Source organism: Chryseobacterium daecheongense, from assembly GCA_027920525.1.
In the GTDB taxonomy this organism is placed as follows: Bacteria; Bacteroidota; Bacteroidia; order Flavobacteriales; family Weeksellaceae; genus Chryseobacterium; species Chryseobacterium proteolyticum.
Genome location: CP115858.1, coordinates 4,210,016 through 4,858,345, shown reverse-complemented (window position 1 = coordinate 4,858,345; position 648,330 = coordinate 4,210,016). Strand labels below are relative to the sequence as shown.

The 648,330-nt window shown below is 35.3% G+C and carries 575 protein-coding genes, 1 tRNA gene, 8 pseudogenes and 2 riboswitches (1 of these 586 running past the window's edge); of the genes and pseudogenes, 255 read left to right on the top strand and 329 right to left on the bottom strand.

Going from position 1 to position 648,330, the window contains the following annotated elements:
• Positions 1 to 137 precede the first annotated feature (137 nt).
• From PFY10_21805 to PFY10_21785, 5 genes are all read left to right on the top strand, one after another.
• Complete coding sequence (locus PFY10_21805) at positions 138 to 566, top strand: thioesterase family protein (GenBank protein ID WBV56819.1); 429 nt, start codon at positions 138 to 140, stop codon at positions 564 to 566.
• A gap of 83 nt (positions 567 to 649) precedes the next feature.
• Positions 650 to 1,498, top strand: coding sequence for a prephenate dehydratase (pheA, locus tag PFY10_21800; GenBank protein WBV56818.1), 849 nt, complete (start codon positions 650 to 652; stop codon positions 1,496 to 1,498).
• Between the two features lie 340 nt (positions 1,499 to 1,838).
• A complete protein-coding gene (locus PFY10_21795; GenBank protein WBV56817.1) occupies positions 1,839 to 2,555 on the top strand; it encodes a hypothetical protein in 717 nt (238 codons plus the stop codon).
• Positions 2,556 to 2,677: 122 nt separating this feature from the next.
• Positions 2,678 to 4,927 (top strand): DUF2339 domain-containing protein, encoded by a 2,250-nt coding sequence (locus PFY10_21790; GenBank protein ID WBV56816.1) that lies wholly within the window; start codon positions 2,678 to 2,680, stop codon positions 4,925 to 4,927.
• Between the two features lie 110 nt (positions 4,928 to 5,037).
• Positions 5,038 to 5,475: a hypothetical protein gene (locus tag PFY10_21785; protein WBV56815.1), complete on the top strand. Its 438-nt coding sequence runs from the start codon at positions 5,038 to 5,040 to the stop codon at positions 5,473 to 5,475.
• A 47-nt stretch (positions 5,476 to 5,522) separates the two neighbouring features.
• Here the strand turns inward: PFY10_21785 and PFY10_21780 are convergent, their stop codons facing one another.
• Positions 5,523 to 6,800, bottom strand: coding sequence for a replication-associated recombination protein A (locus PFY10_21780; protein ID WBV56814.1), 1,278 nt, complete (start codon positions 6,798 to 6,800; stop codon positions 5,523 to 5,525).
• A gap of 101 nt (positions 6,801 to 6,901) precedes the next feature.
• Between PFY10_21780 and yidD the strand changes: the two genes are divergently transcribed.
• Together yidD and lgt are read left to right on the top strand one after the other, a co-directional pair.
• A complete protein-coding gene (gene yidD, locus PFY10_21775; GenBank protein WBV56813.1) occupies positions 6,902 to 7,144 on the top strand; it encodes a membrane protein insertion efficiency factor YidD in 243 nt (80 codons plus the stop codon).
• Positions 7,145 to 7,656: 512 nt separating this feature from the next.
• The gene (gene lgt / locus PFY10_21770) at positions 7,657 to 8,445 is read left to right on the top strand and encodes a prolipoprotein diacylglyceryl transferase (protein ID WBV58975.1); all 789 of its coding nucleotides are present in this window, start codon (positions 7,657 to 7,659) and stop codon (positions 8,443 to 8,445) included.
• A 78-nt stretch (positions 8,446 to 8,523) separates the two neighbouring features.
• Here lgt and PFY10_21765 read toward each other — a convergent pair whose 3' ends face one another.
• On the bottom strand, positions 8,524 to 10,041 hold the full coding sequence (locus PFY10_21765; protein WBV56812.1) for an NAD(P)H-hydrate dehydratase: 1,518 nt from the start codon (positions 10,039 to 10,041) through the stop codon (positions 8,524 to 8,526).
• A 165-nt stretch (positions 10,042 to 10,206) separates the two neighbouring features.
• Here PFY10_21765 and mscL point away from each other — a divergent pair, with 165 nt between their 5' ends.
• Entirely contained in the window at positions 10,207 to 10,587 is a 381-nt protein-coding gene (gene mscL / locus PFY10_21760; GenBank protein ID WBV56811.1) for a large conductance mechanosensitive channel protein MscL, read from the top strand.
• A 53-nt stretch (positions 10,588 to 10,640) separates the two neighbouring features.
• On the opposite strand, the gene PFY10_21755 is transcribed toward mscL, so the two are convergent.
• The 3 genes from PFY10_21755 to PFY10_21745 all read right to left on the bottom strand — a co-directional run bounded on the left by PFY10_21755 (position 10,641) and on the right by PFY10_21745 (position 12,776).
• Positions 10,641 to 11,600, bottom strand: a complete 960-nt coding sequence (locus PFY10_21755; protein WBV56810.1) for a D-2-hydroxyacid dehydrogenase — start codon at positions 11,598 to 11,600, stop codon at positions 10,641 to 10,643.
• A gap of 89 nt (positions 11,601 to 11,689) precedes the next feature.
• The gene (locus tag PFY10_21750) at positions 11,690 to 12,094 is read right to left on the bottom strand and encodes a phosphoheptose isomerase (GenBank protein ID WBV58974.1); all 405 of its coding nucleotides are present in this window, start codon (positions 12,092 to 12,094) and stop codon (positions 11,690 to 11,692) included.
• Between the two features lie 265 nt (positions 12,095 to 12,359).
• Complete coding sequence (locus tag PFY10_21745; protein ID WBV56809.1) at positions 12,360 to 12,776, bottom strand: carboxymuconolactone decarboxylase family protein; 417 nt, start codon at positions 12,774 to 12,776, stop codon at positions 12,360 to 12,362.
• A 107-nt stretch (positions 12,777 to 12,883) separates the two neighbouring features.
• Here PFY10_21745 and PFY10_21740 point away from each other — a divergent pair, with 107 nt between their 5' ends.
• The 4 genes from PFY10_21740 to gcvT all read left to right on the top strand — a co-directional run bounded on the left by PFY10_21740 (position 12,884) and on the right by gcvT (position 15,893).
• Positions 12,884 to 13,723 carry a helix-turn-helix transcriptional regulator gene (locus PFY10_21740; GenBank protein WBV56808.1) on the top strand — a complete coding sequence of 280 codons (840 nt, stop codon included), beginning with the start codon at positions 12,884 to 12,886 and terminating at the stop codon, positions 13,721 to 13,723.
• A gap of 101 nt (positions 13,724 to 13,824) precedes the next feature.
• Entirely contained in the window at positions 13,825 to 14,334 is a 510-nt protein-coding gene (gene idi / locus PFY10_21735) for an isopentenyl-diphosphate Delta-isomerase (GenBank protein WBV56807.1), read from the top strand.
• Positions 14,335 to 14,805, top strand: coding sequence for a hypothetical protein (locus tag PFY10_21730; GenBank protein WBV56806.1), 471 nt, complete (start codon positions 14,335 to 14,337; stop codon positions 14,803 to 14,805).
• An 11-nt stretch (positions 14,806 to 14,816) separates the two neighbouring features.
• Positions 14,817 to 15,893, top strand: coding sequence for a glycine cleavage system aminomethyltransferase GcvT (gene gcvT, locus PFY10_21725; GenBank protein ID WBV56805.1), 1,077 nt, complete (start codon positions 14,817 to 14,819; stop codon positions 15,891 to 15,893).
• Between the two features lie 69 nt (positions 15,894 to 15,962).
• On the opposite strand, the gene PFY10_21720 is transcribed toward gcvT, so the two are convergent.
• The 4 genes from PFY10_21720 to PFY10_21705 form a co-directional block, all read right to left on the bottom strand.
• On the bottom strand, positions 15,963 to 16,397 hold the full coding sequence (locus PFY10_21720) for a hypothetical protein (protein WBV56804.1): 435 nt from the start codon (positions 16,395 to 16,397) through the stop codon (positions 15,963 to 15,965).
• 91 nt (positions 16,398 to 16,488) lie between these two features.
• Positions 16,489 to 16,674, bottom strand: a complete 186-nt coding sequence (locus PFY10_21715; GenBank protein ID WBV56803.1) for a hypothetical protein — start codon at positions 16,672 to 16,674, stop codon at positions 16,489 to 16,491.
• Positions 16,675 to 16,825: 151 nt separating this feature from the next.
• The gene (locus PFY10_21710; GenBank protein ID WBV56802.1) at positions 16,826 to 17,530 is read right to left on the bottom strand and encodes a hypothetical protein; all 705 of its coding nucleotides are present in this window, start codon (positions 17,528 to 17,530) and stop codon (positions 16,826 to 16,828) included.
• Positions 17,531 to 17,817: 287 nt separating this feature from the next.
• On the bottom strand, positions 17,818 to 18,171 hold the full coding sequence (locus tag PFY10_21705) for an arsenate reductase family protein (GenBank protein ID WBV56801.1): 354 nt from the start codon (positions 18,169 to 18,171) through the stop codon (positions 17,818 to 17,820).
• 116 nt (positions 18,172 to 18,287) lie between these two features.
• Here PFY10_21705 and PFY10_21700 point away from each other — a divergent pair, with 116 nt between their 5' ends.
• From PFY10_21700 to PFY10_21680, 5 genes are all read left to right on the top strand, one after another.
• A complete protein-coding gene (locus tag PFY10_21700; protein WBV56800.1) occupies positions 18,288 to 18,755 on the top strand; it encodes an acyl-CoA thioesterase in 468 nt (155 codons plus the stop codon).
• Positions 18,756 to 18,828: 73 nt separating this feature from the next.
• The gene (locus PFY10_21695) at positions 18,829 to 19,671 is read left to right on the top strand and encodes a GLPGLI family protein (GenBank protein WBV56799.1); all 843 of its coding nucleotides are present in this window, start codon (positions 18,829 to 18,831) and stop codon (positions 19,669 to 19,671) included.
• Positions 19,672 to 19,684: 13 nt separating this feature from the next.
• A riboswitch (Fluoride riboswitch) is annotated at positions 19,685 to 19,752 on the top strand.
• Positions 19,753 to 19,782: 30 nt separating this feature from the next.
• Positions 19,783 to 21,087, top strand: a complete 1,305-nt coding sequence (locus tag PFY10_21690; GenBank protein ID WBV56798.1) for a voltage-gated chloride channel family protein — start codon at positions 19,783 to 19,785, stop codon at positions 21,085 to 21,087.
• Positions 21,088 to 21,146: 59 nt separating this feature from the next.
• A complete protein-coding gene (locus tag PFY10_21685; protein WBV56797.1) occupies positions 21,147 to 22,028 on the top strand; it encodes a LysR family transcriptional regulator in 882 nt (293 codons plus the stop codon).
• 62 nt (positions 22,029 to 22,090) lie between these two features.
• A complete protein-coding gene (locus tag PFY10_21680; GenBank protein WBV56796.1) occupies positions 22,091 to 23,047 on the top strand; it encodes a putative sulfate exporter family transporter in 957 nt (318 codons plus the stop codon).
• An 83-nt stretch (positions 23,048 to 23,130) separates the two neighbouring features.
• Here the strand turns inward: PFY10_21680 and PFY10_21675 are convergent, their stop codons facing one another.
• The 8 genes from PFY10_21675 to PFY10_21640 form a co-directional block, all read right to left on the bottom strand.
• Positions 23,131 to 23,325: a hypothetical protein gene (locus PFY10_21675; protein ID WBV56795.1), complete on the bottom strand. Its 195-nt coding sequence runs from the start codon at positions 23,323 to 23,325 to the stop codon at positions 23,131 to 23,133.
• Between the two features lie 168 nt (positions 23,326 to 23,493).
• The gene (locus PFY10_21670; GenBank protein WBV56794.1) at positions 23,494 to 24,738 is read right to left on the bottom strand and encodes an MFS transporter; all 1,245 of its coding nucleotides are present in this window, start codon (positions 24,736 to 24,738) and stop codon (positions 23,494 to 23,496) included.
• 73 nt (positions 24,739 to 24,811) lie between these two features.
• Complete coding sequence (gene rny, locus PFY10_21665) at positions 24,812 to 26,380, bottom strand: ribonuclease Y (GenBank protein WBV56793.1); 1,569 nt, start codon at positions 26,378 to 26,380, stop codon at positions 24,812 to 24,814.
• Positions 26,381 to 26,606: 226 nt separating this feature from the next.
• Positions 26,607 to 26,894: a cell division protein ZapA gene (locus PFY10_21660; protein WBV56792.1), complete on the bottom strand. Its 288-nt coding sequence runs from the start codon at positions 26,892 to 26,894 to the stop codon at positions 26,607 to 26,609.
• Positions 26,894 to 27,196, bottom strand: coding sequence for a hypothetical protein (locus PFY10_21655; GenBank protein ID WBV56791.1), 303 nt, complete (start codon positions 27,194 to 27,196; stop codon positions 26,894 to 26,896). The genes PFY10_21660 and PFY10_21655 overlap by 1 nt, the downstream gene beginning before the upstream one ends.
• Positions 27,197 to 27,334: 138 nt before the next feature.
• Positions 27,335 to 28,117: a porin family protein gene (locus PFY10_21650; GenBank protein ID WBV56790.1), complete on the bottom strand. Its 783-nt coding sequence runs from the start codon at positions 28,115 to 28,117 to the stop codon at positions 27,335 to 27,337.
• 3 nt (positions 28,118 to 28,120) lie between these two features.
• The gene (ubiE, locus tag PFY10_21645; protein ID WBV58973.1) at positions 28,121 to 28,783 is read right to left on the bottom strand and encodes a bifunctional demethylmenaquinone methyltransferase/2-methoxy-6-polyprenyl-1,4-benzoquinol methylase UbiE; all 663 of its coding nucleotides are present in this window, start codon (positions 28,781 to 28,783) and stop codon (positions 28,121 to 28,123) included.
• A gap of 65 nt (positions 28,784 to 28,848) precedes the next feature.
• Complete coding sequence (locus PFY10_21640; protein ID WBV56789.1) at positions 28,849 to 29,418, bottom strand: hypothetical protein; 570 nt, start codon at positions 29,416 to 29,418, stop codon at positions 28,849 to 28,851.
• A gap of 100 nt (positions 29,419 to 29,518) precedes the next feature.
• On the opposite strand from PFY10_21640, the gene PFY10_21635 reads away from it, so the two are divergent.
• Together PFY10_21635 and PFY10_21630 are read left to right on the top strand one after the other, a co-directional pair.
• Positions 29,519 to 30,586: a ketoacyl-ACP synthase III gene (locus PFY10_21635; protein WBV56788.1), complete on the top strand. Its 1,068-nt coding sequence runs from the start codon at positions 29,519 to 29,521 to the stop codon at positions 30,584 to 30,586.
• Between the two features lie 67 nt (positions 30,587 to 30,653).
• Positions 30,654 to 31,859, top strand: a complete 1,206-nt coding sequence (locus PFY10_21630; protein ID WBV56787.1) for a metallophosphoesterase — start codon at positions 30,654 to 30,656, stop codon at positions 31,857 to 31,859.
• A gap of 94 nt (positions 31,860 to 31,953) precedes the next feature.
• On the opposite strand, the gene PFY10_21625 is transcribed toward PFY10_21630, so the two are convergent.
• The 3 genes from PFY10_21625 to PFY10_21615 all read right to left on the bottom strand — a co-directional run bounded on the left by PFY10_21625 (position 31,954) and on the right by PFY10_21615 (position 36,709).
• Complete coding sequence (locus PFY10_21625; protein WBV56786.1) at positions 31,954 to 32,706, bottom strand: polysaccharide deacetylase family protein; 753 nt, start codon at positions 32,704 to 32,706, stop codon at positions 31,954 to 31,956.
• Between the two features lie 84 nt (positions 32,707 to 32,790).
• Positions 32,791 to 33,756 (bottom strand): NAD-dependent epimerase/dehydratase family protein, encoded by a 966-nt coding sequence (locus PFY10_21620; GenBank protein ID WBV56785.1) that lies wholly within the window; start codon positions 33,754 to 33,756, stop codon positions 32,791 to 32,793.
• Between the two features lie 106 nt (positions 33,757 to 33,862).
• A complete protein-coding gene (locus PFY10_21615) occupies positions 33,863 to 36,709 on the bottom strand; it encodes a TonB-dependent receptor (protein WBV56784.1) in 2,847 nt (948 codons plus the stop codon).
• A 253-nt stretch (positions 36,710 to 36,962) separates the two neighbouring features.
• Here PFY10_21615 and ggt point away from each other — a divergent pair, with 253 nt between their 5' ends.
• Positions 36,963 to 38,651 (top strand): gamma-glutamyltransferase, encoded by a 1,689-nt coding sequence (gene ggt, locus PFY10_21610; GenBank protein WBV56783.1) that lies wholly within the window; start codon positions 36,963 to 36,965, stop codon positions 38,649 to 38,651.
• A 136-nt stretch (positions 38,652 to 38,787) separates the two neighbouring features.
• Positions 38,788 to 40,068 (top strand): dicarboxylate/amino acid:cation symporter, encoded by a 1,281-nt coding sequence (locus PFY10_21605; GenBank protein WBV56782.1) that lies wholly within the window; start codon positions 38,788 to 38,790, stop codon positions 40,066 to 40,068.
• Here PFY10_21605 and PFY10_21600 read toward each other — a convergent pair.
• The 6 genes from PFY10_21600 to gyrB form a co-directional block, all read right to left on the bottom strand.
• On the bottom strand, positions 40,065 to 40,916 hold the full coding sequence (locus tag PFY10_21600) for a YegS/Rv2252/BmrU family lipid kinase (protein ID WBV58972.1): 852 nt from the start codon (positions 40,914 to 40,916) through the stop codon (positions 40,065 to 40,067). The two genes, PFY10_21605 and PFY10_21600, sit on opposite strands and share 4 nt — an antisense overlap.
• A 44-nt stretch (positions 40,917 to 40,960) precedes the next feature.
• The gene (locus PFY10_21595; GenBank protein ID WBV56781.1) at positions 40,961 to 41,782 is read right to left on the bottom strand and encodes an RsiV family protein; all 822 of its coding nucleotides are present in this window, start codon (positions 41,780 to 41,782) and stop codon (positions 40,961 to 40,963) included.
• A 72-nt stretch (positions 41,783 to 41,854) separates the two neighbouring features.
• Complete coding sequence (locus PFY10_21590) at positions 41,855 to 42,268, bottom strand: DUF5684 domain-containing protein (GenBank protein ID WBV56780.1); 414 nt, start codon at positions 42,266 to 42,268, stop codon at positions 41,855 to 41,857.
• Between the two features lie 65 nt (positions 42,269 to 42,333).
• Positions 42,334 to 44,262: a DUF3857 domain-containing protein gene (locus tag PFY10_21585; protein ID WBV56779.1), complete on the bottom strand. Its 1,929-nt coding sequence runs from the start codon at positions 44,260 to 44,262 to the stop codon at positions 42,334 to 42,336.
• Positions 44,263 to 44,264: 2 nt separating this feature from the next.
• The gene (locus tag PFY10_21580; GenBank protein ID WBV56778.1) at positions 44,265 to 46,157 is read right to left on the bottom strand and encodes a DUF3857 domain-containing protein; all 1,893 of its coding nucleotides are present in this window, start codon (positions 46,155 to 46,157) and stop codon (positions 44,265 to 44,267) included.
• Positions 46,158 to 46,275: 118 nt separating this feature from the next.
• Entirely contained in the window at positions 46,276 to 48,210 is a 1,935-nt protein-coding gene (gene gyrB, locus PFY10_21575; GenBank protein ID WBV56777.1) for a DNA topoisomerase (ATP-hydrolyzing) subunit B, read from the bottom strand.
• A gap of 227 nt (positions 48,211 to 48,437) precedes the next feature.
• Between gyrB and PFY10_21570 the strand changes: the two genes are divergently transcribed.
• Together PFY10_21570 and PFY10_21565 are read left to right on the top strand one after the other, a co-directional pair.
• A complete protein-coding gene (locus PFY10_21570) occupies positions 48,438 to 49,781 on the top strand; it encodes a cytochrome ubiquinol oxidase subunit I (protein WBV56776.1) in 1,344 nt (447 codons plus the stop codon).
• Positions 49,778 to 50,782, top strand: coding sequence for a cytochrome d ubiquinol oxidase subunit II (locus PFY10_21565; GenBank protein WBV56775.1), 1,005 nt, complete (start codon positions 49,778 to 49,780; stop codon positions 50,780 to 50,782). The genes PFY10_21570 and PFY10_21565 overlap by 4 nt, the downstream gene beginning before the upstream one ends.
• 3 nt (positions 50,783 to 50,785) lie before the next feature.
• On the opposite strand, the gene PFY10_21560 is transcribed toward PFY10_21565, so the two are convergent.
• The 5 genes from PFY10_21560 to PFY10_21540 form a co-directional block, all read right to left on the bottom strand.
• Entirely contained in the window at positions 50,786 to 51,607 is an 822-nt protein-coding gene (locus PFY10_21560) for an OmpA family protein (protein WBV56774.1), read from the bottom strand.
• Positions 51,608 to 51,710: 103 nt separating this feature from the next.
• The gene (lysS, locus tag PFY10_21555; protein WBV56773.1) at positions 51,711 to 53,408 is read right to left on the bottom strand and encodes a lysine--tRNA ligase; all 1,698 of its coding nucleotides are present in this window, start codon (positions 53,406 to 53,408) and stop codon (positions 51,711 to 51,713) included.
• A 110-nt stretch (positions 53,409 to 53,518) separates the two neighbouring features.
• Positions 53,519 to 54,454 carry a 23S rRNA (adenine(1618)-N(6))-methyltransferase RlmF gene (gene rlmF / locus PFY10_21550; GenBank protein WBV56772.1) on the bottom strand — a complete coding sequence of 312 codons (936 nt, stop codon included), beginning with the start codon at positions 54,452 to 54,454 and terminating at the stop codon, positions 53,519 to 53,521.
• A 3-nt stretch (positions 54,455 to 54,457) separates the two neighbouring features.
• The gene (locus tag PFY10_21545; GenBank protein WBV56771.1) at positions 54,458 to 54,832 is read right to left on the bottom strand and encodes a c-type cytochrome; all 375 of its coding nucleotides are present in this window, start codon (positions 54,830 to 54,832) and stop codon (positions 54,458 to 54,460) included.
• A complete protein-coding gene (locus PFY10_21540) occupies positions 54,832 to 55,056 on the bottom strand; it encodes a hypothetical protein (GenBank protein ID WBV56770.1) in 225 nt (74 codons plus the stop codon). Before PFY10_21540 ends, PFY10_21545 begins: the two co-directional genes overlap by 1 nt.
• 138 nt (positions 55,057 to 55,194) lie before the next feature.
• Here PFY10_21540 and PFY10_21535 point away from each other — a divergent pair, with 138 nt between their 5' ends.
• The 14 genes from PFY10_21535 (at position 55,195) to PFY10_21470 (ending at position 67,470) form a co-directional block, all read left to right on the top strand.
• Positions 55,195 to 55,839, top strand: a complete 645-nt coding sequence (locus PFY10_21535) for a hypothetical protein (protein WBV56769.1) — start codon at positions 55,195 to 55,197, stop codon at positions 55,837 to 55,839.
• Positions 55,840 to 56,103: 264 nt separating this feature from the next.
• Entirely contained in the window at positions 56,104 to 57,525 is a 1,422-nt protein-coding gene (locus PFY10_21530) for an anthranilate synthase component I family protein (GenBank protein ID WBV56768.1), read from the top strand.
• 10 nt (positions 57,526 to 57,535) lie between these two features.
• Positions 57,536 to 58,135: an aminodeoxychorismate/anthranilate synthase component II gene (locus tag PFY10_21525; GenBank protein ID WBV56767.1), complete on the top strand. Its 600-nt coding sequence runs from the start codon at positions 57,536 to 57,538 to the stop codon at positions 58,133 to 58,135.
• A gap of 38 nt (positions 58,136 to 58,173) precedes the next feature.
• A complete protein-coding gene (gene trpD / locus PFY10_21520; protein ID WBV58971.1) occupies positions 58,174 to 59,160 on the top strand; it encodes an anthranilate phosphoribosyltransferase in 987 nt (328 codons plus the stop codon).
• A gap of 60 nt (positions 59,161 to 59,220) precedes the next feature.
• The gene (gene trpC / locus PFY10_21515; GenBank protein ID WBV56766.1) at positions 59,221 to 60,003 is read left to right on the top strand and encodes an indole-3-glycerol phosphate synthase TrpC; all 783 of its coding nucleotides are present in this window, start codon (positions 59,221 to 59,223) and stop codon (positions 60,001 to 60,003) included.
• Complete coding sequence (locus tag PFY10_21510; protein WBV56765.1) at positions 60,003 to 60,656, top strand: phosphoribosylanthranilate isomerase; 654 nt, start codon at positions 60,003 to 60,005, stop codon at positions 60,654 to 60,656. The genes trpC and PFY10_21510 overlap by 1 nt, the downstream gene beginning before the upstream one ends.
• Positions 60,653 to 61,174, top strand: a complete 522-nt coding sequence (locus tag PFY10_21505) for a hypothetical protein (protein WBV56764.1) — start codon at positions 60,653 to 60,655, stop codon at positions 61,172 to 61,174. The genes PFY10_21510 and PFY10_21505 overlap by 4 nt, the downstream gene beginning before the upstream one ends.
• Positions 61,158 to 61,697 carry a hypothetical protein gene (locus tag PFY10_21500; GenBank protein ID WBV56763.1) on the top strand — a complete coding sequence of 180 codons (540 nt, stop codon included), beginning with the start codon at positions 61,158 to 61,160 and terminating at the stop codon, positions 61,695 to 61,697. Before PFY10_21505 ends, PFY10_21500 begins: the two co-directional genes overlap by 17 nt.
• Before the next feature lie 11 nt (positions 61,698 to 61,708).
• Entirely contained in the window at positions 61,709 to 62,887 is a 1,179-nt protein-coding gene (trpB, locus tag PFY10_21495; GenBank protein WBV56762.1) for a tryptophan synthase subunit beta, read from the top strand.
• Between the two features lie 122 nt (positions 62,888 to 63,009).
• Positions 63,010 to 63,744 carry a tryptophan synthase subunit alpha gene (gene trpA, locus PFY10_21490; protein ID WBV56761.1) on the top strand — a complete coding sequence of 245 codons (735 nt, stop codon included), beginning with the start codon at positions 63,010 to 63,012 and terminating at the stop codon, positions 63,742 to 63,744.
• Between the two features lie 75 nt (positions 63,745 to 63,819).
• On the top strand, positions 63,820 to 64,572 hold the full coding sequence (lipB, locus tag PFY10_21485; GenBank protein WBV58970.1) for a lipoyl(octanoyl) transferase LipB: 753 nt from the start codon (positions 63,820 to 63,822) through the stop codon (positions 64,570 to 64,572).
• A gap of 248 nt (positions 64,573 to 64,820) precedes the next feature.
• The gene (locus tag PFY10_21480; protein ID WBV56760.1) at positions 64,821 to 65,855 is read left to right on the top strand and encodes a serine hydrolase; all 1,035 of its coding nucleotides are present in this window, start codon (positions 64,821 to 64,823) and stop codon (positions 65,853 to 65,855) included.
• A 274-nt stretch (positions 65,856 to 66,129) separates the two neighbouring features.
• The gene (locus PFY10_21475; GenBank protein WBV56759.1) at positions 66,130 to 67,092 is read left to right on the top strand and encodes a protein-glutamine glutaminase; all 963 of its coding nucleotides are present in this window, start codon (positions 66,130 to 66,132) and stop codon (positions 67,090 to 67,092) included.
• Positions 67,093 to 67,197: 105 nt separating this feature from the next.
• A complete protein-coding gene (locus PFY10_21470; protein ID WBV56758.1) occupies positions 67,198 to 67,470 on the top strand; it encodes a hypothetical protein in 273 nt (90 codons plus the stop codon).
• Positions 67,471 to 67,480: 10 nt separating this feature from the next.
• Here PFY10_21470 and PFY10_21465 read toward each other — a convergent pair whose 3' ends face one another.
• Complete coding sequence (locus tag PFY10_21465) at positions 67,481 to 68,236, bottom strand: SDR family oxidoreductase (protein ID WBV56757.1); 756 nt, start codon at positions 68,234 to 68,236, stop codon at positions 67,481 to 67,483.
• Positions 68,237 to 68,415: 179 nt separating this feature from the next.
• On the opposite strand from PFY10_21465, the gene PFY10_21460 reads away from it, so the two are divergent.
• Both PFY10_21460 and PFY10_21455 read left to right on the top strand, forming a co-directional pair.
• Positions 68,416 to 69,048, top strand: a complete 633-nt coding sequence (locus tag PFY10_21460; protein WBV56756.1) for an NAD(P)H-dependent oxidoreductase — start codon at positions 68,416 to 68,418, stop codon at positions 69,046 to 69,048.
• Positions 69,049 to 69,077: 29 nt separating this feature from the next.
• On the top strand, positions 69,078 to 69,512 hold the full coding sequence (locus PFY10_21455) for a MarR family transcriptional regulator (GenBank protein ID WBV56755.1): 435 nt from the start codon (positions 69,078 to 69,080) through the stop codon (positions 69,510 to 69,512).
• Between the two features lie 35 nt (positions 69,513 to 69,547).
• On the opposite strand, the gene def is transcribed toward PFY10_21455, so the two are convergent.
• The 9 genes from def to PFY10_21410 all read right to left on the bottom strand — a co-directional run bounded on the left by def (position 69,548) and on the right by PFY10_21410 (position 79,095).
• Positions 69,548 to 70,165 carry a peptide deformylase gene (gene def / locus PFY10_21450; protein WBV56754.1) on the bottom strand — a complete coding sequence of 206 codons (618 nt, stop codon included), beginning with the start codon at positions 70,163 to 70,165 and terminating at the stop codon, positions 69,548 to 69,550.
• 248 nt (positions 70,166 to 70,413) lie between these two features.
• Positions 70,414 to 71,286: a ChaN family lipoprotein gene (locus tag PFY10_21445; GenBank protein WBV56753.1), complete on the bottom strand. Its 873-nt coding sequence runs from the start codon at positions 71,284 to 71,286 to the stop codon at positions 70,414 to 70,416.
• Between the two features lie 194 nt (positions 71,287 to 71,480).
• Positions 71,481 to 72,509 (bottom strand): hemin-degrading factor, encoded by a 1,029-nt coding sequence (locus PFY10_21440; GenBank protein WBV56752.1) that lies wholly within the window; start codon positions 72,507 to 72,509, stop codon positions 71,481 to 71,483.
• A 5-nt stretch (positions 72,510 to 72,514) separates the two neighbouring features.
• Positions 72,515 to 73,165, bottom strand: a complete 651-nt coding sequence (locus PFY10_21435) for a class I SAM-dependent methyltransferase (protein ID WBV56751.1) — start codon at positions 73,163 to 73,165, stop codon at positions 72,515 to 72,517.
• Between the two features lie 2 nt (positions 73,166 to 73,167).
• Positions 73,168 to 73,941 (bottom strand): heme ABC transporter ATP-binding protein, encoded by a 774-nt coding sequence (locus PFY10_21430; GenBank protein WBV56750.1) that lies wholly within the window; start codon positions 73,939 to 73,941, stop codon positions 73,168 to 73,170.
• Entirely contained in the window at positions 73,941 to 74,981 is a 1,041-nt protein-coding gene (locus tag PFY10_21425) for an iron ABC transporter permease (protein WBV56749.1), read from the bottom strand. Before PFY10_21425 ends, PFY10_21430 begins: the two co-directional genes overlap by 1 nt.
• Positions 74,965 to 75,846 carry an ABC transporter substrate-binding protein gene (locus tag PFY10_21420; GenBank protein WBV56748.1) on the bottom strand — a complete coding sequence of 294 codons (882 nt, stop codon included), beginning with the start codon at positions 75,844 to 75,846 and terminating at the stop codon, positions 74,965 to 74,967. Before PFY10_21420 ends, PFY10_21425 begins: the two co-directional genes overlap by 17 nt.
• Before the next feature lie 21 nt (positions 75,847 to 75,867).
• On the bottom strand, positions 75,868 to 76,980 hold the full coding sequence (locus PFY10_21415; protein ID WBV56747.1) for an HmuY family protein: 1,113 nt from the start codon (positions 76,978 to 76,980) through the stop codon (positions 75,868 to 75,870).
• Positions 76,981 to 76,992: 12 nt separating this feature from the next.
• Positions 76,993 to 79,095 carry a TonB-dependent receptor gene (locus tag PFY10_21410; protein WBV56746.1) on the bottom strand — a complete coding sequence of 701 codons (2,103 nt, stop codon included), beginning with the start codon at positions 79,093 to 79,095 and terminating at the stop codon, positions 76,993 to 76,995.
• Between the two features lie 93 nt (positions 79,096 to 79,188).
• Here PFY10_21410 and PFY10_21405 point away from each other — a divergent pair, with 93 nt between their 5' ends.
• Positions 79,189 to 79,992 (top strand): choice-of-anchor J domain-containing protein, encoded by an 804-nt coding sequence (locus tag PFY10_21405; protein WBV56745.1) that lies wholly within the window; start codon positions 79,189 to 79,191, stop codon positions 79,990 to 79,992.
• Positions 79,993 to 80,199: 207 nt separating this feature from the next.
• Entirely contained in the window at positions 80,200 to 81,471 is a 1,272-nt protein-coding gene (locus PFY10_21400; protein WBV56744.1) for a T9SS type A sorting domain-containing protein, read from the top strand.
• 81 nt (positions 81,472 to 81,552) lie between these two features.
• Here PFY10_21400 and PFY10_21395 read toward each other — a convergent pair whose 3' ends face one another.
• The 3 genes from PFY10_21395 to PFY10_21385 form a co-directional block, all read right to left on the bottom strand.
• Complete coding sequence (locus PFY10_21395; protein ID WBV56743.1) at positions 81,553 to 81,843, bottom strand: putative quinol monooxygenase; 291 nt, start codon at positions 81,841 to 81,843, stop codon at positions 81,553 to 81,555.
• Between the two features lie 83 nt (positions 81,844 to 81,926).
• Positions 81,927 to 82,814, bottom strand: coding sequence for a sulfite exporter TauE/SafE family protein (locus tag PFY10_21390; GenBank protein WBV56742.1), 888 nt, complete (start codon positions 82,812 to 82,814; stop codon positions 81,927 to 81,929).
• Between the two features lie 205 nt (positions 82,815 to 83,019).
• Positions 83,020 to 83,427, bottom strand: coding sequence for an Rrf2 family transcriptional regulator (locus PFY10_21385; protein WBV56741.1), 408 nt, complete (start codon positions 83,425 to 83,427; stop codon positions 83,020 to 83,022).
• Positions 83,428 to 83,742: 315 nt separating this feature from the next.
• Between PFY10_21385 and PFY10_21380 the strand changes: the two genes are divergently transcribed.
• Entirely contained in the window at positions 83,743 to 84,171 is a 429-nt protein-coding gene (locus PFY10_21380; GenBank protein ID WBV56740.1) for a DUF4268 domain-containing protein, read from the top strand.
• A 172-nt stretch (positions 84,172 to 84,343) separates the two neighbouring features.
• Here the strand turns inward: PFY10_21380 and PFY10_21375 are convergent, their stop codons facing one another.
• Complete coding sequence (locus PFY10_21375; protein ID WBV56739.1) at positions 84,344 to 84,862, bottom strand: thermonuclease family protein; 519 nt, start codon at positions 84,860 to 84,862, stop codon at positions 84,344 to 84,346.
• Positions 84,863 to 85,092: 230 nt separating this feature from the next.
• Between PFY10_21375 and PFY10_21370 the strand changes: the two genes are divergently transcribed.
• From PFY10_21370 to PFY10_21355, 4 genes are all read left to right on the top strand, one after another.
• Positions 85,093 to 85,662, top strand: coding sequence for a Crp/Fnr family transcriptional regulator (locus PFY10_21370; protein ID WBV56738.1), 570 nt, complete (start codon positions 85,093 to 85,095; stop codon positions 85,660 to 85,662).
• 75 nt (positions 85,663 to 85,737) lie between these two features.
• Positions 85,738 to 86,475: an SDR family oxidoreductase gene (locus PFY10_21365; GenBank protein WBV56737.1), complete on the top strand. Its 738-nt coding sequence runs from the start codon at positions 85,738 to 85,740 to the stop codon at positions 86,473 to 86,475.
• Between the two features lie 116 nt (positions 86,476 to 86,591).
• Positions 86,592 to 87,083: a hypothetical protein gene (locus PFY10_21360; GenBank protein WBV56736.1), complete on the top strand. Its 492-nt coding sequence runs from the start codon at positions 86,592 to 86,594 to the stop codon at positions 87,081 to 87,083.
• 133 nt (positions 87,084 to 87,216) lie between these two features.
• On the top strand, positions 87,217 to 87,585 hold the full coding sequence (locus PFY10_21355) for a DUF1801 domain-containing protein (GenBank protein WBV56735.1): 369 nt from the start codon (positions 87,217 to 87,219) through the stop codon (positions 87,583 to 87,585).
• A gap of 62 nt (positions 87,586 to 87,647) precedes the next feature.
• On the opposite strand, the gene gldG is transcribed toward PFY10_21355, so the two are convergent.
• The 4 genes from gldG to kbl all read right to left on the bottom strand — a co-directional run bounded on the left by gldG (position 87,648) and on the right by kbl (position 91,997).
• Positions 87,648 to 89,315, bottom strand: a complete 1,668-nt coding sequence (gldG, locus tag PFY10_21350; protein ID WBV56734.1) for a gliding motility-associated ABC transporter substrate-binding protein GldG — start codon at positions 89,313 to 89,315, stop codon at positions 87,648 to 87,650.
• Between the two features lie 4 nt (positions 89,316 to 89,319).
• Positions 89,320 to 90,048 carry an ABC transporter permease subunit gene (locus PFY10_21345; protein WBV56733.1) on the bottom strand — a complete coding sequence of 243 codons (729 nt, stop codon included), beginning with the start codon at positions 90,046 to 90,048 and terminating at the stop codon, positions 89,320 to 89,322.
• A gap of 56 nt (positions 90,049 to 90,104) precedes the next feature.
• Complete coding sequence (locus PFY10_21340; GenBank protein WBV56732.1) at positions 90,105 to 90,659, bottom strand: CopD family protein; 555 nt, start codon at positions 90,657 to 90,659, stop codon at positions 90,105 to 90,107.
• Positions 90,660 to 90,800: 141 nt separating this feature from the next.
• Positions 90,801 to 91,997 carry a glycine C-acetyltransferase gene (kbl, locus tag PFY10_21335; protein ID WBV56731.1) on the bottom strand — a complete coding sequence of 399 codons (1,197 nt, stop codon included), beginning with the start codon at positions 91,995 to 91,997 and terminating at the stop codon, positions 90,801 to 90,803.
• A 160-nt stretch (positions 91,998 to 92,157) separates the two neighbouring features.
• Here kbl and PFY10_21330 point away from each other — a divergent pair, with 160 nt between their 5' ends.
• A complete protein-coding gene (locus PFY10_21330) occupies positions 92,158 to 93,027 on the top strand; it encodes a cupin-like domain-containing protein (GenBank protein ID WBV56730.1) in 870 nt (289 codons plus the stop codon).
• 168 nt (positions 93,028 to 93,195) lie between these two features.
• On the opposite strand, the gene PFY10_21325 is transcribed toward PFY10_21330, so the two are convergent.
• From PFY10_21325 to priA, 4 genes are all read right to left on the bottom strand, one after another.
• Positions 93,196 to 93,771: a dihydrofolate reductase family protein gene (locus PFY10_21325; GenBank protein WBV56729.1), complete on the bottom strand. Its 576-nt coding sequence runs from the start codon at positions 93,769 to 93,771 to the stop codon at positions 93,196 to 93,198.
• Positions 93,772 to 93,993: 222 nt separating this feature from the next.
• Positions 93,994 to 95,922 (bottom strand): M1 family aminopeptidase, encoded by a 1,929-nt coding sequence (locus PFY10_21320; GenBank protein ID WBV56728.1) that lies wholly within the window; start codon positions 95,920 to 95,922, stop codon positions 93,994 to 93,996.
• A gap of 84 nt (positions 95,923 to 96,006) precedes the next feature.
• Positions 96,007 to 97,479 (bottom strand): D-alanyl-D-alanine carboxypeptidase/D-alanyl-D-alanine-endopeptidase, encoded by a 1,473-nt coding sequence (dacB, locus tag PFY10_21315; protein WBV56727.1) that lies wholly within the window; start codon positions 97,477 to 97,479, stop codon positions 96,007 to 96,009.
• Positions 97,480 to 97,641: 162 nt separating this feature from the next.
• Positions 97,642 to 100,089, bottom strand: coding sequence for a primosomal protein N' (gene priA / locus PFY10_21310; protein ID WBV56726.1), 2,448 nt, complete (start codon positions 100,087 to 100,089; stop codon positions 97,642 to 97,644).
• A gap of 104 nt (positions 100,090 to 100,193) precedes the next feature.
• Between priA and PFY10_21305 the strand changes: the two genes are divergently transcribed.
• Positions 100,194 to 100,943 (top strand): sulfite exporter TauE/SafE family protein, encoded by a 750-nt coding sequence (locus PFY10_21305; GenBank protein ID WBV56725.1) that lies wholly within the window; start codon positions 100,194 to 100,196, stop codon positions 100,941 to 100,943.
• Here the strand turns inward: PFY10_21305 and PFY10_21300 are convergent.
• From PFY10_21300 to PFY10_21285, 4 genes are all read right to left on the bottom strand, one after another.
• Complete coding sequence (locus PFY10_21300; protein WBV56724.1) at positions 100,940 to 101,851, bottom strand: AEC family transporter; 912 nt, start codon at positions 101,849 to 101,851, stop codon at positions 100,940 to 100,942. The two genes, PFY10_21305 and PFY10_21300, sit on opposite strands and share 4 nt — an antisense overlap.
• A gap of 118 nt (positions 101,852 to 101,969) precedes the next feature.
• Positions 101,970 to 104,450 (bottom strand): glycoside hydrolase family 2 protein, encoded by a 2,481-nt coding sequence (locus PFY10_21295; GenBank protein WBV56723.1) that lies wholly within the window; start codon positions 104,448 to 104,450, stop codon positions 101,970 to 101,972.
• A 164-nt stretch (positions 104,451 to 104,614) separates the two neighbouring features.
• Positions 104,615 to 105,277 carry a copper homeostasis protein CutC gene (locus PFY10_21290; GenBank protein ID WBV56722.1) on the bottom strand — a complete coding sequence of 221 codons (663 nt, stop codon included), beginning with the start codon at positions 105,275 to 105,277 and terminating at the stop codon, positions 104,615 to 104,617.
• 55 nt (positions 105,278 to 105,332) lie between these two features.
• Positions 105,333 to 106,325, bottom strand: a complete 993-nt coding sequence (locus PFY10_21285) for a N(4)-(beta-N-acetylglucosaminyl)-L-asparaginase (GenBank protein ID WBV56721.1) — start codon at positions 106,323 to 106,325, stop codon at positions 105,333 to 105,335.
• 229 nt (positions 106,326 to 106,554) lie between these two features.
• Here PFY10_21285 and PFY10_21280 point away from each other — a divergent pair, with 229 nt between their 5' ends.
• A complete protein-coding gene (locus tag PFY10_21280) occupies positions 106,555 to 107,577 on the top strand; it encodes a serine hydrolase (GenBank protein ID WBV56720.1) in 1,023 nt (340 codons plus the stop codon).
• 6 nt (positions 107,578 to 107,583) lie between these two features.
• Here the strand turns inward: PFY10_21280 and PFY10_21275 are convergent, their stop codons facing one another.
• Complete coding sequence (locus PFY10_21275) at positions 107,584 to 109,848, bottom strand: family 20 glycosylhydrolase (GenBank protein WBV56719.1); 2,265 nt, start codon at positions 109,846 to 109,848, stop codon at positions 107,584 to 107,586.
• Positions 109,849 to 109,955: 107 nt separating this feature from the next.
• Here PFY10_21275 and PFY10_21270 point away from each other — a divergent pair, with 107 nt between their 5' ends.
• From PFY10_21270 to PFY10_21260, 3 genes are all read left to right on the top strand, one after another.
• The gene (locus tag PFY10_21270; protein ID WBV56718.1) at positions 109,956 to 110,771 is read left to right on the top strand and encodes a DUF4197 domain-containing protein; all 816 of its coding nucleotides are present in this window, start codon (positions 109,956 to 109,958) and stop codon (positions 110,769 to 110,771) included.
• 234 nt (positions 110,772 to 111,005) lie between these two features.
• A complete protein-coding gene (locus PFY10_21265) occupies positions 111,006 to 111,383 on the top strand; it encodes a hypothetical protein (GenBank protein WBV56717.1) in 378 nt (125 codons plus the stop codon).
• Between the two features lie 4 nt (positions 111,384 to 111,387).
• Positions 111,388 to 112,275 (top strand): hypothetical protein, encoded by an 888-nt coding sequence (locus PFY10_21260; protein ID WBV56716.1) that lies wholly within the window; start codon positions 111,388 to 111,390, stop codon positions 112,273 to 112,275.
• Positions 112,276 to 112,324: 49 nt separating this feature from the next.
• On the opposite strand, the gene PFY10_21255 is transcribed toward PFY10_21260, so the two are convergent.
• The gene (locus PFY10_21255) at positions 112,325 to 112,978 is read right to left on the bottom strand and encodes a CoA transferase subunit B (GenBank protein ID WBV56715.1); all 654 of its coding nucleotides are present in this window, start codon (positions 112,976 to 112,978) and stop codon (positions 112,325 to 112,327) included.
• A 121-nt stretch (positions 112,979 to 113,099) separates the two neighbouring features.
• Between PFY10_21255 and PFY10_21250 the strand changes: the two genes are divergently transcribed.
• Entirely contained in the window at positions 113,100 to 114,905 is a 1,806-nt protein-coding gene (locus PFY10_21250) for an ABC transporter ATP-binding protein (protein ID WBV56714.1), read from the top strand.
• Between the two features lie 76 nt (positions 114,906 to 114,981).
• Here the strand turns inward: PFY10_21250 and PFY10_21245 are convergent, their stop codons facing one another.
• Both PFY10_21245 and PFY10_21240 read right to left on the bottom strand, forming a co-directional pair.
• A complete protein-coding gene (locus PFY10_21245) occupies positions 114,982 to 115,683 on the bottom strand; it encodes a CoA transferase subunit A (protein ID WBV56713.1) in 702 nt (233 codons plus the stop codon).
• A gap of 108 nt (positions 115,684 to 115,791) precedes the next feature.
• Complete coding sequence (locus PFY10_21240; GenBank protein ID WBV56712.1) at positions 115,792 to 116,400, bottom strand: hypothetical protein; 609 nt, start codon at positions 116,398 to 116,400, stop codon at positions 115,792 to 115,794.
• 236 nt (positions 116,401 to 116,636) lie between these two features.
• On the opposite strand from PFY10_21240, the gene PFY10_21235 reads away from it, so the two are divergent.
• Positions 116,637 to 117,011 carry a hypothetical protein gene (locus PFY10_21235; GenBank protein WBV56711.1) on the top strand — a complete coding sequence of 125 codons (375 nt, stop codon included), beginning with the start codon at positions 116,637 to 116,639 and terminating at the stop codon, positions 117,009 to 117,011.
• 83 nt (positions 117,012 to 117,094) lie between these two features.
• On the opposite strand, the gene PFY10_21230 is transcribed toward PFY10_21235, so the two are convergent.
• Positions 117,095 to 119,833: a fibronectin type III domain-containing protein gene (locus PFY10_21230; protein ID WBV56710.1), complete on the bottom strand. Its 2,739-nt coding sequence runs from the start codon at positions 119,831 to 119,833 to the stop codon at positions 117,095 to 117,097.
• Between the two features lie 297 nt (positions 119,834 to 120,130).
• Between PFY10_21230 and rplS the strand changes: the two genes are divergently transcribed.
• Positions 120,131 to 120,487, top strand: coding sequence for a 50S ribosomal protein L19 (gene rplS, locus PFY10_21225; protein WBV56709.1), 357 nt, complete (start codon positions 120,131 to 120,133; stop codon positions 120,485 to 120,487).
• Between the two features lie 89 nt (positions 120,488 to 120,576).
• Here the strand turns inward: rplS and PFY10_21220 are convergent, their stop codons facing one another.
• The 5 genes from PFY10_21220 to rpsA form a co-directional block, all read right to left on the bottom strand.
• Positions 120,577 to 121,020 carry an SRPBCC domain-containing protein gene (locus PFY10_21220; GenBank protein WBV56708.1) on the bottom strand — a complete coding sequence of 148 codons (444 nt, stop codon included), beginning with the start codon at positions 121,018 to 121,020 and terminating at the stop codon, positions 120,577 to 120,579.
• 147 nt (positions 121,021 to 121,167) lie between these two features.
• Positions 121,168 to 122,163, bottom strand: coding sequence for an alpha/beta hydrolase (locus tag PFY10_21215; protein WBV56707.1), 996 nt, complete (start codon positions 122,161 to 122,163; stop codon positions 121,168 to 121,170).
• 82 nt (positions 122,164 to 122,245) lie between these two features.
• A complete protein-coding gene (locus PFY10_21210; GenBank protein ID WBV56706.1) occupies positions 122,246 to 123,229 on the bottom strand; it encodes a DMT family transporter in 984 nt (327 codons plus the stop codon).
• Positions 123,230 to 123,354: 125 nt separating this feature from the next.
• On the bottom strand, positions 123,355 to 125,964 hold the full coding sequence (locus PFY10_21205; GenBank protein ID WBV56705.1) for a T9SS-dependent M36 family metallopeptidase: 2,610 nt from the start codon (positions 125,962 to 125,964) through the stop codon (positions 123,355 to 123,357).
• 416 nt (positions 125,965 to 126,380) lie between these two features.
• Positions 126,381 to 128,177: a 30S ribosomal protein S1 gene (gene rpsA, locus PFY10_21200; protein WBV56704.1), complete on the bottom strand. Its 1,797-nt coding sequence runs from the start codon at positions 128,175 to 128,177 to the stop codon at positions 126,381 to 126,383.
• Between the two features lie 304 nt (positions 128,178 to 128,481).
• Here rpsA and PFY10_21195 point away from each other — a divergent pair, with 304 nt between their 5' ends.
• Positions 128,482 to 129,789, top strand: coding sequence for a DEAD/DEAH box helicase (locus PFY10_21195; protein WBV56703.1), 1,308 nt, complete (start codon positions 128,482 to 128,484; stop codon positions 129,787 to 129,789).
• Positions 129,790 to 129,867: 78 nt separating this feature from the next.
• Here PFY10_21195 and PFY10_21190 read toward each other — a convergent pair whose 3' ends face one another.
• Positions 129,868 to 132,552 carry a M12 family metallo-peptidase gene (locus PFY10_21190; GenBank protein ID WBV56702.1) on the bottom strand — a complete coding sequence of 895 codons (2,685 nt, stop codon included), beginning with the start codon at positions 132,550 to 132,552 and terminating at the stop codon, positions 129,868 to 129,870.
• Positions 132,553 to 132,933: 381 nt separating this feature from the next.
• Entirely contained in the window at positions 132,934 to 133,827 is an 894-nt protein-coding gene (locus PFY10_21185) for an SMP-30/gluconolactonase/LRE family protein (protein WBV56701.1), read from the bottom strand.
• A gap of 243 nt (positions 133,828 to 134,070) precedes the next feature.
• Here PFY10_21185 and ccoG point away from each other — a divergent pair, with 243 nt between their 5' ends.
• Positions 134,071 to 135,513 (top strand): cytochrome c oxidase accessory protein CcoG, encoded by a 1,443-nt coding sequence (gene ccoG / locus PFY10_21180; protein ID WBV56700.1) that lies wholly within the window; start codon positions 134,071 to 134,073, stop codon positions 135,511 to 135,513.
• 9 nt (positions 135,514 to 135,522) lie between these two features.
• On the opposite strand, the gene PFY10_21175 is transcribed toward ccoG, so the two are convergent.
• The gene (locus PFY10_21175) at positions 135,523 to 136,404 is read right to left on the bottom strand and encodes an AraC family transcriptional regulator (protein ID WBV56699.1); all 882 of its coding nucleotides are present in this window, start codon (positions 136,402 to 136,404) and stop codon (positions 135,523 to 135,525) included.
• Between the two features lie 166 nt (positions 136,405 to 136,570).
• Here PFY10_21175 and PFY10_21170 point away from each other — a divergent pair, with 166 nt between their 5' ends.
• The 3 genes from PFY10_21170 to PFY10_21160 all read left to right on the top strand — a co-directional run bounded on the left by PFY10_21170 (position 136,571) and on the right by PFY10_21160 (position 139,064).
• Positions 136,571 to 136,915, top strand: a complete 345-nt coding sequence (locus PFY10_21170) for a MerR family transcriptional regulator (GenBank protein WBV56698.1) — start codon at positions 136,571 to 136,573, stop codon at positions 136,913 to 136,915.
• A 209-nt stretch (positions 136,916 to 137,124) separates the two neighbouring features.
• The gene (locus tag PFY10_21165; protein WBV56697.1) at positions 137,125 to 137,538 is read left to right on the top strand and encodes a copper resistance protein NlpE N-terminal domain-containing protein; all 414 of its coding nucleotides are present in this window, start codon (positions 137,125 to 137,127) and stop codon (positions 137,536 to 137,538) included.
• A 239-nt stretch (positions 137,539 to 137,777) separates the two neighbouring features.
• Positions 137,778 to 139,064: a helix-hairpin-helix domain-containing protein gene (locus PFY10_21160; protein WBV56696.1), complete on the top strand. Its 1,287-nt coding sequence runs from the start codon at positions 137,778 to 137,780 to the stop codon at positions 139,062 to 139,064.
• A 23-nt stretch (positions 139,065 to 139,087) separates the two neighbouring features.
• Here the strand turns inward: PFY10_21160 and rluF are convergent, their stop codons facing one another.
• From rluF to PFY10_21130, 6 genes are all read right to left on the bottom strand, one after another.
• Positions 139,088 to 139,810, bottom strand: coding sequence for a 23S rRNA pseudouridine(2604) synthase RluF (gene rluF / locus PFY10_21155; GenBank protein WBV56695.1), 723 nt, complete (start codon positions 139,808 to 139,810; stop codon positions 139,088 to 139,090).
• The gene (locus PFY10_21150) at positions 139,810 to 140,319 is read right to left on the bottom strand and encodes a hypothetical protein (protein ID WBV56694.1); all 510 of its coding nucleotides are present in this window, start codon (positions 140,317 to 140,319) and stop codon (positions 139,810 to 139,812) included. Before PFY10_21150 ends, rluF begins: the two co-directional genes overlap by 1 nt.
• A gap of 80 nt (positions 140,320 to 140,399) precedes the next feature.
• Complete coding sequence (truB, locus tag PFY10_21145; GenBank protein WBV56693.1) at positions 140,400 to 141,098, bottom strand: tRNA pseudouridine(55) synthase TruB; 699 nt, start codon at positions 141,096 to 141,098, stop codon at positions 140,400 to 140,402.
• Between the two features lie 30 nt (positions 141,099 to 141,128).
• Positions 141,129 to 141,947 (bottom strand): undecaprenyl-diphosphate phosphatase, encoded by an 819-nt coding sequence (locus tag PFY10_21140; GenBank protein ID WBV56692.1) that lies wholly within the window; start codon positions 141,945 to 141,947, stop codon positions 141,129 to 141,131.
• Positions 141,948 to 142,027: 80 nt separating this feature from the next.
• On the bottom strand, positions 142,028 to 142,324 hold the full coding sequence (locus PFY10_21135) for a DUF3098 domain-containing protein (protein ID WBV56691.1): 297 nt from the start codon (positions 142,322 to 142,324) through the stop codon (positions 142,028 to 142,030).
• A 4-nt stretch (positions 142,325 to 142,328) separates the two neighbouring features.
• Entirely contained in the window at positions 142,329 to 143,228 is a 900-nt protein-coding gene (locus PFY10_21130; GenBank protein ID WBV56690.1) for a permease-like cell division protein FtsX, read from the bottom strand.
• 91 nt (positions 143,229 to 143,319) lie between these two features.
• Here PFY10_21130 and rsmA point away from each other — a divergent pair, with 91 nt between their 5' ends.
• Positions 143,320 to 144,090: a 16S rRNA (adenine(1518)-N(6)/adenine(1519)-N(6))-dimethyltransferase RsmA gene (rsmA, locus tag PFY10_21125; protein WBV56689.1), complete on the top strand. Its 771-nt coding sequence runs from the start codon at positions 143,320 to 143,322 to the stop codon at positions 144,088 to 144,090.
• A gap of 81 nt (positions 144,091 to 144,171) precedes the next feature.
• Here the strand turns inward: rsmA and PFY10_21120 are convergent, their stop codons facing one another.
• The 8 genes from PFY10_21120 to PFY10_21085 all read right to left on the bottom strand — a co-directional run bounded on the left by PFY10_21120 (position 144,172) and on the right by PFY10_21085 (position 156,808).
• Complete coding sequence (locus tag PFY10_21120; protein ID WBV56688.1) at positions 144,172 to 146,544, bottom strand: choice-of-anchor L domain-containing protein; 2,373 nt, start codon at positions 146,542 to 146,544, stop codon at positions 144,172 to 144,174.
• Between the two features lie 127 nt (positions 146,545 to 146,671).
• Entirely contained in the window at positions 146,672 to 150,244 is a 3,573-nt protein-coding gene (locus tag PFY10_21115) for a choice-of-anchor L domain-containing protein (GenBank protein ID WBV56687.1), read from the bottom strand.
• Between the two features lie 183 nt (positions 150,245 to 150,427).
• Positions 150,428 to 152,809, bottom strand: coding sequence for a choice-of-anchor L domain-containing protein (locus PFY10_21110; GenBank protein ID WBV56686.1), 2,382 nt, complete (start codon positions 152,807 to 152,809; stop codon positions 150,428 to 150,430).
• A 240-nt stretch (positions 152,810 to 153,049) separates the two neighbouring features.
• Positions 153,050 to 153,610 carry a DUF1003 domain-containing protein gene (locus PFY10_21105; GenBank protein ID WBV56685.1) on the bottom strand — a complete coding sequence of 187 codons (561 nt, stop codon included), beginning with the start codon at positions 153,608 to 153,610 and terminating at the stop codon, positions 153,050 to 153,052.
• A gap of 10 nt (positions 153,611 to 153,620) precedes the next feature.
• The gene (locus PFY10_21100) at positions 153,621 to 154,388 is read right to left on the bottom strand and encodes a TIGR02757 family protein (protein ID WBV56684.1); all 768 of its coding nucleotides are present in this window, start codon (positions 154,386 to 154,388) and stop codon (positions 153,621 to 153,623) included.
• Between the two features lie 8 nt (positions 154,389 to 154,396).
• Positions 154,397 to 155,311, bottom strand: coding sequence for a ribonuclease Z (locus tag PFY10_21095; GenBank protein ID WBV56683.1), 915 nt, complete (start codon positions 155,309 to 155,311; stop codon positions 154,397 to 154,399).
• Between the two features lie 62 nt (positions 155,312 to 155,373).
• Positions 155,374 to 155,958, bottom strand: coding sequence for an RdgB/HAM1 family non-canonical purine NTP pyrophosphatase (rdgB, locus tag PFY10_21090; protein ID WBV56682.1), 585 nt, complete (start codon positions 155,956 to 155,958; stop codon positions 155,374 to 155,376).
• Positions 155,959 to 155,977: 19 nt separating this feature from the next.
• The gene (locus tag PFY10_21085; GenBank protein WBV56681.1) at positions 155,978 to 156,808 is read right to left on the bottom strand and encodes a type II CAAX endopeptidase family protein; all 831 of its coding nucleotides are present in this window, start codon (positions 156,806 to 156,808) and stop codon (positions 155,978 to 155,980) included.
• 222 nt (positions 156,809 to 157,030) lie between these two features.
• Here PFY10_21085 and PFY10_21080 point away from each other — a divergent pair, with 222 nt between their 5' ends.
• Both PFY10_21080 and PFY10_21075 read left to right on the top strand, forming a co-directional pair.
• Positions 157,031 to 158,626, top strand: a complete 1,596-nt coding sequence (locus PFY10_21080; GenBank protein WBV56680.1) for a peptide chain release factor 3 — start codon at positions 157,031 to 157,033, stop codon at positions 158,624 to 158,626.
• A 223-nt stretch (positions 158,627 to 158,849) separates the two neighbouring features.
• A complete protein-coding gene (locus PFY10_21075; GenBank protein WBV56679.1) occupies positions 158,850 to 159,782 on the top strand; it encodes a DUF4349 domain-containing protein in 933 nt (310 codons plus the stop codon).
• Between the two features lie 280 nt (positions 159,783 to 160,062).
• Here the strand turns inward: PFY10_21075 and PFY10_21070 are convergent, their stop codons facing one another.
• Positions 160,063 to 160,428, bottom strand: a complete 366-nt coding sequence (locus tag PFY10_21070; protein ID WBV56678.1) for a hypothetical protein — start codon at positions 160,426 to 160,428, stop codon at positions 160,063 to 160,065.
• Positions 160,429 to 160,454: 26 nt separating this feature from the next.
• Positions 160,455 to 161,594, bottom strand: a complete 1,140-nt coding sequence (locus tag PFY10_21065; protein ID WBV56677.1) for an acyl-CoA dehydrogenase — start codon at positions 161,592 to 161,594, stop codon at positions 160,455 to 160,457.
• A 145-nt stretch (positions 161,595 to 161,739) separates the two neighbouring features.
• On the opposite strand from PFY10_21065, the gene PFY10_21060 reads away from it, so the two are divergent.
• Together PFY10_21060 and PFY10_21055 are read left to right on the top strand one after the other, a co-directional pair.
• Positions 161,740 to 163,518 carry a long-chain fatty acid--CoA ligase gene (locus tag PFY10_21060; protein WBV56676.1) on the top strand — a complete coding sequence of 593 codons (1,779 nt, stop codon included), beginning with the start codon at positions 161,740 to 161,742 and terminating at the stop codon, positions 163,516 to 163,518.
• A 242-nt stretch (positions 163,519 to 163,760) separates the two neighbouring features.
• Positions 163,761 to 163,979 carry a cytochrome C551 gene (locus tag PFY10_21055; protein WBV56675.1) on the top strand — a complete coding sequence of 73 codons (219 nt, stop codon included), beginning with the start codon at positions 163,761 to 163,763 and terminating at the stop codon, positions 163,977 to 163,979.
• 211 nt (positions 163,980 to 164,190) lie between these two features.
• Here the strand turns inward: PFY10_21055 and PFY10_21050 are convergent, their stop codons facing one another.
• The gene (locus PFY10_21050; GenBank protein WBV56674.1) at positions 164,191 to 164,988 is read right to left on the bottom strand and encodes a helix-turn-helix domain-containing protein; all 798 of its coding nucleotides are present in this window, start codon (positions 164,986 to 164,988) and stop codon (positions 164,191 to 164,193) included.
• A 166-nt stretch (positions 164,989 to 165,154) separates the two neighbouring features.
• Between PFY10_21050 and PFY10_21045 the strand changes: the two genes are divergently transcribed.
• Positions 165,155 to 165,367 carry a hypothetical protein gene (locus PFY10_21045; protein ID WBV56673.1) on the top strand — a complete coding sequence of 71 codons (213 nt, stop codon included), beginning with the start codon at positions 165,155 to 165,157 and terminating at the stop codon, positions 165,365 to 165,367.
• 169 nt (positions 165,368 to 165,536) lie between these two features.
• Positions 165,537 to 166,697 carry a thioredoxin family protein gene (locus PFY10_21040; protein ID WBV56672.1) on the top strand — a complete coding sequence of 387 codons (1,161 nt, stop codon included), beginning with the start codon at positions 165,537 to 165,539 and terminating at the stop codon, positions 166,695 to 166,697.
• Positions 166,698 to 166,767: 70 nt separating this feature from the next.
• Here the strand turns inward: PFY10_21040 and PFY10_21035 are convergent, their stop codons facing one another.
• Positions 166,768 to 167,790, bottom strand: a complete 1,023-nt coding sequence (locus tag PFY10_21035; GenBank protein WBV56671.1) for a ketoacyl-ACP synthase III — start codon at positions 167,788 to 167,790, stop codon at positions 166,768 to 166,770.
• Between the two features lie 72 nt (positions 167,791 to 167,862).
• On the opposite strand from PFY10_21035, the gene PFY10_21030 reads away from it, so the two are divergent.
• The 3 genes from PFY10_21030 (at position 167,863) to PFY10_21020 (ending at position 171,165) form a co-directional block, all read left to right on the top strand.
• Positions 167,863 to 168,762, top strand: a complete 900-nt coding sequence (locus tag PFY10_21030) for a magnesium transporter CorA (protein ID WBV56670.1) — start codon at positions 167,863 to 167,865, stop codon at positions 168,760 to 168,762.
• A 277-nt stretch (positions 168,763 to 169,039) separates the two neighbouring features.
• Positions 169,040 to 170,626, top strand: coding sequence for a patatin-like phospholipase family protein (locus PFY10_21025; GenBank protein WBV56669.1), 1,587 nt, complete (start codon positions 169,040 to 169,042; stop codon positions 170,624 to 170,626).
• Between the two features lie 32 nt (positions 170,627 to 170,658).
• Positions 170,659 to 171,165: a DUF2199 domain-containing protein gene (locus PFY10_21020; GenBank protein WBV56668.1), complete on the top strand. Its 507-nt coding sequence runs from the start codon at positions 170,659 to 170,661 to the stop codon at positions 171,163 to 171,165.
• 53 nt (positions 171,166 to 171,218) lie between these two features.
• Here PFY10_21020 and PFY10_21015 read toward each other — a convergent pair whose 3' ends face one another.
• Positions 171,219 to 171,749 (bottom strand): NAD(P)H-dependent oxidoreductase, encoded by a 531-nt coding sequence (locus PFY10_21015; protein WBV56667.1) that lies wholly within the window; start codon positions 171,747 to 171,749, stop codon positions 171,219 to 171,221.
• 92 nt (positions 171,750 to 171,841) lie between these two features.
• On the opposite strand from PFY10_21015, the gene PFY10_21010 reads away from it, so the two are divergent.
• Complete coding sequence (locus tag PFY10_21010; protein ID WBV56666.1) at positions 171,842 to 172,216, top strand: helix-turn-helix domain-containing protein; 375 nt, start codon at positions 171,842 to 171,844, stop codon at positions 172,214 to 172,216.
• Between the two features lie 91 nt (positions 172,217 to 172,307).
• Here PFY10_21010 and PFY10_21005 read toward each other — a convergent pair whose 3' ends face one another.
• The 4 genes from PFY10_21005 to PFY10_20990 form a co-directional block, all read right to left on the bottom strand.
• Entirely contained in the window at positions 172,308 to 172,859 is a 552-nt protein-coding gene (locus tag PFY10_21005; protein ID WBV56665.1) for a DNA-3-methyladenine glycosylase I, read from the bottom strand.
• Entirely contained in the window at positions 172,859 to 173,176 is a 318-nt protein-coding gene (locus PFY10_21000) for a MazG-like protein (protein ID WBV56664.1), read from the bottom strand. Before PFY10_21000 ends, PFY10_21005 begins: the two co-directional genes overlap by 1 nt.
• Entirely contained in the window at positions 173,176 to 174,096 is a 921-nt protein-coding gene (locus tag PFY10_20995) for a helix-turn-helix transcriptional regulator (GenBank protein ID WBV56663.1), read from the bottom strand. The genes PFY10_21000 and PFY10_20995 overlap by 1 nt, the downstream gene beginning before the upstream one ends.
• 283 nt (positions 174,097 to 174,379) lie before the next feature.
• Positions 174,380 to 175,216: an SDR family oxidoreductase gene (locus PFY10_20990; GenBank protein ID WBV56662.1), complete on the bottom strand. Its 837-nt coding sequence runs from the start codon at positions 175,214 to 175,216 to the stop codon at positions 174,380 to 174,382.
• Positions 175,217 to 175,405: 189 nt separating this feature from the next.
• Here PFY10_20990 and PFY10_20985 point away from each other — a divergent pair, with 189 nt between their 5' ends.
• Genes PFY10_20985 through PFY10_20975 form a run of 3 tightly spaced genes read left to right on the top strand, consistent with a single transcriptional unit; the run spans position 175,406 to position 177,804 of the window.
• Positions 175,406 to 176,320 carry an alpha/beta hydrolase gene (locus PFY10_20985; protein ID WBV56661.1) on the top strand — a complete coding sequence of 305 codons (915 nt, stop codon included), beginning with the start codon at positions 175,406 to 175,408 and terminating at the stop codon, positions 176,318 to 176,320.
• A gap of 39 nt (positions 176,321 to 176,359) precedes the next feature.
• Positions 176,360 to 176,764: a hypothetical protein gene (locus PFY10_20980; protein ID WBV56660.1), complete on the top strand. Its 405-nt coding sequence runs from the start codon at positions 176,360 to 176,362 to the stop codon at positions 176,762 to 176,764.
• Between the two features lie 29 nt (positions 176,765 to 176,793).
• On the top strand, positions 176,794 to 177,804 hold the full coding sequence (locus PFY10_20975; GenBank protein ID WBV56659.1) for a quinol oxidase: 1,011 nt from the start codon (positions 176,794 to 176,796) through the stop codon (positions 177,802 to 177,804).
• Between the two features lie 54 nt (positions 177,805 to 177,858).
• Here PFY10_20975 and PFY10_20970 read toward each other — a convergent pair whose 3' ends face one another.
• From PFY10_20970 to PFY10_20950, 5 genes are all read right to left on the bottom strand, one after another.
• Complete coding sequence (locus tag PFY10_20970) at positions 177,859 to 179,436, bottom strand: DHA2 family efflux MFS transporter permease subunit (protein WBV56658.1); 1,578 nt, start codon at positions 179,434 to 179,436, stop codon at positions 177,859 to 177,861.
• 163 nt (positions 179,437 to 179,599) lie between these two features.
• Positions 179,600 to 180,712 (bottom strand): HlyD family secretion protein, encoded by a 1,113-nt coding sequence (locus tag PFY10_20965; protein WBV56657.1) that lies wholly within the window; start codon positions 180,710 to 180,712, stop codon positions 179,600 to 179,602.
• Positions 180,713 to 180,727: 15 nt separating this feature from the next.
• Positions 180,728 to 182,044 (bottom strand): TolC family protein, encoded by a 1,317-nt coding sequence (locus PFY10_20960; GenBank protein ID WBV56656.1) that lies wholly within the window; start codon positions 182,042 to 182,044, stop codon positions 180,728 to 180,730.
• Positions 182,028 to 182,654 (bottom strand): TetR/AcrR family transcriptional regulator, encoded by a 627-nt coding sequence (locus PFY10_20955; GenBank protein ID WBV56655.1) that lies wholly within the window; start codon positions 182,652 to 182,654, stop codon positions 182,028 to 182,030. The genes PFY10_20960 and PFY10_20955 overlap by 17 nt, the downstream gene beginning before the upstream one ends.
• Before the next feature lie 415 nt (positions 182,655 to 183,069).
• Complete coding sequence (locus tag PFY10_20950) at positions 183,070 to 184,188, bottom strand: DNA polymerase III subunit delta' (protein ID WBV56654.1); 1,119 nt, start codon at positions 184,186 to 184,188, stop codon at positions 183,070 to 183,072.
• 205 nt (positions 184,189 to 184,393) lie between these two features.
• Here PFY10_20950 and PFY10_20945 point away from each other — a divergent pair, with 205 nt between their 5' ends.
• The 5 genes from PFY10_20945 to PFY10_20925 all read left to right on the top strand — a co-directional run bounded on the left by PFY10_20945 (position 184,394) and on the right by PFY10_20925 (position 189,492).
• Complete coding sequence (locus PFY10_20945; GenBank protein ID WBV56653.1) at positions 184,394 to 184,822, top strand: organic hydroperoxide resistance protein; 429 nt, start codon at positions 184,394 to 184,396, stop codon at positions 184,820 to 184,822.
• A 93-nt stretch (positions 184,823 to 184,915) separates the two neighbouring features.
• Positions 184,916 to 186,235: an aldehyde dehydrogenase family protein gene (locus PFY10_20940; protein WBV56652.1), complete on the top strand. Its 1,320-nt coding sequence runs from the start codon at positions 184,916 to 184,918 to the stop codon at positions 186,233 to 186,235.
• Positions 186,236 to 186,576: 341 nt separating this feature from the next.
• On the top strand, positions 186,577 to 187,851 hold the full coding sequence (locus PFY10_20935; GenBank protein ID WBV56651.1) for a hypothetical protein: 1,275 nt from the start codon (positions 186,577 to 186,579) through the stop codon (positions 187,849 to 187,851).
• A gap of 1 nt (position 187,852) precedes the next feature.
• Positions 187,853 to 188,443 carry an LPS export ABC transporter periplasmic protein LptC gene (lptC, locus tag PFY10_20930; GenBank protein ID WBV56650.1) on the top strand — a complete coding sequence of 197 codons (591 nt, stop codon included), beginning with the start codon at positions 187,853 to 187,855 and terminating at the stop codon, positions 188,441 to 188,443.
• A gap of 5 nt (positions 188,444 to 188,448) precedes the next feature.
• Positions 188,449 to 189,492 (top strand): anhydro-N-acetylmuramic acid kinase, encoded by a 1,044-nt coding sequence (locus PFY10_20925; protein ID WBV56649.1) that lies wholly within the window; start codon positions 188,449 to 188,451, stop codon positions 189,490 to 189,492.
• Between the two features lie 29 nt (positions 189,493 to 189,521).
• Here PFY10_20925 and PFY10_20920 read toward each other — a convergent pair whose 3' ends face one another.
• Positions 189,522 to 189,911: an SRPBCC family protein gene (locus PFY10_20920; GenBank protein WBV56648.1), complete on the bottom strand. Its 390-nt coding sequence runs from the start codon at positions 189,909 to 189,911 to the stop codon at positions 189,522 to 189,524.
• A gap of 570 nt (positions 189,912 to 190,481) precedes the next feature.
• On the opposite strand from PFY10_20920, the gene PFY10_20915 reads away from it, so the two are divergent.
• The 3 genes from PFY10_20915 to PFY10_20905 all read left to right on the top strand — a co-directional run bounded on the left by PFY10_20915 (position 190,482) and on the right by PFY10_20905 (position 194,096).
• Positions 190,482 to 191,843, top strand: a complete 1,362-nt coding sequence (locus PFY10_20915; protein WBV56647.1) for a hypothetical protein — start codon at positions 190,482 to 190,484, stop codon at positions 191,841 to 191,843.
• Between the two features lie 19 nt (positions 191,844 to 191,862).
• Positions 191,863 to 192,444 (top strand): hypothetical protein, encoded by a 582-nt coding sequence (locus PFY10_20910; GenBank protein WBV56646.1) that lies wholly within the window; start codon positions 191,863 to 191,865, stop codon positions 192,442 to 192,444.
• 1,040 nt (positions 192,445 to 193,484) lie between these two features.
• On the top strand, positions 193,485 to 194,096 hold the full coding sequence (locus PFY10_20905; protein ID WBV56645.1) for an NUDIX domain-containing protein: 612 nt from the start codon (positions 193,485 to 193,487) through the stop codon (positions 194,094 to 194,096).
• Here the strand turns inward: PFY10_20905 and murF are convergent.
• The gene (gene murF / locus PFY10_20900) at positions 194,089 to 195,360 is read right to left on the bottom strand and encodes a UDP-N-acetylmuramoyl-tripeptide--D-alanyl-D-alanine ligase (protein WBV56644.1); all 1,272 of its coding nucleotides are present in this window, start codon (positions 195,358 to 195,360) and stop codon (positions 194,089 to 194,091) included. The two genes, PFY10_20905 and murF, sit on opposite strands and share 8 nt — an antisense overlap.
• A gap of 65 nt (positions 195,361 to 195,425) precedes the next feature.
• Entirely contained in the window at positions 195,426 to 197,027 is a 1,602-nt protein-coding gene (gene gldJ, locus PFY10_20895) for a gliding motility lipoprotein GldJ (protein ID WBV56643.1), read from the bottom strand.
• Between the two features lie 164 nt (positions 197,028 to 197,191).
• Here gldJ and porU point away from each other — a divergent pair, with 164 nt between their 5' ends.
• From porU to PFY10_20880, 3 genes are all read left to right on the top strand, one after another.
• Positions 197,192 to 201,079: a type IX secretion system sortase PorU gene (gene porU / locus PFY10_20890; protein WBV56642.1), complete on the top strand. Its 3,888-nt coding sequence runs from the start codon at positions 197,192 to 197,194 to the stop codon at positions 201,077 to 201,079.
• A gap of 59 nt (positions 201,080 to 201,138) precedes the next feature.
• Complete coding sequence (gene porV / locus PFY10_20885) at positions 201,139 to 202,302, top strand: type IX secretion system outer membrane channel protein PorV (GenBank protein WBV56641.1); 1,164 nt, start codon at positions 201,139 to 201,141, stop codon at positions 202,300 to 202,302.
• Between the two features lie 76 nt (positions 202,303 to 202,378).
• Positions 202,379 to 204,646 carry an FUSC family protein gene (locus tag PFY10_20880; protein ID WBV56640.1) on the top strand — a complete coding sequence of 756 codons (2,268 nt, stop codon included), beginning with the start codon at positions 202,379 to 202,381 and terminating at the stop codon, positions 204,644 to 204,646.
• Here PFY10_20880 and PFY10_20875 read toward each other — a convergent pair.
• Together PFY10_20875 and PFY10_20870 are read right to left on the bottom strand one after the other, a co-directional pair.
• Positions 204,627 to 205,241, bottom strand: coding sequence for a 4'-phosphopantetheinyl transferase superfamily protein (locus PFY10_20875; GenBank protein WBV56639.1), 615 nt, complete (start codon positions 205,239 to 205,241; stop codon positions 204,627 to 204,629). The genes PFY10_20880 and PFY10_20875 overlap by 20 nt on opposite strands.
• A 109-nt stretch (positions 205,242 to 205,350) precedes the next feature.
• Complete coding sequence (locus PFY10_20870; GenBank protein ID WBV56638.1) at positions 205,351 to 205,881, bottom strand: pyridoxamine 5'-phosphate oxidase family protein; 531 nt, start codon at positions 205,879 to 205,881, stop codon at positions 205,351 to 205,353.
• A 169-nt stretch (positions 205,882 to 206,050) separates the two neighbouring features.
• Here PFY10_20870 and ahcY point away from each other — a divergent pair, with 169 nt between their 5' ends.
• The 5 genes from ahcY (at position 206,051) to PFY10_20845 (ending at position 214,444) form a co-directional block, all read left to right on the top strand.
• Positions 206,051 to 207,367, top strand: a complete 1,317-nt coding sequence (gene ahcY, locus PFY10_20865) for an adenosylhomocysteinase (GenBank protein ID WBV56637.1) — start codon at positions 206,051 to 206,053, stop codon at positions 207,365 to 207,367.
• Between the two features lie 189 nt (positions 207,368 to 207,556).
• Positions 207,557 to 209,143, top strand: coding sequence for a sphingomyelin phosphodiesterase (sph, locus tag PFY10_20860; GenBank protein ID WBV56636.1), 1,587 nt, complete (start codon positions 207,557 to 207,559; stop codon positions 209,141 to 209,143).
• A 329-nt stretch (positions 209,144 to 209,472) separates the two neighbouring features.
• Positions 209,473 to 211,110 (top strand): BspA family leucine-rich repeat surface protein, encoded by a 1,638-nt coding sequence (locus PFY10_20855; GenBank protein WBV56635.1) that lies wholly within the window; start codon positions 209,473 to 209,475, stop codon positions 211,108 to 211,110.
• Positions 211,111 to 211,115: 5 nt separating this feature from the next.
• Entirely contained in the window at positions 211,116 to 212,867 is a 1,752-nt protein-coding gene (locus PFY10_20850) for a BspA family leucine-rich repeat surface protein (GenBank protein ID WBV56634.1), read from the top strand.
• Between the two features lie 17 nt (positions 212,868 to 212,884).
• Positions 212,885 to 214,444, top strand: coding sequence for a BspA family leucine-rich repeat surface protein (locus tag PFY10_20845; GenBank protein ID WBV56633.1), 1,560 nt, complete (start codon positions 212,885 to 212,887; stop codon positions 214,442 to 214,444).
• A gap of 48 nt (positions 214,445 to 214,492) precedes the next feature.
• Here the strand turns inward: PFY10_20845 and purE are convergent, their stop codons facing one another.
• Positions 214,493 to 214,996, bottom strand: coding sequence for a 5-(carboxyamino)imidazole ribonucleotide mutase (gene purE / locus PFY10_20840; protein WBV56632.1), 504 nt, complete (start codon positions 214,994 to 214,996; stop codon positions 214,493 to 214,495).
• A 195-nt stretch (positions 214,997 to 215,191) separates the two neighbouring features.
• On the opposite strand from purE, the gene PFY10_20835 reads away from it, so the two are divergent.
• From PFY10_20835 to PFY10_20820, 4 genes are all read left to right on the top strand, one after another.
• Entirely contained in the window at positions 215,192 to 216,097 is a 906-nt protein-coding gene (locus PFY10_20835) for an EamA family transporter (GenBank protein ID WBV56631.1), read from the top strand.
• Positions 216,098 to 216,267: 170 nt separating this feature from the next.
• Positions 216,268 to 216,834, top strand: a complete 567-nt coding sequence (locus PFY10_20830) for a hypothetical protein (protein WBV56630.1) — start codon at positions 216,268 to 216,270, stop codon at positions 216,832 to 216,834.
• A 9-nt stretch (positions 216,835 to 216,843) separates the two neighbouring features.
• Positions 216,844 to 218,967 carry a cation:proton antiporter gene (locus tag PFY10_20825; GenBank protein ID WBV56629.1) on the top strand — a complete coding sequence of 708 codons (2,124 nt, stop codon included), beginning with the start codon at positions 216,844 to 216,846 and terminating at the stop codon, positions 218,965 to 218,967.
• A gap of 163 nt (positions 218,968 to 219,130) precedes the next feature.
• Positions 219,131 to 219,763, top strand: a complete 633-nt coding sequence (locus tag PFY10_20820) for a DUF308 domain-containing protein (GenBank protein WBV56628.1) — start codon at positions 219,131 to 219,133, stop codon at positions 219,761 to 219,763.
• A 44-nt stretch (positions 219,764 to 219,807) separates the two neighbouring features.
• Here PFY10_20820 and PFY10_20815 read toward each other — a convergent pair whose 3' ends face one another.
• The gene (locus PFY10_20815) at positions 219,808 to 220,917 is read right to left on the bottom strand and encodes a 5-(carboxyamino)imidazole ribonucleotide synthase (GenBank protein ID WBV56627.1); all 1,110 of its coding nucleotides are present in this window, start codon (positions 220,915 to 220,917) and stop codon (positions 219,808 to 219,810) included.
• Positions 220,918 to 221,137: 220 nt separating this feature from the next.
• Positions 221,138 to 221,686 (bottom strand): DUF1543 domain-containing protein, encoded by a 549-nt coding sequence (locus tag PFY10_20810; protein ID WBV56626.1) that lies wholly within the window; start codon positions 221,684 to 221,686, stop codon positions 221,138 to 221,140.
• A gap of 87 nt (positions 221,687 to 221,773) precedes the next feature.
• Here PFY10_20810 and PFY10_20805 point away from each other — a divergent pair, with 87 nt between their 5' ends.
• Positions 221,774 to 222,604 carry a sulfite exporter TauE/SafE family protein gene (locus tag PFY10_20805; GenBank protein ID WBV56625.1) on the top strand — a complete coding sequence of 277 codons (831 nt, stop codon included), beginning with the start codon at positions 221,774 to 221,776 and terminating at the stop codon, positions 222,602 to 222,604.
• A complete protein-coding gene (locus PFY10_20800; protein ID WBV56624.1) occupies positions 222,601 to 222,984 on the top strand; it encodes a DUF1634 domain-containing protein in 384 nt (127 codons plus the stop codon). The genes PFY10_20805 and PFY10_20800 overlap by 4 nt, the downstream gene beginning before the upstream one ends.
• A gap of 5 nt (positions 222,985 to 222,989) precedes the next feature.
• Here PFY10_20800 and PFY10_20795 read toward each other — a convergent pair whose 3' ends face one another.
• Together PFY10_20795 and PFY10_20790 are read right to left on the bottom strand one after the other, a co-directional pair.
• Positions 222,990 to 223,367 carry a VOC family protein gene (locus PFY10_20795; protein WBV56623.1) on the bottom strand — a complete coding sequence of 126 codons (378 nt, stop codon included), beginning with the start codon at positions 223,365 to 223,367 and terminating at the stop codon, positions 222,990 to 222,992.
• Between the two features lie 6 nt (positions 223,368 to 223,373).
• Entirely contained in the window at positions 223,374 to 223,820 is a 447-nt protein-coding gene (locus tag PFY10_20790; GenBank protein WBV56622.1) for a nuclear transport factor 2 family protein, read from the bottom strand.
• 86 nt (positions 223,821 to 223,906) lie between these two features.
• Here PFY10_20790 and PFY10_20785 point away from each other — a divergent pair, with 86 nt between their 5' ends.
• On the top strand, positions 223,907 to 225,034 hold the full coding sequence (locus tag PFY10_20785; protein WBV56621.1) for an endonuclease/exonuclease/phosphatase family protein: 1,128 nt from the start codon (positions 223,907 to 223,909) through the stop codon (positions 225,032 to 225,034).
• Positions 225,035 to 225,127: 93 nt separating this feature from the next.
• Here PFY10_20785 and PFY10_20780 read toward each other — a convergent pair whose 3' ends face one another.
• Together PFY10_20780 and PFY10_20775 are read right to left on the bottom strand one after the other, a co-directional pair.
• Positions 225,128 to 225,904 carry a hypothetical protein gene (locus PFY10_20780; GenBank protein WBV56620.1) on the bottom strand — a complete coding sequence of 259 codons (777 nt, stop codon included), beginning with the start codon at positions 225,902 to 225,904 and terminating at the stop codon, positions 225,128 to 225,130.
• 2 nt (positions 225,905 to 225,906) lie between these two features.
• Entirely contained in the window at positions 225,907 to 227,004 is a 1,098-nt protein-coding gene (locus tag PFY10_20775; GenBank protein WBV56619.1) for a Nif3-like dinuclear metal center hexameric protein, read from the bottom strand.
• 61 nt (positions 227,005 to 227,065) lie between these two features.
• Between PFY10_20775 and PFY10_20770 the strand changes: the two genes are divergently transcribed.
• Both PFY10_20770 and PFY10_20765 read left to right on the top strand, forming a co-directional pair.
• The gene (locus PFY10_20770) at positions 227,066 to 227,893 is read left to right on the top strand and encodes an ion transporter (protein ID WBV56618.1); all 828 of its coding nucleotides are present in this window, start codon (positions 227,066 to 227,068) and stop codon (positions 227,891 to 227,893) included.
• Between the two features lie 43 nt (positions 227,894 to 227,936).
• Positions 227,937 to 228,095 carry a hypothetical protein gene (locus PFY10_20765; GenBank protein WBV56617.1) on the top strand — a complete coding sequence of 53 codons (159 nt, stop codon included), beginning with the start codon at positions 227,937 to 227,939 and terminating at the stop codon, positions 228,093 to 228,095.
• A 42-nt stretch (positions 228,096 to 228,137) separates the two neighbouring features.
• Here PFY10_20765 and PFY10_20760 read toward each other — a convergent pair whose 3' ends face one another.
• The 4 genes from PFY10_20760 to dnaE form a co-directional block, all read right to left on the bottom strand.
• Positions 228,138 to 230,114, bottom strand: coding sequence for a T9SS type A sorting domain-containing protein (locus tag PFY10_20760; GenBank protein WBV56616.1), 1,977 nt, complete (start codon positions 230,112 to 230,114; stop codon positions 228,138 to 228,140).
• A gap of 111 nt (positions 230,115 to 230,225) precedes the next feature.
• Complete coding sequence (locus PFY10_20755) at positions 230,226 to 232,184, bottom strand: T9SS type A sorting domain-containing protein (GenBank protein ID WBV56615.1); 1,959 nt, start codon at positions 232,182 to 232,184, stop codon at positions 230,226 to 230,228.
• A gap of 114 nt (positions 232,185 to 232,298) precedes the next feature.
• Positions 232,299 to 234,968: a T9SS type A sorting domain-containing protein gene (locus PFY10_20750; protein WBV56614.1), complete on the bottom strand. Its 2,670-nt coding sequence runs from the start codon at positions 234,966 to 234,968 to the stop codon at positions 232,299 to 232,301.
• A 341-nt stretch (positions 234,969 to 235,309) separates the two neighbouring features.
• Entirely contained in the window at positions 235,310 to 239,974 is a 4,665-nt protein-coding gene (gene dnaE, locus PFY10_20745; protein ID WBV56613.1) for a DNA polymerase III subunit alpha, read from the bottom strand.
• 236 nt (positions 239,975 to 240,210) lie between these two features.
• Here dnaE and PFY10_20740 point away from each other — a divergent pair, with 236 nt between their 5' ends.
• Positions 240,211 to 242,283 (top strand): thiamine pyrophosphate-dependent enzyme, encoded by a 2,073-nt coding sequence (locus PFY10_20740; GenBank protein ID WBV56612.1) that lies wholly within the window; start codon positions 240,211 to 240,213, stop codon positions 242,281 to 242,283.
• Between the two features lie 223 nt (positions 242,284 to 242,506).
• The gene (locus tag PFY10_20735) at positions 242,507 to 243,529 is read left to right on the top strand and encodes a bestrophin family ion channel (protein WBV56611.1); all 1,023 of its coding nucleotides are present in this window, start codon (positions 242,507 to 242,509) and stop codon (positions 243,527 to 243,529) included.
• An 8-nt stretch (positions 243,530 to 243,537) separates the two neighbouring features.
• Here the strand turns inward: PFY10_20735 and PFY10_20730 are convergent, their stop codons facing one another.
• Complete coding sequence (locus tag PFY10_20730) at positions 243,538 to 243,996, bottom strand: Lrp/AsnC family transcriptional regulator (GenBank protein ID WBV56610.1); 459 nt, start codon at positions 243,994 to 243,996, stop codon at positions 243,538 to 243,540.
• Between the two features lie 145 nt (positions 243,997 to 244,141).
• Here PFY10_20730 and PFY10_20725 point away from each other — a divergent pair, with 145 nt between their 5' ends.
• Positions 244,142 to 245,368, top strand: a complete 1,227-nt coding sequence (locus PFY10_20725; protein WBV56609.1) for an aminotransferase class I/II-fold pyridoxal phosphate-dependent enzyme — start codon at positions 244,142 to 244,144, stop codon at positions 245,366 to 245,368.
• Between the two features lie 39 nt (positions 245,369 to 245,407).
• On the opposite strand, the gene PFY10_20720 is transcribed toward PFY10_20725, so the two are convergent.
• The gene (locus PFY10_20720; protein WBV56608.1) at positions 245,408 to 246,412 is read right to left on the bottom strand and encodes a glycosyltransferase; all 1,005 of its coding nucleotides are present in this window, start codon (positions 246,410 to 246,412) and stop codon (positions 245,408 to 245,410) included.
• A 234-nt stretch (positions 246,413 to 246,646) separates the two neighbouring features.
• Between PFY10_20720 and PFY10_20715 the strand changes: the two genes are divergently transcribed.
• Both PFY10_20715 and PFY10_20710 read left to right on the top strand, forming a co-directional pair.
• Positions 246,647 to 247,657 (top strand): SDR family NAD(P)-dependent oxidoreductase, encoded by a 1,011-nt coding sequence (locus tag PFY10_20715; protein ID WBV56607.1) that lies wholly within the window; start codon positions 246,647 to 246,649, stop codon positions 247,655 to 247,657.
• Between the two features lie 45 nt (positions 247,658 to 247,702).
• Positions 247,703 to 248,509 (top strand): helix-turn-helix domain-containing protein, encoded by an 807-nt coding sequence (locus PFY10_20710; GenBank protein WBV56606.1) that lies wholly within the window; start codon positions 247,703 to 247,705, stop codon positions 248,507 to 248,509.
• A gap of 57 nt (positions 248,510 to 248,566) precedes the next feature.
• Here the strand turns inward: PFY10_20710 and PFY10_20705 are convergent, their stop codons facing one another.
• Both PFY10_20705 and PFY10_20700 read right to left on the bottom strand, forming a co-directional pair.
• Complete coding sequence (locus tag PFY10_20705) at positions 248,567 to 249,604, bottom strand: RICIN domain-containing protein (GenBank protein WBV56605.1); 1,038 nt, start codon at positions 249,602 to 249,604, stop codon at positions 248,567 to 248,569.
• A gap of 29 nt (positions 249,605 to 249,633) precedes the next feature.
• Entirely contained in the window at positions 249,634 to 249,996 is a 363-nt protein-coding gene (locus PFY10_20700; protein WBV56604.1) for a hypothetical protein, read from the bottom strand.
• A 206-nt stretch (positions 249,997 to 250,202) separates the two neighbouring features.
• On the opposite strand from PFY10_20700, the gene PFY10_20695 reads away from it, so the two are divergent.
• Positions 250,203 to 250,976: a nuclear transport factor 2 family protein gene (locus PFY10_20695; protein WBV56603.1), complete on the top strand. Its 774-nt coding sequence runs from the start codon at positions 250,203 to 250,205 to the stop codon at positions 250,974 to 250,976.
• Between the two features lie 37 nt (positions 250,977 to 251,013).
• Here PFY10_20695 and PFY10_20690 read toward each other — a convergent pair whose 3' ends face one another.
• Positions 251,014 to 252,177, bottom strand: coding sequence for a class I SAM-dependent RNA methyltransferase (locus PFY10_20690; protein ID WBV56602.1), 1,164 nt, complete (start codon positions 252,175 to 252,177; stop codon positions 251,014 to 251,016).
• Positions 252,178 to 252,312: 135 nt separating this feature from the next.
• Here PFY10_20690 and PFY10_20685 point away from each other — a divergent pair, with 135 nt between their 5' ends.
• From PFY10_20685 to PFY10_20670, 4 genes are all read left to right on the top strand, one after another.
• A complete protein-coding gene (locus PFY10_20685) occupies positions 252,313 to 253,041 on the top strand; it encodes a methyltransferase domain-containing protein (protein WBV56601.1) in 729 nt (242 codons plus the stop codon).
• Positions 253,041 to 253,763 (top strand): ZIP family metal transporter, encoded by a 723-nt coding sequence (locus PFY10_20680; GenBank protein WBV58969.1) that lies wholly within the window; start codon positions 253,041 to 253,043, stop codon positions 253,761 to 253,763. Before PFY10_20685 ends, PFY10_20680 begins: the two co-directional genes overlap by 1 nt.
• A 262-nt stretch (positions 253,764 to 254,025) precedes the next feature.
• Positions 254,026 to 256,767, top strand: coding sequence for a SusC/RagA family TonB-linked outer membrane protein (locus tag PFY10_20675; GenBank protein WBV56600.1), 2,742 nt, complete (start codon positions 254,026 to 254,028; stop codon positions 256,765 to 256,767).
• A 12-nt stretch (positions 256,768 to 256,779) separates the two neighbouring features.
• Positions 256,780 to 258,432 carry a RagB/SusD family nutrient uptake outer membrane protein gene (locus tag PFY10_20670; protein ID WBV56599.1) on the top strand — a complete coding sequence of 551 codons (1,653 nt, stop codon included), beginning with the start codon at positions 256,780 to 256,782 and terminating at the stop codon, positions 258,430 to 258,432.
• An 88-nt stretch (positions 258,433 to 258,520) separates the two neighbouring features.
• On the opposite strand, the gene PFY10_20665 is transcribed toward PFY10_20670, so the two are convergent.
• On the bottom strand, positions 258,521 to 259,945 hold the full coding sequence (locus tag PFY10_20665) for a hemin receptor (protein ID WBV56598.1): 1,425 nt from the start codon (positions 259,943 to 259,945) through the stop codon (positions 258,521 to 258,523).
• 34 nt (positions 259,946 to 259,979) lie between these two features.
• On the bottom strand, positions 259,980 to 261,053 hold the full coding sequence (locus PFY10_20660; GenBank protein WBV56597.1) for a prolyl-tRNA synthetase: 1,074 nt from the start codon (positions 261,051 to 261,053) through the stop codon (positions 259,980 to 259,982).
• Between the two features lie 177 nt (positions 261,054 to 261,230).
• On the opposite strand from PFY10_20660, the gene proS reads away from it, so the two are divergent.
• The 5 genes from proS to dnaJ all read left to right on the top strand — a co-directional run bounded on the left by proS (position 261,231) and on the right by dnaJ (position 267,397).
• Positions 261,231 to 262,706, top strand: coding sequence for a proline--tRNA ligase (proS, locus tag PFY10_20655; GenBank protein WBV56596.1), 1,476 nt, complete (start codon positions 261,231 to 261,233; stop codon positions 262,704 to 262,706).
• Positions 262,707 to 262,822: 116 nt separating this feature from the next.
• On the top strand, positions 262,823 to 264,124 hold the full coding sequence (locus PFY10_20650) for an OmpA family protein (GenBank protein WBV56595.1): 1,302 nt from the start codon (positions 262,823 to 262,825) through the stop codon (positions 264,122 to 264,124).
• A gap of 113 nt (positions 264,125 to 264,237) precedes the next feature.
• Complete coding sequence (locus PFY10_20645) at positions 264,238 to 265,569, top strand: Nramp family divalent metal transporter (GenBank protein ID WBV56594.1); 1,332 nt, start codon at positions 264,238 to 264,240, stop codon at positions 265,567 to 265,569.
• A gap of 75 nt (positions 265,570 to 265,644) precedes the next feature.
• A complete protein-coding gene (locus PFY10_20640) occupies positions 265,645 to 266,181 on the top strand; it encodes a nucleotide exchange factor GrpE (protein WBV56593.1) in 537 nt (178 codons plus the stop codon).
• Positions 266,182 to 266,281: 100 nt separating this feature from the next.
• Entirely contained in the window at positions 266,282 to 267,397 is a 1,116-nt protein-coding gene (gene dnaJ, locus PFY10_20635; GenBank protein ID WBV56592.1) for a molecular chaperone DnaJ, read from the top strand.
• A 110-nt stretch (positions 267,398 to 267,507) separates the two neighbouring features.
• On the opposite strand, the gene PFY10_20630 is transcribed toward dnaJ, so the two are convergent.
• Positions 267,508 to 268,353: a hypothetical protein gene (locus tag PFY10_20630; GenBank protein ID WBV56591.1), complete on the bottom strand. Its 846-nt coding sequence runs from the start codon at positions 268,351 to 268,353 to the stop codon at positions 267,508 to 267,510.
• 146 nt (positions 268,354 to 268,499) lie between these two features.
• Positions 268,500 to 269,381 carry a DUF808 domain-containing protein gene (locus PFY10_20625; protein ID WBV56590.1) on the bottom strand — a complete coding sequence of 294 codons (882 nt, stop codon included), beginning with the start codon at positions 269,379 to 269,381 and terminating at the stop codon, positions 268,500 to 268,502.
• A 206-nt stretch (positions 269,382 to 269,587) separates the two neighbouring features.
• On the opposite strand from PFY10_20625, the pseudogene PFY10_20620 reads away from it, so the two are divergent.
• Together PFY10_20620 and PFY10_20615 are read left to right on the top strand one after the other, a co-directional pair.
• Positions 269,588 to 269,839: pseudogene (locus PFY10_20620) on the top strand (tetratricopeptide repeat protein).
• 51 nt (positions 269,840 to 269,890) lie between these two features.
• On the top strand, positions 269,891 to 270,760 hold the full coding sequence (locus PFY10_20615) for an alpha/beta hydrolase (GenBank protein WBV56589.1): 870 nt from the start codon (positions 269,891 to 269,893) through the stop codon (positions 270,758 to 270,760).
• Positions 270,761 to 270,802: 42 nt separating this feature from the next.
• On the opposite strand, the gene PFY10_20610 is transcribed toward PFY10_20615, so the two are convergent.
• The 5 genes from PFY10_20610 to PFY10_20590 all read right to left on the bottom strand — a co-directional run bounded on the left by PFY10_20610 (position 270,803) and on the right by PFY10_20590 (position 275,634).
• On the bottom strand, positions 270,803 to 271,498 hold the full coding sequence (locus tag PFY10_20610; GenBank protein WBV56588.1) for a VTT domain-containing protein: 696 nt from the start codon (positions 271,496 to 271,498) through the stop codon (positions 270,803 to 270,805).
• 86 nt (positions 271,499 to 271,584) lie between these two features.
• Positions 271,585 to 272,697, bottom strand: a complete 1,113-nt coding sequence (gene prfB, locus PFY10_20605) for a peptide chain release factor 2 (protein WBV56587.1) — start codon at positions 272,695 to 272,697, stop codon at positions 271,585 to 271,587.
• A gap of 133 nt (positions 272,698 to 272,830) precedes the next feature.
• Entirely contained in the window at positions 272,831 to 273,139 is a 309-nt protein-coding gene (locus PFY10_20600; protein WBV56586.1) for a hypothetical protein, read from the bottom strand.
• Positions 273,140 to 273,146: 7 nt separating this feature from the next.
• Positions 273,147 to 274,304 (bottom strand): FAD-dependent oxidoreductase, encoded by a 1,158-nt coding sequence (locus tag PFY10_20595; protein WBV56585.1) that lies wholly within the window; start codon positions 274,302 to 274,304, stop codon positions 273,147 to 273,149.
• Positions 274,270 to 275,634, bottom strand: coding sequence for an AAA family ATPase (locus PFY10_20590; GenBank protein WBV56584.1), 1,365 nt, complete (start codon positions 275,632 to 275,634; stop codon positions 274,270 to 274,272). The genes PFY10_20595 and PFY10_20590 overlap by 35 nt, the downstream gene beginning before the upstream one ends.
• Positions 275,635 to 275,751: 117 nt before the next feature.
• Between PFY10_20590 and PFY10_20585 the strand changes: the two genes are divergently transcribed.
• The 3 genes from PFY10_20585 (at position 275,752) to PFY10_20575 (ending at position 278,275) form a co-directional block, all read left to right on the top strand.
• Positions 275,752 to 276,663 (top strand): ATP-binding cassette domain-containing protein, encoded by a 912-nt coding sequence (locus tag PFY10_20585; GenBank protein ID WBV56583.1) that lies wholly within the window; start codon positions 275,752 to 275,754, stop codon positions 276,661 to 276,663.
• On the top strand, positions 276,656 to 277,501 hold the full coding sequence (locus PFY10_20580; protein WBV56582.1) for an ABC transporter permease: 846 nt from the start codon (positions 276,656 to 276,658) through the stop codon (positions 277,499 to 277,501). Before PFY10_20585 ends, PFY10_20580 begins: the two co-directional genes overlap by 8 nt.
• A 108-nt stretch (positions 277,502 to 277,609) precedes the next feature.
• The gene (locus tag PFY10_20575; protein WBV56581.1) at positions 277,610 to 278,275 is read left to right on the top strand and encodes a hypothetical protein; all 666 of its coding nucleotides are present in this window, start codon (positions 277,610 to 277,612) and stop codon (positions 278,273 to 278,275) included.
• Positions 278,276 to 278,466: 191 nt separating this feature from the next.
• On the opposite strand, the gene msrB is transcribed toward PFY10_20575, so the two are convergent.
• From msrB to PFY10_20555, 4 genes are all read right to left on the bottom strand, one after another.
• A complete protein-coding gene (gene msrB, locus PFY10_20570) occupies positions 278,467 to 279,552 on the bottom strand; it encodes a peptide-methionine (R)-S-oxide reductase MsrB (GenBank protein WBV56580.1) in 1,086 nt (361 codons plus the stop codon).
• Between the two features lie 10 nt (positions 279,553 to 279,562).
• Positions 279,563 to 280,015 (bottom strand): DUF417 family protein, encoded by a 453-nt coding sequence (locus tag PFY10_20565; protein ID WBV56579.1) that lies wholly within the window; start codon positions 280,013 to 280,015, stop codon positions 279,563 to 279,565.
• Positions 280,016 to 280,096: 81 nt separating this feature from the next.
• Positions 280,097 to 280,369 carry a hypothetical protein gene (locus tag PFY10_20560; GenBank protein ID WBV56578.1) on the bottom strand — a complete coding sequence of 91 codons (273 nt, stop codon included), beginning with the start codon at positions 280,367 to 280,369 and terminating at the stop codon, positions 280,097 to 280,099.
• Positions 280,370 to 280,378: 9 nt separating this feature from the next.
• The gene (locus PFY10_20555) at positions 280,379 to 280,933 is read right to left on the bottom strand and encodes a sigma-70 family RNA polymerase sigma factor (protein WBV56577.1); all 555 of its coding nucleotides are present in this window, start codon (positions 280,931 to 280,933) and stop codon (positions 280,379 to 280,381) included.
• Between the two features lie 344 nt (positions 280,934 to 281,277).
• Between PFY10_20555 and alaS the strand changes: the two genes are divergently transcribed.
• From alaS to PFY10_20535, 4 genes are all read left to right on the top strand, one after another.
• A complete protein-coding gene (gene alaS / locus PFY10_20550; GenBank protein ID WBV56576.1) occupies positions 281,278 to 283,881 on the top strand; it encodes an alanine--tRNA ligase in 2,604 nt (867 codons plus the stop codon).
• Between the two features lie 197 nt (positions 283,882 to 284,078).
• Positions 284,079 to 286,493, top strand: coding sequence for a hypothetical protein (locus tag PFY10_20545; GenBank protein ID WBV56575.1), 2,415 nt, complete (start codon positions 284,079 to 284,081; stop codon positions 286,491 to 286,493).
• A 10-nt stretch (positions 286,494 to 286,503) separates the two neighbouring features.
• Entirely contained in the window at positions 286,504 to 286,740 is a 237-nt protein-coding gene (locus PFY10_20540; GenBank protein ID WBV56574.1) for a hypothetical protein, read from the top strand.
• Between the two features lie 12 nt (positions 286,741 to 286,752).
• Entirely contained in the window at positions 286,753 to 288,222 is a 1,470-nt protein-coding gene (locus tag PFY10_20535) for a M20/M25/M40 family metallo-hydrolase (GenBank protein WBV56573.1), read from the top strand.
• A 70-nt stretch (positions 288,223 to 288,292) separates the two neighbouring features.
• Here the strand turns inward: PFY10_20535 and folP are convergent, their stop codons facing one another.
• Positions 288,293 to 289,063 (bottom strand): dihydropteroate synthase, encoded by a 771-nt coding sequence (gene folP, locus PFY10_20530; protein WBV58968.1) that lies wholly within the window; start codon positions 289,061 to 289,063, stop codon positions 288,293 to 288,295.
• 407 nt (positions 289,064 to 289,470) lie between these two features.
• On the opposite strand from folP, the gene PFY10_20525 reads away from it, so the two are divergent.
• From PFY10_20525 to tpiA, 6 genes are read left to right on the top strand one after another with little or no spacing between them, the layout of a single operon-like run.
• A complete protein-coding gene (locus PFY10_20525; protein WBV56572.1) occupies positions 289,471 to 290,037 on the top strand; it encodes a DUF1599 domain-containing protein in 567 nt (188 codons plus the stop codon).
• Position 290,038: 1 nt separating this feature from the next.
• Positions 290,039 to 291,148, top strand: coding sequence for a DoxX family protein (locus tag PFY10_20520; GenBank protein WBV56571.1), 1,110 nt, complete (start codon positions 290,039 to 290,041; stop codon positions 291,146 to 291,148).
• Positions 291,149 to 291,208: 60 nt separating this feature from the next.
• Positions 291,209 to 291,559: a TerB family tellurite resistance protein gene (locus PFY10_20515; protein WBV56570.1), complete on the top strand. Its 351-nt coding sequence runs from the start codon at positions 291,209 to 291,211 to the stop codon at positions 291,557 to 291,559.
• Between the two features lie 27 nt (positions 291,560 to 291,586).
• Positions 291,587 to 293,713, top strand: a complete 2,127-nt coding sequence (locus PFY10_20510; protein ID WBV56569.1) for a S9 family peptidase — start codon at positions 291,587 to 291,589, stop codon at positions 293,711 to 293,713.
• 4 nt (positions 293,714 to 293,717) lie between these two features.
• Entirely contained in the window at positions 293,718 to 294,122 is a 405-nt protein-coding gene (locus PFY10_20505) for a hypothetical protein (GenBank protein ID WBV56568.1), read from the top strand.
• 14 nt (positions 294,123 to 294,136) lie between these two features.
• Positions 294,137 to 294,895 carry a triose-phosphate isomerase gene (tpiA, locus tag PFY10_20500; protein ID WBV56567.1) on the top strand — a complete coding sequence of 253 codons (759 nt, stop codon included), beginning with the start codon at positions 294,137 to 294,139 and terminating at the stop codon, positions 294,893 to 294,895.
• 108 nt (positions 294,896 to 295,003) lie between these two features.
• Here tpiA and PFY10_20495 read toward each other — a convergent pair whose 3' ends face one another.
• From PFY10_20495 to dnaG, 3 genes are all read right to left on the bottom strand, one after another.
• The gene (locus PFY10_20495) at positions 295,004 to 296,266 is read right to left on the bottom strand and encodes an esterase-like activity of phytase family protein (protein WBV56566.1); all 1,263 of its coding nucleotides are present in this window, start codon (positions 296,264 to 296,266) and stop codon (positions 295,004 to 295,006) included.
• A gap of 452 nt (positions 296,267 to 296,718) precedes the next feature.
• Positions 296,719 to 297,405, bottom strand: coding sequence for an ATP-dependent Clp endopeptidase proteolytic subunit ClpP (gene clpP, locus PFY10_20490; protein ID WBV56565.1), 687 nt, complete (start codon positions 297,403 to 297,405; stop codon positions 296,719 to 296,721).
• Between the two features lie 118 nt (positions 297,406 to 297,523).
• Entirely contained in the window at positions 297,524 to 299,506 is a 1,983-nt protein-coding gene (gene dnaG, locus PFY10_20485) for a DNA primase (GenBank protein ID WBV56564.1), read from the bottom strand.
• Between the two features lie 183 nt (positions 299,507 to 299,689).
• Between dnaG and PFY10_20480 the strand changes: the two genes are divergently transcribed.
• The 8 genes from PFY10_20480 to PFY10_20445 all read left to right on the top strand — a co-directional run bounded on the left by PFY10_20480 (position 299,690) and on the right by PFY10_20445 (position 306,663).
• The gene (locus tag PFY10_20480; GenBank protein WBV56563.1) at positions 299,690 to 300,259 is read left to right on the top strand and encodes a hypothetical protein; all 570 of its coding nucleotides are present in this window, start codon (positions 299,690 to 299,692) and stop codon (positions 300,257 to 300,259) included.
• Positions 300,260 to 300,667, top strand: a complete 408-nt coding sequence (gene tsaE / locus PFY10_20475; GenBank protein ID WBV56562.1) for a tRNA (adenosine(37)-N6)-threonylcarbamoyltransferase complex ATPase subunit type 1 TsaE — start codon at positions 300,260 to 300,262, stop codon at positions 300,665 to 300,667.
• Positions 300,668 to 300,738: 71 nt separating this feature from the next.
• Positions 300,739 to 301,932 (top strand): alanine dehydrogenase, encoded by a 1,194-nt coding sequence (locus tag PFY10_20470; GenBank protein WBV56561.1) that lies wholly within the window; start codon positions 300,739 to 300,741, stop codon positions 301,930 to 301,932.
• Positions 301,932 to 302,303, top strand: a complete 372-nt coding sequence (locus PFY10_20465) for a hypothetical protein (protein ID WBV56560.1) — start codon at positions 301,932 to 301,934, stop codon at positions 302,301 to 302,303. Before PFY10_20470 ends, PFY10_20465 begins: the two co-directional genes overlap by 1 nt.
• A 26-nt stretch (positions 302,304 to 302,329) precedes the next feature.
• Positions 302,330 to 303,100, top strand: coding sequence for a histidine kinase (locus PFY10_20460; GenBank protein ID WBV56559.1), 771 nt, complete (start codon positions 302,330 to 302,332; stop codon positions 303,098 to 303,100).
• Complete coding sequence (locus PFY10_20455) at positions 303,078 to 303,788, top strand: response regulator transcription factor (protein WBV56558.1); 711 nt, start codon at positions 303,078 to 303,080, stop codon at positions 303,786 to 303,788. The genes PFY10_20460 and PFY10_20455 overlap by 23 nt, the downstream gene beginning before the upstream one ends.
• A gap of 107 nt (positions 303,789 to 303,895) precedes the next feature.
• On the top strand, positions 303,896 to 304,285 hold the full coding sequence (locus PFY10_20450; protein WBV56557.1) for a hypothetical protein: 390 nt from the start codon (positions 303,896 to 303,898) through the stop codon (positions 304,283 to 304,285).
• Between the two features lie 104 nt (positions 304,286 to 304,389).
• Positions 304,390 to 306,663: a cation:proton antiporter gene (locus tag PFY10_20445; GenBank protein ID WBV58967.1), complete on the top strand. Its 2,274-nt coding sequence runs from the start codon at positions 304,390 to 304,392 to the stop codon at positions 306,661 to 306,663.
• 85 nt (positions 306,664 to 306,748) lie between these two features.
• Here PFY10_20445 and PFY10_20440 read toward each other — a convergent pair whose 3' ends face one another.
• The 8 genes and pseudogenes from PFY10_20440 to PFY10_20405 form a co-directional block, all read right to left on the bottom strand.
• Entirely contained in the window at positions 306,749 to 307,081 is a 333-nt protein-coding gene (locus PFY10_20440) for a hypothetical protein (protein WBV56556.1), read from the bottom strand.
• Positions 307,082 to 307,167: 86 nt separating this feature from the next.
• Positions 307,168 to 307,635: a CPCC family cysteine-rich protein gene (locus PFY10_20435; GenBank protein WBV56555.1), complete on the bottom strand. Its 468-nt coding sequence runs from the start codon at positions 307,633 to 307,635 to the stop codon at positions 307,168 to 307,170.
• Between the two features lie 163 nt (positions 307,636 to 307,798).
• Positions 307,799 to 308,081: pseudogene (locus PFY10_20430) on the bottom strand (hypothetical protein).
• Between the two features lie 131 nt (positions 308,082 to 308,212).
• Positions 308,213 to 308,650 (bottom strand): hypothetical protein, encoded by a 438-nt coding sequence (locus PFY10_20425; GenBank protein WBV56554.1) that lies wholly within the window; start codon positions 308,648 to 308,650, stop codon positions 308,213 to 308,215.
• A 546-nt stretch (positions 308,651 to 309,196) separates the two neighbouring features.
• Positions 309,197 to 309,526: a hypothetical protein gene (locus PFY10_20420; GenBank protein WBV56553.1), complete on the bottom strand. Its 330-nt coding sequence runs from the start codon at positions 309,524 to 309,526 to the stop codon at positions 309,197 to 309,199.
• Between the two features lies 1 nt (position 309,527).
• The gene (locus PFY10_20415) at positions 309,528 to 313,166 is read right to left on the bottom strand and encodes a DUF6443 domain-containing protein (GenBank protein WBV56552.1); all 3,639 of its coding nucleotides are present in this window, start codon (positions 313,164 to 313,166) and stop codon (positions 309,528 to 309,530) included.
• A gap of 77 nt (positions 313,167 to 313,243) precedes the next feature.
• Positions 313,244 to 316,063, bottom strand: coding sequence for a hypothetical protein (locus PFY10_20410; GenBank protein ID WBV56551.1), 2,820 nt, complete (start codon positions 316,061 to 316,063; stop codon positions 313,244 to 313,246).
• A 6-nt stretch (positions 316,064 to 316,069) separates the two neighbouring features.
• Positions 316,070 to 317,695: a T9SS type A sorting domain-containing protein gene (locus PFY10_20405; GenBank protein ID WBV56550.1), complete on the bottom strand. Its 1,626-nt coding sequence runs from the start codon at positions 317,693 to 317,695 to the stop codon at positions 316,070 to 316,072.
• Positions 317,696 to 318,054: 359 nt separating this feature from the next.
• Here PFY10_20405 and PFY10_20400 point away from each other — a divergent pair, with 359 nt between their 5' ends.
• Positions 318,055 to 318,900 (top strand): prephenate dehydrogenase, encoded by an 846-nt coding sequence (locus tag PFY10_20400; GenBank protein ID WBV56549.1) that lies wholly within the window; start codon positions 318,055 to 318,057, stop codon positions 318,898 to 318,900.
• 359 nt (positions 318,901 to 319,259) lie between these two features.
• Here the strand turns inward: PFY10_20400 and PFY10_20395 are convergent, their stop codons facing one another.
• The 10 genes from PFY10_20395 to PFY10_20350 all read right to left on the bottom strand — a co-directional run bounded on the left by PFY10_20395 (position 319,260) and on the right by PFY10_20350 (position 328,141).
• On the bottom strand, positions 319,260 to 320,678 hold the full coding sequence (locus PFY10_20395) for an L-serine ammonia-lyase (protein ID WBV56548.1): 1,419 nt from the start codon (positions 320,676 to 320,678) through the stop codon (positions 319,260 to 319,262).
• Positions 320,679 to 320,774: 96 nt separating this feature from the next.
• Positions 320,775 to 322,121, bottom strand: coding sequence for an ammonium transporter (locus PFY10_20390; protein WBV56547.1), 1,347 nt, complete (start codon positions 322,119 to 322,121; stop codon positions 320,775 to 320,777).
• 100 nt (positions 322,122 to 322,221) lie between these two features.
• On the bottom strand, positions 322,222 to 322,869 hold the full coding sequence (locus PFY10_20385) for an alpha/beta hydrolase (GenBank protein ID WBV56546.1): 648 nt from the start codon (positions 322,867 to 322,869) through the stop codon (positions 322,222 to 322,224).
• 72 nt (positions 322,870 to 322,941) lie between these two features.
• Positions 322,942 to 323,568, bottom strand: a complete 627-nt coding sequence (locus PFY10_20380) for a YceI family protein (protein WBV56545.1) — start codon at positions 323,566 to 323,568, stop codon at positions 322,942 to 322,944.
• 78 nt (positions 323,569 to 323,646) lie between these two features.
• Positions 323,647 to 324,213: a YceI family protein gene (locus tag PFY10_20375; GenBank protein WBV56544.1), complete on the bottom strand. Its 567-nt coding sequence runs from the start codon at positions 324,211 to 324,213 to the stop codon at positions 323,647 to 323,649.
• Positions 324,214 to 324,376: 163 nt separating this feature from the next.
• Positions 324,377 to 325,423, bottom strand: a complete 1,047-nt coding sequence (locus tag PFY10_20370; GenBank protein ID WBV56543.1) for a glucokinase — start codon at positions 325,421 to 325,423, stop codon at positions 324,377 to 324,379.
• Positions 325,424 to 325,538: 115 nt separating this feature from the next.
• Positions 325,539 to 326,102 (bottom strand): hypothetical protein, encoded by a 564-nt coding sequence (locus tag PFY10_20365; protein ID WBV56542.1) that lies wholly within the window; start codon positions 326,100 to 326,102, stop codon positions 325,539 to 325,541.
• 310 nt (positions 326,103 to 326,412) lie between these two features.
• A complete protein-coding gene (locus tag PFY10_20360) occupies positions 326,413 to 326,538 on the bottom strand; it encodes a hypothetical protein (GenBank protein ID WBV56541.1) in 126 nt (41 codons plus the stop codon).
• A 53-nt stretch (positions 326,539 to 326,591) separates the two neighbouring features.
• Complete coding sequence (locus PFY10_20355; protein ID WBV56540.1) at positions 326,592 to 327,605, bottom strand: WYL domain-containing protein; 1,014 nt, start codon at positions 327,603 to 327,605, stop codon at positions 326,592 to 326,594.
• Positions 327,606 to 327,808: 203 nt separating this feature from the next.
• Complete coding sequence (locus PFY10_20350) at positions 327,809 to 328,141, bottom strand: HopJ type III effector protein (GenBank protein WBV56539.1); 333 nt, start codon at positions 328,139 to 328,141, stop codon at positions 327,809 to 327,811.
• 198 nt (positions 328,142 to 328,339) lie between these two features.
• Here PFY10_20350 and PFY10_20345 point away from each other — a divergent pair, with 198 nt between their 5' ends.
• Positions 328,340 to 329,731: an RtcB family protein gene (locus PFY10_20345; protein WBV56538.1), complete on the top strand. Its 1,392-nt coding sequence runs from the start codon at positions 328,340 to 328,342 to the stop codon at positions 329,729 to 329,731.
• Positions 329,732 to 329,842: 111 nt separating this feature from the next.
• On the opposite strand, the gene PFY10_20340 is transcribed toward PFY10_20345, so the two are convergent.
• From PFY10_20340 to PFY10_20330, 3 genes are all read right to left on the bottom strand, one after another.
• Positions 329,843 to 332,257: a TonB-dependent receptor gene (locus PFY10_20340; protein ID WBV56537.1), complete on the bottom strand. Its 2,415-nt coding sequence runs from the start codon at positions 332,255 to 332,257 to the stop codon at positions 329,843 to 329,845.
• A gap of 51 nt (positions 332,258 to 332,308) precedes the next feature.
• On the bottom strand, positions 332,309 to 333,958 hold the full coding sequence (locus PFY10_20335; protein WBV56536.1) for a serine hydrolase: 1,650 nt from the start codon (positions 333,956 to 333,958) through the stop codon (positions 332,309 to 332,311).
• 119 nt (positions 333,959 to 334,077) lie between these two features.
• Positions 334,078 to 335,115, bottom strand: coding sequence for a helix-turn-helix domain-containing protein (locus PFY10_20330; GenBank protein ID WBV56535.1), 1,038 nt, complete (start codon positions 335,113 to 335,115; stop codon positions 334,078 to 334,080).
• Positions 335,116 to 335,311: 196 nt separating this feature from the next.
• On the opposite strand from PFY10_20330, the gene PFY10_20325 reads away from it, so the two are divergent.
• The 7 genes from PFY10_20325 to PFY10_20295 all read left to right on the top strand — a co-directional run bounded on the left by PFY10_20325 (position 335,312) and on the right by PFY10_20295 (position 343,734).
• Positions 335,312 to 336,058 carry a nucleotidyltransferase domain-containing protein gene (locus PFY10_20325; protein WBV56534.1) on the top strand — a complete coding sequence of 249 codons (747 nt, stop codon included), beginning with the start codon at positions 335,312 to 335,314 and terminating at the stop codon, positions 336,056 to 336,058.
• 70 nt (positions 336,059 to 336,128) lie between these two features.
• Complete coding sequence (locus tag PFY10_20320) at positions 336,129 to 337,214, top strand: nucleotidyltransferase domain-containing protein (protein WBV56533.1); 1,086 nt, start codon at positions 336,129 to 336,131, stop codon at positions 337,212 to 337,214.
• A 159-nt stretch (positions 337,215 to 337,373) separates the two neighbouring features.
• Positions 337,374 to 338,573, top strand: a complete 1,200-nt coding sequence (locus PFY10_20315) for a hypothetical protein (protein WBV56532.1) — start codon at positions 337,374 to 337,376, stop codon at positions 338,571 to 338,573.
• Positions 338,574 to 338,765: 192 nt separating this feature from the next.
• A complete protein-coding gene (locus PFY10_20310) occupies positions 338,766 to 339,281 on the top strand; it encodes a DUF2975 domain-containing protein (GenBank protein WBV56531.1) in 516 nt (171 codons plus the stop codon).
• Between the two features lies 1 nt (position 339,282).
• Positions 339,283 to 339,486 carry a helix-turn-helix transcriptional regulator gene (locus PFY10_20305; protein ID WBV56530.1) on the top strand — a complete coding sequence of 68 codons (204 nt, stop codon included), beginning with the start codon at positions 339,283 to 339,285 and terminating at the stop codon, positions 339,484 to 339,486.
• A gap of 205 nt (positions 339,487 to 339,691) precedes the next feature.
• Positions 339,692 to 340,564 (top strand): ABC transporter ATP-binding protein, encoded by an 873-nt coding sequence (locus PFY10_20300; protein ID WBV56529.1) that lies wholly within the window; start codon positions 339,692 to 339,694, stop codon positions 340,562 to 340,564.
• Between the two features lie 2 nt (positions 340,565 to 340,566).
• Complete coding sequence (locus PFY10_20295; protein WBV56528.1) at positions 340,567 to 343,734, top strand: M1 family aminopeptidase; 3,168 nt, start codon at positions 340,567 to 340,569, stop codon at positions 343,732 to 343,734.
• Between the two features lie 70 nt (positions 343,735 to 343,804).
• On the opposite strand, the gene PFY10_20290 is transcribed toward PFY10_20295, so the two are convergent.
• On the bottom strand, positions 343,805 to 346,018 hold the full coding sequence (locus PFY10_20290) for a polyribonucleotide nucleotidyltransferase (protein WBV56527.1): 2,214 nt from the start codon (positions 346,016 to 346,018) through the stop codon (positions 343,805 to 343,807).
• 490 nt (positions 346,019 to 346,508) lie between these two features.
• On the opposite strand from PFY10_20290, the gene PFY10_20285 reads away from it, so the two are divergent.
• Positions 346,509 to 347,930, top strand: a complete 1,422-nt coding sequence (locus PFY10_20285) for a sugar MFS transporter (protein WBV56526.1) — start codon at positions 346,509 to 346,511, stop codon at positions 347,928 to 347,930.
• Between the two features lie 103 nt (positions 347,931 to 348,033).
• On the opposite strand, the gene PFY10_20280 is transcribed toward PFY10_20285, so the two are convergent.
• A complete protein-coding gene (locus PFY10_20280; GenBank protein ID WBV56525.1) occupies positions 348,034 to 349,206 on the bottom strand; it encodes an acyloxyacyl hydrolase in 1,173 nt (390 codons plus the stop codon).
• A 139-nt stretch (positions 349,207 to 349,345) separates the two neighbouring features.
• Positions 349,346 to 349,615 carry a 30S ribosomal protein S15 gene (rpsO, locus tag PFY10_20275; GenBank protein ID WBV56524.1) on the bottom strand — a complete coding sequence of 90 codons (270 nt, stop codon included), beginning with the start codon at positions 349,613 to 349,615 and terminating at the stop codon, positions 349,346 to 349,348.
• A gap of 173 nt (positions 349,616 to 349,788) precedes the next feature.
• Between rpsO and PFY10_20270 the strand changes: the two genes are divergently transcribed.
• The 4 genes from PFY10_20270 (at position 349,789) to PFY10_20255 (ending at position 353,540) form a co-directional block, all read left to right on the top strand.
• Complete coding sequence (locus tag PFY10_20270) at positions 349,789 to 350,346, top strand: pyruvate decarboxylase (GenBank protein ID WBV56523.1); 558 nt, start codon at positions 349,789 to 349,791, stop codon at positions 350,344 to 350,346.
• Between the two features lie 608 nt (positions 350,347 to 350,954).
• Positions 350,955 to 351,098, top strand: a complete 144-nt coding sequence (locus tag PFY10_20265) for a protein with bacteriocin-type signal sequence (protein ID WBV56522.1) — start codon at positions 350,955 to 350,957, stop codon at positions 351,096 to 351,098.
• 371 nt (positions 351,099 to 351,469) lie between these two features.
• The gene (gene mgtE, locus PFY10_20260) at positions 351,470 to 352,792 is read left to right on the top strand and encodes a magnesium transporter (GenBank protein ID WBV56521.1); all 1,323 of its coding nucleotides are present in this window, start codon (positions 351,470 to 351,472) and stop codon (positions 352,790 to 352,792) included.
• A gap of 19 nt (positions 352,793 to 352,811) precedes the next feature.
• Positions 352,812 to 353,540, top strand: coding sequence for a helical backbone metal receptor (locus PFY10_20255; protein WBV56520.1), 729 nt, complete (start codon positions 352,812 to 352,814; stop codon positions 353,538 to 353,540).
• A 100-nt stretch (positions 353,541 to 353,640) separates the two neighbouring features.
• On the opposite strand, the gene PFY10_20250 is transcribed toward PFY10_20255, so the two are convergent.
• Both PFY10_20250 and PFY10_20245 read right to left on the bottom strand, forming a co-directional pair.
• A complete protein-coding gene (locus tag PFY10_20250; protein ID WBV56519.1) occupies positions 353,641 to 354,090 on the bottom strand; it encodes a GAF domain-containing protein in 450 nt (149 codons plus the stop codon).
• A gap of 12 nt (positions 354,091 to 354,102) precedes the next feature.
• Positions 354,103 to 355,530, bottom strand: a complete 1,428-nt coding sequence (locus PFY10_20245; GenBank protein WBV56518.1) for a TonB-dependent receptor — start codon at positions 355,528 to 355,530, stop codon at positions 354,103 to 354,105.
• A 55-nt stretch (positions 355,531 to 355,585) separates the two neighbouring features.
• Here PFY10_20245 and PFY10_20240 point away from each other — a divergent pair, with 55 nt between their 5' ends.
• Together PFY10_20240 and PFY10_20235 are read left to right on the top strand one after the other, a co-directional pair.
• A complete protein-coding gene (locus PFY10_20240) occupies positions 355,586 to 356,353 on the top strand; it encodes an MBL fold metallo-hydrolase (protein WBV56517.1) in 768 nt (255 codons plus the stop codon).
• Positions 356,354 to 356,421: 68 nt separating this feature from the next.
• A tRNA-Leu gene (locus PFY10_20235) sits at positions 356,422 to 356,501 on the top strand.
• On the opposite strand, the gene PFY10_20230 is transcribed toward PFY10_20235, so the two are convergent.
• Positions 356,455 to 358,029: a recombinase family protein gene (locus PFY10_20230; GenBank protein ID WBV58966.1), complete on the bottom strand. Its 1,575-nt coding sequence runs from the start codon at positions 358,027 to 358,029 to the stop codon at positions 356,455 to 356,457. The two genes, PFY10_20235 and PFY10_20230, sit on opposite strands and share 47 nt — an antisense overlap.
• A gap of 19 nt (positions 358,030 to 358,048) precedes the next feature.
• Positions 358,049 to 358,210: a hypothetical protein gene (locus PFY10_20225; protein ID WBV56516.1), complete on the bottom strand. Its 162-nt coding sequence runs from the start codon at positions 358,208 to 358,210 to the stop codon at positions 358,049 to 358,051.
• Positions 358,211 to 358,923: 713 nt separating this feature from the next.
• Between PFY10_20225 and PFY10_20220 the strand changes: the two genes are divergently transcribed.
• Entirely contained in the window at positions 358,924 to 359,367 is a 444-nt protein-coding gene (locus PFY10_20220) for a JAB domain-containing protein (GenBank protein WBV56515.1), read from the top strand.
• Positions 359,368 to 359,554: 187 nt separating this feature from the next.
• On the opposite strand, the gene PFY10_20215 is transcribed toward PFY10_20220, so the two are convergent.
• The 11 genes from PFY10_20215 to PFY10_20165 are packed head-to-tail and all read right to left on the bottom strand — an operon-like array spanning position 359,555 to position 368,512.
• Positions 359,555 to 360,001, bottom strand: coding sequence for a DUF3872 domain-containing protein (locus PFY10_20215; protein ID WBV56514.1), 447 nt, complete (start codon positions 359,999 to 360,001; stop codon positions 359,555 to 359,557).
• Between the two features lie 12 nt (positions 360,002 to 360,013).
• Positions 360,014 to 360,574 carry a conjugal transfer protein TraO gene (locus PFY10_20210; protein ID WBV56513.1) on the bottom strand — a complete coding sequence of 187 codons (561 nt, stop codon included), beginning with the start codon at positions 360,572 to 360,574 and terminating at the stop codon, positions 360,014 to 360,016.
• A 1-nt stretch (position 360,575) separates the two neighbouring features.
• Positions 360,576 to 361,475 (bottom strand): conjugative transposon protein TraN, encoded by a 900-nt coding sequence (gene traN / locus PFY10_20205; protein WBV56512.1) that lies wholly within the window; start codon positions 361,473 to 361,475, stop codon positions 360,576 to 360,578.
• Between the two features lie 15 nt (positions 361,476 to 361,490).
• Entirely contained in the window at positions 361,491 to 362,789 is a 1,299-nt protein-coding gene (gene traM / locus PFY10_20200; protein WBV56511.1) for a conjugative transposon protein TraM, read from the bottom strand.
• Positions 362,790 to 362,792: 3 nt separating this feature from the next.
• Complete coding sequence (locus PFY10_20195; protein ID WBV56510.1) at positions 362,793 to 363,062, bottom strand: hypothetical protein; 270 nt, start codon at positions 363,060 to 363,062, stop codon at positions 362,793 to 362,795.
• Between the two features lie 10 nt (positions 363,063 to 363,072).
• Positions 363,073 to 363,696 (bottom strand): conjugative transposon protein TraK, encoded by a 624-nt coding sequence (traK, locus tag PFY10_20190; GenBank protein ID WBV56509.1) that lies wholly within the window; start codon positions 363,694 to 363,696, stop codon positions 363,073 to 363,075.
• Between the two features lie 13 nt (positions 363,697 to 363,709).
• Complete coding sequence (gene traJ, locus PFY10_20185; protein WBV56508.1) at positions 363,710 to 364,702, bottom strand: conjugative transposon protein TraJ; 993 nt, start codon at positions 364,700 to 364,702, stop codon at positions 363,710 to 363,712.
• A gap of 1 nt (position 364,703) precedes the next feature.
• Positions 364,704 to 365,309 (bottom strand): DUF4141 domain-containing protein, encoded by a 606-nt coding sequence (locus PFY10_20180; GenBank protein WBV58965.1) that lies wholly within the window; start codon positions 365,307 to 365,309, stop codon positions 364,704 to 364,706.
• A gap of 48 nt (positions 365,310 to 365,357) precedes the next feature.
• Positions 365,358 to 367,868, bottom strand: coding sequence for a TraG family conjugative transposon ATPase (locus PFY10_20175; protein ID WBV56507.1), 2,511 nt, complete (start codon positions 367,866 to 367,868; stop codon positions 365,358 to 365,360).
• Positions 367,865 to 368,197: a DUF4133 domain-containing protein gene (locus PFY10_20170; GenBank protein ID WBV56506.1), complete on the bottom strand. Its 333-nt coding sequence runs from the start codon at positions 368,195 to 368,197 to the stop codon at positions 367,865 to 367,867. Before PFY10_20170 ends, PFY10_20175 begins: the two co-directional genes overlap by 4 nt.
• A 9-nt stretch (positions 368,198 to 368,206) precedes the next feature.
• Positions 368,207 to 368,512 carry a DUF4134 domain-containing protein gene (locus tag PFY10_20165; GenBank protein ID WBV56505.1) on the bottom strand — a complete coding sequence of 102 codons (306 nt, stop codon included), beginning with the start codon at positions 368,510 to 368,512 and terminating at the stop codon, positions 368,207 to 368,209.
• 186 nt (positions 368,513 to 368,698) lie between these two features.
• On the opposite strand from PFY10_20165, the gene PFY10_20160 reads away from it, so the two are divergent.
• Positions 368,699 to 369,673 carry a PDDEXK nuclease domain-containing protein gene (locus PFY10_20160; GenBank protein WBV56504.1) on the top strand — a complete coding sequence of 325 codons (975 nt, stop codon included), beginning with the start codon at positions 368,699 to 368,701 and terminating at the stop codon, positions 369,671 to 369,673.
• 33 nt (positions 369,674 to 369,706) lie between these two features.
• Here the strand turns inward: PFY10_20160 and PFY10_20155 are convergent, their stop codons facing one another.
• The 4 genes from PFY10_20155 to PFY10_20140 all read right to left on the bottom strand — a co-directional run bounded on the left by PFY10_20155 (position 369,707) and on the right by PFY10_20140 (position 371,772).
• Complete coding sequence (locus tag PFY10_20155) at positions 369,707 to 370,204, bottom strand: hypothetical protein (protein ID WBV56503.1); 498 nt, start codon at positions 370,202 to 370,204, stop codon at positions 369,707 to 369,709.
• A gap of 132 nt (positions 370,205 to 370,336) precedes the next feature.
• Positions 370,337 to 370,729, bottom strand: a complete 393-nt coding sequence (locus tag PFY10_20150; GenBank protein ID WBV56502.1) for a DUF3408 domain-containing protein — start codon at positions 370,727 to 370,729, stop codon at positions 370,337 to 370,339.
• Positions 370,730 to 370,732: 3 nt separating this feature from the next.
• Positions 370,733 to 371,500 carry a ParA family protein gene (locus tag PFY10_20145; protein WBV56501.1) on the bottom strand — a complete coding sequence of 256 codons (768 nt, stop codon included), beginning with the start codon at positions 371,498 to 371,500 and terminating at the stop codon, positions 370,733 to 370,735.
• Positions 371,501 to 371,628: 128 nt separating this feature from the next.
• Positions 371,629 to 371,772, bottom strand: a complete 144-nt coding sequence (locus PFY10_20140; protein WBV56500.1) for a hypothetical protein — start codon at positions 371,770 to 371,772, stop codon at positions 371,629 to 371,631.
• 363 nt (positions 371,773 to 372,135) lie between these two features.
• Between PFY10_20140 and mobA the strand changes: the two genes are divergently transcribed.
• The 3 genes from mobA (at position 372,136) to mobC (ending at position 375,941) form a co-directional block, all read left to right on the top strand.
• Positions 372,136 to 372,570: a conjugal transfer protein MobA gene (gene mobA, locus PFY10_20135; GenBank protein ID WBV56499.1), complete on the top strand. Its 435-nt coding sequence runs from the start codon at positions 372,136 to 372,138 to the stop codon at positions 372,568 to 372,570.
• Positions 372,567 to 373,820: a conjugal transfer protein MobB gene (gene mobB, locus PFY10_20130; GenBank protein ID WBV56498.1), complete on the top strand. Its 1,254-nt coding sequence runs from the start codon at positions 372,567 to 372,569 to the stop codon at positions 373,818 to 373,820. The genes mobA and mobB overlap by 4 nt, the downstream gene beginning before the upstream one ends.
• Before the next feature lie 120 nt (positions 373,821 to 373,940).
• Positions 373,941 to 375,941 carry a conjugal transfer protein MobC gene (gene mobC / locus PFY10_20125; protein ID WBV58964.1) on the top strand — a complete coding sequence of 667 codons (2,001 nt, stop codon included), beginning with the start codon at positions 373,941 to 373,943 and terminating at the stop codon, positions 375,939 to 375,941.
• Positions 375,942 to 375,992: 51 nt separating this feature from the next.
• On the opposite strand, the gene PFY10_20120 is transcribed toward mobC, so the two are convergent.
• Together PFY10_20120 and PFY10_20115 are read right to left on the bottom strand one after the other, a co-directional pair.
• Positions 375,993 to 376,838, bottom strand: a complete 846-nt coding sequence (locus PFY10_20120) for an RteC domain-containing protein (protein WBV56497.1) — start codon at positions 376,836 to 376,838, stop codon at positions 375,993 to 375,995.
• Between the two features lie 46 nt (positions 376,839 to 376,884).
• Positions 376,885 to 378,588 carry an AraC family transcriptional regulator gene (locus PFY10_20115; protein ID WBV56496.1) on the bottom strand — a complete coding sequence of 568 codons (1,704 nt, stop codon included), beginning with the start codon at positions 378,586 to 378,588 and terminating at the stop codon, positions 376,885 to 376,887.
• 277 nt (positions 378,589 to 378,865) lie between these two features.
• On the opposite strand from PFY10_20115, the gene PFY10_20110 reads away from it, so the two are divergent.
• Genes PFY10_20110 through PFY10_20095 form a run of 4 tightly spaced genes read left to right on the top strand, consistent with a single transcriptional unit; the run spans position 378,866 to position 381,109 of the window.
• Entirely contained in the window at positions 378,866 to 379,102 is a 237-nt protein-coding gene (locus tag PFY10_20110) for a hypothetical protein (protein ID WBV56495.1), read from the top strand.
• Positions 379,103 to 379,120: 18 nt separating this feature from the next.
• Positions 379,121 to 379,288 (top strand): hypothetical protein, encoded by a 168-nt coding sequence (locus tag PFY10_20105; protein WBV56494.1) that lies wholly within the window; start codon positions 379,121 to 379,123, stop codon positions 379,286 to 379,288.
• Between the two features lie 18 nt (positions 379,289 to 379,306).
• Positions 379,307 to 380,827, top strand: coding sequence for a tellurium resistance protein TerC (locus PFY10_20100; protein WBV56493.1), 1,521 nt, complete (start codon positions 379,307 to 379,309; stop codon positions 380,825 to 380,827).
• A 12-nt stretch (positions 380,828 to 380,839) separates the two neighbouring features.
• A complete protein-coding gene (locus PFY10_20095) occupies positions 380,840 to 381,109 on the top strand; it encodes a DUF6520 family protein (GenBank protein ID WBV56492.1) in 270 nt (89 codons plus the stop codon).
• Between the two features lie 15 nt (positions 381,110 to 381,124).
• Here PFY10_20095 and PFY10_20090 read toward each other — a convergent pair whose 3' ends face one another.
• The 3 genes from PFY10_20090 to PFY10_20080 are packed head-to-tail and all read right to left on the bottom strand — an operon-like array spanning position 381,125 to position 387,981.
• The gene (locus tag PFY10_20090) at positions 381,125 to 383,620 is read right to left on the bottom strand and encodes a prolyl oligopeptidase family serine peptidase (GenBank protein ID WBV56491.1); all 2,496 of its coding nucleotides are present in this window, start codon (positions 383,618 to 383,620) and stop codon (positions 381,125 to 381,127) included.
• Entirely contained in the window at positions 383,607 to 384,980 is a 1,374-nt protein-coding gene (locus PFY10_20085) for a RagB/SusD family nutrient uptake outer membrane protein (GenBank protein ID WBV56490.1), read from the bottom strand. The genes PFY10_20090 and PFY10_20085 overlap by 14 nt, the downstream gene beginning before the upstream one ends.
• A gap of 10 nt (positions 384,981 to 384,990) precedes the next feature.
• Positions 384,991 to 387,981, bottom strand: coding sequence for a SusC/RagA family TonB-linked outer membrane protein (locus tag PFY10_20080; GenBank protein WBV56489.1), 2,991 nt, complete (start codon positions 387,979 to 387,981; stop codon positions 384,991 to 384,993).
• Between the two features lie 674 nt (positions 387,982 to 388,655).
• On the opposite strand from PFY10_20080, the gene PFY10_20075 reads away from it, so the two are divergent.
• A complete protein-coding gene (locus tag PFY10_20075; GenBank protein WBV56488.1) occupies positions 388,656 to 388,943 on the top strand; it encodes a hypothetical protein in 288 nt (95 codons plus the stop codon).
• 194 nt (positions 388,944 to 389,137) lie between these two features.
• On the opposite strand, the gene PFY10_20070 is transcribed toward PFY10_20075, so the two are convergent.
• From PFY10_20070 to PFY10_20055, 4 genes are all read right to left on the bottom strand, one after another.
• Positions 389,138 to 389,476 (bottom strand): hypothetical protein, encoded by a 339-nt coding sequence (locus PFY10_20070; protein ID WBV56487.1) that lies wholly within the window; start codon positions 389,474 to 389,476, stop codon positions 389,138 to 389,140.
• 127 nt (positions 389,477 to 389,603) lie between these two features.
• Complete coding sequence (locus tag PFY10_20065; GenBank protein WBV56486.1) at positions 389,604 to 390,170, bottom strand: hypothetical protein; 567 nt, start codon at positions 390,168 to 390,170, stop codon at positions 389,604 to 389,606.
• Between the two features lie 18 nt (positions 390,171 to 390,188).
• Positions 390,189 to 391,487 (bottom strand): hypothetical protein, encoded by a 1,299-nt coding sequence (locus PFY10_20060; GenBank protein WBV56485.1) that lies wholly within the window; start codon positions 391,485 to 391,487, stop codon positions 390,189 to 390,191.
• Between the two features lie 456 nt (positions 391,488 to 391,943).
• Positions 391,944 to 392,237: a hypothetical protein gene (locus PFY10_20055; protein WBV56484.1), complete on the bottom strand. Its 294-nt coding sequence runs from the start codon at positions 392,235 to 392,237 to the stop codon at positions 391,944 to 391,946.
• 582 nt (positions 392,238 to 392,819) lie between these two features.
• Here PFY10_20055 and PFY10_20050 point away from each other — a divergent pair.
• On the top strand, positions 392,820 to 393,134 hold the full coding sequence (locus tag PFY10_20050) for a hypothetical protein (GenBank protein ID WBV56483.1): 315 nt from the start codon (positions 392,820 to 392,822) through the stop codon (positions 393,132 to 393,134).
• 143 nt (positions 393,135 to 393,277) lie between these two features.
• Here the strand turns inward: PFY10_20050 and PFY10_20045 are convergent, their stop codons facing one another.
• The 9 genes from PFY10_20045 to PFY10_20005 all read right to left on the bottom strand — a co-directional run bounded on the left by PFY10_20045 (position 393,278) and on the right by PFY10_20005 (position 406,027).
• A complete protein-coding gene (locus PFY10_20045; GenBank protein ID WBV56482.1) occupies positions 393,278 to 393,925 on the bottom strand; it encodes a methyltransferase in 648 nt (215 codons plus the stop codon).
• A gap of 759 nt (positions 393,926 to 394,684) precedes the next feature.
• Entirely contained in the window at positions 394,685 to 395,854 is a 1,170-nt protein-coding gene (locus PFY10_20040) for an NUMOD4 domain-containing protein (protein ID WBV56481.1), read from the bottom strand.
• 69 nt (positions 395,855 to 395,923) lie between these two features.
• A complete protein-coding gene (locus PFY10_20035) occupies positions 395,924 to 396,886 on the bottom strand; it encodes a PDDEXK nuclease domain-containing protein (protein ID WBV56480.1) in 963 nt (320 codons plus the stop codon).
• A 55-nt stretch (positions 396,887 to 396,941) separates the two neighbouring features.
• Positions 396,942 to 397,220, bottom strand: coding sequence for a hypothetical protein (locus PFY10_20030; GenBank protein ID WBV56479.1), 279 nt, complete (start codon positions 397,218 to 397,220; stop codon positions 396,942 to 396,944).
• 60 nt (positions 397,221 to 397,280) lie between these two features.
• Entirely contained in the window at positions 397,281 to 397,682 is a 402-nt protein-coding gene (locus PFY10_20025) for a hypothetical protein (GenBank protein WBV56478.1), read from the bottom strand.
• Positions 397,683 to 397,760: 78 nt separating this feature from the next.
• Positions 397,761 to 398,447: a porin family protein gene (locus PFY10_20020; GenBank protein ID WBV56477.1), complete on the bottom strand. Its 687-nt coding sequence runs from the start codon at positions 398,445 to 398,447 to the stop codon at positions 397,761 to 397,763.
• Between the two features lie 11 nt (positions 398,448 to 398,458).
• Positions 398,459 to 399,100, bottom strand: coding sequence for a hypothetical protein (locus PFY10_20015; GenBank protein ID WBV56476.1), 642 nt, complete (start codon positions 399,098 to 399,100; stop codon positions 398,459 to 398,461).
• Entirely contained in the window at positions 399,097 to 405,555 is a 6,459-nt protein-coding gene (locus PFY10_20010; GenBank protein ID WBV56475.1) for an FG-GAP-like repeat-containing protein, read from the bottom strand. The genes PFY10_20015 and PFY10_20010 overlap by 4 nt, the downstream gene beginning before the upstream one ends.
• A gap of 10 nt (positions 405,556 to 405,565) precedes the next feature.
• Positions 405,566 to 406,027 (bottom strand): hypothetical protein, encoded by a 462-nt coding sequence (locus tag PFY10_20005; GenBank protein WBV56474.1) that lies wholly within the window; start codon positions 406,025 to 406,027, stop codon positions 405,566 to 405,568.
• A gap of 625 nt (positions 406,028 to 406,652) precedes the next feature.
• On the opposite strand from PFY10_20005, the gene PFY10_20000 reads away from it, so the two are divergent.
• Positions 406,653 to 406,874 (top strand): nucleotidyl transferase AbiEii/AbiGii toxin family protein, encoded by a 222-nt coding sequence (locus PFY10_20000; GenBank protein ID WBV56473.1) that lies wholly within the window; start codon positions 406,653 to 406,655, stop codon positions 406,872 to 406,874.
• A 186-nt stretch (positions 406,875 to 407,060) separates the two neighbouring features.
• Here PFY10_20000 and PFY10_19995 read toward each other — a convergent pair whose 3' ends face one another.
• The 6 genes from PFY10_19995 to PFY10_19970 all read right to left on the bottom strand — a co-directional run bounded on the left by PFY10_19995 (position 407,061) and on the right by PFY10_19970 (position 411,471).
• Positions 407,061 to 407,198: a hypothetical protein gene (locus tag PFY10_19995; GenBank protein ID WBV56472.1), complete on the bottom strand. Its 138-nt coding sequence runs from the start codon at positions 407,196 to 407,198 to the stop codon at positions 407,061 to 407,063.
• 20 nt (positions 407,199 to 407,218) lie between these two features.
• The gene (locus tag PFY10_19990) at positions 407,219 to 408,100 is read right to left on the bottom strand and encodes a tyrosine-protein phosphatase (GenBank protein ID WBV56471.1); all 882 of its coding nucleotides are present in this window, start codon (positions 408,098 to 408,100) and stop codon (positions 407,219 to 407,221) included.
• Positions 408,101 to 408,114: 14 nt separating this feature from the next.
• On the bottom strand, positions 408,115 to 409,215 hold the full coding sequence (gene gwsS, locus PFY10_19985; GenBank protein WBV56470.1) for a grasp-with-spasm system SPASM domain peptide maturase: 1,101 nt from the start codon (positions 409,213 to 409,215) through the stop codon (positions 408,115 to 408,117).
• 172 nt (positions 409,216 to 409,387) lie between these two features.
• The gene (gene gwsG, locus PFY10_19980; protein ID WBV56469.1) at positions 409,388 to 410,308 is read right to left on the bottom strand and encodes a grasp-with-spasm system ATP-grasp peptide maturase; all 921 of its coding nucleotides are present in this window, start codon (positions 410,306 to 410,308) and stop codon (positions 409,388 to 409,390) included.
• Positions 410,309 to 410,317: 9 nt separating this feature from the next.
• Positions 410,318 to 410,542 carry a hypothetical protein gene (locus tag PFY10_19975; protein WBV56468.1) on the bottom strand — a complete coding sequence of 75 codons (225 nt, stop codon included), beginning with the start codon at positions 410,540 to 410,542 and terminating at the stop codon, positions 410,318 to 410,320.
• A gap of 56 nt (positions 410,543 to 410,598) precedes the next feature.
• Positions 410,599 to 411,471 carry a GLPGLI family protein gene (locus tag PFY10_19970; protein ID WBV56467.1) on the bottom strand — a complete coding sequence of 291 codons (873 nt, stop codon included), beginning with the start codon at positions 411,469 to 411,471 and terminating at the stop codon, positions 410,599 to 410,601.
• Positions 411,472 to 411,533: 62 nt separating this feature from the next.
• Between PFY10_19970 and PFY10_19965 the strand changes: the two genes are divergently transcribed.
• A complete protein-coding gene (locus tag PFY10_19965) occupies positions 411,534 to 412,028 on the top strand; it encodes a TlpA disulfide reductase family protein (GenBank protein WBV56466.1) in 495 nt (164 codons plus the stop codon).
• A 202-nt stretch (positions 412,029 to 412,230) separates the two neighbouring features.
• Here the strand turns inward: PFY10_19965 and PFY10_19960 are convergent, their stop codons facing one another.
• The 5 genes from PFY10_19960 to PFY10_19940 form a co-directional block, all read right to left on the bottom strand.
• Positions 412,231 to 412,560: a hypothetical protein gene (locus PFY10_19960; GenBank protein ID WBV56465.1), complete on the bottom strand. Its 330-nt coding sequence runs from the start codon at positions 412,558 to 412,560 to the stop codon at positions 412,231 to 412,233.
• Positions 412,561 to 412,627: 67 nt separating this feature from the next.
• The gene (locus PFY10_19955) at positions 412,628 to 413,035 is read right to left on the bottom strand and encodes an SMI1/KNR4 family protein (GenBank protein WBV56464.1); all 408 of its coding nucleotides are present in this window, start codon (positions 413,033 to 413,035) and stop codon (positions 412,628 to 412,630) included.
• Positions 413,036 to 413,173: 138 nt separating this feature from the next.
• Positions 413,174 to 413,356, bottom strand: a complete 183-nt coding sequence (locus PFY10_19950; GenBank protein ID WBV56463.1) for a hypothetical protein — start codon at positions 413,354 to 413,356, stop codon at positions 413,174 to 413,176.
• A gap of 127 nt (positions 413,357 to 413,483) precedes the next feature.
• Positions 413,484 to 413,816, bottom strand: coding sequence for a LuxR C-terminal-related transcriptional regulator (locus tag PFY10_19945; GenBank protein ID WBV56462.1), 333 nt, complete (start codon positions 413,814 to 413,816; stop codon positions 413,484 to 413,486).
• A gap of 3 nt (positions 413,817 to 413,819) precedes the next feature.
• The gene (locus PFY10_19940) at positions 413,820 to 414,479 is read right to left on the bottom strand and encodes a tetratricopeptide repeat protein (protein ID WBV56461.1); all 660 of its coding nucleotides are present in this window, start codon (positions 414,477 to 414,479) and stop codon (positions 413,820 to 413,822) included.
• Positions 414,480 to 414,538: 59 nt separating this feature from the next.
• On the opposite strand from PFY10_19940, the gene PFY10_19935 reads away from it, so the two are divergent.
• The 3 genes from PFY10_19935 (at position 414,539) to PFY10_19925 (ending at position 416,496) form a co-directional block, all read left to right on the top strand.
• A complete protein-coding gene (locus PFY10_19935) occupies positions 414,539 to 415,168 on the top strand; it encodes a hypothetical protein (protein ID WBV56460.1) in 630 nt (209 codons plus the stop codon).
• A 14-nt stretch (positions 415,169 to 415,182) separates the two neighbouring features.
• Positions 415,183 to 415,980: a hypothetical protein gene (locus PFY10_19930; protein WBV56459.1), complete on the top strand. Its 798-nt coding sequence runs from the start codon at positions 415,183 to 415,185 to the stop codon at positions 415,978 to 415,980.
• Between the two features lie 288 nt (positions 415,981 to 416,268).
• A complete protein-coding gene (locus PFY10_19925) occupies positions 416,269 to 416,496 on the top strand; it encodes a hypothetical protein (protein ID WBV56458.1) in 228 nt (75 codons plus the stop codon).
• A 464-nt stretch (positions 416,497 to 416,960) separates the two neighbouring features.
• On the opposite strand, the gene PFY10_19920 is transcribed toward PFY10_19925, so the two are convergent.
• From PFY10_19920 to PFY10_19895, 6 genes are all read right to left on the bottom strand, one after another.
• On the bottom strand, positions 416,961 to 417,560 hold the full coding sequence (locus PFY10_19920; GenBank protein WBV56457.1) for a hypothetical protein: 600 nt from the start codon (positions 417,558 to 417,560) through the stop codon (positions 416,961 to 416,963).
• A 134-nt stretch (positions 417,561 to 417,694) separates the two neighbouring features.
• On the bottom strand, positions 417,695 to 418,030 hold the full coding sequence (locus PFY10_19915; protein ID WBV56456.1) for a hypothetical protein: 336 nt from the start codon (positions 418,028 to 418,030) through the stop codon (positions 417,695 to 417,697).
• 108 nt (positions 418,031 to 418,138) lie between these two features.
• On the bottom strand, positions 418,139 to 419,266 hold the full coding sequence (locus PFY10_19910; GenBank protein ID WBV56455.1) for a hypothetical protein: 1,128 nt from the start codon (positions 419,264 to 419,266) through the stop codon (positions 418,139 to 418,141).
• Positions 419,267 to 419,326: 60 nt separating this feature from the next.
• Positions 419,327 to 421,000, bottom strand: a complete 1,674-nt coding sequence (locus PFY10_19905) for a restriction system-associated AAA family ATPase (protein WBV56454.1) — start codon at positions 420,998 to 421,000, stop codon at positions 419,327 to 419,329.
• Positions 420,972 to 422,693, bottom strand: a complete 1,722-nt coding sequence (locus PFY10_19900; GenBank protein WBV56453.1) for a restriction endonuclease subunit S — start codon at positions 422,691 to 422,693, stop codon at positions 420,972 to 420,974. Before PFY10_19900 ends, PFY10_19905 begins: the two co-directional genes overlap by 29 nt.
• Positions 422,694 to 422,698: 5 nt before the next feature.
• Entirely contained in the window at positions 422,699 to 424,066 is a 1,368-nt protein-coding gene (locus PFY10_19895; GenBank protein WBV56452.1) for an N-6 DNA methylase, read from the bottom strand.
• A gap of 162 nt (positions 424,067 to 424,228) precedes the next feature.
• On the opposite strand from PFY10_19895, the gene PFY10_19890 reads away from it, so the two are divergent.
• Complete coding sequence (locus tag PFY10_19890) at positions 424,229 to 425,050, top strand: DUF2971 domain-containing protein (protein WBV56451.1); 822 nt, start codon at positions 424,229 to 424,231, stop codon at positions 425,048 to 425,050.
• Here PFY10_19890 and PFY10_19885 read toward each other — a convergent pair.
• Positions 425,045 to 426,004 (bottom strand): hypothetical protein, encoded by a 960-nt coding sequence (locus PFY10_19885; protein ID WBV56450.1) that lies wholly within the window; start codon positions 426,002 to 426,004, stop codon positions 425,045 to 425,047. The two genes, PFY10_19890 and PFY10_19885, sit on opposite strands and share 6 nt — an antisense overlap.
• A 22-nt stretch (positions 426,005 to 426,026) precedes the next feature.
• Entirely contained in the window at positions 426,027 to 426,620 is a 594-nt protein-coding gene (locus PFY10_19880; protein WBV56449.1) for a recombinase family protein, read from the bottom strand.
• A gap of 22 nt (positions 426,621 to 426,642) precedes the next feature.
• Here PFY10_19880 and PFY10_19875 point away from each other — a divergent pair, with 22 nt between their 5' ends.
• Positions 426,643 to 427,137 carry a hypothetical protein gene (locus PFY10_19875; GenBank protein ID WBV56448.1) on the top strand — a complete coding sequence of 165 codons (495 nt, stop codon included), beginning with the start codon at positions 426,643 to 426,645 and terminating at the stop codon, positions 427,135 to 427,137.
• 40 nt (positions 427,138 to 427,177) lie between these two features.
• Here PFY10_19875 and gwsS (PFY10_19870) read toward each other — a convergent pair whose 3' ends face one another.
• The 15 genes from gwsS (PFY10_19870) to PFY10_19800 all read right to left on the bottom strand — a co-directional run bounded on the left by gwsS (PFY10_19870) (position 427,178) and on the right by PFY10_19800 (position 443,657).
• The gene (gwsS, locus tag PFY10_19870; protein WBV56447.1) at positions 427,178 to 428,245 is read right to left on the bottom strand and encodes a grasp-with-spasm system SPASM domain peptide maturase; all 1,068 of its coding nucleotides are present in this window, start codon (positions 428,243 to 428,245) and stop codon (positions 427,178 to 427,180) included.
• A gap of 175 nt (positions 428,246 to 428,420) precedes the next feature.
• A complete protein-coding gene (gene gwsG / locus PFY10_19865; protein ID WBV56446.1) occupies positions 428,421 to 429,317 on the bottom strand; it encodes a grasp-with-spasm system ATP-grasp peptide maturase in 897 nt (298 codons plus the stop codon).
• A 2-nt stretch (positions 429,318 to 429,319) separates the two neighbouring features.
• Complete coding sequence (locus PFY10_19860; GenBank protein ID WBV56445.1) at positions 429,320 to 430,198, bottom strand: hypothetical protein; 879 nt, start codon at positions 430,196 to 430,198, stop codon at positions 429,320 to 429,322.
• A gap of 147 nt (positions 430,199 to 430,345) precedes the next feature.
• Positions 430,346 to 430,579: a grasp-with-spasm system A modified peptide gene (locus PFY10_19855; GenBank protein WBV56444.1), complete on the bottom strand. Its 234-nt coding sequence runs from the start codon at positions 430,577 to 430,579 to the stop codon at positions 430,346 to 430,348.
• A gap of 336 nt (positions 430,580 to 430,915) precedes the next feature.
• Positions 430,916 to 433,015, bottom strand: coding sequence for a DNA topoisomerase 3 (locus PFY10_19850; protein WBV56443.1), 2,100 nt, complete (start codon positions 433,013 to 433,015; stop codon positions 430,916 to 430,918).
• Between the two features lie 20 nt (positions 433,016 to 433,035).
• On the bottom strand, positions 433,036 to 434,490 hold the full coding sequence (locus tag PFY10_19845) for a DUF3945 domain-containing protein (protein ID WBV56442.1): 1,455 nt from the start codon (positions 434,488 to 434,490) through the stop codon (positions 433,036 to 433,038).
• Between the two features lie 99 nt (positions 434,491 to 434,589).
• Positions 434,590 to 434,871: a helix-turn-helix domain-containing protein gene (locus PFY10_19840; GenBank protein ID WBV56441.1), complete on the bottom strand. Its 282-nt coding sequence runs from the start codon at positions 434,869 to 434,871 to the stop codon at positions 434,590 to 434,592.
• Positions 434,872 to 435,207: 336 nt separating this feature from the next.
• Complete coding sequence (locus tag PFY10_19835; protein WBV58963.1) at positions 435,208 to 435,405, bottom strand: alpha-ketoglutarate-dependent dioxygenase AlkB; 198 nt, start codon at positions 435,403 to 435,405, stop codon at positions 435,208 to 435,210.
• Between the two features lie 684 nt (positions 435,406 to 436,089).
• Positions 436,090 to 436,509, bottom strand: a complete 420-nt coding sequence (locus PFY10_19830) for a hypothetical protein (GenBank protein WBV56440.1) — start codon at positions 436,507 to 436,509, stop codon at positions 436,090 to 436,092.
• A gap of 348 nt (positions 436,510 to 436,857) precedes the next feature.
• A complete protein-coding gene (locus PFY10_19825; protein ID WBV56439.1) occupies positions 436,858 to 437,607 on the bottom strand; it encodes a hypothetical protein in 750 nt (249 codons plus the stop codon).
• Positions 437,608 to 438,049: 442 nt separating this feature from the next.
• Positions 438,050 to 440,038 carry a hypothetical protein gene (locus tag PFY10_19820; GenBank protein WBV56438.1) on the bottom strand — a complete coding sequence of 663 codons (1,989 nt, stop codon included), beginning with the start codon at positions 440,036 to 440,038 and terminating at the stop codon, positions 438,050 to 438,052.
• A gap of 862 nt (positions 440,039 to 440,900) precedes the next feature.
• Positions 440,901 to 441,434, bottom strand: coding sequence for a PH domain-containing protein (locus PFY10_19815; GenBank protein ID WBV56437.1), 534 nt, complete (start codon positions 441,432 to 441,434; stop codon positions 440,901 to 440,903).
• A complete protein-coding gene (locus PFY10_19810; protein WBV56436.1) occupies positions 441,412 to 442,326 on the bottom strand; it encodes a hypothetical protein in 915 nt (304 codons plus the stop codon). Before PFY10_19810 ends, PFY10_19815 begins: the two co-directional genes overlap by 23 nt.
• Positions 442,323 to 442,892 carry an SdpA family antimicrobial peptide system protein gene (locus PFY10_19805; GenBank protein WBV56435.1) on the bottom strand — a complete coding sequence of 190 codons (570 nt, stop codon included), beginning with the start codon at positions 442,890 to 442,892 and terminating at the stop codon, positions 442,323 to 442,325. Before PFY10_19805 ends, PFY10_19810 begins: the two co-directional genes overlap by 4 nt.
• A gap of 9 nt (positions 442,893 to 442,901) precedes the next feature.
• Complete coding sequence (locus tag PFY10_19800) at positions 442,902 to 443,657, bottom strand: hypothetical protein (protein ID WBV56434.1); 756 nt, start codon at positions 443,655 to 443,657, stop codon at positions 442,902 to 442,904.
• A gap of 157 nt (positions 443,658 to 443,814) precedes the next feature.
• Here PFY10_19800 and PFY10_19795 point away from each other — a divergent pair, with 157 nt between their 5' ends.
• Together PFY10_19795 and PFY10_19790 are read left to right on the top strand one after the other, a co-directional pair.
• Positions 443,815 to 444,138, top strand: coding sequence for a helix-turn-helix transcriptional regulator (locus PFY10_19795; GenBank protein ID WBV56433.1), 324 nt, complete (start codon positions 443,815 to 443,817; stop codon positions 444,136 to 444,138).
• A gap of 634 nt (positions 444,139 to 444,772) precedes the next feature.
• A complete protein-coding gene (locus tag PFY10_19790) occupies positions 444,773 to 445,396 on the top strand; it encodes a hypothetical protein (GenBank protein ID WBV56432.1) in 624 nt (207 codons plus the stop codon).
• 316 nt (positions 445,397 to 445,712) lie between these two features.
• Here PFY10_19790 and PFY10_19785 read toward each other — a convergent pair whose 3' ends face one another.
• Positions 445,713 to 446,438: a GNAT family N-acetyltransferase gene (locus PFY10_19785; GenBank protein WBV56431.1), complete on the bottom strand. Its 726-nt coding sequence runs from the start codon at positions 446,436 to 446,438 to the stop codon at positions 445,713 to 445,715.
• An 82-nt stretch (positions 446,439 to 446,520) separates the two neighbouring features.
• On the opposite strand from PFY10_19785, the gene traM (PFY10_19780) reads away from it, so the two are divergent.
• On the top strand, positions 446,521 to 446,985 hold the full coding sequence (traM, locus tag PFY10_19780; protein ID WBV56430.1) for a conjugative transposon protein TraM: 465 nt from the start codon (positions 446,521 to 446,523) through the stop codon (positions 446,983 to 446,985).
• A gap of 195 nt (positions 446,986 to 447,180) precedes the next feature.
• On the opposite strand, the gene PFY10_19775 is transcribed toward traM (PFY10_19780), so the two are convergent.
• The 3 genes from PFY10_19775 to PFY10_19765 are packed head-to-tail and all read right to left on the bottom strand — an operon-like array spanning position 447,181 to position 450,242.
• Entirely contained in the window at positions 447,181 to 447,723 is a 543-nt protein-coding gene (locus PFY10_19775) for a GIY-YIG nuclease family protein (protein WBV56429.1), read from the bottom strand.
• Positions 447,724 to 447,726: 3 nt separating this feature from the next.
• Positions 447,727 to 449,646, bottom strand: coding sequence for a type IV secretory system conjugative DNA transfer family protein (locus PFY10_19770; protein ID WBV56428.1), 1,920 nt, complete (start codon positions 449,644 to 449,646; stop codon positions 447,727 to 447,729).
• Positions 449,646 to 450,242, bottom strand: a complete 597-nt coding sequence (locus PFY10_19765) for a DUF5712 family protein (GenBank protein ID WBV58962.1) — start codon at positions 450,240 to 450,242, stop codon at positions 449,646 to 449,648. The genes PFY10_19770 and PFY10_19765 overlap by 1 nt, the downstream gene beginning before the upstream one ends.
• A gap of 38 nt (positions 450,243 to 450,280) precedes the next feature.
• Here PFY10_19765 and PFY10_19760 point away from each other — a divergent pair, with 38 nt between their 5' ends.
• From PFY10_19760 to PFY10_19730, 7 genes are all read left to right on the top strand, one after another.
• Entirely contained in the window at positions 450,281 to 450,568 is a 288-nt protein-coding gene (locus PFY10_19760) for a hypothetical protein (GenBank protein WBV56427.1), read from the top strand.
• Between the two features lie 34 nt (positions 450,569 to 450,602).
• Positions 450,603 to 451,805 carry a phospholipase D family protein gene (locus tag PFY10_19755; GenBank protein WBV56426.1) on the top strand — a complete coding sequence of 401 codons (1,203 nt, stop codon included), beginning with the start codon at positions 450,603 to 450,605 and terminating at the stop codon, positions 451,803 to 451,805.
• Between the two features lie 42 nt (positions 451,806 to 451,847).
• Complete coding sequence (locus PFY10_19750; GenBank protein ID WBV56425.1) at positions 451,848 to 452,969, top strand: hypothetical protein; 1,122 nt, start codon at positions 451,848 to 451,850, stop codon at positions 452,967 to 452,969.
• 131 nt (positions 452,970 to 453,100) lie between these two features.
• The gene (locus tag PFY10_19745; GenBank protein ID WBV56424.1) at positions 453,101 to 453,634 is read left to right on the top strand and encodes a hypothetical protein; all 534 of its coding nucleotides are present in this window, start codon (positions 453,101 to 453,103) and stop codon (positions 453,632 to 453,634) included.
• Positions 453,594 to 454,109, top strand: a complete 516-nt coding sequence (locus PFY10_19740) for a hypothetical protein (protein ID WBV56423.1) — start codon at positions 453,594 to 453,596, stop codon at positions 454,107 to 454,109. Before PFY10_19745 ends, PFY10_19740 begins: the two co-directional genes overlap by 41 nt.
• A gap of 28 nt (positions 454,110 to 454,137) precedes the next feature.
• Positions 454,138 to 455,469, top strand: coding sequence for a hypothetical protein (locus tag PFY10_19735; GenBank protein WBV56422.1), 1,332 nt, complete (start codon positions 454,138 to 454,140; stop codon positions 455,467 to 455,469).
• 29 nt (positions 455,470 to 455,498) lie between these two features.
• A complete protein-coding gene (locus tag PFY10_19730) occupies positions 455,499 to 456,458 on the top strand; it encodes a restriction endonuclease (protein ID WBV56421.1) in 960 nt (319 codons plus the stop codon).
• 95 nt (positions 456,459 to 456,553) lie between these two features.
• Here the strand turns inward: PFY10_19730 and PFY10_19725 are convergent, their stop codons facing one another.
• The 5 genes from PFY10_19725 to PFY10_19705 form a co-directional block, all read right to left on the bottom strand.
• Positions 456,554 to 457,264, bottom strand: coding sequence for a CBS domain-containing protein (locus PFY10_19725; protein WBV56420.1), 711 nt, complete (start codon positions 457,262 to 457,264; stop codon positions 456,554 to 456,556).
• A gap of 4 nt (positions 457,265 to 457,268) precedes the next feature.
• Positions 457,269 to 458,177, bottom strand: coding sequence for a hypothetical protein (locus PFY10_19720; protein ID WBV56419.1), 909 nt, complete (start codon positions 458,175 to 458,177; stop codon positions 457,269 to 457,271).
• 310 nt (positions 458,178 to 458,487) lie between these two features.
• Positions 458,488 to 460,563: a DNA topoisomerase 3 gene (locus PFY10_19715; GenBank protein WBV56418.1), complete on the bottom strand. Its 2,076-nt coding sequence runs from the start codon at positions 460,561 to 460,563 to the stop codon at positions 458,488 to 458,490.
• Between the two features lie 20 nt (positions 460,564 to 460,583).
• The gene (locus PFY10_19710; protein ID WBV56417.1) at positions 460,584 to 462,038 is read right to left on the bottom strand and encodes a DUF3945 domain-containing protein; all 1,455 of its coding nucleotides are present in this window, start codon (positions 462,036 to 462,038) and stop codon (positions 460,584 to 460,586) included.
• 98 nt (positions 462,039 to 462,136) lie between these two features.
• A complete protein-coding gene (locus PFY10_19705; protein WBV56416.1) occupies positions 462,137 to 462,418 on the bottom strand; it encodes a helix-turn-helix domain-containing protein in 282 nt (93 codons plus the stop codon).
• 564 nt (positions 462,419 to 462,982) lie between these two features.
• Between PFY10_19705 and PFY10_19700 the strand changes: the two genes are divergently transcribed.
• Positions 462,983 to 463,132, top strand: coding sequence for a hypothetical protein (locus tag PFY10_19700; GenBank protein WBV56415.1), 150 nt, complete (start codon positions 462,983 to 462,985; stop codon positions 463,130 to 463,132).
• Positions 463,133 to 464,613: 1,481 nt separating this feature from the next.
• On the opposite strand, the gene PFY10_19695 is transcribed toward PFY10_19700, so the two are convergent.
• Both PFY10_19695 and PFY10_19690 read right to left on the bottom strand, forming a co-directional pair.
• Positions 464,614 to 465,699 carry a hypothetical protein gene (locus tag PFY10_19695; GenBank protein WBV56414.1) on the bottom strand — a complete coding sequence of 362 codons (1,086 nt, stop codon included), beginning with the start codon at positions 465,697 to 465,699 and terminating at the stop codon, positions 464,614 to 464,616.
• Between the two features lie 421 nt (positions 465,700 to 466,120).
• The gene (locus tag PFY10_19690; protein ID WBV56413.1) at positions 466,121 to 466,966 is read right to left on the bottom strand and encodes an SMP-30/gluconolactonase/LRE family protein; all 846 of its coding nucleotides are present in this window, start codon (positions 466,964 to 466,966) and stop codon (positions 466,121 to 466,123) included.
• A gap of 347 nt (positions 466,967 to 467,313) precedes the next feature.
• On the opposite strand from PFY10_19690, the gene PFY10_19685 reads away from it, so the two are divergent.
• The 3 genes and pseudogenes from PFY10_19685 (at position 467,314) to PFY10_19675 (ending at position 469,747) form a co-directional block, all read left to right on the top strand.
• Positions 467,314 to 468,822 carry a LuxR C-terminal-related transcriptional regulator gene (locus PFY10_19685; GenBank protein ID WBV56412.1) on the top strand — a complete coding sequence of 503 codons (1,509 nt, stop codon included), beginning with the start codon at positions 467,314 to 467,316 and terminating at the stop codon, positions 468,820 to 468,822.
• Positions 468,823 to 468,958: 136 nt separating this feature from the next.
• Positions 468,959 to 469,407 (top strand): annotated as a pseudogene (locus PFY10_19680) (helix-turn-helix domain-containing protein).
• Positions 469,408 to 469,417: 10 nt separating this feature from the next.
• Positions 469,418 to 469,747, top strand: coding sequence for a helix-turn-helix domain containing protein (locus PFY10_19675; GenBank protein ID WBV56411.1), 330 nt, complete (start codon positions 469,418 to 469,420; stop codon positions 469,745 to 469,747).
• A 503-nt stretch (positions 469,748 to 470,250) separates the two neighbouring features.
• On the opposite strand, the gene PFY10_19670 is transcribed toward PFY10_19675, so the two are convergent.
• The 6 genes from PFY10_19670 to PFY10_19645 all read right to left on the bottom strand — a co-directional run bounded on the left by PFY10_19670 (position 470,251) and on the right by PFY10_19645 (position 478,466).
• Positions 470,251 to 471,474 (bottom strand): hypothetical protein, encoded by a 1,224-nt coding sequence (locus PFY10_19670; GenBank protein WBV56410.1) that lies wholly within the window; start codon positions 471,472 to 471,474, stop codon positions 470,251 to 470,253.
• Positions 471,475 to 471,951: 477 nt separating this feature from the next.
• The gene (locus PFY10_19665; protein WBV56409.1) at positions 471,952 to 473,505 is read right to left on the bottom strand and encodes a GMC family oxidoreductase; all 1,554 of its coding nucleotides are present in this window, start codon (positions 473,503 to 473,505) and stop codon (positions 471,952 to 471,954) included.
• Positions 473,506 to 474,048: 543 nt separating this feature from the next.
• Positions 474,049 to 474,555, bottom strand: a complete 507-nt coding sequence (locus tag PFY10_19660; GenBank protein ID WBV56408.1) for a hypothetical protein — start codon at positions 474,553 to 474,555, stop codon at positions 474,049 to 474,051.
• 102 nt (positions 474,556 to 474,657) lie between these two features.
• A complete protein-coding gene (locus tag PFY10_19655; GenBank protein ID WBV56407.1) occupies positions 474,658 to 474,888 on the bottom strand; it encodes a hypothetical protein in 231 nt (76 codons plus the stop codon).
• Positions 474,889 to 474,945: 57 nt separating this feature from the next.
• A complete protein-coding gene (locus PFY10_19650; GenBank protein WBV56406.1) occupies positions 474,946 to 476,280 on the bottom strand; it encodes a redoxin domain-containing protein in 1,335 nt (444 codons plus the stop codon).
• Between the two features lie 203 nt (positions 476,281 to 476,483).
• A complete protein-coding gene (locus PFY10_19645) occupies positions 476,484 to 478,466 on the bottom strand; it encodes an FISUMP domain-containing protein (GenBank protein ID WBV56405.1) in 1,983 nt (660 codons plus the stop codon).
• A 1,208-nt stretch (positions 478,467 to 479,674) separates the two neighbouring features.
• Between PFY10_19645 and PFY10_19640 the strand changes: the two genes are divergently transcribed.
• A complete protein-coding gene (locus PFY10_19640) occupies positions 479,675 to 480,280 on the top strand; it encodes a Crp/Fnr family transcriptional regulator (protein ID WBV56404.1) in 606 nt (201 codons plus the stop codon).
• 212 nt (positions 480,281 to 480,492) lie between these two features.
• Here the strand turns inward: PFY10_19640 and PFY10_19635 are convergent, their stop codons facing one another.
• From PFY10_19635 to PFY10_19625, 3 genes are all read right to left on the bottom strand, one after another.
• Positions 480,493 to 481,059 carry an NAD(P)H-dependent oxidoreductase gene (locus PFY10_19635; protein WBV56403.1) on the bottom strand — a complete coding sequence of 189 codons (567 nt, stop codon included), beginning with the start codon at positions 481,057 to 481,059 and terminating at the stop codon, positions 480,493 to 480,495.
• Positions 481,060 to 481,154: 95 nt separating this feature from the next.
• Complete coding sequence (locus tag PFY10_19630) at positions 481,155 to 482,135, bottom strand: alpha/beta hydrolase (protein ID WBV56402.1); 981 nt, start codon at positions 482,133 to 482,135, stop codon at positions 481,155 to 481,157.
• A 214-nt stretch (positions 482,136 to 482,349) separates the two neighbouring features.
• A complete protein-coding gene (locus PFY10_19625) occupies positions 482,350 to 484,020 on the bottom strand; it encodes a GMC family oxidoreductase N-terminal domain-containing protein (GenBank protein ID WBV56401.1) in 1,671 nt (556 codons plus the stop codon).
• A 158-nt stretch (positions 484,021 to 484,178) separates the two neighbouring features.
• Here PFY10_19625 and PFY10_19620 point away from each other — a divergent pair, with 158 nt between their 5' ends.
• Positions 484,179 to 484,751 carry a Crp/Fnr family transcriptional regulator gene (locus PFY10_19620; protein ID WBV56400.1) on the top strand — a complete coding sequence of 191 codons (573 nt, stop codon included), beginning with the start codon at positions 484,179 to 484,181 and terminating at the stop codon, positions 484,749 to 484,751.
• Between the two features lie 416 nt (positions 484,752 to 485,167).
• On the opposite strand, the gene PFY10_19615 is transcribed toward PFY10_19620, so the two are convergent.
• The 8 genes from PFY10_19615 to PFY10_19580 all read right to left on the bottom strand — a co-directional run bounded on the left by PFY10_19615 (position 485,168) and on the right by PFY10_19580 (position 494,407).
• A complete protein-coding gene (locus PFY10_19615) occupies positions 485,168 to 485,587 on the bottom strand; it encodes a hypothetical protein (GenBank protein ID WBV56399.1) in 420 nt (139 codons plus the stop codon).
• A 643-nt stretch (positions 485,588 to 486,230) separates the two neighbouring features.
• Complete coding sequence (locus PFY10_19610) at positions 486,231 to 486,662, bottom strand: transposase (protein ID WBV56398.1); 432 nt, start codon at positions 486,660 to 486,662, stop codon at positions 486,231 to 486,233.
• Positions 486,663 to 487,212: 550 nt separating this feature from the next.
• Complete coding sequence (locus PFY10_19605; protein ID WBV56397.1) at positions 487,213 to 488,775, bottom strand: AraC family transcriptional regulator; 1,563 nt, start codon at positions 488,773 to 488,775, stop codon at positions 487,213 to 487,215.
• Positions 488,776 to 489,027: 252 nt separating this feature from the next.
• Positions 489,028 to 489,633 carry a hypothetical protein gene (locus PFY10_19600; protein ID WBV56396.1) on the bottom strand — a complete coding sequence of 202 codons (606 nt, stop codon included), beginning with the start codon at positions 489,631 to 489,633 and terminating at the stop codon, positions 489,028 to 489,030.
• Positions 489,634 to 489,990: 357 nt separating this feature from the next.
• The gene (locus PFY10_19595; protein WBV56395.1) at positions 489,991 to 490,497 is read right to left on the bottom strand and encodes a hypothetical protein; all 507 of its coding nucleotides are present in this window, start codon (positions 490,495 to 490,497) and stop codon (positions 489,991 to 489,993) included.
• Between the two features lie 102 nt (positions 490,498 to 490,599).
• Positions 490,600 to 490,830, bottom strand: a complete 231-nt coding sequence (locus PFY10_19590) for a hypothetical protein (GenBank protein ID WBV56394.1) — start codon at positions 490,828 to 490,830, stop codon at positions 490,600 to 490,602.
• A 57-nt stretch (positions 490,831 to 490,887) separates the two neighbouring features.
• Positions 490,888 to 492,222 carry a redoxin domain-containing protein gene (locus PFY10_19585; protein WBV56393.1) on the bottom strand — a complete coding sequence of 445 codons (1,335 nt, stop codon included), beginning with the start codon at positions 492,220 to 492,222 and terminating at the stop codon, positions 490,888 to 490,890.
• Between the two features lie 202 nt (positions 492,223 to 492,424).
• Positions 492,425 to 494,407 carry an FISUMP domain-containing protein gene (locus PFY10_19580; GenBank protein ID WBV56392.1) on the bottom strand — a complete coding sequence of 661 codons (1,983 nt, stop codon included), beginning with the start codon at positions 494,405 to 494,407 and terminating at the stop codon, positions 492,425 to 492,427.
• 725 nt (positions 494,408 to 495,132) lie between these two features.
• Between PFY10_19580 and PFY10_19575 the strand changes: the two genes are divergently transcribed.
• The 4 genes from PFY10_19575 (at position 495,133) to PFY10_19560 (ending at position 499,013) form a co-directional block, all read left to right on the top strand.
• Positions 495,133 to 495,351 carry a hypothetical protein gene (locus tag PFY10_19575; GenBank protein WBV56391.1) on the top strand — a complete coding sequence of 73 codons (219 nt, stop codon included), beginning with the start codon at positions 495,133 to 495,135 and terminating at the stop codon, positions 495,349 to 495,351.
• Entirely contained in the window at positions 495,339 to 495,635 is a 297-nt protein-coding gene (locus tag PFY10_19570) for a type II toxin-antitoxin system RelE/ParE family toxin (protein ID WBV56390.1), read from the top strand. Before PFY10_19575 ends, PFY10_19570 begins: the two co-directional genes overlap by 13 nt.
• Positions 495,636 to 495,645: 10 nt before the next feature.
• Complete coding sequence (locus PFY10_19565) at positions 495,646 to 496,197, top strand: recombinase family protein (protein ID WBV56389.1); 552 nt, start codon at positions 495,646 to 495,648, stop codon at positions 496,195 to 496,197.
• A gap of 1,640 nt (positions 496,198 to 497,837) precedes the next feature.
• Positions 497,838 to 499,013 (top strand): acyltransferase, encoded by a 1,176-nt coding sequence (locus PFY10_19560; GenBank protein ID WBV56388.1) that lies wholly within the window; start codon positions 497,838 to 497,840, stop codon positions 499,011 to 499,013.
• 513 nt (positions 499,014 to 499,526) lie between these two features.
• Here the strand turns inward: PFY10_19560 and PFY10_19555 are convergent.
• A complete protein-coding gene (locus tag PFY10_19555; GenBank protein ID WBV56387.1) occupies positions 499,527 to 500,624 on the bottom strand; it encodes an NAD(P)-dependent alcohol dehydrogenase in 1,098 nt (365 codons plus the stop codon).
• Between the two features lie 787 nt (positions 500,625 to 501,411).
• Between PFY10_19555 and PFY10_19550 the strand changes: the two genes are divergently transcribed.
• The 3 genes from PFY10_19550 to PFY10_19540 are packed head-to-tail and all read left to right on the top strand — an operon-like array spanning position 501,412 to position 501,896.
• Positions 501,412 to 501,534 (top strand): hypothetical protein, encoded by a 123-nt coding sequence (locus tag PFY10_19550; GenBank protein ID WBV56386.1) that lies wholly within the window; start codon positions 501,412 to 501,414, stop codon positions 501,532 to 501,534.
• A 48-nt stretch (positions 501,535 to 501,582) separates the two neighbouring features.
• Positions 501,583 to 501,729 carry a hypothetical protein gene (locus tag PFY10_19545; protein ID WBV56385.1) on the top strand — a complete coding sequence of 49 codons (147 nt, stop codon included), beginning with the start codon at positions 501,583 to 501,585 and terminating at the stop codon, positions 501,727 to 501,729.
• Positions 501,730 to 501,731: 2 nt separating this feature from the next.
• On the top strand, positions 501,732 to 501,896 hold the full coding sequence (locus PFY10_19540; protein WBV56384.1) for a hypothetical protein: 165 nt from the start codon (positions 501,732 to 501,734) through the stop codon (positions 501,894 to 501,896).
• A gap of 825 nt (positions 501,897 to 502,721) precedes the next feature.
• Here the strand turns inward: PFY10_19540 and PFY10_19535 are convergent.
• Entirely contained in the window at positions 502,722 to 503,807 is a 1,086-nt protein-coding gene (locus PFY10_19535) for a hypothetical protein (GenBank protein ID WBV56383.1), read from the bottom strand.
• A 421-nt stretch (positions 503,808 to 504,228) separates the two neighbouring features.
• Complete coding sequence (locus tag PFY10_19530; protein ID WBV56382.1) at positions 504,229 to 505,074, bottom strand: SMP-30/gluconolactonase/LRE family protein; 846 nt, start codon at positions 505,072 to 505,074, stop codon at positions 504,229 to 504,231.
• A gap of 347 nt (positions 505,075 to 505,421) precedes the next feature.
• Here PFY10_19530 and PFY10_19525 point away from each other — a divergent pair, with 347 nt between their 5' ends.
• From PFY10_19525 to PFY10_19515, 3 genes are all read left to right on the top strand, one after another.
• Complete coding sequence (locus PFY10_19525; protein WBV56381.1) at positions 505,422 to 506,930, top strand: LuxR C-terminal-related transcriptional regulator; 1,509 nt, start codon at positions 505,422 to 505,424, stop codon at positions 506,928 to 506,930.
• A 136-nt stretch (positions 506,931 to 507,066) separates the two neighbouring features.
• Positions 507,067 to 507,516 (top strand): helix-turn-helix domain-containing protein, encoded by a 450-nt coding sequence (locus PFY10_19520; GenBank protein WBV56380.1) that lies wholly within the window; start codon positions 507,067 to 507,069, stop codon positions 507,514 to 507,516.
• 10 nt (positions 507,517 to 507,526) lie between these two features.
• Complete coding sequence (locus PFY10_19515; protein WBV56379.1) at positions 507,527 to 507,856, top strand: helix-turn-helix domain containing protein; 330 nt, start codon at positions 507,527 to 507,529, stop codon at positions 507,854 to 507,856.
• Between the two features lie 502 nt (positions 507,857 to 508,358).
• Here the strand turns inward: PFY10_19515 and PFY10_19510 are convergent.
• The 7 genes from PFY10_19510 to PFY10_19480 all read right to left on the bottom strand — a co-directional run bounded on the left by PFY10_19510 (position 508,359) and on the right by PFY10_19480 (position 516,572).
• Positions 508,359 to 509,057: a hypothetical protein gene (locus PFY10_19510; GenBank protein WBV56378.1), complete on the bottom strand. Its 699-nt coding sequence runs from the start codon at positions 509,055 to 509,057 to the stop codon at positions 508,359 to 508,361.
• Positions 509,058 to 509,158: 101 nt separating this feature from the next.
• Positions 509,159 to 509,374 carry a hypothetical protein gene (locus tag PFY10_19505; protein WBV56377.1) on the bottom strand — a complete coding sequence of 72 codons (216 nt, stop codon included), beginning with the start codon at positions 509,372 to 509,374 and terminating at the stop codon, positions 509,159 to 509,161.
• A 683-nt stretch (positions 509,375 to 510,057) separates the two neighbouring features.
• Positions 510,058 to 511,611 (bottom strand): GMC family oxidoreductase, encoded by a 1,554-nt coding sequence (locus tag PFY10_19500; protein ID WBV56376.1) that lies wholly within the window; start codon positions 511,609 to 511,611, stop codon positions 510,058 to 510,060.
• A 543-nt stretch (positions 511,612 to 512,154) separates the two neighbouring features.
• Positions 512,155 to 512,661 (bottom strand): hypothetical protein, encoded by a 507-nt coding sequence (locus PFY10_19495; protein WBV56375.1) that lies wholly within the window; start codon positions 512,659 to 512,661, stop codon positions 512,155 to 512,157.
• A gap of 102 nt (positions 512,662 to 512,763) precedes the next feature.
• The gene (locus tag PFY10_19490) at positions 512,764 to 512,994 is read right to left on the bottom strand and encodes a hypothetical protein (GenBank protein WBV56374.1); all 231 of its coding nucleotides are present in this window, start codon (positions 512,992 to 512,994) and stop codon (positions 512,764 to 512,766) included.
• Positions 512,995 to 513,051: 57 nt separating this feature from the next.
• On the bottom strand, positions 513,052 to 514,386 hold the full coding sequence (locus tag PFY10_19485) for a redoxin domain-containing protein (protein ID WBV56373.1): 1,335 nt from the start codon (positions 514,384 to 514,386) through the stop codon (positions 513,052 to 513,054).
• 203 nt (positions 514,387 to 514,589) lie between these two features.
• Complete coding sequence (locus tag PFY10_19480; protein WBV56372.1) at positions 514,590 to 516,572, bottom strand: FISUMP domain-containing protein; 1,983 nt, start codon at positions 516,570 to 516,572, stop codon at positions 514,590 to 514,592.
• A 1,208-nt stretch (positions 516,573 to 517,780) separates the two neighbouring features.
• Between PFY10_19480 and PFY10_19475 the strand changes: the two genes are divergently transcribed.
• Positions 517,781 to 518,386: a Crp/Fnr family transcriptional regulator gene (locus PFY10_19475; GenBank protein ID WBV56371.1), complete on the top strand. Its 606-nt coding sequence runs from the start codon at positions 517,781 to 517,783 to the stop codon at positions 518,384 to 518,386.
• 212 nt (positions 518,387 to 518,598) lie between these two features.
• Here PFY10_19475 and PFY10_19470 read toward each other — a convergent pair whose 3' ends face one another.
• The 3 genes from PFY10_19470 to PFY10_19460 form a co-directional block, all read right to left on the bottom strand.
• On the bottom strand, positions 518,599 to 519,165 hold the full coding sequence (locus PFY10_19470) for an NAD(P)H-dependent oxidoreductase (GenBank protein ID WBV56370.1): 567 nt from the start codon (positions 519,163 to 519,165) through the stop codon (positions 518,599 to 518,601).
• 95 nt (positions 519,166 to 519,260) lie between these two features.
• On the bottom strand, positions 519,261 to 520,241 hold the full coding sequence (locus tag PFY10_19465) for an alpha/beta hydrolase (GenBank protein WBV56369.1): 981 nt from the start codon (positions 520,239 to 520,241) through the stop codon (positions 519,261 to 519,263).
• Positions 520,242 to 520,455: 214 nt separating this feature from the next.
• Entirely contained in the window at positions 520,456 to 522,126 is a 1,671-nt protein-coding gene (locus PFY10_19460; GenBank protein ID WBV56368.1) for a GMC family oxidoreductase N-terminal domain-containing protein, read from the bottom strand.
• Positions 522,127 to 522,284: 158 nt separating this feature from the next.
• On the opposite strand from PFY10_19460, the gene PFY10_19455 reads away from it, so the two are divergent.
• Positions 522,285 to 522,857 (top strand): Crp/Fnr family transcriptional regulator, encoded by a 573-nt coding sequence (locus PFY10_19455; protein WBV56367.1) that lies wholly within the window; start codon positions 522,285 to 522,287, stop codon positions 522,855 to 522,857.
• 350 nt (positions 522,858 to 523,207) lie between these two features.
• Here PFY10_19455 and PFY10_19450 read toward each other — a convergent pair whose 3' ends face one another.
• The 4 genes from PFY10_19450 to PFY10_19435 all read right to left on the bottom strand — a co-directional run bounded on the left by PFY10_19450 (position 523,208) and on the right by PFY10_19435 (position 528,208).
• Positions 523,208 to 523,495 (bottom strand): hypothetical protein, encoded by a 288-nt coding sequence (locus tag PFY10_19450; GenBank protein WBV56366.1) that lies wholly within the window; start codon positions 523,493 to 523,495, stop codon positions 523,208 to 523,210.
• 1,064 nt (positions 523,496 to 524,559) lie between these two features.
• Positions 524,560 to 526,734: a peptidase domain-containing ABC transporter gene (locus PFY10_19445; GenBank protein ID WBV56365.1), complete on the bottom strand. Its 2,175-nt coding sequence runs from the start codon at positions 526,732 to 526,734 to the stop codon at positions 524,560 to 524,562.
• A complete protein-coding gene (locus PFY10_19440; GenBank protein ID WBV56364.1) occupies positions 526,721 to 527,893 on the bottom strand; it encodes a hypothetical protein in 1,173 nt (390 codons plus the stop codon). The genes PFY10_19445 and PFY10_19440 overlap by 14 nt, the downstream gene beginning before the upstream one ends.
• Positions 527,894 to 528,037: 144 nt before the next feature.
• A complete protein-coding gene (locus tag PFY10_19435; GenBank protein WBV56363.1) occupies positions 528,038 to 528,208 on the bottom strand; it encodes a hypothetical protein in 171 nt (56 codons plus the stop codon).
• A 1,090-nt stretch (positions 528,209 to 529,298) separates the two neighbouring features.
• On the opposite strand from PFY10_19435, the gene PFY10_19430 reads away from it, so the two are divergent.
• On the top strand, positions 529,299 to 530,753 hold the full coding sequence (locus tag PFY10_19430) for a catalase (GenBank protein WBV56362.1): 1,455 nt from the start codon (positions 529,299 to 529,301) through the stop codon (positions 530,751 to 530,753).
• Positions 530,754 to 531,155: 402 nt separating this feature from the next.
• On the opposite strand, the gene PFY10_19425 is transcribed toward PFY10_19430, so the two are convergent.
• Complete coding sequence (locus tag PFY10_19425) at positions 531,156 to 531,491, bottom strand: helix-turn-helix domain-containing protein (GenBank protein WBV56361.1); 336 nt, start codon at positions 531,489 to 531,491, stop codon at positions 531,156 to 531,158.
• 43 nt (positions 531,492 to 531,534) lie between these two features.
• Entirely contained in the window at positions 531,535 to 531,966 is a 432-nt protein-coding gene (locus PFY10_19420) for a transposase (GenBank protein WBV56360.1), read from the bottom strand.
• Between the two features lie 1,366 nt (positions 531,967 to 533,332).
• On the opposite strand from PFY10_19420, the pseudogene PFY10_19415 reads away from it, so the two are divergent.
• The 3 genes and pseudogenes from PFY10_19415 to PFY10_19405 all read left to right on the top strand — a co-directional run bounded on the left by PFY10_19415 (position 533,333) and on the right by PFY10_19405 (position 537,763).
• A pseudogene (locus PFY10_19415) lies at positions 533,333 to 533,676 on the top strand (PDDEXK nuclease domain-containing protein).
• Positions 533,677 to 534,097: 421 nt separating this feature from the next.
• Complete coding sequence (locus tag PFY10_19410; protein ID WBV56359.1) at positions 534,098 to 536,749, top strand: T9SS-dependent M36 family metallopeptidase; 2,652 nt, start codon at positions 534,098 to 534,100, stop codon at positions 536,747 to 536,749.
• A 678-nt stretch (positions 536,750 to 537,427) separates the two neighbouring features.
• On the top strand, positions 537,428 to 537,763 hold the full coding sequence (locus PFY10_19405; protein WBV56358.1) for a hypothetical protein: 336 nt from the start codon (positions 537,428 to 537,430) through the stop codon (positions 537,761 to 537,763).
• Positions 537,764 to 539,707: 1,944 nt separating this feature from the next.
• Here PFY10_19405 and PFY10_19400 read toward each other — a convergent pair.
• Entirely contained in the window at positions 539,708 to 541,066 is a 1,359-nt protein-coding gene (locus PFY10_19400; protein ID WBV56357.1) for a formylglycine-generating enzyme family protein, read from the bottom strand.
• A 1,136-nt stretch (positions 541,067 to 542,202) separates the two neighbouring features.
• Here PFY10_19400 and PFY10_19395 point away from each other — a divergent pair.
• The 16 genes from PFY10_19395 (at position 542,203) to PFY10_19320 (ending at position 557,143) form a co-directional block, all read left to right on the top strand.
• Complete coding sequence (locus PFY10_19395) at positions 542,203 to 543,495, top strand: hypothetical protein (GenBank protein WBV56356.1); 1,293 nt, start codon at positions 542,203 to 542,205, stop codon at positions 543,493 to 543,495.
• Positions 543,488 to 544,177 (top strand): hypothetical protein, encoded by a 690-nt coding sequence (locus tag PFY10_19390; GenBank protein WBV56355.1) that lies wholly within the window; start codon positions 543,488 to 543,490, stop codon positions 544,175 to 544,177. Before PFY10_19395 ends, PFY10_19390 begins: the two co-directional genes overlap by 8 nt.
• Complete coding sequence (locus tag PFY10_19385; protein ID WBV56354.1) at positions 544,158 to 546,458, top strand: AAA family ATPase; 2,301 nt, start codon at positions 544,158 to 544,160, stop codon at positions 546,456 to 546,458. The genes PFY10_19390 and PFY10_19385 overlap by 20 nt, the downstream gene beginning before the upstream one ends.
• 34 nt (positions 546,459 to 546,492) lie before the next feature.
• Positions 546,493 to 546,912 carry a hypothetical protein gene (locus PFY10_19380; GenBank protein WBV56353.1) on the top strand — a complete coding sequence of 140 codons (420 nt, stop codon included), beginning with the start codon at positions 546,493 to 546,495 and terminating at the stop codon, positions 546,910 to 546,912.
• Positions 546,909 to 547,139 (top strand): hypothetical protein, encoded by a 231-nt coding sequence (locus tag PFY10_19375; protein WBV56352.1) that lies wholly within the window; start codon positions 546,909 to 546,911, stop codon positions 547,137 to 547,139. The genes PFY10_19380 and PFY10_19375 overlap by 4 nt, the downstream gene beginning before the upstream one ends.
• 3 nt (positions 547,140 to 547,142) lie before the next feature.
• Complete coding sequence (locus PFY10_19370) at positions 547,143 to 547,721, top strand: hypothetical protein (GenBank protein WBV56351.1); 579 nt, start codon at positions 547,143 to 547,145, stop codon at positions 547,719 to 547,721.
• A gap of 214 nt (positions 547,722 to 547,935) precedes the next feature.
• A complete protein-coding gene (locus PFY10_19365) occupies positions 547,936 to 548,466 on the top strand; it encodes a hypothetical protein (protein WBV56350.1) in 531 nt (176 codons plus the stop codon).
• Positions 548,459 to 550,159 carry a hypothetical protein gene (locus PFY10_19360; GenBank protein ID WBV56349.1) on the top strand — a complete coding sequence of 567 codons (1,701 nt, stop codon included), beginning with the start codon at positions 548,459 to 548,461 and terminating at the stop codon, positions 550,157 to 550,159. The genes PFY10_19365 and PFY10_19360 overlap by 8 nt, the downstream gene beginning before the upstream one ends.
• A complete protein-coding gene (locus PFY10_19355; GenBank protein ID WBV56348.1) occupies positions 550,071 to 551,210 on the top strand; it encodes a hypothetical protein in 1,140 nt (379 codons plus the stop codon). The genes PFY10_19360 and PFY10_19355 overlap by 89 nt, the downstream gene beginning before the upstream one ends.
• 189 nt (positions 551,211 to 551,399) lie before the next feature.
• Positions 551,400 to 551,564: a hypothetical protein gene (locus PFY10_19350; protein ID WBV56347.1), complete on the top strand. Its 165-nt coding sequence runs from the start codon at positions 551,400 to 551,402 to the stop codon at positions 551,562 to 551,564.
• A complete protein-coding gene (locus PFY10_19345) occupies positions 551,539 to 551,934 on the top strand; it encodes a hypothetical protein (GenBank protein ID WBV56346.1) in 396 nt (131 codons plus the stop codon). The genes PFY10_19350 and PFY10_19345 overlap by 26 nt, the downstream gene beginning before the upstream one ends.
• Positions 551,925 to 552,161, top strand: coding sequence for a hypothetical protein (locus PFY10_19340; protein WBV56345.1), 237 nt, complete (start codon positions 551,925 to 551,927; stop codon positions 552,159 to 552,161). The genes PFY10_19345 and PFY10_19340 overlap by 10 nt, the downstream gene beginning before the upstream one ends.
• 94 nt (positions 552,162 to 552,255) lie before the next feature.
• A complete protein-coding gene (locus PFY10_19335) occupies positions 552,256 to 553,014 on the top strand; it encodes a glucose 1-dehydrogenase (GenBank protein WBV56344.1) in 759 nt (252 codons plus the stop codon).
• A gap of 270 nt (positions 553,015 to 553,284) precedes the next feature.
• Positions 553,285 to 553,449 (top strand): nuclear transport factor 2 family protein, encoded by a 165-nt coding sequence (locus PFY10_19330; GenBank protein ID WBV56343.1) that lies wholly within the window; start codon positions 553,285 to 553,287, stop codon positions 553,447 to 553,449.
• A gap of 403 nt (positions 553,450 to 553,852) precedes the next feature.
• Entirely contained in the window at positions 553,853 to 555,343 is a 1,491-nt protein-coding gene (locus PFY10_19325; protein ID WBV56342.1) for an amidohydrolase family protein, read from the top strand.
• 852 nt (positions 555,344 to 556,195) lie between these two features.
• Positions 556,196 to 557,143: a hypothetical protein gene (locus tag PFY10_19320; GenBank protein WBV56341.1), complete on the top strand. Its 948-nt coding sequence runs from the start codon at positions 556,196 to 556,198 to the stop codon at positions 557,141 to 557,143.
• A gap of 756 nt (positions 557,144 to 557,899) precedes the next feature.
• Here PFY10_19320 and PFY10_19315 read toward each other — a convergent pair.
• Positions 557,900 to 558,166 (bottom strand): T9SS type A sorting domain-containing protein, encoded by a 267-nt coding sequence (locus tag PFY10_19315; protein WBV56340.1) that lies wholly within the window; start codon positions 558,164 to 558,166, stop codon positions 557,900 to 557,902.
• A 967-nt stretch (positions 558,167 to 559,133) separates the two neighbouring features.
• Here PFY10_19315 and PFY10_19310 point away from each other — a divergent pair.
• The 3 genes from PFY10_19310 (at position 559,134) to PFY10_19300 (ending at position 560,890) form a co-directional block, all read left to right on the top strand.
• The gene (locus tag PFY10_19310; protein ID WBV56339.1) at positions 559,134 to 559,892 is read left to right on the top strand and encodes a glucose 1-dehydrogenase; all 759 of its coding nucleotides are present in this window, start codon (positions 559,134 to 559,136) and stop codon (positions 559,890 to 559,892) included.
• 56 nt (positions 559,893 to 559,948) lie between these two features.
• Entirely contained in the window at positions 559,949 to 560,329 is a 381-nt protein-coding gene (locus tag PFY10_19305; GenBank protein ID WBV56338.1) for a nuclear transport factor 2 family protein, read from the top strand.
• Positions 560,330 to 560,410: 81 nt separating this feature from the next.
• Complete coding sequence (locus PFY10_19300) at positions 560,411 to 560,890, top strand: nuclear transport factor 2 family protein (GenBank protein WBV56337.1); 480 nt, start codon at positions 560,411 to 560,413, stop codon at positions 560,888 to 560,890.
• A 1,519-nt stretch (positions 560,891 to 562,409) separates the two neighbouring features.
• Here the strand turns inward: PFY10_19300 and PFY10_19295 are convergent.
• From PFY10_19295 to PFY10_19265, 7 genes and pseudogenes are all read right to left on the bottom strand, one after another.
• Entirely contained in the window at positions 562,410 to 562,760 is a 351-nt protein-coding gene (locus PFY10_19295; GenBank protein ID WBV56336.1) for a hypothetical protein, read from the bottom strand.
• A gap of 135 nt (positions 562,761 to 562,895) precedes the next feature.
• Positions 562,896 to 563,174 (bottom strand): GMC family oxidoreductase, encoded by a 279-nt coding sequence (locus PFY10_19290; protein WBV56335.1) that lies wholly within the window; start codon positions 563,172 to 563,174, stop codon positions 562,896 to 562,898.
• A 30-nt stretch (positions 563,175 to 563,204) separates the two neighbouring features.
• Positions 563,205 to 564,355, bottom strand: a pseudogene (locus PFY10_19285) (GMC family oxidoreductase N-terminal domain-containing protein).
• A 1,473-nt stretch (positions 564,356 to 565,828) separates the two neighbouring features.
• Positions 565,829 to 566,011 (bottom strand): hypothetical protein, encoded by a 183-nt coding sequence (locus tag PFY10_19280; GenBank protein WBV56334.1) that lies wholly within the window; start codon positions 566,009 to 566,011, stop codon positions 565,829 to 565,831.
• A 32-nt stretch (positions 566,012 to 566,043) separates the two neighbouring features.
• Entirely contained in the window at positions 566,044 to 566,235 is a 192-nt protein-coding gene (locus tag PFY10_19275) for a hypothetical protein (GenBank protein ID WBV56333.1), read from the bottom strand.
• A 200-nt stretch (positions 566,236 to 566,435) separates the two neighbouring features.
• On the bottom strand, positions 566,436 to 566,969 hold the full coding sequence (locus PFY10_19270; GenBank protein ID WBV56332.1) for a hypothetical protein: 534 nt from the start codon (positions 566,967 to 566,969) through the stop codon (positions 566,436 to 566,438).
• A 710-nt stretch (positions 566,970 to 567,679) separates the two neighbouring features.
• On the bottom strand, positions 567,680 to 567,913 hold the full coding sequence (locus PFY10_19265; GenBank protein ID WBV56331.1) for a hypothetical protein: 234 nt from the start codon (positions 567,911 to 567,913) through the stop codon (positions 567,680 to 567,682).
• Between the two features lie 514 nt (positions 567,914 to 568,427).
• Between PFY10_19265 and PFY10_19260 the strand changes: the two are divergent.
• A pseudogene (locus PFY10_19260) lies at positions 568,428 to 568,691 on the top strand (transposase).
• Between the two features lie 143 nt (positions 568,692 to 568,834).
• On the opposite strand, the gene PFY10_19255 reads toward PFY10_19260, so the two are convergent.
• Complete coding sequence (locus PFY10_19255) at positions 568,835 to 569,014, bottom strand: hypothetical protein (GenBank protein WBV56330.1); 180 nt, start codon at positions 569,012 to 569,014, stop codon at positions 568,835 to 568,837.
• A 730-nt stretch (positions 569,015 to 569,744) separates the two neighbouring features.
• Between PFY10_19255 and PFY10_19250 the strand changes: the two genes are divergently transcribed.
• The 3 genes from PFY10_19250 to PFY10_19240 all read left to right on the top strand — a co-directional run bounded on the left by PFY10_19250 (position 569,745) and on the right by PFY10_19240 (position 573,270).
• Positions 569,745 to 570,341 carry a Crp/Fnr family transcriptional regulator gene (locus PFY10_19250; GenBank protein ID WBV56329.1) on the top strand — a complete coding sequence of 199 codons (597 nt, stop codon included), beginning with the start codon at positions 569,745 to 569,747 and terminating at the stop codon, positions 570,339 to 570,341.
• A gap of 1,016 nt (positions 570,342 to 571,357) precedes the next feature.
• Positions 571,358 to 571,489 (top strand): hypothetical protein, encoded by a 132-nt coding sequence (locus tag PFY10_19245; GenBank protein WBV56328.1) that lies wholly within the window; start codon positions 571,358 to 571,360, stop codon positions 571,487 to 571,489.
• Positions 571,490 to 572,568: 1,079 nt separating this feature from the next.
• Positions 572,569 to 573,270: a hypothetical protein gene (locus tag PFY10_19240; GenBank protein ID WBV56327.1), complete on the top strand. Its 702-nt coding sequence runs from the start codon at positions 572,569 to 572,571 to the stop codon at positions 573,268 to 573,270.
• Between the two features lie 390 nt (positions 573,271 to 573,660).
• Here PFY10_19240 and PFY10_19235 read toward each other — a convergent pair whose 3' ends face one another.
• From PFY10_19235 to PFY10_19220, 4 genes are all read right to left on the bottom strand, one after another.
• Positions 573,661 to 574,002 (bottom strand): hypothetical protein, encoded by a 342-nt coding sequence (locus PFY10_19235; GenBank protein ID WBV56326.1) that lies wholly within the window; start codon positions 574,000 to 574,002, stop codon positions 573,661 to 573,663.
• A gap of 96 nt (positions 574,003 to 574,098) precedes the next feature.
• On the bottom strand, positions 574,099 to 575,196 hold the full coding sequence (locus tag PFY10_19230; protein ID WBV56325.1) for an ionic transporter y4hA: 1,098 nt from the start codon (positions 575,194 to 575,196) through the stop codon (positions 574,099 to 574,101).
• A gap of 118 nt (positions 575,197 to 575,314) precedes the next feature.
• Complete coding sequence (locus PFY10_19225; protein WBV56324.1) at positions 575,315 to 575,773, bottom strand: MaoC family dehydratase; 459 nt, start codon at positions 575,771 to 575,773, stop codon at positions 575,315 to 575,317.
• A 121-nt stretch (positions 575,774 to 575,894) separates the two neighbouring features.
• Positions 575,895 to 576,089, bottom strand: coding sequence for a cold shock domain-containing protein (locus PFY10_19220; GenBank protein ID WBV56323.1), 195 nt, complete (start codon positions 576,087 to 576,089; stop codon positions 575,895 to 575,897).
• Positions 576,090 to 576,532: 443 nt separating this feature from the next.
• Here PFY10_19220 and PFY10_19215 point away from each other — a divergent pair, with 443 nt between their 5' ends.
• Together PFY10_19215 and PFY10_19210 are read left to right on the top strand one after the other, a co-directional pair.
• Complete coding sequence (locus PFY10_19215) at positions 576,533 to 577,192, top strand: hypothetical protein (GenBank protein ID WBV56322.1); 660 nt, start codon at positions 576,533 to 576,535, stop codon at positions 577,190 to 577,192.
• Positions 577,193 to 577,681: 489 nt separating this feature from the next.
• Positions 577,682 to 578,413, top strand: a complete 732-nt coding sequence (locus tag PFY10_19210) for a hypothetical protein (GenBank protein WBV56321.1) — start codon at positions 577,682 to 577,684, stop codon at positions 578,411 to 578,413.
• A 212-nt stretch (positions 578,414 to 578,625) separates the two neighbouring features.
• Here PFY10_19210 and PFY10_19205 read toward each other — a convergent pair.
• Together PFY10_19205 and PFY10_19200 are read right to left on the bottom strand one after the other, a co-directional pair.
• Positions 578,626 to 578,862, bottom strand: a pseudogene (locus tag PFY10_19205) (transposase).
• 23 nt (positions 578,863 to 578,885) lie between these two features.
• Positions 578,886 to 579,493: pseudogene (locus tag PFY10_19200) on the bottom strand (recombinase family protein).
• A gap of 499 nt (positions 579,494 to 579,992) precedes the next feature.
• On the opposite strand from PFY10_19200, the gene PFY10_19195 reads away from it, so the two are divergent.
• A complete protein-coding gene (locus PFY10_19195) occupies positions 579,993 to 581,051 on the top strand; it encodes a ketoacyl-ACP synthase III (GenBank protein ID WBV56320.1) in 1,059 nt (352 codons plus the stop codon).
• A 1,065-nt stretch (positions 581,052 to 582,116) separates the two neighbouring features.
• Here PFY10_19195 and PFY10_19190 read toward each other — a convergent pair.
• From PFY10_19190 to PFY10_19175, 4 genes are all read right to left on the bottom strand, one after another.
• Positions 582,117 to 583,010, bottom strand: coding sequence for a cation diffusion facilitator family transporter (locus PFY10_19190; protein WBV56319.1), 894 nt, complete (start codon positions 583,008 to 583,010; stop codon positions 582,117 to 582,119).
• Between the two features lie 150 nt (positions 583,011 to 583,160).
• On the bottom strand, positions 583,161 to 583,346 hold the full coding sequence (locus PFY10_19185; GenBank protein ID WBV56318.1) for a hypothetical protein: 186 nt from the start codon (positions 583,344 to 583,346) through the stop codon (positions 583,161 to 583,163).
• 54 nt (positions 583,347 to 583,400) lie between these two features.
• Positions 583,401 to 586,097, bottom strand: a complete 2,697-nt coding sequence (gene ligD, locus PFY10_19180; GenBank protein ID WBV56317.1) for a DNA ligase D — start codon at positions 586,095 to 586,097, stop codon at positions 583,401 to 583,403.
• 93 nt (positions 586,098 to 586,190) lie between these two features.
• Positions 586,191 to 586,382, bottom strand: a complete 192-nt coding sequence (locus PFY10_19175) for a DUF3606 domain-containing protein (protein WBV56316.1) — start codon at positions 586,380 to 586,382, stop codon at positions 586,191 to 586,193.
• Positions 586,383 to 586,736: 354 nt separating this feature from the next.
• On the opposite strand from PFY10_19175, the gene PFY10_19170 reads away from it, so the two are divergent.
• Together PFY10_19170 and PFY10_19165 are read left to right on the top strand one after the other, a co-directional pair.
• Positions 586,737 to 587,993, top strand: coding sequence for a divalent metal cation transporter (locus PFY10_19170; GenBank protein WBV56315.1), 1,257 nt, complete (start codon positions 586,737 to 586,739; stop codon positions 587,991 to 587,993).
• 771 nt (positions 587,994 to 588,764) lie between these two features.
• Positions 588,765 to 589,544, top strand: coding sequence for a nucleotidyltransferase domain-containing protein (locus tag PFY10_19165; GenBank protein ID WBV56314.1), 780 nt, complete (start codon positions 588,765 to 588,767; stop codon positions 589,542 to 589,544).
• A 45-nt stretch (positions 589,545 to 589,589) separates the two neighbouring features.
• On the opposite strand, the gene PFY10_19160 is transcribed toward PFY10_19165, so the two are convergent.
• The 4 genes from PFY10_19160 to PFY10_19145 are packed head-to-tail and all read right to left on the bottom strand — an operon-like array spanning position 589,590 to position 592,756.
• The gene (locus tag PFY10_19160) at positions 589,590 to 590,240 is read right to left on the bottom strand and encodes a DNA-3-methyladenine glycosylase (GenBank protein ID WBV56313.1); all 651 of its coding nucleotides are present in this window, start codon (positions 590,238 to 590,240) and stop codon (positions 589,590 to 589,592) included.
• A 25-nt stretch (positions 590,241 to 590,265) separates the two neighbouring features.
• Complete coding sequence (locus tag PFY10_19155) at positions 590,266 to 590,775, bottom strand: methylated-DNA--[protein]-cysteine S-methyltransferase (protein ID WBV56312.1); 510 nt, start codon at positions 590,773 to 590,775, stop codon at positions 590,266 to 590,268.
• Positions 590,776 to 590,778: 3 nt separating this feature from the next.
• Complete coding sequence (locus PFY10_19150) at positions 590,779 to 592,191, bottom strand: MFS transporter (protein WBV56311.1); 1,413 nt, start codon at positions 592,189 to 592,191, stop codon at positions 590,779 to 590,781.
• Position 592,192: 1 nt separating this feature from the next.
• On the bottom strand, positions 592,193 to 592,756 hold the full coding sequence (locus PFY10_19145; protein ID WBV56310.1) for a TetR/AcrR family transcriptional regulator: 564 nt from the start codon (positions 592,754 to 592,756) through the stop codon (positions 592,193 to 592,195).
• Between the two features lie 153 nt (positions 592,757 to 592,909).
• On the opposite strand from PFY10_19145, the gene PFY10_19140 reads away from it, so the two are divergent.
• The 5 genes from PFY10_19140 (at position 592,910) to PFY10_19120 (ending at position 595,638) form a co-directional block, all read left to right on the top strand.
• Complete coding sequence (locus PFY10_19140) at positions 592,910 to 593,323, top strand: hypothetical protein (GenBank protein ID WBV56309.1); 414 nt, start codon at positions 592,910 to 592,912, stop codon at positions 593,321 to 593,323.
• 235 nt (positions 593,324 to 593,558) lie between these two features.
• Entirely contained in the window at positions 593,559 to 594,149 is a 591-nt protein-coding gene (locus PFY10_19135; protein WBV56308.1) for a hypothetical protein, read from the top strand.
• A gap of 119 nt (positions 594,150 to 594,268) precedes the next feature.
• Entirely contained in the window at positions 594,269 to 594,844 is a 576-nt protein-coding gene (locus PFY10_19130) for a Crp/Fnr family transcriptional regulator (protein WBV56307.1), read from the top strand.
• 69 nt (positions 594,845 to 594,913) lie between these two features.
• On the top strand, positions 594,914 to 595,312 hold the full coding sequence (locus PFY10_19125) for a DUF4267 domain-containing protein (protein ID WBV56306.1): 399 nt from the start codon (positions 594,914 to 594,916) through the stop codon (positions 595,310 to 595,312).
• A complete protein-coding gene (locus PFY10_19120; protein ID WBV56305.1) occupies positions 595,309 to 595,638 on the top strand; it encodes a hypothetical protein in 330 nt (109 codons plus the stop codon). Before PFY10_19125 ends, PFY10_19120 begins: the two co-directional genes overlap by 4 nt.
• Positions 595,639 to 595,809: 171 nt before the next feature.
• On the opposite strand, the gene PFY10_19115 is transcribed toward PFY10_19120, so the two are convergent.
• The 4 genes from PFY10_19115 to PFY10_19100 form a co-directional block, all read right to left on the bottom strand.
• Positions 595,810 to 597,261 carry a bifunctional 2-methylcitrate dehydratase/aconitate hydratase gene (locus tag PFY10_19115; protein ID WBV56304.1) on the bottom strand — a complete coding sequence of 484 codons (1,452 nt, stop codon included), beginning with the start codon at positions 597,259 to 597,261 and terminating at the stop codon, positions 595,810 to 595,812.
• A gap of 45 nt (positions 597,262 to 597,306) precedes the next feature.
• Entirely contained in the window at positions 597,307 to 598,452 is a 1,146-nt protein-coding gene (gene prpC, locus PFY10_19110; protein WBV56303.1) for a 2-methylcitrate synthase, read from the bottom strand.
• Entirely contained in the window at positions 598,445 to 599,353 is a 909-nt protein-coding gene (gene prpB / locus PFY10_19105; GenBank protein ID WBV56302.1) for a methylisocitrate lyase, read from the bottom strand. Before prpB ends, prpC begins: the two co-directional genes overlap by 8 nt.
• Positions 599,354 to 599,757: 404 nt before the next feature.
• Positions 599,758 to 599,951: riboswitch (cobalamin riboswitch) on the bottom strand.
• A 265-nt stretch (positions 599,952 to 600,216) separates the two neighbouring features.
• Entirely contained in the window at positions 600,217 to 601,629 is a 1,413-nt protein-coding gene (locus tag PFY10_19100; GenBank protein WBV56301.1) for a PLP-dependent aminotransferase family protein, read from the bottom strand.
• 140 nt (positions 601,630 to 601,769) lie between these two features.
• Between PFY10_19100 and PFY10_19095 the strand changes: the two genes are divergently transcribed.
• From PFY10_19095 to PFY10_19070, 6 genes are all read left to right on the top strand, one after another.
• Entirely contained in the window at positions 601,770 to 602,282 is a 513-nt protein-coding gene (locus PFY10_19095) for a hypothetical protein (protein WBV56300.1), read from the top strand.
• A gap of 419 nt (positions 602,283 to 602,701) precedes the next feature.
• Positions 602,702 to 602,857, top strand: a complete 156-nt coding sequence (locus PFY10_19090) for a hypothetical protein (protein ID WBV56299.1) — start codon at positions 602,702 to 602,704, stop codon at positions 602,855 to 602,857.
• Between the two features lie 180 nt (positions 602,858 to 603,037).
• On the top strand, positions 603,038 to 603,772 hold the full coding sequence (locus tag PFY10_19085) for a DEAD/DEAH box helicase (GenBank protein ID WBV56298.1): 735 nt from the start codon (positions 603,038 to 603,040) through the stop codon (positions 603,770 to 603,772).
• A gap of 12 nt (positions 603,773 to 603,784) precedes the next feature.
• On the top strand, positions 603,785 to 604,213 hold the full coding sequence (locus PFY10_19080) for a cold shock domain-containing protein (GenBank protein ID WBV56297.1): 429 nt from the start codon (positions 603,785 to 603,787) through the stop codon (positions 604,211 to 604,213).
• Between the two features lie 31 nt (positions 604,214 to 604,244).
• Entirely contained in the window at positions 604,245 to 604,439 is a 195-nt protein-coding gene (locus tag PFY10_19075) for a cold shock domain-containing protein (protein ID WBV56296.1), read from the top strand.
• A gap of 236 nt (positions 604,440 to 604,675) precedes the next feature.
• Positions 604,676 to 605,806, top strand: a complete 1,131-nt coding sequence (locus PFY10_19070; protein ID WBV56295.1) for an MBL fold metallo-hydrolase — start codon at positions 604,676 to 604,678, stop codon at positions 605,804 to 605,806.
• Positions 605,807 to 605,841: 35 nt separating this feature from the next.
• Here PFY10_19070 and PFY10_19065 read toward each other — a convergent pair whose 3' ends face one another.
• Both PFY10_19065 and PFY10_19060 read right to left on the bottom strand, forming a co-directional pair.
• The gene (locus PFY10_19065; protein ID WBV56294.1) at positions 605,842 to 606,300 is read right to left on the bottom strand and encodes a hypothetical protein; all 459 of its coding nucleotides are present in this window, start codon (positions 606,298 to 606,300) and stop codon (positions 605,842 to 605,844) included.
• A 33-nt stretch (positions 606,301 to 606,333) separates the two neighbouring features.
• Positions 606,334 to 607,011 (bottom strand): TIGR02117 family protein, encoded by a 678-nt coding sequence (locus PFY10_19060; GenBank protein ID WBV56293.1) that lies wholly within the window; start codon positions 607,009 to 607,011, stop codon positions 606,334 to 606,336.
• A gap of 596 nt (positions 607,012 to 607,607) precedes the next feature.
• On the opposite strand from PFY10_19060, the gene PFY10_19055 reads away from it, so the two are divergent.
• From PFY10_19055 to PFY10_19040, 4 genes are all read left to right on the top strand, one after another.
• On the top strand, positions 607,608 to 608,036 hold the full coding sequence (locus PFY10_19055) for a hypothetical protein (protein WBV56292.1): 429 nt from the start codon (positions 607,608 to 607,610) through the stop codon (positions 608,034 to 608,036).
• A gap of 96 nt (positions 608,037 to 608,132) precedes the next feature.
• The gene (locus PFY10_19050; GenBank protein ID WBV56291.1) at positions 608,133 to 609,218 is read left to right on the top strand and encodes an efflux RND transporter periplasmic adaptor subunit; all 1,086 of its coding nucleotides are present in this window, start codon (positions 608,133 to 608,135) and stop codon (positions 609,216 to 609,218) included.
• A gap of 15 nt (positions 609,219 to 609,233) precedes the next feature.
• Complete coding sequence (locus PFY10_19045) at positions 609,234 to 612,395, top strand: efflux RND transporter permease subunit (protein WBV56290.1); 3,162 nt, start codon at positions 609,234 to 609,236, stop codon at positions 612,393 to 612,395.
• Positions 612,388 to 613,857: a TolC family protein gene (locus PFY10_19040; GenBank protein ID WBV56289.1), complete on the top strand. Its 1,470-nt coding sequence runs from the start codon at positions 612,388 to 612,390 to the stop codon at positions 613,855 to 613,857. The genes PFY10_19045 and PFY10_19040 overlap by 8 nt, the downstream gene beginning before the upstream one ends.
• Before the next feature lie 55 nt (positions 613,858 to 613,912).
• Here the strand turns inward: PFY10_19040 and queG are convergent, their stop codons facing one another.
• The gene (queG, locus tag PFY10_19035) at positions 613,913 to 614,860 is read right to left on the bottom strand and encodes a tRNA epoxyqueuosine(34) reductase QueG (GenBank protein ID WBV56288.1); all 948 of its coding nucleotides are present in this window, start codon (positions 614,858 to 614,860) and stop codon (positions 613,913 to 613,915) included.
• Between the two features lie 107 nt (positions 614,861 to 614,967).
• Here queG and PFY10_19030 point away from each other — a divergent pair, with 107 nt between their 5' ends.
• Entirely contained in the window at positions 614,968 to 615,267 is a 300-nt protein-coding gene (locus PFY10_19030) for a rhodanese-like domain-containing protein (GenBank protein WBV56287.1), read from the top strand.
• Between the two features lie 27 nt (positions 615,268 to 615,294).
• Positions 615,295 to 615,912, top strand: a complete 618-nt coding sequence (locus PFY10_19025; GenBank protein WBV56286.1) for a hypothetical protein — start codon at positions 615,295 to 615,297, stop codon at positions 615,910 to 615,912.
• A gap of 10 nt (positions 615,913 to 615,922) precedes the next feature.
• On the opposite strand, the gene PFY10_19020 is transcribed toward PFY10_19025, so the two are convergent.
• The 9 genes from PFY10_19020 to PFY10_18980 form a co-directional block, all read right to left on the bottom strand.
• Positions 615,923 to 616,693 (bottom strand): alpha/beta hydrolase, encoded by a 771-nt coding sequence (locus tag PFY10_19020; protein ID WBV56285.1) that lies wholly within the window; start codon positions 616,691 to 616,693, stop codon positions 615,923 to 615,925.
• Positions 616,694 to 616,709: 16 nt separating this feature from the next.
• Entirely contained in the window at positions 616,710 to 617,654 is a 945-nt protein-coding gene (locus PFY10_19015; GenBank protein WBV56284.1) for a nitronate monooxygenase, read from the bottom strand.
• 180 nt (positions 617,655 to 617,834) lie between these two features.
• Positions 617,835 to 619,202, bottom strand: coding sequence for a peptidylprolyl isomerase (locus tag PFY10_19010; protein WBV56283.1), 1,368 nt, complete (start codon positions 619,200 to 619,202; stop codon positions 617,835 to 617,837).
• Positions 619,203 to 619,289: 87 nt separating this feature from the next.
• A complete protein-coding gene (locus PFY10_19005) occupies positions 619,290 to 620,213 on the bottom strand; it encodes a PfkB family carbohydrate kinase (protein ID WBV56282.1) in 924 nt (307 codons plus the stop codon).
• A 27-nt stretch (positions 620,214 to 620,240) separates the two neighbouring features.
• The gene (gene gldD, locus PFY10_19000; protein ID WBV56281.1) at positions 620,241 to 620,798 is read right to left on the bottom strand and encodes a gliding motility lipoprotein GldD; all 558 of its coding nucleotides are present in this window, start codon (positions 620,796 to 620,798) and stop codon (positions 620,241 to 620,243) included.
• Between the two features lie 44 nt (positions 620,799 to 620,842).
• Positions 620,843 to 621,877, bottom strand: a complete 1,035-nt coding sequence (gene mutY / locus PFY10_18995) for an A/G-specific adenine glycosylase (protein ID WBV56280.1) — start codon at positions 621,875 to 621,877, stop codon at positions 620,843 to 620,845.
• A gap of 90 nt (positions 621,878 to 621,967) precedes the next feature.
• Complete coding sequence (locus PFY10_18990; protein ID WBV56279.1) at positions 621,968 to 622,441, bottom strand: hypothetical protein; 474 nt, start codon at positions 622,439 to 622,441, stop codon at positions 621,968 to 621,970.
• 64 nt (positions 622,442 to 622,505) lie between these two features.
• On the bottom strand, positions 622,506 to 623,867 hold the full coding sequence (locus tag PFY10_18985) for a DUF5458 family protein (GenBank protein ID WBV56278.1): 1,362 nt from the start codon (positions 623,865 to 623,867) through the stop codon (positions 622,506 to 622,508).
• Positions 623,868 to 623,889: 22 nt separating this feature from the next.
• Positions 623,890 to 624,336, bottom strand: a complete 447-nt coding sequence (locus PFY10_18980; GenBank protein ID WBV56277.1) for a type VI secretion system contractile sheath small subunit — start codon at positions 624,334 to 624,336, stop codon at positions 623,890 to 623,892.
• Positions 624,337 to 624,690: 354 nt separating this feature from the next.
• Here PFY10_18980 and PFY10_18975 point away from each other — a divergent pair, with 354 nt between their 5' ends.
• Positions 624,691 to 625,737, top strand: coding sequence for a hypothetical protein (locus PFY10_18975; GenBank protein WBV56276.1), 1,047 nt, complete (start codon positions 624,691 to 624,693; stop codon positions 625,735 to 625,737).
• Positions 625,738 to 625,800: 63 nt separating this feature from the next.
• Here the strand turns inward: PFY10_18975 and PFY10_18970 are convergent, their stop codons facing one another.
• From PFY10_18970 to PFY10_18940, 7 genes are all read right to left on the bottom strand, one after another.
• Entirely contained in the window at positions 625,801 to 627,897 is a 2,097-nt protein-coding gene (locus PFY10_18970) for a M13 family metallopeptidase (GenBank protein WBV56275.1), read from the bottom strand.
• 271 nt (positions 627,898 to 628,168) lie between these two features.
• Complete coding sequence (locus PFY10_18965) at positions 628,169 to 630,226, bottom strand: M13 family metallopeptidase (protein WBV56274.1); 2,058 nt, start codon at positions 630,224 to 630,226, stop codon at positions 628,169 to 628,171.
• Between the two features lie 75 nt (positions 630,227 to 630,301).
• Positions 630,302 to 633,700 (bottom strand): glycosyltransferase, encoded by a 3,399-nt coding sequence (locus PFY10_18960; GenBank protein ID WBV56273.1) that lies wholly within the window; start codon positions 633,698 to 633,700, stop codon positions 630,302 to 630,304.
• An 88-nt stretch (positions 633,701 to 633,788) separates the two neighbouring features.
• The gene (locus PFY10_18955; GenBank protein ID WBV56272.1) at positions 633,789 to 635,039 is read right to left on the bottom strand and encodes a CinA family nicotinamide mononucleotide deamidase-related protein; all 1,251 of its coding nucleotides are present in this window, start codon (positions 635,037 to 635,039) and stop codon (positions 633,789 to 633,791) included.
• Between the two features lie 101 nt (positions 635,040 to 635,140).
• Entirely contained in the window at positions 635,141 to 635,680 is a 540-nt protein-coding gene (locus PFY10_18950; GenBank protein ID WBV56271.1) for a lipocalin family protein, read from the bottom strand.
• A 67-nt stretch (positions 635,681 to 635,747) separates the two neighbouring features.
• A complete protein-coding gene (locus PFY10_18945) occupies positions 635,748 to 636,482 on the bottom strand; it encodes a LytTR family DNA-binding domain-containing protein (protein ID WBV56270.1) in 735 nt (244 codons plus the stop codon).
• Positions 636,483 to 636,575: 93 nt separating this feature from the next.
• A complete protein-coding gene (locus PFY10_18940) occupies positions 636,576 to 638,357 on the bottom strand; it encodes a histidine kinase (GenBank protein ID WBV56269.1) in 1,782 nt (593 codons plus the stop codon).
• A 157-nt stretch (positions 638,358 to 638,514) separates the two neighbouring features.
• On the opposite strand from PFY10_18940, the gene PFY10_18935 reads away from it, so the two are divergent.
• The 3 genes from PFY10_18935 to PFY10_18925 all read left to right on the top strand — a co-directional run bounded on the left by PFY10_18935 (position 638,515) and on the right by PFY10_18925 (position 642,419).
• The gene (locus PFY10_18935; protein ID WBV56268.1) at positions 638,515 to 640,269 is read left to right on the top strand and encodes an amidohydrolase family protein; all 1,755 of its coding nucleotides are present in this window, start codon (positions 638,515 to 638,517) and stop codon (positions 640,267 to 640,269) included.
• Positions 640,270 to 640,415: 146 nt separating this feature from the next.
• The gene (locus tag PFY10_18930; protein WBV56267.1) at positions 640,416 to 641,090 is read left to right on the top strand and encodes an SIMPL domain-containing protein; all 675 of its coding nucleotides are present in this window, start codon (positions 640,416 to 640,418) and stop codon (positions 641,088 to 641,090) included.
• A gap of 129 nt (positions 641,091 to 641,219) precedes the next feature.
• On the top strand, positions 641,220 to 642,419 hold the full coding sequence (locus tag PFY10_18925; GenBank protein WBV56266.1) for a VWA domain-containing protein: 1,200 nt from the start codon (positions 641,220 to 641,222) through the stop codon (positions 642,417 to 642,419).
• A gap of 72 nt (positions 642,420 to 642,491) precedes the next feature.
• Here PFY10_18925 and PFY10_18920 read toward each other — a convergent pair whose 3' ends face one another.
• Positions 642,492 to 643,697 (bottom strand): FAD-dependent oxidoreductase, encoded by a 1,206-nt coding sequence (locus PFY10_18920; protein ID WBV56265.1) that lies wholly within the window; start codon positions 643,695 to 643,697, stop codon positions 642,492 to 642,494.
• Between the two features lie 111 nt (positions 643,698 to 643,808).
• Here PFY10_18920 and PFY10_18915 point away from each other — a divergent pair, with 111 nt between their 5' ends.
• The gene (locus PFY10_18915; protein ID WBV56264.1) at positions 643,809 to 644,189 is read left to right on the top strand and encodes an STAS/SEC14 domain-containing protein; all 381 of its coding nucleotides are present in this window, start codon (positions 643,809 to 643,811) and stop codon (positions 644,187 to 644,189) included.
• A 33-nt stretch (positions 644,190 to 644,222) separates the two neighbouring features.
• Here the strand turns inward: PFY10_18915 and PFY10_18910 are convergent, their stop codons facing one another.
• A complete protein-coding gene (locus tag PFY10_18910) occupies positions 644,223 to 645,428 on the bottom strand; it encodes an MFS transporter (GenBank protein WBV56263.1) in 1,206 nt (401 codons plus the stop codon).
• 179 nt (positions 645,429 to 645,607) lie between these two features.
• Between PFY10_18910 and PFY10_18905 the strand changes: the two genes are divergently transcribed.
• Complete coding sequence (locus tag PFY10_18905; protein WBV56262.1) at positions 645,608 to 646,462, top strand: AraC family transcriptional regulator; 855 nt, start codon at positions 645,608 to 645,610, stop codon at positions 646,460 to 646,462.
• A 94-nt stretch (positions 646,463 to 646,556) separates the two neighbouring features.
• Here PFY10_18905 and lipA read toward each other — a convergent pair whose 3' ends face one another.
• The gene (gene lipA, locus PFY10_18900) at positions 646,557 to 647,423 is read right to left on the bottom strand and encodes a lipoyl synthase (GenBank protein ID WBV56261.1); all 867 of its coding nucleotides are present in this window, start codon (positions 647,421 to 647,423) and stop codon (positions 646,557 to 646,559) included.
• A 114-nt stretch (positions 647,424 to 647,537) separates the two neighbouring features.
• On the opposite strand from lipA, the gene PFY10_18895 reads away from it, so the two are divergent.
• The gene (locus PFY10_18895; GenBank protein WBV56260.1) at positions 647,538 to 648,173 is read left to right on the top strand and encodes a hypothetical protein; all 636 of its coding nucleotides are present in this window, start codon (positions 647,538 to 647,540) and stop codon (positions 648,171 to 648,173) included.
• 45 nt (positions 648,174 to 648,218) lie between these two features.
• On the opposite strand, the gene PFY10_18890 is transcribed toward PFY10_18895, so the two are convergent.
• A protein-coding gene (locus PFY10_18890; protein WBV56259.1) for a sigma-70 family RNA polymerase sigma factor crosses the window boundary here: on the bottom strand, positions 648,219 to 648,330 show its end. 449 nt of this gene lie beyond the right edge of the window; the window shows 112 of its 561 coding nt (coding positions 450-561); its start codon lies beyond the right edge, outside the window — the gene reads right to left on this strand; its stop codon occupies positions 648,219 to 648,221.

The following is a 648,330-nucleotide window of genomic DNA, read 5'->3' as shown; positions in this document are numbered from 1 at the left end:
ATTTATGCCCCGATTAATTCTTTAGTTAGTACTGTGTTTAGAAGGAAGACAAAGGTCTAATTTTTTATTTTCAAAAAAAAATTTTGCAGGTATTGATTATTTAAAAATATATTTGTATGTATAATTTGAGACCCAAAATGATACACACAATCCACTCAATACGAGTACGTTACGCCGAAACCGACCCTATGAAATATGTCTATTATGGCAACTATGCAACGTACTTTGAAATTGGCAGAGTTGAGCTATTTCGATCCATCGGAATGTCATATAATGAAATTGAAAACCAGGGAATTTGGTTACCCGTTTCCGATTATAAAATTAAGTATTTAAAACCAGCTTTATACGATCAAAAATTAGAAATCCACACCTATATAAAAAAAATACCCGGAGTACGGATTGAATTTGAATATGAAATCTACAACGAAGACGGAGTAAAAATTACCGAAGCTTCTACCACCCTGTTCTTTCTGGATTCATCAACCAACAAAATCATCAGATGCCCGGAGCATTTATTGAATCTTTTTAAAGCAAACTGGAAGGTTGAAGAAAATACCCCTGAATAATTACGTTATATAATTTTTTTAAGTATCAACTATTTCATTCCTTTGTTGAAGTTTAATTTACATTTAACAATTACGCAGAATATATGAAGATTGCATTTCTTGGCCCACATGCAAGTTTTACTCAACTTGCCACCACACAACTTTTTCCTGAGGAAGACCTAATACCACAGGCAAATATCCTGGATTGTTTTGAAGCAGTAGAAAAAGGAGAAGTTGCTAAAGCTGTTGTCCCATTGGAAAACTCCATTGAAGGTACCGTTTCCATGACATTAGATTATCTGTATAAAACCCCTGCAATAAAAATCGAAGCTGAAGCTGTAATGCCCATTGCACATCACTTAATGATTCATCCCAACAATTCTATTGAGGAAATCGAGAAGATTTATTCCCATCCGCAGGCATTGGCTCAAAGTTTTCATTTTTTAGATGAAAATTACAAGAATGTTCAAAGGCAGGATTTTTCTTCTACGGCCGCCGCAGCCAAATATGTATCCGAGAACCCTGATCAAAAGATCGCAGCTGTCGCCAATCAATTTGCTGCCAACCTTTATGGTTTAAAAATCATTAACCGGAATATTCAGGACTTTGAGCAGAACCACACCCGATTTATCGTGATCTCTAAAGAAGGAAATCCTTACAAAAACGAAAAATTAGAGGTTCTTGGGGAAAAATCCGGGATGCTCATTACATTACCTGAAGATCATGCCGGAGGATTACACCAGGTACTATCAGTATTCGCCTGGAGAAAGATGAATCTTAGCAAAATAGAATCCCGGACCTTAAAAACGGGACTTGGAAACTACTTTTTCTATATCAATGTGGTAGGTGAATGGCATCCGATCCTGCATGGAAATGCAATACAGGAGCTTGAATCCATCCGCGCAGATGTTGATTTCCTTGGAAATTACAAAGAGTATTTATTAGAAAGTTAAATCTTATTAAAAAAACAGGATAGTTATAATATTATCTAAGAAATATAATCTACTAAAAAGCTGTCAGAACGTCTGACAGCTTTATTTTTACATTAAATAAAAATTATTCAATAAAAAGGGATTTATTTAAATTATTTTATTTATCTTTATTCTCAAAAAATTTAAGTATATTTACTTATAGTATAAATACGTAACGTTATATTGAATATAAATTGTAAATTGTTAAAATATTTAAACATAATTTACAATAACTTTATATAAAATATAACCTACAGGCATAATTTTTGCTGTATTTTTACGAAACTAAAACTAGAACCATAACAATTTAAACTTTTATAACATGAAAACTAAAATTTCCATTCTGATCTTATTTTTGATCTCATTTCAAGCCTTTTCACAGGTAGGAATAAACACCACAACACCAGCAGCTACTCTTGACGTAAACGGAGATGTGAAAGTACGCCAGGTTCCAACAACGACAACATTAACCGGATTTGATGTTATGATGTATAATATTGCTACCGGTGAGTTACAACAAGCAGATCCTGCATTAGTAGCGAGTGCCGGAAGTGGTGGTGCAACAAACCCTACCCTGTTTGCTGCTAAAAAAACAGCAGGAATCAGTTTATTAAGCTTAGGATTGTTTCCTTCCGGATTTAGAGGAGTTAACTTCCTGACAGCAGAAAGAACAATCGGTAGTGCTGCATTATTCTCTGATACCGACAATACGTATGTTGTTCCATCTGACGGAGTATACGCTATTGGATTTACTTTCCGTTACGGAACAGGATTACAAGCTTCTATCCTTGCCAACAGCCCGGGAGTAGGAATCGTTAGAACAAGAGCAGGGGTAGCTACTACAATAGATAGCCGTGCATTTAGCGGAGCAAACCTAATTCTGTTAAGCTTAACAATTTCAGAATCCAGCTTGAACTCAATCTATAGCCTACAGGCAGGAGATAAGATTTCATTCGGTCTTGTAGGGTCTTCTGCGCTTGACGTAGGTTTACTTGGATCAAGTGTTGCTTCATTCTATATTTACAAAGTATCTAACTAGGACTTTTATTTAATTTAATCACTATACACCGTTAATCCATCATATCCCAATATGATGGATTAATTGTTTTTACGAGTAGCTTAACAAACATTTATTTATATTTGATCAAACAAATGAAAATTATGACGGCAAATTTCCTGGTTATTCTACTTATTGTATTGATTATTATTGTTTATAGTAATTTAAATAGCAGAATACAAAAGCTTGAAAAGAAAATTTCAGACTTACAGGAAAATACTCCTAAAGACATTCCGGTTGCAGGGCTAAAAAAAGAATCTACAAGTCCATCTCAGCTATCTCCTGAAGCTTCACCTATCAATACTCATCACGAAAAAGAATCTGCACCGGAGATCTATCCCAACACTCCGGAACAGGTACCATCAGATCAACAGACAGACTGGCTTTCCCCTATTACGGGGTTTCTTAAACAAAACATTCTGGCAGTTATTGGTATTTTCACTCTGGTTTTAGGTATCGGTTACTTTGTAAAATATGCCATTGATAAAAACTGGATTGGAGAAGCAGCAAGGGCGACAATAGGATTCTTCATCGGTTCAGCTATTATAATTACAGGTCATTTTCTAAGAAAAAATTATGCAACATTTTCATCTATAATATTGGGAGGTGGTATTGCAATCTTATATTTTACCACTACCATAGCGTTTCGGGAATATCATCTGTTCGCACAGAATACCGCTTTTATTATTACATGCTGTATAACATTATTATCTATCATTCTTTCTTATCGCTATAATAGCGAGGTCCTGGTTATTTTTTCATTATTTGGCGGATTTCTAGCTCCTTTAATGATCAGTTCCGGCCAGAATAATTACTTATTTTTATTCACCTATATATCTGTTTTAAATATCGGAATGTTTATCATTACCTTTTTGAAACAATGGAAAAGTGTTGGAGGAATTGCATTTTTCTTTACTCATCTCTATTTGTTATATTGGATTGTAGAAAAACCTGAAATATTAAGTATTTATTTTTATCTGATCAATTATGTTATATTTTATGCTTTCGCATTGCTTAACTATAGTAAGAAAAACATACTTTTTGCTTTTGATACAATATTATTAGTCCTGGTCAACTTCTTTAGTACTCTAAGTTTAATTTACCTTTTTAACAAATTGGGATATGAGCCGGTCATCATATTTCCTCTAATCTTTGCAGCTATTAACGGTTGTCTCGTTTTCAGGGAATATAAAAAGAAAGGTTTTAACAGCACCTATTCCATATTTACAGGTATTACTGTAAGCCTTCTAACCATTGCTGTCGCATTACAGTTCAAAACGCATTTGATCACAAGTATCTGGGCAATTGAAGCAACCTTACTTCTTTTTATCTGGAAAAAAACAAATCTTAGTATTTTTAAAGTTTTCTTTTATATTCTTTTTCCTTTGGTCCTGTTAGCTCAAATCATTACATGGGCACAATATTTCGACGCAAAAGATCTTAACGTAATAATCAACCCTATCTTTTTAACAAGTTTGGTGACAATTATTACCATCCTTTTTAATCTTGCCCTACTCAAAAGATTACAGGGAAATAACACTTCCGGAAATAGCTTCTTTGAAAATGCGTTTAAAATCCTTAATTACTCTATCATTTATTTCGCGATATTATTTGAGTTGATTTATCAGATTTCTGAACAGCCTTTTGCTATTATTTTAGTATCGGGGCTTTTACTGAGTCTATTCTACATCTTCATCCTTTTACTACTCGGCAGAAAACTGGAAATAAACAGACAGATCGAAAACGGATTGATTTATTTTTTCTTTTGCCTGACTATCATTCACGTTACTTTCTGTGCTTCCGAGCTTATACATGATATCGTATTAAAGAAAACTTCATGGTCTTTCTATGGAATTTACTTACTATACCTCATTCCTTTTATATATGTATATTATTATAAGGTAATAAACACACCGGATTTTTTGAAAATAAAAATTTCGTATTGGCTCGGTGCCTTTACATTGGTTACTGTTGTAAGCTGTGAATTGTATCACTTATATTTATTGGGAAATTCAGTAAACCTTACAAACCTGCCTGCACTGCAAAAACATTTTAGCATTCTGTATCTTCCAATCATTTGGGCTATCCTTTCAATTATCTTTATTTATACCGGGCTTAAAAGAGAGAATAATGAATTAAGCAGAATCGGATTCACCCTTATAGGGATCGTTATTGTGAAACTGTATGCCTATGATGTATGGCAAATGGATAATATCTCCAGAATTATAGCTTTTATATTACTTGGAGTGATTTTATTGCTAAGCTCATTTATGTTCCAGAGATTGAAAAATATCATTAAAAATCTTGTGGATAAAAAGGATGAAACTGATAAAAATGAAAATTCAGAATTTTAATAAAACCCATTATTTATACATAATTTTTAATTTATCTTGAAATCACATTCAAATTCTACAAAAAAAACTTATATTTAACCTGTTTTTAATCGTTACTTATTCTTTAGATTATGAAAAAAATAATTTATTCTTTTTTATTAGTATCTTCTGTATGTTTGTTTGGACAGAAGAATCCTTCAGCGAAATTTGCTGTTGCTAATGATATTGTTGGAACAGTTGATATGTTCAAGGACAAATCAGATTTCATACAAAGCATGCATGTTTATAAAACGCCTGCTACTTTGCCACAGAATCTAAAAAAATTCAGTTATCTGGCAGACAATGGGATTACAGAGTTCAAAATCAAAAAAGGATATGAAAACCTTGACAGGTTAACATTAGCTCAGCTTAATGTACAAAACAACCTACCCAAAGAAACACCTGTAATCATCGAAGGTTATGAATTTTCTAATCCTGAAACCAGTATTTATGCTGATATTTTAGCTAAAACTGAAGTAAAGGATTACAATGGCAAAAAGTCCCTTTTTATTACAACAACCCAGAAATAATCATTAATTTTTGATCATAAAAAAGGATGCTCACTGAGCATCCTTTTCTAATATTTATTATTCCATTTTTTTCTGAGTTCTTCATAGATCTTTTTCTCAGTGGCATTATCTCCCGGCTCATAAAGCCTGGTGTCTTTAATTTCTTCAGGAAGGAAATCCTGGTCTACAAAGTTTCCTTCATAAGAATGTGCATATTTGTAGTCTTTGCCATAATTAAGATCCTTCATTAGTTTTGTCGGAGCGTTTCTGAGATGAAGGGGTACAGGAAGATTACCTGTTTGTTTTACTAATGCCAATGCATTATTAATAGCCATATAAGTAGAATTACTTTTAGGAGATACTGCCAGATACACTGCAGTTTCACTTAAAATAATCCGGGCTTCGGGATTACCGATTACGTTGACAGCCTGAAAACAATTATTAGCAATAACCAAAGCATTCGGATTTGCCAATCCAATATCCTCAGCCGCAAGAATAAGCATCCTTCTCGCAATAAATTTAATATCTTCTCCCCCAGCGATCATTCTTGCCAGCCAATATACCGCACCATTGGGGTCACCTCCCCGCATGGATTTAATAAATGCAGAAATAATATCGTAGTGCTGTTCTCCGTTTTTATCATATAAAGCCATTGTTTCCTGAAGGACGGCAAGAACATCTTCATTGGAAACCTCAGTTGTCTCTGTATTTTTATATTGATTGAGAACCAACTCAACAGAATTGATAAGTTTTCTGGCATCACCACCCGAATATTGTATAAATGCACCTTTTTCTCCAATTTTTAAATGGGTATTCTCGTCTTTATTGTACCTGTCGAGAGCAATGTCCACCAGTTCTTCCAGTTTTTCATAGCTTAAAGCTTTCAGGATATACACCTGACTCCTTGAAAGCAAGGCTGAAACTACCTCGAAACTTGGATTTTCCGTGGTTGCACCTATCAGAACGATCCATCCTTTTTCTACTGCGTGAAGCAATGAATCTTGCTGCGACTTATTAAAGCGGTGAATTTCATCAATAAATAGGATTGGCGATTTTCCTGAAAATAGATTCTGTTTTTTTGCTTCATCAATGACATCGCGAACATCTTTTACACCCGAAGAAACCGCAGAAAGTTTATAGAACTTTCTTCCGGATTTTTCAGAAATAATTTCTGCCAATGTTGTCTTCCCCGTTCCTGGAGGCCCCCATAAAATAAGAGAATTGAGCGTATCGTTCTCAATCATCTTCCGTATTGTTCCCTTCTCACCCGTAAGATGCTCCTGCCCCAGAACATCATCCAGGGTTTTGGGTCTTAATTTTTCAGCTAATGGAATATTTTGATTCAAGATATTTTAGGATTTTTGAGTGAATATTTCAGATTTATGTCTCTGAAACTTATAACAAATTTAAACTAATTTTCATTTTTTTACCCTATTTTTGCATTGTTTTGAAATTAACAGTCAACAAGATCATTACTTTTCCTTTGGTAATTTTAGTTAAATTTTACCAATGGTTTATCTCGCCCTTACTCCCTAAAAACTGTCGTTATGAACCTACATGCTCCCATTATATGGTAGAATCACTGCAGGTGCATGGTATTTTTAAAGGATTGTGGCTGGGTATCAGGAGAATTTCAAAATGTCATCCATGGGGAGGTAGCGGATATGATCCTGTTCCTCCAAAGAAATAAAAATTCAGTAATAAACTATCAAAAAAATAGAAATGAGTAATATTTTTTTCAGAATGTACCTCGTAGTATTTGCCTTCGTTACCCAGTGTATTTTTGCACAGGCATACCCTGGCGGTCTATCGGACGGAAGCTTACAAGTAAATGCTACGGAAATCCCCGTTAAAATCTATTCAACAACTGAAATCAGAGATCTGGACTCTTTTGTGGAAAGACCTATCAATAGTAATGTTCTGGTAATTCTGAATAAGTCTAATTTTGAGCCTGCTTACTTCAATTTCAGCGCTGCAACATTAAGTAAATACAAAGAAGCAAAATACCAGTTTTTTGATAAACACTTTAAGCTGATAGAAACTCCGGCTACTCAGGAAAATATTGAAACTTTCAAATATGCTGTAAAAGCAGACAAACCCATTACAGCTGCAGACCATGTTGAACTGGAAACTCCTTTTAAAATATGGGATCCTTCCAATGGGATCAAACTGGGGCCTGTTACACTTCATTTTTATAGCCTGATGTTCATTTTTGCCTTTGGATTTGGTTATCTCCTGATGGCAAGAATCTTCAAAACTGATAATGTCAATTTAAAATATCTGGAACCATTATTTACATGGACGCTGATCGGAACTATTTTGGGTGCAAGGCTAGGCCACGTTATCTTTTATCAGCCTGAATTATTCAAGGAAGATTTCTGGAGTGTCTTTTTGCCAATAAGCACAAAAAACGGCCTGAAATTCACAGGTTTTTCAGGATTGGCAAGCCATGGAGCTACTATTGCTTTAATTCTTACAACTCTTTATTACTCGTTTAAGATCATCAGAAAAAACCCTTTCTGGGTATACGATAGATTAGGAATAGTGGTTTCTTTGGGAGGTGCCTTTGTAAGAATGGGGAACTTTTTCAATTCTGAAATTGTGGGAAAACCTGTAGACCCGAATTCCCCGTTTGCTTTACTTTTCCCACAGCAAAGCAGTGAATATGGTCTTACCGTACCTCGTTATCCTACCCAGCTTTTTGAAGCCTTCGGATATATTTGCCTGTTTATCCTGCTGTGGATCTTATACAAAAAGACAGATAAGAAATATCAGCAAGGCTGGTTATTTGGATTATTTTTCATTATTCTTTGGGCTATCAGATTCTTTGTAGAATTTTTAAAAGAGCCTCAGGGAGATGAATTTATCCAGATCGGAGGCTTGAATACCGGACAGGTACTTTCTATTCCTTTCATGCTTGCAGGAGTAGTGATCATGATTATGTCTAAAAAATTCAAAATTACTCAGGAACAAAACGCAAAACCTGAATAATTATATTCCTTAAAATAAATATAAAAGCCACAATTGAATTGTGGCTTTTATATTTTTACGACCTCCTTTAGAAGTACTTTATAGCTTAACTGCCGTTTTTTTATTGATTTTCTCAAATACTGTTCCCAGTTCATTAATGAGATCAGTAGGAAGCATAGATTCTTTAGAATATCTTTCTGCCGCATAATCTGCTGCTTTTCCATGAAGCCACACCCCGAAAACAGCGGCATCTTCTTCGGAATATCCTTGTGCCAGTAATGAGGTAAGAATTCCTGTAAGAACATCTCCGCTTCCTCCCTTGGCCAGTCCCGAATTTCCTGTTGTATTATAATACACTTTTCCATCAGGAGTAATAATTTGTGTATGATGATCCTTCAGGACAATATATATCTGATGCTCATCCGCTTTCTGACGTGCCAGTTTCAGTCTTTCAAAAGAGTCTGCGGATTTACCAAATAGCCGTTCAAACTCCTTGGGATGAGGAGTAATGATTGAATTCTTCGGGATCAGTTTCAGATTTTTTTCATTTTCCGAAATTATATTCAAAGCATCCGCATCCAGGATCAGTGGTTTCGCATATTCTTTTAAAAATTGCAGAAGGACTTTTTGCGTTTCCTTATCTGCTCCTATACCCGGCCCTATACCAAATACAGAATTATCTTCAATCTCTATCTTACTTGTAACCTGATCACCACTTTTTATAAACATGGCTTCCGGACAAGATATTTGTAAAATATTATATCCACATTCGGGAGCAACCGTAAACGTCAAACCGGCTCCGGTTTTTAAGGCAGCTTTTGTGGATAGCACAGCAGCTCCCATTTTACCGAAGCTTCCTGCAACAATATATACTTTACCATACAATCCTTTATGAGAAAAGTCCGGTCTCGGTCTAAAAATTCTTTTGATCCATTCTTCATCAACTGAAAAATCAGCTGTTTCAGTATTTGAAATATACTCTCTGCTAAGATTTATATCCAAAATCTCTACCTTACCTGTAAATATACCACTTTCAGGATGTAAAAAGCTCTTCTTCCAGAATTGAAAACTCAGAGTATAATCAGCCTTGAAAATAGTAGAGCCTGCAACAGAAGTGGTATCTGCAAAAAGTCCGGAAGGAATATCAATAGAAATTTTAACAACCTTCAGAGTGTTTAAATAATCAACTATTTCTTTGTATGCTCCTTCAAGTTCTCTCGATAATCCGGTTCCGAAAAGGGCATCAATAATAACAGTATCATCATCCAGCGGGTCCTTATCCAGCTCACTGAATCTTTTAACAGGAATTTCCGAAACCCCTTGTACCCTTTCAAAATTGATCTCTGCATCATCAGAAAGTTTCGATTTGGGATCCTCTACAAATACCTCTACATCAAAACCTTCGGTATGGAGCAGCCGTGCAATAGCAAATCCATCTCCTCCGTTATTTCCAACGCCACAGAAAACAAAAAACTTCTTATGATTTTTACAATGTTCAGATATCCAGTTTACACATGATTGTGCTGCGCGCTCCATTAGTTTAATTGAAGAAATTTGATCGTTCGATATCGTAAACTGATCACACGCCCTTATTTGCTCCTTCGTAAATATTTTCATTTCATATTAGTATCCGACTAATTTATAATATTTTTTATTAACGCAAAGTTGATTACTCCACATTCACATTATTTAAAAAGAATACAAATAAATATCCCATAAACGCGAAAAAAATAACAATTTTAGCTATATTTGTGTCATACACAACATAAAAAAAATTAAATTATGGGATTTTTAAAGGAATTTAAAGAATTTGCAGTCAAAGGCAATGTCATTGATCTTGCAGTAGGGGTTATCATTGGTGCAGCTTTTGGTAAAATTGTTTCATCATTTGTAGAAGATGTTATTACTCCTCTTTTACTTAATCCGGCTCTAAAAGCTGCAGGGGCAGAAAATATCAAAACCCTGGTATGGAACGGCGTTACCTATGGTAATTTCCTGGCGGCAGTTATTAACTTCCTTTGTATAGCAATGGTTCTTTTTATAATGATTAAAGGAATTAACAAAGTATCAAAGGCAAAAGAGGTTGCTCCGGCTGGTCCTACAGATGATCAGAAATTATTGATGGAAATCAGAGATTTACTAAAAAACAAGAACAACATATAACATAAAAACACCTCAAATGAGGTGTTTTTTATTTCAATACGAACTTCATTCGATTAGTGAATCTGTAGTATACTTGAAATCTGCTCCGCTAAAGAAAGACCAATTCTATCCTGTGCTTCCAATGTTGAAGCTCCTGTATGAGGGGTGAGGGAAATTTTAGAATGAGTGAGAATGTCTTTTGAAGGAGTAGGCTCATTAATGAAAACATCCAGTCCTGCAAACTTCACTTTTCCGGAATCCAGGGCTTCAATTAAAGCCACCTCATCAATAACACCTCCGCGCGAGCAGTTCACTATTGCTACTCCGTCTTTCATAATTTCAAACTCATTTTTTCCGATCATATATCCGTCTTTCTGTGCCGGTACGTGAAGGGTAATAAAATCCGAATGCTTCAGAACATCCTGTAACGGTTCCGTTTCAATATCCACATTAATAAACTGGTTGTTATAGAACCTGACTTTTATACTTGCCCTGCCTACATTATTATCAGCCGCAACTACTCTCATTCCAAGACCTAAAGCAATCCTTGCAACCTCTTGTCCTATTCTTCCCATTCCAACGATACCGATGGTTTTCCCTCGCAATTCTATTCCTTTAGCATATGCTTTTTTAAGTCCTGCAAATTCAGTATCTCCAACTACAGGCATCTTTCTGTTCGAATCCTGTAAAAATCGTGCTCCTGAAAATAAGTGGGCAAATACCAATTCCGCAACCGACTCCGAAGAGGCAGATGGTGTATTGATTACATGAATTCCCTTTTCCCTTGCATAATCTACATCAATATTATCCATACCAACTCCTCCTCTTCCGATAATCTCAATGGATGGACAGTTATCAATAATATCCTTTCTTACCTGTGTCGCACTACGTACCAGTAAAGTACGGATCTTATGCTCATTAATGTAATCTACTAAAAATTCCTGTGGTACTTTTGTTGTGATTACTTCAAACCCTTTTTCAGTTAATGCATCAATTCCAGATTGATCCAGACCGTCATTTGCTAAAACTTTCATAAATACAATGTCTATTTAAATTTAAAAAGATTTAAAAATTAAAATTCGGCGTGCTGCTTTATCATTAATCTTTAAATCTTTGATTATTTTTAATCTTCTTTGAAAACTTCGATTGTCACTTGCTTTTCGACCAGATCAGTAAATTTCCCTTTGTATCTTGTCGCTCTCACCAGGTGGTTATCAATCCAGTGATAGTTCCCTCCTCTTGGTTTTCCACACAAAACACTATGGTATTTGAATCCGTGTTTATCCAGCCAGTCAATTGTAATTTGTTTTAAATTTTCAGTGCGGGAAGTAAAAAAGCATATCTGATGTCCTTCATCATACCATTTATTTATGGTTTCTAAAGCATCGGGATAAGGCTCACAGGTAACCATTCTCTCCGGTTCTTCGTTCGGAACATCATCCGTAATTGTTCCGTCAATATCTATTAAGTAATTTTTTACTCCGTCCTTTAGTACTGGACTCACGTGTTCGATATAATCTAGCTCCATCATAAAAATTTGAATTACAAAGTTACGGTTTTTACAATGAAAAGAGGTGTTAAACTTTGTTTATGTTAAAAATTTACTACTATAACGTAAATTAGATTAATAAATTAAATATTAAATCAACCAATTTTACATTTATGATTTAAAATTTTCAGTTTCACTTGAGTTTAATCACCAGAAGTTCACTAAAAATAATATCAGATTTCAACAAATAACCACAAGATTTACATTATTGATAATCTGAAATATCATGATTAAACCGAAAATTTTAAAATTTTTCTCCAAGGCTAATACGCAACCGGTTCAAGGCATTCATAAGGGAAATACTTGATGTAAGTTCTACAATCTCTCTTTCAGAGAATTCAGTTTGAAGTTCTACAAGTAAATTACTGATATCTCCATTGATGAAGGTTACAGCGTCAGCCCACTGTAAAACTAAGAGCTGTTTTTTACTGAATGATGCCGAGTGCTTATATCCGGGGATCTTATCAATTATAGATTGATCGATACCCATATCTCTGAGTTCTCCGGCATGGAAACTGCAACAATAGGCACAGCCGTTTAACTGGGATATCCTCAGCTCGGCCAGAGCAATAAGCTTATTATCAATTCCTGAATTTCTGATACTTGAATGAGCCTGGTATAAATATCCAACAGTTTGCCTGGCTATACTTTTATAATCCATCTTTTTTTTCACAAAGCTACAGCAGGCATACATTCTTAAAAGAGTACAAAAAACAGAAAATTGAGTATAAATAAAAGATTAATTTTGTACTAATCATTGATGCTGCGATGGACCATATACATGAGCTTATTGAAATCGAAATAACTGAATTATCTGAATGGAAAGACCGTTTCCGTAAAAACAGTTTTTTTGAACTCGTCTTCATTCTTTCGGGAAAAGGAGTACAAAGTATAGAATACAAAACCCGGAATTATCAACCTCAGGATTTCTTTTTGCTTCCCTATTCAAAGTGTCATGCCTATGACATCATCCAGCCTACTCAGTTTTTATTCGTCCGGTTTACAGAGCATTATTTTAAAAACCTTAAAAGTACGGATATCAATTACTCACAATGGTACAGCAAACTCAATTATATCATAGGATTCTATGATTTCAGCACAGGACTTGTTTTTCATGATGATAAAGACAAGGAACAGATTAGAAGATTATTGGATATTATAGTCCATGAAAAGGATCAGAACGCGGCGTATTCTGAAACGTTAATCGCCAATTCCCTGTCTTCAATACTTACAATTATCAGTTCAAGACTAGCCGATACGAAAGAGAAAGGCGATACTAAATTTTCTGAAATCATCCGGCATATCAATCAAAACATCATTAATGAGGATCAATTGTCTATCGATTATTTATCCAAAAAATTTAATCTTTCCGGAAAGTATTTCAGCGAATATTTTAAAAGAAATGCCGGCGAAACATTAAAGGAATATACTCAGAAAACCAAACTGCAGATAGCGATCAACAGGATTACATATACAACAGCTCCATTACAGGAAATTGCATGGAGCCTGGGTTTTACCGACGGAAGCCACCTTAATAAGACCTTAAAAAAGCATTTCGGTATATCTTCATCCATATTGAGAAAAGAAAAACGAATTGCAGATCATTAAAAAGTTCCGAAAATTTCAGGGATTCCATTCGCGATCTGGCATTGATATGATGTTTCCCCAAAAATTTCCAAAATACATTTATTAGACTTACATTTGTAGGAATGGAAGAATTGGTAGTCTTAGTAAATCCGCAGGACAATGTTATAGGTTTGATGGAAAAACAGCAGGCACACATTAATGGCTTGCTACACCGGGCTTTTTCCGTATTTCTATTTAATGAAAAGGGAGAAATGCTCTTGCAAAAAAGAGCTTCGGAAAAATATCATTCTCCTAACCAATGGACCAATGCAGTATGCTCGCATCCCAGAAATGGTGAAAGCTATCTGGCAGGTGCAAAGCGTAGGGTGAAAGAAGAACTGGGAATAGAAGTAGAACTTGCGGAAAAATTCAGTTTTATTTATAAAGCTGATGTTGGCGGTGGACTTTGGGAGCATGAGCTTGACCATGTGTTCGTCGGAAATTACGATGCTGATTTCAGTTTAAATAAAAAAGAGGTTGAAGAGGTAAGATACATCTCCATTGCTGATCTGGATAAAGAGATCTCTGAGAACCCAGAAAATTTTACAGAATGGTTCAAAATCATTCTGGAAGAATACAAACACCATTTTTAGATGAGAAAAAATTTGATCGCAGGATTAATATTGATGTTAGGCTGTTTTACCTTTGCACAGAAAACGGCAGTTTATGAAAGTACCAATTACACGATTAACGTTCCTGAAGGGTGGAAATCGACAAATGACGATGATATTGTAAATATATTTCCTTCGAATGAAATTGGTGCCATTACAATTTCAGAATACCATGACCTGAATATTCCTAAAGAGGAAACAAAAAAATTCATCCTTGCCCTTTACAAATCCAATGATGAAGAAAGCAAGGTAAAATCCGGTAAAGGAAAGAAAGGATACACAGAATATACGTATGAATATTTTGATGATCACGATAAGCTTTTCTGGATTACCAAAGTTTTTCAAAAAGAGAAAAACCTGTTCATTATTTCCATCAATTGTGGCCAGAAATACTGGAATGGCAATTATATGAATCTTTTCAATGATACTTTTAACAGCTTTAAAATAAAGTAATAAAAATAAATATGAAGAAAACAGCCTTGTACGACAAACACGTTTCTTTAGGAGCGAAAATAGTACCTTTCGCAGGCTTCGAAATGCCTGTACAATATTCCGGAGTTACGGAAGAACATTTTGCAGTGAGAGAAAACGCGGGAATATTCGATGTTTCTCACATGGGACAATTTTTCATTGAGGGTCCTGGTTCTAAAGAGCTTTTGCAATTCGTTACGACAAATAATGTAAATGCACTGGAAAAAGGAAAAGCCCAATATTCTTGTCTTCCTAATGAGAATGGCGGTATCGTAGATGACCTTATCGTGTATCAGATGGATGATGAAAAATATTTTGTAGTAGTTAATGCTTCAAATATTGAAAAGGACTGGAATCATATTTCAAAATACAACACTTTCGGAGCTAAAATGACCAACGCTTCCGATGAAATGTCACTTTTGGCAATTCAGGGACCGAATGCAACAGCAATCCTTCAAAAGCTTACTGACGTTAACTTGTCTGAAATTCCTTACTATCACTTCACAGTAGGGGCTGTAGCAGGAGTAAACGATGTCATTATTTCAAATACGGGTTATACTGGCAGCGGAGGATTTGAAATTTATTTTAAAAATGAAGATGCCGTAAAACTATGGGATGAGATCATAAAAGCAGGAGAAACAGAGGGTATTATTCCTTGTGGACTTGCTGCCAGAGATACTTTGCGACTTGAAAAAGGATTCTGTCTTTACGGAAATGATATCGATGATACAACTTCTCCTATTGAAGCCGGTTTAGGATGGATCACAAAATTCGATAAAGATTTCCTTTCTAAAGAAACCTTTGCCAAACAAAAAGAAGAAGGAGTAACAAGAAAACTGGTTGCTTTTGAACTTCAGGACAAAGGGGTTCCTAGACATGATTATCCTGTAGTGGATGCGGAAGGAAATGTAATCGGAAAAGTAACTTCAGGAACACAATCTCCTATGAAAAAGATTGGTTTAGGACTGGGTTATGTTGCTAAACCTCATTTTAAATTAGGATCGGATATCTTCATCCAGGTAAGAAATAAAAATATCCCTGCAAAAGTTGTGAAGGCACCTTTTGTATAGAAAGGAATATTTTATTAAAATAAAAACCGTAGGAGTTCCTACGGTTTTATTTTTTTATTGGGGTTTTTGTTATCGGTAAACCAAAATATCCTTGATGATCATACTTCCATACAATTTCTTTTCCGCATTGGTAAAGTAATATTTATTTCTTCTGCTATAAGCGTCAGTAGTTCTGTAAGAAAATCCTGTTTGCCAGATAATGAGCATTTTGGTTTCATTTAAAATCGGATAATTGATATCATAAAACCGAAACAAAGACCGCTCAACAATGGTACTATCTTTTATATCCGGGGTGTTCCAAACAGTTCGTGGGTATATTCTGGTCATTTTGCTCAATAAATAAGAAAAGGGTTTTCCTCTATATTCGGATTTCTTAAGTTCAAAATTTGTTTTAAGATAATGTAAAGTATCCAGTTCTTTGGTAATCTTTTTATCTAAATCAATCTTATGCTGAGCATGAAGATGACAAAAAACGCAACTTAACAGAACGAAAATATATTTCATGATACAAAGGTAAAACAGAATACAAATATTGTTAAAATAATTTGCTTTTCCACAATAAAAAAAGACTGTGTAGGATACAGTCTCTTTTAGTTTAATAGCAGATACAGCATAATTTCCGATCCGGGGTACATACATCACCCATTCCCGGATTATTGGAAACTACTCCACCGGCACCACCGCATAAAAAATTGCAATTTACAACAGGTCCGATTCCTCCTTTGATTTCTCTAAGGTCTCCCCTGTTTAGGCTTTTGATTTTGTGAACATTTTTTAACATAATAATATTTTTGGTATCATCAAATATAGAATTTTTCCGACATATAGAAACGATATCTGAAGAAAAATAAATCACATAAATACCTGAAGTAAAATCACATAGAACAAAACCACGCCTTAATTTTGGCTATATTAAACCAATCACTCAACATTTATCTTTTAATTGACAAGCGATGTGCTGATGTCTCGTCCATACCACCAGCCAAAACACTAAGAACTTTATTCCATACATTCTTTTTCTCAGACAGGGATTGATTTAATTCATCGTAAGCCTCCGCATATTGTCTTTCATAATTTTGATCTTCCGAATCCGGGTAACTCCATGGAATATATTTCAGGATATCTAATGTTAAAGCATCAATTTCATCCGGTTCAAGGTTTTCCATGAGGGTTAGTTTTAATTTATAAGATTCAGATGTGGAAAGAATCCGGTTCAGATTCTTTGAAATAATCTCCCAGATGCTGTCCCATTTTTGAAGGTTTTCTGCTGTAAAAATACTGTTTCCTACATTTTGCATTTCTATCAGAATGTTAATTACAACATCTTTATAATGGTTGTAAGCTTGTCTTATTTCAAGCAGGTTGGAGCGGTCCTTATTTATGAATTTGTCTTCGATACTCCTAAGTATTCCAAGCAATACAATGATATTTTCAAGCAGCTTAGCTTTTTCGTTCAGCCATAAATTGATAATGATGCAATCATTAAACAAAACAATAAGTTCTCCAGCTTCATCAATCTTTTTTATGATGCCATCATTGCCCTCCACAATCTCCTTATGGGTAAGGGTAATATCAGTGCTTAATTTTCTTAGGTTCTGGACAGCTTTTATTACAGGATTAAAATCTTTTTCCATCATAATTTGTTTTATTTTTTGTGTTTATAAATTATAGATGAAAAATTTCACAGATCCTGTTTAGGGAATTTGGGAATTAAGAGAATCAGGGAGTTTTTTCATCACCAGCTAACATACAAAAAAATCTAAAAATCATTTTTTTATCAAATTCTACTGAGAAGCAAATATCCGGTAAACAATACCGGATATTCAAAATCGTACATGTATTTAATTGAGTGAAATATTTCGAATCAGAAAAATAATCCTTTACAAATCGAAGTTTTAAATTTGTATGATCTTATTTTCAGAAATTAATCGGCATCAAAGAACGTTTTTAAATTCTCAATATTGTTTTTATCATTTCCCACAAAAATTTCCTTATCCGTTACGAAAACAGGTCGTTTCAAAAAGGTATAATGATCCAGTAATAAATTTTTAAAATCCTTTTCTTTTAATGATTTTACATCCAGTCCCCGTAATTTAATCTGTGTAGACTTTTTGCTAAACAATGCTTCGTACGATTGAGTCCTTTTGTACATCTCAGCAAGCTCTTCTTCTGTAACCGGCTCTTTCTTAATTTCTCGGAGTTCCCAGTCTGTAAGATCAAACTGTGCCAATATCTTTCTGCAGGTATCGCAGGTATTCAGGTGGAATACTTTTTTCATCTCTATTATGATTTTTATGATCCTAAAAAAGCTTATGATAAGCTTTAACCCTTCAAAATTATGATTTAATTCAGGATTTTGAAAATTATTAAATATCTTTATTCAAATTTTATACAATGCAGAACAAGCCAATTACGTTTCAGTTTATCTCGGAACCATCGGATGTTAATTATGGAGGAAATGTTCACGGGGGAAGCGTGATGAAATGGATAGACCAGGCCGGCTATGCCTGTGCCACTACCTGGAGCGGAAATTATTCTGTAACGGTTTACGTAGGGGGAATTCGTTTTTATGAACCCATTAAAATCGGGGAAATTGTGAAGGTTGAAGCTCAGGTTATTTATACCGGAACCTCCAGCATGCACATTTCGATCAATGTATTTTCGAGAAACCTCAAGCAACCTAATTTTGACAAAAAGACACATTGCATCATTGTTTTTGTAGCCGTGGATGAAAATGGCAAAAAGCTGCCTGTTCCTAAATGGGTTCCTGAGACTGAAGAAGAAAAGCAGCAGGAGCAGTATGCAAAAAGACTTATGGAATTAAGGACCCAGATTGAGGATGAAATGAAGCCTTTTTTATAAGAGAAGGCAGCAATTCATTAATCATAAAGAGGACCAACAATTTATAGTTAAGGAATAGAAATTTATAGATATCATGAAAATTATTTTTACATTATCTGCCCTGTTAATTATTACTTTTGTTCAGTCCCAGACCCATAGGTTCATTTATGAGCTCAAATATAAAATGGACTCCACTGAATCCGGTTATGAAAAGCAGAATATGATCCTGGATATTACCCCAAAAGAAGTTAAGTTCTACGGACAAAACCTAATGTCTACTGATTCTTTAAATAAAAAGTTCGGAATGAACTCCAGCTATACGGATATGTCCGGACAGGTTGTAAAAAGAAAAGTCAACTCCTTTGATCATGAAAATTTCATTAATATAAAAGCAGGATATTATTCATTCAGGACTACGGACAAAATCAACTGGATGATCTCTGACGAAGTGAAAAAAGTAGAACATTACACCTTGCAAAAAGCAACTGCCGATTTTGGAGGAAGAAGCTGGACTGCATGGTTTTGTAAGGATATTCCATTTAATGAAGGACCTTTTAAATTTCGTGGTCTACCGGGGTTAATTTTTGAATTATCCGATTCAAATAAAAATTTCATCTATCATCTTCTAAAAAGCGAAACATTAACCGTAACACCATCCACTGAAGATTTTCTGGAGTCTAATTTTGGCAACAAAGCAATCCCCATCAATGAAAAGCAAAAGCAAAAATTATTGCTGGAGTTTTATAATGACCCTTTTGCTTTTGAAAGAAATACCATCAGCAAAACAGCAACTGATCTTAATATCAATATCAACGGAAAGGAAATCCGCAATGTAGATGAGCTGAATACACAAACCAAAAGCATGCAGGAGGTAATAAGAAAGTATAATAATCCTATTGAGATTGATAAAGCAATGCATTATAAAATTAATAAATAATATTTATCTTTGTAGCTCAAAAGGAAATGGTGTTCTTCCTTACCCAACCGCTTTACGTAAGCTGATGACGCCTGATTAATAGATTATCAACCAAAATTAATCAGGATTATTATGTCTAAAAATTCCCGAACAGTAAGTAAAAAAATAGTATTTCATTCAAGATTTTTCTTTAGAAAATTCCCTGCTTTCCCATATATTGTAAAATGGCTTTGCATCAGCTCGATCATCGGGATTCTGGTCGGAAGTGCCTCAGCCGGGTTTTTGCAGTCCCTTGAATGGGCTACCCGTTTCAGAGAGAACCATATCTGGTTGATTACTCTTCTTCCGGTGGCCGGTTTTTTAATAGGGCTGCTATATCATTACTATGGAAAGGACATCGAAGCCGGTAATAATTTACTGATCGATACCATTCATGAGCCTCAGGAAACCATTCCTTTTAAAATGGCTCCTTTTGTTTATCTGGGTACTATAGTTACTCATTTTTTCGGAGGTTCTGCAGGCCGGGAAGGAACAGCAATACAAATGGCAGGAGCAATTTCAGACCAAATCAGTAAACCATTCAGACTGGATAAAACCGAAAGGAAAATTTTAATTATTGCTGCCATAGCTGCTGGTTTCGGTTCTGTTTTTGGAACACCGCTAGCCGGAGCGGTATTCGGTCTTGAAGTTTTTCTCATCGGAAGGATCCGTTATAATGCCATTTTTCCTGCATTTGCGTCTGCTATTATTGCAAACTGGGCAACCGATCTGTGGAATGTAAAACATACCCATTATCATATTGATTTCGTCCCAAAACCTGAGTTTTTACCTATTCTTTACAGTATTCTGGCCGGTGTTGCTTTTGGTCTGTGTGCAGCAGCATTCAGTAAAATGATACATTGGGCAGGAAGAATATTCAAATCTAAGATCACGTTTCCCCCATTCCGGCCTATTGTGGGTGGTGGTATTGTTGCTATTGCTGTATTTACAATGGGAACGACACGGTATGTCGGTCTGGGAATCCCCACAATTGTGGAATCATTCGAAAATCAGCTGCCTTTTTATGATTTTGCCTTAAAAATGATTTTTACGATCATAACATTATCCGCAGGATTCAAAGGCGGTGAAGTAACTCCGTTATTTTTTATCGGAGCAACATTGGGAAGTGCTTTATCCCTGTTTATCCCTCTTCCTTTCGGGCTTTTGGCAGGAATGGGTTTTGTGGCAGTTTTTGCGGGAGCAACCAATACTCCCCTTGCGTGTATGTTGATGGGGATCGAGCTTTTTGGAGCTGAATCCGGAATTTATGTTGCCATAGCTTGTGTTGTTTCTTATTTATTATCGGGCAGAAACAGCATTTACAAGCGACAAAGAATAGGACAAGCTAAACATCGCAGATACGAGAGCGACCAGGATAAAAGTTTTTCAGATCTCTGAATTTTAAGGTATTCTTACATACAATTTAACTAAGTTTGTGTCTTAATTGTTTTTACAACATGTTTGACTACAGACTTAAAGTTTTTCACACGGTTGCTTCAAGACTGAGCTTTACAAAAGCCTCTGAGGAGTTGAATATCTCTCAACCGGCGGTCACCAAACATATCAAGGAAGTAGAGAGCCAGCTTAACACCAGGCTGTTTAACAGGAAAGGTACATCTATCCAGCTTACTGGTAGTGGAGTCATACTTTACGAATATGCAGAAAAGATCCGCAATATGTACAGGGATCTGGAGTTTGAAATTTATCAGCTGAATTCTGAACACAGGGGCAAACTGATTATTGGCGCAAGTACTACTGTTGCACAATATATCCTTCCTGAGATCCTCGCAAAATTTCACTCGTATTACCGGGATATTAAGATTGAACTGCTTACTTACAATACAGAAGCTATATCAACATTATTAAAAGAGGGTAAAATTGACTTGGGAATCATTGAAGGCGAATCCCAATCTTCTTATTTTGATTATAAAATTTTTAAACCCGATGAAATTGTACTTGTTGCAAAATCCGACCACCCTCTTATGAACAAGACACTGCAATTGAAAGATTTATACAATACAGACCTGATCTTCCGGGAGCAAGGCTCGGGAACACAGGAGTTTATCCAGAGTCGATTAAAAGAGAAAGGCATTGACCTAGGAAATCTCAATATTGTTATGCAATTGGGAAGCAGCGAAAGTATAAAAAACTACCTCCTTCATTCCGAATGTCTGGCATTTCTTTCCGTGAGCACTGTCTTAAATGAGCTGAAAAATAATACTCTGACGATTATTGATATTAAAAATTTCAGTATTGAACGAAACTTCCATTATATCCTTCCGAAAGGAGAGCAATCTGCCCTTATTCAACTTTTCTTAAAATTTATAAATTATAACTAAAAGTTATCCGGTATAACAAAATACAATTTACATTGTAATAATTAATTGTAGAATTTTGAAGAATGAATTCAAGAATCTATAATATGAATCGTTTTATCCACAACGAAAAAACAAAGAAAATCATTTTCCTTACATTAGCAGTCATTACGCTTACACCGTGGATTTCATCTCCCATCGCTCTTGCTTTAGGATTTCTACTCGCTGTCCTTTTAGGAAATCCTTTTGAGAAATATCTCCATCGGTATATTCACTTACTGCTTCAGATATCCATTGTAGGGTTGGGTTTCGGATTAAAACTTAACGAAGCTTTACAGGCTGGTAAAACGGGTTTTATATTAACCGTTGTGAGCATTGCAACAGTAATGATCCTGGGGTATTTTTTAGGTAAAGTATGTAAGCTGGAAAAAAAATTGTCATATCTGGTTTCTGTTGGTACCGCTATCTGTGGAGGCAGTGCCATAGCGGCCACCTCTCCCATCATTAAACCCAGCACCAAACAGATTTCTCTTGCTCTTGCAATCATTTTTACTTTAAACTCCATTGCATTATTTGTTTACCCTGTTATTGGTCATGCATTACACCTTTCCCAGGAGCAATTCGGGTTATGGTGTGCGATCGGTATTCATGATACCAGTTCCGTTGTGGGAGCTGCAGGCAAGTTTGGGGATGAAGCATTAAAAACAGCCACTACTGTGAAGCTTGCCCGTGCTTTATGGATTATTCCGGTTTCTCTTATTACCATGTTGATCTTTAAAAATAAAGAATCGAAGATTAAAGTTCCGTGGTTTATCGGATATTTTGTTTTTGCAATCTTATTAAATACCTATATACCCTTGTTTGCTCATTTCAGCGAGATCATTACCGCAGTTTCAAAATCAGGATTAAACTTAACTTTATTCCTTATTGGATCCACCCTTTCTCTGCAAACCTTAAAAACAATTGGTTTTAGGCCACTGGCTATAGCGGTCATCCTATGGATTTCTATAAGTACGGGAGCTTTGTTGTATATTATCCATTAAAAAGACAAAAGCCCTTTGGATCCCCAAAAGGCTTTTGCGTATTAAATGTGGAAATGTTTATTTCTAACTGAAATAATTCGTAATTAAATTGCCGACTGGTCACAAGTATATACCTGTGGGCAAGCAATGTACTGAATGCAGTATTTAGGACCAGTTACAGAACCTGAACAGCTGCATCCGCATAGAGATAAATCAGGATTCACGTTTACACCCCCTACGATGTTTTTAAGTTCTCCTTTGTTTAATTTCTTAGCGTTTTTAAAAATGTTGTTTACCATGTGATTTGATTTTGAGATTGAACAATATAGTTTAATGATTTCAAATTTAAACAAATAATTAATATTCAAAGCATAGTTTACGAAAAAAATTCATAATTTATTTATATAAAAACAGTTATTAATTTTTTAAAGCAAAAAATACTTTTACAATTTATTAAACACCTGCTGTTATTCTGTAAATTCAAGGTCTTTGTTATGAGTTTCGGAAATCGTAATTGATGAATAAAATGCCAGTCCGAAAACGATTACTCCAACAATAGCGGCACTTATGATAACGGTAAAATTATGCTTAAGTAAGTCAAAAGCCAGAATCATTACAGGCACCAATCCCCTTACCATATTAGGAACAGTAGTCGTTGCCGTATTCCTAATATTGGTCCCGAACTGTTCGGCAGCCAGGGTAACGAACATGGCCCAATATCCTGTTCCCAGCCCTAGCCAGACACAGAAAATGTAATATTTGGTTTCGGTATTGGTATTACCGAAAAGCATAATTGCAACACCTACCAGCGTAAATGCCAGCATATAAAAAATAGCCATTTTCCTGGATTTTAAAAGATGCGAAATAAATCCACTCATCAAATCCCCGATAGATATTCCAACGTATCCCCACATAATAGCTTTTCCGGGATTGATCTCCTTAATACCCATTTCCGGAGCAAACTGATTGGCTAACACAGCAAGAATACCTATACAATACCAGGTTGGAAGTCCGACAGCTATACATTTCATATACCTGATGAAACGATCTTTATTGGTAAAAAAGGAAAGAAAATTGCCTTTTGAAACATTCGTCTGATGCTCAATATTCTTATAAATTCCCGATTCTGAAACGCTTATCCTTAAAAATAGCAGCATAATACCCAGAACACCTCCGATAATGTAAGAAATATTCCAGCTTCCGGCGAGTTCAACAGTTAGCTGAGCCACTACCGCACCCATTAATCCAAAACCTGCCACTACCGATGTCCCTATTGCCCGTAAACTTTTTGGGAGGCTTTCAGAAACAAGGGTTATTCCGGCTCCAAGCTCTCCGGCTAACCCAATACCTGCTATAAACCTTAAACCCGCATATTGGTACACCAAATGCTCTTTAGGAAAGTAAGGAAGGAATCCACAGGCTATGTTTGCGAGGGAATATACAAGAATAGAACCGAATAATACGGATAGCCGGCCTTTTTTATCTCCAAAAATACCCCAGAAAACCCCACCAATCAATAAGCCGGTCATCTGGCAATTCAAAATGAAGGTACCATCCACATCAGGATTGAGGCCTAAAGCTTTTAAACTGGGAATCCTTACAATACCGAATAAAAGAAGGTCATAAATATCTACGAAATAACCGAGAGCAGAAATAATTACCGGAATGGAGAAAATGTACTTCAGCTTTGAAGACATGGATAGTTCTTGCATTTTTAAATTTTGATAAAAATAAAAAACCTTTCAATTTCTTGAAAGGTTTTTACAGAATATCTTTGTTAAATTATTATCTCGCAATATTCACAGCTCTCGTCTCTCTGATTACTGTTACTTTTACCTGTCCGGGATATGTTAATTCGTTCTGGATCTTTTCAGAGATATCGTAAGACAACTGAGAAGCAATTTCGTCATTCACTTTTCCGCTTTCTACCATTACTCTCAACTCTCTACCTGCCTGAATCGCGTAAGCACTTGATACTCCATCAAAGCTTAATGCTGCCGATTCAAGATCTTTCAGTCTCTGAATATAAGACTCCAATACCTGACGTCTTGCCCCCGGTCTTGCTCCGGAAATAGCATCGGCAACCTGGATAATTGGAGACAACAGGGAAGTCATTTCAACTTCGTCGTGGTGAGCTCCAATAGCATTGATTACCTCAGGATTTTCTCCATATTTCTCAGCCCATTGCATACCTAACAATGCGTGAGGAAGTTCAGATTCCTGTTCAGGAACCTTACCGATATCATGTAAAAGACCTGCTCTTTTTGCCAGTTTCACATTTAATCCAAGTTCAGCAGCCATGGTTGCAGCAATATTGGCTACTTCTCTGGAGTGCTGTAATAAGTTTTGTCCGTAAGAAGAACGGTATTTCATTCTACCTACGATCTTAATCAATTCAGGGTGTAATCCGTGAATTCCTAAATCTATGATGGTTCTTTTACCAACCTCAATGATTTCTTCTTCGATTTGTTTTCTCGTTTTTTCAACAACTTCTTCAATTCTTGCAGGGTGGATTCTTCCATCTGTAACCAATCTGTGAAGTGATAATCTTGCAATCTCTCTTCTTACAGGGTCAAAACATGAAAGAAGAATAGCTTCCGGGGTATCATCTACGATAATCTCTACTCCTGTTACCGCTTCCAGTGCACGGATATTTCTACCCTCTCTACCAATAATTCTACCTTTTACTTCATCAGATTCGATATTGAAAACCGATACTGAGTTTTCGATAGCCTGCTCTGTCCCGATTCTTTGAATCGTTTGAATTACGATTTTTCTGGCTTCACTCTTGGCATTAAGCTGGGCTTCTTCCATGATGCTCTGAACATGCGCCTGAGCTCTGGTTTTAGCTTCTGCTTTCATGGATTCTACCAATTCAGCTTTTGCTTCTTCTGCCGTATAGTTAGATATCTTTTCAAGAATTTCAACTTTTTTAGAAGTCACAGAATCCAATTCCTGTTGTTTTCTTTCTAAAATTTCGTTCTTCTTTGCATAATCTGCAATCTGCTTATCCAGATCCTTTTCAAGCTTTCCGGTCTTACTAAGCTCATCATTCAGCTTATGTTCCTTATCTTTTGTTCTTTTCTCAATCTCCTGTATTTTCTTTTCACGGGCCTGGATATCGGCATCGTGCTGAGATTTTAATTCAAGGAATTTCTCTTTAGCTTGAAGGTTCTTTTCTTTTTTTATGGATTCGGCTTGTACGTTAGCTTTTTCTATAAGGTTTTCAGCATTTTTCTTTGCATCATCTATAATAAATTTTGCCTTGGCATTGAGTGAGCTCTTAGAGAAAAGAATCCCTATAACCGCACCAACTACCAAGCAAATAACGCCGACTATAATGGCTGTTGTCATATATATTGAGTTTTAATTGTCTTTAATCATTTAAATAAAAAAAGCCTACAATAATCCAGTGATATAGAGTAAACTCCTAATCAACACGATTTGAACTGATTTCCACTGTCTGTAATCCGGAGAACCGGCACGCCATTCGATGGACATTTGTTCGGTAATTGTTTAGCGTTGAGTTTACCTTTAATGTGTTAGAACTATTGTAGGCAGTTGTTTCAGGAAAAAAAATCTATTTCCCAATTTCATTCAACGTCTGATTAATCTTTACTAATCTTTCGTTGGTTGAATTTATGTTTTTTTCGTAGTTAAGTGATACTACTTCAGCATTGGTTCCTAATTTAAGGGCACACATGGCCAAAGCATCCTGTTTATCTCTTACATCGAAGTTTTGTTCAAAATCTTTAATCATACTTTCAATCTGCTTCCCTACTTTACGCAAAGTCTCTTCCTCTGCGGCCGGTACGTTCAGCGGATACACTCTTCCTGCAATGTTGATGGTTATTCTCCTTACCTCCATTATAATCCACTGTTTTGAAGCTGAGCAATACAGAAATCAATTTCCTTTACTAATCGATTGATATGGTTTTTCATTAATCTATTATGTTCGGGATTTCCTGATATTGCTGAATAAAGTTTTATCTTTTTTTGTTCTTCTGCTAATACCTGACTTTTTTTTCTTTCCTCATCATATTTCTTCTTCAATTCTTCATGCTCTGTATTCAATTCCGTAAATTTCTCAGTAAGATTCTGATAGTTTTTATGTAAATTCAAAATCTTTTTTTCCAGCTCTGAAAAATTATTCTCTAAATCTTGAAGCATTCCAGGTTTTATATATTCTAACTGTTAGCAAAAATATAAAAATATTGACATTAACAAAAATAAAAGTCTCTATATTTTGATATGATGAACAAAAAAGGAGATGCTTTCGCATCTCCTTTTTATATTTTAAGTCTTTTCTTATTCAAATTTCAATACAAACATGATGGCTCTTGTCTGTAAAGTAGACATTGCAGCTGCCCAGTAAGGAGGAGTGTTTGCGTTATCCGCAACAACTTCGTTGTTCATAATGAACGTACCTCTGATGGCCGGAGTCAGTTTAAACTTATTAAAGTAAAACTGGATTCCCATCTCCGCAGACCACGCAAAGTTATGTGTAGTGGATCTGAAAACCTGCTGAAGGTTATCATCAGTGGAAGTAGAGTTGGATTGAAGATTCACGATATAATTTACCCCTGCAGCGACATAGGGTCTGGAATTGTACCATCTCTGTCCGTGAAGCTCAAGCATGACCGGAATATCCACCAATGTTGATTTTACCTGTCTTACTTTATCTTTTTCCGTTAAAGGAAATGGAGTAAAAGGAGCGTTTGTTAAAGTACCAGCTGCATACTGGTCATTAGACTGCGTGTTGAAAGTAAGTTCCCTTTGAGCAAATTGCAAGCCTGGTTCTGCTCTTAAATCTAAATAGTCATTCAATCTCCATTTACCGATTAATCCGGCTCCGAAGCTTGTACTGCTCTTAGATGTAACAAGATTTTGATTCCCATTCATACCATATCTTGGGTTTAATACGATACGGTAGTCCAGTATATTGCCATTCAGATAAAAACCCCAACTGAAGACTTGTTGATCAAATTCCTCCAACTTATCCATTCTGTTTCGGGTTCTAAATTGCGCATCCGCAAAGATTGCAATATTTACTGAGGCTAACACCAGTGCTTTTAATAAAAATTTATTCATAGGTTACTTTGTTGCTTTATAAATTGTGGCTATACCTAAACTTAGTTTTTTATATTCTACTTTCTTAAATCCTGTATCTAAAAGAATTTGTCTCATCTTCTCCCCGTAAGGAAAAGCATTTACAGAATCCGGAAGGTATGTGTATGCCCTATTATCTTTAGAAACCAATTTCCCTATGGCAGGTAATATATTTTTAAAATAAAACATATAAAATGGCCCCAAGAACCCCTCAACCTTTGAAAACTCAAGTATAAAAACACTTTTGTTATCTTTTACTACTCTTCTTAACTCTGCTAAACCTTTTGTAAGGTTTTCAAAATTCCTCACTCCAAATGCAACGGAAACAGAGTCGAATCTATTGTCCTCGAAGGGTAAATTTTCTGCATCCCCCTTCTGCATGGAAATTTTGCCGTCTAATTTAAGTTTTTTTATTTTAATAACGCCAACATTTAACATTTGTTGCGATAAATCCAAACCAACTACTTTTGCATTGGTTCCTTTTTCAATTGTAATGGCCAGATCCCCCGTTCCTGTAGCCACATCCAGCACTTCCTGAGGGTTGTCATTTTTCATCCATTTGACCAATTTATTTCTCCATATGATATCAATCTTCATTGATAAAACACGGTTTAAAAGATCATACTTGGGTGCAATATTGTCGAACATATCCTCTACCTGGCTTTTTTTTGTAGCATCAGAATTGTAGGGAGTTACTTGGTTGATATCTTTTGTCAAAACTTGTAATATTCTTTATAGTAATTAAGGTAATCTTGCTTTCTGAAAATCTTTGAACGGGATTCTACTTTGTCAATATTTTTAATGATCTTATCATAATCCTCATCTACATTATAATAAAAATCATCAGTAAACAGTTTATTGAAATGCTTTGCCCCGCCCAGATATTCTTTTCCGTCTATTACGGTTTTATTAAGCTCCAAAAGTAATGAATCTTTTTTAAGATTGTATCCATAATATTGGCGGTTAATATAATAATCCTGGTGAGCGATGTTCAATAACCCGCGAATTTTATTTACTTCAAAGGCAGAATCGTAAAGTATTTTTTTATTCTGATCGAAAACTTTAATAGAATTTTTTCCTTTATTCAAATCAACCTTCACCGACTGTCCTGCTGAAATAATTCCTTCAGAACCGTTATTAATTCTATAGTAATAGGTATTGGGAGTGGGGTTGTCTACTAAGTAATAATTTTTCTTAGCTAAAAAAAGGAAATAAATCCCAAAGGCAATGATAAACGCCACAACAGCAATAAGTAAGCCTTTTAAGGATGGATTATTTTTCATAGACTGTAAAGTACAATTTTTGCAAATTTAATAATATTTTTAATTCTTTCTTATTAAGATTAATTATTAACTTTGCGTTTTTAAAAAATCATTTAAACGAATGCCGAATACGATCATTATTGGTTCTGGATCTTACCTTCCTAAAAGGATTATCGGGAGAGACTTTTTTCTAGGTTCAGAATTCTATACAGAAGACGGGGTAAAGATTGACAAGCCTACTGAAGAAACGATTGCCAAGTTTGTAGAAATTACAGAAATAGAAAACAGAAGATTCATTGACGAAGATCTTTCAAACTCACAAATAGGTTACGAAGCTGCAAAGCTAGCCATTGCAGATGCTAAAATTGACGGTGAAGAACTGGATTATATTATTTACGCCAGTAATTTTGGAGAAGTTACTGTAAACGGATACGCTGATTTCATGCCTACAATGGCTGCCAGAGTAAAGAATAAACTGGGTATTACGAACAGAAAATGTGTAACCTATGACATGCTTTTCGGATGTCCTGGATGGGTGGAAGCAATGATCTTAGCAGATAATCTGATCAAAGCCAAAGCAGCAAAAACTATTTTAGTAATCGGTGCGGAAACTTTAAGCCGTGTTACAGATCCACACGACCGAAACAGAATGATTTTTGCAGACGGAGCCGGAGCTGTAGTAGTAAGAGCTACAGATGAGGAAAATGTAGGAATTATTGCACACAATACAATTTGCGATAATGGAATTGAATTGAACTACCTTGCCAACGGACCTTCGATCAATAAAGACTCTGATCAAACCCGTTTATTTGTAAGAATGCAAGGCAGAAAGATCTATGAGTACGCATTAAAAAATGTTCCGACAGCCATCAAAGAAACTATTGATGACGCTGGGCTTTCTATTGAGGATATCGACAAAATATTAATCCACCAGGCTAATGCAAAAATGGATTATGCTATGATCGAAAGACTTCACAAGCTTTATGATGTAAAAGATTATGATCATACTATCTCTCCGATGACCATTCAGGAGTTTGGAAATTCGTCTGTAGCAACCATTCCTACCATGTATGATTTAATAATTAAAGGAAAAATGGCTGGTCATTCGTTTAAAGAAAAAGGTAACGTTGTTATGACTTCGGTAGGTGCCGGAATGAACATCAATGCTATCGTTTATAAATTTCCTTAAGAATAAATAATTTAAAAATATTAAAAGCACAAAGGGAAATTTTCTTTTGTGCTTTTTTAATCTGATTATGCAAAAAAATTTTTTAATTATTGCCGCCATATTTCTGTTTTTGGAAATATACATTTATCAGGCGATAAGGACATTGACGGATAATTCCTGGGTGAAAATCGGTTACTGTGTATTATCATTAGCCATTTACGGGCTTTTCGCCTATGAGCTTGCCCATTTTCAGAAAGCAGACCGGAGTTCTGTAAGAATTCAATGGATGATGTCCCTATTTCTCATTTTCATCCTTCCCAAAATTTTCATTGTTCTGTTTTTATTGATCGATGATATTTTCAGGACCGGTACCTATATCCTTGGATTCCGGAACCCTGCGGAAAACTTTTTCCCGGAAAGAAGAAAGTTTTTAAGCTTAATGGGACTCGGTCTGGGAGGTGTACTTTCGGCACTTTTTATTGATGGAATTACATTTGGTAAGTACAGGCATAAAGTGAGAAAGGTTAAAGTAAAAATTGCTAATCTTCCTAAAAACTTCAAAGGTTATAAGGTCATACAGATCTCCGATGTCCACAGCGGAAGTTTCGCCGATCCAAGTAAATTAGAGCACGCCATTGAGCTGATTAATGAGCAAAAACCTGATCTGGTCTTATTTACTGGAGACATGGTCAATAATGTTTCTGAAGAGTTCAAACCATTTATACCCTTATTTTCAAAAATAACAGCCAAGGATGGCAAATTTGCAGTACTGGGAAACCATGATTACGGTGATTATGTTACCTGGACTTCTCTGGATGCCAAGAAAAAGAACCTGGAAACGCTTATTGACTATGAAAAACAGGCCGGATTTGACATGCTGAGAAATGAACACAGAATCATCGAAAAAGATGGTGAAAAGCTTTATATTCTGGGTGTAGAAAACTGGGGGCTTAAACCGTTCCCTCAATTCGGAGATCTTGATAGGGCGATTGCAGGAGTACCGGAATCAGCCGCAAAAATATTAATGAGCCACGACCCTACTCACTTTGATTCCATTGTAAAACAACACCCCGGAAATGTCCAGTTGACGTTATCAGGCCATACCCACGGAATGCAGTTCGGTCTTGATCTTAAAAACATCAAATGGTCACCGGTACAATACCGTTATCCAAAATGGGCGGATATCTATGAGAGCGAAGGTAAATTCCTGTATGTAAACAGAGGGTTTGGAGTGCTTGGATATCCAGGGAGGGTTGGAGTTTTACCTGAAATCACACTTTTTGAGTTGAGCTAGAAGTTAGAAGTTAGAAGACAAATTAGATCTTAGGTATCATTTCAATAAACTACTTAAGACATTTTCAATTCGTCCGTTACTGTAAACTTTCTTATTAAAAAATATAATCTTTCATGCGGGAAGTAGCCATTTCTTTCTCGTTGATCCAGGTAAGGAGGGCATTTAATTTGTCCTCCATTTTTTTTCCTGATGAAAAGCTTCTGTAAAAGGGAATATCAAAGGGATATGTCTTAAAATCCGTAAACTGCCAGGAGTTAAGATAGATCAAAACAAATTCATCATTCTTTAATGTTTCAAAAACCATATTCTGGTAATATTTCATGGGCAATATCTGAAATACAAAATCATTATAGGGTAATTGACTGTACGGCGAAATACTTTCCGGAATAATACTTAACCCATCTTCTTCTGTAATCTCAGTATCTCTTTTCAGCCTTTTGAACGGAAAAAGAATATTGGCATTATCGATATTGGAAACATAATTAAACTCAAGTAATTTCAAATTCTCCTGCGGAAGTTTTACGTCTTTCTGGCGAATTCCCCGTATCTGTTTTCCAAAACATTCTTCTATATTTTTCTTAACTGCTTCGATTTCCTGAAGGGAAGAATTTTTATTATAAAAAGCAATTTCATGCCCACGGGTTGAAATTGCTTTTATAAGATGATGAAGTTTTTCAACGATGGAGACCTCAATAAAAAATGTGGCTTTCGTATCGTGAATATCCAAAATTCTGAGAATAGCTTTTGTATTATCAACTGTTATTTTTAACCGGTCATCGCCTGTAATCTGAGCATTAGTTTTAGTCTTTGCTTCAATATCAAGGATGTTAAAAGTTAATAATACCATTTAAACTTAATTTTATATAAATTTTATAATACATTAAAAATGAGACGTTAAAAACATTTTTAATTAAAGCTATACTTTAAGTAACTAATTTTTACCTAATTTTACTTTAAGATTCTTGATCATGTCTTTTGTCATTTCAGAAATTCCAAAATCATACGTCAGTCCCCAATCTTTTTTGGCGATTGAATCATCAATTGAAGCTGGCCATGAATCTGCAATTTCTTGTCTGAAATCAGGTTTATAATCGATCTCAAAATCCGGAATTTCTTTCTTGATTTCTTCTGCCAATTCTTTTGGAGTAAATGACATTCCACCTAAATTATAAGAAGAACGAACCGTTAAACTTTCTTTTGGAGCCTCCATTAATTTCAATGTCGCATTGATAGCATCATCCATATACAACATAGGCATCCCTGTATTTTCAGAAATAAAACTCGTGTACTTCCCCTCCTCTATCGCTTCGTAAAAAATCTCTACCGCATAATCCGTAGTTCCTCCCCCTGCCGGAGTCTTCCATGAAATTAACCCCGGATAACGGATACTTCTTACATCCACTCCGTGTTTGTCAAAGTAATACTCACACCATTTTTCACCTGCCATTTTAGAAATACCATAAACGGTAGTAGGATTCAGGACTACATCCTGCTCAACATTTTCTTTTGGAATTCCTTTTCCGAATACTGCAATTGAACTTGGCCAAAAGATCTTTTTAAGCAATCCTTCTCTTGCCATTTCACAAAAATGAAGGAGAGGCTCCAGGTTTAGCTTCCATGCAAAAATAGGCTGCTTTTCTGAGGTTCCGGACAATAAAGAAGCTAAGTGATAGACAGTCGTGATATCATAATCTTTAATGATTTGTCTCACAAGCTGGGTGTTGGTAACATCCATTCTCTCATAATAGCCGGCTGATGTAATTCCCTTCTGCCATCTGTCGAGGCCTGAGGCTACAACATTTTCCGCTCCGTGGATCTCAACAAGTCTGTTGGTAAGTTCAGTTCCGATTTGCCCTAAAGCACCGGTAATCAGTATTTTTTCCGTATAGGATTCCATTTTTATTTCTTTTAGGTTTTGAATTTTACAAAAGTAAAAAAATCATGCTTATCATAATAAAAAAAGGTGCGTAAAAACACACCTTCAGAACATTGTCAGAAGTTCTCTAAAAACTAAAATTCAGCCTTGTAAAAAGAAATCTTCCATTCATCCCAAACTGCGAGACATTTCTGGAATATACAAACTGATTTTGATTAGAGAGATCAATTGTAGCGGGTGTATAAACAATATTTCCTGCAGTATCCACAGATGGCCTCTGCACCGGCGTTGGCCCATAATTTTTATCCGGATAGATATCGAACAGGTTATTGGCACCAATCGTCAGGATAAAGCTCTTATTGAATTTAAAACCAACGGAAAGATCGGTTATTACCTTAGCACCCCAAACCGGATGTTCATTTTCAACAACACTGCCATTGATTATTTCATAGCCAATTTTACCATCTCCATTAACATCCATTGTATTAGGATCGGTCACCTTTCCAAAATATACATTTCTTAGTAAAACATTAAATCTACCAATCTCCAGGCCGTTATTAAGAGATGCTTTAAACCTCGGAACGGCTTCTTCTACATAAATGCGACTGGTCTCGGAATAATAACGATTGATCTGCCCTGCATTAATTAAAACATCAGAGCCGTGGATATTCCCTACCCTATTTGTTTTGGAAATAGTGACAGCCAGATCGGAATTTAATGAAATGTTTGATGAGAATTTAGCACGGTGGGAAATAACACCCTCCAATCCTTTTGTCTGAGTATCAATAGCATTGGCGAAAAAAGTTGCCGCATTGGCATTAGCCTTATCAAACTCCCTTTGAAGGTTAAACAAAGGACTTCCGCCTGGATACGTCCCGCTTGGCCTCAAAAACTGGTCCGTTAAAACAACTCTGTTTTTAATTTTAATATAATATCCATCCACCGTAAATGTAAGGTTCGCATTAGGTATTTTAGCAGTAAAGCCGGCGGAATAGCTTACAGATTCCTCCTGTTTCAATTGTGGAATTCCTAAATTTTTTGCTATTTCAGAATCATTAGAGAATGTACCAACTTCATACGCTATACCACCCACAAATTGTGTAGATGTTGCGTTATAATAAATCTGCTGCAAAGAAGGTGCACGAAATCCAGTAGAATGTGCTGCCCTGACGTTAATCTGATCTGTAAGCTTATATCTTGTAGCAATTTTATAATTAAATGTGGATCCAAAGTCAGAATAATTCTCATATCTCACGGCACCGCTTATCAGCCATTTATCCGTAACATCAAGTTCAGTGTCTATATATCCGGCTACAGAGCTCCTTCCTTTATTTAGACTATTCGCTGGTCTGAATCCCGGAAATACCTGAGCTCCACCTGGTCTCACCGCACCAAAAAAATCAGTCGGTTTAAGATTAGCAGGTGTTGAAACATCCTGAATATTACCATTAATATCGTAGAGTGCCCAGGAATCCTGTTCTCCACTTTGAATTTTATACCTCTCAAATCTGGCCTCTCCCCCAAATGCAATATTAAACCCCTGAAGCCAGTCAACTTTTGTGTCAAAATCCGCATTAACGGTATTCTGTGAAAAATTGAGTCCTCCAGCTTTAAATTCTGTTTTACTCGGATAAAGCATAGAAGCATTCGCCGTATTTTTAATGGTATAATCGAAAGTATTCCGACCGTATGTGTTGCTTATATCATAATTAATATTCCCTATTTTACCTTTAAAACCTGTTGCCAGGGAAAGATCTATAACATCAGAAGCGATTTCAGGCAGGAAACCATTGGGATAAATAGAAGTAGAAGCCCTACTCTCATAAGGCCTGCGGAAAAAACCTCCCGCATTGCCACTTCTATAGGAAATCCCCCCAAAAGCATATCCTTTTACGGAAGAAGCAAGATCAAATTCAGAATTCATGAAAAACTGCCCCGATGTCAACCTGGACTGTCCTACTCTCATATTAAAATCGTTTCTCGCAAGCCCTCTGTATGCCATTTCATTTTCTGAAACATCAGTTTTTAAAAGTGTTTGAAGCTGAGAAATACTATTGGCATTCTGAATCTCAGTTTGAAAAGCGGGACTAAAATAATTTACATTTTGAGCATATTGATGAATATAATCAATAATCTGTTGGGAATTGGGAGTGTTCCCGATATTTCCGAAAAGGGAGGAAATATTGACACCGTTCTCCAGCGCCCTTTGTTCGATAGCATTATAGGCATTAAAAATCTGCCCGGTAGCAGCATTGGCTCTTCGTGTCTCTTCCCGCTTCATTAAACTTGCCGTAAAATTGATGAATCCATTCTTTCCTATAGCTGTACCATAATTAAGGTCTAATTGATATTTACCTCCATCCCAGCCTCCGCTGTGGTCATTGGATCCTTTGGAATTAAATCCCCCTGCTGTAATTGCCGAAGTAAATGCATTGGTATTCTTCTTCATGATAACATTAATCACCCCCGCAATAGCATCGGAACCATATTGTGCAGAAGCTCCATCTCTCAAGACTTCCAGACGTTCTATAGCAAATGCAGGCAATGCATTCAGATCGGTTCCCACAGAACCTCTTCCGGGAGAACCATTTACATTAACCAGCGAAGAGGTATGTCTTCTTTTACCATTAAGCAAAACCAATACCTGGTCGGGACCCAACCCTCTCAACTGAGCCGGATCAATATGATCCGTACCGTCTGCAACTGTGGTTGAATTTGAGGTAAACGAAGGAGCTGCATAATTCAGAATCTGGTTGAGATCCATCTGCGGAGTGATAACAGACTGTGAACTGATATTGATAACATCCACAGGTACAGGCGTATCCGTTGCTACTCTTGCTTTGTTTCTGGACCCTAAGGTAATTTTGATTTCTTCTATATTCTTTGTTTTTGTAGAATCGGTTTGCGCATGGGCATAAACGGAAACAAAAAATAATGCAGCAAGAGAAGCTGCCTTCTGGTAATTTTTAATCATACGGTTGTTTTTTTTCCAAAAGTAATGAATTATCTTTTAAAAACAATTTAAACGCAAACAAAAACCAATTTTATTAAATTATAATTATTTAAAACGAGTAAAAATTATACAAAATAAACATCATCTGTCGTTTTAATAAAAATAACATAATACGCAATTAATCCTTCAGCTGATCAATTATACATATAGACCTGAAAAAGAAATTTTTCATTTAAAAATATATAATTTTGCTATCAATAAAAAGCAAAATGGTATGAAGAACCTATTATTCGCCGCCGTGTTTTTAAGCACAAACCTGTACTGGAGTCAGTATACAGATTTTAATATCGTAAAAGAAGTTAAGGTAAAAAACAAAGGAGTTGTTGTTTCTGCCCATCCGCTAGCAAGTGAAGCAGGAGCAAAAATCATGAAGCAAGGAGGAAATGCTTATGATGCTGTTATAGCCACTCAATATGCATTAGCTGTGGTTTATCCTCAGGCAGGAAATATAGGCGGTGGCGGATTTTTAGTGGGTGTAAAAAATAATGGTGAAAAATTTACGATCGATTATAGAGAAACAGCCCCAAGGAATGCATCGAGAGATATGTACGTCGACAAAACAGGAAAAGCCAGTACAGACCTTTCGCAGAACGGCAGATTAGCTGTAGGAATCCCTGGTAGTATTGCAGGCTTTTTTGCTACCCTAAAATATTGCAACCTTCCCATGGAAAAAATCATTCAGCCAGCCATAGATCTCGCTGAGAAAGGGTTTGCTATTACAGAAAAAGAAGCTGATATGCTTAACACCCACAAGGTAAATTTCCAAAAACACAATCAATCACCAATTCCTTTTGTAAAAGACACCCCGTGGAAAGCGGGTGATATTTTGGTTCAGAAAGAATTAGCTGAAACTTTAAAACTTATACAGAAAGAAGGAGCAAAAGGATTTTATGAAGGTAAAACCGCAGCCCTTATTGTTTCTGAAATGAAAAGAGGAAACGGAATTATCACTTCTGAAGATTTAAAAAACTATAAGGTTGCCCAGAGAAAAGCTCTTGAATTTGATTACAAAGGGAATAATGTTGTTTCCATGCCCTTACCGTCTAGTGGTGGAGTTCTTTTAGCCCAGATGCTGAGAATGGCAAGTTTTGAAAATTTAGAAAAATATCAGCTGAATTCTACTCCTGCCGTACAGATTATGGTAGAAGCCGAAAGAAGAGCCTATGCTGACCGTGCAGAATATATGGGGGATCCGGATTTTATAGGAGATAAGACCTCTTATCTTATCTCTGATGATTATTTGAAAAAGAGATGGAAAAGCTTTAGTTTTTCTAAGGCCACGCCTAGCTCTGAGGTTGGAAAGATCATAAAGCAACCTAAAGAATCAACACAAACGACCCACATTTCAGTAATTGATAAGGATGGAAATGCTGCATCTGTAACCACTACCCTTAACGGGTATTACGGAAGTAAAGTGGTTGTGTCCGGAGCAGGATTCTTTTTAAATAATGAAATGGATGACTTTTCTATCAAACCGGGAGTTCCGAATATGTTTGGGGCTGTAGGCGGGGAAGCCAATTCTATTCAACCGAATAAGAGGATGCTCTCATCCATGACTCCTACCATACTCTTAAAAAACGGAAGACCTTTTATGGTAGTTGGAACACCCGGCGGAACAACAATTCCGACATCAGTATATCAATCCATCGTAGATGTTGTTGATTTTAAATTGAACGCCAATATTTCCGTAAACGCACCTAAATTCCATCACCAATGGCTTCCAGAAACCGTATCTGTGGAAAACAATTTTCCGGAATCAACAATTTCTGAATTAAAGGCTAAAAATTATGTTATCGAAAAAGTAAAACAGATCGGAAAAACAGAAATGATCGTTATTGATGAGAATGGAAACATACATGCAGTAGCGGACGGACGTGGTGACGACTCTGTCGCAACAGAATAACTTCTGTTTACCTATTTGTAATTTTCAACTAAATATTTAAAGGACGAAACAAGGAAAAGATCATTTTTTCATGACATCTATCATGATTCCTGATATTTTTTCTTACTTTTCGTCCTTTAAATTAAAAAACACCCCATTGAAAGCAAAAAAAATCTATCAGCAGCTCTATTTTCAGGTAATCATCGCCATCATTGCAGGTATACTTCTGGGAAGGTTCTATCCCGAACTGGGAGAGAAAATGAAGCCTTTAGGCGATGGCTTTATCAAACTTGTAAAAATGATTATTGCTCCGGTAATTTTTATTACGCTTACATTAGGAATTGCCCATATGACCGACCTAAAAAAGGTAGGGAGAATTGCAGTAAAGGCAATGATCTATTTTTTTACTTTTTCAACATTAGCTTTAATCATCGGATTAATCGTCGGTAACATCCTTCAACCCGGCACAGGCTTGAATATTGATCCGGCCTCGCTTTCTGGAGATATTTCCCAGTATCAGCAAAAAGCCCACGAATCCACACTTACGGGCTTTATGATGAATATTATTCCCGAAACCCTTTTCAGTCCCCTGGTCGGTGAAAATATTCTTCAGGTCTTATTGGTCGCTATTTTAATGGGAGTTGCACTTGTATTGACAAAAGAAAAAAGCCAAAGGATAACCAACTTTCTGCAGGATCTTTCAACACCTGTTTTTAAAATCGTGCATATGCTTATGAAACTTGCTCCCATCGGAGCTTTCGGGGCAATGGCTTTTACCATCGGAAAATATGGTCTTCATTCAGTTCTCAATCTTCTGTTCCTGGTAGGGACATTTTATATCACCTCATTACTATTTGTTGTTTTGATACTGGGTGCTGTTGCCTGGTATAATGGTTTCAGCATTTTTAAGCTGATGTTTTATCTTAAAGAGGAGCTTCTTTTAGTTCTGGGAACCAGCTCTTCAGAATCCGCATTACCGGGAATTATGGAAAAGCTTGAAAAAGCAGGATGCTCCAAAGCTATCGTAGGATTGGTGGTTCCCACCGGCTATTCTTTCAACCTCGATGGCACTAATATTTACATGACACTGGCTTCATTGTTCATAGCACAAGCCCTGAATATTCATCTGCCACTGGAAAAACAATTAATGCTACTCCTTGTCGCTATGCTAAGTTCTAAAGGTGCAGCGGGCGTAACAGGAGCCGGATTTGTAACTTTAGCAGCTACATTGGCTGTAGTTCCGGAGATTCCGATTGCAGGAATGACACTGATCCTGGGAATCGATAAATTCATGAGCGAGTGCCGGGCATTGACCAACGTTATAGGAAATTCCGTAGCCACTGTAGTGGTTGCAAATTGGGAAAAACAACTGGATAAAGAACAGCTCCATTACTCCCTGAACCATCCACAAGAAGTAGAAAAGAAGTTAGAGGCTTAAATTAGAATCGTCAGACTGGCAGGAAGCACCTTAATATGGATCGGGGATTTTATTTTATTAAATTCACCATCCAGGTGCCAGTTTTTGGTATTGACACTGAACTCGATTTCTGAAACCGGAAGATAGGTCACATAATCATCATCTTTCAGTTTTTTGGTAAACATCCTGTATGCAAATAATGCAGAATAGGTTAATGGAAACTTCTTAACCAAAACCATATCGACCAATCCGTCACTTTTACTCGCGTGCGGAGCAATATATGCATTATTTCCAAACTGACGGGTATTAGCAATATTCAGCATCAGATATCTGCCGTTATATTGCTGGTAAGCTTCATCAACAAATTTAACCTTAATGGGTTTATAATTAAAAAAGGTTTTAAGGGAAACCTTGATGTAATTTTTGAAACCCCTGTCCGTCTTTTCAAATTCTTTTACCACCTTGCCATCAAATCCTGTTCCTGAAACATTGATGGAAAGTCTTTCATTTACGGTAAAAGTGTCAATTTTTCTGGATTTTTTCGCCTTTAGCTTATCCAGTAGTTCATCTAGATTTTTGCTGAATTGGGTTTCGTTCGAGAATCCGTTTCCTGAACCTGCCGGAAAAATAGCTAAAATTTTAGGTGTATTAATCAACTTCCTTGCTACTGTAGAAATAGTGCCATCCCCTCCTATTGCAACAAAAATTTCTATTTCATTGAAGTGCTCTTCAATAAAATCATCTGTTCCCTGAATGGATTCTGAAATATAGTAAAGGGGATTTTCCACCTTTTTTTTCAACTCATTGAGAAATGGCTGATAATTCCTTTTGGCAGAAAACGGGTTGATGATAAAAGCTACTTTTTCCATTACAGCAAAAATAAAAAATGCTTCCTGATTTGGAAGCATTATTCTTATTTAATTTTCATTCTTTCTTTAAACTCGGGCTTAAGCGTCCCTTTAAGATCCTCCCATGATACGGGGATTGTGATGTCTCCAGCTGCGAAAGCTGCAATTTCGTATGGACTATAATGGAAATACAGGTTCTTATCATCAAAGTAGAAATTGCTACTTGCAGGAATTACTTCTACCAGGAGCATATCAGAATTTTTCACCTCTCCTTTCTCATCGGTCGTTCCACTATTCATCTTATTGATATTCTTCATCAGAATTCCCTCAATTTGTTTTTTAGGCATGGTGGTAATATCCGCCAACTGTACTTTCTTATTGTTTTTCAGGTCAAACACCCGCTCGGAAAACCCGTAATTATCGTGGGCTCCCCCTTCATACGCACTGTAAACATATTCAATGTGCATATAATCATTGGTTGTGGATTTCAGATTCATATAGTTACTGGTATACCATTCCTGAGGAAATGATACTCCAAGATCCTTCGCCTCCTTCTTGATAGAATTGAAATATTCTGCCTTTTCTCTTTCCAGGTAGGACTGAATCCCGTTTTTAGAAAAATCTGTTGCCCCTTTATTGATAAAATAGATGCTGTCCAGGAGCTTTTGGTCTTTCAAAGAAGGAAATACTAAAAGTTTCGAAGTATATTTTACAGTTAAAGAATCATTGACCTTCGTAGAGTCGCTAACTTTTACTGAATCGACTACAAATTTTTCGGACTGATTCACTTCTGTTTTTTCTGTCGATGAATCCTTTTTTTCATTCTTTTTACACGCTGCCAGAGCAAAGAACGAGGAAAGCAAAATAGCTGCAATTGTATTTTTCATATTCTATATTTGTGATGTCAATACAAAAACCATTCACAAAATGAATGGTTTTGTAAATTATAATGAATTTTTTTAGTTCGCCGGTATTTTCTGGCTTTCAAATTGATCATTCCCAAAAGCTAAAACAGGAATGAATATAAATCCTAAGAAGAATAAAAGAATCGTGTATAAAGGCGTTTCTTTGCTAAATCCTTTGGCAAGACCATCATTAACCATCCATGATGCAAACAGGTTAACAAACGGAATAAAAAATAAAATAATCCACCAAGCCGGTTTCTTTACAATATCAAGCAAAACGATGATGTTATAAATAGGAATGAAAGCCGCCCATGCATCTTGGCGCCCAGCTTTCTGAAATATTTTATACATACAATATCCATAGAACAGATATATAATCAGATAAAAGAATAACATTCCGATTCCAATTCCGGCCGCTGCCGCAGAATCCATCCCATCGTAAGGATCTGTTTGTAAAAGAGTTAACATATTATTAATTTTTATTGGTTTGCTCAAATATAACGAAAAAGCTTCTATAAATAGAAGCTTTTAATTTATTTTTTAATTAAACTTATCACCTGATTTTCACTTTTTGAAGCTACTCCCCAAATCTGCTTAAATGCGGGATAATAATCTTTAGGATAATCCGGACTGCTTACTTTGGTCTTTGAGGTGACCTCCAGTTTATTTCCTTTTTGCTCTGCAACATAGCTGTATTCAATCTCCTTATCATCCGTTATTATCTTTTTATTTTTTGGCATTTCTTCAATAACATAACCTTCGGGAATTTCGAAAATGATTTTTTTCGTTCTTGTGTAGGCTGATATAAAATCTATGGGGTATTTTCTTTCATCGGTCTGATCAAATTCATTGGAGTTTTTATTAAGAAACAGCATAGGATTAATGATCATTTTTTTCCCTATTCTATCGATCAGGTTTTCTGATGTAAATTTCATTGTACTTTCAAAATCACCATTTTCTAGAACTTTTGAGTTAATATCCGTAAAATCAATAGCAAAGTTTTCCTTGTACTGCTTTTTGTATTTATCCATATTCTCGTCATAGCTTTCTTTGGCAAACATCGCATAGCTACCTGTATCTTTGTCGGAATAAGTTCCGGAAATGCTTCCATCTTCATTGATCTTAGCCTCAGCCGTAAGGTAAGTAAAACTTGGTTGTGCATTGGTCATAGATAATTCCTGTACTTTTTCCTTTGGAGCCAGGATCCCAAATTGATTCCAATCTCTTGGAGGCAGCATATCCCTTGAAGATTGCTTGGATGTAGCATCATATAAATGATATTGGTCTTTAATTTTAACGGCTGCCAGGACAAAGTTTAAATTCGAGACATTCGGAGATGCAATATTGATCATTCCGTTACTAACAGTAGAGATCAATAACGGATCTGCCTTTAATCCTGCTTCTCTAAGCATCATGATTAAAAAAAGATTGATCTCCGCAGCGTTTCCGGTTTTTGTTTCGAGAAGTTTTTTTATTCCATCTTCTGTCCTTACTCCCGAATATTTATTCCAGGTAAAGGCCTTTTGGACATATTTAAAAATAGCATCCGCCTTGTCCATATCTGTAAGCCCCGAAATTCCTGAAGGCATATTTTCTTTCGCCAATTTTGTTCTTTTCAGTTCTCCCCCAAAATCTTCATTCTCATATAACCTTTCTTTGATCTTCTCCCAGGATGATGAATACAACTTCAGTTCTTTAAAATTGGTGGAATGCAATTCCGCACTGATCTTCGTTCTGTAATTTCTATCATTTTTTATGAATTTCTCCGTTTTAAAACCTTTCAGGTTTTCATACCCGAAACGATACGTTCTGTAATTGGAGCCATACAGAATCTTTTCCTCAACCTGCTTGTATTTCGGACTTAGTGATCCTGTATAATTGATATTATATGCAATATTGGAAGGAGTATCCAGAATATATTCAGTATATAATGATGGCGTATCAGATTCTATTAATATTTCCGGAATGGAATACAGGAACGGAGACGTGATCTCATACTGGTATTCAATAACAGAACCGTTTTTTACATTAGGAAAAGCAAATTTGGTAACCGATATATACTTATTTTCTTTACTCTTGTACTTTGAACTTTTATCTACTTTAGTCGTGACCACATTTCCGTTTTCAAGATTATAGGTATAAGCTTTCATTTTAGATAAGCTTTCCTGGCTGCTGCCATCCTGATAAAGGGGCACTTCAAGATTAAGCCAGTCTTCGGCTTTTTCTTTATCATAAATCTTCACCCTGTAAAAGGCCCTTTTCTCCAAAGTACCATTATTGGAATCTATATTAAAAGACACTGATTTATACAAAATTTCCGCTGGAGCATTTTCTTCCAGCAATGATTTTTGCTTTGATAAATCGGTATCATTAAATTTAGGCGGGTTGAGAAATTCCTGTTTTTGGGCTTTGAGGCAAACAACACTGATTGAACTCAAAATGACGAATATAATTTTTTTCATGCTTAGATTTTAGTTATTAGAATTTTAGAATTGTCCATGTTTATGGTTTTCTTTCTGAATTTGATGTAATCATTGTATTTTTCTTTAGGATACATTCCTTTATTCACATGAATAGTCCTGGTAACGGTAAGCTCTTGTCCGTTCTTTATAAAGTTAAGCTGATAGGTTCCAAACTCAGACGGAAGTTTTACATCCTCAGGAACCTCATCGATCTTATAATTTTTAGGAATTTCAAATGTAACCTTATATTCATCTTCAAAAGACTGCATGATCTCAAACGGCAATTCCCTTTTATCATCTGCTTTATAATTATTATCAGAAAAGATAGGTACCGCTCGGAATACCATACTGCTTCCGGCATTCTTGGAATAGTTATTAGCCTTAAAATCAAGATTATATTTTATAACTGCATTATCCCTGTCATTAATAAAATCTTTCATTTCAATATTTTCAAAATGTAAAATATTTAAAAGGCTTTTTACTGATTCATTTTTCTCCTTAGGAGATAATGTGGCAAATCTTAAGTTATAATCATATTGACTGCCTGTAAAAGCAAACTCTCCTTTTCCTGCAATACTATTATCTTCATTAAGCTTAATTTTAAGGATTTGCTTTTCTTTATTTTGTTCTGCAGAATATGAAGGCGTATCCATCACTTCAATTCCATCCTTTTTAACCAAAAGAACATTTCGGTCTGTTGTACTGTAGCTCAAATGGTTAAAAGCAATTTGCTGGGATGTATTTTCCAGCCATATGTTTCCCTTTTCAGTAGGTACCATTAAAATAACATGGTTCCCTCCCATTTTTGGAAAATCTTTATCGAAGGACACCGGTGAAGAGCCTGAATTGATAGTACAATAGTATGATGGAATTCCTGCTTCATCAAGTAAGGTCTTCATATAATTGGATAACCCTTTACAGTCGCCATATCCTTTTTTCTGTACTTCATCCGGCATCATAGGCTGCCATCCCCCAATTCCCAGCGCAACAAATATATATCGGGTTTTACCCTGCATATACTGATACAGTTTTCTCACCTTTTCTTCTGTGGACCCTTGTAAATTAAGTGCTGCAACATCAGCTTTTATAGAGGGCGTGGAAACAGATACAGGTTGCAAAATGCTATTATAATACCAGGATCCGAAATCTTTCCAGCTCGTAATACTTCCCTGCTTTCCTTCCAGATTGAATTTTGCCAGTGAAAAACTGACTTTAGGTAAGATCTTAAGTGGTGAAGGAAGTAAAGAAACATCTTCTATTGCAGGAACATTTTTATATGAATATACTTTTTCTGCCCCATTACTGCTTTCTGCAACCGTAGTATAATTGTACTTCGAAGGATAAGTTTTTGTACGGAGCTCAATACCTGAATTATTAAGAATCTTAAACTGGCTTTCCTCCAATGCTACATTGGTGCCTGAAAAAGGTACAAAATCCGGTATGAAAATAGTGTTTTCATTAGTGATCTGGTACGAAAACTCGAGTGTATAAGGATATTGGGTCGGAGTATAAGCCAATGATAAATATCTGCTATCCGAATAAAAGACTCCCTGGGAATTGTTAGCAAAGTCTCCGAAATCCGATTTGGAATAAGACTTTATTTTTTTACCGGATTCGTCATACACTGTAACTTTTACGTCAGAAATATGATCTCCTTTGTCATATGGAATATAAGCATGAGCCTGGGAATCCCCGTCTTTATTTAAAACCGTAGTTACGGTATTTATCTGATATTTTACCTCATCTATCTTGTTGATTTGGATCGTGGTAAAATCTTTTCGGATCACCGCATTGGCATCCTTCTTTAAATTCTCCGGGATTGCTGACACCGGATAGCTTTGGGCGTAGTAAAGAGAAGCAATACAAACGGCACCAACTGTTAAGATTTTCATCATTGTTTTAAAAAATTTAACAAAAGTAATGAAATCTTAATAAATGTTAAAATTTAATTTTCGAAGACAAAAAAAGGCTCCATAACGGAGCCTTTTTCATTATATTTTTTAGAAAAATAAATTATGCATCAATTTTAGCATATTTTGCATTTTTCTCAATAAACTCTCTTCTTGGCGGAACTTCATCTCCCATCAACATAGAGAAAACACTATCTGCTTCTACAGCATTATCAATAGTTACCTGTTTCAATATTCTATGCTCAGGATTTAAGGTCGTTTCCCAAAGCTGCTCAGGATTCATTTCCCCAAGACCTTTGTAACGTTGTACCTCTACTCCTTTTCCATCCGGAGACATATCCAGAGTAAATTCCTCACGCTCTTTTTCATTATAGGCATACACTTTTTTGTTACCTTTCTTCAATAAATATAAAGGCGGTTGAGCGATATAGATATAACCATTTTCAATCAATTCTTTCATATATCTGAAGAAGAATGTCAGAATCAATGTAGAAATGTGGGAACCGTCAATATCGGCATCGGTCATGATGACAATCTTATGATATCTCAGTTTCGCCATATTCAACGCCTTGCTGTCTTCTTCCGTTCCTACAGAAACCCCAAGAGCTGTGTAAATATTTTTAATTTCCTCATTATCATAAACTTTATGAAGCATAGACTTTTCAACGTTCAAAATTTTACCTCTTAATGGAAGGATAGCCTGGAAATGTCTGTCACGTCCTTGTTTTGCAGTACCTCCTGCGGAATCTCCCTCAACAAGGAATATTTCAGATTCTTCAGGACTTTTAGAAGAACAGTCGGACAATTTCCCAGGAAGTCCGGAACCTCCCATCGGAGATTTTCTCTGAACCATTTCACGGGCTTTTTTCGCAGCCTGTCTTGCTTTTGCTGCTAAAACAACCTTCTGAACGATAATTTTAGCTTCGTTAGGATTTTCTTCTAAGAAGTTCGTAAGCATTTCCCCCACAATTTTATCAACTGCTCCGGAAACTTCGGAATTACCCAATTTTGTTTTAGTTTGCCCTTCAAACTGCGGTTCCATTACTTTTACGGAAACCACGGCTGTAAGACCTTCACGGAAGTCATCTCCCGTAATTTCTACCTTTTCTTTCTGAGGGATCCCCAGATCATCGGCATATTTCTTTAAGGTCCTCGTTAATGCACGTCTGAAACCCGCAAGGTGTGTTCCCCCTTCATGGGTATTGATATTATTAACGTAAGAGTGAAGATTCTCATTAAATGAAGTATTGTAACGCATTGCCACTTCAACCGGAATATCATCTCTTTCGCCCTCCATGAAGATTACATTCTCCATAATGGCCTCACGGCTTCCGTCAATGTAGGCAACAAATTCCTTTAAACCGCCTTCGGAATGAAAGACTTCTGATTTGAAAGAACCATCTTCCAGAGTCTCTCTTTCATCGGTAAGGGTAATGGTAATACCTTTATTAAGATAAGAAAGCTCTCGTAAACGGCTTGCTAACGTATCATAGTTATATACTAATTCAGTGAAAATGGTATCATCAGGCTGGAAGAACTGCTTAGTTCCTCTTTTGTCACTATTCCCTATTTCTTCAACTCCCGTTTGTGCTTTTCCTTTGGAATATACCTGCTGGTAAACGTTTCCGTCTCTGTATACGGTTGTAATCATTTCATTGGAAAGTGCATTCACACAAGATACCCCAACACCATGAAGACCTCCGGAAACCTTATAGGAATCTTTATCGAACTTACCTCCTGCTCCGATCTTCGTCATTACAACTTCAAGAGCAGATTTTTGTTCTTTTTCGTGGAAGTCAACCGGAATACCTCTACCGTTATCCATTACTTCGATTCCGTTTCCTTCTTTAATGCTAACGAAAATGGTATCGCAGTATCCTGCTAACGCTTCGTCAATAGAGTTATCTACTACTTCATAAACCAAATGATGGAGACCTCTTACTCCTACATCACCAATGTACATTGAAGGACGCATACGAACGTGCTCCATTCCTTCCAATGCCTGAATACTACTAGCTGTATATTGTTTCTGACTCATATCAAATTATTAAACTTTGCCAATTGCAAAGACCTACAAATATCGTGATTTTTTTCGAGATATGAAAGTTAAAATATGTCAAAAAAGATGGAGTTTTCAACACTAATCAAAGGCATTTTTATCTTAAAAAAATACAAAGTTATATTGCCTTTCAATAATATCAACTGTTTTAAATCATGTATTCTTCTATAATTAATGCTTAAATTTATATACTCAAAATTGATATTATGGACGATTTCATTGCAGCCCGTGCCCAGATGGCCATGTCCCTCGGCTTCCACATTATATTTTCGTGTGTAGGTATGGTTATGCCATTTTTAATGGCCTTTGCCCACTGGAAATACCTTAAAACAAAAAACGAAGTATATAAGGGACTTACAAAAGCATGGAGCAAAGGAGTCGCCATTCTTTTTGCAACAGGAGCTGTTTCCGGAACTATGCTTTCTTTTGAATTGGGACTTCTTTGGCCACAGTTCATGAAACACGCCGGCCCCATCTTCGGAATGCCTTTTTCTCTTGAAGGAACAGCATTTTTTATCGAAGCAATTGCTATCGGTTTTTTTCTTTACGGATGGGATAAGTTCAACAAATGGTTTCACTGGTTCTGTGGATTTTTAGTCGGACTCAGTGGATTGGCTTCCGGCATCCTTGTCGTTGCAGCCAATGCATGGATGAACTCTCCCGCAGGATTTGATTATATCAACGGACAATATGTAAATATAGATCCTATCAAAGCGATGTTTAATGAAGCCTGGTTTCCACAGGCATTGCATATGACGGTAGCTGCCTTTTGTGCAACCGGTTTTGCCGTTGCAGGAGTTCATGCTTTTTTAATCATGCGAAAAAGAAATGTGGAATTTCACACCAAAGCATTTAGAATTGCCGCAGGTTTTGCCCTCATAGGAGCTTTCGGAGCTCCCTTAAGTGGTGATATCGCTGCTAAATCGGTTGCAGAAAGACAGCCTATAAAATTAGCTGCAATGGAAGCTCATTTTAAAACAGAAAAGGGAGCCTCTTTTGTGATCGGAGGAATTCCGGATGAAAAGAAAGGCGAAATCAAATATGCATTAAAGATCCCTAAATTATTAAGTTTTCTCGTCAGTAATGATTTTAATGCCGAAGTAAAGGGATTGAATGATTTCAGCAGAGATGAATGGCCTCCTGTTGCCGTTGTCCACTACTCTTTCCAGATCATGATCTTCTTTGGTGTCATAATGATCTGCATAGGTTCTCTATATGTCTATTCACTATTCTTTAAAAAAGAATGGCTGAGCAAGAACTGGCTGCTGAAAACATTTCTGATCGCCACTCCTTTTGGATATATAGCATTGGAAGCAGGCTGGACTGTAACAGAAGTAGGCCGCCAGCCCTGGATTATTTATGGTATTATGCGAACTGTAGATGCCGTAACACCTATGCCGGGCATCCAGTATTCCTTCTATTTCTTCACCGCAATTTTTGTTTCGCTGTCATTGATTTTAATATTTCTTCTCAAAAGGCAAATTCAAATGGTTCCGAAATTATATGACCCTACCGATATTCAGTTTAACGCTAAAAATACAAAATCATGATCTACGTTGTTATAGGCTTTCTTTGGCTGTCAATTTGCCTGTATGTAATCTTGGGAGGAGCTGATTTTGGCGCAGGGATCGTAGAGTTATTTACCAATAAAAAATCCCGTCATAAAACAGAGGAGATTATGTATGAATCAATCGCTCCGGTTTGGGAAGCGAATCATATGTGGGTGATTATTGCTATTGTGATCCTGTTTGTAGGATTTCCTGAAATTTACACAACGATGTCCACTTACCTGCATATTCCGTTAGTTCTTATGCTTGTAGGAATTATTGCAAGAGGTACCGCTTTTACATTCAGGCATTATGATGCGGTGAAAGATGACTGGCAGTTTTTATATACTCACATTTTTTATTATGCAAGCCTTCTCACTCCTTTTTTCTTAGGGCTGATTGCGGCAGCTACAGTTTCCCAATCCATTAATCCGGACGCCACCACTTTTCTGGATCTCTATATTTTCAGCTGGCTGAATTGGTTCGGAGTGACCGTTGGTTTATTTACAGTGGCCCTCTGTGCCTATCTTGCTTCAATATTTTCTCTTAGGGAAACCAAGGATCGTGTGCAACTTAATCTGATGATCAGAAAATCCAAACAAACGATGATCTTTGTAGTGATCACCGGAGCTCTGGTTTTTCTTTCAGCGTATCTTTCGGGCATTCCTCTAGTTACCTGGGTTTTCTCCAAACCTTTGGGAATTATGGCAATTGCCTTTGCAACGATAGCACTGTTATTGATTTTCCGGGCTATGAAACAACGGAAGCTCCTTCCCGTTCGTGCCTTAGCAGGATTCCAGGTTATTATGATCCTGGTGGCCGCAACGTATCAGCATAACCCTGATATCATATTATTAGGGAATGGGCAGCATCTTTCATTATTAGAACATGTAGCAGCTCCGAAAACAATTTCTGCTTTAGCGTGGGCATTAATGTTAGGATCTTTATTTATTCTGCCGTTTTTATTTTACCTGATGGCTTCATTTAGTAAACTAAGGAAGTAAGGATTATTTTTTAAGTAAAACAATTTCAACCCTCCTATTCATAATCCGGTCCGCTTCCGTTTGTTCGGGATAAGCAACCGGATTAAGATGTCCTTGTCCGCTTGCTTTTATACGGCTGGAATCTATACCTTGCATCTGGAGGAATTCCTTTATAGAATCAGCCCTTGTGTGTGAAAGATTAAAAGTACCAAAATCAAGATCTTCACCATCAAAATTATTATAATCACAGCAAATATGCCCCTGTAATTCTACCTGTATAGCCGGATTATCTCTTAGTATTTTAAGCAGCTTAAGAATTGTTTCATTCCCACCCGGGAGCCAGACATGACGGCCGCCAATAAAATTAACATTAGGAAGAGAATATGTATTTTGAACTTTCAGCTCAGCAACACTCAGATCTACAAAACTTGGAGGAACTTTTCGTAGAATTTTTTCTCCCTTAGCCCATTCTCTGTCTATAAAAATATCTACTCTTCTGTTTTTCTTCCGTAATTCTTCTGAACTATTATCATTGATCTGTTTTCCCTCACCAAGACCTACAACATTTTCAATTGTAATATGAGTTTTAATTTTCTCCTGCAGGTATTTTTTAACTGCATTTGCACGGTTTTCAGACAATACTTTATTGTAATGTATGCTTCCCGTAGAATCACAATTTCCAAAAATCCTGAATCTTAAATTGCCTTTTAACTGAGCCAAACTATCTAATTTCTTTTGGGATTGCTTATCAAGTTTATAGTCATCATGCACAAAGTAAACAGATTCAATCATTTGCGACTTAATGACAAGACATTGTAACAGAAAAAATAAAACAAAAATTTTCATCGAAATTGAGTTTTTATACACAACGGGAAATAGCAATTTATAGTTTATCGCAAAAAAAAATCCTGAAATATTTCAGGATTTTTTTTAGTATTGTTGTGAACTTTTAAACCAATTTCATCAAAACATTTTCGTCAATCTTTTCAACTTTCACCAAATTATTTTTAGTTAGAGTCTTAGATGCTTTATCCCATTTTTTACCGGATAACTGACTTCTTTGTTTAACTTCTGCTAAAGAGAATGCTTCTTCCTGAGAGTTTAAAATTTCAAGAATTACTTTCTCATCTTCTCCCAATTCAATCTGAGGAACTGTTTTTTCAGGTCTCATCTGAGGGAAGAATAATACTTCCTGGATGGATGCATTATCCGTTAAGAACATGATCAATCTGTCCATACCAATTCCTAATCCGGAAGTTGGAGGCATTCCGTATTCCAAAGCTCTAAGGAAATCCTGGTCGATAAACATCGCTTCATCATCACCTCTTTCAGAAAGAGCCATCTGCGCTTCGAAACGTTCTCTCTGATCAATAGGGTCATTTAACTCAGAATAAGCATTAGCTATTTCCTTTCCGCAAACCATCAACTCAAAACGCTCTGTTAAGCCTTCTTTGCTTCTGTGTTTTTTAGTTAAAGGAGACATTTCGATCGGATAATCGGTAATGAAAGTTGGCTGAATGAAATTTCCTTCACATTTTTCTCCGAAGATCTCATCAATTAATTTTCCTTTACCCATTGTTTCATTAACCTCAATCCCAATAGATTTAGCAAAATCAAACAATTCCTTTTCAGTTTTTCCTGTGATATCGAATCCTGTATATTTTTGGATCGCTTCAGTCATTGAAACTCTAGGATAAGGTGCTTTCCAATTTATCTTATGCTCTCCGAAAGTAGATTCGGCATTTCCATTAACCTGAGTAGCACAGAATTCCAATAGTTTTTCTGTGAAATCCATCATCCAGTTGTAATCCTTGTAAGCCACATAAATTTCCATCGCTGTAAATTCCGGATTATGTGTTCTGTCCATTCCCTCATTTCTGAAGTTTTTGGAAAACTCATATACCCCATCAAATCCTCCAACGATCAATCTTTTAAGATAAAGCTCGTTTGCAATTCTTAAATATAATGGAATATCCAAGGCGTTATGGTGTGTAATGAACGGTTTTGCCGCAGCTCCTCCCGGAATAGATTGAAGAATCGGAGTTTCAACTTCAAAATATCCTGCATCATTAAAGAAGGTTCTCATGGCATTGAACAATTTTGTTCTCTTCACAAAAATTTCTTTAATATGCGGGTTGACGGTTAAATCAACATAACGTTGTCTGTATCTTAGTTCAGGATCATTAAATCCATCATGTATTACTCCATTCTCATCCGTTTTGGATTGTGGTAGCGGACGTAAAGATTTCGTAAGGAGAGTAAAATTCTTTACCAGTACAGTTTTCTCCCCTACTTGTGTGGTAAAAAGCTCCCCTTCGATACCGATAATATCCCCGATATCTAAAAGGTGTTTGTATACTTCATTATACAAAGTTTTATCTTCTCCTGTACAGATCTCATCTCTGTTGAAATATACCTGAATTTTACCTGTAGAATCCTGCAATTCAGCAAAAGAAGCTTTCCCTTGAATTCTTCGGGACATCAATCTACCAGCAATCTTCACCTGTTTACTCTCAGAAAAATCCTGTTTTATAGATTCTGTTGTATCTGTAATTTTGTATTCATCTGCCGGGAACGCGTTGATCCCCATTTCAACAAGCTTATTAAGCTTTTCTCTTCTAATGATTTCTTGTTCTGATAATTGCATTTCTTATTTTTCTAAAAGCCTACAAATTTAGGTATTTTTGAGTTGACTGTCAATGACTTTTCCCAGAAATATATTTATTTCTGTAAAAATGCGGTTAAAGAGAGGTTTGCTTACGGGAACCAGCCTTTTCTGTCTTGTTGAGGGATAAATGTCCAGGCCAGAATTCTGCTTATTTTTTGGCCCTGAGCCATATCGATGGTTTTGAACTCTACTGTCTTACTCTTTTTCAGGAGTGTGGTAAGTGGATACAGATTATCTTTTTTAGAAACCAGACAGGTAAACCACAGGACCTGCGAAGCGAATAAACTGCTTTCATGTATCATCCTGGTAATAAAAGCAAGCTCCCCACCTTCGCACCATAATTCCGATTGTTGTCCCCCAAAATTGAGTACTGGCTTCTTAACTTTGGATTGACGGAGATTTTTAGTCTTTCTGAGATTTCCTTTTATGGCAGATTCCTCAGAGTCATGAAAAGGAGGATTACACATTGAAAACATAAATCTGTCTCCTTCTAGAAGCATATTCCTGAATATACATTCAGAAGCCGGCTGATGCTTCAAATGAATAAAAGATGACAGATCCGGGTTATTGTCCAGAATACGTTGTGCATTTTGTAACGAGTCTTTATTAATATCTGTTCCCGTCATTGTCCATCCGTAAGACCTGTGAGCAATTAAAGGATACACGAGATTAGCTCCAACACCTATATCCAGGCCACTTATTGAAGAGCCCTTAGGGATTTCACCGGATTCAGATTCGAGAGCGAGTAAATCAGCAATGTAATGGATATAATCTGCTCTTCCGGGAATCGGAGGGCATAAATTATTTTCAGGAATATCCCAGTTCCGGATATGGTAAAAATGTTGTAAAAGGGCTTTGTTGAGTAGTTTTACCGCCTTTGGAAGGCTGAAGTTGATCGTTAATGTTTGGTGTGCATTAACAAAAACATAGTGCTTCAGTTCTGGCACACAAGAAATGAGCTGATCAAAATCATAGGGATCACGATGAAGATTTCTTGTGTGCAGACTGGATTTTTCAGCAGACATATTTTACTTCTTCTGACTTAAAATATATTCCACCATTTTTTTTGCATCGTCTTTAGATACCTGAGGATGGGGCTGCATAGGAACACTTCCCCAAACTCCGCTTCCGCCTTCTATAATCTTGGAGGCCAGCATTTCAATATCTTTTTCAGAATATTTGTCAGCTATTTCCTGATAAGAAGGTCCTATCATTCTCTCATTAACCGTGTGACATCCTGTACAATCCAATGTTTCTATGATCTGGCTCCCGGAAAGATTGGTTTTTGCCGGTTCAGAAGCAACAGTTGTTTCTGATGAAGGAGTATCAACAGGTGTATTTTCTTTTTTGGAACAGGAAAGAATAAAAAATCCTATGCATCCTGTCAAAAACAGTTTTTTCATTATTTAGTCAATGTATCTGCTTTTGCGTCCTTTGCAGGTACGGATACTGCTGCATTTACATCTGCTTCTGGTTTGTTGCGGGCTGTTGCGGTAGTGTCTACAACTGTAGTTGCTTCAGGCTCTTCAAGCATTGTGTTGCTATCTTGTAGTGAATGATCTGGTTTCTTTTTGCAGTTTACAACTAATAAACCTCCGATAAATGCAAGTGCTAATACTTTTTTCATTATTTTTTCTATAAAATTTAAGCAAAAGTATAAAAAATAAATTTTTAAAGTGATGATAAATATCCGTTTCAACAATAATTTATCTGGAATAAGATTACTAATGTTCTTTTATCTAAATAAAAATTTTAATTTTAAAGTATGATATTCATTTCTAAAATTCTGTTTTTCACCAGTCATCATGGTTTTTACACCGTGGTCCTCCTGATTGTTTTCTTCAGCTTAGTATCATTCCTTACTAAAAAATGGTGGTTATTACTGCCGATTATCCCTTTAGGAATAGCCAATGCCTTTGCGGGACAGTTTTTGAATGCCTGGTTTTTAAACAAATACGGAACTGAAAGTACTGCAATCATTACCTCCGATGTGGAGACAAGTTCTACATTAAACGATATGTATATCCATGATTATGAAGCAATTGTCAAAAAGCAGGACGGTAAATATATTACAACTTTTTTCTCTACAACTTCGGCTTCTATACACCCTATTGAAAATGCAATCCGTATTCCACAGGTAAACAGTCCATTTCCCGTAAAATATATTCCGGGATACGAGAAAAATATCGTGATTTTATATGATCAGTCCGAAGAAGGCAGACGTCTTCGCCAATATAAAATGCTGGCTCCTATCAATACAGCAAAAATAAAATATGAGGCAGATCCCACCAATAAAGAATTCATCAAAGAATACCTAACTGCATTAGAAAATTATGTAGAAGTTTATAAAGATGATAACTACAATATTCAAATTGAAAAGCTGAAGAAAGAATTGGAAGAGAGCCGATAGTTAATTTTATCTTAAGTTTTTTTAATTTTATTCTTTTTTGGTTTTGATATTAAAAAAAATTTTTACATTTGTGCCATGTTTAATACGAGCAATAATTTTTGGTGGTGGCTTTCAAACTCTTCGTCGGGTCTGAAAGGATTATCGTATTGCTAATTGTTAAGCTGCTTTGCAATAAAATAAGATAAACAAAATATCAAGACTTTGACGGATTCCGTTGAAGTCTTTTTTTTATTATTTAATCTCAAACAAAAATAAAAACATCAAATGTTTAATAAGAATATAAAGGTAAAAACCGTATCAAAGAAAACACTGGGAGATCTTCAGACTCCCATGAATATTTATCTGCAGATCCGTGACAAGTTCAGGGACACCATTCTTTTAGAAAGCTCGGATTCTAAAAACATAGATAATAATTTTTCATTTATCGCCATAAATGCCATAGCAGGAATTGAGGTTAAGAACCTTAATGAATTCGAGGTTAAGTTTCCCAATTCAGAACCTGTAAAACAGTTTATCATTGATCATAAGATCGCAGATATCTTGCATGACTTTTCTTCTGTTTTTGAATGTGAAAAAACAACGGATCCCATTGAAGAAACAGCACAAAACCTTTTCGGATACACCAGCTTTGAGGCGGTTCAGTTTTTCGAAAATATCAATTTTAAAGCACAAAGCCCGGAGGTTGAAATTCCCCTTGTGAGATACAGATTATACCAGTACGTTATTGCAATCAATCATTACAATGATGAAATGCATTTTATCGAAAATCAAATCGAGGGGATCAAATCAGAACTTTATACTTTAGAAAATTTAATAAAAAATAAAAGCTCAGTAGTCTACCCTTTTGAGAAAACGGGTGAAGAAACCTCAAATATTTCTGATGAAGAATATCTGGAACTGGTTAAAACGGCTCAAAAACACTGCATGCGGGGAGACGTTTTTCAATTGGTATTGAGCAGAAGATTCGAACAAAAGTTTCTGGGTGACGAATTCAATGTATACCGTGCTTTAAGAAATATCAATCCTTCTCCTTATCTGTTCTTTTTCGATTACGGAGATTACAAATTATTCGGATCGAGCCCCGAGAGCCAACTGATTATTAAAGATCATAAGGCCATCATCCATCCTATTGCGGGAACTTTTAAAAGAACCGGAAACTTTGATGTAGATCTTCAATCTATAGAAGAATTAAAAAATGATCCCAAGGAAAATGCTGAACATACTATGCTGGTAGACCTGGCAAGAAATGATCTGGGAAAAATGGGAAGAAATGTAACGGTAACAAAGTTAAAGGAAATCCAACTTTTTTCTCACGTTATTCATATGGTAAGTGAAGTAACATCGGAATTACCGGAAAATACCAATCCTTTTGAAGTGGTTGCTTCTACCTTTCCTCAGGGGACTTTAAGTGGTGCCCCTAAGCATAAAGCCCTTCAATTGATCAATCAATACGAGAAGGATTCCCGGGGTTACTATGGAGGCTGTATCGGAATGGTAGGTCTGAACGGAAGCTGCAACCAGGCTATTATGATCAGAACCTTTTTAAGTAAAAACAATACTCTTTTTTATCAGGCCGGTGCAGGACTGGTGGCCAAATCCAATCCTGAAAGTGAACTTCAGGAAGTCAACAATAAGCTTAACGCACTCAAGAAAGCTGTAGAAAAGGCAGATAAACTCAAATACTAATTTAAATAAGATGAACGAAAATATAAAAACCCAATTAACAGCTAAAGTTTTAGTATTTGATAATTACGATAGCTTTACCTATAATCTGGTTCAGATTATTGAAAGAATTCTAAACCAGAAAGTGGATATCTATCGGAATGATGAAATCAGCCTGGAAGAAGTGGAAAAGTATGATAAGATCATTTTGTCTCCAGGTCCCGGAATACCTGAGGAGTCCGGTATATTACTTGATCTGATCAGGAAATATGCTCCTACTAAAAGCATTCTCGGAGTTTGTCTGGGGCAGCAGGCCATTGCTGAGGCTTTCGGAGGAAGACTGATTAATCTTTCAGAAATTTTTCATGGTGTGGCAACCACCACAGAGCTGGTGAAAGAAAAAACCAAACTTTTCCAAAACCTGTCATCAGGAATGGAAGTAGGAAGATACCACAGCTGGGCTGTGGATCCCGATCAGTTCCCCGAAGAACTGGAGATCACTGCCGTAGATAAAGATGGAATGATCATGGCCCTGCAACATAAAACCTATGATGTACATGGTGTCCAGTTTCATCCTGAAAGTATTTTAACTCCGGACGGAGAAGTTATCATTAAAAATTTCTTATTACATTGAAAACACAAGATATTCCCTCAACAATAAAAACACCTCAAATGAAAGAGATCCTGCAATATTTATTCAATCATCATACCTTATCTAAATCTGAGGCCAAAGCGATCATGATTGAAATTGCCCAGAATAAATTCAATTCAACGGAAGTCACTGCTTTTATGAGCGTTTTCCTGATGCGCAATATTACATTGAGAGAGCTGGAAGGCTTCAGGGAAGCATTATTGCAAATGGCAGTTCCTGTAAACCTTGATGCCAGTGATGCTTTAGATATCGTAGGAACGGGAGGTGATGGCAAAAACACGATCAATATTTCAACGCTGGCCGGTTTTGTCATTGCCGGAGCAGGACAAAGCGTAACAAAACATGGAAATTATGGAGCCTCAGCTGTTACCGGTTCTTCAAATGTTTTGGAAGAGCTGGGTTATCAGATGAATAATGATTCTGATAAGCTGAACAGAGATCTGGAGAAAGCGAATATCTGCTTTTTACATGCTCCTTACTTCCATCCTGCCCTTCAGTCTGTTGGAGCATTGAGGAAATCACTGGGGCTAAGAACCTTTTTCAACCTATTAGGTCCATTGGTAAATCCGGCAAAACCAAAATTTTCTGTGATCGGAGTATACAACCTGGAAATCGCAAGGATTTATCAATATCTTTTACAAAAAGAACCTCAGGAGTTCGTCCTGGTTCATGGCCTGGATGGATATGATGAGATCAGCCTTACCCATGACAGTAAAATTATAACCAAAAAAGGTGAAAATATTTATTCTTCTGAAGATCTGGGATTCGATCCGGTAAGTCCTGAAAGTATCCAGGCAGGTAAAACCATTCAGGAAGCAGCAAGAATCTTCAGGAATATTTTGGAAGGAAAGGGAACAGATTCTCAAAATGCCGTTGTTTTAGCGAATGCTGCGGTAGCACTTTATCATACGGAAAAATTCGGTTCCTATGATGATTGCCTCCTTTTGGCACAGGAAAGTTTACATGGCGGAAAAGCATTGAGAAGCCTGGAACTGTTATTAGAATAATGCATTTTGAGGTTTTGAATAGAATTAATTAGTTTCAGGAAATATAAAAACACACAATAAATGACCATATTAGATAAAATTATATCGAGAAAAAAAGAAGAAGTTAATTTTTCAAAAGCAAATGTTTCTGTAGAAGAATTAAAGGATTCTGCTTTTTTTGAAAGAAAAACCGCTTCTTTAAAATCTTCCCTTAAAGAGAAAAGCGGAATAATCGCTGAATTTAAAAGACAATCTCCTTCAAAGGGAGTAATTAATGATAAGGTTTCTCCTTTTGAAGTAGTGTCTGCTTATGAGAATTTTGGAGCAAGCGGAATTTCAATACTTACCGACACCGATTTTTTTGGTGGTAGTTTTAAAGATATTATGGATCTCAGAAGTCAAATTAAAACGCCCGTTCTCAGGAAAGATTTCATGATCGACGAATATCAGTTCTATGAGGCTAAAAATATGGGTGCGGATGTTATTTTACTGATTGCCGCCTGTCTTTCACCATCACAGGTTCTGGAGTTCACCCATTTATCACACGAACTGGGATTGGAAGTTTTACTGGAAATCCATACAGAAGAAGAATTGCAACACTTCCATCCAGATATTGATCTGGTAGGAATTAATAACAGAAACCTAAAAGATTTTAAAGTAGATCTTCAACATTCTGTCCGATTAAAAAATCAACTGCCTGAACAAACTTTATCTGTTGCTGAAAGTGGAATTTACAGTATTGAGGATTTCAGTTACCTGAAAGAAAAGGGTTTCGACGGATTCTTAATGGGTGAATATTTTATGAAGAATGAAGATCCTGCCAAAGCCTTTAAAGAATTCATCAACCATATAAACCTATCGTGATGAACCAGCAGCTACAAATAAAAGTATGTGGTCTTACACTGCCTGATCAAATTCTGGAATTAATTTCCATGAATATTGATTTTATAGGATTTATATTCTACAAAAAATCGCCGCGGTATGCACTTAATCGTTTAAGTTTAGATGATATTTCGAAAATCATTCACAAAGGAAAGGTAGGAGTTTTCGTGAACGAGGATATAGAAAATGTAGTGGATATTACTCAAAAAGCTGAGCTTAATTTTATTCAGCTGCACGGTGATGAAAGTGATGAATATATTAAGGTATTAAAACAAAAAACAGATCCGGAAGTAAAAATAATCAAAGCCTTAAGGATTGGTGAAACAATGGGACATCTTTCTTCTAAAATTGACCGGATACAATCCGTTATTGATTATTTGTTATTTGATACGGATAGTCAATCATTTGGAGGAACTGGGAAACAGTTTGACTGGTCGCTGTTAAATGATATCAAAATAAATGTTCCCTACCTGCTGAGCGGAGGCATTTCAGAACAGAATATAAAAGGTATCAAAATATTGGATCAGAAACCTTTTGCCTTGGATATCAATTCAAAATTTGAAACCGGACCAGGAATTAAAGATGTAGAGAAAATTAAAGTATTTAAGTCAAACCCATTAATCTCATCCTTATGAATATACAATCATTGAAAAAACAGTTCTATAAAACTTTATTCCCACCGAGGTTTGAGAATGAAAGGGTAAAAAAACTGCATGATTTCATATGTGAAAATGACAGCACCACAGACTTCTGGGAAATGGGTGGTTTATTATCCATATTTATAAGTATCATTAAGGATTTTAATGAAGATGATATTGAGTATTTTTTTGAAACCATTCATTTATGGGATGGATATCATTTGGTAATAATTGCGGATAAACTGATGGAAAATACGGTCAAAGCTAATGTTAATTATGACCTGGGAAAAATCTATTTTAAGATATTCTTATCTTATGAAAAACTGGATTCTTATTATTTGCTGGATAACCTGGAACTGATCTTTAAAATGTATCGTTCAAAGCTAGATATCGAAACCCTGATCAGCATTTCAAGTAAAATAAAATACCTGTACCAGAATAAACAAATAACAAGACAGCAATTCGATCATAATCTGTCCTATCTAAATACCCTGAACCATGACGTACCACATTAAAAATTCGGAACAGCTTACCATACAGGAAATAGGAGTAATAATAAAGCTTTGGGAAAACAAGGAATGGACAGGTATGAAAGCTGATGATTTCAGACAGCTATTTAAAAATTCTGAATTTCATTTATTACTGGACACTGATGGAAATATCAAATCTGTATTGCGTCTGAATTTCGATTTTACATTAAAGATATCGGGAAATCTACATTCTTATACAGAAATGGTGGGCTTTGTTTCTGCACAAAAAGGACATGGCTATGGCAGCCAATTGCTGAAGCTTTCAGCAGAAAATGTTACTGAGAGGGACCTGCAGGTTATTGGATTCTGTATTTCCGATTTGCGCCCCTTTTATGAAAAGTGCAAAATTGATATATTATACGATAAAGCAAAAAAAATTCTGGAGCAGGAAGATGATCACTGGATCAGTTCTGAAGATGATGACATCCTGATCATCCATTTGTCTGAAGAAAATAGAAATCTTTTCAAGCAGCTTGATTCAGAAAAAACTGCTTATTTAATACAATAACAACAATGAAAATGAATTATAAAAACCCTGATCAAAATGGATATTATGGAGAATTCGGAGGAGCTTTTATCCCTGAAATGCTTTATCCAAATGTAGAAGAGCTTCAAAAAAACTATCTTGAAATTATAGAATCTGAGGAGTTTCAGGCAGAATATCAGGATTTACTGAAAAATTATGTAGGGCGTGCTACTCCTCTTTATTTTGCCAAAAATCTGAGCAACCAGTACAAAACGAACATTTATCTGAAAAGAGAAGATCTTAACCATACCGGTGCACACAAGATCAATAACGCACTGGGCCAGGTTTTACTGGCAAAACGATTGGGAAAAACCAGAATTATTGCAGAAACCGGAGCCGGACAACACGGCGTTGCTACTGCTACCGCCTGCGCATTGCTTGGTTTGAAATGTATCGTTTATATGGGTGAAGTTGACATTCAGAGGCAGGCTCCGAATGTAGCAAGAATGAAAATGCTGGGTGCAGAAGTAGTTCCGGCAACTTCGGGATCAAAAACATTAAAAGACGCAGTAAATGAAGCCTTAAGAGATTGGATCAATAATCCAGTGACAACTCATTATGTTATAGGCAGCGTTGTGGGACCTCATCCCTTTCCCGATTTGGTTGCAAGATTTCAAAGCGTCATATCAAAAGAGATCAGGGAACAGCTTCATGAACAAACAGGAAGAGAGAATCCTGACTATGTGATTGCCTGCGTAGGAGGTGGTAGTAACGCAGCAGGAACTTTTTACCATTTTGTGGAAGAAGAAAATGTAAAAATTATTGCGGCAGAAGCAGGAGGCTTCGGTGTGGAATCCGGAAAATCTGCGGCCACCACTTTTCTTGGAACTTTAGGCGTTTTACACGGAAGCAAAAGCCTTGTCATGCAGACCCGCGACGGTCAGGTAATCGAACCCCATTCAATTTCTGCCGGTTTGGATTATCCCGGGATCGGGCCTTTCCATGCTCATTTATTTAAGGAAAAGCGTGCGGAATTTTTCAGCATCAACGATGATGAAGCCTTGAAATCAGCTTTTGAGCTCACAAAACTGGAAGGAATTATTCCTGCCCTTGAAAGCTCACATGCCCTGGCCGTCCTGGATAAAAAGAAATTCGACGAAAATGACATCGTGGTGATCTGCCTGAGCGGACGTGGTGATAAGGATATGGAAACTTATTTAGCTAATCTTTAAATTTTTAATCTGTAAAATGTAAAAAGTATTCATGTAAAATGATTCTGACAGTTGTTAAAGAAAATTATGCGTCTTTTTATCATAAATACATTTTACATGAATACATAAATACAATAAACCCAATGAAAAAACTCAATATATACTTCACAGCAGGGATTCCTAAATTGGAAGATACTGCAGATATTATAAAACTCATACAGGATGCCGGTGCGGACATGATGGAAATCGGAATGCCTTATTCGGATCCGGTTGCTGACGGTCCCATTATACAGAAAGCACATGAACTTGCATTGGAAAATGGAATGACCATTGAGAAATTACTATCACAACTGAAATCCATTAAAACTGAAATTAAAATTCCTATTATTTTAATGGGATATATCAATCCGGTTTTAAGTTTTGGTTTTGAAAATTTCTGCAAAGAATGCTCGGAAAGTGGTGTTACCGGACTCATTATCCCTGATCTTCCTCCTATTGAATTTGAAAAGAATTATCAGCAAATCCTGAAGAAATATCATCTCAACTTCACATTTCTGATCACACCTGAAACCTCAGACGAAAGGATCTTATATCTTGATTCTTTAAGCTCAGGGTTTCTGTATGCGGTAAGTTCTTCATCCACAACAGGAAATGAAAATGCCGTATTAAAAAATGAAGATTATCTTTCCCGGATATCTCTTCTTCAGTTAAAAAATCCGGTAATGATCGGTTTTGGTATAAAATCGAAAAAAGATTTTGAAAGTGTAACGGAAAAAGCAGACGGCGGAATCATAGGAACAGCATTCGTTAATGTTCTATTACAGGATAAAGATTGGAAAAATAATGCCATAGATTTTATAAATTCAATAAAGAATTAAAAATCACTAAATTTGTATGTCTAAAAAATGGTACAAGTCTTTCCACAGGACCATAAAAAAAGACAGACGCTCATTATGAATACACATCAAAATAAAGTAGTAGAATTCGAAGATCTGGGTACAAGAGATTATCAGTCCTCATGGGACTATCAGGAAAAACTGATGAAAGATATCATTGATACCAAAATAAAAAACCGCGATTTACCTGCTGAAGAACATATTACCACACCCAATCATTTGCTTTTGGTGGAGCATCCCCATGTTTATACTTTAGGAAAAAGCGGACATGAAGAAAATATGCTGGCGGGAATTGATAAACTCAAAGAGATTGATGCTACTTTTGTAAAAGTAAACCGTGGCGGAGATATTACCTATCACGGATACGGGCAGATTGTAGGTTATCCGATCTTAGATCTTGAAAATTTCTTTACAGATATTCATTTATACATGAGAAACCTGGAAGAAGTGATCATCAGAACCATTGGCGAATATGGCCTTAAGGGCGAGCGTTCCCAGGGAGAGACCGGGGTCTGGCTGGATGTGGGAAAACCGTATGCCCGAAAAATTTGTGCAATGGGTGTGAAAGCGTCCCGTTGGGTAACTTTACATGGTTTTGCCCTTAATGTAAACACCGATATGCGCTATTTTGAATATATCATTCCTTGTGGTATCAAAGATAAACAGGTGACCTCTCTGAAAAGAGAACTTGAAAGAGAACTTTCCCCTCAGGAAATGGAAGATATCAAATCTAAAATTACAAAACATTTTGCAGATGTTTTTGGAGCTGAGATTTCTAATAAAAAATCTGCAACTACTACCAATTTCTAAAAATTACTTTTCTTATTATTCCTTAGGAGTCTAATCTTATAAAGTTGAGATTCCTAAGGAAAAACATATTAATCTTTTATCATTCGGCTATTCCACAGAGTCTTTGATCATATATGATTTGTCCTTATTAAAAATAGTATTTAAATATACTTTTGGCTGAATCATATGGATAAAAAATCGAAAAATCTCCTACATATTTAGTATTTTGCATTGTGTTTTTAGCGCAATTAATAAAATCTGAAAGTCCAATGAAACTATTAACCCGGTTCTTTTGCTATCTGTTATTATCCATTTCTTCTATATGTTTTGCACAAAAGGATAAATACAAACAAAAGATCGATAGCCTAATTCAGGTTAAGAGCCCTAGAACTTTCAATGGGGTTGTTCTCGTTACCAGAAACGGAAAGGTTGAATACTCCAGGGCTTACGGTATAAAAAATGCTAAGACACGAATTCCTTTAAAACCAAATGATCAGTTTGAAATCATGTCCAACACCAAACAGATCACCGCCGTTTTATTATTAAAAGAGGTTGAAAAAGGAAAAGTTGATTTACATTCTCCTATAAAAAAGTACCTTCCATCACTATCTCAGCCCTGGGCTGATTCAGTAACGGTTCATCAGTTGCTTAACCATACCCATGGGATTGTTGATCTCGAGAAACCTTTGGCATTTAGACCGGGCTCTGATTTCAAATACGGTAACCTTTCCTATATCTTGTTAGGGAAAATCATCGAAAATGTCAGCCATCAATCTTACTCTCAATTGGCTAATGAACTGTTCAAGCAGCTTAAAATGAAAGATACTTTCTGCTATGCGAAATCGGATCTGAAGAAGCTGGTTTCGGGGCATATAAGTAATGAAAAAGGATTAACTGTTTCCAATGACTCTTTTATCAATGATGAAAATATGCCAGCCGACGGAGTAATAAGCACAGCAAAGGACTTATCTGTCTGGAATGATTTTCTTCATAAAGGCAAAATCCTAAACGCAGATACCTATCAATTATTAATAAGTCCATCCGTATTTTCCGAACATGATGTATTCGGAACCGGTAAGATGGGTTACGGATATGCTATTCGTATTGTAAAGGATCACAGAGTCAGCTATTTTGGTCATACCGGTCTCGGAGATGGCTTTACTTCATTGAATGTTTATGTGCCCTCTTCTGATGTGAGTATTGTTATCATGGAAAATCAGATGAGCGAGATAAATACGCTGTACTATTATTTTGAAAAATTAATCAGAGATATTGTATTGCAAAGCAGCTTAATTAAGAAATAACCAATCCGCTGGCAACCTGCACGGATAAAATAGGTAAACCTGATTTTTTTTCATCGTAAAATTCACAGAGCCATTATTAACACTTATTAAAACGGTAGTTTTTAATGAACAAAACACTTTAATTATTACTAAAAATTTTGGTTTTTATAAAAATAACTTGCTTATGTTATTTTTTTTATTAATTTTATTTTCACCAAAAAGTGAAGTAAATAAGAGTTAAAATAACCAACCAACTTAACAAAAACTCACCATTAAACTACAAATTACAATTATTATGAAAAATCTTTTTTTATCAATGATGGCCTTTGTGACCGTCTTAACTTTTAATTCCTGTGCCGATTCCAACGGGAATCAGGAAATCAACGGAAAGGAAAAACTAAGTGTAAATGATTCTAAGCTGAAAGATTTCGGAAAGACTGTACCGGTAGGGATAGACGAAGAAAACGGAATGATAAAGGTGTCATTTATGTTAACTGCGCAATTCTATGAAATTAAGCCGACCAAAGAAAATGAGCAGTATATCGGAATGCTTAGACAGGCTGTTAAGAATGAATCTCCTGTACACATTTTCTTAAAGCCTAATAGCAATGAAATAGGAAAAGTGGAGTCTGCAAGCCCGGAAGACGTAAGATATTTTAAAACGATCCTGACAAAAGAAGTAAAAGGACAAACCAATAAATTGGCGAGTGTAATTCCTGATGTAGCTACATTAAATTCTTTATTCAATCAAATAAAGAATCAGTCTTGCGGTACCTCTACGGCGTCCTCACCATGCATCACATTCAGATATCCTGTAGACGGATGTTATGCAAGAGCCCATAAGATGAGACAAATCTTAATGAACAACGGCTATGACTGTGAAAAACAATTTGTATACGGAAACCTAAAGGCATCAACAGGAACTTGCTGTGTGGCGTGGAGCTACCACGTTGCAATATTGGTAAGCTATAAAAATGCTTCCGGAGTAACGGAAAAAAGAATTATTGATCCTTCACTATTTTCAAGCGGTCCTGTAACAGATACAGCATGGAGAAACGCTTGCGTTAACACCTCTTGCGGATCTGCATCCGTTTCCTCTTATGCTAATACTGCAGGAAATGTTTATTACAGAAGTCCTAGTAATTCTTATCTGTATGACAACAATCTGATCAATACCAATTGTGTACTGACTAAATTTTCACTGCTTTCCGGATGTTCTCCTTCACCTGCACCGGATGTATCCAGCTGTGGATTTTAATTAATTGATAATTTTACAGCACCTGCTGATTCTGTAAATGGGCAGGTGCTGTTATATAATAACACTATTTTTATGAAAGTATGGACATTACTATTATTTTTTTGTATGATAACATCCTGCTCCGGTAGTTCGGGTTCACAGAATTTAACCTGGTACAAAAATGCAACAATCAGTCAGATTACGGAAGACCCCGATCATCCCGGGGATTTTATGCGTATCTCTATTGGAATTAGCGCACAGGTTTTTTATGTGTCAAAAAAAGATTCTTCCTATAAAACTCTTCTAGAAAAGTTAAACCAAAGCCTGAAAAAAGGTAAGGCCTATAATATCGGTATTGAGAACAAAACCAATATTATTAAACAGGTTAATGACATCTAATAACTTTTTCCTAGGATCTTATCACAGAAATTCCGGCATCTACTTTTATTTCGGCTCCATGGATATAAGACGCTTCCCTTGAAGCAAGGAAAAGCACTGTATTTGCTATTTCCGATGGATCTCCCTGCCGTTTAAACGGGATTGTAGGAATAATATGCTGAACGGCATCCTCAATCTGCTCTTTATTCAATCCGGTATTATTGAAGATATTGGTTTTAATATGTCCGGGACTAATAGCGTTTACCCGGATTCCCCTTTCCAACAGCTCAGTGGCAAAAGTCTTCACAAAAGATTGCACAGCTGATTTTGCAGCCGAGTAAACAGAGAAATTAGGCATTGAAATCTCTGTAGCTACTGAAGTATTAAAAATAACCGAACTTCCCTTTTTCATTAATGGTAACATTTGTTGAACGGTAAAGAAAGGTCCTTTTACCAGAATATTAAACAGTTCATCGAAATCCTCAGGGTCCACATTTTCAATCGGCTTAAATTTCCCGTACCCTGCATTGGCAAAAACGAGATCAATATTTTCAGTGTATTGTTTTATTTCGTTTTGTAAATGCATCAGGTCTTTCATATTACCTGCATCGGACACTATCCCTACTGCTTTTCTTCCTAACTTTTCAGTTGCTTTAAGCACGGTTTCTTCGGATCTTCCGGTAATTATAGCAGTTCCGCCTTCTCCGATAAACTGCTCAGCAACTGCATACCCCATTCCATTCGTTCCTCCCGTTATCAGCGCATACTGATTGATAAATCTTTGCATTGTATTTTGTTTTAAAATTATACAGCAAAGATTGGAATATGGTCTATTTTACGAAATCCGAAACTTGTGATATTTCTATTATCGATTTTATCTAAAATATATTATTTAAAATTAAATTGCAAGCAATTTAATTTTGTTATAACTTTGTCCCATAAAATTATTTCACAAAAAATAAAACAATGTCATTAATAGAAAATTTAAACTGGAGACATGCCGTGAAAGCATATGATCCAACAAAAAAAGTATCGGAAAAAGATTTAAATACGATTTTGGAAGCTGCAAGGTTGGCTCCTACTTCATCCGGCTTACAGCCTTTCCGTATCATTGTAGTAGAGAATCAGGAATTAAAGGAAAAAATGGTTCAGGGTGCTTTAAACCCTGAAGTGATGAGAGATTCTTCTCATGTGCTTGTATTTGCAGCGTGGGATAATTATTCCAATGAGAAAATTGATAAAGTGTATGACTACCATACTGATGTAAGAGATCTTCCGAAAGGCCGTTTCAACAGCTATACAGATAAATTGAAAGAAATTTACGGTGCGCAGACTCCTGAACAGCATTTTTTACATACCGCCCGTCAGACTTACATCTCCTTAGGCTTAGCTTTGGCTCAGGCAGCAGAATTAAAAATCGACAGTACACCGGCAGAAGGATTCAGTAATGAGGTGGTAGATGAAATTCTTGGTTTGAAAGAATTAGGATTAAAAAGTGTAAGTTTGCTGTACTTGGGATACCGTGATGAAGAAAAAGACTGGCTGGCTTCTATGAAAAAAGTACGTATTCCTATGGATGAATTTATCATCAGAAAATAATATCAATTCCCAATTCATATTCTATTGTTATGGAAAATTCGGAAAACCTAAAACTGGAAAATCAGATCTGCTTTCCTTTATATGCAATCGCAAAGGAAATCACAGGTTTGTACCGTCCTTTTCTTGATGAACTGGACATTACCTATCCTCAATATCTCGTGATGATGGTCTTGTGGGAACAGGATGGCCTTCCAGTTACTCAGATCGGTGAAAAACTCCTGCTGGATAGTGGTACATTAACGCCTTTACTCAAAAGATTAGAAGGCAAAGGCTTTATTTCGAGAAACCGTAAAAAAGAAGATGAAAGAGTGGTACAGGTATTTCTGACTGAACAGGGGAAAAATTTAAAGGAAAATGCGTGTGGTGTCCCTGAAAAGATTATGAAAAAGATCAATGTTCAACCTGAAGATCTGTTGCAACTTAAAAATTCCATCAATATTATTTTAAGTAAAATTGAAAAATAAAAAAAACCGGCAGCCAATTTTTGGCTGCCGGTTTTTTATTTAACTTTCTGAAAAGCATCTACTTTCAGATAAGCATCATTTTTTTCTTTTTCTTTTTTATCAGAAATCAAAATTCCAAAAAGGTGGTCTATCTCATGCTGAAAAATAACGGCTGTAAAACCTTCTACAATCTCAGAGTATTTCTGACCTTTCAAATCAACATATTCGAGTTGTATAACTTTGCTCCTGTAAAACTGATCCCTGAATTCAGGAATGGACAGATCTCCTTCGGGTCCCAGGTTTTGAAGCTCGGATCTCCAGATGATCACAGGATTTATAAAATACTCCAAAGGATTATCCTTTTTATCAAAACGCTGAACCCAGATTATTTTCCTGTTAATACCCACCTGCGGAGCTGCTATTCCTACTCCTCCATCGGTAGAAAGAAGAGATTCTTTCATCCTTTTAACCAGTGTCGCCGTATTAGGATCAACAGGATCAGCCTCACTGGAAATACTCAGTAATGTTTTGTGCTGATCAGCATTTGTTGTCTGATAAATCGGAAGCGGAGAACCAATATCTCCCTGATTAATTATTGTAATTTCATTTGAGGTCAGCTTTTGCGCATTAGCCAGGCTAACGAAGCAAAGCAGCAGGAAAGATAATTTTTTCATTTTTTAATTATTAATGTATTCATGTATTGATGTAAAATGTATTCATGATTATCTAAGCTGCCTTTTTTATTGTTGTCATTTCGAATGAAACAAAGTGTAATGAGAAATCTTTTTAAATAATTATATTAATGTATATTAAATTACATATTCCTCCTGCATTTATTAAAAGAATACAATTTCTCAGCTGACCTCCAAAATCATTATACATGAATACTTTTTACATTGTACAACCTTTTTAACATTCAAAATTAAAAAGTTTTCGTCATATCGGCTGGAATAATCAAATTAAAATCTGTTGGGATATAGTCTTTCCCGGGAACTTTCAATTCAGGATCGTCCGATTCAAAAACTGAGATCACCGCCATTTTAAGATTGGGGTTCTTTTGTTTAACATACCAATAGGTTCCACCGAATTCCTTGCTATGATAATTACCATTATAATGAATAAAAGTTTTACCGGGCTGGATATTTTTGAGGATGGATTCTGCCATCGTAGCATCTTTGGTTGCCTGAGCTGAAATGAAGTTCATTACTTTTGTTCCTTCTGCATGGTCTCCCATCATTTTTTTCATTTCAGGATATCCTGGTGTGTCTAAACTCACTTTGATAGGCAACTGGGCAATGTATATTTTTTCTTTGGCAGACAATCTATTCAAAGATTCCAGACCTTCTTTTGCCGTCTGGGAAGCGTACCTTCTGGGAATATTTGTTGCAATGAAACCTAGCTTTTTTTCTTTAGCAAAGTCAACCAGTGGCTTATAGTCCGTTGCATAATTATTCCACAAGCGTGCAGAGTCCTTTAGTGTTTTGGCATCGAATTTCCCATTTAAATAATCATTTAACTGAGCTTGATTATCTCTCTCGAACATTTCCGCTCCTAAAATAATCTGTCCGTTTTTCTTCTGGTATAATGCTTCGGTCACTTTCAGCTGAAGCCAATGATTGATGGAGCTGTTGTGATTCTCACCAAAAAAAATAACATCATAACTGGCAAGTTCTTTCACCAAACGCTCTGTTTCTATTTCTTTTCCTTCTTTATCATAAAACCGATAAGCTCTGAAATTTTGGGCATTTAATGCACAAAACATAATCAGTAATATTGATACGAAAATATTTTTCATTGTAATTATTTTTGGTTAAGGGTGAAAGGACTTAAAGGCTGGATCGCTGAACTATTTAATAGCAAATGAGCCTTTTTACTGTCATCTTTTTGCCTTTCAATCCTTTTGCAATTTAGTCTTTTTGCGATTTAACACCTAAAAAAAGACCGCTCTGATCTTAAAAACAAAACGGTCCAAATCAAATCATCTAACTATTACTTTTCTAATTCTGCTACAAGGTCTTTCCACTCTTGCAGTTCAGGAATGCCAGGTTTTCTTTTTCCAAAAAACTGAACGATAAAATCACCTTCCTTATTGAAAATTTCAATAGCCGTTACTTCACCGTCTTCAGTTGGCTTTTTTACGATCCATGCTTCTTCAATCTTGGTAACATCCAGATGCAGGTTAAAATCAGGATCCATTACGTTGAACCACTGCTGGTGCCAAAGCGTCTTTTTCACATGACCGGTATGGATCTGAATAATTCCTCTGTTTCCAACGAAAACCATAATCGGAACATTCTTCTCGGAAGCATCCTCCAGAACGTTTACCACTTTAGCATTATCTATTTTCTTCGCATAACCTTCCGGAGCCAGTCTTAGAGCCTGAGTTCTGCTCACTCCGAATTTTCTTGTCATCATGAAAAAATCATGGGTATCTTTCAATTCAACCCATGCTTTTTTGAAAGCTTCGGCATCAATTTCAGAATCCGGTTTTTCTGCCGGTTTCGGAGCAATAGCCTCAAAAGAGAACACTCCGTTCTGATCTTCGGCCTTATATTTTTCAACGATTGCATCAAAAGCCTTTTCGTCGCTATCTTTTGTCAGGTAGATCTTGTGAAGAGCTAAACCGTCTTTTCCGAAAAACTGAAGGCTTTTTTTATCTCCTTCCACAACTGCAAAAGCAAACTTCCAGGAGTTCAGGAAGATCCTGAGATCAATATCTTCTCCCACGAAAAGCTGTGCATGAGGGCTGCTGAAGTCACCGTTCTGGTAAATTCCTTTTCTCTCGTGTACACATTCGTCATTACGGGTAAGAGCCATCACCTTACCCAATTGCTCAACATCAGTTAAAATATTTTGAAATTCCGGTTTCAGAACGGTTACCCCTTCACCGATATTAGTCACTAATAGATCAGCTTCGCTTACACCTAACTGTAAAGCCGCATTTCTTATTCTTAAATGTGGATTTTCTTCTTTTAGAGCGTCCCACTTTTCTCTTAATTCGTTAACTAATGTGCTCATTTTATTTATTTTTTTATGGTTAAAACTGTATAAATTCTATGTATGGTTTCAGCTCCGGATTTACTTGGGATATCCTCCTCTTTCTCCGAAATTTTCATTCTTTTGAAATGGCTCCTTGAGATAAGTTCTTCCATTTCATTATTGCTGTACATGGTAAAGTTGTATTCTGTAAACGGTAGGGTTTCCATGAATCTTCGCTGCCCGAAGGTGAGTACGAAAGTCCCGTCATCCTTCAAAACCCTGTAAATTTCATTCAGGAATGCCACCGGCTCTTCCCAGAAATAAACCGTATTAACAGTGAAAACCTTATCAAAAACCCTATCTTCAAAAGGGAGCTTTTGTCCCTCGTACAATATAAAATCCGCCTGACCTTCAAAGTCTTTATTCATTTTCCGGGCCTCATTATACATTGTTTCGGAAATGTCAACCCCTGTATATTTCAGATTTTGAGCTCTGCTCAGGATATTTTTCAGATGCCCCGCATTTCCGTGTCCTATTTCAAGGATAGATTCATTATCTTCTATCAAAAGTGTTTTGATGCTTTCCAAGGTCATGCTGATATTGGTTGCATTCATCATCTCGCCTATCTCAATGCCTTTTTCTCCCTGTGGATTGGCTAAGTTTTGAGCGAGTATTTTAAGTTCATCTTTTTGCATGGTTATCCAAAAATGATCATTGGGTTATTAGTAATAGGATGCTCGCAGATGGTACAGGGAAAGTTGTATGCCTTAGTTATATTTTCGGCAGTAAAAACTTCCTGTGGTGTTCCATAAGCTGAAACCCTTCCCGATTTCATGAGTAATATCTTATCGGCGTACTGAGCGGCCAGATTTAAATCATGTAAAACCACAACAGCACTGTTTGCTTGTTTTGTAAAACTCTTCATGATCTCCAATGCCTTGTATTGATGTTTAACATCAAGGTTATTGAGTGGTTCATCAAGGAACAGTAGTTTGTGGGCAATATCATTCTGTAGCTGTGCCAGTACCCGTGAAAGATGTACTCTCTGCTTTTCCCCTCCGGACAGGGTATTGTATTCACGGTCTTTCAGATGAAAAACATCTGTTTCATACATCATATTGTTCATGGCTTCCAGATCCTCTTTTCTCGGCTGCGCATCAAAATAGGGATAACGCCCCATCATCACAACATCTTTTACTTCCAAAGGAATATCATTGCTGTTGTGCTGGGAGAATTTAGCCTTATGCCTGGAAAGCTCAACCACATTCCATTCGTTAACAGGTTTGTTTTTAAACAAAACTTTTTGCTTTGCGGATTTCACCTCGTTGGCCAGAACACTTAATAAACTTGATTTTCCAGCTCCATTGGGTCCTACAATAGCTAAAAACTCACCATATTCCAATGATACGTCCACTCCATCCAGAATATGAAATTCTTTGTGTTTATAGCTGATCTGATGCGCCTTTATCATTAGAGTGATTTTTTAAATTTAATTAAAATGGCTATAAAAATCGGCCCTCCCATTAATGCCGTGAGGATACCGATTGGCAATTCCGAAGGCTCCACAATACTTCTGCTGAATGTATCGCCGGTCAACAGCAAAATACTTCCGCAAACAGCTGACAACGGTAATATAAAGGTATAATCCGATTTGAACAAAAGCCTTAAAATATAAGGTACAATAAGACCTACAAAACCAATCGTTCCAGAAAATGCCACCGAAGTTCCCACCATTAACGCTACGACAATAATGATTTCTTTTTTAAGTTTTTCTACATTGATCCCTAAGTGCTGTGCATCTTTTTCACCCAACATCATGGCATTTAATGCTTTTCCTTTTGGGATTAAAACGATATATGAGATAATCAAAACAATGACTAAAACAATATTTTTTGTCCAGGTGGCTGCAGCCAAGCTCCCAAGATTCCAGAAAGTAAGATCTCTCAATTGTTCATCTTTTGAAATGTAGATCAGAAACCCGGTAATTGAAAAACCAATTGCCGTAATAGCTACACCGGTTAGCAACATCATTACCACGTTTGTTTTACCTCCGCTGGTAGAAATCCTGTATACCAGCATCATGGATAGAAAAGCCCCGATAAAAGCAGAAATACCCACCAGTGAAAATTGTACTACCTCAGGAAGATACTGTTTGAAATGTCCTCCTAAAACAATAGCAATGGCTGCAAGTAATGTTGCTCCCGAAGTAAGTCCTATTAGATCCCCCGTCGCCAAAGGATTCTTAAAAAGTCCCTGCAATCCTGTTCCGGACACCGCCAGCATGCTTCCAATTAAGATTGCCATAACGATTCTCGCAGCACGGACATCCCATATCACGTATGTATCGCTAGGCGATATATTTTCATTTCCTTTTACAACCTCCCACAAAACTTTATACGGAGAAGCTCCGTTAAAATTATAAACTCCTGTACTAAGCGACCATACTGCTATGATAGCAAGCAGTATGGCACTTATAGATAGATAAAAGTATAGTTTACTTTGTGTTTTCAATTAATAACTTATTTAATCCTACTGCAGCCTCTCCTAATCTTGGTCCGAATCCTGAAACAAGTCCTCCGTCCATAGCAATGATCTTTTTATTCTTGCCGGCATTTGTTTGAGAAACACCTGGCATTTTAAGCGCTCCTTCGTTTCCTCCTGCACCCTGTAAACCTGATGAGAAAAAGAATAATACATCCGGATTAGCTTTTACTACAGCCTCAGGGGTCAGCGGTTTGAAATCTTCAAATTCCGTAACTGCATTTTGTCCGCCTGCAAGACCGATCAAAGCATCCATTGGTGTCTTCGTACCGGAAACCATCAGCATATTTCCTCTTGCATAAATAAACAGTACTTTAGGTTTTTTAGCAATCGGCTGAACCTGTTTCAGATCCGCATCGATTTTATCATTCAGTTTCTGATAATCTGTGTTGCCAATAGCTTTTGCTACCTGCTCAATTAATTTTTTAGTTCCTTCCACTGAATATTCCTGTTTGAAGATTTCAGTTTTTATACCTGAAGACTTTATTTTTCCTAATAGCTCAGGGTTTATATCTTTATCAGACGCTAAAATTAATGTAGGATTTACGGCCATAATCGGCTCAATGGTCATTGATCTTACATGTCCCAGATCTTTAGCTGTTGCTTTTAAAGTTTCAGGATAGGTACTGGTAACATCAGTTCCTACAATTTCTTTTTCATGACCTAAAGCACTCACTATTTCTGTGATGCCTCCATTTAAGGTCACAATTTTATTATTTGTTTTCGGCGTTTGTGAGGCATTTGTTTCTGCTGTATTTTCCTGTTTTGCGCTTTCGGCTTTTTTGCAGGAAGCTACTGCTAGAAGGATTGATGCTACTAAAATTATCTTTTTCATGATATATTATTTATTGATTTATTATAAAGGTTCAAATTCAAAACTGGCATGCCCCCGATTTCCCTGAGGATCTTTCATTTTATTAAATCTAAGCTTGAAGTAAAAGCCCTCAGCATCTTTTAATACAAAGAAACGGTCAGCGTACACGAATGCTCCCGGCACTTCGCTTGTTCCGGTAGTCGTTCTCCATTTATCCCCAATTGCTCTTTGATCAGTAGATACAAGCTTCGCCTGATCTACATTGCTTAACTTAAATGAGTTATAGGCCTGATCCAGGTTTCCGGAAGCCGTTACCTGATACGCACCCACTCCACTGGCCGTATTGGTGATTATGAAATCAGCATAAAAATAGCTTCCTGCGCTATTTCCCGGGCCCATAAAAACTTCATTGGTAAATGTGGTAAAGGCTAAATCCCAATTCTTTTTCTTTGGCTGGATTGTAGCTGGAGCACCCGTTTTAAGATTGAAGAAATTAAAATTGTATTCTGTATCTTTTGTTATCATATACTCCTGGTAGGTAGTTGCATTGATGTCGGCATATCTTAGTTTATATCCGTTAGGAGCTCTTAAAATCTGAATTTTTTTCCATCCTCTGGGATCGGATGATAATGAAACAGATCCTGCAGCAATATTAGAGTTTGGATCTGCTAAATTTCGCCCCAGGTTAACCAAATAAACAGGATTGTCAGCATCGTTCTCTTTGATAGGCTCTATCGCTGAAGACTGGTTTAAAAAATTACCATCAGGATTATCCACATACTTCATATTAGCAGCATCAAATGTACCTACCTGAACTTTTTCTTTCAGATCGGCTACATCAGATTCTTTTACAGTATTGATGTTCGTAGCATTAGGAATTTTCGCAACAGCCATTGCAATAGACCCGTTTAAAATTACCCTATATTCATCTCCTGTATAAAATCCAAGATCCCAGTCTGTCCTTTTATTGATCGTATGATTTTTTGCATCACTTAAGTCGATCCAAACCTGATTGGCTTCTGTGGGTCCGCCTACATCGGCGCTTACTTCAGAACCTGTCATCTTGGGAACCTGAACAGGATCTTCATCAGCTGAAAGACAAGACTGTACAGCAGCAATAATGAATAGAAATGAAAATATCTTTAAATACTTCATGATATATTTTTTTTAGAATTGATACATTAATCTTGCGAAATAGCTTCTTCCATAGTACAAATTCAAACGATCAGATCCTGCAGTATGTGCATTTCCTCCGTTTGCAGTGGAATTAATGGTAGTAACATCAAAAATGTTTTTAACTCCTGCAGAAAGCTCAAGCTGATTTTTCCAGAATGGCTGGCTTACAATAAAATCCATCATGTGGAATCCATCATTTTTCCCTAAGCGGAATGCATTACCTTCTAATACATACAGCCTTGACGGCCCCGTATACTTATAATAAAGATTAAAAGCAGTTCCTGCATTTTTTAGTTTATAGGAAACATTAGCTCCTGTCTGGAAATTATACTGAAAGTCCGTTGGTGAGGCAATATCCATATCTTGTTTTGACACAGAAATACCATTTAGGGAAGTCCTTACTCCTAAAGTAAACTGGTCTTTGACAATATTGGCATTGGCACCAAACAAAAGACTTCTGTACGTATCTATGTTCATGTACTTATAAGTGGAAGGTCTTTTAATCATAACCATTTCAATTTTATCTTTCAGATCAACGTACAGAGCTTCCAGGTTATAATTGAATTTCCATCCATTTCCTATGGTGAAGCCCTGATCCCAGAATGCACCGACAGAATATCCTTTTTCAGGAGTAAGATCAGGATTTCCCTGAATGTCGTGATTTACGTTAACGAAATAAGTGAACATTTCATCATAGGTAGGATAGCGATTGGCTGTTCCGAAAATACCTCTTAGATTGGAATTTTCAGATGTTTTCAGCCTTGCAGACACCGAATAGTTGAATTGATTATCAAATTTATTGCTAAGGGATAATCTTGCTCCGGGTCTTACTGAGAATTTATCCGAAACATTCCACTCTGCAGAAATAAAGTTGCCATAGGTAAAAATCTTTCTTCTGATATTTTGCCCGTCAAAATCCCCTGCAATTAATGCAGCATACCCATTGGTATGGTCTAATTCGTAGCCTAACTGGAAGTCAAATTTCTTGTTATCGAGAAAATTACTGAACATTCCTCTTGAATAAAATACATCGGTCTTGTAATAAGATCTTTCATCATAATGGGTATCTTTAGCTCTGTTGGGTATATCATATACATAATCAAAGTACTTCCGATCCTGATTCTGATAAGAGAAATCTCCCGTGTAGCGGATCTGGCCCAGGTTGGTCTGAATATTCAACTGATGAAGCCAACGCTCCGTATTATATTCCCTGTCTGTACTTGTATAGGTTACACCACCTTGTCCGTCATTAAGTGAAATTCTGTCAACTTTAGGATTATAAAAATTAAATTTTTCGCTTAAGTAAGATATTTTATAGAAAACTGAAGTTTTATTCTTGGTGTACTTGATCAATCCTGTTGCTTCATACTGATCTTTTGGATTCCATTCATAACCCCGTTTATTATCTTGTCCGAAATACTTATATCCTTCACTATTTCCCTGATATCCCATAAACTGATTATGGTTAAAACTTATATTGGTAAACCAGTGATCGTTAAAGTTGTAACCTACATTCACATTCTGAATATGTCTGCCTTTCCCTCTTTTCCTTAAATCATAGCCATCCCTCACCGTTTCCTCCTGTAGTGCCGCTCTTATACTTAATTTTTTATGACTGCTTTTTTTAGTGATGATATTAATAACGCCTGCCAGTGCACCATTACCATATTCCACGCCCATGCTTCCTTTTACAACTTCAATCCTCTCAATATTACTTAAACTGATCTTCGTAAGGTCTATATTACTTCCTAAACCCGTATCTCCTACAACCGGAATATTATCTATCAAAATTTTGACATAGCTCCCGCCTAATCCCATGATATTAGCAGTTGAATTTCCGGAATTGGTATCTGGAGTGATTTGTATGTTAAGTGTTTGGTTAAGAACGTCAGCAGCGTTGGTCGCCGCCATATTTTTTATTTGTTCAGCATCAATAACTTCAACTTTATAAATCGATTTATTGATCGATTGTTGCATATACTGTCCTGTGATAACAACTTCTTCAATTTTTTTCTGATTAAGAGAATCTTTTTCCTGTGCATTCATCCAAAAGACTATGGATAATGAGAGTATAGAAAGCACCTTCTTCTTCATAGACACAAATTTTCGACAAATATAATGCTTTATTTAGAACAGATAAAAATAATTTATTACTTTTGTCGAATAATTCTAAATAAAAATAATATTATGAATCTAAAATTACTTTCTGGAGTTTTAATGTTTTCTGCGATTGCAATTAATGCTCAGTTACCAACAATAAATGAGAATTTTGATAATTTCACTTCAGGCAGCACAACTTTCCCCCAAAACGGATGGACTGCTAAACTAGCGCCCAATCCGATGCCCTTTCCCCCAGCGCCGTTAATGATCGTTACAACTGATGCAAACAAGGCTGTTCAGGCTTACTCGGGAAACAATACAAGCGAGCCTTCGTATTTAATTACCCCTCAGATTGTTGCTCCTGCAGGAGATAAATCGTTATCATTTACTACCAGCTTAGTATCTCCTTCGCCTGGTCCGGGCAGTATTCAAATTGGGCTGGCTTCCAATCCAACAGATATGTCTACATTTACACCTGTTGGAAATCCTGTAACGTTATCAACCGTAGGTACTAATGTGAATGTGAATGTAAATATTCCTGCATCCACTTCTACCTACATTGTTTTCAAATTTACACCAACAGCAAGCCACGTGGCGATCCAAATTGATAATGTGGTCTATAATACTACATCAAGTCTGGCTGTATCTGACCCTATCAAATCAAAAGATGCTATCCAATTTGCTGTTAACCCAGAAAACACAGCATTGCAATTTGTAACAAAAAAAGATCTTAAAAATATTGAGGTTTATTCTTCAGCGGGTCAAAAAGTAGCTGAAGGAAAGTTAAATAATCAAAGATTCGATATCAGCACATTACAAACAGGTATCTATTACATTGTTATTGAAACAAAAGACGGCTCAGTCACAAAATCAAAATTCATCAAAAAATAAGATCTATTAGATATTAACTTATGTTTTGTTAAGGCTGGCTTTTTGAAGTCAGCCTTTTATGTTCAAAATCCATGAAAGGGTCTACTGTCACGCTAAAGTTTAAAAAAAATTAATCTTAAAACACGACAAAAGTCATGTTTTTATTTAGAATCATTAAAAATAAATATATAATTTTGTAGAATAATTCTAAATAACTAACAATAAGAGATGAGAACAAAACTACTTTTGACTTCAATGCTTGCACTGGCTGTACATCAAACAGTATTAGCCCAAACAGATGTTAATGGGTATACAACGGTCAATTTAACCACTGGTCCCAACTATCAAAACCGGGTATTCTTTGACTTCAGTACAAATAATATTATTTCACAACCTGCAGATTCATGGGATATTGCATTTTTTAGAAATTCAAGTATGAGTTTTGGAACAAGAATCAATGACGCCCAAAATATAGAGGTTTACCAGGCCTCTGCAGTACCAGCGGATTGGGATAATATTAACATCGCCAATATAGCATCATGGGGATCTCCATTATATAATCCGGACCAGACGACTTCTCTTCAGGAAGGAGCATTTGAGCAAGGTTCAGCTACGTACGGATGGGGAGACTATAACGGAGGGACCCATCATATCGATGGAAAAGTAATTTTTGTTTTAAAATACCTTTCTAGCAATACTTATGTAAAATTTATGATTACCGATTACTTCGGTGGTTATACTTTTAAGTATTCTAAATGGAACGGATCATCGTGGGAAGCAACGCAAACCAAAACAATTGCGAACGGAACAGATGATGCCTACTTTAATTATTTCTCATTTACTACGGGAGACAAAGTAGCTAATCTTGAACCACCAAAGGCAAACTGGGATTTGATGTTTACAAGATATTGGACATTCTATATGAATATTATGATGTACAGAATGTCTGGAGTTATTCAGAGTCCTACTACTAAGGTTGCAAAAGTTCAACCGGAAACACAGGAAGTTGCAACTTCAAACATTCCAGTATCCACCGCTTTTTCCTCGAATATTACATCAATCGGCCATTCATGGAAGCCAACATCCGGGATTTATAATGATGTTGTTTACTATGTAAAACAAGGTTCGGAATATTACAGAATGTATTTTACTTCTAACGGTGGAGCGTCTACAGGAAATATGTATTTTAAATATAAAAATATCAGCTCAACTTTAGGAATCAAAGAGGTTGGCACCAAAGCTTCCTTTGGATTGTATCCTAATCCTACAACAGCTGATAAAAAAGTGACCGTACTTTTTGATGTAAAAGAAAAGGCAAACAATAAAGGAAGTGTAGAAGTATATGATCTTTCAGGAAAACAGGTCTACAAATCAGAGCTTACCAATCAAACCGGTTTCTATAAGCAAGACCTTAATTTATCAATGCTTACTTCAGGAACCTATCTTGTTAAAATAACTTATGGTGGAAATAGTGAAACCAAAAAGTTAATCGTAAAATAAAAATCTTAAATTTTAATACTTTCTATTTTTTCTAATAAAAGGCTGTCTACAATGGTAAACAGCCTTTTAACATTGGGTTTGTTAATAGATTTTAAATCCTTTGTATACTTCCGTTGAGCTTTCCATCATTCTGGAAGAATCCGTACGGAAATTGAGAAGATGATCCTGCCCCAGATGATTATTATGGTGTTCTGATGTTTCCCATAATTCTATCAGAAAAAAAGTTCCTTTATTATCCTTATCTTCAATAAGGTCGTACTGCAGGCAGCCTTCTTCTTTTCTTGTTTCTCTTACCAGGGTCTGAAACAATTCTACCGCTTCCATCAAGTAATTTTCATTAAACTTAAAAAGCGCAACAATATGTAAATTCATATGCTATTTATTATGCTGTAAAAGTAAAATATTTTCAAAACTGAAAATCGTTTTGACCCTTTTATTTTTCCACAATAATCGTACTATTTGAAAATGGATTTGTATATGGTTATCAGACTCATTACAATAACCAGACTTCCTATGAATAAAAACATTTTTTTCACCGGTAATCTGGCAGTGAGCATTGCTGAAAAAGGTGCTGTTATAATTCCTCCGATCAAAAGACCCAGAATAATATTCCAATGCTGAATTCCCAGGGTAAAAAAGAAGGTTATTGCAGCAGTTATGGTTAAAATAAACTTGGCTACAGTAGAACTTCCTACTGCAAATCTGGGAGTAAAAGCATTCTTAATTAAAGTCCCTGTAACCAAAGGGCCCCATCCTCCCCCTGCAAAAGAATCTATGAACCCTCCGATCAGCCCCAGGCTGGTGAGATTCGTTTTTCTTTTCAGGGCTTTATTTTGTTTAGGCTTAAAAGCATTGGATAAGATTTGAAAACCAAGATATAAAGTATAAAATGCAATAATGGTTTTGGTAATTTTAGAGTAGTATTCTCCAAGATACGTAAGGGATAATGCACCGATGATGGCTCCTATAATCGCCGGAATAGCTAGTTTTCTAACCAAGGTCTTGCTTACATTCTTCAATTTGATATGACTGATGCTTCCCGCAGCAGTTGTAAAGCTTTCAGCAGAATGAATACTTGCACTTACAATATGGGGCGGAATATTAAGAAAAAGCAGTGTTGTTGTACAAATCACACCATAACCCATTCCCATTGATCCGGCAACAATTTCTGCAAAAACCCCCACCAGCAACATCCAATAAAATATATAATTGTCTTTTGCGAGGATATGGGTCAGTTCATCAAGATACCCCAGGCTGTACATGGAAAAAACAACAATAACCAATATAGCAACCGTTACCAGTAATACATTCAACCTTACCTGCATTTTTCTTGAGATGACCATTCTATACAAGTATTAGTTTAACAACACTTTCAGGTAAGAACATATTTTTGATAAGCTGGCCTCTGCATTCCTTCTGCAAAAGCCACATTAGTGTATCTGCAACATTTTTTGAAATCATAGTTTGTTCATTTGGCATCCTGCAAATATCAAACAAAATAATTATCCTACCAAAAAAGTAGACTAACAATTCAAAAAAAGGACCCGATCAGTCGATCAGATCCATTAATGTTTTTTCTTCTAAAATTTTAAGTGAAGCATCCCGAACCTCAATGAGGACATCGTGCAAACCACAATGATCTTCGTTGCAATCGTCACATTTTTCATAAAAATTAAGACTTACACACGGAAGCATTGCAATAGGACCATTAACCAGGCGAATGATCTTCGCCAGTTTTACATCGGCAGGATTTTCTTTAAAGAAGTATCCACCACCCTTGCCTTTCTTGCTATCAAGGATATCAGATTTCTTGAGTTCAAGCAGAATATTTTCCAGAAATTTAAGCGGAATCTTCTTATGTTCCGCAATTTCAGAAATAAGGGTTGGCCCTTCATTTCTCTTTTCTACAAGATATGAAAGTGCCTTAAAAGCATATTGAGATTTTTTTGACAGCATTACAGCAAATTTAAGAAAATAGTTTCATATGTGGGAAGTTGCGAAATTGCTAATTTACCGAATGGTGAAATAATCTAATTGTGAAGCTGTTGGAATAGAAAATAGCAAAATCACTGAGGTGCAAGATTGCTTTTAAATAGCTCTTTTTTTCTTTTATCAAACTCTAAGATTTCAATCTTTACTATATATTTCTCCAGCCTTAAGGCGTTTTTATCGATTAAGCGATTTTCACAATTTTACCAATAAGTAAGTCCGCTTTTTCGCCTTTTTCGCTCTCCCCCCTCCCTTTTCCTCATAATTCATTAAATTTGCGGTATGTTCAGTAAACAAGAAGCACAGCAACTAAAGAAAGAATTTTGGACCGCCTTTGGGAAATCTTTTCCAAGAAAATGGATGTTGTACGATACCAAGATCAAAGATTTTTCTTTCAAATTCCATGCGGATAATAAAAAAGCCGAAGTATCCCTGGATATTGAAATGAAGGATGAGATTTTCAGAAATGCGTATTATGAAAAGATATGGTCTTTGGAGGACATTCTAAAAGATTATGTGGGAGATTTTAATAAAGATGAGTTTTTTACACTGGAAAACGGAAAAGTTATCAGTAAGATCTGGATTGAAAAGCATCATGTTTCAATTTTCAATAAAAATACGTGGAGCGAAATATTTGAATTTTTTGTCGAAAAAATGGATGGCTTTGAAAGGTTCTACTATGAATATGAAGATTTTATCAAAGACGTGTAAATAATGACCATCATTCTTGAGTTATTTATCCGGTTATTTCTTGGAATACTCCATATTCTTGTGGAGATATTCTTTCAACAAATAATTTATGGCGTTATAAAATATCTATATCGAAAGATTAAGAATATTCTTAAACTATTCTGATGAGCAACCCTGACAGCTGGTAAAGTATTTACCTTGCTATTTCTCTTAGAGAATTTCCTGATAATTTAGCTTTTGCTCTAAGTTGGGAAGCTTCTCTTTTTTTCTTCCTCCATTCCCATGGAGAAATTGTTTCACTTCCGGACCATAATCCTAATTTAAGACTTCTGGCTTTTGATTCAAGTACTCCAAGGTTTTCATTATTGGAGTATTGGTAATACCACCATCCCAATCCTTTTTTTATAATCTCTTCGGACAGGTACTGATCTTTATCGAAATATACTTTGGCAATGATGCGTCCGTAACGGTCAGAAGTGGTTTTATAGTATAGGATCTCTTTTCCATACACCAGATCACTTGTCAGTTGTTTGGCATTTTTTCCAAATGGCTGACCTTTCTCAGGGCAATCTACCTCAGCAAGACGTAATGTGGTCTGGTTATTATTTTTATCAAGAACCAGGATCGTATCACCATCCTTAATACCGATTACTTTTGCTTTGATTTGCGCCAAAACTAACTCTGAAGTCCCTATCAATAGTACAAAAAACATCTTCCCCAGCCTTTTCATGTATTTTTCTTCTTTAGTATAAACAAAATTCGCGAGGCAATTTTAGCTATTTTAAACATAATATCGCTTACTTTTCTCTGAATATTATCCACAAATTGTTTATTGTTCAGGAAACTCCCCTATAATAATTGTACGGCAAACCATAATAGCTTTAAAAGTATTTTTTGCCAAAAGGCAAATACGGTATCATTTTCTTTAGCTAAATTTCGGGCATGAAAGAATTATTCAATTTCGTTTTAAGGTTTGGGAATCTCAATGAACAGCAGATCGAATTTATAAAAAGTAAATCCACCGAACTTCATCTTTCCAGAGATGAATATTTTTCCGAAGCCGGAAAAATTGCCAGACAGGTAGGATTTATCGTTGATGGTATTCTACGGGTCTGCTATTATGATAATAAAGGAGAAGAAATTACCAAATACTTTATCGAGGAAAATAACCTGGTCGTGGATCTGGAAAGTTTTGATAACGAAATTCATTCCAGCACATACGTTCAGGCAGTTACGGATTGTACGATGATCGTTTTTTCACGCAAAGACTGGCTAGAACTGTTGCAGACCATTGTCGGATGGGAAGCTATTGTTCATAAAATTATTTCAAGAGCACTGATCCAGAAGGTAGAAAGAAGAAGCCCTCTGGTTTCAGAAGATGCGACCACCCGTTATCTCAAATTTCTTGAAATCTACCCTACTGTGGTCAATCGCATTCCTCTTTCCTATATCGCCTCATATCTTGGTATCACACAGTCTTCCCTGAGCAGGATAAGAAAAAATATACGCTAAAATCACTTTTTGCCAAATGACAAAAGATCTCATTTTTTAATACCTCACCTTTACATCACTAAATAAAACAAGAAAATGAAATCAGTATTAATCACAGGTGCCAACAGAAGCATTGGCCTGGAAACTGCAAAACAACTCTCATCAAAAGGACTATTGGTCTACCTTGGAAGCCGCAGTCTTGAAAAAGGAGAAGCTGTAGTAAAAGAACTTCAGGATAAAGGATATCAGAATATCAAAGCAATTGAAATAGATGTTACCAACCCCGATTCTATTTCGGAAGCGAGGAATACTATTGAAAGGGAACAGGGCAAACTGGATGTTCTCATCAATAACGCAGGAATTCTGGGTATCAATCCGCAAACGGCTTCAGAAACTTCTATTAAGGACATCCAGCAAGTCTTCGATACCAACTTCTTCGGAGTGATCAGCGTTACACAGGCTTTCTTAGATCTTCTTAAAAAGTCAGACAGCCCGAGAATCAGCAATATCACATCCGGGCTCGGTTCTCTGACTTTACATAGCGATCCCAGCTGGAAGTATTATCATGTAAAGGGAGCCGCTTACGGGCCATCAAAATCAGCGTTGAATGCATACACCATTGTTTTGGCGTATGAATTAAGGGAACTTCCCTTTAAGGTCAATGTAATAGATCCCGGTTATACAGCAACAGACTTCAATGCCCACAGCGGACCGGGATCCGTAGAAAGCGCTGCTTCTTTTATCATTAAGCACACTCTGACTGATGAAAACGGGCCAACAGGTCAGTATTTCAGTAATGATATTGAAGATGAGATTGGAATTAGTCCTTGGTAGGTTTGTACAATTTGATTTTTTGTACAATGTAAAAAGTAAAAAATGTATCAATGATTTTAGAGAGACCTTAAGGTTTCTCTTTTTTGTTTTCCTATTTTTGTTACTTACATACTAGCATGAATATTTTTAATAAAACAGAAATCAAATACATCGTCATCCAGATTATTGCTTTTAACTTTATTCTTATTCCGCCAAGGTTATTTTCCTATTTAACGGATATACACCTTTCGCAGTTGTTTTTAAATTCGGCTAAAAACTCTGGTAGTTTAGTTGAACTGTTTGAGAAAAACAATATTGATTCCATACAATTCAATGACCTTATCAGTACGATCAGAAATTACCAGACTGTAGGGTTTATTATTGGCAGCCTGATCTGTATATGGATCACCTCAAAACGAAAATTAAGCTGGATCAATTCTTTAATTGTTATTGTGATCAGCTTTTTACTTATATTTTTAAAACAGGCATCATTTCCCTTTAAAGCTTTGTATCTGGAACATTGGTTTAATCAATTTGAAATCTATGTCTATTTCAGTGGTTGCTTATTTTTGGTAATAAGTCTATCTTTATTTTATTTAAGTTATAAGATGAGACTCAGCAAAACTTAGAATTATCATATAAGTTTACTCTTCAAGCTTATAACCATTTCTGTACGAAGAAAATATATACTTTACCACGATGACCATACAAAAACAAATCAACCATTACATTTCAACTCAATCAGACACGAAACGCCGAGATATGGAAACCCTGCATCAGTACATTCTGCAAGTGATGCCAGAATGTAAATTATGGTTTCTGGATGGTAAAAATGAAGAAGGAAAAACGGTTTCCAATCCCAATATCGGATATGGTTTCCGGATCATGAAATATGCTGATGGAAGTACCCGGGATTTTTACCAGATTGGCCTCAGCGCTAATACAACAGGTATTTCAATTTACATTCTTGGTATTGATGATAAAAACTATTTATCCCAAACCTATGGTGAAAAAATAGGAAAAGCCAGTGTGACCGGTTATTGTATTAAGTTCAAAGCATTGAAAGATATCGATATTGAAGTGCTTGGAGAAGCGATACGAGACGGTATTAGTAAGAGCCTGACACAGTAAAGTATATTCTGATCAATAAAAAAGAGAAACCGTAAAGTTTCTCTTTTTCAATTCATTATCGTTTAATTGAATTTTCTTTTTCTCAACCAGAAGAACAATCCTCCGAGTAACCCAATAATGACTAGCGGAAGCAGCAAATTAAACCATTGCCAGTTGGTCTTTTCTTCTGTAATTCTCTGTCTGTCCAATAGCCTTTCTTCGATATTCCTGTTTCTTAATTTCATCAGGTTGCTGTCATCTAAAAGGTAATCCAAAGCGTTTCGCAGGAACTGTTCATTTCCAAATTGTTCATTGGTTAATAAATCTACTCCTAACGGCAAAGGTTCTCCCTTGATCACTTTATTTCTTCCTACATCACCATCTGCAATCACAATCATTTTATTTTCCGGACTCTGACCTTTAAAACCAGGATAGGATTTTCTTTCAATTCTCGAAGTATAAGCGGAAGTAAATTTCCCTTCCAATGCTACAGCAAAGATTTTCGGAGTACTTGGCTTTTCCATTTGCCCAAGACTATCTACGCTGGAAATTTCTTTCAGATCCACATAATTCGGAACCTGTTTCAATAAAGTCCTTTCACTCGATTCAAAAAGAACTTTGGTTTTAATATTCTTTCTGCCTAAAGTATCAATTGATGTGGGAAATTCAAATTTTACCGGATTGATATTCTTGGTGATCGGGTCGTTCTTTTCAGCAATACCCAAAGGAAAATAGGGCCATGGAAGACTTGTATACTGCGGATTGCCACTCACCTCTCCCGTTACCAGCCTTAACAAAGCGAATTTCTTTACATCTTTAACCAAAGCAGGATTGATCCTGATTCCATAGTTGAAGAAGAAATCAGTCATGTTGATATCCACCGGGAATGGCATTACCTTTTTAGATCGGGTTAAGGTATCCATTTCAGCATTTACGGCATCAATCATCCATAATGTTTTTCCTCCGTTCATAATATACTGGTCCAGGATCACTTTTTCACCATCTGTAAATGCTTTTCTAGGCTTTGCAATAACCAGAGCGCTCATTTGTTTCAGCAACGGAACATCCGCAGCCGTTAGCTCAACCTGGTTTTTAGGAATCACAGGACCGGCATCATAGTTTTCTAATGCCAAATGCATAAAACCCTGGAATTCTCCCGGACTTAATTCATCCTGGTTAACCAAAACTCCTATTTTCTTTCTCTTATCAGTGGCAATATTCTTGATGTTCGATACAAGATTATATTCTAAATTTTCAATGGATTTCGTCAGCTGTTCATCGGCATTGATATTGGCCTGCTGTACCACCAGCGGGATAGAAACGCCGCCCTTGTTGTATTTAAGAACCGCATACGGAAATAATACGATCTGGGAGACTTTACCGTCTTTTACATCCGGAAGAACGGAAGGCTGCATTCCCATCGCCATCAAAGTATCCTGGGACATTTTGGTTTTGATGGGATCAATAAATTTAAAATCAATTTTCGGATTAATCTTTCTGAATTCCTCCAGCATAAACTTCGTTTCACTTTGCAACTGTTTGAAGCTGGCCGGAAAATCTCCTTCCAGATATACCTCCACAGTCAGAGGCTTTTTAACCGATTCCAATACTTTGATGGTATTATCGGAAAGGGTATATCTTTTTTCTTTCGTTAAATCCAATCTAATCCCAGAAACGGCAAGAATAATCACTAAAGGCAGGATCACAAACAATAAAATCCCTAATGGAGATTTAAAAGGTATCTTCTTCATAATTCTACTTCTTTTTATTGATAAAATGATTGGACAACACTAATGAAACACCGATGATCAGAACAAAATAGGCTACATCTTTGAAATCGATCAACCCTCTTGTAAATCCAAGGAAATGCTGATAAAAACCTATATTCTGTAAGATAAAATCTGCTCCACCCAACAATTTATAGCTTGCTAACTGCTCGATTCCGAAATACATGATAAAACACATGAAAACACCTAACAGATAAGCCATGATCTGATTCTGAGACAACGATGACGCTAAAATCCCGACACCCGAAAAAGCAGCGATAAGCATTATCAATCCGATATAACTCCCAAAGGTCATTCCCAGGTCAATATTCCCCGCAGGAACTCCCAAAACATAAACGGTATACAGATAGATCAACGAAGGAATGAGGCATAAGATGCCGACTACCCAAACGGAAAGAAACTTTCCTAATACTAGGTCCGATATTTTTAAAGGCTGGGAAAACAACCAGTACAAAGTTCCCGTTTGCTGCTCCTCTGCAAAAGTTTTCATGGAAAGCGCCGGAATAATGAACATCAGTAGCCATGGGACCAAAACAAAATAGCTTTGTAATGAGGCCATTCCGATCTCAAAGATATTAGAGTCGTTGTCGAAAAAAAACAAAAAAAGAGTCGCTATCAGACTGAAAGCTGCGATAATGATCCACGCACTCCAGTTCCCGAAGTAACTCCAAAGTTCTTTTTTTAAAATTGCAATCATAGTTTTTTAGTAAAATGTAAAAGGGATTGTATTGATGTACACACGATACCCTTTTTCTATTGTTTCTTTTTTTTGTTTTTATTGACCAGTTTCACGGTCATCATGATTAAAAATACAAGAACGAAAAATCCGGCAATTAATTGCCACCAGTAATCAATTACTGAAGATTTCAGAATAACGGTAAAAACAACCAGGAATAAAATGAATGTGGCAATCTCATTCGCCTGTCTCAGTTTTATGTTCGCTGTCTGTAATGTATTTCCGTGAAGTGCTTTTAATTGAAGAACTTTTTTCCAGCACCAGTAATGGTAGATCGCCAGACCGACAAGGAATGTTAGTTTTAAATGAAACCAAGGCATTTTCATCAATCCTGTATTAAGAAAGATCATAACCAGTCCGCAAACCGCCATGATCACTCCTGCAGGAACTGTAATGATATTCCAAAGCCTTCTTGCCATGAAGGTATACTGTTCTCTTAGGATACTTTTCTTTTCTTCAGAGAATTCATCGGTATCTTTATAGTAAACAAATATCCTGACAAGGTAAAAAATCCCTGCAAAATAACTGACCATAAAAATAATGTGCAGCGCTTTGATTATTGTGTAAAGCATTTTAAAAACTTTCTATTTTTTATAAAACAATACGATACCATACTCCCGTCTCTCACTTCAACCTTTGAAATAACTTTGGGATCATCAGCCACAAAAACAGCCGAACAATCCCAAGTTTTCAATTTTTATTTTTTAATATTTTTAAGAGATCACACTAAGCTCTTTCCCCACTTTTTCAAAAGCAGCAATAGCTTTATCCAGATGTTCTCTGGTGTGGGCAGCAGAAAGCTGAACCCTGATTCTTGCCTTTCCTTTAGGAACTACAGGATAGAAGAAACCAATTACGTAAATTCCCTCGTCCATAAGTTTCTCTGCCATTTTCTGAGCCAATGGCGCATCATAAAGCATTACCGGAACGATCGCAGCATCTCCGTCAGGAATATCGAAACCTTTAGCTTTCATTCCTCTTCTGAAGTATTCTGCATTTTCCATCACCTGATCACGAAGTGACGTGTCAGCAGAGATCATATCCAACACCTTCAATGCTGCACCTACAATACCCGGAGCTAATGAATTGGAAAACAGATAAGGGCGGGAACGTTGTCTCAGCATATCGATAATCTCTTTTTTACCCGAAGTGAATCCTCCTAAAGCTCCACCCAGTGCCTTTCCTAAGGTAGAGGTGATAATATCTACCCGACCCATTACTTCATTCGCTTCATGTGTTCCACGACCTGTTTTTCCAATAAAACCAGTGGCGTGAGAGTCATCTACCATTACCAAGGCGCCATATTTATCCGCAAGATCACATACCCCTTTCAGGTTAGCTACAATTCCATCCATAGAGAAAACCCCATCGGTAACAATGATCGTAAAGCGGTGATTTTTTTCAGAAGCTGCTTTCAGTTGAGCTTCCAGATCCTCCATATTATTGTTTTTATAACGGTATCTTGCCGCTTTACAAAGACGAACCCCGTCAATAATCGATGCGTGGTTCAGTTCATCTGAAATAATAGCATCCTCCTCGGTGAATAGCGGTTCAAAAACACCACCGTTAGCATCAAAACATGCTGCATACAAGATCGTATCTTCCAATCCTAAAAACTGAGCGATCTTCTCTTCCAGCTGCTTATGAATATCCTGGGTTCCACAGATAAAACGAACGGATGACATTCCATATCCGTGAGAAGCGATCATATCCTGGGATGCTTTCATCACTTCAGGATTATTGGAAAGTCCCAGATAATTATTAGCACAGAAGTTCAGCAACTTTTTACCGTTAGCTTCTATTTCGGCACTCTGTTGGGAAGTAATGATTCTTTCTCTCTTATAAAGCCCGTCGTTTTCAATATTTTTAAGCTCGTTCTGTAAATTTTGAAGATATTTTTCAGAGATCATTTTTAGTAATTTTTTAGATGCGCTAATTTAGTAAAAAGGCGGTAAACTATCCTCTTTTATGATTCTTATTCTAAAAAATTGAGCAGAAACATTCATTTTAACAATTAGTCTACTAATTTAGTAGGATAATAATTTTATATTTGTCCTTTAAATTCTAAAAATGAAGTTATCATCTGTACAAAAAGTTAGGAATATACCATCAATAAATTTTCTGAATCTCTACATGAAACCTCGTCTTCCGGTTATAATCGAAGATTTTGCAGATCCAGAAAGCCCGGCTTTTAAAAAGTGGAGCTATGATTATTTTAAAGAAATAGCAGGTAATCATAAGGTCAATATTTATGGCAGTGACCTTGAATCTTTGGATAGGGTTGCAAGTAAACCTATTGCTCAGAGCCATTTTTCTGAATATCTGGACCTGATCAGCACAAAACCAACAGAACACAGGCTTTTTCTTTTTAACCTGCTCACTATAAAACCTGAAATGAAAAGTGATATCCACTATAATGATGTTACCAATGGAAAAATTCTAAAGTGGCTTCCTTTTATGTTTTTTGGTGGTAAAGGCTCCATTACCAGAAGCCACGTTGATATTGATATGTCCCATGTTTTCATCACACAGTTTCAAGGCATTAAAAAGATATGGCTATTTCCCTGGGAACAATCCAGTCTGATGTACAAATTACCTTATAATTTTCACGGTTTAGCTAATATTAAGGAACCCGACTATCAAGAATTTCCTGCTTTAAAGTATCTAAATGGTTACGAAGCCGTTATCCATCCCGGAGAAACACTTTACATCCCTTCCGGATGGTGGCACTATATCCAATATGAAACAGAAGGATATTCCGTCTCTGTCAGAGCTCTTCCTTCCAGCTGGCTCGAAAAATGGAGAGGATTTAAAAATCTGGTCATGATCAGGCATTTCGATAACGCTATGCGAAATTTATTTAAAGAAAAATGGTTCGAATTTAAAGTAAGGAAAGCCCACAGGAAAGCAAAAAGAGCAGTTGCAAGGATTCTGAAATAACAAAAAAAGACTGTCTCAAAATATCATTTTGAGCGAATATATGATGAAGGATATAAAATATTTGTTCTTATGATATTTTCCGTCACGCTTAAATTGAGAAAAGATAATTATCTGAATTTTGAGACAGTTTCATTATTTCCATACCCAACTTCTCTATTTTTCAATAAATTATTGATTTTCCCTAACCGGAAGGTATTTATTAAGTATTTTTCCACTTTTAAGAGCAAGAGAGCTTTCCAGTTTTAAAACTTTCCGGCCATTAAAAATAGGAAGACCTTTTCCGATTGCCACCGGATTCACAACAATATAATATTCATCAACAAGATCCTGATCGATCAGCGAGCTTACAAAATCAGCACCTCCATACACAAGGATATCTTTTCCCTCCTCCTTTTTAAGAGCTTCTACTGAAGTTATAAGATCATTATTATCTACTTCCAGATTTCTACCGGCTATATTGTTTTCTGTCCGGCTAAAAGCAATTTTACGCATATCAACGATCAGTTTTGCTAAATGGTTGGTAGGATGATCAGGCATATTATCTGCCACATTTTCCCAATGATCTATGAATGGTCGTGTCATTTTCCTTCCCAGTAAAAGTGTGTCACTGCTCTCAGCAAGATCAACGATTTTCTGAAAACCTACCTCATCCGGCGGGCTTAACCATACCCAGTCCTGTTCACCTTCCGGACCGGCTACAAAACCATCGATGGTCATCTGCATCTGTAATTTTAATTTTCTCATAGTAATTGTTTTTGGTGATAGTGTTAGTGTAAGTTGTTATTCAATGTATTACAAATTTAGTGTTTTTCTAAAGTAAGAGAGTTGTCCTTTATACAAAGTTATCTTTGAGCTGGGACAAAACTCGTCGCTTAAAAAAGTTTATAATCTGATTCCACATAAAAAACCGGTTTATTCCAAGTATTTTAGAATAAACCGGTTTCTTGATAATGCTGATATAAAAAATTACTCTTTCACAAATTTCACATTTCTATCATCGATTTTAAAGATATATACTCCGGGAATAAGCTCAGCAATATGGATAGACTTTCCGGGTTGATATTTTCCGGATCTTACCAACTTACCGTCTATGGAATAGATGACAAATTCTGCTGATTTTTCCATTCCTTTGAGATAAAGTTCATTTTTAGCCGGATTTGGATATAGTGCAAACTGATCTTTCTCAATATTTTCAACGCTCAGGCTATTATCTTTTGCTACAGTAGAATTTCTTTCCAAAATCTGGTATTCATAATTGAACTGAACATTGGCAATCGGGAACGGTACCGCTTCTACAAAATATTGATTATTTGAGGTATTGTTTAAAGTAAGATAAGCGACCTGTCCTGCTGTTCCGTTTACCTTTATCGGAAGAGGCATTTCATAAAAGCTTACGGAAGAATTACTTTGAGTCTGGCTAACTTTAATCGTAATGGTTTGATTAGAAGACTCCCTCCATCTGATATCATAGGTAGGATACCCTTCACCATACACCCAATCACTGAAAAATCCCGAAAAATCCTTACCGGTAGATTGTAGTAAAGAAGCCGTAAGATCTGCTGTTTTTGCGTAGCTGTAGGCTAAGTTGGGTCTGGAATGATATTCCTGAATTGCCTGATAAAAAGCAGCGTCTCCTAAGATCCATTTTAGCATTCTCAGAATATAGCCTCCTTTCGCATAAGATAATCTTCCACTGAAAATAGCCCCCTGATTCCCTAGGTTAGCATCAGCAACATAAGTGCTTCCTCCTGGCGAACTGGTAATATAATCTTTCTGACCTGATAAGTAATTCATAAATTCAGGTTGGGTCATCAGTAACTTTTCATTGGCAAGATGCTCCCCGAATGTGGCAAATCCTTCATTCAGCCAGATATCATTCCACGAACCACACGTTACTTTATCCCCAAACCATTGGTGAGCCAGCTCATGAGCTATTACACTTTTTCCCCAGGAACTCATTGAAGACATCGTCTGATGCTCCATACACACTCCTCCGTACTGAAACTCCATATGTCCATACTTCTCATTACGGAAAGGATAAAGACCGAAATAAGTTTCAAAAGTGTTCATGATCTGTTTGGTCCATTCTATATTGGACATTACTGCCGTATTATTTACAGTTGTAGGATATACATAATTTACAAAAGGGAAAGGTGGATTTCCCATAGTATCATTAAGCTTAACAAAATTAGTGATAGCAAGGGCTACTAAATATGCACTGGTTGGGTACATTGTTCTCCAGAATGTCAGCTTTTTATTATTCGGAAGTGCTGTCTCAGACATTAGCTTTCCATTGGCAGCTACGTTATACTGATTTGGTGTTGTAATTTTAAAATCAAAACGGTCAATTTTATCATTTAAACTTTGTTTTGTCGGAAACCAATCCTGCGCGCCATAAGGTTCACTAAGGGTTGAGAGAATAAGCTCCCCGTTTTGGGAACCGGTGGAAAAAGCATTATTTGCCGTATCCGGTGGGCCTGCATACTGTATCGTTAATGAATCAAGCACATTCGCAGGAAGGGAGGAAGGGAAGTCAATTTTTACCTCTTTCGTGGATAATTGCTGAAAGGTCAAATTATTTCCATGGTATTTCACTTGGGAAACCGTTAATGTATTGGCCAAATCAAAATAGATACTGCTCATGCTTTGATTGGGCTTAAAATGTGATGTTACCGAACCAGAGATATTGTAAACTGCAGGATCCAGGCTTACATCCATCCTCTGGTACTGCAGATCATAGTTTAATGTGTGGGGATTAATATTGGGTGCCGTCATCTTTTGGGCAAAAGTTTTCATCTCTTTTGCTATTAATCCCTTCATTTCAATATTTTGATTCTGACTATGCAATAATCCAAATGAAATAATGCATAAAACTACAAGATAAAGTTTTTCCATTTTTATTTTTATAATAATGACCAAAGATAAAAAAAACCTTCTAATCATTGATTAAAAGGTTCTTATGATATTAAATAAATATTTTTAAAGGTCTAATGCCGGTTCCAGCAGCCTTTCCATTCTTTTCTTCACCATATCTACGGATCCTGCATAGTTGTTAACCATCAGTGAGAACACAAGGGTCTTCCCGGAATTGGTTTTCATATACCCTGCCAGAGTTTTTACTTTATTTAAAGTTCCTGTCTTAGCAAATATCTGTCCGTTTCCTGTTCCGATAAACATTCTCTTTAATGTTCCCGATTGTCCTCCTACAGGAAGTGAAGTCAGGTAAGCTTTATAATACTTTTCATCCATTAATGAAGTTAAAAACTTCGCCTGTGAAATAGGAGTAACGGTATTGCTTCTTGAAAGCCCACTTCCGTCCATATAGTTTAAACCATTAATATCAAAGGCATTTTCTTTCAAATGGGTTGTTACAACAATTCTTCCCGATTCTGAAGTCTGATCTCCCAGTTTCTGGAATCCTACTGTTTTTAACAGTGCTTCTGCTAAAGAATTATCACTATGCTGGTTGGTGTAATAAATAATATCGCTCAAAGTCGGAGATTTGTATGCTGAAATCAGCTTTCTGCTCTCCGGCATAGGATCTGTCATTTTTGGAGTAACTTTTCCACTAACTGCAATTCCACTTTTCACCATGGTCGCTCTTAAAGTATTGGCAAGATATGCCGGGGCGTCAGGTAGCTTAGTGGTAAGAACACCATCTCCTTCATATTTATCCGCATATACCATCTGATTGGCATAAGGAGATACATAAAAATACTTTTTCTCAGTAGAGAAATTACCTGATTTCTTTACAATCAGTTTTTCATTAGCCGGATTAATCTCACGGGTGGTTCCAACCGGTAAATAATAGTTGTTATTTTCCAACCAAACAACATTTTCCGGAAGTCTTGAAATATTACCTTTGAAAAGTGCTGTCTGGATGATAATATCACCATTTACCCTTTTGATTCCTTCGTGAGAGATTCCACTAAGAAAGTCTGAAACAATCTCTCTATAGGATAACGCTCCGCCTTTGTTTGTTCCAAGCGATGGATCCCCGCTTCCTACGACGTAAAGATTACCATTTAAAACCCCATTTTCATCTATACTTCCTGAGTATTCCAGCTGAGTCATCCAACGATAGTTCTCTCCCAACAGATTCAAAGCTGTTTCTGTGGTCAAAAGTTTTGTTGTAGAAGCAGGAACCAAAGGAGTGTTTTCATTGTATGAAGAAATTACTTTCTTTGTTTTCGGGTCGTACACTACAAATCCCCATGATGCATTTTTCAGCACAGGATCGGAAACCAGAGTGTTTACATTAATATCTACGAGTTCTTTAGCCGACAGAATTGTTTTCTCCACAACAGAAGTTATAGGAGAAGGTAAGTTTAAATTCGTTTTCTGATTGTCATAAGCCTGAGAGTAAAGAACGGTAGAAACGGTAGATTGAGCAAGGAAAAACCCAGAAGCCAGTACCGCTACGCTTGAAATATATTTTCTGAAATTTACCATCTATCTTAGTTTTGTTTCTATGTCTGGAAACCATAAAAAACGATTCATAATAATCATCCAATAAAGGCACCAAACAATTAATCAACGACCAAAAGTAGAAAATATTGTTAGAAATCAGACCATTATAGTCTGATAAAAGGCTATAAAATTTGTTAAAAATTGTTAAAAATCCACGAAAACATCTTTTTTGATGCTCTGATAAGCAGTTATTTCATCAAAATCTTTTAAACTTAGCAAAACCTGCTCTTTGTATTTTTCATAGTTTTTTCCACGGGGAAGTTTGAGTAATATCTGGAACTGATACAGATTATTAATCCTTGCAATCTGAGACCTTTCCGGACCTAAAACACATTCTTCGGGAAGGTATTTTCTTAGAACAGAACCCAGAAACTGGGAAGCCCTGTTTACTTTATCTTCTCTCCTGTGTTTCAGCTCAATCATAATAAGCTTTGTGAAAGGCGGATAATGGAATTTCTGGCGCTCTTTTAAAAAATAGTAGTAGATCTTGGAAACCTTATTCATTTTGATCAGCTGAAAGACTGAATGCTCAGGATTAAATGTTTGAATATAGATTTTTCCTTTTCCAGACACCCGTCCTGCCCTTCCCGCAACCTGGGTAATCAGCTGGAAGGCCCTTTCTTCAGCTCTGAAGTCCTGTACATATAATAAAGAATCCGCTTTAGGAATAGCGACCAGTTCAATATGATCGAAATCCAATCCTTTTGAAATCATCTGTGTGCCCACTACAATATCAGTTTCCCTGTCTTCAATCTTTTCATAAAGTTTTTCATAGGCAAATTTTTTCCGCATGGAATCGACATCCATACGATCTACCTCGTTTTCAGGAAATAATTTGGAAACTTCTTCATGGATCTGTTCAACACCAACTCCTCTTTCATTCAGATTCTCTGAATGGCATTTCGGACATACTTTAGGCCTGGAAGCCCGTTGTCCGCAATAATGGCATTTCATTTCATTCGCAGCCTTATGATATGTCATTACCACATCACAATTGGAACAATAATTAACATATCCACAGGATTCACATTCCAGAACATTGGCATAACCACGGCGGTTATGAAGTATAATAGCCTGATTCCGCTCTTCCAGTACTTTTTTTATTTCATCGATCAGTTGTAACGAGAAATTTCCTGAAACTTTTTTAGAATCCTGAGCTTCTTTAAAATTTATAAGTTCAAATTCCGGCAACTGAACATTTCCGAATCTTTCATTAAGGAAAACATATTTCATTTTCTCCTTACGGGCTAGATAATAGCTTTCCACGGAAGGAGTGGCAGAACCTAAGATCACACGGGCATCATAAAAATTACCAAATACCAAGGCAGAATCTTTTGCATTAAAATAAGGGGAAACCTCCCTTGCTTTATAAGCAGAATCATGCTCTTCATCTACAATGACCAACCCAAGATTCTGGTAAGGCAGAAACAGTGCATTTCTTGTTCCTATAAGGATTTGGATATCATTATTTTTGATTCTTCTCCAAACCTCTACTTTTTCAAAATCCGTTAGCTTCTGGTGATAGAAGCCCAATTTCCGACCGTATTTTTTTTCAAGCCTCTGCGTAATTTGTTTGGTAAGAGAAATTTCAGGAAGCAAAAACAAAACATTTTTGCCCTGCTGAACACACTCCTCTATCTTCTCTAAATAAATATGGGTTTTTCCCGATGAAGTCACCCCATGAAGCAGTACATTTCTTCTTTCTTCAAAAGCTTCATCAACTGCCTCTTTTGCTTCTTTCTGAGCCTCGGAAAGCGCTTCTATTTCTTCTATTTCCCCATCATAACTTTCCAGCCTGTCTTTTTGCAGATAATATTCTTCGATGAAGTTTTTATCTACCAGAGGCTTTAAATGGGAATGCCCAAAAACTCCATCTTCAAAAAGATCTGACTTTTTAATAAAAGTATCCGGATTCTCAGTCTGATGTGATAAAATGAGAAGAAAAAGATCCTTTTGCTTAGGTGCTTTGTTCAGTTTTCCGAGAATTACAGTAAGACTTTCATTGTTTAAAAGTTCTTCGTTGATCCTGACGTAAGCAACTTCTTTCGCTTTGTATTTTTCGCCAATCTTTTCATCGATTTCAATGTATTGCAGATCAATCAACGAATTGATTGTTTTTATAATATCTTTTTTAGGAATAAAAGCTTCAAGATCTGTAAGATTGATAAGTTGCCGGACTTCAAGTGCCTGAATGAGATACATTTCATTAACATCCAGATTTTCAAAATCAACTGTTACGTTCGGCTTTAATTTCAGATATGTTTCACTTTCAAGCTTTAATGAGGAAGGAAATGCAAAACGATAGATTTCACCCAAATTACAAAGGTAATAGGCAGAAAGCCAGTTCCAGAAACCGATCTGCTCCTGGGGCAAAATAGGAGATTCGTCCAGAATGCTAATGATTTCCCTTGGAATAAACCCTTCCGGTTCTGTATCATGAATTTCAAAAACAATTCCTGTGTAGATTTTTTTTCCACGAAACGGAACTAAAACCCTCATTCCGGTTTGTAGTAACGGCATTAGCTCTTCAGGCACTTTGTAAGTAAAAGAACCTTTTAAATTTAATGGTAAAACAATTTGGGCGTATCGCAAGAGAAATGATTAAAGTGTAAAATTAAATCATTCTTCACAGAACTGCAATTTTTTATGAGTTGTTCCCCATTTTGTAACCTATATTTGTTATTCAATTTTGATTCATGGAAAATTATATCCTGCTTTTTTTTATTGGACTCCTGGCCGGAGCGATTAATGCAGCAGCTGGCGGTGGATCATTTATTACATTTCCCGCACTTGTATATGCCGGTGTTCCCCCGATTCAGGCCAATGCTTCAAGTACCGTTGCCCTGTTTCCGGGAAGCTTAGCCAGTGCATGGAAATTCAGAGAATATATTAAACCTTTCCCTGCTATTTCAATAGTAGCGATGATTATACTGACTCTGCTGGGAGGTTGTGCCGGAGGTCTGTTATTGCTATATACACCATCCAGTGGATTCAATCTTGTCGTTCCATGGTTGCTTTTGTTAGGTTCCATGGCTTTTGCATTTGGGAGGCAGGCCGGTAACTGGTTGAGAAAGAAAATGCATATCGGAGCGGGATTAGTACTGGGTGCTCAGTTTCTTTTAGGAATATATGGCGGTTACTTTGGTGGAGCCGTAGGAATAATGATGATGGCCGTTTGGGCGTTATTCGGTTTATCGGATATTAAAGTAATCAATGCCAATAAAACCCTGTTTACAGGAATTGCCAATGCGGTAGCTGTTGTACTTTTTATTTTTGCAGGGAAGGTTTACTGGCCGGAAACCTGCACCATGATGGTTGCCACAATTTCAGGAGGTTATTTTGGAGCTCATTTTACAAAAAAGCTGGATCCTGTAAAACTGCGTACAGGAATAGTTATATTAAATTTCTTTATTACTGCGGTTTTTTTCATCAAAACTTACTTTTAATTAAAAAATATCTCAATTATTCTATACCAGATAGCGGTTGTTAAGAATCCAACGATAATACTGAATCCAATGGTTAAATTCGTGAGTTTGGTATTCAGCCTGAACTGTTCGGCAATAATACTTGAAGTTACAAGAGTAGGCATTGCAGCTTCGAAGATGGTAATTTTGGCAATATCTCCCTTAATGCCTGAAAGAAAAGCCAATCCCAAAACAATCGCCGGTGCCAGTATCAGCTTATACAGCATAGATACAGACATTTGGGGAATGAGTTTTTTCCAGCCATTAAATTTCAACTGTAACCCCACGGAAAACAAAGCTAATGGACTTACTGTCGCAGCTAATTTATCAAAGAAGGGCTCAGCAGCTGTAAAATCAATAAACTGGGAGAGGATCAGCGCACTGATACATCCAATTAACGGAGGAAATGTGATCAGTCTTTTCAAAATGAATACCGCACTTACTTTCCCCGACCTGCTACCTCCTTTTACTGCGGCAATAATTCCCAAGGTAGAAAGACTGAAAAACATAGTCTGATCACAAATAATAGCAATGCTCAAAAGGCTTTCTCCATAAAAAGCACTTATTAAGGGAAAACCGATAAAGGAAGTATTGCTGTATCCGCTAATAAGCTCCATTGTACTTTGTGAACGCCTTGAATAACCTTTTTTCTTGCTATAAACCGACATAAACACAAAACTGAATACCGCAATAAGGAATGTCGCCACAATAGGAAAAAGCATTTCAAGTGTCCAGTGAACTTTAGGTAAATATTTAAATGAAACGGCAGGCAGGGCCAGATAAAGAATCCAGGTATTGATTCCTTTATGGGCATCCGGATGTATTGACTTGGTTGATCTGAATACCATTCCAGCCAAAATACATACCGCTATCAAAACAAAATTCACCATAATTGTGTCTAAATATGTTGCAAATGTAAGATTGATTTTTCAGCCGGACATAGAAATTGAATCGATTTTTAATCGAAAACTATGCATGGACTATCTTTTTCTCTGGATTTTACTATAATCAGGGATTAATGGCGTCCCATAAACTCATCACTTCTATTTTATCCAATGGCTTTGAAAGTTTAATACGTCTTGTTTTTTTGGGAAGCAAATCAAAGAAGTTATCACTGAAATGAGTATCTCCCATCAGATAAATATTTTTAGTTAAAACATCCGTAGATATTTCGATCTCTGAAGAAGATATTTTTTTGATATGTACCGCAGGTTTTGAGAGCTTCAGATCTTTAGGCTTTACAAGGAAATAAGTATTTTGTGCTACTTCTTTGTTACTTTTATCATTTAAAACCACATTTAGAAATACTTCGTTCCTAGAAAACCGGCCAAGTATCTTTTCAATTTCTATCGGATCAAAGGATATAATATCCTTTAAATTCCTGTTCCCGGAATGAATCCTTTTAATAATCTCCCCTTTAAATGTGGTTACTTCTATGGTTGCACTTACATCGTTCAAGTCCTGTATAAGATCGTTAACAGCAAATAAATTCAGTTTATTGTCCTTTTCTTCTGCCAGAATAATCTGCTGCTCAAAACTCCTTTTGACCTGGTAGTGCAAAGCTTTCCAATTTCCGGAATAATCGATAGAAGACCACGAAACCACAGGCCAACAATCGTTAAGCTGCCAATATAACGTTCCCATATTATAAGGTTTTGCTCTTCGATGTGCTTCAAAAGCGATTTGCATTCCACGTGCCTGCAGCAGTTGTGAGATGTAATTGTATTTTATAAAATCAGTAGGTACAGGATAATCCCGTTCCATATATGTATTGATGATTTCCCAACCTCTTGCATGCTTTTCATGTGCTTTTATAGTACCATTATTCAGATCGAGTTGAGGAGTTCCGGAAAACATAGTTTTCGTGGTCTCAAGACTTGGCATTCCCTGAAATCCATATTCAGACATGAAACGCCCTACTTTTTCATTATACACTTCAAAGGGCTGTTCACCCCACCACACGCCCCAGTAATGAGAGTCACCTTCTGTAAGGCTTTCCTTATGGCCCCAGCCGATCGATGGCGAGCTTGGCCAATATATATTCTTATCAGGGGCCAGCTTTTCTTTTAATGTATTGGGAATTAATTCATGAAAGACCTTTCTGTAATCTTTCCAAACCTGCAAAGAATCTTCTTTCGAATATTTAAATTGTTTCTGGTATCCCCAGTTGACAATAGCTTCGTCTACTTCATTGTTTCCACACCATAAAGCTATGGAAGGATGATTCTGCAAACGAGTGACCTGATCTTTTACCTCCTCTTTTACATTGTTCAGAAAATCCGCATCAGAGGGATAAAAACTTCCCGCAAACATAAAATCCTGCCACACGAGAATTCCATTCTCATCACATGCTTTATAAAACTCATCATCTTCATAAATCCCACCACCCCAAACGCGGATCATGTTGATATTTGCCTCTTTGCAATCTTTTATCAGTTTCTGATATTTTTCTTTCGTAATCCTTGGTGAAAAGCTATCTCCCGGAATCCAGTTCGTCCCTTTAATGTATAACGGTTGATTATTGACCTTAAAATAGAAAGACTTCCCTTTTTCATCCTTTTCCTGAACCAGTTCTATAGTTCTGAATCCCGTTCTAAGGCTTTTTGCATGAATCTCTTTTTCTCCCTTTAAAAGATTAATTTTAAAATCATAAAGATTGGCATCTCCCCAACCATTTGGCTGCCAGATTTTCAATCCATCGATTTGATAGGGAAATCTTATTTTATTTTCACCTTTTCCAAGAGAAAAGGTCTTTTGGGAATTATTGATTTTTAAGGCATAATTACCTGGTGTCTGTACTTCGATATCAACTTCAAAGCTAAAATTACCTTTAGGTTCCGCTGATACATTTTGTAAATCCTTTATGCTTTTAATCTTAGCATCATTCCAGAAGTCCAGTTTTACCTCTTTCCATATTCCTGCCGTAACCAATCTCGGCCCCCAGTCCCAACCAAACTGATACTGTGCCTTTCTTATAAAGCTTCTAGGACTTTCAGGCATCGTGAAAGGAACTTTTTGAGCCAGCTTTTTACCTTCTTCTACAGCAGACCTGAATGAAATCTTTAGAATATTGTCGCCCGGTTTCAGATAATTTTTAACAGGAATACTCCATTTTCTAAACATGTTATCCGTCTTCTGAAGAAGTTTTCCATTAAGGTAAATTTCAGAAAAGGTATCCAGGCCTTCAAATACAAGATCTATATTTTGATTTTTCAACTCGTGTGATGAAATTTTAAAATGGGTCTGATAATCCCAGTTTTCATTTTCTACCCATTGGACTTTTTTCTCATTTTCATCTTTAAATGGATCGGGGATCAATTTATTATCCATCAAATCCTGATGCACGGTTCCCGGTACTTTTGCAGAAAGCCACTGAGTTTCTTTTGAGTTTTTAAACTGCCATTTTTCGGATGATAAACTGCGCTCGGAAAATTGTGCACTAAGAAAATTGTGAATAAGAAAAAAGGTAAAAAGTATGGTTTTATTCATTGATGAGTTTATTTACAATTCTAAGAATTCCGTCTTTTATAAGGAGTTCATCAGAATGAATGGGCAGGCCTGGTTAAATGGCAGATTGTTAATTGTTTTTAAATCTTTATATTAAAAATTTAATGATCATTATCAGGAACCGTGGTTGACAGTATCAGATTCTGTTATTTATTCTTCAAAGCAATTACCTCATCTGCATCGGCAAACTGTCCGCCATCCGTAATAGCTGAAGAATGAAAATAGGCTGCGTTTGTAAATTCACGGATATCCTGGATATTGGTTGATCTTAGTCCTCCACCCACAAGAATTTCTATTCTCCCATTTGAAAGCTCTACCAATTTTTTCAGATTTTCTTTACCCTCGGAAACATTAGGTTTCTGTCCGGAAGTAAGAATCGTTTTAAAACCACAGCTGATCACTTTTTCCAATGAGCTTTCTAAACCTTTTGCCCTGTCAAAGGCTCGGTGAAAAGTGCAAGGTAACGGATGTGCCATTTCAACCAGGGTTTTATTTTGTTCCATATTAACCTCATCATTCTCATCTAAAATTCCGAAAACAAAGCCGTCGACATTAAGAGATTTAAGCTGGGTAAGCTCACTTTTCATCTGTTCAAATTCTTCATTTGTATAAGTGAAATTTCCTCCACGGGGACGGATCATGACAAAAACAGGAATGTTTATCTTTTCTCTCAGTTTTTTAGTTGTTTCAAAATCTGGTGTAGTTCCTCCTTCACTTAAACCATCACATAATTCTATTCTGTCTGCCCCATTTTCAAAAGCAACGATGGCAGAATGAGGATTAAAACATGCTATTTCTATCTTTGACATTTTTAATTTTTTTAGGAATTAGTAACAATAATTTCTGATTTCTGATTTCTGATTATTATTTCAAGGCAAACTCAGGAGTTTCCAGCCTGTTTCCTTTTTGGTCATGTACCGCAAAATTAAACCCGTCCTGTATGCAATAAGATCCATATTCCCCGTTTTTATTTAATGCAATAAAACCTACCTGAATATCTTTCAGATTTTTATTTCTTCTCTGTGCAATCTTTACAATTCTTTCAACCGCTTCTTTGCAGGCTTGCTGTGGATTTCTTCCTTGTCTCATCAGTTCCACAACCAGGTGAGTTCCAACAGTTCTTATTACTTCTTCACCATGTCCCGTTGCCGTAGCGGCACCCACTTCGTTATCTACGAATAATCCGGCTCCGATAATGGGAGAATCTCCTACCCTTCCGTGCATTTTAAAGGCCATACCGCTGGTAGTACAAGCTCCGGAAAGATTTCCCTGAGCGTCCAATGCAATCATTCCGATGGTATCATGGTTTTCAATATTTACGATAGGTTGGTACTTGCTGTTTTTAAGCCATTCCTTCCATTCTTTTTCAGATTCGGGCGTTAATAGGTTTTCCTTTTTAAATCCCTGAGACAGGGCAAACTGAAAAGCACCATCTCCTACCAGCATAACGTGCGGAGTCTTTTCCATCACGGCTCTGGCTACAGAAATTGGATTTTTAATATTTTCAATACAGGCAACCGATCCGATGTTGTAGTTTTCATCCATGATACAGGCATCAAGTGTTACTCTTCCATCTCTATCCGGGCGTCCGCCATATCCCACGCTTCTTTCCGTGGGATCCAACTCCACCAAACGTACTCCTTTTTCAACAGCATCTAACGCTCTTCCGTTTTTGCCAAGAATCGTCCATGCTTCCTCATTGGCCTTTAAACCAAAATTCCAGGTTGACAGGACGATCGGTTTGTTTATGGTTTTATGACTTTCAGGTAATGGACTGGCCATTAGATCTAGCGGATTTACGGCAAGAGCCAAAGAAGCAACTGCTGTCTTTTTGATAAAGTTTCGTCTGCTTTGCATATCAGGTTTATTAGGCTTACAAATTAGCAATTTTCCTGCTGGTACAAAAGTAAAAAAACAACAGATCCTATTTCATCGCGTTTAACAATCCTCATTACAAAAAGTCATAAAAACAATCTTCATATCATTGATCGGAATATTTCGAAATTCATATCGGCAAGATGGAAAATTCACCCCTGTAACTTTTCATTTACATTACTGACTTATTGTATGTTAAACTTTTTCAACCATGATCAGAATTTCAGTTATTTTAGGTAGTGTTTTATTCATTTTATTTTCCTGCAACAAAAAATCAGAAAAAGATATTCTTATAAATTTTTACAAGAAAGGAAAATTTAATGGTACCGTTCTCATAGTTGAAAAAGGAAAAATAATATGTGATACAGCATTGGGATATAAAAATTTTGAAGACAAAAAACTTATGACCAAGGATACGCCGTTCTGTATTGCGTCTGTAACCAAACCTTTTACTGCAACAGCGATTATGCTTTTACAGCAGCAGCACAAGTTGTCGTTTGATGATAAAGCAAGCCAATATCTAATGGACCTTCCGGAATATGCACAAAATATCAGTATCAGACAATTGCTTAACCACACTTCAGGATTAAAGGATTATGAGAATGTTTTGATCTCAGACAACAGGATCACCAATAAAGATGTCCTGGCCTTTCTAAAAAAGCAACCCGGATTAACATTTCCTTCCGGCAGTCAATTCGAATATTGTAATAGTGGATATATCATACTTGGACAAATTATAGAGGCTGTATCCGGACAGTCATATAAAAATTTTATTCAAAATAGAATTTTTGCTCCTTTGAATATGCAGCATTCATTTGTTTTTGATGCTCAAACGGTACCGCCTTCCGGTATTGCCAAAGCGTATGATATAGATAAAAACCCGGATGATTATTTTCTTTTAACATTGGGGGATGGCGGGATCTATTCTACGACATGGGATCTATATAAATTCGACCAGGCTTTAAGAAAGCATCATTTACTGACTAAGGAAAACACAAAAATTATATATGAACTGCCCGTTTTAAAAAATGGAAAAACGAGTGATTATGCATTCGGATGGTACATTTCTGACGATACCGCAATGCATACCGGTGGAATCAACGGGTTCAGAAGTATCATCTGGAGAGACCTGAGCAACAATACCTGTATTATTGCTTTGACGAATCAGGGAGATGCCTTTCCGGTGTATCAATTTCTGGAAGCTGAGAAAAAGTCGATACGGAATGCTTTCTGATATTGATTAATTCATCCCAATCTCATCTACAAAAAGCCAGGCTTTAGAATCAGCTCCCGGATTTCCGGCAGGAATAATTCCTGCATTTTCAATTTTAACTTTAATATATGCCGCGTTCTGATTACCAACATTGAGTTTTACTTTTCCTTTTACATTCTGAATTTCATCTTTTCCAATTTCTTTGATCATTTTAAAATTTACATTATCATCAGAAATAAAGATCTGTGCTCCTTTAGCCAAATGAATCCAGCTTCCTTTATTTTCAAGGGTATTAAAATAAACTTCTGAAAACTGAGTTTTTACTCCTAAGTCAATAATTGCTACAACATCTTTTCCCTGAAAGCCTAACCATGTTTTTCCCAGCTGTTTTTGATTACCCAAAATTCCATCCACCAAAGTAAACGCTCCGCCAAAAGAATAATTTTCGCTGGGCTGTTGTTCCAGAGTGATCTTCTTTCCCGTTGTTTTGGAAGGAATAAATGATTGGGAAGAAACCGCACTTTTTATCTGTCCATCTTCGAAATAGGCAGACTTTATGGTCATAGCTCTTGAAACAGGGATAGGCTCCTTATAAGATGGTGAATTTACTGTTGGATCTGTACCATCGGTTGTATATTTTATTCCCTGGGAATTTTGAGAAGTTGATAATTCATATGCAACACCTTTGGCAGAAGGTGTTACTTTTCCTGAAATATTATAAATGCTTTTCGCATAGTTAATCTTCATTTTATCTAAAACCTTAAACTGCCGGATAACCCTGTTTTCAAATTCTTTATAATTCTTAGGATCAGAAGTTCCCCATGCTACTTCTGAAAGTGCCATTATTCTTGGAAAAATCATATACTGGACATGCTTAAAATCCAATATATATTCGGTCCATAAGTTAGCCTGAACACCTAAAATATATTTAGCTTCCTCAGCAGTAAGCTCTGAAGGAACCGGATCGTAAGAATATACTTTATCTAAAGGAGTAAATCCTCCAAAAGCATTAGGTTCGGACTGGGGATCCCCCTGATAATGGTCAAAATAACAGAAAGCTCCAGGAGTCATTACAGCAAAATGTTTTGATTTTGCAGCTTCAATTCCTCCATTGACACCTGTCCAGCTCATTACCGCAGCGTTTGGTGCCAGACCTCCTTCCAGAATCTCATCCCATCCGATTATTTTCCGCCCTTTGCTATTTACATATTTTTCTATAGTCTGGATAAAATAGCTTTGTAATCCATGTTCATCTTTCAGATTGTTCTTTTTGATCAGCTCCTGACAATGCGGGCACTCTTTCCATCGTGTCTTAGGACATTCATCACCACCAATATGGATATACTGAGAAGGAAATAACTTTATCACCTCATCCAGGACATTTTCTAAAAATGTAAATGTTTCTTTTTTAGGACAAAAAACATCATCAAAGACGCCCCACTTTGTGGCAGGTTCAAAAGGTCCTTTCGTACACGCCAGCTCAGGATAGGCTGAAAGTGCTGCTAAAGCATGCCCGGGCATTTCAATTTCAGGTACAATTGTAATATGACGCTGTTCTGCATACTTAACCACATCCTTAATCTGTTCCTGAGTATAAAAATAAGGGCCATATGGTTTTCCGTCAAAGGTATTATCTACATAGGCTCCAATCATAGATTCTTTTCTCCTGGAGCCAATTTCAGTCAGCTTCGGATATTTCTTGATTTCAATTCTCCATCCCTGATCATCGGTTAAATGCCAGTGAAATGTATTTAGCTTATACATGGCCAGATAATCAATATACTGCTTTACTTCATCTACCGTAAAGAAATGACGGCAAACATCCAGATGCATTCCTCTCCATGCAAATTTTGGATTATCTTTAATCTCCATAGCGGGAATCTCTCCTTTTTCCTGATAATCATCAAACAACTGGATCAAGGTTTGAACAGCAAGAAAATAACCTTGTTTAGTGTAAGAACTTATAAAAATCCTTTTGGGAGAAATATCAATAGAATATCTTTCTTTATCACCCTGCGGGTCAATCGGCATTTTGGGTTGTGGAATCAGCATATGCATTATATGAACTTTTTCCGTACTTCCTGAGGATTGAAATGTAACGCGAGCACCAAGATGCTTTTTGAAATATTCCGTTTCCTCTTTTGGAAGTTTATCATTCAGTATCAATGTTTTGGGGATCACAAATTTACCTTCCTGAATCGTTAAACTTTGTGGGTAAGGAATTAAACTTGGTTTAGTTTGCGAAAAAAACAGATTGGAAATCATAAGGGAAAAGACCAATAATAAACGCATTATTTTGTGTAATTTAGATTTAAGCGAATATAATTAATTTCTGAAAAAAGTCAGTGAATTATTTAACCTATTATGATATAAAAGATCTAATTTTGCAAAAATATACAATGAGAAAAACAATTTTTTTAGCGGTAAGTCTGGTGTTTTCATTTTCAGCACAAGCACAACTTTTAGATATCATAAAATCTACAGTTAAGGAAAAAACAGGGGTTGACCTTAACAATACAGGAAAAATAAAGAACACTTCTACAGGAACAACTGTAATCACAACTCCATCACCCAACAGAGCCTCTTCAGTTAATCTGAATAATCTTACTTCTACCCAAATTTCGTCCGGATTAAAGGAAGCCTTAAGTATGGGAGTGAATGATGGTGTGAAGAAGCTTGCTTTAACTGATGGTTTTTTCAAAAATGAAGCCGTAAAAATTTTAATGCCCGAAAAACTAAGAAAGGTAGACACGACCTTGCGTTCTTTGGGAATGGGAAAACTAGCTGATGAGGGAGTGAAATTATTAAACAGAGCTGCTGAAGATGCCGTAACAGAAGCTGCTCCTATTTTCACCAATGCCATTACATCAATGACAATTACTGATGCCAAAAATATTTTATTGGGCTCAAATCATGCGGCGACTAATTATCTGCAAACTAAAACCCAGAACCAGCTCTTTACAGCGTTCCAGCCAAAAGTACAGGCTTCATTGGGAAAAGTGGGAGCTGACACCCTTTGGAAAAGCCTTATTTCAAAGTACAATACTTTTACAGGGCAATCTGTAACTACTGATTTGAATGAATATGTGACTACAGAAACAATTAATGGCGTTTTCAAAATGGTTGCAGATAAAGAAAACGGGATCAGAAATACTCCAGCCATGAGAACTACCAGTATTTTACAAAAAGTTTTTGGAGCTCAGGACGGTAAATAATCAATTATGAATAGTTGAAAAAACTCAATTTATAACATCTAGATACAAAATAAAAAGGCTGTTTCAGAATTTGAGCAGCCTTTCGTATTAAATTGTATTGCAAATCATGTAATTCTTCTTTTTTAAGATATAATAGTCAGGAATTCTGTAAACATAACAATTTTTTCATAACTTCAATTCCGTATATAAAATACAATCAGCGAAGTAAATCAACAAACACAAAAATAAACAACCATGAAAAAATTAATGTATGCTTTTCTTGTTTTCAGTCTGTTCGCAGCTTGTTTACCCATGTCCGGAAGTCCTATGACAGCCTTTATTGTGAAAAACACTTCAGATAAGCCCGTTAGCTTTACCTCTAGTGTTATCAAAATGTCGCAAAGTTTTGGAGCACAGGAAGTCTCTAATTCTTTTACGGTAAAACCTCATGACAGTATTATTGTGAGGCAGACTTATTTCAAAAAAGACGGTACCAATCCTCAAAAATGGTTTTCAAAGTTCGATATATCACCAGTAGATGGTGTGGAATTAAATGATCCTCAACTTGCAGAAAATTGGAAAAAGGGATCCAAAGATAATGTTCCCACATATACATTTACCATTAATAAATAAGGACATGAAGATCTTTAAAATCTTAACCATTTTCTTCTGTTCAATGTGCTTTTCTCAGGAAAATAATATCCTCACAAGACTTTCCGCGTTGAATAATAATGGCAAAATCTGGTACAATATAGATGGATATAGTGTTACAAGTGAGGTTTTCAATAATTCTTTTGATGAAAAAGGGCTTTCAAAGGTTTTAAAAAAACATAAAATTTCAGATTCTGAACTAAAAACAAGAGATGAGAAAATCAATAGTAAAAACTTCTTTCTAACCAAACAACAAAAAATTTCAGGAAACAGCTTTCAAACAAATAATTATTATTTCGTTGAAAATCCGAATAAGACAATCACTGTAGTATGGTTTATAAAAAACGGAAAAACAGATCAAGATACTGAAGAAAAGCTCGTTAATGCAATTATTGAGAATAGAATTCCGGAGGAGAATTTTGTTTCTATGAATATCAGTTCAATTAATTTTGCCGGAAGAAAAATAGAACTTGGCAGTAATTGTTACTGGACCTTCCTCAATACAGTTCAATGCCCATATGCTGGTGAGATGAACTGGTCTGTTCACAGAACATTACAGGATGCAAAAGAAGCTGTTGAAAACCAATTGAATGTAACAAAATCTAAAGGAGGGGGAAAAATTACATCCGAAGAAATGATTGATATTAATTTTCTGGATGTACCTACAAAAGCAAAAAAAATAGTGTATGACTTTACGGGCCTAACTTCTGTTCTTACAAAAATGTCCGGCGGAAAGTCTTTAACAATCTACTATATCGCAGAAAATATACGAGATCAAAATATAAGCTGCGTGATAAGTTTCTGGAACAACGATGAAATAAATCCACAAACAAAGCTTCCTGCTCTTCCTGAAAAACTAATGAAACTTAATTAATCGATGATAAAAAAGGCTGTTAATGATAACAGCCTTTCTTTTGTTTTTATTAAAATTGCATTTCGGGAATCTCTCCTTCAATGATCAGATCTGCTTCTGTAGATTGTACAATATGCTCTACGGACACTCCAGGTGCTCTTTCAACAAGCTTAAAACCAGCTGGTGTTACATCTAAAACAGCGAGTTCCGTAACTACTCTTTTCACACAATTTACTCCTGTTAAAGGAAGTGTACATTTTTTCAGGATTTTACTTTCTCCTGCTTTATTTACATGCATCATCGCAACAATGATATTTTCAGCAGAAGCTACCAAATCCATCGCTCCGCCCATTCCTTTTACCATTTTTCCAGGAATCTTCCAGTTGGCAATATCTCCGTTTTCAGAAACTTCCATTGCGCCAAGGATCGTAAGATCTACTTTCTGTCCACGGATCATCCCAAAACTAAAAGCGGAATCAAAAAATGAACCTCCTGGTAGTATCGTAATGGTCTGCTTTCCTGCATTTATGATATCAGCATCTTCTTCTCCTTCAAAAGGGAAAGGCCCCATTCCCAAAACTCCATTTTCACTCTGAAATTCTACTGAAATACCATCAGGAACGTAGTTGGCAACCAAAGTGGGAATCCCTATTCCCAGATTTACATAATAACGATCTTTTAATTCTTTTGAGATTCTTTTAGCAATTTGTTCTTTTGTGAGCATAGTAAAAACTTAGACTGCAATTTAATTATTTTCAATAGAATACAAAAGGGCTTTGTTATTGAAAATTATTAACATAATAAGTCGAAATAATATCTCTAATTTTGCAACATTATTTAACAGAATGAAAATACTTTTAAAATACCTTAAACCTTACCAGTGGTTGATTATTCTTTCATTGTTATTAGCAACCATTAATCAGGTATTCTCTTTATTTGCTCCGGCAATAACGGGTAATATTCTCGATAAACTGGTTACCCACCCTAATTTTTTTGATAAAGAAAAGCTTTTACCAAGAAACCTGAACCAATATTTATACGGAGACGGCATTTATCATGGTGTATTCTATTTCTTATCCCTCCTTATCGGAACAGCCATGGTGAGCAGGATCGCCAAAGCTTTTCAGGATTATGCAGTAAGTGTTATCACCCAAAAGTTCGGGGCAAAAATTTTCACGGACGGTTTAAAGCATTCTATGGCATTGCCATATCAGGAATTTGAAGACCAGAGAAGTGGTGAAACCCTTTCTATTTTAACGAAAGTAAGAGAAGATACTGTAAAGTTCATCAGTAATTTTATTAATATTTTCTTCGGAATTCTGGTCAGTATCATTTTCGTTGCTGTATATGCTATCCGTTTACATTGGTCAATCATGCCGGTATATATTTGTGGAATATTTCTGATTGCATTCATCACGAATTTATTAAGCAAGAGAATAAAGAGTATCCAGAAAAATATTGTTTCGGAAACCACAGCTCTGGCAGGAAGTACTACAGAAAGCCTTAGAAATATAGAAATTGTAAAAAGTCTGGGATTAACCAATCAGGAAGTCATCCGCTTAAACAATAATACCTATAAAATTCTGGGGCTTGAACTTAGAAAAGTCAAAAGCATCCGTTCTTTAAGTTTTATCCAGGGAACAATGGTTAATTTTCTTCAACAGCTGATCACCCTGACTTTATTACTTTTAATTTTTAAAAATATTGTAACTCCGGGACAATATTTATCGCTGATGTTTTATGGCTTCTTTATCTTCGGACCTATGCAGGAGATCGGAAATATTATTATTTCTTATCGAGAGGCTGAAGCTTCCCTTCTTAATTTTGACCGTTTAATGAAAAAAACAGTTGAGGAAAAACCCCTTCATCCTAAACAGATCGGTGCTATTGAAGAATTGGAGTTCAAACATGTTTCTTTCAAACATCAATCAGCTCAGTATAAAGCGTTAAACAACATATCTTTTACCGTAAAAAACGGAGAAACAATTGCTTTTGTTGGTCCCAGTGGTTCCGGAAAAAGTACCCTGGTAAAACTTTTGGTTGGGCTCTATCGTCCTCAGGAAGGAAATATTTTTTATAATAATATCAATGGGAAAGAATTTGATTTTGATGAATTGAGGAATCAAATTGGCTTTGTAACTCAGGACACCCAGCTTTTTGCAGGAACCATTAAAGAAAACCTTCTTTTCGTAAATCCAAAGGCTACTGAGGTAGAACTTCAAATAGCTTTACAAAAATCAAGCTGTACTGCTTTACTGGAAAGGGCTGAAAAAGGCATAGAAACCGTAATTGGAGAAGGTGGATTGAAATTAAGTGGCGGGGAAAAGCAAAGAATTGCGATTGCAAGGGCTTTATTACGAAGACCTCACCTGTTAATTTTTGACGAAGCCACTTCAGCTTTGGACAGTATTACGGAAGAAGAAATAACTTCCACCATCAAAAGCATATCGGAGGAAAAAGAACAAATCACAGTATTGATTGCCCATCGTCTAAGCACCATTATGCATGCCGACCGGATTTATGTACTTGAACGAGGCCAAGTCATAGAAATGGGATCCCATGATAATCTGATTGCCGAAAAAGGATTATACTATGCCATGTGGAGACAACAGATCGGAGAAAGGAAAATGGTAATTCCCGAAGAATCATAAGAAGAATGATAAATAAAGCGCCGGAAAATATTTTCCGGCGCTTTATTTATATGAATACTCTCTTTCAAACGAAGACTTAATCTTTTTTCCTTACTGTTCTTTGCTCAATTCGCTTTTCGAATTTATCACCCTGGAATATTCTCTGAATCATAATTCCTGGAATATGGACTTCATTAGGATCCAATTCTCCCGGTTCTACCAATTCTTCTACTTCTGCTATTGTAATTTTTGCAGCCCCTGCCATTGGATGATTAAAATTTCTTGCAGATCCTTTGAAGATCAGATTTCCTGCATGATCTCCTTTCCACGCTTTGACAATAGAGTAATCTGCATTATAGGCATGTTCAAGAATGTGAGGCTTACCGTTAAATTCCTTTACTTCTTTACCTGCCGCTATTTCAGTCCCATATCCTGCAGGTGTATAAAACGCAGGAATTCCGGCTTGTGCAGCTCTGCATTTTTCAGCAAGGGTCCCTTGTGGAGTAAGTTCAACATCAAGTTCACCGGAAAGCATCTGTCTTTCGAATTCTGCATTCTCCCCTACATAAGAAGAGATCATTTTTTTAATCTGTCTTTTATGCAACAATAATCCCAATCCAAAATCATCAACTCCAGCGTTGTTGGAAATGCACGTCAGATCTTTCACATCACTTTCTACCAAAGCATTAATGGAGTTTTCAGGAATACCGCAAAGGCCGAATCCCCCCAGCATTAGTGTCATCCCATCCTGAATTCCTTCTATAGCTTCCTTTGCATTTTTTACTCTTTTATCTATCATGAAATATTAGATTTTTCTGTTGGCTAAATTTAATAATTTTCTTTTAAATCAAGGCACACAGGATTTTTATTTAAATAGATAAAAGTGAAACACCATTTTAGATAATTGCTAAAAATCCAGCAAACCATCAGAAAGGGCCTTCCATTGAATTTTAGAAATTCCCATCATTCCTCCTATGCCTACCATGATATTTCTGATCTTATCAATAAAAGAAGCATTAAAATTGGGTGATTCATTCCTTCCGTAAATTGCTGCCATTATTTCTTTGCCATTATTTGAGATCATAAAAGTTGACGTAGCTTTACTGCTGTAAAAGTGTGCTATACGGTTGTTTTCGGAGTTTCCCGGAATTTTGGATGGTCTGCAGGTTATACTAATACGTTCAAATGAGCCTGTATGATGAGAGGAAATATTGACTATCTGTACCCAATCGTATCCTTTTGCTTCTTTTTCTCCGGGACCAGGTATATCAATACGGATGTAATCATCAATTTCAGGAGATCGGTCAAGAGGTTTTCCTTTTGAATCATACAATTTAAAATCGGCTGTGAGAGCGCCACTGTACTCCCTCCACTGATTCACTGAAAAAAATCTTTTTTTCAAAACAGAAAACTTTTGCTTGTTCAATTCAGGATCGTCAAATTGTTTTTTACTTTCAGTATCATGAAATCCTCCACTCTTTTGTTGGGGAACTCCCGGAATTTCTTTAGGTTTCATAATTTCATCTTTTAAAATTGAACATGTAAGGAACTCACATTTTAGCTTTATTCACTGGTAAACTAAGATTCATAAAGTTAACCGGACCGGTAAAAACTATTTTATGACCAGGCTCATAAAACCAACAATTCCAATTACTACGACAATATACAGACCAAATCCTAATGGTCTGAATTTTGGAGTTCATGTATAAAAGAATTATAAAATTCTGAGTACATACAACCAATCACATTATTATGGAAACGAAAGACATATCAAGAATAGGACTTGGTGCATTTCTGATTACTGCAGGAATCAGTCACCTTACATTTGCAAGGAAAGAATTTCAGGCTCAGGTTCCCGAATGGGTTCCTTTAAAAAAAGATGATACGGTGGTATATTCCGGAATCGTAGAAATACTCCTGGGAACAGCAACGATCGTGACTCCTAAAAAGTATCGACAAACAATGGGAAAAGTTGTTGCAGGCTTTTTTGCAGCGGTTCTTCCCGGAAATATTGCCCAATATAAAAACAGAAGGGATTCTTTCGGCCTGAACACCGATAATCAGAGATTCGCAAGACTTTTAATGCAGGCTCCTTTAATTGCATGGGCATTAAAATCCACGGATTAAAGTAAACTATTTATCTTCATTAGGTAATCTTTAATAAAAAAAGAGGGAACAAATGTTCCCTCTCTGTACTGATCAAAAAAGTGTTACTGAATAATCAGTTTTAAAGTAAATAACTTTCTTGTATGAACTTTTACAAAGTATACACCTTTAGGCAGATTTTCGTTGACTAAAGAAAAACGCTGATTGTGTACATTTTTAGATTCATACAACAGATCTCCCGTAGCAGATAATAACTCAATCTTATCAATTGGATAATCGCTCTTGATAAATGTAGGTTCACCTGGCTTGGTCGGGTTAGGATACAACACTACATTTTTCTCCGTACTTTTTGAGGTTTCAGCAGTTCCTAATGTTGAAGAAGTTACCTGGAATTGCATTCTGTTTGAAACTTCAGTATAAGAATCATTGGTAAACATTACCATATAATAATTTCCGGGAGTTGTAGGTAAGGCAGCTCCATTCAATGTTTTTGTACCCTGAGTTATCCCGTCAAAATAAGTATATGAAACAAAATTATCGTCCGGCGTCTGAATATTTTGTGGATAAATACCCAGCCAGTCTTTGATAATTCCCGGAGAATCCGTCCATGAAGCTGTAATATTTTCGCCCAACGTATAAACAGGTTTGTTAATCCATAATTCGGTAACAATATCTCCTACTTTAAAAAACACTTTCTCACCGATTGCCGTATAACCATCTTCCAGAAAATATTGCGCAAAATAGTAGCCTTTAGGGAGTCCGGTAAACTCAAGATTTCCAGCAGCGGTTGTTACATATTTATACATCGCAGAAGTATTGGTTCCCGGAGTTTGCCCCATCTTATAAATCCCGATCCAGTCTTTTACAAGATTGGGTCCGTTACTGAAATTTATTTTCACAGTTCCTCCTACCGGATAAGTATCTGAAGTGGCCTGAAGAACAACTTTAGGGCCTACATAGAAATTTTTTCTCGGTGTAATCTCTGTATATCCGTCATTGGCAAAAAATCCGGCAAAATACTGTCCTTTAGCTGCAAAACCATTGGTAAAAGTGGCTGTTCCCGCTGTTTGTCCGTTGGTATAAATATAGGCCTGCGAAGTTGATGTTCCCGGAACCTGCCCTTTTCTATAAACACCCACCCAATCTGTCTGATTACCTGGACCACCTGTATAGGTTGCAGTTACGGGGGTATTTTGTAAATATTCTGTTTTATCCAGCGTAAATGTAGGATTTGAAACTACGCTTCCCGTTATTTCAAACTGCTTTACATCACTCCAGTCACTCCATTCCAGATTTCTGTCCCTGTATCTTGTTTTTACGTAATACACACCATTGGAAATAGAATTGGCAGGAAAGCTTACTTTCGTAATATCTACACCGGCATTCAGGTTTTTAGCCTTATCAGGAGCTCCGTCCTTACCGAACCAGTTTTCATAATCACGATAGAATTCTTTTTCTATCACCGAAAAATCTGCTGCTTTACTAATGAGGAATTGTGTTGTGTTTAAAAGCTCATTGTTGGGTGACGTAAAACTGCTTCCATTCAAAGTTAAAGGTAAAGTCACAGGACCTGAAAAAGTATTGGTGATCGTAGGCTTAACAGGTTTTGGCTGGTTTTTATACCTATGGAAAGAATCAACGAGCTCATTGTATTTTTTAGTATAGATCCCTCCAATCGAATAACATTCCACATCTACCTTACCATTGTTAACATCTACCTCTACGATTTGGTATGTCCAGTCGGTAAGTGTTTTCTGAACATCATCAAAATCCTGTTCTGTAGACATTCCCCAGTACTGATCCCACGCTGTTCCTCCAGATATAATCTGGTAGGTAGGGCTATCTTTTAATTGCCCTCTGTGATACAGGTGATGGTGTGCACCTACGTGCATCAGATATTTACTCGATGACGTTAGAAGAGGAACTGCATTATTTCTTACCCATGTTGAGATATCCCCTACATATTGCTCTGCCTGATAAGGCCTGTGGCTTAAGGAAATAATCCAATCTACAGTGGGATCGTTATTCGCAGCTGTAAGAATTTGTTGTAACCAGGTTTGCTGAGCCGTTCCCGTATGTTCAGAGCTTAAGCTGATAAACAAAACGTTCCCCGCTTGTTGCGCATAGTAATTTTCATTCCCGGAGCTGATATTTTTATATTTAATTTCATCGATATAAAAATGAGCATAATAAGAATTCATCCCCAATGTTCCATACGTTTCGTGATTGCCCACAGTCGTCTGGATCGGAAGATATGGTGATAATTTAATATTCTTTTTAAAGTGGACATTTTCGTAATGATCAAGCGTCCCGACATCTACCTGATCTCCCACCATAAAAGTAAGGGCAACATTATCCGAAGGATCTGAGTTTGCTCCAAATTTTTGCTTTAATTTTTTAAATGCATTTAAGGTAAGTGTATCATATCTGGGTTCCGCTTTGATTTGATTATCTCCCATAATCAAAAAACGTATTTTACCGTCTGCCGTAGTAGGCTGTCCCGGCATGGGAAGTGTCCTGAAGTTGTAAACTGCCGACTCGCTGGTTCCTGTTTTTATTTTATAATAATACTTTGTATTCGGCTGCAGATTATTGATTTTGGCCGTGTGATAATAGTAGTTATTATTATATCCCGTATCCGAAAATATATTGGTGGTTCCTGTTACCGTAACATTCAGGTTCGTCGGAGAATTCCCGTAGAGAACAGTAGTCTCATTATTGGAAGCGGTTTTCCAATTAACGATCATTGAATTTGGAGTCGGATTTTGCAAATAAGGAAATAAAGCCTGCCCAAAGGTCATCTGGACGACGATAAAACATAAAAGGAAGAAATAATTTTTCATAGCTAATAATTTTTAAATTGGCACTCTTCAATAATTTACTGTTTATCAGTAAAATAAGAAGAGTAACGGTTAATTTTTACTTCGTGCAAAAGTAAAATTCCCATGTAAACACAGTTTCATCATAAGGTGAAGGATATGTTAAGTTTTGGGATTTCAATGCATCAAAAATCTCTGTTCAATTACATTTAAATTTATTTGGATTATTCAAAACTAATTTTGTACATTTGCAACCTGTTATTCAACCTCTGACGAAAAACGTGTAAGTTGCTTAGCCTTAACATTATATTATCATTAATAATGGATTTATTAAAGTACGTACAAGAGAAGTACATTGCAAAAAAAGAATTCCCGGAATTCAAAGCAGGTGATACAATTACAGTGTATTACGAAATTAAAGAAGGACAAAAAACAAGAACTCAGTTCTTCAAAGGGACAGTTATCCAATTAAGAGGTACAGGTTCTACAAAAACTTTCACTATCAGAAAAATGAGTGGTGATGTAGGTGTAGAAAGAGTATTCCCTATCAACATGCCAGCTCTTCAGAAGATTGAAGTTGACAGAAGAGGTAAAGTTAGAAGATCCAGAATTTACTACTTCAGAGATCTTAGAGGTAAGAAAGCAAGAATTAAAGACGCTGCTTACAAAAAGAAATAATTCAGACAACAATACATACAAAAGAAGCTGTTTACTCAATGTAAGCAGCTTCTTTTTTTATATATAAGATGTTTCATATAACTCTGATGCTATCCTGTAAACGGACTTCCCGTTCCTGTTACAAGAAATAGCTTCAAACTATTGATAAATTGCACCCAGCCATTGGAACATATATGATAACATTCGACATCAGGATGCAAGCCCCTATGCGTAAGTTTCAGCAGAATTCCATTCTCATTTTTTTCAATTTCCCAAACGATAGTCGTTCCAATCCATTCTGTTTGATTTTTCAGCTCTGGAAGACCGATCAAAGAATCCACAACATACCATACAATTCTTGATTCAGGCACAGCTTCCTTTACCCGAAATGTCTTGTGAATATTGTCACCAAATTTTATAGTAAATACATCATCGGGTTCCCGGGAAGATCCGTTAAACATTTCTGACCACCATAAAGGAATTTTCCGGGTCAAAGCTTCATATGCCTTTTCAGGTGTAGTTATTATTTCTGTTGTATTGGTATAATTTTCCATAAATCCCGTGTATTGGTAATACAATTTTATACAATTTATTTCATGAAAAACTATACATATGGCAAGAAATGTTTTTAAAGTCAAAATTCTAAATCCACCTCTGTTTTTATTTCCGTTATGAACAGGCTAATTTCAAGAGTTCATGTTTTACCTTATAAACTCATATAAGGCTTCAAAAAATCGGGGATAAACTTCAATATGAGGAAGATGCCCTACATTATCGATTTCCGTTAATCTGGAACCAGGTATCTGCTGTTGTGTCTTTTTTCCCAGTTCCTGATATTGCCCCATCCTGGATTGAAGCTCTTTAGGTGCCCTATCCTTTCCTATTGCAGTTCTATCCCTTGTTCCGATTATAAGTAAGGTTGGAGTTTTAATATTCTTAAATTCATAACAAACCGGTTGATTATAAATCATATCGGATGTGAGAGCAGCATCCCATGCCACAAGTGGATATTCTTTATGTAAAGTCCAACCAGCAATAAGATCCAGCCAGGGTTGATATTCTTTCTTCCATTGATTATCATAATAGAATTTTAGCTGATAATTTTTATAGGTTTCAGCTGTATTTTTAAGCTCCGACTGATATGCCTGATCAATAGTCTGGTATGAAGCAAAGGTCTTATAATCTTCCAGGCCAATCGGGTTTTCAAGGACAAGCTTTTGAACCCTCTCGGGGTAAAGTAATGTAAAACGGGTTGCCAGCATTCCTCCCATAGAGTGCCCCAAAACAATTGCTTTATCAATCTTTAATTCATCCAGTATTTTTTTTGTATTGTCTGCTAATTGCGAAAAAGAAAATTGATAACACTGAGGCTTGGAAGATTTACCAAATCCTATCTGATCGGGTATAATAACCCTGAAACCTTTAGCTGAAAGATCTTTCGCCGTTTGTTCCCAATACGCTCCGTTAAAGTTTTTCCCATGAAGAAGCATGATTACTTTTCCATTGGGTTCTTTAGGCTTTACATCCATATAGGCCATTTTCAGATGCTGATTCTGAGTATTCAAATCAATAAAATGAACTTCAAAAGGATATTGATAGTTCGTAAGCATGGCATCTAACGGTTTTATCTGGGAAAACGATAAAAATGGTATCATAGATAGCATTAAAATCATAATGCCTTTTTTTAAATATTTCATGAATTCTTATTTATAGATTAAAATTAAAAAAACCGTTCCAAAAGAAACGGTTTTACTTATTATTTTCAACTTAATTATCTTTTCAGGACAGTTGTTCAGCAACTTTCAATTCTTTTTTTGCCGGTAAATTCATAAGTACAATAGCAAAAAGGATTAATGCAATCCCTGCCCATTGAACTAAAATTACTTTTTCACCCAACAAAACAAAAGCCATTGTCACAGAAACCGGAAGTTCCAGTGATGAAATAATGCTTCCCAAGCCCAATCCTGTATTTGGAAATCCCAAATTAAATAAAATGGGTGGAATGATAGTTCCAAAAATAGCAAGAACAAAACCATAGGTCCAGAATATAGAATAATCAAAAGAATGAATATGTTTGGTATTGTCGGTAAAATTCAAATAAATTGATTTAAGACCATCAAAATAGAGGGGCCCGATCTGAGCAAAGAAAAGGAATGCCAGAATAACAATAGATCCTCCTGAAAGCATTACCATACTTTTACGTAGGACGGGTAAATGTGTAGCCAGTGTATTAGAGGTGAACATCGTCAGAGTATAGGAAGCCGCTGCCATTAATCCCCAAAAAACACCATGCCAGTCTAATTCTATATCCACATTAATAAGATTCGTAGCCAATACAGTTCCTACTAGTACAATAATTGTAGCGACCACTTTCCTCACGTTGGGAAATTTTCTGGTTAAGAAACTTTCTACAACCACACTAAACCATACAGACTGCATTAACAAAACAATCGCTATTGAAACATTGATATATTGAACTGCGATATAGTAAAATAAACTTGTACAACCCAGTGAAGTACCTGCCAGCATCAGCATCCTAACTTCTTTTCGGCTTGGTGATGATAATTTTGTTTTTGATGTTAAAGTCTGGATAAAGTTCAGGATCAGAAGTCCTACTAATCCTAATACAAACTGAGCAGTGGTTACTTCGGATGTGGTATACCCATCATGATAAGACATTTTAACAAATGTAGCCAACATTCCATAAACACTTGCACCAATACCCACTAGCAATACGCCTTTCAATAAATTTTTCTTCTTCATAATCTTTTTAACAGCCTGCAAAGGTACAATATAATAATTTAATTCACCAGGAGGTAAATAGCTTATAGATAAATAAAATCACCCCAGGGAAAACCTGGGGTGATTGAAACTGAATAAAAAACAGCTTATTTTTTAACGATTACTTTAGATGCAGCTTCAAAGCCAAGGCCTTTTACTTTTACCATGTAAGTTCCGTTGATCAAACGATCTGTAGAAATAGCTTTTTTAGCATCCGGAGAAATTTTATCTTCAGAAGAAACAAGCTTTCCAGACATATCATAAATTTCCACACTTACTTTACCCATTGTATTGCTTGGGAAATTGATGAAAAATTCATTTTTAGCAGGATTAGGATAGATAGAAATTGAGGTATTTTTTACAGATTTCACTTCATCAGTAGCCAATAACGGACATTCATCGGGAATTGTGAAATCCTGAATCTGATCATTGATATTTGTTTTAACTCCTGCACTTGCATTCACTCCTAAACCTCTTTTTGCAAAAGTTCTCCATATCATACATTTATCTACTCCTCCGGTAGTTGCCTGTTCTGCAGCTAATATAGCATTTCTTCCATCAATAAATGTTGGATTACAAACCTGAAGTTTTAATGCGTCCGTAACAAGTTGTAATATTCTTGAACTACCGTTCGTTGTATTTGCAGTAACATCGGCAGAATAACCATATTTTGCTACATACTGCCAATGCAGATCCCATAACATCGTAGCCCATACAAATCCGATTGAATGCACATCTGGAACTATATTTCCACTTTGATTCGTATATTCCATTCCATTGGTATCTCCATAGGTATAATCGTTGATCGTGAAGTCAGGAGAATATTTTGCAGGGCGGATTCCATCCCCATCCGGAAGCTGTCCTGCAGCATATGTTGCCATTCCTCTAGGAACAGAAGCATTATCTCCTATTTTATTGGTAAGCATTAAGGCAAAGAAATCCGACCATCCTTCACCCATTTGTTCTTTATCAGATGAAGAATTCAGACATCCATATCCGGTTCCCGTTAATCTGTTAGAAATTCCATGACCGTATTCGTGTGTTACGATTCCATTATCAAAGCTCCCATCTGGTGTAACGCTGGTTGCAGGATCATTCTTCAAAGTAACATTTACCGTTGTAGCAGCTGAAAGTTGGGTTTTAATATATTCTCCCTCTGCATTACTAATTAATACAGATGGAATAGTAACTGTCGCATCAGTTCCTGACATATTTCCTATGGTTGATCCATTCGCAGCATTATTATAGATAATGGCAGCAGTAGCTCCTGCATTCTGTAAATTCTTTGTTTTGATCACGAAAGCACAGGTTCCACGCTCAACCAAACCAATCTTCCCTGTAAGTGAACCTGCTGGTAATGCAGTACATCCATCTAATACGGATGATAATTGTACATTTCCAGTAACTCCAGTAGGGTTTAGTGCATTCCCGAATTCAGCAACACCAGCAGCGGGTTGGCGGGCTACCGCTGTACTAGGTGTATTATAGAAGAAAAGTCTATTTCTAGTCGACCATAAATACATCTGCATTCTCCCATTGTAATTATCCGGAGGACTGGAAAAGTTCGCGTTATTAGTACCTCCGCCATCTTGCGCTTCTGCATAAACTGAATCATCGTCTAATCCGCCAAGTCCAAAATTATTTTGCTGGAAATTTCTCGCAGATTCTGTAAATCCAAATTTATAAAATACATCATGAACCCTATTACTGATGTAGAACAGATTGGTAATCGCTGCACTTTGATTCGCTGCAGGAGTCCCATTGATACTAAAAGGAAAATTAAAATTTCTTGAAGCCCCTCCATCAGGCGAAAATCCAGGGTTATTTGTATTGGCTGTATCTTCGTAAGCATACACATTATTCCCTCTTGTATTGGTGTAATGAGTTGTACCATCCGAATGCCATCCTTCTGGTGAGGAAGTCAACATCCATGGATTAGAAACTACAGATCTTGATCCGAATGTAGGCGCTTCCAGTGGCGTTGGAAATATATTGTAGCTTGCAGGATCAGCCAACAAAACCAAACTTTGCTGATAGCCTTTCTCAGGACCAACAAATGTATTATTATTCTCTATTGCTAATCCATCTGAAGCATAAGAATCCGGTTTAAAATTACAAGATAATGTTAAGTTATTCTTTTCTATAATTTTTCCATCATTGGCATCTACCAGAATATTCCAGTAATTGGAAGACTTTGGCTCCATCATAATAAACTCATAGGCTAAACGCAGATCTCCAGTAGACGTATTTGCATACACTAACCTTTGTTTGGCTGATTTTGTATTATTTAAGCTTTTTTCAAAAAATCCAAGAATTGAAAAATCAGCAATCTCAGTGTTTCCAAGTTCATTTGCTATCTTCTGAAGAGCTGCTGTTTTAGTGATTTGTGCAGAAATGGGAGTAGATTCTGTATAATTTTTCACAAAATTATCCGTGTAATAAACGATCTTACGATCTTTAATTAACGCAGTTCCTCCGGAACTGTATACAGGAATTCCATTATAAGTCTGTTGAAATTTTATAACATCACCATTTAATGACTTCGATGCATCCGTATTATCAATAACAAAATTAGTGAGATCGGACTTTTTATATTCTCTGATCTTATTCTGAGAAATATAGTCTTTGATAATCTGAGTATTTTCCTGTGAAAATAATTGTAAAGATGGAATAACTGCGAAAGCAGCAACCATAAGAGGTAGTTTTATTCTTTTCATTTATACTGAACAATTTTTAATATTGAAATTTATTAGACTTTATATTTCCTGATCTTACTTTGTGAAACATAATTTTACTTAACCTTTCCTTATATATTAATATTAAGAAAACGAACAAAGATCAAATACTGCGGATACAGTAAACAAAATGGATCGGGTTATATTTTTCATATACATTAATAAAGCCGCTAATTTACAAATATTTACCAATCAAAAATCATTTTATTTAATTTTATTACATAAAAATAAAAGCATAATTAATTTTCCTTCAACCAACTCAATTTTAAACATTTACATAATTCATTTCTTATACTTGAATTCTATAAAACAGCATGGTATTTTTATTAAAAAGGCCATAATAAGAAATAAAAAAAGCCACTCTTACGAGTGGCTTCATATTCATAAATGGTTAAGGATTATTTACCTTCTTCCATTTTTCTTTTTAATTCTGCTAATGCATCAATATCTCCCAATGTAGATCTTTCTTCGTTTGAAGAAGATGAAGAAGAAGTATTAGATCTGTTGTTAGATTCTTTTACATTTTTCTTTTCCTCATCTCTGAAGATACCTGTGTGAGATACTACTACTCTCTTGAACTCCTTGTTGAATTCGATTACTTTGAACTCAGCATCTTCACCTTTTTTGATTTTAGATCCATCTTCTTTCTCTAATAATCTTGAAGGGCAGAACGCTTCAACCTCAGCATCTTCGAATTGTACAGAAGCACCTTTATCGTGTACTTCTACAGCTTTACCAGCATGGATAGTTCCTTCAGCATATTTAGTTTCGAATTTATCCCAAGGGTTTTCAGTCAATTGCTTGTGACCTAAAGATAATCTTCTTGCCTGGATATCTAATTCCAATACGATAACATCTAATTTGTCTCCTACAGCGCAGAATTCAGATGGATGCTTGATTTTCTTAGTCCAAGAAAGATCAGAAATGTAGATTAAACCGTCGATACCTTCTTCCAACTCTACGAATACACCAAAGTTTGTGAAGTTTCTTACAGTTCCTACATGCTGAGATCCAACAGGATATTTAGCTTCGATATTTTCCCAAGGATCTTTAGATAATTGTTTCATACCTAGAGAGATTTTTCTGTCCTCTCTATCTAAAGTAAGTACTTCAGCTTCAACTTCATCACCTACTTTTACAAAATCACCAGCAGATCTCAAGTGAGTAGACCAAGACATTTCAGAAACGTGGATCAATCCTTCTACACCTGGAGCGATTTCTACGAATGCACCATAGTCAGCAAGAACTACTACTTTTCCTTTTACTTTATCCCCAACTTTCAGGTCAGCAGAAAGAGCATCCCAAGGATGAGCTTCTAATTGCTTCATACCTAATTGGATTCTTGTTTTCTCATCATCGAAATCAAGGATAACAACTTTTACAGTTTGTCCATCTTCTAAGATTTCAGATGGGTGGTTCACTCTAGACCAAGAAAGGTCTGTAATGTGGATCAATCCATCTACACCTCCTAAGTCAATGAATACACCGTAAGAAGTAATGTTCTTAACAGTTCCTTCAAGAACTTGTCCTTTTTCAAGCTGAGCGATGATTTCTTTTTTCTGACCTTCGATATCTGCTTCGATCAATGCTTTGTGAGATACTACTACGTTTTTGAATTCAGGGTTGATTTTCACAACTTTGAACTCCATAGTTTTACCTACGAACTGATCGTAATCTTTAATTGGCTTAACATCAATTTGAGAACCTGGTAAGAATGCTTCGATTCCGTGTACGTCAACGATCATACCTCCTTTAGTTCTAGATTTCACAAAACCGTTAACGATTTCTCCAGTTTCGTGAAGTTCGTTTACTCTATCCCAAGCTTTAAGCGTTCTTGCTTTTCTGTGAGATAATTGTAATTGTCCAGTTTTGTCTTCTCTTCTGTCAACCATTACTTCTACCTCATCACCTACTTGTAATCCTTGGTTGTAACGGAATTCGTTAAGAGAAATAACACCTTCTGATTTGAAGTTGATGTCTACGATAGCTTCTTTATCAGTTAATCTTACAACTCTACCAACTAAAACGTCGTTATCGTTTAAGCTGTTTAAAGATCCGTTGTAGATTTCTTCTAAATCACTTTTTTCTTTTCTCGCATCTGCATCAAGACCTGATTCGAATGAATCCCAATCAAATTGTTCTGGTGCTACGTTTTGGTTTAATAAAACCTCTGCTGAATTTGTCTCTTTTGACATTTTCTAATAAAATTTGTATTCCTTCTTTTTTAACGGTTTGAACAAATGTGGATTTAAAAAATACGGAAGTAATTAATTTTTAATAATTTACCTCTTCAAACCTTGACCACAAAAAGTGGGTGCAAATATACGAATATTATTTAATATACAATATTTTAATCCGCAGAAACTTCACACCTAAATGCCTGATTGTCAAAATTAAAATCATTAAAAGATTAAAATACATCTTCACCAACAATCTTTATAACAACTTACAACTTAAGACTCTAAATTCCTAGCCACCTATTTTCACTATCTTTGCCCAATGGAACTACAATCAATTTATCAAAAACTGCAAATTCAGGATATGAATCAGATGCAGAAATCTACTTATAAAGCTTCTGAAAACAATACGGATATTGTATTGCTCTCTCCTACCGGATCAGGGAAGACGCTTGCTTTTTTATTTCCGGTTTTAAGAAATCTGAAAAAAGACGTTCAAGGAGTCCAGGCATTGATATTAGTTCCGGCCAGAGAATTGGCTCTACAAATTGAACAGGTGTTCAAGTCAATGGGAACGGATTTTAAGGTTTCTGTTTGCTATGGTGGTCATGATAAAAAGATTGAGGTTAATAATTTAATTGAAGCTCCTGCCGTATTGATTGGAACACCGGGAAGAGTTGTTTACCATCTGAGAAACAATAATTTTGATCCTAAGACAATTAAGACATTGGTTCTTGATGAGTTTGATAAAGCATTAGAGCTAGGCTTTCATGATGATATGGAATTTATTTCTAATTCTTTAAAAGGGTTATCCCAAAGAATTTTAACTTCTGCAACTGCCATGGATGAAATCCCTTCATTTACCGGGCTGAAAGATGAAAAAGTAATCAGTTTCCTTAAAGAAAACGACATAAAACCTGATTTACAACTGAGAAAAGTAATGACAATTCCGGAAGAAAAGCTGGATACACTTTTCAATCTTGTTTGTAAAATCGGAAATAAAAGAACGCTGATTTTCTGTAATCACCGTGACGCAGTAGACCGTATTTCCGAGCTTCTCCATCAAATGGGAATTGACAGGGAAACATTCCACGGGGGTATGGAACAGGACGAAAGAGAACGGGCTTTACTGAAGTTCAGAAATGACTCTGCAAGAATCCTAATCACAACCGACCTTGCCGCCCGGGGACTTGATATACCTGAAGTAGAGTCTATTGTTCATTATCAACTACCTCCCAAAGAAGATGCTTTCATTCACAGAAACGGACGTACCGCGAGGATGAATGCTAAAGGTTTTGTTTACCTTATCATGACAGAGGAAGAAAATTTTCCTTTTATCAAAAATAATACGCCTGAAGAAAGTGTTTCAGGATATGATAAAGTTCCTGAAAAGACACCTTTTCAAACAATTTATATCAGTGCAGGTAAGAAAGACAAAGTTAATAAAGTAGATATTGTGGGTTATCTCATTAAAAAAGGGGAATTACAAAAGGAGGATATCGGGCTGATTGAAGTGAAAGACACAACATCATATGTTGCCGTTTCCAGGAAGAAAGTGAGTTCATTGTTAAAGAAATTATCCAATGAAAAGCTTAAAGGAAAAAAAGTCAAAATGGAGATAGCGTATTAAACGACATCAATTTTAAGATAAAAAAGAAAGCGGCCATTATTTAATAGCCGCTTTCCTTTTACAATAATATTAAAAAACTTATTTGATGATCAGTTTTTGACTATACATTCCTTTGGAAGAATTAATATTAATAATATAAACTCCTTTTGGAATGTTCATGTTAAATTCTTTTGTAAAATCTCCATTACCTTGGTAGGAATCCGAAGTGATCAGCCTGCCACTTGAATCAAATAGAGTAACTTTTATTTCTCCTGATAAATTCCTAGATTTAACAAAGAAATTCCCATTACTCGGATTAGGGTAAATTTTGATATCATTTCCTGATACAGCGGAAGCATCCTTTGTCCCTAAATTTTGTGTTTCGCGGGTACAAACTTCAAGCGACCAAGAATTAATTGTTCCCACATCACCTGCATAATTGTCCGATGCAAACAACTTCCATTCTCCCTGAGCCTTATGCCCTTTAAAGATTCCTAATGATTCATCAGATTTCGTTTCTCCCTGAATCGGAGAAGCACAAGCTACTGCATTACCTGTATCTGTGAACGAAGCTGTAATACCTGAATATGCCGCATTTCCACATTTTCTATTCCATATGAGAGCAGAAGATCCTTGCGGACTTTCTATACCAACAGCCAAATCACTTACATAAGGGTGTGCTATAGTTGGTGTTACTTTAATTTTAGTAATGACTCCGGTATTATTTACCATTAAAGGAACAATAACTTTAGGTGAAGAAATCTTGTTCCCTCCAGGTCCATCCGTAATGCCAACAGCTGGTCCATTATAAGTATACGTTGCACATGTTTCTCCGGTCACATTATAATCAATAACAAAACTTGGACTTACCGCATAATAAACATTTCCTATAGCTTCAATCAGAATGTATGCGTTTGCCGAAGTTGATCCGGCAGGAATTGTAATCTGTTCGCTACCGTCATTAGGTGTATTTGCTGCCAGCACGGTAAATGTTTGCCCTCCGTCGGTAGATAATTTAATCGTAACATTTGCTGTATTAATCGGAGCCTGAGTGGTATTAGCAACATCCCAGGTTATAGTTGCTGAATTTCCGGAACTTAACGACTGTCCAAATGTCGGAGCTGTAATTTTGAAAGGTCCCGATGCAGCATCAACCGTTATTACCGTTTCATCTTTGCTCGTTTGCGGAGCAGTAGGATGATTATTTCTTGCCGTAACTGTAAAATTAAGTGTCCTTGCCACACTGGATAAAGACTCCCAACGGGTCGCATATACTCCTGCCAATACTTTATTAAAATCAGGGAAGTATCTTACAGGTGTACTTACCGGAGGTAAGGACCGGAAAGTAGGACCGGAAGGTTTGGCAGCATAGGTAAGAGAGTTCACCGTTCCTGTTTGTGCCGAACCGGAATCCATCTGCTCCCACGTATAAGTATAACCAGCACTATTGGCATCTGTTGTGGTTGCTTTCAATGCGAAAGGTGTAGATTTAGGAATTGTATAATCAGCTCCGGCATTTACTGCTGGTGCAGGGTTAGCAAACGGCACATTAACACCGCATGCCACGCCATTGATCACATCTTTGATCTCTTTAAGATTAAAAGCATGAAAATAATCGAATGAGTTAAACTGCACATCACTATTACCACCCATAATACCTGTATAAGCCATAATCGTAGATCCACTTCCCGGCTCTACTAAAGAAGCATCCGTATAGCTTGCATTATAAAGCGTAAATGTATGGTTCGCCCCCATCTGATGACCCATTTCATGAGCAACATAGTCTATATCGAATTTATCTCCTTCAGGAAAATTATGAGCTGTCCATCCACCTGCTTTAGCATTATCATCACAGATTACTCCGATATCTCCTGCCTGGCCGTTACCATTCTTTTTATCCAGCAAATGACCCATATCGTAGTCCTGAGCTGCAATACGCGCTGAAATCTGGGTTTGAGCTTCACCAGGTCCTCCATTGGTATAAGGATCTGCAGTAGGTTCTAAAAAAATAAGCACATCATTATTGGCAATTAAATTAAAATGTAATGACAGATCTTTTTCAAATAACTGATTAAGACGGGTTAATGTCGTATTCATAGCTGCCAGTACTACTGCTTTTTTCTGCGCTTCCGTAGCATTTGCCGGTGTTCCGGCTGCTGTTAAATGATACTGGGCATATTCCCCGGTACATGACATAGCCAGCCTGAAAGTATTGAAACCTGCGGCTTTTTTATTTTGTGCACCATTTTTACTAGATAGGGACTTCGTTGCCAGATTTTCAGCAGTACCACAAATGAAAGGTTCTGCCTCCTGATTCTTTCTTGCTTTTGAATCGAATACAGCATATACTGTTCCGTCCTGTGAATAAGGTTCAATAAATTCAGAAGTACCGGATCTTGTAATCATGGATGAAAAACCTACCGGTGAAAGACTAAATCTTAAATAAGCAGACGGGTCTTCTATTCCCCTTCCCATATAAGATTTTATGTCCGGATATTTCTCCTGTAATTCAGGAGCCATATTGGAATATTCCCATACCTGGAACCTTTCTGTTTTCCCATTGATATCAGGAATTGAAATAACAACACCTTTTCCCTCAGAAGTTTTAGAAGATGTATTTTTAAGGGTTTGTTTTAAAGCGTTTATATCTAATGTATACAAGCCTGAAAACTCCAGTTTTTCCTGTACTTTTTTTACGCTTTGTGAACGTAGTTCTGTTCTCTTCCATTGTGATGACCCCATAAAAGGAACCATCGCCAATGCGATCAATAAGTAGAATTTCATATCTATAATAATTTAAACTGTTTGTGTTAAGGTTGGTATATGTTCTAACTCACGCAAACATCTTAAATAAAATAAACGATATTTTCCAGAGCCTAAAAACACTTTACAAAAAAAGCAAAAAATTAAACACAAAAACCATAATATTAATAATAAACAACACTCATTATTAACATTTTCACAATTAACTTAAATTATTTTACGATAAAAGTAAATAGATTAAAAATTTTATATAAAATAAGATTTAAAAAGAAATAAATTCAAATACACATGAAATAACATCAATGAAATCAAAGCCCACCTCACTGATTACCTGAATATTACATATAATTTTCAAGTAACTAAATCACTGATAAAAGATTTAACAACAATAAATGGAATCGATTATCTTGTCCCTTTTACCCTTGTTGGTAAAGTATATACTGACTTTGAAGCAGTAATAAAAAGAATATCATTATGCTTTCCTCCGAATGTTACGTTGGAAGTCCACTCCTCCTCAATAGGAATATGATAGATTTTTTTTCCATCGCGATTAAACACCGTAACCCCATTACCTGTTAAATAAACATTCCCGTGCTTATCTAACGTCATTCCGTCAGACCCCATTTCACAGAACAGTCTCTTCTCAGAAAGTTCTCCTGCATCCAATATGTCGTATACATAAGTTTTTCCTGCATCAATATCAGAAACATAGAGTTTTCTGTATTTCTCACTTCCGGCAATGCCATTGGGCTGGGTAAAAGTATCGATTTTTTTTACTTTACCTTCTTTATTTCTGTAGTAAAGACTTTTATGAGGAATTTCCTGTTTAAAATCAATCCAGTAATCTCTCTTATACAAAGGATCAGTAAAGTACATTCCACCTGAAGAATCTCCCCATACATCATTCGGACCATTAAGCCTTTTTCCTTCGAAACCTTTTAATAAAATCTGAATCTTTTTATCTTTAGAGATCTTCCAGATCTCGCCCTGATCATCAGAACAGGTAATCAGATTATCGTCTTGATCAAAATGGGTTCCATTGGCGCGTCCTGTTTTGCTTAAAAATTCCCGGATTTCATTTGTTTTCCAATCCCAATAATAAATTTTATCATTGGGCTGATCTGTAAAATAAACATTCCCTTCTTTATCTGAGGAGGGCCCCTCAGTAAAACCGAACCGGTCTGAAATCTTCTCTGGCATTACATCATGATAAAACATACGGGTATAATTTACTGATTGACAATTTAGTAATACTAAAACCAAACCAACCCAAGTCATTTTAAAAAGATTCTTCATTTCTTATTTCATTTTAGGCTCACAATGTACAACATGAAAAAATAAAATTCAAGAATTATTTTCTCATTTTGATACAATAATAAAAAATTGATAAATGTCCCATTTGTCCTATTCAATACGTGTATACTATTAGTAATGTATTCCCTTAATTAAGAGCTTTGCGGTAAGAAACTCAATAGATGTTTTTTAATAAAAAAAACAACAAAATGAGGGATTATTCAATTGGTTATTTAAAATAAAAGAATGAATACAGGCACCAAACCCGAAAAGGTTATAGCAATAGAGAATGAAGCTTTCAGAAATTCTGTGGGAACAATGGATGATACAGGAAAAAGAAAATGGGTGTTCCCCCGCAAACCCAAGGGGAAATATACCAATTACAGAAATTACACCAGCTATATCCTGCTTGCTTTGTTTTTTATTCTACCTTTCGTAACCATTAATCATAACCCTTTTCTTCTGATTAATGTTATCGACAGAAAATTTTTCATTGTGGGGCAACCTTTTTATCTCCAGGATTTTTTTATTCTGGCTCTGGGCGCTGTTACTTCTGTCATATTTGTTATGCTTTTTACAGTAGTTTTCGGACGAATATTCTGTGGCTGGCTTTGTCCGCAAACTCTTTTTATGGAGATGGTTTTCAGAAAAATAGAATATTGGATCGAAGGTGACCGTAATAAGCAAATGAAGCTGGACCGACAGGAATGGAATAGTGAAAAAATAAGAAAGAGGAGTCTGAAATGGTCGGTATTCCTTTTGGTTTCGTTAATTATCAGTCATTTCATGTTCATGTATATTGTAGGATACAGAGAGGTTTTTAAAATCATGAGTGAAGGCCCTGCAGAACATTCTTTGAAATTCATTGTTATGCTTTCTTTTACAGCTGTTTTTTATTTTACTTTCGCATGGCTCCGTGAGCAGGTATGTACATTGGTATGCCCCTACGGACGCTTACAGGGAGTTCTTATTGATAAACAAACCATCAATGTATATTATGATTTTAAAAGAGGTGAAAACCGTTCCAAATGGAAAAACGGTGAAGACCGAAAATCAGAAGGAAAAGGAGATTGTATCGATTGCCAGCAATGTGTCGTGGTTTGCCCTACAGGAATAGACATCAGAAATGGCCAACAGCTTGAATGTATTAATTGCACGGCGTGCATTGATGCCTGTGATGAAGTAATGGAAAAAATAGGTCTTCCAAAAGGATTGGTTCGCTACGCAACTGAAGCTGAAATTGAAAACCAATCCAGGTTTATTTTTACCTCCAGAATGAAAGTCACTACGGTTTTTCTGGCATTATTAATCGGTTTTCTTGGTTTTCTAATGTATGACCGTGGATCTATGGAGGCCAAATTTATTAAACCTGCCGGATCCACTTTCTTTACAAAAAATGGAAAAATAACGAATACATTTATTTATACTTTTTTAAACAAAACCAATGAGAAAAAGGTTTTAACAATAAAAGTAATAAGTCCTAAAAATGGCGAGATCACTTTTTTTGGTTCAGATAAAATTGTATTAAAGGGAGATCAGATCTTAAAAGGTAACATTAATATTACATTTCCTGAAAAAGACATCCGATTTTCCAAACAGAATATTGTGATTGCTGTACTTGATGAAAAAGGCAAAATTGTGGATACTTTTGAAACAACTTTTGAAGGACCTTTCAAACTATTGTTGTAGTCAAAAAGTTTATGATTTATACTTTTGAATAAACTGAGTCGGGGTTATTCCGGAAGTTTTCCGGAATACCCTTACAAAATAAGAATATTCTTCATACCCCAATCTGAAGGCAATCTCAACAAGACTTTCGCTTAAATACATCAGCATCCGTTTTGCTTCCAGCATTACCCTTTCAGTAATAACTTCTGTAGTCGTTTTCTGAACCATAGTCTGCGTAATTCTGTTCAGGTGTTTAGGAGAAATATCCAGCAAAGAAGCATAAAATGAAATCGATTTTTCTTTTGTGAAATGTTCTTCGAGTAAAGTCTCAAAATCCTGATAGTGCTTTAAATATGAAATACTAACCGGGGAATTAAAAGTATTGTATTCTTTAGAAAACAACCTTGATGAGGTGATATACATTTTTGTAATCACTGAAAGTATCAGCCCCTCCTTCATAAGGTTATGAGAATAATACTCATTCTGAATCTCTTCAAACAAACCAACCATTGGGTTCAGGTATTTTTTTTCAAGCTGAAGCTTTCTTGAAAAATTCACCGAACTAAAAAAAGGGAAGTTTCTCAGATGCTGATTGATATAATGCATATCATAAAATTCCTGAGATAAGAAAAAAATATACCCGTCCGTGTCTTCCGAAAGTTCCCAGCTGTGGACCTGACCGGGTGATAGAAAAAACATGCTTCCCTCTGAGACATCATACCTGTGAAAATCGACTTCATGAATTCCTGTCCCTTTTGTAAAAAGCACCGTTACGTAAAAATCATGCCGATGGGGCTTCTCAATATGTTTATGGCTGCTGACCAAATGATCTTTCATTGTATTGAAATAAAAATCCGAAGCATTTTTCCCGGACTGAAAAAGATCAATATGAAGTACAGATATAGAATTCAAATCTATTAATTTACTTCAAAATTAAAAAAAGACTTTCATTTAATCTTAAATAGCACTGGAAGATTATAGTATTTCAAGAAAAGAAAAGAGTTTTAAGAATATATTTGGATGGTAAATTTGTAAAAAAATTCAAAAAAAATTATCTTTGAAGATTAGGATTCATAAAATGAAGATAAATTTACCCGATAAGCTGTATTATTCAATAGGAGAAGTTGCTAAAGCATTTGATGTAAACACTTCATTAATACGTTATTGGGAGCAGGAATTCCCTATTATCAAACCTAAAAAAAACAAGAAAGGTAACCGGTACTTCACCCCTGAGGATATTAAAAACCTGCAGATCATTTACCATCTGGTGAAAGAAAAAGGTTACACGCTGGATGGAGCAAAGATCGCTTTGGCAACAAACAGTAAAATATCCGAGACCATTACTATTATCGACCGTCTGGAATTCGTAAAAGCTGAATTACTGAAATTAAAAGAATCTTTAGTAGAAAAAGACTCTGAATAACAGAAACGGATAAAAAATACCCTAACCTTTTTTTCCAAATATCAGATTTTACATAAACATCTGCTAATCCTGTGATGATCAATTTTCTGCCCCTTTTCACACCTTGGCAAAATAAGATCAGCAATGAAAGCTCAATGACTTTTTCACTTATTTATTTTATTTTTTGGCATTATTTTAGTTAGTAAGAAACCAAATTTAAAAAACATATTATGAAAAATTTATTTCTCGCAGCAGCTTGCGCATCATTCATCGGATTTACTTCTTGCAGTACAATGAAAAATCAAAAGGAAAATACTTCGGTAACTAAAACTTCTACTTTTGTACCAGGAGTTTATAAAGGAAATATCCCTTCAGGAAGCTCAAAACAGAATGTTGAAATCACTTTCAAAGATGATAATACTTTCGCTTTGTCTGAAACTTTTCCTGGTAGTACAACTCCAATGTCAAGTACAGGGACTTGGAAGTATTACAAAGACACCAATAAGGTAATTTTAAAGTATTCAAATATTGCAGACCGTGTAACAACCTTCTCAATTGTCAATGATAAAACAATTCAAATGCATAGCGGAAGCGCATGGACAAAAGAAACAGCAGGAACAGAATATAATCTTGTTCGTCAGTAATACAATAATCTGTTATTAGTTAAATATATCCCCAAAATGTTTTTGGGGATTTTTTGTGCCATCATATATCATATTATCTCGATTATTCCGATGAGTAGGCTTGAAAAAATTCAATTAATCAAAAGATCAGCTTCATTTTAAAAAGGATTACCATCAAAAAACAACCCTTTATATATCATTATATCAAATTCTGAACATTATTCTTTTAAAAGTTGAGGTTTATCAATAAGTTTAGCTTGATGAAAAGAAGCTACTATCAAAAGATTGCATTTTTAGGTATACTGCTGCTCATATTATTCATCTTCCAGGAGTATACCAGTAAAGAAAAAGAAAATTTCCCCGAAATAAAGTTTGTGTCGGAGGAAAACGCTTCATTGTATTTAACCGAATTTAATCCTAATGACCTTAACGAAAAACAGTGGCAAAGCCTTGGATTTTCTTCAAAACAGGTATTAACGATACTAAACTATAAGAAAATTGTTGGTGGAGAATTTACTTCTAAAGAACAATTACAAAAATGCTACGCTATTTCCAAGGAGAAATTTTCAGAGATCAGTCCATACATTATGCTCCCAAATGACCATAAGGGTATAAAAAATGATAGATCGGGAGTGCCTGATAAAAAAACAATTACCGTCTCCGGAACATTCAATCCGGATCACCTTTCTGAAAAAGAATGGGAGAATATGGGATTCAGCCCGAGACAGGCCCAAGCGATTTTGAAATACAAAGCTTATCTGGGAGGTAGTTTTGTAAGTAAAGAAAAATTAAAAGCCTGCTTTATAATCAATGATGAAAACTATCGATTATTAGCACCACATCTGCTTTTACCGGAAAAAACACCTGAAAATTTAAAAAACATTTCTAAGAGTACTGAGCAAAAGCCTCGTATTTATCTCCGTTTTTTTGATCCTAATACTTTAAACACAGCAGGATGGCAATCTCTTGGTTTTTCCGAAAAGCAGGCATTAACTATAGTTAATTACAGAGATAGAAATTTAAAGGGACGTTTTAATACCTATCAGGATATTCAGAAATGTTTCGTCATTTCTCAGGAAAAGTTTGAAGAATTAAAACCCTATATTAAAATCAAAGATCAGCAAAATGATGAAAAAAAGAATCAAATCATTCAGCAAAAAACAGATTTCGCATCTACTGATTTAAATCAAATTACTTTTAAACAGCTTCTGGAATTCGGACTTGATGAAAAAAGTGCAGGATCAATTATTGGTTTCAGAAAAAAACTGGGCGGATTCGTTACCAAACAGCAAATCCTGGAAACTTACAATATAGATACAGATCTTGTGCAGAAATTAATTTCAATTTGTAAGCTTGATTCGTCCGGCATCACAAAATATACACTTGTGGACGCGCCGGAAGAATGGTTAAAGAACCATCCTTATTTCAGATACTCTGCAGATAAGATTATTTATTACCGTGTGAGCAATCCCGAAGACAAAAAAATATGGAAGTTTCTGAAATTAAAGCCAGAATATGAGACAAGGATGAAATTATATCTGAAATGATTGAATCTTACTTTCTTATCAATTTAATCTACCGTTTTACTGGAGTCTTCGAGCAACTTGTTCAAAGCGGATAGCTCCTCATCGGTAAGATCTCTCCATTTTCCTACAGGTAAATCCAGCTTGATATTCATGATACGCATCCTTTTAAGTTTTTTCACTTCGTAGCCCAAATATTCACACATTCTGCGAATCTGCCTGTTGAGGCCTTGGGTAAGAACAATTCTGAACGTCATATCATCTACTTTTTCTACTTCACATTTCTTAGTCACGGTATCCAGGATGGGAACTCCATTTCTCATTTTCTCCAAAAATCTCGGATTAATCGGCTTATCGACTCTTACAAGATATTCCTTTTCGTGATTGTTCCTGGCCCTTAAAATTTTGTTAACAATATCCCCGTCACTGGTTAGAAGTATTAGGCCTTCACTAGGTTTGTCCAACCTACCAATCGGAAAAATTCTTTTAGGATGATTGATATAATCTACAATATTATTTTTTTCTCTTTTTGTATCTGTGGTACAAACAATACCAATTGGTTTATTAAAAGCAATATAAACAGGTTTTTCTTCTGTTTCCCGGATCGGTTTACCGTCTACTTCCACAACATCTTCGTCGGAAATTTTCGTTCCCAATTCAGGAATCTGCCCGTTGATTTTTATTCTCCCTTCTTCCAGTAATTTATCTGCCGCTCTTCTTGAGCAGAAACCAACTTCTGATAAATATTTATTAATCCGTGTCTTTTCCATTAATCGTCTCCGTAACCCGTGTAGTTTTTATTACTAAAAAATGTTATCCCATAACTCAAACCGATAAAAAAAGCATTTGATTTTCCAAAGTTATGATTTTCAAGAACAAGTCCTCCTTCCTGGCTTAATCTTTTCGAATATGACACCTGTTTTCCCAACTTTATTCCCCAGAATTCAGCATTTGAAACAACAGAGTGGTTGATCTGCTTTCCATAATTAATATCAATAAAAAAAGGTTCATCTCCAGGACCAATTATGAATTTAGGCTGGATAACCCAATAAAGCAAATGAAAATTCTTATCCGTAAAACTATATTTTATCCCTGATCCTAAGGCAAAGTTAGGAAGAAAATTATACCCACCGATAACTGTCATTCCAAAAGTAATTTTATTAGGGAGATAAGGAGCTATGTATTGTTGATAATAGGCTGAATCCTTATTTCTGTCATCCTGAATACTATTTCCAAGATTATATCCTAAATTGAGAGTGGGATTAACATAAAAATCCATTTTCGGCTTTTTGTTCTCAACATTTTGAGCGTATGATAGAGTTATCGAAAATAAACTTATGAACAAAAGGAGAGTTTTTTTCATATACTTTCAAATTTAAAATCATTTTCTAAAAACTTTTCTGTACTGTCTTCTATCTTATATTCCCCGATCTTCGTGCGTCTCAGTTGCGTTAAATATGCACCAACACCAAGCTCCTGCCCAATATCATGTGCAAGACTCCGGATATAGGTCCCCTTTGAACATCCTACCGTAAAACTCACAAAAGGAAAATCAATCTGAATATTATTAAGATAAAAAATAGTAGTTTTTCTCGACTTCATCTCTACTTCTTCACCTGCTCTCGCTAGATTATAAGCTCTTTTCCCATCAATTTTTATAGCAGAAAAAACCGGAGGTTTCTGGTCTATTTCTCCAACAAATTTTTGTAAAACTGCTCTTACCTGCTCCTCGGAAACGTTTGAAATATCCTGATGAAGAATTTCAGGTTTTTCAGTATCGTAAGATTCCGTCTGAACCCCTATCTTGATTTCAGTCCAATATTCTTTAGGGGCATCCTGTATTTCAGGAATTTTTTTAGTGAATTTCCCGGTGCAGACAATGAGTAAACCTGTTGCTCTAGGATCTAAAGTTCCGGCATGCCCAATCTTAAATTTTTTAGGAAGTTTAAACTCACTTTTGAGTTTATATTTCATTTTATTAACGGCCTGGAAAGAGGTCCAATCCAAAGGTTTATCAAGTAAAAATATATGGCCTTCAAGTATATTTTCGGCAGTCATAAATTGGTAATAAATAGGTAAGAGAATAATTTATTTAAAGAAATAGAAATAAATCAATAAAGCTATTCCTACAAAAATACGATACCATCCCCAAGGTTTGAAACCATATTTATTAAGAACTCCGATAAAAGCTTTAATAGCAATCAAAGCCACAATAAATGCCACGATATTTCCAATGATAAAAATAGTAAGATGATCTTGTGATGACAAAATCATTTCATATCCTTTCTGAGGATTAGGAGTTTCTTTTCCCCAAGTTTTTACAAAAACTGAATACACAGTAACTGCCAGCATCGTAGGAACAGCAAGGAAAAATGAAAATTCCGCGGCCGCCTTTCGCGTTAATCCCTGTGTCATTCCTCCGATAATAGAAGCAGCACTTCTGCTTGTTCCCGGCATCATTGCAAGACACTGCCAAAAACCTATGGTTACGGCTTTCTTGATAGTAATCCCCTTTTCATCATCAATTGTCGGGTTTTTAAACCAGGTATCTGCAAATAATAAAACGATTCCACCTAAAACCAAAACAGACGAAATAGCGATCTGATTTCCAAGAACAGCTTCAATCTTATCATCAAAAAGATATCCCAAAGCCAAAGCCGGTACTACCGCAAAGGCAAGCTTATAATAGAATTTAATATTATTAAAATCAAAGAACTTTTTCCAATAAGCAACCACCACTGATAAAATAGCACCAAACTGAATAGATACCTGAAACATTTTTAAAAATTCATCTTCCGGCAATCCCATTAAGCTAGCCGTGAAACCCATGTGGGCTGTAGAAGAAATTGGAAGATACTCAGTAAGACCTTCTATAATCGCAATAATAATTGCTTTGAATAAATCCATATGTATAAAATTAAAAGATTAAAAAGCCTGAAATCCGGAATACTCCGAATTTCTAAAACTTCTTAATCTTAAATAAAAAATTATTTTCTTTTTAAAATCGCATATACTTCTATAACGAAACCGATAACTACAAATAATGGAGCTATCCGGATTCTGCGAATAGAGAAGATACCGTCGTTCCATGAGTTCGGATCATATTTTCCATCGACAGTATTAGCATCGGCACCCATCATCAGGAGAAAACCTACTACAATGAATGCTAATCCAATCAGCATCCATTTAAAGTTTTGTTGTCCGAAATAAAAGGTGTTTTCCTGTGGAGCTTTGGTATCCGTACCAAACTCAGCTGCAGAAAATTTATTTGTTTTTTTGCTCATCTTTTTAAGAGTAATATAAATCGTCAACGTTTGTTCTCAAGAATCTCCAGGTAGCAACAATAGTACTTAAAACGGTAATAAAAATCCCTACCCCGAATACCAGTATAACAAGCCAGAAATATTGCTGATTATTCTGAACAAATGCAGACCCGATCTGACTTGTGAAATAATACCATACTCCAAATAGTGCCAGAAGTCCGATAACAGAGCCTATACAACCCAAAATCAAAGCCTCAACAATAAATGGTTTCAGGATAAACCTTCTCTTTGCCCCTACAAGCTGCATGGTCTTAATAATAAATCTTTTGGAGAATATTTTCAGACGGATTGAATTGTTAATCAAGACAACCGCTAAAATAAGGAATAGTATAGAAAAGCCTAAGATCCATTTCAAGATTCTGTTCAGGTTATTATAAACATCTACCATCAGGGTACTGTTATTCTTTACATCTACAATACCGGGAACGGATTTCAGCGTTTTAATAGCCGCATCAATTTTTGCCGGATCCACATACTCCGGTTTTAAAGCAACTTCAATAGATGAAGGGAAAATATTTTCTTCAAAAAGTGCATCACTATCAATTCCCATACTGGCTTTTGCTTCCTTAGCAGCCATCTCTCTTGAAATATAGGTTGCCCTTTTTACGGGGGCTAAAGTCTGTACTTTTTTAAAAGTTTCTTCTTCCAGTTTCGCAATTTTAACAGAATCTTTAGCGTCATAGTTTTCATCAAAGTATGCGTTTACAACCAACTGCTCCTTGATATAGTCAGAATATTTCTGGGCATTAATTAAAATCAATCCCATTAATCCTAACAAAAATAACACTAAGGCAATACTAATTACCACTGTAATATTGCTGGACCTAAGTCTCTTCTTATTAAATTCATCTACAGATTTCGCCATTAATATTAAATTTTTTGGCTAAAATAGAAAAAATCTTCCGAAATTTGGGACGAAAAAAAGAAAATCATTGTTAACAAAATCATAAAAAACTTTGAGTGTAAAAGCAAAAAAACATCTTGGTCAACACTTCCTGACAGATGAAAACATAGCGAGAAAAATTGTAGAAGGCTTAAGCTTTGAAAACTACAATAATATCATGGAGGTTGGTCCGGGAATGGGAGTCCTTACAAAATATCTATTGGAAAAAGACCAATATATTTATCTTGCTGAAATTGATAACGAGTCCATCGAATATTTGAAAAATCATTATTCAAAAATTACAGATAAAAATTTCGTAGGAGATTTTTTAAAGCAGGATTTTGCTTTTATCAATAATGAACAGCTTGCTATTATCGGCAATTTCCCCTACAATATATCTTCGCAGATCCTTTTTAAGATCATAGATCATTATGAACTTATTCCTGAAATGGTAGGAATGTTCCAGAAGGAAGTTGCAGAAAGAACAGCTGCCGTTCCGAGAACAAAAGACTATGGCATTTTATCTGTTCTTATTCAGGCGTACTATGATGTATCCTATATGTTTACTGTTCATGAAAATGTTTTCAACCCACCACCAAAGGTAAAATCAGGAGTTATCAGGCTAACCAGAAATCCCAAAGAAGGTTTAGCCGGCAATGAAGTCCTGTTTAAGCAAATTGTAAAGGCAGGATTCAACCAGAGGAGAAAGAAATTATCCAACTCTCTTAAAATACTGAACATTCCTGAAGCATTAAAAACCCATGAATTTTTAGATAAGAGAGCTGAAGAACTCAGCGTTAACGATTTTATTTCTTTTACAAAACAGTGGAAAGAAAACGCATAATAAAACTAAGAAATAAAGAAATAGGAAAAGCCTTTCAGATATCTGAAAGGCTTTTCAATTTACAATCTATAAATAAATAATTTATTCTCTGTTTTTAAGTAATATCCAACCAGACCAGTTCATCTGGGCTTTTGATTTAGGATATTCAAAGTTAAATTTATACCAGTACGTAGCGGTAGATAATCTCTTTCCTCCTACGGTTCCATCCCAGATCGGATTTTCTTTAGAGAACCTGAACATTTCCACACCATATCTGTCATAAATAGATCCGGTAAAGTTATTAAAGTTCTTTAGAGACGACAGGTCAAGAACATCATTGATTCCATCTTCGTTAGGAGTAATAATATTGGAAATCTTTAAAGTAAAGAAGTCAAGTGTTCCCACACAATGTGTTCCCTGTATCCTTACCTGAAGATTATATGTTGTATTATCCAATAACCCCGTAAACACGTTAGAGGCCTGCCATGAAATTCCGTTATCAATAGAATACTCAAGTACTCCCGGAATATTATTAAGCGATGGATTTACCGCTGTGATTGTTAATGTATTATTGCCATAATTTAATCCGGTGATAAAAGGCAGAGTAGCTCCCATCACTTTCACCGTGAATACTTTTGTACAGTACCCATTATCTATAGTAACAGAATAAATACCCAATTGGTCTACAGAAATCGTTTGCGTCGTTTCACCCGTACTCCATAAATAAGTATAATTAGGTCCGGCTCCCGCATCCAGTGTAATTCTGTCTCCGATACACATTTCAACATCTTTCAAAGGAGAGGTTATTTCCGGAACTACTTCTACTGTGATTGTAGCAGGCTGCAATGATTTACATCCTTTTGCTCCGATAGCATATACTGTAAACGTTGTAGTATTGAATAAAGTTACGGTTTGTGTATTACCGGTTCCCGGGAAATTACTCCATTGGTAAGTAACTCCGCCAGTAGCCGTAAGGTCTACCGAATCTCCCGGACATATTTTCAGTTTTGTGGAAACAACATGTGCGGTAGGGGTAACCTCTTTTGATAAAGTTAATTTAATCAGCCGACTACAGAACCCTCCATTAGACACCACAACATATAAAATCTGTCCATCATTACCATTATAATTAAGCGGAGTGGTAATATAATTATCATTTTGCGCTAAAGCATCTGCCTGATTTTCATAAAAATGGAATACCGCATTAGGTGTTGTACTTATTGAAGGCATTGCTGTAGTCAAATCAAATGTTGTGACATCCGGCGTAGAGCATAACAATAGCGTAGCATCATTGGCATTAGGAGTTGTCCCCCCATGAATCTGTATAGATGCTTTCCCCGGACATGGATTTCCCGGAAAAGTAACTTCAATAGTATAGGTTCCCGGCTGTACTGCTGTAATGGTATTGGTTGTTGCTCCCGGTACAATGGCACCGTTGTAATACCATTGATACGCCATATTAGGATCACTCACTGAAGCTGTCAGTACCTGAGGAACATTATCACAAACATTGATATCTGATGGCAATGTGCCTCCATCCGGATCCAATAATTCCACTCCTATATTAAAAGATCCACCTTCTAAAAATACCGCTGAATCATAACTTGTATCGATCGCATCAGCAAGAACCATTTTGAAATGATAGGCCTGTCCCGGAATTACCGTTGCGGTAGCCGTAAGAGGAACGGTTCTACCGTTAAAATTAGTCTCAATATTAGTTGTATTATATCCTCCGAAGAATGTTGGATTAATTGCTCCACAACTCAAAGGGCTCCCATCAAACTGAGTATCCGGGTGAATATTGGTTACACTTACAGGTCCTGCACCACTGGGTAATACCGCCATATTGACGTAAGGTGCTGTACCCGCTACAGGTTTAAGCAACAGCGCAAATGCATCGGAATAACTGCATGGAAAGGATGTTGTATATTCTTCGGAAGCAAATAAATAATTAAATTTCACCTGCGAAGAAGTAGGAACGAAATCAAACTCCAATACAACAGCATCATTTAGATTCACTGACGGATTGGTAGCAGCTACCAGATCCGGGTCGCTTCCTGTACCGACAAGGTCACTTAAAGGACTCAATACATCTATATAGCTGTTTCCGGTCCTGTTCGCCTTTCCGGTCACAAGTACAATTCCATCTTTAAAGGGAAAGTTTGTGGTACCCTTATGAAAGTAACCCCACGCCCTATTGACATCACTTGCCGGTAAAGAAGGATTTACCTGGACATTTGACACATTGGGAGTAACACATGAGTTTGTTCCTGATGAAATAAGCACGTCTTTTACAAGCTGAGTAATGTTGTAAGCAGACTCATTATATCCCGGTGCATTTACATCGATAAACGCCCCTGCTTTGGCAGCTAAATTAGGTCTTGGCTTAGGAACTTTTCTGGGATTAATACTTTGTGAATGATAAATATTCAGCGAAACTAAAAAAAAAGAAAACAACAGGAGATATCTCTTCATAATATTTTTGTTTCAACAAATTTAAATTATTTTTAAACATACCACATACATATTTAACATTATTATGTTAAAAAAACAAAGCCTTTCAATTATGAAAGGCTTACATTTAAGAGTATATTTTTAAAAATTAATTCCTGTTTTTCAACAATATCCATCCTGTTCGTAATTCTAATTTTTTACTCGCAGGATTCTCCCACTGTACTCTGTACCAATAAGTAGCAGTTGGCAGGGCTAATCCTTTTACTGTTCCATTCCAGGCAGGTTCTAACTTAGTAGCTTTAAAGAGTTCCTGTCCATATCTGTTGAAAATAGAAGCCGCAAAATTATTATATCCGCTTATTCCTGAAAAGTCGATTGTGTCATTCTTTCCATCTGAGTTAGGAGTGATAGCATTACTAATCACAAAGGTGAAGTAGCTTAATGAGGTACTACATTTGGCATCCTTTACCCTTACCATAAGATTATAATTTGTGTTATTTAGTACATTATTAAATATATTGGAATTCTGCCAGGTAAGCCCTCCGTCAATAGAATATTCCAATGTTCCTCCGGTAGGATTGGTTGCACTTAAAGTCAGCACATGGTTTTCATAAACAATATTGGTGAACTGTGGCAGATTAGGATTTAATAGCTGAGCGGTAAACGCTTTCGAACAGGTTCCATTACTTATGGTAACCGTATAGGTTCCTGTAATATTTGTTGAAATTGTTTGAGTCGTTGCTCCGTTACTCCATATATAAGTGTAATTCGGGCCACTTCCGGCATCCAGGATTCCTGTATCACCGGCACAAACATATACATCCTGTAAGGTAGAGGTAATAGCTGGCACCACTTCAATTGTAATCGTGGCAGGAACCAGTGATGTACATCCGTTCCCTCCCAGCGCATATACTGAGTAAGTTGTTGTAACCGTTGGAGAAACCACCTGGGTATTTCCGTTTCCGGTCAATCCGACCCAATTATAAGTAATCCCTCCAGAAGCTGTTAATGTAACAGATTCTCCGGCACATATTTTTGATTTTGAGGCAGTCACTGATGCAACCGGTGGCCCTACGATCACGGTAACCGTTGCAGGATTTGTTGAAATACATCCATTAGCTCCTACAGCATATACAGTATAAGTTGTAGTGACTGTCGGAGAAACCGTTTGTGTACTCCCGTTTCCGGTCAGACCCGTCCAGTTATAGCTTACTCCTCCGCCGGCTGTTAAAGTCACCGACTCTCCTACACAAATTTGAGCGTGGGAAGAAGTTAAGGTTGCCGTTGGTGGTGTTTTATTTTCCACCACCGTAACATTGGCTGTGTAGCTACAGTTTACATTTCCAGGCTGTGTTGTATTCTGTACTGTTAATGTATACGTTCCGCCTGCATTAACAACCGGTGTTAATGTATTGGCCCCTGAAACAATATTGCCTCCTGTTGTAGTCCATAATATGGAAGAACCTGCCGGCACGACTGATGCCGATGCGTCCAATGTAATCTGTGTCGTGGTACATGTAATAGTTGGTGGAGTTGCAATCGTTAATGTTGTTTCGGCAGTTTTTAATAGCTGCAGATTGACTACATAACTACATCCGCCATTCTTCACCAGAACATAAACCGTTACATTCCCTGGCGTCGGATAAGCTGTTGGTACCGCAATCGTATTGGCGTTTCCTGCATTAGCGTCCGCTAAATTGGCATAGTAAGCAAAGGTTGCCGTTCCTACCGTTGTAATTTGTGGCTGAGCAGAAGTAAGATCATATGTTAAATTACCGGGTTGATAACATTTAAGCAAAGTAGCATTTTGCACTGTAATAGGTTGGGAAACCTCAATTGTTATACTTGCAGGATTTTGAGAAACACATCCATTTGCTCCAACAGCAGTTACCGTATAAGTGGTGGTAGTGGCTGGTGTTACGGTTTGCGTATTTCCCGTCCCCGGTAATCCCGTCCAATTGTACGTAGCCCCACCGGAAGCAGTTAATGTTACAGTCTCCCCTGCACAGATTAATACTTTAGTTGCCGATACAGTCGTAGTTGGAGGAGCACTATCCCCTACTACAGTAACGGTTGCAGTTGCTGTACACACTACATTTCCGGGCTGGTAGGTATTGGAAATAGTCAATGTGTAAGTTCCGGCCGCATTCACTACAGGAGTTAAAGTGTTTCCTCCGGAAACAATATTTCCACCTGTGGTAGTCCAGTTAAATGTAGATCCTGCAGGATATACAGAAGTCGATGCATTTAATGTTATTTGTGAATTAGCACATGTAAGCGGTGTAGGAGGAGCTATTGTCCCCGTCATTTGAGGGGCTTTGATCAACTGGAGCTGAGCAACTTTTGAACAAAATCCGTTTTTAACCAGAACATAGACCGTCTGTCCTCCAGGACTTGAATATGTTGCCGGTGTTGCTATCGTATTTCCATTTCCGGCATTGGCATCCACTAAATTGGCATAATAAGCAAATGTAGCTCCTGGAGTTGTACTGATCGATGTTTGAGCAGCCGGTAAATTAAATATTGCATTTCCTGGAGCATAGCAGGCTGTCAACGTTGCATTTTGTACCGTAGGTGAAGTTCCGCCTACGATCGTTACAGTAGCCGTTCCGGGACATGTATTTCCTGCAAGAAGCACCTGAAGCGTATAAACTCCTGGTTGCGTCGCTGTGTAAGTCGCGTTGGTAGCTCCAGCAATAGGAGTATTATTCAAGAACCACTGATAGGAAGCCGTAGCATTCTGAATCGATGCAGTAAGTACCTGAGGAGTATTGTCACACATATTAATAGACGGAGGAAGCGCTACTCCTCCGGGACCTAAAATCTGAACTCCGATATCGAAGGATCCTGCTTCCAAAAAAACGGCAGAATCAAAATTTACGTCCTGATAATCCGCTAAAACCATTTTAAAATGATAGGTTTCACCTGGAATTACCGTTGCTTTTGCTGTTAAAGGAACCGTGCGTCCGTCAAAGTTGGTTTCAACCTGAGGATTATTCATTCCTGCAAAATATTGTGCATTTTTAGGACCACAAGCCAAGCCTGAAGGAATAATATTGGTTACACTTACAGGGCCTGCACCATTGGGTAAAACTGCTAAATTAGTGTAAGTAGGATCACCGACTTTTTTCAGTAATAAGGCAAAGCCATCTGCGATACTACATGTAAAAGTTCCTGATGGTGAATATTCTTTAGAAGCAAATAAGTATCGAAAAGAAACTTCAGTAGAACTAGGTACAAAGTCAAATTCGATATAAGTAGCATCCCTTAAATTGGCATTATTAACATTCAGGGCTGTTGCTAAGTCAACGTCACCTCCTGAAGGAAGCGGATCGCTTAAGACACTTTGAAAGTTATTCCCTGCTTTTCTGGCAAATCCCGTTACAAGGACAATACCTTTTGAAAATGGAAAGTTGGTCCCTGCCTTATTAAAATAACCCCAGCTTCTGTTCTGATCCGTTGTTGGTAGATTAGGAGATACATTTACATTACTTACATTGGCTGTGGTACACGTAGACCCTCCTGCGATAAGAACATCTTTTACCAACTGAGTAATGTTATAGTTAGATTCTGGATATCCGGCTGCATTTACATCAATAAATGCTCCGGCTTTCATACTTTCAGCTGTAGGTTGTTTTAGTTTAATGTTTTGCCCCCTGTTCTGGGAGAAGACTATATTACCTGCAAGAACTAAAAATAAAGCCAGAAATAAACTTCTCATCCTCCTATTTAACATTTTATATTGTTTTAAACAAAAATACTATTTTTTTTAATTGAAACTCAAATCTATTCAAATTGTATTGTTAATAATGTAAACATATTTATCTTAAAATACTCTTTATAATTTAATAAAACACAAAAAGACTAACGAATCGTTAGTCTTTTTGCAAATATGATTAATATTTTATTCAAAATTCTTCAGGAGGATCCAGCCGGTTTTCACTGCTTTTTCCTTACTGGCAGGATCTTCAAAAGTCACCTGATACCAATATGATGCAGTAGGTAAACGCTTGCCCTGGAAATATCCATCCCAATAAGGCCTTACTTTTTCGGCTTTATAGACTTCTCGCCCGTAGCGATCAAAGATACTTGCAGTAAAATCTTTATACTCATTGATTCCTCTAAAATCGATGATATCGTTTACATTATCTCCGTTAGGAGTAATTACATTTTTCATCATAAATGTGAAGTATTCAAGAAACCCTACACAACTGGTATTCTTCACACGAACCCTGATCGATATCAGCTTATTTTTTGGAACATTATTGAATATATTGGAAGGCTGCCATGTTAATCCATTATCAATAGAATATTCTAAAATTCCGTTACTCGGATTACTTGCGGTAATAACCATCGTACCACTGGAGTTATAATCCACTTTAATGACAGTTGGTATCACAGCTTTAATTACCTGTGTTGTAAATACCTTAGAGCAAACACCATTGTCGATAGTAACAGTGTAGGTACCGTTTGTTGCTACAGTAATCGTTTGTGTTGTTGCCCCTGTATTCCAGGTATAAGTATAGTTAGGACCAGCTCCGGCATCTAACGTAATCTGATCTCCGGTACAGATCATTCCTCCGGTAAGATTAGAGGTAATAGCCGGAACCACTTCTACTGTTACCGTAGCCGGTTGTAATGATTTACAACCCTGCACCCCAATCGCATATACGGTATACGTAGTCGTCTGAGTTGGACTTACTGTTCTTGTAGGTCCGTTTGTTGAAACGTCACTCCATTGGTATGTGGCACCACCAGAAGCTGTTAAAAGAACAGATTCACCGGAACAGATTTTCATTTTTGAAGAAATCAGCTGTGCTACAGGAGTCGCTTCTTTTCTCAATGTCAACTTTACCATTTTGCTACAAAATGCACCATTAGAAACTACTACATACAAAATTTGTCCGTCAGTCCCGTCGTAGCTGGCTAGGTTGTTTATGAAATTATTATTTTGGGCAACTGCGTCTGCCTGATTTACATAAAAGTGAAACACAGCTCCCGCAGTAGTACTGATCAATGGCATTGCTGTATTTAAATCAAAGTTTAAAGCATTTGGCGTCGTACAAATCTTAAGCACTGCATCATGTGCTGTAGGAGTTGTTCCTCCAACAATCGTAATAGTTGCTGATCCCGGACACTGATTTCCAGGTACCGAAACTTTCACCTCATAAACGCCAGGCTGTGTCGCCACATACTGAATGTTGGTAGCTCCCGGAATAGGAACGCCATCTTTAAACCACTGAAAGGTCATTCCCGGTACTGTAACTACCTGTGCTTTTAATATCTGTGGAGTATTATCACACATGTTTACCGTGCCCGGTAAAACCGTACCATTTCCATCAACAATTTTAATTCCGATATCAAAGGATCCACCTTCTAAAAAAACAGCTGAATCTAAACTTTGGTCATTGTAGTCTGATAAAACCATTTTAAAATGATAAGCAACACCAGGCGTTACATCGGCAATGGCTGTTAAAGGAATGGTTCTTCCGTTATAGTTTGTTTCTATATTTGAAGTATTATAACCCGCGAAATAAGAGTCGTTAAGAGCTCCGCAAGTTAATGGAGACCCATTATCCTGGTTTGCAGGACGTATATTCGTTACACTTACTGCACCTGCTGTTCCCGGAAGTACAGCGACATTCACGTAAGGTCCACCTGCTACAGGTTTTATCAATAATGCAAACGCATCAGAATAATTACACGGATAACCTCCTGTATATTCTTCAGAAGCAAATAAATAATTAAATTTTACCTGATTGGAGTTGGGTACGAAATCAAATTCCAATGCAACTGCATCCCGTTGGTTACTCAGGTTAGTTCCTGTAGCTGCAGCGAGGTCAGCATCACCTTGCATAGAAATACTTCCGGATAAGCTTCCGCTTACCAGAGAATTCCCGGCCTGTCTTGCATAACCCGTAGTAAGTACAATTCCGTCTTTGAAAGGAAAATTGGTAGTAGCTCTGTGAAAATACCCCCAAAACCTGTCATTGTTTGCAACATCATGATTCGGGCTTACTGTAACATTCGTCACATTCGGAGTTGAGCAGTTTGTACCTCCGTTAATCAGGATGTCTGTAACAAGCTGTGTGGGAGTAAAAGCAGATGGAGCGTACGAGGCAACATTTACATCAATAAATGCTCCAGCCTTCAGACTTGCTGCCGTACTTTTTTCCTTTTGTGGCTTTCTTTGAGGCAGTTTCCCTACATTTTGGGAAAACGAAAAGAGCGGGGCTAATAGCAATATTAAAAAGAAAAAGTAGTTTTTTAGTCTATAATTTAACATTTTGGTATTGTTTGTTCAAAAATAGCAAAAATAAACATATGATGTTAATATTTTACGAATCAAAAGCAGTAATTAGATAAAATAAATACTAAAAAAATAATTCACTGAAATTAAACAATAACAGTATCCGTATTTGGAAATAAAATATTTAATATTTCGCTCAAAATCAGAAAAATTAAAATTTAAATAAAAATAAGACTTATAAAAAAGAGTTTCACACACTCAAGAAGTATATTGTATCTATATTGAACCATCTTTTTTTAGATCATCAATTTCATTCTGAAGCCTTAATATCTGATCTTTTAAAGCTTTTATCTCGTTCTTGTTGGAATTTACACTGCTTTTCAATATCACTTTTTTTGCCCGTTCATTATGATCTTCATCGTCCTCATCCTCATTGATCTCCTCAATATCTTCCTGAATATCTTCAATATCTTCGTTAATTTCTTCGATATCCTCACTGATCTCTTCGATATCTTCGCTGATTTCCTCTATATCTTCACTGATCTCTTCAATGTCTTCCTGAATATCCTCAATGTCTTCCTGGATATCTTCGATCTTTTCGTGGCTCCTGTTAACAGACATCTGAATGAAGATTGCCAGGTAAATGGCTTCCAATGAAACTACAGTAGTAAGGATAAGAAGCATTTTATCAAATTCTACAATATGAAGTAAAGGCAGCAGAAATGAAATAATAAAAAATAAGGTATGGGCTATAAGGGATGGAATAGAACCAATCCACCAGGTAATTCCATTAGCAATCCTTTCAAGAACTTCTGTTTTTTCAGTGTTTGATTTCATTATTTCCTCTTTATAAAAATTCTTTACTAACTCCTAATCCAAATAATGCAAAATCATATTTTGCAGGATCCTTATCATCAAACTGCCTGATTACCTGATCGAGCTCTTCTACTGTTTTCCAGTCGTTCTGAGTTCTTGTAATCAGACTAAGCTTTCTCGAAATGTTCCCGGTATGAACATCCAGCGGAATCGACAGGTATTTCGGGTCTATATTTTCCCAGATACCAAAGTCTACACTTCGTTTATCTTTTCTAACCATCCACCGTAAGAACATAATGATTCTTTTGGAAGATGAATTTTTGTAAGGTGAGCTCACATGCTTATGACTTCTGTGTTTAGATGTTTCTAAGAAAGAAGTCCTGAACCTTTCAATAGCATGCAAAAAATTAAATTCGGAATCTTTGATCAGGAAAAGATTTTCCAGGCTTTCATTTTCTCTGTAAACCTTATTAAATTGCTGTATAAAATAAGTAAAGTCTTCTCCGTTAAAAGTTCTGTGGATACTTTTGTCCCGAATCGAATCCAGATCTTTTTCTGAAAAATTCATAACAAAATCGTATGGAGAGTTCCCCATGATATCCAGCATTTTTTCTGCAGAACGGATAATAGATTTTCTGTTTCCCCACGATATGGTTGCGGCCAGGAAACCTGCAATCTCAATATCCTGCTTTAAGGAAAAACGATGGGGAATCTGGATCGGATCATCTTCAATAAAATCATAGTTATTATACTGATCCGATTTTTCATTCAAAAAATCTCTTAACTCTTCAAAATTCATAACTTCATCTAAATTTTCACACTTTCCAATGCTTTCGGCAGGAATGTATTAGGAAAAACAGTTCTTGCCTCATCGGTAAATACGGTCAGATCTCCATATCTGTTGGAAAAATGCCCAAGAATAAGTTTACCTACCTCCGCTTTCTGTGCTATCGTAGCTGCTTCCAAAGCCGTTGCATGTCCGGTATAATCCGCCATTTCCTTTAAATCATGTAAAAAGGTTGATTCATGATACAAAACAGTAACATTCTTTATAATAGGAATCACAGATTCCAGATATCTTGTATCACTACAAAAAGCATACGAAACCGATGGCATAGGATCCACTGTTAGGATTTCGTTTTTCAGAACATATCCGTCACTAAGCACAAAGTCCTTCCCTGCTTTTATATTATGATAATCACAAACTTCAATTTCATTGTACTTGGCTATCTCCTTCATATTGATATGTCTGTCCTTCGGCTTTTCCCTAAAAAGATAACCGTTACAGTAAATCCTGTGATCCAAAGGAATTGTAAACACCTCTACTCTATTGTCCTCATAGATCTTTTCGGAATAGTCCTTGTCCAGCTCGTGATAAATAACTTCAAATCCACGATGGGTTTCCGTAATGGTAAAAATGGTTTCCAGCATTTTTTTAATCCCCTTGGGACCATACACGTGTAAAGGAGTTTCCCTGCCCAGCAAACGGAAAGAAGCAATAAGTCCCGGTAATCCGAAACAATGATCCCCATGAAGATGGGAAATAAAAATATGATTAATCTTTGAAAACCTTGCTTTGGCTTTTCTCAACTGAACCTGTGTACCTTCTCCACAATCGATCAGGAAATGTCTTTCTTCCATTTCAAGCAACTGTGCCGTGGGAGAGGTATTAATCGTAGGAATTGCTGAATTAAAGCCTAATATCGTTAAATAAGTACTCAAATCAATAGTTTATTATAGCAAATGTACGACAGAAATTTTGGATATGCCTGTTTCTAAAACTATTATTGATATTCACCGGCAACTTTAAGATGATCCAGAAACAAATCCAAAGCCTGTTTCCGGTGGCTGATCTTATTTTTGTCTTCAGGGTTCATTTCAGCAAATGTTCTTTCATGTCCTTTCGGAACAAAAATCGGATCATATCCAAATCCTTTATGTCCTTTATTCTCTGTCAACAGATTTCCGTAAGCCCTCCCTTCAAAATATTGAGCTCCATTTTCATCATAATAACATAAGACTGTAATAAAATAAGCTTTTCTGTTTTCAACACCTTCCATTTCGTCTAAAACTTTTTCTATATTTTTTGCAAAATCATGATCTCCTGCATAACGTGCCGAAAAAATCCCCGGACGACCATCCAAAGATTCCACAACCAATCCGCTGTCATCTCCAAGACTTGGAATCCCTGTCTTTTCAAAACAATATTTGGCTTTGATAAGGGCATTGGCATTAAAAGAGTCTCCATCCTCTACAATCTCCTCATGGATGTCGTAATCTGTAAGACTTTTGACAGTATAACCTCCTCCTAATATTTGTTGAATTTCTTCCTTTTTATGTTGATTGTGCGTTGCAACTAATAATTCCATATCCTTTTCATTTTTTTAATTAAATTTCAGCGTAATGTACCTTGTATTTTTTCATAAAAAGATAGTAAAACAGAGAAAAAAGTACAATCCCTACTGCTAGCAATATCCATTCAGAAATTTTAAATGCTTCTGAAAAACTTTCATTTTTTGTATACGTAATCAATAATGATGAACATAAGTTATTAAAACCATGCAGCAACATCGGCAATAAAAGCGACTTTGTCCTTTCATAAACAATTCCTAAAACGCAGCCCAGCAGAACTGCTCCCACAAACTGCCATGGATTCCCATGCACCAGTCCAAAAATAATGGAAGCATACAATATCGCTTTCCAGGGTTTTACTCCTTTATTGATAAGTCCTTTCTGAATAATTCCTCTAAAAATAATTTCTTCAAAGATCGGAGCCATAATCACAGCCGTTATGATCATAACGACAGGATCATCTGTCAGCTGATTCATCAACTCACTGAAAAACTCATAATATTTCCCGAAAAAAGGCCCGGTTACAGGAATCTGAGAGGTTATAAACTCAGAAATAAACATCATCCCTATCATCATTGGAAAAATCAGAAGATAGGTATAGAAATTGGTAGGAGAAAAATTGAAATTCAGCTTTTGTTTTGTGGTAGGCCTAACAATGAAAAAATCAAAAAAAGCAATTGCCGTTAAAAATCCTGCTGCATTGGATAACATAAAAAACCAATCTTTGAGCTGTAGGTTTTCTTTAAAAATCAGCATCCAAAAGAAGTTCAGAAAAGTGACGAACAAGGTTCCCACAAATAATCCTCCTAATAAAACAACGCCACCGATCCATGTAAAAGTATAGTTTGGATATCTGCTGTTTTTCATGTTTTTCCTTTGTAATAATTAAGGAACAAAGGTAATTTTTTTGAAGGCCTTAAACAACAAAAAAAGAAAATTCTTAGGGCTGTTTAAATTCCGGAAAGTGATTCGGTTCCTACATTCCGGTTATCCTTTGATTCCGAATATACCGGAGAGTTTTCTTTTTGTTTTGTAATTTATTTGACAGCGTCATAAAAAATCACGATTTTTGCAACTTCAAAATACACTATGTCAGACTTAATCAAAGAAATACAAAAAAGAAAAACATTTGGGATTATTTCTCACCCTGATGCCGGAAAAACAACCTTGACGGAAAAGTTACTTCTTTTCGGGGGAGCTATTCAGGAAGCTGGTGCAGTAAAATCCAACAAGATAAAAAAAGGAGCTACCTCCGACTTTATGGAAATTGAAAGACAGAGAGGAATCTCTGTTGCCACTTCCGTATTGGCTTTTGAATACAAAGGGCACAAAATAAACATTCTGGATACTCCCGGGCATAAGGATTTTGCCGAAGACACGTATAGAACATTAACTGCAGTTGATTCCGTAATCGTCGTGATAGACGTGGCAAAAGGAGTTGAGGAACAAACAGAAAAACTGGTTCAGGTTTGTAGAATGAGAAACATCCCGATGCTGGTTTTCATTAATAAACTGGACCGTGAAGGTAAGGATGCTTTTGACTTGTTAGATGAAGTTGAACAAAAACTGGGTCTTAGTGTAGTCCCTCTTTCCCTGCCAATTGGAATGGGTAGTGACTTCCAGGGTATTTATAATATCTGGGAAAACAATATCCAGTTATTTCTGGAGGAAAAAAAGCAAAAAGTTGGTGAGACGGTTAAATTTGATGATATCAACGATCCTGCCATCGATGAACTGATCGGGGAAAAAGCGGCTAAAACTTTACGTGATGAGCTGGAGCTCGTGCAATCCGTTTACCCGGAATTCAGTCGTGAAGATTATATGAAAGGTGATTTACAGCCGGTTTTCTTTGGATCTGCTTTGAACAACTTTGGGGTACGTGAATTATTGGATGCTTTTATAGAAATTGCACCGATGCCACAACCTAAAGAAAGCGATACCCGAATTGTAAAACCTGAGGAAAATAATTTTACAGGATTCGTTTTCAAAATCCATGCTAATATGGATCCTAAACACAGAGACCGCCTGGCATTCGTTAAAATTGTATCCGGAACTTTTAAAAGAAATGAAAATTACTTATTAGTAAGAGAAGGTAAAAAAATGAAATTCTCATCTCCGAATGCTTTCTTTGCTGATAAAAAAGAAGTAGTAGATGAAAGTTTCCCTGGTGATATTGTAGGATTACACGATACGGGAAGTTTCAGGATTGGTGATACATTAACCGGTGGAGAAAAATTGAGCTTTAAAGGAATACCTAGTTTCTCTCCTGAACATTTCCGTTATATCAATAATAACGACCCACTTAAAGCTAAGCAATTGGCTAAAGGTATCGATCAGCTAATGGACGAGGGGGTTGCTCAGTTATTTACCCTTGAAATGAACAACCGAAAAATAATCGGAACGGTAGGTGCGCTTCAGTATGAAGTTATTCAATACCGTCTTGAGCATGAATACGGAGCAAAATGTACGTACGAACCTCTTTCTATGCACAAAGCATGCTGGGTGGAAGCAGATGAGAAATCTGAGGAATTTAAAGAATTTGCAAGGCTGAAACAGAGATTCCTGGCAAGAGATAAGTATAACCAGCTTGTATTTTTAGCAGATTCTTCGTTTACCATCCATATGACTCAGGAGAAATTCCCGAATGTCAAACTCCATTTCATCAGTGAGTTCAGTCAACAATAAAAAATTGTTACCCAATAATTTAAAACCGTTCAGCAGATACTGAGCGGTTTTTTTTTGTACAAAATCTATAAAACAAAAGCATTCCCCATTTGTAAAATAGTTTTACAAACAATACAAACGCCTCATTACATAGCACTTAAGATTTTACCGAAAGAATACAGTCTTTTTACAAGCGAAGCTTTGATCACCCAGCTAATTTTACCTCATCAAAAAAATTAATCGTATGAAAAAGTATATCTTACTTATTGCTTTATCCACCTCCTTTATAGCATGTAAAAAAAGTGAAGCAACGCAATCTCAGCTGAAAGAAGCTGTACAATCTGTTGACAGTTCTGTTGTTGCCGCATCAGAAGGCATCAATAAGATGGCCAACACGGCAGATGCTGTATTTGATTCTGCAAATGTAAAAATCAAAGAATTTGATCAAGCTCAAAGCAACCTCAAAGAAACTATTGAAGCGACCTCAAAAAGTGTGGACTCCCTTTCGCAGCAGATTACTTCCACCCGGCTTGAATCAAAAAAAGAAAAGAAAGATTCTACGGAAAAAAAAGCTGAAAAAATGGTGATCAATGTTCCTTCTCCAAAGATCATTAGAGAAACCCGGGTTGTTTATAAAGATAAAAACAACAAGGCAAATGAAGAAGCAAATATTTCTAAAAACAGAATGATAAAAACGGGTACCCTGGAATTAAAAGTTGAAAACGCCGAAACAGCCAAAGACCTTGTAAGCGAGCAAATAAGAAAATATGATGGTTTTATAAGAAGTGAAAGTATTTCTTCGGGTAATGATGATAAGAAAACGGCTTATCTGCGAGTAAAGGTTCCCATCCAGAAATTTGAATATCTTATGGCTGATCTCAGTAGTATCGGCTCTGTTGAAAAAAAAGAAACAGAAGTTTCCGGGCAGAATTATCTGGAAAATACAATGTGTGATCTGGAAATTACTTTGTACGGAACAACATCATGGTATGCGGAAGATAAAGAACCTGAAACTTTTGGTAATCGCTCGATCACTGCCATCTCTTCAGGATGGGATGTTATCACAGGTATTTTTTTATTTTTCCTGCCTTTCTGGCCTGTATTCCTTATCGGAGGGATCGGATATTATTTTTACAAAAGAAAAAACAAAAATATTCCCAAAAGCCCTTCTCATTAAGTACAAAATCACCTTCAGACCTGGGGGTGTTTTATTTTTAATTTTTTTTTAATGCCCGGAAGGTCATAAAGAAAATATTCTTTACTAACTTTATGATACAGAATTAAAAAACGAACACCTGGCAGTATAGACCAATTTCCAAAGTCCGGTCAGGTGATTATTAAATAAAATCTTACTTTATTCAATACATAGATAAAGAAGATCATATAAAAGAAACAATATTATATCTTAATATTTTGTGGTGCGTGTATATGAAAGGCTCTCGATCGAGAGCCTTTCATTATTTCATATTCACTACTTTATCTACAACATACCTGGTATTTCCTCTCCATGGTAAGGCTCCTTTATATTCTTTATAATGAAGATCAAAGCTTTTACCACTGTTGGTTTCAAGTTGTTTAAAAACTTCAGGATCGTTTACAGAAAACTCAAACTCGTAGCTTGTTATACTTCCTGTTTTTCCCCGGCCGAAGCCTTCCTGAATCAATTTACCTTCATACGTCTTAAAAACATATCCTTTCTTAATCGCGTAATTCAGATAACCTGATTTTACTCCTTCTCCGAAAACGAAGAAGTATTTATACCATACAAATACTCCTAAAAGAAGTACAATGACTCCGAGAGTAATCCACCAAGTTTTTTTCATAAATAGTTGTGTTTGTTTGTTTTTTTTTATTTTGAAATACTTCTTGAAATCACAATTTTCTGGATTTCAGAAGTTCCTTCATAGATCTGGGTGATCTTAGCATCACGCATAAATCTTTCCACGTGATATTCTTTCACGTATCCATAGCCACCATGGATCTGTACTGCTTCAATAGAAGTATCCATTGCTACCTGGGAAGCATATAACTTTGCCATCGCTCCACTTTCAGAGATATCTTTTCCTGCATCTTTTTCAGTTGCAGCCTTAAAGCAAAGCATTCTGGCAGCTGTAATTTGCGTAGCCATGTCTGCTAATTTGAAGGCAATAGCCTGGTGGTTGATAATTTCAGTTTTAAACGCTTTTCTCGTTTTAGCATATTTCAAAGCCAGCTCATAAGCTCCGGAAGCAATTCCTAAAGCCTGAGAAGCAATCCCGATTCTTCCTCCATTTAGTACAGCCATAGCAAAATTGAATCCAAATCCATCTTCTCCGATTCTGTTCTCTTTTGGTACTTTTACGTTATTAAAGATCAAAGAGTGTGTATCACTTCCTCTGATTCCCAATTTATCTTCTTTCGGTCCGATTTCAAAACCTTCCCATCCTCTTTCCACGATAAACGCATTGATTCCCTTATGCTTTTTCTCAGGGTCAGTTTGTGCAATAACGATGTAATAAGTAGCCGTACCTCCGTTGGTAATCCAGTTCTTGATTCCGTTCAAAAGGTAATAATCTCCCTTATCCTCTGCAGTGGTCTTTTGTGATGTTGCATCTGATCCTGCTTCAGGCTCAGATAAAGCAAATGCACCAATTACCTGACCACTTGCCAAAGGGGTAAGATATTTTTGTTTTTGTTCCTCAGAAGCAAATTTTTCCAAACCTGCACAAACTAATGAATTGTTTACAGACATTACAACCGCTGCAGATGCATCTACTTTTGCGATCTCCTCCATTGCCAAAACGTAAGAAACACTATCCATTCCTGCTCCACCGTACTTCGGATCTACCATCATCCCTAAAAGCCCCATTTCACCCATCTTCTTTACCTGCTCAGTCGGGAATTTCTGATCGCGATCTCTTTCAATAACCCCTGGTAATAGTTCGTTTTGTGCAAAATCTCTTGCTGCTTGCTGTATCATCAGCTGTTCTTCGGATAAATTAAAGTCCATAAAAATTAATAATTAGATGGTCGTAAATTTACACTTTTTAAGCAAATCTGAAAAAATAATTACTATTGGAAAATTCCAGTGAGGTTTATGCTATTTTCACAAAAATGCTTATATTTAGATTTCCTTAAAAATTACATAAAAAATTATGACGATCAAAAGATTATTCGATATACCTCACTATGCTTTGGAGAAATTTCCTAAAACGGACATGTTCGTTACAAAGTATCAGGGTGAATGGAAAAAAACATCTACACAGGAATTTATCAATCAGGGAAACAAAATATCCAGGGGACTTTTAAAGCTTGGAATAAAACCCGGAGATAAGATTGCACTCATTACCACCAATACCCGTACGGAATGGGCGGTGATGGATTTGGGACTCTCCCAGATCGGTGTTGTTTCAGTCCCTGTATATCCAAGCATATCCCATGAAGATTACGAATTCATCTTTAATAATGCCGAAATACAATATTGCTTTGTTTCTGATAAAGAATTGCTTGCTAAAGTAATGAAGGTGAAACATAACATTCCTTCTTTACAAGGGGTTTTCACATTTGATATGATCAGTGGTGCTCCAAACTGGCGTGAAATTTTGGATCTGGGTGAAGATGATTCTACACAAATTGAAGTGGAAGATCTATCGAATGCCATTAATTCTGAAGACCTGGCCACCATTATTTATACTTCAGGAACTACAGGAAGGCCTAAAGGAGTAATGCTTACCCACCATAATATCGTTTCCAATGTTCTGGGTTCTGTTCCAAGGATTCCCAAGAAAAGAAACCTTGACTATAAAGAAACAAGAGTGTTAAGCTTTTTGCCGATCTGTCATATTTTTGAAAGAATGCTTTTCTACCTGTTCCAATACAATGGGTTCTCCGTTTATTTCGCTGAAAGCATTGATAAAATGGGAGAAAATGTAAAGGAGGTAAAACCTCATTATATGAGTGTTGTTCCGCGATTGGTAGAAAAAGTATATGATAAGATTTACAACACCGGATCTTCAGCAGGAGGATTAAAATCAAAAATCTTTTTCTGGGCCCTGAACCTGATCTCAAAAAAGAAAGAAGTTTCAAAGCCTTCCAGTCTTTTGGAACTTATTGCTGATAAACTTGTATTTTCAAAATGGAGAGAAGGTCTGGGAGGTGAAATCATCACTTTGGTCTCCGGTTCTGCAGCACTTTCCACAAGATTAAACCTGATGTTTCAGAATGCCGGAATTCCTATTCTGGAAGGATATGGATTAACCGAAACATCGCCCGTGATCTCCGTAAATAGTTTTGATAAGATGAAAATCGGAACCGTAGGACTTCCATTGGATAATTTACATGTAAAAATCCAGGAAGACGGTGAAATAACAGTAAAAGGTCCTTCTGTTTTTAAAGGTTATTTTAAAAATGAAGAAATGACAAAAGAAGTTTTTACTGAAGACGGATATTTTAAAACCGGAGATATCGGAAATATTGATGCTGACGGCTTTCTACAAATCACCGATCGTAAGAAAGAAATGTTCAAAACATCCGGAGGTAAATATATTGCACCACAGATTATAGAAAACCTGGCAAAAGCTTCTAAATTCATAGAACAGATTATGGTAGTCGGTGACGGCGAGAAAATGCCATGTGCACTTATTCAGCCAGACTTTGAATTTGCCAAAAGCTGGGCTATGAGAAATAATCTGAATGTAGGCTCTACTCCTCAGGAAATTGCAAAAAGCCCTGAATTAAAAGAAAGAATAGAAAAAGAAATTGATGGCATTAATGAACATCTCGGAAACTGGGAAAAAATTAAAAAGATTGAATTGACTCCTGAAGTATGGAGTATTGAAGGAGGTCTTTTAACGCCTACTCTTAAACTCAAGAGAAAAGCGGTCAAAGAAAAGTTTATTAATTTATACAATAAAATGTATGAGCATCATGAATAAAATAGTAACCGCCCTTACCAGGGCGGTTTTTTATGTTTTAAATATTGAGTTCATCCTTAGAAAGTCAAATAAAATTTCATCATTATAAATATTTTAAATACAATTCTTAAATTTTATTATTCAAATAAACGCAATAAATTTTTAATTAACATAATTTTCATTTTTTTATTGTTTTTTAATAATACAGGCACCCCGTTAGGAACAATTATTGAACTGTCTGTTATACACCAAAACAGAATATTATGAAAAAGTTGATATTGCTAACCCTGGGTTTAGGGATATTTGCAGTGAGTTGCGGAACCAAGGAGGCCCAAATGTCATCAGGAACTACAGATTCTACAGCAGTAGATAAAACTGTGAAAACAGCCCCTTCTACTACTGATACAGTCAAAACAAAGACATTACCTCCTGATAGTATCAAAATGAAAATGGATACGGTAAAAGCTCCCGCAACCCGATAATAAATTTTTAACCTAAATATGGAAAATCCGCAGCTGAAACGCTACGGATTTTTTTATGGAGTACAGATTTTGATTCTGGTGTACATATTGAACAGCCCCTGAACCTTAAACAGGAAACACTGCAATAATAATTTTAGTTTTCGTGATTAGTGGTATTGCTTTCAAAAGTACACATTCCTCTCTATGAAAAATTGTAAAATTGTAAACCTGGCTAAAGAAACAACCATTTTACTTTTCCTTCGGAATATACCTTGTCAAAAAATTTTCTAGGGGTAAAACCTGTGAGCGCTTTAAAATCTTTTATCAGGTGGGATTGATCATAAAACAAGTGATCATAGCTTAGTTCGGTAAGAGTTTTCTTCCCGACATGCTCCAGGAGAGTTTCTCTGAACCGTTGAATTTTCCTGAAATCGGACGGACTTTTACATAAATAAAGATCGAAAAGCTTATTAATCGTCTGCCTTGTTGTTTTATATTCACAGGCATGAGCTTCTATAGACTTATCCAGGTCCATCAGTACATCACCCACCAATTCATTAAGGAATGCATGATTGAAACCTATATACCTGGACATCCAAAAATCTTCAATCATTTCTACTCTTTTTTCAGGATCCTGTTCTTCTAAAATCGGAATCATTGAGGCTTCAAAATCATCATAAGGAAAAAACATTTTGGAAAAGTCCTTGGTATATTCTTTCAATGGCCGTTCTAAAAAAGCATTTAATCCCAATGGCTTAAAGTAAAAGGTTATTTCATTTAAGCAGCCTTGTATTAATACTTTTATAGGCCTTTTATAATGGCATATCAAGTCTGATGAAAATCCGCCGTTATTTTTTTCAATGACCCGTATCTCATTATTTTCAAACTGCAGCTCTACATTCCGGGATATTGATACAATACTGTAGTTATTAGGAAAAGTGAGATACTCTATATCCTCTGAATACCGGCATTTATTCAGGAAATAATAACCTTCCAGAAAATTAGCCAGCATGGGATTCTTAGGTTTCATCAATTGCAGTTCCATGTCTTTTTCTTATAATGCTTTGATATACAATAGGTCTCAAAAATAACTGAAAAATTACATTATCTCGTATTTTTATAATGAATATTAGCTTATATACTATTAATACTAATATTTTTCTATATTTGATCAACAAACATTAAAAGAAATTACTATGAAAAAATTATGGATCGGAGCAGTTTTAGGGTTATTTATTATGAGCAGCTGCGCCCAGAATAAAGAAAAGCGGGAAGAATTTAAAGATGAGCATGATAAAAATGCCATGAGAAATACAATGGGAGATTCTGCAGTTGCCAACTCTGACACGGCTCAAACCAGCCCATCGGACAGTTTAAAAGCAAAAACAGATTCTACAAAAACAAAATAATAAAATAATCCGCAGAAATTCTGCGGATTTATTTTTACATAGAAGAAGAGCCCAATCAACTGGTATTAAAAGTTTATCATTAAAATAGATAATATCGTAACAATTTTCACTGTAGTACGACTTATGCATTGACATATTTATTACATTTGCAATCAATAAAAAAGTATTTATGAAAAAGTTAACGATACTCTCTTCAATCTTCGTGGGTGTATTTGCTTTTGCACAAGGTATCAAATTTGAGGATACCAGCTTCGCAAGCGTTGTTGCTAAAGCAAAAAAAGAAAACAAGCTGATCTTTATCGATGCCTATGCATCATGGTGTGGACCATGTAAACTGATGGCAAAAAACATTTTCCCATTGAAAAATGTGGGAGATTATTATAATTCTCATTTTATCAATGCCAAAATTGACATGGAAAAAGGGGAAGGAATTGACCTTGCCAAAAAATATAATGTAAAAGCGTTCCCTACTTACTTGTTCATTAATGCAAACGGTGAAGAAGTACACAGAACGTTGGGATATGTAGAAGAAAATGATTTCGTTCAGTTTGCTAAAGATGCGGAAGACCCGAATAAAAGACTGACTGCATTAAAGCAAAAATTCGAAAACGGAGAAAAAGATCCTGAATTCTTAAAGAATCTTGCCGGACTTACCATTTATAATGACTCGGAATTTGCGGGTAAAGTCCTGGATCGTTATTTCCAGGGAAAATCCAGTCTGAATCAGGAAGATGTTCAGATATTACTTGCCGGAATTCAAAGTACAGAAAGTCCTTTGTACAAAATTTTTAAAGATAAAAAAGCGGACATTGTGAAGGTCCTTCCTGGTGAAAAATACGATATGGTGGATAAGAATATTAAGATGAATACCATCGTTAAAAAGTCTTATAATGCCGACACCAAAACATGGAATGACAGTTACTTTTTAGCCGAAACCCAGAAGTTTCTAAGCAAAGAAGAATCTGAAAAAATCTTAAAAAGAGCAAAATCCAGCAGAGCATTGAAAAATAAGGACATTGCCACTTATGAGGCATTAACTTTAGATTTATACAAAGATTATTCGGCTGCCTCTTCTGAAGAACTGAATTCTATTGCATGGAACTTTTTTGAAAATGTAACCACAAAATCATCTCTTGAAAAAGCAATCCTTTGGGCTCAGGAATCGGTAAAGAAAAGTGAAAGCTATGCAAATACAGATACCTTAGCGAACCTTTACAATAAGGTTGGGGATAAAAAGAATGCTAAAATCTGGGCTGAAAAGTCTGTAGCACTGGCTAAAAGCAGTGGTGAAGATGCTTCGGATACTGAAAAATTATTGAAGAGCCTTTAAACAACTTTTATATATAAATAAGAACCGCAGTGTAACTGCGGTTCTTATTTATTTATATCCGATCAAGATATTAATATTCAAACAATACACTTCCCCAGGTAAATCCACTTCCGAAAGCGGAAAGAAGCACCAGGTCTCCTCTTTTGATTTTACCTTCTTCAATCGCTTCGCTTAAAGCAATCGGAATAGAAGCTGCCGTTGTATTTCCATATTTCTGGATATTGTTGTAGATTTTTTCATCCGGTAATCCGAACTTCTGCTGTACAAATTGGGCAATTCTCAGATTCGCCTGATGGGGAATAAACATATCGAGATCTTCAACTGTTTTTCCTGCTTTATTTAATGCTTCCACCATCGTTTCAGGAAATCTTGTTACCGCATGTTTGAATACGAAGTTTCCATTCATAATAGGATATACTTCTTTATTGGTAACATTTTCGGGCTCTTTTCTCATGCGATCACTCCAGCCGTATTTTGAACCCGGAAACTGGGTACATAATTCGTCTGCATATTTACCTTCAGAATGCATGTTAAAGGATAAAATATCTCCCGCATTCTCGTCCTCAGTTGCAGAAAGGATAACAGCTCCTGCCCCATCCCCGAAAATCACGGAAACCCCTCTTCCTTCATCAGAAAAATCCAAACCAAAGGAATGTACCTCAGCGCCTACGACTAAAATATTTTTATAGGCTCCGGTTTTAATAAAAGCATTAGCTACACTCATCGCGTAAACAAATCCTGAACATTGATTCCTTACATCCAATGCTCCGATGGTATCGCATCCCAGCATATCCTGAAGCAATACCCCACATCCTGGAAAATAATAATCGGGAGAAAGCGTGGCAAAAACAATATAATCGATATCCTTAGCGGTTAATCCTGCTTTTTCAAGAGCTTTTTCAGACGCTTTGAATGCCAGGTAGGCTGTCGTCTCCTGTGAATCGTTTCTGTTTTTCCTGTGTCTTCTTTCTTTGATGCCTGTCCTCTCCGTGATCCATTCATCATTGGTAGTCATTAATTTAGCTAAATCATCATTCGTTACAACATTATCCGGAACATAAAATCCGATTCCTTTTATTGTACTTTTAATCATATAGTTTTTTAATTTTGGCAAAGATAAACTTATTTGACCCATAGTATTTCAAAATATTAGTATTTTTACTTTATGCCAATCGATACGATATACAGAGATTCCCACTGCGAATGGGTGGATGTAGAAGCTCCAACCCCAGAAGATTTACAGTTTCTTCATGAAAGATATGAGATTAATAATCTCCTTCTGGAAGACACCCTTGATCCTAATCACCTTCCGAAATATGAAGAGGATGGGAATGTAAAGTTCTTCCTGCTGCGGGAAAGTACAGAACTGGAAAGGAAAAATCTGAATACGATAAGTGATATCAGCACCAAGATTGGAATTTTTCTTCTGGAAAATACGATCATTACAGTTCACAGGATGAAAACCAGAAGCATCACCGAAACAAAAAAACAACTTTCTTCCAGCACCACAGATTCGTCACCGGAAAATATCGCCCTGATGATCGCCCTATTGATCATGAAAAGCTTTGATGATGAGTCAATCAGCTTACTGGAAACCATGGATAATATAGAAAATGAAATTTTCTTAAAGAATACCAATCATACGACCCAGATCCGAAGGCTTTATAAACTGAAAAGAAAATCAGGTTTAAACTCGAGGGTCCTTATTATTTCTACAGATGCCGTTGATAAGTTTAAACTTCTGAATCTTCAGGATTCCGAATTTGTAGACCTGAAAGATAAGCACAAAGACGTTGTTGCCGATTTTGATCACCTGAATATCCAGATCACCAACCTTATTTCTATGTTCCTGGCATTATCGGATCAAAAAGCCAACCAGGTGATGAAGGTATTGGCAATTTATTCTGTTTACTTCTTACCGATTACTTTTATAGCGGGAGTCTACGGAATGAACTTTGATAATATGCCGGAACTGCATCATAAGCATGGTTATTATTTCACTTTGGGATTAATGGCTTTAATTGTCATTGTTACTTTTATTTATGCGAGGAGAAAACAGTGGTGATGGATCGGTCTTCAAGATATGGAGTTTTTTAAGGGAAGGATTAGATTTGCTTACCAAACATAATTATAAAATTTGCAATTTTTCTTAAGAGCTAAGTTTTTTTTAATCGCACAGGTCACTCAGTTTTGCACAGATGCTTATTGAATATTTAACTCTGAAAATGGGGTGAAATCTGGATATCTTTTGGTATTTTTATCTTCAATAAAACCACTGAGCTTTAAAGCGACTATACAAAAGCTGCAGTTTTTTATTTTAAATCTAAAAACACCAAACCACCATGAAACCGGATCTTCTTAATAAAATTCTCGGTGATAATGTTCTTTCAAAAGAGTCTAAAGATAAACTTATGGCTCTGCATGAAAATATTTCCACCAAAGAGTTCTCGGATCTACTGGACGCTGAAGGCCATCAGTATGTCGAATTTGTACAGGAAGGCGGTGGTGTTTGGGGAAGTGCACTGGTAGGTTATCTCTATGGTCTTGAAATATTCGGTGTCCGTTTTCTGAAAGTGGCAGGTACAAGTGCCGGGGCTATCAATACAATATTAATTGCGGCTTATAAAACAAAAGAAGAAGCTAAAAGTGAAGTAATCAAAGAAATTTTATTCAACTGGAATTTTGCAGATTTTATGGATGGTAAACCTTATGTAAGGACTACTATCCATGCAATGCTTAATAACAAAAACTTCCTGAAGATAAATACGATTATTGCAATTATTATTTTACTCATCCTTGTGATTACCCCATTTGCGGTATCCTCTGAAACGGTATGGAGGGCAAAGCTTATTTTCCTTATTCCCATTATTCCTTTGATTCTGATATTTTTCTGCCTGAAAAAGTTTTATAATGATTTCCGTAAACAAAACAGCGGTCTTAATCCCGGAAACACATTTTTAAATACCATGAAAGATGCTCTGGATGGTTTCGGTGTGAAAACGGTCGCTGACCTTAATCAGAAATTTTCTGCCAGGGAGGGTGCACTCAATCTTAACTACCGTTACGGCAATAATCAGGAATACTACACCATAGCACTAAGAAGTATAGAAGAAATAAAAAATGCTAATCTGGAACATATAGACGAAACGCAGTATAAAATATTTTATGACAGTGCCGTCAGCAATGATCATTATAAAAATAACCCCTTCTATCAGTTAAGATCAGAATACGTTGTCGTTACAACAGATATTAACGCTAAAATAAAGGTGGAACTGCCTACGATGGCCAATTTATACTGGTCAGAAGAAGAACTCAAACACAGCAGTCCGGCTGAATTTGTGCGTGCTTCCATGTCTGTTCCGTTCTTTTTTGAACCTTTTCAAAAGAGGATTAATAAAGATGATGATTCTGTAAAATACGCATGGAGGTTCTGGATGAATACAAAACCGCAAGATATTTATCCTGTGGGTGTTTTCATAGATGGGGGAAGCATTTCCAATTTCCCTATTGATCTTTTTCATGCCAATGATGTATTCTATCCGAGAATGCCTCTGTTTGGTGTACAGCTTACGAGTAAGTCCGAAGGGGATGCCGATAAGGGGAAAACCAGCGAGCAGATCTTAAAAACCCCTTTTTCATATGCAGGAAATATCATTGAAACTCTGAAAGGCTTTAATGATAAATCATTCCTCACCAAACATACTTTTTATCGTTTGTATAGCATACAAATCGTAGATTGTGGAACCAGCAGCTGGCTTAATTTCTTTATGAAAAGGGAAGAAAAGGAACAACTTTTCAATGCGGGTTTTTCAGCCGCACTGGATTTCCTCAATGGATTCGACTGGAAAAAATACAAAAAGGAAAGAATGATGATATCGATGAAGGAGAAAAAAATACTGAAGGAAGAAGATACGAAGACGGTGGGTTAAAGAATTTCTAATATCAATAAAATAAAATACTTATGAAATATATCTGTGAATGCTGTGGTAAAGAAATGGAAGACTGGCCAGCCCTTGCTTATAAATCACCGTCAAGCTATATGCAGTTAACAGATGTAGAATTGCAAAATGCCGAAATAAGTTCAGACTTATGTATTATTGAATATCCCAAACAGACGGACAGATTTATTCGTACCGTATTGGTACAGGAAATTATTGAGAGTTGTCAGACTCTTGAATATGGAGTCTGGGTAAGTTTAAGTGAAAAAAGCTTTAGTGAATATGTTGACAATTACAATAATGAAGATTTTGGAGCCGAATATTTCGGGTGGTTATCCAATGATCTTCCCGATTATGATTTCTCAGAAAGCATTCCAATGACAGTCGTCGTCAATAATAAAATAGGCCGCCCGCTCATTTACCCACATCAAAATTTCGAACATCCGTTTGTCTATGATTTTTACAATGGAATTACGATGAAAGAAGCTCAGCAAAGAGTAGATAGGGTTCTACAAAATAATAAATTTTAAACATAGCTGGAAAAAGCCGGATCATCTATCATTTAAATGATCCAGCTTTTTTATTATAATTTATCAAGAAACTTTAGATATTCCGGGACACTTTTCTCTATCCATTCCTGTGAAGTATTAATTTCCAAGTTGTAATAGGTAAAAAGATCTTTATAATCAGCCTGAATGTATTCAAAAGTGAGTTCAAAAGGTCTGGTCAATTCTTTCATTGTATATTTATATTTACCGGAAGCAGAATAATCTTCTTCTTCCACGCCGGCTGTAATAGCCAAAGCAATTTTCTTCCCTCCTACTTTGAATCCGCTTTTGCTTCCGTATGCCCATCCATAGGTTAGAACTTCATCAAACCATTTTTTTAAAAGCGGCGGACTGCTGAACCAATAAAAGGGAAACTGAAAAACTATTTTATCATAACTTTCAATCAATTCATGTTCTCTCTTAACATCAATTATACCATCAGGATATTCCTTATACAGATCATGAACGGTATATTTTTCAGGATACTGAGAGAGCTCTTCCACCCATCTTTTATTGATCAGCGAATCTTTCATTACAGGATGGGTAACAATTACCAATGTTTTCATTTTAATGCAATTTATAGTTACAAAAATAATCCTATCCACTTACATTTCGTACATTAGCAACCTAATGTATGGTACTATAAAAAAAGTAAGTAATGAGCAAAATAAAGGAAACATCAACAAATTTTGAGAATAAAAAACTCTTATCCGATGAATGTTCTGAGGTTTATGCTTCCAACATTATCGGTGGACAATGGTCACTGGCTATATGCAGCTGGCTGATTAACGGGAAAATGAGATTTGGGGAATTAAGGAAACTTTTACCCAATATTACAGAACGTATGCTTACCTTACAACTCAGGAAGCTGGAAGAAAATAAGATCATTACAAGAACCGTTTTTGCGGAAGTCCCACCTCGTGTTGAGTATGAACTTACAGCAATAGGTTATAAGCTAAAGCCTATCATTAAAGAACTTGAGCAATGGGGAACGGAGCATAAGGAAATCGTAAATTCGGATAGACTAAATTGACACGAAGTTTCCGTCTATACTAAAGAGGGGTATTCGTAGGGTTTTCTGTTACTATCAGAAAATAAAATATTGTTTTTACAGGCTTCCTGATTTAACCTTTTTGCCACATGGGATTATGTTTCAGGATGGTTTTGTATACAGAGCAGTTTTCTGTATGGGCACCACCCAGATAACCAATACTCATCAGGAATTCATTGACGATTTCTCCACCTGTGAATTTAAATGTTTTTTTAAAAAGCTTCATCCATTCCTGTAAAGTTTTGGGATGATGATGTTCCAGCCATTTTTCAAATGATCCGAATTCTTTTTGCAGCTCAATGATTGTTTTGGCATTTTCAATGGCAGCATTCACCTTAAGTTTATTTCTGATGATGCCACTATCATTTAATAGCCTTTCACGATCTTCTTCAGTATATGCGGCTACTTTCTGAATATTAAACTGATCATAGGCATTTCTGAAGCTTTCTTCTTTTTTCAGAATGGTTTCCCAGCTTAATCCTGCCTGATTGATTTCCATTACCAAGCGCCCAAATAATTCATTATCATCATGAATAGGGAATCCATAATGATAATCATGGTATTTTTGGTGTAATGCCTTTCTGCTTTCAGGCTGCATCTTTTCTATGGCTGAACAATAACTCATTAAAATATATTTTCTGTTTTGGTTAAAAATTTCTCTAAAGCATTTTTGATATCAATACCTGTCCGATCTGCTAAGATAATCAACCACCAGATATTTTCTGCTAGTTTATGTTCCAATTCTGCAGAGGCATCTTTTTTAATCCATGTTTTCTCATGTGACATAATATCCCGTCCGACAATGCCGGCATCGGTAAGGTAGGCAAGTGCATCCTGTTCCAGGGTCCATTCACTACCGTTCTGCTGCTTTTCAAGACGGTGGTATTTCTCTCTGATGTCAAGAGCCCTTTCTATGATCTTATCTAAATTATTCTGATCCATTATTCTGATTTTTGAAGGGATTGTCTGTATTGATTAGGTGTCTGTCTTGTCTTATTTTTGAACAGTTTACTGAATGACTGCGGATGCTCGAACCCCAATTGATAAGCTGTTTCGGAAACTGACAATTGAGCTTCGGACAAATATTCTTTAGCCTTTTCAATAAGCTTTTCGTGAATATGTTGCTGTGCGTTCTGCCCTGTATGGTGTCTGAGCATATCACTCAGGTATCTTGGTGTAAGATTTAGCTGTGACGCAATATATTCTACTGTTGGCAGTCCTTTTATTCCTTTTTCCCGATCAAAATAATCATCAAGTAAAGCCTCCATCCTTGAAAGAAGGTCATTATTTACCGCCTTCCGTGTAATGAACTGGCGATTATAAAAGCGATTGCTGTAGGTAAGCAGCAACTCAATCTGCGAAATAATAACATCCTGGCTAAACTGATCTATCCTTTCATTTAATTCATTCTTAATGCTTTCAAAAACATCGAGAATTGCTTTCTTTTCATTTTCGGAAAGATACAATGCTTCCGAAGTTGCGTAAGAAAAGAAACCGTAATTTTTAATTTTTTTCATTAAAGAATATGGTCTTATAAAATCCGGATGAATATGCAGGGACATGCCACTATAACTCCTTTCCTCCTGTTCCATAATAAGAACCTGCCCTGGAGATACAAAAGAAAGACCTCCTTCCTCAAAGTCATAATATCCCTGGCCATAACGGATTTTACCGTTGAAATTGGTTTTAAATGAGATTTTATAAAAATCCGATTTTGTCCCCTGTTCAAAGGTTTTCGGATCGAAGCACGTTTCATCATAATTGATAATTGTGATAAGAGGATGTTTGGGTGCAGAAAGTCCCATCGCTTCATGTAAAGCTGACAGAGATCGGAAATGAACGGGTGACTGATTCGTTTTCATAGTACAAAGATAAGGTGGGTTTGTGACAACTGTTAGTCAGTAGGAATGTGAAATTTGATGAATTGATGATTGATGATTGATAGTTGATAGTTGATAGTTGATAGTTGATAGTTGATAGTTGAAGGTAGTAAATTATAGGTTGTGAAAATAAAGATTTTGCATATTTAACATTACAGCTATTTACTCTAACTTATTTAATTGCAATTCATTAGTAAAGCCCGCAACATCTAACATCTAACATCTAACATCTAACATCTAACATCTAACATCTAACATTTAACATCTAAGTTCTAACCTCTAATTTCTTCTCTTCCCCAAACAAAAAGCCGGATTTTATTTTGTGAACATGATTTTCCACCCCGATGGAATTCCGGTCATTGTAAAGGGCATTAGCATCTTTGCCGGCAACATACCTCAGCTGATCTTTACCATCAGTTGCCGCTTCATAAATAACGTGGGCAATATCTTCTGGTTTTGAGTAATTGGATACCTGATCCGGACTGTAGCCTTCCTGTACTTTTTCTGTCAATTGGCGATAAGCGCTATGCTGGGCTCCATCTAAGGAACGGCCAGCAAAATCCGTTTGTATTCCTCCCGGAGCCACTACTTTAACCTGAACCCCAAATTGAGCCAGCTCGTAACCCATACTTTCCGAGAAACCGTCTACTGCAAATTTTGTCGCACTATAAATAGAGCATGTAGGAAAACCCATTAAACCGAAACTGGATGTGATATTAATCAAAACCCCTTCTTTTCTTTCTCTGAAGTACGGAGTAAAAGTCTTCGTAATCCGGATTACTCCCATGAGATTGGTTTCAATCTGTTTTTTAATCTGTTCATCTGTAAAGGCTTCTAAAGGGCCTACCAAACCATATCCGGCATTATTCACAACCACATGAATCTCCGTTTCGGAAAGAACCTTTGCAATCGTTGATTCCAGCTGTTCTTTATTGGTAACGTCCAGTCCGATAACGGAAACATTTTCTAATGCTGTGAGTTCAGTTTCATTTTCGGGGTTTCTCATGGTCGCAATGACATTCCATCCCTGGCTTTGAAATAGCTGAGCTGTTGCTTTCCCTAATCCAGATGAAGCTCCTGTGATAAAAATTGTTTTTTGCATTGTTCTGATTTTATGATACAAAGGTCTTTAGAAATTAAAAATTAAAAGTAGCCATATTGAGTATCGTTGTAGCTATTTTGACGAATTACAGAATTTTTTATCATAAATTAAATGACAGGAAAATGTAATACTTCTTTATTATTAATTATTTTATCTTTACCCATCTTCTTATATTTATATCCGACTGCTATGAAACAGGTTATTTCAGTTCTTTTCCTCTTATTTGTATGCTCATTGAATGCACAGGCAATTTATTCCAGGGATTACGGAAACAAGGAAAATCCGCCTGTTATTTTTATTCATGGCGGACCCAGCGGAAATGCTACATTATTTGAAGGAACTACAGCTGAGGCATTGTCTAATAAAGGGTTTTATGTAATTGTTTACGACAGACGTGGTGAAGGACGATCGAAAGATGACCAGGCAACAATGACTTTTAAAGAAAGTTTTGATGATTTGCTCAATATTTACAAACTGTATGGTCTGAATAAAGCAAATATTCTGGGACATAGTTTTGGAGGGATCATAGCGACTTTATTTACGAATCAATATCCTCAAAAAGTAAGCTCATTAACGCTTGCAGGTGCTTTGTTTTCGCAACAGGAAACCTATGATCATATTCTGAAAGAAGCCAGGGAAAAATTTAAGAATGATCCATCAAAATTAAAGCAGATTACAGACATTGAAGGTTTACCGAAAAACTCCGCAGAGTACAGAAAAAGCTGCTATAATATTGCGGGTGATATGAATTTCTTTTCCATGCCCAATCCAACACCCAAAAGCCGGCAGCTCAGAAATGAATACGAAGCAGGTGATTTTTATAAACAGAATTACAGAAACCCTGATTCACCTCTGAAATTCTATAAAAATGAAAGCCGGAATAATCTTAATAATATCAGTGTTTTAAAAAATATAAAAAAGAAGGATGTCCCTATCTTTGCGGTCTATGGAAAGAATGATGCTATATTTTCTGAAAAGCAGATCAATGATCTTCAAACAATAGTAGGAAAAGAGAACTTCGATCTTATTGACAACTGCTCTCACTATTTATTTGTAGACCAGCAGGATGAGTTTTTAAAATTTATGGTTGAGCATCTGCATTAAATTCTTTCATTCCATTATAAAAACTTAGTTTTGCAGATCATGCAGGACTACAAAATACATACGAGAACCTACAAAACAATCATTATCATGCTTGTTTTGATGTTTTCATTATCTCCCTGTTCTGTAAAAAGGGACCTGTTAGGTATTTTCGATATCCAATATATCAGCCCTTTAAATAAGGTAAGAGTTACTTCCAATCCCGCTTTCAGCTGTGATAGTTTGATTACGAACTCATCACAGAAAACACTTATTTCATCAATACAATCCAAATCGGTAAAAGGCTTTTTCTTTTATTTGCATACTTGCTTACATCCTTTAAAAGAAGGTAAACAAATTTGCAATACCTATTCCGGAACAACTTCAGGAAATAGCCCACCAAGGTATATTTTATTTCAACAATTAAAATTGGATATAGCACAGGAGATTACCTCCGGTCATTTTTAATTTTAATTATTCAGTAAAATATACATTCAATGAAAAATACAACTTACCAGCTTACGGATCATGCTGGTTTATATACATTATCTATCCGTATGGTCATCGGATGGACTTACTTTTCAGCTTTTTGGCGGCGTCTGGTCCTGGAAAATAAACTGGATCCCGAAGTAAAAGGATATATCGGCGAAAAATTCAATCATTTCCTGCCCAATGCTTTGGGGATCAAACCAGCTATAGAATACCTTGTTACTCATCCCGATGCATTGCACACCTCTATGGTAGTTTTTACCATCATAGAAGCGATTGTAGGACTAGCGGTCATTTTTGGATTGTTTACCCGTCTCATGAGCATTGGAATTTTTGGACTGGCTTTAGGAATTCTTCTGGGATCAGGCTGGCTGGGAACAACATGTCTGGACGAATGGCAAATCGGTGTTCTGGGAATTGCGGGTGGGTTCACATTATTTCTTACAGGCAGTGGTCCTTTTTCCCTGGATGACTACTTTTTAAAGAAGAAGATCAGTTTCACTTCTAAAAAATGGTTCCCATGGCTCGCCTCAGGTCATCTCCCTATCCGGAATCCCAGATATTTTGTGCTTACAGGTTCTGTTTTTATTATGGGACTTACCCTCTTTACCAATCAATATTTTCATGGAGGAGTCTGGGGAACTTTGCATAATAAATCAGTTCAACCCAAAGTTGAGATTTCAAATCTTTCCCTTAACCGCAATACCATTCATTTTGAGGTATACAGAACCGAGGGTGCTGACGTCTACGGTTCATTTCTGATCGGTATTCATATTTTAGATAAAGATGGGATAATTTTAAAAGCATTGACCCAGAAAGAACTTTCGGAACTGCAATCGGAAAATATTCAGAATCATTATGTAGCCAGGGTAAAGCCAGGGAAACACAGTCTGATCATTCCGCTTGGAGCCAAGGCAGATCTCAAATTCAATATTGAAGATATCTCAGACAAAAGAAATATGATCCATCGCGTAAAGCTGATTGACATCAGCGGAGCTGAATGGTTTGCTGATCTTTAAACTTTTCAGCATAAAAAAATACCTCCGGATTCCGGAGGTATTTTTAATTTAAATTTAGTGCATGGCTTCACTCAAATCTATTTTTTCTTTACTTTTTCGCTCTTTCACGAAGAGGATAAATGGTATACAAATCAGGAAGGCTACCCCTAAATAAAGGAAAACATCCATATAAGACAGTACCGTTGCCTGTTTTGTTACTGAAAGATCAAGCATTTTATAGGCCGCGTTCAATGCAGCATCAGGAGTCATTCCTTTGGAGATAAAACTTGCTTTCAGTGTTGCTAAACGCTGCTGAACCTCAAAACTATCACTATCGAGATGGGTAATAAGATTCACTCTGTACTTCTGACTTGCATTGGCAATAAAGGTTGTAATGGCAGCAATACCAAAAGAACCACCCAACTGTCTCATCATCCCCGTAAAAGCTGCACCCTGTCCAATTTCCTGACCTTTCAATGTACTTAGCGACAAGGAAGTAATCGGTATGAACAAGAGTCCTAATCCGGCTCCTCTTACAATCAACATCCAGAAAAAGGCTTCTTTACTGGTGTCTGGTGTAAGGATCTTATATCCCCAGAAACTGTAAACAAAGAAAATGAACAATCCTAAGGAAACCAGAATCTGCTGCTTTGCTCCTTTAGAAAGCAATCTCCCGATGATAGGCATCATGAAGGCAGTAGTTAATGCTGCAGGGATCATCAATGCACCCGATTGCAGGGCAGTCCAGCCTAAGATACTTTGAGTGTATAAAGGGACAATAAATGTAGACCCATACAGCCCAAATCCTAATACAAAAGACATCGCCGTTCCGATCCTTAAATTACTGTTCTTCAGAACCCTTAATTCAACAATAGGAAATTTAAAGGTAAGCTCCCTCCAGAGAAACAATATAAATCCTAATACAGCGGTTACGGTAAAGGTAACGATCATTCCACTTGCAAACCAGTCTTCTTCATGACCTCTTTCCAGGATAAACTGTAAAGAACCCACAGTAACGGCTAACAGGGCAATTCCAAGCCAGTCGACATCAGAAGCTTTTCTCTTCTCGGCATATTTGGGACTTTTTACAAATTGTAAAGTCATCAGAGTTGCTGCAATACCAATTGGAATATTGATATAGAAAATATAAGGCCAGCTAAAGTTATCTACAATATATCCTCCTAACGGTGGTCCCAAAGTTGGACCAATGATTACCCCTAAACCATAAATCGCCTGAGCCATACTTCTTTTTTCAACAGGATATGATTCCGTGATAATGGTCTGTGAGGTTACCAATAATGCGCCTCCACCAATACCCTGGCATAATCTGAAGAATACCAGTTCCCAGATATTGGTTGCATTTCCACATAAAAATGAAAATATGGTAAAGATGATAATAGAGGCTGCAAAATAATTCCGACGTCCGAACTGCTGTGACAGCCAGCTCGTCATTGGTACGATAATTACGTTACCTATAGCATAAGCCGTAATTACCCAACCCACTTCAGAAAGTGTAGATCCCAGGTTACCTTTCATTTCATTGAGGGCAACGTTTACAATCGTGGAATCCACAATTTCAAGCAGAGCACAAAGAATAGCTGTGATCGTAATGATCACTCTCCGGGCTCCATATTCTACTAATGAATCTTGCATAGTTAATTTTGTGTGATGTACAATTGTATGAATGTGAAATGATTGATTTAAGGATTGAGAAATTTAAAGATTAAAGATTTCTCAATTGAAAACAAACCCGTTATTATGTTTGCGTAATCTATCTAAATCATAAAAACATTCTACATCAATACATTTTACATATTTATTTTAGCGAAACTTCAGCTTTCACATTCATTCCTGTTCTCAGTTTTTTAGCGATATTCGGATCCAGTTTTACAAAATCAATTTTTACAGGAAGTCTTTGTACCACTTTTACGAAGTTACCACTTGCATTATCCGGAGGCAGGATAGAGAATGTAGCACCGGTTGCAGGTGAGAAAGAGCTTACAACCCCTTCAAATTCCTGATCAGGGAAAGCATCAATTTCTATTTTCACTTTTTGTCCCTCAACCATTTTGTCAACCTGAGTTTCTTTAAAGTTCGCAACCACCCATTTTTGGTCATTTTTCACTACACTGAATAACTGCGCACCTGCTTGAAGATATTGTCCAACCTGAATCGGAACTTTTCCTACATATCCGTCTTCAGAAGCCAGAATAATTGTGTAAGACAAGTTTAATCTTGCATTTTCCACATCTACCTGTCTTTGTTGTGCCACTGAATTGGCTACACTTATCTGTTGAGAACTAGCTGCAGTCTGAGAAGAAGCAATACCTGTCTGCTGAGCGATCTGATTTCTCTGCTCCACTAAAACCTGCAACTGCTTATCTGCGGATTGTTTTGCAGCAAGCGCCTGCTCATATTGTTGTTCTGTAATGGAATGATCCTTTACAAGATTAGCATATCTTTTCAGGTCAGAAGAAGTTTTCCAGACATTTACTTTTGCAGCTTCGATCTGGGCATTTGCTGTTGCTACCGCAGCTTCAGAGCTTCCAATGTTTTTAGAAGTAGCTGTTGTAGTAGCCTGAGCAGTTGAAATATTACTTTTTGCTGTTGCCAATGCTGCTTCGGCTTGCTCTAATGCCATTTTCTGGTCTCTGCTATCTAAAATAACCAGAGTATCTCCTTTTTTTACAAACTGATTATCTTTTACTTTTATCTCTTTTACATATCCTGATACTTTAGAAATTACAGGACTCATATTGGATGCAATCTGGGCGTCATCCGTTTCTTCATGCACCTGTCCGTAAGAATAAGTTCTATATCCATAAATTCCACCTCCGATTAACACAACCGCTAAAATGATAGGGAAAACTAAACTTTTCTTCTTTTTTGGTTCTAAGTTCTCTGCTTGTTCTGTTTTATTATTTTCCATTGTGGTATTATTCTTTTATTTAATTGTTAAAGTTCCTGTAGTTTGTAATAGTTTTCTGTAAGCTAATGCGGCATCTGCTTTTGCATTGATCACTCCTACATTGGCTGAGATCTGAGCAGCATCTGCATCCAGGAGTTCGGTCATGGTGGCTAAACCATTATCGAACTTATTTTTAGTAATTCTATAGTTTTCATTAGCCTGAATAGCAGATTTTTCAAATACAGCAATCCTTTGCTTAGAATAGTTTGTATTTTGATATTCTCTGTTTACATCAAGCTTTATATTGTCATTTAAAAGTTCATTGCTTGCTTCCAGTTGTTTTTCTCTCGCCTTGGATTGTCTCAAAGATGAATTCTTCTTCCAGATATTAGCCAGATTATACTGTATCCCTATGCCTACGTTTACGGCATTGTAAACCGTTAAAAAGTTGGGTGCATCTGCTGCAATATACCCTCCTGTTAATGCAATGGTAGGTAAGTTTTCAGCTTTTGCAGCTCTACTTCCCAACTCTGCAGCTCTTCTTTGCTGGCTTAAGGCTTGTAGGTCTTTACGATTTTGCTGAGCCTCATTCAGATAGTAATCCACAGGCTTAGCATCCTCAGCTTCATCTATATAATTGGGATCCACTTCAATAATTGTTGTTTCAGGAATTCCTAGTAACAGGTCCATATTGATGTTTGCAATATTGTAGTTATTTTTGGCTTCCAATAGCTGCAATTCAATATCTGAGGTTTGAAGATTTGCTTTTAAACGGTCATTTCTTGCGATCAATCCATTATTTTCCATTTTAAGAAAAGTCTCATCTCTTTGATTGGAAGCTGTAAGGTTTTCTTCTAAAACCTTGATCGATTGGTTGGCCTTAAACAAATTATTATAAGCCTGGGCAACATTGTAAGCGATGGCAGTTTTATCATTTTCCGTGCTTAGTTTGGATGCCTCCACCAGATATTTTGCAGACTCAATTCCATATTTTATTCTTCCTCCAGCATAAATAGGCATAGATAAATTAGCCTGACCTAAAAATACAGACTTCGGTGAGGCTACTCCACCACCTGATCCGGATTCGTTCAGAAATTTTACATCTACTTTAGCATTCGTTAAACGCATGTACTGCCCCGAAAGCTTAAAATCCGGCAGCTGTTTATTTTTTGCTTCTAAAAGGTCGGCTGTCGCTTCTTCTATTTTAGCGGCATCGATCTTTAGATTCTTGCTGTTTTGGATACCTAACCTCACAGCTTCATCAAGGCTGAGTTGTTTTTTCTCCTGAGCATTTATGTTAGCAATTCCTATAAATAGTGAAAGTGCAATAACGGAATTATTTATTTTCTTCATAACCCAAAAGGTCTTTTAGTAAATATTTTATATGTTTATTAAGTTCTGTGTAGTATTTTTCATCGAAAGCTTCTTCGTCCTCCGTATTATTCAGGAATTCTTTATACATTTCTTTAGCATTGGAAGCGTAAAATAACGTCCCGCTAACTGTAGTATGTAACAAATAAATAAGGGGGTTCTTGGTAAAAATGCCTTTTTCCAAACCACTCTTTAAAATCTGTGAGTACATGGAAAGAAAGCCCATTTTTGTTTGCTTCAGGAATTCTACAATTTGTGGGTTCTCCGCATGGAGCTGCTCACGCTGCATAATCCGGTAAAAGCATCTGTTATTTCTTACCTTTCCTGAAAACACGTCCACTATCTTTTCTATTTTCTCCCATTCATTAATATCTGTTCTCTCCAGAATATCTTTTGAAAAAAACTGGCTTTCATTCATTCTGTATTCTACCAATTTCTCGTAAAGTTTTTCTTTTGAGCCAAAATAATAAGAGATCATAGAAATATTTACATTCGCTGCCTTTGAGATTTCCCTTGTAGAAGTCCCGTCAAAACCTTTTTCAGCAAAAAGCTTTTCTGCAGCAAATAATATATTTTCTTCTTTTGAAATCATGTCACTGCTAATTTTTCAGGCTGCAAATTTACACAAGTTTTGTAAAGAATCAAACGATTGATTGATTTTTTAATATGTTTTTAATTTTACTTAATATAACTTACTGTAAACTAATACATTTTGATTAAATAAAAATACTAATTATAAATAAATTCATAATTAATTAACTATTTAAATATTTGATTTAATTTTTTCAGGTAAAAATTGTCAGAAATACAGCATTGGCCGAAGAAAGAATCTTCAAAAAATGATGTAAATAATTGGAATTATTTAAAATTGAATCTGCCTTCCTTCTTTTATCATAATTATTTGTTTGCTTTTATTCTAATAAAAGTATCTAAGAAACACTTTACCATTCCTTTTTTCAAAACAAAAAAGTCCGGATTATACCGGACTCATATCTTATTTTAAAATTTTATGTTGTTTTATGAATATATCTGGATAGCTTTATTCCGAGGTCTGTCCATATGATTTTAGGATTCCCGTTTCTTGTTAAATTCAGATCGGCAGTACTTACTTCTTCAAGAATATTTTCAATATTGGCACCACTGATAAATTTAGAAAATCCAGCCCAGTTAAAACCATTGGCATTGATCTTTTTATACACCAAATCCTCAGATTGATAGTTTTGCAGTAAAGCTAATCTGAATATTTCAGAACAATAATTCAGAAAGTTTTTCTGCTTCTCACGATTCCACCCGGCTATCTCTCTTGCCCAAAGGATGATATTTTTAAGAAATTCCGGCCTCTTTTTCACCTGGAATGCATCCCGAACCCATTGGATGAAAAGTCGTTCGAACTCTTCATTTTTATTCCCCGATTTTAAAAGTTTTACAGCGTCATTCAGATTTCCCTGAGCTTCATGAACAATTTCCCTGGACTGCTCATCAGATACTGAAAAGTTGTTCCGAAGATAGGTTGCAATATCCATGTCATTAAGTCTGGGAACTTCTACAATCTGTGTTCTGGAAAGTATGGTGGGTAAAATATCGTTTGAATTTTCTGCGGTAAGCAGGATAATGGTTTTAGCAGGTGGCTCTTCCAGGAATTTCAAAAATTTATTGGATGCCGCTACATTCATTTTATCTGCTCTCCATACAACTAGAATTTTAGTTCCGCCTTCAAAGCTCTTAAGAGAAAATTTCTGGTTCTGATCATCTATTTCATCAGCTGAAATAAAAAGCTGTTTGTTTTCAGAATCCAGAAAAGCAGTCCAGTCATCATAACTTGCGTAGGGAGAAGCCAGGATCATTTCGCGAAAATCCTCAAACTTATTTTTGCTTAAAGAGTTCTTGTTATCCGTATATACCGGAAAACTAAAGTGCAGGTCCAAATGATTTAGGTGTTCCACTTTTGAAGCGGCATGCTCATTTTCGCCCTGCAGGATTTCTTTTGCATAAGCTAAAGCCAGAGGAAATGTACCATATCCTTCCTTTCCAATGAAAAGCTGGGCGTGGCTTACTCTGTTTTCTGCAATGCTATCTTTAAGAAGTTTTTTCAGATTGTCTTGTCCGGCAATGTTCTCCCAATTCATGCCTCAAAGATAAAAAATCTTCTCTCAATTCAAGGAAATTTAAGATGATCTATTGATTAAAATAATTTTCAAAAACTGGAAAATCCGCTTAGGAGTTCGTAATTATAGTCTTTGTCAATAATCTTATTTATGTAATTCATTAATTAAATTGTATGCAATTTAATTTTTAGCAATACATTTGCTGTATCAAAAATAAACTCACATTATGAAAGTATTGTATAGTATTGGCGCTACAGCCACAGGAGGAAGAAACGGACATGTAAAAAGCGAAAACGAAGTATTGGATCTTGAAGTAAGAATGCCAAAGGGTCTTGGTGGTACAAATGATGACTACGCCAATCCGGAGATGTTATTTGCTGCAGGATATTCGGCATGCTTTGACAGTGCCCTCAACCTGGTCATCAAACAGAATAGGATAAAAACAGGAGAAACTACCGTTACAGCAAAAGTAAGTCTTGGACAGATTGAAAATGGAGGCTTTGGTCTCGCAGTTGATTTACATGCTAATATTCCAGGAGTATCTATGGAAGAGGCCCGCTCTTTAATTGAAAAAGCACATCAGGTTTGTCCTTATTCTAATGCAACCAGAGGAAATATTGAAGTTAATTTAAGTGTAACAACGGCTGAGTCTTAAATTAATCGTGGAGCCTTTATCTGATATCAGTTTAAAATGAATAATTTAGATAAAACTTTCACCAAGATTAATAGATCATTATAAAATAGTACTATGACACCAGAATCAGAACAAAAAATTAAGGAGGTTTTTGAAAAGCAAAAGGCATTTTTTAAAACCAATAAGACCAAAAATATTGAATTCAGAAAGGAGCAGCTAAGAAAATTTCGTGAAGTATTTCTTAACCACACGGATGCATTATGTGAAGCTTTGGACATTGACCTGGGAAAAAGCAGAAAAGAGGCAGAATATGTAGAAATTCAGATCGTATCCAGTGAACTGGATTATTTACTGGAAAACATTGATGAATGGGCAAAACCCACTCCGGTAGAATCCAAACCTCATCCTTCAGGAGCAAAAATTGTGAGCAAAATAACATATCAGCCTTATGGTGTAAATTATATTATAGGACCTTTCAATTATCCTGTCCAGCTCACTTTCAGCCCTTTGATCGGTGCATTGATTGCCGGAAATACAGCAATTATCAAACCTTCTGAAAACACTCCTCATGTGGCAAAGGTAATCGAGAAAATTATAGATGAAGCTTTTGATGAATCCTATGTTAAAGTATTCCAGGGAGCTATAGAGGAAAATACATTGCTATTAAGTCTTCCTTTCGATTATATATTCTTTACGGGAAGCCCCAATGTAGGTAAGATTGTCATGAAAGCCGCCGCAGAACAGCTGATTCCGCTTACTCTGGAGTTGGGAGGCAAATCACCAACGATAGTACACAAAGATGCTGACCTCGATAAAGCTGTGTCCAGAATTTCCTATGGAAAATGGATCAATTGTGGGCAGACCTGTGTAGCCCCTGATTATATTTACATCCATGAATCTGTAAAAGACAGCTTTATAAATAAATTTATAGCTTACCTTAAAACGACTTATCCTGAAGGATCTTTAGGAAAAATAGGAAAAATCGTTAATACCAATCAGATCAAACATCTTTCAGGTTATCTGGACGCTGCACCAGAAAAAGTAATTTACGGAGGAGCATATGATTCTGAAACCCGTCATTTCGAAGCAACCTTAATGGATCAGGTGACCTGGGATGATCAGGTGATGCAGCAGGAAATTTTCGGTCCTATATTGCCCATCATGACCTATACTGACATTGATGTCGCTTTGGAAGAAATCAACAATCGCCCCAAGCCTCTGGCTTTATATGTTTTTTCTGAAAGTGAAGAATTTGCCAATGATGTTTTAAACCGTACCACAAGTGGTGATGCTGAAATCAACAGCGCCATCATCCATGTAGGCTCTCATTTTCTGCCTTTCGGAGGCGTAGGAACTTCCGGCATAGGAAAATATCACGGAAAGTTCAGTTTCCAGGCCTTCAGCCATAGCAGATCGGTTCTGGAAGTATTATAAGCTCAATTATTAATTGACAATACATAAAAAGTTGGAAGGCAGTTTTCTTTGTGGAAAACTGCCTTTTACAATTACAAAAATCAGATTAAGCAACGTCTATTTACAGCACAGCTCTTCTTTTCATTAATGTAATCAACTATTATTGTGAAAGATGTATAGTTGCAGGAATCCTGACAATTCCATCCGTAGAAAAAAAGAAGCTCACTTCGGCTAAATTTATTTTTATAACAAAAAATCAGCTTTTGATTTAAAGATAATTCCCCTTAACAAACTTTAACCTCATGAAATTTTTACAATTCATTAATATTTAAGATATTTGCGCATTATTTTAAAAATAAAGAATGAAAAAAATCTTTGTACTATCATTCATTTCTGTTGGCTATTTCCTTAATGCGCAGAGTTTAAGTAATTCACCATATGCAACTTACGGAATCGGGGATGTAAAATATGATAATACGATTGAAACAGCTTCTATGGGTGGCATTTCAACGGCTTTTATAAGTGATTTCACGAGTAATTTCAATTTTGCCAATCCAGCAAACAATACGAATTTCGAACTGACCAGTATTAAGCTTGAAGCGACGAACGAAAACAACTATTTTAAAACGAATTATAACAATACGAAGTCTACCAAACATTCTACGTATTTATCCAATATTTCATTAGCATTTCCTATCTCCTCAAAGGTGAAAATGGGATTATCTTATCAACCTTACAGCTCAAAGAGCTATGATATTGTTAATACCAGCACTACCACTGATGGAACTGTTTTTGCCAACCGGTTTAAAGGAACAGGAACATTAAATACAGCACAGATAGCTGCGTCTTATAAAGTAAGCAATGAATTTGCTTTAGGTTTAAGAGCGAATTATTATTTCGGTAATCTGTATGATCTTAACGAGATCACTACTGCTGATAGTCAATTGATCAATGGATACGAGACCAAAAATAATGTTCGAAACTTTAATTTTACTTTAGGGACAAGCTACCAGCATTTGAATACCCGTACTGATAAAAAACTAACCATTGGTGCCACTACTACTTTTGGAAACACAAGTAATATGACTACCGATTATACAAACAGTACTTATTTCTATGCTGCCGACGTGAAAAAAGAGGAGCAGATTATAGAACAGAAAAGCACAAGCTCTAAAAATCTTTTACCCGTACAAGCCTCTTTAGGGGTTGGATATGGAAGTGAAAACCAATGGTTCGTTTCGGGCCAGATTGATTATAAAAAAGGAGAAACCATTTCTTATTTTGGAAAAACATTTGATTTCCAGGATACCTACAGAATATCTGCCGGTGGTTGGTATTTACCTAACTACAATAACTTCAGAAACTATTTCTCAAGAGTAGTATACCGTTATGGTGCATTCTATGAAAGAGGAGGTTTGAAGATCGGTAATAACAGCATTAACAAATTTGGTATTTCAGCAGGGGTAATGCTTCCGTTCAAAACCAGTAGTATAACGAGAATGAGTGGATTGGAACTGGGTATCGAGCTTGGTAAGCGCGGAACTTTAAAAGACAACCTGATCAACCAGAATTTCATCAACCTGAGGGTAGGATTTAATTTTGCTGACAAGTGGTTCAGAAAGAGTTTATACAACTAAAATGAAGTTTAAAAACTTATCATATAAAAAAAATATAGCATGCCTTTTTAGTTGTGCTATATTTTTTATATTGACATCCTGTGAAGAGGATCTTACCAAACGAAACGGCAATCAAAGCAAAAATTTCCCTTCACAGATCATTAATAATGCCCGTATCATCCAGAGAGATTCCGGATTCGTCACACTAAAGGCGTTAGCCCCTATTATTGAAAAGTACGAGCTCATAGATAGCCCGTATGTAGTTGCCCGAAAAGGAATCAATATTGAATTTTTTGATAAGAAAAAGCCCAAGGTACCGGGAAAAATTACTGCCAAATACGCGCGGATCTTCGAATATAAAAAATTCTATGAGGCAAAAGGTAATGTGAGAATTACCACCAACGAAGGACAAAGATTTGCCATGCAAAGCATCTACTGGGATCAGAGGAAAAACCGTATTTACACCAAAGATACCGTATATGTAACGATGGAAGATGGCTCTACGCTTGTAGGCGCCAACGGAATGACCGCCAAGGATGACTTCTCTGAATATACTTTCTTTAACAGTTCCGGAGATTTCAGCTCTAAACAACTGTCCGAATCCAAAAAATAATTTCTATGATTTTCCGAGCGATAGGTTTAATGTCGGGTACCAGTTTAGATGGACTGGATATTTGCTTTGTCCGGTTTGAAAAGCAGGAGCAGTGGAGTTTTCAGATTGTAATTGCCGAAACCATTCCCTACCCTGAGACCTGGGAAGAGCAACTGAGGAATTCTATTCATCTATCCGCTGAAGAACTCCTGGAGCTCAATGCTGAATACGGCTTCTATCTGGGAAAACAGGTTCATCAGTTTATAGAAACTCATCAATTAAAAAACATTGACCTTATCGCCTCTCACGGGCACACCGTTTTTCATCAGCCTCAGAAAAAGTTCACCCTACAAATCGGAGATGGAAGAGCCATAAAGCTTGAAACGGGATTACCTGTTATTTATGATTTCAGGACACAGGACGTTTTGATGGGTGGAAATGGAGCTCCCCTGGTCCCGATTGGTGACGAACTATTGTTCTCAACATATGACGCATGTCTTAACCTGGGAGGATTTTCAAATATCTCATTTCAGTCTCATCATAGAAGAATAGCATTTGATATCGTTCCGGTAAATATTGTTCTGAACAAATTAGCTGAACAGTCAGGTAAACGTTTTGATGAAAATGGTGAACTTGCCCAAAAAGGAACTGTTAACAAAGCTTTACTGGACAAGCTAAGCTCAATCCATTTCTATAGACAGCCATACCCTAAATCCCTTGGTATAGAATGGTGCAATGAAAATATCTTTAACAGTTTTAAAAATATTGAAACCCTTGATCTGCTGGCAACCTTCACTGAGCATATTGCCGAACAAATTTCTCAAGTTATCAATGAGAATGCCTTGAAAAACATTCTTTTTACCGGTGGCGGAACCCATAATTCTTATCTGATTGAAAAGATAAAGGCAAAAACAAAAGCAGAAATTGTTATTCCTGAAAAACAGCTTATAGATTATAAAGAAGCATTGATCTTTGCGTTTATGGGGATCTTACGACTCAACCAGCAAGTGAATGTATTATCCTCTGCTACGGGTAGCTTTAAAGATCACAGCTCCGGTATCATTGCATAAAAAAACCTCCATTTCTGAAGGTTTATATATTACTTGTAAGCTTCTATCTTATCCGTTAAGGTATTGATAAAATTCTGAAGAGGCTTCTCAACCATCATTTTTATAAATGGATTAAACTTACCCTCAAAAAGCATTTGTACTTCCGTTTGGCTGTCATTGACAGGGTTTAAAGCTGCTGTTAATGAAAAATCCAGACTTGAACTTGCCGATTTCAAAACAGCTTTTTGGTCTGTAACTTCATCTATTTTTAAAGCAATTTCCGGCATCCCCTGCAGTCCAAATTTAAATCCATCTTCTCTGCTTTCAAACTTTTGAAGTCCGTCCGGCATAAATTCTTTATAGTTGTCTGGTGTTTTTAATAGTTCCGCCAACTCTTTAGATGATTTATTGACAATAATTTTTCGTCCTTCTAAATTCATTTTTTATTTTTGTATTTAAATTCTTTGATATAAAGTTTTACATTATATTCATAATTGACTACTTATCAATATATTACACAACTCAGTAAAACAGTGCAGTAAAAAATTATCCAAACAAAATAGATAATTTTGAAGCTCGCATATTTTCACCTTAAAATTTAAATGAAAAATCGTACATCTATATTTACCACTGCAACAAAAGTATAAAAAAAAACTTTAAAGGCATCAATTCTGAGAGTTCTTTTGATGAAACAATTCTAAAAGATAAATCTTTCAAAAACATTGTAGAAAAAGAAATAGGAAGGTTGGAAGCCTAGCAAAATATAGTAAAACTTTAATACACTATGCTATTCTTTCTGAACCTATTACATTGTTTGTTCAATAATATATTACATTGGTAAAAGAATTAGCAAGTTATTAAGAATAAATATTAAGACTTAAGCCCTGATAAAAGAATAAGTATAATTAATAGATTTACATATGTAAAAAGCAGTTTAAAACGATACGGAAAACCCCATATTGTGAATTAAAAAAAAATTTTAAATTAGCAACTAAAATTATTAACTGTTTATGAAGAGAAAACTCATTGTATCATTACTTTTATTGGTAATGGGCCTGTTCTTTTTCAATTCCTGTAGAACAGATGAAACAGCGCAGGAAGAAAAAAGAACGGAAAGAGAAAAAATTGGAGCTTTTGCGAGGTTTGAAGAAAACCTTGCCTCTAAAAAGCTCTTGCAAAAGGACGGTTCTGAATATGTGAGTTACCATGAACCTTTCATGAATATCATAAAAACTTTTATGGATAAGAATCCGGATTATTCAAAAAAGTTTAATGAACAAGTAGGAGATGTATATTTTGATTTAAGAAGTCTCACTTACGGAGATGCAAACAAGGGTATTGTCTATCCCATTATGAAAGACGGCAAGGTAAATGCTGCATTATTTGGAATCATAAATCTTGAAAGAGATTGGGTAAACTTTAGTGTATTAAAAAATGACTCTCCTGAGGTACAAAGTATTCTTGCAAAACTTCAGAAAGCTTATGATGCAATGCAACTCTCAAAAGGGAGAGAACAAATGCATGAAGAAGCAATCGAGGAGGTTATTATTACCGTATATCAATCAATACCTGGTCCATCTTACATTTTTTATTATCCATTTTTAGATTATGGAAGTAATGGAGGGAGCGGTGGTCTTGGCGGAGGAATGAGTGGCGGAGGGGCTATTCATGGAGGCGGTGGTGGAACTCCTATAACTCCTCCAAATCCTTGTGAGAAAGCTAAAAATATTTTGAGCAAACCCGATGTACAAGCAAAAATCAAAGAACTAAAGGTTCAAGCCCCTAAGGGTGGCGAAATTGGAGTAAAAATAAAATCAGATGGAACAACTAGTGCTACAATTCCTGGGGGTGCACATGAAGTAGATTTAGGTGATACAGCCGGATACCTGGGCGGTTATCATAATCATACCCCAAATGGCATTAAAATGCTTTCTCCTCCGGATATTATTAAACTTCTAAATTTTTCAATCGCACAACCTAACGGAAATATTGGAGATGGTTTTATGGGTATGATTGCCTCGGAGCCCTGTAGCACATGTCCTAATGGGATTAGATATTACAACTATATGATTAACTTTAGTGGTACTGCACAGGAGTTATCACAGTTTTTGTACAATAATAGTTGGGATATAAAAACCTTAATGAAAGACTATATGAAAAGAGAATCAAAACTTGCTGGAAATTCAGTGTATGTGGATACTTTAGGAGGTGATTTAAATAGTGCTGGACTTCAAAAATTGTTTTTTGACACTTTAAAAAATATGGGTATTGATGGCAAGGTATCTTTACAGAGGATAGAAGATAATGGCACAGTAACAAATATAACACTAAACAGTGATGGTAATAATACAACCGCTACACCGTGTTCTTAAAACATTAAAAAATAAAATTATGAAAATTCACTTTAAAATACTTCTAATTGCGGGATTAATTATAAACTTTATTTCCTGTAAAGCACAACAACAATATCCCTTAAATACAGATTATGAAGACATCCCAAACAATTCATATTTAAAAGACCTAAATCATGAGTTAGATCCATACGTAGGAAAATACAAGGCTAATTATCAAGGAAACGAAATAATAATTTTCATCACAAAAGTAGATAATAAATTAGAAAAAAGTACTCATAAAAGCTATTTTACAGATGCATTAGTAGTAAAATATATAATAAAAAATTCTTCTGGAACAATACTTCAAGATACGCAAAGCATGGTTTTAAATAATGATTCTTATTTTAATATTGTAAGTATTGGAACCAGACCTACACTGGGAGATATAATCTTTATCTATGATGGTACAAATTGTGGTATTGGATGGGGTAAAATAATACTAAAAAAGATTAATTCGAATCAAATATCTTGGGAATATAAGCCAAACAGTTTAGTAATTGATGCTGCAACTTGTCCTCCAAACACTGATAAAACAGTATACTTACCAGAAACAAAGGGCTTAGTATTTACTAAACAATAGAGTTAATTAATCTTAATTAAACATTAAATAGATCTTTACCTAAATTGGTAAAGGTTTATTATTGATGCTCATTGAATAAATCATATCTGAAAACACTCATTTTACCGGTAATTTAAAGGTCAATACAACAGATACACCGTGTTCTTAAATCATGAAAATAATATTTTTGAGAGTTATAATTGTATTAGAATTAATTATAAACATAACTGCTTGTAAAGCACAATAAATACAGCCCTTAAATACTAGTTTGAAAGATATTACTTCTAATTCTTATCTGAAGGATTTGAATAATGAATTGGATAGTTACGTGGGAAATTTTTCTGCAAATTTTGATGGAAAAATAATTAATCTGTTTATAACAAAAGAAGTAAAGAAAAAAATTGATCTACAAACTAAAAGTTACTATCAAGATGTTCTTTGCATCAAATTTATAGTAAAAAAACAAGTGGTCAAGTTTTACAGGATACCAAAAACATGTCAATTCCTATAAACCAAGATACTCATACAATCTACAGCTTCGGAACAAGTCCAAGTCAAAATTTAGTACTGCTATATTATGGAGGCACTAATTGTGGAATTGGTTGGAGAAAGATACTTCTAAAAAAAATAAATTCAACACAGCTTTCATAGATATATAAACCAAATGATTCTCTAATTGATAGTGCCACTTGTCCTCGCAGTATAGATAAAACAGTATACTTACCTGAAATAAAGGACTTGGTATTTACTAAGCTATAGACTTAATTAATCTTAATTAAACATTAAATAAGCCTTTACCTCAATTGGTAAAGGTTTATTATTAGTGCTTATTGAATAAATCATATCTAAAGACACTAATTTTGCTCGTAATTTATAGGTCAACACAACAGTTACACCGCAGCCCTTATTTTTATAAATTTCATCTAAACTATATTTTTTATATTTGTAGTCAAATAAAATAGCAATTGTATTTTGCAGTAAAAACACCCTCAAAAAGTCATAAAGCACAAATGGTAAAAAATTAAATAATTGATTATTAATGCGCTAGTAAATATATTGGAATGTATAAAGTTTTTGTGAACGAAAAAAAATTATTGCTGTCTAAACAGTCTGAAAACCTGGAAAAAAATGTAAGGTATGAGAACTTCACAACTTTTGAAATCGCATTAGATCTTCTTGAAAATACATCTGTAAAAGAATTGAATGTATTCGGAGACGATATTGATACTATTTGGAAAGAATTTCAGAGTCTCTTCAGAATTATTGAGGCAGCAGGCGGGCTTGTGAATAACAGCAAAGGTGAAATGCTCTTCATCAAAAGACTGGGCAAATGGGATCTTCCCAAAGGAAAAATGGAAAAAGGAGAATCCCGTGAGGAATCTGCTGTTAGGGAAATCGAGGAAGAAACAGGACTTAAGGATGTTGAATTAGTAAAATTCATCAACACCACTTACCATATCTACGTAGAAAGAAACGGTGAAAAAATTCTGAAATGTACCCATTGGTTCGAAATGAACTTTAATGGTGAAGACACTTCTAAACCTCAGATTGAAGAAGGTATTACGGAGGTAGCATGGAAAAACAACACTCAAATAGAAAATGAAGTTTTTCCAAATACTTTTAAAAATATTCGCCTGATCGTCACTGAATTCAGGGACGGCCAGCCTAAATAAAATCCAGCGCTTTTTCCAGTGATATACCCCGTGAAGCTTTTAATAGAATATTCTCTGATTGAATTTTATTCAGTTTAAGGTATTCTATTAATTCCTGGGTATTTTCAAAAGATAGTGTTGTTTGATTTATTTGCTTAAAATTTCTGCCAACAGTGATGATTTGATCAAAACCCAGATCCAATGCCTGTTTTAAAATGATCTGATGCTCCAGTTCACTTTCATTTCCCAGCTCAAGCATATCACCAATAATAATGGACTTGGTTCCTTCAAAAGTTACAAAGTTATTTAGAGAGGCCGTCATTGAGCTTGGATTAGCATTGTAAGTATCCAGAACAAGTGTCCTCCCCTCTTTTTTTACGATCTGGGAACGCATATTGGTCGGCGTATAGCTTTCAATAGCATGTTGTATTTTGCTAATTTCTATTCCAAAATGAAGCCCCAGGCTAACTGCTGCACAAAGGTTTGTAAAATTATAATTCCCTGTAAGCTTAGATAATGCTCTGGTCCCCTGATAAGATAAACCTACACAATGATTTTCTGAAAAGGCCTCAAAATAATAATCCGAATCTGGTTTTCCGAATGTGATTTTAGGATTATAATTTTCTGTTTTATCACGCTGTATCTCATCATTCTCGTTAACAATAATGGTCTTGTGGAATGTTTTCAGATAGTCATACAATTCGGATTTTCCTTTGATCACCCCTTCAAATCCACCAAATCCCTCCAGGTGTGCTTTCCCGAAGTTGGTAATGTATCCGAAATCAGGTTTCGATAGCGAACATAACAGCTCTATTTCTTTCTGATGATTTGCTCCCATTTCTATTACCGCCATTTCATGTTCAGGTCTGATGGATAAAATGGTAAGAGGAACTCCAATGTGGTTATTCAGATTACCGTAGGTATACTGCACGTTATATTTTTCAGAAAGAACAGCATGGATCAGTTCTTTTGTAGTTGTTTTTCCATTACTCCCTGTAAGCCCTATGAATGGAATATTCAGCTTATTTCTGTGATGTATGGCAAGAGCCTGTAAAAAATCCAGTGTAGAAGGAACATAGAAGATATTTTCATTTGTATTTTCATATTCTTTATCCTCCACAATTACTGCCAAAGCGCCTTCGGAAACAGCCTTTTCTGCCAAAGTAGCTGCGTTAAAATTATCTCCTGAAAAGGCAAAGAAAATATCATTATTTTCTATTTTTCTGCTGTCAATAGTAACTTTATTAGCTTGCAGAAACAAAGGATAAAACTGTTCTATATTCATAGTTCAAAAATAAAAAAACCTTCCTGTATTTAGGAAGGTTTTTTTCAATTATTTTTTGATAAATATTATCTTCTAGTTCTATTCTTGTCAGCAACTCTGGCATCTTGAGCGACACGGAATCCAATCCAGCCATAAGCTCTGTTTTGATCTTTATATCTTCTTTGTCCCGGATCCAGCCAGTATGCAGTATCCTGCCAAGAACCACCTTTTACTACTCTGATGTCGTTAGACATAGCAGATGTTCTGTCTCTGGTGTCTTTTTGCAGTATTACTTTACCGCTTCCATCTACAATGAATCTTTGTTTAGGAGAGTTGTACATATCATATGCTGTTGCAGAATCTCCGGCTTTATAGTACTCTAAAGAAGATTGTCTGTCACCATCTCTGTAATTTCTGTAATCAGCAATTGTTTGTCTTTCAAACTGTCCAGGTAAGTTTCTGTAAACTAATCTTCCGTCAGCTAAAGTATCATATTTAATGCTTCCTTCATCTACCATTTTGTAAGTTCCGTCTCCGTTCTTTACAACAGCCTGAGGCATATTTCCTCTATAGTAATTGAAGTCACTGAAATCTTCATCAATAATAGGTCTGTAAACATCCGCTGTCCATTCAGACACGTTTCCATACATTCCATAGATTCCAAGATCGTTAGACGGATATTGTCTAACATCTGAAGTTCTTGCAGAACCGTCATTCTTCCAACCTGCGATACCTGAGTAATCTCCTCTACCCATTTTGAAGTTTTCAAGGAACATTCCTCTGTCTCTTCCTTTGGTACCTCTTAATCTTTCAATTTCCGGCTTCTTTCCAAGATATTGGTTATATTCTCTGTTTTTAGCCATACCAAGCGCTGCATATTCCCATTCAACTTCTGTAGGAAGTCTGAATTTCTGAACCATTGCAGAGTTTGGAGCTCTGTTAGCAGCAAGCAATCTTTGGTTGGTTGTTTTCAAACCCGTTTTTTGCTGCATTCTTTGTTCGTTAATATATCCTTGCATTTCAGGATCATTCGCTTTGAATTTATCCATGTTAAATGCAGTTCCTCCTTGATTATTGGATTCGTTGATATACAAATCTTTTGCGATGATCCCTGCAGACATTAAAGCTTTTTCATTAGCTCTGTCTGTTAACCATTCGCAATATCTGTTTGCCTGAGTCCAGGAAACACCTACTACCGGATAGTAATCAAACTCCGGAGAACGGAAATACGTCTCGTTGTAATCATTTCTAGATAGTTTGTTATCCCATAATAAGGTATCTGGTAAGGCACCATTATAGATTTCCTTAAAACTTGGATCACTAGGTGGGAACACATACTTCAACCATGTAAGGTATTCGCGGTATTCGTAGTTAGTAATCTCTGTTTCACCGATAAAGAAAGAACTTACCTGCATTCTGCGAGGCGAATTATTCCAATCGTGCATGACATCATCTTTCACTAATCCCATTGTAAAAGTTCCACCTTCTACATATACCATCCCCGGCCAACCTTTCTGTTTTTGTTGCTTTCCTGCAAAAAACCAACCTTGTTTTTCGTTTGGTTTCCAACCCGTCTTACTGATAAATTTTTTAGTACCTCCACCTTTGTTGGTACCCGATCCACCACAACTGGTTAATGCAAGTGTAGAACTTAATGCTATTAATGAAAACAACTTTAGTTTTTTCATAGTCGATATAAATATTTTCAAAGTACAAAGAAAAAATAAATTATTCAATAAATCAAGTAATCATTTGATTTTTTTGAAAAACGTTAACAAATTAATTTTATTGTATCGCAATTTAATTATAAAATTTTCATTTATTTTGTAATTTAGTAATTTCAAAAACAAACATGAAACAAATAATTACGTTTTTACTTCTATTAACTTATGTATCAACGATTTATGCTCAAAGAATCACCATCGAGTGGGATGGATCAAAAATTCAAGATTTTGGAGACACAAAAATCAATCTTCCCAATTTTAAAAATAAGGGATTTTCATATGGCCAAAATAACATTTTTATAATAACCACACAAAAAATAGGTGAAAAGCAATTAAAAATTTCCAATTTAGTTTGGGAAGCAGTTTCAAACCGAGAGCTATTTGAGTTAAGCAAAAACGCATTACCTGATTATGATGTTTCTAATGTTTCTTATTATTACTCAGAAGGGGAACAATACGCCAGCGTACATGTTGGCCTGTTTAAAAATGTAAAAGGAAGAATACAAAGACTTTCATCATTTGAAATTTCAGAAGGAAACGGCTCTAATCAGATGATGAATGCAGCTAAGGTGGGAACGACCAACAACCCTTTGGCTAGCGGTGCTTTTTATAAAATTAAAGTAGACAAGTCCGGTATTTTTAAAATTACCACTCAGTTTTTAAAGGATAACGGGATCAATCCTTCATCTGTAAATCCAAGAAATTTCAGGATATATGGGAACGGAGGAATCATGTTACCGGAATATAACCAGGATGTAAAATACAGTGCTCTTCAGGAAAATGCCATACAGGTAGTGGGTGAAGATGATGGAATATGGAACGATAATGATTATGCCCTATTCTATGCTCAGGGGCCTAATGGATACAACCTGTATAATAGTTCCAATGGTAAAGGATTCAAAAGAGCAGAAGAAAGAATTGACCGCAGTGAAAACGTAAAGAATATTTATGAAGATTTTTCCTATTACTACATCAATTTTGATAAAGGTGCGGGAAAAAGAGTTCAGCCTGTAGATGCCAACCTGCCGGCTTCCCCACTAATTACACGATTTGATAATTACCAGGTGATCAATAATGATCAGAAAAACATCATGAAAGTCGGAAGGGTTTGGACAGAAGAAGCTCCGTTTACCACCGACAAATCGGTTACTTTTAACCTCACCACTCCAATCCTGGGCGGCGATCCCGTAAAATACAGAACACGGGTAATTGGGTATAAGTCTCAGGGAAACAGTATAACTTTTGATATTAATAATCAAAATGCTCAGCCTTTTTCATCCGGTTCAACGGACCCTGATTATGTCCCATATGTTTATTTTGGAGATGTTACCAATTTAAGTGGCAATCAGCTTACGATCAACTATAAACCGAACATCGCAACAAATCCTAATGGTTTGTTTTATTTTGATTACGCCGAAGTTCAATACAAAGAGGACCTTAGATATAACGGGTCACAGATGAATTTCAGGGATTTTTCCCTTGTAAGCGGATCCAACACCAGTTATGGATTCAGCGTAAGCAATACGGCGGGATTGGAACAGATCTGGGATGTCACGGATATCACCAATGCCAACAGAAGAGTCAACAAAGCAACGGGAAGTGGTAATTTTAATTTCGGATATATTACTTCTGATTTAAATTTCAATAACGAGTTTGTTGCATTTAAGGCTGATGCCGCTTATTCACCTCAATTCGTAGAGAGAATTGCCAACCAGAACCTCTCGGGATTACAAAATGTAGATTATCTGATTATTACAGTCCCTGAAATGATGTCCCAGGCTCAAAGGCTTGCCAACTACCATCAGACTAAAAATAATTATAATGTACAGATTGTAGATGTTAATAAAATCTATAATGAATTTGGAAGCGGAAGTAAAGATCTTACTGCTATCCGTGATTTTATAACCAAATTAAATACACCACTGGGAAGTTTAAAATATGTATTTATTCTGGGTGATACCTCTTACGATTATAAAAACAGGGTTCCTAACAATTCCAATGTGGTATCCAGCTATGAAAGTGAACAGTCTTCAGATTTCATTACTTCATTTGTTACCGATGATTATATCGTAATGACAAAACCACAAACTTCTGCTTCGATCCCGAATAACTTACCTGATGTGCCGGTAGGAAGACTTCCTGCGGCAAATGCTACTGAAGCAGCGGTAATGATGGATAAAACCCTTGCGTATTACAATTCTTTACCGGGGCAGTCGACTCCTTTTGGGGAATGGCGTATGAAACTTGATTTCGTGGTAGATGATGATGATGATGGCGGAGGTCCTTTCCATGATGTAATGAACACTACATTAGCAACTGTTTTCGAGCAGCCGGGATCTACAAATCTTAAAGAATATAATGTAAGAAAACTCTATCTGGATGCTTTTCAGGCTCAGAGTACAGCAGGCGGACAAAGATACCCACAGGTAAACCAGGCAATCTCCAATGATATCGGAAACAGTATGTACCTGTTTTATTTCGGACATGGAGGAATCAGCGGATGGGCTCAGGAAAGAGTGCTTACCCTTGATGAGATCAATAATGCCAATAACTTTTCTAATGTGTACAGCAGATTTCCATTCGTGTCTACGATTACTTGTGAATTTACGCTCTGGGATGAACCGGAAACCTTTTCTGCCGGAGAACGTTTTCTAAAAATGAAACAGGGAGGGCCGGCAACAATGATCACCTCAAGCCGTGCTATTGGTGTGGATTATGGTCGTGATTTTACAGACCTTTATACCAAAGATATTTTCAAACTTGTGAATGATGATTTTGAAACCCTTGGTGTTGCCCATTTAAATGCTAAAAGACAAAAAGGTCCGCAAGCAGACCACTTGAAAGTAAATCTTCTGGGTGATCCTGCTATGAAATTAAGCAGACCAAAAAGGTTATTGGTAATCGATGCTATAGAAACTCCGGTACCCGGACTGATCAGAGGTCTGGACTTTGTAAAAGTAAAAGGACATATCAACAATACAAACGGAAGTATTAATACCTCTTTTAACGGAAGAGTGGTTATCAATATCTTCGATAAGAGGCTTAATAAAAAAACATTGAATAACGACGGAAACCTCACCCCTATCCTTGAATATACTGAAGAAGGAAGTGCTATTGTGAAGGCGTCAGGTACTGCTGTGAATGGGGTATTCACTGTAGAATTTTATGTACCGAAAGATATTAATTATGCCGTAGGTGAAGGAAGAATCCTCGGATATGCTGACAATAAAGCTACGGACGTATTCAATAATCAGGCGGTACAGGTTGGAGATATTAACCCGAACGGGATTAATGACAGCCAGCCCCCTAAGGTAAAGCTGTACATGAACAATACAAACTTTGCGGATGGAGGTATTACAGACCAGAATCCGATGTTGCTTGCCTGTATTACAGATGATACAGGTATAAATTCAACAGGATCCGGTATTGGCCATGATATTACTGTATATTTGGACGGCCAGATCATCAATACTATTGTTTTAAACGATTTTTATTCTTCGGGAGAAGGAAATGGATGTCTGAGTCCGAGTCTTGCAGATTATCAGAAAGGAAATGTAACCTACCCTTTCAGGAATTTATCGGTAGGTCAGCATCAATTATCATTTAAAGTTTGGGATATAAACAATAATTCTACATCTGCAACGTTAAACTTTGAAGTTAAGGATGAAGCGGATCAGCATCTGGTAATCAACAGACCTCTTAACTGGCCGAATCCGTTTACCAATAAAACGTATGTTCAGTTTGAGCATAATTGTGATGATATTCTGAATGTAAATGTTCAAATCTATACAATAACAGGAAAATTGGTAAGAACTTTATCACAGGCTGTAGTTGCAGAACCGTTCCTACAGGGCTTTAGAACGCCACGTCAGGCAATTGAATGGGATGGAAGAGACGATTTTGGGGCAACTGTTGGGAAGGGAACATATATTTTTAAGATATTTGCAAAAAGTCAAAACCAAGAAAAATGCAAAGGAAGTGCCACAGCTGTAGAAAAAATGGTACTTTTGAAGTAAAATAAAATAAGGATAATAATAATATTAATAAAAAACTGATAATATATAAAAGACAACATATGAATTTAACTACTAAACTGCTTTTAGGAATTGGTTTAAGTGCTGGTTTTTTAGGCTATTCGCAAGATCTGGGGCAGGTAAGACCTGTATTGACCGGAGCTCCATTTCTAAGAATTGCACCAGATGCAAGATCTGGAGGTATGGGTGATCAGGGTGTCGTTACCTCTCCGGATGCATTTTCACAATTCTGGAATGCAGCGAAATATCCTTTTAGCAGAACGAGTTCTTCCGTAGGCCTTAACTACACCCCTTATATGGGAAAATTAACCAATGACGTATTTCTATTATATGGTGCATTCCATAAATTCTTAGGTCAGGATGAAAGATCTACGATCTCAGCAAGTATTTATTACTTCAACATGGGACAGGTAGACTTGACTCAGTTAGTAGGTAGCGAAGTAGCTTCAATGGGAACATCAAAACCAAATGAATTCTCTATTGATGTTGCTTATGGATTAAAGCTTTCAGATTCATACTCAATGGCTGTAACGGGTAGATTCATCCGTTCAGATTTAGCCGGAGGGTTCAACACAGATACTACATTAAAACCTGCCAATTCATTTGCGGTAGACGTTTCAGGATACTATACCTCTCCAAGATTTTCAAGTATCGGAGGATATGATGGTAAAGTGAATGCCGGTTTTGCTATTCAAAACCTGGGTCCGAAACTGGATTACACAGGAAATGAAGAATCAAGATCTTATCTACCTACCATGGCAAGATTAGGGGTTGGTTATGATATGTATCTGGATGACCTTAATAAAATCGGGATCAGCGTAGAAGGTTCTAAAATCTTGGTTCCGGGATCAGAATTCGTAGGAATGGATCCTAATACCAGACAGCCTATGTATGCGGTACCAAATGTGGGACCTATTGCGGGAATCGGAAAGTCTTTCAAAAACAAGAACAGTATCATGTATAGTGGTGCATTGGAATATTCATACGATAATGCTTTTGCAGTAAGAACTGGTTATTTCCGCGAAAGCCCTGAACAGGGAGCCAGAGAGTTCGCAACAGCAGGTATTGGTTTGAAGTACCGTTCTTTCGGACTTGATATTTCTTATCTGATCAATATGTCTAAAATTAATACAGCTTTAGATAACACGCTTCGTTTCGGTTTGACCTGGAATATCGGAGATGAAACTTCTAATGTTGATAATTAAAAAAATATAACATTTAAGTTTAGAAAAGTCTCATATTTATGAGGCTTTTTTGTTTGTCAATATTTATTTTTGTAATATGAACTATTCGGCGGAACTAAAAAAATTTGTAACCAGTCAGTATGTATATTCTGCAATCAGGATTACATTAGCCACTGTATTACCTTGTTTGGTTCTCGCCCATTTTGGAATTTTAAAAGAATATTTTCTCTTCCCTCTGGGAACCAGTTTCGTAGCCCTTACTGATCAGCCGGGACCGTTTATCAGAAGGAGGAATGCCCTTACTTTTGCTATTGTATGTTTTGTGTTTGTAGCACTTATTGCCAGCCTGGTGATGCATATCAAAGTACTGGTGATCCTCGAGATCATCGTATTTGCCATGTTTTTTTCACTTATCGGGGTATACGGGCAAAGGCTGGCTGCCGTTGGTTCTTTATCTCTGGTGGTACTAGCGATCTTTATCGACGGACATCTGACCGGAGACAATATTTTTAAAAGTCTGCTGATCTTTGCGTCAGGCTGTATATGGTTTTTATTGATCTTCCTTATTGTTACGACTATCCAGCCTTATAAGCTGGCAAGCCAGATGATCGGCGAAAATTATCTCCAGCTGGCAGAATTTTTAAAAATAAAAGCAAATTATTACCAAAAGAATCCTGATTTCGATAAACTGACCACCCAGGTTATTGCCAAGCAGATAGGAATCAAGAACCTTCAGGAGGAAACCCGGGAAACCGTTTTTAAGACAAGAACCATTGTTAATGAATCTACGACGACCAGCAGATTATTGATGCTGATGTTCCTGAACTCAATGGACCTTCATGAGAAACTGATGACTTCTGAAAGTGATTATCAGAAGTTGCAGGAAAGTTTCAAGGACAGCATGATATTGGTTAATATCCATGATTACCTCAACCTGCTTTCAGAAGAAATAACAAACATTGGAATTTCTTTACAGTTGGGTACCCGTGCAAAACCTATTTTTGATCTGGAAATGGAACTTAAGAAACTGAATACCCTGTATTTTGAACTAAGGAACAGGCAGATCACACCCGAAACGTTAGAAAACTTTATGATCCTGCGTCAGATCCTGATGCGTATCAGCGAGATTACAAAGGAAATCAACGAGATCTATAAAGTTTTTTCACAAGATGTAAAACTTGCAAAAAGTCTTTCAACAGGATTAGACCTAAGAAAGTTTATGCCTAATGAAGAAAAGCTTAATTTCAAAGTCCTTAGAAACAACATATCCCTATCTTCCTCTCAGTTTCGTCATGCCATTCGCATTACGACCGCTTTACTGATCGGGTATCTGTTTTCTCTTTTTCAGTTTTTAGGAATCGGCCATACCTACTGGATATTGATTACGATTACCGCTATATTAAAACCGGCTTATTCCATAACAAAACAAAGAAACGGACTTCGTTTGTACGGCACTATTGTAGGAGCTACAATAGCCTATATCATACTCCACTTTGTTCACATCAATGCTATATTATTTGCCACACTTCTGATCAGCATGATCCTTTGCTTCAGTTTACTAAAAGGCAAATATTTCTGGGCTGTATTATTCATGACGATCTATGTCTTTATGAGCTTTAATTTTTTAAGCCCCGGAAAGGTTGACGTTATTTTCAAAGACAGAATTGTGGATACGATGATTGCAGGTATTATTGCGTTCCTTGTTTCCTATATTGTCCTTCCTGTCTGGGAGCATACTCAGAATCTGGATCTGATGAAAAAATCTGCAGAAAGTAACCTCATCTATTTTCAGAGTGTTATTTCCAAATTCCTTGAAGATAATTTTGACCTTGAGGACTATAAGGTAAAACGTAAAAATGCGATTATTTCCCTGGCCAATCTTTCCGACAATTTCCAGAGGATGATCTCAGAACCCAAAAATCAGCAGAAGAAGCTGGAAGTTGTTCACCAGTTTGTAGCAACTTCCCATCTTGTTACGGCTTATACAGCTTCGCTTTCGCAATATGCTAAAAATGATGAGAAATATCCTGAAATAGATGCTGACAGCTGGAGCCGGAAAATAGAATCGGAGTTACAGCAGACCTATGCCCTTCTTAATGGTGAAAAAATCAATGAATCCCTTAAAATGGAAAGCCGTCTGGAACCGGAGGATTCTTCTATTGACGACCTCATGCTGAAAAGGAAAACAGAGCTCGAGGAAAATGAAGCTTCAGAAGTTAACGATCCCAATAAGATATCTCATCTTACGGAACTGAAAAACATCCATGATGTGCTTGAGCTTATTTATGATGTTGCTAAAGAGCAAAGAAAGGTGATCGAGAAATACAAGAACGAATCCGAAGCGGCTACTCCTCCACAATCGTAAAGCAGTAGTCATCAAAAAATTCTACCCTTGCTTTGAACTCATCTGAAAACTGATCGTCATACACCCGGCAGCTTATTTTATGAAGATTTTTTAGCTGAAAAGGCTTCACTTCATAGTTTTTCTTCAAGGACCAGTATTTGGAATGATGGATCTTATACATGCTTTCTTTTACGCTCCAGATAATGGTATAATAAGTATGGGCGAGATCTTCAGGAATAAATCCTCTTTCATTTTCATAGGTAAACTTATCAATAACCCTCATGATCTTAGGATTGAATTTTTCAATATCAATTCCGATTTTTCTTTTTGAAATGGCAATAGCTGCAAAAGGAAATGAATGGGTGATTGAAATTTCCGCATCTTTTGGAGAAAGAAAAGGTTCTCTTTCTTTATAGAGTATTTTAGAATCCGGCTTTAATCCTTTTAAAAGTTTACGAACCATTAAGACTTCCAGTAATTTCTTGGGATGGTAGTCTTTTACTTTTTCCGCATTTTCAGGTTCTAAAAGATCATTAGTATGTAATTCTTCGCTCTCATCATATTTCCAAATAAGAATTGTAGCGGTTTCATCTGAAAAATCTCGGTAAAGGGGCATTGTTTTTTATTGGATAAAAGTAATAAAAAGAAATGTAATGATCATATAATTGTAGAAGATGAAGTCGGGTTTTGCTAAAAATAATACTCTTCCTCTCCTACCTTCCAATTTATTTTGATTGATGGTTAACATCATTTCTATGCTCAAGGATTTCCAGGTTCTCATCAACAAAGTAAGCACTTCCAAAACCATTCACATAGGAACCTTTAAGCGGATGTAAAGCAATAAGAATAAAATCTTTCATTTCGGAAATAAGATCGACTACTTTTCCATGAGATTCTTTTAATTGACTTACCGCATTATTCCAGCTTTCAGAATCTCTTTCTATTGGTGATGTTTTGGCTTCAAAGGTTAACCGTTCACGGGCATATATCTGCTTGGTAGCCATCTCATCTTCTATAAGCATTACAGAAGTACTCCTTCCCTCTGCAAGATTTTTTGTATGTTTTGCCATAAAAGATACCAAAATGTAAAATGTATTTTCTATCTGTACAAAAGGAGCATAGCTGGAATGGGAATTTCCTTCGGCATCTACGGTGGCTAAAATCACACTTTTAGATCTATTTATTAACTCTTTTACTTTGGGAGTAAGTGGCTTTGTCTTTTTTTGAGCATTATCCTGGGCATGGTTATCATTCATCTTACAACGATTTTATTGATGCAAAAATAGCTTATTTAGAGTAAATAAAAATAATATTAATTCATGTATAATCTCATCAATTGAACTTGATCCATCGTTTTTATATCTTAATTATTAATTGTAATTTTGCATTTCATTATCAATTGAATTTAAACTTATTCATTAACATATGAGTACTACAACACAATACGTTCCTTATAAAGTTAAGGACATTTCTCTTGCAGAATGGGGAAGAAAAGAAATTACTCTTGCTGAGGCAGAAATGCCTGGCCTGATGTCTATCCGTGAAGAATACGGACCATCTCAACCCCTAAAAGGAGCAAGAATTGCAGGATGTCTACACATGACGATCCAGACAGCTGTGCTTATCGAAACCTTAGTAGCTTTAGGTGCTGAAGTTACATGGTCTTCTTGTAATATTTTCTCTACACAAGATCACGCTGCTGCCGCTATTGCTGCTGCAGGAATTCCTGTTTATGCCTGGAAAGGATTAAATGAAGAGGAATTCGACTGGTGTATTGAGCAGACTTTATTCTTCGGTGAAGAAAGAAAGCCATTAAACATGATCCTTGATGACGGTGGAGATTTAACGAACATGGTTTTTGATAAGTACCCTGAATTAACAAAAGATATCAAAGGACTTTCTGAAGAAACCACTACCGGAGTACACAGATTATATGAAAGAATGAAGAACGGTACGTTAGTAATGCCGGCTATCAATGTGAATGATTCTGTTACCAAGTCTAAATTTGACAACAAATACGGTTGTAAAGAATCTGCAGTAGATGCTGTAAGAAGAGCTACAGACGTAATGTTGGCAGGTAAAAGAGTGGTAGTTTGTGGTTACGGAGATGTAGGTAAAGGTACGGCAGCTTCTTTCAGAGGGGCAGGTTCTATCGTAACGGTTACTGAAATTGATCCTATCTGTGCTTTACAGGCTGCAATGGATGGTTATGAAGTAAAAAGATTAGATACAGTTGTAGATAATGCAGATATCATCATTACGACTACCGGTAACTTCAATATCGTGAGAGCAGAGCACTTCCTTAAAATGAAAGATAAGGCGATCGTTTGTAACATCGGTCACTTCGATAATGAAATTGATATGGCATGGTTAAACAAAAACTATGGTCACACAAAATCAGAAGTTAAACCACAAGTAGATATCTATACCTTGGAAGGAGGAAAAGAAATTATCATCCTTGCGGAAGGAAGACTTGTAAACCTTGGATGTGCTACAGGACACCCTAGTTTTGTAATGTCCAATTCTTTCTCTAATCAGACTTTAGCTCAGATCGAATTATGGAATAATTCTGCAGCATACAAAAACGAGGTGTATACACTACCAAAACACTTAGATGAAAAAGTAGCTGCCCTTCACCTTAAAAAATTAAGCGTTGAGCTGGAAACTCTTTCTCCTGAGCAAGCTGAATATATCGGTGTAGATGTAAAAGGTCCGTTCAAACCGGAATACTACAGATATTAAGATATAATCATACGCAATATACGGTCCCATTATTTGAATAATGGGACTTTTTATTTTATATCTCGCGAAGTAATTGCAGAGATATCTTGTCACATTTTATTTTATGACAAACTTAATATACATATAATACTTAGATAACATTTACTTTTTCTTCATAGAGTATTTTAGCCCATCAAATAAAAAATACATATGAAAAATTTCGACCGGAGATTCTATCTTCTTGCATTATTATGCTTTCTTTCATTTATTTCATGCGGTGAACAAGCCTCTTTTGAAGAAAATGACTCTATTGCCAATCAGGTAAATAAAAACGATAGATTTTCACGTTTAGGAGATAATGATCTCAAAGTACTCACTTACAACACATTCTTATTACGGGATATCGCTGTAGCCTCTACCACACAATGGTCGCAAAATCAAAGGGCAGAAAAAATCGGGACGGCAGACTTTATCAAAAATTATGATGTATTACTCCTGCAGGAATGCTTTGACAATACAGCTTCAACAATACTTCGAGAAAAACTTTCTTCAAAATTCCCTTACCAGACACCTATTCTTGGACAAACCAAACAAGGCTGGAATAGCACTTCCGGAGACTGGAGAGAAGTAGTCTCGGGCGGACTGGAAAACGGTGGAGTGATGATTGCCAGTAAGTACCCGATTGAAATAATGAATCAATATATCTTTCCCAAAGGATGTGATTTCGATGCTCTTTCTTTAAAGGGTTTTGTGTACGCACGTATTATTAAAAACGGAAAACGGATTCATTGTATTTCTACCCATCTTCAATCTACACAACCCGGCTGCCAGGGAAATGAAGTCAGCATCAGAAAAAGCCAGCTGGAAATGATCAAATCTTATGTGGACGCGCTTCAAATTCCTGCTGATGAAATGCTTGTGTATGGCGGAGATTTTAATATTATTAAGAACAGCCAGGAATACCCTGTCATGCTGCAAACTTTAAATGTATCTGCACCTGTCTACAAAGGTCTTTCACAGACATGGGATACCCAGACGAACACCATGGCATCTTACCATTATCCTTATCCTAAGAATCAGCCGGAATATCTGGATTATATCTTCGTTTCCAACGAACACCTTACACCTCTATCCTGGCACAATATAGCTTTTGATCCCGTAAGCAATACCCTTATGACGTATACCAATCTCACCCAGGACACTTATTACTGGACAGATTATTCGGATCATTATCCTGTAGAAGGAGCCATCAGTACGGATGAAACATCTCCCAAAAAGAGTATGAAATTCAGAATATATGATAAGGTATCTTTAAGATCCGTAGCTACCGGAAAGTATATTACCAGCAACCTTTCAAAACCAGATGATTGGCTAACCGTATCCGCTTCTGCTCCTGATCAGAATACATGGTTCAATCTTGTTAACCTTGGGGCTGGTGACAATTATTTCGATCTCAAAGAAGGTCCGGTACGGGTAGAGATCAGCGAGCGTATTAATAATTTCTGGTATTGGGAGTATCTGAACGGAGGAGCTTATTACTATTTCCCGAAATTTGGCAAATCCCTTAAAAACCTGGAACTGGTCCTTGTGAAAAAGAAAAACGGAAACACTTCCACAAGCATAGAAAATGGAGATACCGTTGCCTTCAAGGATAAAACCTCCGCAGGAAAAATATATTTCCTTCAGGTATATCAAAAGAACGGTACCGATTGGATCTATTTAAATGGAAATAAAATCGGTGCTGCCGAACAATTTGAAGTACGGATGAACAATACTTCCCAACAAAATTGGTATTAAATTTCATCCCTGAAAAAACATAAAACTCTCGACATTAAGAGAGTTTTTTTTATAGAGCTACTTCCCGCTATCCGCTCATACTCCTCGCCCCCAACCTTACCATTCCCTGCTCCGGGGTAACCGCTTCTATCGGGGCTAGGAACAGTCCAAAAAACACCTGGAAAACAGGCTTCCGGAATAAAAGCCTTTAATCTTCAAAAATTCAAATTATTTATTATTTTAGCTTTTATAGGTAATAAAAAATTAAAATAAATCAAATACTGCAATAAACTATTCAAAAATTTTGTGATTTTATTATTTTCATTATCTTTATTTCACAAAATTTTGATATGTATAAAAAATTTTTACCCCTTATTTTATTTATTACTTTTTTCCACATCCTGAACGCCCAAAATGAATTTATCACCATCTGGAAACCTAATACTCCAGCAATCATTCCACAGATGGATGTTATTGTTCCTTATCCGGCAGGCAATAACCAGATATGGTTCCCGGGAATCGGAGAAAATTATACGATAACCTGGGAAGAGATAGGTTTTCCCCAGCACAATGGAGTCATGAACAATGTGACTTCTACACAACAGGTCTTTATAGATTTTGGAACATCATTAAATCCTAATACCACTGATGCTGCTTATCGGGTAAAAGTAAGCAATGGAAACGGAGTTTTTAAGCAGATCCGGTTTGGTGATCCTGAAATCCTAAATGTCCCTACTGCTTACATGGCTATTCTCTGGCACAACGTAGGCAGCATTGATAAAATTACCGAAGTTTCCCAATGGGGAAATATCAACTGGATTTCTATGGAGAATGCCTTTAGTAATTGCAGGGCGCTTCAAGTTACCGCTACAGACACACCTAACCTTTCAGGTGTAACAGATGCTTCATTCATGTTTTATGGAAATTCAGCTTTTACAGGACACCCGTCTATGACGGCATGGAATACATCCCAAATAAAAAAATTTACATACATGTTTGGCCACACTTCCCCTACTCCGGCTACCGCCGCAGTTGATCTGTTCAATCTCAACATCGGTTCATGGGATATGTCTTCGGCACAAGACATCAGCTATATGTTTTTCCACAGAAGATCATTCAATCAAAATATAAACAACTGGGATACTTCGAACGTAACCACAATGGCCCATACATTTGAAAATTGTTACACATTCAATCAGCCATTGAATAACTGGAATACTTCAAAGGTCACCAATATGGCGTATTTATTTCATTTTATCCCCGATTTTAACCAGCCTATCGGTAATTGGGACACGTCCAATGTTACTAATTTCAGCCACATGTTCCACAACTGTACTTCTTTTAACCAACCACTAGACAACTGGAACACAGCCAAAGGAACTACCATGGAGATGCTATTTACAGGTGCCTCTGCCTTCAATCAACCTGTAGGAAGCTGGAATACAGGATTGGTGGGAACAATGCTTTTCACTTTTCGTGATGCAACAAGCTTTGATCAATCTTTAGAAAACTGGAACCTGGCTTCCCTGACTATTGGAGACCAGATGCTGACGAATTCCGGATTAAAATGCGAAAATTACAGCAGAACCATCGCCGGATGGGCCAATAACCCAAATACGGCGAATAACATCAACCTGATTTCTACTGCACCATTAATGTATTCTTCGGATGTAGTATCAGAAAGAAATGTACTTATCAATAAAGGTTGGGTATTTATTGGTGATACTCAGGGAGAGTGCAGATTAGGAATTTCTGAGATACCTCTCAATAATCTTTCCATTTATCCCAATCCTGCCAGCGACTTTATTTATATCAAAAATATAAAAGGTTCCGGAAGTTACAGGATAACTGACATGGCAGGCAGAATGATCCTTCACGGACTTTTAAATAATGAAAAAATCGATGTAAGTTCTTTAATAAAGGGAAATTATCTATTACAAATTACTTCCGCGGATAAGGTCCAATCTTTAAAATTCATCAAAAACTAATTCTCATGCTAAAAAAAACAATCCTATTCTTTCTCTTTATTCTTTTCTTTCAGTCAGGAAAAGCTCAAAATGAATTTATCACCGTCTGGAAACCAAGCCTTCCCCGTTATGCAACACAATATACCGGGATATCCGTAGCTTCTACAGATACACAGATCTGGCTTCCTGCTGTAGGAACCGATTTTCAGGTATACTGGGAAGAAATTGGTTTCCCGGCACACCATGCCACATTAACCAATCTCAACTCTACTTACCAGGTACTGGTCGACTTTGGAACCCCTTTAAACCCTAATCCAGCAGACGCAACTTATCGTTTAAAAATAACAAATGGCACTGGTAATTTTCATAGGATCCGGTTTTCCAACTGGGATATGTTTAATGGTGATGGCCTGATAGGTGATGTGCATAAAATAGTAAGATTGGAACAATGGGGAAACATCCACTGGTCTTCTATGGGACAGGCATTTCAGGGTTGCAGAGACTTCGATGTAACTGCCACAGACACTCCAGACCTGTCAGCCGTTACAGATATGTCCAATATGTTCTTAGGTAATTATAGTTTGATAGGAAATCCCTCTTTCAATAATTGGAACACCTCCCATGTAACCACTTTGCTAAGTACATTTGCAGGTTGTTTTCTTTTCAATCAGCCTGTTGGAAACTGGGACACTTCAAACGTTACCATGATGGGAATAACATTCAGCTCTGCCTTGGTATTCAACCAACCTCTGGCGAACTGGAACACCTCTAAGGTAAACCACATGACCGCCATGTTCAGTGGTGCTAAAGAGTTCAATCAACCGATCGGAAACTGGGATCTTTCCAATACTATCGATTGCGAATTTATGTTTTCCGGTGCTAAAAAATTCAACCAGCCTATTGGGAACTGGAATACCTCCAAAGTAGTTGAAATGGACCGTATGTTCAACCAGGCACAGGATTTCAATCAGGATATCAGCAATTGGGACACATCAAGTGCCACCATTATGGAGGGCATGTTTGCAGGCGCTTCCAGTTTTAATCAAAACATCGGAAACTGGAACATAAGCAATGTAGTCTATATCAACGATATGTTCAATGGGACTACCAGCTTCAATCAGGATATTGGGAACTGGGATGTAAGCAAAGCAGTCTGGATGCACAATATGTTTAAAGATGCAAAGAATTTTAATCAGAATATAGGAAACTGGAATGTAGGACTTGTCACCAACATGAACAATATGTTCAATGGAGCCACTCATTTCAATCAAAATCTTGGACAATGGAACATCAGCTCTCTTACCTCAGCCATAAACATGCTACAAAACTCAGGAATGAATTGTCAAAACTACGATAATACCCTTTACGGCTGGAACCTGAAACCCACAACCCCTAATAATATCAACCTTGCAAATACTTCACCTTTGGTTTATTCCAACCCGCTTGCTGTCAATGCCAGAAATAATCTTATCAATAATAAAGGATGGACGATCAGCGGAGATACTTACAACGGAGAATGCCAGTCTGTTTTATCCACATCAGATGCGTTACCTCTCAACGAGATCAGTATCTATCCAAATCCCGCAACGGACTTTATCTACATCAGAAATATGAAAGATTCCGGTAATTATAGAGTAATGGATATGGCAGGAAGAATAATACTTCAGGGTATGATAAATAATCAAAAAATTGACGTCAGCTCTTTAATCAAAGGAAACTATATCCTTCAGATCATTTCGAAAGACATGGCACGATCACTTAAATTTATTAAGAAATAATATCATAATCCATCCGTATGTATAAAAAAATTATCCTCCTAGGTTTATTCTTATTCTTAGGGCAAATGATAAAAGCACAAAATGAATTTGTTACGATCTGGCAACCCAACAGGCCCGACACAATGCCTCTTATTGATGTAAATGCTCCTTATGCCGCCTCCACTAATCAGATATGGTTTCCGGGAATCGGTGAGAATTACACAATAAGCTGGGAAGAAGTAAACTATCCTCAGCATAACGGGGTTATGAATAATGTTACCTCTACGAAGCAGGTATTGATTGACTTTGGAACTTCATTAAATCCTGATACGGCAAGCGCTTCTTATCGTGTAAAAGTAAGCAACGGAAATGGCATATTTAAACAAATACGATTTGGAGAATGCCAGATCATTTATGTAGCAGACTCATATATTCTCATGTGGGATATATTCGGAAATTCTGATAAAATAACTGAAATAGAAAATTGGGGAAATATTCAATGGACCTCTATGAATACTGCATTTGCGCACTGCAGATTGCTTCAGCTCACGGCTACCGACAGTCCAAACCTCACTAATGTAACGGATGCTTCATTCATGTTTTATAATGCCCATGATTTTTTAGGGGCAAGTTCAATGCAAAACTGGAATACCTCAACTATAAAGGATTTTAAATTTATGTTTGCAAGGATGGGAGATTATGTGCAGGCAATAGATCAGTTTAATTCCCCTTATTTGAGTACCTGGAATATGTCATCAGCTAAAAATCTGAATAATATGTTTTCCGGAAGAAAGGTATTTAATCAACCCTTAAATAATTGGAACACTTCGAATGTGGAAGATATGGGCTGGATGTTTGCTCTTTGCCTGAATTTTAATCAGCGTTTAGACAGCTGGGATACTTCTAAAGTAAAAGATATGTCTTTTATGTTCCATTTTATTCCTGTTTTCAATCAAGACATTGGCGGATGGAATACTTCCTCTGTAACCAATATGGCTCATATGTTTCACGGCTGTACTGTTTTCAATCAACCTCTTAACTGGGCAACTTCCCAGGTTACTCATATGGGATTTATGTTAACAAGCGCCACAAACTTTAACCGGTCTTTAGGCAACTGGAACCTCAGCTCATTAACCGATGCTACCAATATGCTTACAGGTTCAGGATTAAATTGCGATAATTACAGCAAAACCCTGTCCGGATGGGCAGATAATCCTGTTACTCCTGATAATATTCCTCTTGTTTCAGTAACGCCTTTACAATATGCTTCCAATGCTGCTTCTAAAAGAAATATTCTTATTGGTAAGGGCTGGAATATAACAGGAGATACAGTAGGAAACTGTTTGTTGTCAACTTCAGAAATCCACACCAACAGCCAAAGCTTATCTATATATCCTAACCCCGCAGAAGATAACCTTCATATAAGGCATGCCCACGAGCTCAAAAGTTATAAAATTCTGGATGCCAGCGGAAGATTGGTACAACAGGATGCTCTGAATACAGACATGATTAATATAAGCTCACTGACAAAAGGAAATTATATACTACAGATTACAACGAAGAATAAAACAGAATCGTTTAAGCTGATCAAAAAGTAAATAAAAGCCTCACTTGTAATAAAGTGAGGCTTTTTATAATGCGTATTTTTATTTATCGTACTGGTTGGGGTGCTGAGCTTTAATATCGTCAACAGTTCCTAGTACTTTATCTTTTAAAGAATCCTGATATTTCTGTAGTTTTTCCGCCACCTGTTCATTTCCGCTTCCTAAAATTTTAGCCGCAAGGATTCCCGCATTTAAAGCTCCGTTCAATGCTACTGTTGCTACAGGGATTCCGCCCGGCATCTGAAGGATGGATAGTACAGAATCCCATCCGTCAATAGAATTACTGGATAAAATAGGAACTCCGATTACAGGTAAAGTAGTACAGCTAGCCACCATTCCTGGTAGATGGGCAGCTCCACCGGCCCCTGCAATGATAACTTTCAAACCTCTTTCTTTTGCTGTTTTGGCATAATCAAACATTCTTTCCGGCGTTCTGTGAGCAGATACCACAGTAAGCTCGTAAGGGATTTCGAGAGTTTTCAAAAAGCCTGCAGCTTGTTCCATAATTGGTAAGTCACTTTGACTTCCCATGATAATTCCTACCATCTTCAATTTTATTAGATTTTCAAAGATAAAAATTAAAATCTGTTTTCTAAAATTGAACTATCTATAAATCCCTGGATAATCTGATCTGAAAAAATTTTAACCCTGAATATATCAACTGATTACAAACAACATGCAAAATCACGTTTTATAATTATACTTAAATAAGATATATTTGTATACCATTTCACTAATATTTTGAAAGATTATAAACTTACACTTGCTGTTCTTACTGTAGCTATTGTCTGGGGAACGACTTTTTTATCGATTCGGGTGGCAGTACAAACGATTCCAGCCTGGTTTGTCGCGGGAATAAGACAATCTCTTGCAGCATTAATTATGCTCCTTGTCCTTTTATACAGAAAAGAATTACGATGGATCGGATGGAAAAACCTGAAATACCAGATTGTTTTTTCGTCACTTATGCTGATCATTGCCAATGGAATGACCACTGTTGCTGAAGAAACGGTAACAAGCAGTGTGACCTCTCTGATAAGCGCCTGCTCTCCTATTCTGGTTTTTCTGGGCAGTGTGGCTGTGGGAATACAAAAATTCAGCCTCAGGGCTGTGGTAGGAATTCTGATGTCTTTCGGTGGTATTGTTTTTATCTTTTGGGACGGTATAAAAGATCTGGCCAATCCGGATTATGCCATGGGAATTGTTTTTCTTCTTATCGCGATTGCAGGCTGGGCATCAGGTACCATTTTCACAAAAAAACTAAACATTCAAAGCGGAAATATATCGTTGAATCTTTTATATCAGTTTGCCTTTGCAGGAATTATCCAGATTATTTTTGCCTTCTTATTTTCTGAAGATTATAACTTCGAAAACTGGAGTTTCAAAAGTATTTCAGCCATGTTTTACCTTTCCATCTTCGGCTCTGTTGCAGCCTTCTTTGCCTATCATTATGCTTTGACAAAGGTTTCACCGGTTCAGGTTTCTATTCTGGCCTATATCAATACCATTATTTCTATCTTTTTAAGCTGGCTGATCCTTGATGAAAGTATTTCTGTTAAATTTATTGTGGCAGCAATATTAATTATTCTGGGAGTATTCATAATTAACTACAACCCAGCCATGTTTAAAAAACAAAGAATTCAATAAACGCGGGACACCTATCTCAACCCGCTGCTTATCGGTACATTAAGGAACTTTCATATTATGATTGCTTCCTATTTTCATTATTCATCCAACAGAATATATCTCTATTTATCCACTTTCACATCTCTTTTTTTATTTTTTTTCCCTATCTTGTTTAGATCAATTTCTATGATATGCTAAAAAACACTCTGCTGATTTTATTTATTGTCCCATTGCTTCTTCTAAGTTGTGATAATCGCCAAAAGGAAAAAGACCTGCTGGAAAGAGAGCAGCAGCTTTTGGAAAAAGAAAAGCTATTTGCCCACAAAGAATCTGAATATCAAGCCTTAATTAAAATGCGTGACAGCATCTTTACCCGAAAGGACTCTGCCAAAGTAATGACATGGCCGGAAGAAATTTCCGGAGATTGGAACGGCAAAGTGATCTGCACGGAATCCAATTGTAATGATTATGTTGTTGGAGATCAGCGAACAGATACCTGGGAATTCGACAGTGATTCCACTCAATTGGTGGCTAAAATCATCAACAATAACAATCTTATCAGGTTGTATTCCGGAAAGTTTGAAAACAATGAGATCAAACTGAATTTCAAAACAGATTCTGCTGCCAAAAAGAAAGTAGAAATGAATATTCTTCTCAATGATATTTCCGACACTAAGATAAGAGGAACAAGAACTGTAATAACAGATAATAATTGTACTGCAAAATTTTCTGTAGAATTAACGCGTTCGTCCAAATAAAACACATTTATGATTTTACTGAGCATACACAACCTGAGCTTCCCTATTGAAGATCCTGTATTAAAATTTTTATTGGTCCTGGTCATTATTCTGGCAGCTCCATTACTTCTGAATAAAATTAAAGTTCCCCATCTGTTAGGCCTTATTATCGCAGGTGCAGTAATCGGACCCAATGGATTCAATCTGTTGGCGAGGGATAGCAGTATTGTAGTTACGGGAACTACAGGACTTCTTTATATCATGTTTCTCGCAGGACTGGAAATTGATATGGGTGATTTTAAGAAAAACAAATGGAAGAGTCTCGGATATGGAGCTTATGCATTTATTTTTCCTTTTATACTCGGATTTGTCGGAGCGTATTATTTATTGGGATTTTCGGTACTGACTTCCGTCTTATTCGCCAGTTTGTTCTCGTCTCAAACCCTTATCACCTATCCTTTAATCAGTAAACTTGGAATTGCAAAAAACCGGGCTGTAAATATTACCGTAGGCGGAACAATGATCACCGATATTGCCACATTATTGGTACTTGCTGTGGTTGTAGGTATGGTCCAGGGAGACGTGGGAACTTCTTTCTGGATAAAGTTATCCGTATCTGTTATACTTTTTAGCCTGATCGTTTTATTATTATTTCCTATTATTGGACGATGGTTTTTCAAAAAAGTAAATGATAAAATATCACAATACATTTTTGTATTGGTGATGATTTATCTGGCGGCACTATTGGCAGAATTAGCCGGCATTGAAGCCATCATCGGGGCATTTTTTGCCGGGCTTGCATTAAACAGACTGATTCCTCATACATCTTCTCTCATGAACAGGGTGGAATTTGTAGGGAATGCGATATTTATCCCTTTCTTCTTGATCAGTGTGGGAATGCTGATCGATTTTACCGTATTCTTCAAAAGTTTTGAAACCCTTAAAGTTGCAGCGATCATGTTGGTCGCATCAATCGGTGGTAAATATATTTCAGCCGTGATCACCCAAAAGACATTCAGGTTTACAAAAGAAGAAGGTAAACTGATCTTTGGTTTAAGTTCAGCTTCTGCAGCTGCTACATTAGCTACAGTAATGGTAGGATACAACATCATTGTTTCCGAAACGGAAACAGGAGAACCTGTAAGATTACTGAATGAACATGTATTGAACGGAAGTATATTACTTATCCTTATTTCATGTACCATTTCTTCATTTGTATCTATGGCCAGTGCACAGAAAATCGCAGAAACGGATAATGAAGATACGGTATCCGGAAACAGCCATGAGGAGGAAAGCCTGCTATTAGCCATCAATCATCAGGAAACTGTAGAGCGAATGGTCAATCTGGGTATTCTGATTAAGGCACATTCCAATACTGAAGATTTTTTTGCATTGAACGTCATCAATGAAGATAAAAATGAGTCTTCTGTAAAAAATGCCGAAAAATTACTCCACCAGGCTACAGATGCTGCAGCATCGGCCGATGTCAAATTACAACCTCTGAAAAGATATGATAATGATGTTGTAAACGGCGTCAATAATGTGATCAAAGAGCAGGAAATAACGGATCTTATGATCGGTCTTGAAGATGAAAAAGGTTTTTCTCCTTCCTTCGTTTACAATCTTTATAATGGCTACCTTCAGAATGATCACGTGAACGTACTGGTATACCATGCTGCCCAGCCTATTTCTACAATAAAAAAATATGCAGTGATGATTCCTGAAAATTCAGATAAAGAAGCCGGCTTTTTTCATGCTCTTTTAAGGGTATGGAACATTGCCCGGAATTCAGGAGCAACCATGATATTTTATGCTCCTGAAAGTATTATTGATCTTTTACAAAGGATCATCAAAAAAGCCAATATAGAAGCTGAATTTATCATTATGAATACCTGGCATGACGGTGAAAAAACAGCTGCGGGACTAAAAGAGGATGAAGCCCTTATTGTGTTTATGGCTAAAAGAGGAATGGTATCCTATATTCCTCAAATGAGGCTCATGCCGGAACTTCTCAACAAAAATCTAAAAGAAAACAATTATCTTCTGATCTATCCTTTTTCAGAATATGACAAAAACAGTCCTGAAAAAAGATCATTCGGAAATCACAGGGATTTCATCGAAATCGGAAATGTTATCCAGAAAATTTTCAAGTAACAACCACTATCAATAGAATAAATTCAATCAATTCAACTATTTCTTAGTTGTTTGTTTTCAGTAAATTAGACCTTAAAACAGAATTCAATTATTTAAAATGGAAATATAAAAACGGACTCGCCGAACACCGTATTTCAAAGTAGGCAACAAAATACTTTTAATTATGCCAAATCTATTAAAATCATTCAGAAACTCTGTAAAGCACTGGTATATCCCGCTTATACTAGGAATCCTTTTTATTGGATGTGGAGTATATGTATTTTCATCTCCCCTTGAAACCTATCTGACATTATCTCTTCTTTTTAGTGTCTCTTTTATCGTCTCGGGGATCTTCGATATCTTTTTCTCGATCAATAACGCGAAAGTATTAAATGGATGGGGCTTATATCTGGTAACGGGACTACTTTCCTTTATTATGGGAGTCTATCTGGTTTCTTATCCTCAGATTTCAATGACCATTCTACCATTTATTGTAGGATTTACAGTGATGTTCCGTTCTTTCCAATTACTGGGTATCTCATTTGATTTGAAAGACGCCCATGTACTAAGATGGGGTAATCTTGCAATATTCAGTATCCTCGGAATTATCCTGTCGTTTATGCTTTTGGCTAATCCTATATTTTCAGGAATGTCTCTTGTAGTCCTTACCGGTTTATCATTTATTTTCGTAGGAGTAGCTTCTGTCATCTTAGCCTTTGATCTGAAGAAAATAAAGGATTATCCTTCAAAACTGGGTAGTGAGCTCAAGGATAAAATAGAAAATCTTCATAATGAACTCAATGATAAAATGAGATAAAAAAATAAGAAAGACTGCTGAAAAGCAGTCTTTCTATCAATATTTTAAGCTATTACTCTTACCATAGCCTTTACTTTGATGAGCTTTTCCATCAATTCTTCTTTGGAGTCAGCCAGCACATTAATGTGCCCCATTTTCCTTCCCGGTTTGGTTTCCGTTTTTCCATATAAGTGAACATAAGTTTTAGGCAATTTCAGGACTTCTTCCATTCCTTCATAAATTACTTTTCCTGAATATCCTTCTGCTCCTACAAGGTTAAGCATTCCACTATAACCTAGACTTTCCGTATCCGCTAATGGAAGGTTCTTAACGACACGGTACATTTGCTCAAATTGTGAATTCGCGTTTCCTTCCTGGCTTTGGTGCCCTGAGTTATGAAGTCTCGGCGCAGTCTCATTTACCCATACTTTTCCAGCCTTATCCAAAAACAGTTCTATGGCAAAAAGCCCGGGAGAGTTTATTGCATTCAGAAACTTTTCCGTAATTACATCAATTTGCTTTTGGGTGTTTTCGTGTAAAAAAACCGGACAAATATTAAAATCTAATAAATTTAACTTAGGATCAGCCACCATTTCTGTAACGGGAAAAGTCTTGGTCTCCCCTTTTTCATTTCTTGCAACAATCACAGACAATTCTTTATCGATATCAACAAGCTTTTCGATCACAGAAGGCTCCTTCCATAAATTTTGAAGATCTTCTTCATTTTTAATTACCTGAACACCTTTTCCATCATATCCGCCTGTATTCATCTTTTGTACAAAAGGAAGTGTCATTGTAATTTTTTCATCACTATTCCAGACAGCCTGAAATTCAGGGCTTGGGATATCATGAGCCTTATAGAATTCCTTCTGAAGAATCTTCTGCTGAATGGTTTTAATGATTGCAGAATTCGGAACAACTTTGATCCCCTGGTTTTCAAGTTCTGCCAGGGCATCAGCATTTACATGCTCGATCTCTATTGTTACAACATCTTTATTTTTTCCAAAGTTCAGGACTGTTTCATAGTCATTGAAATTTCCCTGTGTAAAATTTGAAATAGTACTGCAGGGAGCATCAGAGGCAGGATCCAGCGTATAAAATTCATCATCATATTTCAATGCGCTCTGTATCAGCATTCTTCCCAGCTGACCACCTCCTAAAATTCCTATTTTCATTCTATATTTTTATTAGATATATTTTCAATTGAGACCATCCGGATCAATAGGCAATTATCAAACGTTTTTCAACATTACAATACAACACCAGATCATTGATCCAAGACTTTGCAAAGATAAAAATTTTATAGCCGATTACCTAAATTTTCGCATCTCCGATCCTTACTGTACTTAACGCGTTACGCCGGCTTAAAAGCCGGCGTAAGTGATTATGGGAAGTTTATACTTTATCTATTTTAAGATATCCGAGACCTATTGGATTTTCCTGATTTTCCGCATCAGATTTTTCTAAAACAATGGTGTATTTCTCTTTCATTTTTTGAGGAAGGATATCATTAACGTTAAAAATATCATCGATATCCACACCGTGCTTATCGTCAACATGGCTTACAGCTCCTTCGAATCCCATTGTTTTGTAAAATTCCGTTTCCTTCACTCTCTTTATAATTTCTCCCATGGATGTTCCAACCATCAGATGTTGCTCATGGAATTCTTCAAAATGTCCCCTCTTATAGCCTCCTAAATTGATAAAGAATAGCTGGTTTTCAGAAACCTGATCTGTTTTTTCAACAATTTTCACTTCATATCCATCTGCAAATCTTACCTCCTGATGGCAGTCCAGGTGGATTTTACCATCAGCCTCTTTCCAGAAGTCTTTCATATCCGGAACCAGATCCTTTAAACTTTCAGCAATTCCAAAAAACACATCGTGCTGTTCGATATTCCTGCCTGGAGGAGTGGCACCTAGGATCACGTAGAATAATTTCATTTTCATTTTTTTAGTCATACAAAAATACGTCAAATTTATCTTTTTGAAAGTTTGGCAGAAAACTGCAATAGTTTTATATTTGTATTCATGTCAGAAATCATTATTCTCTTCCTTGGAGCAATCTCAGCAGGCCTATTGGGCTCACTTACAGGTTTAGGAGGAGGAGTTATCATTATCCCTTTATTGACGCTGGGTTTTGGCGTCCCTATGCATTACGCAATCGGAGCTTCCTTAATATCTGTGGTGGGTACATCTTCCGGTGCCGCCGTAGCTTTTGTTAAAGAAGGATTTACCAATATGAGAATCGGAATGTTTCTGGAAATAGCAACTACAGCAGGTGCTATTGCCGGAGCTCTTGTTTCCGGAATTCTGAACCCAAATACCATCGGGATTATTTTTGCCAGTATTCTTCTCCTTACCGTAATTTTAAATCTTAAAGGAAAACCCGACCACCAGGAACCCCTGATCAAGGGAAGTTTAGAAGATAAACTTAAATTGTACGGAACCTTTCCGGATAAAGGAGTCATTAAAAAATATTCTGCGCGAAACACCATTCCTGGATTCTTTATGATGATGTTTGCCGGAGCAATGTCTGGTCTTTTAGGAATCGGTTCAGGTGCATTGAAAGTATTGGCAATGGATAATATGATGAAGTTGCCTTTTAAAGTTTCTACAACCACGAGTAATTTTATGATCGGTGTTACGGCTGTCGCAAGTTCCCTCATCTATTTTCAAAGAGGAGAAATTATCCCGGTAATTGTAGCTCCTGTTTTGGTAGGGGTTGTGGTAGGAAGCTTCATTGGGTCTAAAACATTGATGGTTTCAAAAACTAAAAAACTGAAGGTATTTTTTGCTATTGTAATTACAATCCTTTCAATCTATATGATGTATAACGGTATAAATCAAAGTTTCCGATGAGAAAAAATTTCACAGACGTTGATTTGAACCGCTCCGTAGGAAATCTCCTGAGACTTGGAGTGATTTTGTCCGTAGCTATATCCATTATTGGCTTTGTAAAGCTGTTTCTGGAAGGTTTTAAAATGCCCAAAAACTATTCCTTACTGGAGACCGGTTCTTCGTCGGAAAAAGTATGGGGCCAGTTTTGGGAATCTCTCTGCAAAGGTGAAGGAATGGCCATCATTCAACTGGGAATCTTGGTTCTTATTTTCACTCCTTTAATGCGAATTGTTTTTGCATTAATAGGATACCTGAAAGAAAAAGATTACATCTACGTCATCATATCCTCAATTGTTTTAGCCATTATGGCAATCAGCTTTTTTACGGGATACGCACATTAGGCCATTTACATTTCATAAAACTCCAAAGGAAGCTGATCCGGATCTTGTGTAAAGAAAAACTCTTTACCGGTAAATTCGTCGATCCTTATCTCCTCACATTCCAGTCCCTTTTCCATAAGTTCCTGCCGCTTTGCGCCAACATTTTCAACGGAAAATGCAAGATGCCTTAATCCGCACGCTTCGGGACGGGAAGGTCTTGCGGGAGGATCAGGGAATGAAAAAAGTTCTATCACATAATGATCTCCGATAGCAAGGTCCAGCTTATAAGATTGCCTTTCTTCACGGTATACTTCACGGATCACATTCAAACCTAAAATCTCTGTGTAAAACTTTCTAGAAACTTGATAATTGGAGCCTATAATGGCGATATGGTGAATTTTCATTGTATATTATTTCTTATTCTCGCAATTTTCCTTTCTTCTTGTATCAATGATGTACTGAATTTTCCAGCTGTTATTCTGCTTTACCAGCTGAAAGCTGTTCGCTCCGCAATGTGAAAACTTTCCCTGGTAATAAAACTGATAAGGAGTGAAAACGCTCGCCATATTGCCGTCTACAAGTACAGATGCTATAGTAATCCTTTCATCCAGATCGCCTTTAGCGGCTTTGGAAACAGCAGATATAAAACCAGGTATATCATCTGTTTTCACTACTCCTTCTTTTGTAATAGTCTGTAGAATGGCCGTTTCAGTAAATGCCGACTTTACCAGTTCCGAATCTGCATTCTTCATACCTGCGAACAAATCCCTGATAGGTTTCTCAATGTCCGGGTTCTGGAGTTGCTGTCCAAAGCAGAATGTACTTAAAAAGCATACAACTGCGAAAATTTTATTCATAGTATTGATTCAAAATATAACAGAATAAAAGTAAGAAAAATCTGACTCAAACTTCATTTATTTCATACTAAAAAAGATGATTTCATTTGAATTCTTGTAAAAAAGGATTATTTTTAGCCATCTATTTTTATAACATGTGGAGTGCTTATTTGATTTTAACCGGCCTGCTGGTTCTATTGACATTATTACCTAAAATTCAAAACCAGCATTGGATATTTCGGGTTCCTGAGTTTGGAAAAATTCAAATCACGTACTTTATTGTGCTTACCTTCCTCTTAGGATTTTTCTTTAGATCAGCCGAATATTTCTGGTATTTCCAGGGCACTCTTTTTATCTTATTTGTACATCATGGGGTAATTCTTGTAAAGTATACTCCTCTCTACAGAGTAAGGAAACATCAGAGGGGCAAGCGGTCCTCTCAAAAATTACATTTCATTTCTGCCAATGTCTATCAGTTCAATACGGAATATGACAAGTTTATCGGTCTTATCAACCGAAACAAGCCGGAAATGTTCCTTACCATGGAAAGCAATGGAGTTTGGGAAAATGCATTAAGAGCTTTAGAAAAAGACTACCCCTATCATCATAAGGTAACCTTGGAAAATACTTATGGGATGCATTTTTATTCTAAAATTCAGATCAAAAATTCCACTACACATTATTTTGTAGCTGAAGATATTCCAAGCATTGAAATCCATTTAGAGACAGAAGACGGCTTCTCTTTTGTTTTTTTCGGGGTTCATCCACCACCTCCCAGCCCAACGGAAGAAGCCACATCAAAGGAACGGGACGGCGATCTCCTGAGCATTGCAAAACGCGTGAAAGATATCACTGAACCTGTACTTGTCGTTGGTGATTTTAATAATGTTGCCTGGTCAAGGTCTTCTATACTGTTCAGAAAAACAAGCCACCTTATTGATCCGAGAATCGGACGTGCCTTTGTTCCAACCTTCCACGCCAAATACCAATTACTGAGATTCCCTATCGATTTAATGTTTCATAGTGAAGACATCTTTATTAAAGAACTTAAGACCCTAGACAATTTTGGCTCGGACCACCTACCGGTATATTGCGAATTCTTTATCGATCATCATAATACGGGTCAGGAAGAAAGAATAGAAGTTGCTGATGCCGAAGAAAAGGCTGAGGCTGAAGAAATGATCATCGAAGGAAAAAAAGAAGATGGTGACCGGGATGCTGTTGTTACAGAATAATATTTTATCTATAGCAAGCGCATTCTTCGATTAAATAGAATAAAAAAAGCTGTTTCATTTCTGAAACAGCTTTTATATCAAAGTAAACGATGATTAAAATTTAATCACAGATTTCATTTTTTCGTTTTCTTCCATTACCAATTCATCATCAACAAGGATTTTTCCTGAATGTTCATCGATAATGATTTTCTTTCTCTGAGCGATTTCCATCTGTTTTTGTGGAGGAATTGTAAAGAAAGATCCTTTCGGAGCACCTCTTTCTAAACCTACCACAGCTAATCCATTGATAGAGTTCGTTCTGATTCTGTTGTAAGAAGCTAGTAATCTTTCATCAATCTTACCTGCAAATTCTTTAGACTGCTCAATTAAATAATCTTCCTCTTTCTGAGTTTCAGAAACTAAACCTTCTAATTCTTCTTTTTTGAATTTAAGGTGGTTTTTAAGATCGTTAATTTTTGAATTCAGTTCTTCCAGAGTCTCATTTTTATGAGTGATTTTGATCCCAAATTCTTTAATTCTTTTTTCCGCAAGTTGGATTTCAAGATCTTGGAATTCAATCTCCTTACCTAAAGCTTCAAACTCTTTATTGTTTCTTACGTTATCTTGTTGAGATTTGTATTTCTCAATTAGAGTTTTCGCATGGTTAATTACTTCATGCTTTGTTTTGATCTGATCTTCCTGATCCTTAATTTCTGCATGAAATTTTTCAGCTCTTTTTTCAAGCCCTTCTATCTCGATTTCAAGATCTTCAACCTCAATTGGCAATTCTCCTCTTGTATTTCGGATTTCATCCAATCTTGAATCTATGATTTGTAAATCGTATAAAGCTCTTAATTTCTCTTCAACTGAAATATCGTTGGTTTTTGCCATATCTAAAGGAAATAATTTACTGGGTTTGTTTTTTCGTTGGATTTTGAGATTGCAAATGTACTAAATTTTTGTGACAAAATTTCAAATAATTGTTTTACAACCCATTGTTCTGATTCATAATGTCCTATATCACAAATCAGCATTTTAGATTCTGCTAAAAAAAAATCGTGATATTTAACGTCTCCGGTCAGGTAGGCATCACATTTTTTAGATAATGCGGATTTTATTCCACTCGCTCCTGAGCCTCCTAAAACGCCAACTCTTTTAATCTTTTTATTAGTAAGCCCTGAATGTCTGACCATTTCAAGATTAAATTTTTCCTTAACAAAACGTAAAAAGTCCTCTTCATTCATTGCTTCTTCAAACTCTCCATACATTCCCAATCCTGAATACTGGTTTTCATTGTCCAGACTATAGATCTGGTAGGCTACTTCCTCATATGGATGTGAAGATTTCATAGCAGAAATAATCTGATTTTGTTTATAGCCTTCAAATATTACAGAAATCATATTTTCATCTGCATTTTCCCTGATATTCTGCTGTCCTGAAAATGGATTCGAGCCCTCAATTGGTCTGAAAGTTCCATTGCCATTAATACTGAAACTGCACTCATCATAGAAACCAATATTTCCTGCACCGGCAGAGAAAAGAGATTCTTTTACTTTTTCAGAATGATCTTTAGGAACAAATACGGTAAGTTGTTTCAGGTTATTTTTCTTCGGCTGAAGAATTTTCACTTCTTTTAATCCCAACTGGTTGCATATTCCTGCATTAACCCCAAAAAAATCATTATCAAACGCAGTATGAATTGCATAGATTGCAACCTTATTCTCGATGGCTTTTAAAACAGCCCTTTCAACATAGTTTTTCCCGGTAAGAGATTTTAACCCTGAAAAAATAATCGGATGAAAACATACGATCAGATTTAATTTCTTTTGAATAGCTTCTTCTACAACATTCTCTAAAGCATCGTGACATACTAAAATACCACTCACCTCCCGTTCCGGAACCCCGCACAACAACCCTACATTATCAAAGTCTTCTGCCTGTTGTAAGGGAATACGTTTTTCTATTTCCGAAATTACTTCTCTTATTGTCATTTATTATGTATGTTTGCTACGAAAATAGGGATAATTTCTTAAATTAGAAAAAACTCAAAGTATGGAAAAAGAACACAATCTTGTCCCGGAGGATACATTATGGAAAAGATTTCTTTATCGTGTTATTTACCGTTCCGATACCAGATTGGGAAAGCTTTTCGATATTATATTGTTGGCATTAATCCTTGTCAGCACACTTATCATTATGATGGAAAGTGTTCCGAAGCTGGATCAAAGATTCCATCTTACATTTATTGTTTTTGAATGGATTATTTCTTTATTTTTTTCCGCAGAATACCTGCTGCGTATTATGGTCGTAAAAAATAAGAAAAATTATATCTTCAGCTTCTTTGGAATTATAGATTTTCTTGCCCTGGTTCCTTTCTACCTCAGTTTTTTCTTTCCGGTAACCAAATATTTCCTGATATTCAGAATGTTGAGAATGCTAAGGGTGTTTAGAATTTTCAATTTACTGGATTTTATGAATGACGGATATCTCATTGTACGGGCATTGAAAAACAGTTCAAGAAAGATCTATATTTTCCTGTTGTTCCTTATCATTTTTTCGGTGATTGTAGGTTCTTTGATGTTTATGGTGGAAGGAGGAAGAACCGGTTTTGAAACCATTCCCCAATCTATTTACTGGGCTGTGGTTACAGTAACTACAGTAGGTTACGGAGATGTTTCACCCATTACACCTATGGGAAAATTTTTTGCAGTTATACTGATGCTTGCCGGCTACTCTATTATTGCTGTACCCACCGGTATTGTAACGGCAGAGATGAGGAATAAAAGACAAAACCTGGAAAAGATCTGCGAACGTTGCGGAAATGAAGATATTGATGATGATGCGAGGTATTGCAAACAGTGTGGCAAGAAATTAGCTTGATATCATTTATCAAATTAATCTATTAACCCAATACCACAAAATCATGGAACCAAAAAAGAAAAACAAGCCCAATAGTTTAGTTATTATTCTTTTTGCTTTAGTTGCATTAATGATTATTATTTATTTTATACTAGCTATGTTCTTCCCTACTGTTTTTGAACATATGAGTACAGGTGATATACAACCTGTTCCTAATAAATAAAAAAGGTGGCTGATGCCACCTTTTTTGTTGAATATAAATTACTTATTTCTTAATTACTTTGGTCGTCTTTTTAGAGCCGTCCTTCATTTCAAGAGTAACCAGATACAATCCTGATTTCAGATCCTCCAAATGAATTACCGTATCTGGGCTTACGATCATTTTAACCAATCTTCCTGAAACATCTGATACAGAAATAGATTTAACGTTATCAATATCTGCAATGTTCAGAACATCAGTAAACGGATTCGGATAAATTCCACTGGCTTTTTTAATTAAAGCAGGAGTTGAAATACCTGAAGCATGTCTATCTGAACTCTCTTTATTGATATTGATCGTAAACGCTCCTTCGAGCTCATCTGTATACTCGCTATAATATCCTACATTCACATAATAAACAGTTCCGGATATAGTTGGAACAGACAATGTTTCAGTCTCTCCATCTGCCATATTATCTACAGTATCCACACATACTAAACTGCCGCATGTTCCACTGAAAACACCAATCTGAGGATCGAAATCACTTCCCGAAGGCATACTCACGGTAATATTAACTGTTTCTCCGTCACCAACAAATGTGAACCATGTTCCATCATTCATTCCACTTTCACAAGCGGTGATAAATCCTCCGTTATTTGTTGCACCACCTCCGTCAGTCTGCACATAAGTATAAGGGAAAGAAGATGCCAGCAGAGCTCCTGAACATTCGTCATTAGCCGGTGCCGGTGGAATACTTCCGACACAGATGTCAAAGCTTTGATTGCTTCCTGTTCCATAGTAGCTGTAAACTCTGATGTAATAAGTTTGTCCTATAGTTAGCCCGGAAACAACAGCTGACGTAGGATCCGAACAAAGAATGCTGGATAAAGTACCACAAGATCCGCTAAATACCTGGAAGTAAATATCATCATCATCTTCTGTACCGATAGAAGTTATATTCAGAAGAGAGATTTTCTGGCTTGTTCCTGTCGCTACAAATTTAAACCACACGTCATCATCAGGATTACCATAGCAAGGAGCAGCAGCAATTCCTGAAGCCGTAGCTCCTAGTGTATAACCTGATGTTACTGTTCCACAATTGAGATCAGGATTCACCGTTAAAGTTACCGCTCCTATACAGTTATCATTCAGGGGAACCGGAGGGGCTGTTTTAAATTTCACTTCTGCGCATCCTGAAGATTCACCGGCCGCTGATACAGAAACCACACGTAAATAATAAGTAGTATTTACACTTAATAAGGTAGGAACAGCAAAACTAGCGGCACTTACAGATTGTTGATTGATGATTTGTGTTCCACCAGGAGTTGTACCTATGGAAACTTTATATCCTGTAGCTCCTGCAACCGGGCTCCAGAGAATGGTAGGTAACAATGGAATAAACACGGCGTTATTTGTCGGATAAGTTACTGACGGACAAACAGGAACAGGTTTTGGTGTTAATCCGTTGATTGTAATGGCCGATTTAAAGGAAGCCTGATGTCCTACAGGAGGATAAACAGGATTCGGATTGGTCCCATCATTTCTGAAATAAAGAGTAGAATTAGGTGCTGAAGGATACACATGCATGATCTCGTCCCCATTATCATCATAATCGGCTGAATTTTCATCAACAGCGACCACAAGGTTATCTGTATTATTATAATGAAAAGGTGTCGCAAAAGTGATGTTGATAACTCCATTTACATTAGTAACTATTCCGGCATACACCTGAGTCAGTCCGGAAACAGGGATCCAATCGGATTCGGTGTCGAAACTGGATTTTGTGGTAAGCCCTAAATAGACCACCCAATCTGAAGAGTTAACCATTGACATCGACGGATTACTATAAAATGTAAGCCCTGTTATATTCCCTGCCGCGTCAGCATTAATTTCCTGTTTTGAGAAAATCTGCTGCACATAGGAATATCCATAGTATGTACTGATCGGAGCTGGTCCTACATCAGTACTCCCTGAGCCCAAATTGATTTGAGCATTCAACACCATGCCTAAAAACAATAAGCATGAAAGTAAAATTTTTTTCATAAATATAATGTTTGGTATTAGACTACTAATTTACCAATAATACAGCAAGCATCGAAGAAAAATGACAGCTAAAATTTAGCTGTCATCAATATTTATGGATAAAATCGGATTCTATTTTTTAATTGCTTTGATCGTTTGTTTAGATCCGTCTTTCATTGTTAATGTGACCAGATATAGACCTGATTGAATATCAGCCAGATGAATAACCGGACCAGGATTATCAATTGTTTTTATCCATCTTCCGGAAATATCAGTAACCGTAACGGATTTTACATTAGCAATGTCAGAAATATTCAAAATATCTGAGAAAGGATTCGGATAAACACTGATTCCTTTCTTATTTCCTGCTACTTCAGAGGTTCCAAGATTATTTTTTGCTATATTAATCGTGAAAGTTCCTTCCATGTTATCCGTGAATCCACTATAATTACCCACATTTACATAATATGTAGTACCAGGCTGAGTAGGTATTGATAGAGTTTCTGTTCCTCCGGAGCCATTATTATCTACTGTATCAACACATGCAAGGCTTCCACATGTTCCACTGTAAACACCGATCTGAGGATCAAAATCACTACCTGCAGGCATTGTAACAGTAATATCAAATGTTGCACCATCACCGGTAAATGTAAACCAGGTACCATCATTCATACTATCGGAACATACAGTTACAAATCCGCCATTATTTGTTGCACCACCTCCGTCAGATTGTACATAAGTATAAGGGAAGGCTGACGCCGTCAACGCTCCGGAACAATCATCATTGGCTGGTGGCGGTGGCATTGTACCTACGCAGATATCAAAACTTTGATTGGATCCTGTATCGAAATAACTGTAAACCCTCACATAATAGGTATCTCCAACAGTAAGTCCGGTTAAAACTGATGATGTATCATCGGAACATAGAATGCTCGACAATGTACCACAGGCACCGCTAAACACCTGGAAATAGGTATCATCATCATTGGTAGTTCCTACAGAAACCACATTCAGGAGTGATATTTTATGCGTTGTAGCAGTAGCAACAAATTTAAACCATACATCATCATCAGGATCGCCATAACATGGATCAGGAATTAAGCCTGAATCTGTTGCTCCCAAAGTATATCCTGCGGTTACAGCACCACAATTAAGATCCGGATTTACTGTTAAAGTAATCGCTCCCGCACAATCGTCATTCGATGGAGCTGGCGGAGAAGTCTTAAATGTAATTTCTGTACATCCTGAAGATTCACCGGCCGCTGATACTGAAACTACCCGTAGATAATAATTGGTATTAGCACTTAAAGGTGCAGCTGGAGTAAAGCTATTGGTCGCTACAGATTGTTGATTCACCACATCAGTTCCTCCCGGAGTTGTTCCTATAGAAACCTTATAACTTGTCGCTCCCGATGTATTATTCCAGTTGATGGTAGGTGATAATGGGATGAAGGTTGAATTATTTGAAGGATATGTTATGACAGGACAGGCAGCAATTGGATTTGCCGTTAATCCCAGAAATGTAATTACCGATTTATAATCTGCCAAATCTCCTGCCGGAGGTGAAGCCGGATCAGGATTGTTGCTGTCATTTTTATAAAACAAAGTAGAATTTGCGGCACCGGAATAAACATACATTGCCTCATCATTATTATCATATCCCGGCGAATTTTCTTCTGCAGCTACGACTAGATTATCCGTATTGTTATAAGGAAATGGTGTTGTAAAAGTAACTTCCACCACTCCGTTAGCATTGGTAATTGTTCCTGCATATACCTGAGTCAGCTGAGAAACCGGTATCCAGTCTGTATCTGAAGTAAATCCTGATTTTGAGGTATGCCCGAGATATACCACCCAGTCGGATGAATTTGCCAAAGACATCGAAGGATCCAGGTAGAACTTAAGTCCCGTAATGTTTCCTGCTGCATTTGCATTGATTTCCTGCTTAGGGTAAATCTGCTGAACATAGGAATATCCGTAATAGCTACTGATCGGAGCTGTACCAACGTCAGTGCTTCCAGCGCCCAAATCAATCTGGGCGTTTAGTGCCATGCTTACAATCAAGAAACATGAGAGTAAAAATTTTGCCATAAAATAACAGTTTTAGTGTTTAATATACTAATTTACTAATAATATAATGAATAAAATAAAAAAATGACAGCTAATATCTTAGCTGCCATCATTATTTATAAATCAAATCGAATTCTATTTTTTGATCGTTTTAATCGTTTGTTTAGAACCATCTTTCAATTCAAGTGTAATCAGATACATTCCTGAATTCAATTCTCCTAACTGAAGAACCGAAGTAGGGTTCGCAATTGTTTTTACTAATCTTCCTGCCACATCAGAAACAGAAAAAGATTTCACTTTAGAAACATCAGAAATGTTCAGCACATCTGCAAATGGATTAGGATAAACTTTAATCGTATTCTTAGCATTAGCTACTTCTGAAGTTCCCAGACTCGGATCCAGCATATAGCTGATATCATCTATAAGAACACTATTGGCAGGAGTTCCTGTATGTTTAAATACAAGCTTGTTAACACCAGCCGGCACTCCCGTAATACTAAGTTGGTAATCATCAGCAACCGTTACACTTGTAGAAGTATACGTTCCCAATACTACAAAAGTTGAAGTATTAGCAGGATCTGTTAAATAACCGATCTGAACAACTCCTCCGGCAGTATAATTTGCTCTTGCCTTAAATTTAAGGATGTAGTTATTAGACTGTAGATTCGCAATTTCAGGAGTCGCTAACATTCCTGTACTTGAGCCACTTGTATAAAGGTACAATGCATTAGCCCCACTGATTATAGCACCAGTATTTGCACTCGTATAAGCCATTACTTTCGCATAACTAACGGTAGAACCTATACTTGTCCAGCATGGAGGAAGACTTCCTTCCGTTGTTGAATCAAAGTTTTCAGTCAATGTTTGTGATGTAATACAAGCAGTTGTAAATGTTGCCAATTGAGACCATGCACTTTTATCTGAAGAACTACATACTGAACGCACCCAAACATAATATACGGTAGCTGCAGTAAGATTATTTAAATCAGCTGTAACCGTAGTACTCGTTCCCGATGCTTGAGTAGTAGCAGTTGGAGCCGTGTTAGAAGTAGAATAATAATATTCATAACCACCGGCAGGTACAGTAGCAGGAGCAGTCCATGAAATAGTTGCTGTAGTAGCCGCTACATTCGATACTACTAATGCAGAAGGCTCAGCACAAGTCGGTGTAGCATCAATAACGATATTATCTACGTACAATCTGTTCATATCAGCATCTGAGTATGCATTAAATCCAAAATAATACACTCCCGAAGTTGTAGGAACAAAATCTACGGTTGCAGAAATTGGTGTAGTACCATTGGTTACATTAGGGTAATCTGCTAATACGTTGGTCATTGAAGCACTGGATTCAGCAGTACCATAAGCTACTTTCAGTTTTTCAGGATATGTAGTACCACTTGCATTTCCATAGATGTATTTTATTCTGTAAGATACTCCCCCTGTAAGGTTAATACCTTGTGTATAAAACCATGCGTTAGCAGCATTTGAACTATTATAAGTGTAGTTAAGAACCTTAGTATTGAACCCTCCTCCCGCAGAAGAATAGGTTGTCCAGTTATTACCATTCCCTGCATTTTCAATAGAAGTACAAGCCGGCAATGCAGGAGTCGATACACTTTCGAAATTCTGAGAATAAGGAATGTTGGTTGGTCCACAAATCGTAGAGAAACTTCTTTCTGTACAAGATGACGACGTACTGGTTGGGCTGTAGGAATTTACAGTATAATAATAAGTACTGCTTAATGCTAATGGAGTAGTAAATGTATATGTAGTCACATTTCCTAAATCCAGATTATTCAGGATATCTGTTCCACCTGGTGTAGTTCCTACAGTAAGTTTATATCCTGTAGCAGAATTTACCGCACCCCATGTAATGGTAGGAGTTAATGGCTGTCCGATAGCCCCTGCAGATGGTGCAGATACAGTCGGGCAAACTACCGCGCGTGTTGTGAAAGAAGTACTTGTACATCCGGATGCCGATCCAATGTTATTCTTCGGAATTACTGTTACATAATACAACGTTGAATAATTCAGCGCTGAAGTATTTGGAATGGTATAGCTGGTTACTGCACCCACATCAAGACCATTCACAACATCAGTTCCCCCTGCTGTTGTTCCGATATTTAATGTATACCCTGTTGCAAAGGCGGCAGAAGCCCAGGTAATAGTTGGTGTTACCGAGATTCCTGTTGCTGCATCGGCAGGAGCTGAAATCTGATTACATGAAGGCGCATTCGTTAAGGTCTGAGCTAGCTGAACATCATCAAACCCCATATAGAAGTCTCCGGTAGATGTACTTGTGCTTTTCAGTCTGAACTTAAAGCTTGCCCCTGTTGGAATTGTTCCCGCAGGAATTGTTCCTGAAACGGTCGTACATGGAATCGGGGTTCCGTTAGGACTATCAAGAACCACAGGCGCTAGGATATCAACCCATGTCGTCCCTCCATCTACAGAGTAATCAGCAGCTACACTTCCGCTAACGGCACCTGAAGTACTATACCCTTTCGCTAGGTATTTGAAAGAATACGTAAGCGCAGTTGCATTAGAAGTTGTGGAAGAATAGGTCAAATTCCAACCTGTGTAGGTAGATCCATAAATATTCTTATAGACCGCTTTGCTCCCGACACAGGCCGTACCCGCACTTGTCCCATACCCTCCAGGTGTGGAACTCGTCCCTGATCCGGTCGTTGTACTGGCCCATCCTGAAGGCAAACTTGAGCCTTCGAACCCCTCAGTAACTAAAATCTGTGCAGATGCCCCTATACCAAGAGCCATCATACACGTGAGTAGAAGTTTTTTCATATATGGTAGAAAATTTAAATTGGACGGTAAATGTAAATAATATTTCAATTAAATTCAATAAAAACTTAAAATCGTTATTAAATAAGATACCTTTTAACCAATTTTATTAAACAAAACCAAACAATCATTTAATTTTATTTAAAAACTCAACAAATATTGAATTAAATTAAACTACTAATAATCAACCAATTACAAAATTAATTTTGAAGCCACTTATTGTTAAAATCCACTTGAGATACCACAGAAAAAAATATTAACTTTTTTTAAACTATTTTTAAATATTAAATTAAATACCACAAAAAAAGCGGTCAAAAACCGCTTTTTTTTAATTCAATTATCTTTTAATTTAAATAAAATTCATATTTATTGAGCAACTGAATCTCTTTAATGAGGTCCCCATTCAGATCAACGGAATGTTTCATGGACTGTACTTCAATCTGCGAATCATCTTCAATATCTTTAATATAAAATTTAAACTTCTGATCTCCGCGGTTCCTATCCAGCACATTTCTGAAAAATTCCAGATCCTCAGGTCTGAAATCCATAACATCCATGACCAGAGAGATGCTTTTCGCAAATCTTTCAAATGCTTCCTGAAGTTCGATCACGTCATTTACATTAACAAAAACACGTCCGTCCTTCACCTGGGCGAATTTTATTTTAAAAATAACAAAACGCTGGACTTCCAGCTTTTCCTTTAGCTTCATATAATCTCTATCCCCTAATCTGAATGAATATGATCCTGAATAATCCTCAAGGGTAACGAAAGCTACTTTTTCACCACTCCTGAAACCATCCTGAACCCTGTATTCAGTAATCAGACCGGCCACAGTATATTCTTTTCCGCCACCTCCATTTTCTCTTTCCTTCTGTAAGGTTTTCCAGTCTTTTTTCTTTTCTTCAAATAGTTCTTCCTGCTTATTAGCGAAGGCTTGTTCTTTATATGCATCCACCTCATCAAGGTTCAGGAATAAAAAATTACCTTTTGGTTCTGCCTTTTTAACTACCTCTTCAATAATTTCTTCTCCTCCCAAAATCTCATCAGAAACAATCTCCGTTAAGTCAACGGTTTCTTCCTGAGAATCTGCTTCAAGAATAGGAGCTTCATCTACAACCGCTTTATTATGTTCATCTTTTTCCAGAACAGATTTCTTTGAAAGGCTTCCCTGTATAAACTGGAACTGATATTTAAATTCATCCAATGGATGCGCGGAAAGATAGAAGCCAATGATTTCTTTTTCTTTGTTCAGCTTGTGCATATTCGGCCATTCCGGACAAGGTGCTAATTTAGGCTGTTCAATCTGAACCTCTTCCGCAAAATCCGCGAAAAGGGAATTTTCCATTTCATTCTTTCCTTCCTGAAAGCTCTGTCCATATCTTATCAAACGCTCCAGGTTTGTTTTGCCCGCGGCATCAATGTCAAAATACTGTCCCCTGTGAAACGTGTCCAATTCGTCAAATGCACCGGCCAAAACCAAACTTTCAGCCACTCTCTTGTTCATCTGTGAAGGTAAAATCCTTTCAAAGAAATCATAAATATTCTTGAATCTTCCGTTTTCTCTTTCACGCGTTATGGCCTCACTAGGTCCCTCCCCGATTCCTTTAATCGCTCCCAATCCGAAGCGGATCTGTCCTTTTTCGTTTACTGAGAATTTATATTGAGATTCATTAACGTCAGGACCTAATACATCAACTCCCATACTTTTACAATCCTCCATGAACATGGTAATGGAGTCTGTATTGTTAATGTTATTACTCATAACACTCGCCATATACTCTGCCGGATAATTGGCTTTCAGATAAGCAGTCTGATAAGCAATAAATGCATAGCATGTTGAGTGAGATTTGTTGAAGGCATATTCCGCAAAGGCTTTCCAGTCATTCCAGATTTTCTCCAGCCTTTCTTCGTTCAGGTTATTTTTTCTACCCCCTTCAATGAACTTAGGATACATTTTATTAAGAACGTCGATCTGTTTCTTACCCATCGCTTTTCTCAAAGTATCCGCTTCACCTTTTGTAAAATTAGCCAGCTTCTGGGACAAAAGCATTACCTGCTCCTGGTAAACGGTGATCCCGTATGTTTCCTTTAAATATTCTTCTGTTTCCGGTAAGTCATACACAATCTCTTCTATTCCGTGCTTCCTGTTAATGAAGTTTGGAATGTATTTGATTGGTCCCGGACGATATAAGGCATTCATGGCAATAAGGTCGGCAAAAACCGTTGGCTTAAGCTCCCTCATATATTTTTGCATTCCGGGACTTTCATATTGGAAAATCCCTACCGTTCTTCCTTCCTTAAATAATTGATAGGTCTTAGCATCATCAAGCGGAATAAGATCCGGATCAATATCTACATTATAACGAGCCTTTACAAGCTTCAATGCATCCTTAATAATGGTTAGAGTTCTCAGCCCAAGGAAGTCCATCTTCAAAAGACCTGCACTTTCCGCTACCGAGTTATCGAACTGAGACACCAAAATATCAGCATCTTTGGCCGCAATTGTTATAGGAACCAGGTTACTTACATCTTCCGGAGTGATAATCACCCCGCAGGCGTGAATACCGGTATTCCTGATACAACCCTCCATCTTTTTCGCACTCGCAAGTACATTGTGACGGGCATCATCAGGACTTTGAAGAACATATCTCATTTCATCAACAAGCATCTGCTCTTCCGGTTTCAATTTATCATATTTCGCCAGAGCTTTGGCAATATTCATTCCTGGTGTGGAAGGAATAAGCTTGGCTATATTATTCGTATCAGGGATCGGAACATCCAATACCCTTCCGGCATCCTTAATCGCAGATTTTCCACCCAGCACTGAATAGGTGATAATCTGAGCCACCTGGCTTTGTCCGTATTTTTCGATTACCCATTTGATCACCCTATCTCTTCCTTCATCATCAAAGTCAATATCAATATCGGGCATGGATACCCTTTCAGGATTCAGGAATCGCTCAAATAGGAGATCATATTTGATAGGGTCTACGTTAGTAATTCCAATACAATAAGCAACTGCCGATCCGGCAGCCGAACCCCTTCCGGGTCCTACCCAAACTCCCATTTTACGGGCTTCATTACAAAAATCCTGTACAATAAGGAAGTACCCCGGATAACCGGTATTGGCAATTACTTCAAGTTCGAAATCGAGACGTTCCTTAATTTCATCCGTAATACCTGTATCCACATACCTTCTTTTTGCCCCTTCATAAGTAAGGTGGGTAAGATAAGCCATCTCCCCTCTTTTTCCTCCATCTACTTCATCTTCTGCATGGATAAATTCTTCCGGAATATCAAATTTAGGAAGCAATACATCCCTTTTTAATGTATACGGACTGAATTTGGCGAAAAATTCTTCATAAGCCTCAAAAGCATCAGGATAAGCCAGAAACGCTTCTTTTACCTCATCGGAATTTTTGATATAATATTCACCCGTCGCAAGACCTCTTCTCTTACCAAATCCTTTTCCTACAGGTGTTGAAAGCTTTTCACCATCTTTGATACAGCTTACGATATCCTGAATATTGGCATCATCTTTATTGGTATAAAAAGTTTCATTCTGAGCTAATATTTTAACATTATATTTATCTGCCAGATACAACAATACTTCATTCAAATGCTCTTCCTCTGGAAGCTTGTGATTCTGAAGCTGAACGTAGAAATCATCTTCAAAGGTATCTTTCCACCACTTAAACAATTCTTCCCCTTTCTGCTCACCCGTGTTCAGGATCGCGCTTGGAATGTCTCCGAGAATCCCTGAAGTCAGAGCAATCAGTCCTTCCTTATACTCTGCAATCAATTCTCTGCTTATCCTTGGAACCCCAAAGTAAAATCCTTTAAGGAAACCAATACTTGAAAGTTTTGCCAGGTTCTTATATCCGTTAAAATCCTTAGCTAGCAGAACCACCTGTGTCCGTCTGTCCGGATCATCTTTTGTAAATTGTTTCTGTTCATAACGATCGGAGATATAAAATTCACATCCCACAACCGGTATCAACGGGTCAGAGACAGGCTCTTCTTCATTAAAATCCAATCCCTGCTCTTTAGCCTCCTGCTTCTTTGCAAGATATTCCTTATGTTTTTTCGATCTGTCTGAATTGGTAGCTTCTACGGCGGAAACAAATTTAAATGCCCCCATCATATTTCCCAGGTCGACCATTCCTACAGCAGGAAAATTATCCTCCGTGGCCTTATTGATCAGGTCAGAAATACTTGATGTAGCCGATAATGTTGAAAATACACTGTGATTATCGAAATGGAAATACTTACCAAGATCAATTTCTTCAATACTTCCAAAATCAGATTGTTTTTTCTTGTTATGGAAATCCGCAACCTGCCTTCTGATTACGATATCAAACGGCTTGATAGGATCCGGATGTAAGGTTTTAAAATAAGCAAGCTGATCTTCTGAAATCTTCAACACATCAGAAGGAATTACTCCTATTCTCATCATTTCAAAGAAAACCTGAGCAGTAGCATTTACGTCGGCAGCTGCATTGTGGGCTTCATCAAACTTATTTCCGTATAATTTTTCATAGAGTTCTTCAAGTTTCGGCGGCTTAAATCTACCACCTCTTCCACCCCCAAGCTCACAAAAATTCGTTCCCAGAATCATCGTGTCTGCTTTAGGTTTTTCCTGAAGAATGTCCTTTATATTTTTTCTGAAAAGCTCAGCTCCTACAATATTGTAATCAAACTCTACATTGTGTCCGGAAACAACCCTTACTTTTTCTAAGACTGTAGAAAACTCTTTAAGAATCTCTTCAAGGTCTCTACCTTCTTCATTGGCAATCTTCGTCGTAATTCCGTGAATACGGGCTGCATTAAAGGGAATATCGTATCCCTCAGGCTTTATAATATAATCCTGATTTTCAATCAGCGTTCCGTCATCATCATGTAACTGCCATGCAATCTGCACCATTCTTGGCCAGTTATCGGAATCTGAAAGTGGAGCATTGAAATTCTTTGGTAACCCTGTTGTTTCTGTGTCAAAAACTAAATACATGTATTTTCTAGCTTTTTAATTAAAAAAGAGAATGTAAAGTTACTCCAATTTTTTTTGATCTGAATGAGTTTTTATCCATAAACGTCAATTCTGCCGATATAAATAATCCATAAAATAAGATAGCGCCTTACTTAATATAGGTAATACCCAGGGCAGAAAAATTAAAAAGAAAAATAGATGATCACAAAATACTAACAGTTGTTCGTATTTTGTTTTTTTATGTATATTTGCTTCCTATGGAAAATACACTTCACGAGAAAGTTTCTCAGGATATTTTACTTAAAGCTTATACCCATATGATGCTTGCCAAAGCCATGGCAGACATCTACGAAGAAAACAGAAATGTTTGTAAATATGTTCATAGTACTTCAAGAGGTCATGAAGCAATCCAGCTGGCTACCGCATATCAGTTAAAAAAAGAAGACTGGGTTTCTCCCTATTACAGAGATGAAAGTATTCTTTTGGGGATAGGATTTGAGCCATATCAATTGATGTTGCAGCTATTGGCAAAAGCAGAAGACCCTTTTTCAGGAGGAAGATCTTACTACTCCCATCCGTCCAGCAGGGATGAAAAAATGCCAAAGATCATTCACCAGAGCTCAGCAACAGGAATGCAAACCATCCCGACTACTGGTGTAGCACAGGGAATAAAATATATTCAGGATTTTAATTTACAGAATTTTGAAAACAACCCGGTTGTTGTGTGCAGCCTGGGTGATAATTCGGTCACTGAAGGTGAAGTAAGCGAAGCATTACAGTTTGCTGCCTTACATCAGCTTCCGATCATCTTCCTTGTTCAGGATAATGAATGGGGAATTTCTGTAACCAAGGAAGAAGCACGGACTTGCGATGCTTATGATTTCGTTGCAGGATTTACAGGTCTTAGCAGAATGAGAGTAGACGGAACCGACTTTGCGGAAAGTTTCGAAGTGATGAAAAAAGCTGTAGACTTTGTAAGGACCGAAAGAAAACCATTAGTGGTTTGTGCAAAAACGGTACTTATCGGACACCATACATCAGGCGTGCGAAGAGAGTTCTACAGGGATGATGAAGATCTGGAAAAGCACAGAGCTAAAGATCCGGGAGAGATCCTGAGAAAACAATTACTGGAAACAGGAGTCGATGAAGAATTACTGAAACAGATCACGAAGAAGGCAAGGCTTGAAGTTGAAGAAGCTTTTGACAGAGCTCAAAAAGCAGAAGACCCGAAACCGGAAACCGTAATGCAGCATATCTTTGCTCCTACTCCAATTACCGAAGAAGTAGGAACCCGTGAACCGGCAGGTGGAGAAAAAATCGTAATGGTAGACGCTGCCATTCATGCAATTCAGGAACTGATGTGGAAACACCCTGAAGCATTGCTTTACGGTCAGGACGTAGGAGAGAGAATCGGTGGTGTTTTCCGTGAGACGGTTACATTAGGTAAAAAGTTCGGAAGCAAAAGAGTATTCAATACGGCAATCCAGGAAGCTTATATTATTGGATCTACTGCAGGAATGAGTGCTGTAGGCCTTAAGCCGATTGTAGAAGTTCAGTTTGCAGATTATATTTATCCGGGTATCAACCAGCTGATCACTGAGATTTCAAAATCAAATTATTTAAGCAACGGAAAATTTCCGGTTAGTAATATCATCCGTGTTCCGATTGGGGCTTACGGCGGTGGCGGACCTTACCACAGCGGTAGTGTTGAAAGTATTTTAGCCAATATTAAAGGGATTAAAATTGCGTACCCGAGTAATGCAGCGGATTTCAAAGGTTTATTAAAAGCAGCTTATTATGATCCGAATCCGGTAATCATGCTTGAGCACAAAGGTTTATACTGGAGTAAAGTGCCGGGAACCGAAGATGCTAAAACAATTGAACCAGCAGAAGACTATGTACTTCCTTTTGGTAAAGGGAAAGTTATTATTGAAGCCGATAAGGATGAAACATCCAAAGGAAGAACGCTATTGGTGGTAACCTATGGTATGGGAGTTTACTGGGCGAAAGAAGCGGCGAAAAATTTCAACGGTAGAATTGAAGTGATCGACCTGAGGACATTAATCCCTCTTGATGAAGAACTTGTTTTTGAAAGGGTAAAAGCCCATGGAAAATGTATTGTTCTTACAGAAGAACAAATTAATAATTCATTTGCTGAAGCTTTTGCGCACAGAATTTCCAAAAATTGTTTTAAATATCTTGATGCACCGGTAGAAACAATGGGCTCTCTGAATACCCCGGCAGTGCCTATCAATCTGATCCTGGAAAAAGAAATGCTTCCTAATGCCGAAAAGCTCACGAAGAAAATAGAAGAAATGTTACAATATTAAATTTTATCTATAAAACACAACCTCTAATTATTTAGAGGTTTTTTTATGCTCTTTTTTTACTAATTTTAAAAAAATATTTGTTTCCATTATATACTTGAATACAGATGATTAAAATTAAAAAACTACAAAAGAAGCTTATGATCGGTGCAGAATAAAGTCCATAATCTTTTTTTATGGTATTTATTTTGCTAAACAAAATCTTTATAAAAACACATCTCCTTCTATGATCACAACAAAATATTTCAACTATAAACAAATATTTAATCTTGCAGGTTCTCATTTAATATGGCTTACCGCATGGTGTACCCTTGTAGCAGCAATTTATTATTTCTTCAACTGGCAATGGATGATCATTCCGTGGGTACCGCTGGCATTAATCGGAACGGCAGAAGCTTTTTACGTAGGATTTAAGAATAACCAGGCTTACGACAGGTTATGGGAAGCCAGAAAAATCTGGGGCGCTATTGTCAACTCAAGCCGTTCTTTTGCGGCAATGCTTTATGCTTTTGAAACCGAAGATGCTGATCATACCAATCTCGAGGAAAGGAGAAAAACAATTGCCTACCGCCACATAGCATGGTTGTATACTTTCCGCGAACAGCTTCTTGCTCCCACCGAATGGGAACACATCAGTCTTAAAAAACATTTCGGCGCCATCAATATCAGACGTCACAGATTGATGAAAGCAGGATTTCCTGATTATGGGAGAACACCTATTTTTTTACATAAATATCTTTCTGCTGAGGAATTTGCCCTCCAAGCGGATTACAAAAACTTTGCAACCTTTCTAATTTCAAAACAGGCAAAAGAAATCAACGAACTGAAAAACGACCATACCATTTCAGATTTCAATCAGATGCAGTTACAAAGCTGTCTCAATCAGTTTTATGATTTTCAGGGACAGGCTGAAAGAATTAAAAAATTCCCTTCGCCCCGACAATTTGCAAGTACAGCATTCGTTTTCAATGTTATCTTTATTATGCTGCTCCCTCTTGGCCTTGTGAATGAGTTCGCAAAGTTGGGCGACTGGGGAATATGGACAAGCATCCCATTCTGCGTAATAGTGGGATGGATTTACATCGTAATGGAACTTGTAGGAGATTATTCCGAAAACCCTTTTGGAGGACTCATGTTCGATATTCCTATGTTATCCATCTGCAGAACAATAGAAATTGATGTCCTTCAGATCATGGGAGAAGAAGATCTTCCGGAACCAATCGCATCAAAGAACGGTGTACTTGTTTAGCAATCTTTTTAAAGAATAATAGACGTAGTATTCTTCACCTCAGAGATCATAAAAGAACTGTGAGTGCTTGCGATGTGTTGTAAAGTTGTCAGTTTTGTTAACATGAAATTTCTGTAATCAGCTATGTCCTGTACGCAGATTTTAAGAATATAGTCATAATCGCCACTTACATGAAAACATTCTGTAACCTCATGCAGATTCATCACTTCCTTCTCAAACTGGAGAACATATTCCTTTTTATGCTGGGTAAGTTTAACGTGGCATAAAACCATAAAATCCTTCTGGATCTTATGCTTATCCAATATCGCTACATATTTTGAAATGACCCCTGTATTTTCAAGCTTGCGTACTCGTTCATATATCGCTGTAACCGATAAACCAAGCTTATAAGACAGCTCTTTAGTGGTTTGTTTCGAATCTTCCTGCAAAAACAACAGCAGTTTCTTATCTGTTTCATCAAAGACCATAGATTTTTTTTTGGAAAAAAGTTATTTCACACAAATATAATAAACATATTTTCTACAATAATCCAATTTTATAGATTTATCCTCTAATATTTATCAAAACCATTGTAATAAAACTTAAAATAACTCAAATTTAAAAACAAAAACAATGGAAGATTTCAACGCAGCAAACGAAATACAGGACTTACAATACTTTGGAGAATTTGGCGGAGTAAATCCTTCAATTTCTGACAGTTCAACCTACACTTTTCTTTCAGCTAAAACAATGTTCGATACATTCGAAGGAAATGCAGAAGGTTGCTATCTATACTCCAGACATTCATCTCCAATGAACCTTTATCTGGCTCAGGCTTTAGCCAAATTGGAAAACACGGAAGCCGCCAATGTTACCGCATCAGGAATGGGAGCAATTACATCTGTACTTTTACAGGTTTGTAAAAGTGGCGACCATATTATTTCAAGCAGAACAATTTATGGAGGAACCTATGCATTTCTGAAAAACTTCCTTCCTCCTTTTAATATCGAAACCACTTTTCTGGATATCAATAATATTGAATGGATCGAAAAGTCGATACAGCCCAACACCAAAGTTATTTATTGTGAAAGTGTAAGCAACCCACTTCTGGAAGTTGCAGATCTTAGAAAACTTTCTCAAATATGTAAAAAACACAATCTTAAGCTGATCGTTGATAATACATTCTCCCCTCTTTCAATTTCTCCGACTTTATTGGGAGCTGATATTGTAATTCATAGTTTAACAAAATTCATCAACGGAAGCAGTGATACTGTGGGAGGCGTTTATTGCGGATCACAGGAGTTTATTAACGATACCAAAAACGTAAATAACGGAGCTTGTATGCTATTGGGACCAACAATGGACAGTTTCCGTTCGGCCAGTATTCTAAAAAATCTGAGAACACTTCACATCCGGATGAAGCAGCATAGCTATAACGCACAATATCTTGCTGAAAAATTCGAACAGGATGGATTAAAAGTTTCCTATCCTGGATTGCCCTCTCATAAAAATCATGAACTCATGAAAAGTATGATGCATGAAGAGTACGGATTCGGAGGCTTGATGACTTTAGATGCAGGTACAACAGAAAAAGCCAATGAGCTGATGGAACTGATGCAACAGGAAAATTTAGGATATCTTGCTGTAAGTCTCGGTTTTTATAAAACATTATTCTCTTGCTCAGGCAGCTCAACATCATCTGAAATCCCTGAAGAGGAAAGAATTGCAATGGGAATATCTGACGGATTGATCAGATTCTCAATAGGTCTTGATCACGACATTGAAAGAACCTATCAAAAAATGAAAGAATGCATGGTAAAAACAGGCGTTCTCCACCATGAAAACACATCCATATACTAATCAATCATTGTAATAAGTGCTGTTGAATTTCAACAGCATTTATTTTTTATGATAATGTTTTGGAAACGCATCTTCGGGCTTCATCCTGAACACATTGAGTAAAATCCATGATTTCAGAAATCCGTATCCATAAGAAAACATCTGAACATACGTAGAAATCACAGCCATACCGGCAATGCTAATATTCTTGGTAACCCATAAAGCGTGAAAGAAAACCAGAAAAGTATACAATCCATAAAAAGCAAGAATAATCCCTCTTCCCATTACAAAGTACTCTATAAAACCAAGAATATATCCTAATAAGAAAAGGCTGGGAAAAGCGAAGGAAATCTTCACATAATTCGGATGCCGCTGATTCAGAATAGGCCTTGCACAGCCAAACTGAAATACCTGTTTGGAAAATTTCCCAAAATCTACCCTGCGCTTATGATACACTGCAATATTATCGAAGAAAGCCGTAGTAAAGCCGTTTTCCCACAATGTCATAGACAGATCCGGATCCTCCCCGATTCTCATTTCAGAAAATCCTCCAACTTTATCGAAAACCTCTTTTTTCACTCCCATATTAAAGCTACGAGGCTGAAATTTAGAAACGGATTTCTTACTGCCACGAATCCCTCCGGTAGTAAACACGGAAGTCATAGAATAGGAAATCGCCTTTTGCATCAGATTAAATCCTTTATGGGCCTTATCTGCACCTCCAAATGCATCACAGGGAATTTCCAGAATATCTTTCTTAATATTTTCTATATAATCATTTTCCACAATTACATCACTATCCACAAAAACAAGCCAATCGTTTTCAGCTCGCTGAGCTCCATAATTTCTTGACAAACCAGGTCCTGAATTATCTTTCCTGAAATACCTGATCGAAAGGATGTCATCAAAATTTTTAATCGTGGGTTTAAGATCAATCATAGAACCATCATCCACAATAATAATTTCAAACTCCCTGTCTGTTTGTTGAGTCAGAGAGTTCAGCAGCTCGAAAAGCTCATCTTTCCGGTTGAAAATAGCGATAACGATGGAAATAGTAGGTTTCAAATTGAAAATTTGTCAAAATTAACCATTCATAAAAGAATTCGCAAACAGTTTAACAGGTATTCACCTAAATTAACACCAATATGGTAGAACAGATCTTTATTACAAAAGAAGAGGTCATTACAGCAATTTTTCGATGAGTGTGCATGAAATTTTAAACAAAGTAAATTGACATTTTAAACAAATTACCAGATTCCTGTACGCTATACCTTTGTCATATCAATTAAAAATAAAAACATGATACAAGACAAAAATGTACAAAGTCCGATCCATTCCGGTTTCAATGCACAATCAACAAGCTGGGATGTTATTAAAGGAATTGATCTTACTGGAAAAACGGTTATTATTACCGGTGGATATGCAGGAATCGGCCTTGAGACTACGAAAACTCTGGTTTCGGCAGGTGCGCAAGTCATCGTTCCTGCCAGGGATATTGAAAAAGCAAGGAAAAACCTGTCAGGAGTTCAAAACATTGAATTTGAATTACTGGACCTTATGGATCCTCAATCCATTGATGCCTTTGCAGAAAAATTTATTGCTTCAGGAAAAAAATTGGATCTCCTGATCAATAATGCCGGAATTATGTGGGTTCCGCTCCGCAGAGATAGCCGCGGAATCGAATCACAGCTCGCCACCAATTACCTGGGACAATTCCACCTTACCGCCAGATTATGGCCTGCCCTAAAAAAAGCTAACGGAGCCAGAGTAATCAGTGTTTCATCTTATGGACACCAGATGGCGCCATTTAATTTTGAAGATCCTAATTTTGAGCATCGGGAATATCAAACCCTACTCGGATATGGCCAGTCAAAAACAGCATGCAATCTTTTCGCTGTAGAACTTGACGCAAGAGGAAAGGCATTTAATGTAAGGGCTTATTCCGTCCATCCGGGTTCTGTATACGGAACTGATTTAGGAAGAGAAGAACCCATAGACCTGTTCAAGCAAATAGGTACCCATGACGAGGATGGAAACATAAAACCTGAAGTGGAAGCCAGATTAAAAACCATTCCCCAGGGAGCAGCAACAACAGTATGGTGCGCCACAAGCCCTCTTCTCCATGACATCGGAGGAGTGTATTGTGAAAACTGCGATATTGCAGAGATAGATCACGGACAAATTGAGCACCGGTTTGATGACCCTGCCACTATACGAGGAGTACAATCTTATTCTCTGGATAAACAAAATGCTGAACATCTCTGGAAACTTAGCGAAGAAATGGTTGGAATTCCATTCAATATAGGATAAATATACTTTGAAAATGAATAATTTTGTTATTGAAAACTAGAAGCAATGGATTTTCACATCAAATACATCACACCGGATATTAAGCTTTCTTCCTATGAAGATAAATTATTTAAAACTGAAACTGTTTTTGAATATCATATGCTGGTGTGGTTTATTTCCGGGGAAACGAAGATCATCCAGGCCGATCGCTCTTATCATTTTACATCGGGAGACATTTTTCTTATTCCGAGGAACCAATTGGCAACAATTATTAATTATCCTAAAGACGGCCGCCCCCATAAAGCAGTAGTAATGCATCTAACGACAGACCGTTTAAAGCAGTTTTATTCAAATATGGATATCCACGATTCTGTAATCCGGAAAGAACCTGAAATCTTCAGTTTCAGCAATCATCCTTTATTACAAAGTTGCCTTGCCTCATTAATACCCTATTTTGAGATGACCCAAACTTTCCCGGAACATATCGCATCACTGAAAATCATGGAATCAATCAGTATTCTACGGGAAATTAATCCGGAAATTGACACTGTTTTAGCTGATTTTGAGGAACCAGGAAAAATCAATCTCGTTGATTTTATGGAGAAAAATTATATGTTCAATATGCCTTTGGAACGATTTGGTTACCTTACAGGAAGAAGTTTGTCCACTTTCAACCGGGATTTCCGAAAAACATTTCAAACCACACCTCAGCGGTGGCTTACCCGTAAAAGACTTGAATTAGCTCATTACCACCTTGCTGAAAAACATAAGAAACCATCAGATATATTTATGGAAGTAGGCTTTGAGGATTTATCCCACTTCTCCTATGCATTCAAAAAGCAATATGGCTACGCTCCATCCATGATCAGATAAAAATAAAAAGGACAGACTCCATGTTGAAATCTGTCCTTTTACATGTAAATTACCGGATTATAATTTTACCAACTTCCATTTTTGTGCATTTCCTGTATTTGCCGTCCAGATCTGAATTTTTGTTCCGTTAGCTGAAGAACCATTATTCACATCCAGATTAAAGCCTGATGCGTGAGCAGGTGACAAAGTATAATAATCATTTCCTACAGATGTTATTTTCCATTTCTGTGCGTTGGTTCCATTATCAGTATAGATTTGCACCTGGGTTCCGTTTGTTGTCCCGGAATTGGATACATCTAAAGATTTTGTGGGTGCATTCAAAGGTTGGAGCTTATAATACCCTCCTCCCACGTCAGTAATTTTCCATTTTTGTGCCGTATTGCCATTGGATGCCCATAGCTGAACTTTTGTTCCATCTGTAGTACCTGCATTTAAAACATCCAGCATGCTTGTTCCATTGGTCGCAGAAACCAATTGATAAGTGGCCCCCGAAGTAATTCCTGTCGTAGGTGTTGTTGTCCCGTCTCCATACACTGTATTTTGCCCATACAATATACTTGTAGCATTGGTAAAATAAGAGGCGATATTGGTAGCCCCAAGGTCATAATATAAAAATACGCCATATCCGTCATCTTTGGTTCTCTGTGCAAAATTTGAAACCGTAGAAGTACTTGTATAGCTGGAAGTTGAAGAGTTTACGTTGACAGCCGCAGCCCCTTTATGAGCGCTATCAAGGCCTGGGATATTAGGTGCTGAGTATGTACTGTAATAAGGGTTCCATGCATAATCTACCTTTGACCCAACAGTGACCCCATTATAGGAAAGGTTGCTTGCAGAAGGTCCGATATTGTAAAAAGAAATAATTTTATCAGGAAGTAAGTCTCTAAGCGCCGTTACAAGGTATACAAATGAAGACTGATTAGCCTGCCCTGTTCCATTGGCACCATAATTTGCATATTCATCATCAAAATCAATTCCGTCTAATCCGTACGTATTTACAGCATCAGCCAGTTCCTGGGCAAAAGCCTGTGCGGCAGCCTGGCTGGGAAAGTTAGCAAATCCTGCTCCCTGATGATTTCCCAGAATGGATAACATTACTTTAATACCCTTATCCTGCAAAGGTTTTATATAGGTATTTTATTGCTGAGCACGTTGGTTACCTGTGGATTAAAATACAAATAAGCCTTTTGGGTTGTCGTATTATAATTGATGTTGGCGGCAAAAATAATTGCCACGTCAAAAAGTTGTCTTCCGTCTGCCAGTTTATATTTACCAACTTCCCTGATATCATTGTTGTTGACCTCAACATACATTACGGAAAGTGGATTCTTACCAAAAGCAGCCACTTTAGAGGTTAAACTACTCTTTGCTGATAAGGAATTTTCCTGTGGCGTTACTGAATCATCCAAAGGATCGGAATTACATGATATAACGCTGAAAACACCTATCAACAGAATAAGTAGGGATAGTAAGCTAATTTTTTTCATAATAAAAGTATTTAACTGTTTATTACGAATCTAAAATAAACCTTAACAATTAATTAATAATAAATTATCAAAATCACCTATTATTTTATCAATGAAAATATAAAACAGATATCAATATAAAATCAAACTACATTAAAACGTTTTAAAGTTGATAATATAAGAGGAAAATTTATCATATTTGTCTTACAACATAGAAGCCTACTGTAATGAGAAATTATATCCTAACATTATTTATTTTAATATTTACGTTGACGACAATTCCCGGTCAAAATACTGAAACTTTAATGAAGGAAGGGGTAAAAAGTGATAGCTTGTTCTGGGTAGCCTACAACAAATGCAATGTGATTGAAATGATGCGTTTTATTCCTGCTGATGTTGAATTCTATCACGATAAGGGAGGAATAACAAAAGGGGACGAAGCATTAAAAATCACATTCCAGAAAAACCTTTGTGGAAATAAGGATTTCCATTTAAGGAGAGAAGCAATTGATAAGACTGTCAGGGTTTTCCCAATGAAAAAAGACGATAAGCTGTACGGTTTAATTATTTCCGGTGATCATTATTTCTACATCAATGAAACGGGTAAAAAAGAATTTAGGGATGGTTTGGCCAAGTTCACTGATCTTTGGATTTTAGAGAACGGAAAATGGAAAATGTCCAGGGTTTTAAGTTATGACCACGGCCCGGCACCATACCAAAATGAAAGAAAGGAAATACCTTTAAAGGATCAAATTCTGAAAACCTATCAAGGTAATTACAATAGCAGGAAAAACGGAATTATTAGCGTTGAACCCAAAAATTCCATCCTGAATCTGACCGTTGGAGGTAAAACGCTTTTACTTTATCCGGAAACAGAAAACAGGTTCTTTACAAAAGAAAAGGATCTTGTGTTTGAATTTGTAAAAGAAAAAAATAAGATCATAAAAATGAATGTTTATGAAAACGGGAATCTTATCGAAGAAGATTATTTTACGAAATAAATAAAAAGCCTTCCAATAAGGAAGGCTTTATCTCATTTTATTGATTTTCCAGTTTATGTACCTTTTTAGTTCCCTCGTACATTTCGTATTGTAAAAATCTTGTCTCCAGTTTTCCGTTGAAGAGCTTAATCTTTCTGGAAGGACGAAGTCCTATTTTCTTTACCGCTTCAAGGTCTGAAGAAATCAGCCAGGCTAAAGTATTCGGGTAATGGGTTTTAAAAGTATCTCCGATTTTCTTGTAAAACTCATCATCATTAATAGAGATTCTTTCATCATATGGTGGATTGAAAACCATTAATAAAGGGAAAAGTTCTTTTTTAGACTCAAAAAAGTTTTGCCTCTTAACTTCAATTACATCTTCCATTTCAGCCGACTCGATATTGGTACGGGCAGCGTTAAGCATTCTCCCGTCTATATCGTACCCTACAATTTTACCCTGAAATTCTTTCACTCTATTGATTCTGAATTCCTTGATCTTGGTAAAAAGATCATTATCATAATTATTCCAGTTTTGGAACGCAAATCTTTTCCTGAAAATCTGTGCAGGAAGATCCATAGCAATCATTGCTGCTTCGATCAGAAGAGTTCCTGAGCCACACATCGGATCCAGAAAATTTCCTTTTCCGTCCCATCCGGCAAGCTGAAGCATTCCACTTGCCAATACCTCATTAATAGGTGCCTCACCCTGTTCTTTTCTGTATCCTCTTTTGAATAAAGGATCACCTGAAGAATCCAGAGAAATTGTTACTAACTCCCTGTCGATATGCAAATGAAACTTGATATCAGGACTTTTAGGCTCCACATTAGGGCGCTTTTTGAATTTTTCCTGAAAGTAATCCACAATAGCATCCTTCATTTTTAATGTAACAAATTGTGAATGCTTAAAGGTCTCTGAATTTACGGTAGCGTCAATTGCAAATGATTGATCCACATCCATAAACTGCTCCCATTCCAGCTTAAAAAGCTTGTCATAAAACTGATGCTGATTAAAAGCCTTGAATTCAAAAACCGGTACCAGGATCTTCAATGCCGTTCTTGCCGAGTAATTGATTTTATAAAGAAAACCTAAATCTCCTTCACAGTTTACCGCGCGGTTTTTAACTTCAACATTTCGTCCTCCTAATTTTTTAATCTCTTCAGCTAAGATCTGCTCCAATCCGAAGAAAGTTTTTATCTGAATTTTTATATTTTCTATGTCCATAAATAGTTATTAAAAGATTTAATAATTTAAAAATTAAAAGATTAGCCTTCCAATATTTTGATTAATTGAATTTTTCAATCTTTCAATCTTAAAATACTTTTCCTTTTACCGCACAAATTTAGTTATTTTTGCATTATGGAATGGTTTGAATCTTGGTTTGATACCCCTTATTATCATTTACTTTATAGCAACAGGGACTATACGGAAGCTGAAAACTTTATTACAAAGCTTACTCAAAGTCTTCAGCTGCCGCCTTCTTCTAAAATTATTGACCTTGCCTGCGGAAAAGGAAGACATTCCGTATTCCTTAATAAATTGGGATATGATGTCTTGGGGCTTGATTTATCAAGACAAAGTATTGAGTTTGATAAGCAGTTTGAAAACCAAACCCTTATTTTCGATGTTCATGACATGCGAAACCCTATCGATGCAGATCCTGTGGATGCCGTTTTTAATCTTTTTACGAGTTTCGGATATTTTGACCAGGAAAGTGATGATAAAAAAGTTTTCCAATCCGTTTATTCTGTTTTAAAGCCTGGAGGCTATTTTGTTCTTGATTATCTGAACGAAGAGTACGTAAGAAGTAAAATTGTTCCGGAATCAGTCATCAACCGCGGTGATATCGATTTTAAAATCTGCAAAAAAATTGAAGGAAGACATATTATCAAAGACATCCGGTTTGAATCTAAAGGAAAGCCTTATCATTTTTTTGAGAAGGTAAAGCTACATACACTGGAAGAAATCAATTCCTACGCTTCAGAATGTGGCTTTGAACGATTGAAAATCTGGGGTGATTATCAATTGAATAGCTTTAATAAAGAAACGTCACCACGCTGTATCAATTTATTTAAGAAAAAATCATGATCATAGTCCTTTTACTGATTTTAAGTGTAATCGCAGGAGTATTTCTTGGAAAGCATTTTGGTAAAAAAGAAAAACTGGCTAAAAATCTTTTGATTCTGAGTGCAGGGTTTCTTATTACCATCTGTTTGAACGAGGTTTTCCCACAGGTTTACACTTCAGAAAAAAGTAATATTATAGGTATTTTTGTAATTCTGGGTGTCTTATTACAAATGATTCTGGAAGCTTTAACTAAAGGGTTTGAGCATGGTCACTTTCATCATCATAATGATCATAATATACTTCCCGTTGCTTTAATGGCCGGATTGTTTGTCCATGCATTTATAGAAGGTATTCCTTTAGGAAATGAAAAAGAAGTATTATCACCCTATCTACTTGGTATCGTCTTTCATAACATTCCTATTTCATTTATTTTGGGAGCCTTTTTATTCAACAGAAAGGAGGGAGAGAAAAGATCACCGTATCCTACTTATATGATCATTGCATTATTTGCGCTCGCCTCTCCTATGGGAATGTTATTAGGAAATTATTTCAATCCGGAGTTACAGCCTTATTTTCTGGCAATTGTCGGAGGAATTTTCCTTCATATCTCATCAGTAATTATTTTTGAAAGTAATAAAAACCATAATATTGACTGGACGAAAATAGGTTTAGTAATCCTTGGTATATCACTTGCCCTGATTATGCACCAGTTTCATTCACATTCGGTGATTTCCGGTCATTAGGAACAGCCCTATGTAAATCCGGCATTAGTTGTATTTAAAAATCACTACAATTTAATTCATAAAACCCTGACTAGAGGAAACTTATAATTAGCAAGATTATTTCTTTTATATAAAAAATTACGGAAAACAAACAATTAAAGTGCATAATACATCGCACAATCAAACAATTAGCTAATTCTTTTAATTATTCATAATTTTTACATCAAATTAATATTGATGTAATTTTTTTTGTACTTTAGCCCCGCCACTAAATCACTTACGTATGAATAAACGAACTAAACGTTTGACAACAGCTGTGTCCTGTTTTTTATTATGCGGTATTTTATCCGCCCAAACGAATAAAAAAAAAGACACCCTGAGGGAAAAAAGTATTGAAGATGTTGTAATTGTAGGATACAAAACTCAAAAAAGATCGAGTCTTACAGCAGCTGTCTCAATTATTTCTGACAAAAAACTAAAAGATGCCAACACCTCTGATGTATCAAGTCTCTTACAAGGAAAAGCCGCAGGAGCACAAATTATGCAGGGAGGAGGCGGTCCGGGATCTTCAGCAACCGTAAAAATCAGGGGTACCGCTACCATCAACGGTCCAAGCCAGGCATTATGGGTCGTAGACGGTGTAATGATGAACGGAACTCCCAATCTGGATCCCAATCAAATCGAAAGCATCAACATTTTGAAAGATGCGACATCAACAGCCTTGTATGGTTCCAGGGGAGCAAACGGAATTGTACAGGTCTTCACAAAATCCGGAACAGCAGGAAAAAGCACGATGAATGTTTCTGTAAACAATTCTTTTAATACATTCAATAATGGACGCTTCAAGTTGATGGACGGTACCCAATTGTATGATTATTTCACTTCATTAAAAAATGCCCCTTCAATCCCTTCCGAACTCAGAAATCCTGGATATAACTGGTTGAAAAACGGCACACAGACGGGAGTAGTTCAAAACTACACCATTGATTTCAGAGGAGGCTCTCAAAATTCAAGGACGTACATTTCCGGAAACTATTATGACGAAACCGGAACTGTAAGAGGATACGACTATAACAGATTGTCATTCAGGATCAATCATGAACATACCGTAAAGCCCTGGCTGATATTAAAACCCAAAGTGAGTCTATCATATACCAGCGGAAAAGACCGTCAGGGTTCGCTGTATCAGATGTACCTCAATATGCCTTGGGATAATCCAAAAGCCCCGGATGGAAGTCTCATAAACCCTAATTCATATAGTGGAACATGGTATGGAAGAGATTACTCCAATTACCTTTACGATTTGCAATGGAACTATGGTAAAAGCAATCAGCTGGATCTGATCGGGAATTTTGATGCTGAAATTAAATTTACAGATTATTTAAAGTTTGTTACTACCAATAATGTCACCTACAGAAATTATGACGATATGTATTATACCGATCCGAGATCCATTGCGGGGGATAGTAACAAAGGTGAATTAACAGAATCCTATTCCAAAGATGTAAGCAAATTCTTTAACCAGATGTTGAGATTCGACAAAGATTTTGGAGTTCATAACGTAAATGCTTTAGCAGCCTATGAGTATAACGACAGAATATATAAGGTTTCCAGAGCCGGTGTATACGGAATTGTTCCGGGAACAGATGTCTTCGACAACGGAGCAACGACAGGAAGGAAGCCCTCAGGCACAAAGTATGACAGAGCATACAATGCATTTCTTTTCAACGCAGAATATGTATATGATAAAAAATATTTCATTCAGGGTTCTTTAAGAAGTGAATCTTCTTCTGCATTTGGTGCCAGCCAGAGAAATGGATTATTTTATTCATACAGTTTAGGATGGAATATTCACAAAGAAAAATTTTTCGGAGTAAAACCAATCAACGAATGGAAATTAAGAGCCAGCAGGGGACTTGTAGGAAATACTCCAAGTCCTAATTACGGATGGCAGGACCTCTATGCGCTGACTCAGATGTACAATGCTCAGATAGGAGCAACATGGTACCAGCTAGGCAATCCTAATCTAACCTGGGAGTCGATTTATCAGAACAATATTGGTACGGATATCCGGGCATTCGATAACCGCCTGACCCTGAACGTGGATTATTTTAATAATAAAACCAAAGATCTTCTGATGCTCGTTACCCTTCCGTCATTAACGGGAGTCGACAGACAATACCTGAATGTAGGAGACGTAAGAAATAAAGGATGGGAATTCAATGTTAATTATGCTGTCATTAAATCTGAAAATGTGAACTGGGATATTGGTTTCAATATCAGTACCTACAACAACAGGGTTCTTTCAACAAGAAACAACAGCATCCAGCTTCTATCCAATAATCAGGTCGCTATTGCCGGAAACGATGTTACTTCATTCTATATGCGAAAATGGATGGGGGTAAATCCTGATAATGGTGCCGGGCAATGGGAAGTGATTAACGCTGATGGAACCAAAAGTGTCACATCTAATTACAATCAGGCCACACTGCAGATTGTAGGCGCTGCTACACCCGATTATTATGGATCTTTCAGTACCAATCTTACTGTAAAAAGGTTTTACCTTAATGCCAATATTTATTTTTCGCAGGGAGGACAGATTTACAACTCCTACCGGGAACTGTTTGATTCTGATGGCGCTTATCCTTACTACAACCAAATGGTCCTGAAGGATAGCTGGAACAGATGGGAAAAACCTGGAGATATAGCCACACATCCTGTAGCAATTTTCAACAATAATACACTTACCAACAAGCCTTCTTCAAGGTACCTTGAAGATGCAAGCTATATGAAATTAAGATCCCTGAGGTTAGGATACAATTTTCCAGATTCTTTAGCGGAAAAACTTAAAGTCTCTTCGGCAAGTATTTATATCATGGGGGAAAATCTCTTTACCATTACTAAATTTTCCGGAGTAGATCCGGAAGCCGGACCTGCAGATAACCAAACTACCTATTCCGGAACAGCAGGCGCAATTTATCCTATCCCAAGAAGATTTTCTCTTGGTTTCACCTTCACCTTTTAAAACTTACAAAACATGAAAAAGATATTTTTAGCACTTATCGCACTAACATCGGTAGCTTGTAATATAGACAGGTCTCCATATGATTCAAAAGAGTCTGATACCATATTAACAGATCCAACAGGGCTACAGACCATTACTCTCGGAAACTATGCTCTTTTGAAAGGAGATGCAACAGGAGGAGGATTTTTCAACAATCTTTACAGAGTGGGTGAATATGGCGGAGATAATATTGATATCAGCGGTACGACCACCGATCAGTTCTTTTATTATTATAACTACAGAAGTATTAAAAATAATGGCCGCTCCAATACGATATGGAATGCAGGATATAAGGCTATCATTGGATGCAATAAAGTTATTTCCAAATTTGCCGAAGGAAAAGATACCAATACCGATCAGCTGATCGGGGAAAATTATTTCCTAAGGGCCTACGTTTATTTTTCTTTGGTAAATGTATTTGGAAAACCTTACAATCAGGGAACCGGCAATCTGGGAGTACCATTAAAAACATCGGATGATGTAAACGAATTACCCGGCAGGGCCACGGTAGGTCAAATTTACGATCAGGTAGTCAATGATCTGAGAAAAGCGGAACAATTGATGACTCTCGATAAAAACAACACATACGCATCTAAAGAAGCTGCTCAAGCACTGCTATCCAGAGTGTATCTGTATATGGAAAATAATGATAAAGCTATTGAATATGCTGATAAGGTGATTAATTCCGGAAAGTATATGCTATTGTCTAATTCCGAACTTCCTTCTTATGCCACGAAAACTCCTGAAACCAACAAAGAAACCATTTTTGCATTCAAATATAATAAAGATGGTGATTACAGTGATGGCTGGTACACTATAGGATCCATGTATGCCAATATTCAAAATGTAGGCTGGGGTGAGATGTACGCGTCTTCTTCTTATCTGGATCTGATCAATCAAAATCCGCAGGATGCACGATTGAAGTTCATTTCTCCGAAATATGCAACCCCATCTGTTCCTGTTGCTTATTGGGTACAACAAGGTACAAATGCTTCCGGAGGAATAACTTATAATTACACTTTTCAGAAAACATTCCAGCAGGGAGGGAATACCTATTTCACAATGAATAATGTTAACTATCAGGTGCAATCAGAAATTTTGCCTACCAAAACGAATTATTACTTTATTAATTCTAATAACGTAAAAGTTTATGTAAATCTGGACAATGATATGGACAAAAGAAACGGTTATCCGAAATTCTATGTTTTAAAATGTTCATTACAGGAAGGAGTTCCTCAATTATGGTCACCTGTTATTTTGAGATTGGCTGAAATGTATCTGAACCGGGCCGAAGGCTATGCTAAAAAGGGAAATTCAGCTTCAGCACTGGCTGACGTAAACACGATCAGAACAAGAGCGGGAATTCCAGCATATCCTTCAGTTCCATCAGGACAAACTATTTTAGACTTGGTTCTTCAGGAGAGAAGACTTGAAATGGCTTTTGAAGCACATAGAAAATATGATGTCTTCAGAAATAAATTAAGTCTCGACCGTAATTATCCGGGAACCCATTTAAACGGAAATAATCCCTTTTATACGGTTCCTTATACCAGCAACAGAATTATTGAATATATCCCTGAACAGCAGATTCAGATCCAGCCCAATCTGATCCAGAATCCTGATTAATCAGATCTTACTTCAATACATATAAATTAAAAGCTCCGAATTTTTAATTCGGAGCCTCAATTTAATCACTTGCTACACAATCCGGAAATTAGAATTTCCAGCCGACTGTAAGAAAGAAGTTATCTCTGTTGCTTTTCACACTGGAAACAACGGATGTTGGTGTATTTACATCAAAATCACCTGAATAATATCCTGTTCCCAGGTCAGCACTCCCTCTCAGGAATGGATTATTATATTTTGAGCTGACATTCTGATACGCTGCATCCACATAGAAGTTTCCAAAATCATATCCTATACCTGCTCCTATCGTATTTCTTTCTCCCAAAATCAAATTACTATAGCTGTTATCCCCTGCAACTCCTGCATTGGAATAAGAACTGATCGTAAAAGCATCAAAAGGACTTGATGTATAGGAATATCCACCTCTTATTCTGAATGCCTTAATTCTGTATTCCGCACCTACCCTTACTTCCGATAGGTTTTTATAATTGTCACTGAAGAAAGAATTCAATTCTCTTTCCGCAGCACCTTGTACTTCATATTTAGGTTTGGTAAGTCCTAAAGTATAGTCTACGTTAATGGCAAAATTCTTATTGGGAACAAACGCACCACTTACAGTAGCCTTCATTGGGGACCTGAAATTTCTGTCTTCCACATAGTTGTCATAATTGATCCCGTTACTTCCGTCATAATATTCGCGGAAGACCCTGTCGATATTCCACCAGGTCGGTGTTTCAATAGATGCTCCCAATCTGAACTGATTGCTTAATTTTCCGATAACCCCTACTGTTGCTGAAAAACCATTTGATTTTTCCGAAAACGGGGTATACTGCTTATCAAAAGTATTCACCGATCCATCCAGATTAAGCCCGAATAAAGCACTGTCATACTGATCGATTTCAGCGTAATGCATATTAATGCTTGCTCCCAGATAAAGTGAATTGTTATAGTTCGCACCTACACCCAGGTTAAATTTGGTCTGATTACCATATCTGTTATAAGCATGCCCAAGGTAAGACAGGTTACCTACCACAGGATTTCCATTAGAATCTAACAAATTTTTGGAGATCACTACATTGGAATTCCCCGGGCTCTCAACATAATTCTCAAGAGACTGCGTTGATAGATTGGCACCGATATTAATGAACTTCCATGGTGATTCTGTCATCAGCTGGATCGTTGCAACACCACCAACATTTCCAAGCGTAAATTTATTTAATTTATAATCTGTTGAAGATCCAGCCAGAGAGCTGGTATTTTTAGTATTGCTTAAAAACAACGTTGCCGATACATCTCCCGCAATAGCAACACCTAATCCGGCAGGGTTTGTCATCAATGAAGTAGCATCACCTCCAAGTGCCCCGTTAGAGCCGGCCATCGCATTAAATTTTGAAGAACCTATCATCGGAGTGTTAGAATAAACATCAATCGAATTCCTGATTGTAGAAATATCCTGTGCCTGCACAAAGTAAGCAGCAGAAATACCTAGTACTACTAAAGATTTTTTTAACATTATTATTTGAATAGTTAGTTATTATGTTTAAAAATTATCTGCCTCCTGATCTGAAGCCGCCTCCGCCGCCGGATCTAAATCCACCGCCGCCTCCACCGGAACCGCCACGGAAACCACCTCCGCCACCAGAGTTGAATCCTCCGGATCTGAAGCCACCGTTGTCATTTGATCTGAAACCACTATCATTTCTGTATCTTGGCTGGCTGTCGTAATTAGGTCTTGGCTGAGTATTCATATTAGGATTACGATATCCTGAATTATTATTTCTGAAACCACTGTTATTGTTGCCTCTGAATCCGGAATTGTTACCATTAGTCATTGTTCCGTTTCTGAAACCACCATTGTTATTTCTGAACCCTGAACCATTCGTATTGTTTCTGAATCCTGAACCTGCAGAATTGTTTCTGAATGCAGAGTTATTAATGTTGTTTCTGTATACTGATCCGTTACTTCCGTTATATCCACTTAAACCATATCCAAGTCTTCCGTCAGCACCACTTCTCCTGTAAGCCGGTCTGTTGTAATATCCATTACCCCAGTAACCGCCACCCCAGCCCCAATATGGGTTTCCGTAGTAACCGCCGCCCCAGCCCCAGAAAGGATCATAAAATCCTCCATAGTTCCAGCCCCAGTAAGGGTAACCACCCCAGCCCCATGAGCCGCCCCAGCCCCAGCCGAAGGACATTCCGAAGCCCCAGCCTCTATTCCAGCCCCAATATGGGCTATAGCCTCCATACCATCCACCCCAGCCCCATGGTGAACCCCATGAGTTGTCGTAATAGTTGGTCTGAGATCCGGCAAAAGCGCCCCAATCAGAATCTGTTGCGGTATTATTCCATGAATCGCCTCCCCATGTGCTGTATTTGTTATCCTGATCTTTGGAGTTGGTTTCCGCATTCTGAATAAGATTGGTATTGTTTGCATCCTGATAGTAATCATAGTATTCTCCAACCCTGTTTCCGCCATTAATGATCACTCCTTCTGGCAGCGTATCTTTATTGGGATCATAATAGACCCCGTCGGTCTCGCTGTACCCTCCCATCTGTGCACCACAAGACATTAATAACAATCCACTTGATATGGCTAAAATACCTTTGGATTTTAGCATACCAAATAAATTTTTATGTATATTTTTTTTCATGATAACGTAAAGATTTTTAATTTAAATTATATTTGCAATGTGTACCAAAAATGTACCAAACATCGGTAAAAAAATCTATCAAAAATAGATTTTTATTTTTAGATAACAATAATGTTAAAAAGTTAAAAAAAATTTAAAAAAACAATGGCAAAATTAACCTCAAGGAGCGAAGATTACAGCAAGTGGTATAACGAGTTAGTTGTAAAAGCAGATCTGGCAGAAAACTCCGGAGTACGTGGAAGTATGGTTATAAAACCATACGGATATGCGATCTGGGAAAAAATGCGTGATGAAATGGATAGAAAATTCAAAGAAACAGGTCACGTTAATGCTTATTTCCCGCTTTTTGTACCCAAAAGTCTGTTCGAAGCTGAGGAGAAAAATGCAGAAGGTTTTGCAAAAGAATGCGCCGTTGTTACCCATTACAGATTAAAAACAGATCCGGATAATCCTCACAAGCTGATAGTAGACCCTGATGCCAAGCTGGAGGAGGAACTTATCGTTCGTCCTACCTCGGAAGCTATTATCTGGAATACTTATAAAAGCTGGATCCAATCATACAGAGATCTACCGATATTGATCAATCAGTGGGCGAATGTTGTTCGTTGGGAAATGAGAACCCGTCTATTCCTGAGAACCTCTGAATTCTTATGGCAGGAAGGTCACACGGCTCATGCAACCAAAGATGAGGCCATAGAAGAAGCAGAAAAGATGAATAAAGTGTATGCAGATTTTGCAGAGAACTTTATGGCAATGCCTGTAGTCCAGGGATTAAAGACCCCTTCCGAAAGGTTTGCGGGAGCGGATGAAACCTATTGTATTGAGGCATTGATGCAGGATGGAAAAGCTCTTCAGGCTGGTACTTCTCACTTTTTGGGTCAGAATTTCGCAAAAGCTTTTGATGTGAAATTCACCAATAAAGAAGGAAAAATAGAACACGCATGGGCTACATCATGGGGAACTTCTACCCGATTAATGGGAGCGTTGATCATGACACACTCTGACGATTTCGGATTGGTATTGCCTCCAACCCTGGCTCCAATACAAGTGGTTATTGTTCCGATCTTCAAAGGAGAAGAACAACTGAACCAAATCAGTGAGGTTGCTTTAGACATTCAGACAAAACTTAGAGCTAAAGGTATTTCGGTAAAATTTGATAATGACACCCAAAACAAGCCAGGCTGGAAATTTGCGGAATATGAATTAAAAGGTGTTCCTGTGAGAATTGCAATCGGGCCAAAAGATCTGGAAAATAAATCGGTTGAAATTGCAAGAAGGGATAACCTGACCAAAGAAACGGTTTCTATTGAAGGATTGGATTCCCATATCGATCAATTATTAAAAACCATCCAGAAAGATCTTTACACCAAAGCTCTTAATTTCAGAGAAGAAAATATGACTAAAGTGGATTCTTACGAAGAGTTTAAAAAAGTTCTGGAAGAAAAAGGAGGATTCATCTATGCACATTGGGATGGTACCGCTGAAGAAGAAGAACAAATCAAGGAAGAAACGAAAGCGACCATCAGATGTATCCCTTTGGATGATGATATAGAAGAAGGTGTTTCATTAATCTCCGGAAAGCCTTCTAAGAGACGCGTACTGTTTGCTAAAGCGTATTAATAATTTTAATCATTTGCAAAAAAAACGTTGAAAATCAAATAAATATTTAAAAAATATGACATTTGGACAGATTTTTGTTTAATTTTATGTCAACATTAATCTAAAAAATATTTATTATGTCTTTAAACGTTATTGATTTAATTAAAGGACAATTGGGTCCCGCTTTAGTTTCTCAGGCGGCTTCACAGCTTGGAGAAAGTGAGTCTGGTATTTCAAAAGCAATTGGAGGTTTATTGCCTGCCGTTGTTGGCGGATTAGCTAATAATGCTAATAATCCCGGAGTTTTAGATGCAATCACCAGTGCTTCATCTAATGGAATTTTAAGTAATTTATTAGGAGGCTCTTCTAATAATTCTATGATTTCAGGTTTATTGACGTCCATTTTTGGAGATAAACTGAGTGGCTTGGTAAATTCCATCGCCAGCTTTGCCGGAATTAGTAATAATTCTTCCAGCTCTTTGCTGAATATGGTAACAGGAGCTACAGTAGGCACTGTAGGAAAGTATGCTGCAGACAATAATCTGGATGCATCAGGAATTTCAGGGCTACTGAATGATCAAAAAGGAATTGTCTCTACTTTACTGCCTGCCGGACTTTCTTTAGCATCATTAAATATTGGTGACTGGGCTAAAGGATATAAATTTGATAATGATAACGACGCCATAAAAACGCCGGTACAGGAGGAACCAAAAATTGAAGTAACAAGAAGTACAACTCCAACAGGTACCAACCCGGACAGAAATGACGGAGGTGGTTCTATCTGGAAATGGTTATTACCTCTTCTGCTATTGATTGCTGCAGGATACTTCTTATGGAAGCAGTGTGAGAAAAAAGAAACGACTACCACTACAATGGGCGCGGATTCTACAGGAGCACACTCTGATACGGCTATGGCAGTATCTCCGTCTGATACAGCAGCAGCGCCTGCCGCTACAACCACGAAAGTTGACGAAAATATCGACTTGAACGGTACAGCGCTTAAAGGGTACAAAGGCGGAATGGAAGACAGAATGATTGCATTCTTAAAATCTGACGGCTACAAAAATGCAGCAGATGATAATGCATTAAAAGACACGTGGTACGATTTCGATCATGTGAATTTTAAATTAGGAAGCGCTACAGAACTGGAAGCAGGTTCTCAGGGACAATTGGAAAACCTGGCAGCTATTTTAAAAGCTTATCCTGATGCTAAAATTAAAATAGGAGGATATACTGACAAAACAGGTAATGAAGCTTCTAATGTAAAACTTTCTACTGCAAGAGCTAACTTTATCAAAGAATGGTTAGGCAAACAAAATCTAGGTGGTCAGGTATTAGGTGCAGAAGGTTATGGAAGTAAATTTGCAACGGTAGACGCAAAAGCTTCTGACGCTGAAAGAGCCAAAGACAGAAAAATGGCAATAAGATTTGCGAAATAATCTTTTAAAATAAATACTACGTATAAGATCCCGAAAGTTTTTTCGGGATTTTTTTATTATATATTTTCTATTTACATTTATTTAATTAAATTTGTTAGTCATTTCTAACATTTATGAATTTTACAAAAGGCGCTTGGCGAAAAGATAAAACACTCCACTCATTACCAGAAGTATACTCATCCATTAAAGTACCTAAAAACGGTTCTTTCTGGAGGAAATACCTTGCGTTTGCAGGTCCCGGTTTAATGATTGCAGTGGGATACATGGACCCCGGAAATTGGGCTACCGATATCGCGGGAGGAGCTCAATTTGGCTACACCCTGCTTTCCGTTATACTTATTTCCAACATTTTCGCAATGATTTTACAGCACTTATCAGTAAAGCTGGGAGTAGCTACAGAGAGAGACCTTGCACAAGCATGCAGGGATCACTTTAGCCCGACTACCAATTTTATCTTGTGGATCCTTTGTGAGATTGCCATTGCCGCCTGTGATCTCGCAGAAGTTATAGGATCTGCGATCGCACTCAACCTGCTTTTTCATATTCCCCTTACTTGGGGAATCGTAATAACCACAATAGATGTTTTACTTATCCTTTTACTCCAGGCCAAAGGATTCAGATGGATCGAAAGTATTGTAGGAGGACTTATTTTTATTATTCTCGCATGTTTCATTTATGAAATCGTTATTTCAAAACCGGCCGTTAATGAAATACTGGGAGGTCTTGTTCCGCAAAAAGAAATTATTCAGAATCCTGCTATGCTTTATATTGCTATAGGAATCCTGGGAGCTACAGTAATGCCCCACAATCTCTATTTACACAGCAGTATTGTACAGACGAGGGATTATACACGGGATAACGCAGGTAAAAAAGAAGCTATAAAATTTGCCACTTTAGATAGTACGATCTCCTTAATGCTTGCTTTTTTCATCAACGGAGCAATTTTAATACTGGCGGCAGCTACCTTTCATATCACAGGAAATAAACATGTTGCAGATATCCATGATGCTTATAAAATGCTGACCCCAATCCTGGGTGCTTCTATGGCAAGTATAGCATTTGCGATCGCTTTGCTCGCCTCAGGTCAGAATTCTACATTAACAGGGACACTGGCCGGACAAATTGTAATGGAAGGTTTTCTGAATATCAGATTAAAACCCTGGTTAAGAAGATTGATAACCAGACTTATCGCGGTAATTCCCGCTTTAATTGTTGCCATTCTGTATGGAGAAAAAGGGACAACAGATCTTCTGGTTTTAAGCCAGGTTATCTTATCCATGCAGCTGAGCTTTGCTGTAGTTCCACTCGTAATGTTTACTAATGACAAAGCCAAAATGGGCGATTTCGTCAATAAGCCATTCATGAAAATCTGTGTCTGGGTTATCTCAGCCATTATCATTGTCCTGAATCTTTATTTGTTGTATCAAACATTTTCCGGAGAATAATTTTTCTGCCTTAATGTCCATATTTGCTATTTGGCAGAATCTTTGACAAACAACTCTTTAAAATAGTTATTGAATATGGAAAATCAGGATATCAAAGAAGAAAACATCAATAAGCAACAAGAAGACAACATTCAGAACGAAAATGCTTCTGAACAAAATGTGACAAATACTCCGACTGCGGAAGAACTTTTGGCAGAAGAGAAAGACCGTTATATTCGTCTTTATGCTGAGTTCGAAAATTATAAAAAGAGAACTTCCAAAGAAAAGATGGAGTTCTTCCAATATGCTAATCAGGACATGATGGTTTCTATGCTTGGAGTACTGGATGATTTTGAAAGAGCATTAAAAGAAATCGCTAAAAACGGAAATCCGGCGGATCTGCAGGGTGTAGAACTTATCTATCAGAAATTCAAAAATAAACTTACAGAGAAGGGGTTGAAATCAATGGAAGTAAAAGCCGGAGATTCTTTTAATGTGGACCTTCACGAGGCAATTACTCAGATTCCTGCTCCATCTGATGATTTAAAAGGTAAAATCGTAGATGTAATCGAAACGGGATATACTTTAGGAGATAAAGTAATCCGTTTTGCTAAAGTAGTAACAGGAAACTAATATTAATAAGTGATAAATGGTGAGCAATATACGGTGATAACATCCCTTATATGTTCTACACATCTTTTGTCATTTATCTGAAATCAATTATACAATTGTCATGTCAAAAAGAGATTATTACGAGGTTCTTGAGATAAGCAAATCTGCTTCAACCGAAGAAATAAAAAAATCATACCGTAAAATGGCCATCAAATATCACCCTGATAAAAATCCGGGAGATAAAGAGGCTGAAGAAAAATTTAAAGAAGCTGCCGAAGCTTATGAAGTATTGAGCGACGATCAGAAACGTGCAAGATACGATCAGTTCGGTCATGCAGGTGTAGGTGGAAATGGCGGATTCGGCGGTGGATTTGGCGGCGGAATGAATATGGAGGATATTTTCAGCCAGTTTGGAGATATTTTCGGTGGTCATTTTGGCGGCGGCGGATTCGGTGGTGGTGGACGTCAGCAGGTAAAAGGTTCTAATTTAAGAATCCGCATCAAGCTGAATCTTGAGGAAATGGTAAACGGTACCCAAAAGACTCTTAAAGTAAAAAAAATGAAGATGGCCGAAGGTGCCACTTCTAAAACGTGTCCTACCTGTAATGGTTCCGGAGTTCAGGTGAAAGTAATGAACACTATGTTCGGACAAATGCAGACACAGGCTACGTGCGGAACTTGTCAGGGTATCGGAAAAGTTGCCGATAAAATCCCGGCAGGTGCAAATGCACAGGGACTTATAAAAGATGAGGAGGAAATTACCATCAATATTCCTGCAGGAGCAAGAGACGGAATCCAGCTTAATGTAAGAGGAAAAGGTAACGACGCTCCGTTCGGAGGAGTTCCGGGAGATCTGCTTGTTATCGTAGAGGAAGAAGTAGATAAAACAATCAAAAGAGAAGGAGACAATCTTCACCAGGAGTTATATATTTCATTTGCAGAAGCTGCATTGGGAACCAAAAAAGAAGTTCCTACGGTAGGTGGAAAGGTAAAAATCACTGTAGATCCCGGTACGCAATCAGGAAAAATCCTGAGACTGGCCGGAAAAGGCCTTCCTAGCATTGACAGTTATGGAAAAGGAGATATGTTTATACACATTAATGTATGGACTCCACAAAAATTAACGAAAGATCAGAAAGATTTCTTTGAAAAACAGATGTCCAGCGGAGAAATGGTTGCAGAACCATCCGGGAAGGAGAAGACATTCTTTGATAAAGTAAAAGATCTTTTCAACTAAAATATAAAAAGAGGCCTTCAAGGTCTCTTTTTTATTGGCATTCTATTTTAATGTTCCGGGCATTTATATTTTCTCACCTAAGACCGTAGATGATCAAACTTTTTAAGCCATTACAAAAGATATTTCAGTTTGCGGTTAGCCAATACAAGAATAAAACTGGCAGTCAGTAATGTTATCACGAAAATCAACATTTCGAACGGATAATATAAACCAAGTGTCCATTTCATAATCAGAGGATGTATCACGTAGATTGCAGTGGACAAGCTGGCAAGAATTTTAGTATCTATCATTACAGAAACATTTTTGCAGTAGATAAATACCAGCGGGCAGGCTAATAATAAAGAAAACAACAGGTCAATATTTTCTGTAGGACTGATCATGATACAATTGAAAAAAGACTCTGAAATCACAAGCCCGGTCAAAGCAATAACTGTAACCAGTGAAGGCCTGTATCTCATATCAAGGTTAAGCTTATTGATCAGATATCCTATTGTTAAAAAAGGAAAGCATACCAGGAGAAAGTTCCTGTAAGACGGATAAAGATTGATTAATTTGTCTTTTTGGCCCCCAAAATAATGGAGATTTCCTATCGTCTGTAACGCGTAGCCTGTACTGAATAATAAAACGATAAGCGCTACTAGAAACCCTACCGGTTTCTTCCTGATTAAAAATAAAATAATCGCTGAAAAAAAAGTTCCTATCAAATACCATAAGTGATGATATCCAAATAGAATGTTTATGAATACATCTTCTTTTTTCCAGAAGGGAATATAAACCAGCGACCAGATCAGGTAAAGCAAAAATGTCCTTACCAGCCACTTTTTAAGCTTTTGTGTATTGTCTACGTAATAAAAATAATATCCCGTAATGATTAAAAATGTGGGCACCGCCATTCTGAAAACCCCGTTAACAAGTACGAAACCAAGTACAGGACGGGTATCCTGAAATAAATGCATGTGCAGGAAGACAACAAAAAATGCAAGGACAATTTTCAATATATCAATGGACAGATTCCTCATGAGCCGTAAACACAATACAGCGTAAACAAGAATGATAAGTCAATCGTCTTGCTGTCTATTTTTAAAAGAGAACCTGCATACATCTATTTACGGGTTGCCAGAGTATATATTTTTTTGCCTAATGTAAAAAGTGCCACGGCAAGTAAGCCCCCTATCATTCCAAACGTAAACTCTTTAAGTACTGATGGCCAGTCAGGGAGAAAATGATGAAGATACGCTATATTATGAACAAAAATTCCTCCGGAAACCAAAATGAGGGCTATTGTTCCCACGATTGCCAGCATTTTAATAATAATAGGTAATGCTTTCACCAGTAAATGCCCCAGTTTGGAGAAAAAGCCTTTATCATTACTCTTTCTGATCAGCTTAAAGCCGGCATCATCCATCCTTACAATTAAAGCCACAATACCATACACTCCTATGGTTGCCAGGAAAGAAACCAAACTTACCGTAATGATTTGTGTCAGTAGAGGATGTTGTTCTTCAAGAACAGTTCCAAGAGCGATAATTACAATTTCGATAGAAAGAATAAAATCTGTGGTAATTGCTGATTTAATTTTCGATTTTTCTGAATTTTCATCATCTTCATTTTTTGTGCTTTCTTCTATGACTTCATGTCCTTTTTTATCCCGGTGAAATAAAAACTCAATGATTTTTTCCACTCCCTCGAATGCAAGGTAAAAACCTCCTAAAATAAGAATGATTTCTATTGCAGGCTTATACAGCCAGTGTAGCAAAAAGGCGATCGGCAGAATAATTAGCTTATTAATAAAGGAACCTTTGGTAATTGCCCATAACACAGGTATCTCCCGTGATGAAATGAAACCTGTAGCCTTTTCGGCATTTACCGCCAGGTCATCTCCCAAAATCCCTGCAGTTTTCTGAGTTGCTATCTTACTGGTTACAGCCACATCATCCATAAGAGCAGCGAGATCATCTAAAATTGCAAAAAAACCGGAAGCCATATGTAATTTATTATTTAACAACAAAAATAACTATTTAATTCTATATCTCATTTTCTTTTAAAATCAATTTAACAAAGAAAAAATTCATAAATCATAAGAAGTCTTGTGATCGTATCATCCATTTTTTTTATTGAACTTAATAATAAATTACATATGGCTTATCGGGTTTACGCAGAAGAAGGGCCAGAATTCAGCTTGCAAGTACACTGAGAAACAATGGAAAGATTGATGAGAGCATTCGGATCCTCAGAGAAGAAAAAATAAATGAGTCTGATGAGCTTGATGATGCAGTGGATTCTTTTCTTGCACTTTCATTGTAATCAGCCGGAGAGAGTAAAGAGGCATTGTCCCTAGCGTTAAAAGCTTTATCCCGGCATTTACCCCGATACAACAATTCATTATACAAGTACGCTGAAAATTTAGAAACATCCAATAAACATGATAGCACCGGATCTTGAAAACAGCCCTGCCTTAACCCAGAATCATCATATTTTTCTTACATTTGATTTATGAAAAAGCTCATACTCAGATATCATTTTTTTATTTTAGGATGTATCGGCTTTTTATTAAATTCATGTAATTCAAGATTCAGAGTTTGGGTGGGGAATAACAATCAGCAGAAAATTTACAATTTAAAATACGGTGAGCATAAAAGACAGAAGATGGATATTTTCCTTCCGTCGGGATATGCTAAAGAATCCCCTGTTGTTCTTATTGTACATGGAGGGGCCTGGAAGTATGGCAGAAAAGAACATATGATCCAGATCCAAAAAATGCTTTTTAAAAATAATATTCCCAGCATCAATATCAATTACAGGCTCGTTTCAAAATCTAAAAAAATTACTTACAGGGAGCAGTTGGAGGATATCAGCTCGGTAATTGAAAAATTTAATTCTTTAGCGGAGAAAGCGGAACTCCAACCTGATAACTATATTATCCTGGGAGAAAGTGCGGGTGGACATTTGGCTTTACTTTATGGTTACCAGCATCCGGATCAGATCAAAAAGATCATTTCTTTAAGCGGTCCTACTGATTTTTATTCTCCGGAATTTTTACACTCATTTTATTCGAAATATACGTCACCTACCTTACAAAAGGTGGTAGGAACCAGATTTAACCGTCACAACCTATCTGAGGAATTTAAAATAGCAAGCCCGATTGCCAATATTACAAATGTCCCTACGTTGATCTTTCAGGGAAACCAGGATTTTCTGGTTAATAAAAACCAGGGGCTCGCGCTGGATTCGGCTTTAGCAAGCCGGAACATTACCCGTAAACTGGTTTTCATGAAAAATACAGGACATGCCCCAAGATTTTTCAGCAAACGAAAAAGAGATAGTATCATCTACCCTAATATCCTGGAATGGATAAAAAAATAACCTGCATAAAGCAGGTTATTATATTTTACAATTCACATCTCTTTATTCAGGTGAATTATCTTCGTATTTACTGTGATCCACTTTCTTACCAAAAAGAAATTTAATAATAATCGGAAGTGTAGTGATCAGAACGATCACAATAATGATCAGTTCGAGCTTTTCTTTAAGATTGATACCAAATTGTTCCTGGAATAATTTATCCAGATAGTGACCCGCAAAGATCAGGATGAACGACCATAGTACTGCTCCTATGATATTGTCTCTGAGGAATTCTTTTTTGTCCATTTTCACAATTCCCGCAACGATAGGAGTAAACGTTCTTACTACAGGTAAAAATCTTGCCATGATAACGGCTAAAGCTCCATGCTTTTCAAAAAAATCATGAGCCTGGTACAGGTATTTTTTCTTAAACAAAAAGGTATCTTGTTTTTTATAAAGAGCAGGACCTGCCTTTACCCCAAAGTAATATCCCACTTCATTACCTACAACAGCAGCAAATGCTACAGCAGTGGCAAGGATGGTAGTATCAAGAAGATCGCTCCCTGTAGAACCAAATGTCTCTTTGATAATTTCAACAGCATAAATTCCCGAAACAAACAATAAAGAGTCTCCTGGTAAAAAAAATCCTACAAAAAGACCAGTTTCAGCAAAAATAATAAACAGAATCAGCCAAAACCCTCCCATTTTAATATAAAACTCCGGGTTTAATAAATCTTTCCAGCTATTGAAATCTTCCATACATATTGATAAGTAACAAAAATAAGTCTAAAAAGTCTGATTAAGAAATTAATTATAAGATTTTAACTAAAAAACCAGAATAATTTTTACAGGTCTAAATCATCGTCAGAAACCGCGGTTCCATCGGCCATGAGAAAAGCTTTCAGGAATGGCGTAAGATTTCCGTTCATTACCGAATCCACATCTGAAGTCTCATAACCAGAGCGTACATCTTTTACCAGTTTGTAAGGATGCATCACATAGTTCCTTATCTGACTTCCCCACTCGATTTTCATCTTATTGGATTCAATCTCGTTTCGGGCTTTCATTCTCTCTTCAAGCTCCATTTCATATAATCTGGAACGAAGCAATTGCATTGCCTTTTCCTTGTTCTGCAGCTGCGATCTTGATTCCGAGTTTTCGATAATGATCCCGGTTGGCGCGTGGCGGAGACGCACCGCTGTTTCCACTTTGTTAACGTTCTGCCCTCCGGCTCCTGAACTTCGCATGGTTTCAAATGAAATGTCCGCAGGGTTTATATTAATTTCAATAGTATCATCGACCAATGGATAAACATACACGGAAACAAAGCTTGTGTGTCTTTTGGCATTACTGTCAAAAGGTGAAATTCTTACGAGCCTGTGAACACCATTCTCTCCTTTAAGGTACCCGAAAGCGTATTCTCCATCCATTTCCAATGTCACTGTTTTTACGCCGGCAACGTCTCCTTCCTGATAATTCAGCTCCCGAATTTTATATCCCTGCTTTTCTGCCCACATCGTGTACATTCTCATCAGCATTGCCGCCCAGTCACAACTTTCCGTACCGCCAGCCCCTGCCGTGATCTGTATGACGGCTGAAAGCTCATCTCCTTCGTTGGAAAGCATATTTTTGAATTCAAGGTCTTCTATTTTTTCTACCAGTTTTGGAAATGTCTCATCCAGCTCTTTTTCAGAATCAGGATCTTCTTTGGCAAATTCCATTAAAACCTGCAGATCCTCAAACTGACTAGCAATTTCCTGGTAATCTTCCACCCATCTTTTTTTAGAACGAAGCTGCTTTAAGAATGCCTCCGCCTCTTTCGGATGATCCCAAAATTCAGGAGCAGCCGTTTTCTCGTCGTCATTAGAAATTTCTATTTTCTTCTTTTCAATCTGAAGATATTTATGGAGATCTTCAATTCTGGATTGAACATCTTTTATATGGTCGTTGTTAATCACGAAATTTTATTTTTTGCAAAAATAAGGATAAAATTTTGAGCAAAGAGCGATAGCTGATCAGCAATCATTTTTTCCTGGAGTTAATGTTGAAAAAGATCAATAATATTTTTGACTCAATAGAAATATATATTAATCAGAATAAGCTATTATTTGTAGCCATAAAGCCAATAATTATAAATAAAAAATGCGCTGCTAATATAAATGGCAAACTCTTCTTACCTCCAAACCTATCAATAATATTTCCATAAATGGCAAATTGAAGTATGCCAAATACCAGAAAATACATGGATATATTATCCGGTAATATAATTCCTAAAAAGCAAAGTGGAAAAATAACTGTGATCAGCGCATAATTTCCATGCCCCGCTCCTGCAAAGAAAACTGATAAAAAAATAAGAGGAACCGTTAATACAGCAAAAAGATTCGTATATCTATATCTCATAACACCTTTAATTAATCTTATCCGCAATGATCTCTCCAATTTTTGGGGCCAGTGCAACGCCCATCCCGGAGAGTCTTACAGCACAAAACTGTCTTTCCGATACCTGTTTTACAATGGGAGTTTTTTCTGAACCCATTGCCATAATCCCCGACCATCGAAGGTCAATTTTAAAATCATGATCAGGCAGAATTACCTCTTTCAAAAAATTTTCCAGATGATTCTGTAAAAATTCAGTAGTCTGAAAATTACGGGTTTCTTCAGTCTTAAAATCCTGGTTTCTCCCGCCTCCCAACAGCACCCTGTTTCCTACATTTCTGAAATAATAAAATCCCTCATCGTAATGGAAAGTTCCTTTTAATTTTAAATTTTGAACGGGTTCCGTAACTAAAATCTGACCTCTGGCAGGAATGATTTCTTCATTTTCTAAAAATTGGGAGCTAAAAGCATTGGTACAGTGAATAACCTGTTCTGCATGAACAGACAAATCTTCAGACAACCTGACTTCCATTCCGGTGTTTTCCTCAATTACATCCGTAACCGGGGTTCCAAAAAGGAATTCAACTTTCATGTCCTGACATTTCTCCAGAAGCTTCTGTAAGAGCTTTCCTGAATGGAGACTCCCTTCATATGGATTTTCAATCAGAAAGTCCGATTTTCCCAACCCAAATGCTTTGATTTTATCTTGTTGTAAAGAATAAGTGGCTGAAATTCCTGTTATGAGCTTCATTTTTTCATTCACTTCTTCCATATTTTCTAAAGGTGATTCATTATTCAGGATTTCAAAGCCCCCATTCAAATCAAAATCAATTTCTGAATTCTTAAAATACTTCTGAATTTTCAGAAGCCCTTCAAACCTCATCTTAATCAATTCCAAGGTCTTGTCCCATCCCATTTTTCCCTGATCGGCAATAATTTCCGTCAGGCTCCCAAAGCAGGCAAAGCCGGCATTTCTTGTTGAAGCGCCCAGCGGAATCGGATTTCTTTCAATAATTAAAACAGATAGGTCAGGATGTTTTTCTTTAATGGAAATAGCTGTCCAAAGCCCGGTAAACCCTGCTCCAATAATAATAACATCCCTTCTCCGGTAAAAGGTTTCAAGTTCCCAGATGCTGTTCATCGGTGATGAGTAATTAGCCTTTGTCTTTTCCTCCCTCCTCTTCACCATTGTGATGAAAACCTATTGCCCGCGCAGGTTCTTCTACCACTTTATAGGTTTCGAGTTCGGTTCGTAAGGATTTAATCCTGTATTGAAAATCATCAAAATTATTGATAATCGCATCATTTAAAAATTGTTCAACCTGTTGCAGATATTCTTCTGTAAGTTTACCTGCTGCATCTCTCAGGGCTCCATTTAAGAGGACATCGTCAATTACAAGTTTTTCATTTTTTGTTCGCTGGTAAAGATTTTTTATCCTCTTCTTCAGACTTTGTGTAAAATCCATGAGCATGGTATTGCTGAAAGCCTTCATTTTGGATGCACTTCCATTCCAGAAAGGTACTTTATCTGCTTTGTTATTTTTAAGGATCTTATAGAGCAAAGAATCGCTTTCCAGCCCTTTCGTCATTCCGTACAGGATAATTTCCGAACGCTCTGCAGCATTAGGAGGAAAAACAGGAATCATTACATCGAATCTTCCCGGCGCCAAAATCTCCTCATCAATCTCCGATACGGACTTGGCAGACCCCACCATCACTACGTCTTCTTTTGCAAATTTTCCGATGTAATGAAGAATGATCTCCTGCGTTTCAAGATTGCAGGATGCCACATTGTTCTCTGCACTTCTTTCCATCATGATTTCATCAAAATCATCCATAAAAAGAAGCACCTTATCCTCCGTCATCATCTTTATGAGAAAATCATTAAAATTTGTTTTATTCCCATCGATTAATGATGTTCCCAGATAATGTTTTTTAACTTCCTTAAACTGATAATTGATGATCTCTGCAATTTTGTTGGCCCAGAAAATCTTACCACTTCCCGGAGGTCCGTAAAGAATGATCCCCGCAGGCTTATTGATCCCCCAGTCTTTTATCTGTTGCTTATTTAAAAATGGCTCCAAGACACTGGAAATATAAAAGAACAAATCCCGGTAACCTATGAAATCCCGGTGTTGAAGACTGGTCTTATGTCCAAAATAGTTATAAACAAACTGATAATTTCCACCCAGCTTATTATCTATTCCGTAACTGGAAATTGAAGAACGGAATATTCCGTTATCAAAAATATTAGGAGTGCTGTCCTGAATTGCTTTTTCTATCTTTTCTTTAGGCTGATTGATTGTCTCCGCAATTTGCTCAAGGGTTTTATTCTGATCAAGATCTTTTTCGTAGGTCCTTAAAAAATCTACATTCTCGCGGGCAAACTTTTCAAAATCATCTTTGATCTCAAAATTGGTACTCATACATACGCCAAGTTCCAGGTCAAAATCCTGGATAAATTGTTTGATTGCCTCTACGGAAATATTTAATTCTTTTGCAAGCTCAATTAACTTCATATTCACGAATTATACTACCAAATTTAATATTTTAATCTCATACAAGATCAGACAATTTAAGTAAATATTGTAACATTCTGTTAAAAACAAAGACTACTACTATGTAAAACAAATTACATGGAAAAAGTTTTGTCAGTAAAGAATTTAACAAAAAAATTCAAACGAACCGTTGTAAACAATATCTCTTTTGATGTAGAAAAAGGAAACGTTTACGGACTTCTTGGCCCTAATGGAAGTGGGAAATCCACTACATTCGGAATGTTGCTTTCCACCATAAATCCCACCAGTGGCGACTGGTACTGGTTCGGAAAAAAGGGCACAGATCCCGATACTTTAAAAAAAATCGGGGCTATTATTGAGCAACCGAACTTCTATCCATATCTGAGCGCCGAAACCAACTTAAAGATTGTTGCCGAAATTAAAGGAGCTTCCTACCAGCGTATTGATGAAGTTCTGAAGACGGTAAATCTTCTGGACAGGAAGAAAGATCCATTTAAAACGTTCTCACTTGGAATGAAACAGCGACTGGCGATCGCCTCCGCTATGCTGAACAATCCTGAGGTCATGATACTGGACGAACCTACAAACGGACTGGATCCTGAAGGCATTATCCAGATCAGGGAAATCATTTCCAATATTGCCAAGCAAGGAATTACGATCATTATTGCCAGCCATCTTCTGGACGAAATTGAAAAAATATGCAGCCATGTTATTGTTTTAAAGGAGGGGAATTCCATTTACAGCGGGCGGGTTGATGAAATTACAAGCAACAAAGGTTTTTTTGAATTAAAGGCAGATAACAATACGGCACTTTTAAATGCGCTTGAAGAACTGCAATGGTTCAGCTCTATAAACACCGAAAATGATATCATTAAAGCTCAGATTCGTGAAGACGCTTCCATTTCTGCTTCGGCACTCAATCAGAAACTGGCAGAAAAAGGTATTTTCTTATCCCACTTGTCTAAGAAAAAATTATCGCTTGAAACTCAATTCCTTGAACTTGTAAAAAACACGAATACCAATGCTTAAATTATTAAAACTCGAATACCACAAAAATCTGAATTACAGACCGTTCAGGATTTTCACCATATTGTATTTTGCTATTTTAGTGGCGCTTCTTTTCATCGGATTGGTCGATCTGGATGTCTTTGGTGCAACAATTAATCTAAAGGAACAGGGGATTTATAATTTTCCGGAAATCTGGAACTTTACTACCTGGATTGTAGCCTTGCTAAAGATATTCCTTGGATTGATTATTGTTTTTTCGATCTCACAGGAGTTCAGCAACAGAATGTTTAAGCAGAATACCATTGATGGGTTGAGCAGAAAAGAATTCATCGGATCTAAGCTACTGACGATAACTATTTTTTCTGTTGTATCTACCCTTATTGTATTTGTCATTACCCTTTTCTTGGGATATAATTACTCCAAGGTAACAGACTCCGCATCGGTCTTCAAAGAAATGTTCTTTATCGGAAATTATTTTGTAAAACTTTTTACTTTCTTCTGTTTTTTAATGTTTCTTTCGGTACTCCTCAGAAAATCCATGTTTGTATTTCTAGGATTCTTTGTGTATTGGATCGGTGAAGGAATCTTAACCGCCATCGAAGTATTCCAAAAAGTCCGTGGAACACAGGAACTGGAGAGAATCAAGATTATGAAAGAAGATTTCTTCATCACTCATCTTCTCCCTTTGGAAAGTATGTCCAACCTGATTCCCAATCCTATGCTGAGATTAAATATGGCTAAAATGATGGGATTGAAATATGAATTCACCTATCCTACCGAGAGTTTAATCGCCTGTATTGTTTGGAGTGGACTTTTTATTTTCGGATCATACTGGATCTTGAGAAAAAGGGATTGGTAGTCTTTTTAATTGAATGATTAAAAGATTTGAAAATTAAAATATTAAAAAGTGATTCATTGAGGATCACTTTTTTTATTTGTACAGAATATTTTTTTTAATTTTATAAAAATGCGAGGCTTGAAAAAAATATATTATTTCCCTGGGCTTATAAGCGCTATTATTATTCCATTATTGTTTTGGTATTATGGGAGCCGGAAGTTTGAGGAGATCAATCTCAATGTTATTGATATTGGATTACCTCCTAAGATCAGACCTGGAGAAAAAGTAAATGAATCTGCAACTTTCGAATCCGTACGAAACTGGAATTATAAAAAAATTATAGTAGAACCTAATTCAGCAAGAGAAAATTCCAAACGTTATATCTCTGACATTAAACAGCTTCAAAAAGAAAACCGCAAGGAATCTGGAATAGAATTTATTTTAAATGACGAAAATACATATGATGACATTATATCTTTATTAAATGATATAGAATCCAGCGGACAATTATCATACTGCTTAGACCTTAACAAAACAGGACATTTTTTTGTTCCTCATCAGTACATTGATCCTACTATAACAAAAATTGATGATGAACATATTTTTAGATGTGGGACGGGATTAGTAATGCAAAGCGATTTGAAGAACAATTCGTCACAACAATTTTCCGAATTTGAAACTTCAATTTCACAATTACCAAAGCCTTCATTTTACTTCATTTTTGGATTTTTACTATTTTTAAATATCTCCATGTTTAGCATTAAAGATACCGTTCAATTTAATAAAAGACAATAATGAAAAAGATATACTACTTTCCGTGACTTATTAGTGCTGTACTTATTCCATTATTGTTTTGGTATTATGGAAGCCAGAAGTTTGAGGAGATCAACCTCAATGTTCTTGATGTTGGATTACCTGCTAAGATCAAGCCTGGAGAAAAAGTAAATATTCATAAAAAAAGGTTGCTTTTCAGCAACCTTTACACATTATTTTTTGTCGAGTAATGGAAGATACTCAGCATATCCTTTCTTCTCCATTTCAGCCTTCGGTATAAACTTTAGAGAGGCACTATTGATACAGTAACGTAAACCTCCTTTATCTTTAGGGCCATCTGTAAAGACGTGTCCCAAATGAGCGTCACCAGTCTTACTACGAACTTCCACTCTGGTCATTCCCGCAGACCTGTCTAATTTTTCATCGATAACATTTTTAGTAATCGGTTTGGAAAAACTTGGCCATCCACAACCGGATTCGAATTTATCTGTTGACACAAATAATGGCTCCCCTGTTGTAATATCTACATAGATTCCTTCACGAAACTCTTTATCATACTCATTCTGGTAAGGCATTTCTGTAGCATTTTCCTGCGTTACACGGTATTGTTCAGCCGTAAGTTTTTCTTTTAAAACCTTTTTATCCTGTTTCTGGTACTTAGCTTTTGGAAGCGGATTGGCATTTTTAGCCATTTCAAAAAGTCCCGGTTCGATGTGGCAGTATCCTCCAGGATTTTTATCCAGATAATCCTGATGATAATCTTCCGCCCTGTAAAAATTTTTCAGTGGAATAGTTTCTACCACCACAGGCTTACTGTAATTTTTAGCCAGTTTTTGTACTTCTTCTTTCACAATGGCTTCTGTAGCCTTATCTGTAGAGTAAATTCCGGTTCTGTACTGATCTCCCCTATCATTTCCCTGCTGATTCAGACTTGTAGGATCAATGGTTTTGAAATACAGATCGATCAATAATTTCAAATCAACTTGCTCAGGATCATATTTCACTTTTACGGTTTCTGCAAAGCCGGTTGTATGGCTTACAACTTCTTCATAGGTAGGATTTGTCTTGTTTCCGTTAGCGTATCCTACTTCAGTTCCCACAACCCCGCGAATCTGTTGGAAAAAGTGCTCTGTTCCCCAAAAACATCCGCCTGCAAAATAAACTTCTTTTACATTTTTACTGTCCATAATGGTCTCATTTTCTTTTTTTATTTCTGACGATTTCTTTGAATCGCCACAGCTTCTTGCAAATACGGCAATACCTAAAACAACTGCCAGTAATATTAATATACTTTTCATTTTTATCTTTTTATTCATTATTATTTTTTTGATATATCATCAATCCAAATCCTAAAAGCATCAGATCTTTAAGAATAAAGAAATCTGTTACCGGAACTCCATCCACTATTTTCCAGATTCCCGGAGTTGTAAATAAATAACTTAAAGTAACAAGGAAAGTCACTGTCATTCCGATTCCCGCATACTTCTTCAGAGCTACAAATTTCGGACTAAATATCAGCAGTAGTGCAATGATAATTTCTATCGTTCCGATAGCATTTGACACCGTTTGAACGCTTGCTATATTATATACGAAAAAGGTGAGAAAATGGTTTTCAACCAGGCTTTTTATTCCTTGTGCTTCGGTTGGAGTAAATTTGAAAATTCCAATCCAGAGTAAGATAAGTGCCGATCCGTATAATGAGATGTAATATCCCAGCTTATACGTTATAGATTCTTTAGTAAGTTGTGCTGTTCCGTTCATTTTTTTAAGATTTTGAATGACTACTTTTATTATTTTCAGAAGTATAGTCGGAACGGCTTCAAAATCCTGACAGAATTTTTATCAAAAATCTATCTTTTTAATCATATCATCTTTAAAACCTTGAATATCAGAATCATTAATTTCATCACTTTCCTTTTTTATAAAAGTTTTCTTCATAATTTCATCAAGGATGGCGAGCTTTTTCTGATAAGCCCTGCACCATTTGCAAATTTTCAGATGCATAGTAAGCTTGCGGTCTTCTTCCGTAGAAATAGACCCTGCATTTTTCTTTTCCATAAGGAGTGTGGCTACACTGCATGGAAGAAATATCAAATGAATCAATTTTTTCAACATGTTCAACATTTATGATTTTGCAAACCAATTAAAATCCAGGCACTCCCGCAACTGCATTCTGCTTCTTTGTAAAATCTTCCATAGATTAGTCGTAGAAATATCCAATTCCTGACTCACATCCGGAGCTTTTTTTTCCTGGAGGTAGTACATTTTCACAGGAATCTTCCATCGGACGGGCAATTCTTCAATACAATCTTCTAAAGTTTTATTGAATTGCTGGTCATCCAGAAGCTCAGGTTCTTTATTAGAAATATCCCAGTCATTCAGAACCTGGCTACTTTTCCAAGATCCTGTTTCATCAAAAAAATGATCCAGCCTGATCTGAGGTTCAGACTTGTACTTTCCACGGTAGAAATCGGCAACCTTCCGGTTGAGAATCGTCATCAGCCAGGTAAGGGGCTGGCTTTTTCCCTCAAAAGAATCATAAGATGACAATGCTGAAAGAAAAACTTCCTGAACGATATCTCTAGCATCATCCTTATCTGAAAGAAGATACATTGCTCTCTTTAAAAGGGCTCCGGAATACATTTCTACCCAGCTTTTCAGCACTTCATTTTTCGTCATATTACGCTTTTATCATTTCAGATCATAACGAAGATAGTAAGTTAAGCGGAAAAGCACAAAAAAATATACTGCCTAAAATTCCCGTTCCGCAGAGAGCATACAATTCCTTAGTTTTTGGTATAATTATTTTAAGGTACTTTTTTCTAGCCCCGATTGTAGTATTTGTCTGAGCTCATTTTTCTTATCAAAGAAAAATAGCGAGTACGGAAAGCGGGAAACAGCTTCTAAAAACTGTTTCAGATTATCGACACAAATGTTTCCAAAAGTATCAATAAATTGAAACTAAATCACCTAAAAACATTAAATTTGCATCTTATCATAAAAAGCAAAGCAATACATTACTTATGACATCACAAGAGATACGTCAAAAATTTTTAGATTATTTTAAAAGTAAAGACCACCTTATCGTTCCTTCTGCACCGATTGTGCTGAAAGACGATCCTACCCTGATGTTTTCCAACTCAGGAATGACGCAGTTTAAAGATTTTTTCTTAGGTTATAAAACACCTACTGCTCCAAGGATTGCCGACACACAAAAGTGTTTAAGGGTTTCCGGAAAACATAATGACCTGGATGATGTAGGTAGAGATACTTACCACCATACGATGTTCGAGATGTTGGGAAATTGGTCTTTTGGTGATTATTTTAAAAAAGATGCTATTGCTTTTGCCTGGGAATTGTTAACCGGAGTATACGGAATTCCGAAAGAAAATTTATACGTAACCATTTTTGAGGGAGATGCATCTGAAAATCTGGAAAGGGACCAGGATGCGTACGACTTCTGGAAGACCCATATTTCTGAAGACAGGATCATTAACGGAAATAAAAAAGATAATTTCTGGGAAATGGGGGAAAGCGGACCTTGCGGACCTTGTTCTGAAATTCATATCGACCTTAGAACTCCTGAAGAAAAAGCAAAAATTTCCGGACTTGAACTGGTGAATAATGATCACCCGCAGGTTGTTGAGGTCTGGAACCTGGTTTTCATGGAATTCAACAGAAAGGCTGATAAAAGCTTGGAAAAACTTCCGCAGCAGCATGTAGACACCGGAATGGGATTTGAGCGTCTTTGTATGGCGTTACAAGGTAAATCTTCGAACTACGACACCGATGTTTTCACTCCGCTTATTGCTAAAGTTGAGGAACTTTCAGGCAAGAAATACACAGGAATTTTAGAAGATGAAAAAGATATTGCCATCCGCGTGGTGGTAGACCATATCAGAGCAGTTTCTTTTGCTATTGCAGACGGACAGCTTCCTTCTAACGGAGGAGCCGGGTATGTGATCAGAAGAATTTTAAGAAGAGCAATTTCTTACTCTTACCGTTTTTTAGGAATGAAAGAACCTTTCCTTTTCGAATTGATTGCTGTTCTTAAAGATCAGATGGGACCATTCTTCCCGGAGCTGGAAAAACAGGGGAATCTTGTTACAGAGGTTATCAAAAGCGAAGAAGAATCATTTTTAAAAACTATTGAAAGCGGTCTTGTACGCGTTGAAAGACTGATTCAACAAACCATTTCGGATGGTTCGAAGGTGCTGCCTTCTGTGGAAGTTTTTGAACTGTATGATACTTATGGTTTCCCGGATGATCTGACAAGAATTATTGCGGAAGAAAAGGGATTGACCATCGATGAGGTGGGTTTCCAGGCAGAAATGGAGAAACAAAAACAGCGTTCTAAGAAAGACTCTGCTTCTAAAGTATATGACTGGGTGGTTCTGGAAGAAAAGCCGGAAACTTTTGTAGGCTATGACCAGCTTGAAGCTGAAACCTATATTACCCGATACAGAAAGGTAGAAAATAAAGACGGGGAATTCTATCAGGTGGTTCTTAGCAACTCTCCTTTCTACCCTGAAGGAGGTGGACAGGTTGGCGATAAAGGAGTCCTGGAAAATGCTGCGGAAAGCTTTGAAGTATTGGAAACGAAAAAGGAAAACGGATTGATCATTTCATTGATCAATGGTCTTCCAAAAGATGCAGGAGCTGTTTTCTATGCTAAAGTAAATGCTACGGAAAGGAAGAATTCTCAGGCCAATCACTCGGTTACCCACCTTCTGCATGAAGCACTAAGAGAAGTTCTGGGAACTCATGTGGAGCAAAAAGGTTCTTATGTAGGACCTGATTATTTGCGTTTCGACTTCTCTCATTTCAATAAGATGACGGAAGAAGAACTTGCTTTGATCGAAGAAAAGGTAAACCAAAAGATCAAAGACAGCATTGCTCTGCAGGAATTCAGAAACATTCCGATCCAGGAGGCTATAGACAAAGGAGCTATGGCTTTGTTTGGTGAAAAATACGGAGATAATGTAAGAATGATCCAGTTTGGAAGTTCAAAGGAATTATGTGGAGGAACCCATGTTAAGAACACCAGCGAAATCGGTCATTTTAAAATCACTTCGGAAAACTCTGCTGCTGCAGGGATCAGAAGAATTGAAGCAATTTCAGGAGATAAATCTGCCGAATACTTCAAAAATATAGAACAGCAGATCACCGAGCTTTCTCAGCTGCTGAAATCAAAAGATGTGGTACGATCTATTGAAAAGCTGATTGAAGAAAATGCCTCATTGAAATCTGAGGTGGAAGCATTGAAGAAGGAGAAAGCAAAAGGAGAAATCGGCGACTGGAAGAATGCTTATGAGCAAAAAGGAGATAAGCAACTATTGGTTAAGAAGACCTCATTGGATGCAGGCTCTGTAAAAGACATTGTCTTCCAGCTAAAAAAAGAAATCCCAACATCGATAACCATTGTACTTTCCAATGCTGATGACAAACCGATGATCACCGTAGGAGTTTCTGACGATCTGGCTTCTAGCTATCAGGCTGGAGCTATTGTAAAGGAACTGGCAAAAGAGATCCAAGGTGGTGGTGGTGGAAACCCGGGCTTTGCTACTGCGGGTGGAAAAAACCTCGCCGGTTTAGAAAATGCTTATCAGAAAGCCTTAAATATTTAAATAACAATATTTTAACAATAACAATAAAAACTTCCAAAATTTTTGGAAGTTTTTATTTTGCCTTGATCCATATAAGCTAATTTACTTGCATTTCTATTAAAACAACCAAGCAACAACAGATTGAAAATTATATCAATAACGCTTATAAAAGTTTTTCATGATAAGAAATATCACTAATTTTGATTCACATTTATTTCATGAAAAGGGTTTTATTTATTATATTTTTCTGGACTTGTATTTTTGGTTATTCGCAATCAAAAATCAAAGTCATCGATGAGATAGACAAAACCCCTGTCCTCAATGCTAAAATCTTCTGTAATGATAAACTCCTTGGACAAACAGACTCCCGGGGAATTTTTGAATTCAAAACCAAATGCAACAGCATAGAAATCCGGGCAGATTATTATCAGAATGAAATTGCGTTGGTAGAAGAAAATATGGAGGTATCGCTCCTTAAAACTTCCTCAAAAACCACTGCTATTGAAACCGTCATCCTGCAGGATAAAAGTGATCCGAGAGCCCTGGAGATTCTGAATAAGGTTAATAAATATTTTAAAGAAAACTCTCCCAAAAGTCTGAGCTCATACACATATAAATCGTATGAAAAAGTATCTTTAGATATTGACGAAGATAGTATAACTCAGTTTAATCAGTTTTTTAACGATACTAATTTCTTCAAAAAGAAAAGGGAGAAGGATTCTTTAAACAATATTTCCGCTAAAAAGATCTTTTCAAAAAGCAAACTTTTTCTTTGGGAAAGAGCTCAGGAGTTTTTGTATTCAAAAAAATATGGAGAAAAGATCAATATTTTAGATAACAGGATTTCGGGTCTTAAACAACCTATTTATGAAATGATTGCCCTGCAGCAAAGTAACAGGGACCGAATTCCGAATCAGGTTAAACAGGAAAACAGAGGTTTATACCGTTATTTTCTTACCGATACCCTAGAGCTGGACGGACGGAAAAACTTTGTGATCCGTTTCCGTGAAGTGAATTATAAAAAGTCCGATAAAAAAAGAAAGTTCAACGGAACGATCTATATAGATACCGAGACCTATGGTATTAAAAAGATCGAAAACATCAGTAAAAATAAAAACGACGGAATTATTACCAGCACCTGGGTGTTTTATAATAACAAATGGTTCCTTGCTCATGAAAAGGTAAAACTACGGATGAGTAAAATGGCCGTAAAGGACGACAGTAAAGACCATTCTGAAGATACCGCTGAAAAAAAAGAGAGAAACAGTTTTGGAACCTACGCTTTCCTTACCTCAAGGTATTTTGATTTCAAGTCCCCTATTGAAGAAAACGCCAAAGATTTTAAAGGGTATACCTTTTCTGTAAAAAATGCGGACGGGACATCTCTTGACCAGTACAGAACGGATCCGCTAACGGAAAGGGAAAGAAATACCTATACAACTATAGACAGCCTTGGAAAGATCTACAATATTGATAATAAAGCTAAAATACTGACAGGGCTTATCAATGGGCAGATCAGGGTTGGTATCGTTGACTTTGCGGTAGATGAAATTGTGAACTACAACCTCTATGAGGGATTCAGGCTTGGCTTAAAAGCTAAACTGAATGAAACTTTTAATCCTTATTTTTCTCCGGATTATTATTTCGCCTATGGGTTCAAAGATGATAAATGGAAGTACGGAATCGGCCTGGACATGAAAACAACCCTGGAAAAGAATTCGTTTTTCAGAATAGAATATTATAATGATGTAACTGCATCTGGGGAATTTTACAGAAGACTCTGGAACTTTAAGATGAGAATGATGAACTATGGAAATAACCTTAATAATGACAGGTATTACCATTTCCGCGGGGCTTCTTTGTCTTATCTTAATGATATCACCAACGGACTTACCCTGGTTTTTGCGGCAAGGAGAAATTTTGAGCAGGCTATGTTTGATTACCAGTTCCGAAACAGTGGTCCTTCGTTTGAAAACTTCAATACATTGTTTACTTTGAAGTTCTCACCTAATTCCACCAATATTATGACCCCACAGGGCAAGTCTCTTATTGATCAGAAGTACCCTGAACTTTATTTCAATTATGAACAGAGCTACAAAGTATTGGGTGGTGATTTTAATTATACCCGTTTTGATGCACTTTTTGTTCATAATTTTAAAACGGTTTTAGGAACTACCGGTGTAAGGCTCTATGGAGGAATCGTTCTGGGTGAAGCTCCGATCTGGAAAAATTTCACGATGAACGGACTGGCTTCTCCGGGAAGAGATATTAATTTTAACCTTACCTCCTACCTTGGATTTGCAACATTAGAGGGAGGAAAGTATTATAATGATAAATTTATTGCCTATTATTTCACCCATAAGCTTCCGCTATACCTGAAGAGTATCGGACAAAATGTATCAAGTTTTGATTTTGTTCTTAGAGGAACCATTGGAGATATGAAACATCCGGAATATCATGATTTCAAATTCAGAAAGCTGGATCACCTGTATCAGGAAGTAGGTGTGGAATGGAATAACTTCCTTTCAAGTTATTTTAATCTTGGCGTATTTTATAGAGTAGGATATTATACCACCTCTAATTTTAAGCAAAATTTTGCCATACAGTTTAAATTAAAATTATTGGAATTTTAACAATCAGAACATGAAAAAAATAGAAATAAAAGCGGACGATTTTTTTGACCTTTTACGGTTAAAGGACGTTTCCATGTGGGAAATATTCCTGCAGATGATTGATGGTGAAGAGAAGGAAATTATTTTCATCGATCGCGAAGAAAAGATTCTCTTCAATTATATTTTACCTGCTGACAAAGAAAAACTGGAAGAAGACCGGAAAGAGTTTTCCAAACAGTTCTCGGAAAAGCTGTCCTATCTTAATTAATTTGTTCACCCTATGAATAAAAATTATTTTCTATCAATTATCGGCGTATTTGCTATCTTTTTAGCCCATGCCCAAAGCTATAAAAAGCCTTTAGTATCTGCAATCAAAGAATCAGATCTTAAAAAAGATATGTATGAAATGGCTGCTGATCAGTTCTGGGGGCGTGAAGCAGGAACGTTAAATGAGTTAAAAGTCTCGATGTGGCTGGCAGATAAGGCGAAAGAGTCCGGGATGTCTCCGGCAGGAGAAAACGGCACTTTTTTTCAGTATTTTGATATGTACAGGCATCAGGTAATTCCGCAAAGCAGCGTAAAACTGGGTGAAAATACATTAAGATTATGGAAAGATTTTCTTGTTGCAGAACCTGTAAATGCTCATCTGGAAACTGATGTTGTGTACGCCGGAAATACCGAACCTGAGGATTTATCTAAATTGAATCTTAAAGGAAAAGTACTGGCCGTAAACGCTTCCGATAAAAATATTGAAAAGGAAATGACCCTTTTTGTAAGAAGATATCCCGGATTTGTAAGAACAAAATACTATAATACGGCACTAAATCTTGGCGCTAAAGCCATTATTTTCATCACAGATGATACTTCTGAAAAAAGTTGGGTAGAAGTTCTTCCGCAAATGACAAGAGGATCGTATGGTGTAGAAGGATTAAGAGAAAGCATTACAAACAATATCCCTGTTTTGTGGATCAAAAGAGAAAATGCCGGCTGGGTAAAAAACAACCCTAAAGTGTCTATCAACCTGATCACAGAAACCTATAAGTACCCATCTGTAAATGTTATTGGAAAAATTGAAGGAACAGATCCCAGGTTAAAAAATGAATATGTTCTGATCAGCGGACATCAGGATCATGACGGGATAAGACATCCGGTTAAAAATGATACCATTTACAACGGTGCAGATGATAACGCGAGTACCTGTGTAGCTATGCTTGCTATGGCAAGAGCTTACAAAAAACAACCCGGAAAAAGAAGTATTCTTTTTGTTTTTCATGGTGCCGAAGAAAGAGGACTTTTGGGGTCAAGATGGCATGCAGCCCATCCTGTAGTTCCTAAAGAACAGATCGTTGCAGTATTGAATGGCGATATGATCGGCAGAAACAGCAATGAAGAAGCAGCTCTGTTAGGAGGAAATGCTCCGCATAAAAATTCTGAAGAACTGGTAAAAATGGCTGAAGAAGCCAATAACGAAAGTACGAAATTCAGATACCTTAAAGACTGGGATTCTCCTAATCATGCTGAATATTTTTACTTCAGAAGTGATCATTTACCGTACGCAAAACTAGGAATCCCTGCTATATTTTTCACCAGTGTTTTACATGAGCAGTACCATACTCCACAGGATGAGTCTGAGAACATCAATTATAAAAAGTTATACAAAATGACGGAATGGATGTACAGAACTTCATGGAAAGTAACTAATGAAAGTGATCGTCCGAAAGTGATCCCGAACTTTACATTAGAGAGATAAAATATGATTGGTTTACCATTTAAAACTATGCGTTGATTCTTTTTAGCGCATAGTTTTTTTAGCCCATTTATCATTTTTCTTGCAAAAAGACCTCCACTGTTTTTTTAGCTTCGACAACATCGTGCACCCTGAGAATTTTTGCCCCTTGTTTTAAAACTTTCATGTGAAGTTTTTGGGTTTCTTCATTAATGTCCAATGGGGTTTTACCGAGAGGTCTGTAAATAAAAGATTTTCTGGAAATACCAATCAACAGAGGAAATCGTCCAAATTCCAGATACTCCACTTCTCCTATTAATTTCATCTGATCTTCCACCGTTTTTCCAAAACCAAAACCGGGATCCAGAATAATATCCCTCACTCCTTTCTGTAAAAGCTCATGGGTCTTTTCACTAAAATACCGGTTCACCTCTAATGTAATATCCTCAAATTTTGTTTTGTCATGCATCCTCTCATAGGAAGGATTTATATGCATCAGAATATAAGGAAGTCCTGTTGCTGAAACAATATCGAACATATTATCATCAAATTGTCCTCCTGAAATATCGTTGATGAGGTCAATTCCTTCATCAAAACCAAACTTCACCGTTTCCGAATAGAAGGTATCCAATGAGATCAATGCCTCAGGGAATTCTTTTTTGATCTGAGAAATCAGCTTTCCGATCCTTAGAATCTCTTCTTTGCTCGTGAGAAATTCAGCGTGAGGACGCGTAGACTGGGGTCCGATATCAATGATTTCCGCTCCTTCTTTCAGTAATTTCTCCGTGTGCTCCAGTGCGGTCTTTTCATCGTTAAACTTCCCTCCATCAGAGAAAGAATCCGGTGTAAGATTTAAAATTCCCATAATTTTTGGAATCGTTAAATCTACTATTCTGCCATTGCAGTTGATAGAGTGAAAAGGTTTCTGAGTTGGAGGTTTGGAGAGCATGAGAGTTTGAGGGTTTGTGAGTGTGAGTGATAAAGGTTATGATGTACTGGTGAATTTTAATAATGCAAAGCTAAGGAGTAAATGTAATATGAGCAAGGTTATTTGATAAGCAATGGGCACCAGATCATAAGCAATTTGACAATGTATTCTCCACTTAGTATTTACAATCTTTTCATCCCCAACTCTCATACTCTTCAACCCCACCACCCTCTTACGCTCAAACCCTCAAACCCTCAAACCTAAAAGCATTTCTGCTCAAAATCACACTCCAATTCCCACAACCTAATACGTATTTTTGTATATTTGGGCTATTAAGAGAATTTATGTTAAAAACTTCAGTACAGTTCGGGAAAGTTATCAATCAATGTCGTGATCTTTTCAGTAAAAAATTACAGGATTACGGCGCAGCATGGAGGGTTCTAAGACCAAGTTCAATTACAGATCAGATCTATATTAAAGTGAACAGAATCCGGACCCTGCAAATGACGGATAAAAAAATGGTTGAAGAAAGTGAAGAAGACGAATTTATTGCGATCGTCAACTATTCGATCATCGGACTTATTCAGCTTGAAAAAGGTCTTTCCAACGATTTCAATGAAAATAATGATGAGATTTTAAGCCTTTATGACAAATATGCATCTGAAGCTCAGGCTCTGATGGAAAGAAAAAATCATGATTATGGCGAAGCATGGAGAGATATGAGAATTTCTTCCATAACAGATCTTATTTACCAGAAGGTCCTGAGAACAAAACAGATCGAGGATAACCAGGGAAAAACGATCGTTTCCGAAGGCCTGGATGCCAACTATTTTGATATGCTGAATTATGCTGTTTTCTGTCTGATCAAATTCTCTGAAAAAGAAAACAATTTCGAACCTAAAACTATTTAAAATGATCAAAGGTGTACTTCGTTTTATTATTGCAGTTATTTTTATCCTTTCCGGGTTTGTAAAAGCTGTGGATCTGGTGGGTTTTTCCTTTAAAATGGAAGAATACTTTTCCCCCGCAGTTTTCAACATGCCATTTTTCGAAAAATTTGCTTTGCTGTTTTCAGTTATTGTGGTGGTACTGGAGCTTTTCCTTGGATTTATGCTTTTAATAAAATTAAGACTGAAATTCACCTTATCCATGCTCATTGCCCTTTGTGTTTTCTTTGGGTTCCTTACTTTTTATTCAGCTTATTTCAATGTTGTAACCGATTGTGGATGCTTTGGAGATGCAATAAAATTTACGCCATGGCAGAGTTTCTTTAAAGACGTTGTTCTGCTGATCGGACTGATTATTTTATTTGTTCTGTACAGAAAAGAATTCGCCCGGAAAGACGAATACAGCAGCACAACGAAAACACCTACGGCCAAGTATAAATATTTCCTTGTGGGAGCTTTTGGTCTTGTCATGGTGTACATAATGGCACAGGGAATTATGCACGAGCCTCTTATCGATTTCCGCGATTATAAAATCGGTACGGATATTAAAGCAGAAAAAGATAAAATCAGTAAAAACCCGTCGGAATATAAAACCTTCTACTCCCTTAAAAATCAAAAAACCGGGGAGGTTTTAAAGGTAAATCAGGATGATTACATCAAAGAAACAAAATATTGGGCTGACGGTTCTCCATGGAAGATTGAAGAAGGAAAAAACGAATCTGTCATCGTAAAAGAAGGCTACAAGTCTGAGATTGTAAAATTTAAAATTGAAGATCCTACCGGGCTTGAGGTTACTGATGAGATTATTAAAGCTCCAAAGGCTGTTTTGGTATTTTCTTATCACCCTAAAGAGCTTTCTCAGGAATTGCTCCAGAAAGTTGAAGCTAAGGTAAATGCCCAGAAAGGTGCAGTTATCTATGGTGTCTCTACGGATCCGAACACATTTAAAACCATTAAAAATGCAATGATGGATGGAACTGCCATTAAAACCATTGCCAGAAGCAACCCGTTTGTCCTGATATTACAGAACGGAAAAATTGTAGACAAACAGCCTGCAAAAGATTATATTAAATAATAACGTATACATAATAGGAGTCAATTGACCCACTTTAAACACTAAACTTTTAATCAACTCATGCAAAAGTCAAATAAGCCAATCGCCGGTTACCATTTATTAATGATTCTTTCTTCCGTAGACGGAGAATTTGCCCCTGAAGAAGGAATGCTTGTACAGCAATATTTAGCTGATGAATTTCCGTTCAAAATGAATTTGGATAATGAACTGGAAACCATCGCCCTGCTTCAGCCTGAAGAATGGAAAGATCATTTTGAATTTCATGCCCGTTGTTTTTATGATGACTCTACGGAAGAAGAGCGCGTAAAATTTGCAGAATTTGCCAAAACACTTATAAAAGCTGATAACAAAGTAACGGATGAAGAACATACCTTCTATAAGCTTTTAAAGAATATGTGGCATCTGAACTAGACACCTGCCCAAAAAACCAATATGAGTATGAAAAAATTATATCTAGGACTATTAATCATGAGTGCTTCTACCCTTCAATCTCAAAAATTCCCTGATCTTAAGGCTCCTGTTGCAGAGAAACAGGACCACATCAGAACGATACACGGTGATAAGGTAAATGATCCGTATTACTGGATGATCGATTACTTCAAAAAAGGAAAAGACTCCACAAAAGTTGTTGATTACCTGAAGGCGGAAAATTCCTATTGGGAAGGAATGATGAAGGATACGGAACCTTTCAGGGAAAAACTTTTCCAGGAAATGAAATCCAGGATCAAAGAAAAAGATGAATCGGTTCCCTCGTTCAAAAACGGATATTACTATTATACACGGACTGAAACGGGAAAACAGTATTTTAAATATTGCAGAAAGAAAGGTAGTCTTGAGGCACCTGAAGAAATACTCCTGGATGTGGACCAGCTTGCTGAAGGACACCCTTATTATTCAGCGGCAGGATTCAACATAAGCCCGGATAATACAAAACTGGTGTATGGTGTGGATGATGTTTCGAGACGGCAGTATAAATTGTTTTTAAAGGACCTTTCTACAGGAAAAACAACCGATCTGGGCATTAAAAATACCGAAGGTGAAGCAATATGGGCTAATGATAATAAAACCATTTATTATACTGAGAATAATCCCGTAACACTTTTGTCTGAAAAAATCAAAAGGCATACACTCGGAACAGATCCTGGTAAAGATGTGGTGGTTTATGAAGAAAAGGATAAGTCCAATTACATCGGGGTAGGAAAATCTAAAAATGATAAATTCATTATGATTTATTCTGCTGCCACTACTTCTTCTGAGACAAGATACCTGAATGCAGATGATCCTAATGGTACATTTAAAGTATTTCAGCCACGTATGAAGGATGTTTTATACGATGTAACACCATTAGAGGATAAATTCCTGATCACCACGAACAAAGATGCCCTTAATTTTAAAGTCGTAGAAACTCCCTTAACCAAAACAGGAGTTGAAAACTGGAAAGATTTCATTCCCCACAGAAAAGATGTTTTAATGCAGGGCATTACGGAATTTAAAAATTACCTGGTTTTTAGCGAAAGGCAAAATGGGCTTTCCCAGTTGGTCATTTATGACAGGAAAACCGGGAAAAAAGAGTTTGTAAAATTCGATGAACCTACTTATACCGTTTCTCCGGCAGGAAACCCGGAATACAATACGGACAATTTCCGTTTCGGATACACGTCTATGATTACGCCGCTTTCCCAGTTTGAACAAGATCTGAAAACAGGGAAAAGAACTCTTTTAAAGCAGCAGGAGGTCTTAGGAGGCTACAATAAGGATAATTATGTAACAGAAAGACTTTTCGCTACCGCTAAAGACGGCACAAAAATACCTCTTTCTGTTGTGTACAAAAAAGGATTAACAAAGGACGGAAAAAATCCGCTGTTGCTTTATGCCTATGGTTCTTACGGAAATTCATCCAATGCCTCTTTCAGCATTACCCGATTAAGCCTTTTAGACAGAGGATTTGTCTTTGTGATGGCTCACATCCGTGGAGGTCAGGAGATGGGACGGCAGTGGTATGAAGATGGTAAAATGATGAAAAAGAAGAACACATTTACGGATTTCATCGATGCTGGAGAATATCTTGTAAAGGAAAAATTCACTTCTCCAAAGCATATGTATGCTCAGGGCGGAAGCGCCGGAGGCTTATTAATGGGAGCGATTGCCAATATGAGCCCGAATCTTTGGAATGGAGTTATTGCTCACGTTCCGTTTGTAGATGTGGTGAATACCATGCTTGATGAAAGCATCCCATTAACCACCAATGAATATGATGAATGGGGAAATCCCAATAATAAAGAGGCATATTTCTATATGAAATCCTATTCGCCTTATGAAAATGTAGAAAAGAAAAATTATCCCAATCTTTTGGTAACAACAGGATTGCATGACTCACAGGTACAGTATTTCGAGCCTGCAAAATGGGTGGCAAAATTACGGGATATGAAAACAGATAAAAATGTATTGTTTTTAAAAACTGATATGGCTTATGGTCACGGAGGTGCTTCTGGAAGATTCGACTACCTGAAGGATACTGCTTTGGTGTACGCCTTTATGTTTAAATTAGAAGGAATTAATCAATAATTTTATGAAAAAACTATTTGCCATATCCTTATTTTGTATTGGAATAGGATTAACAGCACAACAAAAAACCTACGATCCAAAGATGGTAGGATGTTATAAGGGTTCTGAACAAAACCAACAGATCGAAGGTTTCTCAAAGTACTGGGTTTCATGCAGGATGGAAAACGGAAAAAGCATGCTTTTATTTGTTGCTATTGATCAGGACGGGAACGTACAACAGGAAACTGAAAATGGCAGCTGGTGGACAGAATCCGGAAAATATTATGAACTTCATAACTATGATAAGGTGATTGATGTGTACAATTATGAAGTACTGGATAATGGTAATGTAAAGTTCCAATCAATTGAATTAATGGGTAAAAAAGATAACACCTATACATTTATAGACACTAAAATAAAAGAAGATTAAATAGTAAAATAATTATGAGAAGAAAGATCGTTGCAGGAAACTGGAAAATGAACAAAAATGTAATTGATGCTCAGCAATTAATGATTCAATTACTTAGTTATAAAAACAATAACCCGACGAATTGTGAGGTTTGGATCGCTCCTCCTTCATTGTATCTGATGATGGCAAAAGACATCTTTGAAAAGGATGAGATCGGAGTTTTTTCCCAGGATATGAGCGAGCATGAAAGCGGAGCCTATACAGGAGAGCTTTCTGCAGATATGCTGGAATCTATTGATGTGACCGGATCACTTATCGGACACTCTGAAAGAAGACAATACCACGGTGAAACAGATTCACATTGCAACAGAAAGGTTAAGTTAGCACTTGATAAAGGTTTAATTCCTGTATACTGCAATGGGGAAACACTTGAACAGAGAAAAGCAGGCCAGCACTTTGAAGTGGTAAAAAACCAGACTGAAGTGGCTTTATTTACCCTTTCCGCAGAGGAAATCAAAAAAGTAGTAATTGCTTACGAACCCGTTTGGGCAATCGGAACCGGTGAAACGGCTACACCTGAGCAAGCTCAGGAAATCCATGCACATATCAGAAGTATCATTGCTGCAAAGTATGGGCAAGAAGTTGCAGATGAAGTTTCGATCCTTTACGGAGGTTCAGTGAAGCCGGATAATGCTAAAGAGATTTTTTCCCAACCGGATATCGATGGTGGACTGATTGGCGGAGCTGCTTTAAAACTGGAGGATTTCTCTAAAATTATTGAGGCCTTTAATTAGTTAGATTTTAGATATTAGAGGTTAGAGGTTAGATGCTCTACTGAATCAATATCATAAAAATAAAAAGCGGCGGAATTTTATTCCGCCGCTTTTCTTTTAAAAATATGATTACTGAATATCGACTACATACATTGTTCCTTTATCTACTTTTCCTGTCTTAGGAAGAATCTTCGCTTTCGGGTTTCCGTTTCCATCATCGGTAACGCCAAAATCATCGTCATTGAAAACAGCCAGTTTATTTCCTCCCAGATAAACAATTCCTTCGAATTTGTCGTGTTCATATCCCAATTTAGCAACCAGATCTACAGCTAAAGTCTTGGAAACCGGCTTTAGCCCGGCAGCATCAATCTCAGCCCATGTGGATTGTTCCAAAGCTTTATCATTAATCTTTAACCCATCAACAGCCGCCAGATCGGGACCGGTAACATCTGATGCGCCGGAAAGATTAATTCTGTACACTTTCTTCAGTCCTCCCTGAGAACCGAATTTTCCGTCCCTTTCAATAACTAAAAACTCAGTATTACTGATCGCCGTTATATCACAAACGGAATCGGATGCTCCTCCATCCTGCTTATACAAATATTGTTTTGTCTGCCCGGTTGCAAGGTCAAACGTTACAATCCTTGTTAAAGTGGTATTGGTAGCGAGAGCTTTGGTAGGAACATACATGGTCGACTGCATTGTACCCACCAGCATCTTTCCGTCAGGAGTCATACACATTCCTTCCATTCCCCGGTTAGGTCTTCTTTTTGCGAAAACGGCAGGCAATTTCCTGTTTCCTGTATTCACTCCAATAGGACTGATCCTTTCCATCTCCACCCCATCCGCATTATAATGAACGATGTGAGGTCCATATTCATCAGACACCCAAAACGTGCCGTCAGCAGCAGCTACAATACTCTCACTGTCCAATCCGTAATTATCAGTCCCCAATACATTTCCATTGACACCATAAGCAATTTCACCCGTACTTCCCATTCCCTGAGGGTTTGGAAGTCCTGTAATAGGTTGTCCCGAAGGATTTTTAAGCTTGATATACTTCAGTACTTCGATATTTCCATCAGCATTGATCTTAAAATGCATGATCGTGGGTGTATAGTTGGGAATGAGGAATTTAATTCCATTCTGATAAGCGGTATTGGGACCACGGTCCGTGATCACATAAAATTCTCCTTTACGGGTAGGATGGGCTGTTGCTCCGGAACCGAAACCACCATTAATTACAGCGACTCCATTGATCGTAGCAACCGTTGTAAAAGGAAATTCCTGTGGCAGTTTATTATAATTGATGTCCTGGTTATTTACCGTATCATCGTTATTGCATGACCATAAAGTTCCTAGGATAAGAGATGAAAGAAGAAGTTTTTTCATGATTACTTTTTATGGTTGCGAATGTAAACAGCGATTGTGAACTAATGTTGAATTGAATAATAATTGTATTTTAAATATGACTTAATTTCTTTGTCTTGAAACAAAGGTTCAAGATTTAATATTTACTCCACACTCAGACAGTAGAATTTTTTTAACGTTTATAGGATTCATTTTTTTAACGTTTCCGGTTCCCAGGTCGATGTCAAAAAATCAAAGATTTTTTTAAAACTTAAGTGTACTTTCTATACAGCATTCTGGCTCTTAAAAATAGCTAACGTGTTTAAAAACTTTTGTGACTTTTGTGGTTAAAAAAAGACATATAGTATTAGATTCCTTCACCTCATATGCGCTCCGTTCTGAAATCGAAGATCAGACGTAGTTAATGACATAGGATTATTATAAAAAAAGAAAAGCGCACCTATCGGTGCGCTTTCATTAGTATTTAAAGAAACTTATTTTTTCTCTTTGGATCTCTGTAAAACCTCATCTACCATTCCGTAGTTTTTAGCTTCTTCAGAAGTCATCCAGTAATCCCTGTCAGAAGATTTTTCAACCCACTCATAAGTTTGTCCTGAATGCTCTGCAATGATATCGTAAAGCTCCTGCTTTAATTTCAACATCTCTCTCAGGTTGATCTCCATATCAGAAGCAACACCTTGTGCACCTCCTGAAGGCTGGTGGATCATTACCCTTGAATGCTTAAGTGCGGAACGTTTTCCTTTTTCTCCGGCAACTAACAATACGGCTCCCATTGAAGCAGCAATACCTGTACAGATTGTCGCTACATCCGGTTTGATGATCTGCATCGTATCATAGATACCTAAACCTGCATATACGCTACCACCAGGAGAGTTGATATAGATCTGAATATCTTTTGAAGGGTCAGCACTTTCAAGGAATAAAAGCTGTGCTGTTACGATATTAGCTACCTGGTCATCGATTCCGGTTCCAAGGAAAATAATCCTGTCCATCATCAAACGGGAGAAAACGTCCATCTGAGCAACGTTCAATCTTCTTTCCTCCATAATGTAAGGCGTAAGATTCGTTGGACCATACATTCCCATATACTGATCGGTAACCAAACCGCTGTTTCCTAAATGCTTTACAGAGAAATCTCTGAATTCTTTTTTAATGTCCATATTTCTATTGGTATTATTTTAAATTTTTCTGAAGTTTAAATTACAACTTTTATTCCTAAAATTTTATAGGACTTTTTGTCAGAAATGATTGATGCCCCGCCAACAGTTTGTCTTAAAATTATCTTTTGCTGTCTCTATAAATCCCTTTAATGGGTGAGTATTCGATAATATCATTGAGTTTCATTGACGCCTGTTTCAATAAGGTGATCTTTTTGATCAGTTCAAAATATTTTCCTTCATCTTTTCCGCTGTATTGATCCAGCTCTTTAGCCGTTTCTTTGATCAGGTAGTCGATATACCGGTATTTATGCAGCAAGACGTCACCTTTTATCTGCTCTGCCACTTTATCCCCGTAATTGGGAGGATAAATATTCCGGGAAGCCCAGTTTTCAAGCTCATCCAATGGAATTAACGCATCTACTACCTTCGAGGTGATCTGCTCGTCCATAAAAGATACGAAAAAATTCCCGCTTCTCAGTTCATCCTGCTGGATGCCTTCTTTTACCTGATTAATGATGATCTCATTTCCTTTAACCAAAAATTGATATTGCTCTTCCTCAAAATGGTGCAGAATTTCTTCAATGACCGTGATCTGATACTCCTCATTATTAGCGTCCGTTCTTTTTAAAACAACATCTCCAAACATCAGCATATGATCCACAAGCTTACTCTCCATAAACAAGACATCATACAGAAAAGGATCCCCTTTATCCTCATCCGGAGGAACAATATCCATTTTAACGGGAACATTTTCTTTCTGCTGCTGAACATGCTGGTTCTGATTTTGGGTAATCTGCCTCTGGACATCCAGTTCATTAAACAAGCTCTGTTCGGAAAGTCCGAATTTATTGGAAACTTCTTTTAAGTAAACCTCTCTTTTCAAGGCATTCTGAACAAACCCTACGGATTTAACGATGTTCCTGATCGCCTCGGCTTTTTTAATAGGATCACCTCCTGCTTCTTTTAAAAGAATTTCAGCTTTAAAATCAATAAAATCCATCGCCTCATTTTCGATGAATTTTTCCACATAGTCCTGCGGATGTTTTCTGGCAAACGAATCCGGGTCATCTCCTTCAGGAAATAAAAGAACTCGGATATTCATTCCTTCTGTCAGCAACATATCAATACTCCGGAAACTGGCTTTAATTCCGGCATTATCTCCATCAAAGAGAATGGTTACATTTTCCGTAAGTCTTTTGATCAGTTTGATCTGTTCTGTCGTCAGGGAAGTTCCCGAGCTTGCCACCACATTTTCAATTCCGGAAAGATGAAGGGAAATCACGTCCATATATCCTTCCACCAAGAGACAGACGTTTTTCCTGGAAATAGCCTGCTTACTTTGGTTTAATCCATAAAGGACATTCGATTTATGGTAGATCTCCGTTTCCGGGGAATTGAGGTATTTTGCTGTTTTTACATTATTCTTAAGGATCCTGGCACCAAAACCCAATACCCTTCCCGAGAAGCTATGGATCGGAAAGATGACCCTTTCACGAAAACGGTCAATTCCATTCGGTGCATTTTCAGGAAAAATAGAGAGTCCTGATTTCTCAAGAATTTCTTTAGAATATCCTTTCTCTAAAGCATACGCCGTAAAGGCATTTTTCTTTTCAGGAGAATACCCCAGCTGGAATTTTTTTATGATATCATCTTTCAGCTCACGTTCTCTGAAATAAGCCAATCCAATGGATTTTCCTTCTTCAGCCCCCCAAAGGAAATTCTGAAAATAATCATTGGCCACTTCATGAATTTTATATAATAAATCCCTTTCAGACTGGGCATTTTTAGCTTCTTCAGAAAACTCGCGCTGATCTTCTTCAATTTCAATTCCGTATTTTTTGGCAGCATGGCGAAGCGCTTCGGGATAGGTAAAGTTTTCAATTTCCATGAGGAAGGAAATCGCAGTTCCTCCTTTTCCTGTAGAGAAATCCTTCCAGATCTGCTTACTCGGAGAAACGACAAAACTGGGAGATTTTTCTTCGTGGAAGGGACTGAGTCCTTTATAATTAGACCCTGCCCGTTTCAGCTGCACATATTCACCCACAATCTCTTCTACCCGGATCGTGGAGAATATCTTATCAATGGTCTGTTTGGAAATCATGGTGTAAAAGTATAATATTTCTATTGTAAAACAAAAAAATCCCCCTTCGTGAAATTCTTAAAATTGATAAAATTCGTGTTCGATCTAAATAAAATAATTAGGCTAAATTTGACAAATGAAAAATGACACCCGGATGAATGACAGGATGCCTGGTTGAACGCATTCTCAATAAAAGTTTCATGTATGGCTGAAGATTATAAAGCTTTTAATATCTACAAACCTGCCAACGGTTTTATATGGACAAGGGAAAGATTAATTTATATTTTAATAGGTATCCCTTTCCTGACTGTTGCTTTTGTGCTTTATATACTCAAAGTTCCGGAAAAGGAAATTCCGGGCTGGTTCGCATGGATCATAGGAATACCTATGTTTATTGCCTTCATCGGAGGTTTTATTAATGTCTGGTTTCCGGAACAGCTAAAAGGTCGAATGGAAGGAAAACTTATTTTTGAAAAAGAAAAAATTACCGTCGGCAATGAGGTTTTTTTGACGCAAAATCTAAAGTATGTGGAAATAGTACAAAATGATCACAAGGGAAGGTTCATTATCAGGAACGGTGCTGACGGTGCTTTTTCCCAAGGCTGCAATAATTATTTAAAAATCAGACTTTTGGATAATGAGGAAAGGAAAGTTCTGTTTCAGATAAAACAACCAGGAGAACTTTTACAAATATCCAATCAGCTTAACTTTTACATAGAACAGGGTTTAATGACCAAGGAAGCCCGAAACAATATATTAAACTATACATCATAAATGGAATTGAAAATCAATAAAATCGAAGACTGGCAGGCTGTAGTGGAAAAGATCATTCCTCAATTGCAGCATCCTATTCTTTTGCTAAAAGGAAACCTGGGAGCCGGAAAAACAACATTTACACAGTTTTTGCTTAAAAACCTGGGAAGTGAGGATGAAGTAAGCTCCCCGACCTATTCTATTGTGAATGAGTACAGCAGTCCGAAAGGAAAAATTTTTCACTTTGATCTTTACCGTCTGAAAAATATTGACGAAGTGTATGATATCGGTATTGAGGAATATCTGGACAATGCTTATCTATGCATTATCGAATGGCCGGAAGTATATGAAGAAGAGCTGTACGGCCTGGAATATCACTCAATGAGCATTTTAAATACCGGTGAAAGCAGAGAAATCACTTTCGAGTAAATATTATGTATCTTTGCTTATTAAATTTGATTATAAAAACATTTATCTGTAAGACATAATTAATGTAAAGAATGAGTACTACAAATATTTTCACTCCTTTTACTGAAGAAGAATTGATGCCGAAAGAGGAAAAACTGGAAGTTATAAAGAAGGGTAAACAATTTAGTATTGGTGTTCCCAAAGAAACGTGTCTTCACGAAAGAAGAACCTGTATCACTCCTGATGCAGTGCAGGTATTGGTAGATCACGGCCACGAAATCATTATCGAATCGGGAGCCGGAATAGGATCTTTTTTTACAGATTTACAGTACTCCGAATCAGGAGCGAAGATCACTACAGATCCCAAAGAAGCTTTCGGACAGGATTTGATTTTAAAGATCAACCCTCCTACTGAGGAAGAAATTGATTATATGAAGCCTAATACGTATCTGGTTTCTGCCCTTCAGATCAATTTAAGAGAGAAAGAATATTTCCTGAAGCTTGCTGAGAAAAAGATCAATGCAATCGCTTTCGAATTTATTATCGACGAATACAAGCAGCTTGCCCTGGTAAGACTGGTAGGTGAAATTGCCGGAACCGTTTCCATCCTATATGCATCGGAATTGCTGGCTTTATCCAATGGCCTTATGCTGGGTGGAATTACAGGTGTGCGACCTTCGGAAGTCCTGATCCTTGGAGCAGGAATCGTGGGCGAATTTGCCACCAAAGCAGCTATCGGTTTAGGAGCCAGCGTAAGGGTTTTTGATAATTCCCTATCGAAACTACGCCGACTTCATACCATCGTAGACAGCCGTGTTCCTACTTCTATTATCGATCCTAAAGAGCTGGGTAAAGCTTTAAGACGTGCAGATGTTGTGATCGGAGCCCTTCCGAGATTGAATATGCAGCCGATCGTTACGGAAGATATGGTAATGAAAATGAAAAAAGGAAGTGTAATCATAGATATCACCATCGACAATGGAAAAGTGATCGAAACTTCGGAACTTACTACCATGGATGAGCCTTATATTATCAAACACGGAGTGATCCATTGCGGTCTTCCGAATCTTACGTCAAAAATGCCGAGAACGACAACAAAGGCTATTTCTAATTTCTTTTTATCCTACATTTTAAATTATGATGAGGAAGGTGGCTTTGAAAATATGCTGATCCGCAAAAATGAAATGAAGCAAAGTCTTTATATGTATAAAGGAAGGCATACGAAAAAGATCATCTGCGACCGTTTCGGGCTTACTTATCATGATATCAATCTTTTAATTTTCTAATGAAAAAACTTAAGTTTTATTTAATCGGCCTTATTCCGGGGCTTATTATCGTATTTTTTATATTAAACAAAAAAGGGGCAAGCTGCTCGGGGTATTTGCCCAACAGCCGTGTTATTGCTGAAACGCTTTCCAAGGATTTTAAGTATTCAGAGACATTCAGTAATGAAATGAAAACCTTAAAGATTGATGAAAAATTTCTGAAAGACAGTATTATCACCAAAGGAAAAGTAGATTTCGACCGCAGCCATGCTCAGAAAAAACCATGTCCGGAATATATACTGATCTATCCGGAAACCCATCCGACCTACGAGATCGGATATGAAAAATGTGAGGAAACGGTAACGCTTAACAGCCTTAAAAAACTGAAATAAGCAGGTATTATTTAAAGAAAACAACCATGGATGGCAATTATTACATGATTCATGATTATCTGATATTCATTGGAGTCTTTGCTATTTTCTTTTTTCTTACGGTAAGCATCTACCTGTTTGGCCAGAATAAAAAATTCAAACAACGAAATACCAAGCTGTCGGAAACGAATAAGCTGATTGAGCAGCGGCTGAATGAAGTTCAGCTGGAACACATTGGTACCAAGCTGAATCCGCATCTGTTTAAAAATATTCTTAATTCCGTTCAGTCTCACGCTTATCAGACGTATATGTCCTTGGATAAGCTGGCGAACGTTCTGGATTATATCTTATACGAGAGCAATAACAAATTCGTGAGCCCGAAGGAAGAACTCACTTTTGCTTTAAGCCTTATTGAAATCAATAAGATCAAGATCAACCCTCTTTTTGATTTCAGGATCAAATCCAAAATCGATAAATCCGACCGTATCTTTGAAGAGAAAGTATTTGCCCCGCTGATTTCTGTAGACCTGATAGAAAATGCTTTTAAACATACCGATTTTCTGGCGCAGGATTCTTTTATATCCATTTATCTCGAGCTGGAAAACGGAATCTATACCATGAAGGTGATCAACAAGGCTTCCCTGAAAAACGTTCTGGAAAAAGAAAAAAGCGGATTCGGAAGCCAGTCCCTGGATCAAAGACTGAAGATGATCTATAACACGCATTATCAGCTTCAAAAAAGTTCTAAAAACGGGATCTTCACAGCAGAATTACAAATTAATTTAGGAGAGTTCTATGATAAAGTGCGTTATTCTTGATGATGAATTGCTGGCGATAAGCTATTTAAAGCTTCTATGTGAACAGATTGATCATGTAGAGGTGGTAAAGGCTTTTAACGATCCTAAAATTTTCCTCAGCGAAATCCATTCCATCGACTGCAACGTATGCATCCTGGACATTGAAATGCCGGGAATGACGGGACTTCAGGTAGCAGAATTGATTTCAGATTCTAAAAAGATCATTTTCACGACAGCCTATAAAGAATATGCCGCCGAAGCGTTCGATCTTAATGTGGTGGATTATGTGCGTAAACCTATTAAAAAAGAAAGGCTCATTCAGGCTTTTGAAAAGGCGAAGGAACTGGTCAACAGCCCGCAGAAGAAAGACTTTATCGAATGGAATACGAATATCGGGAAAACCATTATTTTCACAGAGCAGATTGCTTACATTAAAACCTCGGAGATCGACAGCCGGGATAAAGATATTATTCTCAACGACGGAACCAATATCGTCCTTAAAAACCTCAATTTTAAGAATCTTCTTGACATGCTTCCTGCTAAAGATTTCGCCCAGGTCAATAAAAAAGAGATCATCGCGTTGTCTTCCATCAAAGTATTTTCAACCAACGAGATCATTACCACAATTCCTGCGGAAGATGACAATTTCCTGAAACTTCAGATCGGAGATACCTATAAAAGCGCTCTGATGGAAATGTTCGGAAAATAGATCCTTCAAATGATCCGGTTTTCGCTGCAGAATTCAGGTCTTTCATTACAGGCTCCTTTTTACAATGATCAGTCCGTGTACTTTTGCCCCTGATTAAATGATTGATCATGAAAAGATTTTTTTATGCATGTGGAATTCTCATATCCGGATGTTGTTTTTCCCAGGAAGCTACTTCTCACGTGAAAGCAGCATTTTTTGACGGAGTGGCAGCAGCCGGATATGTGGATCATGGGGCTTTCATCAATTTTACGGGACCTAATATCAACATCACCTGGCACCATACAAAATTTATTGTAGGAATGCTTCCTTCCCTACGGATCAAAGAAGACCGGTCAGAAGGGACGAAAAACAATGCAGTTACGCCTAATCTGGGGGCAGGCCTTACTTTTGTTTACAAAAAGATAGCCCTTCAGGTTCCGGTGTACTATAATACCAAGACTTCAACACAAAATGGCAGCTGGAAAGTAGGAATTGGGCTTGGATATTCTTTAAAATAGATTTTTCATTACATTATTTATGGCATTTATTACATTTTACAAAAAATAATATCTGTCATCCATATATTCTTTAGAAATTTACACTAAAATAACGGATTATGAATTTGGGGAAATACAGAAATATTATTTTTTATGCAGTTACGATCGCTGTTTTCTCTTGCCTGATGTACTTCTTCATTATTGAAGGACAAACATTGGAGGTAAAAGAAAATCTTGTTGTAAAAACAAGTTCAGGATCTACCTGGGATAACTTTATAGAATCATTTAGAGCCAACCTTCATCATCCATTGGCTTTACTGCTGGCACAAATCGTTACCATCATCCTGGTCGCCCGGTTATTCGGATGGATTTGCATGAAAATAAAGCAGCCGACGGTGATCGGAGAAATGATTGCCGGTATTGTTCTGGGACCTTCATTACTGGGAATGTACTTTCCGGAGTTTTCATCCTTTCTTTTTCCAAAAGAATCCCTTGGGAATTTACAGTTTTTAAGCCAGATCGGGCTGATCCTGTTCATGTATATCGTTGGTATGGAGCTTGACCTTAGTGTCTTAAGAAAAAAGGCGCATGATGCTGTGGTCATCAGCCACGCCAGTATCATTATTCCTTTTGCACTGGGTATCGGACTCTCCTATTTCATCTATCAGGAATTTGCACCGGATGGTATCCAGTTTACTTCTTTTGCCTTATTTATTGCTATTTCAATGAGCATTACCGCCTTTCCGGTACTGGCAAGGATCGTCCAGGAGAGAAATCTGCAGAAAACCAAACTGGGAACCATCGTTATTACCTGTGCCGCAGCAGATGATATTACCGCATGGTGTATCCTTGCAGCTGTGATCGCTATTGTAAAAGCCGGATCTTTTGCCAGTTCGATCTACGTGATCTTAATGGCCATAGGTTATGTCTTTTTTATGATCAAGATCGTAAGACCGTTCCTCAAAAGGATCGGTGATCTGCAAGCGGGTAAAAACACCATCAACAAACCGATGGTCGCCATCTTCTTTTTAACGCTTATTCTTTCTGCATATGTAACGGAAGTGATCGGAATTCATGCTTTGTTCGGAGCCTTTATGGCAGGAGCTATAATGCCTGAGAATGCCAAATTCCGTACGATGTTCATCGATAAGATCGAAGATGTGGCCCTGGTTCTTTTACTTCCTCTATTCTTTGTATTTACAGGACTTCGGACACAGATCGGACTGCTCAATGACGGACACCTTTGGATGACCGCCGGATTTATTATTCTGATTGCTGTGGCAGGAAAATTTGCAGGAAGTGCTTTAGCTGCACGATTCCTCGGGATCAACTGGAAAGACAGCTTAACGATCGGCGCTTTGATGAATACCCGGGGATTAATGGAACTTATCGTTCTGAATATCGGATATGACCTCGGTGTTCTGGGTCCCGAAATTTTCGCCATGCTGGTGATCATGGCTTTGTTCACCACCTTTATGACCGGACCGGCACTGGATTTTTTCAATTATCTTTTTAAATCTAAAAAGGATGAAAATATCCCAAATGGGTATCATGATTCGAAATACCGTGTTTTGCTTTCCTTTGACAATCCTGAATCGGGAAGCACGTTATTAAAACTCGCCCATGATTTCACCAATAAAATGAATGGCAATAAAAGCATTACTGCCATGAATATTGCTCCCGTCGAGGAAATGCATGCCTATGACATCAATGAATACGAGAATGAGCAGTTTAAAAATGTAATCGAAACCTCCCACGACCTGAAACTTGAAGTCACGACCCTTTTCAAGGCCTCTACGGATATTGAAAACGATCTCACCAGCATTTCAAACAAAGGAAACTACGACCTCCTTTTAATCATGCTTGGAAAATCGATGTATGAAGGAAGTCTACTAGGCAGGCTGCTGGGTTTCACCACGAAGATCATCAACCCGGAAAAACTCCTGAATACCGTAAAAGGAAAAGGATATATTTTCAACAACTCCCCTTTTGACGATTTCACTTTACAAATCCTTGATAAAACCAATATCCCGGTAGGCGTTCTGGTAGAAAAAGATTTCAAAAGTGCTGATAAAGTATTTGTCCCGATCTTCAACCTCAGCGATTTCTACTTGCTGGAATACGCCAAGAGGCTTATCAACAATAATAATTCACAGATCATCATTCTGGATGTCGCAGGACAGATCCGGAATAATATCGAGGTGAAAGAACTCATCAGAAGCATTGAACAGGTTGCTCCTAATCACATCACCCTATATAACGAGAAAAAGATCGAAAAGGAGTTTTTAAGCTCCCAGGATCTTATGCTCATCAGCAGTAAAAGCTGGAAAGGATTAATCGATACCAAAAGTATCTGGCTATCCGATATCCCTTCTGCTCTTATTATATCCAATCCATAACAGGTGCGGTTAGCAACTTTATGGTTCGTACCTTAAAAAAACCGGCTGTAGAGCCGGTTTTTTTTGTTTATTCGAAATTAAAAATTTACCATTTTTGAGTCAGATACTCTTCTAATGGGGTATTCCAGAACCATGGAGGTGAGCAGAATTCTGTTAATGCGGAAAGGATATCCTGCATCCTTTCCTCATATATTAAATCATTTCCGTAATCATCATGATCATATTCAATATGCTTATCATTGACAAATTTTCTAAAATCATCATTTAAAATTAAGCCTTCATCTCTAAGTTGGTTTATCCCTATGAAGAAATTATGCGCTAATGTTCTAAAATCTTTGTTATCTAAAGTTGAAACTGTTTTAAAGTCTAACCTTTCAAATAAAACATTGAGTTGATCCCTCATCTTATCAAATTCCATCTTCTCGGATTTATATATAGATTGTTAATCTTTATTTGGACACGAGCGTGACGCTCGCGCCAGCAGGGGATTAAAATAGTTTGTTATTACAAATAACCATTATAATATTTGATTTTAGCGTCCTTCTCTATAAAATTCAAAAACTTTTCTGAAATAGCTCCTTTTAACTTAAAGTTTTCTTTTGCATCTTTTAAGGTCATATGATTCGCAGAACTATATTTTAAATCGTTTATACTTCCGTCATCTTCCCAAAAACAAACTGGACAAATTTCATAATTCCCTTTCTCTAAAATTGTTTTGTAACCACAACAAGGACATGGAACTAATTCTTTTGGTGTCCCCGTTATAATAAAAGAAAAACCGTATAATTTGTTAATTTTTTCTTCTATATATGAAATTGTGACACCTATATATTTTTCTTTAAGCCATTCATAAATTTCCTCTTCTTCTATCCCTTCAAGTTCTATTATATTTTCCCTTTCTTCTATTGTCATTTTTGAATAATCATACAATGACAATATATTTATAACTGTATTTAAATCTAAATTTATCATAGTCTTATTTTGTTAAGCTTGCAGCAAGGTCTACGGCATCTTGAAGTGGATTTGTACTTCTTAAATCTGCTCTGTAAAATGTCCTAATTTCTCTTGTATCTATTCTTCCAACAAGAATATCCCCACGCTGGCGCGAGCGTCACGCTCGTTGCCCACTCACTAATTACAAATTTAAATCTATTTCCAAAATTTCATGATCATCATTATAGTAGTTTCTTTACACTACCATATTTCCATTCATAAGGTTCTGTTACAAAAAACACTTTCAATAGGATTCTGATGGATGTAATTTAATTTTGCTCAAAGACCTTTAAAGACCATATCTCAATAGGTTTGTTATGTTGTTGACAAAATTGAAAAATCTTTCAATATTTGAATTTCTTTTACCTGCTAAAGTATTCCATTCTCGTAAAACTATCTATCCAAAATACTGTAGCAAAACTTATAAAATATGCCCCGTCTTTCTCCTAATAAAAATCCGAGAAAGTGTACCTTCTCGGATTTATATATAGATTGTTAATCTTTATTCGGGCACGAGCGTGACGCTAGCGCCAGCAGGGGATCGGGTAACGCCGGTTTATGAGAGGGAACTAATATTATTGCTTTTAATAAAATGTAAAACCTGATATAAACCTTCGTATGGCAATCCTTGCTCTAAATCAAGTATAACATTATCATTATTTTTTAATCCCAATTTTAATTTTGTAAAATTATTTTTTAGATAAATGCCATTTTTCAATTCTTCTTTTAAGGCTGGAACAACTTCTATAATTTCATCTATTTTTACAAATGAAAAACTATCTTGCTTATTGATAATAATTCTATTATTAGTCAATAAAATCCAATTTGAAATATTTTCAAAAAAAATAATTAATGGTTTTTCTTGATCAGATAAATTTGAAAACAATGTCCTGAATTGATTCTCATTATCTCTATTAATAATTTTTGTTTTAATCCCTTCCCCACCTTTTCTATTGAAAATTGAAAGGTATATTGATGATTTATCTTTTATCATATAAATATTATTTTAAAGTTTTCTGCAAAATAATTCCATTTCCAACCTTCTCGAATGAATAACCGAATCGTTGTGCTATACTTGGATTTAAAAATCCTTGATTAATTACTGATGAACCATAAATAGATATTTTTCTTGCTCCTGCTCCAATCCCCGCTACCCCCATGCACTAATTACAAATTTAAATCTATTTCCAAATTTCATGATCATCATTATAGTAATTTCTTGTACTGCTATATTTCCATTCATAAGGTTCTCAAAGACCTTTAAAAACCATATTTCAATAGGTTTGTTATGTTGTTGCCAAAATTGTAATCTTTCAATATTTGAATTTCTTTTGCCTGCTAAAGTATTCCATTCTCTTAAAACTATCTATCCAAAAATACTGTAGCAAAACTTATAAAATATGCCCCGTCTTTCTCCTAATAAAAATCCGAGAAAGTGTACCTTCTCGGATTTATATGTAGATTGTTAATCTTTATTTGGACACGAGCGTGACGCTCGCGCCAGCAGGGGAGAATAAAGGATACCAACATGTCTGGGACATTACAATAAATTCTTAACCTCTTTTTGTAAATTATCTATTATTAAATATATTTCCATAAACTCTTCATCCAGATAAAAGATGTAATTATTTACATTAACCATCTTGATATTTGAAATATTTTTTCTATCTAACTGATTGAAGGCATAAATTTTTTTTTCCAAGAATTCTATCTCTTTATAAGGAGCATCTTTATCATAATATATATTTAATCTTAATTTATACAAAGAAATCAAGTCTTTTATATTAATAAGATTATTAGAATACTCAAGATTCTCTATATTCATAGCTGGATCAAAAGCCATAATAGAATTTATTATATTTTCTTTCATACTATTTTATTAATTTAACAGTTGCACCATAAACAACTCCTGAAACAAGCCATTCATTTTCTGGTTTTCCAGAAGGAATTGAATTACCCTGGGCTGTAATAGATAAATTTGGTATAGCTTGCCCAGCTTGGAAATATTTAGATAAAATTATCCCCCCTGTTCCTCCACTAAAATGTCTAGCTACTACAGGGTCAGTTGTCCAAGATGTCCATATAGAATAATTGTCACCTTCCGCATGTAAATCTTGACTTCTATGTGGTCCTTTTAGAGTGCTGACCATTCTTAAGCCATTCGGTATTGCAACACCCATTAAGCCTTGAGAATACATATCTGCATCAAAAACATTTTTAGGGGCGGCTATTCCTCTATAAAGTAAAATTCCTGGTTCATCAGTCGGTACATCCGTTGTTCCAGTAAGAGGAATATTATAACCACGCGCATGAGAACTATCCCCATTTAACATTAAAGGTAATCCCCAAAGTCCTCTACTAAGCATACCTGCTGTAGCCATAGCTTCTTCCAAAGTTAAAGTTGTTGCAACTCCTTCTGGAATTAATGTCATACTTATTATTGTCGCTTTTACTGTATGTCCGGAAGAAGTACTTTTCTTTCCACCAAAAAGATTACTAAAGAAATTACCAATTCTTTGTATTAAATTGGGACCGTCATTTTTTTTCGGAGTAGGATCGCCACCGCCACCGCCACCATCAGTTCTAATATAAAACTTACCCATTTCATCTTCTAACCCCAGAAACTTTAAAATACCGGAACGGCTTCCAGGTCCTACATATTCCACCATACCCGGAGTGGCTCCATGGTAAAGCGACATTCCTTCGCCACTGCTGTCCGGAGCTTTTATTTTCCTCCCATCAGGATCGATAAACATAATAGGATTATTAGCGGCATAATTATAAGGGGTAAGCCTTCTGTATTGCTCTGCTAATGGATCAATTACACCCCATCTTCCAATATCGGACATGTACATTCTGGCACCATAATCACTCCATCCTGTTTCTTTTTGTAATTCTTTGCCGTTGTATCCATAACTGTAGGCTGGATTACCTCCTAAGCTGTTATAGCCTTCATGCTTTAGTCCAAAAGGGTAATAGTTATTTTCTTCAACAATCTGGGTTCCTGCTCCATTTTTTGTATAACTTATACGCACATTTCCTAAATGGTCACTATAGCTGTAAATATACTTATTATTTTCAAAATTATAGTATCCTTCGGAGGTTGGAACAAATTTTAAAGTAAGAGGTGCCGTTGGCTTAATAATGCTCGCTGTGTTTTCATATTGGAATCCATCTACATATTCTGTTATAGTAAAGGTTTCTAAATTCTCTTCTCCCGAACCATACAGGTAAGTCTTCTTAAGCTTAACACCGTCTGCCCTGTATAAATATCTGGTATTTACATTGTATTCAGCATCCTGGGTTCCGGAAAGCCTTGGGTTATAGGTTTTATCAAACATCACATAATCCGGTAGGTTCAGAAAATTATAATCAATCTGTAAAACTCCTTTGTCCACATGGTTCTTCATATTTCCATTATCATCATACGTGATCATTGTTCCTGAGCTATCCGGATATCCGGCATAGTTTCCGGATGAATCCTTAACAGTGTTGAGCTTATTTCCGCTGTATGTATAAGTTAAATTATCTATTAATCCAGCCGCTCCCACTGAGTTTTTTCCATTCCTCTGCAATGAAGTAATATTGCTATTCATATCATATACAACCGACTCATTGTATAAATTGTTCTCTGGAACAGAAGCATTAGGTTCGGAATAGGTTCCCTTCTTTAATCTGTTCAAAGGATCATATTGATAATTATACCTTCTTAAAACCTGATCAGCCGCAGTTTTCCAGGTTACTTCAGCAATATTGCCGTTATATTTACCTGTGGACAATGAAGTATTGGCAGGATTCTGATATTTTAGCTCATATCCAAATAGTTTGGTTCCCAAATTACCGGGATCGTTCATTTTAATTACAGAACCTCTTACATTATAGGTGTAATCGATACTTTGCAAATTGTTCCCTACTTTTTTCTGAGACAGTTGTGATAATTCATTGTAAAAGTTCTCAGCAAGAAGTTCCTGAGGCTGGCCATTGACCTGATGCCATTGTTTTTTCAGCCTGTTCTGGTTGTCATATTCATAAGTTTGGGTAATAATTTTTTCAGTGTCTGCTACCAACCTTTTATGATATACCTTTGACTGCTTTGTTATGCCTGCAAAGTCAAATTCTGTTTCTGTTTTGGTATAGCCTCCCAAGTGATTAATAGAATATCCTCCGATAGCCCGTCCTTTATTGTCGTAATACACATAATTCTTTGTCCATTTATCGTCTTCAATATTTTTCACCATTGACATAACAGGAAGGCCTTTGGTATTTACAGAAGTATTTTGTATATCCGTTATCACCGTCTGGTTCAATATAGTAGATGGAAAAGCAGGGTTGAAACTATATGAAGCATAGGTATCATAATAGTTAACACTTATTATTTTGAGATTTATTTTCGGAAAAGCATTTTGGGTATAATAAATATCTATTCCATTTGCTGTAAAGGAAGATGAGCTTCTCTCTTCATTATTGGCAGGATTTACTGTAATCCCATTAACCGAGTTTTGCAACGCTGATCTTAATTCTGTACTCGGATAAAATCCTGTATATGCCACTCTTCCATACTTATCATACTTCGTAAACATCCATCCTTTTGCTCCAAAAGTATTGGTAGTTGTCCTTAGGTTAGCATCCTGTGTTAGAATTATCCGGTCCTGCTGATCATAAATGATATATTCCCAGCCCTTTCCCGGTAATTTTTTTTCAACGAGCTTCCCTACGCCGTCGTAACGATATTGATAACAAAGGGCATCCAATTTAGTCTGATCGGGTGCTGTTGTAGCAACAGCCAATGGGGGTAATACATATACCAACTGGCCAAATTCATTATATACATAGTAAGTATCTATGTCTTTTGTTCCATCGTTTTTCCTTACCAAGACCGTTTTTCCTTCACCATTTTTAAACTCCGTGGTCGTGTTTAGATCCTCATCAGTAATGGTTGTTTTCATTAACTGATTTGCAGCATAGGTTCCAGACAGGGCAATTCCGGAATCAGTTCTGTTTTCAAGCCAATTTGTGGTAATGGTATATTTTTTCACTTCACCATTAATATTGGTATCGTAGCCCATATCAATAGGTTTCTGTGCCCAGGCCGTACCAACCGAAATTACTTGTTTCACACGATTGGTATATACATTATCGTAGATCTTTTCGGAATAAATCTTTTCATTTCCATATCCCGCAGCCGAAGCATTATCAAGGGGATTTCCATAAATGGCTCCATCTTGTGTTCCCGGCTGAGGTATAGGAAGATAATCTTTAACCTGTTTTCCAAGTGGATTGTATTCAATAGGAGTCACTACATCCCTTCCAAGGGGAGTGGCTTTTATCGCAATGGTCTGAACAGGTCTCCCAAGTCCATCAAAATATTCTACGGTTTCTGTTTTCCTGACACAGTCCGCATCAAGACAATTTTTAGTATAAATAAAATTCTCAGCAGTGCTGGGGTATGTTTGTGCAAAAGATGATCCCGCTACAAACAATATGGTAAAAATATTTAAAATTCTTTTCATAAGTTTTGATTTTGTATTTATGTATTATGTACTCATGCATTTACATTAATACATTTTTAATTATGTACATTATACATCTACTGTTTGTAGTTATATTGATATTCCTGCAGTGTTTTACCTTCAGCATTCGTTACTTTAATCAATCGATTCGCATTATCGTATACGTTAGTCATTCTGATTCCGTTCGCCGAAATACTATTGGTAACACCAATTAATGGGTCGTAAGTAGTTGCTGTTATGCTAAAATCTTTTAAGGCGATGTCATTTCTCAGGTTTTCTAAGGCCGTTAGAAGAGCAGGTTCGGTTGCAGGATTGTCACGGTCATTATTAGATGCTGTAATAGCTGCCTTTACAGTGGTCAGATTAGCTACCTGTGAATACGTTGCACCCGAGATCACAGCAATAGGTTGGCTTTGGTAATATCCCCAGATGGTTGTGGTAGGAATTCCGTTTTTTGCTGTAGTTTGTACAAGATTTCCTTTATTATCATAAATATCTAAAGTCCCACCTCCCATCGCTGTCTGATTTTCCATATTATAGCTAATCATGGAAGTGGGATAAAGATGAGCAGCATTGTCAAATTTTGTTTCCGCTTTTCCTATAAGCTTGCCGTTTTTTTTAACAGAAGTTTCCAATGGAACATCTACCATATTTGCCGTCATAAGTTTCTGAATCCCTTTATCAGCAGGATAAAGAATCGTTTTTTCCACAATAGTTCCATCTGATAAGGTTTCCTTTGAAGAAGTCATATTGTTGTAAATATCTTCAAACTGGCTTTCAGAAGAGCTTACCAATTTTTTGGTAGTTCCAGCAATATAATTTTCAGTAGTGGAAGACTGTTTAGAGATATTGATCTTTTTTACAGGGTTTCCATTAAAGTTGATATTAGCAAGTGGCACATCTTTATAGGTGTATTGCATTTCAGATTTCTGCAAAAGTTGATTGGTAGGACTATAGTCTTCTTTTTTTTGTAAGAGTCCTGCCATCCTAAAATAATTTCGCATATCCTTATCATCAATGCTATTGAAAGAGGAGGTGAGCCCGGCAAAAGTCGATTGTGGATAAAAATAATATTTGGAATAGCTCCCATCAATCATATTGATGGTTTTTACGTTTGTGTATCCAATAGGAACAGCAGCTTTAGGACTCTCATTTAAATAAGATATATCTTCGGAAATATCCAGGCCATCACCACTAGATAACAATGGGTCACTAAAGGTATCGTACTCATATCGGGTATAGCTGATGGGCGTTAAAGAACCTGGATTAAAATTTTTGATACTTTTTATTCTGAGTCCATATGCATATTTATTTTTATCTCTTTTCTGTTGTTTGGCAGCATAAATTTCTACTGTGCCATATCCTTTTTTGAGCCCTGTAAATTTAACGTTCAGGGAAACTTGATTGGTGAATGCAAATTGGCTTACATCTGGACACTCTTGTTGAGTATATGGATTTAAAAAAGTCTGAGGATCCTTCCCATTAATCGTGTAGCTTATAACATTAGAACTTCCCGGATTCCCGGTTTGCCCTGGGTGTATAGTATAATTATATTTTACAAATAACTTATTCTGATATCCTGAAGGCAAAGTAATAGTATGTTGGGTTGCTAATTTTGTATCAAAATTTAAAGTATATATTTTATCAAAGTCATAATTATCATAATAACAAGTAGGTCCTGAGCATGGGCTTTCACTAAAGGGCAAAGAATGAGATTCAAACTCATACTCTGTAATTCCTCCGGTAGGCAAAATAATACGTTTCAAAGAACCATAAGAAACAGACTTACGGTTAGTTTGATAAGGAGAGGGAAGCTCACCTTCATCTAGGCTGCAAGGATCATATACAATAGGATATCCATAACCATCAATATAACTATTATTGTTAACACTATTTCCATTATTATATTCAAAAGAAAATTTCTGAATAGGATTATTATTTTTATCCATATTGACAAGCTCTTTCAAATACCCTGTATTCGTAAACCAATATTGATTAACAATCTGGTTCTGAGTATTCTTTAGCATTACTTTTTTCAACACATACCAATCTTTATCACGCGGTGAATTAAGGTTAGTGGGTGTACCATTATTTAGGTAATCATACTCAATACTTCCTACTCCATTTATTGTTATTTTCTTTATTTTTTGACTTTGTAATGTTCCAGAAGGTAAATTAATAGTTTCACTTGCTGTCAAATACTCAATACTGACAACCTCTTCATTTTTAACATTAATGATCTTCGAAAGAAAAAACCCGCTGTTGATAAATTTAGATTTTTGTGCTATAGCTATAGCAGTTGTATCAAAACCGTCTCCTATATAGAGTTTATTAATGTTGGTCTTATCAAATACATAACGATTCCCTTTGGTATCTATTATTGTAAATGATTTTACTTTATTTGGTTTCGCATCATCTTTGGTAATAATAATCTTATCATTGGAAGGTGTCGTGTGAACACCAGTTAGTTCACCCGTTATTTTATCCATTCCAATGTAAAATTTCCCGCTTCCATTCGGATAATCATAATAGTACACATCAGACCCGGCTTCTTTTACATCTCCGGTCGGCATATAAAAATCAGTGTCAATCCTGGTCTTGTTTCTAACAATATTTCCTATTGAAGATAAATTCCAACCTTTACCTACATCACTAATGAGACTAAATGAAGAAGCACTTTCTGAATTATAATTTAGTGAAAGATTTATGTTAATTCCTGCTGTTGGCACAGCCACATTAAACAACGGAAAAGAAATATTGGGTATGCCCTGAAACAAATTAGCATCACCGTTGGTTACATAATCATACTTTTGAAGTCCTATTTTATCCTGTGCTGAGATACTAATAATGCCCAAAAGAGCTATTAATATAAAAATATTGCGTTCTATTTTTTTCATCTTATATTATTTCTTAATCAATTTAGCATTAGCCGTTTTATTCGTATCCGTCTTGATCACCACCAAATAAGCTCCTTGAATTAGTGGCTGTGTATTAATCTTCGTTACTTTATTCTTCGTTTTTAGATTCTGAAGCTGTCTTCCTCCCATATCATACAAAGTAATATCCGCTTCCCTGAAATCAAAGCCTATTTCTACATAAGCATAATCTGATACCGGATTCGGATAGATCTTGATGTCTTGTTTTTCAATTAACTGATCCAGTTGCTTATCTCCCAGCTTCACAATCTTCCAGTTCTCCTTCCCTAGTTCCTCTGCACTGGTTCCTGCTAAAATGATGGAGCCATCTCTGTTCAGCTTAATATCCGATAATCTCTCCTCTCTTTTTCTGGATTCTCCCTTCACATGTTTTCTCCACTGCTCATTTCCATTACTATCCATATACAACATCCAGAATGTTTCATCATCTGTTTCTATTCTTCCTTCTGCCTGGGTATAGCCGCCTAATAAAATTCCTTTAGTTGAGGGTTGAGAGTTGTCAGTTGATAGCTGATTTAGGGCAGTCATACCCATCAAAACATCCCTGTTTTTGAAGTTGTAGGACTTCTGCCACTGTTCATTTCCTCTTTCATTTAAAGAAACCAACCACAAATCTGTTCCTTCCTCTATTCCTACTGTTTTGTTTCCGGATCTTTCACTTCTGGATTCTCCTCCAATGATATAACCGTTTGAGGTTAAAGCCAGTGTTCTTAGATGGTCATCTCCTTTTCCTCCCAAATTCTTTTCCCATTCTACCTTTCCTTCTTTGTTTAGTTTTATGATCCAGTAATCTCCTTCACCAACGTTTTCAGTGGTTTTTGCATAGCGGGATACGGAATCTGAGGTTCCTGTAGCTGAATTTTGATTCCCGGAATCGGAAACACGAAACTCGGAACTCCTTGAATAGATTCCCAGAAGTGCTCCTCCGTCTCTTGTGGGGATCATCTTTTCCACTTCGTCTAATCCTCTTCCTCCTAGAATAAGCTTTGAGAGTTCTTTTCCGTTTTTATCCAGTCTGATAACCAGGATATCTTTTGAACCATAGCCTTTGAATGCATTCTGAACATTTCCGGCTACAACAAATCCTAAATCTGTGGTTTGGATAACCGCTCTGGCTTCTTCATCAGCAATTGTTCCTAAAGTCTTCTGCCACAACTCATCTCCAAATTCATTAATTCTAATCAGCCAGATATCTGATCCTCCTTTGGAATCATCTTTTTTATCTATTCCCTTTCCGGAATATGAGGTTCCTGAAATTAGAAAGCCTCCCTCCTGGGTAGCTACGGTAGAAGACAAATAATCATGATTGTTTCCGGAGAAATACTTTTCCCAAACCTGGTCTCCCTGTTGGTTGAGTTTCACCAAATGAAAGTCGTAACCATTATTTTGCTGGGTATTGCTTCCTGCATCTTTCTTCTGGTTTCCTGCCTGTATAACACTTCCTGTTATCAAATACTGCTGATCGATTGTTGTGGTTACCTGGCTCAGGAAATCCTGGGTTGAGGATTTGATGTCTTTTTGCCAAACCACTTCCTGGGCTGATAGCCCGGAAATAATGCACATAGAAAGTACACTGAAGTAGAGTTTTTTCATGCCTTGTGTTTAATTGTTAAATTCATTTTTTATAATTGCCGCAAAAGTAATCTTTTTTATCTCACAACAAAAAGACTTATCGAAAATTTTTGATTCCATCTTTTTCATTTGTACAAAGTTAGCTTTGAATTGCGACAAAACCCGTCGCATTATAAAACCAAAAGTCTTTCCTCACAAGCAAAACTTTCTATCAAAATCATATTTATCATTTCAAAAATATTTTATACCTTCGCTTCGTGATTACAAATAACGGAACATATTACTATAGAATATTTAACTCAGATCTGGGATAGAGATTCTTATATATGATATACAACCTCGTCCTAGGACGGGGTTTTTTATTTTAAAATGAAAAGAAAATGAAAATAAGTATTGTCGGTGTAGGTCTCATTGGAGGCTCTATCGCTTTAAAATTGAGAGAAAAAGGAATTGCCGATTTTATCTACGGAATAGACAACAGCAGCAGGCACCTTGATGAAGCATTAAGCTTACATATCATCGATGCCAAGGTAGACCTGGAATATGGAATCAGGAATTCCGATCTTGTGATTATAGCTATTCCGGTTGATTCCGCGAGAAAGCTTTTACCTGCAGTTTTAGATCTGGTATCAGGTACCCAAACGGTAATGGATGCAGGATCCACCAAAGCAGGAATTGTAAACGGCGTAAAAGATCACCCGAACAGGTCTAGGTTTGTAGCTTTCCACCCGATGTGGGGTACGGAAAACAGCGGACCGAAATCAGCCGTTGCAGAGAGTTTCTCAGGAAAAGCCGGGGTAATATGCAACAAAGAAGAATCCGCAGAAGACGCTCTTTCCCTTGTTCAGAAAATTGTAGAAGGCCTGGATATGCACCTTATTTATATGAATGCTGAGGACCATGATGTCCATACCGCGTACATCTCTCATATCTCTCACATCACATCCTATGCCTTAGCCAACACCGTGTTGGAAAAAGAAAAAGAGGAAGACACCATCTTCCAGCTGGCAAGTTCGGGTTTCTCAAGTACGGTAAGACTAGCCAAATCCCATCCGGAAATGTGGGTTCCGATCTTTAAACAAAATAAAGAAAATGTTCTGGATGTCCTTAATGAACATATTTCGCAGCTACGCAAGTTTAAGGCTGCTCTGGAAAAAGAGAATTACGAATATTTAACGGAACTGATCTCCAATGCTAATAAAATAAGAGGAATACTGGATAAGTAATCCTCTTTGAATATTTTTCTTTATTATTTCGATGAAGGAGAATCATCCATCGTAACTTTAGTAATTGACTGTATCTTTTCTTTTGTCTTGAAACAAAAGAAACAAAAATTCAAGACTGGAAACTGCGGCTAAAAATGAATCCTGTTCTCTAAAAATTCTATAACTCGTGCGGATTTGAAGTATGTTTATTATTAACTTTTTCTCTCCGCACTCAGACAGTAGAATTTTTTTAACGTTCACAGCATTCATTTTCTTAACGCCTACGTTTCCTAGGTCACTAATGAAAAGTACATCTTTTTAACTTATAGAGCTTTAAAACTGCCTGTTTAAAAGAAAAATTACTTTTGTGACAAATATTTCTAGCACTCCGGAACATTGACTGCAATAGCCAACCCTCCTTCCGAAGTTTCTTTAAAACGATCACTCATCGATTGAGCTGTCTCCCACATCGTCTGAATAACTTCATCCAAAGTTACCCTCGCTTTTGCAGGATCACTTTCAAGAGCGATATTGGCTGCGGTGATCGCTTTCATTGCTCCCATTGTATTTCTTTCAATACACGGAATCTGCACCAATCCTTTGATCGGATCACAGGTAAGACCTAAATGATGTTCCATAGCTATTTCAGCCGCCATCAGCACCTGTCCTACACTTCCGCCTAAAATTTCAGTAAGTCCCGCTGCCGCCATAGCAGAAGATACTCCAACCTCAGCCTGGCATCCTCCCATAGCCGCGGAGATCGTGGCATTCTTTTTAAACAGGGTTCCGATTTCTCCGGCAACCAGTAAGAATCTTACAATATCATCCTCACTCGTGAATGGCGTGAAAGCCTGAGCATACATTAAAACGGCAGGAATAACACCACTCGCCCCGTTTGTAGGTGCTGTGATGATCCTTCCGAAGCTTGCATTCTCTTCATTGACAGCCAAAGCGAAGCAGGCAATCCATTTATTGATATTGGTGAAATTTTCTTCGGCATCTACCACCAGCTGAAACCATTCGTCAATATTCTTATATATTTTATCCCCTAAAAGTTTTCTGTTGATTCCGGCTGCCCTTCTGGTTACATTTAAACCACCAGGCAAAATTCCTTCTTTGTTGACTCCTTTGTAGATGCATTCTTTGATCTGTGTCCAGATATTCAATGCTTCCTGTCTGGTTTCTTCCTGGGTCCTCCAGCTTTCTTCATTAATCATGATCAGGTCTGAAAACTTTTCAAGCCCTAACTTATCACAATATTTTATAACATCTGAACCGTGATGACAAGGGTATAATGTGCGGACACAATGCTTTTGGATCGAATTTTTTTCCTGGCTTGCAATGAATCCTCCTCCTACGGAATAGAAGTCCTGGACCAGTTCGGTTCCATCTTCGAAAACGGCTCTGAAAATCATTCCGTTCGGATGGAAATCGAGGGATTTTTGCATATTGAGAACCAGATGATAGCCGTAGATAAAAGGAATTTCTTTTTCTCCACCTAGATTGATGATCTCATCTCTTTTTATTTTCTCAATTTTCTCATCAATTTTTGAAGTATTGATCGTCTTGTAATCCTCACCATTCAATCCCAGCATTCCCGCGATATCTGTACCATGTCCTATCCCGGTCTTTGCTAAAGAACCGAAAAATTCAAGAAAGACCTCTTTCACCTCTGCGATCGATCTTTCTCTCTTTATAATTCTGATAAATGCAGAAGCTGCATTCCATGGTCCCATCGTATGCGAACTGGACGGGCCTATGCCAACTTTAATAATCTCAAATACTGATATTGATTCCATAAAAGATTCATCATTTTTCCTCATCACAAAGATACATGATAAATCGTTATTATGCTTCCCTTCATATAAGGATTAAAATAATTATTTAAGTGCCCGCTACCATTTAAGGCTTTCTTCATGCTGAGACATGTCCAGTCCCATATTTTCCGACTCTTCGGATACCCGAAGGGTAATCATTCTGTTCGTCAGCCGGTACAAAATCAGAGAGCCAAAAAATGCAAACACAGAAACCAGAACCAGCGCCATCATATGGTGGGCAAATACTTCAATCCCTCCATGCAGAAGGCTTGCATTTTCACCATGCGCGAAAATAGCGGTCAGGATCATTCCCATGATTCCCCCTACTCCATGGCATGCAAAAACATCCAGGGTATCGTCTATTTTTTTGAGTTTCTTCCAGTTCATCATCAGATTGGAAACAATAGCTGAAATAAATCCGATAAATAAACTTTCCGGAACAGATACAAAGCCACATCCCGGGGTAATGGCAACCAGACCTACTACAGCACCGATACATGCTCCTAATGCAGAAACACTTCTCCCGTTAATTCGGTCAAAAAGGATCCATGTCATCATCGCTGATGCCGAAGCTATAGTTGTGGTTCCGAAAGCTGTGGCAGCAGTTGCATTCGCTCCCAGTGCAGATCCGGCATTGAAACCAAACCAGCCGAACCAAAGCATTCCTGTTCCCAAAAGTACAAAAGGGATATTCGAAGGTTCATGGTGAGGGTTTTTCCTGTTTCCTACAACCATTGCTCCTGCCAAAGCAGCAAATCCTGCGCTCATATGCACTACGGTTCCGCCTGCAAAATCTTTGACACCAAAATATTTATTTAACAAACCGTCCGGATGCCATACCATATGGCAAAGGGGCGTATAAATGAATATACTGAAAAGAACCATGAACAGCAGATAGGAAATAAAGCGCACCCGTTCGGCAAAAGAACCGGTGATCAGTGCGGGAGTTATCACCGCAAACTTCATCTGAAAAAGAGCGAATAAAATAAACGGAATGGTAGAAGCCATCGCCTTATGCGGCAAGACACCTACATGATTAAAAAAGGGATAACTCAAGGGATTACCGATCAGTCCATAGTGCTCTCCGTTCATTTCAAAACCTATAGAATCACCGAATGACAAAGAAAATCCAACTACAACCCACAGAATAGAAATGACTCCTAAAGCAATAAAACTTTGCAGCATGGTGGAGATCACATTCTTTTTACCCACCATTCCCCCATAAAAGAAGGATAACCCCGGTGTCATCAGCAATACCAGTCCTGCTGCTGCTAAAATCCACGCCACATCAGCCCCTACGATCTTATCTTCGCTTAAAAACTCACCTGAATCCGGCAGGTCCGTCACCGGTGACCAAAACAAACCACCGATAGCAACCATTGATATCACCGCAAAGGACACGATCCATTTCAAACCAATTTTCATAAAAATCTATTTTAACCCTATCAAAAATAGGGATAAATTTCATAAAAACATATTTAAAAACAAAACAACCCTTAAATTTTAACGCATAATAATTTAAAATCTATTCCACAGGAAATATTTCATTTAAAATTTTAGATACTTCTTTTGATTTAGTAGCGGGAAAAAGATGGGTTCCACCCCGTATAATATAGTTCGGTTTTGAATTTTTCACAGGAAATACAATATCCCTGTCTCCTAATATCTGGATCACTTCAGGGTTTTCATCAAACCTCCAATCTGAAATCTTTTCTATGGACCATTTCAGATAATAAGGATCTTTCACCCTGAAATACTGTAAAACCTTAGGATTTTTTGGATCAAAGAACTTCCTGAGCACAGAATATGCCGCTGTATTTTTTTCGTTAAAAAAACGGGTAGGTAAAATTTTAGGGATCCTGGTAATCTGTCCGGCTCTTATTAACCTCGATTTTTCTTTATCAGATTTAATACTTCCTAAAATCACTACTTTTTCAGCCGGTTTTATTTTATTGATCTCCTGCACCATAATTCCTCCAAAAGAATACCCCAACAGATAAAATGGTTCCGAATCATCAATCTTTGACGCCATTCTCTCAACGTATTGAGGAAAACTTTCGTTCAGCCCCGGAATGAGCCAGTCTATAAACACCACTTCCAGATGTGCAGGAAACTGCAATTTTTCCAGCACTTTAAAATCTGCACCAAGTCCGCTTATTACATAGATTTTCATACTGCTAAAATAAAAAATATGGGTAACTATTGAAAGCTACCCATATTTAATTTATTGTTAAAGTAAAACCTTTTATTTTTTCTTTACAGGAACCCTGTTATCATTATCCAGCTTTTCTGTAGAAACTTTGAATTGGATATCCATTTCATCCTTAATGAAATAATCTTTTAAAGAAGACTGATAGAATACTTTGAAATCCCTTCTGTTCAATGAGAATTTAGCAGACTCAATCACTACCGTAAATTGTGTAACATATACGTTAGCAGGGAAGGTAATGGTCTTTCTCACTCCTTTTATCGTAACATCTCCATATACTGTTGAATTGTATTCACTGTTTGCCAGAGGAATAATTTTAGTTAAGTGGAATTTCGCAATCGGGAATTTTTTAACTTCGAAGAAATTGGTACTCTTAAGGTCGTTGGTTAGCTTGATCTGATCTTCATCAGAAACATCCCCTGCCATAAGACTTCTCATATCAATTATAAACTCACCGTCCACCAAAACCGTTTTATCAAAATTGAATTTTCCGCTTTTCAGTTTTACTGTTCCGGAATGCGATGTAGGCACGGTTTTTACAACCTTATATCCCCACCATCTGATCTCAGAAGAAGTCACCTTCGAAACCTTATCAAATTTTCTCTGAGCAGAAATCAATGATATACCTACGCACATCATAGCAAACAATAGTAGTCTTTTCATTCTTTTTTATTTACAATTCAACAAAAATAAAAAAAAGTGTAGAACTTCTACACTTTTAACAATCTTTTTTTGATTAAATTATTTAGCAGTTACTTTTACAAGCATATCGATATCATCTTTCACAAAAACATCCTGCATTGTTGATTTGTAAGCAACATCGAATTTTTGTCTGTCGAAAGAAAATTTATCAGATACAAGACTTGCTACTCCTTTGCTGTACGCGATCTTTGCAGGGAAAGAAATACTGTTGGTTTTTCCTTTTACTGTAAGATCTCCTGTTACTAGAGAGTTGTATATTTTATCATTGTTTTTCTTTACGGAAGTAATCTTAAAAGCAGCTGTAGGGTATTTTTCAACTTCGAAGAAATCTCCGTTCTTTAAATGTCCGTTCAGCTTAGTCTGGTATTCTCCGGAAAGGTCTGTAGACGTAATTGAAGTCATATCTAAAACGAAAGATCCACCCACAACATCATTTCCTTTCATAACAAGGTTTCCTGACTTCACTTTTACTGTACCGTCATGAGAACTTGCCTCAGATTTTGCTACTTTATACCCCCACCAGTGAACATCAGATGCTACCACTTTTTTTGATTGCCCGAAAACCAATCCACTAGCTAAAACCGCTAATAATAATATTTTTTTCATTGAATAAATTTATTTAATTGTTATTTAACGATACAAATGTAGCTATCTTATTTGATAGATTTTATTGATGTACATCAATAAAACTAATTATTTTCATGAATAATATCAGGCATAAAAAAACTCCGGAGTTTCCGGAGTTTTTATTTACTTATTTTCTTATTTGTTATTCGTAATAGGCTGTATACAGTGCGACACCATGCAAGCCCGTGAGATTATTCCTGATCAGGTAGATCGGAATATTCCTCAACATGTCTTCCATTTTATCGCTTATTTTAAATTTCTCATAGAATTTTGCCTTATCCATATACTCATTCAGCATCTGCGGAATATCGCCGGAAATCAGCAATCCTCCGGTAGCCTTAAGCTTTAAGGTAAGGTTATTAGCCTCTCTCGCAAGAAATTCCAGGAAGGTATCTAATGCAATTTTACAGATCAGCACATCATCTTCAACGGCTGCCTTGTATATCTCCTGTGAAAAATTACCGTTGGCAAGTCGATCTGCCAGCCATTCAGGCTCAGGATGTCTTTTCACGTCTCTTAAAAACCGATAGATATTAAAAAGCCCTGTTTTGGAAAGAACATTCTCCCAGCTAACAATCCCATAGATGTTGTTCAGGAACTGATAAAATTCCACTTCAACGTTGGTTCTTGGTGAAAACTCGGAATGTCCGCCTTCTGTAGCAAAAGGTCTTAAATATTTTCCATCAAAGAAATACCCTGCTTCCCCAAGACCATTTCCAGGTGCCAGGATCGCAACATTTCCTTTTTCAAGGTGTCCGCTTGTGTAGATAGCTTCCAGGTCGCTGTCCTCAAGAAGTCCCATTCCATAAGCAGATGCCTCAAGATCATTAAGCATATCCACTTTTTCGAATCCGAATTCATTTTTAAATTCGTCTACGTCAAAACTCCAGCCTAATCTGGCTGGGTTACTCTTCCCGTTAAGAACCGGTCCCGGAACCGCTATTCCTAAACGCTTCACATTGCTCAGCTGATTTTCCTGAATAAATTTTTTCAGGATTTCCGAAAAAGAAGCATGTTCTTTTGTCGGGTAGCTTGTCTGTAATTTTATATCAAGCCCTCCATTACCAGACACATAGTATCCTAAAGTGATAACATCCTCACGTAAGTTGGCTCCAATGATGGAAACATCATTATTATTGCTGTCTTTTACACCCGGTAAATAAAGGGGAAATTTTGGATTTAAGTTCATAATCACAAATTTTATCAAATATAATAATAGTTTTCGGAAATCGTGTACGGTAATAAAAAACCTTTTCAAAAAGATGAAAAGGTTTTGGCTAATAATTGTTTATATATAAATCTAACTACTTTCCTAATGGAATATTGTAAGAAAATCCGACACCAATGTTACCCACATTGTAGTCCTGATTTACTAAATCACCTTTGCTTCCTGTAAATACCTTCTGATATTGTACGAAGAAATTCCAGTCCTGATTATGGTACCCGATTTCAGGTTTGATATAAAAACCTCCGCTTGGTCTGTCAACCGAAGTATTGGAAGCTACTTTATCATCACCTACAAGGAATCCATAACCCAAGTCAGTCCCAAAATAGAAACCTGTTTGCTTTGGATAAATTCTCAATAATGCTGCTACAGGAATTACCCCTACATCATTATTTTTATATCCGTTGTTTTCTTTTCCGAAATAATGGGAATAACCAGTTGCGATACCTAATCCAACTCCCGGAGTAATCAGATTCTGGTAAGCCACATCCACACCCACAGCAGCAGAAAGATTATCAGAAGGAACAGCCAATCCTACATTCGCTCCTACTTTAAGCATATTGTTCATCTGTACGCTCTGTGCACTTGCTACACCTGCTGTTAAAATTCCAGCTAGTAAAACTGCTTGTTTAAACATTTTCATAATTTCTGATCTTTAAATTTTACTATTCAGAATGCTGTAAAAATCATGCCAAGCAGATCGTTTTTCACTCCTTTAACACCTGCGAACGACTCAAATCATTGAAAATTAAACAGTTAATTTTTGTTAAAATTTAAATAAATGTTTAATTAAGTCTTGAAAAAGCAATAGCCACAAAGTGAAAAATGTTTAAAATATTAAGTTCAGTGCTTTCAGGAGCGACTTTCAATGGATCTTATCCAACCGCTATTACCTGAAAAAAAGACTGCCTTTTCAGGGCAGTCTTTTTTTATCATTCCAGATTACGTTGTACTTATGCTGGAATCTGCTTTTTTCCTTCTTCCTTTTTATCTAATTTTTCACTCACTTTTTTTACGATATATTCTATAACAAGTGGTGCAACTATGGCAATAACCGCCTTAAGAATTCTTGATTTCATATGTAGTAATTTTGGTTTATCATTACAATTTTTAAGCCATTTATTAATCCGCTTTATTCATTGGTATTCAAAAGCTGGTAATTCCGGCATGCTTCTTCCAAACTGGCCTGAATTCTTTTTTTGAGCTTCTCAGGCCTTAAAACCGTTATAAATTCACCGAGTCCCAATATCATTCTCTCCAATTCAAAGTTCAGCTGAACACATATTTTAAATGTGGTTCCGGTTTTATCTTCTTTTATAATCTCCTGGGAATGGTGAAAAGGTTTGGTTCTGACATAAGGGGCATGTTTTGGGTTAATTTTAAAGATAACATTCTGCGGACGTTGCCCATCCGAAACCGTAACCCCGATCACTTCCCCGAAGTAACGGTCCGAATCAAATTCTTTATCAATATAGCTTACCTTCTCATCAACAGAAATCTCCTCCATCCGGTCCAAGGCCAGATTATACATTTTATTCTTAAACCAGCATATAAGGAACCAACGGTTATTGTATTCCTTCAGGAGCTGCGGATGTACGGTGTAATAATCCGATTCTCTTGCTTTAAAGCTTTTATAAAGGATCTTCAGTACTTTCCTGTTTAAAATGCTTTCATATAGTATATCGATGTGTTCGAGCCCTTTCAGCTGTTCATTCTTATCGAGGTGGATAATCGACTTCTGGTTTGTAGAATGGATGGAGTCTTCCAGCTTCTGGATCACTCCGTTCATATCCTTAAACATGGAAAAGTCCTTGAACTGCTTCAGGATCTGAACGGCATTATTCATTGCCTTCAGATCGCTTTCATTTACTGATATATTATGAATACTATAATCCGGATCGCTATATCGGTAGTATTTTCTGTCGTAGACTTCAATGGGTGCCTCATAGCCAAATTTTTCACTCCGCATATTCTGCAGGTCAAGCTGGACCGTACGTTTGCTGACAAATGATTCTTTGCCTTCAAACTCAAACAGGGCTTCCGAACACTCATCGATCAGATCCTCCAGCGTATATTTTCTATACTTGTTTTTCAGGCATTTATCCAATGTTTTATATCGGATCAGGGCATTTTTGTTCGATGACATAATTGTATTTTATTGAAATGTCTTTTATTCCGCAACATGATTTTTCAGCCGGAATTTTTTCTTTTCCTTATTTCCTTTCTAATTGAATGTAAATAAATCAAAAACCACAGATAGTCTTTCCGTTCAACTCTAATCAACGACTCAATAGCTTATTTGAAAAATTAATACATTAATACATTAATACATCAATACATCATAATCAATCATTTCTTCGCCAAAGCCTCTCCATCAAAAGAAACCCCATCCCATCCGAACTCCATAAAATTCCTGATATTCTGATGATCTGTTCCATCCGGGTTTTTCAGTACATCTTCTCTGTAAAAATCTCCAAAAAGGCTTAACACCTCATCCTTTGACAAATTATTCTGTTTTCCAAAACTGAATACCTTACATGATCCGTTATTCTGATCCGCTTCGTTCACTGTATTTCCATTCGCGAATCTGGTAGGTGTAAAATGATAATTTTCATCAATGTAGGCAATGACATCTTTAAACTGAATGGTTTCCGGAGAATTTTTTACTTGTTCTAATAGCATATTTATTTTTTTTTGGCGAAATAGAGAATTGACAAAATGGTTAAATCATTAAAATATAGCTTCAATTGACTTTGTGGCAATTCCGTTATTTTGCTTTTCAGCTTTTTCGCTTTTGTAAAAATAATCAAAAAAAATTCATCTACGCAAAAAGATTGCATACTTGTATATTTACTTTGCATCATCAAATTGAAAGAACACATGGAATTTAATGGAAATCACCTAATTGAATTAGGGTTCAGACCCGCAAAATGGTTTAAAGAAGCCATAGAATATATCAACGAAAATAATCTGGATGAAACTCAGATCAAAACGTATCTGGAGCAATATAAACAACCGGACCAGATTCCTTTGCATGAAACCCCAAAAGATTTCATCATCAACATCAGAGCTGAGCACGAAAGTGAAAATGATAACGTGGAAAAGGTAATCAAAACCATGCAGGTTTTAATGAAAACCCCAACATTGGTTGGAGGAGCTTTAATGCCTGATGCCTGTCCGACAGGACCAGAAGGTCATATACCGGTGGGTGGTGTGGTTATTGCTAAAAATGCAATCCATCCTGGGTTTCATAGCGCAGATATCTGCTGTTCCGTGATGTTGACTGATTTTGGAAAAGCTGATCCTAAAGCCGTTTTGGATACTGCTCATTCGGTAACTCATTTCGGATATGGAGGAAGAGCACGAGGAGAACAAATGTCAATGTCGCAGGAACTGATGGATGCGTTCAGGGAAAATTATTTCCTTAATGATGAAAAGCTGATCAGCATTGCCCGCTCTCATATGGGAACACAGGGCGATGGAAATCATTTCTTATTCGTAGGTATTTCTAAAAATACGGGAAATACCATGTTGGTTACTCATCATGGTTCAAGAGCTCCGGGAGCTGCTCTTTACGATAAAGGGATGAAAGTTGCCAATCGTTTCAGACAGGATATTTCACCGGAAACGCTGAAAGAGAATGCCTGGATCCCATATGATACAGAAGAGGGAAAATCTTACTGGGAAGCTCTGCAGCTGATCAGAACATGGACGAAAGAAAACCATACTTCAATCCATGATGCCGTTTTACACAAAATGGAAATTGAAAAAGAGAACAGGTACTGGAATGAGCACAACTTTGTCTTCAAAGACGGAGATCTGTTTTACCATGCGAAAGGAGCAACTCCACTGGATGATAAATTCATGCCTGATATTACAGGACCAAGACTGATTCCATTAAATATGGCAGAACCGGTTTTAATAGTTCAGGGAAACACCAATGAAAGAAACCTGGGTTTTGCCCCTCACGGAGCAGGAAGGAATTTCAGCAGAAGTCAGCATAAGAGATCATTAGCCCATAAAACCATTGAAGAAGTTTTTGCCGAAGAAACCGAAGGATTGGATATCCGCTTCTTTTCCAATGAAATTGATATTTCCGAACTACCGACCGCATATAAAAGTGCTAAAAACGTAAGAGCACAGATTGAAGAATACGGATTATGTGAAGTATTGGATGAAGTGATGCCTTACGGGTGTATCATGGCTGGTGATGTCGGGAAAAACGCACCATGGAAAAAGAAAAGAAAATTCAAAAAAGCAAAGAACGGATAATAGTAAGAAATTACTTTCCCTGATATACTCTCGCCTATAATTATGACAGACAGATTTTGATTTCAGTCATTTGTTTATCGTAATTGTTGGCGAGAGATTTAATTTATATCATCAGCTTCCGATTCTCTCTTTCAGGTCATCCGCACCTCCGGTCTTTCTCAATTGAAGGTTTTTAGAGGATCCGAAGTTATAAGTATAGGACAGCATCACGACCCTGGAATCTCTTTTCACCGTAAAATTCTCCAGGTAATCATTATAAGCAAACTGCCCCCTTGGATTACTGGTAAAAAACACATCAGCAAAAGAAAATTTAAGGACACTTTTATTGTTAAATTTTTTCTGGGCACCAATGCTCAGAAAGCCATAGGGCTGTGCGTATACATAAGCCTGTATTTCTCTGGCGTGGTAATTTCCCGTAACTTCAGCAGTAAAGCCGTTTCCTAATTTGAAGTTATGGATGCTGTTGATGCTGAACGTAAAATTTCCCTGGTTGGTAATCTGACTTCCCGAAACATTCCCTGTGAAAGAAGCATAGTAAAAGCTGGCAGTATTGCTTATATCCCACCAACGCATCACTTTTACAGGAACGATCAGACTGAGCCCGTAATGGGAAGCCGAACTGATATTTTCAAATGTTTGGATCGCAATATTCTGTCCGTTTTCCACCACAGGCTTCACTACATTAATTATGTGATCAGAAGTTCTGCTATAATTCAGTGTGGCAAAATATTTATTGTTAAGGCTGTAAGTAAGCTCATAATTCATCATCGTCTCGGGAATCAGATCTGGATTTCCGGCCTTTGAAGTAGTAGGGTCAAAGTAAAATCTGAAAGGATTGAGCTGATTATAACTGGGGCGGGTGATCCTTCTGCTTAAGTTGATCTCCATGGAACTTTTATTCGTTATGTTATATGCCAGTACTGCACTCGGGAATACTTGCGTATAGTTTCTTCTATTAATCTGGTTAGTAGCAAGCTGTATGCCCTTTATATTTGTATTTTCCATTCGCAGTCCGGCTATCATTTTAAGCCTTTCCCATTTTTTGGAAGCATTCCCATAAACAGCATTAATGTTTTCCTCATAAATAAAATGATTGGTTTTGGTAGGATCGGACACAAAAACCCCTGAACTTCCATCAAAAAATTTCAAATCATTATCAGATTTTACAAAGCTGGTTTTAATCCCGCTTTCCAGTTTCCATCCATACTTAAAGTTTTTAGTAAGGTCGCTTTTCAATGAAAAAATATTCAGTTTTCCTTTCATATCCCCTTTCAGAATATCAAGCCTGTCCAAACTACCCGATAAATTGTAGTTCCTGGTTTCAAAATTCTGTAGAGAACCGTTTGAATAGTTGATATAGTCAAAATCCGTTGTTAGTTCTGATCCCAGAGAATCAAGGCTGTATTTATGGTTGAGATTAAGGGAAGGATTAGCGAAATGATTCCGGGTTTTGCTTATGGTTCCGAAGGTACTTTCCGGAAGCTGATTACTTCCCAGTGTGAGGCTTGAGGTATTTCCGTCAATTTTAACATTATTAGCTAATAGTCCCACAGAAAACCCAAGAATATTCTTGTTATTCAGATCGTAATCCATCCCCATCCTGGCCATATAACTTGTTATTCCAAACTTCAGGAAATTATCCTGAATAAAAGCTTTTTTAAATTGGTTGTTTTCATAAAAATTCCTATTTAAAAGCAGATGATTGTAAAAAATTCTATCAACAAAGCCATAGCTTGCAAAAACATTCACCTTCCCGCTGCTGTGATTGATGCTGACCGTATTGTTAGTTTTTACATATTTACCGGTTCCCGCAGAGATAGAAACAGTCCCGTTAGTCCCCTTCTTTTGTTCTTTTTTTAATCTGATATTGATAATCGAAGATCCTTCTGCATCATATTTCGAAGAAGGATTGGTAACAAATTCTATTTTATCAATGGAGGCTGAGGGAATTCCCCTGAGATAACCCGCCAGGTCACTTCCCGTCATTGGTGTATTTTTACCGTCAATCTGAACCAGCAGATTTCCTTTTCCATGAAGACTTATATTGTCATTATTATCCACGCTCACTCCTGGTGCTTTCTCCAGGATTTCAAAAGCCGAGCTTCCGGTAGCTGAAATGCTGTTTTCTACATTAAGGATCATCTTTCCCTCCTGCCTTTCTATAAAAGTACGGGTTTTGGTAATGGTAACTTCTTCAATGGATTTTACTGTAAGATCAATAACAGGAAGCATCTTATTTTCTGTTACGGGAATACTTTCTGAATGATAAACCTCAGAACCATTCCTGTAAACTTTTAGTTGGTAACGACCGACTTTCAGGGCAGAAAACCTGAACTGTCCTTCCCGGTCAGCAGTTTCGGTTTTTATCAATGTATTTTCAGCATCAAAAAGGCTGATGACTAAAGACTGTGTACCATCCGATTTTATAGTACCCGACAGCGAGAAACGTTGTATATCCTGTGCTGGTAAAAGTGTACTGAAAAATATCAGTATTCCGATAAAAAAGCAAGAAAATAGCCTGGTCATAAGTTTATCTTTTAAAGTGATGTAATTTTCGTATGGTCAAATAATGCAGAGTTATTTTATTTTTTTAAACTCGATATTGGCCATATTAAAGCCGGACACGGTAAATCCACTTACAGTACCTGATGGAGTCCATTGGAAATCAAGCTGTCCGAAGTAGGATTTTGATGAATAAAAGCTTGTTGAACTGAATGGAAATAATAGAATATCTGGATTTACCGAATGTTTTGCTACCAGGTGATGATCTTCAGTGACCAGCTGGTATATCGTATTGAATTCTTCATTTCGGTAAAATCCTTCCAGCTTTTTCAAATCTTTCAAATCCACTTTAGGCGGATTCATTCTGATTTTTTTCATCGGAAATGTAAAATCCGCAATTTTGAAAAAAGCTGAATCTTTATTAAAAACAAGGCTTGCTGTAGCAACGGATGGAATGCTGAACCGGTTATCTCCAACTGGTTCTAAAAGTTCTCCTTCTTCCTGTTTATAAGTTTTTAGATAAAGGTTGTTTTCTTTTACAGAAACATCAAAGTAGCTCCCTGGGATACGCTCATAAATTCCTTCAAATCCTTTTAATTCAGATGCTGTATAAGCAGTTTTTTTCGGCTTTACAACCGTTTCTTTATCTCCAAGAAATAAATCCACCAATTTATAGACCATCTGATAACCTTCAGTTCCCCTCTTATTCGCCAGCAGGACAACGGAAAACTGCTGATTGGGAATATGTAAAATATAAGAACCGTAACCCGCTGTCCCTCCACCGTGAAAGACAAGATGCAAACCTTTATAAGTTCCCGTCTGCAGCCCCAACCCATATTCAATGCTTCTACCATTATTTAGGATCGTATTTTCCTGCATCACAGTATAAAAGTCATGATTATCCGTAGCTGATTTCTGAAAATCAGCTGCCCATATACAGAAATCATTAAGTGTCATATAAATATTGGAAGATCCGTACTCCATTTGCCCGATCGGATATTTTAAAACAGTATCCCCCTGCTGCAGGTAAGAGTCTGCCTTATTCGGGATGATCTTTTCCGGATCATCTATCGCCATAGTATGGTGCATTCCTAACGGAGTGAAGATATATTTCCTTAGAAGTTCACCAAAATCTTTTTTATAGACCCTGTGAAGGATTTCGGCTAACAACATAAAACCGGTATTATTATACTGATACTGCTCGCCCGGCTGAAAGTTAAAGCTTTTAATACCCAGAATTGTTTGTACTGCCTGACTATTGGTTACCCTGAATTCATCCCCGAATCCCTGTAATCTTTTAATTCCGGTAAAATCAGGCAGCCCATGCGTATGATTTGCCAGCTGACGGATTGTTACCGGATAAGATAAATGTTTGAGCTCCGGAAGATAGATCCTGATATCATCATCTAATGACAGCTTTCCTTCTTTCACAGCCTGCAAAGCAATGAATGCCGTAAACTGTTTGGAAACCGATGCAATATTAAAAGCTGTGGAATCTGTAATGGGTGTCTGATTTTCCAGGTTGGACTGGCCATAAATCTTCTTATAAATTACCTTTCCTTCTTTAATTATGCATACGGCCATCCCCGGAGCATTTTTCTTGACATAACTATTCAGCAATGAGTCTGCTTTTCTGATTGTGCTTTTTTGATTGAACTGTCCGGAGTATTTCCCACAATTCATTATAAAAAAAAGAAATAATGCTACTTTGATCTGTTGCTTCATCTGATGTAAATTTTATGATGAAACAAATCTGAAACTTTGCATGGAAATAAAGATCCGAATACCGGAAACCGAACCATTTTTATGGCGTAAAATCAGTCCGACTTTAAATCGAACACTTTTTAAATAACTGATTTCCTGTAATCTGTAGGAGTAATACCCGTTTCTTTTTTAAATGCGGTATAAAAAGAGGATTTGGAATTGAAACCTACCTGATACAGAACTTCCAATACAGTAAGCTGAGGCTGATCTTTTAAAAGTAATTGGGCATCCTTAATCCTGAATTCATTAATAAAATCAAAAAAATGCTTTCCCGCAGACTGATTGATCAATAAAGAAAGCTGCTTCTCCGGCATATTAAATTTTTCAGCCAGCTTTTGCAGGGTAAGGCTGTCATCCAGATAAGGCTTTTCAGTTTCCATTAATTCCATGAGATCTTTTAGCTGCTGTGGTTTTTCATAGTGATCCCCGGATTCAATTTTTAAAGGAACCAAATCTTTATCAATTCCGGCAAACAAATTGGGTCTGTACAGGGAGTTGAGCACAAACCAGCTGATCATAAATAATACAAATAAGCAGTTAAAAGTATACAGATAGGTAAAAAGGCTCCCGTTGTTCTTTACAAAATCTCTGAGTAGCACAAAAAAATTTCCGATTAAAAACAAAACTGTAATCTGTATTAACCACCTATAAATATGCCTGTGATTTCCAGAATAATTATCCCGGTATAGTTTTTTAAAAATCCTCAGCTCAAGAAAAACAGCAATAATATAATAGTAATACTGGATAATGGTAAAAATATCAAAAACCTGGTCAGCTTGTTCAGACATCTGTGTAACAAGAAACAGAACAAGGAAGAAGAGAAAAGGTAGGCCATGTACTAGATGCTTTTTGGACAGGCTAAAGTTATAGTAGCATGCAGACTTTACATACAGATAATAAAGTGGCATCTGAAGAAGAATACTGGAAGACTTAAAACTTTGCATAAAATTCCCGGAAGGATATACAAAGAATCCGGATAAATCTATAACAGAAGTAAGAAGAAATGCAGCAAACAGATAATTGGGTAATCTTCTTTTGCTTTTTGCCGTGATCAAAAAGATGCTTAACAATAAAAACAAAAAAACAATAATTTTCCCTAGGTCACCTATTAATGCCATATTTTCTTGTCTAAATTACAATATTACAAAAAATGTAATAGCCCGGGAGACTTATATTGAAAAATTTAACCATTCACTATTTTCCATTTTCCCATAAGGTATCTCATTAAATTTATAATGATTTCGTTATCCTAAATCATTACGCAAAAAGACTGCGCAGTCGCTTTTTTATTTTGTACCATCAAAAGAAATAAAAATGAAAAACAGGATATTAGAAAAACTAAAAGAGGTAGAAGACAAACACAGCATAGAAATACTTCTTGCAGTTGAATCCGGCAGCAGAGCCTGGGGATTTGCATCGCCGGACAGCGATTATGATATACGGTTTATATACCGTCATGAAAAGGAATGGTATCTTTCTCCATGGGACAAGGATGAAACCATAGAATTCATGACAGAGGATGACCTGGATGGTAGCGGTTGGGATCTTCGAAAGACTTTTCACCTTTTGCTAAAGTCCAACGCTGCATTGCTAAGCTGGTTCTACTCTCCTGTCGTTTATAAGAAAAATGAAGAATTTACAGACTTGTTCAAGCCTTTGGCTGATACTTGCTTCTCTCCGATAGCGGTGTCTTATCATTATTTAAGTATGAGTAAAAAGTACCTGGAAGCCTGCAGACATGATGAAGTGAAATTAAAAAGTTATTGCTACTGTTTAAGAACAGCACTTACAGGAAAGTGGATATTAGACAAAGGAACCGTTCCTCCTGTTCTGTTCAGTGATCTCCTGGTCTTAGTTGATGATTTTACAAGAACTAAAATAGAGAATCTGGTTGCTTTAAAGGCTACTAAAGGAGAATCCTATAATCACTCCAATGACTGGGAACTTTTCGGGTTTCTGGAAAATGTGGTTGCTGAGACTGAAGAAAAATCAAAAACATTAGCAGGAGGAAAAGGAGATAAAAAAGAAATGGAATTCGTGTTCAGAAAAATACTAGTTTAACACATCGAGAAACCTCATTATTACTATATTATTAAAGTCTTAAAAAAACGGACAATCATAAAAAATTATCATGACGATCCAGGATCTTAAAAATAAAAACCTTCTTCTTTTTGAAGCTATTTCCGGAAGCCGGGCTTTCGGGCTGGCAACGGAAAGTTCCGATACCGATATAAAGGGAGTTTATTACCTTCCCAAGGAAGATTTCTTTGGATTGAACTACATTCCGCAGATTTCCAATGAGACCAATGATATTACCTATTATGAAATCGGGAGATTTGTAGAATTACTGCAAAAGAACAATCCCAATATCCTGGAAATTCTGGCAAGTCCGGAAGACTGCATCCTGTACAAACATCCGTTGATGAATCTGCTGAAAACGGAGGATTTCCTGTCAAAACTCTGTAAAGATACCTTTGCAGGTTACGCGGTTTCACAGATTAAAAAGGCAAAAGGTCTTAATAAAAAGATTGTAAATCCGATTGATAAAGAAAGAAAATCCATTCTGGATTTCTGTTTTATCCTTGCAGGACAGGGTTCCGTTTCATTGAAAAAATGGTTGCATGAATTTTCTATATCGGAAGGACAGAATAGTCTCTCACAGGAACAATGCGGATTGGTAAGCATTGATCATACTAAGGGTATGTTTGCTTTATTTTACGATGAATCGGGAACATTGGGATATAAGGGGATTATTCAGAATGAAGAGGCAAATCAGGTTTCTGTATCATCTGTTCCTAAGGATGAAAAACCAACTGCTTATCTGTTCTGCAATCTGGATGCCTACTCTGTTTACTGCAAAGACTATAGGGAATATTGGAAATGGGTAGCTGAGCGCAATGAGGACCGTTACAATGTCAACCAGAATCACGGGCAGAACTACGACAGCAAAAACATGATGCATACCATCCGATTACTGCAATCCTGCGAACATATTCTAAAAACAGGTTCGATGCAGATCCGCGTAGAGAACCGTGATGAGTTACTTGATATAAAAGCAGGAAAAAGATCTTATGATCACGTAATGGAAAAAGCTGAAAACCTGGTTCTTTCTATAGAGCATTATTATTCGATTTCCAACCTACCAGACACACCGGATCTGGATAAGACAACTCAGAACCTCATCGAAATCAGGAAAAATCTATATCATTCAAAATAAAGATCCGGGAGTTGTATAGACTCATAAACCACCCAAAAAGAAAATAAGGTTGCCTTTTTCTAAGGCAACTTTATTTAAAGAGATTATCTATTCATTTCGGGTCCTTTACATTTTTACAATTTTTGAGTAAAACAGAAATTTAAATTTGTGAAAAAAATAATGAAAGTAATCTATTTTTTAACGGTTTTCTTGTTAGGCTGTACCATTCAGGCTCAAGATTCATTAGTTACTAAAATTGCTTCACAACATTATCAAATCATAAATTTCGAGAATAATCATTTTTCCGGTGAAGGAATTCGTAACCTGACTGAAACGATTGCTAAACACAAATATGTTCTGATCGGTGAAGACCATCTTAATAATGAGGTCCTGGATTTTACTTCTTATCTTACTCACAATATCAACTTCGACAACTATATTACGGAAGCAGATCAACTTACCATTGATATCCTTAAAAAAGACTTCGAGAAAAATAAAGAATACCAATCAATTGTTTCCAGCTCTAACGGTAGATTTTCGTTTTTCTCATTTAACAAAGACCATGACCTTCTGGATTATTTTTTCCAAAATAAAAAAAACGTCATAGGCCTTGATCAGATTTATTACAATTCTGATGCAGTGATCTTCAGAGAGCTTATTGCAAGGACATCCAATAAAATAGCAAAAGCAAAATATGAATCTTTACTGAAAGAATCGAATGAGAGATGGAACACGTTCAGGTCAGGACAGGGTTATCGGACTATTGATGACAGCAAAAACCAGCCCTATTTGTTTTGCAACGATTTCAGGACCCGTATTGCAGATATTCAAAAATTAGATTTGTCTGAATATGAGCATAAGGCTTTAAACAAGCTGCTACAAAGCAATACAATATATGCTTTGGAAAATAATCAAAAGGGAGACGAATCTCAGTTCCTGAAAATAGCTTCGATGAAGGAAAATCTTCTTGAAAACCAGAACAAAATAATAGGAAAAAGAAATCTTTTCAAGTTTGGAGCCAGTCATGCCGGTAAAGATCAGAGTCTACTGCAAAATAGCCCTGATATAGGAAATGTTGCATTTAATCTTGCCGAAAAAGACCACGAAAAGTCCTTACATATTGCCATTATTCAAAAAAATGGAAAAACAGGATCTTTCTTTACTGAAAATAATGATGCGGAATACATTCTTTTTCTGAGACCCTTCTATCGCCTGGTTCATAACGAAAATGAATGGCTCCTCTTTGACCTCACCAAGATCAATGCTGAAATAAAAAAACAAAAGACTTCCGTAAAGTCCGGCACCCTAAAAAAACTATTGGCGGGCTACGATTATTTAATTATTATACCCAAAGTAACTGCTCAGAAAATAGTTGTTTAGCACATATGCTGTTTTTATTTACTTTGGGTTCAATACATGTTAATCGAGATCATTCGTAAAAATGGCCCATTAACATTACATTACTCCAAGTCCTGATATATCAGGACTTTTTTATTTTTAAATATTTTTTTAATTAATTATTGTTTTACGATAATTAATTATACATTTGCATTATCAATTAATGATCATGCTATGAATCAAACTAAAATTATTGCAAAAATTTTATATTATATCTGCCTGGTATTATCAGGAGGATATCTTATTACAGCACTTTATTCCTTTTTCTGTATGACTACAGGTTTTGCGGTAACTCCTTATAAAGAGGATCAATATTTACATATCAATTATCCTTTTACTGAACAGCCATTTCTGAACATTGAAAACAATTATCCTTACATTATATTCTCTTTCATGGCCGTTTTAGTGACATATGGTATTTTTTTCTGGTTTTCAGCAAAAGTTTTTAAAGTGTTCTTTCAGCCTCAATTATTTACCGAGGTCAACATTTTACAATTGAAGAGATTTTACTTATACAATATTTTCCTTCCACTACCGCTTGTGATCATCGCAAGTTTCTTTACAGAGGTCGAAAGTATTATATGGGGATTGGTTTTTATCCATTTCATGCTAGGAATTTTCTGCCTGTTTCTTGCTAATATCTTCAGGCAAGGGCTACATTTGCAAAACGAACAAGATCTATTTATATAAAATGCCAATTATAGTCAACTTAGATGTCATGCTTGCCAAGCGAAAAATGCAGAGTAAGGAATTGGCAGAAAAATTAGGAATCACGCCTGTCAATTTATCCATTCTGAAAACGGGAAAGGCAAAAGGGGTTCGTTTTGATACCCTCGAAGCTATCTGCAAAATTCTGGAATGCCAGCCGGGAGATATTTTAGAGTATAGAGAATAGTGGTGGAAACGAGATAAAAGATGCATGATATCGGTAAGAAAGCGAAATTGTCCATGACCTTAGCCTTTAGTTTTCACCTATCAACTCACACCCTTTAACTGTCAGCTCATTTTCATTAGCAAGTAGATACAACAACTTATTTTTCAACATCATAAAAAAAGCAACGGAAACGTTGCCAGCTATTGTATTATCCAAATTCAAAATCATGAATACATTATCCATTAACCACCTGAGCCTTACCTATAAAAATGGTTTCCAGGCAATTAAAGACATTTCATTGGAAATAGGAAATGGCATGTTCGGTTTACTAGGTCCGAACGGAGCCGGAAAGTCCTCTTTAATGAAAACCATCGTTGGCCTCCAGAAACCGAGTTCGGGAAATATTATTTTCAATGGTATTGATATTTCCAGGGAGCCTGATTTTATAAGACAAAACCTCGGGTTCTTACCACAGGATTTTGGAGTTTATCCTAAAGTTTCAGCTTACGACTTATTGCATCACATTGCTATCTTAAAGGGAATAAAAGACAATACCTTTCGAAAAAGACAGATTTCCGGATTGTTGGAAAAAGTAAACCTGTCAGATTTCCGGAACAAAGAAGTCCATACTTTTTCAGGCGGAATGAAACAGCGTTTTGGAGTTGCCCAGGCTTTATTAGGAAACCCTAAAATCATTATTGTGGACGAACCTACGGCAGGACTGGATCCCGAAGAACGCAACCGTTTTAATTCTTTACTCAATGATATCAGCAAGGATGTTATTGTGATCCTTTCTACTCATCTTGTAGAAGATGTCCGGAATTTATGTTCTGAGATGGCTATTATCAATAAAGGAAAGCTTATCCGAAAAGGGAAACCCGGTGACCTGATTTCAGAATTAGAACATAAAATCTGGTCAAAACGGATCAACAGAAATGAATGGGAGGATTATCAGGCAACTCATGAGATCATCAGCCAACAGCTGATCGAAAGGGAACTGTATATCACGACTTTCGCAGCCCATCAACCAAAAGATTTCAATGCTGTTCCTCCTCTTTTGGAACATGTATACTTTCATAGCCTCACTCAAAAATTATAATCATGAACTCATTACTTTTATTTGAAGCCAGACGCAACATAAAGCACTGGCTCAGTTATCTTATTGCCTTCACTTTAGTCGTTCTGGGTATATTTTGCGGAAGCCAGTTCAACCTGACTGTCGGAGAAGGTATTTATCTCAATTCACCTTATTCCATCGGGTTTATGGTGGGTATGTTGAGTCTTTCTATTATATTTTTTGCGATTATCTACGCAAGTCAGCAGCTATTTAAGGATTGGGATTCGAAATTTGATATGATCCTGTTTTCTTTACCTCTTTCAAAAAGAACATATCTGCAAGGAAAGTTTCTGAACTATTTCCTGCAAACCTTCCTGAGCTTCCTGTTTTTAATTATTGGCTTTATTCTCGGGCAAAATACAAGGACAGGAAGTGAGATACAGCCCTATTTCAATCTCTGGTATTATCTATATCCGGTAGTGATTTTAGGATTCATCAACTGTCTCGTAGTCTGTAGTTTTTTATTTTTCATTGCCTACAGTACCAAAAGAAAGCTCCTGGTAGTAACCGGCGGCCTGCTGTTATATGTTCTGTATATGGTTGTATTATTATTTTCCAATTCACCTTTCATGGCGGGAAGCTTACCTCAATCAATAGAGACTCAGCAGCTCTCTGCACTATCTGATCCCTTTGGATTATCTGCCTATTTCCTGGAGGCAAAGGTATTTTCGGTGGCCCAAAAGAACCATTCTATCACTCCTCTTTCAGGATATCTATTGACGAACAGGCTGATTTTTATTGTATTTTCAGGACTGTTCTTATTTTTATCTTATCGTTTATTTTCTTTTACGACCTCTTCAGATAAAGGATCAGGAAAGAAAAATGATCTTTTTTCCGCTCCTCATATTGTGTTGTCGGATTATATTACTGCCGAATCAGATTTTGGATTCAGGGCCTCTTTCAGATCTGTTCTTTCCTTTGCCAAAATCGATCTGATTTACCTTTTTAAAAGTGTTAGCATTATTGCGGTTTCTATATTGCTATTGTTTGCAGTCGGTATGGAAATGTATGCTGAAATTGAAAAAGGAATCCGTTTACCACAAAAGTATGCAAGCTCAGGTCTCATGGCAACAACCATTTCAGAAAATTTCCATCTACTTGGATTGTTGATCATGACATATTTCATTAACGACCTGTATTGGAGAAGTCAGTCATCAGGATTTATCCTGATCGAAAAAAGCACCCACTTTTCAAAAAATAAATTATCCGGACATCTTCTCTCCGCTGGTATTCTCATTTTCTTTTTTACAGGCATCCTTATCATAGAAGGCCTGACCTTCCAGCTTGGCTACCATTATTTCCATATTGACTGGAATGCCTATTCAGGCACAATCCTTTTCAATACGTTACCATTGCTGTTATTTTCCGGTTTTGTATTGCTGATTAATGACTTTAGTAAAAACAGGTTTATAGCATTAGGAATTTCCGTTCTTGCCGTTTTTATTTTTGCAGGCCCCGCCTCGAAAAAGATTATTCCATACCCTTTGCTGAGGATATTTTCAGATTTTAAAGGGGTTTACAGCGACTTTAATGGTTATGGAATCTATACAACAGCATTTGCTGAAAGACTCTTCTTTGGAATAGGTCTGGTTGCGTTTCTATGGATCCTTAACAGATCTGTTGCTACAAAAAAATGGAATAAAAATCAATGGTCGGGTATCGCTATCCTTTTAACAGCCTGTATTTTTAGCGGATATCATTTTATGAAAGGATTCATTCCTCAGAATAAAGAAGAATCAATTGCTAAGGCTGCTCTGTACGAAAAAAAATTCAAGATCTTTGAACAACTCCCTCAGCCCATAATAACAGATGTCAGCACAGAAATCAAGCTTTTCCCGTCCGAATCTTCTTATATAATAGAAGGAAAATATACTATTACCAATACCACAACCAAAGCTATTGATAAAATTCTATTTAATTTCCATCCGAATCTGAAAATCCAATTTGCTGTTCTTACTACTTCTTCCGAGTCTGTAAAGATCAGTACAGAAATCGCAGCAATACATTTAGACCAGCCATTACAGCCCAATGAGACTGCAACCTTAAATTTCACACTCTCCTATCAATGGTATGCAGTAAACGGACACGACTCATTCAATGCTGTTATTAAAAACGGTTCATTTATGCGGATAAGCAGATATTATCCAAACATTGGCTATCAAAAAAGTTATGAACTTCAGGATGAAAAACAAAGAATGGATTATAAATTGGGTAAAACATCTGGCCTTAAGAAACCGGAAGCTCCCGAAATATTCCTGAATGATTTTATTAATCTTACGATGACCGTCTCAACTGAAAAGTATCAGACAGCAGTCGGAACCGGAGATTTAATTAAAGAATGGACACAGGGTAAAAGAAAATATTTTCAATATGCAGCCAAAGGCATTCCATTTCGTTTTGCCGTTTCCTCTGCTGAATATAATCGTAAAAGTGTAAGGTATAAGGGAGTTTTGATCAATGTCTTTTATCATGCAAATCATAGTGAAAATGTTTTTCATTTAATTAATAATGCGAAACTGACTTTAGATTATTGTATAGGCAATTTTGGAAAATATCCCTTCCAATCAGTCAACTTCTCTGAAATTTCTTCTTATACCAAAGGTTTTGCAGCCACAGCCTATCCATCAGCGATCTTTATGCCTGAAGACATGATCTTTCATGCGAATATTCATGCAGATAAAAAACAGGATGTGATTAATGAACTGGCAGGACATGAACTTTCCCATTTATGGTGGGGCAACAGCCAGATTGATCCCGATGACAGGGAAGGTTCTGTAATGCTTACGGAAACCTTAGCCATGTATACTGAAATGATGCTTTATAAGAAGATGCATGGAAAACAAAAAATGCTCGACAGAATAGAAATGCACCAGCAGATCTATGATAACGAAAAAGGATTATCGGAAAACAAGCCCATTTACAAAGCAACCGGAGAGGAACCTCATATCGCCTATTCCAAAGGTGCAGTAGCGATGGTGAAACTAAGTGAGCTGCTTGGTGAGGAAAGGGTAAATCAGGCACTCAAGAATTTCCTTTTACATAATCAATACCCTAAAAAGCCTGCAAGTACAGATCTTCTTAAAGAGTTTTACAAAGTATGCCCCGATGCATCTTCTCAAAAAGAAGTTGACCGGTTATTTAAAACTATATAATGAATCATGATTGTCCCAAAAGAAAAATCCCTCTTGTGGAGGGATTTTTTATGCTATTAAAAGCTATATCTTATGCTTCAGTTGAAGGCTTTTCATTTTCCTTTGGCGCTTGCGCTGCAGGTTTACCACCTTCAGGTCTTTCCTGTCTCGGTTTTTGCTCCGGCTTTGGAGGTCTTGGTAATAAAACTTTACGGGATAATTTCATTTTCTTACGGTCATCGTAACCCATAAACTTCACTTCTACTTCATCTCCTTCAGCGTAAGGAACTTTATCAAGACGTGACCATTCGATCTCAGAAATGTGAAGAAGACCTTCCGTACCTTTTGCAATCGCTACAAAAGCTCCGAAATCCATTACTTTCACTACTTTTCCTTTGTATACTTCCCCTACTACCGGTACGAAAGTAATTTCATTGATCTTCGCAACAGCTGCATTGATTTTCTCTCTGTCTGTTCCTGCAATTTCAATACGTCCGATCTCGCCTATTTCTTCAATAGCAATAACAGTATCCGTATCTTTTTGTAATTGTTGAATGATTTTTCCACCAGGCCCGATCACTGCACCAATAAAGTCTTTTGCAATCTCCATAACCACCATTTTCGGTGCATGAGGCTTAACATCAGCTCTAGGCTCAGCAATTGTTTCCGTAATTTTATTAAGGATATGTAATCTTCCGTCTTTAGCCTGCATTAAAGCCTGCTCCATGATATCCATAGAAAGCCCCTGGATTTTAATGTCCATCTGACAAGCCGTGATTCCTTCTGCCGTACCCGTTACTTTAAAGTCCATATCTCCCAGGTGATCTTCATCCCCAAGGATATCGGAAAGTACCGTGAATTTCCCGGATTTAGTATCGGTAATAAGTCCCATCGCAATTCCGGAAACCGGTTTTGTAATCTGTACTCCGGCATCCATTAATGCTAATGTTCCTGCACAAACAGTTGCCATAGAAGAAGAACCGTTAGATTCCAGGATATCAGAAACAATTCTGATCGTGTATGGATTTTCTTCAGGAATTACAGCCTGTAAAGCTCTCTGAGCAAGATTTCCGTGTCCTACTTCTCTTCTTGAAGTTCCTCTTAAAGGTCTGGCTTCACCTGTTGAGAACGGAGGGAAGTTATAATGAAGGAAGAATTTCTCGTCATAATTCGCCATAACGCTGTCTACCATATTCGCATCTTTTACAGATCCTAAAGTTACAGCTGTTAATGATTGTGTTTCTCCTCTTGTGAAAATTGCAGAACCGTGCGCTCCAGGAAGATAATCAATTTCCGACCAGATCGGACGGATCGTTTTAGGATCACGACCGTCAAGACGGATGTTGTCTTCAAGGATCATCTGACGCATAGCCTCTTTTTCTACATCATGATAATATACTTTTGCGAAAGGTGATACTCTTTCCAGTTCTTCAGGATTATCAACATATTGTGCTAAAAACTCCTCAAGAACAGCTTTGAATTTCTCTCCTCTCTCTTCTTTACCTGAAGGTTGCTTAGCAACTTCGTATACTTTATCATATGTTTCTTTCCACACTTTCTCACGAATATCTTCGTCATGAATTTCGTGGTTGTATTCTCTTTTCGGGAAAGCTTTACCTACTTTTTCAGCAAGTCTTTCCTGAGCTTCAATTTGTTTTTTAATTTCAGCATGTGCAAAGATGATCGCTTCCAGCATTTCCTGCTCAGAAATTTCTTTCATCTCTCCTTCTACCATTACGATCGAGTCTTTGGTAGCTCCAACCATAATATCCAGCTCAGAATCTTTAAGATCTTCATATCTTGGATTGATCGCTAATTTTCCGTCAAATCTTACCACTCTCACTTCAGACATCGGTCCGTTGAAAGGGATATCGGTAATAGCAATCGCAGCAGAAGCCGCCAAACCTGCCAAATCATCAGGAATAGATTGTCCGTCGTAAGAAATCAGGGAAATCATTACCTGAACTTCCGCATGGAAATCTTCAGGGAAAAGCGGACGAAGAACTCTGTCCACCAAACGCATGGTTAAAATTTCCTGATCTGAAGGTCTTGCTTCTCTACGGAAAAAATTTCCAGGAATTTTTCCTCCTGCATAGAATTTTTCTCTGTAATCTACTGTTAATGGTAAGAAATCTACACCAGGATTAGCTTCTTTATTGGCTACAACAGTTGCTAAAAGCATTGTTCCACCCATTTTTACTACTACAGAACCATCAGCCTGTTTTGCTAATTTACCTGTTTCAATAGTGATTTCTCTGCCGTCTGCAAGAGTAATCGTTTCTGTAAACGCTTGAGGTATACTCATAAATAATTTTGTTTAAACACTCCGTATTGAGTGTGATTGATATAAATTCGTCTAAATTTTGTTTGCAAAGATAAACTATTTTCCCGGTAACTGGCACTATAAAAAAGAAAAGAGGCATGGGAAGTAATCAACTATCCTTCAATCACTTATTTGAGCGTCTAAAAAATTGCCTGATCAGAAAAAACGACAAAGAATTTAAGGATGTTCCTCAACGAATCTATTACTCCTATAACTCTACTTTTCAGCCTTTTATTTTTCAACATCAGTTTATTTCAGCTTTGTTTTTGTCTCAATTAGAGATAATAATTGTATTTAACGATAAAATTAACATAAAAAGCCTCTTAAAAGTTGCAAAAAAAAAAGTTGTTCCCCTATATTTGCCCTGTTTTTTTAAATCTATTTTCTTCCGGGAAAAACACATTAAAAAATTCATCTTTTTATAACCCATTGAAGGAGCGTATTATCATCTCTTTCTTTTAAATAAATGTTTATGACTAATAAAGAAGTAAAGTCGCAAAACAGGAATTATACTGTTCCTTTGATCACCATTACCTTGTTATTTTTTATGTGGGGGTTTATTACCTGTATGAATGATATCCTGATTCCTTATCTGAAACAGCTTTTCAGCCTCACTTTCTTTGAATCTATGCTCGTTCAGTTTTGCTTCTTCGGCGCCTATTTCATCGGCTCATTAATCTATTTCTTTATTTCTATCTCCAAAGGAGACCCCATTAATAAAGTAGGCTATAAAAAAGGAATCATCTTCGGTATTTTCCTGGCAGCTTTCGGATGTATTTTATTTTATCCTGCGGCTACTTTTTCTTATTATCCTTTATTTCTTGGAGCTTTGTTTATTTTAGGATTAGGGTTTACCGTATTACAGATCACGGCCAATGCATATGTTTCTTTATTGGGAAGCGAAGAATCTGCCTCAAGCCGTTTGAACATGACCCAGGCATTCAACGCATTCGGAACCACCATAGCCCCGGTGCTGGGCGGACATCTTATTTTCGAATTCTTCTCGGCTCCGGACGGATCATTCAGTGCCGTAGCCACCAGGATTCCTTATCTTATTTTTGCAGCTATCCTGTTACTGGTTGCCTTACTGATTTCAAGAGTAAAACTACCTTCTTTCCAGACGGCAGAAGAAGAAATCGTAAAAGGTTGGGGAGCATTGGAATTCAGCCATCTTAAATTTGGCGTTTTTGCAATGTTCTGCTATGTAGGAGGAGAAGTTGCTGTGGGCAGCTTTATCATCAGCTTCCTGGAACAGCCCCAGGTAATGGGCTTTAATGAAATCATCAGTAAGAATTACCTTTCCCTGTATTGGGGAGGAGCTATGATCGGCCGTTTTCTTGGTGCTATTTCATTGAACCAGTCTATCAGTCAGGGAAGAAAAGCCATTTATATGGCAGGTGCCGCAAGCTTGGTTTTCCTGGTGATTTTCAGTATCGTTAATCTTACATTTTCGCAGATCAGCTTTTTCCTTGTATTTATCGTACTTAATTTCGTTGCATTCTTTGTAGGTAAAGCTGCTCCTGCAAGGACACTATCTATTTTTGCCGCTGTAAATGTCGCATTGCTCATCTCAGCAATGGTCAATCATGGTGAACTGGCGATGTACAGTATTTTAGGTATAGGAATTTTCAATTCAATCATGTTCTCCAATATTTACACGCTTGCTATTTCCGGGCTGGGAAAATACACAAGCCAGGGATCATCTTTAGTAGTTATGGCAATTCTGGGAGGTGCCATTGTTCCTATTTTCCAGGGATACCTTGCTGATCAGTTCGGAGTACAACATTCCTTTATTATTCCTGTATTCTGTTATCTGGTTATCCTTATTTTCGGAGCTTACTGCACCCGGTATCTGGGACATGTGAAAAGCACGGAAGCAAAGTCAGGGCATTAATTAAAATACAGAATAAAATAATACGGCTTCATTTAAAATGATCCATTTCACAGTAAAGGAATATTTTAAATGAAGCTTTTTTTGTGAGCATATATACAGATCCCTATCTTCTTTCCCTTCTGGAAAAAGTATATCCGATCCTCCATTCAAGATAGTCTGCAATGTGCAGGTCATACGCATTGATCCCAAAAGAAGCAAAGAGGCGATCTGTGATCTGGTACTGTAATCCTATTTTTTGAAAAAAAGCAGGGCTGTCGTATTTACGTTCTTTCTTAAACAGATAATAACCCGCTCCTACATTCACATTCAATTTACCGATGATCAACCTGTAAGAAGGAATTACACTAAACAATAACTGATCATGTGAAAAACGTTTTTGCTGGTAAAGTGTACTATCAGCCACATACATGGTGTGGTTGTACTGTTCGTCATGAGTAATGCCCATTCCAAGTCCATACGCCGACTTAGAAGAATATTGACGCATATAAAAAGCTTCTACCCCATAAACGGAATAATTAAAACCTTCATAAAGTTTTTTCAATTCCTCGCGTTGCCCGCCCCTGTAAAAAATATTTTTCCGCCCTCCGAAAGCCGAAACTTCAAGGGTGTTATATTTCTTTGTGTTAAATGAAATTGAATCATTGGTTCGCGGAACTGCTCTTTCGGGATAATAGACAAGGCTGATCTGTGGAGCAAAAGTATTCAATCCTTTGTTCGGAAACTTTAATGACCCGTTCGAAAGATGATTGAATTTCAGATTCAGTCCGATGTCAAAATGACGACCGAGTTCATAATACATTCCCGTACCCAAACTGATGAACATATTTGTTCCGGATCCTAAAGACGTGTTGTAATATCCATGATCCTCATCGAATGGATTTGAATTAAAAGCAATTCCAAAATCTACATGGTGATACCACTTCAGTTTTCCCCATTGTCCTAGTTTCGCGTTGTAGACACCATATATTCCAAATGGTGATCCCATCTCTTTATTATCAAGAAAATCGAAAGCAAAGAATCCAATACCATATTGGGGATAATTATACTGTTTTTCCCAATGTTTATTACCTGCGGTTTGTTTGAGAATTTGAACAGAATAACCGGTATAATTAGTATTCTTGTATCCTTTTAACGGTTCGTTAGTCCGTAGAATATTACCATATTCAAATCCGCCAGACAGAACGAATGAAGATGGTCTTGGTATTTCATTTTCCTGCGAATAGCAGTAAGCAGAAATAAGGCCGGATACAATCAGGTAGAAATGCCTTAAAAACATCAGTTTAGTTTAAGATTGGCAAATCTAAGTATTCATTTGGTATAAATTAATAATATTATTAACTAAATTTAAATTTATTGTTAAAATAAAAAAGCAACCTCGTGAGAAGTTGCTTTTTATTTCTTGAAAATCTTGTAGACTATTTTCTTAAACCTAGTTCAGCAATAATTGCTCTGTATCTTTCGATATCTTTATTTTTAAGGTAATCTAGTAAACTTTTTCTTTTACCTACTAATTTCACCAAAGATCTTTCCGTTGCAAAATCGTGACGGTTCGCCTTTAAGTGTTGAGATAAGTGATTGATTCTGTAAGTGAAAAGAGCTACTTGCCCTTCAGCACTTCCTGTGTCCTGTGCAGATTTCCCGTGTTTTGAGAAAATTTCCTGCTTTTTTTCTGTTGTTAAGTACATTCCAATATTGTTTAATGATTATTATGTAACGGGTGCAAAAGTACGACTAATTTTTAATCCGGCAAAACATTATTGATTTCATATATCAAAATTGATAGAAAAAAATGTTAAAAATTTCTTAATAAAATGTATGCCATCCCATTAAAAGAGAGTAATTTTGCAAACGAAGACAAATGAGAAAAACTTTACTTTTTACTACGGTTTCCATTTTTTTATTGATCAGTATTTCAGTGAAAGCACAAAAGGGTGCTTCTTCTGAGGACAGGATAAAAAAGGTTTTATACTTCAATCCCGAGGTAGAGCCTGATATTGATGAAATAAAAGAACCTACCAATCATGCATTTTTCAGTGCTGTTTCAGATAATTTAAGCGGCTATAAAAAGAATAAAATGCTGCGTACCGAAATCCAGATTCCCTTTGACAGCGTGGATGCACAGACGATTGCTGATTACTGCATCAACAATGATGCTGATTTTGCCGTTGTTCCGAAAGTTAAATACTTTAAAGTGGGAATTGGAAAGTATGTGTTCTCCAACCAGGTTGTTGTGAGTATGAAACTTTTTGATGCAACCGGCAACCTTATTACGGAATCCGACTATGATACCTATAGGAAAAATATGCGTCTTCTGGGTTCTGCAGAGAATTCTATAAAAATCGGAACAAATGGAGCTATAAAAGCGATTCTTAAGAAACTAAGAAAAATAAAACCTTCCTCAGAAGCAGGATTCTAACAATTCTATTTTTTTCATAATTCATTACATATCACAATTTTAATAAATTTTGATAAAAATTTTTAAAATTATTTGTGAATAATTCAAATATTTTTGTTAATTTAGTCATAAACTAAAAATTAACACACCATGAAATACTTCAATAAATCTACATAAAGAGGGCAAATATGTTTTAATACATTGCCTTATTCATCTATCGAGCATTTCATCTTGTTAATCTTATAAAATTTTAATTATAGAAAATAAATCTCTTCATTTTTTAAATTCATTATTACACCTGCGATATTCGCAGGTGTTTTTTTTATCCTTAACAAACTCTGCCTCAATAGATAAAAAAAATATTCAACAGACAAATAACTCTACAATAATGTGAATAATAAATGATTTTTTATTAAATTAGTCATTCATTAAAACCTACATACTATGAAAAATTTAAAAAAATTAGACCGACAGGAACAAAAGGCAATTAAAGGTGGAGGCCTTATAAGATGCAGCGATCATTCGCAATGCTTTGGAGGATGGTGTTGCAATGGCACATGTGTTATCGATGCATGCTTAGAATTTTAATATCATTAACCACAGAATATATAATTTAAACACTATTTACTATGAAAAATCTTAAAAAACTCAACAGACAGGAACAAAAAGCAATTAACGGAGGAGCTCTTAAAAGATGTACAGACCATTCCCAATGTTTTGGAGCATGGTGCTGCAATAACATATGCGTACCAACTGCATGCATTGAGGCTTAACTGAAACAAAACTAAAATTAAAACTGCTATGAAAAATCTCACAAAACTAAACCGAAATCAACAAAAGGAAATAAAAGGCGCTGGTCCGATAACCAAATGTAAGAACTCGTCACAGTGTGGCTTCGGGGAGTGCTGCTCCGGCGGAATGTGTATTGCTTCCGATATACCGAACTGTGAACCTATAGAATAAAATACAGAGTATGAAATTTAAAATTTCACCGGACATCCGCAATAAGCGGATGTTTTTTTATTGATAAAATGTCATAGCCATTCAATACAGGTGTAAAACTTTAATAAATCCTTAATTTTGTCACATCATTGGTCAATTTTAAAAAATTGAATTATTTTTGCATATCCTAAAATCTCACGCTTTGAATTATACTGACGAACTTATCTTAAATCCTGCCGATATTGCCGAAACTCTTAGCAACCTTCCTGCTGATGAGAGGCTCCTGGCGTTTTTAAAGGTTCCTAAAGAATACAAAGCAGAGGTTTTCTCCCATCTTGATCCTGATTTCCAGGAGGAAACGATCAGAAGTATCGGTAGTGATGAAGTTTCAGAGATCCTGAATGCGATGACTCCGGATGACAGGACTGCCCTGTTTGAAGATTTTCCTGATGAGCTTATTAAGTATTCAATCAATCATCTTAACCCACAGGAAAGGAGGATTGCATTAAAGCTTTTAGGATATCATTCCGACTCCATTGCCCGTCTGATGACTCCGTATTACATCCAGATCCGTAAGGAATGGACAGTGAAAAAATGTTTACAGCAGATCAAGAAAGTAGGAAAAAGGGTGGAAACAATGAACCATCTGTATGTAGTAGATGAAAGAAACCGCCTCATTGACGATTTAGCGCTTGGTAGTCTATTACTGGCAGAAGAAGATACTCTTGTTTCGGAACTAACGGATAACCATTTTGTTGCCATTACCACAATGACCTCAAAAGAGGATGCAGTTACCTATTTCGAAAAATATGACCGCACCGCACTTCCCATTATCACGGAATCAGGAGTCCTTGTAGGGATTGTAACCATCGATGACATCCTTGACCAGATCGAACAGCAGAACACCGAAGATATCCAGAAATTCGGGGGTCTTGAAGCCCTTGATTTACCATACACCCAGACTTCTCTCATCGAAATGGTTAAAAAAAGAGGAATGTGGCTGATCATATTATTCTTTTCCGAAATGCTTACAGCCTCGGCAATGGGATATTTCGAGGATGAAATTCAAAAGGCCGTTGTACTGGCATTATTTGTCCCATTAATTATCTCCAGTGGTGGAAACTCCGGCTCACAGGCTGCAACGCTTATCATCCGGGCGATGGCACTTCAGGAAATCGGATTAAAAGACTGGTGGTATGTAATGAGGAAAGAAATCTTTACCGGGTTGTTCCTCGGAGGAATACTTGGCCTTATCGGATTTTTAAGGATCATGATCTGGCATGAAGCCGGGTTCTTCAGCTATGGTGCTCACTGGGTATATGTAGGTTTAAGCGTGGCCGTTTCCCTGGTATTGATTGTGCTTTGGGGAACACTTTCCGGTTCGATGGTTCCTTTTATTCTAAAGAAATTAAAACTCGACCCTGCAACATCATCTGCTCCTTTTGTAGCTACCTTAGTGGATGTTACAGGATTAATTATTTACTTTTCCGTAGCCGGACTTTTCTTAACCGGTAAACTTTTGTAATTTTAGGCAAAGTCTAAAAATGAAAGTTATTTCTCTGGTACCCTCTATTACGGAGGCTTTATTTGATTTGGGTTTAACTGAAAATGAGATTATCGGAAGAACAAAATTCTGTATTCATCCCAAAAACAAAATTAAAGACGTTCCCGTTATCGGTGGAACAAAAAATCTGAATATCGAAAAGATTAAAGCCCTGCAACCAGACCTTATCCTTGCCAATAAAGAAGAAAACATCAAAGAACAGGTAGAGGCTTTGATGGAAGATTTCAAAGTGGTTGTAACCAACGTTGAAACTATTGAAGACAATTATTATCTACTGAAAACTCTGGGCAATATCTTTCAAAAAGAAGAAAGGGCTAAAGCCTATAATCTAAAGATCTACGAGGTTTTAAATCAGACTAAAATCAGCTCTAAGATCAAGGCTGCCTATCTCATCTGGAAAAACCCTTATATGACAGTGGGTGCGGATACTTTTATTCACAGGATCTTGACGGAAATAGGTATTGAAAACAGTTTTAAAGATAAAACCCGCTATCCGGAAGTAACCATTCAGGACCTGGCGGATACAGACCTGATCATGCTTTCATCAGAACCTTTCCCTTTTAAAGAAAAACATATTGCAGAATTAAAGGAATATTACCCTGATAAAAAAATAATCATCGTAGATGGAGAAGCATTTTCCTGGTATGGGACCCATATTGCAAAATGTGGAAATTACTTTAAGGAACTGGTGGCTGAAATTGATTTATAAAATGCCATAGAGTACAGTTATCCTAAACCATGATTTCAGACATAAAATAAAAAACTCCGGCTTGAATTCCGGAGTTATATTTTTATAGATATTGATTCGATTAAAGGATCTTTGAAACTTCATTACAAAGCCATTCCAGCAATTCACGGTCTTCACTGGTAAACGGATCTATTGTGTGGGAATCGATATCGATCTGCCCTACATTTTCACCATTTTTAAAGATAGGAACCACAATTTCTGCCTTTGTATCTATCGAACAGCTTAAATAATTAGATTCCTGATGAACGTCAGGAACCACAAACGTTTCATTGGAAACAGCAACCTGTCCGCAAATTCCTTTCCCATAAGGGATGATGGTGTGATCTGTCTCTGCTCCTACATAAGGACCCAATATCAATTCTTCTTTATCTCCATTTTTAAAATAGAAACCTGTCCAGTTGAAATAGGAGATCTCCTGATCCAACAGATGGCAAACTTTCTGGAGTTTTTCTTCTGTATTATGTTTTGGACTTTCAAGAATAGAAGAAAGTCTTTTCTTTAATTCTGACATTATATTATTGTTTTAAGAAAATTGTTTGAAGGAAAGCTCTTCTTTATAACCGAACATTCCACGATCTTTGATCATTTCTGCAACTCCTTCCGGAACCTGAGTTTCCCAGCCTTTGATATTGCAGGCGATTTTTCTCAATATTTCTCTGGAGTATATTTCCAGGAATTCCGGATTATAGTTTTCAATATCTACGATACGGTTATTGAGTTTGAAATATTTATAGAGCTCTTTTAAGTTTTCCTCTACTTTTAGCGTTGATGAATCTAACAACTCATGAGTTTCAGGATCCTTATACGGATATAGGTAAACCCTCATTCCGTTACGGAAAAATTTACCAAAAGCTTCCAGGATTCCTCCTGAGAGATTCTTATAGTATTTCTCGTCAAAAACCATCAACAGGTTATTTACCCCCATCGCAACTCCTATATTTCCGCTTGTATATGAGGCAAAATAATCGATCAATCGGTAATATTCGGAGAAGTTCGATACAATTACGGTATATCCTAATTTACCGAGGATATCCACCCTGTCCATAAAGTCTCTTTCATCGATATCACCATCAGCACGAAGGTTGGAAATGGTAATTTCAATCAGGATTTCCGTTTGTTCTTCCGTACAGGCAGCATCCTTCATAAATAGATCAATACCGTTTTGCAGCATATCAATATTCACTTTGGTCACCGGCCTGAAACTTCCTCTTACCGCAAAGATATTCTTCTTGTATAAAATATCTGCAGGAAGCATGTTATTACCCTGGCTATTAAAAATAACGGCATCCGTCATATTGTTTTTCACCAGCTGTAAAGACATCAGCCTGTTATCCACATAATCAAACGCCGGCCCGCTGAAATCTATCATATCAATTTCCAGATTGTCAGTCGCTATGTCATCATATAATGACTCGATTAAGGTTCGTGGATTATCATAATATGTAAAAGCTCCAAAGATCAGATTTACCCCTAAATTTCCAAGAGTCTCCTGCTGTAATGTAGCATCATTCTCTTTAAACTTTACGTGGATAACGATTTCGTTATAACCTTCGTTTTCTTTTACCTGAAAACGGATTCCTACCCAACCGTGGCCTTTAAGCGTTTTATCAAAATTGATGGTTGTTACCGTATTGGCATAGGAAAAGAATTTTCTGTTCGGGCTGTTTTCTCTTGAAATTCTTTCTTCGATCAAGGCAACTTCATAGCGAAGCATTTTACGAAGTCTGTTCTGAGTTACATACCTGTTTTTAGCTTCTTTTCCATAGATCGCATCACTAAAATCTTTGTCATAAGCAGACATCGCCTTAGCGATTGTACCCGAAGCGCCTCCTGCTCTAAAAAAATGCCGAACAGTCTCCTGCCCTGCTCCAATTTCCGCGAAAGTACCATAAATAGTAGGATCTAGATTAATTGTTAATGCTTTTTGTTTAGGAGTTAGTTTCTGATACATTAGGACATTAAATTTTTTGTAAATTTACCAAAATTAATACCAACCTCAAAACAAAATGAAGTTGAAATTTTTAGGAACAGGTACTTCCCAGGGTGTACCCGTTATTGGCTGCACATGTGAGGTCTGCACTTCGGATAATCCCAAAGACAGCCGCTTACGATCTTCCGTAATGATCACTACAGAAGAAAACCGAAAAATACTCATCGACTGCGGCCCGGATTTCAGGCAGCAGATGCTGTTGAACCACGAAACGACGGTAGATATCGCTTTAATTACGCACGAACATAATGACCATATCATCGGCCTTGATGATATGCGACCCCTTATCTTCAAAAGCGGCCAGAATATGCCCATATACTGCAATGAAAGAGTGGGAAACGAAATTAAAAACCGTTTTCCTTATGCCTTTGCGGATGTAAGATATCCGGGAGCTCCGGCCTTTGATCTGCACGAAATAAAAAACCAGCCTTTTACCATTCTTGATACGTTGATTACTCCCATTGAAGTCATGCATCATCAGATTGCTATTTTTGGATATAAATTCAAGAAGCTTGCCTATATCACAGATGCAAGCTTTATTTCCGATGTAGAAAAGGAAAAGCTGAAAGATCTTGATATTTTAATCTTAAATGCGATCAGAAAATTTGATCCCCACCCTGCCCATTTTATAGTTCCGGACACGATAAAACTGTTTGAAGAGCTTCAACCCAAACAATTATTCCTTACCCATATCAGTCATCATTTAGGATTGCATGATGTTGAAGATAAATTACTTCCGCCCGGAATGCACCTGGCTTACGATGGCCTCGAATTAAATTTTTAAAGAAAAGTTGATAAAAAGTTTTCAGATTGTAAGAAAAGTTTCTATATTTGCACACCAATTTAAAGCAAGCCCAGGTGGCGGAATTGGTAGACGCGCTGGTCTCAAACACCAGTTCTTAGGAGTACCGGTTCGATCCCGGTCCTGGGTACAAGACCGGAAAGAGGTGATAATTCACTTTCTTTCCGGTTTTTTTTCATGTCTAACTTATTATTTATCTGGTATATATAAGAGAGCAAAACATTGGGTCGGGTGGTTCGATAATGATTTTCTGAAAATTGCAATTTTTCAGGAAATATCGAACCAATTATTTTACGTTTTACCTCGATATCCCCATCAGTATAGACTTTCGCAAGGTCTACTAGGTTCGATAATGCTTGGTCTAGTAATTTTTGAAAATCTATTTTCTTATTATCCTTTCCTTTAGTTAATTTAGCTTCGAGCTTTTCAATTTGTCCTTTACAGTCGGTCTTAATTTCAAGATAATCTTCATCATCAATTACTTCCTCCATCAGTTTATTTCTTGCCTGTTTCAATTTACTGTTTAAACGATCTATTTCTAATAGAATTGCTTTCCTTTCTCTTTGGGGATTATTGATTAATTTTTCAAAATTTTGTCTCAACACTTTTTTCAAATAATTTTTTATAGATGCGCGCATTTCCAATGACTGCAATATTTCTAAAAATTTAGAATTAATAATCTCAGATTTGTAACGGTATGAACACGGGGACTGGCAATGATAGTAATAATATTTATTTCCGGAACGTCCCGTAGAGGCACTGCCTGTAATCAAATGACCACATTCCGGACACACAAGGAAACCTCTTAATGGCAAATTATCGTCAGACAGTACTTTTACATTAGGTCTGGCTGGATTCACATTTCCATCCATTATACATTGAACTTTTTCGAATAGTTCTTCACTGATCAAGGGTTCATGAATACTTTTAACAAAATGAGCCTCCTCTTCATTGAATTGCTCCACGTAAATTTTCCCGCAATATGCGGTATTGCGTAAACTTGCAAGAAAGGCACTTATCTTAACTGACTTTCCTTCTTTTCTGTTCATCATATCCATGATTTGGCTCGCTGAATAAACGCCTTTGGACATTTCATTAAATGCCCATTTCATATTGGAAGCTTCCGGTTCCTTCGGGATTACATACTTTTTCCCGTTCTCCGTTATTCTGTTAGCGTAGCCATAAGGTGCCCTTCCCATTAATCTGCCTTCTTTTTTAGCACGGCGCATTCCATAATAAGTATTCAGAGCGCGCCTGTCGTTTTCAACTTCCGGTGCAGCAAGATATATAGCCAGCATCATTTTATTTTCAGGAATTGAAAGATCTAAAGGTTGCTCAATGGCCTGCGGTTCAACGTTAATTTCCCTAAGTATGTTAATCATTTGATACGCATCGCCAGCGTTTCTGCTGAAGCGATCCCATTTTGTAAAAAGTAATAGATTCGTTTTCGAGCTTTTTTTCTTTAGTGTATCCAGTAATTTAATCCACTCTGGCCTGATAAAAGTCTTAGCTGAGTAATCTTCATAAATGATTTGCCCTACTTTAATGTTATTGTTTTCACAGTACCGTTTCAATCTCTCCTCCTGATCCCTTTGCGAGTATCCCTTATCTGCTTGCTCATCAGTTGACACGCGGATATATAAATCGGCTTTTTTCATATATAAATCTTAGAAAATATTATTGTTCTAAAAAACTCTTAATGGTAATTTTTAAGAGCATCGTCAGAAAGCTTAAAATATCTTTCGCCTCCTCAATGCTCAATTCAATTCCCTCCTCTTCTTTAAAAATCTTGATAATCTCCTCTATGGTAATGTTACTAATTTCAACTTTCTTCTCCATACCAATACTTTTTTAATAAAAGTATTGGACAACTGTTCTGAAATTAAACCCAGACACTTATGCGATGTATTTGGCTTTTAAATATAAACGTCTAACGCTTGAAACATGTAAAATCAAACGAAACACTTAACGTCAACCATCAGGCGGAAAAAATTTTTATTTATAAAAGATGTGATTACGTTTAAATTTATTTTTTAGGTGCAACAAGAGAAAATTGATGCAAAGAAATTCATCATTCTTAGATTCAACTAAAATACAAATAAAATCAACATTGTTAATTTAAACATTCATTTCATATACAAAAACAGGTTATTGACTGCTATTACACGAAACATTTTCCATTATAACCCGGTAAAAAGGCAGCTAAGGTATTGTTGCCAGCCGTCTTGCTAATCCAACCAAAAGACTACGGCATAAACGGTTTCCTCCCTAAAGGTACCCTCCAATTATTCCGTTTCCTTTTGTTTTTTTTCATTGTCAACACTTCATATCTGCTTTCTTTTTTCCGGTTTTTCTTTTGAAAAATATTCAGCGAAGCCTGAAAGGCTTTTAAGAAATAGAACGGAGAAGAGATTGAAAAGGCTTTTGATCCAGAAAAGATACATAACATTTCAAAGATGTTTTAAATAGTGTTTTAAATAGTGTTTTAAATAAATGCTTTTTTAACTTAAGTACGGGAAACAAAAGGCTCTGCCGTACTCAGAGCAATAACAATGAAATATAATATAGTAAATGAGATCAAATTGATCTACACAAGAAAAGGAAATGCTGAAAAAAAAATACTGAACTCCCAGGATGCTACAGATATTTTCAGGGAACATTTTGATGCAGATCAGATCGACTACAGAGAGTCATTTTACTCAATGTATATGAATCGGGCTAACAAGGTCTTAGGAATACAAAAAATATCAGAATCTGGAATTACCTCTTCTCTTGTTGACATCAGAATCATCATGCAGGGAGCTCTATTATGTAATGCCGTATCATTTATTATAGCCCATAACCATCCTTCCGGAAACCTTAAACCTTCTCGCGAAGACATAGGCATCACACAAAAAATAAAGCAGGCTGGACAATTATTAAATATTAAACTGCTTGATCATTGTATAATAACTTCAATAGACTCCTTCTCTTTCTCCGATGAAGGTATTTTATAAGAAACTTAAATTTCTGAAAAATAAGAATCCAGAGCCGATTCCCGGTCTGGATTCTTATGGCGTCGCGGAAAGATGATTGCCCTTTAGGGGGCCAACCATCTTTCCGCAAATACTAAAGATATACTTCTCAAATTAGATGGTTTTATTTAGAGTGGAAATATATATTTGGAAGCTAAAGAAATTGTATTTATCCGTCTAACTTTTTGTTGTTGAATTGAAATTCAATTTTATTCTCATTTCCAAAACTGTCTGATAGCCATACCGTAAATGATTGTGAAACTTCAGAGGTTGAAGTATAATACAATCTGAACTCTTTCTCATACAGAGGATAAATATCATTGGGAAAATAGGGTTGAGTGTTATAATACTGTAGCTTTCCTGTTCCCTCAAACTGAAAATATCGAAGATAATATTTGGTGTCAGCAAAATTACCTTCAGGAAGAATTTTGATACGAATCTCTACATACTCGTCTTTAGCTATATCCTTGGGAACCGGCATAACCGACACCTTAAAAGGATAGTTCTGCTGAATTTCCAAATCATCTTTCTCACATGATTGTACAAATAGTCCAATCACAAATAGTAGCAAGAAACACTTTAATTGTATTTTAGCTGTATTAATTATATTTTTCATTTTTCATTATTTTTAGAAATTATATCTTATTCCAACCCCCAGCAGAGAGTGAAAATTAGCCATTTGCCTATTTTTCAAAAAGCGAAGTTGCCCGTTGACCAGAAAAACTAAATGCTCGGTCAGATAGCTTTCAACAGATAGCTTACCATTTGATCCGTAAATAAAATTATCCGTTGCTGTTAACATTGAACCGTCATATAGCAATTCATTGCCTCTATTAACCTGTTCATAACCAACAAGACCTCCAATTCCCAGATTAAGATTGACATTTCGCATGAAGTCTCCCCATAGATAAAAACTGTAACCACCACTCAGCAGGAATGTATCTATCGGAATATCGCAGCTAGTGTATTTATAATATTTTCTGCTAAATTCTGTTAGTCCAAAGAAGTAATTACCATTCTTCGAGTAAGAAACAAGCCCCGTACTAAACACATAATTTTGCTTTTCTGGAGATTTTGGAAATACCGAATAGGTAAATTCAACACCAATTTGCTTAGGAATCATCTGTTGAGCAAATATTTTGCTACCCATTATCATCATGAAGATGACTGTTAAAAATATTTTGTGCATCTTACTCCGTTTTAATGGTTAAACTGTTTATCAATCTTGCATGAACAAGATCTTCATTTTCAAGCTGTACTTTCAGATGCCTTCCCCCATTCTTTTCCAGAATTTCAATCTCCAAAACCTGATCTTTTATGAGTGTAAACTGATCAAGCATATAAATCCCTTTACTGTCTGAATGATCAGCTATTATCCTTTCCGGGAAATAGGTACGAACCTGCTCTAAAATCTTATCCTGAACGACCGTTCGCTTTAAGTTCTTTTTATCGACAATTTTAAAATTGACCCATTCAATAGCATACCCCACATTACTTTGATTCTTAACCTGCAATGTGAAATAAAACTTGCTGTCATTAACGTGCAGTGCTCTGACTGAAAACTCAATTCCATAGCTTTTTGAAACAATATGTTTAATAGTTCTGTTGCTTTTCCTGTAAAGATTTTCCATAATGAGCCAAGTGAAAGATGTTGAGCTTCCTTTAAGATCTTCAAATAATACATCAGCATCCTGTCTCTCCATACCTCTCTGAAGTTTTACTAAATCATAGCTGAGTATTTCCGGATAAGAACTGTAGGATGCATCAAAACTGTAAAATTTTCCATCTTCAGTAATGACCGAAAAATTAGTTTCCTCTTCAAAATCCCTGACAGCTGACTTAACCCGAAGAACGTTTCCTATAGGCTCTGCCTTATTAGCAACCAAGAGATCACTTCCCAGGTCAACATATCGTATTGATGAGGGGAATATCAGATGACTTGTTTTATTGTAGGTGACGTTAATCCGGAAAGGCTCTAATTTTGCCTGTTCCAAGGAAATATAAGTTGTCACAGAATCCTGCCCAAATGCCTTGCTTACTAATAGAAGTAATAGCATAATGAGAATATAATGACTCTTTTGTGTATTCATTTTTATTTTTTTTGATTAGTTATTTTTGGGTAAGAGGAAGACCTGATGGCCAGCTTTTACAGTTACTTTCAATTGTCTGACTCTCTTCTGAAAATAACCCGACATTCCCTGTACTACTCCCCTGCTCAGATCAGCTGCAATCTGCTGCCCTGCAGATTGGGTCATCATAATATTAGTGCCTGAAGTCTGGCTCATATTAGCTACAATATCGCTTACCGCATTCTGCTCCGCTGAATAAGGAACATACAATCCCACCTGACCGTCAGTGTCATAAACATTGATTTCTACAGGATAGATATTACCTTGAGATTGAATGGAAGATATTTTTAACTGAAGCCTCCCACCCTGAAATTTGCTTACTGCAATCAGTAAACTTCCAATTGGAATTTCAGCTCGTCCGACTTTCATCGCTTCTGAAAGCCTTATAGATAATGTACTTTCATTGACCAAAGTCTTAGTTTCATAGACCACACCTCTTATTGCGTTTTTTGTTTGAACTGAGTTTTCTGAATCATTTTGACTGTCATAAAATCTATTCTGATTTAAACCTGCGATAAAAGCACTATCCGACCGGTCTCTGTATAATGAGGAAACAACATTGGAACGTACCGGTATTGCTGAAGTCAGTTTAACCTTCTTTTCCATTGGCTTTTCGACCTCTTCTTTTTCTGCTGGTTTTTCCTGCTTTGGCGTCGTTGGAAGATACTTAGCAGCCATTTGATACGATTTTTCCATGAGCTCTAACTGGTCGTTGATTCCCAGACCCACAGGAACAGCATGATTTTGCATTGACTCATTCTTTAGCCTTGAAATTTCTTTCCTTAGGTTATTGACCTCCTGATTATCCCGATTATAGAATGAGCTTAAGGTCTGCTGTGCATTTCGATAACTGTTCAGAGCATTCTGATCGGACTGCTGAAATACACTTTTAGTGGATGCTGAAGAAGGTGGGTTGCTATTATCGTTTACACCGTTCTGGTCATTCCAGTAATCTGATAAAGTTGTTATTGAATTTCTCTTTTCTTCATTCTTTTGCTCTAATAACTGCTGCTCATAAGCCTTTTGCTTATCAGACTGTAATTGAGCGTCTTTTGCCTGTGGAATAGCTGCATTAAAGCCAGCCTCTTCAATAATGGTATGATCGGTTTTGGGCTTAAAGATGAGATAAAAGCAAGATGCACATACAGCAGCCATCAAAAAGTAGATGAAAGGTTTCTTTAATCTTTCCCATTGAGCCTTGGGATGATCATTCACTCCGTTAGAATTTTGGGAGAGATCATTTTCTGTCACTCTAATTTTCTCTGAATCTTTCATATTCTATTTTTTAGTGGATGAGTTTACTATTTCATTATGCTTCGATCCTTTTTCGATAGGTTTCTTAGAAATGCCGTCAATATGATTGATAGAAATGGTATTACTTCTTTGACCTGTAGAAATACAGATATTGACAATGACGATGACGGTTATCAAAACATAACCACCAAAGAAAACCTTGGTCAGGAATTTTTGACGCTCTACCGGAAGAGATTTCCAGTGTTTATCGATCTTTACAACATAATTTTCGAGTGTATCTCTTAGTTTTTTCATATCGGTCTTATTAGCGTTCAACAGTTTCGACATCTCTATTTTCAAGCACGTTGAATTTTTCAATGATAAATCCCTGAGGATTGCTGTCAGACCGTACAGAATTAACCAATGAACAGTTGGTAATTAAATTCCTGATGGTAAGATTACTGGATCTGATAATGAATTGTCTTGCATAAGTTTTTACGTCATAAGGGTAACTATCAAAGTTGGCAACGACACTGTCTACCTCAACTCTCTGCTGGATATTACCTGAAATGATTCTGTTATAGTAATCTTTTTCCTGAAGGTCTTTATAGTAATTGAATGCGGATTGATCAGCCAAATTGAAAGCCCTTTTGACATTACTTTCAATAGCATTCTTATCTGGAGCAATGGTGAAGAATAATTCGTGAAATCGTCTCACATGCTCTCTTGCTTCTACAGGTCTATTGATCGACATATCCTGTGAAAGGGCTACCATCAATGATTTGCCGTTATCCAGCACATAGATCTTCTGGCGCTGCTCTTCGGCAAACTGGTAGGATTTAAAGACAACTACACCTACCACTCCAAAACACAACACCGCAAAAACGAATGTAAACAAACGTATCTGCTTAAAGCTGCTCTCAATATTTCTTAAAGTTTTAAATTCCATAGAACTGTATTTTTTATTTTAATAATCTTCCCGAAATATTTCCTGTTGCAGAACCTACTGCCGCTCCTGCGACATTACCTGATTTCGTAGCAGTTTGGTTTACATTACGCATAAAGTTGCCAGCACCACCTGCCTGAATCACCCAGCCAGTCACCGTTGGTACCGTAAAATAACCTATGATCCCAATTACCATATAGATGATGTATACCGTATTGGAGGTATCAGGAATAAAGGTGGGATCTGCGAGCATCTCGATATCCCGTTCCAAGATCAAGGTTTGTATCTTGGCAAGAATGGTACTGAATATATCAGCAACAGGAAGCCATAGATAAACACTAACATATCTCGTCAACCATTGAGTTAAAGTAGTTTGGAAACCATCCCAAACTGAAATCGCAAATGCGATAGGTCCTAATATTGAAAGCACTATCAGAAAGAATGTTCTGATGGTATCAATAACTAAGGCTGCCGATTGAAACAGAATTTCAAGAAACTCCCGGAAACCATCTCTGATATCTTTCTTGATGGCAAACATTTCCCGTTCAATATACATTCCGGACATCGTGACCAGATCCGATGGTGACCATCCGAGCTCTTCCAGCTTTTTATCAAATTCTTCATTTGAAATCAGGTAAGCCATCTCCGGATTCCTGAGCATCGCTTCCCGTTCTAAAAGATCTTTTTTCTGTTGCAGCTCGTTCATATCCAAGACCTGATTCTCCAACATGGAGTGGCTGCCCTGAACAATCGGGCTCATCACTCCATTAAGGCTTCCTAAAACCAATGTGGTAAAAAACATAATGCAGATGCCTATGGCAAAAGGTCTCAGCATGGGAAACAAATCAATCGATTCTGCACGACTCAATGACTGCCAGACTTTTAGTGCTACATAGAATAAAGCGCCTAATCCGGCGACCCCTTTTGCCACAGCAGCCATATCAGCGCACATCGGCATCATTTCCTCATAAACGGAACGAAGTACTTCGTGTAAGTTATTCGGTTCCATCTTACCAGTATTTTTGATTGGAGGTTCCGTAAAGATCCAGCACCCTTTGGGTATTGTTCTGTTTTTTTGCTCTGAGATAACTGACCGAAATATTCTTGTTGGTATAGTATCGTACCAGATTATGATACGCTTTGACCTCTTTATAAACCCGGTCAACAACATCCATCCTTTCTTTATCATTCAGAGAAAGACCGTTAGAAGTGATGATCTCTTTGAGTTCTTTCAATAGCTCCGCGCTCTCCGTAAGAAGCGCAGAATAACCATTGGCTATGGAAGCTAATTCCTGAGCATTAAAATTGGGGTCATTCAGCATTTTACCGAAATTGTTGACATACATCTCAGAAACATCACCCACTAAAAGGACGGTCTGCTGAACCTTTCTGGCATCTTTGACCAGATTATTGATGGCTTTCAGCTGGTCATAATACTCTTTACCCTGTTCATATACTTTCTTAACTTCATTGAAGTTCTTAACAACGTTAGATACTGTTGAAGAAGTCTGTACAATTTCATTGGCTGAGTTCAAAATTCCCGAAGCCAGGTTTGCGGGGTCTGTTACGACAAATTGTGCTTTTGTATAGGTTACGGCAGCAAAAAATGCTACCATTACTATTTTAATGATTAAATTTTTCATTGTTGTCAATTTTTAAATTATTTAATGGTCTATTGTATTCGATTTGATTCTCTTAAGAGAAATCCTCTTGATAGCATGTTCGACATTGCCGTCAAGTTCCGATGCAAGATTCATCACTTCCATCTTTTCCGTTTCTTCTGTAGTATATGCCAGATATTCTTGTGTTGAAACTTCAGTGGCATAGACTGCAGAGTGCGTTCCACCCAGTCCAATCCAGACTTCCTTGTACAGCCTTCTCGGATCGTTGTTCATATTGATCGACAGCACCTGGGACTTTTCTTTATCAGTCAATCCCAGCATCGCCTGAATATCATCGAACTTGTTCATGTACTTTCTTTGGTCAAGAAGAATCTTACAATCCGAATTATTAATGATACTTTCTTTCACAATCGGTGACTGAATGATATCATCGACTTCTTGAGTTACCACAATGGCTTCTCCGAAGAATTTCCTGACGGTCTTGAACAGGTACTTGATATACTCAGCCATACCTTCTTTGGCAATGGCTTTCCAGGCTTCTTCGATAAGGATGAGTTTTCTGATTCCTTTGAGTCTTCGCATCTTATTGATAAAGACCTCCATTATGATAATGGTTACAATAGGAAATAGAATTTTATGATCTTTAATAGCATCGATTTCAAAAACAATAAAACGCTTGGATAATAAGTCCAGCTGCTTCTCTGAATTGAGCAGATAGTCATACTCTCCTCCTCTATAGTAAGGTTCCAGCACATTGAGAAAGTTGGCAATATCAAAGTCTTTTTCCCTGACTTTCTTTTGCTCCAATACTTTCTGATAATCATCTTTGACGTACTCATAGAATCCATTGAAAGAAGGATGCTGGTCATCGGTTTTAATTCTTTCGATATATCCGCTGACTGCATTGGAGAGTGCCACTTCCTCTGAACGGGTTGGTGGTTCATCGTCTCTTTTCCAAAGAGTCAGAATCAAGGTTTTTATACTCTCCCTTTTTTCAATGTCAAAAACGCCGTCATCAGTATAGAATGGATTGAAAGCGATAGGATTGTCCTCGGTATAAGTAAAATAAACCCCGTCCTCTCCTTTGGTCTTTCCTTTAATGAGTTCACATAATCCCTGATAGGAATTTCCGGTATCTACAAGAAGGACATGAGCTCCCTGCTCATAATACTGTCGCACCATATGGTTGGTGAAGAATGATTTACCACTGCCCGATGGACCAAGGATAAACTTATTTCTATTGGTAATAATCCCCTGTTTCATCGGCACATCTGAAATATCCAGATGAATCGGTTTTCCGGTCAAACGGTCAGCCATTTTGATCCCAAAAGGTGAAGGTGAATCCTGATAGTTGGTTTCCTCTGTAAAAAAACACACAGCAGGTTCGATGAATGTGTAGAAGCTTTCTTCACTCGGAAAATCTCCTGCATTGCCCGGAATTCCCGACCAATACAAAGTGGCCGTATCAGTAGTATTGTGACGAGGTTTACATTCCATCAAGGCTAGAGCACTTCCCGTATCATTCTTTAACTGCTTGAGTTCAGCAGGATTGTCAGACCATGACATTACATTAAAATGAGCGCGGATAGATTGTAACCCGAAAGAATGTGCTTCATTCAAATACTTTTCTATCCATTCCTTATTGATCTGATTGGCTCTGCTGTATTTTGCTAGAGAGTGCATATTCCTTGCTGATTTTTCAAATTGGCGAAGATTCTCGTCACTATTGTCAATGAACAGATATTGATTATAAATGTGATTACAACTGAGCAGAAGTCCCACCGGAGAAGCAAATGATAAAAGACAGTCGCTGCGATCGGTGCTTAATTTCTCATAACGAATGTGTGATGAAACAGTGCCTGGTAAATCCTCAGTATCCGATAAGGTATGCATAGTGATCCGGTTATTACCGATTCGCATTTCTTCCGACCCTAACTTGATATCCTGTAATGACGGATGGGTTTCACGGGATAATGTTAGATATTGCTCCAGTAATCCTGATTGTTCAGAAGTTCCTGATATCTCATTTTCTGTCATCCTTTCGAGATGGATATAACCACTGTCATTCATAATCCTTTCCAGCTGATCGACCGCTTCAAGAAAACGACCAATGACTTCTTTGTCTTTAATCTCTTTTGGAATCAGTTTTCCTTTACAGAGTGATGAAAAGTTGCTCTGCATCCGCATTCTCTCCTTACTTGTTTTTGTGATAAACAGGTAGCAGTAATGATTTAAAAAGGGCCTCTCATTGAAATGCCTTTCAAATGATTTGGAAAGAAAACTCTGGTCTTCTTGTGACAAATCAGGATTGTAGTTTTCTTTCATAAACCAGTCCTGTTTGTGAACGATGGTGAAATCCGGGAGTGTTTTAATCGCTTTAAACCAAGCGGAATGCATGGCTTCATACTCAGCGGAAGCGACAGTAAACAGTTCGGGGAGTCTGACCTTAAAGCAAACCGTAACATCAGCGTCTTTTGAAATGATACATTCATTTTCAATCGCCAACAGTGGAAATTTACTTTCCAGAGTGGCTGCCTTGGAAGAATTTCTCATATGTTTGTTCTTTTACGGTTAATTTTCAGATACCGGTAAATATTCTTACGGCTGATGATGTATTTCGGATGTTTCTTGCTTGCGCCTAATTTCATCAGACCGTGCTCACCGTATTTTCTATTCAGTGAGAAAGTCTGCCAGATAAGAAGTCCACTGCTGATTCCTCCAAGAATTAAACACAGATTGGTATTGACGCCCGCCATATACATAACCATGACACAGATCAATATGCCTAAGAGTCCTCCACTGAAAATAAAGAGGTATTGCGCTTTTAACCCTTTAAATTCTACCTTCTTTCCTATTCCTTTATTGATATGATAGGTATTCATAGTCGTCATTTAAAGGAAGAATGAGCGAAGAATGGTTGCGGCAACTATGAGGAAGATACATGCTCCAAACCAGCTTGCAGCAGTTTTACTGGTATCAGGATCACCGCTGCTGAACTTGTTGTAAACCTTGACTCCTCCAATCAATCCTACTACTGCACCTATGGCGTAAATTAATTGGGTAGCCGGCTCAAAATAAGAAGTAACCATCTGTGTAGCTTCGTTAATTCCGGCTGAACCATTGCCTTGGCCGAATACCGAATTAATTGTTACCAATGTTAAAACAGCAGACAGCAATTTTTTTCTTTGTTTTTTCATAATGAATAGATTTTTTGATTATGAAACCCGCACTTTACGGGCTTGATGACAAAGATGTCCGAGTCTAGGTACTCAGTAACAGGAATGGCATTGGATGGACTCTTTTGGCTGTTAAAGAACCGTGCGCCAGTCAGAATTCCTGTATAATTAATTGTAAATTTGTAAGGAATTTCAAAAAAAGAAATCATGGATAAAAGGTTCACAGATATTATTGAGCTCATCAAACAGTCTCGTAACAATGCGATAAGAAAAGTCAATGAGGAACTCATCGATCTATACTGGAATATTGGTGAGTATATCAGCAAAAAGGTAGAGTTGAGTGAATGGGGACAATCTGTGGTTAAAGAACTTTCTCAGTTTATCCAGACTCATGAACCTGAACTAAAAGGTTTTTCGGATAAGAATCTTTGGAGAATGAAGCAGTTTTATGAGACTTACAAGGAATTTCCAAAAATCTCAACACTGTTGAGAGAAATCAGCTGGTCTCATAATCTGTCCATATTCTCCAGATGTAAATCAATCGAGGAAAGGGAATTTTATATCAAGTTGACCAAACAGGAAAATTATAGTTTCAGGGAGTTAGAGAGACAGATATCAAGCAGCCTTTTTGAAAGAACGATGATTGGAAATTCAAAACTCTCAACAGTGTTGAGAGAAACTAACGCTGATATAGTCAATACATTTAAAGACAGCTATGTATTTGACTTTTTAAATCTGCCTGAAACATTCAATGAAAATGATCTTCAAAAAGGTTTAATTGAGCAGATGAAAAATTTTATCCTGGAGTTAGGACGGGATTTTCTTTTTATCAGCGAAGAGTACAAAGTACAGGTCGGTAATTCTGATTTTTATATCGATCTTTTATTCTTCCACAGGGGGCTGCAATGTCTTGTCGCTTTCGAACTGAAAGCAGATAAATTCAAACCCGAACATCTGGGTCAGCTTAACTTTTATCTGGAAGCGCTGGACAGGGATGTTAAACGTCAGAACGAAAATCCAAGCATCGGCGTACTGCTTTGTAAAGACAAAGACAGCGAAGTAGTAGAATATGCGCTGAGTAGAAGTCTTTCCCCGACAATGGTTTCTGAATACAAAACGCAGCTTCCCGACAAAAAAGTTCTGCAGAAAAAACTGCACGAATTGTTTGATAACAGATCTTAGTTGAAACTTCTTAATAACAAAAGGGGAATTTGCCTAAACAAACTCCCCAATATCGAAACCTTCAACTCCATCTTTGTAACTGGAAGATATGCCTTCAACATCATTCGAAATGCTATGACTTAACAAATTTGAAATACGCTTCGAAGCCTCCCCCAACGAATTCTCCAAAAGATCAAAAAGCTCGGTCCCATGAATTTGTTGAATTATAGCAACTGCTTGCTGTTCTAAATCAGGTTCCAGCATTTTCCGCTGTAACAGCTGACCCGCAATACTCAATTCCTGAAAGGTAACCCCTGTAGCAAACCCGCTTTCGATATTAGAGTCCTGATACTTCCATTCTTCTTCTTCCTCCTGCCCCCAATTATCCTTGATTAGAATATCATCAAGATTTTTATTCTCGGTTACATCTTCAGCTTTCCCGTTCCTGGTTTCTGATTCAAAATTATCTTCTGCTAATGAAGTAAATTCAAGATGGCTTTCAGTGGCTTCAACTGGCAAACCTTTTCTTTTTGTTTGCTTAATATCTCCCATTATCGGTGGAGAACTTTTCCTAGTATTATCCCTATCTTTCGCACGGACATTGACTGGGAATCTTCTGTTGAGAAGAATTAGAATGATAGCGATTAATAAACCTATAATGATTATTTTTTCCATAAAATGATATTAAAAAATGGGACGGTATTTTTTATTGAAATCATCAGTAATTTCCTTTTCAAACGTTTCGAAATGATACGCCAGTATATTATCCAGATAAGCATACAAAGGGAGTTGGTCGTCTGCAATAATCTGAATAATGCGCAAGAGGCGCTCATGATACTCAGGACGGATATAGATACTTTTATCACCACGCTTAGTCATTGTATGGTGGGTCAGAAACTGCTCCATATAGCTTATATCTGATGTTTTTTTATTCTTCAACTTATTTTTTGCTTCCCCCTTCTTCTTTGGAGGATCATCAGTTTTTGAAATAACTTCCTTCTTAGGACTTCCTGCCATAATGGACATCAGATATTGTTCATCGATAACGTTATCTTCATTGTTATTGTCCTGTTCCATAATTTATAGTTTTACAATTTTTAAAAATTCCTCTACAAATTGATCCAGCCTGCATTGAGTCAGCAGCTTAAGATCCGCAGGCAGTAATGTTGATCTGAAAACCGTTTTTGATGTCGACTCTCCTTCTTTCCGAAATCTTTTACTGTCTGTAATACTTGTTTCCATAAGTGGCAATCCTAAATCTGAAATCACTTTACTGTAGTTTATGTAGAGCAACGTCCGTTCTCTTCCATCCACCTGATTCCAGAATAGATATACAGCCCGAATTCCCGTTTGAGTTTCTTTCATTAATACATGGGTCAGAACATGGGTGAAACTTAGCGTACTTTCCAGGACAACACGATCCGCAGTAATGGGAGAAAAAATATAATGGACATTCGTCAAAGTTTTTAAAATCCCGGCGGTATTCACAGTTCCCGGTAGATCTAAAAATATAACATCAGGAATTGTTTCAGATCCTTCAACATAAGCATCTATATCCTCTAAAACTTGGTCGGCTTTACTCTGGAAAATGGGATACGCTTTTTTATTAATACTCGTAAATTGTTTGTGAGCGATCTTTTTTAAAATCTCATTCTGCATCACCATTTTTAAATCCCGCTCTCTCATCTGGAGTAAACTGTACTGAGGAAAGTCACAGTCAAAAACGGCAACATGATACCCCATCCGGTAATGAAGAATACTTGCCATAAGTGTGGTAAATGTACTTTTTCCTACCCCTCCTTTTTGAGTGGAAAATGCAATAATGGTAGGTTGCTTTTTTGTTTTCATTTTGCTTGATTTTGGTTATACATAATTGGGAAGAAAGACTGATTGACAGCCCCTGGGCAATACATATATCAGGTTCCCTGTACCGCTTTCAGTACTACTGGACGGAATTCCCGAAAGCTGTATTGACTTCAATCAGTTCTGGCTGAATGCCATTCATCCTGCAATCCTGAAAAATTGCTTTCCTTAAGACTATCTTTCACAGAGACTATCTTGACGGTTGGAATTCCGGAAGGCTGGCATGCAGGGGTTCTGCTGTTCAAGATTTCTGTCAAATCTGCAGTTGGGAAGTCCCGCTTTCAATCTGATACAAATGAATACTATTCCTTCTTCAGAATATTCTTAATGGTCGTTTTTGGCGTAAAGTGTCAGTCTATGGCTTTGTCTAACATTCTGTTTTTCTATATCATACAAGCTTACTTTGTGTTGGAAAACTAAGGAGTTTTTTGGAGTTGGAGTATTTTTAATGCTTTAAGGCATTACATATATATTCTTACTGAAATTTCCTTTCACCCGAAAGGAGCAAGTTATGTTTTGAGTGCCTCATAACTTTTTTCGTGCCTCAAAACAACTTGCCCTGGCTGGGACTTTAAAAACCACTCCGAAGTCGTGATTTTCTTAAAATTAAATTAGGGAATATGGAAACAAATAGAAACAATAAAGGAGGGCGTAAGCCAAAGCTGAACCCAAGTAAAAACAGATATGTATTTAGACTTACGGATGAGGAAAATATAAAGTTTTTAAATTTATATGAGGCTTCCGGAATGAGTAACAAAGCGAAATTTATTACAACAATTTTATTTCAGAAAGAATTAAAAATTGTAAAAGTGGATATTTCAACAATAGATTATCATACCCAATTGACCAAATTCTTCTACCAATTCCAGTCGATTGGAAACAATTATAATCAGATTGTAAAAATTTTATACCGAAACTTTACTGAGAAAAAAGCGTCTTTCTATCTCTTTAAACTGGAAAATCATACCAGAAAACTAGCTTTAATTGCTAAGCAGATTATAGAACTCACCAAAGAATTTGAACAAAACCATATTCAAAAAAAATATGAAAAATGATCGCTAAAATTGGAAAAGGTGAAAACCTATGGGGTGCGCTTACCTACAATCAACAGAAGGTGGACAACGAAAAAGGAACGGTTTTATTCACTAATAAGATTCCTGATTTGTGGGATCGACCTTATTCGGTTAAATTTTTTCATCAGTACTTTGAACCCTACTTGATTGCCAATAACAAAACTGAAAAACCGGTAAGACATATCTCACTTAATCCTGATCCTGAAGATAAGGTTAATGACAAAGATTATCGGGAAATGGCTCAGCAATATATGCAGGAAATGGGTTATGAAAATCAACCGTATGTTGTTTTTAAACATACTGATATTGACAGAACGCACATTCATATTGTGACCACCTGTGTCCAGATCGACGGAAAGAAAATATCAGATCGATATGATCATCCCCGATCAATGGAAACCTGCAGGAAATTGGAAAGACAATACAACTTAAAAGTTGCTGGTGAGAATAGAAATTTAAATCAAAACTCCATTCTTAAATCTGTTGATTATACTAAGGGGAATATCAAAACACAATTATCCTCGATACTACGACACATTCCTCAAACCTACAGCATTCCAAGCATAGGTGCATATAACGCTTTACTCTCTCAATTCAATATCTCCGTTGAAGAAGTTAGCGGAAAACTGCACGGAAAAATGAGACAAGGAATGGTCTATTTTGCTACAGATAAAAATGGAAAAAAAGTAAGCAGTCCTTTTAAATCATCCCTTTTTGGTAAGTATGCAGAAGTAGAAAATATTCAGGTGCTTATTGAGAAGTCAAAAGTGAAAATGAAAAATGATCCTTCAAAATTCATTCTTAAAAGAACTATTGAAACAGCAATGAGTACCAGCAGAACTGAAACTGCATTTAAAAAGCAACTGCTTGAGCAGGGAATCGCTACGGTCATACGAAAGAATGATGATGGAAGAATATACGGAATTACATTCATAGACTATAACTCCAAATCTGTTTGGAATGGTTCACAGCTGAGTAAAGAGCTTTCAGCTAACTCATTCAACAAACTGTGGAATGAGGTAGAAACAAAGCCTGAAACCAGTTCATGTAGTGATTATAAAAGTGATTTATCATTTGAAAAACCTTTAGAACATTTCTTTAGCAATAACAGCTACGCAGTATTTGACGGATTTTTTAACGACTTATTATCTTCAGGTCCTCATGAGGATCAGGATGAACAAATTTTTGAATCACAAATGAAAAAGAGACAAAGAAAAAGAAGAAAAAAATAATATTCTTTTTGCAAGATGCTGTCCTATATCCTAAGAGCCAAAGTCAGCCAATTGATGCTTGAAACGCCATATTCATTTTTGAGAATGCATAATCATTTATTTATGCATCTAAAATGTAATATGCAGGGTGAAGACGATTTAAGAGGACTTGCCAAAATCATGGCGTTTATGCGAGCGGTAAGCATTATTCTGGTACTAATGCATCTCTATTGGTTTTGTTACGGATTTTTTTCAAAGCAGCAATGGACGCTGGAACTCATCAATAAAATACTTCATAATTTTAATAAGACAGCGGGGCTTTTTTCTCAAGCTATTTATTCTAAGCTGTTCGCAATAGTTTTGCTGGCTTTAAGTTGCCTCGGAACAAAGGGAGTCAAAAATGAAAAGATCACCTGGAAAAAAATTAATGTTGTTTTTTCTATCGGTTTTGTCTTATTCTTTTTAAATGCAATCCTCTTACAATCTGTCAGCAGTTTTACTCCTGTACTTTATATTATATCTACTGGATCCGGATACATTCTTTTAATGCAGGCGGGAGTATGGATAAGCCGTCTTCTGAAGCAGAACTTAATGACTGATGTTTTTAACAGTGAGAATGAAAGCTTTCAGCAGGAAACCCAATTACTCTATAATGAATATTCTGTCAACCTTCCTACAAAATTCTATTATCAGGGGAAGTTGTATCAGGGATGGATTAATGTGGTTAATCCTTTTCGTGCCACCATTGTCTTAGGAACTCCAGGCTCAGGAAAATCCTATGCTGTTGTCAACAACTATATAAGACAACATATCGAAAAAGGATTTTCCATGTATATCTATGATTTTAAATTCGATGATTTGTCTACTATTGCTTACAACCATCTTCTCAATCATTCTGATGCTTATACCGTAAAGCCGAAATTCTATATCATCAACTTTGACGACCCTAGAAAAAGCCATCGATGCAATCCTTTAAACCCCGATTTTATGACGGATATATCGGATGCATACGAAGCTGCCTACACCATTATGTTAAACCTAAACAGAAGCTGGATACAAAAACAGGGTGATTTCTTTGTTGAGAGCCCTATCATACTGCTAGCTGCCATCATATGGTTTCTTAAGATGTATAAGAACGGCAAATACTGCACTTTTCCACACGCTATTGAACTGTTGAACAAAAAATATGAAGAAGTCTTTACGATATTAACCTCTTACTCTGAATTAGAGAACTACTTATCTTCTTTCATGGATGCATGGCAAGGAGGTGCCCAGGATCAGTTGCAGGGGCAAATCGCGTCGGCTAAGATTCCTTTGTCAAGAATGATCTCACCGCAATTATACTGGGTAATGACCGGAGACGATTTTTCTTTGGATATCAATAACCCCAATGAACCTAAAATTCTGTGTGTTGGAAATAATCCTGATCGTCAGAATATTTATTCTGCGGCTCTTGGGCTGTACAATTCGAGAATTGTTAAGCTGATCAATAAAAAAGGACAGTTAAAAAGTTCTGTTATTATTGACGAGCTTCCCACTATTTATTTCAGAGGTTTAGACAATTTAATTGCTACTGCCAGAAGTAATAAAGTTTCTGTATGTCTTGGATTTCAGGATTTTTCTCAGTTGACAAGAGACTACGGAGATAAAGAAAGTAAAGTGATTCAGAATACAGTCGGCAATATTTTCAGTGGACAGGTGGTCGGGGAAACAGCAAAAACCTTATCTGAACGTTTTGGAAAAATACTCCAGAAAAGACAAAGTATATCCATTAATAGAAATGATACTTCCATCTCCATTTCTACCCAATTGGACAGTTTGATACCTGCTTCGAAGATCTCTACCTTAACCCAGGGATTTTTTGTCGGTGCTGTTTCTGATAACTTTGACGAAAGGATTCAGCAGAAGATTTTTCATTCCGAGATTGTCGTAGACAATGTTAAGCTTTCTCAAGAAATGAAAAGTTTTCAGCAGATACCATCGATCCGATCCTTTATTGATGAAGACGGGAATGATTCTATGACCAGGCAGATTCAGGATAATTACAGAGAAATTAAGTCAGATATTCTCAATATCATCACAGATGAAATGGATCGAATAAAAAATGATCCTGAATTGCAGCATTTATTGAAAAAGGATTAAAAATAAAACCTCAAATACTATCCGATTTGAGGTTTTTACTTGGTACTTATTTTACTCAGCATCACTATTCATAAAATATTGATTCAAATTATCACTCACCATTTGAAGGAATTTGGTTGGCCCCTGTTTTCGGTTACGGATTTCAAAGATGGTTTTATGAAAATTCCCTAAATCGCAATCCAATGACTTTTCTGTAAATTTTATGACTTCGCTTAACTCAATATTGCCACCGTTAAAACAACGCATTTGGTAGAGCGCATAGATTAACTCTATAAGGCCGACCTTCGATCCCGACCAGCTCAAAGGAGAAAATACTTTTGTAGTCAAATTATCATTCGAACTTTCAATTTGTTTTTTTAAATATTGATCAAATTGCTGATTGGAGATAAATCTGGCTATTATGTGATCGTGGGAAGTTGTAAAACTCGGATCATAATTATAAAATCCGGATGATAGTTTCATTTTCAGATCGTAGGAGTTGCGGACAAATAGTTTATGATCAAGATAGGTTGCTTCCCGTTTATAGTAACTGTAAAATTCAGAATGTTCCAAATAAAAGTTTTTCAATTTCTGCTGTTCTGCTTCATAATATTTTTTTAAGGTCTTATTTCCGACAGCCGGCTTATGTGATTCAATATCAAGTATCGCAGAATAATAAATAAATTTTGAGATAAACTGCGGCTTCATTTTTTTAAAAAACAATACTTCTTCAGCAATATGATCAAAATGGTGGTTTGAAACCAGAAGCTTTAGTTTCCTTATCGACTCATCAATAATGAGTAATGCCTTTTCTGAGATTTTGATCAAATCATTTCCGTCAGCATTGATTTCGTTAATCTTCAGGTCGAGATCTTCCAATAATTGTGAAGTTCTTTTAAAAATAGTTTTTGTTACCATATCCTTTTTTCAGGAATTTACAAAAATTACCTAAAGCAGTATGTAATCAACTAATCCCCAGCTCTTTTTTTCGATTCTTTATATAATCTGTCGGTCGGATACCGTTGATATCGAAAAACAAATTTGAAAAGTTTTGACGGGCAGCTATGCCGCATTCTTCAGCCAAAGCTTCGATGGTATAATTTAAATATTTACTATTGGTATTAAGTAAGTTAGTGATATAGTTGATTCTCAATTCAGCCATATATTTATTAAAATTCATCCCTTTTTGCTCGTTGATATAAACCGAAAGATAGTGGGAGTTGGTTCCTAACTTTAAGGCAATACTTTTCTGGGTAATTCCTTTTTTTCTAAATTGTTCTTCTTGCTCAAACCGCTTAAGTTTTTCTTTAATTTCTGAGGTCATTTCCGGAGTTAGAGAAGTCTTTCTAGTTGGAAACTCTTCCTGGTCTTCTTGTAAAATATCATTGACATTATAGGTTCCATCTGCTATCCTCTTTTGAAGCAGGTTATACTTTTTTTTTATCCTTTGATCTTTTCTGTGCCGCACAACCAAAAAACAGAGGGCTACACTTCCGGAAAGAATCAAGATCTGAGCAATTACAATTTTTTTACCGCTTGATTTTTCAATTTCTTCTTTTGCTTCAATCAGTGCCTGTCGGTCAAAGTCCTTATGGAGTTTTGATGACAAGTAAGGAAAATCTTTACTGATTAAGCTATCCGCTTTTAAAAGCTGGCTGGTATAGTAAAGTTGTTTGTTCATATCCTTATCTTTATAATGATCAATAAGATAATGATAGCTTTTATATACCTCGGGAAGTATAAAATTATGCCTATCGAAAATAGAGTCAATCTTTTCATAGTATCCTATTGCACGGCCACTATTATTCTGCGCTTCATAGGTTTTACCCAGGTAATAATATACTACTGAAGCCCAGGCGAAATCATTTCTGTTGATAATAGTAGGCAGAGATTGTAGTAAATAATTCTGTGCAGCAGCATAATCCTGTTTGTGGTATCTGGATATTCCAATACATTTAAGAAAATAGCTTTTTTCCAAAGTAAAATCGCTACTATCGGAAGTTAACCGATACCCTAAAAGACTCAGACTGTCGCTCCTGATAAAATTATTCATATATCTGTTAAGCACGGTCAATTGATGCAAGCAGTTCAGATAAGCTTTCTTGTAATTAAACTTTTCATTTTCATGTTGTTTTTCGTTCAATTTCGACCTGTAAAAAGAAGTACAATCTAAAAAGTGATTTATTGCTTCATCGTAATAGCCTAAATGACTTTTTACTATTCCTAAATGATAAAGGACTTTATATCTATGGTACTCATCTTTTGAGCCTTTTGAATACGTATAGGCTTTAATGTATTCATTTAAAGCCAGTTTATATTTTTTATGATAAAAATAATAGATAATTCCCTTACTTAGATATTCTTTACTGATATCATCTTTGGTTCCATGCTGCAAGCTGACTGTAAGTGCACTGTCAGCATACTTCATTTTGTTTCGGTAGTCAAATTGTCTTGCATCTCTATACCCTTGAATCAGCTTTGGAAAATTATTTTCATTTTTTGCTTTCTCAATGTACAGTTTTACATCAGGCATTGCATTAATGTCATCTATTGCCATTTTTTCATAAGGCTTTCTGATTTCATTGAAAGTTCTTTCCTCTTTCTTTTGTGAAAATAAAAATTGCGAAAAAACAGAAAATAAGATGATAAAGCAATTAAACTTTTTCATATACTGATATTTAGAACCTCACTATTTCAAAAATAATCATTTATGATTGAAATAAATCAAAATTCAATGAATTAAACGCCAGTACAATCAGAACAGATACAAATCACTGAAATACAATAAATTAAACTCATTTCTTTTATGGTTTAATTTTAAAATTGAGACGTATTAATTTTAAAATAGAGCCACAATTGAGTTTTTTTTAGCTTAAAAGCCGGATAATTTTGACATCAGAATTCTAATATAATCCGGCCGGGATAACCCAATTAAAATTATCAAAATGAAAAAGTTTATCCCATTTTTTAGCGTAATAATCGGAGCAGTTTGTCTGCAAAACTGTACTCATCAAGATGAAGAAATGATCTCAAATAGTGAATATAGTGAAAAATCAGAGCGTACAATAAACAGCTTTGTTATGAAACAGGATTCTGCCAAATCCGTAGAAGTAATTGAAGATCCAGGGACAAAAGACCCTCCTGTTAGGGACGGTGATAATTGGCGGCTTACTAAGGATTAAGGACTATAAAATAAAAATATGATTCCCCATACCTCCATATCAGCTGTTACAGGCTTACCATGTCCAAAGAGTGGCATCTGGGAAAGTATGGGGAATTTCAAGACGACCATACCCCTTTTAAAAGGGGAAAAAATGCCTGATTATTGTGGTAAGAAAATCAAATGGAGATTGGTTCAGGTCTGTTAAACCCAATAATGAAGTGCCATGAAAAATTTTCAGACCCAGTTTATTCAAATTATACCCTATTTCTTTATCCTGCTGTTTATGTATGCAAGTGTCAGTAAGCTTTTAGAATTTGAAAGATTTCAGATTCAATTAGCACAATCTCCACTGCTTAGTGCTTATGCAGGATTTGTTTCGTACAGTGTCATTATTATAGAATGGATTGCGTCTATTTTACTGATCGTACCCGCATGCAGACGAACAGGCTTATACCTGTCACTCATTTTAATGTCAGCATTTACAGCCTATATTTTTATCATTCTTAATTATAGCGATTTTGTTCCGTGCTCTTGTGGTGGCATTCTGGAGAAGCTTGGTTGGACTGAACATTTGATTTTTAATATCGTATGTGTAGTACTCGCCATTATTGCCATACTCTTAATGGAAAATAAAATGCCTGTTCAGACATCAAAAATTGTTTTAAGAATATCTACATCAATCGTATTGAGCATCAGTTTAATAACAGGCCTGTTTCTTTCTTCGGAACATGTCATTAAGAAGGAAAATAATTTTACAAGGAGGTTTATCAAACACCCTGTAATCGAACATAGCTCCGTACAACTGGAAAACGATTTCTATTATTTTGCAGGATTCGATGGTCATAATATTTACCTGTCTAACCAGAAATACCCGCAGCAGCTAATTACAATTGATTCTTCGATGCGTCGAACAGCAGGTCAATCTGCGCGAATAGAAACCGATCATCCTTATAAAAATATCAGACAAATAGTGTCAGACAAGCACTTTTACATCTATGACGGATCGGTGCCCATCTTATTTAAAGGTAAACTTGGAAGTGAAACCACAACAAGATTAAGTTATAAGGACGCTTATTTTAATGATCTTAAGGTCATCGATTCTTCCCGTTTTGCGATAAGGACCCAGATACGCCCGAGCAATCATCTGGTTCTAGGACTGCTTGATATTAACGGTCCTGAGAAATTACAATTAAAAGCAACAATTTTACAAAAGCAAATCGATGGCCTGTTCGATGTTGATGGAAGCATGGCTTACGATAACCTTACAAAAAAGCTGCTATACACCTATACCTACAGAAATCAGGTGATTGTTATGAACAGCAGTATGCATGTGCAACAGTTTTTGAAAACCATTGATACCGTAAAAACTGCTCAGATTAAAACAACGAAGCTTTCCGATGGCACTTACAAGATGACAGCTCCGGCACTAAAAGTCAATATAAGATCCGCGGTGTATAGAAACCTTCTTTTTGTTCAATCTAATCTGATGGGCAGACACGAGTCAAGAAAAGCCTGGAAGAAGTCAGAGGTATTGGATGTCTACGACATTGATTCCAAAAGTTATCTGGGCAGCATCTATATTTTTAAGAAGGATGCACATAAACTCAATGATATTATGATCACTGACAGGTATCTGTACACGCTCCATAATAGCCAGCTCACCCAGTATAAATTGACAAAAGCATTATCTCAATATATCAAATCGGGGAAGCCGAAAACCGATCAACAGAGTAGGCAACACTAAATATTTCTTTTTATGAAAAAGATCCTTTTCCCTGCTTTACTAGTTGTACTAGGAACAGGAACAGCATTTGCCACCAAGATGGCAAATCAGACAAACAAAGCTATTGTACCGGGATACATTATGGTTCCGGATGGTAATGGAAATTTCACTTGTGAGCAAGCAGGTAAAAACTGTAGCGACATTCCGACAGGACCTATCTGTCAGCTATCAGATGGCACCCAGCTGAAAGAACAAGTCTCAGAAACTTTCTGCGATAATGTTTTGAGAGAAATTCCACAGTAAAAAGAAGAGGATGCCTTACAAGGCATCCTTTTTCATTTCTTTGTCAATCCAGGGAATGTCTTTTTTATCTTTCAGAAAATAATCCCACCATTCAAGAATCCTCATATGAAGATCTATACTCTCCGCACTGTTTTTTGCCAGATCATGATCCTGATCCTTATAATACAGTACTATCGCCTTTTTTTGATTCCGCAGTAAACCGGTATACAATTCTTCGGTATGATCATAAGGAACGTTTCCGTCTTTTAGTCCAGTCCAGAGAAGGATCGGTTTATTCAGCTTCTCTACATTGGCAATAGGACTATTGTCGTAGTAGAGCATTTTGTTCTGGGAAAAAGGCACTTTCATATCAAACTGTCCGTTTTCAAAGCGGGGGTAATTGGGAAGCTTTCTTTCCTGACTGAAGGAAAAATAAAATTTCACCAGATCTGTAACGGCTGCTCCAACAATATAGGCCGTGAAACGATGGGAGCGGGTCGCAATAAAACTGGTCCCGAAACCACCAAATGAATGCCCCATGAGTCCTACTCTATTGCTGTCAATATTGGCATATCCTTTCAAGGCATCCAGTCCTGAATGCACACAATCCAACGCAGAGAACCCAGGTCCCCGGCTATCCAAAACCACATCGGGAAGAAAAACAAAATAACCATTATCAATGAGTGACCGGATGTTAACCCCTATTCCCGAAAAATAGGGATAGGGATATACCGATGCACTTTTATTCTGAACTTCATAGACCGACACAACCAATGGATATTTCTTTTGGGCATCAAAATTAAGCGGATAGTACAATACTCCTTTAATGGGTACTCCCAAACTATTCTTGTATGACAATATATCCTGCCTGGCCGTAGTGATCTCATGATCATGCCTATTGCTTTGATACACATTTTTCTTATGCCCACTATGGTATTGGTAAATTGCCTGAGGACTGTTGAAATTCTCTTCCAGACTGAAAACCGTTTGGTTCTGGGGATCTATTTTGAAATCACTTACCCTGTTTTTAGTGGCCGGAAGAAGCACCTTTATCTTATCCTGAAACCATTGAGCATACGATGTTTCATTGTTGTTTTGATCATACTGCTCAAGGATGATCGGAAGCTTTGTGTCAATGCATCGGAATCTAAAATCAGTACCCAACACCCCATAGATGACCTCTTCTTTAACGTTTAATATCGCTACTTTTTTATTCGCTGTTAAAGGTATTTGTTCCAGATTTTGCGTATATAGATTAAACCTGTAGATTCCATTCTCGCTTTCAAAAAAAACATAATGATTGTCATCACTAAAAGTTGGCCTCCCAATATGAGGATTTTCAATCGTCGTTTTTGTGGATAGTAAAGTATTATATACAATCCACCGTTTTTCTTCTTCACTGAATCCTATTATGTATTTACCCTTTCGGCTAACCGCAAGGTAGGAAATCGGAGAAAGTATCTTTTTTGAAGTTTTACTATAGCGGTCATATAAATAGATATCATACCAGGAAATTGATCCTACATAGGCATTTCTTTCTTTTCGATCAAAACTTAGAAAATATCTTTCATGATCCATAGCAGCCATAAATGCCAGATCGGGATCTACCTTTTGAGACTGTCCTGACTTTACATCATGCACCCAGTACTCATGAGACTGCTCTCCCATTCTATAGAGCCAAAGATCAGGATCCGTACCGTAACTAATCTGTGGTTGAGAAAGATTAACTGTTTTACGCCGTGTAATAAAATCCAAAAAAAACATATCCCCATTATTGATCTCACTAACCTGTACATTATCCGATGTAATAAAACCTTCAGTGACTTTTGAAATTTTCCACGTGTTCGTATCCAATAACATAAGCTGTAATTTCCTAGAAGTTTGGTCTTGCTGCCGGGTAACTGCCAAATACTTTTGCGACGGCATGAGCATAATCTTTTTAATCAGATGCGTAGAGCTATAGGCTTTATTAAATACTTTTGAATGCAAAGACCAAACGGATGAAAGATTATTTTGATTAACGACTACATATAATTTATCCTGTTTATTACTCACCAACTGGGTCACATTAGGAACTGAGGTAATAAGTTTGTCTTTGCTGTCAAATACTTCCAGAAAACGACTTTTATACAAAATAGCATAATATCCCAGAGCAGGCAGTATCTCTATTTTGCTAACTTCCTTAAAATCTCTCTTATATCCGTTTCGAAGATTGATCATTTGCGCTTTGCCACTACCCAGCCGGAAAAAATAATTATTCTTCAAAAAGTAGCTTTCAGAAACACCTACCAAAACAGCTTTAATGGATTGCTGTTTATCTGCACTAGCAACAACCGTAGTGTCTGTATTTTTCTGATAGATCTTCGAAAAAGAAATCCATCGGTTATCATCTGATACTTTTAAATGAGCAATAGTATAGAATGCTTCATATCTCTGTTTTATGGAATCCATATTATATTGTCCCCAAAACCTTTGACTCCCTATACAGATGATCACTATACATAATAACGATTTGATATCAATAGCCTTCATTTTGAGGTTTTAAGTTGGGATTTAACAAAATGTCCTGCTGGGGAATTGGCCAGAGTTTATGAAAAGGCTTCCAGTTGGGTTTTCCCTGTAAGGCTGCCTCCAGCTTTCCGATTCTTTTCAGATCGAAGAAACGATGTCCCATTTCTGTAAAAAACTCCCTTCGGTTTTCCAGCGTGACCTCAGTGAACGCTTCTTCTTTTGATAAAGGCAAAGCTAATGGTGCCAATCCTGCCCTCTGTCTTGTTTTATTGAGGTAAGGTAATGCTTCATCTATTTTATTTTGCTGTACCAAAGTCTCTGCTAAAAGGAGATACACTTCTTCCAGCCTGGCAATGATTGAATACTCCGTTGTATTCGCTGTCCTGTTTTTGTATTTCTCAGCCCTGTACCAGGTTGTTCCGTTAAATGTTACCGGGGCCATCCAGTACTGCTTTCTGAGATCCGCAGCAGAAAACGTATTGACAAGCCCTGTACTAAGGGCGGTCATCGAAGGTGCTGAATTGTTAAAATAATAGATTCCGGATTCTTTGGTCCCGTCACCAGAGTTTTTAGGCTTCAGCTGCCAGAGGATATGCGAGCCGGATTTGACAAAGACTTTGGTAGTATCATTCTGAAACTGGTAGAGTGAGCTTTGAATGATACCCTTTAAAAGAAGCTCAGCCTCCATCCATTTTCCTTGTAGCAGATAGACTTTTGCCAATAACAGTTCTGCCATTTTACGGTTAGGGAAAATCCTCTCCGTATTTCTGTAGTTATCCTGAAGAAGAGCAACTGCTTCTTTGAGATCTTCACTAAGCTGTATAAGCACCTGTGCATGATCAGTTTTTGAAATCGTTTGATTGACCTGATAATTGGTGGTTATCGGATACGGAATATCTCCGTATACCTGCTGGAGGTATAACAGCAGCATGGATCTGACTATTAAAGCCTCTCCTTTGATTCGGTTGCGGTCTGTTTCGGAAATGGATTCTGAGTTCTCAATGCCTTCCAGTATGGCATTGGCCACATAAATCTGCTTATACGAAGTTGACCAGTCCGTATAAATACTGGCGTTGGAATCGTTCTGAAGGTTTTGGGCTATCTCCGGTAGTCCGTTGGTTGCTGTAGTGGAATAAAAATCCAGGTCATCGGTGTAAAGCCCTAATAACCTGCCAGACTGATCGCCTGCAAAGGGCGAATTGTCACGCAGTCCTGAATATAATCCAGCCAGGGCAGCATCCGCTGTCTGTACATCTACAAATACCTGATCGGAAGCGATCTGATTGGAAGGCAGTTCTACTTCAATGAGTTTTTCACAGGAACTCATATTGTTTAGTATTAAAAATCCTGTTATGATATAGAATTGTTTATAAAGTTTCATTGTATCGGTTTTAAAAGTTAACCTGCATGCCGAAGGAATAGGTCTTTAGAGGCGGCAGAAATCCTAAAGATGAAAACTCGGGGTCCAGCCCGAAGTACCGGGTCCATGTATAGAGGTTCTGGCCCTGAAAGTAGATCTTGGCTTCCCTGATGAGCTTTCCATGTAAAGGAATCCGGTAGCTGAGCTGAATATTTTTCAATCGGATGAACGATCCATCGGAAACGGTTGCATCACTCATCTGAAATAAACTATGCAGTGGTGACGAAGTAGCGTGGTACGGCATGTATAGCCCATTCGGATTATCCGGTGACCAGACATTAAGGGCTTCTACCGGAAGATTCCGCATCAGTCCGGGGGAAGACATCTGGTAATTAAAATTGCGGCTTTGCTGTTTGACAAACTGAACGAGTAGTGACAATGACCAGTTTTTATAGCTGAAATTATTGCTCCAGCCTCCGAAAAACTCTACGCCTATATTTTTAATTACCTGCCTGTCATCAGGGGAACTGATCTTACCATCGCCATTGTAATCCGTAAAGATATACTGGCCATTTAGAGGGTTGATGCCTTCCAGATGATATAATTTTACAATATTAACGGATTGGCCTATAGCATAAGAATTAGCATAGGTTGATCCTTCCAGTCCCGGGAAAGACAGAAGTTTATTCTTTGGAATGCTGAGATTAGCTGATGTTTCCCATTTAAAAGCTCCGGTAAACGGACGTCCCGCTATCTCAAATTCCCATCCTGTATTTTGAATGGTGGCATCTAGATTAGCGAGCACTGAAGTAAACCCTGTTACCGAGGGAAGCTGATAACCTACCAGTTGATTCGATGAGCGATTCCGGTAATGAGATGCCGTGATATTAAGCCTGTCTTTAAAGAATCCCATGTCGAGTGCAGCTTCTAATTTAACGGTTTTCTCCCAGCTGAAATTAGGATTGAAGAGCTTGGAAGGAACCAGTCCTGTTATATTATTATACCCTAAGGTAGACGTGATAAACGTATCGTTATACTGGTAGTTCCCAATATTATCAGTTCCCGATGAACCATAACTTCCCCTCAGTTTTCCGAAGGAGAGCCAGGATAGTTCTTTCATAAAGCTTTCATTGGAAAACAGCCAGGCAGCCCCTACCGCACCGAAATTCGCAAACTTACGGTTACTTCCAAAACGGCTGCTTCCGTCTCTTCTTCCTGTAACATTAATAATATAACGGCGGTCAAACTGATAATTGAATCTTCCGAAGACGGCCATATATTTATATTCCGTTTTGACCTGGTCTGAGATCAGTTTCGTCGTAGCCGCCGCAATATTTTCAATAAATGCATTGCTGGTAAAACCATACCCTTGTATGGCATCCTGAGTATTCAGATCGCTTTGATAGGTACCTCCTGCCAGGACATCAACCTGATGACGCCCTTTTTTGAAGCTCCAGTTCAATTGCGGCTCCAAAGTATAGGATAGCCTGCTTTTATTGCTTTGTAGTGCTCTGGAATTGGCAGGACCTATCCCTAACGATGGATTATAGATCGTACTGGGTTGCAATGACAGTTCATCAAAGGTCTGGTAACTAATTCCTCCATTGAGTCTGATCTGTACGTTTTTCAGTAGTTCATAACCCGCCGTGAAATTGTTCATGAACTGGATATTGTTATTGGAATAGGTACTGTTATAAGCGGCCACAGGATTATCAAAGGTATTGTTCTGCCAGTTGATATTCCCTTGAGCATCGTAAAGGGCCGGGGCATTAGGTGCCAGAAATAAGGCACTGCCGGTATTGTCAAGGCTGATTACATTGTGTTCCAGCTTTGAAAAGAGTGTTGACATGGTAAAATTCAGCCTGTTGTCTGCTGAGCGGTGTGACAGGTTACCCAGTAAGGTATTGGTTTTATACCGGAAATCTTTAGCAAATACAGTCGTCTGCTCATTGTGTCCGTAACTTACCAGAAAAGAGGTCTTCTCTCCTCCTCCTGATAAAGACAGCTGGACATTGGAAGTTACCGATGTATTGCCGAGAAGTGTTTTGAACCAATCCGTGTAACGGGTCTGTTCCCAGGTTCCGTTGATATCATAAGCATTGGCCGGATATACTGAAATTCCGTCATTCGCATAAGCCTGCCTGCGCATTCCCACATATTGCTCCGTATTCATCATGGTAAGATTGGAAAGGCTATTGCTTAGTGCATACGAAGTATTGACGGAAAGACCCAAAGATCCTTTCCTTGCCCGTTTGGTGGTCACCAGTACTACTCCATTGGCTCCTCTGGAACCGTAAATCGCAGTCGCATCTGCATCTTTTAAAACTTCAATGCTTTCGATATCATTAGGGCTGATATTACTTAGAGGATTCAGGTTGGCATCTGACAAAATGTTGGCACCGTAAGCAGCAGTCATCCCGCTTCCCACGGGGACACCATCCACTATGTATAAGGGCTGGCTGCCATCAATTTCACTGTTGGCATAGGTTCTAAGGCTATTTCGTCCCCGGATCTGGATGCTGTAGCCGCCTCCCGGAACTCCTGAATTCTGGGTAATATTGACTCCTGCCATTCTTCCCTGCACCGTTGATAAAACATTAGTGACAGGCTGGTTTTCTATATCTTTTGCTGAAACTTTGGCGATACTACCGGTTCTTTCTTTGTCTTTAACCTTGTAGTAGCCAGCGTTGAGAATAACTTCTTCGATTCCCTTTACTTTTTGTTCTAGACTGATATTAACGACGGTCTGATTAGTGAGTGCGAATTTTCCTTCAGCATAATCAGGATGTCTGAACAATAGGATGGGATTTTCTGCTGAAACCTGTAAAGAAAAGGTTCCGTTGTTACCGGTTATGGTTACCTCATCACTTTCCTCTTGGGAGATTACGACTCCCTGCAAAGGTTTTCCGGATGAGGTGACTGTACCAGAAATAGCGCGTACTTGAGCTTTTATGTTGATGCTTACAGCGGTCAACATGAGCCCAAAGAAAATCCCTCCTATATGGTAATAGGAATTTTTCATAGATTTGTAAAGGTTTTTAATTTTTAAATGATTAATTACTGAACTACGCTCTTTCCCTAGGTCGTCAAACTGCATGGGAAGGGGCTTTTTTCTTTCTTCTGATTTTTAAGTTGAGTATTTTTTTTGATTCATTTTTTACATAAAGACTTTCCTGATGCCCTTTGATATGAAAAAGGACTGGTGAGGTTCTGCAATCATTGACCGCAAGGCACCGGAAAGAATTTAATATGAATGAAATCTGTGTTCCCGTGTAAGCTTTTTAAAGCCGCAATAGGTTGTACCCTCCTATTGTATCGTGTAGTCTGATACTATGTTTAGGAAGCGTGCTTAGATTGTAATGTAAAGGTGGACAAACAGCATTGGAAAAAAAACGACGTGGGTACTCTACATTATCCGTAATAGGGGTACTGGTATACCGTGCAACAGATAAGAGAGCCCACGCCTAGGTCGTGAGCTTTCTGCTTATCATCTTGTTGCTTTAAAAATTACCAGTTTTCTATTACAAGATTCTAAACAATAGCTTCTAATATTTCGTTGAAGTATCGGAAAGTCACATTTATTGTAACTTATTTTACAAATATAGTAAAAATATATTTGGTAAACGAAAGCGTACCGAATAAAAATTTTAATAGTTCTTAATTGCAAGTATGTTTACTGATGCTGAGAAAATCATAATGATAAAGACTGCAATTGCATTACGACTATTACTTAGCCGTAATAAAGGTTATTCCGAAAATAATAAGTCTGATATCATTGATAGTTATGAAAAAATTGCAATCAATTCTAATGCTGATATAAGAAAAGCAACCGTAACAAATGCTTTTAGTGGTAAAAAAAGATCATCAATGGTAACAATAACTCTTATCGTTGAATCAATGGGATTTACAATGTTTGATTTTGGCGAACAATACTGCAATATAACAAATAAACAAATTTTAGATTTTCAAAATTCTTTTTTTTAAATAAAAATCCTAACAAGAATCGGATTTTTTTATTTCTCCTAGTACCTAACTATTTTTGTGTCAGTTCTATTTTACTCTCTCAAAATATCTTCAAAGGGAAATATTGAAAAAAAAATATCCCGGACGACTAATCCGGGATTATGAATATTTTTAACTATTATTCTGTTAAAATAATCTTTTAATTGGTTCTGGTCTTATTTGTAATCTATTAAATCTTCCATTTTAAGCCTTGCAGCCGATATTATCAATTTAGTAGCATTCCAAAAATCTCTTTGAGATTCACTATTTTGAGATTTACTATTTAACCCTGAGGCGTAATATGTTTTTTCATTATCAAAATTATCATATAATGTTATTGTAGTAAAAGATCCATCTATTAAATTATCTTTTACTGAAATTGTATCATTTTCAATCTTTAGAATCGCATTATATACTTTTTCAAATTTCTTTTTTGAAATTTTTAAACTAAACTTTACATCTTTGTCTTTTTGAACAAAAACTTTTACACCCTTTCCTTTGAAAGTTTCGAACATAATATCGACTTTATGTCCAATAACAATTGCACTTGAATGTTGAAATTTTAGATAAAACTTCTGAGAAAATAATGATTTGGAAAATAATAAAAGTAAAAATACCAATAATATTTTACACATAGTTGAGTTATTGTTTTATTAACACAATGTCTTTAGGAAAGTTAATAGGAAAGTCTCCATTCTGATCAACATATGAATTATGCTGACAGTTTGGTTCGACAATACTGGGCAAATACTCAAAATGCAATGTCATCTGTGTGGGTGTAAAATTTGTAATATCTATACTTGCCATTTTTCTACACATATTTTTAGGATAAAAAGTTAATCTTTTCCAATTACCATTTTTTAAACTTATGGTCATTCCTCTGAATTCCGGGGATTTTTCATCGAATCTAGTAATTCTATCAATTTCTCTAGTGCCGTTAGCCGTAACAACTTTTCTTTCTCCAACAATTTTATCTATATAATAGGGGTCATTACCACCATAATAATATTTTACTTTTCGTAATTCTAAAAATAGTGTTTTTCCATCCCATGTTCCTTTCCACAAACCTACATACTTGTTTAGCTCATTGTTCATATCTTTTATATAACCGTTAGCAGGAATATCACTTGGAGATGTATTTAAAGGGTATGTTTGTGCCTTAAAATACAATGAAGAGAGTGTTACAATAATTAAAAATATATTTTTCATAATTTTCTTTTTTATCTTTTATGGACAAGGTACTTCAGATCTGTTTCCATTCACTAATTTAATTTCTTTGTTTCCGTTTGATTTAGTTTGATACAATTTTAAACCTGGCATATCCATTCTTTTAGCTAAAAATTTCAAAAATTCTTTTTCAAGTTTTTCTGTATCATAATTTATATTTCCACTAACATTACCAACACTGACTGCACTACTTAACTGTTCTATATACTTTTCATTTAAATTATCGAATTCTTCTTGAGTATAGTTCGGTAAAGATGTTGTATTAGTACCATCAAAGTTTATTGAATAATTTCCATTACTTGTTACAAGAACAAAGGTAAGATCATTTAGAGGAATTTTAGGTGTGTTAGTCGATACAGAATTCCAATTTTGAGCCCATATAATCCATTTATTAAAAAAGACTATATCTCCAGGCGAAAACATGGGGAAAAGTTTATCATAATGAGAATGCATAAGAAGTACAGTATTGGTGAAAATTTTCATGTCTACCTCTCTCGTTCCTGGTTTATTTTGTAAAATCTGACTTTGACCATCTGATGATATTCTAAAACCACTTTCATAATTGTCTCCTGTTTTACCTTCTAAAGTTGTAATATTACTTTGGAAGTTTGTTGATGTCGTTTTTTCCTTTAATTTTTGACAAGGATTCCCACTACTATTAGTCCCTCCACCCCCGCCAGGATAATAAGGAAATGTGGGACCTTCTGGATTTGGATTCGTTGGTGTATCACCACCTCCAATTTCATTGCATACTGTAATGTATTGAGTTTCCCAATGCCCACCGGCATCTGGATTTGTTTCGCTGTTGGGATACCACATTGAGACCGAGCTAACAGCACACTGTACAATACCTCTGGCAGCTTCAGAGCTCATTTTATCTTGTTTTAGAGGTTTTCTTTTTTCTAATGTTGCATAACCTTCAAAAAATTTGATATGTTCAGGATCGATATCATTGATAAATGTGATATAATTTCCATTTCTAGGAACTTTTAAACAAGATACAATTGTTTTGCCATTTGCAATAGGAACTATTAAAAAGCTCTCATTAGTACGTCCCATAGTCATAGCATAATCCCATAAGGGTGTCCCGTTTACTTTTTTTATTTCAGATTCATTCTCCTGGTATATCTTCATTACGTTTTTAATGTAGGTTTCATCTTCTTTCCAGAGGCTTTTGGAATTATACTCTTTAGATGGGGAATTTTCGGCTGAGGAATTCAAGTCATCATGCATACAGGAATAAACCAAAATGCTAAATGCGACTAAGAGCAGTAGCTTTAAAATAAATTTGCTTTTCAATGTTTGTAATCTTAAGTTAGCTAATATAAAAATATTTTTTAATTCACAGTTTAGGGTTTTCCGTAATGTTTTAAGTAATTTAAAGGCAATATACTTTTAGTGAGCGCCAAAATATGTCGCAATAAATATTTTTCATAACAAGATTTGGTTTATAGGCAAAAAAAAAGTGTGGAACTATGTCCATTTTTTAAGAGGTGGTAGTATCCAAACAAACAGGCCAAGCCGTAGTGTGAGTATTGCATGTTCCTGTAGTTTTACTGAAACTTGCCAGCTTTCCAAAACAAGAAAGCTACCTTAATTTTTTATCGTAAATGTTATTGGTACCTAAATTTTTTACTCTTCCGTAAATAGATGTTTCATAATTCTCAAAGCCTTCAATTGTACTTCGCTGCTCGTGTAAAAGTTTATCTAAAGAATCATATAATTGAACCATTTTTTCGGCCTTATTATAAATAATCATTCCCTCCATACTTGGATCGTCATTATATTGATCAGGTTGTAATAAATCAAATTGTGGTAATTTTGTTTTATCATCAGATTTTGGTAATGCTTTATGTGAACAGATGAATTTTTGTGTGGTTTGGTTATGTCTATACCTAATTTCCCTTCTTTAGAAAATATGATATCATTGGTTTGCTGAGCAATAGTTGGAAGCCCTAAAGCAGTATTATCTTTTCCTCCATCAACATTAAACACACCTTGTGGATTTGAAGTATTAATATCCATTTGAGAATATAGAAGGTAGCTCACGAAACGGGAATTATTTCCAATGATCTGATAATTCAGAATGGTCGTTTCTTATCTCTAACTGATATAAGACAAGAAGAAATTGAAAAAAGAAGAGTTTTAGAGTCTGGGAAAAAATTAGCAATCATAGATGAAAATTATTTTACAGATAATTTCAACATGTTTCAAATGATTATTCCTACTATAGTTTTAAATGATAATTGGAATATTAACAGCTCCAGGTGCTTAAAACTTTAGGGAACCACCGGTTTAAATCAAATACTGGAAATGAATATTTAATGGCCAATTTTATTGAGCTGCCGATTTATAACAAGGGAGATAATTATATCAGATTTTATATTACCAAACCTACAGCCAATATGCTCTTAAATAATATTAATGGCTATTCAAAAGGTTACAGAAGCATTTTATTTGCGTCCTCGTCTCCAATGCCTCTTAATGTATATTTATACATTAAAAAGAAATTTGGGAAAATGAATGGGGGTAATATAAAAATTAAAAAAATTTATTGCAGAATTAGCGCTTGCTGATCATTATAATAAAAAGTCAAAACTTGAATTTTTTTTATCTTCAATTAAGAAAAAATTGAATGAGATCGGAAACATTTCCTTCGGCTTTTCTATTCAGAAAGATAGCATCAACTTTTCTTTATATGAAACTAAAAATACAGTTTTCATAGAATATCCGTCTAATGATGAATATAAAGCCAGTAACGCATTAAAATACATTAAGAAAAAGCGCAAATTAATTGATAAACATTTAGTCTATATTAAAACTAAATTTGAAGAACATGGATATGAAAAAATTAATGTGATAACTAAAAGTAGACTTAAAGCAGATGTAGTTGGAGACGATTATTTAAAATGGTTTGTTGATAAATGTATTGAGCTAAAATTATAATACCCCACTTAATGTTCCTAACAATAATACCCCAGTGAAAGTTCCTAACAGTGATACCCCCACCGGATTTCCCTTGATCAAACGCATAAACTCTATTATTAAAGGTTTTAACCTTTTTTTCCGCATTTACTAATAATATAATATTAATCATTTTTTTGTACTTCAAACTCTGCAAAATCATAATTAAAATCTGAAGAAATTTCGTTTTCTTTAACGTACTCAAAATCAAAAAAATTATCTTTTTTATTGATCTCAAGCCAAATTAATGCAACTTCTACATTTGTTTTTCTTTCAGCATCAACAAAAGCATTTTCTACAAACTCAATTTTTGCATTATATTTTTGAAGGAAAAATGCTAATCTTTTTCTACTTTCCGAAAATTGATTTTTTATTGTCTCAGCATTCAGAATACATGCTATTTTAGTTTTTGAAGCAATTTCAATAGCTTTTAATAAATGTAGGTCTCCACTATCAAAAGGTGGATTCATAATTATAAAATCGAAATACATATCCTTTTCATAATTTAGAAAATCACTGTGTATAACATGGAATCCTTCAGCACGTAAAATTTGTTGAAGCTCTGGTTCTAATTCTATACAATAAATTTTAGATCTAGTTTTATCTTCAATAAATTTTGTTATGTCTCCTTTTCCTGCGCTTGGTTCTAAGACGTTACCATTAATTATAAAATTGTCTTTGTATTCATATTTTCCAGTGATTTTATAAGGTTCTAAAAGTTTTCTTATTAAATTTTCAGGAGTTGGATAAAAATTTGTATTAAAAATTGCCATAATTGATCATAATATTATATTTATTAGTTAGTAGTTATATTATTTAAAATGTTATTTAAATTTGAGTTGTATGCTTTGGTATCGAGGACACTTGACTTTCTCTGAAGTGGCAGGAGCCCTGGGTAAAAAGCATAAAATAAGTTTCGTTTTTGTTTGTTGTTTTTCCGATGATTTCAAAGAACTCCTGCTGTTTGCTTCGTACAACTGAGGTTTCGACTTTTCTATGCCAATGTCTCGTGAAATGTTTTAGGCTAAAAATTGGAGCGGAGAATCCGCCGGGAGTCGGTGTAGTTTTTTTGTGGTGGGTTTATTTTTTTGCAAAAAAATGGATTCCCAAAAAAATACAGGAAAGAAAGTTTAAGAAAAAAATATTTCAAATTTGCATCAGGAAATCGACAAGACCTCTGTTGAGCAAACTAAGGTAAGTTCTTATCATTGGGGAAGTGACGGAACAAAAATGTCATACTTAAGCTTGTTACCCTGGGATCGCCACATATTAAATATAAATTCCACTCAGCGGACAGGAATGTGATCCTGAGAGGTCTTTGTCCCGGCATCAGGATCCTGGACTGCTGACAAAAAAATACTTCGTTAAAATGATTCCGGAAGCGAAGGATATCACCAGGAACCGGCATGATTTAACGAACTAAAATAACCTTCCATTTTTAACGAATTATATCAGCTGCAGATCTTTCTCCAGGAATGAAAAATAATTAGTTAAAATAAAAGTGGCATATCCTCCCGGACATAAATTTAGCATTATCTTTTTTTGAGTACATAATTAGCGGAATGTAGTGTAAGCTTTGATATATCTATCTCCCATTGAGGATTACTTTCATTAACTACCATTAAATTTCTATTTGATAAATCAAATTTATCTACAAAACAATAGTAGAGTAATTTACTTATTATAATGCGAACATATTTTCCTTCATTACTTAAAGTGCATGATAGAGAAATTGATTTTTTACCATTAACTATTAATCTTTGGAATAATATTTTCTCCTGTAAAAAAACAAGCTTTTTATTTGAAATCCATGAGCTTAATCGCTTTAATCTTCCTTTATTAGATATAACAAACCGAGACTCAAATCCAGGAATTGGTACAGGAACCCAGAACTCTCCGGGAAGATCTTTAATATCCAAATTAAGACAAGGAGGAGGATTGTTTTTATCGATTATAGGCATATCAAGTCTCTGCCAAAGATAGTTGTTAAATATACCATTCACATGATCTGAATTTTGAACCATACAAAAATCCTTTTTTTGAGGAGGACTATCTTGTAAAAACCATCTAAATGTTCCGGAAGTTAAAATTTTTTTATTCACTACATCCAAAATGCCTTCACAAGAAATGCCTAATTTTTTTTCTACATCATATATACTTTCATAACTAGCAATGAAATCACCTTCAACAGTATATTGATTAACAGGTCTCATGTAATCAACATGTGCGTTTTTTGCCCGATTCTGTCGAAAAGTGGTAAGGCGTTTATCCTTGACCGAAATTTTTTCTAAATTATTACAATGCTTATTAAATACGTTATTATCTTTATAGGAAATAATAAAAGATCTATCCTTGATATCAAATTTTTCAACAAAATGATAATATACTAAGCGAGCAACGGATCTGGTGTATTTCCTGCCGTTCAAAGATAAGCCACATTGTATATTATAAATATTTGTTTTTAGATAATTATTATACTGTTTTGTAATAATTAATTTTTTAATTTTTTCTGAAATCCAATGCTCTCTTTCAAATGAAATATGTGAAATTCTTCTTAAACTTTTTACTCTTCCGTAATTAGAAATTTCATAATTTTCAAAGCCTTCAATTGGACTCCATTGTTCATCCAAAAGGTTATCTAAGGAATAGTTCTTGAGAACTTCATTTAAGTATTTATTCTCTAGTATATTTAGAGGTTTCATAAAGCTAAAAATTATAATGTATAATACAATTTAATATTTCATAATACATGATAATATTATTTTCTAGAATTAATCTCCAAATAAGTCATGTAATTTTTGTTGAAGTATTTTTTTATCTGGAAGTTGAGTTTTATATTCCGAAACCATCGTTGGTGAAAGGCTTCTACTTAAAGCATATTCAACAACCTCATTATCTTTATCTTTACACAACAAAATTACTATACTTGGATTCTCATGTCCTTTTTTGACATCTCGATCAAGTGCTTCAAGATAAAAATTAAGCTGCCCTAAATGTTCCGGTTTAAATTTATCTGCTTTAAGTTCAAAAGCTACTAAGCACTGTAGTCCTCGATGATACAAAAGCAGATCGATATAAAAGTCCGAAGAGCCGACTTGTACCTTATACTCTTCTCCCATAAAAAGAAAATCCTTGCCTATTTCAAGAATAAAATCTTTCATTTGTTTTATCAGACCTTTTTTCAAATCATTCTCAGAGTGTTTATCAGGCAAGTTTAAGAAATCAAAGATGTAAGTATCTTTAAAAACAGTACTATGTTCTGAATTTATTTCTCTCAACACCGGTGAGACTTTTGATTTACTTATCATTGCTCTTTCAAATAAGCTTGCTGTAATCTGCCGTTCTAACTCTCTTTTACTATAACTCTCCAGTTTTGTTTTTTTAAGATAAAATTCTCGTTCTTCCGGTGTTTTACATCGAGAAAAAATAACCATATTGTGGCTCCAGCTAATTTCTCTCACCAGTGGTGAGAGTTTTGGAGAATTTTTATATGTTTCATAAAACTGTTTCATTCTCCAAAGGTTTTTATCTGAAAAACCTTTTATTTCAGGTTCCGTTTTAATAATAAATTCTGATAATTCTTTTACAACAGACTGTCCCCATTCACTTATTTCAACTTTTTTGCTAATGTATGCACCTACATTCCAGTACAAATTTAGGTCATTTATGAATTGTAAGAATATATTAAGTATAAAACTGTAGTAAAATAATTCATCAAAATTGACTTTAGTCATAAATAATAAGCCTTTATCAATTGATAAAGGCTTATTAATGGTAATGATAATTTATTTATGCATCATTTATTCCATATTCATATAATCTTTGTGCAATCTCTTCTGTTGAGGGTGAATAATCTAAACTTTCAACCCAATCAGCTATAAATTCTTTTGCTAAAAAAACCTCTAAGAGATAAAAATATTTGTCACCATTTTCTTCGTTAATTCCATTATCTCCATCTTCAGCATAAGAAAGTATAATGTCTGATTTATAATCTTCTATATCTTTTAGAAAAATTATAAGATCTTCATCTATTTCATTAATCTTAGCTATCAAATCAATTAAATTCATAATATTTTATTTTCCCCAAATTAAATATCCTCCCTTGCTGATGGATTGTTAAGATTATTTTTAAAGAATTCTTATTTTGTAAAAATCATAATTTACAATTTCTCCATTTTCCTTACTTACTGTGACAAATTCTTTCTCTTCATTATGAGAAATGTAAACTATTTTCCCTACTCTTTCAAATAAAGAGTGCTGAATACTAACACCCTGCTTTAGTTTGGAAAACCATAAAGTTTTATTTAATCTTTTTTCGACATCTTCAACAGTATATTTTGTATCAAGGTGAAAAACAAAATCAATAGCATCAGTATCTCCAAATGTTTGTTCCATCTTTTCAACATATTTACTAAAATGATTAGAAACTCTAATCCTTCTTTCATTGCAATAAAAAGAACCAGACTCCGATTGTCTGAATGTATATCCAAGATTTTGTAGGTAATCGACTAATTCGGCAATAGTTTCCATCTTGTTAATTTAATGGTGTTTGGTTTAAGAGATTTTATCCTTGATCCATTTTTTAAACTTTCTGAAGTAGTTTCCATTTTATTTGAATTTGTAGGCTACACCTATCTGCAATGCATTATTCCTAAACGAGTCTCCTGAATTATTTTTTAAAATATCGGTAATCCCAGCAGTAAATCTGGCTGTTATCCCGAAATTATTTGTAAAATAATATCCTGCTCCTACACCAATTCCAAAATTAAATCTATTATAAAGATCCATTATAAGCTTGTTAGAAAATTCTTGAGTACTGGTTGTAGTATTATTTCCGGAAGTTTGTGTATAAGTCCCATTGCCTTTTGATTTACCGCCTAGTAATAATCCGAATTCAGGGCCTGCTTCTACATAAAATTTGGGAAGAATATTATATTGTAACATTAAAGGAAGAACAATATAATTTAATGTCATTTTATAATCATATTCCTGTTTAAAACTATAATTGTCCGAATAATATTTAAAAATATCTTTTGTTTTAGAGCCTCCCTGACTGAAAAGCACTTCAGGCTGAACACTGAATTTCTCAGCTATTGGAATATTAACAAAACCTCCTGCATTAATCCCTATTTTGAACTTTTGATCATTTTCATATTCAACGTTATTCTCTGTTAAAGTGGAAGCATTAAATCCAGCTTTAACTCCAAATGTAATCCGGGAAAGTGATTTAGTCTTTTCCTGTGCATTGATAAAAAGGCTTCCTGCAAATGCAAATCCTAAGATTAGTTTTTTCATAGTTTCAATTATTAATTTGTAGCATCTTTGTCTGATATTCTTAGAAATAAGCTATCCTCAATTACAGGTTGTAAAACAAATTTTGCTTTACCGAAATTGAGTTTTGAAAAATTACGTAGATTTCTTGCTTCGGAATAGCGTGCATTTTCTTGTTTAAGTTTATCATAGGGATAATAATTTTGTTTAAACTTCGAAGAATAAGTTCTTTTTAATGTAAGAGGTTTAATAGTTAAATTGTATTTTACTTTTATTTTTTCATTTTTTTTTAAATAAAAAACAGAATTACCTTCACCAGGCTTGACTTCCTTAAATAGATCATCATTGATTCCTCTTTCTAATAAATCTTTATTTCTGATACTATCCAATTTTTTTTGATAAAATTGATATGACTGATTAGGCTCTATTATAGCATAGACTGCTATAGGAAAAAAACCTTCCATATTTCCCCGAGTATTAAAATCTTTAAAATTTTCATCTCCAAAATCAAGAATATTAGGTGCTAAAAATATAATATCTTTATTAGTATTGTTTTCATAATTAAGATATATATTATTCTTATTTTTAATGTAATCTAACTTAAAATCATCTTTTTTCTTCTCACTACAAGAAAAAGAAATAAAGATTACAACAAAGATTATAATGACATTTTTCATTTTAAAGTACTTTTTAAATAATTATTAAAAATAGGTTTTATTTTGTTCCTTAATGCATCTAAAGTATTATCCCCTACAACTGCACTATTAAAACCTCCTATTTGTAAATTCAATTTCTGCCAACCTCTGAATTTTACATATTGCTCCTCCCATCTTGAAATAAAATACTCATGTACAGAATCTTTGGCATTTAAACTGCCTCCTATCTGATCATACAGTCCTGCATTATTTAAAATAGAGTGGAAAATTTCATGTCCCATAGTTAAGTCCAGTTGTTCTAAACTTATAAATGTTCCCTTAGGTAAGTAAATTCTCTGCCAAACGACTTTATTATTATGTGTAACCTTTTCCGTAACTCCCATCACCTGTTGTTTATTTCCATTTATTATTAGATCGGTATTGTTATCGTAAGAATATCCATTATTTCTTAAATTATTACTTAGATCACTTGATGAATCAACAAGTTTATAAGATCCTCTTATAAACTGACCATTATATCTTGCCTTGTCCACTTTCATAACAGTATCAATAGAAAAATCTGCATCTGTGGCTCCATCCACTGTGTTACTGTCAGTAGCCACCATTTCATTGATGCTGTACTCATATGAATTACAATATTTATTTACAGCCCAGGTTATTCCATTCATTATTCCAGCTACTGCGCCACCAATTACAGCTCCTTTAGCAAGCCCTTCCAGGAAATTTGTTCCATTGATAAGAGATACTACTCCCCCACTAGCTGATCCACTTATTGCACCAGTGGCTATACTTCCCCAAAATCCTGAAGGGCTAAAAATAAGTCCCGCTCCTGCTGATACCGCTCCCGTAACTGCGCCCAGTAATATTGACTTTGCAAATCCACCCCATGACCAGGAGTTGTTCATTAATGCCTGAAGGCCATAAAATCCTGCACTTATAATCGTTCCCACTACGGCTCCCCAAATAATAGGAGCTATCCAAGCCAGGAAAAAACCTGCTTCCCAATATTCCCCACTTGGATCATTGAACATCAAAGGGTTATTCATTACATACCCATACTTATTATAATTCTGGGTGTTATAAGGATCCTGGATATTTTCATCTGCATTTAAGAACCTACGTAATAAAGGATCATACAGCCTGCCATTCATATGGATGATTCCAACCTCTGAAAGATACTCATGTCCAGTATATCCTCTATCTAGAAGTAAATTTTTCTGAGATAAATACTGTTTGATATTCATATCTGTTAGTGTGGCAGCATTACCAATCTTTAAGTGGGTCAAGCTCCCCCAGGCATCAAAATGCCTCTGTTCCAGTTTATTTCCCGCTTCATCCGATATAGCTAATATACTTCCTAAATAATCCTTATGCAAGAATTTAAAGGAACCTCCTGCTTCATCAAAATCTTTGATATATATAATATTACTTTCATAAGGAGTACCTCCAATATATATAATATGTTTTTCCTTTCCGGAGATATTATCTTTGGTAACTTCAAAATTTCCATTTTCACTGTAAGACCTGGTGAATTTACCATCTGTATCTTGGCTAAAATTACCTCCATAAGTCATCTTTTGCCTCATAGCTGTAAGGCCATACTGAAATGCTACATCTCCTTTTTCTCCATCAATAAACACCGGGTCGTTATTCTCATTGTAAGAGATACTTTGTATTAGGTCATTATTATAGTTTTGGGTTCCTGCAGCATTTAATGTCATTCCGGTAGGTTGGTAAACCTTTGCTGTATTTTCAAACTTGATGGCTCCCACCTGGTCATTGCTTAGGATCCTTCCCTTATTGTCATAAGTGTTTCTGTTATTAGTAGGTTTTATACCTGTAACAGGATCCGTCCAATTAATAAGCCTATTATTATCATCATAGTCAAATGATTCTACAATATTAAAGTCTCCACCTGTAGTCCTTGTTTTAAGCTCATTTTTAATGGCATCAAAAGAATAGGATATTTGAAGAATCCCAGGTTTTAAGGTTGTGGAATGATTGGTGGTTTTTAAAAAACCATTGGTATCATAAGTGTTATTTATATTGGCAGCACCTAATTTCGCAATTAAAACCTGGTCTTTAGCATTAGTTTCCCCAAGTTCCCAAAGAACCTTCCCATCCATTTTATTTTTAACTTGGTACATCTCCCCGTTCCAAGGACTATAAACGTTTTCAATACGTACCTTAGTGATCATCCCTGAAGAATGAAGCTCCTTATCATACCAGTTTACCCTTCCCTTGTCATCATAAGTAATATTTTTTTGTATAAAGTTTTTACCATTACTATTTTCAGAAGAAGATATAAGTCTTCCCTGGGGAGAATAGGAAAAGCTTAAACTATAGCCCTGTCCATTTGAAGTTCCAGATTTAGAGGTTAGCTTCCCTTTAGTATCATAAAGGAAAGAGATCGTTTTGTTCGTACTAAGTCCCACATCAGAGGTAGAAATTTCTTTTTGAGAACTTAAAAGCCCTTTGGTATTATAGGTGTATTCTTTAGTCCCTTTAGGGCTTATAACCTTTTTAGTCTTCCCCAATCCATCATACTCATATTTGTATGTTCCATTAGAAGGGTCATTAAACTCAGATTTCCTTCCCCAAAGATCATACTTTGTGGTCACTATATTTTCAGCATATTGAGCCTTTATCTGCTCTCCCGCAGCATTATAATTAAATTGAATAGTTCCTCCTTTATCAGTACTGGAGACGACATTACCTAAAGCATCTGAAGTTTTAGAAGTAATTCGAGCATATCCATTGAGCTCTTTAACGGTGGTTATATTGCCTGAAATACTAGTCTCAATTTTCTTACCATTAAATGAAGTAGCTGTTATCTTAGCTGGAAATACAGAGTCATCATAGGTAATGGTATTCCATCCACTGGCATTTTGACCTTCAAAGTAAGGTTCACTTTCTTTTATTTTTCTTCCTAGGGCATCGTATTGAGTTTCTTTAGAAATGTATTGCCCCTGGCCGAAAGCTTTGGTTGTTATTTTATATTCCTGTCCTAACTTATTAACAAATTTTTTTGAAATGCTTCCATCGGAATCATTTTGAATAATGGTAATATTAGAATTATTATCTCTTTCATATACATACGAAGTTGTACCTTGTAAGTTTGTATTAGAGGTTAGTAATTTTCCCCAATTATCATAGGTATTAGTCAAAATATTACCCCAAGGATCGGTTTGGGAAGTTATCTGGCCATTATCATTATAAATATAACTAGTTACCAATCCTAAATTATCAGTACTTTTCTCTATAAATCTGCCGGAAGATTCATATTTAGTTGTTGTGCTTTGAGTCCCGGAATCTATACTATTGGTTATAACTTTTGATGTTATATTTCCAAAACCATCATAACCATATGTTTCAAGTAAATATCCTGTATTGTCCCTGTTCCATGTTTTTAATGTTTTTAATAGATTATCTTGAAAAACATATTCTTCTTTGCCAGATTTTGTATCTCCATATGCCTTGACAATATCTGTTTTGGTCTTTGGGCGTCCTATATAATAATTCGAGCCCACTCCCGATGGGTTATGGACATATACAAAATTTGATGTAACTGTTCCATATCCACTATTTGTATTGGAAACACTTTGTGAAGGAAGATAATAGTCACCATAAGTAGTAGATGAAGAAATAACAATTCCCTTCAGGAAATTTTTATTAACCGTTGTTTTAGGGAGTATTACTGTTACAACCTTAGGTTTATCTGTGCTTGAAATAGGGGTTGTTGTAAGTACACCATTTAAGAGGTAATCTTGTTGGTAGGCAGTGGATGAAAAGCTCAGTAGCTCAGTATTATTTACCGAAAGATTCGTTGGAAATATTTTAGACTCATCATTAGTCCTGATACTCCACTGTTTAGCAGGAAGACCATCTTTAAGCGGGTCAATTTCTACTCCAGACCATATCTTGGTGCTATTAATCCCGTCAGCATACCATGAACTACGTGCTGATTGATGATACCCAATAACTCCTTTTCCTATAAGCTGGCCTGTCATTCCCCGGTATCTGAAATCCTGTTTTTTTCCCGCTTGTATAAGTTGTGATACAGCATATGATCTATCCGCCCGTTCCAAAGAAAAGTAAGGATAGATTTCTTTTTTAGTTTTATTATAAAAATAAGGGTTAGTAGTAGGATTAAGTTCTTTATATTCTACCGATGTTATAACATCACCTTGATTAATTGAACTTATTCTCGACAACTCTGCTAAAGAGGTCTGAGTTTTATATTTATGTACTCTTGTCGCTTTGAAAATAAAGATATCGTAATAATTATTGTTGGATTTAATAATACTTGTCAAAGGCTGAAACAATCCATATTCAGCTCCCCCAACAGTGTATGATGGACTTGTTGTAGAAAATCCAGGGATGAAATCAACTCCTCCATTTGCCTGCATGGTTTTTACCTCATATTGTAAACTTCTCCACAGAGCATTTCCACTACTGCCAACAGAAACAACCTTATTTTTAGAGTAAATAAATACAATATCTGATTTGCCGTCTTTGTTTATATCAGAAACTGAATAAAAATAGTGGTCTATTAAAGCTAAAGGCGAAACTTGGGCAGGTTTTCTATATTTAAGAAAATTGGATTTTAAAGTATTTTGAAATCCTTTTTCGGTTCCCATATACAACCTCCAATTATCAGCATCCTGATTATCTGTAACTGGAATAGTAAAATCAAGGTTCCCGTCCCCATTGAAATCTCCAAAAAGCACTGGAAATTCGGAAGCTTTGGTTTCAGCCAGATTGCCTGTAAATCTTATTTTTTTTATGTATTGGCCAGTAGCAGCTTTTATAAACTCAAATACTGTATATGCACTATTTGAAACGTTGATAATATCAACTTTTCCATCGCCATCTATATCCAGATATTTTTGATCACCGTAAGAACTTTCATTGAGTCCTTGATCAAGAGTATAAGTAGATACCAGATTATTTTTATTTTTTAAATCTACAATAAAGTTTCCTATATCATAATTTGTGCATTGGAGTACAGTACAGGGATCAGGATTTTTTGCAGTATCTTTAGAATCTGGAGGAACACAGTTTGGATCTGGTACGAACTGGCAAAGCCGTTGCTTTAAAGTTACAAAAACATCTGAAATTCCATCTCCATTAAAATCTCCTTCATTTAATACCACCGAGGTGGTACATCCTGCACCATTTGATTGATAGTTGCAGTTAGAGGTGTCATAAACCAATTTTTCAAATACCTTAACAAAGGTGTTATTTCTAAAAATATAACCTACAACCTTCCCTTCTTCAAATTGCACAATTCCGTTTCCATTATATATTTGTCCCTGTTCATCTAATAAAGTGGCAACTACTTTAGCATCTATACTAAATGTTTTACCTGTTGAAATCTCCTGATATGCATCATTAAACGCCCCTAATTTTATAGTACCATTGTTCATTATAAAGTCCACATAAGAATCCCCATTAAAATCACCAGTCAATCTAATGTTGTCAAAAGAGTCACTGTTAGTAGGAAGTACTCCTGTATAATCTATTTCTGAAGAAACTAAGTTTGGATAAGAAAATATTACCGGATTGGCAGCAATTCCACTAGAATTATATTCTGTAATTTTATTAACCAAGTCATAATTAGTACCATTCTTAGTATATTCTATGATATACTTTTTATATGGTTTATTATTGGTTGTTACTATGATATTATCCAGAATTCTGTCCTGAATTAGTGAAACTCCATTTATATAATTTTGTTCAGCTAAAACCCTACTTGTATAATTGAAAGTGATCTGATTAATAGCAGGAGTGTTTAATACTTCATTTCCTCCCCATGAAATAGTAGATATTACAGCTACATTTTTTGAAGGGAGCTGACTGTAAGTATAAGAAATATAGTTACCTTGAGCATCCTTCCATTTTACAATATTATATTCTATGGGTGTTCTTGCTTGATTTGTTCCTGTTGTTGTTCCACCATACCAAGCCTGGGAACCGTCCTCAAAATTAATTTCCCAATACTCAGGGCCTTTCCAGCTTTGACCGCTTATTGCTCCTAAAGACTTTATTTTGACATTGGAATATTTTTCCGTTACATATTCTGCACCATCCTTACCATACTCCCCGGATTTTAAAATAAGCCTTTGTCCATTAAAACTATAATAATCTGATTCATCAAGTTGAACTCCTCGAAGTTCTCCGTCATTTTCAATTGTTTTCCCCAATCTTGAAATAGAAGTTATTCCTGAAATATTCCATCCATAGCCAGCAACTCCATTTCCTGATCCACTGGTATACACGAGGGATATTTTTGGCGACACACTTTTTATTCCTGGTGGAACCTCGATAGATAAATTATAATTAAGCTGTCCTGCACCTGTTACCTCAATATTTCCTTTTGTGTCGTGAAAGGCTGCTTGAGAAAATCCTAATATGGAAAAAAGAGATAATAGAAATGATGAAAATAATTTTATTTTCTTATTGTAAGATTTCATAGCTGTGTTTTTATCTTTTGGTTATGTTTTTACTTAGTACCCTTCCATCTTTTAATGTAAATTGAAGGATATACGCGCCCCATTCATAGGATGACATATTAATTTTGAGCTGTTTATTCATATCTGGTATATTCTGTTGCTGAAATTTCCAGTGTACTGTACTATGTTGATAGAGAGAAACAGATTCGATAATTCCATCGACCTTTTCTGTCCAATCAATTGTTAAAATATCACTTACTGGTACTGGGTATAATCTTATTTGTTTCCAAAAAGTCTTTTCATCCATAGCTAGTATATTGGGCTCATCTAAATGAGTAGCTTTAGATTCTGAAGCATCCTTTGTTTTTGAAAAGGAATCAGGACCTCGGTATATCTGGTTTCCTGCCGGATCATAATTAAAGTAAACTTCAGTTTGGGAGAATCCCAAAAATCCTATTAATAAGGAGAATAAAGAAAATAATTTCGTTTTCATTATGTTTGTATTTTATGACTATTATAATTAATGATTATAAGTAATTAACTTTTTGTAAAGATCCATCCTACAAGCGACAAAAGCTGACGTATAATATCAATTTTACTTAGCGAAATTCGATTCTTCTAATTCCCTTAAAACAACCCCCTCATATTGACATTTTAAAGGCATTAGTATTTATTAAAATTCACTAATTTTAATTATTAATATATTCAAATTCAGTGATTAAAAGTAACAAAAAATAACATTCATCATGATGAATGTTAAAAATAAATTATATTATTTGTGAAATAAAAATCAAGATATACACCAATTCTCTTGTTACATCTAAGTCTTTAATATATCACAGAAATATGAATTATTTGCCGAATTATTTAAAATTCAAGAACAGTAAAACCTATTATTACTTAATTTCAATTTTTTTCCAATTGATGATTCAGAAATCAATATATTTTTAATATTAATCAAATTTTTTAACCCTAAATCCAGTTTACCTGATTTCGTTCTAAAAAATTAAATTTATCTATTAAATGGCAATGAAACTTTGAATAACAATTACCAGTATTTAAAAGATAATTAGAACATAACATTTCATTTTTATATATTAGTGTTTAGCATATAAATTATGGATATAGATAAAATCAAGATGTTAACTTTAAGAGCATTAATGTCTGATGAAACATTAATGCATTCCTTGGTATTAAAAGGCGGAAATGCTTTACATCTTGCTTACGAAATAACCAATAGGGGCTCTATTGATATTGATTTTTCTGTTGCACGTGAATTTACAGATCAAGAGATTGAAAAAATGCCATCACTTTTAGAAATGATTTTTGATAGTTGGTAAATCAGTTGAAAAAAATTCAGAAAGTATTTCAATTTTCTCTTTGTCTGTCATTTAATATTAGATCGATTAATTACAATTTTAATTCAAAAATACTTCCATGCTACGCAGTCTATTTGCGTAAATATTACTTTTTCACTATCATGTTCTTAATTTCTTCATTTGTATCGTTTTTTGAAATTAGTTTTTTTATCTTACTTGAGCATAACAACATATCGCTTTTAATTCCCAGATTATTTTAGGTCCAACATTTTTACTTTTTTTAAATTCTGAAAGAGAAAGTTCAGAAAGTTCTTCTATTGGTAAATAATAATCTAAAGCACTCATTGTATTTTTTATCTAAATTTTCATTCTAAATGTTTTTCTCTTAACATTTTGGTTTCATATTCACCAATCCCGAATTCGCTTTCATAAAAATTGGGAAGTGAACCATATCTTTTAATAATATTTCCTAAAATTTGATTAATATATTCGGGTTTCAGCTTTAATGCATCATAAATTTTTTGGGTTGTCGTACCAAATTCTTCTGCCACTTTTTTAAAATGAATATTGTCGATAGGCTGGATATAAACATTTGAAAAAATAAATTTTTTAAATTCTTCAGAATTCGGGTTTCCTCTGTCTGGTTGTAAAAACAGATTAGATTGTAAGTAGTTTTCTTTGATTTTATCCATTGGAATATCTAACATATTTAACAAAAATACAGTTGCTAATCCTGTCCGATCTCTGCCTCCGGTACAATGATAAAGCAGAGCTTCTTCGATCGGTTGTTTAGAAATCAGTTGAAAAAATGTTCTGTACTGCTTTACAACCTCTATGTAATCAGGATTCCGATAACTATTGACAAGGTATAGCATCCGTTGAAATGGTCCGTATTTCCAAGTGGCTACTTCGTCTTCCATAGTGATGGGTAAATCATTATATTTCACATATTCTGCAATTTTACTTTTATCAATCTTATTTCCTAAGATGGGTACGTTCACTACTTTTACATTTAAAGGAAGCTTGTCCGGTAATTCTTCGGCTTCTTTTAATGCACGGAAATCTACTATAGTACGAATATTTAGTCTTTTTAATATCTCAACATCTTGCTCTGTGAGATAATTGAGCTGTGAGCTTCGATAAAGGGCACCATATTTTATCATTCTCCCGTCACTAGATTGTAAGCCTCCAAGATCACGTGTATTTAAACTGCCGGAAAGCCGGATTATTTTTTGTTCATTGTTCATATCGTTTCTTGAGATTAATTAAGTGATGAATTTTCATTGTTTCGCAAATCTATATTTTTCAATGGGTTTATACTCCATTCTTCCCACACTCCTGTATATGGATTATAACCACACTTAAGAGGCTTTGATACGTCTATGCCATTATTAAGTTCCATATTATTTTCTGTAAATGCCCTACAGTCAGTACAAACATATCTAAACTCACAATCCTTGCAAACTGTAATATGATCTTTGGTTAGATTCCAATACTTTTTAAAACTTTGTTGAGAAATAGCTTCTTTTAAAGTCTGATTTTTTACATTTCCAAAGTTTTCGAAAAAAGCAGGGCAATTCTTAATATTTCCATTTATGTCAATAGATACTTTTTTATTTAAGCAGGAATTATGGTTCACTGATTCCAAAAAATTAGATAAATTAGGGTTGAAATATTTAGTTCCTACCTTTCCGCAATGCGAGAAATTTTTTATAGCCTCTTTAGTAAACTGGCGATAGAAAAGAATATTTCTCTCTCTATTCCATGATTCAGTCTTATCAAAAGGAGATGCTGTAAAAATAAGTTTTGTTACCTGTTGTGCAAAAGGTGTTATTCTTGAAAACAAATCATCTGAAATGTCTTCATTCCAAACAGAAATCAATTCAACTGATTTAATTCGCTCAGATGGTATTTGGTTAAATATATCAATAAAAAGTTTTTCATTAAGCTTCTCATACATAATGATAGAAACATAAAAGCAACCTAGATCTTCAAGCTGTGTTAGGTATTGATTAAGATAAAATATGGCACTTATTTTTAATTCAATAATAGCATTTGTAACTTCGGAAGGTTGTGAAAAATCCAATGACATTTTTGGGAAGCAGTCAAAAAGTTCTTTTGAACAAAATATGCCAAATTCATTATCACAAAAATATTTCAGGTTAATATCAATTATTGCTTGCTCTTCAATATTATATAAAGATTTTACCTCTGTCAATGTATGACCCGCATCGAGTTCTAATAGAAGGCTAGCAAAGTCTAAAGGAACCATTTCTATTTTCTCTCTATCTAAGTCATATAGTACAGCATTCTTACTGCCAAGAACTATCTTACAATTTGGAAATAGTTTGAAATGCATCATATTATCCTATGAATATTTTTATGGAAAGTATTCACAATTATAAATCCATTGTAAAATTTACTGACAATAAGTTTTCGGTTTCCAGAAGATGTGGGCTGTTCTTCAAGAAAGAACATCGGTAAAGAATAATCTGAAGGTTTTTTTTGTATGCTATTTTTAAATTCTATCAATTTCATAGTTTTTCTGCTATTATCTTTTCTAAGGGGTAATTACAAGTCATAGAGAGATTCGAAAATTGTCCTGTAGGATTTATTTCAAGAAAATAGAACTGTCCATCTTTTGACAAAATCCAATCTATGGAACCTGTTTGAAGGTTTAATTCTGCCATAAGATTAGAAAGTTTATATTCTAATATTGCAGGGATTTTAAATGGTGTGTTTCTATTTGGTTTATTAAAATTATATTTTCGATAATCATCTTTAGTTTGTTCATCATTTTGTGAGAATATAGCCATAGACCAGGTTTCACCTTCTAAATAAAAAGTACGTATTTCGAAATACTTATCAATTTTTTCCTGCACTAATGTTGGCAAAAAAACTGACGGAAATTTTTTAAGATCTTCTTTGATCAGATTATTGGTATAAATAATCCCCGCGGTATCTTCGAAATGAAACATACAGGTTTCCGTTTTCATCTTAATAATAAATTTTTTCTCAGGATTTGATGATAAAAGATCATTAAGATCTTTTTTATTATCCAGAACATAAGTATTAGGAATGGTAAGGCCAACACTTTTTGCAATATTCAATACAATTAACTTGTTAATCATATTGTCACTTCTCAAATTTCCAATTGTATTTTTTGCACTTAACAGAAATTCTATATGCTCTTTTATAACCTGGTATTCGTTAATTGATATTGGATCATGAATAGCCGGAGATTTAAGAATTCTTCCCTTTCTATACCAACAAGAATCTACAGCATTTATTTCTATTTCTTCACCATTATTACCGATTATACTAACACCATTTAAATCATATTTTACACCTTGGGCACTATCATTGATGCGAACAGATTTCTTTCCATAATAGTACAACCAATCTTGTACAAGATTGGTTGTAAAATCATTTTTATTAGAAAAAATGAGAACCATCAAAAACTATTAAGGATAGTGATATGTGCTTCCATCTTCTCTAGTACCATCGATAGAAATTAGCGTTCCATCATCACCATAGTAGGTAACTTCGCTATCCCCGTTGTTTGCTCCTGTACAAAAATCTTCTCTTCTTGAAGTACCACCAGGTAATTTACCCCCATAGATACCATCCATTGTTTCTTTTTCAAGATGTAACTCATTTTCTTCTTGAAATTCTTTGATTGTTTTCATTATAAAAATATTTAGTTTTCCCTACTCTTTTAAGGATTTTCAGTAACTCCTATTTTTTATTTTTTAAAGTCATTTATAAGCTTATTATTATTCCGTTTAAGTATAGCTCTACGTTTCTCTTGCTGGCTCCTCAAATAGTCCGCCTTTGACATTTCATTTCCTGAAGTATCATAAAACTTAGACGATACCACTTCTTCTTGTGAATTATTACTTGGAATAACATTGTTGATAAATTGATCGTCATTATTAATCAATAGTTTCTTAAACTCCTTTTTGTTAAGTGTAACTTTTGTATTATTGCTTGGCATTTGTTTATTCTGAAACATCGGTAAATAGTCAAGGTCAACTTCCTTTAGCTTATGTACACTTACCAATTCAAAAATATGAGATCCTTTTATATCGCGTGCACTTACTATTAAACCAGGTAAACCCGAAAAAATATAGGGACCTGTAGGAATAGGTATATCTTTAGTAAACCATACTTCCCACTTTCTGCTGTTAATTATAGCTTCTGCCTTCTGGACATTATAAATTTCAATTTTTTTGGTGTCGGGTAATATTTTCCAATTAATAGGTTCATCTAATTGAATTTCGTAATAGTTCCTTGTAGGTCCTCCCATATAATAAAGCTGTGGACTTGAATTTTTTTTATCCAGTATAACTTCATGGAAAAGTACATCTCTATATGGATAACCCAAAAATTTTGGGGAGCCAGCCTTTGGATCTCTTAATTTGAAAGTAGAATCAATTTCATTTACTTTCTGACTATAAAATATGGAGCCGTTTTTAGATACATCTAAAGCTACAAATTCGTTTTGTTTATTCTGTAAATTCAATGAATCGTTGGCAAATGTATAATTATATATAAAGCGTTGTCCTTGCGCTAATAGAAGGCATGAGTAAAGGGTTAGCAGTATACTTAATTTCATTATAGTGTGATATGAATCGCTAATATATATAAAAATATTTATATATTAGAAAAAAAAATAATATGAAAAAATTACTTGTATTTATTCTGATTATCAACACCATTTTAATAATGGCACAAGGGAAAGTATTAAGAACTTTTCCAGATATGGAATCTAAACTCGATGTACATTTCCCTATCGAAAATTTTAAAAATAAAGATGGAAAACCTTATCCGGCAAATTATTTAGAAGGAAAAACAAGTCTTATTAATTTTTGGTTTTCAGCTTGTGCTCCATGTATACAAGAAATTCCTGTTTTAAATAAAATTCAACAATCATTACCAAGTTCCAATTTTATTGGTATCACTTATGATGATGCTGCAAAAGTCAAATCATTTACTTCAAAACATTCATATAATTTTGATCAGATAACTGATTCTGGGAAGGAATTAAAGGAATATCTAACTATTCAAAGATATCCAATGTCTCTTATTATTGGTCGTGATGGTAAAGTTAAAGAAGTGATTGGTATTGTTACTGAAGAAAAACTTCCATCAATATTAGAAAAGTTGAAATAATGAAGAAAAGACTGGCCAAAAGGTCAATCTTTTTCAATAAGCATAGGGATATTTCCTTATCACGGAAACTTTAATGTTATAAAATTCTATTTTTACAATTTATAATAATACTATTTATGGCTTTAATGAAAAACCTCAGGAATCTCCAGGGGTTTTCATGTTTAATAAAAAAATATTTTCATCTTTTTTGTAATTGGTTTATCTAACACTTACCACCCAGACCGTAAACCTGCCCTATTCTTTTTTCTTTTAATATAGGTTTACATTTCCTAATTAAATCGAACGAATCTATTTTAAAATCTGGAAAATATGGTAAACCATCGTTATCAAGCATGTGGCATTTTATATTATATATTGAAATATTATTAGCCCTATCAATTTTCACATCAGCAGTGAAATATCTTTCATATATTGAATCGTGTGCAATCCCAATTATTGTTTTACTGAATCTTTTACTATTAGAAGGCATGTTTTCTAATTCTTTTTTCAGATCTGAACAAAAACTTTCTATTAATTTTTCTGTAATTTTCATCGTTTTTTAAGAATTTTATTCAGATGACTTACATAAATATTTATCAACTGAATGGCTGTGAGTAAGTTTACAAGTCATCTATTGAGTCTACATTAAGAAATTCTTCCAAGGAGTTGTTATAAAAAATCGGTTCTAATTCATCATATCTAAAAAGGAAAATTTGCCCTTTCTTTTTATCAGAAGCAGTATAAATACAAACAAAATGTCCTACAGGCGAAGTAGCAAAAGGAAGATATTCTTTGGAGATATGTTGCTCTGTAATCTGTAAGCTGTCAATAGATTCTTCAATGGTAGATATTCCATGCTTTATACTGTCGAAATTATAGGATTGATCATTAATATCAATGATTCCACCGTTGTATTTTAAATATAATTTTTTAAGATTTTCCGGCATTTCAATATGAAGGTTTTCTTCAAGTTGCTGAATATCTTTTATTGTTATTTTTTTTTCACATTCTATAATCGTTGTTTTCATATTCTGTTTTAAATATTACTGCGAAAATATAGAATTTCTTTATTTTAATAAATTATTCTGTTTTTATCGTTTTTGAGATTTAAGATTGATTATTCCCATTAATTCCGACTTTTCCCAACTCTTCATTTATGTAGTCCGTTACTTTTTTTTAGAAGTAGTTTTATTTACCAATATGGCTCCAGAAACTTCAATATTGAAAAATTGATCAACAATTACTTTTTCATTATTTATAAAATCCATGACACCTCTTGAGGTGGCTTCAATTGCCTTCTTTAAAATAGCTTGAACTTCATCGGGAGTATATAAAAGTTTGTTTTTCATCTAATCGTTTTTTGACATTATAATATGAATTGGGCTGGTCTAGCCATCGTTTTTTGAAACTTGAATTATAATAGATTGAGGTTTAGAATTGTATAATCGAGTCAACAATTAGAATATTGTAAATTAATCATTCTGATAAATTTTGAATCCAATCATAAAGGTCATCTTCAGCAGATAAATTTAATTTCTTTTTCATTCTATATTTTTTGTTTTCTACTGTTCTTGAAGAGATATTTTCAAATTCTACAATTTCTTGATTAGTAAGATTCAATCTTATTAAAGCACAAAACCTAAAATCTTTTAAATTTAACTGCGGAAATTTAGTTTTAAGGGTATCATAAAAACCAGGAAAAACTTCATTGAAGCGAGCGAGAAAAAAAGGATCCTGTTTCCTTGCCATTTCTATTAGTCCTTCAACGCTTGTATTTAACTTTTTCTTTAAAATATCGGTTTCTTTCACTTTCTAATCCAAGACTATAGTGGATTCCAAAATCTCTTTTTCTTTTTCTTTTTGTTTGTTGATATATTTTTTCCTAAAGTAAATAACGAGAGCTGAAAGTAAAATAATAAAAATCAATGAAACCGTATAGATCTTTATTCTTTCTGATTTATGTTGCACTTTTTCTTCATCAGAAATTTTCTTTAATGCAAAAGCCATTGCTTTTTTTTGCTTCTCACCAATTTTATCTCTTAATAGGTTATATTTATTATAATATTCAACATTTTTTTCCTTATTATTCAAATATCCGTACAAAGTATAAAGCTGTTTATACATGTTTAGAATATCTAGCTCACGCTGAGCTTTTTGAAATACAGAAAGAGCCTTTAAATAATAATCTAATGCTTTTGGCAAATCGCCTTTTCTATGGTATAAATCACCAAAAGAAGCATATATAGACCCTTTTTGTTCAAATGGTGCTTTACCGCTGAGCGCAGATGCTTTATTCAAATAGTACTCAACCGAATCCAGATTCGATGTACTTTTACTTAGTAAACGATACGCAATAAAATTATATGTTAATGGTTTATCCGGAAAAAGCTTTAAAATCTTATTTTCTATCACTTTTGATGAATCCTGAAATCTCATCTCATCAAAGTTGAGCATTTTATAAATATAGCTCAAGTAAAGGTAATTTTGAGAGGTCTCCGTTTTTTAATGGGACTACGTATGGATTCGACGGCTTGGCAATTGGTACTGCAAGCTCTGGTTTGTATAATCCTGCTAAACCGGGAGTGTTTATTTCACAAACCCAAAATATAGGTTTCGGAACAGCAACTCCCCAAACTGTATTTCATATAGATGCTGCAAAAAATAACAATATCAATTCTGCACCTACAAGTGACCAACAAATTGATGATATTGCAATAACATCATCAGGAAAAATGGGGATAGGAATAGCTACGCCGGATACAAAACTTGAGGTAAGAGAAAATATAGACTCAAATGCCATTACTATAAGCTCTTCAGATTCTTCTTATAAAAGTACAATTGGTAACTATAAAGATGGACTTGGAAGATATATGAAACTATCTTCAATATGGGGTGATGATGGAAGAGCATTTGCTTTTGAAACCGGCGATGGAGAAGCAATGACCATAACAAAAAAACGTAATGTAGGAATTGGTACTACAAATCCTCATCCGAGTGCTATCCTAGAATTGTCATCAACAACGCAAGGATTTCTTCCACCCAGAATGACGACTGTACAAAGAGACGCTATCGCATCTAAAACACAGGGATTGATGATCTATAATACAAGTGTGAATATCATGCAATATTATAATGGGACTGCTTGGGTAAATTATAACTAAAATTTAAAATTTTTATGAAAAAACATATAATAATTTGTTTATTAGTTATATCTAATATTGTATTGGGGCAAGATGTATCCTATCAAGGATTTCTACCTCCAAGAATGACTACCATACAGAGGGATGCCATAAATCCTAAACCTCCAGGATTGATGATTTTTAATACAGCCACAAAATGTATGGAAAACTGGAACTCTACTAAATGGGTAAACAAATGCGCAGCAGTAGCTCCGCCCGATCCAAACTTAGGCACATCTTGTAACGGGTTCTATATTGATTACACGCCTAGAAATGGGACAAGGAGTGGTAACATTAACGGAGTACCAGTAACAGCACAGTTTGACAATTATAATGGCGCCTTTAAAATTACTGCTCCTGATGTTGGTAAAGCTACTTGCGGCCTTCCAGCTACTACAGCAAATTTATTTGGTATTAATAATACGCTCTTAGTTCCCGGTAACACAATAATCCAAGCCAAGATAACTATAAAATTTAATAAAGAAATCAGTAATTTTAAAGTATTTCAAGCAGTTTCACATGCAGAAGAAATAATTCATTTTAAATTAAAAAATAAAGGAATTCCTGTTTCTCCTATTGTTAAAACAGCAGGTAATTGCTTAAATAAATTTAGACTTACAGTACAAGGTAATGATTTAACTGTAACAAATACTGTTAGTCTTGCTGACAAATCTGGAGGATCAATACTGTATAATATCGGTGGAGTATGGTTTGATGAGATTGAAATATCTACACAAAATCCAAGGGGTTCTTCAGCTTCTATGTTCTCATTTTGTGTAGGTGCTGTAAAATAACATTAAATTATAAAATTTAATTAAAAGAAGAATTAATGATAAGAGATGTTTATAATCTCATTAAAGTCATTCATTTTTTTCATTACCTAGTGTTGAACCAAAGGTCTTATGTAACCTTTGGTTTTTAAAATCAATAAGTATAATAACAGTATATTTTCTGAAAAAGGACTATAAGTAGATAACACAAATCTAAAGCAATATTAAATACAATTTCTTATCATTCTCTATGTTAAAATAATTACGTAACACCTACTACGACAATTAAAATAACTTTTTCAAATCAAATTTATGAAAGATAGATCGGGATCAAAAATTAATAATATAGGAAAGCAACATTATATGCTTCAATTTAAATCCAATAATTCAGAAATTGAAATATCATCTGATAAGATTCAACTCTATAGTAATGAAATATTGATGAAAGGAGATTTGTTTACTTTTCAAGATGTACCAGAATTAAGAAAAAAATTAATCGCAAATTATGGAACGGATAACTTTATTATAAGAAATCTGTAAAGTCTTGATACATTTTACTCATGGTGCTAAAAAATATTATATATATCGAAGTATGTTCAAGAAAAAAAAATTACAATCAATACACCTTGAAGATTTTTTAATATCCAAATTAAAATCTAAAAAGTATACAAATCAACCCATAAATCAGAATATCCAAAGCAAAAGCAATTTACAAACGGAAAATAATGCTAACGAAGGATATTTCTGTTATGTTGGAAATAACTGGAACAAAATAAAAATGAAATATGTCAATGCAAATTTAGATATATAAATAAATTTCCAACGTTCTCTATGATAAAATAATTAAATACATCTACTACGACAATTGTCAATTACAAAAGAAAATGATAAATTCTAATTCAAGATGATAAAATAACAAGAAAAAAACTGAGGTTTGTTTTTTAATTAAAGAAGATTCATTCTAAGAAAACCCGATGTAAATTAACTATTACATCGGGTTTCTTTTAGCTTCCATACAGCATTATGTCAGAGATAATATAACGCAGTTTATCTTTTAAATCATAATCGATCTCTAGCTCTTCTGCTTTCTCACACATTTCGATTAATTTTGCAAAACTTGAAATTTCGTTATCAATTTTACGATTAAAAATATCTGAAAGTTTAGTAATGCCTTTAAGAGAGCTTCGGGGACTACTTATCTTAGATAAAATTTTTACTCTTAACTCGTCAGGATTCTTTATAGCCTTTATTTCAGTTAATTCCTTTATAAACTCGTCACTTGTATTTAATACACCTCCCATATTATTAAATATGGGAAAGACATTTTCTGGCTTTGTTGTATGAGGAACTATCTCTTTATTTGATTCTACCTCGGATTTTCTTCGATAGATGAAAAATCCTTTTTCAAGTCGACCCACACTTATTATATTTGAAAAACTAAGTGAGCCTTGTCCTAAATCATTTGTCGAAATATTAACTGCAGTAGATATACTTCCAAATGCTCTGGCATCTTTCAAAAATTTTTCAGAAACAATTAAGTCTAATTTAGACTCATTTAAAGCTGCACTTCTTATAATATATTCGATTCCAGGATTAGCTTTCATATTTTGATGCAAAATTAGCATACTTACTACAAAAGTAAAGTCAACACCATATTCGAAATACTTATTAATTGAAGTAATACCTCTTAAATAAATCTTATTCTTGTGTTCTACAAGCCTATAACTCTTATGCTTATTTACTTTAGAATTTGTTTAGCTTTTTCTTTGAAGAATTGTATATTATATCTGGCAAGATCTGCTTCTTTAATCTTGAAAAGATTGTTAGCATATTTTGTCATTTCATAGCTATCTAAAAAAGTATTTTTTGCATCATAAATAGCAATTGTATTTAAGTGGTTTTTTACTTCGTCAATTTCGACGTATTCCTCAAAATTGAAAATAATATCCGTATGTACTTCGCCATCAATGGTTTCTTCAGTCCCATAAACATCAATATCCTTTACTTGTGCATAAATAGAATATCGATTATAATTTTCATTATAGTACTGAATTTTTTTAAATACAAGTGTCAATTACAATAGATAATGCGAAAGCATAATAGTAATTGCGAAAAATACAGTAGTAGTTGCGAAAAAGATTAATCTTAAGTACTATAAATAATTCAATTTAGACTTTTATACTTAAAAGTCTAAATCTACTTTTACACCAGAAATATGTTTAATATTAATTCTCATCAATTCTTTCAGATATGAAATTTCATTTATAGCCCATTCGTAAAAAATTTTTCTTGGTATAACTTCAGTTTCAGTACTCAACATAAAATATGTAATTGGTAATCTATCTCGCTGTTCTTTAATTTTTTTTACCAATTCTTCCACATTTTGTATTTTGGTAAGATTCAATTCTTTGTCTATATATGACTTATTTGAAGTACTAATTAATTTTGCATATCTTGAGGTAATTTTGAAAACTCTATCCCAAGACTGTATTTTTTCTGCTGTTATAACATCTTCTGGGTCATTTGGTATAATTTTAACTTTCCAGTCACCTTTATAAGAATTGCTAAAATTAGGAATTTGTATGCATTCTAAACTTACATTGTATAGTTCAAAAGGATGTGGTCCTATGGAATATGGATAAAATGCTTTACATCGTATATGTAAGTCGTCAGAGTACAATAATATTGCCGTATCTTTAATAATATTACAATCAGTGCCTGATGGAAATAAGTTCTTTGAATTAACACTTGAAAAAACAAATAAATCGTTTCCTTTTGGAAGAAGATGGTCATGATCGGGTTTACGTATGTTTTCTTCGTCCCGAATTTTTTCTAGCCCACAATACGGACATACCATATTCTCTATAAAATCAATTGCATTATGCTTAACGAAGGATTTATAAAATAGGGCTAAATTTGAATCAATTTTTTTACAAAAGGAACTATCCTTTTTACTTAATTGATTATTATACAGATATCCAAAAAGCTGTGATAAAAAATCTGCAATTGTTAATTCTTTGACTTTACCTGCTGAATCTCTAACCGTTTTCCATCTTATGGTTCCAAAATCTCTTCCTGTAGGAATTGATAAGCTTGAATCTTCAAATAATTTAGAAATATCATCAACACTCAAAAAAGCGTTAATAATATCATCTTTTAGAGACTGATTAAACTCAATAAAAGAGCCCAATAAGTTTTCCAATTTACTCATTTTAAAGACAGGATCTGTGTTGTACCAAATAGGCAATAAAACATTACTATCAAAAGAAGTAGGATTAAGAGATTTAACTTTTCCAAAAAAGTATTTCATTAATTCATGTAGCTTCTCTATGTCGTGGTTATTTAGTTTTAAGTAGAACAGCATAAATATTTAAATACTATCTTGTGTATATTTTTCTTGACAGTCGGTAAATTGTTTAAGTAAATAAAGCCTATCGATTGATTCTCCAAGCATCCTAATACGGCTCATTAAATTATCGGTTTTTTCTAACCATTCTTCTTTTGAATTTATTGAATTAAGTTCTTGATGAAGCTTTTCAATATCTAGGTATGAGAGTTTAGCTATTCGGCTATCAAAATGTTTATAATTTTCAGTATTAGGATCGAAAATGCTTTCAGTAACATTTTCGTAAGTAGCACCGTATGTTTCTTTCTCGACTCTTTCAAAAGTTACCTTATCACCTTCTCTTTTAAATTTAAATACATTATATCCGTGACAGTCTGAAAGGATGAAAGGAGAATGAGTTGTCACAATAAATTCTACACTTTTATTTACTAAAATTGTTTCCATTTGATAAAAGAAATCGCTTCTCCATAAAGGATTAAAATGTGTATCGGGCTCATCTAAAAGATATAAAATTTCTCTTTCAGAATTTTCACGGTCGAAAAGTAGAATACCTCCTAAAATATGAATGAACTGATGTTCTCCATCACTTATTTTTTCATATTCTGTTCGTAGATTTGGCTTGTTAAGGATTAATTCAATATTTTCAATGCTAAAAATTTTATCTAAAGATGCAATTTGTGGGAACTTTATAAGTTGTCCTTTTTCACGTTTTTTACGTAAAAGATCTTTATATTTACTTTGAATGCATAAGGTGTTTAATAAATTGAGCTTTGTAAGAGCTTCAAAAAGTTTTTGGACACTTCCAAATTTATCTTTAAAAAGTTCTATAGTAGTTTTATTAACTATAAAATCAAATACGTATTCATTTCCTTTATTATTGTCAACTTTTACATTTGCAAGTGAGGCACAGTCATTTAGCTGCTGAATGTATGCTTGTAATTCATTTGTAACCTTAACTTTTTTATTGCCGAAAAGTTTATTTAATCGAATTACAATTCGGAAGCTATTCATTCCAGAAATCCGGAGATTATTCTGAAAAATATTTTTCTTTTTTTGATCAGCTAATAAAAAATTTGAAATAACTATGGCCGCATTTGAATCATAGTTTAATAAGAGTAAGTTTGGAGAAAGTATATTTTTTTGTTGATGTGAGTTGGAAAGAGCCTCAAAAGCTACTTGTTGTGCATAATAATCTTGTAAGTCTACATAGGGTAGAGTTAGTAAATCATTTAATCCAGACGTATAAGAAACTAAGAGAGGTAAATAGTTCCTTGCAATAGAATTATCTAATATATTAAATACATTTTCATTAAATATGTCTTGGCTCTCACTTTTAATATAAAACTTTATGCTAGAGTCTTTTTTTGTCCGAATAATTTTAATTGTTTCGGGTTTATTATTGACTGAAATTTCGTATTCAATATGGAAAAATATGGGTTCCTTTGTTTTGTTATTCGAATAAGGAAAATACTTAGGACTATCTTCTAGATATAGTTTATTAGTGTATAAAAAAAAGACTTCAATTTCATAAAATATATCTGAAATCAATTCTAAAAAATTTGATTTTCCACTTCCATTTAATCCCACTAAACAAATGGGATCGATTTTATCTTTTAAAAGAGGATGTTTTAAAAACCTATATTCAAAAGGTTCTAAACTTCTATACTTATTATAAAGTTTTAGGTATTGAATTTTCATTTGTATTAATGATATGGTGAAGCTTGCCTGAAATGTTTTTTGAAATAAAAAAAGGTTCAGCTTCGTTTGTGTGAAGTTTCTCTTGTGCTAATTCTTGAAATGCAATTGAAAAATCGTCGAAATCCATTCCAGGAATAGTAGATTGTAAATTTTCAAATAATTTTATTTTGTCTTCATTTGAGATATTTTTATTTTTGAATAATTTGAGAGCTTTTTTTTTAAGTTCGGAAATTATATTGTCAGTAGTATTTTTCATAAAATGCTCTTTTTTAAACTTTGCTTGACTTTTACGTATTTCTTTTCTATTTTGTTCAATTTTAGCTCTCTCAAATTCCAACTTGCTCCTTAATTGTGTCAGTTTCTCATTTTGATCTGTATTTTCCTCATAACTAAAAATAAAGGCTTCATTTAAAATTGAATTTTCAAGCTTAGTTAGATCACTTTGGGCTTGCTCAAATTCTGAAGATAGTTTATCAACAAGGCTAAAAATTTCATCAATACGGTTAACAATAAAACATTGCTCTTCATAATCCGGTAAGCAAATATTAAATTTTCCTATAATTATACTATTTAGTGCAGACTGACTGCTACTAGATCTCGCATTAATAGATCCATTTCTTATTTCTTTATATCTTAATTGGAAATAATAAAAAATAAATTTTGGATTAATATTTTTGATCAAGGAAATAGCACAAATATTTTGATTAGTAGCTGCTGGGATTTTTAAAAGTGCTACTTTCCCTCTGGTTTTACCTTCACCTACCATTGCCATCAAAAGTGTGTCTTTTTCCAAAATTTTAAGATTTGTTGCTTTAATACCTAATTGAGTAACCTTTTCTTTAGTATCAAAAATATAGGAATTTTTTAATTCTCCACTACTTACCCAAGGGATATTTCCATCCCAATATGCTTTTATGCTTCTTTTAGGAGTAGAACCAACGCTTATTTGAGAAATATTTCTAAGATTTATCCAATGCCAACTATCAGGTATTGAAAATTCGGTTAAGTATGGTTCATAATCAACTAACTCAGGTTTTTTTAATTTAGACTTTAGATTTTTATTTCTAAAATCTGATGAAAGCTGTCCAGAAAACGCATGAGTAAGTAATGCCTGTTTGAAATTTTCAAAACTTTGTAAGATATCTACATCGTTATGCTCATATTCAACATTTATATCCGTTAATGTATTTAATACACTATTTTTTTGTAATTGTAATAACAGATATTTCTGATGTAATTTTTTTTCGATAAGAGAAACAACTTGATTTTGCTTTTCTAAAGGTATATACGGGATATGAATATCAAAAAATATATCTTGATCCACATGTGGAATACTGTTACCTTTGGTATTATTGTTTATATAACTAAATTTACTTTTTATGAAATAATAAATATACTCTGATGAGAATAATAGTGGAGTTAGTCGCATCATTGTTGATCCTATAGCACCAAATTTACCTTTAAAGCACAGTCCTGAACGGGAACCATCCCAAACCACTAGAATGTCTGATTCTTCACTTATATTACCTAATTCCTTATAAGTATACTCTTTAATGATTCCTGTTTCCAATGCATTAATATCCAGATAAGGCACGCTTCCATCAAACTCTTTTTTATTAAGAATTGAAGGTTTTGTGCCTTTTTGCATAACGAGAATTTCTCGCAATTGAATTTTACATAGCATTTTAATCATTGGTTCTATTTTAAAAGTTTTTTGAGTTCTTTTAGCGAATTTAATTGTTGCTCATAGTTTGTTATTAACCTATTTAAATAGAAAACGGGTTTTTCTAACTTATCCGGTTGATAAATATTATTAAAAGATAGATCAAAACCTCTGTCGATAATTTGTTGAAAAGTATAGCTTCTAAATCTCTCAGTTTCGTTCCTTTTACTGCTTCCATTACAGTCATTTCCATAGCTTTTAACAAAATCACCAAAATGTTTTTCATATTCTAATGGGCGAGATGATTTATTGACATCTGCTACATCTGTTCTTGCATCATATACCCATAAGTTTTTTGTAGGCATTCCTTTTGTAAGAAATACTACACATGCTTTTACGCCTGTGGCATATGGATTAAAAGTTCCTTTTGGTAATTTTAAAATAGTATGTAAGTTGCAAGATTTATCTTCTAGTATAATCTTCCATACATCTTTAGCTTTTGCATCTGTTAAACTGCTGTCAGGTAATACAATAGCAGCTCTTCCATTTTTATTTAGTACTTCGTAAATATGTTGGATAAAGTTAATTTGAATGTTACTTGTAGTTACTGGAAAATTTCTCAATTTTGGAGAGCCAGTTATTCCTCTTGTTCCAAACGGCGGATTAGTGATTATACAATCAAATTTGTTCTTATATTTAGTATTTGAATATATTGAATCTCCTAAATCTAGTTTAGGATCTACTCCATGTAAAAACAAATTCATTAATGCTAACCTGTAAGGGCGTACAACTAGTTCTTGACCATAATAACAGTTGTTTTTAACTTTTTCCCATTCCGTTATTGAGAGATTTTTTTTTGCCCAATCCACAGCCATCGTTAAAAAACCTGCTGTTCCACAAGCGACATCAGATATTTTAAAATCTTTTTTTTCTAAAGGATTAGGCTTTATAACATTTATAATTGCCTCTATAAGTGGGCGTGGGGTAAAAAATTGACCAGCCCCTTTTTTCCCTTCATTTGCAATTTTTTCAAGTAAACCTTCAAAAGCTTCTCCCTGAACATCTTTTCCCAAACTCGTCCAACCGATAGATTCAATACCGTCGATAATTTTTTTTAAGCTTACAGGATTTTTTATTTTCGCAATCGGTTCCTGAAATATCTGACCCAAAATACCATTTTCTTTTTTTAAAGTAAGGAGAATTTTTTCGTAATACTCTTTCAGATCTTCACCGTTTCTTTCTAATAAGTGTTTCCATTGACAAGCTATAGGTACATTGATGCCACTTTCATCTGCCATTTTTAGAAAAAGCAAATAAGTAAGTTGTTCTATATAATCAGCATTGTCTACGCCATCGTGTCTTAATATATGGCAAAAAGACCAAAGCTTTGCAGTAATATCCATTCTATAAATTCAATATTAAGGTCTGGATTCTTATAATATGAATAAAGACCTTGTATAATTTATGCGAAGATAAATTAAATTGTCTAAAAACATCATTTGTGAAATCTGCAAATACAAAAAAGTTTTCTATATTTGAGAAGCTCACATACGAAAATTGATAATATGGAATCAATTAGGATCAATACTTATGATCTAACTTATGAAGAAAGTCTAGAATTACTTCCAGATTTTTTTTATAAATACACTAAGATAAATGATAATTTGAAAAAGAACCTAGCTAATGGACAACTATGGTTTGCTACCCCTAATACTTTTAATGATCCTTTCGATTGTAAGGCTCATTTAAACTTTGGTAATACAGAAGAAGAATGCAGAGAAAACTTTAATAAATTCAATAAATTCTTTGGAATTAAATTACCTGAAATTAACAAAATGGTTTGGGATGTTTTGCTAAAAAAACCTGTAGATTTTAATTTAATTAATTCTTATAGTGCTTATTCAAATATTATAGAATTTCTAGGCATTACTTGTTTTTCAGAAGTACAGAATTCCACATTAATGTGGAGCCATTATGCAGATAGTCATAGAGGATTAGTGCTTGAATTTGCTAAAGATATCAATAATGGTCTTTTAACTCGTAATTTAGTACCTGTAAATTATTTTGAATCATTTCCAGTCATAAATATTTCTGATTATCCTATTGAACAGATGTTGGCAATTCCTTATCAAATAATTTGTGCAAAAGGAAAAGATTGGATTTACGAAAGAGAATGGAGAGCAATTAGCACTAGTGCTAATTGCCTAAACGATTTTAATAAATCTGAATTGATAGGTATAACGTTCGGATTGAATACTTCTGAAGAAGATAAAAAGCAAATATTCAATATCGTAAATACATCAGGATATACAAATGTTAAATTTCGTGAGGCTGTTTTTGAACAGAGTAAATTTAGTATCAACTATAAAGATTTTTATTTATCATAAAAAGATTTTTTTGCCAGTAATGATTTTACAGTTTTCAAAAAGCTGTTGAAAAGTAACGATTTGATTTTGATATATAATTAATATTGTACAAGTAAATATTAAAAATCTTTTAGTAAAAGTTTCTGTAACTTCTATTGGTTTTGTTCCATGTGCAATAGTGTTGCGTGTTTTTATATAAAGAGCTAAATCGTTAATAATTGAGGTGTAAATTTTATGTTTTTCTAATGTAGTCAGTTTTAACTTAAATAGTTTCTTTAATTTTTCATTTAATCGCTTTTGTTTGCCCTTCTCAAGCTTGTTTTCCTCATAAGCTCCAAGTTCTGTATTTATAAAACTTTCTAATGCAGAAAAACAGACAAAAAAAGCGAGCTTGTAATTTTTTGAAGTGAACAATAAATAAGCCTCGGCCAATACCTCGTAATAGAATAACTCAAAAAAATTATTAATTGCATCAACCTTTAGTTTTGAAAAAACTCCATAATCTAAGGTATCAATATTATCATTATTTCCTAAAAAACTGCCTTCGTATATTATGTCCTTTTCATTGTTATCTATATGTAATAGCCTTATTTCATATACTTTAAAGTCATCTATTTCATTTAGATTGGTGCCGTTTTCAGCAAAAAATTCTGGAGAATGATAATCAATTTCATTTAGCCATTGTTCTAAGTCGTCATCTGAATTACCTTTTATTAATGAACTATCTATTAAACTGTCAATGTGGAATATTTTACTCGTTAGAATTTTACAATTAATTACTTTATCAAACAGATATTTAAAATTCCATTTATTTCGAAAATAATATTCAGTTATTTCTGATCTTCTGTATTGTGAGATATCATAATCAGGATAATTGTCAATCTTAATTATTAAATTTCTAGATATAAAAATATCAAGGAACATTAATAACTTTTCAAGGCCATCATCTGCTTTTAATAGCTTAACATAGTTCATATTTAATATAGAAATAAATTTGTTAAGTTTTAGAGTTATCATTATTTTTCAAATGTAAACTATTATCAATTCTGTAAAAAGTTGCTTTACTGATTCCGGCTTGCTTACATGCTGTGTTTATAGGAATATTTTTATTATCATATAAGTGTTTGGCAAATTGATATTTTTCTAAGCTTAACTGGCTTGATCCCTTTGGCCTGCCAAGAAGTTTTTTTCTTTTCAGGGCTCCTTCTAACCCAGATTTTGTTCTTTCACTTATTAAGTTTCTTTCAAATTCGACTACTGCTCCGAAAATCTGGATAATAAACTTACCATTAGCAGATGTTGTATCAAATGCCGGTTCTGTAATACTTTTAAATAGAATACCTTTTTCATTAAATTTGTCGATTAGCTCAATCATATTTTTGAGTGATCTAAAAATTCGATCTGTTTTATATACCAGAATTATGTCATCCTTTCGTAAATAAGTAAGCATTTCCTTTAATCCTGCTCTATCTTCACGAATTCCGCTCGCAACATCAGTGAAAATTTTTTCACATCCATTTTCTTTTAATATTTCAACTTGAGTAAAAATGTTCTGCTCGGATGTTGAAACTCTTGCATACCCTACTATCATAATCTTAGTTTTTAAAAACGATATGAAAATATTAAAAAATTATTTTAGGAATAAATTAATATTTGCAAAACCATTATCCGGAAAACAAATATCTGTGATACCTGAAGAAAAACAGAAAAATGCTGCAGAAGAAAAATTGAGAATGATAGATGAAGAACATTATAAAGAACTATTAATTAGATCTGAATATGCTTCTTTCTTCAAAGAATATGTTAATGACGATTGGGACAGAAATAATCCATTTATAGACATTATTGAAACTGAACAAAATATTTTTTTTTCACGTTCAAAACATAAATTGGTATATTCTTTAAAATCTAAAATTTCTGAACTTCCTTTAACTGATAAAGAAATTGCTCATTTGAAGAGCATTTTTAAAACCGATTATGATATCGTAAAGGAAATTTCATTGGGAAAGTATTTAATGAATATTTCATGGCTTAAGAGCTATTCAGAACACCAAGATAAAAAAAGTCCGGAGGTGTTTTATAAATGGGTTTTTAAAATTAACAATTAATCTCAAAATACGATCATTAGGACTTAGTTCTAATGTAGTTTTAAATTCTATAAAACTTTATTGATTTTTGTTTCAAAGGATTTATACTCCATTTCTCCCATTCAGTAGTATAAGGGTTGTAACCACATTTTAGTGGTTTTGAAACATCAAGTCCTTCTTTGCTTATCTTAGTTTGTTCTGTATAAGCTCTGCAATCAGTACAAATATAGCGGAACTCACAATCTTTGCAAATATCTATTTCATCCTTATTCAGATTCCAGTATTTTTTGAAATCTTCTTGTCTTAAAGCTTCTTCTAGTGTTGTATTTTTTATGTTTCCAAAACTTTGAGACATTGCAGGACAGTTTTTGATATTCCCTTCAACATCTATACTTATTTTTTTATAAAGGCAGGAATTATAATTGATAGATTCAAGCACCTTGGGTAAATTTGTATTAAAATATTTTAAATCTACTTTTCCACAAGAATTCAATTTTATTTGCTCTTTTGTAAAAGTTACATTAAATTTATATCTGTCTTTAGGCTTAAATGGAGGTTTTTTACAGGAATAAAAAACGAAATTATAAATTCTGGAACATATACCTTCAATTATTTCAAAAACATCTTCGCTAAATATTTCAGAATATTTAGAAAATATTTCTATTGAAGTGATAGTTGTATTTTTAAATACATTTTCTATATACTGAATACTTTCAATTGATAAGGTTTTATTATAAAGGATAACAATGTGTTCGGTGCCCAAATTTGATAACGAGCGATTTATACTCGTTAGAATACTTAAATCATTGATCTCCAAATAAGCATTAGTAATTTCATTAGGTACGGAAAAGTCAAATGAATAAGGTGGAAAATTAGAATCCCAACCATCTTTTGTAATAAAGCCATATTCATTATTTAAAAGTATCTCTAAATACTCTTTTAAGAATTCTTGTGATTCTGAATCATAAGAATTGATCGTATCTTCTATTGATTTTTCTTTAAGTTCGTCTATAATATCACTCAACTCTAATGGAAATAATTCTGTTTTTTCCCTTTGTAGGTCAGTGATTGAAATTCTTTGAACTCCTTTTGTAATTAAAATATTACTAAATAAATTAAAATAATTCACAATAGTCTACTAATTGATTTATATGGTCTAGATCTGACCAGATATTCTGTTTGGTATTTTTCACATTCGACAAAAAAAGTAAGGTTGGATCTGTTTTTAATGATAACCATGCTTTTAGAAAACTCAATATGCTTAAATATGAGTGGTAGCTTATTTTTCTCTCTAATTATTTTCTTCATAAGCTTTTTGCGATTTCAAATCCTAATCCATAATTACAATGGAACGATACATTTCCAAATTGCCCAACCGGATTTACTTCCAAAAAATAAATTTGATTCCCCCTTTTTATAAAATCTAATGATCCCGATGTTAAATCTAATTTATTCATTAGTATTTTAATTTTCTCTTCAATATCTTTGGGTAGATTATATCTGACATTTCTGTTGGGTTTTTCTTTGTTATATTTTCGGTAATCTACTTTAGTTTGATTATCATTTTGTGAAAAAATTGCCATAGACCAAATTGTCCCATTAAGATAAAAAGATCTGATTTCAAAATCTTTTTCAATTTTTTGTTGGAAGAATGTAATGAAAAAATCTTCTTTTTCTTTTTCCTTAACAATAGAAGTGTACATCGACCCATGATAGTCTTTGAATTTTAAAATTCCATTGCCCGCAATACATTTGATAATAGTTTCATTTATTTCTACATTATCTGTATTGTCGGCTAAAAAATACTCGGGAACATCAAAACCTATTTCTTTCGCTATATCTAAAACAGTAAGCTTATTAACGTGATAATTGCTTTCTTTATTAATGTGATTTTTCTTTTCTAAAAAATTTCTCACATAGTCTTCAAGCCAGTGCTGGTGTTCATTCATGTGAATATCTATTGCTTGATTTTTATATTTCTTTCTTAAAAACTTTAAACCACCTCTTCGGTACCAGACGCTTGTAATCTCGTCAATAAAAAAACAATTTCTTTGGCTCTCAATATATATTCTTTTTTCCTTTGTTTTAATTTCAAAAATTTCGTCTTCATGTACTCGGATAAAATCTTTTTCAAGCGAAACAAGCCAACGTATGATTTCATTTGTTGCCCTTTCCTTATTTTCAGAAATTATAAGTATCATATTTATCTTTTAAAATAATCGGAATTAATTTTTTTACTATGCTTTAATGTTGGCATTCCTATAGCTTTACGATTTTTATTGACCTGTGTACTATCTGATATACGTGATTTGCTAACGGTACAATAAACACAGTCTTTTCCTTCCATATAAGCTCTTTTATCTATCATCTCTGCATAATCTTCAGGAGCACATTCTCCTGTCTTCAAATATTCAAGCAATTTTTCCTTGAAATAAGGATAATCTTTGTTGTCTAATCCTGCCATATGATTTAAAATATTCCCCATAGGCATAAAAGTGTTGTTATTCCCCCAAAGTCCTATTTTTTGGAGTGAAGGAAATCCATAGTTGTTGAAGGTCCATATAAATAATTTAGCATTTTTTCTGTCATTCATGCTTTGTGACTTTTCAATATACTTGGGCATTCTGAATTCCTGATTTCTGAAGAACGCTATGGAGAAAGAATCTACCAATTTTTTATTAAGCCCCTTTTTCCAATCAGCCACCTTGTTTTCTATTTCTAAGCTATCTATTCCGTACTTTTTATATAAAGCAAATAAATCTTTATCAAGTCTATTGTATTTCCAATTAGGAGCAACCACTGGAACTAGTTTATATAAACTTTCTTTACCTCCGAAATCAAGCTGATACTTATCTGAAATTATAATATAGGTTTGGTACTCATCAATAAGATGTGAATTGTGAGGAGGATATTTTTTAAATAAATTTTGATACATTTTGAGAGCAGTAAGTGTATCATTTTTTATCCTATAAACACTATCTATCTCGTTCACTTTATTAAGATATGAAATATAGTCTGGTTTTCTGATCTGACAGGAAAAAATAAGAAGTAAAACAGATAGAAAAAAAATATTTTTATTCATTTCGGGAGAAATATAAAATTAATGTGAACATTTAAATCACAATTATTTAATTATCAATTAGATAAATAAACACATTGAGGGCAGGCCATTAAATTCCACAATAAAGCTTCTATTAATAAAAAACTGTCCTAATAGGACAGTTTTTTATTATGGATTTGTAATAACAGGATCAGAACAATCATCAGTTAGGCACTCTTGACGTTGTATATGTACACCATCAACATAAGTATCAATATCAGAGCAATTCCATTGACTGGTAGACGCCTGTGAGAAATACTCATTTGTTGGAGCTCCTAATCCTCCAAATATTGAATCTGCATTTTTTAATTTTTTGTTTTCAAAAGAAGAAAAAAGTTTCTTCAAGCCTTTTAGTTTTTTCATAAGAATGAATTTAATGATTAATAAATATCTAATAATTATATAATTTATAGTAAATAAAAATATATATTAGTAAAATCGCTACCAAATATATAAATTTATAAGTTTATAGCATATTTTTTTACTATTTGTTGCAAATTTAATCTTCAATAGATATTGTTATATTTGTATATTATTGATTTTCAACCATTTATTTTTCTGAAATACTACAAAGAAAATCTTATTTTTATAATTATTTAACTTTGTAATATCAAAAGCATAAGTGATGATAACAAGTTCTTTAGATTAATTAAAAAAATGGCTGACAAATTGCCGAAATATGTCCTAATGGGTATATTTTTATTTTATATTGGTGTCATTATCCGAAAATTCAAATGTCGTGCTATAGTCATCTTGTAAACATATGTAAGCATCAAACTTTTTACCGTTTTTGCTTTTCATGTTTTTGATTAAGGATGTTTTGTTTTGAGTTAATAGTAACGTAAGATCTTTAATACTGAGTTGTACTCCGCATATAGTTCTGAAGAGAATCCAATTGCATTGTTCATCCGGACATTTGACAATTTTATCTTTGATGATAAGATTGTGTTGTTGGCATCTCGGACATTTAAGTTGTGGGATATTTTCTTGAGGAATATGGAGTGATAAGAGTTCGCTAGTGATTTCTGCTGTGTAGGCTTGGATGTCGTTGATGAATTGGGTTTTATTGAGTTCACCGTTTTCAATTCTATCCAGAGCTATTTCCCATTCTGCGGTCATTTGGACATTGGCTATTTTTTTGTCTTTGACAAGGTTGTAAACCTGTAGGCCTTTATCTGTAGGATGTAGGGTTTTGCTTTTTCTGATGATATAGTTTCTGCTGAGCAGGGTCTCAATAATAGAAGCTCTTGTGGCTGGTGTTCCGATGCCTATATTGGATAATGCTTTCTGTTCTTCTTTGTTTTCAATAGATCTGCCCGCGTTTTCCATCGCCGATAAGAGATCAGCTTCTGTATAAAGTTTGGGAGGTTGCGTTACTTTTTCCATTAAGTCGGTTTTTGAAATCTTCAGTTCATCTCCTAATTTGAGCTCTGGAATATCAGTAAGGGCTTCATCTTTATTATTAGAATTTTCATTGTCAGAAAGAATTCCTTTGATGGCACGCCAGCCTTGATTGAGTATTTTTGATCCTTTGATCTGGAATTCATAATGATGGACTTTCATCTGGATTTGGGTGACTTGTTTTATACAGGTGTGGGATAGCGATTCCAATAAGCGGTAAGCAATCATCTCGTAAATGGCTTTTTCCGTAGCGCTAAGGGCGGAAGGTGTTTTAGTGGTTATGAGTAATCCGTGATGGTCAGAAACTTTTAGATTATTCACAATCCGCTTGTTGAAGTTTCCGAATTTTAAATGGGTTATGGCTGTTTTGAATGGTTCGGTCTGATTCAGTATTCTGACCAGCTCAGGTATATCAGTCCATAAGTCTTCAAGAATATACTTACTGCCGGTCCTGGGATAAGTGATGAACTGTTTCTCATAGAGGCTTTGGGCTGTTTGTAAAACCTCATCTGCAGAAAGGCTAAGCTTTCTATTGGCTTCTTTCTGTAATTCTGTGAGGTCGAAAAGTAACGGAGACTGTTCCTGCACTGTTTTAACAGATACATCTTCTACAACAGCTCTTCCATCCCGCTCTAAGAATTTTTGGATGTGTTCTGCCTGCTTCTTTTCTTCCCATTGTAATAGTGATAGGCTGGTGAAATCTGTATATTCTTTTCTATGGCTGAGCTGGATCTGAAAGTATTTTTGCTTGGTGAAGTTTTGATGCTGAAGAAACCGTTGACAGATCAGTGCAAGAGTTGGTGTTTGTACTCTTCCCAAAGAATAAACATCTTGGTTTCCGGCTATGGTCAATGCCTGGGTAGCATTAATTCCAACCAGCCAGTCTGCTTCACTTCTGGCTTTAGCTGCTTGATACAAACCGTCAAAGGTATTGCCTGGCTGAAGGTTTTTAAAACCGTCCTGTATTGCTTTTTCTGTCAGGGAACTGATCCAGAGTCTTTCAAAGGGTTTGTTGCATTGTATGTAGTGATAGATATAGCGGAAGATAAGCTCTCCTTCCCTTCCTGCATCGGTCGCGACAATAATACTGCCGCATTGGTTGATAACTTGTTGTATGATATTGAGCTGCTTTAAAGCGGAAGAATCAGATTCATAGCCTTTTGATTTCTTTAGCTTTTTGGCAGTCAGGATAAAGGGCTTGGGAAAAATAGGCAAAGAGGCTTTGTTAAAGCCTCTTATACCATAATCTTCCGGCATTCCTAATTCAATCAGATGTCCCAATGCCCATGTGACAAAGTATCCGTTACCTGACAAATAGCCATCCTTCTTTTCATGGGCTCCTAATAAATGTGCGATTTCTCTTGCGACACTTGGCTTTTCTGCGATGATTGCTTTCATATTCTGGATTTAGATAGTTATTATAGTTTGGGTCCTCGTGGTTTTCTAACCTTTTTTTGCTGGTCTTCCTGTTGTTTGCTAGCAGTCTGCTGCTGTTTTGATTCTAAAGGCTCCTTCACATTTTTAGTAGCTTCATGGTTTCTACCATGGTTGTTAACCGCAGTTTGGGTCTTATGATCTTCTGTAGGTTTTGCCTCCTCTTTAAGTTTATTAGGATGATTGAAGGAGAAATCGGTTTTAAAGGTTTCTTTATTGAAGGTAATATAGCCTTGATAGGCTTTACCTTTAGTATCGGTAAGGCCATCAACGTACACGGTTTGCCCGGCTTTGAACTTTTCATACTGAGAATCGTCCAGCTCTTTTCCTCTGAATACTTTGGGGGCTTCTTTATCCATAGGTTGAGTTTGCTGTTGGTTATGATTGTGCTGTTGACTTTGTTGCGGTACCTGGTTATTGCCAAACAAAAATTCCACATATCGCTTATCCGCATTGAACTGTACAGTGGCATCGAAAAGTTCACCTTTTTTAGAGGTCATGCCTTCAAGATACAATGGACTTCCTTCCAATAGGGTTTGTTTCTGATGTTCATCAAGCCTAATTCCTTTTATTTCATCAGGAATTTTCATGTATTCTGCCCGATAGGCAACCAATTCATTGGTTAAACGGTCACGGCTGATCACTGATGGAATGATTTCTTCTGTTTTAGGATTGACCAAATCTACTACCCTGCCCATATTCCCGGTTTCTCTAAGGTTCTTTTTGTCTTCATCACTGAACTGATGACCTAAGAATTTATTATTGAGACTGGGCTCTTTTCGGATTCCATGCAAATGAACGGCAACCTGTCCCGTATCTCCTGTTTGAAGAGATAACCTGACATCCATCTTGCTGACTGCTGTTCCTAAATTAATGGTGATGGGAATTAATGTATTGGTTTTAAAGCCTCTGAGTAATGAATCCATGGCATTCATTTTTTCAAGCTTCTCCTGATTAAGTCCGAACTTTTCCATCGTTTTCCAGTCGATCTGTTCAGGCTGAAAACGGTACTCCTGATTTTCTGTGTTGTTGTCCATTGTATTTTGATTTTTTGGATTGTTGCTATGTTGAGGTAAAACTTCGTAGCCTTTCAGCTTTTCTTTTTCTTCAGATGATGCCTGATCAACATATTTTTGAAGATCGTTAGCGGTATTAACAGCATCGTATTCCGAAACTTTGAAAAAGTTGAAATGCGTGGGATTTTTAAGCTGCCGGTAAAAGTTGGAAAAGAAGTTGGAGAAGACATCTCCGTATTTATCAACGCTGATCAGCGGCTCATTATCCTTTTTTTCTTGTGGAGGAACTTTTTGAAGGTTTCCATCTTTATCTACACCTTTGACCATTTCAACCTGGTTGGTATGAATGTTCAGGACAAGGAGTGTATCTGTTGAGGGTTTAAGTTCACTAGCTTCCTGAGGGTTTATCAATTCATTTTCCATTGTATTTCATTTAATGGAATGAAGGTAATTGCTCAGTCAGAGATTTACAGAGATTGGAATGGTGATGAACGTTTTGGCTGTTGATGTCTTTTATAACAATTAAGAGTTTAAGCATTCTCTGATCAATTGATGGACATCAGAAAGCTTATAGTATAACTTTCCGCTAATGGTATAATAAGGCAACTTTTTATCTGTCCTATACCGCTGTAATGATCGGGAACTTATTTTTAAAAGCTGTAAAACATCCTGGTTATCCAGAAGCTGCTCTCCGTCTACTTCTATAAATCTGGACTGGTTCTTAAGCATCTGCTCTTTCAGAAGATCAAATCTTTCCATGATTCTCTCCATCCAGGCGATAAATTCTGTCCTTTCGATATTCATAATGGTGATTTTTATAATTATTGGTGATGTAAAATTGATCAACAGAATTCATATAAAATCACTAGTTTTTCGTAGTAACGAAAAGATTTATTTCAGATTGTGTTGAAATTAAAATAGCAGAACTTAATGAAAAGCATAAATATTTTCTTTCTAAAGAAAAAATAGATCTTTCTACAGCATATATGATTTCTTTCGGACACTCTGGAAGCGGTAGAGTCGGATTTGACAGGACACAAGATATCTCCCATGAGATTGATTCGGAAATTGACAAGATTTTACACGAATGTGCCGAAAAGTATTTGCAAAAATTATAGCACACTCTCGAAAGGTTTATTCTTAAGACTTTATTAATCGAAAAGTCAGATTTATTCTTTCTTTCATTGGTATATTCGATTTAGCAATACGATGCTCCCAGTTTTCCTGGAGATCACCTTTCATTATGAGCAATGATCCATGGGGTAATGGTAGTCTATATTTACTTGAATGATGATCTTTTTTTCTGAAATAAAAATTTCTGGTTTGTCCAAGACTGATAGATGCAATAAAAGAGCGCTTTCCGTACCAGCAAAAACCAGCAAATATATAAGGGCAAAAATTTTAATATTGAATACAAATTTATTTTATGTCTTGTTTGTCAAATATTTGAATATGGTATCCCGCAACAGAAGGATTATTGCTTTCAACTTTTTGTGGAATTAAAGAGGAACACATAGCATAAGAATCATCACTATTTACCACACTCATAAGTTTCCAATTTCCTGTTACTGAATTTCTATAAGATTTACAATTTATTAATGAGAAAAGAATAAATATTAAAAATAAATATTTGATAAGATAATTATTTAAATTTTATCCATTTTTTAAAAAAACAAAAAATAACCCACGAAGAGCTTAATATAATTAGAATTGCTCTAACTAAATTATCAATTCTTTCATTTCGTGCTGTAAAAAACATTGCAGATAAATAAAATATAATTACACATAATAAAACACAAATGTAATTAAATCGAATAATTTTATTTTTAAATAAATAAAAAATGACAATTAAGTAAATCAACACATATATAAACAAATAAATTATAAGAATGGCAAAAAGCCAATAGATACTTATAAAAACATCCATTATATCATTATGTATAATGTTAAAATCTATATTAAAAATTACTACTAGCAATATGAGTAAAATAGATAATAAAGCAACTTTTAACATTTCCTTAATTATTTGCATCCTAATGAACTTAATGATGGTCTGTATGTTTTTGGTGGCATGATTGTAGCTCCATTTTCTCCACCTCCATTATCTTTTACAAATTTCTTTAACTTAGTTTGCATTCCATTCCAAAGTTCATCAGCTCCATTAAAAGCAGGATTCTTTTCTGGTGGAAATACATTAAAAATAGGTAAATTTACTCTATCAACACTTCTTGTGTAAATATACATATCTTGACCTGACATATAATAACTAAAGAATCTATTACCAGACACTGGATGTTCACTATCCCATGGACTGGTAATTGTTGTAAATACCCACGCATTAGTACTCACTCCAGAGCATATTACTGTACCGTTATTATGACCTACTATTACTGTAATATAAATACTGATGAGTGCATTTAAAGGATTTGCTGAATTCCACAATGCAGTATCATTAACTCCTAAGTTTGTATCTACAACAGGCGTGAACTTTTCCGCGAAATCATTAAGATGTAGCCTGAAATAATCAAAAAATTCCTTTATGTAAATTTTTGAGTAGTACCAGGCTTATTGGGTAAATTAGATATTTTAACAGAAAATAAGTCCATATTTAATGATTTACCCTTTGCATTACCTAAATTTTGAGAGGCTTTTGATAAAAGTTGAAATAAAAACCTTTACCAAATTTGGTAAAGGTCAATTGTAGTTTTATATTAAGTAAGATAATTATATAATTAAAACAGGAAAGCACAGTGGGTTACTTCATATTAATCTAGATATCCAAAAAATAATTTATTTAATTAGATCCTTATAAAATCCTTCAATTATATTTCCTTTTTCCTTTATTTTTTTATCCGAATTTAGAATACCCATTGCAAAGCTTGCTCCAATTGGTGTATACCCTAGATTTAAACAAGCTTTATTAATTAAAGTTGCTTTTAATATAGCAGCATAAGGGTCTGGTAATTTATTATGTTCCTTATAATTCTCTATAATTGTTAAATATTTAGGATTATTAAGTTCATTATTAATTTTATCAGCATCAGCTTTTGTTTTTACTTTTTTTAACTTTAGTGACTCTTTCATATATGACAGTTTATAGAGACTCATTTCAAAATTATTTTCTAATTGAATTGTATCTGTCTTATAATTAATCATTGCTTCTTTTGTTAAATGAGAAATATCCCTTATAATTGAATACTCATTTATATTTTTCTTTTTGTAAATTGAAATACTAAATCTATCTATTGGGTAAGGGTCTGTTGTTAATGGAATGCTATCAAGACTTTCTAATTTTATCACTAAATAATCTGGTTGTTTTTCAGCTATATCCCATATTTTATAATGACCTTTATACTTATTTATATCGATTTCATCAAAAGATTGCAGGGAAAATGTTGTCGAAGTGTATAATGTGTCATGAGATTGTTTATAAACGTGCATTTCATCAGGGCCAATAAAATAATAAGGCTCTTTAAATAATTGTGATTTTATTGAATAAAATAGGCCTAATAAAAAAATAAATAAAAAAAACTTTTTCATAAGAATCGCACTTAGTTAAAATATTTATTAAAAATATACCAATTTATTAGTCCCAAAATTCCAACTATCAATAGACAAAAGAAATCTATTTGAGTATTAAAAAATATAATTGCAACATTATAAATTATAAGTAAATATAAAACTTGTAGGGATATTGTATTGCTGAACTTTCTAATTATAAAAAATAAACAAATATATAAAGGCAAATAAACGCTTAAACCTATAATTAATACTTCATATAAAGCAAAATAATAAAAATAAAATTTTAATGTTGAACTTACGAAATTTAAAGGATTAATAAGAATTAAACTATCGTATTCTTTATTCGACGAATTAACAATTATTCCAAAAAATATTTGAAGAATATTTTTTGTGAAAATAAAAACAATTGTTGCTAATAATAACTTAGGTACATTTTCAATAAATTTCATAGACTGAAGAGTTAAGGGCATCCTAAACTTGATATAGGGGCATTATTTTTTAAATAGTTTTTAATCTTCGCATAAGCAGGCCTATATGTTTTTGGCTCTAACTTATTTGCCAATCCTCCATTTTGAGGTGAATTAATATAATTCTCTAATTTAGTCTGCATACCTTTCCATAATTCATCTGCTTTTGAAAAAGCAAAGTTTTGAGTTAAATATGTAATGGTTGTATTACCTATTGGCTTTGTAAATCTATCAACTCCTCTTGTGTAAAGATACATAAAACCATTATTATCTATAAAATAACCAAATAATCTATTTCCACTTACAGGGTGCAAGCCATCTAAATGCAATGGTGCTTGAATTGTTGTGAAAACCCAAGCCTGAGAATTGTAGCCTGAACAAATTACAGTTCCATTATCACCAGGGATTTCAATATGAATTAAAGCTCCTAATGGATTGTTTGAAAACCAGAGGGCTGTATCATTTATCCCATATGAGGTATTTACAATAGGGGTAAAACTTTCAGCAAACTGATTTATATTTTTTCTAAAGAAGTCAAAAAACTCGGAAGGAGTATACTTTTGATTTGTTCCTGGTTTAATTGGCATATTTGTTATTCTTATAGGAAATAGATCCATATTGATGTTTGAACCTGAAGCTAGGTCTAGATTTTGTATTGTAAATTCATCCTGAAACCAATTTGTATTACTATTTATACTTTTCAGTTTGTCTTTTATACTTTGGGGAATAGGATGGTTAGCTACGTTTTTCCAATCATCTAATTCACCACATGGAATATCCACCAGTAAGTTAGGGTTTTGTGTTAGAGCATTATCTAGATCCTTTAATCTTGTTTTAAGTTGTTCCCAACTAGTATCAGGATTTTGAATAAGAAACTCCAGTGCCCAACTTACAAATTTATCCTTTTCTATGCTAGACATGGATGCATTTGCTGGATCTCTGTACCAACCTGCCAGTTGATTCAGCTTTTCAGTAAGAAAAGCATCACCACCGTTAATTTTAAAATAGCCTTTTATTGTTAAGAAAGTGTAAAGATAAGCACTCAGCATACTCACTTTTGGATTTAAGGTCAGTAGGTAAGCTTGAAGCTGAATATTAAGCTGTCTATTTTCTTGACATTGAACATCATTAGCTTCACATACGTTATATGCTTCTCCAAAATTTTGAAATATAAATGTGTTATAAAGATTTTCAGGAAGCGTGGTATTTCCTCCTCCCGTAATTCCACCTCCTCCAGAACCACCTCCTCCATTAGAGCCTCCAGGACTTGTTCCAGGATTTGACCCTCCAGGAACTGTTCCTGATGGAATACAATGGGTATCATCCACAGACATTACAATAATCTGGGGTGCAGATGCTCCTGTTAGTTCGCATTGACTTGGATTAGTATGATGGTCAGAACTCACACAAGGAATAACTTCATAATTTACAACTAAACATCCTATATATTCAGAGTAAGTGTATCCACTTCCTTTATTTGAATTATTTGAGCCAATATTAAGATTATTAATTTTGTAAATACTTACTTTCCCCTTAATATCTTCAGGTTTAGCAGCATTTTGGAAAGTTTGTAGTTCCTGCTTTGAAAGATGATATTGAATAAGAAAACCAGAATAACTTCCATCAGTTTTTTTTCTTATTACAAGATTTTCAATATCCTGAGAAGGGGAGATTCTATTAACCTCGAATGTGTATGTAGTAGTGCCACTTTTTTCTATCACTCCAGCATAATCTGTCATAATAACTGCTCCATCTAAAATAGGATCATTACTTTTGTTTTTAGGATTAGCTCCAAAAAGTTGCGTTTGTATTCCTGAAAGTTTTGACCAGAGCACTTCATCTTTTTTTATTTCTCCTCCATTGATTACATAATTTTTAAAAGTGTTGTTTTGAGATTCCTGATCAACATATAGACTTTCCTGTCTACATCCAAAGAATAAAAATACTGAAACTATCAATAATAGAAATTTGATTTTTTTCATCCGTTTTAATTATTAATTTCAAAATCTTGCAAATTTAACATTTTTTAGCATTTAAATTCACTTTAAAAAGATTTAAATGAATTACATCATGTTTTTAGTCGCTTATTTTTAAATTGTTACATTTTATATATACAAATATATTATAGCGTAACGACGTAACTTGTCGTGTTAAATTTATAATGCAAATAATATAGTAAAGGTTAGAAATCTTTGCTCTATAAACAGTTTTGGCCAGATGTTGATTATAATAATGCAACGAGAAAGGGGTCAAGTTTAATACCTGATATTAAACAACTTAGATAACTCTTGATAGATACTTTCTTCAAAATTATTAGGTTTGATAAAAAGTGATATCTTATCTCTAATAAAGGGAGGGTAAAACGACTTGGCAGCTGGACTAAAAGCAAAAATAAAAGCTTTTGACAAGAAAAAATCATATCCATTAATTTAAGAAATAAAGACGGTGGACTCAATCCATACTTTTACATCGCTGTCAATCACAATAGTCAAAAAATTTTGTTATCAATTACCAGATTATTGTTCTACTGTTTTGTTAAAGAATATGACATGACTGATAAGGCACTTGTTATTATTAATGAAAGTGAACCGTTATGGGATCTCGATATATCCAAACTTAGGTGATGCTCAAGAGTTTCGTTACTCAAGGGAAAAGATAAATGATTAGATAGTGATCGAATATGTAATGAGCAAATAATAATGGTTTTAATGAATTTTTCGGTTTTGCTCTTATTATATTATAATTTCAAATTTGTCACAATTGTTCTCTGCAAATTGCATTAAAGAAATCCTTAAAAATTTCTCAAAAGTTGAAACGAAATATTATTATCTTCGCACAAGATTCCTAATTAATTTTTTCTAATTGCTGAGATCTGATACTTTGACAAATTGTTATAAAATCAAGCCTTTGGTTTGGGCTGATAATTGTTATATCCTTGGTTTTTGTAATAATAAATACAAGATCAGTTAGATTAGAAGCATATACTGAATACCTGCCATATGGTTTTGAATTAAATATTCCAAAGTATCCCCAAAAGCCCTTCGAAGCAAACATACGCATATGCATGTTAAATGCACCTGTATTTGTTTCTTTTATATCCACCAAATCATAAATGTTAATCTTTTTTATAGTAAAAACAGGTGATTTTATAAGAATAAAATTATCTTTTATCAAATACTCTCTGGGATGCAATATATAAGGTACTATTGCTATTATAGCAAACAGCACTAATAGAAAATACTTCGTTGCTGTTGAAGGAACCTCAACATAATCTTTTCTAAAAATAATAAAATAATAAAGACTAATAATAAATACATTTAGTACTAATGTAAGGACTATAGTCATAGCGCCCATTCTAGCTTTGTACTTTCTTACCATAATAGTTTTTGATAAATATTTTTTTTATTTTCGAATATATGATATTTTTATCATCTAGATAGAGTATCAATGCTGCAGCCATAGAACAGAAAAAGGAGACTAAGCCATGAGTAAAAATGATACTCAGGTGAAAAATCAAACCAACAATTAAAAAAGTATATCTTAATTTTCTATTAGTAGCTAATATACATGCAAAAAGTAAAAGTTCTAAAATAATTACAGACCATGTAAATAAGGGAGTAAATTTACTTAATGTAAAAATGTTGTAGATTTTCTGTATCCAAACCGGTGCTCCAAATACATTGTGCGTAAACCAATAATAGGCACAGGTTCCATTTCTCCATTCTTCATTGTATAATTTTCCAATACCCGAATGCAGGTATATAATAGCAACCTGAAGAATAATCAAAAAATAATATACATTAAAAAATACATTGATAGGTTTTCTTCCCTCACTTTTTCTTTCTGGCTTCCATTGATTCAACCGGTTATCAAATAAACATATAAGAACAAGAAGAATGGTAATATTTGAGGCAATCTGATCACCGCCTTCCACAACCAAAAAACTATTACAAATACTATAATGTACCCATGCTTGTAATGGGCCCGTAACTTGGGGAAGAAATCCAGTAAATACGGATAACAGTATCAAGATAGATATGTATTTTCCCAACTCCAAGCCAAGTAAATAGAAAATACTGAAATTGGCAAGCGGTATATTTCTTACAAATATCATTTCCTGTTTGGTCGCTAATAATTCAAAATCAGCTAATTCTGGAACATTATTGAATAAAAGAGTTAATAATGCACCTAAAGCAAAAATAGATCGGGTAAATGCTAAACGCTCATTAAATATAGATTTTCTCTCCAACAACAAAATTAATGACTTCATTTCGTGATAATATTTATAGGGAAAATGACAAATTTAGAAGGGTAATCTGGACTTTGGTTTAATAAAGGCCATGGAGGAAGAAATTCTAATGAAATTAAGTATTTTCCGTTAAAGTCTTTAATACTTTTCTTATCCATTACTAGATCTGAATATTGTAAAGTGTCAGCTTTTATCCCATCCAAAATATGTAATTCAGACTTTGTGGTTATTGTAAAAGATTTAACAGAATCTTCTTTAATACGTTGTGTAATATTACCTATTTCAACATTTAATACTCGATTGTGCCTTGATATACCAAAATAATATTCAGAGGAAAAATTCCTAAGATTAAGGTATTCTATCTTATTCCCTTTGACAGAAAAGATGTGAATTTTTGGATCTTTTGATGTCTTGGTAAAAAATGCCCAACCTTCCGGAAAAAACGAAACGTAGGATGCTTTTATGCTCTGGCTATTGTTAAGAGGGTTGTTTCCTAAATATACACTAAGGAGCTTAAAAAATATGAATAAAACAATAAATAGCCCTGAAAATAGAGCTATTATTGAATATATACTTACTTTCTTCATGTAAAATACTTAAATTCCCTTTAATTGCATTGTTACATCCGAAGTAAATTTTTCTTGTAAATAAGGAGTATCCATTCCTGTCTGTGGAGCATATAAAAACACGGCTACTGCACCTACAACCACAACAGCTCCTGCAACTGCCACAACTGCCCAAACAACAGTGTCAGTATCAAACCAAACGGTATCCCCAGCCTGTATTTTGATTTGTCTCGCTTTTGAAGCAACCTCTGGGACTGATGTAGAACTGCTGATGTCACTTTGTTCTTTAACCTGTGTTGCATACAGATTTGTAAGCTCTGTCGCCGTTGCATCATTAGTTTGAGCCAGTGCTATTGTTTCTTTTCTTACAAGCTGAGCAGCGTCTCTAATGGCAGCTTCAACTTTGTAATAATCACCTGAAGAGATGTCTGTTCTGAATTTCTCCATATATCCAGGATTGGAAACTTCAATATTTTGAACAACATTATTTTGGAATGCTTCAATTTCTGCAATTTTTGTATTGTCAGTAATAAAGTTTCTGAAATTTAATTCTTTAAAATCTGCTAGGCTATTAGCAATATCTCCTTCAAAAAACATTACTCCTTTGAATACATCAACATCACTTAGCGATGCAATTTTTGAAAAATTATTACTGTTTTTTTGACTTTTGATTTCAATACTCTGATTGTCACGAGTATCACCTTGACTACAGGACATGTTTAAAAACGAAGCAAGTAATGTACCTAGTATGATAGGGTGGCTTGCGATTTTTCTTACAGATTTCATAATATAGTGTTATTAAGTTTTAATATTTGGTAAAACTATAGATTAATACTTTATTCAACAATCCGTAAAATGTATACTTTATACGTTTTTAGAATACACTGTTTTGTTTATAAAATTCGCATTATTTTTTATATTTTTGATTTATATTTTTGACATTATGAAAGTCAGATTAGAAAAAATAAGAGAAGAACGCATACAAAAAGGCTATTCTCAAACATATATTGCGGATCTACTTGATATTTCACAGGCGCAGTACAGTCGTTTAGAAAATGGAGAAAATGATTTCGATATAAAAAAACTTGGTGAATTATTAGAAATTTTAGATATTAATTTTTTTGATGTCATTGAATTCAGTGGCAAACAAAAACTTTTTGCTAATTCATTACTTATAGGGAGTAGTGGCTTTTACAATAGAGATGCTGAGTTCATAAAGAAAATTGTAACTGAGGTCTTGGATAATTTATTTCCCTATCTCCAATAAGGTAAAAATTATTATTAAACTCGTAAAATAATTCACCTGCAATTTACCTCTTAATTAAATCTACTCTCAAAAATATAGATAAGGAGTATATAAATTTTGTCTCAAAAGTTATTGCTAGCTATCTTGTATATTTAAAATTAGCAAGAAGTAGCAACTAATTATCTATAATGGATAAGTACAAATAACTTTAAAATAGCGGATAATTTACTTTGATACATCAAATAGTTTCGTTGTAAAATGAAATCATCCATTTCCTTTCTTTTCCATTTACTTATTATTTTTTAATAATTTATCAAAATCCAAAGAAACATCCTCTGTTAATTAATCTATTCATTCCCCAACTTTTTATTTCAAATCTTTTTCAAGGTTGTTGTAGATTTTAGGCTTAACCTTACAGCATAGACTCTGACGTTTCTGCTTCCAAAATAATACTTTGATTTTTTAAAAAATAAATATAACACGCCAACTTCTGTCGCTACTCATATCTACTTTTGTATTAGTAATTAAATGATAAGAATTTTAGCTGTTTATTTTTATATGCGCAATAAAAATATACAAAAAATTTTGATTATTCAAACCCTTTGCCGGGGATTATACTGCAAAAATCCAATTAACAATTTAAAAAGAAAAAATCATGGCAGAATTAACAAGACAACAAAAAGAAGCAATAGCTTGGGCTGATGTAGTTGCGGGCTTAATGACAGCAGAGACTGGGTTTGTAAGCCTTTTCATAGCTGCTGCAGCTTCAATGGCATACTACAAAGATAAAGTAGCTAATGAAGGATGGAAAGCCATTGTTACTGAAGAACCTATCCTTCCAAGTAACAGTAATAATTATGGTATTTTACACAATCTTACATGTGAGAAGTATTTAACAGACGGATATGATCAGGTAACTTATAACCAGATTCTTATTACTGCTGTTAAAGTAAGGCCCGACTTAGCTGGTGAAATTTACGCCATTGCCGAGGATTATTTCCAAGAGAAAGTAGAAATGGCAGTGCATAAAAATTTGGTATCAGTAGGTGATAAATTAAATGCAATACTTGATACTGTTCCACTGAATGCTGCTGATACAGATAAAGTATATCAAATGTTAACCGCTATCGATAATACTATTAATGATGACGATTGGCAAGCAAATGTTCAAAATCTGATACAGATTATACCGAGTTTTAATTTAAATGATAATGATAAGAATGTTTTAGCCAATTCTTTTGAGATACTTAAGCACAGTTATCAATTATGGGGTAAATAGTTCACAGAATCTAACCTACTGATCTTTTTATTACAGCTCTTTTTAGGGCTGTAATTTTCTACCTTATCTAAACATTCTAGAAATTACAACATATTAAATCACTTTGGCTAGACTAACCGGTGAACCTCATAAGTGTTCAGAATATCAAATAAGAGGAGTATGCATTTCTATTATTCTTTCCAAATCCTCTACCAAATGTTTCGATATTTCTTCAGTTTTGGGTACAAAAAACCTCTGAAATCTTTTGATATTCAGAGGTTTTTGATTTTTAGGGGATCAAAAGGGGGATTAAATTTTCATCATATTTTATTAATCCTTACCCTGCTTGTTTTACTGGGCTATTTAACATCAGCCTTATATTTCCTCTTATTATTTTATCTTCATTAAATAATTTACACTCAAAACCGAATGATTCATAAAATGGGATTAGCCAATGAAAATTATCCGCATCAACACTCGATAAATCTCCTGTGATACATTTAATATCCTTTTTTCTTGCTTCTGCAATGACAAAATTCATCAACACTCTACCATAGCCTTTATTTTCAGAGTCATTTTTTGTTAAAAAATCAACAATTTTAATTTCATTGCCATAATCTCTAAAATGCATTACAGAATCCCAAAATTTATCATCTCCATTTTCACCTGACAGATAAATACTATCAAAAATATTCTTTTGAGAATAATTCATGAATACTATTTCACCATGTTTAGTTAGAGTTGCCTCAGTCATAGAATTTTCATTTTTTTCAAGAATATATTTCAATCGTTCTAATCTCTTAGATAAAAATTTATTTTCTTCTATCAGGATTTCATTCTTTTTATACAATTCGCTTCTCTTATTTTGAGAAATTTCTAAAAATTTTCGCTCGGACTCAAATTCATTTTTAAGAATTCTACGAGCCACCCATTTTATTGCTATACTCATCACTGCAATTATTATTTTGAGTAACGTAAAAGGTAACATTAAGATATTTCTTAATCCATTGATAATGTATGTCATATTTTCTAATTTGAAATAAATATAATAAGAATTTTCCATACTATTTTCTTTCTAAAAAAATTATTATGAATAGTATTGATTTTTGAAAACAAAAAATTTACATTCACAAAAAATTATTAGTATGAAAAAAACAATTTTAACAATCTGTTTAATGGCTGGAAGCTTAAGTTTTGCAATTTCCCCAGTTAAAACAATCCCCACACATTTTTTAACTTCAAAAGTTGAAACTCTAGAAAAGCAAGTTAAAGCTAGATTAATTACCTCAGGGCAAGTGCAAAATGGAGGAACATTAACCTTTATTCTACTTGAACCTCTTATAATTTCAGGAATGGAAATCAAAAAAGATCAAATAATTTCCGGGATTGTTAATGAAAAAGACGGACGTCTCTTTGTTGAGATTAATACCATTAAGGTTAATGAAAAAATCCACCCTGTAAAAATGAAGATATACTCAGAAAATGGAATTGAGGGATTAGGAATTATTGGAAAGAAAAGAACTTCTAAAAAAGCAATTGAAATTCCAAATGGATTATATGTGAGGGTTATGGCTCAAGAAACAAATTTTGAACAAAGAAGCGACGAATGACAATCGTTTTGAAAAAACGAGCAGTCTGAGGAAGTGACGACTGAAAAAATTGTTTCTTTGAGAAATTGTAATTATATTTACAAAAGGAACAGGATAAATATAATCTGAACAGCTTCGGCAGGATTATAAGTCTGAACAGTTCCTTTATTTGTTAAAAACCTCTATTATAAAGTATAATAGAGGTTTTTTTTTCATTTAAACATCAATTCTAAAATCTTCAATATGTTTATTATAAAAGTCAATGATTAAGCTGCTAATAATTTTATATCCAGGAATGCTAGATGAAAATGAAATTCTCTTTAATAAATTATTAGCTTCATTCGAAATTTTTGCATTAGTTGTTTTCGAATAATCTAAAGAGTCTTGTGATAGTAGTATATTTTGAATTTCTAAAGAGAATTTTTCATATTTTTTCAATCTCATTCTCGTTTCAAATTCATCATAAGAATACCAATCTATATTAATGTCAAATGAAAACTCATTATTCGAATTAAAAGAGATGTTATATTTAGGATTTAATTTATTTATCAAAAATCTTTCTTTTATCTTCATATCTTCAGAGGATAAGCATTCATGATAAAGTATATTTGAAATTTCATTAAGACAACTCTCATCTAATCCTGTACTAACAAGCTTAAAATGGTTATCCTCAATCCTTCCTATTAAATTAGTGGTTAAGCCAATATAAAGAGGCTGATTCTCTTTATTTAAAAACATATATATATAAAATCCTTTCATTTTTTAATTCTTTAAATTATTCCACAACCTTGTTAGTTCATCATCAATATTCCCATTTGAATTATCCGAAGCCTCTGGATGAGAATTGTCTGAATTTTGAGTTTCTTCAACATTCTGATCTTTTTCAATTTTCTCGATCTTTTTAGGTATACTATCAATTGCTTCTGTAGAATGGCTCTTTATACCATTAAAAATATCAGAAATATCAGCTTTAACAGCCTTATAAAAATTTGTGATATCAGTTCTACTATGCTGTGGAAGATTATTAATAGTTTTTTCTTTCTGCCCTGGATTAACTGTTTTAAATTTTTCGTAGAAAAAAGGTTTGGAACTATCTGATATCTTCCCAATAAAAACTCCCACTGGTAAATTCATAAACTCTGAATTTCTAAAGATTTCTCTTTCTTGTACAGCATAAGTTTTACCATAATTTTTAATTAAAATATTCTTTGTGCTACGAGATGTATTTTTACTCTCAAAATATTTATCTTCTTTTCCAAATTGCTTACTTAATATATCCGCAGTATGAGAACTAGCAACTCTACCATAAAAATGATTAAGGCAACTTGCAAATAATACTTCAGCTTTCTCTTTTCCGTAGTTATCATTAAGTTGTGAAAGATCTTGACAAAATAATACTGTTGAAATTTTATTACTTCTTCCTGTATTTGGAACAACCTCAATATTTGGAATAAACACAGTTGGAGACTCATCCAATAATATAAAAGAACTTTGTCTCTCAGGTGTATTCATTTGCTTGGATGCTACAGTAATAACCAAAGAACATAAAGGAGATAGAGCACCGGCAATGGTTGGATTACTACCCACTGTTAGGACTATTGGATTATTGGGATCATTAACATCTAAACTAAATTCATCCGCTCCAAAAATGTACATAAATTCAGGCGTATTTATTTGTGATATTGCCCCCTGAAGACTTCCAACTACTCCTGCAATTTGTTCTCCTGCTCCACTCACTAAAGCTGTAGCCAATGAAATTATCATATCTCTTGTTTCATCATGCTTCGATAATAATTCAATTAATTTCTTATGGTCTGAAGTGATTAAACTAAAGATGTGAGGTAAATCGCAAAAATGAGGATGATTTTGTTTCATATACCAAATACAGGCTGTTAACAGATCAGTCGCTGATCTACTCCAAAAATCTTCTCTTTTGATACTTTCTTTCATTAAGTTTTTTATGATAGCAGTTGCATACTCCCGGGCATAAGCTACATGTGGCATATATTTAGGGTGTAACGGATTTACTCTATGAGTTCTTTCGGCATTGTTAAGATTCAAAACAAAATGCTTTACTGGCTTATTTCTATAGAATGTTTCTACTTCATCAGATAATGCAGGAAATTTAAAATCATAAACAATACCTGTAAAATCAAGTTTAGAAAATTCACGGATTAATGGAACTGCAATACTTTCAGATTTTCCCGATCCTGCTCCACCAATCACTAAAATTCCCCTATAAGGATTAGGAATTGTAAGTTTTCCATCATTCATTAATTCTAAATCAACTGTTGTACTATTTTCTTCAATTGTAGATTTCTTTGTAATAACGCTATTTGAAAAATTAAATAATGAAAATTTAGTAAATAAAGGACGGAAAGGATAAAAAATAAAATCCGTGTACTTTTTATAAACAGGCACTAAAGATGGAAAAATCAGTTTAAGAAAAAATAACTCAATCCAATAAATCAATAGTTCCATTACTATGCAAAAAGCCAAATTCCATAATTTTAATGAATTAATATTATTAGGGCTCAATATTATACTTTTTACAATTTTAAATCCATAAATCCAACCACCAAAATTAATTTCATAGAGGATTTTCACGCCATAAAATACTGACAAAACGATAATCATGAGTATAAACAAGATCATCATACTTTTAATAAAACCATTTTCCATTATCTTTTTATTTTTTGAGTGGTTATAACAATCTTTTGATTGATTTCTCTAGGTCTGTTTTGCTTTTTTGTATCTTCATTATACTTTATTTCTGCTGCTTTTTGAAAAGCCTTTTGTTTAGATTCAAAAGAGCCATTCTTTAAAGCATTTTTATACTCAAAACTATCTTCAAATTTTCTTTGATATTGAAACCTTTTATCAAATGAAACTTCACATTTATTCATAAATTCTTTTCTATTAAATCCACCCTTGACTTTCCCGTTTTGAGTATTCTTGTGATTAGTTTGTGGACTAATTTTTATTTTATTATCAATAGTCTTTCTACTAATAATGATATGAGCATGCAAGTCTTCGTTACTCTCGCTACCTCTTTCTTTGTGTATTTTACCATAGAACATGATATCCTCGTTATTTAAATTTTTATTGAAGTTTTCTGCGTAAGACTGCATTACTTCTTGCCGAACAAAGCTTTTTAAATTTTCAATTCTTTCATTTTCGTTGTCACCCAGGTTTTTAATCTCAGCAGGACTTGGAGAAACAACAACACTAAAAAACTTTGAATCATCTTTGCAAAGCTTTGCTTTGTTCTGATCTATACTAATTTGTACTTCAAGAGTTCATTGAACATCTTAATGTGAACAGAGATTCTAAACTTAGCAAAGAACAATTTGTAAACATGGTTGGAGGCTTGAGAGATAAGGGTATTCTTATTGGCAGCAGTCGTGAAGGTTACAAAATCCCTACAAATTACGATGAAATTAAAAAATACGTGCAGCACGGAAACTCTATAGTTATACCACTTTTAAGAAGAATTAATGTATGTAGGGAAGCTATATTATTAGCAACAAATAACTCTTTGGATATTTTGGATGAACCCGAATTTGAGACCTTGAAAGATATAATTTCAGGCATGATTAAATAAATTAGGAGATGAGATATTTTACTACAGGTTTGCAATGAAATTAATAACTACACCAAAAGATTTAAATAATAATTTTAAACGATTAATAAGGAACTACAATTTTTTTAAGTGGGCAACTGCATGGGCAAGTACGGGAAATGAAATTTCTTATGAATTGCTCAAAAACAGGCACAAAATAGTGAAGATTACGGTTGGAATACACTTCTATCAAACTCATCCTAATTTTATCAAAGAATTTATAGAAGACCCAGCGGTTCATTTTTTAGAACAACCTGATGGAACATTTCACCCTAAAGTATATTTGTTTTCAAATGATGAAAATAATTGGGAACTTATTATAGGTAGTGCCAATTTTACAACAAGTGCTTTTTCAAAAAATTGTGAGGTTTGTGTTTTGGTCACGTCTAAAGATAGTAATGCCGATGAACTTTATAAAACCACATTACAACTTATTGATGAATCATTTGAATATGGAAAAACATTCAGTGAATTAGATTGGGAAAACTATAATAAGATCTGGAATATTCAACAACCCAAATTAAACAGTTTATCAGGGCAATACGGGGCATCCAAAGATAAACCTAAGCCTATCCATAAAATTGAGTTACAAACAAAATCTTGGGATCAATTTGTTGTTGATGTCTACAAAAAAGGTTCAAGGGATGTACAAAGAAGAATTAAAGTGATTGAGATAGCAAGAGAATTATTTAGTAAAGCCAAACACTTCAACGAACTGGATGATGATGAGAGAAAATTTATTGCAGGAATTCCAAATAATTTATTGTTAAAAATTGAAGGAGCAGAAGATTGGGCATTCTTCGGAAGTATGAAAGGTGCAGGCAAGTTTAAAAAACAGATAAATGATAACAGTGAATTGATATCAAGAGCCTTAGATCAAATTCCGATCAATGGACAAATTACTAAAATGAATTATGACAATTTTCTGGAATACTTTCAAATGGCATTACCTGGAAATTATTTAGCAACCAGTACAAGATTACTTGCCATGAAGAGACCTGACATATTTATTTGCTACGACAGCAAAAACAACTATGGACTCTGTAAAGATTTTAGTATTACTAGAAATGGAATGGACAACGAGAGATATTGGAATGAAATCATTTTAAGAGTCTACGACAGTGAATGGTGGCAAAAGCCTAATCCCAAAAATGAAATGGAAACAAAAATTAGTTTAGCGCGTTCTGCATTTCTCGACAGTTTGTACTACGAAGGATAAGACTTTATATTTAATTATGTTTTTTCAGCAAGAATTAATTAAATGAACAATATAGAGAGAGAAGTAAATTCCGTTTTTAATATTGCGGTTTATCTAAAGTTGATGGCTTCATTTCTGCCTGATGCGAATTTTGAGGAGGTCAACAAAATGGTAAGCGATATTTATGATTTTTTTAAATCTGCCAAGGAAGATGATATATTAGAAAAACTTCCATACATCAGATCTAATTTGGAAAAAATGGCGGCACCGCTTTTAAAAAGTTTTCCTCTCAAGAAAAGCTTAGATGAAATTGTTGCAGACTGGGATCAGTTTTTTAAAAATGATTCTGAAATTTATTCTTACGGATTGGAATATGGATGGTTGGAAGATCGGATGAATATTAAAGGGCTTGTATTATACAACCATATTCCCTATCATTTCAGAATCGGATTATATGCGCATAAGGGTAATTTTGGAATTGAAGAAGAATTTTTGCTTAAAGATGCCTTTAATATACTTGTAAAAGCTCAAAAAGCTTTTGATCAGCTTAATAATTATGGGGACTTTAAGCAGAAATTATTGAAAAAAGAAAGAGAGGAGGACTTTGATGAACATACGATCAGAAAAATAACAGATCTGAAGTATGAAGTTTCGGCTAACTCGAGACTATCAGTTATTTCATTTTACGCATTTGTTGAATGTTTTGTCAACAGTTTGGGGTATAGTCATGCTAAAAGAAATGTTATGGTTTTATCTGAAATGGACTCCGAAATACTGAATGGTAAAAAGAACGGGAGATTTTTGCAGCTTAAATCGAAGATTGAACGATACCATAGGCTAATAAGAAATGATGGTAAAACTATTATTATAACATCTGATGAAAATCAAATCAAAGAACCTTTTATTTCATTTTTCAATATCTATGAAAGTCTTAGAAACTCAGCAGTACATTTCTCTCCAACAAAGGAACAAATTTGGTTGAAGCCTGCAGATTGGATTGAGAGGGCAGAACGTTTTTCGAGAATGGCACTCCAAGTGGCTTTAGAGTTCTGGAGATCATGCTATCCAGAACGACCGTATCCTGATTATATTGGCAGACTAGACTATGATATTTTTATGAATAAAGCAAAATTATATATCCAGAATCTTGAAGAGGTATCTATTGAGTTGAAATCTAATAGTTAGAAATTTCTATTGCTTTTATCGAAATCTGGATTCTACTGCGACAATAATAACACTAAAAAAGCCTAAACATTCTGACTCAAAGTAACAATTCATTAACTTAGAAAATACTAACTTAACATCTCTATATAACCATGAAAAATGATATTAGACAACTCATTAATAGCTTAAATTTCTATTTTGATAAGACACATTATGTCATAAAAAAAAGACGAAATTTAAACTCATTAGAAAAAACTTTAATTTATAATTCAGAGAAATATAAAGATAGAATTAATACGATTCAGGAGCTTTACTCATCTAAAAAAACGAGAGTTAAATTACATCATAGAGACTACGAACTGGTAGCTTGTAGCATTGCATCTAAGGGACTGAAATATGCAAGTTTTGGCACCTCACATAGACTTTTGCCACTTAATAGTTATGTAAAACCCACAAGAATACTTCTAAGATCTTTAGGAGAAATTGGTAAAAAATCGTCGCAGACGACAAGTACGAATATTGTTGGTAAATGTGCAGAGATAAAGGCTGTAAATAATATTTATAGTGTAGAACCTAAACTAATTGTCACGGATATTAGTTTTACTAAGGCAATACGTCCAAGGACAATGGAAAAAATTTCTAGATGTGAAAACTGTACTTATATTTTTGGTGATGAGAATAAATAACTCTTCTGATTTTGACTTGGACTTGTTTTTTAAAAGCGAACTTTTCTTCATGCATTTTGCTACAGCAGGATTGCAAATTAGTGACGAAAACTTCTTTGAAAATAATCATAACGACTTTAGGTATTTTCTGAAAAATTTATCTGTACCTCCTTTTAAGTATGAGTTAAATCCAAATCTAAGAGAGATATTATCTTTTAAACGGGAAATTGACAAAGAGTTTAATATTGAACTTTATACGATGGATTTCATATCGTATGCGAAAAAGGGAATGTTTTCATTTGATCGTACATTTATAGAAAACTCTACTGATATTAATTTTCACTTAGTAGCATATCCCATTTTAGATGAGAACTACAACGATTTTCTGTATCATTTTTTCAAAATTAAAAATTACGTGGATTACGATCATATAAACAAATCTATAACAGAAATCGTTAACCGTTTTTTTAGAAATAGTTTTAAGGTAAAATTTTAAAAAATATCTAAATATATTTCATAATAATATGAGTGATAGAATTGAAGACAATTCTTCGTTTGAAGAATTTAGAAATAATCTCAAGGGAGGAAAATCAGTAAAAAAGATTGCATCATTCTTGGCTCCCTTTAGTTCAAGAGCCAAAGGAATTTTGGATGCTTTTGAAAACTTTGATGAGATTGAAAAGCAGTTTGAAGAAATTTCAAAAAGTCCTGATCAGTTTAACCATTATTTTAGCGAACGCGGTTGGATTGCACATGAGTCCGGAAATCATGATTTGATCTTGGAGTGCATTGCTCTGGCAGAAGCAGGCAATATAAATGAAGCAGAGGAAAAGCTTGCCGATTATTACACATCTGAAGCGATGCAATGGATGATAAGTTCAACCTACGGTATTCCAGAATTTAGATTGCGTAATGTCTTGATTAAAGCTGCATTTGAAGATACAAAAGCTCAAAGATATTATTCTGCTGTCCCCTTACTATTAATGATTATTGATGGTACTGTCAATGACATTAGCAAAAGCAAAGGTTTTTTCGTGGAAAATACTGATCTAACCGCTTGGGATTCTATTGCTGCTCATAGTTCAGGTCTCTCTAAACTTAGAGATATATTAAATGTAACAAGAAAGGCCACGACCACTGAAGAAATATTCTTTCCTTACCGTAATGGTATTTTGCATGGAAGGGATCTTTCATATGCTAATAAATATGTTGCAGGGAAAGCTTGGTTAACATTATTTGCCATTAATGATTGGGCAAAAGCTCTAAAGAAAAATAAAGAACATCCCCTTAAAGAAAAAAACACTCCTACTTTAAAAGAAACTTTTTCAGATCTAAAAGATACCATTTCCAACTATCAACAACAAAAATTGAAGATAAAAGATATGGATAAATATATGGATTGCTGGAAAGATAGAAAACCTATAGTAAACCAAGATTTTCCAGCTCAAGGAAACGAAGCAGATTATGAAGAATATACTCCGGAAAGAGATGCTGTCCGCTTTTTAATAAATTGGAAGAAAAACAACTATGGGCAGATGGCTAAACAGATTTGTTTATTTTCAAATGAATTTAATATAGGTAAGGAAGCGGGAAGAGTTCGAAAAGTCTTTGAAAAAAAGAACTTAAAATCTTTTGAAATATTATCCGTCGAACATCAGGCACCAGCAATTGCAGAAGTAAAAGTAAAAGTGATTGTCTTATTCAATGAAACAGATTATGTAAAAGAAATAGTTTTGCGCATGCTTTATCAGAATGAACAAGGGGAAAATATGGTGTATGGTCAGATCGGGGGTATTTGGAAATATATGGATTCTTTCTTTTTTCATAAAATAGATATGCTGGACTGGAATTTCTAGGATTATAACTTTCGTTAACCATTAAAATTATGACTCCCTCAATAAAAGATCAACTTGTACGTGATATTCTTGTTTTAGAACATTCTATAACAAGTCCAAGAGACGATCGGGAAATTTGCTTTACATTTCATCAAGTCATTTCAAAATTGTTATCAAATGATGGTTTTAAAACTATACTTAATCCAAGTCCTGATACAAGTAAATTTGATTTCATGTGCACAAAGCAAGATTCTCGAGACAGAATATGTATTTCCCTTCAAAATTCAGGTAAAAGTGTTTATGAAGAGCGAGTACACGAGAGGGTATCATTTGCTTTCAACTATCCTTATAACCGTCTTATTTTGTTTGCGCCTCATGGTTTCACTTCAGCATGCTATCGTTTTATAAATAGTACTGATCCATTAAAAGTGGAACTATTAACCTTAGATGACTTGAAATCTTGGACATCTAAAATAGAAATAGAGTCTAACCTAAATACCCATGAATATGAAGACATCATCAAAATTGTAAGCAAAACATTTATAGAAAAGATAGCGGAAGATCCCAACTTTTTGTTGAAAATAGAATGGAGAGAATTCGAGAAAACAATAGCCGAGTTATTTGAAGGCTTGGCATTTGATGTGACCCTTACATCACCAAGCAAAGATGGAGGTAAGGATATTATTTTGGAGCTTGTCAAAAAAGGAATATCCATGAAATATATTGTCGAGATTAAGCACTGGAAATCCAAACAACTGGTAGGACAAAAATCTGTAAAAGAATTTTTAAAAGTAATTTGCAATGAAAAAAGAAAGAGCGGTTTGTTTTTATCAACATACGGCTTTACTTCAAATGCTTTCGAAGGTTTAACAGAGTTAGAAAGAAAAAAAATTAGATTTGGAGATCAACAAAAAATCGTCTCACTATGCAATACTTACCTGAAAGTTAAATCTGGAATCTGGACTCCTTTACAGGATTTGCAGGAAGTTCTTTATGAACAAACTTTTTAAAAACCATAACGAATAGTTGAATACAGTAATTCAAAATCTTACGCTTTAATATTAAACAATTTCTTCACTATGCTGCAATCGTGTTCAGAACTCTATTATGAGTGAACGTTCTTAACTTTATTAGCAATATCTTCTATCGTAATTAATCCTAATAATTTTTCATTTTCACTACCGCTGTTTGTAATAAATAATACATCGAGATTTCTTTTATGGATATTTATTTGATCAATAAACAAATCATAGGCAGTATAAATATCGCAGTCTCTCGATATAAATTTAAAATTTTTCTTAAACTCAATATCGACTATCAATTCTTTGATAATAGGATTTTCCACCATGATTTCATTCTGATTAATATTTTTTCCTAACCATCTTGAAATTGTATTTGTATTAATTAGCTCCGCAACCATTCCACCTTCGTCAAATACAGGAAATTGCGAAAAAGATTTTTCCCTCATTACGTTCAAAATTTTATCTAGTCTCTCGTTTTCGTTAGCTCCAATCACTTCAAAAGAAAATAAAGGAATAACCTTTTGTGGATTTAATAATTTTTGTAAAATCATGGCAAACTCATTAACAACTTCTCCCAGAGGTTCTGCAATATAATTGCCACCTAATTTAGGTGTGTGTGTTATAGCGTTTCTAAGTTCTCCATAATCTATCAATTTATCTCGGTACGATTTTATAATTGAATTTTTGCTACCTTTTATTTTTGAGGCAAAAGTTTCATGATTCTGATTGTTACCATTTTTTAGAAATTTATCAAGTTGATTATAAATATCTAAAAATTTTTCTGCATTTGTCATATTATTATCTTTTTAACAAGCACTTTGTATAATTCAAAAATTTACTGGCAAAACCTGCATTAAGGGTAGCATCATATATGTACAGTTTAAATTTTTTTATTCGCTTAGTCGAAAACAGCTTAAGATCATTTTGAGATAAAGTTATAAATACTGAGTATTCATAACTATCTTTATCTGCTTCCACATCTATCTCTGCGTTTTTAATCCATTTAGTATTGTCTTCAAATATTAGAATTACCCCTCGTTCATTTACATTAACCGTATTGCCATAAGCTCTTAAACTTAGATAATAAGCAGATGGTCTTCCTTTTTTTGAAACCTTTGTTAAAGATGCGGGAGCTAAATTGTTGCCTTCCGTCATTGGGGTTCTAATAGTTTTTTCATTGGTGAAATCATCATCATTTTCTGAGAGTTGGGAGCAAAAAAAATCTACAGGGTAATTTATATCAGCAACTAAAAAAGGGAAGTTATGTTCAAACTTTTTATCGTATTTATAGTAAATGGTTTGGGCTTTTACTTCATCTTTCAAGATAAAAATAGGAGAATCAAAATAACCTGAGTTTTCTGTATTAAATGTTTTTCCGTCTTTGCCAATAATATTTTCAATAATGAAAACTCTATTTTTTAAAGAATCTTTTTCCGTTTGAAAATTATATGCTACTGAGGGATATAATACCTTATTATCATAATCTTTTTGAAGATCTTTTAGATCACCATAAAAATTGTGACTAAAGTTGACTCCAATGAGATCTTGTTTTAATTTTACCTTTGTATTTTTATAAAGTACAAAATCGTTAGCTAAAAATATATCTTCAAATTTTTGGGCGTATGTTTTGATACATGAAATAGTTGAAAATACAATAACAAAGCAAAGTTTCAAAAAGTTAATTTTGATTTGTATAAATGTCTTCATGGTTTTGAAATATTCTTAAATTTAAATAATAAATCTTACTTTACAATACTATAAAAAAAATATTATTAAGTTTTTTTTTAATCATTACGCCATAATACTTAACTATACTTTTTAAATAATTGTATTACATTATTATAATCTAATTTCCTACTATATCACTATCATAATGGCTAACAAAATTCAAAAAAAAAGTAGTAAATATTTTAGACTTTATTTTAAGAAATTAAAAGAATTGGATAAGATGTAGAATAAAGAAGCAGCCTATCGGCTGCTTCTTTAAATTATTATTTTTTTGAAATTAATTTCTGATTCAAAATTCAAATGATGTACTGAAATCATTTTTAAGAATGATGAAAGCATCAAACTTTTTACCGTTCTTGCTTTTCATGTTTTTGATTAATGATGTTTTGTTTTGAGTTAATAATAAGGTAAGATCTTTAATACTGAGTTGAACTCCGCATATAATTCTGAAGAGAATCCAACCGCATTGTTCATCTGGGCATTTGACAATTTTATCCTTGATGATAAGATGATGCTGTTGGCATTTGGGACATTTTAATTGTGGTATATTTTCCTGAAGAATATGAAGAGATAAGAGTTCATTGGTGATTTCTGCTGTGTAGTGTTGGATGTCGTTGATGAATTGGGTTTTATTGAGTTCACCTTTTTCAATTCTATCCAGTGCTATTTCCCACTCTGCGGTCATTTGGACATTGGCTATTTTTTTGTCTTTGACAAGGTTGTAAACCTGTAGGCCTTTATCTGTAGGATGCAGCGTTTTGCTTTTCCTGATGATATAGTTTCTGCTGAGCAGGGTTTCAATAATGGAAGCTCTGGTGGCTGGGGTTCCGATGCCTATATTGGATAATGCTTTCTGTTCTTCTTTGTTCTCAATAGCTCTACCAGCATTTTCCATCGCTGATAAAAGGTCGGCTTCTGTGAAAAGTTTGGGAGGCTGGGTTGTTTTTTCAAGTAAGTCGGTTTTTGAGATCTTCAATTCATCTCCGATTTTGAATTCCGGAAGTTCAGTAAGGACTTCATTTTTATTATTGGAATTTTCATTGTCAGACAGAATTCCTTTGATGGCTCGCCAGCCTTTCTCTAGGATTGTAGAGCCTTTGATCTGGAATTCATAATGATGTACTTTTATCAGGATTTGGGTGACTTGTTTTATACAGGTATGGGATAAGGATTCTAATAAACGGTAAGCAATCATCTCATAAATGGCTTTTTCCGTAGCACTAAGTGCAGAAAGTGTTTTAGTGGTTATGAGTAATCCGTGATGGTCGGTAACTTTTAGATCATTGACGATCCGCTTATTGAAATTTCCGAATTTTAAAGTTGATACAGCCGTTTTGAATGAGTCCGATGTGTTGAGAATTCTGACCAGTTCAGGAATCTCTGTCCATAAATCTTCAGGAATATACTTGCTGCCGGTTCTTGGATAAGTGATGAACTGTTTCTCATAGAGGGTTTGGGCTGTTTGTAAAACCTCATCGGCAGAAAGTCCCAACTTTCTGTTGGCTTCTTTCTGTAATTCTGTGAGGTCGAAAAGTAACGGAGACTGTTCCTGCACTGTTGTAATAGATACATCCTCTACAAAAGCTCTCCCCTCCCGCTCTATGGATTTCTGGATTTGTTCTGCCTGCTTTTTTTCTTCCCATTGTAATAGTGAGAGGCTGGTGAAGTCTGTATATTCTTTTCTATGGTTCAGCTGGATTTGAAAGTACTTTTGCTTGGTGAAGTTTTGATGCTGAAGAAACCGTTGACAGATTAAAGCAAGGGTCGGTGTTTGCACTCTGCCTAATGAATAAACATCTTGGTTTCCTGCGATGGTTAATGCCTGGGTAGCGTTAATTCCCACCAGCCAGTCCGCTTCGCTTCTGGCTTTAGCAGCTTGATACAAACCATCAAAGGTAACGCCTGGCTGAAGATTCTTAAAACCTTCTTGTATTGCCTTTTCGGTAAGGGAGCTGATCCAGAGTCTTTCAAAGGGTTTATTGCATTGTATGAAGTGATAGATATAGCGGAATATCAGCTCTCCTTCCCTTCCAGCATCTGTTGCGACAATGATACTGCTGCATTGATTGATGACTTGTTTTATGATGTTGAGTTGTTTTAAAGCCGAAGGATCAGGCCCATCGCCTTTTGCTTTCTTTAGTTTTTTAGGAGTTAGAATAAAAGGATTCGGAAAGATAGGCAAAGAGGCTTTGTTAAAGCCTCTTATACCATAATCTTCCGGCATTCCTAATGCGATCAGATGTCCTAATGCCCAGGTGACACAATATCCGTTACCGGATAAATAACCATCCTTCTTTTCATGGGCTCCTAATAATTGTGCGATTTCTCTTGCAACACTCGGTTTTTCTGCGATGATTGCTATCATATGAAAGATTTAAATGATTATTATAGTTTTTGCCTTCTTGGTTTTCTAACCTTTTTTTGCTGATCCTCCTGCTGTTTATTGGTAGGCTGCTGCTGTTTTGATGCTAAAGGCTCCTTCACATTTTTAGTAGATTCATTGGTTTTACCATGGGTGTTAACCGCTGTTTGGATTTTATGATCTTCTGTAGGTTTTGCCTCTTCTTTAAGTTTATTAGGATGAGTGAATGAAAAGTCGGTTTTGGAAGTTTCTTTGTTGAAGGTAATATAGCCTTGATAGGCTTTACCTTTAGCATCGGTAAGACCGTCAACATAAACGGTCTGTCCCGCTTTAAACTTTTCATATTGTGAATCGTCCAGTTCTTTTCCTCTGAATATTTTGGATGCTTCTTTATCCGTAGGTTGAGTTTGTTGTTGGTTATGATGCTGTTGTTGACTTTGCTTCGGTGCCTGGTTATTGTTGAATAAAAATTCCACATACCGCTTATCCGCATTGAACTGTACGGTGGCATCAAAAAGTTCACCTTTTTTAGAGGTCATACCTTCAAGGTACAATGGTGCTCCTTCCAGTAAGGTTTGTTTCTGATGTTCATCAAGCCTAATTCCTTTAATTTCATCAGGAATTTTCATGTACTCCGCTCTATAGGCCACGAGTTCATTGGTTAAACGGTCACGGCTGATTACTGATGGAATGATTTCATCTGTTTTAGGATTGACAAGATCTACTACCCTGCCCATATTCCCGGTTTCTTTCAGATTCTTTTTGTCTTCATCACTAAACTGATGACCTAAGAATTTATTGTTAAGGTTAGGCTCTTTGCGGATTCCATGCAGATGAACGGTAACCTGTCCGGTATCTCCTGTTTGAAGGGATAACCGGACATCCATTTTGCTCACTGCCGTTCCCAGATTAATGGATATCGGGATTAATGTATTGGTTTTAAAACCTCTGAGTAATGCATCCATCGCATTCATTTTTTCAAGCTTCTCCTGATTAAGTCCGAATTTTCCCATCGTTTTCCAGTCGATCTGTTCCGGCTTAAAACGATATTCCTGATTGTCTGTGTTGTTGTCCATTGTATTTTGATTTTTTGGATTATTGTTATATTGAGGTAAAACTTCGTAGTCTTTCAGCTTTTCTTTTTCTTCGGGGGATGCCTGATCGATATATTTTTGAAGATCGTTAGCAGTATTAACAGCATCGTATTCTGAAACTTTGAAAAAGTTGAAATGCGTAGGATTTTTAAGCTGCCGGTAAAAGTTGGAAAAGAAATTGGAGAATAGATCGCCATGTTTATCTACCCTGATCAGCTGTTCATTATCCTTTTTTTCTTGTGGAGGAACCTTTTGAAGATTCCCATCCTGATCAACTCCCTTGACCATCTCAACCTGGTTGGTATGAATGTTCAGGACAAGGAGTGTGTCTGTTGATGGTTTAAGTTCATCAGGTTCCTGAGAGTTTATCAATTCATTTTCCATTGTATTTCATTTAATGGAACCAAGATATTGGCTCAATTAAGAAAATCCTGAAGATTGGAATAGTGATGAATGATTTGGCTCTAGATGTCTTGTTACTATCAAGAGTTTAAACACTCTCTGATCAATTGATGGACATCAGAAAGCTTATAGTACAGCTTTCCGCTGATTGTGTAATACGGCAGTTTTTTGTCAGTCCGGTACCGTTGTAATGATCTGGAACTTATTTTTAAAAGCTGTAAAACATCCTGGTTATCCAGAAGCTGTTCGCCGTCTATTTCAATAAATTTCGACTGGTTCTTGAGCATCTGTTCTTTCAGTAGGTCAAATCTTTCCATGATTCTCTCCATCCAGGCTATAAATTCTGTTTTTTCGATATTCATAACTGTGATTTTTATGATTGCTGGTGATGTAAAATTGGACAACAGAAATCATATAAAATCACTACTTTTTCGTAGTAACGAAAAGATTTATTTTATTAGCAGTAAATCTTTTATAAAAAAAATCGATATTTATAGTAAAATAATAAAGACTGTGGACATAGCCGAACAGCTTTTTGGAAATGGTGCTGAAAGATTTCAGACTGTGTTGAAATTAAAATAGCAGAACTTAATTGAAACTTAAAGATTTGACGAGGAGCAATTGGGCTTCTAGCTAATAGACCAGGTTTTGAACGGCTATTTACTAACTGGATAAAGAACTCAATTCACCATATTTTGACTATGTTTTAGTTATGATGTTTCACGGTGGAGACGATTTCAACATCAAGACCAAGCAGGATATTATACTTACTTGTGCAAGGAGCATGGGATAGACGTAGAGGTTTTACTGATACAAGTAATCAAAAGATGGAGCAGAATTATTAATTACAGATTGTATTAATTTGTTCATCCAAAGTAACTGTCCCGGAGTGAGCTTTACACTAAAAAGACTGCACAACAAAAATAATGACAAAACCTTTTTCATACATTGGTGTTATTAACCATTTAGAAGATGCTGTATCAAAAGGATTTTCCTTTGCTCCCATAAAAACAGATCCTATCCTTTTATACATCATTGGCTTCGGTCTATGTTATTATTCTTATGTAAAGGTATAATACATAAAAATACATTTTTTATGGGTTCCAATAATATAAAAACACCACCTCTTTAAGGTGGTATTATGCTATTGTTTTGTTAAAATAATTTCCTTTGGTATTGGTTCTGGCCTTTGATCTCCCGGTTTACCATAATAGAAGCAATCAGGCTCTATTAAATCACTAGTCTCTGCAAATTTTAATTTTAATTGCGTTTTTGTGGTATTTGTAAATTCAATAATTAAACCTCCGCTCTTTAAGCATAAATCAGGATCAATATACTATAAAACATACTTTCCACTGGGTGATATTTTAACTCCCTTAATTTTAGATTGAGTATCCGAAACATTTAAATTATCAAATAAAATGTTTCCATTAGAATCTTTAACTTGAAACTTTCCAATTAATATATCTTGATAATATGGATTGTTTTGTAGATGAGTAAAATAATATTTTATTTTTTTTTAAATTAATTAGAAAGGTTTTATTTTTCCAAGTTCCTTTCCACGAGCCTTCAAATGCAGGAAGTTGTAAATCGTCAGCAAAAAGTGGACATTTGATATTAAAAAGTTAAGGTAGTATTTATAATGAATACACTTATATACTCTTGGCATGTAGATAAAAAGGCTTCCTGTATTCCTCTCTTCTCCGTAAATAATAGTATTATCAACCTTAGCTGATATATAGATATATCTTTAAAAAGAATCTTTGTATTATAAAAATATTTAAATTTGTTTAATAGCCATCAAATCTTAATTATCATATATACAGTTAAGAGTGACCAAAAATATTAATATTGCACATTATACCTTGCATATTTCATCTTTAATTTAAAAAATATAAAAATGAAAAGAAGAACATTGCTTTTAGTATTTTTTTCCGCTTTTGTATAATTCTCAAATTGAACTTAATACTACCCATCTTCACTTTTTATTTATTTAGATATTGACGCAAATTAGTTAGATCCTTGATAATATTAAGTCATCAATATAGCCAGTACAAAATAATGCATAAAACTTATTAACTAAGGATTATTGGCTTAGATATGGTACAACAGAGAAAGTATTATCAACATACCACTTACCGGTTACACTTTTGTGATTGTTCCACGGTGTTGAGCATAGTTATGGTCCCTTATTACCATTTGATAAGTTACACCATTATATGTAATCAATTACATTGATTGTAATATCTGGAATGCTATTTAAAACTTTAAATTTACCATGCTTAATCCATAGTAGTAAAAAATAAATAGAATTATCCTTACTTTAGTAAGCTTTCAAGCAAGCTTTTATCATTGAACGCGCTATTAATTTTTACGATGCATTTTCTATCTTTCGCTTTGAGAAACATGACCATTTACTATATCCTTCGTTATAATAAAAGTTTCCTTTTCTCTATTTAGTAATATCTACACCCGCCCATCCTTTGTCAGACAAGCATATTAAAACACATAATCAATAGTGATTCAACTATTTAAAATTCTTCTAACTATCATACAACTAATTTCTAAAAAACCTCATAAACATGTAGTCTCCTACTGCTCCTACTTCAGAAGCATAAAACATTCGGGTAGAAAGATTATAGGATTTAACCGTTGTACCATCAGCAGGGGATGGATCATAGGTGTCTAACTGCATGATTGTTCCCTCAGAGTTTTGAGATCCATAACTATAGGTTTCTACCCAAACATTGGGTTGTAATGTATATGGACCATCATAAGTTGTACTAGAATTACTAGTATGTCCCCAAACGGCAAAATAATAAGCATAAATTGGATGGCTACCTATATTCCTGAAGGAAATCGTTCCAGCAGTATTTGTTCCATTATATCTAACTTGAAGATTTCCTAATTGTATAACAGAATTTGTAGCTGTACTTGCATTAATAAAGCCCTGATAATTTACACTTGATCCACTTTGAGTGCCAGTTGTTTGATTGGTTTTATACCATTTTGTACCATCGTTATAGTATATTCCAGGAGTTACATCATTAGGAGATACTCCGGCAGAAGCTGTATTGTATACTAACATTCCTGCAGTATGTGAAGATAAAGGAGCACTGGCATTCGTACCTGTAAGAGCAATTCGAGGCATTAAAAACCCTTTATTTGGTGCAGATGTGTCAAGGATAGCATCATTGTTGGGAGCTGTGGTTCCAATTCCCACGTTTCCGGGACCACTAAATCTTAAAGTATTGCCTCCTAAATCTACATTTCTATTACCTGTAAGGCTTCCGTCGGTTGTATAAATATTAGCACCCGATGATCCGCCACCGCCGGCAAACTTTTGCCATGTACTGCCTTCAAAATAATAATAACCTGTTGTATTGATATTAACCGCTTGCCCTGTTGCCGTTCCTGTAGAAGCATCATTTACATAAATAAACGTTCCATTTTGAACTCCCACCATAGTCGAAGCTTTTAATCGGTCAACCCTAGGAGCAATAATTCCATCAACACTTGTTGTAGATGTATTTTTAGCAACGACATCTAAGGTAGCCCCTGGTGATGTTGTATTAACACCAACTTGTGCATTTAAAAATGAAATCCCTCCAAGGATTCCAAATAAAAAGGTCTTGTTTTTCATTTGAATAGTTTTAAGTTAATATTTTCTCAAATAATGTAATTTGGATTTGTTAAGCTACTAGGTAATATTAAAAAGCATATTTTATTAGGAAAACAGGCGAAGGAGGAGTATAATTTTGTGTTTTTAGAATCATTTTCTTGGATTCGCCCGTTCCCTAATTAAGCATTCATCAATATAATTATTTAGAATATTGTAACTCAACATTCAATGTCTGCTTATAATCCTTGCCAAAAGTAAAAACTATTAATTTAAATCTAAAAAATATAAGTATCACATTAATATCACTAATACAATTTTATTAAAATTTTTCATCATACATATAATAATCAAACCTTATTACATGTAGCAGTACAACTGAATTTAACCAATACATTAGAACTACAGATATCCATTAATGAATCAATACCAATATTTTAAGTATCTATAAATGAAGTACTTGTATAGTATTTTTATACATACAAGCAATAAGAATACGATTGTTTACTTTATCATAGGCAATATCAGCCATTCCATTTTCATTTTCCATCAAAACGCTTATAGATTTTTTATCGGAGCCCAATTTCAATATCCGGGAAGATTTCCAATCATTCGACCATGAAGAGACATAGATATTATCATTCTTGTCAATTATTATTCCATCTAAATTTGAGAAAGGTATTGCTATCTTATCTTCTATTTTTCTACTCTTGGGATCTAAAATATATATTGCATTATTAGTTTCATTAGTTGTACATATATAAAGAAGTTTTGTTTTCAAATCATAAAAAAGACCATTAGGAGTTAAAATATTATTTTCTTTTAATAACGGATTAAAAGAACCGGAAACAATATTAACTTCATATACTTGATTAGCTCCTCTATCAGTCACATAAACCACCCCTCGTTCATCAACTTCAATATCATTCAACTGTATGGCACCTGGTATTGATATTGTTTTAATCAGTTTATAACTTTTTGCATCATATAATGCTACTTCATCAGACAATCCATTTTCTTTTGTATTATCTTGGTCAATAGCACATATAATATATTTTCCATAGCGTTTAATTCCCAAATATTGTCCTTTTCCTTCCTTTTTCACCTCAGTTGTTTTCTTTTTAGAATCAACAACAATAAAACCTCCAGAGCTTCCTCCAATATTGGATATATAATAAGTTTCTGTATTAGGATCAAAATCAACACTTTCCGGTTTGTTAAGAATTTGACCATAAGAATATTGAAATAATAAATGTAATGTTACCCATGTAACAGCTAAACGAAAACACATATCTTAATTTTTTTTACAAAAATCCACATTTATAAAAACATGTAAATTATCACATGAATATCTCTTTTCATTAAAGTATTTTAAACTTTCTCAAACTGTTTTCAAGAACATTTTAAAATATCCTATTACTCTCATAATTATTATTGTACATAAACAAGAATATTATTAATTTTATCATCATTGTACTGTTATTTGTAAATACGAGATATCACATATATATCACTTTTAACCAAACGTCATAAAGTATTTTTTGATATTTCTATTTTTGCTGGCCTAAATTCATACTGTTCGTATAACTTATTAGAAGGTATGATATATAGAACTAATTATCACTATAATTTGTACACATGAAAAAAATTCCATATTGTTTTTTGCTATTATGCATTTTTGTAAATCTTCATAGCCAAGAAATTGATCCCCATTTAGTAACTCAGCGAGCTTCTACTAATGAAACAAAAGAAATTAAGCGTTTTTTAGCTCTATCTAAAAAGCAATACGAGGAAATGGATTTTAAAGCCAGCCAAAAAAGTGCCAATAAAGCCTTACTAAAAAGCCAAAAAATCCATTACTCTTATGGCATCGCATACAGCAATTTTTATATTGCCCAATCCCTTTTTGACATCGGGAAACCAAATATTGCTCTACAATATTTATTAGCGGCAGAAAAAGAAGAGTATTCCCAGGAGAGCCCAATATTAATGTCTGATATTTATATAAAAAGGAGTAATATATATAGCTCTCTAATGATGCCTGGAAAGGCAGTTGAGATACAAAAACAAGGTTTTAAATTTATAAACAAAATTAAAGATAAAAAAAGCATAGTTCTACAAGAAATTAAAGCATATAATAATTTGGTTTATTTATATCTTGCTGAAAATAATCAGGATTCTATTCGGTTTTACTTAGCAAAAACTAAACATAATATTAATATCATAGGTGAGTCCAGGGTGCCAACAGAAGAAATTACTACAAATTATAATTTAATTGGAATATCCCAACTTTCAAATAAACACTATGACTCAGTAGAATACTGCTTAAAGAAGTCTCTGAAAATTGCAAAAGCCAGAAAATTCAAAAGTACAAACTTCACTTATTTAATTTGGGGAGATATGAAAAAGGAAATGAATCAACCTGATTCAGCGTTATACTACTATACAACAGCATTAAAAAATACTCAAGAGCTACGGCTCACAAAGGCATATCCCTTTATTTATCATCGCATTGCTGATGTTTATCAATCAAAAGGAAATATGGAAAAATCCAATGAATTTAATGCTAAAATTATAGATTTTCAGGATAAATCTATAAAACAGATTTCAAATAATCAGGAAGAGGCTGTTGAAAATTTAATTACCGATGAAAAAACGAAATCAAAAACCCATATAACTCAATATCTCATCTGGTTTGTATTATTAACTCTCATTATTTCGATCTTAATTTTTTATTATTTTACAGGACGACAACGTTTAATAAAAAACAAAATTAACATTCAAAATAGTATAATAGCAGAGAAAGAAGAAAAAAATTTATCACTAGAGCAGAAAATAAATGAAGCATTTGATGAAGTAATAAGGCTAGCCAAAGAAAATAGCACGGAGTTTATCAAACGATTTGATGAAGTATACCCAACAGTTATTCCTACTCTACTAAAAATAGATCCCAAACTTCAGACCCGGGAGCTTACATTTTGTGGATACCTATACTTAAATTTTTCAACTAAAGAAATTGCGCAGTACACTTTTGTCACTCCTAGAGCTGTTCAGCTTAGGAAAAACAGACTCCGTAAGAAGCTTAATATTCCTTCTGATCAGGATATTTATTTATGGATGAAAAACAAGGCAATGGATCATAATTAAACAACATTATAAATAATATATTGGTTTACAAATCATTAATTTAAAACAGAGAAAGGTATGTGATATCTATTAATTTGTAAAATTTGATTCCCTACCCTATGTTTGCTAGTATAAATAACCGTATATCTAAACTGTTATGAATAACGTAAAAGATATCCACATTGGAACTCTCATTAAACAAATAGTATTGGAGGATAAAATTAAAATATCCCGTATATGCACTTTCTTAAATGCTACGGAAGCGGAAATTAATGATATGTACAACTCTGAAAGCCTTGATTCAACAATATTATTAAGATGGTCAAAGCTTTTGGAATATGATCTCTTCAGAATCTTCTCACAACATTTGATTTTATATTCCCCACCGTCGAAAAGAGAACGAGAAAATGTTAAAAAAAATCTACCGTTCCTCAATTTAGAAAAAATATTTATACCAAAGAACTCATAGATTACATTATCGAAATTGTGATAAAAGGAGAGATGTCCAGAAAAGAAGTAGTTCAAGAGTATGGAATTCCAAAAACAACTCTATATAGGTGGCTGGTAAAATACAGTCCCAAAATCAACGAACAATTTTCAAAATAAAGTTAAAAGTATGGAAGATAAAAAAACATCAATTAATTATGGTAAAATTTATTTGGATATTATTTCTAAAAAATTTCCCGAAAAAGCTACAGAATTTGAAGAGGCATTACAAAAGACAACTCTTACTGCATTAGACATCATTAAAATAAATCAAAAAATATACGGATTAACTAATCAGGAATCGAATACACAAAGTCAAAAATTTCGTTCATATGATCGTGCTTCAATAATAGAAATGTTAGATTATCAAAAAAATAACCTTTTGAATAATACACAAACCGCTAAACATTTCAGTATCAGTAGAAATACTATTACAAAATGGAAGAAAAAATATTATTAATACTGAATTAGTATATTTCCCAAGACCTATAAGCAATATTTTTTCTATAAGCTGCTTTGAACACTTTATGGAAAATAATATCCCCTCTCTTAACTTCTGGGCTACCCATAAAAATAAAAAGTAACAAGGGAAAATTTTCTCATTTTATAATAAATAAAATATACAAAACTCATTTTCTGCACTTAATAATTTCGAGATACAGAGATAATCTTATATTTTTCAATTTTCCTAATATTCTTAAAGCTAATCATAATCACTAAAAGTTTTACTTATTATCCAATGAATAATTTAGCCAAGTTGGGATAGGAAACATCTAAAATGATATAAAACCAGAAATGTTACATTTCTGGTTTTACTTTTCCCAATATTCATATTCATTAATAGAAAATAAAAATACTGGGAAATAGATTCCCAGTATCAAACACAAAACTATGAAAAAAAGAACTCATAGAACATTTAATAATGATCACAAGTAATAAAAAAAACCTATAACGTAGGGCTATCTATCCCCCTATTCTATCTGGACATGCTTGTGTATTTATACACCGCCAAGCGAATGTTGCTCCTTCATCAATTGAAGTATAAATTTTCAAACAATTGTCTGTCATATCATATACTATCATTCCCTCTACAAAATCTGAAGGAGGAATTCCGACCGGATTTCCCAAGCTATTAAATTGCACCCTATTTACTACCAATCCTTTAAATTTAGATTCCAATACCAGCCAAGCCCCTTTTCTTGTCAAAGGCCAATGGTCAGAACCAACAACATCTTTTCCTTTATTCAGAGAGGATATCCCCATTTTACTATCCAAAGATTTTTTAGAAACTTCTGTAATTCCAGGTTTATAACAAAGACAGTCTGTTGTTATCACCTTAGCAGTAGGAGAGTTTTTGCTACCCTCACTGCTAGTAACAGTTGCATAATAATAATCTGTTTTAGAAGAAGAGGAAGCAGGAGGAATAAAAGTATTTGTATTCGCTCCATTAATAATAGTCCCTCCCATATTACTGTCTACAGAATTCTTAAACCACTGGTAAGATAAAACTTCAGAATCCGAAGATAATACGGAAACCGTAATAGGTGTCGGAACAGTATTTTTACATACTGTTTGAGTACTGGGATGAATAGACGAAATTTTTAAAGCAGATACAATACTGGCAGTACAAATTGATAATAACGAACCTCCATCTCCTCCCAATCCGCTAACTGTTAATTGAGTATAAGCTGTAGGAGCATGTATTTCGAATAGGCCACCGCCTCCGCCATGTTGTGCCCCACTCCCCGAAAATATCGCGTTATCTATAATGGTCGAATAACAACTGTTATCAGAAAAAATTGATACAGCCCCCCCATTAGAATTAAAAACAAAATCTTGATTATTAACTTCTCCCGTAGCTCCCAAAATAAAAATCAAATTATTAACGGGTTCATCAAACAAAAATGTAACCGCCCATTCAGTTCCTTCACTTGGTCCCAAAGGAGCAGTACGACCAACCCAAAGAGATTTTTCACTCAATCTCCCCCCACATGTTGGATAGCTGTCGTTAAAGCTGACCACATTTCCTGTTGAAACAGTTGTAACCTTAATCTCATTAACTATAACTTCACCGTTTACTGGTATATTTAAAGTCGGGCCCGGGCAATTAATCGTTTGTGCATGCAATCCCTTCAAGGTCACTAAAAAAATGAATAAAATGAGCCCTAGAAATCTATCTTTCCGCATTGTTAATTTCCTTTAAATTTTATGTATTAGAAACAGATATTACCCTTAATTGCTATTGATGCACTTACATACTTAAGTACATCTAATAATAAAAATTAAAGCAACATCATACTTAGTGAAGAGTAACTCCGGATTTAAGTAAATACACTTATATTAATAAATCTTCTTTTGTAAAACAAAGGTAAATCATCCAACTGATAATAATCTTAAGAAATATTATTCACTTTCTATTGAATTTAATGTTTTTTTGTATAAAAAAGCTCCAAGTAAAAGGAAGATTTTTCACCATTTATCTTTGTTCTATATACTTTCTAATATAAAATCTATACATATACGAAAGTATTTATCATATATATTATATTTTAAGAATTTTATCATATGTGAATTATTTACTTTTATGATATCTTATATAAAAGGCCTGGATTATTTTAATCCAGGCCTTTAAAAACTAATCAAATATTCAATATTAAAATAACACTATATTTCCGAATTTAGTATAAAGTCAGCAGCACGGTCTCCGATCATAATGCAAGCTGCGTTTGTATTACCTGTGTTTATCATTGGCATGATAGAGCCATCAGCTACTCTAAGATTCTTAACACCATATACCTTTAACCGTGGGTCGACAACTGCCATTTTGTCTACACCCATTTTAGCTGTACCCACTTGGTGGTGATCACTGACAGCATGGGCCTTAATAAAGTTTTCAAGATCTTCAATACTATCAACTTCAGCTCCTGGAGAAAATTCCTTTTTAATAAGCGACCCCATTTGCTTTCCAGTAACTAATTTACGAAGAAAAAGCGTTTGCAGTACAAGTGCATTCAAATCATCCGGATCTTCTAAAAATCTCGGATCAATAATAGGTTTATCATTGGGGTTGTTTGATTTTAGTTTAATTATCCCTCTACTTTGTGGGTGTAATAATGTTGAAACAATTGTAAAACCATTTTCAGGTGATTTTTCCATGGGATATGGAAATGTTATAAGAATTGGTTGCATGTCCGGTACCTTCATATCTGGTTTTGTTTTCCAAAAAAATGTTCCTTCCAAACCTTGGGCTTTAGACAGAGGAATATTTTCATGTGTCTCCCATACATGCGGAACATTAATATGGTCTTGTAAATTCTGTCCCACACCTGGTAAATGTACTTTAGAACTAATACCTACTTCTTTAAGATGCTCCTGATCTCCTATTCCTGACAGCATTAATATCTTTGGAGTATTAATTGAACCTGCACTTAATATAATATCATCTTTCGCATAAGCTTGTTCTTCATCTTCGGAAGAATCAATGGTATATGCTACACCAACTGCTGTTTCGCCAGAAAATACTACCCGAGTAACATTGGCATTAACCAAAACAGTAAGATTAGGATGATTTTTTAAAGGCTCCAGGAAAGCAACCCAACTACTCATCCTTTTGTTATCTTTAAGGGTTAACCATGTATGATAGGCCCCAAACATCTCATTACCATCATTATAATTTGGGTTATAAGGAATTCCCAAATCAACAGCATCGGCAATGAACGCCTTTGTAATATCGGTCGGTTGGGGATTTAAAGTTATAGGCAAATCACCCTTAGTTCCCAATTCATCCTTATTAATAGCATCCTCTTCAGGAATAAATTGCTCGAATCTTTTAAAATTATTTTTTACTGATTCATAATCCCAACCATGGTTTCCCAAATAGGCCCAGGTATCAAAATCTTGTTTTGCACCTCTTACATAGATCATTCCATTAAATGAACTGCTCCCTCCCAAAGTTTTTCCCCTGGGAAAGGGTAACCTACGATTATTAGCAAATTTTTGAGGCTCTGTCTCAAAGGCCCAATCAACATCCGAATTCCATAATGCTATAGATCCCATTGGATCATGTATTTCGGGTTTATTATCAATAGGCCCAGCCTCAATAAGCAAAACTTTTTTACCCGCGTCAAGTAATCTCCTTGTTAAAATACATCCGGCTGACCCTGCACCTATTACAATATGATCATATTTCTGACCTATAGTATTTTCTTGTTTTCCCATATAATTAATTATATTTTATAAATATGTTAGTATCTCTTATTAAGTAATTTAACATCCAAGGTTTAGTTAAACTAAAAATCTTGTCTTCCAACTATAATAGCATTTCTGCTCACTTTAAAATGTTGAGATAATTGTTGGGTATAAGTCTATATTTTTTTCTTAAAAATTCAAGAACAGCTCTCTATCATAAAAATCCAAATTCTATCACTCCGAATTATCAAGCTGTAAATTAGATGACACGGTTAAAAATAAATACTTACGGGAATCAATCACTCATTTATCCAAAGCACTGAAATAGAATAGCTTGTATTACAAAATTAGCTTATAGCATCAATAATTAACTTAAGATATATTAAGAGAATGATAAATCTAAAAACTTTATAAGCTTAAATAAAATAAAGAAGTCCATCTTTTTAAAAAAGATAGACTTCTGTTTTGAAAGAATAGGTAAAGAATAAAGAATGATCATGACAACTTACCTCCTATGATTAATAGCTATAACTGTAGCTATAACGCCATATCTTTTATGGTTTTTTTATGGTTTTATGGCTTCCAAAAAGACCATACACTCCCATTATAAACGGCTAACTGACGAGCTACTGTATCATACACCATCATTCCGGCAGAAGGATTGATGATATTTAAATGGGGACTAGCCACCTTAGGGAGAATCATGGCCTTATCACTGTCCTCAAGGACCAGAATACCCATAACAGCGCTTTGCTTACCAATACCCACCTTACCGTCTGCATTTTCTTCCCTATCCTTTTGATCGCTTAAATCTACAACTCCTCCCGGATCAACACTCAAATCATGCCATACACCACTACTTAATAATTTTACCTTTTTGTCTGTTGTATCAAATATAAAAGTCCCATTTTCGGTGATACCTGTCTTATCTTCTACATAAGGCAGGATAAGACCCCGGTTTTCTGCACCAGAGAACTCCAGAGAAACAGACTCATTAGTAAGCTCAGACTTTCCTATTGCTATTTGTCCATTATACAAACTTCCAATAAACAACATACTGATTAATAGTACTCTTTTCATTTTTATGGATTTTAGTTTATTTATTATAGGTTATCTTGTGTTCATCGATCCCGCTCTATTAATTATAATTCCAAGGGGATTATCCAGATCTTCCACTTTTTGTTACTCACAATAATATTCGCTCACCACTCCATTATGAAAATACAAATAAAGCCTCCTTTTATACATCCCCCACAAGTATTTTTTAGTAACATACATCCACTCATTACCCTTTTCTGCATCTGGAACTTTGGACATAAAACAAACTATTTCTTTAGGGCTTTTTCCTAATAAATGTTCTTCTATGAAAGCTTCATCAATACTCATTGAAAATATTTTATCTTTTGTTATCAATACTTCTATTTTTTTATTTTTTCCTATGAAAGCAAAACTTTCTATTTTACGATCTTATCATAACCTTCCCATAATATCCGTTAGGGAAGCCCTTCTTTCTATTATTTTACCCTCACCATCAATTAGAAAAACAGTAGGGGTACCCGATATACCGTAATTTCTAAAATTAACCCCTTCAAAACCTTTATAATCACAATATTTATCCTCCCAGGGTAATTCCTTGCCCTTTTCTTTAAATAACGATTCTGCCTGATCACCGGAGACAGAGATTATATGAACCCCTCTTGATTTTAGCATATCATATTTCCCACTAAGATCTTTTAAAAGATCTTCACAGGGACCACAATCTGATCGGTAAAAAAGTAATAGTGTTTTATCATAACCCTTTCCTGAAAAGGAACTACTTTTAAGAACTTTATATCCCGAAGCACGAAGATCAAGATCTGGAGCCTGCATTCCTACTGCTGCAGATACAAAAACAGATAAGGGGCCTTCGAAAGAACTTATCTTGCCGCAAGCCCTGATGATGGGCGTAATAGCACTGATAAAATCATCTCTCCCGTTACGGGTGAACGCCACGGCCAGTCTTTCTGCAAAATCCCTATACTCCGCAGGATTTTTGATTCGGGAGCTTACGGTTTCTACATCTTTGGCAAAGGACTTAGGATCCTCCAATACTAAGGCATGAATATCTGCCCAGGAAGCGATCACCTCCGTCCAGTGCCCGGAAGTATACAGGGCGTCCCAATCGAGATCCCTGGTAATATAATCACTGATGTTTTTTGCCTTTTCTTCCTCCGCTTCAAAAAGACCAGTTCCTATACCCTGGGTAATATTAATGATATTGATAAGGCCTGATGCATAACTCTTGTTTTTCTTTAGCTCTCCCTGATAATCCCCATAAGCCTGAACTTGAGTTTGAGCCTCTTTTTCAAAAATCAAATAGTTTTTATCCGTCTTTGAAAAAGATTTCGTGGCCTGGAGCATGGCTCCATATCTGGCGAAGATCGCCTGCTCTTTTTTATAAAGACTATTAAGCTCAGGGATTTCCGTATTATTGGTGTAGATAATGTTCTTATCCGTGGGCTTTTCTTCACTGCAGCTTACCGAGAAGCTGTGCCCCGGGATCAGCAGATCAAGTCCGCCCCCTTCTTTACTCCCGGTGATAAGCCAACGACTCATACCCCGATAGGGAGCATACTCCTTGGGAATATGTAAAATAAACTTCCCGTTTTCAGGAATTGTCCCTTGGAACACTGTTTTGGCCTCACTCCCCTGAAAGAGCACAAAATCGTAGCTCTTGCCTTTAAAATAAGGAAAATCCATTGCAATATCCTGCCCTTTGGATACCAAAAAGAAAATCCCTAAAATTAATACTATTATTTTTTTCATAGATAAAAATTATGATCTGTAAATTTTGATAAACTACATCTATAACACGGACTATTCTTAAAAATACACGATAAACAAAGCTCAACTATAAGTTAAGTATGGTAAGAAAAATCCAGTTTATCCCTAAACCGGGACATTAAATAGTAAAAAAACCCTTAGTGGCAAAAGCCACCAAGGGTTTGCTTAATATGAAAAATGAAAACCTATTCCTGAATACAACGAACACTGTACCCGTTTGTACGGTTTGTGATGACATTCACCCCGGTGCTACCAAAGTTCAAGTTGTAGGCGTAGGCACTTGCGTACTGCGTACTGCTCCAATAGTACCCGTTGTTGCCACGGCTGAACAGGGCTCCATTCACGTTGTTACGGCTGCCGGCGGCTGGCAGAAATAATGTATTTCCAAACTTGCCTCCACTGCTGTAATTCGTTGGGCTATTTGTCCAGGTCCCTGTAGTAGTGAAGCTATTATTAGCAATCACCTTCTGCCATTGGTCATTTGTAGGAACCCTATATCCTACAGGACATGGATCCTGCGCAGTCTTCGTTGTATCAGACCAGCTGTTATTAGGAAGCGGAGAACTAATCCATCCTCCAATAGCACCACTATTAGCCTGATCATCCGCCTGGCTTATATAACGTCCTGCCTGGCCTGTCTTAGCTCCCCATTGGTATTTAGCTCCGTGAATAGAGGCCGAAGGTTGGAAGGGATCTGCATTCATATCAGCCCCTAAATTATGACACATAAACGCCTTAAAGACTCCCGGTGCTATAAATGCTCCACACGTTACAATATGGATGATGATATCGCCATCATAAATGCCATTGTGAGCAAAAGGAAGCGTTCCCAAAACCATAGTATTTCCAGGAAGAAGCTTTAAGGCATTAAAACTACCATCCCCATCTACCTCAATACTCACCGCAATACTTCCCGAACTACTAAACGTTCCCGCAGGATAAGAAACCCTAAACTTATTAGTGTCTCCTCCCTGGCCACTTCCTGAATTATTGGAAATCCATGCGCTCGTATAAGCGTCATAACTACCTTTCCCTCCAGTATAAGGGACTTGAATCGTAAGCTTATTAGATCCGTTATCTACAACTCCCTGGACATCTCCTGTTCCTCCCAAATTCACAGAAGCAACATACAGGTTTTGAGGAAGAGTAAAACGGGCAGTACCCTTACCTACTATTTGGCTACTCGTACAAGAAAGGGAAAGCTTTGTCCAGACACCCGTAAGGGTACCATTGGCTCCCGGAGTACCCGTAATAGGATAGCTTATAACAACTGTCTGCCCAGAAGTCAAAGTAACATTACTCCCACTTACTGATCCTCCTGAAAAAGTGGGAGTACCAACCGTTAGACCTGTAATACCACTTAAAACCAAATCTCCCGAAGAAAAATTGATCGTCGCAGAAGAAAAAGAATTATTCGTTACCGTTACTTTATAACTGGCTCCTGATAAGGCTGAGCCCGAAGTGTAGGTACCTGAAAAACCGGTACATTCGGAAGTTACCACGGTAGAAGATGTTGTAGAGCCTACACAGCTCCAGTTAGGTGCTCCAGGAGTTCCCAAATTCAGGGATAAACAACCCGTAGAACCCACTCCACAATCTGTACAATAAACAATCAAACCGGAAACTGGGGATACAATATTATCCCTTTGTACTTTGGTAACACGAGGAGGAGCAAAACCCTGCGTCGTACTGCTTACATCTAATATTGCTGAAGCATCCGCTACTGCAATTCCAACACCAACATTACCGCCTGTAAAACCAAGGTTCTTTCCTGACAAATCAACCTGACGATTACCCGAAAGAGATCCATCTGAATCATAAATATTATAATCAGAGACTCCTGCACTACCTCCCAAAACCTGCCAGGCAGTACCATCAAAGTAATAATAACCAGCAGTGGTAATATTTTGAGTTACAGCATCTGGGCTACTTACTCCAGAAGTGGCATAAATAAGAGTTCCCGCCTGATCCAAACCATAACGGGAATTGCCTGATTGAATCTGATCGCCTGTTAAACGAGGGGCAAGAAGACCCTCCGCGCTACTCCCATCACTGTTTTTGGCCATTACATCTAATGTAGCCTTGGGATTCGTATTATTGATGCCTACCTGACCGCTCAAAGCAATACAACAAAAGCATCCGAAAATTAGTAATAGTGTTTTTCTCATCTGTGATAATTTATTAAATTATAAGTTGCTATTATATAATAATAAGTGTATAGAAAAGACCTAACTTTTTTAGAATTAAGATTTTTCTATAGATGTAATTTTAAGCTTTTGTGACTATGATTATTATTATTTTAATGAATAATCGCATTAGAACTATCTAAGATCAAAATGAACTTGAAAAAATTACCCTTCCCATATTGATCAAAAAAAATATCCTTAGTCACTACTATGTAATATCTTTTGCAAAATTACTACGATACAGCTCAAATACTCTTAAGATTTCTTAAGAACAGAAATCATTAACAATTATAGTACAATTAAGAAAACCCATTATTTTTTCATAACAGAATAATGTAAAGTTAAATAAAATTCATATCAAATCACAAATTCAGGAAATAAATTTTATTCATTATTACAATTATTCCAAAATAAGTTCTTTGATAATGGTAATATGCCCTGAAAATATATGATAAAAAGCTTCAAAGTTCTACGAACAAAGTAAACTAGCTAAAGGTCGTCATTTATACATTCATTCCCATCATAGAAATCTTATGAAATCCAATAAGTGATATTAATGTGATACTAGTTTGCTTTTAAATAATACAAGTGATTTTTACTTTTGTCAAAATTATCCTTTTAGTTAGAATATACTATGCAAAGAAACCACAACTTAATACTTATGAATTTGCTCAAACTCATTAGATAGATAAGATTATTTTAAAAATAAGCCCAGTCTCAGAATGAATAATTAATAATTCCATCCTTAAAATATAATTTTCATTATATTAAATGATTATCTATTTTGCATTCATCTGCTGCCGATCATTTGCACTAACAAGCTAATTAATAACAATTTATAATTTCCCTAATTAGAAACAAATATTCTGAATAGATATTGCTACGCAAAAATTTTATATTGTTTTACCCATAGAGCTTAAATTTTCTTAAGATATCTTAAGGATAGTACATCATCTTTTTGTCTAAATTTAAATATCATAGGCAAATATGTATCATATAGCATATTAAATACTTTAAGCCTGATATAATTTATTTCTTATACAACTTATCTGACTATATAGGGATTATATTAGAAATTAAAATAACAGTACTCTATTAAATAGAATCTTGTTGATCAATCATTGAAAAGAGATATGATAAATTATTAGTCATAATAACCTAAGTACAGTATATATAATAAACAATAACAAATGGTATACAAATTATTTTTAAAGCATGTCGAAGAATATATCAAAGTAGATGATGAATTAAAAGTATCTCTTACTAAGCTTTTTGAATATAGGAAAATAAAAAGTAAAACTCATTTACAATTGGCTGGAGAACCTTGTAATTTTATATATTTTATTATTTCAGGATGTCTTAAATCATACTATACGGATAAAAATGGGAAAGATCATATTCTCTCATTTTTATCCCCAGGACTATGGGCCTCAGATCTGAATTCATTTATCAATGGATTACATTCAGATTACTCAATAATGTCAATTATGAAAACAGAAGTCTTACAAATATCAAGACCCTCATTTGAGAAACTATTGGCTAATCATATAATAATGGAAACTTTCTTCAGAAATATATTGCAAGGAGCACTCACAACGCAACAGACCAAACTGGTAAACATCCTTTCTTTAACATCCCAAGAACGATATGAAAATTTTCTTAAATTATACCCCTCAGTTATTCAACATGTTTCGTATAAAGATATTGCCTCATACCTAAATATGACACCGGAGCACTTAAGTTTTCTACGTAAAAAGATGCTTAACGACGAAAAAAACAGCTTTGCTAGCACTTGATCTAATATAATATTACTTTTTAATAATAATTATTGAAAAAATAAACCAATAATACAAAAGGCTATTAACCGTTTTTTGTATTATTGGTTATTTTCAATTTTAAAGTGATAAGTTATTTAAGAACAAGAATTCCCAGAATAGCAGGGGGCTTAAATAACTTTGTGAAAAGTAGCATCTCTCTATCTCTTCTTTTTGACACTTCCGATAGTAATCTAAATAGTACTGTAGCTTTTTTCAAACCATTTAATGTAAGAGTTCACTGCACTCCTTACAAAATCTTTTGTGCTGCCTTCAATCATAACTCCATTTACAGAAAACAGCGCATCACTATTTGTAATATAAACCTCTGGCTGTTGCATGGTTGGCATATTAAGAAATACAAGACTTTGTCTTAAATGATGATTAGCTCCAAAACCCGAAATATTCCCAGGAGAATGACTGAAAATTGCTGCCGGTTTCCCGTTCCAAATACTCTTTCCGAATGGTGTTGAGCCTATATCAATTGCATTTTTTAAAACACTGGGAACAGATCTATTGTATTCCGGGGTTACAAATATAACACCATTTACACTTTGCATATCTGCCCTAAATCTTTCAATAGCCCAAGGAATATTTTTGTCGGTATCAAAATCTTGATTGTACACGGGTAATCCTTCCAAATCAATAATTTTAAATTCATATCCCTCCTGCGGGACAAAGGATTTAATTGTTTTGGCTATTTTTTTTGAAAATGAATCTCTATGCAAACTTCCTGCAAGAATTCCTATAACTTTTCCCATAATTTTTATTGCTGTTTTCCTTAATATTAATTGTACTCATATTTTAATAAAATCTACCAGATAGGAATAAATACAAATAGCCCAACTCATTTTTTTCACTTAAAAAGTATATTTTTAAGAGCTATTGCTACCTGTGTAACAGAATCCCTAACAGACTGAATATGTGAAAGATGTTCTAACTTACCATAATCGTGGATTAATCCCTTATAAACAGCAATTGTAGTTGCAACTCCTGCCTCGTCAAGCTTTCGACCATATTCTATTCCTTCGTCATAAAGTATATCATTCTCAGCAATCTGAATAAGCGCTGGAGGCAGTCCTTGCAACTCCTCAATAGACGCTTGATTTGGAGAAGCATACTTTTCCTTTCTTTTAATCAGGTCAGGAACATAATTATCCCACATCCACTTCATTGTTTCAGTCGTTAAAAACCTATCTTGTCCGTATTTTTTATATGACTCTCGAGAAAAATCAGAATCGGTGACAGGCCATAATAAAATCTGATACAGAATATTAGGCCCTTTTTTATCTTTCGCCATTAAAGCTACTGCTGCTGCTAAATTTCCTCCTGCACTATTTCCAACGACAGCCAATTTCTTCCCATCAACCCCAATTTTGTCTCCATGAAAAGAAATCCACTTTGTAGCAGCATATACTTGATTAAGAGCAATAGGATATGTTACTTCAGGAGACAAGGTATAATTTGGAAATACTGCTACAGCTCCACTTTCAACAACCAGATCCCTTACCAATTTTTTATGAGTTAAAAAATCCTCAAAAGTCCAACCGCCACCATGAAAAAACATAAATACGGGAAGTTGCCCTTCTGCCTTTTTTGGCTTTACAATATTAATATTTATAGATATCCCGTCTTGCTGAATATCCATATTGAAAACATCAATATCTGAGTAATCAAAGTTCATAGATGTACTACTTTTAATAAGCATATCTCTAGTATCTTCTATACTCATTTCATCATTTGTTTTGGGATTTTCACTATTCATCTTTATAAGAAAAGACCGAATATCCTTCAAAATATTTGAATCATTTTCAATAGGCCGGTTTATTTTATCCATAGGTTCGCTATACTTGAATTTATTAATGTAATTTTACTTCATCATAATCCTATACAAAAGTTCCATTAACTATTTCTTTCCAACCCTCCCTGAAAGTTCTGAGTTTCGAGAGTGTGATAAATTAGTGTCAAGAAAATTCATTTATAAGGATTTAATAAAAGCATCCACCTTATTAATCAGTAACCTCTAATCTTGCTCTTGTAACTTTGTTTAATTAAATTTTACCTTTAATTTTATCCGCTATCTTTTCTGCTACCATTATAACTTGAGGATTTAAGTTGATAAGAGGAATTTCAGGAAATATAGAAGCATCAACAACTCTTAGATTTTGTATACCATATAGACGTCCTTCAGCATCTACTACTGAATTCTCACCTCCTTCTTTACCCATTGGAACTGTTGAACAAGGATGCTGGAGTGTGGATACTCCACTTAATAGGGCTTTTCTAATCTGTTCATCACTTTGAACATCAGAGCCTGGGTAAATTTCGCTATGATAAAACTCCTTTAATGGACTAACTGTAACCATTTTACGGGCAATTTTAAAACATTCTATCATCCGTAACATATCTTCCTCTGATGTTAGGTGCCTAAAATCGATAATCGGCATATCAGCTGGATTTTTGCTCGCCAATTTAACTGATCCCTCTGACTGACAGTTCATGAGTTCCAATCCAAGAGTAAATATTGATTTTGTAGGGCTAGTAGAAGGGTCTACCAAATGTGATGGTGAGATAGCTATATCAAGCTCATTCTTTGAGGAAGCTCTAGTAGAATTAGTCCAGAGCTGCGATCCTACTACAGGATGTATTCTTGTATTTTTCTCCGGTACTGCCGCAAAATTCATCCAGTAAAAAGGATGGTCAAGTAAACGCTTTCCAACTGGGGCATCTAAAACGACATCAATATCCAACTCCTTTAGGTCCTTCGCTGGTCCAATACCAGATCGCATTAAAATTGCAGCACTACCGTAAGCTCCTGAAGATAGTATTACTTCTCTCCCAAAAATTCGCTTCCCATTTGCTAATAAAATACCCTTTGCTTTTCCTTTTTCTATTATTACTTTATCTATTAAGCTTTCGCTTAAAATATGGAGATTATTACGTTTTCTTACTTGATTATTAAGATAAGCAATCCCTACATTTACACGTACACCATTAATAACATTCATAGGAATAGGACCCGCTCCATTATTTTCATTCGGATCATTAAAGTCCATAACTTCATTATATCCCATAGCAACTGCAGTATCAACAACCGCACTTTGCACTGGCGTTATATAATGCTTTTCCATTTGATGAATAGGAAAAGGTCCTTTTCTCCCATGCCACTTATCTGATCCATGTTCTGTACTTTCCATTTTTTTATAATATGGTAGTACATCATCAAATTTCCAACCTTCAAGTCCCATTTTTGTCCAACGATCAAAATCAAATTTTAAAGCTCGAACTGCTACTGCACCATTGATATTAGAACTGCCTCCAACTCCTTTTCCTCTTGGTGCAATAATAACATTACCATATTCTTGTTCAGTACTTTTATAACCCCAATCATATCTCTTATCCAAATTTGCAGCAATTATATTGCTACTATAAATAAGTTCCGGATTACTTTCGGGATTAAAATCCAATCCTGCCTCTATTAACAAAATCTTCCACTTCTTTTCCTCTGATAAACGATTTGCTAATACAGCACCCGCTGACCCAGCTCCTGCAATAATAAAATCGTAAGGCTTATCCTCATCAAAATCACCTTCCTGATTATTATCATAATCCAAATCTACCCCAAAATTATCTAGAGTATTTTTCATAGCATTAGTTGTAATTCCTATTAAACCTGTAGCCATCGTTAATGCACCAATTTTAATAGCTTCTCTTCGTTCCATATGTATCTTTTTAAAACTTGAAACAAAATTATTTATCAATTACTAATTACTTCTTAATAATTCTTAAGAGATCAAATGACGGCTTATTACAATAAGTAGGCCTGCCTGATGGTATAAAATTTGTAATTGTACGAACGTATAATATAAAAATAATCATTATGCCTAACGATTTTTTTCTAAACTATGTAGGAAACTATATAGAAACAGATGAAGAACTTAAATTAGCACTTATCCAATCATTTGAATATCAGAAAATCGAAAAAAAAAACTATTTACAAATTCCTTGTGAAGTCTGTAATTATCAATATTTTATTATTTCTGGCTGTGTTAAAACTTATCATACTGATAAACATGGAAAAGATCACACAATAATATTTCTTCCCCCACAATGGTGGGCTTCAGATTTAAATTCCTTTTTTAACGGAACCGTTTCAGATTATTCAATAATGGCAATAGTAGATACTGAAGTGCTTCGAATATCAAAAAATTCATATGACAAACTTTTATCTCAACATCCAATAATGGAGACTTTCTTCAGAAAAATATATCAAGGGGCTTTAATTGCTCAACATAAAAAAGTTGTTGAAATGTTATCACTATCTGCACAAGAACGTTATGACAATTTTTTACAACAATTCCCTAACTTATCCGAGTACATTTCTTTTAAGGATATTGCTACTTATCTTAATATGACTCCCGAACATCTAAGCTACCTCCGTAAAAAAATGTAATTACTACTAGACAATTTCTTATAATTTAGAATTACTGAGCTAAATCAGACATGGAAAATATAGGTATTAGAAATCCCGTAAAAATAAATGCTACGAAATAATATGAAATATCTATTTGTTGCATTTATTTTTTAACCAAACAAGATAAGAGTTCCAATGCCCCTATCAACTGAAATTCTAACAAAAAAATGATTCTTTATTAAGATAGATTTAAAATCTATTTGTAACAAACTTCAAATTATCATTTTATTTCAGTTTATGATAGACTTAGTTTATCGGGTTTAATTTCTCGGGGCTTTGCGGGTAGGAAATCGATGCACAAAGTTGATGTTATTACTAATTTTCACTTGAAAAACTGCTATTGAATTTTTGCACTTCAGCTTGCCTGACGCAAAACCTTTATTGTATGTAGGCTTTTATTTGACTTCATTAAATTTACCAGGATTAACAAAAACAGAATTATCTTGTCTTGCGTGAGTTGTCAAAGTATTTGTGTTAAAGTCCATTATATTACAATATCCCAATCCACTTTCTTCAACCCAAGAAATAAAAAGCATATTTTCATTTATTTGAGTAGAAATATACTGGTCAGTTTCTTCAATTGCTCCAGGAAATTCTCCTTTTATCAATTTCCAATTAACTGTCGAGTCTGATTCAAATTTTATATGATACACATATTGGTCTGAATAATTGAATTCGTATGTTTTGCCAATTATGTCTTTTAATTCTATTTTGTTTTTATTTAACACCTGATTCTTCATTCTGGACTTGTTATTTTCATTACAAGAAGTTGTGAAAATAGAAGTTGTCAATAGTATAATTAATATTTGTTTCATAATTTTAATATTTAACGATTTTTTGGTTTGAAATCAATCTAGAACTTTATTGTGCGAAAATATTAGATCTAATCCAATCGTATTTTTGAGATTTAATAAGTATAAGTTTTCCATAGGTCATATTTATTATTTGATCTATTATGTTAAATAATTTCAGTATCATTTTTATGAATAATGCCACACTCTAAGAAAAAAGTGAAGACTCACTTAACTTTTTATTTATTAGATATTGACCTAAATTAGTTATATATTGACATGATTACATTATTAACATTAGTCATTAAACTTACAACCTAAGGATTATTAGCTCCTGGATAAGGTACAACGGAGAAAGTACCATCAACATACCCACTTACAGCTTTAATCATAAATTCATTATTAGCTACTTCCCTTAAACCCAATTTTGCAATGGAAAATCTTTAAAATATTCTTGTGCATCTGCAATAACTTTCAATAACCAAAAACATTCTGAAGAACTTCCCTTGATGTTAATTTAGCTTTTTTCAAGAAAAAAGAGCACTTCTCCTCTTTCTCAGGATATTTGGTTTGTATAATATCCCTATAAATTCTGATATAATTTGACGATTGTTGTTTTTCCATATTCAATGTTTTCTTAATAATATAATGATTGGATGAAGCTTACTCAAAAATTTTTATATTTACTTAACCACTTAAACAAGGTAGTTTTAGGAATCCTATATTCTTCAATAATTTGCTCTGTATCCATCACTCCATTGTTTAATTGTTCCATAACAAATGATATTAGCTCCTTGGTATAGACATTTTTTCTAAATGTCGGTAATATGTCGGATTTAGTATTAATGTGTTTATCTCTGGAGGCAGGTGGAGAATACAGAATGAGATGTTGTGTATACAGTCTAAAAAAGTCATATTTTAGTAATTTACACCATTTAAGAAGGGTATCGCTTTCTAAGCTATCCATTTGGCACATTTTTTCGATTTCAGGTTCCTCACAACTAAAAAAATCACAAATACGTGTAATATCAATATCGCACTCTTTTATTCTTTCAGAAATTAAGTAACCCACTTTGATATTTTTTAAATCTATTCGCATTAGTTATATATTTAATAATTTATGTTCATTTTAATTATTACAGCTTATTGGGAGAAAATATACTTCTAATGAAAATTTCATTTACAATACTTATTGAGTTTACACTTTATCTTATTACAAATTTCGCAAAGAATGAGACCTCTTTTTAAGAGGTCTCAGATTAGGATATCTCCTATACATTACATCACCAAATATTGATATAAAAAACCACAAAATATATTTAAACTTTTCAACATTTCAATTAATATGAAAGCCATATTATTTAATTACTGGTAAAAGTTTTTTAAGACAGCCATTAGCATTACATAATGGCTGTCTGATGTAAACTTAAAAATGATTTACAAAAAAAATAACTATGGAAAAAGTACCAAATGTTAATCATAATCTGAATCACAAAATATGGATTACATTTTTAAACTTATTGACACAAATTTAATCCAAATTTTATGTTTCGGAAAGGAAAGGACTGTCATTATTCGCGAATACTAACAGCTATACTGATCATTGTAATGCATTGTTAATATCAAATAAAAGGTTGTTAATAAATATTTTACGATTGGTGTGATTGATCATGATTTCTTAATTGCATAATAAATTCAGAAGGTGGAATTTTCATATGTTGTTTGAATACATCAGCAAACCGGCTATGTGAAGAATATCCACATATTTCTGCTAAATAACTTATCTTATAATTACGATAGGCTGGTTCTGTATATAATTTATTTATGATATATTTTATTCTATAGTGATTAATGTAATCATTAAAATCAGATGTTCTATATTTTTTGATAATAAAAGATAAATATTTAGTATTGGTTTTTAGAAAAGAGGCCATTTTTGGTCGAGATATATCCTTGTTAAGATAAAGATACTTTGATTCAAAATCTGCCAATAGACGAAGTATATCTTTTTCCTTATCAGCACTCATTTGTATATTGACCCCATTCTTCGATTCAAGATTATTATTTGTTGGGGCGCTTAGATTAGAATCCCCTCTCTTATAATTTAATTGATTGATAATCTGTAATTTATTGTTTCTTTTGAAGAAGATCATTAGAATCACAACTAAACAATTCCCAAAAACCAAGAGAACGATTAGGACATACGTATAACTTTTGAATCTATTTTTATCTATATATTCATTTGCAAAGTCCCTATCCGTAATTTCGACCAATTCAAAATTTTTAATGTGATCGAGAGAATCCTTGATTTTATTAATTTCGAATAGTGCTCTATAATTATGTACCTCTCTGTAATATCTCCGCAGATCATTAATAATAAGATCCATTTCTTTTCGATCCTTATTAACAAAAGCTATTTCTTTTGCCTGCAATAAATAGACTTCTGCCTCTTTATATTGTTTTTTTTTGCGAGCAAGGTTTCCGAATACTCTGCATAATGAAGAATTTCTCACATTTGTTTTTATTGTTGAACTTCCAAATTCATTTTCAGCTAAACAGAGGTAATAATTGGCTGAGTCTATACTATTTTTTTGAGCATAGACTTCACCAGTTTTAAGATAAGACTTCCCTAATAATACTTTTGTCACATCATTTTTAGATAAAGATCGTAAGTAAGCCTGATTGGTTTTTATTCCTTTTATAAAGTTTGCAGTATCGTTCTGCCAAATCCTTTGTAAAGCTTTCGTTTCTAACATCATCGCATAAATATATTTGCTATCAGTTGATCCAGACAATGACTTACTAGATTTCTCTGCTCTGTCCATAAACTGCTTGCTTGCCTTTACTAAATTTAGCTTCAAATACTCATTGGCGAGACGTTCATTGGCAAATGTTACCCAATCATAAAGATTAGCTTTTGTAGCCATGGAATCTACTTTTTTCCAATAGACAATAGATTTATTCATACTCAAATTCTGTGAGTATGCTGTAGCTATAATGACAGTTGACTTTATCTTGTGAGTTTGAGTAGTAGAAGCACGATATAGTGAGTCGCCTATTTTGAGCATCTTATCGGTTCGGCTTTCCATGAATACTCTATAGTAAATCAAATCAAAATCTTTTTCGATTAAATCACGAGATTTTGTTGATTTACCCATGAGTGAGAAAAAAAAGAGAATACATAGTAATCCACCGTTTTGTATTTTTCCCAATTAATTTTCCGTTTAATTTTGAAATTTATCGTTTGTTACTTTAATATTATTTCACTGATATTTTACCCCTTAGATTTCAAATTACTGCCTTTCATTTGCAAACCAGACTTTCACAATCCAAAGCAAAAAATCTCCTGGTTAAGAACTATTTGTCTTATACAAGATGTAAAAATTGATAAAATAGCTGTTGTTACTAAAAATAGTAGGAATTTGAGTAAATTGGATTAATTAGACATAGTATAGTGCATTTTACTAAAATTGACAGGATGGAGTTATTGTTAAAATAACACTCTTATTAATTTCTTTTTGCGAAGTATATTTGGTATTACAAATATTACTTTTTAAAGAATACACTCCCTTTGTTATAATTATAAAGTTTTCATCTTGCGCCGGAATTGCAAGACTATAAGAGCTCTTACCTTCTATTTCCAAAATTAAATTGCAATCAGATTTATTTCTAAATAAGAGTATTGCTTCATTATATTTAGGATCCTCATTGAACATGGAGTTTAAAAGCTTCACAGTTTTCTTTTTATGTTCCTTGGGTGTTTGCTTAATCAACTGTTCAAATTTGATACTATCCTTAGATTTATTCACAAGCTCCGATTCATCAATAACAGGCCTTGCAGCCATTGGTTTAGACGTTAACCTCCCTTTCGTCCATGCTTTATTCTTTAAATCAATAACTCTAGATTTCAAAATAGATCTTTTAGGATCATCTGGATGAGATACATTCAAGTATGCTTCAATTTCTGCAATATCGGAACTCTTAAGTATATTTCCTTTTCTTTTTTGTGCATTAAATGTGTTAGATATAACCATTAAAAGTATAGAAGTAATTATTATAATTTTTTTCATGAATCTATAATATATTAAAATGTATTTTATATTTAGTAAAAAGCCTTATGTCACACTTGCTAAGTCCAAGTGCAAGAATTTTTAACCCCAAAGTAATAGGTAGAGGAACATGTATAGCTTGTATTACAAAATTAGCTTATAGCATCAATAATTAACTTAAGAAATATTAAGAGAATGATAAATCTAAAAACTTTATAAGCTTAAATAAAATAAAGAAGTCCATCTTTTTAAAAAAGATAGACTTCTGTTTTGAAAGAATAGGTAAAGAATAAAGAATGATCATGACAACTTACCTCCTATGATTAATAGCTATAACTGTAGCTATAACGCCATATCTTTTATGGTTTTTTTATGGTTTTATGGCTTCCAAAAAGACCATACACTCCCATTATAAACGGCTAACTGACGAGCTACTGTATCATACACCATCATTCCGGCAGAAGGATTGATGATATTTAAATGGGGACTAGCCACCTTAGGGAGAATCATGGCCTTATCACTGTCCTCAAGGACCAGAATACCCATAACAGCGCTTTGCTTACCAATACCCACCTTACCGTCTGCATTTTCTTCCCTATCCTTTTGATCGCTTAAATCTACAACTCCTCCCGGATCAACACTCAAATCATGCCATACACCACTACTTAATAATTTTACCTTTTTGTCTGTTGTATCAAATATAAAAGTCCCATTTTCGGTGATACCTGTCTTATCTTCTACATAAGGCAGGATAAGACCCCGGTTTTCTGCATCAGAGAACTCCAGAGAAACAGACTCATTAGTAAGCTCAGACTTTCCTATTGCTATTTGTCCATTATACAAACTTCCAATAAACAACATACTGATTAATAGTACTCTTTTCATTTTTATGGATTTTAGTTTATTTATTATAGGTTATCTTGTGTTCATCGATCCCGCTCTATTAATTATAATTCCAAGGGGATTATCCAGATCTTCCACTTTTTGTTACTCACAATAATATTCGCTCACCACTCCATTATGAAAATACAAATAAAGCCTCCTTTTATACATCCCCCACAAGTATTTTTTAGTAACATACATCCACTCATTACCCTTTTCTGCATCTGGAACTTTGGACATAAAACAAACTATTTCTTTAGGGCTTTTTCCTAATAAATGTTCTTCTATGAAAGCTTCATCAATACTCATTGAAAATATTTTATCTTTTGTTATCAATACTTCTATTTTTTTATTTTTTCCTATGAAAGCAAAACTTTCTATTTTACGATCTTATCATAACCTTCCCATAATATCCGTTAGGGAAGCCCTTCTTTCTATTATTTTACCCTCACCATCAATTAGAAAAACAGTAGGGGTACCCGATATACCGTAATTTCTAAAATTAACCCCTTCAAAACCTTTATAATCACAATATTTATCCTCCCAGGGTAATTCCTTGCCCTTTTCTTTAAATAACGATTCTGCCTGATCACCGGAGACAGAGATTATATGAACCCCTCTTGATTTTAGCATATCATATTTCCCACTAAGATCTTTTAAAAGATCTTCACAGGGACCACAATCTGATCGGTAAAAAAGTAATAGTGTTTTATCATAACCCTTTCCTGAAAAGGAACTACTTTTAAGAACTTTATATCCCGAAGCACGAAGATCAAGATCTGGAGCCTGCATTCCTACTGCTGCAGATACAAAAACAGATAAGGGGCCTTCGAAAGAACTTATCTTGCCGCAAGCCCTGATGATGGGCGTAATAGCACTGATAAAATCATCTCTCCCGTTACGGGTGAACGCCACGGCCAGTCTTTCTGCAAAATCCCTATACTCCGCAGGATTTTTGATTCGGGAGCTTACGGTTTCTACATCTTTGGCAAAGGACTTAGGATCCTCCAATACTAAGGCATGAATATCTGCCCAGGAAGCGATCACCTCCGTCCAGTGCCCGGAAGTATACAGGGCATCCCAATCGAGATCCCTGGTAATATAATCACTGATGTTTTTTGCCTTTTCTTCCTCCGCTTCAAAAAGACCAGTTCCTATACCCTGGGTAATATTAATGATATTGATAAGGCCTGATGCATAACTCTTGTTTTTCTTTAGCTCTCCCTGATAATCCCCATAAGCCTGAACTTGAGTTTGAGCCTCTTTTTCAAAAATCAAATAGTTTTTATCCGTCTTTGAAAAAGATTTCGTGGCCTGGAGCATGGCTCCATATCTGGCGAAGATCGCCTGCTCTTTTTTATAAAGACTATTAAGCTCTTTTACTTCCTCATTTCCCATATAAATAATATTCTCTTCTCTAGGTTGAGATTCTTTACTACCTACTGAGAAATCATGACCCGGGATCACCATATCCAAGCCGCCTCCTTCTTTACTCCCGGTGATAAGCCAACGACTCATACCCCGATAGGGAGCATACTCCTTGGGAATATGTAAAATAAACTTCCCGTTTTCAGGAATTGTCCCTTGGAACACTGTTTTGGCCTCACTCCCCTGAAAGATCACAAAATCGTAGCTCTTGCCTTTAAAATAAGGAAAATCCATTGCAATATCCTGCCCTTTGGATACCAAAAAGAAAATCCCTAAAATTAATACTATTATTTTTTTCATAGATAAAAATTATGATCTGTAAATTTTGATAAACTACATCTATAACACGGACTATTCTTAAAAATACACGATAAACAAAGCTCAACTATAAGTTAAGTATGGTAAGAAAAATCCAGTTTATCCCTAAACCGGGACATTAAATAGTAAAAAAACCTTAGTGGCAAAAGCCACCAAGGATTTGCTTAATATGAAAAATGAAAACCTATTCCTGAATACAACGAACACTGTACCCGTTTGTACGGTTTGTGATGACATTCACCCCGGTGCTACCAAAGTTCAAGTTGTAGGCGTAGGCACTTGCGTACTGCGTACTGCTCCAATAGTACCCGTTGTTGCCACGGCTGAACAGGGCTCCATTCACGTTGTTACGGCTGCCGGCGGCTGGCAGAAATAATGTATTTCCAAACTTGCCTCCACTGCTGTAATTCGTTGGGCTATTTGTCCAGGTCCCTGTAGTAGTGAAGCTATTATTAGCAATCACCTTCTGCCATTGGTCATTTGTAGGAACCCTATATCCTACAGGACATGGATCCTGCGCAGTCTTCGTTGTATCAGACCAGCTGTTATTAGGAAGCGGAGAACTAATCCATCCTCCAATAGCACCACTATTAGCCTGATCATCCGCCTGGCTTATATAACGTCCTGCCTGGCCTGTCTTAGCTCCCCATTGGTATTTAGCTCCGTGAATAGAGGCCGAAGGTTGGAAGGGATCTGCATTCATATCAGCCCCTAAATTATGACACATAAACGCCTTAAAGACTCCCGGTGCTATAAATGCTCCACACGTTACAATATGGATGATGATATCGCCATCATAAATGCCATTGTGAGCAAAAGGAAGCGTTCCCAAAACCATAGTATTTCCAGGAAGAAGCTTTAAGGCATTAAAACTACCATCCCCATCTACCTCAATACTCACCGCAATACTTCCCGAACTACTAAACGTTCCCGCAGGATAAGAAACCCTAAACTTATTAGTGTCTCCTCCCTGGCCACTTCCTGAATTATTGGAAATCCATGCGCTCGTATAAGCGTCATAACTACCTTTCCCTCCAGTATAAGGGACTTGAATCGTAAGCTTATTAGATCCGTTATCTACAACTCCCTGGACATCTCCTGTTCCTCCCAAATTCACAGAAGCAACATACAGGTTTTGAGGAAGAGTAAAACGGGCAGTACCCTTACCTACTATTTGGCTACTCGTACAAGAAAGGGAAAGCTTTGTCCAGACACCCGTAAGGGTACCATTGGCTCCCGGAGTACCCGTAATAGGATAGCTTATAACAACTGTCTGCCCAGAAGTCAAAGTAACATTACTCCCACTTACTGATCCTCCTGAAAAAGTGGGAGTACCAACCGTTAGACCTGTAATACCACTTAAAACCAAATCTCCCGAAGAAAAATTGATCGTCGCAGAAGAAAAAGAATTATTCGTTACCGTTACTTTATAACTGGCTCCTGATAAGGCTGAGCCCGAAGTGTAGGTACCTGAAAAACCGGTACATTCGGAAGTTACCACGGTAGAAGATGTTGTAGAGCCTACACAGCTCCAGTTAGGTGCTCCAGGAGTTCCCAAATTCAGGGATAAACAACCCGTAGAACCCACTCCACAATCTGTACAATAAACAATCAAACCGGAAACTGGGGATACAATATTATCCCTTTGTACTTTGGTAACACGAGGAGGAGCAAAACCCTGCGTCGTACTGCTTACATCTAATATTGCTGAAGCATCCGCTACTGCAATTCCAACACCAACATTACCGCCTGTAAAACCAAGGTTCTTTCCTGACAAATCAACCTGACGATTACCCGAAAGAGATCCATCTGAATCATAAATATTATAATCAGAGACTCCTGCACTACCTCCCAAAACCTGCCAGGCAGTACCATCAAAGTAATAATAACCAGCAGTGGTAATATTTTGAGTTACAGCATCTGGGCTACTTACTCCAGAAGTGGCATAAATAAGAGTTCCCGCCTGATCCAAACCATAACGGGAATTGCCTGATTGAATCTGATCGCCTGTTAAACGAGGGGCAAGAAGACCCTCCGCGCTACTCCCATCACTGTTTTTGGCCATTACATCTAATGTAGCCTTGGGATTCGTATTATTGATGCCTACCTGACCGCTCAAAGCAATACAACAAAAGCATCCGAAAATTAGTAATAGTGTTTTTCTCATCTGTGATAATTTATTAAATTATAAGTTGCTATTATATAATAATAAGTGTATAGAAAAGACCTAACTTTTTTAGAATTAAGATTTTTCTATAGATGTAATTTTAAGCTTTTGTGACTATGATTATTATTATTTTAATGAATAATCGCATTAGAACTATCTAAGATCAAAATGAACTTGAAAAAATTACCCTTCCCATATTGATCAAAAAAAATATCCTTAGTCACTACTATGTAATATCTTTTGCAAAATTACAACGATACAGCTCAAATACTCTTAAGATTTCTTAAGAACAGAAATCATTAACAATTATAGTACAATTAAGAAAACCCATTATTTTTCATAACAGAATAATGTAAAGTTAAATAAAATCCATATCAAATCACAAATTCAGGAAATAAATTTTATTCATTATTACAATTATTCCAAAATAAGTTCTTTTAAAGTTAATATTTAGTCAATAATTATAATATTAAACTCCGTAAAAGTATACTGATTTATTAAATCTTTTCTTAGAAAGGACTCAATTAACTTTTCTTTCTCTTTCTCAGATAGTATTTTTCTTAAAGGATAATTCAAATTATTCTTCGCACAAACGATCCTTTTTGCAACAAAGCTCAAAATGCTCGAGAAGCATTAATTTTGCAGTCGCAAAAAAGTATTGCAAAATAAAAATATTTTGCGATATGTTTATGCAAAATTTTTATCTTTGTATAAATAATCTTATCATGAAAAGTATTGTTATTTACCCCGATAACCCCAAACAGTTCTCCATTATTGAAGCTTTTTTAGAAGAAATGAAAATCCGTTTTAAAAGCCAGGAAGACATTATAATTTCCGAAGAAATAAAACAATCTGTATTAGAAGGCATAAAAGATGCAAAAGAGGGAAGGCTTATTTCAAGTGATGAAGTAAGAAAAAAAGCAGCAGCCTTATGTTCGAAATAGAATGGACTCAGAAAGCGGAGCATTTATATCTGGAAGCGTTGGAGTTTTGGATTAACCATAATAAGTCTGCCACGTATTCAAAAAAGATAGTAAAACAGGTTTCTGAAAAAGAAGATTACATTGCCAACAATCCTTACGCAGGGCAGGAAGTTTTTGAGATTCCAGATGTCCGTTATGTGGTTGTCCTTAGAAAGTTTTTAATTTTTTATAGGGTTAATAACAAAACAATTCAAATTCTTTCTTTCTGGGACGGACATAAAAACCCACAAGATTTAGAGTTATAAAATAGAATCTATGTTAATAGGATATGCTAGAGTCTCCACTCAGGAGCAAAATAGTTCAGTTCAGATTGAAGCTTTGAGAAAAGTAGGTTGTGAACTTATCTTTGAGGAAAAGACTTCTGGTGGAAGATGGGATCGCCCGAAACTTAAAGAGCTTCTCAACCATCTTCGCAAGGACGACATTGTTATTGTCTGGAAGCTGGACAGACTTTCCCGATCACTGAAAGATCTTCTCTTCTTGATAGAGCAGATTGAAGAAAAAAAATCAGGATTCCGAAGCTTGACAGAATCTATTGACACTACTACATATTCAGGAAGAATGATGATGCAGATGGTTGGAATTTTTGCAGAATTTGAAAGAGAAATGCTAAAAGAACGTACTAAAAAAGGACTTGAGCACGCCAGAAAAGAAGGAAGGATTGGAGGAAGAAAACCCAAACTAAAGGAAGTTCAAAGAAAAGAAATAAAACATCTTGTCCAATCGGGAAGAAAAACAGCTCCTGAAGTAGCCAAATTATTCGATGTTCATCCGGCTACTATTTACCGATTAATCAAATCAGTTTAATCTATTAAAGTAAACCTTTTATAGATTTTGCCATTCCACAAAATTTTACTTTTCTTCTACTACCCTGGGCTCTTTATCTTGGTTTATAGTTGAAAATTACGTGAAAAACCTTTAGCATTATGCAGAAAATTCGTGGTATAGTGATCTATCTAGTAAGTGATCACCCCAGACAATGTCCAGAAGTATTAAGCTCTTTCCAATCAAGATAAAAAATAAGTCCAAAAATTAATACTATCATTTTCATATATTAAAAAATTATGATCTGTAAATCTTGAAAAACAAAATCCTATAAACCCGCAAACGGATTTAAAAACAGGATATAAACAAAGCTCAACTAGTATAAAACATAAAAAAATCACACTTATCTCCACATAGGGATATAAAATAATAAAAAACCCTTAGTGACAAAAGCCACTAAGGGTTTGCTTAATATGAAAATGAAAACCTATTCCTTAATACAACGGGTGGGAAGGGTACCAATGACTCTGTATTTATACCCACAGAGCCATTCGAAATAAAAACTAAACTAAAAAACTCAGAAAAGAAGTCTGATATCCTCCAACGCTCCCTCTATCCTGGAGGAAACTATTCAGCGTACCAAAACTACGTTTCCTCGCAGCAGCCAGAAATAATGTATTTCAAAACTTGTCCCACTGCTGCAATTTGTTGCACTATCAATTAGAAAATTCCCCTCCCATATTTATCAAAAAAATTATCCTTAGTCACTACTATGTAATATCATTTGCAAAACTACAATAATACAGTCTACTTATTCTTAAGATTTCTTAAGAAGAGAAATCCTTAACAATTATCGTACAAGTAAGAAAACCTATTATTTAGTATAACAGAATAATGTAAAGTCAAACAAACTCACAATAACAGGAAATACATTTATTTATTATTACAGATTATAGCAAAATAACTTTTTAAGTTCAAGGGTATATTAATAAATTACCACATTATTTATAAGCTTTAATAGCCCAGACGCTTTTTAAACAATAATATTCGTCAGTAATTTCCACTGCTTTAAACAAACAGCGGAAATATACTCACTACCTAAAATCAATTTAAAAAATTATTGCCTATACTCGTTGCGTCTCAACAAAAACTATATTTTATTATCCATTAATATCCTTATTTCTCAAATTAATACTGCTAATTAATTTCAAATCATCTGAAATATAATGTTCTATCTAATATTATTCGTTTAACAATGATAGAAACAATGGAAATGGTTCCATATTCCTTCATAGAATAGTTTAGGAAATAGTATGGTAAATATGATAAACCTACTACATATCTTTTCTACGATTGGTTTTATATATAGAAAAAAGCCGAGCCAGGCTAATAAAAATACTTCGCTTAAAATATCCCCATGATGAAAGTTGTGCTGATATTGCTTCTGTTTTTTTCTTTTGTCTTTTTTTATTTTTAGTTCCAGTAAATCTCATCGAAATTATCTAAATTATTACTATAACTATAGTTTTCTACAGCATTCTAAGAAAAGAAAGAATTGTCTTACAAAATTAAATGATAACAACCACAGTTTACTTAAGAAATCTTAAGAGGTAATTATTATTAGTTTTTTAAATTGGACTTCCTTATTTATCCTTATAATTTTTAACAAAAAATACAAACAGATGATTTTTCCTTTAAAAAGCAAAGCACTCCTTGAGCGCCTATTTTCTATTTTTAGTAAAGAACTTAACCATCACAGGATTTTCGGATTAGATATTTTAAGATGCTTTGCAATCATCACTGTGATTATTGATCACGGTAAATTTATCTTCCCACAAAAAATAATAAAAATTCATAATTATATACGATTTGATGGTGTTAGTATTTTTTTTGTGTTAAGTGGATTTTTGATTGGGGGGATTTTAATAAAACAATTGGAAACCAATAAAGCGTCTTTTAAACTACTCCTGAACTTTTGGATAAAAAGATGGTTTAGAACTCTTCCTACTTACTTTCTAATCCTATCCATTCTTGTAGTTTGCTATAACATACAAGATCCTTCTTTCAGTTTTAACAAAATTAAAAGCTACTATTTATTTTGTCAAAATTTATTTTATCCAACATCGGAATATTTTCCAGAATCCTGGAGTCTAAGTGTAGAAGAATGGTTTTATTTAATAATTCCTTTTCTTATTTTTTCACTAATTGTTCTTTTAAAACTATCTCCTAAAAATTCCATTATAATTATTGCTTTTTTTACTTTATCTTTTGTTTCTTTTTTAAGGTATTATTATCCATATATGCATGGAACTCTTATAAAGGCTGGAGACTTTCATCATCAGGTAGTGTATCGATTAGATAGTATGATGTACGGAATCATAGGCGCCTATATTAATTATTATTATGCAAAATACTGGAAAATGGCTGCTACCAAATTATTTGTATGTGGCCTTTTAGTATTTATTATTCATAGATATATATATATAAATAATATTTTCCCCAGCCCAATAGGCCTTTACAATGTTGTATTAGAATATAGCATAATTTCTTTTGGCACACTTCTATTACTTCCATTTCTTTCAAATCTAGAAAAAGTAAAATATAAAATAGCTAACATAGTTACGATACTAAGCTTAATCTCATACTCAATGTATTTAATACATATGACGTTTGTTAAAGATATGATTTTAAAGAGTATTCCCTGGACAAGTTTTACCACAAATTATAACATAATTATTCCTGTTTTTTATTTCTTGTATTGGTCTCTCACTATTGTACTTTCTGCTATTATATTTAAAACATTTGAAACTCCGATGACAAACCTAAGAAATAAAGTAGTTTCCGATAAACAATATTGATTTTATTTAATAATCACTTTTTAATCTTTGAAAGTTTCCTATCTCCTCATTTAAAGTGTGGAGGGTAATATTGTTTATTGAAAAAACGGAGCCTATATTACATAATCTTTTTCCACAAAAAATGGTGTGACTAAAAAATCACACCACATCACCAAATTTGTAGAAATGTGTCCTACTTTATATGAACCGAAAAACAAAATGATGAGATCAAAATAATTTAATCTCTACGAAAATATCAATTGAAATTATAAATGTTCAGAAAATTTTACTGCGTTTTAGTTTTTGCAATCAGTCATTTTATTAATTGACAATCAACATATGTCTCTTTAATATATCTACAAGGTAAAGCAAAAAACTATCATTCATCTTAAGAAATATTAATAAATCACCCTTGTATTGCCTTACCTCACTATTTATTAATATTTTAATTGTTTTTGGATATTTACATGCCGATAATCAAAAAGAATTCAATCAGAACTGAACTATTCCAAGTTCTCATTGAATAATAAAATATTAAAACGTAATTACTGCTTTAATAGTTTCTCCAGAGAGACTTTCTTTTATTGCAGCATTAAAATCTTTCAAACTAAAGAATTTCATCATTTTATCTACTGGAAAACGACCCTCTTCATAAAAACTAATTAGCTTAGGAATAAAAATCTCAGGAACACAGTCTCCCATAATACTTCCTTTTATTGTACGTCCTCTTACCAGGTTCCAGGCATCAAAAGCAACCGTTTCTCCTTGAGGTAAGACTCCCGTAAGAATCATAGTACCATTCTCCTTTATTGTGTCCAAAGCTGAGTTCATCACTTTTTTAACACCTGAGGATTCAAATGCATAATCTGCCCCCCCATTTGTAACGGCTGATATTTGTTCTTGTAATGCTTTATCATTCCCATTAAAGGTATGTGTTGCCCCCATCTCCAATGCTAGATGAAGCCTATTTTCACTAATATCTACAGCAATAACAGTACTACACCCTGCAATTTTCGCGGCCATTACAGCACTTAATCCCACTGCTCCCATTCCATATATAACTATGGAACTTCCCGCTTCAGGCTTTAGTGTATTTAAAATACCTCCTGCTCCTGTCATAATTCCACAAGCAAATGGAGCTAAGTATCGTAAGTCAGCATTCTTCGATACCTTAATTACTGAAGTTTCATTTACTACAGAATATGAGGAATGAGAAGATTGTCCAAAGAAATGGCTATGTACAGCATTTCCATCTGAACAATGCAGACATACAGATCCATCAACACGACTTCCTCCAAAATTAAGAGCTACGTGTTTTATACAATAAGATGGTAATCCAGATTTGCATTTTTCACATTGTCCACAGGAGCTTAATGATAATACAACATGATCTCCTTCTTTTACCTTTGTAACATCTTTTCCAACTTTGACAACAACACCGGCTCCTTCATGACCTAATACTGCAGGTAAAGGGGTCTCGATATACTGTTCCATGACATCAATATCAGTTCTACAGATTCCTGCAGAAACCATCTTTACCAATACCTCATTATCCAAAGGTTCGTCTAAAATAAGTTTTGTTACTTCTACCTCTGTTCCCTGGCGTAATACCAATCCTGCTTCTATTTCCATATTTTTTTATCTAATTATAAGTATTTATTGTAACTCTGTATTTCATTTAGAGGCTATCTAAATGACTCTTACAAAAATATTACATTGCAATGATAGTTTTCTTAAGAATTCTTAAGCAACAAAATAACAATAAAGGAATTTTCTTTTTTAATAATTGAATATCATACATTTAAATAACTCATCATTTTACAATGGTTATAGAATTACTCATTTCGAATGAAAGCTCTATAAGTTATGTTTGTTATAGCACTAATTATGATAGAATTAAAAGCATATAATCAATTAGCCACTTTACTTTAGCTTAAACTCTTTATAGTTAAAGCTAGAGGGCTCATAGAAATAACCTGGTAATAGCCTTCAGAAGAATCAATACATTATTTTACTAAAACCTAAGGTAATATTTATAATGAATACACTTATATACTCTTGACATGTAGATAAAAAGGCTTCCTGTATTCCTCTCTTCTCCGTAAATAATAGTATTATCAACCTTAGCTGATATATAGATATATCTTTAAAAAGAATCTTTGTATTATAAAAATATTTAAATTTGTTTAATAGCCATCAAATCTTAATTATCATATATACAGTTAAGAGTGACTAAAAATATTAATATTGCACATTCTACCTTGCATATTTCATCTTTAATTTTAAAAATATAAAAATGAAAAGAAGAACATTGCTTTTAGTATTTTTTTCCGCTTTTGTATAATTCTCAAATTGGGCTTAATACTACAACCCCTCAAAAAACATTATATGTAAATGGGTCTTTACAAATTGTAATGAATTGAATGTAGGAGGAGATATTTCTACTGCTGGAAATATTGGTCAGGTACTAAAATCTAATGGTCCTGAACCAGCGCCTACATGGCAAAACCTTGTAGGTCTTCCTACTTCTCCTGGAACCTGAATTGTTGTGAATGGTCAATTTATAGTTGCTCGAGAAATAATAGTTCAAATGACTGCTGATTTTACAAATTCAGGAACCAGTAATGCAATTACTATAGGAAATTTAAATAATAAGATTGTTGACAATGAAAATGTATATACTGCTTCAGCCACAACAAATTCATTTAAGTCTCAGAAAATGGCGTCTATCAAATAACAATGAATTGTCAATTATCAATGTCTACTGAGACTTCTCCTGTTGTAGGTGTACGGAATGATACAACTAATAATTGGGTCGCACGTGTTAACGATTTGTACACTGCTCCAATGGAAGCTACAGACCTACACATTAGTAACACCTATTCCAATGGTAGCTTTGGATAGATATTCTTTCAGAATAGTAAACACAGCTAGTATAACAATTAAGTATTTAAGCTCAGGATCGACAAGATCAGACCCTATAACACAAATGTCTTTAAAAAGGCTAAAATAAATATTTTGTTTATTCATATTTATACATATACGTTTTATTCTATCTTAATTATTTATTATTTGACCTCTATATTAAATAACTTTAATATTATATTATTCATAATATAATTATCTGATAAATAAAGCGAAGACTCATCTTCGCTTTTTATTTATTTAGATATTGACGCAAATTAGTTAGATCCTTGATAATATTAAGTCATCAATATAGCCAGTACAAAATAATGCATAAAACTTATTAACTAAGGATTATTGGCCTAGATATGGTACAACAGAGAAAGTATTATCAACATACCACTTACCGGTTACACTTTTGTGATTGTTCCACGGTGTTGAGCATAGTTATGGTCCCTTATTACCATTTGATAAGTTACACCATTATATGTAATCAATTACATTGATTGTAATATCTGGAATGCTATTTAAAACTTTAAATTTACCATGCTTAATCCATAGTAGTAAAAAATAAATAGAATTATCCTTACTTTAGTAAGCTTTCAAGCAAGCTTTTATCATTGAACGCGCTATTAATTTTTACGATGCATTTTCTATCTTTCGCTTTGAGAAACATGACCATTTACTATATCCTTCGTTATAATAAAAGTTTCCTTTTCTCTATTTAGTAATATCTACACCCGCCCATCCTTTGTCAGACAAGCATATTAAAACACATAATCAATAGTGATTCAACTATTTAAAATTCTTCTGACTATCATACAACTAATTTCTAAAAAACCTCATAAACATGTAGTCTCCTACTGCTCCTACTTCAGAAGCATAAAACATTCGGGTAGAAAGATTATAGGATTTAACCGTTGTACCATCAGCAGGGGATGGATCATAGGTGTCTAACTGCATGATTGTTCCCTCAGAGTTTTGAGATCCATAACTATAGGTTTCTACCCAAACATTGGGTTGTAATGTATATGGACCATCATAAGTTGTACTAGAATTACTAGTATGTCCCCAAACGGCAAAATAATAAGCATAAATTGGATGGCTACCTATATTCCTGAAGGAAATCGTTCCAGCAGTATTTGTTCCATTATATCTAACTTGAAGATTTCCTAATTGTATAACAGAATTTGTAGCTGTACTTGCATTAATAAAGCCCTGATAATTTACACTTGATCCACTTTGAGTGCCAGTTGTTTGATTGGTTTTATACCATTTTGTACCATCGTTATAGTATATTCCAGGAGTTACATCATTAGGAGATACTCCGGCAGAAGCTGTATTGTATACTAACATTCCTGCAGTATGTGAAGATAAAGGAGCACTGGCATTCGTACCTGTAAGAGCAATTCGAGGCATTAAAAACCCTTTATTTGGTGCAGATGTGTCAAGGATAGCATCATTGTTGGGAGCTGTGGTTCCAATTCCCACGTTTCCGGGACCACTAAATCTTAAAGTATTGCCTCCTAAATCTACATTTCTATTACCTGTAAGGCTTCCGTCGGTTGTATAAATATTAGCACCCGATGATCCGCCACCGCCGGCAAACTTTTGCCATGTACTGCCTTCAAAATAATAATAACCTGTTGTATTGATATTAACCGCTTGCCCTGTTGCCGTTCCTGTAGAAGCATCATTTACATAAATAAACGTTCCATTTTGAACTCCCACCATAGTCGAAGCTTTTAATCGGTCAACCCTAGGAGCAATAATTCCATCAACACTTGTTGTAGATGTATTTTTAGCAACGACATCTAAGGTAGCCCCTGGTGATGTTGTATTAACACCAACTTGTGCATTTAAAAATGAAATCCCTCCAAGGATTCCAAATAAAAAGGTCTTGTTTTTCATTTGAATAGTTTTAAGTTAATATTTTCTCAAATAATGTAATTTGGATTTGTTAAGCTACTAGGTAATATTAAAAAGCATATTTTATTAGGAAAACAGGCGAAGGAGGAGTATAATTTTGTGTTTTTAGAATCATTTTCTTGGATTCGCCCGTTCCCTAATTAAGCATTCATCAATATAATTATTTAGAATATTGTAACTCAACATTCAATGTCTGCTTATAATCCTTGCCAAAAGTAAAAACTATTAATTTAAATCTAAAAAATATAAGTATCACATTAATATCACTAATACAATTTTATTAAAATTTTTCATCATACATATAATAATCAAACCTTATTACATGTAGCAGTACAACTGAATTTAACCAATACATTAGAACTACAGATATCCATTAATGAATCAATACCAATATTTTAAGTATCTATAAATGAAGTACTTGTATAGTATTTTTATACATACAAGCAATAAGAATACGATTGTTTACTTTATCATAGGCAATATCAGCCATTCCATTTTCATTTTCCATCAAAACGCTTATAGATTTTTTATCGGAGCCCAATTTCAATATCCGGGAAGATTTCCAATCATTCGACCATGAAGAGACATAGATATTATCATTCTTGTCAATTATTATTCCATCTAAATTTGAGAAAGGTATTGCTATCTTATCTTCTATTTTTCTACTCTTGGGATCTAAAATATATATTGCATTATTAGTTTCATTAGTTGTACATATATAAAGAAGTTTTGTTTTCAAATCATAAAAAAGACCATTAGGAGTTAAAATATTATTTTCTTTTAATAACGGATTAAAAGAACCGGAAACAATATTAACTTCATATACTTGATTAGCTCCTCTATCAGTCACATAAACCACCCCTCGTTCATCAACTTCAATATCATTCAACTGTATGGCACCTGGTATTGATATTGTTTTAATCAGTTTATAACTTTTTGCATCATATAATGCTACTTCATCAGACAATCCATTTTCTTTTGTATTATCTTGGTCAATAGCACATATAATATATTTTCCATAGCGTTTAATTCCCAAATATTGTCCTTTTCCTTCCTTTTTCACCTCAGTTGTTTTCTTTTTAGAATCAACAACAATAAAACCTCCAGAGCTTCCTCCAATATTGGATATATAATAAGTTTCTGTATTAGGATCAAAATCAACACTTTCCGGTTTGTTAAGAATTTGACCATAAGAATATTGAAATAATAAATGTAATGTTACCCATGTAACAGCTAAACGAAAACACATATCTTAATTTTTTTTACAAAAATCCACATTTATAAAAACATGTAAATTATCACATGAATATCTCTTTTCATTAAAGTATTTTAAACTTTCTCAAACTGTTTTCAAGAACATTTTAAAATATCCTATTACTCTCATAATTATTATTGTACATAAACAAGAATATTATTAATTTTATCATCATTGTACTGTTATTTGTAAATACGAGATATCACATATATATCACTTTTAACCAAACGTCATAAAGTATTTTTTGATATTTCTATTTTTGCTGGCCTAAATTCATACTGTTCGTATAACTTATTAGAAGGTATGATATATAGAACTAATTATCACTATAATTTGTACACATGAAAAAAATTCCATATTGTTTTTTGCTATTATGCATTTTTGTAAATCTTCATAGCCAAGAAATTGATCCCCATTTAGTAACTCAGCGAGCTTCTACTAATGAAACAAAAGAAATTAAGCGTTTTTTAGCTCTATCTAAAAAGCAATACGAGGAAATGGATTTTAAAGCCAGCCAAAAAAGTGCCAATAAAGCCTTACTAAAAAGCCAAAAAATCCATTACTCTTATGGCATCGCATACAGCAATTTTTATATTGCCCAATCCCTTTTTGACATCGGGAAACCAAATATTGCTCTACAATATTTATTAGCGGCAGAAAAAGAAGAGTATTCCCAGGAGAGCCCAATATTAATGTCTGATATTTATATAAAAAGGAGTAATATATATAGCTCTCTAATGATGCCTGGAAAGGCAGTTGAGATACAAAAACAAGGTTTTAAATTTATAAACAAAATTAAAGATAAAAAAAGCATAGTTCTACAAGAAATTAAAGCATATAATAATTTGGTTTATTTATATCTTGCTGAAAATAATCAGGATTCTATTCGGTTTTACTTAGCAAAAACTAAACATAATATTAATATCATAGGTGAGTCCAGGGTGCCAACAGAAGAAATTACTACAAATTATAATTTAATTGGAATATCCCAACTTTCAAATAAACACTATGACTCAGTAGAATACTGCTTAAAGAAGTCTCTGAAAATTGCAAAAGCCAGAAAATTCAAAAGTACAAACTTCACTTATTTAATTTGGGGAGATATGAAAAAGGAAATGAATCAACCTGATTCAGCGTTATACTACTATACAACAGCATTAAAAAATACTCAAGAGCTACGGCTCACAAAGGCATATCCCTTTATTTATCATCGCATTGCTGATGTTTATCAATCAAAAGGAAATATGGAAAAATCCAATGAATTTAATGCTAAAATTATAGATTTTCAGGATAAATCTATAAAACAGATTTCAAATAATCAGGAAGAGGCTGTTGAAAATTTAATTACCGATGAAAAAACGAAATCAAAAACCCATATAACTCAATATCTCATCTGGTTTGTATTATTAACTCTCATTATTTCGATCTTAATTTTTTATTATTTTACAGGACGACAACGTTTAATAAAAAACAAAATTAACATTCAAAATAGTATAATAGCAGAGAAAGAAGAAAAAAATTTATCACTAGAGCAGAAAATAAATGAAGCATTTGATGAAGTAATAAGGCTAGCCAAAGAAAATAGCACGGAGTTTATCAAACGATTTGATGAAGTATACCCAACAGTTATTCCTACTCTACTAAAAATAGATCCCAAACTTCAGACCCGGGAGCTTACATTTTGTGGATACCTATACTTAAATTTTTCAACTAAAGAAATTGCGCAGTACACTTTTGTCACTCCTAGAGCTGTTCAGCTTAGGAAAAACAGACTCCGTAAGAAGCTTAATATTCCTTCTGATCAGGATATTTATTTATGGATGAAAAACAAGGCAATGGATCATAATTAAACAACATTATAAATAATATATTGGTTTACAAATCATTAATTTAAAACAGAGAAAGGTATGTGATATCTATTAATTTGTAAAATTTGATTCCCTACCCTATGTTTGCTAGTATAAATAACCGTATATCTAAACTGTTATGAATAACGTAAAAGATATCCACATTGGAACTCTCATTAAACAAATAGTATTGGAGGATAAAATTAAAATATCCCGTATATGCACTTTCTTAAATGCTACGGAAGCGGAAATTAATGATATGTACAACTCTGAAAGCCTTGATTCAACAATATTATTAAGATGGTCAAAGCTTTTGGAATATGATCTCTTCAGAATCTTCTCACAACATTTGATTTTATATTCCCCACCGTCGAAAAGAGAACGAGAAAATGTTAAAAAAAAATCTACCGTTCCTCAATTTAGAAAAAATATTTATACCAAAGAACTCATAGATTACATTATCGAAATTGTGATAAAAGGAGAGATGTCCAGAAAAGAAGTAGTTCAAGAGTATGGAATTCCAAAAACAACTCTATATAGGTGGCTGGTAAAATACAGTCCCAAAATCAACGAACAATTTTCAAAATAAAGTTAAAAGTATGGAAGATAAAAAAACATCAATTAATTATGGTAAAATTTATTTGGATATTATTTCTAAAAAATTTCCCGAAAAAGCTACAGAATTTGAAGAGGCATTACAAAAGACAACTCTTACTGCATTAGACATCATTAAAATAAATCAAAAAATATACGGATTAACTAATCAGGAATCGAATACACAAAGTCAAAAATTTCGTTCATATGATCGTGCTTCAATAATAGAAATGTTAGATTATCAAAAAAATAACCTTTTGAATAATACACAAACCGCTAAACATTTCAGTATCAGTAGAAATACTATTACAAAATGGAAGAAAAAATATTATTAATACTGAATTAGTATATTTCCCAAGACCTATAAGCAATATTTTTTCTATAAGCTGCTTTGAACACTTTATGGAAAATAATATCCCCTCTCTTAACTTCTGGGCTACCCATAAAAATAAAAAGTAACAAGGGAAAATTTTCTCATTTTATAATAAATAAAATATACAAAACTCATTTTCTGCACTTAATAATTTCGAGATACAGAGATAATCTTATATTTTTCAATTTTCCTAATATTCTTAAAGCTAATCATAATCACTAAAAGTTTTACTTATTATCCAATGAATAATTTAGCCAAGTTGGGATAGGAAACATCTAAAATGATATAAAACCAGAAATGTTACATTTCTGGTTTTACTTTTCCCAATATTCATATTCATTAATAGAAAATAAAAATACTGGGAAATAGATTCCCAGTATCAAACACAAAACTATGAAAAAAAGAACTCATAGAACATTTAATAATGATCACAAGTAATAAAAAAACCTATAACGTAGGGCTATCTATCCCCCTATTCTATCTGGACATGCTTGTGTATTTATACACCGCCAAGCGAATGTTGCTCCTTCATCAATTGAAGTATAAATTTTCAAACAATTGTCTGTCATATCATATACTATCATTCCCTCTACAAAATCTGAAGGAGGAATTCCGACCGGATTTCCCAAGCTATTAAATTGCACCCTATTTACTACCAATCCTTTAAATTTAGATTCCAATACCAGCCAAGCCCCTTTTCTTGTCAAAGGCCAATGGTCAGAACCAACAACATCTTTTCCTTTATTCAGAGAGGATATCCCCATTTTACTATCCAAAGATTTTTTAGAAACTTCTGTAATTCCAGGTTTATAACAAAGACAGTCTGTTGTTATCACCTTAGCAGTAGGAGAGTTTTTGCTACCCTCACTGCTAGTAACAGTTGCATAATAATAATCTGTTTTAGAAGAAGAGGAAGCAGGAGGAATAAAAGTATTTGTATTCGCTCCATTAATAATAGTCCCTCCCATATTACTGTCTACAGAATTCTTAAACCACTGGTAAGATAAAACTTCAGAATCCGAAGATAATACGGAAACCGTAATAGGTGTCGGAACAGTATTTTTACATACTGTTTGAGTACTGGGATGAATAGACGAAATTTTTAAAGCAGATACAATACTGGCAGTACAAATTGATAATAACGAACCTCCATCTCCTCCCAATCCGCTAACTGTTAATTGAGTATAAGCTGTAGGAGCATGTATTTCGAATAGGCCACCGCCTCCGCCATGTTGTGCCCCACTCCCCGAAAATATCGCGTTATCTATAATGGTCGAATAACAACTGTTATCAGAAAAAATTGATACAGCCCCCCATTAGAATTAAAAACAAAATCTTGATTATTAACTTCTCCCGTAGCTCCCAAAATAAAAATCAAATTATTAACGGGTTCATCAAACAAAAATGTAACCGCCCATTCAGTTCCTTCACTTGGTCCCAAAGGAGCAGTACGACCAACCCAAAGAGATTTTTCACTCAATCTCCCCCACATGTTGGATAGCTGTCGTTAAAGCTGACCACATTTCCTGTTGAAACAGTTGTAACCTTAATCTCATTAACTATAACTTCACCGTTTACTGGTATATTTAAAGTCGGGCCCGGGCAATTAATCGTTTGTGCATGCAATCCCTTCAAGGTCACTAAAAAAATGAATAAAATGAGCCCTAGAAATCTATCTTTCCGCATTGTTAATTTCCTTTAAATTTTATGTATTAGAAACAGATATTACCCTTAATTGCTATTGATGCACTTACATACTTAAGTACATCTAATAATAAAAATTAAAGCAACATCATACTTAGTGAAGAGTAACTCCGGATTTAAGTAAATACACTTATATTAATAAATCTTCTTTTGTAAAACAAAGGTAAATCATCCAACTGATAATAATCTTAAGAAATATTATTCACTTTCTATTGAATTTAATGTTTTTTTGTATAAAAAAGCTCCAAGTAAAAGGAAGATTTTTCACCATTTATCTTTGTTCTATATACTTTCTAATATAAAATCTATACATATACGAAAGTATTTATCATATATATTATATTTTAAGAATTTTATCATATGTGAATTATTTACTTTTATGATATCTTATATAAAAGGCCTGGATTATTTTAATCCAGGCCTTTAAAAACTAATCAAATATTCAATATTAAAATAACACTATATTTCCGAATTTAGTATAAAGTCAGCAGCACGGTCTCCGATCATAATGCAAGCTGCGTTTGTATTACCTGTGTTTATCATTGGCATGATAGAGCCATCAGCTACTCTAAGATTCTTAACACCATATACCTTTAACCGTGGGTCGACAACTGCCATTTTGTCTACACCCATTTTAGCTGTACCCACTTGGTGGTGATCACTGACAGCATGGGCCTTAATAAAGTTTTCAAGATCTTCAATACTATCAACTTCAGCTCCTGGAGAAAATTCCTTTTTAATAAGCGACCCCATTTGCTTTCCAGTAACTAATTTACGAAGAAAAAGCGTTTGCAGTACAAGTGCATTCAAATCATCCGGATCTTCTAAAAATCTCGGATCAATAATAGGTTTATCATTGGGGTTGTTTGATTTTAGTTTAATTATCCCTCTACTTTGTGGGTGTAATAATGTTGAAACAATTGTAAAACCATTTTCAGGTGATTTTTCCATGGGATATGGAAATGTTATAAGAATTGGTTGCATGTCCGGTACCTTCATATCTGGTTTTGTTTTCCAAAAAAATGTTCCTTCCAAACCTTGGGCTTTAGACAGAGGAATATTTTCATGTGTCTCCCATACATGCGGAACATTAATATGGTCTTGTAAATTCTGTCCCACACCTGGTAAATGTACTTTAGAACTAATACCTACTTCTTTAAGATGCTCCTGATCTCCTATTCCTGACAGCATTAATATCTTTGGAGTATTAATTGAACCTGCACTTAATATAATATCATCTTTCGCATAAGCTTGTTCTTCATCTTCGGAAGAATCAATGGTATATGCTACACCAACTGCTGTTTCGCCAGAAAATACTACCCGAGTAACATTGGCATTAACCAAAACAGTAAGATTAGGATGATTTTTTAAAGGCTCCAGGAAAGCAACCCAACTACTCATCCTTTTGTTATCTTTAAGGGTTAACCATGTATGATAGGCCCCAAACATCTCATTACCATCATTATAATTTGGGTTATAAGGAATTCCCAAATCAACAGCATCGGCAATGAACGCCTTTGTAATATCGGTCGGTTGGGGATTTAAAGTTATAGGCAAATCACCCTTAGTTCCCAATTCATCCTTATTAATAGCATCCTCTTCAGGAATAAATTGCTCGAATCTTTTAAAATTATTTTTTACTGATTCATAATCCCAACCATGGTTTCCCAAATAGGCCCAGGTATCAAAATCTTGTTTTGCACCTCTTACATAGATCATTCCATTAAATGAACTGCTCCCTCCCAAAGTTTTTCCCCTGGGAAAGGGTAACCTACGATTATTAGCAAATTTTTGAGGCTCTGTCTCAAAGGCCCAATCAACATCCGAATTCCATAATGCTATAGATCCCATTGGATCATGTATTTCGGGTTTATTATCAATAGGCCCAGCCTCAATAAGCAAAACTTTTTTACCCGCGTCAAGTAATCTCCTTGTTAAAATACATCCGGCTGACCCTGCACCTATTACAATATGATCATATTTCTGACCTATAGTATTTTCTTGTTTTCCCATATAATTAATTATATTTTATAAATATGTTAGTATCTCTTATTAAGTAATTTAACATCCAAGGTTTAGTTAAACTAAAAATCTTGTCTTCCAACTATAATAGCATTTCTGCTCACTTTAAAATGTTGAGATAATTGTTGGGTATAAGTCTATATTTTTTTCTTAAAAATTCAAGAACAGCTCTCTATCATAAAAATCCAAATTCTATCACTCCGAATTATCAAGCTGTAAATTAGATGACACGGTTAAAAATAAATACTTACGGGAATCAATCACTCATTTATCCAAAGCACTGAAATAGAATAGCTTGTATTACAAAATTAGCTTATAGCATCAATAATTAACTTAAGATATATTAAGAGAATGATAAATCTAAAAACTTTATAAGCTTAAATAAAATAAAGAAGTCCATCTTTTTAAAAAAGATAGACTTCTGTTTTGAAAGAATAGGTAAAGAATAAAGAATGATCATGACAACTTACCTCCTATGATTAATAGCTATAACTGTAGCTATAACGCCATATCTTTTATGGTTTTTTTATGGTTTTATGGCTTCCAAAAAGACCATACACTCCCATTATAAACGGCTAACTGACGAGCTACTGTATCATACACCATCATTCCGGCAGAAGGATTGATGATATTTAAATGGGGACTAGCCACCTTAGGGAGAATCATGGCCTTATCACTGTCCTCAAGGACCAGAATACCCATAACAGCGCTTTGCTTACCAATACCCACCTTACCGTCTGCATTTTCTTCCCTATCCTTTTGATCGCTTAAATCTACAACTCCTCCCGGATCAACACTCAAATCATGCCATACACCACTACTTAATAATTTTACCTTTTTGTCTGTTGTATCAAATATAAAAGTCCCATTTTCGGTGATACCTGTCTTATCTTCTACATAAGGCAGGATAAGACCCCGGTTTTCTGCACCAGAGAACTCCAGAGAAACAGACTCATTAGTAAGCTCAGACTTTCCTATTGCTATTTGTCCATTATACAAACTTCCAATAAACAACATACTGATTAATAGTACTCTTTTCATTTTTATGGATTTTAGTTTATTTATTATAGGTTATCTTGTGTTCATCGATCCCGCTCTATTAATTATAATTCCAAGGGGATTATCCAGATCTTCCACTTTTTGTTACTCACAATAATATTCGCTCACCACTCCATTATGAAAATACAAATAAAGCCTCCTTTTATACATCCCCCACAAGTATTTTTTAGTAACATACATCCACTCATTACCCTTTTCTGCATCTGGAACTTTGGACATAAAACAAACTATTTCTTTAGGGCTTTTTCCTAATAAATGTTCTTCTATGAAAGCTTCATCAATACTCATTGAAAATATTTTATCTTTTGTTATCAATACTTCTATTTTTTTATTTTTTCCTATGAAAGCAAAACTTTCTATTTTACGATCTTATCATAACCTTCCCATAATATCCGTTAGGGAAGCCCTTCTTTCTATTATTTTACCCTCACCATCAATTAGAAAAACAGTAGGGGTACCCGATATACCGTAATTTCTAAAATTAACCCCTTCAAAACCTTTATAATCACAATATTTATCCTCCCAGGGTAATTCCTTGCCCTTTTCTTTAAATAACGATTCTGCCTGATCACCGGAGACAGAGATTATATGAACCCCTCTTGATTTTAGCATATCATATTTCCCACTAAGATCTTTTAAAAGATCTTCACAGGGACCACAATCTGATCGGTAAAAAAGTAATAGTGTTTTATCATAACCCTTTCCTGAAAAGGAACTACTTTTAAGAACTTTATATCCCGAAGCACGAAGATCAAGATCTGGAGCCTGCATTCCTACTGCTGCAGATACAAAAACAGATAAGGGGCCTTCGAAAGAACTTATCTTGCCGCAAGCCCTGATGATGGGCGTAATAGCACTGATAAAATCATCTCTCCCGTTACGGGTGAACGCCACGGCCAGTCTTTCTGCAAAATCCCTATACTCCGCAGGATTTTTGATTCGGGAGCTTACGGTTTCTACATCTTTGGCAAAGGACTTAGGATCCTCCAATACTAAGGCATGAATATCTGCCCAGGAAGCGATCACCTCCGTCCAGTGCCCGGAAGTATACAGGGCGTCCCAATCGAGATCCCTGGTAATATAATCACTGATGTTTTTTGCCTTTTCTTCCTCCGCTTCAAAAAGACCAGTTCCTATACCCTGGGTAATATTAATGATATTGATAAGGCCTGATGCATAACTCTTGTTTTTCTTTAGCTCTCCCTGATAATCCCCATAAGCCTGAACTTGAGTTTGAGCCTCTTTTTCAAAAATCAAATAGTTTTTATCCGTCTTTGAAAAAGATTTCGTGGCCTGGAGCATGGCTCCATATCTGGCGAAGATCGCCTGCTCTTTTTTATAAAGACTATTAAGCTCAGGGATTTCCGTATTATTGGTGTAGATAATGTTCTTATCCGTGGGCTTTTCTTCACTGCAGCTTACCGAGAAGCTGTGCCCCGGGATCAGCAGATCAAGTCCGCCCCCTTCTTTACTCCCGGTGATAAGCCAACGACTCATACCCCGATAGGGAGCATACTCCTTGGGAATATGTAAAATAAACTTCCCGTTTTCAGGAATTGTCCCTTGGAACACTGTTTTGGCCTCACTCCCCTGAAAGAGCACAAAATCGTAGCTCTTGCCTTTAAAATAAGGAAAATCCATTGCAATATCCTGCCCTTTGGATACCAAAAAGAAAATCCCTAAAATTAATACTATTATTTTTTTCATAGATAAAAATTATGATCTGTAAATTTTGATAAACTACATCTATAACACGGACTATTCTTAAAAATACACGATAAACAAAGCTCAACTATAAGTTAAGTATGGTAAGAAAAATCCAGTTTATCCCTAAACCGGGACATTAAATAGTAAAAAAACCCTTAGTGGCAAAAGCCACCAAGGGTTTGCTTAATATGAAAAATGAAAACCTATTCCTGAATACAACGAACACTGTACCCGTTTGTACGGTTTGTGATGACATTCACCCCGGTGCTACCAAAGTTCAAGTTGTAGGCGTAGGCACTTGCGTACTGCGTACTGCTCCAATAGTACCCGTTGTTGCCACGGCTGAACAGGGCTCCATTCACGTTGTTACGGCTGCCGGCGGCTGGCAGAAATAATGTATTTCCAAACTTGCCTCCACTGCTGTAATTCGTTGGGCTATTTGTCCAGGTCCCTGTAGTAGTGAAGCTATTATTAGCAATCACCTTCTGCCATTGGTCATTTGTAGGAACCCTATATCCTACAGGACATGGATCCTGCGCAGTCTTCGTTGTATCAGACCAGCTGTTATTAGGAAGCGGAGAACTAATCCATCCTCCAATAGCACCACTATTAGCCTGATCATCCGCCTGGCTTATATAACGTCCTGCCTGGCCTGTCTTAGCTCCCCATTGGTATTTAGCTCCGTGAATAGAGGCCGAAGGTTGGAAGGGATCTGCATTCATATCAGCCCCTAAATTATGACACATAAACGCCTTAAAGACTCCCGGTGCTATAAATGCTCCACACGTTACAATATGGATGATGATATCGCCATCATAAATGCCATTGTGAGCAAAAGGAAGCGTTCCCAAAACCATAGTATTTCCAGGAAGAAGCTTTAAGGCATTAAAACTACCATCCCCATCTACCTCAATACTCACCGCAATACTTCCCGAACTACTAAACGTTCCCGCAGGATAAGAAACCCTAAACTTATTAGTGTCTCCTCCCTGGCCACTTCCTGAATTATTGGAAATCCATGCGCTCGTATAAGCGTCATAACTACCTTTCCCTCCAGTATAAGGGACTTGAATCGTAAGCTTATTAGATCCGTTATCTACAACTCCCTGGACATCTCCTGTTCCTCCCAAATTCACAGAAGCAACATACAGGTTTTGAGGAAGAGTAAAACGGGCAGTACCCTTACCTACTATTTGGCTACTCGTACAAGAAAGGGAAAGCTTTGTCCAGACACCCGTAAGGGTACCATTGGCTCCCGGAGTACCCGTAATAGGATAGCTTATAACAACTGTCTGCCCAGAAGTCAAAGTAACATTACTCCCACTTACTGATCCTCCTGAAAAAGTGGGAGTACCAACCGTTAGACCTGTAATACCACTTAAAACCAAATCTCCCGAAGAAAAATTGATCGTCGCAGAAGAAAAAGAATTATTCGTTACCGTTACTTTATAACTGGCTCCTGATAAGGCTGAGCCCGAAGTGTAGGTACCTGAAAAACCGGTACATTCGGAAGTTACCACGGTAGAAGATGTTGTAGAGCCTACACAGCTCCAGTTAGGTGCTCCAGGAGTTCCCAAATTCAGGGATAAACAACCCGTAGAACCCACTCCACAATCTGTACAATAAACAATCAAACCGGAAACTGGGGATACAATATTATCCCTTTGTACTTTGGTAACACGAGGAGGAGCAAAACCCTGCGTCGTACTGCTTACATCTAATATTGCTGAAGCATCCGCTACTGCAATTCCAACACCAACATTACCGCCTGTAAAACCAAGGTTCTTTCCTGACAAATCAACCTGACGATTACCCGAAAGAGATCCATCTGAATCATAAATATTATAATCAGAGACTCCTGCACTACCTCCCAAAACCTGCCAGGCAGTACCATCAAAGTAATAATAACCAGCAGTGGTAATATTTTGAGTTACAGCATCTGGGCTACTTACTCCAGAAGTGGCATAAATAAGAGTTCCCGCCTGATCCAAACCATAACGGGAATTGCCTGATTGAATCTGATCGCCTGTTAAACGAGGGGCAAGAAGACCCTCCGCGCTACTCCCATCACTGTTTTTGGCCATTACATCTAATGTAGCCTTGGGATTCGTATTATTGATGCCTACCTGACCGCTCAAAGCAATACAACAAAAGCATCCGAAAATTAGTAATAGTGTTTTTCTCATCTGTGATAATTTATTAAATTATAAGTTGCTATTATATAATAATAAGTGTATAGAAAAGACCTAACTTTTTTAGAATTAAGATTTTTCTATAGATGTAATTTTAAGCTTTTGTGACTATGATTATTATTATTTTAATGAATAATCGCATTAGAACTATCTAAGATCAAAATGAACTTGAAAAAATTACCCTTCCCATATTGATCAAAAAAAATATCCTTAGTCACTACTATGTAATATCTTTTGCAAAATTACTACGATACAGCTCAAATACTCTTAAGATTTCTTAAGAACAGAAATCATTAACAATTATAGTACAATTAAGAAAACCCATTATTTTTTCATAACAGAATAATGTAAAGTTAAATAAAATTCATATCAAATCACAAATTCAGGAAATAAATTTTATTCATTATTACAATTATTCCAAAATAAGTTCTTTGATAATGGTAATATGCCCTGAAAATATATGATAAAAAGCTTCAAAGTTCTACGAACAAAGTAAACTAGCTAAAGGTCGTCATTTATACATTCATTCCCATCATAGAAATCTTATGAAATCCAATAAGTGATATTAATGTGATACTAGTTTGCTTTTAAATAATACAAGTGATTTTTACTTTTGTCAAAATTATCCTTTTAGTTAGAATATACTATGCAAAGAAACCACAACTTAATACTTATGAATTTGCTCAAACTCATTAGATAGATAAGATTATTTTAAAAATAAGCCCAGTCTCAGAATGAATAATTAATAATTCCATCCTTAAAATATAATTTTCATTATATTAAATGATTATCTATTTTGCATTCATCTGCTGCCGATCATTTGCACTAACAAGCTAATTAATAACAATTTATAATTTCCCTAATTAGAAACAAATATTCTGAATAGATATTGCTACGCAAAAATTTTATATTGTTTTACCCATAGAGCTTAAATTTTCTTAAGATATCTTAAGGATAGTACATCATCTTTTTGTCTAAATTTAAATATCATAGGCAAATATGTATCATATAGCATATTAAATACTTTAAGCCTGATATAATTTATTTCTTATACAACTTATCTGACTATATAGGGATTATATTAGAAATTAAAATAACAGTACTCTATTAAATAGAATCTTGTTGATCAATCATTGAAAAGAGATATGATAAATTATTAGTCATAATAACCTAAGTACAGTATATATAATAAACAATAACAAATGGTATACAAATTATTTTTAAAGCATGTCGAAGAATATATCAAAGTAGATGATGAATTAAAAGTATCTCTTACTAAGCTTTTTGAATATAGGAAAATAAAAAGTAAAACTCATTTACAATTGGCTGGAGAACCTTGTAATTTTATATATTTTATTATTTCAGGATGTCTTAAATCATACTATACGGATAAAAATGGGAAAGATCATATTCTCTCATTTTTATCCCCAGGACTATGGGCCTCAGATCTGAATTCATTTATCAATGGATTACATTCAGATTACTCAATAATGTCAATTATGAAAACAGAAGTCTTACAAATATCAAGACCCTCATTTGAGAAACTATTGGCTAATCATATAATAATGGAAACTTTCTTCAGAAATATATTGCAAGGAGCACTCACAACGCAACAGACCAAACTGGTAAACATCCTTTCTTTAACATCCCAAGAACGATATGAAAATTTTCTTAAATTATACCCCTCAGTTATTCAACATGTTTCGTATAAAGATATTGCCTCATACCTAAATATGACACCGGAGCACTTAAGTTTTCTACGTAAAAAGATGCTTAACGACGAAAAAAACAGCTTTGCTAGCACTTGATCTAATATAATATTACTTTTTAATAATAATTATTGAAAAAATAAACCAATAATACAAAAGGCTATTAACCGTTTTTTGTATTATTGGTTATTTTCAATTTTAAAGTGATAAGTTATTTAAGAACAAGAATTCCCAGAATAGCAGGGGGCTTAAATAACTTTGTGAAAAGTAGCATCTCTCTATCTCTTCTTTTTGACACTTCCGATAGTAATCTAAATAGTACTGTAGCTTTTTTCAAACCATTTAATGTAAGAGTTCACTGCACTCCTTACAAAATCTTTTGTGCTGCCTTCAATCATAACTCCATTTACAGAAAACAGCGCATCACTATTTGTAATATAAACCTCTGGCTGTTGCATGGTTGGCATATTAAGAAATACAAGACTTTGTCTTAAATGATGATTAGCTCCAAAACCCGAAATATTCCCAGGAGAATGACTGAAAATTGCTGCCGGTTTCCCGTTCCAAATACTCTTTCCGAATGGTGTTGAGCCTATATCAATTGCATTTTTTAAAACACTGGGAACAGATCTATTGTATTCCGGGGTTACAAATATAACACCATTTACACTTTGCATATCTGCCCTAAATCTTTCAATAGCCCAAGGAATATTTTTGTCGGTATCAAAATCTTGATTGTACACGGGTAATCCTTCCAAATCAATAATTTTAAATTCATATCCCTCCTGCGGGACAAAGGATTTAATTGTTTTGGCTATTTTTTTTGAAAATGAATCTCTATGCAAACTTCCTGCAAGAATTCCTATAACTTTTCCCATAATTTTTATTGCTGTTTTCCTTAATATTAATTGTACTCATATTTTAATAAAATCTACCAGATAGGAATAAATACAAATAGCCCAACTCATTTTTTTCACTTAAAAAGTATATTTTTAAGAGCTATTGCTACCTGTGTAACAGAATCCCTAACAGACTGAATATGTGAAAGATGTTCTAACTTACCATAATCGTGGATTAATCCCTTATAAACAGCAATTGTAGTTGCAACTCCTGCCTCGTCAAGCTTTCGACCATATTCTATTCCTTCGTCATAAAGTATATCATTCTCAGCAATCTGAATAAGCGCTGGAGGCAGTCCTTGCAACTCCTCAATAGACGCTTGATTTGGAGAAGCATACTTTTCCTTTCTTTTAATCAGGTCAGGAACATAATTATCCCACATCCACTTCATTGTTTCAGTCGTTAAAAACCTATCTTGTCCGTATTTTTTATATGACTCTCGAGAAAAATCAGAATCGGTGACAGGCCATAATAAAATCTGATACAGAATATTAGGCCCTTTTTTATCTTTCGCCATTAAAGCTACTGCTGCTGCTAAATTTCCTCCTGCACTATTTCCAACGACAGCCAATTTCTTCCCATCAACCCCAATTTTGTCTCCATGAAAAGAAATCCACTTTGTAGCAGCATATACTTGATTAAGAGCAATAGGATATGTTACTTCAGGAGACAAGGTATAATTTGGAAATACTGCTACAGCTCCACTTTCAACAACCAGATCCCTTACCAATTTTTTATGAGTTAAAAAATCCTCAAAAGTCCAACCGCCACCATGAAAAAACATAAATACGGGAAGTTGCCCTTCTGCCTTTTTTGGCTTTACAATATTAATATTTATAGATATCCCGTCTTGCTGAATATCCATATTGAAAACATCAATATCTGAGTAATCAAAGTTCATAGATGTACTACTTTTAATAAGCATATCTCTAGTATCTTCTATACTCATTTCATCATTTGTTTTGGGATTTTCACTATTCATCTTTATAAGAAAAGACCGAATATCCTTCAAAATATTTGAATCATTTTCAATAGGCCGGTTTATTTTATCCATAGGTTCGCTATACTTGAATTTATTAATGTAATTTTACTTCATCATAATCCTATACAAAAGTTCCATTAACTATTTCTTTCCAACCCTCCCTGAAAGTTCTGAGTTTCGAGAGTGTGATAAATTAGTGTCAAGAAAATTCATTTATAAGGATTTAATAAAAGCATCCACCTTATTAATCAGTAACCTCTAATCTTGCTCTTGTAACTTTGTTTAATTAAATTTTACCTTTAATTTTATCCGCTATCTTTTCTGCTACCATTATAACTTGAGGATTTAAGTTGATAAGAGGAATTTCAGGAAATATAGAAGCATCAACAACTCTTAGATTTTGTATACCATATAGACGTCCTTCAGCATCTACTACTGAATTCTCACCTCCTTCTTTACCCATTGGAACTGTTGAACAAGGATGCTGGAGTGTGGATACTCCACTTAATAGGGCTTTTCTAATCTGTTCATCACTTTGAACATCAGAGCCTGGGTAAATTTCGCTATGATAAAACTCCTTTAATGGACTAACTGTAACCATTTTACGGGCAATTTTAAAACATTCTATCATCCGTAACATATCTTCCTCTGATGTTAGGTGCCTAAAATCGATAATCGGCATATCAGCTGGATTTTTGCTCGCCAATTTAACTGATCCCTCTGACTGACAGTTCATGAGTTCCAATCCAAGAGTAAATATTGATTTTGTAGGGCTAGTAGAAGGGTCTACCAAATGTGATGGTGAGATAGCTATATCAAGCTCATTCTTTGAGGAAGCTCTAGTAGAATTAGTCCAGAGCTGCGATCCTACTACAGGATGTATTCTTGTATTTTTCTCCGGTACTGCCGCAAAATTCATCCAGTAAAAAGGATGGTCAAGTAAACGCTTTCCAACTGGGGCATCTAAAACGACATCAATATCCAACTCCTTTAGGTCCTTCGCTGGTCCAATACCAGATCGCATTAAAATTGCAGCACTACCGTAAGCTCCTGAAGATAGTATTACTTCTCTCCCAAAAATTCGCTTCCCATTTGCTAATAAAATACCCTTTGCTTTTCCTTTTTCTATTATTACTTTATCTATTAAGCTTTCGCTTAAAATATGGAGATTATTACGTTTTCTTACTTGATTATTAAGATAAGCAATCCCTACATTTACACGTACACCATTAATAACATTCATAGGAATAGGACCCGCTCCATTATTTTCATTCGGATCATTAAAGTCCATAACTTCATTATATCCCATAGCAACTGCAGTATCAACAACCGCACTTTGCACTGGCGTTATATAATGCTTTTCCATTTGATGAATAGGAAAAGGTCCTTTTCTCCCATGCCACTTATCTGATCCATGTTCTGTACTTTCCATTTTTTTATAATATGGTAGTACATCATCAAATTTCCAACCTTCAAGTCCCATTTTTGTCCAACGATCAAAATCAAATTTTAAAGCTCGAACTGCTACTGCACCATTGATATTAGAACTGCCTCCAACTCCTTTTCCTCTTGGTGCAATAATAACATTACCATATTCTTGTTCAGTACTTTTATAACCCCAATCATATCTCTTATCCAAATTTGCAGCAATTATATTGCTACTATAAATAAGTTCCGGATTACTTTCGGGATTAAAATCCAATCCTGCCTCTATTAACAAAATCTTCCACTTCTTTTCCTCTGATAAACGATTTGCTAATACAGCACCCGCTGACCCAGCTCCTGCAATAATAAAATCGTAAGGCTTATCCTCATCAAAATCACCTTCCTGATTATTATCATAATCCAAATCTACCCCAAAATTATCTAGAGTATTTTTCATAGCATTAGTTGTAATTCCTATTAAACCTGTAGCCATCGTTAATGCACCAATTTTAATAGCTTCTCTTCGTTCCATATGTATCTTTTTAAAACTTGAAACAAAATTATTTATCAATTACTAATTACTTCTTAATAATTCTTAAGAGATCAAATGACGGCTTATTACAATAAGTAGGCCTGCCTGATGGTATAAAATTTGTAATTGTACGAACGTATAATATAAAAATAATCATTATGCCTAACGATTTTTTTCTAAACTATGTAGGAAACTATATAGAAACAGATGAAGAACTTAAATTAGCACTTATCCAATCATTTGAATATCAGAAAATCGAAAAAAAAAACTATTTACAAATTCCTTGTGAAGTCTGTAATTATCAATATTTTATTATTTCTGGCTGTGTTAAAACTTATCATACTGATAAACATGGAAAAGATCACACAATAATATTTCTTCCCCCACAATGGTGGGCTTCAGATTTAAATTCCTTTTTTAACGGAACCGTTTCAGATTATTCAATAATGGCAATAGTAGATACTGAAGTGCTTCGAATATCAAAAAATTCATATGACAAACTTTTATCTCAACATCCAATAATGGAGACTTTCTTCAGAAAAATATATCAAGGGGCTTTAATTGCTCAACATAAAAAAGTTGTTGAAATGTTATCACTATCTGCACAAGAACGTTATGACAATTTTTTACAACAATTCCCTAACTTATCCGAGTACATTTCTTTTAAGGATATTGCTACTTATCTTAATATGACTCCCGAACATCTAAGCTACCTCCGTAAAAAAATGTAATTACTACTAGACAATTTCTTATAATTTAGAATTACTGAGCTAAATCAGACATGGAAAATATAGGTATTAGAAATCCCGTAAAAATAAATGCTACGAAATAATATGAAATATCTATTTGTTGCATTTATTTTTTAACCAAACAAGATAAGAGTTCCAATGCCCCTATCAACTGAAATTCTAACAAAAAAATGATAAGAATTAAAACTGATATTTATATATCAATAAACTGAAATAAAATGAAAATTTGAAGTTTGTTACAAATAGATAAAAATTAGCGAAAAAAAATTAAAATTTCATTATTTAACTTGTTGCTCCGAATTAAAATCAGTAGGCATAGCATAGTTTCAAATTTACCAAAGTCCTCTTCTATGGTTAATCACCCAACGATACATTCCAAGAATATTTAATTTATTCATTGTTTCAAATCCACCCCAATTTTTCACGTCATCCGAAAATTTGATATTACGATAAAGTTGATCCCAACTTTCTCCTTTTCTTACTAAATCTAATACTTGTTGATGAAGATCTACCATATAGACTTTTTCATTTCTTATATCATCTTTTGTCGTAAGTGTATAATGGCCAACATCAATATAATCAACATCTTGCTGTAAAGCCAGTCTAAAGTAGCTACCCAACCGTCATAATAAAAATCCAGAAAATCATTGTATGGCATTGTTTTAGATTCTCCTACATCAGTCAGTTGTAAAGCCTTATGATTTGGAAACAAAACTACAGAAATACTATTAGAATGACTTGGCGCAATGTGCTTAAGTAATATTAATTCACCCGCCAATTTGATTTGCATTTCCCTATCATATACAACATCCGGGATAGCAACTGGTAATTTTTCTCCGATAATAGGCTCTAATCCGTTTTTTGTATAATAACATATGCCCCAGACCGCTGAAATACTTGGGATCCAGCTGCATGGTCATAATGAGCATGCGTTAGAATAACATACTTTACATTTACCTTAAATCTTTTCTTGATCTCAGATTGTAGCCAAATAGCAGCTTGTGTTCCGGTAGGATCAACTGCAACTTTTTAGTAATAAGTACTAACCCGCTATGCAGTGCTGGTAATGTACCACTAGTGCGTCTGTATAGATTGTCATTTATTTTTACCAGACTCTTTTCTAAAAGCGGTGTAGAATCACTCGAAATATCTGGTAAGACTTCTCGATTTTATAATGTTTTTTGTTCACGTACTCTGCTCCTCAAGATCAAATTTGACCTGTGACTGTATTTTACCATTTATTACAAGTAATACTATCCATATTAAAAGCTGCGTAGTGCTTTTTTCTCCATAAAAAATTATATTTAATTTAAAGGTCGAAAATTAATTTTTTATATAAATTTCTCCTTAATCTATATTAATAAAGAACCAGTTTTTTACATGGCGGATTTACTAACTTTTGCCATAACTTTAATGCATTATGTTTGTAATTATGTAAGTCGTTCGCAATTTACCATAATTACTTATTAAATCCGGGAAATACTTTGTCATATAAATAACCTCTGAAGTTATTTATTTGCTCTGTAACAATATCAAGCCAAACTTTGATGAAAATAGTTACTGAAAGAGAATATAAAAAGCAAAAATTAAAGATAGAATGCTTACTATTGACAAAATGATACCTAAAACAGTAAGATAATGTGGAATTTTCCCTATTAAACTTTTATTTGATTTACCATCCATTTTATATGCCCAATTCAAGTTGATTCTGTATAAGTTCAAAGTATTTTCCTTTGAATTTTACCAATTCATTATGATTTCCTTTTTCAATTATCCTTCCATTGTCTAAAACTATAATTTGGTCTGCCTTTTTTACAGTTGATAGCCTATGTGCAACAACAATCATTGTTTTCCCATTAAAATAACGATTAATATTATTAATTATAATTACCTCATTATTTGAATCTAAAGAATTCGTGGCTTCATCAAAAAAAAGATAATCAGGATTTTTATAAATAGCTCTTGCTATTAAAATTCTTTGCTTTTGTCCATGGCTTATTCCAATACCCTCTGAACCAATGATTGTGCTTAATCCAAGGGGCAATTTATCAACAAAGTCATTAACATTTGCTAATCGAATAGCATTCAATATTTTTTCTTGATTAGCGTTTTCTTCTAAAGAAATATTGTATGAAATCGTATCAGAGAAAATAAAGCTATCTTGTAATATTACTCCACATTTACTTCTCCAAAAAGTATTTTCTACTTCCTCTAAGGTATTATCATTTATTAAAATTGTTCCCTGCTGTTGCTGATAGAATTTAAGAATTAATTTCAAAAGTGTGGTTTTACCACTTCCACTAACTCCTACAATAGCAGTTGTCTTACCTTTTGGAATTTTTAAAGAGATGTTTTTTAATATGTAATTTGAATTATCATAAGAAAAAGAAACGTTGTCGATATTTATATCTTTGATGTCCTCCAAATATGAAATTTTATTTAGATTCTCTTCATTAGGTTTATTATGAATTTCATTTAATCTTTCAAAACTTACTTTTACTAATTGATATTGTAATACAAAGTTTATCAATTGTCCGATGGGGGCATTAATACCTCCCAATATAAACATAATAGCCAGCATACTGCCAATGGTTAATGTTTGATTCATTACTGCAATTGATGACACAAAAATAACTAATATAGTCTGAAAGAATCCAATGAATCTATAACTTTCATATTTTTGAGTAGTTTTAAGCTTATTAATATTATTTAAATAGATATTAGTTTGGATCTTTTGCCATTCGTTACGTTTATTTTCTTCTAAATTATTAAGTTTTATTTCTTGCATGGAACTAATTAATTCATAAATCTTATTTTTATCTTTTATTTCTAGGGTAAATGTCTTTTGATCTAGTAATTTTATTTTATGCAAAAATTTAAAAATCCACAAAAGTTCTAAAATAGTTCCTATAGAAACAATTAAAAAAACATTAATATTAAAGTAAAATAAAATACAGATATAAATTACAATACTAAAAAATGAGAAAACAGTTTGAATTAAATCTTTCGATAAAAATGATTCAATTCTATTATGATCTTGTATTCTTTGAATCAGATCTCCAATATTTTTACTGTTGAAAAATCTTAATGGCAACTGCATCAATTTTACTAGAAAATCAGAAATAATTGATAAACTAATTCTGCTACTAATATGAATAAATAACCATGAACGATAAAACTCTAATCCTATACGACTTACAAACACTAAAATTTGTGCAATTAAAATTAGATAGATGATAGAAATTTTTTTTAATACTACCCCTTTATCTAAAATTTTCTGGGTAAAGAAAGGGAAAATTAGTTCTATACAGGAGGATATTAATAAGGTTAGAGCTATTAAAAAAAGTTGTATTTTATGTTTTACGAGGTATTGAGTTACATATTGCAAATCATTTTTCTTTTTTTTTTTCTCTCGTATATCAAATAATTTTTCTGTTGGATCTAACAATAAAACAATACCTTCATCACTTTCTTGCGCCCATCCCTTTAAAAACTCTTTTTGGGAATATACTATTTTCCCAAAACCTGGATCGGCCACATATAGTTGTTTATTTACAACCTTATATACTATTATAAAATGATTTTGATTCCAAAAAAAGATAGCGGGCAGTGGAACATTATTTATCATCTTTTCAAAATCTAACTTTACTACTAAGGTATTAAATCCTAATTTTTTTGCAGTATCATTTAAATCTGATATAGTAATTCCTTGTTTTAATAAATTACTCTCTACAAGTACAGGATTAGTATTCGAAATATTAATTCCATAATATTTAGCAATCATCCTAATACAGGTTACTCCACAATCTTGACTATCCAATTGTCTAAGAAAAGGAAAAGTCTTTTTAAATAACTTCATAATCAGGTTTACGAAAACTCTCCAATAGATTAGTATAGGTAGGTTCCGGGATTGTTGGCAATGCTTCATTGATGCTTCGGATAGCATCTTTATATGTTAATTTTTCAATTTGAGTCTCCTGTTTAAGTTCATAAGGCATTGCATCAATTACGGTATTTTGAATATAAGTAATTAACCTAATTAAATCATCGCAATAAGCAGAGGGATTATTAAACCCATTTGAAGATTTATATCTGTGAGCAATATAACCGCCCCCACATACTTCCATAATTGGACAAGCCAAACATTTCCTGGCCAACATTTTACCACTATTATAATATACATTAATTAAATTATTTTTCGCAACATCATCAATCTCAATATTATTATTGACATTCAGGTTTGTTTTAGTGAATCCCTCACCGCATATTTTCAAAATATCAACCGCTTCTAACTCTCCATTAGTTTCTAGTACTAAAACATTATTTTCTGATGTTCCCAAGATATCTATTTCAATCTCTTGTCCTAAAATCTTTTTTACTATAATGTCAAAGATCCTAATTACAACATCTTCTTTGTTTATGAACCAAAGATCAAACAGTTCCTTATACCAATCAAACATTGACCTAGAAAATTGATTATTTACTTTAATATGATCATGGTTGGTATCCATAAAAAGAATATCAAAACTCTTTATATTGGATTGTATAAAATTATTATATATTGTAGTTGCAGAGGCATTAGAATTCATTACAGATAGTATTCCAAAAGAAGTTTTATTTCTTTCAAGTACTCGAATGCCTTTCATTACTTTATCATGTGTTCCTTTACCTTTTTTATCAACTCTAAATAAATCATTGATTTCTTTTGGCCCATCCAAACTGATTCCAACCTGAATTTCATGCTTTTTAAAAATATTACACCATTCATCATTTATTAATATTCCATTCGTCTGTATTGAAAAAAACACATTGATATAGTTATCCTTAAAAATAGAAAAACACTCAATAAATTCCTCAAGTCTAGACTTACCCATAAGTAATGGTTCACCACCATGAAGAATGATGAAAAAATCCTTAATACTATTTTTTAGGCAATGTTTTAGCATTTTCCTAGAAAAATTTTTACTGGTTGAAATATCAATAAATTTTGGTTGTTCTACATAGGAAGTATCTCCCATATTATACATATAACAGTAACTACAATTAATATTGCATCTGCTTACTATTTTTACGACGACTTTATCAACTTTCATAATTTTGTTAAAATTCGAATTTAGAGGATGACAAAATACCACCCTCTAAAATTCAGTTAGTACCTTTAATTAAAATCTCCTAGACCATTGTCCAAACGCGTTAATCCATTCTCCTCCTATAACATTTTCTTTGGAATTTGTAATATCTAGCGCAGCAGTAGATAAAACTTGATTGTCAAACTTAGCAACAGATTTTTTTAATTTAGTTTTGTCTGTTTTTGTTAAAAAAAATTTTTTCATTTTGATTAAATTTTAGATTAATAACTCTAATCGAAGTTTTAATACATTAGATTATTTATTGGTATTGTATTGATAGAGTAACTTTATACAAATTCCTTTTACATTTTATACTATCACCGTTACAGTAACTAATGCGTGAACAATTTTAGGGGTAATTTTTTTTGATAAAAATTAGCAACCCATTTGAAATATTTTTATAAATGTAATAAATTTTTCACAATAAAGTGACATATTATTTATATTTAAATCCATTCTAAATAAATCAGTTTTAAGGATTCCCCTTAAGCCTCCCTTTAGTACTAACATGCACTTGATAGGCAATTATCTTTGTGATTGTAAGCTGAAACTAAATGTTAATAGATTTTATCCTTAATCCATAATATTTTACTTTTCTTCGACTGATTCTCTATTAACTTTCTTTTTTGCGCAACTTTTCCTTTGATAGACAGGGCTATAAAAAACGAATGTTTTTTCCGACTATAAAGAATATGTGTCTGAAAGACAAAATGTGAATAGTGAGCCAAAGGCGATCTCCTCTTATAGGCTTTAACCACTATAAAACAAATGCTTTTTAATACTCATATGTTTATTACATAGCTTTTATGGCCTGTAAAGCCGTTATAGAAAGGTGATAACGAACTTTAGGATGTAGGTCTATCCGTCAATTATGTAGGTGTATCCGTTATTTAACATAATTATTTCCTTAGCTCGGGAAATACTTTGTTATATAAGTAACCTCCCAATTTCTTTATTTCCTTACCTGTAACATTATCAAACCAAATTTTTGATGAAAATATTTTGACTCAATAGACTTTAAAGAGATTCAATGATGCAATTCACGGATAACATACTTTCCAATTTTATCTTCACCATACCAATAAGAAGAAGAAATATAACCACCTTTATTACACAATATATAATCCGCTTTTCTCTTTGGAGTTTTACATCCTTTGAAAGTTACTTTGGTTATAAAAAATTATTGTGTGTTATCATCATAGTTTACAATCTGGACTATCAGAATTTACAAAAACTGCCATAGTAAACCAATCCAAAAATAAAATACTTTTGTATCAAACATTTTAAATAAAAAATGAAAGATTTAAAATTAACAAACAGAACAGGCGCACCCATATCGGATAATCAAAATATATTGACCGCAGGAAAACAGGGTCCGGCATTACTACAAGATATTTGGTTTTTAGAGAAAATGGCGCATTTTGATAGAGAGGTAATTCCAGAACGAAGAATGCACGCCAAAGGTTCTGGAGCGTTTGGTGTATTTAAAGTTACACACGATATTACACAGTACACAAAAGCAAACTTATTCTCCCAAGTCGGAAAGGAAACTCCATTGTTTGTCCGTTTCTCCACTGTAGCTGGAGAACGCGGAGCTGCTGACGCGGAGCGGGATATTAGGGGTTTTGCTATTAAGTTTTATACTGAAGAAGGAATATGGGATTTGGTAGGTAATAATACACCAGTCTTCTTCTTACGCGATCCATTAAAATTTCCTGACTTAAATCATGCGGTAAAAAGAGATCCTCGCACCAATATGAGAAGCCCGGACAACAATTGGGATTTTTGGACATTGCTCCCTGAAGCATTACATCAGGTTACCATTACAATGAGTGATCGTGGTATTCCTAAATCATATCGTCACATGGATGGATTTGGTAGCCATACATTTAGTTTTATAAGTGATGACCAAAAGAGGTATTGGGTGAAGTTCCATTTGAAAACACAACAAGGTATTCAAAACCTCACAAATGAAGAAGCCAATCAAATTATTGCCTCAGATAGAGAAAGCCATCATCGCGACCTATTTGAAAATATTGAGGCTAAGAATTACCCTAAATGGACTATGTTTGTACAAATTATGGAAGAAGAAGCTGCTTATAATTACCATATTAATCCATTTGATTTGACCAAGGTTTGGCCTCATAAAGACTATCCGTTAATTCAAGTTGGTGAACTTATTCTTAATAAAAACCCTGAGAACTATTTTAGTGATGTCGAGCAGGCAGCTTTTAATCCAGCTTCTGTTGTTCCTGGTATCGGCTTTTCACCCGATAAAATGCTACAAGGACGACTATTCTCTTATGGTGATACTCAACGATACCGTTTAGGGGTAAATCATCATCAAATTCCTGTTAATGCTCCCAAATGCCCATACCATTCTTTTCACAGAGACGGAGCAATGCGCATAGATGGGAATTATGGTGCAACCACCTCCTATGAACCAAACAGCTATAAGCAATGGCAGCAACAACCAGATCATAGTGAACCTCCTTTAAAAATTATTGGCGATGCAACACATTGGGACCATCGTGAAGATGATGATTATTTCACCCAACCAGGTAATCTCTTCAGATTAATGTCTTTAGAGCAAAAATCACTTTTATTTAAAAATACCGCTGAAGCGATCAAAGACGCACAACAGTTTATTCAAATACGTCATATCAGAAATTGTCATAAAGCTGATCCTGAATACGCAATTGGAATAGCTAAGGAATTAAATATATCTATGAACATGGTTTGGGAATGAAGAATTGGGATGTCATAATAGCTCTATAATCCGCTGGATCAGTTCTTATTAACGCAATATAAATCATCACACCACTTTTTTACTGTGGGATTTAGTACATAATAAATCGAATCAGCGACGACTTAAAACCTAATTTTGAAGAGTAGTATAGTTGAAAAATTACGTTTTAAATTGATAAAGTACTTGTTTAGAATGAATCCGGACTGATGGATATCAGCTCGGATCATTTTTTAAGCATCAATTCTATTGAACTATAATTTAAACGCTTCCATAGTTGATAAACATGTACAATCAAACAACTTCTGGATGAGAATATGATAATAAAATCAATTAAGTATAAAAGTTTAGAAAAATTAATCTTTGAAGAAGGTAAATAATAAATTATAATAGTATCAATGAATACTATTTAACAAAAAATTTTTTCTTCCAACTGGTGATGGTGTTTCTACTTACTTTAAAATGTTCAGCTAACTGATAGTTGTTAAGTCTATATTTTTTTTGATGATCCAAAATATACCAAATTGTTTCTTGATCATAAGACCTAAATCTACTATTACTTAATTTAATTTCTGAGAAGCTTTCCTTTTCAAATATAATTTTATTTAGCTGAAGAACTTCCCTTGATGTTAATTTAGCTTTTTTCAAGAAAAAAGAGCACTTCTCCTCTTTCTCAGGATATTTAGTTTGTATAATATCCCTATAAATTCTGATATAATTTGGCGATTGTTGTTTTTCCATATTCAATGTTTTCTTAATAATATAATGAATGGATGAAGCTTACTCAAAAATTTTTATATTTACTTAACCACTTAAACAAGGTAGTTTTAGGAATCCTATATTCTTCAATAATTTGCTCTGTATCCATCACTCCATTGTTTAATTGTTCCATAACAAATGATATTAGCTCCTTGGTATAGACGTTTTTTCTAAATGTCGGTAATATGTCGGATTTAGTATTAATGTGTTTATCTCTGGAGGCAGGTGGAGAATACAGAATGAGATGTTGTGTATACAGTCTAAAAAAGTCATATTTTAGTAATTTACACCATTTAAGAAGGGTATCGCTTTCTAAGCTATCCATTTGGCACATTTTTTCGATTTCAGGTTCCTCACAACTAAAAAAATCACAAATACGTGTAATATCAATATCGCACTCTTTTATTCTTTCAGAAATTAAGTAACCCACTTTGATATTTTTTAAATCTATTCGCATTAGTTATATATTTAATAATTTATGTTCATTTTAATTATTACAGCTTATTGGGAGAAAATATACTTCTAATGAAAATTTCATTTACAATACTTATTGAGTTTACACTTTATCTTATTATAAATTTCGTAAAGAATGAGACCTCTTTTAAGAGGTCTCAGATTAGGATATCTCCTACACATTACATCACCAAACATTGATATAAAAAACCACAAAATATATTTAAACTTTTCAACACTTCATTTAATATGAAAAGCCATATTAATTACTGAGAGGAGTTTTTTAAGACAGCCATTAGCATTACATAATGGATGTCTGATGTAAACTTAAAAATGATTTACAAAAAAAGTAACTATGGAAAAAGTATTAAATGTTAATCATAATCTAAATCACAAAATATGGATTACATTTTAAACTTATTGACACAAATTTAATCCAAATTTTATGTTTTAGAAAGGAAAGGACTGTCATTATTCGCGAATACTAACAGCTATACTGATCATTGTAATGCATTTTTAATATCAAATAAAAGGTTGTTAATAAATATTTTACGATTGGTGTGATTGATCATGATTTCTTAATTGCATAATAAATTCAGAAGGTGGAATTTTTCTTATCACATCTTAGTAAATATCTGCTTCCAATAATAAAAGCTAGTCAAAGTAAACGATAGACAAATCATTCCAATTTTAAATATATAAAAATAGGTTGAAAACAATTTAATCTACAAGAAAAATAACTCTTACTTAATGTGGATCAAGCGAATTAAATCATCGATAAAAATGTTTGAAAATACCCTCTTCATGGTCACATGGCAGGATTATTAATTTCTAAAATTCTTTCCCAATCTTACACCAAATGTTTCGATATCTCTTCGGTTATAGTAAGTAATGAGACAACTATCAAGTGGTTGTCTCTTTTTTTATGCATATAAAAATCTATTATCAAATAGTTAAATATTGATTATTTTTAGCTCGATTTTCAACAAGAATTTTGAGCTAATTACGATTAAACTGTCTCAAAAGCGCTACTAGGCTTTAAACCATTATTTATTAAAAGTTCGATATCTCATTAAGATTTATGGGAAAATTTTGAATATTTATTTTCTTAAATTCTTATTTGGGAAAGTAAATTTTGCAATACATTAAAGAAATATTATCCAATAGCAACTCGGTCTATTCTAAAATTGGAAAATGTAAGATATGTACAAAATTATCCCCATAATATACAGGAGATCTCCCATACTTTTAAACTGTTTTCACTTTTTCATATATAATCAATCTAATACCACCCTGAGAATGTTTTGAAAAAAGGTCTGATAAATCAAATGAAAGATTTTATTCTTTAAATAGGCAAGGATTTTCTTTTTGTGGGAGAAGAGTATAAGGTACAAGTCAGTTCTTCGGACTTTTATATCGATCTGCTTTTGCATCATCGAGGACTACAGTGCTTAGTAGCTTTTGAACTTAAAGCAGATAAATTTAAACCGAAACATTTAGGGCAGCTTAATTTTTATGTTAAGCATTTGATCGAGATGTGAAAAAAGGACATGAGAATCCAAATATAGGAATTTTGTTGTGTAAAGATAAAAATAATGAGGTTGTTGAATATGCTTTAAGTAGAAGCCTTTCACCAACGATGGTTTCAGAATATAAAACTCAACTTCCAGATAAAAAAATACTTCAAAAATTACATGAATTATTTGGAGATTAATTCCGGAAAATAATATTATCATGTATTATGAAATATTAGATTGTATTATACATTATAATTTTTAGCTTTGTGAAATCTCTAAATATACTAGAGAATAAATACTTAAAAAGAAGTTCTCAAGAACTATTCCTTAGATAATAACTTTTTGGATGAACAATGGAGTCCAATTGAAGGCTTTAGGATGATGTATAATTCCTTAAATGGAGACTTTGGTGTCTTTTTTTAAAAAAGTGCAATCTGATTTATTTTACAGATAATAAACTTTATATAATAAAATACTATAAAATCATAATTTTAAATTAAAATTTCATAGTGTTTTTTGACTAACATTTAAATTATCAATTATTTATTTTTTTAATCATTTCAATGTTTAATTCGTAAAAAAATACATAAATTGCAAGCATACTAAAAAAGATGTATTATGATTAGAATTAAATTTACTATTAAATTTTTATTTTTATCCTCTCTCGCCTGTTTTGGTTCTCTTTCTGCCCAAGAATATGAGCGGATTATAGGAGGGTATATGAATTCTGCAAAAGGACCTTTACAGAAAGTGAGCTCGGAACTGAAAGCTTTTCAGATTATCAATGTTGATCCATCTAAAAGTTTGAAAGGTGATGTGGTAGGGATACAACAGACTCTTAATGGAATTCCTGTTTTCGGTAGTTCAGCAAATGTTTTAGTTCGTGGAAATGAAGTTTTAAGCTTTGCAGACACCTTCATCAAAGATTATCCTACCAGTATTAAGGGTAAAGAAAATGCCAATAAAGATCTCATGATCGATGAGGTAGTAAAAAAAGTTAATAAGAACGCTTCTAAGGATAGTAAGGCATTACAAAATCCTATTAAAGCAACAACCGTTTACTACTTAAAAGCAGGTATTTTACAATTAGGATACCAGTTCTTTATTGAAGAAAAAGGAACAAGTAATGTGTGGAATGTGATTATAAGTACTGAAGATGGTTCTATTTTGTATAAGGAAAATACAACTGTTTCGTGTGATTTTCATTCTGATGCTTATGAGCATTTACCTTTAGAGATATCTCAAACAAATGAAACAGCGCAATCTTATTCGCTTCCGGCAAATCTGAAAAAGACAGCTGCTAATTTTATTTTTGTGCCAGATGATGCCTCTTATAAGGTGCTTGCATTTCCTGTTGAAGGACCTACATTTGGAAACAGAACTCTGGTGTCTAATCCCTGGGATCTAACAGCCTCTCCAGAGGGATGGCATTCTGATGGAACGAATCATTACACCATAACAAGAGGAAATAACACCTATACATATACGGACGAGAATAATACAAACACTCCTCAGTTTTCTCCGGATGGAGGTGCATCAAGAGTATTTGATTTCCCGATGGATATTACTTTGCCTCCACAAAATTATACCTCTGCAGCAGTAACCAATCTGTTTTATACAACCAATAAAATGCATGATGTGTTTTATAAGTTTGGCTTTACAGAATCTGCCCGAAATTTTCAGATGAATAATTTTACTAATGGAGGTACTGGAAATGATCCGGTTTTTGCTGAAGCTAGAGATGGAGGAGCTTATAATAATGCAAATTTTAACCCGGCAGTAGAAGGAACAAGTGGTAGAATGCAGATGTATCTTTTTGAACCAAAAGACATGCAGAATCTTTTTTATAATGCACCGGGAAACTACACAACAAGAATACCGAAAAGTACTACCGCTGCTTTTGGACCAGCACTTGAGGGGAATCCTCCGGTAACGGGTGATCTGGCTTTGCCAATTCCAGCAAATGCGTGTAATGCTATTTCGGCAGGAACCCTGGCTGGGAAAATTGCCGTAACTACTGCAGGAGGTTGTGCGTTTGCACTTAAAACAAAAAATCTTCAGACAGCCGGAGCTATTGGTGTTATTCAATACCATCCAAACAGTGATACACCAGTCGGTTTAGGAGGATCTGATGCTTCAATTACAATACCTACTATTATGATTGGAAAATCAGAAGGCGAATTTTTGGTTAATCAATTAACAGCTGGGACTACAGTAAATGCAACGCTGAAATATGATAAGCAGAATTATATTTATAAAGACGGAAGTCTTGATAATGGTGTAGTTGCTCATGAATATGGACATGGTATCTCTAATCGATTGACTGGTACTGGAAGCAGCTGTTTATCATGGATCGATGATAATGAGCAGATGGGAGAAGGGTGGTCTGATTTTTTTGCTTTAATGGTAACCAACAGGCCTGGAGATAATGCCTCTATACCAAGAGGAATGGGTACTTTTACGAAAGGAGAGCAAATCAATGGAGCTGGTATACGACCTGCAAAATATTCACCTGATTTTAGCATTAATAATTTTACTTATGCCAAGACTAACGGGATGAAGGTTAATGATGTACTGGGCGGTGTCTATCCGGTTACAAGACCAGATGTTCACAGTATCGGTTTCATTTGGGCTACAATGTTATGGGATCTAAATTGGAAGTATGTGGAGAAATATGGTTATAACAGTAATGTATTGGCTGATCCTAATAGTGGAAGTGCAAAAGTATTACAATTGGTTATGGACGCTCTTAAACTACAGCCATGTAACCCAAGTTTTATACAGGGAAGAGATGCTATATTGGCTGCTGACCAGGCAACAACAGGAGGAGTTGATAAATGTATGATCTGGAAAACGTTTGCAAAAAGAGGATTGGGAGTCAATGCAAGTCCTGGTGGATTGAATGGCCTCTATATGGGTTTCAATAATCCTGCAGCTGAGCTTAATGATCAGGTTGAAGATTTTACCATTCCAACTGAATGTAACACGCTAGATACAAAAGAAACGATTACTGCTAACAACAGTGGAATCTCGATCTATCCAAATCCTGTCAAAGATGAATTTAGCATAAAAGTACCTTCAAACACAGACCTATCTGGAATTACGACGGTAGCGATTTATGATCTTACCGGAAAATTAGTTAATACAGAATATATTAACCTTAACCAGCAACAGAAGGTTAATGTTTCCAAATTAATCAATGGGTCCTATATGGTTAAGATTACAAATAAAGCAATTAATTTCAGTCAGAAAATTATTGTATCAAAATAATACAATGTAATAATTCGATCGGAGGAGTCTTAGGATCTATATTCTAAGGCTTTTCTTTTTTAACCTTCTCCACTACATTATAGAAGTTTGATCCTGGCAAGCACATTATCTGTGATTTCAGGGATAGGAGTTATTTTTTTGAATAAAGTAAATCCCGATAACGAATAATCTAATCTCTAATTACTTTCTATAGAAAAATACGTGTGCCAGGCATCAGAATCAATTTGAGGCATGTAAAATATTATGTTGATTTACAATAAATAGGGTTTATAAGTTCGTCTAATTCCGGTTCTGTATCAGTTGGTAACAATACTAATCTGTAGATTCCTTCAAATTATTTTATTCTAAATATTAATATTCGAAAACGGTAAGCCAGTTAGAGTTTTAATTTATATAACTAAAATTTAGCAAATACTTTTGTATTTTTTGCATCTAGTACTGTAGTTTCGCATCTTCTTTTGTGATTGACAATTTGACTTTTTACGACTCTCTAAGTGGGTTAAGTTCAATTATTTATTGGCTTCTGAAGAAATACGCACTTAGCTATCCATGTGATTTTACAGATACATTTGCTTTGTTGATAAAACCGGTTGCCGGAGGACCCTATGTTAATGTTGCAATTCTTCCTGGGTGTAGGCCCGGTAAGTGTAAGTAAATTAAGACCAGCAACCCGGAATGATGATACCCCCATTACTTTGCGGAGTGATCAATCCAAGATATTTTGAAGGATATAATACTAGTTCTCCGACTGTAACAAATTACAACGGAAGAACCATTCCCTTAATGGCAATAGCCAATGTAACACCAGGTGTTGCATATCATTTAAATTGGTTTTGTCAGATTACAAAGATGGTAGGCTGGATTCAGCAGTTTTTCTGCAGGGCGGATCCTTTAACATCGGGGTCTATATTGCTAACTATTTTACCTAAAATAATTGATATATGTAACAATCCACAACAAACAGATTTTAAAAGCGCAGATGACAGCTCCTGGTATGACTTTCCAATGGTATAAAGGTGGAATCATTATACCCAAGGCTACTAGTGATCAGTATGTAGCAATTTAGCCGGGAGTTTATGATGTTCAAGTTTCCATACTGGGAAATCAATGTCTGGGCCCAGCAACTATTACCATTGCAGGATATGCTATTACTTCTACCCTTCAGTAGCGATAATTTGTCCAGGAGATCAAATTACTTTGGATGCAGGATAGATTTCACACCTTATTCAAAGGAATCTAAGAAAAATACAAGTGTGGCTTGACCATTAAGTTATATGATAATTTTAAGATTCAGTAATAATAAACTGTGAGCTAGTAATTTTGAAGAAAACGTTTTGTTCACCAATACCACAATAATTATAAAATGTATCTGTTAGGTCTTTTACAAATGAGCTTTTGGTATTATTGAATACGGTTATTGGTTCTTTTTAAGTATCAGTTGATAACTTAGTAATAAACTAAGAGATTAAGCAGTCTAGTTATCTAATTTTCATAACAATCCCCTAAAAATATAATACAAATACACACACAAATTGCTAAAAAATTAATTAATAAAAGGAAACCCTTTAAAAACAATTTTTTAAATTTTAGTTTTCATTATAACTCTTTAAAAAATTGAAACTACATTTAAAGTATTAGTCAATAGTAGTAAGATTAAAAAATCACTAAAAGATGTAACAGAAACAACTAAATACATATTCATAATTTTTTTAAACAATCAGCTATTATTAATTAAAATAAATCTTACATTATAGATTACAATAATTTCATTATTGCCCACTTAAACTCAAAACATAACACTACTCTAAAAAATCATCTATTATTGAATATAAAACTAGAATGAAAAACAACTTTTGTATCACACATAAATATCATATCAAGCAAAATAAATCCAATTATATGAGCTACATATCGTTCATTACAAGCATAGTAAAATATTTTTCTTTGCCTCTTAAAACACAACTAAAGAAACCCAATATTTAATTATATCTTAAAAGAGATTACAATAAAAAAGTACCCCATAAAGAGGTACTTAAACACTAGAATGAAAAAAACTCAATTTAATGAAAACTCAAAAAAACTGTTTAATTTTTTAGATGATATCACCATCTTACTCATAACAATTTATTATTATACAAATTATTATTCTTGATTCTATAATAAGGCGAAGTAAATATAACAGCGATTATAACACACTGATCATTTTTGGGTCAAATACCAACTATCTTCTTTGGTGTTAAAGCAATAATCATCTTATTTACCAAAGTTTTAATAACAAGATAAATATTTATCACTATTTCCTTATGCATTCTAATAGCTATTAACCTTTCAAAGAATACTCTTTACTTTAACCTGTAAAGTCATTTCAAATTTACTTAAATTCATTAGCATTCATATATTCACAAATATCACATAAATATCTCATGTGACTTAAATACAGTTTTGTATTCAAAAACAGTATTTATTATAGTTACATCATATAGCTGCACTAATATTTTTACTTTCTACCTAAAAACTTCTAAGAAAACCTTTTGGAGCCAAATAAAGTAGAAAGCTAAGAAAATATCGATTCATTTTTTGATTCGTATATTTGATAAGCAAATTAAGTATTATGCATATTTAGCACAATATCTTTCATGTATAATATCAGCGTGTACGAAATCCGAGACGAAATAAAATAGTATCCAATTTTGCTTATATCAATTCAGATTTGCTGTAGTTTTGTTAGAAAATGTGTTACATCTCTTGATATTGTCTTATGATCTGTTAATACTCAACCGAGCAGTATTATAAACCATGATTCAGAACGATTAAAAGTTACTAGTACTGATGTATGCTTTTTAATGTTCTTTAAAAAACTATTAAACAACTAATTATATAATAAATCCTTATCAATATTTGGCTTCAGTCTATGCTAAGAATTGTCTGCTATTTCAATATAATTTATAATATAAATCGTCATTTGTTAATTTCTCTAACTAACCTAAATCCCCACATATTGGACCGGATAAGCCATGAATAATACGCTGATCTGTAAGATGTACGAATATTTTGAGGCATATATGCCCATGCTCCACCCCGCAATACGGGGAATTGAGAGATTCCCGATGTACGAGGCAGTTCATTATATGGACCTGTATTATAGGAATCTTCCCAAGCATCAGCAACAAATTCTCTTGCGTTCCCTGTAACATCATATAATCCCCAATTATTGGGTTTATAACTACCTACGCTTGTAGTATAAGGAGCTCCATCATTACAATTTACTTTAATAAATTGATAACCTGTTACTGCATCGGTTGATTCATCATAAACTGCTGCATAACTACAGGCATCAGTTAAATTATCCCCCCAAAAGAAAGCACTATTGGTTCCTGCTTTTGCTGCATACTCCCATTCTGCTTCAGTTGGTAATCTGTATCTAGCTCCAGTTTTTGATGAAAGCCAAGCTGCATAATCTTCAGCATCCTTACGTGTTACGCAAGTAACGGGAAAATCTCCCTTTTGCGGAAAACCAGGATTTCGCCAAGATAAATTTTCTCTGTACATAGGAAATTCAGGATCATTAATCTGAGGTTGGCCAGTAAATCCTAGCGCTCCTTTAGCTTCTTTACGATTAGTATCTCGTACAAATTCAGCATATTGATCTACAGTCACTTCAGTTTTTGATATTGCGAAAGACTTGCCAATTTTCACTTGATGTCTAGGACTTTCCCAAGCAACACGATAAGGATCTACATTAAGTGCCTGATGTTCTTCCTGGCTACCTCCAATTAAAAAACTTCCTGTCGGCAATACTACCATCTCTGTACAATAAAACCTGCTACAATCTTTAATTACATCAAAAGGCTGAAATACTTTTGTATCCTTTACAGGCAGTAGCTGGATAATCTTATTTGAACCATAAGAATATGACTGAAGCATATCTAATTGAGCACCCCACAAAGACATATCTGCTCTAAGATATTTATTTGATAATTGTGGAAAACTATTATTTTCAAAATTTGGGCACTGAACCAACATTGCTTTCGCTTGATTACTAAGCTGGGTTAAATTTTCAATATAGTCAGCATTACATTCATCTTTTTTTAATAAAGAAAGTGCTTTATTGGCCTTATTGTAAATTTCTTTATAAATTGCATCACAATAATTTTTAGGCCATTTTTTTAAATCGGATGCATCATTAAAAGTTTTTCTTAATTCTTTGATTACTGATTCAAATTCAGGATTTCTATTACTACATTTATTTTGATCCTCACTTTGAGAACAAGAATATACAATAAGTGTTATTGTAAAAAATATTACTTTTTTAGTCATATATAACATTTTAAAGAATTATTTCATTTAAAGGTTTAACATTTATTTATTGACATATGGTTGAGGTAAAAGAAAAAAATGCAAACATATATTTTTAAAATTATTTAAATCATATCTTTAAATAAACCAAGTTCCATTGTTTTCATCACTCACATTATGTATCATATATATGAATTACTTCCAGAGAATTAAATTTCATTTGTTATAGCCGGCAGCTTTTCTAATTGATATCTGTAAGTAGTTCCTGCTCGCTAGCTGCAAAGTAATAATGGTAGCTTTATTTAATGATCTTTTCAATTTCACTATTTTATCAAATTTGTAAACAAAATTAAATCGTTGTAGCTAAAAAAAAATTAAGAAATCTTAAGATTATCTACATTTAAAGAATCTCAATAGTGTATGCGCTTTTAATTCAAAACGATCGAAGATACGCCTGTCATGCGATAAAAAGTACCAATTGTAATTTTTTGATACTAAATATAGCAATTCCAATATAATTTTAGCTTCCATATCATTTACCTGAACCCCATTTTTAGCCAGAATAATCTTCCTTGTAAATTCCTTTGACTTCGGTATTGTTGTATTTACAATACTTTAGAAATCTATCCTCTTGCTCTGGTAAGAAGTAACCTTTCCTTTTTTTTTCGTATGTACTTACACGGACGTATAAATAGGCTTTTTTCATTTTAATTCATTATTGATCAGATTAAAGTTAGAAACAAAAACATTAAAGGTAACAATGAAAAGAAATTTCTCTAAGCCTATCCGAATATCCCTCTTCTTTTGAGTGTTCGAAGGAAAATGCCATATCACAACATAAGTATCCTAACAAAAAATAAATATAAATCCATTACGGTTTCCCGTAGTTTAACTTGAAAAAAAAATAAATATTATTGCTAGAAAAAATTTTTACGCTGTTGACTTATTTATTAACTTGTTTAAAACTAATAAAATGAAATTTCAATTGTATAAAACATTCAACTCTGAGATTAAATAATTTCTATCATTATCAACAAACTTTATTTGTTGACTAAGAAGTATATTCTAAAAAACATGAAATTTACTTTCACTGCCAAGAGTTTAAATTTTCTTAGATCATCCTAAAATCTAACAACTATAGAAACCAAAAACTAATAATGCCTAATCAACCTTTACCACATACCGCAATACCAACATGGAGCGGATTCATTTATCAAGGTAGAGTCGCACTCTATCATGTATTAAAGCAACTTAATACCAAAACAGAAAATGAAATAAATGAGTTGGTACTCCAAATAGATTCCATAGAAGATTTTACCATACTAAAGTTGATTGCTAATGGAGGACATGCCCCTATTTCTATGCATCAAGTTAAGGCTGTTAAAAGCAACGCGTATACAACTTATAGGGATGATTTTACACAATTAGAAAATAAATGGACAGCTATCGGATTACAAACTGTTGAAGCTTTTTTTCATCTTGCAACTCAAAATGAAAAAGCTAAAGTACAAATCGAAGTTTTGCATCCTAACATGAAAATTTATGAATATGAAAATAATGCCGAATCATGTTCTTTAAATGATATTGATATAAAAATTAAAGAGCAAATAGTCTTAGCACTTCAAAAGTATAATATTGTGGGCCATAATAATCCAGATACAGTTCAATTATTAAGCGAAATATTAGAAAAAACAATATCTGATAAGGTAATATACATTCACGCACTAAATCATGGTGGAACCGCCATAAGAAATGCTGCGTATGACAATCCTATTCCTCTACAAAATTTTTTAGATGCTATAAGAACCGATATAGCTTCACTTGTTCAAGATGAAGTTTATTTTGAAGGCAAGATTAGAAATAATCTTAATCGGTATTATCAGGAGTTCTGCTTAGATTGTGAAGATGATCAATTAAGTCCCGAATTAAAAACCAAGATGGATAAATATTCGATACTTTTCAATTCTTACGACACTATCGCCTTCAAAGAATTTCTACAAAATATAAGACCTCATAAGAGTGTTTCCTATGAGAACTTACAGCAATATACGGACTTAAGCCTCAATGAAGATGAAATGAAAGATTCTTTCTATCAAATACTATTGACCATTAAAGAGTCAAATGGAGTTGATGGAATTGGTTGGTTTTGTTCTGAAAGCAAACAATATTTCCCAACTTCAATAAACTATTCCAATTCCGAATCAAGTAAGAAAAAAGTAAGTGAGCGGATAATTAAAACTGCTCTAAACAAAATGGTAGACGTTCCTTTTAATTCTGATTACTTAATCACTTCAGAATGCAACGTTGACAACATAGAAGCTTATGCAAACAACATCAGTCATGTCAACCATGTTGATACTGGCGAAGCTGAAAGTGAAATAAAAATCACTCAATGGAAAAAAGTCAGCTTAATTGATTTAGAAACAGCAAAAAACAAATTAAATGATTGATCTAATAAATAGCATATTTCAAGCTGCAGAGCTCGAAGAAAAACCTAATACAAATTTCAAAACCTATGTTTTGAAAGAGCGAAAAAACTATTGGGTTATTGTCCAGTACGATGGCGATAACATCAATAATGTATTAAACGACCAAATAGAGCTATTTGTAAAAACGAAAGAACTCGTACAAGAATCGGCTTTTGACAAAAATGCTAACCTGTTAATATTGAATAGGGTTCCAAAATTAGAAGATGTTAAATTTGACAACCTGCTACAAATTGAAGAGAATCCATACCACTTCAAGAAAAATATCTTGTACTACACTGATGAAGAGTTAAAAAATCTAAATTTTGCCATCGGTGATTCAAATGCACTTACTGCCATTGAAGCACTTATTTTGAAAGACGAAATATTTGAACAGCACAAAAAGAATTTTGATGCTAACTCGTTTGAGTCATTGATTTATCGAATAGCTATTAAAATACCTTTTATTAAAATAGGAATCACTCAAACAAATAATCTTAAATCCCTTGAAGAAATAAATAAAAGATCTATTGGAAACAATCCACTTAATGAAATTTTAGAGCAAGATTTTTTTATGCTCAATGATGAAGATTTTAGTGCAATGACCAATGAAATTATTCTTGAAAAATTAAAAGCAATATTACCAAATGAAGATCAGCAAAATTAGCATCCAGAATTTTAAGGTATTCGAAAATACAACAATAAATTTTAATTCTTCTGATATTATTGTGTTTGATGGACCAAACGGTTTCGGAAAAACAACTATTTATGATGCAATAGAAGTAGTTTTTACTGGAAGAATAAGAAGATATGAAGACCTTAAGTCCAAACTGATTGACGGAAGACAAGTTTTTTCTGAAAATCCATTTCAACATTCAAATGGGATAGGCAAAGACATTTTGATCACAATTGAGCTAATTAAAAATGACCAAACCTACATATTGGAGCGGTTTGCAGATGTAGCAAATATAGAGCCCTACATAGATTTTTCTGTTTATAAGTTGTTTACAAAAGATGATTTTTTATCTGAGAATAGGACTTCTGTAGATGATGAAAACTTATTTTTAACAAATCTATTAGGCAAAAATTACAAATCTAATTTCCAGTTTTTAAACTATGTAGAACAAGAAGAATCTTTATTCTTGCTTAAACATGATGATAAAAAAAGAAAGAGCCATATTGGTCACTTATTTGATTTAAATGAATTTGAACAAAAAATCAAACGAATTGATAACCTAAAAAGGAGATTTGACGCAATTTTCGCACATGAAAATGAAAGATTTGGAATCCTTGAGCAGGAAGTGAATCAAATAAAAGTCAATATCATTGCAGATGAAACTCCTATTTCTTTTGTTAAATTATTAGACAAAAAAGATTTATTTTGGGATCAGGAGGAAATCGATTCATCAACATTCGACTATTCAGAGATTATAGGCACTGACGGAGTTCTTGACCGTTTAAAGGTATTTATCGAACGAAAAATCCTATTCAATCAGTATCGAAAAAATAGAGCTGTTGACTATCTTTTGGTAAATGAAAATCTTGTAAATAGCTTTTTCAAATTTCATAATTTTTTATCTGAAAAAGATGAGATTAGAGAGATAAAAGCTAAAGTGACAGGTATGCAAAACACCATTCAGAAACTGGAATCTCTTAATCATAATGCAGTGGAAGAATCAATAGACTTGAATTTGTATGATTTCATTCCAAGTGATTTAAAAACTACTTTTTCTTCAACTCAGCAGGCACTAATATCTAGTCATAAAGAACTCTCTGGACTAGATAAAATTTATTCAGACATTTTTAAATCTAGAAATGACTTAATTGAGGAACTTACAGAACTAAGAGAAGCTGGAGTTTCTAGTGGCGAATGTATTTTATGTGGATATGACTGGAAAAACATTGAAGCATTCCTTCTTCAAATCGAAAATAAATCTGAACAAATAAAGGAGATCAACTCTGATAAAAGCAATCGTCTTCAGGAAACATTCACAAAATTTAAATATGAAACAATTAAACAAATAATAGAACTGATAAATACTCATATTATTTCTATTAATTATAATGAAAAATTTGCTACACAGTTACTTAATTTGGAAGACAATTATTTTAAGGATTTGATAAAAGTTCTTACTATTCTTGAAATTGATTATTCAAAATATCTAAGTAGCGAACAGATACTAGATGTATCTGACAAATTAGAACTATTCAAAAGCGAAATCTCCATTCTAAAAGACACAAGTAATGCAGAATTAGTAGAAACGTATTTTTTAGAATATTTTCGAGAATATTTCAACAATGAAGATAGTCAATTTGATTCTGTGACTGTTGAACAAATTGAAGTGAAGAAAAAATACTTATCTCACAAATTATCATTAAGTCAAAATCAAATTTTACAGAGTAAGTCGGCACAATTATTAGAAGTGACAAAAAAGAGAGACACAGCAAGAGAAGTTTCTCAAAAATTGAATAAATTAAAAGGAACATATAACTCATCCTTAAAATCTTATCAGAAAAAAATAATAAAAGACATAGAAACAGTATTCCATATCTATTCAGGCAGGATTATGCAATCTTTTCAAGGTGGAATAGGTCTATTTATCTTTTCCGAAAAAGAAGGGATACGTTTCCAAACTGGATCAAAAAAGACCTATGATGCTGTCTTTACTATGAGCTCTGGACAATTGTCAGCATTAATTATTTCTTTCACTCTAGCACTTCACAAAAAGTATTCTCAAAATAAATTAATTTTGATAGACGATCCTGTTCAAACCATGGATGAATTAAATCTTTATGGGTTTATTGATTTACTAAGAAATGAATTCTATGATAATCAAGTTATTATGTCTACTCACGAAGACATGATGTCAGCATTTATGAGGTATAAATTCAAAAATTACAATCTATCAGAACAACGTATTAATTTAAAGGAACTAGCAACAGGATAATTGCTACAATAAAAGATCTTAATATATCTTCACCATGAAAGAAATCGATCTCTATTCCGAAGCAAAACCGCGCTATTATCAGCTAATACCAAATCGGGAGGATGGGCTGATACTTCTTGCATTATATCAAAAATACCAAAAGCAGGAATTTATGGAAGACCAAATCATACAAATCATCAATAAAGTACTTAGCGACCTGCGAGGAACCAACATAAGAGACGAAGGCAATCGAAACAACAACATCATCCTACGCTTGCAAGAATTTCTTCTGTGGCGTGATAGGAAAAGAAAAGTATATGGCTTTAAAAACTATGGAGAAGAATTTTGCCGGAAAGTCTTTACACGACTGTCTGAAAGCTATCATCCTGCCAAAATAGAACGCCTATTCAAAAACCTGCTAGACACCCTAAAAATAAGTCTTGAAAAAAATCCTCCGAAATGCTGTTCTGGATGAGCGACTATTTCAACAGCCGAAGTACCGAATTGGCCCAGCAAATTGAAATCCTAGACCAGCAGGTAAGCGAATCAGTAGACGATTTCCGTTTTCAGATCAAACAACCACAGGCCAACATCTTGCAAGTAATCGAAACCATCAGCACAGGTTTAGACCACATCAAAAAGCACGTACACGAACTGACCACTGGATTTCAGATCACTTACGACATAGATGACATTGTATAGGACATGCTCAAGGACGCCGCAAACTTTGAGCTTCTCGACAGCATTAACCTTGTACTAAAATACAACGAAAACGTACGCAATCATTTAGACCAGGTAAGCACACGTATTGACAAAATAAAGCCCCGCATACGGGAATTTATCTTCGAATTTAACCAACGGGAACTCGATAGAAAAACAGACGATTTTCTCCATTATCTGCTAGACAGTGCCACCTATGTCCGAGAGAACAACCAGCCCAAAAGATTAATTTTTCCCGAAGAAATTGAATCCTTTAGCATCAGGATTCCAGAATCCGTGCCACGTTTCTATATCTTGACTGAAAGAGACTTTGCCAGAAAAGCGCCTCTACCCCCTGCTGTAAGATCAAGAGATGTAGAACAGACTAAGGAAATGATGGCCAAAAACATAGAAAAGCTTGAAATAAAAAAGCATACGATATTCGGCAACAGAGGCTCTAAACCATATAGACAGAGAAGGAAAACTCCATTTTTCGCTCTTCTTTTTCAACATCCTCAACCACGAACAGCACAACTTGAACATAGCTGTAAGAACAGCTCAAAGGCTGGTAAAACAATGCAATAGCTGGCAATATGAAATTACGGTAGACCAAAACGAATATTACGATCCAAACTATCAAAATCTTTCACTATGGAATATGACGATACTGAAAAAGACCTAAACGAACGTTATGCGTTTATGTAAGACAAATCAGCTAAAAACACATTCGCTAAGTTAGATTATCTTCTAAAATCGGGAATGCACATACAACGGGACTTTCCAAAACCTGCTTCGATGTATGCTTTTGGATAAGCATTACCGAAGCCTAAAGGCCTACTATGACGATTTTTTTGAAATGCTTCTCAAGAAAGAAGGTGAAGGATGGTCCACCTACTTCTATATAGACTTTCATGAAGGCTCAAGAGGTAAAATCCCCACCGACAACCAATACCGATCGTACCTCAAATCGGAATACATCCTTATTGGCCTTATCTTTTTCAAAATCTATAAGCTGGACGGCAATATCGAGTTGCCTAAAATATCCGATTTCATCAACCTGCTCTATCAGGAATACGATGAACTCCTCAACAAGATGCAGCGTGTCGTATCAACCATTGAAATTAAAGCAGGATTAGACCTGAACGAAGAGAAACTAAAAAATATGGTATATAAAGCCTTTGCCGAATTTGAACAGCTGGGCTGGATTGCCAGAGATACAAATGACAGCGACTACTTTACCTACCAACCCTCGTTCGAAAGACTAAGGAGAATATATTACCCGCAGATAGAAACAATCGATGAAATCATAAAACGAAAAGAACATGGCTAAATTTCAACCCAAGATCTACAGTTTATCAACCCTCAACATCAGGCAGCATTTTAACAGCGACTACCGTTTCAATGACTTCCGTACCGATTTTAGTGGAGAAAGCGGTAGTGGTAAGAGTCTTATTGCCGACTTTATCCAAATGCTTTTAGTGGGCTCCCGTGTATTTAAATCGGGAACAGACGGCGTAAGCAATAGAGATACAAGTGGTCTTGTCCTAAAAAATGGAGGTGGCAAATACGGGCGTGGCTATATTTTCATCAACATCGAAATACAATACCGTAAGTACATCACCTTGGGTGGCTATCTGGACACCACCAGTACTCAGATGCAATTTTTTATCATACAGGCTGGCTACGATTTTGAAGAAACACTCCTGCCCATGAATGAGCCAATATTTTACAAAGACCTGCTACTCGATGGACAAATCGAAACGCTGGAAAATCTGGAAAAAAGATTTTTGGGAAAAGGCTACCTGAAAGGAGTAAACAATAAAAAATACCACCATCTACTTTTTAACAACGGTATACTCGCCGTAGACCTAAGCCAAAACCACCAAAGTCTGAAAAGCTATGCGGCAATTATACGAGCCTTCTCCAGAGAAAAGGGCTTCTTTACTGATTCAGACGCTCTCAAAACATTCCTATTTGGAGACAGCGACCACAAACAGCTTGTTGACAAATACCGAGAAGAAGTACAAAACATTAATGTAGACCAGCAGCAACACCACCACCTACTGGAAGAAATAGCCACCATAAGAAGCAAAGAACAGAAAATAGAACACGTATTACGTGATTTCAATACCTGCAGTCAACTGAAAAAACAATTCAGTCTGGAAAACATCTGCTTCTGGTATCAAGAAAATGAACTTATTGCTGAAAAACTTGTACAATCCACACAAGACTACCAAACAAACCAGATTAAAAGGCTTTTGATCAAAAAGAAATTGTCCAATGTCAAAATAACTGATGTCAAAGACCAACATAAAACCCATTCCAAATTAAAAAACAATAACAAAAATTCAGAGCGGGAAAAAGAAAAATTTGAAATAGAATGGCAAAAAGCCAAAAACCTGCTCGATGAAAGCGCCAAATACAAAGACAATATAGACAAAGTAAACAGCTGGTTTACCGAAGATCGACAAGATGCAGATGCCATCAGACAATGGCATAAGGATAAACGCTCTAAGGTAACAGATACAGATAACCTAAAAGCATTTGAACAATTTCTTATAGAAAACAAACTGAAGCAGCAATTTGAACAATCAGATCGGTACAATGACTATGCAACCGCAGGAAAAATGACATCGCAAAAATTGAAGGATTTTGAAGAAACCATCAGCAAGCTGGAAACACAACTTGTTTTTTCGGATTTGGACAATCCAGCATCACTGGCCCATTGGGCAATAGAACACCTCGATTTGCCCCTTACGACTGAGCAAGAAAGCCTACTCATCCATTTACAATACCTATCGCGAACAACACCCAATTCGCCAAAAGAACGCTACCTCCCCTTTCCCGAAAAACTATTCAAAGAACCGCTTACTTTCAAAGCAAACGACAATGGATTTTGGCTGGAATTAAACGGCATCCACGAATTTATAACCAATGTACCCAAACAACATCTCAGCGTACCTCCTGACCAGATCACACTCGGTAGAGAGCCAAGATGCCGAACAACATCTAACAAAATATAAAAACCTTAATGACGCCCATGATAAGGCTTTTGCCAAGTATAACCACAGCCATCAGCTGAACAAGGACAATCGGGAAAAAATTGACCAGATTGAAAGCTATATGACCAAACAATATGGTTCAATCGACTTTGACCATTTGACAAAGACAGGAGAAAGCCAGCTTCTCCATTTTGAGACAGATTTAGAAAATATTCGAACTGCCGAAAGAATAGCACTTCTAAAAATTCATAGAATAGAAGATGACTTGTTTAAATCCAATCCGCCCATCAATACGCTTTACGAAATGCATAACGCTATTGATACGGAACACACAGGAGCTAAAACACGATTTGAACAATACCAAAACAACCACAATGTGAGTATTTTAAAACTCAATGAAGCAAAAATAAAATTTGCAAGAGAGCACCGACGTGATTTTATTGCCGAGCAGGATTTGATCAAAATAGAACAGCAGCCAGCAGAAACACCGAGCACGGATGCCTACAGCAAGTTCAAAGCCACCTACGCCGCCGCGTCAGAAGAAATAGAAGACAAGACTATTTTAAAAGACTATTCAGTAGGTGTACTGGCCAACAAACTGTTACCTACCGTTTTCCCTACGCAACAGATACAAGAAGAACTTATTGGCGAACAGATTGAAAAGAGACTTATCGAACTCACGAGCGATTTGCAGCGCATTGGTTCCAGAAAAATAGAAATTCTACACAACACTTTTAAAGAATTAACTACAATTTATAACGGATTTCTGACCAAGGTCCAGAAAATAAGCGACTACCTGTCAAAAAATAAGATTACAGGAGCTAATTATGCAACATTACAACATACACCAGCTGCTGGATATCCAGACGATTGGATGAAAGTTTTCAGAAAACGGCTCACCAACGAAATGCAGGAGACAGGCCTGTTTGCAACAAATAACAAACAAGACATTGACGACATCATGATTAGTGTATTCCGCGAAGCAAACGGAACAAGAGAAGCCACCATAAACGATCTGCTCAACCCACGCTCTTATTTTGATCTCCTTTTTGAAATCAGGCAAGATGGGTAAAAAAATTCGGGAAGCAATGGGCAAACCTATACAGCCAATGCACTGCTTTGCCTCGCCAGACTATCGCTCATTGAAGGCGAAGATCACACCGGAATACGAATTATGCCGATTGATGAAGCAGAAGGCTTGGGAAGCAATTACGAAATATTACATAAACTAGCAAAAAAAGAACAGTACCAAATCGTTACTATGTCAATCGAAACTGCAGGTGATATTAATGACGAAGGACAATATATCTATATCATGCACGACAATAAAGATGCTAATGGCTTGACCTATGTACCACCATTAGGTATCTTTCACAGAGGACAATTAACAGAACACATCAATGAAATCTTTGAAGAAACTACATAGTAAGGATTTTACATGGCCCGTATTAAAAGCGCTGAATGATTTGTATGAAAAAAAGAAAACAACAGCAAAAATTCAGCAAGTAGACTATATCCGTTACTTAATGGCACAAACAGAACTTATTGCTCAAAAAAAGGCAATAGCAATATTCTGGTTGCAGGGGATGGTTATAATGAATATTACGAAGCCAATTTTCAATCTGCTTATCAATAGTGAAGGCAGGGAAGTAATTTCTTTTTTTGCCTTTAAAGGATGGTGGGCAAATGATTTAGAGAGTTTTAATTTACAAACACCATCCCGCAAATTTATTGAGATAATAGAGGATGCAGAATTGTTTGCAATCTCCAAGATGACTTTGAACAGATGTTTATAGATATTCCAAAATTTGAACGTTATTGGCGGATTGTTGGCGTCAACAGCTATCTGGCTCATATCAAAAGGATAGAGGAATTTCAGGAGCTTCCTGCAAACAGTCGATATGAAAAACTAATCAAACAATTCCCTGATATAGAAAACCGAATAAAGCAAAAACACATTGCTTCCTATTTAGGGATTGCACCGGAATCATTAAGCGCTATCAAAAAACTTCTAAAAAATTGATTTCTTAAGATTTCTTATTGGTACTGTTTTTCAGTTGATCTAATTTTGAATCATTGTTAACGGGGATTTGCTTAATCCTTATAAATTAAATACGATGAATAGATTATTAGACAAAGTCGCCATTATCACTGGAGCAGCCAGTGGAATGGGTGCTGTAGAGGCAAAGATGCTTGCAAAGGAAGGGGCTACGGTTTTTCTAACTGATATCCATGAAGAAAACCTGAAGACAGTTACCAATGAAATTAATGCTTCAGGAGGTCATGCCTACTATAAGGTACATGATGTAAGTAATGAAGAACAATGGAATTCCGTAGTAGAAGAAGTCATCCGAGTCGCTGGAAAAATTGATATTCTAGTCAATAATGCTGCTATCTTGGGTGACCTGAGTTCTCCTATGGAAGAGAGAACCGTTGAAGAATTTAATAAGGTTCTCCATATAAATCTCACAAGCCATTTCATCGGAATGAAATCAGTGGTTCCATTGATGAAAAAAGCCAAGGGAGGATCTATTGTTAATATTTCTTCGATCGGTGGAATTGTAGGATCTGCTGGCGGTACGGCTTATACCGCTTCCAAAGGAGGGGCCAGACTGTTATCAAAAGGAGCCGCTATTGAATTGGCGCCTTTTAATATTCGTGTCAATTCTCTGCATCCTGGGTTTGTGGATACCGAGATGAATAAAAATATGCCCAACTACGAAGATTTCAAACGTATGGCTATTGATGGAACACCATTAAACAGAGGAGGAAAAGAAGAGGAAATTGCTTACGGTGTTATTTTCCTGGCTTCTGATGAATCTTCCTTTATGACAGGGACTGAATTGATTATTGATGGCGGAAATACTGCTGTATAATAATTCTTGTCCCGATATCATTTGTCAAACAGGTAAATTACAATCCTAAATTTATTATTGGTTCATATAAAATTGCTTCAAAATAGGAGGCTACAGAATGGTCGTATAACAAAAATGCATTTCCTAATACATTTTTGTTATACTTATTCTGGAAAAATCAAAACAAAACTCCTTATGCCCTTATATATTTATAAGTAGTAATAGCCTATTTTCGGGTTGACATACAGTATTTTATATGGGAGGGATATCAAATTAAAAATCAAAAAAAGGATGATAGAAAAACAATTAAACTCAACAGAAGAAACAACTAATGCTTTAAACTGTCACCTCGACGCATGGCGTTCAGGAGATATCGATAAGGTTATGGAAGACTGGACTGATGATGGAGTGTTGATCAACAGTTCAGGTATAGTGGTAGGTAAAAGTATTAATTAAAAAAAATTACTAACTCTCCTTAAAATGATATCTTTGCTGCCAAACTATACTAATTAGCAATATATGGCCTCAATAGAACTGTCTAAAAATTTAAACAAACAAAAATAATAAGATAACAATTTCACATTTAAAACTTTGATTAAATAAAGGCTTTAAAAACAATTTTTATTTATTTCAATGTGATAGCAAATATACACTAAATCTGCAATTTTGTAAATAATAACATAATACTTCGAAAACTTAAATCACAATACATATCATAAAAGAGGCAAATATTTTATATTGGCAATTTTATTCAATGAAATTAAAGCATTTTTTTAAGACTTAATAGTTTTGAACTAACAGGAAAAATCAGCCCTCTGGTGAAAATACTTGCAACATTAATTTTAAAAATAGTTTCGAAATGAATTCAAGAAAAATAGATAGAAAAGACTTTTTACATTTAGGAGGAAAATTATCTCTCGGAGCCTTAATAGCTCCTGCATTATTAACCGGATGTTTATCTGATTCAAAAGAAAAAGAAAGAAAGATAATAAAGATCTCTGGAAATGCAAATACCAAATACATTCTAAAGAATGGAATAGTGTATAGCCAGGATGTTAAAGTTGGAAATTTTAGAAAAGCTGATATTTTAATAGAAGGTAAAATTATCAAAGAAATCAAACCTGATATAGAGCAAGGTGAGGACACATATGTAATTGATGCAAGTGAGTATATAATAATGCCGGGTTTTGTTGATACTCACCATCATCAGTATGAAACCGCTATTAGAGGATACTTAGCCGAGGCTCTTCTTGTCAATGATAAAAAGCCAGATAACCCATTTACATATCTAGATGTTTTAATTAAAAAATTGACACCTGTATTTCGTCCTGAGGATATTTATACTGCTGTACTGCTATCATCATTAAATCAGATTGATTGTGGAGTTACAACTGTTTTAGATACTTCTCAAGTAGTTCACTCGATGGAACATTTTGAAGCCTTGATGCATGGCTTGAAAGATGGTGGGAGGCGAGCACTTGTAGCCTTTTCAACAGGTTCTGGTGAGTCTACTCCTTTCCCCCGAAAGCTCAACGATATACAAAAGATGTACTTTTCTTCGACAGACCAGCTTCTTACTATGGCTATGGGAGCTGAACTTTTTCCTGGAGATTTTAAGAATCATTGGGGTATGGCAAGAGATATTGGTGTGCCAATTGTATCACATATTGTTGGAAATTTAGGATCTGCTCCTGCCTTTGAAAATATAGTAAAGGAAAATCTTTTGGGAAAAGATAATATATTAATTCATTGTACTGGATTGAATGATAAAGTGTGGGAAAGTATTGCAAAATCAGGAGCCGCTATTTCTCTTGCTGTTCCTATTGAGCTAAGTATGAGACATGGGACTCCCCCTATTATGCAGGCACTAAAACATGGCGTCCAACCCTCTCTAAGCAGTGATGTAGAAGTTACAATGACTTCCGACTTTTTCACTCAAATGAGATCTGTCTATACATTACAACGGGGTTTAGTTAATGCACAAGTACTTTCAGGTATAGATTGTCAACAAGACCTTATTACATGTAATGATGTTGTCAGGTATGCAACATTAGAAGGGGCAAAGGCAACACATCTTGAACATAAAATTGGAAGTCTTACACCCGGTAAGGAAGCTGATATTATAATGCTACGAACAAGGGATCTAAATGTGATGCCAATTAATAGTGTAAGTGGCACAGTCGTTACCCTGATGGAGAGAACAAATGTAGATACGGTTATCATTGCTGGAAAAATCCGTAAATACCAAGGGAAAATGCTAGGCATTGATACGCAGGTATTGCACTCAAAAATTACTGAATCTAGAGATTATCTATTTGCAAAGGCTGGGTTAGAAAATCATTTTTTCTAAATAAATATACTCCTTTACTTTTTTTATTTTATGAAAGAAGTCCAATTGATCTACATAAAAAAAGGCTAATTCTCCGAATTATTGATATAAGCATGTTCCATATTTTCAATAAAAATATTTTTAAATTCTTATATTTTAACTAAAATAGAGGTATAAAGTGAATTTTATGCCGAGTACTTATCCACATAAACATGGATATATATAATCAAAAAAAATGAAAAAGTAGGTTCTGCTAGTAGCGTAAAGTATCAATAGCTCCTTTACAAAAATGACTTAATTTATGGTATAAATTTTTAAAATTTCATCCATGAATAAACAGCAACACCAAGTCAAGACTCGCAAAGTTTGACTTAAAATCTGCTTAGAATCGGGGTGTTTAATAAAGGAGGCTTTACGTTTTTGGAATTGCAAGATCAACACTTCATCGTTGGATAAAAAGATATAAAGAAGAAGGAAAATAAGGACTGTGAGATAAGTCAAGACGTCCTAAAGCCCTTACCAATACCAAAGTTACAAAAGAAACTGAATCAATCATCCTTGATTTAAGAGAGAAAAAAAGATGGGGAACTGCAAAAATTTCAACCCATCTGCTTCGAAAAGTAATTATGCTTTCCGCAATGACTGTTTGGCGGGTACTCTTTAAATACAAAGTTAACCGTAGTCAAAAGGCGTAAAAAATCTGATTACAAAGATACAGCAGAAAAATTTCTTGGGATGGGGTACAGATTGATGATACTAACTGTAGATCGTCAGCAAAAAGTGGACATTTGATATTAAAAAGTTAAGGAGTGTTTTCATAAAAAGAGTAATTTTAATACATGACCTTTGCTTAAAACTTCAAATTTATTTATTATGAACAATCAAGACAATTTCCTGAAATTGTTATTATTTTTAACAATAACTACCATGCCATGTCTGAACTCATGTGCCACAGAAAATACATATAAACAAGAAGACATAATTTTCCCAGATGACCAGGATGATAAAGAAATTAACTTGGCTATAGTAGCCTATAATATTTACAACAATAATATTTATTTTAACAAATCTTTCTCGATACCAGATAATGCGCCGATGTATATAAAAAAAGAAATCTGGGAGAAAGAACAAAAAGCAATTGATGAACATAAGAAAAAATTTAAATTATTTACAGACATTATTCCCGAAGAATTTCGAAAAGAAATTACACAACTCACCTTTTTTTACCCTGAAGAAGGATCTAATGTATATGCTTATATTGGCGCTCGGAAAAAAAACTCTTTAAACCAGTTCTCTTTGGGACTTGCCTACGATGTAGAGAGGGGTAAAACGCAAATTCCTTCTTTTTCAGCACCGGATTATAAGCATAATACTTTGGGGTATGACATGACCACTTATGCTATGATTCATGAATTTGGACATTACATCACAAAAAACAAGACACAAGAGTACTTGTATTATTTTCCAGAAAGTGACAGCTATGGAAGTACTTATAAAGAAGGTTCATTTATAAAGCAAATCGTTAATATTTCATGGGAAAAAGTTTCAGAGTTACCAACAGACATATTGATGAATCCAAGCAAAATTTTTAATTCTCTACCAGGAGATTTTGTTAGTGCTTATGCATGTTCTTCAATGGATGAGGATGGAGCAGAAACATTTACTCATTTTGTGCTATTAAATGATAAACCTGAGGCTACAGATGGGAAAAATAAAAAAATACTTCTTTTTTATAAAGATCCAGAAATGATGAAAATAAGAACAGGAATCAGACAAAATTTGCAAAAATTAGGAATCGTACCAGGTACACCTAATATGTAATTAAAATTTAAGCGAGGTAAAATAGTATTGCTCATCTTTGAAAATTATTAAATGGAAATGTAACTTAAAGTCATATGAATTTTAGTGGTCAGTCGATTAAAGTTTAAAGATGATGATAAGATATTCAATAATACTCATCCCACAAAAATTTTGCAAATTGCACCTAATTAACATCAATAATTGAATAAGGTATTGTAAACTTACCTAAAAATGTATCCATTTAAAGATAGAGTTTTTGATTAAAAAAACTCTATCTTTAAATATGAAAAAGGGTATGTATTCAGAGAATCAGGTTTTTGGGTTCTCAAAGAACAAGTGTCATAGAAATATGCCGTGAACATGGCTTACTCAAGGTACTTTTTATCGTTTGAAGAGTAAATATTCAGGTTTGGAAGGTTCTGATATTCAAAGACTTTGAAATCTGGAGTCCGAAAATTCTAAGCTTAAGAAACTTTATACAGAAGGTTGTTTAAATATTGAAGCTTTAAAAAATGTTCTGTCAAAAAGTGTAAAGCCTTCTGGACAGTGTAAAATTGTTAACTTTATCCGTGAAAAATATAACGTAAGTGAAGGGAAAAGTTGTTTGGCAATTGGTATAATCAAGCGGAGCTATCGTTATAAAAGTATGAAAAATGACGATGAATTAATTGAGGCTATGATAAGACTTTCCTTTTCGTGAGGCCATCCCACTATGGAATATAAAAAAGCCCTGAAGAATTACCCCCTGGGATATTAACAATTTAGTAGTATTATAGTTTATCTCGAAACAATTATTTTCTGATTATAATCAATTGAATTACTGCTGATTTTCACCATGTAAACACCATTCAACAGTGTATTAACACTCACTGTATTTTGCTTATTAAGATTAATCTTCTCTGAAGAAACCAGTTTTCCTGTAAAATCATAAATAGAAACCGTAGTAATTCCTGAAAAATCTATTCCTGAAAGGTGTTGATGGTAAATTCTGTTTTCACCGGATTTGGATAGATGGATATCCTTTAGAGCTTGAAATAGCTTCATTTACTGCTAATACGCCACATTCTGCTGGGATAGTAAAATCCTCCACCTGATCATTTAAATCCAGAGCAGCATGATTGTTCCCAATACATATTACGTTAAGTCCTCCAGGAGCAGCATTTACTCCTAGCCCTCTCCTAGCAAAGTTCTCCAGGTCGTACACTCCCGTTTTAGCTTGGTCTGCCGCTAGAATTGGTATCTTTATCCTATATGAAGATTGGATTACATGATTGAAGTTTAAGCCCATCCATTACAAGCTGTAATACTCTGACGCTTCCACTGTTCGGATCTTCCAATACATTATTTTTGTAGCCATATTATTCAACATACTTCCAATGAAGGTCCCAAAGTATTGATGCCCAAAACAAAACCAATACTGTGAGCATCCGAAACAGTATAGTCTGATAAATTTTTCTTCATCACGTTTGTTCTCCCATAGGTATAATTATTAACTGCGAAATCCGGAGAATAGCCCGTATATATTATCTCAATGAAAAAGGTAAAGAAATTACTTCTTTTTTTGCTTTTGAGGGATGGTGGGCAAATGATTTGGAGAGCTTTCATCTTCAGACTCCATCAAAAAAAAATATCGAAATAATAGAATATGCTGAACTATTTATAATTTCCAGAAAAGATTTTGAACAGAGTTTTACCGATATTCCTAAACTTGAACACTATTGGCGAATCGTTGGAATCAATAGTTATTTAGCTCATATAAAAAGATTGTAGGCATTTCAAGATTTACCTGCACAGGAACGTTATGAAGATCTAATTAAACGATTTCCCGATATCGAGATCAGAATAAAACAAAAACACATTGCTTCATATCTTGGTATTACACCTGAATCATTCAGTGTAATAAAAAGATTTATAAAGAAATAAATACTTAAGATTTCTTATTTGTATTCATTTTTCATCTCTTTAATTTCGACTTATCACTAAACAATTTTTTAATCTAAAATTAAATACAATGAACAGATTACTAGGAAAAGTTGCAATTATTACCGGAGCAGCCAGTGGAATGGGTGCTGTTGAAGCAAAATTAATTGCACAAGAAGGAGCTCAGGTTTTTCTCACTGACATAAATGAGGAAAAGCTTAAAGCGGTTAGCCAAGAAATCATAACTCTAGGGGGAAGTGCAGCTTACATGGTACATGATGTAAGTGATGAAAAACAATGGAGCTCAGTGATAAATGAGGTAATCAGGTTATATGGCAAAATCAATATTCTGGTTAATAATGCAGCAATTATAGGAGATATTGAAAGTCCGCTTGAAGAACGTAGTGTTAAGGAATTTAATAAAGTACTCAATATAAATCTTACAAGTCAATTTATAGGAATGAAATCCGTGATTCCTTTTATGAAAAAGGTAAAAGGCGGATCTATTATTAATATTTCTTCCATAGGTGGGATTGTAGGATCTGCTGGAGGTACTGGTTATACAGCATCGAAAGGAGGCTCCAGATTGTTATCAAAGGGAGCTGCTGTTGAACTAGCTCCATTTAATATCCGTGTTAACTCAGTACACCCAGGATTTGTAGACACTTCTATGAGTAAAAACATGCCAAATTACGAAGCATTCAAAAAAATGGCAGTAGAGGGAACACCACTAAGGAGAGGAGGAAAAGAAGAAGAAATTGCTTATGGAGTTATTTTTTTAGCATCTGACGAATCATCTTTTGTTACAGGTACAGAGTTAATCATTGATGGTGGAAATACAGCATTTTAATTAGTACTAAATTACTTAATATCAGATATTCTAAAAAAATAACATACAAAATTATTATGAAAGAAAAGAAAATAGATGTAGTACAGGAGATTACTTCTACAACAATAACTACAGAAGTATTAAATCGCCATCTTGATGCTTGGCGTGAGGGAAATATTGATAAGGTGATGGCAGATTGGAGCGATGATGGTGTATTAATAAACAGCTCCGGTATTGTCATAGGTAAACTAGCAATTCGTGAAGTTTATAAAAAGGTTTTTACGGAATATTTTCCTGATGATGTTCGAGCAACGGTAGATTTTAGTAAACAAAAAATTCATGGAGAGATTGCCTTTACTGAATGGGAAGGAGGTATTGCCAAATATGCTTCAGATACAATTATTGTAAGAGATGGTAAAAAAGTGGCCCATGTTTTTGCAGCAGATTACACGGCATAAATTAATGTATAACCTACTTTTATGTAATATAATATTCGTTTGCGATTTATTAAATACAAAATGATTTAGAAATAAAATAATATGAAAGATCAGTTAAATAGAAAAGAATTTTTAAAAGCAGCAGGAATTTTATCTATAGGTGGGTTGGTCCTACCTTCATTACTAACAAGTTGTTCTTCCTCAGCGGATGAACAAGAAAATCAAGATACAACACCAACAACTTCCGCACAAGAAACATCTAAGGTATTAAATCGTCATCTAAATGCGTGGCGGGAAGGAAATATCGATAAGGTTATGGCCGATTGGAGTGATAACGGTATACTAATAAATAGTTCTGGTATTTTTATAGGTAAACCAGCAATTCGTGAAATTTATAAAAAGGTTTTCACTGAATATTTTCCCGATGATATTCGAGCCATGGTAGATTTAAGTAAAAGCCAAATTCAGGGAGAGATTGCCTTTACTGAATGGAAAGGAGGTATTGCTAAATACGCTGCAGATGTAATTATCGTGCGAAACGGTAAAAAAGTAGCTCATACTTTCTCTGCTAATTATATATAAAATATTAATTCGCTGTTTAATTACTTAATGATTATATTGAGTAATTATCAAGATTAAAATAAACTCCTACTAATGAAAAATTTAAATGCAGAAATAGTTAGAAATTTTCTTCGTGATTATGGAGGTACAACATTATTTTCTAAATATTATTGCTGAAAATATTTTTCACAAATTTGATATTGAACACATATTTGGACAGGGGAGAATATATTGCTGTATTCGGAAGTATAGAAATAGAATCAAAAAAAACAAATCAAAAAGGACAATCTCCATTTTCAATTCGAATTCAAATTCAAAATGAAAAAAATAATTCTTTTTCATTTTTTAGAAGATACTATTGAAACTTATACTACATTCAAAACAGGTGGAAAGTGGAAAATTTCAAATGCAAATAGTGAGTTTGATATTTAACCTATTCTGATTGTCTTATTGTTATCTAATGATTATATTTTGACAAAAATTCATTGATTGTATTACTAAATGGACAACCAAATGGCGAGTTTCGTTTATTAAAAAGATATGATTTGCTTAAATGAATACATATCTTTAAGATATATACTGAAAAGGGAAAATTACTAAGAAAGTACTCAAGGAGTAATATGATCATTAAAACAGATTATATACAAAACCATCCCATGACAGTGTAAACACAAAAAATCGGAGTTCGTAAGGGCTCTGATTTTTTTCACTTCTAATCTTATGCAAACAATAAAGTCACAAGATATAATTTTTGAACAATTTAAGATTAGCTAACAATTCAAAGACTTTATGATCAGGATATACTGTCAGAAAACGCTCCTGTAAGTTAACAAGAAAGGATTATTTACAAAATATTTTCCGGAAATTCAGGAGACATTATTTTACAGACAAAGAACTATGTTCCTATAACTACGGTAGAAGTATCTATAAAAAGGGGATTACTACGACTCAGCACTTACTTTCTATATATAATGGCTTTATTACGTTCTGGATGGAAAAGGAATATTTGGAGCTAATTTTACTCTACCTACTACTTTTCATTCATCGGCAAAGGTATTGAACCAGAATGGGCTAATTTGAAAAAAATCTCCGAAGAGGATTAAAGTATCCATTCTTTTCACACAGGCAAAAATAAAAAAATTAGACTCTCGTTTTTTGAACTTTAGTGAAATTTGGTAATGCATAAAGTAGTGATATTACATATTAGTTTTATAGTTTACTAATAATCCAATGCGTCTAGTATCATTTCTAATTTTTAACTTGTTCATTGTACAGAATTGAGAAATAACATATTTCGCTGTAAAAAATAACAACAGCATCAATGTTGATACTGTTGTTAAAATTATTTTAGCACATCATAATATGATTTTATTGAGACCAATTTAATTTAGAGGCTATAAAACCCAATGTTCCTTGGAACAATATACTAAGAGTAAATATAGGTCTCTTGGAAGTTTTTTTACAATAAGCAAAATGCTTAAAAGAATTAGTACTGTAATTATAATCTACCATCATCTTTTGTATATTGTAACCGCATCATTTACCAAACTACGGCATCGGCCAGGTTACTCTTTTCCTGTGATGCTACTCCATATGCATATATCGCGAACGTCCATTTTTCTTTATCATCTTTTTTTAATACCCAAAGTTCTCTGAATATTGGAGACTTGACCTCCCCTGATTTGATTTCAGTAACAGAACCCGTTGTATCTACCGATCTTACGTACGCTAAATCACCCGCAACATACGCATCCATGATATTAATGATATTACCTTCATTAAACTTAATAACATTTACAAGCTCAGTGTATACTTTCTCTATATCCTTAAGTCCACTAATTGGTCTTTGATTTTCTGGAATTAGAACAGAATCTTCATTAAAAATTCTCATAATGTTGGAAAGCGAGCCTTCTTTGAGTGTACGATTGTATCCAGCAACGACTTGTATTACTTGTTCTACTTCAGGTGTCAATACAAACTTTGCTTCTTTCAAAATTGAATAATCCATTTTTATTTAAATTTTAAATTAATAATTTTTTTTAATTTGATCTGCAATATATTCAGCAGCCATAATTACTGTTGGGTTAGTGGCTACAGAAGGTACATCAGGTAGTATTGAAGCATCAGCTATATACAATCCATTGAGTCCATATACTTTCCCTTTATTATCAACAACAGCCTTTGGATCATTTTTTCCTCCCATTGGTGCGGATGAAGTAATGTGCAAACAAGATTCTACATTTTTACGAATTAATACCTCTAGTTCCTCTGATGAAGAAGGAAGTAAATTACCATCGCTAAACATTACAGAGGTAATTTGGCCTTTGAGAGGTTTTTATTCTAATATATTTATAACTTTTCTAATAGCCTCTACCATAATTTTATATTCATTGTCCTTAGAAAGAAGATTTAGACTAACTCTAGGGGACGCTAAAATATCATTAGGATCAAGTTGTAGTTTCCCTCTGGACACAGGACGGCAACCACAGACTATAATGCCAAACGCTTTTCCTGTTGGTGATTTCGACAGGTCTGCAAAATGGTTAAAGCCCAAATAGTAATCAAGTTCACCACCTTCTGCATAACTAGATTGCTCCCAAACCTTTCCTCCAATAGGAGGAAAGGAATCTTCATCTCCATTAATATTAACCTGTAGGTAAATTTGAGGTTGATCCATTACAAATTGTCCAACGGGTAGATCAGCAATTACTGGAATTTTCAAAGATTCAAGTTGCTTCCTTGAACCGAGGACAGAACGAAGCAAAATTCCACCGGTACCAATAGTGCCACAAGACAATATTATGTTCTTGGCAAATATTGTATTGCCATCGTTCAACACGACACCTTTCACACTTCCATTATCAAAGATAATTTTACTAACTGTGGTATTTCCTACAATATTTAAATTTGGTCTCTCACGTACTTTCTCAGCCAAATATGAAATTCCTGTATTTAATCGAATACCACGATTGATATTAATGGAATATATTCCCACTCCTTTTGGGAAAGGAATATTTAAATCTTCTTGAAATGATATCCCGGTATTAATAGCGGCCTCTACAAAATCTTTAGCTGTGTTTGTAATTTCATCTATTTTAAGTAGATGGACAGATATTGGTCCGTTTCGGCCATGTCATTTATCATCACCAAAATCCGCTGCTTCAATTTTTTTATAATAAGGTAATACCTGAGAAAATTCCCATCCTTTTAACCCGTTTTTTGTCCAACGATCAAAATCAGATTTTGGTGCACGCAAAAATGCGGCAGCATTTATCGCTGCCCCCCTCCAAGTACTTTAGCTCTAAATAGACCTTTTGTAGGAATTTCAGAATTGATTTCCTTAGAAACATCCCAAACAGAATCCTTATCTCCTCCAATATATTTCGCTAAAGCAATTTGCTCAGGATACCCATTAGGCTTATACACCTCTCCAGCTTCGATCAATAATACAGAAATATCTTCTATTTCACTTAATCGACTAGCCATCACAGCACCTCTGTTCCACCGCCAATGATAATAGTATGATAGGATAATTGATTTTTTTTCATTTCAATTCTTATTTATTATTTTCAAAATTAGATCAGTAATTTGCAAATTGTCTTAATAAATATTAAGAAGAAAAATTAATTTTATTATTATACTATGCTTTTTGATGTAGATTTTGAAGTTTTATAAGTTAGATCGCTAATATTTAAAAAGAAGAGATAAAAAATAAATTAAATTTGACGAATATAAAATCTGTCAATCTACATTATCATATAGATTAGATATGCACAGCTAACGGTTTGCTTTCCATCAATAAAACAACACCTTCTTTTTTAAATTTCCAATTAGTAAAAGGAACAAAAAAAATGTTTTTTCCGCCAATTTGCATGAACCGCACCAAATCATGTATGCGTCAATAAAAGATCTTATTGATAAAACCGTTATCTCTACATGATTTGGATACTCATTTTTATTAATGATTATTTCATTGGGTAAATACACGCTATAAATATTAGCATTTCATGACCATAGGAGACGGAACCTATCTGAAAGAATAGACCGCAGAAAAGCAGGACTTGATTATTCCGGACAACTTCGGATTACATGCGCTGGATAATCTTAAACATCAGAATTTTATGGGAATAATTGAATACAGACATGAAAACGTTCTACAATTATTGCCTGGCAGTTACCTGTAAGTACATAGCATAAAGTTATAGGAGAGCAGACGATTGCAGATGAAATTCTCGACAGATAGGTACACAACTCTCTAAGAATAGAACTTAAAGGGGAATCTCTGAGAAAAAATAAGACAGAACAAACATAAACAAGGAGTTAATACTCCGTAATTTTGTATTTCAGCAATACTTTCTTGTAAGTAAAATCACTATATATTTGAGCAACGAAAAGCATGTCATAGCAGATTTTTCTAATTTACTGATTACTGCCCATCATTCTACAAAACCATACAACATGTGATATTTGATAATTACATATTTCGCTTGTAGTCAAATACTCTTTAGCTTGAAATTTATTATATTCAATAGTATTTCTTATTAATAATTTTAATTTTGTATCTAATGCAATATATTTGCAATGCAATTAAAGTATATAATAATCACGCTATAAACCAATTAGCATTATAAAATATTTTACACATTTAAATAAAATTTACTTTGAAAACACCGGACATTTCATTTCTATTACTTTGCTATTAAAGTTTGGTAATATAAGGGTAAAGAGAAAGGATGCTCAACAACAACATCCCTTTTCAACACTATTAACCTATTAATATATCTCTCCTTCCAACCTCCAATTCAAATCCAATAATTAAAATCACTAGTGATATACTTTTAACTCTCCAAATCTGTAATTTCTACTTATTTCTAATCGTTATTTTTAGATGAGCTATTTAATAATTGATGTTCCCAAAGCTAACTGATTCCGAAATTTGCTTGATGCTCAACCATAATTTCATTCATTGCGGAACAGTATTTTGACGTGCCAATCCCTTTGAAATTCTCCTCCAAAAAAACTCCACTTAATTGGATCATCCTTTGGATTGCCATTTTCATATGCCCCCAATGTTGTTCCTCTTGAGGCATCTGTAACTACAAATAAATCACATCCTTCTCCTGCTGCTTGGATAGCTAGCATCGCCAGACAGACCTCAGTCCACAGAGCAGCAATTACTTTTTTCTCCTTGTCTCTGTAACCCAATCCACTGCATTAGGATCTTCCCTGGAATTAATCATTGTTCTGTTAAATGGTTTCTGTTCAGGGAAAACTTCCAGAAGCTGCTGTACCAAGCTGCCGCCAAGATTTTCTACAACAGTGGTAAAAAGGGTGGGAACTTCAAATGCTTTATCCGTTTTTTGCAAGACCTACTACATTATTTATTATCGTTTGAGAATCATGGCTTCTGAGAGTGGCAAATTGAAATGGCTGATGATCTATTAAGATCAATACACAATTTTCAGGGCTTAAGAGAGCTTTGGAGCCCTCCTTTGATTAATAAATTTGTCATAATTCTAGATTGTTAATAATTATTATATGATGCACGAACCAGTTACTGTTACTTCTACTGATCGCAGCCAATTTTATACTTCAATATTTCTCCTCCTCCATTATTTGTACCATATCCTACAATAGTGTCTGTTCTTATGTTTTTATTACATAAATAAGTTATGGTAACAGAACAATCATGAGGTATATCAATCCAGACAGTTTTACTATCTCCAACTTCAAGTTTATCTATATTTTCGACTTCGCAACCTGAAATATTTAAGTCCGTCAATATTGATGTACCAGAGTTTGTTAATGTTACTCGAATCATATTTATCAAAATAATTATAATCCAACAATACAAAAGCAGAACAATAATATTCATCGAAACAAAGCCAGCAGTTTTTAGCAATTTTTTATTCGCTTCTTTTATTTCTTTTGCTAGAATTAACCCCAAAACGATCATATTAATTATGATGGCTATGCCAATAACAAATAGGACCATTATTGTTTCGGGTTTCCAAAAACATAGTCCAAAAAAAAATGTTCCAAGTAAAAATGATACTAATCCTGTTATTTTTCCAATTTTTATGAGGTAGTCTGCAGTCATTTTATAAAATTTAGTTAGTGATATTATTAAACCAAATATGGCTTCGTTAATTTAAGAATTCGCAATTTATATTGTAGTCCACCAATAACTTTTGTAGAATTAAGATAGGAATCCCTTGATTTATGGCATATTCATCTCAGTATCGCTAATTCCAGTTAAAAGCATTCTTATTCTAAACAAAAGCATTAAGACTGAAGTGGTTTCAGTTGGTCAGATCAAACTTTGCACAACCTCATAAGAAACTCACATTTTCTTTTCTTATGAATATTGATTAATCCCTCCGTCTGTCTGGATCATATTACAACAATTATAAATATTCTAATCCTCTATCGTTGTTGTTTTTATTTTATAAACTTATGTAAATAATTTAAAGATATCTTAAGCGTCAATATTAATATATTTAAAGCACTAAAAAAATCAAACATCTGTTAAAATATTTTAAGTAAGCTGTGCATTAATAAGAAAAATGGTTTTTATAAAGTATAATCTCTGGTTATTAAAAGATAACACTCTATTTTAACCCTTCCCTACACTGGTTAAAAATAAATCCTATCATTTAGCAGCTTCTTCTGAATCCACGTTACTAAGTTTTATTATTCAGATACAAAACGATAGAACCCAAAATTACATTACGAAAATCTTTTATAAGACAGTTGATATACTTAAAATATTGATTTCATGCGGGGACTTAATTGATTATAATGGTAACACTAATCAGAATATTGTGTCTTCAAAATTTCAAATTGTGTCGACCCGTTATTGTTTTTAGAATCTTCAATTTTATGTTTCAATTCTGGATCTAATTTATCTAAAATACATCCCAATGCAGCTCCTTTAGCATATGAAGCTGTTCTAGATAAAAATGGATATAATAAGCTATTTTTTGTAATATATTCTATAGTCTGTTCAAAATCCACTGCTTTTCCGTGTGCATTTGTTATCAAAGGTCTATCTTCATTACTAAGGACCGAATACCTATATTCTAAATAACGTGCAGTTCCTTCTATAGCTTCAACTATTAGTTTCTCCTATAAGTTGAGGCCATTTTTTGTAACGCTTATTTCGAATTTCCACCCATTTCCTCATAATCAAATCCAATTGTTCTAGATCGTTTGTTTTTATTCCCCTATCCAATAGTATATATTCTTTTTTCAGAAGATCAAAATGCTCTTTACAAACTGGATAAATATCGATATAATCCTTACCATTCTGGTCGTAAGACCAATTTTTCTGCACGTAAATATGAAAATCCTCATGCATTGAAAAATACTTAAATCCGGAAATACAGAATCTGTTTTAAATAATTCCGGATAATATTTGAAAGCTAGTCTTTCCTTGTTATTTAGCATTGTGTAAGTAAATGCTGCAGGAAACCAATATTTGTAAATCGTCAGCAAAAAGTGGACATTTGATATTAAAAAGTTAAGGAGTATTTTCATAAAAAGAGTAATTTTAATTATGGCAACACCGAAAAAGAAACCGACCGAAAAATTTGTAAAAGATATTCGGCAAAACACCCGCAGAATATTTACCGCAGAGCAAAAGGTTCTAATCGTGATGGAAGGTCTTCGGGCTGAGACCTCCGTAGCCGAACTTTGTAGGAACCATAACATTGCACAATCGCAGTTTTATGCCTGGAACAAGGAGTTTATGGAAGCAGGAAAAAAGCGTCTCAATGGAGATGTCGCTCGTGAGGCTACGAGTGATGACGTACAACATGTAACCCATAACTATAAAGATCCTCGTTTATGTTAGCTATAGGAGAACGGACATTCAGATATTGTATATGAACTATCTTCTGAGAATATAATACTCCAAAAAAAAATTAGGGATAAGAATAATAAAAAGAAATCGTTTCATAAGTACTAATTTACGTCGCCAATGATTTCAACTATATACCCTTGTGCTCTAAGATCTGCAATTACTCCTGCCTGATAAGCCAGGCATGATTCTAAGGTAGGTTGATCCGAGGTATATAATTGTTGCCCTGTGATCTCCCCCATGCTATTGTAGAAAGTCACAGTCACTCCACATAATTGAAACATAGTTTCACTATCTGTAAGTTTTTCAAGTTTAATTTTCACTGTATTTTCAAAAGTGCTTTTCGCATTAACAAGTCCAGCAACTCCCAAAGCTGCTAAATGACTGATTTTTCCATTTTAATTTGAATTTGGGTTATAAGTATATTTTTTTGTAATGAAAAGATAACATTACAAATAATTTTCATTCTCAATTATGGAAATCCATAATTAATAAGCAATTTAATTACTTAACATTTAACAAATTAAATTATTGTAACATTTCCAAAATATTTATTGATACAATTTGTAACAATTTGCGTTTTTTGCTGATTTCATGGGCATAAAAAAGCGTATCCGAATACAAGCTAAAAAGCATTATGCTTTGTAAGTTACAAATACATTGAATTATAAATTTACAAGATCTATTCAAAAATAATAATGTGATTATGATCATAAACTATCCTATCATTAATGCCTAAGTTTGAAAAGGATAAAATCTAATAACTTTCATTATTTTGTGGTAACTTCCTCGGGCTGGGGAAGTTTTTAATGCAAAATCCCCAACCGAAGTTGAGGATAAAAAAACACAAATAGTGACTAAAAAATCACAAGGCTTTTAAAGATAATAAAAATTCAGATTATAAAAATTCAAAAAAAATTATAGGTACCACACGACATACAAAAGCGGCTTATAATTTGATGGGAAATTAATTGATCATTTTCTAAAAACATTATTAACCAAAACATTACTATTATGATAATAGGTGAAGAATTATTAATTAAGCATGGAGCGGTTAATAAATATTTTGCCCCTGGCGAAATAATTTTCCGCGAAGACTCTACTCCCAACCAATATTTTCAGATTGTTACAGGGATGGTGGAGCTATTTAATTTCCATCAAAATGGAAGAGAATTTACTCATAACATTTTATATGACGGACAAAGCATAGGGGAATCTTTATTATTTACTGAAAAGCCTTATCCAATGAGCGCAATTGCTAAAACAGATTGTAATATATTGTGCCTTGGGCGAAATGAATTTACAAGTTTAGCTGCTCAAAACTTTGATGTAATGCAAAATCTCTTGCAATGCATGTCCGAAAGGCTTTATCATAAATACGTAATGCTCTTCAATATGTCAAGTATTGAGCCATCAGTAAAGATCAAAACCATTTTAGATTATATTAAAGATTACAATTTAAGGAATATTTCTGATGCTTTTGAAGTGCCATTTACACGGCAGCAGATAGCAAACCTAACAGGTATGGCTGTAGAAACTGTAATACGTACAATCAAAAAAATGGAGGCTGATAATATTTTAACAATTGAAAAAGGAAAGATACTTTACTAGTCTATATAATACTCAGAACGCATTAAGAAAATATATACTCTGGAGTTCTTCAAATGAAGGGCTTCTTTTCAATAAAATCTCCAACCGAAGCTGAAGATATAATTTACAAACTTGACCAAATATTCACATTCTTAAAAATTTACAATAGCTAAGTAATAAAACAGTTTATGATCACAATCATAAAAACACTTATTCATATTTACTAAATTAGAATATTAGTTTTTTAACTAAATCCATTAGGTTTGATAGCTTCTCTTAACAGGGAAGCTTTTTCGTGAAACTTTTAAAATTATTTTAATACTGGATAAGAGTCTTTCATTTGAAGGGCTCTTTTTTTTAATGAATAATCCCCACTTTAGCGGGAATATTAGAAAAGCTTTTAGTTGATTATCTTATGAGGATCTCCAAAATACCTTTTTGGTGATGAACAGAAAATATGATATTCTTTTTAAAGAATATTAACCTAATTAAGTGTCAGTTTTTAATACTCATCATGTTATGTTAAGCACAGCTATAAGGAGGGCTTGGCCCTGTACACCTATCATTGATACAGCATGCACCTTTAAAACATGGAAGTCCTGCCGGACCGCATGGTTCTTCCCCGCCGCCACTAATTCATTTCAATTCTTTTCTATATACTTTTTTTTAACGGTTCATGATTTATAGTTCTATGATTAAAGTATAATTAATACTTATTAAAACATTTTTTCTTTTCCCAGATTTCTTCTTCAATTATTTTTTCTTACAGCGTTATTAGATTTATACTCAGCCTCAACAGCATAAACTCTGATGTTTCTGTCTCCAAAGCAATACTTTGAATTTTTTAGAAAAAAATATAATACGCCGACTTTTGTCGCTACTCACACCTACTTTTGTATTAGTAATTAAATGATAAGAATTTTAGGTGTTTATTTTTATATGCCCAATAAAAATATACAAAAAATTTTGATTACTCAAACCCAATGCCGGGGATTATACAGCAAAAATTACAATTAACATTTTAAAAAGAAAAAATCATGGCAGAATTAACAAGACAACAAAAAGAAGCAATTGCTTGGGCTGATGTAGTAGCAGGATTAATGACAGCAGAGACAGGGTTTGTAAGCCTTTTCATAGCTGCTGCAGCTTCAATGGCATACTACAGCTAATGAAGGTTGGAAAGCTATTGTTACTGAAGAACCTATTCTTCCAAGCAACAGTAATAATTATGGTATTTTACATAATCTTACATGTGAAAAGTACTTAACAGACGGATATGATCAGGTTACTTATAACGAGGTTCTTATTACTGCGGTTAAGGTAAGGCCTGATCTGGCTGGTGAAATTTACGCAATTGCAGAGGATTATTTCCAGGAGAAAGTAGAAATGGCGGTGAATAAAAATTTGATATCTGTAGATGATAAATTAAATGCAATACTCGATACTGTTCCATTGAATGCTGCTGATACAGATAAAATCTATCAACTGTTAAATTCCCTCCCATTTTGATGGAAATTAAATAATTCCACCATCCCTGTAACAATCTGAAAATACAGGTTAGGAGTAGAGTCTTCGCGGAAAATTATTTCGCCAGGGGCAAAATATTTATTAACCGCTCCATGCTTAATTAATAAATCTTCACTTATTATCATAATCGCAATCTTGTGGGGTTAAAAAATGTTTTAATAAAGATTATTAAGGTTTACTATCAAATTATAAGCTTTTTTGTTTATGTGTGGTCCCTAATAAGATTTTGGGTAAAATAAAAATTAGGTCTTCATTTTAAACAACCATTGATTATATTTATTAATTAGCTTTAAGATTTATTCTATCATTATTTTAACCTAACTAAGGCTTGGTAAAATACCCCATTTATTCCAACGGCGATACCTCCCTGTAGCCTCCATCCGATTAATAAATTTGCTTCAACAACTTCATAAAGACCATCAAGGGACTCGTTACTAACAACTCGATATTCCATATTTTTTAAATTATATATTATAATAAACTTTATAGCTATAAATTTATTTAATTCTTAGATAAATATAGTAAATTTACTATTCAATAGTTTTGTTTTCTACAAAACATTGATGTTTTTTTGACCTGTCTTCGGACAGGTTTTTTTATTTAAAGAATCTCCCAACATATTATCATGATCACATCTTTGTTAAAATTTCAACTTTATTAAAATACAACCAATCCTAAAGCTACCCTAGAAGTTTCTGGTGAACCAACTAATATTTCAAAAATGGATGGTATTATTCCGCCCAAAACTACAGGAGCTGAGTTACGAGCAAAAAATTATGGAGCTGATCAAACAGGAGCTATGGTATATATTACACTTGCAGATCCAGCTCCATCAGGTCAAACGATCAATGTAACAAGAACGGGGTATTTTTCTTTTAATGGTACGATATGGCAAGCTATTTCAACTCCCCCTTTAAATCTACCTAATGGTACAGGAACTGTTATTATGATTGATGGGGAGCAGCAAATAGCTCAGGAAATTTCTGCTAGAATGTCTACAAATTGGGAGACAGGTACTATAGCAACTACACCACTAGCAATCAATAACATTACAACTAAAATTATTGACAATTATAATACATTTACAGGAACAAGCACCAACAATTCTTTCACGATTAACGCTAATGGTACTTATTTAGTAACAATGAATTTTTCCGTACAACCTCAAGGAAACGCTTATAGTGGAGATTTTTACTATGGACTTTATAATAATACAGATAATAAATGGGAATCTCAGCTATTACAAACAATAACTTTAGCAGATGGAGAAGTAAGCAACTTAAGTTTTAATGTAGCTATGGACCTTGTTACAGGTAAAACTTATTCTTTTAGAATTATGAAAAGAATTGCAACAAAAATATTCATCCGGGGAGAATTAAGTGGAAATCCTTCTACTTTTTTTTCAGTTAACAGACTTAAATAAGAAATGGAAGCAAGGATTATGATTTGTGAAAAGCGGGTAAAGTCAATTCAGGCTACAAAACCAAAATAGATTCTAATCTACAATTTTGACAAATACATCAAAGTTCAGAGAAAGATTTTGCAAAGCTAAGGACGAGAAAACTAGTTAATTTATAAATAAAACAACCAGTTGTCGGTAGTTCTAGTGAAATCATTAGTCCTTAGATTTGGTGTTGAAAACAACTGCAGTTGGGAAATCAATCTAAATATAATTGAGAAAACACCTGCTGTGATAGCAGGTGTTTTTTTATATCATGGCATCCAACCTATTACATCTACCAGTCTTTCACACGATAACTTCATTTGGCTATATTATGAAATTTGGGAATAGATTGTTGTACTACTAATATGATTAAAGTAATTTATTTTTTGAGATTGTCCTTCTATCTTCAATATATTTTACACTCACAATTTTATCTCGAATAAATTCAGTTTTATTTTTTCGGTCAACAAACACGTCATCTGAAAGCCTATGAAAAAATTCACTTTCAATTTTTTCTCCTGTAATTAAAGTGATTATTCCGTCAAATGTACTTGTTTCAGCTTGTCTAATACTTTCTTCCAAACGTTCTTGTAAATCTTTTACAATCTGAAAGTAATACCCCACCACCTCTTCCCTACTGAAAAGCAGAGAGCCTCCGGCAAATGTTCTGAGTTCAGCGCCATGCAATCTCAGGCATTCCTCCTCAATCATTATATTGTTAAATTAGTGATGAATATAGCTTTTAATGTCTACTAGACTTTATGATTTGCAGCATAATGATATCATTTGTCAATCGTATTGATAGAATTAGGGAACAATCGTAATAAAAAGGTAGATCATAAATATGCCGATCAGCACAAATCCCTGCATAATGTTTGTTTTTCCTGTGGCCAGGGAAATCGTGATGATAAATAGCGATAGTCCCAAGAGAACGGTCGATTTGATGTCGATTCCCAATGTCATCCTAATCCCGCTCATTACTGATATGATCGCAATGGCAGGAATGCTCAGTCCGATGCTAGCCAGCGCAGAACCAAACGCCAGGTTCAGTGAAGTCTGTATCCTGTCATTTCTGGCCGCCCTGATTGCCGCAAGAGCTTCCGGTAAGAGCACAATTCCTGCAATGACAACACCTACTGCGGATCTTGGTGCTCCCACGGCTACCACTAGATATTCTACATCTCTTGAAAGAAGTTTGGCCATCAGAACAACCACACTTAAACTTACGATCAGCATAAAACTGCTGATATACATATGCTTTCTCGAAACTTTGACTTTACCTTCGTATTCCACAGCTTTTTCCTTCGCTTTGTCACTGGGCGATATAAAAAAGCTCCGATGCCTGATCGTTTGCACCATCGTAAACCCAAGATAAAGTGTCAGGCATAACAACGCAATAAACAAAAGCTGAAACGAAGTATACTCACCTCCTTTGTGGCTTACTGTATAGTTAGGTAATATTAGAACAAAAACAACCACTGCTGTTAAAGTGATCAGAGCCGTGCTCACGCCTTTCAAAGTAAAGGCTTGCTCCCGGTATCTTATTGATCCAATGACAATACAGATGCCAATAATTCCATTAAGGATGAGCATAACTGCTGCAAAGACCGTATCCCTTGCCAGGGTGATGGTCTCCAAACCTTCAGCTCCAAGCATAATGGAAATGATAAGGCCGACCTCGATGACTGTCATGGCAAAGGCCAAAAGAAGGGTGCCAAAAGGCTCACCCAGGTAGTGTGCAAGCACTTCGGAGTGATAGACTGCTGTGAGCACGCTTCCCAGTAACAGGATAGTTAACAGGATCGAATAATAGCCTGATGAAAAGATGAAGCTCCCAAAATAGAAGAGCCAAGATAAAAGCGGCACGACTATCGTCCAATACCGTAAATACTTATGTTGATTCATAAAGAAGAATACAATTTAATTTTTGATGGTGTAGAGCGTACCATCTTTTGACAGCAAAATGCGTTCAATGCGCAGAAGGCCTTTAACCTTGTGAGTTTGAACAAAAGGACATAGTAGCTCATTTGAATTGATAAAGAAATACCACATTGCCAGTATAGGCATGTTTCGACTCATCCCTTACTACGAGTCTTGCACCGACAACGACCTTGACCATCTCCCGAAGGTCATTCACCGATCTGATCGTCGCCTGCAATGATACTTCAGAATTTACTTTCACGGGTATGCCGAATCTCAGGTCTTCAATTCCGTAATTGATCTCGAGGCTTACATTCTGCACCGTTGCGATGTGCTTCCATAGATAGGGAATCAGTGCAAGCGTGAGATAGTCGTGTGCTATAGTTGATCCGTAAGGGCTTTTAATAGATGCCCTGTCGCTGTCCACATGAATCCACTGGTGATCCATAGTGGCATCTGCAAATCGGTCGATCTGGTTCTGGTCAATTGTATGCCATGGAGAACTTCCGACCATGACTACCTCCAGTGACTTATATTCTTCGTAATTGTTAATGATCTGCATGTATTTTCTGATTTAATAGTTCAATGGCAGCGGTATGATTTCCGTAAAAAGATAAAAGCCTCTCGCAACATGCGGGAGGCCGGTAATATAACTAATATATTAAATTACTATATTGATCAGATTATGCCAGTTTAACGTTGATTGCGCTTAAACCCCTATCTCCTTTCTGTACGTTGAAAACAACCTCGTCGTTCTCACGGATGCCTCTTGACTCAAGTCCTGAGGTATGTACAAAGATGTCTGCTCCACCTTCTGATGGTGCAATGAAACCGAAGCCTTTTGCTTCGTTGAAAAATTTTACGGTGCCTTTTTGCATTGTAATAAAATTAAAAAATTAATATAATGGATCTGTACACTTTACAGATTTAATTTTTGATGTTAATGATGATCTGTAGGACAAACTGAAGCATTTGTCGTTATTACCTATCATTCTTTGCGCGGCTCATTGATGCTATCCATAAGACACTTAAATATCATGGCCTGTACTGTCGGGTCATTTTTTAAGATCAATGGAATCATGATTCTCAATATTATTAAAAAAATTGGATCTATAAACGGGAAACTGTAAAAGCAAGACTGATAGTTGTCATAGACCAGTGAAGCGAAGGCAGGAACCTTTCTTTATGAATACTTTGCAAAGGTAAATCAATATTCCTCGAAATTAAAAAATATAAATAATTGATTATCATTATTTTATTCATACATTGCGCACACAGAAGAATTATTTGCACAGTGCGGATGATCAAAGTTTCCGTAAATATGCAGACCCATTCAGCTACACCACAGACCCTATCTCATACCGTTGAAGAGCATTCCATACCACAGGTTCGTATTGCTTATTTCATTATGGTACACCAGCGACCGGAGGCCCTTATGACTTTGCTTGAGAAAATATATACCCGTGATCAATTCTACCTGATACACATTGACCGGAAAGCCAGTTCCGAAACAACGGAAGCGATCCAGGATTATGTAATTCAATATCCGAATGTCTACATTCTGGAAAGTATGAATATCATATCAGGGGGATTCAGCATGATTCAGGCGGAGCTTAACGCCATGGAATTCTTACTCAATGCCAGCAAGCAGTGGGACTATCTGATCAACCTTAGTGGCGAAGATCTTCCATTGAGATCCCAGCACATCATCAGGCAATTTCTGACGGTCAATGCGGGAAGAAATTACATCTTTTATTATGATCAGAAGTTTTATAGACCCGACACATTGCAAAGAATCCAGAATCACTTTACAGAATTAACCCACAAGATTTCCTCGCTTATCTATAAAAGAGACTTTATGAGGGACGTCACACCATACATAGGCGGCAAATGGTCATTTATACTGTTCTCTCTCGACATATCAGATGCTGTTTCATTTCCTTCTTCATCTATTGAAATATTAGTCAGACCTAAATTGTAATAATTAGATAATCCATCTACTGGGGAAAAAGTTACTCTTTTAGGAATTTCCATAGTTCCTACACTTACAAACTCGTATTTAATTCCTTCTGCTTCATCTTTAAATTCATAGTCATAGCAAAGGTCTATCAGCTTTTCCATACATTAATTTAAAGCAAAAATAAACTATATCTTTTTAGAGATAGACTTTATGAAAAAAAACTACAAATATTTGTGGTTTTAATATCTATTCAAAATAAATACCTATTTTAAAAAAATAATTTTGAACAAAACACAAATATTTATATCATCACTTTGTGATATTTTAGTTATATATATTTACTCTTTCAAAATATCTTTTTCTGCAAAATTCAAATTTCCAATAATTTGCAGTATTAATTTTTGTTTCACAAAAACTTCCAGGACTTACCATCGCCAATATATTTTATAATTTATATTAAGATTAAATAAGCTAAAAAAATGTACATTTGGATGAAAAAAAAATTTAAAAATGAAAAAAAATTTATTATCATTAGCCTTGTTCCTTCCTGTATTATATTATACACAAGTAGGCGTCCATACATCTACTCCTCAGAAAACTTTGCATGTTAACGGATCCTTACAAGTTGTAAATGAATTGAATGTAGGTGGGACTTCTTCTACTCCCGGATCATCTGGAAATGTAGGTCAAGTACTTAAATCTAATGGGCCAGGTGCCCCCCCTTCTTGGCAAAACCTTGCCGGAGCTCCAACATCTACCGGGACGGTAATTGCAGTTAATGGACAATTTTTGGTTGCTCAGGAAATTATAGTTCAAATGACTGCAGACTTTACAAATTCCGGCACAGGTACTGCGGTAACTATAGGGAATTTAAACAATGAAATTGTTGATAATGAGAACCTTTATACAGGTTCAGCTACAACTAATACTTTTAAAGTATCGGCAGATGGCGTTTATCAGATAACAATGAATGGACAGTTATCAACAACTAATGGAACGTCGCCTGTTATAGGAATTTGGGATGATACAAACAATAATTGGGTGGCTCGAGTTAATGATCTTTATACAGCGACAACTGGCAGTTTACAGACATATACTCTACTTACATCTATTCCTATGCTGACATCTAATACATATTCATTCAGAATTGTAAATACAGCCAGCATAACCATAAAGCATTTAAGTTCAGGAAGTACTGGTTCGGGTCCTATTACACAAATGTCGTTGAAACGATTAAAATAAAAGTTATTTACGTCTTCACATTTAAAAAATTTTTAGCATTTATAATTCTAATAAAAGAAAAAATATGGAGTAAAAAAATAAGACCTCTCAGCCGCAAGAGGCATTTCATAAATTATAACTCCTCTTCAGAAAATGAAAGGGAGTTTCTTTTCTGGATTATTCTATTCCTTCGAAACATATAAAATCAACTATTAGGCTTAAAGTGTAAAATTTATCGTTTTATACCAAACTAAGAATGGAAGGTTTGAATTCTCCATAACAGTTCCACTACGTAGTGAAGTTCGAAAAGAGCATGATTTGCATTGATAACTCCATTTTGATGGGAGCCAATAATGTTCTTTTCCTTTACATCGCTTGCAACAAACACCCTCTTTATCTCGTTGCTCTTTAAAATGCTTCCTACAATCCTCTTCTGTACCAAAATGTGCCGTGAAATTGAAAATATTCATATAAATAAACCGTTGAATAAGATTTATTTATTTTTAATTGCCATTTTCTTTATTTCTTCATTCGTATTATTATCAAGAATTTTAGCATACCGATAAAAAGTTGCTCTAGTCAAACCAAGTGGCTTGTAAATCTCCTCTGGAGACTTAGTTGGATCTTATAAAAAGAGCGCATTATTAAAAGTTTAGAAATTTTTTCTCTTGTAAATCCTTTTGGTCTTCCGCCAGTCCTTCCTCTTGCTCTTGCCGATTGTAGACCTGCATTTGTTCTCTCTCTTATTAATTCTCTTTCATATTCCGCCAAAGATGCCATTAGATTTAAAAATAGACGACCATTAATTGTCGATATATCTACACCATCTATAAGACCTTTTATTATAATTCCCTTGTCACTTAAACCAAGAACCAGATCAATAATATGTTTTAAACTTCTTCCTAATCGATCTAGTCTCCAAACATACAATTCATCACCTTCTCTGAAATGCTCAATCATTTTATCCAGTTCAGGACGATTCTTAGTTGAACCTGAAATTTTCTCTTGATATATTTTTTCACAACCTGCTTTTTCTAAAGCTTCAATTTGTAAATCCAAATTTTGATCTTTGGTAGAAACTCTTGCATATCCTATTTTCATAATTTGTTACATTAAACTCATCTCTCATAAATTTATGAAACTTTGTTTAATGATACGAGATTTTGAGAAATTAATTGAAAAGATAAAATGATTTAAAACAATCAATTTAAAAATCTCATAAAACCACCGAATTTTTATTAAATATTTGATAATTATCTATTCCACTATTCAAACTAAATTCTTATAGCTGTAAAGTGGATAAAATTTGCAGATCATCAACGAATCGGTGCGATATTTGTTCCTTTTCGACTACTTATCATATTTGTACTTGGGATCATAAAAGGATAAACACAAGGCACTAAATTTGGAATTTAATATTCTAAGATTAACTTTAAATATTTTGTGGTAAATCCATCAATCGAGGAAATTTTCTATTCAAATCACTTAAGAATAATACATTAATATTCTACTAAAAACAATTATTCCAATTAAATTAATTATAATATATTAGCATCTTTTTTGAATGAGAAATAAATAAATTCGTATAAAATTAAATTACATGACAAGTAAAATAATTGGTACTGGACATTATATACCCTTAGAGGTTATTGATAATTTATTTTTTTATGGAAATCTTTTTTTTGATGAAAAAGGTAAGAGATTGGAACATAATAATGCTACAATTGCTGAAAAACTAAAAGAGATTACGGGTATACAAGAAAGACGGTATGCATCTAAGGAATTGGTTACTTCAGATCTAGGTCTTATTGCAGCAAAAACAGCGATAACAAATTCTACGATTGACCCTGAGACATTAGATTATATAATATTTGCCCATAATTTTGGAGATGTTCCTTATGGGGAGATCCAATCTGACGCTGTTCCTAGTTTAGCGTCAAGAATTAAACATCAATTGGGAATTAAAAATAATTATTGTGTTGCCTATGATTTGATATTTGGATGTCCTGGGTGGATTGAGGGAGTAATCCAGGCTAATGCATTTATTAAAGCCAGTATTGCTAAGACTTGTTTGGTTGTAGGGGCTGAAACTTTATCTCGAGTATCTGATATTCATGATCGGGATAGCATGATTTATGCTGATGGTGCAGGGGCAGTAATTCTTCAAGCGACAGAGACCGATTCTGGTATTAAGTCACATGTTTCTGCTTCTTACACTTTAAAAGAGAAGGATTATCTTTATTTTGGAAGATCTTATAATTGTGCAAATTCGTCAGATACTAAATTCATTAAAATGAACGGTAGAAAAATATATGAATTTGCTCTTTTGCATGTACCGGAAGCCATGAAAAAGTGTCTTGACGAGAGTGGATATAAGATTGGGGAATTAAACAAAATTATTATTCATCAGGCTAATGAGAAAATGGATGAAGAAATTGTAAATCGTTTTTACAAATTATATAATACCCCAGTTCCTAAAGATATTATGCCTATGATCATAAGTAAACTTGGAAACAGTAGTGTGGCAACAGTACCAACACTACTTTCAATGATTTTAAATAACGAACTTCAAGATCATTATATAAAGAAGAATGATATCGTATTATTTGCTTCTGTTGGAGCTGGTATGAATATAAATGCCTTGGTATATAAATTTTAGTATTGATTTTATGACACTTAAATAATTAATATACTTATAAAAATATAATTTGCTTTTGTTTTATTGAACAAAAAAATTTTAGAAAACATTTTTAGTTGCCTGCTAATTATTAATTAAACTAACTTATGTTAACTGCATTAACTCCTTTTGCAATGTTTTGCACGTTATATACTACGAGAGAGCTGTTCAGGAATATTTGACCTCCATGGAATGATAACAGGTATATTTACTTAAAAACAAAAGACTTGATTTAATAAATAATAATTAAACTTGTTTACATAGTAAAATAGCATTTATAAATTTCGTTAATGTTTGCTATATATAGAAAAAACCTGTCCGAAGACAGGCTAGAGAAACAGCAATGTTATTGTTAGAAACAAATACATTGACTATAAAGTTACATTTTTTTCAAATACATTATAATTAGGATGAAAATTAACTTATAATCAATATAAGAGAATAAATAATAATCATCATATTGTGGCTTCCACGAGGGAAACACATGACAATTTTTAAAATAACTGATAACGTGTGCGAGAATCATTATTATTACAGGATAGACCTATCTAATGGGTGCGATTATTAAGACTGGTTGCAACATCTTATGTTTTGGCAGAATAGAATTTTTGACTTAATGCAAGTCTATTACATCAACTATAAAAAGATAAAATCTGATAATTCTTGATTCTGAGAAAGGAAAAATACTGTACTTACCTTTGTGATTAAGGTCATAGACCTACTAAAACTTAAATCAATAAATTTGTGTGAAAATATTTTAAAATAACTTTCAACATTTTATTGTGGTGCTCTTTTACCGGGAAGCTTTTTATTTCAAATACATTAATATTGGAGTCTTTAATTGAAGAGCTTTTTTATAATTAAATAATTACCGTTAAAAACTTAGAAATTTCACCAATAGCCGTATAAAGTCGCCCATTGATCTTTTACCGATGGATTTTACAAAAGGTTACCTATCCAAAAGATATTCTGCCATGTATAAAATATAGTTAACACCAAATTCTACTTCAATCTATACTCTCTAAAATTTTATATCTTTTCGGCGATCTATTCTGGCTGAATAATTACAAAGTGTACAAATTTAAACTCATTTTTTATATTGGTGCGTAAACGTCGTATTGCCTCAGTGATTTCTTCTGTGTCGAGGTGATCTTTAAAATCTATAATGAGCATAAGGACTACCTCCTCTGGAGATTGGTAGGTCGAAAGGATATTTTTTGTTTTCACTACCGAAACATCCATTTCTGCGAGCTGGGAAATTTTTCTTCTTGTTTCGGGAGCAATCCCTTCTCCCATCAATAAGCTTCGGCTTTCTCTGGCTAAAATAAAAGAAACAAAAACCAATATCAGCCCTACAAGTACCGACGCCAGACCGTCCAATGCTGGAATTTGCAGTGAGTGGCTTAGGCTCATTAAAATTATCACAATAATTAAACCTGCAACTGCTGCTCCATCTTCAAAAACTACAAGAAAACTTGAGGGATCTTTACTTTTAATAATAGCCTCCCACCAACCAAGTCCTTTACGGACCTTATTAAACTCTTTTACAGCGATAATTAAAGATGTTCCTTCGAAGATCAACGATAGAAATAATACAATATAATTCCAAAATGGATCCTTCATCAGTTCAGGTTCGATGATATGTGAAACTCCCTGGTATATAGACAAGGTACCACCCAGTCCAAATATTAAGATAGATACGACAAAAGACCAGAAATACAGTTCTTTGCCATATCCAAATGGATGAGACACGTCAGGTACTTTTTTACTCCTCTTAAGTCCATAAAGAAGCAACAGCTGGTTAGCGGTATCAACTGTTGAATGGATTCCTTCGGAGATCATGGAAGAGCTGTTTGTAAATGCCCCTGCAATAAATTTTGTTAGGGCGATTAGAAGGTTTGCTGCAAGAGCACTGTATATTGATTTTTTATTGTCGGTCATTAATAGCCTTACTAATTAAAAAAGGATAACATTGTCAATAACATTTATATTCTGTAGTCCATCTCTGACACTACAGAATATTAAATCTTTTCACTGATGTAATAATCCGGAGAATCTGAACTATATAATTTCTTCAGCACTTTCTACGTCTTAGCTCTCATCCTTGATATTCCTGACTAAGCTGATTCCAGCAAAAAAGAAAAGTAAACCGATAATTCCCACCACGATAAGCGGCATATTGGCTACACCTTTTGTGATTAAGCCATTTCCTACATAAATAAGGCCACCTATCCCAAGTAGGGTTAATATTGTCCCAAAAATTCTTTTGACGTTCATGATATTATTTTTTATTAAGGTTAGTATCCACTATTTCTGACTTGCTGGCATTTTTCATTTCCCAGCATATTTATCAATTATCTTTTTAAGGTCAATTCCCTTTCCTAGCACTGGCTTAAATATATCGCCTTCACTTTGCAATCGCTCCAATGTATTGAAAATATGAAAATCACTCATTTTAAGTCCCTTTTTAACTTCATCCCAATGCAGAGGCATAGAAACAGTCGCCCCAGGTTTTGGTCGCACAGAATACACCGATGCAATAGTTGCATGAGGCCTGTTTTGTAAAAAATCAAGATACATTTTTCCCTTACGGTCTTTAATGACCCGTTCCAAACTTGTATAATCAGGAAGTTCTTGATGTACCAAGGTGACTATTACGCGAGCAAATTCTTTGGACTGTTCATATGTATATTTATTTCCCAACGGAATATAAATATGAAGACCGGTCGATCCACTTGTTTTACAGTAAGAATCTATACCCATATCATCTAAAATCTGTTTTGTAACCTGTGCGGTTTCGATTACCTGATCAAAAGAGTTTTTATCAGGATCGAGGTCTATGATACAGTATGTCGGATGTTCAGGTTTTTTTATTGTACTATTCCAGGGATTCATCTCGATACAGCCAAGATTTGCCATATATAACAATGTTGCTTCATCTTTCCCAACAAGGTAGTGCTTGTCCTCATTATCTGTTTCACTCTTATACAAAAAAGTATCAGCCCAGTCCGGTGCTGTATCTGTCACATTTTTAAAATAAAAGCTTTTACCTTCAATACCATTGGGAAATCGGTTCATACTCTGAGGGCGGTCCTTTAAATAAGGAAGAATAAATGGTGCTACCTGGTAATAGTAATTGATCAAATCGCGTTTAGTAATTTTTGCTTTTGGCCAAAAAACCTTATCCAGGTTTGTAAATTTAAGTTCGTGCTTATTGACGGTTTTCACCTGTGTCTTTTCAGTAGGATTCAATAAGGTTTTCCTTTTCATTTTGCCAGCAGGTTTTATTATTTTTTCATGATGTTCATCAGTAATCTGAGCTGTATCAATTTCTTTTTCAAGAATAATTTCCATTGGGTCTTTATCTTCCCGCATCCCCTCAAAGGAAGGGTGACGCATGACTCCATCACTGGTCATTTCTGTAAAACTTACTTCACAGATAAGTTTAGGCTTTAGCCATGTAACGGAAGCATGAGGCGGATTAGGCCGAAATCGGGAAGGTTTGTTGACATCAGGCTCCTCAGAAAAAGGAGGCTTATTAGTGAACAGTGGCTTAAATTGTTCCATCATCTCCTTCTGCAACTTGTCATTAAATCCTGTGCCCACTTTTCCTTTATACACAAGATCTTTACCTTCATAAACTCCTACAAGGATGCTGCTAAAAGATTTTCTGGAGTCATCATTCAACGTAAAACCTCCAATAACCACTTCCTGTCTTTTATTGGCTTTGATCTTAAGCCAGTCCTTTGTCCTTACATGTACATGGTACAAACTATCCTTCTTTTTGGCCATTATGCCTTCAAGTCCCCTATTCTTTGCAGCTTCCAAAAATTCTATCCCGGAAGTATAAAATGGTGTACTGATTTTTATTATATCATTCTCCTCTAATATTTCTTTTAGAATTTCCTTCCGCTGACATAAGGTAAGGTCTGTAAGGTCCTTTCCATCATGCCATATAATGTCAAAGACATAGTACAGTAAAGTTCCGTCTGCCTCACTGCGCCAGTTTTGTAATGATCCGAAGTCAGCCTTGCCATCCTCCCCTACAACGACTATTTCTCCATCCAAGATAACATTAAGATTAAGCGCCTTGAGCGAATCATATACCGGATAAAATTTCTCGTTAAAGCTTTTGTCATTACGAGATTTGATCTCAACCTTGCCCCCTTTTAAAAAGGACACTGCCCTGTACCCATCCCATTTCACTTCATAGAGCCAATTTTTATCTTCAAAGGGCTTATCCACAAGTGTAGCAAGCATTGGTTGTACATGATTGTAAAAAGCCTTCTTTGGCGCGCCTTTTAAAATCTTATCCACATCAATATCCTCCTTCTCTGATCTGTTTGAGCTTAATTGTTCCTCAATGAGTTCTGGAGTCGTTTTTTTTTCAGTAGTCTTATCTTTGAGCCTACTCTCCTTTTTTACATTAGGTTTTCCATAAACTTTATCTGGAGATTTTTCCATCTGGACTATTGTCTTTTTGGAAATCACGGATTTATCTTTTAATGTAATATCCCTGGTCGTTGCGTATTTATCTTCAAGCTTCATCAGAAGCCAGCTATTCTCGCCCCTACCATAAGCTTTTACCAAGGCGAATTCTCCTTTTAGTTTTTTACCATTTAGCTTTATTTTCAACTTACCAGCATGAAGTTGGTGCAATAGATTTTTCTCCTGCTTTTTCAAATCTCCTTCCACTGGCTCCGAAGGTTCATAAGTACCTTCGTCCCAAACAATCACCGTACCCCCACCATACTGTCCCTTTGGGATAATACCTTCAAAATCCCGGTAATCATATGGATGGTCTTCAACCATCATAGCAAGTCTTTTAATATTCGGATCCAGGGAGGGTCCTTTAGGAACCGCCCAACTTTTTAATACTCCGTCCATTTCAAGACGAAAATCGTAATGAAGATGGGAAGCATCATGTTTCTGAACAACAAACCTCAATTCTTTGCCAGATGGCTTACCCCCAAAGGGTTCGGGAGTCTTTTCTTCTGACCGCTTTTCACGATATTTTTCTAAAGCCATACCAATTGTTTTTTAAGTTAATGGATTTTAGAATCTAAAAATTTGGCCGCACTTAACAAATGCACAGCTGACACTCTAATGATGCAAGTATTGCTATTTTTGGTGACGCTTCCTTAAGTAATCTTCTAATGTTTTTCGGTCATTAGAACCGGTTGCTTTTATAGCACCAACAACGGCTTGTGAGGTTACTCTCATTTTTTCCTTGAAATACTGGATTTCATAATTTTCTGAACCACTTACCTGTTTGCGGTCTTTTTTCCCTTTTTTAGATTTATCGTCTGTCATGGTTTAATATTTTAAGTGATTTACATTTGGTGATTAAAAAAAATACAAATATTACGCCGTTACGTATTATTTATTTTATACAATAATTAAAAAAGAAAGTTTGAAATTGAAGGCTTATGATTTTAAGTGAGAACGTTTTATGGAACGATAAATTTTAATAATAGATTTATGAATGCTCATAAGCTTCTTTTGCAAAGAACCAAATCACAACTACTATAAAAGCTATAGCATATAAAATTCACTTATTTATTAGTAACAGAAAATAGTTGATTTAATGGCTAAAAGTATGTAATGGCTTGGATTTTGTTATTTCGTGAGAGGGCTGGTTATGGATCAAATTAAAAAAATACTCCTATGGCAGATAACAAAAATGATTCAAAACTTCTTGCTTTTTTCAAGAAATTGGGGCCTGGCTTAATAACTGGTGCCAGCGATGATGATCCTTCAGGCATTGCAACATATTCCCAAGCAGGTGCACAATTTGGTCTTTCAACATTGTGGACCGCCTTACTAACTTTCCCTCTCATGGCAGCTATACAAGGCATGTGTGCAAGAATTGGTCTTGTTACAGCGCAAGGTCTTACAGTTACACTGAAAAAAAACTATTCTAAACCAATACTGTATGGTATGCTCATATTTAGCTTTCCTGCAATAACCTTGAATATTGGTGCAGATATACAGGGAATGGGAGCTGTCGCTCATATGATCTGTCCAGCAATTCCCGTGTCGGTTTTTTGTGTGATTCTAACAACTCTTCTACTTTTTATAATCATCAGATATCCGTACCAGAAAATAGCAATGATATTAAAATGGCTATGCCTTAGCTTACTCCTTTACATTATTGTTCCCTTTTTAGTGGAGCAAGATTGGGCAATGGTTGCAAAAAAAACCTTCATACCAACAATTAAATTTGATAAAGAATTTCTTTCAATTATAGTAGCAATTCTTGGTACAACAATCTCACCGTACCTTTTTTTCTGGCAAACCACTATGGAAGCAGAAGATCAAAAGCATAAGGGCGTTGTTTTCGTAGATAAAAGTATATTGAGTGAAATGAAAACTGACGTAAACTTAGGAATGTTACTTTCCAACATGGTGATGTTTTTTATGATTCTTACAACAGGCACTGTGCTGTTCAATGGCGGAATTCACAAGATTGATACTGTGGATCAAGCAGCAAAGGCTCTTGAACCGTTGGCAGGAAAACTTACCTATTTTATTTTCGCCTCTGGAGTTTTGGGTACAGGAATGCTGGCTATTCCGGTGCTCGCAGGCTCCCAATCTTATATGCTTGCAGAGACATTCGGATGGAAAGCAGGTCTTGATAAGAAGTTTTCACAGGCGAAACCCTTCTACGGATCCATAATTATATCGTTACTTATTGGCCTATCACTCGATTTTTTTGGTGTAAGTCCCATTAAAGCACTTCTGTATACAGCAATTGTTTACGGACTAACGGCGCCCGTAATGATTGCTGTCATTATGCATATTGCAAATAATGAAAAGATTATGGGTAAACATACCAATACAAGGTTATCAAATATTTTAGGTGTGCTAACATTTATACTTATGACAGCTGCGGCCGTTGGACTTATTTATTTTTTATTCTAATTAGTAGAAGTATAACGTAGATTTGCCTCTTACAATTGATATGGTAACTGTTTCCGTAGGTAACTCTGTAATATTTACTATCCTTTATCTAAAGAAGTGGCTGATTATAAATGCTTTTCTACAGTTAGAAAAAGCCCGTCCTAGATATCCTTTTTATTCATATATATCCTAAAATTACATATAATTATTTTCCACTGAAAACTCCACAAAGGACTATCTCCCGTAGATATTTTACGTGTCAATTTAATATTATCCTTTACTTTACTAAGACTTGGGCGGTACTATTGGTTTCCAGATCATTAATACTTTTTAAAATTCGATCAATATTAGCAAGAAATTGTTTTGAAGATAATCCCATCAAGCTCACATAACTGGATTATTAATTTCTAAAATTCTTTCCAAATCTTGCACCAAATGTTTCGATATTTCTTCGGTTACGGGTACAAAAAACCTCTGAAAGTATTTTCGGAGGTTTTTATTTTTGGTATAATTTACTAACAAAATCAAAAATTTTTATTATTCAAATTCTTTAACCCGTTTTATGCACACCAATTGCAAGACCGGATGGCGGAATTGGTAGACATGCTGGTCTCATACACCAGTTCTTAAGATTCCTGGTTAACAGTCAAAGAAATCTTTAGCTCCTACTTCTAATATCTCAAATGGTTCGAAGACGTAATGGCTTCAAAATATATTAGCTCACCTATTTGTTATTTTTTATAATTTAGGCTTCTTGACATATAAAAACAATACCGTTATTAAAACGTCGAAATGATACAGGTTGAATTTGCAAACAAGGCTAAAGAGATTCTGCAAACTGATGAGACCATCATCGGTTTGGCTGTCGGAGGCTCATGGATATCAGATCAGATGGATGAATTTTCTGATCTGGATTTGATTATTGTAACCGAACAAAAAGTTACAGGAGACAAAAATGTGATGATTAATTATGCAAAACGTTTGGGTAATTTCCTTTCAGCATTTACAGGTGAACATGTTGGGGAACCAAGGCTTTTAATTTGTTTATATGACAACCCTCTCTTGCATGTAGATCTAAAATTTGTCACTTTGGAGGAATTTCATGAAAGAGTTGAAACCCCCACCATTCTTCTTGACAAAAATGGCAGACTTCAGAAAGTTATCGACCATTCCGTCTCCAGTTTTCCGTATCCGGACTATCAGTGGATTGAAGACCGGTTTTGGATATGGATACATTACGCTTTACTGAAGGTGGGTCGAGGTGAGTATTTTGAAGCCTTTGACTTCTTAGGTTTTTTGAGGATGAGTGTCTTTGGACCACTCCTCCATATCAAAAACAATAATTTACCGAGAGGTGTAAGAAAAGTAGAAACAGATCTGGATATTAAAGATCTTGAAGATTTAAAACTTACCCTGCCACAATACAATCGGCACTCATTATTGGAATGCCTCCACCATTCAGTTTTATTATACCGGAAATTAAGGAACGTCCTCTTCGGCAACAACATAATCTTACAAGATGAAACTGAAAAAAAAGTAATGCTTTATTTTGAAGAGCTGAAAGAAGAATAATTTTTGAGATTATCTTTACGTAAAACTACGATTCAATAATGGTTTTCATCCGGTCCTCTTTTTCGCATTAGACAAATAATAGTGCCAGAGCATCATAGAAGCGACAGACCTGAAGGGTTTCCACTGTTCACTGATTTCAAGTATTTCTTCTCTGGCAACTTTGGACGGAAGTTGTTTCAAACGTTTTAAAGCATTGACCGCAGCCAGGTCCCCAATCGGGAATATATCTGCCCGCTGAAGGGTAAACATCAGATAAACATCAACTGTCCAGTTACCTATTCCTTTTAGGCTTACTAATGTTTTACGTGCTTCGTCATCCGACATTTCCGATAGCTTTTCAAGATCTATTTCACCTTTTATAATGGCTTCTGCAAGACCTCTGATATATACAATCTTCTGCCGACTTACATAGCATTTTCTCAACTCTTCATCCGTAAGTTTGAGAATATGTTCAGGAGTAATCTCCTGCATTTTTTCTTTTAGTTTATTGAGGGCAGCTAAAGCAGAAGCCAATGAAACCTGTTGCTCCAGAATAATATGGACTAGTGTTTCAAAAGTGTTCTTACGGGTCCACATCGGCGGGTAACCGTGGTTTTCTAAAACTTCCCTTAAATCCTGATCATGAGCTGCTAAATGCTCACATAGCTGATGGAAATTTTCAAGGTTAAAAACTCTGGTCTCCGATGTTGATTCCATACAATCTGTTTTTTTTATATTAAATTTAAAATAAAGACGGCATTCTGAAGCTTTTCTCGAGATCAAGTAAAATTAATTTGTTTTCCAACCCTCCGGCAAAGCCCACCAATTTCCCTGACGCTCCTACTACTCTATGACAAGGGACAATAATTGAGATGGGGTTCTTATTTAGAGCACCGCCTACTGCACGTACTGCTTTTGTATCTCCCAGAATCTTAGCCAGGTCCCCGTAGGTTTTTGTCATACCATAAGGAATTTTCAATAAAGCTTTCCAGACTTTAATCTGAAATTCCGTTCCTTCCAGATCCAATGGAACATCAAAGAATTTTCTGCTGTTTTCAAAATATTCTTTTAACTCTTTTTCCGTCTGTAAAAGTATAGGGTGCAGATCTTCCCTTTCCGGAATAGAAAGTTGGGTTCTTTTATAATCTTCGCCTTCCCAGATTATAGCCACAAGCCCCACATCTGAAGCGATTACCCTGATTAATCCGACAGGAGAAGAAACATCTTTGTATACTAGCCTTTTATCATCCATGGTTCATGTTTTAAGTACTTTTCCATTAGTTTCGTTTACCGATTTTGCTCCGGGAAGTAACTGTAACATCAGCCCTACGATTACAACGCAAATCAACAGACAGATAACCCCGAAATGGTAAGCCTCCTGCCAGCCGTCTTTTGAAAAATAAAAGAACACACCTCCAATGATACTTACTCCCAGTGCCGATGCTGTTTGCTGAAAAGTTGAATAGATTCCAGCAGCTGCACCTGCATACTGTGAAGGTACATTTTTCAGAGCAACATTTAATAATGAAGGAAGGACCAATCCGTTTCCGAGTCCCCACATTCCCATTAGACCGATAATCAGCGAGGTACTGATCCCGGGTTTCCAAAGTGTCATCTGGAGATAAAATGCCATAAACAGAATAACCACTCCCACTTGTAATACTCTTTTTCCAAATATAACAATCAGCCTCGACGCCATAAGAGATGATATGATAAATAAAATCCCGGGAACAACAAAGTACAATCCGCTATCCATTGCTGAGATACCCAATCCATTTTGTAAATAAACGGCACTGAGTAAAAGATATGCCGTATGCAGCATAAAATGAAATAATACCGCAACCAGACCGATATTGAAATCTTTTATTCTAAACAATCTTACATCAATCAAAGGGTTTCCATTTCTGGAAAGTTTAATTTTCTGATTATAAATAAAAAATGTAAACAAAATGGCTGATAAAATAAGCAATGCAAAACTCCACACTGGCCACCCTGATTCACGACCCTGGATCAGGGGATAAATAAGGGAAAATAATGCCAGTGTTAAAATCAATATTCCTGTATAGTCGAATTTTGTAGACTCATGTTTCGGGGTTTCCGTGAGGTATTTATGAGTTGCCCAAAGTGTAACGATCCCGATAGGAAGATTGATAAAAAACACGAGTCTCCAGCCTTCTATGAACCAATGGGTATCCGATAGGTATCCTCCCAGCATTTGACCGATGGCTGCAGCAGTTCCAAGTGTTATACCATACAGGCCAAATGCTTTTGCCCGCTCTTTAGTATCAGTAAAAAGAACTTGTATAAACGCTATGGTTTGCGGAACCATACATGATGCACTGAGCCCCTGGAGTATCCTGGTTGCATTCAGCTGAAAAGAGGATTGCGAAAGACCACATAAGCATGAAGCAACTGTAAAGGCAAACATTCCCCAAAAGAAAACTTTCTTTCTTCCAAAATGGTCTCCCGCTCTACCTCCGGTAATAAGAAAAGCAGCATAACCAAGCAAGTATCCCGCAATAACGAACTGCATTTCGCCATCAGTCGCATGAACTCCTTTTTTAATGGTAGGTATCGCCACGTTGATGATGAATACATCAATTACAGAAAGTAAAGGTGCAGCCAATACAATGATCAGCTCCAGCCACTTATTTTTTATATCTTTCATTCTAGATCAGTTTTTCAATGATTTTTTTGGCAGAATGAATTTCGTCAGGTTTTTTAAAGACGGAGGCGGTAACAATAGCGCCTTCCAGCATAACGTAGATTGTTTCTGCCAGCTCTTCATCAGACAATATTTTCTTATGTCCGGAATTTTCAACAAGGGTTTTTATAAATTCTTTACTGTGCACTTTAGCTGATTGTATTTCGGCTAAAACTTCCGGATCACTTGTCCCTGCTTCATCATTTGCTTTAATGAACGGACAGCCTCCGAACTGCCTGAATTTCTGACGTTCGGTGTGATGATCAAAAAGTGCCAGTAGTTTCTGTTTAGGATCTTTAACTTTGTTGACACTGCTTTCCAGCCTGCTGAACCATAGCTCATGCGTACGGCGGATATAAGCGATCAACAGGTCCGTCTTTGTTTCAAAATGTTTATACAAAGATGCCTTGGCAATATCAGCCTCTTCAATGATCTGATTGATACCGGTATTACTATAACCCTGTCTATAAAATAAACGTTCGGCGGTATCCAATATCCTGTCGGTTACAACTTGTCCTCTTTGTTTCATGGTACAAAGATATAAATTAAATAGACAGACTTGTATATTTAAATTTTCATTTTTTTCTATAATGTATATATCAAAAGCTATGTTAAGATATCCATTAATGAAAGTAATAGCATTATATAATATCAAAGTATATCTTTGCAAAAACATCAAATTATGAAAGTGTTCCTGCTGGTCTTATCAATTCTTTTTCTTACTTCCTGCATAAGTGATTCGGATTATACTTCTCCTGCCCCATCTAAAAAATCTACCAGATACTATTTGTACCAGTCGTTTAAGAAAAAAAATGGGGTGGTAACCTTTACCGTATCGCATGATGGTACCTGTGCTGCAAAATCATACTACCAGATCGATCAGCTTATCGATACTACTCCTGCAACTTTTGTATCGTACATAAACTGCGAAAAATATGAAATACAAAAGGGATATTATAACAGTTCCTCTTCAAATATGACCCTTAATTTTGTCAATTACAAAGCTTCAATAAATGGCAATGAACTAACGGTAACGAAAATCACTACTGATATGTGGGACACTTATGAAGAAATCAATATTGAAAGGGCTTATTAAATTAAACAGTCAACCTTATTAGAATTGAAGAAAGTATTTTTTCCATCACATTTTTGACGCAATTTAATGAATACTGTCAAAAATTAAATTACTAAAAACTAGCTCATTGCAAATTTAACAATTATTAAAAAGCCCATATATAAAGTATTTGAGGAGATTTAATACAATAATAAGTATCTTTACCGTGAATTAAACATACGTAAAAACTATCCTGACGATACAATTTTAAATTGCAATGAAACCTATTCTCAATATTCTTTTAGTTTCGACATTACTCATTTCATGTGCGGGAAATGATGATATTTCTGAAAAACCAAAACCAACGGAAAAAACATTATATAACCTGGAATATAAAAATTATCTTGTAAAAAATGTTACTCTTTATAAAGGACCGATTGCCCAGGAATCTGATCCCGGCGAATCTTATCTGACTGCTTATTGGGGAACTTATCAGGAACCAATATGGAGGAAAATAAGTCTTGACATAAAAAACAGCTCTTTACAGCTGATTTCCGAAACATCAGCCGGCATAAAATATACCATTACAATGGACAAGGATTCTGTATTTATCAATGATCATAACGAATTGACCTATATCGGTAATTTTAACAGAGAAAAATCTTCATTTACATTAAAGAGATCACTACGGTATGTAAAAAAAGTTCCAAGAACTGATTTCGGACCCATGCTGATTTCACAAACGAACACTTTTGGTGTTACACAATATGAAACTATTTTCGGTAAAAGTGCTTTTAATAAACCAGCAGAAATGACCGAATCCGGTGATGTTGTTTTGTGGAGTAATATCGAATACCAATATCAGTAATCTGCTCAATAAAATACTGAGCGCAAAGTTTATTATTCTTTAATTGAAAGCCGTAACTTTCCATATTATCAAAATTATACTGTTGATATAAGTTTTACCGCTAACTAAATTGTTTTAGAATGGATAATGCTTTACTTGTGGCTATAAAAAAGATAGTAGAAATAAGTTATGATGAAGAAAAAATAATTCAGAACTTATTCAGATTGAAAGAATATAAAAAAGGAGATTTTTTCCTTAAGGAAGGTGAAATCTGCAAATATGTCGGCTTTATTGAAAATGGTCTTGTCCGTTATTACATCAATGATGATGGGGAAGAAAGAACTTATGGCTTCTCAAAAGAAAATGAATTTACCTGTAATTTTGAAAGCTTTGGCCCGCAGACACCATCTAAGCAACTCATTCAGGCTTTAGAAAATACCCGGATCTGGACCATCAGCTATGAAAATCTTCAGAAGCTGTATGAACAGGTAAAAAATGGAGAGCGATTTGGACGGCTATCTATTGAGTATGTTCTTATCAAAACATTAAAAGACAGGAATTCATTTTATACGGATTCTCCAAAATCCCGCTACGAAAAATTTATTAAGGAGCATTTTGATCTGCAACAAAGGATATCTCAATATTATATTGCTTCCTATGTGGGAGTAAAGCCACAATCATTGAGCAGAATCAGAAAAAGAATATCACTTTTATGATTTATTAACCTGGGTGCATCAATTTCTATTAAACGTTGAAGAATTTTGTATCAACAAAATAAAGTTCTTATGAAACGTTTACAACAAAAAACATCATTCTGGCTTAGCCTCATTTCAGGTATTGGTTTACTTTACATTGGAATCCGCTTTTTTATTAATCCTGTTGGTGCTGAAATAGATTATGGTATCCGTACTGTTACCAATGGGGATTTTTCTTTTCAGTATATCAAAGGAATCCGTGATTTTTTCTTTGGATTGATCATTATCCTTCTTTTATGGAAAAAACAGTTCTTCGCATTAGGTGTTATCCTGGTTTTAGGAACTATCATTCCAGCTACAGACTTCTTCGTCGTACTATCACATCCTGGCTCCACTGCCGGTCATTTAGTTTCCCACCTGATCGCCGTTATCATTTGTCTGTCGTGTGGATTTTATTATTTACAAAACCATAAACTAATACTATCATGATTTTATTTAATATCGTTCTGGTTTTACATTTCATCGCATTCTTAGTATTTATTATTCAGCTTGCCATATTATTTCCTCAACAGAATAAGGTTCTTCATAAAAAAAACATTCTTATTGGAGTTACCATTTTATTAACAGGAATTCTCCTTGTCGTCCTGAAATACCCTCACATCAATTTATATAAGATCATCCCAAAATCATTTTTGTTTTTAGGAGTTTCAACTTTTTGCGGAATATACAGTGGGAAAAATGTTCCAACGAAAGTGTTCTATCTTTTATTCGGAATGGCTATCCTTGCAGGCTTGATAGGAGTCATCAAAACGTAGGTATTCTTCGATACAATTTCAATTTTATTTTCAATAAAAAGTTATTACATATCAAAGCCTGAACTTCACGATTGTTCAGGCTTTGAAAAAAAATCAAATATCTGTTTTAAGGTGTTTGGTAAGTCAGTATTTATTTTATTTTCCTGAAATTATTTATTGAATTTCAGATAATTAAATAACCAAAAGATCCACAAACTCATTAACATTGAGGTTAACCAGCTTATCATACTCCAGAGAATTTTCCAATACAAGTCTTTGCTGCTTTTCCGGGAATATACGGGCGAGATTCAATTTATACTTTTTAATCAGTTCAGGAATTCCTTCATCCCTTCTTCGTTTATGTCCTATAGGATACTCTACTTTTACTTCTTCCAAAACAGTTCCGTCATTTAACTCTACTGTTAATGCATTGGCAATGGAACGTTTTTCAGGATCATGGTAATCAGTGGTAAACTGAACCTCCTCGATACATTCAATTTTATCACGAAGAATATCAATCCTTGGATCTGAAGCAATATTATCTTCATAGTCGGCAGCAGTCAGCCTTCCGAAGATAAGAGGTACCGCTACCATATATTGAATCGCATGATCTCTGTCTGCAGGATTATTCAGGGGACCTTTTTTATCGATAATCCTGATAGCCGCTTCATGCGTACGAATAGTAATTTTTTTAATATCTTCAGTTGTTTTACCCATCCCTTTTAATTGATGGTGCAATGTCATAGCTGCTTCCACGGCTGTTTGTGAATGGAATTCAGCAGGGAAAGAGATCTTAAACAATACATTCTCCATTACATAAGAACCGTATTCACGCTGAAATTTGAATTCATTTCCTTTAAATGAAACATCATAGAATCCCCATATTTTAGCCGTAAGTACCGAAGGATAACCCATTTCGCCGGTTTTGGCAATTAATGCTAAACGCACAGCTCTGGAAGTGGCATCTCCGGCTGCCCATGACTTACGACTTCCTGTATTAGGAGCGTGACGGTATGTTCTTAAAGATTGTCCGTCCACAAAGGCCAATGAGATCGCATTGATCAGCTCATCACGGGTTAATCCAATTAATTTCCCTACAACGGCCGTAGAAGCCAACTTCACTAATAAAACGTGATCTAAACCTACTCTGTTGAATGAATTTTCAAGAGCAATTACTCCCTGAATTTCATGCGCCATGATCATGGCTTCCAGCACCTGCTTCATTTTCAAAGGAGCTTTTCCTTCTGCAATATGGGTTCTGGACAACCAGTCAGCGGTTGCTAAAATTCCTCCTAAGTTATCAGAAGGATGTCCCCATTCTGCAGCTAGCCATGTATCATTAAAATCCAGCCAACGAATAATAGCTCCAATATTGAAAGCCGCCTGAACCGGATCCAGTTGAAACTGAGTTCCCGGCACTTTTGCACCATTCGGAACAACAGTTCCTTTTACAATAGGTCCCAATAATTTCGTACATGCAGGATAAGTTAAAGCTTCCAATCCACATCCAATAGTATCTAAAAGGCAGTAGTGGGCCGTTTTCCAGGCCAGGTCGTTTTTAATTTCGAAGTTCAATACGTAATCTGCAATATCTGTTAATACCTGATCCGGTTGTGGTCTTTCATTTGAAATGTGTGATGACATCTTTTTGTTTTAAGTTTAATTAGTTTATATTTTAAATTGATTGTATTATCTGCTTGTGATAGGAACAAATTCTTTATTTTCAGGCCCGGTGTAATTGGCACTTGGACGGATAATTTTGCCATCCTGCCTTTGTTCAATGATGTGGGCACTCCATCCGGTGACTCTTGAAATAACAAATAACGGAGTGAACATAAGGGTTGGTACTCCCATCAGATGATACGAAACCGCTGAGAACCAATCCAGGTTAGGGAACATTTTCTTTTCTTCCCACATTATGGTTTCCAGCCTTTCAGCAATATGATAAAGCAACATATCTCCTGCCTCTTCGGAAAGTTCTTTCGCTACTTTTTTTATCACTACGTTTCGCGGATCCGATATAGTGTACACCGGATGTCCAAATCCAATAATTACTTCTTTGTTACCAATACGCCTTCTGATATCCTCTTCCGCTTCATCCGGGGAATTATAACGACTCTGAATTTCGAAAGCCACTTCATTCGCCCCACCATGTTTAGGACCTCTTAAAGCGCCGATAGCTCCCGTTATACAGGAATAAAAATCTGAAGAGGTTCCCGCAATAACACGCGCAGTAAAAGTGGAAGCGTTAAATTCATGCTCTGCATACAGATTAAGAGAGATTTCCATTGCCTTCACCCAGGAATCGGGTGCTTTTTTACCATGCAACAGGTGAAGAAAATGGCCCCCAATAGTATCATCATCAGTTTCTACATCAATCTCTTTTCCGTTATGCGTATAATGATACCAATACAAAAGTCCGGAACTGAATGATGCCAGTAATTTGTCTGCAATATCCCTTGCTCCCGCCACATTATGATCGTCTTTTTCAGGCTGAATACTTCCAATTGCTGAAACCATGGAGCGCATTACATCCATCGGATGGGCAGCTGCAGGAATACTTTTCAGGATATTTCTTACAGAATGTGGTAATCCTCTCAGTGATTTCAATTTGGCTTTATAGTTTTTTAACTGGGCTCCTGTTGGTAGCTGTCCGTAAATAAGAAGATAGGCTACCTCCTCAAATTCTGCTTTTTCTGCGAGGTCCAAAATGTCATAACCTCTGTAATGGAGATCATTTCCACTTTTTCCTACACTGCAAAGTGCAGTATTACCTGCGGCAACCCCGGAAAGCGCTACACTTTTCTTAGGCTTAAATGTTGGTTCGTTATTCATTGACATTCTTGTTCTGTTTAAATAGGTTATCTAATTTTTGTTCGTAATCATGGTATCCAATACTTTTGTAAAGCTCTTCCCGGGTCTGCATGGTATCAATTACATGAGCCTGGGTTCCATCTTTCCGGATATGCTCGTAAACATTCAGTGCTGCCTTATTTGCCGCCCGGAAAGCAGAAAGGGGATATAAAATCAAACCGACTCCCGCATCTTTCAGTTCATCAGCAGTATACATTTTAATCATTCCGAATTCTGTAATATTGGCCAGTACAGGAATACCTGTAGCGTCTACAAACTTTTGATAATAGCTTAAATCAGGAACAGCCTCCGCAAAGATGAAATCTGCTCCGGCTTCTTTATAGGCAACAGCCCTTTCCAATGTTTTTTCAAGCCCTTCATTGGCAAAAGCATCAGTACGTGCCCCGATCACAAAATTTTCATCCGTCCGAGCATCAACAGCAGCCTTCAAACGGTCTACCATTTCCTCTTTGCTTACCACTTCTTTACCTGGACGGTGCCCACAACGTTTCGCTCCCACCTGGTCTTCAATATGCAAAGCACCTGCTCCGGCTTTAATTAATGATTTTACAGTTCTTGCTACGTTGAATGCCGAAGGACCAAACCCCGTATCTACATCCACCAATAGAGGTAAATCACATACATTGGTTATTCGTTGAATATCGATCAGAACATCCTCAAGGGTCGTAATTCCCAGATCCGGAATTCCCAACGATCCTGCAGCAACTCCTCCTCCGGAAAGATAAATAGCATTGAATCCTGCTTGCTGCGCCAGCAATGCATGATTGGCATTGATAGCCCCGACAATCTGAAGAGGGTTTTCTTTTTGCATCGTCTCCCGGAAACGTAATCCGGCAGACTCTAGACTTACATTTTTACTCATCTTTAATATTATTGTTCGTTTTGATGTATTTTAACTCACATTCTTCCAACAATTTAAAGAAAGATTATTCTTTAAATGATTAAAATAATTAAACGACCTATAAACCTTAATGAATGGTTGAACAGCCTCATTACATTTTCATGTAATAACAATCCGGTCAAAGATTGCTGCCATCAGCCTGTAATGCTTATAAATCAATATAAAAGGTGCTGATAAAACTTCACAATACTTTGTAAAAGAGAAAATTATGGAAAGGGACTAATACGAGCAAGCTGTAGAAATGATACAGCCCTGAAAAGCAAAACCTGTAAACCATTTCTTAAAAATGATAATGTACACAAAAAGATATCGGGCACTGTTATCACATCGTATCATACCTGACTATAAGCTTCAGATCGCGAAAGCATCGTCAATTCGAAATAGGCAGGTCTCCTGACTTGTAACAATTTTTATCGTCCTTCCCATTCAAAAAAAGAACAGTGAACCCTGATTGATAAAAACCTTTTGAGTGTTACTTACAGTTGCGCGACAGTTCGTGATTCACACACGATTCCCTTTTAATTCACAGCTAAGTGTAACCAATTCCGGTTGATAAAGAAGTATAAATGAACTCCTTGGTGGTAAATATAGGTATTTTATTGAAACACGAAAATAATTATTTACGAACAACAGTTAGGAATTCGTAATTCTTTGAAAATAGGCATTATAAATATATTTTCAATTTTCAAAATCATAATTAAAATGATCTTGATTATGTAAAAATCACTTGCAAAAAAATCCGACAAACACGATTATTGAGAAAAGCATATGCTCTCAATATGAAAATATGATTCTGAATTAACAGATAAAAGCCTGAAAAACACTCACAATATCTGTTTCAAATTCTCACCTATATTTTGCAAAGCCAACAGGCTATGGGATGTGATACGTTCTGCAAAAATAATCCTGAAATGGTACCTGAACTGATCGGTAAGGCTAAAAATTTCTCCGGGAGTAAATAATATTCTTTGCTGTTCGCAATAAGCGTAAAATTTCTCCATATCCACTCCTTCAGGCAAACTTCCCCAAATGCTGTATCCACCCTGAGGATCTTCAAAATAAGCCCCATCCGGAAAATGGCTTTTTAATATCTCTAACACATCTTTGGCCTGCTTATATAGCTGTTTACGAAATGAACGCAAATGTTTATCATAGCTATGGTCTTCAAGCAGTTTAATGACCAGTTCCTGATATACCGGAGCAACAGATCTTCCTAAGGCAAACCTGGTTCTCTCTGCTTCCGCATGGAATTTTCCCGAATGCATCCATCCCAGGCGAATACCGGGAGCCAATGTTTTGGAAAAAGAAGAAAAAGTTATTACCCAACCACCGGTATCAAAACTCCCGATCCCCGAAGGTCTCTCATTGCCAAAATAAAGGTCTCCGTAAATATCATTTTCGATAATCGGAAACTCATATTCTTCCGCAATGGAAAGCAGTTCTTTTTTTACAGTTTCCGACATCAGAATTCCTGTAGGATTGTGAAAATTAGGTGTAACTACAAGAGATCTGATATCATGATCCGCGCATATCTTTTTTAAATATGCCGTATCAAAACCATTTCTATCCCGGACAGGAATTTCTATGACTTTAAGTTTCAGATTGGCAATTACTTCCAAAACAGAAAAAACGCACGGACTTTCAACAGCAATGAGGTCACCGGCATTCGTCACAGATGCCAGGGCAATGTAAAGTGCCTGCAATGCTCCATCAGTAATGATTAATTTTTCAGGATGCAATGTGTATCCATATTGAGAAGTACGTTTAGCGATAAGATCTCTTAGTTCTAAAGACCCGTTAGCAGGATAGTAGCGAAGAAGTGAAGTCCCTTTTTCGCGGATCACTTTCTGCATTTTTTTTAAAATGAGCTTTTGCGGAATCAATAGATCCGTAGGTGCCGCCGAATTAAATGAGGCATATTCGGAGGGCTTATTTCTTGATGAAATCAGAGCAACATTTTTATTGAAAACTTCATTTTTTGAGACCGGGTAAAGTGGTAAGTTTTCACTGCTTATTTGTGGAACATCATCTGCTACAAAATAACCGGAGCGGGGAATATTTTTCACCCATCCTTTCATCACCAGATGATCATAACCACTTTGAACCGAACTTGTACTCAGATGATAATTTTCTTTAATCTCTCTCACAGATGGTAGACGGGTGCCGGGCTTTAACATTCCAGTCTTTATTTTATCTTCAATAGCAGTGGTAAAAATCTCATATCTGTACGTCTTCATGGCGTTTCATCTTTTTCATAACAAATGTACAAATGTGTTCGCACAAATGATTAAAAACCAACTGTACTGATTCAATTGTACTCAACTGTACTCATACAACAGTTTAATAATCCATTAGCTTTGGGTAAAAAAGAATCATAATGGAAATTATATCCAAATTTACCGTAGGATCAGACCAGGGAATCGATCACCTTTTTGCTGTCATGAGACCATATATCAGAAATACCTATTCTGGAAAAGTTTCATCGGAAAAAATTGAAGAATACCTTGCCGAAAATGTAGAATACAGGAAAATGATCAATATCCTGAATGACTTATCCACCCAGCTCATTATGGTGTTTGCAGATCATGAACCCGTCGGTTATTGCCTTTTTAAAAGCGGATCATTATATCCGGAAGCAAATGAAGGGGAGAGAATGACGGAAATAATTGATTTTTCTATCCTTCCTGAATATGATCAGCCTGAAATAAGACAATCATTATGGAACAAAAGCAGATCAGCTATTACTTTTACAGATCGTATCTGGATCAGCATAACTGAAGATGATCCCATGCTCTCATTCTTCAATTCGGTTGGATTTGAATTTATAAAAACGACCACACTGAAAGCATTTTCACTCCCTGCAAAAATATACGAACTGAAGCTGAAGTAAATAAGACTATTCCTTTCACATATTTACATTGTTATTTTTTGGAACAGATGTGGACAATATTTTAATTTTCTTAGCTTAGAGGAGGAAAAGCAACCTCAACAAACAGATCCTGTTAGCAGATATAATGTTGCTGACAGGATCATGTAATACATTAATTAAAAAAACAACCCATTACAAAAGATTTTGACCTTATATTTACAAACAGAAGCCCGATTCTTTATGGCTAAAAGCTGTTTTTAAACAATTTTTTGAAAATCAATTAATTAAAACATCGATTATCCCTTATTTTTTCGTATCTTTGCACTTAATAAATAACCAGGCCTCTGCCTTTGCTATCTGTTACAGTTTAGAATACTTATTTTTTTCTTTCAGTTTTTGCTTTTTCAGCTGCCAAAAATTAACCCTTATTTATTTCTTGAATGAATATATATACAGGCAACTTTAAAAAACAAAGAATAGAAAAACAATTTGAAGATCCTTTTACTCCTTTAGGAGATTTACTCTCAGTAGAAATTACAAAAGAAGACCATTACGCAGGCTCCAGGGTTTACGGGCGTATAGAGGTGCTCATTTAATGTGAGGCATGCCACGCTATTGCAAACTCAGCAACGATCTTTATTTATTCAGATTATTGGTGAACAAAGCAAATGAAACAACGGGAAAAATTATTTTTTTCCGATACACCAACAATAAAATAAATATTCAATTCCTGATAAAGAATTGGTCAAAGGTCGAAGATTCGGCAAACCTTATCAATGAATTTCAAAAATTTAAATTTAATTAATCCCATTATCCGCGCCGCTACAGAGACAGGATATTCTAAACCGACAGAAATACAGGCGGATGTTATTCCGCAGATTTTGATGGGTAGAGATATTTTGGGGTTTGGACCTAAGGAACCTGGAAAAACAGCAGCATTTACCATGCCTGTTATTCAGCTGTTGAAGAAAAGCGCACCGGAACATAAAGAAATACGGACACTGGTATTAACGCCGACACAAGAAATAGCAGTGGAGATTGAAGAAGATTTCAGAATTTACAGTAAATATCTTCCTTTATCCCAGTTGACCATTCATGATGGAACATCACAAGGAAATCAGCTTGCCGCTTTAAGAGTAAGAGTGGACGTTCTTATAACAACTCCTGCTGCTTTACTTGAATTAATCAATCAGAGACCTATCAGTCTTTCCAGGATTGAAATCCTGGTTTTAGATGAAGCAGATAAAATGCTCGATACGAATTTTGTGAATGATGTGAAGAAAGTTATTAAACTTCTTCCTCATAAAAGACAAACCTTACTTTTTTCTTCGGTCATATCAGACAAGGTTAAAAGATTTGCTGATCCATTGCTAAGCAACCCGGTGGAGATTAAACCTACACCTATAGAAAAAAATGCAGATCATACAGTGATACCCGTAGGAAAAAAAGAAAAAACGGACAGGCTTTATAACGCCGATCCGCTCCAGTACTTTAATATAATAACTAAATAATAAAATTAATTTATGGCAGATTCTTTCTCTAAAAAAGAAAATTTCAAGAAAAAAATTCAAAAACAAAAAGAAAAGGCTTTACGCCGTGAAGAACGAAAAACTAATAACAATAAAGGAAAGGGACTTGATGAAATGCTAACGTATGTGGATTCATACGGAAGACTTACTTCTACTCCACCTGAAGAGACGCAAGAAATTAACCTTGATGATATTCAGCTGGGAGCTGCTCCTATTCCTGAAGAGGAAATCCGTAAATCAGGAATTATTACTTTTTTCAGTGAAAAAGGTTATGGTTTTATTACAGAAGATAAAACAAAGGAAAATGTATTTTTCCATTCCAACAACTGTGCGGAACCCGTAAAGAAAGGAAATAAAGTATCATTTGAAAAAGAGAGATCTCCGAAAGGATTTTCTGCTATTGATATTCAACTGATCAAATAATAAATAACAACAATTTTTAATAACAATTACAATGCAAGAAGGCACAGTAAAATTTTTTAACGAAACAAAAGGTTTCGGATTTATTTCTCCAGCAGACGGAGGACAGGATATCTTTGTACACGCTTCAGGGTTAAGCACAAGAATTATTCGTGAAAACGATAAAGTAACTTTTGAAGTACAAAAAAGTGAAAAAGGATTAAACGCAGTAAACGTAAAACTTGCATAGTTTTCCAGATATTTTCCGATAAGATAATATCAAATCACACAGAAGGCCCCATTTGGGGTCTTTTTTTTATTTCAAATAAATCCAGATAAAGTATAATCCAAAGTCGATCGTCCTATAAATAATAAACCCATCATTACTTTATTGGGAAGTATTATCTTTATGTAATAAAAACACATCACTGATGTTCCGGGTGATCTGGACATCTAAAAACATTTTGAAGTAAAAAATCAATCACCTTGAAAAGAATTGTAAAAGTATTCCGGAAAATATTGATCCTGCTGGTCCTCATTATCACTGTTCTTGGTATCATTACCTTTTTCTATATGAGGCGGGAGGAATTCGGAGCCCTGCCGGAGGGTAAACGTCTTGAACTGATAAAAGCTTCTTCCCATTATAAAGATGGCAGATTCAGGAATATTGTGGAGAGGCCAACGCTTACTAAAGGCTACTCGATGCCGGGTGTATTGTACGAAACCCTGTTTACAAAATTTCCACACCGAAGCCCCGTAGATTCGCTACCATCCATAAAGACCAATTTAAAAGCACTGAATATTCATGATAACGCGTATGTATGGTTTGGGCATTCTTCATTTTTTCTTCAGCTCGATGGCGTAAAGATCCTTGTTGATCCTGTATTCAGTGGAAAAGCCTCCCCTATCCCTGGAAGTGTTACGGCTTATAAAGGAAGTGATATTTATACGGTAGCAGACCTGCCTGAAATCGACTACCTACTTTTATCGCATGATCATTATGATCATCTGGATTACGAAACCGTAAAAGAACTGCAAAAAAAGACAAAACATGTAGTCTGTGGTTTAGGGAACGGAGCTCATTTTGAACGCTGGGGATATACACCCGATCAGATTATAGAAAAAGACTGGTACGAATCCGTAAACGTAAAGCCAGAATTTATCATATTTACGGAATCTACACATCATGATTCCGGAAGAGGATTCAGAAGCGGACAGGCATTATGGCTTTCTTTCCTGATTCAGACACCTTCTATGAAAGTGTACTACAGCGGAGACGGAGGTCGTGATGATAGATTTAAATCTATAGGTTCAAAATACGGAAAAATTGATTGGGCCATTATGGAATGTGGGCAATATAATAAAGCATGGCAATCGGTACATGAGCTTCCGGAAGAAGTTGCTTTGGGAACAAAAGAGCTGGGTGCCCAAAATTTATTACCCGTGCATAATTCTAAATTCACCCTGGCCAACCATCCCTGGAAAGAACCTTTGGAAAAAATCACTGCTCTTTCTAAGAACCAAACTTATCGATTAGCAACTCCTATGATCGGCGAATTAGTTCATTTAGACCAAACAAATCAGAAGTTTAACGAATGGTGGAAAAATGTTCAATGAGGCATCTGAAAAGTTAATTTTGGAAAATTCCAATTTTATAAACTTGAGATGTCCATTTTCAGCATTTGGTTTATTTTATCCTGAAATTGGGTCTCTATAAGGATCTCCGATATATCCACAGGTAAATCTTCTAATGTTAGAGGATTCACAGGGCTCGCTACCAGGTGGTAGTTACCATCAAGAAAATGATTAAAGTTACTTTTATCAAATGAATACAAACCTTTTTTTGCCATTGAAATGTAATCTTCAAGATATCTTTCATCTGCTTTACTACGATATATTTCAATTAAGACCGAGTTTAATTCGGGATTAATTGTAAAATCTGATACTACAGGCAAATTCCTGAAATAATGTACTAATTTCTTATGATTTTCTGCTGATTTAGCTACAGAATCAGGTAACTTTCCTCCTGCAGAAGCCATAAATCCAATGTATTTGCCATCCGTGAGAAACCAATCAATGTCCAGGGTCTGTTGTTCAATTTCAGTTATCATCAGTTAAGGGATTATATTTTTTCTGACTAAAAATTATTTATAATGCCTGAATATTCCAAAATCTGTAGCCGTCCACAGGGCTGCTTTTTGTCCCGCAGCTTTTAGGGCATCATTTGTCCAGGTGTTACAGGTATACGTGAAATTGTAGCTTCCCTTAGCATCATAAAAGGCATCATTATCAGCATACACAGCATTTGTCGGGATGAGAATAAAATTACCATTCTTATCTCTATCGAATTTGGCTTCTACGAATTCAACTAATTTTTTATACTGGGACCTGCTGATCATAATCATTTTACAGTCTTCTCCTTCTTTCATCGTACTATAATAAGTACAGTGCATTGCAGATTCACTTAACCAGAAAGCAGCTTTGAAAGCTGTTGAAAATTTTAAATCAGCCCATGTCGGAGTGTCCAGGTAGAAACCTTTATCTCCCCATCCGATTCCTATATATTGATAATCAGTTCTCTTTGAAGTGGTATTGGAGAAAGGAACTTTTGTACTCCAGTCCTGCAGATCGTTTTTTACCTGCATTACAATATCCGTGTGTACTCCATTGGTATAAATATAAATTGGAATCTCTTTCTTTTCACCGTCATCCTTCGCTGAAACCCCGATAAACGGGACTAACAGGGCAAGAACAACATAAAGAGCAACGATCCCGAGGATGATTCCTAAAGCTTTTAAAACGATAATAAGTATTTTTTTCACAGATATGTCTTATAAGGTTACGTAAAATTAATTTTTAATTTATAACAAAAATATTTGTTTTAATCGGAAAAATCAGTACATTTAAGTATGAAATAGTCACAAATATGCGTAAAAACACTAAATCCCAAAAAAGATTTAAAATAAGAGTAAAAACAGCTCCGAAAAGAATACAAAAAAAACGTTGATTTTCTAAAAGATTTTATCTTTTTGAAAGTCAATTTTTCTTTTTAGGAAAGGCTTTTCAGAGAATTTTTATTCACAAAATCTTTGCCTCCTTAAACCGCTAAATTTAAGGAATCGTCGACTACCCTCTTTAATTTGGAACAGCAGAAATTCCAAACGAGGGTTTATCACCAAAAATTTAACGCTTAACTCCTCATACGAAACTCAATTTTTCAGTTTCTCACCACCATATCCCCTTCAATCTCCCCTTTTTTTTGGATACATTCTCATCAAGAACTTGGAATGAAGCATTTATTGTAAATATATTTTACATTTTTATCATTTTTTTAACACATTTTTAATCTCCACGTTTTGTTTCAATTTTCAAGTTTAGTTACCTTTGTCATTGGATGCGGGGAAGATTTCATCAATATTTGTTTACCTTTTTATTTGCACTACTCACTGTTTTAGGTTTGTACTCTGGTCAGATACCGGAGTATCCCGATTTTGATGTCAACTTCAATTCAAAATCCGTAAGTGATGATTCTTCGGAAAACAATATAAAACATTCTTATGCTTTTCTAAGAGACCATGAACTTCATGATCAATATGTTGTTTCACACCTGCCCTACCATAAGCTTAGAGCAAACCTTTCCGAAAGCGATAATGAGAACGATGATAATGTAGAGACATCCGGTTTTACGGGACCTCCAATCTGTTTAGGGACTGACATCGGACATCTGAAACCTGATTTCGTTACGATATTCCATAACAGACAGAGTGCTGTTTCACTTGCTAATTCAGAACATCTTAAATATTTCAATGATGACCTGTACATCCAGTACAGGGTCATCCGGCTGTGATCTTAGTATATTTTTCCGGAAAATTTATAGGTTCTCATGCTGAGAGCCTGCAACCTTATTTTTTCAATTAAAAAAATTTACTATAAAATGATTATCATGGTCAAGAAAAGTCTCATGTATATAAACCTGTGCATTATTTTGCTATGCATAAGCTGTCAATCAGAGAAAAAAGAAAAAACAGAAGCTGCGGTTTTCAATGTAACAAGCCCGCTAGTGAAAGATACTTTAATCGATAAAGATTATGTAGCACAAATCCGATCCATTAACCATATAGAACTCCGTGCTCAGGAAAAAGGCTATATCCAGACCTTATATGTAGATGAAGGTCAATATGTAAAAAAGGGACAACTGCTATTTAAAATTATGCCCAACCTTTATGAATCTGATGTTAACAGGGCAAAGGCAGAAGCAAAATATGCTCAGATAGAATACCAGAACACTAAAAATCTTTCAGATAAAGATATTGTAGCTCCGCAGGAAATGGCAATGGCTAAGGCGAAATATGAAAAAGCCCAGGCTGAGCTTTCGTCAATGAATACGCACCTTAAATTTACCGAGATCAGGGCTCCTTTTAACGGAATTGTAGGCCGTCTGCATGTTCGGAAAGGAAGTCTGGTAGACGAAGGTGAGCTGATCACAGAACTTTCGGATAACAGCAAGATGTGGGTATACTTCAATGTTCCGGAGGCTGAATATCTGAATCAGATGAGTGACAGAACGGACAATGATCCTATGCATGTCCGTTTAAAAATGGCCAATGGAAAAACATTCAGCCAGGATGGTATTGTGGAAACCATCGAGTCTGATTTTGATAATGAAACAGGAAATATTGCATATAGAGCAACTTTTTCTAACCCTAAGGGTCTTCTCAGATATGGGGAAACCGGAAATATACAGATTACAGCTCCCTATGCCAACGCTATGCTGATTCCTCAGAAAGCAACTTTTGAAGAGCTGGAAAAGAAATATGTATATGTAATCAACAAAGACAACAAAGTAAAAGCACGGGAAATAAAAATTGCTGCTGAATTACCACATATTTATGTAGTGGCGTCAGGACTTGGAAAAGATGAAAGAATTCTTTTGGACGGGCTTCGAATGGTACAGGAAAATCAAAAAATTTCCACCCGCTATCAGAAGCCTGAAAAAGTGATGTCGAACCTGGATCTCTATGCTGAGTAATTAAAAAGCAGAATTATGTTTAAAAAAGTAATACACCGGCCGGTATTCGCAATCGTAATATCGGTCATCATCCTCTTTGTCGGTGGATTGGCCATTAAACAGCTTCCTACCGAACAATTTCCAAAAATCGCACCTACTACGGTTGCCGTATCCATTGCTTATCCGGGTGCGAGTGCCGATGTACTGGTGAAATCCTCATTGATTACCATTGAAAATGCCATCAATGGAGTACAGGGAATGCGTTACATCACCACCGATGCGACCAGTGCCGGAGAAGCTACGGTAAACGTTGTTTTTGATCCCGGAACAGATCCCAATGCTGCCGTTGTTCTTGTAAAAACGAGAGTAGACCAGGTGATGCCCCTTTTACCTGAACTCGTACAGAAAGAGGGGGTTGTAGTAAATCCCATTCAGCCCAGTATGTTGATGTATGTCAATTTATACAGCACCAACAAGAGCATGGACGAAAAATTCCTTTACAACTATGCAACCGTAAACATCATTCCTGAAATCAACCGTATTCACGGTATCGCAAAATCCCAGATCCTGGGAAGCCGAAGATATGCAATGCGAATCTGGCTGAATCCCGATCGTATGCGTGCTTATTCTATTTCTGTGGATGAGGTAATGAAGGCTATTGGTGAGCAAAGCATCATCGGGCGTCCCGGAAGAATCGGTCAGAGCTCAGGAATTGCAGCGCAGTCCCTTGAATATGTTCTTACCTATAAAGGACAATATAACAAACCTGAAGAGTATGAGAACATCATTGTCCGTTCCAATGCTGAGGGGGAAAATATTAAGCTTAAAGACGTAGCTAAGGTAGAACTGGGAAGCGAATTCTTTGATATTTATTCCAATCTCGACGGACATCCTTCTGCTTCTATAGTCCTGAAGCAGAATTATGGAAGTAACGCGAATGACGTAATAAAAGATGTGAAAGCAAAGCTTGAGGAAATGAAAGGTAGCTTCCCACCAGGAGTAGATTACAAGATCAGCTATGACGTATCCCAGTTTCTGGATGCTTCCATCGAACAGGTGGTCCACACATTGAGGGATGCCTTTATTCTTGTAGCCATTGTAGTTTTCATCTTCCTTGGAGACTGGAGGTCAACATTGATCCCAATCATTGCCGTTCCCGTCTCTTTAGTAGGAACGTTCTTTGTTATTCAGCTTTTTGGCCTATCCATAAATCTGGTAACCTTATTTGCCCTTGTTCTAGCTATCGGTATCGTTGTGGATAATGCGATTGTGGTTATTGAGGCTGTACACGCCAAGATGGAAGAAAGCAACATTTCACCTTATAAAGCTGTGAAAGAAGTAATGGCTGAAATTGCAGGCGCTATTATCGCAATTACTGCTGTAATGGTGGCAGTATTTGTCCCTATTTCATTTATGACAGGGCCGGTAGGAACCTTTTATCGTCAGTTTTCAATTACAATGGCGAGTTCCATCGTGATTTCTGCTGTAGTTGCCCTTACATTAACGCCTGTTTTAGCGGCAATGCTGCTGAAAAACAATCATGGAAAACCTAAAAAAGCCAATCTCTTTACAAAATCACTGGATGCATTTAATAAAGGTTTTGATAAAGTAACCGGTAAGTATGCATTGCTTCTGAGAAAAATCGTTAACAGAAAAGTGGTAACCTGGGGAATCCTGATTTTATTTTCAGCCGGAATTTTTATCATCAACAAAACACTTCCGGGAGGCTTCATCCCCAATGAAGACCAGGGAACGATTTATGCCATTATTCAGACACCTCCGGGTTCTACATTGGAACAGACCAATAAGGTTTCCAGAGCATTACAGAAGATCTGTCAGGGTGTGGACGGTGTAGAATCCGTATCCTCACTGGCGGGTTACGAAATTATGACGGAAGGGCGTGGTTCTAATGCCGGAACTTGTCTGATTAACCTTAAAACCTGGAGTGCCCGTGACCATTCTGTAAAAGAAATCATGAAAGAACTTGAAGAAAAATCAAAAGATCTCGGAGCAACCATTGAGTTTTTTGAACCGCCGGCCGTTCCCGGATTTGGATCTTCAGGAGGATTTTCCATGAGACTGCTGGATCTGAACAGAACAACAGATTATCAGGATTTCGATAAGGTAAACAAGGAATTTATTGCCAACCTTAAAAAGCGCAAGGAATTAACAGGGGTATTCACCTTTTTTGCAGCCAATTATCCGCAATATGAGCTTGTTTTTGATAATAATGCCGCCATGCAGAAAGGGGTTTCTATCGGTAAGGCGATGGACAACCTGAATATCCTGATCGGAAGTACCTATGAGCAAGGATTTATCAGATTCGGGCAGTTCTTTAAAGTATATGTACAATCTTCTCCTGAATTCAGAAGACTTCCTTCGGATATCATGAAGCTCTATGTAAAGAATGACCGTGATGAAATGGTTCCTTATTCAGCATTTATGACGCTGAAAAAAACACAGGGGCCTAATGAAATTACCCGCTACAACATGTATAATTCTGCTGCGATCCGGGGGTTACCGGCTGCCGGGTACACAACTGCGGATGCAATTAATGCGATTAATGAAACAGCAATTAAAACTTTACCTCACGGATACAAAGTTGCCTGGGAAGGATTGTCTTATGATGAAGCACAACGCGGAAATGAAGCCATCTATGTATTCCTGGTTGTTCTTGTATTCGTATACCTCGTACTTGCGGCGCAGTATGAAAGCTTTGTCATTCCATTCGCTGTCTTATTTTCGCTTCCTGTGGGGGTATTCGGATCTTTCCTTCTCCTTAAGGCAATGGGTCTGGAAAATGACATCTATGCTCAGGTAGGACTGATCATGGTAATCGGTCTTCTGGGTAAAAATGCAGTATTAATCGTTGAGTTTGCCGTACAGCGGCGACAGTCAGGGGATTCCATATTTGAAGCAGCCGTGGAAGGTGCAAGGATCAGGTTCCGTCCGATCTTGATGACTTCTTTTGCATTTATTGCAGGTCTTGTTCCTTTAATTTTTGCAGGAGGTGCCGGAGCGATCGGAAACCACACCATTGGAGCTTCTGCATTAGGAGGAATGCTCGTGGGAACTATTTTAGGAGTCATCATTATTCCTGGCCTCTATTACATTTTTGCCAAATGGTCTGATGGCAAAAAAATGATCAAAGACGAAGATGAATCACCGCTAAGCGAAGATATGATACACTATGAATAAGAATAAAATATATCAATATGCAGGGATCGCACTGGTCCTATTAAGCCTTGCTGCCTGCAAACCTATAGAAATAGAACAGCGTGCCGAAAATAAAACAGTTCCTGAACAATACGGGACTGATGAAAATAGTTCTTCCAATACAGGAAAGATCAAATGGAATGAATATTTTAGTGATCCAAATCTCCAGGCACTGATCAATGAAGCTCTTAAGAATAACCAGGAGCTGAATATTGTTCTCCAGGAAATAGAAATTTCCAAAAATGAGATCAAGGCCCGTAAGGGAGAGTATTTGCCGTCAGTAGGTTTGAAAGCCGGAGCCGGTATGGATAAAGTAAGCAGATACACTAATATCGGAGCAATGGAAGCAAATACTGAAATTGAACCGGGCAGAGAAATGCCGGATCCTTTATTTGATTTTGCCGTAGGAGCCCAGGCAAAATGGGAAACTGATATCTGGGGTAAACTGCACAATGCCACAAGAGCTCAGGTACAGAGGTACCTTGCCGGTGTAGAGGGAAAGAATTTTATGACTACGAATCTAATTGCTGAAATTGCTGATTCTTACTATGAACTGCTGGCTCTGGATAATGAACTGGATATCCTACAGCAGAATATAAAGATTCAGAATGATGCTTTAGAGGTTGTAAGAGATCTCAAAAAATTTGCCCGTTCCAATGAACTTGCCGTACAACGTTTTCAGGCTCAGGTTTTAAAAACCCAGGGAATGCAGTACGATATCAGGCAGAAAATTGTGGAAACAGAGAATAGGATCAACTACCTTGTCGGAAGATTTCCACAGCCTGTGGAAAGAACCCGCAATACTTTTGATACCCTCGTTCCACAACCGGTATATACGGGGATTCCTTCAGAGCTACTGGAAAACAGACCTGACATTAAACAGGCTGAATATGAGCTTGCTGCATCAAAGCTGGATATAAAATCAGCAAAAGCAAGGTTTTATCCTTCTCTTGATATTGCTGCGGGAGTAGGATTTCAGGCTTTTAACCCTCTGTACATTGTCAAGCCTCAGTCCTTTCTGTATTCTCTTGCAGGAGAGCTTACTGCCCCACTGATCAATAGAAATGCAATAAAGGCAGCTTATTATAATGCCAATGCAAAACAGGTGCAGGCTGTTTACCATTATGAGCAAACTATACTGGGTGCTTATATTGAGGTAGCCAACCAATTATCAAAGATTCATAATCTGGAAAATAGTTTTGATATTAAAAATCAGGAAGTAAATGCCTTAACAAAGTCCATTGATATTTCCAATGATCTTTTTAAATATGCCCGTGCAGATTATATGGAAGTTCTCCTAACCCAACGGGATGCTCTTGAATCCAAGTTTGAACTTGTTGAAAAGAAAATGAATCAGTTAAAAGCAAGTGTTGCCATTTACAGGGCACTTGGTGGCGGATGGGATCAGAATCCTGTTGCCCCCCCCGATATTATTAAAAAATAATATATACCAATTTAATTTTTTCTTAGGGAAGCTTACCGAAAGGTAGGCTTCTTTTTTAAGATTCAGGATCACTACCGTTTTCCAAAAACTCAATATTTCTTTTCAGGCCTGCATATTTTGTTCTTTTTACAGGCGATTTCCTGAAGATTTCAGAGAATAATTCCTGCGTAAGCTCTTTCCATTCACCTTTTTTAAAATTTTTAAGGCTATCGTTAGGCTTGAATTTGCTCTGCATGTTCGGAGCTGAAAACCGGTTCCAAGGGCAAACATCCTGACAGATATCACAGCCAAACATCCAATCTTGCATTTTATCCCTGAAATAATCGGGAATTTCGCTTTTCAGTTCAATGGTAGCATATGAAATGCATTTGCTTCCATCAACGATTTTATCCGAGATGATAGCATCTGTAGGACAAGCATCGATACATTTTCTGCAGGTACCGCAATGGTTGGTGGTTTCGTGATCGGCAATCAGCTCAAGATCGCAAATGATCTCCGCTAAAAAATAAAAGGAGCCGTTTTGTTTCGTGATCAGATTGGCATTTTTCCCTACCCATCCAATTCCGGATTTCCTAGCCCAGCTTCTTTCAAGTACGGGAGCAGAATCTACAAAAACCCTGAATCCGAATTCCCCGATCTCCTCCTGCAGCTCAGTCACCATTTCACGAAGAATTTCCTTAATTACCTCGTGATAATCTTCGGCGTATGCATACTTTGAGATCTTGTAGTTTTCCAGCGTGGAAAGCTTCTCTTCAGGGAAATAGTTATAGGATAATGAAATCACTGACTTCGAGCCTTCTACCAGTAATCGGGGATCTAATCTTTTATCAAAATGGTTTTCCATGTATTTCATTTCCCCATGGAAGTTATTCTTTAACCATTTCTCCAGATGACGGGCATCTTCTTCGAGGAAATCAGCTTTGGAGATACCACAATTCTGAAATCCAAAACGTTGTGCCTTGGACTTTATCAGTTCAGAATATTTTTCAGCAGTTGAATTCATGATTTCCCATTGCAAAACTAAGATTATTTTATAAATTTGTTGGAGTTTGGGTGTGTGAAATATTTCAGACAGCCATTTTATACTTTTAACACTAAATATTTACAATTATGTCATTAGCAGATGTATTAAAATCCGGAAATTATCAATTAATAGATGTTCGCGAACCAATGGAACTGGAAATGGATGGTAATATAGAAGGAGCTCAAAATATTCCATTAGGTGAAGTTGAAGATAGAAAAGAAGAAATTCTATCGATAGAAAAACCAGTTGTAATTTTCTGCAGAAGTGGAAACAGAAGCGGAAAAGCGTTGGAATATTTAAATTCCCAGGGGTTAAAGGACGGTTATAACGGCGGTGGCTGGGCAGACCTGAAAGCAACAATCGAAGCAAATCAAGGAACTTTTTAAGTTCCTTTTTTTATCCCTTTTAATAATATGAATCTGAAAGAAAGATTAGCTCAGAATCTCCTTCCTTACACACAGGACCAGTATCTCATTAATAAATTGTGGCAGGAAATAGAGATCCAATACTCCCAAAAAGGAAGATTTTATCACAATCTGGAACATCTGACTGCTTTATTTTCGGAGCTGGAAAAGGTAAAAAGTGATATTTCAGATTTTCAGGTGATAAGTTTTGCAGTATTTTATCACGATATTATTTATGATGCTTCCTCAAAAGCTAATGAGAAAAAAAGTGCTGAATTGGCGAAAATAAGGCTTAGTGAAATTAAGGTAGATAAAAAGTCCGTAGATAATATATTTCAACAGATTCTGGCAACTCAACTGCATCAAAAATCCCCAGATAATGACACCAACTATCTTTTAGACGCTGACTTATCGATTTTAGGACAAGACCCTCAAACCTATCTGGAATATACTAAAATGATCAGAAGAGAATACTCTATCTATCCTGACTTTCTATATAAACCTGGCAGAAGAAAAGTACTTCTGCATTTTCTGGAGTCGGATTATATTTTTAAAACTGACTATTTTAAGAATAAATATGAACATCAGGCCAGAAAAAATATAGAGTATGAATTAACAAATTTATAGACCAACCTTATTAAATGTGTTTCTCTATGAACTCTTTCGCCTTCTCCAATATAATTTCAGGTACTTCTTTGTGTGGTGTATGTCCTACCCCTGGTATAATATATTTCTCTGAGAATCCGCTCATCTGTCCTACTGTTTTTTCTACCTGATCTAAAGTTCCATATTCATCAGCATCTCCCTGAATAAATAGTAATGGACATATAATATCTTTCAATATATACTCGATGTTCCAATTTCTGTATCCCTCCCGAGTCCAGGTTTCTGTCCAGGCCTTGAAAAGCATTTCTACTTTATCTCCGTGGTATTTTTGCAGGCGCTCAGGAAGATTCGTAGTTTTATAAGCTTCCCATGCATCGTACACTCCTTTCAGCGTAACATCTTCAACGAAAATATGTCCTGCTTCACAAATAACGGCTTTTATTCTTTCGGGATATTTACCGGCAGTGATAAGAGCTATGGTTCCTCCGTCACTGTGCCCGAATAAAATAGCATCTTTGATGTTAAGCTCCTGCAACAACTCATTCAGAAGATCTGCTTCCAACTCCATATAATTATCGGGTCTTTCGTATGTAAGCATCGGACCTGATTTACCATATCCTAAACGATCATAAACCAGAACATTACATTGGGAAGCTTCGGAAAGTTTTTGGGGAAAATCCCTCCATAATTGGGTGCATCCAAGGGAGTCGTGAAGAAAAACCAATGTAGGCCTGTTGCCCAGTGAATTATCGTATTCTATATAAAGATTTTTTATTTGGGGTTTTGCTAAATTAACCGACATTCAAGTTATTGCTTCATTAAAATTTAGGCATTTTTACCTCTTCAAATTCATTCAGAAGGTTAGCAAAAACAGTTTCAACAGGTAGGATGTCATTGATCAATGCAGACACTTGTCCTATTTCCAGTTCTCCATCTTCCAGATCTCCTTCGAACATCCCCTTTTTTGCTCTTGCCCTACCCAAAGACGCCGCTAAAGCTTCCGCATCTCTCCCGGACTGATAAATATTTTCTAGCTCATTGAAGAATTTATTTTTAACCATCCTTACCGGAGCCAGTTCTTTTAAGGTAAGATGAGTATCTCCTTCATTCAGCTCTGTAATTTTCTTTTTCCAGTTTTCGTGGGCGCTGGCTTCATGGGTTGCCGCAAACCGGGACCCTATTTGTACACCATCTGCTCCCAAAATCATAGCCGCTTTTATCTGAGAACCTAAAGCAATCCCTCCAGCTGCAATTAAGGGCTTAGAAATGTGTTGCTTTACATTAGGGATAAGGCAGAAGGTCGTAGTTTCATCTCTTCCGTTATGTCCTCCTGCTTCAAAGCCTTCCGCTACCACAGCATCTACTCCCGCATCTTCACATTTAATGGCAAATTTTGTAGACGAAACAACATGAGCCACCTTAATACCTTCTTTCTGTAAAGTTTCTGTATAGGTTTTAGGATTTCCTGCTGAGGTAAAAACAATCTTCACTCCTTCTTCCAAAATGATTTGAATAATTTCCTCGATATTAGGATAAAGCATAGGTACATTTACGCCAAAAGGCTTGTCTGTAGCTGCTTTGCATTTCTGAATATTCTCTCTTAAAATATCGGGGTACATACTTCCTGCACCGATTAATCCCAGCCCTCCGCAATTGGAAACTGCTGAAGCAAGTCTCCATCCGGAATGCCATATCATTCCTGCCTGAATGATCGGATATTTTATATCAAAAAGTCTGGTAATCCTGTTTTGTTCTGATTCCATCCCATAAATTTTTTTAGCCGCACTAAAATCTATAAAATTACTCATGCTGTAAAAATACTAAAAAACAAAAATTTCATCCCTTTCTATTTGAAGAATATTCAGATAAATTTTCTTTTTAATTTTAATTATCCCGGATGCCATCTATAAAAAAAACCTTCAGATGATCTGAAGGTTTTTCTATTATTTCTTTAAAGCCTCTTTTTTCCAGTTTCCTTTAAACTTGCAGGAATCGTAACGGCTGTCTATCGATATAAATGTTGTTGGTAATTTGGAGTTCACAAATTTTTCAACCATTTCATTTCGCTTCTTATTAAGTGCCATTTGCTTTATTCTGTCATAATCGGTTTCCAGAGTGATCTGGTGAGAAGGAATCACATCTTCGATCTTCACAATTTTCACTACTTTTCTTTTTCTCTCGTCTTCATCATCAAAAGCACTGGTAATATCATCCTTATTAAGACCTGCCAATTCATAGCTGATAGTTCCCGGAATAGTTTCTCTTTCGATCTTATTAGAACCATCAGATCCGGAAATTACCCCACCATTGAATTTTGTTCTTTTATCATCTGAATATTTAAAGGCAGCATCTTTAAATGTAATTTTCCCTTCTGTAATCAGGGTTTTAATACTGTCTAATTTCTTTTTAGCTGTTTTAATTTCGTCTTCAGTAGGAGTAGCCATCAAAAGGATATGTCTTGCATCATATATCTTTCCTGATTTTTTCACCAATTGAATGATATGGTACCCAAATTCTGATTCTACAGGGTCTGAAATTTCCCCTTCCTGAAGGTTTAGTGCAGCCGCTTCGAATGGTTTTACCATCTGTCCTTTAGAGATATTTTTCATTAAACCTCCAGTAGATGCAGAACCCGGATCCTCAGAATAGATTCTCGCCTGGCTTTCAAATGATTCTCCACCTGCAATATCCTGTTTAATCTTTTTTAACTTATTGATCAGCTCATCTTTATGGGCTTCCGTAAGTTTAGGATACATCATGATCTGCGCTAAAGTTACTTCATCCTTAATTTCAGGTAACTGAGCTTTATACATATTATAAAAATCGGTTACTTCATTTGGCGTAACATCGGCCTTATCAGTAACTCTCTGATATTTTGCCTGCCCGTAATAGGTATCCGTGTCTATCTTTTCGATAGCATTCTTCATTTCGTAAGCAGTTCTGAACTTGTAGGCGGCTAACATTGATTTTTCGTCAGGAAATTGGGAAAGTAACTGGCTGTACTTTGCATTAGCCTGAGTTTTAATAGCAGCCGATCTGTTTTCAATCAAGGTATCCTTTTTTGCTTCGAATACAAGAAGTTTATTGTTGATCAGATTCTCCAAAAACTCACACTTATCTGTGTTGGAAGCGCCCTGCTGTTTTGCATAATTCATCTGTTCATTAACGTCAGACTCTAACACAATTTCATCTCCGATTACAGCAGCAATACCATCCACCAGGTCCCCTTGTTTTAACTGGGCCTTCATGTTAGTAGCAAACAGCATCACAAAAACTCCAAAAAGAAAAGTGATCTTTAGTTTATTTATCATTTTAGTATTTTAAACAAGTTGCAAATTTAGAATTCTTAACGAATTACACTAAATTTTTTATTATAAATATTTCTTAAAAACATCTATTTATTGTAGTTCAACGTCAAATGTTGTTAATTCTTTGAATTGTCTCAGTCTGCTGAACATATCCGATTCACTTACTTCTTCAATTCTTTCGGTCCCGAACTTCTCTACAGTAAATGAGGCCATTGCTGAACCAACGATCAATGCTGATTTCATCGTTTCAAAATCGATTTTCTGTTTCTTGGCTAAATAGGCAGCAAAACCACCTGCAAAAGTATCTCCTGCTCCGGTCGGATCAAAAACATCTTCTAACGGAAGGGCCGGAATAGCGAACACCTGAGTTTCATTGAACAGTAATGCCCCGTGTTCCCCTTTTTTAATGATCACATATTTAGGTCCCATTTTAAGGATCTTTTTTGCCGCTTTTACTAAAGAGTATTCTCCTGAAAGCTGTCTGGCTTCTTCGTCATTGATGGTAATCACATCTGTTTTGGCGATCATATCCATTAAAATATCCATCGCAGTATCCATCCAGAAATTCATGGTATCCAGGACAACAAGCTTTGGACGTTCATTCATTTTTTCCAGTACGGACAGCTGTACCCCCGGATGAAGGTTTCCTAACAACAAAATCTCTGCATCCTGCATAGAATCCGGGATTTTCGGATCAAAATTTTCCAGAACATTTACTTCTGTAGCTAAGGTATCTCTCGTATTTAAATCATTATGATACTTTCCTGACCAGAAAAATGTTTTTCCTTCTTTCACGATCTCAATTCCTTCGATATTTACATCCCTGTCGGTAAACATATCAAGATGCTCTTGTGGAAAATCCCCTCCAACAACAGAAACAATCCCTGATTTTACGCCTAAGATAGATGAAGTGATCCCGATATAAGTAGCGGCACCCCCCAAAATTTTATCTGTCTTACCAAACGGTGTTTCAATTGCATCAAATGCAACACTTCCAACAACTAAAAGTTTCATATATTTTTCAATGTATTTTAAACTGATTTATTTTTTCCATTCGAAAGTATCCAGCAGATGCTTCATATCATTCTTGATATAATTTACTGCAGGAGCCAATGAATCCGGTTTCGGTCTTGTATTAAAGTATAGATAAGCAGTTACAAAGTGTTTTGTACTGTCTGTAATGTAAAATTGAAGATTGGAAGCACTCTGCCCTTTTAATTCGTAAAAATTCCCGTAGACTTTCTTTTCGGGATATTCAAAAGACTTAGTGTCAATGGCACTGGCCTTAATGGTGTGCTCATACACCATCTTTTCAGCTTCTTTGATATGATCGGCAAAATCATTCTGAATCGGATAATAGGTAACAAAAACCTTAGCCTTCATTTTAGGATAATTCAGATAGTACCAGCAAGGCCTTTTAGCATTTGTGATCATTGCAAAATCCGAGTATTCAAAACTATAAGCACAGTTAGGATCAAATTTTTGATATTTTGGTGTGGGATATTCCAAACGCAATTCTCCGTATGGTTTTGGGATTGGATCTTTTCCACATGAAATTAAAAGCAATGAAGCAAATATAAAAATGACTTTTTTAATCATTTTGCAAAAGTACAAATTAGATTTCAGATTTAGGAAGACAAATTTCAGTCTTTCAACGAGTTTTGGATATAGTTTTCCAGAGGCTTGGGAAAAGATTTATCCTGTGATCCCCGGTAGTCCGTTACAATATATAGATTATTTACTGTAAAATCCTCCCAGATAGCTTTTGAAGGGATTTCAACATTATAAATATCTATGGTAAGATTCTTATGGGTGAGCTTATGTTGAACTGTTTTAAGGTTTTTTATAAATATCTTGAAATCCTTAGGAAGAGAGGTCGGAAATTCAAAAAGTTTCTTCCAGATAAAATCATCTTTTCTTTGTTGGATCACAAATTGGCCTTTGTAATGAATAAAATAATACTGCAGATGAAGGTCTTCTGTTTTTACTTTTTTTGTTTTAACCGGAAACTCTGAAACCTTGTTCAAAGCAAAGGCCAGGCAATCATCTTCTAACGGACATTTTTGACATAGAGGATTTTTGGGCTTACAGATTTCAGATCCCAGATCCATCATGGCCTGATTAAAATCTCCGACATTCTCCGGCATAACTAATGTTGCCAATTCAGAAAAATAAGCAAATGCTTTTGAACCTGAAATATCAAAATCATCTGCGAAAACACGACTTAATACCCTGTAGAAATTCCCATCAACGGCAGGCATGCGTCCGTTAAAACAAATGCTCGAAACTGCAGCTGCAGTATACTTCCCCACTCCTTTTAGCTGTAATATATCCTCATACCGGGCAGGAAAAACACCATCAAAATCTGTCATGATCTGTTGGGCTGCCTTATGGATATTGATTGCTCTGGAATAATACCCCAAGCCTTTCCAGTGAAGCAAGACCTCATCTTCTTCTGCTGACGCAAGGGATTTCACATCCGGAAATCGTCTGATAAAATTATTATAATGGTTAAGCCCCTGGGCAATTCTGGTTTGCTGAAAAACAATTTCGCAGATCCATATAAAATATGGATCTTTTGTTTTTCTGAATGGTAAATCTCTGGCATTTTCCTTGTACCATCCCAACAGCTTGTTTCCGACGTGAAGAAAGTCCGAACCCTTAAAATTCTTTTCCAAAAAGTGACTCTGTTTAAATAATTCAACCTGCCTTTTACATCATTTCACAAATAGGATAGGAAATCAATCAAAGCAATTGCAAAGATAGAACTATTTACTTTCTGTACCTACGGTATATACCGGAGCGGATTTAAGCCATTGATACTTAAGCTTTTTCTCTTCTGCGATAAAACGGTATCCGTTAAGTTTTTTCAGAAAAACATACATGGAATCTTTTTTAAGCTTTAGCCTCTGGTTGGATAGAAACTGGAACGGATAGGTGACCACAGAGTCTCTTGTCGTTTTTTCTATCTCACCGGAAGTAAGTCTGTAAATAAAAATAGGTCTCCCGCGACCGGACGAACTGTCTACGAGCTTTATATCTGAACTGACAAGAACCATATCACTACCGTCGATACATTCTTCTTTATTCATAATATAAGCTTTCCCTTCCTGTCTCTCATCTTCAAAAAGATCTTTTTTATAGTAATTCGGGCTTTGATATTTCTTCTCGCAGCCTATAAAAAGCATCAGGAAAACGGGTATGCAATAGGCAAACCTGGATGTAAACATATTAATTTTCATATAAATTTGGTAGAAAAAAACCGATGTAAAATTGCATCGGTTTTTATTATTTGGTAAGGATATATTAGTCCTGAGTATATTGAGACTCCCATTCGTTACCATCATCCCCTTTATGTCCGTCCAATTTAATAACGAAACTCTTTGTTGGGAAATAAGGCGTTAAACGGATATCAAGCCATACCCTGTCTTTATTTACTTTATCCTGTTCGAAACGAACGATCTTGAATTTTTCAATCAGTTTATCCGGACCTTTGATACCATCAAGGAAGGTTACAATCTGTCTTCTCAGATCATCTTCATTTTTAGCGGTCCAGTTTTCAAATGCTCTTCTGTTAAGGAAATCCAGCAAAACTTTGGTTACATAATCGAATACACGAACTACGGAATAGGTTTGAAGACCGATATTATCTCCTGTAAACAACGTTTTTGCAGAGAAGGCCATGATCTTGCCATATTCATTAACCATTGGGACCAATCCCATTTTTTCCAACTGAGAAATTTCACTTTTCTTCAATTCGAATTTTACGGCATCTACTTCGTTGATGTTACCATGTTTCTTACCGGCCGCTACCTGAGACATTAATGTTTTATGGATTTTACCGGCCAATGAAGTAGAAGGTGGAAGTTCCACATTTTCTTCTTCACCCACTTCCTCAGCTCTTCCACGTCCTACAAGCCAGTTGCAGGTCATGATTACATTACTTCTGTGAAGTTCTCCACCGGTAAGGTTCGCAGAATGAAATAAATCCACTACGTCATCCGGTTTGTCAAGATTAGCAAAATCGGTAACCAACATTACTTTGTTCTCATTACAGATCTTTGCCCATTTTTCGACTACTTTATTTGATCCTAAATAACCAGGAATGGCTAAAAGGGAATAATTGTCTCTAAGATCCAGACGATCATAATAACTCTTGAATTCTTCAGCAATAGCATCGATGAAAAGCGGATTATCAAGATCCGATAGCTGATCTAAGCTTGCATTCACAATACTTACATTATCAACCTTATCAAGTTCGGTATTTTTATAGAACTGGGCTACTGTACGATAAGAGGTTTCTAACTGACGAACCGTATCCAGAGTGTTCTTTAAATTTGTTTTTAAACTATTTTCTGCCTGTTGTGCTTTATTTTTACACACTTCTGCCATTTTATCTGCAGATTCGTTCCCTTCCAGAAGGCTTACCCAAAGATTAATCTTCTGTAGTAATTCTTTTCTTTCATCTCCTTTATTATTATCGGTGAGAAATATTTCTTTTCTTGCTTTTCTGGTAGGATTCATGTTGGCGATGCCGTCAACAACAGATTCTACAAAACCGAAACCGCCAATTTTATTGAGTTCGGCAAGGGGATTACCTTTCGGTTGTCCCGAATGTTGCTGCTGGCCTTGTTGTTGGCTTTCAGCTGCCTGTAATTTACTATCCATGATTTAATGTAAAGTCTTTAGGTTATTTTTCAAGTTCTTGTGCCACTTCTTTCAACACTTCCACAAATGCAGCTCTTGTCTGCTCATTTTCCAGCATACTGCGTAGAACCTTATTGGTTTTTAGCTGGCGGACAATTTTATTATATTGTTCCTGTTCCATACTAAGTTGCTGTAAATAATCTGATTTTTGCGTAAGGCTTTTAGGAGTGAAGTCTCCCAGATTTTGAAAACGGAATTCTTCATTGATTACACTACCATCTTCCGTTTCATGTTGTACACTTATCGAAGGTTGAAAATGTTTGAAGACGTCATCCACAGTCTTTAATCCTGTTACAATTTCAGGGGTATAAGATTCATCGGTAGTAAGCTGGCTTACAATTAATGACTTATTCTCTTGGATTTCCTGAATAGCTTCATTAGCGTCTACTTTTATCTCGTTTCCGCCAACACCATAATTAAACATTGCCATATTATTATTATTTTGAGATTTTTGATTTTGGTTAGAACCGGCTTTACCCGACGAATCGAATAAGTCGCCAATCCAATGTTTAAATTTAAAAAAAAACTCCAACATACAAAATTTTGTTAAGATTTTTCTTACATTATTTAATCCTATTTGGTCTGTGACACTTAAATATGTCAGTTTCACCTCACTAAACTATGAAAAATAAATAAAAATAAGCTATAAAGAGATAAAATAAAATCCTGGTGTACTTTGCTCTTATGCAAAGATGTTAAATCCGGGACAAAATAAAAATTCTTCTTATATCTGAAAAAAATACTGAAAAAAATATTCTTTATATTTAAACAAAGAAACAGAATTATGAAAGATGTAAAGATAGCGTTTAGAAAACCAATATTTCCTGTTTCAGAAGCATTACAGCAATATCTGAAAAAACACAACAGAATAACCAAGATTCATTTTCTGTATGAAGACCTCCTGAGATTTAGTGACAGCGTAAGTATTCTGGATAATGATGGTAAAGATACTTTGTGGCTTGGGGTATTGTATTCTGAACATGAGTTTAAAGAAATAGAAGCTAATCTAAACAAGATCTATACTCTTCTTCATTCTGACGGAGATGAGGCTACTTTACCCTACCTGAAAGTGGATACAATCGACTTTTGCACCTTCGGAAATTCTAAACCTTTTCGAATCCGGGTGAGAAATATTCTGAATGACAATTACACTAACTTTTATATTAAGCAGGCAGATGCTTCCCGTATTTATGGACTGGAGCTTGAGGATCTGCTTTCTCCTAATCGAATTAACTTTCTGATTTACAAAAACACTTTAATAGAAGAGCATATTTTAGGAATTCCAGGTGATGTTTTTATTAAGAAGCACTTACCCAATTGTACGGAGCCCGAAAAAGCTCAGATCTCCAAGGAGTTTGTAAAATTCAATGAACGCTGTCTTATTGGGCTCCTTGGTGACATGCGCTCTTATAACTATGTCATTATTCCAATACATGATTTTGACCAGGTTATTTACAGAATCCGCCCCATTGACTTTGACCAACAAACTTATGAAGGAAATCTGAAGGTATACCTCCCCCAATATTTTAAAGAAAACAGTCAAATGGTCAATATGGTACTGGAAAAACTGAAACCCAGTTCCATAGAACAGTACCGTAAAGAAGTACGTTCACAAATTGTAAAAAGGGTAACCAGCAGTAAAAACAGATTTGATGAACTCATTTCTATTATGAAAAAAGAAGATCTCGCACCGGAAGCCAATGTTACAGAACTAAAGACAGCTTTGCAAAAACTCACTTACGATGTAAATTTCAAATATTGTAAAACCATGGGAGACATTATAGAAACCGGAATAAAGTTTGTGATCCGGAATTATAAAAATGCATATTAAAGAAAATCCGTCCCCACTAATGTGAGAGACGGATTTTTTCTTTTCTAACAATTTTCGGTTGAATTACCAAATTTTTATACGATCCTGAGGTGCTTTGTACAGCTTATCTCCAGGTTTTATATCAAATGCTTTGATAAATGCATCCTGATTCACCAATGGGCCAAAGGCTCTGAAATATCCAGGAGAATGCGGATCGGTCTTCACCTGATTTACCATATACTGATCCGTAGACTTAGTTCTCCAAACTGTTGCCCAGCTCATGAAGAATCTCTGATCTTGGGTAAATCCACTGATTAATCCCGGATTTCCATGATCTTTAAGGTACATCTGCAATGCATCATATGCTACCGCCACTCCACCAAGATCGCCAATGTTTTCACCGCTTGTAAACTTACCGTTTACAAAACTTCCCTTTACAGGCTCATATCCGTTATACTGAGCTGCAAGCTGTCCTACTTTTGCATCAAAGTTTTTACGGTCGGCATCTGTCCACCAGTTATTCAGATTTCCATCTCCATCGAATCGGGAACCACTATCATCAAAACCATGAGAAATTTCGTGGCCGATAACAGCTCCTATTCCACCAAAGTTAACGGCGGCATCCGCTTTAGGGTTATAGAAAGGAGGCTGAAGAATAGCAGCAGGGAATACAATCTCATTATTTGAACCGCTATAATACGCATTTACCGTTTGTGGAGTCATTCCCCACTCAGTTTTATCAACAGGCTTGCCTACTTTTTCCAGACTTCTCTGGTATTGCCAAGCGGCAACATTCTGTAAGTTAGAATATAACGTTGCTCCCTTAGATGGTGCTTCTACTTTCAATGCAGAATAATCTTTCCACTTATCCGGATAAGCAATTTTTACGGTGAACTTAGAAAGTTTTTCCTGCGCTTTAACTTTTGTTTCCGGAGACATCCAATCCATTTCATTGATATGCGTCTTGAACGATTTCAGAATGTAATCAATATAAGTTTCCATCTGCTCTTTTGCTTCAGGAGTAAAGTATTTCTCAACATATAATTTTCCAAAAGCTTCACCAAGAACACCATTCACCAGGCTTAGCCCTCTTTTGTTCATCGGACGTTGTTCTTTTTGTCCCTGAAGATATTTGGAGTAGAAATCAAAACGGATTTGCTCCAGACCATCATCGAGGTTGCTTGCATTACCGTTAATGACATGATATTTTAAATAGTCTTTCAATAATGGAAGATTCTTCTGTGTGATGAACTGATCCATATTCTGATAATATTTCAATTCACCTACAATAACTTTATCTGTTTTTACTCCGGCATCTGCAAGATATTTAGCCAGGTTTACATTTTTAACCAATCCTGATAGCTCAGAAACATTTTTAGGATTATATCTTAAATTGGCATCCCTGTTCTGCTCCAGGGTTAAAAGGTAGTTTGCCAATTGTTTTTCAAAGGCAACCACATTTTCTGCAGCCTGGGTAGAGTTTTTATATCCTAATACTCCGAATAGCTTTCCTACATAAGTAGTATACTCACTCAAAGTTTTGGTATTGGCTTCATTTACTTTTTGATAATAATCTCTTCCTAATCCGAGATCCGGTCCACCAAGATAAACAGCATTCATTTTAGAATTCTTCATATCTGCACCTACTCTCCATCCATAGAACGAATTGTCACCTAATCTTGTCGCATCCAAAAGATATTTCTGAAGATCATTAAGGTTTTTAATGGCATCAATTTTAGCCAGATCACCTTTAATAGGAGCTAATCCATCAGCATTTCTTTTGTTTACATCCATAAAAGATGCATACAAATTCTGTATTTTTTGCCCTTCCGAACCATCAGAATATTTTTCAGATAAGATTTTATTCAAAATATCAAGGGAAGCATCATCCACATTTTCCCTCAATGCATTGAAGGAACCCCAGCTTGCTTTATCAGACGGAATCTGTGTATTTTTCACCCAATTTCCGTTCACGTAATTAAAGAAATCATCCTGAGGACGAACACTTTTATCCATGTAAGAAAGGGTAATCCCTTCTTCTTTCACCTCTTCTTTTACGGGTTGTGTAGTTGCCACCGGAGTTTCTGTTTTAGTAGTTTTTTCTGCAGTTTTTGTTGTTCCGCAAGAATTTAAAAATACCATACCCGAAAAGGCAAGTATCCCAATATTTAGCTTTTTCATTAAAGATCGTTTTTTGATTTTACACAAACTTACCAAATATACGAATTTTCATTATGTAAGATGGTAGAATTGAGAAATTGTTAAAAGTTGAGGAATATGGCAATCAGGTTAAGAGAGTATAAGCTCCAGGATTTGAAATTAGAGAAAAAATACCGATTATAGAAATAAAAGTATAGACCCATTTCTTCCGATTGAGATTTACCAACTACTGTACATGATTTGCTCAGCAAGTAAATAAAAGCCGCTCATTTCTGAGCGGCTTCATTTATTATTACCAGATTTTGATTCTGTCCTGAGGAGCTTTATACAGTTTGTCTCCCTGTTTTACATCAAATGCTTTATAGAATGCGTCAACGTTCGTTAACGGACCGAAGCTTCTGAAATAACCAGGAGAATGCGGGTCTGTTTTCACCTGATTGATCATGTACTTTTCACTTGATAATGTTCTCCACACCGTTGCCCAGCTTAAGAAGAATCTTTGATCCTGTGTGTATCCGCTAATCACTCCAGGATTTCCTTTATCTTTCAAATACATTTGTAATGCATCATAAGCGATATTTACACCTCCTAAATCTGCGATATTTTCACCATTTGTAAAGGTTCCGTTTACGAAAGTTCCTTTTACCGGCTCATATTTATCATATTGGGCAGCAAGGGCTTTTGTTGCTTTTTCAAAGTTCGTTTTATCTTCAGGCGTCCACCAGTCTACCAGGTTTCCGTCTGCATCAAACTGAGCTCCTGAATCATCAAATCCGTGGCTCATTTCATGACCGATAACAGCTCCGATTCCACCGAAGTTCACAGCAGCATCAGCCTGAGGATTAAAAAACGGCGGCTGAAGAATAGCTGCAGGGAATACAATCTCGTTATTTACCGGATTATAATATGCATTTACCGTTTGTGGAGTCATTCCCCATTCAGTTTTATCAACCGGTTTTCCAATTTTAGCTAAATCTTTATTATACTGCCATTCTGAAACATTCTGAAGGTTTTGGTATAAAGTACCTCCTTTTGATTCTGGAGTGATAACCAATTTGGAATAATCTTTCCATTTATCCGGATAAGCAACTTTTACAGTGAATTTATTAAGCTTGTTTAATGCTTTTTCTTTTGTTGTAGAAGACATCCATGTTAAATTGTTGATGTGAACCACAAAGCTTTTCTTTAAATAATCGATCAATTCAACCATCTGAGCTTTAGCTTCAGCCGGGAAATATTTCTCAACATATAATTTACCGAAAGCTTCGCCCAGAGAACTGTTGATCAGCTCATATCCTCTTTTGTTTAAAGCTCTCTGTTCCTGCTGACCTCTAAGGTATTTTCCATAGAAAGCAAATCTCATGTTCCCAAGGTTTTCACTCAGATAAGATGCGCTTCCGTTGATCAGGTGGAATTTCAGATAATCCTTGATAACCGGAAGATTATTAGCATTTACCAATTGGTCGAAGTTTTTATAATAACCCAGTTCTCCAATGATTACTTTATCTGAATTTACTCCAACTTTTTTAAGGTAAGCCGGTAGATCAACATTTTTTACTAAAGCAGAAAGTTCAGACATCGTCTTCGGATTATACTGAAGATTGGAATCACGGATCTGCTCGTTTGTCAGATAAGTTTTAGCAATGCTTTTTTCGTAATCAACAATTCCTTTTGCAGCTTCATCAGCATTTTTGTACCCTAATTCTTTTAACATAGAAGCCACATACTTTTGGTATTCAGCAATCGCTTCCGTATTTTTTTCATTTACTTTCTGATAATAGTCTCTTCCTAAACCAAGAGATGCATCGCCAAGATAGATCGCATTCATTTTAGAATCCTTAAGGTCAGCATCTACGCCCCATCCGTATAACACATTCTCTCCTTCTTTAGTTACAGAGATCAGGTAATTCTGCAGATCGGCAAGGTTCTTAATAGCATCGATTTTACTAAGGTTAGCCTGGATAGGTTTGATACCATCAGCATTTCTCTTCTGCATGTTCATATAAGTAGCATACAGATCCTGGATTTTTTTACCTTCACTTCCCTCTGCAAATTTATCCTTCAAAAGAGAATTCAAAATCGTCATTGAATTATTGTCAGTATCATCTGCCAGTTTATTGAAGCTTCCCCATGTTGGTTTATCAGCTGGAATTTTGGCCGTTTTCATCCACGTTCCACTCACGTAGTTGTAAAAATCATCCTGTGGACGTACAGATTTGTCCATTAAACTAAGGTCTAAACCTTTATCCGTTGTACTCATTACTGTTTTAGTTGTTTTAGCCTGAGCATTCACTGTATTCTGTGAGCAAATTCCCGCTAGTAAAAACAAAGAAAGCGTTAGTTTTTTCATTATAATAACAATTTATATAATATGTCTTTATATTGTAACATATGTTACGTTTACAAAAACAAATTTAAACAAATATTAAGAAGTTGTTATCTCCTTTACATTCCCTGTCCTTTTCAGAAATCCCCAGGACTGCATTTCTCCTTTCAGGGCCCTTCTCAGGCTTCTGAACAATACAATATACATCAGCCATCTGTATCCGAATCTTTGCGGAATCACATACACGAGATTGATCAGCTTTTCTTTTTGCATCAAAAACGCAATGATTGCAAGGGAAGCATCAACCAAAAGAAAAAGTAAATAGTATATAAATATTTTTTCTCCGTTTCCAAATAAGATCCCAAAAAACATAATGACATCTGCAAAAGGTGAAAAGAACGGAATAATATATTGAAACAATAAAATATTTGGCATTGCCCAAAGTCCCAGTCCTTTATATTTAGGGTTTAAGAAGGTTTGTTTTTGCTTCCAGAACATCTGCATAATTCCATAGGTCCATCGGAAACGTTGTTTTAAAAACTGTTTTACCGTCTCCGGAGCTTCTGTTACGGCAACAGCATTGTTTTCATTAGCCACAGTATATCCTTCTCTAAGAATTTTTACCGTAATATCACAATCTTCAGCCAGTGTATCCGAAGAATATCCACCTACCTCATCAATTACGGATCTCCTAAACGCTCCGATTGCTCCCGGGATTACTGTAATTGCATTAATATTCGCATAAGCTAACCTGTCAAAATTCTGGCTTGTTGTATATTCTATCGCCTGCCACTTTGTAAGCCAGTTGACCTGATTTCCAACTTTTACATTTCCCGCAACTGCTGCAATCTTCTCTTCAGCAGAGGCATTCAAAAACCTTGCAATCAAAAACTTCACGGCATCTTGCTGCAGTTTGGTATCGGCATCGATACAAACAACGTATTCAGCATCGGTTTGTGAAATCCCAAAATTTAAAGCGGTTGCTTTTCCTCCGTTAGCTTTCGTGAAAATCTTGAGTTTAGGATGTTCAGCAAATTCTTCCCTGGCCTTTGTATAAGTGAGATCTTTACTTCCGTCATCTACAAGAATAACATCAAAATTAGGATAGGACTGTTTTAATAAATTATGCAAAGAAGATACAATATTAACTTCCTCATTATAGGCAGGAACAATAATAGATACTTTAGGATAGGTATCCAATACGGGAAAATTTGAAAGCTTTTTCTCTTTGCTTTTTTCTTTAACTGCCCAGTACACCATAAATAACAAACGGATAATTCCTAAAATAATGAAGATGGTAAATAAGGCCACCAAAAAATGACTAATCCCATAAATCACAGTCGCTAATACAAGATTCAGCTGCATAATATAGTACGATTTGGTTTTTGGAACCGCAGGCATCAGCTCATTTTTACTTTTATGTAAAATGCTTGCCAGATTCGTAAAATGATAACCTTGCTTCTGCAAAGTAGGAATTAAAATTTTCAGAGCTTTGATCGTCTCTTCTCTTGTGTCTCCTCCAGCATCATGCAGTAGAATAATATTTCCTCTCTCCTGCTTGATACCCTGCATTACACGTTTTACGATCTCATCTGCTTTAATACCAGGTTGCCAGTCTTCGGGATCTATACTTTCACCGATATCGAGATAATTCTGCTGTCTGGCCAAGGCAACGGGAATAATCTCTTCAGAGGTTGTAGGCTCGGAATCTGCATTATAAGGTGCTCTGAACAGGATCGTGCTATGACCGGTTATGCATTCAAATAAGAGCCTCGTCAGTTTCATCTCTAATAAAGCCCTCTCCGGACTTACTTTGGCCACATTTTCATGAGTGAAAGTATGGTTTCCTATTTCATGTCCCTCTCTGTAGATTCTTTTTACCAGAGGAAGATTTTTCTCAGCATTCAGGCCGATTAAAAAGAATGCAGCCGGAACGTGATATTTTGATAAGATATCAAGGACCTGAGGAGTATACGTTTCATCCGGACCATCATCAAATGTCAGTACCAGTTCTTTCTGTGGTGCCCAACCATATTTTTTCACTTCATAAGAACTTGGATACGTGATATAGTTCTCATCCGTAATAATTTTTTCTTTAGGATCTGTTTCCAGAGCTATTTTCCCATCATGGGGTGTATTCAGGACATCCAATACTTCACCATCTCCGATATAATCTACCATGGTCTGGCCTTTTACATTCTCCAGTTTTTTAAGATCTAGCTTAGGCAGGCCGGCAAAAGTGAGATCTTTATCATAAAAATTCCAGATTCTGCTGTCCTCGCTTCCCAATCTCCAAAGTGCAGTTCCCGCCAAAGGATATTCTGAAGAAAAGCGCATAGTATTAAAAATCGATGCCGCATCATTAAAAAATACCGTATGGGTATTATTCTTAAAATCTGTGTATGAATAGTTGAGATTAAAAGTATTGTCATCAAAATTGATAACCGATTTACTTGCACTGGCCTTAGTAATAGCCTGCATATAGGAAACCGAAATATTATCATCCGGATTTGAGCTCCAGTCATATCCATAAGCCCCAAGACCTAGAATAATCTTGTTTGCCGTTGTTTTCTTTAAAATTTTCCCGGTTTGAGCTTCAATCCATTTTTGAGAAGAGATAGGTCCTGCATCCCCCGAAGCTGAATATTCATCGTATGCCATCAACACAAAATAGTCTACGTAAGGATTTAATTTTTGAATATTATAATCGTCATTATCCGTCATAATATCCATGGTCACCAGCAGCTTATTCTGTTTAAAATTATCTGAAAGCTCTTTCATAAAAGCGATAAGATTTTCATCAGAATCCAGATTCATGTCCTCAAAGTCAATATTGATTCCTTTGAAATGAAACTTCACGCATTCCTCCGCAAGCTTCCGGATCAGTTTGGTTCTTCTTAACGGATCGTTAAGTACTTTTGCCAAGCCCTCAGCACGGAATTCTCTGTCTGAGTTATTACTGAGAATCGGCATCGCTGCAACTCCCGTTCTTTTTATAACCTTATATCCTTCGGGATCGATGTTGGTTTTAAGATCTCCTGTTTTAGGATCAAGGAAAAACCATTCCGGAAAGACTAAATTGATGTGCTTAACATTCCTTTTCAGAGACATGAGGGATTGAGGATCCCAGGCTACATAGAAAGCAGAACGGATCCCTCCTGGAAATTGAGCCCAGTTCCTGTTTTGGTTTTTTAATCTTTCTGCTTTTGCTTCCTCAATTTTGGAAACATTGGTACGAATGGTCTTTTCAGAAATAAAGCTTCTGAATCCCTTATATTCTTTTGAGATTCTATTCTCCTGAAGGTAAGGCTTTCCTGCTGTGATAACGGTTTTGTAATCTTCATGAAAAGGGATTTTGGGACTTTTATCCAGTTTCATCATGAGTGCCAACGCCAGGAAAAGCAATATCCCGACAAAGATAAAAATGCGGGATCCCCACTGCACATTTCTCCAGCGTTTTTTATTAGTTGTTTGAAAAACCTGTTTTGAATTTTCCACGTTTTGATATTTTCGGCTGAAGATTCAAAAAGTGTGAAAAACTGTTGTATTTAAAATTAAAAAAAAATTAAAAAAAAGAAAAGTTTAACTAATTATTTACAAGTAAGCTCACCAAATCCTGAATAATTTTCTGTGAAACGAAATTCATAAAGTCAAGTCTTTCCAGATGTGGCATATAAAGTTTGAAGTTTTGAGCCTGATCATGAATCCTGATTGTATAGAAAACGGTTCCTACATCCTTTCCATCCTCTCCTTTTCCCGGTCCGGCAACTCCAGTTGTAGAAATGGAAATATCCGTATCAAATAAGCGCTGACATCCCTTTGCCATTTCTTCAGCTACCTGTTCACTTACAACCGTAAATTCGTCTACCGTGCTTTGAGAAACTTTTAAAATTTCAACTTTTTTTTCTGTTGCATAGGGAACAATTCCACCTATAAAATATTTGGAACTTCCTGAATTCGAAGTGATCATTTTTGCCAATTCTCCCCCCGTACAGCTTTCGGCTGTGGAAAGCGTAAGTTTTTTTTCACCCAAAAGTTCCCCTAATATTTTCTCAATTTTGTCCTCAGTAGTAGCGATAATATTTTCACCTACCAATGGAAAGAGTTTTTGAATCTCTTCCTCAAGTTGTCTGTTCAGAATATTTTCATCATGTCCAGATGCTGTAAGGCGAAGCTTCACGCGGGTTCCCACCGGAAGATAGGATAAAGCCAGATTCTCAGGTAACGAAAGCTCCCAATCCTCAATGATATCCGCTAAAATACTTTCAGGAATTCCTACTACGGAAACAATTCTTGTGGTGATATACTGTAAGCTAAAAGTATTTTTTAGGTAAGGAATAATCTGGTCTTTGATCAGGGGCTTTACTTCATAAGGCACTCCGGGAAGACTAAAGCTCAGTTTATCACCATACTTCATCATCATACATGGAGCAGTCCCATACTGATTCTGGAAAACTGTAGATTTAGTAGGAACAAAAGCCTGTTCTCTGTTTCTTTCCAGAATTTCCAGACGGCCTCTTTTTTCCATATATTTTTTTAAATGTTCGAAAGTCGGTTCATCCAGAGCTATTTCATCATTAAAAAAATCAGCAAGCGCTTTTTTAGTTTTGTCATCCCTTGTAGGACCCAGCCCACCTGTTGTAATAACAAGGTCTCCTATCTCAAAAGCAGCATGTAAAGTATCCTTAATAGTTTCAATTTCATCAGAAATCGTGAAAATCTGTGAAACTTTTATCCCTATATTCTTAAGTTCAGTAGCAATAAAATTAGAATTGGTATCTATTGTATTTCCTGAAAGGATCTCGTCTCCGATAGTAATGAGAACAGCATTTTCCATATTGTACATTCTTGAAAAAAAATCTAATACAAATGACGGAAAAATCTGTGGCCTCGGCAATGTTTATTATAGAAATCTTTTTAGGCAAATCAGCCTTTTTGCTAATTATGCTTCACCCAGATCAATTCATCCGTATTATATCCTATTCTCTTTGCTTTTTCTAAAAACCGTAATCTTATGCTTTCCGGAATTTCAGTCGTTCTGGATAATATCCACAGGTATTTTAAGCTGTTTCCTGCTACTAAGGCATACTGATAGTTTTCATCGATATCAATCACATTATAGCCTGCCCAAATAGGTTTAAAAAAAGAAACTTTTAAGCGGGCTTCCGTTTTATCTTTTACAAACCTTGCCTCTCCTATGGACTCTTTCCATTCTTTTTTCACATAATTATACCCTTTATTATCTACCCGGATGCTTCCATCGGGATTTTGGGAATAGGTTGCCGTAACATTGTCCATGTCTTTCTCAAACTTATAATCGAAGCGGGCAATTTCATACCATTTTCCCAGGTATCTTCCGGAATCAAAACGGGTGACAGGCACAGCACCTTTTGGTACCCTTACAGAACATTGATTAAAAATGAGAAATCCTAAAACTCCTATCGAGACAGGAATAACTATTTTCTGAAAATTTTTCATAATAATATAAGTTTGTGGTTATGAAAAAGTCCAAAAATGATGCCTTTAGGTTCCCCTTAACATAAAGCTAAGAAAAGGTTTTAAGAAAAGCTTCTTTGAATGTCCCTGAAACCTCAATCTCAGCATCATCCAATAAAGTAACAGTCCCGCTTTTGTGATATGATTTAACAAAACCTGTATTGATGATATGTGAACGATGAACTCTGACAAAGGGAGCTTCAAGAAGATCATCAAAATGTTTTAAAAATCTGCATACCATCTTTTTGGTTCCGTCAGTAAGATAAACGAGGGTAAAATTTCCATCTGCCTGCAGTCTTACTATTTCTTCAGTTTTCACAACATCAAATCCCTGTAATGTCGGCAGGATAAGTTGCTGATTATCAGGTTTTACTTTGAGATTTTCCAACAGTATTTTATTCCGGTTCAGCTCTTCCTTTTTTTCAAGGCTTTCTGCTACTTTATTGACGGCAAGAATCAGCTCCTGGATATCTATAGGTTTTAAAATATAATAGCTGGCCGACTTATTAAGAGCCTGTAAGGAATATTGAGAAAAAGCAGTTATAAAGATCGTTTCATAGGTGTAATCCTTAGTAGCTTCCAAGACATCAAAAGCATTCCCGAATGGCATTTCCACATCCAGAAAAACAAGCTGCGGAAGCTTCTCAGCGATCAGAGGAACGGCATCTTTTATATTTTCGGCTTCACCGAGGATTTCTACCTGAGGACAATATTTTGTAAGATAATTCCTTAGAACCTCTCTTGCAATAAACTCATCATCTATGATAACAGCTTTTATTTTCATTGATACAGATCCGGATAATGTCCGGTTTACATGTAAAAATATAATATTTAGTTGAAATACAAACGTCTATTAGATAAGATAATCCTGAAAAAGTTATAATTTATAGCGGATCTGTACAGTTACACCTTGTTCATTCTTTTTATCCGTTATGGTACAGTGGATGTCCTGTTTATAAAGGTCATTTAACAATGTAATTCTTTCCATCGTATTTTTCATCCCCCTTCCTTGCCTTGATTTTTGATGTTCTGTTTTCAATTTTTTACTTTCTTCAATACCTATTCCGTTATCATCAACGGTTATTATCATATATTGACCCTGCTTCTCAAAATTCAGTTGTAAAAATCCTTTGTTCTGACGATACCGTAGCCCATGCCATATCGCATTTTCCAAAAAAGGTTGGATCAGCATGCCGGGTATCAATAGACTCTGTAAACTCAGGCTTTCATCCACCTTAATTTCATAGTCAAATTTATCTGCAAACCGTGTTTTTTCCAGAGCCAGATAGTTCTGTAACAGATCGAGTTCCTGTTGGAAAGGAATAAAATCCTCTGCTGAGTTTTCCATAACACCGCGCATCAGTTTCGAAAATTTTGTCAGGTATTGATTCGCCTCCAACTCATTATTCGTGGCGATGAATTGATTCACACTATTTAAACTGTTGAAAATGAAATGTGGATTCATTTCCCGGCGAAGGGATTGTAAAGCTATTTTTTTATTTTTGATCTGAACTTTCTTTAAGGTCCATAAAATGAAGCCTGCCAATCCTGCCAATACAACCAAGGCTCCTATAAGACTATAATTAAATGCATTCTTTTTGCGGATCAGCTCATCTTTTAATTCCCTTTCTTTTTCTAATTGTGCTATTCTTTGTTCGGTGTCTTCAAGAATTTTATTATCAACAAGACTTCTGTCCTTTGAAACAAGATCCGGTAATCGTCCGAGAAAATCCCTGTATAGCTTTACCGATTCACCTGTATTTTCGGAAACACTGTACAAACTGTCCAATCTTTTTACACTTTTCTGGGCCTCCAGCGTATGTCCTTTTTCCAGTGCAATATTGTAGGCATTTTTCAATGTTTCAATAGCACTTTTTGTGTCATTTTTTTTTATATAAATATCAGCGAGCTCCTGGATCTGTTCTACCTTTTTCTGAGAATTATCTTTTACAAAGTCCTCTTTCAAAACTTTCTTCTTGGCTTCAATGGCTTTATCAAAATCTTTATTCTCAACATAAAAATTGGTCAGCTTCTGATTAATTTCCAGAGCCTGCTGAGGTTCCATCTGCTTTTTGGAAATTGTGTAAGCACTTTTAAGATTCGCTTCAGCTTTAGGTATATCGTTTTGCTGGATGTTTACATCAGCTAACTGACTGTAACTGGCTGCCAGATCTGCTTTTTCATTGTCTTTCCTGCTGATATCAATATTGCTTTGGATCGCTTCCGCCCTCTCTTCCTTAGAAGGTGACGAGAGCCTGGTAACATCGTTGGTATTGATGCTTTTGTTTTCCTTTGAGTAGCTGATATCAGCTGCTCTGCTGTAGTTAAGGATGGCCGGACTTATTTTATTTTGTTTTTCCTGGGACTGCGCGAGCTTTCGGGTTACAAATTCGAGGTTCTTTTTATCGTTTAGGTTTTGGTATAGATTCCTTGCTTTTATCAGGTATTCTTCACTTTTTGCATAATTTCCCTGACCGTAATAATCATTTGCCATACTGACATAGGTATCCGCGACCGTTTTATTATCATTATTATCAACCGCTTTTCTAATTTTGGAGGCAGACTTAAGTACTTTAGAAACCTTCGTAGAATCCTGGGCAAAAGAAGAACTTCCAATTGCCAAGGTAATGAGTAATATAATTTTAAAAAGTAATTTCACTTGTATCCAGATCTATTATGCAAAGTAAGTAAAACTTTAGGTATCGTCTCTTACCATTCACCAAGTGAAACGTATATTTCACCAAGTTTAAAAGAAATAATAATCAATACACCTGTTTTCATATATTTGTGAATTACAAATCTCTTAAAAGAAACTCATGAAAACCTATTTGTATTTACTGTCCCTTCTGTGTTTTCTTACCCAGACAATTCATGCACAAACCTACATTCAGAATGTAACGGTTGTGGATGTGATGAATAAAAAAATGATTCCCAATCAAACCGTAGTGGTTACAAAAAACATGATCTCTGAAATCAAACCGGGGCATAAAGTAACAATCCCTAAAAATGCGACGGTTATAGATGGAAAAGGTAAATTTCTGATGCCGGGAATGACGGATGCCCACGTTCATTTCTTCCAGAGCGGAGGCTTATATACGAGACCGGATGCATTTGATCTCAGAAAGCAGATCCCTTATGAAAAAGAAATAGATTGGGTACATCAGAATATGGAAGATTTTTTACTGCGTTATCTTAAAAATGGAATTACTTCCGTCATCGATGCCGGGGCTACTTTCAACTTTCTGAAATTAAGAGATTCATTTGCAAAAAATCCTACTCTGCCTTCTGTTTATATGACAGGGCCACTTATTACAACCTACGAGCCCGAAGCTTTTAAAAACCTGGATAAAAATGAGCCTTTCAAACTGGTGAAAACCAGTGAAGAGGGACGCAAAATGGTTCAGGAGCAACTTCCCTATAAACCCGACTTTATCAAAATATGGTATATCGTTATGGCAGACCCGAAAGAAATAGAAGCCATGGCAAGAAAATATGAGCCTATTATTAAAACTATTATTGAAGAAGCTCACAAAAACAACCTTAAAGTTGCAGTACATGCTACGGAAAGAATTACCGCACAGATTGCCGTACAAAATGGAGCCGACTTTTTAGTGCATGATGTGGAAGATGAAGTTGTACCAGATGACTTTATCAAACTTCTTAAATCAAAAAAAGTAGTACTCAGCCCGACACTCACGGTGATGGATAATTACTTTAAAACCTATGCCCAGAAAAAGAAATACAATACCTATGAACTGGAGAATTCGAATCCAAAAACAGTAGGATCTATCTATGATCTTCAACATTTAGCAGATTCTGCAGACTCCACAACGATTAATAAGATGAAAAAGCGTTTCAACCTACCTCAGCTGAACGCTTACGCCAGAAAGAAAGATTCTGTAAGAATCATTAATCTAAAAAGACTTTCGGACGGAGGAGTAACCATTGCAGCGGGTACAGATGCGGGAAACATTGCCACCCAACATGCTACTTCCTTTCTTGCCGAGCTAAAAGCAATGAAAGAAAGTGGAATGAACAACTGGCAGATCATTCAGTCTGCAACAATTAATCCAGCCAAGATCTTTAATAAAGAAAATATTTCGGGAAGTATAAACACCGGTAAAGTAGCAGATATGGTTCTTTTACGCGCAGATCCCACTGAAAATCTGGATCATCTTACCCAGATAGAAATGATTTTCAAAAACGGACAGCCAATACAGCCTGATAAAATTTTAAAAATTACCCCGGAAATCCTTGTCCAGCAACAGGTAAACGGATACAATGCCAGAAATATAGATGCATTTCTAGAACCTTATGCCGACGATGTCGAACTCTATACTTTCCCTGATAAATTAATAAGCAAGGGAAAAGATGCCATGAGAAAAACTTACAGCGCTATGTTTGACAAATTGCCGGATCTTCATTGTGAAATTACCAATAGGCTGATCAAAGGGAATTTTGTCGTAGATAAAGAAAGTGTTTCAGGAATCAGGAAAAACGGAAAAGTAGAAGCAACTGCCATCTATGAAATAAAAGACAATAAGATTTCAAAGGTCTTTTTCTTGCCTTAAAAGAATTTAAATGCCTATAAAAAGACAGTTCACTCGAACTGTCTTTTTTTTGTCATTTCACCAAGTGAAAACTTCATTTCACCAAGTCTCTCCATTTCAGGTTTACAATCGGGCTAATTTTACTTCAGAATTTAAAACAAGAAATTATGAAATTGAGACATTTTTTATTAATCGGATTCCTTACAGCAGGAAGTTTAATAAACGCACAGGAAGTAAAGAAAAATGCAATTGAGGTAACGGGAGTTGCTGAAATGGAAGTAGAGCCGGACGAAATCATCTTCAACATCGGAATAAAGGCCGATAACAAAAATGAACTGGCAGACAATGAAAAGAAATTATTCGAAACTTTAAAAAGTAATGGGGTAAAGAATGAGGATATCACCTTCAAATCAATGTATCAGAATCTTTACTCAAAAACAACCAAGTTCACCAAAAGTTTTCAGTTTAAGGTAAATGCTAAGACCAACCTCAGTAAGGTATTCGAAGGGTTAAATCAAAAGTGGGTAAGCAACCTGAATATTGCAGAGGTAAAAAATACCAAAATTGCAGATTTCAGAAAAACCGTAAAAATAAATGCATTAAAGGCAGCTAAAGAAAAAGCGGATTATTTACTGGAAAGCATGGGTAAAAAAACCGGAGCTCCTTTAGAAATTATAGAGATCGAGGATTATACAAGTGACACTATTATGCCAATGTCTGCCTACATGAGAAAATCCAGTAATGTACAAATGGAAGCTGATGCAGGAGTTGATTATTCATTTGACAATATTGAAAATATCAAATTGAAATACAGCATTAAAACCAGATACGAGATACTTTAAAAATGCTAAAGGCAGCTATCCGCAGTTGCCTTTGTTCAAACTAAAGGGTCATCAATTTTTCCTTTAAGGTAAAATCCAAAACATTGCAAATTCATTAGTATAGAAAATAAACAATTAAAAATATAAATAATGACAACTTTAAAAATTTTAACATTGAGTATAGGTGCTGCTTTTTTAAGTTCTAATAGCCTTACAGAGACACGTTGTATGGGAAAAAGCAATCCTTCGGTAATTGAGCACATTACAACACAAAGACCTTCTTTGTATACTGCACAACCATCATCAGGGGATAACAAAATTCAGGTTGCCCTTTTACTGGATACTTCGAACAGCATGGATGGATTAATCGATCAGGCTAAATCCAGACTCTGGAATATTGTAAATACGCTGACTACATTAAAGTATGAAGGAAAAGCACCACAAATAGAAATTGCATTATACGAATATGGCAATGACGGAATTCGCGATGAAAATTTCATCCGCCAGGTAACTCCCCTAACACAGGATCTGGATCTGGTTTCAGAAAAATTATTTGGATTAAGAACCAATGGTGGAAGTGAATACTGCGGTGCCGTGATCCGGGATGCGGCTATGAATCTGAACTGGGATAAAAATGATAAGAGTATGAAACTTATCTACATTGCCGGTAATGAGCCGTTTGATCAGGGAAGAATTAACTACAAGGAAGTTATTTCATCTGCTAAGGCAAAAAAAATCTATACCAATACTATATTTTGTGGTGACAGAAATGAAGGTATCCAGTCATTCTGGCAAAATGGAGCTGTTACAGGTGATGGAAAGTACTTTAATATCGATAGTGACAGAAAGGTAATCTATGTGGAAACACCATATGATGCTAAAATTTCAGAGTATAACACGAAACTCAATGACACTTATGTATATTACGGAAGCCATGGTTCCGAATACAAGAGCAAACAGATCATGCAGGATAAAAATGCAGCAGTTCAGTCTGTTTCCAATGCGGTGGAAAGAACGGTAGCCAAAAGTAAAAAGAATGCATATAAGAATGATCATTGGGACCTTGTAGACAAAGCGGAAAAGGATGTCAACTTTATAACAACTGTTAAAGAAAGTGAACTCCCCGCTGAATTAAAAGGCAAAACTAAAGAAGAAGTAAAAAGGCTGGTAACGGAGAAATCTGCCGAACGGGAAAAGATTCAAAAAGAAATTGAGGGGCTATCCAAAAAAAGACAGGACTATATCGATAACGAAATGAAAAAAAGAGGAAATGCAGACTCTGATGATCTGGGCAAAGCTATCGAAACTTCAATCTTGGAATTGGCCAGAAAAAGCGGATATACTATATAATATTGGCAGCTTGGAAGCCACCAATATAGTAATGATAAAACCAGGTGGATGATGTTTCATAACCATCTGGTTTTATCTTTCAAACTTAAAATATCTCGATAAGGGATGTTTTTTATTTTTCATAAAAAGGGATGTCATTTCCATTCCTGTAACTGAAAAAGTAATCCCGTTTCCACCAAAACCAAGCACAAAATAGGAATTATTGAATTTCTCATGTTCACCTATATAAGGTAACCCGTCTTTAGTTTCCCCGAAGGTTCCAGCCCATACAAAATCTGTATAAAAATGGTAATCGGGCCTGATCTTTTTTAATGTTTTCAGAATCTGTTTTTCTTTTTTATCCAGCAATGCATCCCGCTTTTTCGCGTCATAAAAATCCTCATCCCCTCCTCCGATCAGTAACCTTCCGTCATCAGTAGTCCTCATATACATATAAGGTTCATCTGTATTCCAGACCAGTGTACTGGAGATATTTTTAAATTTATCATCATCAATCTCGGAAACTAGAGCATATGTGCTTTTGAGATCCACAAAATTTTCTTTGATCAGACTTTTACTCTCATAGCCTATACAATAAATGATCTTTTTAGCTTTGATCTGAGGTCCGTTTATTGTGCTTACAAGATTATATCCTCTGTAACTCTTTGCCGCTTTCATCTCTGTCTTATCAAATACAAGAAGTCCTTTCTTATGATTAAATTCCAATAATTCATGGGCCAATTTGAATGCATCTACGCTTGCTCCCTGCTTAGAAACAATTCCTCCAAATGTATTTTGAAATCCGAATTCTTTTTGAATTTCTTCAGCATCAAGCCATTCCACTTCGAATCCGTATTTTTTTCTGGCTTCAAATTCCTGCTGCAACCACTGTATATCTTTTTTTCTTGACGCATAATACAGAGATCTTTTTCTTTTAAAACCGGCCTTTGATTTTAATTCTTTTGTAAGCTGTTCTATTATATCAATAGCATCTGAACAGGCTTTGTAGCTTTCAACAGCTCCTTTTTCCCCGATCTGATCAATCAGTTTAAAAAGTGGAATATCAATTTCATATTGCAGCATAGAAGTAGTGGCTGAGGTGCTTCCGTTACAAATCTCCCGTTTATCAATAAGGATCGTCCTGTATCCATCTTTTACCATCTGGTGGGCAATCAGACTTCCCGTTATTCCACCCCCGATAATCAATACATCACATTCTTCATCTGATTTTAAAGAAGGATAAGAGGCTGTCAATCCATTCTTTAATAACCAAAATGGTTCATTCGATTTTAAATCCATATTAATATTTTAAACTAAAATACTAATATTTGTGAGTATTTTAACGATTTTCAGACGATTATTGGTGTAATTATTGTTGGTGAAATACCACCAAACCATAAAAAATATACTATGATTACTATTATTCCAGATGCCCCGGAGAATGTTGCGGCGTTCAGTGCAACGGGAGAAGTGACCCGAGAGGACTTTGAAAACCTTGTTATTCCCCATGTAAAACAAAAGGTTGATCAGTTTGATGAACTTAATTATTTATTGTATTTAGATACGGATCTGGAGAATTTTACCATGGGAGCCTGGTTACAAGACGCACTTTTGGGACTAAAAAACCTTGCTAAATGGAATCGTACAGCTATTGTCACGGATAGCAAAGGTGTTCAGAATTTCACCGATATATTCAGTGTCCTGATGCCCGGTGAATTCAAGTCTTTTCCTAAAGAAAATGTATACAATGCCCTTTACTGGTGTAAGAACGGTAATGAAGTTGAAGCATAAAGGGGTAAAAAAGAGGCAAATGCCTCTTTTTTTTTATTGATCTCCCGGAATACATTCCACTGTTATTTCTTCTGTTATAAGTTTTGAAGATCTGTATAAATACATATACCGTATACTGATCATCAGTCCTATAAACGTCATTCCGACACCCACCAAAGAAGGATATTTAAACGAAAATCCATGTTCTAAAGGAATTCCACCTAAAAATGCTCCCATTGCATTGGCAATATTAAAAGCAGCCTGCATAAAGGCAGCAGCCATCATTTCGCTTCTTGGAGCGGCTTTCATCATCATAATATTAATCGGGGCAGCCACAGACATTGATAACGCACCACATACAAAAGTAAGTACCAGAGCAATAATACTGTTTTCTGAAAAGAAAAATACACCTGCCAATGACGACATCATGAGAAGTAATAAAAGAGAACATGTTTTTTCGGGCCCTAACTTATCTGATAAAAAACCTCCAGCCAGATTTCCCACTACCATTCCTGCTCCCGCCAAAATCATAACATATGCCATCTGACTTGCCTTAATGCCCGCAATGATGGTCATTAGTGGTGTAATATAACTAAACCAGGTAAATAGTCCGCCAAATCCTATTGCAGTAATCAATAATACCAGCCAGGATTGTTTATGTTTTAGAAATTTTAATTCCTCCAGAAAGTGTGTATCCTGCTTTGTTTCCATGGTAGGAAGCCAGAACTTTAAAAACAATAAGGCAAATAATCCAATTACCGCGACAATCACGAAATACCATCTCCAGTGGAAGGTATGCCCTATATAAGTGACCAGGGGCACCATTGCCAGGTTCGCTATAGTAAGCCCGGTGAACATTAAAGAAATATAGAATGCCTCCTTGCCTTTTCCTGCCAGCCGAGATGCCACTACGGTCCCTACTCCGAAAAATGCTCCATGTGGCAGGCCAGACAGAAACCGGATAATGAGCATTGATGTGTAATCTGGTGCTATCGCTGATAAACCGTTAAACAAAGTAAAAATCATCATTAAAACAATCAATACTTTTTTAGGTGGAAACTTCACAGAGTAACCGATTAATATCGGAGCCCCAATAACGACTCCTAGTGCATATGCAGAAATAAGATGCCCGGCTTCGGGAATACTTACCTGTAAAGTTTTAGCAATATCGGGCAGTAAGCCCATAATGGTGAATTCTGTTGTTCCAATCCCCAAACCACCAATGGCCAGTGGTATAATCCTCTTATCTATCATTCCCATATCATTTTGTTTCTTTTAATTGCTTCTTTGTTTTAGAGATAATAAAAGCAATCCTATTATTTGAAAGTGCAAAAATCGATAGAAATTTTCAATTTTGCTTCCACTCAAATGATAAAAATTTGCTCCATATTGACCTTTTTATTTAATTTTAAATCTTAAAATAATCAAGATAGAACCAAATGAAAATCCAGAAAGAAATTATTGACTTCGAAAAAGGAAAGTCATTCAAGCTTTTTTCTCCTTCCTTGAAAGACTGCTTTTTCTGGCATTATCATCCTGAAATAGAATTGGTTTATGTTGAAGCCATAAATGGAATCCGCCATATAGGAAAAGATATTTCCGGTTTTACTAATAGTGACCTTTTACTGATTGGCTCTAATGTTCCACATCTCAATTTCGATTACAAAATCCAAACGGAGTGCAGACAGATGGTTCTCCAAATGAGAGAAAATTTTCTACAGGATATTATTGATCCGGTTCCCGAATTTGATGATATCAGACAACTTCTGGAACGTTCCTATCTTGGACTATCTTTCTCCGGAGACACAAAGCGGATCGTCGTTGAAAAAATGCATAGCCTCATGACTACAGGAAATTTTGATTCCCTCATCGGATTAATTGAAATCCTACAGATCCTTGCCAACTCAAATGAAGTAAAAGAACTGAATAACGAAGATACCCGAATCAAATGGTTTCTTAACGATAAAATAAGAATGGGAACAATTTACGATTACATTCATGAAAACTATGATAAAAAAACGAATGTCAATCACATTGCAGCAACAGTAAATCTGAGTACTGCAGCTTTCTGCCGGTATTTTAAAAAGCAAACCAATATGACATTTACTGATTTTGTAAACAACTACAGGATCAATCAGGCAAAGATATTTTTGTTAAAAGATTCGTCCGTAACGGAAGTTTGTTTTCAGGTAGGTTTTGAAAGTCTGTCGTATTTTAATAAGCTATTCAAACAGCATGTAGGTGAAACACCATCAGAGTTCAGGAAAAAGCATTTGGCTAAAATTGAAGGTTGATGGTGGCTAATAGCTAAATTGAGGTTTGCTTATTTACAAATCAACATCCTTTTCTAATAAAAAAAATCGCTCCGTGTTGGAGCGATTTATATTTTTAGTGAATATGTTTTTCTGCGTGATAAGAACTTCTTACAAGTGGTGAACTTTCAACATGTCTGAAACCTAAGCTTCTTGCAAAATCACCGAATTCATCAAACTCTTCCGGTGTAATGAATTTTTTTACAGGAAGATGTTTTTTAGTAGGCTGAAGATACTGACCCAAGGTAATCACATCCACGTTGGCATTTCTGATGTCCTCAATCGTCTGGAAAACTTCATCTCTTGTTTCTCCCAAACCAAGCATAACACCCGTTTTGGTTCTTCTCTGTCCTGCTTCTTTCAGGTATCTTAATACTTCAAGGCTTCTTTCATATTTAGCCTGAATTCTCACTTCCCTTGTTAAACGTTTTACTGTTTCCATGTTATGAGAAATCACTTCCGGAGCAACATCCACCAATCGATCAAGGTGCTTTGTTATTCCCTGGAAATCAGGAATCAATGTTTCCATGGTAGTTCCCGGAGAAATTCTTCGTACCGCATTTACAGTTTCCCCCCACAGAATGGATCCCATATCCTTCAGATCATCGCGGTCCACTGAAGTAAGTACTGCGTGCTTAATTTTCATTAATTTGATCGAACGTGCTACCTTCTCGGGCTCATCCCAGTTTACATCCATGGGTTTTCCGGTTTTTACACCACAAAATCCACAGCTCCGCGTACAGATATTACCCAGGATCATGAAAGTCGCAGTTCCCTCACCCCAACATTCCCCCATATTCGGGCAGCTCCCGCTCTGGCAAATTGTATTTAATTTATATTTATCAACCAAGGTTCTCAGTTCTCTGTAATTCTTTCCGGTAGGCAGTTTTACACGAATCCACTTTGGTTTTTGAACGGTAGTGTCTTGAACTAAATTTTCCATTTCTAAAATTGAACTTCAAAGTTAAGGAATTTTTAATGGAAACCATCTAATGCAGAAATTGATGGAACACATAATTAAAAATATAATTGTAATTTAGATCACCAAATTTTTTCCATGAAAACAACCTTCTTCCTTTTATCTCTATTCTTCAGTATCATTTGTTCTGCCCAAAAAGAATTTCAACCGGTGGGATCTGAGATTATAGAAACCGTAGATGGCGATCTTGACGGTGATAAAATCCCAGAAAAAGTAATTATCTACAATACAAAAGATACAACGGATATGGGAAATATCCGTGAAATCCAGATCCTAAAAAAAACAAATGGTAAGTGGGGCATTTTAGAAAAATCAAGAAAAGCCATCCTCGAAAGCAATCATGGAGGAATGATGGGAGATCCTTATCAGAGTATGGCCATTAACAAAGGAATTTTAGAAATTACTCAGGCTGGTGGGAGCAGCTGGAAATGGGGATACACGGATAAATACCGTTTTCAGAACGGACATTTTGAACTGATTGGTCATTCCCTAAGCTACGGAAGACCGGGAGACTATTGGGCGGATATTGATTATAATCTTTCCACCGGACAATTGGTATATTCTAAAGAAGTAGAAGGTAAAGATAATCCAGACAACGGAAAATCTGAAAAAGAAACCGTTATTAAAAAAGACTGGAAGATTAATTTACAAAACAGAAATTCAGAAGAAAGAACTTTTAAGTTTCCAAAAACAAAAGCTGAGTTTCATTTGTAGTCATATCTTTTGAAACTTCAGAGATATTGTAATGCTTAAGGCTTATCAATCCTCATCAAACTCATTGTTTTTGAGAAGCTCAGCCAGGACTTTTTTAGCACGCATTACCCTTACTTTGGTATTTGCAACGGAAATTCCCAACTCTTCAGCTATTTCT

What these genes read in the sequence shown, in the direction of transcription:
- PFY10_21805 (WBV56819.1), top strand. Translation starts at nt 138, where the DNA reads ATGATACACACAATCCACTCAATACGAGTACGTTACGCCGAAACCGAC.
- pheA (WBV56818.1), top strand. Translation starts at nt 650, where the DNA reads ATGAAGATTGCATTTCTTGGCCCACATGCAAGTTTTACTCAACTTGCC.
- PFY10_21795 (WBV56817.1), top strand. Translation starts at nt 1,839, where the DNA reads ATGAAAACTAAAATTTCCATTCTGATCTTATTTTTGATCTCATTTCAA.
- PFY10_21790 (WBV56816.1), top strand. Translation starts at nt 2,678, where the DNA reads ATGACGGCAAATTTCCTGGTTATTCTACTTATTGTATTGATTATTATT.
- PFY10_21785 (WBV56815.1), top strand. Translation starts at nt 5,038, where the DNA reads ATGAAAAAAATAATTTATTCTTTTTTATTAGTATCTTCTGTATGTTTG.
- lgt (WBV58975.1), top strand. Translation starts at nt 7,657, where the DNA reads ATGTTCATTTTTGCCTTTGGATTTGGTTATCTCCTGATGGCAAGAATC.
- PFY10_21765 (WBV56812.1), bottom strand. Translation starts at nt 10,041, where the DNA reads ATGAAAATATTTACGAAGGAGCAAATAAGGGCGTGTGATCAGTTTACG.
- mscL (WBV56811.1), top strand. Translation starts at nt 10,207, where the DNA reads ATGGGATTTTTAAAGGAATTTAAAGAATTTGCAGTCAAAGGCAATGTC.
- PFY10_21755 (WBV56810.1), bottom strand. Translation starts at nt 11,600, where the DNA reads ATGAAAGTTTTAGCAAATGACGGTCTGGATCAATCTGGAATTGATGCA.
- PFY10_21750 (WBV58974.1), bottom strand. Translation starts at nt 12,094, where the DNA reads ATGGAGCTAGATTATATCGAACACGTGAGTCCAGTACTAAAGGACGGA.
- PFY10_21745 (WBV56809.1), bottom strand. Translation starts at nt 12,776, where the DNA reads ATGGATTATAAAAGTATAGCCAGGCAAACTGTTGGATATTTATACCAG.
- PFY10_21740 (WBV56808.1), top strand. Translation starts at nt 12,884, where the DNA reads ATGGACCATATACATGAGCTTATTGAAATCGAAATAACTGAATTATCT.
- idi (WBV56807.1), top strand. Translation starts at nt 13,825, where the DNA reads ATGGAAGAATTGGTAGTCTTAGTAAATCCGCAGGACAATGTTATAGGT.
- PFY10_21730 (WBV56806.1), top strand. Translation starts at nt 14,335, where the DNA reads ATGAGAAAAAATTTGATCGCAGGATTAATATTGATGTTAGGCTGTTTT.
- gcvT (WBV56805.1), top strand. Translation starts at nt 14,817, where the DNA reads ATGAAGAAAACAGCCTTGTACGACAAACACGTTTCTTTAGGAGCGAAA.
- PFY10_21720 (WBV56804.1), bottom strand. Translation starts at nt 16,397, where the DNA reads ATGAAATATATTTTCGTTCTGTTAAGTTGCGTTTTTTGTCATCTTCAT.
- PFY10_21715 (WBV56803.1), bottom strand. Translation starts at nt 16,674, where the DNA reads ATGTTAAAAAATGTTCACAAAATCAAAAGCCTAAACAGGGGAGACCTT.
- PFY10_21710 (WBV56802.1), bottom strand. Translation starts at nt 17,530, where the DNA reads ATGATGGAAAAAGATTTTAATCCTGTAATAAAAGCTGTCCAGAACCTA.
- PFY10_21705 (WBV56801.1), bottom strand. Translation starts at nt 18,171, where the DNA reads ATGAAAAAAGTATTCCACCTGAATACCTGCGATACCTGCAGAAAGATA.
- PFY10_21700 (WBV56800.1), top strand. Translation starts at nt 18,288, where the DNA reads ATGCAGAACAAGCCAATTACGTTTCAGTTTATCTCGGAACCATCGGAT.
- PFY10_21695 (WBV56799.1), top strand. Translation starts at nt 18,829, where the DNA reads ATGAAAATTATTTTTACATTATCTGCCCTGTTAATTATTACTTTTGTT.
- PFY10_21690 (WBV56798.1), top strand. Translation starts at nt 19,783, where the DNA reads ATGTCTAAAAATTCCCGAACAGTAAGTAAAAAAATAGTATTTCATTCA.
- PFY10_21685 (WBV56797.1), top strand. Translation starts at nt 21,147, where the DNA reads ATGTTTGACTACAGACTTAAAGTTTTTCACACGGTTGCTTCAAGACTG.
- PFY10_21680 (WBV56796.1), top strand. Translation starts at nt 22,091, where the DNA reads ATGAATTCAAGAATCTATAATATGAATCGTTTTATCCACAACGAAAAA.
- PFY10_21675 (WBV56795.1), bottom strand. Translation starts at nt 23,325, where the DNA reads ATGGTAAACAACATTTTTAAAAACGCTAAGAAATTAAACAAAGGAGAA.
- PFY10_21670 (WBV56794.1), bottom strand. Translation starts at nt 24,738, where the DNA reads ATGCAAGAACTATCCATGTCTTCAAAGCTGAAGTACATTTTCTCCATT.
- rny (WBV56793.1), bottom strand. Translation starts at nt 26,380, where the DNA reads ATGACAACAGCCATTATAGTCGGCGTTATTTGCTTGGTAGTTGGTGCG.
- PFY10_21660 (WBV56792.1), bottom strand. Translation starts at nt 26,894, where the DNA reads ATGGAGGTAAGGAGAATAACCATCAACATTGCAGGAAGAGTGTATCCG.
- PFY10_21655 (WBV56791.1), bottom strand. Translation starts at nt 27,196, where the DNA reads ATGCTTCAAGATTTAGAGAATAATTTTTCAGAGCTGGAAAAAAAGATT.
- PFY10_21650 (WBV56790.1), bottom strand. Translation starts at nt 28,117, where the DNA reads ATGAATAAATTTTTATTAAAAGCACTGGTGTTAGCCTCAGTAAATATT.
- ubiE (WBV58973.1), bottom strand. Translation starts at nt 28,783, where the DNA reads ATGTTCGACAATATTGCACCCAAGTATGATCTTTTAAACCGTGTTTTA.
- PFY10_21640 (WBV56789.1), bottom strand. Translation starts at nt 29,418, where the DNA reads ATGAAAAATAATCCATCCTTAAAAGGCTTACTTATTGCTGTTGTGGCG.
- PFY10_21635 (WBV56788.1), top strand. Translation starts at nt 29,519, where the DNA reads ATGCCGAATACGATCATTATTGGTTCTGGATCTTACCTTCCTAAAAGG.
- PFY10_21630 (WBV56787.1), top strand. Translation starts at nt 30,654, where the DNA reads ATGCAAAAAAATTTTTTAATTATTGCCGCCATATTTCTGTTTTTGGAA.
- PFY10_21625 (WBV56786.1), bottom strand. Translation starts at nt 32,706, where the DNA reads ATGGTATTATTAACTTTTAACATCCTTGATATTGAAGCAAAGACTAAA.
- PFY10_21620 (WBV56785.1), bottom strand. Translation starts at nt 33,756, where the DNA reads ATGGAATCCTATACGGAAAAAATACTGATTACCGGTGCTTTAGGGCAA.
- PFY10_21615 (WBV56784.1), bottom strand. Translation starts at nt 36,709, where the DNA reads ATGATTAAAAATTACCAGAAGGCAGCTTCTCTTGCTGCATTATTTTTT.
- ggt (WBV56783.1), top strand. Translation starts at nt 36,963, where the DNA reads ATGAAGAACCTATTATTCGCCGCCGTGTTTTTAAGCACAAACCTGTAC.
- PFY10_21600 (WBV58972.1), bottom strand. Translation starts at nt 40,916, where the DNA reads ATGGAAAAAGTAGCTTTTATCATCAACCCGTTTTCTGCCAAAAGGAAT.
- PFY10_21595 (WBV56781.1), bottom strand. Translation starts at nt 41,782, where the DNA reads ATGAAAAATACAATTGCAGCTATTTTGCTTTCCTCGTTCTTTGCTCTG.
- PFY10_21590 (WBV56780.1), bottom strand. Translation starts at nt 42,268, where the DNA reads ATGTTAACTCTTTTACAAACAGATCCTTACGATGGGATGGATTCTGCG.
- PFY10_21585 (WBV56779.1), bottom strand. Translation starts at nt 44,262, where the DNA reads ATGAAAAAAATTATATTCGTCATTTTGAGTTCAATCAGTGTTGTTTGC.
- PFY10_21580 (WBV56778.1), bottom strand. Translation starts at nt 46,157, where the DNA reads ATGATGAAAATCTTAACAGTTGGTGCCGTTTGTATTGCTTCTCTTTAC.
- gyrB (WBV56777.1), bottom strand. Translation starts at nt 48,210, where the DNA reads ATGAGTCAGAAACAATATACAGCTAGTAGTATTCAGGCATTGGAAGGA.
- PFY10_21570 (WBV56776.1), top strand. Translation starts at nt 48,438, where the DNA reads ATGGACGATTTCATTGCAGCCCGTGCCCAGATGGCCATGTCCCTCGGC.
- PFY10_21565 (WBV56775.1), top strand. Translation starts at nt 49,778, where the DNA reads ATGATCTACGTTGTTATAGGCTTTCTTTGGCTGTCAATTTGCCTGTAT.
- PFY10_21560 (WBV56774.1), bottom strand. Translation starts at nt 51,607, where the DNA reads ATGAAAATTTTTGTTTTATTTTTTCTGTTACAATGTCTTGTCATTAAG.
- lysS (WBV56773.1), bottom strand. Translation starts at nt 53,408, where the DNA reads ATGCAATTATCAGAACAAGAAATCATTAGAAGAGAAAAGCTTAATAAG.
- rlmF (WBV56772.1), bottom strand. Translation starts at nt 54,454, where the DNA reads ATGTCTGCTGAAAAATCCAGTCTGCACACAAGAAATCTTCATCGTGAT.
- PFY10_21545 (WBV56771.1), bottom strand. Translation starts at nt 54,832, where the DNA reads ATGAAAAAACTGTTTTTGACAGGATGCATAGGATTTTTTATTCTTTCC.
- PFY10_21540 (WBV56770.1), bottom strand. Translation starts at nt 55,056, where the DNA reads ATGAAAAAAGTATTAGCACTTGCATTTATCGGAGGTTTATTAGTTGTA.
- PFY10_21535 (WBV56769.1), top strand. Translation starts at nt 55,195, where the DNA reads ATGATATTCATTTCTAAAATTCTGTTTTTCACCAGTCATCATGGTTTT.
- PFY10_21530 (WBV56768.1), top strand. Translation starts at nt 56,104, where the DNA reads ATGTTTAATAAGAATATAAAGGTAAAAACCGTATCAAAGAAAACACTG.
- PFY10_21525 (WBV56767.1), top strand. Translation starts at nt 57,536, where the DNA reads ATGAACGAAAATATAAAAACCCAATTAACAGCTAAAGTTTTAGTATTT.
- trpD (WBV58971.1), top strand. Translation starts at nt 58,174, where the DNA reads ATGAAAGAGATCCTGCAATATTTATTCAATCATCATACCTTATCTAAA.
- trpC (WBV56766.1), top strand. Translation starts at nt 59,221, where the DNA reads ATGACCATATTAGATAAAATTATATCGAGAAAAAAAGAAGAAGTTAAT.
- PFY10_21510 (WBV56765.1), top strand. Translation starts at nt 60,003, where the DNA reads ATGAACCAGCAGCTACAAATAAAAGTATGTGGTCTTACACTGCCTGAT.
- PFY10_21505 (WBV56764.1), top strand. Translation starts at nt 60,653, where the DNA reads ATGAATATACAATCATTGAAAAAACAGTTCTATAAAACTTTATTCCCA.
- PFY10_21500 (WBV56763.1), top strand. Translation starts at nt 61,158, where the DNA reads ATGACGTACCACATTAAAAATTCGGAACAGCTTACCATACAGGAAATA.
- trpB (WBV56762.1), top strand. Translation starts at nt 61,709, where the DNA reads ATGAATTATAAAAACCCTGATCAAAATGGATATTATGGAGAATTCGGA.
- trpA (WBV56761.1), top strand. Translation starts at nt 63,010, where the DNA reads ATGAAAAAACTCAATATATACTTCACAGCAGGGATTCCTAAATTGGAA.
- lipB (WBV58970.1), top strand. Translation starts at nt 63,820, where the DNA reads ATGAATACACATCAAAATAAAGTAGTAGAATTCGAAGATCTGGGTACA.
- PFY10_21480 (WBV56760.1), top strand. Translation starts at nt 64,821, where the DNA reads ATGAAACTATTAACCCGGTTCTTTTGCTATCTGTTATTATCCATTTCT.
- PFY10_21475 (WBV56759.1), top strand. Translation starts at nt 66,130, where the DNA reads ATGAAAAATCTTTTTTTATCAATGATGGCCTTTGTGACCGTCTTAACT.
- PFY10_21470 (WBV56758.1), top strand. Translation starts at nt 67,198, where the DNA reads ATGATAACATCCTGCTCCGGTAGTTCGGGTTCACAGAATTTAACCTGG.
- PFY10_21465 (WBV56757.1), bottom strand. Translation starts at nt 68,236, where the DNA reads ATGCAAAGATTTATCAATCAGTATGCGCTGATAACGGGAGGAACGAAT.
- PFY10_21460 (WBV56756.1), top strand. Translation starts at nt 68,416, where the DNA reads ATGTCATTAATAGAAAATTTAAACTGGAGACATGCCGTGAAAGCATAT.
- PFY10_21455 (WBV56755.1), top strand. Translation starts at nt 69,078, where the DNA reads ATGGAAAATTCGGAAAACCTAAAACTGGAAAATCAGATCTGCTTTCCT.
- def (WBV56754.1), bottom strand. Translation starts at nt 70,165, where the DNA reads ATGAAAAAATTATCTTTCCTGCTGCTTTGCTTCGTTAGCCTGGCTAAT.
- PFY10_21445 (WBV56753.1), bottom strand. Translation starts at nt 71,286, where the DNA reads ATGAAAAATATTTTCGTATCAATATTACTGATTATGTTTTGTGCATTA.
- PFY10_21440 (WBV56752.1), bottom strand. Translation starts at nt 72,509, where the DNA reads ATGAGCACATTAGTTAACGAATTAAGAGAAAAGTGGGACGCTCTAAAA.
- PFY10_21435 (WBV56751.1), bottom strand. Translation starts at nt 73,165, where the DNA reads ATGCAAAAAGATGAACTTAAAATACTCGCTCAAAACTTAGCCAATCCA.
- PFY10_21430 (WBV56750.1), bottom strand. Translation starts at nt 73,941, where the DNA reads ATGATAAAGGCGCATCAGATCAGCTATAAACACAAAGAATTTCATATT.
- PFY10_21420 (WBV56748.1), bottom strand. Translation starts at nt 75,846, where the DNA reads ATGAAAAAGATAATTTTAGTAGCATCAATCCTTCTAGCAGTAGCTTCC.
- PFY10_21415 (WBV56747.1), bottom strand. Translation starts at nt 76,980, where the DNA reads ATGAAGTATTTAAAGATATTTTCATTTCTATTCATTATTGCTGCTGTA.
- PFY10_21410 (WBV56746.1), bottom strand. Translation starts at nt 79,095, where the DNA reads ATGAAGAAGAAGGTGCTTTCTATACTCTCATTATCCATAGTCTTTTGG.
- PFY10_21405 (WBV56745.1), top strand. Translation starts at nt 79,189, where the DNA reads ATGAATCTAAAATTACTTTCTGGAGTTTTAATGTTTTCTGCGATTGCA.
- PFY10_21400 (WBV56744.1), top strand. Translation starts at nt 80,200, where the DNA reads ATGAGAACAAAACTACTTTTGACTTCAATGCTTGCACTGGCTGTACAT.
- PFY10_21395 (WBV56743.1), bottom strand. Translation starts at nt 81,843, where the DNA reads ATGAATTTACATATTGTTGCGCTTTTTAAGTTTAATGAAAATTACTTG.
- PFY10_21390 (WBV56742.1), bottom strand. Translation starts at nt 82,814, where the DNA reads ATGGTCATCTCAAGAAAAATGCAGGTAAGGTTGAATGTATTACTGGTA.
- PFY10_21385 (WBV56741.1), bottom strand. Translation starts at nt 83,427, where the DNA reads ATGCTGTCAAAAAAATCTCAATATGCTTTTAAGGCACTTTCATATCTT.
- PFY10_21380 (WBV56740.1), top strand. Translation starts at nt 83,743, where the DNA reads ATGTTCAGTAAACAAGAAGCACAGCAACTAAAGAAAGAATTTTGGACC.
- PFY10_21375 (WBV56739.1), bottom strand. Translation starts at nt 84,862, where the DNA reads ATGTTTTTTGTACTATTGATAGGGACTTCAGAGTTAGTTTTGGCGCAA.
- PFY10_21370 (WBV56738.1), top strand. Translation starts at nt 85,093, where the DNA reads ATGAAAGAATTATTCAATTTCGTTTTAAGGTTTGGGAATCTCAATGAA.
- PFY10_21365 (WBV56737.1), top strand. Translation starts at nt 85,738, where the DNA reads ATGAAATCAGTATTAATCACAGGTGCCAACAGAAGCATTGGCCTGGAA.
- PFY10_21360 (WBV56736.1), top strand. Translation starts at nt 86,592, where the DNA reads ATGAATATTTTTAATAAAACAGAAATCAAATACATCGTCATCCAGATT.
- PFY10_21355 (WBV56735.1), top strand. Translation starts at nt 87,217, where the DNA reads ATGGAAACCCTGCATCAGTACATTCTGCAAGTGATGCCAGAATGTAAA.
- gldG (WBV56734.1), bottom strand. Translation starts at nt 89,315, where the DNA reads ATGAAGAAGATACCTTTTAAATCTCCATTAGGGATTTTATTGTTTGTG.
- PFY10_21345 (WBV56733.1), bottom strand. Translation starts at nt 90,048, where the DNA reads ATGATTGCAATTTTAAAAAAAGAACTTTGGAGTTACTTCGGGAACTGG.
- PFY10_21340 (WBV56732.1), bottom strand. Translation starts at nt 90,659, where the DNA reads ATGCTTTACACAATAATCAAAGCGCTGCACATTATTTTTATGGTCAGT.
- kbl (WBV56731.1), bottom strand. Translation starts at nt 91,997, where the DNA reads ATGATCTCTGAAAAATATCTTCAAAATTTACAGAACGAGCTTAAAAAT.
- PFY10_21330 (WBV56730.1), top strand. Translation starts at nt 92,158, where the DNA reads ATGAAGTTATCATCTGTACAAAAAGTTAGGAATATACCATCAATAAAT.
- PFY10_21325 (WBV56729.1), bottom strand. Translation starts at nt 93,771, where the DNA reads ATGAGAAAATTAAAATTACAGATGCAGATGACCATCGATGGTTTTGTA.
- PFY10_21320 (WBV56728.1), bottom strand. Translation starts at nt 95,922, where the DNA reads ATGGAAAAACTTTATCTTGTAGTTTTATGCATTATTTCATTTGGATTA.
- dacB (WBV56727.1), bottom strand. Translation starts at nt 97,479, where the DNA reads ATGGTAAATTTCAGAAAATATATTTCAAGCGTAGCGGTACTGGCTTCT.
- PFY10_21305 (WBV56725.1), top strand. Translation starts at nt 100,194, where the DNA reads ATGGAAAATTATATCCTGCTTTTTTTTATTGGACTCCTGGCCGGAGCG.
- PFY10_21300 (WBV56724.1), bottom strand. Translation starts at nt 101,851, where the DNA reads ATGGTGAATTTTGTTTTGATAGCGGTATGTATTTTGGCTGGAATGGTA.
- PFY10_21295 (WBV56723.1), bottom strand. Translation starts at nt 104,450, where the DNA reads ATGAATAAAACCATACTTTTTACCTTTTTTCTTATTCACAATTTTCTT.
- PFY10_21290 (WBV56722.1), bottom strand. Translation starts at nt 105,277, where the DNA reads ATGTCAAAGATAGAAATAGCATGTTTTAATCCTCATTCTGCCATCGTT.
- PFY10_21285 (WBV56721.1), bottom strand. Translation starts at nt 106,325, where the DNA reads ATGCAAAGCAGACGAAACTTTATCAAAAAGACAGCAGTTGCTTCTTTG.
- PFY10_21280 (WBV56720.1), top strand. Translation starts at nt 106,555, where the DNA reads ATGATCAGAATTTCAGTTATTTTAGGTAGTGTTTTATTCATTTTATTT.
- PFY10_21275 (WBV56719.1), bottom strand. Translation starts at nt 109,848, where the DNA reads ATGCGTTTATTATTGGTCTTTTCCCTTATGATTTCCAATCTGTTTTTT.
- PFY10_21270 (WBV56718.1), top strand. Translation starts at nt 109,956, where the DNA reads ATGAGAAAAACAATTTTTTTAGCGGTAAGTCTGGTGTTTTCATTTTCA.
- PFY10_21265 (WBV56717.1), top strand. Translation starts at nt 111,006, where the DNA reads ATGAAAAAATTAATGTATGCTTTTCTTGTTTTCAGTCTGTTCGCAGCT.
- PFY10_21260 (WBV56716.1), top strand. Translation starts at nt 111,388, where the DNA reads ATGAAGATCTTTAAAATCTTAACCATTTTCTTCTGTTCAATGTGCTTT.
- PFY10_21255 (WBV56715.1), bottom strand. Translation starts at nt 112,978, where the DNA reads ATGCTCACAAAAGAACAAATTGCTAAAAGAATCTCAAAAGAATTAAAA.
- PFY10_21250 (WBV56714.1), top strand. Translation starts at nt 113,100, where the DNA reads ATGAAAATACTTTTAAAATACCTTAAACCTTACCAGTGGTTGATTATT.
- PFY10_21245 (WBV56713.1), bottom strand. Translation starts at nt 115,683, where the DNA reads ATGATAGATAAAAGAGTAAAAAATGCAAAGGAAGCTATAGAAGGAATT.
- PFY10_21240 (WBV56712.1), bottom strand. Translation starts at nt 116,400, where the DNA reads ATGAAACCTAAAGAAATTCCGGGAGTTCCCCAACAAAAGAGTGGAGGA.
- PFY10_21235 (WBV56711.1), top strand. Translation starts at nt 116,637, where the DNA reads ATGGAAACGAAAGACATATCAAGAATAGGACTTGGTGCATTTCTGATT.
- PFY10_21230 (WBV56710.1), bottom strand. Translation starts at nt 119,833, where the DNA reads ATGAAAAATTATTTCTTCCTTTTATGTTTTATCGTCGTCCAGATGACC.
- rplS (WBV56709.1), top strand. Translation starts at nt 120,131, where the DNA reads ATGGATTTATTAAAGTACGTACAAGAGAAGTACATTGCAAAAAAAGAA.
- PFY10_21220 (WBV56708.1), bottom strand. Translation starts at nt 121,020, where the DNA reads ATGGAAAATTATACCAATACAACAGAAATAATAACTACACCTGAAAAG.
- PFY10_21215 (WBV56707.1), bottom strand. Translation starts at nt 122,163, where the DNA reads ATGAAATATTTAAAAAAAGGCATTATGATTTTAATGCTATCTATGATA.
- PFY10_21210 (WBV56706.1), bottom strand. Translation starts at nt 123,229, where the DNA reads ATGAAGAAGAAAAATTTATTGAAAGGCGTATTGCTAGTGGGTATTGGT.
- PFY10_21205 (WBV56705.1), bottom strand. Translation starts at nt 125,964, where the DNA reads ATGAAAAGAATAAAACTACCTCTTATGGTTGCTGCTTTCGCAGTTATT.
- rpsA (WBV56704.1), bottom strand. Translation starts at nt 128,177, where the DNA reads ATGTCAAAAGAGACAAATTCAGCAGAGGTTTTATTAAACCAAAACGTA.
- PFY10_21195 (WBV56703.1), top strand. Translation starts at nt 128,482, where the DNA reads ATGGAACTACAATCAATTTATCAAAAACTGCAAATTCAGGATATGAAT.
- PFY10_21190 (WBV56702.1), bottom strand. Translation starts at nt 132,552, where the DNA reads ATGAAATTCTACTTATTGATCGCATTGGCGATGGTTCCTTTTATGGGG.
- PFY10_21185 (WBV56701.1), bottom strand. Translation starts at nt 133,827, where the DNA reads ATGAAGAATCTTTTTAAAATGACTTGGGTTGGTTTGGTTTTAGTATTA.
- ccoG (WBV56700.1), top strand. Translation starts at nt 134,071, where the DNA reads ATGAATACAGGCACCAAACCCGAAAAGGTTATAGCAATAGAGAATGAA.
- PFY10_21170 (WBV56698.1), top strand. Translation starts at nt 136,571, where the DNA reads ATGAAGATAAATTTACCCGATAAGCTGTATTATTCAATAGGAGAAGTT.
- PFY10_21165 (WBV56697.1), top strand. Translation starts at nt 137,125, where the DNA reads ATGAAAAATTTATTTCTCGCAGCAGCTTGCGCATCATTCATCGGATTT.
- PFY10_21160 (WBV56696.1), top strand. Translation starts at nt 137,778, where the DNA reads ATGAAAAGAAGCTACTATCAAAAGATTGCATTTTTAGGTATACTGCTG.
- rluF (WBV56695.1), bottom strand. Translation starts at nt 139,810, where the DNA reads ATGGAAAAGACACGGATTAATAAATATTTATCAGAAGTTGGTTTCTGC.
- PFY10_21150 (WBV56694.1), bottom strand. Translation starts at nt 140,319, where the DNA reads ATGGATTTTTATGTTAATCCCACTCTCAATTTAGGATATAATCTTGGA.
- truB (WBV56693.1), bottom strand. Translation starts at nt 141,098, where the DNA reads ATGACTGCCGAAAATATACTTGAAGGCCATATATTTTTACTTGATAAA.
- PFY10_21140 (WBV56692.1), bottom strand. Translation starts at nt 141,947, where the DNA reads ATGGATTTATTCAAAGCAATTATTATTGCGATTATAGAAGGTCTTACT.
- PFY10_21135 (WBV56691.1), bottom strand. Translation starts at nt 142,324, where the DNA reads ATGAGCAAAAAAACAAATAAATTTTCTGCAGCTGAGTTTGGTACGGAT.
- PFY10_21130 (WBV56690.1), bottom strand. Translation starts at nt 143,228, where the DNA reads ATGGCGAAATCTGTAGATGAATTTAATAAGAAGAGACTTAGGTCCAGC.
- PFY10_21120 (WBV56688.1), bottom strand. Translation starts at nt 146,544, where the DNA reads ATGAAGAGATATCTCCTGTTGTTTTCTTTTTTTTTAGTTTCGCTGAAT.
- PFY10_21115 (WBV56687.1), bottom strand. Translation starts at nt 150,244, where the DNA reads ATGAGAAGTTTATTTCTGGCTTTATTTTTAGTTCTTGCAGGTAATATA.
- PFY10_21110 (WBV56686.1), bottom strand. Translation starts at nt 152,809, where the DNA reads ATGTTAAATTATAGACTAAAAAACTACTTTTTCTTTTTAATATTGCTA.
- PFY10_21105 (WBV56685.1), bottom strand. Translation starts at nt 153,610, where the DNA reads ATGAAATCAAACACTGAAAAAACAGAAGTTCTTGAAAGGATTGCTAAT.
- PFY10_21100 (WBV56684.1), bottom strand. Translation starts at nt 154,388, where the DNA reads ATGAATTTTGAAGAGTTAAGAGATTTTTTGAATGAAAAATCGGATCAG.
- rdgB (WBV56682.1), bottom strand. Translation starts at nt 155,958, where the DNA reads ATGGAATTATTAGTTGCAACGCACAATCAACATAAAAAGGAAGAAATT.
- PFY10_21085 (WBV56681.1), bottom strand. Translation starts at nt 156,808, where the DNA reads ATGAAAAACAGCAGATATCCAAACTATACTTTTACATGGATCGGTGGC.
- PFY10_21080 (WBV56680.1), top strand. Translation starts at nt 157,031, where the DNA reads ATGTCAGACTTAATCAAAGAAATACAAAAAAGAAAAACATTTGGGATT.
- PFY10_21075 (WBV56679.1), top strand. Translation starts at nt 158,850, where the DNA reads ATGAAAAAGTATATCTTACTTATTGCTTTATCCACCTCCTTTATAGCA.
- PFY10_21070 (WBV56678.1), bottom strand. Translation starts at nt 160,428, where the DNA reads ATGAAAAAAACTTGGTGGATTACTCTCGGAGTCATTGTACTTCTTTTA.
- PFY10_21065 (WBV56677.1), bottom strand. Translation starts at nt 161,594, where the DNA reads ATGGACTTTAATTTATCCGAAGAACAGCTGATGATACAGCAAGCAGCA.
- PFY10_21060 (WBV56676.1), top strand. Translation starts at nt 161,740, where the DNA reads ATGACGATCAAAAGATTATTCGATATACCTCACTATGCTTTGGAGAAA.
- PFY10_21055 (WBV56675.1), top strand. Translation starts at nt 163,761, where the DNA reads ATGAAAAAGTTGATATTGCTAACCCTGGGTTTAGGGATATTTGCAGTG.
- PFY10_21050 (WBV56674.1), bottom strand. Translation starts at nt 164,988, where the DNA reads ATGAAACCTAAGAATCCCATGCTGGCTAATTTTCTGGAAGGTTATTAT.
- PFY10_21045 (WBV56673.1), top strand. Translation starts at nt 165,155, where the DNA reads ATGAAAAAATTATGGATCGGAGCAGTTTTAGGGTTATTTATTATGAGC.
- PFY10_21040 (WBV56672.1), top strand. Translation starts at nt 165,537, where the DNA reads ATGAAAAAGTTAACGATACTCTCTTCAATCTTCGTGGGTGTATTTGCT.
- PFY10_21035 (WBV56671.1), bottom strand. Translation starts at nt 167,790, where the DNA reads ATGATTAAAAGTACAATAAAAGGAATCGGATTTTATGTTCCGGATAAT.
- PFY10_21030 (WBV56670.1), top strand. Translation starts at nt 167,863, where the DNA reads ATGCCAATCGATACGATATACAGAGATTCCCACTGCGAATGGGTGGAT.
- PFY10_21025 (WBV56669.1), top strand. Translation starts at nt 169,040, where the DNA reads ATGAAACCGGATCTTCTTAATAAAATTCTCGGTGATAATGTTCTTTCA.
- PFY10_21020 (WBV56668.1), top strand. Translation starts at nt 170,659, where the DNA reads ATGAAATATATCTGTGAATGCTGTGGTAAAGAAATGGAAGACTGGCCA.
- PFY10_21015 (WBV56667.1), bottom strand. Translation starts at nt 171,749, where the DNA reads ATGAAAACATTGGTAATTGTTACCCATCCTGTAATGAAAGATTCGCTG.
- PFY10_21010 (WBV56666.1), top strand. Translation starts at nt 171,842, where the DNA reads ATGAGCAAAATAAAGGAAACATCAACAAATTTTGAGAATAAAAAACTC.
- PFY10_21005 (WBV56665.1), bottom strand. Translation starts at nt 172,859, where the DNA reads ATGAGTTATTGTTCAGCCATAGAAAAGATGCAGCCTGAAAGCAGAAAG.
- PFY10_21000 (WBV56664.1), bottom strand. Translation starts at nt 173,176, where the DNA reads ATGGATCAGAATAATTTAGATAAGATCATAGAAAGGGCTCTTGACATC.
- PFY10_20995 (WBV56663.1), bottom strand. Translation starts at nt 174,096, where the DNA reads ATGAAAACGAATCAGTCACCCGTTCATTTCCGATCTCTGTCAGCTTTA.
- PFY10_20990 (WBV56662.1), bottom strand. Translation starts at nt 175,216, where the DNA reads ATGCAAAAAACAATTTTTATCACAGGAGCTTCATCTGGATTAGGGAAA.
- PFY10_20985 (WBV56661.1), top strand. Translation starts at nt 175,406, where the DNA reads ATGAAACAGGTTATTTCAGTTCTTTTCCTCTTATTTGTATGCTCATTG.
- PFY10_20980 (WBV56660.1), top strand. Translation starts at nt 176,360, where the DNA reads ATGCAGGACTACAAAATACATACGAGAACCTACAAAACAATCATTATC.
- PFY10_20975 (WBV56659.1), top strand. Translation starts at nt 176,794, where the DNA reads ATGAAAAATACAACTTACCAGCTTACGGATCATGCTGGTTTATATACA.
- PFY10_20970 (WBV56658.1), bottom strand. Translation starts at nt 179,436, where the DNA reads ATGCAAGATTCATTAGTAGAATATGGAGCCCGGAGAGTGATCATTACG.
- PFY10_20965 (WBV56657.1), bottom strand. Translation starts at nt 180,712, where the DNA reads ATGGAAAATAATAAAACAGAACAAGCAGAGAACTTAGAACCAAAAAAG.
- PFY10_20960 (WBV56656.1), bottom strand. Translation starts at nt 182,044, where the DNA reads ATGAAGAAAATAAATAATTCCGTTATTGCACTTTCACTATTTATAGGA.
- PFY10_20955 (WBV56655.1), bottom strand. Translation starts at nt 182,654, where the DNA reads ATGATTTCAAAAGAAGAAAATATATTATTTGCTGCAGAAAAGCTTTTT.
- PFY10_20950 (WBV56654.1), bottom strand. Translation starts at nt 184,188, where the DNA reads ATGAATTGGGAGAACATTGCCGGACAAGACAATCTGAAAAAACTTCTT.
- PFY10_20945 (WBV56653.1), top strand. Translation starts at nt 184,394, where the DNA reads ATGAAAGTATTGTATAGTATTGGCGCTACAGCCACAGGAGGAAGAAAC.
- PFY10_20940 (WBV56652.1), top strand. Translation starts at nt 184,916, where the DNA reads ATGACACCAGAATCAGAACAAAAAATTAAGGAGGTTTTTGAAAAGCAA.
- PFY10_20935 (WBV56651.1), top strand. Translation starts at nt 186,577, where the DNA reads ATGAAAAAAATCTTTGTACTATCATTCATTTCTGTTGGCTATTTCCTT.
- lptC (WBV56650.1), top strand. Translation starts at nt 187,853, where the DNA reads ATGAAGTTTAAAAACTTATCATATAAAAAAAATATAGCATGCCTTTTT.
- PFY10_20925 (WBV56649.1), top strand. Translation starts at nt 188,449, where the DNA reads ATGATTTTCCGAGCGATAGGTTTAATGTCGGGTACCAGTTTAGATGGA.
- PFY10_20920 (WBV56648.1), bottom strand. Translation starts at nt 189,911, where the DNA reads ATGAATTTAGAAGGACGAAAAATTATTGTCAATAAATCATCTAAAGAG.
- PFY10_20915 (WBV56647.1), top strand. Translation starts at nt 190,482, where the DNA reads ATGAAGAGAAAACTCATTGTATCATTACTTTTATTGGTAATGGGCCTG.
- PFY10_20910 (WBV56646.1), top strand. Translation starts at nt 191,863, where the DNA reads ATGAAAATTCACTTTAAAATACTTCTAATTGCGGGATTAATTATAAAC.
- PFY10_20905 (WBV56645.1), top strand. Translation starts at nt 193,485, where the DNA reads ATGTATAAAGTTTTTGTGAACGAAAAAAAATTATTGCTGTCTAAACAG.
- murF (WBV56644.1), bottom strand. Translation starts at nt 195,360, where the DNA reads ATGAATATAGAACAGTTTTATCCTTTGTTTCTGCAAGCTAATAAAGTT.
- gldJ (WBV56643.1), bottom strand. Translation starts at nt 197,027, where the DNA reads ATGAAAAAACTAAAGTTGTTTTCATTAATAGCATTAAGTTCTACACTT.
- porU (WBV56642.1), top strand. Translation starts at nt 197,192, where the DNA reads ATGAAACAAATAATTACGTTTTTACTTCTATTAACTTATGTATCAACG.
- porV (WBV56641.1), top strand. Translation starts at nt 201,139, where the DNA reads ATGAATTTAACTACTAAACTGCTTTTAGGAATTGGTTTAAGTGCTGGT.
- PFY10_20880 (WBV56640.1), top strand. Translation starts at nt 202,379, where the DNA reads ATGAACTATTCGGCGGAACTAAAAAAATTTGTAACCAGTCAGTATGTA.
- PFY10_20875 (WBV56639.1), bottom strand. Translation starts at nt 205,241, where the DNA reads ATGCCCCTTTACCGAGATTTTTCAGATGAAACCGCTACAATTCTTATT.
- PFY10_20870 (WBV56638.1), bottom strand. Translation starts at nt 205,881, where the DNA reads ATGAATGATAACCATGCCCAGGATAATGCTCAAAAAAAGACAAAGCCA.
- ahcY (WBV56637.1), top strand. Translation starts at nt 206,051, where the DNA reads ATGAGTACTACAACACAATACGTTCCTTATAAAGTTAAGGACATTTCT.
- sph (WBV56636.1), top strand. Translation starts at nt 207,557, where the DNA reads ATGAAAAATTTCGACCGGAGATTCTATCTTCTTGCATTATTATGCTTT.
- PFY10_20855 (WBV56635.1), top strand. Translation starts at nt 209,473, where the DNA reads ATGTATAAAAAATTTTTACCCCTTATTTTATTTATTACTTTTTTCCAC.
- PFY10_20850 (WBV56634.1), top strand. Translation starts at nt 211,116, where the DNA reads ATGCTAAAAAAAACAATCCTATTCTTTCTCTTTATTCTTTTCTTTCAG.
- PFY10_20845 (WBV56633.1), top strand. Translation starts at nt 212,885, where the DNA reads ATGTATAAAAAAATTATCCTCCTAGGTTTATTCTTATTCTTAGGGCAA.
- purE (WBV56632.1), bottom strand. Translation starts at nt 214,996, where the DNA reads ATGGTAGGAATTATCATGGGAAGTCAAAGTGACTTACCAATTATGGAA.
- PFY10_20830 (WBV56630.1), top strand. Translation starts at nt 216,268, where the DNA reads ATGCTAAAAAACACTCTGCTGATTTTATTTATTGTCCCATTGCTTCTT.
- PFY10_20825 (WBV56629.1), top strand. Translation starts at nt 216,844, where the DNA reads ATGATTTTACTGAGCATACACAACCTGAGCTTCCCTATTGAAGATCCT.
- PFY10_20820 (WBV56628.1), top strand. Translation starts at nt 219,131, where the DNA reads ATGCCAAATCTATTAAAATCATTCAGAAACTCTGTAAAGCACTGGTAT.
- PFY10_20815 (WBV56627.1), bottom strand. Translation starts at nt 220,917, where the DNA reads ATGAAAATAGGAATTTTAGGAGGTGGTCAGCTGGGAAGAATGCTGATA.
- PFY10_20810 (WBV56626.1), bottom strand. Translation starts at nt 221,686, where the DNA reads ATGAAATTATTCTACGTGATCCTAGGTGCCACTCCTCCAGGCAGGAAT.
- PFY10_20805 (WBV56625.1), top strand. Translation starts at nt 221,774, where the DNA reads ATGTCAGAAATCATTATTCTCTTCCTTGGAGCAATCTCAGCAGGCCTA.
- PFY10_20800 (WBV56624.1), top strand. Translation starts at nt 222,601, where the DNA reads ATGAGAAAAAATTTCACAGACGTTGATTTGAACCGCTCCGTAGGAAAT.
- PFY10_20795 (WBV56623.1), bottom strand. Translation starts at nt 223,367, where the DNA reads ATGAAAATTCACCATATCGCCATTATAGGCTCCAATTATCAAGTTTCT.
- PFY10_20790 (WBV56622.1), bottom strand. Translation starts at nt 223,820, where the DNA reads ATGAATAAAATTTTCGCAGTTGTATGCTTTTTAAGTACATTCTGCTTT.
- PFY10_20780 (WBV56620.1), bottom strand. Translation starts at nt 225,904, where the DNA reads ATGGCAAAAACCAACGATATTTCAGTTGAAGAGAAATTAAGAGCTTTA.
- PFY10_20775 (WBV56619.1), bottom strand. Translation starts at nt 227,004, where the DNA reads ATGACAATAAGAGAAGTAATTTCGGAAATAGAAAAACGTATTCCCTTA.
- PFY10_20770 (WBV56618.1), top strand. Translation starts at nt 227,066, where the DNA reads ATGGAAAAAGAACACAATCTTGTCCCGGAGGATACATTATGGAAAAGA.
- PFY10_20765 (WBV56617.1), top strand. Translation starts at nt 227,937, where the DNA reads ATGGAACCAAAAAAGAAAAACAAGCCCAATAGTTTAGTTATTATTCTT.
- PFY10_20760 (WBV56616.1), bottom strand. Translation starts at nt 230,114, where the DNA reads ATGAAAAAAATTTTACTTTCATGCTTATTGTTTTTAGGCATGGTGTTG.
- PFY10_20755 (WBV56615.1), bottom strand. Translation starts at nt 232,184, where the DNA reads ATGGCAAAATTTTTACTCTCATGTTTCTTGATTGTAAGCATGGCACTA.
- PFY10_20750 (WBV56614.1), bottom strand. Translation starts at nt 234,968, where the DNA reads ATGAAAAAACTTCTACTCACGTGTATGATGGCTCTTGGTATAGGGGCA.
- dnaE (WBV56613.1), bottom strand. Translation starts at nt 239,974, where the DNA reads ATGTATTTAGTTTTTGACACAGAAACAACAGGGTTACCAAAGAATTTC.
- PFY10_20740 (WBV56612.1), top strand. Translation starts at nt 240,211, where the DNA reads ATGGAAAATACACTTCACGAGAAAGTTTCTCAGGATATTTTACTTAAA.
- PFY10_20735 (WBV56611.1), top strand. Translation starts at nt 242,507, where the DNA reads ATGATCACAACAAAATATTTCAACTATAAACAAATATTTAATCTTGCA.
- PFY10_20730 (WBV56610.1), bottom strand. Translation starts at nt 243,996, where the DNA reads ATGGTCTTTGATGAAACAGATAAGAAACTGCTGTTGTTTTTGCAGGAA.
- PFY10_20725 (WBV56609.1), top strand. Translation starts at nt 244,142, where the DNA reads ATGGAAGATTTCAACGCAGCAAACGAAATACAGGACTTACAATACTTT.
- PFY10_20715 (WBV56607.1), top strand. Translation starts at nt 246,647, where the DNA reads ATGATACAAGACAAAAATGTACAAAGTCCGATCCATTCCGGTTTCAAT.
- PFY10_20710 (WBV56606.1), top strand. Translation starts at nt 247,703, where the DNA reads ATGGATTTTCACATCAAATACATCACACCGGATATTAAGCTTTCTTCC.
- PFY10_20705 (WBV56605.1), bottom strand. Translation starts at nt 249,604, where the DNA reads ATGTTATCCATTCTGGGAAATCATCAGGGAGCAGGATTTGCTAACTTT.
- PFY10_20700 (WBV56604.1), bottom strand. Translation starts at nt 249,996, where the DNA reads ATGAAAAAAATTAGCTTACTATCCCTACTTATTCTGTTGATAGGTGTT.
- PFY10_20695 (WBV56603.1), top strand. Translation starts at nt 250,203, where the DNA reads ATGAGAAATTATATCCTAACATTATTTATTTTAATATTTACGTTGACG.
- PFY10_20690 (WBV56602.1), bottom strand. Translation starts at nt 252,177, where the DNA reads ATGGACATAGAAAATATAAAAATTCAGATAAAAACTTTCTTCGGATTG.
- PFY10_20685 (WBV56601.1), top strand. Translation starts at nt 252,313, where the DNA reads ATGGAATGGTTTGAATCTTGGTTTGATACCCCTTATTATCATTTACTT.
- PFY10_20675 (WBV56600.1), top strand. Translation starts at nt 254,026, where the DNA reads ATGAATAAACGAACTAAACGTTTGACAACAGCTGTGTCCTGTTTTTTA.
- PFY10_20670 (WBV56599.1), top strand. Translation starts at nt 256,780, where the DNA reads ATGAAAAAGATATTTTTAGCACTTATCGCACTAACATCGGTAGCTTGT.
- PFY10_20665 (WBV56598.1), bottom strand. Translation starts at nt 259,945, where the DNA reads ATGTTAAAAAAATCTTTAGTAGTACTAGGTATTTCTGCTGCTTACTTT.
- PFY10_20660 (WBV56597.1), bottom strand. Translation starts at nt 261,053, where the DNA reads ATGCTAAAATCCAAAGGTATTTTAGCCATATCAAGTGGATTGTTATTA.
- proS (WBV56596.1), top strand. Translation starts at nt 261,231, where the DNA reads ATGGCAAAATTAACCTCAAGGAGCGAAGATTACAGCAAGTGGTATAAC.
- PFY10_20650 (WBV56595.1), top strand. Translation starts at nt 262,823, where the DNA reads ATGTCTTTAAACGTTATTGATTTAATTAAAGGACAATTGGGTCCCGCT.
- PFY10_20645 (WBV56594.1), top strand. Translation starts at nt 264,238, where the DNA reads ATGAATTTTACAAAAGGCGCTTGGCGAAAAGATAAAACACTCCACTCA.
- PFY10_20640 (WBV56593.1), top strand. Translation starts at nt 265,645, where the DNA reads ATGGAAAATCAGGATATCAAAGAAGAAAACATCAATAAGCAACAAGAA.
- dnaJ (WBV56592.1), top strand. Translation starts at nt 266,282, where the DNA reads ATGTCAAAAAGAGATTATTACGAGGTTCTTGAGATAAGCAAATCTGCT.
- PFY10_20630 (WBV56591.1), bottom strand. Translation starts at nt 268,353, where the DNA reads ATGCATTTATTTCAGGATACCCGTCCTGTACTTGGTTTCGTACTTGTT.
- PFY10_20625 (WBV56590.1), bottom strand. Translation starts at nt 269,381, where the DNA reads ATGGCTTCCGGTTTTTTTGCAATTTTAGATGATCTCGCTGCTCTTATG.
- PFY10_20615 (WBV56589.1), top strand. Translation starts at nt 269,891, where the DNA reads ATGAAAAAGCTCATACTCAGATATCATTTTTTTATTTTAGGATGTATC.
- PFY10_20610 (WBV56588.1), bottom strand. Translation starts at nt 271,498, where the DNA reads ATGGAAGATTTCAATAGCTGGAAAGATTTATTAAACCCGGAGTTTTAT.
- PFY10_20600 (WBV56586.1), bottom strand. Translation starts at nt 273,139, where the DNA reads ATGAGATATAGATATACGAATCTTTTTGCTGTATTAACGGTTCCTCTT.
- PFY10_20595 (WBV56585.1), bottom strand. Translation starts at nt 274,304, where the DNA reads ATGGTGAAGAGGAGGGAGGAAAAGACAAAGGCTAATTACTCATCACCG.
- PFY10_20590 (WBV56584.1), bottom strand. Translation starts at nt 275,634, where the DNA reads ATGAAGTTAATTGAGCTTGCAAAAGAATTAAATATTTCCGTAGAGGCA.
- PFY10_20585 (WBV56583.1), top strand. Translation starts at nt 275,752, where the DNA reads ATGGAAAAAGTTTTGTCAGTAAAGAATTTAACAAAAAAATTCAAACGA.
- PFY10_20580 (WBV56582.1), top strand. Translation starts at nt 276,656, where the DNA reads ATGCTTAAATTATTAAAACTCGAATACCACAAAAATCTGAATTACAGA.
- PFY10_20575 (WBV56581.1), top strand. Translation starts at nt 277,610, where the DNA reads ATGCGAGGCTTGAAAAAAATATATTATTTCCCTGGGCTTATAAGCGCT.
- msrB (WBV56580.1), bottom strand. Translation starts at nt 279,552, where the DNA reads ATGAAAAGTATATTAATATTACTGGCAGTTGTTTTAGGTATTGCCGTA.
- PFY10_20565 (WBV56579.1), bottom strand. Translation starts at nt 280,015, where the DNA reads ATGAACGGAACAGCACAACTTACTAAAGAATCTATAACGTATAAGCTG.
- PFY10_20560 (WBV56578.1), bottom strand. Translation starts at nt 280,369, where the DNA reads ATGTTGAAAAAATTGATTCATTTGATATTTCTTCCATGCAGTGTAGCC.
- PFY10_20555 (WBV56577.1), bottom strand. Translation starts at nt 280,933, where the DNA reads ATGACGAAAAATGAAGTGCTGAAAAGCTGGGTAGAAATGTATTCCGGA.
- alaS (WBV56576.1), top strand. Translation starts at nt 281,278, where the DNA reads ATGACATCACAAGAGATACGTCAAAAATTTTTAGATTATTTTAAAAGT.
- PFY10_20545 (WBV56575.1), top strand. Translation starts at nt 284,079, where the DNA reads ATGAAAAGGGTTTTATTTATTATATTTTTCTGGACTTGTATTTTTGGT.
- PFY10_20540 (WBV56574.1), top strand. Translation starts at nt 286,504, where the DNA reads ATGAAAAAAATAGAAATAAAAGCGGACGATTTTTTTGACCTTTTACGG.
- PFY10_20535 (WBV56573.1), top strand. Translation starts at nt 286,753, where the DNA reads ATGAATAAAAATTATTTTCTATCAATTATCGGCGTATTTGCTATCTTT.
- folP (WBV58968.1), bottom strand. Translation starts at nt 289,063, where the DNA reads ATGGGAATTTTAAATCTTACACCGGATTCTTTCTCTGATGGAGGGAAG.
- PFY10_20525 (WBV56572.1), top strand. Translation starts at nt 289,471, where the DNA reads ATGTTAAAAACTTCAGTACAGTTCGGGAAAGTTATCAATCAATGTCGT.
- PFY10_20520 (WBV56571.1), top strand. Translation starts at nt 290,039, where the DNA reads ATGATCAAAGGTGTACTTCGTTTTATTATTGCAGTTATTTTTATCCTT.
- PFY10_20515 (WBV56570.1), top strand. Translation starts at nt 291,209, where the DNA reads ATGCAAAAGTCAAATAAGCCAATCGCCGGTTACCATTTATTAATGATT.
- PFY10_20510 (WBV56569.1), top strand. Translation starts at nt 291,587, where the DNA reads ATGAAAAAATTATATCTAGGACTATTAATCATGAGTGCTTCTACCCTT.
- PFY10_20505 (WBV56568.1), top strand. Translation starts at nt 293,718, where the DNA reads ATGAAAAAACTATTTGCCATATCCTTATTTTGTATTGGAATAGGATTA.
- tpiA (WBV56567.1), top strand. Translation starts at nt 294,137, where the DNA reads ATGAGAAGAAAGATCGTTGCAGGAAACTGGAAAATGAACAAAAATGTA.
- PFY10_20495 (WBV56566.1), bottom strand. Translation starts at nt 296,266, where the DNA reads ATGAAAAAACTTCTTCTTTCATCTCTTATCCTAGGAACTTTATGGTCA.
- clpP (WBV56565.1), bottom strand. Translation starts at nt 297,405, where the DNA reads ATGGACATTAAAAAAGAATTCAGAGATTTCTCTGTAAAGCATTTAGGA.
- dnaG (WBV56564.1), bottom strand. Translation starts at nt 299,506, where the DNA reads ATGATTTCCAAACAGACCATTGATAAGATATTCTCCACGATCCGGGTA.
- PFY10_20480 (WBV56563.1), top strand. Translation starts at nt 299,690, where the DNA reads ATGGCTGAAGATTATAAAGCTTTTAATATCTACAAACCTGCCAACGGT.
- tsaE (WBV56562.1), top strand. Translation starts at nt 300,260, where the DNA reads ATGGAATTGAAAATCAATAAAATCGAAGACTGGCAGGCTGTAGTGGAA.
- PFY10_20470 (WBV56561.1), top strand. Translation starts at nt 300,739, where the DNA reads ATGAGTACTACAAATATTTTCACTCCTTTTACTGAAGAAGAATTGATG.
- PFY10_20465 (WBV56560.1), top strand. Translation starts at nt 301,932, where the DNA reads ATGAAAAAACTTAAGTTTTATTTAATCGGCCTTATTCCGGGGCTTATT.
- PFY10_20460 (WBV56559.1), top strand. Translation starts at nt 302,330, where the DNA reads ATGGATGGCAATTATTACATGATTCATGATTATCTGATATTCATTGGA.
- PFY10_20455 (WBV56558.1), top strand. Translation starts at nt 303,078, where the DNA reads ATGATAAAGTGCGTTATTCTTGATGATGAATTGCTGGCGATAAGCTAT.
- PFY10_20450 (WBV56557.1), top strand. Translation starts at nt 303,896, where the DNA reads ATGAAAAGATTTTTTTATGCATGTGGAATTCTCATATCCGGATGTTGT.
- PFY10_20440 (WBV56556.1), bottom strand. Translation starts at nt 307,081, where the DNA reads ATGGAATTTGATAAGATGAGGGATCAACTCAATGTTTTATTTGAAAGG.
- PFY10_20435 (WBV56555.1), bottom strand. Translation starts at nt 307,635, where the DNA reads ATGATAAATTTAGATTTAAATACAGTTATAAATATATTGTCATTGTAT.
- PFY10_20425 (WBV56554.1), bottom strand. Translation starts at nt 308,650, where the DNA reads ATGATAAAAGATAAATCATCAATATACCTTTCAATTTTCAATAGAAAA.
- PFY10_20420 (WBV56553.1), bottom strand. Translation starts at nt 309,526, where the DNA reads ATGAAAGAAAATATAATAAATTCTATTATGGCTTTTGATCCAGCTATG.
- PFY10_20415 (WBV56552.1), bottom strand. Translation starts at nt 313,166, where the DNA reads ATGAAAAGAATTTTAAATATTTTTACCATATTGTTTGTAGCGGGATCA.
- PFY10_20410 (WBV56551.1), bottom strand. Translation starts at nt 316,063, where the DNA reads ATGAAAAAAATAGAACGCAATATTTTTATATTAATAGCTCTTTTGGGC.
- PFY10_20405 (WBV56550.1), bottom strand. Translation starts at nt 317,695, where the DNA reads ATGAAAAAACTCTACTTCAGTGTACTTTCTATGTGCATTATTTCCGGG.
- PFY10_20400 (WBV56549.1), top strand. Translation starts at nt 318,055, where the DNA reads ATGAAAATAAGTATTGTCGGTGTAGGTCTCATTGGAGGCTCTATCGCT.
- PFY10_20395 (WBV56548.1), bottom strand. Translation starts at nt 320,678, where the DNA reads ATGGAATCAATATCAGTATTTGAGATTATTAAAGTTGGCATAGGCCCG.
- PFY10_20390 (WBV56547.1), bottom strand. Translation starts at nt 322,121, where the DNA reads ATGAAAATTGGTTTGAAATGGATCGTGTCCTTTGCGGTGATATCAATG.
- PFY10_20385 (WBV56546.1), bottom strand. Translation starts at nt 322,869, where the DNA reads ATGAAAATCTATGTAATAAGCGGACTTGGTGCAGATTTTAAAGTGCTG.
- PFY10_20380 (WBV56545.1), bottom strand. Translation starts at nt 323,568, where the DNA reads ATGAAAAGACTACTATTGTTTGCTATGATGTGCGTAGGTATATCATTG.
- PFY10_20375 (WBV56544.1), bottom strand. Translation starts at nt 324,213, where the DNA reads ATGAAAAAAATATTATTATTAGCGGTTTTAGCTAGTGGATTGGTTTTC.
- PFY10_20370 (WBV56543.1), bottom strand. Translation starts at nt 325,423, where the DNA reads ATGAACTTAAATCCAAAATTTCCCCTTTATTTACCGGGTGTAAAAGAC.
- PFY10_20365 (WBV56542.1), bottom strand. Translation starts at nt 326,102, where the DNA reads ATGAAAATGTTTAAACAAGCAGTTTTACTAGCTGGAATTTTAACAGCA.
- PFY10_20360 (WBV56541.1), bottom strand. Translation starts at nt 326,538, where the DNA reads ATGAAATCAAGAATTCTTAAGGCGGTTATTGCCATAGTTGCACCACTT.
- PFY10_20355 (WBV56540.1), bottom strand. Translation starts at nt 327,605, where the DNA reads ATGTCATCGAACAAAAATGCCCTGATCCGATATAAAACATTGGATAAA.
- PFY10_20350 (WBV56539.1), bottom strand. Translation starts at nt 328,141, where the DNA reads ATGCTATTAGAACAAGTAAAAAATTCTCCGGAAACCATTCAGTTTAAA.
- PFY10_20345 (WBV56538.1), top strand. Translation starts at nt 328,340, where the DNA reads ATGGAATTTAATGGAAATCACCTAATTGAATTAGGGTTCAGACCCGCA.
- PFY10_20340 (WBV56537.1), bottom strand. Translation starts at nt 332,257, where the DNA reads ATGACCAGGCTATTTTCTTGCTTTTTTATCGGAATACTGATATTTTTC.
- PFY10_20335 (WBV56536.1), bottom strand. Translation starts at nt 333,958, where the DNA reads ATGAAGCAACAGATCAAAGTAGCATTATTTCTTTTTTTTATAATGAAT.
- PFY10_20330 (WBV56535.1), bottom strand. Translation starts at nt 335,115, where the DNA reads ATGGCATTAATAGGTGACCTAGGGAAAATTATTGTTTTTTTGTTTTTA.
- PFY10_20325 (WBV56534.1), top strand. Translation starts at nt 335,312, where the DNA reads ATGAAAAACAGGATATTAGAAAAACTAAAAGAGGTAGAAGACAAACAC.
- PFY10_20320 (WBV56533.1), top strand. Translation starts at nt 336,129, where the DNA reads ATGACGATCCAGGATCTTAAAAATAAAAACCTTCTTCTTTTTGAAGCT.
- PFY10_20315 (WBV56532.1), top strand. Translation starts at nt 337,374, where the DNA reads ATGAAAGTAATCTATTTTTTAACGGTTTTCTTGTTAGGCTGTACCATT.
- PFY10_20310 (WBV56531.1), top strand. Translation starts at nt 338,766, where the DNA reads ATGAATCAAACTAAAATTATTGCAAAAATTTTATATTATATCTGCCTG.
- PFY10_20305 (WBV56530.1), top strand. Translation starts at nt 339,283, where the DNA reads ATGCCAATTATAGTCAACTTAGATGTCATGCTTGCCAAGCGAAAAATG.
- PFY10_20300 (WBV56529.1), top strand. Translation starts at nt 339,692, where the DNA reads ATGAATACATTATCCATTAACCACCTGAGCCTTACCTATAAAAATGGT.
- PFY10_20295 (WBV56528.1), top strand. Translation starts at nt 340,567, where the DNA reads ATGAACTCATTACTTTTATTTGAAGCCAGACGCAACATAAAGCACTGG.
- PFY10_20290 (WBV56527.1), bottom strand. Translation starts at nt 346,018, where the DNA reads ATGAGTATACCTCAAGCGTTTACAGAAACGATTACTCTTGCAGACGGC.
- PFY10_20285 (WBV56526.1), top strand. Translation starts at nt 346,509, where the DNA reads ATGACTAATAAAGAAGTAAAGTCGCAAAACAGGAATTATACTGTTCCT.
- PFY10_20280 (WBV56525.1), bottom strand. Translation starts at nt 349,206, where the DNA reads ATGTTTTTAAGGCATTTCTACCTGATTGTATCCGGCCTTATTTCTGCT.
- rpsO (WBV56524.1), bottom strand. Translation starts at nt 349,615, where the DNA reads ATGTACTTAACAACAGAAAAAAAGCAGGAAATTTTCTCAAAACACGGG.
- PFY10_20270 (WBV56523.1), top strand. Translation starts at nt 349,789, where the DNA reads ATGAGAAAAACTTTACTTTTTACTACGGTTTCCATTTTTTTATTGATC.
- PFY10_20265 (WBV56522.1), top strand. Translation starts at nt 350,955, where the DNA reads ATGAAAAATCTTAAAAAACTCAACAGACAGGAACAAAAAGCAATTAAC.
- PFY10_20255 (WBV56520.1), top strand. Translation starts at nt 352,812, where the DNA reads ATGAAAGTTATTTCTCTGGTACCCTCTATTACGGAGGCTTTATTTGAT.
- PFY10_20250 (WBV56519.1), bottom strand. Translation starts at nt 354,090, where the DNA reads ATGTCAGAATTAAAGAAAAGACTTTCTTCTATTCTTGAAAGTCCAAAA.
- PFY10_20245 (WBV56518.1), bottom strand. Translation starts at nt 355,530, where the DNA reads ATGTATCAGAAACTAACTCCTAAACAAAAAGCATTAACAATTAATCTA.
- PFY10_20240 (WBV56517.1), top strand. Translation starts at nt 355,586, where the DNA reads ATGAAGTTGAAATTTTTAGGAACAGGTACTTCCCAGGGTGTACCCGTT.
- PFY10_20230 (WBV58966.1), bottom strand. Translation starts at nt 358,029, where the DNA reads ATGAAAAAAGCCGATTTATATATCCGCGTGTCAACTGATGAGCAAGCA.
- PFY10_20225 (WBV56516.1), bottom strand. Translation starts at nt 358,210, where the DNA reads ATGGAGAAGAAAGTTGAAATTAGTAACATTACCATAGAGGAGATTATC.
- PFY10_20220 (WBV56515.1), top strand. Translation starts at nt 358,924, where the DNA reads ATGAAATATAATATAGTAAATGAGATCAAATTGATCTACACAAGAAAA.
- PFY10_20215 (WBV56514.1), bottom strand. Translation starts at nt 360,001, where the DNA reads ATGAAAAATATAATTAATACAGCTAAAATACAATTAAAGTGTTTCTTG.
- PFY10_20210 (WBV56513.1), bottom strand. Translation starts at nt 360,574, where the DNA reads ATGCACAAAATATTTTTAACAGTCATCTTCATGATGATAATGGGTAGC.
- traN (WBV56512.1), bottom strand. Translation starts at nt 361,475, where the DNA reads ATGAATACACAAAAGAGTCATTATATTCTCATTATGCTATTACTTCTA.
- traM (WBV56511.1), bottom strand. Translation starts at nt 362,789, where the DNA reads ATGAAAGATTCAGAGAAAATTAGAGTGACAGAAAATGATCTCTCCCAA.
- PFY10_20195 (WBV56510.1), bottom strand. Translation starts at nt 363,062, where the DNA reads ATGAAAAAACTAAGAGATACACTCGAAAATTATGTTGTAAAGATCGAT.
- traK (WBV56509.1), bottom strand. Translation starts at nt 363,696, where the DNA reads ATGGAATTTAAAACTTTAAGAAATATTGAGAGCAGCTTTAAGCAGATA.
- traJ (WBV56508.1), bottom strand. Translation starts at nt 364,702, where the DNA reads ATGGAACCGAATAACTTACACGAAGTACTTCGTTCCGTTTATGAGGAA.
- PFY10_20180 (WBV58965.1), bottom strand. Translation starts at nt 365,309, where the DNA reads ATGGTAGCATTTTTTGCTGCCGTAACCTATACAAAAGCACAATTTGTC.
- PFY10_20175 (WBV56507.1), bottom strand. Translation starts at nt 367,868, where the DNA reads ATGAGAAATTCTTCCAAGGCAGCCACTCTGGAAAGTAAATTTCCACTG.
- PFY10_20170 (WBV56506.1), bottom strand. Translation starts at nt 368,197, where the DNA reads ATGAATACCTATCATATCAATAAAGGAATAGGAAAGAAGGTAGAATTT.
- PFY10_20165 (WBV56505.1), bottom strand. Translation starts at nt 368,512, where the DNA reads ATGAAAAAACAAAGAAAAAAATTGCTGTCTGCTGTTTTAACATTGGTA.
- PFY10_20160 (WBV56504.1), top strand. Translation starts at nt 368,699, where the DNA reads ATGGATAAAAGGTTCACAGATATTATTGAGCTCATCAAACAGTCTCGT.
- PFY10_20155 (WBV56503.1), bottom strand. Translation starts at nt 370,204, where the DNA reads ATGGGAGATATTAAGCAAACAAAAAGAAAAGGTTTGCCAGTTGAAGCC.
- PFY10_20150 (WBV56502.1), bottom strand. Translation starts at nt 370,729, where the DNA reads ATGGAACAGGACAATAACAATGAAGATAACGTTATCGATGAACAATAT.
- PFY10_20145 (WBV56501.1), bottom strand. Translation starts at nt 371,500, where the DNA reads ATGAAAACAAAAAAGCAACCTACCATTATTGCATTTTCCACTCAAAAA.
- mobA (WBV56499.1), top strand. Translation starts at nt 372,136, where the DNA reads ATGGAAACAAATAGAAACAATAAAGGAGGGCGTAAGCCAAAGCTGAAC.
- mobB (WBV56498.1), top strand. Translation starts at nt 372,567, where the DNA reads ATGATCGCTAAAATTGGAAAAGGTGAAAACCTATGGGGTGCGCTTACC.
- mobC (WBV58964.1), top strand. Translation starts at nt 373,941, where the DNA reads ATGCAGGGTGAAGACGATTTAAGAGGACTTGCCAAAATCATGGCGTTT.
- PFY10_20120 (WBV56497.1), bottom strand. Translation starts at nt 376,838, where the DNA reads ATGGTAACAAAAACTATTTTTAAAAGAACTTCACAATTATTGGAAGAT.
- PFY10_20115 (WBV56496.1), bottom strand. Translation starts at nt 378,588, where the DNA reads ATGAAAAAGTTTAATTGCTTTATCATCTTATTTTCTGTTTTTTCGCAA.
- PFY10_20110 (WBV56495.1), top strand. Translation starts at nt 378,866, where the DNA reads ATGAAAAAGTTTATCCCATTTTTTAGCGTAATAATCGGAGCAGTTTGT.
- PFY10_20105 (WBV56494.1), top strand. Translation starts at nt 379,121, where the DNA reads ATGATTCCCCATACCTCCATATCAGCTGTTACAGGCTTACCATGTCCA.
- PFY10_20100 (WBV56493.1), top strand. Translation starts at nt 379,307, where the DNA reads ATGAAAAATTTTCAGACCCAGTTTATTCAAATTATACCCTATTTCTTT.
- PFY10_20095 (WBV56492.1), top strand. Translation starts at nt 380,840, where the DNA reads ATGAAAAAGATCCTTTTCCCTGCTTTACTAGTTGTACTAGGAACAGGA.
- PFY10_20090 (WBV56491.1), bottom strand. Translation starts at nt 383,620, where the DNA reads ATGAAGGCTATTGATATCAAATCGTTATTATGTATAGTGATCATCTGT.
- PFY10_20085 (WBV56490.1), bottom strand. Translation starts at nt 384,980, where the DNA reads ATGAAACTTTATAAACAATTCTATATCATAACAGGATTTTTAATACTA.
- PFY10_20080 (WBV56489.1), bottom strand. Translation starts at nt 387,981, where the DNA reads ATGAAAAATTCCTATTACCATATAGGAGGGATTTTCTTTGGGCTCATG.
- PFY10_20075 (WBV56488.1), top strand. Translation starts at nt 388,656, where the DNA reads ATGATAAAGACTGCAATTGCATTACGACTATTACTTAGCCGTAATAAA.
- PFY10_20070 (WBV56487.1), bottom strand. Translation starts at nt 389,476, where the DNA reads ATGTTCGAAACTTTCAAAGGAAAGGGTGTAAAAGTTTTTGTTCAAAAA.
- PFY10_20065 (WBV56486.1), bottom strand. Translation starts at nt 390,170, where the DNA reads ATGAAAAATATATTTTTAATTATTGTAACACTCTCTTCATTGTATTTT.
- PFY10_20045 (WBV56482.1), bottom strand. Translation starts at nt 393,925, where the DNA reads ATGGCAATTTTTAATACAAATTTTTATCCAACTCCTGAAAATTTAATA.
- PFY10_20040 (WBV56481.1), bottom strand. Translation starts at nt 395,854, where the DNA reads ATGAAACCTCTAAATATACTAGAGAATAAATACTTAAATGAAGTTCTC.
- PFY10_20035 (WBV56480.1), bottom strand. Translation starts at nt 396,886, where the DNA reads ATGACTAAAGTCAATTTTGATGAATTATTTTACTACAGTTTTATACTT.
- PFY10_20030 (WBV56479.1), bottom strand. Translation starts at nt 397,220, where the DNA reads ATGAATTTAATTGATTTGATAGCTAAGATTAATGAAATAGATGAAGAT.
- PFY10_20025 (WBV56478.1), bottom strand. Translation starts at nt 397,682, where the DNA reads ATGGAAACTATTGCCGAATTAGTCGATTACCTACAAAATCTTGGATAT.
- PFY10_20020 (WBV56477.1), bottom strand. Translation starts at nt 398,447, where the DNA reads ATGAAAAAACTAATCTTAGGATTTGCATTTGCAGGAAGCCTTTTTATC.
- PFY10_20015 (WBV56476.1), bottom strand. Translation starts at nt 399,100, where the DNA reads ATGAAAAATGTCATTATAATCTTTGTTGTAATCTTTATTTCTTTTTCT.
- PFY10_20010 (WBV56475.1), bottom strand. Translation starts at nt 405,555, where the DNA reads ATGAAATCTTACAATAAGAAAATAAAATTATTTTCATCATTTCTATTA.
- PFY10_20005 (WBV56474.1), bottom strand. Translation starts at nt 406,027, where the DNA reads ATGAAAACGAAATTATTTTCTTTATTCTCCTTATTAATAGGATTTTTG.
- PFY10_20000 (WBV56473.1), top strand. Translation starts at nt 406,653, where the DNA reads ATGGATATAGATAAAATCAAGATGTTAACTTTAAGAGCATTAATGTCT.
- PFY10_19995 (WBV56472.1), bottom strand. Translation starts at nt 407,198, where the DNA reads ATGAGTGCTTTAGATTATTATTTACCAATAGAAGAACTTTCTGAACTT.
- PFY10_19990 (WBV56471.1), bottom strand. Translation starts at nt 408,100, where the DNA reads ATGAACAATGAACAAAAAATAATCCGGCTTTCCGGCAGTTTAAATACA.
- gwsS (WBV56470.1), bottom strand. Translation starts at nt 409,215, where the DNA reads ATGATGCATTTCAAACTATTTCCAAATTGTAAGATAGTTCTTGGCAGT.
- gwsG (WBV56469.1), bottom strand. Translation starts at nt 410,308, where the DNA reads ATGGTTCTCATTTTTTCTAATAAAAATGATTTTACAACCAATCTTGTA.
- PFY10_19975 (WBV56468.1), bottom strand. Translation starts at nt 410,542, where the DNA reads ATGAAAACAATCAAAGAATTTCAAGAAGAAAATGAGTTACATCTTGAA.
- PFY10_19970 (WBV56467.1), bottom strand. Translation starts at nt 411,471, where the DNA reads ATGAAATTAAGTATACTGCTAACCCTTTACTCATGCCTTCTATTAGCG.
- PFY10_19965 (WBV56466.1), top strand. Translation starts at nt 411,534, where the DNA reads ATGAAAAAATTACTTGTATTTATTCTGATTATCAACACCATTTTAATA.
- PFY10_19960 (WBV56465.1), bottom strand. Translation starts at nt 412,560, where the DNA reads ATGAAAATTACAGAAAAATTAATAGAAAGTTTTTGTTCAGATCTGAAA.
- PFY10_19955 (WBV56464.1), bottom strand. Translation starts at nt 413,035, where the DNA reads ATGAAAACAACGATTATAGAATGTGAAAAAAAAATAACAATAAAAGAT.
- PFY10_19950 (WBV56463.1), bottom strand. Translation starts at nt 413,356, where the DNA reads ATGAAAAACAAACTTTTATATACTCCCGATGAAGTTCAAGCTATTTTA.
- PFY10_19930 (WBV56459.1), top strand. Translation starts at nt 415,183, where the DNA reads ATGAAAAAACATATAATAATTTGTTTATTAGTTATATCTAATATTGTA.
- PFY10_19925 (WBV56458.1), top strand. Translation starts at nt 416,269, where the DNA reads ATGAAAGATAGATCGGGATCAAAAATTAATAATATAGGAAAGCAACAT.
- PFY10_19920 (WBV56457.1), bottom strand. Translation starts at nt 417,560, where the DNA reads ATGAAAGCTAATCCTGGAATCGAATATATTATAAGAAGTGCAGCTTTA.
- PFY10_19910 (WBV56455.1), bottom strand. Translation starts at nt 419,266, where the DNA reads ATGAAATACTTTTTTGGAAAAGTTAAATCTCTTAATCCTACTTCTTTT.
- PFY10_19905 (WBV56454.1), bottom strand. Translation starts at nt 421,000, where the DNA reads ATGAAAATTCAATACCTAAAACTTTATAATAAGTATAGAAGTTTAGAA.
- PFY10_19900 (WBV56453.1), bottom strand. Translation starts at nt 422,693, where the DNA reads ATGATTAAAATGCTATGTAAAATTCAATTGCGAGAAATTCTCGTTATG.
- PFY10_19895 (WBV56452.1), bottom strand. Translation starts at nt 424,066, where the DNA reads ATGGATATTACTGCAAAGCTTTGGTCTTTTTGCCATATATTAAGACAC.
- PFY10_19890 (WBV56451.1), top strand. Translation starts at nt 424,229, where the DNA reads ATGGAATCAATTAGGATCAATACTTATGATCTAACTTATGAAGAAAGT.
- PFY10_19885 (WBV56450.1), bottom strand. Translation starts at nt 426,004, where the DNA reads ATGAACTATGTTAAGCTATTAAAAGCAGATGATGGCCTTGAAAAGTTA.
- PFY10_19880 (WBV56449.1), bottom strand. Translation starts at nt 426,620, where the DNA reads ATGATAGTAGGGTATGCAAGAGTTTCAACATCCGAGCAGAACATTTTT.
- PFY10_19875 (WBV56448.1), top strand. Translation starts at nt 426,643, where the DNA reads ATGAAAATATTAAAAAATTATTTTAGGAATAAATTAATATTTGCAAAA.
- gwsG (WBV56446.1), bottom strand. Translation starts at nt 429,317, where the DNA reads ATGATACTTATAATTTCTGAAAATAAGGAAAGGGCAACAAATGAAATC.
- PFY10_19860 (WBV56445.1), bottom strand. Translation starts at nt 430,198, where the DNA reads ATGAATAAAAATATTTTTTTTCTATCTGTTTTACTTCTTATTTTTTCC.
- PFY10_19855 (WBV56444.1), bottom strand. Translation starts at nt 430,579, where the DNA reads ATGAAAAAACTAAAAGGCTTGAAGAAACTTTTTTCTTCTTTTGAAAAC.
- PFY10_19850 (WBV56443.1), bottom strand. Translation starts at nt 433,015, where the DNA reads ATGAAAGCAATCATCGCAGAAAAGCCAAGTGTCGCAAGAGAAATCGCA.
- PFY10_19845 (WBV56442.1), bottom strand. Translation starts at nt 434,490, where the DNA reads ATGGAAAATGAATTGATAAACCCTCAGGAAGCTAGTGAACTTAAACCC.
- PFY10_19840 (WBV56441.1), bottom strand. Translation starts at nt 434,871, where the DNA reads ATGAATATCGAAAGGACAGAATTTATCGCCTGGATGGAGAGAATCATG.
- PFY10_19825 (WBV56439.1), bottom strand. Translation starts at nt 437,607, where the DNA reads ATGAAAAAGTTTTTTTTATTTATTTTTTTATTAGGCCTATTTTATTCA.
- PFY10_19820 (WBV56438.1), bottom strand. Translation starts at nt 440,038, where the DNA reads ATGAAAAAAATCAAATTTCTATTATTGATAGTTTCAGTATTTTTATTC.
- PFY10_19815 (WBV56437.1), bottom strand. Translation starts at nt 441,434, where the DNA reads ATGGTAAGAAAGTACAAAGCTAGAATGGGCGCTATGACTATAGTCCTT.
- PFY10_19810 (WBV56436.1), bottom strand. Translation starts at nt 442,326, where the DNA reads ATGAAGTCATTAATTTTGTTGTTGGAGAGAAAATCTATATTTAATGAG.
- PFY10_19805 (WBV56435.1), bottom strand. Translation starts at nt 442,892, where the DNA reads ATGAAGAAAGTAAGTATATATTCAATAATAGCTCTATTTTCAGGGCTA.
- PFY10_19800 (WBV56434.1), bottom strand. Translation starts at nt 443,657, where the DNA reads ATGAAATCTGTAAGAAAAATCGCAAGCCACCCTATCATACTAGGTACA.
- PFY10_19795 (WBV56433.1), top strand. Translation starts at nt 443,815, where the DNA reads ATGAAAGTCAGATTAGAAAAAATAAGAGAAGAACGCATACAAAAAGGC.
- PFY10_19790 (WBV56432.1), top strand. Translation starts at nt 444,773, where the DNA reads ATGGCAGAATTAACAAGACAACAAAAAGAAGCAATAGCTTGGGCTGAT.
- PFY10_19785 (WBV56431.1), bottom strand. Translation starts at nt 446,438, where the DNA reads ATGGAAAATTCTTATTATATTTATTTCAAATTAGAAAATATGACATAC.
- traM (WBV56430.1), top strand. Translation starts at nt 446,521, where the DNA reads ATGAAAAAAACAATTTTAACAATCTGTTTAATGGCTGGAAGCTTAAGT.
- PFY10_19775 (WBV56429.1), bottom strand. Translation starts at nt 447,723, where the DNA reads ATGAAAGGATTTTATATATATATGTTTTTAAATAAAGAGAATCAGCCT.
- PFY10_19770 (WBV56428.1), bottom strand. Translation starts at nt 449,646, where the DNA reads ATGGAAAATGGTTTTATTAAAAGTATGATGATCTTGTTTATACTCATG.
- PFY10_19755 (WBV56426.1), top strand. Translation starts at nt 450,603, where the DNA reads ATGAAATTAATAACTACACCAAAAGATTTAAATAATAATTTTAAACGA.
- PFY10_19750 (WBV56425.1), top strand. Translation starts at nt 451,848, where the DNA reads ATGAACAATATAGAGAGAGAAGTAAATTCCGTTTTTAATATTGCGGTT.
- PFY10_19745 (WBV56424.1), top strand. Translation starts at nt 453,101, where the DNA reads ATGAAAAATGATATTAGACAACTCATTAATAGCTTAAATTTCTATTTT.
- PFY10_19735 (WBV56422.1), top strand. Translation starts at nt 454,138, where the DNA reads ATGAGTGATAGAATTGAAGACAATTCTTCGTTTGAAGAATTTAGAAAT.
- PFY10_19730 (WBV56421.1), top strand. Translation starts at nt 455,499, where the DNA reads ATGACTCCCTCAATAAAAGATCAACTTGTACGTGATATTCTTGTTTTA.
- PFY10_19725 (WBV56420.1), bottom strand. Translation starts at nt 457,264, where the DNA reads ATGACAAATGCAGAAAAATTTTTAGATATTTATAATCAACTTGATAAA.
- PFY10_19720 (WBV56419.1), bottom strand. Translation starts at nt 458,177, where the DNA reads ATGAAGACATTTATACAAATCAAAATTAACTTTTTGAAACTTTGCTTT.
- PFY10_19715 (WBV56418.1), bottom strand. Translation starts at nt 460,563, where the DNA reads ATGATAGCAATCATCGCAGAAAAACCGAGTGTTGCAAGAGAAATCGCA.
- PFY10_19710 (WBV56417.1), bottom strand. Translation starts at nt 462,038, where the DNA reads ATGGAAAATGAATTGATAAACTCTCAGGAACCTGATGAACTTAAACCA.
- PFY10_19705 (WBV56416.1), bottom strand. Translation starts at nt 462,418, where the DNA reads ATGAATATCGAAAAAACAGAATTTATAGCCTGGATGGAGAGAATCATG.
- PFY10_19700 (WBV56415.1), top strand. Translation starts at nt 462,983, where the DNA reads ATGACAAAACCTTTTTCATACATTGGTGTTATTAACCATTTAGAAGAT.
- PFY10_19695 (WBV56414.1), bottom strand. Translation starts at nt 465,699, where the DNA reads ATGAAAAACAAGACCTTTTTATTTGGAATCCTTGGAGGGATTTCATTT.
- PFY10_19690 (WBV56413.1), bottom strand. Translation starts at nt 466,966, where the DNA reads ATGTGTTTTCGTTTAGCTGTTACATGGGTAACATTACATTTATTATTT.
- PFY10_19685 (WBV56412.1), top strand. Translation starts at nt 467,314, where the DNA reads ATGAAAAAAATTCCATATTGTTTTTTGCTATTATGCATTTTTGTAAAT.
- PFY10_19675 (WBV56411.1), top strand. Translation starts at nt 469,418, where the DNA reads ATGGAAGATAAAAAAACATCAATTAATTATGGTAAAATTTATTTGGAT.
- PFY10_19670 (WBV56410.1), bottom strand. Translation starts at nt 471,474, where the DNA reads ATGCGGAAAGATAGATTTCTAGGGCTCATTTTATTCATTTTTTTAGTG.
- PFY10_19665 (WBV56409.1), bottom strand. Translation starts at nt 473,505, where the DNA reads ATGGGAAAACAAGAAAATACTATAGGTCAGAAATATGATCATATTGTA.
- PFY10_19660 (WBV56408.1), bottom strand. Translation starts at nt 474,555, where the DNA reads ATGAAAAGAGTACTATTAATCAGTATGTTGTTTATTGGAAGTTTGTAT.
- PFY10_19650 (WBV56406.1), bottom strand. Translation starts at nt 476,280, where the DNA reads ATGAAAAAAATAATAGTATTAATTTTAGGGATTTTCTTTTTGGTATCC.
- PFY10_19645 (WBV56405.1), bottom strand. Translation starts at nt 478,466, where the DNA reads ATGAGAAAAACACTATTACTAATTTTCGGATGCTTTTGTTGTATTGCT.
- PFY10_19640 (WBV56404.1), top strand. Translation starts at nt 479,675, where the DNA reads ATGGTATACAAATTATTTTTAAAGCATGTCGAAGAATATATCAAAGTA.
- PFY10_19635 (WBV56403.1), bottom strand. Translation starts at nt 481,059, where the DNA reads ATGGGAAAAGTTATAGGAATTCTTGCAGGAAGTTTGCATAGAGATTCA.
- PFY10_19630 (WBV56402.1), bottom strand. Translation starts at nt 482,135, where the DNA reads ATGGATAAAATAAACCGGCCTATTGAAAATGATTCAAATATTTTGAAG.
- PFY10_19625 (WBV56401.1), bottom strand. Translation starts at nt 484,020, where the DNA reads ATGGAACGAAGAGAAGCTATTAAAATTGGTGCATTAACGATGGCTACA.
- PFY10_19620 (WBV56400.1), top strand. Translation starts at nt 484,179, where the DNA reads ATGCCTAACGATTTTTTTCTAAACTATGTAGGAAACTATATAGAAACA.
- PFY10_19615 (WBV56399.1), bottom strand. Translation starts at nt 485,587, where the DNA reads ATGAAACAAATATTAATTATACTATTGACAACTTCTATTTTCACAACT.
- PFY10_19610 (WBV56398.1), bottom strand. Translation starts at nt 486,662, where the DNA reads ATGCGAATAGATTTAAAAAATATCAAAGTGGGTTACTTAATTTCTGAA.
- PFY10_19600 (WBV56396.1), bottom strand. Translation starts at nt 489,633, where the DNA reads ATGAAAAAAATTATAATAATTACTTCTATACTTTTAATGGTTATATCT.
- PFY10_19595 (WBV56395.1), bottom strand. Translation starts at nt 490,497, where the DNA reads ATGAAAAGAGTACTATTAATCAGTATGTTGTTTATTGGAAGTTTGTAT.
- PFY10_19585 (WBV56393.1), bottom strand. Translation starts at nt 492,222, where the DNA reads ATGAAAAAAATAATAGTATTAATTTTAGGGATTTTCTTTTTGGTATCC.
- PFY10_19580 (WBV56392.1), bottom strand. Translation starts at nt 494,407, where the DNA reads ATGAGAAAAACACTATTACTAATTTTCGGATGCTTTTGTTGTATTGCT.
- PFY10_19575 (WBV56391.1), top strand. Translation starts at nt 495,133, where the DNA reads ATGAAAAGTATTGTTATTTACCCCGATAACCCCAAACAGTTCTCCATT.
- PFY10_19570 (WBV56390.1), top strand. Translation starts at nt 495,339, where the DNA reads ATGTTCGAAATAGAATGGACTCAGAAAGCGGAGCATTTATATCTGGAA.
- PFY10_19565 (WBV56389.1), top strand. Translation starts at nt 495,646, where the DNA reads ATGTTAATAGGATATGCTAGAGTCTCCACTCAGGAGCAAAATAGTTCA.
- PFY10_19560 (WBV56388.1), top strand. Translation starts at nt 497,838, where the DNA reads ATGATTTTTCCTTTAAAAAGCAAAGCACTCCTTGAGCGCCTATTTTCT.
- PFY10_19555 (WBV56387.1), bottom strand. Translation starts at nt 500,624, where the DNA reads ATGGAAATAGAAGCAGGATTGGTATTACGCCAGGGAACAGAGGTAGAA.
- PFY10_19545 (WBV56385.1), top strand. Translation starts at nt 501,583, where the DNA reads ATGACTGCTGATTTTACAAATTCAGGAACCAGTAATGCAATTACTATA.
- PFY10_19540 (WBV56384.1), top strand. Translation starts at nt 501,732, where the DNA reads ATGAATTGTCAATTATCAATGTCTACTGAGACTTCTCCTGTTGTAGGT.
- PFY10_19535 (WBV56383.1), bottom strand. Translation starts at nt 503,807, where the DNA reads ATGAAAAACAAGACCTTTTTATTTGGAATCCTTGGAGGGATTTCATTT.
- PFY10_19530 (WBV56382.1), bottom strand. Translation starts at nt 505,074, where the DNA reads ATGTGTTTTCGTTTAGCTGTTACATGGGTAACATTACATTTATTATTT.
- PFY10_19525 (WBV56381.1), top strand. Translation starts at nt 505,422, where the DNA reads ATGAAAAAAATTCCATATTGTTTTTTGCTATTATGCATTTTTGTAAAT.
- PFY10_19520 (WBV56380.1), top strand. Translation starts at nt 507,067, where the DNA reads ATGAATAACGTAAAAGATATCCACATTGGAACTCTCATTAAACAAATA.
- PFY10_19515 (WBV56379.1), top strand. Translation starts at nt 507,527, where the DNA reads ATGGAAGATAAAAAAACATCAATTAATTATGGTAAAATTTATTTGGAT.
- PFY10_19500 (WBV56376.1), bottom strand. Translation starts at nt 511,611, where the DNA reads ATGGGAAAACAAGAAAATACTATAGGTCAGAAATATGATCATATTGTA.
- PFY10_19495 (WBV56375.1), bottom strand. Translation starts at nt 512,661, where the DNA reads ATGAAAAGAGTACTATTAATCAGTATGTTGTTTATTGGAAGTTTGTAT.
- PFY10_19485 (WBV56373.1), bottom strand. Translation starts at nt 514,386, where the DNA reads ATGAAAAAAATAATAGTATTAATTTTAGGGATTTTCTTTTTGGTATCC.
- PFY10_19480 (WBV56372.1), bottom strand. Translation starts at nt 516,572, where the DNA reads ATGAGAAAAACACTATTACTAATTTTCGGATGCTTTTGTTGTATTGCT.
- PFY10_19475 (WBV56371.1), top strand. Translation starts at nt 517,781, where the DNA reads ATGGTATACAAATTATTTTTAAAGCATGTCGAAGAATATATCAAAGTA.
- PFY10_19470 (WBV56370.1), bottom strand. Translation starts at nt 519,165, where the DNA reads ATGGGAAAAGTTATAGGAATTCTTGCAGGAAGTTTGCATAGAGATTCA.
- PFY10_19465 (WBV56369.1), bottom strand. Translation starts at nt 520,241, where the DNA reads ATGGATAAAATAAACCGGCCTATTGAAAATGATTCAAATATTTTGAAG.
- PFY10_19460 (WBV56368.1), bottom strand. Translation starts at nt 522,126, where the DNA reads ATGGAACGAAGAGAAGCTATTAAAATTGGTGCATTAACGATGGCTACA.
- PFY10_19455 (WBV56367.1), top strand. Translation starts at nt 522,285, where the DNA reads ATGCCTAACGATTTTTTTCTAAACTATGTAGGAAACTATATAGAAACA.
- PFY10_19445 (WBV56365.1), bottom strand. Translation starts at nt 526,734, where the DNA reads ATGAAGTTATTTAAAAAGACTTTTCCTTTTCTTAGACAATTGGATAGT.
- PFY10_19440 (WBV56364.1), bottom strand. Translation starts at nt 527,893, where the DNA reads ATGGGAGATACTTCCTATGTAGAACAACCAAAATTTATTGATATTTCA.
- PFY10_19435 (WBV56363.1), bottom strand. Translation starts at nt 528,208, where the DNA reads ATGAAAAAATTTTTTTTAACAAAAACAGACAAAACTAAATTAAAAAAA.
- PFY10_19430 (WBV56362.1), top strand. Translation starts at nt 529,299, where the DNA reads ATGAAAGATTTAAAATTAACAAACAGAACAGGCGCACCCATATCGGAT.
- PFY10_19425 (WBV56361.1), bottom strand. Translation starts at nt 531,491, where the DNA reads ATGGAAAAACAACAATCGCCAAATTATATCAGAATTTATAGGGATATT.
- PFY10_19420 (WBV56360.1), bottom strand. Translation starts at nt 531,966, where the DNA reads ATGCGAATAGATTTAAAAAATATCAAAGTGGGTTACTTAATTTCTGAA.
- PFY10_19410 (WBV56359.1), top strand. Translation starts at nt 534,098, where the DNA reads ATGATTAGAATTAAATTTACTATTAAATTTTTATTTTTATCCTCTCTC.
- PFY10_19405 (WBV56358.1), top strand. Translation starts at nt 537,428, where the DNA reads ATGATACCCCCATTACTTTGCGGAGTGATCAATCCAAGATATTTTGAA.
- PFY10_19400 (WBV56357.1), bottom strand. Translation starts at nt 541,066, where the DNA reads ATGACTAAAAAAGTAATATTTTTTACAATAACACTTATTGTATATTCT.
- PFY10_19395 (WBV56356.1), top strand. Translation starts at nt 542,203, where the DNA reads ATGCCTAATCAACCTTTACCACATACCGCAATACCAACATGGAGCGGA.
- PFY10_19390 (WBV56355.1), top strand. Translation starts at nt 543,488, where the DNA reads ATGATTGATCTAATAAATAGCATATTTCAAGCTGCAGAGCTCGAAGAA.
- PFY10_19385 (WBV56354.1), top strand. Translation starts at nt 544,158, where the DNA reads ATGAAGATCAGCAAAATTAGCATCCAGAATTTTAAGGTATTCGAAAAT.
- PFY10_19380 (WBV56353.1), top strand. Translation starts at nt 546,493, where the DNA reads ATGAAAGAAATCGATCTCTATTCCGAAGCAAAACCGCGCTATTATCAG.
- PFY10_19375 (WBV56352.1), top strand. Translation starts at nt 546,909, where the DNA reads ATGAGCGACTATTTCAACAGCCGAAGTACCGAATTGGCCCAGCAAATT.
- PFY10_19370 (WBV56351.1), top strand. Translation starts at nt 547,143, where the DNA reads ATGCTCAAGGACGCCGCAAACTTTGAGCTTCTCGACAGCATTAACCTT.
- PFY10_19365 (WBV56350.1), top strand. Translation starts at nt 547,936, where the DNA reads ATGCTTTTGGATAAGCATTACCGAAGCCTAAAGGCCTACTATGACGAT.
- PFY10_19360 (WBV56349.1), top strand. Translation starts at nt 548,459, where the DNA reads ATGGCTAAATTTCAACCCAAGATCTACAGTTTATCAACCCTCAACATC.
- PFY10_19355 (WBV56348.1), top strand. Translation starts at nt 550,071, where the DNA reads ATGTACCCAAACAACATCTCAGCGTACCTCCTGACCAGATCACACTCG.
- PFY10_19350 (WBV56347.1), top strand. Translation starts at nt 551,400, where the DNA reads ATGTCAATCGAAACTGCAGGTGATATTAATGACGAAGGACAATATATC.
- PFY10_19345 (WBV56346.1), top strand. Translation starts at nt 551,539, where the DNA reads ATGAAATCTTTGAAGAAACTACATAGTAAGGATTTTACATGGCCCGTA.
- PFY10_19340 (WBV56345.1), top strand. Translation starts at nt 551,925, where the DNA reads ATGTTTATAGATATTCCAAAATTTGAACGTTATTGGCGGATTGTTGGC.
- PFY10_19335 (WBV56344.1), top strand. Translation starts at nt 552,256, where the DNA reads ATGAATAGATTATTAGACAAAGTCGCCATTATCACTGGAGCAGCCAGT.
- PFY10_19330 (WBV56343.1), top strand. Translation starts at nt 553,285, where the DNA reads ATGATAGAAAAACAATTAAACTCAACAGAAGAAACAACTAATGCTTTA.
- PFY10_19325 (WBV56342.1), top strand. Translation starts at nt 553,853, where the DNA reads ATGAATTCAAGAAAAATAGATAGAAAAGACTTTTTACATTTAGGAGGA.
- PFY10_19320 (WBV56341.1), top strand. Translation starts at nt 556,196, where the DNA reads ATGAACAATCAAGACAATTTCCTGAAATTGTTATTATTTTTAACAATA.
- PFY10_19315 (WBV56340.1), bottom strand. Translation starts at nt 558,166, where the DNA reads ATGAAGCTATTTCAAGCTCTAAAGGATATCCATCTATCCAAATCCGGT.
- PFY10_19310 (WBV56339.1), top strand. Translation starts at nt 559,134, where the DNA reads ATGAACAGATTACTAGGAAAAGTTGCAATTATTACCGGAGCAGCCAGT.
- PFY10_19305 (WBV56338.1), top strand. Translation starts at nt 559,949, where the DNA reads ATGAAAGAAAAGAAAATAGATGTAGTACAGGAGATTACTTCTACAACA.
- PFY10_19300 (WBV56337.1), top strand. Translation starts at nt 560,411, where the DNA reads ATGAAAGATCAGTTAAATAGAAAAGAATTTTTAAAAGCAGCAGGAATT.
- PFY10_19295 (WBV56336.1), bottom strand. Translation starts at nt 562,760, where the DNA reads ATGAGAATTTTTAATGAAGATTCTGTTCTAATTCCAGAAAATCAAAGA.
- PFY10_19290 (WBV56335.1), bottom strand. Translation starts at nt 563,174, where the DNA reads ATGTTTAGCGATGGTAATTTACTTCCTTCTTCATCAGAGGAACTAGAG.
- PFY10_19280 (WBV56334.1), bottom strand. Translation starts at nt 566,011, where the DNA reads ATGCTAGCTATCCAAGCAGCAGGAGAAGGATGTGATTTATTTGTAGTT.
- PFY10_19270 (WBV56332.1), bottom strand. Translation starts at nt 566,969, where the DNA reads ATGACTGCAGACTACCTCATAAAAATTGGAAAAATAACAGGATTAGTA.
- PFY10_19255 (WBV56330.1), bottom strand. Translation starts at nt 569,014, where the DNA reads ATGTTTCAATTATGTGGAGTGACTGTGACTTTCTACAATAGCATGGGG.
- PFY10_19250 (WBV56329.1), top strand. Translation starts at nt 569,745, where the DNA reads ATGATAATAGGTGAAGAATTATTAATTAAGCATGGAGCGGTTAATAAA.
- PFY10_19245 (WBV56328.1), top strand. Translation starts at nt 571,358, where the DNA reads ATGGCAGAATTAACAAGACAACAAAAAGAAGCAATTGCTTGGGCTGAT.
- PFY10_19240 (WBV56327.1), top strand. Translation starts at nt 572,569, where the DNA reads ATGGATGGTATTATTCCGCCCAAAACTACAGGAGCTGAGTTACGAGCA.
- PFY10_19235 (WBV56326.1), bottom strand. Translation starts at nt 574,002, where the DNA reads ATGATTGAGGAGGAATGCCTGAGATTGCATGGCGCTGAACTCAGAACA.
- PFY10_19230 (WBV56325.1), bottom strand. Translation starts at nt 575,196, where the DNA reads ATGAATCAACATAAGTATTTACGGTATTGGACGATAGTCGTGCCGCTT.
- PFY10_19225 (WBV56324.1), bottom strand. Translation starts at nt 575,773, where the DNA reads ATGCAGATCATTAACAATTACGAAGAATATAAGTCACTGGAGGTAGTC.
- PFY10_19220 (WBV56323.1), bottom strand. Translation starts at nt 576,089, where the DNA reads ATGCAAAAAGGCACCGTAAAATTTTTCAACGAAGCAAAAGGCTTCGGT.
- PFY10_19215 (WBV56322.1), top strand. Translation starts at nt 576,533, where the DNA reads ATGCAGACCCATTCAGCTACACCACAGACCCTATCTCATACCGTTGAA.
- PFY10_19210 (WBV56321.1), top strand. Translation starts at nt 577,682, where the DNA reads ATGAAAAAAAATTTATTATCATTAGCCTTGTTCCTTCCTGTATTATAT.
- PFY10_19195 (WBV56320.1), top strand. Translation starts at nt 579,993, where the DNA reads ATGACAAGTAAAATAATTGGTACTGGACATTATATACCCTTAGAGGTT.
- PFY10_19190 (WBV56319.1), bottom strand. Translation starts at nt 583,010, where the DNA reads ATGACCGACAATAAAAAATCAATATACAGTGCTCTTGCAGCAAACCTT.
- PFY10_19185 (WBV56318.1), bottom strand. Translation starts at nt 583,346, where the DNA reads ATGAACGTCAAAAGAATTTTTGGGACAATATTAACCCTACTTGGGATA.
- ligD (WBV56317.1), bottom strand. Translation starts at nt 586,097, where the DNA reads ATGGCTTTAGAAAAATATCGTGAAAAGCGGTCAGAAGAAAAGACTCCC.
- PFY10_19175 (WBV56316.1), bottom strand. Translation starts at nt 586,382, where the DNA reads ATGACAGACGATAAATCTAAAAAAGGGAAAAAAGACCGCAAACAGGTA.
- PFY10_19170 (WBV56315.1), top strand. Translation starts at nt 586,737, where the DNA reads ATGGCAGATAACAAAAATGATTCAAAACTTCTTGCTTTTTTCAAGAAA.
- PFY10_19165 (WBV56314.1), top strand. Translation starts at nt 588,765, where the DNA reads ATGATACAGGTTGAATTTGCAAACAAGGCTAAAGAGATTCTGCAAACT.
- PFY10_19160 (WBV56313.1), bottom strand. Translation starts at nt 590,240, where the DNA reads ATGGAATCAACATCGGAGACCAGAGTTTTTAACCTTGAAAATTTCCAT.
- PFY10_19155 (WBV56312.1), bottom strand. Translation starts at nt 590,775, where the DNA reads ATGGATGATAAAAGGCTAGTATACAAAGATGTTTCTTCTCCTGTCGGA.
- PFY10_19150 (WBV56311.1), bottom strand. Translation starts at nt 592,191, where the DNA reads ATGAAAGATATAAAAAATAAGTGGCTGGAGCTGATCATTGTATTGGCT.
- PFY10_19145 (WBV56310.1), bottom strand. Translation starts at nt 592,756, where the DNA reads ATGAAACAAAGAGGACAAGTTGTAACCGACAGGATATTGGATACCGCC.
- PFY10_19140 (WBV56309.1), top strand. Translation starts at nt 592,910, where the DNA reads ATGAAAGTGTTCCTGCTGGTCTTATCAATTCTTTTTCTTACTTCCTGC.
- PFY10_19135 (WBV56308.1), top strand. Translation starts at nt 593,559, where the DNA reads ATGAAACCTATTCTCAATATTCTTTTAGTTTCGACATTACTCATTTCA.
- PFY10_19130 (WBV56307.1), top strand. Translation starts at nt 594,269, where the DNA reads ATGGATAATGCTTTACTTGTGGCTATAAAAAAGATAGTAGAAATAAGT.
- PFY10_19125 (WBV56306.1), top strand. Translation starts at nt 594,914, where the DNA reads ATGAAACGTTTACAACAAAAAACATCATTCTGGCTTAGCCTCATTTCA.
- PFY10_19120 (WBV56305.1), top strand. Translation starts at nt 595,309, where the DNA reads ATGATTTTATTTAATATCGTTCTGGTTTTACATTTCATCGCATTCTTA.
- PFY10_19115 (WBV56304.1), bottom strand. Translation starts at nt 597,261, where the DNA reads ATGTCATCACACATTTCAAATGAAAGACCACAACCGGATCAGGTATTA.
- prpC (WBV56303.1), bottom strand. Translation starts at nt 598,452, where the DNA reads ATGAATAACGAACCAACATTTAAGCCTAAGAAAAGTGTAGCGCTTTCC.
- prpB (WBV56302.1), bottom strand. Translation starts at nt 599,353, where the DNA reads ATGAGTAAAAATGTAAGTCTAGAGTCTGCCGGATTACGTTTCCGGGAG.
- PFY10_19100 (WBV56301.1), bottom strand. Translation starts at nt 601,629, where the DNA reads ATGAAGACGTACAGATATGAGATTTTTACCACTGCTATTGAAGATAAA.
- PFY10_19095 (WBV56300.1), top strand. Translation starts at nt 601,770, where the DNA reads ATGGAAATTATATCCAAATTTACCGTAGGATCAGACCAGGGAATCGAT.
- PFY10_19090 (WBV56299.1), top strand. Translation starts at nt 602,702, where the DNA reads ATGAATATATATACAGGCAACTTTAAAAAACAAAGAATAGAAAAACAA.
- PFY10_19085 (WBV56298.1), top strand. Translation starts at nt 603,038, where the DNA reads ATGAATTTCAAAAATTTAAATTTAATTAATCCCATTATCCGCGCCGCT.
- PFY10_19080 (WBV56297.1), top strand. Translation starts at nt 603,785, where the DNA reads ATGGCAGATTCTTTCTCTAAAAAAGAAAATTTCAAGAAAAAAATTCAA.
- PFY10_19075 (WBV56296.1), top strand. Translation starts at nt 604,245, where the DNA reads ATGCAAGAAGGCACAGTAAAATTTTTTAACGAAACAAAAGGTTTCGGA.
- PFY10_19065 (WBV56294.1), bottom strand. Translation starts at nt 606,300, where the DNA reads ATGATAACTGAAATTGAACAACAGACCCTGGACATTGATTGGTTTCTC.
- PFY10_19050 (WBV56291.1), top strand. Translation starts at nt 608,133, where the DNA reads ATGGTCAAGAAAAGTCTCATGTATATAAACCTGTGCATTATTTTGCTA.
- PFY10_19045 (WBV56290.1), top strand. Translation starts at nt 609,234, where the DNA reads ATGTTTAAAAAAGTAATACACCGGCCGGTATTCGCAATCGTAATATCG.
- PFY10_19040 (WBV56289.1), top strand. Translation starts at nt 612,388, where the DNA reads ATGAATAAGAATAAAATATATCAATATGCAGGGATCGCACTGGTCCTA.
- queG (WBV56288.1), bottom strand. Translation starts at nt 614,860, where the DNA reads ATGAATTCAACTGCTGAAAAATATTCTGAACTGATAAAGTCCAAGGCA.
- PFY10_19030 (WBV56287.1), top strand. Translation starts at nt 614,968, where the DNA reads ATGTCATTAGCAGATGTATTAAAATCCGGAAATTATCAATTAATAGAT.
- PFY10_19025 (WBV56286.1), top strand. Translation starts at nt 615,295, where the DNA reads ATGAATCTGAAAGAAAGATTAGCTCAGAATCTCCTTCCTTACACACAG.
- PFY10_19020 (WBV56285.1), bottom strand. Translation starts at nt 616,693, where the DNA reads ATGTCGGTTAATTTAGCAAAACCCCAAATAAAAAATCTTTATATAGAA.
- PFY10_19015 (WBV56284.1), bottom strand. Translation starts at nt 617,654, where the DNA reads ATGGAATCAGAACAAAACAGGATTACCAGACTTTTTGATATAAAATAT.
- PFY10_19010 (WBV56283.1), bottom strand. Translation starts at nt 619,202, where the DNA reads ATGATAAATAAACTAAAGATCACTTTTCTTTTTGGAGTTTTTGTGATG.
- PFY10_19005 (WBV56282.1), bottom strand. Translation starts at nt 620,213, where the DNA reads ATGAAACTTTTAGTTGTTGGAAGTGTTGCATTTGATGCAATTGAAACA.
- gldD (WBV56281.1), bottom strand. Translation starts at nt 620,798, where the DNA reads ATGATTAAAAAAGTCATTTTTATATTTGCTTCATTGCTTTTAATTTCA.
- PFY10_18990 (WBV56279.1), bottom strand. Translation starts at nt 622,441, where the DNA reads ATGAAAATTAATATGTTTACATCCAGGTTTGCCTATTGCATACCCGTT.
- PFY10_18985 (WBV56278.1), bottom strand. Translation starts at nt 623,867, where the DNA reads ATGGATAGTAAATTACAGGCAGCTGAAAGCCAACAACAAGGCCAGCAG.
- PFY10_18980 (WBV56277.1), bottom strand. Translation starts at nt 624,336, where the DNA reads ATGGCAATGTTTAATTATGGTGTTGGCGGAAACGAGATAAAAGTAGAC.
- PFY10_18975 (WBV56276.1), top strand. Translation starts at nt 624,691, where the DNA reads ATGAAAGATGTAAAGATAGCGTTTAGAAAACCAATATTTCCTGTTTCA.
- PFY10_18970 (WBV56275.1), bottom strand. Translation starts at nt 627,897, where the DNA reads ATGAAAAAGCTAAATATTGGGATACTTGCCTTTTCGGGTATGGTATTT.
- PFY10_18965 (WBV56274.1), bottom strand. Translation starts at nt 630,226, where the DNA reads ATGAAAAAACTAACGCTTTCTTTGTTTTTACTAGCGGGAATTTGCTCA.
- PFY10_18955 (WBV56272.1), bottom strand. Translation starts at nt 635,039, where the DNA reads ATGGAAAATGCTGTTCTCATTACTATCGGAGACGAGATCCTTTCAGGA.
- PFY10_18950 (WBV56271.1), bottom strand. Translation starts at nt 635,680, where the DNA reads ATGAAAAATTTTCAGAAAATAGTTATTCCTGTCTCGATAGGAGTTTTA.
- PFY10_18945 (WBV56270.1), bottom strand. Translation starts at nt 636,482, where the DNA reads ATGAAAATAAAAGCTGTTATCATAGATGATGAGTTTATTGCAAGAGAG.
- PFY10_18935 (WBV56268.1), top strand. Translation starts at nt 638,515, where the DNA reads ATGAAAACCTATTTGTATTTACTGTCCCTTCTGTGTTTTCTTACCCAG.
- PFY10_18930 (WBV56267.1), top strand. Translation starts at nt 640,416, where the DNA reads ATGAAATTGAGACATTTTTTATTAATCGGATTCCTTACAGCAGGAAGT.
- PFY10_18925 (WBV56266.1), top strand. Translation starts at nt 641,220, where the DNA reads ATGACAACTTTAAAAATTTTAACATTGAGTATAGGTGCTGCTTTTTTA.
- PFY10_18920 (WBV56265.1), bottom strand. Translation starts at nt 643,697, where the DNA reads ATGGATTTAAAATCGAATGAACCATTTTGGTTATTAAAGAATGGATTG.
- PFY10_18915 (WBV56264.1), top strand. Translation starts at nt 643,809, where the DNA reads ATGATTACTATTATTCCAGATGCCCCGGAGAATGTTGCGGCGTTCAGT.
- PFY10_18910 (WBV56263.1), bottom strand. Translation starts at nt 645,428, where the DNA reads ATGGGAATGATAGATAAGAGGATTATACCACTGGCCATTGGTGGTTTG.
- PFY10_18905 (WBV56262.1), top strand. Translation starts at nt 645,608, where the DNA reads ATGAAAATCCAGAAAGAAATTATTGACTTCGAAAAAGGAAAGTCATTC.
- lipA (WBV56261.1), bottom strand. Translation starts at nt 647,423, where the DNA reads ATGGAAAATTTAGTTCAAGACACTACCGTTCAAAAACCAAAGTGGATT.
- PFY10_18895 (WBV56260.1), top strand. Translation starts at nt 647,538, where the DNA reads ATGAAAACAACCTTCTTCCTTTTATCTCTATTCTTCAGTATCATTTGT.